Raw genomic sequence first — 922,746 nt, forward strand, 5'->3', positions numbered from 1 at the left:
CTGCTGGGCACCTTCGGCGTGCTGGCGTTGTTCGGTTACTCCATCAACACCCTGACGCTGTTTGCAATGGTGCTGGCGATAGGGCTTTTGGTGGATGACGCCATCGTGGTGGTGGAAAACGTCGAGCGCATTATGCGCGACGAAGGGCTACCCGCGCGGGAAGCGACCGAAAAATCAATGGGCGAAATCTCCGGTGCGCTGGTCGCCATTGCGCTGGTGCTCTCCGCCGTGTTCCTGCCGATGGCGTTCTTCGGCGGCTCCACCGGGGTCATTTACCGTCAGTTCTCGGTCACCATTATTTCGGCAATGTTCCTTTCCGTGGTCGTGGCGTTAACCCTGACACCCGCACTCTGCGGCTCGATTCTGAGCCACACGGCCCCGCACAAAAAAGGCTTCTTCGGCGCGTTTAACCGCTTTTACGGCAAAACCGAGCGCGGCTATCAGAACAAGGTCCTGCGCGCCCTGCGCCGTTCCGGCGGCATGCTGGCCATCTACGCCCTGCTCTGCGGCGCGATGGGGTTCGCCATGCTGAAACTGCCGGGCAGCTTCCTGCCGACGGAAGATCAGGGCGAAATCATGGTGCAGTACACCCTGCCGGCAGGCGCAACGGCGGTACGTACCGCCGAGATCAGTCGCCAGGTTCGCGAGTGGTTCCTGACCAAAGAGAAAGCCAATACCGACGTGATCTTCACCATTGAGGGCTTCAGCTTTAGCGGCAGCGGTCAAAACGCCGGGATGGCGTTTGTCTCCCTGAAAAACTGGTCCGAGCGTAAGGGCGACGAGAACACCGCACAGGCCATTGCCCTGCGCGCCACGCAGGAGCTGAGCACCATTCGGGATGCCACTATTTTCGCCATGACGCCCCCGGCGGTGGATGGTTTAGGCCAGAGCAACGGCTTTACCTTTGAGCTGATGGCCAGCGGCGGCACGGATCGCAACACGCTGCTGAAGATGCGTAACCAGCTGATTGGTGAAGCTAACCAGGACGCCTCGCTGCACGCGGTGCGCGCCAACGATCTGCCGCAGATGCCGCAGCTTCAGGTGGATATTGATAACAACAAAGCCGTCTCGCTGGGGCTGTCTTTGAGCGACGTCACCGACACCCTCTCCAGCGCCTGGGGCGGCACCTACGTGAACGACTTTATCGATCGCGGCCGCGTGAAAAAGGTCTACATCCAGGGCGACAGCGACACGCGCGCCGTGCCGTCAGATCTCAACAAATGGTTTGTGCGCGGCAGCGACAGCACCATGACGCCGTTCTCTGCTTTCGCCACCACGCGCTGGGAGTATGGTCCGGAAAGCCTGGTGCGCTACAACGGCTCGGCGGCGTATGAGATTCAGGGCGAAAACGCCAGCGGCGCAAGTTCCGGTACAGCGATGAGCAAAATGGAACAGCTGGCAAACAATCTGCCGTCCGGCACCACCTGGGCGTGGAGCGGTTTGTCGTTGCAGGAAAAACTGGCGAGCGGCCAGGCGATGAGCCTCTACGCCCTCTCCATCCTGGTGGTGTTCCTGTGTCTGGCGGCGCTGTATGAGAGCTGGTCGGTGCCGATTTCGGTCATCCTCGTGATCCCGCTCGGTGTGCTGGGTGCGGCGCTGGCCGCCTCAATGCGCGGCCTGAATAACGATGTCTACTTCCAGGTGGCGCTGCTGACCACCATCGGCCTGTCGTCGAAAAACGCCATTCTGATCGTGGAGTTTGCCGAGGCGAAAGTCGCGGAAGGCTACTCCCTGACGCGCGCCGCCCTGCGTGCCGCTCAGACGCGTCTGCGTCCGATCATCATGACTTCGCTGGCGTTTATTGCGGGTGTTACACCGCTGGCTATCGCAACAGGCGCAGGAGCCAACAGCCGCGTGGCGATCGGGACCGGCATCATCGGCGGGACGCTGGCCGCGACGCTGCTGGCGATCTTCTTCGTTCCCTTATTCTTCGTACTGGTGAAACGTCTGTTCTCCGGTAAGCACGCGAACCGGAGGTCATAATGTTTCGTGTCTCTGTTTTAGTCTTAGCCCTGCTGAGCGCAGGCTGTGTGTCGTTAGACCCAACGTATCAACGTCCGGACGCTCCCGTCCCGGCTACACTGCCCGGCGCGCATGGCGAAGCCAGCGCCGTGGTGAGCCAGTGGCAGCAGGTGATGAATGATGCGCGGCTGAAAAGCGTGGTGACAATGGCGCTTAACAGCAACCGCGACGTGCAAAAAGCGATTGCGGATATCGATGCCGCCCGCGCCCAGTACGGCGAAACGCGATCCTCCCTCTTCCCGACGGTGGATGCTGAACTGAGCCACACCCGCAGCCGCACGCTGGCGAGCGGTGTGACCACCAGCGATGAGGCCAACGGTGCGGTCTCCAGCTTCGAGCTGGATCTGTTTGGCCGTAACCAGAGCCTCTCCCGCGCCGCGCGGGAAACCTGGCTTGCCAGCGAATTTACCGCGCAGAACACGCGCCTGACGATGGTCAGCGAGCTGACCACGGCCTGGGTGACGCTGGCCGCAGATAACAGCAATCTGGCGCTGGCGAAGTCCACCATGGCGAGCGCCGCAAACTCGCTCAAGATTGTGAAGCGCCAGCAGGAAGTCGGCGTGGCTGCGGCCACGGACGTCAGTGAGGCGATGGCGGTATACCAACAGGCGCGCGCCAGCGTGGCAAGCTATCAAACACTGGTGATGCAGGACAAAAACGCCCTCAATCTGCTGGCGGGCGATACGGTGCCAGAGAACCTGCTGCCCGGCACGCTGGAGAGCCTGAGTGATAACGCCATCACGCTGATCCCGGCGGGGGTGAATTCCGGCGTGCTGCTGCGTCGCCCGGATATTCAGGAAGCCGAGCACAATCTGCTGAGCGCTAACGCCAACATCGGCGCGGCGCGCGCCAACTTCTTCCCGACCATTTCACTCACCGCCAGCGCGGGCGTTGGCAGCGATTCGCTCTCCTCTCTGTTCAGCCACGGCATGAAGATCTGGTCATTTGCGCCGTCCATCACTCTGCCGCTGTTTAGCGGGGGCAACAACCTGGCACAGCTGCGCTATGCGGAAGCGGAGAAAAAAGGGCTGATCGCCACCTACGAGAAAACCATTCAGAGCGCGTTTAAAGACGTTGCCGACGCGCTGGCACGCCGTGAAACGCTGAGCGAGCAGCTCGACGCCCAGCGTGAATACGTGGCGGCGGAGCAGAAAACGCTGGATGTGGCGACCCGTAGCTACCAGGCGGGCGCAGGGGATTACCTGACGGTACTGACCGCACAGCGATCGCTGTGGTCAGCGCAGGAATCGCTGATTGCATTACAACAAACCGATCTGGAAAACCGCATTACGCTGTGGCAGTCGCTGGGCGGTGGGATTCAGTAACATGATGAAAGCGCCTCTCATGCGATGGGAGGCGTAAATTCATACTTTCGACTTGAGTCGCAAGAGGGAATGTAACGATATATTTCAGGGGAAGCATGTGACTTTTAAAGGAGGTTTCAATGAAATCTGCACACTTGGTTTGCCTGCTCCTTTGCCTGCTGTTTGCTGCCTTCGTCCACGCGCAGGAAAAGGACGATCCGGCGAAAGATGCCCAGCTTAAACAGCAGGTACTGAAAGATATCAAGAAAACCTGTACGCCACAGAAAAAGCAGAGCGATAAGGCGTGGCAGACGATGATTTTGTCGTCCGAGGCCAATCAGTTGCTGATCAAGAACGCCGTCACCGCCATGAAGCGTGACAATCTGGATAACTACTGGGCCGCGGTGGGCCAGGTGGATTGTATGGAAGATTACTGAAGGTTGGGCACGTGCTTCTCGCCGGGTGGCGCTGCGCTTACCCGGCCTACAAAACATTTTTACCGCTTACGCATATCCGGAATAATTAAATCCCCGCGCAGCACATATGACCCCAGCATCTGCGTTTTTTCATTCAGCCAGCTCACGATGCGCGCCGCCATGGCGTCCATCGAATATTCAATCGCCGGGATCACCGGAATACCCGGCAGATGCAGTGACCCGGCCAGGCTGAAGACCATAATGTCCTCCGGCACCGATTTATTAAACGCCTGCAGCTGCGGGATCACCCGCTGAGCTTCCTGTTCGTCTGCCACCAGCAGCGCGTTGAAATTCAGGGTGCTCGCATTGTTAAGCAGCTCCTGCAGCGCAACGGACGACGAAGTCGCATCCATAAAGACGAGGTTGCGATTAAAGGGCAGGAAGTTTTTTTCCAGCGCGTGTTTGTAACCCAGCAGCACCTGATCGGCAAAACCGCTGCCGTGCGGGTGGATAAGGGCAATCTGGCGACGCCCCTGGCTGGTGAGGTAGTTACAGGCCGTTTCGGCGGCAAACGCATGATCGAACTGGATGCTGTTGGCGTTATCGGCCTCCATACAATCGACCAGAATGACGTTGTCCATCTCGACATCCAGCGGGAAACGCGCGCCAATCACCAGGATGTCATCACATAAACCACAGGAGAGTTCTTCGAGAGCGTGCATCACTTCCGCTTTGCTGTGCGCGAAGCGTAGCAGCAGATGTTTTTGATGCTGGCTAAGCTGTTTTTCCAGCGCGTACAGATAACCGGTGGTCTGGTTAATGTTCTCTTGCGCGCAAATCACGCCAATACACCCCGTCGACTGACTGAGCAGCGACTGTGCAATCACGTTAGGCCGATAATTCAGCTCATCCACCGCTTTCAGAACGGCCTGACGGCTGGCTTCCTTAACGCCACGCGACCCGCTCAACACCCGTGATACCGTGGCTTTGGACACCCCGGCCAGACGTGATACATCGTTGATTGTAGACATCTCTCTCCCCTGGCAGGCAATCCTCGCGCCTGCAAATTCCATTACCGCTACGGCTCACATTATAGCCAGTACGGAGTATATCCGTTTCCGTTTTTCATGGAAACCGATTTTCCGTTTCCACTCAAAATGACGTCATAACAGCCAAATTACGTGACACAGATCGTGGTAATAAGCCCCATAAGCAAAGGTTCTTGATGGTTGTCACACTTCTGTCTTTTATAAATGGAAACCGGTTTCCGTATGATGTCCAATCAGCCTCGCAATAACTTTTTACACTTTGAGGATGGTTGTCGATGTTCAAGATTATGCTGTGCTGCTCTGCCGGGATGTCCACCAGCCTGCTGGTCAGCAAAATGGTCGATGTCGCGAAAGAGCGTGGTTTGGCGGTAAAGATTGATGCGTATGGCGTTTCCGAATTTGATACGCAGTTTCCGCAATACCAGGTTGTCCTTCTCGGACCGCAAGTGAAATACATGTTACAGACACTCTCAGACAAGGCGGCTACAAAAGGCATTCCGGTGCAGCCCATCGACATGATGGACTACGGCATGCAGCGTGGCGATAAGGTACTGGACTATGCTCTGTCGCTCATTGAAGCGGCACACTAAAAGGTGTTCACATGAGTTCGTTATATCAATCCATGGTCGCGGTTATTGAGCAGTCAATTACCCCGCTGGCCGCGAAGCTCGGACAGCAAAAGTATGTGATTGCAATCCGCGACGGCTTTACCGCCGCGCTGCCGTTTATGATCATCGGCTCGTTTATGCTGGTGTTTATCTTCCCGCCGTTCTCGGCAGATACCACCAACAGCTTCGCCCGCGGCTGGCTGGATTTCTCCCAGACCTACCGCGAACAGCTGATGCTGCCGTTTAACCTCAGCATGGGCGTGATGACCTTCTTCATTTCGGTGGGGATTGGTGCGAGCCTGGGGCGTCAGTTTAACCTCGACCCGGTGATGTCCGGCCTGCTGGCCTTTATGGCCTTCCTGCTGGTTGCCGCGCCGTATGCCGACGGCAAAATTTCAACGCAGTATCTGTCGGGTCAGGGGATCTTCACCGCGCTTATCACCGCCATTTACTCCACCCGTGTGTACGCGTGGCTGAAGCAGAACAACGTGACCATCCGCCTGCCGAAGGAAGTGCCGACCGGCGTGGCGCGTTCGTTTGAGATCCTGATCCCGGTGATGGTGGTGATCGGTACCTTGCATCCGCTGAACCTGTTCATTGAAGCGCAAACCGGGATGATTATCCCGCAGGCAATTATGCATCTGCTGGAGCCGCTGGTGTCCGCGTCTGACTCGCTGCCCGCCATTCTGCTCTCCGTGCTGCTGTGCCAGATCTTCTGGTTTGCTGGTATCCACGGTTCGCTGATTGTCACCGGCATCATGAACCCGTTCTGGATGGCCAACCTTTCCGCAAACCAGGCGGCACTGGCTGCAGGCGCGGCGCTGCCGCATGTTTACCTGCAGGGCTTCTGGGATCACTACCTGCTGATTGGCGGCGTAGGCTCGACGTTACCGCTGGCGTTCCTGCTGCTGCGCAGCCGCGTCACGCATCTGCGCACCATCGGCAAAATGGGCGTGGTGCCAAGTTTCTTCAACATCAACGAACCGATTCTGTTCGGCGCGCCGATCATCATGAACCCGATGCTGTTCATCCCGTTCGTGTTTGTTCCGCTGGTGAACGCCTGCCTGGCCTACGGCGCAACCAAACTCGGCTGGCTGGCGCAGGTGGTGTCGTTAACGCCGTGGACCACGCCCGCGCCGATTGGCGCTTCGTGGGCGGCAAACTGGGCGCTCAGCCCGGTGGTGATGTGCCTCGTGTGCATGGCGATGTCCGCGCTGATGTACCTGCCGTTCCTGCGTGCCTATGAACGTACGCTCATCAAAAACGAAGAGCAGAAAGCCCAGGCAACCGTCGGTGCCGCTGAAACAGCAAGCCATTAAGTCAAAGAGGAAGAGTCATGAAATACGCATTTCCCGATAACTTCTGGTGGGGCAGCGCAAGCTCCGCTCTCCAGACGGAAGGGTCACGAGAGGGTGAAACCACGTGGGATTACTGGTTTACCCGCGAGCCGAACCGTTTTCACAACGGCGTGGGGCCGCAGCAGACCTCCACGTTTTACCAGCACTGGAAAACGGACATTCAGCTGTTAAAACAGCTGAACCACAACAGCTTTCGCACCTCGATTAGCTGGGCGCGCCTGATCCCCGACGGTATCGGTGAAGTAAACCCGGACGCGGTCGATTTTTATAATCAGGTCATTGACGAGCTGATTGAACAGGGCATCACGCCGTTTATTACCCTGTTCCATTTCGATATGCCGATGGCGATGCAGGAGATCGGCGGCTGGGAAAACCGCGACGTGGTGAACGCCTACGCCCGCTATGCGCAGATTTGCTTCGAGCTGTTCGGCGATCGCGTGCTGCACTGGTTTACCTTCAACGAGCCGATCGTGCCAGTGGAGGGTGGTTACCTGTACGATTTTCACTATCCGAACGTGGTGGATTTCCGTCGCGCGGCGACCGTGGCGTATCACACCGTACTGGCTCATGCGCTGGCGGTTCGCGCCTACCGCGCCGGGCATTACGCGGGTGAGATCGGCATCGTGCTGAACCTGACGCCGTCCTACCCGCGCTCGCAGAACCCGGCGGACGTGAAGGCAGCGCACATTGCGGATCTGATGTTTAACCGCAGCTTCCTCGACCCGGTTCTGCGCGGTGAATACCCGGCAGACCTGGTGGCATTGCTGAAAGCATACGATCAGCTTCCAGCCTGCAAACCGGAAGACAGTACCCTGATCGCGGAAGGGAAAATCGACCTGCTCGGCGTGAACTATTATCAGCCGCGTCGCGTGAAGTGCCGCGACAGCGCGGTAAACCCGCAGGCTCCGTTTATGCCGGAGTGGTTCTTTGATAGCTACGAGATGCCGGGCCGCAAGATGAACCCGTATCGCGGCTGGGAAATCTACGCGCCAGGTATTTACGATATCCTGGTTAACCTGCGCGACAATTACGGCAACCCTCGCTGCTTTATTTCTGAAAACGGCATGGGCGTCGAAAACGAGCAGCGCTTTATTGAAAATGGCCAGATAAACGATCAATACCGCATCGCGTTTATTTCTGAGCATTTAACCTGGCTGCATAAAGGTATTAGCGAAGGGTGCAATTGTCTTGGCTACCACATGTGGACATTTATTGATAACTGGTCGTGGTGCAATGCCTATAAAAATCGCTATGGATTTATCCAGCTCGATTTAAATACGCAGAAACGCACCATCAAAAAGAGCGGAGAGTGGTTTGCCACCACCGCGTTGAATAACAGTTTTAACAGAGAGTCACTGTGATGATCGTATTAGAAGAAGCCGTAATGGAAATTATCGTCAACGCCGGTCAGTCCCGTAGCCTGTGCTTTGAAGCGCTGCACGCGGCGCGCCAGGGCAACATTGACGAGGCCAAAAGCCTGCTGCGCGAAGCCGACGGCTACGCGCGCCAGGCGCACAAGATGCAGACCAAGCTGATCGAGCAGGATGCGGGGGAAGCCCGTCAGCCGATGACCTTAATCATGGTTCACGCGCAGGATCATTTAATGAACTCCCTGCTGGCGCGTGAATTATCCGAAGAGATTATTCATTTATATCAGAGATAGCCTATGGCGAAATAAACGTTAATGTAAAATTTCTGTACCTTAAAATATAAATCAACTTGTTCTGATGATAGCGACATATTCTGTCAGATCGGAGCGGGATGGTTATTGTCTGGATAAAATTAAACTATATTGAGATAACCATGACTAATATTAAAAAACTTCCATTAACAATGGCGGTTATCGCCGCGCTTTGCCCAATTTCTGTACTTGCACAAGAATTTACGCAGGAGCAAATCGACGCCATTGTGGCCAAAGCGGTGGACAAAGCCCTGGCAGAACGTCAGGCCAAAATGGATGCGGCGGTCGCGAAAAAAGCGGACGTGGTGACCGAGCCGCAAAGCGCGGCGCAATCCCCGGATATGGCGATTCCGTTCGGCATTAAATTTACCGGCTATGCCCGCTACGGCGCGCATTTCCAGGCCGCCGATCAGAAATACGTGGCGGTAGATGGCTCTTACAACGGCGCATCCGCGATTGGCCGACTGGGTAACGAAGGCAACGGCGGCGAGTTCCAGCTCTCCAAAGCCTTTAAGGGTGAAAACGGCGCTATCTGGGACATCAACGTGATGATCGACCACTGGGGCGACGAAGTTAACCTGAAAAAAGCCTACGCGGGCGTGACCAATATTATGGCGTCTAACCCGAACGCCTACTTCTGGGCCGGTCGCGACTTCCACCAGCGTCCGCAACAGGGCATCAACGATTACTTCTGGATGAACCACGACGGCCAGGGTGCCGGGGTGAAGAACTTCGACATCGGCGGCGTGCAGTTTGACGTGGCGACCGTGGCGGCAGTGGAATCCTGTAGCCCGGAAGTGATGGAAGATGAAGCCAACCCGTCGCGCATCACCTGTACCGGCGGTTCCGGCACAGGCGATAAGGGCAACTACGCGGCGACCTCAAAAATCCACGGCATGAAGCTCGGCCCGATCGACCTTGAGCTGTACGCCAACTACGGCTTTGATTCGAAAGCGGTGGAGAGCGACGAGCGTCTGAACGCATGGCAAGGCGGCGTGGTGCTGAGCCACACCAACGACAGCGGCGTGAACAAGGTGATTGCCCGCTACTCCGATAACTCGGACAACAGCGTGTTTAACAAAACCGAGGACCTGACCACGGTCTACGCCAGCTTCGAAGGGCTGCATAAATTCACGCCACAGACGCAGGTGGAGTACATCCTCGCCTTCCACGACTACGACAACAGCCGCGACAAAACCGACAACCGCAAGAACTACAACGCCATCGTGCGCCCGATGCACTGGTGGAACGACGTTCACTCCACCTGGCTGGAAGCGGGCTGGCAGCACGTGGATTACGACAACGGCGGCGATAACAAGGGCTGGAAGCTGACCCTGTCGCAGAACATGTCCATCGCCATGGGGCCGGAGTTCCGTCCGATGCTGCGCTTCTACGTGACCGGCGGCAAAGTGGATAACGAACGCACCGCGCGCGTGAACGGCACCAAAGACGAAACGCTCGACGACTTCAACGTTGGCGCGATGTGGGAGGCGTGGTTCTAGTAGAGCGTCGTTTGTTTCGCCCGGCGGCGCTGCGCTTGCACGGGCCTACAAGGTTTTGTAGGCCGGGTAAGCGTAGCGCCACCCGGCAAGATCCCATGTTATGCTAGAAAAAAACCAACATAGCAGGGGAGTACATGGGTTCCACACGCAAAGGGATGCTGAACGTCCTGATCGCCGCCGTTTTATGGGGTAGCTCGGGGGTTTGTGCGCAGTACATCATGGAGAAAAGCCACATTTCTTCGCCTTACCTGACCATGGTTCGCCTGCTGTTTACCGGCGTGATCTTACTGACGCTCTCCTTCGTTCACGGCGACAAGATTTTCTCGGTCATCAAACATCGCAAAGACGCCCTCAGCCTGCTGATTTTCTCGCTGGTCGGCGCGCTCACGGTGCAGCTCACCTTCCTGCTGACGATTGAAAAATCCAACGCCGCCACCGCCACCGTGCTGCAGTTTCTGTCACCGACGATTATCGTGGCGTGGTTTGCGCTGGCGCGGAAAAAGCGCCCCGGCGTGTTTGTCCTGTCCGCCATTCTGACATCGCTTATCGGCACGTTTCTGCTGGTGACCCACGGCGACCCGACCTCGCTCTCTATCTCCCCTGCCGCGCTGTTCTTCGGCATCGCCTCGGCGTTTGCCGCCGCATTTTACACCACGTATCCGTCGACGCTGATCGCCCGCTACGGCACGCTGCCGATTGTCGGCTGGAGCATGTTAATCGCGGGATTGATGTTAACGCCGTTCTACGCCGGGCGTGGGACGACGTTTGTGATCGACGGCAGCCTGCTGCTGGCGTTTTTCTATCTGGTGGTGATTGGCACGGCGCTGACATTCAGTCTGTATCTGAAAGGCGCGCAGATGATAGGCGGGCCGAAGGCAAGCATTCTGAGCTGCGCCGAGCCGCTGAGCAGCGCGCTGTTGTCGGTGGTTTTGCTTGGCGTGGCGTTCACCCTGCCGGACTGGCTGGGGACGCTGCTGATTGTGTCGTCGGTGGTGCTGATTTCAATGGATTCGAGAAGACGGGTTCAGACATCGGCGTGATCTACAAATAATAGTGATAGCGGCACATCAAAATAGTCAGAGCGCTATCCGACACCCCGTAGACCAGACGATCGGTATCGTTGATCCGGCGGGACCAGTATCCGGAAAGATTACCTTTGAGCGGTTCCGGCTTACCCAGGTCATCGAAGGGTTGGCGCTTCGCATCTTCAATCAATTTATTGATTCTGCGAAGCGTTTTCTTGTCCTGCTCCTGCCACCACAGGTAATCATCCCAGCCGTTATCAGTCCAAATCAGTAGCCTGGTCATCTATCAGATCCCTCTGCGTGGTTTTTCCGGTATTTGCCTGTGCGATTGACTCCATCAGTCGGCTGGCGTTAGCAGGCGAACTCATCAGATGGATGGTTTCCATCATCGAGTTGTAGTGCTGCAGAGACATCACCACCGCATCACCGCCGTTGCGGCGGCTGATGATGGTCGTCTCCACGTTGTCATTCACGTCGTCCAACACATCTTTGAGTCGGCTTCGTGCTTCGGTAAACGTCACAACCTGCATACTTCCTCCTGTACAAGTTACGGTACAAGTATATCGATGAAGTGACTATTTATCAATCAACGTGCCTTAACCTCCCCCGCCACCAGCAGCGCCGTCAGCAGCATCAGCGTGCCGGAAATCACCAGCGGTGACGTCAGCCCCAGATGGTCGAGCGCCACGCCGCCCACCGCCGCGCCGCAGGTGTTTGCCAGCTGGATCACCGCCACCTGAATCGACCCGGCTTTTTCCGCCTGATCGGCAAGCGAGCGGGTGATCCAGGTCGACCAGCCCACCGGTACCAGCGCAAAGGCAAAGCCCCAGATAATCGCAATCGCCGACGCAACCCATTTGTCGCTGCCCCACAGCATCAGCACCGCGGCGCTGATCGCCAGTATCAGCGGTGCCCCCGCCAGCGCCACCTTCAGGGAGCGTTTCAGGAACTGGGACGACAGCGAGGTGCCGACAAAGCTGGCAATACCAAAGCTCAGCAGCACCAGCGTCAGGCCATCCACGTCAAACCCCGCCATGGTCATAAACACCGGGCGGATGTAAGTGAAAAAGGCAAACTGCCCGGCGAAGGCCATAAAAATGGCGGTCATCCCCGCCAGCACACCGGGGCGCTTCAACAGCGCAAACATGTTCTGTTTATGGTGCGCCGCCTCACCCGGCAGGGACGGCAGCGCTTTCCACACCCACACAATGCAAAGTAACCCCATCACCGCCGCCGCGTTGAAAACGTTACGCCAGCCAATGATCCCGCCGAGGAAGCTGCCCAGCGGCGCGGCAATCACCAGCGCGATAGAGACCGCACCGAAGATAACGGACAACGCTTTTGGCACCGTGCGTGCTGGCACCAGGCGCATAGTGAGTGAGGCGGACATCGCCCAGAAGCCGCCTAGTCCCAGCCCCAGGCAGGCCCGTCCGAGCAACAGCAGCAAGAAATTATTGGCGAAGGAGACCAGCAGACAAGAGAGTGTCAGCAGGACGCTGAAAAGAATGACCACTTTACGACGGTCGATGGTGCCGATTACCTGAGTGATAAACAGGCTGGCGAACATCGCCACAAACGCGGTCACGGTGACGGACTGCCCCGCCACGCCTTCAGAAATACCCAGATCCTGCGCCATCGGCGTCAGCAGGCTGACCGGCAAAAACTCAACGGTAATCAGGCAGGCAACGCAGAATGCCACGGAGAAAACCGCCGACCAGTTGGGGCGTGAAACCTCGGTGGTCTGCGGTCTGGTCGTGGGCTGGATATGTTCTGTCATGGCATCACCTGAAGATAAAAACGTGCGGAAAAGTCGCGCAGTTTATCATCAAAAGTGTGACGGATTTAACGATTTGACAACTTTTGCTGCTTTTCTTGCCGGGCGGCGCTGCGCTTGCACCGGCCTACGGGGCTTGTAGGCCCGGTAAGCGAAGCGCCACCGGGCAAAATTACCCGCGAGCCTTAGCGGCAGCATTTGCTAATCCCACGATCCACTCCTGATGCCCGTTAATCATCGGGTTCGGCACGGTGCGCGCTAATTCCTGCGCCGGCACGCCTTTCTGCGACTCCTGGGTCAGAATGCGCACGCGGTTGCCCGGTAAGTCTTCAAACAGCCAGGCGTGGATCACATCCAGACGCGAATTCGCATCGCCTTCGACCCAGCCGTGCCAGGCAATGCGTGCGGCTTCACCGCCCACGGGAGGAACATACTCCGTCACCTGCGCCTCAACCGGAAAACCAAAGGTGATGAAGCGAAAGCGCGCGTTCGCACTCAGTTCCGGGCCGCTGCCGTCGTGGAAACGAATATCGTCGGCGTTGCTGTAGTAGCTGGGCCACAGAGTGGCGTCGTTAAGCTGCGCCCAGATCTCTTTTGCCGTCAGACCGGCGACAATGATTTCGTTAGACGCAAAGTTATCGGTGGTGCCTGGCAGGTAATCGTTCGGCCAGATAATGGCGGATTGTTTCATGGTTCACCTCATCGTATTGGTTGATGAGGTGAGGATGCGCGCCAGAGTGATATAAATCTAATGACGATGCTTTATACTCTTCATCACGTCTGGTGATATCAGTGCAGATAGAATACGCCCTCTTCCGGCAGGAAGAGCTTGTTATAGCGTAGCTGGAAGGCGTTAAGCTCTTGCGGGTCTGGCTCCATTTCGCGCATAAAACCAAGCGCGAGGCGGATTTGCGCATCGGTGATCGGCGCGGCCAGGCGAGCTTTACGCAGCAGGCGGTGCCAGGTATGCAGGTTCTCTTCACTGCCATCTACGATGCAGACCTGCCAGATCAGCAATACCTGAGCGGCGTTTTGCAGGTGAGCCTCATCGGGGCGCTCAAGGTAGCGGATAAACTCATTGCCGGACGATTTACCGAACTGGTCGATCATCGATTCTATCGGCACCGGGGTGATCCCCAGACGCTCGCTTAAACGTTTGATGGCGCGGCGGGAATCCGAGGTCAGGACCCGAAATCCGACCACAAATACCACGGCAAGCGTTGCCAGCATTATCCAGACCATGCGTTCTCCTTAAATCAGCCGCTCATCATAGCGGGAAACGCATGTCGTCAACAGCGGGCAAGGCCATAATAGTGATCTGAAAAAAGGTGGAAAAACGCCATGAAAGTGGATTTGCGCACGCTGGATCTTAACCTGCTGAAAGCGCTGGACGCCCTGCTGGACGAGCGCAGCGTGACCCGCGCGGCGGCGCGTCTCGCACTGACCCAGCCCGCGGTGAGCGGCATGCTCAACCGCCTGCGGGACGCCTTCGACGACCCGCTGTTTATCCGCGCCCCGCACGGCATCGTGCCAACCCTGCGCGCGGAAGCGCTGGCTGCACCGGTGAAGCGCATCCTGGCGGATATCGACGTGCTGTTGCAGCCCGTCACTTTTGAGCCGGGCACCGCAAACCTGACGTTTACCCTTGCCGCCACCGATTACGCCCTGCGCGCGGTGATTGTGCCGTTTATCGCCGCGCTGAAGGTACAGGCTCCCGCTATTCGTGTGCGAGTCGTGCCGGTTGAACCCGATCGTCTCGTCGCCCAACTCGAACAGGGGAAAATCGACCTCGCCCTGCTGACCCCCCACACGACGCCGGACGAACTCCACAGCCGCGCACTTTATGATGAACGGTACGTGTGCATGATGCGTGTCGATCACCCTGATGCGGGAAAGCCGCTGACGTTAGACCGATTCTGCGCGCTGGAGCACGTGCTGGTCTCTTATGAGGGTGAAAGTTTTCACGGTGTCACTGATGACGCGCTGGCGAGTGTGGGCCGCGAGCGGCACGTGGGATTATCGGTGAGTAGCTTTCTGGTACTGCCGGAAGTGCTGGCGGTCAGCGATATGATTGCCGTGGTGCCAGGGCGGATGGCGGAAAACCGGGTGGGAATATATGTGTGTGATACGCCGGTTTCGGTGCAGGGATTCACCAAAAGCATGGCCTGGCACGGTAGAGCCCATCGAAACCCCGCGCAGGTATGGCTGCGCGGGTTGCTGCTGGAGACCAGTCAGCGGCAGGCATAAAAAAGCCCGGCATCACACCGGGCAAAGAAGTCACCTGCACACTCAGGCTGCTTTCAATTTCTGCACGCGATTTTCACGGCGGATCTTACGTTCTTCCAGCACCGCAACCATCGCCATCAGCACGATACAGCCAATCGCTGCTGCATCCAGCGCGGCGAAGGTGCCCGCCCAGCCGGTGAGGCCGAAAACTGGCGTGCCGTCGGCGATCATACCCAGACCGAGCTTGGCGAAGCTGTCGCCGATCAGGTAAGCAAAGGTGCCTTTAATCCCATCGGCCGCGCCGATCGCTTTTTTCGGGACAAAGCCCACTGCCGCCACGCCGATTAAAAGCTGCGGACCAAACACCAGGAAACCGAGCGCGAACAGTGAAGCCAGGTAAACGTACTGGTTGCTGGCGTGCTGATAAACGCCGAGCGTGGCGATGATCAGCGCCAGCGCGACGCAGGCTACCAGCGCGCGACGACCGTTTGCGAGGTCGGAGAGCCAGCCCCATAGCAGCGTGCCGACCAGCGCCCCCACTTCAAACAGGGTAAAGCCCTGAATCGCGACCTCTTTAGAGAGTTTCAGCTCCTGGAAGGCATACACGGTAGACCATTGGTCAATGCCGATGCGCACCACGTAGAGGAAGATGTTCGAGAAGCAGAGCAGCCAGATCACTTTGTTTTTCAGCACGTACTCAACAAAGATCTGCCATTTGGACATCTCGTTTTCTTCGGTCTCTTTGTCCTCTTCGCTGATCTCCTCGCCAAATAGCTCTTCGGCTTTGCCGAGGCCGTAAGATTCCGGGGAGTCGCTGCCGTAGCGCAGGCCGATAAAGCCGACAATCAGGGCGATAATCGACGGGAAGATAAACATGCCGATCACGTGGCCGTCGAACAGGTAGTTAGCACCAAACAGCGCCACGCCAGCCGCCCCCGCACCGCCGAGGTTGTGGGAGATGTTCCACATGCCGAGGTAGGAACCACGCTTGCGGCGCGGCGTCCATTTGGTGATGGTGGAGTAGCTGCACGACCCGCCGGTGCTCTGGAAGAAACCGCTCAGGGCGTAGAAGGCGATCATCAGGAACAGGCTGACGGAGCCTGCACCCATGCTGGCGCTGAAGCCGAGCATACAGATGGCAGAGAGGATCAGCATAAACGGCAGGAACTGCTTGGTGTTTTTACCGTCCGCGTAGTAGGACACAACGGTTTTCCCCACCCCGTAGGTGATGGAGAAGCCCAGGCCGATCATCCCCAGTTGCGTCATGCTCAGCCCATAGGTGGAGATCATGTCGTTCTGCGCGATGTTAAAGTTTTTGCGGATCAGGTACATGGTCAGGTAGCCGATAAAGACCACCAGATAGGACTGCATGAACGGTTTGAACCACATTTTGCGCCGCACATCGAGCGGCAGATCCAGGGTCGGTTTGCGCACCTGATTTAAGAAGGCCAGCATGGTTTGCTCCTGAGCTGATTTTTACCTGCGAATGGCAGGCATTGTAAAAATCAGCCAGGAGAGATGCCTGAGACAGCGTCCAGGTAAAACCGGGAAAATTTCTTAGTTTTGCGCCATTCGGGGCGAAAAGGTGAGGCGCATCACATCACACTGGCTTCGCGTGGGGCCTGGGCATGTAAAAACGGCAACAGCAGCAGCGCGGAAATTCCCGCTGCAATGGCGATCACCGCGAAGAACCCGCTCCAGTGCCAGATGTCGATCACCCGCGCCAGCGGCCAGCCGGAGAGCGATGCGCCGAGATAGGCAAACAGCCCGACAAAACCCGTCGCCGCGCCTGCCGCCTCTTTGTGCGAACATTCCGCCGCCGCCATGCCGATCAGCATCTGCGGGCCAAACACGAAGAAGCCGATGGTGAAGAAGCACGCCGCCTGCATCACATAGCTGGCAAACGGCATCAGCCACAGCGAGCCGACGGAGAGCAAAATCCCGGCGGCGAAGATCAGGTTCATCGGCCCACGGTTGCCATTGAACAGCTTATCCGAGCCCCAGCCCGCCACCAGCGCGCCGATAAATCCGCCCAGCTCAAACATCGTGACCGCCGAGTTGGCTGTCACCAGGTCCACGCCGAGCGTCTCGGACATGTACAGATTGCCCCAGTCGTTGATCGCCGCGCGCACCACGTAGACCAGCACGTAGCAGAGCGAGAGAAGCCAGATATACGGGTTCAGCAGCACGTATCTGGTGAGGATCTCTTTGCGAGTCAGCCCAGCGCCCTCCTGCTGTTGCGCCACTTCCAGCTCGTCGTGCCGCCAGTCGCCCACCGCAGGCAGGCCAACGGTTTGCGGGCGATCGCGCAAACGCCAGCAGAGGAACAGCCCGGCGATAATCGCCAGGCCGCCCGCGATCATCATCCCCGCACGCCAGCCGTAGTGCAGTGCCGCCGCGCCTACCACGATCGGGATCAGCGCCCCGCCGACGTTATGCGCTGTGTTCCATATCGCCCACCAGCCGCCGCGCTCGTTGCGCGAATACCATGCGGTAAGCAGGCGGGCGCACACCGGCGCGCCCCAGCCCTGGAAAAAGGCATTCAGCGCCCACAGCAGCGCAAAGGCCCACAGCGAAGTGGAGAAGCCAAACAGGATGTTCACCACGCCGGTGGCAATCAGCCCGACGCCCATGAAATAGCGGGCGTTAGAATGGTCGCTGACAATGCCAGAGAAGAACTTCGACAGACCATAGGTGATGTAAAACAGCGTCGCCAGCAGGCCGATATCGGTGCGGGTCATCACGCCGCTGGCGAGGATTTCCGGCGCGGCGGCGTTGAAACTTTTGCGCGTGAAGTAAAACAGCGCGTAGCCGAGCCAGAGAGTGAAAAGGATATGGCGACGCCAGTAGCGGTAGCGGGCGTCGATTTCCGCTTTATCGCTTACAGGCGCGGCACTGACAGGCGTTTTAAACATGGTGACTCCTCAGCGGTAAACTCACGCTAACGCGCGTGCCGTGGGTGCAGGAGATCGTCAGCGTGCCGCCCAGCGCCTTCACGCGCTCGCGCATGCCCGCCAGGCCAAAGCCCTGCTGGCCGGAACCCGGCGGCAGGCCACAGCCGTCGTCTTCAATCACCAGCTTGAGGCTCTCCTCCTGCTGCCAGCCCTGCAGCGTGACCGCGCTGGCGCTGGCGTGCTTCACAATGTTGTTCAGCCCTTCCTGGCAGACGCGGAACAGCGTGACGCGCTGGCCTTCACTCAGCGGACGTTCATCAATGCGCCAGTCGAGATGGCTGACAATCCCGCGGCTCTCCAGCTCCATCTCGCGCATCAGGGAACGGACCGCCTGTTCAAGTGACAGGTCATCAAGCTGGCGCGGACGCAACCGCCCTAACAGACGGCGAACGGAGTCATACACGCCCAGCGAGAGTTGTTCGATATGCGCCCCGCCCTGCTTCACGCCCGCGTTTTCCGCCGCCAGACGTTGAACAATGCCCGCCTGGGTGCGGATGGCGGTGATGGTCTGGCCGATGTCGTCATGCAGCTCGCGGGCAACCTCCTGCCGCACGCTCTCTTCCGTCTCCAGCAGGCGTTCCGCCAGACGACGATTGCGCGCCAGCTCGGTTTGCAGAGACTGATTCAGTTCACGCAGACGCTGGATACCCGCCCCCAGCAGCAGCCCGGTCAGGCTCTGGGCCAGCAGGGAAAGCAGCAGATCGACCGGGTGGTCGTGCCAGGTCTGGCTGGCAATCAGCGCGATGGCGTTCATCAGCGTGGCGATCAGCGCGCCCTGCCAGCCGTAATGCCAGGCGAGAGCAATGATCGGCAACGCCAGGCAAAACGGCGTGAAGCGCGAGAGTTCAGCAGGCAGGCCAAGCTGCAGCCACAGACTGACCACAAACAGCAGCAGATACCAGATAAGATGCCGGGCGCGCCAGTTCACCGGCTGAGAAACCAGCGCAGGGCCGAGCGGCTGCCAGACGGTGCTGGTGAGGTAGTGCCAGATAACGAGACAGGTCGGCGCGAGGGTCAGGCCACCGGTGAGCGTCAGCAGCAGGGCGTTGAGCATCTCCTTTTCGCCTGTCCACGGCAGGGACTGCAGCAGCGCGGCGGCAATCAATACCGCCCCCTGACGCAGCAGCGTGCGCCAGTCTCGCTGGTGGCGGTAGCGTGAGATAAGGGCAACCGGAAGAAGCGTGAGTACGCTTCCGGTCATCAATAATGGCAAATGCGCCAGTGCCACCTCCTGCGCAAGCCAGGCCAGCATCAACCACTCCGCCCCCAGCAGCACAGGCCAGTACGCACGCGGGCATTGCAGCATCAGCCCCAGACGCAAACCAAAGGGGAACAACAGCACTGCCAGCTCCGGGCGATCCACCAGATGCAGGCTGATACTCCACAGGCAGAACCAGGCGGCGGAAAAGATAAAAAAGCTGGCAACAACGGCGATCAGCCGTGAAAAGACGGCGTTCATTGCCAGCTATCGAACATACGACGCGCCAGCTCAACGTCGTTGCTGACGTTGAGTTTTTCCATCAGATTAGCGCGGTGAACGTGGACGGTTTTTGGCGACAGCGCCAGTTCAGCGGCAATCTCTTTTACCGACATCCCCTGAGCGAGTTTTTCCGCAACCTGTCGTTCGCGTCTGGTGAGCGGGTCCTGCCGCCCTGTCGCCAGCTTGATGGCGATATCCGGCGTCAGGTAGCAGCCACCGGTCGAGACGGTGCGCACGGCGGCAATCAGTTCGTCCGGGCTGCAGCGTTTTGAGAGGAACCCACGCGCGCCCGCGTTGAGCGCCTGCTCCACCAGCGCCGGGCTGTCGTGGACTGAGAGCATAATCGTCGCTAACCCTTTCGGCAGCTGGCTCAGCAGTTCCAGCCCGGAGAGATCCGGCATTGAGATGTCGCAAATGCAGACCTGCACGCCACGCCCCGGCAGGCCAGCCAGCGCCTCGCGGCCGGAGCCAAACTCTGCCACCACCTGAAAATCAGGCTCAAGGTTCAGAAGCTGGGCAAATCCGGAGCGAACGATTAGATGGTCGTCGATAAGGGCGATGGTGGTCATGGGTGTTCCTGCGGTCTGAAAACGCCGGATGGCGCTGCGCTTATCCGGCCTACAAGAGCGAAAGACGCTTACCTTAAGCGATTTATTCGAAGAACACCGCAATTTTGTTAAACATGGTGGGATCGGACTGGTTGCGCGCCACTTTGGTGACGTCCTCCAGCTTGTCGATTTGCGCCATCATCTGCTCCAGACGCTGGTCATCGTTGACCAGCAGCCAGATGCGGCTGTGCTCGCTGCCCTGAATCGGCAGACAGAGAATGCCCTCCACGTTAAACGCGCGGCGGGCAAACAGCCCGCAGACGTGGGTCATGACGCCTGGGTGGTTGCGGACGGTGAGTTCCAGAATGACGTTATCATGTTGTTTTTGCATGGCTTATTCTCCCACCATCTCAGTATTGGCCGCGCCCGGCGGGACCATCGGATACACTTTTTGTTCAGGGTCGATACGCACGTGGATCAGCGCCGGACCAGGACGATCGATCGCCGCCTGCAGCGCTGCGTGGGCATCTTCTTCGGCATTCAGATCGCAGGTGTGCAGGCCAAATCCGGCGGCAATCTGCATAAAGTTGATCATCCCCGGATAGGTCGCCGCAAACACGCCCTGCTTGTAGAACAGGCTCTGCTGCTGGTGAACCAGCCCCAGCGCTTCGTTATTCATCAGAATGATTTTGACGTCTAACTGATTTTCGGCCGCCGTCGCCATTTCCTGAATGTTCATCATCAGGCTGCCGTCGCCGGAGAAACAGATAACCTTGCGATCGGGATTGGCCAGTGCAGCGCCGACTGCGGCGGGCAGGCCAAAACCCATGGTGCCCAGGCCGCCGGAGGTCAGCCACTGGCGCGGGCGGTTCAATGGATAAGCCTGCGCGGTCCACATCTGATGCTGACCAACGTCGGTAGTGATGATGGCGCTGTCGTCGACGCAGGCGGCCACGGCGTTAATCAGTCCGTAGTGGCTCAGCGGGTCTCCCTCGGTTGGGATCGCGCCCGGAAATTCATTTTGCAGATCGGCCACCAGTTGACGCCACTCTTCGCGACCGGTCACGTCCGTTTGCGGGATCAGCTGCGCCAGTACCTCAGCCACATCGCCCTGAATCGCCACGTGCGGCTGCTTGATTTTACCCAGCTCGGCACGGTCGATATCCACATGAATGATTTTGGCGTTCGGACAGAACTGCTCGGTTTTACCAATCGCCCGGTCATCAAAACGTGCGCCCATGACAATCAGCAAATCAGCCTCTTGCAGGATGTAGTTGGTGCTGCGCGCGCCGTGCATGCCCAGCATGCCGAGAGAGAGCGGGTGCGCTTTAGGCAGCATGCCGAGCGCCATCAGTGTCATGGTGGTGGGCAGGTTAGCTTTTTCAGCGAACTGGCGGATTTCATCCGCGGCGTTAATCGCCCCGCCGCCCAGATAGAGCACCGGACGTTTGGCGGCGTTAATCATCGCCGCCGCATCGCGCACGCTCTCAGCGCTGAATGCCGGCGCGGGGGCACGCTCGCCCGGCTCCGGCAGCACGTCGATCTCAATTTCTGCGGTCTGGACATCCTTAGGAATGTCTATCCACACCGGGCCTGGGCGGCCAGACTGCGCAATGCGAAATGCATCGCTGATAACCTGTGGAAGCTCGGCGATATTGCGAACTAAATAGTTATGTTTGGTGATGGGGATAGAGATGCCGTAGGTGTCCACTTCCTGAAACGCATCAGTACCTATCATTGAGGACGGCACCTGGCCGGTGATGCAGATCAGCGGAATGGAGTCGAGCCGTGCGTCGGCGATGGCGGTCACCAGGTTGGTTGCGCCAGGGCCGCTACAGGCCATGCAGACCGCCGGTTTGCCCTGAGTACGCGCCATGCCCTGAGCGATAAAACCTGCGCCCTGCTCATGGCGCGCCAGTACGTGGCGGATCTGCGTGCTTTGGCTTAACGCATCATACAGCGGCAGCACTGTCCCGCCAGGGATGCCCGCAACCGTGGTAATACCCTGTCGTTCCAGTAAGTGAACGATTAACTGCGCGCCCGTAAAACGCGTCTTCGTGGATGTTGTGCCCGAAATTGCCATGCTCCAGTCCTTTTATGAGCCGACTTTCCGGGAGGCGTTTAAACGAAAAACCCCGCCCGGTTTGCGCCGGCGGGGTTTTGGATTCGTGTGTTGATCCAGTCCCTACGGCGCATTGCCGACGACCACCACCACACGCACGACGACCACTGCGGCTGGTTGCGCAGTTTTTAGTAGAGTCGAAGTGAACAGAGATGGAGTCATTAGGAACCTGTGTTTGGAATCATTGATAGAATTTATACAACCACAGGTTTTTCAGCGTGACAATGGAAATATTTTCATCTGCGCAAAAATGCGTCAGGGATCACGTTTCGTTTGTTGAATGCTGACACTCAAAAAGTCGGTTTTAACTCACTCAATAAAAAGCGCAGGCGATATACCAAAGCGGGCCGCCAGTTTTTTAATGTGGCTCAACGTGAGCTGTCGCTGCCCATTAAGCACCCTTGAAACCATTGATTTACTGCCGATTTCATCCTGAAAATCGGAGAGAGTCAGTTTGTATTGATCCATAAGGGTTCTTAAAACCGCAATCCCTACTGGAACAGATTCCATCTCCTGGCGTAATGCGACCATTTCAGGTCGGTTCGCTTCGTAACGGCTAATTCTGGCGCACACCAGATCCAGTAACGGGCTACCAGGCTCGTTTATGAGCAAATATTCCACCAGTTCGAGTGCGTCCTGGTAATCTTTCTCGTTCGGATGTTCACCCAGTAAAGGAACAGCGGCAACCAGGGCATGCGTTGCTTTCATTGCATCAGCGACGATCATCATTTCTTCCCCTTAGTGCGATGTTTCTCCGTAAAACGGTCATATTCCTTATGAGTAAAAACATGGCGCACATAAAACTTTTGGCTTTCAAAGAAGATGAGAGCCACTACTCTGAGATTGTTGTTTGCAACATCAATAACATAATGCTTATCGAGATATTTGAAGTTATCTAGCGTCGGAAAGATTTTTCTTAGCGCAGCAGGCGTTGGGCAATGGCTTTTTTCGATAATACGTCCTAAAAAAAGAAGTTCTTCCTTGTGCTGCGGAAACTGGGTTACCGCATCCAAAATTGCCTTCATAGAGATTAAATGCATACTGCATGCCTGCCGCGTCCGTTGCCATTATGGCAACGATAACAGTTGTTGCCAATAAGTCAACGGGAGACATCATTTTCGCTAAGCCAGAAAACAAAAAACCCCGCCTAAGCGAGGTTTTTATCAGGGTTTTGCGGTTGGTCGCCGCAGAACACACTGTGTTACGTCAACGCAAAAAGTATACGCGATCGCAGACGAACGCGCAATTCCGGCACGGATTTTGACGTTTTTGAGTATGGATCGCCTTCTAAAATTTGTCCATAAAATACTGTTCATGCATACAGTATTTATCTATACTGAAGGTGTTCGCAGTGAGCGAGGGGGCCGCAGTTCTACCGGCGCAACGACGTCCTGGCTGAAACGGGTGGTGCCGTCAGTGCCTTAACCCCCTGAAGTGAGCACACTGTGTTACGTCAATCCAGGTGCTGGCAACAGGCGGCGGAAAGGTACGCCAGCATCGTGCTCCTTTTGACCAGAAGGAGACGCGTATGAGCGTAGTGGATATGGTGGTTCTTATCCTCAAACTCATTGTTGCTGTACTGCAACTGCTTGATGCTGTCCTGAAATACCTTCGGTGATTCAGGTTCAAGTCGCACCTGAGAGGGGCGGGCAACCGCCCCTCTTTAATAACGAGGGAATGCTATGTCGCGTCTGTTAATTGAGCCTGTTACGCCAGATGAACCGGGCTATATCGCCCTGAAGGCGGAAAGTATCGCATTGAATTTCAACATGCTGCGCAGGCTGGAAGAGAACTGGCAGCGCGGTGAAAACCGCTTTAACGCACCGGGTGAAAAGCTGCTGGGTGCGTTTCTCAACGGCAAACTGGTGGGCGTATGCGGCCTCAACCGCGATCCGTTCAGCCAGCAGCCACGCGCCGGGCGCATCCGTCATCTCTACGTGAGCGAGAAGTGCCGCGGGCTGGGCATTGGCAAGCAGCTGTTAACCGTGGTGATGGCCGATGCCAGCATCTGGTTTGATTTCCTGAATACCCATGCGCCGGATGCCGCTTACGGGTTTTATCACCGGGCGGGTTTCACGCTGGTCTCGGACGAACCGCGGGTAACGCACCGTCTTTTTTGCGCGGTGTAACCGGCTGGCAGCATCAGGATGTGAATGTTACAGTTGAGTGACAATTCACCACCCGATACGCCATGACCATCACCGTTTTCTGCATTTTGCTGTTCGCCGCACTGCTGCATGCCAGCTGGAACGCCATCGTTAAAGCCGGAACGGATAAGCTCTATTCCGCGATCAGCGTCAGCGGCTCCGCCACGCTGATTGCCCTGGTGCTGCTCCCCTTCTCTCCACAGCCCTCTGCCGCAAGCTGGCCGTTTTTGATCGTCTCCTGTGCCTTACAGGTGGTGTACACCGTGCTGGTCGCGAAAACCTATCAGGTCTCCGATATGAGCCAGACCTATCCGCTGATGCGTGGCACCGCGCCGCTGCTGGTGGCGCTGATCAGCGTACTGGCGCTCGGGGATCACCTTTCCTGGCTTGCCTGGTCCGGCATCGGAGTGATCTGCCTGTCGATACTGGCGTTGGCGATGAACGGGCGCATGCAGTCACGCAAAGGGATCTGGCTGGCGCTGCTGAACGCCTGTTTTATTGCCGGGTATACCCTGGTGGACGGCACCGGCGTGCGGGTATCGGACACCGCGCTGGGCTATACGCTGTGGACCTTCTTTATGAACGGCTTCTGCCTGCTGAGCTGGGCGATGGTGGCGCGTCGGCGCGAAGCGTCCAGCTACCTGCGTCTGCACTGGAAAAAGGGGCTGCTCGGCGGGGTTGGCACCATGGGCTCTTATGGTCTGGCGCTCTGGGCGATGACGCAGGCACCGCTGGCGGTGGTCGCGGCGCTGCGTGAAACCTCGATTCTTTTCGGGGCGCTGATTGCGTTTGTGCTTTTAAAAGAAAAGGTTGCGGGCCTGCGCGTCGCGGCAGCACTGGGTATTGCAGGCGGAGCTATTCTGCTGCGCCTCGCATAAATTACTGGCAACATTAGTTGCCGTTCTTGTTTACAAATCCTGCCTTATCGCTCTCATTCATTCATCACAGTAATGCTTAAATTGTCATCTTACTGTGGTAGATTCCTCGCGCATTTATGGGAATGCGTAGTCACTTATTCTTTATTTCTCTCTTTTGGCAAAAGTATTCAGCGACATGAAAAAACAAAGGAACGTTAACTTATTGTTGATGCTGGTGTTACTGGTGGCCGTCGGTCAGATGGCGCAAACCATCTACATTCCGGCGATTGCCGACATGGCAAAGGAACTTAACGTCCGCGAAGGCGCGGTGCAAAGCGTGATGGCGGCCTATCTGTTGACCTACGGCGTCTCGCAGCTGTTCTACGGCCCGCTTTCCGATCGCGTCGGGCGTCGCCCGGTCATTTTAGTGGGCATGAGTATTTTCATGGTGGCGACGGTGATTGCTATCACCACCCACAGCCTCACCGTCCTGATTGCCGCCAGCGCGCTACAGGGCGTCGGAACGGGTGTCGGCGGGGTGATGGCACGCACGTTACCGCGCGATATGTATCAGGGCACTCAGCTTCGCCATGCTAACAGTTTGCTTAATATGGGCATTCTGGTCAGCCCGCTTCTCGCTCCGCTGATTGGTGGTCTGCTGGATACACTGTGGTCCTGGCGCGCCTGCTACGCCTTCCTGCTGGTGTTGTGCATGATTGTGACGTTCAGCATGGCGCGCTGGATGCCGGAAACGCGTCCACAGGATGCGCCGCGCACCAGACTCATCGCCAGCTACAAAACGTTGTTCGGCAATGGCGCGTTTACCTGCTATCTGCTGATGCTGATTGGCGGTCTGGCGGGCATTGCCGTGTTCGAAGCCTGTTCCGGTGTGCTGTTAGGCGCAGGGCTTGGGCTGAGCAGCATGGTGGTGAGCATTCTGTTTATTTTGCCGATCCCGGCGGCGTTCTTCGGCGCATGGTTTGCCGGACGTCCGAACAAGCGTTTCACCACGCTGATGTGGCAGTCTGTAATAAGTTGTCTGCTGGCGGGTGTAATGATGTGGCTTCCGGGTCTGTTCGGCGTGATGACCGTCTGGACGCTGCTGATCCCGGCGGCACTGTTCTTCTTCGGCGCGGGGATGCTGTTCCCGCTCGCCACCAGCGGCGCAATGGAGCCGTTCCCGTTCCTCGCTGGCACGGCGGGGGCGCTGGTCGGCGGTTTGCAGAATATCGGTTCCGGCGTGCTGGCCTGGCTTTCCGCCATGATGCCGCAAACCGGGCAGGCTAGTCTGGGTTTACTGATGACCCTGATGGGGTTGCTGATTTTACTGTGCTGGCTGCCGCTGGCGTCGCGTGTTCCGCATCACGAACAGCCTGTTTAACCGCATGATGGCCCGGCTTAGCGCCGGGCTTTTCACAATCAGGCGCGATCATTGCCTGCAAAAGCGGCTCCGGCGCAGACCGCCAGGCCCCCTCTTCCCCGTCGTAAAACTGGATATCGGCATTAATCGCATACGGGATTTTCGCCTTTTGCAGCTCGCAGGCCATAAACGTGGCGAATGCCATTTGCGACGCGGTTGGCGTCAGTCGGCTGGACTCACCCACGCCCCAGCCCCCAACCCAACTGGTATGTCCGGTTTTTTGCTGCCAGTGAAGTGCCGTATTGATGCGGTTTCGGATTGCCGCTTTCTCCGCCGCTGTGCCCGACGTCCACGGGTATTTACCGTTACTTTTCAGCGGCCCCCACGGGAAAATATGCCACTCCGCCAGCACATAGTTTTGGCTGTGTGCGGGCAATTTCAGGCTGGATAGATCTTCCGGCGCGGCACGCAGCCGGGGGGCAATGAAGATCATGCGGTTCGCATCAATGTCATGAATGACCTTAATCGTTTTCTCATACACCCGGTTAAGGGAAGCCACGTTATGGTTGAGCTTATCAGCGGGCTCGTAGATCAGGTCGAAACCGAGCAGCGGCGATTGTTGACCAAAATAGTGCGCCACGGCAATCCACCAGTTGATCACCTCTTTTTCTGTATCGGCCTTCGGGGCATTTTTATATTCATCAGCCTGATAAGCGATGATGGGGATCACGCCGTAGTGCTCGCAGGCTTCTACCAGCTTACGCAGATGAATCAGCCGCGCTTCGGTCGGTTCTGCTGCCACCCGAATACGCACGTGGGTAATGCCTTTCGCGCGGAAATCGCGGACCACCAGCGGGTCAAACTCGCGGATACCGCGCTCGGTGCGCGCCCAGTCGACATCAAGGCCCACGCCAAGCTGCTGCGCGTAATGCGCGGCGGTCAACGGCGGCTCAGCGGCAACGGTCCAGCCGGAAGCAATCAATAACGCGGTGACAATGAAGGGCTTAAACACGGAGTACCTTGCAAGAAATCAAAAGCAATAACCTGTATTTAGCACGCTTTTTCACATTTGGTGTAGAGTCTGAATAAACTAAATTCTGAGATGAATGATGAAAACCGATCACACCCACGCCCTTGTCGCGCAGTTTCCTCTGATTGAGGAGCTGATCGCCCTGAAAGAAATCACCTGGTTTAACCCGCGCACCACTTCGCTTGCCGAAGGATTGCCGTATGTCGGGCTGACCCAGTCCGATGTGGACGACGCCCACGCACGCCTGAACCGCTTCGCGCCGTATCTGGCGAAAGCGTTCCCCGAAACGGCAGCCACCCACGGTATTATCGAATCTGAGCTGGTTGCTATCCCGGCGATGCAAAAACGGCTGGAGCAAGAATGTAGCACCACAATCCCTGGCACATTGCTGCTGAAAAAAGACAGCCATCTGCCCGTCTCCGGCTCGATCAAAGCGCGCGGCGGCATCTATGAAGTGCTGACCCACGCAGAAAAACTGGCGCTCAACGCCGGGCTGCTCAACGTCAATGACGATTACAGCGTCCTGCTGGAACCACGCTTCAAAGATTTCTTCAGCCAGTACAGCATTGCCGTGGGCTCGACGGGCAACCTCGGCATGTCCATTGGTATAATGAGCGCGCGCCTCGGCTTTAAGGTGACGGTGCATATGTCTGCCGACGCTCGTGAATGGAAGAAAGCTAAACTGCGCAGCCACGGCGTGATTGTCGTTGAATATGAGCAGGATTACGGCGTGGCGGTGGAGCAAGGACGTAAAGCGGCCGAAAGCGATCCGAACTGTTTCTTTATTGACGATGAAAACTCCCGCACCCTGTTTCTGGGCTATGCGGTGGCAGGCGGACGCCTCAAGGCGCAATTTGCCCAACAGGGCCGCGTGGTTGATGCGGATCACCCTCTGTATGTCTATCTGCCGTGCGGCGTAGGCGGTGGCCCTGGCGGTGTGGCGTTTGGTCTGAAACTGGCGTTTGGCGATCACGTTCACTGCTTCTTCGCCGAACCAACCCACTCCCCTTGCATGCTGCTGGGCGTTTATACCGGCCTGCACGATGAGATTGCAGTACAGGATTTGGGTATTGATAACGTAACGGCAGCCGATGGGCTGGCGGTAGGACGTGCGTCCGGCTTCGTGGGCCGCGCGATGGAGCGCCTGCTGGACGGCTTCTACACACTTTCCGACCAAAGCATGTATGACATGCTCGGCTGGCTGGCGCAGGAGGAAGGGATTCGCCTGGAGCCGTCGGCACTGGCGGGTATGGCCGGGCCGTTGCGTGTGACGGGCACCCCGGAGAACACGACCCATCTGGTCTGGGCAACCGGCGGCGGCATGGTGCCGGAAGCGGAGATGGCAAGGTATCTGGCGAAAGGCAGGTGTTAATTTCCGGCGGTTACGCGCTGGCGTCCAGCATCCTCATCAGCTCAACTGGGGAACGGCGGAGCCGGATAAGATCTCGCATGACCCGCATATGTGGCGCGCTGTAACAGAAGAAATCCCGATAGCCTTCGCAGAGCATACTTTTGCCGTTAACGCGATGTTTGGGGCAGTCGCCGTTGCACAGGCGACGCACCGGACATTGCCTGCACTCTTCCGTCAGCGAAGCCTGTTTATGCTCACCAAACCCACGCGCAGCGCCGCTTGAGTTAAGTGCTCGCAGCGGCGTGTGGTGAATATTTCCCAGGCGATAGTCCGGGTAGACGTAGTGGTCGCACTGGTAAAGATCGCCGTTCGCCTCCAGCGCAAAGGCATGCCCGCAGCGCTCGGCCAGCGAACACATCTGCGAAGGATAACCGCTCCAGACGCCCAGCGTTGAGTCAAAGAGCTGCACAAAAACACGGCCAATATCCTCCCGCACCCAGATATCGAAAACCGTCTTCAGGAATGTCCCCCACTGTCTGTCAGTGACCGATTCAGGATTCTCGCGCTCTGCCAGGGGGATAAACTGTAAAAAGGGCGTGCCGAGGTCGCGAAGGTAGCGGTATACCTGCTCCGGCTGCTGGCTGTTTTGTTGATTGACCACCGTCAGCAAATTGAAGGAGACCTGGTGTGCGCGCAGCCGTTCAATGGCCGCGATAACCTTGTGATGGGTGGGATTGCCTCGCCGGTTAACGCGGTACGCGTCGTGCAGTTTGGCCGGGCCATCCAGCGAAATGCCCACCAGCCAGCCGTTTTCACGGAAAAAGCGACACCATTCGTCATTCAGTAATATGCCGTTGGTCTGGAAAGCATTATGGATACGCTTGCCTTGTCCGTAGCGTTGCTGCAGCGCCACCACACGACGGAAAAAATCAACGCCGCACAGCGTCGGCTCGCCCCCCTGCCAGGCAAACTGAACGTCGTCGCCCGGCTGCGCAGCGATCTGCTGGCGAATGAGGGCCTCCAGCGTGGCGTCGTCCATGTGCGGCTGTTCGGGTTTATCGAGATAGAAACAGTATCGGCAGTTCAGGTTACAGCGGGAGCTGGCCGGTTTGACCATCACATGACATCCTGTCATTACACGTCCTTAAGAAATACGATGATTTGATGTAAGTGCGTTACAGCAAACAGTAATGCAAGAGAAAGAACCGCGAGAGCGATCAAAAATTTGTCACGCACGGCGTTGGGTTGGGCAAAATCACCGTGGTCGACGTCCATCAGGTTCCGGCTACGGGTGTAGCGCCACAAAATAATAGCCACCAGCGCCAGCACGACCAGTGAAACCCAGAACGGCAGCCCGGCGCGATGCCAGTTATGTTTAATGGCGAGCGCGATAAGTGCGGCATAACCCAGTAAAGTGCGCAGCCATGCCAGAGAAGTTCGCTCCGGCTGCAGGCCGGGATCGGCCTGGCGGCGGGCTTTGCGGCTATCCGGCATAGAGCACCAGCCCCATCACCACCACGGCAACCACCAGCAGGATTGTGCTGATCACCAGCAGCCCGCGGGTATACGGCAGATCCTCTTTCAGACGCATCGCTTTCTCGTTACGCAGCCAGCGCAGATAGCCATAAATCGCCAGCACGCCCGCAAACAGACACAGCAGCAGCGCCAGAACTTCGCGGATCAACGGCGTGGCGAAATCCGGCGCGAGCTGGTCAAGACCAACGCCTGCGGCCAGAAAACCCAGCGCGGTACGGACCCACGCCAGGAAGGTGCGTTCATTCGCCAGCGAGAAACGGTAATCCGGCGCTTCGCCGACGTGGGAAATTTTCATGGGTTCTCCTTAAAACTTCTGCTTTTTCTCTTCCACCTTTACCCCCTGTGTCGGCAGCCCGGTGTCGTAATCGCGCACAACGGGCGAGTAGCCATCCTCCGGGCGCGGGCGGAAAGCGCCCATCCAGCGCGGTGCAGCGTCAGGACGCCACGGGCGACATGCCCACTGGTACGTGCGGAACGGATCGCGGATTTTATCCATATAATCCAGCAGCGCATCGTGCATCTGGTTGCGGTGCCCAGCATAGCGCGGCGAGTCGATCAGGTTATGCATCTCGTCCGGGTCGTTATGGCGGTCGTACAGTTCATCAGTGGTAAATAAATTCAGCACCAGCTTAAACGCATCCGTTACCCAGCAGCGTACCGGAATAAAGCCGCCAAAGCTGTCATGTTCTATCTCGTAACGGTTAAATTCCACCATCACGCCACGCTGCGCATCAGCCGCCAGGATATTTTCACCAGGCAGAATAGCGGGCTGGTGTATCCCCGCCAGCGCCATCATCGTTGGCAGCAGGTCAATATGGCTGACTGGCGTATCGACCTGCTTCGGCGCGCCCTGCGGCGGACGCATGATCAGCGGAATGCGGGTAATGTCGTCGTACATTGCCGCCCCTTTGCTGATCAGCCGGTGCGCACCCATCATCTCGCCGTGATCGGAGGTGTAAATTACCCAGGTATTGTCACGCTGTTCGGGCGTGAGGGCGTTAATCACGCGGCCAATCTGGTCGTCTACAAAGTCGTTGCAGGCGAAATAGAGCGGGTGATGGTAATAGCGGCTCCCCTCCGCCACTGGCGACGGCATGGCCTGCGACCACAGGCGGTGATGAACCGGTTTATCCGCCAGCGTATCCTGCGCCTTTTCGCCTAAATCGTAGTAAAAATCCTGATATTTCTCGAGATATTCGACAGGGCAGGTGAACGGATGGTGTGGCTCGTCATAGGAGACCACCATTAAAAACGGTTCGTCCTCTGGCTGTGTGCGCTGTAGAAAATCGACGGCGCGATTGCTGATGCGGTACGCCCAGGTGAAGGTTTCATCAATATTGTTCGCCTGCAGCTCCTCAACGCTGTTGAGGCCGTTACGCCACAGATTGATCTGCTCTTCGGTAAGCTCCGCCAGGTAATTGGCCCCGTCAAACCAGTATTCTTCGTTCCACTCCGGCGGGCAGACGCCTGTACCGAAATAGTCATGGCCATCGAGGTGCCATTTGCCGATGTAGCAGGTCTGGTAACCGGCATCCTTAAAGTAGCGTCCCATGGTGGAGATATTCTTCCCAGGCGCAACGTTGTTGGTCCACGGCCCGGACTGATTAGCGTAAATTCCGGTGAACAGCCCTGCCCGCGCAGGCGTGCAGACCGGTGAGCAGGTATAGGCCGCATTAAAGCGAATGCCTTCATCGGCAAGCTGGTCGATATTATTAGTATTCAGCGGCTTACCACTATAACAACCCACCATATTGGTGGCCTGGGTATCGGTCATGATGAACAGAAAATTCGGGCGTTTCATGGCTTTTCCTTAACGTCGGAAGCATAGATAAGCGAAGGGTTACGGCGCTGGCGGATGGCATCAATGATCAGGTAAATGACCACCACCGCGACCACCAGATAACTGAAAATGGTGAGCCAGCGGCTGGCATAACCGCCAAACTGCGCCAGCCCGGAATAGACGCCAGTCATCGCGAACAGGACGCCAACGGAGGCGATTTTGACGTTTTTCCACGGTTTCATGTCTACCGCAAAGGCATCCTGGAACCTGAACGGCGTCTCCCGCGGGAAGAAGTAACCAATGACCAGCATCAGCACCACGTTGATGCAGAAAGTACAGGCCAGCACGTAGAGGAAGTGGAAGTCGAACTTCACCAGGTAGTTAATGACGATATAGCTGACGATGCCGAAGAACAGCGCCGTTTTGGCGGCCACGGCAGGAATGCGCGGGAAGAAGAACCCCATGATGACGATGGTTACCAGCGGCACGTTATAAATACCGTTGAGCTGTTTCATCCACGAGTAAAGTCCCTGCGGCGCGAAGGCAATCCACGGTGCAACCAGGACAGAGACAACCGCGACAATCAGGCCAAAGCGACGCCCCACGCGCACCAGCTGTTCCGACGAGGCATTTTCATTGATGATGCGCCGGTAAATGCCCAGGCTAAAAAGAGTACAGGCGCTGTTCAGGAACCCGCAAAACGCGCTGATAATGGCACCAAACAGCACGGCGCTGAAAAAGCCGACCAGCGGTAACGGCATGACTTTGTTGACCAGCGCCGGGTAGGCCATATCCGCTTTCGGCAGATCCTGGAAAAGGTGGAAAGCAATCACGCCGGGCAGCACCAGAATCAGCGGATCGAGCATCTTTAAGACCGCCGTCAGCAGCGCCCCTTTCTGCCCTTCGGCCAGGCTTTTCGAGGCCAGGGTACGCTGGACGATGCCCTGGTTAGTACACCAGTAAAAGGTGTTAACCAGAATCAGCCCGGTCAGCGCGGCACCGATGGGCACCGGATCGTGGCTGCCGCCAATGGAGTTGAGCATCTCGCTGTGATCGCGGGTGAGCCTGTCAATGCCGCGCATCACGCTACCGTCGCCCATTGCCATCAGGCCAAACAGCGGTACCATCAGCCCGCCAATCACCAGCCCGATACCGTTAATGACATCCGCAATGGCGATGGCGCGCATCCCGCCCACCACGGCATACAGAATGCCGGAAACACCGAGTACCACGGCCATCGCCCAAATGGCTGTATGCTGTGAAATACCAAAGGTTTCCGTCACGTGGAACATACTGTTAAACGCCAGCGCACCAGAGTAGAGCACGATGGGCAGAAAACAGATGCCGGTGGCGATCAGAAAACAGCAGTCCACGATAATGCGGGTGGTTTTGTCGTAACGCTCTTCAATAAAATCAGGAATGGTGGCGATACCGCGCTGCAGGTAACGCGGCAGAAAGATCAGCGCCAGAAAAATGAGCGGGATAGCGGAGATCACCTCCCACGCCATCACTGACATTCCGCTGCGGTATGCCTGGCCGGTTAAGCCCACCAGTTGTTCAGTAGAGAGGTTAGTAAGCATTAGCGACGCGGCAATGACCGGCGCTTTCAGCGACCGCCCTGCCAGAAAGTAGCCCTGCTGCGAACCGGTATCCGCTTTACGCAACTTCCACCAGGTGATGACAGCGACCAGCAGCGTAAAGGCAATGAAGCTCACAATTTGTTGAATATTCATCTTGTTGCCCTTATTTATGATTATGTCCAGGCTATTCGATATCTTAAAATACAAGACTCATTTCCCCTTCACGGAAACTTTCTGATAAATTCCGCTTCAGGTTGCAGGCATAATTTGCTGACGGGAAAATAAAATGAATGGAAAAATACAAAATTCGCATGTAAAAAACGAAACAACGTACAATATTCCGTTAGTTCTTGATGAAAGTGTGATCTCCAGCGGGATTTCGCTGATCTCCCTGTGGCATACCCTGGCCGATGAGAGTTACCGCGTTATATGGCCTCAGGATAAGAAAAAACCGCTTATCGCCAACTCCTGGGTGGCGGTTTATACGGTGCAGGGTTGCGGTAAAATTCAGCTCAAAGATAATTCTGAAATTACGCTGAATGGAAATAACGTTATATTCTTAAAACCTACCGATATAACCTCTTACCATTGTGACGGCTTACTCTGGGAACAATACTGGATGGAATTTATCCCTACCAGCATTATGGAAATCCCCATATTACAAACCGGCATAATTTATAACGGCGATCAGTTTAATAAAGAACTCTGCGAAGTGGCGGAATTAATCGCCCTGCGTTCTCCGGTGAAAAATAACCTTGCGGTCGCGTTTCTCACGAAAATTATTTATCAGTGGATTTGCCTTATTTCGGAAAATGGCCGAAAAGATCGTGAGCTGCTTCGCCTTGAAAATTTGCTGGCTGAGCTGCATGCCAGCGTGCAAAAACGCTGGAGCGTGGCAGAGATGGCAAAACGTATGCAGTGCAGCGAACCCTGGTTACGACGGTTATTTCTGCGCTACACCGGGAAAACCCCGAAGGAATATTATCTTGATGCACGGCTGGAGCTGGCGCAGTCGCTGCTGCGCCAGGAAGGGAATTCCGTCAATAAGGTGGCGGATATCCTGAACTTTTTTGATTCGTTTCACTTCAGTAAAGCGTTCAAGAATAAGTTCGGTTATGCCCCTTCAGCCGTTCGCAAGACAAAAGACTAGCTCATGCCCCAGAACAAGACGGCCAGCAGCTGTGGCGTGATGATGCGCAGGAACATCACCAGCGGGTACACCGTGGCGTATGACAGCGCAGCCGCACCACTGGTGGCATGGAGGTTATTGGCAAAAGCGAGCGCTGGCGGGTCCGTCATGGAGCCAGCCAGCATGCCGCAGAGCGTCAGATAGTTCATTTTAGCAAGCATCCGCGCCAGTATTCCCATCGTCAGCAGCGGGATTGCGGTGATGAAAATGCCATACCCTACCCAGCTCATCCCTTCCCCCTGAAGCAGGGTGTCGACAAAATCACCGCCAGATTTCAGGCCGACCACCGCCAGGAACAGCACAATCCCCAGTTCGCGCAACGCCAGGTTGGCGCTCGGCGGCATAAACCAGTAGAGCTTGCCAATACACCCGATGCGCCCGAGGATCAGCGCCATTATCAGCGGCCCACCCGCCAGCCCCAGCTTAAGCGCCACCGGGAAGCCCGGTACGTACAGCGGAACAGAGCCGAGCAGCACGCCGAGCCCGATACCGATAAACACCGGCAACATCTGCACCTGCTGCAGTTTTTGCTGAGCGTTGCCCACCATATCCGCCACGGCATCGATTGATGACGGACGCCCGACCAGGTTAAGGATATCGCCAAACTGCAGGCTGGCTTCCTGACTGGCAACCAGTTCCACGCCCGCACGGTTGAGTCGGGAGATCACCACGTCATAACGCTCTTTGACCTGCAGATCGCGTATTTTCTTACCCAAAACCTTCTCATTAGTGACGACGACGCGCTCGACACGCATATCGGTTCCACGGGTGGAGAGCGAGGTGTCCACTTCCTGTCCAATCACCAACCGCGCGTTGTTTAAATCCGCCGGTTGCCCAACCAGGTGCAGCAGGTCGCCGTGCTGAATAACGGTGCCGGGCGCGGGCACCATCAGCATTTCGTCGCGTTTAAGGCGCGAACAGATAATATTGGCGCTGTTCAGGATCGGCACGTCCTGAATCGCCATATTGTTCAGGTTGGGATTTTCGACGCGGATATTAATGGTTTTAATCAGCGCATGGCCGTTGGTGAGCGTGGTTTCATGATCTTTCGCCTCTTGCTCGACGTTGACCCGAAACAGCACGCGCACCAGCCACATCGAAAGCAGAATGCCGCAAATACCAAACGGATAAGCCATGGCGTAGCTCATGCCCATCTGGTCGACGATATCCGGAGAAATACCCAGATCGCGAAGAATTTGCTGGCCCGCCCCGAGCGCCGGCGTGTTGGTGACGGCACCGGAGAAAATCCCCAGCACCACAGGAAGCGGGATAGCGAAGAGTTTGTGCAGAATAGCGGTGACCAGCCCGCCCATCACCACAATCCCGAGCGCAAAGAGGTTCAGCCGCAATCCGGAGACACGCAGCGAGGCAAAAAAGCCCGGCCCCACCTGAATACCGATGGTGTAGACGAAGAGGATCAGGCCGAACTCCTGGATGAAATGGAGCATGTCGGCGCTGAGCACCAGCCCAAGCTGGTCAGCAAAGTGCCCGACAAAAATGCCGCCAAACAACACCCCACCAATACCAAATCCGACGCCACGGATTTTGATATTACCGATCCACAGCCCCACCACCGCGACCAGGGCCATCACGCTGACGGTTAACGCGATATCACTCATGATCCACTTCCTGTGCATAACCTTAGTTATGCTAAGGATTCTCTCAGAGCGGGTGGCGTTTGTATGGGCGATGGCGCACAAAAAAGCCCTGCTGGTGCAGGGCTTTATCTTTTCACCCTCTCCCTGTGGGAGAGGGCCGGGGTGAGGGCACCAGCCCGCACATGATTAACTGTTTAACGCTGGCCGCTCGCTAATGGCAATACGCTGCGGCGCGATGGCTTCCGGCACGTTGCGGGTCAGGTCGATGTGCAGCAGCCCGTTGGTGAACGTCGCGCCGGACACTTCCATATGGTCGGCCAGGGTAAAGCTCAGGCTAAACGGCTGAGTCACCAGCCCCTGATGCAGCCATTGGGTTTCGGTCTCTTGTTTTTCCGGCGTCCCTTTTACGGTCAAACGCGTGCCTTCAAGCTGAATATCGAGGTCTTCCTGGCGGAAACCGGCCAGCGCCAGCGTGATGCGATAGTGGTTATCGTCGCTTTTTTCGATGTTGTACGGCGGAAATGACTGTTGCTCGGTGGTGCTTTGCAGGGCGTTAGCCAGTTTGTCAAAACCAATCCACTGACGCAGCAAGGGGGATAAATCGTAGTTACGCATACTAAATCTCCTTCTGAGAAGCGAGTTCGGCACAGTTTAATTTTGTGCGCAGTTGTTCCTGCAAATCCGTATGGATTCGCATATGCTCCCGTTACGGCAAGCATTTCTGAGTGGGCCGCTGTTGCGACCCGCGTAATTAGTTAATTTCGATACGGCGCGGTTTTTTCTCTTCCGGGATCACGCGTTCCAGATCGATAAACAGCAGGCCGTTGACCAGGTTCGCGCCTTTAACGTGAATGTTCTCGGCTAACTGGAACTTACGTTCAAAGTTGCGCTCGGCGATGCCCTGGTAAAGGTAGGTGCGTTCTTTCTGCTCGGCCGTATGGGAACCTTTCACCACCAGCAGGTTGTCCTGCGCAGTGATTTCCAGCTCGCTTTCTGCGAAACCGGCGACGGCAATGGCGATGCGATAGTGGTTTTCGTCAACCAGCTCAACGTTGTATGGAGGGTAGCCATTACTCTGGCTCTGGTTATTTTCTAAATGGTTAAACAGACGATCAAAACCAATTGCAGAACGGTATAGCGGAGAAAGATCGAAATTACGCATAAATAAAAACTCCTGAAATCAGCGAGAGATTGCAGCCTTCCACCATGGACAGGCTTCTGTACCCCGAACACCCCGCAGGCGTGTTCGTTCTCGGGTCACAATCTTAAAATGGGTCTGGTTACGGGCTTTTCAAGCGTTTTTAGACGAGATTTTTTTGCACTTTACCGGTACTCGCATAGACTGGGACAACAGCACAAAGCGTTAAATTGCGATGGCTGCCACAGAGCGGGGATTCCGGGCTATTTATTTTGAACAAGGCTCGCTATAACCCTGAGTTGCAGGTCGATGCAGTGCCATTAACGATGACTGAGTGATGATGAAAAATGTTCTGATAAAGCTGACAACGTTCAGCGGGGTTGTTTTACTTTGCGGGTGTTCGAGCATGATGTCTCATACCGGCGGTAAAGAAGGAACATATCCGGGAACCCGAGCCAGCGCGGCGATGATCTCCGACGACGATACTAACTGGGGCACCAAATCCCTGGTCATCCTGGATATGCCATTTACGGCGGTTGCCGATACGCTCCTGCTGCCGTGGGATCTGTTCCGCACGGACAGCTCCGTGCGCTCGCGCGTGGAAAAAAGCGAGCAGGAAAATCTGGCAACCAATGCCGTCATCCCGCCCGCGGCACTGCCTCCGCGCTAGTTCTGTACGGTTTCCGTTATCCACAGTTGACGGAAACCGCCCGTCTCTTCCATCCAGGCAATAAAGCGCCCGTCCGGGGAAAACACGACCGCATCAGCAGACGGCGGATTGCCGTGATCGGACGTCAAAAACGTCATCTCTCCGGTTTCAGCATCACAGCAGGCGATTCTGTTTTCGAGCACGAATCCCAGCATGTTCCCGGATGGGTGCCAGTTAAACGCCGACTGGATATCACTCGTGTTGTGAGTCAACTGGCGCGGCTCGCCGCCGTCCGGTGAGATAAGCCAGAGCTGAACAACACCGTTATCATCGCGCATCAGAAATGCAATCTGCGTTCCCTGAGGATTGCTGCGCACCCAGTGGCGCGGCACGTTAACCAGCCCAGGATAAGCCTTGTGGTGAGTAAAGGTTAACCGGCGCTGCATTACGCCCGCAGGCGGTGCTGGCATGGTCTCCGGCGTTCCCTGGAGCGGTGCATCGCCCGCGCGTTTCCAGCCCAGTGCCTCTTTTGGCAGATCGACAATAAACAGTTCAGGCACCTTCTCGCCCTTCTCAGACAACGTATCACCGATAAACGCCAGCCTGCCATTGCCCACCCAGCCCTCTTCACAGGCACGGTTGATCTCATCGCTGCCCGGCTTCGGATTCGGCGTTGTGCGGCTGACCAGCACGTTCCAGAAGGTTCCGGCATATTCCCGCGCGTGATTTCCCTGCGGCGTCACCGGGCCGAAAGGCGCTGCCACGCCGACGTTACGCAAATCGAGCTTTGGATCGCGCGCGTGCAGTACATGGTCGTTATAGGTAAAGCTCACGAACTGCCCGTTCGGGCTAAAGACGTGTACGTGGCTGCCGCCGCGCAGCGCGCCCGCGGTATACGGCGCTGTGATATCCATTGCATCCAGGTTGCTCGTCTGACCGTTGTGCGCAATCACACCCTGACGATGGTGGAAGTCGTACTGCCAGTCGGCATCCGGGTTTTCCGGTCCGTGGATAAAGACATATTTATCCTCTGTCGGATGAACGGTCACCACGCCGACATGCGCGCCATGACTGGCGCGATAAATCACCTCCACCTCACCCGTACTGATATTGACCCGCTCGATGGTTTCACCGGTAAACGACGCGCCGGATGGACGCACATCATAGACAAGCCACTGGCTGTCTGGCGTCCAGGTGTTGATATTGGTGAGCTGGTGGTTTCGGGAAGCGAAGGTGATTTGTTTCATGAAGATACCCTGATGCGCAGTTATCGCATCAGGGTAAAACATCCGGGGGAATTAGCCTACTCGTTTCACATCGCCGACCAGCAGGATGTAGGAGAGCGCGCCGATCAGCGCCACGGCGGAGATGTAAACCAGCGCCGGACCGAAGCCATAATCCTGCGCCAGGTAGCCAATCACCAGCGGCACGGTAATACCGCCCAACCCACCGACGAAGTTAAACACGCCACCGGTCAGGCCAATCAGGCGCATCGGTGCCAGAGACGACACCAGTGACCAGGTAATAGAGGCAAAACCGTTACCGAAGAACGCCACCGCCATTAACGTCATGATCCACACTGGATCGTTGGTGTAGTTCGCACCCATGATACAAGTGGAGATCAGCAGCCCGCAGATAATGGGTGTTTTGCGCGCCACGCCCAGCGAGAAGCCTTTTTTCACCAGCTTATCCGCCAGCCAGCCGGAGAGCAGTACGCCAAAGAACGCTGCGAGGAACGGTACAGTGGTCATGAAGCCCGCCTTCAGCGCGGTGATCCCCTTTTCCTGGGTCAGGTAGTTCGGGAACCAGGTCAGGAAGAACCACAGCGTGGAAGTGACGGCAAACTGGCCCAGATACACGCCCACCAGCTTACGGTGGAAGACCAGCTTCCAGTCCGCTTTGGTCAGTGGCTGACGCGCCTCTTTTTTCACTGGCGCATCACCGTCTACCAGACCGCCACCGTCGCGAATGTAGTCCAGTTCAGCTTTGCTGATGCTTTTGGTCAGGCGCGGTGGCTGGTAGACCTTAAACCAGATCAGCGACCAGATGATGCCAATGCCGCCAGTGACAATGAATACCCAGTGCCAGCTCAGCAGCTCCTGTATCCAGATCAGCAGCGGCGTCAGGAACGCAAGGCCGACAAACTGCCCGGAGGTGTAGAAGCCCACGGCAGAGGCGCGCTCATGTTCCGGGAACCAGCTGGTTACCATGCGGTTGTTGGTCGGGAACGCCGGCGCTTCGAATATCCCGGTGATGGCACGCAGGCCAATCAGCGACATTAATCCGGTAGCAAAGCCCTGGAACAACGTGGCCACGGACCAGCCGAAAATGGCGATAAAGTAGGTCAGACGCGAGCCAACGCGGTCGAGGAACCAGCCGCCGGGGATCTGGCATAGCGTATAGAGCCAGGCAAACGCCGAGAAGACGTAGCCCATTTCCGCTTTGGTAATGCCAAACTCTTCCTGAATATGGGCCGAGGCCACGGCGAGGTTGGCGCGGTCGACATAGCAGATGACCACGGTAATAAAGATCATAATCAGCGTCAGGTAACGGCGACGCCCGGTTTTTGCAGCAGTAACTGGAATATCCATCGCAATCTGTCTCCAGATTTTGGGCATAGCGAAGCCGCTCACCATGCCCTGTAATTTACAGAGGGTGTATTTGATTTTTTTAATTAAAACGTAAACGGAATGCGCTAAATAATTCGTGCCGGGGGAAGGCGGCAAGTTTTCGCATCACCGGGAGCATACAAAAGTATGTGACCGGGGTAAGAAAACGCAGCCAACGCATCACCAGCGCGAAGTATGACGCGCATTTACCACTCGGCTACGGAACCGTCTTCATGACGCCAGAGTGGGTTACGCCAGTCCGGCGCATTTTTACTCAGCTCAATGACTTTGGCTTCGTCAATTTCCACGCCAAGGCCCGGCTTCATTAATGGTTTGAAGAAACCGCCTTCCATGCTGAAGTCTTCTTTGTTTTTCACAAAGTCGAGCAGTTCCGCGCCCTTGTTATAGTGAATGCCCATGCTCTGTTCCTGGAACACGGCGTTGCGCGAGACGAAGTCGACGTGCAGACAGGCCGCCAGCGCAATCGGTCCAAGCGGACAGTGCGGAGCCAGCGCCACGTCGTAGGCTTCGGCCATTCCGGCAATTTTGTAGCATTCGGTGATGCCGCCCGCGTGAGAGAGGTCTGGCTGCAGGATCGCAATGCCGCCCGCTTCCAGCACGCGTTTGAACTCGAAGCGCGAGAACATACGCTCCCCCGCCGCGATGGGAATGTGCGTCTGTTCAGCCAGTTTCGGATAATACTCGGCCTGCTCGGCCAGCACCGGCTCTTCGATAAACAGCGGACGATACGGCTCCAGCTCTTTAATCAATACCTTGGCCATCGGCGCGCTGACGCGTCCGTGGAAATCCAGGCCAAACTCAATCTCGTTGCCGAACGCCTCGCGGATTTGCGCCACGGTATTTACCGCACGGTCTACCGCACGCGAGTTGTCGATAACCCCCATCTCTTCACAGCCGTTGAGTTTGAAGGTGTCAAAGCCAATGCTGCGCAACTGCGTGATACCGTCGATCACTTCCGCAGGACGGTCCCCGCCTACCCAACTGTAGGCTTTGATTTTGTCACGCACCAGGCCGCCCATAAGCTGCCAGACAGGGGCATTCAGCACTTTGCCTTTGATATCCCACAGCGCCTGGTCGATACCCGCGATGGCGCTCATCAGAATCGGACCACCACGGTAGAATCCTGCACGGTACATCACCTGCCAGAGGTCGTTGATGCGCGCCGGGTCCTGACCAATCAGGTATTCCCCTAACTCGTGCACTGCGGCTTCAACGGTGCGCGCACGCCCTTCAATCACCGGCTCGCCCCAGCCAACCACGCCTTCGTCGGTTTCGATTTTCAGGAACATCCAACGCGGCGGTAAACGGTACGTGGTGAGTTTGGTTATTTTCATTTCACTGCCTCTCGATACGCTTTAACAAATGCAGCCGCCTGCTGTGCGGTACGTTCTACGGACTGTCCGGCGCGATACAGATCGCTGCCCAGCCCCGCGCCGACACAACCTGCGTTTATCCACTGGTCCAGGTTTTCTGGCGTTACACCGCCCACGGCAAAGACCGGCACGCTGGCGGGCAATACCGCCTTCAGGGCTTTGATGTAGTCCGGACCAAAAGCCGATGACGGGAAAACTTTGAGCGACTGCGCACCGGCATCAAGGGCGGTAAAGGCTTCTGTTGCCGTGGCGCAACCAGGGCAGACGGTCATGCCGTAACCCACCGCACGGCGGATCACCTCTGGCTTAATATTTGGCGTCACAATGAGTTTGCAGCCCATTTTTGCAAGCTGGTCCACCTGCTCCGGCTGCAACACGGTTCCCGCGCCAATCAGCGCTTTATCGCCATACGCATCTACCACTGCCGGAATGCTTTTTTCCCACTCCGGGGAGTTGAGCGGGATCTCCACCGCGTCGAACCCGGCGTCGATCACCGCGCCGACGTGGGCTAACGCCTCATCGGGCGTGATACCGCGCAAAATCGCGATAAGGGGAAGATTAGTTTGCCACTGCATGAGCGATGCTCCTTATTCCTGCCTGAAATGCCGTATCGCCGGACACCGTTGAAACGTCACGCCCAATGGCGCGAAACGCCTGCTCATAGCGCGACGTCAGCGATGCGCCTGCGACAATCGTGATGACCTGCCCCTGCGCAACGAAATCACGCATGCTGGCGACTTCAGCGCCAATCAGCAGGCCGGAAAGAAACTCGCTGACCTGCTCGCGGGGAAGCGTTCCCAGCACGTGCGAGGCGCGAACCTCGAAAAGTTGCGGCAAAACGGCAGGGGATGCGATCCCGCGCTCAAGCCCGGCGTTAAACGCCTCTGGCGAAACAATCTGTTCCGGTAACCCCGTACCCACCAGCGAATGATTAAGCAGTAAATGGTGTAATTCGCCGGTCATCACGGTACGAAAATCGTGGATCTGCTCTGTATCAGCCTGTACCCATTTGCAGTGCGTTCCGGGCATGACGTAGACAGAAGAAGGAGAAAGGGTGCGCGCACCGAGCAGTTGTGTCTCTTCACCGCGCATCACGTTGTGGTTATCGTCGCGAGAGACGCACAAGCCTGGAATAATCCAGATATTGTCGCCAACGGACGTCAACTGTTCGCCAATGGCAGAGAAATGGGCAGGAACGGGCAGATAAGGTGCAACCTTCCAGCCCACGTTGCTGCCAACCATTCCTGCCATCACCACTGGCGTGGCGCTATCGCGCCAGTTTTGCGTCACCTCTGCTAACACCGCCTTAGGGGATTTACCTTTCAGGCGCGTCACGCCTGCTTCTGATTGCCTGCTCTCCAGGCACTGCTCACCCTGATAAAGCCAGGCGCGCAGGTTGGTTGATCCCCAGTCAATTGCGATGTAGCGAGATGTCATGTGATTTCCTTCAACCTTCGTGTCGAGCTGGCGATCATGGTGAGCGCCGCCTGCTCTGCCGCATCGCCGTCCTGATGCCGTATCGCATCGAACAGCGCTTTATGTTCCTGGAGCGTTTTCGGCATGTTGGCCTCATCACCCATCCAGGTACGTTCAAATACTGCTCGCTGTAGCGAGCTGATCGCCACGCTAAGCTGCTGTAATACCGGGTTATGCACCGACTGCAGCACCGCTTCGTGGTAGCGAATATCCGCCTCGTTGAACGCATCACGATTCTGGTTATTGGCGATCATGTCGTTTAAAGCCGACTCTATCTGCGCCAGGTCGCCGGAGGTTGCGCGTTCTGCCGCCCAGCGGGCGATTGCCGGTTCCACCAGGTTTCGCACCTCGCTCATCGCCCCAATCAGCCGTGGGTCGTAGTCGTTTTCCAACACCCACTGCAATACATCGGTATCGAGGTAGTTCCACTGGTTGCGCGGCGCAACAAACGCGCCGCGATAACGCTTCATTTCAATCAGCCGCTTCGCCATCAGCGAGCGAAAGACTTCCCGGATAATGTTGCGCGAGGTTTCAAACTCTTCGCACAGTTCAGCCTCTGCAGGTAGCGGCGAACCGGGAACGTATTTGCCACCCACAATTTGGGTTCCCAGCGTGATCACAATGCGATCGGTTTTGTTAAGCGTCATGGAGAGTCCTTGTGCTCTGTAAGTCCATCACTACTTTACCTCGACCGCTGAATTTCGCCTCACTTTTGCAGTACAAACGTGATGCTATTCGTCATTGCTGTGGTTGTAATGTAGTACAATCAATTAATGTTGTACTACAATACAGATCACAAAAAGAACAATTCGATAAATTCAGAGCCAAAAAAAGCCCCGGTTGATAACCGAGGCTGATGTTTTAGAGCCGCTGTTACTGGAGCACAAATTTCTCGATCGCCCATGCAACACCGTCTTCCAGGTTGGATTTGGTGACGAAATTAGCCACTTCTTTCACCGACGGGATCGCGTTATCCATCGCCACACCCATACCCGCGTATTCAATCATCGCGATGTCATTTTCCTGGTCACCCAGCGCCATGATCTCTTCCGGTTTAATCCCTAACGCATCAGCAAGCGATTTCACACCTGTGCCTTTATTGACGCGTTTATCGAGGATTTCCAGGAAGTACGGCGCACTTTTCAGCACGGTGTATTTCTCTTTTACCTCCGCCGGGATGCGCGCGATGGCCTTGTCCAGGATTTCAGGCTCATCGATCATCATCACTTTCAGGAACTGGGTGCTCGGGTCCATCTTCTCTGCTTCGCAGAACACCAGCGGAATGGTGGCGACAAAGGATTCATGCACGGTGTAGTAGCTGATATCGCGGTTGGCGGTATAGAGCGTATTGCGATCGAGCGCGTGGAAGTGGGAACCAACGTCGCGGGACAGTTTTTCCAGGAACAGGTAATCGTCATAGTTCAGCGCGGTTTGTGCCACCGTGCTGCCATCTGCGGCCTTCTGCACCAGCGCACCGTTGTAAGTGATGCAGTAATCACCCGGCTGATTCATGTGCAGCTCTTTCAGGTAGCTGTGCACGCCAGCATACGGACGACCGGTGGTCAGCACTACGTTCACCCCTTTTTCACGCGCAGCCGCAATCGCGTTTTTAACGGCAGGAGAGATAGTGTGGTCTGGCAGCAACAGTGTGCCGTCCATATCGATTGCAATGAGTTTGATGGCCATGAGATCCCCGGTTTGAATGAGTCTGTACTCATGCTAACGCGATTCCGCTCAAAAAACACGGTAAGAAAGGAGGATGAGCCTGGAAAGGGGATTCCCCTTTTCCACCTAAAGAAAAGCCCGGTGGCGCTAACGCTTACCGGGCCTGTTGAACCTACAGAGACAACGATTTAGATATCGATATTCGCCGCTTTCAGGGCGTTCTCTTCGATGAAGGCACGGCGAGGTTCAACCGCATCGCCCATCAGGGTAGTGAACAGCTGGTCCGCAGCGATCGCGTCTTTAACGGTCACGCGCAGCATGCGACGGCTTTCCGGGTCCATGGTGGTTTCCCACAGCTGATCCGGGTTCATTTCGCCCAGACCTTTATAACGCTGAATGGAGAGACCACGACGGGACTCTTTCACCAGCCATTCCAGCGCCTGCTCAAAGCTGGCAACCGGCTGACGACGCTCGCCACGTTCGATAAACGCATCGTCTTCGATAAGACCACGCAGCTTCTCGCCAAGCGTACAGATACGACGGTATTCCGGGCCGGTCACAAACTCGTGCTCCAGCGGGTAGTCGGTATCGACGCCGTGAGTACGCACGCGAACGATCGGCTCGAACTGCTGCTCAGCGTTCTGCTGAACATCGAATTTCCACTGGCTGCCGTGCTGTTCTTTCTCGTTCAGCTCGCTCACCAGGGTGTTCACCCAGCGGGTAACGGTCTGTTCGTTGCTCAGATCGGCTTCTGTCAGAGTTGGCTGATAAATCAGCTCTTTCAACAGCGCTTTCGGATAACGACGCTCCATACGACCAATCATCTTCTGCGTGGCGTTAAACTCAGACACCAGACGCTCCAGCGGCTCGCCTGCCAGTGCTGGCGCGCTGGAGTTCGCGTGCAGGGTCGCGCCATCAAGGGCAATCGCGATCTGGTATTGATCCATCGCGTCGTCATCTTTGATGTACTGTTCCTGTTTGCCTTTCTTCACTTTGTACAGCGGCGGCTGGGCAATGTAGACGTGACCACGTTCAACGATTTCCGGCATCTGACGGTAGAAGAAGGTCAACAGCAGCGTTCGGATGTGCGAGCCGTCGACGTCCGCATCGGTCATGATGATGATGCTGTGATAACGCAGTTTATCCGGGTTGTACTCGTCACGGCCGATACCGCAGCCGAGTGCCGTGATGAGCGTCGCCACTTCCTGAGAAGAGAGCATCTTATCGAAGCGCGCCTTCTCTACGTTGAGGATTTTACCCTTCAGCGGCAGGATAGCCTGGTTTTTACGGTTACGGCCCTGCTTCGCAGAACCGCCCGCGGAGTCCCCTTCCACCAGGTACAGTTCAGAGAGCGCCGGGTCGCGTTCCTGACAGTCCGCCAGTTTTCCCGGCAGACCGGCTAAGTCCAGCGCGCCTTTACGACGGGTCATTTCACGGGCTTTACGCGCCGCTTCACGGGCACGTGCCGCGTCGATAATTTTACCGACCACGATTTTCGCGTCGGATGGGTTTTCCAGCAGGTATTCGCTCAGCAGTTCGTTCATCTGCTGTTCCACCGCCGATTTCACCTCAGAAGAGACCAGCTTGTCTTTGGTCTGAGAGGAGAACTTCGGATCGGGCACCTTCACGGAGACAACAGCAATCAGGCCTTCACGGGCATCATCACCGGTGGCGCTGACTTTCGCTTTTTTGCTGTAGCCTTCTTTGTCCATATAGGCGTTCAGAGTACGGGTCATCGCCGCGCGGAAGCCCGCAAGGTGAGTACCACCGTCACGCTGTGGAATGTTGTTGGTGAAGCAGTAGATGTTTTCCTGGAAACCGTCGTTCCACTGCAGCGCCACTTCCACGCCGATACCGTCTTTTTCGGTGGAGAAGTAGAAGATATTCGGGTGAATTGGCGTTTTGTTCTTGTTCAGATACTCAACGAACGCCTTGATACCACCTTCATAGTGGAAGTGGTCTTCTTTGTTGTCGCGTTTGTCACGCAGACGAATTGAGACACCGGAGTTCAGGAACGACAGTTCACGCAGGCGTTTCGCCAGGATGTCGTACTCGAATTCGGTGACGTTAGTAAAGGTTTCGAGGCTCGGCCAGAAACGCACCATCGTACCGGTTTTATCGGTATCGCCCGTGACAGCCAGCGGGGCCTGCGGCACGCCGTGGGTGTAAAGCTGACGGTGAATTTTGCCTTCGCGCTGGATAACCAGCTCCAGCTTCTGCGACAGGGCGTTAACCACGGACACACCTACGCCGTGCAGACCGCCGGAAACTTTATAGGAGTTATCGTCGAACTTACCGCCTGCGTGCAGAACAGTCATGATCACTTCCGCAGCCGATACGCCCTCTTCCGGGTGAATACCGGTTGGGATGCCACGACCATCATCGGTAACGGACACGGAGTTATCCGCGTGAATCGTCACCACGATATCTTTACAGTGACCTGCGAGCGCTTCGTCGATAGCGTTATCTACCACCTCGAATACCATGTGGTGCAGACCGGTGCCGTCATCCGTATCGCCGATATACATACCAGGGCGCTTACGCACCGCATCCAGCCCTTTCAGGACTTTGATACTGGAGGAGTCATAAGAATTCGACATCAACGTTTCTCGCTCATTTCAACTTGGGTTAATCCGTTATTTTACCCTTTTCCACGGTAAACATCTTCGAATTTTCGTCCGACATGTCTATAACGTGTTCAGCGCTAATGGCGCTGACGAAAACCTGCGACTGCGTAGCTTTTAAGCGGCTGGCAAGCAGCCCGCGCCGCGCGTCATCAAGTTCCGAGGCAAAATCATCTATCAGATACAGGCAGCGTCGCCCGCTCTCGCGGGTTAAAAACTCCCCCTGCGCCAGGCGCAGCGCGCACATCAGCAGCTTGAGCTGCCCACGTGATAGCGTATCTTCGACCGGCGCGCCGTCTGCACGAATGCGGAAATCCGCCTTGTGCGGGCCGTGCGCGGTGTAGGTCAACATGCGGTCGCGCTCGAAATTTCTCTCCAGCACGTCGGCATAATCAGTCTCTTTCTCCCAGCCGCGCTGGAAGGAGAAGGTAAGAGAAAACTCGGGTAAAAACTGTTTGCAGGTGTCGGCCATATCTTCGGCGATACCTGCGCTGTATTCGGCACGCCAGCGGCTGATTTGTTCCGCGAGGGGAATTAATTCCTTGTCCCACGGACGTAACTGGGCGTAACGCGTGACCTGGCGCAACGCGGCGTTACGCTGCTTGAGCAGACGCTTCAGGTTACTCCAGGCGTTAAAGAAACCGGCTTCGTTGTGAAAGCATCCCCAGTCGAGGAACGCTCTTCTGTATTTGGGGCCGCCGTTGAGTAAAGTAAACCCCTCAGGCGTAATCAGCTGCATCGGCATCAACAGCGCCAGCTCCGCCACTTTGTGACCGTCGGTGCCGTCAATGCGCACCTTGCTGTCGCCCTGCTTGTCTTTGGTCAGGCCGATGGCGGTTTCCCGCTCTTCACCCTGTAAACGCCCGTGCAGAACAAAAGATTCCTGCTCATGGCGAATAACGCGACCAATCTGCAAACTGCGAAACGCCCGACCGTGGCCGAGCGTATAGATGGCTTCCAGCACGCTGGTTTTGCCGCTGCCGTTCGCGCCAACCAGGAAATTAAAGCCAGGGGATAAAGCGAGATCCGCGCTTTCAATGTTGCGAAAGTCGCGGATCAACAGACGGGTGAGCGACATTACAGTCTCATTGGCATGACAACATAAGCAGCCGACTGTGATGCGGCATCTTCAATCTGTACGCTCGAAACGGAGTCGATCAGCAGAATGCGAACGTTCTCGCATTTCAGTGCATTCAGCACATCCAGCACGTAGCTGACGTTGAAGCCGATTTCCATCTCAGCCCCGGCGTAGGTGACGTCCAGAATCTCTTCTGCCTCTTCCTGCTCCGGGTTATTGGCGGTGATTTTGATCTGGTTTTCACTCACGTACAGACGCACGCCGCGGAATTTCTCGTTAGAGAGAATAGCCGCACGGGCAAATGCCTGCTTGAGGATATCGCAGCCCGCTTCCAGCGTTTTGTCCGGGTTCTTCGGCAATACGCGGCGATAATCCGGGAAACGTCCATCAACGAGCTTGGAGGTGAAAACAAAATCGCCTACGTGTGCGCGGATGTTATTGCTGCCGATCTGCACGCGCAGCGGCGTATCGCCACCGTCGAGCATACGCATCAGCTCAATGACGCCTTTACGCGGCACGATCACCGAATGGTTTGGCAATGAATCGCCAATCGGCATGGAGCAGACCGCCAGACGGTGGCCGTCGGTCGCTACGGTACGCAGCTCTTCACCTTCGGTTTCGAACAGCATGCCGTTTAAGTAGTAACGAACGTCCTGGTGCGCCATGGAGAACTGCGTGGCTTCAATCAGACGTTTCATCGTCGCCTGCGGCAGGGTGAATTCCACTTCACTCTGCCAGTCGTCCAGATTCGGGAAATCTGCAGCAGGTAACGTAGAGAGCGAGAAACGGCTGCGGCCAGAGCGTACCAGCATACGGTCGCCCTCCAGCTGCACCGCAATTTCAGCGCCTTCCGGCAAGCCGCGGCAGATATCAAAGAATTTACGTGCCGGAACCGTGGTCGCGCCTGCGTCGTGCGGCTGAGTCAGCGTAACGCGCGCGATCATTTCCATTTCCAGGTCTGTTCCGGTCAGCGACAGCGTACCGTCCGCGACCTGAAGCAGCAGGTTTCCGAGAATAGGCAGCGTTGGGCGGCCACCTAATGGGCCACTCACCTGTTGCAGCGGTTTTAATAAATGTTCACGTTCAACGGTAAATTTCATAGCGTCACGATGATAATGTTCTGATTAAATTGGAAAAATCTTCTTTTATGTCGTGGCTTTCTTCGCGTAACTGCTCAATCTTACGACAAGCGTGCAGCACGGTCGTATGGTCACGGCCACCAAACGCATCGCCGATTTCCGGCAGACTGTGGTTGGTTAACTCCTTTGCCAGCGCCATCGCCATCTGACGCGGACGCGCCACCGAGCGGGAACGACGTTTAGACAGTAAATCTGCCACTTTGATTTTGTAATACTCGGCCACGGTCTTCTGAATATTGTCGATAGTGACCAGTTTTTCCTGCAATGCCAATAAATCACGCAGCGCTTCACGCACAAAATCGATGGTGATGGCGCGACCGGTGAAGTTGGCATTGGCGATAACGCGGTTCAGCGCCCCTTCCAGCTCACGGACGTTAGAACGCAGACGTTTTGCGATAAAGAACGCCACTTCACCCGGCAGGCGAATGTCGTTCTCATCGGCTTTTTTCATCAGGATCGCTACGCGGGTTTCCAGCTCCGGTGGCTCGATCGCCACGGTCAGGCCCCAGCCGAAGCGGGATTTCAGACGATCTTCAACACCGTTGATCTCTTTTGGATAACGATCCGAGGTCAAAATGATCTGCTGATTACCTTCCAGCAGCGCATTGAAGGTGTGGAAAAACTCTTCCTGCGATCGTTCTTTGTTGGCGAAGAACTGAATGTCATCGATCAGCAGCGCGTCAACGGAACGATAGTAGCGTTTAAACTCTTCGATCGCATTGTTTTGCAGGGCTTTTACCATGTCCTGAACGAAGCGCTCGGAGTGCATATACACCACTTTCGCATTGGGCTTGCGCGCCATAATACCGTTACCCACTGCGTGCAGCAGGTGCGTTTTACCGAGACCCGTGCCGCCATACAGGAACAGCGGGTTATAAGCGCCACCGGGGTTATCGGCAACCTGGCGAGCCGCCGCGCGCGCCAGCTGGTTCGATTTACCTTCAACGAAGTTATCGAACGTGTGTTTAACGTTAACGTTAGAGCGGTAGGTTGGCTCGGCGGGTGCAGGAACATTATCCCAGCCCTGACGGGCAGGTGCGACGCGAGGGGCCGGAGCGGGTGCCGCCTGAGCAGGCGTTGCCACATTCACGGTTTCACGAACAGTTTGGGTGACCGGCTTTGTTCCCACTTCAAAGCGCAGCTGCGGGGCATCCGTCCCGCAGAAATCGTTCAGCAGTCCATTGATATTATTAAGGTACTTGTCCCTTACCCAATCGAGCACAAAACGGTTTGGCGCATACAAAGCCAGCGTGTTATCGCTCAGTTCCGCCTGCAACGGGCGGATCCACATACTGAATTCTGTGGCTGGTAACTCATCCTGCAATCGGGCAAGACACTGCTGCCAAAGCGAAAGTGACACGGCGGACTCCACTCGAACAATAAAAGAAAACTATTGAATATTCATGATTGTTGGCGCACATCGACATGACCCTGTGCAAAAGGGTGACGTGCGAATTGCTATCTGCAATTTTATCCTGACCAGGCTCCTGAGATCCCGATCGGGACCGCGGATCATAGCCTAAACTGAGCCAGAGATCTTCTGTTTCTCACAGATTCTTCCCGATTTATCCACAGGAAGATCCGAAACCGGGTAAGTGTAAACGATCCTGGCGCAAGTGCCCCACGATTTAGGCCGCATATTGGAAAAATTAATGAGCACAGACAATTTTTTGCTTAAATGATCTAACGAAGATCCGGGACGATCCTTGCGCTTTGTCGGGGAGGCCGTATAATCCTCGACCCGGCGCGTGATGCTCATCTTCCTGCGTCGTCCGTTGCTCATTTTTCACGCGAAAACGTGCGGAAATACGCAGGGATTTAAGGAAAGAGAATTGACTCCGGAGTGTACAATTATTACAATCCGGCCTCTTTAATCACCCACGGCTTCGGCGTCCGTCATTCGAAACTCGGTCGGGCATCCGCAAAAGTCATGAATTTTTTCAAGTTTAGGTAGAAATCGCCATGAAACGCACTTTTCAACCGTCTGTACTGAAGCGCAACCGTTCTCACGGCTTCCGTGCTCGTATGGCTACTAAAAATGGTCGTCAGGTTCTGGCACGTCGTCGTGCTAAAGGCCGCGCTCGTCTGACCGTTTCCAAGTAATAAAGCTAACCCCTGAGTGGTTAAGCTCGCATTTCCCAGGGAGTTACGTTTGTTAACTCCCACTCATTTCACTTTCGTCTTCCAGCAGCCACAACGGGCTGGCACGCCGCAAATCACCATCCTCGGCCGCCTGAATTCGCTGGGGCATCCCCGCATCGGTCTCACAGTCGCCAAGAAAAACGTTAAGCGTGCGCATGAACGCAACCGGATTAAACGTCTGACGCGTGAAAGTTTCCGTTTACGTCAGCACGAACTGCCTTCAATGGATTTCGTGGTGGTGGCTAAAAAAGGGGTTGCCGACCTCGATAACCGTGCTCTCTCGGAAGCGTTGGAAAAATTATGGCGCCGCCACTGTCGCCTGGCTCGCGGGTCCTGATAGCCCTTATCAGGGTCTATCAACGCCTGATTAGTCCGCTACTCGGGCCACATTGCCGTTTCACGCCAACGTGCTCAAGCTACGGAATTGAGGCATTGCGCAGGTTTGGAGTGATAAAAGGCAGTTGGTTGACGGTGAAACGCGTATTAAAATGCCACCCTTTACACCCAGGTGGAGACGATCCCGTCCCCCCCGGACCCTTTGATACCAGAGAACACTAACGATGGATTCGCAACGCAATCTTCTTATCATCGCTTTGTTGTTCGTGTCTTTCATGATCTGGCAGGCATGGGAACAGGATAAAAATCCTCAACCCCAGCAGCAGACCACGCAGACCACGACCACCGCAGCGGGTAGCGCCGCCGACCAGGGCGTACCGGCCAGTGGCCAGGGGAAACAGATTACGGTTAAGACCGATGTGCTTGAACTGACTATCAACACCCGTGGTGGTGATGTTGAGCAGGCGCTGCTGTTGACCTACCCGAAAGAGCTGAAGTCTACCGAACCGTTCCAGTTACTGGAAACCACGCCTGAGTTTATCTACCAGGCTCAGAGCGGCCTGACCGGTCGTGATGGCCCGGATAACCCGGCTAACGGTGCGCGTCCACTGTATAACGTCGAGAGCGATACCTTTGTACTGGCTGATGGCCAGAACGAACTCGCGATCCCGATGACCTACACTGACGCCGCGGGCAACACCTTCACCAAAACCTTCACCCTGAAGCGCGGTGAGTATGCGGTGAACGTGGGCTACAGCGTGCAGAACGCCGGTGCGAAACCGCTGGAAGTGTCGACCTTCGGTCAGCTTAAGCAGTCCATCAATCTGCCGTCTCACCGTGACACCGGAAGCAGCAACTTTGCGCTGCATACCTTCCGTGGCGCGGCGTACTCCACGCCTGATGCGAAGTACGAGAAATACAAATTCGACACCATTGCCGATAACGAAAACCTGAACGTCAGCGCTAAAGGCGGTTGGGTGGCGATGCTGCAACAGTATTTCGCGACGGCATGGGTGCCGAATAACGACGGAACAAATAACTTCTACACCGCGAACCTGGGCAACGGTATTGCAGCCATCGGCTACAAATCTCAGCCGGTTCTGGTTCAGCCGGGTGAAACCGGTAAGCTGGCAAGCACCCTGTGGGTCGGCCCGGAAATCCAGGACAAAATGGCTGCCGTGGCACCACACCTGGACCTGACCGTAGATTACGGCTGGTTGTGGTTCATCTCTCAGCCGCTGTTTAAGCTGCTGAAGTTCATCCACAGCTTCCTGGGTAACTGGGGCTTCTCCATCATCGTTATCACCTTTATCGTTCGTGGCATCATGTACCCGCTGACTAAAGCGCAGTACACCTCCATGGCGAAGATGCGTATGCTGCAGCCGAAGATTGCGGCAATGCGTGAGCGTCTGGGCGATGACAAGCAGCGTCAGAGCCAGGAGATGATGGCCCTGTATAAAGCAGAGAAAGTGAACCCACTGGGCGGTTGCTTCCCTCTGATTATCCAGATGCCAATCTTCCTTGCGCTGTACTACATGCTGATGGGCTCCGTTGAGCTGCGCCATGCGCCGTTCGCGCTGTGGATCCATGACTTGTCTGCACAGGACCCGTACTACATCCTGCCGATCCTGATGGGCGTGACGATGTTCTTCATCCAGAAGATGTCTCCGACCACCGTGACCGACCCGATGCAGCAGAAGATCATGACCTTTATGCCGGTCATCTTCACCGTGTTCTTCCTGTGGTTCCCGTCAGGTCTGGTGCTGTACTATATCGTCAGCAACCTGGTGACCATCATCCAGCAGCAGCTGATTTACCGTGGTCTGGAAAAACGTGGCCTGCATAGCCGCGAAAAGAAAAAGTCCTGATTCGGTAAGTTAACGCTAAAATAAGGGCGGTCGATTGACCGCCTTTTTTATTTGTATTGAACGAGACCAACTATGAGCCATAACGACACTATCGTCGCCCAGGCAACCCCACCGGGACGCGGTGGTGTAGGCATTCTGCGTATTTCCGGCCTGAAGGCGCGCGAGGTGGCTGAAGCGGTGCTGGGTAAACTGCCAAAGCCGCGCTACGCTGATTACCTGCCGTTTAAAGATGCCGACGGCACCCCGCTGGACCAGGGCATTGCGCTGTGGTTCCCCGGCCCGAACTCCTTTACCGGTGAAGACGTGCTGGAACTTCAGGGCCACGGCGGGCCGGTTATCCTCGACCTGCTGTTAAAACGTATTCTGACATTACCTGGCCTGCGTATAGCAAAGCCGGGTGAATTCTCCGAGCGTGCATTTCTGAACGATAAGCTCGACCTGGCGCAAGCCGAGGCGATTGCTGACCTGATCGACGCCAGCTCTGAACAGGCGGCCCGCTCCGCGCTGAACTCGCTGCAGGGGGCATTTTCCGCGCGCGTGAATCATCTTGTGGAAGCACTCACTCACCTGCGCATCTACGTGGAAGCCGCTATCGACTTCCCGGATGAGGAGATCGATTTCCTCTCTGACGGCAAAATCGAAGCTCAGCTCAACCAGGTGATGAACGATCTCGACGCCGTTCGCGCCAAAGCGCGTCAGGGCAGCCTGCTGCGTGAAGGGATGAAGGTAGTCATTGCCGGACGTCCTAATGCCGGGAAATCGAGCCTGCTGAACGCCCTGGCGGGACGTGAAGCGGCGATCGTGACCGATATAGCCGGAACCACCCGCGATGTATTGCGCGAACATATTCATATCGACGGGATGCCGCTGCACATCATCGACACCGCCGGTCTGCGCGATGCCAGCGACGAAGTGGAACGCATCGGTATCGAACGTGCCTGGCAAGAGATCGAGCAGGCTGACCGCGTGCTGTTTATGGTGGACGGCACCACGACTAATGCCGTTGACCCGGCAGAGATCTGGCCGGACTTTATCGCCCGTCTGCCCGCCAAATTGCCGATTACCGTGGTGCGTAACAAAGCGGACGTTACCGGCGAAACGCTGGGCATCAGCGATGTGAATGGTCACTCACTCATTCGCTTGTCGGCGCGTACCGGTGAAGGCGTGGACGACCTGCGTAACCATCTCAAGCAGAGCATGGGCTTTGATACCAGCATGGAAGGCGGCTTCCTGGCGCGTCGTCGTCATCTTCAGGCGCTGGAAGAGGCAGCACGCCATCTTGACCAGGGCAAAGCGCAGCTGATTGGCGCGTGGGCGGGTGAACTGCTGGCGGAAGAATTGCGCCTGGCACAGCTGAATCTGAGCGAGATCACCGGGGAGTTTACGTCGGACGATCTATTAGGGCGAATTTTCTCGAGCTTCTGTATTGGTAAGTAACCCTCGCTAACCCGTGGTGATTTCCTCCCAGGAAATCACCATTGTCCAAACGGCAACTCGCTTAATCCCTTTTATCCCCCTATTCTGCATGCCTGCATCTATGGGGGGTTTATGGCTCGTTTTCTGTTTTGTAGTTTTGCGCTGGTTCTGCTTTATCCGTCGGGCATTGATATGTATCTGGTGGGATTACCGCACATCGCCCGCGATCTGGGTGCCAGCGAAGCGCAACTGCATATCGCGTTTTCGGCCTACCTCGCGGGAATGGCATCGTCGATGGTCTTTGCCGGGAAAGTCGCCGACAAAGCCGGTCGTCAGCCCGTCGCCATTACCGGTGCCATTATCTTTGCGCTGGCTTCTGTACTGTGTTCGCAGGCACAGGACAGCACCCTGTTCCTGGCGGGGCGTTTTATCCAGGGTATTGGTGCCGGTGGCTGTTACGTCGTCGCCTTCGCGATTCTGCGCGACACCTTAAGCGCCCAGCGCCGCGCTAAAGTGCTCTCCATGCTGAACGGTATCACCTGCATTATTCCGGTGCTGGCACCGGTTGTCGGTTACCTGATCATGCTGAAATTCCCGTGGCAAAGCCTTTTCTGGACCATGGCGGCCATGGGCGCACTGGTCTTTATCCTGTCGATTGCGGTGCTGAAAGAGACCCATCCCGGCGCACAGAAAACGGGACATACCGCAACGATTCACCCGACAGAAAAGCTCCTGAACCGCTTTTTCCTCAGCCGTCTGGCTGTCACCACGTTGAGCGTGGCGGTGATCCTGACCTATGTAAACGTTTCCCCAGTTCTGCTGATGGAAACCATGGGCTTCGATCGCGGCGAATATTCGACAGTGATGGCATTAACCGCAATGGTCAGTATGGCCGTCTCTTTCTCAACACCGTTTGCACTGAATATCTTTCGCCAGCGCACGCTGATGCTCACCTCGCAGACGCTGTTCCTGGCCGCGGGTGTGATTCTGGCAACCGCCAGCTCACACGCGATTATGCTGGCCGGTATCACGCTGATCTGCGCCGGGTTCTCAGTTGGGTTTGGCGTAGCAATGAGCCAGGCACTTGGTCCGTTCTCGCTGCGCGCGGGCGTGGCAAGTTCGGTACTGGGCATCGCACAGGTCTGCGGTTCGTCGCTGTGGATTTGGCTGGCAGCGGTAATCGGCCTTAACGCGCTGAATATGCTGATCGGGATACTGATTGGCTGTAGCATGGTCTGCATCACCTTACTTATGGTCATCCATCCCGCAGCGCATTATGAAGAAGCCCATCAGCAGTCTCGATCTTAACCTTTTGCTTTGCCTTCAGCTTTTGCTGCAGGAGCGCAGCGTTACCAAAGCCGCGAAACGGATGAACGTGACGCCGTCTGCGGTGAGTAAATCGCTGGCCAAACTGCGTGACTGGTTCGACGACCCGCTGTTTGTGAAAACGCCGTTAGGGTTATTGCCAACGCCGCTGACGGTAAGCCTGGAGCAGGATCTGGCAGACTGGATGCAGATTGGCAACCAGATCCTCGATAAATTCCATCACGACTCACCGGGCGGACTAAAGTTTGAGCTGGCAGCGGAAACGCCGCTGATGCTGATACGGTTTAACGATCTGCTGGAAAAGGTAAACCAGCGCTACCCGCAGGCCACGGTGAAGATGCGCCACTGGGACTATGACTCACTGGACGCCATTACGCGCGGGGAAGTGGATCTCGGCTTTACCGGGCGTGAAACACACCCGCGCTCACGCGAGTTGCTGAAGCTGATGCCGTGGTTTATCGACTACGAAATCCTGTTTAGTGACCGCCCGTGCGTCTACCTGCGCGAAGACCATCCGGCTCTTCAGGAGGAGTGGGATCTGGAGACGTTTCTGCGCTACCCGCATATCAGCATCTTCTGGGAGCGCAGCGACACCTGGGCGCTTGATGAGGTGCTAAAAGAGATGGGGCGTGAGCGAAATATTGCCATGAGCCTGCCTGGTTTCGAGCAGTCGATGTTTATGGCAGCGCAGCCCGGCCATAATTACATTGCTACCGCACCGCACTACTGCCATCACTATAATCAACTCCACCAGCGGAAGTTGATCACCCTCCCCATTCCCATCGATGAAGCGCAGGCAGAGAAGCTGACCGTACCCTTTACGCTGATCTGGCATAAACGGAACAGCCACAATCCTAAAATCGTCTGGCTGCGCGAGACGATTAAGGCGCTGTACGCTGCTTCAGGTCCTGTTTTTGCCTAAGAAAATGTAAAGTTCGGTCCTCAGGCTTCTCTTACGGCCATTTACTGATTAAAACAGGAGCTAAGTTGAGCGATAATAATGTAACCGTTTAACTAACAACGACCATTATCAAGGAGCGACAAATGGCTACGCACTTTGCACGAGGGATGCTGACAGAAGGGCGTCTCGTATCGGCCAGAATGTCTTCGGCCTGTCACAGTGAAGCGCTCAAGCTGCCGGAACATCGCAGGACGCGGTTTTTGGCTTCCCGAGCGCTCCTCGCAGAACTGATGTTTATGCTCTATGGCACCAGTGAATTGCCGGATATCATCACCCAGCCGGAAGGTCGCCCGGTCTTTGCGGACCCGGAGCTTCCACGCTTTTCCATCGCCTATACCGGCAATATTGTTGGCGTTGCGCTTACCACCGAAGGCGACTGCGGGCTGGATCTGGAACTTCAGCGCGCCACGCATGGTTTCCTCGGCGCAAACCCGCACGATGATTACCCGCTCTCCAGCAATGAAAAACTGTGGGTGCGCAACCAGAACGATCCCATTGAGGCCAGAGCCCAACTCATCACCCTGCGCCAAAGCATTCGCAAACTCTGTGGCTGCGCGTCAGACGACGCCAGCCTGTTACAGCTGCTTCCAGGCTCCGGACGCCTGCGCGCCGCTAAAGCAGCGCTGGTGGAAGCGCTCAGCGACGCAGAGGACGTATTGATCTGGTCTGTAGCCGTCACTCCCGCCATTGAGCGACTGAAAATCTGGGAATTTGACAGCAAACGTGGATGGCGTAGCCTTCCTGATGTGCCCGAGCGCGCCAACGAACCCGCCGCGCGCCTGATGCGATTAACCAGTTTACCGGCAGAAAAAGCATTCACCCTTAGCTGATCCGTTCAGGGTCATCATGATGAAACAGGAGTAATCATGTCTGATACGTTGAAAGTCGTTACGTTACTGGGAAGCCTGCGCAAAGGTTCATTTAACGGGATGGTTGCCCGCACGCTGCCACAGCTGGCACCAGCAGGCATGGAGATCGCCGCCCTGCCTTCCATTGGTGAAATCCCGCTTTATGATGCGGATGTGCAGCAGGAAGAAGGGTTTCCGCAAAGCGTTGAAGCGCTGGCGGAGCAAATCCGTCAGGCCGATGGCGTGGTCATCGTCACGCCAGAATACAACTATTCGGTTCCGGGTGGCCTGAAGAACGCCATCGACTGGTTATCCCGTTTACCGGAGCAGCCGCTATCGGGTAAACCCGTGTTGATCCAGACCAGCTCGATGGGGGCGATTGGCGGCGCGCGCTGTCAGTATCACCTGCGCCAGATCCTGGTGTTCCTGGATGCGATGGTGATGAACAAGCCGGAATTTATGGGCGGTGTGATTCAGAATAAGATCGACCCGCAAACGGGTGAAGTGGTGGATCAGAGCACGCGTGATCATCTGTCTGGCCAGTTGACGGCGTTTGGGGATTACATTAAGCGGGTGAAAGCCTGATAAAAAAGCCCGGTGGCGCTAACGCTTACCGGGCCTACACTCGTCAGTAGGTCAGGTAAGCGAAGCGCCACCTGACACCACAAACCGCACCTTAGTGCGCGTCAATAAACACAATCTTCAGCACAAACAGCAGCGCCACCACAATCACGCATGGGCTAAGTTCGCGGAAGCGACCAGTCCCGACTTTCATCACGCAGTAAGAGATAAAGCCCAGCGCGATACCTTCGGTGATCGAGAAGCTGAACGGCATCATCACCGCGGTAATAAACGCCGGAACCGCTTCGGTCAAATCTTCCCACTTCACACGCGCCAGGCTCGACGTCATGAGTACACCGACATAAATCAGCGCACCGGCTGCCGCATACGGTGGAACCATGCCCGCCAGCGGCGAAAGGAAGATCACCAGCAGGAACAGGATACCCACGACAACCGCCGTCAGGCCGGTACGACCACCCACGGACACGCCGGAAGAAGATTCAATGTAAGCGGTAACAGAAGAGGTGCCGATAAACGCGCCGGTAACAGAGGAAACACTGTCAACAAACAGCGCCTGCTTCATACGCGGGAATTTGCCTTTCTCATCCGCCAGGCCTGCTTTATCGGTCACGCCGATCAGCGTACCGGACGAGTCAAACAGGTTCACCAGCATGAAGGAGAAAATCACCCCCGCCAGGCCCAGGTTCAGGGAACCCGCCAGGTCTACGTGGCCGATCACGCTAGAAACGCTCGGTGGCGCAGAGACGATACCGCTGTAATGCACATCGCCCAGCATCCAGCCCAGCAGGGTGGTCACGACAATAGAGACCAGCACTGCCGCGTGAATATTACGGGAAGCCAGAATCGCGATGATAAAGAAGCCCAGCACCCCCAGCAACACGCTGTGAGAAGTCAGGTTACCGATACTCACCAGCGTTTCCGGGTTCGCAACAATCACACCCGCGTTTTTCAGGCCCATCATACCAATGAACAGACCGATACCGCTGGTGATGCCCACGCGCAGGCTTACGGGGATATTAGCAATCATCCAGTAACGCACGCGGAAAATGGTCAGCAACAGCAGGCCAATCGCGCCCCAGAAGATAGCCCCCATCCCGACTTGCCACGGCAGGCCCATCGCCTGAACCACCACGAACGCGAAGAACGCATTCAGGCCCATTGCCGGAGCTAGCGCAACCGGAAGGTTGGCAAATACACCCATAAGAATGCTGCCAAGCGCCGCGATCAGACAGGTAGTAACGAAGACGGCGCTGGTATCCATGCCAGCCACGCCCAGAATTTGTGGGTTAACAAAAACGATATAGACCATCGTCAGGAAGGTGGTGAAACCGGCGATCACTTCGGTGCGTGCCGTGGTGCCGTGCTCGCGCAGTTTGAACACGCGCTCAAGCAGACCCTGACCAGATGTCTGGGTAGTGTGTTGTTGACTCATCATCAATTTCCGAACAAGGAGGGAAAATTCGTCGCTATCCTATACCAAAATGCGACAATAAGGGCGGTTACGAGATACTTTTTTTCATTGATTTTGCTTATACGGCAACGATTGCGTCTCGTTAAACTGCAGTACGTAAACGTTAAACTTGTTAAAAGGGAAAGGCATGTCCGAAATTGAAGCGGTATTTTTCGACTGCGACGGTACGCTGGTCGACAGTGAGGTCATTTGTTCCCGCGCGTATGTCGCCATGTTCCAGGAATTTGGCATTACGCTCGATCTCGAAGAGGTGTTCAAACGCTTTAAGGGCGTGAAACTCTACGAGATTATCGACATCATTAACGAAGAGCACGGGGTAGATCTGGCAAAAGCCGATCTGGAACCGGTGTACCGCGCCGAGGTCGCACGCCTTTTCGACTCAGAACTGGAAGTTATCGCTGGTGCTAACGCGCTGCTGGACGCGATGACGGTACCAATCTGCGTGGTCTCAAACGGCCCGGTCAGTAAAATGCAGCATTCGCTGGGTAAGCTGGAAATGTTGCATCATTTCCCGGAAAAACTGTTCAGTGGTTACGATATCCAGCGCTGGAAGCCCGATCCGGCCCTGATGTTCCATGCGGCGAAGGCAATGAACGTCAACGTAGAGAATTGTATTCTGGTCGATGACTCGTCTGCGGGCGCGCAGTCGGGAATTGATGCGGGCATGGAGGTGTTTTACTTCTGTGCCGATCCGCACAACAAGCCGATCGATCATCCAAAAGTGACGACCTTTACCGATCTGGCGCAGTTGCCGGAGCTGTGGAAGGCGCGCGGGTGGAATATTACTCGTTGAAAAAACAAAGCCGGATGGCGCTAACGCTTATCCGGCCTACAGAGCTCGTAGGCCCGGTAAGCGCAGCGCCACCGGGCATATTTACGCGGATCACTCTTTCGGATCTTTCCCCGCCAGCAGCTTGTCCAGCTCATCACCGCCCACGTGACGGAAATCCTGCCCCTTCACGAAATAGAAGATGTATTCGCAAATGTTCTGGCAACGGTCACCGATACGCTCGATTGAGCGCGCGCAGAACAGCGCGGTCAGAACGCTTGGAATGGTTCGTGAATCTTCCATCATGTAGGTCATCAGCTGACGCACAATGCCTTCGTACTCTTGGTCGACTTTCTTGTCTTCACGGTAGATACGAATGGCTTCGTCAAGATCCATACGCGCGAAGGCATCCAGCACGTCGTGCAGCATCTGCACGGTGTGGCGGCCCAGCGACTCCAGGCTTACCAGTAGCGGCTGGTGCTGCTGAGAGAATTTCTCCAGCGCGGTGCGGCAAATTTTGTCCGCAACATCACCAATGCGTTCCAGTTCAGCGATAGTTTTGATGATCGCCATCACCAGACGCAGGTCGCTCGCCGTCGGCTGACGCTTCGCGATAATGCGCACACAGGCTTCGTCGATAGCGACTTCCATCATATTGACGTTTTTGTCGCCTTCGATAACGCGCTTCGCCAGTTCGCTGTCCTGGTTATGCATGGCGGTAATCGCATCAGAAAGCTGCTGCTCCACCATACCGCCCATGGTCATCACCTGAGTGCGGATGCTTTCCAGTTCAGCGTTGAACTGTCCAGAAATATGTTTATTAAGGTTGAGATTATCCATAGCGCACTCCTAATCAGCCGTAACGGCCGGTGATGTAATCTTCCGTTTGTTTCTTCGCGGGCTTAGTGAACAGATCGTCCGTGTTGCTGAACTCAATGAGCTCGCCCAGGTACATAAACGCCGTGTGGTCGGAACAACGCGCAGCCTGCTGCATGTTGTGGGTCACGATCACCACAGTGTAATCCTGCTTCAGCTCAGTGATCAGCTCTTCGATACGCCCGGTTGAGATTGGGTCCAGCGCTGAACAGGGCTCATCCAGCAGCAATACTTCCGGGCGAATGGCGATACCACGCGCAATACACAGACGCTGCTGCTGACCACCGGAGAGAGAGTACCCGCTCTGGTGCAACTTATCTTTGGTTTCGTTCCATAATGCGGCTTTGGTCAAGGCCCACTGCACGCGCTCGTCCATATCCGCGCGGGAGAGCTTCTCGAACAGGCGCACGCCAAACGCGATGTTGTCGTAAATCGACATCGGGAACGGCGTCGGTTTCTGGAACACCATGCCGACTTTCGCACGCAGCAGGGCGATATCCTGGGTATTGGTCAGGATGTTGTCGCCATCCAGCAGGATCTCGCCTTCTGCACGCTGTTCCGGATAGAGCGAATACATTTTGTTAAAGGTACGCAGCAGCGTGGATTTACCACAGCCAGACGGACCAATGAATGCCGTAACCTGGTTCTTCGCGATATCCAGGTTGATATTCTTCAGGGCATGGAATTTGCCGTAGTAGAAGTTCAAATCACGAACCTGAATCTTACCTGGGGCAGTATCAACCATACTCATTGACTTATTTCCTCATTCGACGCCGCGATGTGCCGCGCCGTAAAAATTAACCGTGTTTCTGCTTCGCGAAAATGACGCGCGCCAGAATGTTCAGCAACAGTACGCAAAGGGTAATGATCAGCACCCCGGCCCAGGCCAGTTGCTGCCATTCCGCGAATGGGCTCATCGCAAATTTAAAGATCGTTACCGGCAGGTTGGCGATCGGCTGCATCATGTCCGTGCTCCAGAACTGGTTGGAGAGGGACGTAAACAGCAGCGGTGCCGTCTCACCGGCAATACGCGCAACCGCCAGCAGGATACCGGTCATGATCCCGGAGACGGACGCTTTCAGCGTAATCGCGGAGATCATTTTCCATTTTGGCGTTCCCAGCGCGTAAGCCGCTTCACGCAGGCTATCCGGCACCAGTTTCAGCATGTTCTCGGTGGTTCGAATGACGATAGGCACCTGCAGCAGCGCCAGCGCAATCACGCCCGCCCAACCGGAGAAGTGCTCCATTTGCGCCACCACGACGGTGTAAACAAAGAGACCCACCACGATTGACGGTGCAGAAAGCAGGATGTCGTTAATAAAGCGAATCACTTCCGCCAGCCAGGATTTACGCCCGTATTCCGCCAGGTAGATACCCGCCATGATGCCAAGCGGTGTACCGAATACCGTCGCCCACAGGATCAGCAGCCCGCTGCCGGCCAGGGCATTCGCCAGACCGCCACCCGCGGTGTTTGGTGGCGGCGTCATTTCGGTGAACAGCGCAAGGGACATGCCATCGACACCGCGCACAATGGTGGAGAAGAGTATCCAGACCAGCCAGAACAGACCGAACGCCATCGTCGCCATTGAGAGCGTCAGTGCGATACGGTTTTTCGTGCGGCGCTTCGCCTGCATTTTGCGACGAGATTCCGCCAGCTGGGCTGTATTTTGCATTTCGAGAGTCGCCATTAGCGTGCCCCCTCATTTTTAGCGAGACGCATAATCATCAGCTTGGAAATCGCCAGTACAATGAAGGTGATAACAAACAGGATCAGGCCCAGTTCCATCAGTGCCGCAACGTGCAGCCCGGATTCCGCTTCAGCGAATTCGTTCGCCAGCGCGGACGTAATACTGTTACCCGGCATGTAGAGCGAGGCGCTGTCGAGCTGGTAGGTGTTACCGATGATAAAGGTCACCGCCATGGTTTCACCCAGCGCGCGACCTAAGCCCAGCATGATGCCCCCGATAACCCCATTTTTGGTGAACGGAAGCACGATGCGCCAGATAACTTCCCAGGTGGTGCAGCCGATACCGTAGGCCGACTCTTTCATCATCACCGGGGTTTGTTCGAAGACATCGCGCATAACCGCCGCAATGTACGGAATGATCATAATGGCGAGGATCACGCCTGCCGCCAGGATACCAATACCAAATGCCGGGCCAGAGAAGAGTGCACCCACAAACGGAATGGCGGAGAGAACATTACCCACCGGCTCCTGGAAGTACGTCGCAAACAGCGGCGCAAAGATAAACAGGCCCCACATGCCGTAAACGATACTTGGAATGGCCGCCAGCAGTTCAATGGCGATACCGAGCGGACGTCGCAGCCAGCCTGGTGCCAGCTCCGTCAGGAACAGGGCGATACCAAAGCTCACCGGAACCGCAATCAGCAGGGCGATGAACGAGGTGACCAGCGTGCCGTAAATCGGCACCAGCGCACCGTAGATATCGTTCGGTGCATCCCACTCTTTGGTCCACAGGAAGGAGAAACCGAATTTCTGAATGCTCGGCCAGGAGGAGAAAATCAGAGACACGATAATGCCGCCGAGCAGCAATAGCACAATCAGCGCAGCCAGTTTGACCAGTGCGCTGAAAATCATGTCACCTTTTTTACCCGGAGGGTTAAATGCAGGCTTGGTTGCAGCCATAAATTACTCTTCTGTTAAACGCGTTTACGAAATCGCCGGGTGGCGCTTGCGCTTACCCGGCCTACAGTCGGAACCGTAGGGCGGGTAAGCGCAAGCGCCACCCGCCATTTTCGTCAGAATGCTAAATTAATACAATGCCTTACCGCTGCTGTCTTTCACATTGGTTTTCCATGCAGCACGAATCTGCTCAACCACGCTGTCTGGCAGGCTGGCGTAATCCAGGTCATTAGCCTGTTTGCCACCATTTTTGTATGCCCAGTCGAAGAACTTCAGCACTTCAGCACCCTGCTCAGGTTTCTTCTGATCTTTGTGAACCAGAATGAAGGTGGTAGAGGTGATTGGCCAGGCGTCGTCGCCTTTCTGGTTAGTCAGATCCTGAGCGAAGGATTTGCTCCAGTCAGCGCCTTTCGCGGCGTTAGCAAAGTTCTCTTCGGTCGGGCTAACCGGTTTGCCGTCAGCAGAAACCAGCTTCGTGTAAGCCAGGTTGTTCTGTTTGGCGTAAGCGTATTCTACGTAACCGATAGAGCCTGGCAGACGCTGTACAAACGCGGCGATACCGTCATTCCCTTTACCGCCCAGACCGGTTGGCCAGTTAACGGTAGAGCCAGAGCCGACTTTAGATTTCCACTCTTCGTTCACTTTCGCCAGGTAGCTGGTGAAGACGAAGGAGGTGCCAGAACCGTCAGCGCGACGAACCACAGCGATGTTCTGAGAAGGCAGCTTCAGGCCTGGGTTGAGTTTCGCGATCGCTTCGTCATCCCATTTTTTGATTTTACCCAGGTAGATATCACCCAGGGTTTTGCCGTCCAGCACCAGCTCACCCGATTTCACGCCAGGCAGGTTGATCGCCAGAACGACACCACCGATAACGGTCGGGAACTGGAACAGGCCTTCCTGAGCCAGTTTGTCATCAGACAGAGGTGCATCTGATGCGCCGAAATCAACGGTGTTAGCGGTAATTTGTTTTACGCCACCGGAGGAGCCGATACCCTGATAGTTAACCTTGTTACCGGTTTCTTTCTGGTAGGTATCTGCCCATTTGGCATACACCGGCGCAGGGAAGGTTGCACCAGCGCCAGTCAGGCTTGCTGCTGCGAATACAGAGAAAGCGCTCAGAGATAAGGTCGCGGCGACAACAGTTGCGACAGTGGTACGCATAACTTTCATAATGTCTCCTGCAAGGATTTCGTAAATCGTTGTTTAGTGGCTACGATGAGCAAAATAGGACAAACAGGTGACAGATAAATGTACGAATTATGACAGTTTTATGACAATGAAAGTTTCACTTAAAAATCAGCAAAACTATTCTTAATTATCATTATGTTAGCCGCAAACATGACAGTACGTTTTCAGTAATATTTTCTTTATGTGACACTGAAAAAAGTAGCTGAAGATGACAGATTGTCATAAATAAAAACGAGAAAGAATTGATTAAAAACAAACCAGGCAAGGTAAAAAGCTCCACCAGAAGGTGGAGCCTGGAGAGATTATTCGACGGTTACGGATTTCGCCAGGTTACGCGGCTGGTCAACGTCGGTGCCTTTGATCAGCGCAACGTGGTAAGCCAGTAACTGCAGCGGAACGGTGTAGAAGATAGGTGCAATCATCTCTTCCACATGCGGCATCTCAATGATGTGCATGTTATCGCTGCTGGCGAAACCGGCATCTTTATCCGCAAAGACGTACAGTACACCGCCGCGGGCGCGCACTTCTTCGATGTTGGATTTCAGTTTTTCCAGCAGTTCGTTGTTTGGTGCCACAACGATAACCGGCATATCCGCATCAATCAGCGCCAGCGGGCCGTGTTTCAGCTCGCCTGCCGCGTAGGCTTCCGCGTGGATGTAGGAGATCTCTTTCAGCTTCAGCGCGCCTTCCAGCGCAATCGGATACTGATCGCCACGGCCCAGGAACAGCGCGTGATGTTTGTCAGAGAAATCTTCTGCCAGCGCTTCAATGCGTTTGTCCTGAGACAGCATCTGCTCAATGCGGCTCGGCAGCGCCTGCAGACCATGAACGATGTCGTGCTCAACGGAAGCATCTTCGCCTTTCAGGCGCGCCAGTTTCGCCACCAGCATCAGCAGAACGGTCAGCTGCGTGGTGAACGCTTTGGTCGATGCTACGCCGATTTCAGTGCCCGCTTTGGTCATCAGCGCCAGATCGGACTCGCGTACCAGCGAGGAGCCCGGCACGTTACAAATCGCCAGCGAACCCAGGTAGCCCAACTCTTTAGAGAGACGCAGTGCCGCCAGGGTATCCGCCGTTTCGCCTGACTGAGAAAGGGTAATCATCAGGCTGTTACGACGCACCGCGGATTTGCGGTAGCGGAATTCAGAGGCGATTTCGACATCACACGGCACACCTGCCAGGGATTCAAACCAGTAGCGAGACACCATACCGGAGTTGTAAGAGGTGCCACAGGCCACGATCTGAATGTGCTCAACCTTGCCCAGCAGTTCGTTCGCGTTTGCGCCCAGTTCGCTCAAATCAACTTCACCGTGGCTGATACGCCCGGTCAGGGTGTTTTTGATGGCATTCGGCTGCTCGTAAATCTCTTTCTGCATGTAGTGACGGTAAGCGCCTTTGTCGCCTGCGTCGTACTGCAGGTTAGATTCGATCTCCTGGCGCTTCACCTGCTCGCCTTTGGTGTTGAACACCGTCACGCTGCGACGCGTCACTTCCGCAATATCGCCCTCTTCCAGGAAGATAAAGCGACGAGTAACCGGCAGCAGCGCCAGCTGGTCAGAGGCGATAAAGTTTTCCCCCATGCCCAGGCCGATAACCATCGGGCTACCGGAACGCGCGGCCAGCAGCGTGGACGGGTCGCGGGAATCCATGATCACCGTACCGTAGGCACCGCGCAGCTGAGGAATAGCACGCAGCACCGCGTCACGCAGCGTGCCGCCCTGCTCCAGCTCCCGGTGCACCAGGTGAGCAATCACTTCGGTGTCGGTTTCAGAGACGAAGGTATAGCCTTGCGCTTTCAGCTCTTCGCGCAGTGGTTCGTGGTTTTCGATAATGCCGTTATGCACCACCACAATGTGTTCAGACACATGCGGGTGCGCATTGCCTTCAGACGGTTCGCCGTGGGTCGCCCAGCGGGTATGCGCAATACCAGTGCCACCATGCAGCGGATGTTCTTCCGCGGCCTGAGCCAGCATTTGCACTTTACCGAGACGGCGCAGACGGGTCATATGACCTTCTGCATCCACGACAGCCAGACCGGCAGAGTCGTAACCACGGTATTCCAGACGACGTAAGCCTTCGAGAAGGATTTCAGCAATATCACGCTGCGCAACTGCGCCAACAATTCCACACATAGTTAGATTTCCTGATTATGGCGTTATGCCATGCGTTGTCGCTGACCTGTATTTGCCCTTTCCGGGCACCCCGAGCCTTGTAGAGAGTGGGGTTATTTTTATGGGTACTGCTTGTGGGGGGAGGATTATATTATCCCCTCACCCCGGCCCTCTCCCCAAAGGGGCGAGGGAGAAAAACACCGCACCGTTCAGTTCCCCTCTCCCCTGGGGGAAGAGGGTCAGGGTGAGGGGTGACTATTGTTGTTACTTCTTCTTCACCGGGCGTTTCCAGCCCTGCTTGTGAACCTGTGGCACACGGCTTAATACCAGTTCGTTGTCCGCCACATCGCGCGTCACGGTTGTCCCGGCGGCAATGGTCACACCGTTGCCGATGGTCACAGGTGCCACCAGCTGCGTATCGGAACCGACAAACACGTCATCGCCGATAATGGTTTTGAATTTATTGGCCCCGTCATAGTTGCAGGTGATAGTGCCTGCACCGATATTCACATTGTCGCCAATTTCCGCATCGCCCAGGTAGGTCAAATGACCGGCTTTGGAACCTTTCCCCAGACGCGCTTTTTTCATCTCTACGAAGTTACCAACATGTGAGCCTTCCAGCAGCTCAGCCCCCGGACGCAGCCGCGCAAACGGGCCAATAGTACATGCCGTGTCCAGACGGGCATCTTCCACCACGCTGTATGGGCTGATTTCGCAGTCGTCACCGATGACGCTGTTTTTAATCACACAGCCAGCGCCAATTTTGACGCGGTTACCTAACGTGACGTTACCTTCAAGGATAACGTTAGTATCAATTTCGACGTCGCGCCCGTGGGACAACGTTCCGCGCAGATCAAAGCGCGCCGGATCGCGCAGCATCACACCTGCCAGCAGCAGTTTTTCAGCCTGCTCAGCCTGGTAAATACGCTCAAGGCGAGAAAGCTGCAGGCGGTTATTCACACCATCCGTTTCGCTAATGCGTGCCGGATGAACGGCAGCAATTTCACGCCCTTCCTGATACGCCATCGCAATGATATCGGTGATGTAGTATTCACCCTGTGCATTGTTATTGTTGAGCTTCGACAACCAGCGTTTCATATCTGCACCGTTGGCAATCAGGATACCGGTGTTGATCTCCTGAATCAGGCGCTGTTCTTCGCTCGCATCTTTGTGCTCGACAATCCCCGTGACGTTACCGTTTTCACGGGTGATACGGCCATAGCCGCTCGGGTCGTCCAGCACCACGGTTAACAAACCGATGCCGCCCTGCGGTTTGGCTTCACGCAGGCGAGTCAGTGTTTCAACGGAGATCAGCGGGACATCGCCGTAGAGCATCAGGATATCTTCGTCATCCGCAAAATACGGAGCGGCCTGCTGCATCGCATGGCCGGTGCCCAGCTGTTCAGCCTGAAGCACCCAGTTGAGCTTGTCATCGCTCAGCGTTTGTTTCAGCAGATCGCCGCCGTGGCCGTAGACCAGGTGTACCTGGCGTGCACCCAGTTCATTCGCTGCATCAATGACATGCTGCACCATTGGCTTTCCCGCCAGGGTGTGCAGCACCTTCGGAAGATCGGAATACATGCGGGTGCCTTTGCCTGCGGCAAGGATGACCACGCTCATCGTATTGTTCAACATACGCGTCCTGACTGTAATTTGAGTGAGAAGTAAAACCCTTTGACGTTGAAAATTCTACATATTTTGCGCCATAAAATGGAGTGGTGCGAAAACGTTCAACATCTGCCGTTAACGGCTATTTGAGGCTAGTTTCAGGGGCAGAGTAAATCACTTTTTCTCTGGAAAATAGCATTCTTGTGGTAAGTCGCTAACCCACACAATAGGTTAGCTATTTTTTTGGATCATGAATAAAGATCCCTTTAAAGCAAAACACTGTTTTAATTCTTCAATAGTGTGACGTTTGAAAAAGAAACAGCGTTTCATCTTGATGATAATGGCGCTCAATTATCAATCAGGAGAATAAGATGAACTATAAAATACCTCTGTCCTTAATGGTGTGTAGCGCCTTTACTGCAACGGCTGCGGATCAGCCAGTCTGGAAAGCCATTGCTTTTGGGCAGTCAACCGATCTGAATTTTTCGTCGAACGTACTGCCGGAAAAAATCGGCGTTAACGATGTCACTATCGACGGGAAAAAACTCTCTGCACAGGATACAGCCAACCTGTCTAAACCCGTCACCCTTGAAAGTCGTGGCGGTAAGATCGCCAACTCACATGACGGGTTAACGTTTTTCTATACCGAGCTGCCAGCAAAGGAGAACTTCGTTTTACAGGCCACTGTTCGGGTAGATCAATTTGGCCCGGAAAACGGGGCGAAACCCGCCGCCCAGGAAGGGGCTGGTCTGTTGGTGCGCGACATCCTCGGCGTGCCACGCCAGCAGCCGTTGAAAGAGGGTTATGAGGAGTTCCCGGCGGCATCGAATCTGGTGATGAATGCCATTATGACGCAGGATAAAAAAGACCATCATCGGATAAAACTGCAGGCCATAACCCGCGAAGGGATTTCTCATCCGTGGGGTGATGCCGGGGCGGCAATTAAAAAGCAGAGCTACCAGGAAGAGGTGGATATTAGCAAGACGCCAGCGTTTCGTTTAAAGCTGGAACGCACCAACGATGGGTTTATCACCGCGTGGGCTCCCGCAGGCAGTGACGCATGGGTGAGTAAAAGTGTGCCACGCGCCGATCTCATTTCTGTACAGAACAAAGATCATTACTACGTGGGCTTTTTCGCCTCGCGTAATGCCAAAATCACCGTATCCGACGCGATGCTGACTACTTCAGCAGCGAACACCGTGGTGTCTCACCCCTGGCAGGCAAAACCTGTTCCCGTTGTTGTTCAACTTGCTTCTGCGAGCAAAAGCCTGACTGACCACTATCTGGTTCAGGCCCGTGCGAACTACGACGGGGTATTCAGCGTTCGGCAAAACGAAGTGGTGATCGGGAGTGATAAACCGGTCAAAGCGGGAGAAATGTACGTCGTTCCCGCGACGCTAACGGAGAGTAATGCGTTTAGTCTGACATTCACCCCCACCAGCGGTGAAGCCGTTCATCAGACGTTTACCGTCGATAAGGTGAACGGTATTGATACAACAACGCTTCACGTTTCACCGGTGGGTAAAGCGGATGGAAGAGGTACGCAGGAATCTCCTGTGGATTTAGCCACCGCGATCGGTCTGGTTGCGCCGGGCGGAAAGATTATCCTGAGTGCGGGTGATTATCCACGGAGCGAAATTCCTCTGACGGCCAGCGGCAGTGCGGGAAAAATGACGACGTTACAGGCTGAAGGCAAAGCGGTAATCCACGGTTTGCTGGTGGATGCAAACTACTGGCATCTCAAAGATATTGAGGTAACAGATAAAAGTCTGCGCGTACAGGGGAGCCACAACGTTATTGAGAACGTCACCGCTTATCGCAACGACGATACTGGCATCCAGATCTCCTCCCCGGAAAATATTGGCCGACCACTGTGGGCCCGCGACAACCGGGTAATCAACTCTGAATCATATGCCAATGAAGATCCGGGCAAAATAAATGCCGACGGCTTTGCGGTCAAAATGCGCGTCGGCGAGGGCAATCGCCTGGAAAATTGCTATTCCCATGACAACATCGATGATGGCTTTGACCTGTTCAACAAGATTGAGGACGGTGCTAATGGCGTTGTGGTGATCGAGAATTCAATTGCCCGTAACAATACCAGCAACGGTTTCAAACTCGGCGGGGAGGGCCAGCCTGTCGCACATGAAATCCGCAATAGTAAAGCAATCGGCAATCATCTGGATGGTTTTACCGATAACTTCAACCCAGGCGCGCTGGTGGTGGCGAATAATATCGCGATAGATAACCTGCGCTTTAACTTTATCTTCCGGCCCAGCCCGTATGGTGAAACAACCACACAAGGTGTATTTACCGGTAATAAATCGGTGCGCACAACACCCGGAAAGTATGACGATGCCGTAACGGGGAATATTGATGAGTCGAACTATTTTATCGTGAAAGGGGAAAGCGTGAACGACAGCGGGGAGATACTGCCAGATGGCGCTTCGCTTATCTCACAACGGTAAGCTCAGCGCCACGCAGTATTCAGCGGATTAGTGGTTGAACGTACCGAAAGAGACGTTCATGTTGCTGAAGAGAGCGATGATTTTATTGACCAGTTTCATGATGGCATCCTGATTTATTGAGGTTTGTTTTGTGACACACTTCACAAAAAAGAGTCTACGCCTCATTTTTTAACCGATCAATATTTTTGTGACGAAAATCACAAAATAATAAAACAGCTTTTCAGTTTCATTTTTCATGAAACGAAACCATAAAAAAAGCCAGTCTGAAACCAGACTGGCTTTATGCTTTTCAAGCCGGTGTTACATCGCTTTTTTGGTCAACTCGATAACGCGCAGTTTGGCGATCGCTTTGGCCAGCTCCGCAGACGCCTGAGCGTAATCCACGTCACCATGAGAGCTGTTAATGTGCTCTTCAGCCTTACGCTTCGATTCCAGGGCTCGCGCTTCGTCGAGATCCTGGCCACGAATAGCGGTATCGGCCAGAACGGTCACACTACCTGGCTGCACTTCGAGAATGCCGCCGGACAGATAGATAAACTCTTCATGACCGAACTGTTTAACGATGCGGATCATACCAGGCTTAATGGCGGTGAGCAGCGGCGCGTGACCAGGGAAGATACCCAGTTCACCTTCACTACCCGTTACCTGGATTTTCTCGACCAGACCAGAGAACATTTGTTGCTCTGCACTGACGACGTCCAGGTGGTAAGTCATTGCCATATCACCCTCCGATTAAGGCGTTAAAGTTTTTTGGCTTTTTCCACGGCTTCTTCGATGGAACCAACCATGTAGAACGCCTGCTCTGGCAGGTGATCGTATTCGCCTTCCATGATGCCTTTAAAGCCACGGATGGTGTCTTTCAGGGAAACGTATTTACCCGGAGAACCGGTGAATACTTCCGCAACGAAGAACGGCTGGGACAGGAAGCGCTGGATCTTACGCGCACGTGCTACCACCAGTTTATCTTCTTCAGACAGTTCATCCATACCCAGGATGGCGATGATGTCTTTCAGTTCCTGGTAACGCTGCAACAGGGACTGTACGCCACGCGCGGTGTCGTAGTGTTCCTGACCAACAACCAGTGGGTCCAGCTGACGGCTGGTGGAGTCCAGCGGGTCAACGGCCGGGTAGATACCCAGAGACGCGATCTGACGGCTCAGTACCACGGTTGCATCTAAGTGAGCAAAGGTGGTGGCTGGTGATGGGTCAGTCAAGTCATCCGCAGGTACGTATACCGCCTGAACGGAGGTGATAGAACCGGTTTTGGTTGAGGTGATACGTTCCTGAAGAACACCCATCTCTTCCGCCAGTGTAGGCTGATAACCTACCGCTGAAGGCATACGACCCAACAGTGCAGATACTTCCGTACCGGCCAGGGTGTAACGGTAGATGTTATCAACGAACAGCAGAACGTCACGACCTTCGTCACGGAACTTCTCAGCCATCGTCAGGCCAGTCAGCGCAACACGCAGACGGTTTCCTGGTGGCTCGTTCATCTGGCCGTAAACCAGGGATACTTTGTCCAGAACGTTGGAGTCGGTCATTTCGTGGTAGAAGTCGTTACCCTCACGAGTACGTTCACCTACGCCCGCAAACACGGAGTAACCGGAGTGCTCGATCGCGATGTTACGGATCAGCTCCATCATGTTTACGGTTTTACCTACACCCGCACCACCGAACAGACCAACTTTACCGCCCTTCGCAAACGGACACATCAGGTCGATAACTTTGATGCCGGTTTCCAGCAGTTCCTGAGAGCTGGACAGCTCTTCGTAGGACGGTGCTGCGCGGTGGATAGCCCAACGCTCTTCTTCACCGATGTCGCCTTTCATGTCGATGGGTTGACCCAATACGTTCATGATACGACCCAGTGTTGCTTTACCTACAGGCACTTCGATCGGGTGCTCGAGGTCTTTCACTTCCAGACCACGACGCAGACCGTCGGAAGAACCCATGGCGATGGTACGCACGATACCGCCGCCGAGCTGCTGCTGAACTTCCAGCACCAGGCTCTCGTTACCATTCTGTACCTCAAGCGCGTCGTACACGCGTGGTACGGCGTCCTGAGGGAACTCGACGTCCACCACGGCGCCGATTACCTGGACAATCTTTCCAGTAGCCATCTTGAATCCTCTACGTAATTCGTAAACCTGGTTAAACCGCGGCGGCCCCCGAGACGATCTCGGTGAGTTCCTGAGTAATGCTGGCCTGACGAGCTTTGTTGTATACCAACTGCAGCTCTTTAATCAGGCTGCCGCCATTATCAGTCGCGGCTTTCATCGCCACCATTCGTGCGGCTTGCTCGCTGGCCAGGTTTTCTACAACGCCCTGATAAACCTGAGATTCGACATAACGACGCAGCAGAGTATCCAACAGCGGTTTCGGATCGGGTTCATACAGGTAATCCCAGGCTTTTTGCTTCAGCTCTTCATCTTCTGATGCCGGTAAAGGCAGCAGTTGAGTGAGCGTTGGGACCTGAGACATGGTGTTAATAAATTTGTTGCTGACAACGTACAGTCTGTCCAGACGGCCTTCATCATAGGCCTGCAACATCACTTTAACCGGGCCGATCAGTTCGGACAGGGACGGGTTATCACCCATACCGGTCACCTGAGCGACAATGTTGCCACCCACGGAGTTAAAGAAAGAAACGCCCTTAGAGCCAATCAGTGCCAGATCGCACTGAACGCCTTTTTCGGACCATGCTTTCATATCCGTCAGCAGTTTTTTGAACAGGTTAATGTTCAAGCCGCCACACAGACCACGGTCGGTCGACACCACCAGGTAGCCCACGCGCTTAACGTCGCGTTCTTCCAGGTAAGGGTGCTTATATTCCAGATTACCGTTTGCAAGGTGACCAATCACTTTGCGCATGGTATCTGCATAAGGACGGCTGGCCGCCATGCGATCCTGCGATTTACGCATTTTGGAAGCGGCGACCATCTCCATCGCTTTAGTGATCTTCTGCGTGTTCTGGACGCTTGCGATCTTACTACGTATCTCTTTTGCGCCGGCCATGAGCTTCTCCTCAATGCCTGGCGGCCTGTCCTGAGACAAGCCGCCGGACGATTACCAGGATTGGGTTGCTTTGAAGGAATCGAGGATAGCTTTCAGCTTGCCTTCGATTTCGTCGTTATAGCCACCGGTCTGGTTGATCTCTTGCATCAGCGGAGCGTGATCACGGTCGACGTAAGCCAGCAGAGCGGCTTCGAAGCTACCGATTTTCGCCAGTTCCACATCTTCGAGGTAACCGCGTTCAGCCGCGAACAGCACCAGACCCTGCTGAGCAACAGTCATTGGAGCGTACTGTTTCTGCTTCAGCAGCTCGGTCACTTTCTGACCGTGGCTCAGCTGTTTACGGGTTGCTTCGTCCAGATCGGATGCGAACTGAGAGAACGCAGCCAGTTCACGATACTGTGCCAGCGCGGTACGGATACCACCGGACAGTTTCTTGATGATCTTGGTCTGAGCAGCACCACCCACACGGGATACGGAGATACCAGGGTTAACTGCCGGACGAATACCGGAGTTAAACAGGTTGGTTTCCAGGAAGATCTGACCATCGGTAATGGAAATTACGTTGGTCGGAACGAACGCAGAAACGTCACCCGCCTGGGTTTCAATGATCGGCAGAGCCGTCAGAGAGCCCGTTTTACCCTTCACTTCACCTTTGGTGAAGTTCTCGACGTATTCCGCGTTAACGCGGGAAGCACGCTCCAGCAGACGAGAGTGGAGGTAGAATACGTCGCCAGGGAACGCTTCACGTCCAGGTGGACGACGGAGCAGCAGGGAAACCTGACGATAAGCAACAGCCTGTTTAGACAGGTCATCGTATACGATCAGTGCATCTTCACCGCGGTCACGGAAGTATTCGCCCATTGCGCAACCGGCGTATGGTGCCAGGTATTGCAGTGCAGCAGATTCAGACGCGGTCGCCACCACAACGATGGTGTTAGACAGCGCGCCGTGCTCTTCCAGTTTACGAACCACGTTAGAAATGGTGGACGCTTTCTGGCCGATAGCCACGTACACACATTTGATGCCGGAGTCACGCTGGTTGATGATGGCGTCGATTGCCATCGCGGTTTTACCGGTCTGACGGTCACCGATGATCAGTTCACGCTGACCACGACCGATTGGGATCATGGCATCAACGGACTTATAACCTGTCTGAACAGGCTGATCTACGGACTGACGGTCGATAACGCCTGGTGCGATAACTTCGATTGGGGAGAAGCCATCGTGCTCAACCGGACCTTTACCGTCGATTGGCGCACCCAGGGTGTTAACAACGCGACCCAGCAGGCCACGGCCAACCGGCACTTCCAGAATACGGCCAGTACACTTAACCTTCATGCCTTCGGCGAGGTCAGCGTATGGACCCATCACAACGGCACCCACGGAGTCGCGCTCCAGGTTCAGTGCGATGGCGTAACGGTTACCCGGCAGGGAAATCATCTCACCCTGCATACAATCGGCCAGGCCGTGAATGCGGATAACACCGTCACTTACAGAAACAATAGTACCTTCGTTGTGAGCTTCACTCACAACATTGAACTGAGCAATGCGCTGCTTGATCAGTTCGCTGATTTCGGTGGAATTCAGTTGCATGCTCCAGTCCCCTTAAGACTGCAAGACGTCTGCAAGGCGCTCAAGACGGCCGCGTACGCTGCCATCAATGACCATATCACCCGAGCGGATGATTACGCCTGCCATTACAGACTTATCGATTTTGCAATTCAGCTTAACTTTGCGTGACAGACGTTTTTCCATCGCGGCGGTAATTTTCGCAAGCTGTTCTTCACTCAGTTCAGTTGCGGAAGTCACTTCGACTTCGGCAGTAGCTTCACTGAGGGCACGTAAGTGCTCAAACTGCTCGAGAACATCCGGGAGCACACGGAGACGACCATTTTCTGCCATCACCTTAATCAGGTTCTGGCCGTTGGCATCCAGTTGCTCTCCGCACACGGCGATAAACGACGCGGCGAGGGTTTCAGGTGCTAACGCACCGGAAAGCAACTCAGCCATTTGTTCGTTTTTCGTCACCTCAGCGGCAAACGCCAGCATATTCTGCCAGCGATCGACATTTTGGTGTTCGACAGCAAAGTCAAAAGCTGCTTTGGCGTAGGGGCGAGCTACCGTAACAAATTCAGACATCAGCCCCTCCCTCCTTACAGTTCAGCGACAAGTTTGTCCACGATGTCGCTGTTAGCAGCTTCATCCACGGAACGTTCGATGATCTTCTCGGCGCCAGCAACAGCCAGAATCGCAACCTGCTTACGCAGTTCTTCACGAGCACGTTTACGCTCAGCTTCAATTTCAGCCTGAGCCTGTGTCACGATCTTAGTACGTTCCTGTTCTGCTTCAGCTTTGGCTTCGTCCAGGATCTGAGAACGGCGTTTGTTAGCCTGTTCAATGATTACCTGAGCTTCCGCTTTCGCTTTTTTCAGCTGGTCTGTCGCGTTGGCCTGTGCAAGGTCCAAATCTTTCTTAGCGCGTTCTGCAGAAGCCAGACCGTCAGCAATTTCTTTCTGACGTTTTTCGATGGCAGCCATTAAAGGCGGCCATACATACTTCATGCAGAACCAGACAAAGAGAATAAACGCGATGGCCTGGCCGAGGATTGTTGCGTTCATGTTCACAGCACAATACCTCTTAAATATCTGTGGCTTAGGGTTTTAAAACTACTACTACGCGACAGCAAACATCACGTACAGACCCAGACCTACAGCGATCATTGGGATTGCATCCACCAGACCCATAACGATAAAGAACTGAGTACGCAGCAGAGGAATCAGATCCGGTTGACGCGCTGCGCCTTCCAGGAATTTACCTCCGAGGATGCCGATACCGATCGCAGCACCGATAGCCGCCAGACCCATCATCACAGCGGCAGCCATGTACAGCAGATCCATATTCAGGTTTTCCATGACAGTCTCCAGTTTGTTTCAATTAAAACGTAGTAGTGTTGGTAAAAAATCAGTGCTCTTCAGACGCCATCGACAGATAGACGATCGTCAGAACCATGAAGATAAAGGCTTGCAGCGTAATGATCAGGATGTGGAAAATGGCCCATGGCACATTCAGAATCCACTGTGACCACCACGGCAGAAGACCCGCGATCAGAATGAAAATCAGCTCACCCGCATACATGTTGCCGAACAGTCGCAGACCCAGTGAAACAGGTTTGGACAGCAGGCTCACGCCTTCCAGGATCAGGTTGACCGGAATGAACGCCCAGTGGTTGAACGGCTGCAAGGTAAGCTCTTTCACAAAGCCGCTTACGCCTTTCATTTTGATGCTGTAGAAAAGAATCAGGATAAACACGCCCAGCGCCATCGACAGGGTGATGTTCACGTCCGCAGACGGTACAACACGCAGTGCTGGCAGGCCGAAGATGTGCTCGCCGATGAACGGCAGCAGGTCAATTGGCAGCAGGTCCATCAGGTTCATCAGGAAGACCCAAACGAACACGGTCAGGGCCAGCGGAGCAATCAGCTTGCTCTTGCCATGGTACATGTCCTTAACGCTGCCATGTACGAAACCGATGATCATTTCGACGAACGTCTGGAATTTCCCTGGAACACCGCTGGTCGCCCTTTTAGCAACACCGCGGAACATGGCCAGGAACAGAAGACCCAAAACCACCGAGAAGAACATGGAGTCGATGTTGATCGTCCAGAAGGTGGCCGGGGGGTTATGTGGATCCACCAGCGAGAATGTACGCAGGTCCAGCTGAAGGTTATTCAGATGGTGACCTATGTAATCCTGCGGCGTCATATTTTCTGAAGCCATGATGCCTTTTACCCTTTGTTATTGATTACAGCTGGAGCCAGAACTTGTACCACCAGCACCAAAACCCACGTTGCTATCAGTGGCATAAAGACCACTTTCAAAACCGCCAGCGCCATCACCAGTAGAGCAAAGGTCAGCAACACCTTACACACTTCACCAAGAGCGAAGGACCAGGCCACGCGGCCTTTAGCAGGTGTATGCGCCTGATGACGCCAGGCAAAAATCATAAACAACACGTTTGGCAGAACAACCGCCAAACCCCCGCATACGGCGGAGATGCCCCAGAAGGGGTCTTTGAGGCTAAACAGCAGTCCACTTGCTATCACGGCCAGAAACTGAATGAACAGAAGTTTACGAGCAACGTTTCCACTCAAGAGCGACACAGACATCACGTTTTTACTCCTGCTCCCTTCGAGGTATGCCGCGTGTCGTATAAAACGTCCTTTAAGGCTCAGAGTCAAGCATCAAAAAGCGGTCAAATTATACGGTGCGTACCCGTGATTTCAAACATTAAGTAGCGAAAAGGTGAATAAATGTTTAAATATTTTTCCCCGTCGCTGTTTTTTAACTTTTGTCGAAAGCGTCCACCTTCAGGCAAAACTGCAAACCACGCGAAAACGTTGGTGATAAAGCGTGCACGAGATCACAAAATACACATTTACGATAAGGATGTATTTATCAAAGACGTAAATCGATTAATTTCATCTTTATGAAATTAAAGACAAAATATCGCAACTATTTTCAAAACAGCCCTGTATACAACAAAAACCTTTCATTGACATTCTTAATAAAAATTTAACACTGCGTTCTTGTTGCAGGTTTCTATATTTAGCAGGCTGATATTTCCGCGCTTGATTATCTTCCTGATAAACAATTTTAGTAACGTTAACCGTAAGAAAACCCCTGGTAACAATCCGGTTAAATTTGCTTCAGTGAAATCTCTCCATGTGTGCTCATTTTTAACACAACAAGAACAGCACAAATTCCACATTTTTTATTAATTATTTAAAAATTTTTTGGCTTAATAATCACCAGGTGACGCTCACCGTCGAGATGAGGAATCTGTAATTTCTCAATAGATTCGACGGAAAAACCTTCCGGTAACTGTTCAATTTCGTCTTCAGGAACCTGCCCTTTCAGGGCGTAAAAACAGCCATCTTCTGCCGGCAAGTGCTTGCACCAGCTCACCATGTCGTTGAGTGAGGCGAATGCGCGGCTAATGACGCCATCAAACGGCGGCTCTGCCGGGAACGCCTCTACCCTGCTCTGGACGGGAGTGATGTTTTCCAGCTTCAGTTCATGCTGCACCTGGCGTAAGAAGCGGACGCGTTTCCCGAGGCTATCCAGCAGCGTGAAATGGCTTTCAGGGCGGACAATCGACAAAGGGATTCCCGGCAGGCCTGGGCCTGTGCCGACGTCAATAAAGCGCTCGCCGTTCAGATAAGGTGCCACCACGATGCTATCGAGAATATGGCGAATCAGCATCTCGTTGGGATCGCGTACGGAGGTCAGATTGTACGCTTTGTTCCATTTATGCAGCATTTCGACATACGCCACCAGCTGGTTTTTCTGGTGATCGGTGAGCGAAATACCTGCTTCTTCCAGCAGACGAGAGAGTTTATTGAGCACGGTAAATACCTGTTGAGACGCTTAATGGCGGGTGGAGCTTCGCTTACCCGCCCTACGGAGTTCAGTAGGCCCGGTAAGCGCAGCGCCACCGGGCGATTTTCAAACACTACGCGCTGCGGCGCAGCATGCCTTGTTTTTTCAGCCACACCAGCAGAATTGAGATAGCGGCAGGTGTGACGCCGGAGATACGGGAAGCCTGGCCGATCGACACAGGCTTGTGATCGTTCAGCTTGGCGATCACTTCGTTAGAAAGGCCCGTCACCTGCCGATAGTCCAGCATTTCCGGCAACAATGTATTTTCGTTGCGTTGCTGTTTTTCGATCTCGTCTTGCTGACGTGCAATGTAACCTTCGTATTTCACCTGAATTTCGACCTGCTCAGCCGCTTCAGCGTCTTCAAGGCCCGGCGCAAACGCGGTCAGTTTAACCAGGTTCTCATAGGTCACTTCAGGACGACGCAGTAAATCTTCACCACTGGCTTCGCGTGAAAGCGGCGCTGTTAAGTGAGCGTTCACTTCAGCAGCGGTTTCCGCCTGTGGGTTCACCCACGTTGTTTTCAGGCGCTGACGTTCCTGTTCAATGCGTTCCAGCTTCTCGTTGAAACGCGCCCAACGTTCGTCATCCACCAGACCCAGCTCGCGGCCCTTTTCGGTCAGGCGCAGGTCGGCGTTGTCTTCGCGCAGCATCAGGCGGTATTCCGCACGTGAAGTGAACATGCGGTACGGTTCTTTGGTTCCCAGCGTGCAGAGATCGTCAACCAGCACGCCCAGATAGGCCTGAGAGCGACCCGGTGCCCAGCCCTCTTTCTCAGCGGAGAAGCGTGCGGCATTCAGACCTGCAAGCAGTCCCTGTGCTGCGGCTTCTTCGTAGCCGGTGGTGCCGTTAATCTGGCCCGCGAAGAACAGACCGTGGATGAATTTGCTCTCCAGAGTCGGCTTCAGGTCACGTGGGTCGAAGAAATCGTACTCAATAGCGTAGCCAGGACGAACGATTTTCGCGTTCTCCATACCCTGCATTGAGCGAACAATTTGCATCTGCACATCAAACGGCAGGCTGGTGGAGATACCGTTCGGGTAAATTTCATTAGACGTCAGTCCTTCCGGCTCAAGGAAGATCTGGTGCTGGTTACGATCGGCAAAGCGCATCACTTTGTCTTCGATCGACGGGCAGTAACGTGGGCCGATCCCTTCGATCACACCCGCATACATTGGGCTGCGATCGAGGTTATTGCGGATCACGTCATGGGTTTTCTCGTTGGTATGCGTGATGTAGCACGGCACCTGTTGCGGATGCTGCGCGGCATTGCCCATAAACGAGAAGACCGGCATTGGGTTATCACCGTGTTGCTGTGCCAGTACGCTGAAATCGATGGTTCGCGCATCAATGCGTGGAGGCGTGCCGGTTTTCAGGCGGCTGACGCGCAGCGGCAGTTCACGCAGACGGCGAGACAGCGGAATAGACGGCGGATCGCCTGCACGGCCGCCGCTGTAGTTGTCCAGACCAATATGGATTTTACCGTCCAGGAATGTCCCGACGGTCAGCACCACCGCTTTGGCCCGGAATTTGAGCCCCATCTGGGTCACCGCACCGACAACGCGATCGTTCTCAACGATCAGATCTTCAACGGCCTGCTGGAAGATCATCAAATTCGGCTGGTTCTCCAGCGCGGTACGTACAGCCTGGCGATAAAGCACGCGGTCTGCCTGTGCACGGGTAGCACGAACGGCAGGGCCTTTACTCGCGTTTAGTATCCTAAACTGGATGCCCGCCTGATCGATGGCTTTCGCCATCAGGCCGCCAAGCGCATCCACTTCTTTTACCAGGTGTCCTTTCCCAATGCCGCCAATCGCCGGATTACAGGACATTTGTCCCAGCGTGTCGATATTGTGTGTCAAAAGCAGGGTCTGCTGACCCATTCGCGCTGCGGCCATTGCGGCCTCAGTGCCTGCATGACCCCCGCCAATGATGATGACGTCAAAAGGATCCTGATAAAACATGGTGGTCTGCCTCGCGTAAAGCGGTATGAAAATGGATTGAAGCCTGGGCCGTGGATTCTACTCAACTTTAGTCTTTCGAGAAAGCATTGGGATCCTGGGCTATTAAAAAGAAGATCTTTTTATTTAGAGATCTGTTCTATTGTGATCTCTTATTAGGATCGCAACTCTTTGTGGATAAGTCCGATCTCGCAAAGAAGATCATGCGGTTAGAAAGGATCGTTTGCTGTGAATGATCGGTGATCCTGGACCGTATAAGCTGGGATCAGATCGCGACTTTATACACAGGCCAAAAACACCAGCAGAGTTATTCGTTGGATAACTACGGGTTAATACGAGCTTTTAAGCGTAGTTATCCACATCTGTTTGCGTGATCTTTAATCGTTTTTGAGTAAATTTTTCCATTCACCCAGCCAGATCTCCGCCGGATCTTCCGGAATATCATGATCGAGGATGTTGATCTTCAGCGTTTCACCCAACTGTTTTGCCCCACAAGAGGTCACAGCGGCTTCGACTTTCTCTATTGCACCGCAGAAAGTGTCATATTCACGGCTACCGATACCGACTGCACCAAACCGGACATTTGACAGGTCGGGCTGTTGTTCCAGTAGTTCGTCATATAAAGGTTGCAGGTTATCCGGCAGATCGCCCGCACCGTGCGTGGAGGTGATCAGCAGCCAGACCCCGTCAGTCGGGAGATCTTCAAGTAACGGGCCGTGCAGCGTTTCTGTTGAGAAACCTGCATCTTCCAGCTTCTCAGCCAGATGTTCCGCTACATATTCCGCACCGCCCAGGGTGCTGCCGCTGATAAGAGTAATGTCCGCCATTGATCGCTCGCTCACAGAAAGAGGCGGCCATTGTACGCTGTGAACGAGCTGGGATCTACCTGTGGAAAATGTGGGAATGAATTTGCCCGATCACGGGCGGATGGTCCGCATGATCGGGTTTTGCAGGGAGATCAGGGTCTCGGTGGACTGAATTTCATCAATTGTTTGGATCTTGTTGATAAGTACCTGCTGGAGGGCGTCGATGGATCGGCACATCACCTTTATAAAGATGCTGTAGTGCCCGGTGGTGTAATACGCCTCTGTGACTTCATCCAGCGCGTTCAGTTTTGCCAGGGCTGAAGGATAGTCTTTGGCGCTTTTAAGAATAATGCCAATGAAGCAGCAGACGTCGTAACCGAGTTGCTTAGGGCTAACGTCAATACGCGCGCCCGTAATGATCCCCGCCTGTTTCATCTTCTCTACGCGAACGTGAATCGTCCCCGGACTGACGCCAAACTGTTTAGCCAGTTCGGCATAGGCGGTGCGCGCATTGGCCATTAAGGCCTCCAGGATGCCGCGATCCAGATTGTCGATCTGATAATTTTCCATAGGTTTTTCTTATGAAGATTGATGAATCTCTCTATTCTAGCGCCTTATTTTAACGAATCAAAAGTGAAGGTGGCTTTTTGTTGTTTGAATATTGAATTCAAGGCCATTTCTGTTGCTTAATCAATACCAACAGGACGCAGGAGTATAAATAATGAAAACCGCTTACATCGCAAAACAACGCCAGATCAGTTTCGTTAAATCCCATTTTTCTCGCCAGCTGGAAGAAAAACTTGGCCTGATTGAAGTCCAGGCACCGATTCTCAGCCGCGTGGGGGACGGGACGCAGGATAACTTATCCGGATGCGAAAAAGCGGTACAGGTGAAAGTGAAAACACTGCCAGACGCTCAGTTTGAAGTGGTTCATTCACTGGCGAAGTGGAAGCGTCAAACTCTGGGACAACACGACTTCAGCGCGGGCGAAGGGCTTTACACGCACATGAAAGCCCTTCGCCCCGATGAAGACCGCCTGACGCCCATTCACTCTGTCTACGTTGACCAGTGGGACTGGGAGCGCGTGATGGGGGATGGTGAGCGCCATATCGGTACGCTGAAATCGACGGTTGAGGCGATCTACGCCGGGATCAAAGCCACCGAAGCGGCCGTGAGCAAAGAGTTTGGTCTGGCACCGTTCCTGCCGGATACGATCCACTTTGTCCACAGCCAGGAATTGCTGAGCCGCTTCCCGGAACTGGATGCTAAAGGCCGTGAACGGGCGATCGCCAAAGAGCTGGGCGCGGTGTTCCTGATTGGGATCGGCGGTAAATTGTCTGACGGTAAACGTCATGACGTTCGCGCACCGGATTATGATGACTGGAGCACTACCGGCGAGAGCGAATTTGCCGGCCTGAACGGTGATATCCTGGTCTGGAACCCGGTTCTGGAAGATGCGTTCGAGCTTTCTTCCATGGGTATCCGCGTGGATGCTGACGCGCTGAAGCGCCAGCTGGCAGTGACCGGCGATGAAGATCGTCTCCAGCTGGAGTGGCACCAGGCGCTGCTGCGCGGGGAAATGCCGCAGACTATCGGTGGCGGTATCGGCCAGTCCCGTCTGACCATGCTGCTGCTGCAGCTGTCTCATATTGGTCAGGTGCAGTGCGGCGTGTGGCCGCAGCAGGTTCGTGAAAGCGTAGGTTCTCTTCTTTAATTAACGCCGCCAGCGTCTGAGCAGGCGGCTACGCAACCCGGTATCGAAGCGCCAGATATGATCGAAGATGCGCATGATGCCGGGTTTTCCATGTGCAGACATCGCCACAGCATGGAAACGGTGCTGATGCACTCGCTGTAACTCCTTCACCTTATTTACCACGTCATCCGGCAATCGCTGGGCAATAAAATCGGAAATCACCACCGCGTCGGCGTCATACCAGTCTCCGCCCTGCATACGCTCAACGATGCTGCGAAAACAGCTGGCCAGATCGGTGCCACCCCGAAAGCGCTGGCTCAAAAAGCGGATCGCCTGCTCGATACCCTGCTGGTTGGTCAGTTCGTAGCCCACCACTTCACTTGAGAACAGCATGATGAAGCAGCGACGACGATCGGCAAGCGCCACCCGCATCAGCGCCAGGCAGAACGCTTTCGCACACTGCTCGTTAAACCCACCCATTGAGCCGGACGTATCCACGCAAACAATAAAGGGACCACGCGGCTGTTCATCAAAATCCTGATGGACGACAGGGCGCTGGCTTAACTTTTCGCGCCAGGCTTCGCCATGTAGCCGATAGGTCAGAAGCTGCTTTTCCACCAGCCTGCGGTAGAACTCATATTCCAGCTCGGTCATCCCCAGCGTACTCAGCTCCGTGGGCAGCAGGCGCAATATGTCATCGCTTTGCTGGAGTCCATCAACCTGCTCCGGCACGGTAGCCGGTTCACGCACCAGCGTGCGGAAGGTTTCCATCGGCGCATCTTTCTTTGGGACGGATTTTGCCTCCCGTGAACGGCCGAGCTGTTCCGCGAGCTTCATTAGCTCTGGCTGCTGGGTCAGAAAATCGCCGTATTTAACGATCAGCTGATAGTCTCCACGCCGCAGCTGACCAGCGCTCATATCCCAGAGACGTCCGGCGGCGTTTTCATTTTCCACCAGCACCTGTTCCAGTTGGCCGCTCAGCGTCATGCGTTCCTGAACTTCACTGAGCAGTTGTTCGCGTTCTTCATCCAGTAACTGCTGGTTGAGCGTGGTGGCTTGTACGACGAGGCTGAGCCGCCAGCGCTGTAAAAACAGGGTATGCAGCGCGGGCGTAAAGGTGGCGTTATCCGTGACCAGCGCGCGGGCCTGGCTGGCAAAGGGAGAGTGAACTTTGTCGAGCAGCGTCAGCGTTTGCGGTAGCTGGACGATAAATTGTGGTGTCGAAAGCCGCTGGCATTGCTGATAGCTGGCAACCTCCTCCGTCAATTCCGGCGGGACTTCGGTCTCTTTAAAACGCTGCCGCAAATTATCGCGCCAGCGTGGGAGATCGTCGGTCATCGCCTTTTTGAGCTTTGGGAATTTTTCAAAGAATGCCGCCAGTTGCGGTGAGGCCAGCAGAGTGATGACCACCTCTTCGATCAACCCCTCTTCACTGACCGCCAGCATGACGTTGAGCGTGTCCAGCGTTAGCATTGTCGCGCCTGTTTGATCTGCGCGCTGACATCCTGCAGGCTGGCTTCGATACGACCTAACCAGTCGCTATGAATAAAGAGGCATTTTTGCTGTTCGCTGAAGCGCGTATGCTGCTGATGCCACTCGGTATCAAGCGACTCCAGTTGCTGTTTGATCTCTTCCGGCACGCTGTCTGAGGCGGTGCCCGGCAGCGCAAGACGCGATCCCTGCAGGCTGACATCACGGATCACCAGATGCTGGCTGCTGTCGACTTCCATCGTCAACGGCTGCGCAAAACCGATGCCGTTGAGCTTGCCGCGGATTTCTCCGCCTTTATCCAGCCACTGTGCCAGGGCGATGCGTTCAATCGTCACGTGCACTACCTGCATGTCATGAAGTTTAAGCGGCTGCTGAAGCAGAAGCGTGAGCGAGACGTCAGTCAGTTCGGCGGGCAATTCGTAATGCGGTTTACGGGCGAACATACCGCCAAGACGGTTCACTTTCAGCGCCGTTTTGTCACTTTGTTGCTGCTGGAGTTGAATGCGCCGTTGGGCAATCGCGCCCAGCTGATTGAGCATCGACTGCTGCCCCCAGGCGTGCCCGGTCATCAATATTTCAAGCTGCTGCTGCATCAGGTTCATGCCTTCAGCATCGTGCCAGAGGCAGTCTTTCAACAGGATCAGATCAATCGGTGCTACGGCATCACGGCCACTGAACAGCGCGCTCGCCTGCAGCAGGCGGATCGCTTTTTTCCAGCGACGGTCAGAGACGTAGGGGGCGGAAGGTAAGAGATCAAGCTGCTGGCGCAGCATGAAGATTAGCTCAAAGACAGCGTCAGGCAGCTTGATTTTACCGATATCCTGCTGCCACTGGTGGTACTCCTCATCTGTCACCTGAAGTGAGGCAGACACCGGGTTTTCATTTTCATCCTGCTGACTTACCAGCATGGAGCGAAAGTTCGATTTGTCCTGCACTTTGTCCAGCCACAGGCGAATCAACATACGGTCATACAGCGCTTCAAGGCTGCTGTCGGCTTCCGGCAGTTCGTTTGAGGCGGCCACCAGCAGGCGCATCGGGATTTTCTCTTCGCTGGCACCATTGCGGAACCGACGTTCGTTAATCGCGGTGAGCAGGGTGTTCAGGATAGCGGGGCCAGCTTTCCAGATCTCATCAAGAAAGACAATTTCTGCTTCAGGAAGATACCCTGTCGTTAAACGCTCATAGCGCCCCTCATCTTTTAATGCCTGAATGGAGAGCGGGCCGAAAACCTCTTCGGGGGTGGAGAACCGGGTCATCAGATATTCGAAGGCGCGCGCGTTCTGAAAGGCAAATTTCAGCCTGCGGGCAATCAGGCTTTTGGCAATGCCCGGCGGCCCCAGCAGAAACACGCTTTCGCCACTCAACGCTGCCAGTAAACAGAGACGAATGGCGTGGCTACGCTCGTACAGGCCTTTTTCCAGTGTGCTGCTGAGGCGGGAAATTCTTTCTGCTAATAAATGTGAGTGAGCCATAATAGTTTTGCATCCTTTCGCCGTCGTGGCGGCCAATTGAAGCGAGTATAGACGTTTCAGTCAGGGCTGGTAATAGACTGAAGTGCGGCGCTATTTTCTTTGCGCTACATTAACGCGGTTGCATTTAGGGGTACGATTTTGCATTGAATCGTGCATACTGTGCGCTTTTTGTGGGCCAAGGGACTAAGCACACATTTGTTATTTAAACGAAAAGACTAGTCTATGAGCACTGATAATAAGCAATCATTACCCGCAATAACACTTGCGGCGATCGGGGTTGTCTACGGTGATATCGGCACCAGCCCGCTTTATACGCTTCGTGAATGTCTGTCCGGTCAGTTTGGCTTTGGTGTTGAACGTGACGCCGTGTTCGGTTTCCTGTCACTCATTTTCTGGCTACTGATCCTGGTGGTTTCTGTTAAATATCTCTCCTTCGTGATGCGCGCGGATAACGCGGGCGAAGGCGGTATCCTGACGCTGATGTCCCTTGCCGGACGCAATACCTCCGCCCGAATGACATCGGTGCTGGTCATCATCGGTCTGATTGGCGGTAGCTTCTTCTATGGAGAGGTAGTTATTACCCCGGCAATTTCGGTGATGTCTGCAATTGAGGGGCTGGAGATCATCGCGCCGCAGCTCGATACGTGGGTCGTCCCGCTTGCCATTATTGTGCTGACGCTGCTGTTTGCTATTCAAAAACACGGCACCGGGCTGGTGGGTAAACTGTTTGCGCCAATTATGCTGGCGTGGTTCCTGATCCTGGCGGCACTGGGCTTACGCAGCATTATCGCTAACCCGGATGTCCTGCATGCGCTGAACCCGATGTGGGCCGTTCACTTCTTCCTTGAATATAAAGTGGTGTCGTTTGTGGCGCTGGGCGCGGTGGTGCTTTCTATTACCGGTGTTGAAGCGCTGTATGCCGACATGGGGCATTTCGGGAAACTGCCTATCCGCGTGGCGTGGTTTACCGTCGTGCTGCCGTCACTGGTACTGAACTACTTTGGTCAGGGCGCGCTGTTGCTTAAACACCCTGAAGCGATTAAAAACCCGTTCTTCCTGCTGGCACCGGACTGGGCGCTGGTACCGATGCTGATCCTCGCGACGCTGGCGACGGTTATCGCATCTCAGGCGGTGATTTCCGGTGTGTTCTCGCTGACGCGCCAGGCGGTGCGTCTGGGGTATCTCTCTCCAATGCGCATTATCCACACCTCAGAAATGGAATCCGGCCAGATCTACATTCCGTTTATTAACTGGCTGCTCTACTTTGCTGTGGTGATCGTTATCGTTAGCTTTGAGCACTCCAGCAACCTGGCGGCGGCCTACGGTATCGCTGTGACCGGTACGATGGTGCTGACGTCGATTCTCTCCACCACGGTGGCGTACCGTAACTGGCACTGGAACAAATTCCTCGTGGGGCTGATTCTGGTTGGCTTCCTGTGTATCGACGTGCCGCTGTTCTCCGCAAACCTGGATAAGATTGTCTCCGGTGGCTGGTTGCCGCTGACGCTCGGCCTGGTGATGTTCATTGTGATGACCACGTGGAAGAGCGAGCGTTTCCGTCTGCTGCGCCGCATGCACGAGCACGGTAATTCTCTGGAGGCGATGATCGCGTCGCTGGAAAAATCCCCGCCGGTGCGCGTACCGGGCACGGCGGTGTATATGTCCCGTGCGCTGAATGTGATCCCTTTTGCGCTGATGCATAACCTCAAGCACAACAAAGTGCTGCACGAGCGGGTGATCCTCCTGACGTTGCGTACCGAAGATGCGCCGTATGTTCACAACGTACGCCGAGTGCAGATCGAGCAACTGTCGCCAACCTTCTGGCGCGTGGTGGCAAGCTACGGCTGGCGCGAAACGCCGAACGTGGAAGAGGTGTTCCACCGCTGCGGTCTGGAAGGGTTGAGCTGTCGCATGATGGAAACATCCTTCTTTATGTCGCACGAGTCGCTGATTATCGGAAAACGTCCGTGGTATCTGCGCCTGCGCGGCAAGCTGTACCTGATTCTGCAGCGTAACGCCCTGCGTGCGCCTGACCAGTTTGAGATCCCGCCTAACCGCGTGATTGAGCTGGGGACGCAGGTCGAGATTTAAGTCCTCATGAAATGCCGGGTGGCGCTGCGCTTACCCGGCCTACCAGACCCGTAGGCCCGCGCAAGCGTAGCGCCGCCGGGCAATTTTCCTCTATTACATTTCACTTAGCGAAACGTTTCGACGTCGATCACAATTCCGTTACGTCATGGTGGTTTTCTGAACACTCTTGCGTCTACACTCTTTTTAGCGAAACGTTTCGCTAGTGGAGCAAGAAAATGAAGAAAGGCACGGTACTCAACTCAGAAATCTCATCGGTTATTTCCCGTCTTGGGCATACCGATACGCTGGTGGTTTGCGATGCAGGCTTACCGGTTCCGCGCAGCACTACCCGTATTGATATGGCATTAACGCAGGGTGTTCCTTCGTTTATGCAGGTACTGGATGTAGTGACCGCGGAGATGCAGGTTGAGACGGCCATTCTCGCGACGGAAATCAAACAACATAATCCGCAACTCCACGAAACGTTGCTCAGCCACATTGAGCAACTGCAGCAACACCAGGGAAACACCATAGAAATTCGTTACACAACGCACGAGCAGTTCAAACAACAAACCGCAGACAGTCAGGCGGTGATTCGCAGCGGGGAGTGTTCCCCGTATGCGAATATCATTCTCTGTGCTGGCGTCACTTTCTGAGGCCATCATGGACGCATTACTGCAACTCAAAGGGATCGATAAATCGTTCCCTGGCGTAAAAGCCCTCTCCGGCGCAGCGCTGAACGTATACGCCGGACGCGTCATGGCGCTGGTCGGCGAAAACGGCGCTGGTAAATCCACCATGATGAAAGTGTTGACCGGTATCTATCAACGCGATGCTGGTTCGCTCGTCTGGTTGGGTAAAGAGACCACCTTCAACGGCCCAAAATCCTCTCAGGAAGCGGGTATCGGTATTATCCACCAGGAGCTGAACCTGATCCCGCAGCTCACTATTGCTGAGAACATCTTCCTCGGCCGCGAGTTCGTGAACCGGTTTGGCAAAATCGACTGGAAAACGATGTATGCCGAAGCGGACAAACTGCTGGCGAAGCTGAACCTGCGCTTTAAGAGCGACCGCCTGGTGGGGGACCTCTCCATTGGCGATCAGCAAATGGTGGAAATCGCGAAGGTGCTGAGCTTTGAGTCGAAGGTCATCATCATGGATGAACCGACCGACGCCCTGACCGATACCGAAACCGAATCCCTGTTCCGCGTTATCCGCGAGCTGAAATCGCAGGGACGCGGAATTGTTTATATCTCTCACCGCATGAAAGAGATTTTCGAGATCTGCGATGACGTCACCGTCTTCCGCGACGGGCAGTTTATTGCCGAGCGTGAAGTGGCAACCCTGACCGAAGATACGCTTATCGAAATGATGGTGGGACGTAAGCTCGAAGATCAGTATCCGCGTCTGGACAAAGCGCCGGGTGAGATCCGCCTGAAGGTGGATAACCTCTGCGGTCCGGGCGTGAACGACGTGACCTTTACTCTGCGTCAGGGCGAGATCCTGGGCGTCGCGGGCCTGATGGGTGCGGGCCGTACCGAACTGATGAAAGTGCTCTACGGCGCACTGCCGCGCACCAGCGGTTACGTCACCCTTGACGGCCATGAAGTGGTCACTCGCTCTCCGCAGGATGGTCTGGCAAACGGCATTGTTTATATCTCTGAAGACCGCAAACGTGATGGCCTGGTGCTGGGCATGTCAGTGAAAGAGAACATGTCGCTGACCGCGCTGCGCTATTTCAGCCGCAGCGGCGGCGGTCTGAAACACAAAGATGAGCAGCAGGCCGTCAGCGATTTTATCCGCCTCTTTAACGTCAAAACCCCGTCGATGGAGCAGGCGATTGGCCTGTTGTCTGGCGGTAATCAGCAGAAAGTGGCGATTGCGCGTGGTTTGATGACGCGCCCGAAAGTGCTGATCCTCGACGAGCCAACCCGCGGCGTTGACGTAGGCGCGAAGAAAGAGATCTATCAGTTGATTAACCAGTTCAAGGCTGACGGCCTGAGCATCATTCTGGTCTCTTCCGAGATGCCAGAAGTATTAGGTATGAGCGATCGCATTATTGTTATGCATGAAGGGCATCTCGGCGGTGAATTCACTCGCGAGCAGGCCACCCAGGAAGTTCTGATGGCTGCCGCTGTGGGCAAGCTAAATCGCGTGAATCAGGAGTAAGAAGATGACTACCCAGGCTGTTTCTGGTCGCCGTTATTTCACAAAAGCATGGCTGATGGAACAAAAATCGCTGATTGCCCTGCTGGTGCTGATCGCGATTGTGTCGACCATGAGCCCGAACTTTTTCACCGTTAATAATCTGTTCAACATTCTGCAGCAGACGTCTGTGAACGCCATTATGGCGGTCGGGATGACGCTGGTGATTTTGACGTCAGGTATCGATCTGTCCGTCGGTTCCCTGCTGGCGCTCACCGGTGCGATAGCGGCTTCCATTGTCGGGATTGAAGTCAACGCGCTGGTGGCCGTTGCTGCTGCCCTGGCGGCAGGCGCGGCGATTGGTGCTGTGACCGGCGTGATTGTGGCGAAAGGCCGCGTTCAGGCGTTTATCGCGACGCTGGTGATGATGCTGCTGCTGCGCGGCGTGACGATGGTTTATACCAATGGTAGCCCGGTCAATACTGGCTTTACCGATAACGCGGATCTGTTTGGCTGGTTCGGTATCGGCCGCCCGCTGGGTGTGCCGACGCCGGTCTGGATCATGGCTATCGTCTTCCTGGCGGCGTGGTACATGCTGCACCACACTCGTCTTGGCCGTTATATCTATGCGCTGGGCGGTAACGAAGCGGCAACGCGTCTGTCCGGTATTAGCGTCAACAAAGTTAAAATTATCGTTTACTCCCTGTGCGGTCTGCTGGCGTCTCTGGCGGGCATCATCGAAGTGGCGCGCCTCTCTTCTGCGCAGCCGACGGCGGGTACAGGGTACGAGCTGGATGCCATTGCGGCAGTGGTTCTGGGCGGTACGAGTCTTGCGGGCGGTAAAGGTCGCATTGTTGGGACATTGATCGGCGCACTGATCCTTGGTTTCCTGAATAATGGTTTGAATTTATTAGGTGTTTCCTCCTATTACCAGATGATCGTTAAAGCAGTGGTGATTTTGCTGGCGGTACTGGTAGACAACAAAAAACAGTAACTGACGACACTACAGGACATCTTAGATATGAACATGAAAAAACTGGCTACCCTGGTTTCTGCTGTCGCGCTGAGCGCAACCGTGAGTGCTAACGCAATGGCAAAAGACACCATCGCGCTGGTGGTCTCTACCCTGAACAACCCGTTCTTCGTCTCCCTGAAGGATGGCGCGCAGAAAGAAGCGGATAAACTGGGTTACAACCTGGTGGTGCTGGATTCCCAGAACAACCCGGCGAAAGAGCTGGCTAACGTTCAGGACTTAACCGTTCGTGGCACCAAAATTCTGCTGATCAACCCAACCGATTCCGACGCCGTGGGTAACGCCGTGAAGATGGCAAACCAGGCGAAGATCCCGGTCATCACGCTGGACCGTCAGGCCACTAAAGGCGACGTGGTCAGCCACATCGCGTCTGATAACGTGCTGGGCGGCAAAATTGCGGGTGACTACATCGCGAAGAAAGCAGGTGAAGGTGCGAAGGTTATCGAACTGCAGGGCATTGCCGGGACTTCCGCAGCGCGTGAACGTGGCGAAGGCTTCCAGCAGGCCGTTGCAGCACACAAATTTAACGTGCTGGCGAGCCAGCCGGCAGACTTCGACCGTACTAAAGGTCTGAACGTCATGCAGAACCTGCTGACCGCGCATCCTGACGTGCAGGCTGTGTTCGCACAGAACGACGAAATGGCGCTGGGTGCACTGCGCGCGCTGCAAACTGCAGGTAAATCTGATGTGATGGTTGTCGGATTTGACGGCACGCCGGATGGTGAAAAAGCGGTAAATGATGGCAAACTGGCTGCGACCATCGCTCAGCTGCCTGAGCAGATTGGCGCGACTGGCGTTGAAACTGCCGATAAAGTGCTGAAGGGCGAAAAAGTTCAGGCCAAATATCCGGTTGACCTGAAACTGGTTATCAAGCAGTAAAAGGCGATTCAGGCAGTCGCTGGCTGCCTGAGGGACACCAATAAAGAAAAGTGTGGCATACGCCACCGGGTAACACCGGTGGCGCTCTCAGACGGACACCCCAACCATGAAAACCGCAGGCAACCTCGTCGTCCTTGGCAGTATCAATGCCGATCACATTCTTAACCTTGAAACGTTCCCGACGCCGGGCGAAACCGTCACGGGTAATCAGTACCAGGTGGCATTTGGTGGTAAGGGCGCAAACCAGGCCGTCGCCGCCGGGCGCAGTGGCGCGAATATCGCGTTTATCGCTTGTACGGGCGATGACGATACCGGTGAGCGCGTGCGCAAACAGCTGGTAAGTGACAACATTGATATTGCACCAGTGAGCGTGGTCGAAGGGGAATCCACCGGCGTGGCGCTGATTTTCGTCAATGCGGAAGGTGAGAATGTCATCGGTATTCATGCGGGCGCTAACGCCGCGCTGACGACAGAACGTGTCGAAGCCCAACGAGAGATTATTGCGGGCGCAGAAGCACTGCTAATGCAGCTGGAATCGCCCGTGGAAAGCGTGCTGGCTGCGGCCAAAATTGCGCATGAAAATCATACCACTGTCGTACTTAATCCCGCGCCTGCCCGTGTATTATCAGACGAGCTGCTGGCGCTGGTAGATATCATTACCCCCAACGAAACCGAAGCGGAAAAGCTAACGGGTATTCGCGTTGAAAATGACGACGATGCTGCCCGTGCGGCAAAAGCATTGCATGATAAAGGCATCGGGACGGTGATCATCACGCTTGGCAGCCGCGGCGTGTGGGCAAGCGTAAATGGTGAAGGCCATCGTGTGCCGGGCTTTAAGGTGAAAGCCATTGATACCATCGCGGCGGGAGATACCTTTAATGGTGCGCTGGTGACGGCGCTGCTGGAAGGCGAGAGAATGGAGGATGCCATTCGCTTTGCACATGCTGCTGCAGCGATAGCGGTAACACGCAAAGGGGCACAGCCTTCCGTTCCGTGGCGCAACGAGATTGATGAATTTTTAAGTCAGCAGGGGTAACGCTTGGCTACGATGAAAGATGTCGCCCGCATGGCGGGCGTTTCTACTTCGACGGTCTCCCACGTTATTAATAACGATCGCTTCGTTAGCGAGGCGATTCGGGAGAAAGTCGAAGCCGCAGTAAAAGATCTCAACTATGCGCCATCGGCGCTGGCGCGCAGCCTGAAGCTCAACCAGACGCGCACCATCGGCATGCTGATCACGGCCAGTACCAACCCTTTTTATTCTGAACTTGTGCGCGGTGTGGAGCGTAGCTGCTTCGAGCGTGGCTACAGCCTGGTGCTGTGCAATACCGAAGGTGATGAGCAGCGTATGAACCGTAATCTGGAGACGCTGATGCAAAAACGCGTCGACGGGTTATTGCTGCTGTGTACCGAAACGCATCAACCCTCGAAAGAGATTATCCAGCGCTATCCCTCAATTCCCACGGTGATGATGGACTGGGCACCGTTCGACGGCACCAGCGATCTGATTCAGGATAACTCGCTGCTGGGCGGCGACATGGCGACGCAGTATTTGCTCGATAAAGGTTATACCCGCATCGCCTGTATTACCGGCCCGTTGGATAAAACCCCGGCGCGCTTGCGTCTGGAAGGGTATCTCTCCGCAATGGAGCGGGCAGGGCTTGCCATTCCTGATGGCTATCGGATCACCGGCGATTTTGAATTTAATGGTGGTTTTGAAGCGATGCAGAAACTGCTGACGCAAGAGCCGCGCCCGCAGGCGGTCTTTATTGGCAATGATGCGATGGCATTTGGTGCTTATCAGGCGTTGTATCAGGCGGGGCTGCGCGTTCCGGACGATATGGCGGTGATTGGTTATGATGATATCGAACTGGCGCGCTATATGACGCCGCCGCTGACGACCATTCATCAGCCGAAAGATGAACTGGGTGAGCTGGCCATTGATGTCTTGATCCACCGTATGGCGCAGCCCACGCTGCAACAACAACGCCTGCAGCTTACTCCTGTTCTGATGGAACGGGGTTCGGTTTAGCCTTTGCTTTATGGCGCTCTTTAATCAGGTTCCGGCCATCTTTCGGTTTTAACAACATAAAGACCAGCGCCGACACCACGGTAAGTGCGCCCATGGTGATAAAGGTATAGTGGAACTGCTCGACGGTGTTCGCGCTATCAAAACCTTCATAAAACCGCAGCACTGCGGCACTCACGGCAACACCCAGGCTTATCGACAACTGTTGCGTGACAGCCAGTACGCTGTTGCCGCTGCTGGCGTTTTCGTCGGTCAGATCCGCAAGCGTGATGGTGTTCATTGACGTGAACTGCGTCGACATCGCCATTCCCAGCACAAACAGCGGCAGGATCAGCATCCAGACCGGTAACGCGGCGGACTGCAGCGAGAACTGCGCAATCATCAGCCCGATAAAGATCGTTACGCCAACCAGCGTTTTACGGTAGCCAAACCAGCGTAGCACCTGCGTGACGGTCGATTTTGCCAGAATCGAGCCCATCGCCGTGGGTGCCATCATGCAGCCCGCAATCAGCGCCGGATAGCCAAAACCCACCTGTAACATTAATGGCATCAGGAAAGGGACGCAGCCCGTCCCCAGACGTGAGGCAATATTGCCTGCGATACCGACCGAGAAGGTACGGGTATTAAAGAGGGACAGAGAAATAAGTGGTGTCGGGTGGCGACGCGCATGACGTATATAAAGAAGAAACAGCAGAATACCAGCGAGAATGACGGACAGTGCAAGCCACGTCGCCACAATTTTCTCACCGAACAGCTCCATCCCGCTGGAGAACAGCACCAGACTCAGGCCAAACAGGAAAAAGCCGCCCATGTCGAAGCTGCGTCGTGGCGTGGTGAAGTTCGGCATATATTTTCGGGCATAAATCAGGCCCGCCACACCGATCGGAATATTAATCAGGAAGATCCAGTGCCAGCTCGCCCAGGTGACCAGCACACCGCCGAGCACTGGGCCGAGTATCGGACCGACCAGCCCCGGCATCGTGACAAAATTAAGAACGGGAAGGAGCTCGCTGCGCGGGTAGGCGCGCAATAATGCCAGACGTGCTACGGGCATCATCATTGCCCCGCCAACTCCCTGAAGTACGCGGAAGATGACCAGCTCCGTTAAGGATGTGGACAGCGCACAGGCCAGCGAACCGAGCGTAAAGAGCGTGACCGCCAGCATAAACACTTTGCGTGTGCCAAAACGATCGGCCAGCCAGCCGCTTACCGGAATGAGCATGGCAACCGTCAGGGTGTAGCTGATGATGGCGGATTGCATCGCCAGCGGGGAGCGGTTAAGGCTTTGCGCTATTGCAGGAAGGGCGGTATTAAGGATGGTGGCATCCAGTGCCTGCATAAAAAACGCCATGGCTGCAATCCAAGGCAGTCCCGCCATGCTGCGCGCTTTTTTCTCTGTCATTTATTTACCTGCTGGTGGGTTGGTGCGGCCAGTAGTGCCTGGCATGCACTCAGGGCTCGCTGCCCGTCGCTCTCCTGAATGGCATCTACAATCGCCTGATGCAGATCCAGCTTCACCACTTCATTTTGGGTAATAGAAGTAAAGTAGGTGTGGTACACCGAATGGAATAAAGAGGCAAAGGACGTCAGGAACGGATTTGCGCTCATCATATAGATATGTTCATGCCAGGCCATATCCACCTCAATCCAGCGTTCGCGGTTGAAGTGTTTTTTCAGGAACACCATTTCTTCCATTAAAGTGTTGAGCTGTGCTTTTTGTTCTGCTGTCCCGAGCGTAGCGGCAAGAAGACACGCCTGAGGTTCAAGGCTGCTGCGCATCACCAGGAAATGATCGACGACCTGATGGAAATTATCTTCGGTCATCCACCAGGAGAGAAGCTCCTGATCGAGGAAGTTCCAGTTGCTCTGAGGCATCACACGTGTGCCAATGCGTGGACGCGGCAGTACCATTCCTTTTGCCGTTAAGGTTTTCACCGCTTCACGAACGGCGGTACGGCTTACGCCAAACTGGTCGCCCAGTTCCATTTCACCCGGCAGGATGCTACCTGGGGCATATTTACCCACTAAGATCAGCTGAGCCAGCTTCTCTGCCAGCACATATGATAAGTTTTTTTGTGCTGCCAGCTGTTGTGCGCTTAAGGGCATTGCTCTGATTCCTTAATTGTTCATGCGGGTAAGTATGCCATCTGGAGTGTGCTTGTGGTTGCAGATACATCAAATAGAACAATTTGTAGCTTGATTTCATCTCTTCTGGTGAAAAAAAACACGGACGGAAATTTTTTTTAAATTTCCTCTTGTCACATCGGAATAACTCCCTATAATGCGCCTCCACTGACACGGAACAACGGCACACACGCCGCCGGGTTAGCAGGGAAATGCGAAATAAACGCTTGACTCTGAAGCGGGAAAGCGTAATATGCACACCCCGCGCCGCTGCGAAAGCGAAGCGGCACTGCTCTTTAACAATTTATCAGACAATCTGTGTGGGCACTCAAAGTGACATGGATTCTTAATGTCTTCGGACAATAAATGAATACCAAGTCTCTGAGTGAACATACGTAATTCATTACGAAGTTTAATTCACGAGCATCAAACTTAAATTGAAGAGTTTGATCATGGCTCAGATTGAACGCTGGCGGCAGGCCTAACACATGCAAGTCGAGCGGCAGCGGAAAGTAGCTTGCTACTTTGCCGGCGAGCGGCGGACGGGTGAGTAATGTCTGGGAAACTGCCTGATGGAGGGGGATAACTACTGGAAACGGTAGCTAATACCGCATAACGTCGCAAGACCAAAGAGGGGGACCTTCGGGCCTCTTGCCATCAGATGTGCCCAGATGGGATTAGCTGGTAGGTGGGGTAACGGCTCACCTAGGCGACGATCCCTAGCTGGTCTGAGAGGATGACCAGCCACACTGGAACTGAGACACGGTCCAGACTCCTACGGGAGGCAGCAGTGGGGAATATTGCACAATGGGCGCAAGCCTGATGCAGCCATGCCGCGTGTATGAAGAAGGCCTTCGGGTTGTAAAGTACTTTCAGCGGGGAGGAAGGTGTTGTGGTTAATAACCACAGCAATTGACGTTACCCGCAGAAGAAGCACCGGCTAACTCCGTGCCAGCAGCCGCGGTAATACGGAGGGTGCAAGCGTTAATCGGAATTACTGGGCGTAAAGCGCACGCAGGCGGTCTGTCAAGTCGGATGTGAAATCCCCGGGCTCAACCTGGGAACTGCATTCGAAACTGGCAGGCTGGAGTCTTGTAGAGGGGGGTAGAATTCCAGGTGTAGCGGTGAAATGCGTAGAGATCTGGAGGAATACCGGTGGCGAAGGCGGCCCCCTGGACAAAGACTGACGCTCAGGTGCGAAAGCGTGGGGAGCAAACAGGATTAGATACCCTGGTAGTCCACGCCGTAAACGATGTCGACTTGGAGGTTGTGCCCTTGAGGCGTGGCTTCCGGAGCTAACGCGTTAAGTCGACCGCCTGGGGAGTACGGCCGCAAGGTTAAAACTCAAATGAATTGACGGGGGCCCGCACAAGCGGTGGAGCATGTGGTTTAATTCGATGCAACGCGAAGAACCTTACCTGGTCTTGACATCCACGGAAGTTTTCAGAGATGAGAATGTGCCTTCGGGAACCGTGAGACAGGTGCTGCATGGCTGTCGTCAGCTCGTGTTGTGAAATGTTGGGTTAAGTCCCGCAACGAGCGCAACCCTTATCCTTTGTTGCCAGCGGTTAGGCCGGGAACTCAAAGGAGACTGCCAGTGATAAACTGGAGGAAGGTGGGGATGACGTCAAGTCATCATGGCCCTTACGACCAGGGCTACACACGTGCTACAATGGCGCATACAAAGAGAAGCGACCCTGCGAGGGCAAGCGGACCTCATAAAGTGCGTCGTAGTCCGGATTGGAGTCTGCAACTCGACTCCATGAAGTCGGAATCGCTAGTAATCGTGGATCAGAATGCCACGGTGAATACGTTCCCGGGCCTTGTACACACCGCCCGTCACACCATGGGAGTGGGTTGCAAAAGAAGTAGGTAGCTTAACCTTCGGGAGGGCGCTTACCACTTTGTGATTCATGACTGGGGTGAAGTCGTAACAAGGTAACCGTAGGGGAACCTGCGGTTGGATCACCTCCTTACCTTAAAGAACCTGCCTTTGTAGTGTCCACACAGATTGTCTGATGAATGATGAACTTCTGAATGTACTTTTGAGTGCATTAAGAAGTTTTGCTCTTTAAAAATCTGGATCAAGCTGAAAATTGAAACGACACACAGTTAATGTGTGTTCGAGTCTCTCAAATTTTCGCAATCATGAAGATGAAACATCTTCGGGTTGTGAGGTTAAGCGACTAAGCGTACACGGTGGATGCCCTGGCAGTCAGAGGCGATGAAGGACGTGCTAATCTGCGAAAAGCGCCGGCGAGGTGATATGAACCCTTGACCCGGCGATGTCCGAATGGGGAAACCCGGTGCACTACGGTGCATCATCACAGCATGAATACATAGTGCTGTGAAGCGAACCGGGGGAACTGAAACATCTAAGTACCCCGAGGAAAAGAAATCAACCGAGATTCCCCCAGTAGCGGCGAGCGAACGGGGAGCAGCCCGGAGTCTGAATCAGTGTGTGTGTTAGTGGAACGGTCTGGAAAGTCCGACGGTACAGGGTGATAGTCCCGTACACGAAAGCACACATGCTGTGAACTCGAAGAGTAGGGCGGGACACGTGGTATCCTGTCTGAATATGGGGGGACCATCCTCCAAGGCTAAATACTCCTGACTGACCGATAGTGAACCAGTACCGTGAGGGAAAGGCGAAAAGAACCCCGGCGAGGGGAGTGAAAAAGAACCTGAAACCGTGTACGTACAAGCAGTGGGAGCCTACTTGTTAGGTGACTGCGTACCTTTTGTATAATGGGTCAGCGACTTATATTCTGTAGCAAGGTTAACCGAATAGGGGAGCCGCAGGGAAACCGAGTCTTAACTGGGCGTTAAGTTGCAGGGTATAGACCCGAAACCCGGTGATCTAGCCATGGGCAGGTTGAAGGTTGGGTAACACTAACTGGAGGACCGAACCGACTAATGTTGAAAAATTAGCGGATGACCTGTGGCTGGGGGTGAAAGGCCAATCAAACCGGGAGATAGCTGGTTCTCCCCGAAAGCTATTTAGGTAGCGCCTCGTGAACTCATCTCCGGGGGTAGAGCACTGTTTCGGCTAGGGGGCCATCCCGGCTTACCAACCCGATGCAAACTGCGAATACCGGAGAATGTTATCACGGGAGACACACGGCGGGTGCTAACGTCCGTCGTGAAGAGGGAAACAACCCAGACCGCCAGCTAAGGTCCCAAAGTCATGGTTAAGTGGGAAACGATGTGGGAAGGCACAGACAGCCAGGATGTTGGCTTAGAAGCAGCCATCATTTAAAGAAAGCGTAATAGCTCACTGGTCGAGTCGGCCTGCGCGGAAGATGTAACGGGGCTAAACCATGCACCGAAGCTGCGGCAGCGACACTATGTGTTGTTGGGTAGGGGAGCGTTCTGTAAGCCGTTGAAGGTGGCCTGTGAGGGTTGCTGGAGGTATCAGAAGTGCGAATGCTGACATAAGTAACGATAAAGCGGGTGAAAAGCCCGCTCGCCGGAAGACCAAGGGTTCCTGTCCAACGTTAATCGGGGCAGGGTGAGTCGACCCCTAAGGCGAGGCCGAAAGGCGTAGTCGATGGGAAACAGGTTAATATTCCTGTACTTGGTGTTACTGCGAAGGGGGGACGGAGAAGGCTATGTCGGCCGGGCGACGGTTGTCCCGGTTTAAGCATGTAGGCGGAGGTTCCAGGTAAATCCGGTACCTTTTAACGCTGAGGTGTGATGACGAGGCACTACGGTGCTGAAGTGACAAATGCCCTGCTTCCAGGAAAAGCCTCTAAGCATCAGGTAACATCAAATCGTACCCCAAACCGACACAGGTGGTCAGGTAGAGAATACCAAGGCGCTTGAGAGAACTCGGGTGAAGGAACTAGGCAAAATGGTGCCGTAACTTCGGGAGAAGGCACGCTGATATGTAGGTGAAGCCCCTGCGGGTGGAGCTGAAATCAGTCGAAGATACCAGCTGGCTGCAACTGTTTATTAAAAACACAGCACTGTGCAAACACGAAAGTGGACGTATACGGTGTGACGCCTGCCCGGTGCCGGAAGGTTAATTGATGGGGTTAGCGGCAACGCGAAGCTCTTGATCGAAGCCCCGGTAAACGGCGGCCGTAACTATAACGGTCCTAAGGTAGCGAAATTCCTTGTCGGGTAAGTTCCGACCTGCACGAATGGCGTAATGATGGCCAGGCTGTCTCCACCCGAGACTCAGTGAAATTGAACTCGCTGTGAAGATGCAGTGTACCCGCGGCAAGACGGAAAGACCCCGTGAACCTTTACTATAGCTTGACACTGAACACTGGTCCTTGATGTGTAGGATAGGTGGGAGGCTTTGAAGCGTGGACGCCAGTCTGCGTGGAGCCGCCCTTGAAATACCACCCTTTAATGGCTGGTGTTCTAACGTGGACCCGTTACCCGGGTTGCGGACAGTGTCTGGTGGGTAGTTTGACTGGGGCGGTCTCCTCCCAAAGAGTAACGGAGGAGCACGAAGGTCAGCTAATCCTGGTCGGACATCAGGAGGTTAGTGCAATGGCATAAGCTGGCTTGACTGCGAGCGTGACGGCGCGAGCAGGTGCGAAAGCAGGTCATAGTGATCCGGTGGTTCTGAATGGAAGGGCCATCGCTCAACGGATAAAAGGTACTCCGGGGATAACAGGCTGATACCGCCCAAGAGTTCATATCGACGGCGGTGTTTGGCACCTCGATGTCGGCTCATCACATCCTGGGGCTGAAGTAGGTCCCAAGGGTATGGCTGTTCGCCATTTAAAGTGGTACGCGAGCTGGGTTTAGAACGTCGTGAGACAGTTCGGTCCCTATCTGCCGTGGGCGCTGGAGAACTGAGGGGGGCTGCTCCTAGTACGAGAGGACCGGAGTGGACGCATCACTGGTGTTCGGGTTGTCATGCCAATGGCACTGCCCGGTAGCTAAATGCGGAAGAGATAAGTGCTGAAAGCATCTAAGCACGAAACTTGCCCCGAGATGAGTTCTCCCTGACTCCTTGAGAGTCCTGAAGGAACGTTGAAGACGACGACGTTGATAGGTCGGGTGTGTAAGCGCAGCGATGCGTTGAGCTAACCGATACTAATGAACCGTGAGGCTTAACCTTACAACGCCGAAGGTGTTTTGGCGGTGAGAGACGATATTTTCAGCCTGATACAGATAACAGAATTTGCCTGGCGGCTGTAGCGCGGTGGTCCCACCTGACCCCATGCCGAACTCAGAAGTGAAACGCCGTAGCGCCGATGGTAGTGTGGGGTCTCCCCATGCGAGAGTAGGGAACTGCCAGGCATCAATTAAGTGAAGAGGCCATCCGGAAGGATGGCCTTTTTGCGTTTCTGAACCGCCGAATTTTGTAGGCCGGGTAAGGCAAAGCCGCCAAAGTCAGACCGCACACCACTCCAGAATAAATTCCGCAATCCCTTCCGCATTATTCAAATCCAGAATTGGCACTTCCAGTGAAAGCGCAACATCACTGGCCACAGCAATCACATGCTCATCCAGCGTTAACTCATGAACATCATGCCCGGTATCGCTTCTGAATAGCAGGATCTTCGCAACATCCTCATGCTTGAAGCCCTCAACCAGCACTAAATCCAGCGTGGAATGATCCATCCGGCTGACAAGATAAGCGAGATCCAGCGGTGCTTCATCCGGTGTTTCTGTCATCAACGCCCAACGCTGATTGCTCGCCACCATCGTTTGTGCTGCGCCCGCCTTACGCAGCTCATAGCTGTCTTTTCCCGGCTTATCAACATCCATATTATGGTGAGTATGCTTAATCAATCCGGGGCGAATACCTTTAGCGCAAAGCGCTGGTATTAGTTTCTTCAGCAGCGTGGTTTTACCTGTGCCGCTCCATGCGGCAATCGCTAATACGGGGATCATTTATGCTCCTGCATCGTCTGCAAATCTTCTGTCGTATTCACGTTCACAAATGCGGATTTCAGATCGCCAAAATCAACCGAATGGCCGCCAGACTGGCGCATAAACACCATTACTCTTCGTTCTCCAGCAGCCAGATAATCTTGCATATCAGGTTCTAGCTCGCTGTTAATCAATGCGATTGTAGGATGATCACGCTCGCCGTCGTGTACCCATACTACGGGTGAATTACCACGATGCTGCACCAGGCGTTCCACCAGGCAAGACGGGATAAACGGCGTATCGCATGAACAAAAGAGAAACCATTCACCCTTTGACTGCTGCATAACCGAGAGCATACCCGCCAGCGGCCCTGGGTAATCCGCCAGGTTATCCTGGTAAACGGGATACCCGCTTTGCTGATAAGTATCGATATGACGATTGGCACTAATCGCTATGGATGCAACCTGAGTTTCAAGCGAATCAGCAACATGCAGCCATAATGGTTTGCCGTTCAGGAGTTGAAGTCCCTTATCTTTACCGCCCATTCGCGTCGCTCTGCCACCGGCCAGAACGACCCCGATAATTTCCCGACACTCATTCACGAATATCGCCTCTTTTATTGTGGGATTGACCCTGCTAACGTGTCTCTCTAAATGAAAGGAGCACCATTATGAAATGTAAACGTCTGAATGAAGTTATTGAACTCCTCCAGCCAGCCTGGCAGAAAGAGCCCGAGCTGAATCTGATGCAATTTTTACAGAAACTGGCGAAAGAGTCAGGTTTTGACGGCGAACTGGCTGACCTTTCTGACGATATCCTGATCTACCACCTCAAAATGCGCGACTCTGCTAAGGATGCTGTAATTCCGGGTATTCAGAAAGATTATGAGGAAGATTTTAAAACGGCACTGCTACGAGCGCGTGGCGTAATTAAAGAGTAAAACCTTGTAAGCGGAGCCACCGAAATCGCCACAAGATGATATCCTGAATCATTCGTATAATTTCCGGATGATCGGATGAACGACCAGGCTTTTACTTTCCAGACACTACACCCGGATACCATTATGGATGCGCTGTTCGAGCAGGGTATTCGGGTGGATTCCGGGCTAACCCCTTTAAATAGCTACGAAAACCGCGTCTATCAATTTCAGGACGAGGATCGCCAGCGCTTCGTCGTAAAGTTCTATCGTCCCAAGCGCTGGTCGGCAGAACAGATTCAGGAAGAGCACCAGTTTGCCCACGATCTGCTGGATGACGATGTACCCGTTGCTGCACCTCTGAAATTCAATAACCAATCGCTGCTCACGCACGAAGGGTTTTACTACGCCGTATTTCCAAGCCTGGGCGGCCGTCAGTTTGAAGCTGATAATATTGATCAAATGGAATGGGTTGCTCGCTATCTGGGGCGCATTCACCAGACGGGACGCAAAAAACCGTTTATTTCCCGCCCGACTATCGGTATTCAGGAATATCTTATCGAGCCCCGCCAGGTATTCGATAACTCGACGCTTATCCCTGGTGCGCTTAAGGATAATTTCCTCCACGCGACCGATAAACTTATTGATGCGGTAAAAGACTGCTGGCGTGAGGATATTCCTGTCCTGCGCCTGCATGGCGATTGTCATGCGGGTAATATTCTCTGGCGCGATGGTCCTCTGTTTGTCGATCTTGATGATGCGCGCATGGGCCCCGCGATTCAGGATCTGTGGATGCTGCTCAACGGTGATAACGCTGAGCAACGCATGCAGCTTGAAACCATTATTGAAGCGTATGAAGAATTTAGCCCCTTTAATTCAGACGAAATTGCCTTGATAGAGCCTTTACGTGCGATGCGTTTTGTTTATTATCTCGCATGGTTAATCAGGCGTTGGGAAGATCCCGCATTTCCCCGAAATTTCCCGTGGCTTGCCGGAGAGGATTACTGGCGCAACCAGATATCCACTTTTACCGAGCAGGTTAAGGTTCTTCAGGAACCGCCTCTACAATTAACGCCGATGTACTAAATTGGACACACCCAGGAGAAAGTTGATCATGAAAAAAATTTGGCTGGCGCTGGCAGGTATGATTCTGGCATTTAGCGCTTCTGCTGCGCAGTTTACCGACGGCAAGCAGTACATCACGCTGGACAAGCCGGTTGCTGGCGAGCCACAGGTGCTGGAGTTCTTCTCGTTCTACTGCCCACATTGCTATCAGTTCGAGCAGGTGCTGCATGTTTCTGATAACGTGAAGAAAAAGCTGCCAGAAGGCACCAAAATGACGAAATACCACGTTGAGTTCCTTGGCCCGTTGGGCAAAGATCTGACTCAGGCGTGGGCGGTTGCGATTGCACTGGGTGTGGAAGATAAGATCACCTCCCCAATGTTCGAAGCCGTACAAAAAAACCAGACTGTTCAAACCACTGCGGATATCCGCAAAGTGTTTGTTGATGCCGGTGTGAAAGGCGAAGACTACGACGCAGCGTGGAACAGCTTCGTGGTGAAATCGCTGGTTGCTCAGCAGGAAAAAGCCGCCGCTGACCTGCAGTTGCAGGGCGTTCCGGCAATGTATGTTAACGGCAAATATCAGCTGAACATGCAGGGCATGGACACCAGCAGCATGGATATCTTCGTACAGCAGTACGCAGACACCGTGAAATACCTGGTTGAGAAAAAGTAATCCTTTCGCAAAAATAAAAACGCCGGTCAATGACCGGCGTTTTTATATGAAGATTTTATGTTGTTTATCCGCTCATCTTTTTCTTTCCAGAGCGTATTAAGCCAAAGCTGGAAACGACGTTTGAAATTCTTATCGTTCACATAATCCCCATGCAGTTCAGCATCGACTGGCAACAGATCAACGCGCACGACAATGCGCGTCAGTTTACCGCTAAGCATATCGTAAAACGGCGTTTTGTCGTTTTCCGGGTAGCAGAGCGTGACGTTGAGTAATTTATCGAACTGCTCACCCAGCACGTTAAGTGCCATTGCAATACCCGCCGCCTTAGGGGGTAGCAAGTTCTGAAAAGGGGAGCGCGTCTGTTGACGTTTCTCTTCGGTAAAACGAGAGCCTTCGACAAAGTTAACAATCGTCGTCGGATGTGCGCGAAACTTCTCGCAGGAGCGGCGCGTGGTTTCCACATCTTTCCCACGGCGTTCCGGATGACGAATTAAATAGCTGCGCGAATAGCGTTTCATAAACGGCATATCCAGCGCCCAACAGGCCAGACCAATAAAAGGAACCCAGGCAAGCTGTTGCTTCAGAAAGTATTTATTCATCGGGATGTGTTTACGAAACAGAACACACAAAATAACGATATCTGCCCAACTGTGGTGATTGCAGATCAGCAAATACCAGTTCTTTTTGTTCAGCCTGTCCAGACCTTCAACATCCCATTTGAGATGTGGGTTCAGATGCAACAGGATCGCCAGCCCTTCACACCAGCAGTACATCATGAAATTACAAAAAGCAGATACCGCTCGCCATACCGGAGGCACAGGCAGCAACAGTTTAATTATTCCGGCGACAATGATCGGTACAGAACAGGCGACGGTAACCAGAATAGTTAAAAGGATGCTTAGCAGTAATGTTATCGCAGCGAGAAATCTCGACATAATGAATATTTTCAGATAGTTAGCTGTAATTGAGCAGCCGGCTATCCGGTGCTGGGCGCTGATTTTACCAGAAATTAGACAAAAGCAGCGTGCTTTCACGCGGTGAGTTTGTGGCTTTACCGGCCAGACAGCGGATTCATCCAGGCGAGAACACTAAGCGGGCCTTATATCCACATAGTCTAAATTGTCATCAGTTAGACATATTGACAAAGATCGATTTATAACAGACTGATATAGAACGTAAAATTACACTATCCTGTATCAAATTAACGAACGTTATTCATCTGAATTTAAAATATACACAAACTTATCCACAGATTGAATTTGCGAGCGATCTTCACGATCGCAAAATCTTTTCCTCTATCTGGCGCTAAAAACTGATGTTTTCATCCTTCTGTGGCATCCTTTACCCATAAATTAATTAAAGGCACGGACATTATGGTTCAGATCCCAGAAAACCCTCTTATTCTCGTCGACGGCTCTTCTTACCTGTATCGGGCGTATCATGCGTTTCCTCCTCTGACCAATAGCGCAGGGGAACCGACCGGCGCGATGTACGGTGTGCTTAACATGCTGCGTAGCCTGATTCTTCAGTATCAGCCATCCCATGCGGCGGTCGTTTTTGATGCGAAGGGCAAAACCTTCCGTGATGAGCTGTTTGAGCATTACAAATCTCACCGTCCGCCAATGCCAGACGACCTGCGTGCGCAGATCGAGCCACTGCATGCGATGGTGAAAGCGATGGGCTTACCGTTGCTGGCCGTGTCTGGTGTAGAAGCCGATGACGTGATCGGCACCCTGGCGCGTGAAGCGGAAAAACTGGGCCGTCCGGTACTGATCAGCACCGGCGATAAAGATATGGCGCAGCTGGTGACGCCAGGTATCACTCTGATTAACACCATGACTAACACCATTCTGGGGCCGGAAGAGGTGGTGGCAAAATATGGCGTGCCGCCAGAGCTGATTATCGACTTCCTCGCGCTGATGGGCGACTCCTCGGATAACATCCCTGGGGTGCCAGGCGTAGGTGAAAAGACCGCTCAGGCGTTGCTGCAGGGGCTGGGAGGGCTGGATACGCTGTACGCGGAGCCTGAAAAAATCGCCGGGCTCACCTTCCGTGGTGCAAAAACCATGGCCACGAAACTGGAAGATAACAAAGAGGTGGCGTACCTCTCTTATCAGCTGGCAACAATCAAAACCGACGTTGAGCTGGAGTTAACCTGCGAGCAGCTGGAAGTCCAGGAGCCAGCCGCTGATGAACTGCTTGGCCTGTTTAAGAAATACGAATTCAAACGCTGGACCTCTGACGTGGAAGCCGGCAAATGGCTGCAGGCAAAAGGGGCGAAGCCCGCTGCGAAGCCGAAAGAGACGATTGTTGTGGATGCCGAAGAACAGGCAGAGGAAGAGGCCACAGCACTCTCCTTCGATAACTATGAGACCGTTCTCGAAGAGTCACAGCTCGTCGCCTGGATCGAGAAACTGAAAAAAGCGCCAGTATTTGCCTTCGATACGGAAACCGATAGCCTCGATAACATCTCAGCCAATATGGTAGGTCTGTCGTTTGCGACAGAGCCGGGCGTTGCTGCCTATGTGCCCGTTGCGCATGACTATCTGGATGCGCCCGATCAGATCTCGCGCGAACGCGTACTCGAACTCATGAAGCCCATTCTTGAAGATGACAAGGCGCTTAAGGTCGGGCAAAACCTCAAATACGATCGCGGTATTCTGCAAAACTACGGTATTGAACTGCGCGGTATTGCTTTCGATACCATGCTGGAATCCTACATTCTGGACAGCGTAGCGGGCCGACATGATATGGACTCCTTATCTGACCGCTGGCTGAAGCACAAAACTATCACCTTTGAAGAGATTGCCGGGAAAGGCAAAAATCAGCTCACCTTTAACCAGATTGCTCTGGAAGAGGCGGGGCGCTATGCGGCGGAAGATGCCGATGTCACGCTGCAGCTGCATCTGAAAATGTGGCCAAAACTACAGAAGCATGAAGGCCCACTGAATGTGTTCCAGCATATCGAAATGCCGCTGGTACCAGTGCTTTCCCGTATTGAACGCAACGGCGTGAAAATCGACCCAACGGTACTGCATAACCATTCGGGTGAGCTTGCACAGCGCCTGACTGAACTTGAGCAAAAGGCACATGAACTCGCTGAGGAGCCGTTTAACCTCTCGTCTCCGAAACAGCTACAAACCATCCTGTTTGAAAAAAAGGGTATCAAGCCGCTGAAGAAAACCCCTGGCGGCGCGCCTTCGACGTCTGAAGAGGTGCTGGAAGAGCTGGCGCTGGATCACCCGCTACCGAAAGTTATTCTGGAGTATCGCGGTCTGGCGAAGCTGAAATCGACCTACACCGACAAGCTGCCGCTGATGATCAACCCGAAAACGGGCCGCGTGCATACCTCTTATCACCAGGCAGTTGCAGCGACAGGGCGACTCTCATCAACCGATCCAAACCTGCAGAACATTCCGGTACGTAATGAGGAAGGGCGTCGTATTCGTCAGGCCTTTGTCGCTCCGGATGACTATTTGATTGTCTCAGCCGACTATTCGCAAATCGAACTGCGCATTATGGCGCATTTATCGCGCGATAAAGGCCTGCTGACGGCCTTTGCAGAAGGCAAGGATATTCACCGGGCGACTGCCGCTGAAGTGTTTGGCTTGCCGCTGGAGAGCGTGACAAACGAACAGCGTCGCAGTGCGAAAGCGATTAACTTCGGTTTGATTTACGGCATGAGCGCGTTTGGCCTTTCGCGCCAGCTCAATATTCCGCGTAAAGAGTCGCAGAAGTATATGGATCTCTACTTCGAGCGTTATCCGGGCGTACTGGAGTATATGGAACGCACCCGCGCACAGGCGAAAGAGAAAGGCTACGTTGAAACGCTGGACGGCCGTCGACTTTATTTGCCGGATATCAAATCCAGCAACGCGGCGAGACGTGCTGGCGCAGAGCGTGCGGCGATCAATGCCCCGATGCAGGGAACGGCTGCAGACATCATTAAGCGCGCAATGATTGCCGTAGATGCCTGGCTGGAAAAAGAGAAACCACGTGTGAAAATGATCATGCAGGTACACGATGAACTGGTGTTCGAAGTGCACAAAGACGATCTGGAAAACGTGTCGAAGAAGATCCACGAACTGATGGAAAGCAGCATGAAACTGGACGTGCCGTTGCTGGTGGAAGTGGGCAGTGGAGAAAACTGGGATCAGGCTCACTAAGGGTTCATCGAATAACGCGCGTTTTATGTAAGTTAGCAACATAACGACGTGCGTTTTGTGACGATCATTAGAATTCCCTATGTAAAGAATGAAAAAAAACTACAAAAAGTGCTTTGTCTACAGATAAAAAAGGGGTAGAGTTAACGGCGTAGGGTACAGAGGTAAGATGTTCTATCTTTCAGACCTTTTACTTCACGTAATCGGATTTGGCTGAATATTTTAGCCGCCCCAGTCAGTAATGACTGGGGCGTTTTTTATTGCGGCAAAGAAAATTCGGGCAAAAAAAAGCGCGGACATTGCCGCGCCGGGTATTACTCTTCTTCCGCTTCTGTCGCGGGTTCCAGCTCGTTAAACCAGCTGTCGAGCTTCTGGCGCAGCTTGTCCACGCCCTGTTTTTTCAGCGAGGAGAATGGCTCAACCTGCACATCGCCATTAAAGGCCAGCACTGCTTCGCGAACCATATTCACCTGCGCTTTACGCGCACCGCTTGCCAGCTTATCCGCTTTTGTCAGCAGTACCAGCACTGCGATATCACTTGCTACAGCCCAGTCGATCATCTGCTGATCGAGATCTTTTAGCGGGTGGCGAATATCCATCAGCACCACCAGACCTTTCAGGCACTGGCGTTTTTCCAGGTATTCACCCAGCGCGCGCTGCCATTTGATCTTCATCTCTTCCGGAACTTGCGCATAACCGTAGCCCGGCAAGTCGACCAGGCGTTTGCCTTCAGCCACTTCAAACAGGTTAATCAGCTGCGTTCGGCCAGGGGTTTTTGAGGTACGCGCCAGGCTCTTCTGATTCGTCAGCGTATTCAGAGCGCTGGATTTCCCCGCATTGGAGCGGCCAGCAAATGCCACTTCAATGCCCGTATCGGAAGGCAGGTGGCGAATATCGGGCGCACTGGTGACAAAATGCGTCTGTTGGTAGTTCCAGGTAGTCACGTGGTCGTCTCCAAAAATCGTAATCTGCGGGGGATTATACCTGAATGCGGGCAAAAGGCTTTTCTCATCGTAAGAAGCCTGTAAGCGAAAACCCTGGTAATTGTAAGAGATCTGCCATAAAGGCTATGGGAGATTTAAGAGAAATCGCAGGCGTTAAAAAATGCAAAATCTTTAAAATCAGTAAGTTGATGTTAGGTAATTATCTGAAAATCCATTTTTGTACTCTTTCGTTGCTTGTTAGTTTAAAGGAACAAGGTAAAGTGTGCGTCAAGGCGAGGATGCCAACAGGATAACGACTTAAGGATAAGGGTCAGGAGCGCCAGGAGGCGAAGACTCAGGATAGTCAGGATGACCAGCGCCTGGAGGCGTTTTAACAGGAAACGGAACGATATCACGGACGATAATGGCTAAGGGATAAACAGGGTTTGTTGTTGGCAAACACGGAATGTCTGACCCGTTAAGGGTTGTGAGTCAGGAAAAAAGGCGACAGATTGCTCTGTCGCCTTTTTTCTTTGCTTGCTTTCTGCTAGATTTCGCCGCAATTCTATACTGAAGAAAACGACTTAAAGATAAAACATCATGAAAAAACCGACCTCCGCTGCGGGCGCGAAACGCCCGGCAAAAGCACGCCGCAAAACGCGCGAAGAACTGAACCAGGAAGCGCGCGATCGCAAACGCGATAAAAAGCATCGTGGCCATGCTGCGGGAAGCCGTGCGAACGGTGGCGGTGCAGCGGGCAATTCTGCAAAAGGCAAACAGCAGAAAGATCCTCGTATCGGCAGTAAAACTCCCATTCCACTGGGCGTGACAGACACCCCGGTCACTAAGCAGCACAAACCAAAGAGCGAGAAACCTATGCTTTCACCGCAGGCTGAGCTGGATATGCTGGAGAACGATGAGCGCCTGGATGCGCTGCTGGAACGTCTTGAAGAGGGTGAAACCCTGACCGCCGAAGAGCAGTCATGGGTTGATGCCAAACTGGACCGCATTGATGAACTGATGCAGAAACTTGGTCTGTCTTACGATGATGAAGAAGACGAAGAGGAAGACGAAAAGCAGGAAGATATGATGCGTCTTCTGAAGGGTGGAAACTAACATTTGCACCCGGCAGGTACACTCGTCCTGCTTATAACCCTTCCGGTTATATGTTATCTGGTGTGGTTATTCGTTAAACTACGGCGGTTGTCGCGGCGACAGAAGTGGCTGCGCACCCGAATGATGGCCCACAATGGGGTCAGAACGGGCCGCCGTATACGAACGCGACACCAACGGAAGGAGTGAGCATGTCTGTACCATCTATCGACTGGGATTTGGCCCTAATCCAGAAATATAACTATTCCGGGCCGCGTTACACCTCATACCCCACCGCGCTGGAGTTCTCCGATGCCTTCGGCGAGGCGGATTTTCAGCAGGCGGTCGCGCGCTACCCTGAGCGCCCGCTGTCGCTCTACGTCCATATTCCGTTTTGCCACAAGCTCTGCTACTTCTGCGGCTGCAATAAAATTGTTACTCGCCAGCAGCACAAAGCAGACCAGTATCTCGATGCGCTCGAACAAGAAATTCTGCACCGCGCACCGCTGTTTAAAGGGCGTCACGTCAGCCAGCTTCACTGGGGCGGCGGTACACCAACCTACTTGAATAAAGCGCAGATCAGCCGTCTGATGGCGCTGCTGCGTGGTAACTTCCATTTTAACGATAACGCCGAAATCTCGATCGAAGTCGATCCGCGTGAAATCGAACTGGATGTACTGGATCACTTACGCAAGGAAGGTTTCAACCGCCTGAGCATGGGCGTGCAGGATTTCAACAAAGAGGTGCAGCGTCTGGTAAACCGCGAGCAGGATGAAGAATTTATCTTCGCCTTACTCAACCATGCGCGTGACATCGGCTTTACCTCGACCAATATCGACCTCATTTACGGCCTGCCGAAGCAGACGCCGGAGAGTTTCGCCTTCACGCTGAAACGCGTGGCTGAACTCAACCCGGACCGCCTGAGCGTCTTTAACTATGCACATTTGCCGACGCTATTCGCCGCACAGCGCAAAATCAAAGACGCCGACCTGCCATCCGCCCAACAGAAGCTGGATATCCTGCAGGAAACCATCACCTCGCTGACCGATACTGGCTATCAGTTTATCGGCATGGATCACTTTGCCCGCCCGGATGACGAGCTGGCGATTGCCCAGCGTGAAGGTGTTCTGCACCGTAATTTCCAGGGCTATACCACGCAGGGCGATACCGATCTGCTGGGTATGGGCGTCTCGGCTATCAGCATGATTGGCGACTGCTACGCGCAAAACCAGAAAGAGCTAAAACAGTATTATCAGCAGGTGGATGAAACCGGCAACGCCCTGTGGCGCGGTATCGCGCTAACCCGCGACGACTGCATTCGTCGTGATGTGATTAAGGCGCTTATTTGCAACTTCCGCCTCGTCTTTAGCGACGTGGAGGCGCAATGGGAGCTGCAATTTAGCGATTACTTTGCCGAAGACCTGAAGCTGATTGCGCCGCTGGCGAAAGATGGGCTGGTGGATGTCTCGGAGAGTGCGATTGAGGTTACACCGAAAGGGCGTCTGTTGATTCGTAACATCTGCATGTGTTTCGATGCATATCTGCGGCAGAAGGCGCGTATGCAGCAGTTCTCGCGGGTGATTTAAGGCGCATTACCAAAAGCGTGAAATGTAGGCCGGGTAAGGCGAAGCCGCCACCCGGCTTTTACATTCAAACCCGCTAGCTAAACAGCCCAACCAGCGCCGCACACAACACAGCAGCTACGGCGGTTTGTGGCGTGTGGCTTTCCGCTGCTCCGCTTGAGAGCAAATTTACGAATGATTCCAGCATGATGATCCCCCCAATTTCCGGGCACGATCATACAAAACTCATCGGAACAGTAAAGCGCAAAATAACGGCAATTTGCGCTCAATTAATCATCTTTACACAGCTATTCCATGCCCAGTTCTTTCAGCTTGCGCGTCAGGGTATTGCGTCCCCACCCCAGCAAGCGGGCGGCTTCCTGTTTATGCCCCTGCGTATGACGAAGCGCAGTGGTTAACAGCGTGCGTTCCATCTCCGGCTGAGCCTCAGAGAGCAAGTTTTGATGACCGGAACGCAGCGCGCGGTCAGCCCACTGCGCCAGCAGCGTCGCCCAGCTGTCCGGCAGCGCTTGCCCGGTACTGCTCTCTGGTGCAGTGGCTTCAAACAATTCAGCCGGTAAATCCTGAATCAGCACTTCCTGCCCGGCGGCCATGACCGTCAGCCAGCGGCAGGTATTTTCCAGCTGACGCACGTTACCCGGCCACGCCAGGCGGGTGAGGGCGGCATCGGTTTCCGGATGAAGCTGTTTGGCTTCCACACCCAGTTCGCGGGCGGCTACCTGCAGGAAGTGACGCGCCAGACGGGGAATGTCTTCACGACGCTCACGCAGCGGCGGCAGATGAACACGGATAACGTTCAGACGGTGGAATAAATCCTCACGGAATTTCCCCTCCTGCACGCGCAGCTCCAGGTTCTGGTGCGTTGCGGCGATAATGCGTACATCCACTTTCACCGGGGCATACCCCCCCACGCGATAAAACTGTCCGTCGGCCAGCACGCGCAGCAGGCGGGTCTGAACGTCCAGCGGCATATCGCCAATTTCATCCAGGAACAGCGTCCCGCCATCGGCCTGTTCGAAGCGCCCCTGACGAATGGTATTCGCGCCGGTAAACGCCCCTTTTTCGTGGCCAAACAGCTCGGATTCAATCAAATCTTTCGGGATCGCCGCCATGTTCAGGGCGATAAACGGCGCTTTTGCTCGTGGGCTGTGGCGGTGCAATGCATGGGCAACCAGCTCTTTACCGGTTCCCGATTCGCCGTTAATCAATACGCTAATGGATGAACGCGACAAACGGCCAATGATGCGAAACACATCCTGCATGGCAGGCGCTTCACCGATGATGTCCGTGGTTGGGCCAAAATCGGGGGTATTACGAGGCTGCTGCTGTTCCTGATAGTGGCTGATGGCGCGCTCAACCAGGGCCACCGCTTCGTCGATATCAAACGGTTTAGGCAGATAATCGAACGCCCCTTGCTGGTACGCACTGACGGCAGCGTCCAGGTCGGAGTGCGCCGTCATTATGATGACCGGAAGCATAGGGTGACGCTGTTTGATCTGCTTTAAAAGCGCCAGTCCGTCCATTCCCGGCATGCGAATATCCGACAGCAGAACATCCGGCGTTTTGGTGGTGAGTGCATCGAGCACTTCGCTGCCGCTCTCAAACGTCGTGCAGCTTAAACCCGCCCCCGTGAGTGCGCGTTCAAGCACCCAACGGATGGAGCTATCGTCATCGACTACCCAGACTATCCCTCGTTGCATAAACGTCACCTTTATTTTTTAATCGGCAGGAAAACCGAAAACTCGGTATGTCCCGGCCAACTAGTAAATTCAATTTTGCCAGAGTGTTGGTCGATCAAGTTACGGGCAATGGAGAGTCCCAGCCCGGTGCCACCTTCGCGGCCGCTTACCATCGGGTAGAACAACGTGTCCTGCAGATGCGACGGAATACCCGGTCCGTTATCTTCCACATCAATGCGTGCCGCCAGACGATAACGCACGCCGTGCAAAGTGAGCTGGAACGCAGTGCGGGTACGCAAAATGATTTCGCCCCCTTCCGGCCCCAGCGCCTGCAAGGCATTGCGCACAATATTCAGCAGAACCTGTTCAATCTGATCCGGATCGTGCGCCAGTTCCGGCAGGCTTGGGTCGTAATCGCGCACCAGCGTGATGTTCTCCGGCAGCTCCATCGAAACGAGCTTCACCACCCGCTCCGCCACCTTGTGAATGCTTTCCGAGACATGCATTCCCGGCTGCTGCGGCCCAAGCAGACGGTCAACCAGATTACGCAGGCGATCGGCCTGTTCAATGATGACGTTGGTGTACTCCGCCAGTGCAGGGTCGGGCAGCGCTTTGGTCAGGAGTTGTGCCGCGCCGCGTAAGCCACCCAGCGGGTTTTTGATTTCATGGGCCAGGCCACGCACCAGGTCGCGGGCAGCGATTTGCTGTGCGTGCTGAAGCTGCTCCTGGCTGAGCCGACGCTGATTATCCATCGGTGCCATTTCGAGCAGGATCAACCCATCAGGCAGGCGCTGCGCCGTCAGAGAAAGAATATGCGAACGCCCGTCGATCACCAGCGTCACTTCGTTATCGGTGAATCCCTGACCGGCCTGCAAACTTTCCTGCATCAGGCCAATATTCAGCGAAAAATAACTCAGTAATTCCGGAAGTGGCGTACCAAACAGTTTACGTGCGCTTTGGGCGAGCAGCTGTTGCGCCGCCGGGTTGGCGTAATGCACCGCCAGCTCGTCGTCGACCAGCAAAATACTGTTAATTAAAGAATTGAGGATCTGCCCAGCATCGGGCAGCGTGCCAGTTGCCATTCAGCAGTCTCCTGGAGTTGGTTGCACTAATTTAGTGCAGTATAGCTTTTTGGGCGCAAAAAGCGCGTGAGATCAGGTTGTTGGTGGAGAAAAAAGCCCATCCGAAGATGGGCTGAAAGTTTCCACGGCAACAAAAAATCTTCTGGCGAGTGTCTCGCCGGGTATTAATTTTTTACTTAAACGCTGTAGTACAGTTCGAACTCAACCGGATGCGGAGTCATACGCACGCGGTCATTCTCTTCAGTACGCAGCGCAATGTAAGCATCGATAGCTTCATCAGTGAACACGCCGCCAGCCGTCAGGAACTCACGGTCTGCGTCCAGCGCCTGCAGGGCTTCTTCCAGAGAGCCAGCAACCTGTGGGATCTCTTTCGCTTCTTCTGGCGGCAGGTCGTACAGGTTTTTGTCCATCGCTTCGCCTGGGTGGATCTTGTTCTTGATACCGTCCAGACCGGCCATCAGCAGTGCTGCGAAGCACAGGTACGGGTTAGCAGCCGGGTCCGGGAAGCGCACTTCGATACGACGTGCTTTCGGAGACGCAACCACCGGGATACGGATAGAAGCAGAACGGTTACGGGCAGAGTACGCCAGCATGACTGGTGCTTCGTAGCCTGGGACCAGACGCTTATAGGAGTTAGTGGTTGGGTTTGCCAGGGCGTTGATCGCTTTAGCGTGTTTGATAACACCACCGATGTAGTGCAGCGCCTGCTCAGACAAACCGGCATATTTGTCGCCAGAGAACAGGTTAGTACCGTTCTTGGACAGGGACATGTGGCAGTGCATACCGGAACCGTTGTCGCCAAACATTGGTTTTGGCATGAAGGTCGCGGTCTTACCGAAACGGTGCGCCACGTTGTGTACAACGTATTTGTAGATCTGAATCTCATCCGCTTTTTTGGTCATGGTGTTGAAGCGGGTCGCGATTTCGTTCTGGCCAGCGGTCGCCACTTCGTGGTGATGCGCTTCAACAACCAGGCCCATCTCTTCCATGATCAGACACATGGTAGAACGGATGTCCTGTGAAGAATCGACCGGAGGAACCGGGAAGTAACCGCCTTTCACGCCAGGACGGTGACCTTTGTTACCACCTTCGTATTTGGTGGAAGAGTTCCATGCACCTTCGATGTCATCGATGGCAACGTGAGAACCTGAAATAGACGCGCCGAAACGGATATCGTCAAACAGGAAGAACTCTGGCTCTGGCCCGAACAGAACGGTGTCTGCAATGCCGGTAGAACGCAGGTACTCTTCAGCACGTTTCGCAATGGAACGTGGGTCGCGGTCATAGCCCTGCAGGGTGCCTGGCTCGAGAATATCGCAGCGGATGATCAGGGTTGGTTCTTCGTAGAACGGATCAATCAGCGCAGTAGTGGCATCTGGCATCAGAACCATGTCGGATTCGTTAATACCTTTCCAGCCGCCAATGGAGGAGCCGTCAAACATTTTGCCTTCTTCAAAGAATTCGGCGTTCACCTGATGAGCAGGGATCGTGACGTGCTGTTCTTTACCTTTGGTATCGGTGAAGCGCAGATCAACAAACTTCACTTCATGTTCGTTCAGCATCGTCAAAACGTGTTCAGCGGACATACTTAACTCTCCAGATTGGTCATTGTCGTCGTGGTAACGAGGTCTTCAAATCGGCTGTGCTGCCATCTTTTTACTGTATTTGTATAAAGCGAAATCTGTGCCAACTTTTAAAACACCCCAAAAAGGCGTTATCATGCGCACCATAGTGCAAAAGGGCTGCACCACGATGGTTTTGTTGCACCAGTGTAGTGCTTCAATGTGAACATTGAGCACCATATTGGTGCAATTTACGTTAAAGTGCCCTTTTACCGCTCCGTGAAAGCGATCACAAAGCATCTCTGCAATACTTGTTTGCGGGGGATGTTTGTGATCCTGTTTTGTAGTGCGATTAATCCGTGTACAATAACGCGCTATTTCTAAATGCCTGAGGCAAAGTTGTGATCGAAAAATTGCGTAACATCGCCATCATCGCGCACGTCGACCATGGTAAAACTACCCTGGTTGATAAGCTGCTGCAGCAGTCCGGTACGTTTGATGCTCGTGCCGAAACTCAAGAGCGTGTGATGGACTCCAACGATTTGGAGAAAGAGCGTGGGATTACCATCCTCGCTAAAAACACCGCTATCAAATGGAATGACTACCGTATCAACATCGTTGATACCCCAGGGCACGCCGACTTCGGTGGTGAAGTTGAACGTGTAATGTCCATGGTAGACTCCGTTCTGCTGGTCGTTGACGCAATGGATGGCCCAATGCCCCAGACGCGCTTCGTGACCAAAAAAGCGTTTGCTCATGGTCTGAAGCCAATCGTTGTTATCAACAAAGTTGACCGTCCTGGCGCGCGTCCTGACTGGGTTGTTGACCAGGTATTTGACCTGTTCGTTAACCTCGACGCGACCGACGAGCAGCTGGACTTCCCTATCGTTTACGCCTCTGCGCTGAACGGTATCGCAGGTCTGGATCACGAAGACATGGCTGAAGACATGACTCCGCTGTACCAGGCGATTGTTGACCGTGTTCCTGCGCCAAACGTTGACCTGGAAGGCACCCTGCAGATGCAGATCTCTCAGCTCGATTACAACAACTATGTTGGTGTCATCGGCATTGGTCGTATCAAGCGCGGTAAAGTGAAGCCTAACCAGCAGGTCACTATCATTGATAGCGAAGGCAAAACCCGTAACGGTAAAGTCGGTAAAGTACTGACTCACCTGGGCCTTGAGCGTATCGAGAGCGACATTGCTGAAGCTGGCGACATCATTGCAATCACCGGTCTGGGTGAGCTGAACATCTCTGACACTATCTGCGATCCGCAGAACGTCGAAGCGCTGCCAGCCCTGTCCGTTGATGAACCAACCGTATCCATGTTCTTTAACGTCAACACCTCTCCGTTCTGTGGTAAAGAAGGTAAGTTCGTTACCTCCCGTCAGATCCTTGACCGTCTGAACAAAGAGCTGGTGCACAACGTTGCGTTGCGCGTTGAAGAAACCGAAGACGCTGATGCATTCCGCGTTTCTGGTCGTGGTGAGCTGCACCTGTCAGTTCTGATCGAAAACATGCGTCGTGAAGGTTTCGAGATGGCGGTTTCCCGTCCGAAAGTTATCTTCCGCGAAATCGACGGCCGTAAACAAGAGCCGTTCGAAAACGTCACGCTGGACGTTGAAGAGCAGCACCAGGGTTCTGTGATGCAGGCGCTGGGCGAGCGTAAAGGCGACCTGAAAAACATGAATCCAGATGGCAAAGGCCGCGTACGTCTCGACTACGTGATCCCAAGCCGTGGCCTGATCGGCTTCCGTTCTGAGTTCATGACCATGACCTCCGGTACGGGCCTGCTGTACTCCACCTTCAGCCATTACGACGACGTGCGTCCGGGCGAAGTGGGCCAGCGTAACAACGGCGTGCTGATCTCCAACGGTCAGGGTAAAGCGGTTGCGTTTGCACTGTTCGGTCTGCAGGATCGCGGTAAGCTGTTCCTGGGTCACGGTGCTGAAGTTTACGAAGGCCAGATCATCGGTATTCACAGTCGTTCTAACGACCTGACCGTTAACTGCCTGACCGGTAAGAAACTGACCAACATGCGTGCGTCCGGTACTGACGAAGCCACGGTTCTGGTTCCACCGATCAAGATGACCCTGGAGCAAGCTCTGGAATTCATCGATGACGACGAACTGGTAGAAGTGACTCCTCAGTCAATTCGTATCCGTAAACGTCACCTGACCGAGAACGATCGTAAACGTGCTATGCGCGGTGCGAAAGAAGACTAATACGGTCAATCCGTAGGCCGGGTAAGCGCGAGCGCCACCCGGCAACTAAAAAGCCGCTGAGAGATCAGCGGCTTTTTTATTAGAACGAGTACCGTAACCCCAACCGAATCCGGTACTGCTCCCGGTTGTAATCATTCCATCGGTCCAGCCACTGGAGTTCGAGGTACGGCAGCCAGTTTCTGTCGATCCTGTAGCTGAACTTATTGGTCATTTCCCAGTGATGGTCTTTGCCATTTTTGCTGTGGTAATCGTTCACGCGCTGGAAAAAGTGCGGCTCAAAGGTGTAGAAAAACGCATCCGTAACGTTGAAATTCCAGTAGTTGGCAAACTCGTGCGTGTCGTTCTTATCCATCTGCCCGTTATAGTCCGGCGTGTCGTAATTATTATGGTTATAGCGATAGCGGAACGTCAGATTAAACCAGTCCGTAAATTTATAGTTAGTATCTAAATAAACCGCGCCACCCGATCCGGCGCTGCTGTCGTTAATCAAGCCGCCGGGCTGAAAAGTGAGCTTTTCCGTGGGCTTAAAGAGCGGATACCATCCTTCGATTTCGTTATAGCTGTGCTTAAGTTCGTCCCATTTCCCCACGTTATAGGCATTGGTGAACATCAACCCTGCGCCCATATCGAAGTTATAGCCAGCACGCAGGATTACCTCGTGCAGTTCAGAGGCCGTATTGTATGCTTCGCGGGTTTCGACATACGCCCCGGCAAATACCGGGCAGGACACAGACGACACGATCAGTACAGTGATGATTCTTTTCATAATTTGTCCATGTATCAGGTACAGAAAGGCCACCCTCCTGATTAACAGGAAGGAAATAACGGCCGGATTTATTGTTATAAAGTGACTGCTGACGCTTTATTGTTGGTGGTCATCTCAGGGGTATTCGCGGTTTGTTTTTTCCGTTTTCCAATCTCCTCGATAATAAAGGCGAAGCGTGCTTCGTTGAGTTTATAAAACAGTCCCATCGTGATGGCGGCGATAATCGCCAGGCCGCACGGCCAGAGGAAAATAAGCTGACGCAACCCAAGCAGCGTGCCCGCGCTCTGCACGGCATGGGGAACGTAGCCAATCTGGGTCAGCATAATGCCCGGCAAAAAACCGGCGAGGGCGGCGGAGATTTTGCGCGAGAAGGTGTAGCCGGTATACACCGACCCTTCAGCGCGAATGCCGGTTTTCCACTCGCCGTAATCAACGGTATCCGGCACCAGCGCCCAGTTCAGGCTGTTCACAAACGCCGTACCGAAGAAGGCCATACAGGAAAAGAGCACGAACAGCAGGGAGCTGGTCCCCCAGAGGAAGTTCATCACGTCTCCCACGGCCCACAGCGTCAGCCCGCCGAGATAAACGGGCTTCTTGCCGAAACGCTTGACCGCGCCGGGCACCAGAAACACGCCAATCAGAATGCAGCCCATGCTGAAAAATCCCATCCACGACAGCAAATGCAGATCGTTCAGCACGTACTGGGTGTAATAGACCTGAATTGCCAGTTTGATATTGAACGCGGCGAGGGTACAGAGGTTGGCGATGCACAACACCAGCAACGGCGGATTACGGAAGATGGCGCAAAAGGATTTCAGAATGCCGGGCTTATGATGATCGGGCGTGATCTCCACATAACGCTCTTTCACGCCGCTGTAGCACCACCACATACAAAAAAGCCCGCAAGTGACAAACACCAGCGCGGCCACCAGATAGCCGAGGGACGGCTGGCTGACGAACAGCGCCTGGATGGGCATAAATCCTACCGTACAAAGCAACAGCCCGACCGTTGCGCCCCCCTGACGCCACGCCGCAAGCTGCGCGCGCTCGTTCGGGTTTTTGGTGATGGCCGGGACCATCGCACCGTAGGCGCAATTCATCAGGCTATAGCAGAGGCCAAACATCATAAACAGTACGGTGGCGAGGGCCGTTTTCACCGTCAGGCTAAAGTCGTTGGCCATAAACTGCGCCGTGGCAACCAGCGCCACCGGCACGGAGGCATACAGAATGAACGGCCGGAATTTCCCCCTCGCACCGATATTACGCCGGGAGTCCAACAGCACGCCGGTCAGCATGTCGGTCAACGCGGTAAAAAACTTCGCCACCAGGAAAATAATGCCGCCATAGAACGCGGGCATGCCCAGTTCGTCAGTGTAAAATTTCAGAAGATACAGCGTGCCGATACACAACATCAGGTTAGAGCCAAAATCGCCCATGCCGTAGGCGCACTTCTCGCGTAGGCTCAACTTCAGGGTTAACGGATCAGTATTGTGTGTCATGGTCGATCCTCACAGCGCCCCGCAGGGCGCTCTATCACGTCATTTATGCCGTACGTTTGCGCAATTCAATTTCTTCCACAATGCGCACATACATCTTCTCGTTGAGGTTGTAGAAGCAGCCCATCGCCACGATGGTGATGACCGCCAGCAGGCATGGGTAGATGAAAATCAGCTGCCGCAGCCCTTCAACCGTTCCGGCGGATTGCACCACATTGGGTACATAGCCGATTTGCGTCAGCATCATGCCGGGGAAGAAACCGGCCAGCGCCTGTGACACCTTACGGAAGAAGGTAAAGCCGGTATAAACCGTCCCCTCAGAGCGCACGCCGGTGCGCCATTCGCCGTATTCCACGGTATCGGAGACCAGCGCCCAGTTCAGGCTGTTCACAAACGCGGAGCCAAAGAACGCCAGGCAGGAGAACGCCACGAAGCTCACCGAGCCGCCGCCAAAGAAATAGTTGAGCAGATCGCCTGCCACCCAAATCATTAGCCCGCTGATATAGACCTTCTTCTTACCGAAGCGCCGCACCGCGCCGGGCATCATAAAGACGCCGATAAAAATGCAGCCCATGCTGAAAAATCCCATATACGACAGCAAAATCGGATCGTTCAGTACGTACTGTGTGTAGTAGACCTGGATGGCGAGTTTGACGTTAAAGGCACCGAGTGTGCACAGGTTAGCGATGCAGAGTATAAACAGCGGACGGTTACCGGCGATAGCGCGAAACGACTGCAATAACCCCGGTTTTTGCGCCGAACTGGCAGGGTGCGTCTCGACGTAACGCTCGGTCACGCCTTTGTAGCACCACCACATAAAGAACAGGCCGAACAGCGAGAAGAGGGTCGCGGCAAAGATATAGCCAAGCTGGTCATTGCCCTCTATCAGGTTCATCACCGGCACAAAACCGACGGTACAGAGCAGCAGGCCAAGCGTGGCCCCTCCCTGACGCCAGGCGGCCAGCGACGCGCGTTCGTCCGGGTTTTTGGTAATCGCGGGCACCATTGCGCCGTAGGAGCAGTTCATCATGCTGAAGAACAGGCCGTACAGCATGAACAGCACCGTCGCCATCACCGTTTTACCCGTTACCTCAAACGGCGTACCGACGAAGTTGGCGATTGCCAACAGCGTGACCGGAAATGCTGCATACAGCACGAACGGGCGGAACTTCCCTTTAGGCCCAATCTTGCGCCGGGAGTCGAGCATGATCCCGGTGCCCATATCGGTAAAGGCAGTAAAGAACTTGGCAATCAAAAAGATAATACCGCCATACGTGCCTGGTAAGCCCAGCACGTCGGTATAGAATTTCAGCAGATACAGCGTACCGATATCCAGCAGGATGTTAGAGCCGAGATCGCCCATCCCGTAGGCGAGTTTTTCTTTAAACGGCAGGCGCAGGGTCGCCGGATCAGAAGTATGTTGACTCATTATTATTCTCCGACTGCCCGCAGATTTCCCTGCGGGCAAGCCTTATCAGATATGACGTAAGGTGCCAAACAGGTCTGCCCATTCGCTTTGCTGGCGATAAAAGACCGGTGGTTTGCCGAGTGGAGCGGCAATGGTCACTTCACCGCCCTGGTACGCTTCACCCGTCCAGGCATTGACCCAGTTGTCCTGCGGCAGATACAACGTCCAGTCGCGGCGTCCCTCTTCATGAACAGGCGCGACCAGCAGGTCACGGCCAAACAGATACTGGTATTTCAGCGTGTAGGCGCGCGCGTCGTCTTCATAGTGCAGGAACAGCGGGCGCATCACCGGCAGGCCGCTTTTCGCGTTCTGCGCGACGGCGGCTTTGATATACGGCTTCAGGGTGGTAAAGACGGTGGTCATGCGCGCGAAGTGCGCGATGGTTTCCGCATCGCCGTCGAACTGCCAGTTATCGCCAGGACGGTTCCCTTCGTGGGTACGCATCATCGGCGTAAAGGCGCTGAAATCGCACCAGCGCAGCAGCAGCTCCTTGCTGCGTTTCATCTCGAACAGGGTGGTATAGCCACCAATGTCGCTGTGGTGCAGGCCGTGCCCGGTCATCGCCAGAGACAGCGCTGCTGGCACCACCGATGCCAGGCCGTCGTCCAGGCTCCAGTCAACGTTCTGATCTCCCGCCCACATCATCACCGAGTGCTTCTGGCTGCCGGTATAGCCCGCGCGCATAAAGAACAGGATCTCCCCGAGCTTGCCGGTCTCTTCCAGCGCCTCGTAGTTACATTTCGCCCACAGGGCAGGCCAGGCGTTATGCATGATCTCCGCGCTGACGCCGTTGTGCAGGAAGGTATCGGTCGGCAGATATTCCCCGAAATCGGCCATCCAGCCGCCACATCCCAGCGCGATCAGGTTCTTTTTAATGACCTCTTTGTACCAGTCCCAGGCTTCCGGGTTGGTCAGGTCGATAACGCCCGCGTAGAACTCGCCGAATTCGACGTGGTAGTCCTTGCCGTCGGCGTCTTTGGTCAAATAGCCGCGCTTTGACGCCTCCTCGCACAAATCCTTATCGCTGGCGACATAGGGGTTGATATAGGAGAGGAACTGCACGCCTTCCTCTTTCCACTGCGCAATTCGCTCGTCAAGCTGCGGATAAAGCTCGCTGTTCCACTTCCAGTTCCACATCACGCGTTTGCCGAAGGACGTCATGCGGATGCCGGACCAGTCCTGCGCCCAGATGCCGTTCACCTTCACGCCAGCGTTGCGCATGGTATCCAGCTTTTGCTGGCACACGTCGGTACCGCCCTGAATACCCAACGTCACGCCGTCGTACACCCAGTCCGGCAGTTCGGGTTGACGTCCCAGCAGGCCGGTCAGTTTTTCCAGCAGATCGACATACGTTTCTGCACATTCGAAGCGCAGCGTGGCGTTATTTTCCCAGAACGCCAGTTCGTGGAAGTCCGGCGCGCTGAAGTCGAAATTCATGTAGCAGCTGTTATCGACGTGGCAATAATATTTCTGCGTACTCACGAAGGTAGGTTGCGGGAAGAAGGTCCAGTAGTAGTCGCCGCCCGCATTCTCTTTGCAGTCGGCCTGCCAGGTCACATAAGTCTGCTTATTGCGGCCCACGCCCTGTTCGCTGGTCCACAGCGGGAACGGCTTGCCGCGCAAGTCAAAGTACGAGAACTGCTCGCCGCAGCCGTAAATGTGATCGTCAGGCTGAGCCGCCAGCCGTAACCAGATGCGGTTATGGCTGGTGGCGTCGTTATTGAGCTTCAGCTCCAGCCGGCCTTCGACATCGACACCTACCAGTAGCGTGGCACTCACCGCGTCGCCACGAGTAAAACGGATCGCCCAGCCCGTGTTTTGTTGCGTGACGGTGGCATCCGTCAGCGCAATCTTTTCGTTGAGTTTGTCCTTGATGCTGAAATTACCGCGAAACATCTCGATATCGGCCTCACCTGCGCCGATCCACAGGCAAGGAGACTCAACCGAGTGTGAAAGAATCAGACGGTCCTGCCAGTGCAGGGTGAAACCACTTTCGTTATTTTTCAGGTTAATATTGTGTAGGGTACGCATAAGATCTCCGTCTTTATTATTTGGCCTGGCTGTCCAGTAAACCGGCGGCTACGGCAGGGGCTAAGCCCGGAGCCAGCGGCAGGCGCGGGATCACCAGGCAGTGCAGCAGGTGGTAAATATCCTGCTTGCCGTCCCAGACTTTGGTGGTCACTTCGTTGTTGGTGTCCAGCTCCTGCCACCAGGAACCGTTCTCGTAGTCCATCAGGTACTTGATGCAGTAATCCCACCATTTCTGGTACCAGGCTTCGTACTGCGCCTCGCCGGTGACGGTATAAAGTGCATACGCCGTGCCCATCGCCTCGACGATTGGCCAACGCACGCGTTCACGCACGATAGGCTTGCCGTCCCAGCCAACGGAGTAGACAAAACCATCGGCTCCGTCGGGTGCCCAGGCATCGCGGATGGTGGCGTGGAACAACCCTTTCGCATCTTCCAGCAGCCACTCCGGCGGCGTTTCAAAGCGCGCTTCCAGCGCGGCGCGCAGGTGCAGCATCAGGCGGCCCCACTCAATCCAGTGTCCCGGCGTGCCGCCGTAGGCACGGAAACGGTGAGCAGGGTTATCAATGTTGTAATCGCGGATCGGGTTCCAGTTGGTGTCGAAATGCTCGTTAACGCGGTACTCCCCTTTGCGGGCCACGTCGTGAATAATCACCGAGGCGATGCGCAGGGCGCGGTCGAGCCATTTCCGGTCGTGCGTCACGTCATAGACGATCAGGAAGGCTTCCACGGCGTGCATGTTGGCGTTACCGCCGCGGTAATCTTCGGTTTTGCTGAAGGCCTCATCCCAGGATTCCAGGCACATTTGCTCCTGTTCACTCCAGAAGTAGCGCTCAATCACTTCGATGGCGTCGTCCAGCAACTTACGTGCCTGCGGGTGGCCGGTGGTGACGGCACTCGCCGCGCCCAGCAGGACGAAGAAGTGTTGATATCCCTGCTTGGAAGCATCGATCACGCCTTCGTCATTAACACAGGCGTACCAGCCGCCGTACTGTTTGTCGCGCAGCGAGCCATTCAGGGCATTAATGCCATGCTCCACCAGCGCATACGCGCCGGGACGCCCCATGTTCGCCGCCACCGCGTAAACGTGCAGCATACGGGCGGTGATCCACAGATGCGTACCCATATCGCTGCGAACCTGTCCGTTATTGCCCAGCCAGCCAAAGCCGGTCGGTACGGCGGCGTTTTTACCGAAATCGAGAATGCGATCGGTCTCTTGTTCGAGCCAGCGGTTATGGCTCAGGGTGTTAAACCATTTCATGTTCGGGTCCTTTCTTAGCAGCGAGCCATCATTTCGTCGACGATCTCACCCAGACGCTGCAGTTTCGGTACGGAAATATCGCGGAGCATCAGCTCTGTGTCTGGCAACCCAATCACGGATGACCAGACGGCGCGCCCGGCTAAAAAGCCCGATGCGCCCGCCTGCATCGCCACGCTCACGGCGCGCGGGAATAACTTATCGTCCACGCCGGACGAGAGGATCACCCACGGCATGGCGATGTTCTCGTTCAGCTTCTGCGAGGCGGCGAGCAGCTCCAGCTGTGTGCCTTTGCCGAACAGCGGCATCTCCACTTTGTAGAGATCGGCTCCGCTGTCCCCCAGCTCTTTGGCGGCGTCTATAATGGCCTGTTCGCGGTTAAACGCGGCTCCGCGACGTGGCGGGCGCACCACCGGTTCAATAATGCTGAGCAGCCCGTTGTCATGGCACAGCTGATTAAACGTCTTCACCATCTCCAGACGCTGCTGCGGATCTTCATCGCTACGCCACAGCACCAGCAGCTTCAACGCCTTGCCGCCATCGCGTTTGACCGCCTGAGCATCAACGTTTTTATCAATCACCACGCTGTCGACGGGAATACCGTTCCCCGGTATAAATTCGTCTGCCGCCACAATCATCGCGCAGCTTTTGGCGACGGCCTGTTGCTCCACAATCTGGCGATAGCAAAATTGCTGATCGACGAGGATTGCAGAGGCATACGGCGACAGGATTTTGGCCGCGTTGACCTTAAAATCCGTGAGATGCCGATCGGTAACTGGCACCGGTGCGCCTGCCGCCGCAAACATCAGGCGCATTGCTTCGCGCTGGTCAACGGCCAGCATTGCAAAACCGCCGGAAGGTCGGGTGATATCTTTCAGGGTGTACATCGTCATTCCTCAGTCCTTTCGTATCAGTGTGTTTTTTTCAGCCCGGCGGATGCGCGAACCTGTTCAAGAATGGCTGTCCAGTCTTCGCGCCCGCGCCCGGCGGCGCGTGCCTGGTTATAAATTTCGCGGGAGGCAGCGCCCAGCGGCATCGGCACGTGGAGCTGGTTCGCCACATCCAGTGCAATGCCCAGATCTTTATGCGCAAGGTCGATCATAAAGGCGGGTGAAAGATCGCCTTTCAGCACCTTGTTCGGCCATGACGTGGTGAAGTGGCCTTTGCCCGCAGGCGTACCGCTCATCACTTTCAGCGCCACATCGAAGGAGAGGCCGAGCGCTTCACATAGCACGGCCGTCTCCGCAGAAAGCGCATTCAGGGCAATGCTCATGTAGTTGTTGATAAGTTTCACGCGGATGCCCATGCCCGGCCCACCGGCGTTAATAAGTTCATTGCCCATTGCCATTAACACGGGCGTGGCGCGCTCAACCTGCTGCGCCGTGCCACCAGCCAGAAGGAGTAACGTTCCGGCGATGGCATGGTCCGATGTGCGCCCGACGGGCACATCCATCAGGCTGAACCCCTTTTCTGCCATTTCACGAATTAATACATCGGTCTGCAGCGGATGAATGGTGGACATATCAATCACCAGCGCGTCGCGGGATAACCCCTCGCAAACGCCGTGCTCGCCGAACAGTACGCTGCGTACCAGGTCACCGTTTGGCAGCATGGTGATCACGAATTCGGCATCCATTGCTACCTGTGCAGGTGTAGCTGCAGCTTGTGCGCCGCTCTCCACCAGCGCCTGGACCGCCTGAGGGTTCACATCGAAGACATGAAGCTGATGGCCCTGTTTCAACAGATTCTTCGCCATTGGCGCGCCCATCTGACCTAAACCGATAAATGCGATTGCTGACATGCTTCTCTCCTGTCATATCGTGTCAATTTTTGCGCGTTTGTGTTGTCTGTTTTTGATCGTATTTGTAATTTATAGTCAAAAAATTGACACGGGTCACTTTTTAAACATTTGGTGAAATTAAAATGAAGGCATCAGAAAACGCAGAAGGAATCACCATGACTCGCATCGTTTGTGTCGGTATTACCGTGCTGGATCGCATCTGGTATCTCGATGATTTACCGAAAGAAGGTGGAAAATATGTCGCAAAAAACTATACGGAAGTGGGCGGTGGCCCGGCGGCAACTGCGGCGGTGGCGGCAGCGAAACTGGGGGCTTCAGTGGATTTTATTGGCCGGGTGGGGGATGACGATACCGGCAGAAGACTTCTCGCGGAGCTGGAGCCCCTGGGGGTAAACACCCGCTATACGCGCGTATTTAAAGGTGCCCGCTCGTCACAATCTGCGGTGCTGGTGGACGCAAGCGGGGAGCGCGTCATTGCGAACTACCCGAGCCCCGATCTCCCTGCTGCGGCAGGCTGGCTGCATGAAATCGACTTCTCGCAATGGGATATTGTGTTAGCCGATGTGCGCTGGCACGACGGGGCAAAACAGGCGTTTACCCTTGCCCGCCAGCAGGGTGTGCAGACCTTACTTGATGCAGATATTACCCCACAGGATATTGGTGAACTTATTGCCTTAAGCGATCATGCGGCCTTTTCCGCCCCAGGTTTGCGTCGTCTCACTCAAGGGGATGATACAAAAGACGCACTGAAAAAAGCACAAACGCTCACAAATGGACACGTCTATGTCACGCAGGGCCGTGAAGGGTGCTTCTGGCTTGAGAATGGCGAACTTTGCCATCAGCCTGGCTATGCGGTGGAAGTCGTTGATACTACAGGGGCAGGCGATGTTTTCCACGGTGCGCTCGCGGTCAGCCTGGCGCAGCAGGCACCTGCAGCAGACGCCGTGCGTTTTGCCAGCGCCGTCGCAGCACTAAAATGTACGAAGCCCGGCGGGCGTGCGGGTATACCCGACTGTGATCAAACCCGCTCTTTTTTGTCACTTTTTGTATAAAATGCGGGGCGTGATGGTATTCAGAGGACAGCCCATGAGCCTTACCGAACTAACCGGCAACCCGCGACACGATCAACTGCTTACACTGATTGCTGAGCGTGGCTATATGAATATTGATGAACTGGCGCAACTGCTGGATGTCTCGACGCAAACGGTGCGCCGGGATATTCGCAAGCTGAGCGAACAGGGGCTGATAACGCGTCATCATGGTGGTGCGGGCAGGGCATCCAGCGTGGTCAATACGGCTTTTGAGCAGCGTGAAGTATCACTGACGGAAGAAAAACGGGCGATAGCCGAAGCCATTGCTGATTATATTCCTGATGGTTCAACGATTTTTATCACCATCGGAACCACCGTAGAGCATGTTGCAAGGGCGTTGCTTAACCATAATCATTTGCGCATCATCACCAACAGCCTGCGGGTGGCGCACATTCTATATAAGAATCCGCGCTTTGAAGTGATGGTGCCCGGCGGTACGCTGCGTCCGCATAATGGCGGTATTATTGGGCCAGCGGCGACGGCATTCGTCTCCGGCTTCCGGGCCGATTACCTGGTGACCAGCGTTGGGGCGATAGAGCACGACGGCGCGATGATGGAATTTGACGTTAATGAAGCCAGCGTGGTGAAAACCATGATGGCCCACTCGCGGCACATTTTACTGGCGGCCGATCATACGAAATACCACGCGTCTGCTGCCGTTGAAATTGGTAACGTGGCGCAGGCGACGGCACTGTTTACCGATGAACTTCCCGGCTCTGCGCTGCTAAACCATCTTAAATCCAGCAAGGTTGAAGTCGTTGAAGTGAATTCGACCGACGAACAGCAGGCTGTCTGACCCTTCTCACGGCCCGACATTCTGTCCGGGCCATTCCTTTCTCTAAGCTGAATCTGACGCATAGCCAAACCTTATCTTTCCCGCTACAGTTACTTTTCCACGGCGAAAAGGAGATAAACATGCTTTATATCTTTGACTTAGGAAATGTAATCGTCGATATCGATTTTAATCGGGTGCTGGGCGCATGGAGCGACTTTAGCCGTGTCCCGCTGGCGGCGTTAAAGCAGAGTTTCACCATGGGGGAGACCTTCCATCAGCATGAACGGGGTGAAATCAGCGACGAAGAATTCGCAGAACGCCTCTGCCATGAAATGGATCTGCCGTTAAGCTACGAGCAGTTTTCTCATGGCTGGCAGGCGGTATTTGTCGCGATCCGCCCTGAAGTTACCGACATCATGCAAAAACTGCGTGAGCAAGGTCACCGTGTGGTGGTGCTGTCCAATACCAACCGTCTGCACACCACCTTCTGGCCGGATGAGTACCCTGAAATAAAAGCGGCGGCCGATAAAATTTATCTCTCGCAGGAGATGGGTATGCGCAAGCCAGAGGCTCGCATTTATCAGGCGGTTCTGCAGGCGGAAGGATTCTCTGCGGCCGATGCGGTCTTTTTTGATGACAACGCCGATAATATAGAAGGAGCTAACCAGTTGGGTATCACGTCAATTCGGGTGACCGGAAAAGAGACGATACCGAACTATTTTGCGAAGCAGTTATGCTAAAAAACGTTCATCAAAAAGCCACTCACCATACGCGTCCGCTCAGGGCGTGGCTGAAACTGCTCTGGCATCGCATTGATGAGGACAACATGACGACACTGGCGGGGAATCTCGCCTATGTCTCGCTCCTTTCGCTGGTGCCGCTGGTGGCCGTTATCTTTGCTCTTTTTTCCGCGTTTCCGATGTTTGCGGATGTCAGCCTGCAGCTCCGTCACTTCGTTTTTGCGAACTTCATTCCCGCCACCGGCGACGTCATACAGAACTACATTGAACAGTTTGTTGCTAACTCCAGCAAGATGACGGCGGTAGGGGCATGTGGTCTTATCGTCACCGCGCTGCTGCTGATGTACTCCATCGACAGTGCGCTCAATACCATCTGGCGAAGCAAAAAAGTTCGTCCCAAAGTCTATTCCTTTGCCGTCTACTGGATGATTTTAACGCTCGGTCCGCTGCTGGCGGGGGCGAGCCTGGCTATCAGCTCATATCTTCTTTCTCTGCGCTGGGCGAGTGACTTAAACAGCGTCATTGATAACGTTCTGCGTATCTTCCCGCTGATTTTATCGTGGCTCTCGTTCTGGCTACTTTACAGCGTGGTGCCGACCACGCGCGTGCCCAACCGTGATGCCGTCGTTGGTGCGCTGGTGGCGGCACTCCTCTTTGAGCTGGGTAAAAAAGGCTTTGCCCTTTACATCACCATGTTCCCGTCGTATCAGCTGATTTACGGCGTGCTGGCGGTGATCCCCATTTTGTTTGTCTGGGTTTACTGGACCTGGTGTATCGTCTTGCTTGGTGCCGAAATAACTGTCACTCTCGGCGTATACCGCGAACTTAAAAAAGCAGCAGAAGCTGAAAAACAACAAGAAGCAGACCAACCATGATTGCATTAATTCAGCGCGTAACCCGTGCCAGCGTCACCGTGGAGGGCGAGGTGACGGGTGAAATTGGCCCAGGACTTTTGGTGTTGTTAGGTGTCGAAAAGGATGACGACGAACAGAAAGCCAACCGCTTGTGTGAACGCGTGCTGGGCTACCGTATCTTCAGCGATGCAGAAGGCAAGATGAACCTGAACGTTCAACAGGCGGGCGGCAGCGTGCTGGTGGTCTCCCAGTTTACGCTGGCAGCCGACACCGAGCGCGGCATGCGACCGAGTTTTTCTAAAGGTGCCGCGCCCGATCGCGCGGAAGCACTTTATGAGTATTTTGTTGAGCGTTGTCGCCAACAGGAAATGAATACGCAAACCGGACGATTCGCTGCAGATATGCAGGTTTCGCTGGTGAACGATGGCCCCGTCACATTCTGGCTCCAGGTATGAGCCAACTGGCGGCGCGGCCGCGGGTAACAAGAGAGAGTACAGCTATGTATCACCTTCGAGTACCGCAAACGGAAGAAGAGTTAGAGGCTTATTACCAGTTCCGCTGGGAAATGCTGCGCAAGCCGTTACATCAACCGAAAGGGTCTGAACGCGACGCCTGGGACGCGATGGCGCATCACCAGATGGTGGTGGATGAAGAGGGCAATCTCGTTGCCGTCGGGCGTCTGTATATCAATGCCGACAATGAAGCCTCTATTCGCTTTATGGCGGTTCACCCTTCCGTGCAGGACAAAGGACTGGGTACGCTGATGGCGATGACCCTGGAATCCGTCGCCCGTCAGGAAGGCGTAAAGCGCGTCACCTGTAGCGCACGTGAAGATGCGGTAGAGTTCTTCTCTAAACTCGGTTTTGTTAATCAGGGTGAAATTACTGCGCCATTAACCACGCCGATTCGTCACTTTTTGATGATTAAACCCATCGCCACGCTGGATGACATTTTGCATCGCGCTGACTGGTGCGGTCAGCTGCAACAGGCGTGGTATGAGCATATTCCGCTCAGTGAAAAGATGGGCGTGCGTATTCAGCAGTACACCGGGCAAAAATTCATCACGACCATGCCGGAAGTCGGCAACCAGAATCCCCATCACACCCTGTTTGCCGGCAGTCTCTTCTCGCTGGCGACGCTCACCGGCTGGGGGTTGATCTGGCTAATGCTGCGCGAGCGCCATCTGGGCGGCACCATCATTCTGGCCGATGCCCACATTCGCTATAGTGCTCCGATCAGCGGAAAGCCGAGCGCCGTGGCCGATCTCGGTGCACTGGGTGGCGATCTCGACCGTCTGGCGCGAGGCCGCAAAGCCCGCGTGCAGATGCAGGTTGAGCTGTTCGGCGATGAAACGCCTGGCGCGGTGTTTGAAGGAACCTATATTGTTCTCCCGGCGAAGCCGTATGGCGCGTATGAAGAGGGCGGGAACGAGGAGGAGTAATCTCCCTCGTTTTATCGTCGGGCGGCACCGAGCCGCCAGGCGATATCCTGCATTACGTCTCTCGCTGACTGACTTACGCCGCCAAGCTGAAAGAAGCCATGTATGACACCCAGCCAACGTTGAGCCGTACAGTTCACCCCCTGCTCTGACAGATACTGATATAACACCTCACCTTCATCGCATAGCGGATCATATTCAGCGGTAACAATGTGTACAGGCGGAAGGCCGTTAAAATCATCCCGCCACAGCGGGCTGGCTTCAGGATGTTGGCGATTGGTGCCTGCGAGATACATTTCATACCCGCTGAGCAGGGTATCGTGGGTGATAATGTAATCCGTGCCGTTGAGAGTGTAACTTTCAAAACTGGCCGTAGCGTCGAGCATAGGGTAGATAAGAATCAGCTGTGCCGGTTGCCAGATACCTTTCGCTTTGAGCCGCAGCGATGTCACCAGTGCCAGATGTGCGCCTGCGCTGTCTCCGCAGAGAGTGATCCGGTTTTTATCCACTCCCAATTTAGCTGCAAATTGCCAGACCAGCTCCGCGCCTCTCTCTGCATCGTCATGCGCGGCAGGGAAGATGTGCTCAGGTGCCAGCCTGTATTGAACGGCTATTACCCTGCAGTTACTGTAAAACGCCAGTTGACGGAGCTGGTTATCATGAGTATCAAAGCCGCCACTGATGAAGCATCCACCGTGATAATAGACCGTTGCAGGTAACGTTTCTGGGGCATTGAGGGGAGAAAATACCCGAATGGTCATGCCCTCGAGAACACGCGTTTCAACGTGGACGCGAGTTTCTGTCTCCCCGGCAAGTTCTGTGCTGGCTACATATCCGGCTCTCCGGTCATCAATACTTTGCTTTCGCGAGGAAGGTCGTCCTGCAGCAATAAAATCCTGTACCAGCTTATCAATACCCTTTTCCAGTGCCATGATTATTACGTCCTTTTGCTGTATGCATATACAGGTTTATAACCTGGTTTAGAGCAGATGAAAACAGAGAAATTTGAGGGAATGAAAGTTATGGAAAACGGCTCGCAAAATTTATTACTGCCGTTTAAATACACTTTAACCCTGAATTAATCAGGGGTATGGTGCGTGGAAAGTAACCATTTCTGATATACTAAGGTGATATATGAGTCTTTTGGCGGAACTTGATATGGGCAGAATACTGATTGATTTGTCAGATGACGTAATTCAACGGCTTGATCACCTTAAGCAGCTGCGGAACCAGCCGCGTGCCGAATTGCTTCGGGAAGCAATTGAACAATATCTCGACCAGCAGAGTTCGTTGGTTATCCGCGATGCGCTTGGCCTGTGGGGAAACCAGCAGGAAGATGGGCTTGAGTATGAACGTAAGCTGCGTGAGGAGTGGTAATCATGGAACACATGGCGGTGTTTGATACCAATATTCTCATCGATCTCTTTAACAATCGTGTTGAAGCTGCGGATACGATTGATTGCACAGCTTCGCATCGGGCCATTAGCCTAATCACATGGATGGAAGTCATGGTAGGTGCGCGCAGACATGGTCATGAAGCGAAAACGGCGGCCGTAATGGGCGCTTTTGAGATTATTGACGTTTCAAGGGATATTGCTGAAAGAAGCGTCTTGCTCCGCGAGAGACACGGGATGAAACTGCCCGATGCCATTATTCTGGCTACTGCTCAGAGCAGAAATTGCCCGCTAATTTCGCGCAACACAAAAGACTTTGCCGGAATCGCAGGGGTCGTCTCTCCCTACCAACTGTAGGCCGGGCAAACTTACGCCGCCCGGCACTGTCACAGGACACTACTCCCCTTCACCAGGGAACAGGAACGGATTGATAGAGCTACGGGCAAAGCCCTCTTGCTCCATTTTGGCATCGAGAATCAGCGAGGCGAGATCGTCAGCCACGGCGTCGACTTTCGGATCTTTTTCCTGATACAGAATCTTCAGGTATGTACCACAGTCGCCGCAGCTTTCAGCTTTCACCGCTGCGTCTTCATTTTCCAGCGACCAGTAGTTGAGATCGCGAGTCTGCTCGCAGTTGCTGCACTTCACGCGCACCACGTGCCACTCGGTTTCACACAGGTTGCAGTGCAGGTAGCGCAGCCCTTGCGTGGTACCAATCTGTACGATGCTGGAAACCGGCATTGAGCCGCACACCGGGCAGAACTGGCGTGCTTCGCCGTATTCGGCGCGGGCTTTTCCTGGGATCAGGCTTGCCATTTGCGCCCAGTAGAGCGACAGAGCCGCCCAGATAAACGGCGCTTTATCGCTGCTGACCTGCGAGAAATCGGAGGCAAACAGCGCGCTCGCCATCTCTTCCAGCTCCTGATCGGAGGCTTTTTCCAGATTCTCAATGACCGCCAGCGCGGTGCCGCTCATTTCCGGCTTCAGCTCGGCAATCAGTGAATGCAGCAGCGTGTGCCAGTGCTTATCACGCGGCAGCACGTGAATATCCAGCGGTGGCTTGCCCTGGGCATTGGCTTCTTTGATGCGCGCGGTCAGGTCCATTTGCAGCGGGTGGTCGTACAGCACCACTTCCTGCGCATGGGCAACCAGCGCGGCAAAGCGCAGAAAATCGCCCAGCGGGTTGTTCTCTGCCAGCTCGCGCAGACGCTCTGCGCGGCGGTTGTAGAGGTTCTTGAGTCTGGGGAATAACAACGGCGGAATATATTCCGCCGTGCGTTTCTCGCTCGAACCCAGCTCATCTTGCGGGATTATGCGAATACTCATTCAGATGACTTTTCCTGTTTCTGGCGGACTTCACGGTACCAGCGCGGGTGATGTTTCTTCGCCCACGTACTGGTTACCCATCCTTCCACCATCGCGGTAATGGTGCCTTTCACCCAGAGGGCGGCGTAAATATGCACCATGATAACCACAATTAACGCCACTGCGGCAAATGAATGCAGCATCAGCGCAAATCGGATCACCGGGATTGAGAAAGCAGGCGCAAAATACGGACGCCAGATGATCACGCCGCTCACCAGCAACAGGACCAGGAAGATAATCGCCGCCCAGAATACGCATTTCTGGCCGAAGTTATAACGCCCGGTATCACCCACTTCCTCGTTGACGACGATCTTACGAATATTCTTCGCCCAAAAGATATCATCCCGATTGATTAGGTTATGGTGCCAGTATCGGAAAAACATGATGATGAACGACGCGAACATGATGACGCCAACAAACGGGTGCAGTATACGCGCCAGCTGTGGTGTCCCCATGATCTGCATCAGCCAGTTGAAGGACGGGAAGAAGAATCCCAGCCCGCTTATCGCCGCCAGCATGAAGCAGAAGGCGGTGACCCAGTGGTTGATGCGTTCCGGCGCGGTGTAGCGCACGATGGTGTCACGTTTTCTCATTTGCGCACCTCGTCTTTCTCTTCATGCAGGTTGTCGTCTTCCTCTTCCGCGCGGTTCGGACCGACGCCGACGTAGTGGAAGATGCTTGCTGCGAAGGTGGCAGCAAAACCAACCGCTGCCAGCGGTTTCCAGATGCCTTTCCAGAACTTCACGGTGGCGCTGATTTCCGGGTTCTCCGGCAGGCCGTGATACAGATTCGGCTTGTCGGCGTGGTGCAGCACGTACATCACGTGCGTACCGCCAACTCCGGCCGGATCGTACAGGCCTGCGTTGTCGTAACCGCGGGTTTTCAGCTCGCCCACGCGCTCTGCCGCCAGCGTTTTCATATCCTCTTTAGAACCAAAGTGGATAGCGCCGGTTGGGCAGGTCTTCACGCATGCAGGCTCCTGGCCGACGTTTACACGGTCAACGCACAGCGTACATTTGTAGACGCGGTTGTCTTCCGGGTTCAGTCGCGGCACGTCGAACGGACAGCCCGCGATGCAGTAACCGCAGCCAATGCACTGTTCGGACTGGAAGTCGACGATGCCGTTGGCATACTGAATGATAGCCCCTTCTGACGGACACGCCTTCAGGCAGCCTGGGTCCGCGCAGTGCATACAGCCGTCTTTGCGGATAAGCCATTCCAGTTTGTCGTTCTGCTCCACTTCCGAGAAACGCATCACCGTCCAGGACTTAGCGGTCAGGTCGGCGGGGTTGTCGTACACCCCGACGTTGTGACCCACTTCGTCGCGGAGGTCGTTCCACTCTGAACAGGCCACCTGACAGGCCTTACAGCCGATACAGGTGGTCACATCGATGAGCTTCGCCACTTCCTGCTGGTGGTCCCGCGCCTGAGGTGCGGGCGTGAAACTGTTAGTCGCGGAACGACGGATAATGTCTTGAGATTGATAAGCCATAAGTCGTCTCCGTTACACCTTTTCCACGTTCACGAGGAAGGCCTTGAACTCCGGCGTCTGCGTATTCGCATCACCGACGAACGGCGTCAGGGTGTTCGCAATGAACCCTTTCTTCGCCACGCCCTCGTAACCCCAGTGGATCGGAATACCGATGGTATCCACCTGCTGACCGTGAACGTTCAGCGTGCGAATACGCTTGGTCACCACCGCCTTGGCTTTAATGTAGCCACGGTTAGAGGAGACCTTCACGGTATCGCCATGGGCGATGCCGAGTTTATTCGCCAGCTTCTCGCCGATCTCCACAAACTGCTCCGGCTGCGCGATGGCGTTAAGCAGCGCGTGCTTGGTCCAGTAGTGGAAGTGCTCGGTCAGACGGTAAGTGGTGCCCACGTACGGGAACTTGTCCTTTTTGCCCAGCGCATCAAAATCGCCCTTAAAGATACGGGCTGCCGGGTTAGAGACCACGTTCGGGTGCAGCGGGTTGGTGCCCAGCGGCGTCTCAAACGGCTCGTAGTGTTCCGGGAACGGACCTTCCGCCATCTTATCGATAGCAAACAGGCGTCCCATCCCTTCAGGCTGCATGATAAACGGCCCGACATCGCTGCCTGGTGCGGCAGTGCTGTAGTCCGGAATATCCACGCCGCCCCATTTCGCGCCGTCCCATTTCAGCAACTGACGTTTCGGGTCCCACGGGTTGCCCTGCGGGTCAGCAGACGCACGGTTATAGAGGATGCGACGGTTCAGCGGCCATGCCCATGCCCAGCCGAGCGTATTGCCGAGACCTGACGGATCGGCATTATCGCGGTTGGCCATCTGGTTGCCTTTCGGCGTCCAGCTACCGGCAAAGATCCAGCAGCCGCTGGAAGTCGTACCGTCATCACGCAGGTGTGCGAAGGTACTGAGCTGATCGCCTTTCTTCGCCAGAACAGCACCGGTAGCCGGGTCGATAACGTCCGCCAGTGCCTTACCGTTGCTCTCCATCGCCACTTCTTCCGGAGATGGGTTTTCCGGCGTCGAGTAGTTCCAGGTCATGTTCAGCACCGGTTCCGGGGTCGCGCCGCCTTCTGCCGCGTACATCTTACGCAGGCGTAAGAAGATACCGGACAGGATTTCGCCGTCGTTCATAGCGATACCTGGTGCGTCCGCGCCTTTCCAGTGCCACTGCAGCCAGCGGCCGGAGTTAACGATAGAACCGTTCTCTTCCGCGAAGCAGGTGGACGGCAGGCGGAATACTTCGGTCTGAATCTTCGATGGATCGACGTCGTTCGACTCACCGTGGTTCTGCCAGAAAGTCGAGGTCTCGGTGTTGAGCGGGTCAATCGTCACCAGGAACTTCAGTTTTGACAGCGATTCAACAACCTTGTTCTTGTTCGGGAACGAGGCAACCGGGTTAAAGCCCTGGCAGATATAGCCGTTGACCTGGCCCTGGTGCATCATCTCGAAGTACTGCAGAACGTCGTAACCTTTGTCCCACTTCGGCAGCCAGTCAAAGCCCCAGCTGTTTTCCGCCGTCGCTTTGTCACCGTAGAACGCTTTCATCAGCGAGACGAAGAACTTCGGATAGTTGCCCCAGTAGTTCACCTGGCCTTCAAGCAGCGGTTTTGGCGTGCTGGCCGTCAGGTAGGTTTGCAGGTCTGGTTGTTTCTCGCTTGGCAGGTTCATATAACCCGTCAGGCTCTGAGACAGCAGGCCGAGGTCGGTCAGACCCTGAATGTTGGAGTGGCCGCGCAGGGCGTTCACGCCGCCGCCTGCCATCCCCATGTTGCCGAGCAGCAGCTGAACCATCGCCATGGTACGGATGTTCTGCGCGCCGATGGAGTGCTGCGTCCAGCCGAGTGCATACAGGAACGACGCGGTTTTATCTTTAGCGCTGGTTTCGGCGATAAGCTCGCAGACTTTCAGGAAGTCCGCCTTCGGCGTACCACAGATGTTTTCCACAACCTCCGGCGTGTAGCGGGAAACGTGCTCTTTCAGCAGGTTCCACACGCAGCGCGGGTGTTGCAGGGTGGTGTCGCGCTTCGCAAAGCCTTTCTCATCCAGCTCGTAGTTCCAGCTGGTTTTGTCATACTTGCGTTTTTCGGCGTCGTAACCGCTGAACAGGCCATCTTCGAAGTGGTAATCCTCACGCACGATCAGGCTGGCGTTGGTATAGGCTTCGGTGTACTCACGGTTATATTTTTCGTTGGTCATCAGGTACAGCAATACGCCTGACAGGAAAGTGATGTCAGTACCTGAACGAATAGGGGTGTAGAAATCCGCCACCGACGCAGTACGCGTAAAGCGGGGATCGATCACAATCAGTTTCGCACCGTTGTGGATTTTGGCTTCCATCGCCCAGCGGAACCCGACAGGGTGCGCTTCAGCGGCGTTACCGCCCATCACCACAATAAGGTTGGCGTTTTTGATGTCGACCCAGTGATTGGTCATCGCACCGCGACCAAATGTTGGAGCAAGACTTGCTACCGTTGGTCCGTGTCAGACACGCGCCTGGTTGTCGACCGCGAGCATACCGAGTGCGCGCGTGAATTTCTGGGTTAAATAGCCGGTTTCGTTACTGGAGGCTGAGGCACACAGCATCCCGGTGGAGAGCCAGCGGTTGACCGTCACGCCTTCGGCGTTCTTCGCAATAAAGTTGGCATCGCGGTCTTCTTTAATCAGTTTAGCGATGCGGTCAAACGCTTCTTCCCAGCTGATTTGCTGCCATTTGTCGGAGCCTGGCGCGCGGTATTCCGGGAATTTCAGGCGGCTTTCGGAGTGGATAAAGTCCACCAGACCGGCCCCTTTAGGACACAGGGCACCACGGTTGACCGGATGATCCGGGTCGCCTTCGATGTGGAAAATAGACGCTTTGGCGTTTTTTGCACCGTCGCCGAGGCTATACATCAACAGCCCGCAACCGACAGAGCAGTACGTACAGGTATTACGGGTTTCGCGGGTTCGCAGCAGTTTGTACTGCCGCGTTTCCGCCAGCGCTACGCCGGGCGCAAAGCCCAGTGCCGCCGCCGTGGTGCCTGCCATACCGCCAGCGCAGATCTTAAAGAACTGCCTTCTGCTGACCTGCATGGGTCACTCCTTGTTTCGACATTGCTTTCATATGTAGTTTTAGCTTCACGGTTATTATTTAACCGCAAAGGTGAGAATTTGCGTTAATCCCTCATTTCCCCGAGGGATATCATCAGAATACCACAATGTCGGTAAGCCTGTTCCAATGGCGTTAAAACAAAGTGAACGTATTATCACTGTATTGATTATAAAGTGTGATACTAATCACATTAATAACCCTGCATGTTAAAGGGGTGTAGCGGGTGTCGGGTTGCACCTCTCCCAAATGAGTAGGTAAACTTGATGAAGATGGGTGCTGAAAAGTTGATCCATACTATGCGTAAGGTCTGCGCTTTGTGATGCAATAGCAGGCTCACCTCCGTGGTTGTTCAGGAATACCGTTGTGTCTAAACAAAACCGTGCTACCTGCTCGTCGCCACTGCCTGCGGGCATCGTGGAACTGACGGTACACAGACCGCCTCACATTACCCATGCCACGCCGGATTTTCTGGCGGAAGAAGTCCCTGTTGCCCTGGTTTATAACGGCATCTCGCACGTGGTGATGATGGCCTCGCCAAAAGACCTTGAGTTTTTTGCCATTGGCTTTTCCCTGTCGGAAGGCATCATCGAGCATCCGCAAGAGATCTACGGCATAGACGTGGTTCAGGCATGCAACGGTCTTGAAGTGCAAATTGAACTCTCAAGCCGCCGCTTTATGGGGCTGAAAGAGCGTCGCCGCGCGCTGGCCGGACGTACCGGCTGCGGCGTGTGTGGCGTTGAGCAGCTCAACGATATTGGCAAACCTATTGTGCCGCTGCCGTTTACCCAAACGTTCGACCTGGCGTATCTCGATCGGGCGCTTGAGCATTTGAACGATGTTCAACCCATTGGCCAGTTGAGCGGCTGTACGCACGCTGCGGCGTGGGTGTTGCCGTCAGGGGATATTGCGGGCGGTCATGAAGATGTTGGTCGTCATGTCGCGCTGGATAAGCTGCTCGGTCGCCGTGCGCGTGAAAGTGACGTCTGGCAGCAGGGGGCGGCATTAGTCTCCAGTCGCGCCAGCTACGAGATGGTACAAAAATCAGCGATGTGTGGCGTAGAAATCCTGTTCGCGGTGTCGGCGGCAACCACGCTGGCGGTGGAAGTAGCAGAGCGCTGTAACCTGACGCTGGTGGGATTCTGCAAGCCGGGAAGGGCAACTATCTATACTCATCCTCAGCGCGTAATTATTAATCAGTAATTTTGAAAGATATTAGCAAATCCTTCCGCTTTTAGTTGTTCATGATGAGGTCTAGTATTTATCTCAACAAGGCAAACCGCCTTATACAGACAACTAATTGAAAGGGTTTATATCATGAAAAGCATCAAAACTTTTGTCGCTGTAATCGCTATGGCTGCTTCTTTCGGTTCTTTCGCTGCACAAACTGTGACTGCGAGCGCCTCTACTCTTGATGGTGCAGAAGCCAAAATCGCTGCACAGGCCCAGGAAGCGGGTGCGTCATCTTACAAAATTACTCAGGCGTTCTCCGGTAACCGCGTACACATGACCGCTGAACTGAACAAGTAATAGAGCCTCTGTCCCTTGCTCTTCGGAGCAGGGACGGGTTTTCTTTAGCTACCTTCTGCTTAACTTTCTGCTGCATCCTCCTCCCAAAACAGCCATATCCTACTGGTTAATCCTGATTAACAAAATAAAAGAAGTAAGAATCCGGTTTCATGTGTTATTTTTTGTTAACAAACAGCAGTTCCATAAATAAATTAAATAAATGGTCTGGCCAGTTAATTATTCATATTTTCACGGTGAATGTTTCATGCGGATATAAGCCAGTGTTTTTAGTTTTACATATAAAATAATTATTGTTGATCTTGAGAATTAAGAATTTCCCCAAGTGCTAATCCTAAAAAATTTTTTTGTTATTGATCTGATCTATTTGTGATGCTATTTTCCAAAATAATATTTTATGGTACCCCCTCAGGCCAAATAGTCACTATTTGGCATATTTTGTATTTCACTTTTATAAGGAAATTAAATGAACGCGATGTTTAAAAAAGGAATGCTGGCGTCCGCACTGGCTGTCATGGCGTCCTCTGCTATGGCGGCTTCCAGTGTAGATATTCAGGTGACCGGTAAAATCGTCCCCTCTTCCTGTACGCCTGCATTTATTAGCGGTGGTGGTATTGCCGATTATGGCACGATAAGAGTGGCTTCACTGAATCCCACTTCGGCTACACCATTGGCAGATGTTAAAATTATTCCTATTTCCATTACCTGCGAAGAGGCCACTCGCGTTGCAGTAACGTTTAATGATGCCCATGCAGACTCAGGACCAACTCAAATTTTGCCGATAGAATTTATTGATACGGAATTTGGGCGGGAGGCGTACCAAACCGCAGGGCTGGGTATGTACAATGGTAAGAAAATTGGTGCCTATTCATTAGGGATTCAGCTTACGAAAGGCGCTGTCACGAACGACGCTGGCGATGAACTGTATCCTACCGCATCGCTCAATAACGGAGCATCGTGGCAAACAACAGGAGGAGAGCGCTATTTAAAAGTTAAAACAGACAAAAGCGAATTATATTCCTTCAGTGACACTTTGGGCGGCACGCCTGTCGCACAAACAAAGGTTAACTTTAACGTAGGTGTCGCTGCGGTGATTAACCCAACTAACGATTTAAATATCACGGATGAAGCCACGCTGGACGGCTTAACCAACGTTGAGCTGGTTTATCTGTAATCTCCCCCACGCATCATGAAATACCAGACACCTCACTCCGGCGGGGTGTCATTTATCAATATTAATGGACTAATATTATGCTGCTTTTAAAGAGAACGCTGATCTGTGCCTGCCTGCTGGCCTCATTCAACGGTATGGCTGCCGGAATGGTGCCGGATACCTCGCTGCTTATTGTCAATGAAGACGAGCAGGGGGCAAGTATGGATGTCAAAAACACCGATGCTGAAGCACAGCTGCTTTACACTAAAATTATTGATCTCCCGGACGACCCAAAACCGGGCCTGATTGTCACGCAGCCGGTTGTGCGCGTAGATGCGGGTAAAACCCAGCGCGTGCGTTTTGTACTGAAAAGCAGCACTGAGCCGCTGAAGGTGGAACATTTCAAGCGCGTTATCTTTACCGCCATCCCACAGCGCGAAAAGAACAAAATTAAAGTGGTGTTTAGTCAGAATCTTCCCGTTATTATTCATCCCACCGGGTTGGCGGTAAATATTGAGCCCTGGAAGGATCTCACCTGGCAGATTAAAAATGGCAACGTCACGGTAGAGAATAATACACCTTATGTTGTTCGGATGGAGCAAAAGGTGAAGTTATTGCCTTCAGGCTCTTTTGCGAAACTCGATAAGTCCTATATTCTTCCGGGCGAAAAAATGACAGCCAGCGCCAGCAATAAATTCTCTTCCACAGAGAAACAGGTCGAGATATACCCTGCGACTCGCTATGGATATAAAGCGAAAAGCTATATTGTCGAGCTGAAATAATAGCAATTTATTTAACAGCACATGGAGTGGTTATGTTAAAAAATTCCTGTAAAAAAGGAATGCTTGCGTTTTACCTTACTACGCTTGCTTTCAGTATTCGGGCAGAAATTAACCCAGCAGCGGATGAACCCATGGAGTTGGCGCGAGCGATATTTGATACCGAGGCCTTAAAAACCCAGGGGCTTGATCCTGCTATTGCTGATTACTATTCCATGACTCCCCGTTTTACTCCCGGCTATCATAACGTAACTGTTAATCTTAACGGGAAAAGCCGTGCAATTATGCCGGTCAAATTTGACGAAGAAGGGACGCCGTGTATTGATAAAGATTTTCTTGAAAATGCGGGTCTGATTAAACAAATTAAGAGAGGCTCCTGTCCGAAGATTCATCAATACTGGTCCGGGTCAACTATACAGTCATCTCCTGATATAGAAGAGATTTCACTTGTTGTTCCGCCGGAAGCGCTTGACCCTAATTTTGGCCGTCAGTTCGCGGAGGTTCGCGGGGGTCGTGCGGCAATGCTGAATTACTCCATGTTCGGCACCCATAACCAATATGATGATGAAAATGCCGATCGTTTCCAGTCCACTTTTGAAATGGGCTTTAACGCCGGGGACTGGATTGTGCGCAGTATGCAATTCATCAGCGATGGCAGCGATCAAGATTTCGACGTCGATTCTCTTTATACCTATGCCCAGCGTACTTTTACCGATTATGGCGTGATGGTGCAGGGCGGTCAGATTAACGTGGCCAACAGTCGCTTCAGTATTCCGGGTATTTATGGGGTACAAATGATGCCGGATACCGCCCTTTTGCCTCAGTCTGGAACGGGTGTCGAAGTCAGCGGTATTGCTCGCAATCCTCAGGCGCGTGTTGATATCCGCCAGGGTGGGCAGCTTATTTACTCTACCCTGGTTCCCGCCGGGCCGTTCAATCTGGATGACGTGCCGCTTGCCAACCTCAACACCGACCTGAACGTGACGGTAACCGAAACTGACGGTAGCGAAAACCACTTTACCGTGTCGGCGAGCACCTTCCGCAGCAACCACGTGGGCCGTGCGCCTGGTTTTACGCTGGCGGTGGGACGTGTCGAAGATATGGTGGACTCGCGGTTTGAAAACCCGTGGGTGGTTTCTGCCAACAACGGCTGGTCCATCAACAAGCGAATGAATTTCCTGGCCGGCATGGTGATGGCGGATAACCACTATTACGGTTTCTCCGGCAATCTGGATACCGTTCCGATGCAGAACCTGTATGCCTCGCTCGGTTTTCTGGCGTCGATAGACAACCTGTCGCAAACGGATGGCAACAAAACGACGCTGGATTTGGGCTATTCACTGCCGTGGGGCATTGGCATTTCGCTGGGCGGCAGCTACGGCACGCCGGATTACCGTGAAATGACGGAGTTGTACGGTGACGACGACGATATGTCGCAAACCAAATACGACACCAACGTGGGTATCAACTGGTCCAACACCACGCTCGGCCGTTTCTCTCTCAGCTACTACCGCAATGAGAGCTGGAACAGCGAATACGACAGCCGCCGATTTATTTCATCCTGGTCACAAACGTTTAAATACTTCAACGTGAGCGTGAACTGGGAGTCGGATGTCAGCCGGAACGACAGCAGCGATGACGATCAATTCTATGTGAACGTGTCGATCCCGCTTGGACGTAGCGGCGTTAGCACCAGCTCCTGGTATCGGGAAAGTGAAGGCAGAAGCTCCTACGGCACGCGAGCAATGGGTTCATTAAACAACGAGAACCAGTATGTGGTTGGCGTCACTCAGGATCATGATGAAAACACCACCAGCTGGGATAGCTCGCTGAACAGCAATCTGCATTACACCAACCTTGCGCTGGCGGCAGGGGGGGATAACGACAACAATACCAACTATTCTGCGGCGTTGAGCGGCGGGATTGTGGCTCATAGCGATGGCGTGACCTTCTCTCCGTACCGTGTTGCCGATACGTATGCCATCGCCAAACTGGACAAGCCGGTAGCAGGTATCGAGATTGACACAACGCGCGGTGCGGTATGGACCGATAAGTGGGGCCAGGCGGTTATTCCAGCACTATCACCCTTCCGCGAAAGCACCATTGAGATCAACACGGAAAGTTTGCCTGGGAATTTGGACATAAGAAACGGCAGAACCGCAATCAAAGCGTCTCACGGTGCTGTGGCGAAGTGGGAGTTTGCGACGTTAAGCCAGCGCCGCGTGTTGCTCAGCATCAGCCGTGTGGATGGTACGCCGCTGCCGGAAGGCGTTTCCATCGTGGACGGGACGGGCGAGTACGTCACAACTGCGCCTGAAGAGGGTGTGATCTTCCTCAACGATATCTCCGCCAGCCAACAATTATATGCGAAGCTGGACGAAGGGCGTTGCAAGCTGACGTATACGCTTCCAGAGGCAGAACCGAATAAATTTTATGAAGAGGTCACAGGGAAATGTCTCTAAATAATGTTAAAAAATACATGATGTTAATCGTGTTGCTCTGCGGTGCGTCGGGTCTTCCGGCGTTGGCGCAAGCCGATGACGGCGACTGTGAAATGATGTCCGCTGTGAAGAAAGTTGACTACGGCCGCTATCGTAAAGAGGACATGCGTCAGACATCTGCCGAGCATGTCGGTAAAGTCTATAACGGCTATGCCTCAGTGACACGTGAGCTGCAGGTTTCGGTGATGTGCCCGGACGCGCGCAAAATGCGAATCACGGTTGATGGTGCCGCGAGGCAGAATATGGCGTACCGGTTTACGGATAAGGGTGCGATGAAGATCGAGTTTAAAGATGGCCGGGTCGACGGCAGTACGGTACAGCTGGCTGACGTCGATATCGGGGCGGTCGCCGTTCAGAACGGGTCCTCGCAGGTCACGCTGAAACCTGAAAAAGCGCTGGCTGCAGTGAATGGTGCGGAAGTGGCAGGAGAGCAATTCACCGCGACCATGATGATAACGACCTACCTGTCCGATGAAGCCTTCAGCGTCACCAACACGACGGTTTTTGAAGAGACGCTGACGCTTAACGTCGATACCCTTCCTGCGCATTAATCTCTCTGGTGCCCGGCATCTGTTCTGTCGGGCATCTCCTTACTGGATACCTGCCAGACGCAGCAGCGCTGTCACCACCGCAGCTGCCACGATCACAACAATCAACGGCATTTTTCGCCATGCCAGGAACACCGCAAACGCCACGCCCAACACCCGCGCCATTCCGGCGAAATGTTCACCTTCATAAAAGGTTGTTGCCAGCGCCACGGAAAACAGCAATACCGTTGCCGCATCGGAAAGCAGCGCCTGGGAGCGCTCAGACAGCGCCAGTCGACTCCCCAGTTTCGCTCCGCCAAGACGCATCAAATACGTCCCCGCAGAAAGAATGGCGATGCCGAGAATAAAGACCGTCATGTTTCCCATTATTTTTTCCTCGCGGCAAGGCCGAGTAAAGAGAGCAGAACCGGTAAACCCACCGGCGCAAACGGTACGGCGGCCAGCGACAACACCGCGCCGCTACAGGCGCGGATCAGCGTCGTGCGGTTTTTAAATGCGGGCACCACCAGCGCCAGCAGAATCGCCGGGAAGACCGCATCCAGCCCGATGGTTTCCGGGTCCGGCAACAGTTTACCAACCATCGCCCCCAGCAGAGCACCCAGCGGCCAGATAATCGCCACGCCTAAACCGCACAGCCAGTAGGCCGCTTTACGCTGTTCGGCTGTTTTTTGCGACAGGCCAAATACCACGCTTTCGTCATTCATGATGTGGCAGCCCAGGAAACTCAGGGCGCGATTGCCGACCAGTTCACGCACCGTCACGCCAAACGGGACATGACGGGCATTAACCAGTAATCCGGCCGCTGCCGCTGCCAGCGGGTTACCGCCGCTCGCCACAATGCCGATAAACATAAATTCAGAAGCCCCTGCCAGCACGGTGATGGAAAGCACAAACGGCACCCAGATCGGGAAGCCGTAGGCCATCGCCAGCGAGCCATAAGACATCCCGACCACGCCCACCGCGAGGCAAACCAGGATGATTGCTTTTATCGTGTCGCCTTTCAGGCAGGAGAGGTGATGCTTCATACAATTTTAGCCATATCGAACGTATTTCCATTATAATGAACGCATCAGGATCGTTTTACAAGACGAACGATTCGTTCGATTTAAATAAAAAAGAGGCCGTTTTATGACGCAGCCAATCAGCGTGATCGCCAAAAGTCTGGTGCGAGAACGCCTGCGAACCGGGCTTTCACTGGCGGAGATTGCCCGCCGTGCCGGGATCGCCAAATCTACGCTTTCGCAGCTGGAGTCCGGCAACGGTAACCCGAGCCTGGAAACGCTGTGGTCGCTTTGCGTGGCGCTGGATATCCCTTTCGCGCGCTTGCTGGAACCGCAACTGCCGACCACTCAGGTGATCCGCAGAGGTGAAGGGACGAAGGTGATTGCCGGGCAAGCTAACTATGAGGCTATCTTGCTGGCGGCATGTCCGCCAGGTGCGCGTCGTGATATCTATCTGTTGCTGACCCAACCGGGGGCGGACCGCATCTCTCAACCCCATCCGCCAGGATCGGTTGAGCACATTATCGTAACGCAGGGGCGGGCGGTAGTCGGTTTGCTCGACGCACCGGAAGAGCTGGGGGAAGGGGATTACATTTGCTATCCCGCCGATCGGCCGCATATCTTTAAGGCGCTGGAGCCGGATACGCATGCACTGCTGGTGGCGGAGCAGAACTGAGACTGAACGCCTCGCCCTCTCAGGAAGAGGACGAGGGGGAGCATTACGCTAAATAAAACACCTCTTTCAGCTCCGCACTTACCGGGCTGTTGTCCGGGTTCGACGGCATCACCTCGCGCATATGTTTCCACCAGCGCTGGCACACGTCGGTGTTCGCTACCGCATTCCAGCGCTCTTCCGATTCAATCTCAACGATTGCAAACAGCAGGTTGCGAGCTTTATCGAGATAAATGGCGTAGTGATGTGCGCCGTGGTCTTTCAGCACCGCTTCCAGCTCAGGCCAGACAGGGTTGTGGCGACGCTCGTACTCTTCGTGCGCGTCCGGGTTTACCTGCATCACAAAGGCTTTACGGATCATAATGCCTCCAGATACAGCTCGCGGACCTCATCGCGGCTGGCAGTGCGCGGGTTGCACGGCGCACACGGGTCGGCGAGGGCTTTATCCAGCCAGCCTTCAATATCCGCTTTCGTCACACCGAGCTGGCTGAAACCGGACGGAATGCCGACACGGGCGCTCAGGTCGCGAATTGCCTGAATAGCCGACATGCTGGCCGCTTCATCGCTCATCCCACGCGTATCGACGCCCATCGCCTGCGCGACGCGGGCAAAACGGGCTACCGCGTTCGGACGGTTAAAGTTTTCGATGATCGGCAGCAGGATGGCATTGCACACGCCGTGCGGCAGGTTGTGCGTCGCGCCCGGCTGGTGCGCCAGCGCATGTACCAGCCCCAGACCGGCACTGTTAAACGCCATGCCTGCCAGATACTGACCAAACGCCATCTGTTCACGCGCTTCAAGGTTGTGGCCGTCGTCGACCGCTTTCGGCAGCCAGAGAGCGATCAGGCGAATCGCTTCCAGCGCGTTAGCGTCGGTCAGCGGGTGCGCGCCGACGGAGACATACGCTTCAATGGCGTGGGTTAATGCATCCATGCCGGTTGCGGCGGTGACAGAGGCAGGAATATCGAGCATCACGCTGGCATCATCCACGGCGATATCCGGGATGATATTCGGGTCGATGATCACCTCTTTCACCTGTCGTTCGGAGTCAATAATCACCGCGTTGCTGGTCATCTCCGCCGCCGTACCTGCGGTGGTGTTAATCGCCACCAGCGGCACGCCTGCGTTTTTCACTTTGCCGACGCCGGAGTAAGCGGTCGACGGACCCGGATTGGCGGTGAGGATTTTAATCGCTTTGGCGGTATCAATCGGGCTGCCGCCGCCAAAAGCGATCACGTAGTCACACTCCGCGTCCTGATATGCTGCAAACCCTTTTTGCACCAGCGCTTCCGTCGGGTTCGGAAACACCTCGTCAAACAGGTGATATGACATCTCATGCGCGTCCAGCGCGGCAAACAGGCTGTCGAGCAGGCCCAGTTTCACCAGCTGGCCGTCGGTGACAATCAGCGCTTTGCCCCACTGCTTGTTCGCCACCAGGTTGACCATATCGCCGATTGCACCCGCACCGTGCAGGCTGATTTTTGGAAGTGCCAACATAAAGCTCATGATAATTCTCCTTAATATTGATATTGCGAAACTCAAATCCGTCTTCGTTGCATCACCCGGCGGGTAATAATCGGCAGCGAAATCACCACGATCAGCATTGCGCCGATAATCACCGACATCACAATGCCGGGCACGTTAAGCAGGCTCAGGCCAAAGGTCACCAGACCCATCAGGAAGGCGGCGATAATCACGCCCACCATGCTGCCGGACCCACCAAGAATATTGACGCCGCCGAGCACCGCCATCGTCACCACCGCCAGCTCCCAGCCCATCGCGATCGTCGGGCGGGTACTGCCCAGACGCGAGGTGAGCAGCACCGACGCCAGGCCGGACATCAGCCCCACCAGCGCGAACAGGATCAGGTTGTGGTGCTTAACGTTAATGCCGGAGTACCATGCCCCGGTCGGGTTGTTGCCGATGGCGTAAGTGCGGCGGCCAAAGTTGGTGCGGTGCAGCACAAAGGCAAACACAGCGGCCAGCACGATAAACAGCGCAAACTCAAACGACAGCGCGCCCCAGACGTAGCCCTGGCCGAACCAGGCGAAACTCTCCGGGTAGGCATTCAACGCCTGATCGCCGAGCAGGATGTAGGTGATCCCGCGATACAGGCTCATGGTGCCGATGGTGATGACGATGGACGACAGGTTAAAGCGCGTTACCAGAATGCCGTTGAACAGCCCGCACAGCAGCCCGACGCCTAATCCCACGCACACCAGCAGGGGCGTATCGACGCCTGCGGCCGCACAAAAGCCCATTACCGTCGAGCTGAGCGCGATGGTGGAGGCTACCGACAGATCAATTTCACGGGCGATAATCAGCATTGCCATTGGCAGCACGATGATCGCTTTTTCGGTGAAGTTGAACGTCGCATCGGAGAGGTTCCAGATATTGAGGAAGTAGGGCGAGGCGAGGGCGTTGCCCACGAACACCGCCAGCGTCACCGCCAGCAGGAAGCCTTCCCAGCACAGCAGGCGCTGGAAGATGCCCGTCTGAGCAGGCACGTTTTTGATCTCTTCAGTGGTCATCATTTTGCTCATGATTTCACCGCCAGTTTTTGACGTGCCAGCGCTGCATCGCGCAGAATCAACCGACCTTTACGTTTGTTGCCGCGCTCGTTGAGCAGCACCGCAATCACAATCACCGTGCCGGAAATCGCCATTTGCCAGAAGGGTGATATGCCGATCACCGGCAGGGCGTTATTGATTACGCCGAGGAACAGCGCGCCAAACAGACAGCCGAGTACGCGCCCGGTGCCGCCCATGGTGCTGATCCCGCCAATCACACAGGCTGCCACCACCTGCAGTTCAAAACCGTTAGCTACGTCGACATACGCAACGGCAAAGCGTGAAATCCACAGATAGCCGCAGAAACCGGCCAGCAGGCCGGAGAGACAGAAGCTGACGAACTGCATTTTTCCGGCGTTGATCCCGGTGTAGTACGCCGCCGTGGCGTTGCCGCCTGCGGTGTAGAGTGCGCGTCCGGTGCGGCTATAACGCAGGAAATAGCCCACCAGCAGCAGCACGGCGATGGCGCACCAGCTCAGCACCGGTAACCCCAGCACCGAGGCACGCGGCAGACCGAGGAAATCTGCGCCCATCTGGTTGGAATTCACCCAGCCGCCGCCGGAGAGCAAAAAGATAATCCCGCGGTAGATGCTCATGGTGCCCAGCGTCACCACAATCGCCGGAATGCCCAGTTTCCACACCAGCAGGCCGTTAATTGCGCCCATCAGCAGCCCCAGCGCACTCGCCAGGATCAGCAGCGCCCAGACGGGCACATCCGGATAATGGAAGTTAATCAGGGCGACGATCATCCCGGTCAGCGCCAGGTTGGCCGCCATCGACAGGTCGATGCCTTTGGTCAGCAACACCATCATCTGACCGAGTGCGAGGATGATCAGAATCGAGGTGTCGTTAAACATCTCCACCAGGTTGCCCGGTGAGATAAACGACGGCACGCGGCTGCCGATAGCGGCAACCATTAATACAATTACCACGCCCAGCAAGGCTTCGCGGTGTTTTAACAGTTGATTAAGCATTATGCCGCCTCCTGTTTTGCACCGCTGGCGGCGCTGACGATGGTTTCCGCCGTGGCGTCGCCCGCCTGGTATTCGGCCACCATCAGCCCTTCATGCATCACGATAATGCGGTCCGCCATGCCCATGACTTCCGGCAGCTCGGACGAGACCATGATCACCGCCAGCCCCTGGCTGACCAGTTCAGACATAAATTGATGAACGGCCGCTTTTGAGCCGATATCGATACCTTTTGTCGGCTCATCGAGGATGATCACGTCAGGATGCGTCGCCAGCCATTTCCCGATAACCACTTTTTGCTGGTTGCCGCCGGAGAGGGTTTCCACCGCCTGCTTCCAGCTAAAGGCTTTCACCTGCAGGCGTCTGGCGTACTCGTCTGCCAGCCGCCATTCGCGGTCGTCGTGCAGTACGCCGTTTGGGTTGAGCCTGCTGAGCTGCGGCAGGCTGATGTTCTGGGCGATCGGCAGCTCGATAATCGCCCCCTGTTTCTGCCGCTCCTCCGGCACGCAGACGATACCGGCTTTGATGGCATCCTCAGGCTGGCGGAAATGCTGTGGTTTACCGTTAAGGACAATATCACCCGACGATGGCCGCGTGACGCCGGAAAGCGCCTGCATCAGTTCGGTACGCCCGGCCCCGACCAGCCCGTAAAAGCCGAGAATTTCACCTTTACGCAGGGTAAAAGAGATATTGGCGAACTCGGTGGGGTGGCAGAGATTTTTCACCTCCAGCACCGTGTCGCCTTTTTCACAATCGACTTTCGGGAAGGTCTGGGTAATGGCGCGCCCGACCATCATCGACACCATCCTCTCCTCGGTGATCTCGCTTATCGACCCTGCGCCGACGAACACGCCGTCGCGCAAAATGGTGTAGTGATCCGCCAGCTCGAAGATCTCGTCGAACTTGTGGGAGATAAACAGGATGGCTTTGCCTTCCTGCTTTAAGCGCTCAACGATTTGATAAAACTCCAGAATTTCGTGCTGCGACAGCGCCGCCGTGGGTTCATCGAGAATAACGACCTGCGCATCAAACGACAGCGCACGGGCAATGGCAACCATGTGGCGCTGGGCGATGCTCAGGGTTTTCAGCGTTGCGCGCGGGTCGATTTGCACCTCCAGGCGAGTGAGGATCGCCTGCGCCCGGCGGTGCATTTCCTGCCAGTCGAGCTTCCTGAAAAAGCCTTTGTGGAGGTACTGACCGACAAAGATATTTTCGGTGACCGACAGTTCATCGAACAGGACGGTTTCCTGGTGAATGGCGGTGATACCGATTTTATGTGCTGATTCCGGTGTCGGGAGGTGAACAGGGATCGCTTTGTAGAGGATTTCCCCCTCGTCAGGCGTGTAAATGCCGGTCATCACTTTGACCAGCGTCGACTTGCCCGCGCCGTTTTCGCCAATCAGGGCGGTCACTTTGCCGGGCCAGAGCGCCAGCTGCACGTTCTCAAGGGCACGCACGCCGGGGAACACTTTGGTGATGCCAGAAAGCTGTAGCAATGGGGTCATGATAGTTCTCCGTAGTATTCCCTCTCCCCTCGGGAGAGGGGGAAAGGATCAGAAAATCTTCGAGAACTTATCAATATTGCTGGCATCGTAGACGAACGGCTCGGCCATCGCGCCGTTGCCATCGGCATCCAGCTTCACTTTGCCCAGTTTGCCCATGCTGGCTTCGTCTTTTGTGGCCGTGCCTTTTACCAGATCGTCCGCTAAATAGGTTGCTGCATAGCCCAGATCAATCGGGTTCCAGATGGCAAAACTCTTGCTCGCGCCGGACTTCACCGCGCCCGCCATTTCAGACGGCAGACCTAAACCGGTGACATACACTTTGCCAATCTTGCCCTGGTCTTTGACCGCCTGTGCAGCGGCCACAATGCCAACAGACGATGGCGAGACGATCACTTTCAGGTCCGGGTAAGTTTTCAGCAGACCGACCGCTTCGCGGTAGCTTTTGTCAGAGAGATCGTCGCCGTAGGCCACGGTCACCAGATTGACGGACGGGTACTTCGGCAGCACCTTTTTCATCTCCGCAATCCAGGTGTTCTGGTTGGTGGAGGTTGGCGTCGCGCTCAGCACGGCGACATCGCCTTTCTCCACGTTCAGCGCTTTCAGCGCATCGGCGGCGAGCTTAACGTTCGTTTCGCCAATCAGCGCGTTATTGGACGGATTCAGGTGGATCTGTCGTCCGGCTTTCGCCACGCCGGAATCCCAGGAAACGACCTTAATGCCGCGCTGCATCGCTTTTTTCAGCACCGGTACCAGCGCATCGGGATCGTTCGCCGAGATAGCGATCGCATCCACGCCCTGGGCGATCAACCCGTTCAGCACCTCGATCTGCGCCTCCGCCGTGGTGGTGGTCGGGCCGGTATAAATCACTTTTACATCGCCTAACTCTTTGGCTGCCTCCTGCGCGCCAACGTTCGCTGCCTCGAAGAATCCATTTCCTAAGGACTTCGCCACCAGGGCGATTTTGACTTCTGCTAAAGCGGAACCGGACAACGCCAGAGCGGCAACGGTGAGGATCAAGCTTGTCTTTATATTCATTGCTTTTACTCCACATGAGTTAGTTGTAGGGATTGCAGGTGGTTTTCGCCCCGTCTCAATGAGCGGGGCGCGATGTTGTTATAGGTACAGATCTAACGCCGATTGCATCGGGGTAACGCCAAAACGTTTACCCAGTGCGATCAGTTCTTCACGAGTGATGGTTTGCTTCATGCCGCCCATGGAGTACACCTTCACCAGCACTTCGGCGGATTTCTCGGCGGTGTCGATCAGGCCGAAGGTTTCATCCAGCGTCGGGCCGCTGCCGAACACGCCGTGGAACGGCCACAGCACCAGTGAGTGTGTTTGCATATCTTTGGCGGTCGCCTGGCCGATCTCGTCCGTGCCTGGCACCATCCACGGCAGAATGCCGACACCGTCCGGGAACACTACCAGACATTCGGTGCTGCCTTCCCACAGTTTGCGGGTGATGAAATCCGAGCTGTTTTCCAGCACGTAGGTCAGGGCAATCAGGTTGGTGGCATGGCAGTGCATGATCACGCGGTCTTTACCATTGGTCGCCTTGATGCGCTCGCAGTGCGAGAGGAAGTGTGCTGGCAACTCAGAGGTTGGCACCGCTTCATCCGTCAGCCCCCAGAGAATGTGGTAGCCCGCGCCGTCGCTGTCCACTTTCACCACGCCGAGGTTGGCCTGGGGATCGAGCTGTACGTTGCGGAAGAACTTGCCGGAACCGGTAACGATAAACGGCGTGTTAGCAAGCAGCGGCATCGGCTGGCTCAGCGCGATATAGCGCGGCTTCTGGTGAAAATCGGCGGCGAATGGCTCGATATCTGCGTCATCCAGGCGTAGCGTCAGGTTGCCGCCGTTGCGCTCGTCCCAGCCTTTCAGCCAGGCGTCGGAGGTGGCTTTAATCATGCCCTGGACGAACCAGGAATTGGTGATGGTCTGCATAGTCTTCTTTTCCAGTTATCGCGGTGAGGTTGAACCCCTCACCCCAGCCCTCTCCCACAGGGAGAGGGGGTAAAAGTTCCCTCTCCCTGTGGGAGAGGGTTAGGGTGAGGGCAAAATTACCCGCGCTTACTCAACACGTCTTTCTCATACGCCCGCACGTTATCCAGCCACTGGCTGCCCGCCGGGGCGTCGTGACGCTGGCAGTACATCTCCCACACCGCCTGCCACGGCAGGGATTTCTGCTCTTCCAGCAGCGCCAGACGCGCGGTGTAATCGCCGTTTGCTTCCAGCTGTTTCAGCGCAGCAGTTGGCTCCAGCAGCGCGCGCAGCAGGGCTTTCTTCATATTGCGGGTGCCGATGACCCACGCCGCGATGCGGTTGATAGAGGCGTCGAAGAAGTCGAGGCCAATGTGAACGCGGTCAAACAGGTCATGACGGATGATTTCGCTGGCGATGGCCTGGGTTTCGTCATCCAGCAACACCACGTGGTCGCTGTCCCAGCGTACCGGACGGCTGACGTGCAGCAGGAGGCGCGGCACATAGAGCATGGCGGCTGAGATTTTGTCGGAGATCACTTCCGTCGGGTGGAAGTGGCCAGCATCCAGGCACAGGGCGGTCTGGCGGCTGGTGGCGTAACCCATGTAGAACTCGTTTGAGCCGACGGTGTAGCTTTCCGCGCCAATGCCGAACAGCTTGCTCTCTACGGCGTCGATGTGGTGCGCCGGGTCCAGTTTTTCGCTGATGGCTTCATCCAGCGCGGCCAGCAGGCGCTGACGGGGGGCCAGACGGTCAACGGTAATATCTTTCATGCCGTCCGGGACCCAGATATTCATCACCGACGGTGTGCCAAGCTGCTCACCGAAATACGCCGAGACGCGGCGGCTGGCTTTCACATGGTCGATCCAGAACTGGCGGATTTCATCGTTCGCATGAGCGAGGGTAAAGCCGTCGGCACTCAGCGGGTGTGAGAAGCAGGACGGGTTAAAATCCAGCCCCAGCTTGTTGGCCTTCGCCCACTCCACCCAGTTCTTAAAGTGCGCCGGTTTGATCTCGTTACGCGCGACTGGCTCGTCGGATTCGAGATAAATCGCGTGCAGGTTCAGACGTTTTGGCCCAGGGATCAGGCTCAGCGCCAGCGCCAGGTCGGCACGCAGTTCGGTGGCGTTGCGCGCTTTGCCTGGGTAGTTACCCGTCGCCTGAATGCCACCCGTCAGGGAACCGCCTGGGTTCTCAAAACCGGCGACATCATCGCCCTGCCAGCAGTGCATGGAAACAGGCAGGCGGTCGAGCTGGCGCAGCGCCTCTTCGACATCCACGCCGACGGCGGCGAAACGCTGTTTTGCCAGGTCCCAGGCTTGTTCTAATTGAGTGGTCATGCGCAAAGCTCCTTAGTCAGTCGTTTTTGCTGAAATTGCGCCCGATAGCGGGCAATTTCATGGCAGGGATTGGGTGTGAAGGTGGTCAGGCTGCTGTTCGCCGTGACTACCGAGCGGAAATCGTCAACGCTGGAAAGTTCGTCCAGGGTCATTAACTGAACGCCGATATTACCGAGCGTGGAAGCCTCTACAGGGCCCGCCACCACGGTGATCCCGCAGGCATCGGCGCAAAGCTGGTTCAGTAGCTGGTTCTGGCAGCCGCCGCCTACGATGTGCAGCTTGCTGAACGGCTTGCCGCGCAGGTCGGCCAGCTCGCTCAGTACATCGGCATACAGCAGGGCCAGGCTGTCAAAAATGCAGCGTGCCAGTTCGGCCGGGCTGGACGGCACCGGCTGTCCGGCCTCGAAACAGGCTGCCTGGATCTCAGCGCTCATGTGCGCCGGGTTGATGAAGCGGTCGTCGTTCGGGTTGATCAGGAATGTGCAGGCCTTCAGCTTTTCGGTCTCGGCGATAAGCGCAGGCAGGTCGGTGATGTTCTGCTCTTTCAGCACCCGCTGGAGCAGCCACAGGCCCATGATGTTTTTCAGCACGCGATAGCGGCCTTCTGCGCCGCCTTCGTTGGTGATATTCGCGGCCAGAGCGGCAGCGCTGGTGTACGGAGTTTTACTCTCAAAGCCCATCAGCGACCAGGTGCCGGAAGAGAGGTAGGCCGCATCTTTGTCGGCGAGCGGCGAGGCAATGACCGCACTGGCGGTATCGTGGCTGGCGACCGCGACAACAGGAATTTCGTTCCCCTGCGGGCAAATCCACTGACCGATCACATTACCCGGATGGGTCGGCGTGCCGAACCAGGAAGGCGATGCCCCCGTCCAGGCCAGCAGATGTTCATCCCAGTTATCGGTGTTGATATTAACCAGTTGGGTGGTGGTGGCGTTGGTGTATTCCCAGTTCAGGTTGCCGGTCAGGCGGTAGCTGAAGTAGTCCGGGATCAGCAGCGCATGCGCCACGTTCGCAACCAGCTCCGGCTGCTGTTCAACCAGCGCACGCAGCTGATACAGCGTATTGAACGGCAGGAACTGAATGCCGCTGCGCCCGTAAATGTTCTCTTTACCGAGCTGCGCGATGGCGTGCGCCATCACACCCTCGGTACGGCTGTCGCGGTAGGAGACGGGCAGGCCGACGCGTTCGCCGCTTTCGTCCAGCAACACATAGTCCACGCCCCAGGTATCAATGCCGATACTGTCGATACGGATGCCGTCCTCACACACTTTCTGCAGCCCGGTGCGGATCTCCGCTTCCAGGCCATCGATATCCCAGCTATCAAAACCGTCCTGCTTTTTCAGGCAGTTAACAAAACGATGCATTTCACGAAGCGAAAGCGTGCGCTGGTTACAGTCCCAGGTGGCGAGCATTACACGGCCGCTGGATGCGCCTAAATCGACAGCCACACAATGGCGAAAAGTCATGGTCGGGTCCTTCTTGAAGTCATTAGCCGTGAGTGTAAGAAAGGGAAGAAAAAGCCACCTTCTCGCCACTGACAGCCCAAATCCTGCGCTGGCAAGAAAGCAAAGATGAACGTGAGGGAGTTCACAGTTTCCAGTAATGACGGGGTTTGCGGGCAGTGTGACGCTTACCGCATTTCCTGATCTTTCCATCCGTTTCTTGAAAAACGGACAGGTTTTGCGAGGTTTGTTGCCGAAAATTTAAGGTGAGGATGAGGGGCCTTAATTACTATTTTGAGAACATTTCTCATTGGTGGGGGCCGTTATGACCGTACTACACAGCGTGGATTTTTTTCCTTCGGGAGGTTCGCCTGTCGCGATTGAGCCACGGCTCCCTCAGGCAGCATTTCCAGAACATCATCATGATTTTCATGAAATTGTGATTGTTGAACACGGCACGGGCATTCATGTCTTTAACGGCCAGCCATATACCATCAGCGGCGGCACGGTGTGTTTTGTTCGCGACCACGATCGGCACTTGTACGAACATACCGACAACCTGTGTCTGACCAACGTGCTCTATCGCTCCCCGGATGCGTTCCAGTTTCTGTCCGGGCTGAACCAGCTACTGCCGCAGGAGAAGGACGGGCACTATCCGTCGCACTGGCGAGTGAACCAGTCCACCTTACAGCAGGTACGCCAGCTGGTGAGCCAGATGGAGAAAAGCGAGGACGGGCAGGAGACGCACGCCATTGCCACGCGCGAGCTGCTGTTTATGCAGCTGCTGGTGCTGCTGCGCCGCAGTAGCCTGGTGGAAGGGCTGGAAAATAACGACGCACGGCTCAACCAGCTGATGGCCTGGCTGGAAGACCACTTTGCCGAGGACGTGTGTTGGGAAACGCTGGCGGATGATTTTTCACTGTCGCTGCGCACCCTGCATCGCCAGCTCAAGCAGCATACCGGGCTGACGCCGCAGCGCTACCTTAACCGTCTGCGGTTAATCAAAGCGCGCCACCTGCTGCGTCATACCGATGAAAGCGTCACGGATATCGCTTATCGCTGCGGTTTCGGCGACAGTAACCACTTTTCAACGCTGTTTCGCCGTGAGTTTAGCTGGTCGCCGCGTGATATTCGCCAGGGCAAGGATGCGTCACTTCAGTAACGGGAGGGTAATCACCGTTTTTTTACGGCAAAAAGGCTAATAATGTCAGGTTATTCGCCGTTGAGGTTGTGGTGTGGCTGCTCAGTTAATTCTTCGCAAAGATGATTTTTTTGCCTCCGCCGGGCAAGCCGTCGCGGTGGCGGATCGCTATCCGCAAAACGTCTTTGCTGAGCATACCCACGAGTTTTGCGAGCTGGTGCTGGTCTGGCGCGGCAACGGGTTACATGTCCTCAACGATCGGCCCTATCGCATTACGCGCGGCGATCTGTTTTACATTCGCGCCGAAGATAAACACTCCTACGCCTCGGTTAACGATCTGGTTTTGCAGAACGTGATTTACTGCCCGGACAGGCTCAAACTCAACGTCGACTGGGCGGCCAGTATCCCCGGTTTTAACGATACGCACGGTGCGCCGCACTGGCGCTTAAGCAGCAACGGCATGACGCAGGTGCGTCAGGTGATTTCCCAGCTTGAACAGGAGAGCCAGAAGAGCGACCCGGTCGCCAACCCGATGGCGGAGCTGCTTTTCGCCCAGCTGGTAATGACCCTCAAACGCTATCGCTATGCCACCGATAACCCGTCTGCCACGGCGCAGGAGGCGCTGCTGGATAAACTGATTACCACGCTTGCGGGCAGCCTGAATAAAAGTTTCGTGCTGGAGAAATTCTGCGAGCAGGAACAGTGCAGTGAACGCGCGTTGCGCCAGCAGTTCCGCACCCAGACGGGAATGACAGTGAACCACTACCTGCGTCAGCTGCGCATCTGCCACGCCCAGTATCTGCTGCAGCATACGGAGCTGATGGTCAGTGAAGTGGCGATGCGCTGCGGCTTTGAGGACAGTAACTACTTTTCGGTGGTATTTAACCGCGAAGTGGGGATGACGCCGGTTCAGTGGCGTCATCGCAGTCGAAAGGCAGCGTAATCAGTTCGCCATGCCGAGGCCGACGATGTTGGCGGCAATAATGATCACCACGCAACCCAGGCTCAGCACGCCCACCGGACGGCGTCCGGCGTTTTTCCACTCTTTGAGCACCAGCCCAACCAGCCCGCCGCACAGCACATAGAAGCTCATGTGCAGCATCCAGCTCATGTAGTCATACTGCGCCGGAATGCTGGCGTGGCCCCAGGCATAGAAGAAGAACTGCAGATACCACATCAGACCGCCCAGCGCTGAAAGCAGCACGTTGGTGATGATCAGCTGTTTTGCCAGTGAGAAGTCGGCTTTTACCGACAGGTTCTTCACTTTTGCCAGACGAATGAAGCAGAAGCCGAGGTTAACCAGTGCGCCGCCGCCCATGATCACCACATAGCTTGGCAGGGCAACGTATAATGGGTCGACGCCCAGCGCGGCGGCGGCCTCATGCATCGGTTTCGCCGCGTTCATGGCAAACGACATGCCCGCCGAGAAGATGCCGCACATCACCGCCAGCAGCAGGCCTTTCTTCAGATTGAACTCTTCGGCCTTGATGCCCATCTTGCGCTCTTTGAGCTGCCCCGCGCGGGTGACAATCCCCACGCCGATCACCGCGACCAGCACGCCCAGCAGCGTCATGCGCCCGCCTTCGGTGTTGATCAGCACGTCGAAGTTGCCGTTGAGAATGGGCGTCATCAGCGTACCGACGATCAACGTAATGCCAATCGCGATGCCGATACCCATCGACATGCCGAGGTAGCGCATGGTGAGGCCGTAGTTGATGTTACCGATGCCCCACATCGCGCCGAACAGGAAGACCGGCAGTAGGGTGGAGGCGTTAAAGGAGGAGAAATAGCCCCAAAAATCCGGGAGCAACATGGCGCTAATGGTCCACGGCAAAATCAGCCATGACACCGTACCGCCAACGGACCACATGGTTTCCCATGACCAATGTTTAACCTTTTTAAACGGGGCATAGAAACAGGCTGCACTGGCTGCGCCTATCAAATGCCAGAAAATACCCATCGTAATCGCATGATTCATTTTTACATCCTCATCGTTTTTATAGTCGGTGGCTTCCCGCCGACTTGATGAGTGTAAAAATTAGGCGGTTTGGGAACCTTCAGAAGGTTGCCGCACTTTTGTTCCTGATGGCAATCAGCACGTTAACCGCGTGAGCAGACTCACAATTTCGGCATTAAGCGAAAAACGAATAACCTTATAAAAACTACGGCATTGATAATCATTTTCAATATCATTTAATTAACTATAATGAACCAACTGCTTACGCGGCATTAACAGCTGTGCCGCCCGACACTAATGGAGAGGATTATGAGTTATACACTGCCATCCCTGCCGTATGCCTACGACGCACTGGAACCGCATTTCGACAAGCAGACGATGGAAATCCATCACACTAAACACCACCAGACCTACGTGAACAATGCGAACGCCGCGCTGGAAAGCCTGCCAGAGTTCGCTAACCTGCCGGTTGAAGAGCTGATCACCAAACTGGATCAACTGCCAGCGGACAAGAAAACCGTTCTGCGTAACAACGCTGGCGGCCACGCTAACCACAGCCTGTTCTGGAAAGGCCTGAAAACCGGTACGACCCTGCAGGGCGACCTGAAAGCGGCTATCGAGCGCGACTTCGGTTCCGTAGATAACTTCAAAGCGGAATTCGAGAAAGCCGCTGCAACCCGTTTCGGTTCTGGCTGGGCGTGGCTGGTCCTGAAAGGCGACAAGCTGGCGGTGGTTTCTACCGCTAACCAGGACTCCCCGCTGATGGGTGAAGCGATCTCTGGCGTATCCGGCTTCCCAATCCTGGGCCTGGACGTGTGGGAACACGCTTACTACCTGAAGTTCCAGAACCGTCGCCCGGACTACATCAAAGCCTTCTGGGACGTGGTGAACTGGGACGAAGCAGCAGCGCGTTTCGCCGCTAAAAAATAAGGTTGCATTGACGCCTGTGAGAAGCGAGTCTTATGACTCGCTTTTTTTGTATCTGTATACCCGTCATACTTCAAGTTGCAGGTGCGTTGGCTGCGCTCGCTCACCCCAGTCACTTACTTGAGTAAGCTCCTGGGGATTCACTCTCTTGCCGCCTTCCTGCAACTCGAATTATTTAGGGCATATAAAGGAGTTGCGATGCATTACCCGGTGAATGTGTTTACAGGCAAGGTAAGGGAATACGACGGCAGCCGCCCAAGCGCCATCGCCAAAGTTCAGATTGACGGTGAGCTGACGTTAACCGACCTCGGGCTTGCGGGTGATGAGCAGGCCGAAAAGAAAATCCACGGCGGGCCGGAGCGCGCGCTGTGCCACTATCCTCGCGAGCACTATCAACACTGGATTTCTGAATTCCCCGAGCAGGCGGATCTGTTTGTCGCCCCCGCGTTTGGCGAGAACCTTTCGACGGAAGGGCTGACGGAGAAGAATGTCTTTATCGGCGATATCTACCGTTGGGGCGATGCCCTGATTCAGGTGACGCAGCCGCGCTCGCCGTGCTTCAAGCTCAACTACCATTTCGGTATTCAGGATATGTCTGCCCGGCTGCAAAATGCGGGCAAGACCGGCTGGCTGTACCGCGTGGTGCTGGCAGGGCAGGTGTCAGCGGACGCGCCGCTCGAACTGGCGTCGCGCCTGAGCGATGTCTCTGTGCATGAAGCCTGCGCGATTGCCTGGCATATGCCGTTTGACGATGAGCAGTATCATCGCCTGCTGTCGGCGGCGGGGTTATCGACCAGCTGGACAAGAACGATGCAGAAGCGGCGTTTAAGCGGCAAGATCGAGAATAATTCGCGAAGATTGTGGGGAAAGTAGCCCTCCGTAGAAAGTAGGCCGGGTAAGGGAAGCCGCCACCCGGCTTTTTTGCCTCTGCGCCTGTTATTGCCCGGTGGCGCTGCGCTTACCGGGCCTACAATACGGTGCCAGAGGAAAACTAAGAACGCTTATACAACGGCAGCCACAGCGTTAACCGTAATCCGCCCAGCGGACTATCGTCAGCTTTCACCCAGCCACGGTGCTGCTGCATGGCGGTTTCAACAATCGCCAGACCCAGACCCGTACCGCCAGACTCACGGTCGCGCGCTTCGTCGGTACGGTAGAATGGACGGAAAATCTGCTCGCGGTCTTCCGGGCTGACGCCAGGGCCGTCGTCGTCCACGATGATGGTGATCCCGTCTTTATCCACCGAAAACGCCACTTCAATCTTCGTATGTGAATAGCGCAGAGCGTTGCGCACGATATTCTCCAGCGCGCTCTCCAGCGTGTTAGGGTTACCGTACAGCGGCCACGGGCCCGGCGGGAAGTTGACGGTGAACGATTTGCCCATCTGTTCCGCTTCGAACGCCGCGTTGTCCAGCACCTCGTGCCACAAGTGGTTGGCTTTCACCGTTTCGCTTACCAGTGCGTTCTTCTGCTGATTGCGCGACATCACCAGCAGATCGTTGATCATGCTGTCCAGACGGTGCGCTTCCGTTTCAATGCGTTCCAGCTCTTTGCTTTCACCGCTGCGGCGGCGCAGTAATGCGGTGCCAAGCTGCAAACGTGTGAGCGGGGTGCGCAGTTCGTGGGAGATGTCTGACAGCAGACGTTGCTGCGCGGTCATCATGCGGTCAAGAGCAGAGACCATCTGGTTAAAGCTGGTTCCGGCGGCCAGGAACTCCTGCGGGCCGGATTCCAGTTCCGGATGCTGCCTCAGGTTGCCCTGCGCCACTTCGTCTGCTGCATTTTTCAGCTTACGCGCCGGTTTCGCCAGGCTCCACGCCAGCCATAACAGCAGTGGGGAACTGACCAGCATGGTGACAATCAGCAGCAGGAGTGGGCGGTCAAACAGCAGGTTGATGAAGTCAGACTGGGAACTGCTCGCAGGACGAATCAGATAGAGCTGATAATTATCTTCCCCATCTCTTACGGAGAAGGGGCCTACCATCTCTACCCGACCATATTTCTTTTTCTGGGGGTGATCGGCATTATCCGCCTGACCTATGAAGTTGCGGATAATCTGCATTTCATTGCGATCGGCCCCGATAACGCGGCCTTCGCTGGTGACCAGCAGCAGGCGTTGTCCGGGCGGTGCCCACTTGTCGATAGCGCGAAACAGCCTGCGCCACCACATTAAATCGTTCGGCGGATCGTTTGCCAGCTCGGCTTCCACGTGCTGCTCGATCATCACGCCCTGACGTTGCTCGCTGTCGAGCAGTTCCGTCATCTGGCGTGAGTCGAGTTTTGGCAACATCAGTACGAGCATTAAAACCAGTGCCAGCGTCAGCCAGAAGATGGCGAAGATGCGGGCGGTTAAGCTGCCTATCATGAAGCGGAAACCATCAGATAACCGCGACCACGCAGAGTTTTAAACCACGGATGACCGTCTTTACGCTCCGGCAGCTTACGGCGCAGGTTCGAGATATGCATGTCAATGGCGCGGTCAAACGGCGTGAGGCGTTTGCCCAGCACTTCCTGACTTAAATGTTCACGCGATACCACCTGGCCGAGATGCTGCGCCAGCAGATAAAGCAGGGTGAACTCGGTGCCGGTCAGTTCCAGCGTTTCGCCGTCGAAGCTCGCCTCCTGACGGCCTGGGTTCAGGCTCAGGGAGTCCACTTCCAGCGTGGGTGAGCTGTTGTCAGTATTCTGCTGCTGTTCGCTCCAGTGAGAACGACGCAGGATAGCGCGAATGCGGGCAACCAGTTCACGGTCGTTGAATGGCTTAGGTAAATAGTCATCCGCGCCCAGCTCAAGGCCAAGTACACGGTCTAATTCGCTGCCGCGTGCGGTCAGCATAATAACGGGGGTCTGGTGTGTCTGGCGAAGCTCTTTCAGCGTATCAATGCCGTTTTTCTTTGGCATCATGACGTCGAGCAAAAGTAAATCGATGCTGTCGTCAAGGAGACTCAGCGCCTGCTCGCCATCGTGGGCAACCAGAACGTTGAAACCTTCCATGTCGAGCAACTCCTTTAAAAGGGATGTGAGCTCTCGGTCATCATCAACTAACAGGATTTTATTCATTGTTTAAATACCTCCGAGGCAGAAATTACGACATCAAGGCTATCTAATCCATGACTTTACGTTGTTTTACACCCCCTGACGCATGTTTGCAGCCTGAATCGTAGACTGTCTCTCGTTGAATCGCGACACGAAAGATTTTGGGAGCAAGTGATGCGCAAAGTTACCGCTGCCGTCATGGCCTCAACGCTGGCGTTCAGTGCGTTTAGCCAGGCTGCTGTAGCTATCATCGGCGATAACGGTTCCTCACAAGAGGGCGCAACGCAGCACAGCAGCCAAAGCCATATGTTCGACGGCATAAGTTTAACCGAACATCAGCGTCAACAGATGCGAGATCTGATGCAGAGGGCAAGACACGACCAGCCTCCTGTTAATGTTAGCGAAATGGAGACAATGCATCGCCTTGTCACCGCAGAAAATTTTGACGAAAGCGCTGTACGCGCTCAGGCAGAAAAAATGGCACAGGAACAGGTTGCCCGCCAGGTAGAGATGGCGAAGGTCCGCAACCAGATGTTCCATCTGCTTTCGCCCGAGCAGCAAGCGGTTTTGAACGAGAAACACCAGCAACGGATGGACCAGTTGCGTGAGGTTGCACGGATGCAGCGAAGCTCAGAAACGACGCTTTTTAGTAGCAATAGCAGTACCCGTAGTAACCAGTAAACCCTGTTTTCCTTGCCATAGACACCATCCCTGTCTTCCCCCACATGATGTGGGGGTTTTTTTTGCCCTTCGTTCAGGTTTGTTAACCGTTTATTCATCCTTTGACTCCGCAACCATCCGTTATACTAGCGCCATGGCATGACAGGAGTGTTTATGAATCAATCCTATGGACGGCTGGTAAGCCGGGCCGCAATCGCCGCGACGGTAATGGCGTCGTGTTTGCTGATCATTAAAATTTTCGCGTGGTGGTACACCGGCTCGGTCAGTATTCTGGCGGCACTGGTGGACTCGCTGGTGGATATTGCCGCCTCGCTGACCAACCTGCTGGTGGTGCGCTACTCGCTGCAACCGGCCGATGAAGAGCACACGTTTGGGCATGGCAAGGCAGAATCGCTGGCGGCGCTGGCGCAAAGCATGTTTATTTCCGGCTCCGCGCTGTTCCTCTTTTTGACCGGCATTCAGCATCTTGTCTCGCCGTCGCCGATGAACGATCCGGGCGTCGGCGTGGTGGTTACGGTGATTGCACTTATAAGCACACTTGTTCTGGTAACGTTCCAGCGCTGGGTGGTGCGCAAAACGCAAAGCCAGGCTGTACGGGCAGATATGCTTCATTATCAGTCTGATGTTATGATGAATGGCGCTATTCTTATTGCGCTCGGTCTGGCCTGGTATGGCTGGCATCGCGCCGATGCGTTGTTTGCGTTAGGAATTGGCATCTATATTTTATACAGTGCGTTACGGATGGGGTACGAGGCGGTGCAATCGCTTCTGGATCGCGCCCTTCCGGACGCAGAACGTGATGAAATTTTTGCTATCGTGAACCACTGGCCGGGCGTCAGTGGAGCCCACGATCTTCGTACGCGGCAGTCAGGGCCGACCCGCTTTATACAGATTCATATAGAAATGGAAGACAACTTGCCGCTGGTTCAGGCTCACGTCATTGCTGAGCAGGTCGAGCAGGCGATTTTGCAGCGTTTTCCTGGTTCAGACGTCATTATTCACCAGGACCCCTGCTCGGTTGTACCCGGACATGTTCAGCTTTCGTAATTCGTTGTAAAAAAGTGAGCCAGGCCAGCATTTTGTGTATAAATTACCGCCATTTGGTCTGACCTGAATCAATTCAGCTGGAAGCGATTGATATACTATTTGCAGTATTCGTTGGTCGAACAGTTTCTTCCGGCAACAGATTTCAATTTTGCATTCCTAAGTTCAGAGGTAGTCATGATTAAGAAAATCGGTGTGTTGACAAGCGGCGGTGATGCGCCGGGCATGAACGCGGCAATTCGTGGGGTTGTCCGTGCAGCCCTGACGGAAGGTCTGGAAGTTTTTGGTATCTATGACGGTTACCTGGGTCTGTACGAAGACCGTATGGTTCAACTGGACCGCTACAGCGTGTCTGACATGATCAACCGTGGCGGCACCTTCCTGGGTTCTGCGCGCTTCCCGGAATTCCGTGACGAACACGTTCGTGAAGTGGCTATCGAGAACATGAAAAAACGCGGCCTGGACGCACTGGTTGTTATCGGTGGTGACGGTTCATACATGGGTGCGAAACGTCTGACCGAAATGGGCTTCCCGTGCATCGGTCTGCCAGGCACCATTGATAACGACATCAAAGGCACTGACTACACTATCGGCTTCTTTACCGCGCTGGGTACGGTTGTTGAAGCGATTGACCGTCTGCGTGACACCTCTTCTTCCCACCAGCGTATTTCCATCGTAGAAGTGATGGGCCGTTACTGTGGCGACCTGACGCTGGCTGCGGCCATTGCGGGCGGCTGCGAGTTCATCGTAGTGCCAGAAGTCGAATTCAGCCGTGAAGATCTGGTTGCTGAAATCAAAGCCGGTATCGCGAAAGGTAAAAAACACGCCATCGTAGCTATCACCGAGCACATCTGTGACGTTGACGAGCTGGCGAAGTACATCGAAACCGAAACCAAGCGCGAAACCCGCGCGACCGTGCTGGGCCACATCCAGCGTGGCGGTTCCCCTGGCCCGTACGACCGTATCCTGGCGTCCCGCATGGGCGCATATGCTATCGATCTGCTGCTGCAGGGGCACGGCGGCCGTTGCGTCGGTATTCAGAACGAAAAACTGGTTCACCATGACATCATCGATGCGATTGAAAACATGAAGCGTCCGTTCAAAGGTGACTGGCTGGACTGCGCGAAAAAACTGTACTGATCGGCTCTTTTGCCCGGTGGCGGCAAGGTAAATGCAAAACGGTAACCCTTGGGTTACCGTTTTTTATGTTTGCTCCCTCTCCCGTGGGAGAGGGGGGGGGGTGAGGGCATAAGGTCGCTCCTGTCCCTCTTTTTATTCCTCCTTGTTATAGCCAATCTTTTTTTATTCTTTAATCATTGGTTCCCTTTCTGGCACGCTGCATTCATCAAAACACTACATAAGAGAGCTGGGCGATGAATAAATGGGGCGTGGGTTTAACATTATTGCTGGCATCGACCAGCGTTCTGGCTAAGGACATCCAGTTACTGAACGTGTCATACGACCCGACGCGTGAGCTGTACGATCAATACAACAAAGCGTTTGCGGCGCACTGGAAACAGGAAACCGGCGACAATGTGGTGATTCGCCAGTCTCATGGCGGCTCAGGCAAACAGGCAACGTCTGTTATTAACGGCATTGAAGCTGACGTGGTGACTCTGGCGCTGGCCTACGACGTAGACGCGATTGCGGAGCGCGGCCGTATTGATAAAAACTGGATCAAACGTCTGCCGGACAACTCTGCTCCATACACCTCGACCATCGTTTTCCTGGTGCGTAAAGGCAACCCGAAACAAATTCATGACTGGAACGACCTGATTAAGCCGGGCGTCTCGGTCATCACTCCGAACCCGAAAAGCTCTGGTGGCGCACGCTGGAACTATCTGGCCGCCTGGGGCTACGCCCTGCACCACAACAACGGCGATCAGGCGAAAGCTCAGGAGTTCGTGAAAGCGCTGTTTAAAAACGTGGAAGTGCTGGATTCCGGCGCACGTGGTGCAACCAATACCTTCGTTGAGCGCGGCATTGGTGACGTGCTGATCGCCTGGGAAAATGAAGCCCTGCTGGCGACGAATGAGCTGGGTAAAGACAAGTTTGAGATCGTCACCCCGAGCGAATCTATCCTCGCCGAGCCGACTGTCTCCATCGTCGACAAAGTGGTTGAGAAGAAAGAGACCAAAGCGGTGGCTGAAGCGTACCTGAAGTATCTCTACTCTCCGGAAGGCCAGGAAATTGCGGCGAAAAACTTCTATCGCCCACGTGATCCGGCTGTGGCGAAGAAATACGAGAACGCCTACCCGAAACTGAAACTCTTTACCATTGATGAGGAGTTTGGTGGCTGGACAAAAGCGCAGAAAGAGCACTTCTCTAACGGCGGTACTTTCGACCAGATCAGCAAGCGCTAAGCGTTTACGCAAAAATAGCCCGGTGTGAGAAATCCGCCGGGTTTTTTATTTGGTCATCATTTTGCGTTACTCTTTCGCTTCTGACGAAAACAGGGAACGCGTTGTGAAAAAAATTATCTTACTGAGCCTGGTTGTCATCGCCCTCGCCGCTGGCGGCTGGTACTGGATGAAAGCGGGTAACCCGAATGCGTTGCGTCATATCGTCCTCGACCAGTGTCTGCCTGGTCAGCTGCAACACCGTAATCCTGCGCCGTGTGCGCAGGTGAAACCTGACGCAGGTTACGTGGTGTTCAAAGACCGCAACGGACCGCTGCAATACCTGCTGATGCCGACCTACCGCATCAACGGCACTGAAAGCCCACTATTAACCGAGCCACATACGCCGAATTTCTTCTGGCTGGCGTGGCAGTCGCGCAGCTTTATGTCCCTGAAGCGTGGGTCCGAGGTGCCCGACAGCGCCATTTCGCTGACGATTAACTCCCCGACCGGCCGCACGCAGAATCATTTCCATATTCATATCTCCTGCCTGCGCCCTGACGTGCGCGAAAAACTGAATGCCTCTCAGGGGCAAATCAGCACCCAGTGGCTGCCTTTTCCGGGCGGACTGGAAGGGCATGAATATCTCGCCCGTCGTGTGACGGAAAATGAACTGGTGCAGCGCAGCCCGTTTATGATGCTGGCGGAAGAGGTGCCGGAAGCGCGCGACCATATGGGGCGCTTTGCGCTGGCAATGGCTCAGCAGTCGGACGGGTCGTTTATTTTGCTGGCGACCGAGCGCAATTTGCTGATGCTTAACCGCGCATCCGCTGAGGAATTACAGGATCATCAATGCCATATCCTGAAGTGAGCCCACCATAAATAGCGTTTACTCGTTCTGCCTGTCGCCGTAGACTTGCTGAAAAAACCGACAGGAGACAGGAATGTCGCTCTGGTTAACTCACCCTCTGTTACTGCCTTCACTGATCGTTGGCGTCACCATTGTGTTATGGGCGACGTCACTGTTGCCGGAATTCATCACCGCGCTGCTGTTTTTTACGGCGGCGATGACCGCCAGAATTGCCCCGCCGGAGGTGATTTTTGGCGGCTTTGCCTCGTCTGCCTTCTGGCTGGTATTCAGCGGCTTTGTGCTTGGCGTGGCGATCCGTAAAACCGGTCTGGCCGACAGGGCTGCACGGGCTTTATCCGCAAAGCTCACTGACTCCTGGGTATTAATGGTCGCCAGCGTGGTGTTGCTGAGCTACGCCCTGGCGTTTGTGATGCCGTCGAACATGGGCCGCATTGCGCTGTTGATGCCCATCGTCGCGGCGATGGCAAAACGCGCCAGCATTCCCGATGGATCGCGCGCCTGGTTTGGCCTCGCGCTGGCTGTCGGGTTCGGCACCTTCCAGCTTTCGGCCACTATTCTGCCTGCCAACGTGCCCAATCTGGTGATGAGCGGCGCGGCGGAAGGCTCATACGGTATCCACCTGAACTATGTGCCCTATCTGCTGCTGCACACGCCGGTGCTCGGTATCCTCAAGGGGTTGATTCTGATTGGGTTGATCTGCTGGCTGTTTCCCGGCAGCCCGAAACCCGCGCGCGATCTCATGCCGTCAGAACCCATGGGGCGGGATGAAAAACGGCTCGCCTGGCTGCTGGCTGTCGTGCTGGTGATGTGGGTGACGGAGAGCTGGCACGGCGTTGGGCCTGCCTGGACGGGGCTGGCGGCGTCGGTCATTGTCATGCTGCCGCGCATCGGCTTTATCACTGGCGAAGAGTTTTCCACAGGCGTAAACATGCGCACCTGTATTTATGTGGCGGGCATTCTGGGGCTGGCGATTGTGGTGACGCAAACCGGCATTGGCTCAGCCGTGGGTGAGGCGTTACTGCAGATTATGCCGCTGGATGCAGACAGACCGTTCACCAGCTTCCTGGCGCTGACGGGGATCACCACGGCGCTCAACTTCATCATGACGGCCAACGGCGTTCCCGCGCTGTACACCACCCTGGCGCAGAGTTTTTCGGATGCTACCGGCTTCCCGCTGCTGTCGGTGATCATGATTCAGGTATTGGGGTATTCCACGCCGCTGCTGCCGTATCAGGCATCGCCGATTGTAGTGGCAATGGGGCTAGGGAAGGTGCCTGCAAGGGCGGGGATGCTGCTCTGTCTGGCGCTGGCAATCGCAACGTATCTGGTGCTGCTGCCGCTGGATTATCTGTGGTTTAGCGTACTGGGACGGCTGTAAAAAAGCCCGGTGGCGCTGACGCTTACCGGGCCTACAGAACCGTAGGGCGGGTTAGCGAAGCGCCACCCGCCACAAAAGCCATTACGCCTGTTTAGCTGCTTCTGCTGCTTTAACGATCACCGCGAAAGCGTCCGCTTTCAGGGATGCGCCGCCAACCAGCGCGCCATCGATGTCTGGCTGGGTGAACAGCTCAGCAGCGTTGGATGCGTTTACGGAACCGCCGTACTGGATGATCACTTGCTCAGCCACTTTCGCGTCGGCTTTAGCAATGTGGTCACGGATAAATTTGTGAACCGCCTGAGCCTGCGCAGGGGTTGCAGATTTGCCGGTACCGATCGCCCAGACTGGCTCGTAAGCGATGACTGCGCCTTCGAACGCTGCCGCGCCCTGGGTTTTCAGCACAGCGTCGATCTGACGTGCGCACACTTCTTCGGTTTTACCCGCTTCGTTTTCCGCTTCGGTTTCACCGATGCACAGAACCGGGATCAGACCCTGCTCTTTCAGCACGGCGAATTTCTTCGCGATAAATTCGTCGGATTCTTTGTGGTAGGTGCGACGCTCAGAGTGGCCGATGATGATGTATTTCGCGCCGATATCTTTCAGCATTTCAGCGGAGGTTTCACCGGTGAATGCGCCAGACAGGTTAACGTCAACGTTCTGCGCGCCCAGCACGATGTGGCTGCCGTCAGCGGCACGTTTAGCCAGATCCAGGTACATATCCGGCGGAGCGATAGCAACCGCGCAGCCAGTCACACCAGCCAGCTCTTTACGCAGGTTCGCAACCAGTTCGTTTACCATGTGGCGGCTGCCGTTCAGTTTCCAGTTACCCATCACTAAAGGATGTCGCATTTCAATTCTCCACGCTAAATAAGCGAATTAAGGAATATGGCCACCCTGACGGGCAGCATGGTCTGTGAATCAGTATAGAGATTTTCCCCTGAAAGGCTTTGCTTTTTGTCATTAATTCGCCCCTCCAAGTGAGTCTGATAGTGCCAGCTTAATCGGTTCAACAGCGAAGGTCAGGCCTTTTTCGCCATTATCTGCCACTACATAGCGAACGGCACCTTCCGTATCGGCGTAGTAACGCTTGTTTTTGCCCGCCGTCAGCAGTTTTTGCAGCTTTTGTTGGCTTTGCGCTTTTGTCAGCGCAGGCGTAAAGGCGCGCAGGACGGCGCTCATATACTCCAGCGCTTTCGCTTTTGCCGCTTTTTGCTCTGGCCCCTGAATTGGCAGCCAGGTAACCTGCATGCTTTTGATTTTTAACGTTCCACGCTCAAGTGCGGTTGAGGCGTACAGGTTCTCGTTAATCTTGCTGGCGGCGCGGGTGAGGGTCGGTGTATCGCGTGCGCTATCAATGGCGCGGAATTCTTCCAGCGGAAGCGTCGGGTTGTCTTTGTTGAACGCTTCACGGAACTGGCTGATCGACTGATCGAACGACGGCGCACCTGCCAGCAGATACGGCGCGGTTGCCGGTGCGGTGGTTTCGGCGGCGTAAAGGGGAAAGCAGGCGCTGAGCGTTGTTAAACACAGCAAAAATGAGTAAGCCCAACGTTTCATCAATATTGTCCCAGGCTGTAACTGTTCATGATTAAAACGATATCTGTCCGGCTTGTCAAAAGGTCACAACTCCAGGGTAAAATGCGCGCTATACGATAATAAGGAACCTTACATGACCATACAGCAGTGGTTGTTTTCATTCAAAGGGCGTATTGGACGCCGTGATTTCTGGATCTGGATGGTGACCTGGATTGTCGCCATGCTGCTTCTGTTTTTCGTTGCCTACAATGCGTGGCTGAGTACGCAAACGGCGGCGTTTGCACTGGTCTGCCTGCTTTGGCCAACCGCGGCGGTGGTGGTGAAACGTCTGCACGATCGCGGTCGTTCCGGCGCATGGGCATTTCTGATTATTCTGGCGTGGATGCTGGTGGCAGGGAACTGGTCGATACTGCCGTCCATCCTCCCCTGGGTTGTGGGCAGGCTGCTGCCGTCCGTGATCTTCGTGATGATGGTTGTCGATCTGGGCGCGTTTATCGGCACCCAAAACGAAAACAAATACGGTAAAGACACCCTTGAGGTGAAGTACCGCTGATCACCAGTAGTGTTCAGCGGTCATATGGCCCGGTCGGCGGCGAAGATGTTTCGTCATCTGCCGGGACTCCTTCAGAAGCTGCTGTGTATCTCTGACCATCTGTGGGTTGCCGCACAGCATCACGTGGCTGGTTTCCGTATTCATCGGCAAGCCAACCGCCGCTTCCAGCGCACCACTTTCAATCAACGCCGGCACGCGCCCGGTCAGCGAGCCTGCTGCGGTTTCACGGCTGACCACGGTCTGGATTTTCAGCTTCCCGCCATACTGTTGTTCCAGTTCCTGCATCTGCGGAAGATAGCTTAAGTCTGCGGCGTAGCGCGCGGCGTGAACCAGCACGATATTTTTAAAACGCTCCAGGTCTTTGCCGTACTGGAGAATAGAGAGGTAAGGGCCGATGGCCGTACCGGTAGCCAGCATCCACAGGGTGTCGCAGTCCGGGATTTCGTCCAGCACAAAGAAACCTGCCGCTTCGCTCACAATCTGAACATCATCGCCCGGTTTCAGTGCGGCAAGGCGCGGGCTGAGTTTGCCGTCCGGGACGGTGACCAGATAGAACTCAAGGTCCGGATTATCCGGCGCGTTGACGTAAGAGTAGGCGCGCTGCACGCGTTCCCCATCGACATCCAGACCCAGCTTGGCGAATTGCCCGGCGGTAAATGGATGAACGGGAGCGTGAAGGGTGAGACTAAATAGCGCATCGGTCCAGAACTGTACCTTTATGACTTTACCTGTTACCCAGTCCGCCATGACCATCTCCTGTGCTGAAATTCTATTTCTATCTTCCGTTCTTACCGGAGAGATTTCCAGCCCATTTGGGCCGGAAAGCTCAATCGATCAAACGGTTTTAAAGAATGTGCGTCTGCACGTCCGGGTCTTTGCGATCGAGATAGTGAATAGACTGAATGCGGCGAATGGTGCGCGATTTACCGCGGATCAGCAGGGTTTCGGTGGTCGCCATGTTGCCCTTGCGGGTGATGCCGTCCAGCAGGTCGCCTTTAGTGATACCGGTTGCGGAGAAGACCACGTTATCGCTGCGCGCCATGTCGTTCAACGCGAGGACTTTATTCGCTTCGATGCCCATTGCTGCGCAGCGGGCAAGCTCGTCCTCACCGATGCGACGGTTTTCTTCGCTGTCGCCTTTTACGTCATGACGGGCCAGCAGCCGCGCCTGCATGTCGCCGTCCAGCGCGCGGATCACCGCCGCAGAGACTACCCCTTCCGGTGCGCCACCGATGCCGTAAAGCACGTCCACTTCGCTGTCTGGCATGCAGGTCAGAATCGAGGCGGCAACGTCGCCGTCCGGGATCGCAAACACGCGCACGCCGAGTTTTTGCATCTGCGCGATGGTGGCGTCGTGACGCGGTTTCGCCAGAATGGTGACGGTCAGCTCGCTGAGCGGTTTGTCCAGCGCGTTGGCTACATTGCGAAGGTTCTCTTCCAGCGGCAGGCTGAGGTCGATTGCGCCTTTCGCGCCAGGGCCGACAATCAGCTTTTCCATGTACATGTCCGGCGCGTTGAGGAAGCAGCCTTTATCACCCACGGCCAGCACCGCCAGCGCATTGGCCTGGCCCATCGCCGTCATGCGCGTGCCTTCGATCGGGTCGACGGCGATATCCACGGCATCGCCTTTACCTGTCCCGACTCTTTCACCGATGTAGAGCATCGGCGCTTCGTCGATCTCGCCTTCGCCGATCACGATGGTGCCGTCGATGTTGACCTGGTTTAGCACAATGCGCATGGCATGGACGGCTGCGCCGTCTGCGGTATTTTTGTCGCCACGGCCGAGCCATTTATAGCCCGCCAGCGCGGCCGCTTCGGTGACGCGGGAAAACTCGATAGCAAGTTCACGTTTCATGGGGTACTCGTACAATCAAAAGGAATTGCACGAAGTTTATCACAGAGTGGGGAGGGGTGAGGGGGCCGGCGCGGTCTGAGCCCCTCACCCTAACCCTCTCCCCAGGGGAGAGGGAATATATGATTACTCGTCGTGCTCTTCCCATGCCAGGGCACGTTTCACCGCTTTCTTCCAGCCGCTGTAGCGGTAGTTGCGCTCGGTGGTTTCGATGCCAGGGCGGAATTCACGTTCGATCACCGCTTTTTCCTGCAGCTCGTCCAGGTTCTGCCAGAAGCCTACCGCCAGACCGGCCAGGTACGCCGCACCCAGCGCCGTCACTTCACGCACTTCAGGGCGCTCCACGCGGGTGCCCAGAATGTCGGACTGGAACTGCATCAGGAAGTTGTTGGCAACCGCGCCGCCGTCCACGCGTAGCGCATGCAGACGAATGCCGGAGTCAGCCTGCATCGCTTCCAGCACGTCGCGCGTCTGGTAGGCGATAGATTCCAGGGTGGCGCGAATGATGTGGTTGGAATTCACACCACGCGTCAGACCGAAAATCGCGCCGCGGGCATACGGGTCCCAGTACGGTGCGCCGAGACCGGTGAATGCAGGCACTACATACACGCCGTTGGTGTCTTTCACCTTGGTCGCGAAGTATTCGGAGTCGAATGCATCACTGATCAGCTTCATCTCGTCGCGCAGCCACTGAATGGACGCGCCCGCCATGAATACTGCGCCTTCCAGGGCGTAATTCACTTCACCGCGTGGGCCGCAGGCAATGGTGGTCAGCAGGCCATTTTCTGATTTCACCGCTTTCTCGCCGGTGTTCATCAGCATAAAGCAGCCGGTGCCGTAGGTATTTTTCGCCATCCCTTCCTTGACGCACAGCTGGCCGAACAGCGCCGCCTGCTGGTCACCGGCGATACCGGCGATAGGAATACGGGTGCCACCCTTACCGCCGATGTTGGTCTGGCCGTACACCTCGGAAGACTTACGCACGTCAGGCAGCATGGCGCGTGGAATGTCCAGCGCGTCCAGCATCTTGTCATCCCATTCGAGGGTATTGATGTTGAACAGCATGGTGCGCGAGGCGTTGGTGTAGTCGGTGACATGAACGCGTCCCTGGGTCATCTTCCAGATAAGCCAGGTATCGACGGTGCCGAACAGCAGCTCGCCGCGTTTTGCACGCTCACGTGAGCCTTCCACGTGGTCAAGTATCCACTTCACTTTTGTGCCGGAGAAATAGGGGTCAATCACCAGGCCGGTGGCGCTACGGATGTACTCTTCCATGCCGTCGCGCTTCAGCTTTTCGCAGATTTCGGCGGTACGACGGCACTGCCAGACGATGGCGTTATAAATCGGCTTACCGGTTTCGCGTTCCCAGACCACGGTGGTTTCACGCTGGTTGGTAATACCGATGGCGGCAATTTCGTCGGAGCTGATATCGGCTTTCGCCAGCACTTCGACCAGCGTGGAGCTTTGCGACGCCCAAATCTCCATTGGATCGTGTTCTACCCAGCCTGGGCGAGGATAAATTTGCTCGAATTCGCGCTGTGACACGCTGACGATGTTCGCGTCATGATCCATTACGACAGCGCGGGAGCTGGTGGTGCCTTGGTCGAGCGCAACGATATATTTTTTTTCGGTCATGGTTTGTGTCCCGTAGTCAGATTACAGCGAGGCTTTTTGTTGTGCGGCGGAAGATGTTTCCTTCTCCTCTTCCACACAGGTGTCGCACGGTAAGTGGCGACCAATCAGTTTGCGATAGCCAAATGCCCCCAGCGCAGCCCCTACGATCGGCCCGAACAGCGGTACGAGGAAGTAAGGTATGTCTTTGCCGCCGGTGAAGGCAACGTCGCCCCAACCCGCAACGAAGGCGAAGGTTTTCGGACCCAGGTCACGCGCCGGGTTCATCGCAAAGCCCGTCAGCGGGCCCATTGATGCGCCGATCACGGCAATCAGTAAGCCAATCAGCAGTGGAGCCAGCGGGCCACGCGGAATACCGTTGCCATCGTCGGTCAGCGCCAGTATGGTGCCCATCAGAATAGCGGTAATCACCATTTCAACCGCGAAGGCCTGCACAAAATTGATATGCGGGTTCGGATAAGTGGAGAAAATACCGGCCAGATCCAGACTTTCGACGCTGCCGCGCAGCATATGATGCGTCTGTTCGAAGTCGATGAAAAGATTGTAATAAAGCCCGTAAACTAACGCCGCTGCGCAAAACGCGCCGGCAAATTGAGAAATAATGAAAGGAACAACTTTGCGTCCGTCGAAGCACGCGAACAGCCACAGCGCGATGGTCACCGCCGGGTTAAGATGTGCACCAGACACGCCTGCAGTCAGGTAGATGGCCATTGCCACGCCCAGACCCCAGATGATACTGATTTCCCACTGCCCAAAACTGGCACCCGCCACTTTCAGTGCAGCGACACAGCCCACTCCGAAGAATATCAACAACCCAGTACCAAGGAACTCGGCAATGCACTGGCCTTTTAAGGTTGATGTCTGACTCATAATCGGAATCCTGAAAAAATTGAATGTTTATTGTTAACATGGCCGCCCGTGACAACCACGATGTCCTGTAGACATAGTGTTAATTTATCGTTAACGAGCAAAAACGAGAAATATCGAAATCAAAATGTGTGGTCTGCGTCAATAAAATGAGCGTTTTCGCGCCATAAAGCACATTTTTGCATCAGCGCCGGAGTGTGAGCTGAATCATTTCATTAACGAATGAGTTAACAATTTAGGGGTATATGCCGCGAACGCACCAGGACGAGGCCGAAAAGTGTTGCAAACCGCGATCTGCGTGGCATGCCGCTGGACAGGCGCGACTGCGCTCCATACAATCGGAACATATGTTGTGCGCGTTTACGTTAAAGCGTCGCCTTGCAATTCAGGAGAGGTAGGATCATGTCTTTAGAAGTGTTTGAGAAACTGGAATCGAAAGTACAGCAGGCGATTGACACCATCACGCTGCTGCAAATGGAAATTGAAGAGCTGAAAGAGAAGAACAATTCCTTATCTCAGGAAGTTCAGAACGCCCAGCACAGCCGTGAAGAACTGGAGCGCGAAAACAACCAGCTGCGCGAGCAGCAGAACGGTTGGCAGGATCGCCTGCAGGCGCTGCTGGGACGTATGGAAGAGGTGTAATTCTGAATTCGTACAAAAGGCATCCTTAATGGATGCCTTTTTTGTTATGGGGGAATATTATCGCTCAACATGTTGTTCTCAAGGAATGCGAGATGACAAAACGAAGCGATATTATCGATAATACTGGCCGCTATATTACTCGCGATACTCCAAAAGGTCTTGTCTATACAGAAAATCTGGGATGGATCGATCTTGGGCATGCTAATCCAACAGGAGCCGAAAGGCTATGGCAGCAAATAATGATGCCTCACGGCGGAGACGACACCTGGTTCGAAGTTAATTATCATCAGAGTATGTCAATTAATTTTGCTGGAACAGGCATTACTACCGGTATATACAGAAGATTTTTAGTCCGTCGAGGGCTTAGTGAACATGTTTTAAAGGGGGTGGCACTAGCTATATTCATGGGGACATCTCACCAGTTTGAGTCGGTGCAGGACTTCTGGCCCTATGTTGTTTTTACTGACAGCGGATATAGTGCTGAAGATCTTGTTTCAAATTTATTTGGTTTTTGTCAGGCAGTTAACTATGCGGATTATACTGCTTTTCTGCATATATGCCCGAAAGAGAAAGCGTACCGGATTTGGGATCACTATGGTCCTGTTGGTGAATACAAAAATAAAAGCCTACTTCCTCTTCTTTTCCCAGATCCTCTGGAAAAAACAAGTAACCTCAAACCTTATCAGGGAAGGTTGCCCGCATTCATGAGTTCGATAACTCCTGTGGCAAGCCCAGCGTATGTTCGTGAGTTTAGCTTATGAAGATTTTTAAGCTATTAATATTTTGGGTTTTTATTATTACTATAGGGGCCGGGTACATATTTCTGGCAGCTCGAACTTTTGTACCAGAACGTTATACGCAAGATGATTTTTTTCGTTACCAACTGATGACTCCAAAAGTTCTTAAAAGTGCCCCGAGGGTATCAAACCAATGGTATTTCCTTAGTCAAACAGATGAGGGAAGTGGATTAAGATCGAATGAGATAGTTTTTACCAATATAGAGGAAAGCGATGTTGGTTCACTCATCGAACAGCTTGATGCCTGGATAAACAATTATCCGCAACGCCACGAAATGATGAGTGTTTCGGTAGAGAAATCAAACGGACAGCTGGGGATACGAGTTATTCACTATGATATGGATGAAAATAAATAAAAGAAGGCCATCTGTACACCAGATGGCCTTCTTTCGCTACTCAATATCCAGCGGATCTTCGGAAAGGATAATACCGGTGTTATCAGCGTAAAGATGATCGCCGGAGAAGAAGGTCACGCCGCCGAAATTCACGCGCACGTCGCTTTCGCCAATGCCATCACCCGCCGCGCCAACCGGAATGGCCGCGATGGCCTGAATGCCGATATCCAGGTCTTCCAGATCGTCCACCTGGCGCACGGAGCCGTAGACCACAATCCCTTCCCACTCATTCTGGACGGCAATTCCGGCCAGTTCAGCATCAATCAATGCACGGCGCACGGAACCACCGCCGTCGATCACCAGAACGCGGCCACGGCCGTTCTGTTCGAGCAGATCGTACAGCAACCCGTTATCCTCGAAACATTTCACCGTGATGATTTGCCCGCCAAACGACGACCGCCCACCAAAGTTGGAGAACAGCGGTTCAACGACGTTGACATCTTCCTGGTAGATGTCACAAAGCTCGGAGGTATCGTATTTCATAGGTTTAACGCTCTGTTGCTGCGAATGTGTTCAGTATATCGTGCGAAATGCGTTGTTGGCAAAATCATCAATTGTTAATTGATATTTGTCAGCTAACTGAGCGTCTGGCTTAAGACAATCCCGACGACGAACAACAGGTTAGTCAGCAATGCGCCTTTTACCGTGCGTTCCAGCATCGGCGGCATGGCTGACGGGCTGAGTTCACGCATCACATATCGCGCCTGCTTAATCAGCAGCGGTGCGGCGAGCACAAACAGCCAGCCCCACAGGCTGTGCAGCGAGATCAGGTTAAACAGCGCCAGGCAGACCAGCGCGCCGATGAGCAGGCAGGCGTGGTAACGACGCGCGTTAACCGGCCCCAGACGCACAGCCAGCGTGTTCTTGCCGTTCTCACGGTCGCTGTCGATGTCGCGCAGGTTGTTGATATTCAGCACTGCCGTTGCCAGCAGGCCGCAGGCGGTCGCAGGCAGGAACAGGGCAGGGATAACGGTATGCGCCTGCAGATACCAACTGCCCATCACGCTCAGCCAGCCGAAGAACACCAGCACGGAAATATCACCGAGACCAATATACCCGTATGGACGCGTGCCGACGGTGTAGGTAATCGCCGCGATAATGGCGAGCAGGCCCAATACCAGGAAACCGATGAAGTCGCTGGTGGTTTTTGAGGCGACGGTGACGAGCGCCAGACCCGACAGGCAAATCAACACCACGGTGATAATCAACGCCCGCTTCATTTGTGCCTGGGTAATGACCCCTTTCTGCATCCCACGCAGCGGCCCGATGCGGTCAGGTTTATCGCTGCCTTTCACCGCATCGCCGTAGTCGTTGGCGAGGTTGGAGAGAATTTGCAGCAGACCAGCGGTGATCAATGCCAGCCCGGCGACCAGCGGATCGAAATGTCCCTGCCACCAGGCAAGGGCAGAGCCAACAATTATTGCGGCAAAGGCCAGAGGAAGCGTTTTCGGACGCAGACTTTCGAGCCACGCCTGAGTACGGCTGATGTCAGTCATAGTTATTTAGCCAATAAAAAATGGGGGCAATAGCCCCCATCAACAGTGATGAAAATGCATTGAACGCGATTATAGAATAAAACGGCTCAGATCTTCATCTGCCACTAACGCATCCAGATGTTTGCTCACATATTCTGCGTCGATGGTAATGGTTTGACCGTTAAGGTCGCTCGCGTCATAAGAGATATCTTCCACCAGGCGTTCCAGCACGGTGTGCAGACGACGCGCACCGATGTTTTCGGTGGTTTCGTTCACCTGCCATGCGGCCTGGGCGATACGTTTGATACCGTCTTCAGTGAACTCGAGGTTTACGCCTTCGGTCGCCATCAGCGCTTTGTACTGCACGGTGGCAGAAGCATTCGGCTCGGTCAGGATACGTTCGAAATCTTCGGTGGTCAGCGCCTGCAGCTCAACGCGGATTGGCAGACGACCCTGCAGTTCCGGGATCAGATCGGACGGGCTGGCAACCTGGAACGCGCCGGAGGCGATAAACAGGATGTGGTCCGTTTTCACCATACCGTGCTTGGTAGAGACGGTGCAGCCTTCTACCAGCGGCAGCAGGTCGCGCTGAACGCCTTCGCGGGAAACATCCGGGCCGGAACTGTTGCCGCCGCGTTTGCAGATCTTGTCGATTTCGTCGATAAACACGATACCGTGCTGCTCAACCGCGTCGATAGCGTCCTGTTTCAGCTCTTCCGGGTTTACCAGCTTCGCCGCTTCTTCTTCAATCAACAGCTTCATCGCGTCTTTGATTTTCAGCTTACGCGCTTTCTGCTTCTGGCCGCCCAGGTTCTGGAACATGGACTGCAGCTGGCTGGTCATCTCTTCCATGCCAGGAGGAGCCATGATTTCCACACCCATTGGTGCGGCAGCGAGATCGATCTCAATCTCTTTATCGTCCAGCTGGCCTTCACGCAGTTTCTTGCGGAACGCCTGACGCGCTGCGGAAGGTTCAGCCTGCTGTTCGGCCTGGCCCCAGTTGTTTTTTGCCGGTGGGATCAGCACGTCGAGAATGCGCTCTTCCGCCATCTCTTCGGCGCGGTAGCGGTTTTTCTCAATAGCCTGGACGCGCACCATCTTGATCGCCGAGTCGGTCAGATCGCGGATGATGGAGTCCACTTCTTTACCCACATAGCCCACTTCGGTGAACTTGGTGGCTTCTACTTTGATAAACGGTGCGTTAGCCAGTTTCGCCAGACGACGGGCGATTTCGGTTTTACCGACACCCGTCGGGCCGATCATCAGAATATTTTTCGGTGTGACTTCGTGGCGCAGCTCCTCATCAAGCTGCATACGACGCCAGCGGTTACGCAGGGCGATAGCCACGGAACGCTTGGCGTTATCCTGGCCGATAATGTGTTTGTTCAGTTCGCTGACAATTTCGCGTGGGGTCATTTCAGACATGGGAGATCCTTACGCTTTAGACGGTAATTCTTCGATGGTGTGGTTGTGGTTGGTATAGATGCAGATATCACCTGCAATATCCAACGCTTTCACCGCGATATCGCGCGCGTTCATGTCGGTGTTTTCCAACAGCGCGCGGGCAGCAGCCTGGGCATAAGGGCCGCCAGAGCCGATGGCAATCAGGTCGTTTTCTGGCTGGATCACGTCGCCGTTACCGGTGATGATCAGCGAGGCGGTTTCATCGGCTACTGCCAGCAGCGCTTCGAGCTTGCGCAGCATGCGGTCAGTACGCCAGTCTTTTGCCAGCTCAACGGCAGCTTTCACCAGATGACCCTGGTGCATCTCCAGTTTGCGTTCAAACAGTTCAAACAGCGTGAAGGCATCAGCCGTGCCGCCTGCAAAACCGGCGATCACTTTGTCGTTGTAGAGACGACGTACTTTCTTCACGTTGCCTTTCATGACGGTATTACCCAGCGTGGCCTGGCCATCACCGGCGATTACCACATGGCCGTTACGGCGTACACTTACTATTGTTGTCACGAGCAGACCCCCTGGTTACAGAATCGGGAAACAGAAGCCCCGAGCCTGTGCTCAGGGCTGAATAGAATGATAGATGGGGGGGATTTTGGGGGTTTCAACCCCCGGATGCGAGTCGAATGCAGTTTGTGTGACCAGCCACTTTCAAACGGGAAATCGTCCCGTCGGCATTTTCTTTGCCTTTGACCGGGCCAATCACCACGCGATTCCAGCCGTTATTGGTGGTAATGCGTGAATCAAATCCTTCAAATGCCAGCTGAGCACGCACCGTTTCGGCCTGCTCTGCGCCTTTAAACGAACCGCACTGCACCATCCAGCGGCGTTCGTCTTTTTTCTCGGCCGTCTGCTTCGGCGCTTCCGTCTCTTTGGTGACGGGCGCGGCCTGCTGCGTTTTCGGCTGCTGCGCGGTGGTATGCGCTGGCGTCTGCAGCAGATCCTGATATGGCTGAGCCGCTTGCTTTTGCGGCTGGGCTTTCGGCTGCTGCTGCGGTTGCGTACGAGGCTGCTGCACCGGCTGCGTTTGCGCCCACTGCTGTTGTTGCTGAACTTGTTGCTGAGCCTGACGCTGGCGCTGCAATGTTTGCTGACGCTGCGCTGGCGTTTGTTCATTCCACGGCACTTCGTTCAGCTGCGTAGGCTGCTGGCGCATATCGGCCTGCATCTGCGCCAGCAACTGACGTTGTTCATCAGTCAGTTGATCGGCATTTTTCACTTCACCACCGGCAGACGGCTCGGTAGGCGCGCGAACGCCAGGCTGGCGGCTTTCCAGCTCTTTAATATAGCGCCAGCGCTCTTCAGGCTTCGGCGGCAGACCGTTTCCGGCAACCTTGTTGCCCTGAAGCGCGTCGGACTCTTCTTTTTTATGGTGCGTGATGAAGTACAGGCCGCCAATAAAGGCCACCAGTACAGCCGCAGCAATGGCGACCATTGCTGGCGAGACAGCAGGCAAATTACGCTGTTTGCTTTTTGAACTACTCTTTTTGCGTCGCGAAGGTGCCGGCTGGCCGCGACGTACATAATCTCGTTGTGCCACTATCGTTTCGCTGTATTTATTCGTTCGTCAGCCCGCCATGTTACTTAAGCGGCGGGGCTTTGACCAGATAAGGGTGTCCGAAAGGCATTTACTTTAAGTCAATGCCTGGGTAGAACCGCGCACAATCAGCTCGCAGTCCAGTAACCGTGAGCCACTGCTAACTGTTTGACCATGCAGTTGATCCAGCAGAAGAAGCATGGCTTCGCGGCCAATTTGATAGCGCGGTTGCGCGACGGTTGAGAGCGGCGGATCGCAAAATTCCGAAAGCGAAATATTATCGAAGCCGATAATCGACAGGTCTTTCGGCACCCGCAGGCCGCGACGTTTGGCATATGAGAGTGCGCCCAGCGCCATCACGTCGCTGTGACAAAACACAGCGGTAGGTGGCTCCGGCAATGCCAGCAGTTTCTCCAGCGCCAGCCCACCGGCTTCAAAGGTGAAATCACCGCGTGCGATATAGTGTGGATCAACCGTGGCACCGGCGCGACGCAGCGCCTGAACATAACCCTGCAGGCGGTAGTGGCACAGTGGCATCTCTTCTGGTCCGGCGATACAGCCAATGCGTTTATGCCCCAGCTCCTGAAGATAATTCACGGCGTTAAAGGCGGCGGTCAGGTTGTCGATGTGAACGGTCGGCAGCTCCAGCTCCGGCGCAAACTCGTTAGCCATTACCATCGGCGGTAAGTTGCGCTGCTCTTCGATGCTGGCATCAAACGGCAGGCGCGAGCCAAGCAGCAGCATGCCGTCAATCTGCTTGGTAATGATAAGATCGATAAAGGTTTTTTCCTGCTGATTCTGGTGCGCGCAGTCGCCAATCAGTACCAGGTAGCCCTGCTCAGCCGCCGTCACTTCGATTCCACGGATGATTTCACTGAAGAAGGGATCGCAAATGTCCGGCACAATCACCAGGATGGTACGCGATTCATTGCGTTTAACGTTGCGCCCCATTACCTGCGGGAAGTAACCCACCTCAATCGCCGCCTGTTCTACCCGATTTCGGGTCGCCTGAGAGACTTTATCCGGGTTCATTAATGCGCGGGATACGGTTGCCGTAGAGACTTGTGCTTTCTGGGCAACGTCTTTCATGGTCGCTGTGGCAACCTCTTTCCTGGACTTCAACGTCTTCTCCTCGCCTGAACACCGAACTGCGGACACACCATTTTTACAGATAGTTTATGAGAGCGGTTACAGAATTTTCATAAAAAGTGTGAAGCGTGTTGAATTTTTTCGATCCGTATTCAGCCTTCTATCGGATCGACGTCGAGAACCCACTTCACTTTGCGCGCTTCCGGCAGGGTATTAATCAGCGCCAGCGTGCCGCTGACGATATGCTGTAAGCGGATGCGGGACGGGTGTTGCAGTAAGATTTGCCAGCGGAAACGCCCGCCGCGTTTTGGGGCGAGCGCCGGAACCGGGCCCAAAATCCACAGCTGATTATCCACCAGCGGGCTGGCCTGCAGGAGGTTTCTCAGCTGTTGCAGGAAGAGCGGTGCCTGCTGGTTGTTATGATCTTCCGCGCGGATGATGACGTGGCTGGTCCACGGCGGCAGCTGCATCGTCTGGCGTTCGGCAAGCGCCTGTTCAGCGAAAGCGTCATAACCTTTATGCAGCAGCGTTTGCAGCAACGGGTGCTCAGGGTGGTGCGTTTGCAACACCACTTCGCCCTGCTTACCTGCGCGTCCGGCACGGCCAGCGACCTGGGTATAAAGCTGAGCAAAACGTTCGGCGGAGCGGAAATCGGCAGAGAACAGTGCACCGTCGACGTCCAGCAGGGCGACCAGCGTAACATCCGGGAAGTGGTGCCCTTTGGCCAGCATCTGGGTGCCAATCAATATGCGCGCGCCACCGCGATGCACTTCGGCAAGCTGCTGCTCCAGCGCCCCTTTGCGGCTGGTGGTGTCGCGATCGATACGGGACAGGGGCACGTCAGGGAAGAACGGGGCCAGCGCCTGCTCCAGCTGTTCCGTACCCAGGCCGACGGGCACGATATGCGTTGAGCCGCATGACGGGCACTGGCGCGGTACCGGACGCTGGCTGTCGCAGTGGTGGCAGCGCAAATGCCGCTGGGCCTGGTGGAAGGTGTAGTAGTGGTCGCAGCGCGGGCACTCTGCAATCCAGCCGCAGTCGTGACACAGCAGCGCGGGTGCAAATCCACGACGGTTAAGGAACAGGATCACCTGGTTGCCCGCCTGCAAATGCTGGCGCATACGGGTGATAAGCGCGGGGGCTAACCCGGCCTGCACCTGCTGGCCTTTTAAATCCAGCACGTGTTGAATGGCCGGACGGGCATTCCCCGCGCGGCGCGTCAGGCGCAGCATGTGGTATTTACGCTGGCGAACGTTATGCAGCGTTTCGAGCGCAGGCGTAGCGGAACCCAGGATAATGGGGATTTGCTCGCTGTGGGCGCGGTACACCGATAAGTCGCGGGCGTGGTAGCGCCAGCCTTCCTGCTGTTTATAGGAACTGTCGTGCTCTTCATCGATGACGATAACGCCGAGATTTTTAAACGGCGTAAACAGTGAGGAACGCGTGCCGATCACAATCGCCGCTTCGCCGTTTTTCGCTTTCAGCCAGGCGCTGAGGCGCTCGCTGTCGTTCAGCCCGGAGTGCAGCACCTCAACCGGCGCATTAAAGCGTTCGCGGAAGCGGGCGATGGTTTGCGGTGTGAGGCCGATCTCCGGCACCATCACCAGCGCCTGTTTGCCCTGCGCGAGCACGTTTTCCAGTACGCTCAGGTAGACTTCCGTCTTGCCGGAGCCGGTGACCCCCGCCAGAAGCCAGGCAGAGAAATGATCGGAGGCGCTATGGATGGCACCCACGGCGGTGGCCTGCTCGGTGTTCAGCCGCAGGCGATCACCCGAGACGGAAAAACTGTCGCGCCAGTCGTGAAGGGCAGGCGCTTCGCTGGCCAGCTCGCTCAGCCCTTTCTTTCTCAAGGCCTGCAATGCAGTTTCATTCACCTCAAGCTCGTCGACCTGATGCCGCCAGATTTTCCCCTGGCGCAGTGCAGCCAGCGCCTGCTGCTGTTTCTGGGAGCGCTTGAGGCTGTTGATATCCACGGCCTGACCCTGCTCCGTAGCAAACCAGTACCACATTGGTGCATGGCTGGCGCTCTTGCCCTGACGCAGCATAACGGGCAGGGCGTGGAACAGAACATCGCCAATCGGATGATGATAATAATCCGCCGCCCACAGCAGCAGTCGCCAGGTGCTGGTGGAGAAAACCGGCTCGCTGTCCAGCACCTCAACGATCGATTTCAGTTCGTTAAGCGGCAGTTCACTTTTATCGCTGACAGAAACGACTATCCCCACGCGCTGCTGTTTGCCAAACGGCACGGTCACGCGACAGCCCGCTTTGGCGCTCATGCTGCCGGGCAGCAGGTAGTCAAAGGTGCGGGGAAGCGGAACGGGCAGGGCAACGTGAGCGACGGGCATCGAATCTTCCTGACTTGAAAAGTGGCGCGTTAGTATACACATTAGTAAAAGCGGCGTGCGGATCAGTTTGCATACGTTGGTCAAATTCTGTATGATTCGCCGCCTTTGGTGTACTTTACGCCAAAGAACTTACATTCAACATCGCGTGGTGTCTGGCGTTAGGGCTGGAAGAGCGACGCGGCCTTAACTGAGGTTCTCCCATGAAAAAAGATATTCACCCGAAATACGAAATGATTACTGCAAACTGTTCTTGCGGTAACTCTATCCAGATCCGCTCTACCGTGGGCCACGATCTGAACCTGGACGTGTGCGGCAAATGCCACCCGTTCTACACTGGTAAGCAGCGTGATGTTGCAACCGGTGGCCGTGTTGACCGCTTCAACAAGCGTTTCAGCATTCCGGGCGCTAAATAAGTTTCCCGAAAAAAAGGCACCGCAAGGTGCCTTTTTTTTATCCAAATCTCAGTATTCCCACGTATCCGGGTCGATACCCAGTTCACGCATGATCACCTTCGCCTCTTCCGGGATTTCATCACTGCGCTCTTTACGCAGATCTTCATCGTTCGGCAACGGTTGACCGGTAAACGCATGCAGGAACGCTTCGCAAAGCAGTTCGCTGTTGGTTGCGTGACGCAGGTTATTCACCTGACGACGCGTACGTTCATCGGTGAGGATCTTCAACACCTTCAGAGGAATGGAAACCGTAATTTTCTTTACTTGTTCACTCTTCTTACCGTGCTCAGCGTATGGGCTGATATATTCGCCGCTCCATTCAGCCATGAGATACCTTTAATCCTCTCAGTCATTAATCTAAAGGTGCAAACCGATAACCGTCGGTTTTGAACCGTAATCTTGTCTAGTTTACCGTAGAGACGATACCGAGGCACGGATATTGCCGCTGCAGCGTGCACTAAAGCATATAATTTTAACGGCTATTTGCGCATTGCTCAATCTATACGCAAAGAAGTTTAGATGTCCAGATGTATTGACGTCCATACTTTCAATGTTTACTCTGGTGCCTGACTTTTCACCTCAATCGCCAGGAAGCCCTCACCATGACGCGTAAACAGGCCACTATCGCAGTGCGTAGCGGATTGAATGATGACGAGCAGTACGGCTGCGTTGTCCCGCCGATTCATCTTTCCAGTACCTATAATTTCACCGGATTTAATGAACCTCGCGCGCATGACTACTCGCGGCGTGGCAACCCTACGCGTGATGTCACCCAGCGCGCGCTGGCGGAGCTGGAAGGCGGCGCAGGCGCGGTGTTAACCAATACCGGGATGTCCGCCATTCACCTGGTGACCACGGTGTTCCTGAAACCTGGCGATCTGCTGGTTGCCCCGCACGACTGTTATGGCGGCAGCTATCGTCTGTTTGATAGCCTGGCAAAGCGTGGCTGTTACCGTGTGTTGTTTGTCGATCAAAACGACGAGCAGGCGCTAAAACAGGCGCTGGCAGAGCGGCCGAAGCTGGTTCTGGTGGAAAGTCCAAGCAATCCATTGTTGCGCGTGGTCGATATTGCGAAAATTTGTCAGCTCGCAAGGGATGCGGGAGCGATAAGTGTAGTGGATAATACGTTCCTCAGTCCGGCCCTTCAGAACCCACTGGCACTGGGTGCAGATCTTGTATTGCATTCATGCACTAAATATCTGAACGGCCATTCTGACGTGGTGGCAGGCGTGGTGATTGCAAAAGATCCCGACGTTGTCACCGAACTGGCATGGTGGGCCAATAACATTGGCGTCACGGCGGGGGCCTTCGACAGTTACCTGCTGTTACGCGGCATTCGCACGCTGTCGCCGCGTATGGACGTCGCGCAGCGCAATGCCCAGGCGATTGTCGATTTCCTGAAAACCCAGCCGCTGGTGAAGAAGCTCTATCACCCGTCGCTGCCGGAAAATCAGGGGCACGAGATTGCCGCGCGTCAACAGAAGGGCTTTGGCGCGATGTTAAGTTTTGAACTGGACGGTGACGAGCAAACGCTGCGTCGCTTCCTGAGCGGGTTGTCGCTGTTTACGCTGGCGGAATCATTAGGTGGGGTTGAAAGTTTAATCTCCCACGCCGCGACCATGACGCACGCAGGTATGGCACCGGAAGCACGTGCCGCTGCCGGGATCTCTGAGACGCTGCTGCGTATCTCAACCGGTATTGAAGATTCTGAAGATTTAATTGCCGATCTGGAAAATGGCTTCCGGGTCGCAGCCAAGGGGTAATCATGAGTGTGATAGCGCAGGCAGGGGCGAAGGGTCGTCAACTGCACAAGTTTGGTGGTAGTAGTCTTGCTGATGTGAAGTGTTACCTGCGTGTCGCGGGGATCATGACCGAGTATTCACAGCCGGGTGACATGATGGTTGTCTCTGCGGCGGGCAGCACCACCAACCAGTTGATTAGCTGGCTGAAACTGAGCCAGACCGATCGCCTTTCTGCGCATCAGGTGCAACAGTCTTTACGTCGTTACCAGAGCGAGCTGATTGCCGGCCTGCTGCCAGCAGACGTGGCGGACGGGCTGATCAGCGCCTTCACGCACGACCTTGAGCGTCTGGCTGCATTGCTCGACAGCGGCATTACCGACGCGGTGTATGCTGAGGTGGTCGGTCACGGTGAAGTGTGGTCTGCCCGTCTGATGGCCGCAGTTCTGCAAAATCTGGGTGTTGAAGCCGCCTGGCTCGACGCGCGTGATTTTCTGCGCGCCGAGCGCGCCGCGCAGCCACAGGTGGATGAAGGCTTGTCTTACCCGCTGCTCCAGCAACTGCTGGTGCAGCATCCGGGCAAACGCATTGTAGTGACCGGCTTTATCAGCCGCAATAACGCGGGCGAAACCGTGCTGCTGGGGCGTAACGGCTCGGACTACTCGGCGACGCAAATCGGTGCGCTGGCGGGTGTTTCCCGCGTCACCATCTGGAGCGATGTGGCCGGTGTCTACAGCGCGGACCCGCGCAAGGTGAAAGATGCCTGCCTGCTGCCGCTGCTGCGTCTGGACGAGGCCAGCGAGCTGGCGCGTCTGGCGGCACCGGTTCTGCATGCGCGTACACTTCAGCCGGTTTCTGGTAGCGATATCGACCTGCAGTTGCGCTGCAGCTATACGCCGGACCAGGGCTCTACGCGCATTGAACGCGTGCTGGCCTCCGGTACGGGCGCGCGCATTGTCACCAGCCACGACGACATCTGCCTGATTGAGTTCCAGGTACCTGCGGGCCAGGATTTCAAACTGGCGCATAAAGAGATCGACCTGGTCCTGAAGCGTGCGCAGGTTCGTCCGCTTGCTGTTGGCGTTCACAATGACCGTCAGCTGTTGCAGTTCTGCTATACCGCTGAAGTGGCGGACAGTGCGCTGAAAATTCTGGATGAAGCGGGCCTGCCGGGCGAGCTTCGTCTGCGTCAGGGGCTGGCGCTGGTAGCGATGGTGGGCGCGGGCGTCACCCGTAACCCGCTGCACTGCCACCGCTTCTGGCAGCAGCTGAAAGGCCAGCCGGTTGAGTTTACCTGGCAGTCGGAAGAGGGTATCAGCCTGGTGGCCGTGCTGCGTAAAGGGCCAACTGAAAGTCTGATCCAGGGGCTGCACACCTCCCTGTTCCGCGCGGAAAAACGTATCGGCCTGGTGCTGTTCGGGAAAGGGAACATTGGTTCCCGCTGGCTGGAGCTGTTTGCGCGCGAGCAAGTTACGCTTTCGGCGCGTACTGGCTTTGAATTTATTCTGGCGGGCGTGGTGGACAGCCGCCGCAGCCTGCTGAACTACGAAGGGCTGGACGCCAGCCGGGCGCTTGCGTTCTTTAATGATGAAGCGGTCGAGCAGGATGAAGAGTCGCTGTTCCTGTGGATGCGCGCGCACCCGTATGACGATCTGGTTGTTCTGGACGTCACCGCCAGCGAGCAGCTTGCCGATCAATATCTTGATTTCGCCAGCCACGGTTTCCACGTCATCAGCGCCAATAAGCTGGCCGGGGCGAGCAGCACCGATAAATATCGCCAGATCCACGACGCGTTCGAAAAAACCGGTCGTCACTGGCTCTATAACGCCACCGTCGGCGCGGGCCTGCCGGTTAACCATACCGTGCGCGACCTGATTGAAAGCGGTGACAGTATTCTGGCGCTGAGCGGCATTTTCTCCGGCACGCTTTCCTGGCTGTTCCTGCAGTTCGATGGCACCGTTCCGTTCACCGACCTGGTGGATCAGGCGTGGCAGCAGGGTCTAACCGAGCCCGATCCGCGCGTTGATCTCGCCGGTAAAGACGTGATGCGTAAGCTGGTGATCCTGGCGCGTGAAGCGGGTTATGACATTGAACCAGGCCAGGTGCGCGTCGAATCACTGGTGCCTGCGGGTTGTGAAGAGGGGTCTGTTGACCACTTCTTCGAAAACGGTGATGAACTGAACGACCAGATGGTGCAACGCCTGGAAGCGGCAAACGAAATGGGGCTGGTGCTTCGCTACGTGGCGCGTTTTGAGGCGAACGGTAAGGCACGCGTGGGTGTGGAAGCGGTGCGTCCTGAACATCCGCTGGCGGCGTTACTGCCGTGCGACAACGTTTTTGCCATCGAAAGTCGCTGGTATCGCGATAATCCGCTGGTGATCCGCGGGCCGGGAGCCGGGCGCGATGTTACCGCCGGGGCGATCCAGTCCGATATCAACCGTCTGGCTAAGCTGCTGTAACGTCTGCATTTCCTTCTCCCTGTGGGAGAGGGGCGGGGTGAGGGCATCAGACCGCACTCACCCCCCCATCATGAACTCCCTTCATCTTCCCTGAGCATTCCTCACCGTTATTGTTGATTATTTCTGTTGACGTCACTCCGCTTTTCCGTCATTTTTACATCTGGACGTCTAAACGTATAGAAGTTCACAATACAACAAACAACGACATGCGATTGATAGAGGTAAGGTATGAGCTTTTTTCACGCCAACCAGCGGGAAGCCCTGAATCAGAGCCTGGCCGAAGTAAACGGTCAGATTAACGTCTCTTTTGAATTTTTCCCGCCGCGCACCAGTGAAATGGAGCAAACCCTGTGGAGCTCTATCGATCGCCTGAGCAGCCTGAAACCGAAGTTTGTCTCCGTAACCTACGGTGCCAACTCCGGTGAGCGTGACCGCACGCACAGCATCATTAAAGGCATCAAAGATCGCACCGGTCTGGAAGCGGCTCCGCACCTGACCTGTATCGACGCGACCCGCGACGAACTGCGTGCCATCGCCCAGGACTACTGGAATAACGGCATCCGCCACATAGTTGCCCTGCGCGGCGACCTGCCGCCGGGCAGCGGTAAGCCGGACATGTACGCCACCGACCTGGTCGCGCTGCTGAAAGAGGTGGCGGATTTTGATATTTCCGTTGCGGCTTACCCTGAAGTTCACCCGGAAGCGAAAAGTGCGCAGGCGGATCTGCTCAACCTGAAGCGCAAAGTGGATGCCGGTGCGAACCGTGCCATCACGCAATTTTTCTTCGATGTTGAAAGCTATCTGCGTTTTCGTGACCGTTGCGTTTCCGCAGGCATTGACGTCGAAATTATCCCAGGCATTTTGCCGGTGTCTAACTTCAAACAGGCGAAGAAATTCGCTGACATGACCAACGTGCGCATTCCGCTGTGGATGTCCAAAATGTATGAAGGGCTGGATGATGACCCGGAAACCCGCAAGCTGGTCGGTGCCAATATCGCCATGGATATGGTGAAGATTTTAAGTCGTGAAGGGGTAAAAGATTTCCACTTCTATACGCTGAACCGCGCGGAAATGAGCTACGCCATCTGCCACACGCTCGGTGTTCGACCGGCGCTGTAACCATAAAGCCCTCACAAAGTGAGGGCTTTTTAATCAAACGCATCGTTAAAAGGTATTAACTATCGAATCTGTGGATTAATTCAACTATCTCTAATCGCTGGTGGTGTATATCGTAACGGGAACACTGTAAAGGGAGCATAGCGATGAGCACGTCAGACGATACCAATAAAGCGTCATCTATCGGCAAATGCCCGTTCCATCAGGGCGGCGTCGATCATAGCGCGGGTGCAGGCACTGGCAGTAAAGAGTGGTGGCCTAAACAACTCCGCATTGATCTACTTAACCAACATTCAAATCGTTCGAACCCGCTGGGCGAAGACTTCGACTACCGCAAAGAATTTAGCAAACTTGATTACTCTGCCCTGAAGGGCGATCTCAAAGCACTCCTGACCGACTCTCAACCGTGGTGGCCTGCCGACTGGGGCAGCTATGCGGGCCTGTTTATCCGCATGGCCTGGCACGGCGCGGGCACCTACCGTTCGGTTGACGGACGCGGCGGCGCAGGGCGTGGTCAACAGCGCTTTGCACCGCTCAACTCCTGGCCTGATAACGTCAGCCTGGATAAAGCGCGTCGTCTGCTGTGGCCGATCAAGCAAAAATACGGACAGAAAATCTCCTGGGCTGACCTGTTTATCCTCGCGGGTAACGTGGCGCTGGAAAACTCCGGCTTCCGCACCTTTGGTTTTGGTGCCGGACGTGAAGACGTCTGGGAACCGGATCTGGACGTGAACTGGGGCGACGAGAAAGCCTGGCTGACCCACCGCGATCCGGAAGCGCTGGCGAAACGTCCATTAGCCGCGACCGAAATGGGGCTGATTTACGTCAACCCGGAAGGGCCAAACGCCAGCGGCGAGCCGCTGTCTGCGGCGGCGGCCATTCGTGCCACCTTCGGTAACATGGGGATGAACGACGAAGAAACCGTCGCGTTGATTGCCGGTGGACATACGCTCGGTAAAACCCACGGCGCAGGGGAAGCAACCCACGTAGGAACCGACCCGGAAGCCTCACCAATCGAAGCGCAGGGTCTGGGCTGGGCCAGCACACACGGCACCGGTATTGGCGCAGACGCCATCACCTCCGGGCTGGAAGTTATCTGGTCGCAAACGCCTACTCAGTGGAGCAACTACTTCTTCGAGAACCTGTTCAAATACGAGTGGGTGCAGACCCGCAGCCCGGCGGGCGCTATTCAGTTTGAAGCGGTGGATGCACCGGAAATTATGCCCGATCCGTTCGACCCGTCGAAAAAACGCAAGCCAACCATGCTGGTCACCGACCTGACGCTGCGTTTCGATCCAGAGTTCGAGAAAATCTCTCGCCGCTTCCTGAACGATCCGCAGGCATTTAATGAAGCCTTCGCTCGCGCCTGGTTCAAACTGACCCATCGCGATATGGGGCCAAAAGCGCGGTATATTGGCCCGGAAGTGCCGAAAGAAGATCTGATCTGGCAGGACCCGCTGCCACAGCCGGTGTTCAACCCTTCGAAAGAAGACATTGAAAGCCTGAAAGCGGAAATCGCGGCATCGGGCCTCTCCGTGAGCGAACTGGTTTCCGTGGCCTGGGCGTCAGCCTCGACCTTCCGCGGCGGCGATAAGCGTGGTGGTGCCAACGGTGCACGTCTGGCGCTGGCCCCGCAGCGCGACTGGGATGTTAACGCCGCAGCGGTTCGTGCTTTACCGGCTCTGGAAGCCATTCAGCGCACCACCAACAAAGCCTCACTGGCCGATATCATCGTGCTGGCGGGTGTGGTTGGCGTTGAGCAGGCGGCGAAAGCGGCAGGCGTTTACGTCAATGTACCGTTCAGCCCAGGCCGCGTAGATGCGCGTCAGGACCAGACGGATATCGAGATGTTTAACCTGCTCGAACCGATTGCTGACGGCTTCCGTAACTACCGTGCGCAGGTGGATGTGTCCACGACCGAATCACTGCTGATCGATAAAGCCCAGCAGCTGACGCTGACCGCGCCAGAACTGACGGTGCTGATCGGTGGCCTTCGCGTACTGGGTACGAACTTTGATGGCAGCAAAAATGGCGTGTTCACCAACCGTGAGGGCGTGCTCAGCAACGACTTCTTCGTCAATCTGCTGGACATGAATACCGTGTGGAAAGCGACAGACGAGTCTAACGAGCTGTTTGCCGGTAGCGACCGCGCCAGCGGTGAAGTGAAATACACCGCCACCCGCGCCGATCTGGTATTCGGTTCTAACGCCGTCCTGCGTGCGCTGGCTGAAGTTTATGCCAGCAGCGATGCCAGCGAGAAGTTCGTCCGTGACTTCGTTGCAGCCTGGGCGAAAGTGATGGATTTGGATCGGTTTGACCTGAAGTAACCATTGTGCCGGGTGGCGCTGCGCTTACCCGGCCTACAGGCACCTTAATTTGCAGGCCGGGTAAGGCGTAGCCGCCACCCGGCTTTTTCGTTATTCCCACTCCTGAAGGAAGCGCTGTCCATACTGGTCGGCAACCAATAGCGCCGCGTAAACCTGATCCGGCGACACGCCACCCGGCATGTTGTGAATGGTTTCGCCTTCTGCGCAGGATGCTTCGGCAATCAGGCGCATTTTGGCTGGAATATTCTCTTTAATGTTCAGCTGTGCCAGCGTGATGGGCAGCCCAACGCTATGGCAAAGCGCCGCGACGGTTTCGATTTCTTCTACCGGCGCGTTTTCCAGCACCAGTTGCGTCAGCGTGCCGAACGCGACCTTTTCACCGTGATAGAAAGAGTGCGCATCCGGCACTGCCGTCATACCATTGTGGATAGCATGCGCCGCCGCCAGGCCACCGCTTTCAAACCCGACGCCGCTGAGATAGGTATTCGCTTCGATAATGCGTTCCAGAGCCGGCGTCACCACGTGTTGTTCCGCTGCCAGCATCGCTTTTTCACCTTCTTCAACCAGAGTGTTGTAGCACAGCTCCGCCAGCGCTAACGCCGCCTGCGTGCATTTCCCTCCGGCCATGGTTGTCGCACCGCTGCGTGAACAGGCGCGTGCTTCGAACCAGGTTGCCAGCGCATCGCCAATCCCCGCAGCCAGCAGACGTGCAGGTGCACCCGCCACCACTTTAGTGTCGACGATGACCATGTTCGGGTTGTGCGGCAGCATCAGATAGCGGTCGAATTCGCCGCTGTCGGTGTAAATCACGGAAAGGGCGCTGCACGGTGCGTCGGTAGAGGCGATGGTCGGGGCAATGGCGACCGGCACGTCCATAAAGTGCGCCAGCGCTTTGGCGGTATCCAGCGTTTTACCGCCGCCGATACCCAGCACTGCCGTGCAGTCGGCACTGTCGGCCACTTTTTTCAGACGATCGATTTCGTTTTGTGAACATTCGCCGCCAAACGGCGCGATTTCGACATGCAGTTCTGCCTGTCTGAAACTTTGACGCAGGGTTTCTTCTGCGAAACCCAGCACAAATTTATCGCCAACAACCAGCCAGCGATTCGCCAGTGGTTTCAGATAGTCGCCGAGACGGGTGAGAACATCAGCACCCTGGATATATTTTCCAGGCGATTGAATGATACGGTCCATAACATTCCTCCCTTAGAGGTTGAGGTTACCAAACGCGTTTTTCCAGTCTTGCTCGAACTTCTCTATGGCTGACTCTACCGCCGGAGTGTTGAGCATTTGTTGCGCTACATCTAAAGGAAGCGTGATTGCTTCACATCCGGCGAGCAGGCAGTCCAGCGCCTGACGTGGTGTTTTGAAGCTGGCGGCCAGCACCATGCTCTCTGGCGCATGCAGTTCCAGCAGGGATTGCAGCTCCTGCACCATGCGAATGCCATCACCACCTTGCGCGTCGACACGGTTCACATACGGCGCGACATATTTCGCACCGGCCAGCGCGGCCAGTAGGCCCTGAGCGGCGCTGTAAACGGCGGTGCCCAGCGTCGTGATGCCTTCTTTTTTCAACGCGTTAATTGCAATCAGCCCCTCAGCGGTGACCGGAATTTTCACCACGATATCCGGGATGGCGTTGCTGAGACGTTTGGCCTCCGCCACCATCCCCTCCGCATTACGGCTCATGGTCTGGGCAAACAGCGTACCTTCCGGCCCGATGGCCTGTTGCAGGCGCGGCAGCACGTCCCAGAGGGATTCACGGCTGGCGGCGATGATGCTCGGATTGGTGGTGACACCCGCAATGGGAAAAATGCGCGCCAGGCGTTCAACTTCCGCGACGTCGGCGGTATCCAGATACAGTTCCATTATTTTTCCTTAAGTCAGTCAGTCTGAATCAAGGATACGGCGGGGCTGCGGGCGTCGGATACAGGTCAATTTTGCTAAATACTGGACAAATGTAATGTCCTTAATGAAGTGCGAGAGCGATCACAATGCTAGTTTATGGCGGTCAGCTGACTGTGATACTGGCGGCGGTATTCTGAAGGGGAGCGTTCAGTGTGCTTGCGAAAGAGGCGGCAGAAGTAGTTGCTGTCCGCAAAACCGCAGTTCGCGGCAATATCTTTGATTTTAAGATCGTAGCTTTTCAGCAATTGCCGGGCATGTTCAAGACGCGTCTGCGTCAGATATTCGTTGAATCCCGTGTTGCCTGTTTTTTGGAAAAGATGAGAAAGATAGTTCGGTGAAATGTAAAACGCCTGTGCCACCGACTCGCGGGTAAGAGGTGAAGCATAATGCGCGTCGATATAGCTGCGGATGGCTTCAAACAGCGCGCGGCTGCGGCTGGCGGTGTGGATGTCGCTGCCAAGCAGATCGCGGCAATGGCTGAGAAGGCTCAGTACCACCAGCCTGGCGGTGTCTTGCTCATCCGGCTGCATCTGTAATTCGGCCAGCGTTTGCAGCAGAAAAGCGCCCGTTCGCGGGCCGCGCCTGGCAACCTGTAATTGCTCCACAAGCGAACTGTCGCGGTGCATTTGCAGCGTCAGCTGCTGCTTACCGAAGTGTATGCTCAGGGCGTCAGAGGGGGGATGCGTGATATGTCCGAATGACGAAAATAACGCCTTGCAGGGGTTATCAAGGGTAATAACGAGGCAGGGTGCTGGTCGGGGGTGCTGCTCGGCCTGGGCTGAGAAATAAATCTGACGCAGCGGTAACGTGCGGTTAACCAGGTCAGCCAAAATGCGGGTGATATCGTGGTGCATGGGAGACTACCGAAATTTGTCGGGTGGCGCTGCGCTTACCCGGCCTACCTGTCGTAGGCCTGTGCAAGCGTCAGCGCCGCCCGGCGTGAAGCCTTAGCCGGTGTTACGCATACCTGCCGCAACGCCCGCAATCGTCACCATCAGCGCCTGTTCAACGCGTGGGTCTGGCTCTTTACCTTCCTCTTCCGCCAGACGGGAACGGTGCAGCAGCTCCGCCTGCAGGACGTTCAGCGGATCGGTGTAAACGTTACGCAACTGGATAGACTCGGCAATCCACGGCAGGTCTTCCATCAGGTGTGAGTCGTTGGCGATATCCAGCACCACTTTGATGTCGCCTTCCAGCAGTTCGCGCAGCTCTTTACCCAGTGCCCACAGCTCTGGTTTCACCAGGCGCTGATCGTAGTATTCCGCCAGCCACAGGTCGGCTTTCGAGAAGACCATCTCCAGCATGCCCAGACGGGTCGAGAAGAACGGCCAGTCGCGGCACATGGTTTCCAGCTCACTCTGTTTGCCGTCTTCCACCACCTTTTGCAGCGCCGCACCGGCACCCAGCCAGGCCGGGAGCATCAGGCGGTTTTGTGTCCAGGCGAAGATCCACGGAATGGCACGCAGAGACTCGACGCCACCGGTCGGGCGACGTTTGGCCGGACGTGAACCCAGCGGCAGTTTACCCAGCTCCTGCTCAGGCGTGGCTGAACGGAAGTAAGGCACGAAATCTTTATTTTCACGCACGTAGCCGCGGTACAGATCGCAGGAGATGTCAGACAGCTCGTCCATGATGCGGCACCAGGACGCTTTCGGCTCCGGCGGTGGCAGCAGGTTCGCTTCCAGGATCGCACTGGTGTAGAGCGACAGGCTGCTGATGGTCACTTCTGGCAGGCCGTATTTGAAGCGGATCATCTCGCCCTGTTCGGTCACGCGCAGGCCACCTTTCAGGCTTCCTGGCGGCTGTGACAGCAGCGCTGCGTGTGCAGGCGCACCACCACGGCCAATTGAGCCACCGCGTCCGTGGAACAGGGTCAGCTCGATACCCGCTTTCTCGCAGGTTTTGATCAGCGCGTCCTGCGCCTGATACTGCGCCCAGGATGCCGCCATCACGCCCGCATCTTTTGCGGAGTCGGAATAGCCAATCATCACCATCTGCTTGCCCTGAATGAAGCCGCGATACCAGTCGATGTTCAGTAACTGGGTCATGACGTCGTTGGCATTATTCAGGTCATCAAGCGTTTCAAACAGCGGTGCCACCGGCAGGGCATAGTCGATGCCCGCTTCTTTCAGCAGAAGGTGAACGCCCAGCACGTCGGACGGGGTTTTCGCCATGGAGATCACATAGGCGGCCACCGATCCTTTCGGCGCATCCACGATCGCTTTACAGGTGTTGAGCACTTCGCGGGTGTCGTTGCTTGGCTCCCAGTTGCGCGGCAGCAGAGGGCGCTTGGAGTTCAGCTCTCGGATCAGGAAAGCCTGTTTGTCGGCTTCGGACCAGCTTTCATAGTCGCCAATGCCGAGATAGCGGGTCAGTTCGCCCAGTGCTTCGGTATGACGGGTGCTTTCCTGACGCACGTCGATACGCACCAGCGGCACGCCGAAACACTTCACGCGGCGCAGGGTGTCGAGCAGTTCGCCGTTGGCGATGATGCCCATACCGCAGGCCTGCAGCGATTTATAACAGGCGTAAAGCGGCTCCCAGAGCTGTTCGTTCTGGCTTAGCAGACCTTCCGGTTTTGGCAGGCGCTGGCCTTTCAGACGTGCTTCCAGCCAGGCCTGAGTCGCCATGAGCTGGCCGCGCAGCTTTTTCATCAGGAAGCGATACGGCTCGCTCGCACCTTCTTCGCCAGCCAGCTCGCGCAGTTCCGGCGTCGCTTCCACCATCGACAGCTCGGAGATCAGTACCTGAATATCTTTCAGGAACAGGTCGGTCGCTTTCCAGCGGCTCAGCAGCAGAACGTGGCGGGTAATTTCGGCAGTGACGTTTGGGTTGCCGTCGCGGTCGCCGCCCATCCAGGAAGTGAAACGCACTGGCACAAAATCAACCGGCAGGCGGTAGCCCAGGTTCTCTTCCAGCTGTTCGTTCAGCTCACGCAGATAGTTTGGTATACCTTCCCAGAGGCTGTTTTCCACCACCGCAAAGCCCCATTTGGCTTCATCAACCGGGCTTGGGCGATGTTTACGGATTTCATCGGTGTGCCAGGACTGGGCAATCAGTTGGCGCAGACGGCGCATCAGCTGGTTACGTTCGTAATCGGCAATGTCTTTGTTATCCAGCTGTTTCAGGCAGTTGTTCACTTCCACCATTTTGTGGATCAGTGTTCGACGGGTGATTTCCGTTGGGTGCGCGGTCAGGACCAGCTCCAGCGAAAGGGATTCCACCGCTTTTTTGATGGTCGCTTCGTTGAGGTCTGGCTGGTCTTTCAGTTTACGAAGGGTGCGGGCAATGACTTCCGGGTTGCTGGCCGCTTCGCCTTTTGGCGAAATGCTGTGGTATTGCTCAGCGGTGTTCGCGAGATTCAGGAACTGGCTGAACGCGCGGGCGACAGGCAGCAGCTCGTCGTTAGAAAGGTTTTGCAACGTGGTGAGCAGTTCCTGACGACTGGCCTCGTTACCGGCACGGGAAGATTTGGACAGCTTGCGGATAGTTTCAACGCGGTCGAGGATATTCTCCCCCAACGCATCTTTGATGGTATCTCCAAGCACTTTGCCGAGCATACTGACATTACTACGCAACGCGGAATATTGTTCGTTCATAAAAACCCAGTCACCCCATCATTTTTGTTTATGCCCAGTCGAAAATCTGTTGGACATTATTTTGTCATCTCCCTTTATAAAGCCACGTAAAACCCCCGTCGTCAATTGCTGCGAAAACGGTTCAGCAAACGAATAAATGCAGGTAATTTACGAAATTTAATTCGCATTGCGTCAGATAAGTGATGCTTATGGGAATGTGACGAAGATCATGCGATTTGTTGCCCTCACCCTAACCCTCTCCCACAGGGAGAGGGGACAGTTCGGTGCGTTTTTAATGCCAGCAGAAGTGATGCACAACCTGGGTGATCAGTTCGCGGGTTGGTTTGATAAAGCGGGTTTCCAGATACTCATCCGGCTGGTGCGCCTGATTGATAGAACCAGGGCCGAGCACCAGCGTCGGGCACAGAGTCTGAATAAACGGCGCTTCGGTGCAGTAGTTCACCACGTCGGTTTTCTCACCGAGCAGTTTTTCTACCACTTCAACCAGCTGGTGATCTGGCGGGCACTCGTAACCCGGAATAGGCGGATGCAGCTCGGAAACCGTCAGACGGCCCGGCCAGCGTTCGCTCACCGGGGCCAGCGCTTCGTTCAGTAAGCCATCCAGATCGCTTAACGTCATGCCCGGCAATGGGCGGATGTCCATGTGCAGTTCGCAGCAGGCGCAGATACGGTTAGACGCATCGCCGCCGTGCAGGCTGCCGAGGTTCAGGGTCGGATACGGCACGGTGAACGCCTCGTAGTGATAACGTTCTTTCAGCGAGTCGCGCAGGGTCATGATGCGGCCGATGGCGTCGTGCATCAGCTCAATGGCGTTCACGCCGCGCGCCGGATCGCTGGAGTGGCCGGACTGTCCGAGCACGCGTACTGCCGTAGAAATATGGCCCTTATGCGCACGAATCGGTTGCAGAGAAGTCGGCTCGCCGATGATCGCGCAGTCCGGGCGAATCGCCGTGTTCTCAGAGAAGTAGCGTGCGCCTGCCATGCTGGTCTCTTCATCGGCGGTCGCCAGAATGTAGAGCGGCTTTTTCAGCGTTGTCACGTCCACGTCACGCAGCGCATCGAGGATAAAGGCGAAGAAGCCTTTCATGTCGGCGGTGCCCAGACCGTAGAGCTTGTTGTCGTGCTCGGTCAGGGTGAACGGGTCGCGCGTCCAGCGGCCATCGTCAAATGGCACGGTGTCGGTATGACCAGCCAGCAGCAGGCCGCCCGCGCCGTGTCCGGTACTGGCGAGCAGGTTAAATTTGTTGCGTGTTCCGGGGACGGGCTGAACCTCAACGTTGAACCCAAGATCGCTAAACCAACCCGCCAGCAGATTGATTAAAGACTCATTGCTCTGATCCAGCGCTTCTTCCGTTGCGCTGATAGACGGTGTGGCAATCAGGGCGCGGTAAATCTCGATAAATGGCGGTAAGTTCATTTTCATTGTTGACACACCTTAGGTCGTGATAGTATCAATATTCATGCAATAAATGTGAATAAAAATACATTAACGTTGAGCATAAAGGAACCCGATGTTGAATACGCTGATTGTAGGCGCTAGCGGTTATGCGGGCGCAGAGCTTGTAAGCTACGTGAATCGCCACCCTCATATGACCATAACCGCTTTGACCGTGTCAGCGCAAAGCAATGATGCAGGAAAGTTAATTTCCGATTTGCATCCGCAGCTTAGGGGCATTGTTGACCTGCCGCTGCAGCCGATGTCCGACATCAGCGAGTTCACCGACGGCGTCGACGTGGTGTTTTTAGCCACCGCGCACGAAGTCAGCCACGACCTGGCACCGCAGTTTCTGGCGGCTGGTTGCGTGGTGTTCGACCTCTCCGGCGCGTTCCGCGTTAACGACGGCGCGTTCTATGAAAAATACTACGGTTTCACCCATCAGCACCCGGAACTGCTTGAAAAAGCGGTCTACGGCCTGGCGGAGTGGAGCGCAGACAAACTGAAAGAAGCGAATCTGATTGCCGTGCCGGGCTGCTACCCGACGGCGGCGCAGCTTTCCCTGAAACCGCTGATCGACGCGGGCCTGCTGGATCTGAACCAGTGGCCGGTGATCAACGCCACCAGTGGCGTGAGTGGAGCAGGGCGTAAAGCGGCGATCTCCAACAGCTTCTGCGAAGTGAGCCTTCAGCCCTATGGCGTATTCAATCACCGTCATCATCCTGAAATTACGACCCATCTGGGCACGGATGTCATTTTTACGCCACACCTGGGCAGCTTCCCACGTGGCATTCTCGAAACCATCACCTGCCGTCTGAAAGCGGGCGTGACCAAAGAACAGATTGGTGAAGCCTTTACTCAGGCGTATGCGGATAAACCGCTGGTGCGTCTGTACGACAAAGGCGTGCCGGCACTGAAAAACGTGGTTGGCCTGCCGTTCTGCGACATCGGCTTTGCCGTGCAGGGTGAACACCTGATTGTGGTGGCTGCAGAAGATAACTTACTCAAAGGCGCTGCCGCGCAGGCAATGCAGTGTGCAAATATTCGTTTCGGCTTCCCTGAAACGCAGGCTCTTATTTAAGGTGTGATGATGAACCCATTAATTATCAAACTCGGTGGTGTGCTGCTGGACAGCGAAGAAGCGCTGGAGCGTCTGTTTACCGCGCTGGTTAACTATCGCGAATCACATCAACGTCCGCTGGTGATTGTTCACGGCGGCGGTTGCGTGGTGGATGAGCTGATGAAAGGGCTTAATCTGCCGGTGAAAAAGAAGAATGGCCTGCGCGTCACACCTGCTGACCAGATTGACATCATTACCGGTGCGCTGGCGGGCACGGCGAACAAAACGCTGCTGGCGTGGGCGAAGAAACACCATATCGCTTCCGTTGGCCTCTATCTGGGCGATGGCGACAGCGTAAAAGTGACCCAGCTCGACGAAGAGCTTGGACACGTTGGACTGGCGCAGCCGGGTTCGCCTAAGCTGATTAACACGCTGCTGGAAGGCGGTTTCCTGCCGGTGGTGAGCTCTATCGGCGTGACCGAAGAGGGCGAGCTGATGAACGTGAACGCGGACCAGGCGGCCACCGCACTGGCGGCAACGCTGGGTGCAGACCTGATCCTGCTCTCCGACGTGAGCGGCATTCTGGACGGCAAAGGCCAGCGCATTGCAGAAATGACCGCCGCGAAAGCCGAGCAGTTAATTGCTCAGGGCATTATCACCGACGGGATGATCGTTAAGGTGAACGCGGCGCTGGATGCGGCGCGCACGCTTGGCCGTCCGGTGGATATCGCCTCCTGGCGTCACGCGGAGCAGCTCCCGGCGCTGTTTAACGGCACGCCGATTGGCACGCGTATTCTGGCTTAAGATTCTGTGCCGGATGGCGCTTCGCTTATCCGGCCTACGTGAAATTTGTAGGCCCGGTAAGCGCAGCGCCACCGGGCAAAAATATCATCATTAAGGAAATTCGTTATGGCACTTTGGGGTGGGCGTTTTACACAGGCAGCGGATCAACGGTTCAAACAGTTCAACGACTCTTTGCGCTTCGACTACCGCCTGGCCGAACAGGATATCGTCGGCTCTGTGGCCTGGTCCAAAGCGCTGGTGACGGTTGGTGTGCTGACCGCAGACGAACAACTGCAGCTGGAAGAGGCGCTGAATAACCTACTCGAAGAGGTGCGTCTGGACCCGCAGCAAATCCTGCAGAGTGATGCCGAAGATATTCACAGTTGGGTGGAAGGCAAACTCATCGATAAAGTCGGTCAACTGGGTAAAAAACTGCACACCGGCCGTAGCCGTAACGACCAGGTTGCGACTGACCTGAAGCTGTGGTGTAAAGACACCGTTAGCGAGCTGCTGGCGGCCAACCGTCAGCTGCAGAGCGCGCTGGTGGAAACCGCGCAGAACAATCAGGACGCGGTGATGCCGGGTTATACCCACCTGCAGCGCGCGCAGCCTGTGACCTTTGCGCACTGGTGTCTGGCCTACGTTGAGATGCTGGCGCGTGACGAAAGCCGTCTGCAGGATACTCTGAAACGTCTGGACGTCAGCCCGCTGGGCAGCGGCGCGCTGGCCGGTACGGCGTATGAAATCGACCGTGAACAGCTGGCAGGCTGGCTCGGCTTTGCCTCCGCCACCCGCAACAGTCTGGACAGCGTCTCTGACCGCGACCACGTGCTGGAGCTGCTCTCGAATGCCTCTATCGGCATGGTGCACCTGTCGCGCTTTGCTGAAGATCTGATCTTCTTTAACTCTGGCGAAGCGGGCTTCGTCGAGCTGTCCGACCGCGTGACCTCAGGTTCTTCCCTGATGCCGCAGAAGAAAAACCCGGACGCGCTGGAGCTGATCCGCGGCAAGTGTGGCCGCGTGCAGGGCGCGCTGACCGGTATGATGATGACCCTGAAAGGGCTGCCGCTGGCGTACAACAAAGATATGCAGGAAGACAAAGAAGGGTTGTTCGACGCGCTCGACACCTGGCTGGATTGTCTGCACATGGGCGCGCTGGTATTGGACGGCATCCAGGTGAAACGCCCGCGCTGTCAGGAAGCGGCGCAACAGGGTTATGCTAACTCGACCGAGCTGGCGGATTATCTGGTCGCGAAAGGTGTACCGTTCCGTGAAGCGCACCATATCGTGGGTGAAGCGGTGGTAGAAGCGATTCGTCAGGGTAAACCGCTGGAAGATCTGGCGCTTGCCGATCTGCAAAAATTCAGCGCGGTTATCGGGGATGATGTGTATCCGATTCTGGCGCTGCAGTCCTGCCTGGATAAACGTGCCGCGAAAGGCGGCGTGTCACCGAAGCAGGTGGCGCAGGCGATTGCGGATGCGAAAGGTCGGTTGGTTTAAACCGTGCGGGCTGGTGCCCTCACCCCGGCCCTCTCCCACAGGGAGAGGGAGAAAAACGGAGCCTGGCTTAGCGCTGGGCTTTTTTTACGCAAAAAAAAGCGGACCACGGGGTCCGCAAAAGTTCACGTTGGCTTTAGTTGTTCGAGTTTTGAGAGAAACTCGCTGACGGTGCGGGGACGTCAAGGGTCAAACACGTGCCGCCTCGTCTATGTGGTGTATTATTCAACAGAATGCTTGATAGGGATAATCGTTCGTTGCTATGCTATCTATCGCCATGAACTATCGTGGCGACGGAGGATGAATAATGAATATTCGTGATCTTGAATACCTGGTAGCGTTAGCCGAGCACCGCCATTTTCGTCGCGCGGCAGATTCCTGCCACGTCAGCCAGCCTACGCTGAGCGGCCAGATCCGCAAGCTGGAAGATGAGCTGGGCGTCATGCTGCTGGAGCGCACCAGCCGTAAGGTACTGTTCACCCAGGCCGGTCTGTTGCTGGTGGATCAGGCGCGTACTGTGCTGCGCGAGGTCAAAGTGCTCAAGGAAATGGCAAGCCAGCAGGGGGAGACGATGTCCGGCCCGCTGCATATTGGCCTGATCCCAACCGTTGGCCCGTACCTGTTGCCGCAGATCATTCCGATGCTGCACCAGACATTCCCGAAACTCGAAATGTATCTGCATGAAGCGCAAACCCATCAGTTGCTGGCGCAGTTAGACAGCGGCAAGCTCGACTGCGCGATTCTGGCGTTGGTCAAAGAGAGTGAAGCCTTCATTGAAGTACCGCTGTTCGATGAGCCGATGATGCTGGCGATCTATGAAGATCACCCGTGGGCAAACCGCGATCGCGTGCCGATGGCCGATCTGGCCGGTGAAAAGCTGCTGATGCTGGAAGATGGTCACTGCCTGCGCGATCAGGCGATGGGCTTCTGCTTCGAAGCAGGTGCCGACGAAGATACCCATTTCCGCGCAACCAGCCTGGAAACGCTGCGTAACATGGTGGCGGCGGGAAGCGGCATCACACTGTTGCCTGCGCTGGCCGTGCCGCGCGAGCGTCAACGTGATGGTGTGGTTTATCTGCCGTGCATTAAGCCAGAGCCGCGCCGCACGATAGGTCTGGTTTATCGCCCTGGGTCACCGCTGCGCAGCCGCTATGAGCAGCTGGCAGAGGCCATCCGTGGTGCGATGGATGGCCATTTTGACAACGCGTTAAAACAGGCGGTTTAAGCCGTTCAGCGCAGCTACCCGATAGGCTTCCGCCATGGTCGGGTAGTTAAAGGTGGTGTTAACGAAGTACTCGATGGTGTTGCCGCCACCTTTTTGCTCCATGATTGCCTGGCCGATATGAATGATTTCCGCGGCACGTTCACCAAAGCAGTGAATCCCGAGGATCTCTTTCGTCTCGCGATGGAACAGGATCTTCAGCGTACCCACGCTCATCCCCACGATTTGCGCGCGCGCCAGATGTTTAAACTGGGCACGACCTACCTCGTAAGGCACCTTCATGGCCGTCAACTGCTGCTCGGTTTTCCCCACAGAGCTGATTTCCGGAATGGTGTAGATACCCGTCGGGATATCTTCGATCAGATGCGCCGTTGCTTCGCCTTTCACCAGCGCCTGAGCGGCAATGCGCCCCTGGTCGTAAGCGGCTGATGCCAGACTTGGGTAGCCAATTACGTCGCCCACTGCATACACGTGCGGCAGGGCGGTCTGATACATGCTGTTGACCTTGAGCTGCCCGCGGCTGTCGGTTTCAAGCCCGATATTTTCCAGCTGCAGTGAATCGGTGTTGCCGGTACGGCCGTTGGCGTACAGCAGGCAGTCAGCTTTCAGCTTCTTGCCGGACTTCAGGTGCATGATCACACCGTCGTCGCAGCCTTCGATCTTCTCGTACTCTTCGTTGTGGCGAATCACCACACCGCTGTTCCAGAAATGATAGGAAAGGGAATCTGACATCTCCTGATCGAGGAAGGCAAGCAGCCGGTCGCGGGTGTTGATGAGATCGACTTTGACCTCCATACCTCGGAAGATCGACGCATATTCGCAGCCAATCACGCCCGCGCCATAGATGATCACATGGCGTGGCTCGTGGTGCAGGCTGAGGATGGAGTCGCTGTCGTAGATGCGCGGGTGCGAGAAGTCCACGTCTGCCGGATGGTACGGGCGGGAACCGCAGGCGATCACAAATTTTTCAGCGGTGAGCGTCTCAACCGAACCGTCGTGGCACTCCAGCGCCAGGGTGTGTTCATCCACGAAATGCGCGTTACCTTGCAGAATTTCACAGTGGTTGCGCTCATAGAAACCCTGACGCATGCGCGTCTGCTGGTTAATGACCGTGTCTGCGTGATTCAGGATATCGGCAAAGGAGGAACGAAGAAGTCGGGAGTGGTCGCTGTAAAGAGGGTTCTGGTTAAATTCAATAATGCGGCTAACGGCGTGGCGGAGGGCTTTCGACGGGATGGTGCCCCAGTGGGTGCAACCGCCGCCAACATTATGATAGCGCTCAATGACCGCTACTCTGGCTCCCTGTTTCACCAGACCCATAGCAGCGCCTTCGCCGCCGGGGCCGGAACCAATAACTATTGCGTCGTAATCGTAGGAATGTGGCATGGCAAGGCTTACCTGTTCTTATACATAAAAGCAACAGAATCATAACATCATTGCAGAAGTATCCCAATTATCGTTGTGCTTTTTTCGGGCAGTGGAGCACAAACCGCGCGTAAACAATCATTCACAAAGCTAACCAAACAGATTAATTTTATTCTCTGGTATAGTGCCTGCAGGCCTTTGGAAGGATTCAACTATCGTGATGGGCGTTAGAGCACAACAAAAAGAGAAAACCCGGCGTTCGCTGGTGGAAGCGGCATTCAGTCAACTGAGTGCCGAGCGAAGTTTTGCCAGTTTGAGCCTGCGCGAAGTGGCGCGTGAGGCCGGGATTGCGCCAACGTCCTTCTATCGTCACTTCCGTGATGTGGATGAACTGGGCCTGACCATGGTCGATGAAAGTGGGCTGATGCTGCGCCAGCTTATGCGCCAGGCGCGCCAGCGCATTGCCAAAGGCGGCAGCGTGATCCGCACGTCGGTGTCGACTTTTATGGAATTTATCGGCAATAACCCTAATGCATTTCGCCTGCTGCTGCGCGAGCGTTCCGGAACCTCTGCCGCGTTTCGTGCTGCGGTCGCGCGTGAAATTCAACATTTCATCGCGGAACTTGCCGACTATCTGGAACTCGAAAACCATATGCCGCGTGCTTTTACGGAAGCACAGGCCGAAGCGATGGTGACGATTGTCTTCAGTGCGGGTGCCGAAGCACTGGATGTCAGCGTTGAGCAACGCAAGCAACTCGAAGAGCGACTGGTATTGCAGCTGCGGATGATTTCCAAAGGTGCGTACTACTGGTATCGCCGTGAACAAGAGAAACTGGCACATCAAACCGAAGAGTGAAGGTGAGTAATGAAACAGTCAGGTCAGGATAAAGGGACGCTGTTGCTGGCATTGATCGCTGGCTTATCCATTAATGGTACGTTTGCCGCTATTTTTAGCTCAATTGTTCCGTTTTCGATTTTCCCGATAATTGCGCTGGTGCTGACGGTTTACTGCCTGCATCAACGTTACCTGAACCGCACGATGCCCGTGGGATTGCCGGGACTGGCCGCTGCCAGCTTTATTCTGGGCGTATTGCTGTATAGCACGGTGGTGCGCGCGGAGTATCCGGATATCGGCTCTAACTTCCTGCCTGCGGTGCTCTCTGTGGCGCTGGTGTTCTGGATTGGCTCGCGTATGCGTAGCCGTAAGAGCCAGTTGCCGGAGTAATGAATGATTTGTAGGGCAGGTAAGCGAAGCGCCACCTGCCAAAAACGCCGGATGGCGCTACGCTTATCCGGCCTACAGATCACCGTGCGGTAAGTAAAACGCCGCACTCCATATGGTGCGTATACGGGAACTGATCGAACAGTGCCAGACGTTCAACCTTGTGCGTCTGGCTTAATGTTTCCAGGTTCTTGCACAGCGTCTCCGGGTTACAGGAGATGTACAAAATGCGCGGGTACGCCTGCACCATTTTCTCGGTTTCGCTGTCCAGGCCACTGCGCGGTGGGTCGACAAAAATCGTCTCGCACTGGTAACTCTTCAGATCGATTCCCTGCAGGCGGTTAAACTCGCGCACGCCGTTCATGGCCTGCGTGAACTCTTCTGCGGCCATGCGAATGATCTGCACGTTATCGATATGGTTCGCGGCGATGTTGTATTGCGCGGCGGCCACCGACGGCTTGGCGATTTCCGTTGCCAGCACGCGCTCAAAATTGCGTGCCAGCGCCAGCGAGAAGTTGCCGTTACCGCAGTACAGCTCAAGCAGATCGCCTTTAGATCCTTCCGTCGCCTTCAGCGCCCACTCCAGCATCTGCACGTTCATTGCCGCGTTCGGTTGGGTGAAGCTGTTCTCCACCTGACGATAAACCATCTCTTTACCCGCCACCGGCAGACGCTCGTCGACGTAATCCTGATCCAGCATGATTTTAGTTTTTGTCGCGCGGCCAATCAGATGAACGTTGATGTTCTGCGCACGCAGCGCATCGCGCAGCGCTTCTGCCTGCTCGCGCCACTCGTCATTCAGGGCTTTGTGATACAGCAGGGAGACAATGGCCTGATTGCTTTGGGTCGTCAGGTAGTCAATCTGGAACAGCTTGTGGCGCAGCACTGGGTTGTTGCGCACGCCGTCAATCATTAGCGTCATCAGCTGGTTGATGAGCTCACTCGCCGCCGGGAAGCTGTCCACGCGAATACGGGATTTCGTCTGCTGATCGAAAATGATGTGGTAGAGGTCATCGCCATCGTGCCAGATGCGAAACTCAGCGCGCATACGGTAATGGCTGACAGGGGAGCGGAACACCTCGGGAACGGGCGCGTTGAAAGGCGTCATCATACTTTGCAGGCGGACAACTTTCTCTGCCAGCTGTGCGTCGTACTGTTCTGTCGGGAGGTGTTCTGGGGTCATGATGCGTCCTGAGTGATAAAGAATTACGCGGGGATTGTAGGCATTGTTCAGGGGATGTCCAGATTTTATGGCCAATAGCTGTCTGGACATCTATACGTGTCTAATTGTAGCATTCTGTTTCCGGTCTCCTGAGAGTGAAAAGGGAATCCAGTGTAAATCTGGAGCTGACGCGCAGCGGTAAAGACTGGCGGGATGAGAGTTGTAGACACTGTGAAAATGGGAAGTCTTCATCCGTATAACGCCACCCAGCCCGAAGACCTGCCGGGATCACGTCGCATTTGGTTTCATCATCGCGTGCTATCGATGAGGCCTGCGGCATCCTTCTTATATTGTGGATGCTTTAACAATGATTAAAAAAGTATCGCTGTTGACGGCGTTGTCCGTCACGGCATTTTCGGGCTGGGCGCAGGATAGCGCTGACTCGTTGGTGGTGACAGCAAACCGTTTTGAACAACCCGCAAAAACCGTTCTGGCTCCGACTTCTGTCATAACGCATGAAGATATCGAACGCTGGCAGGCAAAAAGCGTGGTGGAGGTGATGTCACGTCTGCCGGGAGTCGATATCGCACAAAGCGGTGGGCTTGGGGCGACCTCTTCTACCTATATTCGTGGGACCGAATCCCGCCACGTTCTGGTGTTGATTGATGGTATTCCTCTGAACAACGCCGGGATCAGCAATGTGCCCGATCTGAGCCAAATTCCGGTCTCGCTGATCCAGCGTATTGAGTATATTCGTGGCCCGCGTTCGGCACTGTACGGTTCTGATGCGATTGGTGGCGTGATTAACATCATCACCGGGCGCGATAAGCCGGGGGCGGAAATTTCTGCGGGAGTGGGTTCTAAGGGCTATCAAACTTACGATGGTTCTTTCCAGCAAGTGCTCGATAAAACCAAAATCACCATGGCAGGTAACTATACCTATACCCGTGGTTTTGATATTGGCGCGAATGATGCGCCGCGCCAGCCTGACCGTGACGGTTTTATGAGTAAGTCACTGTATGGCTCAGTGGAACAGCAGATTACCGACAGCGTAAGCGGGTTCTTCCGTGGCTTTGGTTACGATAACCGCACGGCGTATGACGGCTACGACGCTTACAATGATGACTACACCGCGATAACGGGCAGGCCGGACACGCGCCAGCTGTATAGCCAGAACTGGGACACCGGGCTGCGTTATAGCCAGGGAATTTATCAATCTCAACTGGTAGCGGGTTATGGTCGTAGCAAAGACCTGAACTATGATCCGAGCAAAGGGCGTTATGCTGCATCCTCCACCATGGATGATGTGAAGCAATATACCGCCCAGTGGATGAATAATGTGACGGTTGGGCACGGTAATATTGGTGCGGGTCTGGACTGGCAGAAGCAAAGAACGCAGGCGGGGACGGGGCTTCTTGAGAAAGGATACGAGCAGCACAATACCGGCGTTTTCCTCTCCGGTATGCAGCAGTTCAATAGCGTGACCCTGGAAGCTGCTGCCCGTAATGACGACAACTCTAACTTCGGCAACCATAGCACCTGGCAAACCAGCGCCGCGTGGGAGTTTGTTGAGGGGTATCGCTTCATTGCCTCCTACGGTACGGCCTATAAAGCGCCAACAATGAGCCAGATCCATAGCGCGAAATATGGCAACCCGGATCTCAAACCTGAAGAGAGTAAGCAGTGGGAAGGTGGCTTTGAAGGGCTAACGGGGCCGGTTAACTGGCGCATTAGCGCTTATCGTAATGATGTCGACAACCTGATTGGCTATGATGCGATGAACCGTCCTTACAACGTGAACAAAGCACGTATCGAAGGGATCGAAGCAACAGCGCAGTTTGATACCGGCCCGGTGGCGCATCAGATTTCCTATGATTACGTCGACCCGCGTAATGCGAAAACCAACGAAGTGCTCAAGCGTCGCTCTAAACAGCAGGTGAAATACCAGCTTGACTGGCAGACCTGGGACGTTGACTGGAATCTTGCTTACCGCTATCTGGGAACGCGCTACGATGATGACTTTAGCGGTTATCCGACGCGTGAAGTTAAAATGGGCGGTGTTAGCCTGTGGGATGTCGCCGTTTCATATCCGGTCACCTCACATCTGACAGTTCGTGGTAAAATAGCCAACCTGTTCGATAAAGATTACGAGACAGTTTATGGCTACCAAACTGCAGGACGGGAATACACCTTGTCTGGCAGCTACACCTTCTGAACCGCGTCCCACCGTGCTGGTGTTTGATTCCGGCGTCGGTGGACTTTCGGTCTATGATGAGATTCGGCATCTCCTGCCGGATCTCCATTACATTTACGCTTTCGATAACGTCGCTTTCCCCTATGGGGAGAAGAGTGAAGACTTTATTGTCGAGCGTGTGGTTGAAATCGTCACCGCGGTACAACAGCGTTATCCCCTGGCGCTGGCGGTTATTGCCTGCAATACGGCAAGTACGGTATCCCTTCCTGCGTTGCGCGAAAAGTTCCAGTTTCCGGTTGTCGGCGTGGTGCCTGCTATCAAACCTGCTGCGCGCCTGACGGCGAACGGTATTGTCGGTTTGCTGGCAACGCGTGGTACGGTGAAACGTCCTTATACGCGTGAGCTTATCGACCGCTTTGCCAACGAGTGTCAGATTGCGATGCTGGGTTCGGCGGAGCTGGTTGAAATGGCGGAAGCGAAGCTGCATGGAAAATCCGTTTCACTCGACGAGCTGCGCCGTATTTTGCGTCCGTGGCTGCGGATGCCGGAACCGCCGGATACCGTCGTGCTGGGCTGTACCCACTTCCCGCTCTTACAGGAAGAACTGTTAAACGTTCTGCCGGAGGGCACGCGGCTGGTGGATTCAGGTGCTGCTATTGCGCGTCGCACGGCCTGGCTGCTGGAACATGAAGCGCCGGATGCAAAATCTGCCGATGCAAATATCGCTTTTTGTATGGCCGTCACAAAAGAAACGGAGCAACTTTTACCCGTTTTACGTCGTTATGGGTTTGAAACGCTCGAAAAACTGGCGCTGTAACACGGTTTTGAGCAAAAAAGAGACGGTTGAACGTTTTTTTTAAAAGAGGGGTTGTCAACGTCTGAGAACTCCCTATAATGCGCCTCCACTGACACGGAACAACGGCTTACAGGCCGCCGGGTTAGCGGGGTTCAGAGATGAACGCCAACAGAGAAAAGTGAAAATAATCGCTTGACTCTGAATGAGGAAAACGTAATATACGGGGCCTCGCAACGGTGAGCTGAAAGCCGCGTTGCAACTGCTCTTTAACAATTTATCAGACAATCTGTGTGGGCACTCAAAGTGACATGGATTCTTAATGTCTTCGGACAATAAATGAATACCAAGTCTCTGAGTGAACATACGTAATTCATTACGAAGTTTAATTCACGAGCATCAAACTTAAATTGAAGAGTTTGATCATGGCTCAGATTGAACGCTGGCGGCAGGCCTAACACATGCAAGTCGAGCGGCAGCGGAAAGTAGCTTGCTACTTTGCCGGCGAGCGGCGGACGGGTGAGTAATGTCTGGGAAACTGCCTGATGGAGGGGGATAACTACTGGAAACGGTAGCTAATACCGCATAACGTCGCAAGACCAAAGAGGGGGACCTTCGGGCCTCTTGCCATCAGATGTGCCCAGATGGGATTAGCTGGTAGGTGGGGTAACGGCTCACCTAGGCGACGATCCCTAGCTGGTCTGAGAGGATGACCAGCCACACTGGAACTGAGACACGGTCCAGACTCCTACGGGAGGCAGCAGTGGGGAATATTGCACAATGGGCGCAAGCCTGATGCAGCCATGCCGCGTGTATGAAGAAGGCCTTCGGGTTGTAAAGTACTTTCAGCGGGGAGGAAGGTGTTGTGGTTAATAACCACAGCAATTGACGTTACCCGCAGAAGAAGCACCGGCTAACTCCGTGCCAGCAGCCGCGGTAATACGGAGGGTGCAAGCGTTAATCGGAATTACTGGGCGTAAAGCGCACGCAGGCGGTCTGTCAAGTCGGATGTGAAATCCCCGGGCTCAACCTGGGAACTGCATTCGAAACTGGCAGGCTGGAGTCTTGTAGAGGGGGGTAGAATTCCAGGTGTAGCGGTGAAATGCGTAGAGATCTGGAGGAATACCGGTGGCGAAGGCGGCCCCCTGGACAAAGACTGACGCTCAGGTGCGAAAGCGTGGGGAGCAAACAGGATTAGATACCCTGGTAGTCCACGCCGTAAACGATGTCGACTTGGAGGTTGTGCCCTTGAGGCGTGGCTTCCGGAGCTAACGCGTTAAGTCGACCGCCTGGGGAGTACGGCCGCAAGGTTAAAACTCAAATGAATTGACGGGGGCCCGCACAAGCGGTGGAGCATGTGGTTTAATTCGATGCAACGCGAAGAACCTTACCTGGTCTTGACATCCACGGAAGTTTTCAGAGATGAGAATGTGCCTTCGGGAACCGTGAGACAGGTGCTGCATGGCTGTCGTCAGCTCGTGTTGTGAAATGTTGGGTTAAGTCCCGCAACGAGCGCAACCCTTATCCTTTGTTGCCAGCGGTTAGGCCGGGAACTCAAAGGAGACTGCCAGTGATAAACTGGAGGAAGGTGGGGATGACGTCAAGTCATCATGGCCCTTACGACCAGGGCTACACACGTGCTACAATGGCGCATACAAAGAGAAGCGACCCTGCGAGGGCAAGCGGACCTCATAAAGTGCGTCGTAGTCCGGATTGGAGTCTGCAACTCGACTCCATGAAGTCGGAATCGCTAGTAATCGTGGATCAGAATGCCACGGTGAATACGTTCCCGGGCCTTGTACACACCGCCCGTCACACCATGGGAGTGGGTTGCAAAAGAAGTAGGTAGCTTAACCTTCGGGAGGGCGCTTACCACTTTGTGATTCATGACTGGGGTGAAGTCGTAACAAGGTAACCGTAGGGGAACCTGCGGTTGGATCACCTCCTTACCTTAAAGAACCTGCCTTTGTAGTGTCCACACAGATTGTCTGATGAAAAACAGCAGTAAAAATCTCTGCAGGCTTGTAGCTCAGGTGGTTAGAGCGCACCCCTGATAAGGGTGAGGTCGGTGGTTCAAGTCCACTCAGGCCTACCAAATTTTCCCTGATACTGCGTTGCGGCGACGCTCACATACTGATGTATGCCTCGCGTTACCACGCCTTGTCTCAGGAAAAATTACCGGTACAGAGATTGGCAAAACGATGGGGCTATAGCTCAGCTGGGAGAGCGCCTGCTTTGCACGCAGGAGGTCTGCGGTTCGATCCCGCATAGCTCCACCATCTTTTACTGCGAACACAAGAAAACTTCAGAGTGAACCTGAAAAGGTGCACTGCGAAGTTTTGCTCTTTAAAAATCTGGATCAAGCTGAAAATTGAAACGACACACAGTTATGTGTGTTCGAGTCTCTCAACTTTTCGCAATCAGAAGTGAAACATCTTCGGGTTGTGAGGTTAAGCGACTAAGCGTACACGGTGGATGCCCTGGCAGTCAGAGGCGATGAAGGACGTGCTAATCTGCGAAAAGCGCCGGCGAGGTGATATGAACCTTTGACCCGGCGATGTCCGAATGGGGAAACCCAGTGTGTTCCGACACACTATCGTTAACTGAATACATAGGTTAACGAGGCGAACCGGGGGAACTGAAACATCTAAGTACCCCGAGGAAAAGAAATCAACCGAGATTCCCCCAGTAGCGGCGAGCGAACGGGGAGCAGCCCGGAGTCTGAATCAGCGTGTGTGTTAGTGGAACGGTCTGGAAAGTCCGACGGTACAGGGTGATAGTCCCGTACACGAAAATGCACATGCTGTGAACTCGAAGAGTAGGGCGGGACACGTGGTATCCTGTCTGAATATGGGGGGACCATCCTCCAAGGCTAAATACTCCTGACTGACCGATAGTGAACCAGTACCGTGAGGGAAAGGCGAAAAGAACCCCGGCGAGGGGAGTGAAAAAGAACCTGAAACCGTGTACGTACAAGCAGTGGGAGCCTCTTTATGGGGTGACTGCGTACCTTTTGTATAATGGGTCAGCGACTTATATTCTGTAGCAAGGTTAACCGAATAGGGGAGCCGCAGGGAAACCGAGTCTTAACTGGGCGTTAAGTTGCAGGGTATAGACCCGAAACCCGGTGATCTAGCCATGGGCAGGTTGAAGGTTGGGTAACACTAACTGGAGGACCGAACCGACTAATGTTGAAAAATTAGCGGATGACCTGTGGCTGGGGGTGAAAGGCCAATCAAACCGGGAGATAGCTGGTTCTCCCCGAAAGCTATTTAGGTAGCGCCTCGTGAACTCATCTCCGGGGGTAGAGCACTGTTTCGGCTAGGGGGCCATCCCGGCTTACCAACCCGATGCAAACTGCGAATACCGGAGAATGTTATCACGGGAGACACACGGCGGGTGCTAACGTCCGTCGTGAAGAGGGAAACAACCCAGACCGCCAGCTAAGGTCCCAAAGTCATGGTTAAGTGGGAAACGATGTGGGAAGGCACAGACAGCCAGGATGTTGGCTTAGAAGCAGCCATCATTTAAAGAAAGCGTAATAGCTCACTGGTCGAGTCGGCCTGCGCGGAAGATGTAACGGGGCTAAACCATGCACCGAAGCTGCGGCAGCGACACTTAGGTGTTGTTGGGTAGGGGAGCGTTCTGTAAGCCGTTGAAGGTGGCCTGTGAGGGTTGCTGGAGGTATCAGAAGTGCGAATGCTGACATAAGTAACGATAAAGCGGGTGAAAAGCCCGCTCGCCGGAAGACCAAGGGTTCCTGTCCAACGTTAATCGGGGCAGGGTGAGTCGACCCCTAAGGCGAGGCCGAAAGGCGTAGTCGATGGGAAACAGGTTAATATTCCTGTACTTGGTGTTACTGCGAAGGGGGGACGGAGAAGGCTATGTCGGCCGGGCGACGGTTGTCCCGGTTTAAGCATGTAGGCGGAGGTTCCAGGTAAATCCGGTACCTTTTAACGCTGAGGTGTGATGACGAGGCACTACGGTGCTGAAGTGACAAATGCCCTGCTTCCAGGAAAAGCCTCTAAGCATCAGGTAACATCAAATCGTACCCCAAACCGACACAGGTGGTCAGGTAGAGAATACCAAGGCGCTTGAGAGAACTCGGGTGAAGGAACTAGGCAAAATGGTGCCGTAACTTCGGGAGAAGGCACGCTGATATGTAGGTGAAGCCCCTGCGGGTGGAGCTGAAATCAGTCGAAGATACCAGCTGGCTGCAACTGTTTATTAAAAACACAGCACTGTGCAAACACGAAAGTGGACGTATACGGTGTGACGCCTGCCCGGTGCCGGAAGGTTAATTGATGGGGTCAGCGGCAACGCGAAGCTCTTGATCGAAGCCCCGGTAAACGGCGGCCGTAACTATAACGGTCCTAAGGTAGCGAAATTCCTTGTCGGGTAAGTTCCGACCTGCACGAATGGCGTAATGATGGCCAGGCTGTCTCCACCCGAGACTCAGTGAAATTGAACTCGCTGTGAAGATGCAGTGTACCCGCGGCAAGACGGAAAGACCCCGTGAACCTTTACTATAGCTTGACACTGAACACTGGTCCTTGATGTGTAGGATAGGTGGGAGGCTTTGAAGCGTGGACGCCAGTCTGCGTGGAGCCGCCCTTGAAATACCACCCTTTAATGGCTGGTGTTCTAACGTGGACCCGTAATCCGGGTTGCGGACAGTGTCTGGTGGGTAGTTTGACTGGGGCGGTCTCCTCCCAAAGAGTAACGGAGGAGCACGAAGGTCAGCTAATCCTGGTCGGACATCAGGAGGTTAGTGCAATGGCATAAGCTGGCTTGACTGCGAGCGTGACGGCGCGAGCAGGTGCGAAAGCAGGTCATAGTGATCCGGTGGTTCTGAATGGAAGGGCCATCGCTCAACGGATAAAAGGTACTCCGGGGATAACAGGCTGATACCGCCCAAGAGTTCATATCGACGGCGGTGTTTGGCACCTCGATGTCGGCTCATCACATCCTGGGGCTGAAGTAGGTCCCAAGGGTATGGCTGTTCGCCATTTAAAGTGGTACGCGAGCTGGGTTTAGAACGTCGTGAGACAGTTCGGTCCCTATCTGCCGTGGGCGCTGGAGAACTGAGGGGGGCTGCTCCTAGTACGAGAGGACCGGAGTGGACGCATCACTGGTGTTCGGGTTGTCATGCCAATGGCACTGCCCGGTAGCTAAATGCGGAAGAGATAAGTGCTGAAAGCATCTAAGCACGAAACTTGCCCCGAGATGAGTTCTCCCTGACCCTTTAAGGGTCCTGAAGGAACGTTGAAGACGACGACGTTGATAGGTCGGGTGTGTAAGCGCAGCGATGCGTTGAGCTAACCGATACTAATGAACCGTGAGGCTTAACCTTACAACGCCGAAGGTGTTTTGGCGAAGAGACAGACACGATTTTCAGCCTGATACAGATAAACAGAATTTGCCTGGCGGCTTTAGCGCGGTGGTCCCACCTGACCCCATGCCGAACTCAGAAGTGAAACGCCGTAGCGCCGATGGTAGTGTGGGGTCTCCCCATGCGAGAGTAGGGAACTGCCAGGCATCAAATTACGTAGTAAGCCGGTGCATTAATCCGGTGGTTACAAGCAGTCTTCGGTGGAGCGGTAGTTCAGTCGGTTAGAATACCTGCCTGTCACGCAGGGGGTCGCGGGTTCGAGTCCCGTCCGTTCCGCCACTTATTAAGACATTAAGCCTGCCTTCCCGGCAGGCTTAATGGCAAGAAATTTAGGGGCGTAGCTCAGTTGGTAGAGCACCGGTCTCCAAAACCGGGTGTCGCGAGTTCGAGTCTCTCCGCCCCTGCCATATAGAATCCTTTGCTTCGGCAAAGGATTTTTTTTGCCCCTGCAACAGCAAAAATCTCCACTCTGAACTGATAGCCTGCATCCCTGCAGGCTTATTCTTTTAATCCAGTATGCTGATTTTTAATAGATCTTTTATCTGCGACTGCTTATCACTGTTCTGTAGCCAAATCGCATAAAGCGGTCTGGAAAGCGTTGTGGAATCGGTGACGGTATGGAGGCCAGGTTTATTATCTGCCCAACGCACAGGCAACCAGGTGCAACCCTTCAACAAGGTCAGTTGCTGACAGGCGATCTCTGCAGAGCTTGTGGTTAATTGCGGTACGTCATCGCTGGCAATCAACCCTGCTTCATGTTGCTGAAAATCCGGTCCCCATTCCAGGCGTAGATAGTTTAGATCGGCCTTCATCATTGAGGGCGTTGAGGCATAAAGTGCAAGACTAAACTGCCCAACAATCTGGCTGCTAAATTCGTCCATCTTGGGGGCTTCAGTCGTGATCAGGAGATCCAGTTGACGTTCATGCAGTTGCTTAACGAGCGACTGACGTTGCGCAATTCTGGCCTCAAATTGCAGATGACTATGCGAGCGGTATAGTCGGGTAAGCCACTGACTAAGCATGCATTCCCACAGGGATGCGCTGGCTCCAATGGAGAACTCATTGTGCCTGGAGGTATGAGCAACCTCCTTACGGGCTGCTTGCCAGGTGTTCATCAACGTTTCTGCATACGGCAATAGTTTCTCACCGGCTGGCGTTAAACGGATATTGTTGCGGTGGCGGGTAAAAAGGTTCACACCCAGTTGATTTTCCAGCTGTCGAATACGAAAACTGACCGCTGACTGCGTCAGGTAGAGGGCTTCCGCTGCTCGCCCAAAGTGACGTGTTCTGCTCACTTCGAGGAAAGTTTTTAGCAATTCCGTATCCACATCTTTCTCCGCAAAATTATTTGTCGTTATGATTTAAATGTTTTGTTTTACACTCTGTCAAGCGTAACTAATACTCCGCGCCATAAATAGCTCGGCCAAAGAATTAGGAGCGTGTAGGATGGCGGAAAGCTTTACGACGACTAATCGTTTTTTCGACAATAAACATTATCCGCGCGGGTTCTCTCGTCACGGCGATTTCACCATCAAAGAGGCGCAGCTGCTTGAGCGCCATGGTTATGCCTTTAACGAGCTGGATCTGGGTAAACGTGAACCAGCAACGGAAGACGAAAAACAGTTTGTATCTGTTTGCCGTGGTGAGCGTGAGCCGCAGTCTGAAGCAGAACGTGTATGGATCAAGTATATGGCTCGCATCAAGCGTCCTAAGCGTTTCCATACGCTGTCTGGCGGTAAGCCGCAGATGGAAGGTGCAGAAGACTACACCGAGTCTGATGACTAAGATGAAGAAAAAAGGGGCTACGGCCCCTTTTTTTACGCCAGCATTTTTTGCAGATGCAGCAACAAACGATCTATTGCGCGATAGCTCAGCGCCTCCTGCAAATGTCGCCTCTCAATATCAGGACTTTCCCCCACATCGGCGATCGTTCTGGCCACTTTCAACAGACGCTGCCACGCACGGATAGAAAGACCAAACCGCGAAAGCGTCTCCTCCAGCCAGCCAGCATCTTCAGCAGTCAGATGGCAAAACTGGCGAATTTCAGCGTTATCAAGGCGTGCATTGAGTTTATTCTGGCGAGCATATTGTCGTGCCTGCGCGGTAATAACCCGGTCGCGTACTTCTGCTGTGCTCTCACCGTTCATACGGGTTTGTCTGAGCAGGCCTGGCGGCGGCAGAGGGATCTCAAGGGATAAATCGAAACGGTCAAGAAAAGGCCCTGAGAGCTTCCCCAGGTAGCGCAGCGTCTGCTCTGGTGTACAACGGTTATGATTACCCTGGTAGTGCCCTGTGGGACTAGGGTTCATTGCAGCAACGAGCTGAAACCGTGCCGGATAGCTAATTTTGGCTCGGGTGCGGGAAATATGAATCTCACCGGATTCAATGGGCTCCCTCAGTGCATCCAGAACGCGACGCTCAAACTCGGGCAGCTCATCGAGAAACAGAATGCCATTGTGTGCCAGAGAGATCTCGCCAGGCCCCGGCATTGACCCGCCCCCTACCATCGCTGTGAGTGAAGCACTGTGGTGTGGCGAGCGGAAGGGGCGACGCCGCCAGTGTTTTTGCAGCGACGTAGAACTGACCAGGCTTAAAATAGCGGCACTTTCCAGCGCTTCATGATTATTAAGTGGAGGAAGCAAACCACTTAATCTGCTCGCCAGCATGGTTTTACCCGTACCCGGCGGACCTATCAGTAAAAGATTATGCCCACCAGCAGCGGTAATCTCCAGCGCCCTTTTCCCCTGCTCCTGACCCATAATATCGCAGAGATCCTCCGGTGCATCCGGTAGCGCGTTGTCACTCTCTTCCGGTTCGGACAGCTCATGACGCCCCTCCAGAAACGCGCAAACCTCCTGTAAATGGCCCGCTATCAGGCACCCTTTTTCTGCTATGAGGCTCACTTCTGATGCGTTTTCATTGGCCAGAATGATTTGTCGGCCGGCGCGTATTGCTTCAAGTGCCCCCGATATTGCACCGGGAACGCCTCTTAACGAGCCTGTAAGCGCCAGTTCTCCGACGAACTCATACGAGCCTAACCTGGGCGTGTTGAGCTGCTCAGAGGCCGCGAGAAGCGCTATAGCGATAGGTAAATCATATCGCCCTCCCTCTTTGGGCAGGTCAGCAGGTGCAAGATTGATAGTGATCTTCTTCGCGGGGAAGGTATAACCGCTATTGATGATCGCGCTGCGAACCCGGTCTCTGGCCTCTTTTACCGTCGTTTCTGGTAAGCCGACAAGTGTGAGACCTGGAAGGCCATTACTCAGATGAACCTCAACAGAAATAAGCGGTGCCTTAACTCCGATAGCCGCGCGCGTATAAACAACTGACAGTGACATAAGCACCTCCTCAGGGGCTGACTATGCCAGCGTCATGTTTTCCTGTTTAGCATCGTTTTGCTGATTTACGATGCCAGTTCCTGATTTTTGGCGACATATCGCAAATGTTGCAACGCCGTGGAATCCCCCTCGCAGAAGCGGAAAATTGCCTGGTTTGAGGGTATAAGCGCATAACAAACAGTGAAAAAAATTCATTTTCTATTTTTTTCATATAAAACAATCGCTTTAAGGAAAACGCTTTGCAGGCTATATAAATCAGTCATAAATAAATCTTGTGTTTATTTAAATAACTGTGGTAACTCTTTAGGTATTCCTTCGAACAAGATGCAGAAAGAACTGAAAATGACAGCCCTTCTACGAGTGATTAGCCTGGTCGTGATTAGCGTGGTGGTGATTATTATCCCACCGTGCGGGGCTGCACTTGGACGAGGAAAGGCTTAGAAATCAAGCCTTAACGAACTAAGACCCCCGCACCGAAAGGTCCGGGGGTTTTTTTATGACTAAAAAACGCAAATGAGGAGCAGAGAATGACGACTAGCACAAAATTCTGTTTCTCCCGATTTATGACGGGGAACTAACTATGAATGGGGCACAGTGGGTAGTACATGCGTTGCGCGCGCAGGGAGTCGAGACAATATTCGGTTATCCGGGTGGCGCAATTATGCCGATTTACGATGCACTGTATGACGGCGGCGTGGAACACCTCTTGTGCCGACACGAGCAGGGCGCAGCAATGGCGGCCATTGGTTACGCGCGCGCCACCGGTAAAACCGGCGTCTGCATGGCAACGTCCGGTCCGGGCGCAACCAACCTGATCACCGGTCTGGCGGATGCGTTGCTCGATTCCGTTCCCGTTGTCGCCATCACCGGTCAGGTGGCTTCTCCGTTCATCGGAACCGACGCCTTCCAGGAGGTGGACGTACTCGGTTTGTCGCTGGCCTGTACCAAACACAGCTTCCTTGTTCAGTCTCTGGAAGAGCTGCCGCGCATTATGGCAGAAGCGTTCGACGTGGCTAATTCCGGTCGTCCTGGCCCGGTTCTGGTTGATATCCCGAAAGATATCCAGGTTGCTCTGGGCGATCTGGAGCCGCATTTTTCCACCGTTGAAAATAACGATGTCTTCCCGCATGCCGAAGTGGAAGAGGCCCGCCAGATGCTGGCGCAGGCGAAACAGCCGATGCTGTATGTCGGTGGTGGCGTTGGTATGGCGCAGGCCGTTCCTGCCCTGCGCGAATTTATCGCGGTAACGCAAATGCCCGCCACCTGCACGCTGAAAGGATTGGGCGCGGTCGACGCGGACTACCCATACTATTTGGGCATGTTAGGGATGCACGGCACCAAAGCGGCAAACCTGGCGGTGCAGGAGTGCGACCTGCTCATCGCCGTCGGTGCCCGTTTTGATGACCGCGTCACTGGCAAGCTGAATACCTTCGCGCCGAATGCCAAAGTGATCCATATGGATATCGACCCGGCGGAGATGAACAAACTGCGTCAGGCGCATGTTGCGCTGCAGGGCGATCTCAACGCGCTGTTACCGGCGTTACAGCAGCCGCTGGATATCAACGCATGGCGTCAACACACCGCAGACATGCGCGCTGAACACGCCTGGCGTTACGATCACCCCGGCGAGGCCATCTACGCACCGCTGCTGTTGAAACAGTTGTCCGACCGTAAACCGGCAGACAGCGTGGTGACGACGGATGTGGGCCAGCATCAGATGTGGTCAGCCCAGCACATGACCTATACCCGCCCGGAAAACTTCATCACCTCCAGTGGCTTAGGGACGATGGGCTTCGGCCTGCCTGCTGCCGTAGGCGCACAGGTTGCCCGACCGAACGATACCGTAATCTGTATCTCCGGTGACGGCTCCTTCATGATGAACGTTCAGGAGCTCGGCACCGTGAAGCGCAAGCAGTTACCGCTGAAGATCGTGTTGCTCGATAACCAGCGTTTAGGGATGGTTCGCCAGTGGCAACAGTTGTTCTTCCAGGAGCGTTACAGCGAAACCACCCTGACCGATAACCCCGATTTCCTCATGCTGGCCAGCGCCTTTGGTATCCCAGGCCAGCACATCACCCGTAAAGACCAGGTTGAAGCGGCACTCGACACCATGCTGTCAAGCGAAGGGCCCTACCTGCTTCATGTCTCAATCGACGAGCTTGAGAATGTCTGGCCGTTGGTACCGCCCGGTGCCAGTAACTCACAAATGCTGGAGAAATTATCATGATGCAACATCAGGTCGCCGTGCAGGCTCGCTTCAATCCAGAGACATTAGAACGCGTTTTGCGTGTGGTGCGTCACCGTGGTTTTCAGATTTGCTCTATGAATATGGAGACGGCCACCGACGCCCGGAACATCAATATCGAATTGACCGTTGCCAGCCCGCGGTCGGTCGACTTACTGTTTAGTCAGTTAACGAAACTGGTCGATGTGGCACACGTTGCCATCTGCCAGAGCACAACCACATCACAACAAATCCGCGCTTGAGCGTGACAGGAAGAAAAAATGACGACGAAAAAAGCTGATTACATTTGGTTCAATGGTGAGATGGTTCGCTGGGAGGACGCGAAAGTCCACGTCATGTCCCACGCGCTGCATTACGGTACGTCTGTGTTTGAAGGCATCCGTTGCTACGATTCTCACAAAGGGCCAGTGGTGTTCCGCCATTGCGAACACATGCAGCGTCTGCATGATTCAGCCAAAATTTATCGTTTCCCGGTCTCTCAGAGCGTGGATGAGCTGATGGAAGCCTGCCGCGACGTGATTCGTAAGAACAACCTGACCAGCGCCTACATTCGTCCGCTGGTATTCGTGGGTGACGTGGGGATGGGCGTTAACCCGCCAGCCGGATACACCACCGATGTGATCATTGCCGCGTTCCCGTGGGGTGCCTACCTGGGTGCAGAAGCGCTGGATCAGGGGATCGACGCAATGGTTTCTTCCTGGAACCGCGTGGCACCAAACACCATTCCGACTGCGGCAAAAGCAGGCGGTAACTACCTTTCCTCATTGCTGGTCGGTAGCGAAGCGCGTCGTCATGGTTATCAGGAAGGCATCGCGCTGGACGTGAATGGCTATATCTCTGAAGGTGCAGGCGAAAACCTGTTTGAAGTTAAAGACGGTATCCTGTTCACGCCGCCGTTTACCTCTTCCGCGCTGCCGGGGATCACCCGTGACGCCATTATCAAGCTGGCGAAAGATCTGGGCATTGAAGTGCGTGAGCAGGTTCTGTCCCGCGAGTCTCTGTACCTGGCGGATGAAGTGTTCATGTCCGGTACGGCTGCCGAAATCACGCCGGTTCGCAGTGTCGACGGAATCCAGGTAGGCGAAGGCCGCTGTGGTCCGGTGACTAAACGTATTCAGCAAGCCTTCTTTGGCCTCTTTACCGGTGAAACGGAAGATAAATACGGCTGGTTGGATCAGGTTAATCACTAAGAATAATTATGGGACGGCACGCACCGTCCCATTTAATAGTCAGACGGGAGTAAATAAAGCATGCCTAAGTATCGTTCTGCCACCACCACCCACGGCCGTAATATGGCGGGTGCCCGCGCGCTGTGGCGCGCCACCGGGATGACCGACGCCGATTTCGGCAAGCCCATTATCGCCGTGGTGAACTCTTTCACCCAGTTCGTGCCGGGCCACGTGCACCTGCGCGATCTCGGTAAACTGGTTGCCGAACAAATTGAAGCGTCCGGCGGTGTGGCGAAAGAGTTCAACACCATTGCGGTGGATGACGGTATCGCGATGGGTCACGGGGGCATGCTCTATTCACTGCCGTCGCGCGAGCTGATCGCCGACTCGGTGGAGTACATGGTGAACGCCCACTGTGCTGATGCGATGGTCTGTATCTCCAACTGCGACAAAATCACCCCAGGGATGCTGATGGCTTCCCTGCGCCTGAACATCCCGGTGATCTTCGTCTCCGGTGGCCCAATGGAAGCGGGTAAAACCAAACTATCCGACAAAATCATCAAGCTCGACCTCGTTGATGCGATGATTCAGGGGGCGGACCCGAAAGTCTCTGATGAGCAGAGCAACCAGGTGGAACGCTCCGCGTGCCCGACCTGCGGCTCCTGTTCCGGTATGTTCACCGCCAACTCCATGAACTGTCTGACCGAAGCGCTGGGCCTCTCTCAGCCCGGCAACGGTTCGCTGCTGGCGACCCATACCGATCGTAAAAAGCTGTTCCTCAATGCCGGTAAACGCATCGTTGAGCTGACCAAACGCTACTACGAGCAGGACGACGAAAGCGCGCTGCCGCGTAACATCGCCAGCAAGGCCGCGTTTGAAAATGCCATGACGCTGGACATCGCCATGGGCGGCTCCACCAACACCGTTCTGCACCTGCTGGCTGCCGCGCAGGAAGCGGAGATCGACTTCACCATGAGTGACATCGACAAGCTCTCCCGCAAGGTGCCACAGCTGTGCAAAGTCGCGCCGAGTACCCAGAAATATCACATGGAAGACGTACACCGCGCGGGTGGCGTGATCGGTATCCTCGGCGAGCTGGATCGTGCCGGGCTGCTGAACCGCGACGTGAAAAACGTGCTCGGTCTGACGCTGCCGCAGGCGCTGGAAAAATACGATGTCATGCTGACCAAAGACGATGCGGTGAAAAACATGTTCCGCGCCGGTCCGGCAGGGATTCGCACCACGCAGGCATTCTCGCAGGATTGCCGCTGGGACACCCTGGATGACGATCGCGCCGAAGGCTGTATCCGTTCTCTGGAATACGCTTACAGCAAAGACGGCGGCCTGGCCGTGCTGTACGGCAACTTTGCGGAAAACGGCTGTATCGTTAAAACGGCTGGCGTGGATGACAGCATCCTGAAATTCACCGGTCCGGCAAAAGTGTATGAAAGCCAGGACGAGGCGGTAGACGCCATTCTCGGCGGCAAAGTGGTGGAAGGCGATGTGGTGGTGATCCGCTACGAAGGGCCGAAAGGCGGGCCGGGTATGCAGGAGATGCTCTATCCAACCACCTTCCTGAAATCGATGGGACTCGGTAAAGCCTGTGCGCTGATCACCGACGGTCGTTTCTCCGGCGGCACCTCAGGCCTCTCCATCGGCCACGTTTCACCGGAAGCGGCAAGCGGCGGCAACATCGCGATCATCGAAGATGGCGATCTGATTGAAATCGACATTCCGAACCGCGGCATTCAGCTGAAGCTGAGCGATCAGGAAATTGCGGCGCGTCGTGAAGCGCAGGAAGCGCGCGGCGACAAAGCCTGGACGCCGAAAGACCGCCAGCGTGAAGTCTCCTTCGCCCTGCGTGCTTACGCGAGCCTTGCCACCAGTGCAGATAAAGGCGCGGTGCGCGACAAAACTAAACTTGGGGGCTAATGATGGCCGAGTCACAACCCTTATCCGCCGCCCCTGAGGGGGCGGAATATCTCCGGGCGGTGCTACGCGCACCGGTCTATGAAGCCGTGCAGGTTACGCCCCTGCAAAAAATGGAAAAAATCTCTTCGCGCCTCGACAACGTGATTCTGGTGAAGCGCGAAGACAGGCAGCCGGTGCACAGCTTTAAGCTGCGTGGAGCCTACGCGATGATGGCCGGGTTGACCGACGAACAAAAAGCGCGCGGTGTGATTACCGCGTCGGCGGGCAACCACGCACAGGGCGTGGCGTTCTCCTCGGCCCGTTTAGGGTTGAAAGCGCTGATCGTAATGCCGGTCGCCACGGCGGATATCAAAGTCGACGCGGTGCGTGGTTTTGGCGGTGAAGTGCTGCTCCACGGTGCGAACTTTGACGAAGCGAAAGCCAAAGCAATTGAGCTGGCGCAGCAGCAAGGTTTTACCTGGGTGCCGCCGTTCGACCACCCGATGGTGATTGCCGGACAAGGCACGCTGGCGCTGGAGCTGCTGCAGCAGGATGCCCATCTCGACCGTGTCTTTGTGCCGGTGGGTGGTGGCGGCCTCGCGGCAGGCGTGGCGGTGCTGATCAAACAGTTGATGCCGCAAATCAAGGTCATTGCCGTTGAAGCGGAAGACTCAGCCTGCCTGAAAGCGGCGCTGGATGCGGGTCATCCGGTGGATCTGCCGCGCGTCGGGCTGTTCGCCGAGGGCGTGGCGGTGAAGCGCATTGGCGACGAAACGTTCCGCCTCTGCCAGGAATATCTCGACGATATCGTCACCGTTGATAGCGATGCTATCTGCGCGGCGATGAAAGATCTGTTTGAGGATGTGCGTGCGGTGGCAGAGCCTTCCGGCGCGCTGGCGCTGGCGGGAATGAAGAAATACATCGCGCAGCACAACATTCGCGGCGAGCGTCTGGCGCACGTGCTTTCTGGTGCCAACGTAAACTTCCACGGCCTGCGCTATGTCTCCGAGCGCTGCGAGCTGGGTGAACAGCGTGAGGCCCTGCTGGCGGTGACCATTCCGGAAGAGAAGGGCAGCTTCCTCAAGTTCTGCCAACTGCTGGGCGGGCGCTCGGTGACGGAGTTCAACTACCGTTTCGCCGATGCCAAAGATGCCTGCATTTTTGTCGGCGTGCGTCTGAGCCGTGGGCTGGAGGAGCGCAAAGAGATCCTCAACCTGCTGCATGAAGGCGGCTACAGCGTGGTGGATCTCTCCGATGACGAAATGGCGAAGCTGCACGTGCGTTACATGGTTGGCGGGCGTCCGTCGAAGCCGCTCCAGGAACGCCTTTACAGCTTCGAGTTCCCGGAATCACCGGGCGCATTGTTGAAGTTCCTGCATACGCTGGGCACGCACTGGAACATCTCGCTGTTCCACTACCGCAGCCACGGTACCGATTACGGTCGTGTGCTGGCGGCATTCGAACTGGGTGAGCACGAGCCGGATTTCGAAACGCGGCTCAATGAACTGGGCTATGAGTGTCACGATGAAACCCATAACCCGGCGTTCCGTTTCTTCCTGGCGGGTTAGATTGTTCGAAAAAATGCCTGATGGCGCTGCGCTTATCAGGCCTACGTTCTTTCAAACCGTAGGCCGGATAAGGCGCTTGCGCCGCCATCCGGCTAGTGGTTGGGCAGAATCTTCCAGAACGCATCAATAAGCGGCTCATGCAGCCGCTTTTTTTGTGCACAGACGCCAAGCTCAAACGGCGTTTTCTCGTCACTGCGCTCTAAAATCATTACGCGGTTGCGCACCGGTTCAGGGCTGTTTTCCAGCACCACTTCCGGCAGCAGCGCCACGCCGCAGCCGAGCGCCACCATCGACACCATCGCCTCATGGCCGCCGACCGTGGCGTAAATCGATGGGTTACTGATTTTCTGACGGCGGAACCATAGCTCAATGCGGCGGCGCACGGGCCCCTGATCGGCCATGATAAACGGCACCGTTGACCAGTCTGGTTTTTCTACCGACACCTGGTTACGCACCGGGCAGGGGAGCGCCGGGGCGATCAGCACCACCGCCAGATTTTCCAGCATTGAGAACGCCACCGCCCCCGGCAGGGTTTCAGGTTTCCCGGCAATGGCGAGATCGGCTTCACCTGTGACCACTTTTTCCATGGCGTCGGCGGCATCGCCGGTAGTGAGTTTGATTTCGACCGACGGATGTTCCGCGCGGAAGCGGTCAAGGATCGGCGGCAAATGGCTGTAGGCTGCGGTGACGGAACAAAAAATATGAAGCTCACCGGAGAGCGACGGCCCTTGCTGGTCGATGGTGTGTCGCAACTGCTGATACTGCAACAAGGTTTGCTGGGCGAAGACGCGCAGCTCTTCCCCCGCTTCGGTAAGGGTGACGGTGCGGTTATCGCGCACGAACAGCGGCTGGCCGAGATCTTCCTCAAGCCGCTGGATCTGGCGTGACAGTGTGGAAGGGCTAACGTGCATCGCCCGTGCGCTACGGCCAAAGTGACGGCTTTCCGCCAGATGCAGGAACATTTTCAGATCGCGTAAATCCACCGATTCCACTCCCTCTGTTTACATTGCAATAATTGCAACGTGACGTTGTGAATATATCAATTTCCGCAATAAATTTCCTGTCATATAGTAAGTTCATTCTCGCAAAAGCGAACCGAACAATAAGACGCACAACATCACGAGGTATCACCCATGGCTAACTACTTTAATACACTGAACTTGCGCCAGCAGCTGGCGCAGCTGGGCAAATGCCGCTTCATGGCGCGCGATGAATTTGCCGATGGCGCGAGCTACCTTCAGGGTAAAAAAGTGGTCATCGTCGGCTGTGGCGCACAGGGTCTGAACCAGGGCCTGAACATGCGTGACTCCGGTCTGGATATCTCCTACGCCCTGCGTAAAGAAGCGATTGCTGAGAAGCGTGCTTCATGGCGTAAAGCGACCGAAAACGGCTTCAAAGTAGGCACCTACGAAGAGCTGATCCCACAGGCGGATCTGGTGGTTAACCTGACGCCAGATAAACAGCACTCTGACGTTGTGCGTTCCGTACAGCCACTGATGAAAGATGGCGCGGCGCTGGGTTACTCCCACGGCTTCAACATCGTGGAAGTGGGCGAACAGATCCGTAAAGACATCACCGTAGTGATGGTGGCACCGAAGTGTCCAGGCACTGAAGTACGTGAAGAGTACAAGCGTGGCTTCGGCGTACCGACCCTGATTGCGGTTCACCCGGAAAACGATCCGAAAGGCGAAGGCATGGCGATTGCAAAAGCCTGGGCAGCAGCGACCGGCGGCCATCGTGCGGGCGTGCTGGAATCCTCCTTCGTTGCCGAAGTGAAATCTGACCTGATGGGCGAGCAGACCATTCTGTGCGGTATGTTGCAGGCCGGTTCTCTGCTGTGCTTCGACAAGCTGGTGGAAGAGGGCACCGATCCGGCATACGCTGAAAAACTGATTCAGTTCGGCTGGGAAACCATCACCGAAGCGCTGAAGCAGGGCGGCATTACGCTGATGATGGACCGTCTGTCCAACCCGGCGAAACTGCGTGCATTCGCGCTGTCTGAGCAGCTGAAAACCATCATGGCTCCGCTGTTCCAGAAACATATGGACGACATCATCTCCGGCGAGTTCTCTTCCGGCATGATGGCGGACTGGGCGAATGACGATAAGAAACTGCTGACCTGGCGTGAAGAGACCGGCAAAACCGCGTTTGAAACCGCGCCACAGTTTGACGGCAAAATCAGCGAGCAGGAATATTTCGATAAAGGCGTACTGATGATCGCGATGGTGAAAGCGGGCGTTGAGCTGGCGTTTGAAACCATGGTGGATTCCGGCATCATCGAAGAGTCTGCGTACTATGAATCACTGCACGAGCTGCCGCTGATCGCGAACACCATCGCCCGTAAGCGCCTGTACGAAATGAACGTGGTTATCTCTGATACCGCCGAGTATGGTAACTACCTGTTCTCTTATGCATGCGTACCGCTGCTGAAAGAGTTCATGACCACCCTGCAGGCAGGCGATCTGGGCAAAGCGATTGCGGAAGGTGCCGTAGACAACGCACAACTGCGCGACTTGAACGAAGCCATTCGCAGCCATGAAATCGAGAAAGTGGGCCAGAAACTGCGTGGCTACATGACCGACATGAAACGTATCGCGGTAGCAGGTTAAGCGTAATCAATCGGGTGGCGCACGCCACCCGATGTTGTTCAGCGACGTAACACCGCGCCAGAATATCCCAACTGACGCCATGCTTCATACACCACGACCGACACCGCATTTGACAGGTTCATGCTGCGGCTGTCCGGCATCATCGGAATACGAATTTTTTGCTCAGCAGGTAAAGCATCAAGAATGGTCGCTGGCAGTCCGCGTGTTTCCGGGCCAAACAGCAAATAATCACCTTCCTGGTAGCTTACAGCGCTGTGTGCCGGCGTGCCTTTGGTGGTCAGAGCAAACATGCGCTGCGGTTTTTCGGTTTCCAGAAACGCGGCGTAATCGTGATGGCGAACCACGGCAGTAAATTCATGATAATCCAGCCCCGCGCGGCGCAGACGTTTGTCGTCCCATGTAAAGCCCATCGGCTCAATGATATGCAGACGAAACCCGGTATTGGCGCACAGGCGGATGATGTTGCCGGTATTAGGTGGAATTTCTGGTTCGAATAAAACGATGTTAAGCATACTGCCCCCTTAATTGCGGGGGCAGAATAGCATCCCCTCTCACCTTTGGGGAGAGGATGAGGGGATCAGATCGAATCCCTTAAGCCGCATTCCCCTGCGACAGCGGTGCCAGCGCCGCAGGCAATTTACTCAGCTCCTGCACCAGCGAATCCTTGCTGATTTCGCTAATCGACTTCGCACCGGTCAGCGTCATCGCCACCTTCATCTCTTTCTCGATCAGGTTCAGCAGGTTCGCCACGCCCGCCTGACCGCTGGTGGCCAGCGCGTACAGGTAAGCACGGCCCAGCAGCACGCTGTCTGCGCCAAGCGCAATCATCCGTACCACATCCAGCCCGTTACGAATGCCGCTGTCGGCGAGGATCGCGATATCGCCTTTCACCGCATCAGCAATGGCGGGCAACGCGCGTGCAGAAGAAAGCACGCCGTCGAGCTGGCGTCCGCCGTGGTTAGAGACCACGATCCCATCGGCACCGAAACGTACCGCGTCGCGCGCATCTTCCGGATCGAGGATACCCTTGATCACCATCGGGCCGTCCCAGAATTCGCGTATCCACTCCAGGTCTTTCCAGGAGATGGAGGGATCGAAGTTATTCGCCAGCCAGCCGATGTAATCTTCCAGCCCGGTCGGTTTACCGAGGTAGGCCGAGATATTCCCCAGATCGTGCGGACGGCCATTCACGCCGACATCCCATGCCCACTGCGGATGAGTCACCGCCTGCCAGTAGCGGCGCAGGGCGGCATTCGGGCCGCTCATGCCGGAGTGAGCATCACGATAGCGCGCACCGGGCGTTGGCATATCCACGGTAAAGACCAGCGTTGAGCAGCCCGCCGCTTTGGCGCGCTCCAGCGCGTTACGCATAAAACCGCGATCCCGCAGAACATACAGCTGGAACCACATCGGGCGCTTAATGGTCGGAGCGACTTCTTCAATCGGGCAGACCGAAACGGTGGAGAGGGTAAACGGAATACCTTTGGCGTCCGCCGCTGCAGCGGCCTGCACTTCGCCACGGCGGGCGTACATGCCGCATAAGCCGACAGGCGCAAGCGCCACCGGCATGGAGAGCGTCTCGTTAAACAGCTTCGTCTCGAGGCTCAGGTCAGACATATTCTTCAGCACGCGCTGGCGCAGGGCCACTTCCGAGAGATCTTCCACGTTGCGACGCAGGGTATATTCGGCATACGCCCCGCCGTCGATATAGTGGAACAGGAACGGCGGCAAAATGCGCTGCGCCGCGGCGCGATAGTCACTGGCTGCTGAAATAATCATGCGTTGTTCTCCCTGGAAATATCACTGTCGCCAGGCAGACGGGTAATACGCGCCTGTCGGGCCTGATCTTCATCAAATCGTTTAATGGTGGTATGCACGAAGCCGAGATGCGCCATCATCGCTTTGCGCGCGGCCTCGGCATCGCCCGCCAGAATGGCGTTGAGCACGGCTTCATGCTGTTCGGTGAGCTGGGCGAAAACCGGCGGGACCAGATACATGCGCTGGCGGCTCTGCTTCACGGAGGATTGCAGCAGGTCGAAGAACCCGCGCATGGTTTGCAGCAGCACCACGTTGTGCGACGCCTCGGCAATCGCCAGATGAAAACGCACATCCGCCTGCGAGGCGATATCCGGGTCGTTGCTTTGCGTTGCCTCGAAGCAGACTTTGAGCTTCTCTTTATCGGCCTCGGTTGCCCGCATTGCCGCGTGCCAGGCGGTACTGGTCTCGATGGCGTGACGCGCTTCAAGAATGTCGAAGCTGTAGTCCGGATCGTTTTCCATCAATGTTTTCAGCGGCTGGACGATGTTTTGCCCGGACCAGTCATCATGCTGCCAGCGCACAAACGTGCCGCCACCGCGACGGCTCAGCAGCACGCCTTCGTTAACCAGCGTCGCCAGCGCTTCGCGCAGGGAATTGCGCGACACGCCAAGCTGGGCGGCAAGCTGACGTTCAGCGGGCAATTTCATGCCCGCCTCCAGATGTTGTTCTTCAATCAGCGCCCGCACGCGAGTGGCAATCTCGTCGGACAGGCGTCTGGGCATCACTATCATGGAATCATCCAGGTTAAGACATAGGCCTGCAGCGTGGTAATAACGCCCACCATGCAGGTAAATATCAGGCTGTGTTTCACGGTAAAACGGAACAGATCCGACTCTTTGCCCACCAGTCCCACCGCCGCACAGGCTATGGCGATGGATTGCGGAGAGATCATCTTCCCTGTTACGCCGCCGGTGGTGTTAGCCGCCACGAGCAGCACGTCCGAGACGCCAATCTGCTGCGCCGCCGTTGCCTGCAGGGCGGCAAACAGCGCGTTAGAGGAGGTATCGGAACCGGTCAGGAACACCCCCAGCCAGCCGAGGAATGGCGAGAAGAAAGTAAACGCATGGCCGGTATGGGCCAGCGCCAGCGCCAGCGTCGACGACAGGCCGGAGTAGTTCGAGATAAACGCGAATGCCAGCACCATGCCGATGGAGTAGATCGGCAGCATCAGCTCTTTAATTGTCGCTGCAAAGGTCTGCACCGCGGCGGCAGGCTTCATGCGCAGCCACACCACAGAAAGGATAGCCGCAAACAGAATGGCCGTGCCGGTGGCGGAGAACCAGTCAAACTTAAATACCGCTGCATACGGCGTGGCGTCGTGCACCACCGGCGGCATACGGGCGACCATCTTGTCGAGGAACGGCACGGAGATGTTAATCACCATGTTATACAGCGCACCGCCAGGGGCGAACAGTGCTTTAAACGGTGGAATGCTCCACAGCGTCACGGTGGCGGTCAGGAACAGGAACGGTGACCACGCGCGGACGATTTGGCCTGTGGTATAGCCCGTGCGAGCCAGCGTCTGATCCACGTGCGACGCGCCCATATCGGCAAAGCGGAAGATGCGCACTGGCTGCCAGCGTTTCAGGAACAACGTCAGACAAACCAGCGACACCAGGGAAGAGATAATGTCCGGCAGTTCCGGGCCAAGGAAGTTGGAGCTCAGGTACTGGGCAATGGCGAAGGAACCGCCCGCTACCATTACCGCAGGCCAGGTCTCTTTCACCCCGCGCCAGCCGTCCATAATCGCCATGATCCAGAACAGCACGATGATGGTCAGGAACGGCAACTGACGGCCTACCATCTGGCCGATCTCAAAGCTGTCCAGCCCGGTCACCTGACCGGCCACCAGAATCGGAATGCCCATCGCGCCAAACGCGACCGGTGCGGTGTTGACGATCAGGCACAGGCCCGCGGCATACAGCGGGTTAAAGCCCAGCCCTACCAGCAGCGCAGCGGTGATCGCCACCGGCGCGCCGAACCCTGCTGCCCCTTCCAGGAACGCCCCGAAGGAGAAGCCGACAATCAGCATCTGTAAGCGCTGGTCCGGCGTAATAGAGAGGATCGACGAGCGAATAATGTCGAACTGCCCGGTTTTCACCGAGATTTTGTAGACAAAAACCGCGGCAATGATGATCCACGCAATCGGCCACAGGCCGTAGAAGAAGCCATAGACGACGGAGGCCAGCGCGCGATCGACCGGCATTTTATAGAAGAATAGCGCCACCAGCAGGGCGATAGCGACGGTGTATGTCGCCGCAAGGTATCCCTTCAGTTTGAGCTTAATCAGCGCAAAGAAGAAGAACAGGATCGGAAGCGATGCGATCAGGCTCGACAGCCAGATATTCCCGGCCGGATCGTAGTTTTGTTGCCAGAGGCTCATGCAGGTCTCCTGGGGACCACACAATCTGCTTTGCGGTGAGTCTGTGCTCATCTCTGCGTCACATGCTGTGTAAAAGTGGTCCTGCCAATGTTGTGATGTAGGGTTAATGACAACGAATGGTTAACCAAGTGTTATGGATGAGCAATGATTTTGTGAGCGGAAATAATGGAAATGTGAACCAGGGAAGGAATAGTTGGGGGATTGGTTGGGCCAATTTTGAGGGGGCTCCATCGTATGATAATGGGCCCCCATAAATGCCTTTATAGAATATCAGGCATTAAACAGCATTCTGAACAGAAGAGGTATCTCCGATAACAATCAAACCATCTTGCTGCTTTAGGCGGTTATCTTTAATTTCCTGCTCAATGACATCGGAGATCACTTTTCTCAGGAGACTACTAGTCGATTTAAAACCAAGCATCCTTGAGATGGATGTAATGATTTCATCTTCTGTTGCTCCAAGGCTTGCGCTAACGATGTCAAATACACCTGAAGCGATTTCTATAGGTGCGATCAGTTCTGGTTTACGTATACTTGCAGACAAGACGTTTTGTCTGTTGCGCAGTCGAATTGCTACTTCTTTGTGTATGAAAAATTCATGCTCCTTATAAATCTTACCTCTCCTGCAGGCAATTTGAGCAGCCTGGTTAACAACGCTTTCTATCCGCGCACCAGCCCGCTGCAATCCCCATGCTGAGCGAAGACGAGTTATCAATTCGCTCAAATGGATAGGCGATTCAGTGAAAACTATTTTTTCAACCATGTCAGCAAGTATGCCGGTTGGTGTTTCATGTAAAGCATAGGAAAGATTGGCTTCGGGTTGTGCTTCTTCATAAATGATAGACTGGTCATTAGCGGAATCAGTTCTATCAAGGCCAACCTCAACAACGTCTTCTCGTTCAACTGTGACAATATCAACAGGAACTGCTCGGGAACGTCCATATATATGTTCTGTTCTACTATTCAGTTCTCTTTTTGCATTCTCAATAGCATAAATAACTTTTTGCAGTTGTTCCTCAGGTCTTTGGAACCAATCCGTACTCCAGATTCGGTGTATGATCCAACCATGATCCTCCAGAACGGCCTGACGTAAACGATCACGCTCTCTGGCAGAACGAGAGGAATGATAAGCGCTGCCATCACATTCGATCCCGAGAAGATAACGCCCAGGTAATTCAGGATCGGCAATTGCCAGATCGATAAAGAAGCCAGCAATTCCGACTTGTGGGTGCACCTGATAACCTCGGTTTTGAAGTGCTGATGCGACTTGTTCTTCAAATACGCTATCCATCGGGCGCCCGGAAACTGTGGACATTGATAAACGTCCTGTGCGGGCATATTGAAGGAAGAGTTTGAAAGCCAATACGCCAACACCTTTAGTACGTCCAAGATCAATATCTTCATCAGTGATCGATGCAAAAACCTCACATCGCCGTTTTGCGCGGCTAATCAGCACATTAAGCCGCCGCTCACCACCTTGTGAACCCAGAGGGCCGAATCGCATTGCCAGATAGCCTTGTTTATTACGCGCATATCCTACAGAGATCATGATGACATCACGTTCGTCACCTTGAATGTTTTCCAGGTTTTTAATGAAGAATGGCTCGGCAGGGTGAGAATTAAAGAAATCTTCATATTGCGGATTTAAACGGCGGAGAATCTCTAATTCATCCTGAATCGCCTTACGTTGTGAAACAGAGAATGTTGCGACTCCGAGTGACATTTCAGGGTATTGTTGTGCATGCTCAAGAATAGCGGTAGCAATCCTTTTTGCCTCAATAGGATTGGCATTGCCCTCACCCGATTCGAAAACACCGTTTTCCACATAATGGAATCGTAAGCCCATACCAGCCTCTTCGGTAAATGGGCTTGGGACTATAAACAATTTGTTTTCGTAGAACTGACTATTAGAAACCGCAATAAGCGACTGGTGCCGACTTCGGTAATGCCAGCGAAGCATTCGTTGTGGCAAGCCTCTGGCAACAAACAATCCGAGTATACTTTCGATATCTGCTACTTGTGTTGAATCTTCATCCCCATCATCGTTACTGGCTTCAGTCATACGAGAGAAGAAACTGGTTGGCGGTAATTGTCTTTCGTCGCCGACAACAACAACTTGCTCACACCGCGCAATTGCACCTATGGCATCGACAGGCTGAATTTGGCTCGCTTCATCCATCACAAGCAAATCAAATTTTTGCTTACCTGGGATCAAAAATTGTGCGACAGAGAGTGGGCTCATCATCATGACCGGTTTGATTGCCTGTATTGCCGGGCCCGCTTTAAGCATCAATTGACGAATAGGCATATGACCTCTTTTCCTCGCCATTTCAGCGCGCAAAACTCCAACCGGACCTGCCGCTCCAATTTTGGAAGGAATACGGCGATGGTGTGCCCGAGCGACCTCAATACTTGAGCTCTTTATGCGGCGTAAATCCATTTCTGCAAAGTGCTGCACTTTTCGATTATGAAGATCACCGTCGAAGCGGGAAAGGGAAGGTGTCTCTTTAGCCATCAAACTGAACAGCGATTCATAATAGGTATATTCGACAGAGCTATAACAAATGGAGAATGGTAATCGCCCATCCTCAAGCCTTTCTACCACTTCTGACAGCCCCAGTTTGTTCGCCTGATTGCGTCGGTGTTGCCAGGCAACCCATTTGGACAATTGTTCGGCATTTGCAGTCCATAAGGTAAGTTTGTTCAGGACACTATCGATACGTAAATGCTGATTATCTAAATGGAAAAGTGTGTCGGTGGTCGATTCTAACTCGTTGGCCAGGTTTTCAAGTTCATCAATGATGGAGAAACGTGTTGCTGAAAGTTGATTGGCGGAATTCAGTAACTCACTACGATCTTTTATCGTCGCACAGATAAAGCGTAAGTCACCGTATTTTTCCATCCATACATAATCGCTAATAAGATTTTTCCAGTTTGACCGCGTGTTTAGCCACTCACTACCAAATGCAGCCCTTCCCAATTCGGATTGGGATTCAATGGTCTTTTTCTGATACTGTAATGCGATAATCTTCTTAACTGTCTCCAGGCGTTCACCTGGGTTATCCGCAGGATCTTTAAACACCTGATGTGATGTTGAATCTATACGACTGAGTTTTTGAGCTAATACCTCAATAAAACCTAATGGAACACGCTTAATTGAATAGTGATTATCAAACCAGGATTCGGGAGTTGTGCCAAAAGCCTTCCAAAGCTGTTTCAGTTCGATATCGGTTTGGGTTAGAAGCTGCTCAAGTTTCTGACTAAGGTTTCTCAGCGTTTCCCGATCCGACAGTTGACTCGCAAGTATACGTGCTTCTGAGCCAACATCTTTCAGCGTCGCCATCCATTCCACCAATGCTTTCAGATCACTACTGTTACTGCTTTCGCCACGCCAGTGCGAGCCAAATGCACTATTGCCAAATTCGCGACAGTTAGCGATATTTTTTCGTAGCGCTTGTGCCTGGATAACATTGTCCAAAAGTTCGATTTGCTGCTGAATAGGTTGGTTGGTATCTCGAATGAGAGAGCGAGCAAGTGCACGTGAACGGCGCCATTCACTATTCAAGACTTTGAATACACCCGTATGTATTGCAAGGTTATGACGAATTTGTGTAAGTTCAGTATCCCATATGGCGTCAGAAATGTGGGGATCGATATTCTGGCGCAAAGACTGTAAATCAGCGATCGCATTGACCAGCTCTCTGGCTTGTTCAACACCATGCTCCCATACGGAAGCGACAAAAGCCTGTGGGCTTGCATCAGGTGCATCAGCCACGCGTCCGCTGAGCTCAATCAGGTTTTTGATTTCCTGAGAAGAACGATACTGAGACTCAGTTCCTAACTCTCTCGTCAGGCTGGTCACTGTTATTTGAATTTGAGGTAACAGTTGTAGTAATGTCCTCGCGGCTGAGAAAGCACCCGACAAAAGTTTTTCCGGTACAGTTTTCAGCTCATCTCTAAATTCAAGAAGAGGGCTATCAAAATGTTCCTCATGAATCACATTTTTAATTTCCTCAAAATTCTTCTCATAAATTTCACCCTGTTCAATTAGATTTTTTATTTCGTAAAGAGAGTTAGACCAGACAGAGTTTACGAGTGCAACTTCTTCAAACTCAGGTGCCTGAGCTATGAGGCCAGTAATCTGAACAATTTTGTCCGCCTCGTTGAAAAGTACGGGTTCAGGTGTTACCCCTACTCGCACAGCCAAATCCATTATAGCCCTTTGAAAGTCATGCACTTTTTGCGACAACGCAGTGATTTTTGGTATCAAGCGATCGAGTTCACCCGGCAAAACGGATTCTCGTTTTACGCCATTCCAGGGATGATTATGGGGTAGCCCAATATCTTCAATCCGTTCAATAAGCTCTTTAACGAGATCCAGTCGTTTTAACAGATCGTTATTGCTCCATTCATCGAAGCCATGAAGATTAAAGTCCGTAGGTGTTTGCCCATTTTGGCGCAACCGTACCAATTGCCCAATTACCTGATAAGGGGTCAAACCCGAAGGTGTGTAGACTTTATGTAGACGTGCTGGGTGGGCATTCAGGGAATCGCGGGTTTCGGTTAAGTTCTCAATCAATTCATCAGGAAATTCACCGCGGGGTGAACCTAAATCCCATACCCGCTTCAATTCTTCGAGCAAAATTCGTTTATTGGCTTTATTGCTGTGAAGTTCTAAACAAGCATCACCTACCCCTGCTTGGTCTAAGCGTCGTTTGACCACTTCAAGAGCTGCCATTTTTTCTGCAACAAAGAGTACCGTTTTTCCATCCGCAATGGCCGATGCAATGATATTGGCTATCGTCTGCGACTTACCCGTCCCCGGCGGCCCTTGTATAACAAGGTTTCTACCTCTCCTTACTTCATGAATCGCGAGCGTCTGAGAGCTATCACTATCCATAATATGAAGCATATCTTTTGGCATGATAATGGGGTCTATAGGGCTATCTTCTGAAAGAAGTCCATCGCTTTCATCGAACCCTTCTTCCATGAGCGCACGAATAAGATATTTTGATGTAATAGCTTCATCATCTGGCCAGTTAGCAGGGTCAAGATCGCGATACATCAAAAATTTAGAAAAAGAGAACAAACCAAGAACAATATCGTTGGCCCTAACTTCCCAATCTGTTTTCAATGCTATTGATTTCTGTACAGCCTCAAAGTAACCACTTACGTTAATTTCATCATCATCAGATTGCATTACCGGTAGGGTGATCTGGTGTACGCGTTCAAGGAAGGCTTCCAGAGAGAGATTAGGGATGATGTCTTCTGAGCGCGCTTTTAGTTTAAATCTTTCTCCGGCGCTACCGCGTTCCAGACTGACTGGGACCAGTATCAAGGGAGCATAACGGACATTCTCTTTATTGGCGGGATCTACCCACTTCAATGTGCCCAGTGCCAGGAAAAGAATGTTTGCGCCTTGCTCCTCTTCTAGCGTTTTGGAGTCGTGGTACAAATCGAGTAATCGAGTCTGCAACCCTTTAGGTGTTAAACGAGTCTGCAGTTTGGTATCAAGATGCTGAGATTTTATATCAGTATCTTCTTCATCGAATTGATAAATAAACCTTTTTTCTTCTGAAAGACCATCTTCAATCTCTTGGTCGTCTTCTTTTCCTGATTTACCATGCAAAAATGTGAACGTCTTTTTTTCATTAAAGAGAAGGTTGTAAACCAACTCAGAACGCTCATCAATCACTTCCAGGAAACGTGTATTTTTCGATCGCGGAATGTTGAGTAAGCGGTTCCTTGCCCCTAAATCCAGAAGTTCAGCCCTGGCTTTTTCAAGTTTTTGTTCTAAAGAAAGGGCGCCGTTTTGAAAGGTTGAGGTCTCAGTAGAATTCATAAAATTTATAACCTAATGCAATGACATACCATCATGCCAATGAAAATATATTATATTTCAATGGCGTGCCGTGTGTATTAGTTAGATCGAAAGAAATGAATGTCCACTTTACTCTCAACAAAGAGAATTGTGAACCAACAGAGTTTACTATTACTTGTTTACATTTGCGGCCTGCAGACCGGTATTTTAGATAATAAAAAAACCCAATACATTCCCATGATGAATATATTGGGCTGGTTTGTATTTAACTTAACTTAAATTAAGTATCAGAAAGCCGTCTTACAAAAACCTGTCATCTCTTTCAGGCCCATTTCACGGCCAAGTTCTGTCATCGGGTGTACCACCACCAGACCACGGACGCTTTTTTTCAGCTTGCCCATATCGGCCTGCTCTTTTTTGGTGATCGCACGGCGATGCGGCATATTCATCAGCTTCTGCGCTTCTTTGCTCAGCTTCTGGCCTTTAACTTCACGCAGGCGGTCGATTTCGGCTTCCAGCTTAGCGGTCTCTTTCTCCAGCTCGGCATACTTCTCAGCGGAATCAACCAGTGACAGGCCCGCCATCTGGTGACGGATCAGATCCAGACGGTCGCTCAGGCGTTTAATTTCGTTCTTTTCGACTTCTTTCATGACAAATAACTCTAAATACGGGGGAATTTACAGCAAGGATACACCAATGTGCGCAGGCTTACTTCTGAAACGCTTTTTTTAAGCTGATTCGGGAAATCAGCTCAGTCAGGGAAAGAACCATGGTGGAGCGGACAACCTGCTGATAACGCAGCTTTTGCATTGCGTACAGTTCAGGATCGCTGTTATCAAAATGGGGAGCAGGGGGAAGGGCGCTGACGCAATGCAGCTCGCCGAACGGCCCCAGAATTTCATCATCGGTAAAGCTATATTCATTACCGTCATGATTTAACTCTTCGCGCAGCGCCATCAGCAGCTCAGCATCTTCATACTCTGGCCTGCTCAGCACGCCAAGACCATAAATCAGCTTCAGGCGCACCGATAAATCGCCCAGCGGTCCGTCTCCGTCCAGTAACGGTTCTACAGCATACTTTACCGCATAGTCGTCTTTGCGAAACACCTGAAGTACCAGAATGTTCACCGCTTCGGTTAACAGCTCAACCGCGGCAATCAGGAAACTTCGTACGGTTTTGCCAGCATTCAGACGCTCAAGCACACGATTTTCAAAGGCCTGGGTTTGTTCCATTATTGCCTGCATATCTGACAATCTGTAATTTGGGCGCAGGCTAACCTGCGCCGCACTCTGCATCATTTGGTTGCGTTGTATGCGTTAACCGCCTCCACAACCACGTCGCTGTTGGCATCCAGACCGGAAACCTGCGCCAGCGCAGCCTGTGCGCCTTTGCTGTCAATCAGCTCTGCCAGCTCAATCGCCTGTGGGTCCTGCTCGCTGCGGTAGTGCATCGCGGCGGCAATCCCTTTCACCAGGTTGGCATGTGGCAGGCCGTATTCCAGCGTGCCCAGTAGCGGCTTAATCAGACGATCGCCTGCGCTCAGTTTACGCAACGGCTGACGGCCCACGCGCTCAACGTCATCTTTCAGATACGGGTTTTCAAAACGACCGAGGATTTTCTGGATGTATGCTGCGTGTTTGTCAGCATCAAAACCGTAGCGTTTGATCAGCACCGCACCGCTCTCTTCCATCGCACCTTTTACCACAGCGCGGATGTTCTCATCGAGGATCGCGTCACGGATGGTCTGATGACCGGCCAATTTTCCGAGGTACGCGGTTATAGCATGCCCGGTGTTCAGCGTGAAGAGTTTACGTTCGACAAATGCCATCAGATTATCCGTTAATTCCATTCCCGGAATGGTCGGCAACGCACCCTTAAACTGAGTTTTATCGACGATCCACTCGCTGAAGGTTTCAACAGTCACTTCCAGCGGGTCGTTGGTGGCAGATTCTGACGGCGGGACGATACGGTCAACGGCGGAATCAACAAACCCGACATGTGCTTCAACCCAGGCTTTATCTTCATCCGCGACGGCAGCGAGAACGTGGCCTTTCAACTGCGTGGTGCCGCGCACCATGTTTTCACAGGCGATGATGTTCAGCGGCGCTTCAATGCCCTGCGCTTTACGCTTAGCCAGACCTTTTGCCACCGCAGGGGCAATGCGCTCAAGTACCACCGGACCCACCGCGGTGGTGACCAGATCAACGCTGGCAATCAGGTCGATAACGTCGTCGCCGATGCTGCTCACCGCGTTCACGCCAGACACCGTCTCGACCTGCTCATTTTCGCCTACCACGTGGACCTGATAGCTATGACGGGCATTCAGGGCGTCAAGCACCACCTGGTTCACATCGGCGAATGTCAGCGTAATACCCGCGTCTGCCAGCAGTTTGCCGATAAAACCACGACCAATATTACCTGCGCCAAAATGTAATGCTTTCATAGTATTAACCTTCATCAATGTTTTTACCCGAGAGGGCTGGGGTGAGGCTTTTCCCTCACCCTAGCCCTCTCCCCGGTGGGGAGAGGGAAGAGAACTTACTTGTTCAGCAGTGCCAGCACTTCTTCCACGCTGGTGGTATTGGCCAGACGTTCAATAACCGTTTCGTCATCCAGAGCATTGGTCAGGCTGGTAATCACCTGAATGTGCTCGTTGTTACGTGCGGCGATACCAATCACCAGACGGGCGATGTCGTCTTCTTCTTCACCGAAGCGCACGCCATCCGGATACTGACAGAACACCACGCCGGTTTTCAGCACGCGGTCTTTCGCTTCAACCGTACCGTGTGGAACCGCGATGGATTCGCCCAGGTAGGTTGGCGTCAGTTTTTCACGTTCCAGCATTGCGTCAACATATTCAGGCTGAACGTAGCCACCTTTCACCAGTTGCTCACCGGCAAAGCGAATCGCCTCTTCTTTGGTGCTTGCGGTACGGCCGAGGAAGATGTTCTCCGCACCCAGTTTAAACAGGTGGGCGTTGCTCTCGTCGAAGCTGTCCTGCAGGCTGCTACGTACTTTGACTTCATTGTCTTCGTGACGCTGCGCCGCGACCAGACGCTCAGTCAGGCTGGTGTACAGGCCGCTGTCGAGGAAGTTGGTCAGCGAAATGTGCTGTGCCTGTGGCACCTGACGCATGGCGCGTTCGGTCAGATCGCGGTGCGTAATGACCAGGTCAACATCCGGCGGCAGGCTGTTAATCGCGCTGTTGGTGACAGAGATGTTGGTCAGGCCCGCATCCTGCACTTTTTTACGCAGCACGCCCGCACCCATTGCACTGGAACCCATACCGGCGTCGCAGGCAACGATGATTTTACGCACGTGGCTCAGGTCGTTAGAGACATCGCCAGCCGCCAGCGGCGTTGCGCCTTTGGATTCAGCTTTCATGTCATGCATACGACGGGTTGCTGCTTCGATGTCGTCGTCTTCTTTCACTTTGCTGGTTTTCAGCAGAATAGACGCGACGACGAAGGAGACCGCCATTGCCGCACAGATTGCCGCGATGTTAGCGAAGTAAGCACCTTTCGGCGTCATCGCCAGAACAGCCAGGATGGAGCCTGGAGAGGCCGGGGAAACCAGGCCGCCGTTCAGCACGCTCAGGGTGAATACGCCAGTCATACCACCGAGGATAACGGCCAGGATCAGACGTGGGTTCATCAGCACGTATGGGAAGTAAATTTCGTGGATACCGCCCAGGAAGTGGATGATAGCCGCACCGCCCGCAGACTGCTTCGCGCTGCCGCGACCAAAGAACATATACGCCAGCAGAACGCCCATACCCGGACCAGGGTTGGCTTCAATCAGGAAGAAGATGGACTTGCCGAGGTCATGAGACTGCTGAATACCCAGCGGTGAGAAGATACCGTGGTTGATGGCGTTGTTAAGGAACAGGATTTTCGCCGGTTCAACAAAGATAGACGCCAGCGGCAGCATGTCGTGCGCAACCATGAAGTTAACGCCCGCAGCCAGAATTTTGGACAGCACTTCAACCGCAGGACCAATGCCGAGGAACGCCAGAATCGCGAGGATCATCCCGATGATGCCCGCAGAGAAGTTGTTCACCAGCATTTCGAAGCCGGATTTGATTTTACCATCAACCCAGACGTCGAATTTCTTAATCGCCCAGCCGCCCAGAGGACCGGCAATCATGGCACCGAGGAACATCGGCATATCCGCGCCGACGATCACACCCATCGTTGTGATGGCACCCACTACGCCACCACGGTCACCGCCCACCAGACGACCACCGGTATAACCGATGAGCAGAGGCAGCAGGTAGGTAATCATTGGGCCAACGAGCTTCGCCAGCGTTTCGTTAGGCAACCACCCTGTCGGAATGAACAATGCAGTGATAATACCCCACGCGATAAACGCGCCGATATTTGGCATCACCATGTTGCTGAGGAAACGACCAAAGCTTTGAACTTTGATCTTGAAATCGGATGACATAAAACACCCCTTCTTATGTTTACGCTTAGGCTTGCGGCCCGAGGTTTATCGTTAATGTGCGGCGGCAGAGGTAGCCGGGCCCTGTTCTGATGCTGTGAAATCTGGCACTGAATCGTTCAACTGTCCAGACACCGGAAATTTGTGTGATCTTAGTCACGTAAATGTAGGGGGTGGGGTGATTATTGATGTGATGTTGATCACATATCTGGTGCGTAAAAAAAATACAACGGTCAGAAATAAGCCAGAAAGCCCCTTGTTTTGTGATTAATGTCACATTTGAATGTCGTTGGTTTGTTTCTGGATTGTGACTGAATTCACAAAATATTTTGATGCAGAATTCTCCGGATGTGATCGCCAACAACTTCTGCTTTACGGTCAACGCAGAATGAAAGAAAGCAACACCGTTAACTTAACTAAAACATCTCTCTAATGTGGTATAGCGAAAAGCATAAACCTGCCTTTTTTCATCGCTTGATCCATACTGACCTCTTTGTGGACATCAAGGATAAGCAATGAAACTCATCGGCAGTTACACCAGTCCCTTCGTGCGTAAAATCTCGATCCTTCTGCTGGAGAAAGGGATTGAATTTGAATTCGTGAATGAACAGCCTTATAACGCAGAGAATGGCGTTGCGCAGTACAACCCGCTGGGGAAAGTGCCAGCGCTGGTGGCAGACGACGGTGAATACTGGTTTGATTCCCCCATCATTGCAGAGTATATCGAGCTTCTTGATATCGCTCCGGCTATGCTGCCGCAAGAGCCAAAAGCTGCGCTGGCGTTAAAGCAAATTGAAGCTCTGGCCGATGGCATTATGGATGCAGCGCTTGCCTCCGTGCGCGAGCAGGCCAGACCAGCAGCCCAGCAGTCGGAAACCGAGCTTCTGCGCCAGCGTGAGAAAATCAGCCGTAGCCTGGACAGGTGCGAACAATTAATCCGGGACGGCAACATCCAGAATGATGACGTGAACCTGGCGACGATTGCCATCGCCTGCGCCATCGGCTACCTCAATTTCCGTCGCGTCTCTCCTGGCTGGTGCGTTGAGCGCCCGTTGCTGGTGAAGCTGGCGGAGACGCTCTTCCAGCGCGAAAGTTTTGCCCGTACCGAACCGCCAAAGGCTTGATTCGGGTTATAACACTTCATGGCCGGAGGCTGTACAATCCCTCCTCATGTTGACTCCCTCTCCCGTCGGGAGGGGGGATGATATTTACTCGCCAGGCGCTTTCATGACTACTCATCACTCGCTCTACAGCCAAATTCCTGCTACCGATCGCCTTCTTCGTGAGCCTGACTTCCTTACCGTGCTGGCGCGCTTTGGTCATACCGCCACGGTCGACGTGCTGCGCCAGTTGCAGGACGAAGCCCGCCTGCATATCCAGACAGAAAACGCGCTGCCGGGCTGGTGTGCAGGCTGGGGGCAAGAGGCGGAACGGCGGCTGTCTGCGAACGCGCAAGGTGCCCTGCGTCCGGTGATCAATCTGACGGGGACGGTGTTACATACCAACCTGGGACGGGCGCAGCAGGCCGAAGAGGCAGTGGCTGCGGTGACACAGGCCATGCGCTCACCGGTTACGCTGGAGTACGATCTCGACGGTGCCGGACGCGGCCATCGTGACAGGGCGCTGGCAGATATACTCTGTCAACTGACCGGTGCAGAAGACGCCTGCATTGTGAATAACAACGCCGCAGCAGTGCTGCTGATGCTGGCTGCCACGGCGGGTGGTAAAGAGGTCGTCGTTTCACGTGGTGAGCTGGTGGAGATTGGCGGTGCGTTTCGCATCCCGGACGTTATGCGCCAGGCGGGCTGCACGCTGCACGAAGTGGGCACCACCAACCGTACCCATGCGAAAGATTATCGCGCCGCGGTGAACGAAAACACCGCGTTGCTGATGAAGGTACACACCAGCAACTACCACATCGAAGGCTTTACCAAAGCGGTGGAAGAGGCTGAACTGGCCGCGATCGGGCATGAACTGAATGTGCCGGTGATTGCCGATCTCGGCAGCGGTTCGCTGGTGGATTTAAGCCAGTACGGTCTGCCGAAAGAGCCAATGGTGCAGGAGATGATTGCCGCTGGTGTGAGCCTGGTGAGTTTTTCCGGCGACAAACTGCTGGGTGGGCCGCAGGCGGGGATTATTGTCGGTAAGCGAGATCTGATTGCCCAGCTACAACAGCATCCGCTGAAACGCGCCCTGCGTGCCGATAAAATGACGCTCGCCGCACTGGAAGCGACCCTGAGACTTTATCTCCACCCGGAGAAGCTGGCGGAACGCCTGCCAACGCTGCGTCTGTTAACGCGTGATGCCGCCTCGATTCGCGCGCAGGGCGAATTATTGCTGCCGCAGGTCACGCCGCATTACCCAGATTTTGACGTTCGCGTGGAACCCTGCCAGTCACAGATTGGTAGCGGCTCGCTGCCGGTGGACAGGCTGCCGAGCGAAGCGCTAACGTTTACGCCGCGCGATGGACGTGGCAGCCAGCTTGAGGCGCTGTCGGCCCGCTGGCGGGCATTGCCGACGCCCGTTATCGGTCGTATTTACGATGGTCGCATGTGGCTGGATTTGCGCTGCCTTGAAGATGAAAAGCAGTTTCTGGAGATGCTGTCGAAATGATTATTGCCACCGCCGGTCACGTTGACCACGGAAAAACCACCTTATTGCAGGCCATTACGGGCGTGAATGCCGATCGCCTGCCGGAAGAGAAAAAACGCGGCATGACCATCGACCTGGGTTATGCCTACTGGCCGCAACCCGATGGCCGCGTGCTGGGCTTTATCGACGTGCCCGGCCACGAAAAATTTCTTTCCAATATGCTGGCGGGCGTGGGCGGTATTGATCACGCGCTGTTGGTGGTGGCGTGTGATGACGGTGTGATGGCGCAAACGCGTGAACATCTGGCGATCCTGCAACTAACGGGCAATCCGCAACTGACCGTCGCGCTTACCAAAGCTGACCGCGTGGATGAGGCGCGCATTAACGCGGTGTGCGAAATGGTGCAGGCGACTTTGCGGGAATATGGTTTTGCCGATGCGCCGCTTTTTGTCACCGTAGCAACGGAAGGGCGCGGGATTGATGCACTTCGCGACCATTTACAGCACCTCACATCGCGTGAACATGCCAGCCATCACAGCTTCCGCCTGGCGATCGACAGGGCGTTTACCGTCAAAGGTGCTGGCCTGGTTGTAACTGGCACGGCACTGAGCGGTGAAGTGCACGTGGGCGATACGCTATGGCTGACGGGCGTCAACAAACCGATGCGCGTGCGTGGTCTCCATGCACAGAACCAGCCGGTGGAGCAGGCTCACGCCGGGCAACGTATCGCGCTCAATATTGCAGGCGATGCCGAAAAAGAGAGGCTCAGCCGTGGCGACTGGCTGCTGGCTGACGCACCGCCAGAGCCATCTGAGCGGGTCATCGTCTCCCTGCAGACGCATATCCCTCTGACCCAATGGCAGCCGCTGCATATTCACCACGCAGCCAGCCATATCACCGGGCGCGTGTCGCTGCTGGAAAACGATCTTGCTGAACTGGTGTTCGATTCTCCGCTCTGGCTTGCGGATAACGATCGTCTGGTGCTGCGCGATATCTCGGCGCGGGAAACGCTGGCCGGGGCACGCGTGGTGACGCTCAATCCGCCACGCCGTGGCAAGCGCAAGCCTGAATATTTGCAGTGGCTGGCGGCGCTGGCCCAGGCCAGCGATGATAAGGCCGCGTTGCGGGTCCATCTTGAGCGTGGTGCCGTGAATCTCGCTGATTTTGCATGGGCGCGCCAGCTGAGCGGCGATGGGCTACGTCTTCTGACTCAGGAGCCTGGTTTTATCCAGGCCGGGTACAGCCTGCTGAATGCGCCCGTTGCGGCACGCTGGCAGTGCAAAGTGCTGGACACGCTTGCTACATACCACGAGCAGCATCAGGATGAACCAGGCCCAGGGCGCGAACGCCTGCGGCGCATGGCATTACCGATGGAAGACGACGCGCTGGTGTTGTTGCTCATCGAAAACATGCGTGAAAGCGGCGTGATTCAAAGTCATCACGGCTGGCTGCATCTGCCGGATCACAAAGCTGGTTTTACGGATGAACAAGAGGCGGTCTGGCAAAAAGCGTCGTCGCTCTTTAACGATGAACCCTGGTGGGTTCGCGATCTTGCGCGTGAAACCGGAACCGAAGAGCAGGTGATGCGCCAGGTTTTACGCCACGCGGCACAGCAGGGGCTGATTGTGGCGATCGTGAAAGATCGCTATTACCGTAACGATCGGATCGTCGCATTTGCCAACATGATCCGCGAACTCGATCAGGCGCGAGGCTCCACCTGTGCGGCAGATTTTCGCGATCGGCTGAATGTCGGACGCAAGCTGGCCATTCAGATCCTGGAATATTTCAACCGTATCGGGTTCACGCGCCGCCGGGGCAATGACCATGTGCTCCGCGACGCGCAACTGTTCCCCTAAGCGCGACGCGCGAGTTTTTGCTTCGCCAGCCAGACCGCACCCAGCCTTCCCGCCTGGTTGCCCAGTTCGCAGGGGAGAATAGGCACCCTGAGCGCCTCCCACTCCTCGAACCGCTGTAAATATTTATCGAGCAGGAGATAGATTTTCTCCTGCTCGCTAATGCCGCCGCCAATCAGTACCGCCTGCGGGTCAAACATGGAAATCACGCTGTAGACGCCGCGCGACAGAAAATTCGCCCACTCCTCAATGGCTTCGCGCAGATGTACGTCGCTTTCCATCCGTTTAAACAGTTCCTCGCCGTGGGGCATTTCATCCTCCGACAGTGCCAGTGCGCGGCTGCAGGCTTTCATCAGGCCGCTGGCAGAGGCAACCTCATGCATTGGTTCGCCCTTGTCCCCCACGGGCAGCACGCCAAATTCGCCAGCACGGTAATGCGACCCGCGATAGAGATCGCCTTCCATCACGATCCCACCGCCGATGCCCGTACCGATGGTGATGCAGACGAAATTTTCGAAATCTCTGCCCGCGCCGCGCCAGCGTTCACCCAGTGCTGCGCAGTTAGCATCGTTTTCCGCGGTCACCGGAAGATCGGTCAGCCCGGCAAAAAGCGCGCACAGGTTTTTACCGTCAAGATAATCGAGTGCGCCCGCTTTTGCCGCTTCGCCAGTATGGTGGTTAATATGGCCGGGAAAACTCACGCCGATGCCGACAATGTTATGTTCTTTCCGGTACGCTTCCACCACGGCTTTCCACTTCTGTTTGAAGGTATTTTCATCGTCAGGCGTGTCGAATTCTTCGGACGTTAATTCCTTGCCGTTTTCATCAATCACACCGTGTTTGATATGGGTTCCACCCACGTCAAAGCCGATAAATAGCTGCATAGCGTCGTTCCTCGTGAGCCTTTTAGCAGTTAAGTATGGCTCAGCAACAGAAACGAAACGTAAAGTACGGTAATCCGTGATACGGCTCGTAAAGCCGTCACCCACTGGCGAGAAAATCGCCAGCCGGAACTACCCTTGTTGTACACCAACAGCAAGGAGATGGTCATGACAAACAATCCTCCCTCATCGCGCATTCAGCCTGGCGAGTATGGTTTTCCCCTCAAGCTAAAACCGCGTTATGACAACTTTATTGGCGGCGACTGGGTGCCGCCCGTCGACGGTGAATACTATTCCAATCTGACGCCCGTTACCGGTCAGCCGCTGTGTGAGATAGCCAGCTCAGGCAAGCGTGATATCGATCTGGCGCTGGATGCCGCACACAAAGTCAAAGATCAGTGGGGGCGCACCTCCGTTCAGGACCGGGCCGCCATATTGTTCAAAATCGCCGATCGGATGGAGCAGAATCTGGAGCTGCTGGCGACGGCAGAAACCTGGGACAACGGTAAACCGATCCGTGAAACCATGGCGGCGGATGTCCCGCTGGCGATTGACCACTTCCGCTATTTTGCCTCCTGCATCCGTGCGCAGGAGGGCGGTATAAGCGAGGTCGACAGTGACACCGTGGCATACCATTTCCACGAGCCGTTGGGCGTGGTAGGGCAAATTATTCCGTGGAACTTCCCGCTGCTGATGGCGAGCTGGAAAATGGCCCCCGCGCTGGCTGCGGGTAATTGTGTCGTGCTTAAACCCGCGCGCTTAACGCCGCTGTCGGTGCTGCTGCTGATGGAGGTGATTGGCGACCTGCTGCCCGCGGGCGTGATTAACGTAGTTAACGGTGCCGGGGGCGAGATTGGGGAATATCTGGCAACCTCAAAGCGCATCGCCAAAGTGGCCTTTACCGGCTCGACGGAAGTGGGCCAGCAGATCATGCAGTACGCGACCCAGAACATTATTCCGGTAACGCTGGAGCTGGGCGGCAAATCGCCGAACATCTTCTTTGCGGATGTGATGGATGAAGAGGACGCTTTCTTTGATAAGGCGCTGGAAGGTTTTGCCCTGTTTGCTTTTAACCAGGGTGAAGTCTGTACCTGCCCAAGCCGCGCGCTGGTGCAGGAGTCCATTTACGAACGCTTTATGGAGCGGGCGATCCGTCGCGTGGAAACGATTCGCAGTGGTAACCCGCTTGATAGCGTGACGCAAATGGGCGCGCAGGTATCACACGGACAGCTGGAAACCATCCTTAACTACATTGATATCGGTAAGAAAGAAGGGGCTGATGTCCTGACCGGTGGCCGACGTAAAGTGCTGGGCGGCGATCTGCAGGAAGGGTATTACCTTGAACCGACGATCCTGTCTGGCAAGAACAATATGCGCGTCTTCCAGGAGGAGATCTTTGGTCCGGTGCTGGCCGTGACAACCTTTAAAACGATGGAAGAAGCGCTGGAGATCGCCAACGATACTCAGTATGGCCTGGGCGCGGGCGTCTGGAGCCGTAACGGTAATCTGGCCTATAAGATGGGACGCGGCATTCAGGCCGGACGCGTCTGGACCAACTGCTATCACGCTTATCCGGCACATGCGGCGTTTGGCGGCTACAAGCAGTCCGGCATCGGGCGTGAAACGCATAAAATGATGCTGGAGCATTATCAGCAAACTAAATGCCTGCTGGTCAGCTATTCCGATAAACCGTTGGGACTGTTTTAATTCTCCTGTTAAGGCCGTCTGGCGACGGCCTGCCTGATACGCTGGCGCAGGCTGTTGAGTACGCCATCAAGCACATATTGCACACGCCAGGGTTGGTATTCCCGCTTACGGAAAATAGCCATTAAATCCAGCCACCATTCCTCCTGATGAGAAAAACAAGGAACCAACGTCCCTTCTTCAATCTCTTTTTGCAGGCTTTCCTTTGGCGCGAAAACAATTCCAAGATGATTGCGGGCCAGCTCCAGAGCCGTTTGTGTATTATCACAAATATAATTCCCGCTAACTTTATAGTCCCGAACATCTTCACTATTGTGCATACGAAAACGCCAGATATTAGAATCATCTACCAGTATTGACTCCAGGAGAATGCAGGAGTGGTTGCTTAAATCTTCCGGGCTATTTACAGGATGCTTTTTTATATATTCAGGCGTGGCAAAGGCGGTAACGGAGTATTGAGTAAGCAGGCAGGCCACCAGATTTTCATCTTTGGGTGGCGCATAGGTAATTAAAATATCGCAATCATCCGGGAAAGAAACGCCTTCAATAAGTTCGTAACGATCGGGATTATACGTTTTCAGGCAAATACGAATATCGCCGATTTCTGCGATCTCATGTATGACATGGCGCGCCAGATAAGTGACGATGCCTGTTGGGCCGTAGATCGTAACGCGCCCCCGTTTTTCATGCTTATAATCTGCTATGAAATTAATGAGTTGGCTATTTTTATCCAGCGAGTCGTTGATATAAGGTAACAGGGCCTCACCAAATTGGGTAAGCGCCAGTTGGCGGGTAGTACGTTCAAAAACCTTGAGGCCCACGCGCGTTTCAAAATCAGAAAGATATTTGCTCACATTGGCCTGCGCCATCCCAAGCAGAGCGGCTGCATCCCCAATGCTGCGAGTGTCGGCGATGACAGAAATAATTTTTAATTCACGCGGCTTCAATTGTAGCTTATTCATCATGCGCACTCATCTATATGATTTTATATATAATATTATATAAACTGTGTCGTTGCATTGGTAAATTTGTAACCATTATTATGCGCCTCGCTTGTTCGGCGTTTTAATGGAATGCATACAATGATTATCAAAAATAATTTACTCATCGCTGCTGCGTTATTTGCATCCTCATCCGCAATGGCCAGTGACTTTTCAATTGGGGCTGGTGCATTATTTAATGAGTCGCCTTACAAAGGGTATAACGAAAATACTATCGCAGTACCTTTAATTAGCTACGAAGGCGACAATTTCTATCTGCGTCAAACCACGGGTGGGTGGGTATTGTGGAAGGACAGCAAAAATGAAATCAGCCTGACCGCATCCTGGATGCCGCTGTATTTTGACCCGGATGACAATGACGATCCTCAGATGAAGCGCCTGGATGAACGTAAGGCCTCCGCATTCCTGGGTGGCGCGTATTACCGTCACGAAAGCTGGGGGAGCCTGAAATTTGCCGTTTCCGGCGATGCAATGGATGAAAGCGGCGGTATGATGGGTGAAATTTCTTACTTCCATCCCATTCGGCTGGCGCGCCTGACGCTGATCCCGTCTGCGGGCGTTTTCTATAGCGATGAAAGCTATAACGACTATTACTACGGCGTGTCCGGCAGCGAGTCTCGCCGTTCTGGCCTGGACGAATACACTGCTGGTGATAGCTGGACGCCATACGTTGGCCTTGTGGCGAAATATCAACTGACGCAGAGCCTGTTCCTGAATGCCAGCGCGATGTATACCGTATTGCCTGACGACGTGAAAAACAGCCCGATGATCGACCGCGACGACAGCTTCGCGCTAATGACAGGCCTGACCTGGCGTTTTTGAGGGTATAAAAACCGGGAGGCGGCTTAGCCTGACCCGGCGTATTTTTAACGCCTTCTCCCGTGGGAGAAGGCTGGTGCAAGGGCAACAGGCCGAAAACCGCTATGCCTCATCCACCCATATCCGCATCTCCCCCTCGCCCCGGTTAGCCCAACTGAACCACGGAATGAACGTCAACGTTTGGGACTGACGCTGCACCGGTGAGCGGTCGTACTGCCAGAGCGCCGCGGCTTCCGCCTCTGAGGAGCGACGAGCAACGCCCTCAGCCTGAATCAGCACCTTGTGCGCAAAAATCCCTTTCCCTTCAAACATCCGAAATTCGCTGTCAGCGGGCAGGGCGAGGTTATGTAAGTCCGCACCGTTGTCAGCCTCTTCCAGGCAGTAAACCAGCGGGCCGCGCTGTAGTGCGACCTTGCCCGCCTGCTGGCGCACCTGCGGATTGCCATACACGCGGCGAACCGGCATGGGTAGTGTCAGCGTTAATGTATCTCCTTCCTGCCAGTTGCGCGTGAGACAGAGATAACCGCGCGATACCTCGCCCGTTACGGCTTCACCATTTAATGTCACTTCAGGGTTTGCACACCAGTCAGGAAGCCGCAGGGCCAACGTATGAGTCACAGGAACAGGTGACGTGATTTCGATTTTCACCTGTTCATGCCACGGATAGTTGCCGCTAATACGCAGTTGCAGCGTCTGGTTTCCAACCGGGATAGCGATGTCGTTCCCCACGTAGAGGTTGATAAACAGCGCATCCGGGCGGACGGTATAGATGTAATGGCCCAGCGACGTCAGGACGCGAGCGATATTTGGCGGGCAGCAGGCACAGCCAAACCAGCGCTGGCGAACGGGTTTCACGTGATCGTAAATGTGATTAAATGCCAGCGTCTTAGGATGCACTTCAAGCGGGTTGACGTAGAAAAAATGTTTACCATCCAGCGCCATACCGCCCAGTACCGTGTTGTAAAGCGCACGTTCCATTACGTCGGCATAGTGGCTGTCTGCCTCCATCTCCAGCATCCGCCGGGCAAACATCATCAGACCAATTGAGGCGCAGCTTTCAGCGTAAACCGTATCATTGGGCAGATCGTAATCACTGCTGAAGGCTTCTCCGCTGCTCTGGGAGCCAATCCCGCCGGTGATATATAGCTGGCGCTGAGCCATGTTATTCCACAAGCGAAGGCAGTCCTGGCGTTTTCCTTCGTCATTGCTCAGGCGCGCCAGGTGTGCCATGCCCGTCATCAGATAGACGAAACGTACAGCGTGGCCGATGGCCGTTTGCTGTTCGGAAAGCGGCTGATGCGCCTGGCTGTAGGCTTTGTCTTTGACCATCCACGCCGGACCATAGTTATGCCAGTGCGAGGTTTTGCCGCGTTTTTCGTACTCGATATCGTAGAAGTGAGGCTGTACGCCACGTTCTTCGATAAAATATTTCACCAGGTTCAGGTAACGCGGTTCCTGCGTCACGTCGTAAAGCCGCATGAGCGCCAGTTCAATTTCCGGGTGACCCGGATAACCATGCAACTGGTGCTCGCCAGGGCCAAACACACTGTCGATATGATCCGCCAGCCTGCATACCACCTCCAGCAGTCGGCGCTTCCCGGTTCCCTGGAAATACGCCACGCCAGCTTCAATCATATGCCCGGCGCAGTATAACTCGTGGCACTCGGCCAGATTCGTCCAGCGCTCTGCGGGTGCCTTTACCGTGAAGTACGTATTGAGATAACCATCTTCACACTGCGCCGCCGCAACCAGCTCAATCACCTCGTCGGCGGTTTTTTCCAGCGCCGTATCGGGCTTCTGGCACAACGACCACGCTACAGCTTCCAGCCATTTCGCCACGTCGCTGTCCTGGAACACCATACCGTAGAACTCGCCCTGTTCCAGACCCGCCGCAATGCGGAAGTTGGTAATCGCGTGGCTCGGTTCGGCTTCCGTCACGCGATCGTTCAGCGCATCCCACTGATAGGGGATCACCACATCACGTACCAGCTGTTGATACTGGCCAAGAAACGGGTCGTTGATTTTCAGTTTGTGCAGGTCGGCTTCCATTATGGACATAACATTCTCCTCAGGACTGTACGTGACGCTGGCGCAGGTCGGTGGCAATGCGCGACATCATGGGATTGTTGAGTCTGCACCAGCGGATAGAGACGGCCAGCAGCAGATGGAAAAGGGCAGGGAGCAGCGTCTCCATGGCGGTGATGCCCTGCAAAGACGCAGGCGTCTGGTTGCCTGCTCCTGGCTGATAGGCCACGACGATAAATACCAGGCTGATAATTCCGGCGCTGGAGGCCCACGCGAGCTTGATGAAAAACAGATTGAAGGCGAAGTTCATGCCCGATGAACGCACACCGTTTTTCCATTCCCCGTAGTCGTCGGCAAAGGCCATCAGCGAGAAGTGCAGCGGCAGCGTGAAGCCCAGAATGACGCCGTTACTTAAAATGACTACCAGCCACAGCGTCTGATACGCAGGGCCACCGGGCAGGAACCACATTCCCGCAGCGAGCGCGGCCAGCACCAGATTGGTGTAGTAGTAGAGTTTGACGGTATCGAATCGGCGGGACAGCGGGTTGACGATCACCGCGCCCAGGATGGCCGCAAAGGTGACCATGGTAAAAAACAACGAGGTGTAGGCGGTGCTGCCCTGCAGCACGTAGGTAATGAAGTACATATACCCGCCACCGCGAATGTTGAAGACGTTAATCAGCAGGAACGACATCACCAGCATCAGCAACAGCTGATCATTCTTACGCAGACCCGCCAGATGCTCGCGCAGGGTGAATTTTCCCATTAGCGCCAGCGGCACGCGCTCACGCACCCAGAAGAAGCAACACAGGAACATGGCTACGGCGACAACGCACAGTACGCCAACGCCAAGCTGATAGCCTTTCGCGGCATTGCCCTGACCCAGCGCTGCAACCAGCCACGGTAGCCCAACGGAGACTAAAAAACCTGCCACACCGCACAGCACAAAGCGCCAGGACTGGCAGGAGATAACCTCGCTATGGCGGGTGGTCATGGTGTTGATGAGCGCGCAGTAAGGCACATTGATAGCGGTATAGCCCACAGACAGCAGTAAATAGGTGCCAAACGCCCAGGCTATTTTCACGCCCATACTGGCTTCAGGTACGGTGAAGGTCAGCACACCGATAATCCCGATGGGGAATGCCACCCACAACTGCCACGGGCGAAAACGGCCCCAGCGGCTCTGCGTGCGGTCTGCGATCACGCCCATTACCGGATCGGATATGGCATCAAACACGCGCAGGGCGATAAACAGCGTGCCAACGAGTGCCGGTGTCAGGCCAAAAATATCGGTATAGAAAAAGGTAAGGAAATTCATGATCAGGCAGGTTATTACCGTACCGCCCGCGTCACCCAGGCCGTAGCCAATTTTTTCGCGGACCGACAAACGGTCATCAATAGCCCGTTTTGCTATTTCTGCATCTGTAATCGGTGTGGAAGTCATGAGGTAACTCCTCGGTTATCGATTTTTATCGTATTTATGCAAGGTACGTCATTTATTCTGCACTGAACGGGCAGGCCAACAAGGGAAGGGAAAAGTATAAAAAGGTGACGATTCCGACCTGATGATAAAAATGTGAGTTTGATCGAGCTGAGTTTCTGTTATTTATTAATAATCAATGGATAAACGCAATTATCACAGCGATAAAAGTGGAATGGTGAATATTAATGCTTGAATTATCCATAGCGCTTCCGGTTAAAGTACAAAATGGCGGGTTATTTATTTCCCGTGGTGTGGGCCGCCATCCAGCGCGTAAACTCACATCGTGGGAGATTATATTTGTCGAAAAAGGGACATTAACGATTCAGGAAGAAAATACGGTGTTTGAGGTCAACGAGGGAGAGAGTTTACTGCTGTGGCCCAATCGGCGGCATGTGGGTATTGAAGACTTTCCGGCGGATCTCAAATTTTATTGGCTACATTTTGAGAGGGAAAATAACCAACCCGATTTGCCCGATGCCTCTCTACTGGCAATAGAACAACACTGCAGCGTGCGGGACCCGCAATATGTGATCGCATTATTTCGTCAGTTTTTAAGCGAGCAGGAAAAATTACAGCGAAGCCTGGCGCTGGAAATTATTCTGTTACTGATTTTGCAGCAAGTTTCTCTCTCTCCAGGATATGAAGACAAAGCCGACGACGCGGGAGCGGCCATGGCGTGGAAGGCAAAACAGCTTATTCGCACGCAATTCCATTTGCCAATATCCACCTCGCAGCTGGCAAAGGAGCTGCACTGTAATGCGGATTATCTGGGGCGGGTATTTCGCCGGACATTTCATTTAACCCTGACCGAAGCGATCCACCGCCAGCGCGTCAGGGCGGCTGAAAAACTGTTGCTGAACGATGCCGCCTCATTAACCGAAGTGGCAAACCGCTGCGGTTTTAATGACGTCGGCTATTTTCGGCAGATATTTTCAAAGCATACGGGGCTTACACCCGCCGTCTGGAAACGGCGGTACTGTAAGGAACATATCAATTCCGGGTAATCATTGCCCGTAATAAGCATTTGCGCCGTGCTTGCGCAGGTAATGTTTGTCCAGCAGCTCTTGCTGCATTACGGGCAGTTGCGGTGCGAGCTGACGTGAGAACAGGCCCATACAGGCGCACTCCTCCAGCACCACGGCGTTATGTACCGCATCGGCCGCGTCTTTGCCCCAGGCGAACGGGCCGTGGGAGTGAACCAGCACCGCAGGGATCTGCATCGGGTTTACGTCGCGCTCCTCAAAGGTTTTGATGATCACTTCCCCCGTCTGGTACTCATATTCCCCTGCAATTTCTGCAGGGGTCATCAGGCGCGTACAGGGGATCGCGCCGTAGAAATAGTCCGCGTGCGTCGTGCCCCAGGCCGGTAAATCCAGCCCCGCCTGCGACCAGATGGTGGCGTAGCGGGAATGGGTATGCACGATGCCGCCAATCTCCGGGTAACGACGATACAGCGCGAGGTGGGTCGGCGTATCGGAAGAGGGCTTTTTACTGCCCTCCACGATCTGGCCGGTCGCGATATTGACCACCACCATATCTTCAGCCGTCATCACGTCGTACTCCACGCCGGAGGGTTTGATCACCATTAACCCGCGTTCGCGATCGACCGCGCTGACGTTGCCCCAGGTAAAGGTCACCAGCTGGTGGGCGGGAAGCGCCAGGTTTGCCGCCAGCACGTCCGCTTTGAGTTGTTCTAACATGTCATGCCTCCTTCCTGCATACGGGCTTCAATCCAGCGGCGCGCCTGGATAATCTCCAGCACCGGCTCTTTGGCTTTTTCGGTCCACATTTCAATCAGAAACGCGCCGCGATAGTTCAGTTTATTCAGGGTGTTAAAGACGCCAACGAAATCAACGCAACCGTCGCCAAACGGCACATCACGGAACTGTCCGGGGCTGTGTTCGGTCACGGGTTGGGTATCTTTCAGGTGAATTGCGGCGATGCGGTCAATGCCCAGCGTCAGCTCGGCGGTGACGTCGTTGCCCCACGCGCTCAGGTTGCCGACATCCGGGTAAACGCTGAACCACGGTGACGCGAGCATCTCGTCCCACTTTTTCCATTTGCTGATGGAGTTCATAAACGCGGTATCCATGATCTCCACCGCCACCATCACCTGTGCGGCAGCGGCCTGCTCAATGGCCCATGCCAGCCCGTCGGCGAAGCGTTGCTGCGTCCCTTCGTCATGCTCTTCGTAATAGACGTCATAACCCGCAAGCTGGATGGTGCGAATGCCTAAATCGCGTGCCAGCTTAATGGCTTTGGTCATGATCTCGCGGGCGCGTTCGCGCACGGTTTCATCCCGGCTGCCAAACGGGAAGCGGCGGTGGGCGGATAAACACATCGACGGGATCGCCACACCGGTCTCCAGCATCGCTTCAACCAGCGACGCGCGCTGCGTGGTGCTCCACTCAAGACGGGATAACCGCTCGTCCGTTTCATCAACGGACATCTCAACAAAATCGAACCCGCAGCTTTTTGCCAGCACCAGGCGCTCTGGCCAGGTGAGATCTTTCGGTAGCGCTTTTTCGTAAATACCTAACGGATGCTGACGCATGGTTACGCTCCCCAGATGTCGCGAATTTGCGAGTGGAATGCCTGTGCCACCTGCGGTGGATTCACCGCACCCGCCAGCGCACGACCGGCAATAAAGGCTTTAACATTGATCTGCTTAAACAGCGGCAGATCGGCGGGCGTGATGCCGCCGGTTATCGAGAGCTGTAAACCGATGTCAGAGAGGGCTTTCATTTTAGCGAGATCGGCTTCCCCCCACTGCTGTCCGCTGGCCTGCGCATCGCGCCCGCGATGGTAGATCGCCTGTTTCACACCGACGCGATGCCACGCGCGCGCGTCGTCCAGCGTCCAGTGACCAAACAGTTCCATCTGGATCTCGCCACCACAGCGCAGTGCCACGTCGTGACCTTTTTCGACGGTCGCCAGCGGGGCGGCGCAGATGATGGTCATCCAGTTTGCTCCTGCCCCAAACGCCTGCTCAGCCAGCGTTTCCCCGGCGTCGGCTACTTTCCAGTCTGCCACGATGATCTTCTCCGGGCACTGTTCGCGCAGGGCGCGCACGGCGTTCAGCCCTTCGGTCAGGCATAAAATGGTGCCTGCTTCGACGATATTGACGTGATCCAAAAGCAAAGCGACATCGCGCTGTGCAGCCGGAAGTGAGGTATGGTCGAGCGCCAGCTGCAGTAATGGTCGGCTCATAGGTCGTGCTCCTTAACGCGGGCGTGATAACCCTGTAGTGCTGAAATCAGTAACTGGTAACGGTGATATTTGTGCTGGTAGGCCCCATGGGCGCGCATGTCGGGCTCAATGACCCGGATGTCATGTTTGAGGGCACGCTGAGCGGCGTGGAAATCGGGATAAACGCTGGTGCCAACCAGCGCCGCCAGCGCTGCGCCGGAACAGCCGGTCTCTTCCACCTGCGGAAGTTCAATCGCCAGGCCGCTGACGTCCGCGAGCATTTGCATCCACACATCCGAATGGGTTGGGCCGCCCGTAACACGCAGCGCCTTCACATGGGTAAAGCGTTCGAGCATGCGGTTAAGATGGGTCATATGGCTGAACACCACGCCCTCGTAGACCGCCTGTAACAGGTGCGCGCGGGTGTGTAGCGCCTGCATGCCGTAGAGACCGCTGGTCATCTCCAGCCCGGCGTTGCTGCCATAGAGAAACGGCAGGAAAAACACCTCGCTTTCTGCTTTTGGCAGGCTAGCGACAGCCTGGTTGATCTCGCTGAACGAGATATCTCCCCACTGTGCCGCCAGCCACTCAAGGTTGCCGGAAGACGTGGGGCTGGCTTCGTGGACGATAAACTGCTCTGGATGAACGTAGCGGCCATAGACGTAAGAGTACGGCTCGTTGTCACGAAGCGCATTGGCGATCCCGCTGGTGACGGCCCAGGTACCCATCACGGCGTTAAGCGTATTTTCGTCGTGCAGCCCGGCGCAGATCGCGGTGGAAACCACATCAAACAGTCCACCAACGACGGGCGTACCCGCCGCGAGACCGGTCAGTGCGGCTGCCTGAGCGGTGATTTCCCCGCAAATTTCTGCTGAACCGACAATGGGCGGCAGTGCACCGTCGATTTCACCGATACCGAGCCAGCGTGTGAGCTGCGGGTCGTACTGGCCGGTGTTCATGTTGTAGAGGTTAGATTCCGAGATGTTGCTCTCTTCGCAACCTTTTACCCCCGTAAGGCACCAGCGCAGATAATCATGTGCCATCATCACGCAGCCAATCTGCTGATAACGCAGCGGCTCGTTCTCTTTCACCCAGCGTAAAAGCGAGGCCGGATGGCCCGTCCACAGCGTCTGGCGTGTATGCGGGTAAAGTTTTTCGGGGATGCCGTCCTGCTGCCAGCGCTGCACAATCTCCAGCGCACGGCGATCGGAGGAGAGCATGGCGTTACCCAGGGGCTGGTCATGTTTATCAAGAAGAAACAGACCTTTTCCCTGAGCAGAGATGCCGACACCTTTGATCTGTTCGCCGTCAACGCCTGAATTGTTGAGCAGTAAGGCGACGGTAGCGTGGCAGTGCTGCCACAATTGGTGCATATCCCGTTCGGCGTAGCCTGCGCGCGGGCTGAGCGTGGCAACCGAGCGGCGTTCAATGCTGATTTCCTTGCCCTGGCTGTTATATAAACCGGCTTTCAGATAAGTACCGCCACAATCGATACCCAGCCAGAGGGGCTCTTTTTCACTCATCTTCTTCTCGCTTAATTGCCGGGTGGCACTTCGCTTACCCGGCCTACGGTTTGGTTTAGTGGGTCAGGTGAGGGCATCAGGCTGCACGCTTGTGCGGGTTCACCGTAGGATTAGGTTCCGATCCGGCATCGCATTTCGCCGGTAACAGCAGGGCCAGCAGCGACGCCAGCGCCAGGGAAACGGCCAGGCAGTAAACGCCCGCATCCTTGCTGTACAGGGTGATCAGCACGCCTACTGCATACGGCCCGCAGAAGCCACCGAGGTTGCCCAGGGCGTTAATTACGCCGCGCGCACCGCCTGCCATCTCGGCACTGAACAGCCGCGCCGGAATGGTCCAGAACACGCCAGCAGCCGACTGCAGGAAGAAGCCACAGCCCACCAGTGCGGCATAAGCCAGCCAGGTGTTCTCTTTTAACGCCACGGAGAGGAACATGCAGAGCGCGAATCCAATCAATGGCAGGGAGACAAACAGCTTGCGCTTGCCGGTGCGGTCAGAGAGTGAAGAGAACAGGAACATACCCGCAATGGCACCGATGTAAGGCAGGATGGCGAGCATCCCCACCTGACCGATGCTGGTATGCGTCAGCTCTTTCAGGATGGTTGGCAGCCAGAGGGTGTAACCGTAAATCCCGGTCTGATAAAAGAAATTCAGGGCGATCAGCTGCCACATGGTTTTGTCTGACAAAACCGCGCTGAGCGAAGCGTTTTTCACCTCTTTTCCGGCAATCGCCTGCTGCTCAGCGGCCAGCGTGTGGACCAGATAGTTTTTCTCGGCCTCGGAAATCCAGCGCGCTTCCTGCGGGCGGTCATAGACCGTAAAGGCCCAGAGTACCAGCACAACGACGGACATCAGCCCTTCAATGATGAACAGCCAGCGCCAGTCGAGCGCAGTGATGATCCACCCGGACAGCGGGGCCGTGATGATCCCGGCAATCGGCACAAACATGATCACAATCGCGTTAGCACGGCCGCGTTCAGCATCCGGGAACCAGTTGCTGATCATGGTGAGCACGACGGGCAGCATTCCACCTTCCGCCACGCCGAGTAAAAAGCGCAGCCCCAGCAGTTGATACTGGTTGGTCACAAGCCCGGTCAGAACCGAGATCACCGCCCAGGCGACCAGAGACCAGCCGATAAACTTCTTACCGCTGCCATGAACGGCAATCTTGCCGCCGGGAACCTGCAGGAACAGATAGCCGATAAAGAAGATCCCACCCGCCAGGCCCGCCATCGTGGCAGAAATACCTAACTCTTCATCCATACCGCCCGGCATCGCAAACGCAATATTCACGCGGTCCATATAGGAAATAATGCAGGCAATAAGAATCGGCGGAATGATTCTTAACCAGCGCTGGCGCGGAATATCCGCATGTAGAGCATGAGAAGACGTATTCATATTTTATGTCTCAGTCAATGTAACCGGAATAAGGATTTTTTTATTGTTATTGCGTTGCTTTATTCATGGCGCTAATGCCGTCGCGCAAAATAGCAATGCGATGGTTGACGTTAGCATTAGCATTTATTTCCAGTAACTTAATACCGGAGAATTTCAATGTTGCGGCGCTCGCCGCAGTAAATAGTGCTTTTGCATGTTCAATAGTCATTAAACTTTCGGTGCAGCACGAAGAAAACGGTGCGTGTAAATCCTGCCATTCCCCGTATTCTCCGCAGGTGGCGGTGCCGGAGAACATCAGCGCCCCCAGTTTTCCTGCCCGGAGCGCGGCCTGTACGTGCTCAACCGGAAGAGTGGTGTTACGCCCTTCAATGGCCGACCGCGCCCAGTTGATGCACACGCTGATATCCGTTCCTTTCACCACGTCCAGCACCTGCTGTAAGGGTAAGAACCCTTTGCGTGGCGCGGGGCCGGTCATGGAATCACAGTGTTCGAGTAGCAGATCGCAGGCCCAGTCCCATTGCGCGATTTCACGAATGGAGCGGGAGAAAGCCTCGGTGGCTTGTTCGACAGACGCATTACCCGCCTGCGGTGCCGCCTGCATTTCAAGGGCAATGACTTTGCCTGGAAAGCGGGTATTCACGGCCTCAATCTTGTGATGCAGATGACGGTAATACTCAACGCTGGCTTTGCGCTGTGCTTCGTCAGCAGACGCCAGACCAAACGCGCCGTTGGTGCCACGGCGGCGCATGGTTTCCATTACCGCCGTTACGACAATTTGCCACTCCCCCGGCGTGTGGCGAAACAGCCATTCATCACCAAATGGGTGAAGATTTTCAAGACAAGGTTGTTCCAGCCCACGGATATACGGTGTGTCGGCAAGTTCCCGCCAGAAGGCCTGCTCTTCGTGTTCCCCTTTCTGGTGAAACGAGGGTGCGCAGGGGTACGCACCAATAATAAAACCGGTGTTGGTCATTTCGCTTTCCTGTATCTTTCAGAAAATTAATCTAATTCGCTGAGTGCCACTTTCACCACAATTTTACGAATTGCAGTTTCGTTGTTTTTAATACAGGCAGGACGATGAACATCCTGCGGGAAAAATATGGCGTAGCTGCCGGGTATCATTTCGATAAATGATTCATTTTCACTGTCGCGATAAAAAATAATATCCCGCTGTTCCAGCAATGACTCACTTATTTCGTTATTACCGGTATCAATAGCGATACCGATTTTTTCCTCCCCCCAGGCCAGGAACTGAATATCAAGATAGCGGCGGTGGATCTCCGGGCGATTCTCATGCGGCTCTCTGGTGGTCAGGTCGAGCACCTGAGCAAAGATGTTACGCCCGTCAATTTCCACCACGCCCGGCTCCAGCGTGGTGAAATCCGTGGTGCGCAGAAAATTAAGTGCTTTTTCAATCGCCTGCGGCAGGCGACACGGATTTGGCTGCGAAATATGTCCGAATAGCATGGCCCACTCCTTACAGAGACTGGATTTTTGCCCATACGCTGTCGTCAACGGTGATGCCGCTGCGGCGGTTTTCTTCCAGCAGGCGCGTAAACTCATGCCCCGGCAGACGGACAGCGACGTTTTCGTCGGACCGTTCCGCAGTGGTGATGAAATCCATGATGCGCTGCAGTTTGGCATCGCGGGTTGGCCCGTCGATCAGGCGATCCACTTCGATGGCAATAAAGATCTGCGACACGCCGTACTCATCGCTGTTGTCCTGAGTCACTTCCGCCACGGAAGAGCCATTGGAGAGCAGGGTGGCGATCATATCGAGCACGATGGATAAACCAGAACCTTTCCAGTAGCCCATCGGCAGAATGCGGCGGTTTTTCTCAATCACACCCGGCTCTTTAGTGAGGTTGCCTGCGTCATCAAAGCCGCCATCCACCGGCAGTTCACGCCCAGCCAGACGATTCACCTCCAGCATGCCGTAGGAGAACATCGACATCGACATATCCACCATAGTGATTGGGCTGGATGGGATCGCGACGATCAGCGGGTTGGTGCCAATACGGCACTCTTTTGATCCCCACGGCGGCATCACGGCGATGGAGTTGGTCCAGCAAATTCCGATATAGCCTTTCTCCGCCGCCTGCCAGCCGTAGCTGCCACCGCGCATCCAGTGGTTCGCGTTACGCAGCGCCACCAGGCCAATACCGTGATCGGAAGCCAGCTCGGTGGCGCGATCCATCATTTTCTTCGCCGTCAGGTTGCCGATGGAACGCCGGGCATCCCACTGTTCGATGGCCCCCAGCGTGGTAATACGTTCTGGCAGGGCGTCCGGGATGATGTCGCCAGCATCAAGCTGCTGAATAAAACGCGGGAAACGGTTCACGCCGTGTGAGTAGACGCCGGATTCCGTGGTGCGGGCAAACATCTCGGCGCACGCATCCGCGGTATCTGCTTTCACGCCACGTTCGAGCAGAACCCGGTTGAATGCCGCTTTCAACTCATCAAAGGTCACTTTCATCCCTGTTCTCCTGTTTTTAGGGGCAAGTGTGAGTGCTTTTTTATCTCTAAATTTCACTATGCGAAATCTGATTTCAAATATAACGATCAAATTTTGACAGATCAACGACATTCATGATTTTCAAAATCGATTAAAATCAAACGGTTGTGTTTTTTCTGTTGAGATCGTGAACTGAACCACACTTTGCGCTACCATCAGGGCGCGACAAAAAGGAGCCATTTGATGAGCATGAAAGAGAGCGAAATGACGCAAGAAAAAGAGAGGCCCGCAGGTAGCCAGAGCTTGTTTCGCGGCCTGATGCTGATTGAGATCCTCAGTAACTATCCGAACGGGTGCCCACTGGCGCATTTGTCAGAACTTGCAGGGCTGAATAAGAGCACCGTGCACCGGTTATTGCAGGGGCTGCAGTCTTGCGGCTACGTGACGCCAGCGCCTGCGGCGGGCAGCTATCGCCTGACCACCAAATTCATTGCCGTTGGGCAAAAGGCCCTGTCATCGCTGAATATCATCCACGTGGCGGCACCGCATCTTGAGACGCTGAATATCGCGACCGGAGAAACGGTGAACTTCTCCAGCCGTGAAGACGATCACGCCATCCTGATTTACAAACTGGAGCCGACGACCGGCATGCTGCGCACGCGTGCTTATATCGGCCAGCATATGCCGCTCTATTGTTCGGCAATGGGTAAGATCTACATGGCGTTTGGCCATCAGGATTACGTGGCGAGTTACTGGGAAAGCCACCAGGAACAGATCCAGCCGTTGACCCGCAACACCATCACCGAACTGAGCGCCATGTATGATGAGCTGGCGGAAATCCGTGAGCACAGCATGGCGATGGACAAAGAAGAGAACGAGCTGGGTGTCTCCTGTATTGCCGTACCGGTGTTTGATATTCATGGCCGCGTGCCGTATGCGATTTCCATTTCACTGTCGACTTCCCGCATGAAGCAGATTGGCGAGAAAAATCTGCTCAAACCATTGCGTGAAACGGCAGAAGCGATCTCAAAAGAACTGGGTTTTAACGTACGCGAGGCGTAACAGATGAACCGATTTATCGTGGCAGATTCGACAAAATGCATCGGGTGCCGCACCTGTGAAGTGGCCTGCGTGGTGTCGCATCAGGAAACCGAGGACTGTGCTTCCGTCTCCCCGAAAGCCTTCACATCCCGTATTCAGGTGGTTAAGGGCGGTTCGTTCACCACGGCTGTCGGTTGCCATCAGTGCGAAGATGCCCCTTGTGCCAATGTCTGCCCGACAAATGCCATCCGCCGCGCGGCAGGGTTCTGGCGGGTGGAGCAGGCGCGTTGTATTGGGTGTAAAAGTTGTATGGTGGCCTGTCCGTTTGGGGCAATGCAGGTTCGGTGGGTGGGAAATAATACCCAGGCGTTGAAATGTGATTTATGCGCGCATCGCGAGAGCGGACCTGCCTGCGTTGAAGCATGTCCGACTCACGCGTTACGCTGTGTTGATCCCGCCAGATTACGCGCCGAACGGCTGCATCACCTGGTGTGAGTGCTTACTGACTTTCTTCTTGCCAGGCGTTCTCAATCTCTTCGGCGAGAATTTTAACACCCGCTTCGATTTTCTCCGGGTCGGGAACGTAGTTCATGCGCATACACTGGTGCGTGTGCGGCCACGGCTTATCCAGCCCTGGGAAGAAATAATCGCCCGGCACCATCAGTACGCCGCGTTTTTTCAGACGCTGGTAAAGCAGTTCAGTGGTGATCGGCAGATCTTTAAACCACAGCCACAGGAAAATTGCCCCTTCAGGTTTGTGGATCAGGCAGCGTTCTTCCGGTAAGTAGCGGCGAATGATCGCGATAGTCTCCTGAACACGCTGATAATAGAACGGCTTAATGACCTCATTCGACAGGCGCAGCAGATCGTTGCGTTTAATCATCTCGCACATCATCGCCGGACCAATACCGCCAGGTGAAAGGCTGATAATGCCGTTCATATTGGTAATGGCGGAGATGATTTTTTCATTGGCGATAATGATGCCGCATCGGCTGCCTGGCAGGCCCAGTTTGGAGAGGCTCATGCACAGGATGATGTTCGGATTCCACAGCGGACGTGCTTCGCTGAAGATAATCCCAGGGAACGGCACGCCATAGGCGTTATCGATAACCAGAGGGATGCCGTGCTGATTTGCCAGCGCATCCAGCTTCATCAGCTCGTCATCGGTAATCACGTTGCCGGTCGGGTTGGTGGGACGTGACACGCAGATCATCCCAGTCTCTTCACCGATATGCAGATGCTCAAAATCGACGTGATATTTGAACTGGCCTTCCGGCAGCAGTTCGATGTTCGGACGCGCTGAGACAAACAGGTCTTCTTCAAGGCCGGAATCGGCATAGCCGATATACTCTGGTGCCAGCGGGAACAGCACTTTTCTGGTGGTGCCGTCGGCACGTCGTCCTGCAAACAGGTTGAACAAGTAGAAAAATGCGCTCTGGCTGCCATTAGTCAGAGCAATATTCTGTGGTTCGATATCCCAACCCAGCTCTTCACGCAGCATGTCGGCGAGGAGTTTCAGTAGCTCGGTTTTACCCTGAGGGCCGTCGTAGTTGCAAAGCGCATCGGTCGCTTTACCGTTTTCCAGCATCTGCGCCAGCAGTGTCTGGAAATAGGCATTCATCTCCGGGATTTGAGCCGGGTTTCCGCCGCCGAGCATGATTGCGCCCGGTGTGCGCAGCCCATCGTTGAGATCCTCCATCAGGCGGGTAATGCCTGAATGGCGGGTAAATTTGTCGCCGAAAAGTGAAAAGGTCATAGCAGGTGATCTGTCGGGCTTATTATGAAAGTGGGTAACCATAACGCTAGCATCGAGCGGGTGCAAATCAGGAGGTGCGGTGTGGTTTGTTGTTTTGTGTGGTGGGTTTGAATTTGTGTAGTGAATTGTTCTGGTGGTGTTTCCCTCTCTTCTGCGGGAAGAGAGGGAAAGTAAAGGCTACTGATTCCCTGCCCACACCACCATGGCTTTATCGCCCTTATGTTCACGCACAAAGCCATAACCTTCTTTCAGCGGAAGCGTGGTTTGCTTGCCCTCGCCAATCGCCGGATGACGGGCGCGGAACTGGCCTAAAATCTGCCAATGGGCGACGGCTAACGCCTGCTTGCCCGTTACGTCCTGCCAGTTCATATCTGAGCGCGTTCCCTGCAGCGGGTCGGAGCCTGTCGGCCCGAATGGACGTTCTGATTCATCTCCGTAATAGATTTGCACGCTTCCCGGTGCCAGCAGGAGCAGCTCTGCGGCGCGTTGCCCGCCTTCGCGGAACAGTCGCGTATCGTGTGAAGAGAGATAGCTCAGTACGTTAAAACTCTGCAGTTTCTCCGCCATCTGCTGCCAGAGGAGGTCCATATTGGCCAGACAATCTACCGCTTTTGCCGCCTGTTCCTGGTAGTCAAAGTTGATCATCGCATCGAAACCGTGGCGGTAATACTCACTTTGCATGACGCCGTGTCCCCAGGATTCACCGGTCATCCAGAACGGGGCATTATCGAGCTTTTTATCCGGGTTGGCGGCTTTCCACGCGGCCAGCGCCTGGCTTGCCTGATCTTTCAGTTGCTGCCACGCGTCGAGTTCAACGTGTTTTGCGGTATCGACCCGGAAGCCGTCGATACCGTAGTCACGTACCCACTGGCTGAGCCAGTGAGTCAGATAATCACGCGGGGTGTAGCCTGGAATCGCTTTAGCATGGGTATCTGGCTTGTGTTGATAAAATTCAGGTAAACCGGAAGGCGTTGTGGATTCGGTTTTCACGTCCGGCAGGAATGCCAACGACATGGTCAAATCATCGAAGCCGGGATTGTCATAATCACCAATATCGGTGCGGACCCACTTTTTGCCCCACCATTTTTCCCATGCGGCTTTATCGCTGAAATTAATGTAATCATTAAAGCTATGCCAGCTTTGACCAGCGCCTGGCTTCCAGTCGGTCCAGCGTTCGCCCAGCGTTTTTTTCAGCTCATCACCCTGAAGGTACAAAGCACCAAACTGAAATTCCTGCATATCCGCCAGCGTAGCGTAGCCCGTATGGTTCATCACGATGTCGAACAGAATACGGATACCGCGCTTGTGCGCTTCGTCGATAAGGTGGCGTAAGTCATCTTCGGTGCCCATGTTCGCATCGAGCGTTGTCCAGTCCTGCGTGTAGTAACCGTGATAGGCGTAGTGGGGGAAATCACCTTTTGTACCGCCGCCCACCCAGCCGTGGATCTGCTCCAGCGGAGAACTGATCCAGAGCGCATTGACGCCCAGTTGCTGTAAATAGTCGAGCTTGCTGGCAAGCCCTTTAAGATCGCCGCCGTGGAAGGTGCCAATCTCCTGCATACCGTCTTTATGTCGGCCGTAGCTGTTGTCATTCGTTGTGTCACCATTAACAAAGCGATCGGTCAGCACGAAATAGACGGTGGCGTTTTGCCAGCTAAACGGTGCCGGTTTGTCAGTTTCGGCACGCTCAAGCAGAAGCAGGCCGTTGCTGTTGGCGGCAGGCTGGAGGGTGATTTGGCCGTTCTGGACTGTCGCGGTCTGTTTGCTGTAGAAATCGCGCACGACGGTTCCTTCCGGGAAAGTGTGGCTAACGTTCAGCGTCAGCGGTTTACCGTCCCATTTTGGGCACTGACGCATGACGCTGGCGACGGGGTGTTCTGCCGCGCTTTGAACCGTTAACATCAGCGTGGGCGTGCCTGACCGCGTATCAATGCGCATCTGGTACTCACCATCGCGGAACAATCGCCACTGCGGTGGCGTACCTTCGCACGGTTTGAGCGAAAGCATCTCGTTGAGTTTTATGGCGTCTGTTGGCTGCCAGCACGCGTTGTCAAAACGTAACGTCAGGGGACGCGTACCCTTCGTCAGCTTTGCCTGGCTGGTGAAAACCCCGGTGCCTTCGGCGTTAAACGCGCTAAATCCAGGTGATGACCACTCTGCCTGTGCCAGTGCGGGTAGTAGCAGAAAAGCGATTGCGGTGCGTTTCATTCCATTTTCCTGTCGCGGCATTTTTAACCAGTGTGCCATCGGGTGCAGATGAAAAACTCCTCCCCTGGCGCTTTCTGCCAGGAGGACGCGAAAGGATGAGTGATCGCGCGCAAAATTAAGCAGTTATCTGCGATATCGCGCACATTTTTTCAGAAATGATGTTTTAGTGAGCCGCTTTCAGGTGACATAGTTTCGGAATTGGACTATTTCTATACGTGCTCTTGAAGTCTATTTTTGCTATGATTTGAGATTCCGCTCTCAAATTTGTGAAAAAAATAAGGTGTTGGAATGTTTATATCCGACCAGGAGACCTAATGATATCGACTCCCATTCGACGATATGGGGCCGCGATACTCATGTTACTCACCATGGCATTTTCGGGTGAGGTGCTTGCGAAGACGCACACGGATACAACGAGTAAGAAAGCCCACGTTATAAAGACGACAAGTAGTAAGGTTAGCAGTAAACAAGAGTATTCTCGCAATAGTGCAAAGAGTAGTTCACTTCCTGATTTGCGAAAATACCCTTCCGGAACACCAAGGAAAAAAGCGTTTCTCCGGACGGTAATGCCTTACATCACAAGTCAAAATGCCGCGATTACGGCGGATCGTAACTGGCTGATCGCCAAACAGTACGATAGCCGCTGGTCGCCGTCTGAACGCTCGCGCCTGAAAGAAATTACCAAACGCTATAAAGTGAAATGGAGCGGCAACACGCGTCGCGTGCCGTGGAACTCGCTTTTAGAGCGCGTGGATATCATTCCTGGCAGCATGGTAGCGACGATGGCTGCAGCCGAAAGCGGCTGGGGAACCTCGAAACTTGCGCGTAACAACAACAACCTCTTCGGCATGAAATGTGCGAAAGGACGTTGCGCCAATGCGCCAGGCAAAGTGAAGGGGTATTCGCAGTTTGCGTCTGTAAAAGATTCCGTGAATGCCTATGTGGTGAACCTGAACACGCACCCTGCTTACGCTTCGTTCCGTAAATCACGCGCTCAGTTGCGTAAGGCGGATCAGGAAGTGACGGCAAGTACGATGATCCACAAGCTGAAAGGGTATTCCACGCAGGGGCAGCGCTATAACAACTATTTGTTCGCGATGTACCAGGATAACCAGCGCTTAATCGCCGCGCATATGTAACTCAAAAAACGCCTTCCACTGGAAGGCGTTTTTGTTTCTATATCAACACTTCGCTGTGCCGTTCCCGATACTCTTTCGGCGTGGTGTCATACTCCTTTCTGAATACCGAATAAAAATACTGTAATGACGGATAGCCACACATCTGCGAGATTTCATTGATGGAAAGCGAGGTGGAGATCAACAGGCTGCGCGCTTTCTCCAGCTTTTCGGCATGAATGACCGCGTGGATGGTTTCACCCACTTCCTCTTTAAAACGTTTCTCCAGATTCGAACGAGAAATACCGACAGAATCCAGTACCTGATCAACCTTGATGCCTTTGCAGGCGTGATTACGAATATAGTGCATGGCCTGAATCACGGCCGGATCGTTTAACGAGCGATAGTCAGTGGAGCGTCGTTCCACTACGCGCACAGGGGGAACCAGCAGGCGCTGAAGCGGCAACGCTTCGTTATCCAGCAAACGATGAAGCAACTTAGCGGCCTGGTAGCCCATCTGACGTGTGCCTTGTGCCACCGAGGACAATGCCACGCGTGACAGGTATCGCGTCAGTTCTTCGTTATCGATACCAATGACGCACAGCTTTTCAGGTACTGGAATATGTAAATGCTCACAAACCTGCAGTACATGACGGGCACGGGCATCTGTTACGGCAATAATTCCTGTTTGCGGCGGTAACGTTTGCAGCCAGTCCGCCAGGCGGTTTTGCGCGTGCTGCCAGTTTTCCGGTGCGGTTTCCAGCCCCTGGTACACCACACCCCGATACTTCTCCTGGGCTACCAGCTGGCAAAATGCGTGCTCACGCTCTACCGCCCAGCGCTTACCGCTTGAGGCCGGTAAACCGTAAAAAGCAAAGCGATGTACGCCTTTCTCTTTTAGATGCAGAAATGCGCTTTCAACGAGCGCGTGGTTGTCGGTGGCAATGTAATGCACGGGCGGGTAGTGCTCAGGCGTGTGATAAGAGCCGCCGACGCCCACAATGGGGACGTCGACGCCACTCAGCAATTGCTCGATCACGGGATCGTCATAGTCCGCGATTACGCCATCGCCCAGCCAGTCTTTGATGTTCTCAAGACGGGTGCGAAAATCTTCTTCAATGAAAATATCCCACTCGGATTGCGACGCCTGCAAATATTCCCCAACCCCTTCAACCACCTGGCGATCGTAGGCTTTGTTGGCATTGAATAACAACGTAATGCGGTGACGCTTTTCAAACATGGCTTACTTTCCCAAATAAGTAACAATACTGTTCTCAGGCACGCCGCTTGGTGGCAGAGTCCATCCAGACTGCCAGCAAAAGAATGGCACCCTTGACGATATACTGCCAAAACGTCGGGACGTCCATCATACTCATCCCGTTATCCAGCGAAGCCATAATAAATGCGCCCATCACCGCACCGGCTACGCTGCCCACACCGCCTGCGAGACTGGTGCCGCCGATAACGCAGGCAGCGATAGCATCCAGCTCTGCAATATTACCGGCTGAGGGTGAACCCGCCCCCAGACGCGAGCTGAGGATCAACCCCGCAATGGCTACCATCAGGCCGTTGATGGCAAAGACGGCGAGTTTCGTTCGCTCCACGTTGATGCCTGACAGACGCGCCGCCTCAAGGTTACCGCCGATGGCATAAATACGGCGTCCAAACGCGGTGCGCGTCGCCATAAACATGCCGCCCAGAAGCAAAAGTGCCAGCAGCAGTACGGGCGTCGGGACGCCGCGGTAGTCGTTCAGAAGCCAGATAGCACCCAGCACAATCACCGCGGTGAGTGCCTGACGTCCCACCACGGACGTTGATGCCGGAGAGGCCAGACCTAGTGCCTGACGGCGCATTCGTCCCCGCCACTGCCATGCCACAAATGCTATCAGACCCACAACACCCAGCGTAAAGCCGACGCCATCTGAGAGGTAACTCTGCCCAATCTGCGACATCGCGGCACTGGTTGGTGAGACGGTCGTGCCGTTGGTAATGCCAATCAAAATCCCACGGAAGGCCAGCATCCCGGCGAGGGTGACGATAAACGACGGCACTTTACGGTACGCCACCCACCAGCCGTTCCAGGCTCCGAGCAACAGACCGAGCACCAGCGTGACGGCAATTGTCAGCGGCAGCGGCCAGCCAAGCCAGACGTCAAAAATTGCCGCCACGCCGCCGAGCAGACCCATCATCGACCCCACCGACAGGTCAATTTCCGCAGAGATAATGACAAAGACCATCCCTACGGCCAGAATGCCGGTGATGGCGGTCTGGCGCAGCAGGTTTGAGACGTTACGCGCGCTTAAGTACGAGCCATCAGTCATCCAGGTAAAGAACAACATAATGGCAATAATCGCGGCGATCATCACAAAAACCTGCATGTTAAGCGCTTTTAGCCCCGCGAAAGCGCCGGGCGTCGGAACAGCGACTTTGATATCAGACGGGTTGCTTTTCGACATGGCGTTCGCTCCTTAAGGCGGCTTCCATCACCTGCTCTTGTGTCAGGTTCTGGTTAATCAGGTTGGCTTTCAGTTTCCCTTCATGCATGACCAGCACGCGGTCGCTCAGGCCGAGCACTTCGGGGAGTTCAGACGAAATGACGATGACGGCAATCCCTTGTTGCACAAGCTGATTAATCAGTTTGTAGATTTCATATTTCGCACCGATATCAATCCCGCGAGTGGGTTCATCGAGGATCAAAATGCGCGGATTCAGGAGCAGGCAACGTGCCAGAATCGCCTTCTGCTGGTTGCCTCCGCTCAGGCGTCCAATGGCCAGATCCGGGGAGGAGGTTTTCACCTTAAGTCTCGTGAGTGACTGGAGAATACACTGCTGCTCGGCAGCGTCATCCAGGCTGCTCAGCGCACCGGAAAACTGACTGAGGGCCGCCAGCGTGATGTTTTTACCGACAGCCATGACTGGCACGATGCCATCTTTTTTGCGGTCTTCTGGCACCATGGCAATACCACGGGCAATCGCCTGCTGGCAGTTTTCAATCTTTACATGCTGGCCGTCGATATAAATAGTGCCTTCCCAGCGTCCAGGCCAGACACCAAACAGGCATTGCACGGCCTCGGTACGCCCTGCACCAACCAGTCCGGCAATACCGAGGATCTCTCCCCGGTGCAGCGAGAAGGAGATATTATTTACGCGCTTGATGTGACGGTTAACGGGATGCCACGCGGTCAGATTTTCCACCCGTAGCACTTCCTCGCCAACAGTATGAGGTTCGTTCGGGTACAGCGCAGTCAGCTCGCGCCCTACCATCATGGTGATGATGTCATCTTCACTCATACCTGCCGCTTCGCGCGTGCCGATATGCTGGCCGTCGCGGATCACGCAGATGGTGTCTGAAATGGCTTTTACTTCATTGAGTTTGTGCGAAATATAGATGCAGGCGATGCCGTGGTTTTGCAGATCGCGGATGATGTCGAGCAGGACGGCCGTTTCCTGTTCGGTGAGCGAGGCCGTCGGCTCGTCAAGGATTAACAGCCTGACCTGTTTGTTCAGTGCCTTGGCGATTTCAACCAGTTGTTGCTGGCCCAGACCTAAGTCGCCCACGCGGGTGTCCGGTGAGATGGCAAGGCTCACTTGCGCCAGCAGTTTTTCGCAGCGCAGCGTCATGGTGTCGTAATCCAGCACACCGTGGCGTGAAAGTTCGGCTCCGAGGAAAATGTTCTCCAGCACAGTGAGGTGCTTCACCAGCGCCAGTTCCTGGTGAATGATAGCGATGCCTTTTCGTTCGGTATCGCGAATATGTGTGGCCTGAATGACTTCACCGGCAAAGACGATTTCGCCGTCATAGCTGCCGTAAGGGTAGATGCCGCACAGCACTTTCATCAGCGTTGATTTGCCGGAACCATTTTCACCGCACAATGACACCACTTCGCCAGGGTTCAGCCGCAGGCTGACATTGTCGACCGCCTTCACTGCGCCAAAGGCTTTGGTGATGCTTTTCATTTCAAGTAAATAAGGCATAACTGCTCCACATGGCCCGAAGGAAGAACAGTACAAATCGATGCGCCCCCGCCAGGCAGGGGCAGCGCTGAATTACAATTCACTCTTTTTGTGGAAACCGTCTTTAATCACCGTGGCGTCAATGTTCTCTTTATTGACTTCAATTGGCGTAAGCAGGCGAGACGGGACGTCCTTCAGCCCGTTGTTCAGAGAAGCGTCGGCTTTCGGCTGCTGACCATTTCCCAGCTCAACGGCAATTTCTGCGGCCGTATTTGCAAGCTCGGTGATGGGCTTATAAACCGTCATGGTTTGGGTGCCTGCAATAATGCGTTTCACGCCAGCAAGGTCGGCATCCTGGCCCGAAATAGCGACTTTCCCGGCCAGACCCTGTGCGCTGAGTGCCTGAATCGCACCGCCAGCCGTTGCATCGTTAGAGGCTACAACGGCGTCGATTTTGTTGTTATTCGCCGTTAATGCATTTTCCATAATTTTCAGCGCATTTTCTGGCAGCCAGCCATCAGCCCATTGATCGCCGACGATTTTAATTTTGCCGTCGTCAATATATGGCTTAAGGACTTTCATTTGTCCTTCACGGAACAGTTTGGCGTTGTTATCAACCGGTGAGCCACCCATCAGGAAATAATTCCCCTGAGGCACTTTATCGACCAGACTTTTTGCCTGTAATTCACCGACTTTTTCATTATCGAATGAAATATAGAAATCAATGTCCGCATTATTAATCATGCGGTCATATGCCAGAACTTTTATGCCTTCCTGTTTGGCTTCTTTAACGACGTTACTTAATACCTGGCCGTTGTACGGGATAATGACCAGCACGTCGACGCCACGGTTGATCATATTTTCAATTTGCGACATTTGCGTTTCTTCGTTGCCGTTAGCCGACTGAACGAATACCTCTGCGCCAAGAGATTCTGCTTTTTTAACAAAAATATCGCGATCTTTTTGCCAGCGCTCCAGGCGCAGGTCGTCAATCGCCATGCCGATTTTGACCTCTTTCGCATGTCCGGCAAAGCTGGCAAGCAGGAGAGTAGTGCAGAGAGTCAGGTACAGGTTCTTTATCTTCATAATTATTGGGCCTTTTTGTAGGAGTACGTTGCTGTTGAGATAAAAGAAACATTCACTGCTGAGACGCAGCAAATTTTTAACGTGGAAAGGCGGTCTGGCAATTACAGATTTTTATCTTCTCGTTACGATATTTGGTTTATTTCTGAATTTATGACCGCGATCGGATTTTAAAATGCGTAACCTATTAATTACATTTGATTCTGGAATACGCGCCGAAAAATAGTTTGTCTGCACATTATTTTGCGAGCCAGCGCACAGTTGTGCATTCTCTCAATAGCAGTGTGAAATAACGTAATTGAGCAAGCCGGAATGTGTATTCACTATTACTTACGTCATTACACCTCGCCGCATACCCTGATTATGGAGCTCAATATGCAAGCCTATTTCGACCAACTCGATCGCGTTCGTTACGAAGGCACGAAAACCACCAATCCTTTAGCATTTCGTCACTACAACCCGGATGAGCTGGTGCTGGGTAAGCGCATGGAAGACCATCTGCGCTTTGCCGCCTGTTACTGGCATACCTTCTGCTGGAACGGTGCCGACATGTTCGGTGTTGGCTCTTTTGACCGACCATGGCAACAACCTGGCGAAGCCATCGAACTGGCGAAACGTAAAGCGGATGTCGCGTTTGAATTCTTCCACAAGCTGAACGTACCGTACTACTGCTTCCATGATGTGGATGTCTCCCCGGAAGGCGCGTCACTGAAAGAGTATTTGAATAACTTCGCGCAGATGGTGGATGTGCTGGCGGCAAAACAGCAACAAAGCGGCGTGAAACTGTTGTGGGGGACGGCGAACTGCTTCACCAATCCACGCTATGGCGCAGGCGCAGCAACTAACCCGGACCCGGAAGTGTTTAGCTGGGCAGCCACTCAGGTTGTGACCGCGATGAATGCCACGCATCAACTGGGTGGCGAGAACTATGTCCTGTGGGGCGGCCGCGAAGGTTATGAATCCCTGCTGAACACCGATCTGCGCCAGGAGCGTGAACAAATTGGCCGCTTTATGCAGATGGTCGTTGAGCACAAACACAAAATCGGTTTCCGCGGTACGCTGCTGATAGAACCGAAGCCGCAGGAGCCAACGAAGCACCAGTACGATTATGACGTTGCCACGGTGTACGGCTTCCTGAAGCAGTTTGGTCTGGAAAAAGAGATCAAAGTCAACATTGAGGCTAACCACGCCACGCTTGCGGGCCACTCTTTCCACCACGAAATTGCCTCTGCGATTGCGCTGGGTATCTTTGGCTCTGTGGATGCTAACCGTGGCGACCCGCAACTGGGCTGGGACACTGACCAGTTCCCGAACAGCGTGGAAGAGAATGCGCTGGTGATGTACGAAATCATCAAAGCGGGCGGTTTCACCACCGGTGGCCTTAACTTCGATGCCAAAGTGCGTCGTCAGAGCACTGACAAATACGATCTGTTCTACGGCCATATCGGCGCAATGGATACCATGGCGCTGGCGCTGAAAGTGGCGGCTCGTATGATTGAAGATGGCGAGCTGGATAAACGTGTGGCGAAACGCTATAGCGGCTGGAACAGTGAGCTGGGCCAGCAAATTTTGAAAGGTCAGTTATCGCTTGCTGAGATCGCGCAGTACGCTGAACAGCATCACCTGGCACCGCAGCACCAGAGCGGGCATCAGGAACTGCTGGAAAACCTGGTGAATCACTATCTGTTTGATAAGTAATAACGTAGGCCCGGTCAGCGTAGCGCCACCGGGCATTTCAGTTAAAGGAGTCACCGAATGTATATCGGGATTGATCTTGGCACATCGGGTGTGAAAGCCATTCTGTTAAGTGAGCAGGGCGACGTACTGGCAACACAGACTGAAAAGCTGCAGGTTTCACGTCCACATCCGCTATGGTCGGAGCAGGACCCGGAACAGTGGTGGCAAGCGACGGACCGCGCAATTAAAGCCCTGGGTGAACAACACAGCCTGCGCGAGGTTAATGCGCTGGGCATTGCCGGACAAATGCACGGCGCGACGCTGTTGGACAGCCAGCATCGGGTGCTGCGGCCGGCCATCCTCTGGAATGATGGCCGGTGCGCGGAAGAGTGCGCAATCCTCGAAGAGAGCGTGCCTGCGTCCCGTGAAATCACGGGCAACCTGATGATGCCAGGGTTTACGGCACCAAAACTTTTGTGGGTGCAGCGCCATGAGCCGGAAATTTTCCGTCAGGTGGCGAAGGTGCTGCTGCCAAAAGATTATCTGCGTTTTCGCATGACGGGCGATTTCGCCAGCGACATGTCTGACGCAGCGGGCACCCTGTGGCTCGATGTGGCGAAACGGGACTGGAGCGAGGCGATGCTCGACGCCTGCCATCTGACCCGTGACCATATGCCAGCCCTTTTTGAGGGCAGCGAAATGACGGGCACCCTGCAACCTTCTGTTGCGGAACGCTGGAATATGCCTGCAGTACCGGTTGTGGCCGGTGGTGGAGATAACGCAGCGGGAGCCGTTGGCGTGGGGATGGTCGAAGCAGGGCAGGCCATGCTCTCGCTCGGCACCTCCGGCGTCTATTTTGCCGTCAGCGACGGTTATCGCAGTAACCCTGAGAGTGCAGTTCACAGTTTTTGCCATGCGCTGCCGGGGAAATGGCATCTGATGTCGGTCATGCTGAGTGCCGCATCCTGTCTTGACTGGGCGGCGACGCTTACCGGAATGCCAGATGTCCCGGCGCTGATCGCAGCAGCGCAGCAGGCGGATGACAACGCAGGTGCGCTCTGGTTTTTACCGTATTTGTCCGGTGAGCGAACGCCTCATAATAACCCGGAAGCAAAAGGCGTGTTCTTTGGCTTAACCCATCAACATGGCCCGGCAGAACTGGCGCGGGCCGTGCTGGAAGGCGTGGGCTATGCGCTGGCAGACGGGATGGACGTGGTGCATGACTGTGGCTTGAAACCCTCAAGTATTACGCTGATTGGTGGCGGGGCGCGCAGTAATTACTGGCGGCAGATGTTGTGCGATATTAGCGGGTTAACGCTGGATTACCGTACCGGTGGTGATGTCGGGCCTGCGCTCGGCGCGGCGCGGCTGGCGCAGATAGCGGTGAACCCTGAGAAGCCTTTGGCTGAGCTGTTGCCGCAATTACCGCTTGAACAACAGCATCTTCCCGATGCGAAAAATCACGCCCGCTATGCAGAGCGACGTGAAACTTTCCGCAAAATTTATGAACAACTTGTACCGCTGATGTCATAAACATCGCTGCCAGGCTAACTGACATACCTGCGTGTATCGACCCGCTGCAACAGCATCGACAGCAGCAGGCTTACAACCAGCGTGGCGGCGAAAATCCAGACTATGTCCAGCAGCGGCCAGTTTTTAAATTCCACGCCTCGCGTGCGCAGGGCGTGGATCACCAGTGCGTGAAAACCGTAGATCCCCAGCGAGTGGCGCGAGATAAACCCCAGTACAGGAAACGGGCGTTCGTTCAGCGTGTTTTTGACGAGCGTCAGGAGGGATATTGCGCAGATGAAAACCACCGGACCGCAGTACACATACCAGGTGTCAGCGAAGTTGCCGCGCCATTGCAGCTCATGTAACGTCCCGCGTGAAATCACAATTACGCCAAGGATAAACAGCGCGCCACACAGCCAGTTTATACCGCGTTTGTGCGTATCCATCATCCCGATGGCGCGCCCCAGCATGCCGTACAGCACGTAGTAAAAGGTATCGCCGTTGATGTAGAGGTTGACCGGTAGCCATTCGAAACCGTCGATTTTCTGCGAGACGGTATTTGGGTTTGCCACTATGCCAATCACGACCATCAGCGCCAGCAGCATTTTGCCGCTGACGTTTTTTACCTGAATCAGCGGTGAAACCAGGTAAATCACGATAATGGCGAAGAAAAACCACAGATGGTAGAAAACCGGTTTTTGCAGCAAATACTTAAGCGAAAGCCCGGCGCTAATCGAGGTAAACAGGGAGATATAGAGCAGTGCGACGGCGCTGTAAAACAGCAGGCACGATGCAATGCGGATAAAATGCCTCGGTTGCGCACTCCGCTCGCCAAAAAAGAGAAAGCCGGAAATCATAAAAAACAGCGGCACGCTTACGCGAGATGCCGAGTTAAGAATATTGGCGATATCCCAGTTAACGGGGCTGATACTGTGCGCATTCGTGACGTACCAGGTCGTCGTGTGGATCATCACCACCATCAGACACGCTATTCCTCGCAGGTTATCAATCCAGTTAATTTTTGACTGCATCAGTTCCTCTGTTTTCCTGGTAAAAAGAGTGTGACTGCCATTGCGTAAAAGTCTTCCCTTGGAAAATTCTGAGTTTAATCAGGCGAACTTGTATGAAGCTCGTGAGATTCGCAGAATGACCAACCATAATCTATAAAGGCTTTGATACTAAAAATAACAGCCACAGACCAGGGCGGTAATAAAAATGATGATGAAGCGCATCGCGTCACTCTTTCTGCTGTTTTTACTGGCAGGTTGCAGTGCTTCGCAAGAAGCGCCTGTGCAAAAAGCGCAGCAGAGCAAAATTAGTCCGGCACGCTCCCTGAATATGGAACAGCTCTGTAAAGACCAGGCTGCTCGCCGCTATAATTCCGAGGTAGAGAAAATTGATGTCACCGGGTTTGAGCGTTTTCAGGGCAGCTATGAGCTGAAGGGACATACTGCGCGTAAAGAGGGCTTTATCTGTTCTTTTGATGCGGACGGCCAGTTTTTGCACCTCTCAATGCGTTAACGTGCTCGTATATTCAGCAGCCAGAGCGCTCAGGTGTTCTGGCTAAAAGGCTTATTTCCCAATTTTCCCTAAACAACCCCGTTTCGTACTGTATATCTTGCAGCCAGCGGGTATACTGATCCCTTCCATTTAAAACCACACGTATCCAGCACGAAATACTATGCAAAAGTTTGATACCAAGACCTTCCAGGGCCTGATCCTGACCTTACAGGATTACTGGGCTCGTCAGGGCTGCACCATTGTTCAACCTTTGGACATGGAAGTCGGCGCAGGCACTTCACACCCGATGACCAGCTTACGCGCGTTGGGGCCAGAGCCAATGGCGACTGCCTATGTGCAGCCATCCCGCCGTCCTACCGATGGCCGTTACGGCGAAAACCCGAACCGTCTGCAGCACTACTATCAGTTCCAGGTGGTGATTAAGCCATCACCCGACAACATTCAGGAACTGTATCTCGGGTCACTGAAAGAGCTGGGTATGGACCCGACCATCCACGACATTCGTTTCGTGGAAGATAACTGGGAAAACCCAACGCTGGGTGCCTGGGGTCTGGGCTGGGAAGTGTGGCTGAACGGTATGGAAGTGACGCAGTTCACTTACTTCCAGCAGGTTGGTGGTCTGGAATGTAAACCGATTACCGGCGAAATCACCTACGGTCTGGAACGTCTGGCGATGTATATTCAGGGCGTAGACAGCGTTTACGACCTGGTCTGGAGCGACGGCCCGCTGGGTAAAACCACCTACGGCGACGTGTTCCATCAGAATGAAGTGGAGCAATCCACCTATAACTTCGAATACGCAGACGTGGACTTCCTGTTCACCTGCTTCGAGCAGTACGAGAAAGAAGCGCAGCAACTGCTGGCGCTGGAAACTCCGCTGCCGCTGCCTGCTTACGAGCGTATTCTGAAGGCCGCCCACAGCTTCAACCTGCTGGACGCCCGCAAAGCCATCTCCGTGACTGAACGTCAGCGCTACATTCTGCGTATTCGTACCCTGACCAAAGCCGTTGCTGAAGCCTACTACGCGTCCCGTGAAGCCCTTGGCTTCCCGATGTGCAACCGAAACAAATAAGAGGCGGCCATGTCTGAGAAAACTTTCCTGGTGGAAATTGGCACCGAAGAGCTGCCACCAAAAGCCCTGCGCAGCCTGGCTGAATCTTTTGCTGCGAACGTGACTGCTGAGCTGGATAACGCTGGCCTGGCACACGGTAAAATTGAGTGGTTTGCTGCACCGCGCCGTCTGGCGCTGAAAGTGGCAAACCTGGCGGCGTCTCAGCCGGATCGTGAAGTGGAAAAACGTGGCCCGGCGATTGCTCAGGCGTTCGACGCGGAAGGCAAGCCGAGTAAAGCGGCAGAAGGCTGGGCGCGCGGCTGCGGGATCACCGTTGACCAGGCCGAACGTCTGACCACCGATAAAGGCGAATGGTTGCTGTATCGTGCCCATGTCAAAGGCGAAAGCGCAGAAGCGCTGCTGCCGGATATGATCGCAACCTCACTGGCTAAGCTGCCGATTCCTAAACTGATGCGCTGGGGCGCGTCTGACGTCCACTTCGTGCGTCCGGTGCACACCGTGACCTTGCTGCTGGGTGATACCGTTATTCCTGCCACCATCCTGGGCGTGGCGTCCGATCGCGTGATCCGCGGCCACCGCTTTATGGGCGAGCCGGAGTTCACCATCGACAATGCTGACCAGTATCCGCAGATCCTGCTGGAGCGCGGTAAAGTAATTGCCGACTACGAGCAGCGTAAAGCCAAAATCAAAGCAGATGCAGAAGAAGCGGCACGCAAAATTGGCGGTAACGCCGATCTGAGCGACAGCCTGCTGGAAGAAGTGACCTCGCTGGTGGAATGGCCGGTAGTGCTGACCGCGAAGTTCGAAGAGAAATTCCTGGCTGTTCCGGCAGAAGCGCTGGTGTACACCATGAAGGGTGACCAGAAGTACTTCCCGGTCTATGCTAACGACGGCAAGCTGCTGCCAAACTTCATCTTCGTGGCGAATATCGAATCGAAAGATCCGAGCCAGATTATCTCCGGTAACGAGAAAGTGGTGCGCCCGCGTCTGGCGGATGCGGAGTTCTTCTTCAATACCGACCGTAAAAAGCGTCTGGAAGATAACCTGCCGCGCCTGCAGACCGTGCTGTTCCAGCAGCAGCTGGGCACGCTGCGCGACAAGACCGACCGCATCGCGGAACTGTCCGGCTGGATCGCTCGCGAAATCGGTGCGGACGTTAACCACGCGACTCGCGCGGGCCTGCTCTCCAAGTGTGACCTGATGACCAACATGGTGTTTGAATTTACCGACACCCAGGGCGTTATGGGCATGCACTACGCACGTCATGATGGTGAAGCGGAAGACGTGGCGGTTGCTCTGAACGAGCAGTATCAGCCGCGCTTTGCAGGTGACGATCTGCCGTCCAACCCGGTTGCGTGCGCCGTCGCGATTGCCGATAAGATGGACACCCTGGCGGGTATCTTCGGTATCGGTCAACATCCGAAAGGCGATAAAGACCCGTTCGCGCTGCGTCGTGCTGCGCTCGGCGTGCTGCGTATCATCGTTGAGAAGAACCTGAACCTCGATCTGCAAACGCTGACCGAAGAAGCAGTGCGTCTGTACGGCGACAAGCTGACCAACGCGAAAGTCGTGGATGACGTGATCGACTTCATGCTCGGCCGCTTCCGCGCCTGGTATCAGGATGAAGGCTACACCGTTGACACCATTCAGGCGGTGCTGGCGCGTCGTCCGACCCGTCCGGCTGACTTTGATGCGCGTATGAAAGCGGTGTCCCACTTCCGCACGCTGGACGCGGCGTCTGCCCTGGCTGCGGCTAACAAGCGTGTATCCAACATTCTGGCGAAATCCGACGAGACGCTGAACGAGCGTGTGAACGCCGCGACGCTGAAAGAGCCGGAAGAGATCGCGCTGGCGATGCAGGTTGTTGTGCTGCGCGACAAGCTGGAGCCGTTCTTCGCGGAAGGCCGCTACCAGGAAGCGCTGGTGGAGCTGGCTGAACTGCGTGACGTTATCGACGCCTTCTTCGATAAAGTGATGGTAAACGTGGACGACAAAGAGCTGCGTATTAACCGCCTGACTATGCTTGAGAAACTGCGCGAACTGTTCCTGCGCGTGGCGGATATTTCGCTGCTGCAGTAAGGCACTCGTTGTTACAAATGCTAAAAACCCGCTTCGGCGGGTTTTTTTATGGGGCTTTTGTAGGCCGGATAAGCGCAGCGTCATCCGGCAGGTTTAGCCGATCGCGACTGTGCCTTCGTCCGTCTGCAGCCAGCGCGGTGCCTTCAGCGTATCGGCAAAGTAGCTGACCAGTTCGCACAGCAAATCTTCCATCACGATTTCAGATTGTCGCGGCAGTGAGCCGTTCATCAGCAACTGCGTAATCTCCTGACAGTAGCGCCCCAGCTGATCGCATTCGGGTTCGAAAGCCGGAAGACGCGACGGGAGTTCCTTAACGGTCAGGCTGGCTTTTAAAGAATCCGGAACAGGATCCAGAAGCGAGGGTTGCAGAAGATTCAGACAGGCATAAAGTCTGCCGTAAAGCGCCATTTTTGGGGCGGGTTCTTCGCAATCTACCAGTGCGTCGATAAAACGTTCGCAGTTATCCGCCAGTTCGGTGAAGTCGGTGGCGTGGTTGAAGGGCAGGGTGAATAAAGAGTCAGTCATTGACATAAAATAACCTCAGTGAGTGGTATATCTTCCGCCACGGGAGGTTCCAGGCTCGCTGGTGGCGGAACCGAACAAGGTTGGAACGACTGGCCTCACTGACACCAGCGCGCTTTGCAGCGCCCCTGTCCGGCCCGCCATTGAGATGCAACAGGCCGTACGACACAGAGCCTGTGTCGCCAGTGAAGTGATTCAGGGTTCCAATCCCGGCACCTGATTTTGCAGGTGCAAAGAGAACTTACTGCTCATCAAAACAGGCGGCAACAGTTTTGAGCTATGTCGCTGAGCATATTACCATTTCTGGAAAGAGGCTCGCAAAATTACCGTCTGTTTCCCCTCACCCTAACCCTCTCCCCAAAGGGGCGAGGGGATTGTTCACTGCTCGCATTAATTTGTGGGGATTCCTCAACCCAAAGGGAGAAGGAGTATAAATCGTCCAAAATTTAACCTTGAAATGGTCAACACATTACCGCTATCCTTATCCCCGTTAACTTTCTCGCTCTGGAGCGCCCCCCAAAAATGAACAAACACGACTGATGAATTTCGATCCTTGCTAAACGCCACCGCGTCGGCAGGGGATGTTTTGATTTCATTCAGGAGTGCTTATGGCTCATTTTGCGCAGTCCCCTTCTTTTATTTTGCATCAGGTCACCTGTCAGTTTGCGACGGGCGATACCCTTTTTGGTCCACTGAATCTTTCCCTGGAGCCGTCTCTGTGTGCGCTGGTTGGCCGCAACGGCAGCGGGAAAACGCGTCTGCTGCGTCTGCTGGCGGGGCTGGATGAACCTGCCAGCGGCCATATTGAACGCTTTGGCTCACATGCCTGGGTGGCGCAACAGCACGATATTACTCCGCAGACCACGCTTGCCGAACTGCTCGGGTATGACGCGATTTTTACGGCGCGCAAGCGCATCGACAGCGGCGATTACCAGCCTGACGATCTGGAGGTGCTTGACGGCTACTGGGATTTAGCCGAGCGTCTGAGCGAGGCGTTTACCAATGCGAAGCTCCCACCGTTTGACCCGGATAAACTCACCGGTGAACTCAGCGGCGGCGAGCGCATTCGCGCCCTGCTGTGCGGGGTGTTTACGTCTGAAGCGGATTTCCTGCTGCTGGACGAACCCACTAACCATCTGGATCGACACGGACGGGCGTGGTTCTACGACCAGCTTAGTCGTTACCACGGGGGCGTGCTTGTCGCCTCTCATGACCGGGAACTTCTGGAACAGGTGCCGCGTATTCTTGAACTGAGTGGCTCCGGCCTGCGCAGCTACGGCGGTAATTATGCGGATTATCAAACCCAGCGCGATGCTGAACAGCAGGCGGCTCGCGCGGCGCTGGAGCACGCGGCGACGGAGCGCAAACGCACCCGCGCACGCATGCAAAAAGAGCACGATGACAGCCAGCGGCGTTCGGCAAAGACATTACGCACCGTCGATACCCTCAATATCGCCTCGTTTGAACGCGTTAAATACAAAGGCGCGGCAAAGGAACGTATCGGTTCCTGGAAAAAGCAGCATAGCGAGCAAAATGAAGCTCTGAACGCCGCGGTGAATAAGGCACGTGAGCGGGTTGAAGAAGATACGCCCGTGATGTTCACTCTGCCGGGGAGTCAGGTCCCGGAGGGGAAACAGGTGCTGGTTCTGGAGGATCTTGTGCTGCCGCATGTGTCCGTTCCCCCGCTCAACTGGCGGATGGACGGGCCGATGCGCGTGGCGCTAAAGGGACCGAACGGCTGCGGAAAATCGACGCTGCTGAAAGCGATACTCGGCGACATTAGTTCACATTCAGGAACCTGTAAGGTGTCTGTCAGCTGCGCTTACCTCGATCAGCATCTGTCCCGGCTCGATCTCTCGCAGTCGGTCATGACGCATCTCAACCTGGGCAATACGCCCCTGGAGGAGGGCGTATTGCGAACCCGTTTAGCCCAGCTTCAGTTGGGGGCCGACAAAGCCAAGCTCCCGCTGGCGGAACTGAGCGGCGGTGAGCGTCTTAAGGCTGCGCTGGCCTGCGTGTTATGGCGCGCTGAAGCGACGCAGCTCCTGTTGCTGGACGAGCCGACCAACCATCTGGATCTGGCATCGCTCCAGGCAATTGAAGCGGCGCTGGCCGGTTTCCCCGGCGCACTGTTGGTGGTGTCACACGATGACGCGTTTTTAAGAGGGTTAAGGTTGTCGCACGAGTTGGTGTGGGAAGAGACGGGCTGGCGTTGCGTAAGCCTTTAAACACAAGCCCCCGCAGAGGCGGGGGCGTTCAAACTTCACTACGCTATCTGTTTGCTGAGTGCAGGGTTGGCCTGAATCAGGCTCATCAGCTTCAACTCGGTTGGCGTGGGTTTTTCACGTTTTGACTCCCACTCCAGCACCATCGCCACGCTGACTCCCATTGCTCTTGCGAATTCGTCCGTTTTAAGTCCTGTCCCTTTGCGCAATCGCTCAAATTCTGTAAAGGGATTGGATTTTTGTTGCAGAGTAATCGTCTGCGGTACATCTTTAAAAATAATCTGTTCCAGGCTGCTCAGCAGCTCAAACTCAGGATCTTTATATTCCATTGAGAACTCCTCATAAATCTCACAGCGGGATCATGAACATCAGAGAGCCAATTAAGAATAGTCCCTAATAGACGGGAAGGATCGTCACGGCAGTGATTAATCGTGCGGTAACCATCGCTTTACGCGTTTCAGCGCGATGGATAGTTATGCTAATTACCTGATTAATCATATGTAGGCTTCGGCTGGTATTTATTTGTAAATGGTAAGAAATAAAACGGCAATAGCCGATTTGCGTGAAAAGGGTATCTTGCGAGGCTGACCTGGACTATCCTTGTCAGCGTCGGGCACGCGTGTGCCGGTGTGCGCTTTTTTGGGTGAAAGGAGTAATAAAAATGGCGACAGGAAAGTCCTGCTCTCGCTGGTTTGCGCCTATTGCGGCGTTGTTAATGGTGGTTAGCCTGAGTGGGTGTTTCGATAAGGAAGGCGATCAACGCAAAGCGTTTATCGATTTCCTACAGAATACGGTGATGCGCAGCGGCGAGCGTTTGCCAACGCTGACTGCGGATCAGAAAAAACAGTTTGGCCCCTTCGTGTCCGATTACGCCATTCTTTATGGTTATTCACAGCAGGTGAGCCAGGCAATGGACTCTGGTCTTCGTCCGGTACTGGATAGCGTGAACGCCATCCGCGTGCCGCAGGATTATATGACCCAGCGTGAACCGCTGCGCCAGTCCAACGGTGCGCTCGGCGTGCTGAGCCAGCAGTTGCAGAATGCCAAAATGCAGGCAGACGCGTCGCGTTCCGCGTTGAAACAGGGCGAAGATCTCAAGCCGGTGTTTGACAAGGTGTATGAGAAAGTGGTGACGAAACCGTCTGAAGCCCTGCAACCTCTGATTCCGGCCGCGCAGATCTTTACGCAGCAGCTGGTGCAGGTAGGCGATTATATTAATGAGCAGGGTACGCAGGTGAGCTTCGTCTCTAATGGTATCCAGTTCCCGACCTCCCAGCAGGCGAGCCAGTATAATACGCTGATTGGGCCGCTGGCCTCCCAGCACCAGGCTTTTAGCCAGGCGTGGAGTGCGGCAGTCGCCGCCACAGAATAAGACGAATACCCCGCTTCAGGCGGGGTTTTTTATCTCTGTTCAAAATAACGCTTGTCATTCCTCTACCACATCGGTATAACTATGTACGTCGGTTTGTTACACAGACCTAAAGCAGTTTAGTAAAGCAGTCCAGATTGTTATCCATAGATACCCTTCGTAGTGACCCTTCCTTCATCGCTTAAATTCTGTAATGCAACCCATCGCGCCGGAAGGCACAACAAATTTAAATAAGGTAATTTCTATGTCTGGTAAAATGACTGGTCTGGTAAAATGGTTCAACGCTGATAAAGGTTTCGGCTTCATCACTCCTGACGATGGCTCTAAAGACGTGTTCGTACACTTCTCTGCTATCCAGAACGATGGCTACAAATCTCTGGACGAAGGTCAGAAAGTTTCCTTCACCATCGAAAGCGGCGCTAAAGGCCCAGCAGCTGGTAACGTTGTAAGCCTGTAAGGTTTCAACCCAGTAGCACAAAATTCAAAAACCCGCCTTCTGGCGGGTTTTTTCGTTTCTACTGCTGTACTTGCGGGTTAACGCAGTTCTTTTCTACTTTTCCGCTTAGTGCGGTAATCAGGTTATCCACGGCGGTAGCCGCCATGTTGTAGCGCGTTTCATGGGTTGCCGAGCCGATGTGGGGCAGGGCGACGACGTTTGGCAGTTTTAACAGCGGGGAATCCACCGGCAGCGGCTCCTGCTCAAATACGTCCAGACCGGCGGCGTGGATCTCGCCGTTTTGCAGGGCTTCAATCAGCGCTTTTTCATCCACGACCGGGCCACGACCGGCATTAATGAAAATGGCTGATTTCTTCATCTTCTCAAACGCGGCTTTGCCAATCAGGTGATGGGTTTCATCCGTCAGCGGCAGGATCAGGCAAACGTAATCCGCTTCGTGCAGCAGCGTATCCAGCTCGCAGTAGCGCGCGCTGAAACGTTCTTCAGCTTCAGGGTGATGACGACGCGCGTTATACAAAATCGGCATGTTAAAACCAAAATGCGCGCGCTGCGCCAGCGCCAGACCGATACGCCCCATACCAACGATACCCAGCGTTTTGCCGTGGACATCCACGCCAAACCAGTCCGGCCCAATGCTTTTTGTCCATTCGCCAGCTTTGACGCGTTCGGCCACTTCCACCACGCGACGGGCCGTGCTGAGCACCAGCGCCATCAGCGTGTCGGCCACGGTTTCCGTCAGAGCATGCGGCGTGTGCATCAGCAGAATTTTGCGCTCGTTGAGCGCATCCACGTCGAAGTTATCGTAACCCACTGAAATGGTTGATGTCGCACGAAGATTCGGCATTTTCTCCAGCAAGGCGACATCCACTTTTTCGCTTGAACCCAGCAGACCTTCGGCGCTGGCGAATGCATCCGCGTGCTGCGCCACGGTGTCCGGGCTGAGGTTCTTCACCTGGGTGACGGTGAAGTGTTCTTCCAGGCGTTTTTGCAGATCTTCAGGCAGTGCTTTGTACAAAATGACGGACGGCTTCATGCTAATCTCCGTTGATTTTAAGGGTCAGGCGTGGCGTGCGCCGACGGGAAGTTGTTGATTATTAGCAGGCTTAACAACCAGAGTAAGCCACACTGAGGCGAAAAGCGCCACCCCCATAAAGATGTACGAGGCCGACGGGCTGCCGGTCGCGCCGTTCAGGTAGCCCACAAACCACGAGCCGAAGAACGAGCCAAGCGCGCCCATACTGTTGATTAATGCCATCGCGCCACCCGCGACGTTACGCGGCAGCATTTCCGGAATAATGGCGAAGAACGGACCATACGGGGCATACATGGCTGCGCCCGCAATCACCAGCAGGGTGTAAGAGGCCCAGAAATGGTTAGCCCCGACAGCCCAGGAGCCAATAAAAGCAAAAGCAGCGATCAGCAGCAGCGGCCAGACGAAGAGTTTGCGGTTTTGCAGCTTGTCCGATGCCCACGAGGCGACAATCATGGCGATGGTCGCCGCCAGATAAGGCACGGAAGACAGCCAGCCCACTTCCACCATGCCGAGATTTTCGCCACCGCTACGGATAATCGACGGCAGCCACAGCACGAAGCCATACACGCCGATGCTCCAGGTGAAATACTGCATGCACAGTAAAATGACATTACGGGAGCGGAAGGCTTCGCCGTAATTACGTACCGCTTTCAGCCCTTGCTGTTCTTTGTCCAGCTGCGCCTGCAGCGCGGCTTTTTCATCTTCGGAAAGCCATTTCGCCTGTGAAGGTTTATCTTTCACCAGCACCCACCAGCAGAATGCCCAGATTACCGCCGGAACCCCTTCGATAATGAACATCTCACGCCAGCCGAAGGACTGGATCAGGTAGCCGGAAACCACCGACATCCACAGTACCGTTACCGGGTTACCGAGGATCAGGAAGGTGTTAGCACGCGAGCGTTCGGATTTGGTAAACCAGTTGCTGATATAGATAAGCATCGCGGGCATCACTGCGGCTTCAACCACGCCGAGGATAAAGCGGATGGCAGCCAGGGCAGGGATGTTGTTCACCACGCCGGTGAGTGACGCGCAGCCGCCCCACAGGATCAGGCAGACGAAGATCAGTTTACGCACGCTGCGGCGTTCCGCGTAGATCGCGCCAGGGATCTGGAAGAAGAAATAGCCCAGGAAGAAAAGGGCACCCAACAGCGATGAGATGCCTTTGGTGATACCGAGATCTTCGGTGATCCCGGCGGCGGACGCGAAACTGAAGTTGGCACGATCAAGGTACGCCAGGCTGTACGTGATAAACACGATGGGCATGATGTACCACCAGCGTTTTACTGCATTGGTCGAACTGTTCATAGGCTTGCCTCTGTTGTTGAGGTGAGTACCGCCGTTGTCTGTAGGGTACACGGTGGCTTAATAATGTGGTGTGGCCTGTAGCCCTCACCCTGGCCCTCTCCCCGTGGGAGAGGGAAATCAGACTCCGAGCTGCGCGCGCGTTGGCAGGCCTTCGCTGTCGCCCTGCACCTGAATCGCCAGCGAACCGATTTTGTTGCCCCTGGCAACGGCCTGCTGCAGTGGTTTTCCTTCCAGCAGCGCGCTAATGACCCCGACAGCAAAGCCATCGCCAGCGCCCACGGTGTCGACCACGTTCTCGACTTTAACGGCAGCGACCGCGCCCTGCTCACCACTGGCGGTTTTAAACCATGCGCCATCGGCACCGGTTTTCAGCACCACGGCTTTAACTCCTTTGTTCAGGTAAAAATCGGCGATGCCCTCCGGTGTGTTTTCGCCGGTAAGGATCATTCCCTCTTTGACGCCAGGCAGAACCCAGTCCGCGCTGAATGCCAGACGGTTCAGCTTTTCGACCATTTCCGCTTCGCTGTTCCACAGCACCGGACGCAGGTTCGGGTCGAAGGAGATCGTTTTACCTTGCGCTTTCATTGCTGTTGAGGCGTGTTCCAGCAGTTGATAAGAGCTGGCAGAAAGCGCCGCTGCTACGCCGCTAAGATGAAGATGACGCGCGGAAGAGAAATACGGGGCGTGATAGTCATCCACCGAAAGATGACTTGCCGCTGATCCTTTGCGGAAATATTCCACGATGGGATCGGTTCCATTTTCGACTTTAGATTTAAGCTGAAAACCCGTGGCGAAGCGTCCGTCGAGCGTGACGCCTGCCGCATCAATGCCCTCTTTTTTCAGCACATCGAGAACGAAATGGCCAAAGCTGTCGTCACCCACGCGGCTAACCCAGCCGACGTTCAGGCCCAGGCGCGCCAGGCCGGTAGCAACGTTCAGCTCTGCACCTGCCACGCGCTTCATGAAGTGTTCAACCGCGCTTAGCTCGCCCGTTTCGGTGGCGACAAACATCGCCATCGCTTCGCCAATCGTGATCACATCCAGTGTCTTGTGCATGGTTTACTCCTCACGCAGCAGGTTAACGTAATGGCGGGTAACGGCGGTTAAGTCCGTCCCTTCCAGCGGGAACTCGATACCGCGCGGGGCATCGGCAGGCAGCTGATTGAGCAGATCCAGCCAGCGCGTATCGGCACGATCCGGCGCGATGGCGCGGAAGTTTTCGTTATGCGGGACGGCGGCTTTAACGTGGATATAGCTCACAGCGGGAGCCAGATGACGCGCGGCCTCTTCCGGAGAATCGCCAACCCACAGCCAGTTGCCCATATCGAACGTCAGCGTGACCGGCAGTGCCATCACCCGGCAGGCCGCTTTGAAGCGTTGCATCGGTGCGAGCTGACCGCAGTCGGTCTGGTCGTTTTCCACCACCAGCGCCATACCGCTTTCATTCAGCAGAGCACGCAGGGATTCAAGCGGTTGTTTGTCGCTGAAATGGCCCAGTGAGACCTTTAGCCACAGCGCATTCAGCGTGTTGGCTTCGGCCAGATAACGTGGCAGATCCGGGTTGAGCGTGCCATCAGGCATAAACAGGGCGGCGGGAGCCGAGTAACACGCCAGCAGGCCCAGCAGCTCGATGGACTCGGCCAGCGCAGGCAGCGCCAGCAACTCTTCGCTGCTGAACAGTTCGCGGCGGATCTCTACACCATCCGCTCCTGCCCCAGCAATGACGGGAAGCATCGCCCGTTGACCGCCTGCCTGTCGCACCTGGTCCGCACCATATGCGGCGGTGACCACTATTATTTTCCTGCCCATTGCCTGACTCCATCGCGTAATCGATAGTATTACGCTAGATGGAACCGGTTCCAAAGAAAAGATCGGGATGTTGAATTTATGATCGCTGTCACGAAGGGAGATTTAACGGGCGGTAGAGCCGCGAACGATCAGCTCGCCGGAAAAAACCTGCTCGCGCACGGCGTCACTGACGCCTTCAATGCGGCGAACCACTTGTTCAACAGCGGCATAGCCGATTTGCCAGGTGGGTTGTTTCAGGGTGGTGATGCCCACGCCCGCCAGCTCGGCCCATTCCAGTTCATCAAAACCCAGCAGACCAATATCGCTGCCCCAGTGCAGGCCAATGCGTTTCAGCGAACGGGCGACCTGAAGCGTGAGAGCACCGTTGGCGGAGATCACCGCTTTGCGCATGCCGCGGTGGCGGGTATGGAACTGACGCAGGGTGTTATCAAGCTGGTCGGCTTCGTGGAGGGGTGTTTCGGCATTTTCGGCGATCACGCCGGGATAACGCTCCAGCGTGGCACGAAATGCGCTCAGGCGCTCGCGACGGGTGTTGACCGTGCCCAGCGGTTCGCTGAGGAACAGTATGGCTTCGAAACCCTGTTCGATAAGGTGTTCAGTGGCGGTGGTAGCCGCCTGGGTATTATCCAGCCCGACGACATCGCAGGCAAATTCCGGGATTTTGCGGTCGATAAGCACCATCGGCAGGGAGGATTGTTGCAGGCGGTTCAGGCCTTCTTCGCGCATACCTACAGCATTAACCACGATCCCTTCTACCTGGTAGCTACGCAGCAGATCCAGATAATGAAGCTCCTGATCGACTTCGTTGTTGGTGTTACAGACCAGCGGCGTAAAACCCTTCTCGCGACAGGCGGCTTCAATACCGCTCAGCACGTTGACGGAGTAGGGATTGGTGATATCAGCGATAATCAGGCCGATTAAGCGGGTTCTGCCCCGCTTAAGGCCACGGGCCATAATGCTGGGACGGTAGTCGAGATCGGCAATAGCCTGTTCAATACGAGCCAGTAGCGCGTCGGAAAGCAGGTGTTTCTCGCCGTTAAGATAGCGCGAAATGCTTGTTTTTCCGGTTTTTGCGGCTTTCGCCACGTCGCTGATGGTGGCCCGTGTTGATTTGCTCATCGATGATTTCCCTGAAGTGAGTGAGAACACCTTAGCGGGAAAATCTGCTGAATCAAGTAATTTGCCCGGTGGCGCTGCGCTTACCGGAGGTTGCGGTCTGATGCCCTCACCCCAACCCTCTCCCACGGGAGAGGGCGCAAACACTAAAAACGGCAACGGGGTTGCCGTTTTGCTTTTACCTACTGCACAGGGCTTAACGTAATTTCAACGCGGCGGTTCTGCGCTTTGCCTTCCGCCGTGCTGTTGCTGGCGATTGGATTGGCCGGGCCCATCCCGCTGGTGCGGATTCGGTTTGCCGCAACGCCCTGAGTGATGAGCGAGCTGGCCACGGAATCGGCGCGCTGTTGAGACAGGCGCATGTTCAGATCCTGGCTGCCGGTGCTGTCGGTGTAGCCAATCACATTCACGGCGGTTTTGTTGTACTCTTTCAGCACCATTGCCACGCCAGTCAGGGTATTTGCGCCTGCGGGTTTCAGCGTTGCGCTGCTGCTGTCGAAGGTGACGTTATTTGGCATATTGAGGATGATGTTGTCGCCACTGCGCGTGACGCTCACGCCTGTTCCCTGCATTTTGTCGCGCAGTTTCGCTTCCTGCACATCCATGTAATACCCGACGCCGCCGCCCAGTGCTGCGCCTGCCGCTGCGCCAATCAGTGCACCTTTGCCGCGATCTTTCTTAGACGAGGAGAGGACACCAACGCCTGCCCCTACCAGCGAGCCGATGCCCGCGCCGATGCCGGATTTACCCGCTTCACGTTCACCGGTGTAAGGGTTTGTTGTGCAGCCAGAAACAGCCAGGGTTCCGCTCACCAGAGCGGCAATAACAAGTACACGTTTTTTCATCTTATTTCCTTAATCCTTTTTATTCTTTGCCACGACGCGCGTGGCAGTTGATTATGACGTCCGGATACGGAGAAAATTCCGGGTATAACTCTGAAATTTGTGACAAACCATAAACCGCCTCAACAGAAGGCTGTACCACCTGCACGCAACCAGGAGCGCACGCTTTGAGCACCTCAACAAAAACGATTCTGACCGCCGCCCACTGGGGGCCGATGCTGGTCGAAACTGACGGCGAAAATGTGCTGTCGTCCCGCGGGGCGTTGCCGACGCAACATCCCAACTCTTTACAGACCGTCGTTCGCGATCAGGTGCACAGTAAAACCCGCGTGCGCTGGCCGATGGTGCGTAAAGGTTTTCTGACCTCGCCAGATAAACCGCAGGGCATTCGCGGGCAGGATGAGTTTGTTCGCGTAAGCTGGGATGATGCGCTGGCATTGATTCACGCGCAGCATAAACGTATCCGCGACAGCTATGGCCCGTCGTCGATTTTTGCGGGCTCTTATGGCTGGCGCTCTAACGGCGTGCTGCATAAAGCCTCAACGCTGCTTCAGCGCTATATGAGTCTGGCCGGGGGCTATACCGGACATCTGGGGGATTACTCTACCGGCGCGGCGCAGGCGATCATGCCGTATGTGGTTGGCGGTAATGAGGTTTATCAGCAGCAGACCAGCTGGCCGCTGGTACTGAAGCACACCGACGTGGTGGTGTTGTGGAGCGCCAATCCGCTCAATACGCTGAAAATTGCCTGGAATGCCAGCGACGAGCAGGGCATTGCTTATTTCGATGCGCTGCGTAAAAGCGGCAAGCGCATTATTTGTATTGACCCGATGCGTTCTGAAACCATGGAGTTCCTCGGTGACAGTGCCGAGTGGCTTGCCCCGCACATGGGCACCGACGTGGCGTTGATGCTCGGCATCGCCCATACGCTGGTGGAAAATGGCTGGCAGGATACTGATTTTCTCGCGCGTTGTACCACCGGGTATGACAAATTTGCCGACTACCTGACGGGTAAAACGGACGGTATTGCCAAAACGGCGGCGTGGGCGGCTGAGATTTGCGGCATTGATGCCGATAAAATCCGCGAGCTGGCGGAAGTGTTCCATAACAATATCACCATGCTGATGTCCGGCTGGGGAATGCAGCGCCAGCAATTTGGCGAGCAAAAACACTGGATGCTGGTGACCCTGGCCGCAATGCTTGGGCAGATTGGCACGCCGGGCGGCGGTTTTGGTCTCTCTTATCATTTCGCGAATGGCGGCAACCCGACGCGTAAAGCCGCGGTACTGGCTTCCATGCAGGGCTCAGTGCAGGGCGGCGTGGATGCCGTGGATAAAATCCCGGTAGCGCGCATTGTTGAAGCGCTGGAAAATCCAGGCGGATTTTATCAGCACAACGGCCTGGATCGTCACTTCCCGGATATCCGTTTCGTCTGGTGGGCCGGTGGCGCGAACTTCACTCATCATCAGGACACCAATCGGCTGATCCGCGCCTGGCAGAAGCCGGAGCTGGTGGTGATCTCTGAGTGTTTCTGGACCGCCTCGGCCAAACATGCCGACATCGTTCTGCCTGCTACCACCTCGTTTGAGCGCAACGATCTCACCATGACGGGCGACTACAGCAACCAGCATATGGTGCCGATGAAGCGCGTCGTGGCCCCCCGTGATGAAGCGCGTGATGATTTAGACGTCTTTGCCGACCTGAGCGAACTCTGGGAGCCGGGCGGTCGTGAGCGCTTCACCGAGGGCAAAACGGATCTGGAGTGGCTGGAAACGTTTTACGAGATTGCCGGCCAGCGCGGTGCTGCGCAGGGTGTAACGTTGCCGCCATTTGCCCAATTCTGGGAAGCGAATGAGATTTTCGAAATGCCGGAAAGCGAGCAGAACGCGCAGTTTGTCCGGTTTGCTGATTTCCGCCGCGACCCGCAAGCCCATCCGCTGAAAACCGAGAGCGGGAAAATTGAGATTTACAGCCAGCGCATCGCCAGCTTTGGCTATGTCGATTGTCCGCCACATCCAAAATGGCTGGAGCCGGACGAATGGCATGGCAATGCGCAGCCGGAGCAGCTACAGGTGCTGTCTGCCCACCCGGCACATCGTCTGCACAGCCAGCTCAACTATTCGTCGCTGCGTGAGCAATATGCCGTTGCCGGACGTGAGCCGATTATCCTGAATACCGAGGATGCAAAAGCGCGTGGGATTGTCGACGGAGACGTGGTGCGCGTCTGGAACCCGCGTGGACAAGTGCTGGCGGGGGCAGTGGTAAGCGATGGAATTCGGCCCGGCGTGCTCTGCATTCACCAGGGGGCATGGCCGGATCTGGAACTGAGCGAAGGCGGGATTTGTAAAAACGGGGCGGTGAACGTGCTGACCAAAGATCTCCCCAGCTCGAAGCTGGGGAATGGCTGCGCCGGAAACACCGCGCTGGCATGGGTTGAGAAGTATAAGGGGCCAGAGCTTAAGTTAACGGCGTTTGATCCGCCTGCCAGCTCATGATCCACGTCGGGTGTTGAGTATCATCCTGCCAGGCGCTGTCTTCGATGCGAAAGCCCTGTGCATGATAGAAATTCACCGCCCGAACGTTTTTCTGATACACCTCCAGGCTTAAATACGGGTAGTGCTGCTGTACATGGTTCAGCAGCGCACCCCCGATCCCCTTCCCGATGAACGCCGGAGCGACAAACAGCGCGCCGACAAACTGGGAGTGCATCACGCTGATAAATCCGCACGGTTTTCCAGCCTCGTCCCAGACCCAGGTTTCAGCCGAAGGCAGGTATACGTCCCGCACCATCGCTTCGTTCTCTTTCCAGTAGCTGGCATCAATAAACGGATGTGCTTCCGTGGTGCTTTCAAGCCACAGACTTAGCAGCGGAGCGGTATTCTCACTTTGCCATTTGCGGATCATGGTGGCCCCCAGGATGACAGAAGCAACCTGTGATGTGGTCATTTACCAGACCACAGGCCTGCATAAAGGAGTAACAGATGGTGCTGCCAACAAACTTAAAGCCGCGCTTTTTCAGGGCTTTCGAGAGCGCATCAGAGGCGGGAGTTGACGTTGGGATCTCCGCAAGCGTGGCGGCTTGTGTTACTTTCGGGTCGTTATCGACAAAGGACCAGACAAATTCTGAAAAGGGCTCGCCGTTTTGTTCCATCGCCAGGTATGCGCGCGCGTTACCGATAATCGCCTGAATTTTTCCGCGATGGCGGATGATTCCGGCATTCAGGAGTAGCTTTTCAACGTCTTCGTCGGTCATCGCGGCGACCGCGACGGGATCAAACTGCCGGAAGGCTGCGCGGTAGTTCTCCCGCTTTTTCAGAACAGTAATCCACGACAGCCCGGCCTGCTGCCCTTCCAGGCAGATCATCTCAAAGAGTTTTTTGCCGTCAGTTTCTGGCACGCCCCATTCCCGATCGTGATAGTCGATATAGAGCTGATCCTGGCTTACCCAGCCGCAACGTTGCATAGGTTATCTCCCTTATTGATCCTGAAACCGCAAAATTTTCAATCTGCCTGGCTTGACGTGTCTGCTAAAGAGACAATAGTTAATACAGGGCTATATGCCCTCATCTCTCTTCCTTAACAATGACAAATGTCGCCGAATTCGGCTCTTTCTGGAGTCGCGTTGATGATGATAAAAAAGTTCAGTGGTCGCCACGCTGTTTTTGGCCTGGTGGGTATTTCAGCCTGCGTGCTTTTTTCTAACACAGCTTCTGCCTGGCAACAGGAATATATCGTTTCAGACGCACAAAGTAATATGGCGGAACGTTATACATGGGACGCCGATCACCAACCGCGTTATGAGGATATTCTGGCAGAGCGTATTAACAGCTCACAGAATACGGTGGGATTCGCCCTGAATGTTCCCTCCGGGTTGGCTGAGGATGCCTCCGGTGCCCTGAGTGTGGGCTGGAATTTCCCCGTGCTGCGTCATACCACGACCGGACCGGTGATGGCATGGCGTTACGATGGTACCACGCCATCAATGATGAACGAATTTGGCGATACGGTGACCACGCAGTCGCTGACCGACCCTCTCTGGCATGCCAGCGTCAGCTCACTCGGCTGGCGTGTCGATACCCGGTATGGCGAACTTCGTCCGTGGGCGCAGATTAGCTATAACCAGCAATTTGGTGAAAACCAGTGGAAATCCCAGTATGGGATGCCGCAGACGCCCGCGCTCGTGCAGAACGGGAACTGGATGGATGTCACCGTTGGAACGGATATACCGTTTACTCCTCATATGGCGGCTTATGCGTCATTTGCTCAAGGTGAGAATGCTGTTTCGGGCGAAGGGGTAATGTATACCCTGGGGGTGAGTGCGAATTTTTAACGTTACGCCAACATCTTGAATACAATAGCCGTGGGAGCTGTAGCGATAGTATCCACTAACCTCTGATCGCTTCATTCCCCGGCAAGGTCATTCATTCCCGATTTCAGGCATTTCATTCCGTCTCTCCTGCATTTCATGCCGTTTTACCCCAGGCGTATTAAGGTTTTGTTTATCGTTGTCCTCAGCGAATTCCCTTAATTTTTCTTGCAGGACAACTGCCATGAACACATCAACTTATAACCGTACGCGTTGGCTGACGCTATTTGGCACCATCGTTACCCAGTTCGCACTGGGTTCGGTCTATACCTGGAGCCTGTTTAACAGTGCGCTTTCCGATAAGCTCGGTGCACCGGTCAGCCAGGTGGCGTTTTCCTTCGGCTTGCTGAGCCTGGGTTTAGCGTTGTCTTCTTCTGTTGCCGGTAAACTGCAGGAGCGGTTCGGCGTGAAGCGCGTGACCATGGCTTCTGGCATTTTGTTAGGCGTGGGCTTTTTCCTGACGGCGCATTCAAACAACCTGCTGATGCTGTGGCTGAGTGCAGGCGTGCTGGTGGGGCTGGCAGACGGTGCCGGTTACCTGCTGACGCTGTCAAACTGTGTGAAGTGGTTCCCGGAACGTAAAGGTTTGATCTCCGCGTTTGCGATTGGCTCTTATGGCCTGGGCAGCCTCGGGTTCAAATTTATCGATTCCCAACTGCTGGCCTCGGTGGGTCTTGAGAAAACATTCATGATCTGGGGCGTTATTGTTCTGGTGATGATTCTGTTTGGCGCAGCCCTGATGAAAGATGCGCCGCAGCAGGAAGTGAAATCCGTTAACGGCGTGGTGGAAAATGATTTCACTCTTGCGCAGTCCATGCGTAAACCACAGTACTGGATGCTGGCAGTGATGTTCCTGACCGCCTGCATGAGCGGCCTGTATGTGATTGGCGTGGCGAAAGATATTGCTCAGGGGATGGTGAAACTGGATGCGCTCACGGCGGCCAATGCGGTCACCGTCATCTCCATCGCCAACCTCTCTGGCCGCCTGGTGCTGGGTATTCTGTCTGATAAAATCGCCCGTATTCGCGTCATTACGCTGGGGCAGGTGGTGTCACTGGTGGGCATGGCGGCGCTGCTGTTTGCCCCACTGAACGAGGCAACATTCTTTGCCGCGATCGCCTGTGTGGCCTTTAACTTCGGTGGCACAATTACCGTCTTCCCGTCGCTGGTGAGTGAATTCTTCGGCCTGAATAATCTGGCGAAAAACTACGGTGTGATTTACCTGGGCTTTGGCATCGGCAGCATCTGCGGTTCGCTTATTGCCTCCTTATTCGGTGGGTTCTACGTAACGTTCTGCGTGATATTTGCTCTGTTGATTCTTTCTCTGGCGCTGTCGACCACCATTCGCCAGCCGCAGCGGGATGTGTTTAATGAAGCGCATGCGTAATTAGCAGTGAAAAAGGCCGGGTTACCGGCCTTTTTATTGTCTGGAAAACCGCTACTTAACCAAAATTGTCGGCTTACGGATTTGCTTTTTTGTAAATAACTGTTCCGATCACACTCTCTGCTGCCACTTTTTCTCTTCGCTGTGGTCTACTTACCACGCTTGTAGACGTTTCTTATAACGATCCCCTGAGCGAATATCTAATCTGTTCACTTCTTAGAGAGGTGGACGGCGGTACTGTCCCTTTTTCCGGGTAGCTTGCATGAAATACATTAAATCGATGGCGCAACAAAAGCTCTGCTTTTTGCTGGCGTTGTACATCGGCCTGTTTATGAATGGCGCAGTTTTTTTCCGTCGGTTTGACGGTTACGCGCAAGATTTTACCGTCTGGAAAGGAATTGCAGCGGTTGTCGAACTGGTCGCTGCGGTACTGGTCACCTTCTTCTTACTCCGACTTCTCACTCTGTTTGGCCGCCGCGTATGGCGGGTGCTGGCCTCGTTGATTGTCCTGTGTTCGGCAGGTGCCAGCTATTATATGACCTTTATGAACGTGGTGATTGGCTATGGCATTATTGCCTCGGTGATGACCACGGATATCGACCTCTCCAAAGAGGTGGTTGGCCTGCATTTTGTTCTCTGGCTGGTGGCTGTCAGCGCACTGCCGTTACTGCTTATCTGGAGCAATCGCTGCCGGTATACCCTGGTACACCAAATCCGCACGCCAGGGAAACGCTTCCGTAGCGTCGCGCTGGTGCTGCTGGCGGGGTTGATGGTCTGGGGGCCGATTCGTCTGCTGGAAGTGAAGCAAAAGTACGACGAACGAACCTCAGGCGTGGATATGCCAAGCTATGGCGGCGTGGTTGCCAACTCGTATCTGCCGTCTAACTGGATCTCCGCGCTGGGGTTATATGCGTGGGCGCAGGTAGATGAATCCTCTGACAACAAATCGCTGATGAACCCGGCGAAGAAGTTTACCTATGAAGCGCCGAAGGATATCGACGACACCTACGTGGTCTTTATTATCGGTGAAACTACCCGCTGGGATCATATGGGGCTTCTGGGCTATGACCGCGACACCACGCCAAAGCTGGCGCAGGAGAAAAACCTGGTTGCCTATCGCGGCTACTCCTGTGATACCGCCACAAAGCTCTCCTTACGCTGTATGTTCGTGCGCGAGGGCGGGGCGAGCGATAACCCGCAGCGTACATTGAAAGAGCAGAACGTTTTCTCGGTGCTCCATCAGCTCGGATTTACCTCTGACCTGTATGCGATGCAAAGCGAGATGTGGTTCTACAGCAATACCATGGCGAAAAACATCGCCTACCGCGAGCAGATTGGCGCTGAGCCGCGCAACCGCGGTAAAAGCGTGGATGACATGCTGCTGATCGACGAGATGAAAAATTCGCTGAACGGCAACCCGGAGGGTAAGCACATGATTATCCTGCACACTAAAGGGTCGCACTTTAATTACACCCAGCGGTATCCGCGCAGCTTCGCCAAATGGACGCCGGAGTGTGTTGGCGTGGATAAAGACTGCACCAAAGAGCAGTTGATTAACTCCTACGATAACTCCGTGATGTATGTCGATCACTTTATCGATTCGGTGATTGACCAGGTGCGTGATAAGAAAGCGATTGTGTTCTACGCCGCCGATCACGGTGAGTCTATTAATGAATACGAGCACCTGCACGGCACGCCACGCAAGATGGCACCGCCAGAGCAGTTCCGCGTACCGATGATGGTGTGGATGTCTGATAAGTACCTGGAAGACCCGGAGAAAGCGAAGATGTTTGCGCACCTGAAGAAAGAGGCGGATATGAAGGTGCCACGTCGTCACGTTGAACTGTACGACACCATTTTAGGCTGCCTGGGTTATACCTCACCAGACGGTGGGATTAACGAAAATAACAACTGGTGTAAGCTCCCTGATAACGCCGCGAAAGCCGCGCAGTAGCGCGTCTGGCGAGATTATCGCCAGTTGAATGGCTTTTTTAAATTAAGGGATTGACGGGGGCGCACCTCAGCAGTAAGATGCGCTCCGCATTCGGCGAGTAGCGCAGCTTGGTAGCGCAACTGGTTTGGGACCAGTGGGTCGGAGGTTCGAATCCTCTCTCGCCGACCACATTCAGAAAAGGGCTAGCCGAAAGGTTAGCCCTTTTTGCATTAAACATTTACCCGCCCCGATTCACCAAAATACCCTTTAGCCTTGCTTCACCCTGCCTGTTAACGATTTTGTGACATAATCCATTGTATTTTTTTATATATAGATTGATCTTTTTTCGCGTTGCTTATGGATAACCTCAGCATTTTTCGCTGTGCGTTTTAACGTTCGCGGAATTTAGTGCTCAGATAATCACCATTCTGCAAGAAAATTTACCCAATCTGAATAAAAGTTAATCACTGATTGTTGCGAAATATGAAGAGAGTTGTGCTGCAACATAGCGAGTAGCATAAATTTCCCTGCTGAAAACTGGCATCAAAGGTTTTTTTAATCTTTGTTTGCGGTTTCTCACACTCAGCGTAAATCCCCGTCACCTGTATTGACGTTTTCACATTCTGTTGACAGATTGTAGGGCACGAGGGGCATTTCAGGGACGATCTGCGCTGCAACTCTAACGCTCTTCTGAAAGGATTCTCCATCCCTTTAACGCCTTCGGGCATCACCGACCGGACCGGGTAAAAAATAAATAAAGGTCAGGCGGCGTAACACAACAAAGCAAAACATCACATTGGAGCAGAATAATGAGTATTTCCTTGAAGAAGTCAGGGATGCTGAAACTTGGTCTGAGCCTGGTGGCTATGACCGTCGCAGCAAGCGTACAGGCAAAAACCCTGGTTTACTGTTCTGAAGGCTCGCCGGAAGGCTTTAACCCACAGCTCTTTACCTCTGGTACAACGTACGACGCAAGCTCTGTACCTATTTATAACCGTCTGGTTGAATTCAAAATCGGTACTACGGAAGTGATTCCGGGTCTGGCGGAGAAATGGGAGGTCAGCGAAGACGGTAAAACCTATACCTTCCACCTGCGCCAGGGCGTGAAGTGGCAGGACAGCAAAGAATTTAAACCTACGCGTGACTTTAACGCCGACGACGTGGTGTTCTCCTTCGATCGTCAGAAAAACGCGCAAAACCCGTACCACAAAGTGTCTGGCGGCAGCTATGAATACTTCGAAGGGATGGGTCTGCCGGACCTGATCTCCGAAGTGAAAAAAGTGGACGATAAAACCGTTCAGTTCGTGCTGACGCGCCCGGAAGCGCCATTCCTGGCTGACCTGGCCATGGACTTCGCTTCTATTCTCTCTAAAGAGTATGCGGATAACATGCTGAAAGCGGGCACGCCGGAAAAAGTGGACCTGAACCCAATCGGGACTGGCCCGTTCCAGCTGCTGCAATACCAGAAAGATTCCCGCATTCTGTACAAAGCATTTGACGGTTTCTGGGGCACCAAGCCGCAGATCGACCGTCTGGTATTCTCTATCACACCTGACGCATCAGTACGTTACGCAAAACTGCAGAAAAACGAATGCCAGGTTATGCCATACCCGAACCCGGCTGACATCGCGCGTATGAAGCAGGATAAGAACATCAACCTGCTGGAGCAGGCGGGCCTGAACGTGGGCTACCTCTCCTTCAACACCGAGAAGAAACCGTTTGATGACGTGAAAGTGCGTCAGGCGCTGACTTATGCGGTGAACAAAGACGCGATCATCAAAGCGGTTTACCAGGGTGCAGGCATCGCTGCTAAGAACCTGATCCCACCAACCATGTGGGGCTATAACGACGACGTTAAAGACTACACCTACGATCCTGAGAAAGCGAAAGCGCTGCTGAAAGAAGCAGGCCAGGACAAAGGCTTTACCGTTGAGCTGTGGGCGATGCCAGTACAGCGTCCGTACAACCCGAACGCACGCCGCATGGCGGAAATGGTTCAGGCTGACTGGGCGAAGATTGGCGTTCAGGCCAAGATCGTGACCTACGAGTGGGGCGAATATCTGAAACGCGCCAAAGCGGGTGAACACCAGGCGGTGATGATGGGCTGGACCGGCGACAACGGGGACCCGGACAACTTCTTCGCAACGCTGTTCAGCTGTGCGGCTGCGAAAGACGGTTCCAACTACTCTCGCTGGTGCTACAAGCCGTTTGAAGACCTGATCCAGCCGGCGCGTGCGACCGACGATCACAACAAACGTATTGAACTGTACAAGCAGGCTCAGGTTGTTATGCACGATCAGGCTCCGGCGCTGATTGTTGCTCACTCCACCGTGTACGAACCAGTGCGCAAAGAAGTGAAAGGCTACGTGGTTGATCCGCTGGGCAAACACCACTTCGAAAACGTATCGGTTGAATAATTAAAAGCAACGCCAGGCGGCGCTGCGCTTGCACTGGCCTACGGTATGTAGGCCGGGTAAGCGTAGCGCCACCCGGCAGCAGTGCTTTATTCCCTCTCTGAAAGGGGAGGGAATAAGATTTGTGAGCAATACAGACGTCACGCCATTGTCGTGCGTCATCAGAGAGAATCCGGGTTATGTTGCAGTTCATCCTCCGACGTCTGGGACTTGTCATCCCCACGTTTATCGGTATCACCCTTCTCACTTTTGCCTTCGTCCATATGATCCCCGGCGACCCGGTAATGATTATGGCGGGCGAGCGTGGTATCTCCCCTGAACGCCATGCGCAACTGCTGGCTGAACTCGGCCTGGATAAGCCGATGTGGCAGCAGTACCTCCATTATATTTGGGGCGTTATGCACGGCGACTTAGGGCTTTCACTGAAAAGCCGTCTTCCGGTGTGGGACGAGTTCGTGCCGCGTTTTAAAGCGACGCTGGAACTGGGCATCTGCGCCATGATTTTTGCGACCGCGGTGGGTATTCCCGTTGGCGTACTGGCCGCCGTTAAGCGCGGTTCTATTTTCGACCACACGGCCGTTGGCCTGGCGCTGACCGGTTACTCCATGCCTATCTTCTGGTGGGGCATGATGCTGATCATGCTGGTGTCGGTGCAGTGGAATCTGACGCCGGTCTCCGGGCGCGTCAGCGATATGGTCTTCCTTGATGATACCAATCCGTTAACCGGCTTTATGCTGATCGACACGGCCATCTGGGGCGAAGAGGGCAACTTTATTGATGCCGTCGCGCACATGATCCTGCCTGCGATGGTGCTGGGCACCATTCCTCTGGCGGTTATCGTGCGTATGACCCGTTCTTCCATGCTGGAAGTGCTGGGTGAAGATTACATCCGTACCGCGCGCGCCAAAGGGTTAACCCGCATGCGCGTCATCATCGTTCACGCTTTGCGTAACGCGATGCTGCCGGTGGTGACCGTTATCGGCCTGCAGGTGGGGACACTGCTGGCGGGGGCGATTCTGACCGAGACCATCTTCTCCTGGCCGGGCCTGGGGCGCTGGCTGATTGATGCACTGCAACGCCGTGACTATCCGGTGGTGCAGGGCGGGGTACTGCTGGTGGCGACGATGATTATCCTCGTCAACCTGCTGGTCGATTTGCTGTACGGCGTGGTGAACCCGCGTATTCGTCATAAGAAGTAAGGGGCCATCATGTCACACGTTTCTGAAAATAAAGTGGTCGCTGCACCGGTCCCTATGACGCCGCTGCAGGAGTTCTGGCACTACTTCAAGCGTAACAAAGGCGCGGTAGTAGGGCTGGTGTATGTTTCCATCATGATCCTGATTGCGGTGTTTGCGAACTTTCTGGCACCGTATAACCCGGCAGATCAGTTCCGCGATGCGCTGCTCGCGCCCCCTGCCTGGCAGGATGGCGGTAGCCTGACGCACCTGCTGGGGACGGACGATGTGGGCCGCGATGTGCTGTCGCGTCTGATGTACGGCGCGCGTCTGTCGCTGCTGGTCGGCTGCCTGGTGGTGGTGTTGTCGCTGGTGATGGGTATCGTACTCGGCCTGGTGGCAGGCTACTTCGGCGGTATCGTTGATAACATCATCATGCGTATTGTCGACATCATGCTGGCGCTGCCGAGCCTGCTTCTGGCACTGGTGCTGGTGGCCATCTTCGGCCCGTCGATCGGTAACGCGGCATTAGCGCTGACCTTTGTGGCACTGCCTCACTACGTGCGCTTAACGCGTGCCGCTGTGCTGGTGGAAGTGAACCGCGATTACGTTACCGCTTCCCGCGTGGCGGGTGCCGGGGCGATGCGTCAGATGTTTGTTAACATTTTCCCTAACTGCCTTGCGCCGCTGATTGTTCAGGCGTCGCTCGGTTTCTCTAACGCCATTCTCGATATGGCCGCTCTTGGCTTCCTTGGCATGGGTGCGCAGCCGCCGACACCGGAGTGGGGCACCATGCTCTCCGACGTGTTGCAGTTCGCGCAAAGCGCCTGGTGGGTCGTCACCTTCCCTGGTCTGGCGATTCTACTGACGGTGCTGGCATTTAACCTGATGGGTGATGGTCTGCGTGATGCACTTGATCCCAAACTGAAGCAGTAAGAGGCACGAGATGGCGTTATTAAATGTAGATAAATTATCGGTGCACTTCGGCGATGAAGGCACACCGTTTCGCGCCGTGGACCGCATTAGTTACAGCGTAAATCAGGGTGAAGTGGTCGGTATCGTCGGGGAGTCGGGTTCCGGTAAGTCTGTCAGTTCTCTGGCGATTATGGGGCTGATTGATTATCCAGGCCGCGTGATGGCGGAAAGCCTGGAATTTAACGGGCAGGATCTGAAGCGCATTTCCGAAAAACAGCGCCGCCAGCTGGTGGGCGCGGAAGTGGCGATGATCTTCCAGGACCCGATGACCAGCCTGAACCCGTGCTACACCGTCGGCTTCCAGATTATGGAAGCGATTAAGGTGCACCAGGGCGGCAACAAGAAAACCCGTCGTCAGCGCGCTATCGATCTGCTGACGCAGGTGGGGATTCCTGACCCGGCCTCGCGTCTGGACGTTTACCCGCACCAGTTGTCAGGCGGGATGAGCCAGCGCGTGATGATCGCGATGGCAATTGCCTGTCGACCAAAGCTGCTGATTGCGGATGAACCGACGACGGCGCTGGACGTAACTATCCAGGCGCAAATCATTGAGTTACTGCTGGAACTGCAGCAGAAAGAGAACATGGCGCTGGTGCTGATTACGCACGACCTGGCGCTGGTGGCTGAAGCGGCACATAAAATCATCGTGATGTATGCAGGGCAGGTGGTGGAGACCGGCAGTTCGCACGATATCTTCCGCGCGCCGCGTCATCCGTATACGCAGGCGCTTTTGCGCGCACTGCCGGAGTTCGCCCAGGATAAAGCGCGCCTGGCGTCGCTGCCGGGTGTCGTACCGGGTAAATATGACCGCCCGCAGGGCTGTCTGCTTAACCCGCGCTGCCCGTATGCGACGGATAAATGCCGTGCGGAAGAGCCAGAGCTTAACCTGCTGGCAGACGGCCGCCAGTCGAAATGCCATTACCCACTCGATGATGCCGGGAGGCCAACACTATGAGTACGCAACAGGCCGCCACGCAACAACTGCTGTTGCAGGCCATCGACCTGAAAAAACACTACCCGGTGAAGAAGGGGTTGTTTGCCCCTGAGCGCCTGGTCAAAGCGCTGGATGGCGTCTCCTTTACGCTCGAACGCGGTAAAACGCTGGCAGTGGTGGGAGAATCTGGCTGTGGGAAGTCTACGCTGGGACGTCTGCTGACGATGATTGAAGTTCCGACGGGCGGTGAGCTTTATTATCAGGGGCAGGATCTGCTCAAGCACGATCCACAGGCGCAGAAACTGCGTCGCCAGAAAATCCAGATTGTGTTCCAGAACCCGTACGGTTCCCTGAACCCGCGTAAAAAAGTGGGGCAGATTCTGGAAGAGCCGCTGCTGATTAACAGTAATCTCAGCAAAGAACAGCGTCGTGAAAAAGCGCTGGCGATGATGGCGAAAGTCGGCCTGAAAACCGAGCATTACGATCGCTACCCGCATATGTTCTCCGGCGGTCAGCGTCAGCGTATCGCCATCGCCCGTGGTCTGATGCTTGACCCGGACGTGGTGATTGCCGATGAACCGGTTTCGGCGCTCGACGTTTCCGTGCGTGCGCAGGTGCTGAACCTGATGATGGATCTGCAGCAGGAACTGGGGCTGTCGTATGTGTTTATTTCGCACGACTTGTCCGTGGTGGAGCACATTGCCGATGAAGTCATGGTGATGTATCTGGGGCGCTGTGTGGAGAAGGGGACGAAGGACCAGATCTTTAATAACCCTCGCCATCCGTATACCCAGGCACTGCTGTCAGCAACTCCGCGCCTGAATCCGGACGATCGACGTGAGCGCATTAAGCTGACCGGTGAACTGCCAAGCCCGTTAAATCCGCCTCCGGGCTGTGCGTTCAACGCCCGCTGCCGTCGTCGCTTTGGTCCATGTACACAGCTACAGCCACAGCTGAAGGATTACGGTGGGCAACTGGTGGCCTGCTTCGCGGTCGATCAGGATGAAAACGGCGAGAAGCCGCATGCATAAACAAAAAAACCGGCGTTAAGCCGGTTTTTTATGTCTGCTCCGTTATTTCCGCAAACGAATCTGGTCGACAGCGTGTTTTTCACTCTTGGTGAGGATCAGGCTCGCGCGCTCGCGCGTCGGCAGAATGTTCTCTTTCAGGTTCACGTAGTTGATCTCATTCCACAGACCTGTTGCCACGTTGATTGCCTCTTCTTCAGAGAGCTGAGCGTAGTTGTGGAAGTAAGAGTCAGGATCGGTGAAGGCCCCTTCGCGGAACTTCAGGAAGCGGTTGATATACCAGCTCTGCAGCAAATCTTCCGGTGCATCAACATATATAGAGAAATCGACGAAGTCGGAAACAAACACGTGATGTGGGTCGTGAGGATAATCCATTCCGCTTTGCAGGACGTTTAACCCTTCCAGAATCAGGATGTCCGGCTGCACAACCGTTTTGTCGCCGTCCGGGATGCGGTCGTAAATCAGGTGTGAATAAACTGGCGCGGTGACGTTAGGCGCACCCGATTTCAGGTCAGAGACGAATTTCACCAGGCGGTGCATATCATAGGAGAGCGGGAAGCCCTTCTTCTTCATCAGACCGCGTTCTTTTAATACTTCGTTCGGATGCAAAAAGCCGTCGGTGGTGATCAGCTCCACGCTGCGGTGCTCGGGCCAGCGGCTCAGCAATGCCTGCAATACGCGTGCTGTGGTGCTTTTGCCCACCGCCACGCTGCCCGCAATGCTGATGATATAAGGAATACGTTGGCCGTTAGTGCCGAGGAATTGCTCCAGTACCGCCTGGCGGCGCAGGTTGGAGCTAATATAGAAGTTAAGCAAGCGAGATAGCGGTAAGTAAATCTCTGCTACCTCTTCCAGCGACAAATCTTCATTTATCCCTTTCAACCGCGCGATTTCACCTTCCGTCAGCGTCATAGGGACGGAGTCACGCAGGGCAGCCCACTGGCTGCGGTTAAACTGAAGATAAGGTGTCATTAACGTTTGCTCTTTTTTGCTCATAAGCATGCTTCTGTGAGCCAGCACAATACAGCCGGGTCATGGCTCATCACATAGTTAATTTTGGACAATGGGCAGGAGGTTAACACCAGATGACAGGAATAATAAGAAAAAATATGGGAAAGCGATGCTTTACGCGTGAGTCATCACGCTACGGTATATACGGTGTAAATCGGACTTTCATGCTGAATATTTGACCGCAGATGAGTGAATTTACAGCGTTCAGCACTCCTTTCGCATAAAATGTGAGCGAAAGAACGTTTTATGCAATTTTTTAGTTGCATGACCGCGCATGTCTCCATAGAATGCGCGCTACTTGATGCCGACTTAGCTCAGTAGGTAGAGCAACTGACTTGTAATCAGTAGGTCACCAGTTCGATTCCGGTAGTCGGCACCATCAAGTCCGGTGGGGTTCCCGAGCGGCCAAAGGGAGCAGACTGTAAATCTGCCGTCACAGACTTCGAAGGTTCGAATCCTTCCCCCACCACCACTTTCTGGCAGCGTAAGCGCCGCCGGAGCTGGTTAAAAAAATCGACCAGCTCGAACTTAAAAAGAGAGAAATCTCTTTTTTTGTTACAGAAAGAACTGGGTAGCCGAGTTTCAGGATGCGGGCATCGTATAATGGCTATTACCTCAGCCTTCCAAGCTGATGATGCGGGTTCGATTCCCGCTGCCCGCTCCAATACGTGCTGATATGGCTCAGTTGGTAGAGCGCACCCTTGGTAAGGGTGAGGTCCCCAGTTCGACTCTGGGTATCAGCACCACTTCACTTCTCCCTCCCGTTTCTCTCTGTTTCAATGTAAATGTATTCAACAGTTCAGGCATTTCGCCTGGTTGATGTGGTGATATCACCGATTTATCCGTGTCTTAGAGGGACAATCGATGTCTAAAGAAAAGTTTGAACGTACAAAACCGCACGTTAACGTCGGTACTATCGGCCACGTTGACCATGGTAAAACAACGCTGACCGCTGCAATCACTACCGTTCTGGCAAAAACCTACGGTGGTTCCGCTCGTGCATTCGACCAGATCGATAACGCGCCAGAAGAAAAAGCTCGTGGTATCACCATCAACACCTCTCACGTTGAATATGACACCCCGACTCGCCACTACGCACACGTAGACTGCCCAGGCCACGCCGACTATGTTAAAAACATGATCACCGGTGCTGCGCAGATGGACGGCGCGATCCTGGTTGTTGCTGCGACTGACGGCCCAATGCCTCAGACTCGTGAGCACATCCTGCTGGGTCGTCAGGTAGGCGTTCCTTACATCATCGTGTTCCTGAACAAATGCGACATGGTTGATGACGAAGAGCTGCTGGAACTGGTAGAGATGGAAGTTCGTGAACTGCTGTCTCAGTACGATTTCCCAGGCGACGACACCCCAATCGTTCGTGGTTCTGCACTGAAAGCGCTGGAAGGCGACGCAGAGTGGGAAGCGAAAATCATCGAACTGGCTGGCTACCTGGATTCTTACATCCCGGAACCAGAGCGTGCGATTGACAAGCCATTCCTGCTGCCAATCGAAGACGTATTCTCCATCTCCGGTCGTGGTACCGTTGTTACCGGTCGTGTAGAGCGCGGTATCATCAAAGTTGGCGAAGAAGTTGAAATCGTTGGTATTAAAGAGACTGCGAAGTCTACCTGTACTGGCGTTGAAATGTTCCGCAAACTGCTGGACGAAGGCCGTGCCGGTGAGAACGTTGGTGTTCTGCTGCGTGGTATCAAACGTGAAGAAATCGAACGTGGTCAGGTACTGGCGAAGCCAGGCTCAATCAAGCCACACACCAAGTTCGAATCTGAAGTGTACATCCTGTCCAAAGACGAAGGCGGCCGTCATACTCCGTTCTTCAAAGGCTACCGTCCACAGTTCTACTTCCGTACAACTGACGTGACCGGTACCATCGAACTGCCAGAAGGCGTAGAGATGGTAATGCCAGGCGACAACATCAAGATGGTTGTGACTCTGATCCACCCAATCGCGATGGACGACGGTCTGCGTTTCGCAATCCGTGAAGGCGGCCGTACCGTTGGCGCGGGCGTTGTTGCTAAAGTTCTCGGCTAATCGCTGATAACATTTGACGCAATGCGCAATAAAAGGGCATCATTTGATGCCCTTTTTGCACGCTTTCACATCAGAACCTGGCTCATCAGTGATTATTTTTGTCATAATCATTGCTGAGACAGGCTCTGCAGAGAGCGTATAATCCGAAAAGCGATTAAGCGTTTCGATTTGGTTTGCCTCGCAATCGCGGGGTGAAAATGTTTGTAGAATACTTCTGACAGGTTGGTTTATGAGTGCGAATACCGAAGCTCAAGGGAGCGGGCGCGGCCTGGAAGCGATGAAATGGGTAGTTGTAGCCGTGCTGCTGATCGTAGCGATTGTCGGCAACTATCTTTATCGTGACATGATGCTGCCGCTACGCGCGCTTGCAGTGGTAATTCTGATTGCTGCAGCGGGTGGTGTCGCGCTGTTGACGACAAAAGGCAAAGCGACTGTCGCTTTCGCTCGCGAAGCGCGTACCGAAGTCCGCAAGGTCATTTGGCCGACTCGCCAGGAAACATTGCACACCACGCTGATCGTAGCGGCGGTAACCGCTGTAATGTCACTGATCCTGTGGGGACTGGATGGTATTCTGGTTCGCCTGGTATCCTTTATCACTGGCCTGAGGTTCTGAGATGTCTGAAGCCCCTAAAAAGCGCTGGTACGTCGTTCAGGCGTTTTCCGGTTTTGAAGGCCGCGTAGCTACGTCGCTGCGTGAGCATATCAAATTACACAACATGGAAGAGTTATTTGGCGAAGTTATGGTTCCGACCGAAGAAGTGGTTGAGATCCGTGGCGGCCAGCGTCGCAAAAGCGAGCGCAAATTCTTCCCAGGTTACGTGCTGGTTCAGATGGTGATGAACGACGCGAGCTGGCACCTGGTGCGCAGCGTACCGCGCGTAATGGGCTTTATCGGCGGCACGTCTGACCGTCCGGCACCAATCAGCGACAAAGAAGTCGATGCGATCATGAACCGCCTGCAGCAGGTGGGTGATAAGCCGCGTCCGAAAACGCTGTTTGAACCGGGTGAAATGGTTCGTGTTAATGACGGTCCGTTTGCTGACTTTAACGGCGTGGTTGAAGAAGTGGACTACGAGAAGTCCCGCCTGAAAGTTTCCGTTTCTATCTTCGGTCGTGCGACCCCGGTAGAACTGGACTTTGCCCAGGTCGAAAAAGCCTAAGCAGCGATCAAAAAAGCGACGATTTAATCGTTGCACAAGGCGCGAGATTGGAATACAATTTCGCGCCTTTTGTTTTTATGGGTTACGGCCCGTAAAACGATTTTTATTCACGGGGAGCCTCCCTGAGGCGCTATTACCCAATCAGAGGATTTTAGAATGGCTAAGAAAGTACAAGCCTACGTCAAGCTGCAGGTTGCAGCTGGTATGGCGAACCCAAGTCCACCAGTTGGTCCAGCTCTGGGTCAGCAGGGTGTGAACATCATGGAATTCTGTAAAGCGTTCAACGCAAAAACTGAATCCCTGGAAAAAGGTCTGCCAATCCCAGTCGTAATCACTGTTTACGCTGACCGTTCTTTCACTTTCGTTACCAAAACCCCTCCAGCAGCTGTTCTGCTGAAGAAAGCGGCGGGTATCAAGTCTGGTTCCGGTAAGCCGAACAAAGACAAAGTGGGTAAAATTTCCCGCGCTCAGCTGCAGGAAATCGCGCAGACCAAAGCTGCCGACATGACTGGTGCCGACATTGAAGCGATGACTCGCTCCATCGAAGGTACTGCACGTTCCATGGGCCTGGTAGTGGAGGACTAAGAAATGGCTAAACTGACCAAGCGCATGTCCGTGATCCGTGACAAAGTTGATGCGACCAAACAGTACGACATCAACGAAGCTATCGCTCTGCTGAAAGAACTGGCAACTGCTAAGTTCGTTGAAAGCGTTGACGTTGCCGTTAACCTGGGCATCGACGCTCGTAAATCCGATCAGAACGTTCGTGGCGCGACTGTACTGCCACACGGTACTGGCCGTTCCGTTCGCGTAGCTGTATTTGCTCAGGGTGCAAACGCTGAAGCTGCTAAAGCTGCCGGCGCTGAACTGGTAGGTATGGAAGATCTGGCTGATCAGATCAAGAAAGGCGAAATGAACTTTGACGTTGTTATTGCTTCTCCAGATGCAATGCGCGTTGTTGGCCAGCTGGGCCAGGTTCTGGGTCCACGCGGCCTGATGCCAAACCCGAAAGTCGGTACTGTAACCCCTAACGTTGCTGAAGCGGTTAAGAACGCTAAAGCAGGTCAGGTTCGTTATCGTAACGACAAAAACGGCATCATCCACACCACCATCGGTAAAGTGGACTTTGACGCTGACAAACTGAAAGAAAACCTGGAAGCTCTGCTGGTTGCGCTGAAAAAAGCAAAACCAACTCAGGCGAAAGGCGTGTACATCAAGAAAGTTAGCATCTCCACCACCATGGGTGCAGGTGTTGCAGTTGACCAGGCTGGCCTGAGCGCTGCTGCAAACTAATGCCTTTACGTGGGCGGTGATTTTGTCTACAATCTTACCCCCACGTTTGCTAACGAAAGTTAGCGGCTAAAAGATTTGTTCGTTGGAGCCTGGCCTATCCAGGCCTCCGTCGAAGACCGCAGGTGTTTCGCAAGAGACTTAATCCCCTGCGTAGACGGTGACAGAACGCTAAGATTATTTTTAATACTCTGGCTTGTTTCTGCTCACCGTATTAAGACGCTCTTCCCGTTGGGTTGAGTGAAGTGAGTTCCGGAACATGAGTTCCGGCAAACATCCAGGAGCAAAGCTAATGGCTTTAAATCTTCAAGACAAACAAGCGATTGTTGCTGAAGTCAGCGAAGTAGCCAAAGGCGCGCTGTCTGCAGTAGTTGCGGATTCCCGTGGCGTTACTGTAGACAAAATGACTGAACTGCGTAAAGCAGGTCGTGAAGCTGGCGTATACATGCGTGTTGTTCGTAACACCCTGCTGCGCCGCGTAGTTGAAGGTACTCAGTTCGAGTGCCTGAAAGACACGTTTGTTGGTCCGACCCTGATTGCATACTCTATGGAACATCCGGGCGCTGCTGCTCGTCTGTTCAAAGAGTTCGCGAAAGCGAATGCAAAATTTGAGGTCAAAGCTGCAGCCTTTGAAGGTGAGTTGATCCCGGCATCGCAAATCGATCGCCTGGCAACCCTGCCGACCTACGAAGAAGCAATTGCACGCCTGATGGCAACCATGAAAGAAGCTGCGGCTGGCAAACTGGTTCGCACTCTGGCTGCTGTACGCGATGCAAAAGAAGCTGCTTAATCGCAGTTATCTTTATAAAGCATTTGCTTACGTATAAACTTATTCTGATTTTCAGGAACAATTTAAATGTCTATCACTAAAGATCAAATCATTGAAGCAGTAGCAGCTATGTCCGTAATGGACGTTGTAGAGCTGGTTTCTGCAATGGAAGAAAAATTCGGTGTTTCTGCTGCTGCTGCTGTAGCTGTAGCTGCGGGCCCGGCTGAAGCTGCTGAAGAAAAAACTGAATTCGACGTAATTCTGAAAGCTGCTGGCGCGAACAAAGTTGCTGTTATCAAAGCAGTACGTGGCGCAACTGGCCTGGGTCTGAAAGAAGCTAAAGACCTGGTAGAATCTGCTCCAGCTGCGCTGAAAGAAGGCGTGAGCAAAGACGACGCAGAAGCACTGAAAAAATCTCTGGAAGAAGCTGGCGCTGAAGTTGAAGTTAAATAAGCCAACTTTTCTGGTTGCAGCCTGAGTAATCAGGCTGATGGCTGGTGACTTTTTAGTCACCAGCCTTTTTGCGCTGTAAGGCATCAGTAGCATTTCACACTGTTTGACTGCTGATTGTCCTGACAATGCTTGTTTCTATCGACGACTTAATATACTGCGACAGGGTGCTCGCTCTGTGTAAATCGCAATGAAATGGTTTAAGCGTGATAGCAACAGGTATTGCGGAAAGTATTCAATTTTCCGGTCCACAAAATGGTGTTGCACAAACTGTCCCTTCGTCGGACAGATGGGTCGACTTGTCAGCGAGCTGAGGAACCCTATGGTTTACTCCTATACCGAGAAAAAACGTATTCGTAAGGATTTTGGTAAACGTCCACAAGTTCTGGACATTCCATATCTCCTTTCTATCCAGCTTGACTCGTTCCAGAAGTTTATCGAGCAAGATCCTGAAGGGCAGTACGGCCTGGAAGCAGCCTTCCGTTCCGTGTTCCCGATTCAGAGCTACAGCGGTAACTCCGAGCTGCAGTACGTCAGCTACCGCCTTGGCGAACCGGTGTTTGACGTTCAGGAATGTCAGATCCGTGGCGTGACCTATTCCGCACCGCTGCGCGTAAAACTGCGTCTGGTGATCTACGAGCGCGAAGCGCCGGAAGGCACCGTTAAAGACATTAAAGAACAAGAAGTCTACATGGGTGAAATTCCACTCATGACAGACAACGGTACTTTCGTTATCAACGGTACTGAGCGTGTTATCGTTTCCCAGTTGCATCGTAGCCCTGGTGTCTTCTTCGACAGCGATAAAGGTAAAACGCACTCTTCCGGTAAAGTACTGTATAACGCACGCATCATTCCTTACCGTGGTTCCTGGCTGGACTTTGAGTTCGATCCGAAAGACAACCTGTTTGTCCGTATCGACCGTCGTCGTAAGCTGCCTGCAACCATCATTCTGCGTGCGCTGCAATATACCACTGAGCAGATCCTGGACCTGTTCTTTGAGAAAGTGATCTTTGAAATCCGCGACAACAAGCTGCAGATGGAGCTGGTGCCGGAACGTCTGCGTGGTGAGACCGCGTCGTTCGACATCGAAGCCGACGGCAAAGTGTATGTGGAAAAAGGTCGCCGTATCACCGCGCGCCACATCCGCCAACTGGAAAAAGATGATATCAAACACATCGAAGTTCCGGTTGAATACATTGCAGGAAAAGTAGCCGCGAAAGATTACGTTGATGAATCAACTGGCGAGCTGATCTGTCCGGCTAACATGGAGCTGAGCCTGGATCTGCTGGCTAAGCTGAGCCAGTCTGGCCACAAACGTATCGAAACGCTGTTCACCAACGATCTGGACCACGGTCCTTATATCTCTGAGACTATTCGCGTCGACCCAACGACCGATCGTCTGAGTGCGCTGGTTGAAATCTACCGCATGATGCGTCCTGGTGAGCCACCAACTCGCGAAGCGGCTGAAAGCCTGTTCGAGAACCTGTTCTTCTCCGAAGACCGCTACGATCTGTCCGCTGTGGGTCGTATGAAGTTCAACCGTTCTCTGCTGCGCGACGAAATCGAAGGTTCCGGTATCCTGAGCAAAGACGACATCATCGAAGTGATGAAGAAGCTCATCGATATCCGTAACGGTAAAGGCGAAGTGGACGATATCGACCACCTCGGCAACCGTCGTATCCGTTCCGTAGGCGAAATGGCGGAAAACCAGTTCCGCGTTGGCCTGGTGCGTGTAGAGCGTGCGGTGAAAGAGCGTCTGTCTCTGGGCGATCTGGATACCCTGATGCCTCAGGATATGATCAACGCCAAGCCGATTTCTGCAGCAGTGAAAGAGTTCTTCGGTTCCAGCCAGCTGTCTCAGTTCATGGACCAGAACAACCCGCTGTCTGAGATTACGCACAAACGTCGTATCTCTGCACTCGGCCCAGGCGGTCTGACCCGTGAACGCGCAGGCTTTGAAGTTCGAGACGTACACCCGACCCACTACGGTCGCGTATGTCCAATCGAAACGCCTGAAGGTCCGAACATCGGTCTGATCAACTCCCTGTCCGTGTACGCACAGACGAACGAATACGGTTTCCTTGAGACCCCGTACCGTAAAGTGACTGACGGTGTTGTAACCGACGAAATTCACTACCTGTCTGCTATCGAAGAAGGCAACTACGTTATCGCTCAGGCGAACTCCAACCTGGATGACGAAGGCCACTTTGTAGAAGATCTGGTTACCTGCCGTAGCAAAGGCGAATCCAGCTTGTTCAGCCGCGACCAGGTTGACTACATGGACGTATCCACTCAGCAGGTGGTTTCCGTCGGTGCGTCCCTGATCCCGTTCCTGGAACACGATGACGCCAACCGTGCATTGATGGGTGCGAACATGCAACGTCAGGCCGTTCCAACTCTGCGTGCTGATAAGCCGCTGGTTGGTACCGGTATGGAACGTGCTGTTGCCGTTGACTCCGGTGTTACTGCAGTGGCTAAGCGTGGCGGTACCGTTCAGTACGTCGACGCATCCCGTATCGTTATTAAAGTTAACGAAGACGAGATGTATCCGGGCGAAGCGGGTATCGACATCTACAACCTGACCAAATACACCCGTTCTAACCAGAACACCTGTATCAACCAGATGCCTTGTGTATCTCTGGGTGAGCCAGTTGAGCGCGGCGACGTGCTGGCAGACGGTCCGTCCACCGACCTCGGTGAACTGGCGCTCGGTCAGAACATGCGCGTAGCGTTCATGCCGTGGAACGGTTACAACTTCGAAGACTCCATCCTCGTCTCCGAGCGTGTGGTTCAGGAAGATCGTTTCACTACCATCCACATTCAGGAACTGGCATGCGTGTCCCGTGACACCAAGCTGGGGCCAGAAGAGATCACTGCCGACATCCCTAACGTGGGTGAAGCTGCGCTCTCCAAACTGGATGAATCCGGTATTGTTTACATCGGTGCGGAAGTGACCGGCGGTGACATTCTGGTTGGTAAGGTAACGCCGAAAGGTGAAACCCAGCTGACGCCAGAAGAGAAGCTGCTGCGTGCAATCTTCGGTGAGAAAGCGTCTGACGTTAAAGACTCTTCTCTGCGCGTACCAAACGGTGTTTCCGGTACGGTTATCGACGTTCAGGTCTTCACCCGTGACGGCGTTGAGAAAGATAAACGTGCGCTGGAAATCGAAGAGATGCAGCTCAAACAGGCGAAGAAAGACCTGTCTGAAGAACTGCAGATCCTCGAAGCGGGTCTGTTCAGCCGTATCTATGCGGTGCTGGTTGCCGGTGGCGTTGAAGCTGAGAAGCTCGACAAACTGCCACGCGATCGCTGGCTGGAACTGGGCCTGACCGACGAAGAGAAACAAAATCAGCTGGAACAGCTGGCTGAGCAGTATGACGAACTGAAACACGAGTTCGAGAAAAAACTCGAAGCGAAACGCCGCAAAATCACTCAGGGCGACGATCTGGCACCAGGCGTGCTGAAGATTGTTAAGGTGTATCTGGCTGTTAAACGTCAGATCCAGCCTGGTGATAAGATGGCAGGTCGTCACGGTAACAAGGGTGTTATCTCTAAGATCAACCCGATCGAAGATATGCCGCACGATGCTAACGGTACGCCGGTAGATATCGTACTGAACCCACTGGGCGTACCGTCTCGTATGAACATCGGTCAGATTCTGGAAACCCACCTGGGTATGGCTGCGAAAGGTATCGGCGATAAGATTAACGCCATGCTGAAACAGCAGCAGGAAGTCGCGAAACTGCGCGAGTTCATCCAGCGTGCCTACGATCTGGGTACCGACGTTCGTCAGAAAGTCGACCTGAACACCTTCAGCGATGAAGAAGTGCTGCGTCTGGCAGAGAACCTGCGCAAAGGTATGCCAATTGCAACGCCGGTATTCGACGGTGCAAAAGAAGCTGAAATTAAAGAGCTGCTGCAACTGGGTGGTCTGCCAACGTCTGGTCAGATTACGCTGTTTGACGGCCGTACCGGTGAACAGTTCGAACGTCCGGTAACCGTAGGTTACATGTACATGCTGAAACTGAACCACCTGGTCGACGACAAGATGCACGCTCGTTCTACCGGTTCTTACAGCCTGGTTACTCAGCAGCCGCTGGGTGGTAAGGCTCAGTTCGGTGGTCAGCGCTTCGGGGAGATGGAAGTGTGGGCGCTGGAAGCATACGGCGCAGCATACACCCTGCAGGAAATGCTCACCGTTAAGTCTGATGACGTCAACGGTCGTACCAAGATGTATAAAAACATCGTGGACGGCAACCATCAGATGGAACCGGGCATGCCAGAATCCTTCAACGTACTGTTGAAAGAGATTCGTTCGCTGGGTATCAACATCGAACTGGAAGACGAGTAATTCTCGCTCAAACAGGTCACTGGTGTCGGGTTAACCCCCGACACCAGATTGTGCTAACTCCGACGGGAGCAAATCCGTGAAAGATTTATTAAAGTTTCTGAAAGCGCAGACTAAAACCGAAGAGTTTGATGCGATCAAGATTGCTCTGGCTTCGCCAGACATGATCCGTTCATGGTCTTTTGGTGAAGTTAAAAAGCCGGAAACCATCAACTACCGTACGTTCAAACCTGAGCGTGACGGCCTTTTCTGTGCGCGTATTTTCGGGCCAGTAAAAGACTACGAGTGCCTGTGCGGTAAGTACAAGCGCCTGAAACACCGCGGTGTGATCTGTGAGAAGTGCGGCGTTGAAGTGACCCAAACCAAAGTACGCCGTGAGCGTATGGGCCACATCGAGCTGGCGTCTCCGACTGCTCACATCTGGTTCCTGAAATCTCTGCCGTCCCGTATCGGTCTGCTGCTGGATATGCCGCTGCGCGATATCGAACGTGTTCTGTACTTCGAATCTTATGTTGTGATCGAAGGCGGTATGACGAACCTGGAACGTAACCAGATTCTGACCGAAGAACAGTATCTGGACGCGCTGGAAGAGTTCGGTGACGAATTCGACGCGAAGATGGGTGCAGAAGCTATCCAGGCCCTGCTGAAGAGCATGGATCTGGAGCAAGAGTGTGAAACTCTGCGTGAAGAGCTGAACGAAACCAACTCCGAAACCAAGCGTAAAAAGCTGACCAAGCGTATCAAACTGCTGGAAGCGTTCGTTCAGTCTGGTAACAAACCAGAGTGGATGATCCTGACCGTTCTGCCGGTTCTGCCGCCAGACCTGCGTCCGCTGGTTCCGCTGGATGGTGGTCGTTTCGCAACGTCCGATCTGAACGATCTGTATCGTCGCGTTATCAACCGTAACAACCGTCTGAAACGTCTGCTGGATCTGGCAGCGCCGGACATCATTGTACGCAACGAAAAACGTATGCTGCAGGAAGCGGTAGATGCCCTGCTGGATAACGGTCGTCGCGGTCGTGCGATCACCGGTTCTAACAAACGTCCTCTGAAATCTTTGGCCGACATGATCAAAGGTAAACAGGGTCGTTTCCGTCAGAACCTGCTCGGTAAGCGTGTTGACTACTCCGGTCGTTCTGTAATCACCGTAGGTCCTTACCTGCGTCTGCATCAGTGCGGTCTGCCGAAGAAAATGGCACTGGAGCTGTTCAAACCGTTCATCTACGGCAAGCTGGAGCTGCGTGGCCTCGCCACCACCATCAAAGCCGCGAAGAAAATGGTTGAGCGTGAAGAAGCTGTCGTTTGGGATATCCTGGACGAAGTGATCCGCGAACACCCGGTACTGCTGAACCGTGCACCAACCCTGCACCGTTTGGGTATCCAGGCCTTTGAGCCAGTCCTGATCGAAGGTAAAGCTATCCAGCTGCACCCGCTGGTTTGTGCGGCCTATAACGCCGACTTCGATGGTGACCAGATGGCTGTTCACGTACCGCTGACGCTGGAAGCCCAGCTCGAAGCGCGTGCGCTGATGATGTCTACCAACAACATCCTGTCTCCAGCGAACGGTGAACCAATCATCGTTCCTTCTCAGGACGTTGTATTGGGTCTGTACTACATGACCCGTGACTGTGTTAACGCCAAAGGCGAAGGCATGGTGCTGACTGGCCCTAAAGAAGCTGAGCGTATTTACCGCGCTGGCCTGGCCTCTCTGCATGCGCGCGTTAAAGTGCGTATCACCGAATACGAAAAAGATGAAAACGGCGAATTCGTTGCGAAAACCAGCCTGAAAGACACGACCGTTGGCCGTGCCATTCTGTGGATGATCGTACCGAAAGGTCTGCCTTTCTCCATCGTCAACCAGGCGCTGGGCAAGAAGGCTATCTCCAAAATGCTGAACACCTGTTACCGCATTCTGGGCCTGAAGCCGACCGTTATCTTCGCTGACCAGACAATGTACACCGGCTTTGCTTATGCAGCGCGTTCAGGTGCATCTGTTGGTATCGATGACATGGTCATCCCGGAGAAGAAACACGAGATCATCTCTGAAGCGGAAGCTGAAGTTGCTGAGATCCAGGAGCAGTTCCAGTCTGGTCTGGTAACCGCAGGCGAACGCTATAACAAAGTTATCGATATCTGGGCAGCGGCGAACGATCGTGTATCCAAAGCGATGATGGATAACCTGCAGACCGAAACCGTGATTAACCGTGACGGCGTTGAAGAGCAGCAGGTTTCCTTCAACAGCATCTACATGATGGCCGACTCCGGTGCGCGTGGTTCCGCAGCACAGATTCGTCAGCTGGCAGGTATGCGTGGTCTGATGGCGAAGCCAGATGGCTCCATCATCGAAACGCCAATCACCGCGAACTTCCGTGAAGGTCTGAACGTACTCCAGTACTTCATCTCCACGCACGGTGCGCGTAAAGGTCTGGCGGATACCGCACTGAAAACGGCGAACTCCGGTTATCTGACGCGTCGTCTGGTTGACGTTGCGCAGGATCTGGTCGTCACCGAAGACGATTGTGGCACCCTCGAAGGTATCACCATGACCCCGGTTATCGAGGGTGGTGATGTTAAAGAGCCGCTGCGCGATCGCGTACTGGGTCGTGTGACCGCGGAAGACATTCTGAAGCCGGGCACCGCAGACATTCTGGTTCCACGCAACACCCTGCTGCACGAACAGTGGTGTGACCTGCTGGAAGCGAACTCTGTTGACTCAGTGAAAGTGCGTTCCGTTGTATCCTGTGACACCGACTTTGGTGTATGTGCACACTGCTACGGTCGTGACCTGGCGCGTGGCCACATCATCAACAAAGGTGAAGCCATCGGCGTTATCGCGGCACAGTCCATCGGTGAGCCGGGTACACAGCTGACGATGCGTACGTTCCACATCGGTGGTGCGGCATCTCGTGCGGCTGCTGAATCCAGCATCCAGGTGAAAAACAAAGGTAGCATCAAGCTCAGCAACGCGAAGTCTGTTGTTAACTCCGCAGGCAAGCTGGTTGTGACCTCTCGTAACACCGAGCTGAAGCTGATCGACGAATTCGGTCGTACTAAAGAGAGCTATAAAGTGCCTTACGGTGCGGTTATGGCGAAAGGTGATGGCGAGCAGGTTGCCGGCGGTGAAACCGTTGCAAACTGGGACCCACACACCATGCCGGTTATCACCGAAGTAAGTGGTTTCATCCGCTTCACTGACATGATTGACGGCCAGACCATTACTCGTCAGACCGACGAGCTGACCGGTCTGTCTTCTCTGGTGGTTCTGGATTCTGCTGAACGTACTACCGGTGGTAAAGATCTGCGTCCTGCACTGAAAATCGTTGATGCTCAGGGTAACGACGTTCTGATCCCTGGTACTGATATGCCTGCGCAGTACTTCCTGCCGGGTAAAGCGATTGTACAGCTGGAAGATGGCGTACAGATCAGCTCTGGTGACACCCTGGCGCGTATTCCTCAGGAATCCGGCGGTACCAAGGACATCACCGGTGGTCTGCCACGCGTTGCGGACCTGTTCGAAGCTCGTCGTCCGAAAGAGCCGGCAATCCTGGCTGAAATCAGCGGTATCATCTCCTTCGGTAAAGAGACCAAAGGTAAGCGCCGTCTGGTGATCACGCCTGTAGATGGCAGCGAGCCGTACGAAGAGATGATTCCTAAGTGGCGTCAGCTCAACGTGTTCGAAGGTGAACGTGTAGAACGTGGTGACGTGGTTTCCGATGGTCCAGAAGCGCCGCACGACATCCTGCGTCTGCGTGGTGTGCATGCTGTTACCCGTTACATCGTTAACGAAGTACAGGACGTATACCGTCTGCAGGGCGTTAAGATTAACGATAAACACATCGAAGTTATCGTTCGTCAGATGCTGCGTAAAGCAACCATCGAAAACGCGGGCAGCTCCGACTTCCTGGAAGGCGAGCAGGTTGAATACTCACGCGTCAAGATCGCTAACCGCGAGCTGGAGGCGAATGGCAAAGTCAGTGCGACCTTCGCACGTGACCTGCTGGGTATCACCAAAGCGTCTCTGGCAACCGAGTCCTTCATCTCTGCAGCATCGTTCCAGGAAACCACGCGTGTCCTGACCGAAGCGGCTGTTGCAGGTAAACGTGATGAACTGCGCGGTCTGAAAGAGAACGTTATCGTGGGTCGTCTGATCCCGGCGGGTACCGGTTATGCGTACCACCAGGATCGTATGCGTCGTCGTGCTGCGGGCGAACTGCCAGCAGCACCGCAGGTAACTGCTGAAGATGCCTCCGCGAGCCTGGCAGAACTGCTGAACGCAGGTCTGGGCGGTTCCGACAACGAGTAATCGTTGATGCCCGGTAATAAACATTACCGGGCATGTGCCTCGTAGGTCGGGTAAGCGTAGCGCCACCCGACAATAAAAAACCCGCCTCGGCGGGTTTTTTTATGCTGTTTTGTAGGCCTGGTAAGCGTAGCGCCACCAGGATTTATTCAGTTAATCAGCGGCAAACGACGATAAAGCTCAATCATATCGCCCGCCAGATCCTGAATAACCATCGCGTTCATCAGGTGGTCCTGAGAGTGAACGGTAATCAGGTTTACCGGCAGCTTCCCGGTTCCTTCATCAAGCCCGATGAGTTGAGTCTGAATCGTATGCGCATGCTTCACATATTCGCGCGACTCTTCCATCGCTTTTTCAGCTTCGTCAAAGTCACCTTTGCGCGCCATCTGTAACGCCGTCAGGGCTGCACTGCGCGCCGCACCTGCGTTGACCAACAGTTCCATGATCGTTGTTTCTAAGTCTTCCATTATGACTCCAGCAGCTTGAGCGCTTTTTCCAGTACGGCATCACCTTTCATCATGCCGTAATCCATCATATCGATTACCGCGACTTTCTTGCCTAGCGGGTCGGCCTGCGCCTGAAGTTTTGCCTGTTCGTATTTAACCTGTGGCCCCAGTAATACGATGTCGGCCGTCGCGATGTTGTCTTTAAACTCCGCGACCGGAACGGCTTTAATGGTTACTTCGACCCCTTTTTTCTGCGCGGCATCTTTCATACGTTGAACCAGCATGCTGGTTGACATTCCCGCTGCACAGCATAAAACGATGTTCTTCATAGTCAGCCTCGATCTACATGTGTTTATTGATAATTATCCCGTGCAGACCGCTTCAACAACCGCTTTACCGCGATTGTGTGTCAGGCATCACAAAGAAATCGGCAATTTACTGAAACCGGTTACAATTTTGTATCGGAGAGCGCCAGGGCTGTTGAAACCGGCCTGAAGCGTGAAGGCAGGGCGAAACGAGGAAGAAACTTTTCGCCCTGGTCAGCTTCCGTTGCTGACCCTGTTAGCATAAAAAAACCGGGCGTCAGCCGACAATCACCCGGTTAATGTCTTAAGAGCCGCTTCGTAACCTTTCCGTTGCTTTACATTGTGTTTCAGCGTAATTGCGAGGCTCTTCCCAGCCAGCTATCCCAGTCTTTCCAGACGGGTTGTAGCCCTTGCGCTGTCAGGGCTTCTGCAACCGCTTCCGGGCGTCGATCGTCATGCGGGGCAAACTGCTCCAGCTCCGGATGGTTGTCGGCGTAGCCGCCTGGTTGTGTTTTGGAAAAGGCGCTGACGTTGTTTATCGCAAGCGGGATCACCCGATCGCGGAACGCGGGTGATTCACGCGTTGAGAGTGATAATTCGACCTCTGGCGAGAACAGACGAAACGCGCAGATGGTTTGCACCAGTTGCCTTTCATCCATCAGCGAAGCAGGTTCAATTCCCCCCGTACACGGGCGCAACCGTGGAAAGGAGATCGAGTAGCGGCTCTGCCAGTAGTGTTGCTGCAGCCATAGCAGATGCTCTGCCACCATATAGCAATCCACTCGCCAGCTGTCAGACAAGCCTGTCAGGGCACCAAGACCAATTTTGTCGATACCGGCCCGGCCCAGCCTGTCCGGCGTTTCCAGCCGAAACACGAAATCCTGTTTATTACCCTTCAGATGGTGACGGGCGTACGTCGCCTCGTGATACGTCTCCTGATAGACCATAACGCCATCGAGCCCGAGGGTTTTTAGCTCTGCGTATTCGTCCTGTGACAGAGGCTGCACTTCCATCTGTAACGAGGAAAATTCACGGCGAATGGCGGGCAGGTGCTGGCGGAAGTAGTCCATCCCGACCTTGCCCTGATGCTCACCCGTTACCAGCAGGAGATGCTCGAAGCCCATCTCCCGAATGGCTGCACATTCGCGCGCGATTTCGTTTTCGTCCAGCGTTTTGCGCTTGATGCGGTTGCTCATGGAAAAGCCACAGTAGGTACAGTCATTGGCGCACAGGTTTGAAAGATAGAGCGGGACGTAAAAGCTCACCGTGTTGCCAAAGCGCTGGCGTGTGAGGCGCTGGGCGCGCTGTGCCATCGGTTCCAGGTATGCGCTGGCCGCCGGGGAGAGCAGGGCCATCATGTCTTCGCGGGACGGATGACGGGCATTTAACGCCCGTTCCACGTCAGCATGCGTTTTGCCGTTGATGCGCAGGCGAATATCGTCCCAGTTAAGCTGCCGCCAGCGATCGGTAAATGTGGTCATGAGAGTGTCTCCAGAAAACCGGTCAGCGGGCTGGTGGCCTGCGCCTGAAAACTGCGCGAGCCGGGGCCAGACTGCCGCGCCAGTAAACCTGCGTCCACCGCCAGGCGGAAGGCGCGCGCCATCATCACCGGATCGTCAGCGACGGCAATCGCCGTGTTCACCAGCACCGCGTCAGCACCCATTTCCAGTGCCTGGGCGGCATGGCTTGGTACGCCGATGCCAGCGTCAACCACCACCGGCACGGTGGCCTGTTCGATGATAATTTCCAGCATCGCGCGGGTCCCCAGCCCCTGATTAGAGCCAATAGGTGCGCCCAGCGGCATGACAGCCGCGCAGCCAACTTCCTCCAGACGTTTACACAGGACGGGGTCGGCACCGCAGTAGGGCAGCACGGTAAACCCTTGTTGCACCAGCTTTTCCGCGGCTTTCAGGGTTTCGATTGGGTCAGGCAGCAGCCAGCGAGCATCCGGGTGAATTTCCAGCTTCAGCCAGTGCGTACCGAGGGCTTCACGTGCCAGTCGGGCGGCGAAAATTGCCTCTTCAGCGGTTTTGGCACCGGAGGTGTTTGGCAGCAGCATGACGCCCGCTTCCAGCAGCGGTGCCAGAATAGCATCGCTGTGATGACGCAGATCCACGCGCTTCAGTGCCAGCGTTACCAGTTGGCTGCCGCTTTCACGGATGGCATCCACCATCAGCTGCGGCGAGGCGAATTTCCCGGTTCCGGTAAACAAATGCGAATCAAAGACTTTATCGGCAATACGTAACATTTCAGCCCCCTGCAATAACCTGAAACAGCAGGATCTGATCGCCTTCGCTCACCTGCTGGTGCTCCCACTGCTCGCGCGGCAGGATCTGTTGATTGAGCGCCAGTGCCGTCCCCGGTTTAAGCTGGCGTAGCGTCTCAAGTAGCGCGGCGATGGTGAGATTTTCGTCGCACTGCATTGGCTCATCGTTAAACAGAATGCGCATCGTGCCCTCCGCATACCGGGCAGTGGCTGGCGCGGTGAAGCGCCAGATGCCGCCAGCTACCGGAGCGGGCATCAAACAGGCGCAGCGTATTACGTTCCGTCTCCATACCGCTGAGGAGCTTAATAGCCTCCAGCGCCTGCAGAGTGCCCATCACGCCCACCACGGGGCCGAGAATGCCCGCCGTGCGGCAGTTGCGTTCTGGCTCCGCATCATCCGGCCACAGGCAGCGATAGCATCCCCGCGCCCACGGCGGTGTCAGGACCATCATCTGCCCACCGAAGCCGACTGCACTGGCGGTAATGAGCGGTACGTTCTGCGCCACGCAGGCGGTATTGATCGCCTGACGCGTGGCCATATTGTCGGTACAGTCCAGCACCACATCGGCCAGGGCGACTTCACGCAACAGGCTTTCGCCGCTGAGCCGCTCCTGGAGTGCAATCAGTTCGATATCCGGGTTTAGCAGGTTCAACCGCTGCTGTGTGATCTGTGCTTTAGGCTGGTTGATATCCCCGGTGGTAAAGAGAATTTGCCGCTGCAGATTGCTGAGGTGCACCTCGTCGTCGTCGGCCAGCACCAGCGTGCCGACGCCAGCGCCTGCCAGATAGAGCGCCGCGGGTGCGCCTAATCCTCCCAGGCCGACAATCAGAACCCGGCTGGCGAGCAGCTTTTGCTGCCCGTCAATGGCGATATCCTCAAGCAGGATCTGGCGGCTGTAGCGCATAAAATCCTGGTCATTCATCGCCAGCTCCTGCCAGCTGTAAGAGCTGTGCGGTAGCGGCCTGCCAGTCTGCCGCCTGGGTGATGGCGCTGACGACAGCAATACTGCCGACGCCGGTCTTCAGAACGGCGGGGGCGCGCTCAAGGCTGATCCCACCGATGGCGACCGTTGGATAATCCGCCAGGCGTTCGACGTGACTCGCCAGTTGCGTCAAACCCTGCGGGGCAGACGGCATCTGCTTAGTTTGTGTCGGGAAAACGTGGCCGAGCGCGATATAGGACGGGCGGGCTGCCAGCGCAATATCAATCTCCATATCATCGTGCGTCGACACGCCCAGGCGCAGGCCTGCTTTGCGGATGGCGTTGAGGTCGGTTGTCTCCAGATCTTCCTGACCGAGATGCACGCCGTAGGCCTGGTGTTTGATCGCCAGCCGCCAATAGTCGTTGATAAACAGGCGGGCATCATAGCGCCGCCCCAGTTCAATGGCGGCGACCACATCGGCCTCTACCTCGTCATCGCGTTTATCTTTGATGCGCAGCTGGATCGTGCGAACGCCTGCCTCCAGCAGGCGAGCGATCCACGCTACACTATCCACCACCGGGTAAAGCCCTAAGCGGAAGGGGACAGGGGGGAAATCAGGCTGGTACATTATGCCTCCTCTTTTTTGAGGTAGATTTCGCCGCCTTTGGCGCGGAAGGTTTCTGACATGTCCGCCATACCCACCTCGATAGTCTGCGCGGCGGCGTAGTCACGCACCTCCTGGCTGATTTTCATCGAGCAGAATTTTGGCCCACACATAGAGCAGAAGTGTGCCACTTTGCCGGATTCCTGAGGCAGGGTTTCGTCGTGATAGGCGCGGGCGGTGAACGGGTCGAGCGCCAGGTTGAACTGATCTTCCCAACGGAATTCAAAGCGTGCTTTCGACATGGCGTTATCACGGATTTGCGCGCCCGGATGACCTTTGGCGAGATCCGCCGCGTGGGCGGCAATCTTGTAGGTGATCAGACCCTGCTTCACGTCCTCTTTGTTAGGCAGCCCAAGGTGCTCTTTTGGCGTCACGTAGCAGAGCATTGCGCAGCCGAACCAGCCGATCATCGCCGCACCAATTCCCGACGTGAAGTGGTCGTAACCCGGTGCGATGTCGGTCGTCAAGGGGCCCAGCGTGTAGAACGGTGCTTCGTGGCAGTGCTCCAGCTCTTCGGTCATGTTGCGGCGGATCATCTGCATCGGCACATGTCCCGGACCTTCAATCATCACCTGCACATCATACTCCCAGGCGATTTTGGTCAGCTCGCCCAGCGTGTGCAGTTCGGCAAACTGTGCTTCGTCGTTGGCGTCGCGGATGGAGCCCGGACGCAGGCCGTCGCCCAGCGACAGGGATACGTCATAGGCGGCGCAGATTTCGCAGATCTCGCGGAAGTGTTCGTAGAGGAAGTTTTCCTGGTGATGAGACAGGCACCACTTCGCCATGATCGAACCGCCACGCGAGACAATTCCGGTCAGGCGCTTCGCCGTCATTGGCACGTAGCGCAGCAGCACACCAGCGTGAATGGTGAAATAGTCCACGCCCTGTTCAGCCTGCTCAAGCAACGTATCGCGGAAGGCTTCCCAGGTGAGGTTTTCCGCAATGCCATTCACTTTCTCAAGTGCCTGATAGATTGGCACCGTGCCAATCGGCACCGGGCTGTTACGCAGCACCCATTCGCGGGTTTCGTGGATATAACGCCCGGTAGAGAGATCCATTACCGTGTCTGCGCCCCAGCGCGTAGACCAGACCAGCTTTTCCACCTCCTCTTCAATGGACGAAGTGACCGCTGAGTTACCAATGTTGGCATTGACCTTCACCAGGAAGTTGCGGCCAATGATCATCGGCTCGGATTCCGGGTGGTTGATGTTGGCAGGAATAATGGCGCGACCGGCGGCCACTTCGTCACGCACAAATTCTGGCGTGATGTTCTCCGGCAGGCGAGCACCAAAACCTTCGCCCGGATGCTGGTGGCGCAGCACTTCGCTGCGGATGCGCTCGCGGCCCATGTTTTCACGGATGGCAATAAATTCCATCTCCGGCGTGACGATACCCTGGCGCGCGTAGTGCAACTGCGTGACGCATTTACCCGCTTTCGCACGTTTTGGCGTCAGCAGACCGGTGAAACGCAGTTCGTCCAGACCATCGTCAGCCAGACGTTCTTTGGTGTACGCAGAGCTTTGCTCGTTTAGTTCTTCGCTGTCGTTACGTGCGTCAATCCACGGCTGGCGCAGCTTTGCCAGCCCCTGCTGGACGTTAATGGCAACATCCGGATCGCCGTACGGGCCGGAGGTGTCGTACACCGGCACCGCTTCGTTAACTTCATATTGCGGCTGTTCTTTGCTGCCGCCGATAAGCGTCGGGCTGAGCTGGATTTCGCGCATCGGGACGCGGATATTGTTCTTCGGGCCGGTGATGTAAATACGTTTTGAGTTCGGGAAAGCAGTGCCTTCCAGCGTATTGATGAAGTGTTGTGCTTGTGCGCGCTGTTCGCGGCGGGTCAGTTTTGTTGCAGACATAGCTCATTCCAAAAGTGAAGGACATGGCTTGTCAGACGACGGATGAAGCAAGAGGAGATCGCCCTGGGGCGATACAAAGCAGTTTTACTCTTGTTCCCTTCGCAGGTATTAGCCTGATCAGGTTCCGCGGATCCCGAATTAACGGTCTCAGCCCGTGCTTTCACACTGGGCACTCCGACAAGAAAAATCCCCCTCGTGAGAGGGGCGACTATTTGTAAATTACTCGTTAACGACTAAGAACTCAAGCAGGCCGCGCGATGTTATCTTCATTGCTTGCGTTCAGGTCGTTATCCAACGCGAGGGCAATCAGCTTGTCTTCCAGGGTGAATCGCTCTTCCAGCGCTTCACCGAGATCGGACAGCGCCTGCTGAAACTCAAGATAGTTATCGTGATCGATCGCATTCTCAAGCGTGGAATCGTAGTAATCCATGATCTGCTGGGTATTGGCTTCCAGCAGTGGACAGAGCCTTGATGCACTTAAATACGGGTTACTGCCTTCCATTTCGCGGATAATACGTTCATAAATATTGAAATGGCCGTCGGACAGGTAGTCGACCAGGCTCTGACAAAAGTCATCCAGCGCTTTTTCATTCAGCCGCATAAACGATTCTTTGCCAGGCTTAATACCGACCAGATTGTAATACGCCACGAGTAGATGCTTGCGCACATGTAGCCAGCGATCCACCAGTGTATTACTTCCTCTAACGCGCTCAGTCAGGCTTTCTAGCTGGTTTAACATGTTCGACTCCGCAAGGTTTAGAATTGAATCGGCTTAACCAAAATGTAACCACAATGCTAACAACATGTCAGTGAAGCGAAGGTAGTGCAATAGATATGGATCGTATTATTGAAAAATCAGATCTTGGTTGGTGGATCGTCAGTCACGAACAAAAATTATGGCTGCCCGCCGGGGAAATACCCTACGGCACAGCGGAAAAATTTGATCTTGCAGGCCAGTCCGCACTGAGGATCGGTGAGTGGCAGGGTGAGCCTGTGTGGTTGATCCAACAAGCTCGTCGCCAGGATATGGGATCTGTTCGTCAGGTGCTGGATCTGGACGTGGGGTTGTTCCAGCTGGCGGGCCGTGGTGTGCAACTGGCGGAGTTTTATCGCTCGCATAAATTCTGTGGTTACTGTGGGCATACCATGCATCCGAGCAAAACCGAGTGGGCGATGCTCTGCAGCCACTGCCGCGAACGCTATTACCCTCAGATTGCGCCGTGCATCATCGTCGCTATCCGCCGCGAGGATTCCATCCTGCTGGCGCAACATACCCGTCATCGCAACGGCATTCATACCGTGCTGGCCGGGTTCGTTGAAGTGGGCGAAACGCTGGAGCAGGCGGTGGCGCGCGAGGTGATGGAAGAGAGCAGTATTAAGGTGAAGAACCTGCGCTATGTCACTTCACAGCCGTGGCCATTCCCGATGTCGTTGATGACCGCGTTTATGGCCGAATACGACAGCGGTGAGATTGTTATCGATCAGAAAGAGCTGCTGGAAGCGAACTGGTATCGCTATGACGATTTACCGCTGCTACCGCCGCCAGGCACCGTGGCGCGTCGGTTGATAGAAGATACCGTGGCGATGTGTCGGGCCGAGTATGAGTAGTGTTACACTGAGGCCATGACGCTTAAGGAAATGCAAAAATGACCGAACTGAAGAACGATCGTTATCTGCGTGCGCTGCTGCGCCAGCCCGTTGATGTCACCCCGGTGTGGATGATGCGCCAGGCGGGACGCTATCTCCCGGAGTACAAAGCCACGCGCGCGCAGGCCGGCGATTTTATGTCGCTGTGCAAAAACGCCGAGCTGGCCTGTGAAGTGACGCTCCAGCCGCTGCGTCGCTTCCCGCTGGATGCTGCCATTCTCTTTTCGGACATTCTGACTATTCCGGATGCGATGGGCCTTGGCCTGTACTTCGAAACCGGCGAAGGCCCGCGTTTCACCTCCCCAGTCAAAAGCAAAGCCGACGTTGATAAGCTGCCGATCCCCGATCCGGAAGGCGAACTGGGCTATGTGATGAACGCCGTGCGCACCATTCGCCGTGAATTGAAAGGTGAAGTGCCATTGATTGGCTTCTCCGGTAGCCCGTGGACGCTGGCGACCTATATGGTGGAAGGTGGCAGCAGCAAAGCCTTTACCGTGATCAAAAAGATGATGTACGCCGAGCCGCTGGCGCTGCATGCGCTACTCGACAAGCTGGCGAAGAGCGTCACGCTCTATCTCAACGCGCAGATCAAAGCGGGCGCGCAGTCGGTGATGATTTTCGATACCTGGGGCGGCGTGCTGACCGGGCGCGATTATCAGCAGTTCTCCCTGTACTACATGCACAAAATCGTCGATGGCCTGCTGCGTGAAAACGAAGGTCGTCGCGTGCCGGTGACGCTGTTTACCAAAGGCGGCGGTCAGTGGCTGGAAGCGATGGCGGCGACCGGCTGCGACGCGCTGGGTCTCGACTGGACGACCGATATTGCCGATGCGCGCCGTCGCGTGGGCGATAAAGTGGCGCTGCAGGGCAATATGGACCCGTCCATGCTCTACGCACAGCCAGCCCGCATTGAAGAAGAAGTGTCGACTATACTGTCTGGTTTCGGCCAGGGTGAAGGCCACGTCTTTAACCTCGGCCACGGTATTCATCAGGATGTGCCGCCAGAACACGCTGGCGTATTTGTGGAGGCGGTGCATCGGCTTTCTGCGCAGTATCACAAGTAAGGAGTGGTTATGGATCTCGCGTCGCTACGCGCTCAACAAATCGAACTGGCCTCATCGGTGATCCGCGAGGATCGCCCGGACAGAGATCCCCCGCAGTACATTGGCGGAGCGGACGTCGGTTTTGAGCAGGGCGGCGAAGTGACGCGCGCGGCGATGGTGCTGCTGAAGTATCCCTCGCTTGAGCTGGTGGAGTACAAGGTGGCGCGCATCGCTACCACCATGCCCTACATTCCTGGCTTTCTCTCCTTCCGTGAATATCCCGCGCTGCTGGCAGCGTGGGAACAACTCTCGCAAAAACCTGACCTGCTTTTCGTGGACGGACACGGTATCTCCCATCCGCGCCGTTTAGGCGTTGCCAGTCACTTTGGTTTGCTGGTGGACGTGCCGACCATCGGTGTCGCCAAGAAACGCCTCTGCGGTAAGTTTGAGCCACTCTCCGACGAGCCGGGCGCGCTGGCACCGCTTATCGATAAAGGCGAGCAGCTGGCATGGGTGTGGCGCAGTAAAGCACGCTGTAACCCGTTGTTTATTGCCACCGGACATCGGGTGAGCATGGACAGCGCGCTGGCGTGGGTGCAGCACTGTATGAAGGGCTACCGTTTACCGGAACCGACACGCTGGGCGGATGCCGTCGCCTCCGCGCGTCCGGCTTTTGTTCGTTGGCAGGAAATTCAGCCATGATTCAGGTAAACTGCGGCTAATTTTCGATTCGAGACATCATCATGCTACAAAACCCGATTCACCTGCGCCTTGAGAAGCTGGAAAGCTGGCAGCACGTCACCTTTATGGCCTGCCTGTGCGAGCGCATGTATCCCAATTATGCCGCGTTCTGCAAGCAGACCGAGTTTGGTGATGGCCACATCTATCGCCGTATCCTGGATTTAATCTGGGAGACGTTAACGGTCAAAGACGCGAAGGTGAACTTCGACTCTCAGCTCGAGAAGCTGGAAGAGGCTATTCCGGTAGCGGATGATTTTGACCTGTATGGTGTCTATCCGGCCATCGACGCCTGCGTGGCGTTAAGCGAGCTGATTCACTCCCGTCTGAGTGGCGAAACGCTGGAACATGCTATCGAAGTCAGTAAGGCATCCATTACGACCGTGGCGATGCTGGAAATGACCCAGGAAGGCCGCGAAATGACCGACGAAGAATTGCGGGCGAACCCGGCGGTTGAGCAGGAATGGGACATCCAGTGGGAGATTTTCCGCCTGCTGGCAGAGTGCGAAGAACGCGATATTGAGCTGATCAAAGGGCTGCGTGCAGACTTACGTGAGGCCGGTGAGAGCAATATTGGTATAATTTTTAACCAATGAGACAACAAAACGTGATTTAACGCCTGTTTTGTCGCACCTCGACTCTTCCCTTCTGCCCCCCGTCTGGTCTACATTTGGGGGGCGAAAAAAAGTGGCTATCGGTGCGTGTATGCAGGAGAGTGCTTTTTTGGCATTTTCGTCGCACTCGATGCTTAGCAAGCGATAAACACATTGAAAGGATAACTTATGAACAAGACTCAACTGATTGATGTAATTGCGGACAAGGCTGATCTGTCTAAAGTGCAGGCTAAAGCTGCTCTGGAATCTACCCTGGCTGCTATTACTGAGTCTCTGAAAGAAGGCGATGCTGTACAACTGGTTGGTTTCGGTACCTTCAAAGTGAACCACCGCGCTGAGCGTACTGGCCGCAACCCACAGACCGGTAAAGAAATCAAAATCGCCGCAGCTAACGTACCGGCATTTGTTTCTGGTAAAGCACTGAAAGACGCAGTTAAGTAAGACGCGTGGCAGTGAACAGTTTTAACGAAGGGGCGGCAACGCCCCTTTTGTCTATCTGGCGTGGAACGCTCGCGCTGGCAGGCGTGCTGTTCTTGTCCGCCTGTAGCCACGACTCCTCTCTGCCTCCCTTTACCGCCAGCGGCTACGCTGACAATCAGGGTGCGGTCAGGATCTGGCGCAAAGATTCCGGCGGTGAAGTGCATCTGCTTTCCGCTTTCAGTCCGTGGCATAGCGGCAATACCTCGACGGCGGAATATCGCTGGCAGGGAGAAGACCTGTCGCTGATCGAACTGAACGTCTACAGCAAGACCCCCGAACACGTGAAAGTGCGTTTTGACGACCACGGCGAGCTGAGTTTTATGCAGCACGAAGTCAGCGGTCAAAAACAGCAGCTTTCGAGTGATCAAGTTGCTCTCTACCGTTACCGTGCTGAACAAATCCGTCAGACCAGCGATGCGCTGCGTTTGGGACGCGTTGTGCTGCGTCAGGGGCGCTGGCATACCGATGGCTCGGTAACCACCTGCGAAGGGCAGACTGTCAAGCCTGACCTCGAATCCTGGGCGATTCAACATATTGAGCGCCGTCAGCGCCATTCATCTATGGATGTGAGTGTGGCATGGCTGGAAGCGCCGGAAGGCTCTCAGCTGCTGCTGGTGGCGAACGAAGATTTCTGTACCTGGCAGCCGACAGAAAAAAGTTTTTAATGGGATCGCGATCGGTTCCCTCTCCCCTTAGGGGAGAGGGTTAGGGTGAGGGGTAAAGACGGCTCCCTTACTCGCCTTGCTCACGTGCAATCGCGCGATAGCCGATATCCTGGCGGCTGAAGCTGCCGTTCCAGTGAATATCCGCCATCAGCGCATAGGCGCGTTTCTGCGCTTCTGCCACGGTATGACCCAGTGCGGTCGCACACAGCACGCGACCGCCGTTGGTGAGCACGCGATCGTCGTCAGCCAGCTTCGTACCGGCATGGAACACCTTCGCGCCGTCAATCTCTTCCAGCGGCAGGCCGTGGATCTCATCCCCGGTGTTGTAGTTGCCCGGATAACCACCCGCAGCAATCACCACGCCCAGCGACGCACGCTCATCCCACTCGGAGGTTTTCTCGTCCAGCTTGCCTTCACAGGCTGCCAGGCACAGGTCGACCAGGTCAGATTTCATGCGCAGCATGATAGGCTGAGTTTCCGGATCGCCGAAGCGGCAGTTGAATTCAATCACCTTCGGATTGCCTTGCTTGTCGATCATCAGGCCAGCGTAAAGGAAACCGGTGTAGATGTTACCTTCCGCCGCCATCCCTTTCACGGTAGGCCAGATGATGCGATCCATGGTGCGTTGATGCACTTCGTCAGTGACCACCGGAGCAGGGGAGTACGCGCCCATCCCGCCGGTATTCGGGCCGGTATCGCCATTACCCACGCGCTTGTGATCCTGGCTGGTGGCCATCGGCAGAACGTGCTCGCCGTCAACCATCACGATGAAACTCGCTTCTTCGCCGTCGAGGAACTCTTCAATCACGATGCGGTGACCTGCATCGCCAAAGGCATTGCCCGCCAGCATATCCTGAACCGCAGCTTCCGCTTCTTCGAGCGTTATCGCCACGATAACGCCTTTACCGGCGGCCAGACCATCGGCCTTGATGACAATCGGCGCGCCTTTTTCACGTAAGTAGGCCAGAGCGGGCTCGACTTCGGTGAAGTTTTGATATTCCGCCGTCGGGATGTTATGACGCGCGAGGAAATCTTTGGTGAAGGCTTTAGAGCCTTCCAGCTGCGCGGCACCTTCCGTCGGGCCGAAGATTTTCAGGCCTGCGGTGCGGAAGGCGTCAACGACGCCAGTCACCAGCGGTGCTTCCGGTCCAACAATCGTCAGATCGATGTTTTCGTTCCGGGCAAAGCTCAGCAGCGCGGGAATGTCAGTCACGCCGATAGCCACGTTTTGCAGCGCAGGCTCCAGCGCAGTACCCGCGTTACCCGGTGCGACAAAAACGGTTTTCACCAGCGGTGACTGCGCCGCTTTCCATGCCAGGGCGTGCTCGCGCCCGCCATTACCAATCACTAATACTTTCATTTTCTGCTCCGGGAATTAATGGCGGAAGTGACGCATGTCGGTGAAGATCATTGCGATGCCGTGTTCGTCGGCAGCGGCAATCACTTCGTCGTCGCGGATAGAGCCGCCAGGCTGGATCACGCAGGTGATGCCCACTGCAGCCGCCGCGTCGATGCCATCACGGAACGGGAAGAAGGCGTCAGAGGCCATGGCGGAGCCTTTCACTTCCAGCCCTTCGTCGCCTGCTTTAATCCCGGCGATTTTCGCGGAGTAGACGCGGCTCATCTGGCCTGCGCCTATCCCGATGGTCATGTTCTCTTTCGCGTAGACGATGGCGTTGGATTTCACGAACTTCGCCACCTTCCAGCAGAACAGCGCGTCACGCAGTTCCTGTTCGGTTGGCTGACGCTTGGTTACCACGCGCAGGTCGGCTTCTGTCACCATACCCAGATCGCGATCCTGAACCAGCAGACCGCCGTTCACGCGTTTGAAGTCCAGTCCCGGAACGCGTTCCGCCCACTGGCCGCAAACCAGCACGCGCACATTTTGTTTGGCGGCAGTGATTTTCAGCGCGTCTTCGGATGCCGATGGCGCGATGATCACTTCAACAAACTGGCGAGAGATGATGGCCTGCGCGGTTTCGGCGTCCAGCTCGCGGTTGAAAGCAATAATGCCGCCGAACGCGGAGGTCGGGTCGGTTTTGTACGCACGATCGTAAGCATCCAGAATGGAGGTGCTTACCGCAACGCCGCATGGGTTGGCGTGCTTGACGATAACGCAGGCGGGTTCGCTGAACTCTTTCACGCACTCCAGCGCAGCGTCGGTGTCGGCAATGTTGTTATAGGAGAGCGCTTTGCCCTGCACCTGCTGGGCGGTCGCAACAGAGGCTTCTTTTACCTCTTCTTCTATATAGAAGGCAGCCTGCTGGTGGCTGTTCTCGCCGTAGCGCATATCCTGCTTCTTAATGAAGTTCAGGTTCAGGGTGCGCGGGAAGCGGCCAGAAGGATCTTTGCTTTCACCGTGGTAAGCCGGCACCAGGCTACCGAAGTAGTTGGCGATCATGCTGTCGTACGCGGCGGTATGTTCGAAGGCTTTGATGGCGAGGTCGAAACGCGTTTCAAGCGTTAGTGACCCTTCGTTGGCATCCATCTCATTAATAATGGTGTTGTAGTCGCTGCTCTTCACCACGATGGCCACATCTTTATGGTTCTTGGCTGCGGAGCGCACCATGGTCGGGCCGCCGATATCAATATTCTCTACGGCGTCTTCCAGAGAACAGCCTTCGCGGGCAACGGTCTGGGCGAACGGGTAGAGGTTAACAACAACCATATCGATGGGGGCGATATCATGCTGTTCCATAATGCCATCGTCCTGACCGCGACGGCCCAGAATACCGCCGTGCACTTTCGGGTGCAGAGTTTTGACGCGTCCATCCATCATTTCCGGGAAACCGGTGTAATCGGACACTTCGGTTACCGGCAGGCCTTTCTCTGCTAACAGGCGCGCAGTGCCACCTGTAGATAGCAGCTCCACGCCACGTGCAGAAAGAGCCTGAGCGAATTCGACGATACCGGCTTTATCAGAAACACTGAGCAGAGCACGGCGGACTGGACGACGTTGTTGCATGGTAAATCCCCTGGATTTCACGATTACAGAGAGCGTTAGATGAATTTTCCTGCGAAAAACTCATCTAACACACCTGACGGGGCATCCTTGTAAAGCGCGAGCATTTTAACGAAAACGTTTGCGCAACGCTCGCACATTTTCACTTTTTCGTATCATTGTGGATAACTCTGTGTGTAAAAAGGTATAAAGCGGGGTTTTGCTGTGGAATGCAGCAGTCAGTCATTTTTCTGTCATTTAACGGTTGCGGCCTGCAGAGAACTCCCTATAATGCGCCTCCATCGACACGGCGGATGTGAATCACTTCACAGACAACCCGGTCGGCTGAAGAGAAAAATCCTGAAAAACAGGGTTGACTCTGAAAGAGGAAAGCGTAATATACGCCACCTCGCGACAGAGCGCTGAAGCGCGTCGCAACTGCTCTTTAACAATTTATCAGACAATCTGTGTGGGCACTCAAAGTGACATGGATTCTTAACGTCGCAAGACGAAAAATGAATACCAAGTCTCTGAGTGAACATACGTAATTCATTACGAAGTTTAATTCACGAGCATCAAACTTAAATTGAAGAGTTTGATCATGGCTCAGATTGAACGCTGGCGGCAGGCCTAACACATGCAAGTCGAGCGGCAGCGGGAAGTAGCTTGCTACTTTGCCGGCGAGCGGCGGACGGGTGAGTAATGTCTGGGAAACTGCCTGATGGAGGGGGATAACTACTGGAAACGGTAGCTAATACCGCATAATGTCGCAAGACCAAAGAGGGGGACCTTCGGGCCTCTTGCCATCAGATGTGCCCAGATGGGATTAGCTGGTAGGTGGGGTAACGGCTCACCTAGGCGACGATCCCTAGCTGGTCTGAGAGGATGACCAGCCACACTGGAACTGAGACACGGTCCAGACTCCTACGGGAGGCAGCAGTGGGGAATATTGCACAATGGGCGCAAGCCTGATGCAGCCATGCCGCGTGTATGAAGAAGGCCTTCGGGTTGTAAAGTACTTTCAGCGGGGAGGAAGGTGTTGTGGTTAATAACCGCAGCAATTGACGTTACCCGCAGAAGAAGCACCGGCTAACTCCGTGCCAGCAGCCGCGGTAATACGGAGGGTGCAAGCGTTAATCGGAATTACTGGGCGTAAAGCGCACGCAGGCGGTCTGTCAAGTCGGATGTGAAATCCCCGGGCTCAACCTGGGAACTGCATTCGAAACTGGCAGGCTGGAGTCTTGTAGAGGGGGGTAGAATTCCAGGTGTAGCGGTGAAATGCGTAGAGATCTGGAGGAATACCGGTGGCGAAGGCGGCCCCCTGGACAAAGACTGACGCTCAGGTGCGAAAGCGTGGGGAGCAAACAGGATTAGATACCCTGGTAGTCCACGCCGTAAACGATGTCGACTTGGAGGTTGTGCCCTTGAGGCGTGGCTTCCGGAGCTAACGCGTTAAGTCGACCGCCTGGGGAGTACGGCCGCAAGGTTAAAACTCAAATGAATTGACGGGGGCCCGCACAAGCGGTGGAGCATGTGGTTTAATTCGATGCAACGCGAAGAACCTTACCTGGTCTTGACATCCAGAGAACTTGCCAGAGATGGCTTGGTGCCTTCGGGAACTCTGAGACAGGTGCTGCATGGCTGTCGTCAGCTCGTGTTGTGAAATGTTGGGTTAAGTCCCGCAACGAGCGCAACCCTTATCCTTTGTTGCCAGCGGTTAGGCCGGGAACTCAAAGGAGACTGCCAGTGATAAACTGGAGGAAGGTGGGGATGACGTCAAGTCATCATGGCCCTTACGACCAGGGCTACACACGTGCTACAATGGCGCATACAAAGAGAAGCGACCCCGCGAGGGCAAGCGGACCTCATAAAGTGCGTCGTAGTCCGGATTGGAGTCTGCAACTCGACTCCATGAAGTCGGAATCGCTAGTAATCGTGGATCAGAATGCCACGGTGAATACGTTCCCGGGCCTTGTACACACCGCCCGTCACACCATGGGAGTGGGTTGCAAAAGAAGTAGGTAGCTTAACCTTCGGGAGGGCGCTTACCACTTTGTGATTCATGACTGGGGTGAAGTCGTAACAAGGTAACCGTAGGGGAACCTGCGGTTGGATCACCTCCTTACCTTAAAGAACCTGCCTTTGTAGTGTCCACACAGATTGTCTGATGAAAAGTAAACAGCAAGGCGTCTTGCGATTGAGACTGTACGTCCCCTTCGTCTAGAGGCCCAGGACACCGCCCTTTCACGGCGGTAACAGGGGTTCGAATCCCCTAGGGGACGCCAAGCGTTAACTGATGAGGTCAGACCTCCCAGGGGACGCCACTTGCTGGTTTGTGAGTGAAAGTCACCGACACCTGTATCTCAAAACTGACTTGCGAGTCATGTTTGAGATATTTGCTCTTTAAAAATCTGGATCAAGCTGAAAATTGAAACGACACACAGTTAATGTGTGTTCGAGTCTCTCAAATTTTCGCAATCATGAAGTGAAACATCTTCGGGTTGTGAGGTTAAGCGACTAAGCGTACACGGTGGATGCCCTGGCAGTCAGAGGCGATGAAGGACGTGCTAATCTGCGAAAAGCGCCGGCGAGGTGATATGAACCTTTGACCCGGCGATGTCCGAATGGGGAAACCCGGTGCACTACGGTGCATCATCACAGCATGAATACATAGTGCTGTGAGGCGAACCGGGGGAACTGAAACATCTAAGTACCCCGAGGAAAAGAAATCAACCGAGATTCCCCCAGTAGCGGCGAGCGAACGGGGAGCAGCCCGGAGTCTGAATCAGCTTGTGTGTTAGTGGAAGCGTCTGGAAAGTCGCACGGTACAGGGTGATAGTCCCGTACACGAAAGCACATATGCTGTGAACTCGAAGAGTAGGGCGGGACACGTGGTATCCTGTCTGAATATGGGGGGACCATCCTCCAAGGCTAAATACTCCTGACTGACCGATAGTGAACCAGTACCGTGAGGGAAAGGCGAAAAGAACCCCGGCGAGGGGAGTGAAAAAGAACCTGAAACCGTGTACGTACAAGCAGTGGGAGCACCTTCGTGGTGTGACTGCGTACCTTTTGTATAATGGGTCAGCGACTTATATTCTGTAGCAAGGTTAACCGAATAGGGGAGCCGCAGGGAAACCGAGTCTTAACTGGGCGTTAAGTTGCAGGGTATAGACCCGAAACCCGGTGATCTAGCCATGGGCAGGTTGAAGGTTGGGTAACACTAACTGGAGGACCGAACCGACTAATGTTGAAAAATTAGCGGATGACCTGTGGCTGGGGGTGAAAGGCCAATCAAACCGGGAGATAGCTGGTTCTCCCCGAAAGCTATTTAGGTAGCGCCTCGTGAACTCATCTCCGGGGGTAGAGCACTGTTTCGGCTAGGGGGCCATCCCGGCTTACCAACCCGATGCAAACTGCGAATACCGGAGAATGTTATCACGGGAGACACACGGCGGGTGCTAACGTCCGTCGTGAAGAGGGAAACAACCCAGACCGCCAGCTAAGGTCCCAAAGTCATGGTTAAGTGGGAAACGATGTGGGAAGGCACAGACAGCCAGGATGTTGGCTTAGAAGCAGCCATCATTTAAAGAAAGCGTAATAGCTCACTGGTCGAGTCGGCCTGCGCGGAAGATGTAACGGGGCTAAACCATGCACCGAAGCTGCGGCAGCGACACTATGTGTTGTTGGGTAGGGGAGCGTTCTGTAAGCCGTTGAAGGTGGCCTGTGAGGGTTGCTGGAGGTATCAGAAGTGCGAATGCTGACATAAGTAACGATAAAGCGGGTGAAAAGCCCGCTCGCCGGAAGACCAAGGGTTCCTGTCCAACGTTAATCGGGGCAGGGTGAGTCGACCCCTAAGGCGAGGCCGAAAGGCGTAGTCGATGGGAAACAGGTTAATATTCCTGTACTTGGTGTTACTGCGAAGGGGGGACGGAGAAGGCTATGTCGGCCGGGCGACGGTTGTCCCGGTTTAAGCATGTAGGCGGAGGTTCCAGGTAAATCCGGTACCTTTTAACGCTGAGGTGTGATGACGAGGCACTACGGTGCTGAAGTGACAAATGCCCTGCTTCCAGGAAAAGCCTCTAAGCATCAGGTAACACGAAATCGTACCCCAAACCGACACAGGTGGTCAGGTAGAGAATACCAAGGCGCTTGAGAGAACTCGGGTGAAGGAACTAGGCAAAATGGTGCCGTAACTTCGGGAGAAGGCACGCTGATATGTAGGTGAAGCCCCTGCGGGTGGAGCTGAAATCAGTCGAAGATACCAGCTGGCTGCAACTGTTTATTAAAAACACAGCACTGTGCAAACACGAAAGTGGACGTATACGGTGTGACGCCTGCCCGGTGCCGGAAGGTTAATTGATGGGGTTAGCGGCAACGCGAAGCTCTTGATCGAAGCCCCGGTAAACGGCGGCCGTAACTATAACGGTCCTAAGGTAGCGAAATTCCTTGTCGGGTAAGTTCCGACCTGCACGAATGGCGTAATGATGGCCAGGCTGTCTCCACCCGAGACTCAGTGAAATTGAACTCGCTGTGAAGATGCAGTGTACCCGCGGCAAGACGGAAAGACCCCGTGAACCTTTACTATAGCTTGACACTGAACACTGGTCCTTGATGTGTAGGATAGGTGGGAGGCTTTGAAGCGTGGACGCCAGTCTGCGTGGAGCCGCCCTTGAAATACCACCCTTTAATGGCTGGTGTTCTAACGTGGACCCGTAATCCGGGTTGCGGACAGTGTCTGGTGGGTAGTTTGACTGGGGCGGTCTCCTCCCAAAGAGTAACGGAGGAGCACGAAGGTCAGCTAATCCTGGTCGGACATCAGGAGGTTAGTGCAATGGCATAAGCTGGCTTGACTGCGAGCGTGACGGCGCGAGCAGGTGCGAAAGCAGGTCATAGTGATCCGGTGGTTCTGAATGGAAGGGCCATCGCTCAACGGATAAAAGGTACTCCGGGGATAACAGGCTGATACCGCCCAAGAGTTCATATCGACGGCGGTGTTTGGCACCTCGATGTCGGCTCATCACATCCTGGGGCTGAAGTAGGTCCCAAGGGTATGGCTGTTCGCCATTTAAAGTGGTACGCGAGCTGGGTTTAGAACGTCGTGAGACAGTTCGGTCCCTATCTGCCGTGGGCGCTGGAGAACTGAGGGGGGCTGCTCCTAGTACGAGAGGACCGGAGTGGACGCATCACTGGTGTTCGGGTTGTCATGCCAATGGCACTGCCCGGTAGCTAAATGCGGAAGAGATAAGTGCTGAAAGCATCTAAGCACGAAACTTGCCCCGAGATGAGTTCTCCCTGAGACTTTAAGTCTCCTGAAGGAACGTTGAAGACGACGACGTTGATAGGTCGGGTGTGTAAGCGCAGCGATGCGTTGAGCTAACCGATACTAATGAACCGTGAGGCTTAACCTTACAACGCCGAAGGTGTTTTGGCGGTGAGAGACGATATTTTCAGCCTGATACAGATTAACAGAATTTGCCTGGCGGCTGTAGCGCGGTGGTCCCACCTGACCCCATGCCGAACTCAGAAGTGAAACGCCGTAGCGCCGATGGTAGTGTGGGGTCTCCCCATGTGAGAGTAGGGAACTGCCAGGCATCAATTAAGAAGAACCCCGTACCGTAAGGTGCGGGGTTTTTTGCTTTTGTTCTTCCCCCTCCTTGAAACTTTCTCACCTTCCGCTTGCAGGCTCGACATTCAGCCCATTTCTGGGTATGGTTAGCTGTCTGGATGTCTAAACGTTTATACGTATGCTGTGAGGAAATAAGGTTATGCCGATTCGGGTACAGGACGAGTTACCAGCCGTCAATTTCTTGCGTGAAGAGAATGTCTTCGTCATGACGGCTTCACGCGCTACAGGTCAGGAAATTCGCCCGCTGAAGGTGCTTATTCTCAATCTGATGCCTAAAAAGATCGAAACTGAGAACCAGTTCCTGCGTCTGCTTTCGAACTCCCCGCTGCAGGTGGATATCCAGCTTCTGCGTATCGATGCCCGCGAATCACGTAATACGCCTTCTGAGCATCTGAATAACTTTTACTGTAATTTCGATGATATCCGTGAAGAAAACTTTGACGGGTTGATCGTCACCGGTGCCCCGCTGGGCCTGGTTGAATTTAACGATGTCGCTTACTGGCCGCAGATCAAACAGGTGCTGGAGTGGGCAAAGGATCACGTTACGTCCACGTTGTTTGTCTGTTGGGCGGTACAAGCTGCGCTGAATATTCTTTATGGCATCCCGAAGCAAACCCGCACAGAAAAGCTCTCCGGCGTATATGAACACCATATTCTTCATCCACATGCGCTGCTGACACGCGGGTTTGATGACACCTTCCTCGCGCCTCATTCCCGTTATGCTGATTTCCCCGCACAGCTGATCCGCGATTACACCGATCTGGAGATCCTGGCCGAAACGGAACATGGGGATGCTTACCTGTTTGCCAGTAAAGACAAACGCATCGCTTTTGTTACCGGACATCCTGAGTACGATCCCGATACCCTCGCATCAGAGTATTTCCGTGATGTCGAAGCGGGGCTCAATCCGGATGTCCCGTACAATTATTTTCCGAAAAACGATCCGCAGAACAAGCCAGGGGCGACCTGGCGCAGCCACGGAAATTTGCTGTTCACCAACTGGCTCAACTATTACGTCTACCAAATTACGCCATACGATCTTCGCCACATGAATCCGACGCTGGAGTAATCGTCTGCGTTAAACGATCCTAAAGCGTTTCAGCTATTCGTATCAGGCACCTTCGGGTGCCTTTTTTATTTCCGAAATTCCATTCAACACCCAATAAAACTTTAATTCTATATTAATCATGTGGTTGCAATGATATTTAAATTAAAATGGAAATTGTTTTTGATTTTGGAAAAATTACAGATAGTCTTAACTCTGCTGAGCGAAAACTACACAACGATCTTTCGCTCGCGTTGGGGGAGTGATTTTGGATCTTTGATGAGGAGTAGAGTAATGACTCAACAGGCAACAACGGTTGATGAACTGGCCTTTACCCAGCCGCACGGTGAGCAAGAACAGCAAATTTTGACGTCAGAGGCTATCGGGTTCCTGACCGAACTGGTGACCCGTTTCACCCCACAGCGCAATAAGCTGCTGGCGGCACGCATTCACCAACAGCAGGAAATTGATGATGGTAAGTTACCGGGATTTATTTCGGAAACTGCTTCCATTCGTCACGGTGAGTGGAAAATCCGCGGAATCCCTGAAGATTTGCAGGATCGCCGTGTCGAGATCACCGGTCCGGTAGAGCGTAAAATGGTGATCAACGCCATGAACGCGAACGTTAAAGTCTTTATGGCGGATTTTGAAGATTCACTGGCACCGGACTGGCGCAAAGTCATCGAGGGGCAGATCAACCTGCGCGACGCCGTTAACGGTACCATCAGCTACACCAACGAAGCCGGTAAAATTTATCAACTTAAGCCGAATCCGGCTGTGCTGATTTGTCGCGTACGCGGTCTGCATCTGCCTGAAAAACATGTTACCTGGCGCGGTGAAGCCATTCCCGGCAGCTTGTTTGATTTCGCACTGTACTTCTTCCACAACCACAAAAACCTGCTGGCGAAAGGCAGCGGCCCGTATTTTTATCTGCCGAAAACGCAGTCCTGGCAGGAAGCGGCATGGTGGAGTGATGTCTTCAGCTACACGGAAGATCGCTTCAACCTGCCGCGCGGCACTATCAAGGCCACGCTGCTGATTGAAACGCTGCCTGCGGTATTCCAGATGCATGAAATCCTGCATGCCCTGAGCGACCACATTGTGGGCCTGAACTGCGGACGCTGGGACTACATCTTCAGCTACATCAAGACCCTGAAAAATCATGCGGATCGGGTGCTGCCGGACCGTCAGGTTGTCACCATGGATAAACCGTTCCTCAGCGCCTACTCGCGTCTGTTGATTAAAACTTGCCATAAGCGCGGAGCCTTTGCGATGGGCGGGATGGCGGCATTTATCCCGAGCAAAGACGCTGAGCGTAACAATCAGGTGCTCAGTAAAGTGAAGGCCGATAAAGAGCTGGAAGCACGCAACGGCCACGACGGGACATGGATCGCGCATCCGGGGCTTGCAGATACGGCAATGGAAGTCTTTAACCGCGTCCTCGGCGACAACAAAAACCAGCTGTTTGTCACGCGCGAAGACGATGCGCCGACGGCTGCAGAACAGTTGCTGGCACCCTGCCAGGGTGAACGGACAGAAGAGGGTATGCGCGCCAATATCCGCGTTGCCGTGCAGTACATCGAAGCGTGGATCTCCGGCAACGGCTGCGTGCCAATCTACGGCCTGATGGAAGATGCGGCCACCGCGGAGATCTCTCGTACCTCTATCTGGCAGTGGCTCCACCATCAAAAAACGCTCAGCAACGGTAAGCCTGTGACTAAATCCCTGTTCCGCCAGATGCTGGCCGAAGAGATGCGGGTGATCCAGGACGAGCTGGGTGAGCACCGTTTCAGCAGCGGGCGTTTTGATGACGCGGCGCGCCTGATGGAGCAAATCACTACATCCGATGACTTAATCGACTTCCTCACCCTGCCAGGCTACCGCCTGCTTGCGTAATCCACCTCATAACAATATGGAGCATCTGCACATGAAAACCCGTACCCAACAAATCGAAGAATTACAGAAAGAGTGGACACAACCGCGCTGGGAAGGCATCCGTCGCCCGTACAGCGCAGAGGACGTGGTGAAGTTACGCGGCTCGGTCAACCCGGAATGCACGCTGGCACAGAACGGTGCGGCGAAAATGTGGCGTCTGCTGCACGGTGGCTCCAAAAAGGGCTATATCAACAGTCTCGGTGCGCTGACCGGCGGTCAGGCACTGCAGCAGGCGAAGGCCGGTATTGAGGCTATCTATCTCTCTGGCTGGCAGGTCGCGGCGGACGCCAACCTGGCCTCCAGCATGTATCCGGATCAGTCGCTCTATCCGGCCAACTCCGTGCCGTCAGTGGTGGATCGGATCAACAACACCTTCCGCCGTGCGGATCAGATCCAGTGGGCGGCAGGTATCGAACCCAACGATCCGCGCTTTATTGATTACTTCCTGCCGATCGTCGCGGATGCGGAAGCGGGTTTCGGTGGTGTGCTGAACGCCTTCGAGCTGATGAAATCGATGATTGAGGCCGGTGCAGCGGCTGTACACTTCGAAGATCAGCTGGCATCGGTGAAGAAGTGCGGGCATATGGGCGGTAAAGTGCTGGTTCCAACCCAGGAAGCGATTCAGAAGCTGGTCGCTGCGCGTCTGGCTGCTGACGAGCTCGGCGTGCCAACGCTGGTGATTGCCCGTACCGATGCGGACGCGGCTGACCTGATCACCTCTGACTGTGACCCGTATGACAGCGAATTTATTACCGGTGAGCGCACCAGCGAAGGGTTCTACCGCACCCATGCGGGCATTGAACAGGCAATCAGCCGTGGTCTGGCCTACGCGCCGTATGCGGATCTGGTCTGGTGTGAAACCTCAACACCGGATCTGGCACTGGCAAAACGTTTTGCCGATGCGATTCATGCGAAATACCCAGGCAAACTGCTGGCCTATAACTGCTCGCCGTCCTTTAACTGGCAGAAGAATCTGGACGATAAAACGATCGCCAGCTTCCAGCAGCAGCTATCTGACATGGGCTACAAGTATCAGTTCATCACCCTGGCGGGTATCCATAGCATGTGGTTCAACATGTTCGACCTGGCGCATGCCTACGCGCAGGGCGAGGGCATGAAGCACTACGTCGAGAAGGTGCAGCAGCCAGAGTTCGCAGCAGGCAAAGAGGGCTACACCTTCGTTTCTCACCAGCAGGAGGTCGGGACCGGCTACTTCGATAATGTCACCACCATCATCCAGGGCGGAGCCTCCTCCGTGACCGCCTTAACGGGTTCAACCGAAGAAGCACAGTTCTGATGTTTTCCCCCTCTCCTTTCCTGGGAGAGGGTTGGGATGAGGGGGAGATATGCCGCGTGGCCTGGAATTACTGATTGCTCAAACTATCCTGCAGGGCTTTGATGCCCAGTATGGTCGTTTTCTGGAAGTCACATCCGGCGCGCAGCAGCGCTTCGAGCACGCCGACTGGCACGCCGTACAGCAGGCCATGAAGCAGCGAATCCATCTCTACGATCACCATGTGGGGCTGGTCGTGGAGCAGTTGCGTTGCATCACCGATGGTAAAAACCCTGACGCGGCATTTTTACTGCGCGTGAAGGAGCATTACACCCATTTGTTGCCTGACTATCCGCGCTTCGAGATTGCAGAGAGCTTTTTCAACTCTGTCTATTGTCGGTTATTTGACCACCGCTCGTTATCTCCTGAGCGGTTATTTATTTTCAGTTCTCAGCCGGAACGCCGTTTTCGCACCATCCCACGCCCGCTGGCGAAAGACTTTTTTCCCGATCGCGGCTGGGAAAAGCTCCTGCACCGCGTGTTAACGGATTTGCCGCTGCGCTTGCCCTGGGAGAACAAAAGCCGGGATATCGGCTATATCATTGCGCATCTCGTTGAAACCTTCGGCGAAGAGGAACTCGCGCACAGCCATTTGCAGGTCGCCAATGAGTTGTTTTACCGGAATAAGGCAGCCTGGCTGGTTGGCAAACTGGTTATGGCAACGAAAACGGTCCCGTTTCTGCTGCCTGTCCACCGTACCGATGACGGTGAACTGTTTGTCGATACCTGCCTGACCGCGAATGCCGAGGCCAGCATCGTGTTTGGCTTCGCCCGATCTTATTTTATGGTGTATGCCCCGTTCCCTGCGGCTCTGGTGGAGTGGCTGCGCGAAATCCTCCCAGGCAAAACCACCGCCGAGCTGTATATGGCCATTGGCTGCCAGAAGCACGCCAAAACCGAAAGCTACCGCGAATATCTGCACTACATTGCCAGCGCGGATGAGCAGTTTATTGAAGCACCCGGCATACGTGGCATGGTGATGCTGGTCTTCACCCTGCCGGGCTTTGACCGCGTGTTTAAGGTGATAAAAGACAGATTTGCACCGCAGAAAGAGATGACTGCTGCCCACGTTCGCGCCTGTTATCAACTGGTCAAAGAGCACGATCGTGTCGGGCGGATGGCCGATACGCAGGAGTTCGAAAATTTTGTACTGGATAAGCAACAAATCGATCCGGCGCTAATGGCGCTGTTATTGCAGGAAGCGCCTGCCAAAATCACCGATCTTGGTGACAAAATTTCCATTAGCCACCTCTACATTGAGCGCCGTATGGTACCGCTGAATATCTGGCTGGAGCAGTCCGAAGGACAGGCGCTGCGCGATGCGATCGAAGAGTACGGCAATGCCATCCGCCAGCTTGCCGCAGCCAACATTTTCCCCGGCGATATGCTGTTTAAAAACTTCGGCGTCACCCGTCACGGGCGGGTAGTGTTCTACGATTACGACGAAATTTGCTACATGACCGAAGTGAATTTCCGCGACATCCCGCCGCCCCGTTATCCGGAAGATGAGCTGTCCAGCGAGCCGTGGTACAGCGTCTCGCCGGGAGATGTTTTTCCGGAGGAGTTTCGCCACTGGCTGTGCGCCGACCCGCGCATTGGGCCGTTATTTGAAGAGATGCATGCCGATCTTTTCCGCGCCAGCTACTGGCGGGGGCTGCAAACGCGCATCAAAAACGGGCACGTGGAAGATGTGTACGCTTACCGACGCAAGCAGCGGTTTTGCATTAGGTTTGCACCCTCTCCCTGTGGGAGAGGGCCGGGGTGAGGGCATCAGGCTGCCTCAATCTTAACGAATCCCGCCATACGCCAGCGTCACCTCTTTCGCGGCCCTAATCACCAGTGCACCTAACTCGGTCACGCGGTCATCGGTCATGCGCGAAATCGGCCCGGAGATGGAGATGGCGGCGAACGGCTCGCGGTGCTCGTCAAAAATACAGGCTGCGAGGCAACGCAGGCCCAGCGCATGTTCTTCATCATCAAACGAGTAGCCACGCTTGCGGGTCAACGCCAGATCTTCTTTCAGATGCACCGGCGACACCAGTGTGGCGTGGGTATAGGCATGCAGCCCTTTACGGTGCAGCAGCCCCGTCACCTGCTCTTCGCTCAACTGAGAGAGAAAGGCTTTCCCCGCACCGGAGGCGTGCATTGGCAGCTTGCCGCCAATCGGGGCAGACATACGCATCAGCTGCGTACACTGCACCTGGTCGATGATAATTGCCTGATGATCGCTCTGGTCCAGAACGGCCAGGTTCACCGTCTCGCCTGAATCTTCCATCAGCTTGCGCAGAATGGGATGCACAATTGCCAGCAGGTTACGGCTCTGCAGGAAACTGCTGCCGACGATAAACGCATGCGCGCCCACCGCCCAGTGCCCCAGATCACCGACCTGACGGACAAAACCGAGCTGCTGCATAGTGGTCAACAGGCGGTGCGTGGTGGAGTTTGGCAATCCGGCCTGTTGCGCCAGCTCTGTCAGGGCCACGCTGCTGTGCGACTCGGCGATCCATTCCAGCAGCTTCAGGCCACGCGTCAGAGACTGAACCTGTCCACCTTGTGGTGTAGCGGCAGTGGTGGCAGGTTTTCTGCCGCGTTTGGCGGGAACGGTCGCGACCATGACGATCTCCTTTTTCTGTATCGTGGAAATCATTTTCGTTTTATTTGGTGAATTTGCAACCGTTATCCTGACTGATCGGAGGAGTGATAGTGAACATGTCTCATGTTACCGCAGTGTGACTTTTCCGCCCTGCGAGATTATGCCAGTATGGAGCGCAGCCTTTTGGCCTTGTTGAGCGTTGTCGGGAGCAAGTGTGAGCAGCAAAGTAGAGCAACTGCGTGCGCAGTTAAATGAACGAATTCTGGTGCTGGACGGTGGCATGGGCACCATGATCCAGGGCTATCGTCTAAGTGAAGACGATTTCCGCGGCGAGCGCTTCGCTGACTGGCCATGCGACCTGAAAGGGAACAACGACCTGCTGGTGCTCAGCAAGCCGTCCGTCATTAAGGATATCCACAACGCCTACTTTGAAGCGGGTGCGGATATCATTGAAACCAACACCTTCAACTCGACAACCATCGCCATGGCGGATTACCAGATGGAATCCCTGTCGGCGGAAATCAACTTTGAGGCGGCGAAGCTGGCGCGTGCCTGCGCCGACGAGTGGACGGCCCGCACGCCGGACAAGCCTCGCTACGTTGCCGGGGTGCTGGGCCCGACTAACCGCACCGCGTCAATTTCACCGGACGTCAACGACCCGGCGTTTCGTAATATCACCTTCGATCAGCTGGTCGCGGCCTACCGTGAATCGACCAAAGCGCTGGTGGAAGGCGGTTCCGACCTGATCCTGATTGAAACCGTATTCGACACCCTCAACGCCAAAGCCGCGATTTACGCGGTGAAAGAGGAGTTCGAGGTACTGGGTGTTGACCTGCCGATCATGATTTCCGGCACCATCACCGACGCCTCCGGCCGTACCCTGTCCGGCCAGACAACCGAAGCGTTTTATAACTCTCTGCGCCACGCCGACGCGCTCTCCTTCGGCCTGAACTGCGCGCTGGGGCCAGACGAACTGCGCCAGTACGTGCAGGAACTTTCGCGCATTGCGGAATGCTACGTCACCGCCCACCCGAACGCCGGTCTGCCGAATGCCTTCGGTGAATACGATCTGGATGCTGGTACCATGGCGGCGCAAATCCGCGAGTGGGCCGAATCTGGCTTCCTGAACATCGTCGGCGGCTGTTGCGGCACCACGCCGGAGCACATCGCGGCCATGAGCAATGCGGTGGCGGGGCTGCCGCCGCGCAAGCCGCCGGAGCTTCCGGTTGCCTGTCGACTCTCCGGTCTTGAGCCGTTGACCATCGGCGACGACAGCCTGTTTGTGAACGTGGGTGAGCGTACTAACGTTACTGGTTCCGCAAAATTCAAACGCCTCATCAAAGAAGAGAAGTACAGCGAAGCGCTGGACGTTGCCCGTCAGCAGGTGGAAAGCGGCGCGCAGATTATCGATATCAATATGGACGAGGGGATGCTCGACGCCGAAGCGGCGATGGTGCGTTTCCTCAACCTGATTGCCGGTGAGCCGGACATCGCCCGCGTGCCGATCATGATTGACTCCTCCAAATGGGAAGTGATCGAGAAAGGGCTGAAGTGCATCCAGGGCAAAGGCATCGTCAACTCTATCTCGATGAAAGAGGGCGTGGATATCTTCATCCACCACGCGAAAATGGTGCGCCGCTACGGTGCCGCCGTGGTGGTGATGGCCTTTGATGAAGTCGGTCAGGCGGATACCCGTGAGCGCAAGATTGAGATTTGCCGTCGCGCGTACAAGATTTTGACCGAAGAGGTGGGTTTCCCGCCGGAAGACATTATTTTCGACCCGAACATCTTCGCCGTCGCGACCGGGATTGAAGAGCACAATAACTATGCCCAGGACTTTATCGGCGCGTGTGAAGACATTAAACGCGAGCTGCCGCATGCGCTGATCTCCGGCGGCGTGTCGAACGTGTCGTTCTCGTTCCGCGGCAACGACCCGGTACGTGAAGCCATCCACGCCGTGTTCCTCTACTACGCCATCCGCAACGGGATGGACATGGGGATCGTTAACGCCGGACAGCTGGCGATTTACGACGACCTGCCCGCAGAACTGCGCGACGCGGTGGAAGACGTGATCCTCAACCGCCGCGACGACGCCACCGAGCGCATGCTGGACCTGGCGGAGAAATACCGCGGCAGCAAATCGGATGAATCGGCCAACGTTCAGCAGGCCGAGTGGCGTTCCTGGGACGTGAAAAAACGTCTGGAATACTCGCTGGTGAAAGGCATTACCGAGTTCATCGAGCAGGATACTGAGGAAGCGCGTCAGCAGGCAGCCCGCCCGATTGAAGTGATTGAAGGCCCACTGATGGACGGTATGAACGTGGTCGGCGATCTGTTCGGCGAAGGCAAAATGTTCCTGCCGCAGGTGGTGAAATCCGCGCGCGTAATGAAGCAGGCCGTGGCCTATCTGGAGCCGTTCATCGAAGCCAGCAAAGAGAAAGGCTCCAGTAACGGCAAAATGGTGATCGCCACCGTGAAGGGCGATGTGCACGACATCGGCAAGAACATCGTCGGCGTGGTGCTGCAGTGCAACAACTACGAGATTATCGACCTCGGCGTGATGGTTCCGGCGGATAAAATCCTCAAGACCGCACGCGAAGTGAACGCCGACCTGATTGGCCTCTCCGGGTTGATTACCCCGTCGCTGGACGAAATGGTTAACGTGGCGAAAGAGATGGAGCGTCAGGGCTTCACCATTCCGCTGCTGATTGGCGGGGCGACCACCTCGAAAGCGCACACGGCGGTAAAGATCGAGCAGAACTACAGCGGCCCGACGGTTTACGTGCAGAATGCTTCGCGCACCGTGGGCGTGGTCTCCGCGCTGCTTTCCGACACTCAGCGCGACGATTTTGTGGCGCGCACCCGCAAAGAGTACGAAACCGTTCGCATCCAGCATGGCCGTAAGAAACCGCGCACCCCGCCTGTTTCACTTCAGGCGGCGCGCGATAACGACCTGGCGTTTGACTGGTCGAGCTATACGCCGCCGGTTGCGCATCGTCTGGGTGTGCAGGACGTGACCGCCAGCATCGAAACGCTGCGCAACTACATCGACTGGACGCCGTTCTTTATGACCTGGTCGCTGGCGGGCAAATACCCGCGCATTCTCGAAGATGAGGTGGTGGGTGAAGAGGCGAAGCGCCTGTTTAAAGACGCCAACGACATGCTCGATAAGCTGAGTGCGGAGAAAGCCCTTAATCCGCGCGGCGTGGTGGGGCTGTTCCCGGCAAACCGCGTGGGCGACGACATCGAGATCTATCGCGATGAAACCCGCACCCACGTGCTGGCGGTGAGCCGCCATCTGCGCCAGCAAACCGAGAAAGTCGGCTTTGCTAACTACTGCCTGGCCGATTTCGTCGCACCAAAGTTGAGCGGTAAAGCCGACTATATCGGTGCATTCGCCGTGACCGGTGGTCTGGAAGAAGACGCGCTGGCAGATGCGTTCGACGCGCAGCACGACGATTACAACAAAATCATGGTGAAAGCGATTGCCGACCGCCTGGCGGAAGCCTTCGCAGAGTACCTGCACGAGCGCGTGCGTAAGGTACACTGGGGCTACGCGGCGAATGAAAACCTCAGCAATGAGGACTTGATCCGCGAAAACTACCAGGGCATTCGTCCGGCTCCGGGTTATCCGGCCTGTCCGGAACACACCGAGAAAGGCACTATCTGGAAACTGCTGGATGTCGAAGCGCATACAGGCATGAAGCTAACCGAGTCCTTTGCCATGTGGCCGGGCGCGTCCGTTTCCGGCTGGTACTTTAGCCATCCGGACAGCAAATACTTCGCCGTGGCGCAATTGCAGCGCGATCAGATTGAAGATTACGCCCTGCGCAAAGGTATGAGCGTCTCTGACGTTGAGCGCTGGTTAGCGCCTAACTTAGGTTACGACGCCGACTAACGTCACTTTTCCTTACAACAAACAGGGCACCTCCAGGGTGCCCTGTCTCTTTCTTACGTTTAAACCCTTATACTGAACCTAAGGAAAATGAATAACGATAAGGAGGAAAACCTTCCGTGCTGACCCTGTTACACCTGCTCTCCGCAGTGGCTCTGCTGGTATGGGGCACCCATATTGTCCGTACCGGCGTAATGCGCGTGTTTGGCGCACGTTTACGTACCGTTCTCAGCAGCAGCGTTGAGAAGAAGCCGCTCGCCTTCTGCGCGGGCATCGGCGTGACGGCGCTGGTACAAAGCAGCAACGCCACCACGATGCTCGTCACTTCGTTTGTGGCGCAGGATCTGGTCGCGCTCGCCCCGGCGCTGGTGATCGTGCTCGGCGCTGACGTCGGTACCGCGCTGATGGCGCGTATCCTGACCTTCGATCTTTCCTGGCTGTCGCCGCTGCTGATTTTTATCGGCGTCATCTTTTTCCTCGGCCGTAAGCAGAGCCGTGCGGGGCAGCTTGGCCGCGTGGGAATTGGCCTTGGATTGATTTTGCTGGCGCTGGAGTTGATTGTTCAGGCCGTCACACCGATTACGCAGGCTAACGGCGTGCAGGTCATCTTCGCCTCGCTGACTGGCGACATCATGCTGGATGCGCTGATTGGCGCGGTGTTTGCCATCGTTAGTTACTCCAGCCTTGCGGCTGTGTTGCTGACGGCGACGCTCACCGCCGCAGGGGCGATCTCCTTCCCGGTGGCACTGTGTCTGGTGATTGGTGCCAACCTCGGCTCCGGCCTGCTGGCGATGCTCAATAACAGCGCCGCCAACGCCGCTGCCCGCCGCGTGGCGCTCGGTAGCCTGCTGTTTAAACTGGTGGGTAGCCTTGTCATTCTGCCGTTCGTCCATCCACTGGCAAACCTGATGGACAGCCTGCCGTTGCCAAAAGCAGAACTGGTTATCTACTTCCACGTCTTCTATAACCTGATTCGTTGCCTGGCGATGGTCCCCTTTGCCGCGCCGATGGCCCGCTTCTGTGAGCGCCTTATCCGCGATGAACCTGAGCTGGACGCGCGCCTGAAACCGAAGCATCTGGACACTTCCGTGCTGGATACGCCCGCGCTGGCTATCGCCAATGCCGCGCGTGAGACGCTGCGCATGGGCGATGCGATGGAAACCATGCTGGAAGGGCTGCAAAAAGTGATGCACGGCGAGCCGCGCGAGGAGAAGGAGCTGCGCAGGCTGGCGGACGATATCAACGTGCTGTACACCGCCATTAAGCTCTATCTGGCGCGCATTCCGCAGGATGAACTGGCGGAGGAAGAGTCGCGTCGCTGGGCGGAAATTATCGAGATGTCACTCAACCTTGAGCAGGCTTCGGATATCGTTGAGCGTATGGGCAGCGAAATCGCCGATAAATCGCTGGCCGCGCGTCGGGCGTTTTCTGTCGAAGGGCTGAAAGAGCTGGAAGCGCTGCACGAACAACTGGTAAGCAACCTCAAGCTGGCGATGTCGGTCTTCTTCTCCAGCGATGTACCGAGCGCGCGCCGCCTGCGTCGTAACAAACATCGTTTCCGCATCCTTAACCGCCGCTACTCGCACGCCCACGTTGAGCGTCTGCATCAGCAGAACGTGCAGAGTATCGAAACCAGCTCCCTGCATCTGGGGCTGCTGGGGGATATGAAACGTCTTAACTCGTTGTTCTGCGCGGTGGCGTATAGCGTGATGGAACAGCCGGATGAAGATGACGAGCGGGATGAGTATTAATCTCCAGCGTGTTTGATTGATAGCCCAAAACCCAATGCTTTCATGACCGCCAGCGTGGTTTTAAGCGTTGGGTTTCCCTTGTCACTGAATGACCGATAAAGTTGCTCTCGTGATAAGCCGGTTTGCTGTGAAATGTTCGACATTCCTTTGGCTCGCGCGACAACGCCCAGGGCTTTAGCAATATACGCTGAGTCACCGGTTTCTAGCGCATCAGCTATAAATACAGCGATTTCCTCGTCATCAACCAGTGCTTCGGCGGGATCGTAGGGGGTTAATTTATTCATGTGCATCACTCCTGCAGTATGAATGTTTTGGCCAGCATTTTTGCCATTAGTATGTCTTTATTCTGGCTGCTTTTGTCACCGCCACTTAACAGCACGATGATACAATCACCTTGTTGTTTAAAATAGATTCTGTAGCCCGGACCAAAGTGAACCCTTAGTTCACTTATTCCTTCACCCACGGGTTTAACATCGCCCGTTAGGCCATTTGCCAGCCGAAAGAGCCGTGAAGCGATAATCGTCTTTGCTCGCCGATCTGTCAGGTTTTGCTCCCAGCATCGGAAGGACTCTGTCTGAACGATCTCCTTCATATTACTCCCTGTAATTTATAAACTACAAATAATTCTGTCTGGAGAGCAAATCTAAAAGGAGTGCGCACGCGGGTAAATGGCAGGCCGCAAAATCCTGAAAGCGTCTCGCAAACTAAAAAACCCGTCTCAGTTACCGTCGGCTAATCTTTTTTTCCGGCCTAAACCTAAGGTATATTTCGCCTCTACAGGAGAAACTATGCTGCCAACTCAATCAACCCGATTAAACAAATACATTAGCGAGAGCGGGATCTGCTCACGTCGCGAGGCTGACCGTTACATTGAACAAGGTAACGTGTTTCTTAACGGCAAACGCGCCACTATCGGCGACCAGGTTGTTCCTGGCGATGTGGTCAAAGTGAATGGTCAGCTCATCGAACCGCGTGATGCAGAAGACCTGGTGTTTATCGCGTTGAATAAACCGGTTGGTATCGTCAGTACCACGGAAGATGGCGAGCGGGATAACATCGTTGATTTTGTTAACCACAGTAGCCGCATCTTCCCGATTGGCCGTCTGGATAAAGACTCTCAGGGGCTGATTTTCCTCACCAACCACGGAGATCTGGTCAACAAGATCCTGCGTGCCGGTAACGACCACGAGAAAGAGTATATTGTCACGGTCAACAAACCGGTCACGGACGAATTTATCCGAGGCATGGGGGCTGGCGTGCCGATTCTCGGCACCGTCACGAAGAAATGTAAGGTGAAGAAAGAAGCGCCTTTCGCGTTTCGTATTACCCTGGTGCAGGGCCTGAACCGCCAGATCCGCCGTATGTGCGAGCATTTCGGTTATGAAGTCACGAAGCTGGAGCGCACCCGCATCATGAACGTTAGCCTGTCCGGTATTCCGCTGGGCGAATGGCGTGATTTAACCGATGATGAGCTGATTGAGCTGTTTAAACTTATCGAAAACTCATCGTCTGAAGCGAAGCCGAAGGCAAAAGCGAAACCGAAAACCCAGGCGATTAAACGTCCGGTGGTGAAGGCTCCGCCAGCGGAAGAGAAAGGGCGAGGCAAACCTGCGGGGAAACGCTTTACCCAGCCGGGCCGCAAAAAGAAAGGGCGCTGATTAGCGCCTTCCACGGGTAGATGTAGTAGCTGACCAGGAAAAGGTCGCCTCTGCATCCGGTTTATAAGCCTGCTGCTTTTTCAGTTTGCGGGCTTTCTTCGCCTCGGCGTCACGCTGCGCCATCAGTTTATCGATGTACTCTTTTTTTACCTGATTGGTTTCGGCATTCGTCAGCGTGCGGCCATGCGCGATGCGGGCGCGGTCGAGAAGCGTTTTCAGTTCACGCTGCTCCGCTTCCGTCATGTCTTTCTGGGTCAAACGTGGTGTAGCCATTGCTGAAGCCTCCTGAAGGGGAGGCTTCAGTGTAAAGCAAGTGCAGCAAATTAACTCTGTTTCACCGCATCTTTTTTCGGTTGGTCATCAATTGGTTTTCCGGACCAGTAGCCTGCCAGCAGTGAACCGGACAGGTTATGCCAGACCGAGAACAGTGCGCCCGGCAGTGCCGCCAGCGGTGAGAAGTAGATCTTGCCAAGCGCCGCCGCCAGACCGGAGTTCTGCATTCCCACTTCGATCGCCAGTGTGCGACAGGTCGATTCATCGAAGCCAAACAGCTTCCCGCCCCAGTAACCGCCCAGCAGACCAATGGTGTTATGCAGCACCACCGCGACGATCACCACAACGCCCACGGACGCAATGTGCGACGCAGAGCCGGCCACCACGGCGCTGATGATTGCCAGAATACAGACCATCGAAAACGCGGGCAGATACGGCTCGACGGCTTTCACCACGCGCGGGAACAGATGGTGGATGACCAGCCCCAGCGCAATCGGGATCACCACGATTTGCAGAATGCTAAGCAGCATGCCCATCACGTCTACCTGAATATGGGCATCCACATACAGGCGCGTTAACAGCGGCGTGGCAATCACGCCCACCAGCGTGGAAACAGACGAGATAGTGACGGAGAGTGCTACGTCGCCTTTCGCCAGATAGATCATCACGTTGGATGCCGTCCCGCTGGCGACGCTGCCCACCAGCACCATCCCGGCGGATAAGTCTGGCGGCATTTTAAAGGCCATTGCCAGCAGCCACGCCGCGAGCGGCATCACCAGATAGTGCAGGAAAATACCTGCCGCGACCGGAGCCGGGCGCGACAGCACGCGTTTAAAATCGTCGATTTTCAGGTGTACGCCCATGCCGAGCATAATCAGCATCAGCAGTGTCGTCACCCACGGGCCGATGCCTGTGAATGTGGCGGGAGTGTAATACGCGAGTACAGAGAGCAGCAGTGCCCATAATGGGAACAGCCGGGTGATGGCGGAAAGCATAATTATTTCCTTGCGATTGTGTTGTGTTTAGTTATGAAAAAGCCGGGTCTGTGCCCGGCTTATAGGTATTGTTTATCGTGCTAACGAATTTTATTCAAACAAATTATGATGAAGTTTCTGCACGACCTGCTCGGCCTGTTCAGCAGGCACCAGGAAGCAGAGGTTGTAGCTGGATGCGCCGTAGCAAATCATGCGGATGTTGAACGGGTCGAGCACACCAAAGACCTCTTTACCCACGCCGCAGGCGCGCGACAGCTTATTGCCGATGATGGCAACCAGCGCCAGGTTCTCTTCCACTTCCACGCGGCACAGCTCGGAAAGCTCAATCAGCAGCGACTGCGTCAGCAGGGTGTCGCCGGTAGAGGTGGAGCCGGTGGTGTCCAGCGTCAGCGCGATGCTCACTTCGGACGTGGTGATCAGATCTACAGAGATATTGTGGCGCGCCAGGATACCAAACACTTCAGCCAGAAAACCGCGTGAATGCAGCATATTATGGCTGTGCAGCGTGACCAGCGTCTGTTTACGACGCAGCGCCAGCGCACGGAACAGCGGCGGGTTCTCGGTTTTCTTGCAGACCAGCGTACCGCCTGCTTTCGGATCTTTACTGGAGCCGACGAAGACAGGAATGTCGCTGCGCACGGCAGGCAGCAGCGTGGCCGGATGCAGCACTTTCGCGCCAAAGGTCGCCATTTCAGCGGCTTCTTCAAAGGCGATCACATCAATTCGTTTTGCGGCAGACACCACGCGCGGGTCGGTGGTGTAAATGCCCGGAACGTCAGTCCAGATATCCACGCGGGTGGCGTGAAGCGCTTCGCCCAGCAGGGCAGCGGTATAATCGCTACCGCCACGGCCAAGCGTTGTTGTGCGTCCTTTCGCTTCGCTACCAATAAAGCCCTGGGTGATGACCATGCCTTCCGCCAGACGCGGGGCCAGTTGCTGGTTGGTCAGCTCCGCCAGTGCGTCGACGTCTGGCTCGGCACGGCCAAAGCGATCGCTGGTACGCATTACTTTTCGCACGTCGAACCACTGCGCCTGAACGTTACGCTCACGCAGGATCTCAACGAACAGCAGGGTGGACATCAGCTCACCGTGGCTGACCAGTTCGTCGGTCAGGGCGGTGGAGGTTGCCAAAGACGCGGCTTCTGCCAGCGTGGTGATATTTTCCAGCAGACGTTCCACTTCTTCGCGGATCACGTTCGGGTTCTGCAGACGTTCAAGAATGTCGAACTGAATTTTGCGCAGTGCATCCAGCTTCACGAAACGTTCTGTCGCTTCAAGTCCTTCAGACAGAGAAACCAGCAGGTTCGTCACCCCGGCAGAGGCAGAAAGCACCACCAGGCGGGTATTCGGATCGGCCAGCACCACATCGGCGCTGCGGTTCATGGCATCGTAGTCTGCCACACTGGTGCCGCCAAACTTGGCGACCACAAAACTCGTCATAACAACCTCGTGTCAGGGAATGAATAAAGCGACCTTGGCACAAGAATGAAACGAAAACAGGTGCAGGCGCAAAATACGGCCCTATAAATAAAATGCGGGGGAGGTCCTGTCAATGCTGGGATTATGCGGATTTTTTATAGGGGGGTATCCCTCAGTAACAGGACTTATAACAGGGCCATATTTTATGCTCCGTTTTAGCGCATTTTGGGCGACATTTCGCCGCCCCGGAGGGGCACTTCAGCAGCTATACTTTTCGGGGCTTTTCACCTGCGTTTGATGCAGGCCAGGGCAATGGCATAAAAACCATCACAATTTTTATTTGCAGGCGCTACAATCGACCGCAGTCACAATTCTCAAATCAGAAGAGTATTGCTAATGAAAAACATCAACCCAACGCAGACCGCTGCCTGGCAGGCACTACAGAAACATTTTGATGAAATGAAAGATGTCACCATCGCGGATCTGTTCGCGAAAGATGCCGATCGTTTCAGTAAGTTCTCCGCGACCTTTGATGACCTGATGCTGGTGGATTTCTCCAAAAACCGCATCACCGAAGAGACGCTGGCAAAGCTGCAGGATCTGGCGAAAGAGACAGAACTGGCAGACGCGATCAAATCCATGTTCTCCGGTGAGAAGATCAACCGCACCGAAGACCGTGCTGTGCTGCACGTGGCGCTGCGTAACCGTAGCAACACGCCGATCATCGTTGACGGCAAAGATGTGATGCCAGAAGTGAATGCGGTGCTGGAAAAGATGAAATCCTTCTCGGAAGCGATCATCTCCGGTAGCTGGAAAGGTTACACCGGCAAAGCGATCACCGACGTGGTGAACATCGGTATCGGCGGTTCTGACCTCGGCCCGTTCATGGTGACCGAAGCGCTGCGTCCATACAAAAACCACCTCAACATGCACTTTGTGTCTAACGTCGATGGGACCCACATCGCCGAAGTGCTGAAGAACGTGAACCCGGAAACGACCCTGTTCCTGGTGGCGTCTAAAACCTTCACCACCCAGGAAACCATGACCAACGCTCACAGCGCGCGCGACTGGTTCCTGAAAACTGCGGGTGACAACAAGCACGTGGCGAAACACTTTGCGGCGCTCTCCACCAACGGCAAAGCGGTGGGTGAGTTCGGTATTGATACCGCAAATATGTTTGAATTCTGGGACTGGGTTGGCGGCCGCTACTCTCTGTGGTCCGCGATTGGCCTGTCCATCATCCTGTCCGTGGGCTTCGACAACTTCGTTGAGCTGCTCTCCGGTGCGCACGCGATGGATAAACACTTCTCCACTACCGCGCCTGAGAAAAACCTGCCGGTACTGCTGGCGCTGATTGGTATCTGGTACAACAACTTCTTCGGTGCTGAAACCGAAGCGATCCTGCCATACGACCAGTACATGCACCGCTTTGCGGCCTACTTCCAGCAGGGCAACATGGAATCCAACGGTAAATACGTTGACCGTAACGGCAACGCCGTGGATTACCAGACTGGCCCAATCATCTGGGGCGAGCCGGGCACCAACGGTCAGCACGCGTTCTACCAGCTGATTCACCAGGGCACCAAAATGGTGCCGTGCGATTTCATCGCCCCGGCTATCACCCATAATCCGCTGTCTGACCACCATCCGAAGCTGCTGTCTAACTTCTTCGCACAGACCGAAGCGCTGGCGTTCGGTAAATCCCGCGAGGTCGTGGAGCAGGAATACCGTGACCAGGGTAAAGATCCGGCCACGCTGGACCACGTGGTGCCGTTCAAAGTGTTCGAAGGCAACCGCCCAACCAACTCCATCCTGCTGCGCGAAATCACGCCGTTCAGCCTGGGGGCGCTGATTGCTCTGTACGAGCACAAGATCTTCACTCAGGGCGCTATCCTGAACATCTTCACCTTCGACCAGTGGGGCGTTGAGCTGGGCAAACAGCTGGCAAACCGTATTCTGCCAGAGCTGGGTGATGATAACGCGATCGACAGCCACGACAGTTCTACAAACGGTTTGATTAACCGTTATAAAGCATGGCGTGCGTAATTAATATGTCATGAAAATTGCCGGCGTAATGCCGGCATTTTTTTATCGGATAATTCCTGATGTCTGTTAATTAACTCAAATTCCTGCTCTGAGTTTAATCTGAAAAAAGCCGTTAACCTGCTAATTGCTGAGGTTTATTTTAGGAATATACGGAGAAGTATTTAGCAAGATTGTTATTATAACTGTTTGATTTATTGTGATTATATATTTTTTAAATTGGTCTTTGGTTTCAATTTTATCCATTAGTCCGAAAACCCTCCCCCTATTTACCTGCACGGCAATCCCTCTGCTTTAGTTGTGTATACTCGAATCCGCCTGAATTTCTTTTCGGGCAAATCTCCATTCATTCATTGAAGGGAAATTGTTATGAAGAAAGTCCTGTATGGCATTTTTGCCATATCTGCACTTGCGGCGACATCTGTCTATGCGGCTCCGGTTCAGGTCGGGGAAGCGGCAGGTTCGGCTGCGACGTCTGCGTCTGCGGGGAGTTCTACCGCAGCCAGCACCAGCACCGTAAGTTCAGCCGTGGGTGTCGCGCTGGCGGCAACCGGTGGCGGTGATGGCTCCAACACCGGAACCACGACCACCACGACCACCAGCACCCAGTAATTCCGGGTGTTTTAATCATAACCACACTTCGGTGTGGTTATTTCGCCCCTTCGGAGAAGAGTCGTGAAGCGACCTGCAATCATCCTGATTTGCCTGCTGTTGCAGGCGTGCTCAGCCACCACCAAAGGGCTGGGAAACTCACTGTGGGACAGCATGTTCGGCACGCCGGGCGTGCATCTGACCGATGACGAACTGCAGAACATGCCGTATGCCAGCCAGTACATGCAGCTCAACGATGGCCCGCAACTGTTTGTGGTGCTCGCTTTCGACGAAAACGGGCAGCAGAAATGGGTGACGCAGGATCAGGCCACCATCGTGACGCAGCATGGCCGTATCGTGAAAACCCTGCTCGGCGGCGATAACCTGCTTGAGGTGAATAACCTCGCGGCTGACCCGCTCATTAAGCCGAATCAGATTACCGACGGGGCAAGCTGGACGCGCACGATGGGCTGGACCGAGCACAAACAGGTGCGCTACGCCACGGCCCGCTCCCTCTTCCGCTGGGACGGTACGGACAGCGTGAAAGTGGGCAGTGATGAGACTCAGGTTCGTGTGCTGGATGAAGAGGTGACAACCGATCAGGCTACCTGGCATAACCGTTTCTGGGTGGATGAGGAAGGGCAGATCCGCCAGTCCTTGCAGTATCTTGGCGCGGATTTCTTCCCGATAAAAACCACCCTGATTAAGGCGGCGAAATCATGAAGATGCTTATCCGCATAGCGCTGATCGCGAGCCTGACAACGCCTGTGGCATGGTCAGCCGGAACGGTAAAGGTCTACACGCCTGACAGTGCCGAGCCTAAAACGTTAACCAATGCCGGGCATCTGCTCGATCTCGTCGGGCAGCCGAGGCTTGCCAACAGCTGGTGGCCGGGGGCGGTGATCGGTGAACGACAGGCAACGGTTGAGGCGGAACAAAAACACGCTGCGCTGCTTGCCAGATTAGCCGAATTAGCCGGGCAGGAAGACGGTGACGATGCGGCAGCCATCAACAGCGTTCGCCAGCAGCTTCAGGCGGTGAAAGTAACGGGACGCCAGAAGGTGAATCTCGACCCGGATGACGTGCGCGTCGCGGAAAACGGTAACCCGATGCTGGAAGGGGAATATTCGCTCTGGCTTCCGGCACGGCCTTCAACCATCACCGTGATGGGCCTTGTCAGCCGTCCGGGAAAAGCGCCATTTACACCGGGCCGCGACGTGGCGAGCTATCTCGACGAGCAAAGCCTGCTCAGCGGCGCGGATAACAGTTATGCCTGGGTGGTTTACCCTGACGGGCGCACGCAAAAAACGCCGGTGGCCTACTGGAATAAACGCCATATCGAACCCATGCCCGGCAGCGTGATTTTTGTCGGTTTTGCCGACCATTTCTGGACGAAGGCGTATGACGGGCTTAATACCGACATCCTTCATTCCCTGACGCAGCGGATACCGGAATAATGAAAAGAACCTATCTCTACAGCATGCTGGCGCTGTGCGTGAGCGCGGCCTGCCATGCAGAAACGTATCCGGCACCCGTTGGTCCGTCGCAATCAGACTTTGGCGGCGTCGGTTTACTGCAAACCCCGACCGCGCGGATGGCTCGCGAAGGGGAAATCAGCCTTAACTACCGTGATAACGATCAGTACCGCTACTACTCCGCGTCCGTCCAGCTGTTTCCGTGGCTCGAAACCACGCTGCGCTATACCGATGTGCGTACAAAAGAGTACAGCAGCGTTGAATCCTTCTCCGGCAACCAGACCTATAAAGACAAAGCCTTCGATGTGAAGCTGCGTCTGTGGGAAGAGAGCTACTGGATGCCACAGGTTTCCGTTGGCGCGAAAGATATCGGCGGGACCGGCCTGTTTGATGCGGAATATGTTGTTGCCAGCAAGGCCTGGGGACCGTTCGATTTCTCGCTCGGTCTTGGCTGGGGCTATCTCGGCACCAGCGGCAATGTGAAAAACCCATTCTGTTCCTACAGCGATAAATATTGCTATCGTGATAACAGCTACCAGAAAGCCGGTTCCATCAACGGCGATCAAATGTTCCACGGCCCGGCCTCGTTGTTTGGCGGCGTAGAGTATCAAACGCCCTGGCAGCCGCTGCGCCTGAAGCTGGAGTATGAAGGGAATAACTATTCGCAGGACTTCGCCGGGAAGATTGAGCAGAAGAGCAAGTTTAACGTCGGTGCTATTTACCGTGTCACCGATTGGGCCGACGTTAACCTCAGCTACGAGCGCGGCAATACCGTGATGTTTGGCTTCACGCTGCGCACTAACTTTAACGATATGCGGCCGCACTACAACGACAATGCGCGACCGAAATATCAGCCAGAGCCGCAGGATGCGATCATTCAGCATTCCGTCGTGGCAAATCAGCTGACGCTGCTGAAATACAATGCCGGCCTGGCCGATCCAAAAATTCAGGTAAAAGGCGATACGCTGTACGTTACCGGTGAGCAGGTGAAATACCGCGACTCGCGTGAAGGGATCGAACGCGCTAACCGGATCATCATGAACGATCTGCCTGACGGGGTTCGCACCATCCGCGTGACGGAAAACCGTCTTAACCTGCCGCAGGTCACCACGGAAACGGACGTTGCCAGCCTTAAGCGTCATCTGGAAGGCGAACCGCTTGGGCATGAAACCGAGCTGGTACAAAAACGCGTTGAACCGATAGTGCCTGAGTCTACCGAGCAGGGCTGGTATATCGATAAATCCCGCTTCGATTTCCATATCGATCCGGTGCTGAACCAGTCCGTCGGCGGGCCTGAAAACTTCTATATGTATCAACTGGGTGTGATGGCGACAGCGGATCTGTGGGTCACCGATCACTTGCTGACGACAGGAAGCCTGTTCGGCAACATTGCCAACAACTACGACAAATTTAACTATACCAATCCGCCGAGCGACTCAAAGCTGCCGCGTGTGCGTACCCGTGTGCGTGAATATGTGCAGAACGATGCTTATGTGAATAACCTGCAGGCCAACTACTTCCAGTACTTCGGTAATGGTTTCTATGGCCAGGTCTACGGCGGTTATCTGGAAACCATGTACGGCGGCGCGGGGGCAGAGGTGCTTTATCGTCCTGTCGACAGCAACTGGGCATTTGGGATTGACGCTAACTACGTGAAACAGCGTGACTGGCGCAGCGCGCAGGACATGATGAAATTCACCGACTACAGCGTGAAAACTGGCCACCTGACCGCCTACTGGACGCCGTCGTTCGCGCAGGACGTGCTGGTGAAAGCCAGCGTCGGTCAATATCTGGCGGGCGATAAGGGCGGTACGCTCGATATCTCTAAACACTTCGACAGCGGCGTGGTCGTCGGTGGCTATGCCACGATCACCAACGTCTCGCCGGACGAATACGGGGAAGGGGACTTCACCAAAGGAGTCTATGTATCGATTCCGCTGGATCTGTTCTCGTCAGGCCCAACCCGCAGCCGTGCGGCGATTGGCTGGACGCCGCTGACGCGTGATGGCGGTCAGCAGCTTGGTCGTAAGTTCCAGCTTTATGATATGACCAGCGATAAGAACATTAATTTCCGTTAATGCTTGCTTGCCCGGTGGCGCTGCGCTTACCGGGCCTACGACATTGTTTTTTGTAGGCCGGGGAAACGCAGTGCCGCCTGGCAGGCATGCGAATGCGCCAAACATAAACAAAAAATATAGATCCACGTCACATTTTTGCGTTATACAGGAACCTCGCCCTGGAGAATGAGGTGCTGTATGACATCCCTGACTCGTCCGCGCGTTGAGTTTATCTCAACAATCCTCCAGACCGTGCTGAATCTCGGTCTGCTGAGCCTTGGCCTGATCCTGGTCGTCTTTTTGGGTAAAGAGACGGTGCATCTGGCAGATGTGCTGTTCGCCCCTGAACAAACCAGCAAATACGAGCTGGTGGAAGGCCTGGTGGTCTACTTTCTCTACTTTGAATTTATCGCCCTGATTGTGAAGTATTTTCAGTCCGGCTTTCACTTTCCGCTGCGCTATTTTGTCTACATTGGGATCACCGCGATTGTGCGGCTGATCATCGTCGATCATAAATCCCCGCTCGACGTGCTGATCTACTCAGCAGCGATCCTGCTGCTGGTGATCACCCTCTGGCTGTGCAACTCGAAGCGGCTGAAACGCGAATAAAAAAATGGCGGCCCGGAGGCCGCCGAATCACAGTCACAAGTTGGGTCAATACAATACGTCAAAGTTGAGGGTTGCAGTGGCATAACATGATGAAACTTAACCTTTTACACCGCCCGCCGTCAGGCCGTTAACCAGCCAGCGCTGCGCCAGCAGGAACACCAGGGTAATCGGAATGGCGGAGAGTACCGCCGCAGCGGCAAAATCGCCCCACAGGTAGTTCTGCGGGTTGAGGTACTGCTGCATACCGACGGCCAGCGTATAGCTGTTCACATCGCGCAGTAACAGAGACGCGACCGGTACTTCGGTAATAGCAGCGATAAACGACAGGATAAACACCACCGCCAGGATAGGCACCGACAGCGGTAGCAGCACCAGGCGGAATGCCTGCCACGGTGTGGCACCATCCAGTGCTGCCGCTTCTTCCAGCGAGCCGTCGATGGTTTCGAAATAGCCTTTAATGGTCCACACATGCAGGGCGATACCGCCCAGGTAAGCGAAGATCACGCCGCCGTGGGTGTTCAGGCCGATAAACGGCACGTACTGGCCCAGACGGTCAAACAAAGCATACAACGCCACCAGGGACAGCACGGCCGGGAACATCTGGAAAATCAGCATTCCTTTCAGCAGCGCGGCTTTGCCAGGGAAACGCATGCGGGCAAACGCGTAAGCACAGGTAGTGGAAAGGGCCACGATACCGATCGCGGTGATGGTCGCCACTTTGACCGAGTTCCACAGCCACAGCAGCACCGGGAACGGCGGTGGCGTCACGCGTCCGTCCGCGTGTTCCACGCTGAAGCCCAGCGCGAGCTTCCAGTGCTCCCAGGAAATTTCATCCGGGATCAGGCTCCCGGTAGCAAAGTTACCCGAACGCAGGGAGATGGCGATGACCATCAGCAGCGGGAACATGATCGCCGCGATGAAAATCAGCAGCCCTAAGTGCGTCACGAGGAGGCGCAGTTTCTGAGATTTAGGTTGAACCATAGACATAGTCAGTGCCCTCCTTAGTCGAATTTCATGCGTGTGGCTTTCAGGTTCACAATCGCCAGTGCGCCTACCAGCAGGAAGATCAGGGTGGCAATCGCCGCCGCCAGACCGAAGTCCTGACCGCCGCCGCCTTCAAAGGCGATACGGTAGGTGTAGCTCACGAGCAGGTCGGTATAACCTGCTGGCGTGGTGGTGCCAAGACGGTCCGGACCGCCGTTGGTCAGCAGCTGAATCAGCACGAAGTTGTTAAAGTTAAAGGCGAAGCTGGCAATCATCAGCGGCGTCAGCGGCTTAATGAGCAGCGGTAGCGTAATTTTAAAGAAGTTCTGGAACGGGCCTGCACCGTCCATTGCCGAGGCTTCGTACAGGTCGTCCGGGATCGCTTTCAGCAGCCCCATGCACAGGATCATCATGTACGGATAACCCAGCCAGGTGTTCACGATGATAATCATCGAACGGGCGGTGGTCGGGTCGCTGAACCAGGCCGGTTTGATGCCGAACAGCGCGCTCAGCATCATGTTGATTTCACCGAAGCTCTGGTTAAACAGCCCTTTGAAAATCAGAATCGAGATAAACGATGGTACGGCATACGGCAGGATCAGCAGCACGCGGTAAATCGCTTTGCCTTTGAGGGATTCCCACTGCACGAGACAGGCCAGTACCATGCCCACGGCAACGGTCAGGATCACCGTCAGCACCGAGAAGACCACCGTCCAGACGAAGATAGCGAAGAAGGGCTTCTGAATACCTTCGTCGGTAAACACGCGGGTGAAGTTATCCCAGCCGATGGTAACGGTGTAGCCTGGGCTGAGTTTGTCATCACCCCAGTTGCCATCGGCATTCACAGACTGATAAAAACCGATGTCATTGTTCGGGCGATACTTCACGCCACTCTGGTTGTTGGTGAGCGTGCCGTCATCCGCCAGGGTGTAGAGCGGTTGCGTGCCGGAGAACTGGCGCAGCGAGCTCATGGTCACTTTGCTTTCATCGGGCAGCACGGCGGTGAGCTGGGTCAGCGCCTGACGGTTTTGGGTAATGATACGCAGGTTGGCGCGTTCGCCTTCCGGCAGCGCGTCAGTCTCTTTCAGGGCCAGCTTTTGCTCGCCGCCAAACTTGAACGCGTCGGAAAGATAATGTTTGCCGCTTTCGCCGTCAGTGAGCGCTAACGTCCACTCATCTCCGGCAGGGTACAGGCCGAAATTGAAGGTTTTACCCGCCTGATAAGAGCGGTCCAGAAGCACCTGCGTTGCGCGTTCTTGCGCGAGCTGGTTGGTGCTGCTGTAGTTGGTGAATGCAATGGCGATAGTACAAATCAGCGGGAACAGAACAAACAGCCCCATCCCGGCAACACCTGGGTAAACATAACGCCAGGCATAGGCTTTACGGTTAGCGAAAATATACAGGCCAGCAGAGCTTAAAATCAGCGTCATGATGGCGAACAGATACTCCCCTTGTACGTACATTAAAACAACAAGGTAACCCACCAGCAGACACAGCAGACCAATCACTGACCACTTCAGCGCGTCGCTTTGCCACCAGTGTTTCTTTTTAATGACATCCATGGGGTTCTTCCTCATACAGCGATGGAAACTTATTGTCAGGTGGCGTTGCGCTTACCTGACCTACGGATCGTGCCGTAGTCGTAGGGCGGGTAAGCGCACGCGCCACCCGCCGTTTTTCTGCTTACTTAGTAATACGACCCTGAGCATCTTTCAGCGCAGCATCAACAGTCTGACGACCGCTTGCGGCGTTGATAACTGCAGTACGCGTGGCATACCAGAACGCCGCCATTTGCGGAATGTTCGGCATGATTTCGCCTTTCTGGGCGTTATCCATGGTGGCCGCGATACGTGGATCTTTCGCTAACGTATCCTGGAAGGATTTCAGCGCAACGGCACCCAGCGGTTTGTCCTTGTTCACTTCATCCAGACCCTGATCGGTCAGCAGGTAGTTTTCCAGGAACTCTTTCGCCAGCTCTTTATTCGGGCTGGCGGCGTTGATACCTGCGCTCAGCACGCCTACGAACGGTTTAGACGGCTTGCCTTTGAAGGTTGGCAGCAGCGTGACGCCGTAGTTGGTTTTGCTCTTGTCGATGTTAGTCCAGGCCCACGGACCGTTAATGGTCATCGCGGTTTCGCCTTTGTTGAACGCCGCTTCCGCGATGGAGTAGTCGGTATCCGCGTTCATGTGTTTGTTCTTAATCAGGTCAACCAGGAAGGTCAGGCCTGCTTTCGCGCCTGGGCTGTCCACGCCCACGTCTTTCACGTCATATTTGCCGTTTTCAAACTTGAACGCGTAACCGCCATCGGCAGCAATCAGCGGCCAGGTGAAGTACGGTTCTTGCAGGTTGAACATCAGGGCCGATTTACCTTTCGCCTTCAGCGCTTTATCCAGGGCAGGGATCTCTTCCCAGGTTTTCGGCGGGTTCGGCACCAGGTCTTTGTTATAAATCAGAGACAGGGCTTCAACTGCGATCGGATACGCGATCAGCTTGCCGTTATAGCGGACGGCGTCCCAGGTGAACGGGAACAGCTTGTCCTGGAAGGCTTTGTCTGGCGTGACTTCAGCCAGCAGGCCAGATTGTGCGTAACCGCCGAAACGGTCATGCGCCCAGAAAATGATGTCCGGGCCATCACCCGTTGCTGCGACCTGCGGGAACTTCTCCTCCAGCTTGTCCGGATGCTCTACGGTGACTTTGATTCCGGTGTCTTTCTCGAATTTTTTACCCACTTCGGCCAGGCCGTTATAACCTTTGTCGCCGTTAATCCAGATAACCAGCTTACCTTCTTCAATTTTGGCGAGAGCCGGAGCGGAAATCATCATTGCTGCCAGGGCGGACAATGCGAAAACGCGTGCGCCAGTCTTGATCTTCATATCTGCCATCCTTTTTTGGTGATGTGCTCGTGGTACGACTTCAGTGGTTCAACGTGACTCAGTCTCCTTATTTGACATCCTCTTTCCATCCTCCCACGCCCTACGCCCCACCCCTTGTTTGTGTGATCCCTGTAACATAAATTTAAGTTATGAGTGCTGGCGCACATAAAAACCCTCCGAATTTTGCAGGCAGCTTCACGATTTTCGCCTCAGCCCGCCAGCTGCGGTCGCAGAGCCTGCTTCCTCATCCTCCCGCCTCCTCCCCCATAAAAAAGCCGGGGGGTGGAGGATTCACGAAAGTAATGAAAACCCCATAGTGAACTTATCTTGAATGTTTCTGTCGGTGACAGGTTGTAACGAAGGGAGAAGGGCATGGCGAGCGTACAGCTGCGTAATGTAACGAAAGCCTGGGGCGACGTAGTGGTGTCGAAAGACATCAATCTGGACATCCACGAAGGTGAGTTCGTGGTGTTCGTTGGCCCGTCAGGCTGCGGTAAATCGACTCTGCTGCGTATGATTGCCGGTCTTGAAACGATCACCAGTGGCGATTTGTTTATTGGTGACACCCGCATGAACGACATCCCGCCCGCCGAACGTGGCGTGGGTATGGTTTTCCAGTCTTATGCGCTTTATCCCCATCTGTCCGTTGCCGAGAACATGTCTTTTGGCCTGAAGCTGGCCGGCGCGAAAAAAGAGACCATTAATCAGCGCGTCACTCAGGTGGCGGAAGTGTTGCAGCTGGCGCACCTGCTGGAGCGTAAACCGAAAGCGCTCTCTGGTGGTCAGCGTCAGCGCGTGGCGATTGGCCGTACGCTGGTAGCGGAACCGCGTGTGTTCCTGCTCGATGAACCCCTTTCCAACCTGGATGCCGCGCTGCGCGTCCAGATGCGTATCGAAATTTCCCGTCTGCACAAACGCCTGGGCCGTACGATGATTTACGTCACCCACGATCAGGTCGAAGCGATGACGCTGGCCGACAAAATCGTGGTGCTGGATGCCGGTCGCGTGGCACAGGTGGGCAAACCGCTGGAGCTTTATCACTACCCGGCAGACCGCTTTGTTGCGGGCTTTATTGGCTCGCCAAAGATGAACTTCCTGCCGGTCAAAGTGACCGCGACGGCGATTGAACAGGTACAGGTGGAGCTGCCAAACCGTCAGCAAGTCTGGCTGCCGGTCGACAGTGCCAACGTACAGGTCGGGGCAAATATGTCCCTGGGTATCCGTCCTGAGCATTTACTGCCGAGCCACATCGCCGATGTGACCCTCGAAGGAGACGTTCAGGTCGTCGAACAACTTGGTCACGAAACACAGATTCATATCCAGATCCCCGCCATCCGTCAAAACCTGGTCTACCGCCAGAATGACGTGGTGTTGGTAGAAGAGGGTGCCAAATTCGCTATCGGCTTGCCGCCAGAGCGTTGCCATTTATTCCGTGAGGATGGCACTGCATGTCGTCGGCTGCATAAAGAGCCAGGCGTCTAAGCATTCCAATTACAAAGAAAAGCAATGATCTCAGGAGATAGAATAATGATTACTCTGCGCAAACTTCCTTTGGCAGTTGCCGTCGCAGCGGGCGTAATGTCTGCTCAGGCACTGGCTGTGGATTTCCATGGTTATGCTCGTTCCGGTATCGGCTGGACGGGTAGTGGCGGTGAACAACAATGTTTCCAGGCGACCGGTGCTCAAAGTAAATACCGTCTTGGTAACGAATGTGAAACCTATGCTGAGCTGAAGCTGGGCCAGGAAGTGTGGAAAGAAGGTGACAAGAGCTTCTACTTTGACACCAACGTAGCGTACTCCGTGGCGCAACAGAACGACTGGGAAGCGACTGACCCGGCGTTCCGTGAAGCCAACGTGCAGGGTAAAAACCTGATTGAGTGGCTGCCTGGCTCCACCATCTGGGCCGGTAAGCGCTTCTATCAGCGTCACGACGTTCATATGATCGACTTCTACTACTGGGATATCTCTGGTCCTGGTGCGGGTCTGGAAAATATCGATCTGGGCTTCGGTAAACTCTCTCTGGCAGCAACCCGTTCTTCCGAAGCGGGCGGTTCTTCCTCCTTCGCCAGCAACAGCATTTATGATTACACCACCCGTACCGCAAACGACGTGTTTGACGTGCGTTTAGCGCAGATGGAAATCAACCCAGGCGGCACCCTGGAGCTGGGTGTTGACTACGGTCGTGCTAACCCGCGTGATGATTATCGCCTGGTTGACGGTGCGTCCAAAGATGGCTGGATGTTCACTGCTGAACACACCCAGAGCATGCTGAAAGGCTACAACAAGTTTGTTGTTCAGTACGCTACCGATTCAATGACATCTCAGGGTAAAGGTCTGTCTCAAGGTTCTGGTGTAGGTATCGATGGTAATAGTGGCTATGCCTACGACATCAACAACAACGGTAGCCTGCTGCGTATCCTTGATCACGGTGCAATTTCTCTGGGCGATCGCTGGGACCTGATGTACGTCGGTATGTACCAGGACATCGACTGGGATAACAACAACGGTACCAAGTGGTGGACCGTGGGCGTGCGTCCGATGTTCAAATGGACACCGATCATGAGCACCTTGCTGGAAGTGGGCTACGACAACGTTAAATCGCAAAGCGCTGACGAAACCAACAACCAGTATAAAATCACCCTGGCACAACAATGGCAGGCGGGCGATAGCATCTGGTCTCGTCCGGCGATTCGTGTCTTCGCAACCTACGCGAAGTGGGATGAGAAGTGGGGTTATGACTACAGCGGTAACCCATCTAACAACGCTAACTACGGTAAAGCGTTTAAAGATGGCTTCAATGGTAGCTCCTTCGGCCGTGGCGACAACGATGAGTGGTCCTTCGGTGCTCAGATGGAAATCTGGTGGTAATCCGGTCTTAATCTGACGTAATGACCAAACTGAGGGGCGAAAGCCCCTCAATCCTTCGGGACGGCGCGCTATTGCCTGGCTACCGCTGAACCTGTGCTTTATGAGGTGATAACAATGAAAATGAACAAAACTCTCCTTGCTCTTTGCTTATCCGCAGGGTTGCTGGCATGTGCGCCTGCAGTGACGCTCGCCAATGTGAATTTCGTTCCACAAAACACAACATCTGCCCCAGCCATTCCGACAGCGGCATTGCAACAGCTTGTCTGGACCCCTGTCGATCAGTCTAAAACCCAGACCACCCAGCTCTCAACGGGCGGTCAGTCACTGAATGTTCCGGGGATTACCGGTCCGGTTGCTGCGTATAGCGTACCCGCCAATATCGGTGAGCTGGCCATTACCTTGACCAGTGAGGTCAACAAGCAGACCAGCGTCTTTGCGCCAAACGTGCTGATTCTCGATCAGAACATGACGCCATCTGCCTTTTTCCCAAGTGAATACTTTACGTATCAGGAGCCTGGCGTGATGAGCGCCGATCGTCTGGAAGGCGTGATGCGCCTGACGCCTGCGCTGGGCCAACAAAAACTCTACGTGCTGGTCTTTACCACTGAGCAAGATCTCCAGAAGACCACCACGCTGCTCGATCCGGCCAAAGCCTATGCAAAAGGCACCGGTAATGCCGTTCCGGATATTCCAGACCCGATCGCTCGTCACGTCACCGACGGAACGTTAAAGCTGAAGGTGAAAACGAACAGCGGTTCCAGTGTGCTGGTTGGCCCATTGTTTGGCTCCTCCAGTACCGGCCCTGTCACGGTAGGCAACACCGCTTCCCCAGTCTATGCCGCCCCAGCTGCAACCGCTGCCGCCGCAACACCAGCCCCAGCACCGGCGAAGCCATCCGAGCCGGTACTGAACGATACCGAAACCTATTTCAACAACGCGATTAAGCAGGCCGTTAAGAGTGGTGATGTCGATAAAGCACTGAAACTGCTTGATGAAGCCGAGCGTTTAGGTTCAACCACTGCCCGTTCCACCTTTATCAGCAGTGTAAAAGGCAAGGGGTGATCGTCTCCCCACAGTGCTGATTTGTTAGTCGTTTAGTGCGCCTGAGTGGGCGCACTTTTTTTGGTTCTGACTGTGCTGTTGCGCCATTGTTGCGATAGTGATCGCTAAATAACGTTTGGCCGCCCTCAATCTGCTTTTCTGCGATACAATGCCATTACGTTATGTATCGGAGAATCTGGCATGTCACACCCTGCGCTAACGCAACTGCGTGCGCTGCGCTATTTCGACCAAATACCTGCGCTTGACCCGGAGCAACTGGACTGGTTGCTGCTGGAAGATTCCATGACGAAACGTTTTGAGCAACAGGGCAAAACCGTCACGGTGACGATGATTCAGGAAGGGTTTGTCTCTGCTGATGACGTTACCCATGAACTGCCGCTGTTGCCGCAAGAAGATCGCTACTGGCTGCGTGAAATTTTACTGTGTGCCGACGGTGAGCCGTGGCTTGCCGGGCGGACGGTTGTACCTGAGTCCACCCTTTCCGGGCCGGAGCTGGCGCTGCAACGCCTCGGGAAAACACCGCTGGGGCGGTATCTGTTCACCTCGTCTGAACTCACCCGAGATTTTATTGAAATTGGTCGCGATGCCGATCTGTGGGGGCGTCGTTCCCGTCTTCGCCTGAGTGGCAAGCCGTTAATACTGACGGAGCTTTTTTTACCGGCGTCGCCGTTGTACTAAGAGGAAGAGAAAATGGAGTGGAGTCTGACGCAGAATAAGCTGCTGGCCTATCACCGCTTAATGCGTACTGATAAACCCATTGGCGCATTGCTGCTGCTGTGGCCGACCTTATGGGCGCTGTGGGTTGCAACGCCTGGCCTGCCGCCGCTGTGGATACTGGCGGTATTTGTGGCGGGCGTCTGGCTGATGCGTGCAGCGGGCTGCGTGGTGAACGACTATGCGGATCGGAAATTTGACGGGCACGTCAAACGTACCGCCAGCCGTCCTCTGCCGAGTGGGCAGGTCACTGAGAAAGAGGCCCGGACGCTGTTTGTGGTGCTGGTGCTGCTTTCGTTCCTGCTGGTGTTAACGCTCAACACCATGACCATCCTGCTCTCCGTTGCTGCGCTGGCGCTCGCCTGGGTCTACCCGTTTATGAAGCGCTATACCCATCTTCCGCAGGTGGTGCTGGGTGCGGCGTTCGGCTGGTCGATTCCGATGGCGTTTGCTGCCGTTAGCGAATCTGTACCGCTCAGTTGCTGGCTAATGTTCCTGGCGAATATTCTCTGGGCTGTCGCTTACGATACACAGTATGCGATGGTCGATCGTGACGATGACCTGAAAATTGGCATCAAATCGACCGCCATTCTGTTTGGCCGTCATGACAAACTGATCATCGGTATCCTGCAGGTGGCGGTGCTGGTGCTGATGGTGGTGATTGGTCGTCTGAACGGGCTGAACTGGGCGTTTTACTGGTCGGTGCTGGTGGCGGGGCTGCTGTTTGCGTACCAGCAAAAGCTGATCGCGAAGCGCGAACGTGAAGCGTGCTTTAAAGCGTTTCTGAATAATAACTACGTCGGGCTGGTGCTGTTTCTGGGGCTGGCGATGAGTTACTTCTCATAAAAAAGCCGGGTGGCAGCTTCGCCTTACCCGGCCTACGATTTAGCAGAACATGTAGGCCGGGTTAGCGTTAGCGCCACCCGGCTTTTAACGTCACTCGCCCTGCGTCGCACTCTCGATCGTTAAACGCACATCCGACGTAATCAGGTCTGCCAGCATCTGGTAAACCTTCAGCGTCTCTTCCGGCTCGGCATCGCCCGTATCACTGATAAACCCTTCATCACGCAGCGTCAGCACCAGAGAACTGAATACCGCTTTATCGAAGAATTCCGGTGCGTTAATGCCGTGCAGAACGGACAGGCGCTGTGCCAGCGTCCGGCTCTCTTTTTCCAGCGTTCCGCGGTTGATGGACGGGTTCGCGCTCAGCAACCAGAAGGTGATCGCATAACGCTGCAGCGTTTCGCGCGCACCGGCCGCCAGCAGTTGCAGGGTACGAGAGCGCGATGGATTGATGTTCAGCTCATCGTTGTTGATGGTGATAAGCCCCTGACGGCGCATCTCTTCCATCATTTTATTAAGCTCTACCGCCAGCTCATCTTTACTCCAGCGCAGGAACAACTCCGCTTTCAGCATCGGATAGATGGCCTCAATGTGGCGCAGCAGCTCCTGACGCGAAATACGACGATGCTGGGTAATGATGGCCGCCATTAAAGATGGCAGCATCAACATATGCGTAATGTTGTTGCGATAGTAGGTCATCAGCACCGCCTGCTCGCGCGGCAGAATGATGATGTCACCAATCGTATCTTTCTCGACCTCAAACTTGTTCATCTGCAGCGCGTGATCGATAAGCTCGCTGGCAGTCGCAGACGGCACGGTAGAGTCGATGGAATACGGCACGTTACGCATGATGTCCAGGTAGCAATCAAGCTGCTCGGTCAGTTGCTCACGCGTCAGTGAACGCTGGCGTGAGGCCAGCAGCGCGGTACAGCACAGGTTCATGGCGTTTGCCGCACCTGCGTTGTTAATACGCACCATCAGCTCAGCAGCAATGCCATTAACCGTTGGCGTCAGCCAGGCCGGGCGTACTGCTTCGATAGGATCGATAGACTCGCGCCACTCCGGGACATGATTGTTCAGGTACGTCATCAGCGGCATTGGCTCGCCAAAGTTCACGTAGCCCTCGCCGAGGTTGCGCAGCTTGCTCAGGCCGCGCAGCATTTGCGGCAGGCTCTCTTTTTCTTTGGTCGCACCGCGCAGCTCTTTGGCGTAGGTACCTACTTCCATCACGTGCTCATAGCCGATGTAAATGGGCACCAGCGTGATCGGACGGGTTCCACCGCGCAGCATCGCCTGGATGGTCATCGACAGCGTGCCGGTCTTCGGATCGAGCAGACGACCGGTACGGGAGCGGCCGCCCTCCACGAAATATTCAACGGAATAACCGCGGCTAAACAGCTCGCCGAGATATTCACGGAAAACGGTGGAGTAGAGCTTGTTGCCCTTAAAGGTACGACGAATAAAGAATGCACCCAGCCGACGGAAGATCGGGCCTGCCGGCCAGAAATTCAGGTTGATACCGGCAGCGATGTGCGGCGGCACCAGCCCCTGGTGATACAACACGTAGGAGAGCAGCAGATAGTCCATGTGACTGCGGTGGCAAGGTACATAGACAATCTCGTGGCCGTCGTGCGCCAGCTGACGCACGCGCTCGGCGTTGTGGACGTTAATGCCCTGATAGAGGCGGTTCCACGTAAAGCCCAGGATACGATCGGAGAGACGAATCATCTCGTAGGAGAAGTTCGCGGCGATCTCTTCCATCAGCGCGATGGCATTCTGCTGTGCTTTCTCGTGCGAAATTTTCTTGCTGCGCGCTTCGTCTTCTACCGCGCGGGCAATCGCTTTGGAGGCCAGCAGCTTATTGAACAGATCCTGACGTGCCGGGAGGCGTGGGCCTACAGCAGCCAGACGCTGGCGGGCAAAGTGCATACGCGCCACGCGCGCCAGTTTCTGCGCGATGATCTTGTCGGTGCCGTGCTCGTCCGCCATGCGGCGCAGCGAGACGGAAGGGGAGAAACGCACGAAGCTGTCGCGCCCCAGCCAGGAGACAGCGAAAAACTTCTGGATGCCGTTAAGCATGCGCAGCGGTGGATTCTCTTCGCCTTTTTCGCGACCCGGACGGCGACCGAACATCACGGAGACCGGCACCATCTGCACATCCAGATCGGGATTGCTGCGGTGCAGATCGAGGTAGTCGTGGAACAGCTTGATGGACTCTTCTTTCGGCGTGTAATAGGTAAACACGCGCGGCCCGCCGTGAATAAACACGTAGCGTGGCAGCAGAGTACCGTCAACTTCCAGCGGTTCAAGCGGATCAGGTAAATCATGCGCCAGACACTGGGCGCGAAGCGTCAGCAAGTCAGCCTTCGAGTTATAAGGCAAAACGTACATAATAGGGCGTGATGTATCGAGCCCTAATTCCAGCGCGGGTTCTGCTGGGATAGACTTACTTTTTACCAGGACGCTTAATGGTAAATTAAGTAATTTGTAGTAAATTCGTGGCCAGCCGGACATAAACGATGTAAAGCCTCTGGTTAATAATGCAATTGCGGCGCAAGGATAACAGAAAGCGCGCAAAATTTCTGTTGTTACCCGTCATACTTCAGGCGGCAGCAAAACGTGCTGTCGCTATAGTTACTGACGCTATTTCCAATAAAAGGTTCTTTTAATGGCCAATAATACCACCGGGTTAACCCGAATCATCAAAGCTGCCGGCTATTCATGGAAAGGTTTCCGTGCCGCGTGGGTCAATGAAGCCGCTTTTCGCCAGGAAGGGGTCGCCGCTATCGTCGCGGTTGTTATCGCCTGTTTCCTTGATGTTGATGCTATAACCCGCGTTCTTCTCATTGGCTCTGTGCTTCTGGTGATGATAGTGGAAATTCTCAATAGCGCTATTGAGGCTGTTGTTGACCGTATTGGTTCTGATTTCCATGAGCTTTCTGGCCGCGCGAAAGACATGGGATCTGCTGCTGTGCTGCTGGCGATTATCACGGCGGCTATTACTTGGGTCACGCTGCTTTGGTCACATTTCCGATGAGCCTCGAGAAATAATTAAGTCCCTGGTTTTTTGTGCAGTTTTTGGTTCCAAAATCGCCTTTGACTGTATATACTCACAGCATAACTGTATATACACCCAGGGGGCGGAATGAAAGCGTTAACGACCAGGCAGCAAGAGGTGTTTGATCTCATTCGGGATCATATCGGCCAGACGGGTATGCCACCCACGCGTGCGGAAATCGCGCAGCGTCTGGGCTTCCGTTCTCCAAACGCTGCCGAAGAACACCTTAAAGCGCTGGCGCGTAAAGGCGTGATTGAGATTGTCTCTGGCGCGTCGCGCGGCATTCGTCTGCTGGTGGAAGAAGAGACGGGCATCCCACTGGTGGGCCGTGTTGCTGCGGGTGAACCTTTGCTGGCACAGCAGCATATCGAAGGCCACTATCAGGTTGATCCTGGTATGTTCAAGCCGAGCGCCGATTTCCTGCTGCGCGTCAGTGGGATGTCGATGAAAGATATCGGTATTCTTGATGGCGATCTGCTGGCGGTTCACAAAACCCAGGATGTGCGCAACGGCCAGGTTGTGGTTGCGCGTATTGATGACGAAGTCACGGTTAAGCGCCTGAAAAAACAGGGTAATACCGTGCAGTTGCTGCCGGAAAACAACGAGTTTTCCCCGATTGTGGTGGATCTCCGCGAGCAGAGTTTCTCCATTGAAGGTCTTGCTGTTGGCGTTATCCGCAACGGTGAGTGGCTGTAATCTCTTCCTGACAGGCTGCGGCACCTCCGCAGCCTGATTCATTTTTCTGTCCCGGTATTTTTTCATGTCACTGCTGACGGCTTCAGATAAAGCATTGTGGCGTCTTGCGCTGCCGATGATTTTTTCCAATATCACCGTTCCTCTGCTGGGGCTGGTGGATACGGCGGTGATTGGGCATCTGGACTCCCCGGTATACCTCGGCGGCGTGGCGATTGGCGCGACGGCGACCAGCTTCCTCTTCATGCTCCTGCTCTTTTTGCGTATGAGTACCACGGGCCTGACGGCACAGGCGTATGGTGCGAAAGATCCGTTACGGCTGGCGCGTGCACTGGTTCAGCCGCTCATTCTGGCGCTCGGCGCTGGCGCATTGATCGTTTTGTTGCGAACCCCGCTGATTGATCTGGCGCTCCATATTGTGGGTGGCAGCGAGGCGGTGCTTGAACAGGCGCGGCGCTTCCTGGAAATTCGCTGGCTTAGCGCGCCCGCTTCACTGGCGAACCTGGTTTTGCTCGGCTGGTTGCTGGGGGTTCAGTATGCCCGCGCGCCGGTCATCCTGCTGGTGGTGGGAAACCTTCTGAACATCGTACTCGACCTGTGGCTGGTGATGGGTCTGCATATGAACGTGCGGGGAGCCGCGCTGGCGACGGCGATAGCCGAATACGGCACCTTGCTCATCGGGCTGTGGATGGTCTGGCGCGTGCTGGCCATGCGTGGTATCTCCCTCGCCATGCTGAAAACCGCGTGGCGTGGCAACATTCGCAAGCTGCTGGCGCTCAACCGCGACATCATGCTTCGCTCGCTCCTGCTACAACTCTGTTTTGGTGCGTTGACCGTTTTTGGAGCACGTCTTGGGCCAGAAATTGTCGCGGTGAATGCCGTGCTGATGACATTGTTAACCTTTACCGCTTACGCGCTGGATGGTTTTGCCTATGCCGTTGAGGCGCACTCCGGGCAGGCCTATGGCGCTCGTGAAAGCGGCCAACTTCGCGAAGTCTGGCGCGCGGCCTGCCGTCAGGCGGGCATGGTCGCACTGGCATTTGCCCTGCTGTATGCCTGCTTTGGCGGGCATATTGTTGCCTTACTCACCACGTTACCGACGCTGCGAGAACTGGCGGGCCACTACATCATCTGGCAGGTGATCTTACCGGTTGTCGGTGTCTGGTGTTATTTGCTGGATGGCATGTTCATTGGTGCGACGCGGGGAACAGAGATGCGCAACAGCATGGCGGTTGCCGCGGCAGGTTTTGGGCTGACGCTGCTCACGGTTCCGTATCTGGGCAACCATGGTTTATGGCTGGCGCTCGCGGTCTTTCTCTCACTGCGGGGACTTTCGCTGGCAGTTATCTGGCACCGCCACTGGCAAAATAACACCTGGCTTCCCTCCCGCCACGATATATCGTAACGGTTAAAGATTCCGAATATAAAAACAACAGCCGAATCCTTAACTACAATAATAATCACGTCCAGCAGAAAAGAACGTAGCGGACGATACTCATAGACGCTTAACACGAGGACACGATTATGAATAAAGACGAAATCGGCGGCAACTGGAAGCAATTCAAAGGTAAAGCGAAAGAACAGTGGGGTAAGCTGACGGATGACGACATGACCGTTATCGAAGGTAAGCGCGATCAGCTTGTCGGGAAAATTCAGGAACGCTACGGTTACGAAAAAGATCAGGCGGAAAACGAAGTCAAAGACTGGGAAACCCGTAACGACTACCGCTGGTAACCGGCGAACTACCCGCAACGACTCCCTGAGGGCGGCCATAAGCCGCCTTTTCTTTTGCTGTTAGCGCGGTTTTTTCTTCACGATAATAGAGTGATCGTGCTGACATGCGTCCTGATGACTGCAGGATTCCACTTCCACGCATGCAGAGCACAACCCGTGCGCTTCAATCACGTTATGACGCAGGGCAAAGCCCATTCTGGCGGCCAGTGAGTGCATAATATCTTCAACGCCCTCCGCACCTTCTTCCTTCACCACGCCACAGCGATCGCAGATGAACATGGCCGAAGTATGGGTTGGCTGATCGAACAGATGGCACAGCACATAGCTGTTGGTGGATTCCACCTTATGCACAAAACCCTGCTCCAGCAGGAAGTCCAGCGCGCGGTAAACGGTCGGCGGCTTGGCCTGCGGTTCGCTTTCGCGCAGAAGGTCGAGCAAATCGTAGGCGCTAATCGCCCCTTGCTGAAGGCTCATCAGACGCAACACTTCAAGGCGCTGCGGGGTCAGGCGCACATTGCGTTGCGCACACAGCTTTTCAGCTTGCGCTAACAGCTCGTTTGTGGACTTATCCATTTAGCACCTCGGATGTAATAGGGCGGCAAACCCTTACTTTATCATGTTCTGCTAAAAACACCGAGATCCGCCAGGCTGTGCTATACCTGTCGCATTGCAATTCGGGAAATAAGACCATGAAAAGACCTGACTGTATTCGGCACTGGCGCGATGTGGAAGGCGCGGATGATTCAACCTATCCCGACAGTGATGAGCTTTTTTCCATTGGTGCTCCGCTGGCCCGCAAGCTGGGCCTGGGTCGCATTGGCATTCATCATGAACGCCTTCCGCCGGGGCGACGCACCTCTTATCCTCATGCAGAAAGTGACGAAGAGGAGTTTGTCTACGTGCTGGAAGGGTATCCCGAGGCCTGGATTAACGGCTATTTATGGAAGCTGGAACCCGGCGACAGCGTGGGTTTCCCCGCCGGGACGGGTGTGTGCCACACCTTTATCAATAACACCGATGAAGAGGTGCGTTTACTGGTTGTCGGGGAGGCTAATAAAAAGCACAACCGCATTTACTACCCGCTGAACCCGGTATATGCCGCGACGCGTGAGGATCGCTGGGTTGACCATCCCCCGCAGTTTTTTGGCCCGCACGATGGAAAACCTGGGCGAAAATAATTTCCTCTTCTATAAATATTGAGGGCCGTCACAAATTACAACAGGCCATATAAGGAATTTAACTTAAGGAAATAGCGGGTCTTTTTGTACTTATTCACAGCAATAGTTCGCGCCTGTTTGAGTGATAACAGACAGGGGTTATTTCATAACAGACTATAAGACGAGCATACTGTGAAAAAACATTTTAAATTTTCGGTGGTTAGCATCGCTGTCTCCTTATTTATGGCAAATCAGGCGGGGGCAGCCAATACCTGGACAGAGTCACGCAGTGACGCGATGGGGGGGACGGGCGTGGCGGCAGGCAGCTATGGCAGCGGGGCGTTAATCAACCCGGCCTTGCTGGCTAAAGCGAAGCCTGACGATGATGTGACGGTAATTCTGCCTTCTGTTGGCGCGCAGATCACGGATAAAGACAATCTTCAGGACGAGATCGATAATATCAACGATAAAATCAATCACTATCAGGATGTGATTGATAACCTTACGCCCGCTGAAATCATTACTAACCCGTTAGGTTCAATTAACCAGTTCCAGGGCGCGGCGAAAGATCTTGCTGATGAGCTGGATTATCTCAAAGGCAAAACCGCACGCGCCACGGCAGGTGCAGGCATTGCCGTGAGTATTCCTAACGATGTGCTTTCTGTCGCTTTTATGGCAAAAGGTTATGCCCACGGACGCGTCAGCTCCTCTATCGACCAGCAGGATATTGATTATCTGCGCGGCATTCAAAATAGCGATGCGGTGGCGGCTGGTGTCGCGCTGGATGCCGCAGTTAACGGCACCGATCAAATTACCAAAAACCTCAACTCAACGGCGTCTGGCCGGGCGGCGATTGTCTCCGACTACGGTATTGCGGTTGCCCGTCAGTTCGATCTCGGTGGCATCCCGGTTTCAGTGGGCGTCACGCCAAAATTGCAAAAAACCTGGGTCTATAATTACACGACCTCGATTTACGATTACGACAGTAACAAGTGGAACGACAGCCGCTACCGTACGGACGACACCGGCTTTAACGTTGATGCGGGTATTGCTGCCGATTTCGGTGAAAACTGGACGGTAGGCGTGAGCGGACAAAACCTGATGTCTCGCGATATCGATACCAAAGATGTTCGCATCCGCAACGGTCGCACGGGTGAGGTAGTGAGTTATAAAGACACGTACCAGATCCGTCCGCTGGTGACGGCCGGTGCCGCCTGGCATAACGATCTGGTGACGCTCACCGCAGATAGCGATCTGACCGAAACCAAAGGCTTTAAGAGTGAAGATACCTCGCAGTACGCAGGCGTAGGTGCCGAGGTCACACCGCTGAGCTGGCTGGCCGTCCGTGCCGGTTTCCGTGCGGATATGAAAGGGAACGACAGTAATGTCTTTACCGGCGGTGTCGGTTTTGCGCCGTTTAACACCGTGCATGTTGACCTGATGGGTCTGTACGGCGAGGATGAAACCTGGGGCGCGGGTGCGCAGCTGAGTATGACGTTCTAACATGCACCGGAGGCGATGCGCCTCCGGCTTTTCTTTGTGCTATAGTAGCGCCCCTTTTCCACCAGATGCTTAAAACTTCGCCATGTCGTCAGAATTGCAGACCACTTTCCCCGCACACCGTTTCTCCATTGCGCCGATGCTCGACTGGACGGACAGACACTGCCGCTACTTCCTGCGCCAGCTCTCCCGCCATACGCTGCTGTACACCGAAATGGTGACCACGGGTGCAATTATTCACGGTAAGGGCGACTATCTGGCCTATAGCGAAGAAGAACATCCGGTTGCCCTGCAACTGGGGGGCAGCGATCCGGCTGCGCTGGCGCAGTGCGCGAAGCTGGCGGAAGAACGCGGCTACGACGAGATCAACCTGAACGTCGGCTGTCCTTCCGACCGTGTACAAAACGGTATGTTTGGCGCGTGTCTGATGGGGAACGCCCAACTGGTGGCGGACTGTATCAAGGCCATGCGTGACGTGGTTTCCATTCCGGTGACGGTCAAAACCCGTATCGGTATTGACGACCAGGACAGCTACGAATTCCTGTGCGATTTCATCAACACTGTGGCCGGAAAGGGCGAGTGCGAGATGTTTATCATCCATGCGCGTAAAGCCTGGCTTTCTGGCCTCAGCCCGAAAGAGAACCGTGAAATCCCGCCGCTGGATTACCCGCGCGTGTATCAACTGAAGCGTGATTTCCCGCACCTGACAATGTCGATTAACGGCGGCATTAAGTCGCTGGACGAGGCCAAAACCCATCTGGCACACATGGATGGCGTGATGGTCGGGCGCGAGGCGTACCAGAACCCTGGCATTCTGGCGACGGTCGATCGTGAAATTTACGGCGTTGAAGGTGCAGACACCGATCCAGTTGCGGTAGTGCGTGCTATGTATCCCTACATTGAGCGCGAGCTGAGCAACGGCACGTATCTTGGACATATCACTCGCCATATGCTCGGCCTGTTCCAGGGTATTCCTGGAGCGCGTCAGTGGCGTCGCTACCTGAGCGAGAATGCGCATAAAGCCGGCGCGGATATCGAGGTGCTGGAGCACGCGCTGCGCCTGGTCGCCGATAAGCGTTAAATTTCGCTAAAAGATCGTCAAATTCACCACGCCCTGCAAAATCTTGCGGGGCGTTTTTCTTTTATAACAAGAGCTTAGTTTTGGCATGCTTTTTGTAATGATCGATGCATCATTCGGGAACTCGTGGGAGAGCACCATGCTGGAACTACTTTTTGTGATTGGCTTTTTTGTCATGCTGATGGTCACGGGCGTTTCGCTGCTCGGCATTTTGGCCGCGATCGTTGTGGCGACGGTAGTGATGTTTATCGGTGGGTTATTTGCTCTGACGATCAAACTGTTGCCGTGGCTGCTGCTGGCCATTGCCACTGTGTGGGCGATACGGGCGATAAAAACGCCAAAAGTCCCCAGTTATCAGCGCAATAACCGCTTCCGTTACTAAGGTATTGAGGGGTTCGTCACATACCTGCAACTTTTCCGGCAGCATTGCTTAGAACGGAATAGGATTTACTTATCGAATCTGTCACTATGGCTGCCGCTAAAGAATTCATCGAGCTGTACCCTACATACAGCCGAACTAAAAAAAGAAAGGGCTTCCCACGGGAAGCCCAATTTCTTTTCAGGACTCAGGGAATTAACAGGCTTGAGCCCTGTGTTGCCCGGCTCTCTAATACCTCATGCGCACGTTGTGCATCGGTCAGCGCGTATTTTTGCGCATCCGCAACATCCACTTTAATGACACCGCTGGCGATCAGTGAAAACAGCTCGTTGCTGGCCTCGATCAGCTCCTCGCGGTTAGTGATGTAACCTTGCAGCGAAGGGCGTGTGACATACAGCGAACCTTTCTGGTTCAGAATACCCAGATTCACTCCGGTCACCGCGCCTGACGCGTTACCGAAGCTCACCATCAGCCCGCGACGTTGCAGGCAGTCCAGCGAGGCTTCCCAGGTATCTTTCCCCACCGAGTCATACACCACGCGCACTTTTTTGCCGCCAGTGATCTCTTTCAGCCGCTCAACGATGCTCTCTTCCCGATAGTTAATCACCTGCCATGCGCCCGCATCCAGCGCGCGCTGCGCTTTTTGCGCACTGCCGACGGTACCAATCAGTTTTGCACCCAACGCTTTCGCCCACTGGCAGGCGATCAGCCCCACGCCACCCGCAGCAGCATGAAACAGGAACTGCTCATCGGGTTTAATTTCATAGGTTTTGCGCAGCAGGTAATAGACCGTCAACCCTTTCAGGAATGAGGCGGCGGCTTGTTCAAACGAAATGGCATTGGGCAAAATTGCCGCTTTGTCCGCCGGGACGTTATGAACGGAACTGTAGGCTCCCAGCGCCGATTGCGCATATACCACGCGATCGCCTTCTTTAATATGCTTAACGGCGCTACCCACCTTAATGACCACGCCTGCAGCCTCCGTTCCCAACCCACTCGGCAGCGACGGAGGCGGATAGAGACCGCCGCGAATGTAGGTGTCGATGTAGTTAATGCCGATGGCTTTGTTTTCAACCTGGATTTCCTTCTCGCCAGGCGCGGCAGGGGTAAACTCCACCGCTTTCAGCACGTCTGGTCCGCCATGTTTCTGGAATTCAATGCGCGTTGCCATGCTCCCTCCGTAAGAAAAATATGGTAATCTTTCGACCCACTCTTTATCTCGGTAACTCCATTCACTATGGCAGGAAACAAACCCTTCAACAAACAGACTGAGCCTCGCGAGCGTGATTTCCAGGTCGCCGGGTTAAAAGTCCCGCCGCACTCGATTGAAGCGGAACAGTCGGTGTTGGGCGGTTTAATGCTGGATAATGAACGCTGGGATGACGTCGCTGAGCGCGTCGTCGCGGAAGATTTTTATACCCGCCCGCACCGCCATATCTTTACCGAAATGGCGCGTCTGCAGGAGTCGGGCAGCCCGATTGACCTGATTACGCTCGCGGAATCGCTGGAGCGTCTGGGGCAACTGGACAGCGTCGGCGGGTTTGCCTATCTGGCAGAACTCTCGAAAAACACGCCAAGTGCAGCGAACATCAGCGCTTATGCGGATATTGTCCGTGAACGTGCTGTCGTCCGCGAGATGATCTCGGTGGCGAACGAAATCGCCGAAGCCGGTTTTGATCCGCAGGGCCGCACCAGCGAAGACTTGCTCGATCTCGCCGAGTCGCGTGTCTTTAAAATCGCCGAAAGTCGTGCGAATAAAGACGAAGGCCCGAAAAATATCGCCGACGTGCTTGATGCCACTGTCGCGCGTATCGAACAACTTTTCCAGCAGCCGCACGATGGCGTCACCGGCGTGAATACCGGCTATGACGATCTGAATAAGAAAACCGCCGGTCTGCAGCCGTCGGATTTGATTATCGTCGCGGCGCGTCCGTCGATGGGTAAAACCACGTTTGCAATGAACCTCGTCGAAAATGCGGCGATGTTGCAGGATAAACCGGTACTCATCTTCAGTCTTGAGATGCCCTCAGAACAGATCATGATGCGTTCTCTGGCGTCGCTTTCACGCGTGGATCAGACCCGCATTCGTACCGGCCAGCTTGATGATGAGGACTGGGCGCGGATCTCCGGCACCATGGGCATTCTGCTGGAAAAACGTAATATCTACATTGATGACTCCTCCGGCCTGACGCCAACGGAAGTGCGTTCCCGCGCGCGCCGTATCGCCCGTGAACACGGCGGTATCGGGCTTATCATGATCGACTACCTTCAGCTGATGCGCGTGCCGTCACTCTCCGACAACCGTACGCTGGAGATCGCCGAGATTTCCCGCTCGCTCAAGGCGTTAGCCAAAGAGCTGCACGTGCCGGTGGTGGCGCTGTCGCAGCTTAACCGCTCCCTGGAACAACGTGCCGACAAACGCCCGGTCAACTCCGACCTGCGTGAATCTGGCTCCATTGAGCAGGATGCCGACTTAATCATGTTCATCTACCGTGATGAGGTTTATCACGAGAACAGCGACCTGAAAGGGATCGCCGAAATCATTATCGGTAAGCAACGTAACGGCCCAATCGGTACGGTACGTCTGACCTTTAACGGCCAATGGTCGCGCTTTGATAACTATGCGGGACCGCAGTACGACGACGAATAAGGAATTTACATGCAAGCGGCAACTGTTGTTATTAACCGCCGCGCTCTGCGACACAACCTGCAACGCCTGCGTGAACTGGCACCCGCCAGCAAGCTCGTTGCAGTCGTGAAAGCGAACGCTTACGGACACGGTCTTCTTGAGACCGCGCGAACGCTCCCCGATGCCGACGCCTTTGGTGTTGCCCGTCTCGAAGAAGCTCTCCGCCTGCGTGCAGGCGGTATTACCCAACCCATACTGCTGCTGGAAGGCTTTTTTGAAGCGACCGATTTGCCGACGATTGCAGACCAGCATCTGCACACGGCAGTCCATAACGAAGAACAGCTTGCCGCGCTGGAAACGGCTGATTTGAGCGAGCCTGTCACCGTGTGGATGAAGCTCGACACGGGAATGCACCGTCTGGGCGTGCGCCCGGAGCATGCTGAGGCGTTTTATCAGCGTTTGTGTCAGTGCAAAAATGTTCGCCAGCCGGTGAATATCGTCAGCCACTTTGCGCGTGCCGATGAACCTGAATGTGGTGCGACCGAACAGCAGCTCGATATTTTTACTACCTTCTGCGAAGGCAAGCCGGGGATGCGCTCAATTGCGGCATCCGGCGGCATTCTGCTGTGGCCGCAGTCGCACTTCGACTGGGCGCGTCCGGGCATTATTCTTTATGGCGTGTCGCCGCTGGAGAATAAACCCTGGGGGCCAGATTTTGGTTTCCAGCCGGTGATGTCGCTGGTCTCTAACCTGATAGCCGTGCGTGAACACAAAGCGGGTGAACCGGTGGGCTACGGCGGCACCTGGACCAGCGAGCGCGACACGCGTCTCGGCGTGGTCGCGATGGGGTACGGCGATGGCTATCCGCGCGCGGCACCGTCTGGCACGCCGGTGCTGGTGAATGGTCGCGAAGTGAAGACTGTCGGCCGCGTGGCGATGGACATGATCTGTGTTGACCTGGGGCCAGACGCGCAGGACAAAGCAGGTGATGCGGTGGTGATGTGGGGCGAAGGTCTGCCCGTTGAACGCATTGCTGAAATCACGAAAGTGAGCGCTTACGAACTTATCACGCGGCTGACCTCGCGGGTGGCGATGAAATATATCGATTAAGTTACAACCGGTGCCGGGTGGCGGCTTTGCCTTACCCGGCCTACGTTTGTTAAACGCTCGATCTTCTCTCATATCCGGTTTATTGTTGAAATCCCTGCCTCATCGAATTCCGGAGAACATCGCGTGTTTCAGAAAGTTGACGCCTACGCTGGCGACCCCATTCTCTCCTTAATGGAGCGTTTCAAAGAAGATCCTCGCAGCGACAAAGTGAACCTCAGCATTGGTCTGTATTACAACGAGGACGGTATTATTCCTCAGCTGCAGGCCGTTGCTGAAGCCGAAGCGCGTCTTAATGCTGTTCCGCACGGTGCTTCGCTTTATCTGCCAATGGAAGGGTTAAATACCTACCGCAATACCATCGCGCCGCTGCTGTTTGGTGCCGATCACGCGGTGCTTGCGCAGAAACGTGTGGCGACCATCCAGACGCTGGGCGGCTCAGGGGCGCTGAAAGTTGGCGCGGATTTCCTGAAGAAATACTTTCCGGACTCCGGCGTGTGGGTCAGTGACCCGACGTGGGAAAACCACGTGGCCATCTTCGAGGGTGCGGGCTTTAAAGTGGCGACGTATCCGTGGTTCGACAGTGAAACTAACGGCGTGCGCGTTGACGCGCTGCTGGAAAAACTGAACACCCTGCCGGAGCGCAGTATTGTGCTGCTGCATCCGTGCTGCCATAACCCAACCGGCGCGGATCTCACCAATGCGCAGTGGGATGCCGTTATTGAGGTGCTGAAGGCGCGTAACCTGATCCCGTTCCTTGATATCGCCTATCAGGGCTTTGGTGCGGGCATGGAAGAGGATGCTTACGCCATTCGCGCCATTGCCAGCGCCGGGTTGCCCGCGCTGGTCAGTAACTCCTTCTCAAAAATCTTCTCCCTGTATGGTGAGCGCGTCGGCGGTCTCTCCGTGGTGTGCGAAGACGCTGAAGCGGCTGGCCGCGTGCTGGGTCAACTGAAAGCGACCGTTCGTCGCATCTACTCCAGCCCGCCAGCATTTGGTGCGCAGGTGGTGGCAACGGTTCTTGGTGACGAACGGTTAAAAGCCACCTGGCTTGCAGAAGTGGAAGCGATGCGTAAGCGCATTCTGTCGATGCGCCAGGAACTGGTGAATGTGCTGAAAGAGGCGGTGCCAGGGCATAACTTTGACTATCTGCTTAAGCAGCGTGGGATGTTCAGCTATACCGGACTGAGCGCCGCTCAGGTCGACAGGCTGCGCGAAGAATTTGGTGTTTACCTGATTGCCAGCGGGCGCATGTGCGTGGCGGGGCTGAACGCCAGCAATGTTCAGCGCGTGGCGCAGGCGTTTGCTGCTGTGATGTAAGTATTCACTTACTTGCATGCTATATGTAGGCCGTGTAAGGCGCAGCCGCCACCCGGCTTCGGTGCCAATTATTGCCCGGTGGCGCTTCGCTTACCGGGCCTACATGCCTCTTCCGCGCTTTGTGATCTTCTTCTTTTTATTCAGTTTCATAAGCAAAAACTCCTTTCCTTCCCCTCCCGCTGGGGTTATGGTCGGAGAGTTTTTTGACCATCCGCTCAAAATAAAACGATAACAAACTGAATATTCAGGGGAAAATATGCGCAAGATCACACTGGCGCTCAGCGCCGCCTGCTTATTGTTCTCGCTTAATAGTGCGGTTGTGGCGCGTGCTTCCGCACCGACGCCGCTTTACACCGGCACCACCGCCGCCATGCTTGCTGAACAGGCTCCCATTCACTGGGTTTCCGTGGCGCAAATCGAAAACAGCCTGATGGGCCGCCCGCCAATGGCCGTGGGCTTTGACATTGACGATACCGTGTTGTTCTCAAGCCCTGGCTTCTGGCGCGGCAAGAAAACCTGGTCGCCGGACAGCGAAGAATATCTCAAGAACCCCGCATTCTGGGAAAAGATGAATAACGGCTGGGATGAGTTCAGCATTCCGAAAGAGGTTGCCCGCGCGCTCATTGCCATGCACGTTAAGCGCGGCGACAGCATTTACTTCGTGACGGGCCGCAGTCAGACCAAAACTGAAACGGTGTCTAAAACTCTGCAGGACGATTTCCTCATACCGGCTTCCAGTATGAACCCGGTCATATTTGCGGGGGATAAAGAGGGACAAAACACCAAAACCCAGTGGCTGGAACAGAAACACATCAAAGTGTTTTACGGGGATTCGGATAACGACATCACCGCGGCGCACGATGTCGGTGCCAGAGGGATCAGGGTGTTGCGCGCCTCTAACTCGACTTATCGACCCCTACCGATGGCCGGGAAATTTGGTGAAGAGGTGATTGTTAACTCTGAATATTAATTTATCGGCGGCGGCTTTGATTCTTTTTTAATCAAAACTCACCGCCGCGGGTTTTACCTTTCGTCTTCTTGCTGCACACTTAGAAAGAACCTTCTTTCATAACGGAGCAGCACATGTGGTATCAACAGACCCTGACCTTAAGCGCTAAACCACGCGGGTTCCATCTGGTGACGGACGAAGTCATCGGGCAGATCCGCGACCTTTCGCGCATCAATACGGGTTTACTGCATCTGCTGCTTCAGCATACGTCAGCTTCTCTTACGCTAAATGAAAATTGCGATCCCACTGTCCGGTCTGACATGGAGCACCATTTTCTGAAGACCGTCCCGGATAACGCGCCTTATGAGCATGACTATGAAGGGGAAGATGATATGCCGTCGCATATTAAATCCTCTTTGCTGGGCGTATCGTTAATGCTGCCGGTACACAATGGGCGGCTACAGCTGGGGACGTGGCAAGGGATCTGGCTGGGAGAACATCGCATTCACGGTGGTTCGCGTAAAATTATCGCAACGCTACAAGGGGAATAAAGATGACAATTTCGGAGATACTGCAGTACTGCATGAGCAAACCGGGCGCGGAGCAAAGCGTCCACAGCGACTGGAAAGCCACGCAGATTAAGGTCGGCGATGTGCTGTTTGCCATGGTGAAAGAGGTTGAAGGCCGCCCGGCGGCATCGCTGAAAACCAGCCCGGAATTGGCCGAATTGTTACGTCAGCAACATAGTGACGTCAGGCCGAGCCAACATCTCAATAAAGCGCACTGGAGCACCGTTTATCTCGACGGTTCGATTCCGGGTTCACAAATTTATTATCTGGTAGACGCGTCATATAAGCAGGCAATGGAATTGTTGCCGGAAGACGTTAAACGCAAAATGTCCCTGTAAAAGTTGTATTCAGCGCTGACATTTTTAATGAAAATGGGTGAAAGACAATAACTCTCACCCTCACATAATTATCTCTATTGCATGGTGGAGGTAATTATGGACCAGATAATTGATAAACTAATTCAGATCGCAAAGAATGAAGTGGGAACCCGTGAAGGGAGTGTGAATAATACAGGTGCCAGAGTTGTTGAATATCAGGGCGCAACCTGGTTGCAACCCGGAGCATGGCCCTGGTGTGCTGCATTTACCTGCTGGATAATGCGGGAGTGGCTACAGGATGAGGCTGTCCGGCAGCGTTTAAATATTGCGACATTCTCATTAGCAGAGAAATGGCGTTGCCGTGATGCCAGCGCATTTGGATGGGAAAAATGGGCGGCGCAGACAGGGCTTACCGTACTTTCAGAAAATCATAATGCTCAGGCGGGCGATTTTGTTGTTTATGATTTTTCTCATATCGGGATTGTTATTCAGGATCAATTATCTGTTAAAGATAATATTGTCACCGTTGAAGGTAACACTAACGGACGTGGTGATCGGGACAGCACCTCCGGCGATGGTGTCTGGGATAAGGCAAGAAATCCCTCGTTAGTCAGATGCTATATCCGAATCCTGAACAGTCAGGAGGGGTAGCATGGACAGCAAAGTATCCATTCCCACAGAGTCGACAGCGCAAAACGACTCTTCTTTACCACGGCAAAAGATAGGGGGAATTGTTCTTTATGGAGGGATGGGCATTATTGCCTTTCTTCTTATTATCGCAATTATGGTTTTGTATCGAACAGCTGGTGATAAAGCTACATTAGATAATATCTTTCCCCTTGTTAAAGATCTGATTATGATTTTATTGCCTGTTATTTCGGCATGGATCAGTACAGTAATTGCCTTCTATTTTTCTCGGGACAGTTTAAATGCTGTTACACAGCATGCGCAAGATATTGCAACTGCTCTGGCTGGCGATGATAAATTAAAGGCAATTCTGGCAAGCGAAGTAATGCGGCCCATGGATGAAAAATTTGTGGTTATGCAAAGAGACGGCAATTATGCAGAAATAAAACTGTACAATGACTTGCTGGATGCGAAAATGAAAGACAGAAATATTACGCGACTGCCTGTGCTGGATAGTAATGGGGTTGTGCAATATATAATCCATCAAAGTATGATCACCGAGTTTATTGCCCGCAACAGAAATATCACCGATCCCACTTTGCAAGATTTACTCAACGAGCCGACCTGTAAAGCCATTTTCACCCGCTTTGGTGTTGTAGGGACTAAGGCGACGCTACTGGAAGCGAAAAAACAGATCGATCAGGATAGAGAATGTCAGGATGTTATTGTGACCTTGAGTGGTGAAAGAGCCGCGCAAGCAATCGGCTGGATTACCAATACGATGGTTGAAGAGAAAAGCAGGGTCTGAAAACCACAACCCTGCGGCTGTGGTTTTCAGAATGATTACAGCAACGGTTTAAGGAAGCGCGCGGTGTGCGAGGCTTCGCACTCAGCAACGGTCTCTGGCGTACCGGAGACGAGGATTTCACCGCCGCCGCTGCCGCCTTCCGGACCGAGATCGACAATCCAGTCTGCAGTTTTAATCACGTCCAGGTTGTGCTCAATGACCACAATGGTGTTGCCCTGATCGCGTAACTGGTGCAGCACGTCCAGCAACTGCTGGATATCGGCAAAGTGGAGGCCGGTGGTCGGCTCATCCAGAATGTAAAGCGTCTGACCGGTGCCGCGTTTAGACAGCTCACGCGCCAGCTTCACGCGCTGCGCTTCACCGCCGGAGAGCGTCGTGGCGGACTGCCCCAGACGAATGTAGGTCAGGCCCACGTCCATCAGCGTCTGCAGCTTACGTGCCAGCGCAGGGACGGCGTCAAAGAACTCACGCGCCTCTTCGATGGTCATATCCAGCACTTCGTGGATGGTTTTGCCTTTGTACTTAATCTCCAGCGTTTCGCGGTTATAGCGCTTGCCTTTGCACTGGTCGCACGGCACGTAGATATCCGGCAGGAAGTGCATCTCAACCTTAATCACACCGTCGCCCTGGCACGCTTCACAGCGGCCACCACGCACGTTAAAGCTGAAGCGGCCTGGCGTATACCCGCGCGAGCGTGATTCTGGAACGCCGGCAAACAGTTCACGTACGGGCGTAAAGACGCCGGTATAGGTCGCCGGGTTGGAGCGCGGCGTACGTCCAATTGGGCTCTGGTCAATGTCGATAACCTTATCGAAATGTTCCAGCCCCTGAATGTCGCGGTAAGGCGCAGGCTCGGCCAGCGTCGCACCGTTCAGCGCCGTCTGCGCAATCGGGAACAGCGTATCGTTAATCAGCGTCGATTTACCGGAACCGGAGACGCCGGTGATACAGGTGAACAGGCCAACAGGCAGCGTCAGGGTCACGTCTTTCAGGTTGTTGCCGCGCGCGCCGGTCAGCTTCAGCACTTTTTCCGGATTTGCCGCAACGCGCTGTTTCGGTACTTCAATCTTGCGCTTGCCGCTCATGTACTGGCCGGTCAGCGACTCCGGCACCGCCATAATGTCTTTCAGCGTCCCTTCCGCAACCACCTGACCGCCGTGTACGCCTGCACCCGGACCAATATCGATCACGTGGTCTGCAGCGCGGATCGCATCTTCGTCGTGCTCAACCACAATCACCGTGTTGCCGAGGTTACGCAGATGGACAAGCGTGCCGAGCAGACGTTCGTTATCGCGCTGGTGCAGGCCGATGGACGGCTCATCCAGCACGTACATTACGCCGACTAAGCCCGCGCCGATCTGGCTCGCCAGACGGATACGCTGCGCTTCACCACCGGAAAGGGTTTCAGCCGAGCGGGAAAGGGTCAGGTAGTTCAGGCCAACGTTCACCAGGAACTTCAGACGATCGCCGATCTCTTTCAGCACTTTTTCGGCGATTTTCGCGCGCTGGCCGGAGAGCTTCAGGTTGTTGAAGAAGTCCATCGCGTGGCCGATGCTCATGTCTGAGATGGTCGGCAGCGCCGTATTTTCGACAAACACATGGCGCGCTTCGCGACGCAGACGCGTGCCGTCACAGGTGGCGCAGGAGCGGTTGCTGATGAACTTCGCCAGCTCTTCGCGCACCGCGCTGGATTCGGTCTCTTTATAGCGGCGCTCCATATTGTGCAGCACCCCTTCAAACGGGTGGCGACGCACGGAGGTATCACCGCGATCGTTCATGTATTTGAACTCGATGTTCTCTTTACCGGAACCGAACAGGATCACTTTGTGTACGTTTGCGCTCAGGCTGGCCCACGGGGCTTCAACGTCGAACTTATAGTGCTCTGCCAGTGATTTCAGCATCTGGAAGTAGTAAAAGTTACGCTTATCCCAGCCGCGAATGGCACCGCCCGCCAGCGACAGCTCCGGGTTCTGGATCACGCGGTCCGGGTCGAAATACTGCTGTACGCCCAGGCCGTCACACGTCGGGCATGCGCCCGCCGGGTTGTTGAACGAGAACAGACGGGGTTCCAGCTCGCGCATGCTGTAGCCGCAAATCGGGCAGGCAAAGTTGGCGGAGAAGAGCAGCTCTTCCGCTTTCGGGTCGTCCATATCAGAGACCACGGCCGTGCCGCCGGAAAGCTCCAGCGCCGTTTCAAACGATTCTGCCAGGCGCGTTGCCAGATCTCCACGCACTTTGAAGCGGTCAATCACCACTTCAATAGTGTGCTTCTTCTGCAGCTCCAGCTTTGGCGGATCTGACAAATCACACACTTCGCCGTCGATACGGGCGCGGATATAACCCTGGCTTGCCAGGTTCTCCAGCGTTTTGGTGTGTTCACCTTTGCGCTCTTTGATGATCGGCGCAAGCAGCATCAGGCGTTTACCTTCCGGCTGCGACAGCACGTTATCCACCATCTGGCTCACGGTCTGGGCCGCCAGCGGGACGTCGTGGTCCGGGCAGCGCGGCTCACCCACGCGTGCATACAGCAGACGCAGGTAGTCATGAATTTCGGTAATTGTACCGACCGTTGAACGCGGGTTATGCGAGGTGGACTTCTGCTCAATAGAGATAGCAGGAGATAACCCTTCAATGTGGTCTACATCCGGTTTTTCCATCAGCGACAGGAACTGACGTGCGTACGCAGAGAGTGATTCAACGTAACGACGCTGCCCTTCGGCATACAAGGTGTCAAAAGCCAGTGAGGACTTGCCAGACCCCGAAAGCCCGGTCACGACAATGAGTTTGTCGCGTGGGATTATGAGGTTGATATTCTTGAGATTATGGGTGCGCGCGCCCCGAACTTCGATCTTATCCATTCACCTTTCCCGGTTGGAACACGGATTGCCTGGTTTGTTTGAAGGACAAACGGCTGTCAGAAACGGCTAATTATGACACAATTTGACCTGTTTGAATATACAGTATTGGAATGCATTTTCTGATTCGCTGTGTAACAATGTTGAGTTCGCGTAAGAACTCTGGAATCCATCTCGCAGCTATCAAAATGCAGCATGGAAATGGTACACTCGCGCGTTACACTTATTAAGAAACGTATTCAGGAGACACGAACATGGCCAGCAGAGGCGTAAACAAGGTGATTCTCGTCGGTAATCTGGGCCAGGACCCGGAAGTACGCTACATGCCGAGTGGTGGCGCAGTTGCCAACATTACGCTGGCTACTTCCGAATCCTGGCGTGATAAAGCGACCGGTGAAATGAAAGAGCAGACCGAATGGCACCGCGTGGTGCTGTTTGGCAAACTGGCTGAAGTGGCGGGTGAATATCTGCGTAAAGGTTCTCAGGTGTATATTGAAGGTCAGCTGCGTACCCGCAAATGGACCGATCAGTCCGGCGCTGAGAAATACACTACGGAAGTGGTGGTTAACGTAGGCGGCACCATGCAGATGCTGGGTGGTCGTCAGGGCGGTGGTGCACCGGCAGGTGGCGGTCAGAGCCAGCAGCAGGGCGGTTGGGGTCAGCCTCAGCAGCCGCAGGGCGGCAACCAGTTCAGCGGCGGCGCGCAGTCTCGTCCGCAGCAGCAGTCTGCCCCAGCTCCGTCTAACGAACCGCCAATGGACTTCGACGACGATATTCCGTTCTAAGTCCTGTCACGCTTCATATAAAAAAGCCCTTTTTGGGCTTTTTTATTGGGCGCGATAGTGCTGTAAGAATCCAACAAAATCACGAAAACAGAGCGGCTTAGAGAAAAAATAACCCTGCAGGCAATCGATTTGATTCGCTTTGAGGTAATCGACCTGGTAGTCATATTCCACTCCCTCAGCCGTGGTCAGAATGTTCATCCGCCTGGCCATATCAATCACGCAGTCAATCAACGGCGTGGCGGTATCTTTCGAGATCTGACGGATAAACATACGGTCAATTTTAATGCTGTCGGGATTCAGGTTGGATATAAACGCCAGGTTAGAAAAGCCCGTGCCAAAATCATCCAGCGCAATTTTGATCCCACTGCGTTTTATATGCGCCACTTTCTGCACGATATCATCGCACATAGCGATATTTTCCCGCTCGGTGATCTCAAAAACCAGCGTTATGCCCAGCGCGTCAAAAATGGGTGCCCAGTAATCAACGAACAGCTCAAAATGGCTATCCACAACGTGGGTATAGCTGATGTTGAGATTGAGCTTAAAGCCTGGCTGCAAGGTTACAATGCCCTGCTGCAAATCATCGACCACCTGTTCCATCAGGCTGTCCGTCAGGTTCATGATAAGCCCGGTACTTTCTGCTACAGGAATAAAAACATCGGGGGGAATAAAACCCAGTTCATTATGATGCCAGCGGGCGAGGACCTCCGCGCCCGAAACCGTATTGGTTTGGGCACAGATAAGCGGCTGGTAATGCGGATGGATCTGATGCAGTTTGATGGCATGTGCCAGCTGTGAATAGAGTGAATGCCGTCGGGCTGCCAGTAGCCAGGTGAGAAGAGCGACAGTCGTCGACAACAGTAAAATAATCCCCCCGCCTGTCAACGAAGGCAGCGAGAAACGGGTACTTGCGCCCAGCTCCAGAATTTTCCAGACCAGCGCAGTGGTGACAACCAGGGTCAGCAGGAATGCAGCAAACGCCGCGAGGAACCGGTATCGCTGTTTGCGCAGGAAATGCTTTTGATACATATCAGGGACGCCTTACGCGCGTTCTGGCTGCATGTACTGCTGATGAAATGCTTCCTTACTGACCGGGCGCGAAAACAGAAATCCCTGACCGTATTTCACGCCGTGGCGAAGCATTGAGGAAACGTGTGTGTAGTTTTCAACGCCTTCAATAATGGCGTCGATATCCCACTGCGCCAGGTGATCCAGCATAGCGTAGGTTCGTTCAAGGTTTCCCGGAGCCAGACAACTGCGGTCCAGCTTGACGTAATCAGGCATATACAGCGCCAGCCGCGACTGCAGCGTGGCGATGCAGTCTATACCGTCCCAGGCCAGATTCATCCCTGCATCGCGCAGGCTGGTGAGATTAAGGTTAACCTCGTCATCCGGTGCAGCGTTACCGTCGGTTATCTCAAAGATAATCTGGCGCGGCGTAAGATTATATTTTTCAAGCAACGCCAGTACCCGTGCGGCGAAGCGCCCATCCTGCAGTTGAATCCAGGAGATATTGAAGGTAAATATTTGCGTGTCGCGGACGTCGGGTTTCTGACGGGAAATATACTCAAAAGCCTGGGCCATAATGTAATCGCCCATGGATACGATCCCGCCGCTCTTCTCCAGCTCATTGATAAACAAATGGGGAGGAACAATATGACGCCGGTGAGTACCGCGCACCAGCACTTCGCCGCCAATGCAGACGAACCGTGAGAGATCAAAAATAGGTTGAATAACAAAATCGATACCCGCATCGAGTTTATTTTTTTCGACACACTGCATCACAAAATGTGTACTTTTTTCCATGCCAGCCTCGTAGCCACAACTCTACAGCGTAAAACGACACAACGACTGTTCAACTTAAATGGGTGGGAGAAATAGATCGCATTAGCGGGAGACGATTTTATTTTTGCCCGTTTTCTTTGCTTCATATAAAAACTTGTCAGCATGAGCAATCACTTCAGGCAGCGAGCCTCTCCCCATCTGACAAAGCCCTGCGCTGAATGAGACTTTCAGCTCGTTCTCCCTGAAATGGCGGGTATTAACGGTTATTCGCCACTTTTCCAGATAACTTATCGCTTTTTCCTGAGAGATGCCGTTAAACAGGATGGCGAACTCTTCACCACCGTAACGATAGAGGGTGATGTTCTCCAGCCCACGTAGCCGCAACCCTAATTCGGCCACGGTTTTCAGCACAATATCCCCCACGGCATGGCCCCAGGTGTCATTAATGTTTTTAAAATTATCGATATCAACCATGGCAAGGTACGCCAGGGGATCGCTGTTACACTGTGCGGCATCAGCATCAAAAGCGCGGCGGTTTTTGAGGCCGGTTAACCCGTCGGTCAGTGCTTCATGAGCAATATTTTTCTGCCGCTGCTGTGAGTTATGAATTTCTTCAAAAATAAGTTCTTCGACGGCAGTGGGTTTGATCGCCCCGTTTCGGATGCTGGTGGCTATGCGCATAAAAATGGCGTTCATTGCGGAGCGGGTAGCCCACCAGCAGAAAAACAGCATCACCAGCGTAAACAGTATTCCCCAGAGGATAGCAATACATTGATTCCAGACCTGGTTGTTGAGTTCACTCTCGTCCACCTCATGCATGACCAGCCACGATTCAGACGTGATGGAACGGTAGGCGTAATAGTGTGAATCCATGACAAAATCGCCGCGAAATTCTCGGGCATAACGCGCGAGAGCTTTAAGTTTGGCCGGATCAATCGGGTAACCCGGATTGATAACCAGTTCGCCCCCACGGGTCATTACAAAGGTGTTGCTTTTGGTGGGCGACTGGGCGGTATTCAAAATCTCTGTGCTTTTATCCATGTTCAGATTGAGTGCCAGCACGCCCTGGTTCGAGCCGTCTGTGCCATTGATGACCGGCAGAGAAAGGGTTATCACGCGCTCTTTATTGGCGAAAGGGTCTCTGCTCACCGTAAAATGTGCAGCGTCTGAATTCTCTATGGAGAGGGTGAACCAGGGTTCTTTACCGGGTTCCCAACTGGAAGCGGCTTCGACATAGGGTAAACGAGTGAAATGCCCCTTGTTATCGGCATGAATAATCGAGATTGCATCAGGCATAATACGCAGGCGCTCGATCATCCAGTTTCTTAATGTATGCTCGCTTTTGGCATCACCATCAAACTTATGCTGATCGGCGGCAACCCTGGCCATTTCTTTCACACTGTTTTCATAGCCCGCCAGGTACTTATCAAGGAAGGTCGCCACGTTATTGATATAAAGACGGTTTTGCCGTTTATATATTTCGACGGCTTTCGTCCACTGCGTATGGAAGGTCAGAAGCCCAACCAGCACAAATGTCACAGCCAGTACCGAGAAGCAAATGTTTAGCGGCCTTCTGAAATTTAGACTTTCGATCACTGAATACTCCGGAAATCTCTACTGACACCAAATCAGAGCTATTACTCGCACGGATAAAACGCGCAGCGTATTGAGGGATGGTTAAAAGCAGTGGTATGCGGTCTTTCTTACTGGATGTAAATAAATCAAAGGGGAACATAACACGTTGAATAAATACTACCGTCTCGCCATTTGATTGTCAAAGTCGATCGAATGATCGATATCGATCGATAAAATCAATCATCGGAATTGTTGTTAAAAACTATACGTAATACCGATCGATAATTTGGGATTAATTGGTCAAAACGATCTTTATTCAGAGGTGTAAAGATAAATGTCTTTATAATCAGTGAATTGTGCGATGGAGTGTAAATGATTTGTCACAGGGGATGGCACGATATTTTCGAATTAAAAGGAAAATATCGAGAGGAGATCATAAAATGGGAAATGGAATTTCCTATTTAAGGGAAAATCTATTTCCCGTGAGCGAGTAAATGTTAATTATTCCTGTCTCACGTCATACTCTACGAGCGTCCAGTTAACAGGATAACCATTTTGCCAGGGAAGTGTTTCCCCTTTTTTAACATTTACAACATTTTTAATCGCAGGGTTATCAATTTGCCAGTAACCGCTTTGAGGGCAAATATTCCCGCTGGAACGCCGGGTTCCTAATGGACTCCGTGACGGTTCGGTCTGCGAAACATTAGCAGTTGTCGTTGCCACAGTCAGATTGCTGCTATCAATTTTCATTATCATGCTACCCTTATGAATACATCCATTATTCAAGCGCGGCAAAATAAGGAGATAACTTAACAGTTTATTTTCATTATTTATTCATATAGACATTGTTTAGAGTTTATATTGCAATAGATGTTATCATTCGCCACAATAGCCGCCCTTTTGCATGAAAGTTGAACAAAATGACGCGTCGCATTTTTAGCAGCCTGTTTTTTCTGATGTTATTTTTCAGTGGCAGCGCGCTCGCGGTGAATTGCCAGCGGGCCGTTACGCCCCTCGAAAATACCATTTGCAACAATGACAACCTGCACTGGCTGGATAGCACGCTGTCGGTTGTCTATCATCAGGCCCTTCAGAACGAAGGCGTCGAAGGCAGCAATAAAAAATACGACGATTGGGAAAAGCTGCTGGAAAAATGCACAACCGATGCCTGTATAGAACGCGCGTATTACGCAGGCATCAGCGCGCTGTCCAACACTGACCGTGATTTCAAATGGGAAGGCAAATGGTGGAACATGCTGGCACCAAACATGAGCGGCGGCGTGATCCAGTTCAGCCATAATGCCCAGTGGAGCGTCACCCTCGATATTCGCGCCTGGGCAGGGCTGAATAAAGATGAGTTTACTGCAGAAGCCCGCCGGTTATATGGAATGCTGGTTGTGGAAAAGATGGTTGAAACCAGTAACTGCAAGCTGCTGTTGATCCCTGAAAAAGATGGCTCATTACAGGTCTACAGCAACGCCGATTGGGGGTGCCGGTTATCCATGCCTGCCGGGGTGTTCCTGGACGGGGCTTACAGGCTCTCTGAAGACGATCCTCGCCCCAAACCCACGCTGCTGTCGCTGGGGATTTTCCCGACCCAGGAAATGGATGAAAAATTCCGCAGCCTGGTCGGGGATGATTATCAGAACTTCGTCAACAGCGCGAACGTGTATATCTACCAGAACGATATCGATAACATCGGGGCTCGCGTGCTCTCTATGTGGGTACAGGGCGCTGCGAACAGCAGAACGGCCATCATCATGTATACGCCAAAAGGCGAAATCTGGGCAGGCCGGATCTCGCCGGTGAAAGGCGGTGGCCTGGAGCTGAACTATTACAGCACCGAAGGCCGCGACCAACGCAAAATGCCGCGCACGTTGGCCGCATGGAAATTACGTTTTTTAGATAATTAAGCCAGCGTTCCCACAATTGTTAAATCACTGTCATCAGGCACTTCGTTATAAGACAACACGTGCAGATTGCTGGCAAACAGACGGCCATAGCGTGAAATCAACGGCCTTAACTGTGGCGTGACCAGCAGCAACGGCGGCATGCCTTTCGCTTTCATCTGTTCCTGAATGATCGGCATCGTGTTTTGCAGCTGCGTCAAAATGTTGGGGTCAACGGCAAAACTGTCCAGCGCCACTTTCCCCGCCTGCTGGGATTGGTTGAGCGCACCGAGAAGAATGTTTTCCAGGGCGTTATCGATGGTATAAGCCGCCAGTTGTTGCCGATCCCCGTTGATCGAATGGATGATGGCGCGGCGCAGCGCGTAACGCACATCTGACGTCAGCAGGATCGGATCTTTGGTCACCGCGGAGCTTTCTAACAGGGTGGAAGCGATAGTGACAATATCTTTCAGGGAAACCTGCTCCAGCAGCAGCTGACGATATACGCGCAGGAGAAGGCTGAAATTCAGCGCGTTGGTCAAATCTTCCGCCAGTTTAGGGGCCTGTAGCGCCAGGCGGGCATGCAGATGCGTAATATCGTCGTAATTGAACAGGTCGGGCAGATGTTCACGGGCGATTTTATTCACGTGCGTCGCCACCACGCTGGCGCAATCCACCACCTGATAACCCAGGTTCAACGCCGTGGCTTTTTGTTCCGGATCGATCCAGACGATCGCCATGCCATAAGCGGGATCGGTATCCAGCACGCCATCAATTTCGCCATACAGTTCCGCTCCCGGAATAGCCATCAGCTTATCGGCATAAACCTCGCCAAGCGACGTTCGGATACCGTTGATGTATATCGCATACTGGGCGGGTTTCAGGCGGAAGTTTTCCCGGATGCGGATCTCCGGCAACAGTACGCCACACTGCTCTGAAACAACCTGTCGCACGCCGCGGATACGCTGTGAAAGCGGGCTGCCTTTGGCCGAATCGATTAGCGTGACCAGCTTGTAACCGAGGTTCAGGCCAATGGGCTCCACCAGCGGAATACTTTCCCAGTTGATACCGGGCGTGGTATCCGTTGCCAGCGCATCGTTGATGGCGTCGTAATCGGTCTCTTCTTCCGCGGGTTTAACCACTTTACTCTGTCGCCAGGCGGCAAACAGCAGCAGCGCGGTAAAGCACAGAAAGGCGATGTGCGGCATGCCCGGTACAATCGCCAGAATAAACATGACGAACGCGGCGGTGTACAGCACATGGGGCTTCGCCAGCAGCTGCGTTTTGATCTCGTCGCTAACGTCGTCACCGTCGCTGACGCGGGTAACAATAATTGCGGCTGCGGTTGCCAGCAGCAGGGAAGGGATCTGTGCGGCCAGACCATCACCGATCGTCAACAGCACGTACTGCTGGAACGCGTGGCTGGCATCAAGATTGTATTTGAAAATACCGATGCAGATCCCGCCGATGACGTTGATGATCAACACCATAATACCGGCGATGGCGTCCCCGCGAACGAACTTGGAGGCCCCGTCCATTGCGCCGTAGAAATCGGCCTCTTTGCTCACCTCTTTGCGGCGGTCTCGTGCCTGGTTCTGGTTAATCAGCCCGGCGTTGAGGTCCGCATCGATTGCCATCTGTTTACCCGGCAGGGCGTCCAGCGTAAAGCGGGCAGAGACTTCAGAAATACGCTCGGCCCCTTTGGTGACCACCACAAAGTTGATGATCATCAGGATGATAAAGACCACGAAGCCGACGACGAAATCGCCGCCGATCACCACCTGGCCGAACGCCTCAATCACCTTACCCGCCGCACCTTCGCCTTCATGACCGTGCAGCAACACCACGCGGGTGGATGCCACGTTCAGCGTCAGGCGCATCAGTGTGGTGATCAGCAATAGCGTCGGGAAGACGGCAAAATCCAGTGGACGCTGCATATTGACCGCGACCAGCAGAACCACCACCGCCAACACAATGTTGAAGGTAAATAAGATATCCAGCATCAGCGGCGACAATGGCAACATCACCATTGCCAGTACGCTAAGAAGCAGTATCGGGACGCCCACGTGCCCTTTACGGAGTATGGCAAGCGTCTGCTGTAACTTACTGTTCGCCATCGGCTTTTAAGACCTCTTTTGGAATGTTGATCTGCCTGTTCAGGCGGGGTTTTTGTTCAAGCTGGCCGGTACGCCAGGATTTAAGCTGCATGACATAAGTCAGCACGTGCGCAATGGCGCGGAAAAGCTGCGCGGGAATTTGCTGGTTCACGCGCGTGGTGTGATAGACCGCGCGCGCCAGCGGAGGAAACTCCACAATTTCAATCTGATGGTGTCGGGCTACGTCGCGAATATAGAGTGCAATGTCATCCATCCCTTTCGCCACGATGTAAGGCGCTTCGGCTTTTTTCGGGTCATATTTCAGCGCCACCGCATAGTGCGTGGGGTTGGTAATAATCACGTCAGCGTCGGGTACGGTACGGCTGATTTGCCCCATCGCCATCTGACGTTGTAGCTGGCGAATACGTCCCTTGATTTGCGGGTTACCGTCGTTGTTCTTGTACTCCTCTTTCACCTCTTGCTTGGTCATGCGCATTTTTTTGGTGAACATAAATTTGGTCAGCGGCACGTCAAGCAGGGCGAAAATGACAATCACGGCAATGAAATAAACCAGCACGTGATGCAGGATGCCAAAGCCCTGGTGGATCGCCTGATTCAGGCTAAGGCGTTGCAGATGCAGCAGCGGATTCAGTGAGCTGTGCACCATGCTGTACAGCACCGCCAGAATGATGCCGCACTTGAGCATCATCTTGCCGACTTCAACGTAGTGGCTACTGGAAAACATGCGCTTCACGCCGCTAATCGGGCTGAGTTTTTTAAAATCTGGCGTCAGCTTTGAGACGGTAAAAATCCAGCCGCCGGGGACCAGGCTTGCCACAACGCAGGCGATCGGAATCGGTGCCAGCGTGGCGATAAAACGGATAATCACCCAGACGTTGAGCATCAAAAACTGGCTTAATGCACCGTTGTCGTCGAGCCGTCCGGCCATCATGCCTACCGAGGTAAACGACTCCTCCACCAGCTGTTTGTAATAGGGAAAAAACGTACCCATGGTGATGAATGAGGCCAGCAGGCCCACGGCCATAGTGAGGTCTTTGGAACGGGGTAAATCCCCCTTTTCGCGCGCTTTGCGTAGCTTTTGCGCTGTGGGTTTTTCGCTTTTATCGCCACCGGCAGCCATTAGTGGCTCCTCACGGCTTCGAGCCTGGCCAGGATTTCATTGGTCAGATTGAGGTAGTGATCGGGAATATTGTTCATCATCAACGAGATGCAGAGCAGGCCGAAGAGCATGCTGATAGGAAAACCCAGCGAGAACAGGTTCAGCGTGGGTGAGACGCGGTTAAGCAACCCAAAACCGCCCTGCACAATCAGCATGACAAAGGTTGTCGGGATGGCGATAAGCGTTGCGGAGGACATGATCCAGCCCAGGCTTTGCGCGATAAGCAGTAGCGTCGGTTTGTTAATCGCCTGGCCGATGGGCCACCAGACAAAGCCCTTGTAGAGAATGGTCACCACCAGCAGATGCCCGTCCATCACGAAAAAGAGCAGCCCACAAAAGGTGTAGATCATCTGGGAAATCACCGTGGTCGAACTGCCGTTCACCGGGTCGTTCATCATTGCCATGCCGAGCCCCATATTCATCGAAAGAATATGTCCGGCGGTTTGCAGCGCGACAAACACCAACTGCATCGCCATCCCAAACAGCATTCCCCACAGCAGTTGTTCACCCGTGAGGAGGAGCGTGCGCATCGAGAACAGCTCGTTCAGCAACACTTTTTCAGGCAGCATCGGCGTGATGATGACGGCCAGCGCCAGGGCGAGCACGGTTTTAATCCGACGGCTAAAGGCGCGGTTGTCCAGTACCGGGCAAAAGTGCAGAAACGCCAGAATGCGAAAAAACGGGAAGACTAACGCCAGCAGAGGGTTAATCAGCGCATGAATATCGATGCCCATTGCCTGCTAACCCACCAGTGCCGCCGCCTGCTGAAAAATATTAACGGTGAAGTCGACCAGTTGGGTCAGCATCCATTTACCGCCAATAATCAAAACCGCCAGCGTCACCAGAAGGCGAGGCAGAAAGCTCAGGGTCTGTTCGTTAATTTGCGTTGTGGCCTGGAAAATACTGACGCACAGGCCGACAATCAGGCTGGGTACAATCGCGACAGCAGAGATAACCAGCACCAGTTTAATGCCGGTCGCCATGATGTCCCCGGCGATATCCATTGTGACCACAGCTATAGCCCCTGCACGCTTGAAGTGAGTGTACCGACGATGAGTGTCCAGCCGTCACACAGCACAAACAGCATCAGCTTGAACGGCAGCGAGACAATCAGCGGCGAAAGCATCATCATCCCCATTGCCATCAAAATACTGGCGACAATCAGGTCAATGACCAGGAAAGGGATGTAAATCATAAAGCCGATCTGGAAAGCCGTTTTCAGCTCGCTCAGCAGGTAGGCAGGCGTGACAACGGTTAAATCCTGCTCTTTCGGATCGCCCGTCACGCCCGCAATCGTCATCATTTGCGACATCGCTTTATTGCTGGTTTGCGCCAGCATAAAGTTTTTCAGCGGCACTTCGGCCTTACCAAACGCCTGCTTCATGGTGATTTCGTCATTCTGAAACGGCACGATGGCGTCCTGATAAATGGTGGTCCATACCGGGCGCATCACCAGCAGCGTAAGCGCCAGCGCGATCCCGGTAAGTATTTTATTGGGCGGGCTTTGTTGCAGACCGAGCGCCTGGCGCAGGATCGCCAGCACGATAATGAAGCGCGTAAAGCAGGTCATCATCATTAGCATCACCGGCAGCAGACCCAGCAGGGTCATCAGGATCAGGATTTCAATCTTGACGTTATAATCCTGGCCGCCGTCGGTGGTTGCCGAGCTGAACAGCGTAATGTCGCCATTGGCAGCCAGCAGTTGCGGGGAAAAGAGCAAACCGCCCAGCAGTAGCCAGGGCAGTGCGATGCGAAAACGCGCGATCATGGTGTCAGCTCGCCCAGCTCTTTGCTGTTGAACTCCAGAATACGCAGGCCGTACTTATCGTTCAGCACCACGGCTTCGGCTTTACCAAACAGAATGCCGTTCACCTTGATGTCCAGAGGCTCGCCCGCCATTTTATCCAGTTCAATCACCGAGTCGTGGCCTACGGTCAGGAGGTCGGCCAGCGACACGTCAACGGAGGCGACTTCCAGCGTCAGCGTGACCGGAATGCGGCTAAACAGCGCCATTTTGCGCAGATCGTCAATGCCGGACGACGTTTCCGGTTCTGCCTGGAGATCCAGACGAATATTGCCCTCCACGGTCTCTTCGCGCGGCATCTCTCCGAGATTCAGGTCGCCAAAATCCAGGGACTGGCTCAGGTCTTGTTGCTGATCACTCATAATGCTTCTCAATGGTTCTGTCATTAAATTCACAGAGTAATAACTTGCCGCGATCTTCTGCGATTTTGGCGTCAAAAATCTGTTCTTTTCCGATATATACCGGAACGCTTTCATTAATGTTTACGGGAATAATGTCGCCAGGCTTGATTTTCGCCAGTTGGGAAACTGTCAAATTGAGGCTGGCAACATGCCCGCTGAACTTCAGCGGCATGCTGTAAAACAGGCGTTCGATTTGCGACGGGGTCGGTGCTGCCTGACGACCCGCCTGCTGTTCTGTTTCAGGTGAGCGCAATGTGGCCAGCATTTGGTCCACGTGGGCGTTATCAAACAGCAGCGTGAAGCTGCCTTCCTCATACCCTTCCAGCGTGAACGTCACGCACCATGACCACTGGTTAATCACGGTGGTGTTGTCGCTTTTAATCTCTATATTCTGGCCGAAGATCGCTTCGTCAATCAGGAGGCGCGTCAGATCCAGACCGATTTTATTTTTCAGCCTGTCTTCTGTTTTTGTGATCGGCTGATGAATATCCAGAGATTTATTACGGCTCTCTTTACCCAGCCCGTAATAGTCATGAAGAATTTGTAATAACAATGTACGGTCAATATTAAATGCAATGGACCCGAACGGCGTTGAAAACAGCTGCGTGTTTTTATAGTTCTGATCGATAGCAAAGCTCATCGATTTTAAGGCAACGTTGACGCGAAGTTTTTTCAGGAAATAAATGCTCAAACGGGCATCGAAGATATCGAAGCTGTCATTCATCAATTTTGGCAGCTTATGCCACGGGCGGCCAAGTTTGCTCACATCGAGCTTTACCATATCGGGGAGCGCCTGACGTTGGTAGATTCTGATTCTCTGTGGAGCAACTGACATAGGGTTTCCGCATAACGTTAGCCATAAGCGCAGAAGGTTAACTCTTTCAGGGATTTGCTTATCGGCAGAAAAATATTTAAGTTTTGTTTAACCGTGTCGCTTTGTAAATGCGCCGGTTTACCGCTTCATAACGGCCCTGGCATGGAGGGCTTTATTAGGGATATGAATTAGACGCTGTTTATAGGTTATAATCAAGACGGTAAAGATTATTAATTCGTTATTTTGGGACGATTAATCATCATTAATATTTCCTCTAACCTATTGAAATATATGAATTAAGATTTTAATACCCATTAAAAACAAGACAATTCCTAACCTGCCGTTATAATGCGCAAAAGTCATGAGTTTCCGTAGTGTTTACGCATTCGGTTAATTCATTTTGTCCATATCGAATACTTGCCTTTTAATAATGCGCCAGCAATGGCGTAGCAGGCCCGTATGCGCTTCAGGCTAACAATTATCTTAAATGTTGGTGAGTTGTTATGAGTATTGTTATTGAACATGAAGTCCGTAATGAAAATGGATTTGTTGCCAGTGCGCCTGAAAGCGTAAATGTATTTTCATTAGCACGCCGTGTTGCCAAATATAATGTATCGGTACTTATTACAGGCGAGACGGGGACAGGTAAAGAGTGCGTTTCACGTTACATCCATGAAAATGCATTAGGTGCTGATGCACCGTATGTGGGTGTGAACTGTGCCGCCATTCCTGAAAGTATGCTGGAAGCGATTTTATTCGGCTACGAAAAAGGCGCATTTACCGGTGCGGTAACAGGCGTTGCCGGGAAATTTGAACAGGCAAACGGCGGAACGCTGCTGTTGGATGAAATCGGTGATATGCCACTCGCGCTTCAGGCAAAATTATTGCGCGTGTTACAGGAGCAGGAAGTTGAGCGTCTGGGGAGCCATAAAAAAATCCCACTGGATATTCGTCTGGTTGCCTCCACCAATAAAGATTTGCAGCAGGAAATTGCGGAAGGGCGTTTTCGTCAGGATCTGTTTTACCGTATTTCGGTTGTTCCCATTCATATTACCCCGCTGCGCGAACGCCGCCTGGACATTATCCCGATGGCATTGCGTTTTATCGCCAAATATAAAGCCTTTCACAAAGGCAATATTCGCTTAAGCGACGAAGCCCGCCATGCGCTGCTGGCCTATGACTGGCCGGGTAACGTCCGCGAACTGGAGAATGTCATTCAGCGCGGGATGATTCTGAGCAACGGCGAAGTGATCACTGCAAACGACTTTGGTTTGCCCGTTCCTGCGTCGCTGAGCCCCGTTTCGGCTGTTGAGTTGATGCCTGCCTACCGTGAACCACAGACGGCTCCGTCCGCCATTGGCAACGTTAAACTGCATGGCCGGATGGCAGAGTACCAGTACATCATCGAATTACTTAAGCGCCATAACGGCAATAAGTCCAAAACGGCCGCTTTCCTGGGTATCACGCCGCGTGCTTTACGTTACCGACTCGCCGCAATGCGCGAGGAAGGTATCGATATCGAATGCTACTCATAACGCACGCAAGAGACTAACGACATGGACAAAATTAACGCTATCGGTATGTCAGCCAGCCAGCAGGCTATGCTGGACCGAATGCATACCACGGCTGCGGTGGCCTCTTCAGGTGCGCTGAGCCACTCCGCTTTTATCGCGCCGGGGGCGACCTTATCCGGCGTCACGGGCGCACATGAACTCTCCTTCTCGCAGGTCCTGAATAATGCCATCGACAATGTTGATGGCCTGCAGCACGCCGCAGGAGCAAAACAAAAGGCCATTGAGCTGGGTCAGAGCGACGATCTGGCCGGGGCCATGATTGAATCGCAAAAAGCCAGCGTGGCCTTTTCCGCCATGATGCAGGTGCGTAACAAGCTCACCACTGCGCTTGACGAAGTGATGAATACTCCGCTGTAAGGTTTCCTCGTGCTGACTAAGTTAAAAGAGACATTTTCTGCATTTCCCCTCCCGGCAGGCCGCCTGAAACCGCAATGGCTTATTGCGGCAGGCACCCTTTTGCTGACCGGGGCCATCGTATTTTCGCTCTGGCGCAGTAACCAGGGTTACGTTGCGCTGTACGGCAGTGAAGAAAAGCTGCCCGTGGCGCAGGTTGTTGAGGTGCTGGGGGCCGAATCGATTGCCTACCGCGTTAACCCGGACAACGGGCAAATTCTGATCCCGGAAGACAAACTGCCGCGGGCGCGTATGGCGCTGGCGGCAAAAGGGATTACCGCCGTGATGCCGGACGGCTACGAGCTGATGGACAAGGAAGAGATGCTGGGCAGCAGCCAGTTTGTCCAGAACGTTCGCTACAAGCGCAGCCTTGAAGGCGAGCTGGCCCGCAGCATTATGGCGCTTGATCCGGTTGAGAACGCGCGCGTCCATCTGGGGCTGAGCGAGGCCAGCTCCTTTGTGATGACCAACAAACCGCAAAGCAGCGCGTCGGTGATGCTTCAACTGCGTTATGGCAAACATCTGGATGAGCAGCAGGTTGCGGCAATTGTACAACTGGTTGCCGGGAGCGTGCCTGGCATGCAGGCCGCCAGCGTGCGGGTGGTGGATCAGGCCGGGAATTTGCTGTCAGAAAACGGTCAACAGGGCAGCAGCAACATGGCGAACATTCGCCAGGGCCGCGATGTGATCGAACGTATCAAAAACGAAACCATCAACAATATTGCCGGTCTGTTAACCCCGCTGTTTGGCAGCGATAACTTCCGTATCAGCGTGACGCCCAGCGTCGACATGAGCAGCGTGGAAGAGACGCAGGAGCGCCTGGGCAAAGAGCCGCAAATCAGCGATGAGAACATCTCGCGGGAAAACACCACCAATGAACTGGCTATCGGGATACCGGGTTCACTGAGCAACCGTCCGGTTAACCAGCCTGCAGCACCGGTTACGCCACCGATGGCCGCGAATCAGCAGGCCGCACAGACTCAAACGCAAACCAGCACACCGAGTTCCCTCTCCAGCCGCAGCCAGGAGCAGCGTAAGTACGCCTTCGACCGCGATATTCGTCACATCCGCCATCCGGGTTACAAGCTCGAGAAACTGCGCGTGGCGGTGGCGTTAAACCAGGCTGCGCCTGCGCTTGCCAGCATGACGCCAGAGCAACTGACGGCACTGACAAGGCTGGTGGAAGATGCCGCAGGCATTGAAAAGTCGCGCGGCGATTCGCTTACCCTGGACAGGCTGGCCTTCGTGGAAAAAACCGTAGATGGCATGCCGGAACTGAAGTGGTGGCAAGACCCGAATATTCAGTACTGGGGGCAGAACGGCGGGATCGGCATGTTGATTTTACTCACGCTGCTGTTCGGTCTGCGTCCACTGGCACAGCGCTATGGCCGTCGTGAACCGGCGGAGCTTGCCGCAATAGAGGGCTCTGCTCAGACCGAGGCTATCGAAAATAACATGGTGACGACTGAAGCGGGTCTGTCGGGGCTGCCAGGGCCAGCCTTCAATCAGGATGGGGAACTGCCACCGCAAAGTTCTGGCCTGGAAACTAAGGTGGAATACCTGCAAATGCTGGCGGAAAACGAAACTGAACGTATGGCCGAAGTATTGAAACAATGGATCAACAGCAATGAGCGAACTGACAGTAAGCAATAGCAGTAAAGGTAGCGTAAAAACAGGGCGCAGCCGACTGGAACAGGCCGCCATTCTGTTGCTCAGCGTCGGTGAAGAAGCGGCGGCAAAAGTGATGCAGAAGATGAACCGCGATGAGGTGATCCTGCTGAGCGACACCATGGCGCGTCTGCACGGCGTGAAGGTCGACCACGCCCGCCACGCGATGAATAACTTCTTCGATGATTACCGCGAGCAGAGCGGGATCAACGGTGCGTCACGCAGCTACCTGCGCGGCATTCTGGAGAAAGCGCTGGGGGGCGAAATTGCCAGCAGCGTAATTAACGGTATCTACGGCGATGAAATTCGTCACCGTATGGCACGTCTGCAGTGGGTGGATGTCCCGCAACTGGCAGCGCTGATTGAGCAGGAGCACCTTCAGCTTCAGGCGGTATTTCTGGCGTTTCTGCCGCCGGACGTGGCGGCGGGCGTGCTCAGTGCGCTCTCGCAGGAGCGTCAGGACGAAATCGTCTGGCGCATCGCACGTCTGGATGACGTCAACCGTGACGTCATTGACGAGCTGGACAGGCTGATTGAGCGCGGTGTGGCGGTGCTCTCCGAGCATGGCTCGAAAGTGATCGGTATTAAGCACGCCGCCAACATCGTTAACCGCATTCCGGGCAACCAGCAGCAGCTGCTGGAACAGCTGCGTGAGCGTGATGCTGAAGTAGTGGATGAGCTGGAACAGGAAATGTACGAGTTCTTCATCCTCAGCCGCCAGACGCCTGCCACCCTGCAGCGCCTGATAGAAGAAATTGCCATTGAAGAGTGGGCGATTGCGCTCAAAGGCACCGAGCCGGTGCTGCGCCAGGCCATCTTCAACGTTATGCCTAAACGCCAGGTCACCCTGCTGCAATCCACCACTACGCGTCTGGGGCCTGTGCCGGTCAGCCGCGTTGACCATGTGCGTAAAGAGATCATGGCCACGGTGCGCCAGCTGGCAGAAGAGGGTGAAATTCAGGTGCAGCTGTTTGCCGAGCAGACCATGGAGTAACCCATGTATAAAAAACAGAGCTTACCCCTGAGTGCACTGACCAATAGCCGTCAGGCGGTGATCAAGCCGCGTTTGCACAAATTCCCGCCGCTGCGTAAACGCCGCGTGGTGCAAGGACATCCTGAAGAAAGTACGCATGCCGTCGACGGGGCGGCCATTCAGGCGCAGCTTCAGCAAGGTTTTCAGGATGGCCTGAACAGCGGTTTTGCGCAGGGAATGGAAGAGGGCAAAGAAGAGGGATATCAGGAAGGGCTGCGCCTGGGTTTTGACGAGGGCGTGCGTAAAGGGCGCTCCGAGGGAAAAATGCAGGCGCGTCAGCAATTTCTGGAAGCCGCCCATCCTCTGGACAGCATTATCGCGTCGATGGAAGCGTTCATGGCGAACTATGAACAGCGCCGCCGCGAAGAGCTGCTGCAACTGGTGGAAAAAGTCACCCGCCAGGTGATTCGTTGCGAACTTTCCCTCCATCCGACACAAATTCTCACCCTGGTGGAAGAGGCGCTTAGCGCATTACCGCAGCAGCCGGAGCAGGTCAAAGTGCTGTTAAACAGCGACGAGCATCGCCGTATCAGCGAGGCGGAGCCTGAAAAAGTGGTGCACTGGGGGCTGACGGCCGATCCCGAACTGCCGCCCGGCGAGTGCCGCGTGATCACCAACACCACCGAAATGGACGTTGGATGCCAGCATCGCCTTGACCAGTGTATGGATGCCCTGAAAGCGAACCTGCTGCCGGAATCTCACGATGAGTGACGCCGATTTCGAGCAAGTCCTCCGCTCCCTGGAAAACATTAACCTGGCGCGTGTGGCGGGCAGGCTGGTACGCGTCGCCGGGATCTTGCTCGAATGCGTGGGTTGCCGTCTTGCCGTGGGCCAGCTTTGCCAGGTCGAAGGCGCGGAGGGGGAGTTGATTGACGCGCAGGTCGTGGGATTTGATCGCGATGTCACGTTCCTCATGCCTTTTAAACAGCCCGCAGGGTTGATTGCAGGGGCGCGCGTCTACCCGATGGATAAACAACACGGGGTTTTGATTGGCGATCAGTGGCTGGGGCGCGTGGTTAACGGCTTAGGTGAGCCGATAGATGATCAGGGCAAGTTGACCGGAGACACGGTGCTGCCACAGCAGTTGCCGCAGGTGCATCCTCTGAAGCGCCAGCCGGTAGACGCTCCGCTTGACGTCGGTGTACGGGCGATCAATGGCCTGCTGACTATCGGCAAAGGACAGCGTGTGGGGCTGATGGCGGGCAGTGGCGTGGGGAAAAGCGTGCTGCTTGGGATGATCACTCGCTACACCCAGGCGGAAGTGGTGGTGGTAGGGCTCATTGGCGAGCGTGGCCGTGAAGTAAAAGAGTTTATTGAGCATTCGCTGGGTGAAGCCGGACGCCGTAAGTCGGTGATCGTGGCAGCACCGGCGGATGAATCGCCGCTGATGCGTATTAAAGCCACTGAGCTGTGCCACACCATTGCCAGCTACTACCGTGACAAAGGTAAAGATGTCCTGCTGCTGGTGGACTCCCTCACGCGATATGCCATGGCGCAGCGTGAAATCGCGCTCTCTCTGGGCGAACCGCCAGCCACCAAAGGTTATCCGCCTTCGGCGTTTGGCTTAATCCCCCGGCTGGTTGAAAGTGCGGGCAACAGCGAGAGTCATGGCTCCATGACCGCGATTTATACCGTGCTGGCAGAAGGCGATGATCAGCAAGACCCGATTGTGGACTGCGCTCGCGCCGTGCTGGACGGGCACATTGTGCTGTCGCGCCAGCTGGCGGAAGCCGGACATTATCCGGCGATCGATATCGCGCAATCTATCAGTCGTTGTATGAGCCAGGTGACGCAGCGGGAACACCAGCTTTCCGCCCGAACCCTGAAGCAGCTTTATGCTGAATATCAGAGCATCAAGCCGCTGATCCCCCTCGGCGGCTATGTGGCGGGTGCCGACCCAATGGCTGACAAGGCGGTAAACCTCTCGCCAGCGATTACCCGATTTCTGCAGCAGGAAGTGCAAAACGCCGCGCCGCTCGACAAGACCATTGCCGATCTGAACGTACTGGCGCAGGCAGGATAATTCACGATGAAGAAGATCATTCATACCCTTGAGCAACTCCACCAGATGCGTAACCGCGCGGTGCAGGATCTCAGCGTTAAACTGGCCTCCCAGCAGCAGCTGTGCCAGCGGCTGGAAAAGAACATACACGCGCTGTCGAACCTGGTCACCAGCACCGTTCAGGAGATACAGGGGAGTGCGGTAATGCTCAGCAATCAGTCGGTCTATAAGCGCCATATTCAACGCGTCATTGACTGGCAAAAGCAGGAGCAGGCGCTGGCAAGCGTGGAGGCGCAAAAGCTGCAGGGAAATCTGCTGGCGGAATCGCGCAAAGAAAAAAGTCTGGAGCAGGTGCTGGCATCCCGACGTGATGCGCTCCGCCTGGCGCAGGAGCGCCGCGATCAGAAAATCACGGATGCCATGTCGGCACAGTGTTGGTTACGACAACAACAGGCACAACGGCAGCGATAAGATGACCAAAAACCTGATGCAGGCCCTGCTGAAACGCCAGCAGCAAAAAATAAAACGCGATACACCTTTTGTCAGCGTGGTCTGTCCGACCTGGAACCGCCGCGCTTTTTTGCCCTACCTGCTCTATATCTTCCAGTACCAGGATTACCCTGCAGAAAAGCGCGAGCTCATCATTCTGGATGACTCTGAGCACAGCAATGAAGACCTGATTAACATGATGGTTGATCCGGCGGCGTGTACGGTGCGCTATGTTCACAGCCCGGAGCGGCTTGATTTGGGCAAAAAGCGCAATCTGCTCAATGAGATGGCGAAAGGCGAATACATCATCTGTTTCGATGATGATGACTACTATCCGCCGAATAAAATCAGCATGCAGGTGGCGGCCATGCAGGATAACAACGCCTTGTTTTCCGGCAGCGATACCATTTATATCTGGTATAGCCACCTCGATAAAATTTACCGCACGCATGCATTTGGTGAGCGCCATGCGCTTAACGGCACCTTTGGCTATCACCGCAATCTCCTGAAAAATCATCGCTATGAAGATACCGCGAGGCTGGCGGAAGAGCAGGCGTTTCTGAACAACTACACTACGCCAGTCCAGCAGATCGATCCGCGTCAGGCGATCCTCTGCATCTCCCACAGCGCTAACACATACGATAAAGATTTCGTCCTCGGCACCTCAACGCCCGTGGACTTAACGCTGGAAGATTTCGTTACTGACCGGAACTTGCTGAGCCACTACCGGCGCTTAAGCCAGGCTCCGCTAAGTGCCTCTGTTGAGTGGCAGGCGTTTGACAAGGTGGCGGTGCTTTACGATCCGCAGCATTCCGATGTGCTTGCAAGCCAGATGCAGGCGCTGGTGGCGCTGGGGCTGAAGGGCGATCAACTGGTGCCGTTTGCCAACAACCCGCTTCACAACGAGCTTGAAAGGCACTGCCAGGTGCTGGAACAGGCGCAGCGTGAACAGTGGGGCAGCGTGCTTCTCCTTGATACGTCAGTGAAGTTTGTGCGCAAGGAGATGTCCCTGAAAACCGTCAACCAGCTGCTGACACGGTTGCCGCATATCGACTGGCAGGTCGTGTTGCTGGGCGCACGCTACAACCGTATTTCACCCCTCAAGGCGCTTCCCGGCGTGGCACGCGTGCTGGACGGCGGTTGTGGTTGCGCTTATGCCGTGAATGGCGCGTATATCCCGACGCTGCTTGAGCACTACCGGCAGGCACAAAGCCTTGATGACTGCTGGCCAGAACAGATGCAGTCGCACTGCTGGCTTGGCTTCCAGCCGAGCTTCGCTTTTTTACCCGAAGGTAAAGACCCGATGAGCGGCGAGGTTATCGACTGCACACACTGGTTTTTCCGTAAAAATTTTCAATGACAAACGCCGCCATTGCAGCGGCTGGAGCAGCATGTATGGACTTGATTGAACACTACCAGCCTGAATACGTGATCCGGTTTAACGCGCGTAACGCGTCCTGCGATTGCCCCACCTGCCAGGTGGCGTCAGGCGACTGGCCTAAAACGCGCCTGACCGTTGGCAACCAGCAGCGTGACAGTCTTAACGCGGCCTGTGAAAGCGCGGCGCGTGAAATTCTTCTCAATCCGGAGGCGTTTCTGCTCCATACCGATGAAGCCGAATCAGATGGCGTTCGGGACGATAATGCCTGGGATGAGACACTTAACCAGCAATGTATCAATATCGCCGTTCATCCCGCGTTGACGCTGGAAAGTAGCCTGTATGCGATTGGCGTGTTGCTCAGCAAGGCGCAGCGTTATCTGGAAGAGAACCAGCGTGATCCGCAGCGTCTGGCGGTAATGGGTGATGAACTCGCGCAGCTGGCGCAGAGTGGCATTCTTAATGAGCAACTTTCTCTGCTGCCGCCGATTGAGATCAATCGTGTTGAAGCGCTCGGTGAGATGGGGGCGATGCGTCTTAATGTGAATGTCTCCGGTATGCAGAAGATGATGCTGATGTTTAAGCTCAGTGAGCTGGCCGTGATGCAACCTGCACGTTTACAGGACCGCTTGCGCGAGCTGGAGATGAAGGTGATTCCATTGCTGTCGGAGCAACCCTTTATCGCGCGTAACGTGCTGCTGTACCGGTTGTACAGCGAGCATTTTCCATGCCGCAATGCCAGCAACTATGGTGTGGCGTTGAAGTCTTTAACACGTCAGTTTTTCCAGCTGAAGATGCTGTGCAGCCTGTGGCTTGAAGATAACGAAACGCTAACTGTGGATGATTTTATTGCGCTGTTTAGCGCGTGGTACGACTGGAAGACACAGCAGCCGCAGGAAGATGACGGGAACAACCATGCGGATTACACGCTGCTATGTGGGCTGTCTATAATCTGATCTTATTGATAAGCTGCCAGCACCGTTCAGGGCCGGCAGCTTATCGTCAATGACAAAGGCTATACAGAGAGCCGCTGTACTCCGGCAGGAAGCACAGTATTATTTAGCAGCGCATTCTTCACATCGCTTATGAGATGAGGCGTGTTTTGAACATCCTGGTCGAGTGAAAAGAACCGGCAATGCTTGCCAGGGTGCGTATTGCACGCATATTCCCTTAATACAGTGTTTTCTAATGTCCCGGAAATTAACACCGGCAGGCCGGAAAACGGTAACGGTTTATTAGAAACAATAACTACATGGAATTTCCTGTCATCCTGGCTTCCAAGTAATTGCAGGAATACGGGCAGTTGCTCCAGAGGCAACGAGATGGCATCCAGAACGATAATGGTATTATCAAGCCCTGTCTCCTCCAGCAGCATGGACTTGCGATGAGTAATGAATTCATCAATTTCCTGACGGGTTTTGCCAGGGAACAGTTCTTCTTTTCTGTAACGCTGAATAATTGCGTTAAAAATTAAGTATTCATAAAGCGTATCTACAGGCTTACCTAATCCTGTCAGATTATTTTCATGGAGGCGATAAGCAATATTGCATCGTTCCGTAAACGCAATCTTTGCCACACCTGCCGCTCTCGACCAGAATTCATAATCATGTGCGCGTAAAAACGTCGTATTGTAATTCCCGACTGCTTTATAGAGGGTGCGGCGTACACAACAGCCCGGATTAGAAATAAAATTCCCTTGCGGTAGATAGTTTAACCATTTTTTGGGTGGGTGATTATAGAGCGAGAAATACTGGTTGTTTTTTCCCAATATTTCCATTCCACACGATAAGACATCCGCCTGAGGCCAGCGTTGCAAAAGCGTTCGATAATGGCTCAGCGCATTGCTGTGCAACAGATCGTCACTGTCTAACCAAACAATATATTCACCACGAGCGTGCTCTATGCCGTAGTTACGGGTGTCTGGTGCGTTGGTGTGCTGCTTGCGAATAATTTTTAAACGGGGATCGTCAATATGCGCAATGGTTTGCAAACTCCGGTCAGTTGAACCGTCATCAACGACGATAACTTCAAAATGATGATCCCGTTGGTTCAGTGCTGATGCAACGGCCGGGAGAAGGTATTTTTCCCGGTTGTAGCAAGTAATGATGACAGAAAAGAGAAATGATGCCTGTGTATTCGTTTCCCATATCTGCTGATACCGTTCTGGTTCTGCACGTTTTTGTAAAAGTTCTGATGCTTCAATCGCATAAAGAGTCGGATCTGGATTGCCGGCTATGATTTTTTTTACCGCATCGTCAGGGTTAATAAAAAGATATTCTGCTGGCAAGTATTCACTAACACCCCCCGGCGCGTGGAAAACAACGGGTTTCAAACCTGCCAGCATGCCTTCGAAGATCCCCATCGGATGGGCTTCGTTGTAACTCACTGACAGTAAAAATGATTTATCTGAATACCATTTCGCCATCTCAGATGAAGCGATTGTGCCACAGATCATGACATTATCATTTAAACCATAGAGTGAAACCAGTTCTTTAAACGAGTCATAAAGGCATGTGTCTTCAATGCGTCCGGCAATAAATAATTTAAATCGGGGTTCATGTTTAACCAGCATTTGTAATACCGGAAGAAGCATTATGAGGTTTTTCTGAGGGGCAAATCGTGCAACGCAGGCGATATGGTAAGGATGTCGATGAGAAGTGGAGGTTATAACGGGTTGATGTTCCGTGAGATTGGCGATTACGGAAATTTTAAGTTCAGACGGAAGTTTATCACCCATTGATGTTACGAAACGGTTTTTCATCGCCTCACTGACGAAAATAACCTCATCGACTTTTTGCCAGTCCGCCTGCATATATGACTGATTGTACAATTCATAACGATGCATCCGGCAGACTATTTTGCAATATTTCGGCAATTTACTGGCCGGAATAATTGCACCATCTCCCCATTCAAACCACGCGACATCGCAATGGCGAAGCGCATTTAGCAGTGTCTGCTGGTTCAGTCCTTCACTGCTGAGCGTTGTCACGTAATGGCCTTGTTCACGCATAAGACGCATCACAGGCTGCACAAAATGGAAGTTATCCTGTGTCGCGGTAACAAGAATTCTCTGTTTATTTTTTAAAAGCGGTGAGAAATGATAGTGATCCTGCTCCGGCTGCCCGGTGCAAAAATAATTTTCATGGCTGAAGTACAACGCCAGTTCATGGAATCTGTCCGGGTCCGCCCCTTTAAGCATGACCGATGACCCATTTTCTGTGGCACCCTTAAATAAAACCATTAATTGTTCGAGTGGTAAATCGGCGGGTATACTCGTTTGATGAAGGCGGTTTTTTTCGTTCACTGGATTTTCCTGATCGCAAAACTTTGGTTTTCTGTCACATCAGCAGTGATAAAAATAAGCTCCCAGTCAAAGGCAACGCAGAATTGATGGACCGCTTCAATAACACCATAACGATACCATTTAACAAAATTACCCATAGTGTAATCATGGCCGGAGATGATGCCGCCAGGTTTTACTTTTTCGGCGTATGCACACAATTCACGGATTGTGGTCTCATATGAGTGGTCGGTATCAATATATACCCAGTCAAGTGAGCGATCGGCGAACTGGCTGGCTGTTTCGACGGAGAGCCCACGTTTGATTTCTATAACGTTTTCTTCTAACTCTTTCGAGAAGCGAGCCGTTACGCTTTCGAAAAGCCCGTCGTGGTAGCGTTCTGTGTGCCAGGCATCTACCAGGAAAAGTTTTTCCGGGGAGCAGATATTGAGGATCTTTTCACTAAAGTCGCCTTTATCAACGCCAATTTCCGCAACAACGCCGTTTTTAGGCAGTAATGATAATAACTCGTCTCTGTCTAATAATAGCTGGCAATGTTCCATGTTATGCCGTTTCAGCTTAACTTTAGGCAGCATATCTTCATAGTGCGCCTTTTGTTTATGCGCGTTTGCCATATACTGGGAAATGATAGTGTTGATGATATTTTCGTTTTCGGATGACATTGTTTATTTCTATGAAAGTTAAAGCTGCTCATAAAGCCAGTTTTCCGGCTCACTAATATTTAACAGATTTTGCAGGATCTCCTGCTGCATCGACAGCACCGTAATATTATTGTCATTGAGCGATTTACACTCAGCGGCAATCTGTTCAAGTGAATTCCAGAGCGTATTGAACTGGCTTTGATGCTGAGCAGGAAGGCGGGAGAAAAGCGTGCGCAGGCCGGGTGTGCCGACAGGAATACCCAGTTGGGTGAGTAACTGGTAGCGCTGTTTACTGTTATGCGACAGTTGCTCATACAGGGAGATCAACTGCGGATTCAACTGATCCAGTTTTGCTGCATCGCGTGCGATAAGCCACTGGCGCTGATCGGCAAGCAGGGTTTTCAGCTGGCTGTATGTTTCACGATCTTCAACCATGCCCTGGACCAGCATTTTTACGCACTGTGCGGCGTTACTCATTGTTACCTCTGATAATATTTCTCGATTGCGCTGGTCAGCGAGTCGATATCCACGCTAATTTTCCCGTTCGCAATCGCGTCTTTCATGCTCGCAACGCGCGCCATATCAACTTCCGGCAGAGCGGCCAGCTGGCTTTGCGCATCGCCAAGTACAGGATCGATGGCAGCGGCTCGTGACGTTTTCATCTCATCAGCGCTCGTCGTGCGAGTCGGGGCCGTGGAACTGGCCTGATTGACTGCGCTGGTCATTGCGTACTGGGTTGATGTCACTTTCATCGCATTACTCCATCTTCGGATTTTTTATTGATCGTTTTCGTCAGGCCTCATCGCGGAAACGGCCTTTCCCGGTGCCTTATACCCGTAAAGCGGCGCATCACAGGGCAAACTTAAACCGGGTGAAATATTTTTACCGGGGGGCGGTGTAGCCGGTTCTGACCACGCCCATATCAACCACCATCGCAGTGACTTCACGCTCGCTGCTTTCGTTTTTGACTTTGATCATCTCCCCTTTGCGTCCTTTTTTACTGGCAATGCCCATGGTGCGAGCTTCGACGCCATCCTGATTGGCCACCATCAGTACGCGCTGTCCCCGTTCCACCATCACCGGTGAATCCAGCTGGCTCATGCTCAGTGGCTGAAGTTCGCGGGTACGGCGCTTCAGGGTTAAGCCGATCACGTCATCCGGGCGAGTGAGATAGCCGCTGCGCAAGTTACTGATATTAAATTTCCGCCGCGTGAGGTCGGAGGCGGCAATCACGTGGCCGCGTTCCAGGGTCTCTTTCGTCATCAGCACCTGCAGGTAAATGTCAGGTTTTACCGTGACCGCGACATCCCAGCCATTGCCTGCGTCGCAGCGCACGTCGAACCGCAGGCGACGCAAATCAAGGTGCTCTCCTCCGGGCATGCTCACGCTCAGCGGTGCAGGGCAGGGGGCGTATTGCGCAATTTCAGAGGGAATAAACAGATTCAGCTTTGCCTGGTAATCCTCCCAGCCGTTACGCAGTGCTTCCTGGCGAATGGTCTCTGCGGCCTGCTGTTGTACGCGAGCATAGACCTGCTTACGGGCGGTGGAATTCTGCGGCTGTGCGCTGGCAGGCAGTGCAAAAAGGCACAGTAGCGCTACCGATACAGCGTTGCGGAAAAAGACCTTCCCTTTTACAGAGGGTGATAGTGAAAAACTTATTGAATTCATGATGTTAAAAACCTGGCACGATAGTTGCTTTAAAGGCTGAAGCAACACGGACTATCGCAGGTGTCCATCATCAGAAAGGAGTGAGTTGTGAGTATTACTTTTGATAAGGCATTGGGCGTTCATCCGCAGGCTGTAGCACTTCGACTTTCCAGGGCGGAACTGCTTTCAGCAAATCTGGCTAACGTCGATACACCCAATTTCCAGGCTAAAGATATTGATTTTGCCGCGGAGATGCAACGTTCACAGCGGGATTTCTTTCCCGGCTCAGCGCCGCAGGAGATGTATCGCGTGCCTTACCAACCCTCCTCGGACGGCAATACCGTCGCGCTGGATGTGGAGCAGGCGGAGTTTTCAAAAAATGTGCAGGACTATCAGATGAGCCTGGCGTTTTTGAATATGAAATTCACCGGCCTGAAGAAGGCAATTGAAGGTAAGTGATTGAATCAGGTAACTAAAAATGGCTTTTAGCGATATTTACCGAGTTTCGGGTTCGGCGATGACGGCGCAAACCGTCCGCCTGAATACCATCGCCAGTAACCTCGCCAACGCCGAAACCCCGGCGATGGATGAGGGCAATGTCTATAAAGCGCGCCGCCCGGTCTTTGCTGCGGTTTACCAAAACGACCAGCTCATGAGCGACAACGCGCTGACCGGCGCGCGCGTACAGGTGCTGGATGTTGTCTCTTCGGGTAATGCGGTGCAGCGCTATGAGCCGCATCACCCGATGGCGAATGCAGACGGTTACGTCTGGTATCCGGATGTCAACGTGGTGGAAGAGATGGCCGACATGATGTCCGCGTCCCGTAACTTCGAAACCAACGTCGATGTTCTTAACAATGTAAAAAGCATGCAGCAAAGCCTGCTGCGTCTTGGAGAGGCGTAATTCATGAGCGTGAATGGAGTATCCACTCAATCCGGCACGACCCCTTACGACAGCGGCGTGACGGCGAATGACAACACCGCAGCAGGCATGAATAACCTGTTTATGCAGCTGCTGGTGGCGCAGATCCAGAACCAGGACCCGCTGAATCCGACAGACGGTACAGAGTATGTCAGCCAGCTTGCGCAGCTGACGCAGGTGCAGTCCATGGAAACGATGTCCCAGTTAATGGCGAACAACGCGGTACTGATGGACAACCTCCAGACACTCTCCACGGGCAACCTGGTGGGTCAGAAAGTGATGGTCCAGACCGACACCGTCGAGACCGATGGCAGCACCAATATTGATGGTCGCCTGACGCTGGGTCATGCCGCCAATACCGTTACCGTCATCGTAAAAGATGAAAGTGGCAACGAGACCAAAATCGAGCTGGGCAAGCAGGAAAAGGGCGTGGTGAATTTCAACATTGATCCTGAAGAGCTGGGCCTGAAAGAGGGGAAATACACCCTTTCCGTGGTAACCGATACAGAGGAAACCAAAGTACCGGTTGAAGTGGGCGGCGTGGTGAACAACGTGCGTATTCCGCTTGATGGTAGCCCAACCGTGCTGAACATCACCGGCGTTGGTGAGGTGGCTTACAACAACATCACACAGTTTGGGCAGTCGCAAGACAAAAACCCAAAGGGATTAATGAGTTAATCAGGAACAATTATGAGCTTTGATATTGCTATTTCTGGCTTAAATGCCATTAACCAACAGCTGGGTGCGATTTCCAACAACATTGCGAACTCCGGTACTGTCGGCTTTAAATCGGGTCGTGCGGAGTTTGCGTCCCTGTATGCCGAAGGCCAGCCGTTGGGTGTGGGCGTGACCAATATCGCGCAGAGTATCTCTAAAAACGGAAGCATTTTTTCCTCTGCCAGTAGCCTTGACCTGGCGATCAACGGCGATGGCTTTTTCGTGATGCGCGACAGCTCGGGCACCACCGCTTATACCCGTGCCGGTTACATGCAGACGGACAGCCTCGGCAACCTGATCAACAACCAGGGCATGTATCTTCAGGGTTATCCGGTCGATGCCAATGGCGTGATCCAGACCGGTACTGTCGGTAACCTGACCATCAGCAGCGGCTCGCTGCCAGCGAAGGCCACCAGCACGCTCGATTTCACGGCCAACCTCAATGCCAACGAAAAGCTGCCAACCACCACCACGTTCGACCCGACCGACGAAACGTCCTATAACCACACGTATGCCACGCAGGTATATGACTCTCTGGGGCGTGAACATACCCTGAAGCAATATTTCGTTAAAACCAGCGATAACGAATGGGAAGTGCATTACTACATGGATGACCAGGATATGGGCACCACGCAGAAAATGACCTTTACCGAGCAGGGCGTGCTGGAGACCCCAAACGGCACGGTCAATATTCAGGCCGATATTCCGGGTGCAGAAAGTATCGAACTGGCGCTGAGCTACAACGGCACCACGCAGTTCGGTTCTGACTTCTCCGTCAGTAAAAACAACGGCAACGGCTACGCGTCCGGCGAGCGCACCGGGCAGATGATCGATAAAGACGGCAGCGTCTATGCCACCTTCTCTAACGGTGAGCGTCTGCTGCAGGGGCAGGTGCTCCTGGCGACCTTTGCCAACCCGAACGGCCTGTCGTCACAAAACGGCACCACCTGGACACAAACCGCCAGCTCAGGCGCGCCATTGACCGGTACACCGGGCACCGGCCTGCTGGGTGCGCTGACTTCCAACACGCTGGAAGGCTCTAACGTTGACCTGACGGCGGAACTGGTCGGGCTCATGACCGCGCAGCGTAACTACCAGGCGAACACCAAAGTGATCAGCACCAACGACAGCATGATGACGGCGCTGTTCCAGGCGGTGTAATGGACCATTTAATTTATACCGCCGTGAGCGGCGCGTCCCGGAGCCTGTCGCAACAGCAGATCCACGCCAACAACCTGGCGAACGTGAACACGCAAGGGTTCCGTCACGATCTCGACAGTGCCATGTCGCAGCAAATCCAGGGGGAGGGTTACGCCTCCCGTTACCTGGTGCAGCAGCAGCAGGGCGGCGTCGACCTGACGCCAGGCGCAACGCGTGATACCGGGCGCAATCTGGATGTCGCTATCAAAGGCAGCGGACTGATCGCGCTGGTGAGCGGTAACCGGGAGGTTTATACCCGCAACGGCCAAATTGAAGTGGGGCCGGAAGGCGATCTCACCATCGATGGCTTGCCTGTCTCCGGCGATAACGGCCCGATTGTACTGCCGCCGTTTTCCGCCATCAGCATTGCGGACGACGGTGTGATCTCTATCGTGCCGGATGATGGCAATGTCGCGACGCAGATGGACGTTGACCGTATCAAGCTGGTGGATATTCCCGCCTCCCAGCTGAGCAAAAACGCCGCCGGATTTATGGTCACCCGTGCTGACGTCAACCCACGAACGGAAAAGGTCGAGCTGGTTTCCGGCCATCTTGAAAGCTCCAACGTCTCGGCCATCAACGAAATGGTGTCGAGCATCGCGCTTAACCGCCAGTTTGAAGCGCAGATCAAAATGATGAAGGCCGCGGAAGACCTGGCCACGGCAGGCAACCGTCTGTTGCGTAATACCTGATTGAGTAAGGAATAACGATGAATCCCGCTTTATGGATCAGTAAAACCGGACTTGCCGCGCAAGACGCGAAGATGAGCGCCATCTCTAACAACCTGGCGAACGTCAACACCACCGGTTTCAAGCGCGATCGCGTGATGTTTGCCGATCTGTTTTATCAGAATCAGCGCACGCCGGGCGGTCAGCTTGATCAGAACAACACCTCGCCAACCGGCATCCAGTTTGGTACTGGCGTAAAAATTGTCGGCACCCAGAAAGAGTTCTCGACCGGCAATATTCAGAACACCGGGCAGAAGCTGGATGTGGCGATCACCGGCCAGGGCTTTTTCCAGGTAGAAACCAGCGATGGCGATATTGCCTATACCCGCGCGGGTAATTTCCAGAAGAACCCGGATGGCCTGCTGACCAACGCCCAGGGGCTGCCACTGGTGCCGCAAATTGAGCTGCCGGATAACGTGAAAGATATCCAGATTGGCAAAGACGGCACCGTCACGGCGACGGTTGCGGGCGAAACGGAACCGGTTGAGCTGGGGCAGATCACCCTGGTGAACTTTGTGAATCCGGCCGGGCTTGAAGCCATCGGCGGCAACCTGTATCGCGAAACGGCCGCAAGCGGTGAAGCGGTTGAGGGTGTCGCGGGGGAAGAGGCTTTCGGTCAGCTTGAGCAGGGGTCGCTTGAAGGCTCCAACGTTCAGGTGGTGGAAGAGATGGTCGATATGATTACCGTCCAGCGTGCCTACGAGATGAACGCCAAAATGGTCTCTGCCGCGGACGACATGATGAAGTTTGTCACGCAGTCGATGTAATGCGTGAAGTGAAGTGAACGAAAAATGAAAAAGCAGTGTGTTCTCGGCTTTTTTGTACTTCTGCTGGCCGGGTGTGAAAGCCCGGCGCTGCTGGTACATAAAGACGACGCGGCCTATGCGCCGCCGGAAGATTTTTCCATGCCGTCTGCCCAGGTGCAGGGCGGTGGTCTGTATAACGCCAACTACAACTGGTCTTTAACGCAGGATCGCCGTGCCTATCGTGTGGGCGACATCCTGACCGTGAAGCTCGATGAGTCAACCCAGGCAAGCAAACAGGCGCGGACCAATTTCGGTAAGAAAAACGATGTGTCCATCGGCGTGCCGGAGGCCTTTGGCCATTCTGTTGACAAGCTCTCAGGCTCGATCGACGGCAACCGTAACTTTAACGGTAATGCCACCTCACAGCAGCAAAATAGCCTGCGCGGTGCCATCACCGTTGCGGTCTATAAGGTGTTGCCTAACGGCGTGCTGGCGGTGCGTGGCGAGAAATGGCTCACCCTTAATCAGGGCGATGAATATATGCGCGTGACGGGGCTGGTGCGTGCCGAGGACATTGAGCGTGACAACTCGGTTTCATCGCAGCGTATTGCTAACGCACGTATCTCCTATGCGGGACGCGGCGCGCTGAGCGATGCCAATTCCGCAGGCTGGTTAACCCGCTTCTTTAACCATCCACTGTTCCCTATTTAATGGAGTCTGCCATGCGTAAGGCAATGCTATTTCTGATGCTGTTGTGGACGACAGGCGCGCTGGCGGAACGTCTGGGTAACGTTGTGGACATCCAGGGCGTGCGTGGTAACCAGCTGGTAGGTTACAGCCTCGTTGTGGGGCTGGACGGCACCGGTGATAAAAACCAGGTGAAATTCACCAGCCAGTCGGTGACCAATATGCTGCGCCAGTTTGGTGTGCAGTTGCCGACGAAAATCGATCCCAAAGTGAAAAACGTGGCCGCCGTGGCGATCAGCGCCACGCTGCCGCCGGGTTACGCCCGTGGTCAGGCCATTGACGTGACGGTTTCGTCTATCGGTGACGCGAAAAGTTTGCGTGGCGGGACACTGCTGCTGACGCAGTTGCGCGGCGCAGACGGTGAAGTCTACGCCCTGGCACAGGGAAACGTGGTGGTCGGCGGCGTGAAAGCGGAAGGTAACAGCGGCTCCAGCGTGACGATCAACACCCCAACCGTAGGGCGCGTGCCAAACGGGGGATCGGTGGAACGTGAAATTCCGTCTGATTTTCAGCAAAACAACCAGGTGATTTTGAACCTGAAACGTCCGAGCTTTAAAACCGCTAACAGCGTCGCGGTTGCGCTCAACACTGCGTTTGGTTCGGGCACGGCTACGGCACAAAGTGCGACCAACGTGGTGGTTAATGCTCCGCTTTCTGCGGGCGAACGCGTGGCGTTTATGTCGATGCTGGAAGATGTGCAGATCAATGCCGGTAAACAGCCGCCGCGCGTTGTGTTCAATGCCCGTACCGGTACGGTGGTGATTGGCGATGGCGTGGTTGTTCGCGCCGCGGCCGTCTCGCACGGGAACCTGACGGTCACCATTCGTGAATCTTCCAGCGTCAGCCAGCCGGGGGCATTTAGCCAGGGGCAGACGGTTGTCACGCCGGAGAGTGACGTGAATGTCGATCGCGGTCGTGGGCAAATGGTCACCCTTGCTGCCGGAACCAGCCTGCGCAGTATTGTGAACACGCTGAATAGCCTCGGCGCATCGCCGGATGACACCATGGCAATCCTGCAGGCTCTGCATGAAGCCGGTGCGCTGGATGCCGAGCTGGTGGTGATTTAAGGAGTGGTTATGTTAAATGCGATCGCCCCTCGTTCCCCCCTGCTGCCCGGCGACATGACCGGGCAGGTCAAACCACAAAACCTTGAGCAGGCGGCTGAACAGTTTGAAGCCATGTTCCTGCGCTCCATGATGAAAGAGATGCGTAAAGCGTCGCAGGCACTGGTGGACGACAACCCGTTCGACAGTAAGCAGCAGCGCATGATGCAGGAGTTTTACGACGACAAGCTGACTTCTCAGCTGGCATCGCAACGCAGCACCGGTATTGCGCAGATGATCATTGCGCAACTGGGGCCGCAGGCGCAGGCACCGCTTAAGAATTCGCAGAGTATGGCCGCTTTACAAGAGCATCCTCAGCAATTAACCCCCCCGGTCATACCCGTTATGCGTCGTGGGCAGGAGTAATCAATGAACATGATCAACATTGCCTGGAGTGGCTTGCAGGCGGCGCAGTTTGGGATGAGCGTGACCTCCATGAACATCTCCAACGTTCTGACGCCAGGCTACAGCCGCCAGGGCATTATTCAAAGCTCCGTGGTGACGATGGGCCAGGGTGGAATGTCCGCCGGAGCCGGTGTGCAGGTAGACAGTATCCGCCGTGTTTCGGATCAGTATCTGACCACCCAGGTGTGGCAGAGCAACAGCAAAGAGAAATATTATACCATCAACAACCAGTACCTCAGCTCGCTGGAAAAAGTGATCGGCACCGATTCCACCAGCCTGGGAACCGGTCTGGATGATTTTTTCGCTGCGCTGAGCGCGCTGACAAAAGAGCCAGAAAGTGAGGCGAACCGCCAGCAATTGTTGAACCAGGCGGGCTCTCTGGCGACGCGCTTCAACAGCATGAACGACTTTATCAACAGCCAGAAAACGTCGGTCTCCAACCAGCGTGACACTATGGTCGGGCAGATCAACAGCCTGACGGACGGTATCGCTGATTACAATAAAAAAATCATGGAGATGGAATCAACCGGGGGCAACAGTAACGTACTGCGCGATCAGCGTGACGAGCTGGTAAAACAGCTCAGCACCTACGCTGACGTTAAAGTGACGGAAGACAGTACCGGCAGCTATTCCGTGTCAATGAAAAACGGTCAGCCGCTGGTGAGCGGGAAAGTGGCCGGGGAGTTGAGCTGTAGCCTGGATGGTAGCGGTAATCCTGTATTGAGCCTGAGCTTTTCGAACACCACCTTTTCACTCAACCCTTCAACGGGCGGCCAGCTCGGTGCGCTGTACGACTATGAAACCGGCGATCTGGCACAGATGCAGGCTTCCGTGCAGGGGATGGCGGAAGCGGTTGCCACCATGTTCAACGATCAGCTCGCGCAAGGTTTTGATAAGAATGGCAATCCCGGTAAGCCGCTGTTTACCTTCGATCTGACTAACCCAGCCGGAATTTTACAGGTGAACGACCTTAAGCCTGACGAACTGGCTCTGTCTGGCTCTCCCGATGAGCAGGGTAACGGCGACAACCTTCAGGCGCTGATTGATCTGAAAAATAAAAAGGTTGATATCGGCGGAATGGGCAATATGAGCCTGAATGAAGGGGCTGCGGCGATCATCTCGAACGTGGGCATCGCCAGCAAAAAATCCCAGAGCGAACTGGATGCGGCGAAAGGGGTTCTCGACCAGGCCCAGCTCCAGCGCAACAACCTCAGCGCGGTCAACCAGGATGAAGAGGCGATTAACCTGCAGGTGTATATGCAGGCGTACCAGTCCAACGTCAAGGTGATTGCCACCGGTAACCAGATTTTCAATGACCTGTTAGGCCTGTTTTAACGGGGAGTAAGGAACGAATTTATGCGAATCAGTAGTCTTTATAATTCCGATGCCATGATGGCGCAGCTTGGCGTTAACGGTACGCGCATCAGCAAACTGATGGAACAGATGGCCACGCAGAAGCGGATCAACGTTCCGTCTGACGATCCGGTTGCCGCAACGCGTCTGGTGCAGCTTAACCGCGAGCAATCGGCCATTAAGCAGTATCAGAATAACATTACCGGGCTGAGCGGGGCGCTCTCCAGCCAGGAAGCGCACATTACGGCCATGAGCAATCAGCTGTTAGCGCTGAACGATAAACTGCTTTCTGCCGCAAACGGCGGCGTGCACAGCGGGGAAGATATGTCGGGTTATGGTGCCGAACTCTCCTCCATGCTGGACTCGCTGGTGGCCTCTATAAACGCGCAGAACGAAAGCGGTGGCTATCTCTTCTCCGGTACGAAAACGGACACCAAACCGGTGGTCTGGGATGAGGCGCAGGGGAAATATGTTTACCAGGGCAACAACGGCACGCGTGAAACCACGGTAGCGAACGGTGTTAACGTGACGGAAAATACCCACGTTGTGGGCGCATTTTCCGGCAGCGGTGACGATCTGGAGATGCTAAACAAGCTCAAAGCCCTCAGCGACAAAATGCAGGACCCGTCGCTGTCGGTGAACGATTACCAGAAGGATATCGACGAGATGCTGACGATGTCTGGTCAGTCACGCGATAAAGTTGCGGCATTATTTACCGACCTGGGTGGACGTCAGAATCGACTGACCATGCTGGACGATGCGCATACGGACGTCAGCATGGCGAACGATCAGGTCGTTCGCGATCTGTCAGATACCGACTGGGCGACAACCAATATTAATCTTCAGCTCTACACCAACTCTGTACAGATAACCAACAAAGCGTACAGCATGATCAGCCAGCTTTCGCTCTTCAGCATGTTGTAATACGTATGCAAGTCGGTTTAAAAACAAACTCGTTATCCACGACGCCCGCTCCCGTCAGAACCACGCCAGGGGCGGCGTCGGCGATCTCACGCACGGAGCAACGGCCTCTTTCCTCTGGAGGAACGCCGCCATTTCCGGAGTCTGCCCTGCTTTCACGCCGTCCTTTACGCTACAACGTTCAGTTGAATCAGCAACTGACTGCAGTACAAAAGGCGGAGAGCTATCTTTCGGAAACGGAAACGCAACTGCTCATGCTGCGTCATCAGGCGATGCGGGGGAACGAGAGCGAGCACGCCGCGTCGGTAACGTCGTTATTGCAGCAGCGCAGTGAGATATCTGGCGGAACGGTCGATCGTAATTTCAATGTGACGTTGCAGCAAAGCAGTAAGGTCAGCTTTACGCTGCCGGGCATGGAAAACGTACTGGAGCAGACATCAGGCGAGACGCTGGTATTTGCGCTTGGCGGCAGCAAGCGTGAGCTGACTGCTATTGCGATACCGGCACAGGCGACTCCGCGTCAGGCGCTGGTCCACCTGAATGTGGGGCTGGGCCGCCTGGGTATCCACGCGACGTTGAGCCGTGAAGGTAAAGCGATGTTCCAGGTTGATGAATCCCGCTGGGGGCGCGTCAGCCAGCATTTAAGCGTGCGTGGGGAAGGGAAGCAGTTTCCGGCGGATGCCTTTACGCTCCTGGCTCCGCGCGCCGAGATCAGCCGCGAGGATGAAATCGGCCAGATTAGCCAGCAGTGGGAGCGCGGTGCTGGCGGAAAATTGCAGCAGACGCTGGAGCAAATCACCCGTGAACGCAGCAAATTGCATCAGCATCAGGAGCGGGTGTCAGCGCGTATTCAGGACATGGCAACGGCCTATACGCCTCGCGAAGCGCTGGACACCGCGCGTGCGCTCGGCAGTGCTCTGGCAAAAAGCGGAACGCAGTATAGCCTGCTGTCGCAAGCCCTGTCCGCGCAGGGGAACGTGTCGCTGTCGACTGTGAAAAATCTGTTGGGTTAACTCAGAGGGGCGGTGACGACACCGCCTGTCTTAGTTGTGCAGGGGATAGAGAAAAATCGCGCCACTCTGCCCAACGACCAACGGCATATCACCGATATAGACCGGCTGCATCCAGAAATCGATATGCATCAGCATATCCACCAGGCCATCAATCATCAGCCCTTTCTGTACCGTACTGTAATAAATTGGCGTGTAAGAAAAGAAACGCTTGCCGTCTTGCTCGTCGATTTCTGCAAACTTACCTTTCAGCACAAAACGGTTATCGTTAGGGTTAGTGATGGTTGTCAGAATGGCATGATTAACCGTCTGCATATGCGAATCGTAGATCTCTTTACGCCGCGACAGGAGGTCGTAAAAGCCCAGTTGCAGAAAGCCTTCCACGTTTGCCTGCGGGGTGACCGGCGTGCGTAGAGTATGGACGCCGGTAAACACGGCGGCGGCAATCAGAAGGTATGACATCAACCATTTCCAGTTAAGCGCAGGTTTCCATCTCACTGATTTTCCTCCTCGTCTCGCGCAATATCAGATTGTTCAGTTGTACCGGGTCGATACGCCAGTGGTAAATCGCCATCACCAGCTGTTTGCTGTCACAGCGGCTGTTTAAGGCAAAGGTATAATTGAGCGTCTGGTTAATGCTCTGGTAATAGACCGTCATGCTGATCGATTGCGATTTGATCTGCTGATTAATGGCGTACAAGGGATCTTTGATCTTGCTGTAAAAATCCTCTTTATTCATGTCCAGCCGGTTCGACTCCGAAATTTCATAGATGCGGATATTGCTGTAAACCCCGGACTCTTGCTCGGTGGCAACCAGCCTGGAGCCGTGCGAGTTGGCATATTCCCAACCCGCTATAGCACTGCAAATCACGACCAAAACCAGGATCGCCAGGGCAATGAATGGGTGAGAGGTGCGCGTGCGGGTTACTTCCTCAGGAGCCGGAAGTGGCTCGCTCCCCTCCGGTTCTGGCGGAACAAGCATTTCTGCAGGCACCGGACAATAGTCGCCTTCCTCGATAACAGCATCATCAGTGTACGGGGCGGGCAGATTTTCCGTCTGCTCAATATCCTCGCTTTCCCGTTCTACGGAGCGGCACCAGGCCTGTTCGAGTAAATAACCCTTTTTGGGGATGGTCTTGATAATTTTCTGTGCTTTTCCATCATCTTCCAGCGCGGCTCGCAATGCATGAATCGCATTCGGAAGGCTATTATTCCCAATAACCCGTCGTTCCCAGACCAGCGTCGTCAATTCCTCGCGAGTCAGTATTTTCCCCGCGTTTGAGACCAGGACATCTAAAAGTTTTAATTGATACTCGCCCAGGCGTTTTCTTTCGCCAGAAACAAGGTTAATGATCGAGCCAGAGGGTAAATCGACTAACCAGTTGTTTACCGCATAATATGTTTTATTCATGGCAAGTGATGGTCGGTGCCCACTCCAGAAGAATGTCATTCGTCAGGCATCGCTTAAAAGTTAAGCGAAATGCTTAATGTAAATTAATCATTAATTCCGTTTAAAATTCACAGAGAATTGCCGCTTGCCTGCGGGAAATGTGCAAAAAAGGCGCTGCGCTGAAGTCAAAAACGAAAATTCCCTTATGATTTTAGGGTTTTTCGCCTGGCAGTATAAGCCTTTTCTTAGGCGTGTTTAGGAAGTTTCTCTTCCGTGGCACATTTTTACGCTATAAAAGTGTGATGTGCAACAAATTATTAAGCAAATAAACCAGAGGCGTATTAATGGATATGGTTAAAAGTTAACTATAGTGGGTTGTTGATCTTTTTATTAATTATTTGTTTGTCCTTGTAAAGGATTTGTTTTTTGATGATTTTGAGAATGCGATTCTTTTCAGGTCAACAAAAAAAAGCGTAAGAAAATGTTATGTACGCTTAAGTTGTGTGGGTATTGTGTCGCTTTATATTCTATTTAGTGAGTCAGGGTATTCTCTGCTATTCCTTTATTGCCAGATTTGTTCGCTCTCTTTGTTTAAGAAAAAGAGAATTTTTTTTCATTTCCCATTTAATTCTTCATTTGGCTGTGCCGTTTTAATTGAGTACCAGAGAGAAGAACCTGACAGACAGGTTCAAAAGGAGAATTCTAAAATGGCACTTTCTATTTTTACTAACGCCTCTTCCATGGCTTCCGTTAATGCGCTGAATAAATCTAACAGCATGCTGTCCACCGCGATGGAGCGTCTGGGCACGGGTAAACGTATTAACTCCGCGGCGGATGATGCTGCAGGTCTGCAAATCGCGACGCGTCTTCAGGGCCAGACCAACGGTATGGCTGTTGCACAGCGCAACATCTCTGACGCAACTGCGCTGATGCAGACGGCTGAAGGTGCTTTCGACGAAGTCAGCAACATCATGTACCGCATGAAAGACCTTGCAACGCAGGCATCGAACGACACGAACTCCAAAAAAGACCGTGAAGCGATCGATTCTGAACTGAACTCCCTGAACGACGAACTGCGCAACATCATGGGTAACACCTCTTATGCAGGTGAGAAGCTGTTCGGTGCTTCTGGCAAGTTCGCTAACGATCTGAACTTCCAGATTGGTACGACTTCCGGTGAAAGCCTGGTTGTGAAAATGGGCGACAAACTGAACGGTGCGGCTGGTGCGGTTAACAACGCCAGCGGCGGCTTCACTGAACTCGAAGCGGGCTCTTACTGGAATGGTGCTTCCGGTCTGATTACTCTGGCTGATGATGACAGCCAGACCAGCGTTGATAATGCGAAAGCGCTGATCGATAACCTGAATACCGCGCTGGATTCCGTCGGTTCTGTGCGTTCCAGCTTCGGTGCGACCATCAACCGTCTGGGCCACACCGCAGCCAACCTGGCAAACATGAAAGACAACACCGACCTGGCGCTGGGTAACATCCGCGACGCAGACTTTGCGTCTGAAGCGTCCAGCATGACCCGCAACCAGATGCTGGCGCAAACCAGTATGTCCATGCTGAAACAGTCCAACAGCATGTCCGGTATGGTGATGTCCCTGCTGGGTTAATCCTTAATACCGTCCTAAAACACCGCTGTAAGGCGGTGTTTTTGTTTGCGGCAATCCCCTTCCTGTTATTTCCCTTCAGGGGAAAGTCGCTTTCCTTCTGTTTTTTAACTCACTGAATTTAAACGATATAAAAACTGGCACGAAGGTTGCATTAAACGGTCATGGTTTAGCAACAGGTGCGAACGGAGAACAACAATATGGCAGATTTTAGCGGCATTGATCCCCAGTCTCTGGCTCAGCAGCTGGCGACATACGACATCATGTCTTTGCAAAACCAGCTTAAGACAAAAACCGCGACGATGGATTCGCAGAAAAAAGCGCTCGACGCGCTGAAAACGGCACTGACCGATTTCCGCACGGCGATGAGCGGGCTGAACAGCACTGACGCCGGCATGCTGAAAAATGCCGTCAGCATGAGCCGTGAAGGTATCGCGAACGTTACCGCAAACTCGAATGCACTGAAGGGCACCTACAACATTGAGGTCACTGCGCTGGCTTCTGCCCATCAGATCGGCTTCGACAAAATGACCGACCAGTCCATTAAAGATGCCTCCGGCACGATGGATATCACGCTCGGTGAAGGCGCGGATGCCAAAACCATTACCGTTGATCTGACGGATATGGATAGCCTCAGCGACCTCACGAAAGCGATTAACGGTGATAAAGATAACCCTGGGGTTACGGCCTCGCTGATCCGTTCCGATGGCGAAGTCACTCTGATGTTAAGCAGTGACAAGAGCGGCTCAAAAAACACGATTTCGGTCAGCAGTCCGTCCGGTCTGGATTTTTCAAATCCGAAGGAGATCTCTAAGGCAGCCGATTCGGTCATCAAGATGGGTGATATGACCTTCACCAACAGTTCTAACACGCTGGATAAGCTGATCGACGGGGTGACCATCGAACTGACGGCGGTGACGGAAAAGGACAAGCCGCTGACCATTTCAGTGGGGACGGATAGCGCCGGGACAAAAGAGCAGCTTCAGACCTTTGTGGATGCTTACAACACGCTTCAGGACACGCTCAGCAAGCTCACGAAAAGCGGTAGCGGAGATGGCGACACACGCGGCGCGTTTGCCGGTGATGCCACGATGTCCTCTCTTGATCGCGAACTGAATGATGTGATGCGTCAGATGTTTGGCGACAAGCGGATGTCCGATTTCGGCATTACTGCAGACAGGGAAGGCAAGCTGCAAATCGACAGCAAAAAACTGGATGAGGCGATCAAAGCCGATCCGCAGAAGCTGAACGATCTGTTCAATGGCAAAGAGGGGATGCTGACAGCGATGGATAAATCGCTCGATCGCTATCTGAACTCGACCAATGGCTTACTCAAAGGCCGACAGGAAGTTTTGGATCGCCAGCAGAGCGACATTGATACCAAAACCGAAGCGATGAACACGCGTTATGAAAGCTCTTATAACCGCTATCTGAAGCAGTTTACCCAACTGCAGCAAGCAATGACGCAGATGAACAACACCATGGGTATGTTTGGTTTAGCTTAAGGAAATCAACGCTTTTATGTACGGGAACGAACAGCAGGGCTACGGCCATTATCAACAATCCGATCTGGCTATTCAGGCCGCCGCAGCAAACCCGCATCAGCTGGTTTTAATGCTGTTTAACGGCCTGATGGACGAACTGGTTCGCGCGAAAAGCCATATCGCCGCGCGCCGTTATGACCGCAAGGTGCAAAGCATTAATAAATGCATCGACATCCTGAATGCGCTCACCAGTTCACTGGATTTTGAAAAGGGCGGCGAGCTGGCATTGAGCCTGGCCAACCTTTACGACTACTGCGTTTATCGGCTTTACGATGCCAGCCACAAACTCTCGGTCACGTATGTCGAAGAGGTGGAGGTCGTCCTCCGTAATCTTCAGGACGGCTGGGAAAAAATGGGGCAGCAAAATGGATGATATGCAGGTTATGCGTTATCTGGCGCGTTCCCTCAGGCATTCGGCCAGTCAGCACGACTGGCCAAAAATGCAGGACGTTGATGCACAGATAGCCGCGTTGCTGACCTCGCTGAAAGGGCAAACGCTAAGCGCCGAAAAGCGAGAAGCGCTCGAAGAACTCAGACAAACACATGCCATGGTCAGCCGTTTCTGCCAGGAGCAAAGCGACGAGCTGGAGCAGAAGATGGCGCGCGCCCGCCGTAATAAGGAGGGGGCGACGGCGTATGCGCAGTTTGCCAGTGTTGAGGATTTTGGGCGATGAACCTGATGCTTTCGCACATGACCCAGCTTCCTGTTGCCGCTGACGCGACCGAGACGGCAAGCATATTGCCGGGGATCACCGCGTCAGGGGCGACGCTCACCCAGACGCCAGCTTCAGAGACAGACAGCCAGGCCGCACCTGGGTTTAACGATGCGCTGCTTAACATCATTAATACCCTGATGGGGGGTGAGCAGCCGCGCGACAGCGCTATGGTGCTGGCGGGCGTAAAACCTGAAGAGGAGGACGATGAGAAAACGCAGCGTCCCGACGGTATGACGATGGCGCAGGATGTGATCGGTTCGCCCAATATGCTGCTGGATGCGTTGTTAATGGCAAGCCAGATGCCCGCGAAAACGCTCAGTGTTACGCAGAGCAGCGCGCCTCTGACCGGCGATGCGCTGCAGATGCAAAACGTCTCTGCAGGCCAGCAACCGGCAATATCGCCGCTGAAGGTGATGCCGCAACCGCTGACCCTGCATGCTACGTCAGCGGCCGCCCTGGAAGCCGTAACACCGCCCGCGCTGGAACCGGTTAAACCGATGGTGACCCTCCTGCCCACCGCAGGGCAACCGGCCACCGTCCAGACCTTTTCCACCATGATGGATAAACAGACGGTCAACCTTCCTCCGGTCAGGCTGGATGCGGATGAAGCGAAGTGGGCACAGCAACTGCACAGTGCTTTAAACGATCGTTTGCAGCTCCAGGTCAGGAACCAGGTGCAGCATGCAACGATCCGCCTTGACCCACCGGAGATGGGCAAAGTGGATATTTCACTGCAGATCGAAAATGGGCGCATGCAGGTGCATATCACTGCCAGCAATGGGGAAACCTATCGCGCGCTTCAGCAAATCAGCAATGAGCTGCGCCAGAGTCTGACGGAACAAAACTTTGTTCAGGTAAACGTACAGGTCTCTTCCCAGTCCGGCCAACAGCAAGGGCAAAGAGCGCCTCAGCATGCTGTAAAAGAGGGGCCGGATACGGGAGCAGTGATAGAAGCAGAAGAGACGTTGTCCTCTGCAGGTAAAGACGATTCAGTTCTACTTACGGTTTAAGCAAATCCATTATGACAATTAAGACATTTTCTTTAGGGCTGGTTATTGCCCTTATCGCCGCAACCTTCGCCGCTGTTCTCACCGTTCTGGGTACGCATTTGCTGAGCCAGGACGAGCATAAGCGCTCCGCCATTAGCGACCTGTTCTCCTCATCGGAGGAGAGTGTAGTGGAGTTTGTTGAAATCAAAAACGTCGTCGTGACCTTAAAAAGCCACAGCGATTCTGAACGTTACTTACTGCTGGAGCTGGCCCTGACGACCGACTCACCAGCAGATACCCGTCGTGCCGAAGAGCTATCGCCTGCTATTCGCGGGGCAACGGTCAATATGCTTTCGTCACTGGATTATGACGCCGTTCGCGGAATGAGCGTTGAAGTGCTGCGCGACAAGTTAATGAGCGCCTACACCGAGCGCTTCCAGAGTTTGAATACGCGGATGCCGTTCAAGGACGTAATCATCAGCAAAATGGTTTTCCAGTAAGTCACGGCAGTTGATGGAAATGATGGATTTTATTGCGGATGACTCGCTGACACCGGCGGATGAGGCGAAATACGTCAATGCGTATTTGCCGCTGGTACACAGAGTGGTGAAACAACTCGCCTGGCAGACCAGCAGCGTGATGGACAGAGAAGATATGGAGCAGATCGCGTTAATGGGTCTGCTGACGTCCCTGCGTCGTTATGGTCATCCCGATGAGCAGTTTGGTGCATATGCGGCGCAGCGTATCCGCGGTGCGGTGCTGGATGAACTGCGTGAGCTGGACTGGCGTCCCCGCAGGCTGCGCCAGAAAAGCCATAAGATCAACGATGCGATTCGGGAGATCACGCGCGTGCTTGGCAGAACGCCGAGCTTTGAAGATCTGAACACGCATCTTTCCATCACTGCTGAGGAGTATCACGAATATCTGCTGCTGGACTGCGCAAAGACGCTGGAGAGTCTCGATGATTTACTGGGCGGAGATGCCCTGAACGGTACGCTGAATAGCCGTTCGCTGGAGGATGAAATGGTCACCAGCGGTACGTTAAGGGCTGCGCTGGCAAGCCTTGATGAGCGTGAGCAATTAATACTCTCGCTCTATTACCAGCAGGAAATGAGTCTGAAAGAGATTGCGTTAGTCCTCGACCTGACCGAGGCGCGCGTCTGCCAGCTCAATAAAAAGATCGCTCAAAAGATCCAGTGTTTTTTCCAGAAGTGAAAGGTATATGCAAAAGTTTCTCGGTATTTTCATCATCTTCGCCTGTGTTGTCGGCGGTTTTCTTATGTCTGGCGGGCGTCTGGCCTCGTTCTGGCAACCCGGTGAGATCATTATCATTCTGGGGGCGGGGATGGGGGCGATGGTGCTTGCTAACCCAAAACCCGTTCTGGCAGAGATGTACCGCCAGTTTCGCGGCATTATGCGTAAAAATGAATACACCGACGAGTACCAGCGTCAACTGCTGATGCTGCTGTACGAACTGCTCGAACTGGTGCAGGACGGGGGGCTGAAGGTGCTGGACGAGCATATCGAGGTGCCGGAAAGCAGCCCGCTGTTTCAGAGATACCCGCTGATTTTGCAGAACAAGGCGATCATCACCTTTATTGCGGATAACTTCCGTCTGATGGCGATGGGCAAAATCAACGAGCACGAGCTGGAAGGTATCCTGGAGCAGGAGCTGGTGGCGATGGAAGAGAACCTCCTTCAGCCGTCCCGCTCGCTGCAGCGTACAGCAGAAGCGATGCCAGGCTTCGGGATCTGTGCGGCGGTTCTGGGGATCATTATCACCATGCAGTCGATCGACGGTTCCATTGCCGTGATTGGGGTAAAAGTTGCTGCTGCGCTGGTCGGCACTTTCCTCGGCGTTTTCTTCTGTTACTGCCTGATGGACCCGGTAGCGAACGCCATGGAACAGCGCACCAAAAAACAGATGGCGGTGATCGAGTGTGTTCGTACTGTGCTGGTGAACCACGTTGCCGGAAAGCCGACGCTGCTGGCGGTGGATGCGGGACGCAAAATGTTGCCGCTGGATTCAAAACCAACGTTTGCCACGCTTGATGGCTGGGTAAACCAGATGACGGGTGAATCCTGATGCGTGGCGGTCGCGGAAAAGAACATACCACCATCATTAAACGCTCCTCGCGCAAAAGCCATGACGCCTTTCATGGCGGCGCGTGGAAGGTGGCCTTCGCTGACTTCACCCTGGCGATGATGGCGCTGTTTATGGTGCTGTGGATCATGGGCTCGGTCAGCGAGGAAGAGCGTAAAGAGATTGTCTCTCAGCTTAATGGCGAATCTATTTTCGAAGGCCAGTCATTATCCCCCATTACCCAGCCCAATGGTGTGGGGGGGAAAATCGCGGTGACGGAAAAGCGTGACCGTGGCGAACATAAGAAACAACAGGATAAACAAGACGCGGCAAAACTGACGGCCGTGGCGGCAAACAGCGAGAGCCTGGAAGACGTTAACCACCGTTCGCAGCGTGAAATTGAAGATCTGGCGCGGATCATCATGAAAATCACCTCAGCCTATGATGCACAGTCAAACCTGAAAATTGAGATTGTGCCGCAAGGGTTGCGCATTCTGATCACTGACGATCAGAAACGCGAAATGTTCCAGCGCAGCAGCGCGATCCTGACGCCGTTCTTTAAACGTCTGTTGACGGAGTTCGCGCCTGCGCTGAATAAGATCGATAACAAGATCATCATCACCGGCCATACGGATGCCACGCGTTTTCGCGACCAGGATCTCTATAACAACTGGAACCTGTCGGGCGAACGTGCGATGCAGGCGCGCAGAGTCTTAACCAATGCTGGCCTGGATCAAACCAAAGTCCTGCAGGTGAGCGGGATGGCAGATCAGATGCTGATTGATCCGGCTAATCCGCTGAGCTCATCGAACCGCCGCATTGAGATCATGGTACTCACCCAGTCGGCCAGCGAATCGCTGTATCAGTTCTTTGGTCAGCACGGCGAAAAGGTCATTAAGCCGATAGTCGACAGACTCTCGCAGAAGAAATAAACGGTTTTACGATGTTCATCTTTACACATAGTCAGAAAGTCGCAGGTCTGGTACTTGCCGCCTCACTGATGATGGCGGTAAGCGCGTCTGTGCAGGCGGCTCCGCGCAACGGCACGGTTACCGCGACGGAAAAAGAGAACGCGGTGAAGGCCCGGATGCGTAACCGGGAAGCGTTGCTGAAAAAATCCCGCTCACGTCTTGCGGTGGTGCCCGTTACGCCAGAGCAAAAGCGGCGCGACAGTGAAAAGCGCCGCCTTGAACGCGCGGAAAACCGCGAGCTGCTGGCGATGCACAAGCGCTGGCAGCCTGGTACGTTATCCACCGATATGATTTGGGCACCGCTGCCTGGCGAGAAGATCAGCCCGCGCCTGCAGGCCTCGCTTAAGCAGGTTATCCGCCTGCTGCAACAGCAGATTGGTAAACCGTATGTCTGGGGCGGAGAAACGCCAGAAGAAGGATTCGACTGTAGCGGCCTGGTCTTTTACGCGTTTAACCCGGTGTTGAGCCGCACGTTGCCGCGTACCGCCAACGGCATGTACCACGACCGGACGTTACGCCATATCCGCCAGGACAACTTACGTCGCGGGGATTTGGTCTTTTTCAACATTAACCAGCGTCCGGGAGCCGATCACGTCGGCGTTTATCTTGGCGATGGACAATTTATCGAAGCGCCACGAACCGGCCTGAACATACGTATTAGCCAGCTTTCCGACGCCTTCTGGCAGGACCACTACCTGGGTGCCCGCCGGATATTAACTGAAGAGGCCGTGTTGTAACGGCCTGACGCTGAATACCCCCTCAAGGTATGCGCCGCCAGGGATGGCCCCTTATTTAAGATTGAATGAGATATTTTTCATGAACCAGATGCGTAAAAAATTCGCCATTGATGATGGCTCCACCAATGTAAAAATCAGCTGGATTGAGAACGGTACGTTGAAAACCGTTGTCTCGCCAAACTCCTTCCGTAAAGACTGGAAGAGCGCGGCGTTGTTGCGTGGTCAGGCGGTGCATAACTACACCATCGGCACCACCAAATACACCTACGATGCGACGTCCGATAAGGCGCTGTCGACGACCCATATCGACTACCAGTACGACGATTTGAACCTGCTGGCGGTTCACCACGCGCTGCTGCAAACCGGCGTGACGCCCTGTGATGTCGAGGTGATCGTCACTCTGCCCATTACCCAGTTCTACAACCCGGATGACTGCCAGCGTAACGAAGAACGCATTGAAGCGAAGCGTAAGAACCTGATGCGTGAAATCACGCTGAATAAAGGCGAGCTGTTCCGCATTGTGGATGTGCAGGTGATGCCGGAGAGCCTGCCAGCCGCGCTGTCGCATCTTCTCAACTCCAACGTAAACGAATTTACCAAATCGCTGGTGGTTGACTGCGGTGGCACCACGCTGGATATGGGGATCGTGGTGGGTGAGTTTGACGATGTGTCGGCCATTTACGGCAACAACGAGATCGGCGTGGCGATGGTCACGGATGCGACGCGTAAGCTGCTGGCCGCTGCCGACAGTGACTCCAGCTACCTGGTGGCGAACGAGTTGATCAAGCGCCGCCACGATCTGGATTTCGTGAAGAGCGTGATTAACGATGAATCGCGTATCGACGAGATCCTCGAAAAGATCGCCATCAAGATCCAGGAGCTGGGCGACCAGGTGGCTTATGAAGCGAAGAAGTTCGCCAAGAACCCGAATCGCGTCTATCTGGTGGGCGGCGGTGCGCATCTGATTGAAGAGGCGATTCGTCAGGCGTATTCAACGCTCGGCGATCGCGTGGTGACGATTGATAGCCCGCAGAGCGCCCTGTCGCGTGAGATTTGCCTTTACCATTCTGAGTCGGGCGCACAGGTTGTCGAAGAACCGTTAATGGCAGAGGTGGGCGAGGATGCGTAAAGGGCAGATTCGCCGCGTAAATCTGTCCCTGCACCTGACGCCAGAGCAGTCGCGCGCGGATTTGCGCGCGATGCAACACCTGCAGCATTGGCACCAGTCAGTGAACCAGTCATCCAGCGTGGATGACGCCAACATGGAAATCCGCGCGTTTCACCGTGATATCTATCTGGCGGGGCTGCAACTGTTTTTAATGGAGCCTGCGCTTTGCCACCATGTGGCCGAGTCGCTTGGGCGCGAAAATCTCTCGCTCGGCACGTTGCTGAGTGAACTTCAGCCCCAGACGCAACGCGAGGAACCTTCAGCACAGCTGGCAGAGCTTGAGAAAATTCGTGAAGAGGTGGCAGCGCTCAGGCCACTGATGGAGCAGCACCAGCTCGCTCTGCAACAGCTGCGTATTGCCGCCAGGAGCGCCGCCAGCACGCCAGCGCCAGAGCGCGATAATGTGGAAGTGAGCAAGGTCGATGCACCGACGGAAAAAATGCAGAAGGTCCGGCAGAAAGGGATTTTTTGATGCGATTCCGCAGGCCGGACAAGGCGCAACGGATTACACCACCACGCACATCGGCTTGCCCGACACCGGCTCAGGATGAATTTCCGCTTCCACGCTGAACACCGTTTTCAGTAATGCCGGTTGCATCACCGCTTCCGGCGTCCCTTGCGCCATCACGCGCCCGTTGGCCAGCACCACCAGATGGTCGCAATAACGGCTGGCCTGATTCAGATCGTGGAGTACCGCCACTACGGTTTTCCCCTGTGCTTTCAGCTCGCCCATTAACCGCATCAGCTCAACCTGGTGATTAATATCAAGATACGTTGTCGGCTCGTCCAGTAGCACAACGGGCGTATCCTGCGCCAGCACCATCGCCAGGAAGGCACGCTGGCGCTGACCGCCGGAAAGCTCGGTTAAGCGTCGTTCGGCAAGATGTTGCGTCTGAGTCTGGTGCATTGCCACGTTGACCCGCGCATTGTCTTCAACGGAGAGCCGCCCCCAGAGCGACAGCCACGGGCTGCGACCGTAGGAGACCAGCTCCCGGACGGTGATCCCTTCGGGGGTTAAATGGTGCTGCGGTAACAGCGCCAGACGACGTGCCAGCTGGCGTGCTGATAAACCCTTTATGGGATTTTCATCGAGCCATACTGTGCCGGATTGAGGCGCTAACAGGCGCGAAAAACAGTTCAACAGCGTCGATTTCCCGCAACCGTTAGGGCCGAGCAGGGCCGTGATTTTTCCCGCAGGCAGGGCGAGAGAAAGCCCATCCAGCACGGTTTGTGCGCCATAGCTGACGGTCAGATTTTCAGTACGTAATCTCATTTATCGCATTCTCACAAGCAGCCAGACAAACCACGGTGCGCCGATAATGGCGGTCAGCACGCCTGCCGGAAGCTCCAGCGGCGGATGAATGATTCGTGCCAGCAGATCGGCAATGACCAGCAGCAACGCGCCCGTCAGGGCCGAAACGGGCATCAGCCAGCGGTGACGCCCGCCGACGATCCTGCGCACCATGTGCGGCACGACGAGACCAATAAAACTTATCGGGCCACAGACGGCCACGCCGGTTGCTGTCATCGCGACAGCCAGCATCAGCCCCTGGAACCGGGTGCGCTGAACCGACACGCCGAGCGTGGCTGCCCGTGCATCGCCCAGCGCCAGCAGGTCGAGATCGCGACAAAAGCGCAGGCTCAGCGGCAAAAACAGAATGAGCAACGGCACGGCAATCTTCACAAAGTGCCAGTCGCGCCCCCATAAGCTACCCGTCAGCCACAGCAGGGCACTGTTCACATCCTGCGGGTGCAGGAGCATCAGGTAATCCGTCAGGCTCGCCCAGCAGGCGGAAAGCGCCACGCCGGTGAGCGCCAGCTTCATCGGCTGGTGGGTCTTTGCCAGCATCTTCAGCAAGATCAACCCCGCCATGCCGCCCGCAAAGGCCAGCAGCGGCAGCACCATCACGGATAGTGATGGCATAAGAAGCAGTGCTCCCACAGAGGCCAGGCTGGCGGCATGGTTAACGCCGAGAATATCCGGTGATGCCAGCGGGTTACGCACAATCCCCTGTACCAGCACGCCCGCCACGGCGAGGGCTGCACCGACAAACAGTGCCAGCAGCAAGCGCGGCAGTCGGTACTCCATCAATACATAATAATGCTCGCGTCCGTCCTGCCAGTCGGTCAGCAGCGCGCGCCACGGCACAGGGATCACCCCCATATGGAGTGATAACAGCGCACAGCCCGCCAGGGCAAGGGTGATGAAAATAACCAGCGCAATTTTCATCCTCGCCTCCTCACCAGCCAGACAAAGCAAGGGCTGCCAATCAGCGCCAGCACTGCGCCTGCGGGCAGATCGCCGGGGAAGGCCAGCGCGCGTGCGAGTACATCTGCCAGCAGCATCAGCGTGGCCCCCAGCAGCATGCTCACCGGCAGTACGTTGCGCTGATCGAAGCCTGCCCAGAAGCGCGCCAGATGTGGCACCAGCAGGCCGATAAACGCCACCGGACCTGCCACACTGACGCACGCGCCAACCAGAAGCAGCACTAACATATTGATGATCAAACGCAGTCTCGGCAGGTTCACTCCCAGTGTATGGGCGGTACTGTCGCTGACGTTGAGCAGGTTCAGTTGATTCGCCAGCAGCAACACGACAGGGACTGCAGTGACCACCACCGGCAAGAGTTGCCAGACATCCTGCCAGCGGGCGTGGGACACTCCGCCTGCCAGCCAGTAAAAGATGCCGTAAGCATGATCTTCTGCCAGCAGCAGGGTGATGCGGGTCAGGGCCATACAAAAGGCCGACAGCGCGATACCCGCGAGGATCAGTTTGTTTCTGTCCTGGGTATGACGAAACCCGCCTCCTGCGGTCATGACCAGCAGCCAGCTCACGCCGCCCCCGCATGCCGCGATGAACGACAGAGAATAGCCTGCAACCGGCGTCGGACTCAGCGCGCTGGTAAGCGCCATAGCCAGCGCCGCGCCGCTGTTAATGCCGAGCAGTGAAGGAGAGGCCATTGGGTTGTGGGTCAGGGTTTGCAGCAGCGTGCCCGCGAGCGCCAGGCTTGCGCCGATCAGAACGGCGACCAGGCTTCGCGGCAAACGAAGGTTTTGCACCAGCGCTTCTGGTAGCGTTGGCGTGTGTCCAGGCAGCAGGGCGCGGATTGCGTCTGCTCCGGAAACAGGAATGGCCGAGTAGCAAAACAGACTCAGCCAGAAAATAATAATAAGTGCTGCAACGGGAAGCCCCCACAGCAGCACCGGGTGTTTTAGCGCGGTCATTTCACATCGGTAAGCGGCTGATGGTGGAAGATTTTTACCGTGTCAGCGGCAATACGCTCGGCGGCAAAAATACCGCGCATCCGCGCCCAGGCGTTACTGTCGACTGAAGCAACCTGCTGCTTCTGCGCGGCGGTTAACATCTGCCAGAGCGGATCTTGTTGCCAGCGTTTAACAATGCTCTCTTCGCGATAGTGGGCAACCAGCAGCCAGGCAGGATTGACCGCCAGCAGTTGCTCCAGGCCGATGGACGGCATGGACGCGCCCGCCATCGCAGCGGGAACGTTCAGCCCCAGAGAGGCCAGCACGCTGCCGGTCCAGGTCTCCTGGGTATGCAGGTTGAATTGCTGTTCACGTGATGTGCCAAAGGCCACGCGTGTCCCTTTGGGAAGCTGGCTTGCCCACTGCGCCATCTTCTCTTTATGTTGTTCCAGACGCGCCTGCATCTCTCGTTTTTTACCTACCACTTCGCCGATGATAGCCGCTGATTGCAAATTTTCAGCGTAGGTTTCGTTGCGGGACTTAAGCAGCAGTACCGGCGCGATTTGCTGCAAGGCGGTGTAAATCCCCGCATGGCGACTGCTGTCGGCAATGATCAGGTCTGGTTTCAGGGCGGCAATGGCTTCCAGGCTCGGCTGCGCGCGCGTTCCGACGGACTGCCACGGTTTCAGGTGCGCACGCACTTCGGGCAGGATGCGTTTTGCATCGTTATCGTCGGCAATACCGACCGGGCTGACGTCCACGGCGGCCAGCGCATCGGCGAACGAAAGTTCCAGCACCACAATCCGTTGTGGCGTTTTATCGAGTGTAAACGTGCCGTGTTCGTCCTGAACCGTGGCGGCAAAGGCGTGGCCGATCACCAGCAGCAGGCCTGCAAAAAGAAAACGGATAAATGCCAACATAGTCACATTCCAGCTAAAAGCCCGGCAAGCCGGGCGTTAACACATCAGAACTTCAACGACCCCTGCATATACAGCGTGCGCGGCTGGCCTGCGTAGATGCCTTTGTTGTTGTCGTCATAAGAGCGGATGAAGTAGTCCTGGTCGAAGATGTTTTTCACACCGAACGCCAGGTTCAGATCTGCCATCTGCGGGCCAAAGTCATACGCCACGCGTGCGCCCCAGAGCATGAAGCCGGGAATGCGGCCGGTACTGCCGTCGGCGCTCTCTTTCACCGTATTGGCGTTATCTGCAAACTGGCTGGACTGGAAATCGCTGTTCAGATTGAACGTCCAGTTGCCCGGCTTGTAGTCCACGCCCAGCGTGCCTTTATGTTTCGGGGAGAATGGCACCTGATTGCCGTAGGTGTCGCCTTTCTCGCGGATTTCCGCGTTCACATACGCATAGCTGGCGTAGACGGAAACGTTATCAAGCGTTGGCGTTAGCGTACCCAGGTCGTAACGTGCCTGCGTTTCCAGCCCGGTGTGGCGCGTTTTGCCACGTGCAGTGACGGTGTCGTTGGTCTGGTTGGAGTCGTACTGATTGTTAAAGTTAATCAGGAACAGCCCCATTTCCGCCGTCAGCGCGCCGTCGTCGTAGCGGGTACCGAGTTCCCAGGTTCGCGCTTTTTCCGGTTCCACATTGCCGCTTTGCACAGCCTTGCCAATCTGGCTGTACTGTACGGTGCCGAATGAGCCTTCAGTGTTTGCATAAAGATTCCAGCTGTCAGTCAGGTGATAGAGTACGTTCAACGCCGGAAGCGGTGCGTTATAGCTCACCTCTTCGTGCGTGCCTTTGATGGCGTTGTTCTGGTATGACTCGATATGTTCGAAACGCATACCCGGCGTGATGGTCCAGTTGCCGATGTCGATTTTGTCATCCAGATACCAGGCATGCGCCTCGGTGCCGGAACGCGTGTCGCGGTCGTAAGGGCTTGAGCCGGACGGCAACTGCCCGCTGCTGGTGGCGGTGTAGTAACGCATTTCATGCGTTGATTCATTCACATAGCGATAGCCCACGCCCACTTCGTGCGCGGAAGGGCCGATCATAAAGCTCTGACTGTAGCGTGGCTCAATACCGCGCACCCAGTAGTTACGTGGCGAGAGGGTGATGCGTTTGCCTTGCTCCAGGTAGCCGCTGCGCAGGGTTTGGGTGTAGAACCCCTGAATGTTGAATTTATGCTGGCTGTCCGGCTGGAACTGGTAGCCCAGGCTCGCCAGCTTGCGACGGCCCCAGAAGTGGTCATACGGGCGGGTGGATTGCCAGCGATCGGCGTCGTAATCCGCGCGGGACAGGCCGCCGGGCATGTCGGCTTCACCATCGTAATATTGCAGCAGGCTGTTGAAGGTATGCACCTCATTCGGCGCATATTTGCTTTTCAGCATCAGGTCGTCGATGCGGGTGGCGCTGTGCTCGCGCCAGTCACTGCCGCGCGTGCCGGAGTAGAGCAGCGCGGTGCCAAAACCGTTGTCCGCTGTGCCGCCCACCATCAGGTTGTGCGTCTCTTTCGGGTTGTTTTGTGAAGAGGTTGGGCTGAGCTGACCTTCCACGCCCGCCTCGATACCAAAGTCCTGCGGAATGGCGCGGGTAACAAAGTTCACCACGCCGCCCACGCTCTGCGGTCCGTAACGCACCGCACCACCACCGCGCACCACGTCAATGGCATCCATGTTGCCGAGCGAAACGGGAGCCAGTGAAAGCTGCGGCTGACCGTAAGGGGCAAAGGGGACGGGGATGCCGTCCATCAGGACGGTCGAGCGGCTGGCGAGGCGCGGGTTCAGACCCCGGATGCCAAAGTTCATCGCCAGGTCGTGGCTGCCGGTGCCGTTGTTTTCCGGCGCGCTGACGCCAGGGATGCGGTTAAGCACCTCACGCATGGTGGTTGCACCGGTTTTGGCGAAATCCTCACGGCGGATCACGTCGCGCGCGCCAGCATGTTCAAATACGTCGTTTTCACGCGCATCGCCCAGCCAGTCGCCGACCACGGTCAGGGCATCTTCTTTTGGCGCGGGCGCGGGCTCCAGCGTCCAGCTATTATTTCCCAGCGGTTTTACCTGCAGTCCGCTGCCGTCCAGCAGCTGTTGCAGGCCGCTCTCGACGTCGTAATCGCCGTGCAGGCCGTTGCTCTGCTTGCCGCGCGTCAGGCTGGCGTCAACCGAGAGGGTAATTCCGCTGTGTGCGGCATACTGATTGAGCGCTTTGTCGAGCGATCCCGGTGCGATATCAACCTGTGCAGCAAAAGCGGAAAACGAGAGACCGGCCAGCGGCAGCAGGCTCAGGCGAATGGCGTTAACCAAAGGTGTTGTTTTACGAAAAACGCGTAACGGCGTCATACCTTCTCCATCATCATTTTTGTTGTGTTCAGCTATGAGTCGAACGAGAAGGGTAAAAAGGACAATCGAAATGAGAATTATTTTTCTTACAGCGGTGAAATGTTTATCCAGTACCGCGTAATAGACTGAATTTTAACGGGAAGCGTTTGCGCGATAACGTTCAGGATCGCATCGGTATTTTTCAGCGGGAACGTCCCGCTCAGGCGCAGCCCGGCAACGGCGGGATCGCAGCGCAGCACGCCGTTGCGGTAACGGCTTAGCGTGGCTATCACCTCACCCAGCGGTTTATCGCTGAAGCTCAGGATGCCCTTCGTCCAGCTTGTACTCTCGTCATCCAGCGGTTTCACTGCGCCAAACTCAGAGGCGCTGAACTGCAGGCTTTCACCAGCGTTCACGATGCGTTTTTGCGCGGGGGCACTGGCGAGAAGCACTTCCACGGCGTGCTGCTGCACGTCAAGCTGCGTGAAATTATCCTGCTGGCGGACGGTAAATTCTGTCCCTAAAGCGGTGAGTTGGCCCTGACGGGTCAGGACGCGGAAGGGGCGTTGCTGCGCATCTTTCACGGTAGTAATGGCGATTTCACCGTACCAGAGCCGGACGGTGCGCTGATGCGCATCAAAACGCACATCCGCCGCGCTTTGGGTATTCAGCGTGAGCAGGGAGCCATCTTCCAGTTGCTGACGGCTGACTGCGCCTTTGGCGGTGCGGTAATCTGCCCGCAGACCTTCGCCGGTTTCCGACTGCCAGAGTTGCCAGCCTCCGCCAGCGCCGAGCAACAGCAGTAATCCTTTCATCACGTGACGGCGGGTGAGGCGGGTATCGTGCAGCGCCCGGCTGGCAACGTCGCCAGGCACACCGCCAAGCTGGTTGCGCAGGTTTTCAACCTGCTGCCAGGCCCACTGGTTATCCTGATCCTGTTCATACCACTGTTGCCAGCGCGCTTCCTGTTGTGGGCTGACGCGCTCGCCGCTTAGCACGGCATACCAGTGGGAAGCGGAACGCAGCGCCTGACGGCGGGAATCGGTTAACGAAGGATTCATAACCCATGCTCCAGACGAAACAGCAGGCAGTGCTCGACGGCTTTCGCCACGTATTTTTTCACGGAGCTGACGGAAACACCGAGTTTCAGTGCGATCTCGCTGTAAGTCAGCCCTTCCAGTTGCGAAAGCAGAAACGCCTCGCGCGTTTTGCCGTTTAGCCCGTCCAGCATGGTGTCGATAAGTTGCAGGGTTTCCAGCTGGCTTTCGCGCTCTTCGGGCGAAGGTGCAAGGGCGTCGGGCAGTTGTGCAAGCATCTCAAGCCAGGCTTTTTCCAGCGCGTTACGGCGGAAGAGATCGACCATCACCCGTTTAGCGATAGTGCAGAGAAAAGAGCGCGGATCGCGGATGGTCGCCAGCGCGTCGCTACCCATTACCCGCAGGAAGGTGTCCTGTGCGATATCGTCGGCATCAAAGGCGGATTGCAGCTTGCGGGTGAGCCAGCTTTTCAGCCAGCCGTGATGCGCGCCGTAAAGCGATTCAAGCGTTAAAGAAGCGGTAGTAGCGGCGCGGTCAGACATGCGGAATGCATCAAAAGTTAATCATCACGCGGCTATATTAATATGAGAATGGTTATCATTACAATTGGAAATAAAAAAGCCTCGCAAAGGAGGCTTTCAACATCGAGTGATCAGGTAATGACCATCGGCCAGTCGGGTGGCGTGTGGCTCATGGCTTCAATCATCACTGCTTTGACGTTGTCCCAGATGGCAGCAATGTCCAGCAGGGTGATGCCGAGCAGGCCCGTGGCGAACCAGCATGCAGCGCCCAGCCCCAGCAGGGTGCTGATCACCGCCAGTCCGGCGTAGTCAGATTTGCGAAACTGAATGTTCAGTGTGCTGGCTAAAAACATCAAAACCGCGCTCAACAATGGCCAGCGCAGGAGAACCATGCTGGTAGTAATGGTCGCCATAAAACCCATCCTCGACAAAACAGACGAACTGGAATGAAACAATGTTTCTCGTTACACAATATGTGTGAACTATATCACATTTGCTGTTTTATTCGCCAGTGTCCGTGTGAGGTAAAAGAGGGAATTTAATGCTGTGGAAAATATATCGTCGCAGACGGCGTCCGCCTCTTCATAATGAATTCATCAAGATAGCAAAACCGCAGTAATATGAAAAAGGTGTATCACATTTACAGTATTAAACCTATGGATTATGCTTGAGTGGACAAATAAATGTACCCGCAGAAAATAATTCAGGTTTTTGAATTATTTGGCTTTTTTACTTTTGTGTATTGTTTTTATTACACTCAGCATACTCTCTGATGGCCCTGATATATTCTTTCTTTAATCTGATTTGTTGCGGTTGCTATATCGATTAATGACCTGCGAAAAAAATGATGAAAGAAAAAAAACGCGAGATTGTTAACGACAGCATGCAGGCGCTACACGCGCTGGCGAAGCTGATGCCTCAGCTCAACAATCTGTGTTCACTGGCGGAAATGCTTGAAACCATCAACGGGGCGCTGGGGTCAACCCTCGCCTGGGTCAGTGTGGATAATGACAGTATACAGCGCGTGGAATGTGCGGGTGAGGTGACATGCCACTCGTTCGCAGTGGCTGATTTTCTTGCCGGTACTCTGCTGCAACGGCACCACCGATCGTGGCGAGTGGTCTACTGGAAAGAGAACATCGGCCAGGCGCTGTTCCCGCCTCAGCACCCCGGTTACTCGCAATTGCAAAGCGGTGTGTTGTGTAAACTTTCAACCCAGGACGGGCACTGCAGCGGCTATTTCTTCCTGGCTTTTGATGAAAAGCTCTCTTCTCTGCCGATCCTGAAAAATATTGTCGTGGTGTTAGTTGAGAAATTAAAAGACTATTTTGACGAAATTATCGCCCGAGAAAAAACGGCTCAGGAGATGCAGCGGGTCGTCACGCAATATAAGACGTTATTTGAGCGGGCCCCGGTATTAATGAACTCTTTCGACAGACATAACCGCTGCGTGTTGTGGAATGCGGAATGCGAAAAAGTGTTTGGCTGGAGCATGGCAGAGATCAGCGCGCATGCTGATCCGCTGGCTTTGTTCTACCCTGATCCCGAGGAGCGACGTCGGGTACGGGAGTCGGTGCATATTTCCCCGCTCAAGGATATGTATGAATGGCATCCTGTGCGCAAAGACGGGACGCCGCTGACCATCCTCTGGTCTAACATCCTGTTGCCGGATAACTCTATTCTCAACATTGGCCTGGATATCACCGAGCGAAAAAAAGCGGAGCAGCAACTGGCGGTGAAAGCCACCACTGACGATCTCACCGGCTGTTTCAACCGTTCTGCCATTTTGCAGCGGCTCAAGCTGGCGCTGGCGGCAAGCTCAAGGCAGGATGCCAGCAGCCATTTTTGCGTACTGATGTTTGACCTGGACTACTTTAAACAGATCAATGATGAATGGGGGCACCTGGTCGGGGATGCTGCATTAATACACTTTTGCGACAGGCTCCGGGAGTTAAGCCCGACGGGCTCCGCACTGGGGCGCGTGGGAGGGGAAGAGTTTTTACTTCTGCTTGCGCGCGCGGATGGCACTGCGGCCACGCTGTTATCGACCCGATTGCGGGCCGCGTTAATCACGAAACCCTTGCTGGTTGGTGATAAAAGACTGGCGCTCTCTTTTAGCGCCGGGGTTGTCGAAGTGTGTCAGGGCCAGCGTGATACCTCTGGCGTTCTTACGCGTGCCGATAAAGCATTATATGATGCCAAACGTGCAGGAAGAGGCAAAACGGTGGTTGCGTCTGATTATTTATAAATCAAAATGGAAACCCGCCGCGAACAATTAGCAGCATGCGTCATGTTCGCATTGTAGTTTTTTCATGCTGTCAGAAGTTTGCCTTAATCAACGATCCTCTGTTGTGTTATCTTAAAACCTCCCGCTCGCAATGGACAATTATTTCCCTTAATAGAAACGGAACGAATACTTTAAGTTTAGCTTACGGGAAAATATTATCGTCATAACGAAATTTCAGATTTTTAATACCAAAAGTCAGTTGCTAACTTCGCATGATTCATGCAACGTAATCACCTGTTTATCATAGCATCCGGCCTTCATAATTACAGGCGTACAAAATGCAGGGATATAGGGCGGGAAATGAATCGTAGCGCGCGGCGCAAGATACTCAGGGCAGCAGGGATCATCATGGTAGTTATGCTACCGGTGATGCTTGCGCTATGGTTTGCCCAGTTAAGAGCCGTGTCGGAAACAAGTACCCAGCTACGTACATTTGCTGAACTGGCGTTAGACAAAACAGAGCTGGTGATTCAACAGGTTGATTTAGCACGAGACGACGCCGAAAAATATCAGGGAAAACGCTGCTCGGCGGAACATCGTCAATATATGTTGAACGTTGTTCGCGGTCGCCTGTTTGTCGCTGATTTAATTTATGCCGAAGGTCAGAATTTTCTTTGTTCGACCGTTTTTACCCCGGACCAACCTTATCCAATACCTGCGGCCAATTACAAACGTAAACCCGATGTCGCTATCTATTATTATCGTGATACGCCATTTTTTACCGGCTATAAAATGACGTATATGCAGCGCGGGAATTATGTGGTGGTGGTCAACCCGCTTTCTTACAGCGAAGTGATGTCGTCAGATCATTCTTTGTCGTGGGGCGTGTATGACACGGTCACCAATGCATTTTTTTCCGTCAGTCAGAAAACCAACGCATCATTATTAAATTCGATGATTCGACATAAGGAATCGTCATTTCAAAAGGATGACCGTTTCTATACGATTGTTAAATCGGATAAACGTCCTATTGCCGCGATCGTCTCGACGTCTAATACCCGCTTTTATGAAACGCTCTATCATCAGGCTACCTTAACGCTGCCGCTGGGAATGATCTGCAGCATCATTATTTTACTGATGTGGTCACGTACTCACCGTGAACTGAATTCTCCTGGACGATTACTGCATCGGGCATTAAATAAACACCAGCTTTGCGTACATTACCAGCCGATTATTGATATAAAAAACAACCGGTGTGTGGGGGCTGAGGCGTTATTACGTTGGCCTGGGTTTAACGGGCAGGTTATGAGCCCGGCGGAATTTATTCCGCTGGCAGAAAAAGAGGGGATGATCGAACGCATTACGGATTATGTCGTCGAAGAGGTGTTCAGCGATCTGGGGCATTTCCTGGCAACCCATCCGCATCTTTATATTTCGATTAACCTGTCAGCGTCGGATTTCCACTCCTCTCGCCTGATTGCCCTGATATCAGAAAAAGCCAGACACTACGCCGTGCGGGCGCAGCAGATTAAAATCGAAGTGACGGAACGCGGATTTATTGATGTGCCAAAAACCACGCCCGTCATCCAGGCGTTCCGCCAGGCGGGCTATGAGGTGGCGATTGATGATTTTGGTACAGGTTACTCCAACCTGCATAATCTCTACTCGCTGAACGTCGATATCCTGAAAATCGACAAATCCTTTATCGACACCTTAACCACCAACAGCACCAGCCACCTGATTGCTGAGCATATTATCGAGATGGCACAGAGCCTGCGGCTAAAAACCATTGCTGAAGGCGTGGAGACCGCCGAGCAGGTGAGCTGGCTGTTAAAGCGTGGTGTGCAATATTGTCAGGGGTGGCACTTCGCGAAAGCGATGCCGCCGCAGGATTTTATGGCCTGGCAGCAGCAACCTTTGCACTAAACGCATTAATTTAACTGGTGGCGATAATCGCTCGGTGTGCGGTCAAACTCGCGGCGAAACACGCGGGAAAAGGTTTGTTGCGACACATAACCCAGATCCATCGCGATATCAAAAATGGGCCGCTGCGTAGAGCGTAACGCCTGCGCCGCCAGCAGCAGCCTGCGCTGACGAATGTATTCACCCAGCGTCTGATGCATGACGGTGCGGAACATTCTCTGTAAATACCATTTCGAATAGCCCGACTTCTTAGCGACCACATCAATGTTCAATGGTTGATCGATATGTTCATCAATCCATTCAATAAGTGTCTGAATAATCTGCTGATGCGACATAAGGTTGCCCCTCTGTAGATACAACTTTCTCTGTTGATTCGTCGTTTTCTCTGCGGGGGAGTATAATTCCTCAAGTTAACTTGAGGTAAAGAGGTTTTATGGAAAAGAGATTGCCGCGAATCAAAGCGCTTTTAACGCCCGGCGAAGTGGCAAAACGAAGCGGTGTGGCGGTGTCGGCGCTCCACTTCTATGAAAGCAAAGGGTTAATTAAAAGTATCCGTAATGCGGGCAACCAGCGGCGTTACACGCGCGATGTACTCCGTTACGTGGCCATTATTAAAATTGCGCAACGAATCGGAATCCCCCTGGCGACCATCGGTGATGCGTTCGGCGTCTTGCCGGAAGGACACACGCTGAGCGCGAAGGAGTGGAAACATCTCTCTTCCCAGTGGCGTGACGAGCTGGACAGGCGAATACATACCCTTGTGGCACTGCGTGATGAACTGGACGGGTGCATTGGGTGTGGATGCTTGTCGCGCAGCGATTGTCCGTTGCGTAACCCTGGCGATACGCTGGGCGCACAGGGAACAGGCGCACGGTTGCTCGAAGAGGATTAACCAAAAAACTAAAGCGCCACTGAAGGCGCTTTAGTTTATTCCCGGTCTTTGTCTTTCTCTCTATCCCGCTGGTTCACGGGAGGGTTTCCCCCGACATCAGCACCCCTCGTGTCGAGCTGGTTGGGGAGGTTCCGGATTGTGCTGACACTTTAATTCTATGCAAGCTCCGCCTTTTCGCCAGCAGGAGAGGATGTTTTTTAGCCAAATTTTTTTCGCGATGTTGTTCGATTTTCTATAGTTAATGAGAACGACTCACAGGAGAAAATGATGCTAACGGTCCACCATCTCAACCAGTCGCGTTCACATCGAGTGATCTGGGCGCTTGAAGAACTCTCTTTGCCTTATGAGATTGTTCACTACCAGCGCGAAAAGACCATGCTGGCACCGGAGTCTCTTAAAAAAGTGCACCCGCTGGGTAAGTCTCCGGTGATTGAAGATAACGGACTGATTCTGGCCGAGTCGGGCGCTATTCTGGAATACCTGCAGGAGACATATGATGCCGAATCCCGGCTTAAGCCGTTAGATCCTGCCCATAAAGTGCAGTATCGCTTCTGGCTGCATTACGCAGAAGGCTCGCTGATGCCGCTGCTGCTAATGAAGCTGGTATTCAACAGTCTGGGAAAGCCGCCTGTGCCGTTTGGCATGCGCACGCTCGGTAAAGCGCTGGGGCAGGGCGTACAGAAAGCGTATCTTAACCGCCAGCTGGAAACGCACGCGCGCTATATTGAATCGCACCTTTCACAAAACAGCTGGTTTGCGGGCGAAAATATCAGCATGGCCGACATTCAGATGAGTTTCCCGATCTTTGCACTGCTGGCACGTGGGGGGATTGAGCATCTGCCCCATACCCAGGCGTGGAAGAATAACGTGGAAGCACGTCCTGGCTGGCAGCGAACGCTTGAAAAAGGCGGCCCACTCACTATCCCTGGTGAAGATTGAAATTTAACTAAATTGCGCACAGACGATAACGTTTGCGCATCCTCTGCTTATTTCTTCATCGTCATAAGTGAATTTTAGCGAAAAACGAGAAAGTTCAGTTGAAAAGGGCAGGTATTAGGCTAGATAATCGTTTGCCTTAATTTGACCACCCGTTTTGTAAGCGCGGAGCTAAACGTTTGCTTTTTTTGCGACGCCCCTTTCGTCGCAAACGCAGCACAAGGATTTGACGTTTTGCTGGCAGTGGAGTCTCCACCACGCTTACAGACGACCTATAAAAATTCTCAGGGGATGTTTTCTATGTCTACGCCATCTGCGCGTACCGGCGGTTCACTTGACGCCATGTTTAAAATTTCTGCTCGCGGCAGCACCGTGCGTCAGGAAGTCGTTGCCGGTCTGACAACGTTTCTGGCGATGGTTTACTCCGTTATCGTTGTGCCGGGGATGCTGGGCAAAGCGGGCTTCCCGCCTGCGGCTGTCTTTGTTGCCACCTGCCTCGTCGCGGGTGTCGGCTCTATCGTCATGGGCCTGTGGGCGAACCTGCCGCTGGCGATTGGCTGTGCCATCTCCCTGACCGCGTTTACCGCGTTCAGCCTGGTGCTGGGTCAGCATATCAGCGTGCCGGTTGCGCTCGGTGCCGTGTTCCTGATGGGTGTGCTGTTTACCATTATTTCCGCCACCGGCATCCGTAGCTGGATTTTGCGCAATCTGCCGCAGGGCGTGGCGCACGGCACCGGTATTGGTATCGGTCTGTTCCTGCTGCTGATCGCCGCGAACGGCGTTGGCCTGGTGATCAAGAACCCGCTGGATGGCCTGCCGGTTGCGCTGGGTCACTTCGCCAGCTTCCCGGTGATCATGTCGCTGATTGGTCTGGCGGTGATTATCGGCCTGGAAAAACTGAAAGTCCCTGGCGGTATTCTGCTGACCATTATTGGTATCTCCATTGTTGGCCTGATTTTCGACCCGACCGTGCACTTCTCCGGGATCTTCGCCATGCCGTCGCTGAGCGATGACAAAGGCAATTCCCTGATTGGTAGCCTGGATATTGTGGGTGCGCTGAATCCGGTGATTTTGCCAAGCGTGCTGGCGCTGGTGATGACCGCCGTGTTTGATGCGACCGGTACTATCCGTGCGGTGGCTGGACAGGCGAACCTGCTGGATAAAGACGGCCAGATTATCGATGGCGGCAAAGCGCTGACCACTGACTCCCTGAGCAGCGTTTTCTCCGGCCTGGTCGGTGCGGCTCCGGCGGCGGTGTACATTGAATCCGCAGCGGGCACGGCGGCAGGCGGTAAAACCGGCCTGACGGCAATCACCGTCGGCGTGCTGTTCCTGCTGATCCTGTTCCTCTCTCCGCTCTCTTACCTGGTGCCAGCGTATGCGACCGCGCCTGCGCTGATGTACGTCGGCCTGCTGATGCTGAGCAACGTGGCGAAAATCGATTTTGCTGACTTCGTGGATGCGATGTCTGGCCTGATTACCGCCGTGTTTATCGTGCTGACCTGTAACATCGTTACCGGCATCATGATCGGTTTCGCATCGCTGGTGATTGGCCGTCTGGTCTCCGGTGAGTGGCGCAAGCTGAACATTGGCACCGTGGTGATCGCTATCGCACTGGTGGCGTTCTACGCGGGCGGCTGGGCAATCTAAGTTGTCCTTTTATGCGAAAACGGGTGGCTCAGGCCGCCCGTTTTTATTTTCAGGACTCATCCCGTTGCCTTTTGCGTTACTCTGGAGAAGATAGAATAAAAGGCACGACGCCTTAGGTTTGGCTAATAAGATACACAGCAAACAGGGAACGCATGGAAATCTTCTTCACAATACTCATCATGACCCTTGTGGTCTCGCTATCCGGGGTGGTTACACGCGTACTGCCCTTTCAGGTCCCCCTGCCGTTAATGCAAATCGCCATCGGCGCGCTACTGGCGTGGCCGACGTTTGGCCTGCACGTGGAGTTCGACCCGGAACTGTTCCTCGTGCTGTTTATCCCGCCGCTGCTGTTTGCCGATGGCTGGAAAACCCCCACGCGCGAATTTCTTGAACACGGGCGCGAGATATTCGGTCTGGCGCTGGCGTTAGTGGTCGTGACCGTGGTCGGGATTGGTTTCCTGATCTACTGGACGGTGCCGGGTATCCCGTTAATTCCGGCTTTTGCACTGGCCGCCGTGCTGTCACCAACCGATGCCGTGGCGCTTTCCGGTATCGTGGGCGAAGGCCGTATTCCGAAAAAAATTATGGGAATTTTGCAGGGCGAGGCACTGATGAACGATGCCTCTGGCCTGGTGGCCCTGAAGTTTGCCGTGGCGGTCGCCATGGGGACGATGGTCTTCACCGTGGGCGGAGCAACCGTTGAATTCTTCAAAGTGGCGATTGGCGGTATTCTGGCCGGGTTTGTCGTGAGCTGGCTGTATGGCCGTTCGCTGCGCTTCCTCAGCCGCTGGGGCGGTGATGAGCCCGCCACGCAGATCGTTCTGCTGTTCCTGCTGCCGTTTGCCTCTTACCTGATTGCCGAACATATCGGCGTATCCGGCATTCTGGCGGCGGTCGCGGCCGGGATGACCATCACCCGTTCCGGCGTAATGCGCCGCGCGCCGCTGGCGATGCGCCTGCGTGCCAACAGCACCTGGGCGATGCTGGAGTTCGTGTTTAACGGCATGGTATTCCTGCTGTTGGGCCTGCAATTACCGGGTATTCTGGAGTCCTCGCTGGTGGCAGCAGAAGCCGACCCGAACGTCGAAACGTGGATGCTGTTCACCGATATCGTGCTGATCTACCTGGCGCTGATGCTGGTGCGTTTCGGCTGGCTGTGGACGATGAAAAACTTCAGCCAGCGTTTCCTGAAGAAAAAGCCGATGGAGTTCGGCTCCTGGTCAATGCGTGAGCTGCTGATTGCCTCCTTTGCCGGTGTGCGCGGGGCGATTACGCTCGCCGGTGTGCTCTCTATTCCGCTGCTGCTGCCGACTGGCGATGTCTTTCCGGCGCGCTACGAACTGGTATTCCTGGCGGCGGGCGTGATTCTTTTCTCGCTGTTTGTCGGCGTGATCATGCTGCCCATTCTGCTGCAACACATTGATGTCGGGGATTCTTCTCAGCAGCATAAAGAGGAGCGTATCGCCCGTGCGGCCACCGCCGAAGTGGCGATTGTGGCGATTCAGAAGATGGAGGAACGTCTGGCCGCTGATGCCGAAGAGAACATCGACAATCAGCTGCTGACGGAAGTGAGTTCACGCGTGATTGGTAATCTGCGTCGTCGTGCTGACGGGCGAAACGATGTGGAAAGCTCGCTGCAGGAGGAGAATCTGGAGCGCCGTTTCCGCCTGGCGGCGTTGCGCTCCGAGCGTGCTGAGCTTTACCACCTGCGCGCCACGCGCCAGATCAGCAACGAGACGCTGCAAAAGCTGCTGCACGATCTGGATCTGCTGGAAGCGCTGTTGATAGAAAATCAGTAGCGCTGTTTTGCCCGGTGGCGCTGCGCTTACCCGGCCTACGTTTGAACCGTAGGCCGGGTAAGGCGAAGCCGCCACCCGGCATTATTCAGACCGCACCCAAAACCCCTCACAACATTGTAACCACGCCTGCGCACTGTGCGACAGATACACTCCTTCACGCCAGATCATCCCTAACTGCCAGTGCAGGTCACTTTCCAGCGGGACCCAGCGCAGCGTGTTTTTATCCAGCCGCTCGCAAATCGGCTGCGGCAGAATCGCAATCCCTACGCCTGCCTGTACCATCGCTGCCAGAAAGTCCCACTGCCCGCTGCGGACTGCAATCCGTGGTTTCACGTTGTGCTGATTAAACAGCGTCATTAGCTGGCGGCTGAGGGCGAAATCTTCGTTGTAGATCAGCAATGGATGTTCGCCGAGCCGTTCAGGTTTCACGGAGTCGATTTTCAGCCAGTCGCCGGAACGTGGCACCAGCACACACAGCGGGTGGCTAAAGAGTGGCAGCGTCGCCAGCCCGCTCTCTTCTTCAACCGGAAGCGCCGTCATCGCCACATCCAGCTCGCCGTTAGATACGGCCTGCTGCACGGTCAGGCCGCCAAATTCCGAAATCTTCAGCTCCACGCCGGGGTAGCGCTGGCGAAACAGGCTAATCGGCCCGGCCATCATCATCCCCACCATCGGCGGAATGCCCAGGCGCAGCAGCCCTTTCGTCAGGTGGTTAATATCACCAAGCTCGGCCTCAAGCTGGCGAAACTCTGCCAGGATCGCCAGCCCGCGCTCGAATACGACGCGTCCGGTGTCGGTCAGCAACAGCTTGCGCCCGTCGCGGATAAGTAAGGTACAGTTGAGTTCATCTTCAAGGTTTTTCAGCATTTTGCTGATGGTTGGCTGGGTGACAAATAACTTCTCCGCTGCGCGGGTAAAACTCTGCTGGCGAACCACCTCGACAAAATAGCGCAGCGTTCTTATGTCCATGATTATTCCTCGAAACTATACCTTCGATGATTTTAATTCATTTCAGTCCATTACGTGCGCTCACTATACTGGCGCTTCGTCTCATTTTGAGGAAATCATTCATGGCCGTGGCGTTAAGCCGTGTTACGCCTGCCGTTGTGCAACGACTCCAGGTATCGGTTCAGGTACTGCTCTACGCGGGATTGTTTGTTTTTGCGGAATATCTTGTCGGCTGGCTGCACTTGCCGCTGCCTGCCAACCTGGTAGGAATGGTGCTGATGCTGGCGCTCATCCTGTGCCGCGTCATCCCCCTTAACTGGGTGCGTGCCGGCGCGCGCTGGCTGCTGGCAGAGATGCTGCTGTTCTTTGTGCCAGCCGTGGTGGCGGTAGTGAACTATGCGCAGCTTCTGATGGTGGACGGCTGGCGCATTTTCGCGGTTATCGCCCTGAGCACGCTGATGGTGCTGGGAGCCACCGCCTGGGTGGTGGATAAGGTCTATCGTTTTGAAATCAGCAGGCAGAAGCATGACTAACTTTCAGATTAGCGTGTTGTGCCTGATTGCCACGCTGGTGATCTACTTTGCCAACAAGCGGCTGTATCGCCGCTTTCACGCCCTGCCGCTGATGCCGCTGGTCTTTACGCCGATCCTGCTGGTACTGATGCTGGTGTTCGGGCATATCTCCTGGCAGAACTACATTGGCGAATCCCACTGGCTGCTGTGGCTGCTCGGCCCGGCGACCATCGCCTTTGCCGTCCCGGTTTATGACAACCTGGCGATTATCAAACGTCACTGGATGTCGCTCAGCGCAGGCGTCGTGACCGCGACGGTGGTGGCAGTATGCAGCTCCGTCTGGCTGGCGCGGTTGTTTACCCTCTCCGATGAAATTCAGCGCAGCCTGGCCGTGCGCTCGGTGACCACGCCGTTTGCACTGGCTGCGGCGAAACCGCTCGGCGGGCAGCCGGATCTGGTGGCGTTGTTTGTGGTCGTCACCGGCGTTTTCGGCATGGCGGTGGGCGATATGCTTTTTCTGCGACTCTCCATCCGCGAAGGAATGGCGAAAGGGGCGGGATTTGGCGCAGCCTCGCACGGCGCAGGCACGGCGCGTTCGTATGAGCTGGGTCAGCAGGAGGGCGTGGTGGCAAGCCTGGTGATGATGCTCTCCGGCGTGGTGATGGTACTGATTGCGCCGCTGGTGGCGTGGGTGATGTTTTAAATTCCCCGGCCAGAATGACCGGGGAGAAAGGTTTAGTGCGCGCGGCCTTGCTCAACGCCCAGGCCGGTTTGTGAACGGATAAACTGGGCGCGGAATTTCTCACGCTCCAGGTTGCCCTCCGCCGAATTGTCGGTGGCCGAGAAGAACCAGATACCGATAAACGCCACGGCAATGGAGAACAGCGCCGGGTATTCATACGGGAAGATAGCGCTTTCGTGGCCGAGGATCTGCACCCAAATCGTTGGGCCGAGGATCATCAAAATCACCGCCGTCAGCAGGCCAAGCCAGCCGCCAATCATCGCGCCACGGGTAGTCAGTTTTGACCAGTACATGGAGAGCAGGATGATCGGGAAGTTACAGCTTGCCGCAATCGAGAAGGCCAGCCCCACCATAAAGGCGATGTTCTGCTTCTCGAACAAAATCCCCAGCAGGATCGCCACCACACCCAGCACCAGCACGGTGATTTTGGAGACTTTCAGCTCGTCACGTTCGCTCGCGCCTTTACGGATCACGTTGGCGTAGAGGTCATGCGATACCGCAGAGGCCCCCGCCAGCGTCAGCCCGGCAACCACTGCGAGAATGGTGGCGAAGGCCACGGCCGAGATAAAGCCGAGGAACAAATTGCCGCCGACCGCGTCAGCCAGATGCACCGCTGCCATGTTGTTACCGCCAATCAGTGCGCCTGCCGCGTCTTTAAACGCCGGATTCGCCCCCACCAGCATGATCGCACCAAAGCCGATGATAAAGGTCAGAATGTAGAAGTAACCCATAAAGCCGGTGGCGTAAAAGACGCTTTTACGCGCCTCACGCGCATCTGACACCGTGAAGAAACGCATCAGAATGTGCGGTAAGCCCGCTGTACCAAACATCAGGCCCAGACCGAGCGAAAGCGCGGAGATCGGATCTTTCACCAGCCCGCCAGGGCTCATGATGGCTTCCCCTTTCGGATGCACCGCCATTGCTTCGGTAAACAGATTATTGAAGCTGAACCCGACGTGTTTCATCACCATAAAGGCCATAAAACTCGCGCCGAAGAGCAGCAGTACCGCTTTGATGATCTGCACCCAGGTGGTGGCAAGCATGCCGCCGAACAGCACGTACATCACCATCAGTACGCCGACCAGCACTACCGCAACGTGGTAGTTCAGGCCGAACAGCAGCTCGATCAGTTTGCCCGCTCCGACCATCTGCGCAATCAGATACAGCGCGACCACCACCAGTGAACCGCAGGCGGAGAGGGAACGAATCGGCCCCTGTTTAAGACGATACGAGGCCACGTCTGCAAAAGTGTAGCGGCCCAGGTTACGCAGGCGCTCGGCGATCAGGAACAGGATGATCGGCCAGCCGACGAGGAAGCCGAGAGAGTAAATCAGGCCATCATAACCGGAGGTATACACCAGCGCGGAGATCCCGAGGAACGAGGCGGCAGACATAAAGTCACCTGCAATCGCCAGCCCGTTCTGGAAACCGGTAATGTTGCCGCCCGCGGTGTAGTAATCGCTACGGGAGCGCACGCGTTTCGACGCCCACCAGGTTATGTACAGCGTCAGCACCACGAAAATCAGGAACATGATGATCGCCTGCCAGTTGGTGGGCTGGCGCTGTACGTCGCCGGTAAGGGCATCCGCTGCGTGGGCAGCAAAGGGAAGTGTGGCGGCAAGCGCCGTCAGGACTCGCTTCATGATGCTTTAACCTCGCGCAGGACAGCTTTATTAAGACGATCAAATTCACCGTTAGCACGCCAGACGTAGACGCCGGTCAACACAAACGAAATCACAATCACGCCGATACCAATCGGAATACCGCGCGTGACGCTGGTGCCCGCATGCAGCGGCGTACCAAGCCAGTGCGGGGCAAAGGCGATCAGCAGAATAAAGCCGACGTAGATAATCAGCATGATGATGGAAAGAAAGAAGGCAAACCGTTGCCGTTTATCGACGAGTTCCCTGTAGTGCGCACTATTCTCTATCTGCTGACAAATATCGTTATTCATCACAGAAATCTCCAGAGGTAAGGTAGGTTTGTTTTTATCCCCTCTCCCGGAGGGAGAGGGTAGGATGAGGGGGGAAGGTGCGGTCTGATGCCCTCACCCCGGCCCTCTCCCTCCGGGAGAGGGAGAAAAAATTATGAAGGCATCGCGATGGCCTGCTTCTCTTCGAGCAGTTTTTCCACCACACCCGGATCGGCGAGCGTCGAGGTATCACCGAGGTTGCTGGTGTCACCTGCCGCGATTTTGCGCAAGATACGGCGCATAATTTTGCCGGAGCGGGTTTTCGGCAGCGAGTCGGTCCAGTGCAGCACATCCGGCGTGGCTAGCGGGCCAATCTCTTTACGTACCCAGTTTCGCACCTCGGCATACAGCGCTGGCGACGGCTCTTCACCGTGGTTTAGCGTCACATAGGCGTAAATTGCCTGGCCTTTAATGTTGTGTGGAATACCGACAACCGCGGCCTCAGCGATTTTCGGATGCGATACCAGCGCGGATTCAATCTCTGCCGTACCCAGACGGTGACCGGAGACGTTCAGCACGTCGTCCACGCGTCCGGTGATCCAGTAATAACCGTCTTCATCACGACGCGCGCCGTCGCCGCTGAAGTACATGTTTTTAAAGGTCGAGAAGTAGGTCTGCTCAAAGCGCTCGTGGTCGCCAAACAGCGTGCGCGCCTGACCCGGCCAGGAATCGACAATCACCAGGTTGCCTTCAGTGGCACCTTCCAGCGGATTACCTTCGTTATCCACCAGCGCGGGCTGTACGCCGAAGAATGGACGGGTTGCGGAACCCGCTTTCAACTGCGTGGCACCCGGCATCGGGGTGATCATGAAGCCGCCGGTTTCGGTTTGCCACCAGGTGTCCATTACCGGGCATTTTTCGTTGCCGATCTTCTTCCAGTACCACTCCCAGGCTTCCGGGTTGATTGGCTCGCCCACGGAGCCGAGGATGCGCAGGGAAGAGCGGTCAGTACCCTCGATAGCCTTATCGCCTTCCGCCATTAATGCGCGGATTGCCGTTGGTGCGGTGTAGAGAATGTTGACCTTGTGTTTGTCGACCACCTGGCACATACGCGCCGGGGTTGGCCAGTTCGGCACGCCTTCAAACATCAGCGTGGTTGCGCCGCAGGCCAGCGGGCCATACAGCAGGTAGCTGTGTCCGGTGACCCAGCCCACGTCGGCGGTACACCAGTAGATGTCGCCCGGATGGTAGTCGAACACATATTTGAAGGTGGTGGCCGCATAGACCAGATAGCCACCGGTGGTGTGCAGCACACCTTTCGGTTTGCCGGTGGAGCCGGAGGTGTAGAGGATAAACAGCGGATCTTCTGCGTTCATCTCTTCTGGCTGGTGCTGATCGCTTGCTTTCTCGATCAGGTCGCTCCACCACAGGTCACGCCCCTCGGTCCAGTCGATCTTGCCGCCGGTACGCTTCAGGACGATAACATTGCTGATGGTTTTCACGTTCGGGTTTTTCAGCGCTTCGTCGACGTTTTTCTTCAGCGGAATTCCACGCCCGGCGCGCACACCTTCATCGGCGGTGATCACCAGCTTAGAGTTAGAGTCGACAATACGCCCGGCAACCGCTTCCGGCGAGAAGCCGCCGAAAATAACGGAGTGAATAGCACCGATGCGCGCGCAGGCCAGCATGGCCACCGCCGCTTCCGGTACCATCGGCATATAGATAGCGACCACGTCGCCTTTTTTAATGCCCCTTTCCAGAAGCACATTGGCGAAGCGGCACACGTCGCGGTGCAGCTCTTTATAGGTGATATGTTTGCTCTGCGAAGCATCGTCGCCTTCCCAGATGATGGCCGTTTCATCGCCGCGTTCGGCAAGATGGCGGTCCAGACAGTTTGCGGCGAGGTTCAGCGTACCGTCTTCATACCATTTAATGGAGACGTTACCCGGCGCAAAGGAGGTGTTCTTTACCTTCTGATACGGTGTGATCCAGTCAAGGATATGTCCTTGCTCGCCCCAGAAGGCGTCCGGGCTGGCGATAGATTGCTGATACTTCTCGTGGTATTGCTCCGGGTTGATCAGGCAGCGGTCCGCAATGTTTGCGGGAATGTCGTGTTTGTGGATTTGGCTCATGGCTTTTTTTCTCCTTGTAAGATGTTAATAATATGTCGCAAAAACGTTAATTGTAGGGGCTTTGCCAGCTTTGTTTATTATTTGGGCGGCAGATCACGCATTGTTTGAATAGTATGAAAAATGAGCGAATGAAACTTTGAAGGGAAATAATTTATGTTGACGATTATTCACATTTATCAGGAAAAAAGCGTTTTTATAACAAAAGGTTATTTATAAGAATTATTACAAATTCACGTCATCTTCCCTTTTTGCAGTGAAAAGCCTCGTTCTATAAGGCTTGCGCAGCATGCCGTGCAAATGATACTCATACGCCGCGTTAAAAAATCCCATAAACCAACGCAACACAATTCATACCCTTTCAGTATGTCTCCATATTCATGCAGTTTTGTGGTGTGGGGATTTCATTGAGGAAGTCAGTTTCTATGAAAAATTTGAAAGTCAGCCTGGCCTGGCAAATCTTGCTGGCCCTTGTGCTGGGCATCTTGCTGGGCAGTTATCTCCATTATCACAGCGACAGCCGCGAGTGGCTGATTGCGAACCTGCTCTCTCCGGCAGGCGATATCTTTATTCATCTGATCAAGATGATTGTGGTGCCGATTGTGATCTCGACGCTGGTAGTGGGTATTGCCGGTGTGGGTGATGCGAAGCAGCTAGGCCGTATCGGTGCAAAAACCATTATCTATTTCGAAGTGATCACTACGGTTGCGATCGTTCTCGGCATTACTCTGGCGAACGTGTTCCAGCCGGGGTCTGGTATTGATATGTCGCAGCTGGCAACGGTGGATATTTCGAAATACCAAAGCACAACGGCTGACGTGCAGAGCCATGCGCACGGTCTGATGGGGACTATCCTGTCGCTGGTGCCGACCAACATCGTGGCATCCATGGCGAAGGGCGAGATGCTGCCAATCATCTTCTTCTCGGTGCTGTTTGGTCTGGGGCTTTCTTCTCTGCCCGCAACGCACCGTGAGCCGCTGGTGACCGTTTTCCGTTCTATCTCTGAAACCATGTTCAAAGTCACGCACATGGTAATGCGCTATGCGCCGGTCGGGGTGTTTGCGCTGATCGCCGTGACGGTCGCGAACTTCGGTTTTGCCTCCCTGTGGCCGCTGGCGAAGCTGGTGATCCTGGTGCATTTCGCGATCCTCTTCTTCGCGCTGGTCGTGCTGGGCATTGTGGCGCGCCTGTGCGGGTTGAGCATCTGGATTTTGATTCGCATCCTGAAAGACGAACTGATTCTGGCGTACTCCACGGCAAGCTCTGAAAGTGTGCTGCCGCGTATTATCGAGAAGATGGAAGCCTACGGTGCACCGGCGTCAATTACCAGCTTCGTGGTGCCAACCGGCTACTCCTTTAACCTGGATGGCTCGACGCTATACCAGAGTATTGCCGCCATCTTTATTGCTCAGCTGTACGGCATTGACCTGTCGCTGTGGCAGGAAATCGTACTGGTGCTGACCCTGATGGTGACCTCAAAAGGTATCGCTGGCGTGCCGGGCGTCTCCTTCGTGGTACTGCTGGCGACGCTCGGCAGCGTCGGTATTCCACTGGAAGGTCTGGCGTTTATCGCCGGTGTTGACCGTATCCTCGACATGGCGCGTACGGCGCTGAATGTGGTGGGTAACGCCCTGGCGGTGCTGGTTATCGCCAAGTGGGAACACAAGTTCGACCGTAAAAAAGCGCTGGCGTATGAACGTGAGGTGCTGGGTCGTTTTGATAAGACGGCCGATCAGTAACATCCTAAGCCCGGTGGCGCTGCGCTTACCGGGCCTACGGGGTTTGTAGGCCGGGTAAGGCGAAGCCGCCACCCGGCACTTTACTCCCCGCTCAACGCATCAAACTCTTCACATCCCGTATCAAACCCTTCCGTACAGCTCAGGTTCAACCAGTACAGCGCTTTCTGTTTATTCGGTGCGATAAAGCCTTTCTCACCCTGCTGGAACAGCATCCCGGCCCAGTATTCTGCATAACCGGTCCGTGAGAGAGACGAGCTGCGCTTGAACCACGATGCCGCTTTTACGTCATCCTGCGCCACTTCAACGCCGTTGGCGTAAATCAGCCCCAGCAGCATCTGCGCGTCTACTGCGGAATCGTTGTCGAGATCCCCGGTCGCCGTCTGCAGCAGTTTGATGGCCTGCGGATAGTCGGTTTTGCCCGCCTGCGTATTAACGAGAACACGTGCCAGCATAATCGCTCCGCGTTTGCTGCCTGCGATGGTGGCCTGCTGCGCCAGCGCTTTGGCCTGAGCGTAATCGCCCTGTATAAACTGGATTTGGGACAGTAAACCCATCGCATCGACATCGCCCCCTTTTGCCGCTTTCTCCGCCCACTGTGCGGCTTTTTGGCTGTCGCCAGAACTGAGGTACGTATCGGCAAGATAATACTGCGCGCGAGCATCGCCTGCTTCAGCCTGCTCTTTGTACTGGTTGCCAATCTCGTCGGCACGGGTAAGTGACGTAAAAAGTAATAACAACAACAAAAATGGTTTCATGGATTCTTATCATCTGGGTACATGCCGCGAAGTATAATCGCGGTGGCGGAAGAAAAAAACGGGTGCATTAAGACCTCAGCATCCTGCAAGCCGGGCGGAACTGTCATTCCGCCCGTAGAGGTTAGCCCGCGATGCAGGCTAATTTCGCCGCCACCTCCTGATGTTCACTCTTTATTGAAAACTCGCACAGCTTGCCGCGAGTAATAAAGGTAAATATCACTATGGTTAGACAGATAATAAAAACAATGCCTAACACAGTTTTTAATGGCGTCATGCCTTTTACTCCTTGCTTACGAAAGAATAAGAGGCTACTCTCAACCTGTTTGGAGTTGAGGGGTAGCCTCGGGTAAATGCAAATTTCCCGGGGCTTTCCACTTTTCTGTCCCTCAACAATGCTCAAGACAGAAAGTCTTAAGCACCCGCCGCATATCTTATCCTTCTGAATTAAAATGCAAAGATGTAATTCTGTTCTGCGTAAATTACATTATTTCTGCGAGCCGCTTTCCAGAATAATAATTGATATTTTTAATGTTTTAAGCGGAAATAAAAAGGGAGCGAATATATCACTCCCTTTATTCACTGATTAATTAACGGCTTCAACCCATAGCGCTCTCACGCAGGCGGGCTTTCAGCTTGTTATATTCATCGATCACATACTGTTCCGCAGCGTGCTGATCGGCAATCGGCTCGACGTTTACGGCGCAGTATTTGTACTCCGGCGTTTTGGTTATCGGGCTTAAATTCTCCGTCACCAGCTCGTTACAGGCACCAATCCACCACTGGTAGGTCATATAGACCGCCCCTTTGTTCGGACGATCGCTGACCTGCGCACGGGTGATGATCCGGCCCTTACGCGAGTTCACCCACACCAGCGCTTCATCCTCAATGCCAAGACGTTCCGCGTCGGCGGTGTTGATTTGCGCGTAGCCTGGTTCATCTGCCAGCGCCGCCAGCGCCGCGCAGTTACCGGTCATCGAACGGCAGGAGTAGTGACCCACTTCACGCACGGTGGAGAGCACCATCGGATACTCGTCGGTGAGTTTGTCGATCGGCGCGACCCAGTCGCAGGTGAAGAACTGCGCCAGCCCGTTCGGGGTGTCGAATCTCTCTTTAAAGAGGTATGACGTGCCCTGATCGGCACCGGACTCATCGCGGCACGGCCACTGGATATACCCCAGTTCTCCCATTTTTTCATAGGTTGCGCCGTAAAAGTCCGGGCACAGATGCCGCAACTCGTCCCAGATCTCCTGGGTGTTGTTGTAGTGCATCGGGTAGCCCATGCGGGTGGCGATTTCACTGATGATCTGCCAGTCGGTTTTCAGGTCCCACTTTGGCTCAACCGCTTTAAAGAAGCGCTGGAAGCCGCGATCTGCCGCCGTGTAGACACCTTCGTGCTCGCCCCATGATGTCGACGGTAAAATCACATCCGCCGCCGCTGCGGTTTTGGTCATGAAGATATCCTGCACAATCACCAGTTCCAGATCCTCAAACCCTTTGCGCACCGCAGACAGCTCGGCGTCGGTCTGGAGCGGATCTTCACCCATGATGTAGGCCGCCCGTACTTCGCCGTGCGCCGCACGGTGCGGCAGCTCGCTGATGCGATACCCGGTGTGTTCCGGCAGGCTCTCCACGCCCCAGGCCTTCGCAAACTTCTCGCGGTTTTCCGGGAACTTGACGTACTGGTAGCCCGGATAGGTGTCCGGTAGCGCACCCATATCGCAGGCACCCTGCACATTGTTCTGGCCACGCACCGGGTTCACACCCACATGCGCCTTGCCCAGATTTCCGGTTAGCATGGCGAGGCTGGTAAGTGAGCGCACGGTTTCCACGCCCTGGTAGAACTGGGTCACGCCCATGCCCCACAGGATGGCGGCGGTTTTCGCCCCGGCATACATCCGTGCCGCCTGGCGGATCTCCTGCGCGCTCACGCCGGTAATCGCTTCAACGGATTCAGGCGTATAGCCCTCGACAATTTTCCGATACTCGTCAAAGCCTTCCGTGCGGGCGGCGACAAATGCCTGGTCGTGCAGGTTCTCTTCGATAATGACGTGCCCCATCGCATTCAACAGCGCGATGTTCGAGCCGTTTTTCAATGCAATGTGCATATCCGCAATGCGCGCGGTTTCGATTTTGCGCGGATCGCAGACGATGATTTTCGCCCCGTTGCGTTTCGCGTTAATCACGTGATTCGCGACGATAGGGTGTGAATCCGCCGGGTTATAGCCGAATATAAAGACGAGATCGGTATTATCTATCTCGTTGATGGCATTACTCATTGCGCCGTTACCGACCGACTGGTGCAGACCTGCAACCGATGGGCCGTGTCAGACGCGAGCGCAGCAGTCGACGTTATTGGTCCCAATAACGGCGCGCGCGAATTTTTGCATCACATAGTTGGTTTCGTTTCCCGTCCCGCGTGAGGAACCGGTCGTCTGAATCGCATCCGGGCCATATTTGGCTTTGATGGCGCTCAGGCGCGTGGCGACGTAATCCAGCGCCTCGTTCCAGGAGACGGATTCCAGTTTTCCTCCGCGCTCGCGGCGGATCATAGGGGTTTTCAGGCGAGGGGTGAGGATTTGGGTATCGTTAATAAAATCCCAGCCGTAGTACCCTTTCAGGCACAGCGTACCCTGGTTGGTTTTCCCCTGTGCTGCCTCCGCCCGGACGATTTTGCCGTTATCGACCACCAGGTGGATCTTGCAACCTGAGGCACAATAAGGGCAAACCGTGACGACTTTTTTCATCAGTCTGCTCCAGTTAATAAACGCTTTCGCACCCACTATGCAGCTTCTATGCCATGTTTTTAGTGTGGGTATCTCCAGACTTTACGGCCGATATGCGCTCAAAACCCTGACGAAAAGCAGGCAATCGTCAAAATTGACGTGTCGAAAGGGCAGTGGATGTGACATGGGTTGAAATTCCGTTACGTAAAAACCACTTTGGCTGGAGCCGACGGCAGAATGGTTCAGACTTAACATAATCCCCTGACGGAAGCATGCGATGAAACCGGCGATTCTGGTGGTTGATGACGATACCGCAGTCTGCGAGCTGCTGAAGGATGTGCTCAACGAGCACGTCTTTACCGTGCTCGTCTGCCATAACGGTCAGGATGCCCTGAACCTGGTTCAGCAGGAACCGGGTATCGCTCTGGTACTGCTGGACATGATGCTGCCGGATATCAACGGGCTACAGATATTGCTGCAGGTGCAACGACAACGTCCGGAGCTGCCGGTGGTGATGCTGACAGGGCTGGGAAGTGAATCAGACGTGGTCGTGGGGCTGGAGATGGGGGCCGACGACTATATCGGCAAGCCGTTCAACCCGCGCGTGGTGGTTGCTCGCGTCAAAGCCGTGCTGCGTCGCACCGGAGCGCTGGCGGCGGAAATAACCGCGCCACGCGTGGCGGGTATTGCTTTTAACGGCTGGACGCTGGATACCACCCGCTGTGAGCTGAGCGATCCGCAGCGTAACACCGTGCCGTTAACGCAGGGCGAGTACGGGTTGCTGCTGGCGCTGACACAAAACGCCCGCCGGGTGCTGAGCCGCGAGCAGCTTCTGGAACTGACCCACAGCGAAAGTGCTGAAGTGTTTGACCGCACCATTGATGTGTTGATTATGCGCCTGCGCCGAAAAATCGAGGCGAATCCGCACCAGCCCGCGCTGATTAAGACCATACGTGGGCTTGGATACGTTTTTGCCACCGATGTCTCTCACAGCGACAAGGCTGCCTAAGTATTCTCTTTGATAAAAAGCTGCAGCTCTGCCAGCGTTTTCGCGCCATCAATGGCATTGGCGGCCAGCAGGCTTGCCCGCGCACAGGCGTGCGCCAGATAAATGCTCTCCGCCAGCGGCAGTGATTCATGGCAGCCGTATAAAAACCCCGCGCAAAACGCATCGCCCGCGCCAACGCTGCCGATAATCTCCTCCTGCTCCAGCATCCAGGAAGGAAGCCAGCGGCCTTCTTCACCTGGCGCTTCGCCCCATGCACCTTCCGGACAGTGGATCACCACGCGCTGCCGGACGCCCGCCGCCAGCAGCTGTGAGGCGGCTTCAGCGATATGGGGGATGTGCGGGGCATCGTTGCTGTCGCGCATCTCCAGCCCGCTAAACTCCCCGGCTTCCAGTTCATTAATCACCAGATAATCGAGATGACGCAGGGCAGGGAGCACCAGCGGCTGATAGCGTGGATCGCCCTTGCGGGAGACCAGATCGAGCGAGGTTTCGTATCCCTGGTCGCGCATCTGCGCCAGTAACCGCGCGCTGCGCGTGCCGAATTCATCGTCCGGCATATCCAGGCTGTCGAGCAGCAGCAGGTAGCCTAAATGGAAGATCTTCATCGCGCCGTCGAGTCGGTCAAAGGCAGGGAGATCCAGCAGGCGGTTGGCTCCCGGAGAGTGAAAGAAGGTGCGCTGTCCGCTCGGGTCGGTCATCACCTGCGACATGGAGGTTGGCGCAAAGGTGGTGCGCTGCACGCGCTGGCGGTTGACGTGGTATTGATCGAGCATCGCCAGAATGTAATCCCCGTCGCCATCTTCACCAATCAACCCCACCGCCTGCAACGGCAGGCCGACGTGCATTTTCGCCAGCGTCAGCAGAACGTTCAGCGGTGCGCCGCCGGTAGAGCGTTCGCTGTGGGTGATTTCCGCCAGCCAGCCGCGCTCCGGCCATTGCACAATCTGGTGGACGTGATCCACCAGCATGTTGCCTGCGGCGATGATCCCTTTGCGTTCCATTATGCCTGCCCCGCGCTGCCAAAAATGCGCATCTGTTCGGCGACCGTATCGGTAATGGCCTCTTCTATACCCAGCAACAGTTCAGCAAACTCATCGTACAGCGGCTGGCGGTTCGCCATGCGCTGTTCAACGGCAGCGAGCGCGGCCTGCGACATGCCGGTATAGAAGTTGATTTTATGAATGCCCAGCTCGATGGCGCGGCGGAAATCGGCATCGCTAATGCCGGAGCCGCCATGTAACACCAGCGGTAGCCCCGTCTGCTGGCGAATGGCATCCAGGCGTGGAAAATCCAGTTTTGGCTCGCCTTTGTATTTGCCGTGTGCATTGCCAATAGCAACCGCCAGCGCGTCGATGCCGGTTAAATCGACAAACTCGCGCGCCAGTTGTGGGTCGGTAAAGAACGCTTCATCCGCATGCCCATACAGCGCGCCGCCTTCGTCACCGCCAACCGCGCCCAGTTCCGCCTCCACCGACACGCCCACCGCGTGGCACATCTTCACCACTTCCCGCGTCTGGCGAACGTTTTCCTCATAGCTCAACGTGGAACCATCGAACATCACGGAGCTGAATCCTAAGCGCAGGGCGCGCACTACCGCTTCAAAGTGCAGCCCGTGATCGAGATTCAGCACCACGGGAATAGCGTGACGGGCGGCTTCGAACTTGACCGCTTCCACAAGCGAATCCAGCGACACGTACTTAAAATGCACTTCGGCAATATTGATGATAAACGGCGAGCGTTCCTGCTTCGCGGCGGCAAACAGCGCGCGCAGGAAATGGGAGTCGAGCACATTAAACGCACCCAGCGCATAGCGATGCTCCCTGGCGTGCGCAAGACCATCGGCAAGAGAAATCAGTGGCATCATTCACTCCTTATATCCGAAACAGGTTGTACTCGTTGCACAACACCAGCACCGCCGGTTCGTCTTCTTCAATGTTGTTATAGCGGGCGATGGGCTGCAAAAAGTGGTTGTCGTGTTCGTCGTCGTTAACGGATGAGACTTCGCCCACCAGCACGTCGCCAAAGCCGCGTTCCCCCCAGAAGCTGTGGTACAGACCGGGCGTCAGGCAGATGCTTTCCCCTGGTGTGAGGCGTAGCTGGCTGCCGGGCGCGTGGGTCTGACGGCAGCCGTCGATCGTGACCGTCACGTCAGTGTTCTCGGTCTCTTCATGCGCGCCGGCATTCCATAACTCAATGATGAGGTTTCCACCGCCACGGTTGATGATGTCTTCCCGTTTACGCCAGTGAAAATGCATCGGCGTCACCTGGCCGTCGCGCACATGCATGATTTTTTCGGCATAGCACTTTTCATAGGGCACGCCGTTGGGGGACCCGTTGCGCAGAGTAAACAGCGTCAGGCCCTCTGCAGCGAAGTTGTTGCCACCAAATGCCGTCACGTCCCAGCCGAGCCTGAGGTCGAACACTTCCTGCCATGCGGCCGGGTCAAGCTGCTGCCATTTTGTTGGCGGAAAGCTGGCAAACGGTGGGAGATGCACATCATGCATGGAAAAGAATTGCCGCGTGTGGCCGAGGATTTCGTTAATTTCGGAGCGTTTCATGGGGACTCCTTCGATTATGTGCAAAATGTACCCCTCACCCCAGCCCTCTCCCCCAAAGGGAGAGGGTGTAATCGTTCCCTCTCCCTTTGGGGGAGAGGGTTAGGGTGAGGGGATTACTTAACCGTCCACCCCTTATACGTGCCGACGTTCTTTTTATCGATCATCGTCACCGGGATCAGCACAGGCTCTTTTGGTGCAGGTTTGCCCTGGAGAATGTCATAGCCAATCTCCACCGCTTTTGCCGCCATCACCTGCGGATCTTGCGCCGGGGTCGCCACAAACAGGGAGTTTTCCCGCTTCAGCGCTTCTTCACCATCCGGGGAACCATCCACGCCAACGATAAAGAACTCATTACGTTGCGCCTGTTTCGCCGCCAGATCGGCACCGATCGCCGTCGGATCGTTAATCGCGAACACGCCGTCGATCTTCGGATTCGCCGCCAGCAGGGAGGTCATCACTTCCAGACCGCCTTCACGGCTGCCTTTCGCGTTCTGGTTGTCCGAGAGCACTTTGATATCCGGGTGGCGTTTGAACTCGGTCTGACAGCCTTCCACGCGGTTTTGAACCGCAGAGACCGGCGGTCCGTTGATGATCACCACGTTGCCTTTGCCTTTCAGGCGGTCGGTAATGTACTTACAGGCCATCTCGCCTGCTTGGGTGTTATCGGAGGTGATGGTCGCATCGGCCCCTTCCGCCGCCACGTCAACCGCAACGACGACGATCCCCGCCTCTTTCGCGCGTTTCACCGCCGGGCCGATCCCTTTGGAATCTGCCGCGTTGAGGATGATCATGTCGACCTTAGCGGCAATAAAGTTGTCGATCTGCGCCACCTGTTGACCCAGATCGTAACCGCTGGAGACCAGCGTCACCTTGACGTTATCGCCCGCCAGCTTGCGCGCTTCCAGCTCGGCACCTTTGGTGATCTGCACGAAGAACGGGTTAGCCAGGTCACCCACCGTCACGCCGATGGATTTCAGATCTTTTGCCTGCGCAAACGGCGTTGCGGCCAGCAGCGCGCCAGCACAGAGCGCGGTCACTAAGGGCTTTAATCTCATGCTGTATTTCCTCACTCGTAGGGTTTTGTTGTTATGCACTTTGGTGGTGTCGGGTACGGTATTTGTCGATCAGCACCGCTATGATGATCACCGCCCCTTTGATCACCAGCTGCCAGAAGTAGGAGACGCCCATCAGCGTCATGCCGTTGTTAAGGGTGGCGATGATCAATGCGCCGACCAGCGTGCCGGTGATCGTGCCGATCCCGCCGACGAAGCTGGTGCCGCCGAGGATCACCGCCGCAATCGCATCCAGCTCATAACCCATGCCTAAATTGCCGTTGGCACTGTAGAGACGCGAGGCGCTCATCACGCCGCCTAAGCCTGAGAGCAGGCCGCTCATGCCATACACAAACAACAGCACCAGCCAGACCTTGATGCCGGTTAAGCGTGCCGCCTGCATGTTGCCGCCGACCGCGTAGATATGAACGCCCAGCGTGGTGCGGCGCAGAATGAACCAACAAATCACGATCACCGCAAGGGCGATCACCACCAGCCACGGCACGGGGCCGAGATAGTTATTGCCGATCCACTCGAAGCTGATACTGGAGTTGATCACCGTGGTCCCGTCTGCCAGCAGATATGCCGCGCCGCGCAGCGCCGTATAGGTGCCGAGGGTGACGATAAACGGCGGCAGCCCGGCAAAGGCGACCAGCGCGCCGTTGAACAGCCCCAGCACCATGCCGAGCATCAGCGCGGCCGGAATGGAGAGCATCGCGAATTCCGGGATAAGCGACACCACCATCGCCGCCACCGCCGTGGTACCCAGAATCGAGCCCACGGAGAGGTCAATCCCGCCGGTTAAAATGATGAAGGTCATCCCCGCCGCCAGCACGATGTTGATCGACGCCTGACGGGTAATGTTGAGCAGATTGCTCTCGGTGAAGAAGTTAGGGGCGATAAAGCCAAATACGGCCACAATCAGGATCAAAATCGGTAAAATGCCGACCGTTTGCATCAGATCGCTCATCAGCATTTTTTTGGCGGAGGCGGATTTCGCCACCTGCTGCGGATGGGTTGGAGTTGTCATGATTGCACCGCCTGATGATGAGTGTCGTTCACGCCGGTTGCCAGCGTCATAATGTTTTCCTGAGAGATGTCGCGCCCATGCAGTTCGCCCGCGATGCTGCCTTCCCGCATCACGTACACCCGGTCGCTCATGCCCACCACTTCCGGCAGCTCGCTGGAGATCATCAAAATCGCCACGCCTTTGCGCGCCATCTGGTTCATGATGCGGTAGATCTCGCTTTTCGCGCCGACGTCCACGCCGCGCGTAGGTTCGTCCAGAATCAGAATGCGCGGGCCGATCGCCACCCAGCGGGAGATCAGCAGTTTTTGCTGGTTGCCGCCGGAGAGTCCGCCCGCGCGCACCTGAGAATGCGGCACGCGAATGTTGAGCAGGGCGATGGCGTCATCGGAAATCGACTGCGCTTTTTTACGGTTAAGCATGCCGAAGGTGGCGTCGCGCTCCAGCGTCGCCATGGTGATGTTCTCCTGCGCCGCCAGTTCCAGAAACAGCCCCTGCTCCTTGCGGTTCTCGGTGAGAAAACCGATGCCGTTTTCGATGGCCGCGCGCGGGGAGTGGATCACCACCGGTTCGCCGTCGACCTCGATCATGCCGCCCGTGGCTTTGCGCACGCCGAAGATCAGCTGCGCCAGCTCGGAGCGTCCGGCCCCGACCAGCCCCGCCAGCCCGACGATTTCGCCGGAACGCACCTGCAAACTGCAGGGCAATACTTTTTTGCCATCGGTGAGGTGATGCACATTGAGGCGCGGGCTGCCGAGCGGGATATCACGCTCTTTGTTGAACAGGTCGCTGAGCGGTCGACCAACCATCATGCGCACCAGCTCTGACGCGTTCAGTTTGTCGCGCGTCAGGCTGCCGACGTATTGCCCGTCGCGCAGAACGCTGACGCGGTCAGAAAGTTCATAAACTTCCGCCATGCGGTGGCTGATGTAGATAATCGCCATGCCTTCATCGCGCAGGCGCAAAATCAGTTCGAACAGACGATGCGTTTCCCGCGAGGAGAGGGCGGCGGTGGGTTCATCCATCACCAGAATGCGGCTGTTGCGGTGCAGCGCGCGGGCGATTTCCACCTGCTGCTGCTCGGCGATGGTCAGCTTCATCACCAGATCGGTGGCGTTAAACTGCGCGCCGAGGCGGTCGATTACCGCCTGCGCCTGGGCGGCCATCTCTTTGCGTTGCACCAGCCCGCCGCGTGACAGCTCACTGCCGAGGAAGATATTTTCGGCGACGGTCAGATTGGGCGCGAGCTGCATCTCCTGATAAATCAAAGTAATGCCTGCGGCCAGGGCGTCTTTTGGCCCTCTGATATGAAACGGCTGGCCGTCGATCAGGATTTCGCCCCCGGTGGCGGTATAGGCCCCCGCGAGGATCTTCATCAGCGTGCTTTTTCCCGCACCGTTTTCCCCCATCAGCGCGTGGATCTCACCGGGGAAGACCGTCAAATCCACACCCTTGAGCGCGTGGAAATTGCCAAACGTTTTGGCAATGCTGCGCATCTCTAATACCGGGGTTCTGCTCATGGCGGATCTCCTGTGAATGTCGATATCTGCACTTCATCACAGGTGCGTAAATGCAAAATGTCAGAAGCCGTTCATATTTGTCATAGTTATGAATAGTTAATCGCCGTCACATTTCTCTTTTCCCTCTCCCTGTGGGAGAGGGCCAGGGTGAGGGCACCAAACCGCAGAGGAGCCCGAATACATGTCCCCACGTCCCCCGTTCTTCGCCAGCGCCCGAGGCCGCCTGCTGATTTTCAATCTGCTGGTGGTCGCCGTAACGCTGATGGTGAGCGGCGTGGCGGTGCTCGGCTTTCGCCATGCCAGCCAGATTCAGGAGCAGGTGCAGCAGCAAACGCTGGATGACATGACCGGCAGCATGAACCTTGCGCGTGACACGGCGAACGTGGCGACGGCGGCGGTGCGGCTTTCTCAGGTCGTGGGGGCGCTGGAGTACAAAGGCGAAGCGGACAGGCTGAAACAGTCTCAAACGGCACTGCGGCATTCGCTGGAGCAGCTTGCCGATGCGCCTCTGGCACAGCAGGAACCGGCGCTGGTGGCGAGAATTATTCGTCGCAGTAATGAATTACAGCAAAGCGTGACGGGGATGCTGGAGCGCGGGCAGCGACGCCATCTGGAGCGTAACGCGCTGCTCAGCTCGCTCTACCAGAGCCAGAGCTATCTGCGCCATCTGCAGGATATCAACCGTCGTTACGGCAGCAACGTGCCGGATGCGCGGCAGCTTATGGAAATGGATCGACTGATCGTTGCCGCTATCGGAACCCCTTCGCCGCGCGCTACGGTGCAGCAACTGGATACGGTGACGGCGACGTTGCCCCGCCGTGCGACGCAACCGGTGGTGGATTTTGTTCTGCCCGATTTTAACGACGAGCTGCGCAAACTCGCTCCGCTGTCGAAGCTGCTGGAAGAGAGCGATCTCTCTATCAGCTGGTATATGTTTCACATCAAAGCGCTGGTGGCGATACTCAACAGCGATATCAATCAGTATGTGGAACAGGTAGCGCGGGCCTCCACGTTGCGTACTGACCAGAGTCATCAGGAACTGCGCTCGATCAGCGTGTTTATCAGCGTGTTCGCGGTACTGGCGCTGATCATCACCGGCTGCGCCTGCTGGTATATCTACCGCAACCTTGGCTCCAACCTGACGGCCATTTCACGCGCGATGTCGCGGCTGGCTCACGGGGAGCCGGATGTGTCGGTGCCCGCATTGCAGCGGCGCGACGAGCTGGGTGAACTGGCGCGTGCGTTTAACGTTTTTGCCCGCAATACCGCATCGCTTGAGCACACCACGCGGCTGCTGAAAGAAAAGACTTCGCAGATGGAGATTGACCGCATCGAGCGTCAGGGACTGGAAGAGGCGCTGTTACATAGCCAGAAGATGAAGGCCGTCGGGCAACTGACGGGCGGGCTGGCGCATGATTTCAACAACCTGCTGGCGGTGATTATCGGCAGCCTGGAACTGACCGATCCGGACTCCCCGGATGCGCCGCGCATCACCCGCGCGCTGAAAGCGGCTGAGCGCGGAGCCATGTTGACCCAGCGTCTGCTGGCCTTCTCCCGTAAGCAGTCTCTGCATCCGCATGCGGTGGAGCTGAAACCGCTGCTGGAAAATCTCAGCGAGCTAATGCGCCATTCCTTACCTGCCACCATCACGCTGGAAATTGAAGCGCAATCTCCCGCATGGCCTGCGTGGATTGACGTCAGCCAGCTGGAAAACGCCATTATTAACCTGGTGATGAATGCCCGCGACGCGATGGAGGGGCAGGCTGGCGTGATAAAGATCCGCACCTGGAACCAGCGCGTGACCCGCAGTGACGGACGCCGGGAGGATATGGTGGCGCTGGAGGTTATCGATCACGGAAGCGGGATGTCACAGGAGGTGAAATCGCAGGTTTTTGAGCCGTTCTTCACCACCAAGCAGACCGGGAGTGGGAGCGGGTTAGGGCTGTCGATGGTGTATGGTTTTGTGCGCCAGTCAGGTGGACGCGTTGAGATCGAAAGTGCGCCGGGCCAGGGTACAACGGTGCGCCTCCAGTTGCCACGTTCGGCGCTTTCGGTTGTTCCTCATGATGAAACGCTGGCGACGACGGCAACCGTTGAAAGCGAGCAACTGGTGCTGGTGCTGGAAGATGAAGCCGATGTTCGCCAGACCCTGTGCGAGCAACTTCATCAGCTTGGTTACCTCACGCTTGAAGCGGAAAGCGGTGAGCAGGCGCTGAAGATGCTGGAGATATCGCCAGACATTGGCATGTTTATCAGCGACTTAATGCTGCCGGGAAGCCTGAGCGGTGCCGAAGTGATTCACCAGGTGCGCAGCCATCATCCGCAGCTACCGGTGCTGCTGATCAGCGGGCAGGATCTCCGTCCGGCGAATAACCCGCAGCTACCGGACGTGGAACAGCTGCGTAAGCCGTTTACCCGTGTACAGCTGGCGCAGGCGCTGCGCAAGGTGATGACATAAACTGACAGCGCGCCAGTGTCGCCGCGCCCTGTGCGCCGTTAAAGGCTGATGACGATGCGGTGATAAAGCGCACAGCCTCATACGGCAGCGGACGCCGCAGATGCTGTTTTATCCCGGCAATCAGCGTTTCGCGCGGGAAGGCGTCCATGTCCATCACCCCACCGCCAAGGATCACTGCGTCCGGGTCGAACAGATTGATGCTGGTGGCGATAGCGCGAGCTGCATGAGCCAGCAGTTGCTGCACAAAGGGTTCATCACGCGCGACGGTAAAAATTTCACCAATCGCATACTCACGCGGCTGCTGTTCATACCATCGTTTCAGCGCGATGCCGGAGCAGACGGTTTCCAGACATCCCGTGTTGCCACAGCCGCAATGACGGGTCATATCGCCTTGTGGAATGTGCCCGAGTTCGCCTGCTACGCCATGAGCGCCGGTCCAGGGGGCACCGTTCAGCCAGATGGCAAATCCCATACCCGTACCGAGATAAGCCGCCAGCACCTGTTGATGCTGCAGGTTGTGCTGCACGACGTCAAACGAGAGCTGCAGGTTAACATCGCGGGAAAACTCTACCGGGCAGCTCAGCGCATCTTCCAGCTTACCTGCCAGGTCGAACAGTTCTGTTGCCTGAAGCGGCAGATTTGGCGTAGAGATAATGGTGCGTTTATCTTTGCCCACGAGCGCCGGGAAGCCCATCATCAGACCGCGACAGCGAACCTGAAAATGCTGCAACTGCGCGTTAATCATTTCCGTGACGCCAATGACCACGCCAGAGCTGATGACCTCTGACGTTCGTTGTTTCTCGCAGTGGATCACAGTGCCATCGCCTGTTTGCAGGCAAAAACGGATATGGGTTGCCCCCATATCCACTCCGGCGACAACATCAGGCTGTTTTTGCATGAGGAACGCCCTCGTTTCTTGCCGACAGGATCTGTCCGGCCATCAATTGCCATGCATCACTGATATTTTCTGCATGGTTAAACAGGCCGGATGTCCCGACGATAAAGACGTCTGCCCCGGCGGCCATCAGTTTTTTATACGTAGCCTGATTGCAGGAGCCGTCGATCTCAATCTCATAGCTCAACCCTTCGCGTTCGCGCCAGGCTTTCAGTTCCGCAATTTTATCCAGCATTTCCGGAATGAACGGCTGACCAGCAAAGCCGGGATCGACGGTCATAACGGTAATTTTGTCTGCCTTGTGAATATAGTATTTCATTGCCTCAACCGGAGTTTCTGGATTGAGGATCAGCCCGACTTTCATGCCATGACGGCGAATTTCATCTATCAGGCGAAAGGCCTGGCCGTTGATCGTTTCGGGGTGCAGGGTGATGAAATCCGCTCCAGCCTGTGCCAACTGGCTAATGTAATCCTGCGGACGTGTCACCATCAGATGACAGTCCAGCGGTTTGGTGGCGAGCTTCTTCACCTGGCCGACAAAGAATGGCGACAGCGTCAGGTTTGGCACAAAATGGCCGTCCATGATGTCGATATGGAAGTAATCCGCGTGCTGGTCAATGAATTCAATCTGTTCTTTGAATTTCAGTAGATCCATACACATCAGGGAGGGTGATATTTTCATTGTGAATTCCTTACTTACTGATCAATCTATCGAGGGCGACAGCGGCAATAATCAACCCGCCCATCACCACCAGCTGGTAATAGGTTTGAACCTGTAAAATGTTGAGCCCGTTATTGATGGTGCCGATGATGAGACCGCCAATCACGACTGAGAAGATGCGACCTTTGCCACCGAAGAAGCTGGTGCCGCCAATGATGGCACTGGCGATGGCGTAGGTTTCAAACCCCATCCCGGCTAACGGCTCTGCAGCACCCAGACGAGCGGTGGAGACCACGCCCGCCAGCCCGGCACACACACCAGAAATGATAAAGACCACCAGCATGTGAAACTTCACGTCGATACCGGAGTAGAACGCCGAGTTTTTATTGCCTCCCAGCGCGTAGATGTTGCGTCCCAGCCGCATGCGGGTTGTGAGGAACCAGAGGATCACGGCCACTATGAGCGAGAAAATGACCGGTACGGGAACGCCTAATACGCTGGCGGCAAAGAAGTTCACAAAGTCAAATGAGAAGCCGTACACCGAGTTAGCATCGGAGATCACCAGCGTAATGCCACGGAAAATGGCGTTGGTGCCAAGGGTGATAATAAATGGATGCAGCCCGGTCCAGTTCACAAGACAGCCGTTAATCGCCCCCAGTGCGCCGCCGACCAGCACGCCGCCAATCAGAGCCGCGAGGAACGGATCGACGCCAGCCAGCATCAGCTTTGCTGTCACCATACCGGAAAGCGCAAGGATAGCCCCGACGGAGAGGTCAATACCTGCGACCAGGATGGCAAAGAATTCGCCCATTCCAATCAGCACCGTCACTGAACTTTGCACAAAAATCTGCGTGATATTATTGGTGGTCAGAAAGTATTCCGACGACAGCGTGCCAAAGATGGCAACGATGATCGCGAGGATGAAAAAAGTGCCGTACTTGTCCCAGAACAGCGCGAAATTAAACGGCTTTTTCTCATCCATATTGCCTTTCACTCTTGTGGTAATGCCCATGCCATGATCTCCTCTTCGCCCATGTCGTCGCGATTGGTCAGGATTTGCGTCAGTCGCCCTTCGCAGAACACGGCGATGCGGTCGCAGACGGCGATAATTTCAGGTAGCTCGGATGACACCATCAGGATGACCTTGCCTTCGTCAGCCAACTGGCGCATCACCTTGTAGATTTCGGCCTTGGCACCGACGTCAATGCCGCGGGTGGGCTCATCAAAAATGATGACGTCCGGGTTGCAGCATAGCCATTTGGAAATCAGTACCTTTTGCTGATTACCGCCGGAGAGTTCGGTGATGTTCTGTTCAACGTTATGGCATTTCAGCCCCAGCAACTGGCGCTGTACTTCGGCAGTTTTTTGCTCCTCGCTTTCGCGAAACAGCCCCATTGCTCCCTTGTAGCCGCCATTTTTCAGGCTGTGGCTCACTGCCATATTCTGGGCGATAGAAAAATTGGGGAAAAAGCCGTTTTCCCGGCGGCTTTCGGTGATGTAGGCCATTCCTTTTTTCAGGGCATCCAGCGGTGAACGAGGGGAGATGGTTTTGCCATTGAGGCGTATTTCGCCGCTCGCGCGTTTATCCACGCCGAACAGGCAGTTCATGAGTTCGGTCCGGCCGGAGCCGACTAACCCTGCGAAACCGAGGATTTCGCCGCGATTCACGCTAAACGAGATATCACGCACTTTTTTCTTATCGCGGCTGGTGACGTTTTTCACTTCAAAAACGGTGTCGCGTTCGATGTTGCCGGTGCTCTCTTTCATCGCATTAAAGCGGTTTTGCAGCTCGCGACCGACCATCAGACGCACAATGTCATCGTTTGTCACATCGCTGACCATGCCGCTGCAGACGCTGCTGCCGTCTTTCATCACCGTGTAGCGATCACAAATCCGACGAATTTCTGCCAGCTTATGCGAGATATACACAATGGCGGTGCCTTCTTTTCGCAACTGATTCATGATCAGAAACAGATAGTCCACCTCTTTATTGGTTAAGGAAGAGGTGGGTTCATCCATGATGATCACTCTGGCGTTGAGCATTAAGGTTTTGGCAATTTCCAGCATCTGTTTGTGGCTGATGGATAAATTCGCTACCTTTTCATCTAAATCGACTTTTAATCCGACGCGTAAGAGCATCATTGCGCCGCGAATGCGCATCTCTTTCCAGTCGATAATTGTGACGCCGCAGACCTTTTTCGTCAGATGTCGGCCAATATATAAATTCTCCAGCACCGTTAATTCATCAATGACGCTGAGTTCCTGATAAATAATTCCGATGCCCAGCTGGGCGGCTAGTTTATGATCGAGTTTGTCGTAATGGGTTTCATTAATCGTAATAGTGCCTTTGGTCGGTTCATGTATTCCCGACAATACTTTCATTAAGGTTGATTTACCGGCACCGTTTTCCCCTAATAATGCGTGGATCTCGTGAGGAAATATCGTTAAATCAACCGATTTTAATGCGTGAACCGGACCAAAGGATTTGCCGATCCCCGCCATCGAAATATATGGCGTGACCATGTTTACTCCTTATTTTTTCACCCTCTCCCTGTGGGAGAGGATGGGGTAAGGGCATCAATCTGCACAAAGTCTGCGTTATTTCGTTACGAGAATTGAATCCACCAGCTTGAATTCAGGTGCTTTTTCCAGTGGGATCACCTTTCCGGTTTTCGCCGCATCTACCATCAGTTTCAACCCTGTCGCACCGATATCCGCTGGGTTTTGTGCGACGGTAGCGGTCATTTGCCCGGCATCGACCATCTTGCGGGCTTCCGGGATACCGTCTGTGCCAACCACCAGAATATTGCCCGTTTTACCAGCGTTTGCTACAGCCTGCGCTACGCCCATTGCCATAGTGTCGTTTGCGCAGTAGAACGCTTTGAGATTCGGGTTACGTTGCAGAACGTTGGTTGCCACATCCAGGGCTTTAATGCGATCCCAGTCTGCAGGCTGGCTGGCAACAAGTTTGATTTGGCTTGCTTTTTTGAAGGCATCGGTTGCGCCATTGCGCCGTGCTTCGCCCGATGCGTTACCCGCTTTCCCTTCGATAATCGCCACTTCACCGCCCTGTGCGCCGAGCTTATCAATAATAAACGCGGCACCTTTTGCCCCGACGGCCACGTTATCCGTGGTGACGAAACCTTCCACGTTACCGCCCGCTTTTTTCAGGTTATCCATGTCGATTTTCTCATCGAGATTCACCAGATAAATCCCCTTTTGCCAGGCGCGCGCCACGGGCATCACCAGATTTACCGAGGAGAGAGGGGCGAAAGCAATACCTTTATAATTCTTGTTACTCAAGTCTTCGAAAAGCTGTAATTGAGACTGAAAATCCCCTTCCGATGGTGAGGCAAAAATATCAACGCTCACCCCCAGGGTTTTAGCCTCATCTTCAATCCCTTTCTTCATATCTACCCAGAATGGATTGGAGAGCGTTTTTAATACCACCGCATATTCCGCAGCAGCAAATACGCTGGTGGATAACATTAAGCCCATAACGGTGCCGCTGAAATATTTCAGATATTTATTCATAGCAGTGTTCTCAACGTAGGGTACATTTTTGTTAATCCCGCAGGTGCGGGATTAACCTTTTTGTTTACTTCAGTGCGCCAGGAGAAAAGAAATCCACAATAGCGCCTGTTTTTTGCATATTTAATGTGGCCTGTTCTATATTTTGTTGTGCAACGGAAACAAATAATGCATCTAATAATGTGAGTTGTAATATACGCGCTGAGGCGTTACGCCCTAATAAAGGGGTCTCTGGTGCTGGCGAACAAATAATATAATCTGCAAGTTTGGCTATCGGAGAATGATAACTGTGGGTAATACAGATAATTTTCGCGCCGTTTTTTTTGGCTAACTCTACAGCGGCTTTTACATCGCTGGTGCGCCCGGAGTGCGACACCACCAGCACCACATCTCCTTCTTTCAGCAGTGAGGCAGACATCATCATGATGTGCGCGTCCTGATAGGACTGGCAGCGCACGCCAATACGTAAAAACTTGTGCTGGATGTCGGCACAAATGGCATTGGAGCCGCCGACACCGTACAGATCGCGCTGGTTTGCTTGGGCAAAGAAGCGGGCCGCGCGGTGTATTTCATCCACATTGACAATGGACTGGCCTTCCATAATCGTGCGCAGGGTAATGTTGAACACTTTGTTAACCACATCCTGCGGCGCTTCATCAAAGGCCAGCTCTGCGGGCAGCACCTGTTCAGATTGCGAAAAGTAGTCAATCAGTGCTGCACGCAGGTTACGAAAACCGCTAAAACCGAGCAGTTTTGCCACCTTAACGATCATGGCTTCCGAGACCATCAGCGTCTCAGCTACATCTTTAATCGCTGGCGCACCGCTCAGATTCCCTGGCTGAAGCAACCAGTCAACAATTCGGCTTTCGTTATCCGTCATCCCTTCCTGCCTCATGCGCAGGTAAGGTGCCAGGCCGATGCCATTAGGCAGCTCTTTTTCAAATTCTGGCTGGCTCATCGCTCTCTTTTGTCCTTAACAATGAAGACGACACTATATCACCACATCATTCCTGAGAAATATGCTGATAACTTCACAAAATTTATAAATTCATAAAGTTTTATTTTTCGTGAAGTTTGTGTTTTCAGTGATTTTTTAATGCCTTTTAAAATCAAGAAATTATCTCATTGCTGGGTAAGAATATCTCCCAGGGTAAGCGCGTTATGCGATCAGGATGCTATTGAAATGTGAAAGTCAGGCGTGTAGAACACAGAGCAATACGATGGTTTTGGCGGTTTATTGCACAAATTACCGGTCTTAAATCACAAAACTCATCATGTTTGTAAAGTTAACTCACATGAGGCACACCATGAAAAGGATTGCGTTCGGCTGCGATCACATTGGTTTTATTCTAAAAGAGGACATTCTGGCTCACCTGCACGCACGTGGTGTGGAGGTGAAAGATAAGGGCGCATGGTCTTCTGAACGAACGGACTATCCGCACTACGCCAGTTCCGTTGCACAGTCCATTCTCGATAATGAGGTCGACGGCGGTATTTTGATCTGCGGCACTGGCGTTGGGATCTCGATTACGGCCAATAAATTCCCCGGTATTCGCGCGGTGGTCTGTAGCGAACCCTATTCTGCGCAGCTTTCCCGTCAACATAATAATACTAACGTGCTGGCATTTGGCTCGCGCGTGGTCGGGCTGGAGCTGGCAAAAATGATTGTCGATGCCTGGCTGGATGCTGAGTTTGAGGGTGGAAGACATCAGGTGCGAGTCGACGCGATTGCGGCAATTGAACAGGCGCAGAATTGAGATTCCTCCGCTACCTCTCGCTCCAGTCGTTCATTACCGTAAAGCCAGCCCACCTGCGAGACTGGCTTTATGAAACATTACTCAACCGCGTTGTTATTTGCTCTGCTGTCACTCACCAGCCAACTGGCTCACGCCGACATTATTGATGATGCCATCGGTAATATTCAGCAGGCGATCAACGATGCCTATAACCCCAGCAGCCGTAATGACAACGATCGTTACGATCGCGACCGCCAAACCGACGGCCGGCAGTACGACGATCGTCGCCGGCAGTTAGAAGACCGACGCCAGCGCTTAGATGAGCGTCAGCGACAGCTTGATGACGATCGGCGTCGTCTGGAAGATGACGAGCGCAGGCTGGAAGAAGATTACGACCGAGGCTAAAGCCTGGTGGCGCTTTGCTTACGCAGGCCTACAAAACCCTGGATCGTAGGCCGGGTAAGGCGCAGCCGCCACCCGGCAAAACTAGTCCAGCACAAGCACCATTCCGTCATATCCCGCTTCAATACCCTCCGGTAGCGGGTTATTCATCATCCACACGTCAAACTGATGGCTGATGTGGGTAAGAATCACCTGTGGGCAGCCAACCACCTCATTCAGCGCAATCACGGTGTTTAAATCACAATGGTTGCGCGGCGTTTCAGCGCGCGGTTCGTGGCTGCAGTCGATGATCATCGCCTGCGGCTGGTTGTTGAGCAGGAATTTCACCGTTTTTTCCGGCAGTCCGGCAGTATCAGAAAGCCACGCCACGCGGCTGTGGGCGGATTCCAGCAGATACCCGAACGTGAGTTTTGAATGATTGAGCGGCAGCGGCGTAACCCGCAGTCCCTGGAGTTCAAATACCACAAACGGCTCCAGCGTATGGCTGAAATCCAGCAGCCCCGGATGTTTAAACAGGTCATCGCATCCTGCGTCGTCCGGCGGGCCGTAGACCGGAATCGTCGCCCCTACGCCCCAGCGTAAAGGGAACAGCCCCTGGACGTGATCCATATGATAATGCGTGAGCAAAAACTGCTGAAAGCTGCCCGCGGGCCAGTCGTCCATCAGGTGCGGAATGCCCGCGTCCAGCAAGGTGACTGCATCGTTGAATTTGACCACCGCGCTGCAGGGGCGACGGCGATAGTTTTCCTGCAAGCGCGCCCGGCGACACGCCGCGCAATCGCAGCCAAACACCGGCACCAGCTGTGCCCCTCCGGTTCCTGTCAGTGTGATAGTCAGACTCATAACGCACCTCTACAGCGGTTTGGTGAATCGGAAATGGCTCTGGGTATATCCTTCTCGCACGTAAAAACGGTGCGCGTCCACGCGCTTCACGCTGGTGGAGAGTTCAGTCAGCTCAGCCCCGGCCTGTCGCGCAACGTCTTCCGCCCAGGCGAGCAACTGACTGCCCACCTTTAGCCCGCGTGCCTGCGGCATCACCACCAGCTCCTGGATCTCGCCGATCCAGCGCGCGTGATGCAGGTGAAACTGCATGTGCAGGCCGATCATGCCGATGACCTGCCCGTCCAGTTCGGCAAGCTGGTAACGCATGTTGTGATCCTGCAGATTGGCAAGATAGCCCGTATGAAACGCCTGGTGATCGAACTCTGCCTGCTTAAGCTCGCAGATCAGGGCGTAAACCGTCTGCGCGTCATCGGCAGTGGCGGGGCGAAGCTGGCAGTCAGGCATGCTGTTTCTCCTTCTGACGGATAAGCGATAAAAAGTTATCGACTGACTGTAGCAAACTTCCGTCGTTATTGAGGACATGACAGCCCGACGGGGTGTAGCGCGCTGCTCGCTCCAGCCGCTGCTCGATTTCCCGCGCGTTTTCTCGTCCCCGGTTTTGCAGACGGCTACGCAGAACTTCCGGCGAAACCTGCAGGCAGACCGGCAGCAGCGCCGCTTCATACCGGGCTTTGGCCTGTGGCAGATGCGCGCGCGAACCGTTGACCAGTACGTCGAAACCTGCGTGCAGCCAGAGGTCGATCTCAATGCCGACGCCGTAGTAAAAGCCGTTCGCATGCCAGCTCAATGCCAGCAGGTTTTGTCCGGCGCGGATAAAAAACTCCTGCTCGCTCAGAGCGATATGGTTCTCACTTCCGGCGTTGGCCGCGCGGGTGATGTAGCGATGCGCCACCAGCAGCTGTGAATGTTCGCGCTGCCGGAGTGCGGACAACAGGCTGTCTTTACCGGAGCCGGACGGCCCCATTAACCAGATGAGTCTTCCCATCAGAACACCCTTTTTCCCTGACGCCAGACGTGGTCGATATGGATGTGTTCACCTTTACGGTGGGCCAGCACCAGATCTGCCCGTTTCCCCTCGGCAATTTCACCGCGATCGTGAAGATTAAGCGCGGAGGCCGGGTTTTTCGTCACCAGGCGAATCGCCTGCGGCAGCGTGAAGCTGTTGCCTTCGTCGTCCGCGACGCGGAATGCCGCATCCAGCAGGCTGGCGGGGTAGTAGTCGGAAGAGAGGATATCCAGCAGGCCGAGCGAGGCGAGTTTACTTGCCGCCACGTTACCGGAGTGCGAACCGCCGCGCACGATGTTCGGTGCGCCCATCAGTACGTTCATGCCGTGTTTGCGGGAGGCTTCAGCTGCCTCAAACGTGGTGGGAAATTCGGCGATCACGCTGCCAAGCTGGTGGGATTCGCGTACATGATCGTGCGTAGCGTCGTCATGACTGGCTAACGCAATATTGCGGTCCCGGCATATCGCGGCAATGGAGAGGCGGTTCGGCTGCGACCACTGAGCCGCAAGTTGAAGCTGTTCTTTTTCGTAGCGCGCCATCTCTGCGTCACTGAGAGAATATTTGCCCTGATAGTATTCGCGATACTTTTCGATGTTGGCGAACTGGCGCTGCCCCGGCGAATGGTCCATCAGCGAAACCAGCGAGACAGGTTCGCGGCCGACCAGTTTTTCAAACAGCGGCAGCGTGGTGTGGTGCGGGAGTTCACAGCGCAGGTGAAGGCGATGCTCGGCACGGTTGAGGCCGCGCTTTTGCGTCTCTTCCACGGCGTTGATCATCTTCTCCAGGTTCTCCAGACGATCGCCGCCGTCGCGCACGTCGCCGATCGCCACCGCGTCCAGCACCGTAGTGATGCCGCTGGCGACCATCAGCGCGTCGTGGCTGCTCATCGCCGAATGGGCTGGCCAGTCGACCTTCGGGCGCGGGGTGAAGAATTTGTCCAGATTGTCGGTATGCAGCTCAATCAGTCCCGGCAACAGCCAGCCCCCTTCGCCGTCCATCGCCTCGGGTGAACGGCTCTGGGTTTCAGCAAAGGCGCGGATCACCCCGTCCTGAATTTCAATCGAGCCGCCTACCACCTCATTTTCCAGCACCAGCCTGACGTTATTAATAATCATACGTTTGTCCCCATCGGGTGCAATCTGTCTGCTACACGGGTGCGAACGGTTTCATCGTGGAAGATCCCGACGATCGCCGCCCCGCGAGCCTTAGCCTGCTCGATCAGCTCAACCACTGCCGCGCTGTTTTTGTTGTCCAGCGAGGCGGTGGGTTCATCGAGCAGGAGAATCGGGTAATCAACGATAAAACCACGCGCGATATTGACGCGCTGCTGCTCGCCGCCGGAAAAGGTCGACGGGGCAAGGTGCCACAGACGTTCCGGCACGTTAAGGCGCGTCAGCAGGCTGGCGGCTTTGGCGGCGCAGGTTTCACGCGGCACGCCGAGATCCAGCAGAGGCTGCATCACCACGTCCAGCGCGGAGATCCGCGGGATCACCCGCAAAAACTGGCTGACCCAGCCGATCGTCGAGCGGCGTACTTCCAGCACCTTGCGCGCCGGGGCCTGGACCAGATCGACCCATTCATCATTGTGGCGAATGCGGATGTGGCCTTCGTCCGGCAGGTAGTTGGCATACAGGGAGCGCAGCAGGGTCGATTTTCCGCTGCCGGAGTGGCCGTGCAGCACCACGCATTCGCCGCTGCTGACCTCTAACGAGGCATTTTGCAGCACCGGCAGGCGCACGCCGTTTTGCTGGTGGAGCACAAAGGTCTTACTGACATTTTCAACGTGGATCATTTTGGCCTCGTGGGTTTGGGTTGCCGGGTGGCGCTTCGCTTACCCGACCTACAAAGAGTGCAGTCCGTAGGCCGGGTAAGGCGAAGCCGTCACCCGGCAAAACACGATCAGTTCTGCAACACGGACGACACCAGCAGCTGGGTGTACGGATGGTGTGGATCGTCGAGCACGCGGTCGGTCAACCCACTTTCCACCACCTGACCCTGCTTCATGACCAGCAGACGGTCCGCCAGCAGACGGGCAACGCCCAGATCGTGGGTGACAATCACCACGGCGAGGTTCAGCTCCACCACCAGACCGCGCAGCAGGTCGAGCAGGCGCGCCTGCACCGAGACGTCCAGCCCACCGGTGGGTTCATCCATAAACACCAGCTTCGGATGGGTGACCAGATTTCGGGCGATCTGCAGACGCTGCTGCATACCGCCGGAGAAGGTTGTCGGCAGGTCGTCGATGCGCGAGGCGGGGATTTCCACCTCTTCCAGCCAATGCTGCGCCGTAGCGCGGATGTTGCCGTAGTGGCGCGCGCCGGTCGCCATCAGCCGTTCGCCGATGTTGCCCCCGGCGGAGACCTGACGGCGCAGGCCGTCCATCGGGTGTTGATGTACCACGCCCCACTCGGTGCGCAGCAGGCGGCGGCGCTCGGCCTCGCTTATGCCATAGAGGGAGCGTCCCTGATACAGGATCTCGCCGTGTTGCGGCGCGAGGCGCGCGGAGATGGACTTCAGCAGGGTGGTTTTACCGGAGCCGGACTCGCCGACAATGCCCAGCACTTCGCCCGGCCACAGCTCGAACGACACGTCGCTGAAGCCTTTGCCCGGCGCATACAGGTGGGTCAGGTTATTAACCGAAAGCAGCGGTTTCATTGGCTGTTCGCCTCGCTCTGTTGGCGGCAATAATCGGTGTCGGAGCAGACAAACATCCGTTTGCCCGTGTCGTCCAGCACCACTTCGTCCAGATAGCTATGCTTCGAGCCGCAGATAGCGCACGGCTCGTCCCACTCCTGCACCGTAAACGGATGGTCGTCGAAATCGAGGCTTTCGACACGCGTATACGGCGGGACGGCGTAGATGCGTTTTTCACGTCCGGCACCAAAGAGCTGCAGGGCAGGCATCATGTCCATCTTCGGATTATCGAATTTCGGGATCGGAGACGGGTCCATCACGTAGCGCCCGTTGACCTTCACCGGGTAGGCGTAGGTGGTGGCGATATGGCCGAAGCGGGCGATGTCTTCATACAGCTTCACCTGCATGATCCCGTACTCTTCCAGGGCGTGCATGGTGCGGGTTTCGGTTTCGCGCGGCTCGATAAAGCGCAGCGGCTCTGGGATCGGCACCTGGAAAATCAAAATCTGATCTTCCGTAAGCGGGGTTTCCGGGATGCGGTGACGGGTCTGGATCAGCGTCGCATCTTCGGTTTTTTCAGTGGTGTTGACGCCGGTGACGCGCTTAAAGAAGTTGCGGATCGACACGGCGTTGGTGGTGTCGTCGGCCCCCTGGTCGATGACTTTCAGCACGTCCGCTTCGCCGATCACGCTGGCGGTAAGCTGAATGCCGCCCGTGCCCCAGCCGTAGGGCATCGGCATTTCGCGGCCGCCGAACGGCACCTGATAGCCAGGGATCGCCACCGCTTTCAGAATGGCGCGGCGGATCATGCGTTTGGTTTGTTCATCCAGATAGGCAAAGTTGTAGCCGCTTAAATTAGCCATTTTCGCGCTCCCGTTGCAGGCGTTTCAGCAGTTCCAGTTCGGCCTGGAAATCGACGTAGTGCGGCAGCTTGAGGTGCGAGACAAAACCCGCCGCTTCCACGTTATCCGCATGCGCCAGCACGAACTCTTCGTCCTGTGCCGGGCCGGAAATGTGTTCGCCGTAGTCCGGTGCCTGCAGTGCACGGTCGACCAGCGCCATCGCCATGGCCTTACGCTCGCCCAGGCCAAACACCAGCCCGTAGCCGCGGGTAAAGTGCGGAGCTTCGTTTTCAGGCGCGACAAAACCGTTGACCATTTCGCACTCGGTCATCAGCAGTTCACCGACGTTCACCGCAAAACCCAGCTCTTCCGGCACAATTTCGATGTCGAGGTAGCCACTGCGGATCTCTGCCGCAAACGGGTGGTTGCGCCCGTAGCCGCGCTGGGTGGAGTAGGCCAGCGCCAGCAAATAGCCTTCATCGCCGCGCATCAGCTGTTGCAGGCGCGAAGAACGTGAACACGGGTAAACCGGCGGCGTGCGGGTGATGTCGTCCGGCGTAGCGCCTGAATCCTCTTCTGCTTTAGCGAGCCCCTGTTTCGCCAGCAGGCTAAAGACGTGTGGGGAAGGATCTTGCTGAGGTTCCGCGGTATTGAGTTGCGGTGCTTCGCCGTTCGCCAGCAGGGTGAAATCCAGCAGGCGATGAGTGTAGTCATAGGTGGGGCCGAGCAGCTGGCCGCCGGGGATGTCCTTATAAACGGCAGAAATTCGGCGCTCCAGGCGCATCTCCGCCGTTTTCACCGGCTCGCTCACTGCCAGCTTCGCCAGCGTGGTACGGTAGGCGCGCAGCAGGAAGATGGCTTCCACGTTATCGCCGCTGGCCTGCTTCAGGGCCAGCGCCGCCAGCTCGCGGTCGGCGATGCCACCTTCGGTCATTACGCGGTCGACGGCGAGGTTAAGCTGCTGCTCAATCTGGGCGACGCTCAGCTCGGGAAGCGCTTCATCACCCCGTCGTCTGTGCTCCTGCAGCGCATGGGCGGCGGCGATCGCCTTCTCGCCCCCTTTAACGGCAACGTACATCAGCACACCTCCACGTGGGTGGTTCTTGGGATCGCCAGCAGGCGCTCGCCGCAGGTCAGGATCAGGTCGATACCGAGCGGGAACGGGTGCGGGCGTTCAGTGAGTTCATGAATGATGCACTCCGGCAGCTGCGGCGCGACCATGCGCTCGTCGGCGATACCCGCGCCGGTGAGACGCAACATGCGCCCGCCGCTCAGGCTGGAGACCTGCAAAATCAGCGTGGCGCTGGTCTCCGGGGCGACGGCGCTGCCTTCGCTCAGGGCATTCAGCTGTTCATGGCTGATCTGCTCGTCGGCCACGGCAAAGACCGCCTGCTGCGGCTGCTCAACCAGCGGGGCGTTGGTGTGGAAGCGCAGGTTCTGGCTGGCGATATCGTTCAGCAATGCGCCCGAAAGCCACACCGGGGTGTCGTTGTCGGCGAGGGTCAGCAACACGCTGGTGGAGGCGAGATTGAGCGGCAGCCAGCCCTGCGAAAGCTGGTGCAGCGAGACGATCACGCCCGGCTCGCTCATGGCTTTCAGCAGGCGACGAAAACTCTGTTGGGCATCCTGGACGGCCAGGGTAAAAGCAGGTTGAAGCGTCATGCGTTGTCTCCGCGAACGAGCGTAAAGAAGTTGACCCGGCTGGTGTTCACTTCGGCCTGACGTGCGGCAAGTCGTGCGGCGCGGTCAGCTTCCAGCGGGGCGATAAGGGTTTCCATTAAGGTCTGGAAATGCGGTTGTTCCTGCAGCAGGGCGTCGATCACCGCGCAGCGCTCGGCGTGCTGTTTGTCGCGACCCAGCACGTAGCTGTAGCCCAGCGTGCCGCTGTTCAGGCGGATCACCGCGCGGGTGAGAGTGGCATCGCCCGCGAAGAAGCGTTCGCCGGTGCCGCCCATGCGCGCCTGGATCTGCACCAGGCCGATTTCCGGTGCGCGGATAGTGTCGTAGTCTGGCGTCAGGTCGAGCGCGTTCATGCGGCTGCACAGCGCAGCAGGCTGGCTATGGGCCAGCACGCGCATCCAGCGTTGACGGGTGGAAGTATCGAAATGCATTCAGTGCTCCATGGTGAATTCAATCATGTCGGCGCGGGTCAGGCTGACGGAGTATTCCGTCGCGTTGATCTCGCCGTCACGGTGGTTGAGGGTGCGCACGCAGAGCAGCGGGGCCATGTTGGGAATTTCCAGCACCTTGCTCTCTTTCGCCTGCGCGCGGCGGGCGCTGATGCGCGTCTGGGTGCGTTTGAGCGCAATGCCGGTGGCATCGCGCAGGAAGTCATGCAGCGAACCGCTGGCAAAGTTTTGCAGCACAGGCCAGAGCGTCAGGTCCGCAAAGTAGTGGTCGATCTGGCACACCGCCACGCCGTTGACCCGGCGCAACGTGCGCAGGTGGATAACGTTGTCGCCTTCCTGAATCCCCAGCGCGTCCGCCACGTGGCTGGAGGCCGGACGCAGCACCGAGAGCAGCTTTTCGCTGGTGGGGTGGCTACCCTGATCCAGCAGGTTCTGGCTAAAGCGCGCCTGGGCGTTCAGCGGGTAGTCGAACGGGCGCATCAGCACCAGCACGCCGACGCCCTGACGGCGCTGTACCCAGCCGCGCTCAACCAGTTGGTCAATGGCGCGGCGCAGCGTGTGGCGGTTCACTTCGTAGCGATCGGCAAGCTGCTGTTCGGCAGGCAGGTAATCTCCGCAGCGGTAGTGCGTGCGCAGTTCCACTTCGAGCTTTGCCGCAATCTCTTGCCAGCGGGTCGGGTAACTGGTCGGATGTCTGGATAAGTGCATATAAAACAAAGCCTCGCTTCTCAGATGAAGTGCTTACGCAAACGTTGAGAGAGGAAATCCAGCAGGCTGACGGTGATGATGATGAGCACCATCAATGCGCAGGTTTGCTGGAACTGGAAACCGCGAATCGCTTCCCACAGGGTGACGCCAATCCCGCCTGCGCCGACCATGCCGACGACCGTGGCGGAGCGGACGTTAGATTCGAAGCGGTACAAGGAGTAGGAGATCAGCAGCGGCATCACCTGTGGCAGCACGCCGTAAAGAATTTCTTCGATTTTATTAGCACCCGTCGCGCGAATGCCTTCCACCGGGCCGGGCTCAATGGCTTCAACCGCTTCAGAGAGCAGCTTGGAGAGCACGCCGGTGGTGTGGATGAACAACGCCATCACGCCCGCAAACGGACCCAGACCGACAGCCACGACGAACAGCATCGCAAAGACCATTTCGTTGATGGCGCGGCAGGCGTCCATCAGGCGACGCATCGGCTGGTACACCCACCATGGCACAATGTTTTCGGCGCTCATCAGGCCAAACGGAATAGAGAGAATGACGGCAAGGGCGGTGCCCCAGACGGCGATTTGCAGGGTGATGGCCATTTCACCGAGGTAGTCCTGCCACTGGCTGAAGTCCGGCGGGAAGAAGTCCGCGGCGAAGGTTGCCATGTTGCCGGAATCTTTGACGAGCAGCAGCGGGTCCATTTCCGCGCCCTTCCAGGAGATAACCAGCACCGCCAGCAGAATGGCCCAGCTTAAAAGCGAGAACCAGCTGCGTTTCGGCGGTGGGAGGGTGATGGTTTGCATGTTTTACTCCGTGGGTCTTTGTGTGCCGGATGGTGCTACGCTTATCCGGCCTACGATCTGTTCTCCCTCTCCCTGTGGGAGAGGGCCGGGGTGAGGGCATCAGCGTGCGCATTTCCCCCTCACCCTAACCCTCTCCCTCAAGGGAGAGGGGACGTCAGTTATTGCACCGCTTTATTCACGCTGGTCATGGCGCTCAGCGCGGCGGTCAGGCGGTCCAGATCGTCCAGCTGTGCCTGAATGGCCGACACTTTGCTGGTCTTCTCTTCCTCATTCAGACCTTTGTTGTCCTTCACGCCCTGCATCTCTTTAAACAGCGCCAGCTGGCGAATCGGGACCAGTTGCAGGTCGCTTGATGGGCGGAATGGTGCCCAGCCCAGACGCTCCAGAACGGTTTTCTCTTCCGGCGTTTTGCCGTAATTCATGAAGAAGTCGTAGACCTTGTCTTTGGTGCTTTCAGACAGGTTTTTACGCCACACGATTGGGTCGCCAGGAATAAGGGGCGATTTCCAGATCACCTTCAGTGCTTTCAGCTTGTCTGGTGCGGAGGTCTTTAGCTTGTCGAGGTTTTCGGTGTTGTTAGTCGCAACGTCGACCTGCTTATTCGCCACGGCCAGAGCGTTCGTTTCATGGCTGGCATTCACCGTGCGCTTGAAGTCGCTGGCGGAGGCGTTGTTTTTGGCGAAGACGTAGTAGCCAGGGACGAGGAAGCCTGAGGTAGAGTTCGGGTCGCCGTTACCAAAGGTGAGATCTTTGCGTTTGGCGAGCATGTCGTTGAGGTTGTTGATTGGGCTGTCTTTGTTGACGATCAGCACGCTCCAGTAGCCTGGGGAGCCATCAGCCGCAACGGTCTGGGCAAAGACCTGGCCGTTCGCGCGGTCCACCGCTTCCATGGCGGAGAGGTTGCCGTACCAGGCGATGTCCACTTTGTTGAAGCGCATCCCCTGGATGATGCCCGCATAGTCCGGGGCAAAGAAGGCGTTCACTTTGATCCCCAGTTTGGTTTCCATATCTTTCAGGAACGGTTCCCACTGAGGTTTCAGATTCTGCTGTGATTCCGTCGAAATAATGCCAAAGTTCAGCGCCTTTTCCTGCTCTTCGGCGTGGGCCGGGCTTAACAGGGTGCTGATGCTGAACATGCTGGTGAAGGCCAGCGCGGCAACCGTTTTATAGCTCATTTCCATTCCTCGTTGTGGAGACGTTAAGCAGCCTGCGCGTTCTCTTCGACGCGGTTAATGCTGCGGTAGAGATGGTCAAAACGTTCGTTATCAAACTGGTGGCTTGCGCCATCAAAGAAGACGTGCCCCTGACGCAGCGCGACGATGCGCTCGCAGTAGCGCAGGGCGTAATCCACCTGGTGCAGCGTTACCACCACGGTGATGCCGTCGTTCTGGTTAATGTCGCGCAGGGTTTCCATTACGATGCGGGCCGATTCCGGGTCCAGCGAGGCGATCGGTTCGTCGGCCAGAATGACTTTGGCTTTTTGCATTAATGCGCGGGCAATCGCCACGCGCTGCTGCTGTCCACCGGACAGAGTGGAGACACGCTGGTGGGCAAAATGGGCCATGCCAACGCGGGTCAGCGCCTGCAGAGCCTCTTGTTTCTGGGATGGCGAAAACCAGCGCAGGCAGGTGCGCCAGAATGGGGTGCTGCCGAGTGCGCCAATCAGCACGTTCTCCAGCACCGTCAGACGATTCACCAGGTTGAATTGCTGGAAGATGTAGCCCGTCTGGGCGCGGCTTTTGCGAATATCGCGTGCCAGGCGGCCTGCGCGTTGCACGGTGTTACCCAGCAGCTCGACGTGACTTTCCGGCGTTTTATCGCAGGTAATAAGGCCGCTTAAATGGCGCAGAAGGGTGGATTTACCTGAACCGGATGGCCCCAGCAGCGCTACCATTTCGCCCTGCTGGACGGTCAGATCAACGGCATGCAGAGCCTTATTGTGATGGAAGGTCTTGCTCAGTTTCTCGACGCGGATGACGGTTTGCATGTGCGGGGCCTCACGTTAAATGTGGCCTCATGCTGGCGCATCAATATGACATTTGGGTTAAGTCTGGGTTGCGGGAATTTGAAGAGTTAATGTGATAGCGATGACAGCCAACGCAGGCGCGGTCAGCGCAGCGCCTCCGGGTGCTGTTGCCGGATGTGCTGCGCTTATCCGGCCTACGACGTTTGCTGCTGCTTAACGACGTTTATCATCCACGGCACACCGTATTTATCGGTGACTTTGCCGAAGCCGTGCGCCCAGAAGGTCTCCTGCCAGGCCATTTCGACATTGCCACCTGCGGCAAGGTTATCGAACCAGCGTTTACCTTCCTCGACATCCTGTGTATCCAGTACCAGCGTAAATCCGGCGTACTGTGCGCTGCTGCCTGGTGGCAGACCGTCGCTCATCATGATATCGCTGCCAGCAATACGGACATTAGAATGGGCGATGGCTGAATCCGGAAATTGCATGGCAGACGGGCAGCCTTCTTCGCTGTGGTCGTCTTTTGGCATTTCGCCGAAGGTGATTTTATAGAGAAGTTCTGCGCCGACAGCGTGCTGATAGAAGGCGGTTGCCTCTGCACAGTTACCGGCGAATGAGATGTAGGGACTTAATGGCATAATCATTACCTCAGGTAAGAGAAGCCCGTTAAGTGTAGTCCCCGCAGGCCCGGTAAGCGAAGCGCTACCGGGCGGGTGAATCAGTTCTTTTTCACGAACTCAGATTTCAGCTTCATCGGGCCGAAGCCGTCAATTTTGCAATCGATATTGTGATCGCCTTCAACCAGACGGATGTTCTTCACTTTAGTGCCGATTTTCAGTATGGAAGAGCTGCCCTTTACCTTCAGGTCTTTAATCACGGTGACGCTGTCGCCGTCAGCCAGCAGATTACCGTTCGCATCTTTAACGATCAGTTCATCGCTTTCCTGCGACGGCTCTGCATCGTTCCATTCATGCGCGCATTCCGGGCAAATGAACATGCCATTATCTTCATAGGTATATTCAGAATTGCATTTCGGGCAGTGTGGGAGTTGCATGTTGGTATCCTCAAAAAAGTGTTAACACGCTGGAAAATGCCAGCTAAATGACGGCAGGATGCCGTAAAAGGCCGCAAGTATAACGCAAATCCACACTTTTGTCGGTGCCATTGCGTGATAAAAAAAGTATGAAAAATGTGTCCGGGGTGACACTTCCTGTCAGTCAGTTAAGCGATGCTTACTTCATTAACACGATGAATAGAAACGACGCTAAATATATCGAATATTTTATTGCATCAAATTGCTACGCTCTTCCATTTCGGATAAGGTTAAGCGATACGTTGTTATTTATCCTGCTCTCTGACGTCATTCATTTGATGGCGGTGGTGAATTACCTCTCTTTTCAGGTGGGTAAATAACAATGATATATCCTTAAGTTTCCTGAAACTGAGCGACGTTTTTTATCTTTTGGCTTCCTGGCCAAGGGGGATGTTTTACACGCCTTGCAAGGATAGAAATATATTTCTTATTACCATCAAGTAGTTATATTTAGTGAACATGTTTTCCATACGTGATCATATAAGCCGAAACAGCATTATTAAAACAAAGTGGCTTAATAAAAGTAATAAATTTGCGTTAAGGGAAGGCTTTTATCATGCACACACAGACCATTTTTGAATTAAGCCAGGAAGCAGAGCGCTTGTTACAGCTCGCACTGCAGAATCTTGATACGTTGAAATCAATGCCGATGGCGATGCTGGACAGTACCGCCGCCGCCATTACGGGCGTTAATAACAATGTACTGCCGTTGCATTTCAGTGCTCGCGGCGTTGATGCACAGCAGGCAATGCTAAATAATGAATTACGTAAAATAACCCGTCTTGAAATGGTATTGGCTATCGTCGGAACCATGAAGGCGGGTAAATCGACCACCATTAACGCGATTGTGGGGACTGAAGTATTGCCGAACCGCAATCGCCCTATGACAGCACTTCCTACCCTGATTCGCCATACGCCGGACCAGAAAGAGCCGGTTCTGCATTTCTCGCATGCCTCTCCTATTGATGCATTGATTCAGCAGTTGCAGAAAAAGCTCTGCGATTACGATCGCGGTAAGCTGGCGCAGCGTCTGGAAATTGATAAAGACATGAACACGCTGCTGGAGCGCATTGAAAAAGGGGAGGCGTTTGAAAAGCATCATCTGGGTGCAGAGCCGATATTTCATTGCCTGAAGAGCCTTAATGACCTGGTGCGGCTTTCCCAGGCTCTGGGCGTTGACTTCCCGTTTTCTGAGTACGCCGCCATTGAACACATTCCGGTGATTGAAGTGGAGTTTGTCCATCTTGCGGGTCTGGATGCGCATCTTGGTCAGCTGACGTTGCTTGATACGCCGGGGCCGAACGAGGCCGGGCAACCGCACCTGCAAAAAATGCTTAGCGAACAGCTGGCGCGAGCGTCAGCGGTTCTGGCGGTGATGGATTATACCCAGCTCAAATCTATTTCCGATGAAGAGGTCCGCCAGGCGATTTCCGTGGCGGGAAAATCGGTGCCGCTGTATGCGCTGGTCAATAAGTTTGATCAGAAAGACCGCAACAGTGATGACGAAGAGCAGGTCAGGGCGATGATTTCCGGCACCTTAATGAAAGGGAATATCTCGCCGGGACAGATTTACCCGGTTTCGTCGATGTGGGCTTATCTGGCGAACCGCGCCCGGTATGAAATGAACACCTACGGGCGGCTTCCCGATCCCCTGGAGCAGCGCTGGGTGCAGGATTTTGCCGAAGCTGCGTTAGGACGTCGGTGGCGCACGGCCGATCTGGATGATATTGACCATATTCGCCACGCCGCCGATCTGCTGTGGGAAGATTCTCTGTTCGAACAGCCGATCCGCAAGCTGATTTACGCCGCGTATGCCAACGCCTCGTTGTTCGCTCTGCGTTCTGCGTCGCATAAGCTGCTTAACTACGCGCAAAATGCCAGGGAGTATCTCGATTTTCGCTATCAGGGGCTGACGGTCGCTTTTGAGGAGCTTGAGCTGAATATCACACGTCTTGAGGACGATATGGCGATGCTGCAGACGCGCCAGAGTGTGGTCAGTGATGAAGTGACACATGAAGTGGAAGAGGCGCTTAATGCCACCGATGAGTTTATGGCCCGGCAGAAGACGTCGCTCCAGCAGGCGATTGGTCATCTTTTCAGCCGCCATAATGTTTTAGATTTGGCGGGCCTTGCACCGCGCAGCGACGAGCCGGACGCGCTGAATCAGCTGGTGCTTGAGGACGAAGGGCAGGCACAGATCGTGCTGAGTAAGATCCGTTCCTCCTGCGAGCTGATTATGCTGGACGCGCAAAATAAAATTGCCCGCGAGCTGGCGTTACGTTTCGATCAACTGGAGTCGACGCTGGCGCGTTCGCTGAATGAGGCGATGCGTCCGATAGAGACGCGGATTAAAGAGCAGTTAAGCGACGCCGGATTTCGGGCGCGCATCAGCTTCCCGGCGTTTCAGGCGAATCAGCTTAACTTCAACACTCGCGTGCTGTTTAACGATGCCATTGCGCCGGATAACCGCCCGGCGGGGCAGCCTTCCGGGGCGGGCAGTATGCGTGAGACGGTATCGCGCTGGCTAAACAACCCTGGCTGGGGCTGGGAGGATTATGTGGTGGCGCGCACGCGGTACGTTATCGATGTCGCGCAACTTCATGACAAGTTTATGCGACATATTGATCAGTTTTGTGAACAAATCCGTAAGGCTTTGGCTGCGCAGGTCGATGTCTCTGTTACGGCAGGTATGGCAACGTTCTTTGCTGAATTCTCGCTATGCCTGGCCGGGTTACAGGAAAGTTTGCGTGATAGCCTCGCCGTGCGGCAGCAAAATGAGCATTCGACCCGAGCGCTCAGCCAGCTGTTAAAACAAAGCCTCACGACTGCGACGTGGATTCAGGAAGATACCCGACTGTTACGTGATGATATTCAAACCTTATTCGCGGCAGAGCAACCATGACAACACCGCTACTGAACGGTCCTGGGCGGACGCTGGAGTGTATTCATCCGAAATTTATGGTCGATCTGGTTCAGGGGGTGGACGCGTCGCGTCATACCCAACTGGGCCCACAGCAGCTGCAGTTTCGTGAGCGTTTGACTCAGGAGATCATGACGCAAACCCGGTTGCGGCCGTGGGCGATGGCGGGAATGCTCAACGAAAATGCAGCATTACGCCTGGGCCTGGCGGAGAAACTGGCTGGTATGCTTGACCCCGGCCATCTGGCGCTGACGCGTATGACTGACAAACTGCTGGCGTTGCGTCAGCAGACGAACCTGCGTGTGGCCCAGTCTCCGGGGCTCATGCAGCAGTACGACGAACTTTCTTCTCACTTTAAACAACGTGCCGCTTATAAAGAGAAGGCGCTTACGCAGCGCGGGCTAACGGTGCAGGCGGGGGAACATAGCGAGCAAATTTTTACCCGCTGGCGTGCCGGGCAGTATGACGGCTGGTCACTGGCCGGGCGCTGCTATATTGCTCTGGAAGAGTTACGCTGGGGGCCATTTGGTGATGCCTGCCGTCTGGGGAATGACGATGTGGCGGCAATGCTCAAAGACAACCTGCGCAGCATGGCGGCGAATTACCTTGCGCAGGGGATTAATGCCTCGCCCACGACCCGCCATTTTTACCATCAATGGCTAGCGACGCCCGCCGCTCCGGGCCTGATGGATCATAAAGATATGCTGGGCTGGCTGGGTGACTGGTGCCAGGCGGATAAACATCCGGTGAGCTGGTCAGTCACGCAGAACTGGCAAACGGTAGCGCTGGGAATGCCAAGACTCTGTTCGGCAAAACGACTGGTTGAAGGGATGGTGGAAGAGATTTTTGGTGGCTGAAGCAATCCCCCTCTTTACAGGAGGGGGAGGGTGTATCAATGGTGCAATTCGACGGGTTTTGATTCTGTCTGAACGTCTGGAGCATTTCCGAAGCGTCTGGCGTACAGCGCTGTGATGATGGGCACCAGAATCGCCGTCACAATCACACTGGCGGCAACTAGCGCCGTGGCAGAAGCCGCAACGGGTTCAAACGCCGGGTTAATCTGGGCAATAATCACCGGGTTCGCCACTGCAGCGCCTGCCGCAGAAGAGGCGGCTACACCCGCTGTACCGTTTCCTCCACCAATGACGCGGTCAGCGATAATCAGCGGAATGCCGGTGATAACGATGACTGCCACGCCCAGTACAATCCCCAGCAGGCCGGTATCAAGGATCACGTTCAGATTAATGGTATTACCCAGCGCGAAGCCGAAGAACGGGATCAGTACCGGCGTGGCTTTGCTGAAGAAATCACGCAGATCGTGATCGAGGTTACCCAGCGCAAAACCGATCAGGAACGGCAGGATCGCGCCGACAAAGTGATGGGGTTCAAAGGAGGCCAGACCCGCAGAGCCGAGGATCAGCATGGTCATCAGCGGGCCGGACTCCAGAGACATCAGTACAAACGCGCCCGATTCTTCCTTTGTGCCGTACTGGTTCATCAGGCTGGCATAGAGCCCGCCGTTAGTCATGTCCATTGCTGAAACGATGGCCAGAACGGATAATCCGGCAAAGAACCCGGTCTGAACACCATTCTCTGGAATGAACATCGCGCAGACCATTGCCACCACCCATGCGACGGCTATTTTGGTGAGCACCAGCGTGCCGGATTTCCGTAAAACTGTACCGGTAGCACGCAAATTAATTGAGGCACCGATACAAAAGAACCATACGGCCAGGATCGGTACTGTTCCGGCAATCATCCCTTTTGTGAAACCACCAAAATAAGCGCCAGTGTCTGGTGCCAGCGTATTTAAGATCGCGCCCAACACCAGCGGAACCAGCATCATCCCACCGGGAATGCGTTCTATCGTGGCTTTAATTTTCATCATTAACCCTCACATCTCATCCCGCGTGACTGGCGGAAAGATCAAAAATACAATTCATTGAATTCAATTAAGTAACTGATTTATAAGTCACTTAATTTATTACCCATGCAATAAAATTTAATAAATGTGCTCTGCTAACTACGCGTGCAAGCGCATAAGGTGTTGCGTTCGGATTTATCATGCGATCAATGGAATAATGATTCAATGAAAATAAAACAGTGTTTTAGTTATCTTCGTCACATATTCAATGTAAACAGAGAAATCGTCTTTGAATAATTAAAAATTATGTAAAGTTGATGTGAAGGAATGTGGCTGTTTTTTTGTTCTGCAGGCAATAATAACCTGCGTGAAAATATTTTCTGGGTATCGCCTGAAAAAGGGTGTACCCGCATTAATTGACATTTGTTGAAAACAACTGACGAACTGGAAAGAATATGTGTGAAGTTGATCACATATATAAACGCTGGTAGGGTAAAAAGGTCATTAACTGCCCAGACAGGCGTCAACAGGTTCGGTTGTATCGACGCAAAACGTCAATGTAAGTAAACCTGCTACGCTTGAATAAGGTGATTCGCATGGAGCGAATCCCAGGTTCACAGATCGCGAACGGGACTGTGAATCGGACAGGGCTGAGTCTACGAGGAAAGCTATGCTTAGAAGGAAAAAAGTTAAACCGATTACGCTGCGCGACGTCACCATTATCGATGATGCAAAACTGCGTAAAGCGATTACCGCCGCTTCGCTCGGTAATGCGATGGAATGGTTCGATTTCGGTGTCTACGGTTTCGTGGCCTATGCATTAGGTAAAGTGTTTTTCCCTGGTGCCGATCCCAGCCTGCAGATGATTGCCGCACTGGGTACGTTCTCCGTTCCCTTCCTGATTCGTCCACTGGGTGGTCTCTTTTTCGGTATGCTCGGCGATAAATATGGTCGCCAGAAAATACTTGCTATCACCATTGTTATTATGTCGATCAGTACATTCTGTATCGGCCTGATACCGTCCTACGCCTCGATTGGCATATGGGCACCGATTCTGCTGCTGCTCTGTAAGATGGCGCAGGGCTTCTCCGTCGGGGGCGAATATACCGGTGCGTCGATCTTCGTCGCGGAGTATTCCCCGGACCGTAAACGCGGCTTTATGGGAAGCTGGCTGGACTTCGGTTCGATTGCCGGGTTTGTGATGGGCGCGGGGGTCGTGGTGCTGATTTCAACCGTGGTTGGTGAAGAGAACTTCCTCGACTGGGGCTGGCGTATTCCGTTCTTTATAGCGCTTCCGCTGGGTATTATTGGTCTTTACCTGCGTCACGCGCTGGAAGAGACGCCTGCGTTCCAGCAGCACGTTGATAAGCTGGAGCAGGGTGACCGCGAAGGGTTGCAGGAAGGCCCGAAAGTGTCGTTCAAGGAGATTGCGACCAAACACTGGCGCAGCCTGCTGACCTGTATTGGTCTGGTGATTTCCACCAACGTGACCTACTACATGCTGCTGACCTACATGCCGAGCTACCTGTCGCATAACCTGCACTACTCGGAAGATCACGGTGTGCTGATTATTATCGCCATCATGGTCGGTATGCTGTTTGTGCAGCCGATTATGGGTCTGTTGAGTGACCGTTTTGGTCGTCGACCGTTTATCATCCTTGGCAGTGTGGCGTTGTTTGCGCTGGCGATCCCGGCCTTTATTCTGATTAACAGTAATGTGCTGGGCCTGATTTTTGCTGGCCTGCTGATGCTGGCGGTGATCCTCAACTGCTTTATCGGGGTGATGGCCTCTACGTTGCCAGCTATGTTCCCGACGCACATTCGTTATAGTGCGCTGGCGGCGGCCTTTAACATCTCGGTTCTGATTGCCGGTCTGACGCCGACACTCGCAGCTTCGCTGGTGGAGAGTACGCAGAATCTGATGATGCCTGCTTATTACCTGATGGTTATCGCGGTGATTGGCTTGATTACGGGTATCACCATGAAGGAGACGGCAAACCGTCCTCTGAAAGGCGCAACGCCTGCGGCGTCTGATATCCAGGAAGCGAAAGAGATCCTGCGTGAGCACTACGATAATGTAGAGCAAAAGATAGAAGACATTGATGCAGAGATTGAAGAGCTGCAGAAAAAGCGTTCTCGCCTGGTGGATCAGCATCCACGAATTAACGAGTAGTGATGAAACCCGCCGCTGGCGGGTTTTCTTTTATTAGCACCCGGCGGCGATATAGTCGCCGTTGGCGCTGATGGGAATTACCGTCAGGAACAGAATGGTGGCAAACAGGATCAGTACGATCCCCCCGATAATTTTGGCGACAGGCAAGACCCCGTTCAGGCTGGAGTCACCACCAAAAAATGACACTGTGCGCTCACGTGCATAACGCACCGCCAGCGATAGCCCCATAATCGAGAGCGCCGTTCCCAGCGACATGGTCATCACAGCGGCAATGCCCCAGGTCACGATCCCGAGCGCGTTTGAGAACATCAGGATCATAATTGCACCGCTGCACGGACGTGCGCCGATTGCCAGAATGACCCCCAGGCGCGTTTTCCAGTCGCCTTTGGTCAAATCCAACCCCACCCCGTGATGGCCGCAGCCACAGTGTTCATCATGCTGGTGGAATGGCTTGATGGCTGAGATAACCATTCTGCGGGGACGCAGACTCTTCAGCGCCTGATAAATGATAAACATGCCAAATGCGCCAATCAGCACGGCACTGATCTTCTCTACGTACCAGCGACTGGTACTGATATCACCCGACGCAAGGTTGAGCCCAACCGCCAGAATAAAGACAAACAGAATCGCACTTATACCCTGCATAAGGCTGCCGAGAAACGGCACGACGCGCGCGGCGAGCTGGCTTTCTTTATTTGTAGTGAGATAAGTGGTGACGATAAATTTGCCGTGTCCCGGCCCGATAGCATGCAGTACGCCATAAAAGAAAGCGCCCGTCAGCAACCATAAACCGCCGCTGTACTGGTGGTTATTGAGCTGCAGCAGGTACATTACCAGATAGCGGTGCAGGGTGATTTGCGTGGCAAGGCACCACTGTATAAAGGTGTTCCAGTGGGCATGCAGGGTAAACCCGGCAAAGAGGATCGCCAGCGCCAGCAGTCCTGCTGTAGGGATGCGCCAGTCACGCGTTAGACGTTGTGTAGTCATGGGGGTGGCCTGCAGGGGGAATATTTGCCGCTAGTATAGTTGATTTTTCCCCTTGGTTTGCAGGATCACCCGGCCGGGCTGGACATAATTGTGGATAACTCTGTGTGTAAAAAGGTATAAGGCGGGGTTTTGCTGTGGAATGCAGCAGTCAGTCATTTTTCTGTCATTTAACGGTTGCGGCCTGCAGAGAACTCCCTATAATGCGCCTCCATCGACACGGCGGATGTGAATCACTTCACAGACAACCCGGTCGGCTGAAGAGAAAAATCCTGAAAAACAGGGTTGACTCTGAAAGAGGAAAGCGTAATATACGCCACCTCGCGACAGAGCGCTGAAGCGCGTCGCAACTGCTCTTTAACAATTTATCAGACAATCTGTGTGGGCACTCAAAGTGACATGGATTCTTAACGTCGCAAGACGAAAAATGAATACCAAGTCTCTGAGTGAACATACGTAATTCATTACGAAGTTTAATTCACGAGCATCAAACTTAAATTGAAGAGTTTGATCATGGCTCAGATTGAACGCTGGCGGCAGGCCTAACACATGCAAGTCGAGCGGCAGCGGGAAGTAGCTTGCTACTTTGCCGGCGAGCGGCGGACGGGTGAGTAATGTCTGGGAAACTGCCTGATGGAGGGGGATAACTACTGGAAACGGTAGCTAATACCGCATAATGTCGCAAGACCAAAGAGGGGGACCTTCGGGCCTCTTGCCATCAGATGTGCCCAGATGGGATTAGCTGGTAGGTGGGGTAACGGCTCACCTAGGCGACGATCCCTAGCTGGTCTGAGAGGATGACCAGCCACACTGGAACTGAGACACGGTCCAGACTCCTACGGGAGGCAGCAGTGGGGAATATTGCACAATGGGCGCAAGCCTGATGCAGCCATGCCGCGTGTATGAAGAAGGCCTTCGGGTTGTAAAGTACTTTCAGCGGGGAGGAAGGTGTTGTGGTTAATAACCGCAGCAATTGACGTTACCCGCAGAAGAAGCACCGGCTAACTCCGTGCCAGCAGCCGCGGTAATACGGAGGGTGCAAGCGTTAATCGGAATTACTGGGCGTAAAGCGCACGCAGGCGGTCTGTCAAGTCGGATGTGAAATCCCCGGGCTCAACCTGGGAACTGCATTCGAAACTGGCAGGCTGGAGTCTTGTAGAGGGGGGTAGAATTCCAGGTGTAGCGGTGAAATGCGTAGAGATCTGGAGGAATACCGGTGGCGAAGGCGGCCCCCTGGACAAAGACTGACGCTCAGGTGCGAAAGCGTGGGGAGCAAACAGGATTAGATACCCTGGTAGTCCACGCCGTAAACGATGTCGACTTGGAGGTTGTGCCCTTGAGGCGTGGCTTCCGGAGCTAACGCGTTAAGTCGACCGCCTGGGGAGTACGGCCGCAAGGTTAAAACTCAAATGAATTGACGGGGGCCCGCACAAGCGGTGGAGCATGTGGTTTAATTCGATGCAACGCGAAGAACCTTACCTGGTCTTGACATCCACGGAAGTTTTCAGAGATGAGAATGTGCCTTCGGGAACCGTGAGACAGGTGCTGCATGGCTGTCGTCAGCTCGTGTTGTGAAATGTTGGGTTAAGTCCCGCAACGAGCGCAACCCTTATCCTTTGTTGCCAGCGGTTAGGCCGGGAACTCAAAGGAGACTGCCAGTGATAAACTGGAGGAAGGTGGGGATGACGTCAAGTCATCATGGCCCTTACGACCAGGGCTACACACGTGCTACAATGGCGCATACAAAGAGAAGCGACCCCGCGAGGGCAAGCGGACCTCATAAAGTGCGTCGTAGTCCGGATTGGAGTCTGCAACTCGACTCCATGAAGTCGGAATCGCTAGTAATCGTGGATCAGAATGCCACGGTGAATACGTTCCCGGGCCTTGTACACACCGCCCGTCACACCATGGGAGTGGGTTGCAAAAGAAGTAGGTAGCTTAACCTTCGGGAGGGCGCTTACCACTTTGTGATTCATGACTGGGGTGAAGTCGTAACAAGGTAACCGTAGGGGAACCTGCGGTTGGATCACCTCCTTACCTTAAAGAACCTGCCTTTGCAGTGCTCACACAGATTGTCTGATGAAAAACAGCAGTAAAAATCTCTGCAGGCTTGTAGCTCAGGTGGTTAGAGCGCACCCCTGATAAGGGTGAGGTCGGTGGTTCAAGTCCACTCAGGCCTACCAAATTTTCCCTGATACTGCGTTGCGGCAACGCTCACATACTGATGTATGTTTCGCGTTACCACGCCTTGTCTCAGGAAAAATTACCGGTACAGAGATTGCAAACGATGGGGCTATAGCTCAGCTGGGAGAGCGCCTGCTTTGCACGCAGGAGGTCTGCGGTTCGATCCCGCATAGCTCCACCATCTTTTACTGCGAACACAAGAAAACTTCAGAGTGAACCTGAAAAGGTGCACTGCGAAGTTTTGCTCTTTAAAAATCTGGATCAAGCTGAAAATTGAAACGACACACAGTTATGTGTGTTCGAGTCTCTCAAATTTTCGCAATCATGAAGTGAAACATCTTCGGGTTGTGAGGTTAAGCGACTAAGCGTACACGGTGGATGCCCTGGCAGTCAGAGGCGATGAAGGACGTGCTAATCTGCGAAAAGCGCCGGCGAGGTGATATGAACCCTTGACCCGGCGATGTCCGAATGGGGAAACCCGGTGCACTACGGTGCATCATCACAGCATGAATACATAGTGCTGTGAGGCGAACCGGGGGAACTGAAACATCTAAGTACCCCGAGGAAAAGAAATCAACCGAGATTCCCCCAGTAGCGGCGAGCGAACGGGGAGCAGCCCGGAGTCTGAATCAGTTTGTGTGTTAGTGGAACGGTCTGGAAAGTCCGACGGTACAGGGTGATAGTCCCGTACACGAAAATGCACATGCTGTGAACTCGAAGAGTAGGGCGGGACACGTGGTATCCTGTCTGAATATGGGGGGACCATCCTCCAAGGCTAAATACTCCTGACTGACCGATAGTGAACCAGTACCGTGAGGGAAAGGCGAAAAGAACCCCGGCGAGGGGAGTGAAAAAGAACCTGAAACCGTGTACGTACAAGCAGTGGGAGCCTCTTTATGGGGTGACTGCGTACCTTTTGTATAATGGGTCAGCGACTTATATTCTGTAGCAAGGTTAACCGAATAGGGGAGCCGCAGGGAAACCGAGTCTTAACTGGGCGTTAAGTTGCAGGGTATAGACCCGAAACCCGGTGATCTAGCCATGGGCAGGTTGAAGGTTGGGTAACACTAACTGGAGGACCGAACCGACTAATGTTGAAAAATTAGCGGATGACCTGTGGCTGGGGGTGAAAGGCCAATCAAACCGGGAGATAGCTGGTTCTCCCCGAAAGCTATTTAGGTAGCGCCTCGTGAACTCATCTCCGGGGGTAGAGCACTGTTTCGGCTAGGGGGCCATCCCGGCTTACCAACCCGATGCAAACTGCGAATACCGGAGAATGTTATCACGGGAGACACACGGCGGGTGCTAACGTCCGTCGTGAAGAGGGAAACAACCCAGACCGCCAGCTAAGGTCCCAAAGTCATGGTTAAGTGGGAAACGATGTGGGAAGGCACAGACAGCCAGGATGTTGGCTTAGAAGCAGCCATCATTTAAAGAAAGCGTAATAGCTCACTGGTCGAGTCGGCCTGCGCGGAAGATGTAACGGGGCTAAACCATGCACCGAAGCTGCGGCAGCGACACTATGTGTTGTTGGGTAGGGGAGCGTTCTGTAAGCCGTTGAAGGTGGCCTGTGAGGGTTGCTGGAGGTATCAGAAGTGCGAATGCTGACATAAGTAACGATAAAGCGGGTGAAAAGCCCGCTCGCCGGAAGACCAAGGGTTCCTGTCCAACGTTAATCGGGGCAGGGTGAGTCGACCCCTAAGGCGAGGCCGAAAGGCGTAGTCGATGGGAAACAGGTTAATATTCCTGTACTTGGTGTTACTGCGAAGGGGGGACGGAGAAGGCTATGTCGGCCGGGCGACGGTTGTCCCGGTTTAAGCATGTAGGCGGAGGTTCCAGGTAAATCCGGTACCTTTTAACGCTGAGGTGTGATGACGAGGCACTACGGTGCTGAAGTGACAAATGCCCTGCTTCCAGGAAAAGCCTCTAAGCATCAGGTAACACGAAATCGTACCCCAAACCGACACAGGTGGTCAGGTAGAGAATACCAAGGCGCTTGAGAGAACTCGGGTGAAGGAACTAGGCAAAATGGTGCCGTAACTTCGGGAGAAGGCACGCTGATATGTAGGTGAAGCCCCTGCGGGTGGAGCTGAAATCAGTCGAAGATACCAGCTGGCTGCAACTGTTTATTAAAAACACAGCACTGTGCAAACACGAAAGTGGACGTATACGGTGTGACGCCTGCCCGGTGCCGGAAGGTTAATTGATGGGGTTAGCGGCAACGCGAAGCTCTTGATCGAAGCCCCGGTAAACGGCGGCCGTAACTATAACGGTCCTAAGGTAGCGAAATTCCTTGTCGGGTAAGTTCCGACCTGCACGAATGGCGTAATGATGGCCAGGCTGTCTCCACCCGAGACTCAGTGAAATTGAACTCGCTGTGAAGATGCAGTGTACCCGCGGCAAGACGGAAAGACCCCGTGAACCTTTACTATAGCTTGACACTGAACACTGGTCCTTGATGTGTAGGATAGGTGGGAGGCTTTGAAGCGTGGACGCCAGTCTGCGTGGAGCCGCCCTTGAAATACCACCCTTTAATGGCTGGTGTTCTAACGTGGACCCGTAATCCGGGTTGCGGACAGTGTCTGGTGGGTAGTTTGACTGGGGCGGTCTCCTCCCAAAGAGTAACGGAGGAGCACGAAGGTCAGCTAATCCTGGTCGGACATCAGGAGGTTAGTGCAATGGCATAAGCTGGCTTGACTGCGAGCGTGACGGCGCGAGCAGGTGCGAAAGCAGGTCATAGTGATCCGGTGGTTCTGAATGGAAGGGCCATCGCTCAACGGATAAAAGGTACTCCGGGGATAACAGGCTGATACCGCCCAAGAGTTCATATCGACGGCGGTGTTTGGCACCTCGATGTCGGCTCATCACATCCTGGGGCTGAAGTAGGTCCCAAGGGTATGGCTGTTCGCCATTTAAAGTGGTACGCGAGCTGGGTTTAGAACGTCGTGAGACAGTTCGGTCCCTATCTGCCGTGGGCGCTGGAGAACTGAGGGGGGCTGCTCCTAGTACGAGAGGACCGGAGTGGACGCATCACTGGTGTTCGGGTTGTCATGCCAATGGCACTGCCCGGTAGCTAAATGCGGAAGAGATAAGTGCTGAAAGCATCTAAGCACGAAACTTGCCCCGAGATGAGTTCTCCCTGAGACTTTAAGTCTCCTGAAGGAACGTTGAAGACGACGACGTTGATAGGTCGGGTGTGTAAGCGCAGCGATGCGTTGAGCTAACCGATACTAATGAACCGTGAGGCTTAACCTTACAACGCCGAAGATGTTTTGGCGGTGAGAGACGATATTTTCAGCCTGATACAGATTAAACAGAATTTGCCTGGCGGCTTTAGCGCGGTGGTCCCACCTGACCCCATGCCGAACTCAGAAGTGAAACGCCGTAGCGCCGATGGTAGTGTGGGGTCTCCCCATGTGAGAGTAGGGAACTGCCAGGCATCAATTAAGAAGAACCCCGTACCGTAAGGTGCGGGGTTTTTTGCTTTGTGCGTGATAAAACATACCGGATGGCGGCTTCGCCTTATCCGGCCTACAAACCCTGTAGGCCTGGTAAGCGCAGCGCCACCGGGCACGCCAGGCCACACGATCTCACTGGAAAAAGAAGCAGGAATAAAAGAGAAGAGATTTATAAACGCAGAAAAGCAAAAACCCAGCCATAGGCTGGGTTCTTTAAATAGTGGTGCCCGGACTCGGAATCGAACCAAGGACACGGGGATTTTCAATCCCCTGCTCTACCGACTGAGCTATCCGGGCAACGGAGCGCATTAAACCGCAATCAGGCACGAGCGTCAACAATATTTCGGGAAAAGCTGTTCAACTGCTTAACTTTGCGGCAATCTGTCCGTTTGCGCAGCGAAATTGCACAAATCTTCCAGACAGTCCCGGTTCAACGCGGCAATGCTGATAGCACGAGGAGGACAGTATGGCGAACGACTGGCTTGAACTGCGTCAGCATGCAGATACAGGTATTGAAACCATTAAAGCGCACTTCGAAGGCCATGCCTACGATCCGCACTGGCATGATAGCTACCTGGCAGGCATCACTCTCTCGGGTACGCAGCAATTTCACTGTCGGCGTGAGCGTCATCGAAGCCACCCAGGTGATGCGTTTTTACTGGAGCCTGGGGAGATTCATGACGGCGATGCGCCGGTGGAAGGCGGGTTTACTTATCTGACTTTTTATCTTGATGAGAGGTGGCTGACCAATACGCTGCACGGGCTATATGAATCCACGCCTGGAAGCTATTCGCTCCATTTTGCCCAAACGCTGACACGTGAGCCGCAGCTGGTACGCTCTATTGGTGATACCTTTGCCACGTTGCATAACGACGAGATGAAAATTGTCCAGCAAAGCACGATGGATAATCTGCTTTCGCAGATCACTGCTCACTGCCACTGGCGCAAAAGAGTGCCGTCTCAGTTGCAAAGCGCTGCCGTGGCGCATCGTGCGCGGGATTATCTCTATGCCCATATGGGAGACAATGTTGGGTTGTCTGATCTTGCACGCGAGACGGGGACCGACCGTTTCACATTGACGCGCTGCTTTAAGCGCGAGTTTCATCTGGCACCGCATGCCTGGCTTATCCAGTTACGTCTGGCAAAGGCGCGGCAGTTACTGGCGCGAGGCGAACAGCCAGTTGATGTCGCGGCGGAGGTCGGCTTTGCCGATCAAAGTCATCTGGGACGCTGGTTCCAGCGTGCGTATCGTATGTCCCCGGCGCAGTACCGTCGCTTGTGCACAAACCTTCCAGACGTTTCCAGAAAATAGCGGCACATTGATGGCTCTAACAATAAAGGAGCCACCTGTGAGTCTGATGCCCTTCCTGCTGTTCGCGTTTGTCGCCTCGATAACACCCGGACCAACGAATATCCTCGTTCTTACCAACAGTCAGCACTATGGTGTGAAAAATACCGTGCCTGCTATTCTGGGCGGGTGTATTGCGGCCAGCGCGATTGTGCTGATCTCCGGGGCGGGGGCAGGCGAAGTGCTGCGCCAGTTTCCACTGGTACGTCAGGTGATGAGCTGGACGGGCGTGCTGTGGCTAAGCTGGATGAGCTGGCAACTGTTCAGTGCACCCGCCGCCCGTCTCTCCTCTGAAAGCCAGATACGATTCACTGCACAGGCAGCGGCATTGTTGCAGATCGTCAATCCTAAAACCTGGATGATGGCGCTGGCGGTCGTGAGCTTGTTTGCTCCCGCAAGCGATCATGCGCTACGGGATGTTGCGCTAATGGCACTGTGGTTCCTGGTTATCTCTATTGCGTGTCTGATGTGCTGGGCGTGGCTGGGGAAGGCGGTAAACCGGGTATTTCGCACCACCGTGGCGATGGTGCGATTTCAGCGTCTGATGGCGCTCTGCCTGTTCCTCTCCGCCTGGGCGGGGATACTGGTTTAAGTCAGCGCACCACCCATACGGCATTGTGCAAAGCGCAGAATGTCTTCCGCCAGACGGTGCGCCGTATCCACATCTGCCTGGCTACGGTTCACCAGCATGCGGCTCAGGCAGCCTTCCAGTACCAGCTCCATTTGTTTTGCCACCATCGCCGGATCGTCCACTTCCAGCGTGGTCAGCAGTTCATGGGTGAAGTCATGAGCAGCACGTTTTTGCTGATCCGCCAGCTGATGGATCGGATGCCCTGGGTCAGGGTAGAACGTACAGGCCGCAATAAACAGGCAGCCCGGATAGCGATTGTTGCTTACACATTCACTCAGGGCGGTATAGCGCGCCAGCAGCTTTTGCTCTGCTGTCAGCTCTTCATTCAACATCAACTGCCTGCGCCAGATATCAACCTGCTGGCTAAGATAGCGCAGGGCATCGTAAAGCAGCGCCTCTTTGTCGGGCCAGAAGCGTTTAAGCTCGTCCAGAGGGTAATCGATACGGTCGGCGACCATCTCAAGCGTGGTGCTGGCGATCCCTTGAATCTCAAGTAATTGCAGGGCTTGTCCCAGTACGTCTTCGCGTTGCACGGTTTTCTCCTCCGCTATTCCCACGGTTTCTCCCGTTTAAAGTGTTGTTTACGGTTGGCGATCGCGCAAATGTGCGCTGAATGCCGTTGCGTCCATAAACCCGGTTACACGCTGCATCGGTTGCTCTTCGCCTCGTTCATTGAAGAACAGAATAGTCGGCAGGCCGAGCACGTTAAGGTGCTTCAGTAGCGCTTTATCCTGCACATTATTTGCCGTGACGTTCGCCTGCAGCAGAACGGTCTCTTTCAGTGCGCTTTGTACCTGTGGATCGCTAAAGGTATATTTTTCAAACTCTTTGCAGGCCACACACCAGTCAGCATAGAGATCGAGCATTACCGGTTTGCCATTGGCCCGCGCCAGTGCGATGTTCAGTTCATCTACGTTCTTAACCTGTGTGAAGCTCAAATGCGACTGGGTTTGGGTGGCCGGTGTACCAAATGCCCAGTCCTGAAGCGGTCGCACACTCACCAGTGTGGCGGCGAGCATGAGGATTTGCACCAGACGCATCCACGGTTTTTTCGCCCCCAGGCTGACGATAAATGCCCAGCCGAAGAACGCAACACCGAGCATTGCCCACAGCCGCATGCCCCACACGTCACCAATGATGCGCTCCAGCAGGAACACCGGTAGCGCCAGAATGACAAAGCCAAACGCGGTTTTTACCGTCTCCATCCACGGGCCGCTCTTCGGCAGCAGTCGGTTGCCAAACACCGTCACCAGGATCAGCGGCAGACCCATGCCCAGCGCGTAGAGGTATAACGTACCGCCGCCGAGCCACATATTGCCGCTCTGGGCGATGTACAACAGGATGGCGCTGAGCGGGGCTGTGGTGCATGGCGAGCAAATTAACCCGGCAATCGCGCCCATCGCAAATACACCGCCTGCAGAGCCTCCCTGCTGACGGTTACTCAGCAGGGTTAAACGGGTTTGCAGGGAAGATGGCAACTGCAGCGTGAACAGGCCAAACATCGACAGGGCCAGCAGGATAAACACCGCCGACAGGCCAATGAGCACATAAGGGTGCTGGAGTGCTGCCTGAAACTGGAGTCCGGCCGCGGCGACCACCAGGCCAAGCGCGGTGTAGGTCAGCGCCATACCTTGCACATAGATGAAGGCCAGCAGCAGTGCGCGTGCGGTCGAGAGACGTTGCTTACCGCCAAGCACAATCCCGGAAATCAGCGGGTACATTGGCAGTACGCACGGCGTAAAGGCAATGCCGATGCCGATCAGTAAAGCCCAGAGTGCAGAGAAGGGAAGATCTGCGCGGTCTTCGCCTTTCTTCTCAGGAAGGGGAGGGGAAACAGCGGCGGCGTTGACTTCACTGAGCGGAACCACTTTCGTTTCCGGCGGATAGCAGAAGCCTGCATCGGCACAGCCCTGATACGTCACGGTCAGCGTCGCACCTTTACCGGCCTGAACCACCGTAACGGGAACGCTTAAGCGCTGGCGATAGATTTCGCTTTTGCCATAGAACTCGTCTTCGTGCCATTCGCCAGCGGGCATCTGCAGTGCGCCCACGTTAGCCTTTGCAGGCGTGATGCTCACCTGCTTGCGGTAGAGGTAATAACCCTCTTTCACCTGCCAGGTCAGGCTGAGATCGTGCTGATTTTGCTGAAAGTCGAAAACAAATGCCCGATCGGCAGGGATAAAATTCGAACGGCCGGGAGCATCAAATAACCCGGCAAATACTGACGTGCTGCACAGCAGCAGGATCAGCGTAAGGACGCGTTGAGCCATGAGAGATAATCGTTATCGCCGTGGACCACTGGCAGCACCAGCAGCTCTGGGGTTTGGTAAGGATGATGAGACTTGAGGCAATCGAGAAGAGCCTGCTGGTTCGCCAGATTGGTTTTGAGCAGCATCTGGACTTCGTACTCCTGCTCCAGCTTGCCTTCCCAGTAATAGAGGGAGGTCGCACCAGGGAGAAGTGTGACGCAGGCTGCCAGTTTGTCGGCCAGCACTTTGGCGGCGAGATCCTGGGCAGAGGCTTCATCCGGGGCGGTACACAGTACAACAACAGCATCAGGCGTGTTCACAAGTTGACCTCCTCATCACGAAAGTCTTCACTATATCACGCAAGGCGATTGCTCATTAATGAAACGGGCCGCAGAGCGGCCCGTTTTTAACTTTTTTTACCATCAGTAACCATTTACAGCACAACGCCACCGATGATAAAGCCGAGGATAACGCAAAGCGAAATCGCGACCACACCAGGGATCAGGAAGGCGTGGTTAAACACGTACTTACCGATGCGCGTTGAGCCGGTGTCATCCATTTCAACCGCTGCCAGCAGGGTTGGATAGGTTGGCAGAACGAACAATGCAGAAACCGCCGCGAAAGAGGCAATCGCCGTCAGTGGTGACACGCCCAGCATCAGTGCCGCAGGCATCAGCGCTTTGGTAGTCGCTGCCTGGGAGTAGAGCAGGGTGGCGGCAAAGAACAGCACCACCGCCAGCAGCCACGGGTAGTTGTGCAGCAGGTCGCCCGCAACGGTCTGGATATCGCTGATGTGTGCCTTCACGAAAGTGTCACCGAGCCATGCCACGCCCAGCACACACACGCAGGCGCTCATACCTGATTTAAAGGTGCTGGCGTTCAGCACTTCGCTGGTGTCGATTTTACAGGTAATGCTAATCAGCGTGGCGATGGTCAGCATGAATACCACGATCGCTTCGTTACGCGGCAGAACCGGGTTCTGGATCAGGCCCACGGTGTCACTGATGGCGGTTGCGTAGAACATCACTGCGACAATGCCGATCAGGAACAGCACCACAGAGCGTTTCGCGTGTGGTTTCAGCTCAAAGACCTGGCTACCGCGCAGCTTCACTTCGCCTTTCGCCAGACGCTCCTGGTAAACCGGATCGTCTTTCAGTTCTGCGCCGAGGAAGTTACACAGCACAGCGGTTATCATCACGGCAATCAGGGTGACCGGAATACAGATCGCCAGCAGCGTCAGATAGCTCACGCCCATCGGCTCAAGAATTCCCGCGAAGAAAACCACGGCGGCAGAAATTGGCGAGGCAGTAATCGCAATCTGTGACGCTACGACGGCAATGGAGAGCGGACGGGACGGGCGAATGCCCTGCTCTTTTGCCACTTCGGTAATCACCGGCAGCGTGGAGAAGGCGGTGTGGCCAGTACCGGCAAGAATGGTCATAAACCATGTCACCAGCGGAGCAAGGAAGGTGATGTATTTTGGATGGCGGCGCAGCATCCGCTCCGCCAGGCTCACCAGGTAGTCCATACCGCCTGCGACCTGCATGGCCGCGATAGCAGCAATAACTGCCATGATGATTTCGATGACGTCAAACGGGATTGCGCCGGGTTTAATCTGAAAGATAAGGGTAAGAACGAGCACCCCGAGGCCACCGGCAAAACCGATGCCAATCCCTCCGAGTCTTGCTCCCAGGTAAATCGCCAACAAGACGATGACGAGTTCTGCTCCAAACATAAGTGCCTACCTTGTTTATTAACAAGTTGATATTGAAATGTTGTGTAATTGGTAATGCTTAAAAAGAAAAAAGGCACGTCACAAGTGACGTGCCTTTCGGAAGCCTAGCCTGAACGGTTACTGTTCGCTTTCATCGGTATATCGTTTCGCTTTATATGCCGGGTGCATCAGATTTTGCGCCGAGAAGATATCGTCCAGTTCGGCTTCAGTCAACAGCCCGCGCTCCAGAACGACTTCACGTACGCTTTTACCGGTTTCGGCACAAATCTTACCGACGATGTCGCCGTTATGGTGGCCGATGAACGGGTTGAGGTAGGTAACAATCCCAATGGAGTTGAACACATAGCCTTCACACACGGATTTGTTCGCAGTGATACCGTTAATACATTTTTCCAGCAGGTTGTAGCAGGCATTGGTCAGGATGTGGATAGACTCAAACATCGCCTGGCCAATCACTGGCTCCATCACGTTCAGCTGCAGCTGACCGGCTTCAGAGGCCATGGTCACGGTGGTGTCGTTACCGATGACTTTGAAGCAAACCTGGTTCACCACTTCTGGTACAACCGGGTTCACTTTGGCTGGCATGATGGACGAACCGGCCTGCAATTCTGGCAGGTTGATTTCGTTCAGGCCAGCGCGCGGGCCGGAAGAGAGCAGGCGCAGGTCGTTACAGATTTTAGACAGTTTCACCGCCAGACGTTTCAGGGCGCTGTGTACCATGACGTACGCGCCGCAGTCAGACGTTGCTTCAATCAGGTCTTCTGCAGGCACTACCGGCAGATTAGAAACTTCAGCTAGCTTCTGTACCGCCAGTTGCTGGTAGCCGTCTGGGGTGTTCAGGCGTGTACCGATGGCGGTTGCGCCGAGGTTCACTTCCAGTAACAGTTCAGACGTGCGCAGCAGGTTTTTGGTTTCTTCATTCAGCAGCACGTTAAACGCGTGGAACTCCTGACCGAGGGTCATTGGAACCGCGTCCTGCAATTGGGTACGACCCATTTTCAGAATGTCCTGGAACTCAACCGCTTTACGCTGGAAGCCATCGCCCAGTTGATTGATCGCATCGACCAGTTTCACCACCGAGGCGTATACCGCAATGCGGAAGCCGGTAGGGTAGGCGTCGTTAGTGGACTGGCATTTATTAACGTGGTCGTTCGGGTTGAGGTACTGGTATTCACCTTTTTGATGACCCATCAGCTCCAGGCCGATGTTTGCCAGCACTTCGTTGGTATTCATGTTGACGGAAGTACCCGCGCCGCCCTGATAGACGTCAATCGGGAACTGATCCATGCATTTGCCGTTGTTCAGCACTTCATCGCAGGCGGCGATAATCGCATTTGCAGCGCTTTTGGGGATGGTCTGCAGCTCTTTATTTGCCATTGCTGCCGCTTTCTTAACCATAACCATGCCACGTACAAATTCAGGGATGTCGCTGATTTTGCTGTTGCTGATGTAGAAGTTTTCAATCGCTCTCAGAGTGTGAATACCATAGTAGGCATCCGCTGGAACTTCCCTGGTACCCAACAAATCTTCTTCGATACGAATGTTGTTTAACATGTGAACCTTCTTTTCAAGCTGCCGATGGATTGTACTAAACACACAGTATATATGTGGTTTTGAATATTTTCTGACCGACGATTATTCCCTCAATCAGCCAGATGTTCGAGATCATATGCTGATGATAGCGAATTGCCGTAATCTGGATCACTTATTATCGTCCCGATCCCATGATAATTATTAATCTGTGAAATGAGTCACCGCTTTAATATTTCCGAAAAAAATATCCGTGCAAACCGATTGAATTTTGGCTAACCGTCACCATCTCTTACAGACGCGCTTCGCGAACACATTCAGACAGGGGCCCTATGGCACCTGCCACACAGGAGATGCCAGTGCGCTGGATACCGTTTATTGCTTTCTTTCTCTATGTTTACATTGAGATTTCCATTTTCATCCAGGTTGCTCATGTGCTGGGCGTCCTGCTGACGCTGATTCTGGTGATTTTCACCTCCGTCATCGGCATGTCGCTGGTGCGTAATCAGGGTTTCAAAAACTTCTTGTTAATGCAGCAGAAGATGGCCGCAGGCGAAAGCCCGGCAGCCGAGATGATCAAAAGCGTATCGCTGATTATTGCGGGCCTGCTGCTTATTCTGCCGGGCTTCTTCACCGACTTCCTCGGCCTTTTACTGCTTTTGCCGCCGGTGCAAAAACATCTGACCATGAAGCTGTTGCCGCATTTGCGCTTTAGCCGTATGCCGGGCGGAGGCTTCAGTACAGGGCCAGGCGATACCTTCGACGGGGAGTATCAGCGCAAGGATGAACAGCGCGACCGTTTAGATCATAAAGACGATCGGTGATTTTTTTGCCCGGTGGCGCTTCGCTTACCGGGCCTACGAATTTTGCCGCTTCGGTAAAAATACCCACAGCCCCGCCAGCATGACAATGGCATACAAACTCTTCCATCCCACCATCGCCAGCAACAGTAAGCAAAGTACACCCCCGACGACCGCCAGTGCTTTATAGCGTCCTTTGAGCAAACGACAGCCCGCCAGCATGCAGAGCAGGTAGATCATGATGAAAATGCCATTGGCGTAGACGATCAACGCATCGAGATTGATATTCAATGCATAAATGCATAGCGAACTCAGAACGCAGCAACCCAGCACGGCATTCAGCGCATTCAGCGGCAGCTGACGTTTGGATAACCGCGCGAGGCGGCTCTCAGGTTTGTAGCGCGCCTGCGACCACACCAGCCGGGCGAAGCTCTGGATATAAATGTTGAGGCTGGCAAAGCAGGCGAGGTAGCCGATGACGCAGGCGACCCACAGCGCCTTCACACCGAACAATTCAACCACGATGCCCGGCAGCGAGGCGGCAGCGGCTTTATCCGCGCCGAACGCGTTAAAGTGTAATACCAGTACGGTACAGGCCCAGTAGACCGAGCCGGCCAACAGCAGGCCAATCATCAGGGCGCGCGGAAAATCCCGCTCGGGTTGCTTAAACTCCGACGCCAGATGGGCAAAGGCTTCCAGACCGACAAAGCACCAGAACATCACTGAAAGCGCGGCAAACAGTTGTGAATGGTCGACTTCCGTCAATACCGGGAATGGGATTTCCGCCACGGTGATATCACCCGCCCACCAGATAGCGGCAATGAGTGCGACGATCAGCACCGCGACCAGCGTTTGCAGGTTGGCGCTGGAGCTTGCTCCCCGTGAGCCCACCCACCAGACAATCGCCAGCGTACCCAGCTCCGCAAGCAGCAGTTGTTCGTTATGCCAGCCAAACAGCGCCTGCCCAAAGCCGGTCGCGATGTGTAACGCTGCAGGCAGGCCAACCGGGATAACGGAGAGAAACAGCCAGCCGGTGACGCGCTCAAGACGCGGGCCAAACGCCATCCCGACAAAATGCGCCACACCGCCCGCGCTGGGAAAATGCCGTCCGAGGATGGCGAAGACAATTGCCACCGGGAACACCAGTACAATCAGCACCGGCCACGCCCACAAACTGTTATTTCCGGCCACCAGTGCCGCCAGTGCGGGAACCGCGAAGACACCCGTGCCTAGCAAGGAAGTTGAGAGTAAGCCAACGCCCTGTGCCAGCCCCAACTCCTGTTTGAGTCCACTCATTGACATCGTCCTGCCACCACCTAAAGAGAGGCGATGGTAACACTTTCGCAAATTTTTTTTCGACTCCCCCTTGAAGGGGGAAAAAGCTATCCCCATCTCTCAGGGCACTAGTCGGAAAACCGCGTGCGGACCGGCGTCATCCATAACTGATAATGACTTTCTCAAAGGAGAGCTATCAATGAGTATTCGTCCGTTACATGATCGTGTGATCGTCAAACGTAAAGAAGTTGAAACCAAGTCTGCTGGCGGCATCGTTCTGACCGGTTCTGCAGCAGCAAAATCAACGCGTGGCGAAATCATCGCTGTCGGTAAGGGCCGCATCCTGGAAAACGGAACTGTGCAGCCACTGGACGTTAAAGTTGGTGACATCGTAATTTTCAACGATGGCTACGGCGTGAAATCCGAGAAGATCGACAATGAAGAAGTGTTGATCATGTCCGAGAGCGACATTCTGGCAATTGTTGAAGCGTAATTTACGCACGAAACTGTACGAATTTGAGGAAATAAGAACATGGCAGCTAAAGACGTAAAATTCGGTAACGACGCTCGTGTAAAAATGCTCCGCGGCGTAAACGTACTGGCAGACGCAGTGAAAGTCACTCTGGGCCCGAAAGGCCGTAACGTAGTGCTGGATAAATCCTTCGGCGCGCCAACCATCACTAAAGATGGTGTTTCTGTTGCACGTGAAATCGAGCTGGAAGACAAGTTCGAAAACATGGGCGCGCAGATGGTGAAAGAAGTGGCCTCTAAAGCGAACGACGCTGCAGGCGACGGCACCACCACCGCAACCGTACTGGCGCAGGCGATCATCACCGAAGGGCTGAAAGCCGTTGCTGCGGGTATGAACCCAATGGATCTGAAACGTGGTATCGACAAAGCTGTCGCCTCCGCTGTTGAAGAACTGAAAGCGCTGTCCGTACCGTGCTCTGACTCTAAAGCCATTGCTCAGGTAGGTACCATCTCCGCTAACTCCGACGAAACCGTAGGTAAACTGATCGCGGAAGCGATGGACAAAGTTGGTAAAGAAGGCGTGATCACCGTTGAAGACGGTACCGGTCTGGAAGACGAACTGGACGTGGTTGAAGGTATGCAGTTCGACCGCGGTTACCTGTCCCCATACTTCATCAACAAGCCAGAGACTGGCGCTGTTGAGCTGGAAAGCCCGTTCATCCTGCTGGCTGACAAAAAAATCTCCAACATCCGCGAAATGCTGCCAGTGCTGGAAGCCGTTGCGAAAGCAGGTAAACCGCTGGTTATCATCGCTGAAGACGTTGAAGGCGAAGCGCTGGCGACCCTGGTGGTTAACACCATGCGTGGCATCGTGAAAGTGGCTGCGGTTAAAGCACCTGGCTTCGGCGATCGCCGTAAAGCGATGCTGCAGGATATCGCTACCCTGACCGGCGGTACCGTGATCTCTGAAGAGATCGGTATGGAGCTGGAAAAAGCGACCCTGGAAGACCTGGGCCAGGCGAAACGCGTTGTGATCAACAAAGACACCACCACCATCATCGACGGTGTGGGTGAAGAAGCCGCTATTCAGGGCCGTGTTGGTCAGATCCGTAAGCAGATCGAAGAAGCAACATCCGATTACGACCGTGAAAAACTGCAGGAGCGCGTAGCGAAACTGGCAGGCGGTGTTGCGGTAATCAAAGTCGGTGCGGCTACCGAAGTTGAAATGAAAGAGAAAAAAGCACGCATTGACGATGCCCTGCACGCGACCCGTGCTGCGGTAGAAGAAGGCGTAGTTGCGGGTGGTGGTGTCGCGCTGGTGCGTGTTGCCGCTAAACTGGCTGGCCTGACCGCTCAGAACGAAGACCAGAATGTGGGTATCAAAGTTGCGCTGCGCGCGATGGAAGCCCCTCTGCGTCAGATCGTTTCTAACGCCGGTGAAGAGCCATCTGTTGTTGCGAACAACGTGAAAGCGGGCGAAGGTAACTACGGTTACAACGCTGCAACTGAAGAATACGGCAACATGATCGACTTCGGTATCCTGGACCCAACGAAAGTGACTCGTTCTGCTCTGCAGTACGCGGCATCTGTTGCTGGTCTGATGATCACTACCGAGTGCATGGTGACCGACCTGCCTAAAGGCGACGCGCCTGACTTAGGTGCTGCTGGCATGGGCGGCATGGGTGGTATGGGCGGCATGATGTAATCATGTTGTTCTGACCCCTTCAGAACGGAAACCCCAGGCAGCGATGCCTGGGGTTTTTTATTGCCTGTCCCACTATTCAAAGGTGCCTTTGACGCATACGGTGCCTTCGCGCACCATCTGGCGGCCTTTGGCCCAGACCTCACGAATCTTCAGTTCATCCGTCAGCACCAGAAAATCGGCATCGCAACCGGGTATGAGCTGGCCCTTATGCGCCAGTCCGAGAAACTCCGCCACGTTGCGGGTGAACGGGAGAAGCGCCTCCTCAAGCGGCAGATGATACTCTTTGACCAACCGTTGCAGCGTCTCCGGCAGGGACTCGAAACCCGCAACGCCAATGCCCACCAGATTGCCGTTGGTGTCAAAATTCGGCTGGCTGCCGTTACCGTCTGAGCTGAGAGTGAGCCGGTTAAACGGCACCTGTGCTTCACGGGCCGTCACGATGGCGCTGGCTGCATCAATAGGTTCGCTGATGCTGGTGGTGATATCGATATAGCCCCCTTCGCGGGCATAGTTCAGGGCGGCGAGGAACAGTGCGTGGGCGCGGTTAACGTGCGTCGGCAGCAGCTTCGTCCGGGGAACATCGGCGTTATTCAGGATGTTAAACAGCGGCTCCAGCAGTTTTGGACTGTTGCCGAGATGGAAAACCGATATCCCAGCTTTGCCACCTAATAGCCCGCCCACGCGGGACTGTGCCGCCATGTTAGCGAGCTGATCATTACCCGGAGCAGAAGAACGATGGTCGGACACTGCGCACTTTACGCCAATGATCTTATCAATCAGAGCCACATCTCTCTCAATGCTGCCGGTAATGGTTGGCGAGGGAAGCCCGTAGGCACCCGTCAACATCCATGCGCTGATCCCTTCATGCTCAAGCGCCCGCGTTTTTGCCAGCAGCGATTCGGGATGACGCGTCACGCCGTCAGTACCCAGTAAGCCGACAACGGAGGTGATACCCGCCGCCACGAGCGCGGACAACCGCACCTCCGGAGTACGGGTATGCGGACCCGCTTCACCGCCGCCGCCGATAAGATGGACATGCTGATCGATAAATCCAGGGCAAACCACCGCCCCGGCAAGATCGCTTTCCGGGCAGTCCGGCCACGCTTTAACGTGGCCCGTTTTTTCAATCGCCACGATTTTTCCCGCGGCGATCAGCAGATCGCAACGCCCGCGATTCTCCGGGGCGTAAAGTTGTGCATTGCGGAAAAGATGGGGGGTGAGCACTGAAAAATCCATTTTATGTCCTCAGAAGAGTAGCTGCATCACCCACATAGAAAGCAGGGCGTTAATGACGCAGAGGGTAATAATGTGCGGATAATACTTAGGGTTCACGCCTGCGGTGCCCAGACAACGGCCCGTGTTTTGCACCGGATTGCCCATCAGGTAGATTGCGGGCAGCAGGATGGTGGCATCGTGGCCGTTAAGTGTGCCAGCGGCGACCAGGCTGGCGCAGACGCCCACACCGCCGCCCATGCTCATCACCGAGGCCAGTAACACCGTCGCTGCCGCGCCCGGAAGTCCCCACAGCGCCATGATCGGTTCACAGATCTTACCGACAATATCCAGCAGGCCGGTAACTTTAAGCGCCTGAATGATGACAAATGCCATGACCACGTTCGGGAGCAGGCTGGTGGTGGCGATGGTAAAGCCGCGACGAGCACCCTCAATAAACAGATCCATAATATTTTTACGCGGTTGGGCGATCATTTTTTTCCTCCTTTACGGGTTGCCCTTCCATGTGGGCGATCCACAGGCGAAGGACGTTAGCGCCAACAAATTTAAACACCAGAATCACGGCCAGTGGTGTAATCACCGGCACTGTAATGAAGGTGAAGAGTGCGGCACCGGAAGAAAAATAGTTGGTAATGATGGCACTACCGCTGGTCTGAAAGGTCGCGAAAATGGCGCGCTCCTGGTCGGTAATTGCGCCTTCGTCGGTCAGCTCTTTTGTCATCCCAGCCGCAGCGTCGGTGTTTTGCAGGTTGGCGATCAGCGCCAGGGAGCATATTCCCGGCACGCCAAGCAGCGGGCGTAAAATGGGCGTCATAAGCTGTTGTGCCGCACGTAACCCACCTAATCCCTCGGTCACAGCGATAATACCGAGCGATAAAATGACCGAAGGAGCCAGTTCAAGGGCAAATAAGAACCCGTCTTTTGCCCCTGTGCCACCCTCACCGCGAAACGTCAGCGCACCGTTCACCGGGCCAAAGCTGCCGTTTAGGACGGTAAAGTCCAGTACCCGCCACCATTCGGTACTTTTGGCGAAAAAACCTGAGAAAAAGACAATGGTAAGCACGAACGCCAGATAGCCCACCCATGTCACTTTTTCCTCTCCTGAGGATGATGTACTCATGAAGCCCCCTTTTTAGTTGCGTACAAAAGTTGTACGTCGCACCACTAAAAACGATTAAGGGCAAAAACACGATATCCCTAAGGGTAATATCAGAATTCATTTAGGATGTCGGAGGAGTGCAGGGCGGAACCTGGCTCGCAGAAATGTCCTGGGGTTTTTCTTTTGGTCATCTTTTAGGTATAAGATTTACACACGGACAACTACAGTCCAGCTTATTGAAAACGAGGAATAACATGCGCGTAAAAGTCTGTGCAGGGATCGTAGGGGCGGCATTGCTGCTGGCGGGTTGCAGCTCCAGTAACGAGCTGTCGGCAGCGGGCCAGGGTGTTCGCTTTGTAGAAGATAAGCCGGGCAGTGAATGCCAGCTGTTAGGCTCGGCAACCGGTGAGCAGAGCAACTGGATGTCGGGTCAGCACGGTGAGGAGGGCGGCTCTATGCGCGGCGCGGCGAATGCCCTGCGTAACCAGGCTGCGGCAATGGGCGGCAATGTGATTTACGGTGTGAGCAGCCCAACGCAGGGGATGCTGTCCAGCTTCGTGCCAACGGCCAGCCAGATGAGCGGCCAGGTCTATAAGTGCCCGAACTAATGTAAGTTGCTGATGGCGCTGCGTCTGCCTCTTGTAGGGCAGGTAAGCGTAGCGCCATCTGCCTTTTTAGTGTTGCCGCAGTTGCAAATCCAGCGGCGTCTTGCTCGGCTCACCGCCAATCTCGCGCGCCAGCTTCGGCACCATATAGCCTGAAACCAGCGTTAACAGTTCGCGCATAATCTGCCGGGCTTCTTCATCTGTCACCATGAAATGTGCCGCACCCTGAACGCGATCCAGCACGTGCAGGTAATAGGGCATCACGCCCGCATCAAACAATGCGTTGCTCAGGTCCGCCAGCACGCGGGCGCTATCATTCACGCCACGCAGCAGTACGCTCTGGTTCAGCAGCGTCACGCCTGCCTTACGCAGACGCGCCATTGCCGCACGGAACGCCTCATCGATTTCATTCGCGTGGTTGATATGGTTCACCAGCAGCACCTGCAAACGAGACTGCTCAAATCGTGATACGAGCCCGTCAGTGATCCGCGCCGGAATGACTATCGGTAAACGGCTATGAATGCGCAGACGCTTAATGTGCGGGATGGCTTCAAGCTGGGTTAGCAGCCAGTCCAGCTCATGATCTTTTGCCATCAGCGGGTCACCGCCGGAAAAAATAATCTCATCCAGCTCCGGATGTGCCGCGATGTAGTCCAGCGCCACCTGCCAGTTACGCTTATTTCCCTGATTTTCGGCATACGGGAAGTGTCGGCGGAAGCAATAGCGGCAATTGACCGCGCAGCCGCCTTTAACCAGCAGCAGGGCGCGGTTCAGGTACTTGTGCAGTAGTCCCGGCACCACGCTGTTCTGCTCTTCCAGCGGATCGGTGCTGTAACCTGGCGCAGTAATAAATTCATCACGCGAGGTAAGCGTCTGTTTTAATAAGGGATCGTTAGGGTTACCTTTCTCCATCCGGGCAACAAACGCGCGGGGAACGCGCAGGGCAAAAAGGCGCTTTGCCTCGCGGCCTGCAAGCAACTCTTGATGCTGTTCGAGGTCTAAAAGACGCAGCAATTCATCAGGACTGGTGATTACATCGGCAAGTTGCGATAACCAATCTTCTCTGGACGGGGTATTTAGGGTTACAATATGCGCCATTTTGTGGCTTAGCTACCAGTTAACAAATTTAGAGGGCCTTATGGCAACGTACTATAGCAACGATTTTCGTGCTGGTCTTAAAATCATGATGGACGGCGAACCGTATGCGGTTGAAGCCAGCGAATTCGTTAAACCAGGTAAAGGCCAGGCATTTGCGCGCGTTAAGCTGCGTCGCCTGCTGACTGGTACTCGTGTTGAGAAAACCTTCAAGTCTACTGACTCCGCTGAAGGCGCTGATGTTGTCGATATGAACCTGACTTACCTGTACAACGACGGTGAGTTCTGGCACTTCATGAACAACGAAACGTTCGAACAACTGTCTGCTGACGCTAAAGCAATTGGCGATAGCGGCAAATGGCTGCTGGATCAGGCTGAGTGCATCGTGACTCTGTGGAACGGCCAGCCTATCGCTGTGACTCCACCGAACTTCGTAGAACTGGAAATCATCGAAACCGATCCAGGTCTGAAAGGTGATACCGCAGGTACTGGCGGCAAACCAGCAACCCTGTCTACCGGTGCAGTGGTTAAAGTTCCACTGTTCGTTCAGATCGGTGAAGTGATCAAAGTGGATACCCGCTCCGGCGAATACGTATCCCGCGTGAAGTAATTCATGTAAATGATGAACGGCGCAGCGCCCGCTGCGCCTGATTTTGGCAGGCAGGGATGATGAAACGTACCGTTAAAATTCTGCTTTTACTCGTGCTGTCCGGCGCGTGCCTTTCCGGATGCAATACTGCGCGTGGCGTGGGTGAAGATATCCAGGATCTCGGCCATATCATTTCGCACGCGGCCAGCTAATCTCCTCTAATTTTCCTAAAAATGCTTCCTTTTCCGTCAAACGTCGGGATCTTGTCTATTCTTAAGTTGCTATACACAAAACAACTTTGGCTATAAAAGGAAGATATTATGGTTAAGAAAACAATTGCAGCGATCTTTTCTGTTCTGGTGCTCTCTTCAGTGCTGACTGCATGTAATACCACTCGTGGCGTGGGGGAAGATATCTCCGACGGTGGTAACGCTATTTCTGGCGCAGCGACGAAAGCGCAGAACTAATGACGCATGGACGGTACGGCGCGTAAATTTCACCGTACCGTCAATTCTCCACTTCCTGCAGAGATAAAAACGGGGAGAAGCGCGTATCCATATGCAGTTTCATACGGATATTTCGTTTGTAGGTATAGACCGTTTTCCCGTTGATGCTCAGATGGCTGGCAATCTTCTGGTTGCTCGCGCCGTCCATCCATAAATTCAGCACCTTCTCCTCCTGCCGGGTGAGCAAGGGGGCAGCAGCCTGCGGTATTTCAACGCTTGCACATGATGTAAGCGCATCATTAATGACGCCCGCCAGCGCCTCAAGGTCAGTTTTTTTTAACAGAGAAGACCAGACCGGGAACTGCGCCAGATAGTCTGACATGTCCTGTGCTTCCCCCGACTGCAGCAGAATAAAAGGCAATGTTTCACTGGCAATCAACAGTGATGAGAGCTGCTGGAAATGGTGAATATCTTGTCGGAAACCGTGTAAGTCAGCGATGACCAGCGTCGGTTTCCATTGCAGAATATGCTCTCTGGCGAGAAAAAGGTTATTCAGCCCGGTCACAACGAAGTGACCAGGGAACAGACCAGAATGATTGAGCCATGCTTCAAATCCCGCACGGGTGAAGTGACAACGGTCAATCAAAAGAATTTTGAACATAATAGATTCGCAGTCGGCTAGAGGTTTGGCTTCCTGCCATCAGAAAGCACACCATCATAGGGAAGTCGGATGAGCGATAAATGCCTGAACTACGCGGCATACTGAGGCTATTTCTTGCCTTAACGCGTTCAGCACAAAAGGATTGAAAAAAAATCGCACGCTAACCAAAATATGACGCGTGATCTCTGCCTTGCGGGACGACCCGTAAGCGCTTCTTTCATCGGGGACGGCCCCAACTTGCATTTAAGTTAAGGAGCCTGCTATGTCCTGGATTGTTCTATTTATTGCCGGTCTGCTCGAAGTGGTATGGGCAATTGGTCTGAAGTATACCCACGGTTTTACCCGCCTGACGCCCAGTGTCATTACCATTACGGCGATGATTGTGAGTATCGTCCTGTTGTCATGGGCGATGCGTTCCCTGCCCGTGGGGACAGCGTATGCCGTCTGGACGGGAATTGGCGCGGTGGGTGCAGCGATTACGGGCATTTTGTTGCTGGGAGAGTCAGCGAGCCTGGCGCGTATCGCCAGCCTCGCGTTAATTGTGGCGGGGATTATTGGGTTGAAGCTCAGTACGCATTAATGCGGTTGTTCAACCCAGATTAATTTTGACACATCAAACCCCTGACGGGTCGCCACGTCCAGCATTTGCTGTTTCATTTCGGGTGAAATGGTCGGCGTGCGGGAGAGAATCCACAGATAGTTGCGATTCGGCCCACAGACCAGCGCGTGGCGATACTCCCGGTCCAGGGCAATGACGTTATAACCGCCATAGAACGGGCCAAAAAACGAGACTTTCAGTGCGGCCCTGCTCGGGTTGCCGGTAAAGTACGCTTTACCCGTTGACTGCTGCCACATCTCACGATCAGGGTTATAGCCACGATTGATGACCTGAATACCACCGTCATCCATCGAGCTGTAATTTGCTGTGACTTTCTCTAAACCCCGTTCGAACCGATGGTCCAGGCGGGCGATCTCATACCATGTTCCGAGGAAGCGTTGGGCGTCGAAATGACTGACGACGGTCACGCCAGGAGGCGGGGTAGGGGAACTGCAGGCCACCACTAAAAACGCGGCTGTCACTGCGGCGATAACAGGCAGAATGCGCATAGGTGTTTCCTTACTGTTTTTTGTTAAGTGTAGATGACAGCAGGAAAAAAGCGGAGCAATGTGCGGCATGTTTCGCCGGGTGGCGCTGAGCTTACCCGGCCAACACAACGCATGGACCTCGTAGGCCGGGTAAGGCGAAGCCGCCACCCGGCAGGGTTTTACTGCAGAGCGCTCAAAATACGGTAAGCCGTTTCCACCCGCGCCGGGTTCGGATAGCTTTTATTTGCCAGCATTACGATGCCGATTTGCTTTTCAGGGATAAAGGCCACGTAGCTGCCAAAGCCGCCCGTTGAACCCGTTTTATGCACCCAGGATGCTTTTACCGGTGGTGCTGGCGGATTCACTTCTGCTGCAGGCAACGGTGCAAGTGCCACCTTATTGTCACTGCCATCGACCACTGTTTTGGCATCCACCGGCCAGTTAAGCATCTCCCAGCCCAGCCCCTGATACATGGAACCCACGCGCCAGTAGCGCGACTGCGCGAGGGTAATACCCTGCTTCAGTGAAGCATCCTGAAGGGTGTCAGGTCGCATATTAACCCTTACCCATTCCGCCATATCTTCCACGTTGGTTTTAACGCCATAGGCTTCTGCATCGAGCATACCCGGCGAAACGTGGACGGCTTTACCTTCACGATAACCCCAGGCGTAGTGCGGCTCTTCTGCTTTCGGGACGTTAATCCAGGTATGATTCAGCTTTAGCGGCTTAAAGACTCGCTCCGTCATGGCCTGCTCAAAGCGCATGCCGGAAGGTTTAACCGCCAGTGCACCAAAGAGACCGATGCTGGCGTTTGCATACAAGCGAGTGGTGCCTGGCTTCCACTGTGGCTGCCAGTTTTGATAGAAGCGCAGCAGAGAGGCGTTATCCGTTACCTCATCCGGAACCTGCAAGGGCAGGCCACCGGCGGTGTAGGTCGCCAGGTCCAGCAGACGAATGCCCTGCCACTGTCCGCCCGTCAGTTCAGGCCAGTATTTTGTTGCCGGATCGTTCAGCGAAATCTCGCCACGAGCAACGGCATCGCCACCCAGTACCCCGGTGAAAGTTTTGCTGACAGAACCCACCTCAAACAACGTTTGTGGTGTGACGGGTTTGTTCGCAGCGACATCGGCTTTGCCGAAGGTGAAATAGTGCGGCTGACCCTGATAAATCACGGCTACCGCCATACCCGGAATGGCCTGCGCTTTCATCAGGGGCGAAATGGTACGTTCCACCACCTCAGCTAGCTGTTTTTCTGACATCGGCGCGGCGAACACAGAACATGAGGTGCTGAGCAGCAGGGCACAGCAAAGGGATTTTTTCATCATCAGTTATCTTCCGTAATAGAGAGTCAAAGGTGTGTCCGGGCCCGTCAGACACACGTAGTCTGTTCAATTTGACTGTCGCTGACAAACGGTTAAATTTAGCATTAGCTGTTAATTTTTCTAACGGATGTGGCAATGACGCGCAGTTATCTCCCGCTTAATTCGCTTCGTGCTTTCGAAGCGGCTGCTAGGCACCTCAGTTTTACGCACGCTGCCATAGAGCTGAATGTGACCCATTCCGCCATCAGCCAGCACGTTAAGGCGCTGGAGCAGCATCTGAATTGTCAGCTGTTTGTCCGCGTGTCGCGCGGGCTGATGTTGACAACAGAAGGTGAAAATTTGCTGCCGGTACTGAACGATTCGTTCGATCGGATCGCCGGAATGCTGGATCGCTTTGCCAGCCATCGCGCTCTGGAAAAGCTGAAAATTGGCGTGGTGGGGACCTTTGCCACAGGCGTTTTATTTTCGCTGCTGGATGATTTCCGTCGCGGCTATCCGCATATTGATCTTCATCTTTCGACCCATAACAATCGCGTTGATCCGGCGGCTGAAGGGCTGGATTACACGATCCGCTACGGTGGCGGAGCGTGGCATGGAACCGATGCTGAATTTCTTTGCCCTGCGCCGCTGGCCCCGCTTTGCTCGCCTGAGATCGCCGCCGGGCTAAAAACACCAGCTGATATCCTGAAGTTTACGCTGCTGCGTTCCTATCGACGCGATGAATGGTCTGCGTGGATGCAGGCAGCGGGTGAACATCCTCCGTCACCGATGCATCGGGTGATGGTATTTGATTCGTCTGTCACTATGCTCGAAGCTGCGCAGGCTGGCGTGGGGGTTGCCATCGCGCCTGTGGATATGTTTACTCATCTGCTTAACAACGAACGCATTGTGCAGCCATTCACGACGCAAATTGACCTCGGCAGTTACTGGCTGACAAGACTGCAGTCACGGGCGGAAACTCCCGCGATGCGTGAGTTTTCACAGTGGCTGGTGGGGAAAATGCAGAAATAAAAAACCCGCCGGGTGGCGGGTTTGATTAATCAGATGGTCACCACGGCGATCAGCGTCACCACGGTCAGGATCGTCGCCAGACCGTAGAACACCCATTTACCGCTCGGTACATGGATTTTCAGATCGTGCATCGCGTGGTGAATGCGGTGCAGTCCGCACCACAGCGGCAGGACGATCATCAGGAAGATGAACACGCGGCCAATAAAGCTGCCCGCAAACGCCAGCACGCGCTCGTAGCTCAGCGCATCACCCGGAAACAGCCCCAGCGGCAACATAATGCCAACCAGCAGGATAATCACCGGCGCAATAATAGCGCTCCACATACCGCCTGCGCCAAACAGGCCCCAGAAGACCGGCTCGTCAGAACGTTTTGGATTTGGATTGATCACAGTAGTCTCCTTACCAGAACAGTGCGATAAACAGGATGACCACGGTGACAATGGCCGTCACTCCCCAGAGCCCTTTGATGATTGGCTCTGGCCCCATTTTCTCGCTTTTTACAATGATGTTCGCCGCTTTTGGAGCCAGTTCAAACCAGGTTTTGGTATGAAGCAGTGCCGCCGCAAGCACAATCAGGTTCAGGATCACAATGATCGGGTTTTGCAGAAAACCGACAAAACTGGCCCAGGTTTCAGGGCCGTGTTTGAGGGCAAAAACACCGTACAGTAGCTCAAGGCTGAACCAGACAGCCGGAACCGCAGTGCCTTCACGCAGCATATAGAAGCGATAAAACGGCAGTTTTTTCCACCAGGTGGACGGCATCGGCCGCACATAGGCTTTGCGTTTAGTCGTCATCATGCACTCCTTAGCGTGGTTTCAGGGTAGCGATAAGAAAGTCTTTCGAACTTTCCACTTTACCCTGCTGAATAGCAGCGGCCGGGTCGACGTGCTTCGGACAGACTTCGGAGCAGTAACCCACAAAAGTACAGCTCCAGACGCCGTTCTGGCTGTTAAGCTGCGCCATACGTTCTTTTTTGCCGTGGTCGCGGCTGTCCTCGTTATAGCGGTGTGCCAGGGTAATGGCGGCCGGACCGATGAACTCCGGATTCAGGCCAAACTGTGGGCACGCGGCATAACACAGCCCGCAGTTGATGCAGCCGGAAAACTGGTGGTACTTCGCCATCTGCGCAGGTGTCTGGGTGTTTGGCCCCTGCTCCGGTGTGCGCGGGTTGCCAATGATGTAAGGCTTAATCGCTTCCAGGCTTTCGATAAAGTGGGTCATATCGACCACCAGATCGCGCTCGATCGGGAAGTTACCCAGTGCTTCAACCTTGAGGCCTTTGGTGTAATCGCGCAGGAAGGTTTTACACGCCAGTTTCGGCACTTTGTTGACCATCATGCCGCAGGAGCCGCAGATTGCCATGCGGCAAGACCAGCGGTAGCTGAGATCTGGTGCCAGGTTGTCTTTGATGTAGCCGAGCGCATCCAGCAGAGAGGTTTGCTCGTCATAAGGGACTTCATAGAAAGCGCTGTGCGGTGCGGTGTCCACTTCCGGGTTGTAGCGCACCACTTCAACTTTCAGTTTTTGCATCTCAGCCATTCGCCTTCTCCTTCTTCTCGGCGGCTTCTGCTTCTGCACCGTACACGCGTTTAGCCGGTGGCAGCGTGGTGATTTTCACGTCGCTGTAGTCCAGACGTGTGGTGCCATCCGCGTCGCGCCAGGCGAGGGTGTGTTTCAGGAAATTGACGTCGTCACGTTCGGTGCAGCCTTCATCCAGACGCTGGTGCGCCCCGCGTGACTCTTTGCGCGCCAGCGCAGAGTGCGCCATACATTCCGCCACGTTCAGGCCATGACCCAGCTCAATGGTATAGAGCAGATCGGTATTGAAGACGCTGGAGGTGTCGGTGATGCGCACGCGCTTGAAGCGCTCCTGCAGCTCCGCCAGCTTGTCGACGGTTTTCTGCATCAGCTCTGGGGTGCGGTAAATACCACAACCTTCTTCCATCGACAGGCCCATTTCGTCGCGGATTTTCGACCAGTTTTCGTTGCCTTCCTGGTTCACCAGATCTTTCAGGCGTTTTTCGACGTCCGTGACCTGTGCATCCAGCGCGGCGCTGTTGGCTTCGCCCGCGGTTGCTGCTCGTTCCATTGCGCGCTCGCCCGCCATACGGCCAAAGACCACCAGCTCAGCCAGTGAGTTTGAACCCAGACGGTTCGCACCGTGTAAGCCCACGGAGGAGCACTCGCCCACGGCAAACAGCCCTTTAATGCGGGTTTCGCACTGCTGATCGGTTTCAATCCCGCCCATGGTGTAGTGCGCCGTTGGACGCACCGGAATCGGCTCTTTCACCGGATCGACGCCCACGTAGGCTTTCGCCAGTTCACAGATGAACGGCAGACGCTCCAGCAGCTTCTTCTCGCCCAGATGACGCAGATCGAGGTGGACCACGTCGCCGCGCGGCGTAGAGATCGTGTTGCCCTTGCGCCACTCGTGCCAGAAGGCCTGAGACACTTTGTCGCGTGGGCCGAGTTCCATATATTTGTTCTTCGGTTCACCGAGCGGGGTTTCCGGGCCCATGCCGTAATCCTGCAAATAACGGTAACCGTTTTTGTTAACCAGAATACCGCCTTCACCGCGGCAGCCTTCCGTCATCAGAATGCCGGAGCCCGGCAGGCCGGTTGGGTGATACTGCACGAACTCCATATCGCGCAGCGGCACGCCGTGGCTGAGCGCCATGCCCATGCCGTCGCCAGTGACGATGCCGCCATTGGTGTTATAACGATAAACACGGCCCGCACCGCCCGTAGCCATCACCACCGCATTCGCGCGGATCTGGACAAGCGTGCCTTCCATCATGTTCATCGCCACCAGACCACGCGCATGTCCGTCATCAACCAGAATGTCGAGGACGAAATGTTCGTCAAAACGTTGAATTTGCGGGAACTGGAGGGAGGTCTGGAACAGGGTATGCAGCATGTGGAAGCCGGTTTTATCGGCGGCGAACCAGGTGCGTTCGATCTTCATCCCGCCGAAGCGGCGAACGTTGACGCTGCCATCCGGACGACGGCTCCACGGACATCCCCACTGCTCAAGCTGGGTCATTTCCGTAGGGCAATGATGCACGAAGTAGTCAACGACATCCTGCTCGCAAAGCCAGTCGCCCCCTGCAACCGTGTCGTGGAAATGGTATTCGAAGCTGTCATGATCCTGCGCGACGGCGGCGGACCCTCCTTCTGCGGCAACCGTATGGCTGCGCATGGGATAGACTTTTGAAATCAGTGCGATTTTAGCGTTTGGATTGGCTTGCGCGGCAGCAATTGCAGCACGTAATCCAGCTCCGCCAGCGCCTATTACGGCAAGATCGGCATGAAAAGTTTGCACGACATTCCTCCAGATTTTTGTTTTTCCGCAACGCGTGAACTAAAGGTAGCTCACCTGTCCGAACGGACGATTGCGAAAGCGATTCCACTGCTCCTTTATGGGTAAAACAGTATAACCGTATGGATGTGAGGGAAATTTGACGTGTTCGATTTTTTTGCTGTTATGTGCGGTGATTTATCATCGTGATTGATGAATTTCGTCACGTTATTTTTCTGCGTAATGAAAAGGGCGCTTTTACTGCGCAAAATTTGTCTCCGCCCCGGCTTACGAGTAGACTTCGTGCCCTTGTCTGAAATCGGAGAAACACTCATGAGCGAAACGGCCACCTGGCAGCCGAGCGCATCCATCCCAAACCTGTTAAAACGCGCAGCAATTATGGCGGAGATCCGCCGCTTCTTTGCCGATCGCGGCGTCCTGGAGGTGGAAACCCCGTGCATGAGTCAGGCAACGGTAACGGATATTCATCTGGTCCCGTTTGAAACCCGTTTTGTTGGTCCTGGCCACTCTCAGGGCATGAACCTGTATCTGATGACCAGCCCGGAATACCACATGAAGCGCCTGCTGGCGGCGGGGTGTGGCCCGGTGTATCAGCTGTGCCGTAGCTTCCGTAATGAAGAGATGGGGCGGCATCATAATCCGGAATTCACCATGCTGGAGTGGTATCGTCCGCATTACGACATGTACCGTCTGATGAACGAGGTGGACGATCTGCTGCAGCAGGTGCTGGATTGCTCTGAGGCTGAAACGCTTTCCTACCAGCAGGCGTTCCAGCGCCATCTGGAGATCGATCCTCTTTCCGCGGATAAAACCCAGCTGCGTGAGGTGGCGGCTAAGCTGGATCTGAGCAACGTAGCGGATACCGAAGAAGACCGCGACACGCTGCTGCAACTGCTGTTCACCTTTGGCGTAGAGCCGCAGATTGGCAAAGATCGCCCGACATTTGTCTATCACTTCCCGGCAAGCCAGGCGTCGCTGGCGGAGATCAGTACCGAAGATCATCGTGTGGCAGAACGTTTTGAGGTCTATTACAAAGGGATTGAACTGGCGAATGGCTTCCATGAACTGACCGACGCGCGCGAACAGCAGCAGCGTTTCGAGCAGGATAACCGCAAACGCAATGCGCGCGGCTTGCCGCAGCAGCCGATTGACACAAACCTTCTTGAGGCGCTCAAAGCAGGTCTGCCAGATTGCTCCGGCGTGGCGCTGGGTGTGGATCGTCTGGTGATGCTGGCGCTGGGCGCTGAACAGCTTGGCGATGTGATTGCCTTTACGGTCGATCGCGCCTAAAAAGATGCCGGGTGGCGCTGCGCTTACCCGGCCTACGCTCCCTGTGGCAACCTTCCTTTCCATTTCCGCACAACAACATTAAAAACTGCCACTTTCTCTATACACAGGTCAATTTCTTAATTTGACCCGTATAGCCACAATTTTTGTCTGGTCATCTGATAACATCCGCGCAGTTTACTTCTCCTTCGGATGGTTACATGTCCCACTCAATTAAAAAAATGACCCTGACCGGGCTCATTCTGATGATCTTCACATCAGTCTTTGGTTTCGCGAACAGCCCGTCTGCGTTCTACCTGATGGGGTATAGCGCAACGCCGTTCTACATTGTCTCTGCTCTGTTCTTCTTTATCCCGTTTGCGCTGATGATGGCTGAAATGGGCTCGGCCTATCGTAAAGAAGAGGGCGGCATCTACTCCTGGATGAACAACAGTGTTGGCCCACGTTATGCCTTTATCGGCACATTCATGTGGTTCTCCTCTTACGTCGTCTGGATGGTCAGTACCGCTGCTAAAGTCTGGGTGCCGTTCTCGACGTTTCTGTTCGGCACCGATAAAACGCAGGTCTGGTCGCTGGCTGGCCTGAGTTCCACGCAGGTGGTCGGTATTCTGGCGGTCTGCTGGATGGTGGTGGTGACGCTGGTGGCATCTAAAGGCATCAACAAAATCGCCCGCATTACGGCGGTGGGTGGTATTGCCGTCATGTGTCTGAACCTGGTGCTGTTACTGGTGAGTATTGCGATCCTGTGCCTGAATGGCGGGCATTTCGCCCAGGAGGTGAATTTTGTTTCGTCGCCTAATCCGGGTTATCAGTCTGGCCTCGCTATGCTCTCGTTCGTGGTGTTTGCTATTTTTGCCTACGGTGGCATTGAGGCGGTGGGTGGCCTCGTCGACAAGACCGAAAACCCGGAAAAGAACTTCGCCAAAGGCATTATTTTCGCTGCGATCGTGATCTCCATTGGCTACTCGCTGGCGATTTTCCTGTGGGGTGTCAGCACCAACTGGCAGCAGGTGTTGAGTAACAACACCACAAACCTCGGCAACATCACTTATGTATTGATGAAAAGCCTGGGCATGACGCTCGGTCAGGCAATGCACCTGACGCCTGACGCAGCCACCACGATGGGGATCTGGTTTGCGCGCATTACCGGGTTGTCTATGTTCCTTGCCTATACCGGTGCGTTCTTCACACTGATTTACTCGCCGCTGAAAGCGATTATTCAGGGCACGCCAAAAGCGCTGTGGCCCTCACGCATGACGCAGTTGAATACTGCCGGTATGCCTGCCAACGCGATGTGGATGCAGTGCCTGCTGGTGTGCGTGTTCATTCTGCTGGTGTCATTTGGTGGCGATACCGCGTCGGCGTTTTATAACAAACTGACCCTGATGGCGAACGTATCAATGACGCTGCCTTATCTGTTCCTGACGCTGGCGTTCCCGTTCTTTAAGGCGAAGCAGGATCTTGAGCGCCCGTTTGTGATTTTCAAAACTCGTACCGCAACGCTGCTGGCGACCACCGTTGTGGTGCTGGTGGTGGCGTTTGCCAATATCTTTACCGTTATCCAACCGGTGATTGAGGCGAATGACTGGAACAGCGCACTGTGGATGGTCGGTGGCCCGATCTTCTTCTCGCTGCTGGCGATGGGGATTTATGAGAATTACCGCCGTCGGGCGGCAGAATCGCGCGAGTGGGCTGCGGAATAATAGTTGGGCTGTAAGTGATATCACCCGATACTTTCGGGTGATATGGGTGTGATGACGAGTGCGTTAAGTATAAAAAATGGATTTGAGTTCATGAATGAAACGCTGCTTTTTTGTAAGGTTGATGAATATGGATTCCCACACTGGGATGGCTTTGACGCTTTTCGTTGGTATATGATCCCCACCGATTGGAACTTTATGACGGGTGACGCATATTTATGGATTTATAAGAGTGCATGGCTTATATATCATAAGAATATGATTAAGCAGTATGCAAAAGAAGCAGAGATTCCTGTGCTGTTGCTTGCTGGTGTTGCAGTATCAGAGGTAGGCGGAATGCCGGAAAGATTCAAAGGAACAGGTGTTCTACAAGCCAGGCAGGTCATAGACGAGGTATTACACAAAAAGAATAAATACTCAAATAAAACCTCAGTTGGATCTATCGCTATACAGCTTGGTGTCGCTGCGCAAACTTTGGGTATTGATCCTGAATCTCTGGACCATTTTCAACAGTATAGACTTGCTCAATGTTTATTAAACAACGGCTTCAATATTCGAATAGTCGCCTTCCATTTACGTGACTTAATTCTGTACGATAATCCTGGGATCAATACTGCTACTCTTACCGATGAACAAATTATACTTGCTGGTTCACGTTATAATCGAGGGATACAGAGAAATGCAAGCAATATAACTAATTCTATTCATGATAAGATAGGATCTCCAACACGAGAATACAGCGAGTATGGTCGCCGAATTATTGAAAAAAAGCAGACTATAATGAAAATACTGGAGAGCGAGTAATGACCTGGAAAGTTTTCACGCTAAGTTTTTTATGGTTCATTGCCTCTCTGTTCTGGATTGTATTCTGCTCTGTTCAGGATAAAGAGTGGTGGATAGGTCAAGGTGATATAAAAAATATTTGCGATCTGATGAACTATATTGAAAATGATGACATCCGTGATGTAGGGATCTTTTATTCCCTCCCTGTATTTTTCCCGGCAATATATGCCATTGTTATTAAAAGGAAACGATATTGGTTTCTTTATCTGATAACTCTTTTTATCAGTGCGTATTGGTTATGGCAATTTTTTATTCGCTATCAATTCTGTCTGTAGCCATTATCATCGCGAGAAACACCAGCCATAACTGATGGCCGGTGTTTGTGGATTACAAACTCCCTGCCGGGCGCGTTCGCGCTGCTGACGTCAGTGTTCTTCCCGTTTTACGCCCGTCCAGCGTTTCCAGACGCATCTGGAACGGTGGGAACGGCATATCAATACCGTGTTCACGGAAGCCTGCCAGAATTAACTGATGGATCTCATGGCGCAGTGGCATACGGTGTCCCATTTCGGCAGCGTAGATACGCAATTCGAAAATCTGTATCCCTTGCTGCAAATCGACGAGGAAGACTTCCGGTGCCGGGTTGTCGATCACCAGCGAGCAGCGTTCCGCCGCGGTGTAGAGGATCTGCGTCACCTCTTCGCTGTTGGCATCGGACGGGGCCGGTACGGTCAGTACCACACGCGTGACGGAGTCAGACAACGACCAGTTGATAAACTGCTCGGTGATAAATGCCTTATTCGGCACAATGATCTCTTTGCGGTCCCAGTCGCTGATTGTCGTTGCTCGGGTGTTGATTTTGGTGATACTGCCGGTCAGATCGCGGATCGTCACCGTGTCGCCAATACGAATCGGTTTTTCAAACAGGATGATCAGGCCGGAGATAAAGTTGGCGAAGATCTCCTGTAAACCAAAACCTAATCCCACACCGAGTGCGGCAACCAGCCACTGCAGTTTCGACCACTCAATGCCAATCATCGAGAAGCCTACAAGCCCGCCAAAGAACATGATCAGATACTTGGTAATGGTCGTAATGGCATAACCTGTGCCGGGCGTTAAATCCAGGTGCTGAAGCAGCGCCAGCTCAAGCAGTGCCGGGAAGTTACGTACCAGCTGCGTCGTGATAATCAGTACCAGAATTGCAATCAGCACCGCCCCTAATGTGATCGGCTCCAGGCTTTCTACGCCCTGCACCGTAGAGGTCACATCCCACAGGGAGATATTCTCCAGGAAGCCAAACGCAGAGTGAATCTCTGACCACAGGAAAATCACGGACAACAGCGCAATCAGCATCAGTATTGAACGCACCAGACGCAAGGACTGGGTACTGATTGCATCAAGATCCAGCTCAACGTCATCTGCCTCTGTCGTTCCTTCGGTGCTGTTGGTGTGGTGGGACTCCTCTTCGCCCCGCGCACGCTGAGCAAGAATTTCTGCCCGACGGTGCTTGGCGCGGTCGAAGGCCAGACGCCGCCGCTGGATCAGCATCCAGCGGCGGATAATGTGATAAACCACAAGCAGCAGGAACCAGATGGCTACCGAGGTTTCGAGCCGCGCGAGTAGCGCCTGCGCGGTGGCAAGATAACCGACCGCTGCAGCCAGCATCGCCGCCAGAGGTGCGCTGAGCAGCAAGTTCCACAGCAGACGGTTGAACATGTTCTCGCCGCCGCCTGTTTTATCGAGGTAAAGGGGAATACCGGCTCGTTTCAGGCTTAGCGTCACCATTGCTAATGCTCCGCAAATGAGCATAAAGCAGAGCCGGCCTAAGGAGCCGGAAAATTCACGGTCGTTGAGATTATCGAACATGATCAGCGCCATAATCAGCGGCACAATAAGCCCGATGCTCATCAGGTAATAACGCATCGCCCGCGCAACGCGGTTACGCGGCCAGCCAAAGTGGGCGATAAACAGGCCATTGGGACGGGCGAACGTTGCGCATATCATTACCACCCACAGCAGCGGCACGGTGGCCGTTACGCCATCGCCAATCGCCACTGCAAGGGGATAAGGCCAGGCTTCACGCAGGCCATAACCCAGCGTCATCCACAGCACTGGCAGGGGCGAGGCGACGAGAATCGACCAGAACACGGTACGTAGCGTAAGCCAGAAGTGATCCTGGGTCACTTTTCCCACGCGGGCGCTGGAACGCTCAAGGAAACGGGTAAAGTGCCTGCGTGAATAGATACTGAAGCCAACCAGAATTATCGCGCCGAGCAGCGGGAAGATGGTCTCTTTGCTGGTCAACATCATGATGCTGGCCTGGCCTAACTGGCTGAAGGTATCCAATGAAATCAGGCGGCGCAGATCCTGCACTATCTCGATCGGCCAGGAGAAAGTCATTGGGCGCACATCGGACGTCCAGAACAGGTAGCGGTGTGTCGCCTCGTTCACCTCTTTCAGCGCATCTTCCAGCTGGCTGTTGGAGACTTTCAGCTTGGTCAGCTCAAGGATCAGCGTATCGCCGCCCTGCAACAGGGAGTTCAGCAGCTCGCGCTGAGTACGCAACTGGGCTTCCAGAATACGGTTTTGCTCGCTGGTGAGCGGTTGTCCGTCCGCCTGGCGAAGCTGGCGGATTTGCGGCTGCTTGTTAAGCAAGTCCTCAAAATGCAGGCGCTGGACGCGTAACTGGGCCATCTCGGTATCAAGCTGTTGCGGCTTTGGCATCTCCGGCAGGCGAGCAACCTGCGCGCGCAGTGCCTCGCCGAGCAGGTTCGATGAACCCAGCCACTGTGACTGCTCGCGCAGCGTGTTGAGTGCCTGACGGACCTGCAGAGTCTGGCTGGTCGCCTGACGCTGTTGCGACGCGACCAGATCCATACGCTGTGCCTGCTGATTCAGCGCGGCAGAAAGTTCGCGGTTGACCTTAAACTGATCGACAATCCCGACAGGCAGGTTAGCGCTGTTTTCCGCCAGCAGTTCGGTACTTTCCAGCGCACGCTCCGCTTCACGCTGACGCTGGCTGTTCAGCTGGTTTCGCAGAGCCTGCAGGTAAGCATCAAGCTGCTGACTCTGCTTCTGCGCCAGCTCGGCGCGCATGCGCGACAGCTCCTGACGGTTATTGGCAGACAACTGCGCCAGCTCCAGCTCATCGACCAGCGCTTTGAGTCTGGCGGATTCGGCCTGCAGCCCAAGATTTTGTGCCTGGCTTTGTGGGGTATTGCCGGATTGCGTGCCGACGCGACGTTCAACGTCATTTAACTGTCGTCGGGCGTCGGTTTGCTGCTGCGGAAGCTGACTGAGCGAGTCGGCAATTTCACGTGCGCGCTCCTGCTCCTGCTGCGCCAGGCGGCTCTTTTCCAGAAGTTGACTGCTGACCTGCAGGATCTCCTGATTCAGCGCGTCAGACGTCATTCCCACAGGCACGTCGCGCGGCTCATCGCGCAGGTTATTAAGCTGCGAACGCAGCGTTTGTGAGAGTTTAGGGAAGTTGTCGATAACCTGCTGATATTGCTGAGCACGTTCAAGAGAACCTTTACGTTCCTCAAGCGCATTCAGTGCGGACTGGAGCGACTCGACCGTCTCTGGCTGAGCGGGTTTTGCCGCTTTTGCCTGCTCCAGTTCCTGGGTTATCTGTTTGGCGTCGGGGGCTGTCGCCGCGTACGCCCCCATGCTGAGGCACCAGGCCATCAGTAATACGATAATCGGGCGCACGTCAGCGATCCTTCTGTTGTTAGCCTTCGTCTTTCTTGTCGTCTACCAGCGGGCTGGCATCGTGCTCGGCTTTGATCTCTTCTTCCGCCAGCGGCGCAGGTTCTGCGTCTGGTGTCACGAAGGTTTCAGTAGAGATCGCCAGCGGTTGGCCCAGCTTAGTGACGGAAAGGCTCTCCAGCTGTTCCACCAGGTTCACTTTACCCGGAGCAAACAGGTTAATGACGGTAGAGCCCAGCTTGAAGCGACCCATCTCCTGACCTTTCAGCAGAGCCACAGAGCCTTCCGCTTCGCCTTCAGGCCATGTCCAGCGCTTGATCACGCCTTCGCGTGGTGGCGTGATGGTTCCCGCCCAGACGGTTTCGATACTGCCTACAATGGTAGCACCCACCAGAATCTGTGCCATTGGGCCAAATTCAGTATCAAAGAGGCAGATGACGCGCTCGTTACGGGCGAACAGATTCGGGACGTTTTGCGCGGTGAGGTGGTTCACGGAGAACAGGTCACCTGGCACGTAAATCATCTCGCGCAGGATGCCGTTACATGGCATATGTACACGGTGATAGTCGCGCGGAGAGAGGTAGGTCGTGGCGAACGAACCGTTACGGAACAGATCGGCCATCAGGTAGTTACCTGCCAGCAGTGCTTCCAGGCTGTAGTTGTGGCCTTTCGCCTGCAGAATTTTATCGTCTTCGATTTTTCCCAACTGGCTGATTACGCCATCGGCAGGCATGACCAGCACGTTTGGGTCGGTATTTAGTGGACGTACTTCGTCGCGCAGCGGACGCACGAAGAATTCATTGAAAGTGCGATAGCTGGCGGTATCTGGCTTCTGCGCTTCTTTCATGTCGACCTTGTAATATTTCACGAAAAGGTCGATGACAAGTTTGGTCAGCCAGCCAGCTCGTTTGCTCGCGCCCCAGCCCGCCAGGCGAGTGAGCCACAGTTTTGGCAGAATGTATTGAAGCGAAAGTTTAAATGAGTTTAACAAGGTAGCCTCCAGGCCATTGTTTTGTCGTTCCTGATCCGGCATTTAGCCGCCGGAACCTGAAAAAAGGGGACGATTTTAGCGATGCTTAGCTTAGTTGTCAGTCTTCAGAATCAGAAAAGTTTTTACGCGTTTTTACCTGATCCATGCTCTCAAGAATGCGGTGATAGTTTTCAAAACGGGTTTCCGCAATTTCACCGTTTTCCACCGCTTCGCGAATGGCACAGCCTGGGTCATTATCGTGTTTGCAGTCGCGATATTTGCAAGCACCTAAATAATCATGGAATTCGACAAATCCGTTGAAGATTTGTTCCGGCTCAAGGTGCCACAAACCAAATTCACGCACCCCTGGTGAGTCAATCACGTCGCCACCATGCGGGAAATGATACAGACGCGAGGCGGTCGTGGTGTGCTGGCCCAGGCCAGAAACATCAGACACATCGTTGGTCAGAATCGCTTGCTGGAGGCCGAGAAGATTATTCAGCAGGCTCGATTTCCCGACGCCAGACTGACCCGCAAAAATGCTGATGCGATCGGTGAGCGCCTCTTCTAACGGCTTCAGACCATCTTTGGTGTGGCTGGAAACCATTAAAACGCGATAACCAATGTTACGGTAGATATCCATCTGTTCGTTCACGAAAGCCAGGCCTTCGTCATCCAGCAGATCGATTTTATTCAGTACGATAATTGGCTCAACCTGCAGGGTTTCGCAGGCTACCAGGTAACGGTCGATAATATTGAGCGACAGCTCAGGTAAAATCGCCGACACAATCACAATCTGGTTGATATTGGCGGCAATCGGTTTTACGCCGTCGTAGAAATCAGGGCGGGTCAGCACCGACGTGCGTTCATGAACCGCTTCGACAATGCCTTTAACCGTGACACCTTCCGCCGCCTCTTTACCCGGCCGCCACACGACGCGGTCACCGGTCACCAGTGAACGGATGGTGCGACGGATATTGCAACGGTGGATCTTACCGTCGGCGGATTCCACGTCGGCATGCATTCCAAAGCGGCTGATGACCACGCCCTCTGTTGCTTCGCCAAACAGGTTGTCGTCGTAATCCGGCTTCTCCGTAGTGGTTTTAAGACGGCGCTGGTGATTAGCATTCACACGGCGCTGCTGCCCTTTGGAGAGTTTATTTTTACTCAATCGCGCTGGCTCCTGGTCGCCCGTAACGGGCAAAACCTCTATGATACACTCTAATTAATACTAGTTAACCTGCTACTGCCGGTTATGCGAGAAGGGTGGAAAATAACATGAGCGCGGACGAAAACAACCTGATTTGGATCGATCTTGAAATGACCGGGCTGGACCCCGAGCGCGATCGCATTATTGAAATTGCAACGCTGGTGACCGATGCAAACCTGAATATTCTGGCGGAAGGGCCAACCATTGCGGTACATCAGTCTGACGATCAGCTTGCGTTGATGGATGAGTGGAACGTGCGTACCCACACAGGCAGCGGGCTGATGGAGCGCGTGAAGGCCAGCACCCAGGGCGACCGCGAGGCAGAGCTGGCGACTCTTGAGTTTCTGAAACAGTGGGTTCCGGCGGGTAAATCCCCTATCTGCGGGAACAGCATTGGTCAGGATCGCCGTTTCCTGTTTAAGTACATGCCGGAGCTGGAGTCTTATTTCCACTACCGCTATCTGGATGTCAGCACCCTGAAAGAGCTGGCGCGCCGCTGGAAACCTGAAATCCTCGACGGCTTTAAAAAGCAGGGGACGCACCAGGCTATGGATGACATTCGTGAGTCCGTGGCAGAGCTGGCGTACTACCGCGAAAACTTTATTAAGCTGTGATTTTTGCGACCCGGCACCTTGCGTGACCGGGTTTTTGTCGTTAAATTGTGCAGCTTGCCGATTAAATAAGCATTTGAACGTATTTTCAAAAAAATCGCTTTAAGGGGGGTTGCAGCTAAACGGATTTCTCGTATAATGCGCCTCCCGTAACGACAGAGAATTACACGTTACGGCAGCAACAAATTTGCGGGAATAGCTCAGTTGGTAGAGCACGACCTTGCCAAGGTCGGGGTCGCGAGTTCGAGTCTCGTTTCCCGCTCCAAAATTTGAAAGTGCCTCCAAAGCACAGACCACCCAAGCGGGAATAGCTCAGTTGGTAGAGCACGACCTTGCCAAGGTCGGGGTCGCGAGTTCGAGTCTCGTTTCCCGCTCCAAAATTTGAAAGTGCTTCCAAAGCACAGACCACCCAAGCGGGAATAGCTCAGTTGGTAGAGCACGACCTTGCCAAGGTCGGGGTCGCGAGTTCGAGTCTCGTTTCCCGCTCCAGATTCTTCTTTATATCCAAACTATCCACAGCGAAAAGATGCGCTGGGGACGTTTTCCGTTGCCTCCGAAATACTCTTGTAAACAGAGTTATCCACAGAAACTATGCTTTACCCGGAAGGGCTAAAAACTTCGCAGGGTGAATAGTATCTTTATAATCAGTTGTATTATAAGAAAAAAATTTGATTTCAAAATGTTAAAGAGATCACTTGATCTGTGTGCAAAGCCTGATGGTGCCTGAGTTTTTATTTTTATGCACAGGCTGTGAATATATCAGGCATCGCGCGTAAGCCCTTTTTCGATCACTCTGACCAGACGCTGTTTCTTCGGTAATTGCACCTCGACCACACAGGCATTTCGCTTCTCGATTTGCTGCGCAATCGCCCACTCTATGTGCTCATCGAGAAGTGGGTGCTCACCTCGGCGGCTTTCAAGCGCCTGAATATTGGCTTCATCCCACGGCGCATTACCCAGCGCAACGGCGACGTTTCGTAGCCAGCGCAGATGACCAATACGGCGAATGGCCGAACCTTCAGTCACCTTCAGGAACCAGGCCTCAGTCCAGGCGAACAGCTCAATGAGTGGCGGGGCATGCAGCGCTTTACGCGGGCTAAAGTCCTCTTCGTTCGTAAGCTGTGAATAGCGGTTCCACGGGCAAATCAACTGACAGTCGTCGCAGCCGTAGATACGGTTGCCGATAAGCGGACGGAATTCTTCGGGAATAGCCCCTTCCAGTTCGATGGTGAGATACGAAATACAGCGGCGTGCATCAACGGTATAGGGCTCGACGATAGCCCCTGTCGGGCAGATAGTCATACAGGCCACGCAGCGTCCGCAACCTTCCTCTACCGGGCCATCTACCGGTAACGGCAAATCAATGAGCAGTTCACCAAGAAAGAAGAACGATCCGGCGTCACGGCTGAGGATAAGTGAGTGCTTACCTGTCCAGCCAAGTCCGGCTTTCTCAGCTATCGGGCGCTCAAGAATAGGCGCGGAGTCGACAAACGGTCTAAAATTCAGCGAAACGCAGTGCTGCTGAATAGTTTCTCCGAGCTTTTTTAAGCGGTTACGCAGGAGCTTATGGTAATCCCGCCCCAGGGCATACCGGCTGACGTAGCCCAGCGAGGGATTTTTTAGCGTGCGGGCAAACGCCGCGTTGGCGGGCAGGTAGTTCATGCGCACGCTGATGACACGTAATGTGCCCGGCAAAAGCTCGTGTGGACGTGCGCGCATCATGCCATGACGCGCCATCCACTCCATCTCGCCGTGGTATTGTTTGTCCAGCCACGCCTGAAGTTTAGGCTCGCTGGCGGAAAGGTCGGTATCGGTGATGCCGACCTTCTGGAAGCCAAGTTCAGCGCCCCACTGTTTAATTTTTTGTGCTAACTGATTGAGATCGAGGGGCTGTGACATGACGGACCATACTGTGAAGAAAAACCCCACAAGTATACCACATTCCATCTGGCATGCGGATGACCTCAGGCGTGCCGAAAAAGAGGCCGCAGACAGCCTCGGCATAACCCTTTTTGAACTGATGCAGCGGGCTGGAGAGGCGGCGTTTACCGTTGCCCGTAACACCTACCCACAATCTTCGCACTGGCTGATTTTATGCGGGCATGGCAATAACGGCGGCGATGGTTATGTCGTCGCTCGCCTGGCCGTGGCGGCAGGTATAAATGTAACCCTGCTGGCGCTGGAAAGTGATAAACCGTTACCCGAAGAAGCAAGCGACGCGCGGGAAGCCTGGCTGAATGCGGGCGGTGTGATCCACGCACCAGATATTGGCTGGCCGGATGATATTGATGTCATTATTGACGGTCTGCTGGGCACCGGGCTGCGCAGCGCGCCACGCGAGAGTATTGCTGCTTTGATTGCGCGCGCCAACGCGCATCCTGCACCTGTTGTTGCGCTGGATATTCCGTCGGGATTAGTGGCGCAAACTGGCGCGACACCGGGGGCTGTGATTCAGGCGTCGCATACCGTGACGTTTATCGCCCTGAAACCAGGGCTGCTTACCGGTAAAGCGCGGGATGTGGTGGGTACGCTGCACCATAACGCGCTGGGACTGGAAAGCTGGTTAGCCGGGCAGGAGACGCATCTTTCGCGTTTTGATGCCTCGCAGCTCGCGCAGTGGTTACCGCCGCGCCGCCCGACATCGCACAAAGGCGATCACGGCAGGCTGGTGATCGTAGGGGGAGATCACGGAACGGCAGGCGCTATCCGCATGACCGGCGAGGCGGCATTGCGCAGCGGTGCCGGGCTGGTGCGCGTGCTTACGCGCATCGAAAATATTGCCCCGATCATTACTGCCCGCCCGGAGCTAATGGTGCATGAACTTACACCGCAGACGCTTGAAGAGAGCCTCGAATGGGCTGATGTGGTGGTGATTGGCCCAGGACTTGGGCAGCAGGACTGGGGGAAACACGCCCTGCGAAAAGTTGAGAATTTTCGTAAACCGATGCTGTGGGATGCGGATGCGCTGAACCTTCTGGCAATCAACCCGGATAAGCGTCACAATCGCATCCTGACGCCACACCCCGGCGAAGCCGCGCGGCTGCTTAACTGCAGCGTCGCAGAAATTGAAAGTGATCGCTTACTTTCTGCTCAGCGTCTGGTAAAACGTTACGGAGGTGTTGCCGTTCTGAAGGGGGCAGGAACCGTCATTGCCAGCGACGATGCAGAGGGCATTATTGATGCCGGAAACGCAGGCATGGCGAGCGGCGGCATGGGCGATGTGCTTTCAGGCATCATCGGCGCGTTGCTCGGACAGAAACTTCCCCTTTATGATGCAGCCTGTGCGGGATGCGTTATCCACGGTGCGGCAGCCGACAGGCTGGCAGCGCTTTATGGTACGCGCGGTATGCTCGCCACCGATCTTTTTGGCACGCTGCGGCGTGTTGTTAACCCGGATGTGATTGACGTAGAAAATGACTAATCGAGCGATTCCTTTACCTGATGAACAAGCCACCTTAGATCTCGGCAAGCGCGTGGCGCAAGCCTGTCAGGGGGCTACGGTCATTTATCTGTATGGCGATTTAGGCGCGGGTAAAACAACCTTCAGCCGTGGTTTTTTGCAGGCGTTAGGCCATAACGGGAACGTAAAAAGCCCGACCTATACGCTGGTAGAACCGTACACGCTTGAAAATCTCATGGTGTACCACTTCGATTTATACCGTCTTGCGGACCCGGAGGAGCTGGAATTTATGGGTATCCGCGATTATTTTGCCAATGACGCCATTTGCCTGGTGGAGTGGCCGCAACAAGGTGCGGGTGTACTGCCTGACCCGGATGTCGAAATTCACATAGATTACCAGGCACAAGGGCGTGAGGCGCGCATCAGTGCTGTTTCCTCATCAGGCTGTTCCTTACTGGCGCGTTTGGCCGGTTGAGCGTAGGGATGACGGGATGATTAATCGCGTTAAAGGTTGGTTGTTGGCTGCAATGGTGCTGCTGTGCGCGCACGCCGGGGCAGCAAATCTCTCGGATATTCAGGTGTCGAACGGCGACAGCCAGGCCCGTATTACCTTTAGTTTTATGGGCGATCCTGAATATGCTTTCTCACAAATCGACAGCCACAGCGTGGCGCTGGATATCAAACAGACCGGTGTGATCCAGGGGCTACCGCTGCAGTTCAGCGGCAACAACCTGGTCAAAAGCATTCGTTCTGGCACGCCGAAAGACGCACAGTCGTTACGGCTGGTGGTCGATCTGACTGAAAAGGGTAAAACCCAGGCCGTGAAGCAGCAAAACGGGGCGAACTACACGGTGGTCTTTACCATCAACGCTGACGTTCCGCCGCCGCCAGTTGTGGCGAAGCGCGTGGAGGAGCCGGTTTATAGCCCGCGTCCCGCTGAACCGGCCCGGAACCCGTTTAAATCACCAAACGACCGTATGACCAGCGTTACCAGCAGTAATACGGTAACGCGTCCTGCGGCCAGTGCGCGCCGTGCGGTCAGCGGCGATAAAGTCATTATTGCCATTGATGCCGGACACGGTGGGCAGGACCCTGGGGCTATTGGGCCGGGGGGGACGCGAGAGAAAAACGTCACTATCGCCATTGCCCGCAAGCTGCGCACGTTGCTGAATAATGACCCGATGTTTAAAGGCGTAATGACCCGTGACGGAGATTATTTTATCTCGGTGATGGGGCGTTCGGATGTGGCGCGTAAGCAGAACGCTAACTTCCTGGTCTCCATACATGCGGATGCCGCGCCTAACCGTAACGCAACCGGCGCGTCGGTATGGGTGCTCTCGAATCGTCGAGCCAACAGTGAAATGGCCAACTGGCTTGAAGAGCATGAGAAGCAGTCCGAACTATTAGGTGGTGCGGGTGATGTGCTGGCAAACAGCCAGTCCGATCCTTATCTTAGCCAGGCTGTGCTGGATTTACAGTTCGGTCATTCGCAGCGCGTCGGGTATGATGTCGCCACTAACGTATTGAACCAGCTGCAGAGCGTGGGTTCGCTGCATAAACGTCGTCCGGAACATGCGAGTCTTGGCGTTCTGCGTTCGCCGGATATTCCGTCGATCCTGGTGGAGACGGGTTTTATCAGTAATAACGGTGAAGAACGTCTGCTGGGCAGCGACAGCTATCAGCAGCAAGTTGCCGAAGCGATTTATAACGGTCTGCGTAAATATTTTGACGCGCATCCGCTGCAGTCCGCGCCGCAGGGCGGGGCAGCACAGACGGCCAGTGCCACGCTGCCGGGTGAGATGACCGCGACCAACTAAGGAGAATTTATGCCGATTCAGGTTCTACCGCCGCAGCTTGCGAACCAAATCGCCGCCGGTGAAGTGGTGGAACGCCCTGCGTCGGTAGTAAAGGAGCTGGTGGAAAACAGCCTTGATGCGGGCGCGACCCGCATTGATATTGATATCGAACGCGGTGGCGCAAAGCTCATTCGCATTCGTGACAACGGCTGTGGCATCAAAAAAGACGAGCTGGCGTTAGCGCTGGCGCGTCATGCGACCAGTAAAATTGCCTCGCTTGACGATCTGGAAGCAATCATCAGCCTCGGCTTTCGCGGTGAGGCGCTGGCCAGTATCAGTTCCGTTTCCCGTTTGACGCTCACCTCCCGCACCGCTGAACAGCAGGAAGCCTGGCAAGCCTATGCTGAAGGGCGCGACATGGACGTCACGGTTAAACCCGCGGCACACCCTGTCGGCACCACGCTGGAAGTGCTGGATCTGTTCTACAACACGCCTGCCCGACGCAAGTTTATGCGCACCGAGAAGACCGAGTTTGGTCATATCGATGAGATTATCCGCCGCATCGCGCTGGCGCGTTTTGACGTCACCATCAACCTCAGCCATAACGGCAAGGTGATGCGCCAGTATCGTGCGGTGGCAGAAGGGGGGCAGAAAGAGCGTCGCCTGGGAGCTATCTGCGGGACGCCGTTCCTGGAGAAAGCGCTGGCTATTGAGTGGCAGCATGGTGATTTGGCGCTGCGCGGTTGGGTTGCCGATCCCCACGCAGGCAGTTCTGCGTTCGCGGAGATCCAGTATTGCTATGTCAATGGCCGTATGATGCGCGATCGGTTAATCAACCATGCAATCCGCCAGGCTTGTGAAGATAAGCTCGGCGCTGACCAGCAGCCTGCGTTTGTGCTCTATCTTGAGATTGACCCGCATCAGGTTGATGTGAACGTCCACCCAGCCAAACATGAGGTGCGTTTCCATCAGTCGCGTCTGGTACATGATTTTATTTATCAGGGCGTAGTGAGCGTTTTGCAGCAGCAGGCGGAACCGGCCCTGCCGCTGGAAAAGGTAGAGTCAACGCTTCGTCCGTTGCCGGAAAACCGGGTGGCGGCGGGGCGTAACCATTTCGCTGAACCTGCCGCCGCGCGCGAACCGGCAGCGCCACGATTTGGATCGGCAGGAAGTGCGCCGCGTCCAACCGGTGCGAACTACCCGAACGCTCAGCCGGGCTATCAAAAGCAGCAAGGAGCGTTGTACCGCAAGTTGCTGGACACCCCGGCGGTGGAGCGTAAAGAACCTATTTCAGTACCCGCTCCCGCGCTGGACGGGCACCACCAAAGTTTTGGCCGGGTATTGACCATTATTGCTCCGGATATGGCCTTGCTCGAACGCGAGGGCACGCTGCTGCTGTTGGCGCTGTCGGTGGCGGAACGCTGGCTTAAACAAGCCCAGCTTACGCCTGGGGACAACGCGGCCTGTGCGCAGCCGTTGCTGATCCCTGTTCGCCTGAAAATATCCGCACAAGAAACAGCGGTATTGCAGCGTGCCACGCCGCTGTTGGTAGAAATGGGCATTGAATGTGTACTGGAAGCGCAGCATGTGACGATTCGCGCAGTGCCTTTACCCTTACGCCAACAAAATTTACAAAACTTGATTCCTGAACTGATAGGCTACCTGGCGCAGCAAACGTCGTTTGATGCCGCCAACACCGCGCAGTGGATCGCCCGCCATCTGGCAAGCGAACACACGCCGTGGAGTATGGCGCAGGCGATTACCGTGCTGGCAGAGGTTGAACGCCTTTGCCCGCAGTTAGTCAAAACGCCACCGGGTGGATTATTACAACCTGTTGATTTACAAACGGCGATGACCGCCCTGAAACATGATTGACGTAAGTAAGGCGAGCCTGCCTAAGGCGATTTTTTTAATGGGCCCAACGGCCTCCGGCAAAACGGCGTTAGCCATTGAGTTACGTAAAGTTTTGCCAGTAGAGTTGATTAGCGTTGATTCTGCCCTCATTTATCGGGGAATGGACATCGGCACGGCAAAGCCAGACGCAGATGAACTGCGCGCGGCACCGCACCGTTTACTGGATATTCTCGACCCGGCGCAGGCATACTCCGCAGCGGATTTCCGTCGCGATGCCTTAGCTGAAATGGCCGAGATAACGGCAGCGGGACGTATACCGCTGTTGGTTGGCGGAACCATGCTCTACTTCAAGGCGCTGCTGGAGGGGTTATCGCCTCTGCCATCTGCCGACCCGGAAGTGAGAGCAAAGATTGAACAGCAGGCGGCAGAGCAAGGCTGGGACGTTCTGCATAAGCAACTGGAAGAGGTTGACCCGGTTGCCGCAGCACGGATTCATCCAAATGATCCGCAAAGGCTTTCCCGAGCACTGGAAGTTTTTTTCATTTCGGGTAAAACTTTAACGGAACTGACGCAAACGTCAGGAGACGCTCTGCCGTATCAGGTGCATCAGTTCGCCATCGCCCCGGCGAGCCGTGAACTGCTCCATCAACGAATTGAGCAGCGTTTTCATCAGATGTTGGCTTCAGGTTTTGAAGCAGAAGTGCGGGCGCTTTTTGCCCGTGGAGATTTGCATACGGACATGCCTTCCATTCGTTGTGTGGGATATCGCCAGATGTGGTCATATCTTGAAGGTGAGATTTCATACGATGAAATGGTTTATCGAGGTGTTTGCGCCACGAGGCAGTTAGCGAAACGCCAGATAACCTGGTTACGCGGTTGGGAGGGGGTTCACTGGTTAGACAGTGAAAAACCACAACAGGCGCTAAACGAAGTCATTCAGGTTGTTGGTGATATCGCTCACTGAATGTGTACAATTAAGCCGTATCGTGCGCAATTTTTCAGAATCGCAAGGTTCTAAGTACAAAACAAGCATATAAGGAAAAGATAGAATGGCTAAGGGGCAATCTTTACAAGATCCGTTCCTGAACGCATTGCGTCGGGAACGTGTTCCAGTTTCTATTTATTTGGTGAATGGTATCAAGCTGCAAGGGCAAATTGAGTCTTTCGATCAGTTCGTGATCCTGTTGAAAAACACGGTCAGCCAGATGGTCTATAAGCACGCGATTTCTACTGTTGTTCCGTCTCGTCCGGTTTCCCATCACAGCAATAACGCTGGCGGCGGCACTGGTAGTAACTACCATCATGGCAGCAACGCGCAGGGCTCTTCTTCTCCTGCGCAGGACAGCGAAGACACCGAATAAGGTTTCTGGCTGTTATCCACACGGGGAGCCAGGAATCTGCGTTCCCCGCTGATTTTTTTTTGAGGGTTTTACGCTTGTTTGACCGTTATGATGCCGGTGAGCAGGCGGTGCTGGTACACATCTATTTTTCGCAAGACAAAGATATGGAAGACCTCCAGGAGTTTGAATCTCTGGTCTCTTCCGCCGGTGTCGAAGCAATGCAGGTGATTACCGGTAGCCGTAAAGCGCCGCACCCAAAGTATTTTGTTGGTGAAGGTAAAGCAGTAGAAATTGCGGATGCCGTAAAAGCAACCGGCGCATCAGTCGTGTTGTTTGATCATGCGCTGTCTCCGGCTCAGGAACGTAACCTGGAACGTCTTTGCGAATGCCGTGTTATCGATCGCACGGGTTTGATTTTAGATATTTTTGCTCAGCGTGCACGTACCCACGAAGGTAAGCTGCAGGTTGAGCTGGCGCAACTGCGCCATCTGGCAACGCGCCTTGTGCGTGGCTGGACCCACCTTGAAAGACAGAAAGGCGGGATTGGTTTACGCGGTCCGGGTGAAACCCAGCTCGAAACCGACCGCCGTTTGCTGCGTGGCCGTATTACCCAGATCCTCTCACGTCTGGAACGCGTTGAGAAACAGCGTGAGCAAGGGCGTCGCGCGCGTTCGAAAGCCGACATCCCGACGGTGTCGCTGGTGGGGTATACCAACGCCGGTAAATCCACCCTGTTTAATCAGATCACTGAGGCCCAGGTTTATGCCGCAGACCAGCTGTTTGCGACCCTGGACCCAACGTTGCGTCGTATTGACGTTGCGGATGTCGGTGAAACCGTGCTGGCGGATACCGTAGGGTTTATCCGCCATCTGCCGCATGACCTGGTGGCGGCGTTTAAAGCTACCCTGCAGGAGACGCGACAGGCGACCCTGCTGCTGCATGTGATTGATGCGGCAGACGTGCGTGTACAGGAGAACATCGACGCGGTAAACGTGGTGCTCGAAGAGATCGACGCCCACGAAATCCCAACCCTGTTGGTGATGAACAAAATCGATATGCTGGATGATTTTGAACCGCGTATCGACCGGGATGAAGAGAACAAACCGATTCGGGTCTGGCTTTCGGCCCAGGCCGGTATTGGTGTGCCACTGCTTTTCCAGGCTTTGACAGAACGTCTTTCCGGTGAGGTCGCTCAGCACACGCTGCGTCTGCCGCCACAGGAAGGCAGGCTGCGCAGCCGGTTTTATCAGCTTCAGGCGATAGAAAAAGAGTGGATGGAGGATGACGGCAGCGTGGGGATGCAGGTGCGTATGCCGATCGTTGACTGGCGTCGCCTCTGTAAACAAGAACCTGCGCTGGCGGACTATATCGTCTGACCAGAAAGGGGAAGCCTGAATAATTCGCCCTTGCATAACAAATATGGAGCATATACATGGCGTGGAATCAGCCCGGTAATAACGGACAAGACCGCGACCCGTGGGGAAGCAGCAATAATCAAGGCGGCAACTCTGGGGGAAATGGCAACAAAGGTGGTCGCGAGCAGGGGCCGCCGGATCTGGATGATATCTTCCGCAAACTAAGCAAAAAACTTGGTGGACTTGGCGGAGGTAAAGGTTCTGGCTCGGGTGGCAACTCCACTCAGGGGCCGCGCCCGCAAATGGGTGGCCGCGTGGTGGGCATTGTGGCCGCTGCTGTGGTAATCATCTGGGCCGCCAGCGGGTTCTACACCATTAAAGAAGCGGAACGCGGTGTGGTCACCCGTTTCGGCAAGTTCAGCCATCTGGTTGAGCCGGGCCTGAACTGGAAACCGACCTTCATTGACGACGTGACCGCAGTGAACGTGGAATCTGTCCGTGAACTGGCAGCCTCTGGCGTGATGCTGACCTCGGACGAGAACGTGGTGCGCGTTGAGATGAACGTGCAGTACCGCGTAACCGATCCTGAGCGTTATCTGTTTAGCGTGACCAGCGCTGATGACAGCCTGCGTCAGGCAACCGATAGCGCCCTGCGTGGTGTGATCGGGAAATACACCATGGACCGCATTCTGACCGAAGGTCGTACCGTTATTCGTAGCGATACCCAGCGTGAGCTGGAAGAGACCATCCGTCCATACAACATGGGTATTACCCTGCTGGACGTCAACTTCCAGGCTGCCCGTCCGCCGGAAGAGGTGAAAGCCGCATTTGACGATGCGATTGCCGCACGTGAAAACGAGCAGCAGTACATCCGCGAAGCAGAAGCCTACACCAACGAAGTTCAGCCGCGTGCTAACGGTCAGGCACAGCGTATTCTGGAAGAAGCGCGCGCGTACAAGACCCAGACCATCCTTGAAGCGCAGGGTGAAGTGGCGCGTTTCGCGAAGATCCTGCCGGAATATAAAGCCGCACCGGAAATTACCCGTGAGCGTCTCTATATCGAGACCATGGAAAAAGTGCTGAGCCACACGCGTAAAGTGCTGGTTAACGACAGCAAAGGCGGAAACCTGATGGTTCTGCCGCTGGACCAGATGCTGAAAGGCGGTTCTGCGCCTGCTGCGAAGTCGGGAAACAGTGGGGCGAATAACCTGCTGCGCCTGCCGCCAGCCTCATCGGGCAGCGCCAGCGCGAACACAACGCCTTCTTCGAACGATGGTGACATTATGGACCAACGCCGTGCTAACGCGCAGCGTAACGACTACCAGCGTCAGGGGGAATAAGGATGCGTAAGTCAGTTATTGCGATCATCATCATCGTACTGGTCGTACTTTATACCTCTATCTTTGTGGTGAAAGAGGGCGAGCGTGGCATTACCCTGCGCTTCGGTAAGGTTCTGCGTGACAGCGAAGAAAAACCGCTGGTCTATGCACCAGGCCTGCACTTCAAGATCCCACTGATTGAATCAGTGAAAACGCTCGACGCCCGTATCCAGACCATGGATAACCAGGCCGACCGTTTCGTGACCAAAGAGAAGAAAGACCTGATCGTTGATTCTTACATCAAATGGCGTATCAGTGATTTCAGTCGTTACTACCTGGCAACAGGCGGTGGTGATGTTTCTCAGGCGGAAGTGCTGCTGAAACGTAAGTTCTCTGACCGTCTGCGTTCTGAGATTGGTCGTCTGGATGTGAAAGACATCGTGACGGACTCCCGTGGTCGTCTGACCCTTGAAGTACGCGATGCGCTGAACTCCGGTTCTGCAGGTACGGAAGACGAAGTCTCGACGCCAGCTGCAGATGACGCGATTGCGAAAGCGGCTGAACGCGTTCAGGCTGAGACCAATGGCAAAGTGCCGGTGATCAACCCGAACAGTATGGCTGCACTGGGTATCGAAGTGGTGGATGTGCGTATCAAGCAGATCAACCTGCCAGCAGAAGTGTCTGAGGCGATTTACAACCGTATGCGCGCTGAGCGTGAAGCGGTAGCGCGTCGCCACCGTTCGCAGGGCCAGGAAGAGGCGGAGAAACTGCGTGCGGCAGCGGATTACGAAGTGACCAAAACGCTGGCGGAATCTGAGCGTCAGGGCCGTATCCTGCGTGGTGAAGGCGATGCCGAAGCGGCGAAACTGTTTGCGGATGCATTCAGCCAGGACCCGGACTTCTATGCCTTTATCCGTAGCCTGCGTGCTTACGAGAATAGCTTCCAGAGCAACCAGGATGTAATGGTGCTCAGCCCGGACAGCGATTTCTTCCGTTATATGAAGACGCCAGCTAACGCAACGCGATAAACTCCGATCAGTTTGAGTATTCAAACCACCGCTCTCAACGGAGCGGTGGTTTTCTTTTATAAGGATCAAAAATGAATTCAACGATCTGGCTCGCACTGGCCCTGGTTTTGGTGCTGGAAGGACTTGGCCCGATGCTTTATCCCCGTGCCTGGCGTCGAATGATCGCCACCATGAGCCAGCTGCCGGATAATATTTTGCGTCGTTTTGGTGGTGGACTTGTGGTTGCTGGCATCGTGATCTACTACATGTTGAGGAAAACGATTGGCTGATCAAAAAGTAGCCATAACTGGCATATTTTAGGGTCAAAAAGTGCTGTATATCTGAAAAAGCGATGGTAGAATCCATTTTTAAGCAAACGGTGATTTTGAAAAAATGGGTAACAACGTCGTCGTACTGGGCACCCAATGGGGTGACGAAGGTAAAGGGAAGATTGTTGATCTTCTGACTGAACGGGCTAAATATGTTGTACGCTACCAGGGCGGTCACAACGCAGGCCATACTCTCGTAATCAACGGTGAAAAAACCGTCCTCCATCTTATTCCATCAGGCATTCTTCGCGAAAACGTCACCAGCATCATCGGTAACGGTGTTGTGCTGTCTCCGGCTGCGCTGATGAAAGAGATGAAAGGTCTGGAAGACCGTGGTATCCCTGTTCGTGAGCGTCTGCTGCTCTCCGAAGCCTGCCCACTGATCCTGGATTATCATGTGGCGCTGGACGTAGCGCGTGAAAAAGCGCGTGGCGCGAAAGCGATCGGCACCACCGGTCGTGGCATCGGTCCGGCTTACGAGGATAAAGTGGCACGTCGCGGTCTGCGCGTGGGCGACCTCTTCGACAAAGCAACCTTCGCTGAAAAACTGAAAGAAGTGATGGAATATCACAACTTCCAGCTGGTGAACTTCTACAAAGCTGACGCTGTTGACTACCAGAAAGTGCTGGATGACGTCATGGCGATTGCAGACATTCTGACCGGTATGGTGGTTGATGTGTCCGATCTGCTGGACCAGGCGCGCAAGCGTGGCGATTTCGTCATGTTCGAAGGTGCGCAGGGGACGCTGCTGGACATCGACCACGGTACTTATCCATACGTAACCTCCTCTAACACCACCGCAGGTGGCGTGGCAACCGGCTCTGGCCTGGGCCCACGTTATGTGGATTACGTTCTGGGCATCATCAAAGCCTACTCCACTCGCGTGGGTGCGGGTCCTTTCCCGACCGAGCTGTTTGATGAAACCGGCGAGTTCCTGTGCAAGCAGGGTAACGAGTTTGGCGCGACCACCGGTCGTCGTCGTCGTACCGGCTGGCTGGATGCGGTTGCAGTGCGTCGTGCAGTGCAGATCAACTCCCTGTCTGGCTTCTGCCTGACCAAGCTGGACGTACTGGACGGCCTGAAAGAAGTGAAAATCTGCGTCGGCTACCGTATGCCAGATGGCCGCGAAGTGACCACCACTCCGCTGGCTGCTGACGACTGGGAAGGCATCGAGCCAATCTACGAAACCCTGCCAGGCTGGTCTGAGACCACTTTCGGCGTGAAAGAGCGTAGCGGCCTGCCGCAGGCAGCGCTGGATTACATCAAGCGCATTGAAGAACTGACTGAAGTGCCGATCGATATTATTTCTACCGGCCCGGATCGTACTGAAACGATGATCCTGCGCGACCCGTTCGACGCATAATCTTCGTGACTGCTGGCCTGCGGGGAGACCCGTAGGCCGGATAAGCGTAGCGCCATCCGGCGACCGCTCCTGGATCTCCGCTTTTTCGCCCCGTCTGTCAAATAAATTAGCCGCCAACTATCTGGCTGGTTTATCATCATTAATGAATATCTCTGCGGTTTGACCGCGTTTTCCCTTTTTTCCTGAGGTTGATGTGCAGTTAACAAGTTTCACCGATTACGGCTTACGCGCGCTGATTTACATGGCGTCGTTACCCGAAGGGCAAATGACCAGTATCTCTGAGGTGACAGAGGTCTACGGTGTGTCCCGTAATCATATGGTCAAAATAATCAATCAACTTAGCCGTGCCGGATACGTTGCTGCCGTCCGAGGGAAAAATGGTGGGATCCGTCTCGGTAAACCGGCGCAGAGTATTCGTGTTGGGGATGTGGTACGTGAACTGGAGCCGTTATCTCTGGTGAATTGCAGCAGCGAGTTCTGCCACATTACGCCCGCTTGCCGCCTGAAACAGGCGCTTTCTAAGGCCGTGCAAAGTTTTCTCATGGAACTGGATAACTACACGCTGGCCGATTTGGTTGAAGAGAATCAACCGCTTTATAAATTATTGCTGGTGGAATGAAGAAAATTTCCACCGGAGCTGACAACGGAGGAACCGATATGTCACATGATCCTTTCCAGGAACGCGAAGCCGAAAAATACGCGAATCCTATCCCCAGCCGCGAGTTCATCATTGAACACTTAACAAAACGCGAAAAACCCGCCAACCGTGAAGAACTTGCCGTTGAATTAAACATTGAAGGTGAAGAGCAAATTGAAGCCCTACGCCGCCGCCTTCGCGCGATGGAACGCGACGGGCAACTGGTCTTTACCCGCCGCCAGTGCTATGCGCTGCCAGAACGCCTCGACCTGCTGAAAGGCACCGTCATTGGTCATCGTGATGGCTTTGGCTTCCTGCGTGTGGAAGGCCGCAAAGACGATCTTTATCTTTCATCTGAACAGATGAAAATGTGCATCCACGGTGACCAGATCCTGGCGCAGCCGCTGGGGGCAGACCGTAAAGGCCGCCGTGAAGCGCGTGTTGTACGCGTACTGGTGCCAAAAACCAGCCAGATTGTTGGTCGCTACTTTACCGATGCGGGCGTGGGCTTTGTGGTGCCGGACGACAGTCGTCTGAGCTTCGACATTCTGATCCCACCGGAAGAGGTGATGGGTGCGCGCATGGGCTTTGTGGTGGTGGTGGAACTCACCCAGCGTCCAACGCGCCGCACCAAAGCGGTAGGTAAAATCGTTGAAGTGCTGGGCGATAACATGGGCACAACGATGGCCGTTGATATGGCGCTGCGCACCCATGAAATTCCGTACGTCTGGCCAAAAGCGGTTGAAGAGCAGGTTGAAGGTCTTCGCGAAGAAGTACCGGAAGAGTCCAAAGTGGGCCGCGTGGATCTGCGTGATCTGCCCCTGGTTACTATTGATGGTGAAGACGCCCGCGACTTCGATGACGCTGTGTACTGCGAGAAAAAACGCGGTGGCGGCTGGCGTCTGTGGGTGGCTATCGCTGACGTGAGTTACTACGTTCGTCCGCACACGCCGCTGGATAATGAAGCGCGCAGCCGTGGCACCTCGGTCTACTTCCCGTCTCAGGTGGTGCCGATGCTGCCGGAAGTGCTCTCCAACGGCCTGTGCTCCCTGAACCCGCAGGTTGACCGCCTCTGTATGGTCTGCGAAATGACCATCTCCAACAAAGGTCGCTTAACCGGATATAAATTCTACGAAGCGGTGATGAGCTCTCATGCGCGTCTGACCTATACCAAGGTCTGGCATATGCTGCAGGGCGACCAGGATCTGCGCGAACAGTACGCGCCGCTGGTCAAACACATCGAAGAGCTGCATAACCTCTACAAAACGCTGGATCAGGCGCGTGAAGAGCGCGGTGGGATCTCCTTTGAGAGCGAAGAGGCGAAGTTCATCTTCAACGCTGAGCGTCGCATTGAGCGTATTGAGCAGACCCAGCGTAACGATGCGCACAAGCTGATAGAAGAGTGTATGATCCTGGCGAATATCTCGGCGGCACGTTTCGTTGAGAAAGCCAAAGAGCCTGCGCTGTTCCGTATTCACGATAAACCAACTACGGAAGCCATTACCGCGTTCCGCTCTGTGCTGGCTGAACTCGGTCTGGAGCTGCCGGGGGGTAACAAACCAGAGCCGCGTGATTACGCCGAGCTGCTGGAGTCTATTGGCGATCGTCCTGACGCAGAAATGCTGCAGACGATGCTGCTGCGCTCCATGAAACAGGCGATTTACGATCCGGAAAACCGGGGTCACTTTGGTCTGGCGCTGCAGTCTTATGCGCACTTTACCTCGCCGATCCGTCGTTATCCTGACCTTTCTCTGCACCGCGCGATCAAGTATCTGCTGGCGCAGGAGCAGGGCCACAAAGGGAACACGACCGAAACCGGTGGCTACCACTATTCCATGGAAGAGATGCTGCAACTGGGCCAGCACTGTTCCATGACCGAACGCCGTGCCGATGAAGCAACCCGCGACGTGGCGGACTGGCTGAAGTGTGACTTTATGCTGGATCAGGTGGGTAACGTCTTTAAAGGCGTGATTGCCAGCGTGACCGGCTTTGGTTTCTTCGTTCGTCTGGATGAGCTGTTTATCGACGGTCTGGTGCACGTCTCCAGCCTGGATAACGACTATTACCGTTTCGACCAGGTCGGCCAGCGTCTGATTGGCGAATCCGGCGGCCAGACGTATCGTCTGGGCGATCGCGTGGAAGTGAAAGTTGAAGCCGTTAATATGGACGACCGTAAGATCGACTTCAGCCTGATTTCCAGCGAACGTGCTCCGCGTAACGTCGGCAAAACCGAGCGTGAAAGGGCGAAAAAAGGTGGAAACGGCAAAACGAGCGGTAGACGTCGTCAGGCGGGTAAAAAGGTGAACTTCGAGCCGGACAGCGCGTTCCGGGGCGAGAAGAAACAGAAGCCGAAGGCGGCGAAGAAAGAGGCTCGCTCAACGAAAAAGCCTTCCGCTAAAACACAGAAAATAGCGGCTGCAACCAAAGCGAAGCGCGCAGCCAGGAAAAAGCAGGCGGAGTAAATTCTCCCCTCACCCTGACCCTCTCCTCAAAGGGGAGAGGGGAATTATCTATTATGAGAATCATCAATGAGTGAAATGATTTACGGCATCCATGCGGTGCAGGCCCTTCTTGAGCGCGCACCGGAGCGTTTTCAGGAAGTGTTTATTCTGAAAGGGCGTGAAGATAAGCGTCTGATGCCGCTGATCCACGCGCTGGAAGCGCAGGGCGTGGTGATCCAACTGGCGAACCGTCAGTTCCTGGATGAGAAAAGTGACGGCGCGGTTCACCAGGGCATTATTGCCCGCGTGAAACCGGGCCGCCAGTATCAGGAAAACGATCTGCCGGATCTGATTGCTGAGCTGGAAAACCCGTTCTTCCTGATCCTCGATGGCGTAACCGATCCGCATAACCTCGGGGCGTGTCTGCGTAGCGCCGATGCGGCTGGCGTGCATGCGGTGATTGTGCCAAAAGATCGCTCTGCACAGCTGAACGCGACCGCGAAGAAAGTGGCCTGCGGCGCGGCGGAAAACGTTCCGCTGATCCGCGTCACCAACCTGGCGCGCACTATGCGCCTGCTGCAGGAAGAGAACATCTGGATCGTCGGGACCGCCGGTGAAGCAGATCATACCCTGTACCAGAGCAAAATGACCGGCCGTCTGGCGCTGGTGATGGGGGCAGAAGGCGAAGGCATGCGTCGTCTGACGCGCGAGCACTGCGATGAGCTGATCAGCATTCCGATGGCGGGCAGCGTGTCGTCCCTGAACGTTTCTGTGGCGACGGGTATCTGTCTGTTTGAAGCGGTGCGTCAGCGCGGGTAGCCTGTTGTGCCGGGTGGCGGCTTCGCCTTACCCGGCCTACAAAAGCACGGTACCGTAGGCCCGGTAAGCGCAGCGCCACCGGGCATTTGCCTCACTCCTCTAACGACCGTAAATGGTCATCCTTTCTCAGCGTCATCAGCGCGAAGATACTTACCACCGCCGTTGCCATCACGTAATACGCCGGAATATCCAGGTTGCCCGTCTCTTTTATCAGCCCTGTGATGATCAACCCTGCACACCCTGAGAAGATGGCGTTAGAGAGAGAATAAGCCAGCCCCAACCCTGTATAGCGCACGCGTGTCGGGAACATCTCAGACAGCATCGCCGGGCCCGGTCCTGCCAGCATCCCAACCAGACCACCCGCAATCAATACGACTACCGCTTTTACCGCCAGCGTGCTGGACTCCGCCTGCAGAATTTTCAGCAGCGGCAGGGCAAGGATCAGCAATAATGCCGTGGCGATAATCATTACCGTGCGGCGTCCGATCCTGTCGCTCAGTATTCCCGAGGGAATAATGGTCAACGCAAAGCCGATATTTGAAATTACCGCAATCAGCAGCGCCTGGTTAAATCCGGTGTGCAGCGCGGACTGCAGATAAGTCGGCATAATCACCAGGTAGGTGTAACCCGCCGCGGACCAGACCATTACCCGCCCGATCCCCATGACGATGGCTTTCAGCGTGGAAGCGGTATTGGCCTGAGCAACGACGGGTTTTTCCTGTTGATGCACAAAGCTCGGTGTCTCTTCCATGCTCACCCGCAGCCACAGCGCGACAACGCCCATGGGCAGCGCCAGGAAGAACGGAATGCGCCAGCCCCAGTCATGCAACGCCTCAGGCGTGAGCAGGGCAGAGAGCAACGCCACGACGCCTGCGCCAGCCAGCAGCCCCAGTGCCACCGTGAAGGACTGCCACGCGCCGTAGAGGCCGCGCTTGCCGCGCGGGGCAAACTCCGTCATCAGCGAGACAGCACCGCCGTACTCGCCACCCGCGAACAGCCCTTGCAGGATGCGAAGCAGGGTAATTATCAGCGGCGCAGCAATCCCGATGCTGGCATAAACCGGCACAATACCGATGGCGGCAGTCGCCAGCGTCATTAATACCAATACAATAATCAGCGTCGGTTTTCGGCCAATCCTGTCGCCGAGACGACCAAATACCACCGCGCCTAACGGGCGGAAGAAGAAGGCAATAGCAAACGAGGCGTAGGTGAGGATCAGGCTTGTCAGCCCCCCTTCTCCCTCAAGCTGGAAGAAATTCTTCGCAATGACGGTCGCCAGAAAACCGTAGACGGCGAACTCGTACCACTCGATGAAATTACCAATGGAGCCTGCAATTAATGCACGCTTGTGCGCATCCTGTTGCATAACGATCCTCACAGATAAGGGTAAGAATAAATTATTCAATAAAAGAGAGGGTATGAAATAGTTTATTCTTATGTTCTGTGAGCTATTTCACGAATGATTTCAGTGGGATTGCCACCGTGTGACTCCCCTCCCATGCAGCGTGCGCGCGCTCTGTCCATACTTATCGTCATTGCCATTGAAGGAGGGAGACAGCATGCTCTGGCAGACACATACCGTTTTTAATCAACCTGTACCGCTTTCTAACAGCAACCTTTTTCTCTCTGATTGCGCCTTGCGCGATGCGGTTGTCCGCGAAGGTGCGGAGTGGGATACAGACCTTCTTGCCAGTATCGGGCAGCAGTTAGGCACGGCGGAGTCACTGGAACTGGGCAGGCTGGCGAACGTTAACCCGCCGGAGCTGCTACGTTATGATGCCACGGGGGAGAGGCTGGATGACGTCCGGTTTCACCCCGCGTGGCATCTTCTGATGCAGGGGCTTTGCGCCAACCGTGTTCATAATCTGGCGTGGGAAGAGGAGGCGCGCAACGGTTCGTTTGTCGCCAGAGCCGCGCGCTTTGTCCTGCATGCACAGGTGGAGGCGGGTACGCTTTGCCCCATCACCATGACCTTCGCTGCCACTCCACTGCTACAGCAGGCACTTCCCGGAGCGTTTCATGACTGGCTGACGCCGCTGATGAGCGATCGCTACGATCCTCATCTCGCGCCGGGCGCACAAAAGCGTGGGCTGCTGATTGGCATGGGAATGACGGAAAAGCAGGGTGGTTCGGATGTACTCAGCAATACCACCCGCGCGGAAAAATGCAGTGACGGCAGCTATCGGCTGGTGGGGCACAAATGGTTTTTCTCCGTGCCGCAAAGTGATGCGCATCTGGTGCTGGCGCAGGCTAAGGGCGGGTTGTCCTGCTTTTTTGTACCGCGCTTTCTGCCTGACGGGCAACGTAATGCCGTGCGTCTGGAGCGCCTGAAAGATAAGCTCGGCAACCGTTCAAATGCCAGCAGTGAAGCGGAATTTCTCGACGCCTCAGGCTGGCTGCTTGGGGAAGAGGGAGAGGGTGTCCGACAAATCCTCAAAATGGGCGGCCTGACGCGCTTCGACTGCGCACTGGGCAGCCACGGCCTGATGCGCCGGGCATTATCGGTAGCGCTTTACCATGCCCATCAGCGGCAGACATTCGGGAAAAACCTTATCGACCAGCCACTAATGCGCGAGGTGCTAAGCCGCATGGCGCTGGTGCTGGAGGGGCAAACGGCGCTGCTGTTCCGCCTTGCGCGTGCATGGGATAAGCGCGAGGACGTGCATGAAGCTCTCTGGGCGCGGCTTTTCACCCCGGCCGCGAAATACAGCGTGTGCAAGGCGGGTATTCCATTTGTCGCAGAGGCGATGGAAGTTCTGGGTGGCGTTGGATACTGCGAGGAGAGTGAGCTTCCCCGTTTGTACCGGGAAATGCCCGTGAACAGCATCTGGGAAGGATCGGGGAATATTATGTGCCTGGATGTTCTGCGGGTGCTGGCGAAGCAGCCTGGCACGCTCGACCTGCTCACCGAAGAGTTCGCCCAGGTAAAAGGCCAGGATCGGCATTTTGATCGTAGCTGGCGGCAGCTGCAACAGAAGCTGCGTAAGCCGCAGGAGGCGCAGGGCAGGGAGATCACCCGGCAGCTCTTTTTACTGGGGACCGGAAGTCAGATGTTACGGCACGCATCACCACCAGTGGCGCAGGCGTGGTGCCGCATGATGCTGGATAACCGTGGCGGAACGCTGATGAGTGAACAGGTGCAAAACGATCTGCTGCTGCGCGCCACGGGCAGAGTAGGTTAGCCGTTTAACTGAAACAGGCCCACCCATGTGTGCTGAGAAAAGCCACTAAAATCAGTGGCTTTTATACTGAAGAATTATGCATACAGAATGGCCTGTACCCGCCAGTGATCGACATGGTTATCTTCCTGCATCTGGATGATGCGATACCAGGAAGCGCCTTGCTCATCGGCCTTTAATGCAACGACACGCTCAACGTCTTGCGGGCTCCCCGTAATGTTATTGACGGAGATCTGGCCAATTTCATTCAGGCCAGTGACACAATCAGCACTGGCGAATTCAGCTGACTGCGCAGTTGTACTCACCAGGCCTGCTGAGAGTAACAGAGAGGTCAAAGCAAGAGTTCGTTTCATCGTCAGCTCCATTTCACATGTCTCCGGTATCCGCCGGGCAATCCTTCGCGAATAAACTCACTTCCCTTGTTGCTGGCATGGAGTTTATTGTGGACAGGAAAATGTCTATGGACGCAAAGCAGTGTAAATGTCGTTCAAATGATTAACTTACTTACGGTACAAAATTGCCTGTGAATACCATTGTCCCGTAATGATGGTTTCATCAATCATGATAATGACGTAATAATCTGCTTTTGCGGCGACAGCTTGTGCTTTGATTGCCTCTTCCGCGTCATCCGGGGAACCGCGAACCATCGCGGAGACGGTGCCCATCCGTTGTAATCCTTCCGTCTGATTACGACGAATTTCCTGCGGATGATCGGCGACCGGGGGAGCGGGTTGCGGTGTTCCCTGCAAGACGCTACAGCCACTGAGCAGAGAGACCAGCAATAAAGCAGCAAACCTGCGCATAACCATATCTCGTTTCCTGATAGCCATAGTGTAGTTGTCTGTAAATTTAGTTTTGGGGGAATGTTCCCGAAGTGTTATCTGAGGCGTAAATTTCGAATGAAAATATCGCGAAATCGTAACCCAGTTCTCAACATTATGAATCATTCATTAGCAAAGGATCGACCATGATTGAACTTGAAACCCGACGCCTCGGTACGCATGAAATCATACACGCTTTCCCTGCTGGAAAAGGTGCACAACCGCTGCCTGTGGTCGTTTTTTATCATGGTTTCACCTCTTCTAAGCTGGTCTACAGCTATTTTGCCGTGGCGCTGGCGCAGGCTGGTTTTCGGGTAGTGATGCCGGATGCGCCCGATCATGGCGCGCGGTTTTCGGGCGATGAACACGCCCGTCTCGGGCAGTTTTGGCAAATTTTGCACGGTAATCTGACCGAGTTCGCCGGGCTGCGTGATGCGCTTTATGAGGCGGGGCTGGTGGCGGATGGACGCCTGGCGGTAGCGGGGGCGTCGATGGGGGGAATGACGGCTCTGGGGATAATGGCCCGCCACCCCGAAGTGCGATCCGTAGCCTGTCTGATGGGGTCAGGTTATTTTTCCTCCCTGTCGCAGACGCTGTTCCCGCCTCAGGAACCGAAGGATATTGACGCGGTGCTGGCTGAGTGGGACATCACTCACGCGTTACCGCATCTGGCCAACCGCCCGCTCCTGCTGTGGCATGGAGAAGCGGACGATGTGGTCCCGGCAGTCGAAACTTTTCGTCTGCAGCAGGCGCTACAGCATGAAGGCCTGGATGGCAATCTTACCTGCCTGTGGGAAGCGGGTGTCCGGCACCGCATTACACCAACGGCGCTGGAGGCTACCGTCGAGTTTTTCCGTCAGCATCTTTAAACTCGCAGCACCGTGACGCCCTGATCTTCCAGTTTCCGGAGGATCTCCGGGTTGGCATTTTTACCGGTGATCACCATGCTGATTTGTTCAGCGCGGCTGAACAGCATGCCAGCGCGTTCGCCGACTTTGCTGCTGTCGACCAGTACCACCAGCTTGCCTACGACGTTAAGCATATTTTGCTCCGCCATTGCGGTAAGCATATCGGTTTTATACAGGCCGTCAGCGGTCAGACCTTTGCCGCTGGTAAACATCCAGTGTCCCGCGTAAAGGCTGTTTTCGCTGTCCTGCGGGCTCAGGGTGATGGACTGGCTTTTATTGTACTGCCCTCCCATGATCACCACGCTTTCATGCTCCTGGTCGATAAGATAGTTGGCCAGCGGCAGGTAATTGGTGATGATTTGCACCGGCTTTCCGCACATCTCCCGGCCCAGCAGAAATGCCGTGGAGCCGCAGTTGATTACCACGCTTTCACCGGGGTTAACCAGCTGCGAAGCGGCTCTGGCGATCCGCACTTTTTCATCGTGATTCTGTGCCTGATGAATGTTCATTGGCGTCCAGCGGGGGCGCTGCTGGCTGATGGCTTCCGCACCGTTGCGAACTTTTTTGAGCTTGCCGCTTTCGTCCAGCTTGTTGATATCACGCCGCGCTGTTGCTGGGGAAATCCCTAAACGTTCTATCACTTTCTCAACGGTGATAAACCCTGTTTGCGCCAGGAGTTCCAGTAATATTTGATGCCGTTGCGCTTCCGTCATGAGCTATTCCGATAAGAATTGATTTGAAAAGATGATATTTGAAATAGCATGAAATTACTAAGATAAATATGGCATCGCCAGGCGTAAGGCCTGGCGACTGAAGGGCACAATTACAGGAATGACTTGAACGGCAGGTCCGGTTCAATGGTGAAGCAATCATCGAAGCCACGCGGATAGTGGTACTCGAGATTGTCTTTATCCAGCGGCCAGGTGAACTTACCGCCGACCTGCCAGATGAATGGCTTGAAACCATACTTCAGACGGTCTTTTTTCATCTCCCACAGGACGCGAATTTCCTGTGGATCGGCCTGGAAGTTTGACCAGATATCGTGGTGGAACGGAATCACCACTTTGGTGTTCAGCGCTTCCGCCATACGCAGCATATCGGCGCTGGTCATTTTGTCGGTAGTGCCGCGCGGGTTCTCACCGTATGAGCCCAGCGCCACGTCGATCTGATGCTCGTTACCGTGCTTCGCATAGTAGTTAGAGTAGTGAGAATCACCACTGTGATACAGAGAGCCGCCAGGCGTTTTGAACAGGTAGTTCACCGCACGTTCATCCATCCCGTCTGGCAGCACGCCTGCAGCTTTTTGATCGGCTGGCAGGGTGATGAGTGCGGTACGGTCAAAGGCATCGAGCGCATGGATTTCAATGTCTTTGATTTTCACCACATCGCCTGGTTTCATCACGATGCAGCGCTCTTTTGGTACGCCCCAGCCGATCCATAAATCCACACAGGTTTGTGGGCCGATGAACGGAACGTTATCAGGGCAGTTTTGCATGACTGCGGCCGCCACGTTCACATCGATGTGATCGTTATGATCGTGAGTAGACAGCACGGCATCAATCTGACGAATAGCAAACGGATCAAGGACAAATGGCGTGGTGCGCAGGTTTGGCTGGAGCTTTTCCACGCCCGCCATGCGCTGCATCTGATGCCCTTTTTTCATCAGCGGATTACCGTGGCTCTGTTTGCCTGTGCCGCACCAGAAATCAACGCAAATATTTGCGCCACCCTCAGATTTCAGCCAGATCCCTGTGCAGCCGAGCCACCACATTGCAAAGGTGCCAGGAGCAACCTGTTCCTGCTCAATCTCTTCGTTCAGCCAGCTACCCCATTCCGGGAAGGTGCTCAGAATCCATGATTCACGGGTGATGGTATTCACTTTACTCATCGTTTGACTCCTGGTTTTAATCAAAAATAATCATATGGTGATTTGTTGTGATTAATGCTGGCACTCTTTGAACAGGTTTGCAACGGCTAAATTGCGGAATTTTACCTTTGCCACATCACAGATAATCCGTTTTTATCTTGTTAATATATCGCTTATTAATGATTAATTACATGAATTATAAGGCTTAATTTATTTTTTGAAATCGGTAGTGAAAATCATTACTAACAACATGGAAATAAATTGCGTGATGCGTCACAAATAATCAAATGCAATCTTGTGGTGATTATTTGTGATTACTAGAGTGATGACACCAACCACACAGGGATTGCCCCTCGTGTTCTCATTTTCTGGAGAGAGTTATGGAGATCCTCTACAACGTCTTTACCGTGTTCTTTAATCAGGTAATGACTAACGCCCCGCTGTTGCTGGGTATCGTGACGTGCCTGGGCTATATCCTTCTGCGTAAAAGCGTCAGCGTCATTATCAAAGGCACCATTAAAACCATTATCGGTTTCATGCTGTTGCAGGCGGGGTCTGGCATTCTGACCGGCACGTTTAAGCCCGTCGTGGCTAAGATGTCGGAAGTGTATGGCATTAACGGTGCCATCTCTGATACCTACGCCTCCATGATGGCGACCATCGATCGCATGGGCGACGCTTATAGCTGGGTTGGGTATGCTGTTCTGCTCGCGCTGGCGCTAAACATCATTTACGTTCTGCTGCGCCGGATTACCGGCATCCGCACCATCATGCTGACGGGCCACATTATGTTCCAGCAGGCGGGGCTGATTGCGGTTTCTCTCTATATCTTCGGCTACCCGATGTGGACCACGATCATCTTCACCGCCGTGATGGTGTCGCTCTACTGGGGTATCACCTCCAACATGATGTACAAGCCAACGCAGGAAGTGACAGACGGTTGTGGCTTCTCCATCGGCCACCAGCAGCAGTTTGCCTCCTGGATTGCTTACAAAGTCGCACCGTATCTGGGTAAAAAAGAGGAGAGCGTTGAAGATCTGAAGCTGCCGGGCTGGCTGAACATTTTCCACGACAACATCGTCTCTACGGCGATTGTGATGACCATCTTCTTCGGTGCCATCCTGCTCTCTTTCGGTATTGATGTGGTTCAGGCGATGGCAGGGAAAACCCACTGGACGGTCTATATCCTGCAGACCGGTTTCTCCTTCGCGGTGGCAATCTTCATCATTACTCAGGGCGTGCGTATGTTCGTCGCCGAGCTGTCGGAAGCCTTCAACGGTATCTCCCAGCGCCTGATCCCCGGTGCGGTACTGGCGATTGACTGTGCGGCTATCTATAGCTTTGCGCCAAACGCGGTGGTCTGGGGCTTTATGTGGGGCACCATCGGCCAGCTGATTGCGGTTGGCATCCTGGTGGGCTGCGGCTCGTCCATCCTGATCATTCCAGGCTTCATCCCGATGTTCTTCTCCAACGCCACCATCGGCGTATTCGCTAACCACTTCGGCGGCTGGCGCGCGGCGCTCAAGATCTGCCTGGTGATGGGCATGATTGAAATCTTCGGTTGCGTGTGGGCCGTCAAGCTCACCGGTATGAGCGCCTGGATGGGGATGGCGGACTGGTCAATTCTGGCACCGCCGATGATGCAGGGCTTTGCCTCTGTCGGTCTGGTCTTTATGACCGTCATCATCCTGATTGCTCTGGTTTATATGTTCTTCGCTGGCCGTTCTCTGCGAGCTGAAGAAGATGCGGAAAAACAAACAGCAGAAGTTTCTGCTCACTAAGGAGTTTCGATTATGACCGTACGTATCCTGGCTGTGTGTGGCAATGGGCAAGGTAGCTCCATGATCATGAAGATGAAAGTGGATCAGTTTTTAACCCAGTCAAACATTGACCACACGGTGAACAGCTGCGCGGTGGGTGAATACAAAAGTGAACTGAACGGTGCAGACATCATTATCGCCTCTACCCATATCGCAGGTGAGATCAGCGTGACGGGCAATAAATATGTGGTGGGTGTACGCAACATGCTGTCACCGGCGGATTTTGGGCCAAAACTGCTGGAAGTGATCAAAGAGCACTTCCCACAAGACGTGAAGTAAGGACGCTGTATGAAACTACGTGATTCGCTGGCAGAGAATAATTCCATCCTTTTACAGGCGGAAGCCAGCACCTGGCAGGAAGCGGTAAAACTGAGCGTGGATTTGCTGGTTAAGGCTGACGTCGTCGAGCCGCGCTATTACCAGGCCATTCTGGATGGCGTTGCGCAGCACGGCCCCTACTTTGTAATTGCACCGGGTCTGGCGATGCCGCATGGCCGCCCGGAAGAGGGCGTCAAAAAAACCGGCTTTGCCCTCGTGACGCTGAAAACGCCGCTGGTGTTTAACCATGAAGATAACGACCCGGTCGATATTCTGATCACCATGGCGGCCGTCGATGCCAATACCCATCAGGAAGTCGGCATCATGCAGATCGTGAATCTGTTTGATGACGAAGCCAACTTTGACCGTTTACGCGCCTGCCGCACCGAGCAGGAAGTGCTGGATTTAATTGATAACGCCACTGCGGCGGCCGTTTAAGAGGAATTGAAAATGTCATTACCAATGTTGCAGGTCGCGCTGGATAACCAGACGCTGTCTCACGCTTATGAAACCACCCGTCTGATTGCGGAAGAGGTGGATATCATCGAAGTTGGCACCATCCTGTGCGTGGGTGAAGGTGTTCGTGCTGTTCGTGACCTGAAGGCGCTCTATCCGCATAAAATCGTGCTGGCCGATGCCAAAATTGCCGACGCGGGCAAAATCCTCTCTCGCATGTGTTTTGAAGCTAACGCGGACTGGGTCACCGTGATCTGCTGTGCAGATATCAACACCGCGAAAGGCGCGCTGGACGTGGCAAAAGAGTTCAACGGCGACGTGCAGATTGAGCTGACCGGCTTCTGGACCTGGGAGCAGGCGCAGGAGTGGCGCGATGCGGGTATCCAGCAGGTGGTTTATCACCGTAGCCGTGATGCGCAGGCCGCAGGTGTGGCGTGGGGTGAAGCGGATATCAGCGCGATTAAACGTCTGGCCGATATGGGCTTTAAAGTGACCGTTACCGGTGGCCTGGCGCTGGAAGATCTGCCGCTGTTCAAGGGGATTCCGATTCACGTGTTTATCGCCGGTCGTAGCATCCGTGATGCCGCCTCTCCGGTGGAAGCGGCGCGTCAGTTCAAACGCTCAATCGCTCAGCTTTGGGGCTAAGGAGCGGGTATGTTGTCTAAACAGGTCCCGCTTGGCATCTATGAAAAGGCACTCCCTGCGGGGGAGTGCTGGCTGGAGCGGTTGCAACTGGCAAAAGAGCTGGGTTTCGATTTTGTCGAAATGTCAGTGGATGAGACAGACGAACGCCTCTCCCGCCTCGACTGGAGCCGCGAACAGCGTCTGGCGCTGGTCAATGCCATCGCTGAAACCGGCGTGCGCGTGCCGTCCATGTGCCTGAGCGCCCATCGTCGTTTCCCTCTCGGGAGTGAAGATGATGCCGTGCGCGCCGAGGGGCTGGAAATCATGCGTAAAGCCATTCGTTTTGCGCAGGATGTCGGTATCCGTGTGATCCAGCTTGCGGGTTACGACGTCTACTATCAGGAAGCTAACGACGAAACGCGACGCCGTTTTCGTGACGGCCTGAAAGAGAGCGTCGAAATGGCAAGCCGTGCGCAGGTGACGCTGGCGATGGAGATCATGGATTACCCGTTGATGAACTCCATCAGCAAGGCGCTGGGGTATGCTCACTACCTGAATAATCCGTGGTTCCAGCTTTATCCGGATATCGGCAATTTGTCGGCGTGGGATAATGACGTACAGATGGAACTGCAGGCGGGCATGGGGCATATCGTGGCGGTACACGTCAAAGATACCCGTCCTGGCGTATTCAAGAATGTTCCGTTCGGCACCGGGGTGGTGGATTTCGAACGGTGCTTCGAGACCCTCAAACAGACCGGCTATTGCGGGCCTTATCTGATTGAGATGTGGAGCGAAACGTCGGACGACCCGGCTGCGGAAGTGGCAAAAGCACGCGACTGGGTGCGCGAGCGTATGGCACGGGCAGGCTTACTGGAGGCTGAACATGCGTAAGCTCAAACAGCAGGTCTTTGAGGCCAATATGGATCTGCCGCGCTATGGCCTGGTGACCTTCACCTGGGGCAACGTGAGTGCTATCGATCGCGAGCAGGGGCTGATCGTGATTAAGCCAAGTGGTGTGGCCTATGACACTATGAAAGCTGACGATATGGTGGTGGTGGATCTCGATGGCAACGTCGTCGAAGGGAAGTGGCGTCCTTCTTCGGATACCGCGACTCACCTGGCGCTCTATCGGCGTTATCCTTCACTCGGCGGTGTTGTTCATACACACTCGACACATGCCACGGCCTGGGCGCAGGCCGGGCTGGCCATTCCGGCGCTCGGGACCACGCATGCGGACTACTTCTTCGGCAATATTCCCTGCACGCGGGCGTTAACGCAGGCTGAAGTTGAAGGCGAGTATGAACTCAATACCGGCAACGTGATTATTGAAACCCTGGGCGAGAGTGAGCCGCTGCATACACCGGGTATTGTGGTGTATCAACACGGTCCGTTTGCATGGGGAAAAGATGCTCACGATGCTGTGCATAACGCGGTGGTCATGGAGGAGGTGGCGAAAATGGCGTGGATTGCTCGCGACATTAATCCGCATCTTCAGGATATTGATGATTACCTGATGAACAAGCATTTCATGCGTAAGCATGGGCCAAATGCCTATTACGGGCAGAAGTGAATAAGTGCTCTGGAATACCGAAACAGTTGTAACCGGTGGTATTTCAGGGCCATTTTCAAAAAAAAGCCCCCGGACAGGGGGCAAGTCAAACTATGGCTATATTTTTCGTTGGCTTTCCTGGTGCTAGCGTTAAAGCGTTATCGGTAAATATCTGCGCTTGCATGCATATTGCCGTTGCTGCCGGGTTCACGCGTTAACATCACGTGATAATATTTTGCACCCTGAGCCTCGGTCTCTTCATTAAGCGCCTGATCTGCTTCACTTTCAGTGGCGAAATTATGATTGATATAGATTACGCCTAAGCTCTGCACATCATCCATATTTCTGGCCTGTCGGCCATCTATCTTAATGGCTGCCATTGCGTTTGCGCTGAGCAAAAGTGCAGCCATAATGGCAATTGCGATTTTTTTCATGATATGCGCTCCACGACTGCGTGCTGTCTGACGGTTGAATGCTCTCCTTTTGGTTTCGGATGGGCTTTGATTAAAGTGTAATCGGTTCTCTGGCGGGGATTGCTGACCATTTCTGATGCTGTTGTTCAAAAAAACAACGCTTCTCGATGTGATTAATTTTAAATCACCCACTTAGACCAGCTTTGCGCTTTGTGCGAATTATTTGTGCGATCAGCTTGAGTTTCCAGGGGCACGCAAGTATTATGACGCGTCAATTTTTCAGCCGCCCTTTAACACGTTCCTTGCCTCCATGGGCCGCGGCTGACCCAGACAGGAGGCTGAATAATCCGTAAGGAGCAATTCGATGCGTCATTACGAAATCGTTTTTATGGTCCATCCTGACCAGAGCGAACAGGTTCCGGGCATGATCGAGCGTTACTCTGCTGCCATCACTGGTGCAGAAGGCAAGATCCACCGTCTGGAAGACTGGGGCCGCCGTCAGCTGGCTTACCCGATCAACAAACTGCACAAAGCACACTACGTTCTGATGAACGTTGAAGCGCCGCAGGAAGTGATCGATGAGCTGGAAACTACCTTCCGCTTCAACGATGCCGTTATCCGCAGCATGGTTATGCGTACCAAAAACGCAGTTACCGAAGCATCTCCGATGGTTAAAGCGAAAGACGAGCGCCGTGAGCGTCGCGATGATTTCGCAAACGAAACCGCAGATGATTCTGATGCTGGGGATTCTGAAGAGTAATTTCTGATGACCAACCGTCTGGCGTTGTCCGGCATTGTATGCAGGGCTCCCCTTCGAAAGGTCAGTCCATCAGGAATTCCGCATTGCCAGTTCGTGCTTGAGCATCGTTCTGTGCAAGAGGAAGCCGGGTTTCACCGGCAGGCGTGGTGCCAAATGCCCGTGATTATTAGCGGACACGAAAACCAGGCCATTACTCACAGTATAACGGTCGGTAGTGCAGTCATGGTTCAGGGGTTCATCTCTTGCCACAAAGCAAAGAATGGCCTGAGCAAAATGGTTCTGCATGCCGAGCAGATTGATTTGATAGATTCTGGAGACTAGCCATATGGCACGTTATTTCCGTCGTCGCAAGTTCTGCCGTTTCACCGCGGAAGGCGTTCAAGAGATCGACTATAAAGATATCGCAACGCTGAAAAACTACATCACCGAAAGCGGTAAGATTGTCCCAAGCCGTATCACCGGTACTCGTGCAAAATATCAGCGTCAGCTGGCTCGCGCTATCAAACGCGCTCGCTACCTGTCTCTGCTGCCGTACACTGATCGTCATCAGTAATCGGGCACGGTCCATTAATACGACTTTAAGAGGATAAGGTAATGCAAGTTATTCTGCTTGATAAAGTAGCAAACCTGGGCAGCCTGGGTGATCAGGTAAACGTTAAAGCGGGCTACGCTCGTAACTTCCTGGTCCCACAGGGTAAAGCTGTTCCGGCTACCAAGAAAAACGTAGAGTTTTTCGAAGCACGTCGTGCTGAACTGGAAGCTAAACTGGCTGACGTTCTGGCGGCTGCTAATGCTCGCGCTGAAGCAATCAACGCACTGGGCACCGTTACCATCGCGTCTAAAGCTGGCGACGAAGGTAAACTGTTCGGTTCCATCGGTACCCGCGATATCGCTGATGCAGTTACTGCAGCAGGCGTTAAAGTGGCTAAGAGCGAAGTTCGTATGCCGAACGGCGTTCTGCGTACCACTGGTGAGCACGAAGTTGACTTCCAGGTTCACAGCGAAGTGTTCGCTAAACTGGTTGTTAACGTAGTAGCTGAGTAATTTTTTACTCTGCTCACGTCGAAGCGCCGGCCTTGTGCCGGCGTTTTGCTTTTTCAGGCTACCAGAAATGGTCGTTTGGGCTTGTATGGTAGCTATTCCTGGCGCATTCTTTGATAATAAATTGAAACGCAATTTTATCTTTGAGATTTGCCATGGATACCGCTCTGCCCACGCCTGTCTTTGCCCGTCGAAATGTGGCCTATGCCTGCGCCACGCTCTGCTGTCTGCTTTGGGGTAGCTCCTACCCGGCCATTAAAAGCGGCTATGAACTCTTCCAGATTGCGACCGATGATATCCCGTCGAAAGTGGTATTTGCCGGATATCGATTCCTGTTTGCCGGTATGTTACTGCTGCTTTTTGCACTGGCGCAGCGTAAGCCTATCGCCAGGCTGACGGCCACACAATTCGGACAACTCACCATCCTGGGTCTGACCCAGACGGCCATTCAGTACACTTTCTTTTATATCGGGCTGGCCTATACGACCGGCGTTAACGGTTCGATCATGAATGCCACTGGCACGTTCTTCAGCGTGCTGCTGGCGCACTTTATCTACCACAACGACAAGCTCAGCTATAACAAAACGCTCGGCTGTATTCTGGGGTTTGCCGGGGTGATGCTGGTGAATTTCCACAGCGGCTTGAGCGAGTTCCACTTCGTCTGGAACGGTGATGGATTCGTGGTGCTGGCGGCCTTCATTCTCTCAGCCGCCACGCTTTATGGGAAACGCATCTCGCAGACGGTCGACCCAATGGTGATGACCGGCTGGCAGCTGGCTATCGGCGGGCTTGTGCTGGTTGTTGGCGGGTACGTAACTGGCGGAACGCTGGAGGTGCACAGCATTACCGCGGTCGCGGTGCTGGGCTATCTGACGTTGCTGTCATCCGTGGCGTTTGCGCTATGGAGCGTGCTGCTTAAGGTGAACCGCGTCAGCATGATAGCCCCGTTCAACTTCGTTGTGCCCGTGGCGGGGACGGTGCTTTCCGCCATTTTCCTTGGCGAAAATATTCTGGATATCAAATACGCGATTGCGCTGGTGCTGGTCTGCTCGGGTATCTGGTGGGTGAATAAGCGGAGTGCCTGAGAACAGAAGTGCCGGGTGGCGGCTTCGCCTTACCCGGCCTACGCAATTAACGTGCTCTGATAAAACTGCCGTCCGGCTGGCGGGTAAACAGTACCTGCTGCCCGTTTCCGGTATCGATTGTTAGCCCGGTCACCACGCCGCTGGCGTTCTGCCTGATCTGCACCATCTGACCGTTCTGCAAATTACTGAGCGGTTTTCCTGCGCCTTCAACCTGCGCCATAGCATAGACATCCGTCGCGGGGAGATTGTGGTCGCGGAACAGTTGCGCGAGGGTTTTACCCGGCTCGACGCGGTAAGAGCGCCATTGTTGTTCAATCCCCGTGGGTTGCTGAGCTTGTGGCGCAGGGGCCTGTTCCTGCGGTTGTTCTTCCTGAACGGGTTCAGGTTCAACGGGGGCGACCTGGCCCGGATCGCCGGAAGGGGTGACCAGCTGAGTCTGCATTGGCTGTGAATCTGGCTGCGGCCGTGTTTGCGACTGGATATCCAGCTGCGCATCGCGAGTGGCTGGCATCGTGTCGACATCATCGCCGCCTGAAGGAAGCAGGAAGCCAACGATCACCAGCAGTGCGCCAATAATGATGCCTCTGCGGTGCAGGGGAGGCAGCGGGTCCATAATGCGAAAATTATCCGGCGCATGCCAGATTTTCGCCAGGGTAGGTTTCAGTTCAAATCGGCCGGGCATGGCTCTCCTCCTGCTCCGCGTCTTTTTTTATCCTGTCCTGAGAAGTGTAGTTTGCTAACTGCCTGACGGGCGTAACAAAACCAGCTTTCGTGACATAAATTTGGGAAAATCCTGACTGGCCCTATTGTTTCTGTTTCGTCGCGGTTTGTCACCTTTACTTAAGACAAAGTTTTACCCATAAGGGCATGGCTGATATGCTGCCCGCTACTTTAAATGTGATGGAAGGAAAACCCATGACCACCCCGACTTTTGACACTATCGAAGCGCAGGCAAGCTACGGCATCGGCTTGCAGGTAGGACAGCAGCTGAGCGAATCCGGCCTGGAAGGTCTGTTACCGGAAGCGCTGGTGGCGGGTATCGCTGACGCGCTGGCAGGCAATCATCCGGCCGTTCCGGTTGACGTTGTTCACCGTGCGCTGCGTGAAATTCACGAACGTGCTGACGCTGTGCGTCGCGCGCGCTTCGAAGAGATGGCGGCAGAAGGCGTGAAATATCTGGAAGAGAACCGTGAGCGTGAAGGCGTAAACAGCACCGAGTCTGGCCTGCAGTTCCGCGTGATCAACCAGGGCGACGGCGCTATCCCGGCGCGTACCGACCACGTTCGCGTGCACTACACCGGTAAACTGATCGACGGTACGGTGTTCGACAGCTCCGTGGCACGCGGCGAACCGGCTGAATTCCCGGTAAATGGCGTTATCGCTGGTTGGATCGAAGCGCTGACCCTGATGCCGGTAGGCTCTAAATGGGAACTGACTATCCCACAGAACCTGGCTTACGGCGAGCGCGGCGCTGGCGCGTCCATCCCGCCATTCAGCACCCTGGTGTTTGAAGTCGAACTGCTGGAAATTCTGTAATCGGCTTTTCTTATTTCCTCTCTCCGTCCGGGGAGAGGAAAATAGTGATAAAACCTATAGTTACGACAGAATCAACATTTTATCTTGCAAACGAAACTGTTGCGTGTATTTTTGTGAGCTGTTTCGCGCTGTATGAGTGATATGACACTCACTTTCAACATATTGTTAACATAATATCCAAATCATAGTATTCATCCCGCCGATTCTTACCTAATATCGATTAGCCCGTACAAGGGACCGTCATTCATTGACGTATTTAAAGGCCAGAAGAGCCTTAACAACACAGACAGGCATAAACAGGAAAATAAAACATGGTAGATCAGGTCAAAGTCGCCGCCGCAGAAGAGGCGTCGTCTGAACAGTCGCTACGGCGCAATCTCACAAACCGTCACATTCAGCTTATTGCCATTGGGGGTGCCATCGGTACCGGGCTGTTTATGGGGTCAGGCAAAACCATCAGTCTTGCCGGGCCGTCAATCATCTTCGTTTATATGATCATCGGTTTTATGCTCTTTTTCGTGATGCGCGCAATGGGTGAATTGCTGCTCTCGAATCTCGAATACAAATCCTTCAGTGACTTTGCTTCCGACCTGCTCGGCCCCTGGGCGGGTTATTTCACCGGCTGGACCTACTGGTTCTGCTGGGTGGTTACCGGAATGGCCGATGTTGTCGCCATCACGGCCTATGCGCAGTTCTGGTTCCCCGGCCTATCGGACTGGGTGGCCTCGCTGGCGGTGATTATTCTGCTGCTGAGCCTGAACCTCGCCACCGTTAAAATGTTCGGTGAGATGGAGTTCTGGTTCGCGATGATCAAAATCGTCGCCATCATCGCGCTGATTGTCGTCGGGCTGGTAATGGTGCTGACGCACTTCCAGTCGCCAACCGGCGTGCAGGCGTCGTTTGCCCATCTGTGGAATGACGGCGGCTGGTTCCCGAAAGGCATCAGCGGCTTCTTTGCCGGTTTCCAGATTGCGGTATTTGCGTTTGTGGGTATTGAGCTGGTCGGCACCACGGCGGCGGAAACCAAAGATCCGGAGAAATCCCTGCCGCGCGCCATCAACTCTATTCCGGTGCGCATCATCATGTTTTACGTGTTCGCGCTGATCATCATCATGTCCGTGACGCCGTGGAGCTCGGTGGTGCCAAGCAAGAGCCCGTTCGTTGAGCTGTTCGTGCTGGTGGGGCTGCCTGCTGCCGCGAGCCTGATTAACTTCGTGGTGTTAACTTCTGCGGCCTCTTCCGCGAACAGCGGCGTGTTCTCCACCAGCCGTATGCTGTTTGGTCTGGCGCAGGAAGGCGTTGCCCCGAGTGCGTTTGCGAAACTCTCTAAACGCGCGGTACCGGCGAAAGGGCTGACCTTCTCCTGCATCTGTCTGCTGGGCGGTGTGGTGATGCTCTACGTCAACCCAAGCGTGATCGGTGCGTTCACCATGATCACCACGGTCTCTGCGATCCTGTTCATGTTCGTCTGGACCATCATTCTGTGTTCATACCTGGTATATCGCAAACAGCGCCCACACCTGCATGAAAAATCGATCTACAAGATGCCGCTGGGCAAGCTGATGTGCTGGGTGTGCATGGCGTTCTTCGTGTTCGTGCTGGTGCTGCTGACGCTGGAAGATGACACCCGTCAGGCGCTGATCGTCACGCCGCTGTGGTTCATCGCGCTGGGGCTGGGCTGGCTGTTTATCGGTAAGAAACGTATGGCGGGAATGCGTTAATACGTTTGAAAGAAATGTAGGCCCGGTAAGCGTTAGCGCCACCGGGCTTTTTTTTATTCCCCGGCTAATGCACGCGGGAACAGTACGTTATTCTCAAGACTGATGTGTTCCATCAGGTCGTCGATCATCTCGTTAATGCCGTTGTACATGGCTTTCCATGTGGTGCACGCTTCTGGCGGCGGTGTGACATTGTTGGTGGTGTGTTTGATCACTTCCAGCAGTTCACCTGCATCGTCATGCTCGCTTTCCATCACGCTAATCGGGCCCATCGCCTGGCTGCCCATTCCCTGTTTGATCATCGGGAAGAGGATCTGCTCTTCTTTCATCATGTGGCTGGAAAGCTCTTCATGCAGCATGGTCAGGTATTTCGCCAGACCGCGCGGTACGGAAGGTTTGTCGGCGTGAACACGCTCAACTTTGGTTGCCTGCAGGATCAGCTCCGGCAGTTGTTCACGGTGGCGATCGTGGTAACGCACAATGATATGGTCGATGATTTCTGCAAGCGGCGCGGTGCGCCAGTCCTTCTCAATGGGCTGCTCGGCCAGCTGTGCCAGCTCTGCTTCGATCACTTCGACATCCAGCTCCTTGCGCGAGGCAGCGCGCGCCAGGGTTTGTTTGCCGCCACAGCAGTAATCCATATCGTATTTACGGAACAACGCAGAAGCGCGAGGGATGGAGAGCGCCAGCTCGCCGAGGGGTTGGTCGCGGAAGGCCATAGCAGTTACCTCATCATCAAAAATATAAGATGCATTTTAAATGCATCTTTATGTGAAGGCTATAACCCTTTAGTGGCAAGGGTGAAAATACGACGTTGATCACAAAAAATGGGCGGTATTAACGTACTGAATAAATTCAGGAAAGGACTTTAGAAAGTTTTTAAAGGTGGAGAAACAGTAAACAACCCGCCGTGCCTGCCGATAGAGACACGTCAGACAACACCTGCATATAAAAAAGGCAACGCATGTTTAAACGTATAAAAGTCATTACTCTCCTGGTCTCAGTGCTGCTTGTGCTCGGCGTCATGCAAATGATTTCCGCAGGCATATTCATTAATGCACTCAATAACGACAAAGATAACTTCACCGTTTCTCAGGTTTCCAGCCAAAACGTGGCGGAGTTTACCGACGCCTGGATCAGCCTGAACCAGGCACGCGTGACCCTGAACCGTGGCATGTTGCGCCTGCAAAGCAGCATGGCCTCTCAGATTAACGGCGGACAACTGAATGAGCTGGTCAACACCGCGAAAAACCTGCTGGCAGACGCACAGGTTCATTACGATAAATACTATGCGCTGCCGGAAACGCCGGGTCTGGATGAGAAGCTGTCGGACCAGTTAGAAGAACAATACCGCCTTTACTCTGCAACGCTGACGCAAATGAACGTTCTGCTGAGCCAGGGCAACCTGGAGGATATGTTCAAACAGAACGCCGAACAGAAACAGACGGCGATGCAAAAGGTCTATCGCGAATGGCGCGAAGCACAGGCCGCGCTCACGAATAAAGGCATTCAGGATAATGAAAGCGACTATAAGCGCATCCTGTGGGTCCTTTCGGCGGTGATGCTTCTGGTGGTTGCGGTGATTATCTCCAGCTGGATCGCGATGCGCCGCGTGCTGCTGCTGCCTCTGCAGGATGTTATCAGCCATATCCGCGCCATTGCGGCAGGCGATTTAACCCAGCCGATTCAGGCAGAGGGAAATAATGAAATGGCGATCCTGGCGCGCAACGTTCAGGAGATGCAAACCTCGCTGGCGAATACGGTGGGCGTGGTACGTGAAGGTGCCGATACCATTTACACCGGTGCAGGCGAGATTTCTGCGGGCAGCAACGATCTCTCTTCCCGCACCGAACAGCAGGCCGCCTCTCTGGAAGAGACCGCAGCCAGCATGGAACAGCTGACTGCAACCGTGAAGCAAAATGCCGATAATGCGCGTCAGGCTTCACGTCTGGCGCTTGACGCCTCCTCAACGGCGAAGAAGGGCGGTAACGTGGTGGAAGGCGTGGTGCGCACCATGGACGAAATCGCCACCAGTTCCAGTAAAATCGCGCAAATTACTAACGTGATCGACGGTATTGCCTTCCAGACCAACATCCTGGCGCTGAACGCGGCGGTGGAAGCGGCGCGTGCAGGTGAACAAGGTCGCGGCTTTGCGGTGGTGGCGGGTGAAGTGCGTACCCTGGCCCAGCGTAGTGCTCAGGCGGCGAAAGAGATCAAAGCGCTGATCGATGATTCCGGCGAGCGCGTCAGCGCGGGTTCTCAGCTTGTGAACGAAGCAGGTGAGACGATGGCGGAAATCGTCAATGCGGTCACGCGCGTGACCGATATTATGGGCGAAATTGCATCTGCCTCTGACGAGCAGAGCCGCGGTATTGATCAGGTAGGCCAGGCGGTGGCAGAGATGGATCGCGTGACCCAGCAGAACGCCTCGCTGGTGGAGGAATCTGCGGCGGCAGCGGCAGCGCTGGAAGATCAGGCTGCACGCCTGAACGAAGCGGTGGCGGTGTTCAAAATAACGCGTAATCAGGCGGTCAAAGCGGCACCGGTGAAAACCTATGTGCCAAAAGCGCAGCCCGTAGCGGCGGCGTCAGAAGGGAACTGGGAAACGTTTTAATATCATGCCGGGTGGCGCTGGCGCTTACCCGGCCTACGAAACGGCTACTTGTAGGCCGGGTAAGGCGCAGCCGCCACCCGGCAAAAAGCTCACACCTCCGACGCCGGAACGACCCTCGGTTTTTCCGGCTTCGCTCTCACCGCAATCACCACACCAACCACCAGAAGAAAGATCCCACAGGCCGTTAACAGCGGCGGCACGCTCTGGCGCATCAGGAAGGTATAAAGCAGCCCGGCCAGCGTCTCAAAGACAATCAACGGCCCCAGGATCACCGTCGGCAGTTTCTGGCTGGCAATATTCCAGCACAGCGCGCCCACCCACGAGCACAGCACCGCAATGGCCACCATCAAACCAACAAACACCCACGGGCGCGGCCCAAAGGGTAACGCGAACTCCGGTTGCTGCTGGCCTAACCAGATAGTTGCTCCTGCGTAACCCACAAGAGAAACCGGCAGCGTCACCAGCGCCTGCGCCGTCGCCCACATCATCGGATGTTTATCCGGGTTCTCCCGCAGCCAGCGCGCGTTGCGCAGGGCATACCATGCCCAGCACACCACGGAAATAAACGCCAGCAAGATGCCGGAACCGTAACGCCATAAGCTGAAATCATCCAGCCCGTGGCGCAGCTCGGCAATGTTCACACACACCAGCCCTACGGCGATGCACACCAGTGCAGGAGCCATTTTTGACCACGCCAGCTTGCCGTCACGGTGGCTGTAAAGCAGGTTCGCGAAGACAGGGATCACCACCGGCAGTGTACCGATAATCATGGTCGACACCGGCGCGCCCGTGCGCTGAATGGCACTCGCGAGGCAGACGTAATAGATAAGGTTGCCCATCATGGTCAACGCCAGCGCGGTTACCCAGTCCTGGCGGCTAAGCTGACGCAGGCGCGTGCACCCCAGCCACGCCAGCGGCAGGGCAATCAGCCCCAGCGCCAGGTAACGTCCGGTGGACTGCAGTATTGCCGGGTACTCCGGCACTATCAACGGGCCGACAAAAATCAGCCCCCACATCAAACCTGCAAGCAGGGCATACAACACACCGCTAATCATTTTTCCATCCACATTGATTTACTCTGCATTCAGTGTAGGAGGGCAAAATGTGTGCGTATTGTATGAGATTGCGCATTAACGCGGCGTAACCTGTTTCTGGTAACGTACCGGCGTAATGCCGTAACGGTGCGTGAATGCGCGGGTGAGATGGGACTGATCGGTCAATCCGGTGGCGGCAGCCACTTCGGCGGCGGGCATACCGTGGGTGAGGAAGGCTTTGGCGCGCCACAGGCGGATCGCCATCAGCATCTGATGCGGCGTCACATGGAAATGGGCTTTGAACTGGCGCTGGAAATGGTACGGGCTGAGCGAGACGACGTTTGCCAGCTCGTCCAGCGTCAGAGGGTGCATATAGTTGTCATGCAAATACTCGCGCACGCGTTCAAAGCGATGTGCGCCTTCTTGCTTCACCGGCGCGTGGCGGGCGAGCGGCTGGAAGGTCTCAATGAGATCCAGCAGTAAGCCTTTTTGCGCCAGCGGGTCGTCCGTATGCCACAGACCGTAAATCAGCCGGCCGATTTGCTGCGAACGCTGCGGGTCGTAGCGAGTGACGTCGCTGAACCACCAGTGACGCAGGCCGGTCATCTCTTCCAGCAGGTCGGGTTCGATGTAGACCATCCGGTAGCGCCAGCCGCCTTCGGTCGCAGATTCACCGGTGTGGATCTCGTCCGGATTCATGGTGACGACGGATTTTTCAGGGGCGAGGTGCTGTGTTCCGCGATAGCGAAAGCGTTCGGCACCGGTTTCAATAGTGCCGATACCGAAGGCTTCGTGGGTGTGGGGCTCAAAGGCGTATTCAGAGATATGTGCGTGATAGAGTTCCAGGCCCGGCAACTGCGCCAGATGGCGAAAGCGTGCGCTGTCTCTCTCATCAATGAACTGTTCCGGTACGCCTTGCACGGTGAGCCTCCTTGTGGGTCATCTCTCCATTATCAGAGATGACCCGAGGGGATGCCACAAGAAATAACCAATTTTTAACAATTACAGGATGGCGTTGACGCTTTCCGCCAGCGGCGTGGTCGGGCGACCAATCAATTTGCTGAGCGTATGGCTGTCATCGAACAGGCCTCCTTTGGACGCACCCGCGTCGGAATCTGCCAGCATATCCGCCAGCCCGGCAGGCAGGCCAACGCCCTTCAGCGCGGCGGCAAAATCGTCTTCGCTGAGGTTCTGATAGGCTACCGGCTTCCCGCTCTGTTTACTGAGTTCTGCTGCCAGCTCGCTCAGCGTCCAGGCATGATCGCCCGCCAGTTCATACACCTTACCTGCGTGCCCCTCTTCAGCAATAACTTTCGCTGCTGCCGCGGCGTAATCCGCACGGGTGGCAGAAGCGATTTTGCCGTCACCCGCCGCGCCAATAAACACACCGTGCTCCAGGGCTGGCGGTGCGCTTGCCAGGTAGTTTTCGGTGTACCAGCCGTTGCGCAACAGGGCATAAGGTATGCCAGATTCCGCCAGCGCTTTTTCGGTGGCAACGTGCTCAACGTGCAGACCGAGCGGGGATTTATCGGCATGCAGCAGGCTGGTGTAGGCGATGAATTTCACGCCTGCCGCTCTGGCGGCGTTAATCACATTCTGATGCTGCACGGCGCGCTGGCCCACTTCGCTGGAAGAGATCAGCAGCAGCTTATTTACGCCGTTCAGTGCGGTGGCGAATGCCGCCTGGTCGGTATAATCCGCCTGACGAACGACAATACCTTTCTGGTGCAATGCGTCGGCTTTTGCCGGGTTACGCACAATGGCGACAATCTGGTTGGCCGGAACGGTTTTCAGCAGTTCTTCGATAACGTGTTGACCAAGCTGGCCGGTAGCGCCGGTAATCGCGATCATGATGAATCTCCTTCGTGTTTGTCTGGTGTTGTGGCACACTATCACCATCACTAACTTTTAGTAAGTACGTACAAAAAGGTAAGTATGAAAACGACGATACCGACCCTCAGCGAGCAACTGCGCGATGGCAATCTTTTCGCGGAGCAATGCCCTTCACGCGACGTGCTTAAGCATGTCACCAGCCGCTGGGGCGTGCTGATCCTGGTGGCGTTACGTCAGGGTACGCATCGTTTTAGCGATTTGCGCCGCAAGATGGGCGGTGTCAGCGAGAAGATGCTGGCTCAGTCGTTACAGGCGCTGGAACAAGATGGCTTTGTCGATCGCGTTTCGTATCCGGTCGTGCCACCGCACGTGGAGTATAGCCTGACGCCGCTCGGTATGGCGGTGAGCGAGAAAGTGGCCGCGCTGGCGGACTGGATAGAGGTCAATACGCCGCAGGTGCTGGCGAATAGGGATGAGCGGGCGGCCTAAACGCCGGGGGGCGGCTTCGCCTTACCCGGCCTGCGGGTTCGAGGATTTCGGGTAGGCCGGGTAAGCGCAGCGCCACCCGGCACAACCACCGTTACTTACTCAAATCCACCTGATAAATCGCGAACCCGATATCGTCGGTCGCGACTTTACTCATTGGATACTGTGCCTTGTCTTTAATAAACGCAGCCGCCTTATCAGACGGTGACGTTTCAAAACGGATATCCAGCTTCGTTTTGCTGTGGATCGGGGCCAGACGCCAGTTGTTATCCACCGCCGGGTGAATTTCGCCCGCCTTTTTCGACTCCGCGCTGATCCACGCTGCCAGCACCGAACGGTTCTCATCCGGTGACGCAAAGGCGATATGGCTATCACCCGTGCCGGCAAACTTACCGCCATACGCGCGGTAGTTATTCGTCACTACAAGGAAGGTGGCATCCGGGTCAATCGCCTTGCCGTTGAAGGTCAGGTTTTTGATACGCTCCGCCTGCGGATTAACGGCCTGGCACTCGCCGTCATATTTCGCTGGCTGCGTAACATCAATCTGATAATCCACGCCGTCGATTACGTCGAAGTTATAGGTGCGGAAACCGTCCCAGTTAATCAGCGACTGTGGCTTACTGCTGTTCGGATCTATCTGGTTAAACTGTCCGGCGGAGCACTCGAGCCACTCTTTCACCTCTTTGCCGGTCGCTTTTACGACTACCAGCGTGTTCGGATAGAGATAAAGATCGGCAGCATTACGGAAGGTCAACTGGCCTTTTTCGACTTCAACGTAGCTTGCCGGGTCATTTTTTCGGCCACCCACTTTGAACGGCGCAGCAGCAGAAAGTACCGGCAGTTTTGCCAGATCCGGATCGCCCTGAATGAAATGCTCGGCATAGGCTTTCTGCGCCATGTTGACTACCTGCACGGTCGGGTCATCCTGTACCAGCGCCAGGAAGCTGTACATGTTGTCGGCTGATTTTCCGATCGGCTTGCTGACGAATTCGCGGGTGGCGTCGTGGTCATGCTTCAGCACGTTGACCAGCTTTTTATCTTCTTCTGCCAGCGATTTTTTGGCCGCGGCATCGTAAATCGGACGCGCTTCGGCTTTAGACTGGGTAACCTTCCAGCTACCGCCGTCGTTATTCAGCACCAGATCCACCACACCCAGATGGTCGCCCCACATGCCAGGCATCACAGACGGCACGCCGTTAAGTGTCCCTTTTTCGATATCCGCCCCTTTGATGCTGGCGAAATCTTTGCCTGGGAAGACCGCGTGGGCGTGACCAAACAGAATCGCATCCACCCCCGGAACTTCACTCAGATAATAAACCGAGTTCTCCGCCATGACCTGATAAGGATCTGCCGACAGGCCGGAATGGGCAACAACGACAACCAGATCCGCTCCTTTTGCACGCATCTCCGGCACATATTTTCGTGCGGTTTCGGTGATGTCGTTAACGGTGACTTTCCCGCTGAGGTTGGCTTTATCCCACGTCATGATCTGCGGCGGCACAAAACCGATATAGCCAATCTTCAGCGTCTGCGTTTTACCATCCTGATCGACGACCTCGGTCTCTTTAATCAGGTACGGCGTAAATAACGGCTTTTTGGTCTTAACGTCGATAATATTGGCGTTAACGTAAGGGAATTTCGCGCCAGCCAGCGCATCGTGAAGGTATCTCAGGCCGTAGTTAAACTCGTGGTTACCCAGGTTGCCGACGGTATAATCCAGCGTATTCATCGCTTTATACACTGGGTGGATCTCACCTTTTTTCAGCCCCTTCGCGGCCATGTAATCGCCGAGCGGGCTACCCTGGATTAAGTCGCCATTATCCACCAGCACGCTGTTTTTCACTTCGCTGCGGGCGGCGTTAAGTAAACTTGCTGTGCGTACCAGTCCGAATTTTTCCGTAGGGGTATCTTTGTAGTAATCGAAGTCCATCATGTTACTGTGCAGGTCGGTGGTTTCCAGAATACGGAGATCTACCGTCGCCGCCTGAACGCTTGCCGCAATCAGCGTCGCCAGGAGCGTTGCGCTAAACTTAATCATCTGAGGAGTCCTTTTTTCGATCCAGGCCACAAAAGAATATGTATCTCTTTTTTGTTGCTTACGGGAGTGTGAATCCTGCCAGAAAAAAGCACGCTTAAACCGGAATTGCTTCACAGATAGCGGAATTGTTCACATTACGATATAACTAAAACAATAAGTTATGCCCACTGCGTTAACGAAGAGGTGGAGAATGTTAGATAAGATTTGTCAGCTCGCACGGGATGCGGGTGATGCCATTATGCAAGTGTACGACGGTGCAAAACCAATAGACGTTGTCAGCAAAGCGGATGACTCTCCGGTCACCGCGGCGGATATTGCGGCGCACGGCGTGATCCTGAAAGGGCTACAGGCGCTGACGCCTGATATTCCGGTCCTCTCAGAAGAGGCCCCGCAAAGCTGGGACGAACGCCAGCACTGGCAGCGTTACTGGCTGGTCGATCCGCTGGACGGCACCAAAGAGTTCATCAAGCGTAACGGTGAATTTACCGTGAATATTGCCCTGATTGAAAAAGGGAAAGCGGTACTGGGTGTGGTCTATGCGCCAGTGATGAAAGTGATGTACAGCGCTGCGGAAGGCAAAGCCTGGAAGGAAGAGTGCGGTGTACGTAAGCAGATTCAGGTGCGTGATGCGCGTCCACCGCTGGTGGTTATCAGCCGCTCGCACAGCGACAGCGAACTGCAGGAGTACCTGCAGCAACTGGGCGAGCATCAGACGACGTCAATTGGCTCATCGCTGAAGTTTTGCCTGGTGGCAGAGGGGCAGGCGCAGCTTTATCCGCGCTTTGGGCCAACCAACGTCTGGGATACGGCGGCAGGACACGCCGTTGCCGCCGCCGCCGGTGCGCATGTGCATGACTGGCAGGGGAAGCCGCTTGACTATACCCCGCGCGAATCATTCCTCAATCCTGGCTTCCGGGTGTCGCTCTACTGACTGAGCAGCTTGTGCAGCAGAGCAACCACCTGCTGCACCTCTTCCTGGGTCAATGCCCCGTCTTTTGCCCACTGCACCCGGCCATCTTTATCCAGCACGATAATTGCCGAACTCTCTTCTTCCAGTTGCCAGGCTTTACGCGTCACGCCGTTACTGTCGACAATAAATTGCGACCACGGGTAGAGCTTCTTATTGCTCTCAAGGCTTGAACGGACAAACATACCGGAGCCTGGGATGGCATCGTCGGTGTTAACAATCGTGGTGGTCTGGTAGCGGTCATGTGGGAATTTTGCGGCCTTGATCGCTTCTACCAGGGTTGCATTTTTCTCTTTTGCGGATGTACGACCGGCAATGTGTTGTACAACTCTCACTTTCCCTGCGAGCTGCGCGCTATTCCAGGGTTTATAGCTAAACTTATCATTGTCGAGAATCAATTCTCCCCGGTCAGCAATGCCGACTGGCGGTACACGTTGTCCTTTTTCAATGTTGTGAGCGCAAGCCCACAGGGGCAGCAACAGGCATGCTGCTGCAAGGATGTTACGTAGGGTCATGGTGTTTCCTTATTGTATGCAGGTGATCCGACCACTTGGTCTTACGCTTTTAATCATAAGTGCGATCAATGTGGTTTTCCCGCAATCCCGATGCCAGTTTGCGGGCGAACGCACATATCCATGAAAAAACGACGGCTTATACTGCCCTCCGTCACGGTTTGCAAAGATTATTCTGAATAATTGTAATCAAACGGTAAATAAACTTATGCACACTGGGTAACTTCGAGGTTCTGGTCTATAGTCATTGAGCAATAAAATTTGCGCTCAGGACAGTCGGGCCGATTGTGGCACCGCAAGAGCGTATGATTCGCAGGAGATACAAGAATGAAAATTTTCCAACGCTACAACCCGCTTCAGGTGGCGAAGTACGTGAAGATCCTGTTCCGTGGACGGTTGTACATCAAGGATGTTGGCGCTTTTGAGTTCGATAAGGGCAAAATCCTTATCCCAAAAGTGAAGGACAAACAGCACTTTTCTGTGATGTCCGAAGTCAACCGTCAGGTTATGCGTCTGCAGACTGAGATGGCTTAACCAACGTGCTATGCAGTAGTTAAAAGAACGGCTCCCGATGGGAGCCGTTGATGTTTGTGGGGTATACAAAGCATTACGCCGACACCTTCTCCTCAGCATCCGGCAGCTTCGGCACCAGCATGGTCGGTTTGTTATCAATACGCGTCACCAGCAACTGGTCGATGCGGTAGTTATCGATATCCACCACTTCAAACTTGAAGCCGGAGAATTTCACCGAGTCAGTGCGTTTCGGGATCTTACGCAGCATAAACATCATAAACCCGCCGATAGTCTCGTAATTGCCGGACTGCGGGAATTCATCGATATCCAGCACACGCATCACGTCCTCAATCGGCGTACCGCCGTCGATAAGCCATGAATTCTCGTCACGCTGAACAATCTGCTCTTCCAGCCCCTGGCCGACCAGGTCGCCCATCAGCGTCGTCATGACGTCGTTAAGCGTGATGATACCCACCACCAGAGCGTACTCGTTCATGATAACCGCGAAGTCTTCACCCGCTGTTTTGAAACTTTCCAGCGCTTCTGAGAGCGTCAGGGTGTCTGGCACGATCAGGGTATTGCGGATCTGCACGCCGCTGTTGAGCGCCAGGCTCTGGTTCGCCAGCACACGATTCAACAGATCTTTCGAGTCCACATAGCCGATGATATGGTCGATATCTTCATTACAAACCAGGAACTTGGAGTGCGGATGCTCCGCCACTTTGTTCTTCAGGCTCTGTTCGTCTTCATGCAGATCAAACCAGATCACGCTCTCACGGCCCGTCATGGAAGAGGGGACGGTACGGGATTCCAGTTCAAACACATTTTCAATTAACTCATGCTCTTGTTTGCGCAGCACCCCGGCCAGCGCACCCGCTTCCACTACTGCATAAATGTCATCGGAGGTAATGTCATCTTTACGCACCATCGGCAGCTTGAAGATACGGAAAATCACGTTTGCCAGGCCGTTAAAGAACCACACCAGCGGGCGGAACACGAACAGGCAGAAGCGCATCGGGTTGATGATACGCAAAGCCACAGCTTCTGGCGCAATCATACCGATGCGTTTCGGGGTCAGATCGGCAAACAGGATGAACAAGCCAGTGACCAGCGAGAAGGAGAGAATAAAGCTCAGCTGCTCGGCAAGCTCAGCGGACATGTACGGAATAAACAGGCTGTGAAATGCCGGAGAAAACGCTGCATCGCCCACGATACCGCCGAGAATGGCGACCGCGTTCAGGCCAATCTGCACCACGGTGAAGAACATGCCTGGGTTTTCCTGCATTTTCAGAATGCGCATGGCATTGATGTTGCCTTCGTCGGCAAGCAGCTTAAGTTTGATTTTTCGGGACGCGGCCAGCGAGATCTCTGATATCGAGAAAAATGCACTGACGGCAATAAGACAAAGTATTACTAAAATACTGTTTAACATAGTTTATCCGGCTTCTCGCCAGATCCTCGGAAGGGAAGTTGATTACATTTGTGTGAAAACACATTGAACGTCAGCTCGTAGCGTTGAGCTGATTATTTCAGCGGGTAGTATAGCGTAAAGGCGTGTAAATCTGCCAGAGGTCACGTTTTTAGCAAAAACAGGCCGGACAGGCAGGGAACCGGTCCGGCGCGTGTTGCTATTCTGCTGCTGATAACTTCACGGTTTTAACCGTGCGCCGCGTGGCTGCTCCACCCCACACTTCGTCATACTCGTAGCCCGTCAACTGCCTGATCACCACGCGGGTATGTTCATCACAGTCGCGGTAATCGCCACCCAGCTTGCGGCGGGCAATTTCTTTGAGAAGGACTTTGTGCGTGTCGCGGGTGAGTTTGAATTTGTAAGTGGTGAAGAAGCTCACCGCCAGCAAGGCTGCCGTGGCAAAAATCATCAGCCCGATAATCGCCCCCAGCGCACTCTCAGGTTGTGCACCGCTGCCTTTTACAAAACCGGACTCCTGCAACACCAGGCCGATAATCATGATGGCAATCGCGACGGTGCTTTTGCGGGTCAGTACCATTACACCGGCAAAAATCCCTTCGCGGCGCTGCTGCGTGACCATCTCGTCGATATCAGGAATAAAGCTGTAGATATTCCACGGGATATAATACAGACCAGAGCGTGCGGCCCCCAACAGGATAAAGACCGCCGAGAACAATAGCGTCGGCACCTGCGTTTTGGTCAGGTAGATCGTAAACAGGAACAGCAGCACGCAGAAAATACAGCCGTAAGAGAGGCGCAGGGCGGCGGATGGCGTCATGTTTAGCCGGTTCAATAGCAGCATAAATCCGTAAGTGCCCGGCACCGAAGCAAAGGCCGCAATACTCAGCCAGCCCGACACCGCCGCGGCGTCCTGGCTCAGGCAATAAACCACGTAATAGGTAAAGACGGAACCGAATACGTCCATCGCCGTGAACGAGAAGATATAAATCAGAATATGCAGACGGAAGGCGCGTATCCGGAATGACGAAAAGAGATCCAGCACCAGATATTTGAGGTGATTGCCAATGCCACTGCTGCGCTGATTATCCACTTTGAAGTCGGACTCCTGATGCACATCTTTTGCTTCCCAGGTGGTGTACCAGGTAATAAAGACCGCAATACAAAAGACACAGGAAAATATCAGCCCGGTCAGGGTGTAGGTAAACGAATTATCCTTACCGGTAAATTGCATAATGACACCGGGAACCGATACCGCAAGAAAACCGCCCAGCTGCGAGCAGATCATTCGCACACCAGAGAGGCGGCTACGCTCTTCGTAGCGGTTGGTCATTTCGGCCGCCAGGGTTTCCCACGGCACCAGCACCATCGCCGACAGCAGTTCAATAGAGAGGTAGGTCCCCAGATAATACCAGTAGCCCATATCGGTCAACCACAGCAGGGCGTACAGGAACATTAACGGTGAACTCAGTAATAAAAAGAAGCGGCGACGTCCAAATTTACGGCCCAACCACGTATCGCCAAAATTATCGGTGATATAACCCATAATCGGGCTTAATAGCGCATCAATAACGCGGGCGATGGCAAATATTGAGCCAGCTTCAACGACGGACAGTCCGCAATACGTGGTATAAAAAAATAGCAGCCAGGTGCCGATAATGGCGAAAGCGCCTCCGCCAAACAGATCGGTTATGCCGTAGCCAAGCGCCACGCCATAACCAACTCTACGTTCAGTTGGTTTGACCATAATATTATCCAGTGTAGGGTAGCTATTAACCCGTTTTCGGGTCGTTTTTTATTAACTGCTGGAATACAAATTACGTTCTACTTATTTATCTCTATCCATTGCCTTAATTGAGATGACCGATAAATAGCCTCCACAAGCGTGAGTGATTTTCCGGCTTCACGGATATCGGTGTAATCCGTTATTTCCGGATGATGAATGGCGTGATAAAAACGGCGGATCGCCTGTTGATGGCCGATCCCCCAGTAGCTTTTGGCTGTGCCGTCAGGCGGGGCGTCGCTCTCCAGTTTTAACCGCTCGCCAGGCGTGATGCGCCACAGCGCGTTATCGTTGAGCTGCAATGTGCCGTGTTCACAGTGGATTTCCAGCAGAAGAGGGGAGTCCGTGGTGTGGCAGGTACTGGCATAAAACAGGCCCCGCGCGCCATTTGCAAAGTGCAGCGTCGCCATCGCGCTGTCTTCCCCTTCGGTGACGTCGGCCAGTTCACCGCTATCGACAACGCCTTTCAGCCGCGTGACGCCACCGGCGAACCATTGCATCAGATCGAGCGTATGGATTGCCTGGTTGATCAACAGGCTTCCGCCCTCTGTTGCCAGGCGGCCACGCCACGGGCTTTCCGTGTAGTAAATGCCTGAGCGGGACCAGGTCAGGACGGCCCTGATGCCCAGCATTTTACCCAAACTTCCTTCGGCCAGCTCTTTGCGGATGCGCAGGCTGGTTGGGTTAAGTCGGTTCTGATAGCACACGCCAAGTTTACCGGACGCCTGCGCAGCGGCGGCGGCAATGTCAGCAAGCTCGCTGCCGTTCATGCCCACCGGTTTTTCGCAGAAAACGTGCTTCCCGGCGGCGAGCGCCGCCAGGATCATGTTTTTATGCTCAAAATGAGGCGTGCAGATATGCACCACGTCAATGGCATCATCCAGCAGCATTTCCCGGTAATCCTGATAAAAGCGGCACTGATAGTTCATCGCCAGCCTCAGCCCTTTAACGCTATCAGTATCCACCAGCGCGCGCAGTGCTACGTTAGGGATCTGACGCAGGGCATTCACATGGCAACCATGAATAGCTCCGCCTCCGATAATCGCCGTGTTCAGGATCGTCATTTCTGCCTCCTCTTATCCCGCTGCGTTGGCTTGCATTTGTGCTTTTACGCACAGCTCCGCAGCCTTAAAGGCATGCGCCTGGGTCATGGCATGTTCGGTGCGGTGCAGGCAGTCGAGGATCAGTTCGCCAAAGAACGGGAACCCGACCTGTCCGGCCACCGGATAGCGGAATTCTCCCTCTTTATTGACGAGGTACACCACATCCTGCTCACCACGGGTCAAGTCGACATATTTGCGGATTTCGATATAGCCCTCTGTGCCGAGCAGCGTCAGGCGGCCATCTCCCCAGGTTGAAAGTCCGTCAGGCGTGAACCAGTCGCAGCGGAAATAACCGCTGGCACCGTTCTCGCCTTTGAGCATCGCGTCGCCGAAATCCTCGAAGGCCGGATACTGCGGGTGATTGACGTTGCGCACCTGGCTGGCGACCACGCACGCATCGCTGTTGCCGGTGTAAAACAGGAACTGTTCAATCTGATGGCTGCCGATATCACACAGGATGCCGCCAAAGTAACGACGATCATAGAACCAGTCCGGGCGGCCTTGTCCTTCACGGTGTGGGCCAGTGCCGAGCGTTTGCACTACGCGGCCAATTGCCCCTTGCTGCACCAGTTGACCAGCAAAGACCGCGCTCTCCACGTGCAGGCGTTCGCTGTAATACACCGCGTATTTTTTCCCGGTTTTTTCAACCATCGCTTTTGCGTCTGCCAGTTGTTCAAGGGTGGTAAGCGGCGCTTTGTCCGTGAAGTAGTCCTTGCCCGCAGCCATCGATTTCAGCCCCAGCGCGCAACGCTCAGACGGGATGGCGGCACCGGCCACCAGACGAACCTCGTCATCGTTGAGAATAACGTCCAGTGAACTGGCGGCCATGACCTGCGGATACTGCTGGATGAATTTATCCACTTTGGCCGGATCGGGATCGTAGACCCACTTCAGCGTGGCACCCGCTTCAATCAACCCGTTACACATTCCGTAGATATGGCCGTGGTCGAGTGCCGCGGCGGCAAAAATGAATTCACCTTCATGGACAACCGGCTGCGGTTTGCCGACCGGGGCGTAGTTCATTCCATCATTCTTATTCATGGTTACATTCCTCGATCCAGATCTTTGCCGAGAGGGATTGCGCCCACTTCGCTAAAGTTGGCGACGCTTGCGGATTTCTCATAAAAACGGGGGGCGAGGGCGTTAGTCCCGCCGGTACGGTAAAACGGATCGCTGCGGTCAATCGGTAGCGACACCACGCTGCGGGTAATGGCCGATTTATAGATAGCGGTAATCAGTTCCAGCGAACGCTTGCCCTGTACGCCGTCCACCAGCGGGGCGGTACGGCGCTCGATAGCCTGCAGCAGGTCGTTAATCTGCCCGGTGTGCAGCGTCCAGGTGAGTTTCGGGGTCTCATGAAAAACGGCGTTAAGTAAGGCTTCACGTTGCAGGTCGTGGGTCTCTTGCGGGAAACCGTTATCGGCGCTGACGCTGGCAAACGCCTGCCACGGCGCAGAGATACGCGCTTTATCGCCCTGAATAATGATTTTCTGATCTTCGCCGTGATGCACCACCGAGGCGGTCAGTTGGGTGAGCGCGCCGCCGGGGTATTTGAAAATGGCGGCGCTGAGATCTTCCACCTCGGCGTTGTCATGCGCCACGTTGGTCATCATCGCCACCACTTCAGACGGGAAGCCAAGCATCCACTGGATGGCGTCGATATGGTGTACCGCATGGTTGAGCGTGCAGCCGCCCCCCTCTTTTTCCCAGGTACCGCGCCACCACAGGTCGTAATAGCAGTCCCCGCGCCACCAGAACGAATCCACCTGCGCGTGGCAAATATTGCCCGCCAGCCCGGAATCCAGCGCCGCTTTTAAGCGCCAGAATGCGTCGGTAAAACGGTTCTGCGCAATGATCGAGAGAATCTTTCCGCTCGCCTGCTGTGCCGCAATCATCGCGTCGCACTCTTCCAGCGAGGCTGCCATCGGTTTTTCGCACAGCACATGGCAACCGGCGTGGAGCGCGTCGATACTGATTTCTGCGTGTACGTAGGGCGGCGTGCAGACATCGACGATATCAAGTTCTGGCTCTGCGGCCAGCATCTGCTGGTGGCTCTCATACACGCGGGCTTCCGTCAGGCCATAGCGTGCTTTTTTCTCTTCTGCTTTTTCCGGGTAGATATCCACCAGCGCGACAATCCGGCAGCGCTGACCAAACTGCAAATAGCCCTGAATATGGTTATGCGAGATATTCCCTGTTCCCACGATAGCGACATTTAACATTATGCATTCTCCGGTGTTACCAGGTGCCTGAGGCATCCAGCGTTCGGCTTATTGTCTCTTTATCAACAGAGGTAGCGATGCGCTGCTGGAGCAGGCGCAGATACTGTTTTTCGTTCAGCGGCAGCTCAACCCAGTCGTCCGTCCAGGTGGAAAGGTGCATGGCATTGGACAGCGTCAGCCCGCGGATACCTTCCAGACCTGGCGCAATCAGCGACTCACCGCGCAGTACGGCGGCGCAGAAATTGGCGGTAATGACGTGATGTTCGCTATATTCAGGCGCAACCGGAATGGACACCTCCCAGCATTCGGGCTCACCAAAGCCGTTCTGCCAGCGGGCATTAAATGCAGTCTCTGATTCACGCAACCGCCAGTAGCGCAGTTTGCCCGCTTCAACGACCACTTTGCCGCGATCGCCCACAATCTCCAGACGGTTGGTTCCCGGTGTTTCTGCGACGGTGGTAATAAACACGCCTGTCGCACCGTTGGCGTACTCCGCATAGGCGGTCACTTCGTCTTCCACTTCGATATCGCGATGCTTACCGAACTGGCAAAACGCACGCAGACGGATCGGCATGCCCACCAGCCATTGCCAGAGATCGAGCTGATGCGGGTCCTGATTGAGCAGCACACCGCCGCCTTCGCCTTTCCAGGTGGCGCGCCAGCCGCCGGAGTTGTAGTAGCTTTGCGAGCGATACCAGTTGGTAATGATCCAGTTAGAGCGACGGATCTCGCCCAGCTCGCCGCTGTCGATCAGATCTTTAACCTTCTGATAAAGCGGGTTAGGGCGCTGGTTATACATGATGCCAAACACCACGTCGCATTCGCGCGCGCAGGCGTTCATCTCCTGCACCTGCGCCGTATAAACGCCCGCCGGTTTCTCACACAGGGTGTGGATGCCGTTACGCATTGCCAGCATCGACAGGCGCGGGTGGTCGTAATGGGGCGTCGCGACAATGACCGCGTCGATAAGCCCGCTCTGGAGCATCTCCTGCGCGTCGCTGAAAAGAGGAACGGAGCCCACCAGTTGGCGAATGGCAGCGTGCTTTTCCGGTGCATTATCGCAAACCGCCGTCAGACAGGCGTCACTGACGGTCCCCGCCAGTAAATAGCGCGCGTGGACCGTACCGATATTACCTATACCAATAATGCCAAAACGTACCTTTTCCATGTCACACCTTAATTTCAGTCGAAAAGAGTGATGACCGGAAAATAGGAAAGGTGAGCAACCGCGACAATGTGTTTTTGTGAGAATACTCGCAAGGTCAATAAGTAAACTCTAACCATTTTGAAATTTCGTTTTAAAATCAAAGCGCTGTTTCTGCAAATATTTGCAAAAACTGATTGAGAGCGAGGTCACATTATGGCGGGCAAGTTAAAAATGGAGGAAATCGCGTCCCTGACGGGGTATTCCGTCAGCACGGTGTCGAGGGTGCTCAGCGGCAAATCCTACACCAGCGATAAGGCTCGCGAGGCAATAGTGCGCACCGCGCGGGAATTAGGCGTACTGGAGTCGATGGCGAGCGGGCGATTGCTGATTAACGGCATCGCGGTATTTGCCCCGGAAAGAACCTTCCAGGGGCGCGGCGATATTTTTTATCTGGAAGTCACTAAAGGTATTGCCGAAGCCAGCGCGCCACATAATGTCTGGGTCAGTTATTGCGGATTAGAAGAACAGCACGCCGATGTGAAATTATTTATGGAAAAGGCCAGCCATAAAAATATTAATGCGATCATTATCATTGGCACAGATGATTCCACCATATTCAAACTGGCGAGTACGCTTAATAAGCCCTGTGTCTTAATTAATTCTGTCGACCGGGATCGCGTGCTGGATTCCGTTTCGCCTGACCATCGCGCCATTGGTTTTACCGCCATGCAGTACCTTTTTGAGCAAGGGCACCGCCGTGTATTGACGCTGACCTGTCTGCGCCGCGAGACGTTATATGCCCGGCTGGACGGGATTAAAGAGGCGTACCGCCATTTTCACGTTGCCTTCGAGCCGCAGCGGGATTTGCTGGTGACGGAGTGGTTTACCGCCGAAGAGGCCGAGCGAGCGCTGGATGCGTGGCTGGTTAGCCACGACAGACAGCAGTGGCCGGACGTTATCTTCCCGAACAGCACCAGCATGACGGAGGGTGTACTCAGGGCTTTGCAGCGTCATGGACTGCGTGTGCCGGACGATATTTCGATCATCACCACCGATTTTGCGTGGAATTTAGAACATCGTCTGGAAAAACCGGTCACGGGCGTCACTGTACCCTGCCGCGATTTGGGTATAGAAGCCGTGCATCTGCTGCAGACGCGGCTCAACAGGGCGCAGGCACCGGTGTATAACCTTCTGTTGCAGGGAAAGGTGGTGGATTACGGGTCGGTGACCAATGCAACGCGCCACGCGGCTCGCGTGGCGCTAAACCAGTAATCAGGCCAGCTGTGGCGGCAGGCAAACGCCAATACCGCCGATACCACAGTAACCGTAGGGGTTTTTATGCAGATACTGCTGGTGATCGTCCTCGGCATAGTAAAACGGCTTCGCAGTGGCGATTTCCGTTGTTACCTGACGTTTATCTCCTGCGGCATGCATCGCCTCCTGGAAGCGCGCCAGGCTGGCGCGGGCGGCGGTATCCTGCTCCGGGGTCAGCGGATAGATGGCAGAGCGATACTGCGTGCCGTGGTCGTTGCCCTGACGCATACCCTGCGCCGGGTCGTGGTTTTCCCAGAATACCTGCAGCAGTTGTTCATAGCTGATGATGCTCGGGTCATACACCACACGTACTGCCTCCGCATGGCCGGTGTCACCGGAACACACTTCGCGGTAGGTTGGGTTTGGTGTATAGCCCCCGGTGTATCCCGCTGCGGTGCTGTAAACGCCAGGCAATTGCCAGAACAAACGTTCAACTCCCCAGAAACAGCCCATCGCGAACAGGGCGATCTCCATTCCATCAGGAACGTTTGTCATTGAATGGTTGTTTACGGCGTGTAAGGTCGCCACAGGCATTGGGGTATTCCGTCCCGGTAATGCATCGGCTTGTGAAACCAGATGCTTTTTGTCGAATAAACTCACGGTGGGGCCTCCCAGGTAGCGATGTTTTGGTTAAGGTTGTCATGGCGCGTTTAATTGAACACAATAAAAGCGCTGAATGAGTCTAGATTTAATCATAAGAAATATTTGGGTGTTAGACCCTTTTTCAACCCGCTAATTGGGTTTTTGGCTGAAAGGCCGTATTGAGTCGCGGAGCGGCACATCATTTGCTTCCAGGGTGGAAACAGGGATATTCAGGAGAAAACGTGACAAAGATCCGCCAGTTATGTTTGGTCAGTCTATTGCTGACAAGCGGGGTTGCCAGCGCGGCGAATGTCCGTTTGCAGGTTGAGGGGTTATCCGGGGCGCTGGAAAAAAACGTGCGTGCGCAGCTGTCAACAATCCAGAGTGATGAAGTGACGCCGGACCGGCGTTTTCGCGCGCGCGTTGATGATGCGATCCGTGAAGGGCTAAAGGCGCTGGGGTATTACGAACCCACCATTGATTTCGATTTACGTCCACCTCCGGCCAAAGGGCGGCAGGTGCTGATTGCCCGTGTCTCGCCGGGTGAGCCGGTATTGATTGGTGGCACCAACGTGGTGCTGCGCGGCGGTGCGCGCACGGACCGGGATTACCTGGATCTTCTTAGCACGCGCCCTAACGTTGGCACCGTGCTGAATCACGGTGATTACGATCGCTTCAAAAAGTCCTTAACCAGCGTCTCGCTACGTAAAGGCTACTTCGACAGCCAGTTCAATAAAAGCCAGTTGGGTGTGGCGCTGGACAGGCGTCAGGCGTTCTGGGATATCGATTACGACAGCGGCCAGCGCTACCGCTTTGGTGATGTGACGTTTGAAGGATCGCAAATCCGCGAAGAGTATCTGCAAAACCTGGTGCCCTTCAAAAAGGGTGATTACTACCAGTCAAGCGACCTGGGCGAGCTGAACCGTCGTTTGTCGGCAACCGGCTGGTTTAACTCGGTCGTTGTTGCACCGGAGTTCGATAAAGCGCGTAAAACCAAAGTGTTGCCGCTGCATGGCGTGGTTTCGCCGCGCACCGAGAACACCATTGAGACCGGCGTCGGCTACTCGACGGACGTCGGCCCGCGCGTGAAGGCGACGTGGAAAAAACCGTGGATGAACTCCTACGGCCACAGCCTGACCACCAGCGCCAGCATCTCCGCGCCGGAACAACAGCTCGATTTCAGCTACAAAATGCCGCTGCTGAAAAACCCGCTTGAGCAGTATTACCTGGTTCAGGGCGGCTTCAAACGGACCGATCTGAACGATACCGAGGCGGATTCAACCACGCTTGCCGTGTCGCGTTACTGGGATCTTTCCAGCGGCTGGCAGCGCGCGATAAACCTGCGCTGGAGCCTTGACCACTTTACCCAGGCCAACGTCACTAACACGACGATGCTGCTGTACCCTGGCGTGATGATCAGCCGTACCCGTTCGCGCGGCGGGCTGATGCCCACCTGGGGTGATTCCCAGCGTTACTCTATCGACTACTCCAACACCATGTGGGGTTCCGACGTGGACTTCACGGTGGTGCAGGCGCAAAACGTCTGGATACGAACGCTCTACGACAAACACCGCTTTGTGGTGCGCGGCAACCTCGGCTGGATTGAAACGGATGATTTCGAGCGCGTTCCACCGGACCTGCGTTTCTTCGCCGGGGGCGACCGCAGCATTCGCGGGTATAAATACAAATCGATCTCACCGGAAAACGAAAAAGGCCAACTGACAGGGGCATCAAAACTGGCGACCGGATCGCTGGAGTATCAGTACAACGTCAGCGGAAAATGGTGGGGTGCGATGTTCGTTGATGGTGGCGAAGCGGTGAACGACATCCGCCAAAGTGACTTCAAAACTGGCGCGGGTGTGGGTGTGCGCTGGCAGTCCCCGGTTGGGCCAATCAAGCTCGATTTCGCCGTGCCGGTGGGTGATAAAGATGAACACGGTTTACAGTTTTACATCGGTCTGGGGCCTGAATTATGAGTTTATGGAAGAAGATAAGCCTCGGAGTGCTGATTTTTATCATGCTGCTGCTCGGTACGGTGGCGTTTCTGGTGGGCACCACCACCGGCCTGCACCTGCTGTTTAATGCCGCGAACCGTTGGGTGCCGGGGCTGGAAATTGGCCAGGTGACGGGCGGCTGGCGCGATCTGCGTCTGAAAAATATTCGTTATGAACAGCCAGGCGTGGCGGTGAATGCGGGCGAGTTCCATCTGGCGGTGAAGCTGGGCTGTCTGCGGGACAGCAAGCTGTGCGTGAACGATCTGTCGTTAAAAGATGTGAACGTAGCGATAGATTCGAAAAAAATGCCGAAATCTGCGCCCGTGGAAGAAGAGGACAGCGGCCCGCTGAACCTCTCCACGCCGTACCCGATCGCGCTTTACCGTGTGGCACTGGATAACGTCAATATCAAAATCGACGACACCACCGTCTCGGTGATGGACTTCACCTCCGGCCTGCGCTGGCAGGAGAAAAATCTGACCCTGACGCCAACCTCCCTGCAGGGGCTGCTGATTGCGCTGCCGAAAGTTGCGGACGTGGCCCAGGACGAGATTGTCGAGCCGAAGATCCAGAACCCGCAACCGGAAGAGAAACCGCTGGGCGAAACGCTGAAAGATCTCTTCTCAAAACCGGTACTGCCGGAGATGACCGACGTTCATCTGCCGCTGAACCTTAACATTGAGGAATTCAAAGGCGAGCAGCTGCGTCTGACGGGCGATACCGATCTGACGGTCTATAACATGCTGCTTAAAGTCAGCAGCATTGACGGCAATATGAAGCTCGATGCGCTGGATATCGACACTAATCAGGGCTCCGTTAACGCGTCGGGGAACGCGTTGCTGCGCGACAACTGGCCGGTGGATATTACGCTGAACAGCGCGCTCAATATCGATCCGCTTAAGGGCGAGAAGGTGAAGCTGAAAGTCGGTGGTGCGCTGCGCGAGAAGCTGGAGTTTGGCGTTAACCTCTCCGGCCCGGTGGATATGGTTCTGCGCGGGCAAACCCAGCTGGCAGAGGCCGGTTTACCGCTTAACCTTGAAATCGTCAGCCAGCAGCTCTACTGGCCATTCACCGGCGAAAAACAGTTCCAGGCCGATGACCTGAAGCTGAACCTGAGCGGCAAAATGACCGATTACACGCTGTCGTTCCGCACGGCAGTGAAGGGGCAGGGCGTGCCGCCAGCGGATATCACCCTGGATGCGAAGGGGAATGAGTTACAGGTTAATCTCGACAAGCTGACCGTGGCGGCGCTGGAAGGGAAAACCGAACTGACAGCACTGCTCGACTGGCAGCAGGCGATCAGCTGGCGCGGTGAACTGAAGCTCACAGGTATCAACACCGCCAAAGAGGTGCCGGACTGGCCGTCAAAACTTGATGGCCTGATTAAAACGCGCGGCAGCCTGTACGGTGGAACATGGCAGATGGACGTGCCGGAAATCAAACTCACCGGCAACGTGAAGCAGAACAAGGTAAACGTTGACGGTTCGGTGAAGGGCAACAGTTATCTGCAGTGGGTGATCCCCGGCCTGCACGTGGCGCTGGGGCGCAACACGGCGGATATCAAAGGTGAGCTGGGCGTGAAAGATCTCGACCTGGATGCCACCATTGACGCGCCGAATCTGGATAACGCCCTGCCGGGTCTTGGCGGCACGGCGAAAGGGCTGCTGAAGGTGCGCGGCACGGTGGATGCGCCACAGCTGCTGGCGGATATCACCGCCAGTAACCTGCGGTGGCAGGCGCTGTCCATTGCGCGCGTTCGTGTTGAAGGGGATGTGAAATCGACCGATCAAATCGGCGGCAACCTGAACCTGCGCGTGGAGCGTATTTCTCAGCCGGATGTGAATATCAATCTGGTGACGCTGGACGCCAAAGGCAACGAAAAGCAGCACGATCTCCAGTTGCGTGTACAGGGTGAGCCGGTATCCGGGCAATTGCACCTTTCCGGGAGTTTCGATCGTAAAGAGACGCGCTGGAAGGGGACGCTGGATAACACCCGCTTCAGTACGCCAGTCGGCCCACTGGTGCTGTCGCGTTCCATCGCTCTGGATTACCGTAACGCCGAGCAGAAGATCAGCATAGGACCGCACTGCTGGACCAACCCGAACGCTGAGCTGTGTGTGCCACAAACCATTGATGCAGGCGCTGAAGGGCGTGCGCAGGTTAATCTCAACCGCTTCGACCTGGCGATGCTGAAGCCGTTTATGCCGGACACCACGCAGGCGAGCGGTGTCTTTAGCGGTAAAGCGGATGTGGCGTGGGACACCACCAAAGAGGGGCTGCCGCAGGGCAGCGTCACGCTCTCCGGGCGCAACGTGAAGGTGACGCAGGAGGTAAACGACGCGCCGCTGCCAGTAGCGTTCGATACCCTCAGTCTGAACGCGGATCTGCATAACAACCGCGCTGAGCTGGGGTGGATGATCCGTCTGACCAATAACGGCCAGTTCGACGGACAGGTGCAAGTTACCGATCCGCAAGGACGACGTAACCTCGGCGGCAACGTGAATATCCGCAACTTCAACCTGGCAATGGTGAACCCGATTTTCTCGCGCGGGGAGAAAGCCGCAGGAACGCTGAATGCCAATCTGCGTCTGGCGGGTGATGCGCAAAGCCCGCAACTGTTCGGACAGATGCGGCTGAGCGGTATCGATATCGACGGCAACTTTATGCCGTTTGATATGCAGCCGAGCCAGCTTGCCATGAACTTTAACGGCAGAAGCTCGACGCTTACCGGGTCGGTGCTGACTCAGCAGGGACAAATCAACCTGAGCGGTGATGCCGACTGGAGTCAGCTTGATAACTGGCGTGCCCGCATCGCCGCGAAGGGCAGCCGGGTACGCATCACGGTGCCGCCGATGGTGCGCCTCGACGTGTCGCCGGACGTGGTCTTTGAAGCCACGCCAAGCCTCTTTACGCTGGACGGACGTGTGGACGTGCCGTGGGCGCGTATCGTGGTTCATGAGGTGCCGGAAAGCGCGGTCGGCGTCTCCAGTGATGAAGTTATGCTCAATGAAAATCTGAAACCTGTCGAACAGCAGAGCGCAGGCATACCGATCAATAGTAATCTTATCGTGCACGTGGGGAATAACGTGCGTTTGGATGCGTTTGGGCTGAAGGCGAGACTCACGGGCGACCTGAAAGTGGCGCAGGATAAACAAGGGCTTGGCCTGAACGGACAGATCAACATTCCTGAAGGGCGTTTCCATGCCTACGGTCAGGATTTGATTGTGCGTAAAGGCGAGCTGCTGTTCTCCGGCCCACCGGATCAGCCCCTGCTGAATATTGAGGCGATTCGTAACCCGGAAGCGACCGAAGACGATGTGATCGCTGGCGTGCGCGTGACCGGCTCTGCTGATGAACCGAAGGCGGAAATCTTCTCCGACCCGGCGATGTCACAACAGGAAGCGCTGTCTTACCTGCTGCGTGGACAGGGCCTGGAGAGCGGTCAAAGCGACAGTGCGGCGATGACATCAATGTTAGTGGGGCTGGGGGTTGCACAAAGTGGTCAGGTTGTGGGTAAAATCGGCGAGACGTTCGGCGTAAGCAATCTGGCGCTGGACACCCAGGGCGTGGGTGACTCCTCGCAGGTGGTGGTCAGCGGCTATGTACTGCCGGGTCTGCAGGTAAAATATGGTGTGGGTATCTTTGACTCACTGGCAACACTCACGCTACGCTACCGCCTGATGCCCAAGCTATATCTGGAAGCAGTGTCCGGCGTAGACCAGGCACTTGATCTGCTCTATCAGTTTGAGTTTTAGCAATGCGAATATTTGTTTACGGCAGTTTACGAACCAAGCAAGGCAACAGCCACTGGATGACCAACGCCCAGTTGCTGGGAAATTACAATATTGAGAACTACCAGTTGTACAGTCTGGGCCACTATCCAGGCGCGGTTCCGGGGAACGGAACGGTACAGGGTGAGGTTTATCGTATTGATAATGCTACGCTTGCCGAACTTGATGCCTTGCGCACCAGGGGCGGTGAATACGCACGCCAGTTGATCCAGACGCCGTACGGAAGTGCGTGGATGTACGTCTACCAGCGTCCGGTCGAGGGGCTGACGCGGATTGAAAGCGGTAACTGGTTAGACAGAGACCAGTACTGATAAACGATAACGCCACCGAAAGGTGGCGTTGTTTTTTGCGAGTTAACTCGCAGCCTGATGTGTAATGTCCTTCTGCATTACTTTTTTCCTTCGTGCTCCTTTCCTGATTTTTCATCATTGCGATATCTCGCTGGCGTTCGGCTGATTTGAAGCGTACAACATCATTCTCACCGCATGAGTTATACTATGTATAACTCTGGAGGTGTTTATGCGTATAACCATTAAGAAATGGGGCAACAGTGCGGGTATGGTCATTCCTGGTGTGGTAATGAAAGAGCTTGGCCTGAAGCCAGGCCAGAGTATGGAGGCTCATGTGACGAATCATCAGTTAGTGCTCACTCCGGTGAGCAAACAGTATTCTCTTGAGGAGTTACTGGCGCAATGCGATATGTCTGCACCTGAGATCAGCGAGCAGGACGTATGGGGATGTTCTGGACCTGCAGGTGATGAAGTATGGTAAAGCGGCCTTGCTTCGAACGAGGCGACATCGTGTTGGTGGGTTTTGATCCTGCGAGCGGTCATGAGCAAAAGGGCGCTGGTCGACCGGCGCTCGTGCTGTCTGTTAGTGCGTTCAACCAACTGGGTATGACGCTGGTTGCGCCCGTAACGCAAGGGGGAAATTTTGCCCGTTATGCAGGCTTCAGCGTGCCGCTGTCATGCGAAGAAGGGCAAAGCCAGGGGATCATCCTTGTGAACCAAATCCGCATAATGGACTTAAACGCACGTCAGGCAAAGCGAATTGCTGTCGCTTCAGATGAAACAGTTGAGGATGTACTGCTTCGGCTACAGGCGGTGGTGAGTTAATACGCCTGAAAACATTTCACCAGCCACAAAAAAGCCCCGACGCGCGGGGCCTTAATGAACAGCAGTAAGAATTACTTCTTAGCCGCACGCTCGAAGGACGCGATGATTTCTGCTTTTGCAGCTTCAGCGTTGTCCCAGCCATCAACTTTAACCCACTTGCCTTTTTCGAGGTCTTTGTAGTGCTCGAAGAAGTGAGCGATCTGTGCTTTCAGCAGCTCTGGCAGGTCATTCACATCTTTAATGTGATCGTACTCTTTGCTCAGCTTGGTGTGCGGAACAGCAACCAGCTTCGCATCTTCACCGGCTTCGTCGGTCATTTTCAGAACGCCAACCGGACGGCAGCGGATCACAGAACCTGGCTGCAGCGGGTACGGCGTTGGGACCAGCACGTCAACCGGGTCACCGTCCAGAGACAGGGTGTGGTTGATGTAGCCGTAGTTGCACGGATAGAACATCGCGGTAGACATGAAACGGTCAACAAACAGCGCTCCCGTGTCTTTGTCGATTTCGTATTTGATTGGATCGGCATTGGCCGGGATTTCGATAACAACGTAGATGTCTTCTGGCAGTTCTTTACCCGCAGGGACGTTGAGTAAGCTCATGTCTGTGTCCTTTAAATTGGATGGGAAACAAGTGGCAGGTATTATAGCCAACTGACGCTGAATGTCTCCGCCTGTTTTCGCCTTCTCTCCCTGTTCGTCTCACTTTTCAGACCGATTCCATGACTGGAAAATCCATAAACTCAGCTGCATTTTAAATGCGGAAATGAAAGCGATTACAAACTTGTGATTAACGTTTCATTCACTTTTCTGAAGTGTGATGTAACGCAATCCGTTACATATTTCATTGGCTATAGTTTTTTCGCAGAACATCTTTTAACCAACAATAAACCCCCTACGAGGACGTTCATATGTGGAAGCGCTTACTTCTTGTCACAGCAGTTTCAGCAGCCATGTCGTCTATGGCATTCGCTGCTCCATTAACCGTAGGATTTTCGCAGGTTGGCTCCGAGTCTGGCTGGCGCGCGGCTGAAACCAACGTAGCGAAAAGCGAGGCCCAGAAACGCGGCATCACGCTGAAAATCGCGGACGGGCAGCAAAAACAAGAGAACCAGATCAAAGCCGTGCGTTCCTTTATCGCGCAGGGCGTTGATGCCATCTTCATTGCTCCTGTCGTGGCAACGGGCTGGGAGCCGGTGTTGAAGGAAGCCAAAGATGCTGAAATTCCGGTCTTCCTCCTTGACCGTTCCATTGATGTAAAAGACAAATCTCTCTATATGACCACCGTTACGGCCGACAACGTGCTGGAAGGCAAACTGATTGGCGACTGGCTGGTAAAACAGGTCGACGGCAAGCCGTGTAACGTGGTTGAACTGCAGGGCACCGTGGGTGCGAGCGTGGCTATCGACCGTAAGAAAGGCTTTGCGGAAGCTATCGCTAAAGCGCCAAATATCAAAATTATCCGTTCTCAGTCCGGTGACTTTACCCGCAGTAAGGGCAAAGAGGTCATGGAAAGTTTTATCAAAGCTGAAAACAACGGCAAAAACATCTGCATGGTTTACGCCCACAACGATGACATGGTGATCGGTGCTATCCAGGCCATTAAAGAAGCGGGCCTGAAGCCGGGCAAAGATATCCTCACTGGCTCTATCGACGGTGTACCTGACATCTATAAAGCGATGATGGACGGTGAAGCGAACGCCAGCGTTGAGCTGACGCCAAACATGGCCGGCCCGGCATTCGATGCGCTGGAGAAGTTCAAGAAAGACGGCACCAAACCGGAACAGCTGACCATCACCAAATCCACACTCTACCTGCCTGACACGGCGAAAGAAGAGTTAGAGAAGAAGAAAAATATGGGTTACTAAGCCCCTCACCCTAGCCCTCTCCCCGGAGGGGAGAGGGAAAAAGGCGGGTTGGGTAGAAAATTAAAGGCTGGCACGAATAGTCCCCTCTCCCCTCCGGGGAGAGGGTCAGGGTGAGGGGGAAAACCATGACCACAGAACAACACCAGGAAATCCTCCGCACAGAGGGCTTGAGCAAATTCTTTCCCGGCGTAAAAGCGCTGGATAATGTCGATTTCAGTCTGCGGCGCGGCGAGATCATGGCGTTACTCGGTGAGAACGGCGCGGGGAAATCGACGCTAATCAAAGCCCTGACCGGCGTTTATCATGCCGATCGCGGCACTATCTGGCTGGAAGGCAACGCCATTTCGCCCAAAAATACCGCCCATGCCCAACAACTGGGCATCGGAACGGTGTATCAGGAAGTCAACCTGCTGCCGAACATGTCGGTGGCGGATAACCTGTTTATTGGCCGTGAGCCAAGACGTTTTGGCCTGCTCCGTCGCAAAGAGATGGAAGCGCGGGCCACAACGCTGATGGAATCTTACGGCTTCTCCCTCGACGTGCGTGAACCGCTGAACCGCTTCTCCGTGGCGATGCAGCAGATTGTCGCCATCTGCCGCGCTATCGATCTCTCGGCCAAAGTGTTAATCCTTGATGAACCGACCGCCAGCCTTGATACGCAGGAGGTAGAGATGCTTTTCACCCTGATGCGTCAGTTGCGCGATCAGGGGGTTAGCCTGATCTTCGTGACTCACTTCCTCGATCAGGTCTATGAAGTGAGCGATCGCATCACGGTACTGCGTAACGGCAGTTTTGTTGGCTGCCGTGAAACCCGCGAGCTGCCGCAGATCGAGCTGGTCAAAATGATGCTGGGACGCGAGCTGGAGACCAACGCGCTACAGCGTGCAGGGCGCACGTTGCTGAGTGAAAAACCGGTCGCTGCGTTTAGCCATTTCGGCAAGAAAGGGGTGATCGCGCCGTTTAACCTGGAGGTGCGGCCCGGCGAAATTGTCGGTCTGGCAGGGTTGCTGGGTTCAGGCCGTACCGAAACCGCCGAAGTGATCTTCGGGATCAAGCCTGCCGACAGCGGCAGCGCACTGATTAAAGGCAAACCGCAAACGCTGCGATCGCCGCATCAGGCCTCGTGTCTGGGCGTTGGCTTCTGCCCGGAAGACCGAAAAACGGACGGCATTATTGCCGCCGCCTCGGTGCGGGAAAATATCATTCTGGCATTGCAGGCCCAGCGCGGCTGGCTGCGGCCCATCCCGCGTAAAGAGCAGAACGCCATTGCCGAGCGCTTTATCCGCCAGTTGGGAATTCGTACCCCGAGCGCCGAACAGCCAATCGAATTTCTCTCCGGTGGTAACCAGCAGAAGGTGCTGCTCTCGCGCTGGCTGCTGACCAAACCGCAGTTCCTGATCCTTGATGAACCGACACGTGGCATTGATGTTGGCGCACACGCGGAAATTATCCGCCTGATTGAAACGCTGTGTGCCGACGGGCTGGCGCTGCTGGTCATTTCATCTGAGCTGGAGGAGCTGGTGGGCTATGCCGATCGCGTCATTATCATGCGCGATCGCAAGCAGGTGGCCGAGATCCCGCTGGAGAAATTGTCCGTTCCGGCGATCATGAATGCCATCGCGGCATAAGGAGTTAATCGTGATGCCCCGTTCGCTTCCGCAAACTGGAGAATCAAAGCGCCGCTTCAACTGGCCGACCGGCACGCCGCAAATCGCTGCGCTGTTGCTGGTGCTGCTGGTTGATAGCCTGGTCGCGCCGCATTTCTTCCAGATTATTGTGCAGGATGGCCGCCTGTTCGGCAGTCCGATAGATATTTTAAACCGTGCCGCTCCCGTGGCGCTGCTGGCGATTGGGATGACGCTGGTGATTGCCACCGGCGGGATTGACCTCTCCGTTGGGGCGGTGATGGCTATTGCGGGGGCGACGGCGGCCTCAATGACCGTCGCCGGGCATAGTCTGCCAGTGGTGCTGCTGGCCGCGTTAGGCACCGGCGTGCTGGCCGGGCTGTGGAACGGCATTCTGGTGGCGATCCTCAAGATCCAGCCGTTTGTCGCCACGCTGATTCTGATGGTGGCCGGACGCGGTGTGGCGCAGCTCATCACGTCCGGGCAGATCGTCACGTTTAACTCCCCGAGCCTCGCGTGGATCGGCAGCGGTAACCTCCTGTTCTTCCCGACGCCGGTGATCATTGCCCTGGTAACCTTGCTCGTCTTCTGGCTTTTCACGCGCAAAACGGCACTGGGTATGTTTATTGAAGCGGTGGGGATCAACATTCGTGCCGCGAAAAACGCCGGGGTAAATACGCGGCTGATGGTGATGCTGACCTACGTCCTGAGCGGCGTCTGTGCCGCCATCGCGGGCATCATTGTGGCGGCAGATATTCGCGGGGCTGATGCCAATAACGCCGGTTTATGGCTGGAGCTGGATGCGATCCTGGCGGTGGTCATCGGCGGCGGTTCGCTGATGGGCGGACGCTTCAACCTGCTGCTTTCCGTTGTCGGGGCGCTGATTATCCAGGGGATGAATACCGGGATTCTGCTCTCCGGGTTCCAGCCGGAACTCAATCAGGTGGTGAAAGCGGTGGTCGTGCTCTGTGTGCTGATCGTCCAGTCGCCGCGCTTTGTTAGCATCATTAAGGGGGTCCGCGGTCATGATAAAACGTAATTTACCGTTGATGATTACGCTGGGCGTGTTTGTGCTGGGCTACCTCTATTGTCTGACCCAGTTCCCCGGTTTCGCCTCCACGCGTGTGATTTGCAACATCCTGACCGATAACGCCTTTTTAGGTATTATCGCCGTTGGTATGACCTTTGTGATCCTCTCCGGCGGGATTGACCTTTCCGTTGGTTCGGTGATTGCCTTTACCGGCGTGTTCCTTGCCAAAGCGATTGGCTTCTGGGGGATTTCTCCGCTGCTGGCCTTCCCGCTGGTGCTGGTGATGGGCTGCGCCTTTGGTGCTTTTATGGGGCTTCTGATCGACGCGCTAAAAATTCCGGCCTTTATTATCACCCTTGCCGGGATGTTCTTCCTGCGCGGCGTCAGTTATCTGGTGTCCGAAGAGTCGATTCCGATTAACCACCCGATCTACGACACGCTTTCCAGCCTGGCGTGGAAAATCCCCGGCGGCGGACGCCTGAGTGCGATGGGGCTGTTAATGCTCGGCGTGGTCGTGATTGGGATCTTCCTCGCCCATCGTACCCGGTTTGGTAATCAGGTGTACGCCATTGGCGGCAGCGCGACTTCGGCAAACCTGATGGGGATTTCCACCCGCAGCACTACCATTCGTATTTATATGCTTTCAACGGGGCTGGCGACGCTCGCGGGAATCGTGTTCTCGATTTACACCCAGGCGGGCTACGCGCTGGCAGGTGTCGGCGTGGAGCTGGATGCGATTGCCTCGGTAGTGATTGGCGGCACGCTGCTTAGCGGCGGCGTCGGCACGGTGCTGGGCACGCTGTTTGGCGTGGCGATCCAGGGGCTGATTCAGACCTATATCAATTTTGACGGCACGCTCAGTTCCTGGTGGACCAAAATCGCCATCGGCATTTTGTTGTTTATTTTTATTGCGCTACAGCGCGGTCTGACGGTGCTCTGGGAGAACCGTCAGAGCTCGCCTGTAACACGTGTAAGTACATCTTCAACAAAGTGATAACATACTGAATTTGCTTAAAGTCTAAACATTTTCCGGTCGCGGCCGATATTCTCTTTTTATGCCCAGAAATATCTCGCTACCGGAAATAACATCATGCTTAAAACGCTATCGATTCGTACCGGCTTGCTTTCTTTACTGGCCGTTATGACCCTTCTGCTGCTGATTGTCAGCGGCATTGGTATTTATGCCCTCACACAGAGTTCCAGTTCGCTGCAGCGCATCAACCACCTTCAGGGTGAGCAGATGGTGCGGCTGAATTCTGGCTATACGCTGATCCTGCGCGCGCGCAATGAAGCGGGCCAGGCCGTCCGTATGATGGAAATCGGCATGCTGGACGATGCCGCGAAATCGGTGAAAAACATCAATCAGGAAATCGTCCAGGCACAGAAAACGCTGAAAGGTGTGATCGACGACGGCGTGGCGGATGAGCAGGGACAAAAGCTGCTGGATAAGGTGGCAAAGAGCCTCGCGGCGTACAATCAGCAGGGCATCAACCCGATGCTGAAAGCGCTGAACGAGCAAAGCGCGGACGGCTATTACGATTTGCTGGAGAACTCGCTGATCCCGGTGGCGAAGCAGTTTGATAATGATATGCAGGCGTTTCAGACGTGGAGCGAAGCGCGCGGGAAGGCGGAAGTGAGTGCCGTGCAGGCGAGCAAAACCCGCGTACTGATCCTGATTATCGTCGCGGCGCTGCTGACGGCTGGCATTATTGTGCTCGCCTGGCTGGTGTTGCGCCATATGCTGCTGAAGCCGCTGTCGGCGTCGATTGCCCAGTTGGAGCACGTGGCGGCCGGTGATTTAACCCATACGCTGAACGCGCCTGCGAGCCAGGAGTTTAATCGGCTCAATGCGGCTATTGAAGAGATGCGTCAGTCGCTGATGGGGTCGGTCCTGCGCGTGCGTGATGCCAGTTCGCAGATTGATACCGGCAGCCGCGAACTGACGGCGGGGAACATGAACCTTGCGCAGCGCACCGAGTCCACGGCGACGTCGCTGGAACAGACGGCCGCCAGTATGGAACAGATCACCGCCACGGTGAAACTCAATGCGGATAACGCCGAGCAGGCGCACCAGCTGGCGAAATCCGTTTCTGATACCGCCGATCACGGCAGCGAAATGGTCTGCTATGTGATTGAAAAAATGCGCGATATTTCCGGCAGTTCGGCGCGCATTGCCGACATCCTGAGCGTGATTGACGGTATCGCGTTCCAGACGAACATCCTGGCGCTGAACGCATCCGTGGAAGCCGCGCGTGCGGGTGAGCAGGGGCGCGGGTTTGCAGTTGTCGCGGGGGAAGTGCGTAACCTTGCCAGCCGCAGTGCCGATGCCGCGAAAGAGATCCGCTCGCTTATCAGTGATTCGCAAACCCACGTTAACGAGGGCAGTGAGCTGGCACAGCAGGCCGGTGAGACGATGGATGAGATCGCGACCGAAGTGCTGCGTATGACCAAACTGATGCGTGAAATTGCGACCGCGTCTCAGGAACAGAGTCGTGGCATTGAGCAGGTGAATATCGCCGTGAATCAGATGGATGAAACTGCGCAGCAAAACGCGGCGCTGGTACAGCAATCTTCGGCAGCGACACGCTCGCTGGAGGAGCAGTCACGCGAACTGATGGAGGCGATGGCGTCATTTAAACTGACGGCTCAGACTGCCTGACGGGGAAAAGGGGAGCCAGAGGGCTCCCCTGGGCAGTGTGTTACGCGTCCGGGAATTCCCGGATAAAGCGTTCAACGTCTTCAACCATGTGGTTGTTGCCGACGAAGAACGAACGGCGCTGGTGCAGGCTTTCCGGCACGATATCCAGAATGCGCTCTTTACCATCGCTCGCCTTGCCGCCCGCCTGTTCAGCCAGGAATGCCATTGGGTTGCATTCGTACAGCAGACGCAGTTTTCCGTCCGGGTGGCTGGCGGTGCTTGGATAGAGGTAGATACCGCCTTTTAGCAGGTTACGGTGGAAGTCCGCCACCAGCGAGCCAATATAGCGGGAGGTGTACGGGCGCTGGGTCGACTTATCTTCTTCCTGGCAGAATTTGATGTACTTCTTCACGCCATTCGGGAATTTGATGTAGTTGCCTTCGTTGATGGAGTAGGTGTTGCCCTTCTCCGGGAAGCGCATACGTTCCTGGCACAGGCAGAACACGCCCAGCGACGGATCGTAGGTGAAAGCGTGTACACCGCAACCGGTGGTGTAGACCAGCATGGTGGAGGAGCCGTAAACAACGTAACCGGCGGCAACCTGCTGGCTACCCGGCTGCAGGAAATCCTCTTCGGTGACCCGCGTACCCACCGGCGTAACGCGACGGTAAATAGAGAAAATGGTTCCAACAGAGACGTTAACGTCGATGTTGGAGGAGCCGTCGAGAGGGTCCATCAGAACAACGTATTTTGCGTGTTCACACCCTTCGAAAACGACAATCTCATCTTCTTCTTCAGAGGCGATACCCGCAACGATGTCGCGCGCGCGCAGTGCTGCTTTCAGTTTTTCATTCGCGAACAGGTCAAGTTTTTGCTGAACCTCGCCCTGAACGTTCTCGGCACCGCTGGCACCCAGGATATCGACCAGACCGGCCTTGTTGATATCACGGTGGATGATCTTAGCGCCCAGCTTTATTGCCGACAGCAAAGCAGTGAGCTCACCGGTAGCATGAGAGAACTCGTGCTGCTTTTCGACAATAAATTCACCTAACGTTTTCATAACACTTTCCCTGCATCTTATGTTGAGTAAAGCGGTTGATGTCCAACAATCTTAACAAACATTCAAATATTAGCGCAGAGGTGAATCGCGCCAGCAAAATACGGATTTACCTGAAATGCGTTTCACAGCCGCTGACATGTGAGTAAAATGTGCGCCACATTGAAGAAGGATAGTGACGTATGCGCATTCATATATTGGGGATTTGTGGCACTTTCATGGGCGGACTGGCAATGCTGGCGCGCTCGCTGGGCCATGAGGTGACAGGTTCGGACGCCAATGTGTATCCGCCGATGAGTACGCTTCTTGAGAAAGAAGGGATCTCACTCATTCAGGGATATGATGCCAGCCAACTGGACCCGCAGCCGGATCTGGTCATCATTGGCAACGCGATGACCCGCGGTAACCCGTGTGTAGAAGCGGTGCTGGAACGCAATATTCCGTTTATGTCTGGCCCACAGTGGCTGCATGATTTCGTGCTGCGCGACCGCTGGGTTGTCGCCGTGGCCGGTACGCATGGCAAAACCACCACTGCCGGAATGGCAACCTGGATACTTGAAGCCTGCGGCTACAAGCCGGGCTTTGTGATTGGCGGAGTGCCGGGCAATTTTGATGTTTCTGCACGCCTGGGCGACAGCCCGTTCTTTGTGATCGAGGCCGACGAGTACGACTGTGCGTTCTTCGACAAGCGTTCCAAGTTCGTACATTACTGCCCGCGCACGCTGATCCTCAATAACCTTGAATTCGATCATGCGGATATCTTCGACGATCTGAAAGCGATCCAGAAACAGTTCCACCACCTGGTGCGCATCGTTCCGGGTCAGGGCCGCATCATCCTGCCGGAGAACGACATCAACCTGAAGCAGACGATGGCGATGGGGTGCTGGAGCGAGCAGGAACTGGTGGGCGAGCAGGGCCACTGGCAGGCGAAAAAACTCAATACAGACGCCTCCGAGTGGGAAGTGCTGCTCGACGGCGAAAAAGTGGGTGAGGTGAAATGGGGCCTGGTGGGTGAACACAACATGCACAATGGCCTGATGGCAATTGCCGCGGCGCGTCATGTGGGCGTTCAGCCTGCGGATGCCGCTCATGCGTTGGGCACGTTTATCAACGCCCGTCGCCGTCTGGAGCTGCGCGGTGAAGCCAACGGCGTGACGGTGTATGACGATTTCGCGCATCACCCAACGGCGATTCTGGCAACGCTTGCCGCCCTGCGTGGCAAAGTGGGCGGAACCGCGCGCATTCTGGCGGTGCTGGAACCGCGTTCTAACACCATGAAAATGGGCATCTGCAAAGATGACCTCGCACCGTCCTTAGGACGTGCCGACGAAGTCTTCCTGCTGCAGCCGCAGCATATTCCGTGGCAGGTGGCTGAAGTGGCCGACGCCTGCATTCAGCCTGCGCACTGGAGTGCGGACGTTGATGCGCTCGCGGATATGGTGGTAAAAGCGGCACAGCCTGGCGACCATATTCTGGTGATGAGTAACGGCGGTTTTGGTGGGATTCATCAGAAGCTGCTGGACGGCCTGGCGAAGAAAGCCGCGGCCGCAGAGTAAAAAAAAGCCCGGTGGCGCTCGCGCTTACCGGGCCTACATTCTTTCGCACGACCTTGTAGGCCGGATAAGGCGTTTACGCCGCCATCCGGCGCAAAACCGCACAGATTACTCTTCGTTCTCAGACAGCTCGCGCAGGTACTGGAAAATCAGACGCGCAGACTTCGGCGGCTTGTTCCCTTCTTTCTCTTTCTTCGCGTTGCGGATAAGCGATCGCAACTGCTGGCGATCGGCGTCCGGCCACAGGTTCAGCACTTCCGGTACGGCGTCATCACCCTGTTCAATCAGACGATCGCGGATTTGCTCCAGTTTATGGAACAGCGCAACCTGCTGGTTGTGGCGGTTTTTCAGCTTGTCCAGCGCCTGACGGATTGGCTCGACGTCACGCTGACGCAGCATTTTACCGATAAGCTGAAGCTGGCGACGGCGGCCTTCTTTTTTGATTTTCTGTGCCAGTTCAATGGCATCTCGCAGATCCTGGTCGAGCGGGATCTTATCCAGCGCGTTTTTACCCAGATCTACCATTTCTGCGCCAAGCTGTTTTAACTCTTCGGCGTCACGTTTAATTTCACTTTTACTGACCCAGATGATCTCATCATCTTCGTCTTCGATGTCATCACCGGGAACGTCGTCGAGCCAGTCTTCGGGCTGCTTAGTCATGTCAGGCTCCTTAAAAAAAGAGGCTAATGTTACCAGTTAAGACGCGCACTGAAAAACGGTTCTCTGTTAGACTTCAGTTAACTCTCTCTTACAGTATGGCATTTGCGATGAAAGTAACCTCACAAGTTGAAGCGCAGCGTAAGATTCTGGAAGAAGCCGTTTCCACCGCGCTGACGCTCGCTTCAGGTAAATCAGATGGCGCGGAAGTGGCGGTCAGCAAAACCACCGGCATTAGCGTGAGCACCCGCTATGGCGAAGTGGAAAATGTGGAATTCAACAGCGATGGCGCACTGGGGATCACGGTGTATCACCAGAACCGCAAAGGTAGCGCATCCTCCACCGATCTCAGTCCGGATGCCATCGCCCGTACGGTTCAGGCGGCGCTGGATATTGCGCGCTACACCTCACCCGATCCTTACGCAGGCGTTGCGGATAAAGATCTGCTGGCGTTTGATGCACCGGATCTCGATCTTTTCCACCCGGCGGAGGTCACGCCTGACGAGGCGATCGAACTGGCAGCCCGTGCCGAACAAGCCTCTCTTAAGGCCGATAAACGCATCACGAATACCGAAGGCGGCAGTTTTAACAGCCACTACGGCATCAAAGTGTTTGGCAATAGCCACGGCATGCTGCAGGGTTACTGCTCCACCCGCCATTCGCTCTCAAGCTGTGTGATCGCCGAAGAGAACGGCGATATGGAGCGTGACTACGCCTATACCATTGGGCGCGCGCTGGGCGATTTGCAATCTCCTGAGTGGGTCGGTGCTGAGTGCGCGCAGCGTACCCTTTCACGTTTATCTCCACGCAAATTGTCCACCATGAAGGCCCCGGTGATTTTTGCCAATGAAGTGGCCACCGGCCTGTTTGGTCATCTGGTGGGCGCGATTGCGGGCGGATCGGTTTACCGTAAATCCACTTTCCTGCTCGACTCGCTGGGCAAGCAAATTCTGCCGGAATGGCTGACCATCGAAGAGCATCCGCATCTGCTGAAAGGGTTGGCTTCCACCCCGTTCGACAGCGAAGGCGTGCGTACCGAACGTCGCGATATCATCAAAGACGGCGTACTGACCCAGTGGCTGCTGACTAACTACTCTGCGCGCAAGCTGGGGCTGAAAAGCACCGGTCACGCGGGCGGTATTCATAACTGGCGCATTGCCGGACAGGGCCTGAGCTTTGAGCAGATGCTGAAAGAGATGGGCACCGGTCTGGTGGTCACCGAGTTAATGGGGCAGGGCGTGAGCGGCATTACTGGCGACTACTCTCGCGGTGCGGCAGGCTTCTGGGTTGAAAACGGCGAAATTCAGTATCCGGTAAGCGAAATTACCATCGCCGGTAATCTGAAGGATATGTGGCGCAATATTGTTACGGTCGGTAACGATATTGAAACACGCAGCAATATACAGTGTGGTTCAGTGCTTCTGCCGGAGATGAAAATCGCCGGACAGTAAGACGTGAAAAGCGTTATTAATAATAAAAAAGGAAGTGAGCAATGCGTAAACACCTGTTAGCGATCGTCGCAGCGTCAACGCTGGTTCTTGGTTCTTCTGCGTTTGCTGCCGATCTTGAAGACAACATGGATATCCTCAGTGAAAACCTGAAGGTCGTTCAGAAAACCGACAATGCGACGGAAATGAAAGACGCACTGACGAAGATGCGTGAAGCGGCGCTGGACGCGCAAAAAGCCACACCACCGAAGCTGGAAAACCAGGCACCTGATAGCGCCGGGATGAAAGATTTCCGCCACGGTTTTGACGTGCTGGTCGGCCAGATCGACGGTGCGCTGAAGCTGGCGAATGAAGGCAAAGTGAAGGAAGCCCAGACGGCAGCCGACCTGATAGTGGCAACACGCAACACGTATCACAAAAAGTACCGCTAATTGGGTGCCTGAGCTGTACGTCTTTTTTCCGTGTGCGGAGGCGCACTAAGCGCCCCCGCATGCTTGCTCCCTACTTTCCGGAGCGACAATCCATCCGCGCTGTCACTTCAAGCGAGCCGTTTCGAAAACGGATCTCGCACAGTGTTTTCCTCGTCACCAGTGTTAAGATGATTATTGTCAAAGAAATAATCATCAAAACCCCGATACTTGGGTTTCTGCGTTTCATGGATGCCTCCTTGCTTTAAGCGGGCGAGGTAGCAAACTCCACGGTCCGACGTGTCGTTTCGAGCCCCCGCCCTGATTTTTTATCAGGCGGGGCTTTCCACTTTCCGTCCCATGCATGAGACGGTCAGTCTCAAGCACCCGTCGCCACTCTAGCGAATCCCCATAAGAAAACCTTATCCACATCACATTTCTACGAGCCTGCTCGAAATCTTTTTCGCTGTGATTGACCCTTATTTGCCGCTGAATAGCGTGATATTCATCACGTAAATATGGCCATTTATCCATATTCACCGTATTTATGTGGCACAGATCACTGCTGCTGCTCGCCTTTCCACTTTGAAGTGGAAAACAACTCGCTACAAACCCTCCACCGTGAACGTTAGTTTTATCCCAGAGCCATTAATGGGGTAAGACCAGTGATTAACGGAGCGGTAATGAACGACGTTGGGGAACAGGCGGTGCAAACAGAACAGCTCGCGAACACCATGCTGCAGCAGGTCTATGCCCTGCTGGCCCGGCACAACATCATCCCCAATGCAGTACAGGAACAGATGCTGACCTCCCACGTCCGCGCGATGGCGCACCGGTCCGTGACCGGCGAGCCGCTGCCGGAGGTTGAAGCGGAGCTGTTCGATGAAATTTCACCTGATTCAATGCGGCTTGCCCGTGAAGTGGTCGCGCAGTTTGGCAACCTTCCTGATGAAGAAGCCTGGCTGCTCTCCGTTCACTTCGAAGTCGCGAAAGACAACCTTTAAGGAGCAACACATGGAACAGATTACAGTCGTGATTGGCGATCGCCTGGGTAAAGGTCAGAAAGTGGCTGCGGGTGTGGAAAAAGCAGGTGGACGCGCGGTTGTCGTGCCGGGTATGGCAGCAGATATGAAACTGGGCGACGTAATGAAAGCGGAAAACGCCACTTTCGGTATCTCTTTCTGCGGCAGCGGCGGCGCGGGGGCTATTACCGCGCAAACCAAATATGGCTACAAAGCGAAATACGGTATGCGTTCAGTGGATGAAGGCGTCACCGCCATCAACGAAGGCTGCAACGTGCTGGGCTTTGGCTTTATGGATAAAGAAGAGCTGGGCGAGCGTCTGGTACAGGCGTGGCAGAAGAAGCACGGCGCGTAAGTATGAAAGAACAGTTCACAACCACGGTGAGAGTGAAGGGGAAGGGCGACGCCAAAGCGCGCGCCTTTGCTGATGCACTCAACCACGTTCAGGCCGCGGTGATGAAAGCCTCACCGCATATCTTACTGCGTATTGAGCCACAGGATGTGCAGGTTGTTCAGGCGCAAGAAGCGGTGCGTAAAGAAGCATTTCTGTTCTTCTTTCTGCGCCGGGAAAGACGCACCTACAGCGTGGAGCTGGATGTGACCGTCAACGTGACTGCTATCAATCTCGACCAGGTGGATTTCGTCACGCAACGCTGATTATTCATAAAAGGGCAGACTGATGTTCTTAATTATTTTAATAAAATCGCTCATCATTGGCGGCCTGGTTGGCGTCGGTGTAGGAGCCGGGGCTGCACGCATGTTTCATGCGCCTACCACTCAGGGTATGGGCGCGTTTCGCACATTGGGGGAACTGAACTCCTGTGAAGGGGACCCGGCATCCCACTTCTCCTTTGGGTTAGGTTTCTTCTTTAACGCCTGGGCCTCTTCCGTGGCCGCGGGTGCCTTCACACAGGACGTTGACCACCGCATCATCCCGAACTGGGGGGCGGCGGCGCTGATGATCAAAAACCGTAACGTCGGTGAAACACTGCATGACCCGCGCAAAATGGCAATTGCCTGCGGCATCATCGGCATGATTGTTGTGACCTTCCTTAACCTGACCGCCTCTTCCGTTCCGGCCGCACTCCAGGTGACCGCCGTGAAGGTACTGGTGCCTGCGGCTAACCTGCTGGTGAACACCGTGATGCCAGTGATCTTCTGGCTGGCGGCCATCGACGCAGGTAAAAAATCCGGCTTCTGGGCCACCATCTTTGGTGGTGCTGCACAGCTGATCATGGGTAACGCCGTACCGGGGCTGGTACTGGGTATTCTGATTGGTAAAGGTGTTGAAGAGAGCGGCTGGAACCACGTCACCAAAGTGATGATGGCGGCCATCGTCCTGCTGTTCGTGCTGAGCGGTTTCTTCCGCGGCTTCGACATGAAGATGATCGAATCCTTCCATCTGACCGTGCCGAACTGGCTCGACATGATCCACAACTCGCTCAGCGGTAAATAACAGGAGCCTCGACATGGAACAAAATAAAGGTTTTTGGTATGCCGACTGGTCGTTCCCGATCTTCGTTGGCCTGCTCTCCTCCGGTGTGTTCGCCGGGACGCACATGTACTACCTGTACGGCATCGGCGCGTTTAACGAAGTGGCCTTCGTGGCGATGCTGAAAGCAGGCATCGATACCGGCGTGTACGGCGCGGTGGCGGCGTTCGGCGCGAGCTTCCTGTTCGCCCGTATTATTGAAGGATCGCTGGTCGGTATTCTTGATATCGGCGGCGCGATCCAGACCGGTGTAGGCCTCGGCGTTCCGGCGCTGCTGCTGGGTGCGGGCATCATGTTCCCGGTGACCAACTTTATTGCCTCGCTGATTACCGGCCTGGTGATTGGTCTGGCGATTGGTTACGTCATTATCCTGGCGCGTAAGTTCACCATCAATCAGAGCAACTCCACCTACGGGGCAGACGTGATGATGGGCGCGGGTAACGCCTCTGGCCGCTTCCTCGGGCCGTTGATTATCCTCAGCGCCATGACCGCCTCCATTCCCATCGGCGTCGGTTCCCTGGTTGGCGCACTGCTGTTCTATATCTGGCAGAAGCCTATTACCGGTGGTGCCATCCTCGGCGCAATGATTTTAGGCTGGCTGTTCCCGGTCGCCCTTTAATACCTGCGGGCGCATCTGCGCCCGCCTTATCAGGAGATCCCCATGTTTGATTTACTCCTGCGCCGTGCGCGCCTTACCGACGATACCCTGACCGATATCGCCATTCAGGACGGGAAAATCGCGGCGCTTGGCGAGATTGACGCGCCCGCTCATAAAACGGTTGAGCTGAACGGCGAAGTGTTCGTCAGCGCAGGCTGGATTGACTCTCACGTTCACTGCTACCCGAATTCGCCGATTTACCATGACGAGCCGGACAGCGTAGGCATTGCTACGGGCGTGACCACCGTTGTGGACGCAGGCAGTACCGGCGCGGACGACGTGGACGATTTTTATGACATCACCCGCAAAGCCTCCACCGAAGTCTTTGCCCTGCTGAACATCTCCCGCGTGGGGCTGATTGCCCAGAACGAACTGGCCAATATGGCCAACATTGACGCTGATGCGGTGAAGCAGGCGGTTAAACGCCACCCTGATTTTATTGTCGGCCTGAAAGCGCGCATGAGCAGCAGCGTGGTCGGTGAAAACGGCATTACGCCGCTGGAACGCGCGAAAGCGATCCAGAAAGAGAACGGCGATCTGCCGTTGATGGTGCACATCGGCAATAACCCGCCGAACCTCGACGAAATTGCCGGGCTGCTGAGTTCTGGTGACATCATCACCCACTGCTACAACGGCAAACCGAACCGCATTCTGACGCCTTCCGGCGAACTGCGTGCGTCCATCACGTCTGCGCTGAAACGCGGCGTGCGTCTGGACGTCGGCCACGGCACGGCGAGCTTTAGCTTTGAGGTGGCGAAACGCGCCATCGCGATGGGCATTCTGCCGCACACCATTAGCTCGGATATCTACTGCCGCAACCGTATCAACGGCCCGGTGGGCAGCCTGGCAAGCGTGATGTCGAAATTCCTCGCTATTGGCATGTCACTGCCGCAGGTCATTGCGTGCGTGACCGCGAACGCCGCCGACGGCCTGCGCCTGACGCGCAAAGGGCGTATTGAGCCAGGGCTCGACGCCGACCTGACGCTGTTCACCATTAAACGCCAGCCGACGGTGCTGACGGATGCTGAAAACGACAGCCTGCAGGCTGAACACATTCTGGTGCCGCTTGCCGCGATCCGCGCGGGCAAGGGCTACATGACCGAACAAGGGAGCACGGAACATGCCTTCGATTTATGAGAAGTACCACTTAAAGCAAGTTATCAATACCTCTGGCCGCATGACGGCGCTGGGCGTCTCCACGCCGCGCCCGGAAGTGGTGCAGGCGGCGATGGACGGGATGAACCACTATTTTGAGATGAAGGATCTGGTCAACAAAACCGGCGAATACATCGCGAAACTGCTGGATGTGGAAGGGGCGACGGTGGTTTCCTGTGCGTCGGCAGGCATTGCCCAGTCCGTGGCGGCGGTGCTGGTAAAAGACAGCGACTGGCTGCTGGAAAACCTGCATGTCACCCCGATTGAGAACAACGAAATCGTTCTGCCGAAAGGCCACAACGTCAACTTTGGCGCGCCGGTCGGCACGATGGTGGCGCTGGGCGGCGGTAAGCTGGTAGAAGCAGGCTACGCTAATGAGTGCTCTGCCGATCAGCTGGCGGCGGCGATCACCCCACGCACCGCGGCGATCCTCTACATCAAATCTCACCACTGCGTGCAGAAAAGCATGCTCAGCGTGGAGCAAGCGGCAGTGGTGGCGCGTAAACACGATCTGCCGCTGATCGTCGATGCTGCAGCAGAAGAAGATCTGCATGTTTATTACCGCTCCGGTGCTGACCTGGTGATCTACAGCGGCGCGAAGGCGATCGAAGGGCCAACCAGCGGGCTGGTGATCGGTAAAGCTCAATATGTTGAGTGGGTAAAACGCCAGACGGCGGGCATTGGCCGTGCCATGAAGGTGGGCAAAGAGGGCATCCTCGGCCTGACCTGCGCCATCGAACACTACCTCACGGCGACCAAAGAGAGCGGTGCCGAGATGGTCGCCAAAATGACGCCGTTTATCGACGCGCTGAATACCCTGAACGGCGTCACGGCGCGCGTGGTCTGGGACAGCGCCGGTCGTGACATCGCCCGCACCGAGATCAAGTTCGACGAAGCCACCACGGGTGTCGGCACTGGCGAACTGGTGAATGCGCTGAAGCAGGGTGAATACGCCATTTACTTCCGTGGCTACAAGGCCAACGAAGGGATTATCGAAGCGGATGTGCGCAGCGTGAACGCTGATCAGCTGAACATCGTGTACCGCCGCATTAGCGAAGTGTTAGGACAGGAGAAAAACGCATGAAACTGACCCCCAATTTTTACCGTGACCGCGTCTGCCTGAACGTACTGGCTGGCTCTAAGGCCAACGCCAGCGCCATTTATGAGGCGGCGGAAGGTCATGTGCTGGTGGGCGTGCTCTCCAAAAACTACCCGGACGTAGCGAGCGCGGTCGCGGATATGCGTGAGTACGCGGCACTGATTGATAATGCGCTCTCTGTGGGTCTGGGCGCGGGCGATCCAAACCAGTCGGCGATGGTGAGTGAAATTTCCCGCCAGGTGCAGCCGCAGCACGTCAACCAGGTCTTCACCGGCGTGGCCACCAGCCGCGCGCTGCTGGGGCAGAATGATTCCGTCGTCAACGGTCTGGTCTCTCCGACTGGCACCGTCGGGATGGTGAAAATCTCCACAGGCCCGCTGAGCAGCGCAGCTATGGACGGCATTGTGCCGGTTGAAACCGCGATTGCCCTGCTGAAAGATTTCGGCGGCAGCTCGATCAAATACTTCCCGATGGGTGGCCTGAAGTGCCGTGATGAGTACAAAGCAGTGGCGGAAGCCTGCGCCCGTCACGATTTCTGGCTGGAGCCGACCGGCGGTATCGATCTGGAAAACTTCGAAGAGATCCTGCAGATTGCGCTGGATGCAGGCGTGAGCAAAATCATTCCACATATTTACAGCTCGATCATCGACAAAGCCAGCGGCGACACACGCCCGGAAGATGTGCGCACGCTGCTTGAAATGACGAAGAAGCTGGTTAAATAGCAAAAACAACACCCCTCACCCTAACCCTCTCCCAAAGGGAGAGGGCCGGGGTGAGGGGAAACACACCGCACAAACCTGAAGGAGCCACCATGCACACCCGAAACCTGCTTGTCGCTTCACTCTCTTTACTGGCTACCGCCGCTGTCGCTCAAACCCAGTATGCCTGGGTCGGCACCTATAATCCGAACGGTGAAGGGCTGTACCGCTTCACCGTCGATCCACAAACCGGTGCGCTCGGTAATAAGACGCTGGTGAGCAAGTTGCCGAACGCCGCGCAACTGGCCGTCTCGCACGACGGCAAAACGCTTTATCTGGCAAGTGAAGTAGAGCAGGGCGTGGTGCAGGCGCTGCGGGTGGGCGAGAACGGCGAACTGAGTGAGCTGAATCAGGTTTCCTCCGGCGGTGCGGGGCCGGTTTATCTCTCTCTGACACCGAACGGCCAGCACCTGCTGGTGGCGAACTACGTCAGCGGATCGATTGCCGTTCTGCCGATCAAAACAGACGGTAGTCTGGGTGACGCGACGGACACACATCAGGATCAAGGTGAACCGGGTGCGGCGAAACCGGAAGCCGCTGTTGAGGGTAGCTTCGCCATCAGCGATCACAACGGCCCCCATGCGCACATGATCGCCGCCGATCCGAGCGGGAAGTCTGTTTTTTCTACCGATCTGGGGCTGGATCGTATCTATCAGTACCGCTTTGACGATCAAAGCGGAAAGCTGACGCCGAACGATCCGCCATTTATCAATGCTTCCTCAAAAGGGGCGGGGCCGCGCCATTTTGTCTTTACGCCGAAAGGTGATGCCCTGTGGCTGATTAACGAAGAGGCGTCTACGCTCACCCATTATGTGATGGACAGTCAGGGGCGGCTGAAAGAGGGGAAAACGATCTCAGCCCTGCCGGAAGGTTACAAAGGCACCAGTTTTGCCGCTGGATTGGTACTGAGTGTGGATGGAAAACAGCTGTACGTAGCTAACCGTTTGCATAACAGCATCGGGCACTTTACCGTAACAGCGGATGGCACGCTGACGCATCAGGATGATGTCTGGACGCGTGGCGACTACCCGCGCACCCTGACGCTCGATAAACAGGGGCGCTGGCTGTACGTCATGAATCAGCGTAGCGACAACATTACCCGTTTCCGCGTTGGGCGGGACGGCAAACTGAGTTTTGAACCGGACTATACGCCGGTCGGCAGTCCATCCCAGATGGTTATTTCACCCTAAGCAGTAAGAGGACAACCCCGTGCGATTTCCGAACCAACGTTTAGCGCAACTTTTCGATCTGTTGCAAAACGAGACGCTGCCGCAGGACGAACTGGCGCAGCGGCTGTCGGTTTCCACGCGAACCGTCCGTGCTGATATCACCGCCCTGAACGCGCTGCTGGCGAGCCACGGCGCGCAGTTTATTCTGAGCCGCGGCAATGGCTACCAGCTTAGAATTGACGATGCAGCGCGTTATCAGCAACTTCAGGAGTCTCACCCGCGCACCTTGCGTATCCCCCGGACGGGGCCTGAGCGCGTGCACTATCTGGTGGTGCGTTTTCTTACCTCGGCATTTTCCCTTAAGCTCGAAGATCTGGCGGATGAGTGGTTTGTCAGCCGTGCCACGCTGCAAAGCGACATGGTGGAAGTGCGCGAGTGGTTTCACCGTTACAACCTGACGCTGGAAACCCGCCCGCGCCACGGCATGAAGCTGTTTGGCAGCGAGATGGCGACCCGCGCCTGCCTGACTGACCTGCTCTGGGAGCTGGCGCAGCAGGACAGCCTGAACCCGCTGGTGACCGACGTGGCGCTGAATGCGGGTGTAGCTGAACAGATGGTGCCTGTACTGCACGACGCGCTTACGCGCCATCACATCCGCCTCACCGACGAAGGTGAACTGTTCCTGCGTCTGTATTGTGCGGTGTCGGTCCGCCGCATCAGCGAAGGCTACCCGCTGCCGGAATTCCATGCGGAGGATGTGGAAGAGAACGTCCGCGAGGCGGCGAAAGATATCGCGGTGACGATTCAACAACTGGCGGGCAAAGCGCTTTCTCCGTCGGAAGAGAGCTGGCTGTGCGTCCACATTGCCGCCCGTCAGATTCAGGAGATTGCGCCAAGCGCGATTAACGCCGACGACGATGAAGCGCTGGTGAACTATATTCTGCGCTACATCAACACCCACTATAATTACAACCTGCTCAGCGACGAACAACTGCATGCGGATCTGCTCACGCACATCAAAACCATGATCACCCGCGTGCGCTATCAAATCATGATCCCGAATCCGCTGCTGGATAACATCAAGCAGCACTACCCGATGGCCTGGGACATGACGCTCGCGGCGGTCTCTAGTTGGGGCAAATACACGCCGTACGTGATCAGCGAAAACGAGATTGGCTTCCTGGTGCTGCATATCGGCGTCGGGCTGGAGCGTCACTACAACATTGGTTACCAGCGTCAGCCGCGCGTGCTGCTGGTGTGCGACGCCGGTAACGCGATGGTGCGCATGATCGAGGCGGTACTGCAGCGCAAATACCCGCAGATAGAGATCACCCGTACACTCACCTTACGCGAGTATGAACTGGCCGAATCCATCGGCGAAGACTTCGTGATTTCAACTGCCCGCGTGAGCGAAAAATCTAAACCGGCGGTGATGATCGCCCCGTTCCCGACCGATTATCAGTTAGAACAGATCGGCAAGCTGGTGCTGGTGGACAGAACACGTCCGTGGATGCTGGATAAATATTTCGACGCCGCCCATTTCCGTATTATCGATAAGCCGATTGACCAGCAAACCCTGTTCCGCGAACTGTGCGAACAGCTTGAAAGCGAAGGCTTTGTTGGCGCGGAGTTCCTGGAGTCCGTCGTCGAGCGTGAGGCCATCGTCAGCACCATGCTGGGTGACGGCATTGCACTGCCGCACTCCCTCGGGCTGCTGGCGCAGAAAACGGTGGTCTATACCGTGCTGGCCCCGCAGGGCATTAAATGGGGAGACGAAACCGCGCATGTGATCTTCCTGCTCGCCATCAGCAAAAGCGAGTACGAAGAGGCGATGGCGATTTACGATATTTTCGTCACCTTCCTGCGCGAACGTGCCATGACGCGGCTGTGTAGTTGCGGGGATTTTGCCGAGTTTAAGGCGGTGGCAATGGAGAGTTTGAGCCGGTTTTGAGGGAAGGGCGGATGAAAAATATCCGCTCTTAGTTAACGCAAATGATGCACAACCTGGTTACTGCTGCCGCGCCAGATAAGCATAGGGTCTTTTAAATCCTGCACAAACTTGCCGTCGACCAGCACGTTAATCAGATCCACCACTTCCATTTGATGCGCATTCAGTTCATCCAGTTTGTAGCCCGTCCAGACCCAGATGTCTTTGCCCTCACATTCGCGGCGAATGCGTTTTACCAGCTTCAGGATCTCCGGCACGTTTTGCGGATGGAGCGGGTCACCGCCGGAGAGCGAGATCCCCTGGCGTTTGATACGCGTGTCGTTCAGATCGTTAATGATCCGGTCTTCCATCTCAGCGGTAAACGGCATGCCTGAATTTAAGCGCCAGGTGCTTTTGTTGTAGCAGCCGGGGCACTCGTGAACGCAGCCTGATACAAACAGGGTACAGCGGGTGCCGGGTCCGTTGACGATGTCGACGGGGTAGTACTGGTGATAATTCATAGCGTTAACCTGATGCCCTCACCCCGGCCCTCTCCCACAGGGAGAGGGAGAAAACTGGGGCCGGCATAACAATGTGCTCGATCGGTTCCCTCTCCCTTGAGGGAGAGGGGTAGGGTGAGGGGGAGAACCCGGCAAAGCACTTACCCGATCTGCCCATTCCCCAGATGTTTCACCCTGCGCTTCACCTCTTCCTGCTTACCGGCGTTGAACGGACGCGCATCCGGGCTACCGAGATAGCCGCACACGCGGCGAGTCACGGAAACGCGAGCCGCGTCGTGGTTGCCGCATTTCGGGCAGGTGAAGCCTTTGCTCGTACACTCAAACTCCCCAGTAAAGCCGCACTCATAGCACTCATCAATAGGCGTGTTGGTGCCGTAATACGGCACGTGCTGATAGCTGTAATCCCACACGTCTTCCAGCGCTTTCAGGTTGTGCTGGATGTTCGGATACTCGCCGTAGCAGATAAAGCCGCCGCTGGCGATAGGCGGATAGGCCGCTTCGAAGTCGATTTTGTCGTATGGATTCACCTTTTTCTCGACGTCAAGGTGGAAGCTGTTGGTGTAGTAACCTTTGTCGGTGACACCTTCAACGATACCAAATTCCGCAGCGTCCAGACGGCAGAAGCGGTCGCACAGGTTCTCGCTCGGCGTGCTGTACAGGCTGAAACCGTAGCCGGTTTCGTCTTTCCACTGGTCTACCGCATCGCGCAGACGCTGCACGATAGCAATACCTTTCTCACGCAGAACATCGCTGTCGTAGACATGCTTGTCACCAAACAGCGCGTTGATGGTTTCGTGGATGCCGATATAGCCCAGAGAAATAGACGCGCGACCGTTTTTAAAGATTTCCGATACGTCATCGTCCGCTTGCAGACGCACGCCGCAGGCTCCTTCCATATAGAGGATGGGTGCTACGCGGGCTTTGACCCCTTCCAGACGCGCGATGCGGGTCATCAGCGCCTTACGCGCCAGCTGCAGGCGTTCATCAAGCAGTGTCCAGAAGGCGTCTTCATTACCTTTGGCTTCCAGCGCGATGCGCGGCAGGTTGAGGCTGATCACGCCCAGGTTGTTGCGCCCGTCGTGGATCTGCTCACCGTTTTCATCCTCGTAAACGCCGAGGAAGCTGCGGCAGCCCATCGGTGTTTTAAACGAGCCGGTGACTTTCACGACCTGGTCGTAGTTGAGGATGTCCGGATACATGCGCTTGCTCGCGCACTCCAGCGCCAGCTGTTTGATGTCGTAGTTCGGATCGCCAGACTTATGGTTGAGGCCATCGCGGATAGCGAATACCAGTTTCGGGAATACCGCCGTTTTGCGGTTTTTGCCCAGGCCAGAAATACGGTTGCGCAGAATGGACTGCTGAATGAGGCGTGACTCCCAACTGGTGCCCAGCCCAAAGCCGAAGGTGACAAACGGCGTCTGACCGTTAGCGGTATGCAGTGTGTTGACCTCATACTCCAGCGACTGGAAGGCGTCATAGCACTCTTTCTCGGTGCGGGAATGTGCATAGCCGTCGGCGTCCGGGATCTGCCACTCTTCCGCTGTTTTACGGTGCTTGTTAAAACTCGCGGTGACGAACGGCGCGAGCACTTCATCAATGCGGTTAATGGTGGTGCCGCCGTAAATATGGCTGGCGACCTGAGCAATAATCTGTGCCGTTACCGCCGTGGCCGTAGAGATGGATTTTGGTGGTTCAATCTCGGCGTTACCCATTTTAAAGCCGTGGGTCAGCATACCTTTCAGGTCGATCAGCATGCAGTTGAACATCGGGAAGAACGGCGAGTAGTCGAGATCGTGGTAGTGGATTTCCCCACGCTCGTGCGCGGAAACCACATCGCGTGGCAGCAGATGCTGGCGCGCGTAGTGTTTAGCGACAATACCGGCCAGCAGGTCGCGCTGGGTCGGGATCACTTTGCTGTCTTTATTGGCGTTTTCATTGAGCAGCGAGGAGTTGGTCTGCTCCACCAGACCGCGAATTTCCTGGTTCAGGCGACCACGTTTTTCACGCTGAACGTCACGGTCGTGGCGATACTCAATGTAGGCGCGTGCCAGTTGCTTGTAGGGACCAGACATCAGTTGGTTCTCTACTGCGGTCTGGATATCGTTGATATCCACCTGGCTGCGTTCATTCATCTGGCTGCTAACGACTTCTGCGACGGTGGCGCAGTAATCTGCGTCATCGACTCCCGCTGCTTTAGCTGCACGCAGAATGGCTTCTTTGATGCGCTCTGATTTAAACGGCACTTTACAGCCATCACGTTTCATCACATGCGGTGTCATGATCACTCCATTTTAAAAACAGGTTATCCACAGAGGTGGAGAAGACTGCGGCGGTCGGATTACCAACCAGGCCAGAGACTTCCCTCGTTCCCAACACGTGTTATCCACAATTCCGGAGAGCTGAGTCGCCGTGTTGTTGTTGGAATAGTAGACGATAAATACAAGATGTTGGGTCGGCATGCATTTTAAATGCTACATATAGTGATTTGCATCAAACATGTTTGCGATTTTCTTGATTCAGAACAAAGTAAAAAGAGGAGAGTACAAATGGCGGGCATCACAGCGTTTGTAAAAAATAGACATCAAATTTTCGCTTAAAAATTCAACAAAAACAGGCGCTCAGCGTATACGCCGCTGAGCGCCCATGATATTAGCTGCCTGCAGCCCAACTCAGCCCTGCGTTGACAAAAGCGATGGCGGTGATAATGCCGAGCAGTAAAGGAATCAACATCGTTCGCGCCGGCTTAACGTCCGCATCCGGGTGGGCTTTTGCGGGCTGCAGAACGGCCAGTGCTTCTTCGCCTGTTCGCGCCGCGACCAGATTTGCGCGAACGCTCTCTTCCATAAGCGTACACGTGAGCGTTGTTAACAATTGCATGTGGGTGGTTCCCGCTTCGGCTTCAGGAATCGCCAGCAGGAAGACGATCCTGACCGGTTCATCCCCTTCAAGGCCAGGCCACATCACCGGCTCATCAAAGAGCGCCATGCAAAATGCAGCCTGCCGCACGGCGGAGGATTTACCGTGTGGTACAGCAAGTTCTTCGCCAAGCGCCGTCGGTCCTTCATTTTCTCGGTGTAAAACGCTCTGGACAAAAGCTGCTTTATCATCAATGACCTTCTGCCTGAACAATGCTTCAGACATCAGCCGGATGAGTGATTCCGGCGAACGGGCAGGTGGATTGATAAAAATAAGTTCGGGGTGCGTCAAAGCAAGCAAGTTCATGTCAGGCCTCAATAAGGAAATCGCAGGTACTGCAGGGTTGGATTAGCTTCACGGGCGGTACTTTTTCTTCCAGATAATTCACCTGAGCCCGTTCCGCCAGGCCCGGTGGTACGGGCACGGGATGTGTCCCGGCGTTAAAAACACGCACAAGCGTGCCGCTCAATACACGGGCGTGTGGCAGAGCGGAAAGCACCAGAGGCGCGGGTATTTCCAGCAATGAAAAAACAGCCGGGAGGGGGCGAGCATTAACGTCCAGGGCAAAACGCTCAAGACGATTATCGAGTGAATGTAATGTTTGCCGTTGATAGGTAAAGGGTTGCCCGAGCGCCAGGTTTTCCAGGTTACGTAACGTGGAATGCTCCGCGTTGTCCGCCAGCGCCAGCGTAAAGGAAAAGTGCAGCGGCTTAAGCAACTGAGCATCCGGTGTTTCAACCACCGTATTGTTAATACCCGAAGCACGTCCTGGCCGCCATTCAAGATCGCTACGACCGAGAACGCCCGTAGATTTAAACAGTGTCAGCGCGATTGTGGCAGGCTGACGATCGAGGATCTGAAACTCTTTCATCCCCCGGCTGTTGATCGCTAACGCTTTGCCAGGCTCAGCAATGCCGATAATGCCCTCGCTGGTTTCAATATCAACAGGTAACTCCCGGTAGCGCGCCTGCCAGCGATTGGCATCATGCCCGATTGTGCGCTGTATCACCGAGAAGGGCTGGGAAGCAACAGAGTGTTGCGTGCTGATATCACTGTTGATCAGCAAGCGTAACCGGTGATCGCAACTGTTGTTTTCCAGCGAAATGTCGACATACAGGTTTGGATCATCTTTACGTAATTCACACTCCATGTGAATGTGCAGCGGTCTGGTACTGTTTTGCCCGCGTGAGGATAAATCCGGCGGCAGGTGCAAAACTACCTCAAGGTACATTCTCTCAAGGAGTGGATTTTTGATGCAGTTGATGAGCGTGAAATCACTACTCAGGATCGGTTTATCCCCCGCAAGTGGCGAGAAATCGTAACTGTCCCCGGCATCGGCGCAATCTTCAAAGCTAAAGATCCCGGCGATGCGCCTGTCGCGGCATTTATCTACAAGCGTTAGCACTCCCGCATCACACTCAAGCCGATAAGCTGTGTTTTCAATCGTCCGGCCGGGTTCGGCCTGGGGCAATGTATAAGGAAGCGCATTCTCTTCTACGCTGACTGACAGATAACCCACGGGCGGCAGAGCTGGTGTCTCCAGGGCGATGTGCCAGCGATAATACGGGGGAAGGTCTGTTTCGTTTTCGCCTTCAGAGGTGAGTGAGATAACACTGCCTCCGGGAAGCGTCTCGCGTGCCAGAACCTCAAACGCGACCGGTTTTCCCTGGTGCGAGAGGGCAATATGCTCAGACCGGCTATAGAGCGTGGTTTTTACGATCCGTTGCGTTGTTGTGCCCAGAGGGTTAACGATCAGCAGATCATTTTCCTGGCAGCAGGAAGCCGCCAGCGCTTTTATCACCAGATTCCACAGGCTGTGACAGCGCTGCTCAGTCTGCTCCAGGCGATGAAGGATGTCGCGGTTCGTGGCATCGCTGTTACAACCGCCGATAGAGTCGTGCGCATGGCAACGCAGCAACATTTTCCAGATGCTGTCGACCAGCGCAAGATTCACCGCGAGGCCCTGATGGCGAGCCAGCGCAATGGTTGGCTCCAGCTGGCGGAGAATGAACTGTTCAATCTCATAATTTTTCTTTTTGATATCGTAGCGAACCGATCCGATGGTTTTGTGGATGCGGGTATAGCGCGGTGATTTCAGTTCTCCTTCCCAGACTTCAAAGTCCTGGCTCTGGGCACGTAAAAGTTCGACATAGTGCTCTAAGGAGTCAATCTGATAGTCATCGTGAGTGGGTGAACGCTCACTTGCGAGTTTCAGTATATGAGGCAGTGTCGGATCGATGTTGACCTGATCGCCACCGCAGGGCAGCAGCAGGTCGGTGATACCCGCACGTTCGCGTAGCAGATTAACGGCAGGATAGATTTTTTCTTCTAAGCAGCTCGCCTCTGCGCGGATGTTTTTCGCTGCGCCATATCCCATCGCCATTGCGCAGGCGATGATGGTTGCGCCCGATGGCGCGCGCCAGAGGAACTGACTGTTTTTGGCCTGTTCATCGTGATTCACGCCGCGCCAGAAAACAATATTGTCGATATTGCAGCCGCGCAGCAGGGCTGGCATCTGTGCATTGTGACCAAACGTATCCGGCAGATAGCCCACCTGCATAGCGTGCCCCAGCGCCTCTGCTGCCGATATGCCGTATTTCAGGTTGCGAATCATTGATTCGGCGTGAACGTTGTAGGTATCCGTCTGGCTATACCACGGCCCCACAAACAGGCGCTTATCCCGCACCAGCTTTTGCAGGCGAGGGGTATAGTCAGGGTTGATCGCCAGAAAATCGTCAACCACGGCCATCTGACCATCAAGGTGATAGCAGATATACGCGGGGTCGCGCTCCAGCGTAGCAACCACCTCAGCGAAGTTATATGCCGCCAGGACGGTGCTGTCCTGATGGGTGAAATACCACTCCTGATCCCAGTGCGTATGTGCAATAACGTGAATTTGGCTCATGATAGTGTCCTTAGTCAGTGCTCTTCGGGCTGAGATAAAGCACGCCCAGCGCACAGATCAGCGACCCTGCTAAGACACTGACCAGATAGCCAACGATGTTGGTCGCCAGCGGCCATCCCCATATTGCTGGCAGTGGTAAGGTTTGCTTTACCCCTAACGCAATCGCCAGTAACGCACCGGAGACGGCTCCTGCCATAAACACGGGGATCAAACGCGGGTTTTTCAGAATGAAAGGAATGGCACCCTCTGAGATACCAATGACGCCCAGCAATAATGAGGTACTGCCGACCGTTTTCTCTTCGCTGCTGAAAACGGCGGGAAGGCCAAACCGCCCGTTAAGAAAGGCGGCGAAACCAACGCCGATGGAAGGGATGACAATCGCCAGTTCACGCGCGGTTAAGTCGAACGTTTCGCTTACACCGTTCAGGCCGAGTGCCACTGAACCGGCGGCTTTATTGATTGGCCCACCCAGGTCAAACGCCGTACCTGCGGCGATCATGGCCGAATAGAAGCCTCGTCCGGTGTCCCCCGCAGAGGTGAAAAAAGTCACCATGAGCTGATTAAGCGAACCAAAGACAGGATTAATCAGATATTCCATCACCATCACCAGCGTAATACCGGTGATGAGCGGCACGATAAGCATGGTCTTAATGGTGGTGAGTTGCTGTCTGACGTGAATGTTATCGTTGAGCCAGCGCACGAGGTAGCCCACAAAGAACCCGATACCAATGGCACCAAAAAAGCCTGAAGGCATAAAGTTTTCGATGTCAAAGAAACGTTTATAGACCTCGTCCGACATGATGCCGCCAACAAGCCCCGGAATGAGCGCGGGTTTTCCGGCAATGGAAAATGCCAGGTACATGGCAAATACCGGATACATAAACTTAATCGTCATAAAGCCGAGCTTATCCAGCACGCTAAACGGCGAATTCTCAATCCCGATAAACTGGCCTGTGATTTTTGCGGTCGCCATCATCAGGCCGCCCATTACCACAACCGGTAACATATAGCTAATGGCGGCCATGATGTGACCGATAAAAATCTGGTATGCCGAGCGGTGGTTTTCCGCGTCGTTCTCAATGTGGGCGACCGTTTTGTCCAGCGACAGTGCCTGGTCCAGATAGCGATCGGTATGTTTAATCAGTTCCTGAGTACGGACCTTGAGATGAGGCACATTATCGAAACGTTCTGCATCTTGTATGGGGACATCGATCGCCAGTACGACGGCAGTGGCGCTGGCAATATCCTGCGCGGTGAGGCGGTTTTTTACACCATCGCTTCCCTGCGTTTCGACCTTAACCTCAATATTGTGCTGTTTCGCCCATTCAGTAATTTTATTTGCCGCCATAAACGTATGGGCAATGCCTGTCGGGCAGGCGGTTATCGCGACAATTTTTTGTTTCGTCATTATAATGGCTTCCTGCTGTGAAAGTATCGGCAGTATAAGGAGAATCAAATACAAAGATTAATGTTTGATAATACTTATTACGTATCGTGATACTTATTCAGGAAATATGTGAAGCGCCTTCCAGCGCGTATTAATGAAAGCTGCTAATATCAAAGCGGTTTTTAAAAGGATACACAGCATGAATTCTTTCCAGGGAAGCGAACGTTTGATATTTGAATACATTCAATATCACGCTCATAATATTTCTGATATATCGGCAAAAGAGATCGCTCGTGATACCTATACCACGACAACGTCTGTTAACCGTGTCTGTAAGAAAATGGGGTATAAGAGCTACACGGAGCTGCGGTACCGGTTTCTGCGCGACCAGCATGCGGCGGCACCGTCACACACGCTGTTGCGTGTGGAAAGTGAAGAGATTGAGGCGGACGTTTCCGGGCAACTTATTCATTCCAGCCATATCTATCTTTATGCGCGCGGGGCATCACTCACCAGTCTTAACTATTTATCACGCTTTCTGTCGCTCGCGAGCCTGCCGCATCTGATTCTGAACGATATGCACCAGCTAACCCGTGTATCAAAAGGTACGTTGGTCCTTATCAGTAAATCGGGTGAGACGCAGTCTTTAATCGAAATGGCGCGCAACGCACTGAGAAAGGGGCTGAAAGTTGTCGCGATAACTCGCCGTGGCTCAACGCTGGCGGCGATCTCAACGCTGTGCTGGCCTTTAGACATTGATATCAATGCCATCTCGCTTTATCAGCGGGAAGGCCAACTGGAACTGCTGAGCGCCGTTGACCGTATCGGCTGCAGGTTGTTGCAGCACGATACGGTGTAGGGGCGTTTAAAGTTGTTTCACAATGCCCAGGCGGACGGCGTAATCATTTTCATGGTTGCCGTCATCGTTGATATAGGTTTTATCCAGTGAAACCAGCTCAACGTAAGGCGTCCAGCCGTCGTCGAGTTTATAGTTGAAGGCGAGCGTGTGTTCCCAGTAGGTATCATCACCGGTTCCCTGATCGACATTATCCTGCCAGCGGAAGCGCGGGTTATAGGACATACCGAATTTCCCGATGTTATAAGCAAACCAGATATCGAACTGGTGAGACTCACGTCGGGTGTAGCCGCTACCGTCTAACGCCTTGTCGCTGTGCGCGTCATTAACGGTGTTATAGCGATAACGTGCCGACAGATTCAGGCCGTTATCAAAGGATTTCCAGCCCTGAATAAAGGGACGATAGTGTGTATTGCTGGCGGTAAACACGGTCACCATGCCGGGGGCGACAGCGTAGCCGTTGCCGAGGTCAAAACGCCAGCGGGTTTCGATCTCTTGTGCGGCCTCTGTTAAGCCTTTATCGTCGGAATTATAGCGGTCTGTATCACCAAAAAAGGTATCGTTGTGGTTTTGCGCGGCTTCGACGGAGAAATAAAAACCGTTATCAGCCTGATGCATGACTTTAATGCGAGAATCATTGACGTCGGAGCGTGTGTTATGTCCAAAGCGAAGATCGACCGAGGTATTTCCACACCAACCCTGACTGCTTAACAATAATGCGCTAATACACGTTGCTTTAATAATAATGTTTTTCATAATGTCCTGCCGAGGTTATTTTATTGGCAGGGCTATTTTTATTTTGGCTGATATAAAATGTAAAAGTTATCGTCGTACATTTAGCGTATCGTTAAACCTGATAATAAAAGAGAAACGGCCTTTGAGCCGTCTCTCCTGAACATTAACCTTGCAGCCACCACACGGCTTCAAACGGTCGTAGGGTCATTGCCAGCGGATGATTTGTCGTTTCGGTGTAGTTGCTCATGACCACCTGCCACTCGCCGTTGAGCGCATCTGGCCGCCATTGCTGGCATTCAGCGCTGAGGTTCGCGATCACAATCAGGGTTTGCCCCTGCCACTGGCGACGATAGCACCACAGGGAAGGGTGCTCAGGCAGCAGATCCTGATAATCTCCCCATGTCAGCACCGGCAGGGTTTTGCGCAGGCGGATCAGCGACTGATAAGTGTAAAACACCGAATCCGGGTCATCGAGCGCTGCACGAGCATTCACGGTTTCGTAGTTATCACACACGCCAATCCACGGTTCGCCTTCGGTAAAGCCCGCATTGTGCGAGGCGTCCCACTGCATCGGCGTGCGGCCGTTATCGCGGGATTTACTCGCCAGGATCGCCAGTAATTCGTTCGGATCGCGGCCTTTTGCCCGCAGTTCGGCGAACATGTTCAGGCTTTCCACGTCGCGGTAATCGGTAATACGCGAAAAGTGCGGGTTGGTCATGCCAATCTCTTCGCCCTGGTAAATGTACGGCGTGCCCTGCATCCCGTGCAGCACCATGCCGAGCATCTTCGCGGCGGGAACGCGGTATTTTCCTTCGTCGCCAAAGCGTGAGGCGATACGCGGCTGATCGTGGTTACACCAGAACAGCGCGTTCCAGGCTTTGTTGTGCATCCCCTGCTGCCAGTGGCTGAAGAGGGTTTTCAGCGCTACGTAGTCCGGCTTTGCCTTCGTCCATTTTTCGCCGCCGGGATAATCCACTTTCAGGTGGTGGAAGTTGAAGGTCATGGACAGCTCTCGCCCGTCGAGAGACGCGTACTGCTGGCAGTTCTCCAGCGAGGTCGAGGACATTTCGCCCACGGTCATCAGGTTGCGCGGGGTAAAGACGTCGCGGCTCATCTCCTGCAGATATTCGTGGATGCGCGGTCCGTCGGTGTAGAAACGACGACCGTCACCAGCGTCATCATTCGGGAAGGCCTGATCTTTCGAAATCAGGTTAATTACATCGAGACGTAAACCGTCCACACCGCGATCTGCCCAGAACTCGCACACTTTTTTCAGCTCGGCGCGCACGTCCGGGTTTTCCCAGTTGAGATCGGCCTGCTCCGGTGCGAAGAGATGCAGGTAATACTGCTCGCTTCCGGCGTGCCAGCGCCAGGCGTTACCGCCAAATTTGGAGCGCCAGTTATTGGGGAACTGGTCCGGTGTGCCGTCGCGCCAGATATAAAACTGTCGATACGGGCTCGCTTTATTCAGCGATTCACGGAACCACGCATGCTGCGTTGACGTGTGGTTAAACACCATATCGAGGACGATGCGGATGCCCCGTGAATGCGCCTGTGCGACCAGCTCGTCAAAATCATCCAGCGTGCCAAAGGACGGGTCGATGGCGGTGTAGTTCGCCACGTCGTAGCCGTTATCCACCTGTGGGGAGATATAAAATGGCGTCAGCCAGATGGCATCAATGCCGAGGGTTTTCAGGTAGTCCAGGCGTTGCGTGACGCCGCGTAAATCGCCGGTGCCGCACCCGGTGGTGTCCTGGAAACTCTTCGGGTAGATCTGATAGATGACGCCGTTTTGCCACCAGTGAGGAAGGGTATTCATAATGCGTTCCTGCAAATGCGAAGGGGCGCAACTGCGCCCCGAAAGATAAGGTTAAACAATCTGCAGCGAGCCCTGACGGAACTTACGCTGGTAAACCACAGTGGTGAGTGCCATTGGGACGATAATTGCTACCGCCATTGCCAGTGCGAACACCTGCCAGAACGTGGGCTGGATGGAGAGGATGCCCGGCAGGCCGCCGACGCCAATCCCGTTCGCCATTACACCGTTCAGGCCGCACAGCAAGCCCGCCAGACCAGAGCCGATCATCGCGCAGAGCATCGGGAAGCGGTATTTCAGGTTGATACCGTACATTGCCGGTTCGGTGACGCCGAGGTACGCAGAGATGGCCGCCGGAACCGAGATTTCGCGTTCGTTGTGTTTACGGCTGACGATGATGATGCCTGTTACCGCAGAGGCCTGCGCAATATTAGAGAGCGCAATGATAGGCCAGACCGGCGTGCCGCCCAGGCTCTGAATCATCTGCATGTCAATCGCCAGCGTGGTCTGGTGGACACCGGTGATCACCAGCGGCGCATACAGGAAGCCAAACAGCGCGGCACCAATCGGCGCGAAGCTGCCGGTCATCAGGTGGCGAACCGCGAAGGCCACGCCATCACCGATCATGCGACCAAACGGACCGATAAAGGCATGCGCCAGGAAGACGGCCAGGATCAGGGAGCAGACGGGTACGACCACCAGATAAAGGTAATCCGGCACCATGCGTTTTAAGCGGGTTTCAATAAAGCCCAGCGCCAGACCTGCCAGCAGTGCCGGGATGACCTGCGCCTGATAGCCCACTTTCGCGATGGTAAACAGACCGAAATTCCACACTTCCGGAACCTGCTGCCCAAGTAAGTAAGCGTTCATTAACTGTGGAGAGACCAGCGTGACACCGAGTACGATACCCAGAATCGGCGTACCGCCCATCTTACGCACCGCGGACCAGCAAATCCCCACCGGCAGGTAGAAGAAGATCGCTTCGCCAATCAGCCACAGGAAGTCGTAGATGCTTTGCAGCGCCGGATACATCTGCGCCAGGGTTTTACCGTCGCTCATCGGGACATCGCCGATGACGTTACGGAAGCCTAAAATCAAGCCCCCGCTGATCAGCGCTGGCAGCAGCGGGAAGAAGATCTCCGCAAAATGGGAGATTAACTGCTCGTGCCATTTCATATTCTGGCGTGCCGCTTTCTTTGCCTGCTCTTTATCGGCAGAAGAGTGCCCCGTGGTGGCCAGCAGCGCCTGATAGTAATCGCCCACTTCGGTCCCGATGACGACCTGGAACTGTCCGGCGTTGGTGAAGCAGCCTTTGACCATCGACAGCTCTTCAATGGCTTTCGGGTTGGCCTTTGCCGGATCGTTCAGCACGAAGCGCAGGCGGGTTATGCAATGGCTGACGGTGGCGATGTTTTCGCGGCCGCCAACCAGGACGATCAACTGGTCGATATCTGCTTGTTTGACTTTACTCATCATGAAACCTCATGACAGATGGAGAAGGGGGAAATGACCTGAGCGCAAGCCTACTCCTTCAGCGTAACGGCGAAAATGGGAACGTTCCCTAAACCGGGCGAAGATCACAATAAACCATTCAAGTGGGTTATGAGAGATAGGCGGGAATAACGATCTGACGCGGCTCTGCGCGCCCGTTGATTTGCTCGATGAGCTGCGCAGCAGCCTGTCTGCCGGACTCGGCGTATCCGGGATCGACGGTGATAATTTCCGGATGTAAAAACTTCATTAGCGGCGTGCTCCCCACGCTTGCCACCTGCAGTCCGTCGATGCGTTGCTCCTGAAGATATTTGCTCGCCCCCAGCGCCAGGGTATCCGTGGCGCACACCAGCGCGGTGGTCTGTGGTGTGAGCACACTCGCGACCTGCTCGTAGCCTTGCTTCATGCCCAGCCCTGGCAGGGAGGCGACAGCGGGCAGATTATGCTTTTTGCAAAACGTCAGATACGCTTCATGACGACGCTTACCGGTGGTGACGTCCACATGCGGGACGCCCAGATAGCTAATGTGGCGATGGCCGTCATCGTACAGGCGCTGCATCAGGGTGATGATCGCCCCCTCGTCGTCGTAGCAGACAGACGCAAAACCCTGGGCATCGCGCGCCAGCAGCACCAGCGACGGCTGCCACGGTTTCAGCATCTCTTCTTTAATGCCGGTAAAGCCAAACAGCACCACGCCGTCAATGTTGCGCCGCTGAAGCATGCCGAGATGCTCCTCCACCAGCGGCGGCGAAAACTGGCTCTCCATCATGATCGGGTCATAACCCTGCTCATAAAAGGCGGGCAGCATGGTCTGAACGGCGAGGTTTTCTGACAGGGAATCCAGACGCGAGACAATAATGGCGACCACTTTGTCACTCTGCCCGCGCATGGCGCGCGCCGAGCGGGAAGGGGAAAAGCCGTGCTGATTCATCACCGCTTCGACGCGTTCGCGCGTGCGTTCGCTGACACCGCTTTCGTTGTTAAGCACGCGCGAGACGGTGGATTTCCCCACGCCGCTTAAACGCGCGATGTCTTTAATCGTAAGGCGGTTCTGCATGCTGATTTCCCTGTAACAACGACAATCAATAGAGCCTAATGCTATAGCGTGATTTCGCTATGGGCAAAGTCTGGTTTACGTTCGGTTTATTTATGTGAAGTTATAATACCGCCCGATTTGCCACAAACGGTATGGATAAATCCTTATACTGCGCGGCGACACCCTACTTTTTACTTACCGGAGGCGACATGGACCCTGATCCCACACCTCTCCTGAACGGGAGAAAACCTTCTTTCCGGTAAGCCAGCCCTTTGCTGTCTCACCGGTGATGTGAGGCAGTGACGCTCAAACGTTCCTGCTTGAAAAATTAAGTGCCTCTCAGGTACGGCATTGCCACGCCTGAAGGAATAACTGTGTCCGCCTTCGCGGATGCGGGGGAATGACTATGCTAAAAAATATCACCCGGCAGCTCCTTGCACAGCTGAGCCGCCATTTGCCACATCGCCTTGTCCAGCGCGACCCGCTACCGAACGCCAAAAATCTGGCGGGGGCAACGATCCCGGCCAGCCTGACCGAGCGCTGCCTGAATGTGGCCGCAATGGACGAAAACGAAGTCTGGCGCGCCTTTGGCGGGCATCCGGAAGGGCTGAATGCGGCCGAAGTGGAAAAAATCCGTGCCGTGCACGGCGATAACCAAATCCCGGCGCAAAAACCCTCTCCGTGGTGGGTACATCTCTGGCTCTGCTATCGTAACCCGTTCAACCTGCTGTTAACGGTGCTGGGCATTATCTCCTACGCGACCGAAGATCTGTTTGCCGCAGGTGTGATCGCCCTGATGGTGGGTATCTCCACGCTGCTGAACTTTATTCAGGAAGCCCGCTCCACCAAAGCGGCGGATGCCCTGAAAGCCATGGTGAGCAACACGGCGACCGTCTCGCGTGTGATTAACGATCTCGGTGAAAATGCCTGGGTCGAACTGCCTATCGACCAACTGGTGCCGGGCGATCTGGTGAAGCTGGCCGCCGGAGATATGATCCCGGCTGATTTACGCATCATTCAGGCGCGCGATCTGTTCGTGGCGCAGGCGTCGCTGACCGGTGAATCGCTTCCGGTTGAAAAGGTGGCGCGCAGCCGCGATCCGCAGCAGGTTAACCCACTGGAATGCGACACCCTGTGCTTTATGGGCACCACGGTGGTGAGCGGGACGGCGCAGGCAATTGTAACTGCAACAGGCGGAAACACCTGGTTTGGACAGCTTGCCGGACGCGTGACCGAGCAGGAAAGCGAGCCGAATGCCTTTCAGAAAGGCATTGGCCGCGTCAGCATGCTCTTAATTCGCTTTATGATGGTAATGACGCCGATTGTGCTGCTGATCAACGGCTACACCAAAGGTGACTGGTGGGAAGCGGCGCTGTTCGCGCTCTCCGTGGCCGTCGGCTTAACGCCAGAAATGCTGCCGATGATTGTCACCTCCACGCTGGCACGCGGGGCGGTAAAACTCTCTAAGCAGAAAGTGATCGTCAAGCACCTCGACGCTATCCAGAACTTTGGCGCAATGGATATCCTTTGCACCGACAAAACCGGCACGCTGACGCAGGATAAAATCGTGCTGGAGAACCACACCGATATTTCCGGCAAAACCAGCGATCGCGTGCTGCACAGCGCCTGGCTGAACAGCCACTACCAGACCGGGCTGAAAAACCTGCTCGACGTCGCCGTGCTGGAAGGTGTCGATGAAGAGTCTGCCCGCACGCTCTCAGGACGCTGGCAAAAGGTGGATGAGATCCCGTTCGACTTTGAGCGCCGCCGCATGTCAGTCGTGGTGAGTGAGCAGCAGGATGTGCATCAGCTGATCTGCAAAGGCGCACTACAGGAAATACTCAACGTTTCCAGCCAGGTGCGTTATAACGGCGACATTGTGCCGCTGGACGACACCATGCTGCGCCGCATTAAACGCGTCACTGATAACCTGAACCGTCAGGGGCTGCGCGTGGTGGCCGTCGCGAGTAAATTCCTGCCTGCGCGTGAAGGGGATTATCAGCGTATCGACGAATCCGATTTGATCCTCGAAGGTTACATCGCATTCCTCGATCCGCCGAAAGAGACCACCGCACCGGCGTTAAAAGCGCTGAAAGCGAGCGGCATCACCGTCAAAATCCTCACCGGCGACAGCGAGCTGGTGGCCGCCAAAGTGTGCCACGAAGTCGGGCTGGACGCGGGCGACGTGGTGGTGGGCAGCGATATTGAGCATCTCACGGATGATGAGCTGGCAAAACTGGCCCAGCGCACCACGCTGTTTGCCCGTCTGACGCCGATGCACAAAGAGCGCATCGTGACCCTGCTGCGCCGTGAAGGGCATGTGGTGGGCTTTATGGGTGACGGCATTAACGATGCACCCGCACTGCGTGCGGCGGATATTGGCATCTCCGTAGACGGTGCGGTGGATATCGCCCGTGAAGCGGCCGATATCATCCTGCTGGAAAAGAGCCTGATGGTGCTGGAAGAGGGCGTAATTGAAGGGCGTCGTACCTTTGCCAATATGCTTAAGTACATCAAAATGACCGCCAGTTCTAACTTCGGTAACGTCTTCAGCGTGCTGGTGGCGAGCGCGTTTCTGCCGTTCCTGCCGATGCTGCCGCTGCACCTGCTGATCCAGAACCTGATGTACGATGTCTCCCAGGTGGCGATCCCGTTTGATAACGTTGACGATGAGCAGATCCAAAAGCCACAGCGCTGGAATCCGTCCGATCTGGGCCGTTTTATGCTCTTCTTCGGCCCGATCAGCTCCATCTTCGACATTCTGACCTTCTGCCTGATGTGGTTTGTGTTCCACGCCAATACGCCAGAGCATCAGACGCTGTTCCAGTCCGGCTGGTTCGTGGTGGGGCTACTGTCGCAGACGCTGATTGTGCATATGATCCGTACCCGTCGCATTCCGTTCATCCAGAGCCGCGCCGCGTGGCCGCTGATTATCATGACCGGCATTGTAATGGCGCTCGGGATCGCGCTGCCGTTCTCGCCGCTGGCAAGCTATCTGCAGCTGCAGGCGCTGCCGCTGAGCTACTTCCCGTGGCTGGTGGCGATCCTCGCGGGTTACATGGTGCTGACGCAGATGGTGAAAGGGTTCTACAGCCGTCGGTATGGGTGGCAATAAACACATACCCTCACCCTAACCCTCTCCCTGAAGGGAGAGGGAACCGCTCGGTGCTGCCTTTCACCCTCGCCCCTTTGGGGAGAGGGCCGGGGTGAGGGGTCTGGCTTTCCTCCCAAATTCAACAACCTGTGATCTCCGTCATGCCATTCGCTTGACGACAAATTAAGCGCATGTTAACAGAATGTTTTGCCTCTTTTCGGCCCGTCAGATAAGGAACATTCATGTTACGGTACAGCCTCTTAACCGCCGGGCTTATGCTCGGCGCGTCAGCGTTTGCCGCTCCGGCAGGCGATCTCCCCCTGATGCCCTGGCCTGCAAAGGTCGAACGTCCGACGACCCAGGGCGCGCTGGTGCTCAGCAACACGATTTCCGTCAGCGTCAGCGGGGACGATCTCGGTGACGCGGTCAACCGCCTGCGCCAGCGTATCGCCATGCAAACCGGCTGGACGCTACAGCCGCAGGCCGACAAGCCTGAAAAACCGACCATTCGCATCGCGATAGCTAAAAAGGTGAAGCCGCAGCCGCTGCCGGACAGCGATGAGAGCTATAAACTGACGGTGGACGCTAACGGTGTAACGATTTCCGCCAACACCCGCTTCGGTGCGCTTCGTGCGATGGAAACCCTGCTTCAGCTGATGCAGAACGGGCCGGAAAATACCTATCTGCCGTGGGTCTCCATTGAGGACTCCCCGCGTTTCCCGTGGCGCGGACTGCTGCTCGACTCGGCGCGCCACTTTATTCCTCTGCCGGATATTAAACGCCAGATTGACGGCATGGCTGCCGCCAAACTCAACGTCCTGCACTGGCATTTGACCGACGATCAGGGCTGGCGGTTTGCCTCGAAGCGCTATCCAAAACTGACACAACTTGCCAGCGACGGGCTGTTTTATACGCCAGAACAGATGCGCGATATTGTGCGTTACGCCACCGAGCGCGGCATCCGCGTGGTGCCGGAAATAGACATGCCGGGCCATGCTTCTGCCATCGCTGTTGCTTACCCGGAACTGATGAGTGCGCCGGGGCCGTACCAGATGGAGCGTCACTGGGGGGTGCTGAAACCGGTGCTGGACCCGACAAAAGAGGCGACCTATACCTTCGCCGATGCGATGGTCAGCGAACTGGCGGCGATCTTCCCCGATCCGTATCTGCATATCGGTGGTGATGAGGTTGACGACAGTCAATGGAAAGCGAACGCGGCGATTCAGACATTCATGCGCGACAACCGGCTTGCAGACAGCCACGCGCTACAGGCGTATTTCAACCGCAAGCTGGAAACAATCCTCGAAAAACATCACCGCCAGATGGTGGGCTGGGATGAGATCTACCATCCCGATCTGCCAAAAAGCATTCTGATCCAGTCCTGGCAAGGGCAGGATGCGCTGGGACAGGTGGCGCAGAATGGCTATAAGGGCATTCTCTCCACCGGTTTCTATCTCGATCAGCCTCAGTCCACCGCCTATCACTATCGCAATGAAATTGTGCCGCAGGGTCTGAATGGTGTGGATGTGATAGCGGACACCGACAGTGCCCAGAGCTGGGCCTTCTCTATGCCGCGCCTGAAAGGTAAACCGGTGGAAGGGAGCTTTACGCTGGTGAAAGGGGATTCCGGCTGGCGTGGATTTATTGATTTTGCGGGGAAATCCCGTCGTGCGGTGGATAACATTCAGTGGCGTGATGACAATCAGGTGACGTTTACCGTCGACACCTGGATGGGGGAAACGCGCCCGGTCGTCTCCGTTGATAACGACAAGCTAAGCGGTTATTTCCTGGTGGGCAACGCCCGCTACCCGATCAGCGGCACGCGTCTGGACGAGGTGCCGAAAGGCATTCCTCCGGTGGTACCGGATGCTGCTAATCAGGTCAACCTGCTGGGCGGTGAGGCTGCACTGTGGGCCGAAAACGTGGTCGCGCCGGTACTGGATATCCGCCTGTGGCCGCGCGCCTTTGCGGTGGCGGAGCGGTTATGGTCGGCGCAGGACGTCAACGATGTCGACAACATGTATACCCGCCTGCAGGCGATGGACACCTGGTCGACGGTTTCCGTCGGGCTGCAGCAGCACACCCAGCAGCAGGTGCAGTTCACACGTCTGGCGAACAATGCCGATACCTTGCCGCTGCAGATCCTCGCCCAGGCGATTGAACCGGCGCAGTATTACACGCGTCAGCATCTGAAATTCCAGGCCGGGAATTACCATCAGTTTGAGCCCCTTAACCGCTTCGCTGATGCGATTAACGCCGAAAGCACCACCGTGCGCCAGATGAACAAGTGGGCCGACAGGCTGGTGAGCGACGCGGAAGATACGGAAAGCGCTGAGGCGCTGCGCCACGTGTTTAACCGCTGGCAGGGCAACACCAGCGATGCGCTGGCGCTCAGTGAAAACAGCTATCAACTGAAGGCGCTGAAACCGGTGATCGAGGAGGTGGATAAGCTGGCCTCCATTGGTCTGAGGCTGACGGATCTGGTGGCACGCCAGGGCACGCTGGATGATAAAGAAATAGCGTCGATTCAGGGCGAGCTGGATAGCACCGCGAAGATTCAGGATGAGGTGGTGATTGCAGCGGTCTATCCGCTGGAGACGTTGCTGCGCGCGACGCGAAATCCGTAACAAAAGCGCCCGGTGGCGCTACGCTTATCGGGCCTACGTGACGTGTAGGCCCGGCAAACGAAGTGCCGCCGGGCGTAAAGGCAACTCAGTTCTTCAGTACCCACGCCTCTTTCCAGTGGGAGCCTGTACCCGGCTCAAACTGGGTTGATGTTTTACTGTACTGCTTGCAGTAGCCGCTGTACGGGAACGGTTTGCACTCATAGGTTTTGCCGTTTTTCGGCTGGAATACGGTTGTACCCGTGGTATACGAAGAGATGTTCTCCGGGAAGGTATAATCGTACTGTCCGGCTGGTGCGGATGAGTCTGCATTTTCCAGCATCATATCGATCACATCCTGAGCAAACAGCGTCCCGGATTTGTTGGTGGCGTAGTATTTCAGCATATGATGACCCGCGGTTACGCCTGTCAGGGTCATAGTGACGTCCTGATTGCTGTTATTCATATCCTGTTTCAGATAGCCCTTATCCGCCCCCATGTGGTTCATCACGTGGGCTTCAAGGTTTACGTCGCCGCTGGTGTTGACGTGGAATGTTACCGTCGCCTGGCCATTGTCGACTTTGCTGTAGCGAACGTCAGAAATCTGCAGGGTTTCGTTGACCTGCGGTTTCTGCTCCTCATACGAGATAGCCACGCTGCGTAGTGGGCTGCCTTCGCGCACAAACACGCTGTTTGCGCCATGCGCCGGATTTACCGTACCGCTCTCGTCTTTCACTCCGACGCGCACATCGTTGTGCTCCGCGTTGATCTTTTGAGCCAGATCGAATGCCCACTGGTTGGCGTCGCCCTGTTCCGCGGAAGCAATAGTGAGTGAGGTACTCATGGCTAACACTTCGCCGTTGGCATCGAAGAAGCGGGCAATGACTTTATCGCCAGCGTTGAGATTATTACCCGCAATCTGGCCGCTCAGCGTTTTGCTCCATTCCGAGTGTTGCGCGGGCGTTTCGTCTGGCGTGGTGTTACCCCCATTACCGAAATCCACATCGATTGCCTGGTAGAAACTGTTCTGCGTATCGGCAATTTCCCACACGCCATAAATCACCTGATAACCGGTTCGCTGCGGCACATTACAGTTCATGGATTGCGTCATCGCAGGGGCTTGCCCGTTGCCGTTAACGGTACAGAACGGCGTCAGTTCAAACTGATCGCGGGTTAGCGGTTTATTCGGGTTCCAGTTCTGTTTGGTGATGTAGTAACGCCAGTTGGTGGTTTTATGGGGCGCGGTGTGATGCCAGACGAACGCATGCATGCCCGCTGTCATCGGCGTTTTAGTCCATGCGTTGATGCTTTGCTTGTCTAACTGGGAATAATTGGCAATCCCCGCGCTGGCGAGTTCACCGTCGGGCGGCAGTGCTCCCGCCGGAAAACCCGAGGCGCGCTCCACGCTCTGAGGTTCATATTCGACCAGCCCGCAATCAATGTTCTGGCCCAGTTTACACATATAGGCGCGGCTGGCCGGGGATTCAATATATCCGTGTGCAAGGGCGGAAGAAGCGACGGTCAGTGTGGCAACCGCAAGCGCAATGTTTGAGATTTTCATTTTTAGTCCATAAGCGGGGAAAGAGTTTGCTGCCGCGCAGTGTAGAGAGGGACCAGCGGGGAAGTCATGCTGTTACGAGGAGAAAAAGAGTCGAAAAAAAAGGCAGCGCAGGCTGCCTGTTTGCAAATGAAACCGACTTAGCGACGAACGGCGATCGCTTCGATTTCAATTTTCACGTCTTTTGGCAGACGCGCCACTTCCACGCAGGAGCGCGCCGGGAAGGTGGCATTGTGTTCGGTAAAGAATGCTTCGTACGTGGCGTTAACGGTGGCGAAATCGTTCAGATCTTTCACGAACACGGTAGTTTTCACGATATCGCCCACTTTCAGGCCAGCGGATTCGACGATTGCCTGCACGTTTTCCAGCGACTGACGCGCCTGCGCTGCCACATCTTCCGGCACAGCGCCAGTTTTTGGGTTAACCGGGATCTGGCCTGAAGTGATGATCATGCTGCCCAGATCGACGCCCTGAACGTATGGGCCGATAGCGGCTGGTGCATTTTCCGTCGCGAGTACTTTGCTCATGTTTTCTCCAGAATAACAGCGTTAAGAATGTTCCCGGCCATTATAACAGCCGGGATTTCATTACCAACCTCAATTAGTTGGCCAGCACCACATAATGAGAAAACTCTTTTTCGCAGTATTTGCATTTGAGTGCGATGTCATCGGCGCGTTTTTTCACTGCAAAACTGGATGAAACCGGCTCAGCATGACTGATGCAGTTGCTGTTCGGGCAGACCAGCACGCTTTCAATGCGCTCCGGCAGGCTCGGACGGGATTTACCCACCACGTCGTAATCGTCGATGCGGTTAACCGTGGCGTCCGGTGCGTACAGCGACAGCTGGTTCACCTGCTCGTCGGTCAGGAAGGTATTCTCGATTTTAATCAGGTCCTTGCGGCCCATTTCGCCCGACGGCAGGTTCAGGCCGATGGTGATGCGCTGGTCGGTTTCGGTCAGTTTGAACAGCGTCAGCAGCTTAAAGCCCACCTGCGCAGGGATGTGGTCAATCACGGTGCCACGTTTGATGGCTTCAACCTGGAGTTTGTTATCGTGTGTCATGGTCGTCTCCCCTTACAGAGCTAATTCGCGATTCAGAACCAGTGCCAGTAACGCCTGGCGGGCAAAGATGCCGTTTCCGGCCTGCTGGAAGTACCAGGCGTGCGGCGTTTTATCCACGTCTGTTGTGATCTCATCAATGCGCGGCAGCGGGTGCAGCACCTTCATGTTGCTACGTGCGCCTTCAAGATCGCTGGCGCGCAGCACAAACTGTGCCTTCACGTTGGCGTATTCGGACGGGTCCAGACGCTCTTTCTGCACGCGGGTCATGTAGAGAATATCCACGTTGCCCATCACCTCTTCGATGCTGGCATGCAGGCTCCACGCAATGCCTTTCTCGTCCAGCATATCGAGAATGTACTGCGGCATCGCCAGCGCGTCCGGGGCGATGAAGAAGAAGCGGTTGCCGTTGAACTTTGCCAGCGCTTGGGTCAGCGAGTGAACGGTACGGCCATACTTCAGGTCACCGACCATCGCGATGTTCAGGTTCTCAAGCGTGCCCTGAGTTTCCTGAATGGTGAACAGATCCAGCAGCGTCTGCGTCGGGTGCTGGTTAGCGCCGTCCCCGGCGTTGAGCACCGGAATGCCGCCAGAAAACTCCGTCGCCAGACGCGCCGCGCCCTCCTGTGGATGGCGCATCACAATGGCGTCAACGTAGGTGCTGATAACCGAAATGGTATCCGCCAGGGTCTCGCCTTTTTTACCCAGCGACGTATTGCTGCTGTCCGAGAAGCCCACCACACTCGCGCCCAGGCGGTGCATGGAGGTTTCAAAGGAGAGGCGCGTGCGGGTGGAGGCTTCGAAGAAGCAGCTCGCAATGACTTTATGCTTCAGCAGCTCCGGTTGCGGATTCGCTTTCAGTTTTGCCGCGGTTTCCAGAACCAGTTCCAGCTCTTCGCGGCTGAGGTCGTTTATGGAAATGATGTGTTTTTGATAAAGCGGATTCATGTTTATCTCCTGACGCCGGGCAAAAAAAAGCCCCTCAAATGAGGGGCTCTGGGAATAGATTGTGCAACGGGAAGAAAAACGGCAGGCCAGCGTCTGATTTCAGACGCGGTAAGACGATATGTCGTACACGCTTGACCATGCTTCCTCCCGGCAAATTGTCGGGCATTATACGCACCCCGACGTTCGGATCAAGCGATTTAATGCACACTTTACTCAATGCAAACGGTTCTTTGTGAATATTAATGCGTTCTGAGTAAATAATTAATTTGTTTGTGCACCAGCGCGGTGCGCTTAACGAAACGGGGCGCAACCCAGACAATACTGCTTCCGGCAACCACGCCTAAAATTTCCGGTAACTGGTGATAATCCAGAATTCGCGCTACCGCACGGCCATATCCGGCGACGGTATGGATAAGGATAAATTCGCTATTATGCTCCACGCTGACCACCATTTCGGAAACGGTGCGCGCGGCATCGGGGGCAGGGCGCAGCTGAGGATTCAGCGAATAAATCTTTAGCCCTTTGGCATTTCGAATTTTTATGACGCCGAGCAACTTGAGCAGACGTGAAACGGTGGACTGGCTGATGGTCTCAAAACCATGCTCCTGCAGGTCGCGGCGGATCTCTTCCTGAGAGAGATAACTCTTTTCCGCGATCAGACGCTGGCAGACCGTCAGCTGTAGCTGTTCTTTTGGAGAGTAATCACCATATTCCGTCATAACTATTTCCCATGTAAGTGGCTGAAAAAACGCCCGGTGGCGCGACGCTTACCGGGCCTACAACTTCAAAATGTCACAACAACGCCCCCAGGCTTAATGCCACCATAATCACCACCGTCAGGATCGCCAACAGCGGCGCGACCCACTTCAGATAACGCACGTAGGGCACGCGGGCGATAGCCAGCCCGCCCATCACGACGGCAGAAGTAGGAGTGATCAGGTTAACAATACCGGACGCCGACTGGTAAGCCGTAACCACCAGGTCGCGGTTGACGTTAGCGAAATCGGCAAGCGGTGCCATGATCGGCATCGTCAGAACGGCCAGGCCGGACGAAGAAGGCACAAGGAATGACAACACCACTTCCAGCCAGTACATCACGTTGATAAACGCCACCGTCGACAACCCGGTAACCATCCCCTCAGCGCTGTGCAAAATGGTGTGGGTAATCATGCCCTTATCCATGATCACTACGATACCGCGCGCGATGCCGATAATCAGCGCGACGCCCAGCAAATCTCGCGCGCCGTTGATAAAGGTTGAGGTTAGCTCCTCTTCGCTCATGCGGGCGATCAGGCCGACGATAATCGCGCTGGCAAGGAACACCGCCGAGATCTCCGCCATCCACCAGCCCAGCACCGCCACGCCGTAAATCATGACTGCGAAGGCGAGGGCGAAAATCACCAGAATGAGTTTGCGCACCGGGGTAAATTCCAGCGACTGCTCGCCTTTGTTGCCGAGGAAATGGGCGAGGTTTTCTTCCTGTTTGTCCGCGACGATGGAGAGCGACGGATCGCGGCGCACTTTGCGGGCGTAACGCATGACCCACGCCACGCAGATTACCCAGCCGATTACCAGCAGCGCCACGCGCAGGGCAATGCCATTGGTAAAGGGGATACCGGCGGCGTTGGCGGCGATGACGGTGGCGAACGGATTGATGGTCGAGCCGAGCGTGCCGATCCCCGCCCCGAGCAGCACCGTAGATGCCGCGACAACCGGATCGAATCGCGCGGCAAGCATCACCGGTACGAGTAACGTATAGAACGGTAGCGACTCTTCGGCCATGCCGTAGATGGTGCCGCCTGCGGCAAACAGCGCCATCAGGATCGGGATCATCCACTCTTCGCGGCCGCGTAACCGCGTGGTGACGCGCTCGATCCCGGCGTCAATCGCCCCTGTTTTAGTGACGATCCCGAGAAAGCCCCCGATGATGAGGATAAACAGCGCCACGTCGATCGCCCCGGCCTGGCCGGACTCCGGATCGTACAGCCCGGCAATCGGTGCCATCAGCACGGAAACCAGCCCCTGCGGGTGTGCCGCCACGTGCGCATAAGTACCGGCAACCGGCACTTCTTTACCGAGCGCCTCGTTCATCGCCATATGGTACTGCCCGGCCGGAACAATCCACGTCAGCACAGCAACAACAGCAATCAGAAAAAAGAGAATGGTGTAAGCGGAGGGAAATTTGAACTTGCCCATGATGTTCTCCTGAACCCGGCGCACCAGTGGCGCGCCGGGCGGTGGTTAGTCGCCGAGTGTCGCCACCATGACCGCTTTAATGGTGTGCATGCGGTTCTCTGCTTCGTCGAAAACGATAGAGTTCGGTGATTCAAAGACCTCTTCCGTCACTTCCAGCCCTTTCAGACCGTAGGCTATTTCGATTTCGCGGCCCACTTTGGTGTGCTCGTTGTGGAACGCTGGCAGGCAATGCATGAACTTGACGTTCGGGTTGCCGGTGGCTTTCATCACCTCGGCGTTGATTTGATACGGCTTCATCAGGCTGACGCGTTCGGCCCAGGCCTCTTTTGGCTCGCCCATAGAGACCCACACGTCGGTGTAGAGGAAATCGGTTCCCTGCACGCCTTCTTCCACGTCGTCGGTGAGAGTGATACGTGCGCCGGTCTCTTTGGCGATGGCGCGGCACTGTTCCACCAGCCCCGCTTCAGGCCAGAAGGATTTCGGCGCGACGAGGCGGATATCCATGCCCATTTTGGCCGCGCCGACCATCAATGAGTTGCCCATGTTGTTGCGTGCGTCACCCAGGTAAGCAAAGCTCAGCTCCGGCAGGGTTTTGCCCGGTGCGTGCTCCAGCATGGTCATCAGGTCTGCGAGGATTTGGGTCGGGTGGAATTCGTCTGTCAGGCCGTTCCACACCGGCACGCCCGCGTACTCGCCCAGCTCTTCAACGATGGCCTGGCCGTAGCCGCGATACTCGATGCCGTCATACATACGCCCCAGCACGCGGGCGGTGTCCTTCATCGACTCTTTATGGCCGATCTGCGATCCGCTTGGGCCGAGGTAGGTCACCTGCGCACCCTGGTCAAACGCCCCCACTTCAAAGGCGCAGCGGGTGCGGGTGGAGGTTTTTTCAAAGATCAGGGCGATGTTTTTCCCGACCAGGGTTTGCTTTTCACGTCCGGCTTTTTTGGCGGCCTTCAGCTCAATGGCGAGGTCGATCAGGTACTGGATCTCTGCCGGGGTGTAGTCCAGCAGTTTGAGGAAGTTGCGGTTTTTCAGGTTAATGGCCATGGTGAAATCCTTTTTAAAATTTAGCTGTTTGATGCCCTCACCCCGACCCTCTCCCTCAGGGAGAGGGGGGCTTACATTCCCTCTCCCTTTGGGAGAGGGTTAGGGTGAGGGGAAAACGACTCAGTTACGAATCAACGTGCCTTTCTCGCCCGCCAGGATCTCCGCGCCGTCGGCCAGCGCGCCTATCCCGGCAATGCCGTTGCAGGCTTCAACAAACTCACGGCAGGCGGCCACTTTCGGCCCCATCGAACCCGCGTCGAACTGCATTTCTTTGAGCAGTTCCGGCGTGACCTGCGCCAGCGGTCGCTGGGTCGGTTTGCCCCAGTCGAGGTACACCGCGTCGGCATCGGTGAGGATCAGCAGGGCATCGGCCTCTATCTGGCGCGCCAGCAGTGCGGCGGAGAGATCTTTGTCGATCACCGCCTCAATACCGTGGTAACCGCTGGCGTTCTCCACTACCGGCACACCGCCGCCACCGTTGCAGATCACCAGGTGGTCGCGCTGGATGAGTGCCGTGATGGCATCGCTCTCGACGATGCGTTTCGGCTTCGGAGAGGGCACCACGCGGCGGAAATAGCTGCCGTCGGCCTTGAATACCCAGCCTTTTTCCGCGGCCAGCGTTTTCGCCTGCGCTTCGTTGTAAACCGGGCCGATGTATTTGGTCGGGTTGCTGAATGCCGGGTCGGCGGCGTCCACTTCCACCTGGGTAAGCAGCACGCTCACCTCGCGCTGGGGCAGATTGTTTTTCAGCGCCTGCTGGAGCATGTAGCCGATCATCCCCTGGCTTTCGGCACCGAGGATATCCAGCGGGTAGGGGGTCACTTTGTCGTAGGCGCTGTTTTGCAGCGCCAGCAGCCCGACCTGTGGTCCGTTGCCGTGAACCAGTACTACGCGCCACTGTTCCGTTAGCCCGGCGATAGTGCGGGCGGCCAGCGCAATGTTCTGGCGCTGGATCTCCGCTTCCAGCGGCTCGCCGCGTTTGAGCAGGGCGTTACCGCCGAGTGCCACAACCAGAGTGGGTTTTCGTTCCATGATGGCTCCTTTAAATTCCGTCACGTTCCAGTGGGCAGCTCATGCAGCGCGCGCCACCGCGCCCGCGTCCCAGCTCGTCGCCTGGAATGGGCAGCACGGTAATGCCCGCTTTGTCGTACTTCTCGTTGGTCCAGACGTTGCGCTCGTAGCCGATCACCACACCCGGACGGATGGTCAGGACGTTGTTGGCGTCGTTCCACTGCTCGCGTTCGGCTTCAAAGGCGTCGCCGCCGGTGGTGATCAGGCGGACCTGATTAATGCCAAGCGCTTTTTCGATGGCGTGCAGCAGGTCGGCTTCCTGGGTACGTTGCAGGCCACCGCGTCCGTCCGGGGTGAGCGTCCAGCACTGGGCGTCTTTGCGCACCACTTCCGGGTAGACGGAGAAGGTATCTACGTCGATGTGGGTCATGACGGTGTCGAGGTGCATGCAGGAGCGGTGTTTTGGTAGCTCAACAGCAATTACGCGCTCGGCCTGGCGATGTTTGAACAGGCTGTTAGCGAGGAATTCCACACCCTGCGGCGTAGTGCGTTCCGACATGCCGATTAATACCGCGCCACGGCCAATTACTAATACGTCGCCGCCTTCTAAGGTGGCGTGATCGTAATTAATATTCTCGTCACCGAAATATTTAATAAAATCACCGTCAGCAAACGCCGGGTGCCAGCGATATATTGCACGCAAATTATTGGTTTCACGCTGACGCGCGGGTTTGGCCATTGGGTTAATGGAGACACCGTTATAAATCCAGCAGGAAGTATCGCGGGTGAATAAATGATTAGGCAGCGGCTTCATAATAAAATCATTCGCCGTGTGGGTATCAACCACCATATTTTTAATCGCGGCAGGAATTTCGCCGTAGGTTAATCCGCCGCTTAAACGACGCGCCAGTTCGCGGTGTGACATATCCGCCAGCCAACTGCGAACGTCAGCGGCAAAGGTAGGCCCGAGACGATAATCAGAGATCTGTGTCTCCAGTAACCAGGCTTTAGCCTCCGCAATATCAAGCGTTTGTGTCAGAAGGTCGGTCAACAGCAGGACTTCCACACCCTGCTCGCGCAGCGTGTTTGCGAAGATATCATGCTCTTCACCCGCCCGTTCAACCGAGAGCACATCATCAAATAACAGCTCCTGACAGTTCGACGGGGTTAACCGTTTCAGACTTAAATTTGGGCGATGCAGCATAACGCTACGCAATTGACCAATTTCAGAACCGACGTAGTGCTTTTCCATAATTATTCCTTTGACTTTTTTTCAGAATAAAAAGGGCATGCGCCATGTGTGTATGTTTATTTCATGGCGGCTAAGCTCAATTGATTTCAGGGCCAATACTAGGCGGTTAAATAATTCGTATTGTGATGTTGCTCACGCAGAAATGGATATTAAGCGGTTTGTTTTCATTTGCATGATTCGCATCAGATAATGATTAATTTAATATTAATGGCAGGTGAATAGCTAAGCAGGATCTGTTTGCATTATTTGTGTTTGTTATTATTTTGTAGAGTTTAATGTTTTGAAGTATTCATTTAACCTATTGATTTTGAATAATTAAATTAAGGTGCTGGAATGACTATGCAATTATCGCAATTAACTATTTTTGACTTAAGAGAAATCAATAAATAATTATGGGTTTAAAGCGCAAATTACCAAAATGACAAAATGTGAAGCGGTAGCGGTTTTTGTTGTTAAGGCTTTTAATTCAACGGGTTAAAAATTCCGACTGGCGAGTGCAGGCAGATGTTATGCATAACCACTGCATAATTGCCCGTGAGGGGTTAACAGCGTATTAACACATTTTTCGATAAACATGCGCTTGCGCAAAACTGTTCTAAAAAGGAGTGGTATGGCAGTCTGAATTCTCGTATAAAAGACAAAAATGAAACAATGTTTTATATTGAGGGTTTAATCATGATTGTTGGCAATATCCACCATCTGCAGTCCTGGCTGCCACACGAGCTGCGTCAGGCCATTGAGCATGTCAAAGCACACGTCACCGACGCCACACCGCTCGGTAAACACGATATCGACGGCAACAACCTGTTTTATCTGGTTTCCGAAGACATGACTCAACCGTTTGCCGAACGTCGCGCCGAGTACCACGCGCGTTACCTGGATATTCAAATCATTATGCGAGGCCAGGAAGGGATGACCTTCAGCACCCTGCCGCATGGCACGCCGGACACCGACTGGCTGGCGGACAAAGACATCGCGTTTCTGCCGGAAGGTGAGCAGGAGAAAACCGTGGTATTAAGCGAAGGGGATTTTGTGGTGTTCTGGCCGGGCGAAGTGCACAAACCGCTGTGTGCGGTGGGCACGCCTGCGCAGGTGCGTAAAGTTGTGGTGAAGATGCTGATTAGCTAAACGGGTTTACTCCCTCTCCCTGTGGGAGAGGGCCGGGGTGAGGGCACCAGCGCGCAGAGGAGTCCATTACTCCCCGAGCGTCGCTACCATCACCGCCTTAATCGTATGCATCCGGTTTTCCGCCTGGTCGAACACAATGCTCGCCGCCGATTCAAACACCTCATCCGTCACTTCCATCCCGCCATGCAGATCAAACTCTTTCGCCATCTGTTTGCCGAGCGTGGTCTGGTCGTCATGGAACGCAGGCAGACAGTGCAGGAACTTCACATTCGGGTTGCCGGTCAGCGCCATCATCTGTGCATTCACCTGATACCCGCGCAGCAGCGCAATCCGCTCCGCCCACTTCTCTTTGGCCTCGCCCATCGACACCCATACGTCGGTATAGATGAAGTCTGCACCCTTCACGCCCGCCGCCACATCTTCCGTCAGGGTGATCTTCCCGCCGTGCTTCTCTGCCAGGGCGCGGCACTCCGCCACCAGGCTCTCTTCCGGCCAGCAGGCTTTCGGTGCCACCAGACGCAGATCCAACCCGGTCAGTGCCGCCGCTTCCAGCATCGAGTTGCCCATGTTGTTACGCGCATCGCCCGCATAAACCAGCGTCATCTCGTTAAACGCCTTGCCCGGCAGGTGCTCCTGCATGGTCAGCAGGTCTGCCAAAAGCTGCGTCGGGTGGAACTCGTTGGTCAGTCCGTTCCACACCGGCACGCCCGCATACTGCGCCAGCGTTTCAACCACTTCCTGACCGTGACCGCGATACTGAATGCCGTCGTACATCCGGCCCAGCACGCGCGCGGTGTCTTTAATTGACTCTTTATGCCCAATCTGGCTGCCGCTCGGCCCTAAATATGTAACGCGTGCGCCCTGGTCAAATGCGGCAACTTCGAAAGAGCATCGTGTACGGGTTGAGTCTTTTTCGAAGATGAGCGCGATATTTTTACCGGTAACTTTTTGTACTTCCTTGCCATTTTTCTTATCAGCTTTTAGCTGTGCGGCAAGGGTCAGCAGAGAGGTGAGCTGTGCAGGGGTAAAATCGAGCAATTTCAGAAAGTGTTTCTTGTACAGATCAGACATTTTATCCTCACATGGCAAACGCCACTTATTGAATTAAAATTCACTTTATATGTGTAATTATTCATTTGCAACCCCGTTTCACAAATCTTTCTAACAAAGGTGGAGGCAAACACATCCGTGTGTGAAAATAGAAGTATCTGCCGCACTTTAAAGAGGAATGAGCCATGGCAAACCCGGAACACCTGGAAGAGCAACGCGAAGAGACGCGTCTGATTATTGAAGAACTGCTGGAAGACGGTAGCGATCCGGACGCGCTGTACACCATCGAGCACCATTTCTCTGCTGACGATTTCGACGCGCTGGAAAAACTGGCGGTAGAAGCGTTCAAACTGGGTTACGAAGTGACCGAGCCGGAAGAGCTGGAAGTGGAAGAGGGTGACACCGTCATCTGCTGCGATATCCTGAGCGAAGGCGCGCTGAACGCGGAACTGATTGACGCCCAGGTCGAACAACTGATGAACCTGGCCGAGAAGTTTGACGTGGAGTACGACGGCTGGGGAACCTACTTCGAAGATCCGAACGGTGAAGACGGCGACGAAGACGACGAAGATTACATCGACGAAGACGACGACGGCGTGCGTCACTAAGCGATTCAGGCGGTGGCGATGGCCACCGCTTTTTCAAGGCAGAACCATGGATTACCCGCAGATACTTGCCCCTGTTCTTAACTTCCTCCAGTGCCCGACCCCGCAAGCATGGATTGATAAAGCCCGCGACCCGGCTAACCTGCCGCTGCTGCTCACCGACCACATGGTATGCGAGCTCAAGGCCGCGCAGACCGCGCTGCTGCTGGTGCGTAAATACGTCGCCGACGAGAGCGGTGCCGATGCGTTGCTCGACTGGCTCAAACCCTACGAAGCCTTCACCTTCCGTGAAGGGCCGGAGCCGGATTTCATCGCCCTGCATAAGCAGATTGGCAAAAGCGTGATGCCTAAAACTGACGACCCGTGGGGCCAGCAGCTTATCGACAGCATGGTGCTGCTGATAAAAGAAGAGCTGCACCATTTCTGGCAGGTGCGCGAGGCGATGCTGGCACGCGACATTCCGTACGTCAAAATCACTGCCAGCCGCTACGCCAAAGGGATGCTGAGGGAAGTGCGCACCCACGAACCGCTGACGCTCATCGACAAACTCATCTGCGGGGCGTACATCGAAGCCCGCTCCTGCGAACGCTTCGCCGCTCTGGCCCCGTTCCTCGACGACGAGCTGCAGAAGTTCTATCTCTCACTGCTGCGCTCGGAAGCGCGCCATTATCAGGACTATCTGACACTTGCCCAACAGGTGAGTGGCAACGATATCTCACATCGGGTGCAGCATTTTGGCGAAATTGAAGCCACACTTATCTCAACACCGGACAACGAGTTTCGCTTCCACAGCGGCGTGCCGGTGTAAACCGGCATAGCGAAAGGATAAGGATGCGAGATGAATAAAACGTGGACCCGTATTGTCGTTGTCACCGTCCTGGCCGCCGCCGTGGCGTTCTGGGTGTACTTCGACAAACAACGCCAGCAGCAAACCCCCGAACAGCAGCTTGATTCGACCCTCAACGCGATGCCCGCCTGGCAGGTGATTAAAGAGCAGGAGCCCGCGTTCCAGAAGCGCATCCGCGAGCAGATCCTCACCATGCAGAAGATGGGCGAGTCCGAGCAGCACATCATCGACGTGATCCAGCCGCAGATCCTGACGCTACAAATGTCGCGTCTGCAGCACGCTCCGGACGCCAACGTGGTGGATTATATGAAGGCCAATATGGAGCAGACCGCCGCTATACAGAAGGTAAGTGATGATGCTTGTTTCCGTTTCCTCTATCCGGCAGTGAAGGGGGGCGTCAACCCGATGCGCGTGCTGGATAAACAGATGATGGCCCGCCGCATGCAGGCCGACGCCGACATGATGCGCGCCGCCTACGGCAAAAACCGCCACACCGTGACCCCGGCAGAACGTGAAGCCGCCGTGACGACCGTCCGCCCGATTATGAAAGAGCTGGCCGACAAGTACGGCGAAGACATTCAGCTGCTGCAGATGCCGGAGAACGCGGTGGGCAAAGAGAAGCTCTCCTGCGATATGGTACAGGAGATGTGGGCGAAGGTACTGAAGCTACCGGAGCAGAAAGCGGCAGGCGTGATTCGGCTGGCGGTTTCCGAGCTGGACTGACGAAGGGCGCTGGTTTTTTGGGCACTTAGCGCGGGTTTAGCGCGTCGCCGCTTGCATGGCGGCGCGCGACAGGTATAATCCAGAACGTTTCCGCATCCCCTTCAGTGCCGAAGTGGCGAAATCGGTAGACGCAGTTGATTCAAAATCAACCGTAGAAATACGTGCCGGTTCGAGTCCGGCCTTCGGCACCATTAGTCCTTCCAGGACCATCCGAGAAAGTCCAATTATCCCTTAAAAATCAATGCTTGCAGCGATTTTTACGTCCTGAGTTGTCCGAGGTTGTCCGTTGAAATCCGGATGTCATTGGGGGCATAATTGGGGGCATCTTAACTTCGATTAGAAATGTGCCCCCAAATGAAGCTCAACGCCAGACAGGTCGAGACCGCAAAGCCAAAAGACAAAACCTACAAAATGGCCGATGGCGGCGGTTTGTATCTCGAGGTTTCGACCAAGGGTTCTAAATACTGGCGCATGAAATACCGACGCCCCTCTGACAAAAAAGAGGATCGCCTCGCTTTTGGTGTTTGGCCAACTGTGACTCTTGCTCAGGCTAGAGCAAAGCGCGACGAAGCTAAAAAACTATTGGTGCAGGGCATTGATCCAAAAGCCGAACAGAAAGAAGCTCATGCCGAGAATTCGGGGGCATATACTTTCGAAACTATCGCTCGTGAATGGCATGCCAGTAACAAGCGCTGGAGTGAGGACCATAGAGCGCGCGTTCTTCGCTATCTTGAGCTTTATATCTTCCCTCATATCGGCTCGTCCGACATTCGCCAGCTCAAAACTAGCCACCTGTTAGCCCCGATTAAAAAAGTTGATGCCAGTGGTAAGCATGATGTTGCGCAGCGTCTTCAGCAGCGTGTCACGGCTATTATGCGTTATGCCGTACAGAACGATTACATCGACTCTAATCCAGCCAGTGACATGGCCGGTGCGCTATCAACAACCAAAGCGCGACATTACCCCGCCTTACCCTCCAGCCGGTTCCCTGAGTTTCTTGCACGTCTTGCTGCATATCGTGGCCGCGTAATGACACGGATCGCGGTCGAGCTTTCCTTACTCACTTTTGTGCGTTCCAGTGAGTTACGTTTCGCGCGCTGGGATGAGTTCGACTTCGATAAATCTCTTTGGCGCGTGCCTGCTAAACGAGAAGAAATCAAAGGGGTGCGTTACTCGTATCGCGGCATGAAAATGAAAGAGGAGCATATCGTTCCGCTTAGTCGTCAGGCGATGAATTTGTTAGAACAGTTAAAGCGGATTAGTGGTGATAAAGAGCTGCTTTTTCCAGGGGATCATGACGCAACTAAGGTTATGAGTGAAAACACGGTAAACAGCGCATTGCGTGCGATGGGATATGACACGAAAACCGAGGTCTGCGGGCATGGATTTAGGACGATGGCGCGTGGTGCATTGGGTGAGTCAGGATTGTGGAGTGATGATGCTATAGAACGTCAGTTGAGTCACTCCGAGCGTAATAATGTGCGTGCGGCATACATTCACACATCTGAGCATTTGGATGAACGTGGGTTGATGGTGCAATGGTGGGCTGATTATCTTGATGCCTGTCGCCATGGTTCCCTCACACCATACGAATACTCGAAATTATAATCGACCCATTGATGTATAGAGCCTAAAAGTTGAAGTGGTTGGCGCACAATTCTGAGTTTGTTGAGAGGATCTTCTCAAGAAGATCTGGTATGTTTTAATCACATTTTCAGTTTATTTTATGCGTGGGCATGGAGAAAAGTTGAGTGGCGAAGATTCCCTTTACAAACAGAGAATTAGTCAGGGCTTGGCGTAATTCTTTAGATGTCTCAAAATCGGACCAAAGAACAAATCCTCATAGGTTATTATTATTTTATGCAATTGAATGTGGTCTAAAAGCCGCGTATTTAAAGCAAATAAATAAAACAGTGATTGACTCTGATATTGCACAACAGTTTTCTCATGATATTAACAAATTATGTGAGAAGCTATCTATAAACAGTTCGTTTATGCTTCCTCAATCTTTACGTATGAAAGATTGTAAGGTTGATAGTAAAGATGTTATTCGCACATGTAGTCCGTCAGAAATTAACCAAATATGGAGATACGGCGGTACGTTAGATGGTGCTGAAAATGACATTTTTCTTGAAAGCAAATTGGAAAAATTAAACGAAATTATAGAAAAGGAACTTACAAATGGCTGAATTTATCACTTGGCTCGATATTGAACGAGAAGTTAAACGAAAGTTCAAGTTCAAGAATGAATTGCTAAATATCAAGGCTATCTATTGTTATTCATCAGGAATGGAAGTTGAATATACTAATGATCGAGAGTTGGCTATTTCTGATTTAAATAAAATATTCGATAATTCCATTGTACGTAAAGAAGAAACGTTGTTATTGTCTGTGGAAATAGGCGGGCCAGAATATGTGATTGAGTTAATTCCTGCTATTGGGGTAAAGAAAGAAAATAATATTGTATATCCATTGTGGCGTGAACATGTTTATATTGAAAACGCAAATTTCAAACAGCCAGAAAAATGGGGAGATGGACCTAAATTTTGTGCATTCCATTCATTTAAGGGGGGGGTGGGGCGTACAACTTCTTTAATGACTTATGCAAGCGCAGCATTAGAAAGTGACAACATTAAAAAAATATTGTTGATTGATGGTGATCTAGAAGCTCCGGGTCTTACTTTATGGCTTGATTCGGAAAATTTGGGGAAAGTAACCTACACTAATTTTTTAGAGGCAATTCAATACTCAGAGGGAAACTTTGACTCAACAATAGATTTTTTCGCAAAAGAGTTGAGAAAAAGTTCGATTAGTATTGATGGTAATTCTAAAGAGATTTTTGTTCTTCCCTCGGCATTATCTTTAGAAAGCATAATGGATATGCCTGTAACACCAGATCATATTTCTAAGAACATTGATAATCCATATATACTCAGCGATTTGCTAAGACTTTTAGGAAATAAACTTGAGGTGGATGTTATTCTAATTGACTTGCGTGCTGGGTTGAGTGAACTTTCCAGTCCTCTAATTTTTGATCCAAGGGTTGAGCACTTTTTTGTTTCAACAATTGCTAAGCAGTCAGTTGTTGGTATTGGCGAGGTATTGAAGAAAATCCATAATTCAATCAAAAATACCCATCGTAATGTTAGTGATAAGCCGACAGTAATAATAAGTATGCTCACAAAATTGCTTAGAGAATCAGCTAGTTATACACAAGCAATTCAAATTGTGAATGAGGCATATCCTGCTATCGAAGATGAAGATATAATTTCTCAATCAATTGAGTTACTAGAGTTTGATTTTGATGAGAATTTAATGAGTGTGTCTAATATAAAAGACGCACTCTCATTATTAAGAAAATCAAGTATTTATGATAATGCTAAGGATTGGATTTCCGACGTCGAATCGATTGAATCGAGTGAAAGTAAAGAAGATTCCGATGGTAACGATAATGGATTGCAAAGATTGTATGATACTTGTCAGTCCTTCCAGTTTGCAGAGAATACTAGTGAAGATGATATGTTAGTCATCGATCCAATTCGTAATCTTGCAAAAAGTTATGCCGACTCACTACCAAATGTTGTATCAATTGGGGCTAAAGGAGCAGGCAAAACATTTACATATTTGCAAGTATGCAAATCTGAAAGCTGGAGTAATTTCATATTTAAGGTAAATAACAACGTCACGTCTAATGTCCAAGCTAACATATTACCATGGATCTCCTCTACTAACCTTAATGAGAATGTTAGGGAGAAAGTAGCTGAGCAGCGTGAAAAATGTTTGACTGCAATTTCAGCGCAATCACCACGTAGTTTATTCCTTAACGTCAAGAGAATAACGGATGCATTGGCAAATAATGCCACTAATTGGGATGAGTTTTGGCAGGAGCTATTAGTTTCTGAAATAGTCGGTGATAATAAGAGTTTAAAAGATTTGAATGATTATCTTATAACCATTGATAAATCTATTGTTTTATTAGTCGATGGTATAGAAGATGTGCTTTTTGCGCCGGAAAAAGATTCAAATCATAACTCTGCAATTCGAGCACTACTGAATTTACCAAATGCTATTTCTGACTTGCAGAACAGAAGAATAGGATTGGTATGTTTTGTGAGGGCAGACTATGTACAGTCTGCAATTAAGCAAAACGTGAACCAGTATGTCGCTAAATATCAACAGTTTAGACTTGAGTGGACACCTGAGTCATTTTTAAGATTAGCTTATTGGATAAGTGCTAAAGCTGAAGTTATAGATGCTAATGAGTTAGATGCTGAATCTGGTAGTCTCAATTTCCTACTGAACAATCTTGAACGTCTATGGGGCAAGAAATTAGGGCGTGATAATTCTAAAGAAGCCAGCTCTGCAAGGTGGGTCTTTGCCGCTCTCTGTGATTTAAATGGCCGTCTCCAAGCCCGAGATCTCGTTAGATTCTTGAAATTCTCAGCTGATAATATGCTCAAAGCACCCTCTAATGGTATCAAAGTGGAATTTTGGTTAGATCGACTTTTAGCTCCAGAGGCAATCAGACGTTCCTTAAATTCATGCAGCCAAGAAAAAGTCGATGAAGCTGAAAAGGAAATCAAACCTTTAGAGCAGTGGATGAGCAACTTAAAAACGGTATCGCCAGATTTGAAAAAAGTTCCTTTCAACCCACAAGAGGTCGGATTAGACCTGCCTCTTTTAACCTCGTTGAAGGAACTTGGTGTTATTTATGAAGATACAGATCAACCTAATGAAGAGCGTTTTTATTTGCCGGAGATTTACCGTACAGGCTTGCAGTTCTCCTCAGCGGTAGGTGGGAGGCCTCGAGTTCAAGCTCTATTAAAACGCAATTTGGGTGGTATACCGTTCTAAAAAATAATGCGCGCTGCTGGTTCAGCGCGCAATGCTCTCCCCGCCACGCCTGCCCGCTTAATGGGCCGCTTTTAATGCAGATGCAAAGGCGGCCTCAGGCCGCGCCGGGACTAGCGCTGGTCGGGAGTACAGGAGCGGGAAAACGCATGCAAAACCATGCACCCTTTGGATGCATGGCTTAATTCGGGAAAAATGGTGGGAATTACGGGGATTTTTTGACAGGTTACTGCTCGGCCAGTTCGGCGCGTCGACGGGTGTAAATCATGCTCTGTGCAGGGGTGAATTTTTCACGATTATCATCCCGCGAAGGCGCGTCAGGCCTGTATCCGATTGCCGTTAAAATGTCATTGTCCTGTACGGAATAATTAATTTCATTTTCTGCGACCAGCCAGACGGAAAGAGCTTCTCGCAGGTATGCTATTGAACGGTCGAGCGCACGGTTTTTTATCATCGTGGGCTGGTTCTTAATCTCCATCAGTTCTGGTGCCAGCGCGGCGGCCAGCTCTGGGCCGTTCTGCTGCATAAAATCGTGCAGCCGGTTACGGATGCTGATGCGCTGCACCTCCTCATGCGAGGAAATGTAGCGACCGGCGGCCTGATTAACCTCCCATTTTTTTACGTCAATCAGGTCACGCAGCGCCTGTAATCTGCGGGATCCTGATGCGTTGTTATCCAGCAATAATGCCTGATATTCCTGCTCTGCGGCGGCCAATTCAGCTTTACGGTTCAGCCACGCGGTTTTGTTTGTCTGACAGGCCTCAAATGCCTGCTCTAAGGTCAGGGTGGTCACGGGTTGTCTCTCCTGATTAATGGCGGAACGGTGAGCTGTAACAGCCTTTCACCTGACGTGGAGCTGCGGTAGCTGTCGGCACCGGTGCGGGTTTCTCATCGACGACCGGGGAACGGATCACCTCAAAGATGGACTCATGCGTTTTGAATGTCGCCGAGCAGTGCACATTCTGGCACTGCAGGTAACTTTCTTTGACGCTGTCAGACATATAGCGGCTGGTGCGAACGTGGGCCGCCGTGCGGCAGAAAGGGCAGCGCATCATGACAGTAATCCCCGTGCTTTCAGGTCGGCCTCACGTTCCCGCATTTTTTCCTGCCAGACCTTGCGCTGGCCGGGTGTGGTCGCAACGTCATGCTCCATATGCGGCAGCGTGGAGGCCGACAGACCTGTTTTAAACAGCACGGGTTCATCAGTCAGACGGATATTGCAGCCCCTCACCGCCTGCTCAAGCCACGTTTTCACCTGCTGCATAACGACATGCTCTGGCTCGACATAGCCCTGATGGCCAATGGTATTGGCAAGCGGATTTTCTTTAACCAGAATGCTGAGTTTCATTGCTCTGACGAGGGCACCGCAGCTTTCACGCAGGGCAACATCGAGTTCATGCTCTGCATACTGACTGAGGGCGCCGTGATGTGCCTGACGGTATGCTCTGGCCGTGCGGTCACAGGCTCCTTTGAGGCTGTCCAGCTCGAAAGACAGAACCTCAGCCATATTGTCACATTCCTGCGCCAGCTCCCGCCGCGCCACGCGAGTTATATGGCGTTGTTTCAGCTCGTCGGTAATGACAGCACCACCGGCACGAAAGGCGGTGCGCCATGCACCAGAATCATTACCGTTTTCCTGCTCCAGTGCATTTTTTTGCGTTTTCACCTGGCTGATGGCCGTCGTGGTGTCGTCCATACGTCGGGCATTCGAGAGATGCGCTTCTCTGGCCGTCTCAAGGCGCTCCATTGCGGGTTTAAGGTAGTCGGGAATAACAGCGGTCTGAGTCATGTCGGGTCTCCTCTTCGTTTCAATCTGAGGAGATTCTGCCGCGCCAGACACAACAACACGATTCATTGCCGTTGTGGCAAAAATGGCACAAACAGACCTTAAAAACCGGCTGGCCAGAGAAAGGTCTCTGGAAAACCATAATCACTGTTTGTTTTTTTACTAATAACTATTCACTTCTGTTCACTGAAAAGAAAAAGATAAATAATACAGTAAGATAAGGAGTGAACAGTTGAAGGTATAAGTGTTCACCGACTGTTCACTACTGTTCACCCTCCGATTTTATTGCTGATGGCATAGCTTAGACTTTATTTCGATTGATATTGATAAACATATAACTAAAAGGAATCGAAATTGCTGCAATGTAATGCAATGATTTGCATCTGTTTGCCAGCGTTTGCCTTTGTTTGCCATAGCGAAAAGTCAATGTTTGTTTCCCCAAAAATCTCACATGACCTGAGGGAAAATATAACCATAATAAGGAGCTACCTGACGCCGGAAAGACACAACCGGCACTGTATGGACTTTATGAGGTAGCCCGATGCACACTGTTTTTTCTTCCCCTTCTTCAGCACCTGCAGCCCCATTGATGCCGCTTTCTGATGTCGTCCAAGAGCGTTTTATTCGTCTGCCCGAAGTGATGCATTTATGCGGCCTGTCCCGTTCGACTATTTACGATCTCATCAGCCGGGAAGCCTTCCCGAAACAAATCTCCCTCGGCGGTAAAAACGTGGCGTGGGCGCAGTCAGAAATCACCGCATGGATGGTGGATCGCATCGCCGAACGCAACCGGAGTTACGATGCATGATGATGACCGTCCAGCAAACAGCCCCTTTTTCTGGCTTGCTTCCATTCGTCATTTCCAGGTATAGTTTTTCCGCTGTCGCAAAATCGGCAGCCGGGATTTGCAGCCCGTGTAACTCAATGGCGACAACAGACGCGCCATGCGTCTTTTTTTACGTCGTAGCTCAGGCACACCCATTTTTCGGGCTGTGGTGTTTACACCGTGGTTCCTGTCAGATAATGGTGGTTCGGGCGGGGCAGCCTTCGGGCTGGCCGGTATCCATTGAGGCCGGTACTGCAAACCCTGTCCGGGCCACCACCCATGAGATTTGCAGCTCCGGTGGAGGCGATAACCGCTACTCAATGGAGGTTGCCCTTATGTCTACGATCCTCAACCCGTCATACCCGCAGTTTGTCTTTGTGTTTGCCGCTGTTCGTCGCGCTGATCGTAAACCCCGTATTTTTATGCTCCGCACCGTTGCCGGTGATGAGCAAGCCGCACGCCTTTCCCTTGTTCGTGATTACGTCCTCTCGTTTGCTGGCCGTCTGCCGGTTCCGGAGGTGTGTGCATGAGACACACCACCATTACCGCCCGTGACCTCGAGTGCCTTGAGCATATGCGCAATGTCGGCCAGCTCGTCGGCGACCTGATGCAGGTGCAGGACTGCGCGACCATTCGCCGTGATCCGGCGCAGCAGTTACAGCTTAACTCTGTGATTTACCTCATGACCGCCCAGCTCGACGGCGTGGTTGAACGCTGCAATCAGCGCTGGCTGACCGGGGAGGGCAACGTATGAAAACCGTATTATCCCCAGTTCTGCGTGCTGCGCTATATCGCCGGGCAGTCGCCTGTGCGTGGCTGACCCTGTGCGCCCGTCAGCACCGCTACCCGCACCTCACCCTCGACGCGCTGGAAAGCGCCATTGCCGCCGAGCTGGAGGGCTTCTACCTGCGCCAGCACGGCGAGGAAAAAGGCCGCCAGATTGCCTGTGCACTGCTGGAAGATTTAATGGAAGCCGGACCACTCAAGGCCGCGCCGTCGCTGTCCTTTCTCGGGCTGGCCGTGATGGATGAGCTTTGCGCCCGCCATATCACCGTACCGGTACTGCATTGAGGGAGAAAATAACAATGAAAATGAATGTAACGGAAACCGTAAAACAGGCGTGCGGCCACTGGCCGCGTATCCTCCCGGAGCTGGGTGTTAAGGTGATTAAAAAACCGGCATCAGTCCTGCCCGGTGTGCGGCGGCTCTGACCGTTTCCGGTTTGACGATAAAGAGGGGCGCGGCATGTGGTTCTGTAACCAGTGCGGCGCGGGTGACGGCCTTAAACTGGTTGAGAGGGTATTCGATGTATCTGCCTCAGAGGCCGCCCAAAAGGTGAATACTGTCACCGGTAATTTGTCACCGGTTGCCCCGGAGGTGATTATGGCCGCAGAGACTGAAACCGATACCGACCGTAAAGCGGCGGCCGGGCTGGCCGCGAAACTGATGGAGAAAACCCGACCGGCCACCGGCAACGCTTACCTGACCCGCAAGGGCTTACCCACTCTGGAATGTCTGACGCTCACCGCCCTGCATAAAACCGGCGGCGTGACGTTCCGCGCCGGTGATGTGGTGGTGCCGCTGCATGACGGTACCAGTGCACTGGTTAACCTTCAGCTTATCAATGCTGACGGTCTCAAACGCACCCTGAAAGGCGGTCAGGTCAAAGGGGCATGTAATATCATCGAGGGGCAGAAACAGGCCGGAAAACGCCTATAGATAGCGGAAGGCTATGCGACCGCACTCACCGTGCATCACCTGACCGGGGAAACCGTCATGGTGGCGCTGTCTTCCGTGAACCTCCTTTCTCTGGCGAGCCTTGCCCGTCAGAAACATCCGGCCTGTCAGATTGTCCTCGCCGCCGACCGTGACCTGAGCGGCGATGGTCAGAGTAAAGCCGCTGCGGCAGCAGACGCCTGTGGGGCATCGTCGCCCTGCCGCCGGTGTTCGGTGACTGGAATGATGCGTTTGTGCAGAAAAGCGAGGAGGCGACGAGGAAAGCCATTTATGACGCCATCCGGCCACCGGCTGAAAGTCCGTTCACCACCATGAGCGAAGCGGAATTTACCGCCATGAGTACCAGTGAGAAGGCGATGCGGATACATGAGCACTACGGCGAAGCGCTGGCCGTCGATGCGAACGGCCAGCTCCTTTCCCGCTATGAGGCGGGTATCTGGAAAATCATACCGCCGTCGGATTTTTCCCGCGACGTGGCCGGGCTGTTTCAGCTTCTCCGCGCCCCGTTCTCATCCGGGAAAATCGGTTCGGTCGTCGACACCCTGAAACTGATTATTCCGCAGCAGAGCTCACCGGCGCGGCGGCTAATTGGTTTTCGCAACGGCGTGCTCGATACCGGCACCGGAATATTCAGCCCTCACAGCAAATCGCACTGGCTGCGTACCCTGTGTGACGTGGATTTCACGCCCCCGGTGGAAGGTGAAACACTGGAAACCCATGCCCCGAATTTCTGGCGCTGGCTCGACCGTGCAGCCGGTTACCGGGAAGAAAAACGCGAGATTATTCTTGCCGCGCTGTTTATGGTGCTGGCCAACCGCTACGACTGGCAGCTTTTTCTGGAGGTGACCGGCCCTGGTGGCAACGGGAAGAGCATCCTGGCAGAAATCGCGACCCTGCTCGCCGGAGAAGATAACGCCACGTCAGCGACCATCGAGACGCTGGAATCCTCGCGTGAACGCGCAGCGCTGATTGGCTTCTCTCTGATACGTCTGCCTGACCAGGAAAAATGGAGTGGTGATGGGGCCGGGCTTAAGGCCATCACCGGCGGTGATGCGGTGTCGGTCGACCCGAAATACAAGGATGCTTATTCGACGCATATTCCGGCGGTGATACTGGTCGTGAATAACAACCCGATGCGCTTTACCGACCGCAGCGGCGGGGTATCACGCCGTCGGGTTATCCTGCACTTCCCGGAACAGATTGCCCCGGAAGAGCGCGACCCGAAGCTCAAAGACAAAATCGCCCGTGAGCTGGCCGTCATCGTGCGGCAGCTCATGCAGAAGTTCAGCGACCCGATGGCCGCCCGTACTTTGCTCCAGTCGCAGCAGAACTCCGATGAGGCGCTCAGTATTAAACGCGATGCCGACCCGACCTTTGATTTTTGTGGCTATCTGGAGGCGCTGCCGGAGCCTGACGGGATGTATATGGGGAACGCCAATATTATCCCGCGTCAGCCGCGCCTCTACCTGTACCACGCCTATCTGATTTACATGGAGGCGCACGGCTATAAAAACACGCTCAGTCTGACCATGTTCGGTAAAGGGCTGTCGGCCATGCTCAAAGAGTACGGGCTGAACTATGACAAACGGCGAACGAATCAGGGTATGCAGACCAATCTGGCACTCAGGGAGGAAAGCAACGCCGACTGGTTGCCAAAATGCGACGAGCCTACAGCGAAATAATCAACCTCAGACCGGCGATGCCGGTCTTTTCCTTTCTGGCCATCTGCAAGGGTACACATTCCTCTGTTCACCGTATATTTATCCTGTATCACAATGAAAATTTTGATACAAACAAAGGTGAGTAGTGCGAGCAGTTAAAGTCTGAAAAATATTTATCAGGCTCTAAACTATGCTCAGAGATATATAAATCCGTACTGTGTTCGCGGTATTCTGTTGAAGGTAATTTTACAATATTAGGGACGGTTAAATCGTCCGCATTCAATGAGGTTGACAATGGCGCAGGATGCTTGGATTGTGCAATTACAGACGCTATTAGCTCATATACCTATCAAGGATGTTATGGTTAATGCAGTTGGAAGTTTTGTGGGTGGTATAGCTCTCATTTGGCTCGCAATGAGTAAGCACGGCGTTCGTTTTTTAAGGTCAAAGTTAGCAAGACCTAATGTTCGAATCGAACTACGTAGAACACCTGAAAATATATTTACAGGGATAGAACTTGGTGCTCCATCTCGCTGGGTTGAGCAGCAACTAGGTGTTCCTAACCGAATAGGTGATAAATGGTGGGGATACAGGTTTTCAGACTCACTGGTTTCTCTGACATTCGACTCAAATGATTCTATCAAAATCGTCGCAGTGGCATTGATTGACAATGATACAACTTTCGAATTTCCTTCTTGTCACCTTTGCTGCCCTCCACTGGGAAAATTAACCCTAAAAGATCTTATGGAAGAGGAGCACTTAACTTTGGAGTACAGGGATTCCTTACGGCACCAAGAACTGGTACTTTCAGGAAGAGAAGGACCGCCAGGTGCATGGAATTATGTTGCCTTTGGAGCATTGTCGCCTCATGCCCCTGGTCAATTGTTACCCAGTGATTTCGAATGGGATAGGGATAGTGAAACTCTTCTTAGCAACTCACAAGACGTTATAATCAACTGGGCAGCAGTGTCGACCACCTCATATATTGATGTTTTTCCATGGGACTTAGGTTTAACGCTTCGCCCTTAATAGCACCGATTTGGTGTATCTGCTTATGTTGGTCAATGGGGCAGATAATTGCGGAGAGTGATTAAACTTCGTGTCCAAATTTAGGACTCATGAGGATGCATGAAAAGAGAGTAAGTCAGTTATTGTGCCTAGGAGTGTGTGGTTATGCTTTTTAATTTTCTTTATTATTTACTGTTGGAACGAAAAGGAAGTCATTCATGAAGGATAAGGTTTCGAGTAAAGTTCATTTTCTCCAACTATGGGTTCAAATTTTCTCTCAAATTGTAACTATAGTGGCTGCGATTGCTGTAGGGGTTTGGGGAGTGTACTCTACAATTTATGTAAAAAAAGAAAAGGAAGTTACAGATTATACTCTTCAAGAGTTAAAGCAGAAAACGACTCAAACGCCACATATTCAGGCAAAGGTTGAACCGGTTGTTAAGAAAGGAACTAATGGGTTGGTTTTATTGACTGTTAAGATAACTTTATCAAACCTTGGCACCAAGGAAAGCAGAATTACGCTCGACGATAATTCTTTGGCTTTAATACCTGTAGATTTTTCTGCGGGAAAGCCAGTTTTCCAGGAACCGATAAATATTATTTCAAGTCGCTACGCTGGTAATCTTCACAGGGTTCCTCTTCAATTCGTAGATATTGGTGCTGGTGAAAACTATGAGCTTACCTATGCATATGGCATGAATACTAAAGGTACTTACCTGATTCATTTTCTGGCTCTTAACGGCACTAAGCCACCTGAAGGTGATTTGTTAATCGCCCATGGGATTCCATATAAATATTCCGTCGGAGCGGATGAATACGTTATTGTAAAATGAAAAAAATGTTATCGGTAAAATTTATTATCATTGCAATTCTAATATTTAGTTGTGGCGATTAATTTCAATGTGCATTGGTATCCTAATGGTATGAGCCAACCGAAATCCATTCTGATTCTAGACCTATGGCTACATCTGCGTTGCTCTGCTCATAATGTGCCCGTATCGGACTGTAATGATGGGTTAGAGATGTTAGGTTTTGGAGCAATAGCAGCAAGGTGAACAGTAAAGTGTTCACTGTTCACCAACCGTTCACGACGTATGGCAATGAAATTAAAGGCAAAAAACACTTAGTGAACAGTGTGAACAGTTTTTCTAAAAAAAGTTTTTTCTGTTCTGGTTCGGATCCGAGCAACGGATCCGAACCGAAAATGATGTTGATGTATTTTTTTCTTTTAAACCAATGTGTTGATGATGAAATGTTCATAATTATGGATGGGGGCACAAAAGGGGGCATATTAGATGGTGATTATAATAAATTCTTTATAATTCATTTTATTGGGTAGCAGTTTGAGTCCGGCCTTCGCCCGGCAATACCGGGGCGAGCGTGACCAGTAGCGTGCGTCAGTTCATGCAGCAGCGTGGCGTAATACGCATCGCTGCTTTCAAACTGCTGCGGGTGCGGCATCATCACCAGGTCAGTCGCGGGTTTGTAATACGCTTTCGACTGGCGGCGATGGCGCAGCGTCACGCCGCTGTTCATCGCAATGGCTTCGGCGGTTTCCACCGGTTCTGCGGGCCGGGTAAACGGCTCAGACAGCGACTGCGGCAGGCCGTCGCACTGCGACAGATTAAACAGCCGGAACTTGCGGATGATCCCGAAATGCCGGATCTTTGGCTCGCCGTTTTCATCGAGCAATGGCTGACCAAGAGCGTCGGTTTTCGCCTGCGTGCGCGGCAGGTACAGCACGGCCAGGGAAGATTTTTCCCCTTTGCGTACCTGTCCGCCAAGCGCGCTGACCTGATGGAACGTCAGCCAGCGGTCTCTGGCGAAACTCTGCTTATCCGCGCTGTTCCACAGCAGTGGCACGTTAATGCCGTGATACGGACGACCGGATAACGCATTGATCGGGAACGGCGGTTCGCCGTCGCGCCACGGGCGGATCCACGGCACATTGCCGTTTTCCAGCTCAGCAATAATCTGGTCGGTGACTTTCTGGTAGATATCGATGCTTCTGTCCATTGTGCGATCCTCATGGAAGCAGCCAGAGCTGCCTCCATCCGGAAGCGACTCCGGCGGGGAGAGGTTATGCCTGTTCAGCCATCGAGACCTGCACATAGTGGCCGTGATAGTTGAGCGACAGCGGTAATGCGACAGGGACTTTCATATCGCCCTGCGGCGGCTGGCAGTAGATCGTAAAGGTGACTTTCTTGCGGGATACCCCTGCGGTGCGCAGGGTCAGCAGTACGGCGAGCAACAGATTGCCCAGCCGTTCTTCCACCTGCTGCGGGTCGGCGGGAAATTCCACAGCGGATTGCCAGACATCAGGGGCGATAACCACCGGCATTAACGACGGTTTTTTATCGAAAAGCGACATGGTGTTTCTCCTGTAAATGAGCAGGGAACACCCTTCGCAGGGCATTTCCCTGCGGGATGGAATGGTACGGGTATCCTGCGCATTTGCGCCGTTCGCACCTTCCGGATACATGCCGAGCTTACTGCATGGCTGGCGGTAGTGTTTTCTGCGCGGATGATAAAAGGGAGGGGAAAATCATTACCGGGGCTGAAGAGTTTTGTCGTTCCTGAAATGTGAATGCAGGCAGATTGATGCGCACGCATCGCTCAAAAAACGATCTTTTTCAGGCGGATACTGAAATCAGAAAAGCATATGACCTTGAACAGTAATCACAATGACTGGAGGGATATGCTAATGAACCGACAAGATATAAATGCATTAAAGAATTTTGATTTTCTGGCGCGCAGTTTTGCCCGTATGCACGCCCTGGGCCAGCCAGTGGATATCGAGGCCGTGACCGGCAATATGAGTGATGAACAGCAAGCATGGTTCCGGGAGCGATACGACCACTACCGAAAGCAGGCTGAGCGGGCGAGAGTGATAGAACTGCGGTGATGTAACGAACAACGGGCTTAACGGCCCGTTGCGTATTTTCAGGCTTTGAAAATCTGTTTACGGTGCCAGCCGACATACTGTTCAGCAGGCCACTGCGTCTTGTCATAAGGGAGGAATAACTGCTGGCCGTCCCGGTGCCAGAACAGATGGTCGACCACCGGACTGCGACTGACGCCGCCGGAGATGCGGATGGTCATACTCTCATCCAGCCCGAACGCCCCCATATCAAACGCGTCATGGTATAATGTACAGAGCGCCAGGCCATTGTTTACCACGCACGGACCACCGTACGCTTTCCAGTGAATATGCGCCGCTTCAATACCAACCAGCGCGCCATCCAACCTGAGATCGTAACCGCAGAACGCGCACCGTGAGTGGTAAGCGCGAAGAACGATATCCCTGAAACGCGGATCGCGGTTCCTGGAGCGATCGATAAAATCGAATCCCAGTTGGTTGGCCAGGATCCGCTGAATACTTTCCGGGAAGCGATCGGTGAGGATCTTCTGAGCCAGTTAGTCGATCATCTCTGGATGTGCCAGCAATTGTTGGTAAGCTGCCTCATCGAAGCCGTCCGCCACCTGGTTATCAATCAGTTCTTTCTTTGTTGGCTGAGTATTGCCCTTACGCGGTTTGCAACCTTCTGCGTGAGCGATCTCCCAGAATCCGTCTGTTCGCAGTCGCCAGAACGGCATATTGGGGTAATCGGTGCGCCGTTTAGGGCCAAACTCTTTCAGCAGACGAGTAAGCGGTTCGTGGATCTCCAGGCCGTAGTTAAACAGGCGCGGATGGCCCGCTTTGTACTGCGACAGTACGTACAACAGCAGTAGCGGTTTATGCGGCGCGCATACGTCACCCTGACGCCAGACAGAGACGTTAGAGATGGCGGATTGCAGCGTTTCTGGAGAGATCATAAGAATAAACCGGGTAACAGGCTGGTGTTATTGCGATCATGCTCGCAAAGTTTGATTGATTCAAGACGAATAACATAACGTTGATTTGCTTCCGGTAAAGCTAATTGTGTTGTGCTAAAGTGCCGATTAACAAGTTCATTCAGAAGGGAACATCATGGCTGGCAAGATGTGGATGATTCGTGGCGATGGTGGAAAACTATATGATGATTTTCGTGATAAGCAAGTCGCGGCGATAGGGTGGTCACCCTTTGCACCACATGTAAAACCGGGGTTATCCAGAGAACAGTTGTTCGATTTATATCAAGAGCTTGAACCTCAAATTAAACCGGGAACTGCACGTTCTGGTACTTCTCAGATTTGGCGATTTGTGAACGAAATGCAGAAAGGTGACTGGGCCATTACGTATTCTCCCTCTAACCGAACCTACCTGTTAGGGAAGATCGTTTCAGATTTTGAATATCACGCAGAGTGGCTTGAAGATGGCATGGGCATTGCCCGCCAGGTGAAATGGAATACGGAAGAAATTGATCGTGATAACTTGAGTGATGCTACCAGAAATACATTGGGTTCAACACTGACGGTTTTCCGTGTGCCGGATTTTGCTGTGAATGAATTATTGCAGGGGAAAAAACCTGCTCCTGACGTTACGCCAGAGGTTCTTGGTTCAGTTAACGAGGAAGACGCCGTATCTAACCCCTTACGCGATATGGAAATGATCGCCTTTGAAGGCATCAAAGATCGTATCAATCGACTTGATTGGGACGAGATGCAAAATCTGGTGGCAGGTGTTTTACGTAGCATGGGATATAAAACTCAGGTATCACCTGCTGGCGCGGATAGGGGAAAAGATATTATTGCTTCTCCGGATGGTTTCGGTTTTGAAAACCCACGTATTATTGTTGAAGTGAAGCATCGCCGTGAACAGATGGGTAGCCAGCAGATCCGCAGCTTTATCGGTGGCCGCCATAAAGACGATCGCGGGTTGTACGTCAGCACCGGAGGATTCAGCAAGGATGCTCGCTATGAAGCCGATCGTTCAACGATCCCGCTGACGTTGTGGACACTCGACGATCTGGTGCGGGCGTTGGTTGAAAACTACGAGCAGGTTGATATTGAAACCAAGTTGTTAGTTCCATTGAAAAGAACCTACTTACCTGCCTAACGTCGTAAATTTAAAATTATCCTCCGCAAATTGAGATTGACATAGAATTGATGTTTACCTATCGAAAAAATGATAATCACACCCATCAGGTACGTTTATTATCTCCGCTTGGGGTTTATCCCATTAAAACATTTATTATGGATGATTCTGCTCTATTTATTAGCGAGGATATTTGTTTTTCGGTTACACCTTTAGTGACTTTCGTTGACTCTGAATTTGAAGATGAAGGGTATTATACCGAGATGGAATGGGCCTCTATAAATGAAATAAAGTTATACTCGTCGGTAATGCTAAGCCTTGACAGAATGCATGGTTATTCAGTTATTTATCCTTTTTCAACCTGCCATTATGTGAAAATGAGTGGTGATGTATCTGGCTATCTATCTGAAATAAAAAAAGAATTGATTAAAGCAATAACTATGCCTGCAGGAGTTAATGGATGGCATCCATTTATAGGACAGATAAATAGAGGTCTGTCTCTTCCTCCAGTGACAAGTGATGGGGAAAAATATGATTTAAGAGATCAAGGATTCGATGTCAATATACAGGAAAAAGTGTTTGAGAAAATTGATGTGAATAATTTTATTCTAATTAGAGGCCTATCTACCTTACTGAGAAGTAGAATGTTATTGGTTCATGGGTATTTTATGGAGGAAGCCATTTATTCTCTATTCATATCACTTGATGCTTCATTTAATATGGTATTAGATAAGCTAAAAGAAGTTGGAATATCTAACCCAACCTCGAAAGATGCAGCTATGTTTATCTCTAAGACATTTAATGCTCCAGAAACAGAAAAATATTTTGGTGAGTATTACGAATATAGAATAAAAACATTTCATCCAAAATCTAGATTTGGTGCATATCCTCATGCCCCATTGACAATAGATGACTATTTTTTTCTTTCTGAGGATCTTATTACTGTTTATTTGTATCTTACATGTGGATATGTATCACAAGAATGATTTAATTTTTACTAAAACTTATTGAATTATTATTTGAGTATAATTTTGCCAGTTTGCCCACCACCATTCTTAACATCTCTACTTCCCGCAGACACAACCCCGGCCACAGCACCGCCAACCCTCACCCTGCCCACGCCAGTCCCCCTAGCCAGAATGCGGGCAACACAACAAACATCGTCCCCATCACCATATTGACGATCAAATCATCAGAAGTGTTCTGTAAGCCGTACAGGTTGAAATGCGAAGCTCCGTTCTCGCTATAAATCATCTCCATCAGCCAGCTATCCAGCCAACGGGCCAGTTCCCACCAGAAGTTAAGAAAGAACAGGGCGAACTGCACGAAGCTCAGCGTAACCACGGTTTTTAATTCCCACGCAGAGAACAGCAGGATCACAGGAATACAAATCACAAGGGCCATTCCAAGGAATGCCTGTACCATCGGCAGCGCCTGACGCACGCTATCGAAGGCAGGGAACAGCGCGAGGCTGGATACCGACATTCCGGCGATACTCCCCAACCGGCTTAACGCTTGCGATACATTCAAATTATCTCCCGCACTCCCACCAGACCCGTTATACACCAGCCCACCCTGTGACACCTGCATATTGCGCGGGCTCACCAGCGAGCGCAGTACCGCCTCTTCATACTCGTCTTTCGACTGCTCCAGTTTTTGTAGTTGCTGCCAGAGCGTGGTATCGACTTGTTTTAACAGGCGGTTTTTCAGCCCCGCATCGCCATCGGACCACCACTCCTTACATGCTGGATAGCCACTGCCACCCGTATCGTTCAGGCCATCATCGCGGCTGGCGTCATAAGGCCAGGTGGCGTGGGGCGCACGCGAATGATCGTGGTCGTAATAGCCCGGTGTGGAGAGGTAAAAAGACGAGCCCACCCAGTCCAATTCCCGGCTCTGTTCCTCGCTGATATCACTGCCCAGCCGCTTGAGTCGTACCCGCGATGGCCCATAGCAGTCGTTAACGAAATCCTGTAGCTCCAGCGCCAGCGCTGGATCGGCGATCCGGGTGTGCTGCACCTCAAAGCGCAACTGGCGCAGGTCCGGCTTGCAGGGGAGCACCGCGACGGCGGCGCTGGTGATGCCTTTGCCAAGCGCATGAGTGAAGTACCACCACACCGGCACCGAGGCGCTCTGGCCGCTAAGTTCGTTGATCAGCGGCGCATAGCCGGAATCGCCGGGTTGCACCACCGACCAGCCACACTGTTTTGTGCGCTGGCTGTCGTAGGTGAGGGTATTAATATCAACATTGAGGAACGGCACACCCGCAAAGAGGATCACCAGCAGGGCGCTGTAGAGCGAGTGCTCCACCCAGACGACCAGCAGAGGCGGGCGAAGTTGCCTTCATCCGCCCCCTGGCCGCGCGCCTTCAGCCACAGGGCAATCAGTTTTGCCAGCAGGGGCAGGGCGAACAGCCCGGTGGCGGTCAGCGTCTGCCACACGCCGTTGTTCACCAGCCAGCCGTTCGGTGAGGACGGCGACATCCGGATCGTCGCACAGTGCCTCAACTACGCCGCGGGTCAGTTGCATGGAGCCGCCGGAGGATTTCGCCAGATTGTCGAAGCCGGGTTTATGACTGCCATTAACCAGAACTGTCAGAAGTGGCAGGATCTTCGCTTTTTCTTCGTCGATCAGCGAATACAGGCCGATCCCCACCTGTGCACCGGAACGTGCATCCGGATCGTCGGGGGTCTGCGCCACGCTGATGGTCTGCTCGCCAACGACGCGGGGCGGCATCTTCAGGGGATTTCCAGGTGCTACAAAGTTCCCAGTCCACGGTCTCTAACATCTGACTGTTTTGCGACTGGCTGACGGGATAGCCATCGCGGGTGAGTTGCTCCGCCAGCGCCAGCTGCGTCAGGCATTCAATACCTGCCTCGTGGTAAAGATCGCGCAGATGCAGAATGCCTTCCGCCCGTTCGATAAACATCAATCCGTTATGCAGGTCGCTTTCGGCCAGATGGCCGATCAGGCACTGGACTTCGCCTTGCTGCGGTGACAGCGTTTCAGGCCACGGTCTGAACGGCCAGCAGACGCGGTGGTAACACTCATCCTGCGTCTCCTGCCACAGTTCATTGAGGATGGCGAGGCGCGTATTCCCGCCGCTGGCGAGCATATATTTTTCATCACCGGGGCGACGGGTCAATACCGGCGGGTTATCCAGCCCACGGGCGAGAATTGACGCTTTCAGTACGTCATAGCCGGGGTTGCGGGTGACGCGGGGATTGAGGGAAAACGGCTGGATTTGCTCCAGGCTGACCTGGACCATTTCCTGTTCTCCGGTAGTGCTGGCACCGTGAAGCCAGCGGTTGAGCAGGTGTGAAGCGCACATAATCTTCCTCCGGCATTCAGACATCGCGTGTGAGGCGGATGCGCTGGTGGATCCACGCGTCCACCTCGCTTTCCAGACAGGCGACATGGCGGCTGTTGAGTCGAATGGACGGCGGAAACTGTTGCAGCTGGATTTGCCGATAAATCCTCGATTTACCGAAGCCGATTTTGTCTTCCACCTGGCGTAAGCGTAAAAATCTGTCGCTATTCATAACCATTCCTCCTGTGTCCAGATTCGTTCACATCAGCACGATGGGCGTGGTTATCAAAGCAGCAGCGTCCCTGCCAGGCAGTAAAAATCCTTATCTGGGTTAGTGAGAGTTGTTAGTTGAAAGGGGTAGTTGATCGCGTTACGGCGGTGCGCCGCGCTGGAGTGCGGTTTTCAACGTTTCGGGGCTCAGCGGCAGGTGCATACCTTCCTCGCGCGCTCAGCATTCGAAAATGTTCAGCAGTTTGTAGGGATGCTCCAGCATTTCATCGTCCAGTTGTGGGTTGTGCTTGCAGGCCAGCCACAGCAAACGGGAAAGCGCAGAGCTTATCCGCTCCTTTGATTCCGGCTGATGACGGGTCAGGAAGGCTTCGAGATGCGTGCGACGGATGACGAACAGTGCGTCAGGAGGCAGCGTGTCCTGCAGGTAGCAGACGGACAGACTGAGCCGGGATTTCAGGTCATTGCGGCCATTACCATATAACTGGCCAATCAGTAGATGTAGCTCTTCCTGAAGGTTGTTTTGCGTGGCGAGCAGTTCCAGTAAAAGCTCCCTCAACGATTTGCGGCAACAGAGTTGGTAGTAACTGTCGTTCTCATCGCAGACCACGATGCCAATCTGGTTGCAGCAGTGGGTATCTTTGGGGCAAGGACGATTCAACGTTTTCGCCAGTTGCTGGTGGAGCAGCAGGCGCTCAAGGCCGATTAACGGCAAATTCCATAGATGGCTGGTGGTCAGTTGCAGAGTCGGGTCGCGTCTGCACGGCGGAGAGTTCGCCATCACTTTGCGGTTGCCGGGTTTATTGCACTGAGAAGGTGGAAAGGGCGGCTTGCTGAATAGGCAGGCAAAGCGGCAAGGGGGATTGAGTGGTCTCAGAAGTACGGGTGAAGGGAAGTAGACCGAGAGTGGCAGATCGCCGTGCAGGGCATGGCGGATCAGGTCGGCAGGCAGCAACGTGATATTGTGCTGCCGGATGACTTCTGCGGCCTCGTCCAGCGTCAGCCACTCCTGGCGGATTTTGTGTGGGGGCATGGTGTGTTCCTTTTTGTGTTGTTGGTTGCGTGTCGTGCTTGTTGATGGTGAAAACCGGTGTGAGATGTTTTTGCTAAAACAACTAACCTGATCAGTTTAGTTAACGATCTTTTCAGACATAATCTGGTGATGATTTACGCTGGAAAAACAGGATGTAACATTGAATAGTTCGGAAGACGATTTGCTTGAAGTGGCGTGGTATTTGTCGAAGTACGGTAAATCTCAACCACCCGTGGGACTGGGGGTTCAGAAATGGAAAGAGGCTTATGCCTTGTTTTATCCCTGTTTCGGGGCGGGCAAAACCGCTAGTGAGTTTCGCAATAGTCTGAAAAATAGTCGTGACCGTTTTGATTCCTGGCTTAGTGATGTGCGTGTCGGCTGGCTTGACGAGCAGGGCGCTCCTGCTGCGCTTTCTCATTCAGCGCAGCGTGTGCATCAGCGATTGAGTGTGCTTTCTGATAGTGCAATTGAGCAGCACGTTCTTTCGTTAATATCGTCTGATGGAGATGAACAGGCGCAACGTGACTGTCTTATTATTCAGCAGGATAAAAGTATTGAAGATACCGTACGCGAGCAGCTGATTGCGGCACGGCTGGGGCAGGGTATCTTTCGGAAAAATTGTCTCATGCTGTATCCGGCATGCCCTGTTACGGGAACGACGTTTGCGCCGTTACTCCGTGCCAGCCATATAAAACCGTGGGCCGCCTGCGAGAATGGAAATGAACGCCTTGATGCTTATAATGGAATTATACTGGCTGCGCATATTGATATTTTATTCGATCAGGGGTGGATTTCGTTTGAGAACGATGGGCGTTTATTAATTAGTGATGAACTGGATATTAGCATTAAAGAGCAGTGTTTGTTGCCAGAGAAAATAAAGGCGTTTCCTGTTGAATCGCATTGTTATCTGGAATGGCATCGGGAGAATTTACTGAGATAGTTAAGTTTTGACGAGAATGCCTTTGATATAGGATGTCATGATTCGTTTGGTAAGGGGAAAGGTACAAAATGAAGATGGTAAAAATATATTCAACAGGAAGTTGTGATGCTGCAACACGTGAAGGTTCGGCGGAAGTTGTGCTGGAATGCGAAGGGAAAATAAAATATCTGACCTTCTCCTACAGTGATGCGACCGCAAATAGATGCATTCTCCAGGGCTTTATTGATGGTGTGAATTGTTTGAAGAAACCCTGTAACGTTGAATTAATCAGTTCATGTGAGCTCGGTGTGAAGAAAGCGCAGAAAGGAAAGGGAGTTAATGTAGATTTGCACAAGGAATTATGTGGAATTTTGATAAAGAAAGAATGTGAATATTCTTTTTCTGTCATGCATGGTGAAGGCGACATTTTGAATGCTTTTATTCGTAAGCATCGGACAAAACAATAGCTGGAGAGCCTACGTACAGAACCATCTTCGACAGCGCTATTTTCTGAACTTACAAGTTCCAATATTGCATTGAACGTTGTCCAGTAGGGCTCACGGGCTTCTGGAGCGTGCTGTGCAACCGGTAGCCCTCTGCTGCTTCAGTTATACAGCTTTTATGTGCCATGCAGCAGGATATGGTCGTTTTCTGAACTCCGTATAACCTGAGTATTTGTATCGAAGCGTGAACAAAACATTGCAGCCAGCCTTTCAACGTGGACAATAGTTATCCATACGGTGATTTTATATTCGATAAATCAATGAATTCCATTGATTCATAGGACTGGTAATGGATGAAAATGCTTTAGGGTTTGCCTCATACTGGCGCAATTCGTTGGCAGATGCTGAGTCAGGAAAGGGCAGTTTTGAACGCAAAGACGCCAAAAATTTCACTCACTGGCATGGGATAGCGGCGGGGCGTCTCGACGAAGCGAGCGTCGATAAATTTTTTGAGGGAGAAAAAGACGACGTCGAAACAGTCGATGTCATCTTGCGGCCAAAAGTTTATTTCCGGTTGCTGCAGCATGGAAAGGACCGTTCCGCTGGTGCGCCTGATATTGTTACCCCGATAGTGACGCCAGCTCTGTTGAGCCGTGAAGGTTTTTTATATCCGACGCCAGCGACATCCATTCCCAGAGACCTGCTTGAACCTTTGCCAAAAGGGGCATTTTCGATTGGTGAGATTGAGCAGTATGACAAATATAAAACGACACATACGTCATTCTCTATCAACTTTGATGACAGCGTTGATAACACTGCCGAAACGGATGAAGAACGAGAAGCACGATATGCAGCCTGGCAGCAGGATTGGCGTCGATATCTGGATGATTCAGAGAGGCTACTGAAGAACGTTGTCGGCGACTGGATTAAAAATCCCGAGCAATATGAACTCGCTGAGCACGGTTATATTGTTAAAACGGCGCAATCTGGCGGCGCCAGTTTCCATATCCTTTCGCTTTATGACCACCTGCTTGTTTGCAAAAAGGATGTGCCGCTTTTCAATCGTTTCGCCTCGCGGGAGGTTCATGCTGCAGAGTCTTTGCTCGCTCCGGAAGCAAAATTCAGCGACAGGATTGGACACTCCGGAGATAAGTTCCCGCTGGCAAAGGCTCAGCGCGATGCCTTAAGCCATTTTCTGGATGCCAGGCATGGCGATATCCTTGCCGTTAACGGCCCTCCGGGAACCGGGAAAACCACGCTGGTGCTTTCTATCATCGCCACGCAGTGGGCCAGAGCGGCTCTCGAGAAAGCGGAACCTCCGGTTATTATCGCGGCTTCAACGAATAACCAGGCTGTAACGAACATTATCGAGGCGTTCGGGAAAGACTTTTCCCAGGGGACTGGTGCAATGGCCGGACGATGGTTGCCAGAGCTGAAAAGCTTCGGCGCTTATTTCCCCTCAAGCACTCGTAAAGCCGAGGCAGCCAAAAAATACCAAACTGAAGATTTTTTCAACCAGGTTGAGTCAAAAGAGTATGTAGAGGATGCACTGCTGTTTTATCTGGAGAAAGCTAAGGCAGCCTTTCCTGAAAAAGATTGTTCATCCCCTGAAAAGGTCATTGAACTCCTGCATGGCCAGTTGGCAGAAAAATTCGAACAACTGGTAAGACTGAACGCAACATGGCAAACGTTAAGCCAGGTTCGGGCGGCGCGTGAGCTTATTGCTAACGACATTGAGCAATATCTCGATAATTTAAATAAATTACTCTCCGGGCAAGAACAAAAAGTCACTCTGCTGAAGAGTGCTAAAACGGAATGGAAAAAATATCGGGCCAGTGAATCCCTGATCTATTCATTATTTTCCTGGCTTCCAGCGGTTCGCAGTAAGCGGCAGTACCAAATACAACTGTTTCTCGAAGATAAATTAGGTGCGCTGATTGCGGGAAATCAGTGGTCTGATCCTGAAACCATCGAACGTAATATAGATGGACTGCTCAACTCCGCTGAGCGCGAGCAAACAACATACCGGCAGCAGATTGACTCCGCCCATGAAATTGTTCTTAAAGAACAGCAGGCGGCTCAGAAGTGGCAGAGGCTGGCACTTGATTTAGGGCATGAGGGCGACGAGGAACTGAGCTTCTTACAGGCAGATGAACTGGCTGATACGCAGATTCGCTTCCCTGCATTCTTACTGACGACCCACTACTGGGAAGGTCGTTGGCTAATGGATATGGCGAAGATCGATGATCTGCAGAAAGAGAAGGGCAAGAAAGGTGCTAAAGGGGTAACAGCTCGCTGGCAACGCCGAATGAAACTTACCCCATGTGTGGTCATGACCTGCTATATGCTGCCCGGCAATATGCAGATAAGCGAACACAAAGGTCAGCGTAAATTCGAGAAAAGCTATTTATATGACTTCGCTGATTTACTCATTGTCGATGAAGCCGGGCAGGTGCTTCCTGAAGTGGCTGCTGCCTCGTTTGCCTTAGCTAAAAAGGCATTAGTGATTGGTGATACGGAACAGATCCCGCCAATATGGAGTATTGCTCCTGCTATTGATATAGGTAACATGCTGGCGGAAAAAATTCTGTCAGGTAGTTCGCAAGAAGAGATTACTGAGAAATATACGGCAATCGCAGAGCTTGGTAAAAGCGCCGCATCTGGTAGCGTCATGAAAATAGCGCAGTGTGCTTCGCGCTATCAATATGATCCCGAACTGGCTCGTGGGATGTACTTGTATGAACACCGCCGGTGCTTCGATAATATTATTGGATACTGCAATACGCTCTGCTATCACGGTAAGTTGTTGCCTAAAAAAGGGTGTGAAGAGAGCAATTTAATGCCCGCAATGGGTTATCTCCATATTGATGGTAAAGGAGAGTTGGCAAGTAGCGGAAGTCGATATAATTTGCTTGAGGCTGAAACGATAGCTGCCTGGCTGACAGATAATCAGCAAGATATTGAAGCGCATTACGGCAAATCGCTTTATGAAGTTGTCGGTATCGTGACGCCTTTTAGCGCTCAGGTATCCACCATCAAACAGGCGCTAGGTAAACAAGGTATCAGTGCTGGTACGAATGAAAAAGCGCTCACGGTGGGCACAGTCCATTCTCTTCAGGGGGCGGAAAGGGCAATTGTTATATTCTCGCCAGTCTATTCAAAACATGAGGATGGCGGGTTTATTGATAGCGATAACAGCATGCTGAACGTTGCTGTTTCTCGTGCGAAGGACAGTTTCCTGGTCTTCGGCGATATGGACCTGTTTGAGATCCAGCCAGCCTCATCTCCACGGGGATTACTGGCAAAATATCTCTTTGAGTCAGAGAAGAATGCGCTCACTTTTGATTATAAAGAGCGTAAGGATTTAAAAACTTCCGAGACCAAAATCTACACACTCCATGGTGTGGAGCAGCATGATAATTTCCTGAATCAGACGTTTGAAAATACTGGTAAACACATCACGATAGTTTCTCCGTGGCTAACCTGGCAAAAGCTGGAACAAACCGGTTTTCTTGATTCCATGATGGCGGCGTGTTCACGTGGTATTAACGTCACGATAGTCACTGACAGAAGCTACAACACTGAACATAATGATTTTGAGAAGCGAAAAGAGAAGCAGCAGAATCTTAAAGCGGCGCTGGATAAACTGAATACCCTTGGTATTGCGACAAAACTGGTCAATCGTGTTCATAGCAAAATTGTTATTGGTGATGATGGTTTGCTGTGCGTGGGATCGTTCAACTGGTTTAGTGCGACGCGTGAAGCGCGATATGAACGATACGATACATCAATGGTTTATTGCGGTGATAACCTGAAGGGCGAGATTGAGGCAATTTACAATAGCCTTGAGAGGCGTCAGGTTTAGGGTAGGAATTTGATTGGCCATCTTATCGACTGTTTTCAGCGTAAGATGGCTGCATGGAATGACCATATCTTGGTAGACAGTTTCTGCCCGTACGGTGAGGCATTTTCAGAAGGAATTATTGTGGCGATTAAAATGTGGATGATCCGCGGCGATGGCGGAAAATTGTACGATGACTTTAGGGACAAACAGGTTGTTGCAATCGGCTGGTCGCAGCTCGCTCCCTATGTGAAACCGGGATGCTCAAGAGAGCAATTGTTTACTCGGTATCAGGAGCTTGAGCCACAGACTAAGCCTGGCACAGTTCGCTCCGGTGCCTCTCAGGTCTGGCGCTTTGTGAATGAGATGCAGAAAGGTGACTGGGCTATCACTTATTCACCTTCTAATCGGACCTATTTAATAGGAAAAATCGCCTCAGATTTTGAGTTTCATGCCGAGTGGCTTGAAGATGGCATGGGCATCGCTCGTAAAGTGAAGTGGAACGCAGAAGAAATTAAGCGCGATAGCCTGAGCGATGCAACAAGAAACACCCTTGGCTCAACGCTGACTGTTTTTCAGGTGCCTGATTTTGCCGTGAATGAATTAGTGCAGGGCAAAAAGCCTGTCTCAGATGTCGTGCCGGAAGTACCTGTTCCAGGTGAGGAGGATGAGATCGTTTCTAATCCTCTGCGCGACATGGAATTGATCGCTTTTGAAGGCATCAAGGATCGTATCAACCGTCTCGACTGGGATGAGATACAGAATCTGGTCGCAGGCGTGTTACGCAGCATGGGATATAAAACCCAGGTATCGCCTGCTGGTGCTGACCGTGGGAAAGATATCATTGCTTCCCCTGACGGTTTTGGCTTCGAAAATCCGCGTATTATTGTTGAAGTGAAGCACCGGCGGGAACAGATGAGCAGCCAGCAAATCCGTAGCTTTATCGGTGGCCGTCATAAAGATGATCGCGGGCTGTATGTCAGCACCGGTGGATTCAGCAAAGATGCGCGCTATGAAGCTGATCGTTCTACAATCCCGTTGACACTATGGACGCTTGACGATCTGGTTCGTGCGTTAGTGGAAAACTATGAGCAAGTGGATATAGAGACTAAGCTATTGGTTCCGCTAAAGAAAACATATTTGCCTGCATGAATTTGCAACGCCTGTTTTGTATAGACAGGCGTTGCTGTATCCACCATCAGACACTTGCAGGGGAAAAAAGGTAGGTTCAGATCTGAAAAGGTAGATTTTACCAGAATATTACCAATCAATTTTATTGAGTTCATGATGTAGTACCTCTGAAATAAGAACACTCAGCATAAATGTGGCAAGTCTTATGCTGAGTGAATCACATCAAATCACATCACCAACAACATCTGTGTCACTTAAAAAATCATTTTTTTGTGCAAAAATAAACTGTTTTAAAAATTGTTCAATGCGTATATTCAACTTAAATAAAGGTATGCTTACGCCATCTTGTTTTTCAAAATAGATTTTTGCTTTTGTCTTATCTACCGATTCTTTTAATGCGTCGAAGCGACCAAAATCGTTTAGATTTTTCGCATTAACGCTATCAACCATTAATGCTAGGAGCAACTCTTTATCTAAACCAAGAGCATTAACAACACCGTTTATTTGCGCATTTTCAGCGTTATCTTTGTAGATGTTGATGTAGTCTCTGAAAGTATGGCCTTCAACGAGCTGAGCATCGCCTCGCTGCAAGTCGTGCAAGAAGAGTTTGGCGTATTTCTGCTCAATTTGGGTGAGCGTTGCAAACGACTTGTGCAGTTCATTTAATGTGGATTCAATGCTTGCAGGGTCCTGGTGTTTGTTCAGCTCTTTTAAATATTTATCGAATCGGCTATTCATATAGTCGGCATCGATTTTACCGGTATCTATTTCAGTTAAATAACCACTGATATCAAAAGGCACATCGCCACCACCTGCACCATCGTGCTCACCTTTGGCTGTTAATTCTTTATAGCGCAGGACCAGACTTAGATAAGTTTGTTCGTCTATAGCCAGTGTTACTTCATGTTCCGCATTATTTTCAGTAAAGGAATAGACCGACTGTTCCCAATGGAAGCCTTGTACTTTAGCCGCTTCCAGGTGCTGGCTAAAGGTATTAAACAACTTGGTAAATTGGGCACAGGCTTCTATATCGTCTGGCAGTTTTTCAAAATTCTCCACACCAGCGATAACAAACAGCTCGGTAATGTCAGCTACTAATTCATTTATAGCTTTAAGATTGCTTTCTAACTTATCAACAAACAAGCCGATAGGTTTATCGCCGGAATAGAGTTTTACCGCAGCATTAATGTGCTGCTCCATTGTATGTGGGTAGCGGTAATAACGGATGATGCCGTGGGGTTTGTCGGGACCAAACAAGCGATTGGTGCGTGAGAACGCTTGAATTATATTTTGGTATTTTATTACCTTGTCTAAATACAAAGTATTAAGCCATTTAGAATCAAAACCAGTGAGCATTTGATCCACTACAATCAATAAATCTAATTGCTTTGAAGGCTCGGTATGAATGCGTTCGTAAGGTTTTTTATGAGCAAGGCGTGCCGCTAAATCCTTTTTAAAAGCCGCGTGGCGGGAAAAATCAAAATCGTGACCATAGCGCTTATTGTAGTCACTCATAATTTCATCCAGCCCATCGCCTTTAAAGGTTGGGCCTCGGTCACCACTACCGTCGTTATCAATATTTGGGTCAAACAAGGCTGAGATTTTTAGCTCAGGTTTGGCCGCTTTTAAACGCCGATAATAGTCAATCGCTTCAGCGATGCTATTTGTGGCTAAAATCGCGTGAAATTTATTATTTTGGCTGAGTACATCCCATTTATCTAAGATATCACTGACCACTTTCTCCTGGTGGGCATTAGTTAAATATTGGCTTTTAGGTATATAGTCTTCAATGCCTTTGTGATATTTGCCAGTGCCATCTTTGTAGCCTGCCATAGGCACATCTTTCATAAAGTGATTAAACTTTTTCTTTTTGGTTGGATCAGCCATCGCATCAGCAACCGATTCAGCCCTAGCTTGTTCTAATGCAACTTCTTTCCTTAGATCGCTATCTCTAAAAGTAGGTACTTTGTAAGGATCAAATCCCAAAACGTTACCATCACGTATACCATCTGCTATGCTATAGCGATGCAACTCGTTACCAAATACATCAGCGGTAGTATTGCTATTGATTTTATTTTCATCATGAATTGGCGTGCCGGTAAAACCAAAAAAGAGTGCCTTAGGGAATGTTTTTTTAATGCTTACCAGCATGCCTAGTTTATTTTCTTTGCCTCCACTCATCGTTGAGCGATGTGCTTCATCAATAATAAATACCAAGCGCTTAGCACGGATGTTTTCTATATCAGCTGAATTTGTTGCTGTTCCCTCATCATCAGCTTCTTCAAAAATATTACTCATTTTTTGAATGGAGCTAACAATTAACGTATCGGAAGTTGCACTGCTTTTTAATTTGGTAATGAGTACATGAGTATTCTCTGTAGCTTGAACGGTTTCACCATCGCTAGCAAAATTGCGATATTCCGTCAGAGATTGGGTACCCAGCTCAATCCTGTCCATTAAAAAAATCACTTTATCAGCATCTTTCGATTGGGCAATTAACTGTGCCGATTTAAAACTGGTCATGGTTTTTCCCGAACCGGTAGTATGCCACACATAACCCCCGAGACGATCAGGGTTATTAGCGCTACCCAGCTGTTGCCAGTTTGTTTTGGCTACTTTGTCTGATATCGCATTAGCGGCGTAATACTGATAGCTGCGCATTACCTTTAGCACGCCGTCGGTATCGTCGGCGACGGTATAAAAGCCAATCAACTGATGCGCCATAGGGATAGAAAGCAAGGTAGAGGCGATGTCTTTCCAGTGGTTCATGGGTTCGTTATTAAAATCGGCCCAGTTAAACTGATAGTCGGGGTTAAACTTGCCGTCTAGTCCGGGGTTGGCAAAGTATTTGGTCTCGTTTGGCTCCATAGCTACAAACACCTGGATGAGCGAAAACAGGCCGTTAAATAAGCCTTCTGTACTGTACTTTTCAATTTGGTTTACGGCCTGACTAACCGGAATACCGCTGCGCTTTAGCTCTACATGGATCACCGGCATACCGTTAATCAGTAGCAACACGTCACCTCGTCTGTCGTTACGCAAAGGGCTGCCGCGTTCGAATTTAGGCTGCTGTACAATTTGGTAACGGCTTTGACCTGCGGCGATTTCCTGGCGATCGTATATTTTTAAGCTGACTTCTTTGCCCATATGCAAGGTATCGGCTGGGTTATCGCGCTTAATGGCCACGGTTTTACCATTAATTAAACCGTTCAGCTTGAGCGGGGTTTTAAGCTCTTTGATTTGCTCAATAATTTGCTGCATTTCAGACGCGGTAAGCGGAACATCGTTTAAACGATCCCGCTGGCGATTATTTTCAAACAAAATGGACGCCCAATTTTGCAGTAAATCGTCTTCGGTTTTGTTTTTGAGTATCTCTGGTTCCCAACCTTTGTTGGTGAGTACCTCAATAAAGGCCTGCTCAAATTGCGCTTCGGTTGTAAAGGTGGTCATGATGGCGCTCCCTGTTAGACAAACATTTTGCTTAAGCAAGCCTGCTTGATGTTGTTGAGCTTGGTGATTTGTTGTTGATGCTGATTGATCAATGCGTCGAGCTTTTGGAAATAATTTCCGATGGCGGTTTGCTCTTCAATTGAGTTGGGAATCGTTATTTTTATTGCACTCATAACGTTGTTCATTAGCTTAGGATTTCCGACATGTGAAACGTGCTTCCAAGCTTCTTTGTTTAATATTTCCGCGATAGCTTTATTGGCATAACCTCTATCTGATAAGAGAACACCGTTTACATTCGTACTGTAAAATTTATCGTCCCTAAAATTAACAGTCCCAGCATTTGCACCGTCTGTTGTCCATGTGATCGCGTTTTCGAATAAGTATTTGTCATAAAACCCCATCAACCCATTGTTTTTTGTTTGTGATGAATATACTGGATATCGTTTATCAGAAGTTGGTATAGAGCTTGTTTTATTTAGCGGCAATACATTTCCGCGAGTGACTGTAAACAGTTCGCAAATAGTTTTCTCCTTCCACTCTCCACTAAATCCTATAAAGCGTATTTCTGGAATGGTTTCGCCTTGTTTAGGAAACATTTTTTCCAGCATTGCTTTTTTAATGTTGCTGAGTTTGTCATGCTTTTGTTGGTGTTGATTGATTAGCGCGTCAAGCTTTTGGAAGTAGTTGCCTATGGTGGTTTGTTCCTCTGAACAGGGCATAAGAATTTTCATGCGCCCAAGTTGCTTGCCTGAAATTTCTAAAAAAGTGGAGCCCGATGCATGTTTAAGTGCGAACTCTTTGATTTGTTTACCCGCTGAATAGAGGAAGTAAGGATAAAATCCTTCTTTAACAACAAATGATTGAAAACCTTGATTAGTGGCGCCAGGTTTAGCAAGAATCGCCATATCACCTATGCCTGCTCTACTAGTAAAAAGAACAGTATTACCAGCAGGAAGTATCTTTGCAGAAGAACTTTTCAGACCTAGATCTGTAATCTTCTTCTTACTACCTTCCGCATATACATTGCTTCCAATTTCAGTTGGTGAATACCAATCAATATCACCATCCCAAAACTCAGAAATTGATGTACTAGGTGTACCGCCTCCTATAATTTCAGCGACATCAGTACCTAGTCCCTTTTCCTCCCAAGCCTTACTAAAGCCCTTAAACCGAATCTCAGGAACTTTGTTATCCATACTCATCTTATTCTCCCTTCAATAAGTTGGTAAGCTCAACTAAGCCCTGCATATCAAACTCATTACCTGTGAGTTGACCCATTATTTCCGCCAGTTCTTGCTCGGTGGTTTTTATCTCATGGGCCACTTGTGAATAGGTGACGGCGTATTTATCAGCAAGGGCTTGCACCTGGCTGGTGAGCTGGCTAATCACTGCGTTTGGCATAGCTACGAGTTCGGTGCTCAATGGCGCAATCCATTTAAGGTGCAGCAGGTTGTTCACCTGTTCATCGGTTAAGGCTTCGATGGTTGTTTTGGTTTTTAGGTGCAGGGCAGTAGCGGCATCTTTGAACGTTTTCTTCAGGGCTTTTTCTTCATCGATGAGTTTATTCGCGCGAATGATTTTGGCTTCATAGGTTTCTTCTGCGAATTTAACTTTGCTGTCTTTTTGTTCTTTCAGGAAGGCTTTGGCGGCCTTGCTTAATTCGGCATTGGCAAAGCCGTCTTTGTTGTCTTTTACCGTATCTTGTTCTTTTTCTTCTTCGGTCAGGGATTCTAAAATTTCTTCCAGCGTGCTGGCGATTTCTGTCAGGCGGGTTTCTTTAGCCGCCAGAGCCTGTAAGTCATCATTTAAGTAAGTTTGTTGTACTAGATCAAAGGGCAATATGTGGCCTTTCCAGCCGTCTTGTACTTCAGTGTCCTGGCCGTTTTTTTTCTTTATAACAATGTTAGGATCAACTTGTTTAGTGGCAGCAAAGCCTTCAGTTTGCATCATTTCTAAATCAGCGCTGATGAGTTGCCATTGGTTGTTCAGACATTGATAAGCCTGGTATTTGTCGATTAAGGCTATGGGCGCTAAACGAGCAAATAACTCGGCACTTAATACCGCCTCTTGCTGGTTACGCTTTACGCTTTGCCAGTTTTGTATTAATTGGGCGTTTAGCTGGTCATCAAAGCCATTAAAAGCCTGGTTGTAGGCGCTGATAAATTCTAACACTTGCGAGTGCCCGCTAATGCGGTCGTTGACGTCCTGTTTATCAATGGCAAGCTCACTGTAAGCAGCTGATTTTGGCGTAAACAAAGTACTGCGCAATTGAGGGAAGGCCTGCCAAAAGTTGTCTAACTCGGCAATTTCCCTATTGGGAATACCGCCGAGCATGGTGGCGTGTAAATCCCAGCTTTCTGCCGTCGCAGAGGAATCCACATAGCGCGGTATGTTGAGGTTGTAACCATTGTCGCGTAGGGTTTGTTTGCTCACCAGTTTCGAGAACTTGTCGATACTTTCGCGGTTAATCACCGCATCAGTAATGCGCTTGATATCACTGGCTTGCAGTTTGTTGTTTTTGCCTTCTTTCATAAAGTGTTTGGAGGCATCGACCACCAATACATCGGTGTTTTGGCGTTTTTGCTTGAGTACCAAAATCACTGTGGGAATGCCGGTGCCAAAAAAGATATTGGCCGGTAAACCAATAATGGCATCAATATGATTTTGTTCAATGAGTTGCTTGCGAATTTCACCTTCTTCACCACCACGGAACAAGACACCATGAGGTAGCACGATAGCCATAATGCCATCGGGCTTTAGGTGATAGAGGTCGTGCAGTAAAAAAGCAAAATCCGCTTTGGTTTTAGGTGCCAGGCCAAAACGTGAATAGCGCGGATCGCTCTCTTTAAAGCTGGGGTCCCAGTTTTGTGAGTAAGGAGGGTTGGACACCACGGCATCAACATGTAAGGCGTAGTATGAGCCTTGAGGATCGCTGTCATCAAAATACGGCCAATCCTCTTCCAGGGTGTCGCCATTACGGGTTTTAATGTTGCTAGCTTTAATACCGCGCATGATGAGGTTCATACGGGTTAGGTTGTAGGTGTTAGCTTTTAACTCTTGAGCGTAATAGGTGATGCAATCTTTATTTTTCGCGTATTTCTCGAATGCCTCACCGATATTGATCAGCAACGAACCTGAGCCAGAAGTAGGGTCGTAAATTTTGATAGTATCTTTGTGCTTTAACTCATGGGCGATGATGTTCGACATAAGTACCGAAACTTCATGAGGCGTATAAAACTCACCTGCTTTTTTACCAGCATTGGCGGCAAATTTTTCAATCAGGTATTCGTAAATGTAACCCAGTACGTCATACCCTAGATTGCCATTCATGGGAATGCTTTTGATCAGGTGTAGTAAGTCGCTGATGGCTTTGGTACGTTTGCCCGAACTTTCACCCAGTTTGCTTAAACCTGTTTCTAAGGTGGTAAAGATGCCGTCAAACAGTTTTTTGTAAGTTGGCGAAATCAAACGGCTAAAGGCCGAAAGTGCATCACGTACGTTAGATTCGTTAAATTCGGATGTTGGATCAATCCATGTAGAAAACAGATTATCGTAGGCAATAAAGTAGCCCAGATTGCTTTGCACGTATTCAACGGTGTCAGCGTCTTCTTCATTGAGAGCTTTGATGTCTTCGGGTGTCATCCCCTGTCTGGTGACAAACTGCACCAACTGGTCGCTTAGATACTTGTAGAAAATAAAGCCGAGTATGTAGTCTTTGTATTCGTTGGCTTCAATTTTAGACCGCATCTGGTTGGCAGATTCCCAGATTTTTGCAGCAAGCTGTTGTTTATTCACTATAAATCCTGTTAAAAGCAATTCTAATTCGAAAAGGGCTGTTTTAGGGTTTTGATTGTACTTTTGATAAGAGCTGCTTGCTAGCGGCAAGGCATTACGAACCTGTGTCAGTGAGCAGTCCGAAGTCTCGATATCGGTGCTTACCCTTACCTGGGGCGACCTTTGGATCTGCCTTTCTTACGACGTATCCTGTAACTACGTGGCCCCACAGGAAAGTGACTATACTCACTACGCATTCAGCATCGCGCCAGAGGATTTTGAGCTGTTCTCGTATAAGCTGAAACAGACCGAAGTGACGGTCTGGAAAGACAACAAAAGCGAAGGGCAATCTTTCTATTTTCTTGATCCGGATGGACATAAGCTGGAGCTGCATGTGGGTAATTTAGCATCTCGACTGGCACAGTGCCGGGAGAAGCCTTACTCTGGAATGCGTTTCTGTCCTGGATAATAATCACGCAACTTTGTGATCTTCCACGTAGTATTCAATTTTATGTCCCATTCTGGGGGTAAATCCCCAAACTAAAACCTCACAATCCATTAATTTTCAATAGATTGAACGAAAAGGCGAGTCCGGCCTTCGCAATCCACTTTGATTGTTATAAGGAATTTTTAACAAGCACTATATTCAACATTAGTGACAGGGCTATCACTTAACGAATCCTTATGATGCCCAGTATGCTTAGCTAATGTCGTCCGGCGCTTCAGCTTGCGGGGCCGATAAAACCCACGCAACCCATTGCTCAAAACACCGGCACCCCCAGCCCCACCTTCACCTCCCTCAACGTCGCCTGCGTCACCCCCTGCGCCCGTTCCGTCCCGCGCTTTAGCATCGCCATCAGTTCCCCCTTATCCTGCATGTACATCGCCCGACGCTCCCGCATCGGTGCAATCAGTTCCTGCAAACACGCTTCCAGCTCGTTCTTACACGCCCGGTCGCCCAGCCCTCCCGCCTGATAGTGCGCCTTCATCGCCGCGACTTTCTCCTTGTCCGGATGAAACGCGTCGAGCCAGGTAAACACCACGTTCCCCTCAATCTGCCCAGGGTCGCTCACCTTCAGGTGGTTCGGGTCGGTGTACATGGCGCTGACCGCACGGTGAATGGTCTCTTCACTGGCTGAAAGGTGCAGCGTGTTGCCGAGCGATTTCGACATCTTGGCGCTGCCGTCGATGCCGGGCAGGCGGCTGGTGTCGCTCAGCATCGCCTTACAGTGGCGCAGCACCGGGGCGGGCAGCAGGCTGTTCATCTTGTGCACAATCTCGTTGGTCTGCTCAATCATCGGAAGCTGGTCGTCGCCGACGGGCACGCACTCGGCCTTAAACGCGGTGATGTCCGCCGCCTGGCTGATAGGATAGGCCATAAACCCGACCGGCAGCGAGCGGGCAAAGCCTTTCTGCGCAATCTCGTTTTTCACCGTCGGGTTACGCTCCACGCGGGCGACGGTGACGATGTTCATATACAGCATCGTCAGTTCGGCGAGGGCGGGCAGGGCGGACTGCAGGCAGATGGTGGTCAGGTTCGGGTCGATGCCCGCGGCGAGGTAGTCGGCCAGCACTTCGGGGATGTTGTCGCGAATTTTTTGCGGGTTGCTACCGTTGTCGGTCAGCCCCTGAAGGTCAGCAATCAGCACAAACTGCTTATGCGTTTGCTGGAGCGCCACGCGCTGGCGCAGCGAACCGACGAAATGGCCGAGGTGCAGCGGACCGGTTGGGCGATCGCCGGTGAGGATGGTTTGCGCGTTCATAAAGACTCCTTAATGTGCAATTGCCGAAAGGGGTCTTAAAAATGTAAAAGCCGCCTTTCGGCGGCTATCTGAAAATGGGGAAAACTACTCCGCGCCGCCTTTAAGAAGGCAGCCACCAGCGGTTTACGGTGAGTACGGCGGAGTGTGTGTTCATTAAATTAACCTATCACGCCTGAGCGCAGGGGTAAAGCGACTCAGGTCTGGTTGCTTGAGGCGCGCACCTTCAGCCTGCCCGCCAGCGTCACGTGCGTGGCGGCATCTTCCTGATTGCACAGATACTCCACCGCCAGTCGTCCCAGCTCACTATAAGGGAGCTGAATACTGGTTAGAGACGGAGTGAGCTGCTCGGAGATCTTCTGGTCATCGTAGCCCGCCAGCAGCATGTCCTGCGGGATACGAACGCCGTTCACCGCCAGCGCCTGATAGCAGCCAATCGCCAGCCAGTCGCTGGCGCAGAAGATGGCATCCGGTCGTTCGTCCAGCGCCAATAGCGCCGTGGTGGCGGTAAAGGACTCGCTAAACTGCCAGTTGGTCTGGCGTACCAGACTCTCATCACAGGCTAAATCGGCCTGTTGCAGCGCGGCCTGGTAGCCTGCCAGCCGCTGGCGGGAGGCCTCCATCCAGCTTTCACCAGTGATATGGGCGATGCGCGTCGCGCCGCAGGCGATGAGATGTTTCGTTACCTGAAAGGCGTTGGCGTAGTCGTCCGGAATAAACGACGGCAGCAGCGGCGAGCCGGGGTCGCGCTGGTTCAGTAATACCAGCGGAATGCGGGTGCAGTCCTGGAATTCAGTCATATCGACCAGCGTGGTGACGGGGGAGGCGAGGATAATCCCCACGCAGTTGCGTTTCTCCAGCTGGCGGATAATATTCAGCGCCAGCTCAATATCATCGCCGTAGTCGTATACAGTGAGCAGGGATTCGTTGCGCCATGCGGCTTCCCGCGCCTGGCTGATGGCGTCGATAAACGGATCGTAGCTCTGTAACGAGCTGACCAGCAGGGCGATCTCTTCCTGGTTGCGCGGGGCGTGAATGGCGGGAAGGCGGTCGTAGCCGAGTTCAGTGGCGATGCTGATGACCCGCTGGCGCGTGTCGTCGCTGAGCTTGATGTTGCGGGACTGGTTGAGCACCAGCGATACCGTCGCCTGCGATACCCCCGCCGCCCGCGCAATATCGTTCATCGTGACTTTGGTCTTTCGCTTCATCCGTCTTCTCCCTCTTGCGAAAGCGCATCATACCCTAACTGGTCGCCGACGCGCCGCCGATCACGTTTCTTATTCGCCAGAGCATAAACTTTGTGAGGGCCGTCGCTTTTCTTAGCAACGCAATTTGCTCATTTATAATGCAACTAATATTTATTAGCTAAACATTATCAGTGAGAGAAGATGCAATGAAAGAGCAATGGAGCAAAGCGCAGGCGCAGGCGTGGTATCAACAAAAAGGCTGGCTGTGCGGGTTTAACTATCTGCCGTCGACGGCGGTGAACTGGACGGATATCTGGCAGAAAGAGACCTTCGATGCCGAAACGATTGACCGGGAGCTGGGTTGGGCGGCGGAGGCGGGCTATAACACCCTGCGCATTAACCTGCCGTTTATCGTCTGGGAGCACGACCGTGACGGCCTGATGGCGCGCATTAATCAATTTTTGGCGATCGCGGATAACCACGGGTTCAGCACCATGCTGACCCTGATGGACGACTGCGGATTCTCAGGCGATGAACCGTATCTGGGGCCACAAAAGCCACCGGTGCCGGGCAAACACAACAGCCAGGCGGCAGCGAGCCCAGGTCGCGATAAAGTGTGCGATCGTAACTTCTGGCCAGAAATTGAGCGCTACATTCGCGACGTTGTCCGCCAGTTCCGCGACGATAAGCGCGTGCTGCTGTGGGATCTCTACAACGAGCCAGGCAACCGCGGCATTTTTGCGAGCGGCACGGAAGAGGTGCTGTATGACGAAAAGCTGGAGACCTGCGCGCACGAACTGATGAAGCTGGCGTTCCGCTGGGTACGCGAAGAAGATCCGGTTCAGCCGCTCACCGTCTGTGCGTGGCGTCTGCCTGCGGAAGAGGAAGGTGAGACGTTTTATCAGCATCCGCTGGACCAGACCGCTCTGGAACTGTCGGACGTGGTGAGCTATCACGCCTACACCAACACCGGACGCATGACGGCGATTATCCAGCAGTTGCAGGCGCTGGGCCGCCCGATCTTCTGCACCGAATGGCTGGCGCGTCATGTGGGCGGTACCATCGAAGAGCAGCTTCCGCTGATGTATATGGCGAAGGTCGCGCCGTATCAGTGGGGGCTGGTGCGCGGAAAAACCCAGACCTGGCTGCCGTGGCCGGTAGTGATGAAAGGGTCCACGGACTACTGCCGCCTGTGGTTCCACGACGTATTCGAGGAGAACGGTATTCCGTTCTCGCGTAGCGAAATCGCGCTTATGCAGAAGCTGCGTAAGATCGCCCCGAAAGCACAGGGCTAATCATAACGACCCGGCGGGCTACCGTCGGGCAACCAGGCAGGCATATAACAATGGCAATGACAATGAAAATACCGTCTCGCGAGTTGTGGTCTTATTTTGGTTATGGGTTAGGTCAGTGTTTTAGCTTTGGTTTAGTGGGCTCGTTTATTAACTATTTTTACACCGATGTACTGGGGATCTCGGCGCTGGCAGCGAGCACCATCTTCCTGATTGCCCGCGCGTGGGACGCGGTGCACGATCCGCTGTTTGCCAGCATCATGGACACCATTAACAGCCGGTTCGGCAAGTTTCGCCACTTTTTGCTGATCGCGCCGCTGTTGATTACTGGCGTCACGCTGCTGGCGTTTTACAAAATCGAAGCGGACATGACCACCAAAATCCTCTACGCCGGGGTGACGTACATCCTGTGGGGGACGCTGTACGCCATCTCCGATATCCCGTTCTGGTCGATGTCGTCGGTGATGACCAACGACTCCGGCCAGCGCACCCGCGCGGTGACGGCGGCGATGCTGGGCGTCAACGCCGGGATCGCCTGCGCCAACATCTTCTTCCCGAAGCTGGCGGCGTTTTTCACTCAGTACAGCAACGATAAAGGCTACTTTATGGCGGCACTGGTGATGATGCTGGTGGGCCTGCCGCTGATGCTTAATGGCTTTATGCAGATCAAAGAACGCGTCCCGCCGAGCCCGGAAAAGGTGACGATACGTGACACTTTCCACAACCTGCGTCAGAACAAGCCGCTGTTTATCGTCCTGCTGTCGTTCTTTTTCTGCGTGTTCCATAACGTCGCCAATGGCCTGTATATCTACTTCTTTATCAACAATATGGGCGACGGCAGCCTGCAGATGGCGATTGGTGTGATGGGGATTGTGGCGGCGGTGGTGTGCCTTATCGCCCCGATGCTGACGCGCAAGATGCAGAAACGAAAGCTGTTTATGATCCTTTGCGGGCTGGATATCGCGGTACGCGTGGTGATGTGGTTCGCGGGTTATCAGCACACGGCGCTGCTGTTTATTCTGCTTGGCCTCAGTACCCTGTTTGTGATGATGACCAACATTCTCACCTCGTCGATGATTGCCGACACCATCGAATACGCGGAGTACCACACCCACAAGCGCTGCGCGGCGATCACTTTCTCCGGCCAGACCTTTACCGGCAAGATGTCGGTGGCAGTAGGTGGCGGGTTAATCGGCGTGTTCCTGACGATGATTGGCTACGTGCCGCAGGCGCAAACCCAGAGCGACAGCGTGCTCGCGGGGCTGTTCTTCGGCATTTGCCTGCTGCCGGCGATTGGCTCGCTGATTCGGCTTGGGTTTATGTCGCGCTTTACCTTTACCGAGGAGAAGCATGCGGAGATTTGTCGGCTCCTGGCTGAGCGGAATGCGTCAGGTGGCGGCTACGCCTTACCCGGCCTACAGGACCCCGTGAATCCACAAATCGCACGAGACATGTAGGCCTGATAAGCGAAGCGCCATCAGGCTTCGCTTTTAATCGTCTGCACCGACAAGCTCAATCCGTTTGCCGTCCGGGTCCAGAGCGCGACATGAGCAATATTCATAAACTCCCTCCTTGTTTGTGTCTGAGGACTTTCACGGGTAAAACAGGCTACACTCTGGTTTTGAGCGCGACATGCTGAGGACATAACAATGCACTACACACTGAAAGAAAGCGACAAGGATAAAACGGAAGGGTCAACCGGCGCGGGCGCGTTGCAGCAAAAACTGCTGGAGTCTCGTTCGATTGTGATCTCCGGTGAGATCAACCAGGAACTGGCGCAGAAAGTGATTACCCAGATGATCCTGCTGCAAAGCGTCAGCAACGATCCGATCAAGCTGTACATCAACAGCCAGGGCGGCCACGTGGAAGCGGGCGATACCATTCACGATTTCATCAAGTTCATTCGCCCGGACGTACACGTGATTGGCACCGGCTGGGTGGCGAGCGCGGGCATCACCATCTTCCTGGCAGCGAAAAAAGAGCACCGCTACTCTCTGCCGAACACCCGCTTTATGATCCACCAGCCGCTGGGCGGCGTGCGCGGTCAGGCAACGGATATCGAAATCGAAGCGCGTGAGATCATTCGTATGCTGGATCGCGTGAACAAGCTGATCGCCGACGCGACCGGTCAGCCGCTGGAGAAAGTTAAAAAAGACACCGACCGCAACTTCTGGATGTCACCTGCAGAAGCGCTGGACTACGGCATTGTGGGTAAGCTGATTACCCATTATGACGAGCTGAAGCTGGATTAAGTTTACCCGTCGTGTTTGTGTCGGGTGGCGGCTTCGCCTTACCCGACCTACACGCCACACGCGGTCGATTGACCCACGACAAGTTCCCTCTCAGCCTTCTTGCCTATAATCGCGCCTGTCTACCCTTTCACTGGTGCTAACCATGGCGTATCAACTGAACCTGAACTGGCCGGAATTTCTCGAAAAATACTGGCAAAAGCAACCCGTTGTGCTGAAAAATGCCTTCCCGAATTTTGTCGATCCGATCACGCCTGACGAGCTGGCCGGTCTGGCGATGGAGCCGGAAGTCGATAGCCGTCTGGTGAGCCACTCCAACGGCAAATGGCAGGCCAGCAATGGTCCGTTTGAGCACTTCGACGGTCTCGGCGAAACCGGCTGGTCGCTGCTGGCGCAGGCGGTGAACCACTGGCACATGCCGGCCGCTGAGCTGGTGCGTCCGTTCCGCGTTCTGCCGGACTGGCGTCTTGATGACCTGATGATCTCTTTCTCCGTCCCTGGCGGCGGCGTGGGTCCACATATCGACCAGTACGATGTGTTTATCATTCAGGGAATGGGAAGCCGCCGCTGGCGCGTGGGCGACAAACTGCCGATGCGTCAGTTCTGCCCGCACCCGGCGCTGCTGCATGTTGATCCGTTTGAACCCATTATCGACGAAGATCTTGCGCCGGGAGATATTCTCTACATTCCACCAGGATTCCCGCACGACGGCTTTACCCATGAAACCGCGCTCAACTACTCCGTTGGTTTCCGCGGGCCAAACGGACGCGATTTGATCAGCAGCTTTGCTGATTACGCGCTGGAGAACGATCTGGGCGGGGAACATTACAGCGATCCGGATCTGACCTGTCGCGAACATCCTGGCCGCGTGGAGCAGTACGAGCTCGATCGTATTCGTCAGATGATGATCGACATGATCAGCAAGCCTGATGATTTCACCCGATGGTTTGGCAGCTTTGTTTCCACGCCGCGCCATGAGCTGGATATTGCCGCCGCCGAGCCGCCTTATGCGTCGGAAGAGGTGCTGGATGCACTGCAGGGCGGCGAAACCCTGACCCGCCTGAGTGGGCTGCGCGTGCTGAACATTGACGGTCATTTCTTTATCAACAGCGAACTGCTGGAGACAGCAGATGCGAAGGCAGCGGATGCGCTGTGCCGCTATACCGAACTGGGTCAGGCTGAACTGGGGGATGCCCTGAATAATCCGGCCTTTGTTGAGGAGCTGACCGGGCTGATTAACCAGGGCTACTGGTTCTTCGACGAGTAACGCGTTGCGGCGTTTAGTAAGAACTAAGCGCCGCCTCTGCTATCGCTTCACAAATTTCTGTACGATTATTGTGGTTCATTATAAAAGCTCCCCGTTAGTTAATTTAATCATGACAGGTAAATTATCAGATAATAATTTGTCTGATACTTATTTTTTGACGTGAGGGCTTCGTGCCTGAATAGTCGCAATATTATATTCTGTCAATGATGTTTCAAAATGCTAATACGGCTTCATCGTCGTGATTTATACGCTACAGTTAATTTCGTGCAACAGCCATATAACCGAAACAGGAGAATAGACATGGTAGATAAAAGCGAAATTAAGGATCACACTCAGGTTGTAGCCAGCTGCGGAACGCACGTCGGCGTTGTTGACCACCTGGATGGCGAGCGTATTAAACTTGCGAAAAGCGATCCGGAATCTGGCGGGAAACACCATTATATTCCTCTCGGCTGGGTCGACAAAGTGGATGATAATAAAGTCATCCTGACCAAAAACCACAAAGAGGTTTTTGCTGAGTGGCAGGAAGCATAAATATATTTCAGATAGCGAAATATATTTCGAGGCTCCGGTTTTACGCCGGAGCTTTTAGCGTATTAAACATGGCTGGCCGCAACCAGATTGCCGTCGCGTTAAATGAGTGATACTGTCTGCTCTCTATTACACGATGCAGGCACCGCGTTATGCTCCAGAATGAAAATACGTCAACGAAACGCGTTTTCTTTGTTGAGGATTTTCATGTCTTTGGCGAGCGTTACGGCATCGACTATCGTTTTCCACAGCTGAAAGATAACGCAGCGACGGGTAGCCCGGTTCTGCACGGCGACGTGGAAGAGATGACACTCTCGTCAGGTATTTCACTTACCCACTCGGATGTTCGGGTTTTACAACCCTATGAAACCACCTCTCGCCACAGCAGCCCGCTCTATATGCTGGTGGTGCTGGAAGGGTGCGTCACGCTCACGCTGAATGGCAATGAGTATGTGGTGCGCTCCGGTATGGCGTTCAGTTCCCGGCTTAGTGAGGAACAGGTGATGAGCGCGCGCCACACGGCAGACAGCACGCTGAAAACCCTCTCGTTTGGCGTGTATCCCCATGATGTCAGGCGTGAGAACCTGCTGGAAACGTTGCTCGTGGAGTGGCAAAGCCTGAATGCGCCCACGTTCGTCTGGCAGGTGCCAGGGTTTGTGCTGTCAGGCATTCAGCATGCGCAGCAGCAGGGCCTGAGCGTGCTTTCCCGCAAGCTGCTGCTGGAAGGGTTGATGTATCAACTGCTTGGCCACGGCCTGAATCAGCGCCAGCAACATTGCCCGTGTCGGCCTGAGCATGCGCGTCTGGAGCGCGTGCGGAGCATGCTGGAACAGTCACCGGAGCAGGACTACACTCTCGCTCAGCTCGCGGCGCTGACCGCAATGAGCCAGAGCAGCCTGCGCAGCAAGTTCCGCCAGCGCTACGGCACCACGCTGTTTGACTACCTGCGCGACTGCCGTCTTGCACTGGCTCGACGCTATCTCCTGGAAGGCTATAGCGTGCAGCAGGCGGCATGGATGTGCGGTTATCAGCACGCTACCAACTTTTCCACTGCATTCCGTCGTCGCTACGGTGTTTCACCGGGCGACGTGCGAAAACATCGCTAACGCATTTTTCTCTCCCGCGCGAACGCGATCCGTGCGGTTTGGCATCGCGCATACGTAACCTGGCAGCGCGCATAGCCGTTTGCGTTCTCAAAAAGGTAATAATTCTTATTAACAATTAGAAATGCCTTTGGAGAGGACCATGTTTGCTAAGTCGCGTCTGGCACTGCTGGTGGGATGGATTACCGGTAGCGTCGCTTTTCCTTTACTGGCGCAGGATGCCCAAAAAACTGAAACCGTGGTGGTTACGTCGCAGATGCAGTCTGGTGCCACCAAACTTGAAACCCCGGATATCGAGACGCCCCAGTCGGTGTCTATTGTCACCCGCGAGCAGTTCGAAGAGCAGGGCGCAACCAGCGTGCGCCAGGCCGTGAGCTATACGCCCGGCGTTTACAGCAACCAGATCGGGGCTTCAAACCGTTTCGACTACATTGTCTTGCGCGGCTTCTCAGATGGCAGCCTGGATAACGTCTACCTCGACGGCCTGAAAATGATGGGTGACACCAACTCCCACAGCTCGCTGGTGGTGGACCCGTGGTTCCTTGACAATATTGAAGTGGTACGCGGTCCGGCCTCTGTGTTGTATGGCCGTTCATCGCCGGGCGGCATTGTCGCGCTGACCTCGCGTAAGCCCTCCTTCGATCCGGGCGGGGAGATCAAGCTGTTCGCCGGGAATAACGATCAGCGCGGCGCTATGTTCGACGTCACTGGCCCGCTCGACGATAACGACCGTGTGGCGGTGCGCCTCAGCGGCATGACCCGCTACGCCGATTCCCAGTTTGACCCGCTGAAAGAGGAGCGTTATGCCCTGATGCCGAGCCTGACCTGGCGCATCACCGATAACACCCGTCTGGATCTGATGGCTTATCTGCACCGCGATCCGGAAGGCGGTAGCCACTCCGGGCTGCCATATGACGGCACCGTTGTTCCGCACTACGGCAAGAAGATCTCCAACACCTTCTTTGAGGGTGAGGACGATTACGACAAATACGATCGTCGTGAAAACATGGTTGGCTACAACATCGAGCATATGTTTGATAGCGGCTGGTCGGTGCGCCAGAAGCTGCGTTACCTGCATACAAAAGTGGAACTGAACCAGGTGTATGCCGCAGGCTGGCTGAACGAAACCGAGCTGAACCGCGGCTATTCCGGCTCCGACGAGAAGATGAATGCCATCACCCTGGATAACCAGGTGGACGGCAGTTTTGATACCTGGGCGGTGAACCATCGCGTGCTGATCGGGATGGATTATCAGGATCGCAGCAACAATGTGACCGGCTATTACGGCGGATTCCCGCCTATCGACGCGTTCCACCCGGTTTACGGCGCGAAGCCGGACTACATCACTCAGTACAGCAAGGAAAAGCACAAGCTACGCCAGACGGGCTACTACCTGCAGGATCAGATGTCCTTTGACCGCTGGCGTCTGACGCTCGGCGGCCGTTACGATCAGGTGAGCGTGTCGAATGTCGACAATTTCAACCATACCCGCAGCGATCTGGACAAAAACAACTTTAGCAGCCGCGCGGCGTTGCTGTATCTGTTTGATAACGGCGTCGCGCCGTATGTCAGCTACTCCACCGCGTTTACGCCGACCAGCTTTGCCGATGAACAGGGCAACATCCTCGACCCGATGAAAGGCAAGCAGTGGGAAGCCGGGGTGAAGTATGAGCCGGAAGGGATGAACAGCCAGTTCAGCGCCTCGGTGTTCCGCATCAACCAGAAGAATATCGCCACCAAAGAGGAGCCGACCGATCCGTACCGCTCTATCGGGGAAATCGAGTCTGAAGGCGTCGAACTGGAGGCGATTGGTCAGTTGACCGACAGTCTGCGCCTGCAGGCGGCATATACCTACACCGATATCCGCTATAAGAAGAGCAGCCCGGAAGAGGAGGGTAAGCGCGCCGTTTATGCCCCGCGTAATATGGCCAGCGCCTGGCTGAGCTATGACGTCAAAACGGGCCCGCTGGATGGCCTGACCGTTGGCTCCGGCGTGCGTTACGTGAACGGTGTCACCAGCGATCGCCAGAACACCCATACGCTGCCGTCTTATACGCTGGTGGATATGGTGGTGGGGTATGATCTGTCGAAAGTAGGGCTCACGGGCGTAAGCGCGCAGTTGAACGTCAATAACCTGACGGATAAAAGCTACGTGGCGGCGTGTAACTCGCTCTCTTACTGCTACTTTGGTGCGGAGCGCAGCATTGTGGGCAGCGTGTCGTGGACGTTCTGAGCAGGTAATATTGCCCGGTGGCGCTACGCCTACCGGGCCTACAGGAGCAAGCAGGCCAGCCGCCTGCAAAATATTGGGCAGCTCACTGATTTCGGAGTAGAAGTTCCAGCGTCTGCTGTTTCGGTCTTTCCAGTAGCGCGATCGCCTCCTGATACGTTCGCACGTTGTTATAGCCCATCACCAGCCCGTAGCGTTTTCCCGTTCCGCGATACCACTCCGAGAGCGCATTCACCTGCAACTGTTGCGCTTGCCAGCAGCGCGCGATCTCACTGTCGCCGCTCCCTTTCGCCAGGAACGCCACGATGTGCATTCCGCCGTCGTTTTGCTCGGTGAAAAACAGATCGCCATACACCTCACGCAGGGCGGCAATCATCCAGTCGCGGCGGGTCTGGTACAGCGCCCGCATCTTCTTCAGATGACGGAAAAAATGCCCTTCGTTGAGAAACGCGGTGAGGATCTTTTGCGTCAGCACCGGCTGGCCGCTGGCGACGATATCGGCGCAGTCGGTAAATGCTTCCACCGTGCTGGCGGGCATCACCACGTAGCCCATCCGTAGCGACGGCATAATAGTTTTGCTGAAGGTGCCCATAAAGATCACCCGGTCGTGCTGGTCGAGGCTTTTCAGCGACGGCAGGACCTTGCGGGTGTAGTGAAATTCCCCGTCGTAATCGTCCTCAATGATCCATGCCTCGTTTTGTGAGGCCCAGTCGAGCAGTTGCTGTTTGCGCGGCAGCGAGAGCGTCACCGCCAGCGGGCTCTGGTGCGACGGCGTGACGATAGCGAAGCGGGCATCACGATGATTACGCAGCAGATAGTCCGTATCCATACCTGAACGATCGACCGGCACGGTGTGCAGTCGCGGCACGATCCGCTTGAGTAACTGCTGGCCCATAAAATAGCCTGGGTCTTCAAACAGCACTTTGTCGCTGCGGCTGGCAAGGGTATCGAGGATCAGACGCAGGCTGCCGCTGTAGCCGCTGGTGATCAGCACCTGTTCGGGCGTGCAGGACAATCCGCGTGAGATATTGAGGTAGCTGGCGATGGCCTGGCGCAGGGGATACCAGCCCAGTACTGGCGGGTTGAGCATCTCCTCCTGGCGCATCGAACGTGTCGCCTGGCCTGACAGCAGCAGCCATTTTTTGTAGGGAAAGCTGTCGAGAGCCGGTATGCCAGGCCGTAAAAAACCGGCGCGTTCGCGCTGGCTGATAAGCGATTCCGGCAGCGTACCGGTGGTCTGTTCTGCGGGGGTGTGGTGATCAGGCAGTAATAAATCCGGGTTCACCCGCGTGCCGCGCGCGCCCTGGCTCACCAGATACCCTTCGCCCGTCAGGATGGCGTAGGCCGTTTCGACGGTTTTGCGTGCCACCTTCAGCTCTTCGGACAGCACGCGGATGGCCGGCACTTTGTCGCCAGGCTTCAGCACACCGCGCGTGATGTTATCGCGATAGCGCGAATAGATTTCGTGATAGCCCGGCTTCATGTCCTACCTCATTTCACGCATTTTGTATCTTTTTACTATGTCATGAACGGCGTAGATTTGCCTCATCGCATGACATCTGCCGCACAAAAAAGAGGAAAGACAATGAGCACTCGCGTAAACCATCATAAAGCCACACCGGCCCTCGCCAACGCGCTGTCCGCCCTGAGCATGGAAGTGGCGAAAACTTCCATCGACCCGGCGCTGAAGCACCTGATCGACATTCGTGTTTCACAGCTGAACGGCTGTACCTTCTGCCTGGATATGCATTCGAAAGAGGCCAAAATTGCCGGGGAGCGCGAGCTGCGTCTGTACCACCTGGCGGCCTGGCGCGAGTCCCCGCTGTTTAGCGCCCGTGAAAAAGCGGCGCTGGCATTTACTGAAGCACTGACGCAGATTGGCGTTCACGGAGTGAGCGATGCATTGTACCGCAGCGTGGCGGAGCATTTCTCGGACGTGGAAATTTCAGAGCTGAACTTCGCCATCGTGGCAATCAACGCCTGGAACCGTCTGGGTATCACGTCCCGCATGGAGCCCGGCTCGCTGGATGCGGCTTACGGGTTGAATAAAGCTAACCTGGAATAATGCCGCATGCCCGCAGGCATGCGGCAGATGATAATCAGAAAGCGAGCTTATAGGTTGCGCTGACAATCTGATCGGTATCATGACTGGAGGCGTTAATATTGTAACCTACCCCGAAAGTCATGTTTCCTTTCTGGAACTTCAAGCCTGCCTGCCCGTTAAAGGTTGTGTCGTCAATGATTTCAGCGGAAAGCGCGTCGCTGCTGCGAATGCCAACGGTATGGAGAGTGCTTTTCGCATCCCGATCGCCCGTGACGGCGGTAACCCCAACGCCTGCCTGCGAGCTAAGATTCCAGCCGGAATCCAGCGCGAACGTTTTGTTGATGTTTACCCCGACCGGGAACTGCCAGATATTCTGGGTGCCTTTGTCGGTATGAAAAACGTTTTCACCGCCTTTGTTTTTAGTGTCAAAGGACTGTGTAACCAGCTGGTTATAGCGTACTGCGGCATAGGGAATGAGATCGACGACGTGAGTCTCAATCAGATATTCGCCCCGCAATCCAGCGCTGAACAGACGGGAATCCACACTGGCGTTCAGCTTACTGCCTGCGTTCATCCAGCCAGGCTGTTTCTGATAGAGGTCATTGTTGCTCTCCGTCAGGCTGACATCACCGGTGACGCTAAGCTGGTTGTGACGCCAGTTCTGGTAAAGCGAAATCCCCCAGAAGCTGAAATCATTATGCGTTGAGTTGAAATCCCCGCGCGAGTTGCTGTCGCCATTCCCGGCATGGAAGGCAGCGCCGCTACGCATGTTGCCCAGCGAGGTTTCGTACTCTTTATCCGCGCCCAGCATCAGCCCGTAAAAATCACTGTCAAGGCCGTAACGCATCGATCCGGCACTCAAATCGCGGCTGCGCTGGTTACCGTAGAGGGTCTGAACCCATACGCTGGCGTCAGACTCAGGAGCTTGTAAACCACGGCTGGTCACTGAGTTTCGGTCGATAATGGCGTTAACCGCAGACGCGCCTGCCGCCAGAGTGTTGCTTTGTACGCCGCCTGCGAAAGCTATTTGTGCGGCGCTGTTGACGGTTTTCACCACCTGATCCACGCTTGCTTGCGGCGTGTCGATGGCGACAGAAAGGAAGCGCTGTCCCGCATGCTGAGCGGTTCTGGAGTTTTCTCCACTATTGATCAGCGTATCCAGGGCGTGGGCAGTGACCACGCCAGGCAGCACGTCCTGAGCCGCTCTGGCACGAGTCGTCACCGTCACCTCACCGTTATTTTCCCCGGTGCGGGCAATCAGTAATTTATTCAACAAAAGGTTGTCTTTCTGCCAGCCATCACCGTTAAGTTGCACATCGCTAAAGCCCTTAGCGACAACGTAGGTCTGGTTAGCTTTGGCATTCGCAACGTAAAGCGCTGCGGAATCCGCGACGGTTAACGTCCCGTCAACGGCGGAAAGCGCGGCTTTGCCACCGGTTGTGTCTTGTGCGTCAACCATCAGCAGAGAATGGTCCGCGAACCCGGCTTTATTGTATTCCGCATCATACATCCCGGTGCTGCCCGTGAGCGCGCCGTCAACGCGCAAACCGCCCTGGTTTGCCGTGAGCGTCTGTGGTGCCTGGATTGCCAGCGCAGCGGTGATACCCTGTGGACCCCACTTCAACTGGCTGTCGGCAAACGCTGCTTCTGCCGCAGTGGTCGAGGTATCGCCCAGCACCAGCAACGCGTTTTGGCCTACAGTAATGCGACCATTGATTTCCGTGCCGCCGCTGGCGACTCTTGATGCGTCTGCCAGCGTGCCGCCATCTGACCATGCCGGGTCGATAAACATTCTTGCGCCCTGGAGATCCAGCGCATTCGCGATCAGCGTGCCTGCGGCGTCGGCTTTGCCAACCCTAATCTGTGCATCCTTGCTGGCAGTAAGCTGGCTTGCCTGCAGTGAACCATTGACGACAAGCTGGGCATTGTTTTGCAGATTTATATCCGCGTGCAATGTTGCAGCAGGATCGATATTAACCAGGCCGCTGCTGGTAATGCCTGCGCCATGGGAAATTATCGTATGATCGCCTGCCAGAATATTCATCGTGCCCTTTTCGGCAACATTCACGCTGCCGGTAAGCTGGCTGGTAATATTGTCGATAGCAGATGAACCGATAGAAAAAGTGCCCTGGGTGACGGCGACATTCACTTCCGCATCGGGCGCATTCACGACATCGAACAACGCGCCACCGGCAGCGCCGGTCAGCGTCAGCGCCTGATTACCGACGATTTCAATTGACGGTGCATCGTTGCCCTCAAAGCGTAATTGCGCCGCACCAAAGCCATTGCTTACGGCAATGCGATCGTCCGTAACGCTGTTTTCAGCGCCAATCGTCAGTTTATTTTTGCTGGAGGTGACCTGCGTGTTTGCCAGTACAGCCTTCGTTGTGGCCGCGTCGATGACGCTGGCCGTACCTGCTGCATTTTGCGGGTCGCGGATCACGCCCAGCATCACCAGGCTGTTGCCCTGGGTGAGATCCAGCATGTTATTGACCGCCTGAACGTATTCAAGCTGGTAGTCAGCATCGGTTAATACCAGGGTACTGTCTTTAAATGTGATACGCGCCCCGGTGTCGGTATATCCGCCAGGCAATGCAGCAGATGCGGATGCTTTAAATAACCGATCCGATTGTGTCTGCAACTGGCTGTGGTTGGTTAACGCCAGCGATGCTCCCTCTTTCAGAGACAACGTATTCGCGATAATTTTTGTCGCATCAAAAGCCAGCTTGCCACTGCTGAGCTGGATTGGTGCGGTAAGGGTCTCACCTTTGACTGTCAGCTGTTGGCCGACATTATCGTTGGTGAAGCCACCAGCAATCGCCACGTTGCCAGCAACGTTCAGGTCACTGAATTTACTGAACTGTGTACCGTTAAACTGCGATTTCCCCGCCAGATGAAGCGTGCTGTTCTGCCCGTTGCCGTAAAGATGACCTTGCACGTCACTGTTATTCAGCCATATTTCAGAGCGGTCTGCCGTGCTGGTATCCAGACGAATATCTCCTGAAACCGTGCTGTCGTCCAGTTTAAGGGTGGCCGTGTCGCCGTTGATATCGATGCTGCCGTTGAGTACGGAACGAGTGATCTCCATCGCCGTCTGCGCTGCCTGGTTGGCAATAATATTGCCGTTAATCGTACTGTTATTTACAGAGAGGCTATTGGTTCCCCCTGCGCTGGTTATTGCCAGCGACCCGGTGAGTTCGCTGTCGACAAGAGAGATCGTATTGGTTTTGCCTGCATGCGCGGTATTGTTTATTTCAATGGCGTTTTCCGTGGGAAGAAGCGCATGAGTAGTATCGATCTTACTGTTAAGCACATTGATCGTGTTGTCATTGCTGGCGTTGTACAACAACACGCTACCTGCCTCTATGACGCTGTCCTGAAGGGTTATATCATGTGTTCCTGCCCCTCCGGCCAATATACGACCATGAACAGAACTGCCGTTGGTAATATCAATGTCGGTGTTACCGTTATCGCCCGGAGAAAGATAGATAGCGTTACCCCTGGCATAATTTTTACTGAAGTTGCCCGCGGCGTTTTTATCCTTCTGATCGTAATTGATGTCGGCATCTGCACCGTTTAGCGTTGCGTTGTCGACACTAATTTGCGTATGGGTTAAGGCACCCCCCGCTTCGATCCAGTCGACGGAAGCCTTGTTTGCCAGCAGAATATGCGCAGTGCCAGCCTTACTGGCGTTGATATAATAACCGTTAAGGTTTGCACCATCGACCAGCAGTTGCTGTATATCAGATTCATTACGCGCTGAGGTTCCACTGGCAAAGTAGATATTTTGCGCTTTCGCTGTGCCATTAATTGCGGTTTCCTGGGTGGGGCTGGTGAAATACCATGCCGTAGGCACCGGGCTGAACGGTGAAGTCATCTGGTATTCTTTTAAGCCACAGACGCCATCTGCAGAAAATACCGTACAGCTGTTGGCAAATGCGGGTGCAGAAATGATAACGCTGCTACCTACAATCACGCTGATGCGTGTTGCAAGTTGGGTCAGTTGAAATACATTTTTCATCTTTACCTTCCCTCTGTTGTTTTTATGGCTTTAGTACGAACAGATACCAAAAAGCCCAAAATTGATTCATCCCTTGTTACATTTAGCAGCATATCAAAACGAAACCGCGTCATTATTCAGATTGATCTTTCTGAACCTGGATAATTCGCAAACGAAGATGTATCTGCATGTTATTACAGTTTTTTTGAGAAAATATTTGTTTGGACTTGTGAAGAGGCGCACGTTTTGCCTCATTCTGATTAAGAATATTCTTATAATTCGCGGGAAAAGTGGGAATTGAAATTTTAAACATTACCAGTGATGATTAACGCTATCCACAGAGATGGTAAGGCTTAAGCAATGATTATTGTATTGACATCCTGTAGATATTTTAGACAGGGATTTAATGTCCTCATAGAGGAATTTCTTTCAGAAACTCCCGCATTTAAAAATGTCCTTTATGTTGATGACTTAAAAAAAGTAAGCAAAGAACATTTATTAAAAGCCAAAGCAATAGTAGTGGATTATGGTCAGTCTGATACTAACGCATTGAATGCGTTGATGGAAATCAAAAATAAATATGAGCATAGCTACATAATTTTTATTACCCGTGATGCCTGTTTTGAAAGCACGATTGAAAATATTCTCATCAACACGATTGCGGACTTCACCGTAGATTGTAAAAGTTGTGTGCGAAAATTGAGCACCTGTCTGGCACATTTTGCTGAGGCGGAACAGCAAGTTACTATCATTAAAAATACCCGGTGGTATCATCTCGAAAAAGAAAAAGATTTAACGAAGATGGAGAGTATTTTACTTCCCTATATCGTCTCTGGAAAAAAGAATAAAGAAATATCACGTTATCTTAACTTAACAGGGAAAACGGTCAGTCATCACCGCAGAAATATTTATCGTAAGTTTTCTGTTACAAATTTGATAGGACTGTATAAGAAATTTGATCACAACGTGTGATGCAGCAAAGGACGAGGTAATTAAGTGGATAACATGATTGCTGTTCAAAAAAAACTGGAAGAATCGTTATTGATTCTGGCTGAAGAGGGAAGGAGTAAAGAAAAGCAGCTTCGTGTCTACCAGGAATGTTTTAGTCAAATTACCGTGGACAGAATCCCCAGGGTAATGCGTAAAGATTACTATTCAATTTTAACCTTACTTCATGATTTACATGTGGGGCAGGAGAGCGCCCATTTTCAGCCATTATCACCTGAAAAGGCGTATATTCGTTCAGTCGGGACTGAACTTCCCGCCGCCATTATTTTGCTTTATAAGCACCTCACCGAATGGATTGCAGTTGAAAATTATCTGGTGAGCCAACGGTATTTTTTAAATTAAACTTTCACAATTCCTGCTCTTTCACCTCTCGTTTCTTGATACTTACCCTGATAACCATTATCTTGAGTGTGTGATACGAGAGAATTTCCCATGAGTGAAGACGATCTGTTTAGCCGCAGGCCGATGGGCATGCGGATGGCGATGGTCGTGCGCCAGTGGCGCGCGGTGATTGATGATGCCATTCTCGATACCGGGTTAACCCAGTCGAGCTGGACGGTGATGATGCAGCTTCAGCAACTGGGGGATAACGTCTCGGTGAGTGAACTGGCGGAGGTGCAGGGTATCGAACTGCCGCCGCTGATGCGCACACTGACACATCTGGAAAAGCAGGGCTACCTGCTGCGCACCGTGTCCCCTTATGACAAGCGCATCCGGCTGCTTACCCTGACGCCTGAAGGCAATGCCGTGTTGAAAACGCTCACCCGCGTGATTGAGACGTTTCAGGCTCGCGTATCGCAAAACATCGCGCCGGAACATATTGAGATTTTCAGCGCTACCCTGAATCAAATCGCCTGCAATTTGCGGACAATCCGCGAAGAAGATAATAAGACCGAAAAATAATGACGCCTGAACAAAAGTTTGCCCGCTGGGTAAGGGTCAGTATTGCCTCTTTCCTGCTGATGTTTGTCTACTTTATCGTCGCGGATATCTGGATACCGCTGACGCCGGACTCCACCGTGATGCGCGTGGTGACGCCGGTTTCCGCGCGCGTTTCTGGCTATGTGGCGGCTGTCCATGTGCATAACAACAGCCAGGTGAAGAAGGGCGATCTGCTGTTTGAGCTGGATGACACGCCGTTTCGTAATAAGGTTGAAGCCGCACAAATCGCGCTTGAGCAGGCTCGCCTCGCCAACGATCAGCTGGACGCGCAGATCGCCTCTGCACAGGCCAGCCTGAAAACCGCCGTGCTGACGGCGCGTAACGACAAAGTGACTTTTGATCGCTACCAGAAGCTGAGCACCCTGCAGAATGTCTCGCAGGCTGATCTGGATAAAGTCCGTACCACCTGGCAGAGCAGCGAGCAGTCCGTCAGCGCATTACAGGCGAACATTCATAACCTGCGCATTCAGCGCGGTGAGCGGGATGAATACCACAACGTGACGCTGCAAAAATACCGTAATGCGCTGGATGAAGCGGAACTGAATCTTGGCTGGACGAAAGTTTACGCCGAAGTGGATGGCACGGTGAGTAACCTGCAGTTAAGCCCTGGATTTTATGCCTCGTCCGGCTCGGCCGCGCTGGCGCTGGTGAATAACCAGACCGATATTGTGGCCGATTTCCGCGAAAAAAGCCTACGCCATACGCACCAGGGCACCGATGCCGCCGTGGTATTTGATGCCTTTCCGGGACGTGTGTTCCGCGCCCACGTGACCAGCAGCGATGCCGGTATCCTCGCAGGGCAGGAGGCGGTGAATGGCGAACTGTCTGAGCCTGAAACCTCCAACCGTTGGGTGCGTGATGCCCAGCGTATGCGCATCCATGTTGCGCTGGATGAGGCGCTGCCGAAACATCTGCCGACCGGCGCGCGGGCCACCGTGCAGCTCTACAATAGCGAAGGACCGTTTGCGCGCTTCTTCTCCGGGATGCAGATCCATCTGGTGAGCTTGCTTCACTATGTCTATTAGCACTCTGGCGCGGGTGTTTACTCCGCACGGTAACATTGTCTATACGGCAAACGACTTTCGCCAGACCCTGCGCATCGTCTTTGCCGGGATGATTGCGCTCAGTATCTCCAGTTTCTACAACACCAGCTATGGCGTATTTTTTGTGGTCTACCCGATCATGCTGCTGTCGCTGGTGCCGGTCTTTAACCGCCACGTGGCGAAGCAGTTTATCTTCAGCGCCTCGCTCAACTGCGTTGAAATGGTGATTATCATCGGCTATCTGTCGCAATGGCCGGCGATCATGACGCTGGTGGTATTTGCCCTGTACGTGATGCGTTTTCGTTTTATGAGCAAGGGGCCGCTGTTTCTGTTCGGCTCAATGGGGGTGGTGTGCCAGAGTGTGATGCTCAACTTTATGAGCTATCCCACCACCGACTGGCACACGCTTCTGTTCTCTAACATCGAAGCGAGCGTGATGGCGGTGTGCCTGAGCGCGTTGATGAACTACCTGCTGCCGGACGTTGAGCCACGCAAGCCGCCACCTTTGATTGAAAAAGACGACGCGCGCGTGCGGCATGAGTCGCTGCTTTCCGGTACCGTTGCAACGATGATTTTCGTCGTTTTCCAGATCGGTGATTTAAGCGATTCGCTCTCGGCGCTGATGGCGGGGATTTTGATCCTGTTTCCGATGCACTATCGCGGCTCGGTGATGAGCTCGATCTGGCGCGTGGTCGGCGTGGTGCTGGGTTGTCTCTATATTCTGGTGGTGCAACTTATTCTCTACGATCACAGCAGCCATATGCTGTTGATGATGCCGCTTATCGGTCTTGGGCTGGCGTTTGGCGCACGGCTGCATGTGATGGAGAAGGTTGGCGCGGGCGTCGGGTTTGCCAGTATCACCACCATCGGCATTATGTTCGGGCAGAACATGCACCCGGACACTGACCTGGTGTTCAGCGATCTTTATCGTATTACCTCCGTCACCGTTGCACTGGTGACGACGCTCACCCTCGTGTTTCTGGTGCACCTGATCCTCAACCGCTTTGCGGCGACGCGCTATGTGATCGCGCCGCCAGAAGAGGATTAACGCGCTAGTACGGCGGGCAACTGGGACAAGAGAAAGAGGATCAGGCCAATCGTTCCGCCAACCAGCGTGCCGTTGACGCGAATAAACTGCAGATCTTTACCGATGTTCAGCTCAATCTGGCGCGACATATCTTTCGCGTCCCAGCTTTTTACCGTGTCGCTGATGTGGCGGGTTAAAAACGCGGCGAAGTCCGGGGCCACACGGTGCGCCGCCTGCTCAAGATGCTCGTTGAGTGATGCACGCAGGCTGGCATCGGCCGTCAGGGTTTCCCCGAACCACTGCCCGGCATTCGCAATACGCTGTTTCACGCGGGAATCGTCGCTCTGCATATCTGTCTTCAGCCACTGGCGCAGATCGGCCCACATCTCACCCAGATAGCGGTTAAACGCCTCGTCGTTCTTCAGGTAGTGTTTGATGTTCTCGGCTTTTTCCGCCATTTCCGGATCGTTTTTCAGGTTGTCGATAAGTTTCAGCGTGGCGCGGTCAAACGCCTGGCGGATCTGATGCGTGCGGTCATGGCTGATGTCGTCCAGCAGGGTATTCACCGCGTTCGACACCATCTCGGCGCTCTGATCGCCCAGCCATTCCGTTGGCAGCACCATCGCCTTGCGTGGATGTTCGGTCTTAAGCCAGTGGACTATTTGCGCGGCAATAAAATCTCGTGTGCTTTCCCGCTGAATCAACGTGATCAGGCGGTTAATGATCGCATCCAGCAGCACCTGGTGGCGGTTGTTTTTGGTCATGCTCTCCAGCATCACCGCACTGGTTTCGGTGAAATCGACCTTATCAATCGCCTTATGTACCGCCCGTTTGAGCAGGCGCTGAATGCGTCCGTCGTCGGTGAGTTCCAGAAAACCGCTCATCACCTGAATCAGATGCTGCCCGACCCGGCTGGCGTTGTCGGGCTTACTGAACCAGGTGCCAATCATTTGTGCCGGTTCATAGCGGCGGATTAGCGCCACCAGTGATTGTGTATCAAGAAACTTCTCCTGCACAAACTGACCGAGATTGTCGCCGATGCGGTCTTTATTGCGCGGAATAATCGCCGTATGACGCGAGATAAAGGGTATCGGCACCCGGCGGAACAGCGCGACCACCGCAAACCAGTCCGCCAGCGCACCGACCATCGCCGCCTCAGCAATGGCCTTCACGCCGCGCACCCAGAAGGTCTGAGGCAGGAAGAGGGTAGTGATAAACGCCGCAGCAGCAATCAGCAGCAGTGACAGCGCCAGCAGCTTGGCGCGTTTGAGTTCAGCTAATTTTTCCATGGGTTAAGGATAGAGGGAAGCGGGGGGAAAGTGCAAAAATCGCCACATCACCGCAGCATTAGGGCTTTACTCAGAACCTTCCGTATATACCCAACTTTACGCCCGTACCCAGTCATATTGACTACCCTTAATACCCTAAGCGGTAATTAATGGAGATTCGATATGGCTTACCAGACAGTAAATCCTGCTACTAACCAGCTCATCAAAGAATATCCCTCCCACACCGACGCGGATGTCGACAAGGCGCTGAAAACGGCCGATGCGCTCTACCACTCCGACTGGGCGAAAGGCGATATCGACCAGCGTTTGCCGGTGCTGCACAAACTTGCTGATCTGATTGAGGCGCGCGTTGAGGATCTGGCCAAAATTGCCAGTCAGGAGATGGGTAAGCTCATCGAACAGAGTCGCGACGAGGTGAAACTGTGCGCGCAAATCGCCCGCTATTACGCCGACAACGCGAAACAGTTTCTGGCACCGGTAAAATATAAAACCGACTTCGGCGACGCGTGGGTCGAGCATCATCCTATCGGGGTACTGATGGCTGTTGAGCCGTGGAACTTCCCTTACTACCAGCTGATGCGCGTCCTGGCTCCTAACCTGGCGGCGGGGAACCCGGTGATCGCCAAACATGCGAGCATCGTGCCGCACTGTGCTGAGACGTTTGCGCATCTGGTACGTGAAGCCGGTGCGCCGGAAGGGGCGTGGACCAACCTGTTTATCTCTTCAGATCAGGTGGCGAGCATTATTGCGGACCCGCGTGTGCAGGGCGCGGCGTTAACTGGCTCTGAAAAAGCCGGTAGCGCGGTTGCGGCGCAGGCGGCGAAACATATCAAAAAATCGACCCTGGAATTGGGCGGTAATGATGTATTCGTGGTGCTCGACGACGCAGATCTCGACAACGCGGTGAAAACTGGCGTAAATGCGCGACTCGCCAACGCCGGGCAGGTTTGTACTGCAGCAAAGCGCTTTATTCTGCATGAAAAAATCGCTGACCTGTTCCTGGCCAAATTCACCGAGGCGTTTAAGCAGGTGAAGGTTGGCGATCCGCTGGATGAAAGCACCACGCTGGGGCCGTTGTCATCCAAAGATGCGCTTGAGACGCTGACCAAGCAGGTCAACGAGGCGGTGAGAAACGGTGCAAAACTGCACTATGGTGGTAAGCCGGTACAGCGTGAGGGTAGCTTCTTTGAACCGACAATCCTGACCAATATCTCGCGCGAGAATCCGGCGTACTTTGAAGAGTTCTTCGGCCCGGTCGCGCAGATTTACGTGGTGAAAAGTGACGATGAAGCGGTTGCGCTGGCGAACGATTCCCACTACGGGTTGGGTGGGGCGGTGTTCAGCCAGGATATTGAACGCGCGAAGAAAATGGCTTCACGAATTGAGACCGGGATGGTCTATATCAACTGGCTTACTGATACTGCGGCAGAGCTACCGTTTGGTGGCGTGAAGCGTTCCGGCTACGGGCGTGAGCTATCGGACCTGGGGATCAAAGAGTTTGTGAACCAGAAGCTGGTGGTGGTACGTCAGTAAATGCGGTAATAAAAAACCTGCCTTCTGGCAGGTTTTTTTATGGGGGCGTTATTTTACTTCGATCTTGTCCCAGCCACTTTTGAACATGCAGCTGTCTACTAACGTATCCCTGCGATATTCATTAGCGTCTTCAACCGTATAGCTCGTGGAAATATCCTTTTTCTTGTGCTTTTTGTCCGTTTTTTCCGAGCTTGAACCGGTGACGACATTGTCCGGAGGCAGATCGATCAGTGCCTGCGCTTCGCATTCCGTGAGCTTTTTATTCATCTCAACATCACTCACCCCAGGTTTGACCCATTTATACTGGACGCAACCGGTCAGAAGTAACGTAGCGCTGAGAAGACAAAGCGCGGCGATGCGGTGTTTCATCAGAAGGTCACTCCGCCGCCTACATATGCGCCGTCAATGAGGGTGTGGTTTGGACGACCGTCTTTGCCGTCAACACTCACGTGGCGATAGCCCACTTTCAGAGTGACAGGTTTCACTGGCGTCCAGCTTACACCGCCGTTGGCTTCAACGTAGTTTTTCACGCTGTTGTTCAGGCCATCTGGTGCCACATAGCCTTCACCATATACGTGAATGCTGTCGGTCAGGGCAACGTTCACACCGCCACCAACCGGGAATGCGACGCCGTTATCGCCTTTTTTCGGGCCGATGTAGATAGCTTTCGCACCCGCGTTCAGCATCACCGGGCCGAGTTCCAGGTTATAACCCGCGCCAACACCGCCGGTCTGGGTGCCGTCATCGGTATTTTTGAGCCAGTTACTGTCTACATAAATACCGGATGAGGATTTCCCCATTTCCAGATTTAAATTGGTGAAGTTTTTACCTTGCTCAATGCTGCCGCCCATTGCCAGTGCGGAACCCGATACGGCCGTCAGAGCAGAAAGGAGAAGGATGTTCAGTTTTTTCATGTTTTATGCCTCATCATCAAATTAATCTGAGGCCACCTTAACAAGCGATGTTTATGACTGCAAATGTGATGGAGGACGCGGTTTTATGCTGTTTTTGTTAATTATTTTGTTTTTGAATGTTATGGGGCGGTTGATTTTTCACGACGTCAATGCGTAATGTTTTTACGTTTAGAATGAGTTTAATTTTTTCTCTAAACAGAGGCTGAATGGGGGCGAAATAATGATTTGAAGTGAAACAATTAAGGTTCTAATAATTTCCAAAAATATTTCAAATGTCATAAATTAAAACGTAAATTTACATTTTGGGGCGTGTTTTGACCACTGGAACAAAGGTTTTACTAAGGTCAGATTGACCGTCTGCGTTTATAACCTCTTTTCTACTAAAAAAGTAGCCAAAATCGTTATTTTTCTTATGTTATTTTTAATGTTGTCTCAGCCATTTTGTTATGGCTTATTCCTGGCATTCAGCGATAAAGCAAAAGGATACAGAATTTTTACGCTTTCTGGTGCCTTAATCACTTCAATATTTTTATTTGTTCTGATTCCATCTCTGCTTGGCGGTGTGGCTTATTATGTTCTAAATTCGGCTATAAATAGCGAATGGTGACGACTATTACGTCATTGAGTCTTTACCCACTAATAATATACCTAAGTGGTTGAGATAAATTTCTTTGAGCCTACAGGTAAGCGTAGGCTCAATGCTTTAGCGTCTCGTTATTTCCTCAACCCCGTAAACGCCGCCCGAATCTCATCTTCCGGCAGTTCTAATCCTATAAACACCATCACGCTTCGCGGCTGTTCATCGCCCCACGGCCTGTCCCAGTCGGCGCTATACAAACGCTGTACGCCCTGGAACAGCAGGCGGTTCGGCTCGCCGTCAATCCACAGCATTCCTTTATAACGCAGCAGCTTATCGGCAAACGACAGCAGCAGGTTCTCCATCACGCGGGAGACCTCGCTGATATCCACCGGATAATCCAGCTCGACCACGATAGAGGAGACGTCGTTTTGCTTATCGGCCATAAAGTGGAAGCGCGGTTTTGAGGTAATGTTCTCTTCCAGCATAAAACCGTTGGTATTGAACAGTTGGGAAAGGTCGATGTTACCGTGCGTCACGGTATAAATCGGTGCGCGTGAGTTAATGCGGGTCAGGCGCTCGCGCAGTTTTTCGCTATCGCCCGCCACGTCGGTTTTGGTCAGCAGGATGCGGTCGGCGTAACCCACCTGAGACTGAGCAATGGTGAACTTATTCATCTGTTCGTCGGCGTGAACCGCATCGACCAGGGCAATGACGCCGTCCAGCAGGTAGCGCTGGCAAAGAATATCGTGGGAGAAAAAGGTCTGAATAATCGGGCCTGGGTCGGCCATGCCGGTGCATTCAATCACCAGGCGGTCGAAGTCGATCTCCCCGCGATCGCGGCTGTCGAGCAGATCCAGCAGGGCATCTTCCAGTTCGTTGGAGCGGGTGCAGCAGATGCAGCCGTTGGTCAGCGTTTTGATCTGCGTGGCGCGGTCGCCAATCAGCTGATCGTCAACCGAGACTTCGCCGAACTCGTTTTCGATTACGGCAATTTTAAAGCCGTGTTGTTCGTTCAGAATATGGCGCAGCAGGGTGGTTTTCCCTGCGCCGAGAAAACCGGTCAGCAGGGTGACGGCAATCGGGGTCATGGTTTCTCCTTTAGCAGCAGCGGACGCCGCCTTCTCCACTTCCGCCGTAGCGCGCTTCCTGACGCTCGCGGAAGAATTCGGTATAGGTCATGTACGGTTTATCCGGATGGTTGGTCTTCATATGCTCAACGTAGTTGTCATAGTCCGGAATGCCAATCAGCATTTTCGCCGCCTGACCGAGGTATTTTTTCGCTTCGCCTAAGTTACCAAACATAACATGTCCTGATAAGAAAAAGCCCGGTGACGCGCAGCGATCCGGGCCTACAGTACCTGTGTAGGGCGGGTCAGCGTAGCGCCACCCGCCATTTTTTTAGTGGTGTGAAGAGGTCTTCACGCCGCCTTCCGGCACGGGCACATACGGGGTTTCTTTATCCGTGCGGCCGTCAGCGTTACGCACTTTCAACCAGGTTTTGATGCCGTAGAAGATGATGCTGTACACCACCACCAGGAACAGAATGCTCAGACCTGCGTTGGTGTAGTTGTTCACCACGATGTGGTTCATGTTGGCAATCTGCTGCGCGGTCAGGTCTGCGCCGCCTGCGGCAATCTTCTCTTTGTACTGGTTAGCCATGAAGAAGAAGCCTTCCAGCTGTGGGTTAGCGCTGAACAGCTTCAGGCCAAGTGCCCAGGTGGTGCAGAGCAGCAGCCACAGTGCAGGTACCACGGTCACCCAGATGTATTGGGTGCGCTTCATCTTCACGAGGACGACAGTGCCGAGTACCAGGGCAACGGCGGCCAGCATCTGGTTAGAGATACCGAACAGCGGCCACAGGCTCTTCACGCCGCCGAGCGGGTCGACAACGCCCTGATACAGCAGGTAACCCCACAGACCTACGCAGCCCGCCGTACCGAGAATACCCGCCACCAGAGAGTCGGTTTTCTTCAGGAACGGCACGAAGTTACCGAGCAGGTCCTGCAGCATAAAGCGGCCCGCACGAGTACCGGCATCCAGTGCGGTGAGGATGAACAGCGCTTCGAACAGAATACCGAAGTGATACCAGAAGCCCATGTCCGCCCACGGCAGCACTTTGTGGAACACGTGTGCGATACCGACAGCCAGCGTCGGTGCGCCACCCGCGCGGTTCAGTACGGACGGTTCGCCAATGTCCTTCGCGGTCTGCATGATCTGCTCAGGCGAAATCACGAAGCCCCAGGAGCTGACGGTCGCCGCAGCATGTGCGCTCGCGTCTTTCAGTTGCGCCATAATCAGCGCCGCGTTGTCGCCGCCCATCTCATGCAGGTTTGGCATGGTAATGCCGAGGCCAGCCGGAGGCGTGTTCATCGCAAAGTAGAGGCCCGGTTCGATAATGGAGGCTGCAACCAGCGCCATGATCGCCACGAAGGACTCCATCAGCATGGCACCGTAGCCGATCAGACGTGCGTCTTTCTCGTTTGCCAACAGCTTAGGTGTAGTCCCGGATGCAATCAGAGCGTGGAAACCAGAGACCGCACCACAGGCGATGGTGATGAACAGGAACGGGAACAGCGCGCCTTTCCACAGTGGGCCAGTACCGTCGATGTACTGAGTCACTGCTGGCATTTTCAGATCCGGGTTGATCACCAGGATACCGATCGCCAGACCGACGATAACGCCGATTTTCAGGAAGGTTGCCAGGTAGTCACGCGGAGCCAGAATCAGCCATACCGGCAGAAGGGCAGAGATGAACGCGTAACCGATCAGCGCGAAGGTGATGGTGGTGTCTTTGAAGGTCAGCGCCGGACCCCAGTACGGGTCGTGCGCAATCACACCACCGAAGTAGATTGAGGCAACCAGCAGCACGATACCGATGACCGACACTTCACCCACGCGTCCCGGACGGATAAAGCGCATGTAGATACCCATGAACAGCGCAATCGGCACGGTAGAGCAAACGGTAAACACGCCCCACGGACTTTCAGCCAGCGCTTTCACGACGATCAGCGCCAGCACCGCGAGGATGATGATCATGATCAGGAAGCAGCCGAACAGCGCGATAGTCCCCGGCACGCGGCCCATCTCTTCTTTCACCATCTCACCCAGAGAGGCACCGTTACGACGGGAAGAGATAAACAGCACCATAAAGTCCTGTACCGCGCCCGCCAGCACTACGCCAGCGAGCAGCCAGAGCGTACCCGGCAGGTAGCCCATCTGCGCGGCCAGTACCGGGCCGACCAGCGGGCCCGCGCCTGCAATAGCCGCAAAGTGGTGACCAAACAGCACGTAGCGGTTGGTTGGCACGTAGTTCAGGCCGTCGTTGTTAATGACCGCCGGAGTGGCGCGCGTCGGGTCGAGCTTCATGACCTTCTGCGCGATGTACAAGCTGTAGTAGCGATAAGCCACAAGGTAGACGGAAACCGACGCGACCACGATCCACAGGGCGCTTACGTGTTCGCCCCGGCGTAATGCGACAACCGCCAGACAGAAAGCGCCGAGGATCCCGAGTAAGGCCCAGGGCACGTGCTTCAGTAGTTTTTTCGTATCCATAGTAAGACCTGGTTTTTTATGTAAAGAAAAAAGGGTCAGGGTTCGTTGTGAGGAGGTATTGATTAATGCTGGAGCGATCTTGCCAGATCCGTGCGCGTGTAAAGGACGGTAAATGCGTGAGTGGTTGAAAGTGCCAGGTGAGCGGTCAAAAAGGAGGGCGAGTGGTTAAGGCTCGCCGTCAGTCGCTGAAATTATGTGATTCAGATCACTACGTTAGCTACGCTGACTCCTCCGAAAGATAATTTTCCAGCGTTCCAAGGAGCTTATCCTTTAACCATTCCGGCTCCAGGATTTGAATGTTGGGCAGCCAGTAGAAAATCAGCGGCAGGATCTGATTTTCATGTGCCGCCTGGCAGCGTAGCGTGATGCCTCCGCTATGTTGGCCGACGACCTCTTGCTCCGGCAGTAAATTGCGGCGCGTAAAGTAGTGAGAAATATTACGATTGATAAATATTTTCACTTCGAAAGTATCTTCAGACACCCACGGGTCGAGGCGTTTTTCCAGCAGTTCAACGGCGTTTTCTTCGGGTATAAAGGTCGTACTTTGAATATCCAGCCAGGTAATCTGGCTCAGCGAAAAAGATTTTAACCGGCTATTCTCTGTGGCTTGTAAATACCATATGTTTTTTTTGTTAATGAGTTTGTAAGGATTAATCAGCCGGGTTTTGTTTTTATACTGTATCTGGCATACATTATGATTCTTAATCGATTTCTCAATTATCGGCAAATAGCGGTTAATATTCTCGCTGATTTCATTCTCGGCCTCACCGTTCAGAATGAGAATATGATTCTCATCCACCCTGGTTTCAAGTTTGTGCCAAAACTCTGCATCTCTTTCAGGGAAAAAAGTATCCACATTCAGGAAGTTAGCAATCGTGTGATGCAGTCCTTGTGTGCCAGGCGATTGTGCAGAGTGGATCAGCCGATACAGCCCGTTTCCGGTATGTTCAACAATCGGAGAGAGGGCATTTAAATCACGATAGACGGTACGTTCGGTAATTTTAAATTTTTCCATCAGCGCACTGCGGTTTACCGCACCGTTTAAATGTAGCTCAACCAGAATATCGACCAGACGTTCAGCCGAGCGGCTACGCGTCGATTTAGCCATAAGGTCTTCCTGTATATTTAATGGGTCTGCGCTGAATGATGCGGGTAGCACTGACAGGGGATGTCAGTATTCAGACACAGAAAATTTCTCTTATGGATATATAACGGCGTGATTTAGCGGAAACCTTAGGATTTTTTACGGGGAACAGCGCTGGCCATGAAGGGCCAGCGCAAAGGCGGGTCAAACGGTGGCTTCCAGTTCCATCATGACCGGATGGAAACGGCGTTTGAAATAGATCAGGCCGTGGCCCTCTTCACTGAGAATGATATTTTTTATTTCAACAAGATAGACCAGATGCGTGCCGATGGTTTGCACCTGGCTAATCTCCCCCTCCAGGCTTGCCAGCGCGCCCCTGAGCACCGGCTGCCCCAGCGGGCCTGTTTGCCAGCAGGAGAGGGTAAAACGCTCGTCCATCGCCATGCCGGTCATCCCGGCGAAGTGACGGGCCATGATCTCCTGCTCGTGGTTCAGCACGTTGACACACAGTTTGCCGTTGCCCTGAAAGACCGGGTTCATGGCGCTGTTGGCGTTGATGCAGACCATGATCGAGGGGGGCGTGTCCGTCACCGAGCAGACGGCGGTGGCGGTGATGCCGCAGCGGCCTGCCTCGCCCTCGGTGGTGACCACATTGACCGCCGCCGACAGGCTGGCCATCGCGTCGCGAAAACGCAGGCGTTGTTCATCTGATTGCATTGAAACCTCCCGCTGCGTTATTTCAGCAGCTTGTCCAGCATGTTGATATCGGTGTTGTTGTGCAGGTGTGGCACGGTCCAGCCGTGCTGGTCGTACTCGGACATGCAGCGGTCGACCAACGCCATCATTTTGTCCATATTGCCGGAGCTTTGTGCCTGGCGCAGACACTGCAGGCGGATCTCATCCTGGCTGCCGGAGTAGTTGATCTCGTACAGCTCGTGACGGCCGCCAAACTCGCTGCCGATGGCATCCCACATCAGTTTCAAAATCTTGATGCGTTCAACGTGGTCCATACCGTTGGAGCCGCGCACGTATTTCGCCAGATACTGGTCGATCTGCGGGTTATTCAGGTCGCGGGCGCTGGACGGCAGGTAGATCAGCCCGGAGGTGACGTTACGTTCGATGATGTTCTTGATTTTCGCGTAGGCCATCGGTGCCATCACGCGGTAGGTCTGCAGCGCCGCGTGATCCGGCAGGTACGCGCCGTTCACCCACGGCGTCGCTTCGGAGCACATGGAGTCGCTCAGCGCCCAGAACATGTTGCGCCAGGCCACCACTTCACCGAGATCAGCCTGCACGCCGCGGAACTCCAGCGTGCCGGTGCACTCCAGCGATTTTTTCAGCAGGGCGGTGATGAAATCGAGTTTTACTGCCAGACGCACGCAGGCCTGCAGCGGGTACATGCGGGCAAAGCCGCCTTCCATCGTCCAGCGACGGCAGCGGTCGAAATCGCGGTAGATCAGCACGTTTTCCCACGGGATCAGCACATGATCCATCACCAGGATCGCGTCGTTCTCATCGAAGCGGCTGGAGAGCGGGTAGTCGTAAGGGGAGCCGGTAGCGCCTGCCACCATCTCGTAAGAGGCGCGGGAGATCAGCTTCACGCCTTCGGCATCCATCGGCGCGACGAACATCAGCGCGAAGTCCGGGTTTTCGCCCATCACCTGCGCAGAGCCAAAGCCGATCATGTTGTAGTGGGTCAGCGCCGAGTTGGTCGCTACCACTTTCGCACCGCTGACGATAATCCCGGCGTCGGTCTCTTTCTCCAGCTTGATGTAAACGTCTTTCACCTCGTCCGCCGGTTTGTGGCGGTCGATCGGTGGGTTAACGATAGCGTGGTTAAAGTACAGGCCGGTTTCCTGAATGCGGGTGTACCAGTTGCGGGCGTTCTGTTCGAACTGGCCGTAGAACGCCGGGTTAGCCCCCAGAGCACAGCCAAACGCCGCCTTGTAATCCGGGGTGCGGCCCATCCAGCCGTAGCTCAGGCGCGACCATTCGGCGATGGCATCACGCTGCTGGCGCAGGTCGTCGGTGCTTTTCGCCACGCGGAAGAACTTGTGGGTGTAGCCGCCGCTGCCGGTGTCGGTGCCCCAGCACAGCGTGTCCTGCATCTCCGGCTTGTGCAGCGCATCGTACATCTGCGCGATGGAGGCCGCCGCGTTGCGAAAGGCCGGGTGGGTGGTGACGTCTTTGACGCGCTCGCCGTAGATATAAATCTCACGACCGTCCTGCAGGCTTTTTAAATACTCTTCGCCGGTTAACGGACGTTTGGCATCGGCGCGGAAATCTTCAGGCTTCATAGGGACCTCGTATCGGAATAAAGTTGTTAAATATATGTTTTGTTTTTGTTGTTTAATTGAAGCCTGAGAGCGGGGCGACGTGAAGGGACGATTGGGACAACGACGGGTACTTTTCGGGCGTGAGGAAGATTTGTGATCTGTGCAGCTTTTAGGCGGGTGGCGCTGCGCTTACCCGCCCTACGAACGTAGCCCCGGTAAGCGCAGCGCCACCGGGGAAATCATGACACCGGTACTTTCTGCGCCCTGTATGCACTTGGCGAGCACCCCACTAAGCGGTTAAAAAACCGTGCGAAATAGGCCGGATCTTTGAACCCAAGCTGCCACGCAATCTCGCTGACCGCGCTGTCGGAGAAAAGCAGCAGACGCCTGGCTTCGCGCAACTGACGGTCGAAGATCAGCCGTTTCGGCGGGCGGTTGGCGAAGCGGCGGCAGATATCAGTCAGGCGAGATTCGGTGAGATGCAGTTCGCTGGCATATTCCGGCACCGTCCAGTGCTCATGGTAATGAACGTCAATCAGCTGATTGAAGCGCTGGAACAGCTTCAGCTCGCCGCGCATACCGCCTGCAGCGTGGTCGTCGAGCTTCGCATTGCGCAGTAGCAGGGTGAAAACCGCCTGGGCTAACAGCGTCAGCGTATGCTCACGGCCCGGCAGTTGCGCGGTGGATTCTCGCGCGATCAGCTGCCAGTAGTGTTTCAGCGCTGCCAGTTCGTCCGGTTTATCCGCCAGCGACAGGCAGATACCCGGCAGGCCAAACGCTTCACGCGTGCCGGGGTAGAGCACCTCCAGCAGCGGCCAGATCAGATCCTCGCGCACCGTCAGCACGTGCCCGTCGCTGTCCGATTCGGTGATAAACGCGTGCGGCACCGACGGCGGCGTGAGGACGAACAGCGGAGCCTGCACCGAGTAGCGGTGATCGTCGAGCTGAAGCTCAATCTGACCGGTATCGAGAAAGTGCATCTGAAAATACTGGTCGTGGCGATGCGCCTGCATGTCGCGGCCAAAGAAGGCCGCCATGCGGGCGAACGACTGGTAATGCACATCGTCGGTGCCCAGACTTTCGTCGTACTCTTTGCTGATGTCGATGTTAGCGATCGGACTCTGGCACATCATCGCCCCTAATGGATCTTCTGCGCCGCAATATTGGGTTCACGCACCTGGCTCTCCCGCTGCGTCATCGGAATACGCGTCAGCACCAGCGCGCCGACCACCAGCAGCCCGGCGACGAACCACAGCCCCGAACTGAAGCTGCCGGTCGCGTCGCGCAGGATGCCGATTAACAGCGGGCTGACGGCTGAACCGACGTTGCCGATGGCGTTAATCACCGCCAGCGCCACCGCGCGGGACTGCAGGCTAATAACCTGATCCGGCGTGGTCCAGAATATCGCCATGGCGGTAAACGATCCGGTTGAGGCCATGATGATGCCAAGCAGCTGGATCAGGCTGTGATCGGTTGCCGAGGCGAGCATCCATCCCGCCGCCGCGAACAGGTACGGCAGGATGGTGTGCTTTTTTCGCTCTTTCAGCCTGTCGGAGCGGCGGCTCCACCAGATCATCCCGAGGATGGTGCAAAACTGCGGGATCGCCGCCAGCAGGCCGATCACAATGTTGCTGCTGCCGGTGTTGAAGCTCTGCAGGATCTGCGGCGTCCAGATGTTGATCGCGCTCAGCGTGTTGGTCAGGCAGAAGTAGGCCAGCGTATAGAGCAGCACTGCGGGCGTTAGCACTTCGCGAAGCGTCGATCGTGGCGTGACGGATTGGGCAACGGCGATCTCCTGCTCGCGGGCGATCATCGTTTTCAGCGCCTGTTTTTCGTCCTCATCCAGCCAGGTGGCCTGATCCGGCGTGTCGTTGAGGTAAAACCAGGTCACCACGCCGAGCACGACCGACGGCAGCCCTTCCAGCAGGAACAGCCACTGCCAGCCTTTGAGGTTCCACAGCCCGTCCATCGCCAGAATGTACCCGGAGAGGATCGAGCCGAGCATCATGGTCACCGGCATGGCGATCATAAACAGCGCGTTGGCACGGGCGCGGTGATAGGCCGGGAACCACCAGGTGAGATAGACCAGAATGCCAGGCAGGAAACCGGCCTCGGCAATGCCCACCAGCATGCGCAGCACGTAAAGCGTTTCGGGGCTGGTGGCGAACATGGTGCAGGTGGAGGCGATACCCCACACCACCATGATCCCGGCGATCCAGCGACGCGCGCCGACCTTCGCCAGCATGATGTTGCTGGGGATACCGCACAGTACGTAGGTGACGTAAAACAGCGTCGCCGCCAGGCCAAACATGGTGGAGGTGAGGCCCAGATCTTTACCCATCGTCAGCCCGGCAAAGCCAATGTTAATGCGGTCGAGAAACGAAAAGACAAACAGGATAAAGAGAAACACGATCAAACGACGGAACAGCTTATTAATCACGCGATGTTCTACAGCTTGAGTTGAGGTCGTCATGTTGCGCTCCACATCGTCCGTTCAGTAGACGGATTTATTGTTATTGACTGACGTAACCGGTTTATCGATAAAACGTGCTGCCAGCGCCTCGGCGCTGCGGGCGAGCAGGGTGGTGTCGACGCCGACGGCGACAAACAGCGCGCCGAGTTCGAGATAGCGTTTTGCCAGTTGTTCATTCGCCATCAGGATGCCGGGTGCTTTACCCGCCGCACGGATCTGCGCGATCGCATTTTCAATCGCCGCCTGAACTTCGGGGTGCTGGGGATTACCGGCAAAACCCATGTCGGCGCTGAGATCCGCCGGGCCGATAAACACGCCATCGACGCCTTCGACATCCAGGATCTGCGGCAGATTTTTCAGCGCCTCGCGGGTTTCAATCTGTACCAGCACGCACATGGCGTCGTTGGCCTGTTGCAGGTAATCCGGGATGCGGTTCCAGCGTGACGCTCTTGCCAGTGCGCTGCCCACGCCGCGAATGCCCACGGGGGGATAGCGTGTGGCACTTACCGCCAGACGCGCTTCGTCAGCGTTTTGCACCATTGGCACCAGCAGGGTTTGCGCCCCAATGTCCAGAAGCTGTTTGATCTGCACCGGATCGTTCCACGACGGGCGCACCACCGGCTGGCTGGCATATGGCGCGATGGCCTGCAGCTGCGTTAAGACGGTCTGCACGTTATTTGGCGCATGTTCGCCGTCGATCAGCAGCCAGTCGAAGCCCGCGCCTGCCAGCAGTTCGGCGCTATAGCTGCTGGTCAGCCCCAGCCACAGGCCGATTTGCGGCCGGCCCGATTTCAGCGCTGCTTTGAAAGCGTTTTGCATGGTTCTCTCCTAAACAAAACGGCAACTGATGGAGCCCATGTTGCCGTAGTCCACGTGGAAGGTATCGCCTCTGCTGGCCGCCACCGGGCGGGTGAACGATCCGCCGAGGATGATCTGGCCCGGTTCAAGCTGCACGTCGTATGGCGCAAGTTTGTTTGCCAGCCACGCCACGCCGTTCGCCGGGTGGTTAAGCACGCCTGCGGCGACGCCAGTCTCTTCAATCACGCCGTTGCGGTAGAGCAGGGCGGAGATCCAGCGCAGATCCAGCTCGTCGGGCTTAATCGGGCGGCCGCCGAGGATCACGCCAGCGTTGGCGGCGTTGTCGGAGATGGTGTCGAACACTTTGCGCGGGCGTTGGGTTTCCGGGTCAACGTTGTGGCAGCGGGCGTCAATCAGCTCCAGCGCGGGGATGACGTAATCCGTAGCGTTATAGACGTCGAAGATGGTGCAGTTCGGGCCGCGCAGCGGTTTCGCCAGCACGAACGCCAGCTCCACTTCGATGCGCGGGACGATAAAGCGATCGACGGGGATATCGCAGCCGTCATGAAAGAACATGTCATCCAGCAGCGCGCCGTAGTCCGGTTCGCTGATTTGCGAGCTGGCCTGCATCGCTTTTGAGGTCAGGCCGATCTTGTGGCCTTTCAGTACGCGGCCTTCGGCGATTTTCAGGCTCACCCATTCGCGCTGTACGGCGTAGGCGTCGTCAATGGTGATCGTCGGGTAGTCGAGCGAGATCTGGCGGATCTGCTCGCGGGATTGCTCCGCCTGATGCAGGCGGTGGGCGATCAGGGTATGGGTGTGTTTGTCGAGCATGGCGATATCCTGTTTTTATTTGTTTTCTCCCTCTCCCCGTGGGAGAGGGCCGGGGTGAGGGCATCAGGCCGCAGTGGTATCCCCTCACCCTAACCCTCTCCCACAGGGAGAGGGGACTGACCGAGCGCGTTACTTAAACAAGGCGTGCACGTTGTTTTGTTTGTAATTGAGCGTCGGGTGCAGCTCGGCGAGCTCAAACGACAGCGCCAGATAACGGCTCGCCATTAGCTCTACAAAGTGGGTTTTGATCAGCGCAAACAGCATCTCCGCCACTTCTTCACGGCTTTCCAGGCTGCGTCCCGCGCCGATCTTCAGCGTCATGTGCACAAAGGCGTAATCATGCTTCCCGTCGGCCATCTGCCAGGTATCCAGCCAGTGCGCACGGCTGCGGATGCCGCCGAGCGGGAAAATGCCCGTGGCGGCCAGCGCCTCGTTCACTTTGGCGAACAACCCCGGCAGGTCGGCCTGCTCGCGAATATTGTCGGTACATTCAGCAATAAAGTGCGGCATGGTGGCTCCTTACGCGGGCAGCGGGAAAACGGCGTTGACCTGGCCGGTGCCGGAGCTGGCGAACAGCTCGGTGAGAAACTCCACCTTGCCCTCGTACTTGTCCCAGCCGAGCATCCCCAGCAGCATCACCGTGTCGTGCATGTTGCCCTCGCCGTAGCAGTAGTCGGCGTACTCCGGCAGCATGCTGCAAAACTCCCTGAACTGGCCTTCGCGCCACAGCTTCACCACGCGCTCGTCCATCTGGCGGTCGAACTCGCGGGTGTAGCTGTTCATCCCTTCTTCCGCACGCTGGTCGTCGATAAAGCGGTGCGAGAGCGAGCCGCTGGCAAGCACCGCCACGGTGCCGTCATATTTTTCAATCGCGCTGATGATGGCCTCACCGAGCCTGCGGCTGTCGGCGAAGTCGTGAACCGTGCAGAACGCCGAGATGGAGATCACTTTGAAATGTTTATCGCTGTTCATGTAGCGCATCGGCACCAGCGTGCCGTACTCCAGCTTGAGGCTCGGGATGTTGTGCGCTTTGGCGCGCACGCCGCGCTTCACCGCTTCGTCGGCAATCAGCTGCCCGAGTGCCGGGTTGCCGTCGTAGTCGTAGGTCATGTCGCGGATAAAGTGCGGCAGTTCGTTGCTGGTGTAGACGCCTGAGAAGTGATCCGCACAGTTGATGTGATACGCGCTGTTCACCAGCCAGTGGGTGTCGAACACGATGATGGTGTCCACGCCCAGCTCGCGGCAGCGCTTGCTGATCTCTTTATGCCCGTCGATGGCCGACTGGCGACAGCCGTGGTTTTTGCCCGGCAGTTCAGAGAGATACATTGACGGAACGTGTGTGATTTTTGCTGCTAAGGCTAATTTTCCCATGATCAGATCCCCCATTTTGGAATCGGATGGTCGCCCATGGAGATACAGACGTTTTTCATCTCCGCGAAGACCTCGAAGCTGTACTCGCCGCCTTCGCGACCGGTGCCGGAGGCTTTTACGCCGCCAAACGGCTGACGGAGGTCGCGCACGTTCTGGGTGTTCACAAATACCATTCCGGCTTCAATGTTGCGTGCCAGACGCAGCACTTTGCTGACGTCCTGCGTCCAGATGTATGACGCCAGACCGTACTCGACGTCGTTCGCCAGACGCAGACCTTCCGCTTCGTCTTTGAACGGCAGCAGGCAGGCCACCGGCCCGAAGATCTCCTCCTGCGCCACGCGCATCCGGTTGTCGACGTCCGCCAGCACGGTCGGGCGCAGGAAGTTGCCGCCTTGCAGGTGCGCAGGCAGATCGGTTGGTTTGTCCGGGCCGCCCGCCAGCAGGGTCGCGCCTTCCTCAATGCCGAGGCGGATATAGCCGGAGACTTTCTCCCAGTGCTGCTTGCTGATCAGCGCGCCAATCTGGGTGTTCGGATCGGTCGGGTCGCCCACGCGCAGGCGGTTGGCGCGTTCGGCAAAGCGTTTGACGAATTCCGGGTAGATGCTCTGCTGGATGAAGATGCGTGAGCCTGCGGTGCAGCGCTCGCCGTTAATGGAGAAGATGGTGAACAGGGCGGCGTCCAGCGCGCGCTCAATGTCGGCATCTTCAAATATCAGCACCGGGGATTTGCCGCCCAGCTCCATGGAGTATTTCTTCAGCCCGGCGTTTTTCATGATGTTGCGCCCGGTGGCGGTGCCGCCGGTAAAAGAGACGGCGCGAACGTCGTGGTGGCGCACCAGCGCGTCGCCCGCCGTGGCACCGTAGCCCTGCACCACGTTCAGCACGCCCGCCGGGATGCCCGCTTCCAGCGCCAGTTCGCCCAGACGATCGGCAGTCAGCGGGGAGAGTTCAGACATCTTCAGCACCGCCGTGTTGCCCAGCGCCAGGCACGGCGCGACCTTCCAGGTGGCGGTCATAAACGGCACGTTCCACGGCGACACCAGCGCGCAAACCCCGACCGGCTGCACCAGGGTGTAGTTCAGCATTTTGTCGTCGACCGGATAGGTTTTGCCGTTCATCTGCTGGCACACTTCGGCGAAGAACTCGAAGTTGTGCGAGGCGCGTGGAATGAGCACGTTTTTGGTCTGGTGGATCGGCAGGCCGGTATCGGCGGTTTCCATGGCGGCGATCTCGGGCACGTTCTGGTCAATCAGATCGCCCAGCCGACGCATCAGGCGCGCGCGCTCTTTCATCGGCAGGTTGGCCCATTTCGGGAAGGCTTCTTTAGCGGCGGCAACGGCCTGATGGATCTCGGTTTCACCGCCTGAGGCGACTTCCGCTAATACCTCGCCGGAGGCCGGGTTGGTGGTGTGGAAGTAGTCGCTTCCGGCGACGTTTTTACCGTTGATCCAGTGGTTAATCTTTTTCATTTTGCAGTCTCCTCGCTGACAATCCGGTTCACCAGGCGGCCCACGCCTTCCACTTCCACCACCACTTCGTCACCCGGTACCACGTCGGACAGCCCTTTGGGGGTGCCGGTGGCAATCATGTCGCCCGGCTGCAGGGTCATAAAATCGCTCAGGTACGCAATCAGGAACGGGATGCTGAAGATCAGATCTGCCGTGGTGCCTTCCTGACGCAATTCGCCGTTGACGAAGGTGCGAAGGCGAAGGTTGTGCGGCTCGGGAATGGCTTCTTTTGGCACGATGTTCGGGCTGATGGGGGTCAGCCCGTCGCGACTTTTCACCCGCAGGTTCGGGCGGTAGTAGTTTTCCAGGTAGTCGCGGATGGCGTAGTCGTTACAGACTGTGTAGCCCGCAACAACGTCCATTGCCTCGGCTTCGCTCACCTTGCGGGCGGTTTTGCCGATGGCCACCACCAGCTCCGCTTCGTAGTGCATATATTCAACGTTGTTCGGGCGTACCGAGGTCTGGTTATCGCCGTTGAAGGTGTTGGGGGCTTTGATAAATACCAGCGGCTCGGTGGGCGGCGTAAACGCCAGTTCGCTGGCGTGGTCGGCGTAGTTCAGCCCGAGGGCGAAGAGCGTGGCGTGCGGGTGCGGGCCGTGAGCGATGGCAACGTCGCGCTCATCCACCACCGGGTTTTCCAGCGGCGGAAAACCTTTCGCCAGAATGCGCACACGATCGCCCGGCTGCAGCGGCACGCGTGAGTGCGGCGTGCCGAGCAGGATCGCATCGCCGGGGTTGAGGGTGGCGAATTCGCTCAGGGCGCTGAGCAGTTCGGCGGCATTGCGCTGAAGATCGGCGGTGTTCCAGTGGTCCGCTTCGCGACCGTTGATTTCGGTGATGATGGTCAGGTTATCAACGTTATCAACGTTATCAACGGTGGTCATTTCACCCAGCGGACAAAATCCGTCGCGGCATTTGGCTTTGATCGCCGGGCGGTAAAAGCTCTCTTCCGGCAGGCTCACTTCGTTCGCCAGCGCATATCCGGCGATGTACTCCGGTGCGTCTTCCACACGTACCTTACTGGCTATTTTGCCGACCACCAGCGCCACTGTCGCGCCACTTAAGACCGTTTCGCCCTGCGGGAACGGGATCGGCTCACCCGTGCGGATCACGGTGTTATGCGGCTTGATAAACCAGACGGCGGTTTTCGGCGGCGTGTTGTAGGGGGCTTTTTCAAACGCCTCACCCCAGGCTTCACGCTGGCTTTGATGGTTCAGCGCTACGGCAAAAACAGTACCTTTCATTGACATATTCCTCAGGCCGGATTTCCGATATCGATTTCATTAATATGTTAATGATCTGGTTTTATGCTTTTGCTGTTCGTTTCGCAATCAGAAGTGAAAAATTTGTGATATGAATAACAATAAATTTACATATAAACCATAAAGAATATATTTATCATATAGTTAATAAAATCAGGTTGTTTCTGTTAGACTTTTTGACGTAAAACAGGCTGTTTATAAAAACATCATTATTGAATTGTTTACTTGTTAATGATTTTCGGAGGTGGCTATGCATGATTCATTAACTATCGCGCTGTTGCAGGCGCGGGAAGCGGCGATGTCCTACTTCCGCCCGATTGTGAAGCGGCATAACCTGACCGAGCAGCAGTGGCGCATCGTGCGGGTGCTGGCCGAACATCCGTCGATGGATTTTCACGACCTGGCGTTTCGTACCTGCATCTTGCGGCCGAGCCTGACGGGCATTCTCACGCGTATGGAGCGCGACGGCCTGGTGCTGCGCTTAAAGCCGGTGAATGACCAGCGCAAGCTGTACGTGTCGCTGACCAAAGAGGGCAACGCGCTGTATGAGCACGCCCAGGCGCAGGTGGAAGAGGCGTACCAGCAGATTGAGGCGGAATACACGCCAGAGAAGATGAAACAGCTCACGGCTTTGCTGGAAGAGTTTATTGAACTGGGGAACCGGCATCTCGCCGAACGCAGTGAATAGTTGTCTTTTATTCTGCCCTCTTCTGATAAAGGAGAGGGAAGCATTGATAAAAGGTTTAGTTTTTATATTTTTATCACAATGAATAAGTCGTAGTGACAAAACTAATTCGCCTGTCTATAACTGAAAATGTACAGTTACTTATGTTATATTCAGGTGGTGAATATGTCGGTGCTGGCGGAGATTAAAAGTGATACGGAGGGTAATCCTCCCGTAGTGATATATCTTGCGCAAACCCCTTTTGGGGAACACGTTTATTATATTTCTGATGCGGATATTGATGCTGATGGGGCCCATGTTATAAATTTCACCCTGTATTCGCGGTAGGGGTATCTCAGGATGAAAAAGACAATAGCATCATTCTTTATCCTTTTTTTGACCGCATGTACAAGCCCTTTACCTGTCCCTGTTGTTGATTTGGATGATAATTGTCGTGATAGTAGTAAGAAAATGTGTAAGTTTTCTGAATACTCCCTGAACAGTTTGAGTGATGTGAACGAAAGATTTGCATTTTACGCAACTCTATGGGAACGCGAAGCTGATAAAAAAAGAATGCAAGCCAGCGCTGCGGGAGAGGTCACCTTTATTGGCTTATTGACCAGTGCAATTGGACTTGCGACAAAATCTACAGAAACGATTATAGTCGGAGGGAGTGCTGGCGCAGTTGGTACAATTTATAACAAACGATATGCATTAGATATTCAAAGCCATAACTATGATCTGGCTTCTCAAATTGCACAGTGTATGTTTATTGCGTCGAGCTCATACCTTAATATCGATGATAAAGCATTTAGACTATTAGCACTTGAATCACTTTTTGCGCTCAAAAGAAAATTACGTAATATACAAACCAATCTTGTACTGGCTACACCTGACTTTGCAGCACTACAAACTGCTATCAGTGGAGGGCGTGTTGTCATGAAAAATGATGATGAACAAACCGCCGGGGTGAATTTTATGATTAACGGTCATAAAGCCTACGTTGCGGTGAGTACGTACTTTGAGGAATACAGCAAAAGAATGAAATCGTGTGCCTCGCAGATTGGGGGTTAATCGTTTCGTAACACCTCAACATGGTGTCCTGATGGAAATATCACTATTAATAGTACGTTTTTCGTAAAGTTTTCCTTTCCCAGGCCGAAAATCCTGTTATCTGTCTGATGGAAAGAGAAAACATGTTAAACCGTATCAAGATTGTCACCAGTTTATTGCTGGTCTTAGCTATTTTTGGCCTTTTACAACTCACTTCCGGTGGTCTTTTCTTCAATGCTCTCAAGCATGACAAAGAGAACTTCACCGTCCTGCAAACCATTCGTCAGCAACAATCCACCCTGAACGGTAGCTGGGTGGCGCTGCTGCAAACCCGTAATACCCTGAACCGCGCAGGCATCCGCTACATGATGGATCAGAACAATATCGGCAGCGGCGCGACCGTTTCTGATTTGATGCAGATTGCGTCTGCCTCTCTGAAACAGGCGGAAAAAAACTGGGCTGACTACGAGGCTCTGCCACGTGACCCGCGTCAGAGCGAGGCCGCCGCGATGGAGATCAAGCGTAACTACGATATCTATCACGGTGCGCTGGCTGAACTGATCCAGCTGTTGGGTGCAGGCAAAATTAACGACTTCTTCGACCAGCCGACCCAGAGCTACCAGGATGGCTTTGAGAAGCAGTACGTGAACTACCTGCAGCAGAACGACAAGCTGTACGAAACGGCGGTGAAAGACAGCAATAGCTCCTACAGCCAGGCTATCTGGGTGCTGATTAGTGTGCTGGTGGCTGTACTGGTGGTGATCGTTGCCGTCTGGCTGGGCATTAAGCAGGCGCTGATTTCTCCGATGAACCGTCTGATCGACAGTATCCGCCATATCGCCAGCGGCGATCTGGTGAAGCGTATCGATGTGGAAGGCTCTAACGAAATGGGTATGCTGGCCGACTCGCTGCGCCACATGCAGGGCGAGCTGGTGCGTACCGTTGGCGACGTGCGTAACGGTGCAAACGCTATCTACAGCGGTGCGAGCGAGATCTCAATGGGCAATAACGATCTCTCGTCACGTACTGAACAGCAGGCCGCTTCCCTGGAAGAGACCGCGGCCAGCATGGAACAACTGACTGCCACCGTGAAACAGAACGCCGAGAACGCCCGTCAGGCGAGTAACCTGGCGCTGAGCGCATCTGAAACCGCGCAGAAAGGCGGTAAAGTGGTAGATAACGTGGTGCAAACCATGCGTGATATCGCGGGCAGTTCCCAGAAAATCGCAGACATTATTAGCGTGATCGACGGCATTGCTTTCCAGACCAACATTCTTGCTCTTAACGCCGCGGTTGAAGCCGCTCGTGCAGGTGAGCAGGGACGTGGTTTTGCGGTGGTTGCCGGTGAGGTGCGTAACCTGGCGCAGCGTAGCGCTCAGGCGGCCCGTGAAATTAAGAGCCTGATTGAAGATTCTGTCGGGCGGGTTGAGCTTGGCTCTACGCTGGTTGAAAGCGCTGGTGAGACGATGGGCGAAATCGTTAATGCGGTTACCCGCGTGACCGACATCATGGGCGAAATTGCCTCTGCCTCTGACGAGCAGAGCCGCGGTATTGACCAGGTCGGCCTGGCGGTGGCTGAGATGGATCGCGTGACTCAGCAGAACGCCTCGCTGGTGGAAGAGTCTGCTGCTGCGGCGGCAGCGCTGGAAGAGCAGGCGAGCCGTCTGACGCAGGCGGTCGCGGTGTTCCGCATTCAACAGGAGCAGATGAAAGCGCGTGAGCTTGCCTCCGCGAAAACCGTTGCTGCTCCGGTAATGGCGCGTAAAACTGCGACGGCCGATGCGGGTGATAACTGGGAAACGTTCTAACACCGTGCGTTGCGCCGGGTGACGGTTTTGCCTGACCCGGCGCGTGCAGTTTTTGTAGGCCCGGTAAGCGGCGATATTACAGAGGCAGGCGCATGGCGCAGCGGGATTCATACGCTAAACCGTGCGCCGTTTCTTCCTCTCGTTTCTGGTGCAGTTCAGGCGTTAGCACCGCGATCATTTCAAACCCCAGCCGCGCATAAAAGGGCGCATTCCACGGCACGTCGCGAAATGTCGTCAACGTCAGCGAAGTTAGCCCCAACGTGCGGGCCGTGTCTGCGACACACGAGATGAGCTGCCGGCCTGCGCCCTTTCCCTGCCAGTCCAGATGAACCGAGAGTTCCACAATAAACAGCGATGAGGGATGCACCTCTGCAAGAATAAAACCAACCGGTTTTTCCTCCGCCAGTGCCAGCCAGCTCATTCCCTTTTCAGCGTAGCGCCGGTGTTCCCCGACGGAGATGACGGGGCTGTCAGCAAGCCACGCCAGGGCTGGCCATTCACTAAAGCGCTGACCAGCAGCGCGTTCAATGGCGGGCAGAGCGGCGATGTCTTTATCGGTTGTCAGACGAAAGTTCAGCATAGCGAACCGTTAGCCTGCGCGACTTACTATTTTGATTTCCACCATTCCGATGCCCAGCTTGCGCGGGGAGTGGCCGAGGATGTTGCCTTCATTCGTGGATTGCGGATCGGGCGGCACAATCACCACGGTATTGCTGCGCGACGGGTTATCGAAATGCAGCGTGGTAGTGGTGATGTCGTTGCCGAGCGTCAGCATCTGTTCGGTATCGCCAACCCGTACCGGCACAGGGCGGTTAGCATTCGGGCCAAACGCTTTGGCGGTGATCACCAGATCGAATTTTTCCGGCAGCGGATGGGTGTATTCAATTTTCACCTCATCACCCAGTTGCGCGTTGGACCAGCGTCCCCAGGATTCAGGGCGGGAGATACCGCTGAACTGTTTAACCTCTTCCGGGGCTCCGGCTACGTTAAAGATAAAGCTGTCCGCCTTGTAACGAATGTCGTTGTCGACGATTTTCAGCATATCGACGTTACGCTGATAGCGCGCCGTATCGATAACCGTATCGTTAAACGCCGTTTTACCCTTCCAGTGTGGTTTATCAACGTGCTGAACAGTTTGCTGCCCGCCCAGTTGCCCCTGAGAGACACACCAGTCGGTAGAAAGCGACAGCGGTTGAGACCAGAGCTGGCCCATTTTGTAGCAGCGGTCGATCCAGACGAAATTATCGCGTGGGGCGAAATCGGCCAGCTGGAATCGCAGCGGCGCGGAATATTCGCTTTCCGGCAGCGGTTCGACGCGGTTATCCGAAACGCGCAGCAGCAGCGGCAGGCGGAAATGACTGCCGGAGAAGGCAATCATATTTTTATCCTGGTCGATGGTGAATTCCTTCATCTCTTTCGGGAAGTTCCACAGGCGAATGATATCTGGCTTCCACGCGAGGATTTTCTCCTTCATGTTGAGGAAAACTTCCGACAGCGACTGCCCGGACAGCGTACTGCGGCCAAGTCCGATAAAGTTATCCCCGCCCAGAATATCCAGCACGGTTGCGCCGTTATCCATCGAATTGCGTTTTGTGGCAATCACTTCCTGCTGGGGCCGATCGCCGCGCAGCACGAAGAACAGGTTGCTGCGATCCTGTTTGTTCAGTTCATCCCACGCGGTATTTTTCATCGCCAGATGGTCAGACGAGACGACGATCACCGTGTTTTTAAAGTACGGCGAGGCTTTGATTTTCTCGATTAACGCGGCGATATGCTCCTGGCTGCAGGTGACAGCGCTGAAGGATTTGTTGTTTTTGCCATTAATATCATAGCTTTTGCGTTTACAGGTGCGTGACACAAAGCCATCAGGGTGGTGGGTGTCTACGGTCAGGGCAAAGAGGGAAAAACGCTTGCCGGAGCGGGACAGTTCTTCAAATTTTTTCCAGGTTTCATCAAGAACGGTATCGTCGTAGAAACCCCAGTCGTTGCGATAGGACGGGTCTGCCACCGTGGTTTTTAACTCTTCCGAGCCGTAAAGATGCTCAAAACCGTGCGATTTCAGGAACACGTCTTTCCCGGCGAAACGCAGGTTAGCGCCCTGCATAAAGTAGTTTTCGTAGCCGGAATTTTTCAGGATATCGCCAAGGCAGATATTCTGCGGGAAGAAGCTCGACATAGACGCCGATGCGTTGCCTTCAAACGGGGCGAACAGCGGGATACCGCACTGGGATGCAACCATCCCAGCGATGGTGTAATCGGTGCCGGGGAGTTGCATGGTGTGGCTGAAGTCGATGCCTTCGTTTTTTAACGCGCCAAGTTCCGGGGTCAGATTCGGGAAGGCATCGTTATCAAAATAGGTCCGTTCCAGGCTTTCGCCGTAGATGTAGACCAGATTGAGCTTCGGGTTGTCGATCTTCTTCGAAGGCTCTTTATAGTACGCAACGAAATCCGGGTCGCCATCGCGCGACTGAGATTTCACCAGTTCGGTGATCTGGTGGAACGCCGGGCTGGCATCCACCGAGGCCAGCGCAAGGAAAAGCGCCAACAGACTGTAGCCCATATGGTGTGGATGGTGGCGGCGACGGCGCAGTATCCAGGCCAGTGCGCCAAAGATGGTCACCAGTGCAACGACCACACCCAAACCAGGAAGTATGTACTTACTAACTCCCGCGCCGGTCAGACTGTTGGTGAGGGTATAGAGTACGGCATCGTTAATACCGTCACCGGTAAAGTAATCGCTGGCGTATAAGGTAATGTTCAAAATAACAAAAATGCCGAGCACCGCCAGGGTAGCAATAAACCACCAGGTGTTACGGCCAGCTTTCCAGGCGTAGATGCCGACGGAAGCCAGAAAAAGGATAAGGGACATTAACTCTGACAACTGCATATCCTCATGATGCCAGTTACTTCGCTGGCTAAGTGATTATTTTTTGGGTAATACAATGTAATTGCGATGACGTTTAGCTGCAATTTTAGTGTCACGAAAATGTGCTGTTGTTAGGATTTGGTTTATAAAAAAGTTTTTTTGACGCTGGTCGCATCCTGACATGCGGATGCTGAGACGGTGGCAGGGTGGGAAAAGGCTGCTTTCACGCCGCGTTGAAAGAGTAACGTAATAAACGCGGCGTGTTGTGGCAGAAAATGAGGTGGCTCAGGAGAGGAAATTAACGCCTTGTTTCAGAACCAGATCGCAGGCTTTGGTTTTCACCTGCTTCGCCAGGGAAGAGTTTCCGAGGGTGCTCAGGTTGAGCTGCTGGCCGTTTTGCGCGTTCAGTAAGCCCTGAATGCCGTCCATATAGTTGGTATCGGCTTTCTGCTCCTGCGTATCCAGACCGAGTTTGCCCAGTACCTGATTTTTGATGTTTTGGGTATCGGTGACGGAAGCCAGTTTCTGCTTCGCGCAATACTCCAGAATACCCGCCGCGTTGTTCATCGTACCTGCGCTCAGGCTTTGAGAGCTATTACCCAGCAGACTGGTGAGAGAAGAGGCTGACAGCCCGCCCTGAGAACTGCCGCTCTCTTTGGTTAGCTCGTTGGCCGCGCTGGACAGGGATTCCTGCCAGGACGCCGCCTGCACTGCGCCGGTCACCAGCAGTGCGCCTAAAAACGTGCTGAGAAGAAACTGTTTTTTCATCATGGTTTACTCAAAAGGGTCCGTTTGGGTCGGAAGTGGCACCAGTATATACCGCCGGACCCTCTCCCTTTCCTGGAAATATCCTAATACTCTTTACCGGTGACGCGGCTGCGATAGCTTTCCCAGTCAAAGATGACGTACAGGCTGTTACCGAGCTTCATGCGGTCCATGACACGCTCACCCAGCAGGCGGGTCATCTCGTCGATGTTATGGTTCGTCAGCATGCCGGTCGGGCGTTTCGATGACGAGCGGCGGTCGACAATCTGATTGATGATCACTTTTTCATAGCGGGATTCGGTCTGGACGCCAATTTCGTCAATAACCAGCAGATCCACATTGCTCAGGTCGTTCAGGAGCTGCTCTTCGCTGGTTTCGCGGTTGCTGAAGGTGTCTTTCATGGCGGACATAATATCGGCCACGGTGATGATCAAGACGGATTTCCCGCGCAGCAGCAGTTCGTTGCAGATGGCTGCCGCGAGGTGGTTTTTCCCGGTGCCAGGTTTGCCGCTAAAGATAAAGCTGGCAATGTTGCCGTCAAACTCATCCACATACTGACGGGCCGCGGCAAGGGCGTTCATTTGTCCGGTGGTTTCAATTTTATAGTTATCGAAAGAGCAGTTCTGGTGCAGCGGGCGGATGCCTGAGCGGTTAAAGGTGCGCTGCATTTTCATCGCGCGGTTTTCGCGGGCGAGGGCCGCTGCGCGAATTTCTCCCTGCTCTTTTTGCCATGCCAGCAGCTCCTCACCCGTGGTGAAAGCGGGCTTCACGTTGGCAGGCATCATCTTTTGTAGACGTTTCATCAGGTCGCCGACGTTTTTCATTTTGCACCTCGGAATCCATTTGGGATCTGTTTATCCGGTTCTGAAAAAGCGTTGATATCGCGTTTTGGCTGGCCATTGTTGCTGGCCCGGTTGATTTGAATGCTGCGTGCGAGCTTTTGCTGCCACTGAACATGGTGGAACACTTTTCCCTCCGCTTGCCAGTAAGCGACGAAAGCGGCCAGTTCTTCCGGTGTGACGGGCTGTGAGAGCGCGATGCCCCACAGCGCAGCCTGTCGCTGGAAATCCGCATCCGGTTGCCAGCCAGCGTACATAGGGAATTTCCCTATCGGCACCGCCACGGGGACGTTATCCGGTTCCTCAAAGAACTGGTTGTCCAGGGTGACATCGCTCGCCGGACGAGACAGTCGCGCTTCGATATCCAAAAGCTGCGCCAGACGTTCCGGCGTTATCGCATAAAACGCCGGGGCGTTGTCGGCAAATACCGCAAGCGTACCGCCGTCGGCGTGAGTTAACACACCGCGAGGGTCGCGCATAAAGGCATCAATGCCAGCAATGCTGGTGGTCAGGATTCTGGAGGACATAACACTTTCTCTGCTGATGACGACGGGCGTGATATGGGCTTATGGTAGCACAGAGAGAAAGAGGGAAGGAGGGGGCAACCCTCTCCCGGTCGGAAGAGGGTTGCGGCCTGCATTACGCGATGATATTCAGCGTCACATCAATGTTACCGCGAGTGGCATTGGAGTACGGGCAAACAATGTGTGCGGCATCCACCAGTTTTTTGGCTTCTGCTGCGTCCATACCTTCTACGTGGATGTTCAGTTTCGCCTCAATACCAAAGCCGGTTGGCAGTGGGCCGATACCCACTTCACCTTCAATAAAGGCGTCTTTCGGCAGGGCGAATTTATCGCGTGCGGCAACGAACTTCATCGCGCCCAGGAAGCAGGCAGAATAACCAGCAGCGAACAGCTGTTCCGGGTTGGTGACGTCACCGCCCATGCCGCCCATCTCTTTTGGCACACCCAGTTTGACATCCAGGACGCCGTCGGAAGAGGTAGCGCGGCCATCGCGGCCTCCGGTGGCTTTGGCTTTGGCAGTGTAGACAACTTTTTCTAAAGACATGGCAGGTTCCTCATCTTACATTTATGTGTGCTATTAAATAGCGTGCGATATATATGGTTAAATAAATACGCGTAAAGTATAGCCTTACGCGCGCTGGAGCTGTTGTCGTAAAAGTTCGAGCTGCTGCTTGAGCGCCAGCATCGTGTCAGTATCACACTGCGCCGCGCATCCTACGGCCTGCGGGATACCAGCGGCCTGCTGCTGCAGGCTGCGACCCGCATCACTCAGGGTGACAGCAACCTGACGCTCATCCTGACGGGAGCGCTGGCGGAGAATCAACCCTGCGCTTTCCAGACGTTTCAGCAGTGGCGTCAGCGTGGCTGAATCAAGGAACAACCGTTCGCCAATGTCCGACACCGTTATGTCATCCTGTTCCCACAACACCAGCATCACAAGGTATTGCGGGTAAGTCAGGTTCAGCGGTGCCAGCAGTTGCCGGTACAGCTTGTTCAGCGCCAGGTTTGCCGAATAGAGAGCAAAGCAGAGCTGGTTATCCAGCAGCAGCGCGGCGGTGGTATCGTTCGTTTTTGCGTTCATGAAGAAAATATAGATAGTGCGCGATATAATTGCAAGCGATTTTAAGGGCAGGTGTAACGAAGCGCCACCTGAACCGCCATTTTTCGGTAGTGTTGACGCTGGGCCTGCTCGTCTGCGCCATCTTCAAACAGCAGGGTAAAGGTGTAGCTGTTGGCGACGTAATGGAAGCTAAAGCTGCTGATAAGACGGTGAAGATCGCGCGCGTCTACCGTCTGGTTGAAGAGTTGCTTTTCCTTTCCGCGACGCAAAATTTCCTCCAGCAATTCCAGAGCGCTGCGGTTAACCTGGCGCAAATAGCTGGACTGCTGCATAAAGCGGCCGCGCTGCATGTTCTCCATGCAGATGATGCGGATGTAGTCCGGGTGGTCGGCGTGATAATCAAACGTGGCTTCAACCAGATGTACCAGCGCTTCGACCGGCGGCATCCCGGCAAGACTGAGCGCTTTCTCACTGGCGCGGATTTGGGTATAGACATACTCCAGCGCCAGAAGGTAAAGGTTTTCTTTGTTTTTGAAGTGATACACCACCATCCGTTTGGTGGTGCCTGCTTTCTCGGCGATTTGCTCCATGCGCGCACCGTTCAGCCCGTATTCAGCAAACAGCGCGATGGCGCTCTGAAAAATTTTGTCCTTCAGGCTGGATTCTTCATTATGGTCGACGCGTTCGCTGCCAGGGTTAGCCACTGCTTTTCCTTATCATCACCAGACGGAATAAAGGATTATCACCATGGCAGCGTGAGAACACAAATGTCAAACGCGCGGGCGCTTGCGATACAGCCATAAACCGGGGATCGACAGGCCGATGGAGAGCGCGCCGACAATGGACGATGCCTTGAGGAAATTGCTCAGCAGCAGGATCATTTGCGGTTCGCTGTAGCCGAAGTGGCTGATTTTTACCGCCGAAATCATCGCCGTATAAGCTGAAATGCCCGGAAACATGGGGATCACCGCCGCGACGGTAAAGACCTTGGGATGCGCCAGATACCAGCGCGACCACTGAATGCCGATGCTGCCGACCAGCATGGAGGCCATAAACGTCGACCATTCGATATTAAAGCCCGCCGCCATCATGGCCATGCGTGAGCCGTGACCAATAGCACCCAGCAGTGCACACCACGGCAGCGCACGCTGCGGCACATTGAATACCATCGCAAAACCCACGGCTGGAATAGCAGCCAGCGCCATGTCCTGCGCCAGTGCGAGCAGAAAATAAATTACGCCCATCCGGGTAACCCCCACAAGGTCATCGCCATTACCACGCCGATACAGGTTGCCAACGTCAGCAGGCTGGCTATCGCCCAGCGTGCCAGGCCGGTATTAATGTGCCCTTTAAACATATCAGCAACGGCATTGATTAACGGAAAACCAGGCACCAGTAGCAATACGCTGGCGGCCATCGCGATGGTTGGCGTACTGGCGAACTGGGGCAGACGCAGCAGCAGGCCGGAGACCGTTGTCGCTACAAAGGCGGTGATACAGAAGTTAATTTGTGGATGCAGTTGCCTGTGGGTCAGCAACTGGCGGACATACATGGCAATGCTGCTGGCGAAAAAGGTGATAACCGCGCCGTCCCATCCGCCTTGATTGAGTTTGCAAAAACAGGCGCATGACAGCCCCACCATCAGCACAACCAGCCAGCGTGGGTAACGTAACGGTTTGATTTGGTTGAAGCGTTTATCTATCTCTTTAAGGTCGAGAAGTTTGTGTTCCGCCATAATGACAATATGCTGCACCTCCGTCACGACATGCATATTAATGCCGCGGTCGTGGTTCTTGCGGGTGGATGTCAGGCATTGCCCGTCTTTAATGGTGGTCAGCACAATGGCGTTTGACGAGATGGAGCTTTCCACACTGTCCATCCCGAGCGCCAGCCCGAGCCGTGTCGAAAGTTCCTCGACCAGGGCGCTTTCCGCCCCGTGCTGGAGTAGAAAAAGCCCGCACTGGATACATAGCCGCGTAGTAGCACGTTGCGTTGACTGATCTGCCTGCATGTAATGCCCTGAAGAAAAGAGAGACTGCCTGCCCGTTGGCCCGTAATGCTTACTTTTAGCACAAAGTGCCATGGCCTTTGCTCTGGTCAGATCAAGATTTGTGCAAACAGTTGCAGAGACTTATGGCGCAAAGGGAGGCTTACTTTATTTATATTATGAATGGTTGCTGTGAATATATATAAAAGTCGTATTAAGTTTTTCTAATTTTATATTGTTATTATTTTCATGGTGTACCAATTAAAATTAATTGTTATTTGTGAGATATTAGTCCTGATTTGGGCGATTCTTAATTGACTAAGTATATCTCACATTATGCTTGTATTAACCCGTTTTGCACTCAGGGATGGAAACAGGTTTAACCTTGAAGCGTTTGAACGTTATTCGGTAATTGAAAAGGACATGGAGGGTCTATGACGCCATCGAATGGTAAACATGGAATTGTAATTAGCAGAGTACCCGTTATGCAAAGCGGGTTGGGTGGCGTAATGGCGCGTCATTTTCCCGAGTATGATTTGACGTACTGCCGTTCTTTACAGGAATTAACGCTACTACAGCTGCGCCGCGCAGAGGTCATTATCGCCGATATTTCAGGTGATTATCGGAACCCACGTGGCACGCTTGAGCAGTATTACGGATTGCTGAATCAGTACCGCGATATCCACTGGATATTTTTAGTGTCCCGCCCGCTTTACCCACTCGCCGTAGAGTTGCTCATGCGTCCTGAAACGACGCTGCTGTCAGATCTCGAGCCTATTGAAGGCGTGATAAGCGCTATTCGTGCTGGCAGTGAACGCGCTGAACGGATAAGCCAGACCTTATTAATGCCCGAAACAACCGACCCTGATGATGAGAATGAGCAGTTTGTTGCCCTGACTCACTCCGAGCGCAAGGTGTTACGTCTGCTGGGTAAAGGCTGGGGCATTAACCAAATTGCGACCCTGCTCAAGAAGAGCAACAAAACGATTAGCGCCCAGAAAAACAGTGCGATGCGTCGGTTATCCCTGCGCAGTAATGCCGATATGTACGCGTGGATTAGCAGTACACAAGGAATGCGAGAGCTGAGTTTAATGTCGGCCTATGGAGAGTTCGAGGAATGGAAAAGACCACTGCAACAAGACATATCGCCGTCATCGAAAATTGCACAATGAGTGCTGTCGGGCTGGAGCATCTCTTCGCCATGTCTCCGCTCGATCATTACACATTGCATCTTTTTAACAAATTTGACAGCTTTAAAGCTGCGCTTTCTCATACGCCTTTTTTCTCGGTGATTTATTCGTTGTCCGATGAGCGTGAGGAGCGTCGTAACTGTCTGGCCTGTTTACGGGATCTGGCTTTTACCCATGCTGATATTCAGCGAATTGTGTTGGCTTCTGATGAGATGGAAGCACGGCTAATCAGTCACCTTTCGCCTTCACGCCTTCACGGTATTATTAGTAAGTCGGTTCCGCTTGATCATCTGCTGGAAGGCGTGGTCGCGTTGCTAAGTGAGACACAACGGATCAACGATAACATGCTGAGCCACTGGTATGTCAGCCAGAACCGGATGCTGAGCCCAACTGAGCGGGCGATTTTGCGATATATGTCTTTCGGCTATTCCATACCGGAAATTGCAGCACAGCTGGAACGTAATATTAAAACCATTCGGGCTCACAAGTTCAATGCAATGGTAAAGCTGGGAGTCAATTCAGATGTGGGATTACTGGATGCTGCGGATATTATCAGGCATCTTCCAGCCAGAGACGCGCGTAGCGCGGTATTAAGTACCCCCGTATTTTTATAGCTTTCCTTTCGAGCGCCAGATGCGTTCTGGCGCTCAGATCAAATACAGACATCCACCCATTTCGCTGAAGTCAGTTCCGCCATTCTGTCAGGTGAGATTCGCACAGCACTGTGAATAGCACCCGCTGCGGGCAGCACTTCAGGATACTGTTTCAATGAGACATCACAGTAAACTGAAAGCGGGTTTTCCAGCCCGAAAGGGCAAACGCCACCGACGGGATGACCGGTTACGGTTACCACTTCATCGCTGCTGAGCATGCGCGCTTTCGCGCCAAATGCCTCTTTCAGCTTTTTGTTATCCAGCCGCGCATCTCCTTTTGCAACCACCAGAATCACCTCATTTTTAACCTTCAGGGATAAGGTTTTGGCGATCTGACCCGGCTCAACATTGTGTGCGGCAGCGGCCAGGGCAACGGTCGCGGTGCTTTGACTTAGCTCAATTACTTCTATATCCGGCGCGTTGTCGGCAAAAAACTGCTGTACAGACTGCAAACTCATTGTTTCCTCCTGACAAATATCCTGCGTAATCTGTCATAAGAATTTATGCTCTGTAAATATCTCTTAAGTAACAAATACCCCACAGGCCCGATTTCTGGATCGCCTTCACATTCACAGAAACCGGTTACAGTAACCGGTTGCAGAGCGTGATGCAGAGATTAATACTGAGTACGTAACGTCCCCTGTATCCAATAATAAGAGCAAATTATGAAATCATTCCGTCTGAGCAGTACCGCTGGTACACGAGCCAGCAAGGTTGTGAAGCTGATTTATGGAACAACGTATGGCGTGAATGCGCCCGTAACAAACGTCTGACAGGAGATCTGCTATGTCTGCCAACCATGCTGCGTTTAATTTGATATTCCGTTTCGTTGAGAACTATGTCAGCCCCGTTGCCGGGCGGATCTCTTCCCAGCGTCATGTTATGGCGATCCGTGACGGCTTTATTTCCGCAATGCCGTTTATGATCGTCGGCTCATTTTTGTTAGTGTTCGCTTACCCACCTTTTTCGCCTGATACCACCTGGGGCTTCGCGCGTGCCTGGCTGGATATGGCGAAGCAGTTTGAAGGTCAGATCCTGACGCCGTTTGATATGACGATGGGCATCATGTCCATCTATATCTGTGCGGCAATCGCCTATAACCTGGGTAAACACTACGTTAAGTCGCATCAGCTGGACCCGTTCATGTGCGCGATGCTGTCGCTGATGGCGTTTCTGTTGGTCGCGGCACCGAAAACCAAAGGCACATTACCGGTCGATAGCCTTGGCGGAACCGGTATTTTTACTGCCATTCTGGTGGCAGTGTATTGCGTTGAAATGATGCGTTTCCTGAAGGCGCACAATATCGGCATTCGCCTGCCGGACCAGGTGCCGCCGATGATCAAAAACTCCTTTGATCTGCTAATCCCGGTGCTGGTCGTGGTGTTGACGCTTTATCCGCTGAGCCTGCTGATTCAGTCTCAGTTCGGTATGCTGATCCCTCAGGCCATTATGTCTATTTTCAAACCGTTGGTTTCCGCGGCGGATTCCCTTCCTGCGATCCTGCTGGCGGTTCTGATTGGTCACCTGCTGTGGTTCGCCGGTATCCACGGGGCCGCGATTGTCTCCGGGATGCTGCAGATGTTCTGGTTGACCAACCTGGGGGCAAACCAGACCGCGCTGGCGGCCAGCCTGCCGCTGCCACATATCTTTATGGAAGCCTTCTGGACGTTCTTTATTGTTATCGGCGGTTCAGGAGCCACGATGGGACTGGTTATCTGCTACTTGCGAAGCCGCTCTGCCCACCTGCGTTCAATTGGCCGTTTAAGCGTGGTGCCGAGCTTCTTTAACATCAACGAACCTGTAATTTTCGGTACGCCGATTGTGATGAACCCGGTGTTCTTTATTCCCTTCCTGCTGGCACCAATGGTTAACGCCGTGCTGGCATGGGCGGCGATGAAGTTCGATCTGATTGGTCGCGTGATTTCTGTTGTGCCGTGGACGGCCCCGGCACCGGTAGGGGCCGCATGGGCACTGGGTTGGGATTTCCGTGCAGCCATCCTGGTGATTGTTCTGGCATGCGTATCGGCAATTATCTACTTCCCGTTCTTTAAAGTGTACGAGAAACAGTTGCTGGAGCAGGAAGCGGAAGAAGCACAACGTAATGCCGAAGAGGAAAATCAGCAGATAGCCTGAGTCATGTGCGCCAGGTGGCGGCTTCGCGTCGAGGGATTTGTCGGCCCGGTAAGCGAAGCGCCACCGGGCAATTCATGATTCTACTTCAGCGTGCAATCCCCACACTGCTGAACGTCCGGCAGGCGATAGCGCTGGCAGCAAGTACGACGGACCAGAAGACCGTCACGCGGGACTACCGTCCGGAACAGCGGGTTATCGCGACCATCAGAAAGTTGCTTTGCGAAAAAACAGGACTGGCGCAGTGCATCGACTTTCTCATCACCCAGCAGCGGTTTCATCTCTGTTAAATACCAGTGGATTAAATACCCGGTATTACTCCAGATGAGTTTACCGTTTATCTCACCCGTTTGTTCCAGCGCCTCAATTACCGGAATCAGTGCCCGTGTCACCAGCATTTCCATACGTTCCTGAGCAGATAATTGACGCGCGTTCTGGTCTTCATGAACATCTATCCAGAAGCAGGCCGCGCGGCCCGTCTCGTGGAATTCCACATGGAAATGATCCGGGGAGAGATCCAGCACGCGGTCCTGGGTCAACAACGCCAGCATGACAGGAGGAACCATCAACCCGATGTACCACTGCGCCCACAGGGACAACAGCGGCTTATTCTCTCGTGCCAGCCCTGGTTGATTGCGGTAGATATGATCGGAATAGGCGGCCAGCAGTGACTGCCGTTCCACAGGACGCTGCCACTGTGCCAGCGTCAATGCGTGATGCGGGTGGGTTTCATCGAGCTTGATAAAATCCAGCAGATGGGAGCGGGTTTCGGCAATTTTTTCCCGGATGGCGTCCGCAAGCGTCACACTCCCCGCGGAGAGACTGGCTCGCCAGAGAATCGGTTCAACGGCTTGTGCGGTACGTGTGGCCATAGGATAGGAATCTAAATGATAATGATTGCCAATCCTAACTATTGGTCATACCGATCGCAAGCCTTTTGTCCCGGAAAGGCGAAGCACAGTCAGGCCACGGGCAACTCTTCACTCAGGAGGATGTTATTTCGTCCCATATGTTTTGCTTCATAAAGTGCCTTATCTGCCTTTTCCAGCGCGCCCTCGATATCTTCATTCTCGAAGATGGCAATGCCAATACTGATGGTCACGTTCGTGGCAACGCTTTCGTTAAACATATGCGGGATTTTCAGATCGTACACTTTTTGCCTGATGTGCTCTGCCGTCTGGCGGGCGTGTTCGAGCGGAATGTTGGACAGCAGAACCATAAACTCTTCACCGCCAAAACGAGCCACAATATCGCGTGAACGCACGGCATCACGGATGGCTGCCGAGACACGGATCAGCGCCTGGTCGCCCATCATATGGCCGTAGTGGTCGTTGTATGCCTTAAAGTGGTCAATATCCAGCAGCAATACAAAATGTTCTCCGTTATCGGCTGTTGGAAGGTTCTCCAGTCGATTCTGCAGGCCGCGACGATTATAGAGACCGGTGAGTGGGTCCATCATGCTCAAATCGGTAAGCGTTTCCCGTTCTTCCAGCAGGCGGGAGAGCAGCTCCTGGGCGAAACGATCGTTGCGTCGCTGCAAAACGTGATGAATACCAATAGCGACCATTGGCAGAGCGAATGAATACGCCATCCTGAGCCAGCTATCAGGAGTGCTCAGCCACAGGCAGACCGTAAAAGTGGGCAGTGAATGTAATGTAAAGCCTTTGATGTTACTGACAAAGGCCAGCGATCCTATAAACAGCACAGTTAATAGTGCCATTATTAAATAGGTCGACTGATCGTGCCTGATTAACTCAAATTTAGAGACGATTTGCCAGGCCCATAAAAGACCGAAGATCGCTGAAACAACGGGAATATTTATTTTGCGGTTTCTTTTTTTCCAGTGCCAGATGAGCAGGCCGATGCTGATCGCGAAAATGGCAAACAGGGGAAGAGATAACACGCGCACTGAATAGAGCGGGTTCGTTACCGAGAACAGCGCAGAGGTCGCATTCAGCAATAAAAACAAACGTAACGATAATTGATATTTCTTATTGACTAAAGACCGCCAGGATTGTGATGTCATATTAGTGCGTTTTTAATATTATTAATTAAAACAAATAAATAGGTGTTGGTGTGAAATAGCGAATGCAAGAAATTGAATAATAATTATCAGAAAAATTTTATAGGTTGCTAACCGGTGTGCAATTTATCACCTTACACATTTCCTGTCATTATGGGAAAGGTAAATGTCAGGCAGAAAATCTGCGCCTTTCATGCTGACAAATGATAATCCTTATCATATGATATTGGTTATCATTATCGCTGCGAGAGGGTGAACCATGTTGAGCAGAGCGCTGGGAAGTGGTTGGGGAGTGTTACTGCCTGGGGCAATCATTGGCGGTTTAATGTTTGCCGATCTCTCCATCGACGTCTGGAAAGCGATGATAGTGTCAGGTTTACTGGTGACGTCGGGAATGATCTGGCATAAGCAATTGCGGCACTTTGTGTTGTTACCATCATGCGTCGCGCTGGTCAGTGGAATCCTGGTAATACTGATGAGTTTGAAATAACTGGGAAAAATCAGAGGTACATCAGAAGGGATGTAAGATAATTGGTGCGAGGGGGGGGACTTGAACCCCCACGTCCGTAAGGACACTAACACCTGAAGCTAGCGCGTCTACCAATTCCGCCACCTTCGCACAGTCATCTTACTGATTTGATATCGCCTCGTTGGTGCGAGGGGGGGGACTTGAACCCCCACGTCCGTAAGAACACTAACACCTGAAGCTAGCGCGTCTACCAATTCCGCCACCTTCGCCCAGTGCGAGCAATATCAACGTGATTTATGGTGCGAGGGGGGGGACTTGAACCCCCACGTCCGTAAGGACACTAACACCTGAAGCTAGCGCGTCTACCAATTCCGCCACCTTCGCATACCATCGACACTGTAAAAGTATCGTAACCACGGAGGCGCATTCTAGATGTTTTCAGCTTTACGTCAACAGAAAAATGCGCTCGGGGTTTTAATTGCTGCAAAAATGGCCGTTATGTTTACGCTTTCTTCGCCTGTCGGGTCATCACGGTACGGTAGACCTTAAAGCGTCCCGTCTGGGCGATGACTTCGTGGAAGCCGAAGGTTTCATCCAGCACTTTCGGGTACGGCAGGAAGGCGTTAGCCACGATACGCAATTCACCACCGCTGTTAAGATGGCGAACGGCACCACGAATCAGCGTTTGTGCGGCCTCAAGGCTGGTCTCCATACCGTCGTGGAACGGCGGGTTAGAGATAATCATGTCGAAACGACCGGTGATGTCAGAGAAGACGTTGCTGGCAATCACGTCGCCTTCAATCCCGTTTGCGGCAAGCGTTGCGCGGCTGGCTTCTACCGCCGGGGCGCTGACATCACACAGGGTTAAACGCACTTTTGGCGAATGGCTGGCAAGCACGGTAGCAAGCACACCTGCACCACAGCCAACGTCCAGCACTTTCCCTTTGGTGTGTGGCGTCAGAGTGGAGAGCAGCAGCTTACTGCCCGTGTCCAGCGCGTCACGGCTGAACACGCCCGGCAGCGTTTTGATGGTCAGGCCGTCAAGCTGATACTCATCCCAGAATGCCTGAGCATCAAAGGTGGTCTGTTTTTCCAGACGTCCATGGTACAGACCACAGCGGCGGGCGCTGTCGACTTTGTTCAGTGGCGCGTATGCTTCCAGCATCTGTTCAGCACTACGCACGCCGCTGCGGTTCTCACCGACCACGAAAATATCGCAACCGACGGGCAGCAGAGAAAGCAGGTTCATCAGCTGGAATTGCGCTTCCGGTTTGTTCTTCGGCCAGTAGTAGATCAGCGTGTCGCAGTCGGCGACATCGCTCGGTTCTGCCACCAGGCTAAAACGCGCGCGTTCGCCCATCTGGCGGCTCAGCACCTGCCAGTGGTGGAAATATTGGGTGTGGGCACGGCTTTCAGCACAGTCGAAACGCGCAGGCAGGTCATCCTGCATATCTCCGGCAAACAGAATACGGCTTTGTTCGAAATCATCACTGTGGCGCAGCAAGACTTCACTTGCCGGGGTAAATGCAGACATGAATTGTTCCTCAATAAACTCAGGCGGGGATTATAGTAGGTAGATGGCGCAGTTTCGACACATTTGCTATATTTGCGCGCCTGAGAGACAGGAGTTTTCGCTATGACATCCCGACGAGACTGGCAGTTGCAGCAACTGGGCATCACCCAGTGGGCCTTGCGTCGCCCGACGGCGTTGCAGGGCGAAATCGCTATCTCCATCCCTGCGCATGTTCGCCTGGTGATGGTGGCGGAAGCGCTGCCTGCCCTGAATGAAACGCTGATCGTGGATGTTCTTCGAAGCCTGAAGCTGACGCCCGAACAGGTATTACAACTGACACCAGAAAGGGTTGCGATGCTCCCGCCTGACAGCCGTTGCAACAGCTGGCGAATGGGGGCGGTCGATGACATCGCCTTTGAGGGGAGCCACCTTTGCTCGCCTGTGCTGGAAGAACTAAAAGCCAACCCAAAAGCGCGCAGCGCGCTATGGCAACAAATTTGCGAATATGAACACGATTTCTTCCCTCACGACGCCTGATCTGACAACGGCGTTTGCGATTGAGACGCGCGCCCATGCCTTTCCATGGAGCGAAAAAACGTTTGCCAGCAATCAGGGCGAACGCTATCTGAATTACCGGCTGGATGTTGACGGCACAATGGCCGCGTTTGCCATCACGCAGGTCGTACTGGATGAGGCGACGCTGTTTAATATTGCGGTTGATCCCGCATTTCAGCGCCGTGGGCTGGGAAGGCAACTGCTGGAGCATCTGATTCGCGAACTGGAAACCCGTGACGTTTTCACCCTGTGGCTGGAAGTACGCGCATCGAACGCCGCTGCCATCGCGCTCTATGAAAGCCTGGGCTTTAACGAGGCGACAATTCGCCGTAACTACTACCCCACCGCAGAGGGACGTGAAGACGCCATCATTATGGCTCTGCCGATTGGATAACGAATATAAGGTTGTAACGATGAAATGGGACTGGATTTTCTTTGATGCTGACGAAACGCTGTTTACGTTTGACTCGTTCGGTGGCCTACAGCGGATGTTTCTGGATTATAGTGTTACCTTCACCGCAGAAGATTTTCAGGACTATCAGGCGGTGAATAAACCGCTGTGGGTGGATTACCAGAACGGTGCCATCACCGCGTTACAGCTGCAGCACCAGCGCTTTGATGTCTGGGCGGAGCGGTTGAACGTCAGCCCTGGCTTGCTGAACGATGCGTTTCTCAACGCAATGGCGGATATTTGTGCGCCATTGCCTGGGGCCGTTTCCCTGCTGGATTCACTGAAAGGCAAGGTAAAGCTCGGGATTATCACCAACGGCTTTACCGCGCTTCAACAGATCCGTCTTGAGCGTACCGGCCTGCGCGATCATTTTGACGCGCTGGTGATTTCCGAAGAGGTGGGCGTGCCTAAACCGGACCCGCGCATTTTCGATTATGCGCTGGAACTGGCGGGTAATCCTGACCGCGAGCGTGTCCTGATGGTCGGCGACACCGCTGAATCGGATATACTCGGCGGCATGAACTCCGGCCTGTCGACCGTCTGGCTGAATGCGCACGGCCGTGAACAACCTGAAGGTATCCAGCCGACCTGGACCGTCACGTCATTGAACGAACTGGAGCAGCTCCTGTGTAAACAATGATTGCCTGCCCCCTATTGATGGGTAAAATAGCCGCATTTTTCGTATTCCATGATGCGCGGCCTGCTGCCGCGCTTATATAAGAAGATTTGATTATGACGTTGTCTCCTTATCTGCAAGAGGTGGCCAAGCGCCGCACTTTTGCCATTATCTCGCACCCCGATGCCGGTAAAACGACCATCACTGAGAAGGTGCTGCTGTTCGGACAGGCGATTCAGACTGCCGGTACGGTAAAAGGCCGGGGCTCCAGCCAGCATGCGAAATCCGACTGGATGGAGATGGAAAAACAGCGTGGTATTTCGATTACCACCTCCGTGATGCAGTTCCCGTATCACAACTGCCTGGTGAATCTGCTGGACACCCCTGGCCACGAAGACTTCTCTGAAGATACCTACCGTACGCTGACGGCGGTGGACTGCTGCCTGATGGTCATCGACGCCGCGAAAGGTGTAGAAGACCGTACCCGTAAGCTGATGGAAGTCACCCGTCTGCGCGATACGCCGATCCTGACCTTCATGAACAAACTCGACCGTGACATCCGCGATCCGATGGAGCTGATGGATGAAGTGGAAAACGAGCTGAAGATCGCCTGTGCGCCAATCACCTGGCCGATCGGCTGCGGTAAGCTGTTCAAGGGTGTTTATCATCTTTATAAAGACGAAACCTATCTTTATCAGACCGGTAAAGGCCACACCATTCAGGAAGTGCGCATTGTGAAAGGTCTGGACAACCCGGATCTGGACGCTGCGGTAGGTGAAGAGCTGGCTGCACAGTTGCGTGACGAGCTGGAGCTGGTCAAAGGTGCGTCTCACGAATTCGACAAAGAGCTGTTCCTGAGCGGTGAAATCACTCCGGTCTTCTTTGGTACTGCACTGGGTAACTTCGGTGTTGACCACATGCTCGACGGTCTGGTGGAGTGGGCTCCGCAGCCGATGCCGCGCAAAACAGATACCCGTGAAGTGGAAGCGAAGGAAGAGAAATTCACCGGCTTCGTCTTTAAAATTCAGGCCAACATGGACCCGAAACACCGCGACCGCGTGGCCTTTATGCGTGTGGTGTCCGGCAAATATGAGAAGGGCATGAAGCTGCGCCAGGTGCGCATTGGTAAAGACGTGGTGATTTCCGACGCACTGACCTTTATGGCAGGCGATCGCTCCCACGTTGAAGAAGCGTATCCGGGCGACATCATCGGTCTGCATAACCACGGCACCATCCAGATTGGCGATACCTTCACCCAGGGCGAAATGATGAAGTTCACCGGTATTCCGAACTTCGCGCCGGAACTGTTCCGTCGTATTCGTCTGCGCGATCCGCTGAAGCAGAAACAGCTGCTGAAAGGCCTGGTACAGCTTTCCGAAGAGGGCGCAGTCCAGGTGTTCCGTCCGATTGCCAACAACGACCTGATCGTGGGTGCCGTCGGTGTGCTGCAGTTCGACGTGGTCGTTGCGCGTCTGAAGAGCGAGTACAACGTGGAAGCGATTTACGAATCGGTGAACGTGGCGACGGCGCGCTGGGTTGAGTGTTCCGACGTGAAGAAGTTCGAAGAGTTTAAGCGTAAGAACGAAATTCAGCTGGCGCTGGATGGCGGCGATAACCTGACCTATATCGCGCCAACGATGGTGAACCTGAACCTGACGCAGGAACGTTATCCTGACGTGCAGTTCCGCAAAACACGCGAGCACTAATCCCCTCTCAGAGCACGGCAGCCGCCGTGCTCTTCTTTTATTCCTGTCTTATTAATCCCTTGCGGAATGTTCTTAATTCATCGAATTTTTTCGCTTATCGCTCGTTTTTTACCCGATTCTGAAAGCGACACTGTGATTGTGATCTATATTTAACTCAGTGTTTAACACCGGGCGTGGATGAATTAACTGTTCAATGCATGTCATTTGGTTCTCCATTTCGTCCTGGTGTTTATTCGCAATATATAAAACTAGCAATTAGGGAAGTATGTCGCCCGAATGACGGGCAAAACACAGGAATACATCGATGAATATGACAAGACTGAAGATTTCTAAAACTCTGCTGGCTGTGACGCTGGGTAGCGTTCTGGTAAGTGGTTCTGCTTTTGCGGAAACCAGTACCATGGATAAAGCACAGTCCACTGCCAATAGCGCAGGGGAAAAAATCGATAGCTCTATGAATAAAGTCGGTAATTTCATGGATGACAGCTCTATCACAGCAAAAGTGAAAGCCGCACTGGTGGATGATGAAAACATCAAGAGCACCGATATCTCTGTCAAAACCGACAAAAAAGTGGTCACCCTGAGTGGTTTTGTTGAAAGCCAGGCTCAGGCTGAACAGGCCGTAAAAGTGGCGAAAGGCGTTGAAGGTGTAACGTCCGTGAGCGACAAACTGCACGTTCGTGACAGTAAAAATGCGTCAGTGAAAGGTTATGCCGGGGATGCGGCAACTACCAGTGAAATCAAAGCTAAACTATTAGCGGATGACATCGTACCTTCACGTAAAGTGAAAGTTGAAACGACCGATGGTGTGGTTCAGCTTTCCGGTACGGTAGATTCACAGGCACAAATTGAACGTGCCGAAACGATCGCGAAAGCGATTGATGGTGTGAAAAGCGTCAAAAATGATCTGAAAGCGAAGTAAATCATCATTCGCCCGTTTGGCTGAGGCCAGCGGGTGAAATAAGAACGACACTGGAATAACGCCGGTGAGTGACCTGAGCGCTCACGTTTAGCGGCCGACATTAACTATGGTAAAGGAGAGGCTTATGTTTCGTTGGGGCATTATATTTCTGGTTATCGCGTTAATTGCCGCCGCACTGGGCTTTGGCGGACTGGCGGGTACAGCGGCATGGGCAGCGAAAATTGTCTTCGTCGTGGGTATCATCCTGTTCCTGGTCAGCCTGTTTACGGGTCGACGCCGTCCTTAGCAAAACGCTATCTGAGAATACCAACCAAAGCCAGTCCATGTGACTGGCTTTTTCTCGTTTGAGTCCCAGGGCCGATGTGCGTTACTGTGTCTTAACAGAACAACTAAAAACAGGAAAGCAGAGGTGGGACAGCGAATTCCCGTTACGCTCGGCAATATTGCGCCGCTGGCGTTAAAGCCGTTTCGCGCAGGTCAGCTTGCACTGGTATGTGAAGGTGGCGGACAGCGCGGCATTTTCACCGCCGGTGTGCTGGACGAATTTATGCGCGCGCAATTCAACCCGTTCGACCTCTACTTTGGCACCTCTGCCGGGGCACAGAACCTCTCCGCCTATGTCTGCAACCAGCCGGGCTACGCGCGCAAAGTCATTATGCGCTATACCACCTCAAAGGAATTTTTTAATCCGGTGCGCTTTGTGCGCGGTGGAAACCTGATCGACCTCGACTGGTTGCTGGATTCTACTTCCAGCCAGATGCCGCTGGCGATGGATACCGCTGCGCGTCTGTTCGATACCGGGAAAGAATTCTGGATGTGTGCCAGCCGGGGTGATGATTACTCACCGGGCTATTTCTCTCCGCAGAAAGAGAACTGGCTGGATATCATTCGCGCCTCCAGCGCCATTCCTGGTTTTTATCGTTCTGGCGCATTGCTGGATGGCATCAGCTATCTCGACGGCGGTATCAGCGATGCGGTGCCGGTTCAGGAAGCGGCACGGCGGGGGGCGAAAACCATTGTTGTCATCCGCACGGTGCCTTCGCAAATGTACTACACCCCGCAGTGGTTTAAGCGCATGGAACGCTGGCTGGGCGACAGCAGCCTGCAGCCGCTGGTGAACATCGCAAAGCTGCATGAATCGACTTACGGTGCGATGCAGCGTTTTATCGAAAAACCGCCGGGAAAACTGCGCATCTTTGAAATTTATCCGCCTAAGCCGCTGGTGAGCATGGCGCTGGGCAGTCGCTTACCGGCGTTGCGTATGGATTACAAAACAGGGCGGCTGTGCGGGCGTTACTTCCTGGCAACGGTGGGTAAAATGCTGGCGGAGCAACCTCCGATTCATCGACATAAACGCATTATTACGCCACCCGCCATTGTCGCTAATGATCCACTGGCCGTGCCGCTGGTGGATGTTCCGCAGGCGAACGATGTTCCACTGGATAACGAGGATCTGGCGTGATGCACCGCTTTATCGACACGCACTGCCACTTTGATTTTCCGCCGTTTACTGGTGATGAAGCGCAAAGTATCAAACGCGCGGCGGCGGCAGGCGTTAAGGCAATCGTTGTGCCCGCGACTGAAGCCGCACATTTCGACAGGGTTTTAGAGCTTGCTCGCCACCACGAGGCGCTGTATGCCGCGCTGGGCCTGCATCCCATCGTCATTGAGCATCATACGGATGATCATGTTGACAGGCTGGATGCCCTCTTACAAACGGCAGAAAAGAAGCTGGTCGCGATTGGTGAGATCGGCCTCGATCTTTATCGCGAGGCTCCGCATTTTGAACGCCAGCAAACGATCCTCGACGCGCAGCTCCGTCTGGCAAAGCGCCACGATCTGCCGGTGATCCTTCACTCCCGGCGTACCCACGATAAACTGGCGATGCACCTGAAACGCATCGATCTGCCGCGCAAGGGCGTTGTGCACGGTTTTTCCGGCAGCCTGCAGCAGGCGCAGCGTTTTATCGATCTGGGCTATAAAATTGGCGTCGGGGGGACGATCACCTATCCCCGCGCCAGCAAAACCCGCGACGTGATGGCACAACTACCGCTTACCTCCCTGCTGCTGGAAACGGATGCCCCCGACATGCCGCTGAACGGTTTTCAGGGGCAGCCTAATCGCCCGGAACAGGCGGCGCGCGTGTTTGCTACGCTGTGCGAACTTCGCGATGAGCCAGAAGAGGTGATTGCGAATGCGCTGCTTGAGAATACCCGCTCGGTCTTTGGCATTACGCTATAGATAAAGTGCCGGGCGGATGACTGTAACCTTCTGTTTTTCAAGCGCCAGCGCCAGCGGTTCTATATCCTCCGGTGTTGCACTGCGCCATGTTGCCGCTTCACCGTATACCCCGTGGGCGTGAAATGCGTTGATTCGCACCGGAATGTTCCCAAGCCCGTGGATAAATGTCGTCAGCGGCTTCAGATGTTCCAGATAATCACACTGGTCAGGGATCACCAGCAACCGCAGTTCCGTCAGGCGTTGATGCTGCGCCAGCCAGCGAATACTTTGCTTAATCTGCGGATTCTCGCGGCCGGTCAGGAAGCGATGGTGTTCATTTCCCCAGGCTTTCAGATCCAGCATGGCACCATCCAGTACGGGCAGTAGTTTCTGCCAGCCGGTTTCGCTCAACAAACCATTGCTATCCACCAGGCAGGTGAGGTGGCGTAGTGCGGGATCGGCTTTGATCGCCGTGAAAAGAGCGATCAAAAACGGCAGTTGCGTTGTCGCCTCGCCGCCGCTCACGGTGACTCCCTCAATAAACGGCGCGGCTCTGCGGATCTGGGTAAGGACCTCTTCCACGCTGAAGCGGTGCGCCATCGGCGTTGCCTGCTGCGGGCACAGGTGCAGGCAGGTATCACACTGGTGGCAGTCACTCTCCTGCCACCAGACGCGTCCGGCCTGAATGCTTAACGCATCGTGCGGGCAGTGAGGCACACAGTCGCCGCAGTCGTTGCAGCGTCCGATCGTCCACGGGTTGTGGCAGGTTTTGCAGCGCAGGTTACAGCCCTGCAGGAACAGCGCCAGGCGGCTGCCCGGCCCGTCCACGCAGGAGAAGGGGATAATCTGACTAACTAAAGCGCATCTGTTGTTCATGGCTTATCACGCGCGGCTGACGTTCCAGAATGCGGGTATTGCGTGCAGCTTCTTCGCCAAGCCAGGTGGTGTTAGTACGCGATCCGGCTTCGCGGTATTTTTCCAGGTCCGATAACCGCACCATATACCCGGTGACGCGCACCAGATCGTTACCCGCCACGTTAGCGGTGAATTCCCGCATCCCCGCATTGAACGCGCCCAGGCAAAGCTGAACGACCGCCTGCGGGTTGCGTTTCACCGTTGTTTCCAGCGTCAGGATGTCGCTGATACCGGCGTGGTAAAACTGATGATGTGGGGCGACGGCCAGCAGATGGCTGACTGGGTCCGGTTCATCACCGTAAGGCAGACGTGCGCCAGGCGTAGTGCCTGTGTCAGAGCTGATCCCCGACTGCGCATGAAGCATTGCCCGCTGTTTCCAGCCATATTTCACCGGCGTGTTTTCAACAAACGCCGCAAGCTGTTCGCTGATGCGATAGCCCAGCGCGTTGGCCTGCTCATCTTTACCGTAACGGCTCGCAAGACCTTCTTTTTCGCAGAGCGTGTTCACCGCTTCCGCCAGACCGTACATGCCAAACATCGGCACAAAACGATCGGCATCAATCAGCCCCTCTTTCACCAGGAAGCTATTCTCAAAGAAGGCGGATTTTTCATACAGGAACGTGCAGCGGGCATCAATGATGGCTATCTGCTGCTGGCAGTAGTGCGGCAAGGTGCGGGTGAAGAAGTCTTCGATTGATTCGCTGTGTTCTGCAATCGCTTTCAGGTTGAGGCGCACCAGCGTGCTGCCACCGCCTGCAAGCGGCAGGGAGTTGTAACAGCTCACCACACCATAGCGACCTTTTGTGAAAATTTTATCATTCACCGGACCATTAGAAACATGCGGTTTGCTGCATTCACAAATGTTTTTCGCCACGTTGAGCAGCAGATCTTGCGGGGTGATATCAGGATCATAAATAAAGGTCAGATTAGGCGTAACCTGCTTCAGTTCTGCATCGGCACGCAGAATGGCGCGGGTGGCAGGGGTATCAGCCGGGCCGATATTGGCATGCATAAAGGCATCCGGCAGCGTTCTGTCGAGATAGCGCCAGAAACGTTTTATTCGGCTATCGATCTCTTCTTGTGTTAGAATTCTAACATATGGTTGCAGCAACGCATCGAGCTGGCCCAGATAAACGGGCATTGATGTGACGGACGGAACATGGTGGTAAAGAATCGTGAGCAGCGAGAGGGCATCGTCGAGATCTTTTGCCCCTTCCAGCTCCAGCCATTCTGAACCGTTAGCCAGGAATTTTTCATAATCCGGCAGAACGTAGCGCGGTTTGTAAGGCGCATGGCCTTCGAACATGTCGCAGATAAAGCCCTCGTCCAGCGCGGCGCGGGCCGCCTGGGGAAGCGGTGGATAGGGCAAATTGTTTTCCGCTTCCAGCGCCAGAAAGTGACGTTTTTGCTCCGGGCTCAATACCGGGCTTGTCACAATATGCTGGCAACGTTGTTGCAGGTCATCGGGGCTGGAGTGGGACATATTCGCTTCCTTTAGTGTTCTGCGGATGATGCACAGATTGTAGGAAGTCGTTCTGTTGAGGCTTTTGATCCGACACGGTGTATCGCTGCTTTAGCCAGCAGTTAGCGAATAAAAATTTGAGTCAGATCTCATTACAGTAATGCAAATTTGTACGAAGTTTTCATTAACTGTGATGAATGTCGAAGTGTAGATGCGGGTGAATGTTAGAATACTCACAGACCCGCAAGGTAAAATTGATACGGCACTGCCGTTGGAGAATGTTATGACCGATTTAACTGCAAGCAGCCTGCGCGCGTTGAAACTGATGGACCTGACCACCCTGAACGATGACGACACTAATGAGAAAGTCATCGCCCTGTGCCATCAGGCGAAAACGCCCGTCGGTAACACCGCAGCCATCTGTATCTACCCGCGCTTTATCCCGATTGCCCGTAAGACGCTGAAAGAGCAGGGCACGCCGGACGTGCGCATTGCAACCGTGACTAACTTCCCGCATGGCAACGACGACATCGAGATTGCGCTGGCGGAAACCCGCGCGGCGATTGCCTACGGCGCTGACGAAGTTGACGTGGTGTTCCCGTACCGCGCGCTGATCGCGGGCAACGAGCAGGTCGGTTTTGACCTGGTGAAAGCCTGTAAAGACGCGTGCGCGGCGGCAAACGTGCTGCTGAAAGTGATCATCGAAACCGGCGAGCTGAAAGAAGAGGCGTTGATTCGTAAAGCGTCTGAAATCTCCATCAACGCCGGTGCGGATTTCATCAAAACGTCTACCGGTAAAGTGCCGGTCAACGCCACGCCAGAAAGCGCACGCATCATGATGGAAGTGATCCGTGATATGGGCGTGTCTAAAACTGTTGGCTTCAAGCCTGCGGGCGGTGTGCGTACGGCTGAAGACGCGCAGCAGTTCCTGGCGATTGCGGATGAACTGTTCGGCGCAGACTGGGCGGATTCCCGTCACTACCGTTTCGGCGCATCCAGCCTGCTGGCAAGCCTGCTGAAAGCGCTGGGTCACGGCGACGGTAAGAGCGCAAGCAGCTACTGATTGCCAGACAACGCCGGATGACGCTTCGCTTATCCGGCCTACAGGATCGTAGGGCGGGTAAGCGTAGCGCCACCCGCCACAATTCCCCCGATTCCGCATGGAGGTTTCCGTGTTTCTCGCACAAGAAATTATTCGTAAAAAACGTGATGGTCATGCATTAAGCGACGAAGAGATCCGCTTCTTTATCAACGGCATTCGTGACAACACCGTCTCTGAAGGGCAGATTGCGGCTCTGGCGATGACCATTTTCTTCCACGATATGTCGATGCCTGAGCGGGTATCGCTGACCATGGCGATGCGAGATTCAGGAACCGTCCTCGACTGGAAGAGCCTCAACCTCAACGGCCCGATTGTGGATAAGCACTCCACCGGCGGCGTGGGTGACGTGACCTCCCTGATGCTTGGCCCAATGGTGGCGGCCTGCGGTGGTTACATCCCGATGATCTCCGGGCGCGGCCTGGGCCATACTGGCGGCACGCTCGACAAACTGGAAGCCATTCCGGGCTTCGATATCTTCCCGGATGACAACCGCTTCCGCGACATTATTAAAGACGTTGGTGTGGCGATTATCGGCCAGACCAGCTCTCTTGCTCCGGCAGACAAGCGTTTCTACGCGACGCGCGATATTACCGCAACCGTAGACTCCATCCCGCTGATCACCGCTTCTATCCTTGCCAAAAAACTGGCAGAAGGACTGGACGCGCTGGTGATGGACGTGAAGGTGGGCAGCGGCGCGTTTATGCCAACCTATGAACTTTCTGCTGCGTTGGCTGAAGCGATCGTGGGCGTCTCCAATGGCGCAGGCGTGCGCACCACCGCGCTGCTGACGGATATGAACCAGGTTCTGGCCTCCAGCGCCGGTAACGCCGTTGAAGTGCGTGAAGCCGTGCAGTTCCTGACGGGTGAATACCGTAATCCGCGTCTGCTTGATGTGACAATGGCGCTGTGCGTGGAAATGCTGATCTCCGGCAAGCTCGCCAAAGACGACGCAGACGCCCGTGCGAAACTGCAGGCGGTGCTGGACAATGGCAAAGCAGCAGAGATCTTTGGCCGTATGGTTGCGGCGCAGAAAGGCCCGACCGATTTCGTAGAAAACTACGCCAAATATCTGCCAACCGCGACGCTCAGCAAAGCGGTTTATGCGGATACGGAAGGCTTTGTGTCGGGAATGGATACCCGTGCGCTCGGTATGGCGGTGGTATCGATGGGCGGCGGACGTCGTCAGGCATCGGACACCATTGATTACAGCGTCGGCTTCACTGATATGGCCCGTCTGGGCGACAGCGTTGACGGCCAACGTCCGCTGGCGGTGATCCACGCCAAAGACGAAGCCAGCTGGCAGGACGCGGCGAAAGCAGTGAAAGCGGCAATCACGCTTGACGATAAAGCACCGGAAAGCACACCTACGGTCTATCGTCGTATCACCGAATAACGGTATACTGATCTGATCGCTATTTTTTGAAGCACTACGTACGGAGAACAATTATGAAACGTGCATTTATTATGGTGCTGGACTCATTCGGCATCGGCGCAACCGAAGATGCAGAACGTTTTGGTGACGTGGGTTCCGATACCATGGGCCACATCGCGGAAGCCTGTGCGAAAGGCGAAGCGGACAACGGTCGTAAAGGCCCTCTGACCCTGCCAAACCTGACCCGTCTGGGTCTGGTGAAAGCACACGAAGGTTCTACCGGTAAAATCGCAGCCGGTATGGATGGCAACGCGGAAGTCGTGGGTGCCTACGCCTGGGCGCATGAGCTCTCTTCCGGTAAAGATACGCCGTCTGGACACTGGGAAATCGCCGGTGTGCCGGTTCTCTTCGACTGGGGCTACTTCTCCGATCACGAGAACAGCTTCCCGCAGGAACTGCTCGATAAGCTGGTTAAGCGTGCCAACCTGCCGGGCTATCTTGGCAACTGCCACTCTTCCGGTACAGTGATTCTGGATCAGCTTGGCGAAGAACACATGAAAACCGGCAAGCCGATTTTCTACACCTCTGCTGACTCCGTGTTCCAGATTGCCTGCCACGAAGAGACCTACGGCCTGGATAAACTCTACGAGCTGTGCGAAATCGCCCGTGAAGAGCTGACCGAAGGCGGCTACAACATCGGTCGCGTGATCGCACGTCCGTTTATCGGCGACAAAGCGGGTAACTTCCAGCGTACCGGTAACCGTCACGACCTGGCCGTTGAGCCACCGGCACCAACCGTGCTGCAGAAACTGGTCGACGAGAAAGGCGGTCACGTGGTTTCCGTGGGTAAAATCGCGGATATCTACGCGAACTGCGGTATCACCAAAAAAGTGAAAGCCACCGGTCTGGATGCGCTGTTCGACGCCACCATCAAAGAGATGAAAGAAGCGGGTGACAAGACTATTGTCTTCACCAACTTCGTGGACTTCGACTCCTCCTGGGGTCACCGTCGTGACGTTGCAGGCTATGCTGCCGGTCTTGAACTGTTCGACCGCCGTCTGCCGGAGCTGATGGAGCTGGTGGGTGAAGATGACATTCTGATCCTGACCGCGGACCACGGCTGTGATCCGACCTGGACCGGTACTGACCACACCCGTGAGCATATTCCGGTGCTGGTGTATGGCCCGAAAGTGAAACCAGGTTCGCTCGGTCACCGTGAAACTTTCGCGGATATCGGCCAGACGATTGCGAAATATTTTGGTACGTCTGACATGGAATATGGCAAGGCTATGTTCTAAACGGATTGGGTGCGGCCTGATGCCCTCACCCCAGCCCTCTCCCACAGGGAGAGGGAGAACAGTATGTAGGCCGGGTTAGGCGCAGCCGCCACCCGGCAAAAACAACAATGTAAAAGGAACTGAAGATGGCAACTCCTCACATTAATGCAGAAATGGGTGATTTCGCTGACGTCGTCTTGATGCCGGGCGACCCGCTGCGTGCGAAGCACATTGCAGAAACCTTCCTGGAAGACGTGCGTGAAGTGAACAACGTTCGCGGCATGCTGGGCTTCACGGGTACCTACAAGGGCCGCAAAATCTCCGTAATGGGTCACGGCATGGGCATCCCATCCTGCTCTATTTATACCAAAGAGCTGATCACCGATTTCGGTGTGAAGAAAATCATCCGCGTTGGCTCCTGCGGCGCGGTGCGCATGGACGTTAAACTGCGTGACGTGGTTATCGGCATGGGTGCCTGCACCGATTCCAAAGTCAACCGCATGCGTTTTAAAGATCATGACTTCGCGGCGATTGCAGACTTCGGCATGGTGCGTAACGCGGTTGACGCCGCAAAAGCGCTGGGCGTTGACGCGCGCGTGGGGAACATCTTCTCCGCCGATCTGTTCTATTCCCCGGACGGCGAAATGTTCGACGTGATGGAGAAATACGGCATTCTGGGCGTTGAAATGGAAGCGGCCGGTATCTACGGCGTGGCGGCGGAGTTTGGTGCGAAAGCGCTGACCATCTGCACTGTGTCTGATCATATCCGTACGCATGAGCAAACCTCTGCTGCTGAGCGTCAGACCACCTTCAACGACATGATCAAAATCGCGCTGGAATCCGTTCTGCTGGGCGATAAAGAGTAATGTTGTCAATGCCGGGCGGCGTTCGCTGCCCGGCATTTTTTCACCTTACAGGTACACCACGCTAATGGTCGCCTGACCATCAAATTCCGTATCTTCCGTCAAAGACAGCTTTTTCAGGCTTTCAACGGCCAGCGAGACGTTCAGCGGGAAAGAGACGCTGTATACTGACATCGGGTCGGTTTTTCCTGCTGGTGCTACGCTCATCAGTCCCAGGTCTTTATTGGCGATAGTGCCGCCATTGGCTTTCTGCCAGCGGCTCATGCCAGAACCTGCCGTCACCGCAGTACGGATCGGCTCAACTGTTGCACCATTCGCGGTTACTTCACCTGTGCTGGTATAGATTGAATAAGCACCAATGTTCTTACCATCATGCGTTTTGCCCAGGCCAAATGTAGACATGCTACCGCGCAGCTCGCCACCGTTTGACGTAGCGTGCGCCACTTTCAGGTTTGAACTGCTGCCAGTGCTGGCGTTGGAATCCGTGCGGTTATCCGCAATACTCCAGCCCACTTTTGTTGGTGTCGGGCAATTGATCGTCAGCGTGAGCCCTTTTTCACCCAACTGTGTTGTCTGGGTTTGAGAAAGCTCCCCCACTTTAATGGTACCGAAATCAATAACACCGTTATTGCTCAGTTCAGGAACGCAAGAGGCACTGCTTAGTGTCGCTTTGACTTTCAACACCGCACTGTCACCAGCATGGGCTGCTGTTGCCGCCATTGCCAGAGCGGCGACAATCAAACTTTTTTTCATAGTTATTCCTTAACATAGATATAATTAAGCGCAATCGTGACCTGCTTTCACAGTTCAGATGCCTGTTTTTCTTCTAACTATTCACCCGAGTGATAAACCCGAGACGGTGAATTATTTATTCCTTCGTTAATAACACCCATGACAAATGGCTTTCCAGTTCCGTGATGTCACTGGTATGTCGCAGTTGGCTATTATTAATAACAGGAATGAGTTTGATCGTGAAACTCATGTTTTTTCCACGAACATAGTTCATATTCTCTCGCGCAATTACACCTTCGTTATTTTTCAAAAGTATTTTTGCTGCGGGATTATCAGCATAAGCTAAATTAGCCTGATCGGTCGTTTTTGAAAGGTTGTGAGAGTGACCATCAATGACCATATTGTAGGCGCTTATTACCAGCCGGCTTTCATCACCAAACAATACGGCTCCACCGGGGCCGGATGCCGCCTGGACAAAAAGGGCCATGACTACGGGCTTAGGGCAATACACATTGACCATAACGTCTTTTGCGGGCATTCGCTGCCAGTTTTTTTGCGAAGCGACAATATCGTCCTGCCTGAATTTTCCAAAAGAGACATTCGGCTGGGAAAATGCCACATGACACTCCTCGCAAATCGCTTGCGCTGAAAAGAGCAATGTCAAACACGTCAATGTATGAAGCAGTTTTTTGTGCAATTTACTCACTGGCATAATCCTTTTGCGTTTTCGTAATAGGCGTCTTTGTTTTTCTCGTCACTCAGGGAATAATGGATTTGGCATATTTTTGTCATATTGTCATCGACAACAAACAGCTCTGGCGTGCCCGTCGCATCGGGAATAAATACGCTGCCGTTATCCATAACGCTGACAATATAATTGCTCTCTTTATCAACAATGCTCAGACCTCGGGTGAGCCAGGAACCATCACCTTTTTTCACCTCCAGCATGACCCGACGGGTATTCAGTACATGGAAATCAATTTGTGCAAACGATCCGTATGCCGCGTTAATCGTCTGGATACCATTAGACAAATCCATTCCTTGTGGTAAAGAACTGGTATTGATAACAATCTGTGATTTCTGCCACTCCCTTAATCCAGGTACGACGGCCTGACCCCAGGCATCTGTCCAGACAGTACCATCCGGCGTGTTGATCTCAATTCCGCTTTCAGGCTCGCTCAACCGCGCAATACCGAAGGTGTCCTTAATCGGGTAAGGCGTAAAAGTGATCCCATGAGGATGTAACGCAACGCCACCGTTTAAAGAGGCGCTGTAGTTGTGTTGATCGTCATCGCTTTGACCAGCCGCCAGGCCTAACTGCGTATAATGCAGGTTAGAGCTGATATTCCCATTGAAGGAGTAGCTTCGACTTTCGCTTTCGCGATCGGCAGAGAGATTGTAGTTGATGCTTTGCCCAATATTCCCGCTGTCCTGGATGCCATAATTTCGTTTATCACCCTGGCTGCGCATATACGTGCTGATACGTTCTGTGCCGAAGGGAATAATTAAGCTGGCATAAAACGTATCACCATCATTCTGGCTGTTATATTCAGAATCATCACTGCTCAGCGCATGCTGCCAGTTTAACGACAGAGAGGCATGCCCCAGCGTTTTGCTCCAGGATGCCATCAGGTAGCGCGAGCCACCGCCGTTCTCATCCCCGGAATCGGCGCTGTATTGCACCGATACTGACCCTATAATGTCATTATTCCAGTTGAGGCTGGCGTTCCAGGAATTCTGGTAAGATTGTGAATCCGGGTCCATGGCTTCCGTCATTTCGCGATAGCCACCGGTATAATGAGATGCACTCAGGCTTAATGACAGCTGCGCGGGAAGCATAATGTTGCTTTGCAGTTCGGCCTTATTTCCCTGTTGCTGGCCGTGATAACGGGCATTGCTCATCATAATGCCGGGAGAAACTTGCCAGTTTTCGTTAATAAGCCACTCCAGCATAGCCCCTGCCGCCTGGTATTTTTCAGCCACAACGCCTGCGGTGGTGGCTGAAACGCGCGTGCCGATGCGTGAGCCATTTGACAGATTCACCACCCAGGGAGAACGCGCTTCCTCTCCGCTATCACGGACCTGCCCCACGGAAAAACTTAAACCTTCAACACGCGATAAGCCGTTAATATTCAGCGCGGAAGAGGGAACGGTGAAGCGTGTGGTTGAACCATCGGTTTCAACGACATTGACATCCAAATCGATATTACTGCGTACAACGGGAACATCAGTTAACGTGAATGGACCCGCATTAACCAATGACGAATAGATAACCTGGCCCGACTGTCGAACCTCGACACGTGCCTGGTTGGTTCGCGCAATACCTGAAACACTGGTCGCAGGGATATCGGGTTGTAACCCGGTTTCAGGCAGAAACTGCAGACCCGTAATTTGGCTCCCGCCGAAGAGGGAAGAACTGACATTTATCTGGCCAACCTGCGCCCGAAGTTTACGTTCTTCAAAAACGTGTTCCGCATAGGTATAAAGATTTTCAGCGCTTCGGGTTCCGTTATCATCGGTTAAAATGTAATTACTGCGCAGCGTCCAGTTTGCAAGATTGAGGCCCGCACCAATGTTTCCCTGGGAGAATGTGCTGTTGCCTCCGCTACCATATTCGTTGTAATTACTGAATGCGTTGTAGTTAATCAGTCCGGCAAAGCCACCGTGCGAGTAATACTGTGCCGCATAAAAGCCGTTATCCATGGCTTCTGCAGGGACAAACAATTCCAGTGATTCTGTGTTCGGCAGCAAAGTAATCGTTGCTGAAGGATAATCTTTCAGCAAATCGTGACACTTCTCGCTGGAACTGATACTCAGGGGCAGAAGCCCTACCGCATGGGTGAAATCATCATCAGCACAAAGCTGGCCGTTTTCGCCAATACGAATAGCCAGCGTGCCTTTATCAACACCGTTAATTTTCACCTGTACCGCGTGAGATCCCGGCAGGTAGCGTTGTTCTTCTGAAAAATAATGCGCCAGGTTTTTACTGATGCCCCGCGTCGCCAGAATATCGGTGTTGAAATCAACGTCAGCGGCGAGCAACGCCTGCGCATGCAGCAAGGCTACCGCAACAAGCGCTACCCGGTATGTTCGAGGGCGAAAAGAGGACGTAATCACCAGTGTTTCCCGAAATTAATGCGTAAGGGAGGCGGTAAAATTGTCGACTTCAATGCCATAGCGGCTGGCTGGGCTGAATTCGACCGCATTATCCGTATTGCTCAAAGGCGATTGGGTCTGCACAGCCATTGTTTCGCCAGGCAGAATAAAGGTTTTATTCAGTAATCCGGCTTGATGAGAGGGAAGTAACGTTACTGCGGTCGAAAAACGTACCACATAAGCGGATGTATTACGGACCTGAATATGATTATCCGTAACGGACCAGGTCAATAATTTCCATGCATCGGTGACGACAGGAAGATTTTTCGGATGAATTAATACCGGTAAGTCCTGGCGGAGGTTGATCCCAACTTTCACATTTTTGTCACTGGATTTGGGAGGTATCCCTTCAAATACGACACGTTTGTAATGCTCAACGGTGAGCGGTTCCTTGCTTTCAAGGATAAAACGAACCTGTTGTTCCTGGCCGGGCTCAAGGCGCACAACGGGTTGAGTGACATTAAGTTTCACGCCTTCGTCACCTTCCACATCCTTGATCGAGGTATAGAGAAGGGTTGGGATATTATCGGTGTTTTTAACGTTCATGATGCCGCCGTGATTGGCTTCATCAATCATTAATAATGTGGTTTCTGGCACCATGCCTGCGGCAAACAGTGTCGACGGCAGGGCAACGACAAGGGAAGGCAAGAAAAGCGCAACTTTCAGGTTCATAGATATGATTTTTCTTCAGAAGAGAATGAAAACAAAACTCTCTATTTACATAGAGAGTTTTGAATGGCTATTCGCGCTTAGAGATAAACCAGCGTGATAGTGGACTGACCGTCAAGTTCGGTTTTGTCTGTCAGCGTTAAGGTTTTGCTTGGCGCAACGGCCAGAGCAATTTTCAGTGGGAAGACAGCGCTGGTGAACGCCAGCGGAGAACGCTCGCCCGTTTTAGAAACGGTCAGAACGTCCGAACCATCGCTTTTGAGCATGCCGTTAGCCCACATGTTCTGCCAGCTTGACTTGCTGATGGTGCCACCTTTGTACAGTGATGAGGCGATTGGCTGTGCCGCCGCGCCATTTGCAGTGATAGCACTCAGGTAAGTGGATACCGCGTACGCACCGATATTTTCACCTGCGCTGGTTTTACCTACGCCGTTCAGTGACTTACGGCCGGTGGCTTTCTGACCATCTGTCGTGCCATTTTCAATCCAGAATTCCGTCGAGGTCAGGCTTCCACCTGCGTTGGAATCCGCGCGATCGTCGGTGATATTCCAGCCCACGCGAGTTGGTGACTGGCAGTTGATGGTCAGTGTGACATCCTTGTGGCCCGCCTGATAAGGCACGGCAGAGGAGAGTGAGTTCAGACCAATTTCACCAAAATCAGCCATACCGCCGTTGCTCAGCTCAGGCACACATCCTGCGCTGGTCAGCGTGCCGTGGACTTTCAGCATTGCGGTAGGTTCTGCACATACTGCCGTTGCCGCCAGAGATAACGCGGTGGCAAGAAGAAGTTTTTTCATTGTTATTCCTTAACCATAGAAATATTAAGTAACAGAAGATATTTATAACCTTCATATCGCTTGTTATTGGGTAACGACTTGAATTACAAGCGGCGTAGATTCTAGTAATGAAACCCGTAATTAATTAGTTAGTTTTTCTTACGAAGTGTTTGAGAATTTGTTATGTCATGAATAAACATTCGCGTATGTATAAGTCGTGATGGAATAAAAATGGCGGGATATTCCCGCCGTGAAAAGAGACACTATTGTGTTTCGTTCATTAAAGATAAATGAGCGTTATTGTGGTTTCACCACTGAGTTGCGCTTCGTCAGTTGTCGTCAGGCGGTTAGTATTAACAATAGCCAGAGAGACTTTAAATGGATATACAACGTTTGTCACTGCCAGTGGTGACATTTTCCCTGGCGTTGTCGCGGTTTCAATTTCGGCATTTCCATTAGCAATGACACCCGTGCTAAGGTTACGCCACATATATTCACCTTTCGCATTTGTGTAAGCGGGGGCATAAATAACCTGAGCGGGCATTCCGTTTGCTGTTACTTCATTTATACGTGTACTGATCGCATACGCGCCAATATTTTCACCCGCATCGGTTTTACCTACACCATACGTCGTTCCTGCTCCCCAGGCATCGTTGCCGTTATCCATTGCATCACGAATATAAAACTCGCTGGAGGAGAGATGGGCTGCGGCATTAGAGTCTTCTTTATTATCGGCAATACTCCATGCGACTTTTGTTGGCGACGGGCAACGAATTGTCAGAGACATATCTTTCTGACCCATCTGGTTAGTCTGAGTGGGAGAAAGTTGGTCTAATGCAATAGTTCCGAAATTAATAGAACCGCCGTTACTTAATTCAGGAGTACAGGATGCATTATTCATCTTCCCCTGAACTTTCATTACCACAGAAGAGTCAGCACAGGCCGCAGAAGTCGCCACTGCGATAGCCGCAGCAAGGATCACTTTTTTCATTGTTATTCCTTTACAGAAAAATAAGGATTGGATTTTTATATAGGTAATTAACTTGTCAACTAACAAGCGAGGAGATTCTATTGAGGGTAGGACTCATTTAGATAATTAGGAATTCTAATCTTGATGTTAAGTGTTGTTAATGGTTGTAAATACATATGCGAATGTATTTACAACCATTGAGGGCAAGACAAAAAATGCAACCCACGGTCGTAAATTATCGAACGGCTTTGGCAATCCACGCCGACAATTCCCGTAATTCATTTTCCTGTTCCGGGAAATCACCGATTAATGCATCACACTCCTGCTGTAGCATATCCGCCCGATATAAACAGCCCTGCAGGCGTGCCGCCAGCGCCTCTAACGGGGCCGGATTCAGGCTGTCCGTAAACACCTGCGTACGGGAAATATGACCTTTTTCTACGTCAAAATGCAGTTCCACGCCGCCCCAGGTAAAACGCTCGTCCAGCAGGTGCGAAAAGGCCGGAGCCTGGCCGAAATTCCATTCCCAACTGCTCTGGCGGGCAAAGGTTTCAGCGAAGTTTGGCAGGTCCGGGGTCTTATCCGGGGAAATCACTTCCGCTTCCACGCGCTCGCCGTAATGCTCAAAGAATGCCTCGCGGATCGCGTCGCAAATTTGCGCGTGAGTTATGCCCGGCAGCAATTCCACCAGATTCGCCACGCGACCGCGCACGGAGGTGATGCCTTTGGCCTGCAGCTTTTTCTTATCAGGATTCAGGTAGTTCGCAAGACGGCTCAAATCGGCGTTCAGGAGCAGCGTGCCGTGATGGAACCCGCGATCCAGGGTTTCACGGTAGGCGGAGCCGGACACTTTACGGTCTCCCTCGTCGGTTTTCACCACCAGATCGTTGCGCCCGGAGGCTTCAGCCGTCACGCCGAGAGAGTTAAGCGCATGGAGCACAATGGAGGTAGAGATGGTTTTGTCGTATTCCGGTTTACCCGCCATAAAGGTAAAGCAGGTATTGCCGAGATCGTGGAACACCGCGCCGCCGCCGCTGCTTCGGCGTGCAAGACGGACATTGTCCTCTTCCATGCGCCGCGTGTTGCACTCTTTCCACGGGTTTTGCGCGCGTCCAATAACGACAGTATCGGCGTTGCGCCAGAGAAACAGGACGCGCTGGGTAGCGGGCATCTGGCGGAAGATGCACTCTTCCACCGCGAGATTAAACCAGGGATCGTAAGAGTCAGAGATAAGCAGGCGTAACGTCGTCATGGCAGAGTTCCTTTTCCGAATCATCTGCCTACTTTATCATTAATCTTTCTTCTCGCTCTCTTCCTCTTCGGGAATCGACTTACTGGCGGTCAGCAGGAAAGGTGACTGCTGCCAGCGGGTACGCTTGCCCTGTAGCAGGGTGCGCGCCAGTACAACGCCGATAGCCAGTGAGAGTAGCAGCATCAGGCGCAGAATATTGGTGGTGTTATCTACCTGTTTGGCTTCGGTTGGCAGTGTATGGGTATCGAGCGTCAGGCGCAGATAACCCAGTGGGCCATTTTTGCCCTGAATGGGTTCGACGATCTGCTGGTTGAAATATCCTCCGGCTTTTTTCCCATCCAGCGCCAGCCTGTCGCGCACGTCGACATGCTCGCCTGCACGGGCTACCAGGTCGCCCTGTTCGTCGTAGACACCGGCGTCCAGAATACGGCTATTCTCCGTTAGCTGGCGTAAAACCTGGGCTATCCGCTTATCATCCGGTGTTTCGGTACGCATGGACGGCGCAACGTTGAGCGTGACCTGGCGCGCCAGCGTGCGGGCCAGTTCTTCAAATTGTGGGTTGCGTTGCCGTTGATGATTCTGGCTAAACCACGATGCCCCCTGCATCAGCACCACGAGGAGTGCGAGACAGATCAGGACAATCACGGCGCGATGAAGCCGGAATTTCAGTTTTGCGCGAGCCATATTCCACCTGTTGAAAATTTACGGCTTAATGTTGCCAGAAGTGATGGTTACAGGGTAGCCTCATGCGTTATTTTCCCTCTGCAACCTTCCGGCGCGAACGAATTCACAGGAGCTTCAATGCCGAACATTACCTGGTGCGACCTGCCTGACGATGTCTCTTTATGGCCAGGACTGCCGCTCTCTTTAAGTGGTGATGAGGTGATGCCTCTGGATTACCACGCTGGCCGTAGTGGCTGGCTGCTGTACGGACGTGGCCTGGATAAGCAACGCCTCACCCAGTATCAAACCAAACTGGGGGCGGCGATGGTTATCGTCGCGGCCTGGTGCGTGGAAGATTATCAGGTCATTCGCCTGGCCGGTTCTCTGACGCAGCGTGCGACGCGCCTGGCGCATGACGCCGGGCTGGACGTTGCGCCGCTCGGCAAAATACCTCATCTGAAAACGCCAGGGCTGCTGGTGATGGATATGGACTCTACTGCCATCCAGATCGAGTGTATTGATGAACTCGCTAAACTGGCGGGCAGCGGTGAGCTGGTGGCAGAAGTGACTGAACGCGCGATGCGCGGCGAGCTGGACTTTACCGCCAGCCTGAGACAGCGCGTGGCGACCCTGAAAGGTGCCGATGCGAACATTCTGCGCCAGGTCCGGGACGAATTACCGTTGATGCCAGGGTTAACGCAGCTGGTGCTTAAGCTGGAAACGCTGGGCTGGAAAGTGGCGATTGCGTCGGGCGGGTTTACTTTCTTCGCGGACTATCTGCGCGATAAGCTGCGTCTGACGACGGTAGTCGCCAATGAGCTGGAAATCAGGGACGGCAAACTGACCGGGCAGGTGCTCGGCGACATCGTGGATGCGCAGTACAAAGCCAACACGCTGACACGTCTGGCGGAAAAATATGACATTCCTGCTGAGCAGACGGTGGCGATCGGCGACGGTGCTAACGATCTGCCGATGATCAAAGCGGCGGGCCTCGGTATTGCTTACCACGCCAAGCCAAAAGTAAATGAAAAGACGGAAGTGACTATCCGTCATGCTGATCTGATGGGGGTGTTCTGCATTCTCTCTGGCAGCGTGAACCAGAAATAACGGTATGCGATTGCAGGCCGCACTGAAATAACGAGGTAAACCGTGGCGAAAGCTCCAAAACGCGCATTTGTCTGTAATGAATGTGGTGCGGATTATCCGCGCTGGCAGGGCCAGTGTAGCGCCTGCCATGCCTGGAACACCATCACTGAAGTGCGTGGTGTGGCGGCTTCGCCGAGCGTGGCGCGCAATGAACGTCTCAGCGGCTATGCAGGCAATGCCGGTGTGGCGAAAGTGCAAAAGCTCTCGGATATCAGTCTGGAAGAACTGCCGCGCTTCTCTACCGGATTCAAAGAGTTTGACCGCGTGCTCGGCGGTGGTGTCGTGCCAGGCAGCGCGATTTTGATCGGCGGTAACCCTGGAGCGGGTAAATCTACCTTACTCCTGCAAACGCTGTGTAAGCTCGCCGAACAGATGAAAACCCTGTACGTCACGGGGGAAGAGTCTCTGCAGCAGGTGGCGATGCGTGCTCACCGTCTTGGCCTGCCGACCGGTAACCTGAATATGCTTTCGGAAACCAGCATCGAGCAGATCTGCATGATTGCGGAAGAAGAGCAGCCGAAGCTGATGGTCATCGACTCCATCCAGGTGATGCATATGGCGGATATCCAGTCGTCGCCGGGCAGCGTGGCGCAGGTACGTGAAACGGCGGCCTACCTGACGCGCTTCGCCAAAACGCGCGGCGTGGCGATTGTGATGGTTGGCCACGTCACCAAAGACGGTTCGCTGGCGGGGCCGAAAGTGCTCGAACACTGTATCGACTGTTCCGTGATGCTCGACGGCGATGCAGATTCCCGCTTCCGCACCCTTCGCAGCCACAAAAACCGTTTTGGCGCGGTGAACGAACTGGGCGTATTTGCCATGACCGAGCAGGGGCTACGCGAAGTCAGCAACCCGTCGGCCATCTTCCTGAGCCGGGGTGATGAAGTCACTTCCGGCAGCTCGGTGATGGTGCTGTGGGAAGGAACGCGTCCGCTGCTTGTCGAAATTCAGGCGCTGGTCGATCACTCGATGATGGGCAACCCGCGGCGCGTGGCGGTAGGTCTGGAACAGAACCGTCTGGCGATCCTGCTGGCGGTGCTGCACCGTCATGGCGGCCTGCAAATGGCGGATCAGGATGTCTTCGTCAACGTGGTCGGTGGCGTTAAAGTTTCGGAAACCAGTGCGGACCTGGCGCTGCTGCTGGCGATGGTCTCCAGCCTGCGTGACCGACCGTTGCCGCAGGATCTGGTGGTCTTTGGCGAGGTTGGGCTGGCCGGGGAGATCCGTCCGGTGCCAAGCGGCCAGGAGCGTATCTCCGAAGCGGCAAAGCACGGCTTCCGTCGCGCGATTGTGCCTGCTGCCAACGTGCCGAAAAAAATTCCGGAAGGGATGCAGGTTTTTGGCGTGAAGAAACTCGCAGATGCGTTAAATGTCTTTGACGACTTATAATTACGTATTCGATTTTGCAGGAGGCACCGTAATTTATGTCATCATTTGACTACATCAAAACCGCAATCCGCCAGAAAGGCTGCACGCTGCAGCAGGTAGCGGACGCCAGCGGTATGACCAAAGGCTACCTTAGCCAACTGCTGAACGCCAAAATCAAAAGCCCCAGCGCGCAGAAGCTGGAAGCATTACACCGCTTTCTGGGGCTTGAATTCCCGCGTATGCAAAAGAACATCGGCGTGGTGTTCGGCAAGTTTTATCCGTTGCATACCGGGCACATCTATCTGATCCAGCGCGCCTGTAGCCAGGTCGACGAGTTGCACATCATCATGGGTTACGATGAAACCCGTGACCGCCAGCTGTTTGAAGACAGCGCCATGTCGCAGCAACCTACGGTGCCGGACCGTCTGCGCTGGCTGCTTCAGACGTTTAAATATCAGAAAAACATTCGTATTCATGCCTTTAACGAAGAGGGGATGGAACCGTATCCGCACGGCTGGGATGTATGGAGCAACGGCGTCAAAGCCTTTATGGAAGAGAAGGGCATTACCCCGAACTGGATCTACACCTCCGAAGAGTCCGATGCGCCGCAGTTCCGCGAGCATCTGGGCATCGAGACGGTGCTGATCGATCCGAAACGCACCTTCATGAACATCAGCGGGGCGCAGATCCGCGAAAACCCGTTCCGCTACTGGGATTACATCCCCACTGAAGTAAAGCCGTTCTTTGTGCGCACGGTGGCGATTCTGGGCGGTGAGTCGAGCGGCAAATCAACCCTCGTCAACAAGCTGGCAAATATCTTCAATACCACCAGCGCGTGGGAGTACGGACGCGATTATGTCTTCTCGCATCTCGGCGGCGATGAGATGGCGTTGCAGTATTCCGATTACGATAAAATCGCCCTCGGCCATGCCCAGTACATTGATTTTGCGGTGAAATATGCCAACAAGGTGGCGTTTATTGACACCGATTTCGTCACCACTCAGGCGTTCTGTAAAAAGTACGAAGGACGCGAACATCCGTTTGTGCAGGCGCTGATTGACGAATACCGCTTCGACCTGGTGATCCTGCTGGAAAACAACACGCCGTGGGTAGCCGATGGGATGCGCAGCCTCGGCAGTTCGGTGGACAGGAAAGAGTTCCAGACCATGCTGGTGGAGATGCTTAACGAGAATAACGTTGAGTTCGTGCATGTGGAGGAGTCGGATTACGACTCCCGTTTCCTGCGCTGCGTCGAGCTGGTGAAGGAGATGATGGGGGAGCAGGGGTAATTCTTACCCCTCACCCTAACCCTCTCCCCAGAGGGGAGAGGGGATTGCACGGAGCTGTCTTTTCACCCTCGCCCCTTTGGGGAGAGGGCCGGGGTGAGGGGATAAAACCTCAATACTCAACCACTACTTTCCCGCGCATATGCCCTTCCAGCACCTTACGGTGCGCTTCAGTAATGTTTTCCACGCTCAGCCCGTACAGCGTTTCGCTAAGCGAGCTTTCCACCACGCCATTTTCCACCAGCTTTGCCACTTCATTTAAAATCTCCCCCTGACGCGTCATGTCAGCAGTCTGGTACATGCTGCGGGTGAACATAAACTCCCAGTGCAGCGCGGCAGATTTGGATTTCAGCTTGCTTTGATCCAGCGGATGCTCATTCTCAACGATAGTGCAGATATGCCCCTGTGGTGCGATTAGCTCGCTGACGGCATCCCAGTGGCCGTCTGTGTCGTTGAGGATGAAGATATAATCCACAACGGCGATCCCCTGTTTTGCCAGTTCACCCTTCAGATCGCGGTAGTTCACCACCAGATCCGCACCGCGATCGCGACACCACTGAGCAGAATCTTCCCGCGATGCGGTGGCGATCACTTTCACCTGACTGTTGTGCTTCGCAAACGGGATCGCCAGCGATCCCACCCCACCCGCACCGCCGATGATCAGCAGCGTGTTGTCCGATCCGGCATTCTGAATGTTCAGCCGTTCAAACAACCCTTCCCAGGCGGTAAGCGCCGTTAATGGCAATGCAGCAGCGGCGGCCCAGCCGAGGTTTGCGGGTTTATGTCCGACGATGCGGGCATCAATCAACTGGTGTGTGGCATTGCTGCCAGGACGGGTGATATCGCCCGCGTACCACACTTCATCCCCCGCGTTGAATCCGGTCACGCTGGCTCCAGTGGCTTTGACAATACCGCTGGCATCCCAGCCGAGAATGCGCGGATCTTTCAGCCCGTTTCTGGCGAGCCCGGCGTGTACTTTGGTATCTACCGGATTAACAGAGACGGCTTTCACCTCCACCAGCAGATCGTGCTCGCCAGGCTGTGGCATCGGCTGAGTGATTTCAACAAAAGTGACGGGATCAGCAGGGTTAACGGCAATGGCTTTAACTGACATAGGGTGCTCCTCAATGGAATGCGTTTTGTTGAGGCTAGTCTATTAAGTGGTCAGCTGCATGATAAGATGGACAATCAGGAACAAAGTGTTCGTACAGGATGAACAATCATGTTTAAACAGCTTCAGGATATGGCGCTGTTTGCGCTGGTGGCGGAGATGGGCAGCTTTACCGCGGCTGCGCAGAAGGCCGATTTGCCGAAATCCAGCGTCAGCCAGCGTATCAGCCAGCTTGAGCAGCAGGTGGGGCTACGGTTGCTCAATCGCACCACGCGCAGGCTCAATCTGACCTTTGCAGGTGAACATTATCTGGTGCACTGCCGGGAGATGCTGGCGGCTAGCGAACGGGCGGAGTACGCCATTCAACGCCTGCGTGACAATCCCAGTGGACGGCTTCGTATCACCTGTCCGGCAGGGATTGGCGCGACGCTACTGGCGCACCTGAATGCGGAATTTCAGCATCGTTATCCGGATGTTTCGCTTGATGTCTCAATTTCTGACGACGTGCTGGATCTGGTCGAATCCGGTTTTGACGTGGCCCTGCGCACCGGCAAGCCGCAGGACTCCTCGCTGATTGGCCGCATGATCGGCCACTGCCCGCGCTACATGCTGGCCTCGCCGGACTACCTCGCGCGCAGAGCGCCGCTGACGCATCCTCGTCAGCTGGTAGAGCACCGCTGCATTACCCACAAAGCCTGGTCAGAGTGGCTGCTGCAAAGTGACAGCGGGGATTACCGCTATCTGCCGGATAACGCCCATCTGACGGATAACCTGGTGTACGCCCGTGAGTGTGCGATTGCCGGAGCCGGTATTACGTTGTTACCTGCATTCCTGCTGGAAGATAAGATTGAAAAGGGGACGCTGGTGCAAGTGCTGCCGGAGTGGAATGTTGAGGGAAACGATCTCTGGCTGGCTTACCCGAGCCGCAAGTTGAACTCGCCTGCGCTGATGAGCTATATCGAGTTTGCCATGCAGTTTGATGAGGTGAAGCGGTATTACGTGGGCAAATAAGAAAGCCGGGTGGCGCTTACGCTTACCCGGCCTACAAACAGCGCAGTACCGTAGGCCGGGTAAGGCGAAGCCGCCACCCGGCACTCAGGCACTTATTTTGCTATGCGCTTGTACTTAATACGCTTCGGCTCCAGCGCGTCTGCGCCCAGCGTGCGTTTCTTGTACTCTTCGTATTCGGTGAAGTTACCTTCGAAGAACTCCACTTTACCTTCGTCCTGGTAGTCCAGAATGTGGGTCGCGATACGGTCAAGGAACCAGCGGTCGTGCGAGATAACCATTGCGCAGCCTGGGAATTCCAGCAGGGCGTTTTCCAGTGCGCGCAGGGTTTCGATGTCGAGGTCGTTGGTAGGTTCATCGAGCAGCAGAACGTTACCGCCAACCTGCAGCAGTTTCGCCAGGTGCAGACGACCACGCTCACCGCCGGACAGCTCGCCCACGCGTTTGCCCTGGTCGGTGCCTTTGAAGTTAAAGCGGCCAACGTAAGCACGGCTTGGCATCTCGGTGTTGCCGATACGCATGATATCCAGACCGCCGGAGACTTCTTCCCACACGGTTTTGCTGTTATCCATCGCGTCGCGGAACTGGTCAACGGAGGCCAGCTTCACGGTTTCACCCAGGGTGATAGAGCCGCTGTCAGGCTGTTCCTGGCCGGACATCATGCGGAACAGAGTGGATTTACCCGCGCCGTTCGGGCCGATGATGCCGACGATGGCACCTTTCGGTACGGAGAAGGTCAGGTCGTCGATCAGCAGGCGGTCGCCGTAAGACTTACGCAGGTTGCTGACTTCAACCACTTTATCCCCCAGACGTGCTCCAGGCGGAATAAACAGTTCGTTGGTTTCGTTACGTTTCTGGTATTCGGTATTGTTCAGCTCTTCGAAGCGTGCCAGACGGGCTTTACCCTTAGACTGACGGCCTTTTGCACCCTGACGAACCCACTCCAGCTCTTTCTCAATCGACTTACGACGCGCCGCTTCCTGAGAGGCTTCCTGCGCCAGACGCTGATCTTTCTGCTCCAGCCAGGAAGAGTAGTTACCTTCCCACGGAATCCCTTCACCGCGGTCTAGCTCCAGTATCCAGCCAGCGACGTTGTCGAGGAAGTAACGGTCGTGGGTGATTGCCACCACGGTGCCTTCGAAGTCGTGCAGGAAGCGTTCCAGCCAGGCCACGGATTCTGCATCCAGGTGGTTAGTCGGTTCGTCGAGCAGCAGCATGTCTGGTTTTTCCAGCAGCAGACGGCACAGCGCCACGCGACGGCGTTCACCACCGGAGAGGTTTGCGATTTTCGCATCCCAGTCTGGCAGACGCAGGGCGTCAGCCGCGCGCTCCAGCTGCACGTTCAGGTTGTGACCGTCGTGTGCCTGGATAATCTCTTCATATTTGCCTTGCTGAGCGGCCAGTTTGTCGAAGTCCGCGTCCGGCTCGGCGTATTTGGCATACACTTCATCCAGACCTTTCAGCGCGTTAACCACTTCAGAAACCGCTTCTTCGACGGACTCACGCACGGTGTGTTCCGGGTTCAGCTGCGGTTCCTGCGGCAGGTAACCAATTTTGATGCCAGGCTGCGGACGGGCTTCACCTTCGATGTCTGTATCGATGCCGGCCATGATGCGCAGCAGGGTGGACTTACCGGCACCGTTGAGACCCAGAACACCGATTTTTGCGCCAGGGAAGAAGCTCAGCGAGATATTTTTAAGAATATGACGTTTCGGCGGAACCACTTTGCCGACACGATGCATGGTATAAACGAATTGAGCCACGTTGGACTTCGCCTCTTTTATCGTGATGAAAATAGTTAACAGCCCCGAAGTGTAGCCTTTTTCCTGCCCTAATCCCAGCCAGGAACGTCGGGAGTGTTAAAACGCGCAAGAAAGGTAAAAAAGTGTCCATGACGTGGCGCGTTGCCGGATGCCTGGTTAGCATAAGTTGATTAGACTTTGACGTGGCAAGACGCTGCAATTGACGAAAAAACAATGAGGAAGAGCTTGTGGAAAAAGCCAAACGGGTGGTCTGGCGTCTGCTGGCTGCCAGCGTATGCGTGATGGCGGTAAGCCAGGCGGCGCGTGCTGATTCACTGGACGAACAACGTAACCGCTACGCGCAAATCAAGCAGGCGTGGGACAACAAGCAGATGGATACCGTGCAGGCGCTGATGCCGACGCTGAAGGACTATCCACTGTATCCGTATCTGGAGTATCGCCAGATAACCGACGATCTGATGAACCAGCCGACGGTCACTGTTAATCATTTTATTCAGGCGAACCCGACCCTGCCGCCAGCGCGAACCCTGCAGTCTCGTTTTGTGAATGAGCTGGCGCGCCGCGAAGACTGGCGCGGCCTGTTGGCCTTCAGTCCGGAAAAACCGGGCACCACCGAGGCGCAGTGTAATTACTACTATGCAAAATGGGCTACCGGTCAGCAGGATGAAGCCTGGGCGGGAGCGAAAGATCTGTGGCTGACGGGCAAAAGCCAACCCAATGCCTGTGATCCGCTCTTTGGCGCATGGCGCGCGTCCGGCAAGCAAGATCCGCTGGCCTACCTTGAACGTATTCGTCTGGCGATGAAGGCCGGGAATACGCGGCTGGTCACCGTGCTGGCGGGGCAAATGCCGCCGGATTATCAGACCATCTCAACGGCCGTTATCCAGCTGGCTAACGATCCGAATACCGTGCTGACCTTTGCCCGCTCCACGGGCGCTACCGATTTCACCCGCCAGATGGCGGCAGTCGCCTTCTCCAGCGTGGCGCGTGACGATGTGGAAAACGCACGGCTGATGATCCCGCAGCTGGTGCAGGCGCAGCAGCTCAATGACGATCAAACTCAGGAACTGCGCGATATTGTGGCGTGGCGGCTGATGGGCACGGATGTGACCGACGAACAGGCCCGCTGGCGTGACGATGCAATTATGCGTTCAAACTCGACTTCGCTGGTGGAACGTCGCGTGCGTATGGCACTCGGTACGGGCGATCGTCGTGGGCTGAATACCTGGCTTGCGCGCCTGCCAATGGATGCCAAAGAGAAAGATGAATGGCGCTACTGGCAGGCCGATCTGCTGATGGAGCGGGGACGCGAGGATGAAGCGAAAGAGATCCTCCATTCGCTGATGCAGCAGCGTGGGTTCTACCCGATGGCAGCAGCGCAACGGCTGGGTGAGGAGTACACTCTGAAGATCGACAAAGCGCCAGCCAACGCTAGCCCGGCGCTGACGCAGGGGCCCGAAATGGCGCGCGTGCGCGAGCTGATGTACTGGAACCTGGATAATACTGCGCGCAGCGAGTGGGCCAATCTGGTCACCAGCCGCACCACTGACGAGAAAGCCCAGCTTGCCCGCTACGCGTTTGATAACCACTGGTGGGATCTGAGCGTGCAGGCGACGATCGCCGGTAAGCTGTGGGATCACCTTGAGGAGCGTTTCCCGCTGGCTTACAACGATCTCTTCGGACGCTATACCCGCGGCAAAGATATCCCGCAAAGCTACGCCATGGCGATTGCCCGCCAGGAGAGTGCCTGGAACCCGAAAGTGCGTTCACCGGTGGGGGCCAGCGGTCTGATGCAAATTATGCCGGGTACGGCGACGCACACGGTGAAGATGTTTAATATTCCTGGTTACAGCAGCCCTTCGCAGCTTCTGGACCCGGACACCAACATCAACATTGGCACCAGCTACCTGCAGTATGTTTATCAGCAGTTCGGCAATAACCGCATCTTCGCGTCGGCAGCGTATAACGCAGGGCCTGGTCGCGTGCGCACCTGGCTTGGCAACAGCGCCGGACGCATCGACGCGGTGGCGTTTGTCGAGAGCATTCCGTTTTCGGAAACGCGCGGCTATGTGAAGAACGTGCTGGCGTATGATGCCTACTATCGCTACTTCATGGGGCAGAAAGATACCCTGATGAGTGATGCGGAGTGGCAGAGACGTTACTGATCGGCGCGGGTTGTGTTATGCTGTACTCGCTAATGAGTACAAGAGGCAGCATGACATGACCCAGCATTCCCCGTATTCCTCGGCAATGGCCGAACAACGCAATCAGGAGTGGCTTCGTTTTGTGGAGCTGCTCCGCCAGTCCTATGAACAGGATCTGCATTTACCGCTTTTGCAACTGATGCTGACGCCCGATGAGCGTGAAGCGCTGGGCACGCGCGTGCGGATCATTGAAGAGCTTCTGCGCGGTGAGATGAGCCAGCGTGAGCTGAAAAACGAGCTGGGCGCGGGGATCGCAACCATTACCCGCGGCTCGAACAGCCTGAAGTCTGCGCCGGTTGAGCTGCGCCAGTGGCTGGAAGCGGTATTGCTGAAAAATGCCTGATGGCGCTACGCTTATCAGGCCTACAAATTACAATGACTCACCGTAAATCGCGTTATGGAACGGGCTTAACGCCAGGATAACCGCCTGGTGGTAGACGCCAGAGCGCGTCAGCTTGCCTGCGGTAAAGACACCAATCGCCCCTTCTTTACGGCCAATCGCATCAATGCCGGTGTACTGCGACATCACCGGCCCGAGTGCTTTACCCGCACGGACTTTGTTCAGGATGATCTCCGGCAGCGGCAGCGTGGCCGAGCGAGCTTCACCGCGCTGCTCGCGACTCTCGATAACGACCCAGCTAAAGGTCGCGCCTTCGTCGATTCCCGCTTCAATGGCTACCCAAAAGTCAGCATCTGGCGCAGCCGCTCTGGCATTCACCACGCGATTTCGTGCGCCAGTGCGCGTTTCCTCACTGCCAAACGGTTGTTCAGGAACGCCACTCTCGACGCCGATGGCGTCAATATGGCACGATCCTTCGCCGAAGATCTCTTCAAATGCCCTTAGAATTGCCTGAATTTTGGCAGGATTAGTGGTAGCAGAGACAACATGGTGCATAATTAAGCTCGATTCAAAAAAACTCATCGCAGTATAACGGAAAAAAAGCATGTTACAGGTATACCTTGTTCGCCACGGTGAAACGCAGTGGAACGCCGAGCGACGTATTCAAGGCCAGTCAGACAGTCCTCTTACCGAAAAGGGCGTGCAGCAAGCGTGGCAGGTGGCGGAACGCGCCAGAACGCTGGGCATCACGCACGTCATCTCCAGTGATTTAGGTCGTACACAGCAGACGGCGCGCATCATCGCCGACGCCTGTGGCTGCGACGTGATCCTCGAACCGCGCCTGCGCGAACTGGATATGGGTGTGCTGGAAAAACGCCACATCGACACGCTGACGGAAACGGAAGAAGGCTGGCGTCGCACGCTGGTGAACGGTACAGAAGATGGCCGCATTCCTGAAGGTGAATCCATGCAGGAGTTAAGCGTGCGTATGCATGCTGCGCTGGCCGAGTGTCTGAAGCTCCCGGCCGGTAGCCGTCCGCTGCTGGTGAGCCACGGTATCGCGCTGGGTTGCCTGGTAAGCACCATTCTGGGATTACCGGCTTATGCTGAGCGTCGCTTGCGTCTGCGCAACTGCTCAATTTCCCGTATCGATTATCAGGAAAGCGCGTGGCTGGCGTCTGGGTGGGTGGTGGAGATGGCAGGGGACATTTCGCATCTTGATGCCCCTGCGCTGGATGAACTGCAGCGTTAACGACGTACCGGAATTAACAATTCCATCCGCAGATTGATTGGGCCTTCTTCCGGTTTTGCATCGCTTGCCGGGTAGTAGCGCTCAATATCCTGACCTTTACGGCGATTCAGATTCAGCATTGGCATGCAGGTTCCGTAAACGGTCAGGATAAATTCCTGAACGCCCGTCCCCAGCCCTTCATACGAAAACATCACGTATTCGCCGCCTTCCAGCACGACCGGTTTCGAGCCCTGAATATAGCCATTCGCCATGTCTGGCGTGAGCGCGGTGGTGTAGAACACCTCCTGCTCATCGTCTTTTTCGTGGCTCGGATGCGTTTCGTTCAGGCCATACAGCAAAGGTGGGATCGCTGGTGCATGGCTGAGAAAATCACGCCAGAACTGAACGCGCATTTGATGACGAAACTCGGAAATTTGCTCCAGCGAGCAGGAATAACTCTGCGTCGTCCCGATAAGATGCGTTTCCGGCAGGGTGACCATTTCATATTTCGGCATCGCGAACTCGCCCAAACGCAGCGGCGGACGGATACCATATGAGCTCCAGTCGGGCGAGCGGCGATACAGCGCTGGCGTTAACGAGAACTGTTTCTTAAAGGCACGGGTGAAGGTTTGCTGCGAATCGAAACGGTACTGCAGGGCAATATCCAGAATGGGACGCGCGGTCAGACGCAACGCCACAGCAGATTTTGACAGACGACGCGCGCGAATGTAGGCACCGATAGCATGACCGGTGACATCTTTGAACATCCTTTGCAGATGCCACTTGGAATAGCCTGCTTTTGCCGCCACATTATCCAGTGACAAAGGCTGATCGAGATGACCTTCCAGCCAGGTTAGCAGGTCGCGAATAATTCCAGCCTGATCCATATACTATCCTCATCCTTAAAACAGCAGGTGCCTGATAACAGGTTAGCGGATAATAGCATTTTTTGATGTTTTAGCATTCAGTGTTTTTTTTGCTCATTAATGCTTTTTGCAGTGCATTATGGGCGAATATATTCTAATCCTGTGATCTTGCTACATTTTTGTCTAAAGTGTTGAATAATCGCCCAGTGCAATTTTAAAGAATGGTAACAATATGAAATACAAGACATTGCTCTTTACAGCCTTGCTGCTGTTGGTTGGCCGCGCGGCACAGGCGGAACAGATTGGTTCCGTCGATACCGTGTTTAAAATGTTCGGCCCGGACCACAAAATCGTGGTGGAAGCATTCGACGATCCGGATGTGAAAAACGTCACCTGCTATGTTAGCCGGGCGAAAACAGGTGGCATTAAAGGCGGACTCGGGTTGGCTGAAGACACCTCCGATGCGGCGATTTCATGCCAGCAGGTCGGTCCGGTTGAGCTGAGCGACAAAATCAAAAACGGTAAAGCACAGGGGGACGTGGTGTTCCAGAAACGGACTTCTCTGGTCTTTAAGAAGCTGCAGGTGGTACGCTTCTACGATGCCAAACGCAACACGCTGGCCTATCTGGCCTATTCCGACAAAGTGGTGGAAGGTTCGCCGAAAAACGCGATTAGCGCCGTGCCGATTATGCCGTGGCGAGAATAAAAAAAACGGCGCAAAAGCGCCGTTTTTAATGTGTGGTGTGCGGGATTACTCCTGCAGGTCACCGCAGAAACGATAGCCTTCGCCGTGGATAGTGGCGATGATTTCTGGTGTATCCGGCGTAGATTCAAAATGCTTACGAATACGACGGATAGTCACGTCTACGGTGCGGTCATGAGGCTTCAGCTCGCGACCGGTCATTTTCTTCAGCAGCTCTGCACGGGACTGAATTTTGCCCGGATTTTCGCAGAAGTGCAGCATCGCGCGGAATTCACTGCGCGGCAGTTTGTACTGCTCACCGTTCGGGCTAATCAGCGAACGGCTATTGATATCAAGTTCCCAGCCGTTGAATTTGTAGCTGTCTACGCTACGACGCTCTTCGCTGACCGTACCCAGATTCATGGTGCGGGACAGCAGGTTGCGGGCACGAATGGTTAACTCGCGTGGATTGAACGGCTTGGTGATGTAGTCATCCGCGCCGATTTCCAGGCCAAGAATTTTATCAACTTCGTTGTCACGGCCCGTCAGGAACATTAATGCGACGTTCGCCTGTTCACGCAGTTCGCGCGCCAGCAGAAGGCCGTTTTTGCCCGGCAGGTTGATGTCCATAATGACCAGGTTGATATCATTTTCAGAAAGGATCTGATGCATCTCTGCGCCATCGGTCGCTTCAAAGACATCGTAGCCTTCTGCTTCGAAAATGCTCTTTAACGTGTTGCGTGTTACCAACTCGTCTTCAACGATAAGAATGTGCGGGGTCTGCATGTTTGCTACCTAAATTGCCAACTAAATCGAAACAGGAAGTACAAAAGTCCCTGACCTGCCTGATACATGTCGCAAATTAACATGATCGGCCTAACGTGACTAAAGTACGTAATTGCGTTCTTGATGCACTTTCCATCAACGTCAACAACATCATTAGCTTGGTCGTGGGTACTTTCCCTTTGGACCCGACAGTGTCAAAAACGGCTGTCATCCTAACCATTTTAACAGCAACATAACAGGCTAAGTGACACCAGACACCCAATAAAACTACGCTTCGTTGACATATATCAAGTTCAATTGTAGCACGTTAACAGTTTGATGAAATCATCGTAGCTGAATGCTAGCCTTTGTCACAAATTTTCAATAAACCAACTAGTTGCGGGCCTTGATTGATAAACGATGCGAATCCAATCAGAAATGACTATTCATACAGTCATTATCATTACAAAACATAAGGATAATGAACCTTTGTTAACATTCTAACTGATTGTTCAGCCACACAATAGTTTAGCGTTTTTAAATTGTTATGAAACGCTATTTCGGTGATTTGTGTTGCAATTTTGTAAATTCGTGCTGCGTAATATGTTGAAGCGCATCACATTTTTACCCGCTAACTGTTTAAAAAGAGAGCATAAATGCATCTGTCGATTGTGCTGGTGGCCCCAGCAAGAGCCGAAAATATAGGCGCTGCGGCGCGTGCCATGAAGACCATGGGTTTTACCGATTTACGTATTGTGGACAGCACGGCGCACCTGGAACCTGCGGCACGCTGGGTGGCACACGGGTCGGGAGATATTCTCGATAATATAACCACTTACGCTACGCTTGCTGACGCGCTGCACGATATTTCGTTTACCGTGGCGACCACCGCGCGCAGCCGGGCGAAGTTTCATTACTACGCCACGCCTGCGGAACTGGTGCCCATGTTGAGCGAGAAAAGCCAGTGGCTGACGAAAGCCGCGCTGGTGTTTGGTCGCGAAGATTCGGGGCTTACCAATGAGGAGCTGGAACTTGCCGACGTGCTGACGGGCGCGCCAATGGTGGCCGATTATCCGTCGCTGAATTTAGGCCAGGCGGTCATGGTGTATTGCTATCAATTAGCATCCTTAATACAAATTCCGCAGCCGCACGCTGCCGGTACGGACGAAAATCAGCTGGCCGCGCTGCGCGCTCGCGTGGAGGATCTGTTATCGCGACTGGGCGTGGCGGACGATCAGAAAATGGCGGACTGGTTGCAACAGCGTCTCGGACGGCTTGAACAACGCGACACGGCGATGCTGCACCGTTTGCTGCATGATATCGAAAAAAAATTAGCCGAGTAAAATGCTGCCATACGTTTTTACTATGGCGTAACCGTCTAATGCTAAGGGTTGCTTTTGGGGGATTCGGATGAAAATAAATCCTGAGGCAGCGGGACGTGAGAGCGTCCCGAATTGTGATCAAATTAAAAATTCATTGACTTAAGGTGCCCGATCCTTTAACCCTAAAAGAATACAGCACAGACAGATAATAATGACAGAGTACACAACATCCATGAAACGCATCAGCATCACCACCATTACCACAACCATCATCATTACCACAGGTAACGATGCGGGCTGACGCGTACAGGAAAAACAAAAAAAGCCCGCACCTGAACAGTGCGGGCTTTTTTTTCGGCTAAAGGAAACGAGGTAGAACCATGCGAGTGTTGAAGTTCGGCGGTACATCAGTGGCAAATGCAGAACGTTTTCTGCGTGTTGCCGATATCCTGGAGAGCAATGCCAGGCAGGGGCAGGTTGCTACCGTGCTTTCTGCCCCGGCGAAAATCACGAACCATCTGGTGGCGATGATTGAAAAAACCATCGGTGGTCAGGATGCACTTCCGAACATTAGCGACGCTGAGCGCATTTTCACAGAGCTGCTTCAGGGGCTGGCAGAAGCACAGCCTGGCTTCCCGCTTGCACAGTTGAAAGCCTTCGTTGAGCAAGAATTTGCCCAGATCAAACACGTGCTGCACGGTATCAGCCTGCTTGGCCAGTGCCCGGACAGCATCAACGCGGCGCTGATCTGTCGCGGTGAGAAACTCTCGATTGCCATCATGGCTGGCCTTCTTGAAGCGCGTGGCCACAACGTGACGGTGATCGATCCGGTTGAAAAACTGCTTGCAGCAGGACACTACCTCGAATCCACCGTCGATATTGCCGAATCGACCCGCCGCATTGCCGCGAGCAAAATTCCGTCAGACCACATGATCCTGATGGCGGGCTTTACCGCCGGAAACGAGAAGGGCGAACTGGTGGTGCTGGGCCGTAACGGCTCTGACTACTCTGCTGCCGTACTGGCTGCGTGTTTACGCGCAGATTGTTGTGAGATCTGGACTGACGTCGACGGTGTATATACCTGCGACCCGCGCCAGGTACCGGACGCCAGGCTGCTGAAGTCGATGTCGTATCAGGAAGCGATGGAGCTTTCCTACTTCGGCGCTAAAGTGCTTCACCCGCGTACCATCTCCCCGATTGCCCAGTTCCAGATCCCTTGCCTGATTAAAAACACCGGTAACCCACAAGCCCCAGGTACGCTGATTGGTGCCAGCACCGATGAAGATGGTCTGCCGGTGAAAGGTATCTCCAACCTGAATAACATGGCGATGTTCAGCGTCTCCGGTCCGGGCATGAAAGGGATGGTCGGCATGGCGGCGCGCGTTTTTGCGGCCATGTCCCGCAACGGTATCTCGGTGGTGCTGATCACCCAGTCTTCTTCTGAATACAGCATCAGCTTCTGCGTGCCACAAGGCGACTGCCTGCGCGCGCGCCGTGCGCTGGAAGAAGAGTTTTACCTGGAGCTGAAAGAGGAGCTGCTGGAGCCGCTCTCTATTCAGGAGCGTCTGGCGATCATCTCTGTGGTTGGCGATGGGATGCGCACGTTGCGCGGTATCTCCGCCAAATTCTTTGCCGCACTGGCGCGGGCCAACATCAACATCGTGGCGATTGCGCAGGGCTCGTCCGAGCGTTCTATTTCTGTGGTGGTCGATAACGACGATGCGACCACTGGCGTGCGAGTGGTTCACCAGATGCTGTTCAACACCGACCAGGTGATTGAGCTGTTCCTGATTGGCGTGGGCGGTGTGGGCGGCGCACTGCTGGAGCAGGTTAAGCGTCAGCAGAAGTGGCTAAAGAAGAAACATATTGATCTGCGCGTGTGTGGTATCGCGAACTCAAAAGCGTTGCTGACCAACGTTCACGGTCTGAACCTGGAAAACTGGCAGGCCGAGATGAGCGAGGCAAAAGAGCCGTTCAACCTGGGCCGTCTGATTCGCCTGGTGAAAGAGTATCACCTGCTCAATCCGGTGATTGTCGACTGTACCTCGAACCAGGCGGTGGCCGATCAGTACGCCGACTTCCTGCGCGAAGGGTTCCACGTGGTGACGCCAAACAAAAAGGCCAACACGTCGTCGATGGATTACTATCACCAGCTGCGCCTGGCGGCGAGCAAGTCGCGCCGCAAGTTCCTGTATGACACCAACGTCGGTGCAGGTCTGCCGGTGATCGAGAACCTGCAAAACCTGCTGAACGCGGGTGATGAACTGCAGCGCTTCTCCGGCATTCTTTCTGGCTCGCTGTCGTTTATCTTTGGCAAGCTCGATGAAGGGATGAGCCTGTCTGAAGCGACCCGTGCGGCGCGTGAGCTGGGCTACACCGAGCCCGATCCGCGTGACGATCTCTCCGGGATGGACGTGGCGCGCAAGCTGCTGATCCTGGTGCGAGAAACGGGCCGTGAACTGGAGCTTTCGGATATCGTGATTGAGCCGGTACTGCCAGTTGAATTTGATGACAGCGGTGATGTCAGTACCTTTATGGCGAATTTAGCGCAGCTCGACGACGCCTTTGCTGCCCGCGTAGCGAAAGCCCGTGATGAAGGTAAGGTATTGCGCTATGTTGGCAACATTGAAGAAGATGGCGTGTGTCGTGTGAAGATTGCTGAAGTGGATGGCAACGATCCGCTCTACAAAGTCAAAAACGGCGAAAACGCCCTGGCGTTTTACAGCCACTATTATCAGCCATTGCCGCTGGTGCTTCGCGGCTATGGCGCAGGGAATGATGTGACGGCAGCGGGCGTGTTTGCCGATCTGCTGCGTACCCTGTCATGGAAGTTAGGAGTTTAACATGGTGAAAGTTTATGCCCCGGCTTCCAGCGCCAATATGAGCGTCGGATTTGATGTGCTGGGTGCGGCGGTCACGCCGGTGGATGGTTCGCTGCTGGGCGATACGGTAACGGTAGACGCGGCGGATAGCTTCAGCCTGAATAACGTTGGCCGCTTCGCCAGCAAACTGCCGTCCGACCCGCGCGAGAATATCGTTTATCAGTGCTGGGAGCGTTTCTGTCAGGAGATCGGCAAAAACGTGCCGGTCGCCATGACGCTGGAAAAAAGTATGCCGATCGGTTCCGGTCTGGGCTCCAGCGCCTGCTCCGTGGTTGCCGCGCTGGTGGCGATGAATGAGCACTGCGGTAAGCCGCTGAACAATAACCGCCTGCTGGGGCTGATGGGCGAGCTGGAAGGGCGGATTTCAGGCAGCATTCATTACGACAATGTCGCGCCGTGTTTCCTCGGTGGTATGCAGTTGATGATTGAAGAAAATGGCATCATCAGCCAGCAGGTGCCAGGGTTTGATGAGTGGCTGTGGGTGCTGGCGTATCCGGGCATTAAGGTTTCGACCGCGGAAGCGCGTGCGATCCTGCCTGCGCAGTATCGCCGCCAGGACTGTATCGCTCACGGGCGTCACCTGGCGGGCTTTATTCACGCCTGCTATACCCGTCAGCCACAGCTGGCGGCGAAACTGATGAAAGACGTCATTGCCGAGCCGTACCGCACGAAGCTGCTGCCCGGTTTTAACGAGGCGCGGCAGGCATCACTGGATATTGGTGCGCAGGCGTGCGGCATCTCCGGCTCCGGCCCGACGCTGTTCGCCCTGTGCGATAAGCCAGACACCGCCCAGCGTGTGGCGGACTGGCTCTCTAAACACTACCTGCAAAATCAGGAAGGCTTTGTTCATATTTGCCGTCTGGACACGGCTGGCGCACGAGTACTGGGATAAATAATGAAACTTTATAATCTGAAAGATCATAACGAGCAGGTCAGCTTCGCGCAGGCGGTGACTCAGGGACTGGGCAAAAATCAGGGACTATTCTTCCCGCATGACCTGCCGGAATTCCATCTGACTGACATTGATGCCCTGCTGAAACAAGACTTTGTCACCCGAAGCACCAAAATTCTCTCCGCGTTTATTGGCGACGAAATCCCGCAGGAGCTACTGGAAGAGCGCGTGCGTGCGGCGTTTGCTTTCCCGGCACCGGTTCAGCAGGTGGAGCCCGACGTAGGTTGTCTTGAGCTGTTCCACGGCCCAACGCTGGCGTTCAAAGATTTCGGTGGCCGCTTTATGGCGCAGATGCTGACCCACATCAGCGGCGACAAGCCGGTGACCATCCTGACCGCCACTTCCGGTGATACCGGTGCGGCTGTCGCCCATGCGTTCTACGGCCTGAAAAACGTCCGCGTGGTGATCCTCTACCCGAAAGGTAAAATCAGCCCGCTGCAGGAAAAACTGTTCTGCACGCTTGGTGGCAACATTGAAACCGTGGCGATCGACGGCGATTTCGATGCCTGCCAGGCGCTGGTTAAGCAGGCCTTCGATGACGAAGAGTTGAAGGTGGCGCTGGGTCTGAACTCCGCAAACTCCATTAACATCAGCCGTCTGCTGGCGCAGATCTGCTACTACTTCGAGGCGGTGGCGCAACTGCCGCAGGAAGCGCGTAATCAACTGGTGATCTCCGTACCAAGCGGAAACTTCGGTGACCTGACGGCGGGCCTGCTGGCGAAATCGCTCGGTCTGCCGGTGAAACGCTTTATCGCGGCGACCAACGCCAACGACACCGTGCCGCGCTTCCTGAAAGAGGGTAAATGGGCACCGAATGCCACCCAGGCGACGCTTTCTAATGCCATGGACGTGAGCCAGCCAAATAACTGGCCGCGTGTGGAAGAACTCTTCCGCCGTAAGGTCTGGCGTCTGGGCGATCTGGGCTACGCTGCGGTAACGGATGAAACCACCAAAGCGACCATGCGCGAGCTGAAAGCGGTAGGGTACACCTCTGAACCCCACGCGGCGATTGCTTATCGCGCGCTGCGCGATCAGCTTAATCCGGGGGAATATGGGCTGTTCCTCGGCACCGCTCATCCGGCGAAGTTCAAAGAGAGCGTAGAAGAGATTCTGGGTGAAACGCTGCCATTGCCGAAGGAGCTGGCCGAGCGTGCCGATCTGCCGCTGCTGTCCCATGAACTACCGGCAGACTTTGCCGCGCTGCGTAAGCTGATGATGACGCGCGCGTGATTTTTGTCGGGTGGCGGCTACGCCTTACCCGACCTACACAACGGCTCAGAACGTAGGCCGGGTAAGCGCAGCGTCACCCGGCAACAGCAGTACTGTACCGAGGCCGGGTAAGGCGTAGCCGCCACCCGGCTTTTTTGTGGAGAAATTAAGGAGAGAAAAAGCAGGAAAAAAGCAGAAATTCCCAATAAATGCGGTCACTTAGCGTTTAGGATTGCAGAGAATAACATCTTCGGTTCCCCTCACGTAATCTCCTTACATCGGCCCATGTTGGGTAAGAATAATAAGGAGTCACCTATGTCTACACTGAAACCTGCACTCATCGCGCTTTCACTGATGCTGGTCGCTCCCATGGCGGTACAGGCATCTGAAATCACCCTCGTGCCTGCGGTAAAACTGCAGATTGGCGATCGGGATAATAACGGACACTACTGGGATGGCGGCCGCTGGCGAGACCATGACTGGTGGAAGGCTCACTATGACTGGCGCGACAACCACTGGCGTCCGCATGATGAGCATCGTAAACACGATAATCGCCATAACGATCGCCACGACGATCATCGTCCTGGTCCGGACTGGAAACACCATTAATGCACACCCCGCCAGCCGGCGGGGTTTTGTTTTTACTGCTCGTGGCGCTTAAACACCAGCTCGCCTTTCCCCGACGCTTCTTCGTCAAAGAAATAACCTTCGCTGTTAAACGCGGTTAACTGCTCAGGCTTTGTCAGGCGGTTTTGAATGATGTAACGGCTCATCAGCCCGCGCGCTTTTTTGGCGTAGAAGCTGATCACTTTGAATTTACCGTTTTTCTCATCAAGGAAGACAGGCTTGATGATCTCCGCGTTCAGCTTTTTCGGCTTCACTGACTTGTAGTATTCGTCGGACGCCAGGTTGATCACCACATTATCGCCCTGGGCCTGCAGCGCTGCGTTCAGTTTGTCGGTGATGATATCGCCCCAGAAATGGTACAGATCTTTACCTTTGGCGTTTTCCAGGCGGATGCCCATCTCCAGACGGTACGGCTGCATCAGGTCCAGCGGACGCAGCACGCCATACAGACCTGACAACATACGCAGATGCTGCTGAGCAAAATCGAAATCCGCTTCGCTAAACGTCTCTGCCTGCAGGCCGGTATAAACGTCCCCTTTAAACGCCAGAAGCGCCTGACGGGCATTGTCTGGCGTGAAGTCCGGGTGCCACTCATGGAAGCGGGTGGCGTTCAGATCCGCGAGTTTGTCGCTGATGCTCATCAGCGAGGCAATTTGCGGCGCAGAAAGTTTACGCGCCTCGTGGATCAGCTGTTGCGAATAATCCAGCAGTTCAGGCTGGGTATAGCGTTCGGTGGCGAGCGGGCTCTGGTAGTCGAGCGTTTTTGCAGGTGAAATCAGAATCAGCATATCCAGTCCTTGCAGGAAATTTAGAGCGATTTTAACAAAAAATCGCCCGCAATTGATCGATAGCTGTTATTGCCGTGGCAAATCATCCCATGCGCCGGGCGCGATTTGTGACTCAATTTCAGGATAACGTGAAGCATCAAACACTGGCTGAACGCCAAGTTTGCGCTGGCGAAGATAATCCTGAGCAATAAGCGTGACCACCGGCGAGAGCAGCAAAATTGCCGTCAGGTTGGTGATCGCCATCAGCGCCATAATCACATCCGCCAGTTGCCAGACCAACGGCATGCTGAGCAGGGAGCCTGCCATAACCATCGCAATGACGCCCGCCCGAAGCAGGCTACGGGTATAACGTGAGTCTAACTTCAGGAAAATAAGATTATTTTCGGCGTAAATGTAGTTCACCGATATCGAACTAAAGGCAAACAACCCCACGATAAGTGAGACGAAGCCTGCGCCCCAGCTACCGGCAAGATTGACCAGCGCCTGCTGAACCAACTGGATGCCCACCGTGCCGGACGGATGCTCAACGGGACCGGCCAGCAGCACAATCATGGCGCTGGCGGAGCAGATGATAATGGTATCCGTAAAGACGCCGATCATCTGTACAATCCCCTGCGCAGCCGGGTGAGGGGGCCACGATGCGGCGGTGGCTGCGGCATTCGGTGTCGAGCCCATCCCCGCTTCATTGGAGAACATTCCCCGCTGGAAACCGGCCGTCAGCGCCTGGCTAAGGGTATAACCCAGCGCGCCTGACGCCGCTTCCCGCCAGCCAAAGGCACTCTTAAAGATGGTGGCAATCACGCCTGGCACCTGGTCAATATTGAGCACGGTCACTAACAGGCTGGCGGTAACCCAGAGCAGCGCCATGATGGGGACAAGCCACTGCATCAGGCGGGCAACGCCCCTGAGACCGGTAGAAACCGTAATGAGGGTGAAGACGGCTAACACGGCACCGGTTACCCACTCCGGGCACGCAAAGGCGTAGCGTAAGGCATGTGCGACAGAGTTGGCCTGCACGGTATTAAAAATAAGACCGTATGCGACGAGCAGAAACAGCGAGAACAGGACGCCCATCCAGCGCATCCCCAGCCCGCGAGCCATATACCAGGCCGGACCGCCGCGAAACTGGCCATTTTTGTCCTTCTCTTTATAGAGTTGCGCGAGCGAACATTCGGCAAACGAGGTCGCCATGCCGATAAGTGCCGTAACCCACATCCAGAAAACGGCTCCCGGCCCCCCGGCGCTGATGGCGAGCGCCACGCCCGCCAGATTGCCGCTCCCGACGCGCGCGGCGAGGCTGGTACACAGTGCCTGGAATGAGGTTAACCCACCCGGTTGCGGGGTGATGCTGTTTTTCAGACTTTTGCCAAACTTACGAATATAACGAAACTGGATAAAACCACTGCGCAGCGTGAACCATATACCTGCTCCCAGTAGCAGATATATCATGATCGAACCCCAGAGGATTTCATTAATAAAGGAAAGGAAATCAGGCATTAACGTCCCTCTTGTTGATGCCAAAGTGAATATGTAAGCGCTACCACTGATTGAGCATGCTGTTACTTAGTAGCCTGTTAATATTCTGAGTTTATCATACTCTGCCTAAGCGCACTGTCTGCGGTTGCGCTACCCCTGTGTCGTGTTATCATCTGGGCAGACCGGTTACATCCCCCTAACAAGTAAACCTGTCATTTTTCCGCTGCAGGCATGCTGTCGGTAGCGTGAATTATCCAGGGCACGTTAAAAGAGAAACACTATCATGACGGATAAATTGACCTCCCTTCGTCAGTTCACCACTGTCGTAGCTGACACCGGAGATATCGCGGCAATGAAGCTGTACCAGCCGCAGGATGCCACAACCAACCCTTCTCTGATCCTTAACGCCGCGCAGATCCCTGAGTATCGCAAACTGATCGACGACGCTGTGACCTGGGCGAAAGCGCAGAGCAACGATCGCGCGCAGCAGGTTGTGGATGCAACTGACAAACTGGCAGTGAACATTGGTCTGGAGATCCTGAAACTGGTTCCGGGCCGTATCTCTACCGAAGTGGATGCGCGTCTCTCCTACGACACCGAAGCCTCTATCGCGAAAGCAAAACGTCTGATCAAACTGTACAACGATGCGGGCATCAGCAACGATCGTATCCTGATCAAACTGGCCTCTACCTGGCAGGGCATTCGCGCGGCTGAGCAGCTGGAAAAAGACGGTATCAACTGTAACCTGACGCTGCTGTTCTCCTTCGCGCAGGCGCGCGCATGTGCAGAAGCTGGCGTATACCTGATTTCGCCATTCGTTGGCCGTATTCTGGACTGGTACAAAGCTAACACCGATAAGAAAGAGTACGCGGCGTCTGAAGATCCAGGCGTGGTTTCCGTGACGGAAATCTACGAATACTACAAACAGCACGGCTATGAGACTGTGGTTATGGGCGCGAGCTTCCGTAACATCGGTGAAATCATTGAGCTGGCTGGCTGTGACCGCCTGACCATCGCCCCTGCGCTGCTGAAAGAGCTGGCGGAAAGCGAAGGTGCGATCGAGCGTAAACTGTCTTACACCGGTGAAGTGAAAGCGCGCCCTGAGCGCATCACGGAATCCGAGTTCCTGTGGCAGCACAACCAGGACCCAATGGCGGTAGACAAACTGGCGGACGGTATCCGTAAGTTTGCTATCGACCAGGAAAAACTGGAAAAAATGATCGGCGACCTGCTGTAATCATTCTGCGTGACCGGGCTCCCGGTCACGCGACTTCTTTCGTACTCTGTCTGAATTTCCCCTCTGCGTGTATCATTCCCTTTAATCAGTATTTTTTGAATGGAATGACTATGAATACCTTACGTATCGGCTTAGTGTCGATTTCTGACCGCGCCTCCAGCGGTGTTTATCAGGATAAAGGCATCCCCGCTCTGGAAGCGTGGCTGGGCAGTGCGCTGACTACTCCGTTTGAGATCCAGACCCGTCTGATCCCTGACGAACAGCCGATCATCGAACAAACGCTTTGTGAACTGGTGGATGAGATGAGCTGTCACCTGGTGTTGACGACCGGTGGAACGGGGCCCGCGCGTCGTGATGTGACGCCGGATGCTACGCTGGCGATTGCCGACCGTGAAATGCCGGGCTTCGGTGAACAAATGCGCCAGATCAGTCTGCACTTTGTTCCAACCGCTATCCTCTCCCGTCAGGTCGGTGTGATCCGCAAACAGGCGTTGATCCTGAACCTGCCGGGCCAGCCGAAGTCGATCAAAGAGACGCTGGAAGGGCTGAAAGCGGAAGATGGCAGCGTGATCGTGCATGGGATCTTTGCAAGTGTACCGTATTGTATACAGCTACTGGACGGCCCGTATGTGGAAACCGACGATAAGGTCGTAGCAGCATTTCGTCCGAAAAGCGCACGCCGTGAGACAATCTCCTGAAATTAACAAATATGTGACATTAGCTGCAACCGCAGTAGCGTGTGGAGCGTTTTACGGTATAGTAATTTTTTCTTTACGATTGCTGTAAAAATAAATCCACAACACATGCAAAATGGTTCGCTATGTCACATTACACCCGACCTCTGAATCGGCAGGATTATAAAACCCTTACGCTCGCAGCACTTGGCGGGGCGCTGGAGTTTTATGATTTCATCATCTTTGTCTTCTTCGCCGCCGTAGTGGGAGAACTTTTCTTCCCGGCGGATATCCCGGAGTGGCTACGCCAGGTCCAGACCTTCGGCATTTTTGCCGCCGGGTATCTGGCGCGTCCGCTCGGCGGCATTATCATGGCGCACTTTGGCGATCTGGTCGGGCGTAAGAAGATGTTTACCCTCAGTATTCTGCTGATGGCCGTGCCGACGCTGGCTATCGGCCTGCTGCCGACCTACGCGTCGATGGGCATTATTGCGCCGTTACTGCTGTTGCTGATGCGTATCCTTCAGGGCGCGGCGATTGGCGGTGAAGTGCCGGGCGCATGGGTGTTTGTGGCCGAGCACGTTCCGGCTCGCCGCATCGGTATCGCCTGCGGAACCTTAACGGCGGGGCTGACCGTCGGGATCTTACTGGGGTCGGTGGTGGCGACGATTGTGAACACCAGCATGACGCCACAGGCCGTGCACGACTGGGGCTGGCGTATGCCGTTCCTGCTGGGTGGGGCGTTTGGCCTGGTGGCGATGTATTTGCGACGCTGGCTGCAGGAGACCCCCATTTTCCTTGAGATGCAGCAGCGTAAAGCGCTGGCGCAGGAGCTACCGGTAAAAGCGGTAGTGGTAAGCCATAAGAAAGCCGTGGTGGTATCGATGCTGCTTACCTGGCTGCTGTCGGCGGGGATCGTGGTGGTGATTTTGATGTCACCCGTCTGGCTGCAAAAGCAGTACGGTTTCGCGCCTGCAGTGACGCTGCAGGCCAACAGTATCGCCACCATCATGCTCTGCTTTGGCTGCCTCACCGCCGGACTGGCCGTTGATCGAATCGGCGCAAGCCTTACCTTTATCGTCGGCAGTCTTTTACTGGCGGCATCAAGCTGGGCGTTCTACCACCTGGCGGGCAGCCACCCTGAACAGCTGTTCCTGCTGTATGGTGTGGTGGGGCTGTGCGTCGGCGTAGTGGGTGCAGTACCTTATGTAATGGTGCGCGCATTCCCGCCGGAGGTACGCTTCACCGGCATTTCATTTTCTTACAACGTGTCGTATGCCATCTTTGGCGGACTGACGCCGATCGCGGTCACGATGCTGATGGGCATTTCACCGATGGCACCGGCCTGGTACGTGCTGGCGCTCTCGTTGATGGGGCTGGTGCTGGGCATCTGGCTGCGTCAGAAACCGGTGGAAGCCCCCGTTCTGGCCGGATAACAGGGCAGGCCGGGTCAGGCGAAGCCGCCACCCGGCTTATCGGTTAGTGCGAAGGGGTATAGCTCAGGATAATATTGTCATCCGGAATCGCGGTGAAGCGGGTGATAATGGTGTGGTAATCCGCCTGCGGATCAACATCCTTAAACTGTGTCGGATAGAAGATTTTGCTCAGCATCTCGATGGCTATGATGTTGTACGGGTTGTTGTAGAAGTGGTGGTAGAGCGCACCGGTATGACCTTCGGCCACTGCCGGAATACTGGCTACGCCCTGACGTGCCAGTAAGGCATTGAACGCCGCCGTCACATCGTCTGCCGGGACATTGTAGCCAAACGGGATCACCGCCGTGCCTTTACCCGGACGTTTAGAGCCGGTCATCAGATAGTAATCCGGGTTCATTGAGATAATTTTTTCCACCGAGATATTCCCGGTCGCCCCTGGCAGCAACTGAGAGCCGATGTTGATACCACCTGCGGCTTCGACCAGCCCGCCCCAGCCGTTACGCGCATGGGTGAAGCAGCAGCCATTATCCAGCCCGCCAACACCGGCAATCGGTTCGATAAAGACCAGCGGCTTTTTACTGACGTTTGCCAGCCGCTGGTGGATTTTATCCAGCCGTTGCTGATAGAAATCACTATACGCCTGTGCGCGGTCGCTCTGGCCTAACACCTTACCCAGCAGAGCAATACCTGGCAGGGTGTTCTCCACCGGGTGCAGTTCGTAATCAACAAATACTACCGGAATATGCAAAGCCTCAAGTTTTTCCAGCACGCCGGTTTGTACCAGCGATGGCTTAGCGCGAAGCTGGGCGATCATCAGGTCAGGTTGGCGGGAGATAACGGTTTCGAGATCCACATTGCCCTGGTCGGAAAACTGCATATCGAGGATCTTTTCCGCTTCCGGCCACTTACGCTTTAGCACATTCCAGCTTTCGGAGTCCTGTTTTTTGGGCAGGTTGTTCCATGCCACCACTTTGGCGAACGGGTTATCGCGCTCCAGCAAGGCGAGAGCGAAAATATCACGTCCGTCCTGCAGGATGATGCGCTGCGGTTCGTGCTCAATGGTGACCGTGCGGTTGTCGAGATCCTTGACCGTCACCGGCCAGTTTTGCGCCTGGGCGAGTAAAGGTGAAAGTAACAATGCCAGCCCACCCGCAGTGGCGATGATTTTCTTTAGCGTCATGTTTTCCCCGTCTTTTTTATTGTGTTAACCCGTCGACCACCACGTGCGGCAGCCCACGCGAACAGTATTCAACACGGCCATCCACGCCATACACTGTCGCCAGACTGGCGGGCGTCACAACATCTGCCGGTAACCCGCTGGCAATCAGTTCACCGCCTTTCAGCATCAGGGCAAAGTTCGCGTGACGCAGGGCGATATTAATGTCGTGGATCACCACAACGGTGACGATATTGCGCAGCCGCGTTTCGCGGGCGACGATATCCATCACATGAAACTGGTAGTTGAGATCGAGGGCGCTTAACGGTTCATCCAGCAACAGCAGATCCGGCTCGCGGATGAGCGACTGCGCCAGACCAATCAGCTGTTTTTGCCCGCCGGAAAGCTGGTCGAGAAAGCTCATTGCCAGATGGGCGACTCCCAGTTTTTCCAGAATGGCCCAGGCTTCCTGTTCAACGTTACGATCGGGCGCACTGCCGCTGGCGCGGCGGGCGACAATCACCGATTCCAGCGCATGCAGATGCACGCCCTGCGGCAGAGATTGCGGGAGATAAACCACCTTCTGCGCGCGCGTGGCCGAGGGCAGCGCCATCAGATTGTCGTCATTGAGCCATATTTCCCCCTGAGCGGGATTCAGGTCCGCGAGTGCGCGCAGCAGGGTTGACTTACCTGAGCCATTTGGCCCCAGCAGGGCGGTGATTTGCCCGCGAGGCAGCAGCGGCGTCGTTAAGCCATTTATGATCTCTTTCTTGCGATAGCCGGTGTGGAGATCGCGAACGAGCAGGCCGTCGGTCATACGTTCCCCCGGTTACGAATAATGATGCTGAGGAAGAACGGCACGCCAACCAGCGACGTCACAATGCCCACGGGAATAATGACGCCGGGAACCATGTTTTTGGAAAATACCGAGGCCAGAGAGAGCACCAGTGCGCCAATGAGCATGCTGCCCGGCAGATAAAAGCGGTGATCTTCCCCGAACATCATGCGCGAAATGTGCGGCGCAACCAGGCCGATAAAGCCGACAGGCCCGACAAAAGCGACCGTCAACGCGGAAATGATGCTGATGCGTAACAGTGTGGTCATGCGCAGCGTTTTGACGTTGATGCCAAAGCTGACGGCGCGATCTTCTCCAAGACGCAGCGCCGTGAGCTTCCAGGCATTTTTCAGCGACAGCGGCACGATAATCAGCAGCGCCACGGTCAGAATGGCCAGCTTATCCCATGACGCTCTTGCCAGGCTGCCCATCGTCCAGAAGACCAGACCCTGCAAGGTATCTTCGCTGGCGACAAACTGCAGAATCGAAATCAGTGCATTGAAGGTAAAGACCAGCGCGATACCGAACAGCACGACGCCGGAGGTGGCCACGCGTGTCCAGCGGCTGATACCATCGAGAATAAAGCAAGCCAGCAGCGCAAAGACAAATGCATTCGCGGGAATGAACCATTTGTCGGCAATGCCGGGAATACCCAGACCGAGCACAATCGCCAGCGCTGCACCAAAAGAGGCAGCAGACGATACGCCCAGTGTAAACGGGCTGGCGAGCGGGTTGTTGAGGATAGTCTGCATCTCTGCGCCAGCAAGTCCCAGCGCCATGCCAACGGCAACCGCCATTAGCGAAAACGGCAGACGCAGATCCCAGACAATCACCCGCGTGCCTGCATCGGCGGCAGAAGAATGGAGTAACGTCTGCCAGAGTGTGGAAACGGAGATGCCAGACGGACCGAGGGTTAAATCAAGCAGCAGAGAGCCGACAATCAAAAGCAGAATAACGGCACCCAGTGCGTAGCGGCGGCGCACCACCCGACGGTAATGGGAGACAACGGTAGATTCGTCAGGCTTAGGGCTGGCGGCAAGGCTGGAATTCATTGGGTAACCTTATGCAACACAACACAATCGTAGTACCGCCCGCCCTTCCTGTGGAGAGTGCTGCATGATATCCAATATCCGGCTGGTACTGGACGACGATATTTCAGGTGATAATGCTTATCAATCCAATAATAGAACTTCGATTATTCTATTGATGGATTGTTTGAATTCTGGCGGAAAAATAATCGAATCAGGCTGGAAAGACGTGCCTGCAGACGCAGGCACGACGAGGCAACAATCAGTGTTTTTCACCAATCGGCAGTACGGTACGGCCAAACTGCTCGTTCAGCACTTCACCCATTGCCAGATAGATGGCGCTTGCGCCGCACACCAGACCAATCCAGCCCGCAACGTGAACGATGCCTTCGTTATCCGCCAGGTGACCAATCGCCAGAAGGGCGAACAGCACGGTCAGGCTCAGGAAGACGAACTGCAGCGCGCGGTTACCTTTCAGGGTGCCGAAGAACATGAACAGCGTGAAGACGCCCCACAGCCCCAGATAAACGCCCAGGAAGTGTGCGTTTGCCGCATCTGTCAGGCCCATTTTAGGCATCAGCAGAATGGCAACCAGGGTCAGCCAGAACGAGCCGTAAGAGGTAAAGGCGGTTAAGCCGAAGGTGTTGCCTTTCTTATATTCCAGCAGGCCCGCGAAGATTTGCGCGATACCGCCGTAAAAAATGCCCATCGCCAGAATGATGCCATCCATCGGGAACATCCCGATGTTGTGCAGGTTCAGCAGGATAGTGGTCATGCCAAAACCCATCAGGCCCAGCGGAGCCGGATTAGCCAACTTAGTGTTGCCCATAAGTCCTCAAAAAAATCATCATTAATATGGTGAAATGGTTAAACCCGCGTCAATTCTCCCTGACGGGGCGCGGCATCATAATGGGCGCAATCAGTGCCGTCTATGATCTGAGCAGGGTGAAATTAAAAATTTTTTTATGTCTCCCCCCTTGATGGATGACGTTGCGACCCCATCTTGTAAGCAACCGCAGTGTGTGGACCTGAAAAAAATCAAATCTGGGCAGTTGAAAAAGCACGTTCTGCCCTTATTACAGGTACACAACCACATGTTGACTGAATTTTTAGTGGAGACGTTTAGATGGGTAAAATTATTGGTATCGACCTGGGTACTACCAACTCTTGTGTAGCGATTATGGATGGCACTACTGCACGTGTGCTGGAGAACGCCGAGGGCGATCGCACCACGCCTTCTATCATTGCTTATACCCAGGATGGTGAAACTCTGGTTGGTCAGCCGGCTAAACGTCAGGCAGTGACAAACCCGCAAAACACCCTGTTTGCGATCAAACGCCTGATCGGCCGCCGCTTCCAGGACGAAGAAGTTCAGCGTGACGTTTCTATCATGCCTTACAAAATCATCGCGGCAGATAACGGCGATGCATGGCTTGATGTGAAAGGCACCAAAACCGCACCACCGCAGATCTCTGCTGAAGTGCTGAAGAAAATGAAGAAAACAGCTGAAGATTACCTGGGCGAGCCGGTAACTGAAGCGGTTATTACCGTACCTGCCTACTTCAACGATGCTCAGCGTCAGGCAACGAAAGATGCTGGCCGTATCGCAGGTCTGGAAGTCAAACGTATCATCAACGAACCAACCGCAGCGGCTCTGGCTTACGGTCTGGATAAAGAAGTGGGCAACCGCACTATCGCGGTTTACGACCTCGGTGGTGGTACTTTCGATATCTCTATTATCGAAATCGACGAAGTTGACGGCGAAAAAACCTTCGAAGTTCTGGCAACTAACGGTGATACCCACCTGGGTGGTGAAGACTTCGATACCCGTCTGATCAACTACCTCGTGGACGAGTTCAAGAAAGATCAGGGCATTGACCTGCGTAACGACCCGCTGGCAATGCAGCGCCTGAAAGAAGCCGCTGAGAAAGCGAAGATCGAACTGTCTTCCGCTCAGCAGACCGACGTGAACCTGCCGTACATCACTGCAGACGCGACCGGTCCTAAACACATGAACATCAAAGTGACCCGTGCGAAACTGGAAAGCCTGGTAGAAGACCTGGTGAACCGTTCTATCGAGCCACTGAAAGTTGCACTGCAGGACGCTGGTCTGTCCGTATCTGACATCCAGGACGTTATCCTGGTCGGTGGTCAGACGCGTATGCCAATGGTTCAGAAGAAAGTGGCTGAGTTCTTTGGTAAAGAACCACGTAAAGACGTGAACCCGGACGAAGCGGTTGCTATCGGTGCTGCGGTTCAGGGTGGTGTACTGACCGGTGAAGTAAAAGACGTACTGCTGCTGGACGTTACCCCGCTGTCTCTGGGTATCGAAACCATGGGCGGTGTGATGACTGCGCTCATCAACAAAAACACCACCATCCCAACCAAGCACAGCCAGGTGTTCTCTACCGCTGAAGACAACCAGTCTGCGGTAACCATCCATGTGCTGCAGGGTGAGCGTAAGCGTGCATCTGATAACAAGTCTCTGGGTCAGTTTAACCTGGACGGTATCAACCCGGCACCGCGCGGTATGCCGCAGATCGAAGTCACCTTCGATATTGATGCTGACGGTATCCTGCATGTGTCTGCGAAAGACAAAAACAGCGGTAAAGAGCAGAAGATCACCATCAAGGCATCTTCTGGCCTGAACGAAGCAGAAATCGAAAAAATGGTTCGCGATGCCGAAGCTAACGCGGAATCCGACCGTAAGTTCGAAGAGCTGGTTCAGACCCGTAACCAGGGTGACCATCTGCTGCACAGCACCCGTAAGCAGGTTGAAGAAGCCGGCGATAAACTGCCAGCGGAAGACAAAACGGCTATCGAGGCTGCACTGAGCGCGTTGGAAACCTCTCTGAAAGGCGAAGACAAAGCAGACATTGAAGCGAAGATGCAGGAACTGGCACAGGCTTCCCAGAAGCTGATGGAAATCGCTCAGCAGCAGCACGCACAGCAGCAGGCGGGCGCTGAGGCTTCCCAGAACAACGCGAAAGACGACGACGTTGTCGACGCTGAGTTCGAAGAAGTGAAAGACAAAAAATAATCGCCCTGATGCAGGGTAATTAATCGGCACGGGCGTAGGAGATCTCTCCACGCCCGTGCTCGCATGTTAAGGGGCTTAAAAAAACCAATGGCAAAGCAAGACTATTACGAGATTTTAGGCGTTCCGAAAACTGCGGAAGAGCGTGAAATCAAAAAGGCGTATAAGCGCCTGGCCATGAAATTCCACCCGGACCGTAACCAGGGTGACAAAGAGGCTGAAGCGAAATTTAAAGAGATCAAAGAAGCCTACGAAGTCCTGACCGATGCACAAAAACGTGCAGCCTATGACCAGTACGGTCACGCAGCCTTTGAACAGGGCGGCATGGGCGGCGGTGGATTCGGTGGCGGCGGCTTTGGCGGCGGTGCTGATTTCAGCGACATCTTTGGCGATGTGTTTGGCGACATCTTCGGCGGCGGTCGTGGTCGTCAGCGCGCGGCGCGCGGCGCAGACCTGCGCTACAACATGGATCTGACGCTGGAAGAGGCCGTTCGCGGCGTGACCAAAGAGATCCGTATTCCGACGCTGGAAGAGTGTGACGTTTGCCACGGCAGCGGTGCGAAAGCGGGGACACAGCCACAGACCTGTCCAACCTGTCATGGTTCCGGCCAGGTGCAGATGCGTCAGGGCTTCTTCGCGGTACAGCAGGCGTGTCCACACTGTCACGGTCGCGGTACGCTGATTAAAGATCCATGCACCAAATGCCACGGTCACGGTCGCGTTGAGAAAACCAAGACCCTGTCCGTTAAGATCCCGGCAGGCGTGGATACGGGCGACCGCATTCGTCTGGCAGGTGAAGGTGAAGCGGGCGAGCACGGCGCACCGGCAGGCGATCTGTACGTTCAGGTACAGGTGAAACAGCACGCCATCTTCGAGCGTGAAGGTAACAACCTGTACTGTGAAGTGCCGATCAACTTCGCGATGGCGGCGCTGGGTGGCGAAATCGAAGTGCCGACGCTGGATGGACGTGTAAACCTGAAAGTGCCTGGCGAAACCCAGACCGGTAAGCTGTTCCGCATGCGCGGAAAAGGCGTCAAATCCGTTCGCGGTGGTGCGCAGGGTGACCTGCTGTGCCGCGTGGTGGTGGAAACGCCGGTTGGCCTGAACGACAAGCAGAAACAGCTGCTGAAAGAACTTCAGGAAAGTTTCGGCGGCCCGACGGGTGAGAAAAACAGCCCTCGCTCTAAAAGTTTCTTCGATGGCGTCAAAAAATTCTTCGATGACCTGACCCGCTAATCCGTTAGCTGGCATACATCCAAAAAGCCCGGAAGCGATTCCGGGCTTTTTCTTTTTGCGGGGAAAGCTCGGGAAAACTGAATTTATACTCAATATTAATCTGTTTTTGCCGAGCTATTTAGCTTGGTATTATGGTTTTATCGAGGTATTGTTGTAAAAGAGAGAACTTAAGTGAAATTCTTACACCGTTTCTTTAGCAGTGAAGCATCCGGCGGCATTGTTTTGATTATCGCTGCTGCCGCCGCGATGGTGTTGGCTAACCTGGGCATGACGCGCGATCTCTACCATGCGTTTCTGGAAACGCCCGTTGAGCTGAAGGTCGGTCTGCTTGAAATTAACAAAAACATGCTGCTGTGGATCAACGATGCACTGATGGCCGTGTTCTTCCTGCTGGTGGGGCTTGAAGTGAAACGTGAGCTGGTGCAGGGATCGCTTGCCAGCCGCCAGCGTGCGGCGTTTCCGGTGATTGCCGCGCTGGGCGGAATGGTGGTTCCGGCGCTGCTCTTTTTAGCATTTACCTGGCAGGACCCGGTCGCCCGCCACGGGTGGGCTATTCCGGCGGCAACCGATATCGCCTTTGCCCTGGGAGTGCTGGCGTTACTGGGCAGCCGCGTACCGGTGGCGTTAAAAATCTTCCTGATGGCGCTGGCAATTATCGATGACCTGGGCGCTATCGTGATTATCGCGCTGTTCTACACCAGCGAGCTGTCGATCCTGTCGCTGAGCGTGGCAGCGGGAGCCATTGCGGTGCTGGCGCTGCTGAACATTTTCAATGTTCGCCGTATCGGTATCTACATCCTGGTGGGAATGGTGTTGTGGACGGCGGTGCTGAAATCCGGCGTACATGCCACACTGGCGGGCGTGATTGTCGGCTTCTTCGTGCCGCTTAAAGAGCAGGACGGTAAATCTCCGGCCAAACAGCTGGAACATGTGCTGCATCCGTGGGTGGCCTTTATGATCCTGCCGCTGTTTGCGTTTGCCAATGCGGGTGTTTCATTGGGCGGGGTGACGCTGGACGGGCTGACGTCTGTGCTGCCGCTGGGGATTATTGCCGGGCTGTTTATCGGTAAGCCGCTGGGCATTAGCCTCTTCTGCTGGCTGGCGCTGAAACTGAAGCTGGCATCATTGCCGCATGGCACTACGTTTAAGCAGATTATGGCGGTGGGTGTGCTGTGCGGTATTGGATTTACCATGTCGATCTTTATCTCGACGCTGGCGTTTGGTGCCCATGCGCCTGAGCTTATCGTCTGGGCGAAACTCGGCATTCTGATTGGATCATTACTGGCCGCAGTTATTGGCTATATCTTGCTGAAGATTAAATTGTCCGGACCGGGGGTCCAGGCATAACGGGAAAACGGGAGAAGGGGGCCTTCTCCCGGCACACGATCAGGGAGCGAAGACGCGATGTCTCATTTGAATTACAACCATCTTTACTACTTCTGGCATGTTTACAAACAGGGCTCGGTCGTGGGGGCGGCAGAAGCGCTTTATCTGACGCCGCAGACCATCACCGGGCAAATCAAGGCCCTGGAAGAGCGGTTGCAGGGCAAGCTGTTCAAGCGCAAAGGTCGTGGGATTGAGCCAAGCGAGCTGGGCGAGCTGGTTTTCCGCTATGCGGACAAGATGTTCACCTTAAGCCAGGAGATGCTGGATATCGTCAACTACCGCAAAGAGTCGAATTTACTCTTTGATGTGGGCGTGGCGGATGCGCTGTCAAAACGGCTGGTGAGCGGCGTGCTGGACGCGGCGGTGGTTGAAGATGAGCAAATCCACCTCCGCTGCTTTGAATCCACGCACGAGATGCTGCTGGAGCAGCTGAGCCAGCATAAGCTGGATATGATTATCTCGGACTGCCCGATTGATTCCACCCAGCAGGAAGGGCTGTTCTCGGTGAAGATAGGGGAATGCGGTGTCAGCTTCTGGTGCATTAATCCGCCACCGAAAAAGCCGTTTCCGGCCTGTCTGGAAGAGCGTCGCCTGCTGGTGCCCGGCAGACGTTCCATGCTCGGACGCAAGCTGCTGAACTGGTTTAACTCGCAGGGGCTGAAGGTGGAAATTCTCGGTGAGTTCGATGATGCGGCGTTGATGAAAGCCTTTGGCGAAGCACATAACGCTATCTTCGTTGCGCCGACGCTGTACGCGCACGATCTCTATTCAGATGACAAAATTACGGAGATTGGCAGGGTGGATAACGTGATGGAGGAGTATCACGCCATATTTGCCGAACGAATGATCCAGCACCCGGCGGTGCAGCGAATTTGCAACCGTGACTACTCGGCGCTGTTCACGCCACCGGCGATCTGAGGATATAAAAAAACCCGCATTAAGCGGGTTCTTTTAAAACAAGCAACAACAAGTGGCGATTAAGCCAGTTTGTTGATCTGCGCGGTCAGGTTTGCTTTATGACGCGCTGCTTTGTTTTTGTGGATCAGACCTTTAGCAGCCTGACGATCCACGATTGGTTGCATTTCGTTAAATGCGTTCTGCGCAGCAGCTTTGTCGCCAGCTTCGATAGCTGCGTATACTTTCTTGATGAAAGTACGCATCATAGAGCGACGGCTTGCGTTGTGCTTACGAGCCTTTTCAGACTGGATAGCACGTTTCTTAGCTGATTTGATATTAGCCAAGGTCCAACTCCCAAATATGATCTATGTGGACAATTCAAAGGCCGAGGAATATGCCCTCTATACCTTCTTTTGTCAATGGATTTGTGCAAATAAGCGCCGTTGATATGGCGACGCTACGTTACGTAGTGATGGCGCAGGATTCTACCAGCTTGTCGCTCATGAATACAGCTTTTCGGCACAAAAATCGCAGTTCGCGGGCAGATTTTTTCGCTGTCAAAGGTCAGCGTGATGAAATCATTACGGCTTTCTGTTTTGCATGAACAATCGTCGGTTAACCTTAATCGCTGTACAAGGTATACTTTGGCGATTTTCACTGTTTTGAGCCAGTCATGAAGCTGATACGCGGCATACATAATCTCAGCAAAGCCCCACACGGGTGCGTGCTGACCATTGGTAATTTCGACGGCGTGCATCGTGGGCATCAGGCGCTGTTGCAGGGATTGCGCAAAGAAGGGGAGGCCCGCGGCCTGCCCGTTGTGGTGATGATTTTCGAGCCGCAGCCGCTGGAGCTGTTTGCGGGCGAAAAATCACCTGCCCGTCTCACTCGCCTGCGCGAGAAGTTGCGCTATCTGGCAGAGTCCGGCGTGGATTACGTATTGTGTGTACGTTTCGATCGTCGCTTTGCCGCGCTGACAGCACAAAATTTCGTCAGTGACCTGTTGGTCAGACAGCTTGGCGTGCAGTTTCTCGCTGTGGGGGATGATTTCCGCTTTGGCGCTGGTCGTCAGGGTGATTTCTTGCTATTACAGAAGGCTGGCCTGGAGTACGGTTTTGACGTCACCAGCGCAATGACCTTCTGTGAAGGCGGCGTTCGCGTCAGCAGTACGGCGGTACGTCAGGCGCTGGCCGATGATGAACTGGATATGGCAGAAACCCTGCTGGGACATCCGTTCACCATTTCAGGCCGCGTGGTTCATGGCGATGCTCTGGGCCGCACCATAGGTTTCCCGACGGCGAATATCCCACTGCGCCGTCAGGTTTCCCCGGTTAAAGGGGTCTATGCGGTGGAAGTGGCAGGACTGGGCGATAAGCCGTTTTACGGCGTCGCCAACATTGGCACCCGTCCCACCGTCGCCGGTGTGCGTCAACAGTTAGAAGTGCACCTGCTGGACGTTGTAATGGACCTCTACGGTCGCCATATAGATGTAATCCTGCGTAAAAAAATACGCAACGAGCAGCGATTTGCTTCGCTGGACGAGCTTAAGGCGCAAATCGCGCGAGATGAATTAACGGCCCGCGAGTTTTTTGGGCTTTAGAACCGGCTTAACTGCCTACGTGATAAATACGGAACCGAGAATCTGATGAGTGACTATAAATCAACCCTGAATTTGCCGGAAACAGGGTTCCCGATGCGCGGCGATCTCGCCAAGCGTGAACCGGGAATGCTGGCGCGTTGGACCGATGATGACCTGTACGGCATCATTCGTGCAGCCAAAAAAGGCAAAAAAACCTTCATTCTGCATGATGGCCCTCCATATGCGAATGGCAGCATTCATATTGGTCACTCTGTAAACAAGATTCTGAAAGACATTATCGTGAAGTCCAAAGGACTCGCGGGATTTGACTCGCCTTACGTTCCGGGCTGGGACTGCCACGGTCTGCCGATCGAGCTGAAAGTGGAGCAAGAGTTTGGCAAGCCGGGTGAGAAGTTCACCGCCGCAGAGTTCCGCGCAAAATGCCGCGAATACGCTGCTACCCAGGTTGACGGTCAGCGCGCTGACTTCATCCGTCTGGGCGTGCTGGGCGACTGGTCGCACCCGTACCTGACCATGGACTTCAAAACCGAAGCCAACATCATCCGTGCGCTGGGTAAAATCATCGGCAACGGCCACCTGCACAAAGGCGCGAAACCGGTGCACTGGTGCGTGGACTGCCGCTCTGCGCTGGCAGAAGCGGAAGTGGAGTATTACGACAAAACCTCGCCTTCTATCGACGTGGCGTTCCACGCGGTGGATCAGGATGCGGTAAAAGCCAAATTCGGCGTCTCCTCCGTCAATGGCCCGATCTCTCTCGTTATCTGGACCACCACCCCGTGGACCCTGCCTGCCAACCGTGCGATCTCGCTGTCTGGCGAGTTCGAGTACGCGCTGGTGCAGGTTGACGGTCAGGCGCTGATTCTGGCGAAAGATCTGGTTGAAAGCGTGCTGAAACGCGCGAACATCACCGATTACACCGTGCTGGGTACCGTGAAAGGTGACGCGCTGGAGCTGATGCGCTTCAAACACCCGTTCCTGGACTTCGACGTTCCGGCGATCCTGGGCGATCACGTAACGCTGGAAGCCGGTACCGGTGCGGTACACACCGCCGGTGGTCACGGTCCTGACGACTACAACATCAGCCTGAAATACGGTCTGGAAATCGCCAACCCGGTTGGTCCGGATGGCGCGTACCTGCCTGGCACTTATCCGGCGCTGGACGGTATCAACGTCTTTAAAGCCAACGACATCATCGTTGACATGCTGCGTACCAGCGGCGCGCTGCTGCACGTAGAAAAAATGCAGCACAGCTATCCGTGCTGCTGGCGTCATAAGACCCCAATCATCTTCCGCGCGACCCCGCAGTGGTTCGTCAGCATGGATCAAAAAGGCCTGCGCGAGCAGTCCCTGAAAGAGATCAAAGGCGTGCAGTGGATACCGGACTGGGGCCAGGCGCGTATCGAATCCATGGTCGCGAATCGTCCTGACTGGTGTATCTCCCGTCAGCGTACCTGGGGCGTGCCGATGTCGCTGTTCGTGCATAAAGAGACGCAGGAATTGCACCCGAACACGCTGGAACTGATGGAAGAAGTGGCGAAACGCGTTGAAGTTGACGGCATTCAGGCGTGGTGGGATCTCGATTCCCGCGACATCCTGGGTGCTGACGCAGACAACTACGAGAAAGTGCCAGATACGCTGGACGTGTGGTTCGACTCCGGGTCTACCCACGCTTCTGTTGTTGACGTGCGCCCTGAATTCGCTGGTCACGCTGCCGATATGTATCTGGAAGGCTCTGACCAACACCGTGGCTGGTTCATGTCATCGCTGATGATTTCTACCGCCATGAAAGGCAAAGCACCTTACCGCCAGGTACTGACTCACGGCTTCACCGTGGATGGTCAGGGCCGTAAGATGTCCAAATCCATCGGTAACACCGTTTCTCCGCAGGACGTGATGAACAAACTGGGCGCGGACATTCTGCGTCTGTGGGTAGCATCCACCGACTATACCGGCGAAATGGCGGTGTCTGATGAGATCCTGAAACGTGCTGCCGACAGCTATCGTCGTATCCGTAACACCGCGCGCTTCCTGCTGGCGAACCTGAACGGGTTTGATCCGGTGAAAGACATGGTGAAACCGGAAGAGATGGTGGTGCTGGATCGCTGGGCGGTAGGCTGCGCGAAAGCGGCGCAGGAAGATATCCTGAAAGCCTATGAGTCTTACGATTTCCACGAAGTGGTGCAGCGCCTGATGCGCTTCTGCTCCATCGAGATGGGCTCGTTCTACCTCGACATCATCAAAGACCGCCAGTACACCGCGAAAGCGGAAAGCCGGGCGCGTCGTAGCTGCCAGACTGCGCTGTACCATATCGCAGAAGCGCTGGTGCGCTGGATGGCACCGATCATGTCCTTCACCGCAGATGAAATCTGGGGCTACCTGCCAGGCGACCGCGAGAAGTATGTCTTCACCGGCGAGTGGTACGAAGGTCTGTTCGATCTCTCCAGTACGGAAGCGATGAACGATGCCTTCTGGGACGAACTGCTGAAAGTGCGTGGCGAAGTGAACAAGGTGATCGAGCAGGCGCGTGCTGACAAGAAAGTCGGCGGCTCTCTGGAAGCGGCAGTGACCCTGTACGCGGAACCAGAGCTGGCGGCAAAACTGACGGCGCTGGGCGATGAATTACGATTTGTCCTGTTGACCTCCGGTGCGAAAGTTGCGGATTATGCCGACGCGACTGCGGATGCTCAGCAGAGCGAACTGCTTAAAGGGCTGAAAGTCGCACTGAGCAAAGCCGAAGGTGAGAAATGCCCGCGTTGCTGGCATTACACCACCGATGTCGGCCAGGTGGCGGAACACGCAGAAATCTGCGGACGCTGTGTCAGCAACGTCGCCGGTGATGGCGAAAAACGTAAGTTTGCCTGATGAGTAAAACTTTCTGTTCAACAGGACTGCGCTGGCTGTGGCTGGTTGTGGTGGTGCTGATTATTGATCTGGGCAGCAAGTTCCTGATCCTCCAGAACTTTGCTCTGGGGGATACGGTTCCGCTGTTCCCGTCGCTTAACCTGCACTATGCACGCAACTACGGCGCGGCGTTTAGTTTCCTTGCTGACAGCGGTGGCTGGCAGCGCTGGTTCTTCGCGGGTATCGCTATCGGTATCTGCGTCGTGCTGGCGGTGCTGATGTACCGCTCGAAGGCCACGCAAAAGCTGAACAATATCGCCTACGCGCTGATCATTGGCGGCGCGCTGGGCAACCTGTTTGATCGCCTGTGGCACGGCTTTGTGGTCGATATGATCGACTTCTACGTCGGCGACTGGCACTTCGCCACCTTTAACCTCGCCGATAGCGCAATATGCATCGGCGCGGCGTTAATCGTGCTGGAAGGCTTCTTGCCTAAACCCGCAGCGAAAGAGCAGGCGTAACAAAACCAGCCGGGTGACGCGTAGCGATCCCGGCCTACAGAATTTGTGGCCTCCCGTAGGCCCGGTAAGCGCAGCGCCACCGGGCAACAGGCGACTCAAAACAAGCGAGTAATTTGCATGTCTAAATCCGTACAGAGCAACAGCGCGGTTCTCGTTCACTTCACGCTGAAACTGGATGATGGCTCCACGGCTGAATCCACCCGCAATAACGGCAAACCGGCCCTGTTTCGTCTTGGCGACACTTCGTTGTCTGAAGGCCTTGAGCAGCAGCTTCTGGGCCTGAAAGAGGGTGAAAAAAAAGTGTTTTCACTGGAGCCGGATGCGGCATTTGGCGTGCCAAGCCCGGACCTGATCCAGTACTTCTCGCGTCGTGAGTTTATGGATGCGGGCGAGCCGGAAATCGGGGCGATAATGCTCTTTACCGCTATGGACGGCAGCGAAATGCCTGGCGTGATCCGCGAAATCAACGGTGACTCCATTACTGTTGACTTCAACCATCCGTTAGCCGGGCGTACCGTTCATTTTGATGTAGAAGTGCTGGAGATCGATCCGGCACTGGAGGCCTGAAATGCAGATCCTGTTGGCTAACCCGCGCGGTTTTTGCGCCGGTGTAGACCGCGCTATCAGCATTGTTGAAAACGCGCTGGAGATTTATGGCGCGCCAATTTACGTGCGTCACGAAGTGGTGCATAACCGTTACGTGGTCGACAGCCTGCGTGAGCGCGGCGCGATCTTCATCGAGCAGATCAGCGAAGTGCCTGACGGCGCGATCCTGATCTTCTCCGCGCACGGCGTCTCTCAGGCGGTGCGTAACGAAGCGAAAAGCCGCGATTTGACGGTGTTTGACGCCACCTGTCCATTGGTCACAAAAGTGCATATGGAAGTGGCGCGCGCCAGCCGCCGTGGTGAAGAGTCGATCCTGATTGGCCATGCGGGTCACCCGGAAGTCGAAGGCACCATGGGCCAGTACAGCAACCCGGAAGGGGGCATGTATCTGGTTGAATCGCCGGAAGATGTCTTTACGCTGGATGTGAAAAACGAGGCCCGTCTGTCGTTTATGACCCAGACGACGCTCTCCGTTGACGACACCTCTGATGTGATTGACGCCCTGCGTCAGCGTTTCCCGAAAATTGTCGGGCCGCGTAAAGATGACATCTGCTACGCCACCACTAACCGTCAGGAAGCGGTGCGTGCGCTGGCGGAACAGGCGGATGTGGTGCTGGTGGTCGGCTCTAAAAACTCCTCTAACTCCAACCGTCTGGCCGAACTGGCGCAGCGAATGGGGAAAGCGGCGTTTCTGATTGACGATGCAACGGATATCCAGGAAGCGTGGGTGAAAAACGCGACCTGCGTCGGCGTGACAGCGGGGGCTTCCGCACCGGATATTCTGGTGCAGAACGTTATTTCCCGTCTGCAGGAGCTGGGCGGTGGCGAAGCGGTGCCGCTGGAAGGACGCGAAGAGAATATCGTCTTTGAAGTTCCGAAAGAGTTGCGTATCGACGCTCGTGAAGTTGAGTAACGCATCTTCAGGCTAACAAACAAAGCCAGGCTCAATGCCTGGCTTTTTTGATCCCCGCCACACTCTAGTCAGTGCAATCGAAGGTTAATCGATTAATCTGCTATGCTTATTATGTTGTTCTCCTCGGGCCGGAGACACATATGAAACCTGTTATTATCCAGCCGCCGCAGGTGGACTGGCTGACTGGCGCGTTCGCGCAAAGTAAGATCCTCAGTAAAACGACCCGCATTGCCGATCTGGCCGGTGTATTTGCCGACGTCAGCGCCTGGCAAGAATCCGATCCCCGACAAGCCGTTTATGACGTAGAGATGCTCGACAGCCAGACGAGTGAAGGTAACCTTTTTGCAGGTGTCACTCATCTTCATCCGGGCCGCGTTGGCAGTGAGTTCTTTATGACGCGCGGCCACTTTCATTCACGCCGGGAGCAGGGTGAAGTCTATTTTGGTCTGCGCGGGACGGGTTTTTTGCTGCTGCAACCGGAAAGCGGTAAAGCCTGTCTGGAATCCGTTAGTCCCGGTTCGGTACACATTATCCCCGGCTCTACCGCTCACCGGCTGATTAACACAGGCACGGCGATCCTCTCTGCGCTGGCGGTCTGGCCGACGATTGCCGGGCATGATTACGCCGCGCTGGCACAAGGTTTTTCGCTACGTGTGACCGATGTTGAGGGCAAGATCCAGGTCCGTGAGGTGCAAAATGGCTAACTACGGACTGGATATGCAGGTCCACCATCAGCCTCTCGGTTTTTCTTATGGCGACGATGTGACGGGCCCGATGCCGGAGATCCGCCGTCTGGATCAGATCCGTGGCTCATTGCGCGATCCGCAGTGCGAGGGGCCTGAGGAGGTATATGCCATCGCTATGGACGTCGCGAGAATTCAGGATCGCGACGAGCTTAAGAAACGCATGCTGTTGTTTGGCGTGGTCACTTATGCCGCCGGACAGCTTGGAGATGAGCCTGTGCGCAGCCAGGGACACGTGCACCGCATCAGCCAGCATAGCGGCTGGTCGCCGCCGGAGCTGTACGAAATCTGGCAGGGCAGCGCCATTATTTATATGCAGGAACGGGTTGAAGATGACCCAGGACGCTGTTTTGCGGTCATTGCCCATGAGGGTGATAAAGTGCTGGTGCCGCCGGGCTGGGGCCATGCCACTATTTCTGCCAACCCGGATGTGCCGCTGACGTTTGGTGCCTGGTGCGATCGGGAATACGGTTTTGAATATGAAGCCGTGCGGGCGCATAAAGGGCTGGCCTGGTATCCGTTAATGCAGGATCGGCAGGTTATCTGGCAACATAACCCACGCTATGCACCGGGGCGCTTACAGGCGATTACGCCTCGTGTGTATGAGGAGTTTGGCATCACGGAGGAGCCGGTTTATCAGCAGTTTATTGCCGATCCGGCACGTTTTCAGTTTATTTCCCGGCCTGATAAGGTGGCTGGGCTGTGGCAGAATTTTCATCCATAACAAAGGGGGCCATAGGCCCCCTTGCGAGTGGGCTAACCGGCGAAAAGACCCGTTGCCACCCCTGCGGCAGCCAGTACCAGCAGCAGGATCATTGCCTTAACGGGCGATACGCCACGTTTCGCCATTAAATACCAGGTGCTCAGTACCACCACCAGCGGCAATAGCTGCGGGAAGATCCCGTCGAGCATTTGCTGTACGTGGATGTTGACCCCGTCTTTGGTCACGAACTCAAGCCCGGTCCCCAGCTTCACATAGCTTGCCGCGACGCCACCCATCACGAATACGCCAAGCAGCGACAACGCCTCGCGCAGGCGGGCCGATTTGCTGCTCACCAGCATTTCAACAGAGCCGGAGCCCATCTGATAGCCCTTCAGGAACAGGAACCAGGAGCCAGGTATGATGATAGCCAGCCAGGCGACCGTGTAGAACAGCGGCCCCAGAATGTTGCCACCAGCCGCCAGCGCCATTCCGATGCTGAGCAGAATAGGGATCAGCATGCCAGGGATCATTGAATCTCCGATCCCGGCGATCGGCCCCATCAGGCCGACTTTCAGGGTGTTGATCGTTTCGCCGTCAATCGGGTCGCCGTTGGCCTTTTTCTCTTCCAGGCCCAGCGCCATACCGTTAACGATAGCGCCGATTTGCGGTTCGGTATTATAGAAAGAGGCGTGGCGGCGCAGCATCTCTTTGCGCTGTGCAATATCAGGGTAGAGCTTTTTTGCCACGGGCAGCATGCTCAGGCAGAAGCCGAACGATTCAAGTCGTTCAAAACTCATTGAAGAGAGGTTGTGCATCATCCACGCCCGCCAGCAGCGACGCAGATCTTTACGGGTCAGTTTACGCTCTTCCATCAGAATTCATCCTCGTCATCTGCTACCGGCGCAGAGGCAATAGCCTGTGGTGGCTCCGGCTTGTAGTTATAGTGGATCAGCGCCAGCAGCGCGCCAACAATGACCAGTGCAACCATGTTGAGCTTCAGGAACACAATGCAGACGAAGCCCACCAGAAAGTAGATCAGCATGGTGTAGTTTTTGATGATCTGTTTCAGCAGGATAGCAATACCGACGGCAGGCAAGATCCCACCCAGAACGTTCATGGTGGAAAGCACCACTTTCGGCAGGCTGTCCATCACGCCGCTGATGTACTGCGCGCCAAAGTAGACCGCGATAAAGGTCGGTACAAAGCGCAAAACAAAGTTGGTTGCCTGCGGCCAGATGGCGCTGTTCAGGTAGATACCGCGCTCGTCACCACGCTCCAGCGCGTTATCGGCGCGGTGGTTCCAGAAGGAGTTGAGCACCATCATCGTGTTAAACAGAATCGTTCCGGCAATACCGATGGTTGCCGCCAGCGCGACCGCCACTTCCGGCCCTTTTCCGGAAAGAATACCCAGCGCGATGGCCGGATAAGCCACAAAATTCAGGTCGGCGGGCATTGAGCCGCCGGGCGTGACCATCGCGATATAGACCGCCTGAACCGCCACGCCAATCATGATCCCGGTTTTCACATCCCCGAGGATCAGGCCAACCAGCATGCCCGATACCAGAGGCCGGGTAATTAGATACCAGCCGCCAGTCAGGCCCAGGAGCCAGGGGCTGCTGAGCGCCCCCAGATAACAGAGCACGCCAATTAATGCCGCTTCGATAATCATTGTCCGCTCCTTATTTCAGTTTTTGTCGGGCATCCTGCCAGCTGTAACTACTGGCATCAGGAACCAGACGAAACTCGATTAAATGGCCCTGTGCGTTCAGCCAGTCAAAAGCCTCGATCTCCTGAGCATTGACCGACTGATTGGGGCCAATCGTGGTGGTATCTGCACGTGCGCTCATCGGGCCGACGTTAATTTTGCCGTTGCTGTTTTTCAGGCTGATCCCGGCCTGCTCGATGCGCTGCAGGGTAAGAGGCGATTTGCCGATGACGAAATAACGCTTGTCGCTGGCAATGACCTTCGGCAGTTTTTCTATCGCCGTTGCGGTATCAAAAAGCCACACTTTGGTGTCGGAGACGGCCCCTTTCATGACGGAAGAGAGCAGGGGATCGGCCGCGACAGCATCATCAATGGCCACGATACCGTCGCAGGGCAGCTCTTTGGCCCAGCGTGTGACGAGCTGCCCGTGGATCACGCGGTCGTCGATGCGTACAAAAGAAATGCTCATAGCGGGTTCCTCAAAATTCGTCGGATTGTTCGGCAGAAGCGGGAGAAGCCACCACCAGCGTGGGTTGAGTGAGCGTTAACAGCAGGCTGGCTGCGGCGTTAACCTCGTTAAGGGCGTGGATCTCGTCGGCTTGTAACAGCATCGGCAGATTGACCCCGCCCAGCACGGCCACTGGCGGAGAAGTCTTCGCGGAAAAGGCCCAGGTGCAGGCTACATTCCAGGGCGTACCGCTTTGCATATCGCACAGCACCAGTACACCATCGGCATGTTCAGAGGCCTGAGCCAGTACCGTCGCGAAGTCCTGCCTGAAGCCTTCTATGCCCGCCTCACCGGTCAGCGTAACGGCGAAACAGTAAGGTAACTCGCCGACGATCATGTTGGCGGTTTCCAGCATTGCTTTTGCCATCGGCCCGTGTGACGCCACAATTACGTTAATCATCGTTACCCCCTGACCCAGGCTTTTACCGTTGCGAGTTGCTGTCCTTCACCTTTTCCCCATGGCGTAATGCGGTACTCCCCCACGGCGGCCGGGATGATGAATGTCTCGGCGTAATGCACGACGAAAGGCTCAAATGCACCGCTTGGGCTGTCAACGCGCGCTTCGTCGCCTTCAACCAGATTGAGCACGTTAACGCCACCTTCTGTGTGATGCGTGACCGGGCCGCTAAACCAGTGGCGGCGCGTTTCAATAAATTCCCGTTCGTGCAGGCCGGTACGTTCTTCGCGCCAGCTTTCACCTTCGGCAACCGGTTCAATACGGTTTACCAGATGTTCGTTCACCCACTGTGTATCGCGCTGCCAGTCGATAACCTGTTCGCCGTGGTCAAGATGCACCGGACGCGGTAACCCATCCATCCCCAGTCGACCCCAGTCCCAGAGCTTGAAGGTGAAAATGTAAGGCGTGGCGCTGATCTCAAGCACCATGGTGCCGGACCCGGAGCAGTGCACGGTGCCCGCCGGGATCAGGAAGTGGTCGTGTTTTTTGGCCGCAATCTGATTCACAAAGCGCGCGTCGTCGAACGGTTTCTCGCCGCGTGCCGCCTGGCGCAGATCGTTCAGCATGGCTTCAGGTTCGGTGCCGGTTTTGGTGCCGAGATAGACGACGGCACCCGGTTCGGCGTCGAGAATGTAATAGCTCTCATCCTGGGTGTAATGCATGCCAAACTGCTGCTGGATGTACTCCGTTAATGGATGCACCTGAAAACTCAGGTTCTGCCCCCCAACGGTGTCGAGGAAATCAAAGCGGATCGGGAATTCTGCCCCGAAGCGTGCGTGAACCTTTTCGCCCAGTAGCGCGCGAGGCTGCAGAAGCACCAGGTCCTGAGAGGGGATCTCGATCCGAACGTCGCCAAACCGCATCAGCAGGCTGTTTTCCTCGGGCACGCAGTCAAAACACCATGCGTAGTTAGGCTTCGCTGGATCGAGATCGAATCGTTGTTTCATCCACTGTCCGCCCCAGACGCCGGGATCGAAGAATGGCACCACGCGGAACGGTTGTTGCGTTGTCTGCTGCAGCCCTGCACGCAGCGCCTCGCCGCTGACTGCCGCCGGTGCGTTGGCAACGGTGGTATCCAGCAAATAATCGCAGCGTTTAAGCAGGGGCGTTTTATGTCGGTCAAAAACACGCCATTCGATGAAAAAAGCACGCTTGTAGCGGCGGAGTATGTCTTCATGCTGATTTTCCACGCCCCAGTTGCCAAGCTCGCCTGCGCGCATACGCTGCTGGATTTCCCAGCGCGGTAAATCCGCATACACCAGCACATCACCAGGGTGTACCAGTGCGGCACCTGGCCCGTAGACAATGACCAACCCGGAGGTGACATCCGCTACCTGCTGTTGCAGCGCGGCTAATGCGTGGCTGTCAAAAAATTCCGCAAGCTGGTGGCAGGAGAGTACGCCAAAGACGCGGTCATCCGTCAGGTTACGGTCCAGTAGGGCGTTGAGCGCCTGCACGTCATGGCGGGCGGTTTCAGCGTTTATCCGCACTGCGTCGCCCAACTGCACGAACAGGTTTTGCTCCAGCTCATCAAGACGAACGCCGGGATAACAATCAATAACCAGTACCGTTTTTTGGGTAAGGTGAATCCTGGTGTTAAGCGCAGCAATAATGTCGTTCCACCCGCGCCAGGCGTGGGTATCGAAGCCCCGAACGGTGACTTCCGGGTATTTGTTATAGAAGGTACTTTTCATCTGTTCACTCCGTTATCGTTATAATAAGATTAATCGATTAACCTTGTTATGGAAGAGTGGTTAACGCGATTAACCCGGCACTCTGCGCAGGAAAGCGGATTTTCTGGCGGGGAGTGTGAACCGCTTCACAGGGAATGAGGCAAAATTCAGGTTATTCGATTAATCTGTGAAAGGAAAAAGGAGGAACAATGACGACTATTACGCTGGCGCAGGTCGCAGAACGAGCAGGCGTATCGACCGCCACGGTGTCGATGGTGCTGCGAAACCGTGGGCGGATCTCTCAGGCCACCAGGGAAAGGGTGCTGAAAGCAATTGATGATTCCGGCTATGTTTACAATCAGACGGCGGCAAACCTGCGTAACCGCAGCAGTAACCAGGTTGGGCTGCTTTTGCACGATATAACAAACCCTTTTTACGGGGAAATGACCGCCGGGCTAAGCCATGAGATGGAGCGCCACGACATGCTGCTGTTTCTGGCAAACAGCGAAGAATCCGGCGAGCGGCAGCAAAAATTCGTCGATTCGTTGATGCGAAATAACGCCTGCGGCATGGTGCTCTGTGCCGCCCGTGAAACGCCGCGCTCCTTTTTTGACAGTCTGAAGCGACGCAACATTCCTGCCATTATGGTTGTACGTCCGGTCAACGATCCGGATTTTGATTTCGTCGGGACCGACAACTTTCTTGGCACCCAGATGGCGACCGCGCATCTGCTTAAACTTGGACACCGCCATATCGCCTTTATTGGCGGGAGTCAGCATTCGGGTACACGCGCACAGCGTATCGGCGGTTTTACCAGTAAGCTGCTTGAAAATGGCCTGTCGGCAGATCCTCGCTGGGTTATCACCAGCCAGGCGAGCCAAAGCGACGGCGCACGCGTGGCCGAAAATTTATTCCGCCAGTATCCGGAGATCACCGCCGCAGTCTGCTATCAGGATATTGTCGCGCTGGGGGTAATGCAGGCGCTACGCAAACTGAGACGTGAACCCGGACGCGATTTTGCCCTGGTCGGTTTCGACGATATCACCGAGGCGGCGCTGGTCCAGCCAGGGCTTACGACCGTTTCGGTGGCGGCGAAAGAGATAGGTCGTAAAGCCGGAGAGCTTCTCTTCAGCCGAATTCAGGGGAATAACGAGCCGCCGAAACGCATCATTCTGCCTCCGGCACTGGTAGTCAGAGAATCATGCGGTTTCGTTTAGTATGTCTTTTACTGATAACGGCTTCGGTTTCACAGTAAATTCTAATTATGGGTGTTTTTAGTGGCAGCCCGTGACAGGGCTGGTTACTCTGAAAACGATTTACATAAAGTTAACTTAAGAGAATAGATATGCATGATGCACAAATCCGCGTTGCCATTGCCGGCGCGGGCGGCCGTATGGGGCGTCAGTTAATTCAGGCTGCAGCACAGCTCGACGGTGTTCAACTGGGCGCTGCGCTGGAGCGCGAAGGGTCATCTTTAACAGGAAGCGATGCGGGTGAACTGGCGGGTATCGGTAAAACTGGCGTTGTAGTGCAGAGCAGCCTGGACGCGGTAAAAGATGACTTTGACGTATTGATCGATTTTACGCGCCCGGAAGGGACGCTGAATCATCTGGCTTTTTGTCGTCAGCACGGTAAAGGCATGGTGATTGGCACCACCGGTTTCGATGACGCGGGCAAGCAGGCAATTAAAGACGCCTCAAAAGACATTGCAATCGTCTTTGCCGCGAACTTCAGCGTGGGCGTCAACGTCATGCTGAAGCTGCTGGAGAAAGCAGCGAAGGTGATGGGTGACTATACCGATATTGAGATCATCGAAGCACACCATCGATACAAAGTTGATGCACCATCAGGCACGGCGCTGGCGATGGGCGAAGTGATTGCTCATGCACTTGATAAAGAATTGAAAGACTGCGCGGTCTATACCCGCGAAGGGCACACCGGTGAACGCGTTCCGGGGACGATTGGCTTTGCCACCGTCCGTGCAGGTGACATCGTCGGCGAACATACCGCGATGTTCGCCGATATCGGTGAACGTGTGGAAATCACGCATAAAGCGTCAAGCCGTATGACGTTCGCCAATGGTGCCGTACGTTCCGCACTGTGGTTAAAAAATAAAGAAAGTGGCCTTTTTGATATGCGTGATGTGCTCGATCTCAACAATCTGTAAGATTTATTACCCATCGTGATGTGGTTATTGCAGTCGTAATCTATTGATTGCATAGGGCAATATTTTATTGCCCTTTTATTTTTCCTGTTTTAAGTTATTTTTTGTTTATATTGCTCATAAAGAATAGTTTTCTCTCTTTTTTGTGTTGCGGTAATGTAAATTTTGACCATCTGGTCCACTTTTTACTGCGCTCTGTCTTTCTTTTCCATTAAACTCACTGCGCAAGCGTTTCCTGCGGTGATTTACCTGATCTTTTTACCGCTTAATTCGCATTACTGATTCCAGGCTCGCAAAAGAATAAGCAAAATCACTGTTTTTGAGTTGACTTTTACCCTCCTAATCCCCAGAATGCCGCCGTTTGCCAAAAATCCGCTGGCAACACATTTGCATTGATTCATGGCATAGTTATGAATTAATATGCAAATAAAGTGAGTGAATATTCTCTGGAGGGTGTTTTGATTAAGTCAGCGCTATTGGTTCTGGAAGACGGAACCCAGTTTATCGGTCGGGCCATAGGGGCAACAGGTTCGGCGGTTGGGGAAGTCGTTTTCAATACTTCAATGACCGGTTATCAAGAAATCCTCACTGATCCTTCCTATTCCCGCCAAATCGTTACTCTTACTTATCCCCATATCGGCAATGTCGGCACCAATGCGGCTGACGAAGAATCCTCTCAGGTACATGCGCAAGGTCTGGTCATTCGTGACCTGCCGCTGATTGCCAGTAATTTCCGCAATACCGAAGATCTCTCTTCTTACCTGAAGCGCCATAACATCGTGGCGATTGCCGATATCGATACCCGTAAGCTGACGCGTCTGCTGCGCGAGAAGGGTGCCCAGAACGGCTGCATCATCGCGGGTGATAACCTGGATGCAGCGCTGGCGCTTGAAAAAGCGAAAGCCTTCCCCGGCCTGAACGGCATGGATCTGGCGAAAGAAGTGACCACAACAGAAGCCTACAGCTGGACCCAGGGGAGCTGGACGCTGGAGGGCGACCTCCCGGAAGCGAAACCGGAGAGCGAGCTGCCGTTCCATGTTGTCGCTTACGATTTCGGTGCCAAGCGCAATATCCTGCGCATGCTGGTGGATCGCGGTTGCCGCCTGACGGTGGTTCCGGCGAAAACCTCTGCTGAAGAGGTACTGAAGATGAATCCGGATGGCATCTTCCTCTCCAACGGCCCTGGCGACCCGGCACCGTGCGACTACGCTATCGACGCCATCACATCCTTCCTGGAAACCGATATCCCGGTATTCGGTATCTGCCTCGGCCATCAGCTGCTGGCGCTGGCGAGCGGTGCGAACACCATTAAGATGAAGTTTGGTCACCACGGTGGCAACCACCCGGTGAAAGACATCGATAACAATACGGTGATGATTACCGCGCAGAACCACGGGTTTGCCGTGGATGAGGCCTCCATGCCGGCTAACCTGCGCGTCACGCACAAGTCACTGTTCGATGGCACCCTGCAGGGTATCCATCGTACCGATAAGCCCGCGTTCAGCTTCCAGGGCCACCCTGAAGCCAGCCCAGGCCCGCACGATGCCGCGCCGCTGTTCGATCACTTCATCGAACTTATCGAGCAATACCGTAAGACCGCTAAATAATCAGGAGCCGAAAAGACAATGCCAAAACGTACAGACATAAAAAGCATCCTGATCCTTGGCGCTGGCCCGATTGTGATCGGCCAGGCCTGTGAATTCGACTACTCCGGTGCGCAGGCGTGTAAAGCCCTGCGTGAAGAGGGTTACCGCGTTATCCTGGTGAACTCTAACCCGGCAACCATCATGACCGACCCGGAAATGGCCGATGCCACCTACATCGAGCCGATTCACTGGGAAGTGGTACGCAAAATCATTGAAAAAGAGCGTCCGGACGCGGTGCTGCCGACCATGGGCGGCCAGACGGCGCTGAACTGCGCGCTGGAGCTGGAGCGCCAGGGCGTGCTGGCTGAGTTCGGCGTGACCATGATTGGTGCAACGGCAGACGCGATTGATAAAGCAGAAGATCGCCGTCGCTTCGACGTGGCGATGAAGAAAATCGGCCTCGACACTGCGCGTTCCGGCATTGCACATAATATGGAAGAAGCGCTGGCCGTCGCGGCGGATGTCGGTTATCCGTGCATCATTCGCCCGTCCTTCACCATGGGTGGCACGGGTGGCGGTATCGCCTATAACCGCGAAGAGTTTGAAGAGATTTGCGAGCGCGGTCTGGATCTCTCCCCAACCAAAGAGCTGCTGATTGATGAATCGCTGATTGGCTGGAAAGAGTACGAGATGGAAGTGGTGCGTGATAAAAACGACAACTGCATCATCGTCTGCTCCATCGAAAACTTCGATGCGATGGGTATCCACACCGGCGACTCCATCACCGTTGCGCCAGCCCAGACGCTGACCGACAAAGAGTACCAAATCATGCGTAACGCCTCGATGGCGGTACTGCGTGAAATTGGCGTTGAAACCGGCGGTTCGAACGTTCAGTTCTCGGTGAACCCGAAAACCGGTCGTCTGATTGTTATCGAAATGAACCCGCGCGTGTCCCGCTCTTCCGCGCTGGCCTCGAAAGCGACCGGCTTCCCGATTGCCAAAGTGGCGGCGAAACTGGCGGTGGGTTACACCCTCGACGAACTGATGAACGACATCACCGGCGGCCGCACGCCTGCCTCCTTCGAGCCGTCCATCGACTACGTTGTAACCAAAATTCCTCGCTTTAACTTCGAGAAATTCGCCGGCGCGAACGACCGTCTGACCACTCAGATGAAATCTGTCGGTGAAGTGATGGCGATTGGCCGCACGCAGCAGGAATCCCTGCAGAAAGCGCTGCGCGGCCTGGAAGTGGGCGCGACCGGCTTTGACCCGAAAGTGAGCCTGGACGACCCGGAAGCGCTGACCAAAATCCGCCGCGAGCTGAAAGACGCTGGCGCAGAGCGTATCTGGTACATTGCCGATGCGTTCCGCGCTGGCTTGTCCGTCGATGGTGTGTTCAACCTGACCAACATCGACCGCTGGTTCCTGGTGCAGATTGAAGAGCTGGTGCGTCTGGAAGAGAAAGTGGCAGAACTGGGCATTACCGGCCTGGACGCTGACTTCCTGCGCGTGCTGAAGCGTAAAGGCTTCGCCGACGCGCGTCTGGCAAAACTGGCGGGCGTGCGCGAAGCGGAAATTCGCAAGCTGCGCGACCAGTATGACCTGCACCCGGTCTACAAACGCGTGGATACCTGTGCGGCAGAGTTCGCGACCGATACCGCATACATGTACTCCACCTATGAAGACGAGTGCGAAGCGAACCCGTCCGTCGACCGCGACAAAATTATGGTGCTGGGCGGCGGTCCAAACCGTATCGGCCAGGGCATCGAGTTCGACTACTGCTGCGTACACGCCTCCCTGGCGCTGCGCGAAGACGGTTACGAGACCATCATGGTCAACTGTAACCCGGAAACCGTTTCAACCGACTACGACACCTCTGACCGCCTCTACTTCGAGCCGGTGACGCTGGAAGACGTGCTGGAAATCGTGCGCATCGAGAAGCCGAAAGGCGTTATCGTGCAGTACGGCGGCCAGACGCCGCTGAAACTGGCGCGCGCGCTGGAAGCAGCAGGTGTGCCGGTTATCGGCACCAGCCCGGATGCGATTGACCGTGCGGAAGACCGCGAGCGTTTCCAGCAGGCGGTTGACCGTCTGAAGTTGAAACAGCCAGCGAACGCCACCGTCACCGCGATTGAAATGGCCGTTGAGAAGGCGAAAGAGATTGGCTACCCGCTGGTGGTGCGCCCTTCCTACGTACTCGGCGGCCGCGCGATGGAAATCGTTTATGACGAAGCCGACCTGCGCCGCTACTTCCAGACCGCGGTAAGCGTGTCGAACGATGCGCCAGTGCTGCTGGACCGCTTCCTCGACGATGCGGTAGAAGTGGATGTCGACGCCATCTGCGACGGCGAAATGGTGCTGATTGGTGGCATCATGGAGCATATTGAGCAGGCGGGCGTACACTCCGGTGACTCAGCCTGTTCTCTGCCAGCGTACACCCTGAGCCAGGAAATCCAGGATGTAATGCGCCAGCAGGTGCAGAAGCTGGCCTTTGAGCTGCAGGTTCGCGGTCTGATGAATGTCCAGTTCGCGGTGAAAGATAATGAAGTCTACCTGATTGAAGTGAACCCGCGTGCGGCACGTACCGTCCCGTTTGTCTCCAAAGCGACCGGTATTCCGCTGGCGAAAGTGGCGGCGCGCGTGATGGCGGGCCAGACGCTGGCGCAGCAGGGCGTCACGAAAGAAATCATCCCACCGTACTACTCGGTGAAAGAGGTGGTGCTGCCGTTCAACAAATTCCCAGGCGTTGACCCGCTGTTAGGGCCAGAGATGCGCTCTACCGGGGAAGTGATGGGCGTGGGCCGTACCTTTGCAGAAGCGTTCGCGAAGGCGCAACTGGGCAGTAGCTCCACCATGAGAAAATCGGGCCGTGCGCTGCTCTCTGTCCGTGAAGGCGACAAAGAGCGTGTGGTTGACCTGGCTGCCAAGCTGCTGAAACAGGGCTTTGAGCTGGATGCGACCCACGGCACGGCGATTGTACTGGGTGAAGCCGGTATCAACCCGCGTCTGGTGAACAAGGTGCATGAAGGGCGTCCGCACATTCAGGACCGTATCAAGAATGGCGAATACACCTACATCATCAACACCACGGCGGGCCGCCAGGCGATTGAAGACTCTAAGCTGATTCGCCGCAGCGCGCTGCAGTATAAAGTGCACTACGACACCACCCTGAACGGCGGTTTCGCCACGGCCATGGCGCTGAACGCGGATGCCACCGAGAAGGTGATTTCGGTGCAGGAAATGCACGCGCAGATTAACAAGTAAGTTCAAATACCCGGTGGCGCACCGTCACCGGGTATTCTTCCCCTCTTAAGAACCTTCTGGTTTTCCATCCGCTTTCAGTCAGTTAGCCTAAAATTGTTAGGTCGATAACGAAATTCAACTGAAAAGCAGGGGAAACACCATGCGAAATAAACTTTTTATCACCTCAATTCTGGCTGCCACTGCACTGTTTACCGTTGCGGGCTGTTCTTCTAATCAGGCTGTGAAAACCACCGATGGCCGCACCATTGTCACCGACGGTAAACCGCAGGTAGATGACGATACTGGCCTGGTATCGTACAAAAATGCGGAAACTGGCCAAACTGAACAGATTAACCGCGATCAGGTGAAATCGATGGGTGAGCTGGACAACTAGTTCAGATTTCTGACCGTAGCCCGTCAATAATATTCACTATTAGCCTGCTGAATTACTGACTACACTCTTTTGGTAAAAGAGCGCAGTAAAACAACAGGCTAATCAATGATTCTGATAATTTATGCGCATCCATACCCGCAGCACTCGCATGCGAACAAGCGGATGCTCGAACAGGTAAGGACGCTTGAAAACGTAGAGATACGTTCCCTCTATCAACTCTATCCCGATTTTAATATCGATATCGCCGCCGAACAGGAGGCGCTCTCCCGTGCCGATCTGATTATCTGGCAGCATCCGATGCAGTGGTACAGCACGCCGCCGTTACTGAAGCTGTGGATCGACAAAGTCTTTTCTCACGGCTGGGCATACGGACACCACGGTAACGCGCTGAAGGGCAAAAGCCTGATGTGGGCCGTGACCACCGGGGGCGGTGAAAGTCATTTCGATATTGGCTCCTTCCCCGGATTTGACGTGCTGGCGCAGCCGCTACAGGCGACGGCGCTCTACTGCGGCCTGAACTGGCTGCCGCCTTTTGCGATGCACTGTACGTTTGTTTGCGATGATGAAACCTTGCAGGCGCAGGCGCGTCACTACAAACAACGCTTACTTGAGTGGCAGGAGACGCACAATGGATAGCCATACGCTGATACAGGCGCTGATTTACCTCGGTGCGGCGGCACTGATCGTGCCCGTGGCGGTACGCCTGGGTCTGGGCTCCGTGCTGGGCTATCTGATTGCGGGTTGTGTTATCGGGCCGTGGGGATTCCGCCTGGTGACGGATGCCGAGTCGATTCTGCATTTCGCCGAAATTGGCGTGGTGTTGATGCTGTTTGTGATTGGTCTGGAGCTTGATCCACAGCGCCTCTGGAAACTGCGTGCCTCGGTGTTTGGCGGTGGTGCGCTCCAGATGCTGGCCTGTGGTCTGCTGTTGGGCGGTTTCTGTATCCTGCTCGGTATGGAGTGGAAAGTTGCAGAACTGATTGGGATGACGCTGGCGCTCTCCTCCACGGCAATCGCCATGCAGGCGATGAACGAACGTAACCTGACGGTTTCGCAGATGGGGCGCAGTGCGTTCTCGGTTCTGCTGTTCCAGGATATCGCTGCCATTCCGCTGGTGGCGATGATCCCGCTGCTGGCAGCAAGCGGCGCGTCAACGACGCTGGGCGCTTTTGCGCTGTCGGCGTTAAAAGTTGCCGGTGCGCTGGCACTGGTTATCCTGCTGGGCCGCTACGTGACCCGTCCACTGCTGCGGTTCGTTGCGCGTTCTGGCCTGCGCGAAGTGTTCAGTGCCGTTGCCTTGTTCCTGGTGTTCGGTTTTGGTCTGCTGCTGGAAGAGGCCGGGCTGTCGATGGCGATGGGGGCGTTCCTGGCGGGTGTGCTGCTGGCAAGCTCTGAATATCGTCATGCGCTGGAAAGCGATATCGAGCCGTTTAAGGGGCTGCTGCTGGGGCTGTTTTTCATCGGCGTCGGGATGTCTATCGACTTCGGCACGCTGGTGACGCATCCGCTGCGGATCATCATCCTGCTGGTGGGCTTCCTGGTCATTAAAATGGTGATGCTGTGGCTGATTGCGCGGCCATTGAAAGTGCCGAATAAACAGCGTCGGTGGTTCGCCGTGCTGCTGGGGCAGGGAAGTGAGTTCGCATTTGTGGTCTTTGGTGCGGCGCAGATGGCCGATGTACTCGATCCTGAGTGGGCGAAAGCATTAACGCTGGCTGTGGCGCTGTCGATGGCGGCAACGCCTGTCCTGCTGGTGCTGCTGACGCGCCTGGAGAAAACAGGCAGTGAACAGGAGCGCGAAGCCGATGAGATCGACGAAGAACAGCCGCGCGTGATCATCGCCGGGTTTGGTCGCTTCGGGCAGATCACCGGACGTTTACTGCTCTCAAGTGGCGTCAAAATGGTCATCCTCGACCACGATCCCGACCACGTGGATACCCTGCGTAAATTCGACATGAAAGTGTTCTACGGCGATGCGACTCGCGTCGATCTGCTGGAGTCAGCAGGTGCGGCGAAGGCTGAGGTGCTGATCAACGCCATTGATGATCCACAAACCAGCATGCAGATGGTCGAACTGGTGAAGGCGCATTTCCCGAACCTGACGATTATTTCGCGTGCGCGCGATGTGGATCACTATATCCAGCTGCGTCAGGCGGGCGTTACGGCACCAGAGCGTGAAACCTTCGAAGGTGCACTGAAATCGGGCCGAATGGCGCTGGAAAGCCTGGGGCTGGGGGCGTATGAAGCGCGTGAACGTGCCGATTTGTTCCGCCGTTTCAACACGGAAATGGTGGAAGAGATGGTCGCGATGGCGGCAAGTACCGCGTCCGAACGTGCCGCGGTCTTTAAACGCACCAGCGCGATGCTGACGGAAATCATCAACGAAGACCGCAACCATCTGTCGCTGGTTCAGCGTCACGGCTGGCAGGGAACGGAAGAGGGCAAACACACCGGCAATCCGGAGGATGAACCGGAGAGTAAACCCTCTGCGTGAAGTGGTGTTGCCAGCAATATTAAAAAATTTCTGTTTCTTTACTCTGCCGCCAGTCGACGAAAGATTATGCTTTCCGTATAGTGGCGGCAATTTTTTGCATCCGGGAAATTTTCAATGATCAGTCTGATTGCAGCGCTGGCGGTAGACCGCGTTATCGGTATGGAAAACGCCATGCCGTGGAACCTGCCTGCCGATCTCGCATGGTTTAAACGTACTACGTTAAACAAGCCGGTAGTGATGGGTCGTCTGACCTGGGAGTCGATTGGTCGTCCATTACCTGGCCGTAAGAATATCGTTATCAGTAGCCAGCCGGGTACTGACGATCGCGTTCAGTGGGTAAAATCCGTTGATGAAGCGATTGCGGCCTGCGGTGACGCCGAAGAGATCATGGTGATCGGCGGCGGTCGTGTGTACGAGCAGTTCCTGCCAAAAGCGCAGAAGCTGTATCTGACCCACATTGATGCGGAAGTGGAAGGGGATACTCATTTCCCGGACTACGATCCGGACGAGTGGGAATCGGTGTTCAGCGAGTTCCACGACGCGGATGAGCAGAACTCACACAGCTATTGCTTCGAAATTCTGGAACGCCGTTAAGCGATTTTCCCTCTCCCACGGGGAGAGGGAATAAATCATCAGGAGGCTACGGCCTCACTTTCCCCTAAATCCAGCTGTCGGTTGGACGGCTGCACGAAGTACGTTTTATCTTCCCAGCGTAAGCAGGTCAAATCTCCGCCCCAGCAGCATCCGGTATCAAGACCATAAATGCCTTCCGGCGTGCCTTTTCCTTCAAGCGAAGCCCAGTGACCGAACACCACGCTGTACGCGTTGGTCACCGGCCCTGGAATAGCAAACCAGGGTTTGAGTGGCGCTGGTGCGTTCTCCGGCGTGTCTTTGCAGTACATATCCAGTTGCCCGTTCGGGAAACAGTAACGCATGCGGGTAAAAGCGTTCGTGATAAAACGCAGACGCGCCAGACCGCTGAGATCTTCGCTCCAGTTGTTCGGCATATCGCCGTACATGGCATCGAGGAAGAACGGGTAGGAGTCGCTCGCCAGCACCGCTTCAGCGTCGCGCGCGCAGGTCTTTGCCGTGTCGAGATCCCATTGCGGGGTAATCCCGGCGTGGGCCATCACCAGCTTTTTCTCTTCGTCAATTTGCAGCAGCGGCTGGCGACGCAGCCAGTTAAGCAGCTCATCGGCGTCCGGCGCTTCCAGCAATGGCGTAAGGCGATCTTTCGGCTTATTACGGCTGATCCCGGCATACACGGCCAGCAGATGCAGATCGTGATTGCCCAACACCATGCGCACGCTGTCGCCCAGTGATTTGACGTAGCGCAGCACGTCCAGGGAGCCTGGACCACGCGCCACTAAATCACCCGTCAGCCAGAGAGTGTCCTTACCGGGGGTAAAGTCGACCTGTTTTAATAATGCGATCAGTTCATCGTAGCAACCGTGAACGTCGCCAATCAGATATGTAGACATTAGATTAATGAATGAGTGTAGGAACGGCGAGACGGAACACAGGAATAGCAATGCGGAAGGCATTACCATCGACGTCGACCATTTCATAATGGCCTTGCATGGTGCCCAGCGGCGTCTCAATTACCGCGCCGCTGGTGTACTGGTACTCTTCGCCAGGCGCGATATGGGGTTGTTCACCGACCACACCTTCCCCCTGGACTTCAATTTCACGGCCATTGCCGTTAGTGATAAGCCAGTAGCGCCCGAGCAGTTGCACAGGCATCCGCCCCAGATTGCGAATGGTCACGGTGTAGGCAAAAACAAAACGCTCTTCGTCCGGTGAGGACTGGGATTCAACATAGACGCTTTGTACGTGAACACAGACGCGGGGCGAATCAATCATGGCTTAACTCTCCTTCGGCGGTGCATTTTCGCTGATGTAATTAGCCAGCTTGCAGTATTGCTCTACGGAAATGTTTTCTGCACGCATTGCCGGATCAATACCCAGCTCCGCTAACACCTCAACGGTAAACGAATTGCTCAGGCTGTTACGGATCGTTTTACGGCGCTGGTTAAAGGCTTCTGTCGTAATGCGGCTCAATACGCGCAGCTCTTTGACCGGGTACGGTTTCGTTTTATGCGGCACAAGACGCACAACCGCAGAATCCACTTTTGGCGGCGGCGTGAACGCAGATGGCGGTACTTCGAGTACCGGGATCACGTTGCAGAAATATTGTGCCATCACGCTTAAACGACCATACGCTTTACTGTTCGGTCCTGCAACCAGGCGGTTAACAACCTCTTTTTGCAACATGAAGTGCATGTCGGCAATGGCATCAGTATAGCTAAACAGGTGGAACATCAGCGGGGTGGAGATATTGTACGGCAGGTTGCCGAATACGCGCAGCGGCTGGCCCATTTTTTCTGACAGTTCGCCAAAGTTCATGGTCATGGCATCCTGCTGATAAATCGTCAGCTTTGGACCGAGGAACGGATGCGTTTGCAGGCGCGCGGCCAGATCGCGGTCCAGCTCGATAACGGTCAGTTCGTCAAGGCGTTCGCCTACTGGCTCGGTCAGTGCGGCAAGACCCGGCCCGATTTCGACCATCGCCTGGCCTTTCTGCGGATTAATCGCAGACACGATACTGTCGATCACGAACTGATCGTTGAGAAAGTTTTGCCCGAAGCGTTTACGGGCTAAGTGGCCCTGATGGACTCGATTAGTCATTGAGTGTTAACAATCATTTTGATGGCGAGATTAAGCGCCGTAATAAAACTGCCGACATCCGCTTTCCCCTGGCCTGCCAGATCCAGCGCAGTACCGTGGTCAACGGACGTTCGAATAAAGGGTAAACCGAGGGTGATATTCACGCCGCGGCCAAAGCCCTGGTATTTTAGCACGGGCAGGCCCTGATCGTGGTACATCGCGAGCACGGCATCGGCATTATCCAGGTATTTGGGCTGGAAAAGGGTATCTGCAGGCAGTGGCCCGCTGAGGTTCATCCCCTTCGCCCGCATTTCATTGAGCACCGGAATGATGGTGTCGATCTCTTCTGTTCCCATATGCCCGCCTTCACCGGCATGCGGGTTCAGGCCACAGACCAGCACGTGCGGCTGTTTAATGCCAAATTTGGTCTGCAGGTCATGATGCAAAATCCCGATGATTTCACGCAGGAGTTCAGGGGTGATGGCATCCGGAATTGCCTTAATGGGCAGATGCGTGGTTACCAGCGCAACGCGCATCGCTTCTGTCGCCAGCATCATTACCACTTTCGGGCTGTGCGAGCGTTCTTCGAAGAACTCGGTATGCCCGGTAAAGGGAATACCGGCATCGTTGATAACGCCCTTATGCACGGGGCCGGTGATCAACGCCGCAAACTCACCGTTCAGACACCCATCACAGGCACGTGCCAGCGTCTCGACAACGTAGTGACCGTTTTGCGTGCTGAGCTGGCCCGGTACGACAGGCGTGCGAAGCGGGACGGACAGAAGAGTGAGCGTCCCCGCCTGCTGCGGCACAGGCAGCTGGCCTGCAACGTAGGGGAGCAGCGTTAAAGGCAGACCGAGCATATTTGCCCGGTCCTGTAACAGTGTTGCATCTGCGCAGACGACCAGTTCTACCGGCCAGTTCTGTTGGGCGAGCTGGACGACAAGGTCGGGACCAATCCCGGCGGGTTCGCCGGGAGTGATAACAACACGATGCTGTTTCATTAGTTGCTCAGCACTTTCACGTAAGCGCTGGCACGCTGTTCCTGCATCCAGGTTGCCGCTTCTTCAGAGAATTTACGGTTAAACAGCATGCGGTACGCTCTGTCTTTCTGCGCCGCGTCGGTTTTATCCACGTTGCGGGTATCCAGCAGTTCAATCAGATGCCAGCCGAAGGAAGAGTGCACAGGTGCGCTCAACTGGCCTTTGTTCATCTTCATCAGTGCGTCGCGGAAAGCCGGATCGTAGATATCAGCCGCTGCCCAGCCCAGATCACCGCCCTGGTTAGCAGAGCCTGGGTCCTGAGAGAACTCTTTTGCGGCGTTAGCAAACGAGGTTTTCCCGCTCTTAATATCTGCAGCGATCTGTTCCAGCTTCGCACGCGCCTGGTCGTCAGTCATGATCGGTGACGGTTTCAGCAGGATATGACGAGCATGAACTTCCGTAACGGAGATGCTCTGGCTCTGGCCGCGCAGATCGTTCACTTTCAGAATGTGGAAGCCCACACCTGAACGAATTGGGCCGACAATATCGCCTTTCTTCGCCGTACTCAGCGCCTGAGCAAAGATGGACGGTAACTCCTGAATACGACCCCAGCCCATCTGGCCGCCTTTCAGCGCCTGCTGGTCAGCAGAGTAGGTGATCGCCAGTTTACCGAAGTCACCCCCGTTACGCGCCTGATCGACAATCGAGCGCGCCTGGTTTTCCGCGTCAGCAACCTGGTCGGAACTTGGATTTTCCGGCAGTGGGATCAGGATATGGCTCAGGTTCAGCTCCGTGCTGGCATCGTTCTGATTACCCACCTGTTTTGCCAGCGCATCCACTTCCTGAGGCAGGATCGTGACGCGGCGACGCACTTCATTGTTACGCACTTCAGAGATCAGCATCTCTTTGCGGATCTGATTACGGTAAGTCGCGTAGTTGATGCCATCATAGGCCAGGCGGCTGCGCATCTGGTCCATGGACATGTTGTTTTGCTTTGCGATGTTAGCGATCGCCTGATCGAGCTGCTCGTCAGAGATCTTCACACCCATTTTCTGACCCATCTGCAGGACAATCTGATCCATGATCAGACGTTCCAGGATCTGGTGGCGCAGGGTTGCATCATCAGGAAGCTGCTGACCTGCTTCGCCCGAGTTGAGCTTCACAGATTTCATCAAACCGTCAACGTCACTTTCAAGCACGACGCCGTTGTTAACCACAGCTGCGACTTTATCGACAACCTGGGGTGCCGCGAAGCTGGTATTCGCAACCATAGCGACACCGAGCAGCAGCGTTTTCCAGTTCTTCATACTTTTTCCATTTCAATTAACCGCAAAGCGGATTACGTTGTAAATCAAGCACATTACAAGGAACTGCGGTACGGCAGAATGTTCGAGCGCAGCATCTGCTGCGTGCCCAGACCATAGTTGGAACTCAGGCCGCGCAACTCGACATTAAAGCCAATCACGTTATCGTATTTGCTCTGATTGTTGTCAGTATCCCAGCCGTTCAGCTTACGTTCATAGCCGACACGAATCGCATAACAGCAGGAGTTATATTGCAGACCTAACATCTGGTCGGCAGGTTTACTGGTGTTGGTGTCAAAGTAGTAAGCACCTACGATTGACCAGCGATCGGCGATTGGCCAGCTTGCTGCTCCACCCACCTGCGAAATCCCGTCTTTGTACTGTTCTCTGGTCGCATAGTTTGGCAGTGTTGCCTGAATATATTCCGGGCTGGCATAACGGTACGTCAACTGCACCAGGCGATCTTCATCGCGGCGATATTCAATGGCAGTACTGCTCGTGGCGACATTATTGAGTCGCGTATCGTACTGCACACCGCCACGTAAGCCCCACCGGTCGGCCATACGCCAGTAGGTGTCACCTGCCCATACCAGTGATCCCGTTTTGTTGTCTTTCTCCCAGTTAATGTTGTCATCACCGGTACGAGACTCGGTGAAATAGTAGATTTGACCAACAGAAACGTTAAAACGTTCAACGGCAGCGTCATCATAGACACGTGTTGTGACGCCAGTCGTTAACTGGTTAGCAGAGGCAATACGGTCAAGACCACCATAGGTGCGGTCGCGGAACAGGCCGCTATAGTCAGACTGCAGGAAAGAGGAGTCGTAGTTCTGAATTTTGCTTTGATCGCGATAAGGCACATACAGATACTGCATACGTGGTTCGAGCGTCTGGGTATATCCATCAGCAAGGAGACCCATATCGCGCTCGAAGATCAGCTTTCCGTCCATCTTGAACTGAGGAAGAGTACGGTTTACTGATTCCTCAAGATCATTCGCATTGTTCGGATTCGAGTTGTAATTATCAATATTTTTCTGCTGATAGTGAGTCGCCATCAGCTTGGCTTCAGTGTTCAGACTTGCCCAGTCGTTCGACCACGGTAAGTTGATGGTTGGTTCAAGGTGAACACGGGTAGCTTCCGGCATGTCCGAGTTAGTGTTGACGAAGTGGACCGCCTGGGCGTAAACACGGGTATCAAACGGACCTACGTCATTCTGATACCAGTTAACATCCAGCTGCGGCTCTGCGCCGTAAGTGCTTCTCGTCTGGTTGCTAAAGACCTGGAACTGCTTGGTCGATACCGTGGCGTTAAAGTTCTGAATAGCGTAGCCGACGCTGAATTTTTGCGTGGCATAACCGTCCGTACTGGAACCATATTTTGTGTCAAAGTCGTTGAAGTAGTACGAATCGCTGACTTTGGTGTAGTCGACGTTAAAACGCCAGACCTGATCCATTACGCCAGCGTGACGCCAGTAGTAAAGCCAACGGTGTTTATCACCTTCGGTCGGATGCTCATCCTGGAAGACTTTATCTGACGGCAGGTAATCCAGCTCCATCAGACCTGTACCCGCCTGGGTCAGGTAACGGAACTCGTTCTCCCACATGACGTTGCCACGCTTGTGGATATAGTGTGGCGTGATGGTCGCGTCCATGTTGGGCGCGATGTTCCAGTAGTACGGCAGGTAGAACTCAAAGTAGTTTGAGGTGCTGTACTTGGCATTCGGGATCAGGAAGCCTGAGCGACGTTTATCGCCCACCGGAAGCTGCAGGTAAGGGCTGTAGAAAACAGGCACCGGGCCGAGTTTGAACCGGGCGTTCCAGATCTCCGCAACCTGCTCTTCACGGTCGTGGATAACTTCACTTCCCACCACGCTCCAGGTATTTGACCCCGGCAGGCACGATGTGAAGGAGCCATTTTCCAGAATCGTATAGCGGTTTTCGCCGCGCTGTTTCATCAGATCTGCGTTACCACGCCCCTGACGGCCTACCATCTGGTAGTCACCTTCCCAGACGTTAGTATCTTTAGTGTTCAGGTTTGACCAGGCTTTCGGACCTTTCAGGATGACCTGATTGTCGTCATAGTGCACATTACCCAGCGCATCGACCGTACGCACAGGCTCGGCCGCACCTTCCGGTTGCTTCTGGTGCAATTGCACTTCATCTGCCTGCAGGCGGCTGTTGCCCTGGTTAATATCAACACTGCCCGTAAAAGTGGCATTGTCAGGATAATTACCTTTTGCGCTGTCGGCGTTGATGGTGACCGGCAAGTCATTGGTATCGCCTTTCACCAGTGGGCGATTGTAGCTTGGGACGCCAAGCATACACTGCGAGGCGAGATCGGCTGCCAGCCCCTGGTGGCTATACAGGGCGGAGCCAATCATTGTGGCCAGGAGGGTGGGGATACGTTTTTTCATACGTTGTATTTTAGTGTTCCGTCATCAGTGGCTACGGCTTACAAACGCTCAGAGACTATCTTACTCATCATCGCAGTGCCAGCGTTAATCCTGCCCGTTTGCGTGCCAGAGTGTTAGGCTCGCTATCGAATGACGAGTATGATAATGCAAATTATAGGCGATGTCCCTCAATTGACCGTGGCTCGACCACTGTAATGATGGCGTTACGTCGAACCAGGAACATGATTATTCGGGGAGTATATGCAGTATTGGGGTAAAATAATTGGCGTTGCGTTCGCAATAATGATGGGAGCCGGGTTCTGGGGGATCGTACTCGGCCTCATTATCGGCCATATGTTTGATAAAGCACGTAGCCGCAAAATGGCGTGGTTCGCCAACCAGCGCGAGCGTCAGTCCCTCTTTTTCTCCACTACCTTCGAGGTGATGGGGCATTTAACTAAATCAAAAGGGCGCGTCACCGAAGCCGATATTCAGATCGCCAGCGTGTTTATGGATCGTATGAACCTGCACGGCGAGTCTCGCGTGGCAGCGCAAAACGCGTTTCGTATCGGTAAAGCTGATAACTATCCGCTGCGTGAAAAAATGCGCCAGTTCCGCAGCATCTGCTTCGGACGTTTTGATTTAATTCGGATGTTTCTGGAGATCCAGATTCAGGCGGCCTTCGCTGACGGTTCACTTCATCCTAATGAACGGGATGTTTTATACGTCATTGCTGAAGAGCTGGGGATCTCCCGCATGCAGTTCGACCAGTTCCTGCGCATGATGCAGGGCGGCGCACAGTTTGGCGGTGGCTACCAGCAACAGCAATCCTCCGGTGGCGGCTGGCAGCAGACGCAGCGTGGCCCGACGCTGGAAGACGCCTGCAATGTGCTTGGCGTGAAGCCCTCCGATGATGCCACAACCATTAAACGTGCCTATCGTAAGCTAATGAGCGAACATCACCCGGATAAACTGGTAGCAAAAGGCTTACCGCCAGAGATGATGGAGATGGCGAAGCAAAAAGCGCAGGAAATTCAGAAAGCCTACGAGCTTATAAAAGAGCAGAAAGGTTTTAAATAGAAAAATGGCCCGATGATTCGGGCCATTTTTTTAGAAGTCCGCCGGCGCGTTAAACGTCATCGCGTTGCCGAAAACTGGATGGGTAATGGTCAGCGTCTGAGCATGAAGCTGCAGGCGCGGCGCTAACGCCAGCGCTTCCGGGGGGGCATAAAAGCGATCGCCCAGAATGGGATGACCCATTGCGAGCATATGCACACGCAACTGATGCGAGCGCCCGGTAATGGGCTTAAGCAGGACGCGGGCGGTGTTATCCGGCGCATACTCCAGCACCTGATACTCGGTTTGCGCCGCCTTACCGGTTTCATAGCAGACTTTTTGCTTTGGCCGGTTCGGCCAGTCGCAAATCAGCGGTAAATCCACCAGACCTTCTTCGTTTTCCGGGTGTCCCCATACGCGCGCGACGTACTGCTTTTTCGGCTCACGCTCACGGAACTGACGCTTCAGTTCGCGTTCTGCCGCTTTATTCAGAGCCACCACAATCACGCCGCTGGTTGCCATGTCGAGGCGATGGACAGATTCAGCTTGCGGATAATCGCGCTGAATACGCGTCATCACGCTGTCTTTATGTTCCTCAAGACGCCCAGGCACGGACAACAGGCCGCTCGGCTTATTGACCACCATAATATGTTCATCCTGATACAGGATGACCAGCCAGGGTTCCTGAGGGGGATTGTAGGGCTCCATTACCATCTTGCGCTCCGCTTACTGATGCGTCACAACGATAAGACGCAGGGCATCCAGACGCCAGCCAGCCTGGTCCAGACTTTCCAGCACCTGCTGACGGTTGCTTTCAATCGCGGCCAGCTCATCGTCACGGATGTTCGGGTTCACCGCTTTTAACGCTTCCAGACGAGAAAGCTCTGCTGAAAGTTTTTCGTCGGCTTCGTTGCGCGCAGCATCAATCAGCGTGCGGGCGGCTTTTTCAATCTGGTTTTCACCCAGTTGCAGAATGGCATGCACGTCCTGCTGTACTGCGTTGACCAGTTTACTGCCGGTATGACGGTTCACTGCGCTCAGTTGGCGGTTGAAGCTCTCGAACTCGACTTGTCCGGCGAGGTTGGTGCCGTTTTTGTCCAGCAGCAGACGCACCGGCGTTGGCGGCAGGAAGCGGGTGAGCTGCAGCTGTTTAGGTGCCTGGGCCTCCACAACGTAGATCAGCTCAACCAGCAGCGTCCCTACTGGCAGCGCCTTGTTTTTCAGCAGCGAGATGGTGCTGCTGCCGGTGTCGCCAGAGAGGATCAGATCCAGACCGTTACGGATCAGCGGATGTTCCCAGGTAATAAACTGCGCGTCTTCGCGGGACAGCGCCACATCACGTTCAAAGGTAATGGTGCAGCCATCTTCCGGCAGGCCTGGGAAATCTGGCACCAGCATATGATCGGACGGCGTCAACACGATCATGTTCTCGCCACGGTCATCCTGGTTGATCCCGACGATGTCGAAGAGGTTCATCGAGAAGCTGATCAGGCTGGTGTCATCATCTTGTTCTTCAATGCTTTCAGCCAGTGCCTGCGCTTTCTCCCCACCGTTGGAGTGGATCTCCAGCAGGCGGTCACGGCCCTGTTCCAGCTGGGCTTTCAGTGCATCATGTTTCTCGCGGCAGGATTTGATCAGCTCGTCAAAGCCGTCGGTATTTTCTGGCGCGGCCAGGTAACCGATCAGATCGCCATGGACCTGATCGTAAATGGTGCGGCCGGTCGGGCAGGTGTGTTCAAACGCGTCCAGACCTTCATGGAACCAGCGCACCAGAACGGACTGGGCGGTCTTTTCCAGGTAAGGGACGTGGATCTGAATATCATGCGCCTGACCAATACGATCCAGACGACCGATACGCTGCTCCAGCAGGTCCGGGTTAAACGGCAGATCGAACATCACCAGGTTGCTGGCGAACTGGAAGTTACGGCCTTCAGAGCCGATTTCAGAACACAGCAGAACCTGCGCGCCGCTGTCCTCTTCACCGAACCAGGCCGCTGCACGGTCGCGCTCAACGATGGACATCCCTTCGTGGAACACGGCAGCGCGAATACCTTCGCGTTCGCGCAGAACCTGTTCCAGCTGCAGCGCGGTGGCAGCTTTGGCGCAGATTACCAGTACCTTCTGAGAACGGTGCGCGGTGAGATAGCCCATCAGCCACTCCACGCGCGGGTCGAAGTTCCACCAGGTGCCGGTATCGCCTTCAAATTCCTGATAAATCTGTTCCGGGTAGAGCATGTCGCGCGCGCGCTCTTCCGCGGATTTACGCGCACCCATAATGCCGGAGACTTTAATCGCCGTCTGATACTGGGTTGGCAACGGCAGCTTGATGGTGTGCAGCTCGCGTTTCGGGAAACCTTTCACGCCGTTACGGGTGTTACGGAACAGCACGCGGCTGGTGCCGTGGCGATCCATCAGCATGTCGATAAGTTCTTTACGCGCGGACTCCGCGTTATCGCTATCGCTGTTGGCCGCCTGCAGCAGAGGCTCAATATCCTGCTCGCCAATCAGATCGCTCAGGGTGTTCAGTTCGTCATTAGAAAGGCGGTTGCCCGCCAGCAGCAGCGCGACGGCATCGGCAACGGGACGGTAGTTTTTCTGCTCTTCAACAAACTGCTCGAAATCATGGAAACGGTTTGGATCGAGCAGGCGCAGACGGGCGAAGTGGCTCTCCAGACCCAACTGCTCCGGCGTAGCGGTCAGCAGCAGGACGCCTGGCACACGCCCGGCAAGCTGCTCGATCGCCATGTATTCGCGGCTTGGCGCATCTTCGCTCCAGACCAGGTGGTGCGCTTCGTCGACCACCATCAGATCCCATTCGGCATCGCACAGGTGCTCAAGGCGCTGTTTGCTGCGACGCACGAAGTCCAGAGAGCAGATCACCAGCTGTTCGGTTTCAAACGGGTTGTCGGCATCGTGCTGCGCTTCGGCATAGCGCTCGTCGTCGAACAGGGAGAAGCGCAGGTTAAAGCGGCGCAGCATCTCGACCAGCCACTGGTGCTGCAGGGTTTCAGGAACAACAATGAGTACACGCTCAGCCGCGCCAGAGAGCAGCTGTTGATGCAGGATCATCCCCGCTTCAATGGTTTTCCCCAGGCCCACTTCGTCGGCCAGCAGCACGCGAGGCGCATGGCGACGGCCCACATCATGGGCGATATTCAGCTGGTGGGGGATCAGGCTGGTGCGCTGGCCGCGCAGGCCGCTCCACGGCATACGGTACTGTTCGCTCTGGAACTTACGTGCGCGATAGCGCAGGGAGAAGCGATCCATACGGTCGATTTGCCCGGCAAACAGGCGGTCCTGTGGCTTACTGAAGACCAGTTTGCTGTCGAGCAGCACTTCACGCAGGATGACATTGGCTTCGTCAGTGTCCAGACGCGTACCAATGTAGGCGAGCAGTCCATTCTCTTCTTTTACGTCTTCAACCTTGAGCTGCCAGCCGTCGTGGCTGGTCACGGTGTCTCCCGGATTGAACATCACGCGGGTTACAGGGGAGTCATTGCGAGCGTACAGGCGGTTTTCACCGGTGGCAGGGAAAAGGAGGGTAACCATACGTGCGTCTACCGCAACCACGGTTCCTAATCCAAGTTCGCTTTCTGTATCGCTGATCCAGCGTTGACCAAGTGTAAAAGGCATATGTGTTCGGCTCTAATCTTTAATTGCAGGCAATAGTTCGACCACCGTCGAAAAAAGACGGTCATCGAAAAATGGGTCCGGGAATGGAAAGGGCGCTATGGTACTGGATGGCAGCGATTTCGTCACGCGTCAAAATAGGCCAAGTTGCCCTGTCACTAGTGTAGCAAAGTCATCGTCAATGAACGGTAAAATTCCCTCCGCGACCGGCTGAAGCTGACGCGTCAGGTAGTGATCGTAATCGAGCGGCGAGTGTTGATAATCAACGGGTTCCGGGCCGCTGGTGGTCCAGACATATTTGATGGTGCCACGGTTTTGATACTGCGGCGCACGGCCACGGCGCACGTTCTCTTCATCGGCCAGGCGCGCGGCGCGCACGTGCGGCGGCACGTTACGCTGATACTCCGCCAGCGGGCGGCGCAGGCGTTTGCGATACACCAGTTGGTCATCCAGCTCACCGGCCATCAGGCTGGCAATGGTTTCGCGCACGTAGTCCTGATAAGGCTCATTGCGGAACACGCGCAGATAGAGCGTTTGCTGGAACTGCTGCGCCAGCGGGGTCCAGTCGGTGCGTACTGTCTCCAGTCCTTTAAACACCATCCGCTGTTTATCACCTTCCTGAATCAGTCCTGCATAGCGCTTTTTACTGCCCTGATCGGTGCCGCGAATGGTCGGCATTAAAAAGCGGGCGAAATGGGTTTCAAATTCCAGTTCTAACGCGCTGGTTAACCGCTCTTTTTGCAAATTTTCGCGCCACCAGTCGTTCACGAAAGCGACCAGCGCTTTACCGATTCGCGCGGCATCCTCTTCGGAGTGGGTGCCTTTCAGCCACACAAACGTAGAGTCGGTATCGCCATAAATAACGTCATAACCCTGAGATTCAATCAGTGCTTTGGTCTGGCGCATGATGTCGTGCCCGCGCATGGTGATGGACGACGCCAGACGCGGATCAAAAAAGCGGCAGGCGCTGGTGCCCAGCACGCCGTAAAAGGCGTTCATGATGATTTTCAACGCCTGCGACAGCGGCTTGTTGCCATGCCTTTTCGCCTCGTCGCGACCGTGCCAGATTTGCCCCACGATCTCCGGCAGGCAGTGTCTTTCACGTGAGAAGCGCGCGCCGAGAAAGCCTTCGGTGCTGTGTGCGTCATCCGGCTGCGCCATGCCTTCCACCAGCCCCACCGGATCGATGAGGAAGGTACGGATAATCGACGGGTAGAGGCTTTTATAATCCAGTACCAGTACAGAGTCATACAGCCCCGGACGGGAATCCATCACATAGCCGCCGGGGCTGGCCTGGGGCGGCACATCACCCAGATTGGGGGCAACATAACCCGCCCGGTGCATACGCGGGAAATAGAGATGGCTGAACGCCGCGACAGAACCGCCATGCCTGTCTGCTGCCAGGCCGTTCACCGTGGCGCGCTCCAGCAGGAACGGCATGATCTCGGTTTTGTGGAAAATCTGCGTGACCAGCTCGCAATCTTTCAGGTTATAGGTGGCGAGCGCCGGTTTGTCTTCGTTAAAGCGCCGGTCGATCTCGTCCATTCTGTCCCACGGGTTGTCGATGGATTTGCCCTCGCCAAGCAGCTCCTGCGCCACCGCTTCCAGCGAGAAAGAGGAGAAGTTCCAGAACGCGGATTTCAGCGCCTCGATGCCATCGATAATCAGCCGACCATTGGCCTGCGCGAAGAACACACCGTTTTTAAAGCCGTGCTCACGCCACTCCAGCTCGCTATTGCCGCGCCCCAGCATCAGTGGAATGCGGTAACGCTCGGCGTGTTTTTGCAGCACGCGGAGGTCGAACTGCACCACGTTCCAGCCGATCAGCACGTCCGGATCGTAGTCGGCAAACCACTGGTTAAGTTTTTCCAGCAGTTGCGGGCGGCTGTTGACGTATTCAAGCCGGAAATCCAGCGCGGAGGCATCGCCGTTTGGCGGCCCGAGCATATAGACAACCCGATCGCCGCAGCCTTCCAGACCAATGCAGTAGAGTTCGCCGTGGCGGGTGGTTTCGATATCCAGCGACACCCATTTCAGCGGCGGGCGGTAGTGCGGGCTGGGCTTCAGGCGTGCATTTACGATCCTGCCATTTTGTGCGGTGCCATCGACCCAGACGGGTGCGGTGATAAACCGCTCCATCAGGAAACGCTCCGGCGGGCGAATATCGGCTTCATAGAGCGTGACGCCCGCTTCGCGTAGCAATTTTTCATAGCGCATCAGCTGGCGATGGGCGCGACAGTACAGGCCGTATACCGGCTGGCGGTGGAAATCTTTCAGCGCAAGCGGGGTAACGCGCCAGTGATTTTCGCCGCGCAGGAGCTGCTTCACTTTCTCGACGTGAGCTTCAGGAATAAATGCCACGGATTCCTGCGGCGGCAGCGTAACGTTTAGCGGGCCGTTGTCCGTTGCCAGCCAGAATTCAACCTCGGTGCCCTGAGGGGTATCCCGCCAGTGTCGGGTCAGTAAAAAGCCTTCTTGCGCCTGCGTCACGCCGTTATCCCATAAAACAAAACCAGGCCTGATTATAGCCTGGTTAAGGGTATTTTGCTGGGGTTTTATACAGTGCCGGTTTTGCCGGATGACGCTGCGCTTATCCGGCCTACAGATCCCGCAGGCCCGGTAAGCGCAGCGCCACCGGGCGATGATCTACTGCCCGTAATAGGCCTTCGCGCCGTGCTTGCGCAGGTAATGCTTATCCAGCAGGGTTTGCTGCATATCTGGCAACTGCGGTGCCAACTGGCGGCAGAAAATCCCCATATAGGCGACTTCTTCGAGCACGATGGCGTTATGCACCGCGTCTTCCGCGTTTTTACCCCAGGCAAACGGGCCGTGAGAATGTACCAGCACGCCGGGCATCTGCGCCGCGTCGATACCCTGCTTTTCGAAGGTTTCGACAATCACGTTACCCGTTTCCCACTCGTACTCACCGTTGATCTCTGCATCGGTCATCAGACGTGTGCAGGGAATGGTGCCATAGAAGTAGTCCGCATGCGTGGTACCGGTAGCCGGAATGGACTGACCTGCCTGCGCCCAGATGGTCGCGTGACGCGAATGGGTATGTACGATGCCGCCGATGGTCGGGAATGACTGATACAGGAGGCGGTGAGTCGGCGTATCGGAAGAGGGCTTTTTCGTGCCTTCGACCACTTCACCCGTCTCGATGCTGACTACCACCATATCGTCTGCGGTCATTACCGTGTAATCCACGCCCGAAGGCTTGATCACGAACACGCCTTTTTCCCGGTCAACGGCGCTGACGTTACCCCAGGTCAGGGTCACAAGGTTATGTTTTGGCAGCGCCAGGTTGGCTTCGAGTACCTGACGTTTGAGCTCTTCTAACATTGTTGTCTCCAGTGCCGGATGGCGCTTCGCTTATCCGGCCTACAGGATCGTAGGCCCGGTAAACGCAGTGCCACCGGGCATTCCGTGCTTTAGCGTTTTGAACCGTAATAGACTTCATTCCAGCGCAGCGCGTCTTTAAAGGCGGGCAGGCGGGTATCGTTATCAATCACGGTCAGCTCGATGTCGTGCAGCTCGGCGAACTGACGCATGTCGTTCAGATCCAGCGCGTGGCTAAACACGGTGTGGTGCGCGCCACCGGCCACAATCCAGGCTTCTGACGCGGTTGGCAGGTCTGGCTGCGCTTTCCACAGGGCGTTGGCGACCGGCAGTTTTGGCAGGGAATGTGGCGTTTCAACCGCATCCACACAGTTCACCAGCAGGCGGAAACGATCGCCCAGGTCAATCAGACTGGCGTTGATAGCCGGGCCGGTGCGGGTGTTGAAAATCAGACGTGCCGGGTCGGCTTTCCCGCCAATGCCGAGGTACTGCACGTCGAGGATCGGTTTCTCTTCGACGGCAATAGAAGGACACACTTCCAGCATGTGCGAGCCGAGCACCAGATCGTTGCCGTTCTCGAAGTGGTAGGTGTAGTCCTCCATAAAGGAGGTGCCGCCCTGCAGACCGGTTGACATCACCTTCATGATGCGAAGCAGAGCGGCAGTTTTCCAGTCGCCTTCGCCCGCAAAGCCGTAGCCCTGCTGCATCAGGCGTTGTACTGCCAGGCCCGGCAGCTGTTTCAGGCCGTGAAGATCTTCAAACGTGGTGGTGAAGGCGTGGAAACCGCCCTGTTCCAGGAAGCGCTTCATACCCAGCTCGATGCGCGCCGCATCCAGCACGTTCTGGCGCTTATCACCGTTGATTTGTGCTGCGGGCGTCAGGCGGTAGCTGCTTTCATACTCATCCACCAGCGCGCTCACGTCGCCATCGCTGATGTCATTGACCACCTGCACCAGATCGCCCACAGCCCAGGTGTTCACCGAGAAGCCGAACTTGATCTGCGCGGCGACTTTATCGCCGTCGGTGACCGCCACTTCACGCATGTTGTCGCCAAAACGCACCACTTTCAGGTGGCGGGTGTCCTGCTTAGAGACCGCCTGACGCATCCAGGAGCCAATGCGTTTTTGCGCATGCCGATCCTGCCAGTGACCCGTCACCACGGCGTGTTGTTGACGCATACGCGCGCCAATGAAGCCGAACTCACGGCCGCCGTGCGCGGTCTGGTTCAGGTTCATAAAGTCCATGTCGATGCTGTCCCACGGCAGGGAGGCGTTGAACTGGGTATGGAACTGCAGCAGCGGTTTGTTGAGGATCGACAGGCCGTTGATCCACATTTTGGCTGGCGAGAAGGTGTGCAGCCACACCACCAGCCCGGCACATTTGTCGTCGTAGTTCGCATCGCGGCAGATGTGAGTGATCTCATCCGGCGTGGTGCCCAGCGGTTTCAGGACCAGCTTGCACGGCAGTTTGGCTTCTGCGTTCAGCGCGTTAACCACGTGCTCCGCGTGTTTCGTTACCTGTTGCAGCGCTTCCGGCCCGTACAGATGCTGGCTGCCAATCACAAACCACACTTCATAATTATTAAAAATGGTCATTATCGTGTCCTTAATGAGTCAGGGTTGCCGTAGTGTCCGCGGTGCTTTTGGCCGGGGCGGCGACAGGGAGATAGTGAAGCTCGGCGCTTTTTGCCCATTGCTGGTAGCGCTGATAAAGTTGTTCAAAGCGTTGCGCCTGCTGAGCACGCGGCTGGAGGGTGCTTTCGACGGCGCTTGCCATATGCTGCTGCGCGGTGGGGATATCCGCATGGACGCCTGCGGCCACGGCAGCGAAAATTGCGGCACCCAGCGCACAGCACTGATCGGAAGCCACAATCTGCAGCGGACGGTTCAGCACGTCGCAGCAGGCCTGCATGATCACCGGGTTTTTGCGGGCGATACCGCCAAGCGCCATCACGTTGTTTACGTCGATACCTTGCCCGGTGAAGCACTCCATAATGGCGCGTGCGCCGAATGCGGTTGCTGCAATCAGGCCACCAAACAGCGCAGGCGCATCGGTTGCCAGGTTGAGATCGGTAATGACCCCTTTCAGGCGCTGGTTGGCAAACGGCGTGCGGCGACCGTTAAACCAGTCCAGCACCACCGGGAGGTGATCAAGTGACGGATTTTTTGCCCAGGCTTCGGTGAGCTGCGGCAGAAGCTGTTTTTTGCTGTCGGCAATCTGGTTTTTCAGTTCAGGATGCGCCGCCGCCAGCTGGTCCAGCGGCCAGCCGAGCACGCGGCCAAACCAGGCGTAGATATCGCCAAACGCGGACTGACCGGCTTCCAGGCCGATAAAGTCCGGCACCACACTGCCGTCCACCTGGCCGCAGATGCCTTTCACCGCACGGTCACCGACGGTCGTTTTATCCGCCGTCAGAATGTCGCAGGTAGACGTGCCGATGACTTTCACCAGGGTATTGGGCTGAGCGCCCGCGCCGACCGCGCCCATATGGCAGTCAAACGCGCCACCCGAAATCGCCACGTTCTGCGGCAGGCCCAGTCGCGTTGCCCACTCTTTACAGAGCGTACCAACCGGGATATCGGCGGTAAAGGTGTCGGTAAACAGCGGATATTTCAGGCTTTTGTTGATGATCGGATCGAGGTCATCGAAGAACGTTGCCGGAGGCAGGCCGCCCCAGCTTTCATGCCACAGGGATTTATGCCCGGCGCTACAGCGGCCACGGCGGATGTCCTGTGGGCGAGTGGTCCCGGAGAGCAGCGCCGGAACCCAGTCGCACAGCTCAATCCAGGATGCGGCCGCCTGTGCAACTGCTGCGTCCGCACGCGTGACGTGGAGAATTTTGGCCCAGAACCATTCACTGGAGTAAATGCCGCCAATGTAGCGCGAGTAGTCGGTTTTGCCTGGCTGATGGCATAAACGGGTGATCGCTTCAGCTTCTTCGACGGCGGTATGATCTTTCCACAGCACGAACATAGCGTTCGGGTTGTCGGCAAATTCAGGGCGCAACGCCAGCACGCGGCCTTCCGCATCTACTGGCGCAGGCGTTGAGCCGGTACTGTCGACGCCAATGCCGACAATCTCAGCACGCTGCGCGTCAGTCAGTTCTGCCAGCACGGTTTTGATCGCCGCTTCCATCGACTCAATGTAATCACGCGGATGGTGGCGGAACTGGTTGTTTGGCGCATCGCAGTAGCGCCCCTCTTGCCAGCGCGGATACCACTCAACGCTGGTTGCTATCTCCTGGCCGGACGTACAGTCCACTGCCAGTGCGCGAACCGAGTCGCTGCCAAAATCGAGGCCAATCGCAATTGCCATGGTGTTGCTCCATCAGAAAAACGGGTATGAAAGAACATTAGAGACTGGGGGCGAAAATCGTCAGGCAGGAACCGCTAATCTTATGGACTAAATTGCTGTTGCAATGAAAAGTGTGACGCTGTGCAAATATTCAATGTGGACATTTCTGCCGCACTTATAGACACTTTTGTTACTGCTCATCTGCCGGTGCTGGCGGAGAAATCAGGGGGAAAGGCTGAATCATGGCGGACGTAAAAGAGGCGTGATGCTTTTTGGATCTTTGCGCAGGCCATTTTTATACGGCTTTTAACGATATGGACAATTGGTTTCCTTCAGGACCGTTGGGAGAATTGAATCTATGGCCGAAACGCAAAACGATCCCTTACTGCCGGGCTACTCGTTTAATGCCCATCTGGTGGCGGGGCTGACCCCTATCGAAGCCGAGGGTTACCTCGATTTTTACGTTGACCGACCGCTGGGGATGAAAGGGTATATTCTGAACCTCACCGTGCGGGGAGAGGGGGTCATTAAAAATCACGATCAGCAGTTTATCTGCCGCCCCGGCGATATGCTGTTGTTTCCACCGGGGGAGATCCACCACTACGGCCGCCATCCGGAGGCCAAAGAGTGGTATCACCAGTGGGTCTACTTCCGCCCGCGCGCCTACTGGCAGGAGTGGCTCTCCTGGCCTGCGATATTCGCCCATACCGGTTTTTATCGCCCGGATGATGTTCACCAGGCACAGTTCCGCGAGCTGTTCGCGCAGATTATTGAGGCGGGGCAGGCAGGGGGGCGCTATGCCGAACTGCTGGCGATCAACCTGCTTGAACAGTTACTGCTACGCCGCATGGAGGCGATTAACGAATCGCTCAACCCACCGCTGGATAACCGCGTGCGTGATGCCTGCCAGTACATTAGCGATCACCTGGCCGACAGCCAGTTTGATATCGCCAGCGTTGCACAGCATGTTTGCCTCTCACCGTCACGTTTGTCGCACCTTTTCCGCCAGCAGCTGGGCGTCAGCGTGCTGAGCTGGCGCGAGGATCAGCGTATCAGCCAGGCGAAGCTGCTGCTCAGCACCACCCGAATGCCCATTGCCACCGTGGGGCGTAACGTGGGCTTTGAAGATCAGCTCTATTTTTCCCGCGTGTTTAAAAAATGCACCGGAGCCAGCCCCAGCGAATTCCGTGCAGGATGTGAATAAACGGTAAAAAAAGATAAACAAACAGGTGAACTCAGAACGCGCCCTGTAAACTATTCAGACAATTGATGCCTTGACGCGGCGCAGGGCGCTAAGCAGAATCCCTGATTCGTTTTCTGACTGGAATAGTTATGCAGGCATTGCTGGAACATTTTATCACCCAGTCCGTTATGTACTCGCTCATCGCCGTGGCGCTGGTGGCGTTTCTGGAATCGCTGGCGCTGGTCGGGCTGATTTTGCCCGGTACGGTGATGATGGCGGGACTGGGCGCGCTGATTGGCAGCGGTGAAGTTAATTTCTGGCAGGCGTGGATGGCCGGGATTATCGGCTGTTTACTGGGCGACTGGATCTCTTTCTGGCTGGGCTGGCGCTTTAAGAAACCGTTGCACCGCTGGTCGTTCATGAAAAAGAACAAAGCGCTGCTGGATAAAACCGAACATGCGCTGCATCAGCACAGCATGTTCACGATCCTCGTGGGCCGCTTTGTCGGGCCAACGCGTCCGATCGTGCCGATGGTGGCCGGGATGCTGGATCTGCCCGTCGCGAAATTTGTGGTGCCGAACATTATCGGCTGTGTCTTCTGGCCGCCGTTCTATTTCCTGCCGGGGATTCTGGCCGGTGCCGCTATTGATATCCCGGCCGATGCGCAAAGCGGCCAGTTTAAGTGGTTATTGCTGGCAACGGCACTGCTGCTGTGGCTGGCGGTATGGCTCTGCTGGCGGTTATGGCGCAGCGCCAAAGCGAATGTCGATCGCCTGACGCGCTACCTTCCGCGCTCGCGCTTGCTGTGGCTCGCGCCGTTGACGCTGGGCGTGGCAATAGTGGCGCTGGTCGCACTGATTCGCCATCCGCTAATGCCGGTGTACGGTGAGATCCTGTTGAAGGTGGTGAGCCGTTAAGGTATTTCCCTCTCCCACCGGGAGAGGGCCAGGGTGAGGGCATCAGACCGCACGAATGCCTAACAGTGAAGATGCCCCCGCTTTACCACTAAGCAGTTCTTCTGTTTCGCCATCCCACAAAATGCGCCCCTCCGCGATCACCACCGAACGTGGCGCGATGCGTGCGGCATCTTCGATACTGTGCGACACCATCAGCATCGTAAGCTGCTGGCGGCGGCAGATATCCTGCACCAATGCCAGCATTTCCTGACGTAACGCGGGATCGAGCGCAGAGAAGGGTTCATCCAGCAGCAGAACCGGTTGTTCGCGCACCAGGCAGCGCGCCAGCGCCACACGCTGACGTTGCCCGCCGGAAAGCTCGCCCGGCAGCCTGTCGAGAAAGTCGGTTATCCCCATTTGCGCGGCAATGAGCTCCAGCTTTTCGCGCTGGGCATTGTTCAGCTTGAGTCCCGGATGCATCCCCAGGGCGATGTTTTGTCTAACCGTAAGATGATTAAACAGGTTGTTTTCCTGAAACAGCATCGACACCGGACGTTTCGCGGGCGGCGTGCGGGTATGGTCGTGGTTTTCAATCACGATCGCCCCGCTTGCCGGTTGCAGAAAACCGGCAATTAGATTGAGCAGCGTGCTTTTTCCTGCGCCGCTTGGGCCAAGCACCGCAATCATCTCACCCTGGCGGACGGAGAGGGTAAAACGCATCGGCAGATGCCGGTAAAGCCAGGTCACATCAATCAGTTTTAACATCACGCCCCGGAAGTTTTTCGATAACGGTAAATAACGCAAAGCACAGCAGCAGCAGTAACAGCGCAGTAACGGCACCGTCCTGGCTGCGGTAAGAGCCAATCTGTTGATACAGCCAGAACGGCAGCGTGCGGAAATCTTCATTGCCGAAGAGCGCCACCACGCCAAAATCACCGATCGAGAGCACGCAGGCAAACGCCAGCGCTTGTGCCAGCGGGCGTTTCAGGGCGCGTAGCTCCACAACCTTTAACCGTTGCCAGCCCTGCATTCCCAGAGACTGACACAGCAAAATGTAGCGGTTGTTCACGTCGCGCATCGGGTTTTCCAGCACTTTGAGTGCGTAAGGGATGGCCATCAGGGCGTTGGTGAAAATGACGATGCCGTCGGCGTTTTCCGGCAGGCCGATGGTGCTGTTGAACAGTAAAAAGAAGCCCGTCGCCAGGACGATGCCCGGCATCGCCAGGATCAGCATCCCCGTCAGCTCCAGCGTTTGCCCGGCTTTACGGGCGTGGCGGGCGTAGAGTTCACGGCTGCTCCATAAAAGCATCATGGTCAGTATGACGCATAGCAACCCGGCGGCCAGCGCAATCCGCAGCGAGGTCCAGGTCGCTTGCCAGAGGACTGGCTGTTGCAACACGGACACCAGATTGAGGTTCAGCCCATCGACGATGACCGCCATCAATGGCGGGAGCAACAGCAACAGCGCCAGCACGATAAGAAAAACATCGGTGATGCGGCTGTGCAGGCTGTCCTGCGGATCGCGCCAGCCTGCGATTTGATTGCTGCCTGGTGGAATCGCTTTGCTTAATCGCTGGCTCAGCAACACCAGCGCAAGGCAACAGACCATCTGCACCATCGCCAGCAACGCCGCACGGCCAGGGTCATAGTCGTAACTTAACGCCTGATAAATTGCCAACTCAATGGTGGTGGCCTGCGGCCCGCCGCCGAGAGAAAGCACGGTGGCAAAGCTGGCGAAGCAGAGCATGAAGATCAGCGCGGCGACGGGCGGGATCTGACGTCGCAGCCATGGCCATTCGACAAAACGGAAGAACGACCAGCCGCGCATGCCGAGCTGGGCGGCAATCTGACGTTGTTCGCCGGGGATATTCTCCAGCGCCTGCAAAAAGAGCCGTGTTGCCATCGGCATGTTGAAAAAGATGTGCGCCAGCAGAATGCCCTTCAGCCCGTAGGGGGAGAAGGTCCACTCCAGACCTAAAGACGCAAAGAGTGAGGCCAGCCAGCCCTGACGACCATACACGCTCAAAATACCGAACACTGCCACCAGAACGGGCAGGATCAGCGTCATAGCGCACAGACGGAGAAGCGCCTGCCTGCCGGGAAAACGCCTGCGGTAAAGCGATCTGGCGAGGAAAATGGCCGGGATCACCGACAGCAGCGCGGAGAGAAATGCCTGCCAGAAAGAGAAGCGAACTACGTGCCAGAGATAACTGTCGTGCCAGAGTGCGGGCACGTCACTTTCTGGCGCGTTAAACCACAACGCAAGAAATGCGCCCAGACTGACCGCCACCATCAGGATGGCGGCGAGCAGCCCAGGTATTAACCAGCCGGGAATCAGCGGCTGACGGCGCGTTGCCATTCACTTACCCATGCTGCACGCTGCGTGGCGACCTGCTGCGGCGTAAATTCCAGCGACGTTTGCGGTTTGGTCAATTGGTCGAAGCCTGCTGGCAGCGTCACGTTGGTCACCGGGTACATCCAGTTGCCTGTCGGGATCGCATTCTGGAACGCCGGGGAGACCATAAATTTCAGGAACTTCTCGGCCAGCTCCGGCTGTTTACTGGCGGCAGTGCGCGCAGCCACTTCTACCTGAAGGTAGTGGCCTTCAGCAAAATTGGCGGCGGCGTAGTGGTCTTTCTTCTCAGCGATAATGTGGTAGGCCGGGGAGGTGGTGTAGCTCAGCACCAGGTCGCTTTCTCCTTTCAGAAACAGACCGTAGGCTTCGCTCCAGCCTTTGGTGACGGTCACGGTTTTGGCCGCCAGCTTCTGCCAGGCTTCCGGCGCGTTATCTCCGTAAACTTTCTGCATCCATAACAGCAGCCCTAAGCCAGGCGTACTGGTACGCGGATCTTCATAGATCACGCGCCATTTCTGGTCGCTTTCGACCAGCTCTTTCAGGCTTTTCGGCGGGTTTTTCAGCTTATTTTTGTCATAGACGAAAGCAAAGTAGCCGTAATCGAACGGGACAAAGGTATCGTTTTTCCAGCCACCAGGGACGTTAACGGCATCTGCCGCCACGCCGCTTTTGGCGAACAGTTTGGTTTGCGTGGCGGCTTCCAGCAGGTTGTTGTCCAGCCCAAGCACCACATCGGCTTTGCTGTTTTTCCCTTCCATGCGCAGACGGTTAAGCAGCGAGACGCCATCTTCCAGCGCCACGAACTTCAGCTCGCAGTTGCAATCAGCTTCAAAGGCTTTTTTAACCACCGGGCCAGGGCCCCAGTCTGCGGAGAAGGAGTCGTAGGTGTAGACCGTCAGAACGGGCTTAGCAAAAGCAGGCAGCGCAAACAGCGCCAGCAGGGGAAGACATTTTTTTAACACTTTGCACCTCAAAGTTGAGTGGCAAAGGATTTTGAGCGACAGCCTCAAATCCCTTCGCCGGCGTTATCCGGATCAGGTTCGACGGGTATTATCTCAGCGCACATCAGTGATGCAGCACCCCGTTGAGAACGGCAGTATTGTAATGATTTGGTGAATATTACGAAAGTGTTATGGTTCCGGCGGCGCAAACCAGGCGGATTTAAAATCAAACCAGCCCAGCGTATTCATCCGCAAACCGCGCATACTGCGCTGGCCCTGAATCATCAGCCAGTGGTGGATCAACGGCACGATGGCCTGTTCGGATAACAGCTGCTGGCACCACGCGGCCAGGTTCATCTCACCCGCACGCCACTGGGTGGCGTCCTGTTGCCAGTCACGGTTGATACAGCGCTGGATCAGCGGCACCTCATACAGATGCGAAAAGAGCGAAAAATCGAGCGGCAGAGTAAAGTTGGCGCTGTTTAACCAGATATCGCTGACGATATCGCCGCGATGCCATTCATCATAGTCCACTTCCTGGATTTCCAGCGTCACCCCAACGGCCGCCAGCAGTTTGCTCATGATCCTGGCAATAAAACGGTGTTCGACATGCTCCCGGTAAAACGTGAGGGTGATGGATTCCAGCCCCGCGGGCTTTTCAGCCTGCACCGGTCGGGCGTGGTGCCAGCGAGGAAGCAGACCGTACGCCGGGAACCAGAAGGTTTGATATTGCTCTTCTGCGTGGTAGATCAGGTTTGCGGGGGCGAGAATGTGGCTGATCCATTTGCGGACCTCGTGGTTTGCGCCGCGATGGGTGCGGCTATCAAAAAGCAGATAATAACAGCCCTCTTCAAGGCGGCTCTCAACCGCTTTTTCACCGGTAGTGGGGCCTTCCAGCGTCAGCCCAACGCTGAGCTCTTCATTGATATCCGGTAACACCCAGACGTTCACTTCATCAATCAACGCCCGGTAGCCAAAGTAGTCGTCAAAGGCACGGATTTTTAACTGATTATTGTTATTGCGTGAAACGGAATAGGGGCCGGTGCCGATGGGCAGGCTGGCAAAATTGTTCAGCGATTCCCACTCGGCGGGCAAAATCATCGACGGTACATAGCCCAGCAGCCAGGGAAGCCATTTGTCTGGCTGCGAAAGCTCGATATCCAGCGTCCAGGCCGTCGGCGAATGAATATGCGTGATGTGCGAGTAGAGCGGCAGCGTGCGGGCGCGCTCTAAAGACACGATGACGTCGCGCATATCCAGCTCGCGGCCGTGGTGAAAATGAATGCCAGGACGTAAAAAGAAACGCCAGTGAAGGGGGGACAGCTGCTGCCAGTGGTGCGCGATATCCGCTTCGAGTTCCCCGTTTTCCTCATTTATCCGCGTCAGCCCGCTGAAGATTTGCCGCGCCATATGTGTTTCAGAACGACGTAATGCCGTGCCGGGTAACAGATTTTTCATTGGGCGGTAGTAGACCACCCGCAGGATATGGCGTCCCTGGCGAAAACTTCGCCCGAGATGAGAGACCAGCATCTGGCGCACTGCCGCTTTATCGCCCACCAGTTGTACCAGCTGATCGATGCGATCCTGCTCCAGCAGATCTTCCGCTCGCTGTTGTTGCAATGCCAGCCCGGTATACAGGAAGGTCAAACGTGAACGCTTGCCGCGTCCCGCCTCGGCCTCCCAGTTGAGCCAGCCCTGCTGCTGCATGGTGTTGAGCAGCGTGCGCATATGCCGACGCGAACAGTTGAGCAGGTCAGCCAGTTCGTTCAGCGTGGTCTCCTGCGATTGCCCCTCGCAGCATTGCCACAGGCGGATAAATTGTTGTTGCAGACGACCGGAAGGCATAAAAGAGGAACTCCTGACAAAAAATCAGCAATTTATTTATCCCTATATTAAGCCAATAATTCTTCCCGATGAAGCGAGGAGGTAAATTATGAAGAGGTCTACCGCACGTCAGTTTTATCAGCACTATTTTTCAGCGACACAAGGTGTGTCCTGGCTGGCCCGCCAGTGTGCAGAGCAACGGCTGAAAATGCTGGAAGATCTGATGCAGTGGGACGTTACGAAACCGACCTCTTCTCGCTAACTCGCCTCGATCATGTGTGACTGAGTATTGGTGCTAATCACCCGCCAGCAAAATGTTTTTGCTGGCTTTTTTCGTTTACTATTCACCCAATTTCGATTCGCTTTCACAAGGACTTGCGCATGCTCTGGTTGATGACGATGGGGCGACGCCTGAACGGCGTGTATGCCGCTTTTATGCTGGTGGCCTTCATGATGGGCGTGGCGGGGGCGCTGCAGGCACCGACGCTCAGTCTGTTCCTCAGCCGTGAAGTGGGAGCGCAGCCGTTTTGGGTTGGCCTGTTCTACACCGTCAATGCCATTGCCGGTATCCTCGTCAGCCTGTGGCTGGCAAAACGATCCGACAGTCAGGGTGACCGTCGTAAGCTGATCCTGTTTTGCTGTGCCATGGCTGTCGCTAATGCGCTGCTGTTTGCGTTCAATCGTCATTACCTGACGCTTCTCACCTGCGGAGTGCTGCTGGCGTCTCTGGCGAACACTGCCATGCCGCAGCTGTTCGCGCTGGCGCGTGAATATGCCGACAGTTCAGCGCGGGAAGTGGTGATGTTTAGCTCGGTGATGCGTGCGCAGCTCTCGCTGGCGTGGGTGATCGGCCCGCCGCTGGCGTTCATGCTGGCGCTGAATTACGGCTTTACTGCTATGTTTTCCATCGCCGCCGGGATTTTTGCCATCAGCCTCGCGTTGATTGCCTTTGCGCTGCCGTCGGTGGCGCGGGTTGAGCAGACGACGGATAAACCCATTACGCATGTCAGCGGCTGGCAGGATAAGAATGTCAGGATGCTGTTTATCGCCTCCACGCTGATGTGGACCTGCAACACCATGTACATCATCGATATGCCGCTGTGGATCAGCAGCACACTGGGTTTGCCGGATAAGCTCGCGGGGATTTTAATGGGCACCGCTGCCGGGCTGGAAATCCCGGCGATGATACTGGCGGGGTATTACGTTAAGCGCTTCGGCAAGCGAAGGATGATGGTAACTGCCGTGGCGGCGGGCGTGCTGTTCTATTTTGGCCTGATTTTCTTCCACAGCCATACGGCGCTGCTGGCGCTGCAGCTGTTTAACGCTGTATTTATCGGGATTGTCGCCGGGATTGGGATGCTCTGGTTCCAGGATTTAATGCCGGGTCGGGCAGGCTCAGCCACCACGCTCTTTACCAACAGTATTTCAACGGGAGTGATTCTGGCCGGTGTGATTCAGGGCGCGCTGGCGCAAAGCTACGGACATGCGCCAGTGTACTGGGTGATTGCTGCGATCTCTGTTATGACGTTACTGCTGACGTGTCGTGTGAAAGATGTCTGATTCTGGAAGGCGGCTTCACGAAATTCACTGACTTTCTGACAGGCTCTGAGAAGGAGCATAGAGTGCGTGGCGGGTGCTTGAGGCTGTTTGCCTCAGGCTTTCGCAAGAGGCAAACAGTGGAGAGTCCCACATCAAAAAACTGATGGGGAGGCTAACTTCACAACCCACATTGCGAGGTTAGTCTCTTCATTGCCGAAAAGCAATAAGGAGGCTGGAATGCCAAAACATACTCTGCTGTTAGGTTTGTTTCTGATCTGTACGACGTTGTTGATCTTCACCTGGATGGTTCGCGACTCGCTGTGTGAGTTGCATTTCAGACAGGAGAAAACAGAGCTGGCGGCAGTGTTGGCCTACGAAGCAAAACGTTAGCGGTATTGGCGGGGGAAGTTCCCCGCCTCTCCAGAGTGGTCAAGCCTCAACGCACCCTTATCAATGGCCCGCAGGATGCGGGCCATTGCATTTAGCCCATAAACGCAGGCTGTTTTTTCTCGTAAGCGGAGATAGCCTCTTCGTGCTGCAGCGTTAAGCCAATACTGTCCAGCCCGTTTAGCATGCAGTGGCGGCGGAACGCGTCAATGCTGAAGCTGTAGGTCTTATCACCGGCTTTCACCACTTCCGCTTCCAGATCCACCTCAAACGACATACCCGGATTCGCCTGTACCAGCGTAAACAGCTCGTCGACCTGCGCATCGCTCAGCGTTACCGGCAACAGCTGGTTGTTAAAGCTGTTGCCGTAGAAGATATCCGCGAAGCTCGGAGCAATAACGACCTTAAAACCGTAGTCGGTCAGCGCCCAGGGGGCGTGCTCACGCGATGAGCCGCAGCCGAAGTTTTCGCGCGCCAGCAGGATGGATGCGCCTTTGTATTCCGGGAAGTTCAGGACGAATTCCGGGTTAGGCACTTCACCTTTATCGTCCAGGAAACGCCAGTCGTTAAACAGGTGTGCGCCAAAACCCGTGCGGGTCACTTTCTGCAAAAACTGTTTAGGGATGATGGCATCCGTATCGACGTTAGCGGCGTCCAGTGGAACAACCCGGCCCGTATGTTGGGTAAATTTCTCTGCCATGATTGTCTCCTTATTTCAGGCTGCGAATATCGGCGAAATGGCCGGTGACTGCCGCAGCGGCGGCCATTGCCGGGCTGACCAGATGGGTACGCCCACCACGGCCCTGACGGCCTTCAAAGTTACGGTTACTGGTAGAGGCACAACGCTCGCCGGGGTTCAGGCGGTCGTTGTTCATGGCCAGACACATGGAGCAGCCCGGCAAGCGCCACTCGAAGCCCGCTTCGATAAAGATCTTATCCAGACCTTCGGCTTCCGCCTGGGCTTTCACCGGACCGGAACCCGGTACAACCAGCGCCTGTACGCCGGGAGCCACTTTACGGCCTTTGGCAATCTCTGCCGCGGCGCGCAAATCTTCGATACGGGAGTTGGTACAGGAGCCAATAAACACTTTGTCGATCGCGACGTCAGTCAGCGGCACGCCGGGTTTCAGCCCCATATAGGCCAGTGCTTTTTCCGCGCTGGCGCGTTCGACCGGATCGGCGAAGGAAGCCGGGTCCGGAATGATATCGTTAACGGATATGACCTGGCCGGGATTCGTTCCCCAGGTGACCTGCGGCGCAATCTCTTCCGCCTGCAGAGTGACAACGGTATCGAAGGTTGCGCCTTCATCCGTTTTCAGGGTTTTCCAGTATTCTACCGCTTCAACAAAATCGTTGCCTTTTGGCGCGTGCAAACGATCCTTCACATAGTTGAAGGTGGTTTCGTCCGGTGCCACCAGGCCCGCTTTGGCTCCCATCTCGATGGCCATGTTGCACAGGGTCATTCGACCTTCCATGCTCAGCGCCTGAATGGCGTCGCCGCAGAACTCGACCACGTGGCCGGTGCCGCCTGCACTGCCGGTTTTGCCGATAATCGCCAGTACAATGTCTTTAGCCGTAATGCCTGGTGCCGCTTTGCCTTTGACCTCAATCTTCATGGTTTTGGCACGGCCCTGCTTCAGGGTCTGCGTTGCCAGAACATGTTCAACTTCAGAAGTACCGATACCAAACGCCAGCGCACCAAACGCGCCGTGAGTGGCGGTATGGGAGTCACCGCAGACGATGGTCATGCCTGGCAGAGTAATGCCCTGCTCAGGCCCCATCACGTGAACGATGCCCTGATACGGGTGGTTCAGATCGTACAGTTCAACGCCAAATTCATTACAGTTCTTAATCAGCTCCTGCATCTGGATGCGCGCCATTTCACCGGACGCATTGATATCTTTGGTCTGGGTGGAAACGTTGTGATCCATCGTCGCGAAGGTTTTACGCGGCTGACGCACCGGACGCTTGTGCGCACGCAGCCCGTCGAATGCCTGTGGTGAGGTCACTTCGTGCACCAGATGCCTGTCGATATACAGCAGTGGGGTTTCGTTTGGTGCCTCGTAGACAACGTGCGCATCAAACAATTTTTCATATAACGTTTTCGCCATGATTACACCCCTTCAGCGACATAGCGGGCAATGATATCGCCCATTTCATCGGTACTGACTGCTGCCGTGCCGCGTGCTAAGTCACCAGTACGGACGCCTTCTTCTAACGCACGGTTAATGGCGTTTTCAATTGCGGTTGCGGCATCGCCTGCATCGAGGCTATAGCGCAACAGCAGGGCCAGGGAGAGGATCTGCGCAATCGGGTTGGCAATGTTTTTGCCTGCGATATCCGGCGCAGAGCCGCCCGCCGGTTCATACAGGCCAAAGCCTTGCTCATTCAGGCTGGCAGAAGGCAACATGCCCATGGAGCCGGTGATCATCGCGCACTCGTCAGACAGAATATCGCCAAACAGGTTGGAGCACAGCAGCACGTCAAACTGGGACGGATCTTTAATCAGCTGCATGGTCGCGTTGTCGATATACATGTGCGACAGCTCAACGTCAGGATATTGCTTAGCAATTTCGCCGACGATCTCACGCCACAGGATGGACGACTGCAGCACGTTCGCTTTATCAATGGACGTGACTTTATGGCGGCGTTTGCGCGCAGATTCAAACGCGATATGCGCGATACGTTCAATTTCGAAACGGTGATACACCTCGGTATCAAACGCTTTCTCATGCTGGCCGCTGCCTTCGCGGCCCTTTGGCTGGCCGAAGTAGATCCCGCCGGTCAGCTCACGCACGCAGAGGATGTCGAAACCGTTGGCGGCGATATCCGCACGCAGCGGGCAAAACTCTTCCAGCCCCTGATACAGCTTCGCCGGACGCAGGTTGCTGAACAATTTGAAATGCTTACGCAGCGGCAGCAGCGCGCCGCGCTCAGGCTGTTCTGCCGGTGGCAGGTGTTCCCATTTCGGGCCACCCACGGAGCCAAACAGCACGGCATCGGCATTTTCACACCCTTCAACGGTCGCTTTCGGCAATGGCGTACCGTGGTTATCAATCGCGATACCGCCCACATCGTAGTGGCTGGTGGTAATTTTCATCGCAAAACGCGAACGAACGGCTTCCAGGACTTTCAGCGCTTGTGCCATCACTTCCGGGCCAATACCGTCACCCGGCAACACAGCAATATGGTAGTTCTTCGACATTACACGGTTTCCTTGTTGTTCTCTTTATTCTGAGCTTTGCGTTGCAACTCTTTTTCGACTTCGGCGGCGCGCCAGATGTTGTTCAGGACATGCACCATCGCTTTTGCGGAAGATTCGACAATATCGGTCGCCAGACCCACACCGTGGAAACGGCGGCCGTTGTAATTCACCACGATATCCACCTGACCGAGGGCATCTTTGCCGTGGCCTTTAGCCGTCAGGTCATATTTCACCAGCTCAACGTCGTACTCAGTGACGCGGTTAATTGCCTGGTAGATGGCATCGACAGGGCCGTTGCCGTTTGCCGCTTCGGCCTTGATTTCATCGCCGCAGGCCAGTTTGACCGAGGCGGTGGCGATATCGCTGGAACCGGACTGCACGCTGAAGTAATCCAGGCGGAAGTGTTCCGGCTCTTCCTGCTGCTTGTTGATGAACGCCAGGGCCTCCAGGTCATAGTCGAATACCTGGCCTTTTTTGTCGGCCAGCTTCAGGAAGGCGTCGTACAGCTGATCCATGTTGTAATCGCTGTCTTTGTAACCCATCTCTTCCATGCGGTGCTTGACCGCCGCACGGCCAGAGCGTGAGGTCAGGTTCAGCTGTACCTGGTTCAGGCCGATCGACTCCGGGGTCATGATTTCGTAGTTTTCGCGGTTTTTCAGCACGCCGTCCTGGTGGATACCGGAAGAGTGCGCGAATGCACCGGTGCCGACGATCGCCTTGTTAGCAGGGATGGGCATGTTGCAAATCTGGCTGACGGTCTGGCTGGTGCGCCAGATTTCATTGTGATTAATGCGCGTATTCACATTCATGATGTCTTTGCGCACTTTAATCGCCATGATCACTTCTTCCAGTGAACAGTTGCCCGCACGCTCACCGATACCGTTCATCGCACCTTCTACCTGACGCGCACCGGCGTGGACGGCGGCAATGGCATTGCCTACGGCCAGACCCAAATCATCGTGGGTGTGAACGGAGATGATGGCTTTATCAATATTAGGTACGCGGTCGTACAGGCCGGTGATGATGTTAGAGAACTCAAACGGCATGGTGTAGCCAACGGTATCCGGGATGTTGATGGTTTTGGCACCCGCGTTGATAGCGGCTTCCACCACGCGCGCCAGGTCTTCAATTGGCGTACGGCCTGCATCTTCACATGAGAATTCAACGTCATCCGTGTAGTTGCGTGCACGTTTGACCATGTATACCGCGCGTTCAATGACTTCATCGAGCGTACTGCGCAGCTTGGTCGCAATGTGCATGGGCGAGGTGGCGATAAAGGTATGAATACGGAACGCTTCGGCGACTTTCAGTGATTCGGCTGCAACGTCGATATCTTTCTCTACGCAGCGCGCCAGGCCACATACGCGGCTGTTTTTAATGGTACGCGCGATGGTCTGCACCGATTCAAAATCACCCGGTGAAGAGACAGGGAAGCCCACCTCCATCACGTCAACACCCATACGTTCGAGGGCCAGCGCAATCTGCAGTTTTTCTTTCACACTCAGGCTCGCCTGTAATGCCTGTTCACCGTCACGTAACGTGGTATCGAAAATAATGACTTGCTGGCTCATGGGTTAGGTCCTTGTCTGTCTTAGGGCGCCTTGCTACGAGCATAAAAAAACCCGCGCAGTGGCGCGGGTTCTTAGTGTTACTGGTGACGATTCAACGCTGAATTTCGCCCGCCAGTCTACCGCGCACAGTGAATGCGTTTAGTAGTAGTAGACCGGTGAAACGAAGGGTGCGAATCATGAATCATGCTCCAGTTAAATACGTTATGCTTTTAGTGGTACTGGATACGGAGATTCATGTCAACCCCTGCCGGGTAAAAACGAGCCTGGCCGTGTGCTGGTGCCGGGCATCAGCTTTAGCTAATTGTGCTGGATTTTTCGTTTGAGACCGATTTAATTGCCTGCGCCCGGAGTGGCTATTCATTTCTGGAATGATTTAAATATAATTAGTATCAATTCAACATAATTTGTTTATTGTCGCGCTGCGAAATAAAATGTTTTTGATTTCATTAATTTATAGATGTCGTGAATAGTTTAACGGTGCATGGCAGGGGCATTATGATATCAGATTGTTAACCCACGAACATGGCCTGGTATTAATAGTTTAATAATACTTAAGTCATCATTAACCTGAAGGGAGATTGTTTATTTGTCTGGTTTATGGTTTCATGCCAACCCTAATGTTATTGTTATCATTTGAACCGATTTTTAACGCTTCATCACGAAGATGCGAAATGTAATCTTTTGATGGGGTGTTCTTTATATTTTCCGAATTTTAAATAATTCTCTTTCGCTGGTTGTATATGCATGGTAAATCATATTTTTCGAACTTATTACTGTACTTTGGCAAAGGGAGTTTAGCGTGACAGTGGAGTCAGAAATGCCAGAAAATAATATTAATCAACCTCAGTCCTATGACGGGGTTAAACCTCAGTTACGCACAGTGGATCTCAATCTGTTAACCGTGTTTGACGCGGTTATGCAGGAGCAGAATATTACGCGCGCGGCCCAATCGCTTGGCATGTCACAACCGGCCGTGAGTAACGCCGTGGCCAGGCTCAAGGTCATGTTTAATGACGAATTGTTCGTTCGTTATGGGCGGGGGATACAACCCACTGCGCGTGCATTCCAGCTTTTCGGTTCAATTCGCCAGGCGTTACAACTGGTACAAAATGAGCTGCCAGGTTCGGGTTTTGAACCCTTAAGCAGCGAGCGTGTTTTCCATCTTTGTGTTTGTAGCCCGTTAGATAATTATTTAACTTCTGTTATATACAACAAAGTTGAAGAGATTGCGCCGAATATTCACCTGGTATTTAAATCATCATTAAATCAGAACACCGAGCATCAGCTTCGTTATCAGGAAACTGAGTTTGTTCTGGGATACGAAGAGTTTCGTCGTCCGGAGTTCTCCTGTGTGCCGCTGTTTAAAGATGAAATGGTTTTAGTCGCCAGTAAAAAACATCCGCGTATGAATTCTCCTTTGCGTGAAAGTGATGTTTATAGTGAACAGCATGCCGTTGTTGCTCTCGACAGATATGCTTCATTCAGCCAGCCGTGGTATGACACCGCAGATAAACAAGCCAGCGTCGCTTATCAGGGCATGGCGATGGTGAGCGTATTAAATGTTGTCTCTCAGACCCAGCTTGTCGCCATAGCGCCGCGCTGGCTGGCAGAAGAGTTTTCTGACCAGCTTAACCTGCAAATTCTGCCATTGCCGCTCAAGCTAAATAGCCGCACCTGTTACCTTTCCTGGCACGAAGCGGCTGGCCGCGATAAGGGGCATCAATGGATGGAAGAGTTGCTTGTTAGCGTTTGCCGTCGGTAAATCTACCGGGATAAATCGCATCAAGGTGTGCGATTTATCCTGCTATTTTTAGGTATCTCAATATATTCTTCTGCGTGAATTTTTTTTGGTGTAACCCGTACACTCAAAAATAGATGATTTCCTGAATCTTCTCACTTTTAAGCGATGAATTATTATCGCCAGCTCTTATTCCAGAGGAATTCACCATAACCCTCCGTGATGCCTGCTTTTTCTTCTTTATTTAGCGTTTGCCTTTCCCGGTTTGCTAATTGCCTGCCTTATAACGAGCGGTTAAGGTAACAATCACTCTGCAAAATATAAGATGGGTTCAACCCTGTCAGAAGACGGCGTGGAAATGAATTCTGCTGCCCGTCTATAACAAAAAGCCTGGAGGCAAAGCATGGAGATGTTGTCTGGCGCGGAAATGGTCGTCCGATCGCTTATCGATCAGGGCGTGAAGCAAGTATTTGGCTATCCCGGAGGCGCGGTCCTCGACATTTACGATGCACTCCACACGGTGGGTGGTATTGATCATGTGTTAGTTCGCCACGAGCAGGCGGCTGTACATATGGCTGACGGGCTGGCGCGTGCAACCGGTGAGGTGGGCGTTGTGCTGGTCACATCTGGCCCAGGGGCAACCAATGCCATTACCGGGATCGCCACGGCGTATATGGACTCTATCCCGCTGGTCATTCTTTCCGGGCAGGTTGCAACCTCGCTGATTGGGTACGATGCGTTCCAGGAGTGTGACATGGTGGGGATTTCTCGCCCTGTCGTTAAGCACAGTTTCCTGGTGAAGCAAACGGAGGACATTCCGGGGGTACTGAAAAAAGCCTTCTGGCTGGCGGCGAGCGGACGTCCAGGCCCTGTCGTTGTCGATCTGCCGAAAGATATTCTGAACCCGGCGAATAAGCTCCCTTACGTCTGGCCGGAATCCGTGAGCATGCGCTCCTACAACCCGACGACGCAAGGGCATAAAGGTCAGATTAAGCGCGCGCTGCAAACTCTGCTGGCGGCCAAAAAACCGGTTGTCTATGTGGGTGGCGGCGCAGTGAACTCAGCATGCGAAGCACAATTGCGCACGCTGGTTGAAAGGCTAAATCTTCCTGTGGCATCGTCGCTGATGGGGCTGGGCGCATTCCCGGCCACGCACCGTCAGGCGCTGGGCATGTTGGGTATGCATGGCACCTATGAAGCCAACATGACGATGCACAATTCTGATGTAATCTTCGCCGTGGGCGTGCGTTTTGACGATCGAACGACCAATAACCTGGCAAAATATTGCCCGAATGCAACAGTGCTTCACATCGATATCGATCCGACGTCTATCTCTAAAACCGTTCCGGCCGATGTCCCGATCGTGGGTGATGCCCGACAGGTGCTGGATCAGATGCTTGATCTGCTGGCACATGAGACGGCCTCCCAACCGCTGGATGAGATCCGCGACTGGTGGCAACAGATTGAACAGTGGCGTGGGCGTCAGTGCCTGAAATACGACACGCAAAGTGAAAACATCAAGCCACAGGCGGTGATCGAGACTATCTGGCGTTTGACGAAAGGCGACGCGTATGTGACCTCTGACGTGGGCCAGCATCAGATGTTTGCTGCGCTTTATTACCCGTTTGATAAACCGCGACACTGGATCAACTCCGGTGGGCTGGGGACGATGGGCTTTGGTCTGCCCGCTGCACTGGGCGTGAAACTGGCGTTACCGAATGAAACCGTGATCTGCGTGACGGGTGACGGCAGTATTCAGATGAATATTCAGGAACTGTCTACGGCGCTGCAGTATGAGCTGCCGGTGCTGGTCCTGAACCTGAATAATGGTTACCTCGGCATGGTGAAGCAGTGGCAGGATATGATTTACTCCGGTCGTCACTCTCAGTCGTATATGACGTCACTGCCGGATTTTGTCCGCCTGGCCGAGGCTTACGGTCATGTCGGCATGCGCGTAACCGAGCCTGCAGAGCTTGAAGCAAAACTCAGTGAAGCGCTTGAGCACGTCAAAAACAATCGCCTCGTTTTTGTGGATGTTATCGTCGACGGCGCAGAGCACGTTTATCCGATGCACATACGCGGTGGTGGTATGGACGAAATGTGGTTAAGCAAAACGGAGAGAACCTGATATGCGCCGGATATTATCTGTATTACTGGAAAACGAGTCAGGCGCATTGTCCCGCGTCATCGGGCTTTTTGCACAGCGCGGCTACAATATCGAAAGCCTGACCGTGGCACCGACCGACGATCCGACGCTGTCGCGTATGACCATCCAGACCGTCGGTGACGCCAAAGTCCTTGAGCAGATCGAAAAACAACTGCACAAGCTCGTCGATGTGTTGCGCGTCAGTGAACTGGGGCAGGGCGCTTACGTTGAGCGAGAAGTTATGCTGGTGAAAATCCAGGCCAGCGGCTACGGCCGTGAAGAGGTCAAACGCAACACGGACATCTTCCGCGGACAAATTATCGACGTTACACCTTCTATATATACTGTGCAGCTTGCCGGAACGAGCGACAAGCTGGATGCTTTCCTGGCCTCTGTGCGGGATGTGGCAAAAATTGTTGAAGTCGCGCGTTCGGGGGTCGTTGGCCTTTCACGTGGCGATAAAATCATGCGTTAGTTGTCAAAAAGGTTCGCCTCTTTCAGCCCGGTCATCAAAGCCGGGCTTTTTTTTGTGTAATCAGCCGACAACGCAGATAAAAGCGGTTGCCGCGAAGGCTTTTCTGCGTTTAGATGTTAAAAGATTTAACCATAACCCTGACAAGGCCATGGACTCTTTTCTTTTTTTGAGGGGCAATTGTGAAACTGGATGAAATCGCCCGGCTAGCCGGCGTGTCACGAACTACGGCCAGCTATGTGATTAACGGTAAAGCAAAGCAGTACCGTGTCAGCGATAAGACCGTTGAAAAAGTCATGGCGGTGGTTCGTGAGCATAACTACCATCCGAATGCTGTCGCAGCCGGTTTACGTGCCGGACGCACCCGCTCTATTGGTCTGGTGATCCCAGACCTGGAAAACACCAGCTATACCCGTATCGCCAACTACCTTGAACGTCAGGCTCGCCAGCGCGGCTATCAGTTACTGATCGCCTGTTCGGAAGACCAGCCAGACAACGAAATGCGTTGCATTGAGCATCTGCTTCAGCGTCAGGTTGATGCGATCATCGTCTCCACCTCTTTACCGCCGGAGCATCCGTTCTATCAGCGCTGGGCAAACGATCCGTTCCCGATTGTGGCGCTGGATCGGGCGCTGGATCGTGAACATTTCACCAGTGTAGTGGGTGCCGATCAGGACGATGCAGAAATGCTGGCTGCTGAGCTGAGAACTTTCCCGGCTGAAACGGTGCTGTATCTTGGTGCGTTGCCGGAGCTTTCTGTGAGCTTTCTGCGCGAACAGGGGTTCAGGACGGCCTGGAAAGACGATCCGCGTGAAGTTCACTATCTTTATGCCAACAGCTATGAACGTGAAGCCGCAGCGCAACTGTTCGAAAAATGGCTGGAAACGCATCCCATGCCGCAGGCCCTGTTCACCACCTCGTTTGCGTTGTTACAGGGGGTGATGGATGTGACGTTACGTCGTGACGGAAAGCTGCCGTCCGATCTGGCGATTGCGACGTTTGGGGATAACGAGCTACTCGATTTCCTGCAATGTCCTGTGCTGGCTGTTGCTCAGCGCCATCGCGACGTTGCTGAACGCGTGCTTGAAATTGTGCTCGCGAGCCTTGATGAGCCACGTAAACCGAAACCGGGGCTGACTCGCATCAAACGTAATCTCTATCGTCGCGGCATTTTGAGCCGTCACTGAATAAATGGCAGGGGTAGCGAAGCTGCCCCATTTTGTAAAAAACGTGGAAAGATAATTCCCGGAGAAAAATTAGGATAATTCTTTAGGAATTTTACCCTGCTCTTAGTCTTAATTCGTATTGCCCTTTTAAATCATCGTTAAAAGAAAATTCATCTGCTTTTTAAACAGCGTTTATGTATTATTTTGTTACAAACGTCATTCAGATGATGAATATTCAGACGTTTTTCCATTCTCCCTCTTAACCTGCCAGCCTGCTTGTGTGTTCAGGCGTCCCCGTCATGAAACTGGCGCTGTTATCCCCTGCGAATATGTCTTAAAATGCTGCCCGCGTCGCAAACTGACACTTTATATTTCCCTGCGATGATATTGAGTGAGTCTTAACGCTCGTGTGCATATTCGGTTTTTTTCTTACAAATATTCATAACGTTAATTTTGCCTCGCCAGTTGTGCAGTTATTAATCAGGTCGGGATATCTTCGTAAATAGCGGGCTTTCGGGTCTGTATAGCGACAGTCCTGGCTTGACAAGGTTTTCCCTCGCTCCGTAAACTCCTTTAGGTGGGAATTTGTGGGTTAAAGTGGTGAGGAGGGGTGAGGCTGGCATGTTCCGTGGAGCAACGTTAGTCAATCTCGACAGCAAAGGGCGTTTATCGGTGCCAACCCGATACCGCGACCGGCTGATTGAGAACGCTTCAGGTCAAATGGTTTGCACCATTGACATCAACTCCCCCTGCCTGCTGCTTTACCCTTTGCCTGAATGGGAAATTATTGAGCAAAAGCTGTCGCGACTGTCGAGCATGAACCCGCAGGAACGCCGCGTGCAGCGGCTGTTATTGGGACATGCCAGTGAGTGTCAGATGGATAGTGCAGGGCGATTACTGATTGCGCCTGTGTTGCGGCAACATGCCGGTCTGACCAAAGAAGTGATGCTGGTCGGGCAGTTCAACAAGTTTGAACTGTGGGACGAAACGACCTGGTATCAACAGGTCAAGGAAGATATCGACGCTGAGCAGTCTGATTCCGCGACATTATCGGAACGGCTGCAGGACTTGTCTCTATAAATATGATGGAAAATTATAAACATACAACGGTGTTGCTGGATGAGGCCGTTAACGGCCTGAATATTCGTCCGGACGGCATCTACATTGATGGCACTTTTGGTCGCGGTGGTCATTCGCGTCTGATCCTCTCTCAGCTTGGAGCGGAAGGACGCCTGCTGGCAATCGATCGCGATCCGCAGGCGATTGCCGTTGCGCAAACCATCGATGACCCACGCTTTTCCATCGTGCATGGACCTTTCTCTGCGCTCGCGGATTACGTTGCCGAGCGCGGTCTGACGGGCAAGATCGACGGGATTCTTCTCGATCTTGGCGTCTCTTCACCCCAGCTTGATGACGCCGAACGCGGTTTCTCCTTTATGCGCGATGGTCCGCTGGACATGCGTATGGACCCAACGCGCGGTCAGTCTGCTGCAGAGTGGTTACAAACCGCTGACGAAGCGGATATTGCCTGGGTGATCAAAACCTTCGGCGAAGAGCGTTTTGGCAAACGCATTGCACGCGCCATCGTTGAGCGTAACCGTATTGAGCCGATGACCCGCACCAAAGAGCTGGCAGAGGTTATCGCGGCAGCAACGCCGGTGAAGGATAAGCACAAACATCCCGCGACCCGTACCTTCCAGGCGGTTCGCATCTGGGTAAACAGTGAACTGGAGGAAATAGAGCTGGCGCTAAAAAGCTCGCTCGACGTGCTGGCCCCAGGTGGGCGGTTATCCATCATCAGCTTCCATTCGCTGGAAGACCGCATTGTGAAACGCTTTATGCGTGAACAAAGCCGCGGTCCTCAGGTTCCTGCGGGGTTGCCGATGACGGAAGAACAACTCAGGAAGCTGGGTGGCCGTCAGTTGCGAGCATTAGGCAAGTTGATGCCGGGCGAAGAAGAGGTGGCAGAGAATCCACGTGCCCGTAGTTCAGTGCTGCGTATTGCAGAAAGGACGAACGCATGATCAGCAGAGTGACAGAAACCCTCAGCAAAGTTAAGGGATCGTTAGGAAGCAACGAGCGCCATGCCTTGCCTGGCGTGATCGGCGACGATCTTTTGCGGTTCGGGAAACTGCCACTCTGCTTGTTCATTTGCATCATTGTGACGGCAGTAACGGTGGTCACCACGGCCCACCACACCCGTTTATTAACTGCGCAGCGCGAACAGATGGTACTGGAACGCGATGCGCTGGATATTGAATGGCGAAACCTGATCCTGGAAGAAAACGCGCTCGGCGATCACAGCCGGGTTGAACGGATCGCAACGGAAAAGCTGCAACTGCAGCATGTTGATCCTTCGCAGGAAAATATCGTAGTACAAAAATAAGGGAAAACGCGACGCATGAGAGCAGCGGCAAAAACGCTAAAACCAAAACGTCAGGAAGAACAGGCCAACTTTGTCAGTTGGCGTTTTGCGTTGCTTTGCGGCTGCATTTTACTGGCGCTGGGTTTCCTGCTGGGACGCGTGGCCTGGTTGCAAATCATCGCCCCTGACATGCTGGTTCGCCAGGGTGACATGCGCTCTCTTCGCGTCCAGGAAGTGTCCACGTCTCGTGGGATGATCACCGACCGTTCCGGCCGTCCGCTGGCGGTGAGCGTGCCGGTGAAGGCGATCTGGGCCGATCCGAAAGAGCTGCACGATGCAGGGGGCATTACGCTGGATAACCGCTGGAAAGCGCTTTCTGATGCCCTGAAAATGCCGCTGGATCAGCTGGCCTCCCGCGTTAACGCCAACCCGAAAGGGCGTTTTATCTATCTCGCGCGTCAGGTGAACCCTGACATGGCGGACTACATCCGAAAACTGAAACTGCCGGGGATTCACCTGCGTGAGGAATCACGTCGTTACTATCCTTCCGGCGAAGTAACTGCTCACCTCATTGGCTTCACCAACGTCGATAGCCAGGGGATTGAGGGCGTTGAAAAGAGCTTTGATAAGTGGCTCACCGGTCAGCCGGGCGAGCGTATCGTGCGTAAAGACCGTTATGGCCGCGTCATTGAAGATATCTCTTCCACGGACAGCCAGGCCGCGCACAACCTGGCGCTGAGCATTGATGAACGTTTGCAGGCGCTGGTGTATCGCGAGCTGAACAACGCTGTCGCCTTTAACAAGGCGGAATCCGGCAGCGCCGTGCTGGTGGATGTCAGCACGGGCGAAGTGCTGGCGATGGCCAACAGCCCGTCTTATAACCCGAACAACTTCACAGGCACCGCGAAAGATGCGATGCGTAACCGGGCGATCACGGACGTGTTCGAACCGGGATCTACCGTAAAACCGATGGTGGTGATGACGGCGCTACAGCGCGGCATCGTCAACGAAAGTACCGTTCTGAATACGATCCCTTACCGCATTAACGGCCATGAAATCAAAGATGTGGCCCGTTACAGCGAACTGACCCTGACCGGGGTCTTACAGAAGTCGAGTAACGTCGGTGTTTCAAAGCTGGCGTTAGCGATGCCGTCCTCAGCGTTAGTAGAGACTTACTCACGTTTTGGGCTTGGAAAGGCGACCAATTTGGGGTTGGTCGGAGAACGCAGTGGCTTATATCCTCAAAAACAACGGTGGTCTGACATAGAGAGGGCCACCTTCTCTTTCGGCTACGGGCTAATGGTAACCCCGTTACAGTTAGCGCGAGTCTACGCAACGATCGGCAGCTATGGCGTCTATCGCCCGCTGTCGATTACCAAAGTTGATCCACCGGTTCCGGGCGAGCGTATCTTCCCGGAATCTATCGTTCGTACCGTCGTCCATATGATGGAAAGCGTGGCGCTGCCGGGCGGCGGTGGCGTGAAGGCGGCGATCAAAGGCTATCGCATCGCGATTAAAACCGGTACGGCGAAAAAGGTGGGGCCGGATGGCCGCTACATCAACAAATACATTGCCTATACCGCAGGCGTTGCGCCTGCAAGCAATCCGCGTTTTGCGCTGGTGGTCGTCATTAACGATCCACAGGCGGGTAAATACTACGGCGGTGCCGTCTCCGCACCTGTGTTCGGGGCTATCATGGGCGGCGTATTGCGCACCATGAACATTGAACCGGATGCGCTGGCGACGGGCGAAAAAAGTGAATTTGTAATTAATCAAGGCGAGGGTACAGGTGGCAGATCGTAATTTGCGCGACCTTCTCGCTCCGTGGGTGCCAGGTGCACCGGAGCGAGCACTGCGAGAGATGGTACTGGACAGCCGCGTGGCTGCTTCTGGCGATCTTTTTGTGGCGGTGGTCGGTCATCAGGCGGACGGGCGTCGTTATATCCCGCAGGCGATTGCGCAAGGTGTTGCTGCCATTATTGCTGAGGCCAAAGATGAGGCAACCGACGGCGAAATCCGTGAAATGCACGGTGTGCCGGTCATCTATCTCAGCCAGTTAAATGAGCGTCTTTCTGCGCTGGCAGGACGTTTCTATCACGAACCTTCTGACCAGCTGCGTCTGGTTGGCGTAACGGGCACGAACGGAAAAACCACCACCACGCAACTGATGGCGCAATGGGCGCAGCTGCTCGGTGAAACCGGTGCGGTGATGGGCACCGTGGGTAACGGTCTGCTGGGCAAAGTCAGCCCGACCGAAAACACCACCGGCTCGGCGGTAGACGTGCAGCACGTGCTTGCCGGTCTGGCAGGGCAGGGGGCGACCTTCGCCGCGATGGAAGTCTCTTCTCACGGGCTGGTACAGCATCGCGTGGCGGCGCTTAAGTTTGCTGCATCTGTATTCACTAATCTGAGCCGCGATCATCTTGATTATCATGGTGATATGGAGCATTACGAGGCCGCGAAATGGCTGCTCTACTCCACGCATCACCACGGTCAGGCCATCATTAACGCCGACGACGAAGTCGGTCGCCGCTGGCTGGCTAAACTGCCAGACGCCGTTGCGGTATCGATGGAAGATCATATTAACCCGAACTGCCATGGCCGCTGGCTGAAGGCGGTTGAGGTGAAGTATCACGACAGCGGGGCGACAATCCGCTTTGCTTCCTCATGGGGCGAAGGTGAAATTGAAAGCCGCCTGATGGGGGCGTTTAACGTCAGCAACCTGCTGCTGGCGCTGGCGACACTGCTGGCGCTGGGGTATCCGATGGCTGAACTGTTGAAGACTGCTGAGCGTCTGCAACCGGTTTGTGGCCGCATGGAAGTGTTCAGCGCGCCGGGTAAACCAACGGTCGTGGTTGATTATGCCCACACGCCAGATGCGCTGGAAAAAGCGCTGGAAGCGGCGCGTCTGCACTGCGCCGGTAAGCTCTGGTGTGTATTTGGCTGTGGCGGCGATCGCGATAAGGGCAAACGCCCCCTGATGGGCGCGATTGCTGAGCAGTTTGCGGATATTCCGGTTGTGACCGATGACAACCCGCGTACCGAAGAGCCGCGCGCCATCATTAACGACATTCTGGCGGGTATGCTGGACGCCGGTCGCGCACGTGTGGTGGAAGGCCGGGCGGAAGCTGTGACCAACGCCATCATGCAGGCACAGGAAAACGATGTGGTGCTGCTGGCCGGTAAAGGCCATGAAGATTATCAAATTGTTGGCAATCGCCGTCTGGATTACTCGGACCGTGTAACGGCAGCGCGTCTGCTGGGAGTGGTGGCATGATTAGCCTCACGCTAAGCCAGGCCGCTGCGGTACTGCACGGCGAGTTGCTGGGTCAGGATCTGACCATTGACGCCGTGACTACCGATACCCGCAAAGTGTCCGCAGGTTGTCTGTTTGTGGCGCTAAAAGGTGAGCGTTTTGACGCACATGATTTTGCACAGCAGGCTAAAGAGAACGGTGCGGGCGCGCTGCTGGTCAGCCGCAAGCTCGATATCGATCTGCCGCAGATTGTGGTGAATGATACGCGTCTGGCGTTCGGTGAGCTGGCTGCCTGGGTGCGTCAGCAGGTTCCGACGCGCGTTGTGGCGCTGACGGGCTCGTCAGGTAAAACGTCCGTCAAAGAGATGACGGCGGCGATCCTCGGCCAGTGCGGAAACACACTTTATACCGCAGGCAATCTCAATAATGACATCGGCGTGCCGATGACATTACTTCGCCTGACCAAAGAACACGAGTTTGCGGTGATCGAGTTAGGGGCAAACCACCAGGGCGAAATCGCCTGGACCGTGAGCCTCACTCGCCCGGAAGCGGCGCTGGTGAACAACCTGGCGGCTGCCCATCTGGAAGGTTTCGGTTCGCTGGAAGGCGTGGCGAAAGCCAAAGGTGAGATCTACACCGGCCTGCCGGCTGACGGTATCGCCATTATGAATGCCGACAACAATGACTGGCTGAACTGGCAGAGTATCATCGGTTCGCGTAAGACCTGGCGCTTCTCACCGAATGCGGCCAACAGCGATTTTACCGCAACCAATATCCATGTGACGTCGCACGGCACGGAGTTCACGCTCACTACCCCAACGGGTGGCATTGATGTGCTGCTGCCACTGCCGGGTCGCCATAACATTGCTAACGCGCTCGCGGCGGCGGCGTTGTCGATGGCGGTAGGGGCGACTCATGAGGCGATTAAAACCGGGCTGGCAAATTTAAAAGCCGTACCGGGGCGTCTGTTCCCGATTCAACTGGCGGAAAACAAGCTGCTGCTGGATGACTCCTACAACGCCAACGTCGGTTCGATGACGGCAGCGGTGCAGGTGCTGTCCGAGATGCCGGGCTACCGCGTGATGGTGGTTGGCGATATGGCCGAACTGGGTGATGAAAGCGAAGCCTGTCATACCCAGGTGGGTGCAGCGGCGAAAGCGGCGGGGCTGGACTGCGTGCTGAGCGCAGGAAAACTGAGTCAGGCGATCAGCCAGGCCAGCGGTGTGGGCGAACATTTTGCTGATAAAGCGGCATTGATTGAACGTCTGAAGGCGTTGATTACACAAAAACAAATTGTGACTGTTTTAGTTAAAGGTTCACGTAGTGCCGCCATGGAAGAGGTTGTGCACGCATTACAGGAGAACGGGACATGTTAGTTTGGCTGGCCGAACATTTGGTCAAATATTATTCAGGCTTTAACGTCTTTTCCTATCTGACGTTTCGCGCCATTGTCAGCCTGCTGACTGCGCTGTTCATCTCCTTGTGGATGGGCCCGCGCATGATTGCCCGTCTGCAAAAACTCTCTTTCGGCCAGGTTGTGCGTAACGATGGCCCGGAATCGCACTTCAGCAAGCGCGGTACACCGACCATGGGCGGCATTATGATCCTGACCGCGATCGTCGTTTCGGTGCTGCTGTGGGCTTATCCGTCTAACCCGTATGTCTGGTGTGTGCTGACCGTTCTGGTGGGCTACGGGATCATCGGCTTTGTCGATGATTATCGCAAGGTTGTACGCAAAGATACTAAGGGGCTGATTGCCCGCTGGAAGTATTTCTGGATGTCGGTGATTGCGCTGGGCGTGGCCTTCGCGCTGTATCTGGCAGGAAAAGACACACCAGCCACCGAGCTGGTGGTGCCGTTCTTTAAAGACGTGATGCCGCAACTGGGACTGTTCTACATCCTGCTGGCGTACTTCGTGATTGTTGGCACGGGTAACGCCGTCAACCTGACCGATGGTCTGGATGGACTGGCGATTATGCCGACTGTGTTTGTCGCGGGGGGGTTTGCGCTGGTGGCGTGGGCGACCGGTAACATGAATTTTGCTAACTACCTGCATATCCCGTATCTGCGCCACGCGGGTGAGCTGGTGATCGTCTGTACGGCCATTGTCGGGGCGGGGCTGGGCTTCCTGTGGTTTAACACTTATCCGGCGCAGGTCTTTATGGGCGACGTGGGTTCACTGGCTCTGGGTGGTGCGCTGGGCATTATTGCCGTGCTGCTGCGTCAGGAGTTCTTGCTGGTGATCATGGGCGGTGTGTTTGTGGTAGAGACCCTGTCAGTGATTTTGCAGGTCGGCTCCTTCAAGCTGCGCGGTCAGCGCATCTTCCGTATGGCACCGATCCATCATCACTATGAACTGAAAGGCTGGCCGGAGCCGCGCGTGATTGTGCGCTTCTGGATTATTTCGCTGATGCTGGTGCTGATTGGCCTGGCAACGCTGAAGGTACGTTAATCATGGCAGATTACCAGGGTAAAAAAGTCGTTATCATCGGGTTGGGCCTCACGGGCCTTTCCTGCGTGGACTTTTTCCTTGCGCGTGGCATCACGCCGCGCGTGATGGATACGCGTGTCTCTCCGCCGGGTCTGGACAAGCTGCCGGAACAGGTTGAACGCCACCTTGGTGGTCTGAATGATGACTGGCTGCTGGCAGCCGATCTGATTGTTGCCAGCCCAGGTTTGGCCCTGGCGCACCCTTCGCTGAGCGCTGCGGCGGATGCTGGCATAGAGATTGTCGGGGATATTGAGCTGTTCTGTCGCGAAGCGCAGGCACCGATAATCGCCATTACCGGTTCGAATGGTAAAAGTACCGTCACTACGCTGGTCGGTGAGATGGCGAAAGCCGCAGGTATGAACGTGGGTGTGGGGGGCAATATCGGCCTGCCTGCGCTGATGCTGCTGGATAAGGGCTGCGAGCTGTACGTACTGGAGCTTTCCAGCTTCCAGCTGGAAACGACCTCCAGCCTGCATGCCGCCGCGGCGACGATCCTCAACGTAACTGAAGATCATATGGACAGGTATCCGTTTGGTCTGCAGCAGTATCGCGCCGCTAAGCTGCGCGTTTACGAAAATGCCAAAGTCTGTGTGGTGAACGCCGATGACGCGCTGACCATGCCGGTACGTGGGGCGGATGAACGCTGCATCAGCTTTGGCATCAACATGGGTGATTACCATCTGAACCGTCAGCAGGGCGAAACCTGGCTGCGCGTGAAAGGTGAGAAAGTGCTGAACGTGAAAGAGATGACGCTTTCCGGCCAGCATAACTACACCAATGCCCTGGCGGCGCTGGCGCTGGCGGATGCGGTGGGCTTGCCGCGTTCTTCCAGCCTCAAAGCCCTGACCACCTTTACCGGTCTGGCGCACCGTTTCCAGCTGGCGCTGGAGCATAACGGCGTGCGCTGGATTAACGACTCCAAAGCCACCAACGTGGGTAGCACTGAGGCTGCCCTGAACGGTCTTCACGTTGAGGGCACGCTGCATCTGCTACTTGGCGGCGACGGCAAGTCGGCCGATTTCTCCTCGCTGAAGCAATACCTCTCCGGGGACAACATTCGTCTTTACTGTTTTGGTCGTGACGGCAGCGAACTGGCTGAACTGCGTCCTGACGTGGCCGAGCAAACCGAGACCATGGAGCAGGCGATGCGCCTCATTGCCCCGCGCGTTAAGCCAGGTGATATGGTGCTGCTCTCGCCTGCCTGTGCCAGCCTCGATCAATTCAAGAATTTCGAACAGCGGGGCGATCTCTTTACCCGCCTGGCGAAGGAGTTAGGCTGATGCGTTTATCTCTCCCTCGCCTGAAAATGCCGCGCCTGCCAGGATTTGGCATCCTGGCGTGGCTGTTTGCGGCGCTGAAAGGCTGGGTGATGGCTTCGCGGGACAAGGATTCCGATAGCCTGATCATGTACGACCGCACGTTGTTCTGGCTTACGCTGGGGCTGGCGGCGATCGGCTTTATCATGGTCACCTCGGCGTCGATGCCTGTCGGGCAACGTCTGGCTAACGATCCGTTCCTGTTTGCCAAGCGTGACGGGCTGTACATCATTCTGGCGTTCTGCCTGGCGATGATTACCTTACGTTTGCCAATGGCCTTCTGGCAGCGGCACAGTACGGCGATGTTGATTGCATCGATCATCATGCTGCTGATCGTGCTGGTTGTCGGTAGCTCCGTAAACGGGGCATCGCGCTGGATTGCGTTTGGTCCGCTGCGTATTCAGCCAGCGGAATTCACCAAGCTGTCGCTGTTCTGCTACCTGGCGAACTACCTGGTGCGTAAAGTTGACGAAGTGCGTAACAACCTTCGCGGCTTCTTAAAGCCGATGGGCGTGATTCTGGTGCTTGCGATCCTGCTGCTGGCACAGCCCGACCTCGGTACGGTGGTGGTACTGTTTGTCACCACGCTGGCGATGCTGTTCCTGGCGGGCGCGAAGCTGTGGCAGTTCATCGCCATCATTGGGATGGGGATTTCGGCGGTCGTGCTGCTGATCCTTGCCGAGCCTTACCGTATCCGCCGTGTGACATCTTTCTGGAACCCGTGGGAAGATCCGTTTGGCAGTGGCTACCAGTTGACGCAATCGCTGATGGCGTTTGGTCGCGGCGAAGTCTGGGGCCAGGGCCTGGGCAACTCCGTACAGAAACTGGAGTATTTGCCTGAGGCACACACCGACTTCATCTTCTCCATTATTGGGGAAGAACTGGGTTATATCGGTGTGGTATTGGCACTATTAATGGTATTCTTCGTCGCTTTCCGCGCCATGTCGATTGGCCGGAAAGCGCTGGAGATCGATCACCGCTTCTCGGGTTTCTTAGCCTGTTCAATTGGTATCTGGTTTAGCTTCCAGGCACTGGTCAACGTCGGGGCCGCAGCAGGTATGCTGCCGACCAAGGGTCTGACGTTGCCGTTGATCAGCTATGGTGGTTCGAGTCTGTTGATCATGTCGACGGCCATCATGTTTTTGTTACGCATAGATTATGAGACACGTCTGGAAAAAGCCCAGGCGTTTACACGAGGTTCACGATGAATCAACCGAAGCGGTTAATGGTGATGGCAGGCGGTACAGGTGGACATGTGTTCCCTGGGCTGGCGGTTGCGCACCATTTAATGGATCAGGGCTGGCAGGTACGCTGGCTGGGAACCGCAGATCGCATGGAGGCTGATCTTGTACCGAAACACGGTATTGAGATCGACTTTATTCGTATTTCCGGTCTTCGGGGCAAAGGCATCAAGGCCCAGTTGCTGGCACCTGTGCGAATTTTTAACGCATGGCGTCAGGCGCGTTCCATCATGAAGCGCTTTAAGCCTGATGTGGTGCTGGGGATGGGGGGGTATGTTTCCGGTCCAGGCGGGCTGGCGGCGTGGTCACTGGGCATTCCTGTTGTACTGCACGAGCAGAACGGTATCGCCGGTTTGACCAACAAATGGCTGGCGAAAATTGCCACCAAAGTGATGCAGGCCTTCCCAGGTGCGTTCCCTAAAGCGGACGTCGTGGGTAACCCGGTGCGCGTGGACGTGCTGGCGCTGCCGCTGCCGGACGTTCGCCTGAATGGCCGTGAAGGGCCGGTACGTGTGCTGGTTGTCGGTGGATCTCAGGGGGCGCGCATTTTAAACCAGACGATGCCGCAGGTTGCGGCAAAACTGGGTGATGCCGTGACGATTTGGCATCAGAGCGGAAAAGGCGCGCAGCAGACCGTTGAGCAGGCTTACGCCGAGTCGGGGCAGCCGCAGCATAAAGTTACTGAGTTTATCGACGATATGGCTGCAGCTTATGCCTGGGCCGATGTCGTGGTTTGCCGCTCTGGCGCACTGACGGTGAGCGAAATTGCCGCCGCCGGTTTGCCAGCACTGTTTGTGCCGTTCCAGCACAAAGACAGACAGCAGTACTGGAACGCGTTGCCGCTTGAGAAAGCCGGTGCCGCGAAAATATTCGAGCAGCCACAATTTACCGCCGATGCGGTCGCCACCACTCTGGCGGGCTGGAACAGAGACGCATTGCTGGAGATGGCCCAACGCGCACGCGCGACCGCTATCCCGGATGCGACGGAACGGGTGGCAAAAGAAGTGAGCCTGGCAGCCCAGGCTTAACCCTCGCAGCGCGTGTTGCGCTGCACGAATTTTAAGTAGTCGATGGCGTTTAGAGAATGAATACACAACAACTGGCAAAACTGCGTTCAATCGTGCCCGAGATGCGTCGCGTTCGGCACATTCACTTTGTCGGCATCGGTGGTGCTGGCATGGGCGGTATTGCCGAAGTGTTAGCTAACGAAGGCTATCAGATCAGCGGGTCTGACCTGGCACCAAACCCTGTTACGCAGCAGTTAGCGTCGCTTGGGGCGACTATCTATTTCAACCATCGCCCGGAAAACGTGCGCGATGCGAGCGTGGTTGTAGTATCCAGCGCCATCTCTTCTGATAACCCGGAAATCGTTGCTGCGCATGAAGCGCGCATTCCGGTGATCCGCCGCGCGGAAATGCTGGCGGAACTGATGCGTTTCCGTCACGGCATCGCGGTTGCCGGTACGCACGGTAAAACCACGACGACGGCGATGGTTTCCAGTATTTATGCCGAAGCGGGTCTTGACCCAACGTTTGTTAACGGCGGGCTGGTGAAAGCGGCAGGCGTTCATGCGCGTCTGGGCCACAGCCGTTACCTGATTGCGGAAGCGGATGAGAGCGATGCGTCGTTCCTGCATCTGCAGCCGATGGTGGCGATTGTCACCAATATCGAAGCTGACCATATGGACACTTACCAGGGTGACTTCGAGAATTTAAAACAGACCTTTATTAACTTCCTGCACAACCTGCCGTTTTATGGGCGCGCGGTGATGTGTGTGGACGATCCGGTCATTCGCGAGCTGTTGCCGCGCGTCGGGCGTCAAATCACCACCTATGGCTTCAGCGAAGACGCTGATGTGCGTGTGGAAGATTACAGGCAGACAGGTGCTCAGGGGCATTTCACCCTGGCGCGTCAGGATAAAGAACTGCTGCACGTTACGCTGAACGCCCCCGGACGCCACAATGCCCTGAATGCCGCCGCCGCGGTCGCCGTGGCGACAGAAGAAGGCATTGATGACGACGCAATCCTGCGCGCACTGGAGAGCTTCCAGGGCACCGGGCGTCGTTTCGACTTCCTCGGCGAATTCCCGCTGGACGCGGTGAACGGTAAATCAGGCAGCGCCATGCTGGTGGATGACTATGGCCACCACCCAACCGAAGTGGACGCGACGATCAAGGCGGCGCGTGCGGGTTGGCCGGACAAACATCTGGTAATGATCTTCCAGCCACACCGTTACACCCGTACCCGCGATCTGTATGACGATTTCGCCAGTGTACTTTCACAGGTGGATACGTTGCTAATGCTGGATGTTTATTCAGCGGGCGAAACTCCGATTCCGGGGGCAGACAGCCGTTCTTTGTGTCGTACCATTCGTGGACGCGGTAAAGTGGACCCTATTTTGGTTTCTGAACCCGCTCAGGTGGCTGAGATTCTGGCTCCGGTATTGACGGGCAATGATTTGGTTCTGATTCAGGGTGCGGGAAATATCGGCAAAATCGCCCGTACCTTAGCTGAAATCAAACTGAAGCCGCAAACTCAGGAGGACGAGCGTCATGGCTGATAAGATTGCGGTCCTGTTTGGCGGCACGTCGGCTGAACGTGAGGTTTCCCTTAACTCAGGCGCGGCTGTACTGGCGGGCCTGCGTGAAGGCGGTGTGAATGCGCACCCGGTCGATCCTAAAGAGGTTGATGTCACGCAACTGAAAGCGATGGGCTTCGATAAAGTTTTTATCGCGCTGCATGGGCGTGGTGGCGAAGATGGAACCTTGCAAGGGCTGCTGGATTTAATCGGCATGCCATACACCGGTAGCGGCGTAATGGCATCGGCCATTTCGATGGATAAACTGCGCAGCAAACTGCTGTGGCAGGGAGCGGGGCTGCCCGTTGCGCCATGGGTTGCGCTGACGCGCCGTGAGTTCGAATTGGGCCTACAGGACAGCGTTAATGCACGCATTGCTGAGCTGGGGTTACCGGTTATTGTTAAGCCAAGCCGCGAAGGGTCAAGCGTCGGGATGTCCAAAGTCGACAAAGCTGACGATTTATCTGCTGCTTTAACGCTGGCATTTCAACATGATGAAGAAGTTCTGATTGAAAAATGGCTCAGCGGGCCGGAATTTACCGTCGCGATGCTTGGCGAAGAAATTTTACCGTCAATTCGTATCCAACCGGCCGGAACCTTCTATGATTATGAGGCGAAGTATCTCTCTGATGAGACGCAATATTTTTGTCCTGGTGGTCTTGAAGCTGAGCGTGAAGCCGATTTACAGGCTCTGGTGCTGAAAGCCTGGAATGTCCTGGGATGCCGTGGCTGGGGACGCATTGATGTGATGCTCGACAGCGATGGGCAATTTTATCTGCTGGAAGCGAATACTTCTCCAGGCATGACCAGCCACAGCCTTGTGCCGATGGCGGCGCGTCAGGCGGGGATGAGCTTCTCGCAGTTAGTCGTACGTATTCTGGACCAGGCGGGCTGATATGTCTCAGGCTGCATTGAACACGCGCAACCGCGATGACGAGGAAGAATATTCCTCTTCACGCCGGAGTAATGGAACGCGTCTTGCAGGGATTATCTTCCTGCTCGGGGTGCTGTGCACCGTGTTTATCAGCGGCTGGATGGTGCTGGGCTGGATGGAAGATGCGCAGCGGTTACCGCTCTCGAAGCTGGTGGTAACGGGCGAGCGCCACTACACGCGTAACGATGATATTCGCCAGTCGATTCTGGCGCTGGGATCGCCTGGCACCTTTATGACGCAGGACGTCAATATTATCCAGAGTCAGATTGAACGACTGCCATGGATAAAACAGGCGAGTGTAAGAAAGCAATGGCCTGATGAATTGAAGATTCATCTGGTTGAATATGTGCCCATTGCGCGTTGGAATGATCAGCACATGGTAGACGTAGACGGAAATTCCTTCAGCGTCCCGGCCGATCGTGTCAGCAAGCAGAATTTACCGATGTTGTATGGCCCTGAGGGCAGTGAAAACGAAGTATTACAGGGTTTTCGCGAAATGGGCCAGGTGCTGGCGAAAGACAGGTTCACGTTAAAAGATGCTGCGATGACGGCGCGCCGCTCATGGCAACTGACGTTAACGAACGGCATTAAGCTCAACCTGGGTCGCGGCGACACAATGAAACGTCTGGCGCGTTTCGTAGAACTTTACCCGGTTTTACAGCAGCAGGCGCAGACGGACGGCAAACGGATAAGCTACGTTGATTTGCGCTATGACTCAGGCGCAGCAGTCGGTTGGGAGCCGGCTCCGGTCGAGGAACCTAATCAGCAACAGAATCAGGCACAGGTACAGGCAGAACAACAATGATCAAGGCGACGGACAGAAAACTGGTAGTTGGACTGGAGATTGGCACCGCGAAGGTTGCCGCTTTAGTAGGGGAAGTTCTGCCCGACGGTATGGTCAATATCATTGGCGTGGGCAGTTGCCCGTCCCGTGGTATGGATAAAGGTGGGGTAAACGACCTTGAGTCGGTGGTGAAATGCGTTCAGCGCGCCATCGATCAGGCTGAATTAATGGCAGATTGCCAGATCTCCTCTGTCTATCTGGCCCTCTCTGGCAAGCACATCAGCTGCCAGAACGAAATCGGTATGGTGCCGATTTCCGAAGAAGAAGTGACGCAGGAAGACGTTGAGAATGTTGTGCATACGGCGAAGTCCGTGCGCGTGCGCGATGAGCATCGTGTACTGCACGTGATCCCGCAGGAATATGCGATCGACTATCAGGAAGGGATCAAGAACCCGGTCGGTCTTTCCGGCGTGCGTATGCAGGCAAAAGTGCACCTGATCACATGTCACAACGATATGGCGAAGAACATCGTAAAAGCCGTTGAACGTTGTGGCCTGAAAGTTGACCAACTTATTTTCGCCGGTCTGGCCGCAAGCTATTCCGTGCTGACCGAAGATGAACGTGAACTCGGCGTCTGTGTGGTCGATATTGGTGGTGGTACAATGGATATGGCCGTCTATACAGGCGGTGCGCTGCGCCACACCAAAGTGATCCCTTATGCCGGGAACGTGGTGACCAGCGATATTGCTTACGCCTTTGGTACGCCACCGAGCGATGCAGAGGCGATTAAAGTGCGCCACGGCTGTGCGCTGGGTTCTATCGTTGGCAAAGATGAGAGCGTTGAAGTGCCGAGCGTGGGCGGGCGTCCGCCGCGCAGCCTGCAGCGCCAGACGCTGGCAGAGGTGATTGAGCCGCGTTATACCGAGCTGCTCAACCTGGTCAACGAAGAGATTTTGCAGTTACAGGAACAACTTCGCCAGCAGGGTGTTAAACATCATCTCGCGGCGGGGATTGTATTAACCGGCGGGGCAGCGCAAATTGAAGGTCTTGCGGCCTGCGCTCAGCGCGTGTTCCATACGCAGGTGCGTATTGGTGCACCGCTGAATATCACCGGTTTAACGGATTATGCTCAGGAGCCGTACTATTCAACGGCAGTGGGCCTGCTTCATTACGGGAAAGAGTCCCATTTGAGTGGTGAAGCAGAAGTGGAAAAACGCGTATCGGTGGGGTCGTGGGTCAAACGACTGAACACCTGGTTGCGAAAAGAGTTTTAATTTTTTTAAGAGACCGGAGAGAATTAGCGGTCTCGGGCGACAGGCACAACGGAGAGAGAAATTATGTTTGAACCTATGGAACTGACCAACGACGCGGTGATTAAAGTCATCGGCGTCGGTGGCGGCGGCGGTAACGCCGTAGAGCATATGGTGCGCGAGCGCATTGAAGGCGTTGAATTCTTTGCGGTTAACACCGATGCACAAGCACTGCGTAAGACGGCTGTTGGCCAGACGATTCAGATTGGCGGTGGCATCACCAAAGGTCTGGGCGCTGGGGCTAACCCGGAAGTCGGTCGTAACGCGGCTGAAGAAGATCGTGAAGCCCTGCGTGCTGCACTGGAAGGTGCGGACATGGTCTTTATCGCAGCGGGTATGGGCGGCGGTACAGGCACGGGTGCTGCACCTGTTGTCGCTGAAGTGGCGAAAGATTTAGGTATCCTGACCGTTGCTGTCGTGACCAAGCCTTTCAACTTCGAAGGCAAGAAGCGTATGGCATTCGCGGAACAGGGTATTACCGAGCTGTCCAAACACGTGGACTCTCTGATTACCATTCCGAACGACAAACTGCTGAAAGTGCTGGGCCGCGGTATCTCTCTGCTGGACGCCTTTGGCGCAGCCAACGACGTGCTGAAAGGCGCGGTTCAGGGTATCGCTGAACTGATTACCCGTCCTGGCCTGATGAACGTTGACTTTGCAGACGTGCGCACCGTGATGTCTGAAATGGGCTATGCGATGATGGGCTCTGGCGTGGCGAGCGGTGAAGACCGTGCAGAAGAAGCGGCTGAAATGGCGATCTCTTCTCCACTGCTGGAAGATATCGATCTGTCTGGTGCGCGCGGCGTGCTGGTCAACATTACCGCTGGTTTTGACCTGCGTCTGGATGAGTTCGAAACCGTGGGTAACACCATCCGTGCGTTCGCCTCTGACAACGCGACCGTAGTTATCGGTACTTCCCTTGACCCGGAAATGAACGACGAACTGCGCGTGACCGTTGTTGCGACCGGTATCGGTATGGACAAGCGTCCTGAGATCACTCTGGTAACGAACAAACAGACTCAGCAACCGGTCATGGATCGTTACCAGCAGCACGGTATGTCTCCACTGACTCAGGAGCAGAAACCGGCCGCGAAAGTGGTTAACGATACCACTCCGCAAACGGCGAAAGAGCCAGATTATCTGGACATCCCGGCGTTCCTGCGTAAGCAAGCTGACTAAGAATTGGCTGGAATTTGGGGATTTGCGCTCTTTGTGCTAAACTGGCCCACCGTTAGTGATATACACTCTCGGTTGGATAAGTAATTTGGCGAGATTATACGATGATCAAACAAAGGACACTTAAACGTATCGTTCAGGCGACGGGTGTCGGTTTACATACCGGCAAGAAAGTCACACTGACGTTGCGCCCTGCGCCGGCCAATACCGGGGTCATCTATCGTCGCACCGACTTGAATCCACCGGTAGATTTTCCGGCCGATGCCAAATCTGTGCGTGATACTATGCTCTGTACTTGCCTGGTGAACGAGCATGACGTGCGGATTTCTACCGTAGAGCACCTGAACGCCGCCCTGGCGGGTCTGGGTATCGACAACATTATTGTTGAAGTCGATGCGCCAGAAATCCCGATCATGGATGGTAGTGCTGCACCGTTCGTCTATTTGTTGCTGGATGCCGGCATCGAAGAACTGAACTGCGCGAAGAAATTTGTTCGCATCAAAGAGACCGTTCGCGTCGAAGATGGCGACAAGTGGGCTGAATTCAAACCGTACAATGGTTTCTCGCTGGATTTTACCATCGATTTTAACCATCCGGCGATTGATGCAAGCACCCAGCGCTATGCGATGAACTTCTCTGCTGATGCGTTTATGCGTCAGATCAGCCGTGCTCGTACTTTCGGCTTTATGCGTGATATCGAATATCTGCAGTCCCGCGGCCTGTGCCTGGGCGGCAGCTTCGATTGTGCCATCGTTGTTGACGATTATCGCGTACTGAACGAAGACGGCCTGCGTTTTGAAGATGAATTCGTTCGTCACAAAATGCTGGATGCGATCGGCGACCTGTTCATGTGTGGTCACAATATCATTGGTGCATTTACCGCGTTCAAATCCGGTCATGCGCTGAACAACAAACTGTTGCAGGCCGTCCTGGCAAAACAGGAAGCCTGGGAATATGTGACCTTCGAAGACGAAGCTGAACTGCCGCTGGCATTCAAGGCTCCAGGCCTGGTCCTGGCATAACGGTTTAAGCCGTTTCGTAAAAAATCGACTGGTTAACCTGGTACTCTCTCCGACCAGGAAGGCCAGTCGTTTTTATTTTTACCCTTCTTAGACTTACCTCTGCTGTTTCTGGCCTCTGTCGGGTGCAGGAAATCTGTGCGTTAGCTGCATTCTTGACCGTTTTTCCCCACTGCAGTACGTCATTACTGCTGCTGTGCATTGGCTTTAGTGGTAATATCTGAGCGCTAAAAAAATAACTGAACTCAGCCTGTGCAGGGCTGGCTTATGTGGTGGAGCAGGTGAGCGGAATACTGACGCGCTGGCGACAATTTGGCAGACGTTACTTCTGGCCGCATCTCTTATTGGGGATGGTCGCGGCGAGTCTCGGCTTGCCTGCGCTCAGCAACAGCGCTGAAGCGGCAACACCGGCGAAGACCACTACATCCAAACACGATCTCAACACGCGAGTTAATTTTACTAACCTCGCGTGGCTTGAAGCTAATCGCCGTCCGAATTTCTCGGTTGATTACTGGCATCAACACGCCATCCGCACCGTTATCCGCCATCTCTCCTTTGCGATGGCACCGCAGACGATGCCTGTGGCAGAAGAGACGCTGCCGGTTCAGGCTCAGCATCTTGCCTTACTGGATACGCTTAATGCGCTGCTCACGCAGGACAGTCAGCCGCCGGTAATGGTTCGCCAGACGGCGCAGCTTGCTTTCATTGCTCCTGTCACATTTTCTGTCTCGACATGGATAAGCCAGGTTCACGGCATCCGTGCCGGACCGCTACGCCTCAGCTAAATTAACGCTTTTTCAATACCTTAATTTATCTGCCCATCTGGGGCGTTTGAGAATTTATTATGTTAATCAAATTATTAACCAAAGTTTTTGGTAGTCGTAACGATCGTACTCTGCGCCGCATGCGCAAAGCTGTTGCCGTCATTAACGGTATGGAACCGGCGATGGAGAAGCTCTCTGATGACGAGCTGAAAGCGAAAACGGCGGAATTCCGCGCGCGTCTGGAAAAAGGCGAAACGTTAGAAAGCCTGATCCCGGAAGCGTTCGCGGTGGTGCGCGAAGCAAGTAAGCGCGTGTTCGGTATGCGTCACTTCGACGTTCAGTTGCTGGGCGGTATGGTGCTCAACGAGCGCTGCATCGCGGAAATGCGTACCGGTGAAGGTAAAACCCTGACCGCAACGCTGCCGGCCTACCTGAACGCACTGACCGGTAAAGGCGTTCACGTTGTTACCGTCAACGACTATCTGGCACAGCGTGACGCCGAAAACAACCGCCCATTATTCGAATTCCTCGGCATGACCGTCGGTATCAACATGTCCGGCCTGCCAGCGCCAGCCAAGCGTGAAGCGTATAACGCGGATATCACCTATGGCACCAACAACGAATACGGCTTTGACTACCTGCGTGACAACATGGCGTTCAGCCCTGAAGAGCGCGTGCAGCGTAAACTGCACTATGCGCTGGTGGATGAGGTTGACTCCATCCTGATCGATGAAGCGCGTACCCCGCTGATCATCTCCGGCCCGGCTGAAGACAGCTCCGAGATGTATCGCAAAGTCGACAAAATCATTCCGCATCTGCTGCGTCAGGAGAAAGAAGACTCCGATACCTTCCAGGGTGAAGGCCACTTCTCCGTGGATGAGAAAGCGCGCCAGGTGAACCTGACCGAACGCGGTCTGGTGAAAATCGAAGAGCTGCTGGTGGCTGAAGGCATCATGGAAGAGGGTGAGTCTCTGTACTCACCGAGTAACATCATGCTGATGCACCATGTGACGGCGGCGCTGCGTGCCCACGCGCTGTTCACCCGTGACGTCGACTACATCGTGAAAGACGGTGAAGTCATCATCGTCGATGAACACACCGGCCGTACCATGCAGGGTCGTCGCTGGTCTGACGGCCTGCACCAGGCTGTTGAAGCCAAAGAAGGCGTGGATATTCAAAACGAAAACCAGACGCTGGCCTCTATCACCTTCCAGAACTACTTCCGTCTGTATGAGAAGCTGGCGGGGATGACCGGTACAGCAGATACCGAAGCGTTTGAATTCAGCTCTATCTACAAGCTGGATACCGTGGTCGTTCCAACTAACCGTCCGATGATCCGTAAGGATATGCCGGATCTGGTGTATATGACCGAAGCGGAAAAAATCCAGGCGATCATCGAAGATATTCGCGATCGTACCGCCAACGGCCAGCCGGTGCTGGTGGGGACCATTTCCATCGAGAAATCCGAAGTGGTTTCTAATGAGCTGACCAAAGCGGGCATCAAACACAACGTCCTGAACGCCAAATTCCACGCCAAAGAAGCAGACATCGTTGCGCAGGCGGGTTATCCGGCAGCGGTCACTATCGCCACCAACATGGCGGGTCGTGGTACGGACATTATGCTCGGCGGTAGCTGGCAGGCTGAAGTGGCGGAGCTGGAAAACCCAACGCCGGAACAGATTGCTCAGATCAAAGCGGATTGGCAGGTTCGTCACGACGCGGTGCTGGCATCCGGTGGTCTGCATATTATTGGTACAGAGCGTCACGAATCTCGCCGTATCGATAATCAGCTGCGTGGTCGTGCAGGCCGCCAGGGTGATGCGGGTTCGTCCCGTTTCTACCTGTCTATGGAAGATGCGCTGATGCGTATTTTCGCCTCCGACCGTGTTTCCGGCATGATGCGTAAACTGGGGATGAAACCAGGCGAAGCGATTGAACACCCGTGGGTTACCAAAGCGATCGCTAACGCACAGCGTAAAGTGGAAAGCCGCAACTTCGATATTCGTAAGCAACTGCTGGAATATGACGATGTTGCCAACGATCAGCGTCGTGCGATCTACACCCAGCGTAACGAACTGCTGGACGTATCCGACGTGAGCGAAACCATCAACAGCATTCGTGAAGATGTCTTTAAGGCGACCATCGACGGCCATATTCCACCACAGTCTCTGGAAGAGATGTGGGATATCGAAGGCCTGCAGGAACGTCTGAAAAACGACTTCGACCTCGATCTGCCAATCAAAGAGTGGCTGGATAAAGAGCCTGAGCTGCACGAAGAAACCCTGCGCGAACGTATCTACGAAACCGCACTGGACGTCTACAAGCGTAAGGAAGAAGTGGTTGGCGCAGAGATGATGCGTCACTTCGAGAAAGGCGTAATGCTGCAAACGCTGGATTCTCTGTGGAAAGAGCACCTGGCGGCAATGGACTACCTGCGTCAGGGTATTCACCTGCGTGGTTATGCGCAGAAAGATCCGAAGCAGGAATATAAGCGCGAGTCCTTCTCCATGTTTGCGTCTATGCTGGAGTCACTGAAATATGAAGTGATCAGCACGCTGAGCAAGGTTCAGGTACGTATGCCAGAAGAAGTAGAAGCGATGGAGCAGCAGCGTCGTGAAGAGGCTGAACGTCTGGCGCAGATGCAACAACTGAGCCACCAGACGGATGAGAGCGAAGCCGCTGCGGCGATTGCGGCGCAGACTGGCGATCGCAAAGTGGGTCGTAACGATCCGTGCCCATGTGGTTCCGGTAAAAAATACAAGGCGTGCCACGGGCGTCTGAGCTAAGTTAATAACAAATCAAAAAGGCGCAGAAATCTGCGCCTTTTTTATGGAAGCGACAGAATGAAAACACTGCAAATTGCCGTCGGGATTATTCGCAACCCGCAAAATCAAATCTTCATCACCCAGCGCGCCGCGGACGCCCATATGGCGAATAAGTGGGAGTTTCCGGGCGGAAAAATTGAGTCAGGCGAAACGCCGGAACAGGCGCTGGTGCGTGAGCTTCAGGAAGAGGTCGGGATTACGCCGCTTGGCGCAACGCTGTTTGATAAGCTCGAATACCAGTTTCCCGATCGTCACATCACGCTGTGGTTCTGGCTGGTAGAAAGCTGGGAAGGCGAACCGTGGGGGAAAGAGGGACAACCGGGTAACTGGGTTGTGCTTCAGGCGAGTGATGCTGAAAAATTCCCGCCTGCCAATGAGCCTGTGATCCTGCGGTTAGCTGCACAACAGTAGGCCTGCTAAGCGAAGCGTCAGCAGGCTTTGAACGTTACTGCTGGCTCTCGCTCCAGTCATCGCTGTCAGAGAGATCGCCTTCGCTCGGAATACGTTTCTCTTCTGCAGCCCATTCACCCAGATCAATTAACTGACAGCGTTTACAACAGAATGGGCGAAACGGACTCACTTCGCCCCAGATGACAGTTTTGCCGCACGTAGGGCAGTTAACGGTTATTACGTCAGACATTGGCACTCCTTAACAACAGGCCAGTTCAAAATCGAGGCGTTCCGGCACGGTGCCATTTTCGCTATCCAGCGGCATAAAGCGAATCGCAAAACGACTCTTATGCCCGGAAATCTGCGGGTAAAGCTGATCGCCCAGCGATAAATTCAGACGCAGCAGATCGGCGTCATCGCCATTGTCCTGGTAAAAACCGTTGAGGCTGGTTTGCTTGCGAAACGGTGCTGAATTACGGATCAGATCGAGGATCAGCGATAACGTCTCATGCATCGGGTTCAGGCTTGCCAGCCAGCTATTCACCTGTGCATCACGTTGTTCTTGCGGCATGTGTAGCCACATATGAAGCGTCGGCAGGTCAAAGCTGCAACAGCCGCCGGGGATACTCAGGCGCTGGCGCACCAGGCCAATTAAGCGATCTTCCCGTAAAAACTGTCCGACGCGTGGAGCTGCCATCAGCATGGTACTGCTGTTTTTCAGCTGCTGGCGAAGTGCATCAATACGACTCTGGTCAACGCCCGGCACTTCTGTCCAGGCCTGTAATTTACGCTGCTGACGCTCCAGCTCTTTCAGCAGTTCGGTACGAACATCTCCGCGTTCAATCACATCCAGCAGATCGCCCACGTTGCGGAAGAAATGCAGTGCAGCGGCATGGTCGTTTATAGGCAGATGTTGTGAGAGCTGTTGAACCAGAAATTCGATGCGTAACCAGGTACGCATTTTTTCGTTAAGCGGGTGCTCAAAAAGGATGTGAGTCGACATTATGGTTTTTCCTGTGCAACGGCCTGCGCGGCGAACGTCAGATACTGCGCGTGCAGACGGGCAACATCCGATGCAATGGCATCTGGTGCGCCGTTATTATCAATAACATCATCCGCAACGGCAAGGCGCTGAGCGCGTGTGGCCTGAGCGGCAAGAATTTGTTCAGCGTGATCGCGCGTGACATTATCGCGCGCCATAGTTCGCTGGATTTGCGTTTCGGGTGAAACATCAACGACCAGAACCCGATCGGCTTTATTCTGAAGCTGATTCTCTACCAGTAGCGGAACGACCCACATAACATAGGGAGAGCTGGCTTCAGCAATCTGACGCTGGGTTTCCTGGTGAATAATGGGGTGAAGAAGGGCATTAAGCCAGACCTTTTCTGACGAATCAGAAAAAATGCATTCCCGAAGCTGACGGCGGTTGAGCGTGCCATCTGCATTGAGAATTCTGCTACCGAAATGTGCTTCGATGGACTTTAAAGCGGGTGTATTCGGCTCTACCACCTGACGGGCAATGATATCAGCATCAATAATCGTGATGCCCAGACGAGAAAACGCGTTCGCAACGGTACTTTTACCACTACCGATGCCACCGGTTAATGCGACGATATACCCCATTAAATCAAATCCTGGGAATTATTCATTATTAAAATCAGTTGCTTAAAATTCAAACTTATTGCAGCCAATGTTTAGAACCCTTTCCCGGCTTTTTACCAGGTAAATTTATAGGATTGTAGCGTAAAAAAAGAGAATTTCGCAGTCTTGCAGAGCAGGTATTAGTGCGTATGATAACGTCACTGGAGTTGTGCTTTTAACATATTTGCCTCTAACCCCAGGAATCCGCACATGCGTATCGAAGAAGATCTGAAGTTAGGTTTCAAAGACGTTCTTATCCGCCCTAAACGCTCTACACTGAAAAGTCGCTCAGACGTTGAACTCGAACGTCAATTCACCTTTAAGCATTCCGGTCAGACCTGGTCTGGCGTGCCGATCATCGCGGCGAATATGGATACAGTGGGCACCTTCGAGATGGCGACCGCGCTGGCGCAGTTCGACATCCTCACTGCAGTCCATAAACATTACAGCCCTGAAGAGTGGAATGCGTTTGTTGCATCTGCCTCCGAAGAGGTGGTCAAGCATGTGATGGTTTCAACCGGCACCTCTGACGCTGATTTTGAGAAGACGAAACAGATCCTGAACGCTAACCCGGCGCTGAACTTTGTTTGCATTGATGTGGCGAATGGTTACTCCGAGCACTTCGTGCAGTTCGTCAGCAAAGCCCGTGAAGCCTGGCCAACTAAAACTATTATCGCAGGCAACGTGGTGACCGGCGAAATGTGTGAAGAGTTGATCCTTTCCGGCGCAGATATCGTCAAAGTGGGTATTGGTCCAGGCTCCGTTTGTACCACTCGCGTGAAAACCGGTGTCGGCTATCCGCAACTGTCTGCGGTTATTGAGTGTGCGGATGCTGCGCATGGTCTGGGCGGCCAGATCATCAGTGATGGCGGTTGCACCATGCCTGGCGATGTGGCGAAGGCTTTCGGCGGCGGCGCAGATTTCGTGATGCTGGGCGGCATGCTGGCGGGCCATGAAGAGAGCGGCGGCACCGTGGTAGAAGAGAACGGCGAGAAATTTATGCTGTTCTACGGCATGAGCTCGGAATCTGCAATGACCCGTCACGTCGGTGGCGTGGCAAAATACCGTGCGGCAGAAGGCAAAACCGTGAAGCTGCCACTGCGTGGTCCGGTTGAAAATACCGCGCGCGACATCCTGGGTGGCCTGCGTTCCGCCTGCACCTACGTGGGTGCATCCCGCCTGAAAGAGCTGACGAAACGCACGACGTTTATCCGCGTTCAGGAGCAGGAAAACCGCATATTCAATAGCCTGTAATCGCTTCCGCTGGCGCATTTCCATGCGCCAGTTCTATCCCGCGCTCATCGCATCCCCCAGATGGAAAATCGGCAGATACATTGCCACCACCAGCGTACCGATAATCACCCCCGTTACAATCAGCAGTAAAGGCTCCAGAAGCGCAGCCAGATTATCTGCTAACTGAAAGGTCTGCTCCGTGTGGTGACGGGCAAGGTTTGCCAGCATTACGTCAAGTGCGCCGGAGACTTCCCCGGTTCGAATCAGTTGAATACAGAGTGGTGTAAACACCGCAGCGTTGCGAAAAGATGACCAGACGGGCATACCCTTCGCAATATTCTCCCGTATATCCCGCAGGGTGTCTCGCCAGTACAGGCTTTCGACAGTTTCTTCTGCACTCTCCAGCCCCTGTAAAAAGGCTATACCTGCCTGCTGCGTAAGCGTCAGTACGGTAAAAATCTGCCCCAGTTTTTGACCACGCGCGAGTGCCCCCATTATGGGCAAGCGCAGCAAAATGCGATGACGCGCGCGCTGCCACCGTGGCTGTCGTCGCACACTATATACGGCGATAACCGGTACAATCAGTGTGACGATGAGAGCGACAGCATGCGCCTGAATAAACGTTGCAATTCCCATTACCATCCGGGTCAAAAAGGGGAGTGGAGTATTAAATGTTTTATAGATGGCGGCAAACTCTGGCAGTACCAGCGTCACCATCGCCAGCACGACGAGCGTTGCCAGCGAAAGAATAATCAGAGGATAGCGAAGCGCCTTTTTCACTTTCGCACTGAGTTGCTGCTGTGATTTTTGCTGTTGTGCGAGCTGGCGACAACACTCCTCCAGCTTTCCCGTCAGCTCACCGGTTTTCACCATCGAGACATAAAGTGGGCTAAACACCATCGGCCATTTTTTTAAGGCTTCAGAGAACGCGCATCCTTCACTTAGGTCATCGGCGAGACTTTGCAGCAGGGCCTGCCAGGGTTGTAAAGGGTGCTGCTGCGCCAGCATTCCCAGGCTGTGGGAAAGGGTAAGACCCGCCTGAAGCAGCGTGGCAAGCTGCCGAAACATATCGTAGCAGTGATGGGGCTGCCAGCGATGGGGCAGCGGGCAGCGGGTTAACACTAAAGGATGCAGTTCTTTTTGGATTAAGGTTGTGAAGGCCGATAAACGGTCAGAGGCCCAAAGCGTTCCGCTTTGCGGCTCCCCGTCAATTGACAATGCCCGCCAGCGCCAGAGTTGATTAGCTGCCATCGGGCATCCCCAGTACACGCAACAGCTCTTCAAGCGTCGTAAGCCCTTGTTCAACGGCCATGCACCCATGCTCAAACAACGACAGCATTCCCGCTTGCCGGGCGCTGGCTTCTATGACGTCAATGTTCGCCCCGCTGGCAATGGCCTGCCGGAGCGTGTTGTCGATAGCGAGCACTTCAAAAATCGCCACGCGGCCATAAAATCCGTGATAGCAGCGTTCGCAGCCGATCGGTTGCCAGTGCGGAAGGGGATGGGGCCACACCGTGCGAGGAAGTTCTGCTTTGTCTACGGAGGCTTGTCGACAATGTGGGCAAAGACGACGAACCAGTCTCTGCGCTATCACCAGCGAGAGTGCGGAGGAGAGCATCCAGCGTGCGACACCCATCTGCTGCAGGCGAATCAGCGTTTCTGCCGTCGAGTTGGTGTGAAGTGTGGAGAGCACCAGATGCCCGGTCTGTGCGGCATTGATGGCGATTTCTGCTGTTTCGCCATCGCGAATTTCACCCACCATAATGATGTCCGGGTCCTGACGCAGCAGCGCGCGCAGGACGCTCTGGAAGGTTAAACCCGCGCGCGGGTTAATCTGCGTCTGGTTCAACCCAGTAAGGGGGATCTCAATAGGGTCCTCTACGCTGCAAATATTCACATCTGACGTATTACGCGCCTGCAGAGCGCTATAGAGCGTCACCGTTTTACCGCTTCCCGTCGGGCCTGTGACAAGTATCAGTCCTTGCGGTTTGTTGAGCGCCTCAGCAAAGTGTGCCTGCTGGCCGGTGCTCATCCCCAGTCGCTCAAGTTCCAGGGCCTGTTCCACCTGATGCAGCAGTCGCAGCACGATTTTCTCCCCACCGTCGCAGGGAAGTGTTGCGATACGAAAAGAGACAGGCGCATTGGCCAGTTCAACCGTAAACTGGCCGTCCTGCGGCAAACGGCGTTCTGCGATATCCAGATTGCCCAGAACCTTCAATCGCGCGCTAAGCATGGTCGCCAGCGCCGGGGATAGAGGAGGCTGTGGACAGAGAACGCCATCAATACGTAAGCGAACCTGGCATGCATGTTCGGTGGGTTCTATATGGATGTCTGACGCACGCAGGCTTAAGGCCTGAAGCAATGTGTTATTGAGGACATCAACGGCTGAGTTTGCTGTCGGGGTGAGCGGCAGTTGGGTTGGTAAGGCCAGTTGCCGGTGCTTCTCCATGCGCTCAGCGGTCCAGCACTCAATATCAATGCGTTTTTGCGTCGCAAAACGTAAGGCTTCCATCAGCTCAGTACCCGGATTCCCCGTAACAGCAATGCTGATCATGTCCGTGTCGCTGCTCAGCAACAGGGCATGATGGCGCTGACAAAGCGCCATGAGTTGTTCTGAGTTCATCATCCACCCCTGTCAGTTGCTGTCGAAGCGGAAGACATCTTCACAGGCTTGTTTGAGCGCGCTGTCGGTATCGATCCTGCAGTCGCGCGTCCAGCCCGTCATGCCGTTGCCATCGTTCCAGATCGGCGTCATGAGAACCTCAAGCCCGTTCAGGCTCTCCTGGCCCGTTAAAGACACCACGCCTTTTGCCACACTCATTGCCGATACATAGCGTGTTGTTGTGGGCGAAGGGATACCGTTAGTGCCTGCGTCACAGCTTGCCACGCCACCATGATCCAGTGCGCAAAGCTCAATGGCCGTGCGGTAGGGGACGAAAGTTTGCAGCATATCGGTGAGTGCGGCTTTTCGCAGGTAGTTCTGATAAGCGGGTACGCCAATGGCGCTCAGAATGGCAATAATGCCAATCACCACCATCAGTTCAATGAGCGTGAATCCTTGTTGTTTGTTCATGTCTGCTCCTTTTGTTAAGTGGCGCTACTCTGGCAGCAGAAAGCAATGCCGACGAGGGCGAAAAAAAGGAACGTGAAGGGGCGTTCAGGGAAAGAAGAAGGGGTTGCAGTGGAGAACAAGAAATTTGCGAGCGGGGCAGTGATTCCCCTCTCCGTCTGGAGAGGGGGAGAACAGCATTATTTGAAGCGCATTGAGAGGTCGAGCGCGCGGATATGTTTGGTGAGCGCGCCCACGGAAATAAAATCGACGCCTGTTTCAGCGAATTCGCGGATTGTGTCAAAGGTCACGTTGCCTGATACCTCAAGCTGTGCCTGGCCGTGGGTACGTATTACCGCCTCACGCATCTGTTCGGTTTCAAAGTTATCGAGCATGATGATATCGGCACCTGCTTTAATGGCTTCGTCCAGCTCATCCAGGCTTTCGACTTCTACTTCGACTGGCACATCCGGGTGCAGCCAGAAGGCTTTTTCCACTGCCTGACGCACGGAGCCAGAGGCAATAATGTGGTTCTCTTTGATCAGGAAGGCGTCGGATAACCCAAGACGATGGTTTGCACCGCCGCCGCAGAGTACGGCATATTTCAGCGCGGTACGCAGGCCCGGTAAGGTTTTTCGCGTATCCAGCAGCTGCGTGCGGGTGCCTTCCAGCAGGTCAACGTAGCGGCGAACTTCACTGGCTACACCGGAAAGGGTTTGCACAAAGTTCAGTGCGGTGCGTTCACCTGTGAGCAACACGCGGGACGGGCCGTCCAGTTCGAAAAGCGGTTGATTTTCGGTGACCGTATCGCCATCAGCAACGTGCCAGGTAATCTGCACATCATCACCCGCCAGTTGGGTGAAAACCTCCTCAACCCAGCGTTTTCCGCAAAAAACGCCCTCTTCGCGGGTGATAATCACCGCATGTGAGCGTGTCTCTTTTGGCAATAATTGTGCGGTAATATCGTTATCGGCGCTGACGTCACCGCCCAGATCTTCTTTCAAAGCATGGGCAACGCTTGCCGGGATATCCATGTTAATACGTTCCAGAAGCGCTTCACGTCGGTGGTCGGGGTTGTAGCGGCGAGGCGGCATGATAAAACTCCAAATTGGTAACGAATCATAATATTGAAACATGCTACTCTGAACCGAGTAACAGCACCATACATAAGGAGTTCCAGCATGTTGTTAGAAAACGGATGGCTGGTGGACGCGCGGCATGTGCCCTCGCCGCACCACGATTGCCGCCCGGAGGATGAAAAGCCCACACTGCTGGTGGTTCACAATATCAGTCTCCCGCCGGGTGAGTTTGGCGGTCCGTGGATCGATGCGTTATTCAGCGGAACGATAGATCCCGGTGCGCATCCTTTCTTTGCTGAAATTGCCCATCTGCGCGTATCGGCTCATTGTCTGATACGTCGCGATGGCGAAGTGGTTCAGTATGTTCCTTTTGATAAGCGTGCCTGGCATGCGGGAATGTCGAAATATAAAGGGCGTGAGCGCTGCAATGATTTTTCGATTGGAATCGAACTGGAAGGTACTGACACAACACCTTACACCGATGCGCAGTATCAACAACTGGTTGCTGTAACCCAAACGCTCATCGGGATATATCCCGCGCTGGCTGAAAATATCACCGGGCACAGCAATATCGCACCGGAGAGAAAAACCGATCCTGGCCCGGCATTTGACTGGTCCCGGTTTCGCGCCATGCTTACCGCGTCGTCAGATAAGGAGATAACATGACGTTGTTTACCATGCTGCTGGTTATGATTGCCGAACGCCTGTTCAAGCTCGGCGAGCACTGGCACCTGGATCATCGGCTGGAAGTGATCTTCCGCCGCATTAAACACTTTTCCCTGCTGCGCACGTTGCTGATGATGGCAGGCGTGATGGTCATTACGTTCCTGCTGCTGCGCTCGCTTTACGGCCTCTTTTTTAATGTTCCCCTGCTGGTGGTGTGGCTTCTGCTCGGGGTACTGTGCATTGGTGCGGGTAAGGTGCGTTTGCACTACCACGCCTACCTGAAAGCGGCATCCCGCGACGATGCGCACGCGCATGGTGCAATGGCGAGCGAGCTGACGCTGATCCATGGCGTTCCGCCGGATTGCAATGAGCGTGAGTTTCTGCGCGAGCTGCAAAACGCGCTGCTGTGGATTAACTTCCGTTACTATCTTGCGCCGCTGTTCTGGTTTGTCGTTGGTGGTCCATGGGGGCCGGTGCTGATGATGGGTTATGCGTTCCTGCGTGCCTGGCAGACCTGGCTTGCGCGCTACTTAACACCGCATGAACGTTTGCAATCCGGTATTGACGGCATTCTGCATGTGCTCGACTGGCTTCCGGTGCGTCTGGTGGGCGTGGTGTATGCGCTGATTGGTCATGGCGAAAAAGCGTTGCCCGCATGGTTTGCCTCGCTGGCCGACCGTCATACGTCGCAATACCAGGTGTTAACCCGTCTGGCACAGTTCTCTCTGGCGCGTGAACCGCATACCGACAAGGTGGAAACGCCAAAAGCTGCTGTTTCCATGGCGAAGAAAACGTCGTTTGTGGTGGTAGTGATCGTCGCGCTGCTGACTATTTACGGCACGCTGGTATAAGCCAGCGCACCGTATCGGTCAATGCGTATCGGCAGGCGGGATGCCAAAATCAGGCATCCCGTTTTCATTCCAGCGGATGAGCTTCAGGCGGGTGTGACGGTTCGGATCGTAAAGCGGATCGCCTTCAATTTCGGTGTAGTTACGCGCGTGATACACCAGCACGTCTTCCCCTTCCGGCGTCTTTGTGAAGCTGTTATGGCCTGGTCCATACTGACGATTCTCATCGCTGGTGACGAACACCGGACGCGGAGATTTATGCCAGTTCGCCGGGTTTTGCGGCTCGGCATGCAGGTCAATCCACAGTAATCCCATGCAGTAATTCTCATCGGTTGCGCTGGCGGAATAGCTGATAAACAATTTATCGCCGTGGACCAGCACCGCCGGGCCTTCGTTAACCCGGAACCCGCGGCACTCCCAGTCGTACTCCGGTTTGCTGAGCATCACCGGCTCGCCTTTCAGCGTCCAGGGATTTTCCATTTCACACAGATACAGGTTGGAGTTACCGGAGATATCCGGGGCTTTTTGTGCCCACAGATACCAGCGTTTGCCCTGATGAACAAAGGTGGTGGCGTCCAGCGCGAAGGTGTCGAAGGGCGTGTTGATTTGTCCTTTTTCCACCCACGTACCGGTGAGCGGATCGCTGTCGGCACACTCAATCGCGAACATACGGTGCTGGAACATCCCGAGTTCGTCGAGTGCCTGCGTGTGCGTGGCGGCAAAATAGATGTACCACTTGCCGTTGATGTAATGCAGTTCCGGTGCCCAGATAAGCTGGCTCATTGGGCCGGAATCGGGTTTGCGCCAGACGACAACTTCATCGGCAATGCGCAGCCCTTCCAGTGAATCGGCACGGCGGATCGCCAGCCTGTCGTACTGCGGTACAGAGGCAATAAAATAGTACTGTCCTTCATGGCGCAAAATGTACGGATCGGCGCGTTGTTCAATAAACGGGTTTGGCCAGGTTTGCATTCGGCTTTCCTTATCTAGTCTCAGCGGCTTTAGTTCCTGATATACCCTTCATACTTCAAGTTGCATGCGCGTTGGCTGCACTCGTTCACCCCAGTCACATACTTATGTACGCTCCAGGGGATTCACTCCCTTGCCGCCTTCCTGCAACTCGAATTATTTAGGGTATAGTCATTCAGCTCGCGGTAGTTGATGCGACGCTTCTCCAGATCCGCCTGGATCTGCTTCATCGTTTCGCGGTCCACTTTCAGCAGACGTACCACGCCCGCCGTAATGAGATAACCGATGCCCGGAATGACGGTAAACAGCAGCACAATCCCGTTGAGAGCCTCCGCGCTTTGCGCTTTCGCACCCGCGTCGTAGCCGTACCAGGAGAGCAGGAAACCGACCATCGCACCGGCAATTGCCAGCCCCAACTTGAGGAAGAAGATGTTGCCGGAGAAGCTGATCCCGGTGATGCGTTTCCCGGTTTTCCACTCGCCGTAGTCATCCACGTCGGCCATCAGCGACCAGTGCAGCGGAGACGGGATCTGGTGCAGGATATTCAGCAGGACGTAGAGCACGACAATAGTGACCGTGGCTTTAGGGTCAAAGAACCAGAAGGCGCAGGAGAAAATCGCCAGCACGATGTTGGTCCAGAAAAACACTTTCAGCTTACACCAGCGGTCGGTCAGCACTTTCGCCAGCATGCTGCCAAGCATCATGCCCACCACGCCCAGGCTGATAAACAGGGTGGCGAAGTGGGTACTTTGGCCCATCACCCAGGTGACGTAATACATCGTGGCTGCCATGCGGATAAAACCAGGGCAGACGTTGCACAGGGTCAGCAGCAGAATGCGTACCCACTGGTCGTTCTTCCATACGTCCTTGAGATCGTTTTTCAGCTCGTCGTTGGTCTGCACTGCCGGGCGCACGCGCTCCCGCACGGTCGCAAAGCAGAACAGGAACATACAGGTGCCAATCAGTGCCAGCACGGTCATTGCCATCTGGTAGCCTTTGGCTTTGTTATCCCCGCCGAACCAGTCGGCCATCGGTAGCAGCGTCAGTGAGAGCAGCAGCGTGGCAATACCGACCATCACAAATCGGTAGGACTGGCAGGCGACGCGCTCTTTTGGATCGTTGGTGATCACACCGCCCAGCGAGCAGTACGGGATGTTGATGGCCGTATAGGTCAGCGACAGCAGGAAATAGGTGACAAACGCATAGATAACTTTGCTGTTATAGCTCCACTCTGGCGTGGTGAACATCAGGATGCTGAACAGCGCATAGGGGAAGGCAATCCACAGCAACCATGGACGAAAACGACCGTATTTACTGCGCGTGCGGTCGGCAATGGCTCCCATGATCGGGTCAGTCACGGCATCAATCACGCGAACTGACAGCAACAATACGCCGACCAGTGCAGGCGCAAGACCAAAAATATCCGTATAGAAATAGTTAACAAACAACATGATAGCGCCGAAGATGATGTTACACCCTGCGTCGCCCATGCCATAGCCGATCTTTTCTTTAACTGACAGTTTGTTGTTATCCATCGACAGCTCTCCGGGTTACGGTATGGAGAGAATTATTTGCTGGCGAACAAATATATGCGTTGCAGGATAAAGGCGGTGATATGGATGAAATAGCTGTAGGCGAGAATTTGTGAGGAAGGTAACAACCCTCTGCACCCGCAAAAAGGGGTACAGAGGGGAGAACCGTTAGTGCGCTTTCACCGTTTTGGCGTTTTTCTGTTTAACCAGATAGCCCACGCCGAGAACAGCAATCCAGACCGGGATCAGGTACACGGAAATTGCCATGCCAGGGGTGATCAGCATGATGACCAGCACGGCCGCCATGAACAGCAGGCAAACCCAGTTACCCAGCGGGTAGAGCAGGGCAGGGAAGCGGGTGGTCACGCCTTGCTGCTGTTTGGCACGGCGGAACTTAATGTGCGCCAGGCTGATCATCGCCCAGTTAATGACCAGAGCAGAGACCACCAGCGCCATCAGCAGGCCGAAGGCAGATTCCGGTGCCAGGTAGTTAATCAGCACGCACAGTGCAGTAACAATCGCCGAAACGATGATGGTATTTACCGGCACGCCGCGCTTGTCGACGTTAAGCAGCGCTTTCGGCGCGTTGCCCTGCTGCGCCAGGCCGAACAGCATGCGGCTGTTGCAGTAGACGCAGCTGTTATAAACAGACAGCGCAGCGGTCAGCACCACGATGTTCAGGGCATTCGCCACGAAGGTATCGCCCAGCTCGTGGAAGATCAGCACGAACGGGCTGGTGTCAGCGGTGACGCGCGTCCACGGCAGCAGAGAGAGCAGCACGGCCAGCGAGCCCACATAGAAGATCAGAATACGGTAGATAACCTGGTTAGTCGCTTTCGGGATGCTCTGCTCCGGGTTGTCGGCTTCTGCGGCGGTGATGCCCACCAGCTCCAGGCCGCCGAAGGAGAACATGATAATTGCCATCATCATTACCAGACCGGTCATACCGTGAGGCAGGAACCCGCCTTGCTCCCAGAGGTTACGTACCGTTGCCTGCGGGCCGCCATTGCCGCTGAACAGCAACCAGCCGCCAAAGATGATCATCGCCACCACGGCAATCACTTTAATAATGGCAAACCAGAACTCCATCTCCCCAAACACTTTTACGTTGGTCAGGTTAATAGCGTTAATCAGGACGAAGAACGCGGCTGCAGAGACCCAGGTTGGGATATCCGGATACCAGAACTGGATGTATTTCCCGACCGCCGTCAGTTCAGCCATGGCAACCAGTACGTACAGTACCCAGTAGTTCCAGCCTGAAGCGAAGCCCGCGAAACTGCCCCAGTATTTATAGGCAAAGTGGCTGAACGAACCGGCTACCGGCTCTTCCACGACCATCTCACCCAACTGACGCATAATCAGAAAGGCAATAAAACCCGCGATCGCGTAACCCAAAATAATGCCCGGACCGGCCGACTGGATAACGGATGCGCTTCCCAGAAACAGGCCGGTACCAATCGCACCGCCCAATGCGATGAGCTGAATATGGCGGTTTTTAAGGCCGCGCTTAAGCTGATCGCCATGCTGTTGAGCTTCCATTTGAAACCTCGTGTGTGGTTGTTATGTTCACGCTGTGCGTGTGTAATTATCAAAGTCCGTTTTCTGTATTTATTTCTTTACGGTCAACGATGCCGAAAAAAGCGGAGATGACTTCCGTAAGCGCCAGAATAGTGGTAAGTGCCATCGAATGCACCTGCTTTATGAAGGGATGATGACGAGTTGAATAAAAAGAAAGCATTTGTAAATCGGTCCGTTAACCCTTCGTATCCCAACCTATAGAATAGAAATGCTCCATAAGTGGGCGAATTTTCATTATTTGCGTTGTTGAATCGCTTCAGATTGCAAAAACCCTCGTTTCATTATGGTTAAAACTGCCTCTTTGGTAGTAATCAACTCATTTGTGCAAAGTTACATTTCTGAAACGTTATTTCTGTAAGGTTGTTAAAATGTGCAGGGTTTACTGATTTCAATCAAAACCAATATGGACAGAAGGTGAATACTTTGTTACTTTAGCGATACGAACTTGAAATTGGTAAGACCAATTGACTCCGGGCAAAAAGGCGTAAGACAGGGAATATGGCCTACAGCAAAATTCGCCAACCAAAACTTTCCGATGTGATTGAGCA

Annotated in this window: 834 protein-coding genes, 20 tRNA genes, 12 rRNA genes, 6 pseudogenes, 3 riboswitches and 2 other annotated features (2 of these 877 only partly in view); of the genes and pseudogenes, 451 read left to right on the top strand and 421 right to left on the bottom strand. The window is 54.5% G+C overall.

The window, feature by feature from the left end:
* The 3 genes from EoCCA6_RS11530 to EoCCA6_RS11540 form a co-directional block, all read left to right on the top strand.
* A protein-coding gene (locus tag EoCCA6_RS11530) for an efflux RND transporter permease subunit (RefSeq protein ID WP_152082770.1) crosses the window boundary here: on the top strand, positions 1-1,983 show its 3' portion. It extends 1,128 nt beyond the left edge of the window; the window shows 1,983 of its 3,111 coding nt (coding positions 1,129-3,111); its start codon lies off the left edge, out of view; its stop codon occupies positions 1,981-1,983.
* Positions 1,983-3,347, top strand: coding sequence for an efflux transporter outer membrane subunit (locus tag EoCCA6_RS11535; protein ID WP_152082771.1), 1,365 nt, complete (start codon positions 1,983-1,985; stop codon positions 3,345-3,347). The genes EoCCA6_RS11530 and EoCCA6_RS11535 overlap by 1 nt, the downstream gene beginning before the upstream one ends.
* Before the next feature lie 119 nt (positions 3,348-3,466).
* Positions 3,467-3,763 carry a YicS family protein gene (locus tag EoCCA6_RS11540; protein ID WP_152082772.1) on the top strand — a complete coding sequence of 99 codons (297 nt, stop codon included), beginning with the start codon at positions 3,467-3,469 and terminating at the stop codon, positions 3,761-3,763.
* A 59-nt stretch (positions 3,764-3,822) separates the two neighbouring features.
* Here the strand turns inward: EoCCA6_RS11540 and EoCCA6_RS11545 are convergent, their stop codons facing one another.
* Positions 3,823-4,773, bottom strand: a complete 951-nt coding sequence (locus tag EoCCA6_RS11545; RefSeq protein ID WP_152082773.1) for a LacI family DNA-binding transcriptional regulator — start codon at positions 4,771-4,773, stop codon at positions 3,823-3,825.
* A gap of 293 nt (positions 4,774-5,066) precedes the next feature.
* Between EoCCA6_RS11545 and EoCCA6_RS11550 the strand changes: the two genes are divergently transcribed.
* The 6 genes from EoCCA6_RS11550 (at position 5,067) to EoCCA6_RS11575 (ending at position 10,980) form a co-directional block, all read left to right on the top strand.
* Positions 5,067-5,381, top strand: a complete 315-nt coding sequence (locus tag EoCCA6_RS11550; protein WP_013094822.1) for a PTS sugar transporter subunit IIB — start codon at positions 5,067-5,069, stop codon at positions 5,379-5,381.
* Positions 5,382-5,392: 11 nt separating this feature from the next.
* Positions 5,393-6,718 (top strand): PTS sugar transporter subunit IIC, encoded by a 1,326-nt coding sequence (locus EoCCA6_RS11555; protein ID WP_152082774.1) that lies wholly within the window; start codon positions 5,393-5,395, stop codon positions 6,716-6,718.
* Positions 6,719-6,735: 17 nt separating this feature from the next.
* Positions 6,736-8,118: a glycoside hydrolase family 1 protein gene (locus EoCCA6_RS11560; RefSeq protein ID WP_152082775.1), complete on the top strand. Its 1,383-nt coding sequence runs from the start codon at positions 6,736-6,738 to the stop codon at positions 8,116-8,118.
* Positions 8,118-8,420: a PTS lactose/cellobiose transporter subunit IIA gene (locus EoCCA6_RS11565; protein ID WP_028015653.1), complete on the top strand. Its 303-nt coding sequence runs from the start codon at positions 8,118-8,120 to the stop codon at positions 8,418-8,420. Before EoCCA6_RS11560 ends, EoCCA6_RS11565 begins: the two co-directional genes overlap by 1 nt.
* Positions 8,421-8,560: 140 nt before the next feature.
* Complete coding sequence (locus EoCCA6_RS11570; RefSeq protein ID WP_152082776.1) at positions 8,561-9,940, top strand: carbohydrate porin; 1,380 nt, start codon at positions 8,561-8,563, stop codon at positions 9,938-9,940.
* 134 nt (positions 9,941-10,074) lie between these two features.
* Positions 10,075-10,980 (top strand): DMT family transporter, encoded by a 906-nt coding sequence (locus EoCCA6_RS11575; protein WP_152082777.1) that lies wholly within the window; start codon positions 10,075-10,077, stop codon positions 10,978-10,980.
* A gap of 1 nt (position 10,981) precedes the next feature.
* Here EoCCA6_RS11575 and EoCCA6_RS11580 read toward each other — a convergent pair whose 3' ends face one another.
* From EoCCA6_RS11580 to EoCCA6_RS11600, 5 genes are all read right to left on the bottom strand, one after another.
* On the bottom strand, positions 10,982-11,248 hold the full coding sequence (locus EoCCA6_RS11580; RefSeq protein WP_152082778.1) for a Txe/YoeB family addiction module toxin: 267 nt from the start codon (positions 11,246-11,248) through the stop codon (positions 10,982-10,984).
* Positions 11,223-11,495, bottom strand: coding sequence for a type II toxin-antitoxin system Phd/YefM family antitoxin (locus EoCCA6_RS11585; protein ID WP_041911702.1), 273 nt, complete (start codon positions 11,493-11,495; stop codon positions 11,223-11,225). The genes EoCCA6_RS11580 and EoCCA6_RS11585 overlap by 26 nt, the downstream gene beginning before the upstream one ends.
* A gap of 56 nt (positions 11,496-11,551) precedes the next feature.
* Positions 11,552-12,742: a purine ribonucleoside efflux pump NepI gene (nepI, locus tag EoCCA6_RS11590; RefSeq protein WP_152082779.1), complete on the bottom strand. Its 1,191-nt coding sequence runs from the start codon at positions 12,740-12,742 to the stop codon at positions 11,552-11,554.
* A 169-nt stretch (positions 12,743-12,911) separates the two neighbouring features.
* On the bottom strand, positions 12,912-13,430 hold the full coding sequence (locus EoCCA6_RS11595; RefSeq protein WP_152082780.1) for an SRPBCC domain-containing protein: 519 nt from the start codon (positions 13,428-13,430) through the stop codon (positions 12,912-12,914).
* A gap of 98 nt (positions 13,431-13,528) precedes the next feature.
* Positions 13,529-13,981 carry a DUF1198 domain-containing protein gene (locus tag EoCCA6_RS11600; RefSeq protein WP_152082781.1) on the bottom strand — a complete coding sequence of 151 codons (453 nt, stop codon included), beginning with the start codon at positions 13,979-13,981 and terminating at the stop codon, positions 13,529-13,531.
* Between the two features lie 99 nt (positions 13,982-14,080).
* Here EoCCA6_RS11600 and EoCCA6_RS11605 point away from each other — a divergent pair, with 99 nt between their 5' ends.
* Positions 14,081-14,986 carry a LysR family transcriptional regulator gene (locus tag EoCCA6_RS11605; protein WP_152082782.1) on the top strand — a complete coding sequence of 302 codons (906 nt, stop codon included), beginning with the start codon at positions 14,081-14,083 and terminating at the stop codon, positions 14,984-14,986.
* A 42-nt stretch (positions 14,987-15,028) separates the two neighbouring features.
* Here EoCCA6_RS11605 and uhpT read toward each other — a convergent pair whose 3' ends face one another.
* The 9 genes from uhpT to EoCCA6_RS11650 form a co-directional block, all read right to left on the bottom strand.
* Positions 15,029-16,420, bottom strand: a complete 1,392-nt coding sequence (gene uhpT / locus EoCCA6_RS11610; protein ID WP_152082783.1) for a hexose-6-phosphate:phosphate antiporter — start codon at positions 16,418-16,420, stop codon at positions 15,029-15,031.
* 140 nt (positions 16,421-16,560) lie between these two features.
* Positions 16,561-17,880, bottom strand: a complete 1,320-nt coding sequence (gene uhpC / locus EoCCA6_RS11615) for an MFS transporter (RefSeq protein WP_152082784.1) — start codon at positions 17,878-17,880, stop codon at positions 16,561-16,563.
* Positions 17,873-19,378 (bottom strand): signal transduction histidine-protein kinase/phosphatase UhpB, encoded by a 1,506-nt coding sequence (uhpB, locus tag EoCCA6_RS11620; RefSeq protein ID WP_152082785.1) that lies wholly within the window; start codon positions 19,376-19,378, stop codon positions 17,873-17,875. The genes uhpC and uhpB overlap by 8 nt, the downstream gene beginning before the upstream one ends.
* Positions 19,375-19,968, bottom strand: a complete 594-nt coding sequence (gene uhpA / locus EoCCA6_RS11625; RefSeq protein ID WP_152082786.1) for a response regulator transcription factor UhpA — start codon at positions 19,966-19,968, stop codon at positions 19,375-19,377. The genes uhpB and uhpA overlap by 4 nt, the downstream gene beginning before the upstream one ends.
* 82 nt (positions 19,969-20,050) lie before the next feature.
* Entirely contained in the window at positions 20,051-20,338 is a 288-nt protein-coding gene (ilvN, locus tag EoCCA6_RS11630) for an acetolactate synthase small subunit (RefSeq protein WP_010426528.1), read from the bottom strand.
* A gap of 3 nt (positions 20,339-20,341) precedes the next feature.
* Positions 20,342-22,030 carry an acetolactate synthase large subunit gene (gene ilvB, locus EoCCA6_RS11635; RefSeq protein ID WP_152082787.1) on the bottom strand — a complete coding sequence of 563 codons (1,689 nt, stop codon included), beginning with the start codon at positions 22,028-22,030 and terminating at the stop codon, positions 20,342-20,344.
* A 102-nt stretch (positions 22,031-22,132) separates the two neighbouring features.
* Positions 22,133-22,231: an ilvB operon leader peptide IvbL gene (gene ivbL / locus EoCCA6_RS11640; RefSeq protein ID WP_023331688.1), complete on the bottom strand. Its 99-nt coding sequence runs from the start codon at positions 22,229-22,231 to the stop codon at positions 22,133-22,135.
* 147 nt (positions 22,232-22,378) lie between these two features.
* Positions 22,379-22,798, bottom strand: a complete 420-nt coding sequence (locus EoCCA6_RS11645) for a helix-turn-helix domain-containing protein (protein ID WP_152082788.1) — start codon at positions 22,796-22,798, stop codon at positions 22,379-22,381.
* Positions 22,795-23,109 (bottom strand): type II toxin-antitoxin system HigB family toxin, encoded by a 315-nt coding sequence (locus tag EoCCA6_RS11650; protein WP_152082789.1) that lies wholly within the window; start codon positions 23,107-23,109, stop codon positions 22,795-22,797. The genes EoCCA6_RS11645 and EoCCA6_RS11650 overlap by 4 nt, the downstream gene beginning before the upstream one ends.
* Positions 23,110-23,597: 488 nt before the next feature.
* Here EoCCA6_RS11650 and tisB point away from each other — a divergent pair, with 488 nt between their 5' ends.
* The 4 genes from tisB to emrD all read left to right on the top strand — a co-directional run bounded on the left by tisB (position 23,598) and on the right by emrD (position 26,454).
* Positions 23,598-23,687 (top strand): type I toxin-antitoxin system toxin TisB, encoded by a 90-nt coding sequence (tisB, locus tag EoCCA6_RS11655; protein WP_071599731.1) that lies wholly within the window; start codon positions 23,598-23,600, stop codon positions 23,685-23,687.
* A gap of 64 nt (positions 23,688-23,751) precedes the next feature.
* On the top strand, positions 23,752-24,198 hold the full coding sequence (locus tag EoCCA6_RS11660) for a GNAT family N-acetyltransferase (RefSeq protein ID WP_152082790.1): 447 nt from the start codon (positions 23,752-23,754) through the stop codon (positions 24,196-24,198).
* A gap of 62 nt (positions 24,199-24,260) precedes the next feature.
* Entirely contained in the window at positions 24,261-25,094 is an 834-nt protein-coding gene (locus EoCCA6_RS11665) for an EamA family transporter (RefSeq protein WP_152082791.1), read from the top strand.
* Between the two features lie 175 nt (positions 25,095-25,269).
* Positions 25,270-26,454, top strand: coding sequence for a multidrug efflux MFS transporter EmrD (gene emrD / locus EoCCA6_RS11670; RefSeq protein ID WP_152082792.1), 1,185 nt, complete (start codon positions 25,270-25,272; stop codon positions 26,452-26,454).
* Here the strand turns inward: emrD and EoCCA6_RS11675 are convergent.
* Positions 26,357-27,445 carry a cellulase family glycosylhydrolase gene (locus tag EoCCA6_RS11675; protein ID WP_152082793.1) on the bottom strand — a complete coding sequence of 363 codons (1,089 nt, stop codon included), beginning with the start codon at positions 27,443-27,445 and terminating at the stop codon, positions 26,357-26,359. The two genes, emrD and EoCCA6_RS11675, sit on opposite strands and share 98 nt — an antisense overlap.
* 97 nt (positions 27,446-27,542) lie before the next feature.
* On the opposite strand from EoCCA6_RS11675, the gene dsdA reads away from it, so the two are divergent.
* A complete protein-coding gene (dsdA, locus tag EoCCA6_RS11680; protein ID WP_152084445.1) occupies positions 27,543-28,835 on the top strand; it encodes a D-serine ammonia-lyase in 1,293 nt (430 codons plus the stop codon).
* A 10-nt stretch (positions 28,836-28,845) separates the two neighbouring features.
* On the opposite strand, the gene EoCCA6_RS11685 is transcribed toward dsdA, so the two are convergent.
* From EoCCA6_RS11685 to EoCCA6_RS11705, 5 genes are read right to left on the bottom strand one after another with little or no spacing between them, the layout of a single operon-like run.
* Positions 28,846-29,949, bottom strand: a complete 1,104-nt coding sequence (locus EoCCA6_RS11685; RefSeq protein WP_167515541.1) for an anaerobic sulfatase maturase — start codon at positions 29,947-29,949, stop codon at positions 28,846-28,848.
* Positions 29,949-30,308, bottom strand: coding sequence for a DUF202 domain-containing protein (locus EoCCA6_RS11690; protein ID WP_152082794.1), 360 nt, complete (start codon positions 30,306-30,308; stop codon positions 29,949-29,951). Before EoCCA6_RS11690 ends, EoCCA6_RS11685 begins: the two co-directional genes overlap by 1 nt.
* On the bottom strand, positions 30,298-30,645 hold the full coding sequence (locus EoCCA6_RS11695) for a YidH family protein (RefSeq protein ID WP_152082795.1): 348 nt from the start codon (positions 30,643-30,645) through the stop codon (positions 30,298-30,300). The genes EoCCA6_RS11690 and EoCCA6_RS11695 overlap by 11 nt, the downstream gene beginning before the upstream one ends.
* Positions 30,646-30,654: 9 nt before the next feature.
* Positions 30,655-32,151 carry a sulfatase-like hydrolase/transferase gene (locus tag EoCCA6_RS11700; protein ID WP_152082796.1) on the bottom strand — a complete coding sequence of 499 codons (1,497 nt, stop codon included), beginning with the start codon at positions 32,149-32,151 and terminating at the stop codon, positions 30,655-30,657.
* Positions 32,148-33,863, bottom strand: coding sequence for a solute:sodium symporter family transporter (locus tag EoCCA6_RS11705; RefSeq protein WP_152082797.1), 1,716 nt, complete (start codon positions 33,861-33,863; stop codon positions 32,148-32,150). Before EoCCA6_RS11705 ends, EoCCA6_RS11700 begins: the two co-directional genes overlap by 4 nt.
* Before the next feature lie 133 nt (positions 33,864-33,996).
* Here EoCCA6_RS11705 and EoCCA6_RS11710 point away from each other — a divergent pair, with 133 nt between their 5' ends.
* A complete protein-coding gene (locus EoCCA6_RS11710; protein ID WP_152082798.1) occupies positions 33,997-34,860 on the top strand; it encodes a helix-turn-helix transcriptional regulator in 864 nt (287 codons plus the stop codon).
* On the opposite strand, the gene EoCCA6_RS11715 is transcribed toward EoCCA6_RS11710, so the two are convergent.
* From EoCCA6_RS11715 to ibpA, 3 genes are all read right to left on the bottom strand, one after another.
* A complete protein-coding gene (locus tag EoCCA6_RS11715) occupies positions 34,857-36,518 on the bottom strand; it encodes a putative transporter (protein WP_152082799.1) in 1,662 nt (553 codons plus the stop codon). The genes EoCCA6_RS11710 and EoCCA6_RS11715 overlap by 4 nt on opposite strands.
* Positions 36,519-36,683: 165 nt before the next feature.
* A complete protein-coding gene (gene ibpB / locus EoCCA6_RS11720) occupies positions 36,684-37,112 on the bottom strand; it encodes a small heat shock chaperone IbpB (protein WP_152082800.1) in 429 nt (142 codons plus the stop codon).
* 136 nt (positions 37,113-37,248) lie between these two features.
* Positions 37,249-37,659, bottom strand: a complete 411-nt coding sequence (gene ibpA / locus EoCCA6_RS11725) for a small heat shock chaperone IbpA (RefSeq protein WP_152082801.1) — start codon at positions 37,657-37,659, stop codon at positions 37,249-37,251.
* Positions 37,653-37,726 (bottom strand) — a sequence feature (ROSE (Repression Of Heat Shock gene Expression) occurs in the 5'-region of heat shock genes and acts as an RNA thermometer to modulate expression.). Its footprint overlaps the gene before it by 7 nt.
* Positions 37,727-37,972: 246 nt before the next feature.
* On the opposite strand from ibpA, the gene EoCCA6_RS11730 reads away from it, so the two are divergent.
* Positions 37,973-38,305: a YceK/YidQ family lipoprotein gene (locus EoCCA6_RS11730; protein WP_152082802.1), complete on the top strand. Its 333-nt coding sequence runs from the start codon at positions 37,973-37,975 to the stop codon at positions 38,303-38,305.
* Here the strand turns inward: EoCCA6_RS11730 and EoCCA6_RS11735 are convergent.
* The 11 genes from EoCCA6_RS11735 to dnaA form a co-directional block, all read right to left on the bottom strand.
* Positions 38,302-39,531, bottom strand: coding sequence for a YidR family protein (locus tag EoCCA6_RS11735; protein WP_174779597.1), 1,230 nt, complete (start codon positions 39,529-39,531; stop codon positions 38,302-38,304). The genes EoCCA6_RS11730 and EoCCA6_RS11735 overlap by 4 nt on opposite strands.
* A 51-nt stretch (positions 39,532-39,582) precedes the next feature.
* Positions 39,583-40,920 carry an MFS transporter gene (locus EoCCA6_RS11740; RefSeq protein WP_152082804.1) on the bottom strand — a complete coding sequence of 446 codons (1,338 nt, stop codon included), beginning with the start codon at positions 40,918-40,920 and terminating at the stop codon, positions 39,583-39,585.
* A gap of 179 nt (positions 40,921-41,099) precedes the next feature.
* Positions 41,100-42,248, bottom strand: coding sequence for a galactonate dehydratase (gene dgoD, locus EoCCA6_RS11745; protein WP_152082805.1), 1,149 nt, complete (start codon positions 42,246-42,248; stop codon positions 41,100-41,102).
* A complete protein-coding gene (locus EoCCA6_RS11750; RefSeq protein WP_152082806.1) occupies positions 42,245-42,862 on the bottom strand; it encodes a 2-dehydro-3-deoxy-6-phosphogalactonate aldolase in 618 nt (205 codons plus the stop codon). Before EoCCA6_RS11750 ends, dgoD begins: the two co-directional genes overlap by 4 nt.
* Positions 42,846-43,724, bottom strand: coding sequence for a 2-dehydro-3-deoxygalactonokinase (locus EoCCA6_RS11755; protein WP_152082807.1), 879 nt, complete (start codon positions 43,722-43,724; stop codon positions 42,846-42,848). Before EoCCA6_RS11755 ends, EoCCA6_RS11750 begins: the two co-directional genes overlap by 17 nt.
* Positions 43,721-44,410 (bottom strand): D-galactonate utilization transcriptional regulator DgoR, encoded by a 690-nt coding sequence (gene dgoR / locus EoCCA6_RS11760; RefSeq protein ID WP_006177594.1) that lies wholly within the window; start codon positions 44,408-44,410, stop codon positions 43,721-43,723. The genes EoCCA6_RS11755 and dgoR overlap by 4 nt, the downstream gene beginning before the upstream one ends.
* A gap of 226 nt (positions 44,411-44,636) precedes the next feature.
* On the bottom strand, positions 44,637-45,449 hold the full coding sequence (gene yidA / locus EoCCA6_RS11765) for a sugar-phosphatase (protein WP_152082808.1): 813 nt from the start codon (positions 45,447-45,449) through the stop codon (positions 44,637-44,639).
* A gap of 167 nt (positions 45,450-45,616) precedes the next feature.
* Positions 45,617-48,028, bottom strand: a complete 2,412-nt coding sequence (gene gyrB / locus EoCCA6_RS11770; protein ID WP_152082809.1) for a DNA topoisomerase (ATP-hydrolyzing) subunit B — start codon at positions 48,026-48,028, stop codon at positions 45,617-45,619.
* Between the two features lie 28 nt (positions 48,029-48,056).
* On the bottom strand, positions 48,057-49,130 hold the full coding sequence (gene recF / locus EoCCA6_RS11775) for a DNA replication/repair protein RecF (protein WP_152082810.1): 1,074 nt from the start codon (positions 49,128-49,130) through the stop codon (positions 48,057-48,059).
* Complete coding sequence (gene dnaN, locus EoCCA6_RS11780; protein WP_152082811.1) at positions 49,130-50,230, bottom strand: DNA polymerase III subunit beta; 1,101 nt, start codon at positions 50,228-50,230, stop codon at positions 49,130-49,132. Before dnaN ends, recF begins: the two co-directional genes overlap by 1 nt.
* Before the next feature lie 4 nt (positions 50,231-50,234).
* Positions 50,235-51,629, bottom strand: coding sequence for a chromosomal replication initiator protein DnaA (dnaA, locus tag EoCCA6_RS11785; RefSeq protein ID WP_152082812.1), 1,395 nt, complete (start codon positions 51,627-51,629; stop codon positions 50,235-50,237).
* Positions 51,630-52,231: 602 nt separating this feature from the next.
* Here dnaA and rpmH point away from each other — a divergent pair.
* The 9 genes from rpmH to EoCCA6_RS11830 all read left to right on the top strand — a co-directional run bounded on the left by rpmH (position 52,232) and on the right by EoCCA6_RS11830 (position 59,751).
* On the top strand, positions 52,232-52,372 hold the full coding sequence (gene rpmH / locus EoCCA6_RS11790) for a 50S ribosomal protein L34 (RefSeq protein ID WP_000831330.1): 141 nt from the start codon (positions 52,232-52,234) through the stop codon (positions 52,370-52,372).
* A 16-nt stretch (positions 52,373-52,388) separates the two neighbouring features.
* The gene (gene rnpA / locus EoCCA6_RS11795) at positions 52,389-52,748 is read left to right on the top strand and encodes a ribonuclease P protein component (RefSeq protein WP_014172301.1); all 360 of its coding nucleotides are present in this window, start codon (positions 52,389-52,391) and stop codon (positions 52,746-52,748) included.
* Entirely contained in the window at positions 52,712-52,969 is a 258-nt protein-coding gene (gene yidD, locus EoCCA6_RS11800) for a membrane protein insertion efficiency factor YidD (RefSeq protein WP_001307474.1), read from the top strand. The genes rnpA and yidD overlap by 37 nt, the downstream gene beginning before the upstream one ends.
* A 2-nt stretch (positions 52,970-52,971) precedes the next feature.
* Positions 52,972-54,615 carry a membrane protein insertase YidC gene (gene yidC / locus EoCCA6_RS11805; RefSeq protein WP_152082813.1) on the top strand — a complete coding sequence of 548 codons (1,644 nt, stop codon included), beginning with the start codon at positions 52,972-52,974 and terminating at the stop codon, positions 54,613-54,615.
* A gap of 72 nt (positions 54,616-54,687) precedes the next feature.
* A complete protein-coding gene (gene mnmE / locus EoCCA6_RS11810) occupies positions 54,688-56,052 on the top strand; it encodes a tRNA uridine-5-carboxymethylaminomethyl(34) synthesis GTPase MnmE (protein WP_152082814.1) in 1,365 nt (454 codons plus the stop codon).
* A 111-nt stretch (positions 56,053-56,163) separates the two neighbouring features.
* On the top strand, positions 56,164-57,339 hold the full coding sequence (locus tag EoCCA6_RS11815) for an MFS transporter (RefSeq protein WP_152082815.1): 1,176 nt from the start codon (positions 56,164-56,166) through the stop codon (positions 57,337-57,339).
* A complete protein-coding gene (gene yidZ, locus EoCCA6_RS11820; RefSeq protein ID WP_152082816.1) occupies positions 57,308-58,279 on the top strand; it encodes an HTH-type transcriptional regulator YidZ in 972 nt (323 codons plus the stop codon). Before EoCCA6_RS11815 ends, yidZ begins: the two co-directional genes overlap by 32 nt.
* 122 nt (positions 58,280-58,401) lie before the next feature.
* On the top strand, positions 58,402-59,148 hold the full coding sequence (locus EoCCA6_RS11825; RefSeq protein WP_152082817.1) for a 4'-phosphopantetheinyl transferase family protein: 747 nt from the start codon (positions 58,402-58,404) through the stop codon (positions 59,146-59,148).
* 36 nt (positions 59,149-59,184) lie between these two features.
* Positions 59,185-59,751 carry an NADPH-dependent FMN reductase gene (locus EoCCA6_RS11830; RefSeq protein WP_152082818.1) on the top strand — a complete coding sequence of 189 codons (567 nt, stop codon included), beginning with the start codon at positions 59,185-59,187 and terminating at the stop codon, positions 59,749-59,751.
* A gap of 91 nt (positions 59,752-59,842) precedes the next feature.
* Here the strand turns inward: EoCCA6_RS11830 and adeP are convergent, their stop codons facing one another.
* The gene (gene adeP / locus EoCCA6_RS11835) at positions 59,843-61,180 is read right to left on the bottom strand and encodes an adenine permease AdeP (protein WP_152082819.1); all 1,338 of its coding nucleotides are present in this window, start codon (positions 61,178-61,180) and stop codon (positions 59,843-59,845) included.
* Between the two features lie 166 nt (positions 61,181-61,346).
* Here adeP and yieH point away from each other — a divergent pair, with 166 nt between their 5' ends.
* Entirely contained in the window at positions 61,347-62,012 is a 666-nt protein-coding gene (gene yieH / locus EoCCA6_RS11840) for a 6-phosphogluconate phosphatase (RefSeq protein ID WP_152082820.1), read from the top strand.
* Positions 62,013-62,102: 90 nt separating this feature from the next.
* Here yieH and phoU read toward each other — a convergent pair whose 3' ends face one another.
* The 7 genes from phoU to glmU form a co-directional block, all read right to left on the bottom strand.
* Positions 62,103-62,828: a phosphate signaling complex protein PhoU gene (phoU, locus tag EoCCA6_RS11845; protein ID WP_152082821.1), complete on the bottom strand. Its 726-nt coding sequence runs from the start codon at positions 62,826-62,828 to the stop codon at positions 62,103-62,105.
* Positions 62,829-62,841: 13 nt separating this feature from the next.
* Positions 62,842-63,615, bottom strand: a complete 774-nt coding sequence (gene pstB, locus EoCCA6_RS11850) for a phosphate ABC transporter ATP-binding protein PstB (RefSeq protein WP_015961095.1) — start codon at positions 63,613-63,615, stop codon at positions 62,842-62,844.
* Positions 63,616-63,661: 46 nt separating this feature from the next.
* Entirely contained in the window at positions 63,662-64,552 is an 891-nt protein-coding gene (gene pstA / locus EoCCA6_RS11855; RefSeq protein ID WP_152082822.1) for a phosphate ABC transporter permease PstA, read from the bottom strand.
* Complete coding sequence (gene pstC / locus EoCCA6_RS11860; RefSeq protein WP_152082823.1) at positions 64,552-65,511, bottom strand: phosphate ABC transporter permease PstC; 960 nt, start codon at positions 65,509-65,511, stop codon at positions 64,552-64,554. Before pstC ends, pstA begins: the two co-directional genes overlap by 1 nt.
* A gap of 126 nt (positions 65,512-65,637) precedes the next feature.
* Entirely contained in the window at positions 65,638-66,678 is a 1,041-nt protein-coding gene (gene pstS, locus EoCCA6_RS11865; RefSeq protein ID WP_152082824.1) for a phosphate ABC transporter substrate-binding protein PstS, read from the bottom strand.
* Between the two features lie 320 nt (positions 66,679-66,998).
* On the bottom strand, positions 66,999-68,828 hold the full coding sequence (glmS, locus tag EoCCA6_RS11870; protein ID WP_152082825.1) for a glutamine--fructose-6-phosphate transaminase (isomerizing): 1,830 nt from the start codon (positions 68,826-68,828) through the stop codon (positions 66,999-67,001).
* A gap of 243 nt (positions 68,829-69,071) precedes the next feature.
* The gene (gene glmU / locus EoCCA6_RS11875) at positions 69,072-70,442 is read right to left on the bottom strand and encodes a bifunctional UDP-N-acetylglucosamine diphosphorylase/glucosamine-1-phosphate N-acetyltransferase GlmU (RefSeq protein ID WP_152082826.1); all 1,371 of its coding nucleotides are present in this window, start codon (positions 70,440-70,442) and stop codon (positions 69,072-69,074) included.
* Positions 70,443-70,786: 344 nt separating this feature from the next.
* On the opposite strand from glmU, the gene EoCCA6_RS11880 reads away from it, so the two are divergent.
* Positions 70,787-72,883 carry a right-handed parallel beta-helix repeat-containing protein gene (locus EoCCA6_RS11880; RefSeq protein WP_152082827.1) on the top strand — a complete coding sequence of 699 codons (2,097 nt, stop codon included), beginning with the start codon at positions 70,787-70,789 and terminating at the stop codon, positions 72,881-72,883.
* A 300-nt stretch (positions 72,884-73,183) separates the two neighbouring features.
* Here the strand turns inward: EoCCA6_RS11880 and EoCCA6_RS11885 are convergent, their stop codons facing one another.
* From EoCCA6_RS11885 to asnC, 13 genes are all read right to left on the bottom strand, one after another.
* Entirely contained in the window at positions 73,184-73,603 is a 420-nt protein-coding gene (locus tag EoCCA6_RS11885; protein ID WP_003862360.1) for a F0F1 ATP synthase subunit epsilon, read from the bottom strand.
* 20 nt (positions 73,604-73,623) lie between these two features.
* Positions 73,624-75,006 carry a F0F1 ATP synthase subunit beta gene (gene atpD, locus EoCCA6_RS11890; RefSeq protein WP_003862362.1) on the bottom strand — a complete coding sequence of 461 codons (1,383 nt, stop codon included), beginning with the start codon at positions 75,004-75,006 and terminating at the stop codon, positions 73,624-73,626.
* Between the two features lie 31 nt (positions 75,007-75,037).
* Positions 75,038-75,901 carry a F0F1 ATP synthase subunit gamma gene (atpG, locus tag EoCCA6_RS11895; RefSeq protein ID WP_152082828.1) on the bottom strand — a complete coding sequence of 288 codons (864 nt, stop codon included), beginning with the start codon at positions 75,899-75,901 and terminating at the stop codon, positions 75,038-75,040.
* Positions 75,902-75,952: 51 nt separating this feature from the next.
* Complete coding sequence (atpA, locus tag EoCCA6_RS11900) at positions 75,953-77,494, bottom strand: F0F1 ATP synthase subunit alpha (RefSeq protein WP_152082829.1); 1,542 nt, start codon at positions 77,492-77,494, stop codon at positions 75,953-75,955.
* Between the two features lie 12 nt (positions 77,495-77,506).
* A complete protein-coding gene (gene atpH, locus EoCCA6_RS11905) occupies positions 77,507-78,040 on the bottom strand; it encodes a F0F1 ATP synthase subunit delta (RefSeq protein WP_152082830.1) in 534 nt (177 codons plus the stop codon).
* Between the two features lie 14 nt (positions 78,041-78,054).
* Positions 78,055-78,525 carry a F0F1 ATP synthase subunit B gene (gene atpF, locus EoCCA6_RS11910; protein ID WP_003862370.1) on the bottom strand — a complete coding sequence of 157 codons (471 nt, stop codon included), beginning with the start codon at positions 78,523-78,525 and terminating at the stop codon, positions 78,055-78,057.
* 48 nt (positions 78,526-78,573) lie between these two features.
* On the bottom strand, positions 78,574-78,813 hold the full coding sequence (gene atpE / locus EoCCA6_RS11915) for a F0F1 ATP synthase subunit C (RefSeq protein WP_000429386.1): 240 nt from the start codon (positions 78,811-78,813) through the stop codon (positions 78,574-78,576).
* Between the two features lie 49 nt (positions 78,814-78,862).
* Positions 78,863-79,678: a F0F1 ATP synthase subunit A gene (gene atpB, locus EoCCA6_RS11920; RefSeq protein ID WP_100167517.1), complete on the bottom strand. Its 816-nt coding sequence runs from the start codon at positions 79,676-79,678 to the stop codon at positions 78,863-78,865.
* 8 nt (positions 79,679-79,686) lie between these two features.
* Positions 79,687-80,067 carry a F0F1 ATP synthase subunit I gene (gene atpI / locus EoCCA6_RS11925; protein ID WP_152082831.1) on the bottom strand — a complete coding sequence of 127 codons (381 nt, stop codon included), beginning with the start codon at positions 80,065-80,067 and terminating at the stop codon, positions 79,687-79,689.
* Positions 80,068-80,683: 616 nt separating this feature from the next.
* Positions 80,684-81,307: a 16S rRNA (guanine(527)-N(7))-methyltransferase RsmG gene (gene rsmG, locus EoCCA6_RS11930; RefSeq protein WP_152082832.1), complete on the bottom strand. Its 624-nt coding sequence runs from the start codon at positions 81,305-81,307 to the stop codon at positions 80,684-80,686.
* Between the two features lie 106 nt (positions 81,308-81,413).
* Positions 81,414-83,303, bottom strand: coding sequence for a tRNA uridine-5-carboxymethylaminomethyl(34) synthesis enzyme MnmG (gene mnmG / locus EoCCA6_RS11935; protein ID WP_152082833.1), 1,890 nt, complete (start codon positions 83,301-83,303; stop codon positions 81,414-81,416).
* Between the two features lie 374 nt (positions 83,304-83,677).
* Positions 83,678-84,127, bottom strand: a complete 450-nt coding sequence (mioC, locus tag EoCCA6_RS11940; RefSeq protein ID WP_152082834.1) for an FMN-binding protein MioC — start codon at positions 84,125-84,127, stop codon at positions 83,678-83,680.
* Positions 84,128-84,217: 90 nt separating this feature from the next.
* Positions 84,218-84,676: a transcriptional regulator AsnC gene (gene asnC, locus EoCCA6_RS11945; protein ID WP_008500198.1), complete on the bottom strand. Its 459-nt coding sequence runs from the start codon at positions 84,674-84,676 to the stop codon at positions 84,218-84,220.
* 151 nt (positions 84,677-84,827) lie between these two features.
* Between asnC and asnA the strand changes: the two genes are divergently transcribed.
* Positions 84,828-85,820 (top strand): aspartate--ammonia ligase, encoded by a 993-nt coding sequence (gene asnA, locus EoCCA6_RS11950; RefSeq protein WP_152082835.1) that lies wholly within the window; start codon positions 84,828-84,830, stop codon positions 85,818-85,820.
* Here asnA and viaA read toward each other — a convergent pair whose 3' ends face one another.
* Both viaA and ravA read right to left on the bottom strand, forming a co-directional pair.
* Positions 85,821-87,272 carry an ATPase RavA stimulator ViaA gene (viaA, locus tag EoCCA6_RS11955; protein WP_152082836.1) on the bottom strand — a complete coding sequence of 484 codons (1,452 nt, stop codon included), beginning with the start codon at positions 87,270-87,272 and terminating at the stop codon, positions 85,821-85,823.
* A complete protein-coding gene (gene ravA, locus EoCCA6_RS11960) occupies positions 87,266-88,762 on the bottom strand; it encodes an ATPase RavA (protein WP_152082837.1) in 1,497 nt (498 codons plus the stop codon). Before ravA ends, viaA begins: the two co-directional genes overlap by 7 nt.
* Positions 88,763-88,984: 222 nt before the next feature.
* Between ravA and kup the strand changes: the two genes are divergently transcribed.
* From kup to rbsR, 7 genes are all read left to right on the top strand, one after another.
* Positions 88,985-90,853, top strand: a complete 1,869-nt coding sequence (gene kup / locus EoCCA6_RS11965) for a low affinity potassium transporter Kup (protein ID WP_152082838.1) — start codon at positions 88,985-88,987, stop codon at positions 90,851-90,853.
* A 215-nt stretch (positions 90,854-91,068) separates the two neighbouring features.
* The gene (rbsD, locus tag EoCCA6_RS11970; protein WP_152082839.1) at positions 91,069-91,488 is read left to right on the top strand and encodes a D-ribose pyranase; all 420 of its coding nucleotides are present in this window, start codon (positions 91,069-91,071) and stop codon (positions 91,486-91,488) included.
* Between the two features lie 7 nt (positions 91,489-91,495).
* The gene (gene rbsA, locus EoCCA6_RS11975) at positions 91,496-93,001 is read left to right on the top strand and encodes a ribose ABC transporter ATP-binding protein RbsA (RefSeq protein ID WP_152084447.1); all 1,506 of its coding nucleotides are present in this window, start codon (positions 91,496-91,498) and stop codon (positions 92,999-93,001) included.
* A 4-nt stretch (positions 93,002-93,005) separates the two neighbouring features.
* Positions 93,006-93,971: a ribose ABC transporter permease gene (gene rbsC, locus EoCCA6_RS11980; RefSeq protein WP_006808742.1), complete on the top strand. Its 966-nt coding sequence runs from the start codon at positions 93,006-93,008 to the stop codon at positions 93,969-93,971.
* Between the two features lie 27 nt (positions 93,972-93,998).
* Positions 93,999-94,889 carry a ribose ABC transporter substrate-binding protein RbsB gene (rbsB, locus tag EoCCA6_RS11985; protein WP_008503498.1) on the top strand — a complete coding sequence of 297 codons (891 nt, stop codon included), beginning with the start codon at positions 93,999-94,001 and terminating at the stop codon, positions 94,887-94,889.
* Positions 94,890-94,995: 106 nt separating this feature from the next.
* Entirely contained in the window at positions 94,996-95,925 is a 930-nt protein-coding gene (gene rbsK, locus EoCCA6_RS11990) for a ribokinase (protein ID WP_152082840.1), read from the top strand.
* 3 nt (positions 95,926-95,928) lie between these two features.
* On the top strand, positions 95,929-96,921 hold the full coding sequence (gene rbsR, locus EoCCA6_RS11995; RefSeq protein WP_152082841.1) for a ribose operon transcriptional repressor RbsR: 993 nt from the start codon (positions 95,929-95,931) through the stop codon (positions 96,919-96,921).
* Here the strand turns inward: rbsR and mdtD are convergent.
* Positions 96,887-98,320, bottom strand: coding sequence for a multidrug transporter subunit MdtD (gene mdtD / locus EoCCA6_RS12000; RefSeq protein WP_152082842.1), 1,434 nt, complete (start codon positions 98,318-98,320; stop codon positions 96,887-96,889). The two genes, rbsR and mdtD, sit on opposite strands and share 35 nt — an antisense overlap.
* Positions 98,317-99,024: a FadR/GntR family transcriptional regulator gene (locus EoCCA6_RS12005; RefSeq protein ID WP_152082843.1), complete on the bottom strand. Its 708-nt coding sequence runs from the start codon at positions 99,022-99,024 to the stop codon at positions 98,317-98,319. The genes mdtD and EoCCA6_RS12005 overlap by 4 nt, the downstream gene beginning before the upstream one ends.
* Positions 99,025-99,476: 452 nt before the next feature.
* On the opposite strand from EoCCA6_RS12005, the gene EoCCA6_RS12010 reads away from it, so the two are divergent.
* From EoCCA6_RS12010 to rrf (EoCCA6_RS12020), 3 genes are all read left to right on the top strand, one after another.
* A 16S ribosomal RNA gene (locus EoCCA6_RS12010) occupies positions 99,477-101,018 on the top strand.
* A gap of 200 nt (positions 101,019-101,218) precedes the next feature.
* Positions 101,219-104,122 (top strand): 23S ribosomal RNA (locus tag EoCCA6_RS12015).
* A 66-nt stretch (positions 104,123-104,188) separates the two neighbouring features.
* Positions 104,189-104,304, top strand: a 5S ribosomal RNA gene (gene rrf / locus EoCCA6_RS12020).
* The 16S, 23S and 5S rRNA genes sit together here, the layout of an rRNA operon.
* A 93-nt stretch (positions 104,305-104,397) precedes the next feature.
* Here rrf (EoCCA6_RS12020) and mobB read toward each other — a convergent pair.
* Both mobB and mobA read right to left on the bottom strand, forming a co-directional pair.
* Entirely contained in the window at positions 104,398-104,901 is a 504-nt protein-coding gene (mobB, locus tag EoCCA6_RS12025) for a molybdopterin-guanine dinucleotide biosynthesis protein MobB (RefSeq protein ID WP_152082844.1), read from the bottom strand.
* Positions 104,898-105,482 carry a molybdenum cofactor guanylyltransferase MobA gene (gene mobA / locus EoCCA6_RS12030; RefSeq protein ID WP_152082845.1) on the bottom strand — a complete coding sequence of 195 codons (585 nt, stop codon included), beginning with the start codon at positions 105,480-105,482 and terminating at the stop codon, positions 104,898-104,900. The genes mobB and mobA overlap by 4 nt, the downstream gene beginning before the upstream one ends.
* A gap of 68 nt (positions 105,483-105,550) precedes the next feature.
* Between mobA and EoCCA6_RS12035 the strand changes: the two genes are divergently transcribed.
* The 3 genes from EoCCA6_RS12035 (at position 105,551) to dsbA (ending at position 107,534) form a co-directional block, all read left to right on the top strand.
* Positions 105,551-105,820, top strand: coding sequence for a YihD family protein (locus EoCCA6_RS12035; RefSeq protein ID WP_003861904.1), 270 nt, complete (start codon positions 105,551-105,553; stop codon positions 105,818-105,820).
* 75 nt (positions 105,821-105,895) lie between these two features.
* Entirely contained in the window at positions 105,896-106,882 is a 987-nt protein-coding gene (locus tag EoCCA6_RS12040; RefSeq protein ID WP_152082846.1) for a serine/threonine protein kinase, read from the top strand.
* 28 nt (positions 106,883-106,910) lie between these two features.
* Positions 106,911-107,534 (top strand): thiol:disulfide interchange protein DsbA, encoded by a 624-nt coding sequence (gene dsbA, locus EoCCA6_RS12045; RefSeq protein ID WP_152082847.1) that lies wholly within the window; start codon positions 106,911-106,913, stop codon positions 107,532-107,534.
* A 26-nt stretch (positions 107,535-107,560) separates the two neighbouring features.
* Here the strand turns inward: dsbA and EoCCA6_RS12050 are convergent, their stop codons facing one another.
* Positions 107,561-108,469, bottom strand: a complete 909-nt coding sequence (locus EoCCA6_RS12050) for an acyltransferase (protein ID WP_152082848.1) — start codon at positions 108,467-108,469, stop codon at positions 107,561-107,563.
* Between the two features lie 438 nt (positions 108,470-108,907).
* On the opposite strand from EoCCA6_RS12050, the gene polA reads away from it, so the two are divergent.
* Both polA and spfP read left to right on the top strand, forming a co-directional pair.
* On the top strand, positions 108,908-111,700 hold the full coding sequence (gene polA, locus EoCCA6_RS12055) for a DNA polymerase I (protein ID WP_152082849.1): 2,793 nt from the start codon (positions 108,908-108,910) through the stop codon (positions 111,698-111,700).
* A gap of 166 nt (positions 111,701-111,866) precedes the next feature.
* The gene (gene spfP / locus EoCCA6_RS21820; RefSeq protein ID WP_071892919.1) at positions 111,867-111,914 is read left to right on the top strand and encodes a small protein SpfP; all 48 of its coding nucleotides are present in this window, start codon (positions 111,867-111,869) and stop codon (positions 111,912-111,914) included.
* Between the two features lie 97 nt (positions 111,915-112,011).
* Here spfP and yihA read toward each other — a convergent pair whose 3' ends face one another.
* Positions 112,012-112,641, bottom strand: a complete 630-nt coding sequence (gene yihA / locus EoCCA6_RS12060; RefSeq protein WP_152082850.1) for a ribosome biogenesis GTP-binding protein YihA/YsxC — start codon at positions 112,639-112,641, stop codon at positions 112,012-112,014.
* Positions 112,642-113,220: 579 nt separating this feature from the next.
* On the opposite strand from yihA, the gene yihI reads away from it, so the two are divergent.
* Together yihI and hemN are read left to right on the top strand one after the other, a co-directional pair.
* Complete coding sequence (gene yihI / locus EoCCA6_RS12065) at positions 113,221-113,736, top strand: Der GTPase-activating protein YihI (RefSeq protein WP_152082851.1); 516 nt, start codon at positions 113,221-113,223, stop codon at positions 113,734-113,736.
* A 188-nt stretch (positions 113,737-113,924) separates the two neighbouring features.
* Positions 113,925-115,298, top strand: a complete 1,374-nt coding sequence (gene hemN, locus EoCCA6_RS12075) for an oxygen-independent coproporphyrinogen III oxidase (RefSeq protein WP_152082853.1) — start codon at positions 113,925-113,927, stop codon at positions 115,296-115,298.
* Between the two features lie 73 nt (positions 115,299-115,371).
* Here the strand turns inward: hemN and EoCCA6_RS12080 are convergent, their stop codons facing one another.
* The 4 genes from EoCCA6_RS12080 to glnA form a co-directional block, all read right to left on the bottom strand.
* Complete coding sequence (locus EoCCA6_RS12080) at positions 115,372-115,482, bottom strand: YshB family small membrane protein (RefSeq protein ID WP_152082854.1); 111 nt, start codon at positions 115,480-115,482, stop codon at positions 115,372-115,374.
* 100 nt (positions 115,483-115,582) lie between these two features.
* Positions 115,583-116,995 (bottom strand): nitrogen regulation protein NR(I), encoded by a 1,413-nt coding sequence (gene glnG / locus EoCCA6_RS12085; protein WP_152082855.1) that lies wholly within the window; start codon positions 116,993-116,995, stop codon positions 115,583-115,585.
* An 11-nt stretch (positions 116,996-117,006) separates the two neighbouring features.
* A complete protein-coding gene (gene glnL, locus EoCCA6_RS12090; protein WP_152082856.1) occupies positions 117,007-118,056 on the bottom strand; it encodes a nitrogen regulation protein NR(II) in 1,050 nt (349 codons plus the stop codon).
* 176 nt (positions 118,057-118,232) lie between these two features.
* Positions 118,233-119,642, bottom strand: a complete 1,410-nt coding sequence (gene glnA / locus EoCCA6_RS12095) for a glutamate--ammonia ligase (protein WP_003861925.1) — start codon at positions 119,640-119,642, stop codon at positions 118,233-118,235.
* 377 nt (positions 119,643-120,019) lie between these two features.
* Here glnA and typA point away from each other — a divergent pair, with 377 nt between their 5' ends.
* Positions 120,020-121,843 carry a ribosome-dependent GTPase TypA gene (gene typA, locus EoCCA6_RS12100; RefSeq protein ID WP_152082857.1) on the top strand — a complete coding sequence of 608 codons (1,824 nt, stop codon included), beginning with the start codon at positions 120,020-120,022 and terminating at the stop codon, positions 121,841-121,843.
* Between the two features lie 79 nt (positions 121,844-121,922).
* Here typA and ompL read toward each other — a convergent pair whose 3' ends face one another.
* The 7 genes from ompL to yihU all read right to left on the bottom strand — a co-directional run bounded on the left by ompL (position 121,923) and on the right by yihU (position 130,660).
* On the bottom strand, positions 121,923-122,609 hold the full coding sequence (gene ompL / locus EoCCA6_RS12105; RefSeq protein ID WP_152082858.1) for a porin OmpL: 687 nt from the start codon (positions 122,607-122,609) through the stop codon (positions 121,923-121,925).
* 74 nt (positions 122,610-122,683) lie between these two features.
* Positions 122,684-124,108, bottom strand: coding sequence for an MFS transporter (locus EoCCA6_RS12110; RefSeq protein WP_152082859.1), 1,425 nt, complete (start codon positions 124,106-124,108; stop codon positions 122,684-122,686).
* 43 nt (positions 124,109-124,151) lie between these two features.
* Positions 124,152-125,534 carry an MFS transporter gene (locus EoCCA6_RS12115; protein ID WP_152082860.1) on the bottom strand — a complete coding sequence of 461 codons (1,383 nt, stop codon included), beginning with the start codon at positions 125,532-125,534 and terminating at the stop codon, positions 124,152-124,154.
* 45 nt (positions 125,535-125,579) lie between these two features.
* Positions 125,580-127,604: an alpha-glucosidase gene (locus EoCCA6_RS12120; protein WP_152082861.1), complete on the bottom strand. Its 2,025-nt coding sequence runs from the start codon at positions 127,602-127,604 to the stop codon at positions 125,580-125,582.
* Positions 127,605-127,620: 16 nt separating this feature from the next.
* Positions 127,621-128,862: a sulfoquinovose isomerase gene (gene yihS / locus EoCCA6_RS12125; RefSeq protein WP_152082862.1), complete on the bottom strand. Its 1,242-nt coding sequence runs from the start codon at positions 128,860-128,862 to the stop codon at positions 127,621-127,623.
* Between the two features lie 14 nt (positions 128,863-128,876).
* Positions 128,877-129,752: a sulfofructosephosphate aldolase gene (gene yihT / locus EoCCA6_RS12130; protein WP_152082863.1), complete on the bottom strand. Its 876-nt coding sequence runs from the start codon at positions 129,750-129,752 to the stop codon at positions 128,877-128,879.
* A 17-nt stretch (positions 129,753-129,769) separates the two neighbouring features.
* A complete protein-coding gene (gene yihU, locus EoCCA6_RS12135; RefSeq protein ID WP_152082864.1) occupies positions 129,770-130,660 on the bottom strand; it encodes a sulfolactaldehyde 3-reductase in 891 nt (296 codons plus the stop codon).
* Positions 130,661-130,815: 155 nt separating this feature from the next.
* Here yihU and EoCCA6_RS12140 point away from each other — a divergent pair, with 155 nt between their 5' ends.
* The 6 genes from EoCCA6_RS12140 to fabY all read left to right on the top strand — a co-directional run bounded on the left by EoCCA6_RS12140 (position 130,816) and on the right by fabY (position 135,561).
* On the top strand, positions 130,816-131,712 hold the full coding sequence (locus EoCCA6_RS12140; protein WP_152082865.1) for a sugar kinase: 897 nt from the start codon (positions 130,816-130,818) through the stop codon (positions 131,710-131,712).
* A 34-nt stretch (positions 131,713-131,746) separates the two neighbouring features.
* The gene (locus EoCCA6_RS12145; RefSeq protein WP_152082866.1) at positions 131,747-132,547 is read left to right on the top strand and encodes a DeoR/GlpR family DNA-binding transcription regulator; all 801 of its coding nucleotides are present in this window, start codon (positions 131,747-131,749) and stop codon (positions 132,545-132,547) included.
* 119 nt (positions 132,548-132,666) lie between these two features.
* Entirely contained in the window at positions 132,667-133,266 is a 600-nt protein-coding gene (gene yihX, locus EoCCA6_RS12150; RefSeq protein ID WP_152082867.1) for a glucose-1-phosphatase, read from the top strand.
* On the top strand, positions 133,260-134,141 hold the full coding sequence (locus tag EoCCA6_RS12155) for a virulence factor BrkB family protein (protein ID WP_152082868.1): 882 nt from the start codon (positions 133,260-133,262) through the stop codon (positions 134,139-134,141). The genes yihX and EoCCA6_RS12155 overlap by 7 nt, the downstream gene beginning before the upstream one ends.
* Positions 134,138-134,575, top strand: a complete 438-nt coding sequence (gene dtd, locus EoCCA6_RS12160) for a D-aminoacyl-tRNA deacylase (protein WP_008501836.1) — start codon at positions 134,138-134,140, stop codon at positions 134,573-134,575. The genes EoCCA6_RS12155 and dtd overlap by 4 nt, the downstream gene beginning before the upstream one ends.
* Before the next feature lie 44 nt (positions 134,576-134,619).
* On the top strand, positions 134,620-135,561 hold the full coding sequence (gene fabY / locus EoCCA6_RS12165) for a fatty acid biosynthesis protein FabY (protein ID WP_167515542.1): 942 nt from the start codon (positions 134,620-134,622) through the stop codon (positions 135,559-135,561).
* Between the two features lie 11 nt (positions 135,562-135,572).
* Here fabY and EoCCA6_RS12170 read toward each other — a convergent pair whose 3' ends face one another.
* Positions 135,573-136,490, bottom strand: a complete 918-nt coding sequence (locus EoCCA6_RS12170; protein WP_152082870.1) for an alpha/beta hydrolase — start codon at positions 136,488-136,490, stop codon at positions 135,573-135,575.
* A gap of 202 nt (positions 136,491-136,692) precedes the next feature.
* On the opposite strand from EoCCA6_RS12170, the gene EoCCA6_RS12175 reads away from it, so the two are divergent.
* Complete coding sequence (locus tag EoCCA6_RS12175) at positions 136,693-136,935, top strand: ribbon-helix-helix protein, CopG family (RefSeq protein ID WP_152082871.1); 243 nt, start codon at positions 136,693-136,695, stop codon at positions 136,933-136,935.
* A 2-nt stretch (positions 136,936-136,937) separates the two neighbouring features.
* Entirely contained in the window at positions 136,938-137,309 is a 372-nt protein-coding gene (locus EoCCA6_RS12180; protein ID WP_152082872.1) for a type II toxin-antitoxin system VapC family toxin, read from the top strand.
* A gap of 39 nt (positions 137,310-137,348) precedes the next feature.
* Here the strand turns inward: EoCCA6_RS12180 and fdhE are convergent, their stop codons facing one another.
* Genes fdhE through fdnG form a run of 4 tightly spaced genes read right to left on the bottom strand, consistent with a single transcriptional unit; the run spans position 137,349 to position 142,872 of the window.
* The gene (fdhE, locus tag EoCCA6_RS12185) at positions 137,349-138,278 is read right to left on the bottom strand and encodes a formate dehydrogenase accessory protein FdhE (RefSeq protein ID WP_152082873.1); all 930 of its coding nucleotides are present in this window, start codon (positions 138,276-138,278) and stop codon (positions 137,349-137,351) included.
* Positions 138,275-138,910, bottom strand: a complete 636-nt coding sequence (fdoI, locus tag EoCCA6_RS12190; RefSeq protein WP_008501832.1) for a formate dehydrogenase cytochrome b556 subunit — start codon at positions 138,908-138,910, stop codon at positions 138,275-138,277. Before fdoI ends, fdhE begins: the two co-directional genes overlap by 4 nt.
* Positions 138,907-139,809 (bottom strand): formate dehydrogenase subunit beta, encoded by a 903-nt coding sequence (gene fdxH, locus EoCCA6_RS12195; protein WP_152082874.1) that lies wholly within the window; start codon positions 139,807-139,809, stop codon positions 138,907-138,909. The genes fdoI and fdxH overlap by 4 nt, the downstream gene beginning before the upstream one ends.
* A gap of 12 nt (positions 139,810-139,821) precedes the next feature.
* The gene (gene fdnG / locus EoCCA6_RS12200) at positions 139,822-142,872 is read right to left on the bottom strand and encodes a formate dehydrogenase-N subunit alpha (protein ID WP_152082875.1); all 3,051 of its coding nucleotides are present in this window, start codon (positions 142,870-142,872) and stop codon (positions 139,822-139,824) included.
* Positions 142,873-143,254: 382 nt separating this feature from the next.
* On the opposite strand from fdnG, the gene fdhD reads away from it, so the two are divergent.
* The 6 genes from fdhD (at position 143,255) to EoCCA6_RS12230 (ending at position 149,399) form a co-directional block, all read left to right on the top strand.
* Positions 143,255-144,091: a formate dehydrogenase accessory sulfurtransferase FdhD gene (gene fdhD, locus EoCCA6_RS12205; RefSeq protein WP_152082876.1), complete on the top strand. Its 837-nt coding sequence runs from the start codon at positions 143,255-143,257 to the stop codon at positions 144,089-144,091.
* A 114-nt stretch (positions 144,092-144,205) separates the two neighbouring features.
* Positions 144,206-144,418 carry a YdgH/BhsA/McbA family protein gene (locus EoCCA6_RS12210; protein WP_152082877.1) on the top strand — a complete coding sequence of 71 codons (213 nt, stop codon included), beginning with the start codon at positions 144,206-144,208 and terminating at the stop codon, positions 144,416-144,418.
* Positions 144,419-144,881: 463 nt separating this feature from the next.
* Positions 144,882-145,589: a DUF1120 domain-containing protein gene (locus EoCCA6_RS12215; RefSeq protein WP_152082878.1), complete on the top strand. Its 708-nt coding sequence runs from the start codon at positions 144,882-144,884 to the stop codon at positions 145,587-145,589.
* 77 nt (positions 145,590-145,666) lie between these two features.
* On the top strand, positions 145,667-146,350 hold the full coding sequence (locus EoCCA6_RS12220; protein ID WP_152082879.1) for a fimbria/pilus chaperone family protein: 684 nt from the start codon (positions 145,667-145,669) through the stop codon (positions 146,348-146,350).
* Positions 146,351-146,382: 32 nt separating this feature from the next.
* Positions 146,383-148,809 (top strand): fimbrial biogenesis usher protein, encoded by a 2,427-nt coding sequence (locus tag EoCCA6_RS12225; protein ID WP_152082880.1) that lies wholly within the window; start codon positions 146,383-146,385, stop codon positions 148,807-148,809.
* Entirely contained in the window at positions 148,800-149,399 is a 600-nt protein-coding gene (locus EoCCA6_RS12230; protein WP_152082881.1) for a DUF1120 domain-containing protein, read from the top strand. The genes EoCCA6_RS12225 and EoCCA6_RS12230 overlap by 10 nt, the downstream gene beginning before the upstream one ends.
* Positions 149,400-149,438: 39 nt before the next feature.
* Here EoCCA6_RS12230 and EoCCA6_RS12235 read toward each other — a convergent pair whose 3' ends face one another.
* Positions 149,439-149,762, bottom strand: a complete 324-nt coding sequence (locus tag EoCCA6_RS12235; protein ID WP_152082882.1) for an AzlD domain-containing protein — start codon at positions 149,760-149,762, stop codon at positions 149,439-149,441.
* Positions 149,762-150,421 (bottom strand): AzlC family ABC transporter permease, encoded by a 660-nt coding sequence (locus EoCCA6_RS12240; protein ID WP_152082883.1) that lies wholly within the window; start codon positions 150,419-150,421, stop codon positions 149,762-149,764. Before EoCCA6_RS12240 ends, EoCCA6_RS12235 begins: the two co-directional genes overlap by 1 nt.
* Before the next feature lie 103 nt (positions 150,422-150,524).
* Between EoCCA6_RS12240 and EoCCA6_RS12245 the strand changes: the two genes are divergently transcribed.
* Entirely contained in the window at positions 150,525-151,073 is a 549-nt protein-coding gene (locus EoCCA6_RS12245; protein WP_152082884.1) for a helix-turn-helix domain-containing protein, read from the top strand.
* 43 nt (positions 151,074-151,116) lie between these two features.
* Here EoCCA6_RS12245 and rhaM read toward each other — a convergent pair whose 3' ends face one another.
* The 9 genes from rhaM to rhaB form a co-directional block, all read right to left on the bottom strand.
* Entirely contained in the window at positions 151,117-151,431 is a 315-nt protein-coding gene (gene rhaM / locus EoCCA6_RS12250) for an L-rhamnose mutarotase (protein WP_152082885.1), read from the bottom strand.
* Positions 151,428-152,576: a lactaldehyde reductase gene (fucO, locus tag EoCCA6_RS12255; RefSeq protein ID WP_152082886.1), complete on the bottom strand. Its 1,149-nt coding sequence runs from the start codon at positions 152,574-152,576 to the stop codon at positions 151,428-151,430. The genes rhaM and fucO overlap by 4 nt, the downstream gene beginning before the upstream one ends.
* Before the next feature lie 32 nt (positions 152,577-152,608).
* Entirely contained in the window at positions 152,609-153,613 is a 1,005-nt protein-coding gene (locus tag EoCCA6_RS12260; protein WP_152082887.1) for an ABC transporter permease, read from the bottom strand.
* Positions 153,610-154,614 (bottom strand): ABC transporter permease, encoded by a 1,005-nt coding sequence (locus EoCCA6_RS12265; RefSeq protein ID WP_152082888.1) that lies wholly within the window; start codon positions 154,612-154,614, stop codon positions 153,610-153,612. Before EoCCA6_RS12265 ends, EoCCA6_RS12260 begins: the two co-directional genes overlap by 4 nt.
* Complete coding sequence (locus EoCCA6_RS12270) at positions 154,614-156,116, bottom strand: sugar ABC transporter ATP-binding protein (RefSeq protein ID WP_152082889.1); 1,503 nt, start codon at positions 156,114-156,116, stop codon at positions 154,614-154,616. The genes EoCCA6_RS12265 and EoCCA6_RS12270 overlap by 1 nt, the downstream gene beginning before the upstream one ends.
* A gap of 48 nt (positions 156,117-156,164) precedes the next feature.
* Positions 156,165-157,151 (bottom strand): rhamnose ABC transporter substrate-binding protein, encoded by a 987-nt coding sequence (gene rhaS / locus EoCCA6_RS12275; protein WP_152082890.1) that lies wholly within the window; start codon positions 157,149-157,151, stop codon positions 156,165-156,167.
* 78 nt (positions 157,152-157,229) lie between these two features.
* Entirely contained in the window at positions 157,230-158,060 is an 831-nt protein-coding gene (gene rhaD / locus EoCCA6_RS12280; RefSeq protein WP_152082891.1) for a rhamnulose-1-phosphate aldolase, read from the bottom strand.
* 116 nt (positions 158,061-158,176) lie between these two features.
* Complete coding sequence (gene rhaA / locus EoCCA6_RS12285; protein WP_152082892.1) at positions 158,177-159,436, bottom strand: L-rhamnose isomerase; 1,260 nt, start codon at positions 159,434-159,436, stop codon at positions 158,177-158,179.
* Positions 159,433-160,902 carry a rhamnulokinase gene (rhaB, locus tag EoCCA6_RS12290; RefSeq protein ID WP_152082893.1) on the bottom strand — a complete coding sequence of 490 codons (1,470 nt, stop codon included), beginning with the start codon at positions 160,900-160,902 and terminating at the stop codon, positions 159,433-159,435. The genes rhaA and rhaB overlap by 4 nt, the downstream gene beginning before the upstream one ends.
* A 301-nt stretch (positions 160,903-161,203) precedes the next feature.
* Between rhaB and rhaS (EoCCA6_RS12295) the strand changes: the two genes are divergently transcribed.
* Both rhaS (EoCCA6_RS12295) and rhaR read left to right on the top strand, forming a co-directional pair.
* Positions 161,204-162,040 carry an HTH-type transcriptional activator RhaS gene (gene rhaS / locus EoCCA6_RS12295; RefSeq protein ID WP_152082894.1) on the top strand — a complete coding sequence of 279 codons (837 nt, stop codon included), beginning with the start codon at positions 161,204-161,206 and terminating at the stop codon, positions 162,038-162,040.
* Between the two features lie 73 nt (positions 162,041-162,113).
* Positions 162,114-162,962: an HTH-type transcriptional activator RhaR gene (gene rhaR / locus EoCCA6_RS12300; RefSeq protein ID WP_152082895.1), complete on the top strand. Its 849-nt coding sequence runs from the start codon at positions 162,114-162,116 to the stop codon at positions 162,960-162,962.
* Here rhaR and rhaT read toward each other — a convergent pair whose 3' ends face one another.
* A complete protein-coding gene (gene rhaT / locus EoCCA6_RS12305; protein ID WP_152082896.1) occupies positions 162,963-163,997 on the bottom strand; it encodes an L-rhamnose/proton symporter RhaT in 1,035 nt (344 codons plus the stop codon). It lies immediately after the preceding gene.
* Positions 163,998-164,285: 288 nt separating this feature from the next.
* Here rhaT and sodA point away from each other — a divergent pair, with 288 nt between their 5' ends.
* Positions 164,286-164,906, top strand: coding sequence for a superoxide dismutase [Mn] (gene sodA / locus EoCCA6_RS12310; protein WP_045343469.1), 621 nt, complete (start codon positions 164,286-164,288; stop codon positions 164,904-164,906).
* 195 nt (positions 164,907-165,101) lie between these two features.
* Positions 165,102-165,776 (top strand): 6-hydroxyaminopurine reductase, encoded by a 675-nt coding sequence (gene yiiM, locus EoCCA6_RS12315; RefSeq protein WP_152082897.1) that lies wholly within the window; start codon positions 165,102-165,104, stop codon positions 165,774-165,776.
* Between the two features lie 118 nt (positions 165,777-165,894).
* Here yiiM and cpxA read toward each other — a convergent pair whose 3' ends face one another.
* Together cpxA and cpxR are read right to left on the bottom strand one after the other, a co-directional pair.
* Positions 165,895-167,268 (bottom strand): envelope stress sensor histidine kinase CpxA, encoded by a 1,374-nt coding sequence (gene cpxA, locus EoCCA6_RS12320; RefSeq protein ID WP_022649811.1) that lies wholly within the window; start codon positions 167,266-167,268, stop codon positions 165,895-165,897.
* Positions 167,265-167,963: an envelope stress response regulator transcription factor CpxR gene (gene cpxR / locus EoCCA6_RS12325; protein WP_003862004.1), complete on the bottom strand. Its 699-nt coding sequence runs from the start codon at positions 167,961-167,963 to the stop codon at positions 167,265-167,267. Before cpxR ends, cpxA begins: the two co-directional genes overlap by 4 nt.
* Positions 167,964-168,113: 150 nt before the next feature.
* On the opposite strand from cpxR, the gene cpxP reads away from it, so the two are divergent.
* From cpxP to EoCCA6_RS12355, 6 genes are all read left to right on the top strand, one after another.
* Positions 168,114-168,620: a cell-envelope stress modulator CpxP gene (cpxP, locus tag EoCCA6_RS12330; protein WP_152082898.1), complete on the top strand. Its 507-nt coding sequence runs from the start codon at positions 168,114-168,116 to the stop codon at positions 168,618-168,620.
* Positions 168,621-168,773: 153 nt separating this feature from the next.
* Positions 168,774-169,667, top strand: a complete 894-nt coding sequence (fieF, locus tag EoCCA6_RS12335; RefSeq protein WP_152082899.1) for a CDF family cation-efflux transporter FieF — start codon at positions 168,774-168,776, stop codon at positions 169,665-169,667.
* 174 nt (positions 169,668-169,841) lie between these two features.
* Positions 169,842-170,804 (top strand): 6-phosphofructokinase, encoded by a 963-nt coding sequence (gene pfkA, locus EoCCA6_RS12340; RefSeq protein ID WP_152082900.1) that lies wholly within the window; start codon positions 169,842-169,844, stop codon positions 170,802-170,804.
* A gap of 233 nt (positions 170,805-171,037) precedes the next feature.
* Complete coding sequence (locus EoCCA6_RS12345; RefSeq protein WP_152082901.1) at positions 171,038-172,027, top strand: sulfate ABC transporter substrate-binding protein; 990 nt, start codon at positions 171,038-171,040, stop codon at positions 172,025-172,027.
* Between the two features lie 103 nt (positions 172,028-172,130).
* A complete protein-coding gene (locus EoCCA6_RS12350) occupies positions 172,131-172,874 on the top strand; it encodes a CDP-diacylglycerol diphosphatase (RefSeq protein WP_152082902.1) in 744 nt (247 codons plus the stop codon).
* Between the two features lie 73 nt (positions 172,875-172,947).
* A complete protein-coding gene (locus tag EoCCA6_RS12355; RefSeq protein ID WP_152082903.1) occupies positions 172,948-174,252 on the top strand; it encodes an SLC13 family permease in 1,305 nt (434 codons plus the stop codon).
* An 81-nt stretch (positions 174,253-174,333) separates the two neighbouring features.
* Here EoCCA6_RS12355 and tpiA read toward each other — a convergent pair whose 3' ends face one another.
* Both tpiA and EoCCA6_RS12365 read right to left on the bottom strand, forming a co-directional pair.
* Positions 174,334-175,101 carry a triose-phosphate isomerase gene (gene tpiA / locus EoCCA6_RS12360; protein ID WP_006808674.1) on the bottom strand — a complete coding sequence of 256 codons (768 nt, stop codon included), beginning with the start codon at positions 175,099-175,101 and terminating at the stop codon, positions 174,334-174,336.
* Positions 175,102-175,212: 111 nt separating this feature from the next.
* Entirely contained in the window at positions 175,213-175,809 is a 597-nt protein-coding gene (locus EoCCA6_RS12365; protein WP_152082904.1) for a DUF1454 family protein, read from the bottom strand.
* A 112-nt stretch (positions 175,810-175,921) separates the two neighbouring features.
* Here EoCCA6_RS12365 and EoCCA6_RS12370 point away from each other — a divergent pair, with 112 nt between their 5' ends.
* Positions 175,922-176,341, top strand: coding sequence for a DUF805 domain-containing protein (locus EoCCA6_RS12370; protein WP_152082905.1), 420 nt, complete (start codon positions 175,922-175,924; stop codon positions 176,339-176,341).
* On the opposite strand, the gene fpr is transcribed toward EoCCA6_RS12370, so the two are convergent.
* The 4 genes from fpr to EoCCA6_RS12390 all read right to left on the bottom strand — a co-directional run bounded on the left by fpr (position 176,342) and on the right by EoCCA6_RS12390 (position 180,695).
* A complete protein-coding gene (fpr, locus tag EoCCA6_RS12375) occupies positions 176,342-177,088 on the bottom strand; it encodes a ferredoxin--NADP(+) reductase (protein WP_152082906.1) in 747 nt (248 codons plus the stop codon). It abuts the gene before it with no gap.
* 97 nt (positions 177,089-177,185) lie between these two features.
* Positions 177,186-178,196, bottom strand: coding sequence for a class II fructose-bisphosphatase (gene glpX, locus EoCCA6_RS12380; protein ID WP_152082907.1), 1,011 nt, complete (start codon positions 178,194-178,196; stop codon positions 177,186-177,188).
* Between the two features lie 123 nt (positions 178,197-178,319).
* Positions 178,320-179,828: a glycerol kinase GlpK gene (gene glpK, locus EoCCA6_RS12385; protein ID WP_112011857.1), complete on the bottom strand. Its 1,509-nt coding sequence runs from the start codon at positions 179,826-179,828 to the stop codon at positions 178,320-178,322.
* Positions 179,829-179,849: 21 nt separating this feature from the next.
* The gene (locus EoCCA6_RS12390; protein ID WP_152082908.1) at positions 179,850-180,695 is read right to left on the bottom strand and encodes an MIP/aquaporin family protein; all 846 of its coding nucleotides are present in this window, start codon (positions 180,693-180,695) and stop codon (positions 179,850-179,852) included.
* A 399-nt stretch (positions 180,696-181,094) separates the two neighbouring features.
* Between EoCCA6_RS12390 and zapB the strand changes: the two genes are divergently transcribed.
* The 3 genes from zapB to EoCCA6_RS12405 all read left to right on the top strand — a co-directional run bounded on the left by zapB (position 181,095) and on the right by EoCCA6_RS12405 (position 182,487).
* Entirely contained in the window at positions 181,095-181,334 is a 240-nt protein-coding gene (gene zapB / locus EoCCA6_RS12395) for a septal ring assembly protein ZapB (RefSeq protein ID WP_022649799.1), read from the top strand.
* A gap of 92 nt (positions 181,335-181,426) precedes the next feature.
* Positions 181,427-182,095 (top strand): hypothetical protein, encoded by a 669-nt coding sequence (locus EoCCA6_RS12400; protein ID WP_152082909.1) that lies wholly within the window; start codon positions 181,427-181,429, stop codon positions 182,093-182,095.
* Positions 182,092-182,487 carry a hypothetical protein gene (locus tag EoCCA6_RS12405; protein ID WP_152082910.1) on the top strand — a complete coding sequence of 132 codons (396 nt, stop codon included), beginning with the start codon at positions 182,092-182,094 and terminating at the stop codon, positions 182,485-182,487. The genes EoCCA6_RS12400 and EoCCA6_RS12405 overlap by 4 nt, the downstream gene beginning before the upstream one ends.
* A 36-nt stretch (positions 182,488-182,523) precedes the next feature.
* Here EoCCA6_RS12405 and rraA read toward each other — a convergent pair whose 3' ends face one another.
* From rraA to priA, 7 genes are all read right to left on the bottom strand, one after another.
* Positions 182,524-183,009, bottom strand: a complete 486-nt coding sequence (rraA, locus tag EoCCA6_RS12410; protein ID WP_126546043.1) for a ribonuclease E activity regulator RraA — start codon at positions 183,007-183,009, stop codon at positions 182,524-182,526.
* A gap of 92 nt (positions 183,010-183,101) precedes the next feature.
* On the bottom strand, positions 183,102-184,028 hold the full coding sequence (gene menA / locus EoCCA6_RS12415; RefSeq protein ID WP_152082911.1) for a 1,4-dihydroxy-2-naphthoate polyprenyltransferase: 927 nt from the start codon (positions 184,026-184,028) through the stop codon (positions 183,102-183,104).
* Between the two features lie 63 nt (positions 184,029-184,091).
* On the bottom strand, positions 184,092-185,426 hold the full coding sequence (hslU, locus tag EoCCA6_RS12420) for an HslU--HslV peptidase ATPase subunit (protein WP_010436948.1): 1,335 nt from the start codon (positions 185,424-185,426) through the stop codon (positions 184,092-184,094).
* A gap of 9 nt (positions 185,427-185,435) precedes the next feature.
* Entirely contained in the window at positions 185,436-185,966 is a 531-nt protein-coding gene (hslV, locus tag EoCCA6_RS12425; protein ID WP_014172194.1) for an ATP-dependent protease subunit HslV, read from the bottom strand.
* 94 nt (positions 185,967-186,060) lie between these two features.
* Entirely contained in the window at positions 186,061-186,996 is a 936-nt protein-coding gene (gene ftsN / locus EoCCA6_RS12430; protein WP_152082912.1) for a cell division protein FtsN, read from the bottom strand.
* Between the two features lie 93 nt (positions 186,997-187,089).
* On the bottom strand, positions 187,090-188,115 hold the full coding sequence (cytR, locus tag EoCCA6_RS12435) for a DNA-binding transcriptional regulator CytR (RefSeq protein ID WP_152082913.1): 1,026 nt from the start codon (positions 188,113-188,115) through the stop codon (positions 187,090-187,092).
* Between the two features lie 119 nt (positions 188,116-188,234).
* On the bottom strand, positions 188,235-190,430 hold the full coding sequence (gene priA / locus EoCCA6_RS12440; RefSeq protein WP_152082914.1) for a primosomal protein N': 2,196 nt from the start codon (positions 190,428-190,430) through the stop codon (positions 188,235-188,237).
* Between the two features lie 200 nt (positions 190,431-190,630).
* Here priA and rpmE point away from each other — a divergent pair, with 200 nt between their 5' ends.
* Positions 190,631-190,843 (top strand): 50S ribosomal protein L31, encoded by a 213-nt coding sequence (gene rpmE, locus EoCCA6_RS12445; protein ID WP_003862040.1) that lies wholly within the window; start codon positions 190,631-190,633, stop codon positions 190,841-190,843.
* Positions 190,844-190,891: 48 nt separating this feature from the next.
* Here the strand turns inward: rpmE and metJ are convergent, their stop codons facing one another.
* Complete coding sequence (gene metJ / locus EoCCA6_RS12450; protein ID WP_007369220.1) at positions 190,892-191,209, bottom strand: met regulon transcriptional regulator MetJ; 318 nt, start codon at positions 191,207-191,209, stop codon at positions 190,892-190,894.
* Between the two features lie 275 nt (positions 191,210-191,484).
* On the opposite strand from metJ, the gene metB reads away from it, so the two are divergent.
* From metB to katG, 4 genes are all read left to right on the top strand, one after another.
* Positions 191,485-192,645, top strand: coding sequence for a cystathionine gamma-synthase (gene metB, locus EoCCA6_RS12455; protein WP_126304437.1), 1,161 nt, complete (start codon positions 191,485-191,487; stop codon positions 192,643-192,645).
* Between the two features lie 2 nt (positions 192,646-192,647).
* The gene (locus EoCCA6_RS12460; RefSeq protein ID WP_152082915.1) at positions 192,648-195,080 is read left to right on the top strand and encodes a bifunctional aspartate kinase/homoserine dehydrogenase II; all 2,433 of its coding nucleotides are present in this window, start codon (positions 192,648-192,650) and stop codon (positions 195,078-195,080) included.
* A 228-nt stretch (positions 195,081-195,308) separates the two neighbouring features.
* Positions 195,309-196,199 carry a methylenetetrahydrofolate reductase gene (gene metF, locus EoCCA6_RS12465; protein ID WP_152082916.1) on the top strand — a complete coding sequence of 297 codons (891 nt, stop codon included), beginning with the start codon at positions 195,309-195,311 and terminating at the stop codon, positions 196,197-196,199.
* 143 nt (positions 196,200-196,342) lie between these two features.
* Positions 196,343-198,523, top strand: a complete 2,181-nt coding sequence (gene katG, locus EoCCA6_RS12470) for a catalase/peroxidase HPI (RefSeq protein WP_152082917.1) — start codon at positions 196,343-196,345, stop codon at positions 198,521-198,523.
* A 90-nt stretch (positions 198,524-198,613) separates the two neighbouring features.
* Here katG and gldA read toward each other — a convergent pair whose 3' ends face one another.
* The 5 genes from gldA to argE all read right to left on the bottom strand — a co-directional run bounded on the left by gldA (position 198,614) and on the right by argE (position 205,453).
* Entirely contained in the window at positions 198,614-199,717 is a 1,104-nt protein-coding gene (gldA, locus tag EoCCA6_RS12475; protein ID WP_152082918.1) for a bifunctional L-1,2-propanediol dehydrogenase/glycerol dehydrogenase, read from the bottom strand.
* A gap of 12 nt (positions 199,718-199,729) precedes the next feature.
* Positions 199,730-200,392 (bottom strand): fructose-6-phosphate aldolase, encoded by a 663-nt coding sequence (gene fsa / locus EoCCA6_RS12480; RefSeq protein WP_152082919.1) that lies wholly within the window; start codon positions 200,390-200,392, stop codon positions 199,730-199,732.
* A 128-nt stretch (positions 200,393-200,520) separates the two neighbouring features.
* A complete protein-coding gene (locus EoCCA6_RS12485; RefSeq protein ID WP_152082920.1) occupies positions 200,521-201,285 on the bottom strand; it encodes a helix-turn-helix transcriptional regulator in 765 nt (254 codons plus the stop codon).
* Between the two features lie 93 nt (positions 201,286-201,378).
* Entirely contained in the window at positions 201,379-204,030 is a 2,652-nt protein-coding gene (ppc, locus tag EoCCA6_RS12490) for a phosphoenolpyruvate carboxylase (protein ID WP_152082921.1), read from the bottom strand.
* A 271-nt stretch (positions 204,031-204,301) separates the two neighbouring features.
* Entirely contained in the window at positions 204,302-205,453 is a 1,152-nt protein-coding gene (gene argE / locus EoCCA6_RS12495; RefSeq protein WP_152082922.1) for an acetylornithine deacetylase, read from the bottom strand.
* A gap of 88 nt (positions 205,454-205,541) precedes the next feature.
* Here argE and argC point away from each other — a divergent pair, with 88 nt between their 5' ends.
* The 4 genes from argC (at position 205,542) to oxyR (ending at position 210,030) form a co-directional block, all read left to right on the top strand.
* On the top strand, positions 205,542-206,546 hold the full coding sequence (argC, locus tag EoCCA6_RS12500; RefSeq protein WP_152082923.1) for an N-acetyl-gamma-glutamyl-phosphate reductase: 1,005 nt from the start codon (positions 205,542-205,544) through the stop codon (positions 206,544-206,546).
* A 6-nt stretch (positions 206,547-206,552) separates the two neighbouring features.
* Positions 206,553-207,329 (top strand): acetylglutamate kinase, encoded by a 777-nt coding sequence (argB, locus tag EoCCA6_RS12505; RefSeq protein WP_098946274.1) that lies wholly within the window; start codon positions 206,553-206,555, stop codon positions 207,327-207,329.
* A 105-nt stretch (positions 207,330-207,434) separates the two neighbouring features.
* Positions 207,435-208,808: an argininosuccinate lyase gene (gene argH / locus EoCCA6_RS12510; protein ID WP_152082924.1), complete on the top strand. Its 1,374-nt coding sequence runs from the start codon at positions 207,435-207,437 to the stop codon at positions 208,806-208,808.
* 304 nt (positions 208,809-209,112) lie between these two features.
* Positions 209,113-210,030 (top strand): DNA-binding transcriptional regulator OxyR, encoded by a 918-nt coding sequence (gene oxyR, locus EoCCA6_RS12515; protein WP_152082925.1) that lies wholly within the window; start codon positions 209,113-209,115, stop codon positions 210,028-210,030.
* Here oxyR and sthA read toward each other — a convergent pair.
* Complete coding sequence (sthA, locus tag EoCCA6_RS12520) at positions 210,013-211,413, bottom strand: Si-specific NAD(P)(+) transhydrogenase (RefSeq protein WP_003862057.1); 1,401 nt, start codon at positions 211,411-211,413, stop codon at positions 210,013-210,015. The two genes, oxyR and sthA, sit on opposite strands and share 18 nt — an antisense overlap.
* Positions 211,414-211,609: 196 nt before the next feature.
* On the opposite strand from sthA, the gene fabR reads away from it, so the two are divergent.
* Together fabR and EoCCA6_RS12530 are read left to right on the top strand one after the other, a co-directional pair.
* Positions 211,610-212,248, top strand: a complete 639-nt coding sequence (gene fabR / locus EoCCA6_RS12525) for an HTH-type transcriptional repressor FabR (RefSeq protein WP_152082926.1) — start codon at positions 211,610-211,612, stop codon at positions 212,246-212,248.
* 9 nt (positions 212,249-212,257) lie between these two features.
* Positions 212,258-212,617 carry a YijD family membrane protein gene (locus tag EoCCA6_RS12530; RefSeq protein ID WP_152082927.1) on the top strand — a complete coding sequence of 120 codons (360 nt, stop codon included), beginning with the start codon at positions 212,258-212,260 and terminating at the stop codon, positions 212,615-212,617.
* A gap of 79 nt (positions 212,618-212,696) precedes the next feature.
* On the opposite strand, the gene trmA is transcribed toward EoCCA6_RS12530, so the two are convergent.
* Complete coding sequence (gene trmA, locus EoCCA6_RS12535; RefSeq protein ID WP_152082928.1) at positions 212,697-213,797, bottom strand: tRNA (uridine(54)-C5)-methyltransferase TrmA; 1,101 nt, start codon at positions 213,795-213,797, stop codon at positions 212,697-212,699.
* A gap of 104 nt (positions 213,798-213,901) precedes the next feature.
* A riboswitch (cobalamin riboswitch) is annotated at positions 213,902-214,077 on the top strand.
* 66 nt (positions 214,078-214,143) lie between these two features.
* Between trmA and btuB the strand changes: the two genes are divergently transcribed.
* From btuB to EoCCA6_RS12580, 9 genes are all read left to right on the top strand, one after another.
* Positions 214,144-215,991 (top strand): TonB-dependent vitamin B12 receptor BtuB, encoded by a 1,848-nt coding sequence (btuB, locus tag EoCCA6_RS12540; RefSeq protein WP_152082929.1) that lies wholly within the window; start codon positions 214,144-214,146, stop codon positions 215,989-215,991.
* On the top strand, positions 215,936-216,787 hold the full coding sequence (murI, locus tag EoCCA6_RS12545) for a glutamate racemase (RefSeq protein WP_152082930.1): 852 nt from the start codon (positions 215,936-215,938) through the stop codon (positions 216,785-216,787). The genes btuB and murI overlap by 56 nt, the downstream gene beginning before the upstream one ends.
* 383 nt (positions 216,788-217,170) lie before the next feature.
* Positions 217,171-218,712: ribosomal RNA gene (locus tag EoCCA6_RS12550) — 16S ribosomal RNA — on the top strand.
* A 69-nt stretch (positions 218,713-218,781) separates the two neighbouring features.
* Positions 218,782-218,858: transfer RNA gene (locus tag EoCCA6_RS12555), tRNA-Ile, on the top strand.
* Between the two features lie 108 nt (positions 218,859-218,966).
* Positions 218,967-219,042 (top strand) — tRNA-Ala (locus EoCCA6_RS12560).
* Between the two features lie 169 nt (positions 219,043-219,211).
* A 23S ribosomal RNA gene (locus tag EoCCA6_RS12565) occupies positions 219,212-222,116 on the top strand.
* Positions 222,117-222,185: 69 nt separating this feature from the next.
* Positions 222,186-222,301: ribosomal RNA gene (gene rrf / locus EoCCA6_RS12570) — 5S ribosomal RNA — on the top strand.
* A 56-nt stretch (positions 222,302-222,357) separates the two neighbouring features.
* Positions 222,358-222,434, top strand: a tRNA-Asp gene (locus EoCCA6_RS12575).
* Positions 222,435-222,486: 52 nt separating this feature from the next.
* Positions 222,487-222,562 (top strand) — tRNA-Trp (locus EoCCA6_RS12580).
* A gap of 99 nt (positions 222,563-222,661) precedes the next feature.
* On the opposite strand, the gene hdfR is transcribed toward EoCCA6_RS12580, so the two are convergent.
* A complete protein-coding gene (gene hdfR / locus EoCCA6_RS12585) occupies positions 222,662-223,483 on the bottom strand; it encodes an HTH-type transcriptional regulator HdfR (RefSeq protein WP_152082931.1) in 822 nt (273 codons plus the stop codon).
* 118 nt (positions 223,484-223,601) lie between these two features.
* Between hdfR and EoCCA6_RS12590 the strand changes: the two genes are divergently transcribed.
* A complete protein-coding gene (locus tag EoCCA6_RS12590) occupies positions 223,602-223,940 on the top strand; it encodes a MaoP family protein (RefSeq protein WP_008501577.1) in 339 nt (112 codons plus the stop codon).
* Between the two features lie 32 nt (positions 223,941-223,972).
* On the opposite strand, the gene EoCCA6_RS12595 is transcribed toward EoCCA6_RS12590, so the two are convergent.
* Complete coding sequence (locus EoCCA6_RS12595; protein ID WP_152082932.1) at positions 223,973-225,493, bottom strand: YifB family Mg chelatase-like AAA ATPase; 1,521 nt, start codon at positions 225,491-225,493, stop codon at positions 223,973-223,975.
* A 342-nt stretch (positions 225,494-225,835) separates the two neighbouring features.
* Between EoCCA6_RS12595 and ilvL the strand changes: the two genes are divergently transcribed.
* The 7 genes from ilvL to ilvA all read left to right on the top strand — a co-directional run bounded on the left by ilvL (position 225,836) and on the right by ilvA (position 232,386).
* On the top strand, positions 225,836-225,934 hold the full coding sequence (ilvL, locus tag EoCCA6_RS12600) for an ilv operon leader peptide (RefSeq protein ID WP_001311244.1): 99 nt from the start codon (positions 225,836-225,838) through the stop codon (positions 225,932-225,934).
* Between the two features lie 86 nt (positions 225,935-226,020).
* Complete coding sequence (gene ilvX / locus EoCCA6_RS21590; protein WP_166792073.1) at positions 226,021-226,071, top strand: peptide IlvX; 51 nt, start codon at positions 226,021-226,023, stop codon at positions 226,069-226,071.
* 2 nt (positions 226,072-226,073) lie between these two features.
* Positions 226,074-227,720 (top strand): acetolactate synthase 2 catalytic subunit, encoded by a 1,647-nt coding sequence (ilvG, locus tag EoCCA6_RS12605; protein ID WP_152082933.1) that lies wholly within the window; start codon positions 226,074-226,076, stop codon positions 227,718-227,720.
* Complete coding sequence (gene ilvM / locus EoCCA6_RS12610) at positions 227,717-227,980, top strand: acetolactate synthase 2 small subunit (protein WP_152082934.1); 264 nt, start codon at positions 227,717-227,719, stop codon at positions 227,978-227,980. The genes ilvG and ilvM overlap by 4 nt, the downstream gene beginning before the upstream one ends.
* An 18-nt stretch (positions 227,981-227,998) precedes the next feature.
* Positions 227,999-228,928, top strand: coding sequence for a branched-chain-amino-acid transaminase (ilvE, locus tag EoCCA6_RS12615; RefSeq protein ID WP_152082935.1), 930 nt, complete (start codon positions 227,999-228,001; stop codon positions 228,926-228,928).
* A 60-nt stretch (positions 228,929-228,988) separates the two neighbouring features.
* Positions 228,989-230,839, top strand: a complete 1,851-nt coding sequence (gene ilvD, locus EoCCA6_RS12620) for a dihydroxy-acid dehydratase (protein WP_152082936.1) — start codon at positions 228,989-228,991, stop codon at positions 230,837-230,839.
* 2 nt (positions 230,840-230,841) lie between these two features.
* Positions 230,842-232,386, top strand: a complete 1,545-nt coding sequence (gene ilvA, locus EoCCA6_RS12625; protein ID WP_152084448.1) for a threonine ammonia-lyase, biosynthetic — start codon at positions 230,842-230,844, stop codon at positions 232,384-232,386.
* A gap of 92 nt (positions 232,387-232,478) precedes the next feature.
* Here ilvA and ilvY read toward each other — a convergent pair whose 3' ends face one another.
* A complete protein-coding gene (gene ilvY, locus EoCCA6_RS12630) occupies positions 232,479-233,369 on the bottom strand; it encodes an HTH-type transcriptional activator IlvY (protein ID WP_006179210.1) in 891 nt (296 codons plus the stop codon).
* A gap of 150 nt (positions 233,370-233,519) precedes the next feature.
* On the opposite strand from ilvY, the gene ilvC reads away from it, so the two are divergent.
* A complete protein-coding gene (gene ilvC / locus EoCCA6_RS12635; protein WP_152082937.1) occupies positions 233,520-234,995 on the top strand; it encodes a ketol-acid reductoisomerase in 1,476 nt (491 codons plus the stop codon).
* Between the two features lie 38 nt (positions 234,996-235,033).
* Here ilvC and trmL read toward each other — a convergent pair whose 3' ends face one another.
* From trmL to EoCCA6_RS12680, 9 genes are all read right to left on the bottom strand, one after another.
* Positions 235,034-235,507 carry a tRNA (uridine(34)/cytosine(34)/5-carboxymethylaminomethyluridine(34)-2'-O)-methyltransferase TrmL gene (gene trmL, locus EoCCA6_RS12640; RefSeq protein WP_152082938.1) on the bottom strand — a complete coding sequence of 158 codons (474 nt, stop codon included), beginning with the start codon at positions 235,505-235,507 and terminating at the stop codon, positions 235,034-235,036.
* Positions 235,508-235,586: 79 nt separating this feature from the next.
* Positions 235,587-236,774: an FMN-dependent L-lactate dehydrogenase LldD gene (gene lldD / locus EoCCA6_RS12645; RefSeq protein ID WP_040118230.1), complete on the bottom strand. Its 1,188-nt coding sequence runs from the start codon at positions 236,772-236,774 to the stop codon at positions 235,587-235,589.
* Complete coding sequence (gene lldR, locus EoCCA6_RS12650) at positions 236,771-237,544, bottom strand: transcriptional regulator LldR (RefSeq protein ID WP_152082939.1); 774 nt, start codon at positions 237,542-237,544, stop codon at positions 236,771-236,773. Before lldR ends, lldD begins: the two co-directional genes overlap by 4 nt.
* Positions 237,541-239,196 carry an L-lactate permease gene (lldP, locus tag EoCCA6_RS12655; protein ID WP_152082940.1) on the bottom strand — a complete coding sequence of 552 codons (1,656 nt, stop codon included), beginning with the start codon at positions 239,194-239,196 and terminating at the stop codon, positions 237,541-237,543. The genes lldR and lldP overlap by 4 nt, the downstream gene beginning before the upstream one ends.
* Positions 239,197-239,473: 277 nt before the next feature.
* The gene (locus tag EoCCA6_RS12660) at positions 239,474-245,038 is read right to left on the bottom strand and encodes a DUF3320 domain-containing protein (protein WP_152082941.1); all 5,565 of its coding nucleotides are present in this window, start codon (positions 245,036-245,038) and stop codon (positions 239,474-239,476) included.
* 266 nt (positions 245,039-245,304) lie between these two features.
* Positions 245,305-245,667 (bottom strand): YibL family ribosome-associated protein, encoded by a 363-nt coding sequence (locus EoCCA6_RS12665; RefSeq protein ID WP_152082942.1) that lies wholly within the window; start codon positions 245,665-245,667, stop codon positions 245,305-245,307.
* A 58-nt stretch (positions 245,668-245,725) separates the two neighbouring features.
* Positions 245,726-246,316: a mannitol operon repressor MtlR gene (gene mtlR / locus EoCCA6_RS12670; RefSeq protein WP_152082943.1), complete on the bottom strand. Its 591-nt coding sequence runs from the start codon at positions 246,314-246,316 to the stop codon at positions 245,726-245,728.
* Positions 246,313-247,461: a mannitol-1-phosphate 5-dehydrogenase gene (gene mtlD, locus EoCCA6_RS12675; RefSeq protein WP_152082944.1), complete on the bottom strand. Its 1,149-nt coding sequence runs from the start codon at positions 247,459-247,461 to the stop codon at positions 246,313-246,315. The genes mtlR and mtlD overlap by 4 nt, the downstream gene beginning before the upstream one ends.
* A 95-nt stretch (positions 247,462-247,556) precedes the next feature.
* Entirely contained in the window at positions 247,557-249,464 is a 1,908-nt protein-coding gene (locus EoCCA6_RS12680) for a PTS mannitol transporter subunit IICBA (RefSeq protein WP_152082945.1), read from the bottom strand.
* A 512-nt stretch (positions 249,465-249,976) separates the two neighbouring features.
* Here EoCCA6_RS12680 and EoCCA6_RS12685 point away from each other — a divergent pair.
* The 3 genes from EoCCA6_RS12685 to selB all read left to right on the top strand — a co-directional run bounded on the left by EoCCA6_RS12685 (position 249,977) and on the right by selB (position 253,909).
* Positions 249,977-250,585 (top strand): glutathione S-transferase, encoded by a 609-nt coding sequence (locus EoCCA6_RS12685; RefSeq protein WP_152082946.1) that lies wholly within the window; start codon positions 249,977-249,979, stop codon positions 250,583-250,585.
* A gap of 103 nt (positions 250,586-250,688) precedes the next feature.
* Entirely contained in the window at positions 250,689-252,074 is a 1,386-nt protein-coding gene (gene selA, locus EoCCA6_RS12690) for an L-seryl-tRNA(Sec) selenium transferase (RefSeq protein ID WP_152082947.1), read from the top strand.
* On the top strand, positions 252,071-253,909 hold the full coding sequence (selB, locus tag EoCCA6_RS12695; protein WP_152082948.1) for a selenocysteine-specific translation elongation factor: 1,839 nt from the start codon (positions 252,071-252,073) through the stop codon (positions 253,907-253,909). Before selA ends, selB begins: the two co-directional genes overlap by 4 nt.
* Here the strand turns inward: selB and EoCCA6_RS12700 are convergent.
* Positions 253,906-254,790, bottom strand: coding sequence for an ROK family protein (locus tag EoCCA6_RS12700; RefSeq protein ID WP_152082949.1), 885 nt, complete (start codon positions 254,788-254,790; stop codon positions 253,906-253,908). The two genes, selB and EoCCA6_RS12700, sit on opposite strands and share 4 nt — an antisense overlap.
* A 165-nt stretch (positions 254,791-254,955) precedes the next feature.
* Here EoCCA6_RS12700 and aldB point away from each other — a divergent pair, with 165 nt between their 5' ends.
* Positions 254,956-256,494: an aldehyde dehydrogenase AldB gene (gene aldB / locus EoCCA6_RS12705; RefSeq protein ID WP_152082950.1), complete on the top strand. Its 1,539-nt coding sequence runs from the start codon at positions 254,956-254,958 to the stop codon at positions 256,492-256,494.
* Positions 256,495-256,502: 8 nt separating this feature from the next.
* Here aldB and EoCCA6_RS12710 read toward each other — a convergent pair whose 3' ends face one another.
* Entirely contained in the window at positions 256,503-257,456 is a 954-nt protein-coding gene (locus EoCCA6_RS12710; protein ID WP_152082951.1) for a LysR family transcriptional regulator, read from the bottom strand.
* 117 nt (positions 257,457-257,573) lie between these two features.
* Here EoCCA6_RS12710 and EoCCA6_RS12715 point away from each other — a divergent pair, with 117 nt between their 5' ends.
* Complete coding sequence (locus tag EoCCA6_RS12715) at positions 257,574-258,314, top strand: MipA/OmpV family protein (RefSeq protein WP_152082952.1); 741 nt, start codon at positions 257,574-257,576, stop codon at positions 258,312-258,314.
* 99 nt (positions 258,315-258,413) lie between these two features.
* On the opposite strand, the gene EoCCA6_RS12720 is transcribed toward EoCCA6_RS12715, so the two are convergent.
* Positions 258,414-260,369, bottom strand: a complete 1,956-nt coding sequence (locus EoCCA6_RS12720; RefSeq protein WP_152082953.1) for a glycoside hydrolase family 127 protein — start codon at positions 260,367-260,369, stop codon at positions 258,414-258,416.
* Between the two features lie 10 nt (positions 260,370-260,379).
* A complete protein-coding gene (locus tag EoCCA6_RS12725) occupies positions 260,380-261,780 on the bottom strand; it encodes an MFS transporter (protein WP_152082954.1) in 1,401 nt (466 codons plus the stop codon).
* Positions 261,781-262,004: 224 nt separating this feature from the next.
* On the opposite strand from EoCCA6_RS12725, the gene EoCCA6_RS12730 reads away from it, so the two are divergent.
* On the top strand, positions 262,005-262,823 hold the full coding sequence (locus EoCCA6_RS12730; RefSeq protein WP_152082955.1) for a helix-turn-helix domain-containing protein: 819 nt from the start codon (positions 262,005-262,007) through the stop codon (positions 262,821-262,823).
* Here EoCCA6_RS12730 and araD (EoCCA6_RS12735) read toward each other — a convergent pair whose 3' ends face one another.
* The 8 genes from araD (EoCCA6_RS12735) to yiaK form a co-directional block, all read right to left on the bottom strand.
* Positions 262,824-263,519 carry an L-ribulose-5-phosphate 4-epimerase gene (gene araD, locus EoCCA6_RS12735; protein WP_152082956.1) on the bottom strand — a complete coding sequence of 232 codons (696 nt, stop codon included), beginning with the start codon at positions 263,517-263,519 and terminating at the stop codon, positions 262,824-262,826.
* Positions 263,513-264,373, bottom strand: coding sequence for an L-ribulose-5-phosphate 3-epimerase (locus EoCCA6_RS12740; protein WP_152082957.1), 861 nt, complete (start codon positions 264,371-264,373; stop codon positions 263,513-263,515). Before EoCCA6_RS12740 ends, araD (EoCCA6_RS12735) begins: the two co-directional genes overlap by 7 nt.
* Before the next feature lie 2 nt (positions 264,374-264,375).
* Positions 264,376-265,029 carry a 3-keto-L-gulonate-6-phosphate decarboxylase UlaD gene (ulaD, locus tag EoCCA6_RS12745; protein ID WP_152082958.1) on the bottom strand — a complete coding sequence of 218 codons (654 nt, stop codon included), beginning with the start codon at positions 265,027-265,029 and terminating at the stop codon, positions 264,376-264,378.
* Complete coding sequence (locus tag EoCCA6_RS12750) at positions 265,026-266,531, bottom strand: FGGY-family carbohydrate kinase (RefSeq protein ID WP_152082959.1); 1,506 nt, start codon at positions 266,529-266,531, stop codon at positions 265,026-265,028. Before EoCCA6_RS12750 ends, ulaD (EoCCA6_RS12745) begins: the two co-directional genes overlap by 4 nt.
* A 76-nt stretch (positions 266,532-266,607) precedes the next feature.
* On the bottom strand, positions 266,608-267,927 hold the full coding sequence (locus EoCCA6_RS12755; RefSeq protein ID WP_152082960.1) for an MFS transporter: 1,320 nt from the start codon (positions 267,925-267,927) through the stop codon (positions 266,608-266,610).
* Positions 267,928-267,973: 46 nt separating this feature from the next.
* A complete protein-coding gene (locus tag EoCCA6_RS12760) occupies positions 267,974-268,900 on the bottom strand; it encodes a DUF4862 family protein (protein ID WP_152082961.1) in 927 nt (308 codons plus the stop codon).
* 26 nt (positions 268,901-268,926) lie between these two features.
* Positions 268,927-269,394, bottom strand: coding sequence for a YhcH/YjgK/YiaL family protein (locus EoCCA6_RS12765; protein WP_152082962.1), 468 nt, complete (start codon positions 269,392-269,394; stop codon positions 268,927-268,929).
* A gap of 10 nt (positions 269,395-269,404) precedes the next feature.
* A complete protein-coding gene (gene yiaK, locus EoCCA6_RS12770; protein ID WP_152082963.1) occupies positions 269,405-270,403 on the bottom strand; it encodes a 3-dehydro-L-gulonate 2-dehydrogenase in 999 nt (332 codons plus the stop codon).
* A 222-nt stretch (positions 270,404-270,625) separates the two neighbouring features.
* Between yiaK and yiaJ the strand changes: the two genes are divergently transcribed.
* Both yiaJ and EoCCA6_RS12780 read left to right on the top strand, forming a co-directional pair.
* Entirely contained in the window at positions 270,626-271,444 is an 819-nt protein-coding gene (yiaJ, locus tag EoCCA6_RS12775; protein WP_152082964.1) for an IclR family transcriptional regulator YiaJ, read from the top strand.
* 3 nt (positions 271,445-271,447) lie between these two features.
* Positions 271,448-271,918, top strand: coding sequence for a 4Fe-4S binding protein (locus EoCCA6_RS12780; protein ID WP_152082965.1), 471 nt, complete (start codon positions 271,448-271,450; stop codon positions 271,916-271,918).
* 4 nt (positions 271,919-271,922) lie between these two features.
* Here the strand turns inward: EoCCA6_RS12780 and avtA are convergent, their stop codons facing one another.
* On the bottom strand, positions 271,923-273,179 hold the full coding sequence (gene avtA / locus EoCCA6_RS12785) for a valine--pyruvate transaminase (RefSeq protein WP_152082966.1): 1,257 nt from the start codon (positions 273,177-273,179) through the stop codon (positions 271,923-271,925).
* A gap of 177 nt (positions 273,180-273,356) precedes the next feature.
* Positions 273,357-275,387, bottom strand: coding sequence for an alpha-amylase (locus EoCCA6_RS12790; RefSeq protein WP_152082967.1), 2,031 nt, complete (start codon positions 275,385-275,387; stop codon positions 273,357-273,359).
* A gap of 314 nt (positions 275,388-275,701) precedes the next feature.
* Between EoCCA6_RS12790 and EoCCA6_RS12795 the strand changes: the two genes are divergently transcribed.
* Positions 275,702-276,526: a protein bax gene (locus EoCCA6_RS12795; protein WP_152082968.1), complete on the top strand. Its 825-nt coding sequence runs from the start codon at positions 275,702-275,704 to the stop codon at positions 276,524-276,526.
* Positions 276,527-276,563: 37 nt separating this feature from the next.
* On the opposite strand, the gene xylR is transcribed toward EoCCA6_RS12795, so the two are convergent.
* From xylR to xylF, 4 genes are all read right to left on the bottom strand, one after another.
* Complete coding sequence (gene xylR, locus EoCCA6_RS12800; protein WP_152082969.1) at positions 276,564-277,742, bottom strand: D-xylose utilization transcriptional activator XylR; 1,179 nt, start codon at positions 277,740-277,742, stop codon at positions 276,564-276,566.
* Positions 277,743-277,776: 34 nt separating this feature from the next.
* The gene (gene xylH, locus EoCCA6_RS12805; RefSeq protein ID WP_152082970.1) at positions 277,777-278,958 is read right to left on the bottom strand and encodes a xylose ABC transporter permease XylH; all 1,182 of its coding nucleotides are present in this window, start codon (positions 278,956-278,958) and stop codon (positions 277,777-277,779) included.
* On the bottom strand, positions 278,936-280,477 hold the full coding sequence (locus EoCCA6_RS12810; RefSeq protein ID WP_152082971.1) for a xylose ABC transporter ATP-binding protein: 1,542 nt from the start codon (positions 280,475-280,477) through the stop codon (positions 278,936-278,938). Before EoCCA6_RS12810 ends, xylH begins: the two co-directional genes overlap by 23 nt.
* Positions 280,478-280,549: 72 nt before the next feature.
* Positions 280,550-281,542, bottom strand: coding sequence for a D-xylose ABC transporter substrate-binding protein (gene xylF, locus EoCCA6_RS12815; protein ID WP_152082972.1), 993 nt, complete (start codon positions 281,540-281,542; stop codon positions 280,550-280,552).
* Between the two features lie 372 nt (positions 281,543-281,914).
* Between xylF and xylA the strand changes: the two genes are divergently transcribed.
* Positions 281,915-283,237, top strand: a complete 1,323-nt coding sequence (xylA, locus tag EoCCA6_RS12820) for a xylose isomerase (RefSeq protein WP_152082973.1) — start codon at positions 281,915-281,917, stop codon at positions 283,235-283,237.
* Between the two features lie 57 nt (positions 283,238-283,294).
* Complete coding sequence (xylB, locus tag EoCCA6_RS12825; RefSeq protein ID WP_152082974.1) at positions 283,295-284,749, top strand: xylulokinase; 1,455 nt, start codon at positions 283,295-283,297, stop codon at positions 284,747-284,749.
* A 14-nt stretch (positions 284,750-284,763) separates the two neighbouring features.
* Here the strand turns inward: xylB and EoCCA6_RS12830 are convergent, their stop codons facing one another.
* Positions 284,764-285,759 carry an acyltransferase gene (locus EoCCA6_RS12830; RefSeq protein WP_152082975.1) on the bottom strand — a complete coding sequence of 332 codons (996 nt, stop codon included), beginning with the start codon at positions 285,757-285,759 and terminating at the stop codon, positions 284,764-284,766.
* Positions 285,760-285,943: 184 nt separating this feature from the next.
* Between EoCCA6_RS12830 and EoCCA6_RS12835 the strand changes: the two genes are divergently transcribed.
* From EoCCA6_RS12835 to glyS, 3 genes are all read left to right on the top strand, one after another.
* Positions 285,944-286,249, top strand: a complete 306-nt coding sequence (locus tag EoCCA6_RS12835; protein WP_152082976.1) for a YsaB family lipoprotein — start codon at positions 285,944-285,946, stop codon at positions 286,247-286,249.
* 160 nt (positions 286,250-286,409) lie between these two features.
* Entirely contained in the window at positions 286,410-287,321 is a 912-nt protein-coding gene (glyQ, locus tag EoCCA6_RS12840) for a glycine--tRNA ligase subunit alpha (RefSeq protein WP_003860141.1), read from the top strand.
* A 9-nt stretch (positions 287,322-287,330) separates the two neighbouring features.
* The gene (gene glyS / locus EoCCA6_RS12845) at positions 287,331-289,400 is read left to right on the top strand and encodes a glycine--tRNA ligase subunit beta (protein ID WP_152082977.1); all 2,070 of its coding nucleotides are present in this window, start codon (positions 287,331-287,333) and stop codon (positions 289,398-289,400) included.
* Between the two features lie 93 nt (positions 289,401-289,493).
* Here the strand turns inward: glyS and EoCCA6_RS12850 are convergent, their stop codons facing one another.
* Positions 289,494-289,931, bottom strand: coding sequence for a hypothetical protein (locus tag EoCCA6_RS12850; protein WP_152082978.1), 438 nt, complete (start codon positions 289,929-289,931; stop codon positions 289,494-289,496).
* Between the two features lie 599 nt (positions 289,932-290,530).
* On the opposite strand from EoCCA6_RS12850, the gene EoCCA6_RS12860 reads away from it, so the two are divergent.
* Positions 290,531-292,150, top strand: coding sequence for an ABC-F family ATP-binding cassette domain-containing protein (locus EoCCA6_RS12860; RefSeq protein WP_152082979.1), 1,620 nt, complete (start codon positions 290,531-290,533; stop codon positions 292,148-292,150).
* 38 nt (positions 292,151-292,188) lie between these two features.
* Here the strand turns inward: EoCCA6_RS12860 and EoCCA6_RS12865 are convergent, their stop codons facing one another.
* The gene (locus tag EoCCA6_RS12865; protein WP_152082980.1) at positions 292,189-292,476 is read right to left on the bottom strand and encodes an HTH-type transcriptional regulator; all 288 of its coding nucleotides are present in this window, start codon (positions 292,474-292,476) and stop codon (positions 292,189-292,191) included.
* A gap of 332 nt (positions 292,477-292,808) precedes the next feature.
* On the opposite strand from EoCCA6_RS12865, the gene EoCCA6_RS12870 reads away from it, so the two are divergent.
* Together EoCCA6_RS12870 and cspE are read left to right on the top strand one after the other, a co-directional pair.
* Positions 292,809-293,519 carry a DUF3053 domain-containing protein gene (locus EoCCA6_RS12870; protein WP_152082981.1) on the top strand — a complete coding sequence of 237 codons (711 nt, stop codon included), beginning with the start codon at positions 292,809-292,811 and terminating at the stop codon, positions 293,517-293,519.
* Between the two features lie 241 nt (positions 293,520-293,760).
* Positions 293,761-293,973 carry a transcription antiterminator/RNA stability regulator CspE gene (gene cspE, locus EoCCA6_RS12875; protein WP_032615822.1) on the top strand — a complete coding sequence of 71 codons (213 nt, stop codon included), beginning with the start codon at positions 293,761-293,763 and terminating at the stop codon, positions 293,971-293,973.
* A gap of 58 nt (positions 293,974-294,031) precedes the next feature.
* Here cspE and ghrB read toward each other — a convergent pair whose 3' ends face one another.
* The 6 genes from ghrB to EoCCA6_RS12905 all read right to left on the bottom strand — a co-directional run bounded on the left by ghrB (position 294,032) and on the right by EoCCA6_RS12905 (position 300,081).
* Positions 294,032-295,006 (bottom strand): glyoxylate/hydroxypyruvate reductase GhrB, encoded by a 975-nt coding sequence (ghrB, locus tag EoCCA6_RS12880; protein ID WP_152082982.1) that lies wholly within the window; start codon positions 295,004-295,006, stop codon positions 294,032-294,034.
* A gap of 24 nt (positions 295,007-295,030) precedes the next feature.
* Complete coding sequence (locus EoCCA6_RS12885; protein ID WP_152082983.1) at positions 295,031-296,311, bottom strand: MFS transporter; 1,281 nt, start codon at positions 296,309-296,311, stop codon at positions 295,031-295,033.
* Positions 296,312-296,428: 117 nt separating this feature from the next.
* Positions 296,429-297,367, bottom strand: coding sequence for a sugar kinase (locus EoCCA6_RS12890; protein ID WP_152082984.1), 939 nt, complete (start codon positions 297,365-297,367; stop codon positions 296,429-296,431).
* 3 nt (positions 297,368-297,370) lie between these two features.
* Positions 297,371-298,120: a sugar phosphate isomerase/epimerase family protein gene (locus tag EoCCA6_RS12895; RefSeq protein WP_152082985.1), complete on the bottom strand. Its 750-nt coding sequence runs from the start codon at positions 298,118-298,120 to the stop codon at positions 297,371-297,373.
* 102 nt (positions 298,121-298,222) lie between these two features.
* Positions 298,223-299,239 (bottom strand): LacI family DNA-binding transcriptional regulator, encoded by a 1,017-nt coding sequence (locus EoCCA6_RS12900; RefSeq protein ID WP_152082986.1) that lies wholly within the window; start codon positions 299,237-299,239, stop codon positions 298,223-298,225.
* A 179-nt stretch (positions 299,240-299,418) separates the two neighbouring features.
* Entirely contained in the window at positions 299,419-300,081 is a 663-nt protein-coding gene (locus EoCCA6_RS12905) for an OmpA family lipoprotein (RefSeq protein WP_152082987.1), read from the bottom strand.
* A 212-nt stretch (positions 300,082-300,293) separates the two neighbouring features.
* Here EoCCA6_RS12905 and EoCCA6_RS12910 point away from each other — a divergent pair, with 212 nt between their 5' ends.
* Positions 300,294-302,573: a molybdopterin guanine dinucleotide-containing S/N-oxide reductase gene (locus EoCCA6_RS12910; RefSeq protein ID WP_232623283.1), complete on the top strand. Its 2,280-nt coding sequence runs from the start codon at positions 300,294-300,296 to the stop codon at positions 302,571-302,573.
* Here EoCCA6_RS12910 and EoCCA6_RS12915 read toward each other — a convergent pair.
* Both EoCCA6_RS12915 and tag read right to left on the bottom strand, forming a co-directional pair.
* Complete coding sequence (locus EoCCA6_RS12915; protein ID WP_152084449.1) at positions 302,536-302,982, bottom strand: N-acetyltransferase; 447 nt, start codon at positions 302,980-302,982, stop codon at positions 302,536-302,538. The genes EoCCA6_RS12910 and EoCCA6_RS12915 overlap by 38 nt on opposite strands.
* Positions 302,960-303,541 carry a DNA-3-methyladenine glycosylase I gene (tag, locus tag EoCCA6_RS12920; RefSeq protein WP_152082989.1) on the bottom strand — a complete coding sequence of 194 codons (582 nt, stop codon included), beginning with the start codon at positions 303,539-303,541 and terminating at the stop codon, positions 302,960-302,962. The genes EoCCA6_RS12915 and tag overlap by 23 nt, the downstream gene beginning before the upstream one ends.
* A gap of 162 nt (positions 303,542-303,703) precedes the next feature.
* On the opposite strand from tag, the gene EoCCA6_RS12925 reads away from it, so the two are divergent.
* From EoCCA6_RS12925 to dppF, 9 genes are all read left to right on the top strand, one after another.
* A complete protein-coding gene (locus EoCCA6_RS12925; protein ID WP_152082990.1) occupies positions 303,704-304,408 on the top strand; it encodes an autotransporter domain-containing protein in 705 nt (234 codons plus the stop codon).
* A gap of 220 nt (positions 304,409-304,628) precedes the next feature.
* On the top strand, positions 304,629-305,831 hold the full coding sequence (locus tag EoCCA6_RS12930) for an L-lactate MFS transporter (RefSeq protein WP_152082991.1): 1,203 nt from the start codon (positions 304,629-304,631) through the stop codon (positions 305,829-305,831).
* Positions 305,832-306,090: 259 nt separating this feature from the next.
* Positions 306,091-307,782: a kdo(2)-lipid A phosphoethanolamine 7''-transferase gene (eptB, locus tag EoCCA6_RS12935; protein WP_152082992.1), complete on the top strand. Its 1,692-nt coding sequence runs from the start codon at positions 306,091-306,093 to the stop codon at positions 307,780-307,782.
* Between the two features lie 91 nt (positions 307,783-307,873).
* Positions 307,874-307,950, top strand: a tRNA-Pro gene (locus tag EoCCA6_RS12940).
* 620 nt (positions 307,951-308,570) lie between these two features.
* Positions 308,571-310,178: a dipeptide ABC transporter periplasmic-binding protein DppA gene (gene dppA / locus EoCCA6_RS12945; protein WP_152082993.1), complete on the top strand. Its 1,608-nt coding sequence runs from the start codon at positions 308,571-308,573 to the stop codon at positions 310,176-310,178.
* A 176-nt stretch (positions 310,179-310,354) separates the two neighbouring features.
* Entirely contained in the window at positions 310,355-311,374 is a 1,020-nt protein-coding gene (gene dppB / locus EoCCA6_RS12955; protein WP_152082994.1) for a dipeptide ABC transporter permease DppB, read from the top strand.
* Positions 311,375-311,383: 9 nt separating this feature from the next.
* Positions 311,384-312,286, top strand: coding sequence for a dipeptide ABC transporter permease DppC (gene dppC / locus EoCCA6_RS12960; RefSeq protein WP_152082995.1), 903 nt, complete (start codon positions 311,384-311,386; stop codon positions 312,284-312,286).
* Between the two features lie 10 nt (positions 312,287-312,296).
* Positions 312,297-313,280 (top strand): dipeptide ABC transporter ATP-binding protein, encoded by a 984-nt coding sequence (gene dppD / locus EoCCA6_RS12965; protein ID WP_148421546.1) that lies wholly within the window; start codon positions 312,297-312,299, stop codon positions 313,278-313,280.
* Positions 313,277-314,290: a dipeptide ABC transporter ATP-binding subunit DppF gene (gene dppF, locus EoCCA6_RS12970; RefSeq protein WP_152082996.1), complete on the top strand. Its 1,014-nt coding sequence runs from the start codon at positions 313,277-313,279 to the stop codon at positions 314,288-314,290. The genes dppD and dppF overlap by 4 nt, the downstream gene beginning before the upstream one ends.
* Positions 314,291-314,332: 42 nt before the next feature.
* Here dppF and coaA read toward each other — a convergent pair whose 3' ends face one another.
* Positions 314,333-315,283, bottom strand: a complete 951-nt coding sequence (gene coaA, locus EoCCA6_RS12975) for a type I pantothenate kinase (RefSeq protein WP_152082997.1) — start codon at positions 315,281-315,283, stop codon at positions 314,333-314,335.
* Between the two features lie 318 nt (positions 315,284-315,601).
* Here coaA and EoCCA6_RS12980 point away from each other — a divergent pair.
* The 13 genes from EoCCA6_RS12980 to rpoC all read left to right on the top strand — a co-directional run bounded on the left by EoCCA6_RS12980 (position 315,602) and on the right by rpoC (position 329,667).
* A tRNA-Thr gene (locus EoCCA6_RS12980) sits at positions 315,602-315,677 on the top strand.
* Between the two features lie 8 nt (positions 315,678-315,685).
* Positions 315,686-315,770 (top strand) — tRNA-Tyr (locus EoCCA6_RS12985).
* 117 nt (positions 315,771-315,887) lie between these two features.
* Positions 315,888-315,962, top strand: a tRNA-Gly gene (locus EoCCA6_RS12990).
* A gap of 6 nt (positions 315,963-315,968) precedes the next feature.
* Positions 315,969-316,044: transfer RNA gene (locus EoCCA6_RS12995), tRNA-Thr, on the top strand.
* Between the two features lie 118 nt (positions 316,045-316,162).
* Positions 316,163-317,347 carry an elongation factor Tu gene (gene tuf, locus EoCCA6_RS13000; protein ID WP_013094997.1) on the top strand — a complete coding sequence of 395 codons (1,185 nt, stop codon included), beginning with the start codon at positions 316,163-316,165 and terminating at the stop codon, positions 317,345-317,347.
* Positions 317,348-317,576: 229 nt separating this feature from the next.
* Complete coding sequence (gene secE / locus EoCCA6_RS13005; protein WP_003862342.1) at positions 317,577-317,960, top strand: preprotein translocase subunit SecE; 384 nt, start codon at positions 317,577-317,579, stop codon at positions 317,958-317,960.
* Between the two features lies 1 nt (position 317,961).
* On the top strand, positions 317,962-318,507 hold the full coding sequence (nusG, locus tag EoCCA6_RS13010) for a transcription termination/antitermination protein NusG (protein ID WP_003862341.1): 546 nt from the start codon (positions 317,962-317,964) through the stop codon (positions 318,505-318,507).
* A 156-nt stretch (positions 318,508-318,663) separates the two neighbouring features.
* Entirely contained in the window at positions 318,664-319,092 is a 429-nt protein-coding gene (gene rplK, locus EoCCA6_RS13015) for a 50S ribosomal protein L11 (RefSeq protein ID WP_008503452.1), read from the top strand.
* A 3-nt stretch (positions 319,093-319,095) separates the two neighbouring features.
* Positions 319,096-319,800: a 50S ribosomal protein L1 gene (gene rplA / locus EoCCA6_RS13020; protein WP_006810530.1), complete on the top strand. Its 705-nt coding sequence runs from the start codon at positions 319,096-319,098 to the stop codon at positions 319,798-319,800.
* A gap of 289 nt (positions 319,801-320,089) precedes the next feature.
* On the top strand, positions 320,090-320,587 hold the full coding sequence (rplJ, locus tag EoCCA6_RS13025; protein WP_003862338.1) for a 50S ribosomal protein L10: 498 nt from the start codon (positions 320,090-320,092) through the stop codon (positions 320,585-320,587).
* Positions 320,588-320,653: 66 nt separating this feature from the next.
* On the top strand, positions 320,654-321,019 hold the full coding sequence (gene rplL, locus EoCCA6_RS13030) for a 50S ribosomal protein L7/L12 (RefSeq protein WP_002445276.1): 366 nt from the start codon (positions 320,654-320,656) through the stop codon (positions 321,017-321,019).
* A 319-nt stretch (positions 321,020-321,338) separates the two neighbouring features.
* On the top strand, positions 321,339-325,367 hold the full coding sequence (gene rpoB / locus EoCCA6_RS13035; RefSeq protein ID WP_014882065.1) for a DNA-directed RNA polymerase subunit beta: 4,029 nt from the start codon (positions 321,339-321,341) through the stop codon (positions 325,365-325,367).
* Between the two features lie 76 nt (positions 325,368-325,443).
* Positions 325,444-329,667 carry a DNA-directed RNA polymerase subunit beta' gene (gene rpoC, locus EoCCA6_RS13040; RefSeq protein ID WP_152082998.1) on the top strand — a complete coding sequence of 1,408 codons (4,224 nt, stop codon included), beginning with the start codon at positions 325,444-325,446 and terminating at the stop codon, positions 329,665-329,667.
* A 146-nt stretch (positions 329,668-329,813) separates the two neighbouring features.
* On the opposite strand, the gene EoCCA6_RS13045 is transcribed toward rpoC, so the two are convergent.
* From EoCCA6_RS13045 to rsd, 9 genes are all read right to left on the bottom strand, one after another.
* Positions 329,814-330,131 carry a PTS lactose/cellobiose transporter subunit IIA gene (locus EoCCA6_RS13045; RefSeq protein ID WP_014168157.1) on the bottom strand — a complete coding sequence of 106 codons (318 nt, stop codon included), beginning with the start codon at positions 330,129-330,131 and terminating at the stop codon, positions 329,814-329,816.
* Positions 330,131-330,439, bottom strand: a complete 309-nt coding sequence (locus EoCCA6_RS13050; protein WP_010425948.1) for a PTS sugar transporter subunit IIB — start codon at positions 330,437-330,439, stop codon at positions 330,131-330,133. The genes EoCCA6_RS13045 and EoCCA6_RS13050 overlap by 1 nt, the downstream gene beginning before the upstream one ends.
* A 323-nt stretch (positions 330,440-330,762) precedes the next feature.
* The gene (thiH, locus tag EoCCA6_RS13055; RefSeq protein ID WP_152082999.1) at positions 330,763-331,896 is read right to left on the bottom strand and encodes a 2-iminoacetate synthase ThiH; all 1,134 of its coding nucleotides are present in this window, start codon (positions 331,894-331,896) and stop codon (positions 330,763-330,765) included.
* Entirely contained in the window at positions 331,893-332,663 is a 771-nt protein-coding gene (thiG, locus tag EoCCA6_RS13060; RefSeq protein ID WP_152083000.1) for a thiazole synthase, read from the bottom strand. Before thiG ends, thiH begins: the two co-directional genes overlap by 4 nt.
* 1 nt (position 332,664) lies before the next feature.
* Positions 332,665-332,865: a sulfur carrier protein ThiS gene (gene thiS, locus EoCCA6_RS13065; protein ID WP_152083001.1), complete on the bottom strand. Its 201-nt coding sequence runs from the start codon at positions 332,863-332,865 to the stop codon at positions 332,665-332,667.
* A complete protein-coding gene (locus EoCCA6_RS13070) occupies positions 332,849-333,604 on the bottom strand; it encodes a HesA/MoeB/ThiF family protein (RefSeq protein WP_152083002.1) in 756 nt (251 codons plus the stop codon). The genes thiS and EoCCA6_RS13070 overlap by 17 nt, the downstream gene beginning before the upstream one ends.
* On the bottom strand, positions 333,597-334,232 hold the full coding sequence (gene thiE / locus EoCCA6_RS13075) for a thiamine phosphate synthase (protein ID WP_152083003.1): 636 nt from the start codon (positions 334,230-334,232) through the stop codon (positions 333,597-333,599). The genes EoCCA6_RS13070 and thiE overlap by 8 nt, the downstream gene beginning before the upstream one ends.
* A complete protein-coding gene (thiC, locus tag EoCCA6_RS13080) occupies positions 334,232-336,127 on the bottom strand; it encodes a phosphomethylpyrimidine synthase ThiC (protein WP_152083004.1) in 1,896 nt (631 codons plus the stop codon). Before thiC ends, thiE begins: the two co-directional genes overlap by 1 nt.
* Before the next feature lie 77 nt (positions 336,128-336,204).
* Positions 336,205-336,314: riboswitch (TPP riboswitch) on the bottom strand.
* A gap of 54 nt (positions 336,315-336,368) precedes the next feature.
* Positions 336,369-336,866, bottom strand: a complete 498-nt coding sequence (gene rsd, locus EoCCA6_RS13085) for a sigma D regulator (RefSeq protein ID WP_152083005.1) — start codon at positions 336,864-336,866, stop codon at positions 336,369-336,371.
* Between the two features lie 95 nt (positions 336,867-336,961).
* Between rsd and nudC the strand changes: the two genes are divergently transcribed.
* The 6 genes from nudC (at position 336,962) to EoCCA6_RS13115 (ending at position 341,314) form a co-directional block, all read left to right on the top strand.
* Complete coding sequence (gene nudC, locus EoCCA6_RS13090; RefSeq protein ID WP_152083006.1) at positions 336,962-337,735, top strand: NAD(+) diphosphatase; 774 nt, start codon at positions 336,962-336,964, stop codon at positions 337,733-337,735.
* Positions 337,736-337,773: 38 nt separating this feature from the next.
* On the top strand, positions 337,774-338,838 hold the full coding sequence (gene hemE, locus EoCCA6_RS13095; protein ID WP_152083007.1) for a uroporphyrinogen decarboxylase: 1,065 nt from the start codon (positions 337,774-337,776) through the stop codon (positions 338,836-338,838).
* Positions 338,839-338,847: 9 nt separating this feature from the next.
* A complete protein-coding gene (nfi, locus tag EoCCA6_RS13100; protein ID WP_152083008.1) occupies positions 338,848-339,519 on the top strand; it encodes a deoxyribonuclease V in 672 nt (223 codons plus the stop codon).
* 41 nt (positions 339,520-339,560) lie between these two features.
* On the top strand, positions 339,561-340,151 hold the full coding sequence (locus EoCCA6_RS13105) for a YjaG family protein (protein WP_152083009.1): 591 nt from the start codon (positions 339,561-339,563) through the stop codon (positions 340,149-340,151).
* 186 nt (positions 340,152-340,337) lie between these two features.
* Positions 340,338-340,610 (top strand): nucleoid-associated protein HU-alpha, encoded by a 273-nt coding sequence (gene hupA, locus EoCCA6_RS13110; protein WP_002445246.1) that lies wholly within the window; start codon positions 340,338-340,340, stop codon positions 340,608-340,610.
* Positions 340,611-340,621: 11 nt separating this feature from the next.
* Complete coding sequence (locus EoCCA6_RS13115; RefSeq protein WP_152084450.1) at positions 340,622-341,314, top strand: DUF1481 domain-containing protein; 693 nt, start codon at positions 340,622-340,624, stop codon at positions 341,312-341,314.
* Positions 341,315-341,381: 67 nt separating this feature from the next.
* Here EoCCA6_RS13115 and purD read toward each other — a convergent pair whose 3' ends face one another.
* Both purD and purH read right to left on the bottom strand, forming a co-directional pair.
* A complete protein-coding gene (purD, locus tag EoCCA6_RS13120; protein WP_152083010.1) occupies positions 341,382-342,674 on the bottom strand; it encodes a phosphoribosylamine--glycine ligase in 1,293 nt (430 codons plus the stop codon).
* 15 nt (positions 342,675-342,689) lie between these two features.
* Positions 342,690-344,279: a bifunctional phosphoribosylaminoimidazolecarboxamide formyltransferase/IMP cyclohydrolase gene (gene purH / locus EoCCA6_RS13125; RefSeq protein WP_152083011.1), complete on the bottom strand. Its 1,590-nt coding sequence runs from the start codon at positions 344,277-344,279 to the stop codon at positions 342,690-342,692.
* Between the two features lie 559 nt (positions 344,280-344,838).
* Between purH and EoCCA6_RS13130 the strand changes: the two genes are divergently transcribed.
* The 8 genes from EoCCA6_RS13130 (at position 344,839) to aceK (ending at position 355,962) form a co-directional block, all read left to right on the top strand.
* Positions 344,839-346,380 (top strand): 16S ribosomal RNA (locus EoCCA6_RS13130).
* An 84-nt stretch (positions 346,381-346,464) separates the two neighbouring features.
* Positions 346,465-346,540: transfer RNA gene (locus EoCCA6_RS13135), tRNA-Glu, on the top strand.
* A 222-nt stretch (positions 346,541-346,762) separates the two neighbouring features.
* Positions 346,763-349,666 (top strand): 23S ribosomal RNA (locus EoCCA6_RS13140).
* A gap of 67 nt (positions 349,667-349,733) precedes the next feature.
* A 5S ribosomal RNA gene (rrf, locus tag EoCCA6_RS13145) occupies positions 349,734-349,849 on the top strand.
* A gap of 174 nt (positions 349,850-350,023) precedes the next feature.
* Entirely contained in the window at positions 350,024-350,953 is a 930-nt protein-coding gene (metA, locus tag EoCCA6_RS13150) for a homoserine O-acetyltransferase MetA (RefSeq protein WP_152083012.1), read from the top strand.
* Positions 350,954-351,223: 270 nt separating this feature from the next.
* Positions 351,224-352,825 (top strand): malate synthase A, encoded by a 1,602-nt coding sequence (gene aceB, locus EoCCA6_RS13155; protein ID WP_152083013.1) that lies wholly within the window; start codon positions 351,224-351,226, stop codon positions 352,823-352,825.
* A gap of 31 nt (positions 352,826-352,856) precedes the next feature.
* Positions 352,857-354,161, top strand: a complete 1,305-nt coding sequence (gene aceA, locus EoCCA6_RS13160) for an isocitrate lyase (RefSeq protein ID WP_152083014.1) — start codon at positions 352,857-352,859, stop codon at positions 354,159-354,161.
* Between the two features lie 49 nt (positions 354,162-354,210).
* Complete coding sequence (aceK, locus tag EoCCA6_RS13165) at positions 354,211-355,962, top strand: bifunctional isocitrate dehydrogenase kinase/phosphatase (protein WP_152083015.1); 1,752 nt, start codon at positions 354,211-354,213, stop codon at positions 355,960-355,962.
* Between the two features lie 21 nt (positions 355,963-355,983).
* On the opposite strand, the gene iclR is transcribed toward aceK, so the two are convergent.
* Positions 355,984-356,811, bottom strand: a complete 828-nt coding sequence (iclR, locus tag EoCCA6_RS13170) for a glyoxylate bypass operon transcriptional repressor IclR (RefSeq protein ID WP_152083016.1) — start codon at positions 356,809-356,811, stop codon at positions 355,984-355,986.
* Between the two features lie 193 nt (positions 356,812-357,004).
* Here iclR and metH point away from each other — a divergent pair, with 193 nt between their 5' ends.
* Both metH and EoCCA6_RS13185 read left to right on the top strand, forming a co-directional pair.
* Positions 357,005-360,688 carry a methionine synthase gene (metH, locus tag EoCCA6_RS13180; protein WP_152083018.1) on the top strand — a complete coding sequence of 1,228 codons (3,684 nt, stop codon included), beginning with the start codon at positions 357,005-357,007 and terminating at the stop codon, positions 360,686-360,688.
* A gap of 116 nt (positions 360,689-360,804) precedes the next feature.
* On the top strand, positions 360,805-362,436 hold the full coding sequence (locus EoCCA6_RS13185; protein WP_152083019.1) for a Na/Pi cotransporter family protein: 1,632 nt from the start codon (positions 360,805-360,807) through the stop codon (positions 362,434-362,436).
* Here EoCCA6_RS13185 and EoCCA6_RS13190 read toward each other — a convergent pair.
* Positions 362,433-362,720 (bottom strand): addiction module antidote protein, encoded by a 288-nt coding sequence (locus EoCCA6_RS13190; RefSeq protein ID WP_152083020.1) that lies wholly within the window; start codon positions 362,718-362,720, stop codon positions 362,433-362,435. The two genes, EoCCA6_RS13185 and EoCCA6_RS13190, sit on opposite strands and share 4 nt — an antisense overlap.
* 5 nt (positions 362,721-362,725) lie before the next feature.
* The gene (locus EoCCA6_RS13195; RefSeq protein WP_152083021.1) at positions 362,726-363,028 is read right to left on the bottom strand and encodes a type II toxin-antitoxin system RelE/ParE family toxin; all 303 of its coding nucleotides are present in this window, start codon (positions 363,026-363,028) and stop codon (positions 362,726-362,728) included.
* Between the two features lie 196 nt (positions 363,029-363,224).
* Between EoCCA6_RS13195 and rluF the strand changes: the two genes are divergently transcribed.
* Positions 363,225-364,094 carry a 23S rRNA pseudouridine(2604) synthase RluF gene (rluF, locus tag EoCCA6_RS13200; RefSeq protein WP_152083022.1) on the top strand — a complete coding sequence of 290 codons (870 nt, stop codon included), beginning with the start codon at positions 363,225-363,227 and terminating at the stop codon, positions 364,092-364,094.
* Here the strand turns inward: rluF and EoCCA6_RS13205 are convergent, their stop codons facing one another.
* The 3 genes from EoCCA6_RS13205 to lysC all read right to left on the bottom strand — a co-directional run bounded on the left by EoCCA6_RS13205 (position 364,095) and on the right by lysC (position 366,802).
* Positions 364,095-364,367 carry a YjbD family protein gene (locus EoCCA6_RS13205; protein WP_119937941.1) on the bottom strand — a complete coding sequence of 91 codons (273 nt, stop codon included), beginning with the start codon at positions 364,365-364,367 and terminating at the stop codon, positions 364,095-364,097.
* Positions 364,368-364,417: 50 nt separating this feature from the next.
* Positions 364,418-365,362: a ketopantoate/pantoate/pantothenate transporter PanS gene (panS, locus tag EoCCA6_RS13210; RefSeq protein WP_152083023.1), complete on the bottom strand. Its 945-nt coding sequence runs from the start codon at positions 365,360-365,362 to the stop codon at positions 364,418-364,420.
* Between the two features lie 90 nt (positions 365,363-365,452).
* Positions 365,453-366,802 (bottom strand): lysine-sensitive aspartokinase 3, encoded by a 1,350-nt coding sequence (gene lysC / locus EoCCA6_RS13215; protein ID WP_152083024.1) that lies wholly within the window; start codon positions 366,800-366,802, stop codon positions 365,453-365,455.
* Positions 366,803-367,177: 375 nt separating this feature from the next.
* Between lysC and pgi the strand changes: the two genes are divergently transcribed.
* The 6 genes from pgi to psiE all read left to right on the top strand — a co-directional run bounded on the left by pgi (position 367,178) and on the right by psiE (position 373,556).
* Positions 367,178-368,827: a glucose-6-phosphate isomerase gene (gene pgi, locus EoCCA6_RS13220; protein ID WP_152083025.1), complete on the top strand. Its 1,650-nt coding sequence runs from the start codon at positions 367,178-367,180 to the stop codon at positions 368,825-368,827.
* Between the two features lie 366 nt (positions 368,828-369,193).
* Positions 369,194-369,436, top strand: coding sequence for an exopolysaccharide production protein YjbE (yjbE, locus tag EoCCA6_RS13225; protein ID WP_013095034.1), 243 nt, complete (start codon positions 369,194-369,196; stop codon positions 369,434-369,436).
* Positions 369,437-369,499: 63 nt separating this feature from the next.
* On the top strand, positions 369,500-370,138 hold the full coding sequence (locus EoCCA6_RS13230; RefSeq protein ID WP_152083026.1) for a YjbF family lipoprotein: 639 nt from the start codon (positions 369,500-369,502) through the stop codon (positions 370,136-370,138).
* Positions 370,132-370,872: a capsule biosynthesis GfcC family protein gene (locus EoCCA6_RS13235; RefSeq protein ID WP_232623284.1), complete on the top strand. Its 741-nt coding sequence runs from the start codon at positions 370,132-370,134 to the stop codon at positions 370,870-370,872. The genes EoCCA6_RS13230 and EoCCA6_RS13235 overlap by 7 nt, the downstream gene beginning before the upstream one ends.
* On the top strand, positions 370,872-372,968 hold the full coding sequence (locus EoCCA6_RS13240) for a YjbH domain-containing protein (protein ID WP_152083028.1): 2,097 nt from the start codon (positions 370,872-370,874) through the stop codon (positions 372,966-372,968). The genes EoCCA6_RS13235 and EoCCA6_RS13240 overlap by 1 nt, the downstream gene beginning before the upstream one ends.
* Positions 372,969-373,145: 177 nt before the next feature.
* The gene (gene psiE / locus EoCCA6_RS13245; RefSeq protein ID WP_014068487.1) at positions 373,146-373,556 is read left to right on the top strand and encodes a phosphate-starvation-inducible protein PsiE; all 411 of its coding nucleotides are present in this window, start codon (positions 373,146-373,148) and stop codon (positions 373,554-373,556) included.
* Positions 373,557-373,652: 96 nt separating this feature from the next.
* Here psiE and malG read toward each other — a convergent pair whose 3' ends face one another.
* From malG to malE, 3 genes are all read right to left on the bottom strand, one after another.
* Positions 373,653-374,543 carry a maltose ABC transporter permease MalG gene (malG, locus tag EoCCA6_RS13250; protein ID WP_152083029.1) on the bottom strand — a complete coding sequence of 297 codons (891 nt, stop codon included), beginning with the start codon at positions 374,541-374,543 and terminating at the stop codon, positions 373,653-373,655.
* 14 nt (positions 374,544-374,557) lie between these two features.
* Positions 374,558-376,102 (bottom strand): maltose ABC transporter permease MalF, encoded by a 1,545-nt coding sequence (gene malF / locus EoCCA6_RS13255; RefSeq protein WP_152083030.1) that lies wholly within the window; start codon positions 376,100-376,102, stop codon positions 374,558-374,560.
* Positions 376,103-376,223: 121 nt separating this feature from the next.
* Positions 376,224-377,414 (bottom strand): maltose/maltodextrin ABC transporter substrate-binding protein MalE, encoded by a 1,191-nt coding sequence (malE, locus tag EoCCA6_RS13260; protein ID WP_152083031.1) that lies wholly within the window; start codon positions 377,412-377,414, stop codon positions 376,224-376,226.
* Positions 377,415-377,786: 372 nt separating this feature from the next.
* Between malE and malK the strand changes: the two genes are divergently transcribed.
* The 5 genes from malK to ubiA all read left to right on the top strand — a co-directional run bounded on the left by malK (position 377,787) and on the right by ubiA (position 382,904).
* The gene (malK, locus tag EoCCA6_RS13265) at positions 377,787-378,896 is read left to right on the top strand and encodes a maltose/maltodextrin ABC transporter ATP-binding protein MalK (RefSeq protein ID WP_152083032.1); all 1,110 of its coding nucleotides are present in this window, start codon (positions 377,787-377,789) and stop codon (positions 378,894-378,896) included.
* Between the two features lie 42 nt (positions 378,897-378,938).
* Complete coding sequence (locus EoCCA6_RS13270) at positions 378,939-380,282, top strand: maltoporin (protein ID WP_152084451.1); 1,344 nt, start codon at positions 378,939-378,941, stop codon at positions 380,280-380,282.
* A gap of 114 nt (positions 380,283-380,396) precedes the next feature.
* Positions 380,397-381,344 carry a maltose operon protein MalM gene (malM, locus tag EoCCA6_RS13275; RefSeq protein ID WP_152083033.1) on the top strand — a complete coding sequence of 316 codons (948 nt, stop codon included), beginning with the start codon at positions 380,397-380,399 and terminating at the stop codon, positions 381,342-381,344.
* Positions 381,345-381,524: 180 nt separating this feature from the next.
* Positions 381,525-382,022, top strand: coding sequence for a chorismate lyase (gene ubiC, locus EoCCA6_RS13280; RefSeq protein ID WP_152083034.1), 498 nt, complete (start codon positions 381,525-381,527; stop codon positions 382,020-382,022).
* Between the two features lie 12 nt (positions 382,023-382,034).
* Complete coding sequence (ubiA, locus tag EoCCA6_RS13285; RefSeq protein ID WP_152083035.1) at positions 382,035-382,904, top strand: 4-hydroxybenzoate octaprenyltransferase; 870 nt, start codon at positions 382,035-382,037, stop codon at positions 382,902-382,904.
* Between the two features lie 90 nt (positions 382,905-382,994).
* Here ubiA and plsB read toward each other — a convergent pair whose 3' ends face one another.
* A complete protein-coding gene (gene plsB, locus EoCCA6_RS13290; protein WP_152083036.1) occupies positions 382,995-385,415 on the bottom strand; it encodes a glycerol-3-phosphate 1-O-acyltransferase PlsB in 2,421 nt (806 codons plus the stop codon).
* 154 nt (positions 385,416-385,569) lie between these two features.
* Here plsB and EoCCA6_RS13295 point away from each other — a divergent pair, with 154 nt between their 5' ends.
* From EoCCA6_RS13295 to EoCCA6_RS13315, 4 genes are all read left to right on the top strand, one after another.
* Positions 385,570-385,938: a diacylglycerol kinase gene (locus EoCCA6_RS13295; protein WP_152083037.1), complete on the top strand. Its 369-nt coding sequence runs from the start codon at positions 385,570-385,572 to the stop codon at positions 385,936-385,938.
* 108 nt (positions 385,939-386,046) lie between these two features.
* On the top strand, positions 386,047-386,655 hold the full coding sequence (gene lexA / locus EoCCA6_RS13305) for a transcriptional repressor LexA (protein ID WP_006810486.1): 609 nt from the start codon (positions 386,047-386,049) through the stop codon (positions 386,653-386,655).
* 64 nt (positions 386,656-386,719) lie between these two features.
* Complete coding sequence (dinF, locus tag EoCCA6_RS13310; RefSeq protein ID WP_152083039.1) at positions 386,720-388,057, top strand: MATE family efflux transporter DinF; 1,338 nt, start codon at positions 386,720-386,722, stop codon at positions 388,055-388,057.
* A gap of 119 nt (positions 388,058-388,176) precedes the next feature.
* Positions 388,177-388,386, top strand: a complete 210-nt coding sequence (locus EoCCA6_RS13315) for a CsbD family protein (protein ID WP_003860314.1) — start codon at positions 388,177-388,179, stop codon at positions 388,384-388,386.
* A gap of 60 nt (positions 388,387-388,446) precedes the next feature.
* Here EoCCA6_RS13315 and zur read toward each other — a convergent pair whose 3' ends face one another.
* Positions 388,447-388,959: a zinc uptake transcriptional repressor Zur gene (gene zur / locus EoCCA6_RS13320; RefSeq protein ID WP_152083040.1), complete on the bottom strand. Its 513-nt coding sequence runs from the start codon at positions 388,957-388,959 to the stop codon at positions 388,447-388,449.
* Between the two features lie 116 nt (positions 388,960-389,075).
* On the opposite strand from zur, the gene EoCCA6_RS13325 reads away from it, so the two are divergent.
* The 4 genes from EoCCA6_RS13325 (at position 389,076) to pspG (ending at position 392,503) form a co-directional block, all read left to right on the top strand.
* On the top strand, positions 389,076-389,564 hold the full coding sequence (locus EoCCA6_RS13325; protein ID WP_152083041.1) for a cupin domain-containing protein: 489 nt from the start codon (positions 389,076-389,078) through the stop codon (positions 389,562-389,564).
* Positions 389,565-389,786: 222 nt separating this feature from the next.
* On the top strand, positions 389,787-391,046 hold the full coding sequence (locus EoCCA6_RS13330; protein WP_373308938.1) for a conjugal transfer protein TraF: 1,260 nt from the start codon (positions 389,787-389,789) through the stop codon (positions 391,044-391,046).
* Between the two features lie 82 nt (positions 391,047-391,128).
* On the top strand, positions 391,129-392,124 hold the full coding sequence (gene dusA / locus EoCCA6_RS13335) for a tRNA dihydrouridine(20/20a) synthase DusA (protein WP_152083043.1): 996 nt from the start codon (positions 391,129-391,131) through the stop codon (positions 392,122-392,124).
* A 136-nt stretch (positions 392,125-392,260) separates the two neighbouring features.
* On the top strand, positions 392,261-392,503 hold the full coding sequence (gene pspG, locus EoCCA6_RS13340) for an envelope stress response protein PspG (RefSeq protein WP_152083044.1): 243 nt from the start codon (positions 392,261-392,263) through the stop codon (positions 392,501-392,503).
* A gap of 184 nt (positions 392,504-392,687) precedes the next feature.
* On the opposite strand, the gene EoCCA6_RS13345 is transcribed toward pspG, so the two are convergent.
* The gene (locus EoCCA6_RS13345; RefSeq protein ID WP_152083045.1) at positions 392,688-393,671 is read right to left on the bottom strand and encodes a quinone oxidoreductase; all 984 of its coding nucleotides are present in this window, start codon (positions 393,669-393,671) and stop codon (positions 392,688-392,690) included.
* A gap of 66 nt (positions 393,672-393,737) precedes the next feature.
* Here EoCCA6_RS13345 and dnaB point away from each other — a divergent pair, with 66 nt between their 5' ends.
* The 8 genes from dnaB (at position 393,738) to EoCCA6_RS13385 (ending at position 400,826) form a co-directional block, all read left to right on the top strand.
* Positions 393,738-395,150, top strand: coding sequence for a replicative DNA helicase (dnaB, locus tag EoCCA6_RS13350; RefSeq protein WP_152083046.1), 1,413 nt, complete (start codon positions 393,738-393,740; stop codon positions 395,148-395,150).
* Between the two features lie 9 nt (positions 395,151-395,159).
* On the top strand, positions 395,160-396,239 hold the full coding sequence (gene alr, locus EoCCA6_RS13355; protein WP_152083047.1) for an alanine racemase: 1,080 nt from the start codon (positions 395,160-395,162) through the stop codon (positions 396,237-396,239).
* A gap of 123 nt (positions 396,240-396,362) precedes the next feature.
* The gene (tyrB, locus tag EoCCA6_RS13360; RefSeq protein ID WP_152083048.1) at positions 396,363-397,556 is read left to right on the top strand and encodes an aromatic amino acid transaminase; all 1,194 of its coding nucleotides are present in this window, start codon (positions 396,363-396,365) and stop codon (positions 397,554-397,556) included.
* Between the two features lie 256 nt (positions 397,557-397,812).
* Positions 397,813-398,526 (top strand): acid phosphatase AphA, encoded by a 714-nt coding sequence (gene aphA / locus EoCCA6_RS13365; RefSeq protein WP_152083049.1) that lies wholly within the window; start codon positions 397,813-397,815, stop codon positions 398,524-398,526.
* Positions 398,527-398,639: 113 nt separating this feature from the next.
* Positions 398,640-399,056: a secondary thiamine-phosphate synthase enzyme YjbQ gene (locus EoCCA6_RS13370; protein WP_152083050.1), complete on the top strand. Its 417-nt coding sequence runs from the start codon at positions 398,640-398,642 to the stop codon at positions 399,054-399,056.
* A gap of 2 nt (positions 399,057-399,058) precedes the next feature.
* Positions 399,059-399,412, top strand: coding sequence for an MmcQ/YjbR family DNA-binding protein (locus EoCCA6_RS13375; RefSeq protein WP_152083051.1), 354 nt, complete (start codon positions 399,059-399,061; stop codon positions 399,410-399,412).
* A gap of 96 nt (positions 399,413-399,508) precedes the next feature.
* Complete coding sequence (locus EoCCA6_RS13380) at positions 399,509-400,042, top strand: hypothetical protein (RefSeq protein ID WP_152083052.1); 534 nt, start codon at positions 399,509-399,511, stop codon at positions 400,040-400,042.
* 1 nt (position 400,043) lies between these two features.
* Positions 400,044-400,826 carry a CBS domain-containing protein gene (locus tag EoCCA6_RS13385; protein ID WP_152083053.1) on the top strand — a complete coding sequence of 261 codons (783 nt, stop codon included), beginning with the start codon at positions 400,044-400,046 and terminating at the stop codon, positions 400,824-400,826.
* 35 nt (positions 400,827-400,861) lie between these two features.
* On the opposite strand, the gene uvrA is transcribed toward EoCCA6_RS13385, so the two are convergent.
* Complete coding sequence (uvrA, locus tag EoCCA6_RS13390) at positions 400,862-403,684, bottom strand: excinuclease ABC subunit UvrA (protein WP_152083054.1); 2,823 nt, start codon at positions 403,682-403,684, stop codon at positions 400,862-400,864.
* 251 nt (positions 403,685-403,935) lie between these two features.
* Here uvrA and ssb1 point away from each other — a divergent pair, with 251 nt between their 5' ends.
* A complete protein-coding gene (gene ssb1, locus EoCCA6_RS13395; protein ID WP_023310055.1) occupies positions 403,936-404,466 on the top strand; it encodes a single-stranded DNA-binding protein SSB1 in 531 nt (176 codons plus the stop codon).
* A 42-nt stretch (positions 404,467-404,508) separates the two neighbouring features.
* Here the strand turns inward: ssb1 and EoCCA6_RS13400 are convergent, their stop codons facing one another.
* From EoCCA6_RS13400 to EoCCA6_RS13415, 4 genes are all read right to left on the bottom strand, one after another.
* The gene (locus tag EoCCA6_RS13400) at positions 404,509-405,495 is read right to left on the bottom strand and encodes an EAL domain-containing protein (protein ID WP_152083055.1); all 987 of its coding nucleotides are present in this window, start codon (positions 405,493-405,495) and stop codon (positions 404,509-404,511) included.
* A 12-nt stretch (positions 405,496-405,507) separates the two neighbouring features.
* Positions 405,508-406,272, bottom strand: coding sequence for an EAL domain-containing protein (locus tag EoCCA6_RS13405; RefSeq protein WP_152083056.1), 765 nt, complete (start codon positions 406,270-406,272; stop codon positions 405,508-405,510).
* A gap of 81 nt (positions 406,273-406,353) precedes the next feature.
* Positions 406,354-407,847, bottom strand: coding sequence for a sensor domain-containing diguanylate cyclase (locus EoCCA6_RS13410; protein ID WP_152083057.1), 1,494 nt, complete (start codon positions 407,845-407,847; stop codon positions 406,354-406,356).
* A 480-nt stretch (positions 407,848-408,327) separates the two neighbouring features.
* Positions 408,328-408,576 carry a hypothetical protein gene (locus EoCCA6_RS13415; RefSeq protein ID WP_152083058.1) on the bottom strand — a complete coding sequence of 83 codons (249 nt, stop codon included), beginning with the start codon at positions 408,574-408,576 and terminating at the stop codon, positions 408,328-408,330.
* 161 nt (positions 408,577-408,737) lie between these two features.
* Here EoCCA6_RS13415 and EoCCA6_RS13420 point away from each other — a divergent pair, with 161 nt between their 5' ends.
* Positions 408,738-409,739 carry a lysozyme inhibitor LprI family protein gene (locus tag EoCCA6_RS13420; protein WP_373308937.1) on the top strand — a complete coding sequence of 334 codons (1,002 nt, stop codon included), beginning with the start codon at positions 408,738-408,740 and terminating at the stop codon, positions 409,737-409,739.
* On the opposite strand, the gene EoCCA6_RS13425 is transcribed toward EoCCA6_RS13420, so the two are convergent.
* The 7 genes from EoCCA6_RS13425 to EoCCA6_RS13455 are packed head-to-tail and all read right to left on the bottom strand — an operon-like array spanning position 409,736 to position 415,977.
* Positions 409,736-411,832, bottom strand: coding sequence for a flagellar biosynthesis protein FlhA (locus EoCCA6_RS13425; protein WP_152083060.1), 2,097 nt, complete (start codon positions 411,830-411,832; stop codon positions 409,736-409,738). The two genes, EoCCA6_RS13420 and EoCCA6_RS13425, sit on opposite strands and share 4 nt — an antisense overlap.
* Complete coding sequence (gene flhB / locus EoCCA6_RS13430) at positions 411,819-412,952, bottom strand: flagellar biosynthesis protein FlhB (protein WP_152083061.1); 1,134 nt, start codon at positions 412,950-412,952, stop codon at positions 411,819-411,821. The genes EoCCA6_RS13425 and flhB overlap by 14 nt, the downstream gene beginning before the upstream one ends.
* Positions 412,952-413,725 (bottom strand): flagellar biosynthetic protein FliR, encoded by a 774-nt coding sequence (gene fliR, locus EoCCA6_RS13435; RefSeq protein ID WP_152083062.1) that lies wholly within the window; start codon positions 413,723-413,725, stop codon positions 412,952-412,954. The genes flhB and fliR overlap by 1 nt, the downstream gene beginning before the upstream one ends.
* A 6-nt stretch (positions 413,726-413,731) precedes the next feature.
* Positions 413,732-414,004, bottom strand: coding sequence for a flagellar biosynthesis protein FliQ (gene fliQ / locus EoCCA6_RS13440; protein ID WP_095442794.1), 273 nt, complete (start codon positions 414,002-414,004; stop codon positions 413,732-413,734).
* Positions 414,005-414,006: 2 nt separating this feature from the next.
* Entirely contained in the window at positions 414,007-414,759 is a 753-nt protein-coding gene (gene fliP, locus EoCCA6_RS13445) for a flagellar type III secretion system pore protein FliP (RefSeq protein WP_152083063.1), read from the bottom strand.
* Positions 414,756-415,157, bottom strand: a complete 402-nt coding sequence (locus tag EoCCA6_RS13450; RefSeq protein WP_152083064.1) for a FliM/FliN family flagellar motor switch protein — start codon at positions 415,155-415,157, stop codon at positions 414,756-414,758. The genes fliP and EoCCA6_RS13450 overlap by 4 nt, the downstream gene beginning before the upstream one ends.
* Positions 415,150-415,977: a FliM/FliN family flagellar motor switch protein gene (locus EoCCA6_RS13455; RefSeq protein ID WP_225903580.1), complete on the bottom strand. Its 828-nt coding sequence runs from the start codon at positions 415,975-415,977 to the stop codon at positions 415,150-415,152. Before EoCCA6_RS13455 ends, EoCCA6_RS13450 begins: the two co-directional genes overlap by 8 nt.
* Before the next feature lie 536 nt (positions 415,978-416,513).
* On the opposite strand from EoCCA6_RS13455, the gene EoCCA6_RS13460 reads away from it, so the two are divergent.
* From EoCCA6_RS13460 to EoCCA6_RS13500, 9 genes are read left to right on the top strand one after another with little or no spacing between them, the layout of a single operon-like run.
* Complete coding sequence (locus EoCCA6_RS13460; RefSeq protein ID WP_152083066.1) at positions 416,514-417,545, top strand: sigma-54 interaction domain-containing protein; 1,032 nt, start codon at positions 416,514-416,516, stop codon at positions 417,543-417,545.
* A 21-nt stretch (positions 417,546-417,566) separates the two neighbouring features.
* The gene (gene fliE / locus EoCCA6_RS13465; protein ID WP_152083067.1) at positions 417,567-417,941 is read left to right on the top strand and encodes a flagellar hook-basal body complex protein FliE; all 375 of its coding nucleotides are present in this window, start codon (positions 417,567-417,569) and stop codon (positions 417,939-417,941) included.
* Between the two features lie 9 nt (positions 417,942-417,950).
* Positions 417,951-419,630 (top strand): flagellar basal-body MS-ring/collar protein FliF, encoded by a 1,680-nt coding sequence (gene fliF, locus EoCCA6_RS13470; RefSeq protein WP_152083068.1) that lies wholly within the window; start codon positions 417,951-417,953, stop codon positions 419,628-419,630.
* The gene (locus EoCCA6_RS13475) at positions 419,605-420,639 is read left to right on the top strand and encodes a flagellar motor switch protein FliG (RefSeq protein WP_152083069.1); all 1,035 of its coding nucleotides are present in this window, start codon (positions 419,605-419,607) and stop codon (positions 420,637-420,639) included. The genes fliF and EoCCA6_RS13475 overlap by 26 nt, the downstream gene beginning before the upstream one ends.
* A 3-nt stretch (positions 420,640-420,642) precedes the next feature.
* Positions 420,643-421,389, top strand: a complete 747-nt coding sequence (gene fliH / locus EoCCA6_RS13480; protein WP_152083070.1) for a flagellar assembly protein FliH — start codon at positions 420,643-420,645, stop codon at positions 421,387-421,389.
* Positions 421,382-422,701 carry a flagellar protein export ATPase FliI gene (gene fliI / locus EoCCA6_RS13485; RefSeq protein WP_152083071.1) on the top strand — a complete coding sequence of 440 codons (1,320 nt, stop codon included), beginning with the start codon at positions 421,382-421,384 and terminating at the stop codon, positions 422,699-422,701. Before fliH ends, fliI begins: the two co-directional genes overlap by 8 nt.
* Before the next feature lie 6 nt (positions 422,702-422,707).
* Entirely contained in the window at positions 422,708-423,151 is a 444-nt protein-coding gene (fliJ, locus tag EoCCA6_RS13490) for a flagellar export protein FliJ (RefSeq protein WP_152083072.1), read from the top strand.
* A gap of 1 nt (position 423,152) precedes the next feature.
* Positions 423,153-424,529: a glycosyltransferase family 2 protein gene (locus EoCCA6_RS13495; protein ID WP_152083073.1), complete on the top strand. Its 1,377-nt coding sequence runs from the start codon at positions 423,153-423,155 to the stop codon at positions 424,527-424,529.
* Between the two features lie 35 nt (positions 424,530-424,564).
* Entirely contained in the window at positions 424,565-425,503 is a 939-nt protein-coding gene (locus tag EoCCA6_RS13500) for a hypothetical protein (protein ID WP_179952444.1), read from the top strand.
* A 59-nt stretch (positions 425,504-425,562) separates the two neighbouring features.
* Here the strand turns inward: EoCCA6_RS13500 and EoCCA6_RS13505 are convergent, their stop codons facing one another.
* The 5 genes from EoCCA6_RS13505 to flgA form a co-directional block, all read right to left on the bottom strand.
* Entirely contained in the window at positions 425,563-427,851 is a 2,289-nt protein-coding gene (locus tag EoCCA6_RS13505) for a glycosyltransferase (RefSeq protein ID WP_152083075.1), read from the bottom strand.
* A complete protein-coding gene (locus tag EoCCA6_RS13510; protein WP_152083076.1) occupies positions 427,848-428,510 on the bottom strand; it encodes a class I SAM-dependent methyltransferase in 663 nt (220 codons plus the stop codon). The genes EoCCA6_RS13505 and EoCCA6_RS13510 overlap by 4 nt, the downstream gene beginning before the upstream one ends.
* 18 nt (positions 428,511-428,528) lie before the next feature.
* On the bottom strand, positions 428,529-428,966 hold the full coding sequence (locus tag EoCCA6_RS13515; protein ID WP_152083077.1) for a flagellar protein FlgN: 438 nt from the start codon (positions 428,964-428,966) through the stop codon (positions 428,529-428,531).
* A 2-nt stretch (positions 428,967-428,968) separates the two neighbouring features.
* On the bottom strand, positions 428,969-429,241 hold the full coding sequence (gene flgM / locus EoCCA6_RS13520; RefSeq protein WP_152083078.1) for a flagellar biosynthesis anti-sigma factor FlgM: 273 nt from the start codon (positions 429,239-429,241) through the stop codon (positions 428,969-428,971).
* Positions 429,242-429,371: 130 nt separating this feature from the next.
* Positions 429,372-430,157, bottom strand: a complete 786-nt coding sequence (gene flgA / locus EoCCA6_RS13525; protein WP_152083079.1) for a flagellar basal body P-ring formation chaperone FlgA — start codon at positions 430,155-430,157, stop codon at positions 429,372-429,374.
* An 87-nt stretch (positions 430,158-430,244) separates the two neighbouring features.
* Here flgA and flgB point away from each other — a divergent pair, with 87 nt between their 5' ends.
* Genes flgB through EoCCA6_RS13585 form a run of 12 tightly spaced genes read left to right on the top strand, consistent with a single transcriptional unit; the run spans position 430,245 to position 439,991 of the window.
* The gene (gene flgB, locus EoCCA6_RS13530; protein WP_006177433.1) at positions 430,245-430,595 is read left to right on the top strand and encodes a hypothetical protein; all 351 of its coding nucleotides are present in this window, start codon (positions 430,245-430,247) and stop codon (positions 430,593-430,595) included.
* 19 nt (positions 430,596-430,614) lie between these two features.
* A complete protein-coding gene (gene flgC / locus EoCCA6_RS13535) occupies positions 430,615-431,040 on the top strand; it encodes a flagellar basal body rod protein FlgC (protein ID WP_152083080.1) in 426 nt (141 codons plus the stop codon).
* 3 nt (positions 431,041-431,043) lie between these two features.
* Positions 431,044-431,736: a flagellar hook assembly protein FlgD gene (gene flgD, locus EoCCA6_RS13540; protein WP_152083081.1), complete on the top strand. Its 693-nt coding sequence runs from the start codon at positions 431,044-431,046 to the stop codon at positions 431,734-431,736.
* Between the two features lie 12 nt (positions 431,737-431,748).
* Positions 431,749-432,936 (top strand): flagellar hook protein FlgE, encoded by a 1,188-nt coding sequence (flgE, locus tag EoCCA6_RS13545; RefSeq protein ID WP_152083082.1) that lies wholly within the window; start codon positions 431,749-431,751, stop codon positions 432,934-432,936.
* Positions 432,936-433,667, top strand: coding sequence for a flagellar basal body rod protein FlgF (locus tag EoCCA6_RS13550; RefSeq protein WP_152083083.1), 732 nt, complete (start codon positions 432,936-432,938; stop codon positions 433,665-433,667). Before flgE ends, EoCCA6_RS13550 begins: the two co-directional genes overlap by 1 nt.
* 17 nt (positions 433,668-433,684) lie before the next feature.
* The gene (gene flgG, locus EoCCA6_RS13555) at positions 433,685-434,470 is read left to right on the top strand and encodes a flagellar basal-body rod protein FlgG (RefSeq protein ID WP_152083084.1); all 786 of its coding nucleotides are present in this window, start codon (positions 433,685-433,687) and stop codon (positions 434,468-434,470) included.
* A 24-nt stretch (positions 434,471-434,494) separates the two neighbouring features.
* Positions 434,495-435,160, top strand: coding sequence for a flagellar basal body L-ring protein FlgH (flgH, locus tag EoCCA6_RS13560; RefSeq protein ID WP_152083085.1), 666 nt, complete (start codon positions 434,495-434,497; stop codon positions 435,158-435,160).
* A gap of 11 nt (positions 435,161-435,171) precedes the next feature.
* Positions 435,172-436,263 carry a flagellar basal body P-ring protein FlgI gene (locus tag EoCCA6_RS13565; protein WP_167515543.1) on the top strand — a complete coding sequence of 364 codons (1,092 nt, stop codon included), beginning with the start codon at positions 435,172-435,174 and terminating at the stop codon, positions 436,261-436,263.
* Positions 436,264-436,272: 9 nt separating this feature from the next.
* Positions 436,273-436,665: a rod-binding protein gene (locus EoCCA6_RS13570; protein WP_152083087.1), complete on the top strand. Its 393-nt coding sequence runs from the start codon at positions 436,273-436,275 to the stop codon at positions 436,663-436,665.
* Between the two features lie 3 nt (positions 436,666-436,668).
* The gene (flgK, locus tag EoCCA6_RS13575) at positions 436,669-438,039 is read left to right on the top strand and encodes a flagellar hook-associated protein FlgK (RefSeq protein WP_152083088.1); all 1,371 of its coding nucleotides are present in this window, start codon (positions 436,669-436,671) and stop codon (positions 438,037-438,039) included.
* Between the two features lie 21 nt (positions 438,040-438,060).
* Positions 438,061-438,981 (top strand): flagellar hook-associated protein FlgL, encoded by a 921-nt coding sequence (gene flgL / locus EoCCA6_RS13580; RefSeq protein WP_152083089.1) that lies wholly within the window; start codon positions 438,061-438,063, stop codon positions 438,979-438,981.
* A 5-nt stretch (positions 438,982-438,986) separates the two neighbouring features.
* Positions 438,987-439,991: a hypothetical protein gene (locus EoCCA6_RS13585; RefSeq protein WP_167515544.1), complete on the top strand. Its 1,005-nt coding sequence runs from the start codon at positions 438,987-438,989 to the stop codon at positions 439,989-439,991.
* A 30-nt stretch (positions 439,992-440,021) separates the two neighbouring features.
* Here EoCCA6_RS13585 and EoCCA6_RS13590 read toward each other — a convergent pair whose 3' ends face one another.
* Together EoCCA6_RS13590 and EoCCA6_RS13595 are read right to left on the bottom strand one after the other, a co-directional pair.
* Positions 440,022-440,450 carry a hypothetical protein gene (locus EoCCA6_RS13590; RefSeq protein ID WP_232623256.1) on the bottom strand — a complete coding sequence of 143 codons (429 nt, stop codon included), beginning with the start codon at positions 440,448-440,450 and terminating at the stop codon, positions 440,022-440,024.
* Between the two features lie 13 nt (positions 440,451-440,463).
* Positions 440,464-441,399, bottom strand: a complete 936-nt coding sequence (locus EoCCA6_RS13595; RefSeq protein ID WP_152084452.1) for a winged helix-turn-helix domain-containing protein — start codon at positions 441,397-441,399, stop codon at positions 440,464-440,466.
* A 686-nt stretch (positions 441,400-442,085) separates the two neighbouring features.
* Here EoCCA6_RS13595 and EoCCA6_RS13600 point away from each other — a divergent pair.
* The 12 genes from EoCCA6_RS13600 (at position 442,086) to EoCCA6_RS13655 (ending at position 451,671) form a co-directional block, all read left to right on the top strand.
* Positions 442,086-442,994, top strand: a complete 909-nt coding sequence (locus EoCCA6_RS13600) for a flagellin N-terminal helical domain-containing protein (protein WP_152083092.1) — start codon at positions 442,086-442,088, stop codon at positions 442,992-442,994.
* Between the two features lie 197 nt (positions 442,995-443,191).
* Positions 443,192-444,496 (top strand): flagellar filament capping protein FliD, encoded by a 1,305-nt coding sequence (fliD, locus tag EoCCA6_RS13605; RefSeq protein WP_152083093.1) that lies wholly within the window; start codon positions 443,192-443,194, stop codon positions 444,494-444,496.
* A gap of 16 nt (positions 444,497-444,512) precedes the next feature.
* Positions 444,513-444,908 (top strand): flagellar export chaperone FliS, encoded by a 396-nt coding sequence (gene fliS, locus EoCCA6_RS13610; protein ID WP_152083094.1) that lies wholly within the window; start codon positions 444,513-444,515, stop codon positions 444,906-444,908.
* Positions 444,901-445,209 (top strand): flagellar protein FliT, encoded by a 309-nt coding sequence (fliT, locus tag EoCCA6_RS13615; RefSeq protein ID WP_152083095.1) that lies wholly within the window; start codon positions 444,901-444,903, stop codon positions 445,207-445,209. Before fliS ends, fliT begins: the two co-directional genes overlap by 8 nt.
* On the top strand, positions 445,206-446,261 hold the full coding sequence (locus tag EoCCA6_RS13620) for a flagellar hook-length control protein FliK (RefSeq protein ID WP_174779598.1): 1,056 nt from the start codon (positions 445,206-445,208) through the stop codon (positions 446,259-446,261). Before fliT ends, EoCCA6_RS13620 begins: the two co-directional genes overlap by 4 nt.
* An 11-nt stretch (positions 446,262-446,272) precedes the next feature.
* A complete protein-coding gene (locus EoCCA6_RS13625; protein ID WP_152083096.1) occupies positions 446,273-446,740 on the top strand; it encodes a flagellar basal body-associated FliL family protein in 468 nt (155 codons plus the stop codon).
* Between the two features lie 13 nt (positions 446,741-446,753).
* Positions 446,754-447,455: a FliA/WhiG family RNA polymerase sigma factor gene (locus tag EoCCA6_RS13630; protein ID WP_152083097.1), complete on the top strand. Its 702-nt coding sequence runs from the start codon at positions 446,754-446,756 to the stop codon at positions 447,453-447,455.
* Positions 447,456-447,462: 7 nt separating this feature from the next.
* Positions 447,463-448,326 (top strand): flagellar motor stator protein MotA, encoded by an 864-nt coding sequence (gene motA, locus EoCCA6_RS13635; RefSeq protein ID WP_152083098.1) that lies wholly within the window; start codon positions 447,463-447,465, stop codon positions 448,324-448,326.
* Positions 448,326-449,255, top strand: coding sequence for a putative lateral flagellar export/assembly protein LafU (gene lafU / locus EoCCA6_RS13640; protein WP_152083099.1), 930 nt, complete (start codon positions 448,326-448,328; stop codon positions 449,253-449,255). Before motA ends, lafU begins: the two co-directional genes overlap by 1 nt.
* An 11-nt stretch (positions 449,256-449,266) precedes the next feature.
* Positions 449,267-450,031, top strand: coding sequence for a C40 family peptidase (locus EoCCA6_RS13645; RefSeq protein WP_152083100.1), 765 nt, complete (start codon positions 449,267-449,269; stop codon positions 450,029-450,031).
* Between the two features lie 79 nt (positions 450,032-450,110).
* The gene (gene parM / locus EoCCA6_RS13650) at positions 450,111-451,160 is read left to right on the top strand and encodes a plasmid segregation protein ParM domain-containing protein (protein WP_174779599.1); all 1,050 of its coding nucleotides are present in this window, start codon (positions 450,111-450,113) and stop codon (positions 451,158-451,160) included.
* A complete protein-coding gene (locus EoCCA6_RS13655; protein ID WP_152083102.1) occupies positions 451,153-451,671 on the top strand; it encodes a hypothetical protein in 519 nt (172 codons plus the stop codon). The genes parM and EoCCA6_RS13655 overlap by 8 nt, the downstream gene beginning before the upstream one ends.
* Before the next feature lie 33 nt (positions 451,672-451,704).
* Here the strand turns inward: EoCCA6_RS13655 and fecE are convergent, their stop codons facing one another.
* The 8 genes from fecE to EoCCA6_RS13695 all read right to left on the bottom strand — a co-directional run bounded on the left by fecE (position 451,705) and on the right by EoCCA6_RS13695 (position 459,642).
* Complete coding sequence (fecE, locus tag EoCCA6_RS13660) at positions 451,705-452,472, bottom strand: Fe(3+) dicitrate ABC transporter ATP-binding protein FecE (RefSeq protein WP_152083103.1); 768 nt, start codon at positions 452,470-452,472, stop codon at positions 451,705-451,707.
* Positions 452,473-453,429: a Fe(3+) dicitrate ABC transporter permease subunit FecD gene (gene fecD, locus EoCCA6_RS13665; protein WP_152083104.1), complete on the bottom strand. Its 957-nt coding sequence runs from the start codon at positions 453,427-453,429 to the stop codon at positions 452,473-452,475. It lies immediately after the preceding gene.
* Positions 453,426-454,424 (bottom strand): iron-dicitrate ABC transporter permease FecC, encoded by a 999-nt coding sequence (gene fecC, locus EoCCA6_RS13670; protein WP_152083105.1) that lies wholly within the window; start codon positions 454,422-454,424, stop codon positions 453,426-453,428. The genes fecD and fecC overlap by 4 nt, the downstream gene beginning before the upstream one ends.
* Complete coding sequence (fecB, locus tag EoCCA6_RS13675; protein WP_152083106.1) at positions 454,421-455,323, bottom strand: Fe(3+) dicitrate ABC transporter substrate-binding protein FecB; 903 nt, start codon at positions 455,321-455,323, stop codon at positions 454,421-454,423. The genes fecC and fecB overlap by 4 nt, the downstream gene beginning before the upstream one ends.
* Before the next feature lie 44 nt (positions 455,324-455,367).
* Positions 455,368-457,692: a TonB-dependent Fe(3+) dicitrate receptor FecA gene (gene fecA, locus EoCCA6_RS13680; RefSeq protein WP_152083107.1), complete on the bottom strand. Its 2,325-nt coding sequence runs from the start codon at positions 457,690-457,692 to the stop codon at positions 455,368-455,370.
* A gap of 86 nt (positions 457,693-457,778) precedes the next feature.
* Positions 457,779-458,732 (bottom strand): ferric citrate uptake sigma factor regulator FecR, encoded by a 954-nt coding sequence (gene fecR / locus EoCCA6_RS13685; protein WP_152083108.1) that lies wholly within the window; start codon positions 458,730-458,732, stop codon positions 457,779-457,781.
* On the bottom strand, positions 458,729-459,250 hold the full coding sequence (gene fecI, locus EoCCA6_RS13690) for a ferric citrate uptake sigma factor FecI (protein WP_152083109.1): 522 nt from the start codon (positions 459,248-459,250) through the stop codon (positions 458,729-458,731). Before fecI ends, fecR begins: the two co-directional genes overlap by 4 nt.
* A 110-nt stretch (positions 459,251-459,360) precedes the next feature.
* Entirely contained in the window at positions 459,361-459,642 is a 282-nt protein-coding gene (locus EoCCA6_RS13695; protein WP_152083110.1) for a YjcB family protein, read from the bottom strand.
* 434 nt (positions 459,643-460,076) lie between these two features.
* On the opposite strand from EoCCA6_RS13695, the gene EoCCA6_RS13700 reads away from it, so the two are divergent.
* Together EoCCA6_RS13700 and EoCCA6_RS13705 are read left to right on the top strand one after the other, a co-directional pair.
* Entirely contained in the window at positions 460,077-461,477 is a 1,401-nt protein-coding gene (locus EoCCA6_RS13700; protein ID WP_152084454.1) for a GGDEF domain-containing protein, read from the top strand.
* 339 nt (positions 461,478-461,816) lie between these two features.
* A complete protein-coding gene (locus tag EoCCA6_RS13705; RefSeq protein ID WP_152083111.1) occupies positions 461,817-463,382 on the top strand; it encodes an EAL domain-containing protein in 1,566 nt (521 codons plus the stop codon).
* A 5-nt stretch (positions 463,383-463,387) separates the two neighbouring features.
* Here the strand turns inward: EoCCA6_RS13705 and soxS are convergent, their stop codons facing one another.
* Positions 463,388-463,714, bottom strand: a complete 327-nt coding sequence (soxS, locus tag EoCCA6_RS13710) for a superoxide response transcriptional regulator SoxS (protein WP_013095071.1) — start codon at positions 463,712-463,714, stop codon at positions 463,388-463,390.
* Positions 463,715-463,812: 98 nt separating this feature from the next.
* Between soxS and soxR the strand changes: the two genes are divergently transcribed.
* The 4 genes from soxR to EoCCA6_RS13730 all read left to right on the top strand — a co-directional run bounded on the left by soxR (position 463,813) and on the right by EoCCA6_RS13730 (position 468,656).
* On the top strand, positions 463,813-464,271 hold the full coding sequence (gene soxR / locus EoCCA6_RS13715) for a redox-sensitive transcriptional activator SoxR (protein ID WP_152083112.1): 459 nt from the start codon (positions 463,813-463,815) through the stop codon (positions 464,269-464,271).
* Between the two features lie 267 nt (positions 464,272-464,538).
* Positions 464,539-465,210: a glutathione S-transferase family protein gene (locus tag EoCCA6_RS13720; RefSeq protein ID WP_152084455.1), complete on the top strand. Its 672-nt coding sequence runs from the start codon at positions 464,539-464,541 to the stop codon at positions 465,208-465,210.
* 297 nt (positions 465,211-465,507) lie between these two features.
* On the top strand, positions 465,508-466,857 hold the full coding sequence (gene ghxP, locus EoCCA6_RS13725; protein WP_152083113.1) for a guanine/hypoxanthine transporter GhxP: 1,350 nt from the start codon (positions 465,508-465,510) through the stop codon (positions 466,855-466,857).
* Between the two features lie 152 nt (positions 466,858-467,009).
* Positions 467,010-468,656 (top strand): Na+/H+ antiporter, encoded by a 1,647-nt coding sequence (locus EoCCA6_RS13730; RefSeq protein ID WP_152083114.1) that lies wholly within the window; start codon positions 467,010-467,012, stop codon positions 468,654-468,656.
* Between the two features lie 81 nt (positions 468,657-468,737).
* On the opposite strand, the gene EoCCA6_RS13735 is transcribed toward EoCCA6_RS13730, so the two are convergent.
* Positions 468,738-469,625, bottom strand: a complete 888-nt coding sequence (locus EoCCA6_RS13735) for a LysR family transcriptional regulator (RefSeq protein ID WP_152083115.1) — start codon at positions 469,623-469,625, stop codon at positions 468,738-468,740.
* A gap of 101 nt (positions 469,626-469,726) precedes the next feature.
* Between EoCCA6_RS13735 and EoCCA6_RS13740 the strand changes: the two genes are divergently transcribed.
* Both EoCCA6_RS13740 and EoCCA6_RS13745 read left to right on the top strand, forming a co-directional pair.
* Positions 469,727-470,137: a CidA/LrgA family protein gene (locus EoCCA6_RS13740; RefSeq protein WP_152083116.1), complete on the top strand. Its 411-nt coding sequence runs from the start codon at positions 469,727-469,729 to the stop codon at positions 470,135-470,137.
* The gene (locus EoCCA6_RS13745) at positions 470,130-470,819 is read left to right on the top strand and encodes an LrgB family protein (RefSeq protein ID WP_152083117.1); all 690 of its coding nucleotides are present in this window, start codon (positions 470,130-470,132) and stop codon (positions 470,817-470,819) included. Before EoCCA6_RS13740 ends, EoCCA6_RS13745 begins: the two co-directional genes overlap by 8 nt.
* Before the next feature lie 32 nt (positions 470,820-470,851).
* Here EoCCA6_RS13745 and actP read toward each other — a convergent pair whose 3' ends face one another.
* From actP to acs, 3 genes are all read right to left on the bottom strand, one after another.
* On the bottom strand, positions 470,852-472,501 hold the full coding sequence (gene actP / locus EoCCA6_RS13750; protein WP_152083118.1) for a cation/acetate symporter ActP: 1,650 nt from the start codon (positions 472,499-472,501) through the stop codon (positions 470,852-470,854).
* Entirely contained in the window at positions 472,498-472,812 is a 315-nt protein-coding gene (locus EoCCA6_RS13755; RefSeq protein WP_152083119.1) for a DUF485 domain-containing protein, read from the bottom strand. The genes actP and EoCCA6_RS13755 overlap by 4 nt, the downstream gene beginning before the upstream one ends.
* A gap of 131 nt (positions 472,813-472,943) precedes the next feature.
* Positions 472,944-474,902, bottom strand: coding sequence for an acetate--CoA ligase (acs, locus tag EoCCA6_RS13760; protein WP_152083120.1), 1,959 nt, complete (start codon positions 474,900-474,902; stop codon positions 472,944-472,946).
* Between the two features lie 422 nt (positions 474,903-475,324).
* Here acs and gltP point away from each other — a divergent pair, with 422 nt between their 5' ends.
* Positions 475,325-476,638, top strand: coding sequence for a glutamate/aspartate:proton symporter GltP (gene gltP, locus EoCCA6_RS13765; RefSeq protein WP_152083121.1), 1,314 nt, complete (start codon positions 475,325-475,327; stop codon positions 476,636-476,638).
* Positions 476,639-476,718: 80 nt separating this feature from the next.
* Here the strand turns inward: gltP and EoCCA6_RS13775 are convergent, their stop codons facing one another.
* The 3 genes from EoCCA6_RS13775 to fdhF form a co-directional block, all read right to left on the bottom strand.
* A complete protein-coding gene (locus tag EoCCA6_RS13775) occupies positions 476,719-477,393 on the bottom strand; it encodes a tetratricopeptide repeat protein (RefSeq protein ID WP_152083122.1) in 675 nt (224 codons plus the stop codon).
* Positions 477,394-477,514: 121 nt separating this feature from the next.
* Positions 477,515-477,667 carry a Hok/Gef family protein gene (locus EoCCA6_RS13780; RefSeq protein WP_152083123.1) on the bottom strand — a complete coding sequence of 51 codons (153 nt, stop codon included), beginning with the start codon at positions 477,665-477,667 and terminating at the stop codon, positions 477,515-477,517.
* A gap of 322 nt (positions 477,668-477,989) precedes the next feature.
* Positions 477,990-480,137, bottom strand: a complete 2,148-nt coding sequence (gene fdhF, locus EoCCA6_RS13785) for a formate dehydrogenase subunit alpha (RefSeq protein ID WP_152083124.1) — start codon at positions 480,135-480,137, stop codon at positions 477,990-477,992.
* A gap of 256 nt (positions 480,138-480,393) precedes the next feature.
* On the opposite strand from fdhF, the gene EoCCA6_RS13790 reads away from it, so the two are divergent.
* Positions 480,394-481,125, top strand: coding sequence for a response regulator (locus tag EoCCA6_RS13790; protein ID WP_152083125.1), 732 nt, complete (start codon positions 480,394-480,396; stop codon positions 481,123-481,125).
* Here EoCCA6_RS13790 and EoCCA6_RS13795 read toward each other — a convergent pair.
* The 6 genes from EoCCA6_RS13795 to EoCCA6_RS13820 all read right to left on the bottom strand — a co-directional run bounded on the left by EoCCA6_RS13795 (position 481,122) and on the right by EoCCA6_RS13820 (position 487,282).
* A complete protein-coding gene (locus EoCCA6_RS13795; protein ID WP_152083126.1) occupies positions 481,122-482,126 on the bottom strand; it encodes a carbohydrate kinase family protein in 1,005 nt (334 codons plus the stop codon). The two genes, EoCCA6_RS13790 and EoCCA6_RS13795, sit on opposite strands and share 4 nt — an antisense overlap.
* Complete coding sequence (locus EoCCA6_RS13800; protein WP_152084456.1) at positions 482,126-482,986, bottom strand: ketose 1,6-bisphosphate aldolase; 861 nt, start codon at positions 482,984-482,986, stop codon at positions 482,126-482,128. Before EoCCA6_RS13800 ends, EoCCA6_RS13795 begins: the two co-directional genes overlap by 1 nt.
* 10 nt (positions 482,987-482,996) lie before the next feature.
* Positions 482,997-483,683, bottom strand: a complete 687-nt coding sequence (locus tag EoCCA6_RS13805) for a D-lyxose/D-mannose isomerase (RefSeq protein WP_152083127.1) — start codon at positions 483,681-483,683, stop codon at positions 482,997-482,999.
* Positions 483,684-483,796: 113 nt separating this feature from the next.
* Entirely contained in the window at positions 483,797-484,738 is a 942-nt protein-coding gene (locus EoCCA6_RS13810; protein WP_152083128.1) for an ABC transporter substrate-binding protein, read from the bottom strand.
* A gap of 31 nt (positions 484,739-484,769) precedes the next feature.
* Positions 484,770-485,765 (bottom strand): ABC transporter permease subunit, encoded by a 996-nt coding sequence (locus EoCCA6_RS13815; RefSeq protein ID WP_152083129.1) that lies wholly within the window; start codon positions 485,763-485,765, stop codon positions 484,770-484,772.
* On the bottom strand, positions 485,762-487,282 hold the full coding sequence (locus EoCCA6_RS13820; RefSeq protein ID WP_152083130.1) for a sugar ABC transporter ATP-binding protein: 1,521 nt from the start codon (positions 487,280-487,282) through the stop codon (positions 485,762-485,764). The genes EoCCA6_RS13815 and EoCCA6_RS13820 overlap by 4 nt, the downstream gene beginning before the upstream one ends.
* Before the next feature lie 181 nt (positions 487,283-487,463).
* On the opposite strand from EoCCA6_RS13820, the gene EoCCA6_RS13825 reads away from it, so the two are divergent.
* Positions 487,464-489,740, top strand: coding sequence for an ATP-binding protein (locus EoCCA6_RS13825; RefSeq protein WP_152083131.1), 2,277 nt, complete (start codon positions 487,464-487,466; stop codon positions 489,738-489,740).
* On the opposite strand, the gene alsK is transcribed toward EoCCA6_RS13825, so the two are convergent.
* The 6 genes from alsK to EoCCA6_RS13855 all read right to left on the bottom strand — a co-directional run bounded on the left by alsK (position 489,694) and on the right by EoCCA6_RS13855 (position 495,785).
* Positions 489,694-490,638, bottom strand: a complete 945-nt coding sequence (gene alsK, locus EoCCA6_RS13830) for an allose kinase (protein WP_152083132.1) — start codon at positions 490,636-490,638, stop codon at positions 489,694-489,696. The genes EoCCA6_RS13825 and alsK overlap by 47 nt on opposite strands.
* Entirely contained in the window at positions 490,622-491,317 is a 696-nt protein-coding gene (alsE, locus tag EoCCA6_RS13835) for a D-allulose 6-phosphate 3-epimerase (RefSeq protein WP_152083133.1), read from the bottom strand. The genes alsK and alsE overlap by 17 nt, the downstream gene beginning before the upstream one ends.
* 10 nt (positions 491,318-491,327) lie before the next feature.
* Complete coding sequence (gene alsC, locus EoCCA6_RS13840) at positions 491,328-492,308, bottom strand: D-allose ABC transporter permease (protein ID WP_152083134.1); 981 nt, start codon at positions 492,306-492,308, stop codon at positions 491,328-491,330.
* On the bottom strand, positions 492,287-493,819 hold the full coding sequence (alsA, locus tag EoCCA6_RS13845) for a D-allose ABC transporter ATP-binding protein AlsA (RefSeq protein WP_152083135.1): 1,533 nt from the start codon (positions 493,817-493,819) through the stop codon (positions 492,287-492,289). Before alsA ends, alsC begins: the two co-directional genes overlap by 22 nt.
* Before the next feature lie 75 nt (positions 493,820-493,894).
* Complete coding sequence (gene alsB / locus EoCCA6_RS13850; RefSeq protein WP_152083136.1) at positions 493,895-494,830, bottom strand: D-allose transporter substrate-binding protein; 936 nt, start codon at positions 494,828-494,830, stop codon at positions 493,895-493,897.
* 64 nt (positions 494,831-494,894) lie between these two features.
* Positions 494,895-495,785, bottom strand: a complete 891-nt coding sequence (locus EoCCA6_RS13855) for a MurR/RpiR family transcriptional regulator (protein ID WP_152083137.1) — start codon at positions 495,783-495,785, stop codon at positions 494,895-494,897.
* A 349-nt stretch (positions 495,786-496,134) separates the two neighbouring features.
* Here EoCCA6_RS13855 and rpiB point away from each other — a divergent pair, with 349 nt between their 5' ends.
* Positions 496,135-496,584, top strand: a complete 450-nt coding sequence (rpiB, locus tag EoCCA6_RS13860; protein WP_152083138.1) for a bifunctional allose-6-phosphate isomerase/ribose-5-phosphate isomerase RpiB — start codon at positions 496,135-496,137, stop codon at positions 496,582-496,584.
* Between the two features lie 69 nt (positions 496,585-496,653).
* Positions 496,654-496,968: a DDRRRQL repeat protein YjdP gene (gene yjdP / locus EoCCA6_RS13865; RefSeq protein ID WP_152083139.1), complete on the top strand. Its 315-nt coding sequence runs from the start codon at positions 496,654-496,656 to the stop codon at positions 496,966-496,968.
* 81 nt (positions 496,969-497,049) lie between these two features.
* On the opposite strand, the gene phnP is transcribed toward yjdP, so the two are convergent.
* From phnP to EoCCA6_RS13945, 16 genes are all read right to left on the bottom strand, one after another.
* Positions 497,050-497,808: a phosphonate metabolism protein PhnP gene (phnP, locus tag EoCCA6_RS13870; RefSeq protein WP_152083140.1), complete on the bottom strand. Its 759-nt coding sequence runs from the start codon at positions 497,806-497,808 to the stop codon at positions 497,050-497,052.
* A 9-nt stretch (positions 497,809-497,817) separates the two neighbouring features.
* A complete protein-coding gene (phnO, locus tag EoCCA6_RS13875) occupies positions 497,818-498,252 on the bottom strand; it encodes an aminoalkylphosphonate N-acetyltransferase (protein ID WP_152083141.1) in 435 nt (144 codons plus the stop codon).
* Positions 498,245-498,796 carry a ribose 1,5-bisphosphokinase gene (gene phnN, locus EoCCA6_RS13880; protein WP_152083142.1) on the bottom strand — a complete coding sequence of 184 codons (552 nt, stop codon included), beginning with the start codon at positions 498,794-498,796 and terminating at the stop codon, positions 498,245-498,247. Before phnN ends, phnO begins: the two co-directional genes overlap by 8 nt.
* On the bottom strand, positions 498,793-499,929 hold the full coding sequence (gene phnM / locus EoCCA6_RS13885) for an alpha-D-ribose 1-methylphosphonate 5-triphosphate diphosphatase (protein WP_152083143.1): 1,137 nt from the start codon (positions 499,927-499,929) through the stop codon (positions 498,793-498,795). The genes phnN and phnM overlap by 4 nt, the downstream gene beginning before the upstream one ends.
* Positions 499,926-500,606 (bottom strand): phosphonate C-P lyase system protein PhnL, encoded by a 681-nt coding sequence (gene phnL, locus EoCCA6_RS13890; protein ID WP_152083144.1) that lies wholly within the window; start codon positions 500,604-500,606, stop codon positions 499,926-499,928. Before phnL ends, phnM begins: the two co-directional genes overlap by 4 nt.
* A 107-nt stretch (positions 500,607-500,713) precedes the next feature.
* Positions 500,714-501,469, bottom strand: a complete 756-nt coding sequence (phnK, locus tag EoCCA6_RS13895; protein WP_152083145.1) for a phosphonate C-P lyase system protein PhnK — start codon at positions 501,467-501,469, stop codon at positions 500,714-500,716.
* Positions 501,466-502,311, bottom strand: coding sequence for an alpha-D-ribose 1-methylphosphonate 5-phosphate C-P-lyase PhnJ (gene phnJ, locus EoCCA6_RS13900; protein WP_152083146.1), 846 nt, complete (start codon positions 502,309-502,311; stop codon positions 501,466-501,468). Before phnJ ends, phnK begins: the two co-directional genes overlap by 4 nt.
* On the bottom strand, positions 502,304-503,368 hold the full coding sequence (locus EoCCA6_RS13905) for a carbon-phosphorus lyase complex subunit (RefSeq protein ID WP_152083147.1): 1,065 nt from the start codon (positions 503,366-503,368) through the stop codon (positions 502,304-502,306). The genes phnJ and EoCCA6_RS13905 overlap by 8 nt, the downstream gene beginning before the upstream one ends.
* The gene (gene phnH, locus EoCCA6_RS13910; protein ID WP_003860219.1) at positions 503,368-503,952 is read right to left on the bottom strand and encodes a phosphonate C-P lyase system protein PhnH; all 585 of its coding nucleotides are present in this window, start codon (positions 503,950-503,952) and stop codon (positions 503,368-503,370) included. The genes EoCCA6_RS13905 and phnH overlap by 1 nt, the downstream gene beginning before the upstream one ends.
* On the bottom strand, positions 503,949-504,401 hold the full coding sequence (phnG, locus tag EoCCA6_RS13915; RefSeq protein ID WP_152083148.1) for a phosphonate C-P lyase system protein PhnG: 453 nt from the start codon (positions 504,399-504,401) through the stop codon (positions 503,949-503,951). Before phnG ends, phnH begins: the two co-directional genes overlap by 4 nt.
* The gene (gene phnF / locus EoCCA6_RS13920; protein WP_152083149.1) at positions 504,402-505,127 is read right to left on the bottom strand and encodes a phosphonate metabolism transcriptional regulator PhnF; all 726 of its coding nucleotides are present in this window, start codon (positions 505,125-505,127) and stop codon (positions 504,402-504,404) included.
* Positions 505,128-505,147: 20 nt separating this feature from the next.
* On the bottom strand, positions 505,148-505,927 hold the full coding sequence (phnE, locus tag EoCCA6_RS13925) for a phosphonate ABC transporter, permease protein PhnE (RefSeq protein ID WP_152083150.1): 780 nt from the start codon (positions 505,925-505,927) through the stop codon (positions 505,148-505,150).
* A 158-nt stretch (positions 505,928-506,085) separates the two neighbouring features.
* On the bottom strand, positions 506,086-507,102 hold the full coding sequence (phnD, locus tag EoCCA6_RS13930) for a phosphonate ABC transporter substrate-binding protein (protein WP_152083151.1): 1,017 nt from the start codon (positions 507,100-507,102) through the stop codon (positions 506,086-506,088).
* A gap of 23 nt (positions 507,103-507,125) precedes the next feature.
* A complete protein-coding gene (phnC, locus tag EoCCA6_RS13935) occupies positions 507,126-507,914 on the bottom strand; it encodes a phosphonate ABC transporter ATP-binding protein (protein WP_152083152.1) in 789 nt (262 codons plus the stop codon).
* A 173-nt stretch (positions 507,915-508,087) separates the two neighbouring features.
* Complete coding sequence (yjdN, locus tag EoCCA6_RS13940) at positions 508,088-508,531, bottom strand: VOC family metalloprotein YjdN (RefSeq protein ID WP_152083153.1); 444 nt, start codon at positions 508,529-508,531, stop codon at positions 508,088-508,090.
* A gap of 80 nt (positions 508,532-508,611) precedes the next feature.
* The gene (locus EoCCA6_RS13945) at positions 508,612-508,947 is read right to left on the bottom strand and encodes a zinc ribbon domain-containing protein YjdM (RefSeq protein WP_152083154.1); all 336 of its coding nucleotides are present in this window, start codon (positions 508,945-508,947) and stop codon (positions 508,612-508,614) included.
* 595 nt (positions 508,948-509,542) lie between these two features.
* Here EoCCA6_RS13945 and crfC point away from each other — a divergent pair.
* Positions 509,543-511,888, top strand: coding sequence for a clamp-binding protein CrfC (crfC, locus tag EoCCA6_RS13950; protein ID WP_152083155.1), 2,346 nt, complete (start codon positions 509,543-509,545; stop codon positions 511,886-511,888).
* Complete coding sequence (locus tag EoCCA6_RS13955) at positions 511,885-512,763, top strand: diguanylate cyclase regulator RdcB family protein (RefSeq protein WP_152083156.1); 879 nt, start codon at positions 511,885-511,887, stop codon at positions 512,761-512,763. Before crfC ends, EoCCA6_RS13955 begins: the two co-directional genes overlap by 4 nt.
* A 35-nt stretch (positions 512,764-512,798) precedes the next feature.
* On the opposite strand, the gene kdgT is transcribed toward EoCCA6_RS13955, so the two are convergent.
* Positions 512,799-513,791, bottom strand: a complete 993-nt coding sequence (kdgT, locus tag EoCCA6_RS13960; protein WP_152084457.1) for a 2-keto-3-deoxygluconate transporter — start codon at positions 513,789-513,791, stop codon at positions 512,799-512,801.
* Between the two features lie 649 nt (positions 513,792-514,440).
* Here kdgT and proP point away from each other — a divergent pair.
* Complete coding sequence (gene proP / locus EoCCA6_RS13965; protein ID WP_152083157.1) at positions 514,441-515,943, top strand: glycine betaine/L-proline transporter ProP; 1,503 nt, start codon at positions 514,441-514,443, stop codon at positions 515,941-515,943.
* A gap of 33 nt (positions 515,944-515,976) precedes the next feature.
* Here proP and EoCCA6_RS13970 read toward each other — a convergent pair whose 3' ends face one another.
* Complete coding sequence (locus tag EoCCA6_RS13970; protein WP_152083158.1) at positions 515,977-516,930, bottom strand: nickel/cobalt transporter; 954 nt, start codon at positions 516,928-516,930, stop codon at positions 515,977-515,979.
* A gap of 492 nt (positions 516,931-517,422) precedes the next feature.
* Between EoCCA6_RS13970 and EoCCA6_RS13975 the strand changes: the two genes are divergently transcribed.
* The 5 genes from EoCCA6_RS13975 (at position 517,423) to rrf (EoCCA6_RS13995) (ending at position 522,550) form a co-directional block, all read left to right on the top strand.
* Positions 517,423-518,964, top strand: a 16S ribosomal RNA gene (locus tag EoCCA6_RS13975).
* Positions 518,965-519,033: 69 nt separating this feature from the next.
* Positions 519,034-519,110 (top strand) — tRNA-Ile (locus EoCCA6_RS13980).
* 106 nt (positions 519,111-519,216) lie between these two features.
* Positions 519,217-519,292 (top strand) — tRNA-Ala (locus EoCCA6_RS13985).
* A 170-nt stretch (positions 519,293-519,462) separates the two neighbouring features.
* Positions 519,463-522,366 (top strand): 23S ribosomal RNA (locus EoCCA6_RS13990).
* A gap of 68 nt (positions 522,367-522,434) precedes the next feature.
* Positions 522,435-522,550: ribosomal RNA gene (gene rrf / locus EoCCA6_RS13995) — 5S ribosomal RNA — on the top strand.
* 240 nt (positions 522,551-522,790) lie between these two features.
* On the opposite strand, the gene EoCCA6_RS14000 is transcribed toward rrf (EoCCA6_RS13995), so the two are convergent.
* Positions 522,791-522,866: transfer RNA gene (locus EoCCA6_RS14000), tRNA-Phe, on the bottom strand.
* 169 nt (positions 522,867-523,035) lie between these two features.
* On the opposite strand from EoCCA6_RS14000, the gene EoCCA6_RS14005 reads away from it, so the two are divergent.
* Entirely contained in the window at positions 523,036-523,881 is an 846-nt protein-coding gene (locus tag EoCCA6_RS14005) for an AraC family transcriptional regulator (RefSeq protein ID WP_152083159.1), read from the top strand.
* 37 nt (positions 523,882-523,918) lie between these two features.
* The gene (locus EoCCA6_RS14010; protein WP_152083160.1) at positions 523,919-524,509 is read left to right on the top strand and encodes a LysE family translocator; all 591 of its coding nucleotides are present in this window, start codon (positions 523,919-523,921) and stop codon (positions 524,507-524,509) included.
* On the opposite strand, the gene EoCCA6_RS14015 is transcribed toward EoCCA6_RS14010, so the two are convergent.
* From EoCCA6_RS14015 to aspA, 5 genes are all read right to left on the bottom strand, one after another.
* The gene (locus EoCCA6_RS14015) at positions 524,506-525,081 is read right to left on the bottom strand and encodes a transcriptional regulator (RefSeq protein ID WP_152083161.1); all 576 of its coding nucleotides are present in this window, start codon (positions 525,079-525,081) and stop codon (positions 524,506-524,508) included. The two genes, EoCCA6_RS14010 and EoCCA6_RS14015, sit on opposite strands and share 4 nt — an antisense overlap.
* A gap of 48 nt (positions 525,082-525,129) precedes the next feature.
* The gene (locus tag EoCCA6_RS14020) at positions 525,130-526,818 is read right to left on the bottom strand and encodes a protein-disulfide reductase DsbD (RefSeq protein WP_152083162.1); all 1,689 of its coding nucleotides are present in this window, start codon (positions 526,816-526,818) and stop codon (positions 525,130-525,132) included.
* Positions 526,794-527,117 (bottom strand): divalent cation tolerance protein CutA, encoded by a 324-nt coding sequence (gene cutA, locus EoCCA6_RS14025; protein WP_152083163.1) that lies wholly within the window; start codon positions 527,115-527,117, stop codon positions 526,794-526,796. Before cutA ends, EoCCA6_RS14020 begins: the two co-directional genes overlap by 25 nt.
* A 113-nt stretch (positions 527,118-527,230) precedes the next feature.
* A complete protein-coding gene (locus EoCCA6_RS14030) occupies positions 527,231-528,532 on the bottom strand; it encodes an anaerobic C4-dicarboxylate transporter (RefSeq protein WP_152083164.1) in 1,302 nt (433 codons plus the stop codon).
* Positions 528,533-528,649: 117 nt separating this feature from the next.
* Positions 528,650-530,086: an aspartate ammonia-lyase gene (gene aspA, locus EoCCA6_RS14035; RefSeq protein ID WP_152083165.1), complete on the bottom strand. Its 1,437-nt coding sequence runs from the start codon at positions 530,084-530,086 to the stop codon at positions 528,650-528,652.
* A 335-nt stretch (positions 530,087-530,421) separates the two neighbouring features.
* On the opposite strand from aspA, the gene EoCCA6_RS14040 reads away from it, so the two are divergent.
* Positions 530,422-530,886 (top strand): FxsA family protein, encoded by a 465-nt coding sequence (locus EoCCA6_RS14040; protein ID WP_168927642.1) that lies wholly within the window; start codon positions 530,422-530,424, stop codon positions 530,884-530,886.
* Between the two features lie 33 nt (positions 530,887-530,919).
* Here EoCCA6_RS14040 and yjeH read toward each other — a convergent pair whose 3' ends face one another.
* Complete coding sequence (gene yjeH / locus EoCCA6_RS14045) at positions 530,920-532,158, bottom strand: L-methionine/branched-chain amino acid transporter (protein ID WP_152083167.1); 1,239 nt, start codon at positions 532,156-532,158, stop codon at positions 530,920-530,922.
* Positions 532,159-532,336: 178 nt separating this feature from the next.
* Between yjeH and EoCCA6_RS14050 the strand changes: the two genes are divergently transcribed.
* Together EoCCA6_RS14050 and groL are read left to right on the top strand one after the other, a co-directional pair.
* Entirely contained in the window at positions 532,337-532,630 is a 294-nt protein-coding gene (locus EoCCA6_RS14050; protein ID WP_003855929.1) for a co-chaperone GroES, read from the top strand.
* Positions 532,631-532,669: 39 nt separating this feature from the next.
* Positions 532,670-534,313 (top strand): chaperonin GroEL, encoded by a 1,644-nt coding sequence (gene groL / locus EoCCA6_RS14055; RefSeq protein WP_152083168.1) that lies wholly within the window; start codon positions 532,670-532,672, stop codon positions 534,311-534,313.
* 72 nt (positions 534,314-534,385) lie between these two features.
* Here groL and iadA read toward each other — a convergent pair whose 3' ends face one another.
* Genes iadA through EoCCA6_RS14070 form a run of 3 tightly spaced genes read right to left on the bottom strand, consistent with a single transcriptional unit; the run spans position 534,386 to position 536,666 of the window.
* Positions 534,386-535,549: a beta-aspartyl-peptidase gene (gene iadA, locus EoCCA6_RS14060; RefSeq protein WP_152083169.1), complete on the bottom strand. Its 1,164-nt coding sequence runs from the start codon at positions 535,547-535,549 to the stop codon at positions 534,386-534,388.
* Between the two features lie 9 nt (positions 535,550-535,558).
* Positions 535,559-536,020 carry a YjiG family protein gene (locus EoCCA6_RS14065; protein WP_152083170.1) on the bottom strand — a complete coding sequence of 154 codons (462 nt, stop codon included), beginning with the start codon at positions 536,018-536,020 and terminating at the stop codon, positions 535,559-535,561.
* Complete coding sequence (locus tag EoCCA6_RS14070; protein ID WP_152083171.1) at positions 536,001-536,666, bottom strand: nucleoside recognition domain-containing protein; 666 nt, start codon at positions 536,664-536,666, stop codon at positions 536,001-536,003. The genes EoCCA6_RS14065 and EoCCA6_RS14070 overlap by 20 nt, the downstream gene beginning before the upstream one ends.
* Before the next feature lie 233 nt (positions 536,667-536,899).
* Between EoCCA6_RS14070 and EoCCA6_RS14075 the strand changes: the two genes are divergently transcribed.
* On the top strand, positions 536,900-537,253 hold the full coding sequence (locus EoCCA6_RS14075; protein ID WP_152083172.1) for a DUF4156 domain-containing protein: 354 nt from the start codon (positions 536,900-536,902) through the stop codon (positions 537,251-537,253).
* Positions 537,254-537,319: 66 nt separating this feature from the next.
* On the opposite strand, the gene epmB is transcribed toward EoCCA6_RS14075, so the two are convergent.
* Positions 537,320-538,348, bottom strand: a complete 1,029-nt coding sequence (gene epmB / locus EoCCA6_RS14080; RefSeq protein WP_152083173.1) for an EF-P beta-lysylation protein EpmB — start codon at positions 538,346-538,348, stop codon at positions 537,320-537,322.
* Between the two features lie 40 nt (positions 538,349-538,388).
* Here epmB and efp point away from each other — a divergent pair, with 40 nt between their 5' ends.
* From efp to ecnB, 3 genes are all read left to right on the top strand, one after another.
* Complete coding sequence (gene efp, locus EoCCA6_RS14085; protein WP_152083174.1) at positions 538,389-538,955, top strand: elongation factor P; 567 nt, start codon at positions 538,389-538,391, stop codon at positions 538,953-538,955.
* 59 nt (positions 538,956-539,014) lie between these two features.
* On the top strand, positions 539,015-539,146 hold the full coding sequence (locus EoCCA6_RS14090; protein WP_152083175.1) for an entericidin A/B family lipoprotein: 132 nt from the start codon (positions 539,015-539,017) through the stop codon (positions 539,144-539,146).
* Positions 539,147-539,254: 108 nt separating this feature from the next.
* The gene (ecnB, locus tag EoCCA6_RS14095) at positions 539,255-539,401 is read left to right on the top strand and encodes a lipoprotein toxin entericidin B (protein ID WP_003855942.1); all 147 of its coding nucleotides are present in this window, start codon (positions 539,255-539,257) and stop codon (positions 539,399-539,401) included.
* Between the two features lie 40 nt (positions 539,402-539,441).
* On the opposite strand, the gene EoCCA6_RS14100 is transcribed toward ecnB, so the two are convergent.
* Positions 539,442-540,041, bottom strand: a complete 600-nt coding sequence (locus tag EoCCA6_RS14100) for a helix-turn-helix transcriptional regulator (protein ID WP_152083176.1) — start codon at positions 540,039-540,041, stop codon at positions 539,442-539,444.
* Positions 540,042-540,303: 262 nt separating this feature from the next.
* Between EoCCA6_RS14100 and sugE the strand changes: the two genes are divergently transcribed.
* On the top strand, positions 540,304-540,621 hold the full coding sequence (gene sugE, locus EoCCA6_RS14105) for a quaternary ammonium compound efflux SMR transporter SugE (protein ID WP_152083177.1): 318 nt from the start codon (positions 540,304-540,306) through the stop codon (positions 540,619-540,621).
* On the opposite strand, the gene EoCCA6_RS14110 is transcribed toward sugE, so the two are convergent.
* Both EoCCA6_RS14110 and blaACT read right to left on the bottom strand, forming a co-directional pair.
* The gene (locus EoCCA6_RS14110) at positions 540,618-541,148 is read right to left on the bottom strand and encodes a lipocalin family protein (protein ID WP_152083178.1); all 531 of its coding nucleotides are present in this window, start codon (positions 541,146-541,148) and stop codon (positions 540,618-540,620) included. The genes sugE and EoCCA6_RS14110 overlap by 4 nt on opposite strands.
* A 158-nt stretch (positions 541,149-541,306) precedes the next feature.
* Positions 541,307-542,452, bottom strand: a complete 1,146-nt coding sequence (gene blaACT / locus EoCCA6_RS14115; protein WP_152083179.1) for an ACT family cephalosporin-hydrolyzing class C beta-lactamase — start codon at positions 542,450-542,452, stop codon at positions 541,307-541,309.
* Positions 542,453-542,584: 132 nt separating this feature from the next.
* Here blaACT and ampR point away from each other — a divergent pair, with 132 nt between their 5' ends.
* The gene (ampR, locus tag EoCCA6_RS14120; protein ID WP_152083180.1) at positions 542,585-543,460 is read left to right on the top strand and encodes a LysR family transcriptional regulator AmpR; all 876 of its coding nucleotides are present in this window, start codon (positions 542,585-542,587) and stop codon (positions 543,458-543,460) included.
* A 29-nt stretch (positions 543,461-543,489) separates the two neighbouring features.
* On the opposite strand, the gene frdD is transcribed toward ampR, so the two are convergent.
* The 4 genes from frdD to frdA are packed head-to-tail and all read right to left on the bottom strand — an operon-like array spanning position 543,490 to position 546,783.
* Positions 543,490-543,849: a fumarate reductase subunit FrdD gene (gene frdD / locus EoCCA6_RS14125; protein ID WP_013095272.1), complete on the bottom strand. Its 360-nt coding sequence runs from the start codon at positions 543,847-543,849 to the stop codon at positions 543,490-543,492.
* Between the two features lie 10 nt (positions 543,850-543,859).
* Positions 543,860-544,255, bottom strand: a complete 396-nt coding sequence (frdC, locus tag EoCCA6_RS14130; protein ID WP_152084458.1) for a fumarate reductase subunit FrdC — start codon at positions 544,253-544,255, stop codon at positions 543,860-543,862.
* A 10-nt stretch (positions 544,256-544,265) separates the two neighbouring features.
* Positions 544,266-545,000: a fumarate reductase iron-sulfur protein gene (frdB, locus tag EoCCA6_RS14135; RefSeq protein WP_152083181.1), complete on the bottom strand. Its 735-nt coding sequence runs from the start codon at positions 544,998-545,000 to the stop codon at positions 544,266-544,268.
* Positions 544,993-546,783, bottom strand: coding sequence for a fumarate reductase (quinol) flavoprotein subunit (gene frdA, locus EoCCA6_RS14140; RefSeq protein ID WP_152083182.1), 1,791 nt, complete (start codon positions 546,781-546,783; stop codon positions 544,993-544,995). Before frdA ends, frdB begins: the two co-directional genes overlap by 8 nt.
* Positions 546,784-547,092: 309 nt before the next feature.
* Between frdA and epmA the strand changes: the two genes are divergently transcribed.
* From epmA to EoCCA6_RS14160, 4 genes are all read left to right on the top strand, one after another.
* Positions 547,093-548,070, top strand: a complete 978-nt coding sequence (gene epmA, locus EoCCA6_RS14145) for an elongation factor P--(R)-beta-lysine ligase (RefSeq protein ID WP_152083183.1) — start codon at positions 547,093-547,095, stop codon at positions 548,068-548,070.
* Between the two features lie 197 nt (positions 548,071-548,267).
* Positions 548,268-549,770, top strand: a complete 1,503-nt coding sequence (gene yjeM / locus EoCCA6_RS14150; protein WP_152083184.1) for a glutamate/gamma-aminobutyrate family transporter YjeM — start codon at positions 548,268-548,270, stop codon at positions 549,768-549,770.
* Between the two features lie 90 nt (positions 549,771-549,860).
* A complete protein-coding gene (locus tag EoCCA6_RS14155) occupies positions 549,861-550,571 on the top strand; it encodes a hypothetical protein (protein WP_152083185.1) in 711 nt (236 codons plus the stop codon).
* A complete protein-coding gene (locus EoCCA6_RS14160; protein ID WP_152083186.1) occupies positions 550,571-550,885 on the top strand; it encodes a YjeO family protein in 315 nt (104 codons plus the stop codon). The genes EoCCA6_RS14155 and EoCCA6_RS14160 overlap by 1 nt, the downstream gene beginning before the upstream one ends.
* 52 nt (positions 550,886-550,937) lie before the next feature.
* Here the strand turns inward: EoCCA6_RS14160 and mscM are convergent, their stop codons facing one another.
* The 3 genes from mscM to rsgA form a co-directional block, all read right to left on the bottom strand.
* Complete coding sequence (gene mscM / locus EoCCA6_RS14165) at positions 550,938-554,261, bottom strand: miniconductance mechanosensitive channel MscM (RefSeq protein WP_152083187.1); 3,324 nt, start codon at positions 554,259-554,261, stop codon at positions 550,938-550,940.
* Positions 554,262-554,280: 19 nt separating this feature from the next.
* On the bottom strand, positions 554,281-555,249 hold the full coding sequence (asd, locus tag EoCCA6_RS14170; protein WP_152083188.1) for an archaetidylserine decarboxylase: 969 nt from the start codon (positions 555,247-555,249) through the stop codon (positions 554,281-554,283).
* Positions 555,250-555,346: 97 nt separating this feature from the next.
* Positions 555,347-556,399 (bottom strand): small ribosomal subunit biogenesis GTPase RsgA, encoded by a 1,053-nt coding sequence (gene rsgA / locus EoCCA6_RS14175; RefSeq protein WP_168927637.1) that lies wholly within the window; start codon positions 556,397-556,399, stop codon positions 555,347-555,349.
* Between the two features lie 107 nt (positions 556,400-556,506).
* Between rsgA and orn the strand changes: the two genes are divergently transcribed.
* The 4 genes from orn (at position 556,507) to EoCCA6_RS14195 (ending at position 557,538) form a co-directional block, all read left to right on the top strand.
* Positions 556,507-557,052, top strand: coding sequence for an oligoribonuclease (orn, locus tag EoCCA6_RS14180; protein ID WP_152083190.1), 546 nt, complete (start codon positions 556,507-556,509; stop codon positions 557,050-557,052).
* A 186-nt stretch (positions 557,053-557,238) separates the two neighbouring features.
* A tRNA-Gly gene (locus EoCCA6_RS14185) sits at positions 557,239-557,314 on the top strand.
* A 36-nt stretch (positions 557,315-557,350) separates the two neighbouring features.
* Positions 557,351-557,426, top strand: a tRNA-Gly gene (locus tag EoCCA6_RS14190).
* 36 nt (positions 557,427-557,462) lie between these two features.
* Positions 557,463-557,538, top strand: a tRNA-Gly gene (locus tag EoCCA6_RS14195).
* A 270-nt stretch (positions 557,539-557,808) separates the two neighbouring features.
* On the opposite strand, the gene queG is transcribed toward EoCCA6_RS14195, so the two are convergent.
* Positions 557,809-558,948, bottom strand: a complete 1,140-nt coding sequence (gene queG, locus EoCCA6_RS14200) for a tRNA epoxyqueuosine(34) reductase QueG (protein ID WP_152083191.1) — start codon at positions 558,946-558,948, stop codon at positions 557,809-557,811.
* On the opposite strand from queG, the gene nnr reads away from it, so the two are divergent.
* The 14 genes from nnr to rlmB all read left to right on the top strand — a co-directional run bounded on the left by nnr (position 558,947) and on the right by rlmB (position 574,709).
* The gene (gene nnr, locus EoCCA6_RS14205) at positions 558,947-560,470 is read left to right on the top strand and encodes a bifunctional ADP-dependent NAD(P)H-hydrate dehydratase/NAD(P)H-hydrate epimerase (protein ID WP_152083192.1); all 1,524 of its coding nucleotides are present in this window, start codon (positions 558,947-558,949) and stop codon (positions 560,468-560,470) included. The two genes, queG and nnr, sit on opposite strands and share 2 nt — an antisense overlap.
* Positions 560,463-560,924: a tRNA (adenosine(37)-N6)-threonylcarbamoyltransferase complex ATPase subunit type 1 TsaE gene (tsaE, locus tag EoCCA6_RS14210; protein ID WP_152083193.1), complete on the top strand. Its 462-nt coding sequence runs from the start codon at positions 560,463-560,465 to the stop codon at positions 560,922-560,924. The genes nnr and tsaE overlap by 8 nt, the downstream gene beginning before the upstream one ends.
* A 16-nt stretch (positions 560,925-560,940) precedes the next feature.
* A complete protein-coding gene (gene amiB, locus EoCCA6_RS14215; RefSeq protein WP_152083194.1) occupies positions 560,941-562,266 on the top strand; it encodes an N-acetylmuramoyl-L-alanine amidase AmiB in 1,326 nt (441 codons plus the stop codon).
* A 9-nt stretch (positions 562,267-562,275) separates the two neighbouring features.
* Positions 562,276-564,120: a DNA mismatch repair endonuclease MutL gene (gene mutL, locus EoCCA6_RS14220; protein WP_152083195.1), complete on the top strand. Its 1,845-nt coding sequence runs from the start codon at positions 562,276-562,278 to the stop codon at positions 564,118-564,120.
* Positions 564,113-565,063: a tRNA (adenosine(37)-N6)-dimethylallyltransferase MiaA gene (miaA, locus tag EoCCA6_RS14225; RefSeq protein ID WP_152083196.1), complete on the top strand. Its 951-nt coding sequence runs from the start codon at positions 564,113-564,115 to the stop codon at positions 565,061-565,063. Before mutL ends, miaA begins: the two co-directional genes overlap by 8 nt.
* 85 nt (positions 565,064-565,148) lie before the next feature.
* On the top strand, positions 565,149-565,460 hold the full coding sequence (hfq, locus tag EoCCA6_RS14230) for an RNA chaperone Hfq (protein WP_152083197.1): 312 nt from the start codon (positions 565,149-565,151) through the stop codon (positions 565,458-565,460).
* 74 nt (positions 565,461-565,534) lie between these two features.
* The gene (gene hflX, locus EoCCA6_RS14235; RefSeq protein WP_152083198.1) at positions 565,535-566,815 is read left to right on the top strand and encodes a ribosome rescue GTPase HflX; all 1,281 of its coding nucleotides are present in this window, start codon (positions 565,535-565,537) and stop codon (positions 566,813-566,815) included.
* Between the two features lie 56 nt (positions 566,816-566,871).
* Complete coding sequence (hflK, locus tag EoCCA6_RS14240) at positions 566,872-568,134, top strand: FtsH protease activity modulator HflK (RefSeq protein ID WP_152083199.1); 1,263 nt, start codon at positions 566,872-566,874, stop codon at positions 568,132-568,134.
* 2 nt (positions 568,135-568,136) lie between these two features.
* Entirely contained in the window at positions 568,137-569,141 is a 1,005-nt protein-coding gene (hflC, locus tag EoCCA6_RS14245) for a protease modulator HflC (protein WP_152083200.1), read from the top strand.
* A 71-nt stretch (positions 569,142-569,212) separates the two neighbouring features.
* Entirely contained in the window at positions 569,213-569,410 is a 198-nt protein-coding gene (locus tag EoCCA6_RS14250; protein WP_003855996.1) for a DUF2065 domain-containing protein, read from the top strand.
* A gap of 103 nt (positions 569,411-569,513) precedes the next feature.
* On the top strand, positions 569,514-570,812 hold the full coding sequence (locus EoCCA6_RS14255) for an adenylosuccinate synthase (RefSeq protein ID WP_152083201.1): 1,299 nt from the start codon (positions 569,514-569,516) through the stop codon (positions 570,810-570,812).
* Between the two features lie 193 nt (positions 570,813-571,005).
* The gene (gene nsrR / locus EoCCA6_RS14260) at positions 571,006-571,431 is read left to right on the top strand and encodes a nitric oxide-sensing transcriptional repressor NsrR (RefSeq protein WP_152083202.1); all 426 of its coding nucleotides are present in this window, start codon (positions 571,006-571,008) and stop codon (positions 571,429-571,431) included.
* Between the two features lie 38 nt (positions 571,432-571,469).
* Positions 571,470-573,911, top strand: a complete 2,442-nt coding sequence (rnr, locus tag EoCCA6_RS14265) for a ribonuclease R (RefSeq protein ID WP_152083203.1) — start codon at positions 571,470-571,472, stop codon at positions 573,909-573,911.
* Positions 573,912-573,977: 66 nt separating this feature from the next.
* Positions 573,978-574,709 carry a 23S rRNA (guanosine(2251)-2'-O)-methyltransferase RlmB gene (gene rlmB / locus EoCCA6_RS14270; protein WP_039024652.1) on the top strand — a complete coding sequence of 244 codons (732 nt, stop codon included), beginning with the start codon at positions 573,978-573,980 and terminating at the stop codon, positions 574,707-574,709.
* A gap of 91 nt (positions 574,710-574,800) precedes the next feature.
* Here the strand turns inward: rlmB and EoCCA6_RS14275 are convergent, their stop codons facing one another.
* Entirely contained in the window at positions 574,801-576,075 is a 1,275-nt protein-coding gene (locus EoCCA6_RS14275; protein WP_152083204.1) for an MFS transporter, read from the bottom strand.
* Between the two features lie 193 nt (positions 576,076-576,268).
* Between EoCCA6_RS14275 and EoCCA6_RS14280 the strand changes: the two genes are divergently transcribed.
* Positions 576,269-577,891 carry an isovaleryl-CoA dehydrogenase gene (locus tag EoCCA6_RS14280; RefSeq protein WP_152083205.1) on the top strand — a complete coding sequence of 541 codons (1,623 nt, stop codon included), beginning with the start codon at positions 576,269-576,271 and terminating at the stop codon, positions 577,889-577,891.
* A 74-nt stretch (positions 577,892-577,965) separates the two neighbouring features.
* Here the strand turns inward: EoCCA6_RS14280 and yjfN are convergent, their stop codons facing one another.
* Both yjfN and bsmA read right to left on the bottom strand, forming a co-directional pair.
* Entirely contained in the window at positions 577,966-578,241 is a 276-nt protein-coding gene (gene yjfN / locus EoCCA6_RS14285; RefSeq protein ID WP_152083206.1) for a DUF1471 family protease activator YjfN, read from the bottom strand.
* A 147-nt stretch (positions 578,242-578,388) separates the two neighbouring features.
* Positions 578,389-578,718: a biofilm peroxide resistance protein BsmA gene (gene bsmA, locus EoCCA6_RS14290; RefSeq protein WP_152083207.1), complete on the bottom strand. Its 330-nt coding sequence runs from the start codon at positions 578,716-578,718 to the stop codon at positions 578,389-578,391.
* Positions 578,719-578,855: 137 nt separating this feature from the next.
* Here bsmA and yjfP point away from each other — a divergent pair, with 137 nt between their 5' ends.
* Entirely contained in the window at positions 578,856-579,578 is a 723-nt protein-coding gene (gene yjfP / locus EoCCA6_RS14295; RefSeq protein ID WP_152083208.1) for an esterase, read from the top strand.
* Here yjfP and ulaR read toward each other — a convergent pair.
* Together ulaR and ulaG are read right to left on the bottom strand one after the other, a co-directional pair.
* On the bottom strand, positions 579,575-580,330 hold the full coding sequence (ulaR, locus tag EoCCA6_RS14300; RefSeq protein ID WP_152083209.1) for an HTH-type transcriptional regulator UlaR: 756 nt from the start codon (positions 580,328-580,330) through the stop codon (positions 579,575-579,577). The two genes, yjfP and ulaR, sit on opposite strands and share 4 nt — an antisense overlap.
* Positions 580,331-580,440: 110 nt before the next feature.
* Positions 580,441-581,505 carry an L-ascorbate 6-phosphate lactonase gene (gene ulaG / locus EoCCA6_RS14305; RefSeq protein WP_152083210.1) on the bottom strand — a complete coding sequence of 355 codons (1,065 nt, stop codon included), beginning with the start codon at positions 581,503-581,505 and terminating at the stop codon, positions 580,441-580,443.
* Positions 581,506-581,864: 359 nt separating this feature from the next.
* Here ulaG and ulaA point away from each other — a divergent pair, with 359 nt between their 5' ends.
* Genes ulaA through EoCCA6_RS14335 form a run of 6 tightly spaced genes read left to right on the top strand, consistent with a single transcriptional unit; the run spans position 581,865 to position 586,272 of the window.
* Positions 581,865-583,265 (top strand): PTS ascorbate transporter subunit IIC, encoded by a 1,401-nt coding sequence (gene ulaA, locus EoCCA6_RS14310; protein WP_152083211.1) that lies wholly within the window; start codon positions 581,865-581,867, stop codon positions 583,263-583,265.
* A 12-nt stretch (positions 583,266-583,277) separates the two neighbouring features.
* Entirely contained in the window at positions 583,278-583,583 is a 306-nt protein-coding gene (gene ulaB / locus EoCCA6_RS14315) for a PTS ascorbate transporter subunit IIB (protein WP_108476136.1), read from the top strand.
* 9 nt (positions 583,584-583,592) lie between these two features.
* Positions 583,593-584,060, top strand: a complete 468-nt coding sequence (ulaC, locus tag EoCCA6_RS14320; protein ID WP_013095304.1) for a PTS ascorbate transporter subunit IIA — start codon at positions 583,593-583,595, stop codon at positions 584,058-584,060.
* A gap of 12 nt (positions 584,061-584,072) precedes the next feature.
* Positions 584,073-584,723 (top strand): 3-keto-L-gulonate-6-phosphate decarboxylase UlaD, encoded by a 651-nt coding sequence (gene ulaD / locus EoCCA6_RS14325; RefSeq protein ID WP_008502901.1) that lies wholly within the window; start codon positions 584,073-584,075, stop codon positions 584,721-584,723.
* A 9-nt stretch (positions 584,724-584,732) separates the two neighbouring features.
* Positions 584,733-585,593 (top strand): L-ribulose-5-phosphate 3-epimerase, encoded by an 861-nt coding sequence (locus EoCCA6_RS14330; protein WP_152083212.1) that lies wholly within the window; start codon positions 584,733-584,735, stop codon positions 585,591-585,593.
* The gene (locus EoCCA6_RS14335; protein WP_152083213.1) at positions 585,586-586,272 is read left to right on the top strand and encodes an L-ribulose-5-phosphate 4-epimerase; all 687 of its coding nucleotides are present in this window, start codon (positions 585,586-585,588) and stop codon (positions 586,270-586,272) included. Before EoCCA6_RS14330 ends, EoCCA6_RS14335 begins: the two co-directional genes overlap by 8 nt.
* A 137-nt stretch (positions 586,273-586,409) precedes the next feature.
* On the opposite strand, the gene yjfY is transcribed toward EoCCA6_RS14335, so the two are convergent.
* Positions 586,410-586,685, bottom strand: a complete 276-nt coding sequence (gene yjfY / locus EoCCA6_RS14340; RefSeq protein WP_152083214.1) for a DUF1471 family protein YjfY — start codon at positions 586,683-586,685, stop codon at positions 586,410-586,412.
* 343 nt (positions 586,686-587,028) lie between these two features.
* On the opposite strand from yjfY, the gene rpsF reads away from it, so the two are divergent.
* The 5 genes from rpsF (at position 587,029) to EoCCA6_RS14365 (ending at position 589,550) form a co-directional block, all read left to right on the top strand.
* Complete coding sequence (gene rpsF, locus EoCCA6_RS14345) at positions 587,029-587,424, top strand: 30S ribosomal protein S6 (protein ID WP_152083215.1); 396 nt, start codon at positions 587,029-587,031, stop codon at positions 587,422-587,424.
* 6 nt (positions 587,425-587,430) lie between these two features.
* Positions 587,431-587,745 (top strand): primosomal replication protein N, encoded by a 315-nt coding sequence (gene priB, locus EoCCA6_RS14350; protein ID WP_152083216.1) that lies wholly within the window; start codon positions 587,431-587,433, stop codon positions 587,743-587,745.
* A gap of 4 nt (positions 587,746-587,749) precedes the next feature.
* Entirely contained in the window at positions 587,750-587,977 is a 228-nt protein-coding gene (gene rpsR, locus EoCCA6_RS14355; protein ID WP_000135199.1) for a 30S ribosomal protein S18, read from the top strand.
* Between the two features lie 41 nt (positions 587,978-588,018).
* Entirely contained in the window at positions 588,019-588,468 is a 450-nt protein-coding gene (gene rplI, locus EoCCA6_RS14360; protein ID WP_006810372.1) for a 50S ribosomal protein L9, read from the top strand.
* 152 nt (positions 588,469-588,620) lie between these two features.
* Complete coding sequence (locus EoCCA6_RS14365; RefSeq protein ID WP_152083217.1) at positions 588,621-589,550, top strand: DMT family transporter; 930 nt, start codon at positions 588,621-588,623, stop codon at positions 589,548-589,550.
* Positions 589,551-589,596: 46 nt separating this feature from the next.
* Here the strand turns inward: EoCCA6_RS14365 and EoCCA6_RS14370 are convergent, their stop codons facing one another.
* Positions 589,597-590,232, bottom strand: coding sequence for an OapA family protein (locus EoCCA6_RS14370; protein WP_152083218.1), 636 nt, complete (start codon positions 590,230-590,232; stop codon positions 589,597-589,599).
* Between the two features lie 233 nt (positions 590,233-590,465).
* Between EoCCA6_RS14370 and fklB the strand changes: the two genes are divergently transcribed.
* Entirely contained in the window at positions 590,466-591,086 is a 621-nt protein-coding gene (fklB, locus tag EoCCA6_RS14375; protein ID WP_168927638.1) for a BamJ family beta-barrel-assembly machinery protein, read from the top strand.
* A gap of 311 nt (positions 591,087-591,397) precedes the next feature.
* The gene (gene cycA, locus EoCCA6_RS14380; RefSeq protein WP_152083220.1) at positions 591,398-592,807 is read left to right on the top strand and encodes a D-serine/D-alanine/glycine transporter; all 1,410 of its coding nucleotides are present in this window, start codon (positions 591,398-591,400) and stop codon (positions 592,805-592,807) included.
* Between the two features lie 53 nt (positions 592,808-592,860).
* Here cycA and ytfE read toward each other — a convergent pair whose 3' ends face one another.
* A complete protein-coding gene (gene ytfE / locus EoCCA6_RS14385; RefSeq protein ID WP_152083221.1) occupies positions 592,861-593,523 on the bottom strand; it encodes an iron-sulfur cluster repair protein YtfE in 663 nt (220 codons plus the stop codon).
* Positions 593,524-593,768: 245 nt separating this feature from the next.
* Here ytfE and EoCCA6_RS14390 point away from each other — a divergent pair, with 245 nt between their 5' ends.
* Complete coding sequence (locus tag EoCCA6_RS14390) at positions 593,769-595,418, top strand: methyl-accepting chemotaxis protein (protein ID WP_152083222.1); 1,650 nt, start codon at positions 593,769-593,771, stop codon at positions 595,416-595,418.
* Between the two features lie 89 nt (positions 595,419-595,507).
* On the opposite strand, the gene EoCCA6_RS14395 is transcribed toward EoCCA6_RS14390, so the two are convergent.
* From EoCCA6_RS14395 to EoCCA6_RS14405, 3 genes are all read right to left on the bottom strand, one after another.
* The gene (locus EoCCA6_RS14395; RefSeq protein ID WP_152083223.1) at positions 595,508-596,473 is read right to left on the bottom strand and encodes a DMT family transporter; all 966 of its coding nucleotides are present in this window, start codon (positions 596,471-596,473) and stop codon (positions 595,508-595,510) included.
* A gap of 75 nt (positions 596,474-596,548) precedes the next feature.
* Complete coding sequence (locus tag EoCCA6_RS14400) at positions 596,549-597,373, bottom strand: AraC family transcriptional regulator (protein ID WP_152083224.1); 825 nt, start codon at positions 597,371-597,373, stop codon at positions 596,549-596,551.
* A gap of 81 nt (positions 597,374-597,454) precedes the next feature.
* On the bottom strand, positions 597,455-598,303 hold the full coding sequence (locus EoCCA6_RS14405; protein ID WP_152083225.1) for an SDR family oxidoreductase: 849 nt from the start codon (positions 598,301-598,303) through the stop codon (positions 597,455-597,457).
* Positions 598,304-598,387: 84 nt separating this feature from the next.
* Between EoCCA6_RS14405 and EoCCA6_RS14410 the strand changes: the two genes are divergently transcribed.
* Positions 598,388-598,774 carry a winged helix-turn-helix transcriptional regulator gene (locus EoCCA6_RS14410; RefSeq protein WP_168927639.1) on the top strand — a complete coding sequence of 129 codons (387 nt, stop codon included), beginning with the start codon at positions 598,388-598,390 and terminating at the stop codon, positions 598,772-598,774.
* Positions 598,775-598,865: 91 nt separating this feature from the next.
* Here EoCCA6_RS14410 and EoCCA6_RS14415 read toward each other — a convergent pair whose 3' ends face one another.
* On the bottom strand, positions 598,866-600,809 hold the full coding sequence (locus EoCCA6_RS14415) for a bifunctional 2',3'-cyclic-nucleotide 2'-phosphodiesterase/3'-nucleotidase (RefSeq protein ID WP_152083226.1): 1,944 nt from the start codon (positions 600,807-600,809) through the stop codon (positions 598,866-598,868).
* Positions 600,810-600,999: 190 nt separating this feature from the next.
* Between EoCCA6_RS14415 and cysQ the strand changes: the two genes are divergently transcribed.
* On the top strand, positions 601,000-601,740 hold the full coding sequence (gene cysQ / locus EoCCA6_RS14420; protein ID WP_152083227.1) for a 3'(2'),5'-bisphosphate nucleotidase CysQ: 741 nt from the start codon (positions 601,000-601,002) through the stop codon (positions 601,738-601,740).
* On the opposite strand, the gene EoCCA6_RS14425 is transcribed toward cysQ, so the two are convergent.
* Positions 601,734-602,291 carry a YtfJ family protein gene (locus tag EoCCA6_RS14425; RefSeq protein WP_152083228.1) on the bottom strand — a complete coding sequence of 186 codons (558 nt, stop codon included), beginning with the start codon at positions 602,289-602,291 and terminating at the stop codon, positions 601,734-601,736. The genes cysQ and EoCCA6_RS14425 overlap by 7 nt on opposite strands.
* Before the next feature lie 324 nt (positions 602,292-602,615).
* On the opposite strand from EoCCA6_RS14425, the gene EoCCA6_RS14430 reads away from it, so the two are divergent.
* A complete protein-coding gene (locus tag EoCCA6_RS14430; RefSeq protein ID WP_006179016.1) occupies positions 602,616-602,822 on the top strand; it encodes a DUF1107 domain-containing protein in 207 nt (68 codons plus the stop codon).
* 73 nt (positions 602,823-602,895) lie between these two features.
* On the opposite strand, the gene paeA is transcribed toward EoCCA6_RS14430, so the two are convergent.
* The 6 genes from paeA to EoCCA6_RS14460 form a co-directional block, all read right to left on the bottom strand.
* The gene (gene paeA, locus EoCCA6_RS14435) at positions 602,896-604,233 is read right to left on the bottom strand and encodes a polyamine export protein PaeA (RefSeq protein WP_152083229.1); all 1,338 of its coding nucleotides are present in this window, start codon (positions 604,231-604,233) and stop codon (positions 602,896-602,898) included.
* Positions 604,234-604,429: 196 nt separating this feature from the next.
* On the bottom strand, positions 604,430-605,977 hold the full coding sequence (locus EoCCA6_RS14440; RefSeq protein WP_152083230.1) for an MFS transporter: 1,548 nt from the start codon (positions 605,975-605,977) through the stop codon (positions 604,430-604,432).
* Between the two features lie 77 nt (positions 605,978-606,054).
* Positions 606,055-607,077 (bottom strand): Gfo/Idh/MocA family protein, encoded by a 1,023-nt coding sequence (locus tag EoCCA6_RS14445; protein ID WP_152083231.1) that lies wholly within the window; start codon positions 607,075-607,077, stop codon positions 606,055-606,057.
* A 12-nt stretch (positions 607,078-607,089) separates the two neighbouring features.
* The gene (locus EoCCA6_RS14450; protein WP_152083232.1) at positions 607,090-608,157 is read right to left on the bottom strand and encodes a Gfo/Idh/MocA family protein; all 1,068 of its coding nucleotides are present in this window, start codon (positions 608,155-608,157) and stop codon (positions 607,090-607,092) included.
* Positions 608,158-608,159: 2 nt separating this feature from the next.
* On the bottom strand, positions 608,160-609,338 hold the full coding sequence (locus EoCCA6_RS14455; RefSeq protein WP_152083233.1) for a Gfo/Idh/MocA family protein: 1,179 nt from the start codon (positions 609,336-609,338) through the stop codon (positions 608,160-608,162).
* Positions 609,339-609,354: 16 nt separating this feature from the next.
* Complete coding sequence (locus EoCCA6_RS14460) at positions 609,355-610,506, bottom strand: Gfo/Idh/MocA family protein (RefSeq protein WP_152083234.1); 1,152 nt, start codon at positions 610,504-610,506, stop codon at positions 609,355-609,357.
* Positions 610,507-610,698: 192 nt separating this feature from the next.
* Between EoCCA6_RS14460 and EoCCA6_RS14465 the strand changes: the two genes are divergently transcribed.
* On the top strand, positions 610,699-611,757 hold the full coding sequence (locus tag EoCCA6_RS14465; protein ID WP_152083235.1) for a LacI family DNA-binding transcriptional regulator: 1,059 nt from the start codon (positions 610,699-610,701) through the stop codon (positions 611,755-611,757).
* Here the strand turns inward: EoCCA6_RS14465 and msrA are convergent, their stop codons facing one another.
* Positions 611,758-612,399: a peptide-methionine (S)-S-oxide reductase MsrA gene (msrA, locus tag EoCCA6_RS14470; RefSeq protein WP_152083236.1), complete on the bottom strand. Its 642-nt coding sequence runs from the start codon at positions 612,397-612,399 to the stop codon at positions 611,758-611,760.
* A gap of 224 nt (positions 612,400-612,623) precedes the next feature.
* Between msrA and tamA the strand changes: the two genes are divergently transcribed.
* From tamA to EoCCA6_RS14495, 5 genes are all read left to right on the top strand, one after another.
* Positions 612,624-614,357 carry an autotransporter assembly complex protein TamA gene (gene tamA, locus EoCCA6_RS14475; RefSeq protein ID WP_152083237.1) on the top strand — a complete coding sequence of 578 codons (1,734 nt, stop codon included), beginning with the start codon at positions 612,624-612,626 and terminating at the stop codon, positions 614,355-614,357.
* Positions 614,354-618,130: an autotransporter assembly complex protein TamB gene (gene tamB / locus EoCCA6_RS14480; protein ID WP_152083238.1), complete on the top strand. Its 3,777-nt coding sequence runs from the start codon at positions 614,354-614,356 to the stop codon at positions 618,128-618,130. Before tamA ends, tamB begins: the two co-directional genes overlap by 4 nt.
* A 2-nt stretch (positions 618,131-618,132) precedes the next feature.
* Positions 618,133-618,477 carry a gamma-glutamylcyclotransferase family protein gene (locus EoCCA6_RS14485; protein WP_014068657.1) on the top strand — a complete coding sequence of 115 codons (345 nt, stop codon included), beginning with the start codon at positions 618,133-618,135 and terminating at the stop codon, positions 618,475-618,477.
* Positions 618,478-618,685: 208 nt separating this feature from the next.
* Positions 618,686-618,937 (top strand): AbrB/MazE/SpoVT family DNA-binding domain-containing protein, encoded by a 252-nt coding sequence (locus EoCCA6_RS14490; RefSeq protein ID WP_152083239.1) that lies wholly within the window; start codon positions 618,686-618,688, stop codon positions 618,935-618,937.
* Positions 618,931-619,281, top strand: a complete 351-nt coding sequence (locus EoCCA6_RS14495; protein ID WP_152083240.1) for a type II toxin-antitoxin system ChpB family toxin — start codon at positions 618,931-618,933, stop codon at positions 619,279-619,281. Before EoCCA6_RS14490 ends, EoCCA6_RS14495 begins: the two co-directional genes overlap by 7 nt.
* A 71-nt stretch (positions 619,282-619,352) precedes the next feature.
* Here the strand turns inward: EoCCA6_RS14495 and ppa are convergent, their stop codons facing one another.
* Complete coding sequence (ppa, locus tag EoCCA6_RS14500) at positions 619,353-619,883, bottom strand: inorganic diphosphatase (RefSeq protein WP_041911466.1); 531 nt, start codon at positions 619,881-619,883, stop codon at positions 619,353-619,355.
* Positions 619,884-620,191: 308 nt separating this feature from the next.
* Between ppa and ytfQ the strand changes: the two genes are divergently transcribed.
* The 5 genes from ytfQ to EoCCA6_RS14525 all read left to right on the top strand — a co-directional run bounded on the left by ytfQ (position 620,192) and on the right by EoCCA6_RS14525 (position 626,462).
* Positions 620,192-621,148, top strand: a complete 957-nt coding sequence (gene ytfQ / locus EoCCA6_RS14505) for a galactofuranose ABC transporter substrate-binding protein YtfQ (RefSeq protein ID WP_152083241.1) — start codon at positions 620,192-620,194, stop codon at positions 621,146-621,148.
* Positions 621,149-621,273: 125 nt separating this feature from the next.
* Positions 621,274-622,776, top strand: a complete 1,503-nt coding sequence (gene ytfR / locus EoCCA6_RS14510) for a galactofuranose ABC transporter, ATP-binding protein YtfR (RefSeq protein ID WP_152083242.1) — start codon at positions 621,274-621,276, stop codon at positions 622,774-622,776.
* Positions 622,777-622,786: 10 nt separating this feature from the next.
* Positions 622,787-623,812 (top strand): galactofuranose ABC transporter, ATP-binding protein YtfT, encoded by a 1,026-nt coding sequence (gene ytfT / locus EoCCA6_RS14515; RefSeq protein ID WP_152083243.1) that lies wholly within the window; start codon positions 622,787-622,789, stop codon positions 623,810-623,812.
* Positions 623,799-624,797, top strand: a complete 999-nt coding sequence (gene yjfF / locus EoCCA6_RS14520; protein ID WP_152083244.1) for a galactofuranose ABC transporter, permease protein YjfF — start codon at positions 623,799-623,801, stop codon at positions 624,795-624,797. Before ytfT ends, yjfF begins: the two co-directional genes overlap by 14 nt.
* A 96-nt stretch (positions 624,798-624,893) precedes the next feature.
* Positions 624,894-626,462 carry a methyl-accepting chemotaxis protein gene (locus EoCCA6_RS14525; RefSeq protein ID WP_152083245.1) on the top strand — a complete coding sequence of 523 codons (1,569 nt, stop codon included), beginning with the start codon at positions 624,894-624,896 and terminating at the stop codon, positions 626,460-626,462.
* 40 nt (positions 626,463-626,502) lie between these two features.
* On the opposite strand, the gene fbp is transcribed toward EoCCA6_RS14525, so the two are convergent.
* Entirely contained in the window at positions 626,503-627,501 is a 999-nt protein-coding gene (fbp, locus tag EoCCA6_RS14530; RefSeq protein ID WP_152083246.1) for a class 1 fructose-bisphosphatase, read from the bottom strand.
* 179 nt (positions 627,502-627,680) lie between these two features.
* Here fbp and mpl point away from each other — a divergent pair, with 179 nt between their 5' ends.
* Positions 627,681-629,054 (top strand): UDP-N-acetylmuramate:L-alanyl-gamma-D-glutamyl-meso-diaminopimelate ligase, encoded by a 1,374-nt coding sequence (mpl, locus tag EoCCA6_RS14535; protein WP_152083247.1) that lies wholly within the window; start codon positions 627,681-627,683, stop codon positions 629,052-629,054.
* A 105-nt stretch (positions 629,055-629,159) separates the two neighbouring features.
* Here the strand turns inward: mpl and yjgA are convergent, their stop codons facing one another.
* A complete protein-coding gene (gene yjgA / locus EoCCA6_RS14540) occupies positions 629,160-629,711 on the bottom strand; it encodes a ribosome biogenesis factor YjgA (protein ID WP_152083248.1) in 552 nt (183 codons plus the stop codon).
* Positions 629,712-629,806: 95 nt separating this feature from the next.
* On the opposite strand from yjgA, the gene pmbA reads away from it, so the two are divergent.
* A complete protein-coding gene (gene pmbA / locus EoCCA6_RS14545) occupies positions 629,807-631,159 on the top strand; it encodes a metalloprotease PmbA (RefSeq protein WP_152084459.1) in 1,353 nt (450 codons plus the stop codon).
* A 41-nt stretch (positions 631,160-631,200) separates the two neighbouring features.
* Complete coding sequence (gene cybC / locus EoCCA6_RS14550; RefSeq protein ID WP_152083249.1) at positions 631,201-631,587, top strand: cytochrome b562; 387 nt, start codon at positions 631,201-631,203, stop codon at positions 631,585-631,587.
* A 70-nt stretch (positions 631,588-631,657) separates the two neighbouring features.
* Here the strand turns inward: cybC and EoCCA6_RS14555 are convergent, their stop codons facing one another.
* On the bottom strand, positions 631,658-631,813 hold the full coding sequence (locus EoCCA6_RS14555) for a Hok/Gef family protein (RefSeq protein ID WP_017383916.1): 156 nt from the start codon (positions 631,811-631,813) through the stop codon (positions 631,658-631,660).
* A 415-nt stretch (positions 631,814-632,228) separates the two neighbouring features.
* On the opposite strand from EoCCA6_RS14555, the gene EoCCA6_RS14560 reads away from it, so the two are divergent.
* From EoCCA6_RS14560 to EoCCA6_RS14605, 10 genes are all read left to right on the top strand, one after another.
* A complete protein-coding gene (locus EoCCA6_RS14560) occupies positions 632,229-632,567 on the top strand; it encodes a glycine dehydrogenase (RefSeq protein WP_086527803.1) in 339 nt (112 codons plus the stop codon).
* Positions 632,568-632,577: 10 nt separating this feature from the next.
* Positions 632,578-632,940 (top strand): SFCGS family glycine-rich protein, encoded by a 363-nt coding sequence (locus EoCCA6_RS14565; protein ID WP_006179053.1) that lies wholly within the window; start codon positions 632,578-632,580, stop codon positions 632,938-632,940.
* A gap of 2 nt (positions 632,941-632,942) precedes the next feature.
* On the top strand, positions 632,943-633,242 hold the full coding sequence (locus EoCCA6_RS14570) for a DUF4312 family protein (protein WP_006810338.1): 300 nt from the start codon (positions 632,943-632,945) through the stop codon (positions 633,240-633,242).
* Between the two features lie 22 nt (positions 633,243-633,264).
* A complete protein-coding gene (locus EoCCA6_RS14575; RefSeq protein WP_006810337.1) occupies positions 633,265-634,041 on the top strand; it encodes a DUF4311 domain-containing protein in 777 nt (258 codons plus the stop codon).
* Between the two features lie 13 nt (positions 634,042-634,054).
* On the top strand, positions 634,055-634,696 hold the full coding sequence (locus EoCCA6_RS14580; RefSeq protein WP_003856081.1) for a DUF4310 family protein: 642 nt from the start codon (positions 634,055-634,057) through the stop codon (positions 634,694-634,696).
* A 42-nt stretch (positions 634,697-634,738) separates the two neighbouring features.
* Positions 634,739-635,872 (top strand): amidohydrolase/deacetylase family metallohydrolase, encoded by a 1,134-nt coding sequence (locus EoCCA6_RS14585; RefSeq protein ID WP_152083250.1) that lies wholly within the window; start codon positions 634,739-634,741, stop codon positions 635,870-635,872.
* Positions 635,856-636,974 (top strand): DgaE family pyridoxal phosphate-dependent ammonia lyase, encoded by a 1,119-nt coding sequence (locus tag EoCCA6_RS14590; RefSeq protein WP_152083251.1) that lies wholly within the window; start codon positions 635,856-635,858, stop codon positions 636,972-636,974. Before EoCCA6_RS14585 ends, EoCCA6_RS14590 begins: the two co-directional genes overlap by 17 nt.
* Entirely contained in the window at positions 636,971-637,711 is a 741-nt protein-coding gene (gene dagF, locus EoCCA6_RS14595; RefSeq protein ID WP_152083252.1) for a 2-dehydro-3-deoxy-phosphogluconate aldolase, read from the top strand. The genes EoCCA6_RS14590 and dagF overlap by 4 nt, the downstream gene beginning before the upstream one ends.
* An 89-nt stretch (positions 637,712-637,800) precedes the next feature.
* On the top strand, positions 637,801-638,937 hold the full coding sequence (locus tag EoCCA6_RS14600) for a lactonase family protein (protein WP_152083253.1): 1,137 nt from the start codon (positions 637,801-637,803) through the stop codon (positions 638,935-638,937).
* Positions 638,938-638,956: 19 nt separating this feature from the next.
* Entirely contained in the window at positions 638,957-640,867 is a 1,911-nt protein-coding gene (locus tag EoCCA6_RS14605; protein ID WP_152083254.1) for a BglG family transcription antiterminator, read from the top strand.
* Between the two features lie 32 nt (positions 640,868-640,899).
* Here the strand turns inward: EoCCA6_RS14605 and nrdG are convergent, their stop codons facing one another.
* The 5 genes from nrdG to EoCCA6_RS14630 all read right to left on the bottom strand — a co-directional run bounded on the left by nrdG (position 640,900) and on the right by EoCCA6_RS14630 (position 648,593).
* The gene (gene nrdG, locus EoCCA6_RS14610; RefSeq protein ID WP_152083255.1) at positions 640,900-641,364 is read right to left on the bottom strand and encodes an anaerobic ribonucleoside-triphosphate reductase-activating protein; all 465 of its coding nucleotides are present in this window, start codon (positions 641,362-641,364) and stop codon (positions 640,900-640,902) included.
* A 140-nt stretch (positions 641,365-641,504) separates the two neighbouring features.
* Positions 641,505-643,643, bottom strand: coding sequence for an anaerobic ribonucleoside-triphosphate reductase (gene nrdD, locus EoCCA6_RS14615; RefSeq protein WP_152083256.1), 2,139 nt, complete (start codon positions 643,641-643,643; stop codon positions 641,505-641,507).
* Between the two features lie 370 nt (positions 643,644-644,013).
* Complete coding sequence (locus tag EoCCA6_RS14620; RefSeq protein WP_152083257.1) at positions 644,014-644,586, bottom strand: fructose PTS transporter subunit IIA; 573 nt, start codon at positions 644,584-644,586, stop codon at positions 644,014-644,016.
* A gap of 1 nt (position 644,587) precedes the next feature.
* Positions 644,588-647,185: a glycoside hydrolase family 38 N-terminal domain-containing protein gene (locus tag EoCCA6_RS14625; protein WP_152083258.1), complete on the bottom strand. Its 2,598-nt coding sequence runs from the start codon at positions 647,183-647,185 to the stop codon at positions 644,588-644,590.
* A 10-nt stretch (positions 647,186-647,195) separates the two neighbouring features.
* Entirely contained in the window at positions 647,196-648,593 is a 1,398-nt protein-coding gene (locus EoCCA6_RS14630; RefSeq protein WP_152083259.1) for a PTS fructose transporter subunit IIC, read from the bottom strand.
* Between the two features lie 178 nt (positions 648,594-648,771).
* Here EoCCA6_RS14630 and EoCCA6_RS14635 point away from each other — a divergent pair, with 178 nt between their 5' ends.
* The gene (locus tag EoCCA6_RS14635) at positions 648,772-649,431 is read left to right on the top strand and encodes a MurR/RpiR family transcriptional regulator (protein ID WP_152083260.1); all 660 of its coding nucleotides are present in this window, start codon (positions 648,772-648,774) and stop codon (positions 649,429-649,431) included.
* A 6-nt stretch (positions 649,432-649,437) separates the two neighbouring features.
* Here EoCCA6_RS14635 and EoCCA6_RS14640 read toward each other — a convergent pair whose 3' ends face one another.
* The 4 genes from EoCCA6_RS14640 to treR form a co-directional block, all read right to left on the bottom strand.
* Positions 649,438-650,184 (bottom strand): oligogalacturonate-specific porin KdgM family protein, encoded by a 747-nt coding sequence (locus EoCCA6_RS14640; protein WP_152083261.1) that lies wholly within the window; start codon positions 650,182-650,184, stop codon positions 649,438-649,440.
* Positions 650,185-650,326: 142 nt separating this feature from the next.
* Positions 650,327-651,982: an alpha,alpha-phosphotrehalase gene (gene treC / locus EoCCA6_RS14645; protein WP_152083262.1), complete on the bottom strand. Its 1,656-nt coding sequence runs from the start codon at positions 651,980-651,982 to the stop codon at positions 650,327-650,329.
* Between the two features lie 51 nt (positions 651,983-652,033).
* Positions 652,034-653,452, bottom strand: coding sequence for a PTS trehalose transporter subunit IIBC (treB, locus tag EoCCA6_RS14650; RefSeq protein WP_152084460.1), 1,419 nt, complete (start codon positions 653,450-653,452; stop codon positions 652,034-652,036).
* Between the two features lie 127 nt (positions 653,453-653,579).
* Complete coding sequence (gene treR, locus EoCCA6_RS14655; RefSeq protein WP_152083263.1) at positions 653,580-654,527, bottom strand: trehalose operon repressor TreR; 948 nt, start codon at positions 654,525-654,527, stop codon at positions 653,580-653,582.
* A gap of 385 nt (positions 654,528-654,912) precedes the next feature.
* On the opposite strand from treR, the gene mgtA reads away from it, so the two are divergent.
* A complete protein-coding gene (gene mgtA, locus EoCCA6_RS14660) occupies positions 654,913-657,621 on the top strand; it encodes a magnesium-translocating P-type ATPase (RefSeq protein ID WP_152083264.1) in 2,709 nt (902 codons plus the stop codon).
* Positions 657,622-657,842: 221 nt separating this feature from the next.
* Entirely contained in the window at positions 657,843-660,227 is a 2,385-nt protein-coding gene (locus EoCCA6_RS14665; protein WP_152083265.1) for a beta-N-acetylhexosaminidase, read from the top strand.
* Positions 660,228-660,312: 85 nt separating this feature from the next.
* Here the strand turns inward: EoCCA6_RS14665 and gbpA are convergent, their stop codons facing one another.
* From gbpA to arcA (EoCCA6_RS14715), 10 genes are all read right to left on the bottom strand, one after another.
* The gene (gene gbpA, locus EoCCA6_RS14670; RefSeq protein WP_152083266.1) at positions 660,313-661,764 is read right to left on the bottom strand and encodes an N-acetylglucosamine-binding protein GbpA; all 1,452 of its coding nucleotides are present in this window, start codon (positions 661,762-661,764) and stop codon (positions 660,313-660,315) included.
* A 137-nt stretch (positions 661,765-661,901) separates the two neighbouring features.
* Positions 661,902-662,288 (bottom strand): 2-iminobutanoate/2-iminopropanoate deaminase, encoded by a 387-nt coding sequence (gene ridA, locus EoCCA6_RS14675; protein ID WP_008501391.1) that lies wholly within the window; start codon positions 662,286-662,288, stop codon positions 661,902-661,904.
* Positions 662,289-662,361: 73 nt separating this feature from the next.
* Positions 662,362-662,823, bottom strand: a complete 462-nt coding sequence (gene pyrI / locus EoCCA6_RS14680) for an aspartate carbamoyltransferase regulatory subunit (protein WP_014830457.1) — start codon at positions 662,821-662,823, stop codon at positions 662,362-662,364.
* A 12-nt stretch (positions 662,824-662,835) separates the two neighbouring features.
* Positions 662,836-663,768, bottom strand: coding sequence for an aspartate carbamoyltransferase (pyrB, locus tag EoCCA6_RS14685; protein ID WP_152083267.1), 933 nt, complete (start codon positions 663,766-663,768; stop codon positions 662,836-662,838).
* Positions 663,769-663,802: 34 nt separating this feature from the next.
* On the bottom strand, positions 663,803-663,907 hold the full coding sequence (locus tag EoCCA6_RS14690) for a pyrBI operon leader peptide (RefSeq protein WP_168927640.1): 105 nt from the start codon (positions 663,905-663,907) through the stop codon (positions 663,803-663,805).
* A gap of 100 nt (positions 663,908-664,007) precedes the next feature.
* The gene (locus EoCCA6_RS14695) at positions 664,008-664,487 is read right to left on the bottom strand and encodes an arginine repressor (protein WP_152083269.1); all 480 of its coding nucleotides are present in this window, start codon (positions 664,485-664,487) and stop codon (positions 664,008-664,010) included.
* A 73-nt stretch (positions 664,488-664,560) separates the two neighbouring features.
* Positions 664,561-665,964, bottom strand: a complete 1,404-nt coding sequence (locus EoCCA6_RS14700) for a YfcC family protein (protein ID WP_152083270.1) — start codon at positions 665,962-665,964, stop codon at positions 664,561-664,563.
* Positions 665,965-666,009: 45 nt separating this feature from the next.
* Positions 666,010-667,014, bottom strand: coding sequence for an ornithine carbamoyltransferase (gene argF, locus EoCCA6_RS14705; RefSeq protein WP_152083271.1), 1,005 nt, complete (start codon positions 667,012-667,014; stop codon positions 666,010-666,012).
* Between the two features lie 120 nt (positions 667,015-667,134).
* Positions 667,135-668,046, bottom strand: coding sequence for a carbamate kinase (gene arcC, locus EoCCA6_RS14710; protein ID WP_152083272.1), 912 nt, complete (start codon positions 668,044-668,046; stop codon positions 667,135-667,137).
* A 10-nt stretch (positions 668,047-668,056) separates the two neighbouring features.
* Positions 668,057-669,277, bottom strand: a complete 1,221-nt coding sequence (gene arcA, locus EoCCA6_RS14715) for an arginine deiminase (protein WP_152083273.1) — start codon at positions 669,275-669,277, stop codon at positions 668,057-668,059.
* A gap of 675 nt (positions 669,278-669,952) precedes the next feature.
* Here arcA (EoCCA6_RS14715) and EoCCA6_RS14720 point away from each other — a divergent pair.
* On the top strand, positions 669,953-670,405 hold the full coding sequence (locus EoCCA6_RS14720) for a YhcH/YjgK/YiaL family protein (RefSeq protein ID WP_152083274.1): 453 nt from the start codon (positions 669,953-669,955) through the stop codon (positions 670,403-670,405).
* A gap of 66 nt (positions 670,406-670,471) precedes the next feature.
* Here EoCCA6_RS14720 and argF (EoCCA6_RS14725) read toward each other — a convergent pair whose 3' ends face one another.
* Both argF (EoCCA6_RS14725) and argL read right to left on the bottom strand, forming a co-directional pair.
* Positions 670,472-671,476 carry an ornithine carbamoyltransferase gene (argF, locus tag EoCCA6_RS14725; protein WP_152083275.1) on the bottom strand — a complete coding sequence of 335 codons (1,005 nt, stop codon included), beginning with the start codon at positions 671,474-671,476 and terminating at the stop codon, positions 670,472-670,474.
* Entirely contained in the window at positions 671,446-671,541 is a 96-nt protein-coding gene (gene argL / locus EoCCA6_RS21675) for a putative translational regulatory protein ArgL (protein ID WP_215723726.1), read from the bottom strand. The genes argF (EoCCA6_RS14725) and argL overlap by 31 nt, the downstream gene beginning before the upstream one ends.
* Before the next feature lie 99 nt (positions 671,542-671,640).
* On the opposite strand from argL, the gene rraB reads away from it, so the two are divergent.
* The 7 genes from rraB (at position 671,641) to EoCCA6_RS14760 (ending at position 678,484) form a co-directional block, all read left to right on the top strand.
* Positions 671,641-672,063, top strand: a complete 423-nt coding sequence (rraB, locus tag EoCCA6_RS14730; protein ID WP_152083276.1) for a ribonuclease E inhibitor RraB — start codon at positions 671,641-671,643, stop codon at positions 672,061-672,063.
* A gap of 46 nt (positions 672,064-672,109) precedes the next feature.
* Positions 672,110-672,868 carry a tRNA isopentenyl-2-thiomethyl-A-37 hydroxylase MiaE gene (miaE, locus tag EoCCA6_RS14735; protein WP_152083277.1) on the top strand — a complete coding sequence of 253 codons (759 nt, stop codon included), beginning with the start codon at positions 672,110-672,112 and terminating at the stop codon, positions 672,866-672,868.
* A 30-nt stretch (positions 672,869-672,898) separates the two neighbouring features.
* A complete protein-coding gene (locus EoCCA6_RS14740; protein ID WP_152083278.1) occupies positions 672,899-673,630 on the top strand; it encodes a topoisomerase II in 732 nt (243 codons plus the stop codon).
* A 106-nt stretch (positions 673,631-673,736) separates the two neighbouring features.
* Positions 673,737-673,821 (top strand) — tRNA-Leu (locus EoCCA6_RS14745).
* Between the two features lie 163 nt (positions 673,822-673,984).
* Positions 673,985-675,238 (top strand): tyrosine-type recombinase/integrase, encoded by a 1,254-nt coding sequence (locus tag EoCCA6_RS14750; RefSeq protein ID WP_152083279.1) that lies wholly within the window; start codon positions 673,985-673,987, stop codon positions 675,236-675,238.
* A 143-nt stretch (positions 675,239-675,381) separates the two neighbouring features.
* Positions 675,382-675,819, top strand: coding sequence for a hypothetical protein (locus tag EoCCA6_RS14755; RefSeq protein ID WP_152083280.1), 438 nt, complete (start codon positions 675,382-675,384; stop codon positions 675,817-675,819).
* Positions 675,812-678,484 carry a ParA family protein gene (locus tag EoCCA6_RS14760; RefSeq protein WP_152083281.1) on the top strand — a complete coding sequence of 891 codons (2,673 nt, stop codon included), beginning with the start codon at positions 675,812-675,814 and terminating at the stop codon, positions 678,482-678,484. The genes EoCCA6_RS14755 and EoCCA6_RS14760 overlap by 8 nt, the downstream gene beginning before the upstream one ends.
* A gap of 223 nt (positions 678,485-678,707) precedes the next feature.
* On the opposite strand, the gene EoCCA6_RS14770 is transcribed toward EoCCA6_RS14760, so the two are convergent.
* Genes EoCCA6_RS14770 through EoCCA6_RS14780 form a run of 3 tightly spaced genes read right to left on the bottom strand, consistent with a single transcriptional unit; the run spans position 678,708 to position 680,270 of the window.
* Positions 678,708-679,274 (bottom strand): phage polarity suppression protein, encoded by a 567-nt coding sequence (locus tag EoCCA6_RS14770; protein WP_152083283.1) that lies wholly within the window; start codon positions 679,272-679,274, stop codon positions 678,708-678,710.
* 16 nt (positions 679,275-679,290) lie between these two features.
* Entirely contained in the window at positions 679,291-679,536 is a 246-nt protein-coding gene (locus EoCCA6_RS14775) for an ogr/Delta-like zinc finger family protein (RefSeq protein WP_152083284.1), read from the bottom strand.
* A complete protein-coding gene (locus EoCCA6_RS14780; RefSeq protein WP_152083285.1) occupies positions 679,533-680,270 on the bottom strand; it encodes a glycoprotein 3 in 738 nt (245 codons plus the stop codon). The genes EoCCA6_RS14775 and EoCCA6_RS14780 overlap by 4 nt, the downstream gene beginning before the upstream one ends.
* A 538-nt stretch (positions 680,271-680,808) precedes the next feature.
* Here EoCCA6_RS14780 and EoCCA6_RS14785 point away from each other — a divergent pair.
* From EoCCA6_RS14785 to EoCCA6_RS14815, 7 genes and pseudogenes are all read left to right on the top strand, one after another.
* Positions 680,809-681,075, top strand: coding sequence for a helix-turn-helix transcriptional regulator (locus EoCCA6_RS14785; protein WP_167515545.1), 267 nt, complete (start codon positions 680,809-680,811; stop codon positions 681,073-681,075).
* Entirely contained in the window at positions 681,072-681,623 is a 552-nt protein-coding gene (locus tag EoCCA6_RS14790; RefSeq protein WP_152083286.1) for a host cell division inhibitor Icd-like protein, read from the top strand. The genes EoCCA6_RS14785 and EoCCA6_RS14790 overlap by 4 nt, the downstream gene beginning before the upstream one ends.
* Positions 681,620-681,847 carry a hypothetical protein gene (locus EoCCA6_RS14795; protein WP_152083287.1) on the top strand — a complete coding sequence of 76 codons (228 nt, stop codon included), beginning with the start codon at positions 681,620-681,622 and terminating at the stop codon, positions 681,845-681,847. The genes EoCCA6_RS14790 and EoCCA6_RS14795 overlap by 4 nt, the downstream gene beginning before the upstream one ends.
* Positions 681,844-682,164, top strand: a complete 321-nt coding sequence (locus tag EoCCA6_RS14800; protein WP_152083288.1) for a DUF5375 domain-containing protein — start codon at positions 681,844-681,846, stop codon at positions 682,162-682,164. Before EoCCA6_RS14795 ends, EoCCA6_RS14800 begins: the two co-directional genes overlap by 4 nt.
* A gap of 14 nt (positions 682,165-682,178) precedes the next feature.
* Positions 682,179-684,512: pseudogene (locus tag EoCCA6_RS14805) on the top strand (primase-helicase zinc-binding domain-containing protein).
* Between the two features lie 273 nt (positions 684,513-684,785).
* Positions 684,786-685,520, top strand: coding sequence for a hypothetical protein (locus EoCCA6_RS14810; protein WP_152083289.1), 735 nt, complete (start codon positions 684,786-684,788; stop codon positions 685,518-685,520).
* Positions 685,521-685,717: 197 nt separating this feature from the next.
* Positions 685,718-686,332, top strand: a complete 615-nt coding sequence (locus EoCCA6_RS14815) for a hypothetical protein (RefSeq protein ID WP_152083290.1) — start codon at positions 685,718-685,720, stop codon at positions 686,330-686,332.
* A gap of 490 nt (positions 686,333-686,822) precedes the next feature.
* Here EoCCA6_RS14815 and EoCCA6_RS14820 read toward each other — a convergent pair whose 3' ends face one another.
* Together EoCCA6_RS14820 and EoCCA6_RS14825 are read right to left on the bottom strand one after the other, a co-directional pair.
* Positions 686,823-687,515 carry an ArdC family protein gene (locus EoCCA6_RS14820; RefSeq protein ID WP_232623258.1) on the bottom strand — a complete coding sequence of 231 codons (693 nt, stop codon included), beginning with the start codon at positions 687,513-687,515 and terminating at the stop codon, positions 686,823-686,825.
* A 64-nt stretch (positions 687,516-687,579) separates the two neighbouring features.
* Positions 687,580-687,870 (bottom strand): hypothetical protein, encoded by a 291-nt coding sequence (locus EoCCA6_RS14825; protein WP_152083291.1) that lies wholly within the window; start codon positions 687,868-687,870, stop codon positions 687,580-687,582.
* 333 nt (positions 687,871-688,203) lie between these two features.
* Between EoCCA6_RS14825 and glgS the strand changes: the two genes are divergently transcribed.
* Positions 688,204-688,404, top strand: coding sequence for a cell surface composition regulator GlgS (gene glgS / locus EoCCA6_RS14830; protein WP_167515546.1), 201 nt, complete (start codon positions 688,204-688,206; stop codon positions 688,402-688,404).
* A gap of 38 nt (positions 688,405-688,442) precedes the next feature.
* On the opposite strand, the pseudogene EoCCA6_RS14835 reads toward glgS, so the two are convergent.
* Positions 688,443-689,315: pseudogene (locus EoCCA6_RS14835) on the bottom strand (phosphorothioated DNA-binding restriction endonuclease).
* A gap of 172 nt (positions 689,316-689,487) precedes the next feature.
* Between EoCCA6_RS14835 and EoCCA6_RS14840 the strand changes: the two are divergent.
* Both EoCCA6_RS14840 and EoCCA6_RS14845 read left to right on the top strand, forming a co-directional pair.
* Positions 689,488-690,477, top strand: coding sequence for a restriction endonuclease (locus tag EoCCA6_RS14840; protein ID WP_152084461.1), 990 nt, complete (start codon positions 689,488-689,490; stop codon positions 690,475-690,477).
* Positions 690,478-690,527: 50 nt separating this feature from the next.
* Positions 690,528-691,442 carry a hypothetical protein gene (locus tag EoCCA6_RS14845; RefSeq protein WP_152083293.1) on the top strand — a complete coding sequence of 305 codons (915 nt, stop codon included), beginning with the start codon at positions 690,528-690,530 and terminating at the stop codon, positions 691,440-691,442.
* Between the two features lie 29 nt (positions 691,443-691,471).
* Here EoCCA6_RS14845 and EoCCA6_RS14850 read toward each other — a convergent pair.
* The 4 genes and pseudogenes from EoCCA6_RS14850 to EoCCA6_RS14865 all read right to left on the bottom strand — a co-directional run bounded on the left by EoCCA6_RS14850 (position 691,472) and on the right by EoCCA6_RS14865 (position 695,027).
* Positions 691,472-692,939: pseudogene (locus EoCCA6_RS14850) on the bottom strand (conjugal transfer protein TraG N-terminal domain-containing protein).
* Positions 692,940-693,217: 278 nt separating this feature from the next.
* Positions 693,218-693,787: pseudogene (locus EoCCA6_RS14855) on the bottom strand (ParB family protein); the annotation flags it as partial.
* A gap of 16 nt (positions 693,788-693,803) precedes the next feature.
* Positions 693,804-693,998 carry a helix-turn-helix transcriptional regulator gene (locus tag EoCCA6_RS14860; RefSeq protein WP_152083294.1) on the bottom strand — a complete coding sequence of 65 codons (195 nt, stop codon included), beginning with the start codon at positions 693,996-693,998 and terminating at the stop codon, positions 693,804-693,806.
* A gap of 216 nt (positions 693,999-694,214) precedes the next feature.
* Positions 694,215-695,027, bottom strand: a complete 813-nt coding sequence (locus tag EoCCA6_RS14865; protein ID WP_232623259.1) for a hypothetical protein — start codon at positions 695,025-695,027, stop codon at positions 694,215-694,217.
* A gap of 160 nt (positions 695,028-695,187) precedes the next feature.
* Here EoCCA6_RS14865 and EoCCA6_RS14870 point away from each other — a divergent pair, with 160 nt between their 5' ends.
* The 4 genes from EoCCA6_RS14870 to EoCCA6_RS14885 all read left to right on the top strand — a co-directional run bounded on the left by EoCCA6_RS14870 (position 695,188) and on the right by EoCCA6_RS14885 (position 701,382).
* Positions 695,188-695,967, top strand: coding sequence for an HNH endonuclease (locus tag EoCCA6_RS14870; protein WP_152083295.1), 780 nt, complete (start codon positions 695,188-695,190; stop codon positions 695,965-695,967).
* A gap of 68 nt (positions 695,968-696,035) precedes the next feature.
* Positions 696,036-696,413, top strand: coding sequence for a ribonuclease H family protein (locus EoCCA6_RS14875; RefSeq protein ID WP_152083296.1), 378 nt, complete (start codon positions 696,036-696,038; stop codon positions 696,411-696,413).
* 325 nt (positions 696,414-696,738) lie between these two features.
* On the top strand, positions 696,739-700,254 hold the full coding sequence (locus EoCCA6_RS14880) for an AAA domain-containing protein (protein WP_152083297.1): 3,516 nt from the start codon (positions 696,739-696,741) through the stop codon (positions 700,252-700,254).
* A 138-nt stretch (positions 700,255-700,392) separates the two neighbouring features.
* Positions 700,393-701,382, top strand: a complete 990-nt coding sequence (locus tag EoCCA6_RS14885; RefSeq protein ID WP_152084462.1) for a restriction endonuclease — start codon at positions 700,393-700,395, stop codon at positions 701,380-701,382.
* A 201-nt stretch (positions 701,383-701,583) separates the two neighbouring features.
* Here the strand turns inward: EoCCA6_RS14885 and EoCCA6_RS14890 are convergent, their stop codons facing one another.
* Genes EoCCA6_RS14890 through EoCCA6_RS14900 form a run of 3 tightly spaced genes read right to left on the bottom strand, consistent with a single transcriptional unit; the run spans position 701,584 to position 708,606 of the window.
* Positions 701,584-704,811 carry a type I restriction endonuclease subunit R gene (locus tag EoCCA6_RS14890; protein WP_152083298.1) on the bottom strand — a complete coding sequence of 1,076 codons (3,228 nt, stop codon included), beginning with the start codon at positions 704,809-704,811 and terminating at the stop codon, positions 701,584-701,586.
* Positions 704,812-704,825: 14 nt separating this feature from the next.
* Positions 704,826-706,013: a restriction endonuclease subunit S gene (locus tag EoCCA6_RS14895; RefSeq protein ID WP_198440041.1), complete on the bottom strand. Its 1,188-nt coding sequence runs from the start codon at positions 706,011-706,013 to the stop codon at positions 704,826-704,828.
* Position 706,014: 1 nt separating this feature from the next.
* Entirely contained in the window at positions 706,015-708,606 is a 2,592-nt protein-coding gene (locus tag EoCCA6_RS14900) for a type I restriction-modification system subunit M (protein ID WP_152083299.1), read from the bottom strand.
* A 145-nt stretch (positions 708,607-708,751) separates the two neighbouring features.
* On the opposite strand from EoCCA6_RS14900, the pseudogene EoCCA6_RS14905 reads away from it, so the two are divergent.
* A pseudogene (locus tag EoCCA6_RS14905) lies at positions 708,752-709,054 on the top strand (VOC family protein); the annotation flags it as partial.
* Positions 709,055-709,346: 292 nt separating this feature from the next.
* On the opposite strand, the gene trpS reads toward EoCCA6_RS14905, so the two are convergent.
* Positions 709,347-710,348 (bottom strand): tryptophan--tRNA ligase, encoded by a 1,002-nt coding sequence (trpS, locus tag EoCCA6_RS14910; RefSeq protein ID WP_152083300.1) that lies wholly within the window; start codon positions 710,346-710,348, stop codon positions 709,347-709,349.
* Positions 710,349-710,542: 194 nt separating this feature from the next.
* Complete coding sequence (locus tag EoCCA6_RS14915) at positions 710,543-711,553, bottom strand: LacI family DNA-binding transcriptional regulator (protein WP_152083301.1); 1,011 nt, start codon at positions 711,551-711,553, stop codon at positions 710,543-710,545.
* A gap of 185 nt (positions 711,554-711,738) precedes the next feature.
* On the opposite strand from EoCCA6_RS14915, the gene EoCCA6_RS14920 reads away from it, so the two are divergent.
* The 7 genes from EoCCA6_RS14920 (at position 711,739) to foxA (ending at position 720,207) form a co-directional block, all read left to right on the top strand.
* Entirely contained in the window at positions 711,739-712,827 is a 1,089-nt protein-coding gene (locus tag EoCCA6_RS14920; protein WP_152083302.1) for a cellulase family glycosylhydrolase, read from the top strand.
* A 50-nt stretch (positions 712,828-712,877) separates the two neighbouring features.
* Positions 712,878-714,281, top strand: a complete 1,404-nt coding sequence (locus EoCCA6_RS14925) for an MFS transporter (RefSeq protein ID WP_152083303.1) — start codon at positions 712,878-712,880, stop codon at positions 714,279-714,281.
* A gap of 192 nt (positions 714,282-714,473) precedes the next feature.
* Complete coding sequence (locus tag EoCCA6_RS14930) at positions 714,474-715,076, top strand: ATP-dependent Clp protease proteolytic subunit (RefSeq protein WP_152083304.1); 603 nt, start codon at positions 714,474-714,476, stop codon at positions 715,074-715,076.
* 142 nt (positions 715,077-715,218) lie between these two features.
* Positions 715,219-716,340 carry a ribosomal protein uL16 3-hydroxylase gene (locus EoCCA6_RS14935; protein WP_152083305.1) on the top strand — a complete coding sequence of 374 codons (1,122 nt, stop codon included), beginning with the start codon at positions 715,219-715,221 and terminating at the stop codon, positions 716,338-716,340.
* A 300-nt stretch (positions 716,341-716,640) separates the two neighbouring features.
* Positions 716,641-716,874: a DUF2171 domain-containing protein gene (locus EoCCA6_RS14940; protein WP_152083306.1), complete on the top strand. Its 234-nt coding sequence runs from the start codon at positions 716,641-716,643 to the stop codon at positions 716,872-716,874.
* Positions 716,875-717,023: 149 nt separating this feature from the next.
* Complete coding sequence (locus EoCCA6_RS14945; protein WP_152083307.1) at positions 717,024-717,977, top strand: helix-turn-helix transcriptional regulator; 954 nt, start codon at positions 717,024-717,026, stop codon at positions 717,975-717,977.
* Positions 717,978-718,098: 121 nt separating this feature from the next.
* Positions 718,099-720,207, top strand: a complete 2,109-nt coding sequence (gene foxA / locus EoCCA6_RS14950; RefSeq protein WP_152083308.1) for a ferrioxamine B receptor FoxA — start codon at positions 718,099-718,101, stop codon at positions 720,205-720,207.
* A gap of 82 nt (positions 720,208-720,289) precedes the next feature.
* On the opposite strand, the gene pdxR is transcribed toward foxA, so the two are convergent.
* Positions 720,290-721,687, bottom strand: coding sequence for a MocR-like pyridoxine biosynthesis transcription factor PdxR (gene pdxR, locus EoCCA6_RS14955; protein ID WP_152083309.1), 1,398 nt, complete (start codon positions 721,685-721,687; stop codon positions 720,290-720,292).
* Positions 721,688-721,789: 102 nt separating this feature from the next.
* On the opposite strand from pdxR, the gene EoCCA6_RS14960 reads away from it, so the two are divergent.
* Entirely contained in the window at positions 721,790-722,269 is a 480-nt protein-coding gene (locus tag EoCCA6_RS14960) for a carboxymuconolactone decarboxylase family protein (RefSeq protein WP_010427243.1), read from the top strand.
* 34 nt (positions 722,270-722,303) lie between these two features.
* Here the strand turns inward: EoCCA6_RS14960 and EoCCA6_RS14965 are convergent, their stop codons facing one another.
* A complete protein-coding gene (locus tag EoCCA6_RS14965; protein WP_152083310.1) occupies positions 722,304-726,269 on the bottom strand; it encodes an autotransporter outer membrane beta-barrel domain-containing protein in 3,966 nt (1,321 codons plus the stop codon).
* A gap of 339 nt (positions 726,270-726,608) precedes the next feature.
* Between EoCCA6_RS14965 and EoCCA6_RS14970 the strand changes: the two genes are divergently transcribed.
* The 5 genes from EoCCA6_RS14970 (at position 726,609) to EoCCA6_RS14990 (ending at position 730,289) form a co-directional block, all read left to right on the top strand.
* Positions 726,609-727,220 carry a helix-turn-helix domain-containing protein gene (locus tag EoCCA6_RS14970; RefSeq protein WP_152083311.1) on the top strand — a complete coding sequence of 204 codons (612 nt, stop codon included), beginning with the start codon at positions 726,609-726,611 and terminating at the stop codon, positions 727,218-727,220.
* Between the two features lie 24 nt (positions 727,221-727,244).
* Positions 727,245-727,598: a hypothetical protein gene (locus EoCCA6_RS14975; RefSeq protein WP_152083312.1), complete on the top strand. Its 354-nt coding sequence runs from the start codon at positions 727,245-727,247 to the stop codon at positions 727,596-727,598.
* Between the two features lie 90 nt (positions 727,599-727,688).
* Positions 727,689-728,159, top strand: coding sequence for a MarR family winged helix-turn-helix transcriptional regulator (locus EoCCA6_RS14980; RefSeq protein ID WP_152083313.1), 471 nt, complete (start codon positions 727,689-727,691; stop codon positions 728,157-728,159).
* Positions 728,156-729,223: an HlyD family secretion protein gene (locus tag EoCCA6_RS14985; protein ID WP_152083314.1), complete on the top strand. Its 1,068-nt coding sequence runs from the start codon at positions 728,156-728,158 to the stop codon at positions 729,221-729,223. The genes EoCCA6_RS14980 and EoCCA6_RS14985 overlap by 4 nt, the downstream gene beginning before the upstream one ends.
* On the top strand, positions 729,213-730,289 hold the full coding sequence (locus tag EoCCA6_RS14990; protein ID WP_152083315.1) for a DUF2955 domain-containing protein: 1,077 nt from the start codon (positions 729,213-729,215) through the stop codon (positions 730,287-730,289). Before EoCCA6_RS14985 ends, EoCCA6_RS14990 begins: the two co-directional genes overlap by 11 nt.
* On the opposite strand, the gene EoCCA6_RS14995 is transcribed toward EoCCA6_RS14990, so the two are convergent.
* Positions 730,286-731,557 (bottom strand): DUF445 domain-containing protein, encoded by a 1,272-nt coding sequence (locus tag EoCCA6_RS14995; RefSeq protein ID WP_152083316.1) that lies wholly within the window; start codon positions 731,555-731,557, stop codon positions 730,286-730,288. The genes EoCCA6_RS14990 and EoCCA6_RS14995 overlap by 4 nt on opposite strands.
* 162 nt (positions 731,558-731,719) lie before the next feature.
* On the opposite strand from EoCCA6_RS14995, the gene EoCCA6_RS15000 reads away from it, so the two are divergent.
* Complete coding sequence (locus EoCCA6_RS15000) at positions 731,720-733,090, top strand: NAD-dependent succinate-semialdehyde dehydrogenase (RefSeq protein WP_152083317.1); 1,371 nt, start codon at positions 731,720-731,722, stop codon at positions 733,088-733,090.
* A gap of 48 nt (positions 733,091-733,138) precedes the next feature.
* Here the strand turns inward: EoCCA6_RS15000 and EoCCA6_RS15005 are convergent, their stop codons facing one another.
* The 16 genes from EoCCA6_RS15005 to hpaG form a co-directional block, all read right to left on the bottom strand.
* Positions 733,139-733,459: a hypothetical protein gene (locus tag EoCCA6_RS15005; protein ID WP_152083318.1), complete on the bottom strand. Its 321-nt coding sequence runs from the start codon at positions 733,457-733,459 to the stop codon at positions 733,139-733,141.
* Entirely contained in the window at positions 733,459-734,004 is a 546-nt protein-coding gene (locus EoCCA6_RS15010) for a YfaZ family outer membrane protein (protein ID WP_152083319.1), read from the bottom strand. Before EoCCA6_RS15010 ends, EoCCA6_RS15005 begins: the two co-directional genes overlap by 1 nt.
* 714 nt (positions 734,005-734,718) lie before the next feature.
* Positions 734,719-735,672, bottom strand: a complete 954-nt coding sequence (gene yjiA / locus EoCCA6_RS15015) for a GTPase (protein ID WP_152083320.1) — start codon at positions 735,670-735,672, stop codon at positions 734,719-734,721.
* A 10-nt stretch (positions 735,673-735,682) separates the two neighbouring features.
* On the bottom strand, positions 735,683-735,886 hold the full coding sequence (locus tag EoCCA6_RS15020) for a YbdD/YjiX family protein (RefSeq protein WP_003856610.1): 204 nt from the start codon (positions 735,884-735,886) through the stop codon (positions 735,683-735,685).
* Positions 735,887-735,982: 96 nt separating this feature from the next.
* Complete coding sequence (locus EoCCA6_RS15025; RefSeq protein WP_152083321.1) at positions 735,983-738,136, bottom strand: carbon starvation CstA family protein; 2,154 nt, start codon at positions 738,134-738,136, stop codon at positions 735,983-735,985.
* A gap of 217 nt (positions 738,137-738,353) precedes the next feature.
* Positions 738,354-739,244 carry a helix-turn-helix transcriptional regulator gene (locus EoCCA6_RS15030; protein ID WP_152083322.1) on the bottom strand — a complete coding sequence of 297 codons (891 nt, stop codon included), beginning with the start codon at positions 739,242-739,244 and terminating at the stop codon, positions 738,354-738,356.
* A 180-nt stretch (positions 739,245-739,424) separates the two neighbouring features.
* Positions 739,425-739,937: a 4-hydroxyphenylacetate 3-monooxygenase reductase subunit gene (locus EoCCA6_RS15035; protein ID WP_152083323.1), complete on the bottom strand. Its 513-nt coding sequence runs from the start codon at positions 739,935-739,937 to the stop codon at positions 739,425-739,427.
* Positions 739,938-739,954: 17 nt separating this feature from the next.
* Entirely contained in the window at positions 739,955-741,517 is a 1,563-nt protein-coding gene (gene hpaB / locus EoCCA6_RS15040) for a 4-hydroxyphenylacetate 3-monooxygenase, oxygenase component (RefSeq protein ID WP_152083324.1), read from the bottom strand.
* 218 nt (positions 741,518-741,735) lie between these two features.
* Positions 741,736-742,626 carry a 4-hydroxyphenylacetate catabolism regulatory protein HpaA gene (hpaA, locus tag EoCCA6_RS15045; protein WP_152083325.1) on the bottom strand — a complete coding sequence of 297 codons (891 nt, stop codon included), beginning with the start codon at positions 742,624-742,626 and terminating at the stop codon, positions 741,736-741,738.
* 8 nt (positions 742,627-742,634) lie between these two features.
* Positions 742,635-743,969 (bottom strand): 4-hydroxyphenylacetate permease, encoded by a 1,335-nt coding sequence (gene hpaX, locus EoCCA6_RS15050; protein WP_152083326.1) that lies wholly within the window; start codon positions 743,967-743,969, stop codon positions 742,635-742,637.
* Between the two features lie 21 nt (positions 743,970-743,990).
* Positions 743,991-744,788, bottom strand: coding sequence for a 4-hydroxy-2-oxoheptanedioate aldolase (gene hpaI, locus EoCCA6_RS15055; protein ID WP_152083327.1), 798 nt, complete (start codon positions 744,786-744,788; stop codon positions 743,991-743,993).
* Between the two features lie 9 nt (positions 744,789-744,797).
* Positions 744,798-745,601 carry a 2-oxo-hept-4-ene-1,7-dioate hydratase gene (gene hpaH, locus EoCCA6_RS15060; RefSeq protein WP_152083328.1) on the bottom strand — a complete coding sequence of 268 codons (804 nt, stop codon included), beginning with the start codon at positions 745,599-745,601 and terminating at the stop codon, positions 744,798-744,800.
* A gap of 129 nt (positions 745,602-745,730) precedes the next feature.
* On the bottom strand, positions 745,731-746,111 hold the full coding sequence (locus EoCCA6_RS15065; RefSeq protein WP_152083329.1) for a 5-carboxymethyl-2-hydroxymuconate Delta-isomerase: 381 nt from the start codon (positions 746,109-746,111) through the stop codon (positions 745,731-745,733).
* A 9-nt stretch (positions 746,112-746,120) separates the two neighbouring features.
* Positions 746,121-746,972, bottom strand: a complete 852-nt coding sequence (gene hpaD / locus EoCCA6_RS15070) for a 3,4-dihydroxyphenylacetate 2,3-dioxygenase (RefSeq protein ID WP_152083330.1) — start codon at positions 746,970-746,972, stop codon at positions 746,121-746,123.
* Positions 746,973-746,974: 2 nt separating this feature from the next.
* The gene (hpaE, locus tag EoCCA6_RS15075) at positions 746,975-748,441 is read right to left on the bottom strand and encodes a 5-carboxymethyl-2-hydroxymuconate semialdehyde dehydrogenase (protein ID WP_152083331.1); all 1,467 of its coding nucleotides are present in this window, start codon (positions 748,439-748,441) and stop codon (positions 746,975-746,977) included.
* Positions 748,438-749,724, bottom strand: coding sequence for a 4-hydroxyphenylacetate degradation bifunctional isomerase/decarboxylase (gene hpaG / locus EoCCA6_RS15080; RefSeq protein WP_152083332.1), 1,287 nt, complete (start codon positions 749,722-749,724; stop codon positions 748,438-748,440). Before hpaG ends, hpaE begins: the two co-directional genes overlap by 4 nt.
* Positions 749,725-749,992: 268 nt before the next feature.
* Here hpaG and hpaR point away from each other — a divergent pair, with 268 nt between their 5' ends.
* The 3 genes from hpaR (at position 749,993) to tsr (ending at position 753,267) form a co-directional block, all read left to right on the top strand.
* The gene (hpaR, locus tag EoCCA6_RS15085) at positions 749,993-750,430 is read left to right on the top strand and encodes a homoprotocatechuate degradation operon regulator HpaR (protein ID WP_152083333.1); all 438 of its coding nucleotides are present in this window, start codon (positions 749,993-749,995) and stop codon (positions 750,428-750,430) included.
* Between the two features lie 336 nt (positions 750,431-750,766).
* A complete protein-coding gene (locus tag EoCCA6_RS15090) occupies positions 750,767-751,480 on the top strand; it encodes a hypothetical protein (RefSeq protein ID WP_152083334.1) in 714 nt (237 codons plus the stop codon).
* A gap of 122 nt (positions 751,481-751,602) precedes the next feature.
* Complete coding sequence (gene tsr / locus EoCCA6_RS15095; protein WP_152083335.1) at positions 751,603-753,267, top strand: methyl-accepting chemotaxis protein; 1,665 nt, start codon at positions 751,603-751,605, stop codon at positions 753,265-753,267.
* Between the two features lie 76 nt (positions 753,268-753,343).
* Here the strand turns inward: tsr and EoCCA6_RS15100 are convergent, their stop codons facing one another.
* From EoCCA6_RS15100 to EoCCA6_RS15145, 10 genes are all read right to left on the bottom strand, one after another.
* Positions 753,344-753,847, bottom strand: coding sequence for a GNAT family N-acetyltransferase (locus EoCCA6_RS15100; protein WP_152083336.1), 504 nt, complete (start codon positions 753,845-753,847; stop codon positions 753,344-753,346).
* A gap of 9 nt (positions 753,848-753,856) precedes the next feature.
* Positions 753,857-756,148, bottom strand: coding sequence for a phosphatidylglycerol--membrane-oligosaccharide glycerophosphotransferase (gene opgB, locus EoCCA6_RS15105; RefSeq protein WP_152083337.1), 2,292 nt, complete (start codon positions 756,146-756,148; stop codon positions 753,857-753,859).
* A 270-nt stretch (positions 756,149-756,418) separates the two neighbouring features.
* A complete protein-coding gene (locus tag EoCCA6_RS15110; RefSeq protein ID WP_152083338.1) occupies positions 756,419-756,901 on the bottom strand; it encodes a YjjA family protein in 483 nt (160 codons plus the stop codon).
* An 83-nt stretch (positions 756,902-756,984) separates the two neighbouring features.
* Positions 756,985-757,722, bottom strand: a complete 738-nt coding sequence (gene dnaC / locus EoCCA6_RS15115; RefSeq protein ID WP_032643964.1) for a replicative helicase loader DnaC — start codon at positions 757,720-757,722, stop codon at positions 756,985-756,987.
* A complete protein-coding gene (gene dnaT / locus EoCCA6_RS15120) occupies positions 757,719-758,264 on the bottom strand; it encodes a primosomal protein DnaT (protein ID WP_152083339.1) in 546 nt (181 codons plus the stop codon). Before dnaT ends, dnaC begins: the two co-directional genes overlap by 4 nt.
* A 112-nt stretch (positions 758,265-758,376) precedes the next feature.
* Positions 758,377-758,805, bottom strand: coding sequence for an organic hydroperoxide resistance protein (locus tag EoCCA6_RS15125; RefSeq protein WP_063148258.1), 429 nt, complete (start codon positions 758,803-758,805; stop codon positions 758,377-758,379).
* A gap of 84 nt (positions 758,806-758,889) precedes the next feature.
* Entirely contained in the window at positions 758,890-759,342 is a 453-nt protein-coding gene (locus EoCCA6_RS15130; RefSeq protein WP_152083340.1) for a MarR family winged helix-turn-helix transcriptional regulator, read from the bottom strand.
* A gap of 41 nt (positions 759,343-759,383) precedes the next feature.
* The gene (locus tag EoCCA6_RS15135) at positions 759,384-760,025 is read right to left on the bottom strand and encodes a TetR family transcriptional regulator (protein WP_152083341.1); all 642 of its coding nucleotides are present in this window, start codon (positions 760,023-760,025) and stop codon (positions 759,384-759,386) included.
* Positions 760,026-760,091: 66 nt separating this feature from the next.
* Positions 760,092-760,565, bottom strand: a complete 474-nt coding sequence (locus EoCCA6_RS15140; protein ID WP_152083342.1) for a threonine/serine exporter — start codon at positions 760,563-760,565, stop codon at positions 760,092-760,094.
* Positions 760,556-761,332 (bottom strand): threonine/serine exporter family protein, encoded by a 777-nt coding sequence (locus EoCCA6_RS15145; protein ID WP_152083343.1) that lies wholly within the window; start codon positions 761,330-761,332, stop codon positions 760,556-760,558. The genes EoCCA6_RS15140 and EoCCA6_RS15145 overlap by 10 nt, the downstream gene beginning before the upstream one ends.
* Before the next feature lie 410 nt (positions 761,333-761,742).
* Between EoCCA6_RS15145 and EoCCA6_RS15150 the strand changes: the two genes are divergently transcribed.
* Together EoCCA6_RS15150 and bglJ are read left to right on the top strand one after the other, a co-directional pair.
* A complete protein-coding gene (locus EoCCA6_RS15150) occupies positions 761,743-762,480 on the top strand; it encodes a helix-turn-helix transcriptional regulator (protein WP_152083344.1) in 738 nt (245 codons plus the stop codon).
* Positions 762,477-763,112: a DNA-binding transcriptional activator BglJ gene (gene bglJ, locus EoCCA6_RS15155; protein WP_152084464.1), complete on the top strand. Its 636-nt coding sequence runs from the start codon at positions 762,477-762,479 to the stop codon at positions 763,110-763,112. The genes EoCCA6_RS15150 and bglJ overlap by 4 nt, the downstream gene beginning before the upstream one ends.
* A 38-nt stretch (positions 763,113-763,150) precedes the next feature.
* On the opposite strand, the gene EoCCA6_RS15160 is transcribed toward bglJ, so the two are convergent.
* Complete coding sequence (locus EoCCA6_RS15160) at positions 763,151-763,609, bottom strand: YbaK/EbsC family protein (protein WP_152083345.1); 459 nt, start codon at positions 763,607-763,609, stop codon at positions 763,151-763,153.
* 328 nt (positions 763,610-763,937) lie between these two features.
* Here EoCCA6_RS15160 and EoCCA6_RS15165 point away from each other — a divergent pair, with 328 nt between their 5' ends.
* Entirely contained in the window at positions 763,938-765,284 is a 1,347-nt protein-coding gene (locus tag EoCCA6_RS15165) for a PTS sugar transporter subunit IIC (RefSeq protein ID WP_152083346.1), read from the top strand.
* Between the two features lie 80 nt (positions 765,285-765,364).
* Here the strand turns inward: EoCCA6_RS15165 and fhuF are convergent, their stop codons facing one another.
* Together fhuF and EoCCA6_RS15175 are read right to left on the bottom strand one after the other, a co-directional pair.
* Positions 765,365-766,153 (bottom strand): siderophore-iron reductase FhuF, encoded by a 789-nt coding sequence (gene fhuF / locus EoCCA6_RS15170; RefSeq protein ID WP_152083347.1) that lies wholly within the window; start codon positions 766,151-766,153, stop codon positions 765,365-765,367.
* A gap of 89 nt (positions 766,154-766,242) precedes the next feature.
* A complete protein-coding gene (locus EoCCA6_RS15175; RefSeq protein ID WP_152083348.1) occupies positions 766,243-767,307 on the bottom strand; it encodes a GGDEF domain-containing protein in 1,065 nt (354 codons plus the stop codon).
* Between the two features lie 256 nt (positions 767,308-767,563).
* On the opposite strand from EoCCA6_RS15175, the gene EoCCA6_RS15180 reads away from it, so the two are divergent.
* Positions 767,564-767,794, top strand: coding sequence for a DUF1435 domain-containing protein (locus EoCCA6_RS15180; protein ID WP_152083349.1), 231 nt, complete (start codon positions 767,564-767,566; stop codon positions 767,792-767,794).
* A gap of 42 nt (positions 767,795-767,836) precedes the next feature.
* On the opposite strand, the gene EoCCA6_RS15185 is transcribed toward EoCCA6_RS15180, so the two are convergent.
* The 4 genes from EoCCA6_RS15185 to rsmC form a co-directional block, all read right to left on the bottom strand.
* Positions 767,837-767,923: transfer RNA gene (locus EoCCA6_RS15185), tRNA-Leu, on the bottom strand.
* 32 nt (positions 767,924-767,955) lie between these two features.
* Positions 767,956-768,042 (bottom strand) — tRNA-Leu (locus EoCCA6_RS15190).
* Positions 768,043-768,070: 28 nt separating this feature from the next.
* Positions 768,071-768,157, bottom strand: a tRNA-Leu gene (locus tag EoCCA6_RS15195).
* A gap of 118 nt (positions 768,158-768,275) precedes the next feature.
* On the bottom strand, positions 768,276-769,307 hold the full coding sequence (rsmC, locus tag EoCCA6_RS15200; RefSeq protein ID WP_152083350.1) for a 16S rRNA (guanine(1207)-N(2))-methyltransferase RsmC: 1,032 nt from the start codon (positions 769,305-769,307) through the stop codon (positions 768,276-768,278).
* A 102-nt stretch (positions 769,308-769,409) separates the two neighbouring features.
* Here rsmC and EoCCA6_RS15205 point away from each other — a divergent pair, with 102 nt between their 5' ends.
* The 8 genes from EoCCA6_RS15205 (at position 769,410) to EoCCA6_RS15240 (ending at position 775,777) form a co-directional block, all read left to right on the top strand.
* Complete coding sequence (locus tag EoCCA6_RS15205; protein ID WP_152083351.1) at positions 769,410-769,823, top strand: DNA polymerase III subunit psi; 414 nt, start codon at positions 769,410-769,412, stop codon at positions 769,821-769,823.
* Entirely contained in the window at positions 769,792-770,235 is a 444-nt protein-coding gene (gene rimI / locus EoCCA6_RS15210) for a ribosomal protein S18-alanine N-acetyltransferase (RefSeq protein WP_152083352.1), read from the top strand. Before EoCCA6_RS15205 ends, rimI begins: the two co-directional genes overlap by 32 nt.
* 19 nt (positions 770,236-770,254) lie before the next feature.
* A complete protein-coding gene (gene yjjG / locus EoCCA6_RS15215) occupies positions 770,255-770,932 on the top strand; it encodes a pyrimidine 5'-nucleotidase (protein WP_152083353.1) in 678 nt (225 codons plus the stop codon).
* Between the two features lie 92 nt (positions 770,933-771,024).
* Entirely contained in the window at positions 771,025-772,614 is a 1,590-nt protein-coding gene (gene prfC, locus EoCCA6_RS15220) for a peptide chain release factor 3 (protein ID WP_152083354.1), read from the top strand.
* Positions 772,615-772,918: 304 nt separating this feature from the next.
* The gene (gene osmY, locus EoCCA6_RS15225; protein WP_152083355.1) at positions 772,919-773,536 is read left to right on the top strand and encodes a molecular chaperone OsmY; all 618 of its coding nucleotides are present in this window, start codon (positions 772,919-772,921) and stop codon (positions 773,534-773,536) included.
* A gap of 124 nt (positions 773,537-773,660) precedes the next feature.
* Positions 773,661-773,822, top strand: coding sequence for a DUF1328 domain-containing protein (locus EoCCA6_RS15230; RefSeq protein ID WP_003856556.1), 162 nt, complete (start codon positions 773,661-773,663; stop codon positions 773,820-773,822).
* 123 nt (positions 773,823-773,945) lie between these two features.
* Positions 773,946-774,998, top strand: a complete 1,053-nt coding sequence (locus EoCCA6_RS15235) for a patatin-like phospholipase family protein (protein ID WP_152083356.1) — start codon at positions 773,946-773,948, stop codon at positions 774,996-774,998.
* Positions 774,995-775,777, top strand: a complete 783-nt coding sequence (locus EoCCA6_RS15240; RefSeq protein ID WP_152083357.1) for a TatD family hydrolase — start codon at positions 774,995-774,997, stop codon at positions 775,775-775,777. Before EoCCA6_RS15235 ends, EoCCA6_RS15240 begins: the two co-directional genes overlap by 4 nt.
* Here the strand turns inward: EoCCA6_RS15240 and EoCCA6_RS15245 are convergent.
* Positions 775,772-776,632, bottom strand: coding sequence for a YjjW family glycine radical enzyme activase (locus EoCCA6_RS15245; RefSeq protein ID WP_152083358.1), 861 nt, complete (start codon positions 776,630-776,632; stop codon positions 775,772-775,774). The genes EoCCA6_RS15240 and EoCCA6_RS15245 overlap by 6 nt on opposite strands.
* A complete protein-coding gene (locus EoCCA6_RS15250; RefSeq protein WP_152083359.1) occupies positions 776,607-778,154 on the bottom strand; it encodes a YjjI family glycine radical enzyme in 1,548 nt (515 codons plus the stop codon). The genes EoCCA6_RS15245 and EoCCA6_RS15250 overlap by 26 nt, the downstream gene beginning before the upstream one ends.
* Before the next feature lie 262 nt (positions 778,155-778,416).
* Here EoCCA6_RS15250 and deoC point away from each other — a divergent pair, with 262 nt between their 5' ends.
* From deoC to deoD, 4 genes are all read left to right on the top strand, one after another.
* Positions 778,417-779,196: a deoxyribose-phosphate aldolase gene (gene deoC, locus EoCCA6_RS15255; RefSeq protein ID WP_198440042.1), complete on the top strand. Its 780-nt coding sequence runs from the start codon at positions 778,417-778,419 to the stop codon at positions 779,194-779,196.
* A 109-nt stretch (positions 779,197-779,305) separates the two neighbouring features.
* The gene (gene deoA, locus EoCCA6_RS15260; protein WP_152083360.1) at positions 779,306-780,628 is read left to right on the top strand and encodes a thymidine phosphorylase; all 1,323 of its coding nucleotides are present in this window, start codon (positions 779,306-779,308) and stop codon (positions 780,626-780,628) included.
* A 53-nt stretch (positions 780,629-780,681) separates the two neighbouring features.
* Positions 780,682-781,905: a phosphopentomutase gene (deoB, locus tag EoCCA6_RS15265; RefSeq protein WP_152083361.1), complete on the top strand. Its 1,224-nt coding sequence runs from the start codon at positions 780,682-780,684 to the stop codon at positions 781,903-781,905.
* A 125-nt stretch (positions 781,906-782,030) separates the two neighbouring features.
* The gene (gene deoD, locus EoCCA6_RS15270) at positions 782,031-782,750 is read left to right on the top strand and encodes a purine-nucleoside phosphorylase (protein ID WP_152083362.1); all 720 of its coding nucleotides are present in this window, start codon (positions 782,031-782,033) and stop codon (positions 782,748-782,750) included.
* Positions 782,751-782,795: 45 nt separating this feature from the next.
* Here deoD and EoCCA6_RS15275 read toward each other — a convergent pair whose 3' ends face one another.
* The 8 genes from EoCCA6_RS15275 to EoCCA6_RS15310 all read right to left on the bottom strand — a co-directional run bounded on the left by EoCCA6_RS15275 (position 782,796) and on the right by EoCCA6_RS15310 (position 790,986).
* Entirely contained in the window at positions 782,796-783,500 is a 705-nt protein-coding gene (locus EoCCA6_RS15275) for a DUF1120 domain-containing protein (RefSeq protein ID WP_152083363.1), read from the bottom strand.
* Positions 783,501-783,615: 115 nt separating this feature from the next.
* Complete coding sequence (locus EoCCA6_RS15280) at positions 783,616-784,191, bottom strand: DUF1120 domain-containing protein (protein ID WP_152083364.1); 576 nt, start codon at positions 784,189-784,191, stop codon at positions 783,616-783,618.
* Positions 784,182-786,596, bottom strand: coding sequence for a fimbrial biogenesis usher protein (locus EoCCA6_RS15285; protein ID WP_152083365.1), 2,415 nt, complete (start codon positions 786,594-786,596; stop codon positions 784,182-784,184). Before EoCCA6_RS15285 ends, EoCCA6_RS15280 begins: the two co-directional genes overlap by 10 nt.
* A 15-nt stretch (positions 786,597-786,611) precedes the next feature.
* Positions 786,612-787,307 carry a fimbria/pilus chaperone family protein gene (locus EoCCA6_RS15290; RefSeq protein ID WP_152083366.1) on the bottom strand — a complete coding sequence of 232 codons (696 nt, stop codon included), beginning with the start codon at positions 787,305-787,307 and terminating at the stop codon, positions 786,612-786,614.
* A 77-nt stretch (positions 787,308-787,384) separates the two neighbouring features.
* Positions 787,385-788,101: a DUF1120 domain-containing protein gene (locus EoCCA6_RS15295; RefSeq protein WP_152083367.1), complete on the bottom strand. Its 717-nt coding sequence runs from the start codon at positions 788,099-788,101 to the stop codon at positions 787,385-787,387.
* A 259-nt stretch (positions 788,102-788,360) separates the two neighbouring features.
* Complete coding sequence (locus EoCCA6_RS15300; RefSeq protein WP_152083368.1) at positions 788,361-789,071, bottom strand: DUF1120 domain-containing protein; 711 nt, start codon at positions 789,069-789,071, stop codon at positions 788,361-788,363.
* Between the two features lie 214 nt (positions 789,072-789,285).
* The gene (gene lplA, locus EoCCA6_RS15305) at positions 789,286-790,302 is read right to left on the bottom strand and encodes a lipoate--protein ligase (protein ID WP_152083369.1); all 1,017 of its coding nucleotides are present in this window, start codon (positions 790,300-790,302) and stop codon (positions 789,286-789,288) included.
* Positions 790,303-790,341: 39 nt separating this feature from the next.
* Positions 790,342-790,986: a YtjB family periplasmic protein gene (locus EoCCA6_RS15310; RefSeq protein ID WP_152083370.1), complete on the bottom strand. Its 645-nt coding sequence runs from the start codon at positions 790,984-790,986 to the stop codon at positions 790,342-790,344.
* 117 nt (positions 790,987-791,103) lie between these two features.
* Between EoCCA6_RS15310 and serB the strand changes: the two genes are divergently transcribed.
* Genes serB through nadR form a run of 3 tightly spaced genes read left to right on the top strand, consistent with a single transcriptional unit; the run spans position 791,104 to position 794,768 of the window.
* The gene (gene serB, locus EoCCA6_RS15315) at positions 791,104-792,072 is read left to right on the top strand and encodes a phosphoserine phosphatase (protein WP_152083371.1); all 969 of its coding nucleotides are present in this window, start codon (positions 791,104-791,106) and stop codon (positions 792,070-792,072) included.
* Positions 792,073-792,114: 42 nt separating this feature from the next.
* Positions 792,115-793,500: a DNA repair protein RadA gene (radA, locus tag EoCCA6_RS15320; protein ID WP_152083372.1), complete on the top strand. Its 1,386-nt coding sequence runs from the start codon at positions 792,115-792,117 to the stop codon at positions 793,498-793,500.
* Between the two features lie 35 nt (positions 793,501-793,535).
* Positions 793,536-794,768 (top strand): multifunctional transcriptional regulator/nicotinamide-nucleotide adenylyltransferase/ribosylnicotinamide kinase NadR, encoded by a 1,233-nt coding sequence (gene nadR, locus EoCCA6_RS15325; protein ID WP_152083373.1) that lies wholly within the window; start codon positions 793,536-793,538, stop codon positions 794,766-794,768.
* A gap of 109 nt (positions 794,769-794,877) precedes the next feature.
* Here nadR and EoCCA6_RS15330 read toward each other — a convergent pair whose 3' ends face one another.
* A complete protein-coding gene (locus tag EoCCA6_RS15330) occupies positions 794,878-795,879 on the bottom strand; it encodes a zinc-binding alcohol dehydrogenase family protein (protein ID WP_152083374.1) in 1,002 nt (333 codons plus the stop codon).
* A gap of 108 nt (positions 795,880-795,987) precedes the next feature.
* On the opposite strand from EoCCA6_RS15330, the gene EoCCA6_RS15335 reads away from it, so the two are divergent.
* Positions 795,988-796,887 (top strand): LysR family transcriptional regulator, encoded by a 900-nt coding sequence (locus EoCCA6_RS15335; RefSeq protein WP_152083375.1) that lies wholly within the window; start codon positions 795,988-795,990, stop codon positions 796,885-796,887.
* Positions 796,888-796,979: 92 nt separating this feature from the next.
* Here EoCCA6_RS15335 and ettA read toward each other — a convergent pair whose 3' ends face one another.
* Positions 796,980-798,647 (bottom strand): energy-dependent translational throttle protein EttA, encoded by a 1,668-nt coding sequence (gene ettA, locus EoCCA6_RS15340; RefSeq protein ID WP_032649883.1) that lies wholly within the window; start codon positions 798,645-798,647, stop codon positions 796,980-796,982.
* Positions 798,648-798,874: 227 nt separating this feature from the next.
* On the opposite strand from ettA, the gene sltY reads away from it, so the two are divergent.
* The gene (sltY, locus tag EoCCA6_RS15345) at positions 798,875-800,812 is read left to right on the top strand and encodes a murein transglycosylase (RefSeq protein WP_152083376.1); all 1,938 of its coding nucleotides are present in this window, start codon (positions 798,875-798,877) and stop codon (positions 800,810-800,812) included.
* A 55-nt stretch (positions 800,813-800,867) separates the two neighbouring features.
* The gene (gene trpR / locus EoCCA6_RS15350) at positions 800,868-801,194 is read left to right on the top strand and encodes a trp operon repressor (protein WP_152083377.1); all 327 of its coding nucleotides are present in this window, start codon (positions 800,868-800,870) and stop codon (positions 801,192-801,194) included.
* 27 nt (positions 801,195-801,221) lie between these two features.
* Here trpR and yjjX read toward each other — a convergent pair whose 3' ends face one another.
* Positions 801,222-801,746, bottom strand: a complete 525-nt coding sequence (gene yjjX / locus EoCCA6_RS15355; RefSeq protein ID WP_152083378.1) for an inosine/xanthosine triphosphatase — start codon at positions 801,744-801,746, stop codon at positions 801,222-801,224.
* Positions 801,747-801,795: 49 nt separating this feature from the next.
* Between yjjX and gpmB the strand changes: the two genes are divergently transcribed.
* Complete coding sequence (gene gpmB, locus EoCCA6_RS15360; protein WP_152083379.1) at positions 801,796-802,443, top strand: 2,3-diphosphoglycerate-dependent phosphoglycerate mutase GpmB; 648 nt, start codon at positions 801,796-801,798, stop codon at positions 802,441-802,443.
* Here the strand turns inward: gpmB and robA are convergent.
* Positions 802,440-803,309, bottom strand: coding sequence for an MDR efflux pump AcrAB transcriptional activator RobA (robA, locus tag EoCCA6_RS15365; protein WP_152083380.1), 870 nt, complete (start codon positions 803,307-803,309; stop codon positions 802,440-802,442). The two genes, gpmB and robA, sit on opposite strands and share 4 nt — an antisense overlap.
* A 211-nt stretch (positions 803,310-803,520) precedes the next feature.
* On the opposite strand from robA, the gene creA reads away from it, so the two are divergent.
* Positions 803,521-803,994, top strand: coding sequence for a protein CreA (gene creA, locus EoCCA6_RS15370; protein WP_152083381.1), 474 nt, complete (start codon positions 803,521-803,523; stop codon positions 803,992-803,994).
* Positions 803,995-804,039: 45 nt separating this feature from the next.
* On the opposite strand, the gene arcA (EoCCA6_RS15375) is transcribed toward creA, so the two are convergent.
* Positions 804,040-804,756 (bottom strand): two-component system response regulator ArcA, encoded by a 717-nt coding sequence (gene arcA, locus EoCCA6_RS15375; protein ID WP_003856501.1) that lies wholly within the window; start codon positions 804,754-804,756, stop codon positions 804,040-804,042.
* Positions 804,757-804,851: 95 nt separating this feature from the next.
* On the opposite strand from arcA (EoCCA6_RS15375), the gene yjjY reads away from it, so the two are divergent.
* From yjjY to EoCCA6_RS15410, 7 genes are all read left to right on the top strand, one after another.
* The gene (gene yjjY, locus EoCCA6_RS15380) at positions 804,852-804,992 is read left to right on the top strand and encodes a YjjY family protein (protein ID WP_001541509.1); all 141 of its coding nucleotides are present in this window, start codon (positions 804,852-804,854) and stop codon (positions 804,990-804,992) included.
* Between the two features lie 399 nt (positions 804,993-805,391).
* Positions 805,392-806,078: a tRNA/rRNA methyltransferase gene (locus EoCCA6_RS15385; RefSeq protein ID WP_152083382.1), complete on the top strand. Its 687-nt coding sequence runs from the start codon at positions 805,392-805,394 to the stop codon at positions 806,076-806,078.
* Positions 806,079-806,289: 211 nt separating this feature from the next.
* Positions 806,290-806,358: a thr operon leader peptide gene (gene thrL, locus EoCCA6_RS15390; protein WP_015572623.1), complete on the top strand. Its 69-nt coding sequence runs from the start codon at positions 806,290-806,292 to the stop codon at positions 806,356-806,358.
* Positions 806,297-806,413, top strand: a sequence feature (Thr leader region). (Overlaps the previous gene by 62 nt.)
* Before the next feature lie 24 nt (positions 806,414-806,437).
* Complete coding sequence (thrA, locus tag EoCCA6_RS15395) at positions 806,438-808,900, top strand: bifunctional aspartate kinase/homoserine dehydrogenase I (RefSeq protein WP_152083383.1); 2,463 nt, start codon at positions 806,438-806,440, stop codon at positions 808,898-808,900.
* Position 808,901: 1 nt separating this feature from the next.
* Complete coding sequence (thrB, locus tag EoCCA6_RS15400; protein ID WP_152083384.1) at positions 808,902-809,831, top strand: homoserine kinase; 930 nt, start codon at positions 808,902-808,904, stop codon at positions 809,829-809,831.
* Between the two features lie 3 nt (positions 809,832-809,834).
* A complete protein-coding gene (gene thrC, locus EoCCA6_RS15405; protein ID WP_152083385.1) occupies positions 809,835-811,121 on the top strand; it encodes a threonine synthase in 1,287 nt (428 codons plus the stop codon).
* Between the two features lie 294 nt (positions 811,122-811,415).
* Positions 811,416-811,709 carry a DUF2502 domain-containing protein gene (locus EoCCA6_RS15410; RefSeq protein WP_152083386.1) on the top strand — a complete coding sequence of 98 codons (294 nt, stop codon included), beginning with the start codon at positions 811,416-811,418 and terminating at the stop codon, positions 811,707-811,709.
* Positions 811,710-811,741: 32 nt separating this feature from the next.
* On the opposite strand, the gene yaaA is transcribed toward EoCCA6_RS15410, so the two are convergent.
* The gene (gene yaaA / locus EoCCA6_RS15415) at positions 811,742-812,515 is read right to left on the bottom strand and encodes a peroxide stress protein YaaA (RefSeq protein ID WP_152083387.1); all 774 of its coding nucleotides are present in this window, start codon (positions 812,513-812,515) and stop codon (positions 811,742-811,744) included.
* Between the two features lie 66 nt (positions 812,516-812,581).
* Positions 812,582-814,012 carry an alanine/glycine:cation symporter family protein gene (locus EoCCA6_RS15420; RefSeq protein WP_152083388.1) on the bottom strand — a complete coding sequence of 477 codons (1,431 nt, stop codon included), beginning with the start codon at positions 814,010-814,012 and terminating at the stop codon, positions 812,582-812,584.
* A gap of 262 nt (positions 814,013-814,274) precedes the next feature.
* Here EoCCA6_RS15420 and tal point away from each other — a divergent pair, with 262 nt between their 5' ends.
* The 3 genes from tal (at position 814,275) to EoCCA6_RS15435 (ending at position 817,338) form a co-directional block, all read left to right on the top strand.
* Complete coding sequence (gene tal, locus EoCCA6_RS15425; protein ID WP_152083389.1) at positions 814,275-815,228, top strand: transaldolase; 954 nt, start codon at positions 814,275-814,277, stop codon at positions 815,226-815,228.
* A gap of 110 nt (positions 815,229-815,338) precedes the next feature.
* Complete coding sequence (gene mog / locus EoCCA6_RS15430; protein WP_152083390.1) at positions 815,339-815,926, top strand: molybdopterin adenylyltransferase; 588 nt, start codon at positions 815,339-815,341, stop codon at positions 815,924-815,926.
* 122 nt (positions 815,927-816,048) lie between these two features.
* Positions 816,049-817,338 (top strand): MFS transporter, encoded by a 1,290-nt coding sequence (locus tag EoCCA6_RS15435; protein ID WP_152083391.1) that lies wholly within the window; start codon positions 816,049-816,051, stop codon positions 817,336-817,338.
* A 43-nt stretch (positions 817,339-817,381) separates the two neighbouring features.
* Here EoCCA6_RS15435 and EoCCA6_RS15440 read toward each other — a convergent pair whose 3' ends face one another.
* From EoCCA6_RS15440 to satP, 4 genes are all read right to left on the bottom strand, one after another.
* Positions 817,382-818,518, bottom strand: coding sequence for an ABC transporter substrate-binding protein (locus EoCCA6_RS15440; protein ID WP_152083392.1), 1,137 nt, complete (start codon positions 818,516-818,518; stop codon positions 817,382-817,384).
* A 16-nt stretch (positions 818,519-818,534) separates the two neighbouring features.
* Complete coding sequence (locus EoCCA6_RS15445; protein ID WP_152083393.1) at positions 818,535-819,311, bottom strand: ABC transporter ATP-binding protein; 777 nt, start codon at positions 819,309-819,311, stop codon at positions 818,535-818,537.
* Positions 819,308-820,381 carry a FecCD family ABC transporter permease gene (locus tag EoCCA6_RS15450; RefSeq protein ID WP_152083394.1) on the bottom strand — a complete coding sequence of 358 codons (1,074 nt, stop codon included), beginning with the start codon at positions 820,379-820,381 and terminating at the stop codon, positions 819,308-819,310. Before EoCCA6_RS15450 ends, EoCCA6_RS15445 begins: the two co-directional genes overlap by 4 nt.
* A gap of 238 nt (positions 820,382-820,619) precedes the next feature.
* Entirely contained in the window at positions 820,620-821,186 is a 567-nt protein-coding gene (gene satP, locus EoCCA6_RS15455; RefSeq protein ID WP_152083395.1) for an acetate uptake transporter, read from the bottom strand.
* 297 nt (positions 821,187-821,483) lie between these two features.
* Here satP and dnaK point away from each other — a divergent pair, with 297 nt between their 5' ends.
* The 4 genes from dnaK (at position 821,484) to nhaR (ending at position 826,934) form a co-directional block, all read left to right on the top strand.
* Positions 821,484-823,397 carry a molecular chaperone DnaK gene (dnaK, locus tag EoCCA6_RS15460; protein ID WP_152083396.1) on the top strand — a complete coding sequence of 638 codons (1,914 nt, stop codon included), beginning with the start codon at positions 821,484-821,486 and terminating at the stop codon, positions 823,395-823,397.
* Between the two features lie 87 nt (positions 823,398-823,484).
* Positions 823,485-824,630, top strand: coding sequence for a molecular chaperone DnaJ (gene dnaJ / locus EoCCA6_RS15465; protein WP_020882543.1), 1,146 nt, complete (start codon positions 823,485-823,487; stop codon positions 824,628-824,630).
* A gap of 171 nt (positions 824,631-824,801) precedes the next feature.
* Positions 824,802-825,977, top strand: a complete 1,176-nt coding sequence (nhaA, locus tag EoCCA6_RS15470) for a Na+/H+ antiporter NhaA (RefSeq protein WP_152083397.1) — start codon at positions 824,802-824,804, stop codon at positions 825,975-825,977.
* Positions 825,978-826,034: 57 nt separating this feature from the next.
* Complete coding sequence (gene nhaR, locus EoCCA6_RS15475; RefSeq protein ID WP_112781627.1) at positions 826,035-826,934, top strand: transcriptional activator NhaR; 900 nt, start codon at positions 826,035-826,037, stop codon at positions 826,932-826,934.
* Positions 826,935-826,993: 59 nt separating this feature from the next.
* Here nhaR and rpsT read toward each other — a convergent pair whose 3' ends face one another.
* Complete coding sequence (gene rpsT, locus EoCCA6_RS15480; RefSeq protein ID WP_008502037.1) at positions 826,994-827,257, bottom strand: 30S ribosomal protein S20; 264 nt, start codon at positions 827,255-827,257, stop codon at positions 826,994-826,996.
* Between the two features lie 115 nt (positions 827,258-827,372).
* Here rpsT and EoCCA6_RS21680 point away from each other — a divergent pair.
* From EoCCA6_RS21680 to EoCCA6_RS15525, 8 genes and pseudogenes are all read left to right on the top strand, one after another.
* Positions 827,373-827,579 (top strand): annotated as a pseudogene (locus EoCCA6_RS21680) (DUF2575 domain-containing protein); the annotation flags it as partial.
* 7 nt (positions 827,580-827,586) lie between these two features.
* Positions 827,587-828,513: a bifunctional riboflavin kinase/FAD synthetase gene (gene ribF / locus EoCCA6_RS15495; RefSeq protein ID WP_152083398.1), complete on the top strand. Its 927-nt coding sequence runs from the start codon at positions 827,587-827,589 to the stop codon at positions 828,511-828,513.
* A gap of 45 nt (positions 828,514-828,558) precedes the next feature.
* Positions 828,559-831,375, top strand: a complete 2,817-nt coding sequence (ileS, locus tag EoCCA6_RS15500) for an isoleucine--tRNA ligase (RefSeq protein ID WP_152083399.1) — start codon at positions 828,559-828,561, stop codon at positions 831,373-831,375.
* Positions 831,375-831,875, top strand: coding sequence for a signal peptidase II (gene lspA, locus EoCCA6_RS15505; protein ID WP_152083400.1), 501 nt, complete (start codon positions 831,375-831,377; stop codon positions 831,873-831,875). Before ileS ends, lspA begins: the two co-directional genes overlap by 1 nt.
* A gap of 117 nt (positions 831,876-831,992) precedes the next feature.
* A complete protein-coding gene (gene fkpB / locus EoCCA6_RS15510; RefSeq protein ID WP_006173955.1) occupies positions 831,993-832,442 on the top strand; it encodes an FKBP-type peptidyl-prolyl cis-trans isomerase in 450 nt (149 codons plus the stop codon).
* Position 832,443: 1 nt separating this feature from the next.
* Positions 832,444-833,394 (top strand): 4-hydroxy-3-methylbut-2-enyl diphosphate reductase, encoded by a 951-nt coding sequence (gene ispH, locus EoCCA6_RS15515; RefSeq protein WP_152083401.1) that lies wholly within the window; start codon positions 832,444-832,446, stop codon positions 833,392-833,394.
* A 140-nt stretch (positions 833,395-833,534) separates the two neighbouring features.
* Entirely contained in the window at positions 833,535-834,098 is a 564-nt protein-coding gene (locus EoCCA6_RS15520; protein ID WP_152083402.1) for a glucose-6-phosphate isomerase family protein, read from the top strand.
* Complete coding sequence (locus tag EoCCA6_RS15525; protein ID WP_152083403.1) at positions 834,091-834,861, top strand: glucose-6-phosphate isomerase family protein; 771 nt, start codon at positions 834,091-834,093, stop codon at positions 834,859-834,861. The genes EoCCA6_RS15520 and EoCCA6_RS15525 overlap by 8 nt, the downstream gene beginning before the upstream one ends.
* A gap of 32 nt (positions 834,862-834,893) precedes the next feature.
* Here EoCCA6_RS15525 and EoCCA6_RS15530 read toward each other — a convergent pair whose 3' ends face one another.
* From EoCCA6_RS15530 to EoCCA6_RS15550, 5 genes are read right to left on the bottom strand one after another with little or no spacing between them, the layout of a single operon-like run.
* Positions 834,894-835,712, bottom strand: a complete 819-nt coding sequence (locus EoCCA6_RS15530; RefSeq protein ID WP_152083404.1) for a PTS system mannose/fructose/sorbose family transporter subunit IID — start codon at positions 835,710-835,712, stop codon at positions 834,894-834,896.
* Positions 835,712-836,509: a PTS mannose/fructose/sorbose/N-acetylgalactosamine transporter subunit IIC gene (locus tag EoCCA6_RS15535; RefSeq protein WP_152083405.1), complete on the bottom strand. Its 798-nt coding sequence runs from the start codon at positions 836,507-836,509 to the stop codon at positions 835,712-835,714. The genes EoCCA6_RS15530 and EoCCA6_RS15535 overlap by 1 nt, the downstream gene beginning before the upstream one ends.
* A gap of 10 nt (positions 836,510-836,519) precedes the next feature.
* Positions 836,520-837,014, bottom strand: coding sequence for a PTS sugar transporter subunit IIB (locus EoCCA6_RS15540; protein ID WP_152083406.1), 495 nt, complete (start codon positions 837,012-837,014; stop codon positions 836,520-836,522).
* 10 nt (positions 837,015-837,024) lie between these two features.
* Positions 837,025-837,453, bottom strand: coding sequence for a PTS sugar transporter subunit IIA (locus tag EoCCA6_RS15545; protein WP_152083407.1), 429 nt, complete (start codon positions 837,451-837,453; stop codon positions 837,025-837,027).
* A gap of 2 nt (positions 837,454-837,455) precedes the next feature.
* Positions 837,456-839,204 carry a class I mannose-6-phosphate isomerase gene (locus tag EoCCA6_RS15550; protein WP_152083408.1) on the bottom strand — a complete coding sequence of 583 codons (1,749 nt, stop codon included), beginning with the start codon at positions 839,202-839,204 and terminating at the stop codon, positions 837,456-837,458.
* A 188-nt stretch (positions 839,205-839,392) separates the two neighbouring features.
* On the opposite strand from EoCCA6_RS15550, the gene EoCCA6_RS15555 reads away from it, so the two are divergent.
* The 8 genes from EoCCA6_RS15555 to folA all read left to right on the top strand — a co-directional run bounded on the left by EoCCA6_RS15555 (position 839,393) and on the right by folA (position 849,658).
* Entirely contained in the window at positions 839,393-840,400 is a 1,008-nt protein-coding gene (locus EoCCA6_RS15555; protein ID WP_152083409.1) for a LacI family DNA-binding transcriptional regulator, read from the top strand.
* A gap of 128 nt (positions 840,401-840,528) precedes the next feature.
* Positions 840,529-841,350 carry a 4-hydroxy-tetrahydrodipicolinate reductase gene (dapB, locus tag EoCCA6_RS15560; protein WP_152083410.1) on the top strand — a complete coding sequence of 274 codons (822 nt, stop codon included), beginning with the start codon at positions 840,529-840,531 and terminating at the stop codon, positions 841,348-841,350.
* Positions 841,351-841,805: 455 nt separating this feature from the next.
* Positions 841,806-842,954, top strand: coding sequence for a glutamine-hydrolyzing carbamoyl-phosphate synthase small subunit (gene carA / locus EoCCA6_RS15565; protein WP_152083411.1), 1,149 nt, complete (start codon positions 841,806-841,808; stop codon positions 842,952-842,954).
* A gap of 18 nt (positions 842,955-842,972) precedes the next feature.
* Positions 842,973-846,197: a carbamoyl-phosphate synthase large subunit gene (carB, locus tag EoCCA6_RS15570; RefSeq protein ID WP_152083412.1), complete on the top strand. Its 3,225-nt coding sequence runs from the start codon at positions 842,973-842,975 to the stop codon at positions 846,195-846,197.
* Positions 846,198-846,336: 139 nt separating this feature from the next.
* Entirely contained in the window at positions 846,337-846,570 is a 234-nt protein-coding gene (locus tag EoCCA6_RS15575; protein ID WP_152083413.1) for a YgdI/YgdR family lipoprotein, read from the top strand.
* Positions 846,571-846,675: 105 nt separating this feature from the next.
* A complete protein-coding gene (gene kefF / locus EoCCA6_RS15580) occupies positions 846,676-847,206 on the top strand; it encodes a glutathione-regulated potassium-efflux system oxidoreductase KefF (RefSeq protein WP_152083414.1) in 531 nt (176 codons plus the stop codon).
* Positions 847,199-849,064, top strand: coding sequence for a glutathione-regulated potassium-efflux system protein KefC (kefC, locus tag EoCCA6_RS15585; protein WP_152083415.1), 1,866 nt, complete (start codon positions 847,199-847,201; stop codon positions 849,062-849,064). The genes kefF and kefC overlap by 8 nt, the downstream gene beginning before the upstream one ends.
* 114 nt (positions 849,065-849,178) lie before the next feature.
* Complete coding sequence (gene folA / locus EoCCA6_RS15590; protein WP_032608478.1) at positions 849,179-849,658, top strand: type 3 dihydrofolate reductase; 480 nt, start codon at positions 849,179-849,181, stop codon at positions 849,656-849,658.
* Positions 849,659-849,696: 38 nt separating this feature from the next.
* Here the strand turns inward: folA and apaH are convergent, their stop codons facing one another.
* Genes apaH through lptD form a run of 6 tightly spaced genes read right to left on the bottom strand, consistent with a single transcriptional unit; the run spans position 849,697 to position 856,432 of the window.
* Positions 849,697-850,545: a bis(5'-nucleosyl)-tetraphosphatase (symmetrical) ApaH gene (gene apaH / locus EoCCA6_RS15595; protein WP_152083416.1), complete on the bottom strand. Its 849-nt coding sequence runs from the start codon at positions 850,543-850,545 to the stop codon at positions 849,697-849,699.
* Positions 850,546-850,549: 4 nt separating this feature from the next.
* A complete protein-coding gene (gene apaG, locus EoCCA6_RS15600) occupies positions 850,550-850,927 on the bottom strand; it encodes a Co2+/Mg2+ efflux protein ApaG (protein ID WP_152083417.1) in 378 nt (125 codons plus the stop codon).
* Between the two features lie 3 nt (positions 850,928-850,930).
* Positions 850,931-851,752, bottom strand: coding sequence for a 16S rRNA (adenine(1518)-N(6)/adenine(1519)-N(6))-dimethyltransferase RsmA (gene rsmA / locus EoCCA6_RS15605; RefSeq protein ID WP_152083418.1), 822 nt, complete (start codon positions 851,750-851,752; stop codon positions 850,931-850,933).
* The gene (gene pdxA, locus EoCCA6_RS15610) at positions 851,749-852,735 is read right to left on the bottom strand and encodes a 4-hydroxythreonine-4-phosphate dehydrogenase PdxA (RefSeq protein WP_152083419.1); all 987 of its coding nucleotides are present in this window, start codon (positions 852,733-852,735) and stop codon (positions 851,749-851,751) included. Before pdxA ends, rsmA begins: the two co-directional genes overlap by 4 nt.
* Complete coding sequence (surA, locus tag EoCCA6_RS15615) at positions 852,735-854,021, bottom strand: peptidylprolyl isomerase SurA (protein WP_152083420.1); 1,287 nt, start codon at positions 854,019-854,021, stop codon at positions 852,735-852,737. Before surA ends, pdxA begins: the two co-directional genes overlap by 1 nt.
* Before the next feature lie 53 nt (positions 854,022-854,074).
* Complete coding sequence (gene lptD, locus EoCCA6_RS15620; protein WP_152083421.1) at positions 854,075-856,432, bottom strand: LPS assembly protein LptD; 2,358 nt, start codon at positions 856,430-856,432, stop codon at positions 854,075-854,077.
* A gap of 240 nt (positions 856,433-856,672) precedes the next feature.
* Between lptD and djlA the strand changes: the two genes are divergently transcribed.
* Positions 856,673-857,491, top strand: coding sequence for a co-chaperone DjlA (gene djlA / locus EoCCA6_RS15625; protein WP_152083422.1), 819 nt, complete (start codon positions 856,673-856,675; stop codon positions 857,489-857,491).
* A gap of 30 nt (positions 857,492-857,521) precedes the next feature.
* Here the strand turns inward: djlA and rluA are convergent, their stop codons facing one another.
* The 6 genes from rluA to araB form a co-directional block, all read right to left on the bottom strand.
* The gene (rluA, locus tag EoCCA6_RS15630) at positions 857,522-858,181 is read right to left on the bottom strand and encodes a bifunctional tRNA pseudouridine(32) synthase/23S rRNA pseudouridine(746) synthase RluA (protein ID WP_152083423.1); all 660 of its coding nucleotides are present in this window, start codon (positions 858,179-858,181) and stop codon (positions 857,522-857,524) included.
* Between the two features lie 12 nt (positions 858,182-858,193).
* Positions 858,194-861,100: an RNA polymerase-associated protein RapA gene (gene rapA / locus EoCCA6_RS15635; RefSeq protein ID WP_152083424.1), complete on the bottom strand. Its 2,907-nt coding sequence runs from the start codon at positions 861,098-861,100 to the stop codon at positions 858,194-858,196.
* A 129-nt stretch (positions 861,101-861,229) separates the two neighbouring features.
* Positions 861,230-863,587: a DNA polymerase II gene (gene polB, locus EoCCA6_RS15640; RefSeq protein WP_152083425.1), complete on the bottom strand. Its 2,358-nt coding sequence runs from the start codon at positions 863,585-863,587 to the stop codon at positions 861,230-861,232.
* Positions 863,588-863,743: 156 nt separating this feature from the next.
* Complete coding sequence (gene araD / locus EoCCA6_RS15645) at positions 863,744-864,439, bottom strand: L-ribulose-5-phosphate 4-epimerase (protein WP_152083426.1); 696 nt, start codon at positions 864,437-864,439, stop codon at positions 863,744-863,746.
* 89 nt (positions 864,440-864,528) lie between these two features.
* Positions 864,529-866,031, bottom strand: a complete 1,503-nt coding sequence (gene araA / locus EoCCA6_RS15650; protein WP_152083427.1) for an L-arabinose isomerase — start codon at positions 866,029-866,031, stop codon at positions 864,529-864,531.
* A 10-nt stretch (positions 866,032-866,041) separates the two neighbouring features.
* Positions 866,042-867,751 (bottom strand): ribulokinase, encoded by a 1,710-nt coding sequence (gene araB, locus EoCCA6_RS15655; RefSeq protein ID WP_152083428.1) that lies wholly within the window; start codon positions 867,749-867,751, stop codon positions 866,042-866,044.
* Positions 867,752-868,088: 337 nt separating this feature from the next.
* Between araB and araC the strand changes: the two genes are divergently transcribed.
* Together araC and EoCCA6_RS15665 are read left to right on the top strand one after the other, a co-directional pair.
* A complete protein-coding gene (araC, locus tag EoCCA6_RS15660) occupies positions 868,089-868,934 on the top strand; it encodes an arabinose operon transcriptional regulator AraC (protein ID WP_152083429.1) in 846 nt (281 codons plus the stop codon).
* Positions 868,935-869,062: 128 nt separating this feature from the next.
* Complete coding sequence (locus tag EoCCA6_RS15665; protein WP_152083430.1) at positions 869,063-869,830, top strand: DedA family protein; 768 nt, start codon at positions 869,063-869,065, stop codon at positions 869,828-869,830.
* A 42-nt stretch (positions 869,831-869,872) separates the two neighbouring features.
* Here EoCCA6_RS15665 and thiQ read toward each other — a convergent pair whose 3' ends face one another.
* The 4 genes from thiQ to sgrR form a co-directional block, all read right to left on the bottom strand.
* Positions 869,873-870,574 (bottom strand): thiamine ABC transporter ATP-binding protein ThiQ, encoded by a 702-nt coding sequence (gene thiQ / locus EoCCA6_RS15670; protein ID WP_152083431.1) that lies wholly within the window; start codon positions 870,572-870,574, stop codon positions 869,873-869,875.
* Complete coding sequence (thiP, locus tag EoCCA6_RS15675) at positions 870,558-872,168, bottom strand: thiamine/thiamine pyrophosphate ABC transporter permease ThiP (protein ID WP_152083432.1); 1,611 nt, start codon at positions 872,166-872,168, stop codon at positions 870,558-870,560. Before thiP ends, thiQ begins: the two co-directional genes overlap by 17 nt.
* The gene (gene thiB, locus EoCCA6_RS15680) at positions 872,144-873,127 is read right to left on the bottom strand and encodes a thiamine ABC transporter substrate binding subunit (protein WP_152083433.1); all 984 of its coding nucleotides are present in this window, start codon (positions 873,125-873,127) and stop codon (positions 872,144-872,146) included. The genes thiP and thiB overlap by 25 nt, the downstream gene beginning before the upstream one ends.
* Before the next feature lie 31 nt (positions 873,128-873,158).
* A riboswitch (TPP riboswitch) is annotated at positions 873,159-873,259 on the bottom strand.
* Between the two features lie 36 nt (positions 873,260-873,295).
* Positions 873,296-874,951 carry an HTH-type transcriptional regulator SgrR gene (gene sgrR / locus EoCCA6_RS15685; protein WP_152083434.1) on the bottom strand — a complete coding sequence of 552 codons (1,656 nt, stop codon included), beginning with the start codon at positions 874,949-874,951 and terminating at the stop codon, positions 873,296-873,298.
* Between the two features lie 88 nt (positions 874,952-875,039).
* Between sgrR and sgrT the strand changes: the two genes are divergently transcribed.
* The 3 genes from sgrT to EoCCA6_RS15700 all read left to right on the top strand — a co-directional run bounded on the left by sgrT (position 875,040) and on the right by EoCCA6_RS15700 (position 876,859).
* Positions 875,040-875,192, top strand: coding sequence for a glucose uptake inhibitor SgrT (gene sgrT, locus EoCCA6_RS15690; protein ID WP_152083435.1), 153 nt, complete (start codon positions 875,040-875,042; stop codon positions 875,190-875,192).
* A 119-nt stretch (positions 875,193-875,311) separates the two neighbouring features.
* Complete coding sequence (locus EoCCA6_RS15695) at positions 875,312-876,490, top strand: sugar efflux transporter (protein WP_152083436.1); 1,179 nt, start codon at positions 875,312-875,314, stop codon at positions 876,488-876,490.
* 216 nt (positions 876,491-876,706) lie between these two features.
* The gene (locus tag EoCCA6_RS15700; protein WP_152083437.1) at positions 876,707-876,859 is read left to right on the top strand and encodes a Hok/Gef family protein; all 153 of its coding nucleotides are present in this window, start codon (positions 876,707-876,709) and stop codon (positions 876,857-876,859) included.
* A 91-nt stretch (positions 876,860-876,950) separates the two neighbouring features.
* Here the strand turns inward: EoCCA6_RS15700 and leuD are convergent, their stop codons facing one another.
* From leuD to leuL, 5 genes are all read right to left on the bottom strand, one after another.
* Entirely contained in the window at positions 876,951-877,556 is a 606-nt protein-coding gene (leuD, locus tag EoCCA6_RS15705; protein WP_152083438.1) for a 3-isopropylmalate dehydratase small subunit, read from the bottom strand.
* 10 nt (positions 877,557-877,566) lie between these two features.
* Positions 877,567-878,967 carry a 3-isopropylmalate dehydratase large subunit gene (gene leuC, locus EoCCA6_RS15710; protein WP_152083439.1) on the bottom strand — a complete coding sequence of 467 codons (1,401 nt, stop codon included), beginning with the start codon at positions 878,965-878,967 and terminating at the stop codon, positions 877,567-877,569.
* Between the two features lie 2 nt (positions 878,968-878,969).
* Positions 878,970-880,061 (bottom strand): 3-isopropylmalate dehydrogenase, encoded by a 1,092-nt coding sequence (leuB, locus tag EoCCA6_RS15715; protein ID WP_152083440.1) that lies wholly within the window; start codon positions 880,059-880,061, stop codon positions 878,970-878,972.
* Positions 880,061-881,632 (bottom strand): 2-isopropylmalate synthase, encoded by a 1,572-nt coding sequence (gene leuA, locus EoCCA6_RS15720; protein ID WP_152083441.1) that lies wholly within the window; start codon positions 881,630-881,632, stop codon positions 880,061-880,063. Before leuA ends, leuB begins: the two co-directional genes overlap by 1 nt.
* A gap of 91 nt (positions 881,633-881,723) precedes the next feature.
* A complete protein-coding gene (gene leuL, locus EoCCA6_RS21770; RefSeq protein ID WP_148420167.1) occupies positions 881,724-881,810 on the bottom strand; it encodes a leu operon leader peptide in 87 nt (28 codons plus the stop codon).
* Between the two features lie 639 nt (positions 881,811-882,449).
* Between leuL and leuO the strand changes: the two genes are divergently transcribed.
* The 23 genes from leuO (at position 882,450) to mutT (ending at position 909,624) form a co-directional block, all read left to right on the top strand.
* On the top strand, positions 882,450-883,394 hold the full coding sequence (leuO, locus tag EoCCA6_RS15730) for a transcriptional regulator LeuO (RefSeq protein WP_152083442.1): 945 nt from the start codon (positions 882,450-882,452) through the stop codon (positions 883,392-883,394).
* 379 nt (positions 883,395-883,773) lie between these two features.
* On the top strand, positions 883,774-885,498 hold the full coding sequence (gene ilvI / locus EoCCA6_RS15735) for an acetolactate synthase 3 large subunit (protein ID WP_152083443.1): 1,725 nt from the start codon (positions 883,774-883,776) through the stop codon (positions 885,496-885,498).
* Position 885,499: 1 nt separating this feature from the next.
* On the top strand, positions 885,500-885,991 hold the full coding sequence (gene ilvN / locus EoCCA6_RS15740; RefSeq protein ID WP_003856371.1) for an acetolactate synthase small subunit: 492 nt from the start codon (positions 885,500-885,502) through the stop codon (positions 885,989-885,991).
* A gap of 179 nt (positions 885,992-886,170) precedes the next feature.
* Positions 886,171-887,175, top strand: a complete 1,005-nt coding sequence (cra, locus tag EoCCA6_RS15745; RefSeq protein WP_013095565.1) for a catabolite repressor/activator — start codon at positions 886,171-886,173, stop codon at positions 887,173-887,175.
* 600 nt (positions 887,176-887,775) lie between these two features.
* The gene (gene mraZ, locus EoCCA6_RS15750; RefSeq protein ID WP_152083444.1) at positions 887,776-888,234 is read left to right on the top strand and encodes a division/cell wall cluster transcriptional repressor MraZ; all 459 of its coding nucleotides are present in this window, start codon (positions 887,776-887,778) and stop codon (positions 888,232-888,234) included.
* Positions 888,235-888,236: 2 nt separating this feature from the next.
* Entirely contained in the window at positions 888,237-889,178 is a 942-nt protein-coding gene (gene rsmH / locus EoCCA6_RS15755; RefSeq protein ID WP_013095568.1) for a 16S rRNA (cytosine(1402)-N(4))-methyltransferase RsmH, read from the top strand.
* Complete coding sequence (gene ftsL, locus EoCCA6_RS15760) at positions 889,175-889,540, top strand: cell division protein FtsL (RefSeq protein WP_014068894.1); 366 nt, start codon at positions 889,175-889,177, stop codon at positions 889,538-889,540. The genes rsmH and ftsL overlap by 4 nt, the downstream gene beginning before the upstream one ends.
* Before the next feature lie 15 nt (positions 889,541-889,555).
* Entirely contained in the window at positions 889,556-891,322 is a 1,767-nt protein-coding gene (locus tag EoCCA6_RS15765) for a peptidoglycan glycosyltransferase FtsI (protein WP_152083445.1), read from the top strand.
* Positions 891,309-892,796: a UDP-N-acetylmuramoyl-L-alanyl-D-glutamate--2,6-diaminopimelate ligase gene (gene murE, locus EoCCA6_RS15770; protein ID WP_152083446.1), complete on the top strand. Its 1,488-nt coding sequence runs from the start codon at positions 891,309-891,311 to the stop codon at positions 892,794-892,796. Before EoCCA6_RS15765 ends, murE begins: the two co-directional genes overlap by 14 nt.
* A complete protein-coding gene (murF, locus tag EoCCA6_RS15775; RefSeq protein ID WP_152083447.1) occupies positions 892,793-894,151 on the top strand; it encodes a UDP-N-acetylmuramoyl-tripeptide--D-alanyl-D-alanine ligase in 1,359 nt (452 codons plus the stop codon). The genes murE and murF overlap by 4 nt, the downstream gene beginning before the upstream one ends.
* Positions 894,145-895,227: a phospho-N-acetylmuramoyl-pentapeptide-transferase gene (gene mraY / locus EoCCA6_RS15780; protein WP_003856353.1), complete on the top strand. Its 1,083-nt coding sequence runs from the start codon at positions 894,145-894,147 to the stop codon at positions 895,225-895,227. Before murF ends, mraY begins: the two co-directional genes overlap by 7 nt.
* 2 nt (positions 895,228-895,229) lie before the next feature.
* On the top strand, positions 895,230-896,546 hold the full coding sequence (murD, locus tag EoCCA6_RS15785) for a UDP-N-acetylmuramoyl-L-alanine--D-glutamate ligase (RefSeq protein WP_152083448.1): 1,317 nt from the start codon (positions 895,230-895,232) through the stop codon (positions 896,544-896,546).
* Entirely contained in the window at positions 896,546-897,790 is a 1,245-nt protein-coding gene (ftsW, locus tag EoCCA6_RS15790) for a cell division protein FtsW (RefSeq protein ID WP_152083449.1), read from the top strand. Before murD ends, ftsW begins: the two co-directional genes overlap by 1 nt.
* A complete protein-coding gene (murG, locus tag EoCCA6_RS15795) occupies positions 897,787-898,851 on the top strand; it encodes an undecaprenyldiphospho-muramoylpentapeptide beta-N-acetylglucosaminyltransferase (protein ID WP_152083450.1) in 1,065 nt (354 codons plus the stop codon). Before ftsW ends, murG begins: the two co-directional genes overlap by 4 nt.
* Before the next feature lie 56 nt (positions 898,852-898,907).
* On the top strand, positions 898,908-900,383 hold the full coding sequence (gene murC / locus EoCCA6_RS15800; protein WP_152083451.1) for a UDP-N-acetylmuramate--L-alanine ligase: 1,476 nt from the start codon (positions 898,908-898,910) through the stop codon (positions 900,381-900,383).
* On the top strand, positions 900,376-901,296 hold the full coding sequence (locus EoCCA6_RS15805; RefSeq protein WP_152083452.1) for a D-alanine--D-alanine ligase: 921 nt from the start codon (positions 900,376-900,378) through the stop codon (positions 901,294-901,296). The genes murC and EoCCA6_RS15805 overlap by 8 nt, the downstream gene beginning before the upstream one ends.
* Position 901,297: 1 nt before the next feature.
* Positions 901,298-902,140, top strand: a complete 843-nt coding sequence (gene ftsQ / locus EoCCA6_RS15810; protein WP_152083453.1) for a cell division protein FtsQ — start codon at positions 901,298-901,300, stop codon at positions 902,138-902,140.
* A complete protein-coding gene (gene ftsA, locus EoCCA6_RS15815) occupies positions 902,137-903,393 on the top strand; it encodes a cell division protein FtsA (protein ID WP_010426970.1) in 1,257 nt (418 codons plus the stop codon). Before ftsQ ends, ftsA begins: the two co-directional genes overlap by 4 nt.
* Before the next feature lie 63 nt (positions 903,394-903,456).
* Positions 903,457-904,608: a cell division protein FtsZ gene (gene ftsZ / locus EoCCA6_RS15820; protein WP_152083454.1), complete on the top strand. Its 1,152-nt coding sequence runs from the start codon at positions 903,457-903,459 to the stop codon at positions 904,606-904,608.
* 101 nt (positions 904,609-904,709) lie between these two features.
* Complete coding sequence (gene lpxC / locus EoCCA6_RS15825; protein WP_013095578.1) at positions 904,710-905,627, top strand: UDP-3-O-acyl-N-acetylglucosamine deacetylase; 918 nt, start codon at positions 904,710-904,712, stop codon at positions 905,625-905,627.
* A gap of 278 nt (positions 905,628-905,905) precedes the next feature.
* The gene (secM, locus tag EoCCA6_RS15830; protein WP_167515547.1) at positions 905,906-906,409 is read left to right on the top strand and encodes a secA translation cis-regulator SecM; all 504 of its coding nucleotides are present in this window, start codon (positions 905,906-905,908) and stop codon (positions 906,407-906,409) included.
* Positions 906,410-906,468: 59 nt separating this feature from the next.
* A complete protein-coding gene (secA, locus tag EoCCA6_RS15835; RefSeq protein WP_152083455.1) occupies positions 906,469-909,174 on the top strand; it encodes a preprotein translocase subunit SecA in 2,706 nt (901 codons plus the stop codon).
* A 57-nt stretch (positions 909,175-909,231) separates the two neighbouring features.
* On the top strand, positions 909,232-909,624 hold the full coding sequence (gene mutT / locus EoCCA6_RS15840; RefSeq protein ID WP_152083456.1) for an 8-oxo-dGTP diphosphatase MutT: 393 nt from the start codon (positions 909,232-909,234) through the stop codon (positions 909,622-909,624).
* Between the two features lie 34 nt (positions 909,625-909,658).
* Here the strand turns inward: mutT and yacG are convergent, their stop codons facing one another.
* From yacG to coaE, 3 genes are read right to left on the bottom strand one after another with little or no spacing between them, the layout of a single operon-like run.
* Positions 909,659-909,853, bottom strand: coding sequence for a DNA gyrase inhibitor YacG (gene yacG, locus EoCCA6_RS15845; protein WP_152083457.1), 195 nt, complete (start codon positions 909,851-909,853; stop codon positions 909,659-909,661).
* Between the two features lie 9 nt (positions 909,854-909,862).
* The gene (gene zapD, locus EoCCA6_RS15850) at positions 909,863-910,606 is read right to left on the bottom strand and encodes a cell division protein ZapD (RefSeq protein ID WP_152083458.1); all 744 of its coding nucleotides are present in this window, start codon (positions 910,604-910,606) and stop codon (positions 909,863-909,865) included.
* On the bottom strand, positions 910,606-911,226 hold the full coding sequence (gene coaE, locus EoCCA6_RS15855) for a dephospho-CoA kinase (RefSeq protein ID WP_152083459.1): 621 nt from the start codon (positions 911,224-911,226) through the stop codon (positions 910,606-910,608). Before coaE ends, zapD begins: the two co-directional genes overlap by 1 nt.
* Positions 911,227-911,454: 228 nt before the next feature.
* Between coaE and EoCCA6_RS15860 the strand changes: the two genes are divergently transcribed.
* Positions 911,455-912,498 (top strand): GMP reductase, encoded by a 1,044-nt coding sequence (locus EoCCA6_RS15860; protein ID WP_152083460.1) that lies wholly within the window; start codon positions 911,455-911,457, stop codon positions 912,496-912,498.
* A 33-nt stretch (positions 912,499-912,531) separates the two neighbouring features.
* Here EoCCA6_RS15860 and hofC read toward each other — a convergent pair whose 3' ends face one another.
* The 4 genes from hofC to nadC all read right to left on the bottom strand — a co-directional run bounded on the left by hofC (position 912,532) and on the right by nadC (position 916,620).
* Positions 912,532-913,728 (bottom strand): protein transport protein HofC, encoded by a 1,197-nt coding sequence (gene hofC / locus EoCCA6_RS15865; RefSeq protein WP_152083461.1) that lies wholly within the window; start codon positions 913,726-913,728, stop codon positions 912,532-912,534.
* On the bottom strand, positions 913,718-915,100 hold the full coding sequence (gene gspE / locus EoCCA6_RS15870) for a type II secretion system protein GspE (RefSeq protein ID WP_152084468.1): 1,383 nt from the start codon (positions 915,098-915,100) through the stop codon (positions 913,718-913,720). The genes hofC and gspE overlap by 11 nt, the downstream gene beginning before the upstream one ends.
* 12 nt (positions 915,101-915,112) lie before the next feature.
* Positions 915,113-915,550: a prepilin peptidase-dependent pilin gene (gene ppdD / locus EoCCA6_RS15875; protein WP_152083462.1), complete on the bottom strand. Its 438-nt coding sequence runs from the start codon at positions 915,548-915,550 to the stop codon at positions 915,113-915,115.
* A gap of 176 nt (positions 915,551-915,726) precedes the next feature.
* The gene (nadC, locus tag EoCCA6_RS15880; RefSeq protein ID WP_152083463.1) at positions 915,727-916,620 is read right to left on the bottom strand and encodes a carboxylating nicotinate-nucleotide diphosphorylase; all 894 of its coding nucleotides are present in this window, start codon (positions 916,618-916,620) and stop codon (positions 915,727-915,729) included.
* Positions 916,621-916,707: 87 nt separating this feature from the next.
* Here nadC and ampD point away from each other — a divergent pair, with 87 nt between their 5' ends.
* Together ampD and ampE are read left to right on the top strand one after the other, a co-directional pair.
* Complete coding sequence (ampD, locus tag EoCCA6_RS15885; protein WP_152083464.1) at positions 916,708-917,271, top strand: 1,6-anhydro-N-acetylmuramyl-L-alanine amidase AmpD; 564 nt, start codon at positions 916,708-916,710, stop codon at positions 917,269-917,271.
* Complete coding sequence (gene ampE, locus EoCCA6_RS15890; protein ID WP_152083465.1) at positions 917,268-918,122, top strand: beta-lactamase regulator AmpE; 855 nt, start codon at positions 917,268-917,270, stop codon at positions 918,120-918,122. Before ampD ends, ampE begins: the two co-directional genes overlap by 4 nt.
* An 18-nt stretch (positions 918,123-918,140) precedes the next feature.
* On the opposite strand, the gene EoCCA6_RS15895 is transcribed toward ampE, so the two are convergent.
* The 3 genes from EoCCA6_RS15895 to aroP form a co-directional block, all read right to left on the bottom strand.
* A complete protein-coding gene (locus EoCCA6_RS15895) occupies positions 918,141-919,091 on the bottom strand; it encodes a glycoside hydrolase family 43 protein (RefSeq protein WP_152083466.1) in 951 nt (316 codons plus the stop codon).
* Between the two features lie 122 nt (positions 919,092-919,213).
* Positions 919,214-920,623, bottom strand: a complete 1,410-nt coding sequence (locus tag EoCCA6_RS15900; RefSeq protein WP_152083467.1) for a glycoside-pentoside-hexuronide (GPH):cation symporter — start codon at positions 920,621-920,623, stop codon at positions 919,214-919,216.
* A 165-nt stretch (positions 920,624-920,788) separates the two neighbouring features.
* Complete coding sequence (gene aroP / locus EoCCA6_RS15905; RefSeq protein WP_152083468.1) at positions 920,789-922,159, bottom strand: aromatic amino acid transporter AroP; 1,371 nt, start codon at positions 922,157-922,159, stop codon at positions 920,789-920,791.
* A 537-nt stretch (positions 922,160-922,696) separates the two neighbouring features.
* On the opposite strand from aroP, the gene pdhR reads away from it, so the two are divergent.
* On the top strand, positions 922,697-922,746 hold the 5' end (the start) of the coding sequence (pdhR, locus tag EoCCA6_RS15910) for a pyruvate dehydrogenase complex transcriptional repressor PdhR (RefSeq protein ID WP_014068921.1). 715 nt of this gene lie beyond the right edge of the window; the window shows 50 of its 765 coding nt (coding positions 1-50); the start codon lies at positions 922,697-922,699; its stop codon lies off the right edge, out of view.

Source organism: Enterobacter oligotrophicus, from assembly GCF_009176645.1.
GTDB classification, from domain to species: Bacteria; Pseudomonadota; Gammaproteobacteria; order Enterobacterales; family Enterobacteriaceae; genus Enterobacter; species Enterobacter oligotrophicus.

What these genes read in the sequence shown, in the direction of transcription:
- EoCCA6_RS11535 (WP_152082771.1), top strand. Translation starts at nt 1,983, where the DNA reads ATGTTTCGTGTCTCTGTTTTAGTCTTAGCCCTGCTGAGCGCAGGCTGT.
- EoCCA6_RS11540 (WP_152082772.1), top strand. Translation starts at nt 3,467, where the DNA reads ATGAAATCTGCACACTTGGTTTGCCTGCTCCTTTGCCTGCTGTTTGCT.
- EoCCA6_RS11545 (WP_152082773.1), bottom strand. Translation starts at nt 4,773, where the DNA reads ATGTCTACAATCAACGATGTATCACGTCTGGCCGGGGTGTCCAAAGCC.
- EoCCA6_RS11550 (WP_013094822.1), top strand. Translation starts at nt 5,067, where the DNA reads ATGTTCAAGATTATGCTGTGCTGCTCTGCCGGGATGTCCACCAGCCTG.
- EoCCA6_RS11555 (WP_152082774.1), top strand. Translation starts at nt 5,393, where the DNA reads ATGAGTTCGTTATATCAATCCATGGTCGCGGTTATTGAGCAGTCAATT.
- EoCCA6_RS11560 (WP_152082775.1), top strand. Translation starts at nt 6,736, where the DNA reads ATGAAATACGCATTTCCCGATAACTTCTGGTGGGGCAGCGCAAGCTCC.
- EoCCA6_RS11565 (WP_028015653.1), top strand. Translation starts at nt 8,118, where the DNA reads ATGATCGTATTAGAAGAAGCCGTAATGGAAATTATCGTCAACGCCGGT.
- EoCCA6_RS11570 (WP_152082776.1), top strand. Translation starts at nt 8,561, where the DNA reads ATGACTAATATTAAAAAACTTCCATTAACAATGGCGGTTATCGCCGCG.
- EoCCA6_RS11575 (WP_152082777.1), top strand. Translation starts at nt 10,075, where the DNA reads ATGGGTTCCACACGCAAAGGGATGCTGAACGTCCTGATCGCCGCCGTT.
- EoCCA6_RS11580 (WP_152082778.1), bottom strand. Translation starts at nt 11,248, where the DNA reads ATGACCAGGCTACTGATTTGGACTGATAACGGCTGGGATGATTACCTG.
- EoCCA6_RS11585 (WP_041911702.1), bottom strand. Translation starts at nt 11,495, where the DNA reads ATGCAGGTTGTGACGTTTACCGAAGCACGAAGCCGACTCAAAGATGTG.
- nepI (WP_152082779.1), bottom strand. Translation starts at nt 12,742, where the DNA reads ATGACAGAACATATCCAGCCCACGACCAGACCGCAGACCACCGAGGTT.
- EoCCA6_RS11595 (WP_152082780.1), bottom strand. Translation starts at nt 13,430, where the DNA reads ATGAAACAATCCGCCATTATCTGGCCGAACGATTACCTGCCAGGCACC.
- EoCCA6_RS11600 (WP_152082781.1), bottom strand. Translation starts at nt 13,981, where the DNA reads ATGGTCTGGATAATGCTGGCAACGCTTGCCGTGGTATTTGTGGTCGGA.
- EoCCA6_RS11605 (WP_152082782.1), top strand. Translation starts at nt 14,081, where the DNA reads ATGAAAGTGGATTTGCGCACGCTGGATCTTAACCTGCTGAAAGCGCTG.
- uhpT (WP_152082783.1), bottom strand. Translation starts at nt 16,420, where the DNA reads ATGCTGGCCTTCTTAAATCAGGTGCGCAAACCGACCCTGGATCTGCCG.
- uhpC (WP_152082784.1), bottom strand. Translation starts at nt 17,880, where the DNA reads ATGTTTAAAACGCCTGTCAGTGCCGCGCCTGTAAGCGATAAAGCGGAA.
- uhpB (WP_152082785.1), bottom strand. Translation starts at nt 19,378, where the DNA reads ATGAACGCCGTCTTTTCACGGCTGATCGCCGTTGTTGCCAGCTTTTTT.
- uhpA (WP_152082786.1), bottom strand. Translation starts at nt 19,968, where the DNA reads ATGACCACCATCGCCCTTATCGACGACCATCTAATCGTTCGCTCCGGA.
- ilvN (WP_010426528.1), bottom strand. Translation starts at nt 20,338, where the DNA reads ATGCAAAAACAACATGATAACGTCATTCTGGAACTCACCGTCCGCAAC.
- ilvB (WP_152082787.1), bottom strand. Translation starts at nt 22,030, where the DNA reads ATGGCAATTTCGGGCACAACATCCACGAAGACGCGTTTTACGGGCGCG.
- ivbL (WP_023331688.1), bottom strand. Translation starts at nt 22,231, where the DNA reads ATGACTCCATCTCTGTTCACTTCGACTCTACTAAAAACTGCGCAACCA.
- EoCCA6_RS11645 (WP_152082788.1), bottom strand. Translation starts at nt 22,798, where the DNA reads ATGATGATCGTCGCTGATGCAATGAAAGCAACGCATGCCCTGGTTGCC.
- EoCCA6_RS11650 (WP_152082789.1), bottom strand. Translation starts at nt 23,109, where the DNA reads ATGCATTTAATCTCTATGAAGGCAATTTTGGATGCGGTAACCCAGTTT.
- tisB (WP_071599731.1), top strand. Translation starts at nt 23,598, where the DNA reads ATGAGCGTAGTGGATATGGTGGTTCTTATCCTCAAACTCATTGTTGCT.
- EoCCA6_RS11660 (WP_152082790.1), top strand. Translation starts at nt 23,752, where the DNA reads ATGTCGCGTCTGTTAATTGAGCCTGTTACGCCAGATGAACCGGGCTAT.
- EoCCA6_RS11665 (WP_152082791.1), top strand. Translation starts at nt 24,261, where the DNA reads ATGACCATCACCGTTTTCTGCATTTTGCTGTTCGCCGCACTGCTGCAT.
- emrD (WP_152082792.1), top strand. Translation starts at nt 25,270, where the DNA reads ATGAAAAAACAAAGGAACGTTAACTTATTGTTGATGCTGGTGTTACTG.
- dsdA (WP_152084445.1), top strand. Translation starts at nt 27,543, where the DNA reads ATGAAAACCGATCACACCCACGCCCTTGTCGCGCAGTTTCCTCTGATT.
- EoCCA6_RS11685 (WP_167515541.1), bottom strand. Translation starts at nt 29,949, where the DNA reads ATGACAGGATGTCATGTGATGGTCAAACCGGCCAGCTCCCGCTGTAAC.
- EoCCA6_RS11690 (WP_152082794.1), bottom strand. Translation starts at nt 30,308, where the DNA reads ATGCCGGATAGCCGCAAAGCCCGCCGCCAGGCCGATCCCGGCCTGCAG.
- EoCCA6_RS11695 (WP_152082795.1), bottom strand. Translation starts at nt 30,645, where the DNA reads ATGAAAATTTCCCACGTCGGCGAAGCGCCGGATTACCGTTTCTCGCTG.
- EoCCA6_RS11700 (WP_152082796.1), bottom strand. Translation starts at nt 32,151, where the DNA reads ATGAAACGCCCGAATTTTCTGTTCATCATGACCGATACCCAGGCCACC.
- EoCCA6_RS11705 (WP_152082797.1), bottom strand. Translation starts at nt 33,863, where the DNA reads ATGAATATTCAACAAATTGTGAGCTTCATTGCCTTTACGCTGCTGGTC.
- EoCCA6_RS11710 (WP_152082798.1), top strand. Translation starts at nt 33,997, where the DNA reads ATGAATGGAAAAATACAAAATTCGCATGTAAAAAACGAAACAACGTAC.
- EoCCA6_RS11715 (WP_152082799.1), bottom strand. Translation starts at nt 36,518, where the DNA reads ATGAGTGATATCGCGTTAACCGTCAGCGTGATGGCCCTGGTCGCGGTG.
- ibpB (WP_152082800.1), bottom strand. Translation starts at nt 37,112, where the DNA reads ATGCGTAACTACGATTTATCCCCCTTGCTGCGTCAGTGGATTGGTTTT.
- ibpA (WP_152082801.1), bottom strand. Translation starts at nt 37,659, where the DNA reads ATGCGTAATTTCGATCTTTCTCCGCTATACCGTTCTGCAATTGGTTTT.
- EoCCA6_RS11730 (WP_152082802.1), top strand. Translation starts at nt 37,973, where the DNA reads ATGATGAAAAATGTTCTGATAAAGCTGACAACGTTCAGCGGGGTTGTT.
- EoCCA6_RS11735 (WP_174779597.1), bottom strand. Translation starts at nt 39,531, where the DNA reads ATGAAACAAATCACCTTCGCTTCCCGAAACCACCAGCTCACCAATATC.
- EoCCA6_RS11740 (WP_152082804.1), bottom strand. Translation starts at nt 40,920, where the DNA reads ATGGTGAGCGGCTTCGCTATGCCCAAAATCTGGAGACAGATTGCGATG.
- dgoD (WP_152082805.1), bottom strand. Translation starts at nt 42,248, where the DNA reads ATGAAAATAACCAAACTCACCACGTACCGTTTACCGCCGCGTTGGATG.
- EoCCA6_RS11750 (WP_152082806.1), bottom strand. Translation starts at nt 42,862, where the DNA reads ATGCAGTGGCAAACTAATCTTCCCCTTATCGCGATTTTGCGCGGTATC.
- EoCCA6_RS11755 (WP_152082807.1), bottom strand. Translation starts at nt 43,724, where the DNA reads ATGACATCTCGCTACATCGCAATTGACTGGGGATCAACCAACCTGCGC.
- dgoR (WP_006177594.1), bottom strand. Translation starts at nt 44,410, where the DNA reads ATGACGCTTAACAAAACCGATCGCATTGTGATCACGCTGGGAACCCAA.
- yidA (WP_152082808.1), bottom strand. Translation starts at nt 45,449, where the DNA reads ATGGCCATCAAACTCATTGCAATCGATATGGACGGCACACTGTTGCTG.
- gyrB (WP_152082809.1), bottom strand. Translation starts at nt 48,028, where the DNA reads ATGTCGAATTCTTATGACTCCTCCAGTATCAAAGTCCTGAAAGGGCTG.
- recF (WP_152082810.1), bottom strand. Translation starts at nt 49,130, where the DNA reads ATGTCGCTCACCCGTCTGTTGATCCGCGACTTTCGCAACATTGAAAGC.
- dnaN (WP_152082811.1), bottom strand. Translation starts at nt 50,230, where the DNA reads ATGAAATTTACCGTTGAACGTGAACATTTATTAAAACCGCTGCAACAG.
- rpmH (WP_000831330.1), top strand. Translation starts at nt 52,232, where the DNA reads ATGAAACGCACTTTTCAACCGTCTGTACTGAAGCGCAACCGTTCTCAC.
- yidD (WP_001307474.1), top strand. Translation starts at nt 52,712, where the DNA reads ATGGCGCCGCCACTGTCGCCTGGCTCGCGGGTCCTGATAGCCCTTATC.
- yidC (WP_152082813.1), top strand. Translation starts at nt 52,972, where the DNA reads ATGGATTCGCAACGCAATCTTCTTATCATCGCTTTGTTGTTCGTGTCT.
- mnmE (WP_152082814.1), top strand. Translation starts at nt 54,688, where the DNA reads ATGAGCCATAACGACACTATCGTCGCCCAGGCAACCCCACCGGGACGC.
- EoCCA6_RS11815 (WP_152082815.1), top strand. Translation starts at nt 56,164, where the DNA reads ATGGCTCGTTTTCTGTTTTGTAGTTTTGCGCTGGTTCTGCTTTATCCG.
- yidZ (WP_152082816.1), top strand. Translation starts at nt 57,308, where the DNA reads ATGAAGAAGCCCATCAGCAGTCTCGATCTTAACCTTTTGCTTTGCCTT.
- EoCCA6_RS11825 (WP_152082817.1), top strand. Translation starts at nt 58,402, where the DNA reads ATGGCTACGCACTTTGCACGAGGGATGCTGACAGAAGGGCGTCTCGTA.
- EoCCA6_RS11830 (WP_152082818.1), top strand. Translation starts at nt 59,185, where the DNA reads ATGTCTGATACGTTGAAAGTCGTTACGTTACTGGGAAGCCTGCGCAAA.
- adeP (WP_152082819.1), bottom strand. Translation starts at nt 61,180, where the DNA reads ATGAGTCAACAACACACTACCCAGACATCTGGTCAGGGTCTGCTTGAG.
- yieH (WP_152082820.1), top strand. Translation starts at nt 61,347, where the DNA reads ATGTCCGAAATTGAAGCGGTATTTTTCGACTGCGACGGTACGCTGGTC.
- phoU (WP_152082821.1), bottom strand. Translation starts at nt 62,828, where the DNA reads ATGGATAATCTCAACCTTAATAAACATATTTCTGGACAGTTCAACGCT.
- pstB (WP_015961095.1), bottom strand. Translation starts at nt 63,615, where the DNA reads ATGAGTATGGTTGATACTGCCCCAGGTAAGATTCAGGTTCGTGATTTG.
- pstA (WP_152082822.1), bottom strand. Translation starts at nt 64,552, where the DNA reads ATGGCGACTCTCGAAATGCAAAATACAGCCCAGCTGGCGGAATCTCGT.
- pstC (WP_152082823.1), bottom strand. Translation starts at nt 65,511, where the DNA reads ATGGCTGCAACCAAGCCTGCATTTAACCCTCCGGGTAAAAAAGGTGAC.
- pstS (WP_152082824.1), bottom strand. Translation starts at nt 66,678, where the DNA reads ATGAAAGTTATGCGTACCACTGTCGCAACTGTTGTCGCCGCGACCTTA.
- glmS (WP_152082825.1), bottom strand. Translation starts at nt 68,828, where the DNA reads ATGTGTGGAATTGTTGGCGCAGTTGCGCAGCGTGATATTGCTGAAATC.
- glmU (WP_152082826.1), bottom strand. Translation starts at nt 70,442, where the DNA reads ATGTTGAACAATACGATGAGCGTGGTCATCCTTGCCGCAGGCAAAGGC.
- EoCCA6_RS11880 (WP_152082827.1), top strand. Translation starts at nt 70,787, where the DNA reads ATGAACTATAAAATACCTCTGTCCTTAATGGTGTGTAGCGCCTTTACT.
- EoCCA6_RS11885 (WP_003862360.1), bottom strand. Translation starts at nt 73,603, where the DNA reads ATGGCAATGACTTACCACCTGGACGTCGTCAGTGCAGAGCAACAAATG.
- atpD (WP_003862362.1), bottom strand. Translation starts at nt 75,006, where the DNA reads ATGGCTACTGGAAAGATTGTCCAGGTAATCGGCGCCGTGGTGGACGTC.
- atpG (WP_152082828.1), bottom strand. Translation starts at nt 75,901, where the DNA reads ATGGCCGGCGCAAAAGAGATACGTAGTAAGATCGCAAGCGTCCAGAAC.
- atpA (WP_152082829.1), bottom strand. Translation starts at nt 77,494, where the DNA reads ATGCAACTGAATTCCACCGAAATCAGCGAACTGATCAAGCAGCGCATT.
- atpH (WP_152082830.1), bottom strand. Translation starts at nt 78,040, where the DNA reads ATGTCTGAATTTGTTACGGTAGCTCGCCCCTACGCCAAAGCAGCTTTT.
- atpE (WP_000429386.1), bottom strand. Translation starts at nt 78,813, where the DNA reads ATGGAAAACCTGAATATGGATCTGCTGTACATGGCTGCCGCTGTGATG.
- atpB (WP_100167517.1), bottom strand. Translation starts at nt 79,678, where the DNA reads ATGGCTTCAGAAAATATGACGCCGCAGGATTACATAGGTCACCATCTG.
- atpI (WP_152082831.1), bottom strand. Translation starts at nt 80,067, where the DNA reads ATGTCTGTGTCGCTCTTGAGTGGAAACGTTGCTCGTAAACTTCTGTTC.
- mnmG (WP_152082833.1), bottom strand. Translation starts at nt 83,303, where the DNA reads ATGTTTTATCAGGATCCTTTTGACGTCATCATCATTGGCGGGGGTCAT.
- mioC (WP_152082834.1), bottom strand. Translation starts at nt 84,127, where the DNA reads ATGGCGGACATTACTCTTATCAGCGGCAGCACCCTGGGCGGTGCGGAA.
- asnC (WP_008500198.1), bottom strand. Translation starts at nt 84,676, where the DNA reads ATGGAAAATTATCAGATCGACAATCTGGATCGCGGCATCCTGGAGGCC.
- asnA (WP_152082835.1), top strand. Translation starts at nt 84,828, where the DNA reads ATGAAAACCGCTTACATCGCAAAACAACGCCAGATCAGTTTCGTTAAA.
- viaA (WP_152082836.1), bottom strand. Translation starts at nt 87,272, where the DNA reads ATGCTAACGCTGGACACGCTCAACGTCATGCTGGCGGTCAGTGAAGAG.
- ravA (WP_152082837.1), bottom strand. Translation starts at nt 88,762, where the DNA reads ATGGCTCACTCACATTTATTAGCAGAAAGAATTTCCCGCCTCAGCAGC.
- kup (WP_152082838.1), top strand. Translation starts at nt 88,985, where the DNA reads ATGAGCACTGATAATAAGCAATCATTACCCGCAATAACACTTGCGGCG.
- rbsD (WP_152082839.1), top strand. Translation starts at nt 91,069, where the DNA reads ATGAAGAAAGGCACGGTACTCAACTCAGAAATCTCATCGGTTATTTCC.
- rbsA (WP_152084447.1), top strand. Translation starts at nt 91,496, where the DNA reads ATGGACGCATTACTGCAACTCAAAGGGATCGATAAATCGTTCCCTGGC.
- rbsC (WP_006808742.1), top strand. Translation starts at nt 93,006, where the DNA reads ATGACTACCCAGGCTGTTTCTGGTCGCCGTTATTTCACAAAAGCATGG.
- rbsB (WP_008503498.1), top strand. Translation starts at nt 93,999, where the DNA reads ATGAACATGAAAAAACTGGCTACCCTGGTTTCTGCTGTCGCGCTGAGC.
- rbsK (WP_152082840.1), top strand. Translation starts at nt 94,996, where the DNA reads ATGAAAACCGCAGGCAACCTCGTCGTCCTTGGCAGTATCAATGCCGAT.
- mdtD (WP_152082842.1), bottom strand. Translation starts at nt 98,320, where the DNA reads ATGACAGAGAAAAAAGCGCGCAGCATGGCGGGACTGCCTTGGATTGCA.
- EoCCA6_RS12005 (WP_152082843.1), bottom strand. Translation starts at nt 99,024, where the DNA reads ATGCCCTTAAGCGCACAACAGCTGGCAGCACAAAAAAACTTATCATAT.
- mobB (WP_152082844.1), bottom strand. Translation starts at nt 104,901, where the DNA reads ATGATCCCCGTATTAGCGATTGCCGCATGGAGCGGCACAGGTAAAACC.
- EoCCA6_RS12035 (WP_003861904.1), top strand. Translation starts at nt 105,551, where the DNA reads ATGAAATGTAAACGTCTGAATGAAGTTATTGAACTCCTCCAGCCAGCC.
- EoCCA6_RS12040 (WP_152082846.1), top strand. Translation starts at nt 105,896, where the DNA reads ATGAACGACCAGGCTTTTACTTTCCAGACACTACACCCGGATACCATT.
- dsbA (WP_152082847.1), top strand. Translation starts at nt 106,911, where the DNA reads ATGAAAAAAATTTGGCTGGCGCTGGCAGGTATGATTCTGGCATTTAGC.
- EoCCA6_RS12050 (WP_152082848.1), bottom strand. Translation starts at nt 108,469, where the DNA reads ATGTCGAGATTTCTCGCTGCGATAACATTACTGCTAAGCATCCTTTTA.
- polA (WP_152082849.1), top strand. Translation starts at nt 108,908, where the DNA reads ATGGTTCAGATCCCAGAAAACCCTCTTATTCTCGTCGACGGCTCTTCT.
- yihI (WP_152082851.1), top strand. Translation starts at nt 113,221, where the DNA reads ATGAAAAAACCGACCTCCGCTGCGGGCGCGAAACGCCCGGCAAAAGCA.
- hemN (WP_152082853.1), top strand. Translation starts at nt 113,925, where the DNA reads ATGTCTGTACCATCTATCGACTGGGATTTGGCCCTAATCCAGAAATAT.
- EoCCA6_RS12080 (WP_152082854.1), bottom strand. Translation starts at nt 115,482, where the DNA reads ATGCTGGAATCATTCGTAAATTTGCTCTCAAGCGGAGCAGCGGAAAGC.
- glnG (WP_152082855.1), bottom strand. Translation starts at nt 116,995, where the DNA reads ATGCAACGAGGGATAGTCTGGGTAGTCGATGACGATAGCTCCATCCGT.
- glnL (WP_152082856.1), bottom strand. Translation starts at nt 118,056, where the DNA reads ATGGCAACTGGCACGCTGCCCGATGCTGGGCAGATCCTCAATTCTTTA.
- glnA (WP_003861925.1), bottom strand. Translation starts at nt 119,642, where the DNA reads ATGTCCGCTGAACACGTTTTGACGATGCTGAACGAACATGAAGTGAAG.
- ompL (WP_152082858.1), bottom strand. Translation starts at nt 122,609, where the DNA reads ATGAAAAGAATCATCACTGTACTGATCGTGTCGTCTGTGTCCTGCCCG.
- EoCCA6_RS12110 (WP_152082859.1), bottom strand. Translation starts at nt 124,108, where the DNA reads ATGACACACAATACTGATCCGTTAACCCTGAAGTTGAGCCTACGCGAG.
- EoCCA6_RS12115 (WP_152082860.1), bottom strand. Translation starts at nt 125,534, where the DNA reads ATGAGTCAACATACTTCTGATCCGGCGACCCTGCGCCTGCCGTTTAAA.
- EoCCA6_RS12120 (WP_152082861.1), bottom strand. Translation starts at nt 127,604, where the DNA reads ATGCGTACCCTACACAATATTAACCTGAAAAATAACGAAAGTGGTTTC.
- yihS (WP_152082862.1), bottom strand. Translation starts at nt 128,862, where the DNA reads ATGAAATGGTTTAACACCCTGAGCCATAACCGCTGGCTCGAACAAGAG.
- yihT (WP_152082863.1), bottom strand. Translation starts at nt 129,752, where the DNA reads ATGACGATGTACACCCTGAAAGATATCACCCGACCTTCCGGCGGTTTT.
- yihU (WP_152082864.1), bottom strand. Translation starts at nt 130,660, where the DNA reads ATGTCAGCAATCGCATTTATCGGTTTAGGTCAGATGGGCGCGCCAATG.
- EoCCA6_RS12140 (WP_152082865.1), top strand. Translation starts at nt 130,816, where the DNA reads ATGACTCGCATCGTTTGTGTCGGTATTACCGTGCTGGATCGCATCTGG.
- EoCCA6_RS12145 (WP_152082866.1), top strand. Translation starts at nt 131,747, where the DNA reads ATGAGCCTTACCGAACTAACCGGCAACCCGCGACACGATCAACTGCTT.
- yihX (WP_152082867.1), top strand. Translation starts at nt 132,667, where the DNA reads ATGCTTTATATCTTTGACTTAGGAAATGTAATCGTCGATATCGATTTT.
- EoCCA6_RS12155 (WP_152082868.1), top strand. Translation starts at nt 133,260, where the DNA reads ATGCTAAAAAACGTTCATCAAAAAGCCACTCACCATACGCGTCCGCTC.
- dtd (WP_008501836.1), top strand. Translation starts at nt 134,138, where the DNA reads ATGATTGCATTAATTCAGCGCGTAACCCGTGCCAGCGTCACCGTGGAG.
- fabY (WP_167515542.1), top strand. Translation starts at nt 134,620, where the DNA reads ATGTATCACCTTCGAGTACCGCAAACGGAAGAAGAGTTAGAGGCTTAT.
- EoCCA6_RS12170 (WP_152082870.1), bottom strand. Translation starts at nt 136,490, where the DNA reads ATGGCACTGGAAAAGGGTATTGATAAGCTGGTACAGGATTTTATTGCT.
- EoCCA6_RS12175 (WP_152082871.1), top strand. Translation starts at nt 136,693, where the DNA reads ATGAGTCTTTTGGCGGAACTTGATATGGGCAGAATACTGATTGATTTG.
- EoCCA6_RS12180 (WP_152082872.1), top strand. Translation starts at nt 136,938, where the DNA reads ATGGAACACATGGCGGTGTTTGATACCAATATTCTCATCGATCTCTTT.
- fdhE (WP_152082873.1), bottom strand. Translation starts at nt 138,278, where the DNA reads ATGAGTATTCGCATAATCCCGCAAGATGAGCTGGGTTCGAGCGAGAAA.
- fdoI (WP_008501832.1), bottom strand. Translation starts at nt 138,910, where the DNA reads ATGAGAAAACGTGACACCATCGTGCGCTACACCGCGCCGGAACGCATC.
- fdxH (WP_152082874.1), bottom strand. Translation starts at nt 139,809, where the DNA reads ATGGCTTATCAATCTCAAGACATTATCCGTCGTTCCGCGACTAACAGT.
- EoCCA6_RS12210 (WP_152082877.1), top strand. Translation starts at nt 144,206, where the DNA reads ATGAAAAGCATCAAAACTTTTGTCGCTGTAATCGCTATGGCTGCTTCT.
- EoCCA6_RS12215 (WP_152082878.1), top strand. Translation starts at nt 144,882, where the DNA reads ATGAACGCGATGTTTAAAAAAGGAATGCTGGCGTCCGCACTGGCTGTC.
- EoCCA6_RS12220 (WP_152082879.1), top strand. Translation starts at nt 145,667, where the DNA reads ATGCTGCTTTTAAAGAGAACGCTGATCTGTGCCTGCCTGCTGGCCTCA.
- EoCCA6_RS12225 (WP_152082880.1), top strand. Translation starts at nt 146,383, where the DNA reads ATGTTAAAAAATTCCTGTAAAAAAGGAATGCTTGCGTTTTACCTTACT.
- EoCCA6_RS12230 (WP_152082881.1), top strand. Translation starts at nt 148,800, where the DNA reads ATGTCTCTAAATAATGTTAAAAAATACATGATGTTAATCGTGTTGCTC.
- EoCCA6_RS12235 (WP_152082882.1), bottom strand. Translation starts at nt 149,762, where the DNA reads ATGGGAAACATGACGGTCTTTATTCTCGGCATCGCCATTCTTTCTGCG.
- EoCCA6_RS12240 (WP_152082883.1), bottom strand. Translation starts at nt 150,421, where the DNA reads ATGAAGCATCACCTCTCCTGCCTGAAAGGCGACACGATAAAAGCAATC.
- EoCCA6_RS12245 (WP_152082884.1), top strand. Translation starts at nt 150,525, where the DNA reads ATGACGCAGCCAATCAGCGTGATCGCCAAAAGTCTGGTGCGAGAACGC.
- rhaM (WP_152082885.1), bottom strand. Translation starts at nt 151,431, where the DNA reads ATGATCCGTAAAGCCTTTGTGATGCAGGTAAACCCGGACGCGCACGAA.
- fucO (WP_152082886.1), bottom strand. Translation starts at nt 152,576, where the DNA reads ATGAGCTTTATGTTGGCACTTCCAAAAATCAGCCTGCACGGTGCGGGT.
- EoCCA6_RS12260 (WP_152082887.1), bottom strand. Translation starts at nt 153,613, where the DNA reads ATGAGCAAAATGATGACCACTGAAGAGATCAAAAACGTGCCTGCTCAG.
- EoCCA6_RS12265 (WP_152082888.1), bottom strand. Translation starts at nt 154,614, where the DNA reads ATGCTTAATCAACTGTTAAAACACCGCGAAGCCTTGCTGGGCGTGGTA.
- EoCCA6_RS12270 (WP_152082889.1), bottom strand. Translation starts at nt 156,116, where the DNA reads ATGACCCCATTGCTACAGCTTTCTGGCATCACCAAAGTGTTCCCCGGC.
- rhaS (WP_152082890.1), bottom strand. Translation starts at nt 157,151, where the DNA reads ATGAATATAAAGACAAGCTTGATCCTCACCGTTGCCGCTCTGGCGTTG.
- rhaD (WP_152082891.1), bottom strand. Translation starts at nt 158,060, where the DNA reads ATGCAGACCATCACCAATTCCTGGTTCGTCCAGGGCATGATTAAAGCC.
- rhaA (WP_152082892.1), bottom strand. Translation starts at nt 159,436, where the DNA reads ATGACCACTCAATTAGAACAAGCCTGGGACCTGGCAAAACAGCGTTTC.
- rhaB (WP_152082893.1), bottom strand. Translation starts at nt 160,902, where the DNA reads ATGACTTTTCGCCATTGTGTGGCTGTCGATTTAGGCGCATCCAGCGGC.
- rhaS (WP_152082894.1), top strand. Translation starts at nt 161,204, where the DNA reads ATGACCGTACTACACAGCGTGGATTTTTTTCCTTCGGGAGGTTCGCCT.
- rhaT (WP_152082896.1), bottom strand. Translation starts at nt 163,997, where the DNA reads ATGAATCATGCGATTACGATGGGTATTTTCTGGCATTTGATAGGCGCA.
- sodA (WP_045343469.1), top strand. Translation starts at nt 164,286, where the DNA reads ATGAGTTATACACTGCCATCCCTGCCGTATGCCTACGACGCACTGGAA.
- yiiM (WP_152082897.1), top strand. Translation starts at nt 165,102, where the DNA reads ATGCATTACCCGGTGAATGTGTTTACAGGCAAGGTAAGGGAATACGAC.
- cpxA (WP_022649811.1), bottom strand. Translation starts at nt 167,268, where the DNA reads ATGATAGGCAGCTTAACCGCCCGCATCTTCGCCATCTTCTGGCTGACG.
- cpxR (WP_003862004.1), bottom strand. Translation starts at nt 167,963, where the DNA reads ATGAATAAAATCCTGTTAGTTGATGATGACCGAGAGCTCACATCCCTT.
- cpxP (WP_152082898.1), top strand. Translation starts at nt 168,114, where the DNA reads ATGCGCAAAGTTACCGCTGCCGTCATGGCCTCAACGCTGGCGTTCAGT.
- fieF (WP_152082899.1), top strand. Translation starts at nt 168,774, where the DNA reads ATGAATCAATCCTATGGACGGCTGGTAAGCCGGGCCGCAATCGCCGCG.
- pfkA (WP_152082900.1), top strand. Translation starts at nt 169,842, where the DNA reads ATGATTAAGAAAATCGGTGTGTTGACAAGCGGCGGTGATGCGCCGGGC.
- EoCCA6_RS12345 (WP_152082901.1), top strand. Translation starts at nt 171,038, where the DNA reads ATGAATAAATGGGGCGTGGGTTTAACATTATTGCTGGCATCGACCAGC.
- EoCCA6_RS12355 (WP_152082903.1), top strand. Translation starts at nt 172,948, where the DNA reads ATGTCGCTCTGGTTAACTCACCCTCTGTTACTGCCTTCACTGATCGTT.
- tpiA (WP_006808674.1), bottom strand. Translation starts at nt 175,101, where the DNA reads ATGCGACATCCTTTAGTGATGGGTAACTGGAAACTGAACGGCAGCCGC.
- EoCCA6_RS12365 (WP_152082904.1), bottom strand. Translation starts at nt 175,809, where the DNA reads ATGAAACGTTGGGCTTACTCATTTTTGCTGTGTTTAACAACGCTCAGC.
- EoCCA6_RS12370 (WP_152082905.1), top strand. Translation starts at nt 175,922, where the DNA reads ATGACCATACAGCAGTGGTTGTTTTCATTCAAAGGGCGTATTGGACGC.
- fpr (WP_152082906.1), bottom strand. Translation starts at nt 177,088, where the DNA reads ATGGCGGACTGGGTAACAGGTAAAGTCATAAAGGTACAGTTCTGGACC.
- glpX (WP_152082907.1), bottom strand. Translation starts at nt 178,196, where the DNA reads ATGAAACGTGAACTTGCTATCGAGTTTTCCCGCGTCACCGAAGCGGCC.
- glpK (WP_112011857.1), bottom strand. Translation starts at nt 179,828, where the DNA reads ATGACCGAAAAAAAATATATCGTTGCGCTCGACCAAGGCACCACCAGC.
- EoCCA6_RS12390 (WP_152082908.1), bottom strand. Translation starts at nt 180,695, where the DNA reads ATGAGTCAGACATCAACCTTAAAAGGCCAGTGCATTGCCGAGTTCCTT.
- zapB (WP_022649799.1), top strand. Translation starts at nt 181,095, where the DNA reads ATGTCTTTAGAAGTGTTTGAGAAACTGGAATCGAAAGTACAGCAGGCG.
- EoCCA6_RS12400 (WP_152082909.1), top strand. Translation starts at nt 181,427, where the DNA reads ATGACAAAACGAAGCGATATTATCGATAATACTGGCCGCTATATTACT.
- EoCCA6_RS12405 (WP_152082910.1), top strand. Translation starts at nt 182,092, where the DNA reads ATGAAGATTTTTAAGCTATTAATATTTTGGGTTTTTATTATTACTATA.
- rraA (WP_126546043.1), bottom strand. Translation starts at nt 183,009, where the DNA reads ATGAAATACGATACCTCCGAGCTTTGTGACATCTACCAGGAAGATGTC.
- hslU (WP_010436948.1), bottom strand. Translation starts at nt 185,426, where the DNA reads ATGTCTGAAATGACCCCACGCGAAATTGTCAGCGAACTGAACAAACAC.
- priA (WP_152082914.1), bottom strand. Translation starts at nt 190,430, where the DNA reads ATGCCCGTCGCTCACGTTGCCCTGCCCGTTCCGCTTCCCCGCACCTTT.
- rpmE (WP_003862040.1), top strand. Translation starts at nt 190,631, where the DNA reads ATGAAAAAAGATATTCACCCGAAATACGAAATGATTACTGCAAACTGT.
- metJ (WP_007369220.1), bottom strand. Translation starts at nt 191,209, where the DNA reads ATGGCTGAATGGAGCGGCGAATATATCAGCCCATACGCTGAGCACGGT.
- metB (WP_126304437.1), top strand. Translation starts at nt 191,485, where the DNA reads ATGACGCGTAAACAGGCCACTATCGCAGTGCGTAGCGGATTGAATGAT.
- EoCCA6_RS12460 (WP_152082915.1), top strand. Translation starts at nt 192,648, where the DNA reads ATGAGTGTGATAGCGCAGGCAGGGGCGAAGGGTCGTCAACTGCACAAG.
- metF (WP_152082916.1), top strand. Translation starts at nt 195,309, where the DNA reads ATGAGCTTTTTTCACGCCAACCAGCGGGAAGCCCTGAATCAGAGCCTG.
- katG (WP_152082917.1), top strand. Translation starts at nt 196,343, where the DNA reads ATGAGCACGTCAGACGATACCAATAAAGCGTCATCTATCGGCAAATGC.
- gldA (WP_152082918.1), bottom strand. Translation starts at nt 199,717, where the DNA reads ATGGACCGTATCATTCAATCGCCTGGAAAATATATCCAGGGTGCTGAT.
- fsa (WP_152082919.1), bottom strand. Translation starts at nt 200,392, where the DNA reads ATGGAACTGTATCTGGATACCGCCGACGTCGCGGAAGTTGAACGCCTG.
- EoCCA6_RS12485 (WP_152082920.1), bottom strand. Translation starts at nt 201,285, where the DNA reads ATGCACCACGATATCACCCGCATTTTGGCTGACCTGGTTAACCGCACG.
- ppc (WP_152082921.1), bottom strand. Translation starts at nt 204,030, where the DNA reads ATGAACGAACAATATTCCGCGTTGCGTAGTAATGTCAGTATGCTCGGC.
- argE (WP_152082922.1), bottom strand. Translation starts at nt 205,453, where the DNA reads ATGAAAATGAACTTACCGCCATTTATCGAGATTTACCGCGCCCTGATT.
- argC (WP_152082923.1), top strand. Translation starts at nt 205,542, where the DNA reads ATGTTGAATACGCTGATTGTAGGCGCTAGCGGTTATGCGGGCGCAGAG.
- argB (WP_098946274.1), top strand. Translation starts at nt 206,553, where the DNA reads ATGATGAACCCATTAATTATCAAACTCGGTGGTGTGCTGCTGGACAGC.
- argH (WP_152082924.1), top strand. Translation starts at nt 207,435, where the DNA reads ATGGCACTTTGGGGTGGGCGTTTTACACAGGCAGCGGATCAACGGTTC.
- oxyR (WP_152082925.1), top strand. Translation starts at nt 209,113, where the DNA reads ATGAATATTCGTGATCTTGAATACCTGGTAGCGTTAGCCGAGCACCGC.
- sthA (WP_003862057.1), bottom strand. Translation starts at nt 211,413, where the DNA reads ATGCCACATTCCTACGATTACGACGCAATAGTTATTGGTTCCGGCCCC.
- EoCCA6_RS12530 (WP_152082927.1), top strand. Translation starts at nt 212,258, where the DNA reads ATGAAACAGTCAGGTCAGGATAAAGGGACGCTGTTGCTGGCATTGATC.
- trmA (WP_152082928.1), bottom strand. Translation starts at nt 213,797, where the DNA reads ATGACCCCAGAACACCTCCCGACAGAACAGTACGACGCACAGCTGGCA.
- btuB (WP_152082929.1), top strand. Translation starts at nt 214,144, where the DNA reads ATGATTAAAAAAGTATCGCTGTTGACGGCGTTGTCCGTCACGGCATTT.
- murI (WP_152082930.1), top strand. Translation starts at nt 215,936, where the DNA reads ATGGCTACCAAACTGCAGGACGGGAATACACCTTGTCTGGCAGCTACA.
- EoCCA6_RS12590 (WP_008501577.1), top strand. Translation starts at nt 223,602, where the DNA reads ATGGCGGAAAGCTTTACGACGACTAATCGTTTTTTCGACAATAAACAT.
- EoCCA6_RS12595 (WP_152082932.1), bottom strand. Translation starts at nt 225,493, where the DNA reads ATGTCACTGTCAGTTGTTTATACGCGCGCGGCTATCGGAGTTAAGGCA.
- ilvL (WP_001311244.1), top strand. Translation starts at nt 225,836, where the DNA reads ATGACAGCCCTTCTACGAGTGATTAGCCTGGTCGTGATTAGCGTGGTG.
- ilvG (WP_152082933.1), top strand. Translation starts at nt 226,074, where the DNA reads ATGAATGGGGCACAGTGGGTAGTACATGCGTTGCGCGCGCAGGGAGTC.
- ilvM (WP_152082934.1), top strand. Translation starts at nt 227,717, where the DNA reads ATGATGCAACATCAGGTCGCCGTGCAGGCTCGCTTCAATCCAGAGACA.
- ilvE (WP_152082935.1), top strand. Translation starts at nt 227,999, where the DNA reads ATGACGACGAAAAAAGCTGATTACATTTGGTTCAATGGTGAGATGGTT.
- ilvD (WP_152082936.1), top strand. Translation starts at nt 228,989, where the DNA reads ATGCCTAAGTATCGTTCTGCCACCACCACCCACGGCCGTAATATGGCG.
- ilvA (WP_152084448.1), top strand. Translation starts at nt 230,842, where the DNA reads ATGGCCGAGTCACAACCCTTATCCGCCGCCCCTGAGGGGGCGGAATAT.
- ilvC (WP_152082937.1), top strand. Translation starts at nt 233,520, where the DNA reads ATGGCTAACTACTTTAATACACTGAACTTGCGCCAGCAGCTGGCGCAG.
- trmL (WP_152082938.1), bottom strand. Translation starts at nt 235,507, where the DNA reads ATGCTTAACATCGTTTTATTCGAACCAGAAATTCCACCTAATACCGGC.
- lldD (WP_040118230.1), bottom strand. Translation starts at nt 236,774, where the DNA reads ATGATTATTTCAGCAGCCAGTGACTATCGCGCCGCGGCGCAGCGCATT.
- lldR (WP_152082939.1), bottom strand. Translation starts at nt 237,544, where the DNA reads ATGATAGTGATGCCCAGACGCCTGTCCGACGAGATTGCCACTCGCGTG.
- lldP (WP_152082940.1), bottom strand. Translation starts at nt 239,196, where the DNA reads ATGAGCCTCTGGCAACAAAACTACGATCCGGCCGGGAATATCTGGCTG.
- EoCCA6_RS12660 (WP_152082941.1), bottom strand. Translation starts at nt 245,038, where the DNA reads ATGAATTCTACTGAGACCTCAACCTTTCAAAACGGCGCCCTTTCTTTA.
- EoCCA6_RS12665 (WP_152082942.1), bottom strand. Translation starts at nt 245,667, where the DNA reads ATGAAAGAAGTCGAAAAGAACGAAATTAAACGCCTGAGCGACCGTCTG.
- mtlR (WP_152082943.1), bottom strand. Translation starts at nt 246,316, where the DNA reads ATGATGCAGAGTGCGGCGCAGGTTAGCCTGCGCCCAAATTACAGATTG.
- mtlD (WP_152082944.1), bottom strand. Translation starts at nt 247,461, where the DNA reads ATGAAAGCATTACATTTTGGCGCAGGTAATATTGGTCGTGGTTTTATC.
- EoCCA6_RS12680 (WP_152082945.1), bottom strand. Translation starts at nt 249,464, where the DNA reads ATGTCATCCGATTTCAAGATCAAAGTTCAAAGCTTTGGTCGTTTCCTC.
- EoCCA6_RS12685 (WP_152082946.1), top strand. Translation starts at nt 249,977, where the DNA reads ATGAAACTCATCGGCAGTTACACCAGTCCCTTCGTGCGTAAAATCTCG.
- selA (WP_152082947.1), top strand. Translation starts at nt 250,689, where the DNA reads ATGACTACTCATCACTCGCTCTACAGCCAAATTCCTGCTACCGATCGC.
- selB (WP_152082948.1), top strand. Translation starts at nt 252,071, where the DNA reads ATGATTATTGCCACCGCCGGTCACGTTGACCACGGAAAAACCACCTTA.
- EoCCA6_RS12700 (WP_152082949.1), bottom strand. Translation starts at nt 254,790, where the DNA reads ATGCAGCTATTTATCGGCTTTGACGTGGGTGGAACCCATATCAAACAC.
- aldB (WP_152082950.1), top strand. Translation starts at nt 254,956, where the DNA reads ATGACAAACAATCCTCCCTCATCGCGCATTCAGCCTGGCGAGTATGGT.
- EoCCA6_RS12710 (WP_152082951.1), bottom strand. Translation starts at nt 257,456, where the DNA reads ATGATGAATAAGCTACAATTGAAGCCGCGTGAATTAAAAATTATTTCT.
- EoCCA6_RS12715 (WP_152082952.1), top strand. Translation starts at nt 257,574, where the DNA reads ATGATTATCAAAAATAATTTACTCATCGCTGCTGCGTTATTTGCATCC.
- EoCCA6_RS12720 (WP_152082953.1), bottom strand. Translation starts at nt 260,369, where the DNA reads ATGTCCATAATGGAAGCCGACCTGCACAAACTGAAAATCAACGACCCG.
- EoCCA6_RS12725 (WP_152082954.1), bottom strand. Translation starts at nt 261,780, where the DNA reads ATGACTTCCACACCGATTACAGATGCAGAAATAGCAAAACGGGCTATT.
- EoCCA6_RS12730 (WP_152082955.1), top strand. Translation starts at nt 262,005, where the DNA reads ATGCTTGAATTATCCATAGCGCTTCCGGTTAAAGTACAAAATGGCGGG.
- araD (WP_152082956.1), bottom strand. Translation starts at nt 263,519, where the DNA reads ATGTTAGAACAACTCAAAGCGGACGTGCTGGCGGCAAACCTGGCGCTT.
- EoCCA6_RS12740 (WP_152082957.1), bottom strand. Translation starts at nt 264,373, where the DNA reads ATGCGTCAGCATCCGTTAGGTATTTACGAAAAAGCGCTACCGAAAGAT.
- ulaD (WP_152082958.1), bottom strand. Translation starts at nt 265,029, where the DNA reads ATGAGCCGACCATTACTGCAGCTGGCGCTCGACCATACCTCACTTCCG.
- EoCCA6_RS12750 (WP_152082959.1), bottom strand. Translation starts at nt 266,531, where the DNA reads ATGAGTGAAAAAGAGCCCCTCTGGCTGGGTATCGATTGTGGCGGTACT.
- EoCCA6_RS12755 (WP_152082960.1), bottom strand. Translation starts at nt 267,927, where the DNA reads ATGAATACGTCTTCTCATGCTCTACATGCGGATATTCCGCGCCAGCGC.
- EoCCA6_RS12760 (WP_152082961.1), bottom strand. Translation starts at nt 268,900, where the DNA reads ATGACCAACACCGGTTTTATTATTGGTGCGTACCCCTGCGCACCCTCG.
- EoCCA6_RS12765 (WP_152082962.1), bottom strand. Translation starts at nt 269,394, where the DNA reads ATGCTATTCGGACATATTTCGCAGCCAAATCCGTGTCGCCTGCCGCAG.
- yiaK (WP_152082963.1), bottom strand. Translation starts at nt 270,403, where the DNA reads ATGAAAGTGACCTTTGATGAGTTGAAAGCGGCATTCAACCGGGTTCTG.
- yiaJ (WP_152082964.1), top strand. Translation starts at nt 270,626, where the DNA reads ATGAGCATGAAAGAGAGCGAAATGACGCAAGAAAAAGAGAGGCCCGCA.
- EoCCA6_RS12780 (WP_152082965.1), top strand. Translation starts at nt 271,448, where the DNA reads ATGAACCGATTTATCGTGGCAGATTCGACAAAATGCATCGGGTGCCGC.
- avtA (WP_152082966.1), bottom strand. Translation starts at nt 273,179, where the DNA reads ATGACCTTTTCACTTTTCGGCGACAAATTTACCCGCCATTCAGGCATT.
- EoCCA6_RS12790 (WP_152082967.1), bottom strand. Translation starts at nt 275,387, where the DNA reads ATGAAACGCACCGCAATCGCTTTTCTGCTACTACCCGCACTGGCACAG.
- EoCCA6_RS12795 (WP_152082968.1), top strand. Translation starts at nt 275,702, where the DNA reads ATGATATCGACTCCCATTCGACGATATGGGGCCGCGATACTCATGTTA.
- xylR (WP_152082969.1), bottom strand. Translation starts at nt 277,742, where the DNA reads ATGTTTGAAAAGCGTCACCGCATTACGTTGTTATTCAATGCCAACAAA.
- xylH (WP_152082970.1), bottom strand. Translation starts at nt 278,958, where the DNA reads ATGTCGAAAAGCAACCCGTCTGATATCAAAGTCGCTGTTCCGACGCCC.
- EoCCA6_RS12810 (WP_152082971.1), bottom strand. Translation starts at nt 280,477, where the DNA reads ATGCCTTATTTACTTGAAATGAAAAGCATCACCAAAGCCTTTGGCGCA.
- xylF (WP_152082972.1), bottom strand. Translation starts at nt 281,542, where the DNA reads ATGAAGATAAAGAACCTGTACCTGACTCTCTGCACTACTCTCCTGCTT.
- xylA (WP_152082973.1), top strand. Translation starts at nt 281,915, where the DNA reads ATGCAAGCCTATTTCGACCAACTCGATCGCGTTCGTTACGAAGGCACG.
- xylB (WP_152082974.1), top strand. Translation starts at nt 283,295, where the DNA reads ATGTATATCGGGATTGATCTTGGCACATCGGGTGTGAAAGCCATTCTG.
- EoCCA6_RS12830 (WP_152082975.1), bottom strand. Translation starts at nt 285,759, where the DNA reads ATGCAGTCAAAAATTAACTGGATTGATAACCTGCGAGGAATAGCGTGT.
- EoCCA6_RS12835 (WP_152082976.1), top strand. Translation starts at nt 285,944, where the DNA reads ATGATGATGAAGCGCATCGCGTCACTCTTTCTGCTGTTTTTACTGGCA.
- glyQ (WP_003860141.1), top strand. Translation starts at nt 286,410, where the DNA reads ATGCAAAAGTTTGATACCAAGACCTTCCAGGGCCTGATCCTGACCTTA.
- glyS (WP_152082977.1), top strand. Translation starts at nt 287,331, where the DNA reads ATGTCTGAGAAAACTTTCCTGGTGGAAATTGGCACCGAAGAGCTGCCA.
- EoCCA6_RS12850 (WP_152082978.1), bottom strand. Translation starts at nt 289,931, where the DNA reads ATGTCAATGACTGACTCTTTATTCACCCTGCCCTTCAACCACGCCACC.
- EoCCA6_RS12860 (WP_152082979.1), top strand. Translation starts at nt 290,531, where the DNA reads ATGGCTCATTTTGCGCAGTCCCCTTCTTTTATTTTGCATCAGGTCACC.
- EoCCA6_RS12865 (WP_152082980.1), bottom strand. Translation starts at nt 292,476, where the DNA reads ATGGAATATAAAGATCCTGAGTTTGAGCTGCTGAGCAGCCTGGAACAG.
- EoCCA6_RS12870 (WP_152082981.1), top strand. Translation starts at nt 292,809, where the DNA reads ATGGCGACAGGAAAGTCCTGCTCTCGCTGGTTTGCGCCTATTGCGGCG.
- cspE (WP_032615822.1), top strand. Translation starts at nt 293,761, where the DNA reads ATGTCTGGTAAAATGACTGGTCTGGTAAAATGGTTCAACGCTGATAAA.
- ghrB (WP_152082982.1), bottom strand. Translation starts at nt 295,006, where the DNA reads ATGAAGCCGTCCGTCATTTTGTACAAAGCACTGCCTGAAGATCTGCAA.
- EoCCA6_RS12885 (WP_152082983.1), bottom strand. Translation starts at nt 296,311, where the DNA reads ATGAACAGTTCGACCAATGCAGTAAAACGCTGGTGGTACATCATGCCC.
- EoCCA6_RS12890 (WP_152082984.1), bottom strand. Translation starts at nt 297,367, where the DNA reads ATGCACAAGACACTGGATGTGATCACGATTGGCGAAGCGATGGCGATG.
- EoCCA6_RS12895 (WP_152082985.1), bottom strand. Translation starts at nt 298,120, where the DNA reads ATGGGCAGGAAAATAATAGTGGTCACCGCCGCATATGGTGCGGACCAG.
- EoCCA6_RS12900 (WP_152082986.1), bottom strand. Translation starts at nt 299,239, where the DNA reads ATGAGCAAATCAACACGGGCCACCATCAGCGACGTGGCGAAAGCCGCA.
- EoCCA6_RS12905 (WP_152082987.1), bottom strand. Translation starts at nt 300,081, where the DNA reads ATGAAAAAACGTGTACTTGTTATTGCCGCTCTGGTGAGCGGAACCCTG.
- EoCCA6_RS12910 (WP_232623283.1), top strand. Translation starts at nt 300,294, where the DNA reads ATGCTGGTCGAAACTGACGGCGAAAATGTGCTGTCGTCCCGCGGGGCG.
- EoCCA6_RS12915 (WP_152084449.1), bottom strand. Translation starts at nt 302,982, where the DNA reads ATGATCCGCAAATGGCAAAGTGAGAATACCGCTCCGCTGCTAAGTCTG.
- tag (WP_152082989.1), bottom strand. Translation starts at nt 303,541, where the DNA reads ATGCAACGTTGCGGCTGGGTAAGCCAGGATCAGCTCTATATCGACTAT.
- EoCCA6_RS12925 (WP_152082990.1), top strand. Translation starts at nt 303,704, where the DNA reads ATGATGATAAAAAAGTTCAGTGGTCGCCACGCTGTTTTTGGCCTGGTG.
- EoCCA6_RS12930 (WP_152082991.1), top strand. Translation starts at nt 304,629, where the DNA reads ATGAACACATCAACTTATAACCGTACGCGTTGGCTGACGCTATTTGGC.
- eptB (WP_152082992.1), top strand. Translation starts at nt 306,091, where the DNA reads ATGAAATACATTAAATCGATGGCGCAACAAAAGCTCTGCTTTTTGCTG.
- dppA (WP_152082993.1), top strand. Translation starts at nt 308,571, where the DNA reads ATGAGTATTTCCTTGAAGAAGTCAGGGATGCTGAAACTTGGTCTGAGC.
- dppB (WP_152082994.1), top strand. Translation starts at nt 310,355, where the DNA reads ATGTTGCAGTTCATCCTCCGACGTCTGGGACTTGTCATCCCCACGTTT.
- dppC (WP_152082995.1), top strand. Translation starts at nt 311,384, where the DNA reads ATGTCACACGTTTCTGAAAATAAAGTGGTCGCTGCACCGGTCCCTATG.
- dppD (WP_148421546.1), top strand. Translation starts at nt 312,297, where the DNA reads ATGGCGTTATTAAATGTAGATAAATTATCGGTGCACTTCGGCGATGAA.
- dppF (WP_152082996.1), top strand. Translation starts at nt 313,277, where the DNA reads ATGAGTACGCAACAGGCCGCCACGCAACAACTGCTGTTGCAGGCCATC.
- coaA (WP_152082997.1), bottom strand. Translation starts at nt 315,283, where the DNA reads ATGAGCAAAAAAGAGCAAACGTTAATGACACCTTATCTTCAGTTTAAC.
- tuf (WP_013094997.1), top strand. Translation starts at nt 316,163, where the DNA reads ATGTCTAAAGAAAAGTTTGAACGTACAAAACCGCACGTTAACGTCGGT.
- secE (WP_003862342.1), top strand. Translation starts at nt 317,577, where the DNA reads ATGAGTGCGAATACCGAAGCTCAAGGGAGCGGGCGCGGCCTGGAAGCG.
- nusG (WP_003862341.1), top strand. Translation starts at nt 317,962, where the DNA reads ATGTCTGAAGCCCCTAAAAAGCGCTGGTACGTCGTTCAGGCGTTTTCC.
- rplK (WP_008503452.1), top strand. Translation starts at nt 318,664, where the DNA reads ATGGCTAAGAAAGTACAAGCCTACGTCAAGCTGCAGGTTGCAGCTGGT.
- rplA (WP_006810530.1), top strand. Translation starts at nt 319,096, where the DNA reads ATGGCTAAACTGACCAAGCGCATGTCCGTGATCCGTGACAAAGTTGAT.
- rplJ (WP_003862338.1), top strand. Translation starts at nt 320,090, where the DNA reads ATGGCTTTAAATCTTCAAGACAAACAAGCGATTGTTGCTGAAGTCAGC.
- rplL (WP_002445276.1), top strand. Translation starts at nt 320,654, where the DNA reads ATGTCTATCACTAAAGATCAAATCATTGAAGCAGTAGCAGCTATGTCC.
- rpoB (WP_014882065.1), top strand. Translation starts at nt 321,339, where the DNA reads ATGGTTTACTCCTATACCGAGAAAAAACGTATTCGTAAGGATTTTGGT.
- EoCCA6_RS13045 (WP_014168157.1), bottom strand. Translation starts at nt 330,131, where the DNA reads ATGGAAGACTTAGAAACAACGATCATGGAACTGTTGGTCAACGCAGGT.
- EoCCA6_RS13050 (WP_010425948.1), bottom strand. Translation starts at nt 330,439, where the DNA reads ATGAAGAACATCGTTTTATGCTGTGCAGCGGGAATGTCAACCAGCATG.
- thiH (WP_152082999.1), bottom strand. Translation starts at nt 331,896, where the DNA reads ATGACCACATTTACCGATCGCTGGCGGCAGCTTAACTGGGACGATATT.
- thiG (WP_152083000.1), bottom strand. Translation starts at nt 332,663, where the DNA reads ATGTTACGTATTGCCGATAAAGTCTTTGATTCGCATTTGTTTACCGGA.
- thiS (WP_152083001.1), bottom strand. Translation starts at nt 332,865, where the DNA reads ATGCGCATTCTGTTTAACGATGAGCCAATGCAGTGCGACGAAAATCTC.
- EoCCA6_RS13070 (WP_152083002.1), bottom strand. Translation starts at nt 333,604, where the DNA reads ATGAATGACCAGGATTTTATGCGCTACAGCCGCCAGATCCTGCTTGAG.
- thiE (WP_152083003.1), bottom strand. Translation starts at nt 334,232, where the DNA reads ATGTACCAGCCTGATTTCCCCCCTGTCCCCTTCCGCTTAGGGCTTTAC.
- thiC (WP_152083004.1), bottom strand. Translation starts at nt 336,127, where the DNA reads ATGTCTGCAACAAAACTGACCCGCCGCGAACAGCGCGCACAAGCACAA.
- rsd (WP_152083005.1), bottom strand. Translation starts at nt 336,866, where the DNA reads ATGTTAAACCAGCTAGAAAGCCTGACTGAGCGCGTTAGAGGAAGTAAT.
- nudC (WP_152083006.1), top strand. Translation starts at nt 336,962, where the DNA reads ATGGATCGTATTATTGAAAAATCAGATCTTGGTTGGTGGATCGTCAGT.
- hemE (WP_152083007.1), top strand. Translation starts at nt 337,774, where the DNA reads ATGACCGAACTGAAGAACGATCGTTATCTGCGTGCGCTGCTGCGCCAG.
- nfi (WP_152083008.1), top strand. Translation starts at nt 338,848, where the DNA reads ATGGATCTCGCGTCGCTACGCGCTCAACAAATCGAACTGGCCTCATCG.
- EoCCA6_RS13105 (WP_152083009.1), top strand. Translation starts at nt 339,561, where the DNA reads ATGCTACAAAACCCGATTCACCTGCGCCTTGAGAAGCTGGAAAGCTGG.
- hupA (WP_002445246.1), top strand. Translation starts at nt 340,338, where the DNA reads ATGAACAAGACTCAACTGATTGATGTAATTGCGGACAAGGCTGATCTG.
- purD (WP_152083010.1), bottom strand. Translation starts at nt 342,674, where the DNA reads ATGAAAGTATTAGTGATTGGTAATGGCGGGCGCGAGCACGCCCTGGCA.
- purH (WP_152083011.1), bottom strand. Translation starts at nt 344,279, where the DNA reads ATGCAACAACGTCGTCCAGTCCGCCGTGCTCTGCTCAGTGTTTCTGAT.
- metA (WP_152083012.1), top strand. Translation starts at nt 350,024, where the DNA reads ATGCCGATTCGGGTACAGGACGAGTTACCAGCCGTCAATTTCTTGCGT.
- aceB (WP_152083013.1), top strand. Translation starts at nt 351,224, where the DNA reads ATGACTCAACAGGCAACAACGGTTGATGAACTGGCCTTTACCCAGCCG.
- aceA (WP_152083014.1), top strand. Translation starts at nt 352,857, where the DNA reads ATGAAAACCCGTACCCAACAAATCGAAGAATTACAGAAAGAGTGGACA.
- aceK (WP_152083015.1), top strand. Translation starts at nt 354,211, where the DNA reads ATGCCGCGTGGCCTGGAATTACTGATTGCTCAAACTATCCTGCAGGGC.
- iclR (WP_152083016.1), bottom strand. Translation starts at nt 356,811, where the DNA reads ATGGTCGCGACCGTTCCCGCCAAACGCGGCAGAAAACCTGCCACCACT.
- EoCCA6_RS13190 (WP_152083020.1), bottom strand. Translation starts at nt 362,720, where the DNA reads ATGAATAAATTAACCCCCTACGATCCCGCCGAAGCACTGGTTGATGAC.
- EoCCA6_RS13195 (WP_152083021.1), bottom strand. Translation starts at nt 363,028, where the DNA reads ATGAAGGAGATCGTTCAGACAGAGTCCTTCCGATGCTGGGAGCAAAAC.
- rluF (WP_152083022.1), top strand. Translation starts at nt 363,225, where the DNA reads ATGCTGCCAACTCAATCAACCCGATTAAACAAATACATTAGCGAGAGC.
- EoCCA6_RS13205 (WP_119937941.1), bottom strand. Translation starts at nt 364,367, where the DNA reads ATGGCTACACCACGTTTGACCCAGAAAGACATGACGGAAGCGGAGCAG.
- panS (WP_152083023.1), bottom strand. Translation starts at nt 365,362, where the DNA reads ATGCTTTCCGCCATCACCCGGCTGTTCCCATTATGGGCACTGCTGCTC.
- lysC (WP_152083024.1), bottom strand. Translation starts at nt 366,802, where the DNA reads ATGACGAGTTTTGTGGTCGCCAAGTTTGGCGGCACCAGTGTGGCAGAC.
- pgi (WP_152083025.1), top strand. Translation starts at nt 367,178, where the DNA reads ATGAAAAACATCAACCCAACGCAGACCGCTGCCTGGCAGGCACTACAG.
- yjbE (WP_013095034.1), top strand. Translation starts at nt 369,194, where the DNA reads ATGAAGAAAGTCCTGTATGGCATTTTTGCCATATCTGCACTTGCGGCG.
- EoCCA6_RS13240 (WP_152083028.1), top strand. Translation starts at nt 370,872, where the DNA reads ATGAAAAGAACCTATCTCTACAGCATGCTGGCGCTGTGCGTGAGCGCG.
- psiE (WP_014068487.1), top strand. Translation starts at nt 373,146, where the DNA reads ATGACATCCCTGACTCGTCCGCGCGTTGAGTTTATCTCAACAATCCTC.
- malG (WP_152083029.1), bottom strand. Translation starts at nt 374,543, where the DNA reads ATGTCTATGGTTCAACCTAAATCTCAGAAACTGCGCCTCCTCGTGACG.
- malF (WP_152083030.1), bottom strand. Translation starts at nt 376,102, where the DNA reads ATGGATGTCATTAAAAAGAAACACTGGTGGCAAAGCGACGCGCTGAAG.
- malE (WP_152083031.1), bottom strand. Translation starts at nt 377,414, where the DNA reads ATGAAGATCAAGACTGGCGCACGCGTTTTCGCATTGTCCGCCCTGGCA.
- malK (WP_152083032.1), top strand. Translation starts at nt 377,787, where the DNA reads ATGGCGAGCGTACAGCTGCGTAATGTAACGAAAGCCTGGGGCGACGTA.
- malM (WP_152083033.1), top strand. Translation starts at nt 380,397, where the DNA reads ATGAAAATGAACAAAACTCTCCTTGCTCTTTGCTTATCCGCAGGGTTG.
- ubiC (WP_152083034.1), top strand. Translation starts at nt 381,525, where the DNA reads ATGTCACACCCTGCGCTAACGCAACTGCGTGCGCTGCGCTATTTCGAC.
- ubiA (WP_152083035.1), top strand. Translation starts at nt 382,035, where the DNA reads ATGGAGTGGAGTCTGACGCAGAATAAGCTGCTGGCCTATCACCGCTTA.
- plsB (WP_152083036.1), bottom strand. Translation starts at nt 385,415, where the DNA reads ATGTCCGGCTGGCCACGAATTTACTACAAATTACTTAATTTACCATTA.
- EoCCA6_RS13295 (WP_152083037.1), top strand. Translation starts at nt 385,570, where the DNA reads ATGGCCAATAATACCACCGGGTTAACCCGAATCATCAAAGCTGCCGGC.
- lexA (WP_006810486.1), top strand. Translation starts at nt 386,047, where the DNA reads ATGAAAGCGTTAACGACCAGGCAGCAAGAGGTGTTTGATCTCATTCGG.
- dinF (WP_152083039.1), top strand. Translation starts at nt 386,720, where the DNA reads ATGTCACTGCTGACGGCTTCAGATAAAGCATTGTGGCGTCTTGCGCTG.
- EoCCA6_RS13315 (WP_003860314.1), top strand. Translation starts at nt 388,177, where the DNA reads ATGAATAAAGACGAAATCGGCGGCAACTGGAAGCAATTCAAAGGTAAA.
- zur (WP_152083040.1), bottom strand. Translation starts at nt 388,959, where the DNA reads ATGGATAAGTCCACAAACGAGCTGTTAGCGCAAGCTGAAAAGCTGTGT.
- EoCCA6_RS13325 (WP_152083041.1), top strand. Translation starts at nt 389,076, where the DNA reads ATGAAAAGACCTGACTGTATTCGGCACTGGCGCGATGTGGAAGGCGCG.
- EoCCA6_RS13330 (WP_373308938.1), top strand. Translation starts at nt 389,787, where the DNA reads ATGGCAAATCAGGCGGGGGCAGCCAATACCTGGACAGAGTCACGCAGT.
- dusA (WP_152083043.1), top strand. Translation starts at nt 391,129, where the DNA reads ATGTCGTCAGAATTGCAGACCACTTTCCCCGCACACCGTTTCTCCATT.
- pspG (WP_152083044.1), top strand. Translation starts at nt 392,261, where the DNA reads ATGCTGGAACTACTTTTTGTGATTGGCTTTTTTGTCATGCTGATGGTC.
- EoCCA6_RS13345 (WP_152083045.1), bottom strand. Translation starts at nt 393,671, where the DNA reads ATGGCAACGCGCATTGAATTCCAGAAACATGGCGGACCAGACGTGCTG.
- dnaB (WP_152083046.1), top strand. Translation starts at nt 393,738, where the DNA reads ATGGCAGGAAACAAACCCTTCAACAAACAGACTGAGCCTCGCGAGCGT.
- alr (WP_152083047.1), top strand. Translation starts at nt 395,160, where the DNA reads ATGCAAGCGGCAACTGTTGTTATTAACCGCCGCGCTCTGCGACACAAC.
- aphA (WP_152083049.1), top strand. Translation starts at nt 397,813, where the DNA reads ATGCGCAAGATCACACTGGCGCTCAGCGCCGCCTGCTTATTGTTCTCG.
- EoCCA6_RS13370 (WP_152083050.1), top strand. Translation starts at nt 398,640, where the DNA reads ATGTGGTATCAACAGACCCTGACCTTAAGCGCTAAACCACGCGGGTTC.
- EoCCA6_RS13375 (WP_152083051.1), top strand. Translation starts at nt 399,059, where the DNA reads ATGACAATTTCGGAGATACTGCAGTACTGCATGAGCAAACCGGGCGCG.
- EoCCA6_RS13380 (WP_152083052.1), top strand. Translation starts at nt 399,509, where the DNA reads ATGGACCAGATAATTGATAAACTAATTCAGATCGCAAAGAATGAAGTG.
- EoCCA6_RS13385 (WP_152083053.1), top strand. Translation starts at nt 400,044, where the DNA reads ATGGACAGCAAAGTATCCATTCCCACAGAGTCGACAGCGCAAAACGAC.
- uvrA (WP_152083054.1), bottom strand. Translation starts at nt 403,684, where the DNA reads ATGGATAAGATCGAAGTTCGGGGCGCGCGCACCCATAATCTCAAGAAT.
- ssb1 (WP_023310055.1), top strand. Translation starts at nt 403,936, where the DNA reads ATGGCCAGCAGAGGCGTAAACAAGGTGATTCTCGTCGGTAATCTGGGC.
- EoCCA6_RS13400 (WP_152083055.1), bottom strand. Translation starts at nt 405,495, where the DNA reads ATGTATCAAAAGCATTTCCTGCGCAAACAGCGATACCGGTTCCTCGCG.
- EoCCA6_RS13405 (WP_152083056.1), bottom strand. Translation starts at nt 406,272, where the DNA reads ATGGAAAAAAGTACACATTTTGTGATGCAGTGTGTCGAAAAAAATAAA.
- EoCCA6_RS13415 (WP_152083058.1), bottom strand. Translation starts at nt 408,576, where the DNA reads ATGAAAATTGATAGCAGCAATCTGACTGTGGCAACGACAACTGCTAAT.
- EoCCA6_RS13425 (WP_152083060.1), bottom strand. Translation starts at nt 411,832, where the DNA reads ATGGCGAACAGTAAGTTACAGCAGACGCTTGCCATACTCCGTAAAGGG.
- flhB (WP_152083061.1), bottom strand. Translation starts at nt 412,952, where the DNA reads ATGGCTGCCGGTGGCGATAAAAGCGAAAAACCCACAGCGCAAAAGCTA.
- fliR (WP_152083062.1), bottom strand. Translation starts at nt 413,725, where the DNA reads ATGGGCATCGATATTCATGCGCTGATTAACCCTCTGCTGGCGTTAGTC.
- fliP (WP_152083063.1), bottom strand. Translation starts at nt 414,759, where the DNA reads ATGATCGCGCGTTTTCGCATCGCACTGCCCTGGCTACTGCTGGGCGGT.
- EoCCA6_RS13450 (WP_152083064.1), bottom strand. Translation starts at nt 415,157, where the DNA reads ATGAGTGATCAGCAACAAGACCTGAGCCAGTCCCTGGATTTTGGCGAC.
- EoCCA6_RS13455 (WP_225903580.1), bottom strand. Translation starts at nt 415,977, where the DNA reads ATGGTAAAGCTCGATGTGAGCAAACTTGGCCGCCCGTGGCATAAGCTG.
- EoCCA6_RS13460 (WP_152083066.1), top strand. Translation starts at nt 416,514, where the DNA reads ATGAGTATTGTTATTGAACATGAAGTCCGTAATGAAAATGGATTTGTT.
- fliE (WP_152083067.1), top strand. Translation starts at nt 417,567, where the DNA reads ATGGACAAAATTAACGCTATCGGTATGTCAGCCAGCCAGCAGGCTATG.
- EoCCA6_RS13475 (WP_152083069.1), top strand. Translation starts at nt 419,605, where the DNA reads ATGAGCGAACTGACAGTAAGCAATAGCAGTAAAGGTAGCGTAAAAACA.
- fliH (WP_152083070.1), top strand. Translation starts at nt 420,643, where the DNA reads ATGTATAAAAAACAGAGCTTACCCCTGAGTGCACTGACCAATAGCCGT.
- fliI (WP_152083071.1), top strand. Translation starts at nt 421,382, where the DNA reads ATGAGTGACGCCGATTTCGAGCAAGTCCTCCGCTCCCTGGAAAACATT.
- fliJ (WP_152083072.1), top strand. Translation starts at nt 422,708, where the DNA reads ATGAAGAAGATCATTCATACCCTTGAGCAACTCCACCAGATGCGTAAC.
- EoCCA6_RS13495 (WP_152083073.1), top strand. Translation starts at nt 423,153, where the DNA reads ATGACCAAAAACCTGATGCAGGCCCTGCTGAAACGCCAGCAGCAAAAA.
- EoCCA6_RS13500 (WP_179952444.1), top strand. Translation starts at nt 424,565, where the DNA reads ATGGACTTGATTGAACACTACCAGCCTGAATACGTGATCCGGTTTAAC.
- EoCCA6_RS13510 (WP_152083076.1), bottom strand. Translation starts at nt 428,510, where the DNA reads ATGTCATCCGAAAACGAAAATATCATCAACACTATCATTTCCCAGTAT.
- EoCCA6_RS13515 (WP_152083077.1), bottom strand. Translation starts at nt 428,966, where the DNA reads ATGAGTAACGCCGCACAGTGCGTAAAAATGCTGGTCCAGGGCATGGTT.
- flgM (WP_152083078.1), bottom strand. Translation starts at nt 429,241, where the DNA reads ATGAAAGTGACATCAACCCAGTACGCAATGACCAGCGCAGTCAATCAG.
- flgA (WP_152083079.1), bottom strand. Translation starts at nt 430,157, where the DNA reads ATGAATTCAATAAGTTTTTCACTATCACCCTCTGTAAAAGGGAAGGTC.
- flgC (WP_152083080.1), top strand. Translation starts at nt 430,615, where the DNA reads ATGGCTTTTAGCGATATTTACCGAGTTTCGGGTTCGGCGATGACGGCG.
- flgD (WP_152083081.1), top strand. Translation starts at nt 431,044, where the DNA reads ATGAGCGTGAATGGAGTATCCACTCAATCCGGCACGACCCCTTACGAC.
- flgE (WP_152083082.1), top strand. Translation starts at nt 431,749, where the DNA reads ATGAGCTTTGATATTGCTATTTCTGGCTTAAATGCCATTAACCAACAG.
- EoCCA6_RS13550 (WP_152083083.1), top strand. Translation starts at nt 432,936, where the DNA reads ATGGACCATTTAATTTATACCGCCGTGAGCGGCGCGTCCCGGAGCCTG.
- flgG (WP_152083084.1), top strand. Translation starts at nt 433,685, where the DNA reads ATGAATCCCGCTTTATGGATCAGTAAAACCGGACTTGCCGCGCAAGAC.
- flgH (WP_152083085.1), top strand. Translation starts at nt 434,495, where the DNA reads ATGAAAAAGCAGTGTGTTCTCGGCTTTTTTGTACTTCTGCTGGCCGGG.
- EoCCA6_RS13565 (WP_167515543.1), top strand. Translation starts at nt 435,172, where the DNA reads ATGCGTAAGGCAATGCTATTTCTGATGCTGTTGTGGACGACAGGCGCG.
- EoCCA6_RS13570 (WP_152083087.1), top strand. Translation starts at nt 436,273, where the DNA reads ATGTTAAATGCGATCGCCCCTCGTTCCCCCCTGCTGCCCGGCGACATG.
- flgK (WP_152083088.1), top strand. Translation starts at nt 436,669, where the DNA reads ATGAACATGATCAACATTGCCTGGAGTGGCTTGCAGGCGGCGCAGTTT.
- flgL (WP_152083089.1), top strand. Translation starts at nt 438,061, where the DNA reads ATGCGAATCAGTAGTCTTTATAATTCCGATGCCATGATGGCGCAGCTT.
- EoCCA6_RS13585 (WP_167515544.1), top strand. Translation starts at nt 438,987, where the DNA reads ATGCAAGTCGGTTTAAAAACAAACTCGTTATCCACGACGCCCGCTCCC.
- EoCCA6_RS13590 (WP_232623256.1), bottom strand. Translation starts at nt 440,450, where the DNA reads ATGTCATACCTTCTGATTGCCGCCGCCGTGTTTACCGGCGTCCATACT.
- EoCCA6_RS13595 (WP_152084452.1), bottom strand. Translation starts at nt 441,399, where the DNA reads ATGAATAAAACATATTATGCGGTAAACAACTGGTTAGTCGATTTACCC.
- EoCCA6_RS13600 (WP_152083092.1), top strand. Translation starts at nt 442,086, where the DNA reads ATGGCACTTTCTATTTTTACTAACGCCTCTTCCATGGCTTCCGTTAAT.
- fliD (WP_152083093.1), top strand. Translation starts at nt 443,192, where the DNA reads ATGGCAGATTTTAGCGGCATTGATCCCCAGTCTCTGGCTCAGCAGCTG.
- fliS (WP_152083094.1), top strand. Translation starts at nt 444,513, where the DNA reads ATGTACGGGAACGAACAGCAGGGCTACGGCCATTATCAACAATCCGAT.
- fliT (WP_152083095.1), top strand. Translation starts at nt 444,901, where the DNA reads ATGGATGATATGCAGGTTATGCGTTATCTGGCGCGTTCCCTCAGGCAT.
- EoCCA6_RS13620 (WP_174779598.1), top strand. Translation starts at nt 445,206, where the DNA reads ATGAACCTGATGCTTTCGCACATGACCCAGCTTCCTGTTGCCGCTGAC.
- EoCCA6_RS13625 (WP_152083096.1), top strand. Translation starts at nt 446,273, where the DNA reads ATGACAATTAAGACATTTTCTTTAGGGCTGGTTATTGCCCTTATCGCC.
- EoCCA6_RS13630 (WP_152083097.1), top strand. Translation starts at nt 446,754, where the DNA reads ATGGAAATGATGGATTTTATTGCGGATGACTCGCTGACACCGGCGGAT.
- motA (WP_152083098.1), top strand. Translation starts at nt 447,463, where the DNA reads ATGCAAAAGTTTCTCGGTATTTTCATCATCTTCGCCTGTGTTGTCGGC.
- lafU (WP_152083099.1), top strand. Translation starts at nt 448,326, where the DNA reads ATGCGTGGCGGTCGCGGAAAAGAACATACCACCATCATTAAACGCTCC.
- EoCCA6_RS13645 (WP_152083100.1), top strand. Translation starts at nt 449,267, where the DNA reads ATGTTCATCTTTACACATAGTCAGAAAGTCGCAGGTCTGGTACTTGCC.
- parM (WP_174779599.1), top strand. Translation starts at nt 450,111, where the DNA reads ATGAACCAGATGCGTAAAAAATTCGCCATTGATGATGGCTCCACCAAT.
- EoCCA6_RS13655 (WP_152083102.1), top strand. Translation starts at nt 451,153, where the DNA reads ATGCGTAAAGGGCAGATTCGCCGCGTAAATCTGTCCCTGCACCTGACG.
- fecE (WP_152083103.1), bottom strand. Translation starts at nt 452,472, where the DNA reads ATGAGATTACGTACTGAAAATCTGACCGTCAGCTATGGCGCACAAACC.
- fecD (WP_152083104.1), bottom strand. Translation starts at nt 453,429, where the DNA reads ATGAAAATTGCGCTGGTTATTTTCATCACCCTTGCCCTGGCGGGCTGT.
- fecC (WP_152083105.1), bottom strand. Translation starts at nt 454,424, where the DNA reads ATGACCGCGCTAAAACACCCGGTGCTGCTGTGGGGGCTTCCCGTTGCA.
- fecB (WP_152083106.1), bottom strand. Translation starts at nt 455,323, where the DNA reads ATGTTGGCATTTATCCGTTTTCTTTTTGCAGGCCTGCTGCTGGTGATC.
- fecA (WP_152083107.1), bottom strand. Translation starts at nt 457,692, where the DNA reads ATGACGCCGTTACGCGTTTTTCGTAAAACAACACCTTTGGTTAACGCC.
- fecR (WP_152083108.1), bottom strand. Translation starts at nt 458,732, where the DNA reads ATGAATCCTTCGTTAACCGATTCCCGCCGTCAGGCGCTGCGTTCCGCT.
- fecI (WP_152083109.1), bottom strand. Translation starts at nt 459,250, where the DNA reads ATGTCTGACCGCGCCGCTACTACCGCTTCTTTAACGCTTGAATCGCTT.
- EoCCA6_RS13695 (WP_152083110.1), bottom strand. Translation starts at nt 459,642, where the DNA reads ATGGCGACCATTACTACCAGCATGGTTCTCCTGCGCTGGCCATTGTTG.
- EoCCA6_RS13700 (WP_152084454.1), top strand. Translation starts at nt 460,077, where the DNA reads ATGAAAGAAAAAAAACGCGAGATTGTTAACGACAGCATGCAGGCGCTA.
- EoCCA6_RS13705 (WP_152083111.1), top strand. Translation starts at nt 461,817, where the DNA reads ATGAATCGTAGCGCGCGGCGCAAGATACTCAGGGCAGCAGGGATCATC.
- soxS (WP_013095071.1), bottom strand. Translation starts at nt 463,714, where the DNA reads ATGTCGCATCAGCAGATTATTCAGACACTTATTGAATGGATTGATGAA.
- soxR (WP_152083112.1), top strand. Translation starts at nt 463,813, where the DNA reads ATGGAAAAGAGATTGCCGCGAATCAAAGCGCTTTTAACGCCCGGCGAA.
- EoCCA6_RS13720 (WP_152084455.1), top strand. Translation starts at nt 464,539, where the DNA reads ATGCTAACGGTCCACCATCTCAACCAGTCGCGTTCACATCGAGTGATC.
- ghxP (WP_152083113.1), top strand. Translation starts at nt 465,508, where the DNA reads ATGTCTACGCCATCTGCGCGTACCGGCGGTTCACTTGACGCCATGTTT.
- EoCCA6_RS13730 (WP_152083114.1), top strand. Translation starts at nt 467,010, where the DNA reads ATGGAAATCTTCTTCACAATACTCATCATGACCCTTGTGGTCTCGCTA.
- EoCCA6_RS13735 (WP_152083115.1), bottom strand. Translation starts at nt 469,625, where the DNA reads ATGGACATAAGAACGCTGCGCTATTTTGTCGAGGTGGTTCGCCAGCAG.
- EoCCA6_RS13740 (WP_152083116.1), top strand. Translation starts at nt 469,727, where the DNA reads ATGGCCGTGGCGTTAAGCCGTGTTACGCCTGCCGTTGTGCAACGACTC.
- EoCCA6_RS13745 (WP_152083117.1), top strand. Translation starts at nt 470,130, where the DNA reads ATGACTAACTTTCAGATTAGCGTGTTGTGCCTGATTGCCACGCTGGTG.
- actP (WP_152083118.1), bottom strand. Translation starts at nt 472,501, where the DNA reads ATGAAGCGAGTCCTGACGGCGCTTGCCGCCACACTTCCCTTTGCTGCC.
- EoCCA6_RS13755 (WP_152083119.1), bottom strand. Translation starts at nt 472,812, where the DNA reads ATGAATAACGATATTTGTCAGCAGATAGAGAATAGTGCGCACTACAGG.
- acs (WP_152083120.1), bottom strand. Translation starts at nt 474,902, where the DNA reads ATGAGCCAAATCCACAAACACGACATTCCCGCAAACATTGCGGACCGC.
- gltP (WP_152083121.1), top strand. Translation starts at nt 475,325, where the DNA reads ATGAAAAATTTGAAAGTCAGCCTGGCCTGGCAAATCTTGCTGGCCCTT.
- EoCCA6_RS13775 (WP_152083122.1), bottom strand. Translation starts at nt 477,393, where the DNA reads ATGAAACCATTTTTGTTGTTGTTATTACTTTTTACGTCACTTACCCGT.
- EoCCA6_RS13780 (WP_152083123.1), bottom strand. Translation starts at nt 477,667, where the DNA reads ATGACGCCATTAAAAACTGTGTTAGGCATTGTTTTTATTATCTGTCTA.
- EoCCA6_RS13790 (WP_152083125.1), top strand. Translation starts at nt 480,394, where the DNA reads ATGAAACCGGCGATTCTGGTGGTTGATGACGATACCGCAGTCTGCGAG.
- EoCCA6_RS13795 (WP_152083126.1), bottom strand. Translation starts at nt 482,126, where the DNA reads ATGGAACGCAAAGGGATCATCGCCGCAGGCAACATGCTGGTGGATCAC.
- EoCCA6_RS13800 (WP_152084456.1), bottom strand. Translation starts at nt 482,986, where the DNA reads ATGCCACTGATTTCTCTTGCCGATGGTCTTGCGCACGCCAGGGAGCAT.
- EoCCA6_RS13805 (WP_152083127.1), bottom strand. Translation starts at nt 483,683, where the DNA reads ATGAAACGCTCCGAAATTAACGAAATCCTCGGCCACACGCGGCAATTC.
- EoCCA6_RS13810 (WP_152083128.1), bottom strand. Translation starts at nt 484,738, where the DNA reads ATGAGATTAAAGCCCTTAGTGACCGCGCTCTGTGCTGGCGCGCTGCTG.
- EoCCA6_RS13815 (WP_152083129.1), bottom strand. Translation starts at nt 485,765, where the DNA reads ATGACAACTCCAACCCATCCGCAGCAGGTGGCGAAATCCGCCTCCGCC.
- EoCCA6_RS13820 (WP_152083130.1), bottom strand. Translation starts at nt 487,282, where the DNA reads ATGAGCAGAACCCCGGTATTAGAGATGCGCAGCATTGCCAAAACGTTT.
- EoCCA6_RS13825 (WP_152083131.1), top strand. Translation starts at nt 487,464, where the DNA reads ATGTCCCCACGTCCCCCGTTCTTCGCCAGCGCCCGAGGCCGCCTGCTG.
- alsK (WP_152083132.1), bottom strand. Translation starts at nt 490,638, where the DNA reads ATGCAAAAACAGCCTGATGTTGTCGCCGGAGTGGATATGGGGGCAACC.
- alsE (WP_152083133.1), bottom strand. Translation starts at nt 491,317, where the DNA reads ATGAAAATATCACCCTCCCTGATGTGTATGGATCTACTGAAATTCAAA.
- alsC (WP_152083134.1), bottom strand. Translation starts at nt 492,308, where the DNA reads ATGGGCATTACCACAAGAGTGAAAGGCAATATGGATGAGAAAAAGCCG.
- alsA (WP_152083135.1), bottom strand. Translation starts at nt 493,819, where the DNA reads ATGGTCACGCCATATATTTCGATGGCGGGGATCGGCAAATCCTTTGGT.
- alsB (WP_152083136.1), bottom strand. Translation starts at nt 494,830, where the DNA reads ATGAATAAATATCTGAAATATTTCAGCGGCACCGTTATGGGCTTAATG.
- EoCCA6_RS13855 (WP_152083137.1), bottom strand. Translation starts at nt 495,785, where the DNA reads ATGAGCCAGCCAGAATTTGAAAAAGAGCTGCCTAATGGCATCGGCCTG.
- rpiB (WP_152083138.1), top strand. Translation starts at nt 496,135, where the DNA reads ATGAAAAGGATTGCGTTCGGCTGCGATCACATTGGTTTTATTCTAAAA.
- yjdP (WP_152083139.1), top strand. Translation starts at nt 496,654, where the DNA reads ATGAAACATTACTCAACCGCGTTGTTATTTGCTCTGCTGTCACTCACC.
- phnP (WP_152083140.1), bottom strand. Translation starts at nt 497,808, where the DNA reads ATGAGTCTGACTATCACACTGACAGGAACCGGAGGGGCACAGCTGGTG.
- phnO (WP_152083141.1), bottom strand. Translation starts at nt 498,252, where the DNA reads ATGCCTGACTGCCAGCTTCGCCCCGCCACTGCCGATGACGCGCAGACG.
- phnM (WP_152083143.1), bottom strand. Translation starts at nt 499,929, where the DNA reads ATGATTATTAATAACGTCAGGCTGGTGCTGGAAAATGAGGTGGTAGGC.
- phnL (WP_152083144.1), bottom strand. Translation starts at nt 500,606, where the DNA reads ATGATCCACGTTGAAAATGTCAGTAAGACCTTTGTGCTCCACCAGCAA.
- phnK (WP_152083145.1), bottom strand. Translation starts at nt 501,469, where the DNA reads ATGAAACCGCTGCTTTCGGTTAATAACCTGACCCACCTGTATGCGCCG.
- phnJ (WP_152083146.1), bottom strand. Translation starts at nt 502,311, where the DNA reads ATGGCTAATTTAAGCGGCTACAACTTTGCCTATCTGGATGAACAAACC.
- EoCCA6_RS13905 (WP_152083147.1), bottom strand. Translation starts at nt 503,368, where the DNA reads ATGTACGTTGCCGTTAAAGGGGGCGAGAAGGCGATCGCCGCCGCCCAT.
- phnH (WP_003860219.1), bottom strand. Translation starts at nt 503,952, where the DNA reads ATGACGCTTCAACCTGCTTTTACCCTGGCCGTCCAGGATGCCCAACAG.
- phnG (WP_152083148.1), bottom strand. Translation starts at nt 504,401, where the DNA reads ATGCATTTCGATACTTCCACCCGTCAACGCTGGATGCGCGTGCTGGCC.
- phnF (WP_152083149.1), bottom strand. Translation starts at nt 505,127, where the DNA reads ATGCACTTATCCAGACATCCGACCAGTTACCCGACCCGCTGGCAAGAG.
- phnE (WP_152083150.1), bottom strand. Translation starts at nt 505,927, where the DNA reads ATGCAAACCATCACCCTCCCACCGCCGAAACGCAGCTGGTTCTCGCTT.
- phnD (WP_152083151.1), bottom strand. Translation starts at nt 507,102, where the DNA reads ATGAGCTATAAAACGGTTGCCGCGCTGGCCTTCACCAGCATGTTCAGC.
- phnC (WP_152083152.1), bottom strand. Translation starts at nt 507,914, where the DNA reads ATGCAAACCGTCATCCGCGTCGAGAAACTGAGCAAGACCTTCCATCAC.
- yjdN (WP_152083153.1), bottom strand. Translation starts at nt 508,531, where the DNA reads ATGCCATTAAGTCCCTACATCTCATTCGCCGGTAACTGTGCAGAGGCA.
- EoCCA6_RS13945 (WP_152083154.1), bottom strand. Translation starts at nt 508,947, where the DNA reads ATGCAACTCCCACACTGCCCGAAATGCAATTCTGAATATACCTATGAA.
- crfC (WP_152083155.1), top strand. Translation starts at nt 509,543, where the DNA reads ATGCACACACAGACCATTTTTGAATTAAGCCAGGAAGCAGAGCGCTTG.
- EoCCA6_RS13955 (WP_152083156.1), top strand. Translation starts at nt 511,885, where the DNA reads ATGACAACACCGCTACTGAACGGTCCTGGGCGGACGCTGGAGTGTATT.
- kdgT (WP_152084457.1), bottom strand. Translation starts at nt 513,791, where the DNA reads ATGAAAATTAAAGCCACGATAGAACGCATTCCCGGTGGGATGATGCTG.
- proP (WP_152083157.1), top strand. Translation starts at nt 514,441, where the DNA reads ATGCTTAGAAGGAAAAAAGTTAAACCGATTACGCTGCGCGACGTCACC.
- EoCCA6_RS13970 (WP_152083158.1), bottom strand. Translation starts at nt 516,930, where the DNA reads ATGACTACACAACGTCTAACGCGTGACTGGCGCATCCCTACAGCAGGA.
- EoCCA6_RS14005 (WP_152083159.1), top strand. Translation starts at nt 523,036, where the DNA reads ATGGCGAACGACTGGCTTGAACTGCGTCAGCATGCAGATACAGGTATT.
- EoCCA6_RS14020 (WP_152083162.1), bottom strand. Translation starts at nt 526,818, where the DNA reads ATGGCTCAACGCGTCCTTACGCTGATCCTGCTGCTGTGCAGCACGTCA.
- EoCCA6_RS14030 (WP_152083164.1), bottom strand. Translation starts at nt 528,532, where the DNA reads ATGTTTGGAGCAGAACTCGTCATCGTCTTGTTGGCGATTTACCTGGGA.
- aspA (WP_152083165.1), bottom strand. Translation starts at nt 530,086, where the DNA reads ATGTTAAACAACATTCGTATCGAAGAAGATTTGTTGGGTACCAGGGAA.
- yjeH (WP_152083167.1), bottom strand. Translation starts at nt 532,158, where the DNA reads ATGAGTGGACTCAAACAGGAGTTGGGGCTGGCACAGGGCGTTGGCTTA.
- EoCCA6_RS14050 (WP_003855929.1), top strand. Translation starts at nt 532,337, where the DNA reads ATGAGTATTCGTCCGTTACATGATCGTGTGATCGTCAAACGTAAAGAA.
- groL (WP_152083168.1), top strand. Translation starts at nt 532,670, where the DNA reads ATGGCAGCTAAAGACGTAAAATTCGGTAACGACGCTCGTGTAAAAATG.
- iadA (WP_152083169.1), bottom strand. Translation starts at nt 535,549, where the DNA reads ATGGATTTTTCAGTGCTCACCCCCCATCTTTTCCGCAATGCACAACTT.
- EoCCA6_RS14065 (WP_152083170.1), bottom strand. Translation starts at nt 536,020, where the DNA reads ATGATCGCCCAACCGCGTAAAAATATTATGGATCTGTTTATTGAGGGT.
- EoCCA6_RS14070 (WP_152083171.1), bottom strand. Translation starts at nt 536,666, where the DNA reads ATGAGTACATCATCCTCAGGAGAGGAAAAAGTGACATGGGTGGGCTAT.
- EoCCA6_RS14075 (WP_152083172.1), top strand. Translation starts at nt 536,900, where the DNA reads ATGCGCGTAAAAGTCTGTGCAGGGATCGTAGGGGCGGCATTGCTGCTG.
- epmB (WP_152083173.1), bottom strand. Translation starts at nt 538,348, where the DNA reads ATGGCGCATATTGTAACCCTAAATACCCCGTCCAGAGAAGATTGGTTA.
- efp (WP_152083174.1), top strand. Translation starts at nt 538,389, where the DNA reads ATGGCAACGTACTATAGCAACGATTTTCGTGCTGGTCTTAAAATCATG.
- EoCCA6_RS14090 (WP_152083175.1), top strand. Translation starts at nt 539,015, where the DNA reads ATGAAACGTACCGTTAAAATTCTGCTTTTACTCGTGCTGTCCGGCGCG.
- ecnB (WP_003855942.1), top strand. Translation starts at nt 539,255, where the DNA reads ATGGTTAAGAAAACAATTGCAGCGATCTTTTCTGTTCTGGTGCTCTCT.
- EoCCA6_RS14100 (WP_152083176.1), bottom strand. Translation starts at nt 540,041, where the DNA reads ATGTTCAAAATTCTTTTGATTGACCGTTGTCACTTCACCCGTGCGGGA.
- sugE (WP_152083177.1), top strand. Translation starts at nt 540,304, where the DNA reads ATGTCCTGGATTGTTCTATTTATTGCCGGTCTGCTCGAAGTGGTATGG.
- EoCCA6_RS14110 (WP_152083178.1), bottom strand. Translation starts at nt 541,148, where the DNA reads ATGCGCATTCTGCCTGTTATCGCCGCAGTGACAGCCGCGTTTTTAGTG.
- blaACT (WP_152083179.1), bottom strand. Translation starts at nt 542,452, where the DNA reads ATGATGAAAAAATCCCTTTGCTGTGCCCTGCTGCTCAGCACCTCATGT.
- ampR (WP_152083180.1), top strand. Translation starts at nt 542,585, where the DNA reads ATGACGCGCAGTTATCTCCCGCTTAATTCGCTTCGTGCTTTCGAAGCG.
- frdC (WP_152084458.1), bottom strand. Translation starts at nt 544,255, where the DNA reads ATGACGACTAAACGCAAAGCCTATGTGCGGCCGATGCCGTCCACCTGG.
- frdB (WP_152083181.1), bottom strand. Translation starts at nt 545,000, where the DNA reads ATGGCTGAGATGCAAAAACTGAAAGTTGAAGTGGTGCGCTACAACCCG.
- epmA (WP_152083183.1), top strand. Translation starts at nt 547,093, where the DNA reads ATGAGCGAAACGGCCACCTGGCAGCCGAGCGCATCCATCCCAAACCTG.
- yjeM (WP_152083184.1), top strand. Translation starts at nt 548,268, where the DNA reads ATGTCCCACTCAATTAAAAAAATGACCCTGACCGGGCTCATTCTGATG.
- EoCCA6_RS14155 (WP_152083185.1), top strand. Translation starts at nt 549,861, where the DNA reads ATGAATGAAACGCTGCTTTTTTGTAAGGTTGATGAATATGGATTCCCA.
- EoCCA6_RS14160 (WP_152083186.1), top strand. Translation starts at nt 550,571, where the DNA reads ATGACCTGGAAAGTTTTCACGCTAAGTTTTTTATGGTTCATTGCCTCT.
- orn (WP_152083190.1), top strand. Translation starts at nt 556,507, where the DNA reads ATGAGCGCGGACGAAAACAACCTGATTTGGATCGATCTTGAAATGACC.
- nnr (WP_152083192.1), top strand. Translation starts at nt 558,947, where the DNA reads ATGACGGACCATACTGTGAAGAAAAACCCCACAAGTATACCACATTCC.
- queG (WP_152083191.1), bottom strand. Translation starts at nt 558,948, where the DNA reads ATGTCACAGCCCCTCGATCTCAATCAGTTAGCACAAAAAATTAAACAG.
- tsaE (WP_152083193.1), top strand. Translation starts at nt 560,463, where the DNA reads ATGACTAATCGAGCGATTCCTTTACCTGATGAACAAGCCACCTTAGAT.
- amiB (WP_152083194.1), top strand. Translation starts at nt 560,941, where the DNA reads ATGATTAATCGCGTTAAAGGTTGGTTGTTGGCTGCAATGGTGCTGCTG.
- mutL (WP_152083195.1), top strand. Translation starts at nt 562,276, where the DNA reads ATGCCGATTCAGGTTCTACCGCCGCAGCTTGCGAACCAAATCGCCGCC.
- miaA (WP_152083196.1), top strand. Translation starts at nt 564,113, where the DNA reads ATGATTGACGTAAGTAAGGCGAGCCTGCCTAAGGCGATTTTTTTAATG.
- hfq (WP_152083197.1), top strand. Translation starts at nt 565,149, where the DNA reads ATGGCTAAGGGGCAATCTTTACAAGATCCGTTCCTGAACGCATTGCGT.
- hflK (WP_152083199.1), top strand. Translation starts at nt 566,872, where the DNA reads ATGGCGTGGAATCAGCCCGGTAATAACGGACAAGACCGCGACCCGTGG.
- hflC (WP_152083200.1), top strand. Translation starts at nt 568,137, where the DNA reads ATGCGTAAGTCAGTTATTGCGATCATCATCATCGTACTGGTCGTACTT.
- EoCCA6_RS14250 (WP_003855996.1), top strand. Translation starts at nt 569,213, where the DNA reads ATGAATTCAACGATCTGGCTCGCACTGGCCCTGGTTTTGGTGCTGGAA.
- EoCCA6_RS14255 (WP_152083201.1), top strand. Translation starts at nt 569,514, where the DNA reads ATGGGTAACAACGTCGTCGTACTGGGCACCCAATGGGGTGACGAAGGT.
- rnr (WP_152083203.1), top strand. Translation starts at nt 571,470, where the DNA reads ATGTCACATGATCCTTTCCAGGAACGCGAAGCCGAAAAATACGCGAAT.
- rlmB (WP_039024652.1), top strand. Translation starts at nt 573,978, where the DNA reads ATGAGTGAAATGATTTACGGCATCCATGCGGTGCAGGCCCTTCTTGAG.
- EoCCA6_RS14275 (WP_152083204.1), bottom strand. Translation starts at nt 576,075, where the DNA reads ATGCAACAGGATGCGCACAAGCGTGCATTAATTGCAGGCTCCATTGGT.
- EoCCA6_RS14280 (WP_152083205.1), top strand. Translation starts at nt 576,269, where the DNA reads ATGCTCTGGCAGACACATACCGTTTTTAATCAACCTGTACCGCTTTCT.
- yjfN (WP_152083206.1), bottom strand. Translation starts at nt 578,241, where the DNA reads ATGAAACGAACTCTTGCTTTGACCTCTCTGTTACTCTCAGCAGGCCTG.
- bsmA (WP_152083207.1), bottom strand. Translation starts at nt 578,718, where the DNA reads ATGGCTATCAGGAAACGAGATATGGTTATGCGCAGGTTTGCTGCTTTA.
- yjfP (WP_152083208.1), top strand. Translation starts at nt 578,856, where the DNA reads ATGATTGAACTTGAAACCCGACGCCTCGGTACGCATGAAATCATACAC.
- ulaR (WP_152083209.1), bottom strand. Translation starts at nt 580,330, where the DNA reads ATGACGGAAGCGCAACGGCATCAAATATTACTGGAACTCCTGGCGCAA.
- ulaG (WP_152083210.1), bottom strand. Translation starts at nt 581,505, where the DNA reads ATGAGTAAAGTGAATACCATCACCCGTGAATCATGGATTCTGAGCACC.
- ulaA (WP_152083211.1), top strand. Translation starts at nt 581,865, where the DNA reads ATGGAGATCCTCTACAACGTCTTTACCGTGTTCTTTAATCAGGTAATG.
- ulaB (WP_108476136.1), top strand. Translation starts at nt 583,278, where the DNA reads ATGACCGTACGTATCCTGGCTGTGTGTGGCAATGGGCAAGGTAGCTCC.
- ulaC (WP_013095304.1), top strand. Translation starts at nt 583,593, where the DNA reads ATGAAACTACGTGATTCGCTGGCAGAGAATAATTCCATCCTTTTACAG.
- ulaD (WP_008502901.1), top strand. Translation starts at nt 584,073, where the DNA reads ATGTCATTACCAATGTTGCAGGTCGCGCTGGATAACCAGACGCTGTCT.
- EoCCA6_RS14330 (WP_152083212.1), top strand. Translation starts at nt 584,733, where the DNA reads ATGTTGTCTAAACAGGTCCCGCTTGGCATCTATGAAAAGGCACTCCCT.
- EoCCA6_RS14335 (WP_152083213.1), top strand. Translation starts at nt 585,586, where the DNA reads ATGCGTAAGCTCAAACAGCAGGTCTTTGAGGCCAATATGGATCTGCCG.
- yjfY (WP_152083214.1), bottom strand. Translation starts at nt 586,685, where the DNA reads ATGAAAAAAATCGCAATTGCCATTATGGCTGCACTTTTGCTCAGCGCA.
- rpsF (WP_152083215.1), top strand. Translation starts at nt 587,029, where the DNA reads ATGCGTCATTACGAAATCGTTTTTATGGTCCATCCTGACCAGAGCGAA.
- priB (WP_152083216.1), top strand. Translation starts at nt 587,431, where the DNA reads ATGACCAACCGTCTGGCGTTGTCCGGCATTGTATGCAGGGCTCCCCTT.
- rpsR (WP_000135199.1), top strand. Translation starts at nt 587,750, where the DNA reads ATGGCACGTTATTTCCGTCGTCGCAAGTTCTGCCGTTTCACCGCGGAA.
- rplI (WP_006810372.1), top strand. Translation starts at nt 588,019, where the DNA reads ATGCAAGTTATTCTGCTTGATAAAGTAGCAAACCTGGGCAGCCTGGGT.
- EoCCA6_RS14365 (WP_152083217.1), top strand. Translation starts at nt 588,621, where the DNA reads ATGGATACCGCTCTGCCCACGCCTGTCTTTGCCCGTCGAAATGTGGCC.
- EoCCA6_RS14370 (WP_152083218.1), bottom strand. Translation starts at nt 590,232, where the DNA reads ATGCCCGGCCGATTTGAACTGAAACCTACCCTGGCGAAAATCTGGCAT.
- fklB (WP_168927638.1), top strand. Translation starts at nt 590,466, where the DNA reads ATGACCACCCCGACTTTTGACACTATCGAAGCGCAGGCAAGCTACGGC.
- cycA (WP_152083220.1), top strand. Translation starts at nt 591,398, where the DNA reads ATGGTAGATCAGGTCAAAGTCGCCGCCGCAGAAGAGGCGTCGTCTGAA.
- ytfE (WP_152083221.1), bottom strand. Translation starts at nt 593,523, where the DNA reads ATGGCCTTCCGCGACCAACCCCTCGGCGAGCTGGCGCTCTCCATCCCT.
- EoCCA6_RS14390 (WP_152083222.1), top strand. Translation starts at nt 593,769, where the DNA reads ATGTTTAAACGTATAAAAGTCATTACTCTCCTGGTCTCAGTGCTGCTT.
- EoCCA6_RS14395 (WP_152083223.1), bottom strand. Translation starts at nt 596,473, where the DNA reads ATGATTAGCGGTGTGTTGTATGCCCTGCTTGCAGGTTTGATGTGGGGG.
- EoCCA6_RS14405 (WP_152083225.1), bottom strand. Translation starts at nt 598,303, where the DNA reads ATGATCGCGATTACCGGCGCTACCGGCCAGCTTGGTCAACACGTTATC.
- EoCCA6_RS14410 (WP_168927639.1), top strand. Translation starts at nt 598,388, where the DNA reads ATGAAAACGACGATACCGACCCTCAGCGAGCAACTGCGCGATGGCAAT.
- EoCCA6_RS14415 (WP_152083226.1), bottom strand. Translation starts at nt 600,809, where the DNA reads ATGATTAAGTTTAGCGCAACGCTCCTGGCGACGCTGATTGCGGCAAGC.
- cysQ (WP_152083227.1), top strand. Translation starts at nt 601,000, where the DNA reads ATGTTAGATAAGATTTGTCAGCTCGCACGGGATGCGGGTGATGCCATT.
- EoCCA6_RS14425 (WP_152083228.1), bottom strand. Translation starts at nt 602,291, where the DNA reads ATGACCCTACGTAACATCCTTGCAGCAGCATGCCTGTTGCTGCCCCTG.
- EoCCA6_RS14430 (WP_006179016.1), top strand. Translation starts at nt 602,616, where the DNA reads ATGAAAATTTTCCAACGCTACAACCCGCTTCAGGTGGCGAAGTACGTG.
- paeA (WP_152083229.1), bottom strand. Translation starts at nt 604,233, where the DNA reads ATGTTAAACAGTATTTTAGTAATACTTTGTCTTATTGCCGTCAGTGCA.
- EoCCA6_RS14440 (WP_152083230.1), bottom strand. Translation starts at nt 605,977, where the DNA reads ATGGTCAAACCAACTGAACGTAGAGTTGGTTATGGCGTGGCGCTTGGC.
- EoCCA6_RS14445 (WP_152083231.1), bottom strand. Translation starts at nt 607,077, where the DNA reads ATGACGATCCTGAACACGGCGATTATCGGAGGCGGAGCTATTCATGGT.
- EoCCA6_RS14450 (WP_152083232.1), bottom strand. Translation starts at nt 608,157, where the DNA reads ATGAATAAGAATGATGGAATGAACTACGCCCCGGTCGGCAAACCGCAG.
- EoCCA6_RS14455 (WP_152083233.1), bottom strand. Translation starts at nt 609,338, where the DNA reads ATGTTAAATGTCGCTATCGTGGGAACAGGGAATATCTCGCATAACCAT.
- EoCCA6_RS14460 (WP_152083234.1), bottom strand. Translation starts at nt 610,506, where the DNA reads ATGGAAAAGGTACGTTTTGGCATTATTGGTATAGGTAATATCGGTACG.
- EoCCA6_RS14465 (WP_152083235.1), top strand. Translation starts at nt 610,699, where the DNA reads ATGGCGGGCAAGTTAAAAATGGAGGAAATCGCGTCCCTGACGGGGTAT.
- tamB (WP_152083238.1), top strand. Translation starts at nt 614,354, where the DNA reads ATGAGTTTATGGAAGAAGATAAGCCTCGGAGTGCTGATTTTTATCATG.
- EoCCA6_RS14485 (WP_014068657.1), top strand. Translation starts at nt 618,133, where the DNA reads ATGCGAATATTTGTTTACGGCAGTTTACGAACCAAGCAAGGCAACAGC.
- EoCCA6_RS14490 (WP_152083239.1), top strand. Translation starts at nt 618,686, where the DNA reads ATGCGTATAACCATTAAGAAATGGGGCAACAGTGCGGGTATGGTCATT.
- EoCCA6_RS14495 (WP_152083240.1), top strand. Translation starts at nt 618,931, where the DNA reads ATGGTAAAGCGGCCTTGCTTCGAACGAGGCGACATCGTGTTGGTGGGT.
- ppa (WP_041911466.1), bottom strand. Translation starts at nt 619,883, where the DNA reads ATGAGCTTACTCAACGTCCCTGCGGGTAAAGAACTGCCAGAAGACATC.
- ytfQ (WP_152083241.1), top strand. Translation starts at nt 620,192, where the DNA reads ATGTGGAAGCGCTTACTTCTTGTCACAGCAGTTTCAGCAGCCATGTCG.
- ytfR (WP_152083242.1), top strand. Translation starts at nt 621,274, where the DNA reads ATGACCACAGAACAACACCAGGAAATCCTCCGCACAGAGGGCTTGAGC.
- yjfF (WP_152083244.1), top strand. Translation starts at nt 623,799, where the DNA reads ATGATAAAACGTAATTTACCGTTGATGATTACGCTGGGCGTGTTTGTG.
- EoCCA6_RS14525 (WP_152083245.1), top strand. Translation starts at nt 624,894, where the DNA reads ATGCTTAAAACGCTATCGATTCGTACCGGCTTGCTTTCTTTACTGGCC.
- fbp (WP_152083246.1), bottom strand. Translation starts at nt 627,501, where the DNA reads ATGAAAACGTTAGGTGAATTTATTGTCGAAAAGCAGCACGAGTTCTCT.
- mpl (WP_152083247.1), top strand. Translation starts at nt 627,681, where the DNA reads ATGCGCATTCATATATTGGGGATTTGTGGCACTTTCATGGGCGGACTG.
- yjgA (WP_152083248.1), bottom strand. Translation starts at nt 629,711, where the DNA reads ATGACTAAGCAGCCCGAAGACTGGCTCGACGACGTTCCCGGTGATGAC.
- pmbA (WP_152084459.1), top strand. Translation starts at nt 629,807, where the DNA reads ATGGCATTTGCGATGAAAGTAACCTCACAAGTTGAAGCGCAGCGTAAG.
- cybC (WP_152083249.1), top strand. Translation starts at nt 631,201, where the DNA reads ATGCGTAAACACCTGTTAGCGATCGTCGCAGCGTCAACGCTGGTTCTT.
- EoCCA6_RS14555 (WP_017383916.1), bottom strand. Translation starts at nt 631,813, where the DNA reads ATGAAACGCAGAAACCCAAGTATCGGGGTTTTGATGATTATTTCTTTG.
- EoCCA6_RS14565 (WP_006179053.1), top strand. Translation starts at nt 632,578, where the DNA reads ATGGAACAGATTACAGTCGTGATTGGCGATCGCCTGGGTAAAGGTCAG.
- EoCCA6_RS14570 (WP_006810338.1), top strand. Translation starts at nt 632,943, where the DNA reads ATGAAAGAACAGTTCACAACCACGGTGAGAGTGAAGGGGAAGGGCGAC.
- EoCCA6_RS14575 (WP_006810337.1), top strand. Translation starts at nt 633,265, where the DNA reads ATGTTCTTAATTATTTTAATAAAATCGCTCATCATTGGCGGCCTGGTT.
- EoCCA6_RS14580 (WP_003856081.1), top strand. Translation starts at nt 634,055, where the DNA reads ATGGAACAAAATAAAGGTTTTTGGTATGCCGACTGGTCGTTCCCGATC.
- EoCCA6_RS14585 (WP_152083250.1), top strand. Translation starts at nt 634,739, where the DNA reads ATGTTTGATTTACTCCTGCGCCGTGCGCGCCTTACCGACGATACCCTG.
- EoCCA6_RS14590 (WP_152083251.1), top strand. Translation starts at nt 635,856, where the DNA reads ATGCCTTCGATTTATGAGAAGTACCACTTAAAGCAAGTTATCAATACC.
- dagF (WP_152083252.1), top strand. Translation starts at nt 636,971, where the DNA reads ATGAAACTGACCCCCAATTTTTACCGTGACCGCGTCTGCCTGAACGTA.
- EoCCA6_RS14600 (WP_152083253.1), top strand. Translation starts at nt 637,801, where the DNA reads ATGCACACCCGAAACCTGCTTGTCGCTTCACTCTCTTTACTGGCTACC.
- nrdG (WP_152083255.1), bottom strand. Translation starts at nt 641,364, where the DNA reads ATGAATTATCACCAGTACTACCCCGTCGACATCGTCAACGGACCCGGC.
- nrdD (WP_152083256.1), bottom strand. Translation starts at nt 643,643, where the DNA reads ATGACACCGCATGTGATGAAACGTGATGGCTGTAAAGTGCCGTTTAAA.
- EoCCA6_RS14620 (WP_152083257.1), bottom strand. Translation starts at nt 644,586, where the DNA reads ATGAACTTGCTTGCTTTGACGCACCCCGAACTTATTTTTATCAATCCA.
- EoCCA6_RS14625 (WP_152083258.1), bottom strand. Translation starts at nt 647,185, where the DNA reads ATGAGCCAAATTCACGTTATTGCACATACGCACTGGGATCAGGAGTGG.
- EoCCA6_RS14630 (WP_152083259.1), bottom strand. Translation starts at nt 648,593, where the DNA reads ATGACGAAACAAAAAATTGTCGCGATAACCGCCTGCCCGACAGGCATT.
- EoCCA6_RS14635 (WP_152083260.1), top strand. Translation starts at nt 648,772, where the DNA reads ATGAATTCTTTCCAGGGAAGCGAACGTTTGATATTTGAATACATTCAA.
- EoCCA6_RS14640 (WP_152083261.1), bottom strand. Translation starts at nt 650,184, where the DNA reads ATGAAAAACATTATTATTAAAGCAACGTGTATTAGCGCATTATTGTTA.
- treC (WP_152083262.1), bottom strand. Translation starts at nt 651,982, where the DNA reads ATGAATACCCTTCCTCACTGGTGGCAAAACGGCGTCATCTATCAGATC.
- treB (WP_152084460.1), bottom strand. Translation starts at nt 653,452, where the DNA reads ATGAGTAAAGTCAAACAAGCAGATATCGACCAGTTGATCGTCCTGGTT.
- treR (WP_152083263.1), bottom strand. Translation starts at nt 654,527, where the DNA reads ATGCAGAACCGCCTTACGATTAAAGACATCGCGCGTTTAAGCGGCGTG.
- mgtA (WP_152083264.1), top strand. Translation starts at nt 654,913, where the DNA reads ATGCTAAAAAATATCACCCGGCAGCTCCTTGCACAGCTGAGCCGCCAT.
- EoCCA6_RS14665 (WP_152083265.1), top strand. Translation starts at nt 657,843, where the DNA reads ATGTTACGGTACAGCCTCTTAACCGCCGGGCTTATGCTCGGCGCGTCA.
- gbpA (WP_152083266.1), bottom strand. Translation starts at nt 661,764, where the DNA reads ATGAAAATCTCAAACATTGCGCTTGCGGTTGCCACACTGACCGTCGCT.
- ridA (WP_008501391.1), bottom strand. Translation starts at nt 662,288, where the DNA reads ATGAGCAAAGTACTCGCGACGGAAAATGCACCAGCCGCTATCGGCCCA.
- pyrI (WP_014830457.1), bottom strand. Translation starts at nt 662,823, where the DNA reads ATGACACACGATAACAAACTCCAGGTTGAAGCCATCAAACGTGGCACC.
- pyrB (WP_152083267.1), bottom strand. Translation starts at nt 663,768, where the DNA reads ATGAATCCGCTTTATCAAAAACACATCATTTCCATAAACGACCTCAGC.
- EoCCA6_RS14690 (WP_168927640.1), bottom strand. Translation starts at nt 663,907, where the DNA reads ATGGTCAAGCGTGTACGACATATCGTCTTACCGCGTCTGAAATCAGAC.
- EoCCA6_RS14695 (WP_152083269.1), bottom strand. Translation starts at nt 664,487, where the DNA reads ATGACGGAATATGGTGATTACTCTCCAAAAGAACAGCTACAGCTGACG.
- EoCCA6_RS14700 (WP_152083270.1), bottom strand. Translation starts at nt 665,964, where the DNA reads ATGGGCAAGTTCAAATTTCCCTCCGCTTACACCATTCTCTTTTTTCTG.
- argF (WP_152083271.1), bottom strand. Translation starts at nt 667,014, where the DNA reads ATGGCCATTAACCTGAAAAACCGCAACTTCCTCAAACTGCTGGACTAC.
- arcC (WP_152083272.1), bottom strand. Translation starts at nt 668,046, where the DNA reads ATGGAACGAAAACCCACTCTGGTTGTGGCACTCGGCGGTAACGCCCTG.
- arcA (WP_152083273.1), bottom strand. Translation starts at nt 669,277, where the DNA reads ATGGAAAAGCACTACGTCGGTTCTGAAATTGGTCAATTGCGTAGCGTT.
- EoCCA6_RS14720 (WP_152083274.1), top strand. Translation starts at nt 669,953, where the DNA reads ATGATTGTTGGCAATATCCACCATCTGCAGTCCTGGCTGCCACACGAG.
- argF (WP_152083275.1), bottom strand. Translation starts at nt 671,476, where the DNA reads ATGTCTGATCTGTACAAGAAACACTTTCTGAAATTGCTCGATTTTACC.
- argL (WP_215723726.1), bottom strand. Translation starts at nt 671,541, where the DNA reads ATGAATAATTACACATATAAAGTGAATTTTAATTCAATAAGTGGCGTT.
- rraB (WP_152083276.1), top strand. Translation starts at nt 671,641, where the DNA reads ATGGCAAACCCGGAACACCTGGAAGAGCAACGCGAAGAGACGCGTCTG.
- miaE (WP_152083277.1), top strand. Translation starts at nt 672,110, where the DNA reads ATGGATTACCCGCAGATACTTGCCCCTGTTCTTAACTTCCTCCAGTGC.
- EoCCA6_RS14740 (WP_152083278.1), top strand. Translation starts at nt 672,899, where the DNA reads ATGAATAAAACGTGGACCCGTATTGTCGTTGTCACCGTCCTGGCCGCC.
- EoCCA6_RS14750 (WP_152083279.1), top strand. Translation starts at nt 673,985, where the DNA reads ATGAAGCTCAACGCCAGACAGGTCGAGACCGCAAAGCCAAAAGACAAA.
- EoCCA6_RS14760 (WP_152083281.1), top strand. Translation starts at nt 675,812, where the DNA reads ATGGCTGAATTTATCACTTGGCTCGATATTGAACGAGAAGTTAAACGA.
- EoCCA6_RS14775 (WP_152083284.1), bottom strand. Translation starts at nt 679,536, where the DNA reads ATGATGCGCTGCCCTTTCTGCCGCACGGCGGCCCACGTTCGCACCAGC.
- EoCCA6_RS14780 (WP_152083285.1), bottom strand. Translation starts at nt 680,270, where the DNA reads ATGACTCAGACCGCTGTTATTCCCGACTACCTTAAACCCGCAATGGAG.
- EoCCA6_RS14785 (WP_167515545.1), top strand. Translation starts at nt 680,809, where the DNA reads ATGCACACTGTTTTTTCTTCCCCTTCTTCAGCACCTGCAGCCCCATTG.
- EoCCA6_RS14790 (WP_152083286.1), top strand. Translation starts at nt 681,072, where the DNA reads ATGATGATGACCGTCCAGCAAACAGCCCCTTTTTCTGGCTTGCTTCCA.
- EoCCA6_RS14795 (WP_152083287.1), top strand. Translation starts at nt 681,620, where the DNA reads ATGAGACACACCACCATTACCGCCCGTGACCTCGAGTGCCTTGAGCAT.
- EoCCA6_RS14800 (WP_152083288.1), top strand. Translation starts at nt 681,844, where the DNA reads ATGAAAACCGTATTATCCCCAGTTCTGCGTGCTGCGCTATATCGCCGG.
- EoCCA6_RS14810 (WP_152083289.1), top strand. Translation starts at nt 684,786, where the DNA reads ATGGCGCAGGATGCTTGGATTGTGCAATTACAGACGCTATTAGCTCAT.
- EoCCA6_RS14815 (WP_152083290.1), top strand. Translation starts at nt 685,718, where the DNA reads ATGAAGGATAAGGTTTCGAGTAAAGTTCATTTTCTCCAACTATGGGTT.
- EoCCA6_RS14820 (WP_232623258.1), bottom strand. Translation starts at nt 687,515, where the DNA reads ATGGACAGAAGCATCGATATCTACCAGAAAGTCACCGACCAGATTATT.
- EoCCA6_RS14825 (WP_152083291.1), bottom strand. Translation starts at nt 687,870, where the DNA reads ATGTCGCTTTTCGATAAAAAACCGTCGTTAATGCCGGTGGTTATCGCC.
- glgS (WP_167515546.1), top strand. Translation starts at nt 688,204, where the DNA reads ATGAACCGACAAGATATAAATGCATTAAAGAATTTTGATTTTCTGGCG.
- EoCCA6_RS14840 (WP_152084461.1), top strand. Translation starts at nt 689,488, where the DNA reads ATGATTCGTGGCGATGGTGGAAAACTATATGATGATTTTCGTGATAAG.
- EoCCA6_RS14845 (WP_152083293.1), top strand. Translation starts at nt 690,528, where the DNA reads ATGTTTACCTATCGAAAAAATGATAATCACACCCATCAGGTACGTTTA.
- EoCCA6_RS14860 (WP_152083294.1), bottom strand. Translation starts at nt 693,998, where the DNA reads ATGAATAGCGACAGATTTTTACGCTTACGCCAGGTGGAAGACAAAATC.
- EoCCA6_RS14865 (WP_232623259.1), bottom strand. Translation starts at nt 695,027, where the DNA reads ATGCCCCCACACAAAATCCGCCAGGAGTGGCTGACGCTGGACGAGGCC.
- EoCCA6_RS14875 (WP_152083296.1), top strand. Translation starts at nt 696,036, where the DNA reads ATGAAGATGGTAAAAATATATTCAACAGGAAGTTGTGATGCTGCAACA.
- EoCCA6_RS14880 (WP_152083297.1), top strand. Translation starts at nt 696,739, where the DNA reads ATGGATGAAAATGCTTTAGGGTTTGCCTCATACTGGCGCAATTCGTTG.
- EoCCA6_RS14885 (WP_152084462.1), top strand. Translation starts at nt 700,393, where the DNA reads ATGATCCGCGGCGATGGCGGAAAATTGTACGATGACTTTAGGGACAAA.
- EoCCA6_RS14890 (WP_152083298.1), bottom strand. Translation starts at nt 704,811, where the DNA reads ATGACCACCTTTACAACCGAAGCGCAATTTGAGCAGGCCTTTATTGAG.
- EoCCA6_RS14895 (WP_198440041.1), bottom strand. Translation starts at nt 706,013, where the DNA reads ATGAGTATGGATAACAAAGTTCCTGAGATTCGGTTTAAGGGCTTTAGT.
- trpS (WP_152083300.1), bottom strand. Translation starts at nt 710,348, where the DNA reads ATGAACGCGCAAACCATCCTCACCGGCGATCGCCCAACCGGTCCGCTG.
- EoCCA6_RS14915 (WP_152083301.1), bottom strand. Translation starts at nt 711,553, where the DNA reads ATGAAGCGAAAGACCAAAGTCACGATGAACGATATTGCGCGGGCGGCG.
- EoCCA6_RS14920 (WP_152083302.1), top strand. Translation starts at nt 711,739, where the DNA reads ATGAAAGAGCAATGGAGCAAAGCGCAGGCGCAGGCGTGGTATCAACAA.
- EoCCA6_RS14925 (WP_152083303.1), top strand. Translation starts at nt 712,878, where the DNA reads ATGGCAATGACAATGAAAATACCGTCTCGCGAGTTGTGGTCTTATTTT.
- EoCCA6_RS14930 (WP_152083304.1), top strand. Translation starts at nt 714,474, where the DNA reads ATGCACTACACACTGAAAGAAAGCGACAAGGATAAAACGGAAGGGTCA.
- EoCCA6_RS14935 (WP_152083305.1), top strand. Translation starts at nt 715,219, where the DNA reads ATGGCGTATCAACTGAACCTGAACTGGCCGGAATTTCTCGAAAAATAC.
- EoCCA6_RS14940 (WP_152083306.1), top strand. Translation starts at nt 716,641, where the DNA reads ATGGTAGATAAAAGCGAAATTAAGGATCACACTCAGGTTGTAGCCAGC.
- EoCCA6_RS14945 (WP_152083307.1), top strand. Translation starts at nt 717,024, where the DNA reads ATGCTCCAGAATGAAAATACGTCAACGAAACGCGTTTTCTTTGTTGAG.
- foxA (WP_152083308.1), top strand. Translation starts at nt 718,099, where the DNA reads ATGCCTTTGGAGAGGACCATGTTTGCTAAGTCGCGTCTGGCACTGCTG.
- pdxR (WP_152083309.1), bottom strand. Translation starts at nt 721,687, where the DNA reads ATGAAGCCGGGCTATCACGAAATCTATTCGCGCTATCGCGATAACATC.
- EoCCA6_RS14960 (WP_010427243.1), top strand. Translation starts at nt 721,790, where the DNA reads ATGAGCACTCGCGTAAACCATCATAAAGCCACACCGGCCCTCGCCAAC.
- EoCCA6_RS14965 (WP_152083310.1), bottom strand. Translation starts at nt 726,269, where the DNA reads ATGAAAAATGTATTTCAACTGACCCAACTTGCAACACGCATCAGCGTG.
- EoCCA6_RS14970 (WP_152083311.1), top strand. Translation starts at nt 726,609, where the DNA reads ATGATTATTGTATTGACATCCTGTAGATATTTTAGACAGGGATTTAAT.
- EoCCA6_RS14980 (WP_152083313.1), top strand. Translation starts at nt 727,689, where the DNA reads ATGAGTGAAGACGATCTGTTTAGCCGCAGGCCGATGGGCATGCGGATG.
- EoCCA6_RS14990 (WP_152083315.1), top strand. Translation starts at nt 729,213, where the DNA reads ATGTCTATTAGCACTCTGGCGCGGGTGTTTACTCCGCACGGTAACATT.
- EoCCA6_RS14995 (WP_152083316.1), bottom strand. Translation starts at nt 731,557, where the DNA reads ATGGAAAAATTAGCTGAACTCAAACGCGCCAAGCTGCTGGCGCTGTCA.
- EoCCA6_RS15000 (WP_152083317.1), top strand. Translation starts at nt 731,720, where the DNA reads ATGGCTTACCAGACAGTAAATCCTGCTACTAACCAGCTCATCAAAGAA.
- EoCCA6_RS15005 (WP_152083318.1), bottom strand. Translation starts at nt 733,459, where the DNA reads ATGAAACACCGCATCGCCGCGCTTTGTCTTCTCAGCGCTACGTTACTT.
- EoCCA6_RS15010 (WP_152083319.1), bottom strand. Translation starts at nt 734,004, where the DNA reads ATGAAAAAACTGAACATCCTTCTCCTTTCTGCTCTGACGGCCGTATCG.
- yjiA (WP_152083320.1), bottom strand. Translation starts at nt 735,672, where the DNA reads ATGACCCCGATTGCCGTCACCCTGCTGACCGGTTTTCTCGGCGCAGGG.
- EoCCA6_RS15020 (WP_003856610.1), bottom strand. Translation starts at nt 735,886, where the DNA reads ATGTTTGGTAACTTAGGCGAAGCGAAAAAATACCTCGGTCAGGCGGCG.
- EoCCA6_RS15025 (WP_152083321.1), bottom strand. Translation starts at nt 738,136, where the DNA reads ATGGATACGAAAAAACTACTGAAGCACGTGCCCTGGGCCTTACTCGGG.
- EoCCA6_RS15030 (WP_152083322.1), bottom strand. Translation starts at nt 739,244, where the DNA reads ATGGCTAAATCGACGCGTAGCCGCTCGGCTGAACGTCTGGTCGATATT.
- EoCCA6_RS15035 (WP_152083323.1), bottom strand. Translation starts at nt 739,937, where the DNA reads ATGCAATCAGATGAACAACGCCTGCGTTTTCGCGACGCGATGGCCAGC.
- hpaB (WP_152083324.1), bottom strand. Translation starts at nt 741,517, where the DNA reads ATGAAGCCTGAAGATTTCCGCGCCGATGCCAAACGTCCGTTAACCGGC.
- hpaA (WP_152083325.1), bottom strand. Translation starts at nt 742,626, where the DNA reads ATGTGCCAGAGTCCGATCGCTAACATCGACATCAGCAAAGAGTACGAC.
- hpaX (WP_152083326.1), bottom strand. Translation starts at nt 743,969, where the DNA reads ATGACGACCTCAACTCAAGCTGTAGAACATCGCGTGATTAATAAGCTG.
- hpaI (WP_152083327.1), bottom strand. Translation starts at nt 744,788, where the DNA reads ATGCAAAACGCTTTCAAAGCAGCGCTGAAATCGGGCCGGCCGCAAATC.
- hpaH (WP_152083328.1), bottom strand. Translation starts at nt 745,601, where the DNA reads ATGCTCGACAAACACACCCATACCCTGATCGCCCACCGCCTGCATCAG.
- EoCCA6_RS15065 (WP_152083329.1), bottom strand. Translation starts at nt 746,111, where the DNA reads ATGCCGCACTTTATTGCTGAATGTACCGACAATATTCGCGAGCAGGCC.
- hpaD (WP_152083330.1), bottom strand. Translation starts at nt 746,972, where the DNA reads ATGGGAAAATTAGCCTTAGCAGCAAAAATCACACACGTTCCGTCAATG.
- hpaE (WP_152083331.1), bottom strand. Translation starts at nt 748,441, where the DNA reads ATGAAAAAGATTAACCACTGGATCAACGGTAAAAACGTCGCCGGAAGC.
- hpaG (WP_152083332.1), bottom strand. Translation starts at nt 749,724, where the DNA reads ATGAAAGGTACTGTTTTTGCCGTAGCGCTGAACCATCAAAGCCAGCGT.
- hpaR (WP_152083333.1), top strand. Translation starts at nt 749,993, where the DNA reads ATGCATGATTCATTAACTATCGCGCTGTTGCAGGCGCGGGAAGCGGCG.
- EoCCA6_RS15090 (WP_152083334.1), top strand. Translation starts at nt 750,767, where the DNA reads ATGAAAAAGACAATAGCATCATTCTTTATCCTTTTTTTGACCGCATGT.
- tsr (WP_152083335.1), top strand. Translation starts at nt 751,603, where the DNA reads ATGTTAAACCGTATCAAGATTGTCACCAGTTTATTGCTGGTCTTAGCT.
- EoCCA6_RS15100 (WP_152083336.1), bottom strand. Translation starts at nt 753,847, where the DNA reads ATGCTGAACTTTCGTCTGACAACCGATAAAGACATCGCCGCTCTGCCC.
- EoCCA6_RS15110 (WP_152083338.1), bottom strand. Translation starts at nt 756,901, where the DNA reads ATGAAAAAACAGTTTCTTCTCAGCACGTTTTTAGGCGCACTGCTGGTG.
- dnaC (WP_032643964.1), bottom strand. Translation starts at nt 757,722, where the DNA reads ATGAAAAACGTCGGCGACCTGATGAAACGTCTACAAAAGATGATGCCT.
- dnaT (WP_152083339.1), bottom strand. Translation starts at nt 758,264, where the DNA reads ATGTCCTCCAGAATCCTGACCACCAGCATTGCTGGCATTGATGCCTTT.
- EoCCA6_RS15125 (WP_063148258.1), bottom strand. Translation starts at nt 758,805, where the DNA reads ATGTCTTTAGAAAAAGTTGTCTACACTGCCAAAGCCAAAGCCACCGGA.
- EoCCA6_RS15130 (WP_152083340.1), bottom strand. Translation starts at nt 759,342, where the DNA reads ATGAACGCAAAAACGAACGATACCACCGCCGCGCTGCTGCTGGATAAC.
- EoCCA6_RS15140 (WP_152083342.1), bottom strand. Translation starts at nt 760,565, where the DNA reads ATGGGCGTAATTTATTTTCTGCTCGCACTGGCGCAGGACATGGCGCTG.
- EoCCA6_RS15145 (WP_152083343.1), bottom strand. Translation starts at nt 761,332, where the DNA reads ATGCAGGCAGATCAGTCAACGCAACGTGCTACTACGCGGCTATGTATC.
- EoCCA6_RS15150 (WP_152083344.1), top strand. Translation starts at nt 761,743, where the DNA reads ATGACGCCATCGAATGGTAAACATGGAATTGTAATTAGCAGAGTACCC.
- bglJ (WP_152084464.1), top strand. Translation starts at nt 762,477, where the DNA reads ATGAGTGCTGTCGGGCTGGAGCATCTCTTCGCCATGTCTCCGCTCGAT.
- EoCCA6_RS15160 (WP_152083345.1), bottom strand. Translation starts at nt 763,609, where the DNA reads ATGAGTTTGCAGTCTGTACAGCAGTTTTTTGCCGACAACGCGCCGGAT.
- EoCCA6_RS15165 (WP_152083346.1), top strand. Translation starts at nt 763,938, where the DNA reads ATGTCTGCCAACCATGCTGCGTTTAATTTGATATTCCGTTTCGTTGAG.
- fhuF (WP_152083347.1), bottom strand. Translation starts at nt 766,153, where the DNA reads ATGGCCACACGTACCGCACAAGCCGTTGAACCGATTCTCTGGCGAGCC.
- EoCCA6_RS15175 (WP_152083348.1), bottom strand. Translation starts at nt 767,307, where the DNA reads ATGACATCACAATCCTGGCGGTCTTTAGTCAATAAGAAATATCAATTA.
- EoCCA6_RS15180 (WP_152083349.1), top strand. Translation starts at nt 767,564, where the DNA reads ATGTTGAGCAGAGCGCTGGGAAGTGGTTGGGGAGTGTTACTGCCTGGG.
- rsmC (WP_152083350.1), bottom strand. Translation starts at nt 769,307, where the DNA reads ATGTCTGCATTTACCCCGGCAAGTGAAGTCTTGCTGCGCCACAGTGAT.
- EoCCA6_RS15205 (WP_152083351.1), top strand. Translation starts at nt 769,410, where the DNA reads ATGACATCCCGACGAGACTGGCAGTTGCAGCAACTGGGCATCACCCAG.
- rimI (WP_152083352.1), top strand. Translation starts at nt 769,792, where the DNA reads ATGAACACGATTTCTTCCCTCACGACGCCTGATCTGACAACGGCGTTT.
- yjjG (WP_152083353.1), top strand. Translation starts at nt 770,255, where the DNA reads ATGAAATGGGACTGGATTTTCTTTGATGCTGACGAAACGCTGTTTACG.
- prfC (WP_152083354.1), top strand. Translation starts at nt 771,025, where the DNA reads ATGACGTTGTCTCCTTATCTGCAAGAGGTGGCCAAGCGCCGCACTTTT.
- osmY (WP_152083355.1), top strand. Translation starts at nt 772,919, where the DNA reads ATGAATATGACAAGACTGAAGATTTCTAAAACTCTGCTGGCTGTGACG.
- EoCCA6_RS15230 (WP_003856556.1), top strand. Translation starts at nt 773,661, where the DNA reads ATGTTTCGTTGGGGCATTATATTTCTGGTTATCGCGTTAATTGCCGCC.
- EoCCA6_RS15245 (WP_152083358.1), bottom strand. Translation starts at nt 776,632, where the DNA reads ATGAACAACAGATGCGCTTTAGTTAGTCAGATTATCCCCTTCTCCTGC.
- EoCCA6_RS15250 (WP_152083359.1), bottom strand. Translation starts at nt 778,154, where the DNA reads ATGTCCCACTCCAGCCCCGATGACCTGCAACAACGTTGCCAGCATATT.
- deoC (WP_198440042.1), top strand. Translation starts at nt 778,417, where the DNA reads ATGACCGATTTAACTGCAAGCAGCCTGCGCGCGTTGAAACTGATGGAC.
- deoB (WP_152083361.1), top strand. Translation starts at nt 780,682, where the DNA reads ATGAAACGTGCATTTATTATGGTGCTGGACTCATTCGGCATCGGCGCA.
- deoD (WP_152083362.1), top strand. Translation starts at nt 782,031, where the DNA reads ATGGCAACTCCTCACATTAATGCAGAAATGGGTGATTTCGCTGACGTC.
- EoCCA6_RS15275 (WP_152083363.1), bottom strand. Translation starts at nt 783,500, where the DNA reads ATGAAAAAAAGTTTGATTGTCGCCGCTCTGGCAATGGCGGCAACAGCA.
- EoCCA6_RS15280 (WP_152083364.1), bottom strand. Translation starts at nt 784,191, where the DNA reads ATGCCAGTGAGTAAATTGCACAAAAAACTGCTTCATACATTGACGTGT.
- EoCCA6_RS15290 (WP_152083366.1), bottom strand. Translation starts at nt 787,307, where the DNA reads ATGAACCTGAAAGTTGCGCTTTTCTTGCCTTCCCTTGTCGTTGCCCTG.
- EoCCA6_RS15295 (WP_152083367.1), bottom strand. Translation starts at nt 788,101, where the DNA reads ATGAAAAAACTTCTTCTTGCCACCGCGTTATCTCTGGCGGCAACGGCA.
- EoCCA6_RS15300 (WP_152083368.1), bottom strand. Translation starts at nt 789,071, where the DNA reads ATGAAAAAAGTGATCCTTGCTGCGGCTATCGCAGTGGCGACTTCTGCG.
- lplA (WP_152083369.1), bottom strand. Translation starts at nt 790,302, where the DNA reads ATGACGACGTTACGCCTGCTTATCTCTGACTCTTACGATCCCTGGTTT.
- EoCCA6_RS15310 (WP_152083370.1), bottom strand. Translation starts at nt 790,986, where the DNA reads ATGGCTCGCGCAAAACTGAAATTCCGGCTTCATCGCGCCGTGATTGTC.
- serB (WP_152083371.1), top strand. Translation starts at nt 791,104, where the DNA reads ATGCCGAACATTACCTGGTGCGACCTGCCTGACGATGTCTCTTTATGG.
- nadR (WP_152083373.1), top strand. Translation starts at nt 793,536, where the DNA reads ATGTCATCATTTGACTACATCAAAACCGCAATCCGCCAGAAAGGCTGC.
- EoCCA6_RS15330 (WP_152083374.1), bottom strand. Translation starts at nt 795,879, where the DNA reads ATGTCAGTTAAAGCCATTGCCGTTAACCCTGCTGATCCCGTCACTTTT.
- EoCCA6_RS15335 (WP_152083375.1), top strand. Translation starts at nt 795,988, where the DNA reads ATGTTTAAACAGCTTCAGGATATGGCGCTGTTTGCGCTGGTGGCGGAG.
- trpR (WP_152083377.1), top strand. Translation starts at nt 800,868, where the DNA reads ATGACCCAGCATTCCCCGTATTCCTCGGCAATGGCCGAACAACGCAAT.
- yjjX (WP_152083378.1), bottom strand. Translation starts at nt 801,746, where the DNA reads ATGCACCATGTTGTCTCTGCTACCACTAATCCTGCCAAAATTCAGGCA.
- gpmB (WP_152083379.1), top strand. Translation starts at nt 801,796, where the DNA reads ATGTTACAGGTATACCTTGTTCGCCACGGTGAAACGCAGTGGAACGCC.
- robA (WP_152083380.1), bottom strand. Translation starts at nt 803,309, where the DNA reads ATGGATCAGGCTGGAATTATTCGCGACCTGCTAACCTGGCTGGAAGGT.
- creA (WP_152083381.1), top strand. Translation starts at nt 803,521, where the DNA reads ATGAAATACAAGACATTGCTCTTTACAGCCTTGCTGCTGTTGGTTGGC.
- arcA (WP_003856501.1), bottom strand. Translation starts at nt 804,756, where the DNA reads ATGCAGACCCCGCACATTCTTATCGTTGAAGACGAGTTGGTAACACGC.
- EoCCA6_RS15385 (WP_152083382.1), top strand. Translation starts at nt 805,392, where the DNA reads ATGCATCTGTCGATTGTGCTGGTGGCCCCAGCAAGAGCCGAAAATATA.
- thrA (WP_152083383.1), top strand. Translation starts at nt 806,438, where the DNA reads ATGCGAGTGTTGAAGTTCGGCGGTACATCAGTGGCAAATGCAGAACGT.
- thrB (WP_152083384.1), top strand. Translation starts at nt 808,902, where the DNA reads ATGGTGAAAGTTTATGCCCCGGCTTCCAGCGCCAATATGAGCGTCGGA.
- thrC (WP_152083385.1), top strand. Translation starts at nt 809,835, where the DNA reads ATGAAACTTTATAATCTGAAAGATCATAACGAGCAGGTCAGCTTCGCG.
- EoCCA6_RS15410 (WP_152083386.1), top strand. Translation starts at nt 811,416, where the DNA reads ATGTCTACACTGAAACCTGCACTCATCGCGCTTTCACTGATGCTGGTC.
- yaaA (WP_152083387.1), bottom strand. Translation starts at nt 812,515, where the DNA reads ATGCTGATTCTGATTTCACCTGCAAAAACGCTCGACTACCAGAGCCCG.
- EoCCA6_RS15420 (WP_152083388.1), bottom strand. Translation starts at nt 814,012, where the DNA reads ATGCCTGATTTCCTTTCCTTTATTAATGAAATCCTCTGGGGTTCGATC.
- tal (WP_152083389.1), top strand. Translation starts at nt 814,275, where the DNA reads ATGACGGATAAATTGACCTCCCTTCGTCAGTTCACCACTGTCGTAGCT.
- mog (WP_152083390.1), top strand. Translation starts at nt 815,339, where the DNA reads ATGAATACCTTACGTATCGGCTTAGTGTCGATTTCTGACCGCGCCTCC.
- EoCCA6_RS15435 (WP_152083391.1), top strand. Translation starts at nt 816,049, where the DNA reads ATGTCACATTACACCCGACCTCTGAATCGGCAGGATTATAAAACCCTT.
- EoCCA6_RS15440 (WP_152083392.1), bottom strand. Translation starts at nt 818,518, where the DNA reads ATGACGCTAAAGAAAATCATCGCCACTGCGGGTGGGCTGGCATTGTTA.
- EoCCA6_RS15445 (WP_152083393.1), bottom strand. Translation starts at nt 819,311, where the DNA reads ATGACCGACGGCCTGCTCGTTCGCGATCTCCACACCGGCTATCGCAAG.
- EoCCA6_RS15450 (WP_152083394.1), bottom strand. Translation starts at nt 820,381, where the DNA reads ATGAATTCCAGCCTTGCCGCCAGCCCTAAGCCTGACGAATCTACCGTT.
- satP (WP_152083395.1), bottom strand. Translation starts at nt 821,186, where the DNA reads ATGGGCAACACTAAGTTGGCTAATCCGGCTCCGCTGGGCCTGATGGGT.
- dnaK (WP_152083396.1), top strand. Translation starts at nt 821,484, where the DNA reads ATGGGTAAAATTATTGGTATCGACCTGGGTACTACCAACTCTTGTGTA.
- dnaJ (WP_020882543.1), top strand. Translation starts at nt 823,485, where the DNA reads ATGGCAAAGCAAGACTATTACGAGATTTTAGGCGTTCCGAAAACTGCG.
- nhaR (WP_112781627.1), top strand. Translation starts at nt 826,035, where the DNA reads ATGTCTCATTTGAATTACAACCATCTTTACTACTTCTGGCATGTTTAC.
- ribF (WP_152083398.1), top strand. Translation starts at nt 827,587, where the DNA reads ATGAAGCTGATACGCGGCATACATAATCTCAGCAAAGCCCCACACGGG.
- ileS (WP_152083399.1), top strand. Translation starts at nt 828,559, where the DNA reads ATGAGTGACTATAAATCAACCCTGAATTTGCCGGAAACAGGGTTCCCG.
- lspA (WP_152083400.1), top strand. Translation starts at nt 831,375, where the DNA reads ATGAGTAAAACTTTCTGTTCAACAGGACTGCGCTGGCTGTGGCTGGTT.
- fkpB (WP_006173955.1), top strand. Translation starts at nt 831,993, where the DNA reads ATGTCTAAATCCGTACAGAGCAACAGCGCGGTTCTCGTTCACTTCACG.
- ispH (WP_152083401.1), top strand. Translation starts at nt 832,444, where the DNA reads ATGCAGATCCTGTTGGCTAACCCGCGCGGTTTTTGCGCCGGTGTAGAC.
- EoCCA6_RS15520 (WP_152083402.1), top strand. Translation starts at nt 833,535, where the DNA reads ATGAAACCTGTTATTATCCAGCCGCCGCAGGTGGACTGGCTGACTGGC.
- EoCCA6_RS15525 (WP_152083403.1), top strand. Translation starts at nt 834,091, where the DNA reads ATGGCTAACTACGGACTGGATATGCAGGTCCACCATCAGCCTCTCGGT.
- EoCCA6_RS15530 (WP_152083404.1), bottom strand. Translation starts at nt 835,712, where the DNA reads ATGGAAGAGCGTAAACTGACCCGTAAAGATCTGCGTCGCTGCTGGCGG.
- EoCCA6_RS15535 (WP_152083405.1), bottom strand. Translation starts at nt 836,509, where the DNA reads ATGATTATCGAAGCGGCATTAATTGGCGTGCTCTGTTATCTGGGGGCG.
- EoCCA6_RS15540 (WP_152083406.1), bottom strand. Translation starts at nt 837,014, where the DNA reads ATGAGCATTTCTTTTGTACGCATCGACGACCGCGTGATCCACGGGCAG.
- EoCCA6_RS15545 (WP_152083407.1), bottom strand. Translation starts at nt 837,453, where the DNA reads ATGATTAACGTAATTGTGGCGTCACACGGGCCGATGGCAAAAGCAATG.
- EoCCA6_RS15550 (WP_152083408.1), bottom strand. Translation starts at nt 839,204, where the DNA reads ATGAAAAGTACCTTCTATAACAAATACCCGGAAGTCACCGTTCGGGGC.
- EoCCA6_RS15555 (WP_152083409.1), top strand. Translation starts at nt 839,393, where the DNA reads ATGACGACTATTACGCTGGCGCAGGTCGCAGAACGAGCAGGCGTATCG.
- dapB (WP_152083410.1), top strand. Translation starts at nt 840,529, where the DNA reads ATGCATGATGCACAAATCCGCGTTGCCATTGCCGGCGCGGGCGGCCGT.
- carB (WP_152083412.1), top strand. Translation starts at nt 842,973, where the DNA reads ATGCCAAAACGTACAGACATAAAAAGCATCCTGATCCTTGGCGCTGGC.
- EoCCA6_RS15575 (WP_152083413.1), top strand. Translation starts at nt 846,337, where the DNA reads ATGCGAAATAAACTTTTTATCACCTCAATTCTGGCTGCCACTGCACTG.
- kefF (WP_152083414.1), top strand. Translation starts at nt 846,676, where the DNA reads ATGATTCTGATAATTTATGCGCATCCATACCCGCAGCACTCGCATGCG.
- kefC (WP_152083415.1), top strand. Translation starts at nt 847,199, where the DNA reads ATGGATAGCCATACGCTGATACAGGCGCTGATTTACCTCGGTGCGGCG.
- folA (WP_032608478.1), top strand. Translation starts at nt 849,179, where the DNA reads ATGATCAGTCTGATTGCAGCGCTGGCGGTAGACCGCGTTATCGGTATG.
- apaH (WP_152083416.1), bottom strand. Translation starts at nt 850,545, where the DNA reads ATGTCTACATATCTGATTGGCGACGTTCACGGTTGCTACGATGAACTG.
- apaG (WP_152083417.1), bottom strand. Translation starts at nt 850,927, where the DNA reads ATGATTGATTCGCCCCGCGTCTGTGTTCACGTACAAAGCGTCTATGTT.
- rsmA (WP_152083418.1), bottom strand. Translation starts at nt 851,752, where the DNA reads ATGACTAATCGAGTCCATCAGGGCCACTTAGCCCGTAAACGCTTCGGG.
- pdxA (WP_152083419.1), bottom strand. Translation starts at nt 852,735, where the DNA reads ATGAAACAGCATCGTGTTGTTATCACTCCCGGCGAACCCGCCGGGATT.
- surA (WP_152083420.1), bottom strand. Translation starts at nt 854,021, where the DNA reads ATGAAGAACTGGAAAACGCTGCTGCTCGGTGTCGCTATGGTTGCGAAT.
- lptD (WP_152083421.1), bottom strand. Translation starts at nt 856,432, where the DNA reads ATGAAAAAACGTATCCCCACCCTCCTGGCCACAATGATTGGCTCCGCC.
- djlA (WP_152083422.1), top strand. Translation starts at nt 856,673, where the DNA reads ATGCAGTATTGGGGTAAAATAATTGGCGTTGCGTTCGCAATAATGATG.
- rluA (WP_152083423.1), bottom strand. Translation starts at nt 858,181, where the DNA reads ATGGTAATGGAGCCCTACAATCCCCCTCAGGAACCCTGGCTGGTCATC.
- rapA (WP_152083424.1), bottom strand. Translation starts at nt 861,100, where the DNA reads ATGCCTTTTACACTTGGTCAACGCTGGATCAGCGATACAGAAAGCGAA.
- araD (WP_152083426.1), bottom strand. Translation starts at nt 864,439, where the DNA reads ATGTTAGAAGAGCTCAAACGTCAGGTACTCGAAGCCAACCTGGCGCTG.
- araA (WP_152083427.1), bottom strand. Translation starts at nt 866,031, where the DNA reads ATGACCATTTTTAATAATTATGAAGTGTGGTTTGTGATTGGCAGCCAG.
- araB (WP_152083428.1), bottom strand. Translation starts at nt 867,751, where the DNA reads ATGGCAATTGCGATTGGCCTCGATTTTGGCAGCGACTCGGTTCGCGCA.
- araC (WP_152083429.1), top strand. Translation starts at nt 868,089, where the DNA reads ATGGCCGAAACGCAAAACGATCCCTTACTGCCGGGCTACTCGTTTAAT.
- EoCCA6_RS15665 (WP_152083430.1), top strand. Translation starts at nt 869,063, where the DNA reads ATGCAGGCATTGCTGGAACATTTTATCACCCAGTCCGTTATGTACTCG.
- thiQ (WP_152083431.1), bottom strand. Translation starts at nt 870,574, where the DNA reads ATGTTAAAACTGATTGATGTGACCTGGCTTTACCGGCATCTGCCGATG.
- thiP (WP_152083432.1), bottom strand. Translation starts at nt 872,168, where the DNA reads ATGGCAACGCGCCGTCAGCCGCTGATTCCCGGCTGGTTAATACCTGGG.
- sgrR (WP_152083434.1), bottom strand. Translation starts at nt 874,951, where the DNA reads ATGCCTTCCGGTCGTCTGCAACAACAATTTATCCGCCTGTGGCAATGC.
- sgrT (WP_152083435.1), top strand. Translation starts at nt 875,040, where the DNA reads ATGAAGAGGTCTACCGCACGTCAGTTTTATCAGCACTATTTTTCAGCG.
- EoCCA6_RS15695 (WP_152083436.1), top strand. Translation starts at nt 875,312, where the DNA reads ATGCTCTGGTTGATGACGATGGGGCGACGCCTGAACGGCGTGTATGCC.
- EoCCA6_RS15700 (WP_152083437.1), top strand. Translation starts at nt 876,707, where the DNA reads ATGCCAAAACATACTCTGCTGTTAGGTTTGTTTCTGATCTGTACGACG.
- leuD (WP_152083438.1), bottom strand. Translation starts at nt 877,556, where the DNA reads ATGGCAGAGAAATTTACCCAACATACGGGCCGGGTTGTTCCACTGGAC.
- leuC (WP_152083439.1), bottom strand. Translation starts at nt 878,967, where the DNA reads ATGGCGAAAACGTTATATGAAAAATTGTTTGATGCGCACGTTGTCTAC.
- leuB (WP_152083440.1), bottom strand. Translation starts at nt 880,061, where the DNA reads ATGTCGAAGAACTACCATATTGCTGTGTTGCCGGGTGACGGTATTGGC.
- leuA (WP_152083441.1), bottom strand. Translation starts at nt 881,632, where the DNA reads ATGAGCCAGCAAGTCATTATTTTCGATACCACGTTACGTGACGGTGAA.
- leuL (WP_148420167.1), bottom strand. Translation starts at nt 881,810, where the DNA reads ATGATTCGCACCCTTCGTTTCACCGGTCTACTACTACTAAACGCATTC.
- leuO (WP_152083442.1), top strand. Translation starts at nt 882,450, where the DNA reads ATGCCAGAAAATAATATTAATCAACCTCAGTCCTATGACGGGGTTAAA.
- ilvI (WP_152083443.1), top strand. Translation starts at nt 883,774, where the DNA reads ATGGAGATGTTGTCTGGCGCGGAAATGGTCGTCCGATCGCTTATCGAT.
- ilvN (WP_003856371.1), top strand. Translation starts at nt 885,500, where the DNA reads ATGCGCCGGATATTATCTGTATTACTGGAAAACGAGTCAGGCGCATTG.
- mraZ (WP_152083444.1), top strand. Translation starts at nt 887,776, where the DNA reads ATGTTCCGTGGAGCAACGTTAGTCAATCTCGACAGCAAAGGGCGTTTA.
- rsmH (WP_013095568.1), top strand. Translation starts at nt 888,237, where the DNA reads ATGATGGAAAATTATAAACATACAACGGTGTTGCTGGATGAGGCCGTT.
- ftsL (WP_014068894.1), top strand. Translation starts at nt 889,175, where the DNA reads ATGATCAGCAGAGTGACAGAAACCCTCAGCAAAGTTAAGGGATCGTTA.
- EoCCA6_RS15765 (WP_152083445.1), top strand. Translation starts at nt 889,556, where the DNA reads ATGAGAGCAGCGGCAAAAACGCTAAAACCAAAACGTCAGGAAGAACAG.
- murF (WP_152083447.1), top strand. Translation starts at nt 892,793, where the DNA reads ATGATTAGCCTCACGCTAAGCCAGGCCGCTGCGGTACTGCACGGCGAG.
- mraY (WP_003856353.1), top strand. Translation starts at nt 894,145, where the DNA reads ATGTTAGTTTGGCTGGCCGAACATTTGGTCAAATATTATTCAGGCTTT.
- murD (WP_152083448.1), top strand. Translation starts at nt 895,230, where the DNA reads ATGGCAGATTACCAGGGTAAAAAAGTCGTTATCATCGGGTTGGGCCTC.
- ftsW (WP_152083449.1), top strand. Translation starts at nt 896,546, where the DNA reads ATGCGTTTATCTCTCCCTCGCCTGAAAATGCCGCGCCTGCCAGGATTT.
- murG (WP_152083450.1), top strand. Translation starts at nt 897,787, where the DNA reads ATGAATCAACCGAAGCGGTTAATGGTGATGGCAGGCGGTACAGGTGGA.
- murC (WP_152083451.1), top strand. Translation starts at nt 898,908, where the DNA reads ATGAATACACAACAACTGGCAAAACTGCGTTCAATCGTGCCCGAGATG.
- EoCCA6_RS15805 (WP_152083452.1), top strand. Translation starts at nt 900,376, where the DNA reads ATGGCTGATAAGATTGCGGTCCTGTTTGGCGGCACGTCGGCTGAACGT.
- ftsQ (WP_152083453.1), top strand. Translation starts at nt 901,298, where the DNA reads ATGTCTCAGGCTGCATTGAACACGCGCAACCGCGATGACGAGGAAGAA.
- ftsA (WP_010426970.1), top strand. Translation starts at nt 902,137, where the DNA reads ATGATCAAGGCGACGGACAGAAAACTGGTAGTTGGACTGGAGATTGGC.
- ftsZ (WP_152083454.1), top strand. Translation starts at nt 903,457, where the DNA reads ATGTTTGAACCTATGGAACTGACCAACGACGCGGTGATTAAAGTCATC.
- lpxC (WP_013095578.1), top strand. Translation starts at nt 904,710, where the DNA reads ATGATCAAACAAAGGACACTTAAACGTATCGTTCAGGCGACGGGTGTC.
- secA (WP_152083455.1), top strand. Translation starts at nt 906,469, where the DNA reads ATGTTAATCAAATTATTAACCAAAGTTTTTGGTAGTCGTAACGATCGT.
- mutT (WP_152083456.1), top strand. Translation starts at nt 909,232, where the DNA reads ATGAAAACACTGCAAATTGCCGTCGGGATTATTCGCAACCCGCAAAAT.
- yacG (WP_152083457.1), bottom strand. Translation starts at nt 909,853, where the DNA reads ATGTCTGACGTAATAACCGTTAACTGCCCTACGTGCGGCAAAACTGTC.
- zapD (WP_152083458.1), bottom strand. Translation starts at nt 910,606, where the DNA reads ATGTCGACTCACATCCTTTTTGAGCACCCGCTTAACGAAAAAATGCGT.
- coaE (WP_152083459.1), bottom strand. Translation starts at nt 911,226, where the DNA reads ATGGGGTATATCGTCGCATTAACCGGTGGCATCGGTAGTGGTAAAAGT.
- EoCCA6_RS15860 (WP_152083460.1), top strand. Translation starts at nt 911,455, where the DNA reads ATGCGTATCGAAGAAGATCTGAAGTTAGGTTTCAAAGACGTTCTTATC.
- hofC (WP_152083461.1), bottom strand. Translation starts at nt 913,728, where the DNA reads ATGGCAGCTAATCAACTCTGGCGCTGGCGGGCATTGTCAATTGACGGG.
- gspE (WP_152084468.1), bottom strand. Translation starts at nt 915,100, where the DNA reads ATGAACTCAGAACAACTCATGGCGCTTTGTCAGCGCCATCATGCCCTG.
- ppdD (WP_152083462.1), bottom strand. Translation starts at nt 915,550, where the DNA reads ATGAACAAACAACAAGGATTCACGCTCATTGAACTGATGGTGGTGATT.
- nadC (WP_152083463.1), bottom strand. Translation starts at nt 916,620, where the DNA reads ATGCCGCCTCGCCGCTACAACCCCGACCACCGACGTGAAGCGCTTCTG.
- ampD (WP_152083464.1), top strand. Translation starts at nt 916,708, where the DNA reads ATGTTGTTAGAAAACGGATGGCTGGTGGACGCGCGGCATGTGCCCTCG.
- ampE (WP_152083465.1), top strand. Translation starts at nt 917,268, where the DNA reads ATGACGTTGTTTACCATGCTGCTGGTTATGATTGCCGAACGCCTGTTC.
- EoCCA6_RS15895 (WP_152083466.1), bottom strand. Translation starts at nt 919,091, where the DNA reads ATGCAAACCTGGCCAAACCCGTTTATTGAACAACGCGCCGATCCGTAC.
- EoCCA6_RS15900 (WP_152083467.1), bottom strand. Translation starts at nt 920,623, where the DNA reads ATGGATAACAACAAACTGTCAGTTAAAGAAAAGATCGGCTATGGCATG.
- aroP (WP_152083468.1), bottom strand. Translation starts at nt 922,159, where the DNA reads ATGGAAGCTCAACAGCATGGCGATCAGCTTAAGCGCGGCCTTAAAAAC.